This window comes from Chroococcidiopsis sp. TS-821, assembly GCF_002939305.1.
In the GTDB taxonomy this organism is placed as follows: domain Bacteria; phylum Cyanobacteriota; class Cyanobacteriia; order Cyanobacteriales; family Chroococcidiopsidaceae; genus Chroogloeocystis.
This window is the reverse complement of the sequence record NZ_MVDI01000001.1, coordinates 633,451-1,556,196: the sequence shown is the minus strand read 5'-3', so window position 1 is coordinate 1,556,196 and position 922,746 is coordinate 633,451. Positions and strand designations below refer to the sequence as shown.

The following is a 922,746-nucleotide window of genomic DNA, read 5'->3' as shown; positions in this document are numbered from 1 at the left end:
CATCAATTAAATAATTCATATAATGCCGCGCCCCGTGATGCCACGATACACCGCAGTTAATAGTCAAAAATGTAGCGCACATCGCCCGCATCCGAAAGTTCATCCACCCCATTGTTTTCAACTGCCGCATTGAAGCATCGACAAGTGGAAATCCGGTTTCTCCTTCTTGCCACGCCGCAAACACTTCTTGCTTTTCTGGTATCAATGGAGCCGGATGATACCACTCGTCAAACTCTGGGTAACGATTTTGGTAAGCAATCTCAGGATGATGATACAACCGCTGCGAAAAACTATCTCTCCACCGCAGGCGATCGCGGAATGTTTTAAGTGCAAATTCGGCTTTAGAATCGGCTAATTTGGCAGCACGGACTTTGGTACGCTGGTATACACTACGAGTCGAAATTGTTCCGAAAGCTAGGTGTGGCGAAAGGTGCGAAGTTGCGCCTTGTTGCGTCAACCACGGACGCGATACTTTCCAGTGATAACCGTGAAATCTGCATTCTAAGAATGAGTTGAGCGTGGCGATCGCCTCTGTCTCCCCACCACAAAAATACTCGTTCTCGACTTGCCAGAACTGGGAATACTTGTGCTTGAGTTCTGTAAATGAAAGCTGCGGTATGTCAAGTTTTAGCTGCGGTGTATAAATAAGCTCTGGCGTTGGATGAATTGATTGACGCTGATACGTGTAATATTCTTTGAACCAAGTATCGCGGTTATCGGCGTCAACTTGCAGAAAGTTATTCAATCCTAAGTGGCAGTCAAGATTAAGTTTGCGGTAGAAATCGATAATTGAGCGATCGCGTTTGATGCCGTACTCGACCTGCACGTCGCGGTTGAAGAACAGTTTAGGATTATACCCCTGCTGTAGCAATTGCCGAGTCAGCTGTTGCAGTGCTGCAACTGAATCGCCTTCTAACAAGTATAGTTGGCTACCTCGCTTTCTCAAATTTGCATCAAGATCCTCAAGGGATTCAAACAAAAACTTGACTCGCGTTGCACTGACATCTGCCCAAGTGTAAAACCACGGGTCGATGATGAAGCAGGGTAACACTAAGGCATTGTTTGCTGCTGCCAAAGCAACGCATTCATTGTCGCTCAAGCGCAGATCCCGCCGAAACCAAAGTAAGTGTATTCTCAAGCTGCCTTACCAACTCTTGCTGTTTCTAATTATGCAAGCGGCTGGTTGAAGCAGTAGTAGGTAAACTCGGCTAAGAGTTGACAGATTTCTCCACCTAATTATTTGTTCAACTAATTTGCGTCATTGGGTTAATTGAGAATCGAGTCGGTCGAGCAACGCTAGTCCTACTGATACGCTTCCCTTTGCTGCCATAGCTCGAAATCGGGTTTCTGCATCAAATTCAGCTTAAGCGATCGCAGTTGAGAGTTCTTCAATCAGCTTATTGCTCATATTTCTTTTTTTTGCCAATTCTTTCAATCGTTCGTGTTTGTCATCGGGTAAGCAAATCGTCAAAGTAGCCATAGCTTATCTCCTAATTAAGATTAATCATCTCGTCAGGTTTGAGAATCGACAATGTAGGAAAAGAAAGTTCTGCTTGCTTAAAGTCCTTAGTATTGTGAGTAACAATAATGCTTGCATTCTTAGCTCTCCACCAAAGGCTCTCAAATGGGTTCTATAAAGAATATCAAGATGAAAAGCTGAATCTTGGTTTCACTAGCTCGATTTAATTTATTTTTGCTTCGCCCCGACGATCGCACAAGCGACTCCCACTAATAAAATAGCCGCACCGACAATTGTCAATTTTGCTGGGAGTTCATTCAGTAGAAAATAAGCAAGAAAACTAGCACCCACAGGTTCAAATAAAGCAGCAAGGGTGACAAAAGTTGGTGAAAGCCAGCGCATTCCCCAGTTTAGGCTAGTATGCCCGAGCATCTGCGAGAAAATTGCAATTAATAGTATGTAAACATAGACAATTGATGGATAACCTGTATACGATGCATTAAATATTCCTGGCAGTGGCAGTAAGATTAATGCTCCTGTCGTGTAAGCAACTGCAATATAGCTGCCTAATCCTAATCCCGCTTGTTGGGCTTGACGTCCAAGGAGTAGATACAAGCTGTACATCCAAGCGCCAAAAAGTGCTAAAAAATTACCTAGCATAGGGCGACTCGCAACAGTATCTACTCCTGAACCTCCCAGTGCAATAATGATACCGCCTGCGAGTGCAACACCAACTCCGATCAGAGTAAGAGGTGATAGCTTTTCGCGCAGCCATAACCATGAAAGTAAAGCAACCCAAATTGGCGTACTACTCACTAAAGTCGATGCAGCAGCAATTGAGGTAAAAGCCAGCGAAGTAATCCATGTGGCAAAGTGAAGTGCTAAACAAACCCCTGCTACTAATGCATAGTATACGGAGGTACGACTTGGATAAGATGAGCGCAGATGACGCCAAGCTGGTAGCAGTAGTATTGCCGAAATTATCAAACGTGCTGCCGATAAAACAAGGCTAAATCCAACACTCGAAACCCCTGGTACTGCTGCAAATGCTAACCTCACAAAAATTGACGCAGTTGAAATACCAAATACGCCAGCAATTAAAACTAACCCAACTTGCCAAGGTTTCGGTGCTCGCCAAATTTGCATCGCATTATCTTACGAGTAGGTAGGTGAAAACCAGCGTAACTTAAAGACTGGTAAATGGTAACTGATCATTGGTAAAAAGAATTTCTATCACCCATTACCTATTACGCTAACCAATCACTCGCTTGCGTCGATTTCACCAAATGCATTCCTGCTGTGGCAAACCGTTCAAAAGTGGCTTCAGCTTGTTCGGAGTAATCTACCACGTTAGGAATAACAACAGGAGAAGTGCAATCTTCGAGCAAATAAATTTTTTGTGCTAGGCTGGCGTCTCTGCTTTTAATTTCTGTTAATAAATCATCAATTGTCCACGCGACGCAGTGGCTTTTAGCTTGACCTGCAACGATCAGTTTGTCAAATTTTAATAAATACTGTATTAAGTCTGTATTTTTTTGCGCGATTGGTTGACCATCAGCACCTATTAAAACTTCTGGATGCAGTACTGAATAATTTTCAGTTAACGGATTATTACCTTTAATTTCAAACCTTGCCTGAGTTTTACGAGCAATAGTATGGAAAAACACTGCTTCCTCCACTGCAGAAACCAACGCATGACTAATACCACCCAGCATGGCGTGATAAGGCCATACCGTTAAAGGATATTTGCCATGATGTGTTAGCTGATTAACGTAGTGCAAGGCATGGTTTTGTAGTGCTTGATAATTTCCGCCACTAATACTCGCAGCAACAGCTGGATTGACCTTCCAGATACCTCGTGCTACTTCCTCAGGAGTAATTAAAGTGGCAGGTGCAGGATGCTCTCCAGAGTCGTTAATCCAAAACACAGGGTGGAAAATTTGCATTGCCGTGTGAGTATCCATTGTGGCGGCGATCGCACTAATTACTCCTAAATTGCGATAGATAAATTCACACAAACGAACATTATCTTCAACCGCACCTATGCCAGATTTACCACCGACAAATAGTTCAAACCCAGGTATACAAAATGTATTCTGAACGTCAACTAAAAGCAACCCAACGCGAATTTTATCTTCACTGGCTGGTGTAATATTATACTTTTTGCTCCACGTTGCGGCTTCTTGCGCGCGTTGTTGGTAAGGAACGCGCCATACTTCGCTGACTTTACTAGGCGCAAAGAATATAGGAATTGGTAATTGATGAGTATCCATAGGTATGAGTTTTTATTCTCATTATGATTAACTCCATCAGTTTTTGCGTGCCGTTAATCTTTACTTAGTTATCAGCAAACTAAGCCTATCGACTTGTTGCAAAAATTAGGTTACTCTAGCAGCTCAAAACCAATCTTCATTTTTCTGAATGCCGATCGTTGACCTTTGATCTTTGACCCTCGATCTCTACTATATAAGTTGTATGTTAAGCTGGTAGGCGAGAAGTAAATTCGGCGGTAGTGTTTGTTTATAATTCACAAGCGCCTCTCCGGATCGAACTCTCTACAAAAGTCGATGCAGGAGAGATTCAATGTCAATTTACGTCGGTAACTTGTCCTTTGAAGTTACTCAAGACGATCTCAGTAGTATTTTTGCCGAATATGGTACTGTAAAGCGCGTACAGCTGCCAACGGATCGCGAAACAGGACTGCCTCGTGGCTTCGGCTTTGTAGAAATGGAAAGTGAAGCTGCGGAAGCTAGTGCCATTGAAGCACTCGATGGCGCGGAGTGGATGGGAAGAACAATGAAAGTTAATAAAGCTAAACCCCGCGAAGACAAACGTTCAAGCAGCGGTAATTGGGGTAGCAGAAACCAAAATTACTCAAAACGCTACTAAGCACGTACTCATAACTTGAGTACGTTGTATTAGCCCTGTTAGAGTGAATGCCGTCAAGCGTATCCACATAAAGTTGTGCATATCGCTAATACAAAATCTTATTAAGAGTTAAAAAACTGAATAACTTTTAACTTTATAAAAAATATATTGTGCTTTTGCTACCTAGCATTTTTTTGTTTGCAAACGAATTTAGTTAATTAACTATACCTAGCATTTTTCACGCTTTATTATTCGTCATTGAATACGGGAGTGACGTTGTAAATATTTTTTGAATTGGCGATCGCGATGCCAAAAATTGTAGTTAAGAGGAAATAGAATGACCCAAGTTGTTGTCGGTGAAAATGAAAATTTTGAGTCAGCATTGAGAAGATTTAAGCGTCAAGTTTCCAAAGCCGGGATTTTACCAGATATCAAGAGTAAGCGTCACTTTGAAACTCCAATTGAAAAGCGCAAGCGTAAAGCAGTTGCGAGAAGACGTAAGCGGCGTTTTCAAAGTAGAGGGTAATTACTATTAGGTAGTAAGCAGACGAAACCATGTCTGCTTATTTTCATTTTAGGTCAATGGTTACTGAATTACTTAAACTCAACCTTCACAGGCGAATAAGGTGAATTACCTTCAGAACTCGACTGAATCTCTAGATCAAATCGCCGCCAACCCATTGATCGTCAACAAAAATATGACAAAGGATTCTTGTTCCAAATGAGCCTTGACGGAATTTTGCTGTAACAAGATGTACAGACCCTTCGGCATCTTTAATTTGTCCTCTAAGTTCGCTAGTGAAACCTAGACCTTGCCTGCGATCGCAGCGCACACCATCAATGTAGAGCTGCTCTCCTCTAAACCATCTATTTTTAGTAAGGATCTCATGACCCTTCCAGTTCACTTTCCAAGTTTTGACCATGATTTTTAACTTTTTAGTACTATTTGGCAACTTGCTGCTGCCATTGCGCCAACGCTAACTTGACAGTTTAGTAAATAGTTCAAGCTATCCAGCTATTGGTCTAGTACCTAAAACTAATTTGATGCGAGCGATTAAGAGGTAGCAAATTGTTTGGCAGCATCGAGTAAATATTCCAAATAAGTACGTGCCACAACGGAAAGCTGCTTACCGTTGGGATAGACGACATACCAGTTGCGATGAATTGGAAAATGTTCTACGTCTAGTACTGTCAATTCGCTACTAGCGCCGTCGGGCGTTAAGGTATGGCGAGACAAAACAGAAAGCCCCAAACCACCAGCGATCGCTTGCTTAATCGCTTCGTTACTACCAAGTTCTAATTTGACTTTTACCGAAATATCGTGCGCGGCAAAGAGTTTTTGCACTGCCTTCCGCGTTCCTGAACCAGGTTCGCGCATAATAAAAGGTTCTTCTGCTAGCCGTGAGAGCGAAATATTTTTTTCATGGGCTAGCGGATGATTTGCGGGTGCTAGTACCACTAGTGGATTATCTAAAAATGGTTGAAACACGACGTCTAAGTGTTCTGGAACCTGACTCATGACATACAAATCGTCTAGGTTATCCGTCAATCGTTCGAGAATGCCTGAGTGGTTCGTAACTTGTAAAGAGATATCAATACCAGGATAGCGCTGGCAAAATGGACCTAACAGACGCGGTACAAAATATTTAGCAGTTGTAATCACGGCTAACTTTAATTGTCCTTGCTTTAAGCCCTTAAGATCAGCCACAGTCATTTCTAACTGCGCTAGCTGCTCAAAAATAGCTCGACAAGTCGTAAACAATTCTTTGCCTGCTTCTGTTAAGTAAAGCCGTTTGCCGACTTGCTCAAATAGTGGTAAACCCACTGCTTTGGTGAGTTGTTTTACCTGCATCGAGACAGTTGGTTGAGTTAGAAATAACTCTTCCGCTGCTCGCGTAAAGCTACCATGCCGTGCTGCAGCTTCAAAGACTTTTAATTGATGAAGCGTCGCTTGCTTCAAGGTTCCCTCTCCTTTAATGTTCAAGGAGGTGTTATAGATATTATTCTATTATTACTATCAGAAATAATGGCTTTTCTTTATAAGAGTTTGCGGTTATTATCAAAACAACAACAAGAGCGTAAGATCCCTTCTGTCCAAGCGTTGCACATTTACAAGATAGTCTGCTGTGCGAGCAATAACTACTCTCCTATCTGCGGCGAACGTGCCACTCTCATCATACTATCAGTGTGCAGCGCTTTTCTTTATTTTGGCATCCAGGCTACCAATCAACTCGACTCCAAGGCTGTGACTTCGGTTTTACTCCATCAATAAACAAACAATTATGAGAGATATGAGAGAAAGGTATGATGACAAAACTTTAAAAATTTACTCTTCCTGCTGAATTTCTACTGGTATTGCAGCTAGATCCGGTAATTTGATCAGCTCAGCTTCAGGCGTCTTATCTTTGATTGCTACTGGTAACTTCAGTGGCTTGGGTTGTTCTTCCAAAAGACAACTTGCTAAAGGTAAGTTTTGCTCTAAGTCATCTAAAGGTCTAGGAATCACAGTTACTGCATTTAACGAATCAGCGTCAATGCGTAAAGCTTCTTGCATTCCTGCTTCGACCGCGACGACAACATCTGCGACTGCACCGCGAATAATGGCAGTACATAGCCCCGCGCCGATCTTTTCGTACGACATTAACTGAACATCAGCTGCTTTGAGCATCGCATCAGCTGCACCGACCATAACCGGAAACCCGCGCGTTTCCACTAGACCAATTGCTTGACTACTCACGCGAATATCGCGCTCAAACTGAGCTAAGTCCGATAAGCGGTTACTAATGGGAAACACAACTTCCAGATTAGGTAAGGGTCGCGGTATGACCAACGTCGAAACCAGCTGACCAAACTCGGCTGCTGTCTGTGCTCCTGCTTCCACCGCTAAGCGAATGCTGGCCACTTTACCACGCACGATCGCAGTACAATGACCGCTACCGATCTTTTCAAATCCTACCAACGTCACTTCTGAGGACTTCAGCATGGCATCAGCAGTTTGGATAATTGCCGGAAAGCTCAAGGTTGAAACTAAGCCCAAGGCGCTTTCCCTTAGATCGTCTTTGCGGCTGAACTGCTCTTTGGGAGCGAATCCTGGGTTTGGTGTCTCCATCTTAAACCTCCATGAGAACAGATCAGAATGTTAAATTAAGGTCGATCAGAAGGAGACTGACCATCTTGTAGGGGGCGGTTTAAGGCTTGGCGGTGGGGAAACATCGTTGACAGCATACGATTCAATTGTGCTTGTCCATAGACTTTTTGAGTTGTAGGTGGCGGTGAAGACGCTGCATCAGCAGGCTCAGGCTCGGGTGGTGTAGGAGGCGGTGTATTCATAGGAGGGGAGCGATCGCCATTTGTGGTTTCGTCCGAAGCAGGGGGGGCGGTTTCATTGATTGTATCAACGTCCGCCACAGTTGGGCGCGTCGCAACAATACGACTTTTATCGCCGACGAGCGAACCTGGCATGACGACTTGTTGCGGTTCGACCGACGCGTTCAAAATCGTAGCTGTCGAACCAATACACGCATTTGCGCCAATTTTCCCTTTACCCAGCACCAAAACACCCGACCCGAGACTCGCTCCTGCCTCTATTTCTAACGTGCCTTCGTAAGCGTGAAGAATACAACCCATCCCAATGCAAACTCCCGCGCCGATAATAATCTGGCTATTGGGACTTGCTTGCAAAAGGACTCCTGGTGCGATCGCCGCACTAGGATCAATGGTAACTTCGCCACTGATGTAGGAATCATCATGACTAGGCGGACGCAGTGGCGGCACATACATTAGAATGGAAACCTCGGCCGGATAAAATGTGATTAAGCTGTCGCAAGCTACCCACAAGTCTAACGAAACTTGTCATTGCTTGTAGGGGTGCTTACTTAAGGTCGTTGAATAATCGTTTCTAAGATCCGTCGTTTGTTAGAATCGATGCCAATTAAGCGTACGTACTCTCCTTCGTACTCCGAAAGAAACGACTCAATCGCGGCGATTGCCGCTGCAGCACTCGTGCTATCAACAGGTCCACAACTTGCCCACGAACCCGTACGGAACCGCCGCTGGTCGACGTGTTCTGCACTCACGCGATTACCTGCGGCAATCAGTTGGCGAATTTGTTCGACGACTTCTGGTTGCAAGCGCGTGCTGCCTGCGTAAGAATTATTGTTAGCAGGTACGGGTTGTGGTTGGCTGCGAATCGGACTGCGGTGGCTATTTGAACTTACTGGCGCTGCTACATGGTTGCCATCTGGACGTTGAATAATTGTTTCCATGACGCGGCGCTTGCCTTTGGGGTCAATACCAAACATCCGCACGTACTCGCCTGCATGATTTGCCATGCAAGCTTCTAGTTCGGCGATCGCTTGCGATTCACTACTGGCGCTAATCGGAGTACAGCTTTGCCAAGATCCGGTGCGGAATCGGCGTTCGTCAACGTGTTCGGTACCGATTTTATAGCCTTGCTGAATCAAGTGCCGGACTTGGGCTACTGTATCTTGATTGAGCTGTCCGCTCGCTGTTGAAGTTGTTGCAGCTGACGGTTGATAACTGCGATAACTACCACTGTAGCTATAGCTGTTTTCCCTGGTGGTTGCTGGTTTGGCAGTTCGCTGATCGTCGGGGCGCTGGATAATACTTTCCATAACGCGGCGCTTGCCTTTGGGGTCAATGCCAAACATCCGCACGTATTCACCCGCATGATTTGCCATGCAAGCTTCCAGTTCGGCAATCACTTCCGATTCGCGGGTAGCACTAATCGGAGTGCAGCTTTTCCAAGAACCTGTCCGAAACTTCCGTTCGTCAACGTGTTCGGTACCGATTTTATAGCCTTGCTGTAAGAGTTGTCGGACTTGTGCTACTGTATCTGGGCTGAGGTAAGGACTTGTCATCATAGAAGAAGTAGAATTGCGGCTGGAACCATTAGAACTATCTGAACTTGCGGTGCGATTAAGCTCATTACGAACTGACGTTATACAAGCTTCATCACTGGCACAGAGATATCCGGCTCGCAAGGCATCATTGACACCTACGATATAACGAGCGAATTCTCTATCGTCTGCTTCAACATCTGGTAAGCGATCAGCTTGCTGTTGATTCGTGATGACTGCTCCTGAAGGCACGAATTTACCGGCGGGAACTTCCACATCTTGAATCAAGGCGTGCATCATCACAATGCAACCATGTCCTATGCGAGCGTTAAATACTGTGGAGCGAAAGCCGATAAAACAGTTGTCTCCAATATAAGCAGGACCGTGAATCAATGCCATGTGCGTAATCGAAGTGTTTTTCCCGATCCACACTGAGTACTGTTTTCCGTCATCGCCAATGACACGACCTTGTTCTAGACCATTGATGACAACGCCATCTTGAATATTAGTTCCTTCACCTATATAGAAAGGAGCGCCCTCGTCAGCACGAATAGAAGTTCCAGGAGCGACCATCACATTCGCTCCTATAGTTACATCTCCAATAACGTTAGAAAATGGATGTACAAATGCACTTGATTCAATTTTTGGCTCTACTAAATTTTTTGACCAAGGCGTCGGGGGGGCAGCCAGGCTGCGGACTACCATCGGTAATTTCCTCCTAATTACTGCGGAACTTAGAATTCAGAATGCAGACCCTACAAGCGAAGTATCTGTCATTCTGTAATTCATCCGTTCATCCAAAGCGCGTACTTATCGATATTGGTCTTTCTTACTGTAAATAAGGCGATCTTCAACGCGAACACTGTCAATAATCGCTACTACCACAGCATCAAGTGGGCGCTGCTCGTTTCCTTGAACAATCCGAGCGGCACTCCCACAACTTACCAACACCCACTCATCGACTCCTGCACCTACATTGTCTGCTGCAACTTCGTATTTCGGTAAAGGCTGCCCTTCTTCATCAACAAGTTGTAATAACAGCAGCTTTACACCACGAAGACTGGGTTCTTTTTGAGTGCTGACTACGTTGCCACGAACTTTTGCAATTTGCATTACGCCTTACATCACAGTCGGTTTCCGTAGGGGCGAATCGCGTTTGTGCTCTCGCGGAACTGTTCTACTGCTTCGGTATAGCGAATTGGCAGGACATACTCCAAGTTCTCGTGAGGGCGAGCAATAATGTGGGTTGACAATACCTGACCGCCATTAACGCGCTTGACATTGTCAATACCCGCAGCGACTGAAGCTTGGACTTCAGAAACATCGCCCCGCACAATGACGGTAACGCGACCACTACCGATTTTTTCGTAACCAACAAGCGTCACCCGTGCAGCTTTAACCATACTATCAGCTGCTTCTACAACTGCTGGAAAGCCTAGTGTTTCGATCATTCCGACGGCAATTGACATCGGTTTTACTCCTTATAAGTGTATTTAGCAAAAAATTGATGCACCTCAAACGCAATTCCGTTAGTTACATGCGGAACTGTTCGACGGCTTCGGTGTAGCGAATTGGCAGCACGTACTCCAAGTTTTCGTGAGGACGGGCAATAATGTGAGTCGAAACAACTTCACCGCCGTTGACTCGTCTGGCAGCATCGACTCCAGCCGCTACCGAAGCTTGCACTTCGGAAACGTCTCCGCGCACAATCACTGTGACACGCGCACTGCCAATTTTTTCATAACCAACAAGCGTCACCCGCGCAGCTTTGACCATGGCGTCGGCTGCTTCCACCACTGCTGGAAAGCCTTTCGTCTCAATCATTCCCACTGCAATTGGCATCGCAGACCTCCTATGTAATTAAAGCAATAACTACTACCAATCAGGCTGTTACAGAAAAATTGACGGGGATGCCATTTGTAACGTACAAAAGCATCTCCAAATTAAGCATAGGAAAGCTTGGCTCTCTTGACAATATTAATTTCTATTATAATTTAAAATAGGATACTTTAAAAAAACTTAACACCTTATGATTGGTTGCTTTTACTTCATCGAAGTTGATCGGTTTCTAGCGATGGAACTTCTGTTTTATAATTTCTTTATTACTTTGGGTTCAAACGAAATGATGAAACAAATCTTTCATTCTGTAGCGGTATGACAGAAGAACATCTTTGCTGTCTAGTTCGGCTTCCGTCAAGCTACGCTTTGACCAAAGTAAGCTTTAATCGAGAGAACAAAAGTTTTGATAAAACTGAATATTCTCAAGTTATTAGTAAACGAAGCTAGAGATTTATCTAGATTAAAAGCAGAATATAGCAAAATCAATTTTGATTTATTATTTGCAATTATTCTAGTTGTTTAATACCATTAAACCACTTTAAATTAACATTATAAATTGCAAATTTGTTTGGAAAACTGGAATGAATCAGACGTTATTTTTAACAAGTTGGTGGGTGCCTTTTTATGGATTAATTGGCGCTATTTTGACACTACCTTGGGCGACTGGAATCGTACGGCGCACTGGTCCTCGACCGGCGGCTTACTTAAATTTGGTAATGACAGGAGTAGCTTTTGTACATAGTTTAATTGTTTGGAAAGACATCTGGAACCAAGAGCCGCAAAGTTTACTGTTTACTTGGTTTAAAGCTGCAGATTTGGACTTATCAGTCGCAGTAGAGCTATCGGCTATAAGTATGGGAGGAGTAGTTTTAATTGCCGGTTTGAGCCTTTTAGCCCAAATTTATGCTTTGGGATATATGGAAAAGGATTGGGCTTTGGCAAGATTCTATGCCCTAATTGGTTTTTTTGAAGCTGCTTTGAGCGGTATTGCCCTCAGTGACTCCTTGTTTCTCAGTTACGTCTTACTGGAATTACTCACACTTTCAACTTATTTGTTAGTAGGATTTTGGTACGCACAGCCACTTGTCGTGACGGCAGCGCGCGATGCATTTTTAACCAAACGTGTTGGAGATATCCTACTATTGATGGGAGTTGTAACGCTCTCAGCAATGGCAGGGAGTTTGAATTTTTCCGAATTGAACCAATGGGCACAAACCGCGGAACTATCCCCTTTAACTGCGACCTTGTTAGGTTTGGCATTAATTGCGGGACCAGCAGGTAAATGCGCGCAATTTCCACTGCATCTTTGGCTGGATGAAGCCATGGAAGGACCAAACCCCGCGTCGGTGTTGCGAAACTCAATGGTCGTTGCGGGTGGCGCGTATGTGCTGTTTAAACTACAACCAATTTTAGTGCTCTCACCTGTAGCGCTCGATGCTTTGGTCATTCTGGGGACAGTCACGGCGATTGGTGCATCGTTGGTTTCATTAGCACAAATCGATATCAAGCGCGCCTTATCGCATTCGACAAGTGCGTACATGGGGTTAGTCTTTATTGCGATAGGAATGGAACAAGGTGGGGTAGCGCTGGTACTGTTATTTACACACGCGATCGCTAAAGCATTATTATTCATGAGTGCCGGATCGGTCATTTTGACTACGCATACGCAAGATTTAACCGAAATGGGCGGTTTGTGGTCGCGGATGCCTGCAACAACGACAGCTTACGTTGTAGGAGCCGCAGGTATGGTGACGCTGCTACCTTTGGGCAGTTTTTGGGCAAAGCTGCAATGGGTTGATGGTTTTTGGAATAGTCATCCGTGGATTGTCGCGATCCTGTTTTTGACGAATGGCTTAACAACCTTAAACCTTACCCGTGTATTCCGTTTGGTGTTCTGGGGCGAACCACAACCAAAAACGCGCCGCGCGCCAGAAGTTGCTTGGCAAATGGCTGTACCAATGGTAAGTTTAACCATCACAACACTGTTAGTACCGCTTTTGTTACAACAGTGGCAACTGCTGCCAAATTGGACAGATATCAATTGGTCAGCAACATTAGTTCTTGTATTATCGAGCGTTTTGGGACTAGCGATCGGCTCAACGATCTACCTCCACAAAGCATGGTCGCGGTCAATTCAGCTACCCTGGCGATTCGTTCAAGATTTATTAGGCTACGACTTCTATGTCGATCGCTTGTATCGCTTAACCGTTGTAAGTGCAGTTAACTTCATGTCGCGGTTGAGTGCGTGGGTCGATCGCTACTTAGTTGATGGCTTCGTCAATTTAGTCGGTATCGCAACGATTATTAGCGGGCAAGGCTTGAAATATAGTAACTTTGGGCAATCACAGCTTTATTTACTCACAATTATCTTTGGCGTCAGTTTACTCGGTTTTTTGATTAGTTGGTCATTTGGTCTACTCGCTCACTGGCAATTATTCTGGGAAGCCATTCAGAGATAAATACGCTTTTAGTCACTGTGTTGTATTGAGGATCTCGTTTATCAATGCTAAGTGCTTTGATTTTAGTACCGTTAATTGGTGCAGCAATTATAGGTTTTTTCCCGAAAGCGATCGCCCCTAAAAGTTCGCGTAACATTGCTTTAATATTCGCTAGTTTCTCCTTCTTGCTGACTATTGTTCTCGCAGCGCAGTTTAATCCGACTAATGTCAGCCAGCAATTTTCCGAATTTATTCCCTGGATTACGGCAATCGGTCTAAACTATCACTTAGGTGTTGATGGTTTATCGTTACCGCTATTGATATTAAACGGTTTACTGACCTGCATTGCAATTTACAGCAGCGATGAAGATATCCACCGTTCGCGCTTTTACTACTCACTCGTTCTCATTTTGAGTGCAGCAGTAAATGGGGCATTTTTAGCACAAGACTTGCTTTTGTTTTTCCTCTTTTATGAAATAGAACTGATTCCGCTGTATTTGTTAATTGCAATTTGGGGAGGACAGCGGCGCAGTTATGCAGCAACGAAGTTTTTAATTTATACTGCTATCTCTGGAATATTGCTTTTAGCAAGTTTCTTAGGATTAGTTTGGTTAAGTGGCGCTTCGAGTTTCGCTTTAGCGACGTTAGACACGAACGCTTTGCCTTTAGCAACGCAAATTGTGCTACTGTGCGGAATTTTACTCGCTTTCGGCATCAAGATTCCGCTCGTTCCTTTACATACTTGGCTACCAGATGCGCACGTAGAAGCTTCAACACCAATATCCGTATTACTTGCAGGTGTTCTTCTGAAGTTGGGTACGTATGGTTTACTGCGCTTTGGTTTAGGCTTATTGCCGCAAGCATGGGAAGTGTTAGCACCAGCCTTAGCAATTTGGGCAGTGGCAAGCGTATTGTACGGTGCTTCGTGTGCGATCGCGCAAACTGACATGAAAAAAATGGTTGCCTATAGTTCCATTGGACACATGGGCTATATCCTCCTCGCCGCCGCCGCCGCAACGCCGCTAAGTATCTTGGCAAGTGTTTTGCAAATGGTTAGCCACGGATTAATTTCGGCATTACTCTTTTTACTCGTTGGCGTTGTCTACAACAAAACAGGCAGTCGCGATATCGAAACTTTGCGTGGTTTACTCAACCCTGAGCGCGGTTTACCGCTCATTGGCAGTTTAATGGTGTTGGGTGTCATGGCAAGCGCGGGTATTCCTGGCATGGTAGGATTTATGGCTGAATTTTTGGTATTTCGGGGTAGTTTTCCCGTATTTCCCACGCAAACTATACTATCAATGGTTGGTACTGGTTTAACTGCAGTTTACTTCTTATTACTGATCAATCGCGTGTTTTTTGGTCGCCTTTCCCCGCAAGTTATCGATCTACCCCGCGTGTATTTTCGCGATCGCGCCCCTGCGGTTGTCTTAGCCATTTTAATTGTCATTTTTGGATTACAACCAAGTTGGCTGATCCGTTGGAGTGAACCAGCGACAACGGCAATGAGTCCAATTCCAGTAATTGCGCAGCGATCGCAATAGGTAAGTAGTCAAGAGTGGCTAACAACTGGTAACTAGTAGCTAGTTCTTTCTCTGCCTTGTATCAACTTGAACGTGAAACGGTATTAGGAGAAGTAGATGGTCAGCATCACCAATAAGCCTCTTAACCATCCCTTTGCTCAATATATTACGCGCATCGAAACTGGAAAAACACTGCTTCCTGATTCTTCTGAAAATGTTCTCGATGTTGTCGGTATTCTCAAAAGCTACGGTATCGTATTGGATGCTTACTCCAAGAACCTAATTTACATTTCTGAGAATCAATTTCTTGTTTTGTTTCCCTTTTTCAAATACTTTAACGGCGATATTTCTTTCCGAAAACTTCTCCGCCACTGGTGGCACGATCGCATTAACTTTGAATATGCCGAGTACTGCATGAAAGCAATGCTATGGCATGGTGGTGGTGGCTTAGATAAGTATTTAGATTCAGCCGAATTCAAATTACGCGCCGCCGCTGCGATTCAAGCTAAATTCAAAAATAATCCCTTCATGTTGGGATTAAACCAACTGTTTCCTGACTTTCTCACCGAACAAGTCCGTGTTTTAGCATACTACAGCGCCTTAGGTCAATTTTGGCGCGTGATGAGCGATATGTTCATAGCATTGTCGGATCGCTACGACAAAGGAGAAATTCAAACAATCCCTCAAGTTGTCGAGCATATTAAAGCAGGCTTAGTCAAGGCAGCAGCGCTACCCATAACTTACTCTGTCAAACTACGCGGTAAAGTCTACGATATTGTTCCTAAATCGGTCGGCTTAACTTTTCTTGCTGATACAGCTATACCTTATGTGGAAGCCGTGTTCTTTCGCGGTACACCCTTTCCAGGTACTGTCTCCTACAACGCTCAAGCGCACCAAATTCCCCCCGATCAAGCACGATTTGCGTATGGCGCACTTTATGCCGATCCTCTACCTGTTGGTGGTGCAGGAATTCCACCTACTTTATTAATGCAAGATATGCGTCATTTTCTCCCAGACTATTTGCACAAACTGTATCAAAAACGCAGCCGTCGCGGAGAAGACGACTTACGCGTACAAATTTGTATTAGTTTCCAAAAGTCGATGTTTTGCGTCACCAACGCCGCAATTTTAGGTTTAATGCCGCATCCAGTGGATACAACGGTTCCTGAAGAACAAGCAGCAAATCGCGCATTCTTAGTCAATTGGATGGATCGATTTATGACTTCACGATTACAAGATGTACAAGTTGCATAATGTTTATCGGCAACATAATTAAATTGTGTTTTCTTATAAGGTAAATAAAAATCAAATTTCTATTTGATAAAAGTCGTAATGAATTAATCATATACGACAATTTTGTTCATAAAAACACAATATTTTTGCTTAATGCTATCACAAAAGTCACTTAAAGCTTTTCGTTGTGCTTTCCTCGACTTTGTTGACGATCCATTTTATGTTTCTGAAGCTGAAAGTGTTCGATACATTGCCGATGGATTACTTGTTATCGAAAATGGTAAAATTAAGGAATTAGGACATTATCAAAGCTTAGAAAGCAAGTATAAAGAAGTTCCAATAACTGCTTATCCTGGAATGTTGATCGTGCCAGGATTTATTGATACACACATTCATTTTCCTCAGACAGAGATGATTGCTGCGTATGGCGAGCAGCTTTTGGAATGGTTGAATCAGTACGTTTTTCCTACTGAGGCAAAATTTAGCGATCGAGCATACGCACAAAAAATTGCGGCAATTTTTCTTGATGAATTACTAAAAAACGGTACAACAACGGCACTTGTTTTTGCTACAGTTCATCCGCAATCAGTTGAGGCTTTTTTTGAAGAAGCAAGTCGGCGAAATTTAAGAATGATTGCTGGTAAAGTAATGATGGATCGTCATGCACCTGACAACCTCTTAGATACTGCTGAAACATCTTATCAAGAAAGTAAGCAACTGATTCAAAAGTGGCATAAAAAAGAGCGTTTGCAGTATGCGGTTACGCCGCGATTTGCGATTACATCAACTTCTGAACAGTTGCAGCTAGCAGGAAAACTTTTAGCAGAATTTCCTGATGTTTATCTGCATACACATTTATCAGAAAATGTCAATGAAGTAGAGTGGGTAAAACAGCTATTTCCTGAAAGTCAAGGTTATTTAGACGTATACGATCGCGCCGGATTAGTCGGCGATCGCTCGGTGTTTGCGCACGGAGTCCAACTCACAGACGCAGAATTTCAGAGATTATCACAAGCCAAGTCAGCGATCGCATTTTGTCCAACTTCTAATTTATTTTTAGGAAGTGGGTTATTTAAGCTGAATAAAGCTAAATGCGTAGAACATCCAGTCAAACTGGGTTTAGGTACTGATGTCGGCGCGGGAACAAGCTTTTCGCTGTTAGACACGGCAAGTGAAGCGTATAAAGTTGCTCAACTCCAAAATCAGAAGCTATCTCCCTTTCAAGCACTATTTTTAGCAACGCTTGGCGGTGCAAAAGCCTTGTCTTTAGAAGATAAAATCGGTAACTTTGACGTTGGAAAAGAAGCTGACTTTGTAGTTCTCAACATGCGAGCAACTCCGCTAATGGCGCTGCGAAATCCGGCGACAACCCCGACTTCGTTAGCAGAACTTGCAGAACAAGCTTTTGCACTGATCGTGCTAGGAGACGATCGCGCCATTCATGCTACGTATATTATGGGAGAAGCTTATAAGCCATTAGGCAAGAAAGCAGAGGTGCAGGAAAGCAGGGGAGAATAAGTATAATTTTTGTTCCCAATCTCTACTATTTACGCTCTTGTAGACTATATACTGGAAGGGATAATCCCCAGACGATTGAAGCTAGTCTTACTGCTGTAATTGTTGCCATTCCTAGCAAAGCTGCAAGCGATCGCATCATGCCGAACTGTTGCAGAATTAGATAAACAATAATGCCAGCGATCGCCGCCGTTGCATAGAGATTTCCCCGCCGCAGAATCAGGGGAATTTCGGCTAATAAGACATCGCGCATAACGCCGCCAGCAACACCTGTAATTGTCCCCATTAAAACAACAATAATGCGGGATAAATCCGCTTGTTCTACACCTTGAGCGCCACTAATCGCAAAAAATGCTAAACCCAGCGCATCAGCAATCAAGAGAGCTTTAGCTGGTGGTTGACGAAACCGAGTATAGATGAGCGTCAGCGCGGCAGAGAATAGAATGACTACTAAATAAATAGGATTTTGAATCCAAAATACTGCGTTATCAAGCAAAACGTCTCGCAGCGTACCACCGCCAATAGCCGTGACAATAGCGATCGCAGCGACACCCAATAAATCCAAGCTTTTACGCCCTGCTGCTAGCGCGCCACTTACCGCAAAAACACCGACACCTAAAAGATCCAGCAGATAAAGAATCACAAACTACATCAAAACAAAAACTTACTCAGCTTAATAGCTTACCCTATTTTGGATTTTGGATTGAGATATATTCGATAGTAACTGAATTGCACTTAATTGAGCTGGGTTGACAACTGCAAATATAGACTGTAGCTATCCATCAACAAACTCAAAGTAAAAAACACTTTGTGGATAGCTGAAGATATTCGTCTCATATTTGCTTGAAAATAAAATGTTTGCTTGACCAAATATAATTTAATAAACCTTGTTACCGTGCTAGAGGATTTTTATTTTGTGCTGCTGAGTTGATAGTTTGCTCGATTCGCTTTAACCTTGTTCCTGAACGTTTGGCACTGGTAATCCAAAAGAGGATATTCATTTTAGATGTATTACTAAGTTCTGCAAAGTATTTATTAGCAATTTCATTTGCTTCTAATGCTTGCTGCAAATCTGTGGGAATCATCAAAGCTTCGCTTGCATCTAACGTAGTCCACGAACCATCTTGTTTTGCAGTTTCAATCTTTTTAAAACCAGCCGCAGTCATCAAATTTTGTTCTATCAATTCTTCGATATACTGCTTATTCAATTTTGACCATACACTTTTTGGTTTTCGAGGTGTGAAGATCTGCATGTAAGATTCGGCGTCTAAAGACCTCACTTTGCTGTCAATCCAACCAAAGCATAATGCTTCTTTTACTGCTTCGCTATATTGAATGCTTGGCTTACCACTTTTTACTTTGTAGTAAATAAGCCAGATACCGCGAGAAGTGTCATGATTTTTCTCCAACCATTCCCGCCACTGTTGGCGATCTTGGGCTTGAAAAGTTTCGAGATCGTCAATTGCCATAATCAGATTTATGCTACTAATTCTTGGGGTGAATAATCATCACGTATGTGAAATAGTCTTAACTTAATTTGCCTGGTACTCGCTTTGTAGCATCGACATTAAAACTAAAGTCTCAAAGCGATCGCCAATTTTAAGACACTCGCGTAAAATTCCTTCAACAACAAAACTCTCGTTTTCGTACAATCGCCGCGCTACATAGTTAAAATGTTTAACATCCAACCACAGTCGATGCGCATGAAGTTCCTCAAAAGCCAATTTTTTGATTAAGCGTAAAGCAGCCGTGCCGTATCCTTCACCTTTATCTTGAATCACAAGGCGGCGTAGTTCAATACTGTGATGTAGATTTTCTAATCCTGCAAGAATAACATACCCTACAGAAAGCTTTGAAATACGTTCAATTATCATTTGACCGTTCGTTGCTAGAAACCTTGACTGATAAACTTTTGTTCCGCTCAGATCTTGCAGTATCCTTGAGGCATCCAGACCCGTCGTGGAATTAATTCCACTAATAGCAAAAGTCTACTGAAGTAGACTAAAAACGATCTTTCAGTCGGATTCATCCGACTTGGGCTATGAGACTGTGAATTAATTCACAGGCGGGTGCTGTCATCGGTGCAAGATCTAAGTTCCGTCTTTTTGTACAAAAATTTGCTCTGGTGTCTCCAAAAGAAGCTGTAAGATTTGGATGGGAATATCTCGTTCCTCTAAACGCTCATAAACAGGGTTTTATATAAAATTTAGTGGATCGACATCGATGGTGAGACTGACTGACGATGGAATGTGCGATCGCACATCTTCCCAATCAGGTAATTCAAGCTGTGCATCCGGTGTAAACTTCAGTAGAATTTGCCAACGGTAGCGGTTAGAAACTCGAAAGACACTCGCGGGTGCAGGTCCTAAAACTTCACACGCTGAAAGACTATTTAACTGCGTCGCGACCTGCTGGGCTGTATTTTCTACCGTAACTGGATCAGTGCTACTCAAACGCAACAAAATTAATCTTCCATAGGGTGGATAATTGAGGGCAGCGCGTTGTGCTAATTCAGCCTCGGTAAAGGTTTCGTAAGCGTGTTGCTGTACTGCTTGAATGACAGGATGTTCTGGAGAATACGTTTGTAAAATGACTCTTCCTGGATCTTCCCCCCGACCAGCACGACCTGCGACTTGTGTCAAGGTTTGAAACGCACGTTCGGCAGCGCGATAATCGGCAAGATGCAGCAATCCATCCGCAGCAACAACGCCAACTAAGGTAACTTGCGGTAAATCGAGTCCTTTCGTTAGCATTTGCGTTCCTACTAACAAATCAGCTTCTCGATTTGCAAACCGTGTTAATAGGGTACGATGTGCGCCTTTAGTACGAGTTGTGTCACTATCAAACCGAATTATCCGTAATTGGGGAAACTGTCTCGTTAACTCTTGCGCAACTCGCTGCGTTCCACTACCGAAAAACTTCAAGTAAGGCGAACCGCATTCAGGACAATGGCGCGGATGCGACTGTGCATAATTGCAGTAATGACATCGCAAAATTTCTGGCGCTTTTTCCTCAGTTTGGTGATACGCCAGCGAGACATCACAATGCGGACACTCAATCACGTATCCGCAACTACGACACGAAACAAACGTACTGTGTCCCCGACGGTGAATAAATAAGATTCCCTGTTGTTCGCGTTCTTGTAACTGCTGTAAAGCGCCTTGGAGCGATCGGCTAAAAATAGAACGGTTTCCCTGCTGCAACTCTTGGCGCATATCCACAACTTCCACTGGAGGAAGCGGGCGCGATCGAATGCGTTCGGGGAGGGAGAGGTAATGGGTAATGGGTAATGGGTAATGGGTAATTGGAGTTGATTTCTCCGATCCTTTTGTCTTCTCACTCCTTACTTCTACCCAAGTTTCTAGGGAAGGGGTAGCGGAACCTAAGACTATGGGACAGTTTTCTAATTCAGCACGCCAGGTGGCTACAGTACGCGCGTGATAGGTAGGTATCGGTTGGTCTTGTTTGAAGCTGCTATCGTGTTCTTCATCCAGGATAATTAAGCCTAAATGGGGCAAAGGAGCAAATACTGCCGAACGCGTGCCAATAACGACTTGTGGTTCGCCTACAAGCATTTGTCGCCAGGTGTCGTAACGTTCGCCATCGGATAACGCACTGTGATAGACACAAACTCTATTCCCAAAACGCGCGCGGAAACGATCTGTTAATTGTGGTGTCAATCCAATTTCGGGAACGAGAACTAACGCAGATTTACCGTGATTCAGTAATGGCGCGATCGCCTGTAAATAAATTTCAGTTTTTCCCGATCCTGTCACTCCATGCAACAAAACTTGCGAGTAGCCATTTAATTGGGTAATTGTTTCTAGAGCCTGCAACTGCGCTGGTGTTAAAGTTTTAGGCTGGTCTTTTGCAACTGCATTGCTTTCGATGCGTAAAACTTCGCGCTCTTGGATAACGATATAACCTTTTTGTTCTAATACTTTGAGCGTTGCAGAACTCGTACTGCAAATCTGCAACAATTCACTTAACCACATATCTCCACCACGACGTCGCAATACTTCTAAAATTTCGCGCTGGCGGGAAGTGATATCGCTTGCTAACCCAGTTTCTACGAGAGTCACAGCTTTTTGTTGCTTTGGTTTAGACAGTCGAGGCGGTTCTAAGTAACTTTCTACCAAGTGCGATCGCAATAATTCGCGTACTCCCCGATACGCGCCTTTGACATGACGTTGGATGTGGGTAAAGCTGTAATCTCCTTGGCTTTGTGCTTGCAATAGTTCGAGAATTTGTCGCGCGGCGGGAGTTAAGAATTGAGGTGAAGAAGAATTTGTGTTTTTAACTAGCCGAATGCGTCGCTGCGATCGCCCGAGTAACCCTGGCGGTAAAGCAACTCGAATCACTTGCATCAAAGGCGTGTAGTAATACTCAGCAATCCGATTGAGTAACTGCCAATATCCACTCGGAAAAAAACCTGCACAGACAATATCTGTCACTTCTTTGATTTTGTCTTGAGCTAAATCGACTGGTGGCTGTGATAATAAACGAATCGCGATCGCTCCTACTTGAGATGTACCAAATGGTACGCTCAAAATATCTCCTGGTTGTATGTCTAACTCTGCTGGTAATCTATAAGTATAAATACCTTGTACTCCTGGGCAGTCTACTAATACTTCAATCCAACGCGAGGATAATTGAAAAGGAACTCTTGCTTCTGCCGCTACGACTGTGGATTCCACATCAGGAAGATACATACGCTTAAATTTAAATCTATTAAAAATTTTCTACTGATAAGCTAAAAGGGCGATCGCTTGAGTATTGATGGCACAATCAGTAGCACTTTGCCCAGCTACCAATTCCTATATAAATGTATTCTAATATACTAAAATTTCATACAAAGTTTTTATGTTAGATAGTATACATATTTTCAGTCCGACAGCGTAAATATTTTGCCAAGCATTTTCTCCCTATTGGTAGACAACAAATAAGCGCTGAATGTGAGATTCTGACTTCAGAGTAGAGAAAAAATAATAACTCCTCCTTAATTTCTAGAGGATTTACAAGTTAAGTATGCATGCTAGTAGCGCATCTTAACCAGAAACGGGTGTTGGTTTTACTTTCATAAAAATATTCAAGTTTAGGCTCGAAGTGAATTGTAAGTATTTATAATTTATTACTTATAAAAAATACTCAATTTTATTAATTTTAAAAAACAAAAAGAAATAAATTTGTTAACCTAAATAGAGGAGATTTGCCACCAGGAAAAACAGTTAAAAATATAAATATTAAAATCAGCACCAGCAATGAGAGAGGGAAAAGTTTAATTAATGGATAAAAACAATTCAACATGAACGAACGATAGTAGATACTTTTCCTCTAGGAAAAACATTGTCTTTCTCAAGATTAGCAAGCCAATCATTTGTCAGTTTTGAACCTAATATTAAGTATGAACATTGCTGAATTAGACGCAATTGAGTCTCTGTTAACAACAGCAACAGATAGTGATATTAACAGTGCTGATACAGAAGAACCAACTCTAGAAAATTTAGCAGCAGTAGCCTCAGCTCTATCGCCAATAGAGCAGAATATAGAAGTAGAAGATAAAGAAGAATTAGCTGCGGCAAGACCTTCAGGTTATGAAAAAACAAAATCTGACGATGCTGTAGGTGCTTTTTTCAAAGAAATGGCACGCTACCCTTTACTTAAACCAGAGGAAGAAGTAGAACTAGCAAGACGCGTCAAGTTCATCATAGAAATTGAGGAAATACAGCAGCGCTTGCAAGCAGAGATAAATCGCCAGCCCAATAAAGCTGAAGTAGCAACTTTATTAGGGATGTCTGAGCGTCAGTTGGAACATCGATTGTATCAAGGTCGCGTGGCAAAGCGAAAAATGATTCGCTCCAATTTACGTTTAGTCGTGTCAATTGCCAAGCGATATCTAAACCGAGGTTTGCCTTTCTTGGATTTAATTCAAGAAGGTGCAATGGGGTTAAATCGCGCAGCAGAAAAATTCGACCCTGATAAAGGATACAAATTTTCTACTTATGCTTATTGGTGGATTAGGCAAGCAATTACCCGCGCGATCGCCAACGATGCTCGAACAATTCGACTGCCAATTCATATTGTAGAAAAACTCAACAAACTTAAAAAAGCACAGCGCGAACTTAAACAAAAACTGCAACGCAATCCTTCAGAAACAGAACTTGCGCAAGCCCTGGAAATTTCAGGAGAACATTTGCGTCAATTGCTACAACTACGACGTAAATCACTTTCTTTAAATCACCGCGTAGGCAAAGAAGAAGATACAGAATTAGTAGATTTGCTAGAAGACGAAGACAGCCAATCTCCAGAGCAACAAATGAGCGAAACTATGATGCGTCAGGAAATTTGGGACGTTTTAGGAGATGTTTTAACCCCCAGAGAGAAAGATGTCATCTCGCTTCGCTATGGCTTGATTACAAGTGAACCGTGCACTTTAGAAGAAGTTGGCAGTATCTTTAATCTTTCACGCGAAAGAGTCCGCCAAATTCAAAGTAAAGCAATGCGCAAGCTACGTCGCCCTCAAATTGCCAAACGCTTAAGAGGATGGCTATTTTAAAAGCAATGAGTATTTAGCTACTAGCTAACTCAAGTCGTGCTAGGACAAAGTAATATAAGCATTGGGTATCAGGGAGAATTGTCTCCTTTGTGCCTAATGTTCTATAGTTTATAAATTTTATCCATTTACTGTGTCTATTCGCGCGCTCAGTTCTGAACTCAACTTACGCCCTGCCACTCCCAACGATGTATCGGTGCTGTTTTCTTTAATTCAAGCACTTGCTGAGTATGAAAAATTATCGCATGCCGTAACGGGTAGTGCAGAAGCTTTGCGCGAGCATTTGTTTAGTGCCCAACCGTACGTAGAAGCTATTATTGCTGAAGTCAAAGGTCAAGCAGTGGGTTTTGCATTGTTCTTTCACAACTACTCAACTTTTCTGACGCAACCAGGAATTTACTTAGAAGACTTATTTGTTCTTCCAGAATACCGGCGCCAAGGGATAGGTAAAGCCTTGATCAAATACTTAGCACAACTTGCTGTAGAACGGGGTTGTGGACGGCTAGAGTGGAGTGTATTGGATTGGAATGAACCGGCGATCGCATTCTATCGTCGTATGGGAGCAGCGGTTTTACCCGACTGGCGCATTTGTCGCGTCACTGGAGAAGCGATCGCATCAATCGCCAATACTGAGATGTCAGATTTTTGAGAATTGATTCATAATTTAAAATTTATAATTGATAACTTTGCAAAGCAGTAAGCTATACAATTAGCAGGTTCTAATCATTGCTTTTCAAAGTGGAGGAGCCATCTGATGAAAATCTGGGTAAACGAACAAATCGATCCTTCAGGTATGATTCATGCTTGTATTGCTTGCGCTAATGAAGAACAAGCAAATGAATGTCATGCGTCGTACGAGCGTAACTTAACTGATGCGCAAAAAGCAGCTGGTTGGATCGCGCGCATACGTACAGTTGAGTCGTGGGATGAAGTTCCAGTCAATGCCCTCAAACTTGATTAAACTCGATCGCTCAAGAGAAGCAGAAGCTAGAGGATAACTAGTACAAAGTTGTAGACTAGACTGCCTGACTCTACCCTTCATAGTTGCAAGCACTTAAACTTAATTGATAAAGGCTTATCTTCTATTTTCTGCTTTCTCAATAGCCCCTATTGATTATCTTCCTGCAAGCAAAAGCCAAATGGGCGTTCAAACATTAAAACTCGACGAACAGCTTTACAGCTACATGCGATCGATTTCTTTGCATGAAGCAGAAATATTAACGCAGCTGCGACAGGAAACTGCAAAACATCCAATGGGCAATATGCAAATTGCTCCAGAACAAGGGCAATTTATTGCGTTACTTGTGCAATTAATGCAAGCCAAAAAAACCCTCGATATCGGGGTATTTACAGGTTATAGCGCGCTGTCTGTAGCGCTAGTCTTACCACCTACAGGTAAAGTTATCGCGTGCGATATCAGCGAAGAATATACAAAAATCGCGCGTCACTGGTGGCACAAAGCTGGTGTTGCAGACAAAATTGAGTTGCACATCGCACCCGCTCAAGATACCTTAAACCAACTACTTACCGCAGGTGAAGCAAATACCTTTGATTTTGCTTTGATTGATGCCGATAAAAGCAACTACGATACTTACTACGAGCTTGCATTAAAATTAATTCGCCCTGGTGGCTTAATTGCAGTTGATAATGTATTGTGGTCAGGAAGAGTCGCCGATCCCTACGTGCAGGATAATCGCACAAATAAAATCCGCGCTTTTAATCAAAAACTGCATCAAGATACGCGCGTCGCTATCAGCTTAGTTCCCATCGGTGATGGATTAACTTTGGCATGGAAACGTCCTCACGTCGTCTCTGGTTGAGTAAACAGACTATAAAGCGCTAGTAACTAGCTAGTAATTGTGCTAATCACTAGCCACTTCAGTTTGAGGTAATAACATTCGTTTTGTTCTTAGCTAACTCGATCTGTTTTTGTTTTTCTTGTTGACGTTTGCGTTTTTCTTCGGTGAGATCCGCAAAACAGTAGGGACACGAAATGCCTTCTTCGTAGTGTGGCGATACCTTATCCGCTTTAGAAATTGGATGTCCGCAACTACGACACATATCATACGAACCAATTTCTAAATCGTGAGTTACCGCAACTCTTTCGTCAAAGACAAAACACTCGCCTTCCCACAAACTCTCTGCAGATGGAACTTCTTCCAAATACTTTAAGATGCCGCCTTTAAGATGATAAACTTCGGCGAAACCCTGGGATAATAAAAACGAGGAAGCTTTTTCGCAGCGAATTCCCCCTGTACAAAACATCGCAACTTTTTTGTGCTGGCTTGGATCGAGATGTTGACGAACGTATTCAGGAAATTCACGGAACGATCGCGTCTGCGGATTTTGCGCGCCTTTAAAACTACCAATCTCCACCTCGTAATCGTTGCGAGTATCAATCACAGTCACTTCCGGATCGCTAATTAAAGCATTCCATTCTTGCGGCGATACATAAATTCCTACTCTTTGATTGGGATCGACTTCTGGCACTCCTAGCGTCACGATTTCTTTTTTAAGACGTACCTTCATGCGCTCAAAGGGTGGCGCATCTGCGGTAGATTCTTTATGCTCTAAATCAGCAAAACGAGGATTGGCGCGGAGAAATGCTAAAACTGCATCAATGCGATCGCGTGTAGCGGCAATTGTACCGTTAATTCCTTCCGGTGCAAGCAGAATTGTTCCCTTGACGTTGTGTGATAAGCAGTAAGACAACAAAGGTGCTTGTATTTCCACCGCGTCTGGCAAACTGACAAATTTATAGAACGTTGCAACAATTTGGGTCATTGTCCTGACAATTGTTGAAATTTGCTCAACAAAGTACTTGATTTAATTTGAATCTATAGTTACAATAGCAAAGGCGAGGAAATCAAGCCATTTTTCAAATCGGGGGTATAGCTCAGTTGGTAGAGCGCCTGCTTTGCAAGCAGGATGTCAGCGGTTCGAGTCCGCTTACCTCCATAACATACTATCCTCTTCACAAATCGTCAGTTCTTTTGGCTGACAGCGTTGAATGATAACAATAATTCCTTTTGCACCCTCGCTATCAAGGTCTTTTATATATCCAGAATAAGCTGCTTTAGCTTCGTCAATAGTTGCAAATGGTCCAAAATAATAAACACAGCGCGGTGAAATTGTGGTGATTTCCACCCACCAATCTGTAGCAGCTTTTTCCATTTTTAATCAATAACTTCCCAGTAAGCGTAAAAATGAATTAGAGAAATTGTAACAATACTTAATCTACTACGGTTAGCAGCCGCTACTGACTGCCAAAAGACGGAAATAGAGTGATTAAGGTGTATTTAACTTAAAATTAACCAGTAAAGGCAAAAAATATTTAATTATGCTTAGGCGGCTTAGGCGGACGGGGAAGTTTAGAACTAATTGGTCCAAGAATTTGGTTGAGGCGTCGTAGTTGTTCGGCGGTTCCCATACAAATAAGTAAGTCTCCTGCCATGAGTTGCGTATCAGCTGTTGGACCACCAATCAGCGTACCATCGTTACGACGGATCGCGAGAACTAAAGCTCCTGTTCGCGATCGCAATCGAGCTGCACCTAAACTTTGACCAATACACGGACAAGTCTTAGGATCGAGGCGCACTTCTTCCATGTATAATTCGCGACCTGCACCCGTGAGGATGCCATCGACAAAATCCATCACTTGCGGTCGAAGGGCTGCGGCTGCCATACGTCTACCGCCTGTAATATAAGGAGATACCACTGCGTCTGCCCCAGCGCGTTGCAGTTTTTGGAGTGCTTCTTGGGTGCTTGCGCGGGCGATCGCGCGAATTTGCGGATTCAGTGCTTTTGCGGAAATAACAGTATAAAGATTTTCAGCATCCGAAGGAAGTGCAGATACGAGACAAGTAGCGCGTTCGACACCAACTTTGAGTAACACTTCATCAAGCGTAGCGTCACCTTCGACGACAGTGTAACCTAGTTGCTGCGCAGCTTGTACTGATTCTGGATCCGAGTCAATTGTGACAAAAGGAATTGCCTCAGTTGCAAACTCTAAAGCAATTTGCCGACCTGTCCGCCCAAAACCACACAGAATATAATGATCTGATAAAGAGTCAATCAATTGTCGCTGTTGCCGCAGTTGAAAACCAGTTTGGAAGTAGCCTTGAACTAGAGCATCGGTAAATCGATTAACGATGTAGCCAATACTCAATACTCCCATGATAATCAAAGTGATAGTAAACAAGCGACCGCGATCGCCCAATGGACGTGTTTCGCCATAACCAACCGTTGCTAGCGTAATCACTGTCATATACGCCGCATCTATCCACGACCAACCCTCAACCAACCAGTACCAGAGGGTACCAACTAGGACAACAACCCCAAGCCCAATGATAGATAAGGTGAGTTCCCGCCGAATACGTCGATATTTCTGCTCAAATTCTGCTTGCGAACTAAACACATTACCTGCACTCTCTACGTCATCGAGCCGTATACTTATTTAAACTGAAAAACGGAGATCCACCTGCGCGGACTTTGTTTATTTACGGCGAATAAATTCGCACCCGCATCCATACAAGATAAGATGTTTTTTAACGAATTCTGCAGCAATTCGCCCACATCTTTCTGCCAAACGGTATTAGTATAGCGATTTTGATCCAGACACAATACGATAGTAATGGCTCAACTTTACGAATACAGTAAAGTAAAACTGAAAGCTTAAATTAAACAAGAGTAATGTACGTACTCATTGGCGGCGCGGGACTTGTTGGGCTAAGTTTGGCACAAAGACTCATTGAACTCGGTCATACTGTTGCAGTAATTGATATCGATCCTACAGCTTGTCGCTACGCGCGCGAACAAGTAGGAGTGATGGCATTTGAAGGTAGCGCCGTGAGTACCGAAGTTTTATTAGAAGCCGGAATTCGCAAAGCTGATTCGGTAGCTGCGGTTTTAAGACATGATGCCTTAAATTTAGCGATGGTCACGCTTGCTAAACACTACGGCGTTCCTCACATTCTGACACGGATGCGCCATCGCGATTTTGCTGAACCACTGCGCTATGCAGGAGCTAGTCACATTATCAGTACCGTCGATCTTGCGGTTTCCACGATGGTTAATGCTATTGAGTATCCGCAAATTGAATCAATGATGCATTTTGAGCAAGGACAAATCGAGGTTTTAAAGCTTCCTATACCCGAACGCTGTAATGTTGCAGGAAGAAGCGTTGCAGAAGTGGCACAAGATCCGCGCTTTCCTGGAGGATCGTTGATCATTGGCTATCAACCACATCCGCACGAAGACTTGAAGATTCCTAATGGCAGTACTGTCCTCGAACCTGGTTCTACTGTACTGATTGTGACCAAACCAGGATCTTTACATCAAGTCATTGATTTTATAGAAGGCTGCTAGTAATGTCTCAGCTGATACTTCGTTGGTTGGCACCTGCCATCATAATTGTTCTGAGTGCGTGTACTTCACCCGCAACGACACCTCCAGGACAAATCGCCAGCCAGCTAGCTACTCAACCGCAGCAAGTCACTTTAGATGAAAATTCTCAAATAGTAACTGGTCAAACACTTTATGTCCCCGTTTATTCCTACATATATTATGAGGATCAAAAACGACTTTTCAACTTAGCGACAACTTTAAGTGTTCGCAATACCGATTTAGCTAACCCAATCATCATCACCTGCGTGCGCTACTATGACTCAGAGGGTCAGCTGATTCGGCAGTATTTAGAGCGTCCTATCCAACTTGCAGCCTTAGCTTCTACCGACTTTTTTATTACTACATCAGACAATAGTGGTGGTTTAGGCGCAAACTTTATTGTCGATTGGGTAGCGCAAACAAGCGTTTCTGAACCGATTATTGAAGCAGTGGCGATCGGAACCGGTTTTCAACAAGGAATTTCTTTTATCAGTCCTGGTAAAGTCATTCAAAATCAAACTAATCATACTTGCTCGTCAGTGCCTTAGTGGCTGGTGACTAGTAGCTAGTGATTGGCGATCAATCTTTTACCCCTCACCCTGACTTCTTCATTAATCATCTTCGAGCCTTAATAACTGTTCGTCAATTATTTTCAAGCGTTCTCGGACAACTTCTTCAGAAAGAATGCGTTTGCGTAGTGCTTCATTCAACGTTCCTTTTTCTGCCAATAGCAAGCGGCGGCGAATCGCATCAAGTTTAGTATGGTCGTTACCAGTAATTGCAAACTGATCGGGACGGCGATTATACAAATCGCGCAAAGCTTTTTCTGCGCCAGCAACACGCACTTGATACGCTGCGCGGAGTTCTTCATAAATTGCTTTGGGTAAAACTCCTCCTTTGAGTAAAGTTTCTAACTCATCTTGCGCAGCTTTAGCTGTCATAAGTTGGGCTTGTAACTCCTCAACTTGCTGTTGAGAAGAAGATACTTGAGCAATTTTTAAACGTTTGACAATCCACGATAAACTTGTGGCTTGAACGATCAGCGAGACAAAGACAGCACCGAACACTAATGCAATAAGTTGTTCGCGTTCAGGCAAGGCAAACGGTAAACTTAGAGGTAACGCCATTGAAAGCGATCCTTTAATATTGCCAAAAAATAATACGTGTTGCCAGCGTAGTGGTACTGGACGGTCAAACCATTTGACAATTGCGAGTAGCGGATACACTGTGAGCAATCGTCCAGCTTGAAAAGCTAAAACGGCTAAAAGCACGCCAGGTAAAGTTTGCCAAAAAATAGTCAGGTTAATCTCGACCCCAATCAACAGAAAAATAAACGTGTTGACGCCAAAACCTGCGTATTCCCAAAAACTTAACAAAGTGATGCGGCTAGAAGCCGAAATACTCCGCGACAGTCCAACATTGCCAAAAATCAATCCCGCAACGACGACTGCTACCGCCCCCGATACATTTAAAAACTGTCCAGCTTGAAACGTTCCCAACGCGACAGCCACCGTGAGGAGAATACTGCTGAGAGGATCGTCTAGACGATTAAATAAACCAACGCTGAGGTATCCCAAGACTAATCCAACAACGATACCACCTACGGAAACAACAACTAATTGTTGAAGTCCTCCCAGAAACGTGAACGAACCCGTTGCGTAGGCACTCAAAATTAAGTTAAATAAAACCAGTGCTACCGCATCATTGAATAGCGTTTCTCCTTCGACAATCGTAGACAAACGCGAAGGTACGGGAGTTTCTTTAAATACAGCCAAAACCGAGACAGTATCTGTATTGGCGAGCATGACTCCCGCAAGTAAAGCGGGTATCCAAGCTAATTCCAGTCCAAATCTCAGCAAAATGGCGATTATACCTGCTGAAATCATCGTTCCAGGACCTGCCAAAAGTGCGATCGCCTTAAACGTACTTCTCAAACGGCTAATATCAGTATTAATCCCCGCTTCAAAGATGAGAATTGGCAAGAACAGATTTAAAACTAATGCCGGATCTAACCCAAACTGGCGCGGTAAAATTTCGGTGAAAACGAGTCCGGCTAAAACTAAGCCAGTGACATAAGAAACGCGCAATCGACGCGACAATAAAGCAACGCCAGTTGCAACTAATAACAGGATAATTAGCCCAACGACTAATTCAGCAACACTTCCTGGAGGCTGCAAAACGGTCTCCTGAATTGGTATATAATGCGTAGCCAAGCCAAACCACAAAGCTATTACGATCAATAAATAGTATCACGCGCGCCCATACGACTTTTTGAGATCAGTTGATGGGTAATGGGTAATAGGTAATTGCTAATCGCTAATGGCTATCAACCTTTAAGTTATATTGCTCTTGCCTCTCGCTTTCTGCTCCTCGCTCCTCACCCCTTTACAATCTGATTCAGATGCGACAAAAGATTTTGCAGAATTTGATTAAGCTGGCAAGTAATTAAAAATTTTGAGGAGTAACGAGTGAGTATAGAAACACTTATTCAAGATCCAGCAATACCAGCCGAAGCAGGAGCTGTATTATCTGCTCCATACGATGCTGAAAGCTTCGATCAGAGCGTGATGACAACTTACGGGCGGTTCCCCTTGGCTTTAGATCGTGGAGCAGGCTGTCGGGTTTGGGATACTCAAGGTAGAGAATATCTTGATTTTGTTGCCGGAATCGCGACTTGTACCCTAGGACACGCACACCCTGCAATGGTGGAAACTGTGACACAGCAAATTCAAAAGCTGCATCATGTTTCTAACTTGTACTACATTCCCGAACAAGCGCAACTTGCTAAGTGGCTGATTGAGCATTCATGTGCCGATCGCGTCTTTTTCTGCAATTCTGGTGCGGAAGCAAACGAAGGTGCAATTAAATTAGCACGGAAATACGCGCATCAGGTGCTAAAGATCGATCAGCCGATTATTTTGACGGCGCATTCAAGTTTTCACGGGCGGACGCTTGCAACAATTACCGCGACAGGACAACCGAAGTATCAAAAAGACTTTAGCCCGCTTGTTCCTGGTTTTCATTACGTACCGTACAACGATATCAAGGCAATCGAAACCGCAATTTCAGAACTTGATGAAGGCGATCGCGCTGTTGCTGCTATTCTTCTCGAACCTCTCCAAGGTGAAGGTGGTGTACGCCCAGGCGACAAAGCTTATTTCCAGGAAATCCGCCGGATGTGCGATGAAACAGGAATTTTATTAATCCTTGATGAAGTTCAAGTGGGAATGGGGCGTAGTGGTAAATACTGGGGCTATGAAAACCTAGATATTGAGCCGGATATCTTTACGAGTGCGAAAGGCTTGGGCGGTGGTATCCCGATTGGTGCAGTAATGTGCAAAGCCTTCTGCAATTTATTCCAGCCAGGAGATCATGCCAGTACGTTTGGTGGTAATCCGTTTGCATGTGCAACTGCACTCACTGTCTGCGAAACGCTAGAACGCGAAAATATATTAGAAAATGTCCAACAGCGCGGCGAACAACTCCGCGAAGGTTTACGCGCGATCGCAGCGAAGTATCCCGAATATATCACCGAGGTACGCGGCTGGGGTTTAATCAATGGTATGGAACTCAAGGCAGATATTCGATTAACTTCTGCAGATGTTGTTAAAGCAGCGATCGCGGAAGGATTGCTACTCGTCCCCGCAGGATCAAAAGTCATTCGTTTCGTACCGCCATTGATTGTCTCAGCACAAGAAATTGATACAGCATTGCAAATTTTGGAAAAAGTCATGGCAGCTGTAGTTGTTTAGTGCAATAGATAATGGGTAATTGGAGAACTGATTGCCCATTATTTTTCTAAGTTGAATGATATTATCCCGTTCTAGAATTTCTCAAACAATAAACGTACGAAATTCCACAGTATGCTCCTACAGCACAGCGCCAAGGGTAGGGGCGATCGTAAAGATATTCTCTCGTAAAATGCAGACAATCGTCGATTTAGGACGACAATTTGGTTTAAATGACTATAACTAATAACTAAAGTTTGGTTTTCGCCAAGTATTTATTACAATATAGCGTTTAGATATTTGTATAGTTACGTCTGGAATAAGCGCGATCGCTTCTCGAATACAATCGGCTTAGCGTTCTAGAAATAGGGCAAAAAGTGGGTTACACTAACTTCTCGGGCAATCCTACTTGCTTCAAAACTGCGATAGCATATACCGCGACTTAATTGAGTCACATCGCATGACGCAGTGTATTTCTTGAACCAACAGCTTACCCCAGTGCGATATCACCTAAACTTTTAATTTGTTCCTCTGCATAACCAGCAGCGCGTAAAGGTGCGATCGCATCTCGTTGTAAATCAGGAACATAACCAGCAATCAAAGTCGCACTGTCATCAGGGATAATATGCACTTCTCCAATAGCTGCGGGTAAAATACATGACTCCGCACGTCCTAATTGTTCAGTTCCTCCGCTAAACTCTAGTTGTACCGGATCGCCAACGTTTGTTAGTGTAATGCAGCGATGTGGATGCGATGGTTCGGTGTACGATTCGTTAATTAACAAGCGTTCTAGTGCAAAATATGGTCCTGCACAACAGAAAATACGACGGTTCGCGCCCTGTTGCAGTTCTAAGCCTGAATTGGGATAGGGTTGGTAGTGCGATCGCAGTTCATCTAATACTTTGTTAATATTTGCGTGCCATTCTTCTTGACTCAATGGCTTACCATACAAATCGGTAGGCATCACCGAGTTTCCTAAATCGGATGTTTGTTGAATTTCAAATACCAAGGCATCAGGACCAAATGAGTGGATAATTCCTGCGGGAACGTAAACGGTATCTCCGGTCTGAATCGGATGTCGCACCATCACCGAGTCGTAATCTTGCGCAACAAAAGCATCAAAGAGTTGTTCGCGCGAAAACTCGGCTTTAAGCCCTGCTAATACAGTTGCACCAGGCGCAGCCCAGACAATATGCCAAGCTTCGGTTTTACCATTGGGTTCTTTATACACGCGCTTTGCTGTTTCATCATCTGCATGAAGATGCACTGGTAGCATATGCGAAGCGTCGAGAAATTTTTCGAGAATCGGAAAGTGTGGACCGCGCCAACCGCTCCCAACAAGTTCGTCAGGATACTCGCTCACTAAATCGTGGAGTGTGCGACCTGCAAATGCACCGTTGGTGACAGTTCCGGTTGTATCTTGATAGTCGCTAATTTCCCAAGTTTCGGCAATGACACCTTCTGAGGGTAAGTTTTGCTTGCCAAGTTTATCTGCGATCGCTCTTTCACCAAATGCATACTTGCGAATGTGCGTTGTTAATTTAATCGGATACCAATTCATCTCAATCTCCTCAATGGGTCAGTTTAATTAAAGGTCATCTAGGGGTAATGGGTAATCGGTAATGGGTAATAGCTTCAAGATTTCAATAACCAATTCCCAATCACCAATTACCAGCTTTGATCGTTTATTTTCACTCGACTGCTCAATCTGGTTGTTGAGATAAATGATGCCATTGATGTAACGATGGATACAATGATTGATAGCGTTGCCAAGCTGCTTCTAAAGAGGAATCTGGATTATTTGGTGTTGTTACGCTCATAGTAGTTTGTGTGGCGATCGCATCTTGAAATACGCCAATACCTATCCCTGCTAAAATTGCCGCGCCGCGTGCTGAAGCTGCTGCAATTGTTGTCGTGTAAAGTGGAACTTGTAAAACATCAGCGAGTAATTGTTGCCAGACAGGTTCTAAAGTTCCACCGCCAGCTAAACGCAATTGAGTCACGGTGACATCCGTTGCGATAATCGCCTCTAAACCTTGCTTTAAACTAAACGCAACTCCTTCTAAAGCAGCCCGCATCATGTGCGCGCGAGTATGATGTAGCCCTAATCCTACCCAAGCGCCGCGTGCGTGTGGATCGAGGTGCGGAGTGCGATCGCCTGTTAAATACGGTAAGAACGTCAAACCTGCACACCCTGGAGGAACTGCAAACGCCTCGGCATATACTTGTTTCCAACTGTAGCCTAAGACGCCTTTTACCCACTCTAACGCGAGTCCCGCATTTTGAATCGCTGCTAATGTGTACCATTGATGAGGTAGCGCAGCGCGATACAGATGCGTACGACCATAAGGATCGACAATTGGTTGCAAACGCGGTGTTATAATTTGTGCCGCAGAGCCTACTGTGAGTTGTACGGTTCCTGGTTCGATCGAGCCATTACCCAAAGCAGCTGCTGCGGTATCGGCTGCACCTGCAATTACTGGGGTATTGACAATTAGCCCAAGATGTGCACTAGCTTCTGAAGTTAAATTTCCAGCAATGCTACTACTTGATGGTAAAAGTTCAGGTAGCCAGTCACAACGTAGTTTTAAGGCAGCAATGACATCCAGCGCCCAGCAATCGGAGACAACATCATAAAGCAACGTTCCCGACGCATCTGAAGGTTCAGCAGCGACTTTCCCTGTCAGACGCAGGCGTAACCAGTCTTTTGGTTGCAGTACCCACCGCGCCTTTGCATAAGTTTCAGGTTCGTATTGACGTAACCACAATAAACTTGCTCCTGCCATACCTGCGGCGATGGGATTTGCCAGCTTGCTGCGAAGCTGAGAATCGAGGGCATTATATTCTCGTAGCATTTCACTCGACCGCGTATCTGCCCAGAGAATCGCCGGACGTAACGGCGTACCTTCGCTATCAGTTAACACAACGCCATGCATTTGCCCAGAAAGTGCGATCGCTTGTACGTCTTGAGGATTTTTCACCGCATTTTTGACGGCGATCGCAACAGCATTCCACCACTGTTCGGGGTCAGTTTCCGCCCATCCTGGCTGTGGTGCTTGCACCGCATACGCACAAGTAGCTTCCCTAACGACAGTGCCATTAGTGTCTAGCAGTAATGCTTTCACCGAACTAGTACCGAGATCGATGCCAAGTAGCATGTTTCTAGCGACTTCGAGAACGCGTCCGCAAGCGGTCGATGATGACGGCGGTTATGATTACTAAACCTTTCACGACTAATTGCCAGAAGAATGAAATATTCAACAGCGTCAAGCCATTATTCAGCGTAGCAATAATCAAAGCACCGATTAAAGTACCGATAATTGTCCCAACGCCACCGGCAAAACTCGTTCCTCCAAGAATAACGGCGGCGATCGCATCAAGTTCGTAACCTGTACCTAAGATTCCGGTTGCACTGTAAAGACGACTCGCACTCATAACGCCAGCCAAACCGGAAAGCAAACCACTGACGCCGTAGACAAATAACAGAACATAACTCACTTTAATACCCGTCAATCGCGCAGCACGGGCGTTACCACCTACCGCATAAATTTGCACCCCAAGAACAGTGCGACGCAAAATAAACCAACTGACTAAGACAGTTAATAATGCAATAATCACTAACCAAGGAATTGGTCCGATGTAATCATTGCCAATCCAAGCAAAATTTAAATTAGGATTAATAACTGTTGTGCCGTTTGCTAATAAATACGCCACACCGCGCAATCCAGTCAATCCACCCAGCGTTACGATAAACGGCGGCAGATCTAAATACGCAATCAGCGCACCATTGAGTATACCTAAAAGTAACCCTACAGCTAAGGCTGCTGGTACAGCAAGTACGCTAAACCCTGGAAGAAGTGAAATAACAACAGAGACAACCGCACAGACAGCTAAGATGGCACCCACTGATAGGTCAATTCCACCCGTTAAAATGACAAACGTCATTCCTGTTGCTAGCACGATATTAATCGATGCTTGACGAACAACGTTGATTAAATTACCTAATGTGAGAAAGTTAGGGGTAAGAAACGCGAATAAAATACAAATAATAATAAGAATCGGCAGAATACCAGCAACTTGAATTAAATTACCGACTCGATTGCGTTTGCGAGTGCGATCGCGATTGCTTCTACTTCTTGCTGGTTTAAGTTGCATTTGCTTCATCGTGCTACCTCTGCTGCGCCTGTTGCATGCGTCATAATGTTTTCTTGCGTAATTTCTTGACCAGGAGAGTTATCCAGTTCGCCGACTAAAACACCTTCGCGCATCACCAATACGCGATCGCTCATGCCAATAATTTCGGGTAATTCGCTTGAGATCATCAAAACTGCAACTCCCTGCGCTGCTAGTGCGGCAATAATGTGATAAATCTCGTTCTTTGCGCCAATATCTACCCCGCGTGTTGGTTCGTCAAGTAATAACACCTTGGGATTAATTGCTAACCACCGCGCCAAGAGTAACTTTTGTTGATTACCGCCAGAAAGGTCCATCGCCCTAATCGATAAGCTAGCAAGGCGAATCCGCAGATTATCGACTGCTTTTGCGGCAATATCACCGATAGCTTTCCAATTAACGACGCCAGCTTTTGATTCGCGCCCGAAGACATTCATCGTGATATTCTTACGCGAACTCATCTCTAGAAACAAACCTTGGTCTTTGCGATCTTCTGGGACATAACCAATCCCCGCGCGAATCGCATCAGCTGGGCTAGAAATCTTTAGTTTGCGTCCTTCTAAAACAACTTCCCCACTCACACTCGCATCAGCCCCAAAAATCAACCGTGCTAACTCTGTTCTGCCAGCACCCACTAACCCTGACAAACCCACAATTTCGCCTGCATGCAGTTGCAAACTTGCTGGTTGCACCTTGCGCCCGTCGCTTAAATTTGTCACTTCCAAAACAACACGCCCGCGCGGCGATGGCTGACGTTGATACAAATCTTGTAGTGGTCTGCCCACCATCATTTGAATCAACTTTTCCGCAGAGATTTCGCTGTGCAGCAAACTGCCAATGTATTCTCCGTCGCGCAGCACGCTAATGCGATCTGCTAACGCATAAATCTCATCCATGCGGTGGCTAATATAAATAATCGCAATGCCATCATCGCGCAAGCGCCGTACAATCTGAAACAATCGTTCTGTCTCGCGATCCGAAAGTGCCGCCGTTGGTTCGTCCATAATCAGAATGCGGCTTTGATCTTTTAAGGCACGCGCGATTTCAACTTGTTGCTGTTCGGCAATAGAAAGACTCGAAACTAGCGTACTAGGTCCAAAACTTGCGCCTAAAGTTTCTAAAACCCTAGCAGCTTCTTGCTGCATTTGTTCTTGGTCGAGAAATGCACCGCCTTTGGTAATTTCACTTCCCATAAAAATATTCTCAGCAACACTCAAATTTGGTGCTAAGTTTAATTCCTGGTAAATAATTGCAATTCCGACTCGCCGCGCGTCACTAGGATTGTGAATTCGTACTGGTTGACCGTCAATCCGAATTTCACCTGAATCCGCAGCATACGCCCCAGCTAGAATTTTCATCAGCGTACTTTTTCCGGCGCCATTCTCACCCATCAAAGCATGAATTTCTCCAGGAAAAATCTGCAAATCTACATTCTGCAATGCAGGTACGCCGTGAAACTCCTTGCCAATTCCCTGCATTTCTAATATTGGTGTCTTCGTTGCTACTACCATTTTGGATTTTGAGATGTGAGATTTGGAATTACTCAAGACCGCAGGAGTAAGACAGCATTAATTGATGTAACTTTTAATACTGTCCTCTAACTCCTAACCTCTGCTAGTTTGTTGTCCAACCTTGGTACTCAGCGACGTTATCGCGGGTAATTAATGATACTGGAATCAAAACCGTTGTCTCTGCGGGTGGATTGCCTTGACGAATATCGTTACCAATTTGCACTGCCCGTGCTGCCATGGTAAAAGGATCTTGTGCTGCTGTAGCAACAAATAAGCTGCCTTCGCGTTCAATTGCTTGTTTTGCTTCAGGCGCGCCATCAACACCAACAATGAAAAATTCATTGCGTTTTGCCTGTATGGCTGCAAGTTCAGCACCAATGCCTGTTGGGTCGTTAATTGCGAACACAGCATCAATTCTGGGGAAGGAAGTGAGTAAGTCGCTCATGACGCGCAATCCACCATCGCGGCTACCTTCAGCGTTTTGATCGCGCGAAAGCACGTTGATACCTGGATATTTCGCAAAAACTTGCTCGCAACCCCGTACGCGGTCAATTACAGCGGTAACAGGTGGTCCATTGATAATAACAACATTACCCTGACCATTCAAGCGGTCTGCAATATACTGACAACTAACTTCACCAGCTTGTACGTTGTTTGACGTCACTGTCGCATCAACTCCACCTTCTGCGTCTACATCAACAGCAACTACTGGAATTCCTGCCCGTTTCGCGTTTATAACTGCTGGGGCAATGCCTTTACTATCCGCAGCGTTGAGTAATATTAAGTCAGTACCAGAGGCGACAAAGTTTTCCATTTGGTTGAGTTGTTGGTTCAAGTCGTACCCACTTGACACAACTGTTGTCCTGACATTTCCCCCGCCAATTTTTTGCGCTTCGGCTTCCGCACCGCGACCAATTTGGACAAAGAAGGGATTACCTAAATCGCCTACTGTTACGCCTACCGAGCTAAGCGTACCACCTTGACCACTCGTCTGAGTGCCTCCCTGATTCGCTTGCTGGTTACAACCGACAAGCGCACTACTGACTAAACCTAAAAGACCAAATGCGATCGCTACTTTTTTCACTTCTGTCTCCACCAAATCATGTATGGACGAGTCAGAATCATTGACCTGCTATCACTGAATCAAATTGCCAAAAAACAATTGCATAGCAATTTATCTTGTCAGCGTTACAAGCTTTACTTGTTTACATTTTTTATGCTTTTAATTCTGCTTTAGTTTTTGTATTTTGTTTCTTCTTCAAGCCCCGCTGTTCTATCAAAGTGCAACGTAGCTTAAGGCAATGATGCTACTTCTGCAAAGATTAATTTTTATGACTAAAACAGATAAAAAGTTATGAAAAAATGTATGTAGTTTGCTCGTTTTATTCTTTTTGCAGGCTTTTATCTTATTGACTCTCCATCTGTAAATTATGATCCCCAAGGCTTCTACTTTACATCCATCTGTCAGCTTATATCCTAGGGACTAATAAATTTAGCACAAAAATTAGTAAAATAATCCCTTAATATATCTCAACAATAGTGCGACTTAATATTAATAAATAGCAACACAAATAAAACTTTAAGCAAGAATAGTTTTACTTGTACTCAATTAAAACGATCGCCAACAATTCAAATAGTAAGTAAAGGTAGTGAGTAGATAGCAATAAAATGGTTAGATTTGCTTATTAGCTAACACCTTTGAGCGCAGCGTAAATAGCACTAAAGCGATGAAATCCTTCAGCATAAGCTGAATGCGAAGCTGGTTGAGTGTATTCTTCAATTGCAGGCAAAATCTGAAACAAGGCTTCTAGATCGGGATAAACATCGCAACCAACTAATGCAAGTAACGCTGCACCGTATGCTGCACCTTCAGCTAGTATCGGCTTTGCAAGATTGATACCAAGCACGTCCGTAATAATTTGTAACCAAAGTGGCGATCGCGAACCACCACCCGTAGCAACAAGTTCGCGAATTGGGGTAATCTCCTGCATCACATCAAACGCTGCACGCAAACTATACGCAACGCCTTCGAGAACCGCCCGCGTCATTTCTGCTTTACTATGCGCTAAAGACAAATTCAGCCACGCACCACGCGCCTCAGAATCAAGAAAAGGACTGCGTTCGCCTGCCAAATGCGGTAAAAATATCACGCCACCCGATCCAGGATCGGCATTACTTGCCCACTTTGTCAACTCATCATAGCTAGAGTTTGGAAAAAAAGTATCGCGATACCAACGCAGAGATCCACTCGCCGCCAATGTGACACCCAACAAATGATAGCCACCATCAGCGTGACAAAATAGATGAATTCGTCCTTCTGGTTCCGGAATAGGTTGTGCCAAAGGGACAAAAATCACTCCCGAAGTGCCAAGACTGAGACTACCGCGATCGCAATTTGTACTAGAGATTCCTAAGCCAATCGCCGCCGCTGCGTTGTCACCCCCACCTGCAATAATTGGTAAACCTGCGGGTAAACCTGTGATCCTGGCAACTTCCGGTTTTAATTTGCCAATAATTGCAGTCGATGCCATAACTTGGGGAAACAGATTTGCCTTAATATCAAGTGCCGTGAGAATATCCAAATCCCAAGTGCGATCGCCTAAATTTAAACACCCCACACCCGAAGCATCCGAAGGTTCTGTCGCAAGTTCCCCCGTCAACACGTATCCCAAATAATCTTTCGGTAACACTACATGACGCATCCGACTAAACGCCTGCGGTTCTGAGTCACGCAACCACACAACTTTTGGTAATTGAAAGCCTGTAATTGCTGGGTTACCAGTACGTTGAATCAATTCTTGGCGAGGAACAATCGTTTCAATCGTCGTCACCGCTTTACCAGTACGCTGATCGTTCCACAAAATTGCTGGTCGAATGACATCTCCTGCTGCATCAAGCGGAACCATCCCATGCATTTGTCCCGATAGACCTAAACCCACAATCTGGGAATGTTCTAATTGCTGAACTACCTCAGTCAAAGCTTGAAAACTAGCCTCAATCCAATCATTAGGGTTTTGTTCTGTCCATCCAGGATACGGCGTGAGTAACGGATAGTTACGCGTTGCTTGGGCGGCGATCGCACCTTGAAGATTAACTGCAACAACCCGCACCCCGCTGGTTCCAAGATCGATTCCGATCGCAACAGCATTATTTTTATGTAAATTTAAAGTCATTTGTTCTTGAATTGCGCTATGTACTAAATAAAGCAGCAGCAACTAATACTATTTCATCAAAGAACTACAAATAATTACTTATAGCAACCTCAAAGTGAAACAGTACAAGTATGCACAACTTACAATTAACAACTTATGAATTCCCGTGTCCTTGTCTTCGGTAGTATCAATATGGACTTGGTTGCCAAAGTTCCGCACTTACCTATTCCTGGCGAAACTTTACAAGGACATAGTTTTACAACTGTACCTGGCGGAAAAGGTGCAAATCAAGCAGTAGCAGCGGCGCGGTTAGAAGTTCCTACGGCAATTGTAGGACGTGTAGGGAACGATCAATTTGGGCAGGAATTACTACAAAATTTGCAAAGCGATCGCGTCCAAACTGACAATGTCTATATCGATCTGTCAACAACTTCAGGAGTTGCGATTATTGCTGTAGACGACAACGCCGAAAATCATATTGTTGTGATTTCTGGTGCAAATGGAAATGTAGGTGAAGAAGATGTCGAACGTCTAACCCCACTGCTACCAACAGCATCCATCCTACTGTTACAGCTAGAAATTCCGCTTTCTGCTGTACAAAAAGCTGCACAAGCCGCCCAACAAGCAGGCGTGAAAGTTATTCTAGACCCTGCACCAGCACCTACTGAGTTACCATCAGAACTATATTCGCTAGTCGATATCATCACGCCGAATGCAGTAGAAGCAGAACAATTAGTTCATTTTGCCGTCAACACTCCTGAAAGTGCTGAAAAAGCTGCATTATTACTGCAACAACGTGGTATTAAGACAGCAATTATCAAACTAGGTGCTAAGGGCGTTTTTTGTGCAACTGTGGATGATAGCTTTTTTATTCCTGCTTTTTCTGTAAAAGCCGTAGATACCGTTGCCGCAGGAGATGCCTTTAACGGTGGGCTAGCCGCTGCCTTATCTCAAGGATATTCGCTACGCGAAGCCGTCACATGGGGTGCGGCAACTGGGGCACTTTCAGCGACTAAATCGGGCGCACAATCTTCATTACCTACACGCCAAAGAGTTGAAGCTTTTCTTCAAGAACATCAACCACCAAGATAGTTCATCATTCGTTTAGGCGATGATTGTCCCTACTTATGGTAGATGCAACAAATCTACAAGATTTATAGTGTGGCACCATACGGTTTTGATCTGTGAAGCGACCTAGGGGTATCTACCAAAATGGCTACAAGTCGCTGATAGATTTACTAGACCCGCCCCTACATAGAGTCGTGAATCATACCAGATTTTACCGTTCTTGTTGTGATTAAAAGAGTTAATTTGTAGCGTGGCTATAAAATTGAAACAAATACCATTTTTGTCGCTTGCCCTAGTCATGGGTATTACCTATACAATACCAGCGATCGCCAATGAAACCAATTTAAGAGAAAAACTGAGGGCAGCGAACGCGAATCAAACCTTCCGAGAAGTTGCTACAGAAGATACTCAATATGAAGAAATTCGTGTCGTTGAAATTGCTGGTGGATTGGAGCATCCCTGGGCTGTAGCATTTTTACCAGACGGACGTTTTTTAGTAACTGAGCGTCCAGGAAGACTCAATATTATTGAAAATGGTAGAGTAACTCGGGTATCTGGCGTTCCGCAAGTTAATGCTGAAAACCAAGGCGGATTGTTAGATGTTGTCTTGCACCCCAACTATGCAACCAATGGTTGGATTTATATGACCTATTCCAAGCCAAACGGTAATGGTCAAACTGCAACTGCTGTAGCACGGGGTCGATTAAGAGGTAACACGTTAGTCGATGTCCAAGATATATTTGTTCAAAATCGCTACTCAGAACCTGGACAGCATTACGGGTCGCGTCTAGCTTGGACAAATGATGGCAAACTGCTGATGACAATTGGCGATCGCTGGTTTGAGCCTCTACGCGCCCAAAATTTAAGAGATCATGCTGGCTCAGTTTTGAGGCTGAATGACGATGGTACAGTGCCTCCAGATAACCCATTTGTGGGCAATCCAGAAGTTGCGGACGAGATTTATACTTATGGCAATCGCAATATTCAATCACTAGTCGTCAACAGAACAACAGGCGATATCTGGGCGGTAGATCACGGTCCGCGTGGTGGAGACTTACTCTATCCCATCGTAGCCGGTAACAATTATGGTTGGCCCATTGTGACCCGTGGATTTGACTACGATACCGGAAAACCAATTCCTGAAGCAGTAGGTCGTCGCATGGAAGGCGTTACTGAACCATTTTATGAATTTTTGCCAACTCATGCTCCCTCTGGCGTGGCGCTAGTAACTGCTAACCGATTTCCATCCTGGCAAGGTAATCTCTTAGTAGGTGGGCTTGCTAGTCGGCGGATTCGCCGTGTAGTCTTTAATGAACAAGAAGTTCTACACGAAGAAGAATTGTTGTTGCAGACGGTAGGGCGCATCCGAGATGTGCGCGAAGGTCCTGACGGTTACATATATGTTCTCACTGATGAATCTGAGGGAGGACTCTACCGCATTGAACCCGCAGAATTAAATGGTGATGATGATGAGGAAGATATTGATAGTGTCTAAGTGCTTGCTCAATGAACGATCGAACCGACAAAATGATGTTACGCTTTTGGTTTTTGCTACAGCAGTGATGACTTCCCAACCATCGTGTTTCTGCGTAGAGATTGAATAGTTGATTAGAAAGTGACGTAAGTACTTCTTAAATCAGAAAAAGCAGGACAAAGAACTAGAGGAAATTCAGTAGTTTTTCAGAACTCAACGTTCGATTTGAAGCTAGCCTGAGGACAACAACGGTTAGCTTTTTTATTGGCACAGTAACAGCCTGTGCTAAATACTGAGATTTTGTAACAAAGCTGAATCGAGCTTAGAGAGCTTGAATGACGTACAATCAGCCAGTTGCTTGTCTTAAACTTTACACCTTAAACAATAATTTGAGTTTTACGTAAATTTACTTCAGTATAAATACACACAAGGCTGGACGTAAAGCATACTGTTTTTATATTAAATTTCTCGACACATCCAGTAAGTAATTTAAAAACAATGAAATTAAAGTTTTTGTATTCTGTATCTCTACTCTTTACATTATCTTTTGCTGCAACACCAGCCGTTGCTCAAACTCAAGTTAGTTACTTGCCATCAGTCCGAAATCGTAGCGAACAAAACAACAGCATTCAGAAATTAATGACAATAACCGGCGAGAGAAATATGACTCGCCAAGTAACTTTGCAAACAATAAACACGCTAAAAAATCAATATCCTCAAGTTCCACAAAAGTTCTGGGATTCTTTCTTAGCAGAAATGAATTATGAGGAAATGAACCAAAGAATTGAAGGTATTTACAATAAATACTTTACCGAAGAAGATATTCAAGGCATGATCGCCTTCTATCAAACACCGCTAGGACAAAAAATCATTAGTGTTTTACCTCAACTCGCGCAAGAATCTTCAAAAGTTGGTCAACAATACGGAATCGAAGCTGCGACACGTGCTATTAAGAAACTACAAGCAGCAGGCTATATACGTTAGTTGTATTTCTAGTTGAAATAATTCTGTTGCGCTCAATTGGTAACTGGTAATTGGTAATTATTTCACTTGGTTCGAGAAATTAGCGCTAGCCTACGTCATTTGCAAGTGAGGGACAATTGCTTCAGACTCCAACTCATCATCTACTAGCTGTGCGATCGCGCGATCGATAACTTCTAACCCTTGATCGACAGTTTCAATCACACTGAGTAATCCTCGCAACTCTGCTGCACCTGCAAAGCCTTTGGCATACCATGTCATATGCTTGCGGGCTTGCCTGACACCGCGATCGCCTTTATATTCCCATAAAGCTTGCAGATGTTCTCTAGCACATTGCAACCGTTCTACAGGCGTTGGTGGCGGTAACTCTTGTCCAGTTTTGAGAAAGTAATCAATCTCGCCAACTAAAAACGGATATCCTAATGTTCCGCGCGAACACATAACTCCATCTGCACCTGTTTGCTCTAAGCAGCGTACAGCAGCTTCTACCGAGAAGATATCGCCGTTGGCAATCACTGGAATCGACAAAATTTCTTTTACTCGCGCAATCCATTCCCAGCGTGCAGAGCCATTATAACCTTGAGCGCGAGTCCGACCGTGTACAGTAATCATCTGCGCTCCAGCGTCTTCCATGCGCTTGGCAAAATCCAATATAGTAATTTCTTTATCTGTCCAACCAATGCGCGTTTTTACCGTCACGGGTACATCCACCGCCTTAACGACAGAACGCACAATTTCTTCTGCAACTTCTGGCTGACGCAACAATGAGGAACCGCCACCATTCTTGGTGATTTTGTTCACTGGGCAACCCATATTAATATCTACCGTATCCGCACCTTCCTCTACCGCCATCACCGCTGCTTCTGCCAAGAAATCTGGACGACAATCGAATAGCTGAATACTAATCGGTCGTTCGTTCGGATCGACTTCCATAATCTTGGGCAACTCTTTGACATAATGCAACCCTGTCGCATTCACCATCTCGGTGTACATCATCGATTCGGGTGCATAACGCCGTACTAACCGCCGAAATACTAAATCAGTCACGCCCGATAACGGAGACTGTAAGACGCGGCTTTTAACAGCAAACGAGCCAATTTTTAAGGGTGTTGCCAGTCGATTTTGCAAGCTAGGAGATAGATGAACCATAACAACCGAGCGTAAAGATAAGTAAGCGATGACTCTTTATACTTTAACGATATCGCCTAATATTAAGCTGCTTGGATTTCGATGAGATTTCAAGCTCAGCTCTAGTTCGCCTAACTAGAGCTGTACGCATAACACATAGACTGCAATTTTTGCTTCAGTGATTATACCGTTGCTGAGCATTGTTTATACAGTTTATAAAGCTAGCTAGAAGTAAAAATATGAATAATTTTATATATCCGTGAAAAAGTCAGAGGCTATTAAGCTACTCGAAAGTGAAGCATGGACGAAAGCAGATGCTATCCGTGCTTTAGAAGTCATAGACTTCAATAATAATCCTGACGAACTTACCATTCGTCGAGCTATTTCAAATTTTGCTGGCTCTGAACTTAATAAGCGTCAACGTCTCCAAGCTGCCCAAAAAGGTCAAGTAACCAAAAAGAACAAAGAAATTGAACAGATCCATCAAGAATACGATGCCAAACTTACTCAATATAAACAAGAACTAAAACAAGCAAGAGAAAGAAACGAAGCAGAAAATCATAACCTAGCTTCAGTCAATGAATTAAAAGCGGAAGTAAGAAGATTAACCGCAGTCAATGACGAGCTTAAAAAAGAAAATACAGCGCTCAAAGATGAACTTCAAAATGTAACGTCAGTCAATAAAGATTTAAACGCTAAATTAAAAAAGTCGAACTTAATCAACGACCAACTTAAAAAAGATAACAAAGATTTAAAAAATGTAGTTGATGCCATTAAGCTTAAGCTAGCTATCGAAGTGAATCAGCTTTTGAAGTATGAAGATAGCGAAATTCGCAAAGCATTGATAAAGCTATTTAAATCAACACTCGGTTGAAATGAATAAACAAAGAAGATTCAATAAAATGAGTTACCGCGAAGTGCAGCGTAATAACTCAAAAAAATTAACTAAGCTACACAAAGAAGATCGAAAATGGTTAAAACAGAATGGTTATAAAAATGTTGGTTGGGAGCACGTTATTAATCTCTACCATAAAATTGAGGAGTTTTTAGATAAATATAAATTTGAAGATTTAACGCTAGAAGAATTATTTTTAGAGGCTGACCGTATTGGTGATAAATATCTTACCTCTCAAGAAAGAGAAGAATTTAATTGCCGCTTGTCTAAGGAAGTGAATGAAATTGCAGACGCAATAGATCGACATTTTCCTGAAACAGAAATTGAATTTATTGATTTTGGTAACACCACTAAAAAAACTTCGAGAAAATCTCACTATAAATCGTATAGAACTATCAAACTATAATAAATAACGCGATGAAACTGACAGACAGAGACCTCAAAGAATTATTTGAACTTGCAGATCAACTCGGTAAAAAAAGATATCATAAACTAACCGATCGAGATTTTGAGAATTATAGAAAATTTGATTACTGGCGGTATATTAACGGTAACAGTGAGTGTGGAACGACTCAAGAAAGTAAGGATTGGGTAGAAAAGCATTCAAACTGGTACTGTCCCATTTGTGGAGAAAACTACTCGGCGAAAAACGGTAAGACAATCGATCATAAGCTTCCCAGAGCACAATATCCTTGGCTAGCAATGAATTTTATGAATTTATGGGTCATTTGCCAAGCTTGTAATCAAGAAAAAGGTGAAAAGCACTGGTACGAGTATGAGCATTACATGTTTGTTCGTCACTCTGAACTTTATCTTGCTGTGAAGGCAGCACGCCCTAGCCAATTACTTGAGTCTCTCAAAGATGAGAATAATCGTAGGGGATATTAACTGTAGTTCTTATAAAAGAGCAATAGTATAAATTCCTTGCTTTGAGCTTTTAATAATTAGCAGTTAGCTTTTTAAACGCAACGTGTTCTTCAGGGTTTCCGACTACAAGAAGGCGATCGCCTGCTTCAAGAACAACTTCACCTGTGGGATGACGCAATAGCTGCTGATGACGCTCAATTGCCATAATTGTCACTCCTGTTAAGCGACGGATGTTAGCTTTTGCAAGGCTTTGCCCTACTAATGGTGAATTCTCGCGGACAACATACCAATGCTGCTGTAGTCCTTCAATTGCGGTTTCTAGGTTCAGCGCTCCCCAGTATTCTGCGCGTTCTGGTAAAATATCGCGATAGCGTCCGTTACGATAGCGCGTGACGACTTGCTGCACTGCATACGGTGAATCTCCAAGTTTTAAGAGTAGATGCGCGCCCATCTCTAACGAAGCTTCAAACTCTGGTTGCACAACTTCTTGCGCACCTAACTGGTAGAGTACATCAATTTCTTCCTTGACGTGGGCGCGGACAGTGATATCTAAATCTGGTGCGATACTTAGGGCGCGTTTTAATGTTAATCGCGTTGCCATGGGATCGGGAAGTGCGATCGCCATTGCTTTGGCTTGACGAAGATTTGCTTTTTCTAAAACTAAGGTACTTGTAGCATCTCCGTAAAAATAAACTATTTCGCGTCCTCGTAAAGTTTGCAGCGTAGCTTCGTTATTATCTATAACAACAACTTGATGACCTTGAAAATACAGCATTCGCACGAGCGTTTGTCCCACTCTACCGTATCCCGCGACAACGATATGATCGACAAGTTTTTCTTCAATCTCAACCAATTGTGGGGAACGAAACTGCAAACGCGAATTCATCTGCACAAATCGTTCTAACCAAATTAAGAGATAAGGCGTTGCTTTCAATAAGAAAGGTGTCAGCAACAAAGTAGCTGCGGTTGTACCCACAGTTAAACCATAAAGTCTAGAGGTAAAAAGCCCAGTGTTTCGCGCAACACCGGCTAATACAAAGGAAAACTCGCCAATTTGGTTAATCCCAATACCAACCGTCAACGCAGTTTTGAGCGGATAGCCAAATAGCATAACAATGAAGGTTGCGATCGCGGCTTTACCCAGCATCGTTACCGCCACTAATCCCAGCAAAACCCCCATGTTGTCAAGTAAAAAACCTGGATCGATTAACAGCCCAATCGACGCAAAAAACAACGTAGCAAAAACATCGCGCATCGGTATCACGCGGTCCAGCGCTTGATCTGCATACTCCACATTAGAAATCATCAACCCCGCAACGAATGCTCCCATCGCAATTCCCAAACCAATCGCCGAGGTAAATAACGCAATTCCTAAACAAAGCAATACAATACCGAGTAGAAATAAATCTTGAGAACCTGTTTGAACAAGCAGCCGAATCGAGAACGGAATAAACCACTTTCCAGCAATAATTGCTCCACTCACAAACAGTGAAGCCTTAAGTAACGCGCCAATCAATGCTACGCCAATAATATCTGGAGGTTGAGTGAGTGCCGGAAGTACTGCTAGCATCAAACCTAAGCTGAGATCTTGAACGATTAAAATAGCCAGCATCACTTGTCCGTGAGCCGTTTGTACTTCGTTGCGTTCGATCAAACTTTTAAAGACAACCGCCGTCGAGGAAAGCGAAATCACAGCCCCCAAAAATACTGCTTTGGGTAGCGTACTCACCCAACCTGTCAAGTACGCAAGTCCCCCACCGAGAAGAATCGTCAAGATGATTTGCAGCGTACCCCCACCAAGTGCGATCGCGCGAACTCGCAACAAGTCCTTCAGCGAAAACTCCACACCTAAAGCAAACAGTAAAAGCGCCACTCCTACTTCAGATAGCACCTCAATGTCACCTTCTAGCGTGACTAAATTGAGTCCCGCAGGACCTACAACTACACCACCGATGAGGTATCCTAACAACACAGGTTGCCGCAGTCGATTTGCCAGATAACCTCCTGTTGCTGCAGATCCCAAAACCGTCACCATCTCGACAAGCAGCGTCAAGCTAGCCATTGACTCGTTTCTCTAGTTATTTCCTAAAGCGTATAGTTGCAGCAGTACAAATAGCTTGCGTTTGGAAAATTTCTTAGGAATCTCACATTTGCCTACTGTTAACGAAGCGTCAAAATAGAGTTAATTAGGTATTAATAGTTTATTTGGCGAAAGTCTGTTTTTTGTCTAGCAGCTACTTAAATAATGGAATAATCCAGGCAGCAGCAATACTTACTAAAATCGCCCATTCTAGTATCGTCAAAATAGATGCAGATGGAAACCAGTTTGACCAAGAACCCCGTTGAACACTTGACCACCATTGTGTAAGATGATTAGCCCATAGCCTAGGACTATCTTTATCCCGAAATCGCCAATTGAGCATCGATAGCAGTAAAGGAACTCCGCCCACCCTTGCATTCATTAATAGGTGAAGCGCGATCGCACTCACCATAACAACCCAGGCTATCAAGTGCGCATAGTACCACCCGTGATTTAGTTCTCCCCTCGGCAACCACCCTGAATCCATCATCTTGCCACTAAAAAGCGCAAACGTTAACGCAAGCAGCGCAAATGTATTCGTAAAACGGTTCAAAGTGTACCACCAGATAGGTTTACCAACCTGAGTTAGTTTAGTGCATGAATCAGGTTGAATCAGCCGCTTTTGCCCGCGATGAAATGCATAGATAACAAATGCAGGAAATATCAGTAAGGTGTACAACCCAAAAGTTCCATGTATACCTTCAATTTCTCTAAAGGTAGGCAGGGAAATTCTGCCCCAACGCCCGTCATATGTATCATACGTCCAGTAAGCAGTCAGAATTGCAGCAATCAGGAAAAGTGCTGTAAGTCCATGCAGAATGCGCAAAAGTAGCGGTTGATAAGGTTGAGTCGATTTCATATAGCAGCAAGTGCAATGAGTAGATACGTGCAGTCAGCAGTACTAATTGTAAAAATAACTCTAGTAAATATTTGAAAATATAACGTTTATTTATAGAAATCATTTAATATAAGCACTAAAAAAACTCAATTCAAATTATGAAAAATATATGATAAATTTTCCTTTATTGAGATTTGTAAAAACTGAATGCGTTTAACCATTTCCTAAAAAAAATCTAATGCAATTCTATCGCAAGTTTTAATTGATTACTAATAACCATTAATACCAATTTTTACCAACCTTTCCTTGCCCTCAAAGTTTGCGTAGTCATAATTTAGAAAGATAGTACAGATTCGCAATAAGTTCTTAAAGAAGGATTTCGCAGTCAAAAGTAGCAGCACTCTTTCTGCGAATAGCACCTCAATAGTGTTTATTTATGCAAGTTGAACAATTTAGTAGCGATCGCTTCACCGCTTCTCTTCGGCGTGTAGAGGATTCTTCTATCTTATGCCGGATGCATCAAGATTCCGCAGTTATAGCAACTCTCAATGGTATTCCGTCTAACGAGCAAACACAGCAGTATCTTCACAAGAATATAGAACACTAGCAGCGTTACGGATACGGATAAATAATCGTTGTACGTGAATACACATTCTAAGATTTCTATGCCAGTAACTTTTTGATAGCTTCCTTAAAGGCTTGCTCTTATGTATCAGTGAATTGCGATCGCGGTAGACCTCTTTCAAGCATCGACAAGCATAATTACTTAGGAAAATTAATTTTAATTTCAAATATTATATTTAGTCTCAGTAATTTCAACGATTTTAACACCGTGATTGTGCTTACTTTAAAGGTGAATTGAGTTACATAACTCGGTTGCTAAATAATACTATCCAAAACACTAACACATCATCAAGCTTACTAAATAGTTAATACTAACTCTTTTTTCCAGGGTAGCTAAGGTTCGCAGTCATACCCTAGTTGATGTCAACTTATTTTTTTTATGAAGTTGTTTACCTGAAATAATAATTTTGTATAAATCTAACACTCATATAAACATTTTTGGGAATTCTACATATAAGCGACAAATAATTGTCCTTTATTGTAAATCAATTATTACGACACCTTTGAGGTTCATCAATGCATAAGTGGCTCTTAAATGGTTTTTTAGCGAGTTCTTTTACTGTCATGGTCGGGGGTATGGTAGCGTCTGCTTTCCCTGCTTCGCGTAGTTTAGGTGCAGGTATGGTAGCAGGTGCAGCAAGTACAATAAGCGCCACAGTTGTTACCCGCCAATCTGAACGCCGTTGAAGAGAAAAAATATCACAGGAAATTCAGCAAGTTACTAATAATTTACACAATTTAAATTACAGCTTACTGGATAATCAAACTCAATTAAATCATTTAAATAGTGAGTTTCAGCAATTGCAGGAAAAATCCCAGAAACCGAAGTCTTAGAGCAAATAAAAGCAAGATTTGCCACTCCATCAAACTCAGTTTGCCTTTCCCAGTTAAAAGAAATCAAGGAAGCTGTTGCGCTGTAGAGTTCCCAGTAATTCAGACTAGGTGAGAACATAAGCTGTGCTTGCTACTTAATGGTATATGACGGCAAACACAACTACTCAATTACGGTTCGCCCCAATTCTTCAGGCTACTGATTTGCGTACATTAGACACAGTGCAGTCAGCAGTCAAGAATGTGGAGATTTGATGAACACTCCTACGCTTAACCGTCCTGGATATGTTCGGAAAACCCTCCTTCATAGAGTAGCAAGCCATGTTCAGTATATAAATCAGTACATAAATTCATCAGTATTGAAACTGGAAGGGGCTGCTGATTAGATAGTTGTTCAATTCTAGTTTTGTTCTCATTTAAGTAGTTATACGGAGCCAAGATTCCCAATGGCAAAAGTAGTTGGAATTGACCTAGGTACGACTAACTCCTGTGTCGCAGTGATGGAAGGTGGTAAACCCACCGTTATTGCTAATGCAGAAGGTTTTCGGACAACGCCATCCGTCGTTGCCTTTGCGAAGAATGGCGATCGCTTGGTAGGTCAAATTGCTAAGCGCCAAGCAGTTATGAACCCCGAAAACACGTTTTACTCGGTAAAGCGCTTCATCGGACGTCGATATGACGAAGTCACAAATGAAGCTACCGAAGTAGCGTACAAAGTGTTGCGCGATAGCAGTGGCAATGTCAAGCTCGATTGCCCTGGTGTTGGCAAGCAGTTTGCCCCAGAAGAAATCTCTGCGCAGGTATTGCGTAAGTTAGTTGAAGATGCCAGCAAATACCTAGGCGAGACTGTTACTCAAGCAGTTATTACCGTTCCTGCTTACTTCAATGACTCGCAGCGTCAAGCAACAAAAGATGCTGGAAAAATCGCAGGTATTGAAGTCTTACGGATTATTAACGAACCTACCGCCGCTTCCCTTGCCTACGGCTTTGATAAGAAGAGTAACGAAACTATTCTTGTATTTGACCTTGGTGGTGGTACCTTCGACGTATCCATCCTTGAAGTCGGCGATGGTGTATTTGAAGTATTAGCGACCTCTGGTGATACCCACTTAGGTGGTGACGACTTCGATAAGAAAATTGTCGATTACTTAGCAGAAGAATTCCGTAGAAGTGAAGGAATCGATCTGCGTAAAGATAGACAAGCGCTACAACGCTTAACCGAAGCGGCAGAAAAAGCCAAAATTGAGCTTTCGAGCGTTACCCAAGCAGAAATTAACTTACCATTTATTACCGCAACCCAGGATGGCCCTAAGCACCTGGATATGACGCTGACGCGTGCCAAGTTTGAAGAATTGTGTTCCGACTTGATCGATCGCTGCCGCGTTCCTGTAGAAAATGCTCTACGCGATGCCAAGATCGACAAAAACTCGATTAACGAAGTTGTGTTGGTTGGTGGTTCTACACGAATTCCCGCAGTTCAAGAACTCGTCAAGCGGATGCTGGGTAAAGAACCGAACCAAAGTGTTAACCCTGATGAAGTTGTCGCAGTTGGTGCAGCTATTCAAGCTGGCGTTCTTGCAGGTGATGTTACAGGAATCTTATTACTCGATGTCACGCCACTATCCTTGGGTGTAGAAACCTTAGGCGGTGTTATGACTCGGATTATTCCACGCAACACCACAATCCCTACTAAGAAATCTGAAGTCTTCTCCACAGCAGTTGACGGGCAAACTAACGTAGAAATTCACGTTCTACAAGGCGAGCGCGAAATGGCGAGTGATAACAAGAGCTTAGGGACATTCCGCCTCGATGGCATTCCTCCTGCACCGCGTGGCGTTCCGCAAATCGAAGTCACCTTCGATATTGACGCTAACGGTATTCTCAACGTCACTGCGAAAGATAAAGGCAGTGGTAAAGAACAATCAATTAGCATTACTGGTGCTTCAACTCTCGATAAGACCGAAGTTGAACGCATGGTAGCTGAAGCTGAAAGAAACGCTGCTGCTGATAAAGAGCGCCGTGAAAAAGTCGATCGCAAAAACCAAGCTGATTCTCTAGCATATCAAGCCGAGAAGCAATTGCAAGACTTAGGTGATAAAGTCCCTGCTAGCGATAGAACCAAAGTAGAAGGCTTGGTCAAAGACTTGCGCGAAGCTGTCTCTAAAGAAGATGACGATCGCATTAAAACTTTGATGCCAGAGTTACAGCAAACCCTCTACAGCATTGGTACAAACCTATATCAACAACAAGGTGGTCCCGGTGCTGCGGCTAGTGGCGGTCCTACTCCTGATGGTAGCGATGCAGGTGCTACTCCTGGCGGTGACGATGTTATCGATGCAGATTTCACCGAAACCAAATAATTGCAGTTCATAGCTGAGTCTCCACTCGGAATTCTCCTGAGTGGGGATTTTTTTTTGCAGATAGTTGGGTAATAGGTAAGAGGTAATAGCTAAAGAATACGAAAAATGGCACTATATCCCCAACCACCCTGGACACTTCAAGGTTTTGCAGTTGCAACATTGCATCTTGTAGATATTGACCGCGTTCGTGCTTTAATTCCTCAACAACTCGATATCATTTCTGTACTTCCTGGTAAGACAGTTGGTGGAGTGTATCTATCTAATTACACTACGGGTTCAGTACTAGAGTACAGCGAATTAATCGTCGTTGCTGCTGCTGTCACTCACTCAGGGAAAATCGGTGGCTGGGTTTCGCATATTTATGTCGATAACCCTGATTCTGTTGCTGGCGGGCGCGAAATTTGGGGATTGCCAAAAGAACTTGCAGAGTTTATCTGGGGAAACAACAGCGTTAGCGTGCGACAAGGCGATCGCCCTCTGTGTACTTTGAACTACAATTCCTTATTTAGTCTTGGCTTTAAACCGCGCTTAGGTGCTTCTAGTTTTAGTACTAAGAATGCTGATTTGTTGAATTTTTCATTTGATGTAGAGGCACAATTCGGGTTAGTTAATGCGCAATTAACAGTACCCACCACTAGTCCTTTTACTCATCTCATTTCAGGTCAACCTTGGTTGGCAATTTCTGCATCACAGCTACGGCTAACTGTGAATGCACCAGTAGTGACAACAAGACGTTAATGCATTTAGTCAGTTCATTGCTGCTGCGAGCTACGATTTGAATACAACCTGCGATCGCATATTTGGAGTGCTCATGAGTACAGTCACGGCTAAACGCTTCACACCAGAAGAATATCACCGCCTCGCAGAACTTGGATTTTTTCAAGAACACCGAGTTGAACTTATTCGCGGAGAAATTTTTCAAATGTCAGCTAAAGGCACATCTCACTCTGTTTGTAGCACTCGTTTATACCGCGAATTGTTTAAGCTAGTAGGAAACAGTACCGTTATACGCGGACAAGAACCTATTGTCTTATTTCAAGATAGTGAGCCTGAGCCTGATTTAACAATTGTGCGCAATCGTTCTGATGACTACTTATCTGCTCATCCCACTTCAGACGATGTATTGCTGCTGATTGAAATAGCTGATTCTTTGAGTTACGACCAAGAAGTTAAACTACCATTATACGCAGAAGCCAAGATATCTCATTACTGGATATTTAACTTACAAGCTAATTGCCTAGAATGCTACAGCGAGCCTTATCAAGATTTAAAAAATCACTTTGGGTATCGCCAAAAACTCATCTTTCTCCCAACAGAATCAGTTAAATTACCTCATTTCTCAGACTTAGTACTTGATTTATCTAAAATTTTTCCTAATTAGAAACAACCTACTTATTCCTAACCCAAATTGCTATTCCACCACCACGACCGCGAGCCGCAATAAAATCTTCAGTTACCAAAAAGAAAGCAAAAAAAGGAAGTTTAGCAATTGGTTGCTCAAAAAAATCAGTTGTCCTAGCTTTAGTACGAAACTTACCACTATAAATAGTTCGACCGAACAAGCTCAATTGCATCCAAGTGAAGTCAAACGCTAGCAAGTTTTTCTTTCCCAGGTACTTAGCAGAACCTGTAAGCTTAAATATTAGTGAACCTAATTGAATCTGATTGCTAATAGATAACTTGTCTTGATTAATGAAAGAAATTTGCGCGGGTGTAATTTGAGGTATATAAAAGCCTTTTCCTAAAGCTTGACCATTTTGCAAGTGTGCTTTGCGTGGAGCAGTAAACCAAAGTTGCCAAGTACCTAATAACCTGTCTACAGAATAGACAATGCGTTGCTGTTTAGCTGCTTTCTCTGCTTGTAACAGTGCCAAAACTACTGCGGAAGTTGAGGGACGATCGCTTTTTTTACTCTTTACAGCAGCCGTTAAAGTTGCCATAAAATCAGGTGAATCAGTAGATGCTATTGCAGTCATTTGCTACTCCTTATCATTGTGTTTTGCAATCTATCAAGCTTTATAATGCTTAGCTAGCCTCCTCCAACTAATTTAGAAGATGTTGGCGATCGCCGAGAAACAAGTATGCAACGACAAAGAACATCGTCGGGAACGACATGGGAAACGAAAGCTGGTTACTGTCGTGCTATCCGTGTTGGGAATCAGATTTATGTATCGGGTACTGCGCCTGTTGACGAGCAAGGTGGTGTTTTTGCCCCAAATGATGCGTATGCTCAAACCAAGCGCTGTCTAGAAATTATTCAAAAAGCTTTACAAAATTTAGGCGCAGACTTGCACGATGTTGTCCGTACTCGCGTCTATGTCACGGATATAAAACGCTGGGCTGAGTTTGCGCAAGCACACCAAGAATACTTTGGCGAACATCCACCAGCAAACACAATGGTCGAAATTCAAGCACTTGTCGATCCCGCAATGCTAGTCGAAGTCGAAGTCGAAGCCGTTTGCGATGTTGATTGTTAAAAAGCCAATCGTTGTGATACAGAAAACTATCACAAAGTGGCAGACAAGCTAAACTAAAATTAGAATGCAATATAACTAACTTGTGAGGGAAGATGCTAGCTTTTTCGCTGATTGTGGGAGCAATAGGGTTAGCGATCGCCTACGTTATTTGGAGCGAAAACAAATTACGACGTGGTGGTGTATAAGTGAAGCTTACTGGGCTGAGTCTACATCGCAACCTACAAATACAGTTTGCAGTAGTGCCCAAGATGTAATGATAGAGAAGTAGCGTCTGTTGCTAATTTTCCTCGCGTGCCTGCTTGTCCGCTGCGTGTATCCTTTCTAATCAGTGAAGAATGGTCGCGTTCGCAATATTAAACAACGCTTCAAATGTCATCACTGTGGACGACTGTTTGTCGAACAACCAACGACAAAGTGATTGACCCAAGACGAAGACTCATTGCTCGAGTACTGATAGAGCGTATTTCACTGGCTGATATTGCCTCTACCATCCAAGTTTCTGAGCAATGGTTGTAAACCTACGTCGATGAGAAATATACGCAAGTAGGTGCCTCGTAGCGTGCAGGTAACACCCCAAAACGCGAGCATTTCAATGAGAATCCTTGCCTTTGGTCTATCGCCGGTGTGCGATCGCCTACACAGACTTTTGGGTAGTCTATGGAGCAATGCTACCGCGAAACGACATTGAGTAATTCAACAACACGCTGAGACAGCGAGTCTCCCGACTAGTCCGCAAAACCTTGTCCTTCTCAAAATCGTTGGAGGATCGCATTGCTACCGTTTAGTATTTCATCCATCATGACAATGCGTCATTACTTGTTCATTACTTATGTAGTACTACCCGATTCGCTCGTTGATAGTAAAACATCAGTCAGAGGCTTGATTGAATACTAGCAGTTGTCTTGGTAGGTCGGGCTCACTTATGCTTCCATGATGTCAATTTTTAACAACCAACATATTCTCACTCGACCTTGCTATTGGTATCAGCTAAAGTCTTCGTTAGAAGTATGTCTTGGTTAACAGTAATTATACTGAAAAAAAGTGCAATTAATTTAAAAATAGAACAAGCAAGATTGATTAACTTCTCCAAAAAAATAAAATTCTCATAAAAATGTTCATTTGTGTTGAAATATTTGTAGAAATGTTAAGCTTAATTCGTCACAATGATTGATAAGGCGTCATCAAGTAGTTACGAATGTTATTAATATGTAAACAAATAAAAATGGTATTTTCATCGATGCTTTAAGTCATTAACCAAGGATATACATAGGTAGAAACGATTAAAGAGAAGCTAAGAGCAATATGATTTAGCAATTTTTAAATCAAAGGATACCTAGTATGGTTGTTACTTCTATAAATATACTTATTGACCAGAAAGACGAGTTTGCATTCAAAGTAAAGCATTTTCTCAAACAGAAATATCCTACAAAGCATGACCACTATAGTTTTGATGATTTTTTTCATTTTCATCTTGATACAGGAACAGTCATCGATTGGAATGAGTCCCGTAATATTTTTGTTAGTGAAGATTTCATCATTGGTTTGATTGAGGGCTTAGAAGAAGAAGTCGGTAGTGCTTCGACGGTTGTTATGTACAATATTGGCTACGAGTGGGGTAGTAAAGATGCCAATTTTTTCCAACAGTGGTTTGAGAAGGAGTACAAAAAGACAATTACTGAAACGAATTCTGCCTTTCTTTTAGAGACTTGGTGGTGGCCTTTTATTAGCCAGGGTTGGGGAAACTGGGAAGTAGACATACGTGACCAAAAGAATGGATTTACGTTTATCAATGTCTTTGATTCAGCAGTAGCCCGTACACTAGGTGATGTTGGTAAACCTGTGTGTCATCTTTATGCTGGTTTGTTTGCTGGTTTCTTTAGTGAGATGGTGAAAAAACCATTAAGCTGTATTGAAATCCAGTGCTACTCAATGGGAGAAACTTACTGTAAATTCCTACTGGGTAAACAAGATCGTATAGATGCCGCAACCTTTTGGCAGAACGAAGGTGCTACCGCTAGAGATATCGAAATGCGGCTCCAAAGTGGGGAACGACTCAGATGAGTAGTCAAAATTCCTGGTTGTTATCCGTACAAGAATTCTTTAGCTTCACTAACTGGCAAGGTCAACCGCGAAGAATTTCCAACGAACAACAATCTTTAAACTTAATTGCTTGGCAATGCCTATCACTACAAGAATTCTTTAGCTTCACTAACTGGCAAGGTCAACTCCATGAAAAGTTTAGCTTGCACGGCATAAATCAATCTTCAAGCTTAACTTTACAGGTGAGTGAGTTTTTCAAGTTGATTTGCTGGGAAGGTCATCCAGAAATAGGCTCTTTACCAAAGAAATTGCCGCTGCCAAACTCATTTGAAGTACCTATCAAAACAACATTGACAGACTTATCGACACTATTTTAAATCGAATTAAATATGCACTCCGAGATTAAAAGTCTACTCTACGAGGCTGAAGACCACTATTTGACTCTAGAGGAGATTACGACTGCCAAGCTTTGTATTGCATCGCTGCAAGTGCGCCTCGAAATCTATGAGCTACTGCGCGATCAAGAAGTCACCATCTTTCAACCAATCGCCGATCAACTTCTGGTAACTTTTGCGCAGAATCAGCGAGATTTAGAGCAAGCTTTGAAACGTTGGCTATTAGTCTTGCGCTACTGCACTATGGCGATGCTGCTCAATAACCAAGAATTTCTTCAGCAAAGACTTTTAGAATGGCTGATTGGTATAGTCCAAGCTCATCGAACACAAGCAATTGAGACAAACATATGTCAACTTTTACAGAATCAGTTGCAAGAACATTTGAATGCGCAACAGTTGGCTTTATTGCAACCTTTTTTAGCGCAAGCTGAGACGACTCTTTTGAAGGCAAACGCTGTGGCTGAATTGTAGAAATACTGTTCAATCTTGAATAGGGAAGATTGCTAATGATTGCTATTACTGATTTACTGCAAGACGAACGCTTACCAGGAAACTACTTTGCTGTTGATGCTTACATTAAGGGTGACTTTGAAGCAGGTTTGATTGAAAACCGTCGCGGCGATCGCCTTTTAGCTTTACCAGAAACTTTGATGCGAGCAATTTATACTGGTATCGAAAAAGAAACAGGTCAAGCCGCGAGTTTAGTACTTTTTAACTGTGGTCGTTGGTGGGGTAAGAACTTTTATGCCCGTTTTGTTGAAGAAGTAAGTGACTACTACCGCAAGCCTTTAGCCGCAATGGAAATGGTAGAGTTTCTGCAATGCCTGAAACAATGCTGGAAAACGCACGGTTGGGGAACTTTTGATTTTGACATGAACCATTACCAGCAAGGATTTTTAGTTATTAAAATTTGGAACTCCCCTTTTGCACAGCAACCTTTACAAGCGAAAAAACCAGCGTGTTTTCTAGAAGCAGGCATACTGAGTGCTTTTTTTAGCCAAATTACTGGACGACAACTCCACTGCGTGCAAACTTCTTGTGAGTCTTTGCAGGCTGATTGTAACCGCTTTGTTTTAGGTTTACCAGAGCGTCTCAAACCAATAGCAGCCTGGTTAGATGAAGGGCACGAGCATGAAATTATTATGGCTTGGCTGTGTAAGGGTAATCGTTGAGTTGACGAGTTTCGGTGCTATCAACCTTGTTGATGAAAGGAGCATCAAACATGACCAAGATTGTAAAACTAGAACCTATCGCACTAGAGACCGTCGTCAAAACCAATGACAACCTTTTATGTGGAGTACTAACTAGTGAACTAAATATTCTTCCAGAGTGTTCTGGGCGAGGAATGTGTTCTACCTGCCACGTTTACATCAAAAGTGGTATGGAAAGTCTTTCTCCGCTTAACCGCCGAGAAAAGCGGACGTTAGAGGCGATCGCGACAGCACAGCCCAATTCTCGCCTTGCTTGTCAGGCGCGAGTTATTGGTGATGGTGTTGTCGTTGAGATTCCTGCTGGAATGCATATTAATGCGATTGAAGATATTGAAACCCTAATAGGTCGCCGTGCCGAGCAAGACATCCTGCATCCCTTGGAAGGCAAAATTTTAGTAGAAGCTGGCAAGTTGATTACTCGTTCGATGATTAGCCAACTCAAAGACACGCGTACCTCAGTAGAAGCCTACCTTGCCCGTACCCGCGAAGCTTAATAAAGATAGATTGTTACCAAACACAAGAAAAATATGCTAACACAACTAGCCCGCTTAAGTATAGAAGCGGACGGCCGCTATGCCAAAACGGAGGAACTTCAGTTTCTCAGAAGCTATTTTCAATCATGGGAGCAACGCGTGAGTGCTTATGAGAAAATTCGCGCTGCCGAGGCTCAAATTATCAATCGAGTAGAAACGAAATTGCGAACCCTCAACCCTAATTTATTTCTTAATGCTGCTGGAGATTTCACAGAAGTGTGGCGAAGAGACATTGCACAACTACTACGGTATGCGGCAGCTGCTTTGTTATTCAACGAACGCGATCGCCTACGAGAAGGTCTTTTACTTTGGCATAACACCATTGCAAAGTCTTATCAATTTGACCAAACTTGCAAGGCGACATTTGAAGTGATGCCAGAGGTGATTAACCAATTTCTAACTCCCCAAGAAGCACTTCTGTTGCATCCAATTTTAGAACTCAATCTCATTGTACTCGGCTAAAGCAATTATCTAGAGGAATTTTGATACCATGCAACAAAGTTTGAAATTTCTATCACAGAGTCGTTGGCAGGACATTGTAGAAATTGTGTCAGTACTGAGCGCGATTAGCGGCTCAATTGCGTCTGTCGTTACTCAACAAGCTTTATTTGCTTCTATTCCGCTGTCTTTAGCGGTAGCGCTCAATCTTGCAAATCGCAAACAAATTTTAAATGAAGTCAAGCACCAGCAAAGTACGATCCTCCACATTACACGAGAAAACAATGAGACCCAAGCTCACATCAGTACGTTAACTCAACAATTAGTAGAAGTACAGCAACAAACTACTACATTAAGCCAAGGTACTAATAACTTACAAAACTATACCCAAAGCCTACACAATGAGCAGGCAAAAATTGCCCAAATAGTTAGCGATTTGCAAGAAATTGAGAATTGTAACCAAGATATTCGTACTAATCCTAAGGCTGAAAACTACTACAATAGAGGTTCGATTTACCAACGTTTAGGAAATCTCCAAGCCGCGATCAAAGATTACACTGAAGCTATTCTTATCAATCCTAGCTATGCCCAAGCTTATTATAATCGAAGCCTTATTCACGCTGAGCTAGGAGATAAAAGGGCAGCCTTAGCAGATTTGCGCGAAGCTACAAAATTCTTTTTTGAAGATGGAAATATTGCAGGCTACCAAGCAGCACGGGACTTTAGCAAGAAGTGTCATGATTTAAGTTTACAAACTAAAACTAATAATGAAGAAAAACTATCTGTAGGGTGCTTGTTTTCTTGAAACAATCATTCATTTCCAACTTTGACAACAAGCCACAGTAGCTGTATCAGGAGCTAAAAATGTTAAAGAGAAACAGTGACAAAATTTATAAAGTTACGTTTGTTAGCGAAGCACACAAATTAAACAGTACGATTGAAGTTTGCGGCGATGAGTACATTCTTGATGCTGCTGAAGCGCAAAACATTGAATTACCATATGCTTGTCGAGCAGGTGCTTGCGTTGTTTGTACTGGCAAAGTTCTTGAAGGTTCAGTCGATCAGTCAGAGCACTCTTTCTTAAACGAAAAGGAACTTAAAGCTGGTTTCGTTCTTACATGTAAAGCCTATCCTCAATCTGATTGTATTATTAAGACTCACCAAGAAGAGGAATTATTTGAATTGTCTTAAAAGTAATTTAAGAAGAAGTTTTGGCTGTATAATTAAGGTAATTACTGCAAGTTTAGCTAAATAAATTTTAGAAGATTTGTATAGTACTTCTAGACATATTGGTAGGGTGGTAGTTTAATTACTAATTACCTTTACTTTCTTTTGAATTTTCCACCATTTATTAACTTTTATCCAAAATCAAAACAATGCATTCACAAATGACTTAAAATCGTGCACATTATAATGCCATACTAATAATTGAAGCAAAACTAAGCAGTAGTAAATTACTGATGATTTTTTTGTAGTCATGAAAAATTATTATAGTTGTCAATAATTTAGTATATGTACCAGTATGTACCAGGAATTTATTCATGAGTTTCTAAAGATACCTGGAGTTCTAGGAGTTGCCCTAACTCAGGAAAAATCTATACGGTATTTATATGCCAACAACCGAAAGATAGAGGGGCGGGAAAAACACAGTTTGATTGAAATTCTTCAGCAAAGAATTACCATTGTTTCTTCAGAAGAGGATTATCTTGAATTTCAAGTTATGGGATGCTATGCATATAGCTACAAGTTAAATGAAAGTCTAAGTTTTTTAGTAATAACTGATACGGATATTGCTAAAAATCAACTGCGAGCACTGGCAGCGCAGCAGTTAAAAGCTATCCTCCAGAAAGATCTCGATCTGACAATTAAAACGTTTAAAATTTTAACAGAAACTTTTTCTCAACTTCAAGCTTTTTCAACTCAACTAAAACCTGAATTATCCGCTCTAAAACACTCTTCTTTCCCTTTAGAAGAAGGAGCTCTTAACATTACAGAGTTGCTCAACGCGCTAAATCGCCTGAGTCAATTTAGTAGCAATTATATAGGAACAAAGCTTACAGTTAACTATTGGCAGTTAACACGTCCTAATTTTGACTGGTTAGACAATTTCCAAATTAATCGGTCTGCTGAACTTGTATTTCATGGCACAATCACAGAAACTATTACTGCTCAACAACATCGGATAGTTAAAGAGTGGGTTGCAGCTTTTATCAAAAAATGTTCTCGAATTATTCAAGATTTACCTGTCATGATTGAAGAAATAGCTCTAGACGAAACCCACAGGAGACTACTATTAACTCCTACTAATAGTTAAATCCAGTAAATAAAAAATAAGTTACTTAGCTTGATTAAACTCTTTGACTAAAGCAAAAATAAATTAAGTTGTAGGAGAGTCTAAATAAATATTATTAGATTTTCCTAAACTGCATGTGGTTATATTTTAGTATTTTCTAGTGAGGTGGAAAGCCAGACAAAAAATGTACGGTTTTCTACCTAATGGTAGAAGTCCTACCCGATTTATGATTGATATAAAGATAGAAGGATAAATCGTTCATCTTTCTGATCTTTCAGATTCAGGAAGACGGAAGTAGGGAACACTCCCGAAGGAACGCGCCTCAATCGCACACTACACATTTAAGAAAGAGGCGGAAAATGAATAATAAAGCTATTGGTATCCAAAATCAAGATTCCCGTTTTGTTACTGCTCAAGCGCGTTTGCTTATGAGTGAACGTCGTCAACGCCAACAAAACCGTCAGCAATCGATGTTACAACGTGCAGGCATCGAAGAAATCGCAGACGTATAGATTTCTTCAACAAGGTGTTAGTCGTTAAGTTAAGAGGTGTATTGTGATGAAAGATACATTACAGCGCTTCCGGAACGCGGCTGAGACTCATCGTGCCAATATTCAAAAAAGCTTAGAGCATCGCTTGCAGGTTGCTAAAGCTAAAGGTGATGAAAAGCTCATTCAGCAGTTGGAAGCAGAAAAAAACTACTACAACTAGATCGCGTACTGTATATCTATCGCATTTAGATAGATAACTTAGCAAAAGCCTGGTTCTTGGCTCTTGAACCAGGTTTTTACGTTTAGAACCATAAAGTAAAGTGAGTTGAAATCTGGGCTTAATGATGTTTTAGACTGAACTGAGATGACGATCGTCTAGATCACAAGAAGGGAACAAGCGATGCGACTGTCTCAAATGCTTTTTGTCACACTACGGGAAGATCCAGCCGAAGCGGAGATTCCCAGCCATAAACTTTTATTGCGTGCAGGTTATATTCGTCGCATCGGTAGCGGTATCTATGCTTACTTACCTTTGATGTGGCGGGTGCTACAGAAAGTTTCGCAAATCGTGCGCGAGGAGATGAATGCGATCGGCGCGCAGGAGTGTTTGTTACCACAAGTACAACCAGCGGAGTTGTGGCGCGAATCAGGGCGTTGGGATACGTATACGCAAGCAGAAGGTATTATGTTTGCGCTCAAGGATCGACAAGAGCGCGAATTAGGTTTAGGGCCAACACATGAAGAGGTTATTACAAGCATAGCTCGCGATACGATCCGCTCGTATCGACAGTTACCACAAACGCTTTATCAAATTCAAACGAAGTTCCGCGATGAAATTCGTCCCCGCTTTGGTTTGATGCGCGGACGCGAGTTTATTATGAAAGATGCTTATTCTTTCAATGCGGATGAAGCCAGCTTGCGAGAAACTTATGATGACATGCACCGTGCATACAGCAATATTTTGCGGCGGAGTGGGTTAGCTTTTCGCGCAGTGGAAGCTGATTCAGGTGCGATTGGTGGTTCAGCTTCGCAAGAATTTATGGTGTTAGCAGATGCAGGAGAAGATGAAGTTCTTTATACCGAAGACGGAAAGTATGCAGCTAATGTAGAAAAAGCTGTGTCGCTACCACCTGAAGCAGAACCATCACCGTTTACAACCTATGAAAAACGCGAAACGCCAGGCACGCCAACGATTGACACAATGTGTAACGTGTTAGGATGTTCCCCTACACAAGTTGTGAAAAATGTGTTGTATCAAGTTGTGTTCGATTGTGGGTTAACGCTACTAGTGATTGTTAGTATCCGAGGCGATCAAGACGTTAATGAAGTGAAGTTGCAAAATGAGATAACTCGCCTTGCTCCGCAGTATGGTGGAAAAACCGCGATCGCGCTCACTGTACCAGACGCAACAATGCAACAAAAATGGGCAGCAAAACCTTTACCGCTAGGATATATCGCCCCTGATATTGCGGATGACTACATTCGTACCGATAAACAAATACACCCGCAGTTTTTGCGGTTAGTTGATAAAACGGCTGTGGATTTGCGCAATTTTGCAACAGGAGCCAACGAATTAGGTTATCACGTCGTTGGAGCAAATTGGAACGAGCAATTTAAACTACCAGAAAATATTGTCGATGTGCGAAAAGCACGCGTCGGCGATCGCGCAATTCATAACCCCGAACAAACCTTACAAAGCGCTAGAGGTATCGAAATCGGACACATTTTTCAATTAGGAACAAAATACTCCGCAGCAATGGGAGCTACCTACACCAACGAACAAGGTGAAGAAGTTCCTTTAGTCATGGGTTGCTATGGTGTGGGAGTTTCGCGCTTGGCACAAGCTGCGGTTGAGCAATCTTATGACCAAGACGGTATTATATGGCCTGTAGCGATCGCGCCTTATCACGCGATTGTAACGATTCCAAACATCAATAATGCGCAACAAGTAGAAGTTGCCGAAAAGCTTTATCAACAACTAAATGCAGCAGGAATCGAGACGCTGCTTGACGATCGCGACGAACGCGCGGGCGTTAAGTTCAAAGATGCAGATCTTGTTGGGATTCCTTATCGCATTGTGACGGGACGATCGCTCGCTGAAGGTAAAGTTGAAGTTGTCGAACGCAAAAGCCGCAAATCACAAGACATCGCGATTGATGCAGTAGTTGCAACGCTGAAGCAGTGGATAGATACTGCACTTCACGGATAAAAAGCACTCTACAGCAATGGTCAATATGCTTAGGACATTCTGAAAGTTTTGAGTTATATGGAAAACAGTATTCTTCCTCTGCTAAACTTAGCCAAACTCTTGTTCAATAACTCGCCAACTCGCAGCAATGACTCCTGGTTCTAAACTTAATCGACTAATGATTTGCTCTAAAAGCTGATCGTCGCGGTTTTGAGTGAGCATTTCCGCTTCTACTTCAACGCGATCCGCCGCATCTTCTAAATCCTCACTACGCAATGAACGTAGCTTCATCGTGCTAGTACTGAGAGCTTGCAGCAACAATGCTCGTACGTGAGCTTCATCTTTGCTTCGGCACATTAAGGAACATTGATAGCACAGTTCTATCTCGCTTCCTTGTAGGGGTTCCTGGTTGATGCGATAGCCCAATGGACGTAGGAGAATGTTAGCAATTAAAACTGCAATCGAGCCAATCACTGCTTGAGTTATAAACCCTGCTCCTGCCAGCGAACCAATCGCCGCTGCACACCAAATTGTTGCTGCTGTATTCAATCCTCGAACGCTCAAACCTTCGCGTAAGATAACGCCACCTGCTAAAAAACCAATCCCAGACACAACTTGAGCTGCAATGCGCGTAGGGCTGGCTTCTCCAGGAATCAGAACAGAAAGCATCACAAATAAGGCTGCGCCGGTCGCCACCAAGGTATTAGTACGTAATCCTGCCATGCGCTGTCGCCACTGTCGTTCTAAACCAATTGCTGAACCTAAGAAAAAGGCAACTGCTAGGCGAACTGCAAAATCTGTCCACTCCATCATCTTTGCTTACATTGGTTAACGTCATTAGAGCTATGCATGTGAGTTGTCGTCTTCATCCTCAATTCCTCTTCTAAACTGAAAAGATTTGCAGGATGAGAACATGTCAGCTTGCGCGTAGGTAATCTATATCGTATTCGCATTCCACCTTCGCTTATAGGGAAGACTTGCAATTGCCACAGCACTTTGTTTCGCTCAGAAGTTTCAACCGCAGAGATTTTACCACTTGTTCCTCAAGCGCAGGTTATGTCGGCTAGTCAATACCTACAAGCCAGCCTACTAGAGTAAAGTAGATCCAAAGTCCAGTGAAGTCTTTGATTGTTGTTATAAACGGATCTGCTCCTGGTGCATGATCGAAGCCAAGTTTCAGCATGATCCAAGGTAAGATTGCACCAAGTACTGCGCCCAGCGCGATTACACAAAATAGCGAAATTGCCACAGCCGTTCCGAGTTGTGGAATACCATTTGGTAAACCTTGCCAGAAGTAGGCGATAATGCCTGCTACTAATCCCAAGATCGCACCCATTGATGCGCCAATTTGTAATTCGCGTAGCAGATAAGGCAAAAAACGATTGACATTAATGTGATTCCATGCTATTCCACGTGCAAACACGGTCGTAGATTGAGTTCCGACATTTCCTCCCATATCCATTACTAAAGGAATAAAAACTGCAGCTGCACTCACGGCTTCTAGTACTTCTTCAAAGCGTTCAATAACTCCACCGACTAGCATTCCACCAATCAAAGTGATAATTAAGAACAGAATTCGCAACTGAATTGCATACCAAGAAGAACCGCGGATCAGACGCTCGCTCCATACTTTGTCGCGACGCAATAAATTGCCTACTCCACCTTGGGCAAGTGCTGCATCTGTGGCTTCTTCTTCCACTAAATCAATAACATCATCAAAGGTGATATCACCGATGAGCCGTCCTTCGTTATCTACAACAGGAATTGCGGGTAGATCGTTGTCTTTGAGCAATTGCACGGCTTGTAAATCGCGATCGCTAGCTCTAATAGCAATATTGGTTCCTTCGAGCAAGTGACTGATAGTCTCTTCGGGAGAGGATTTGACTAACCGCACTGTACGAACAAAGCCACGATAGTAGCGATCGGCATCAACCACGAAGACGAGTGTCAGTTCATTGTCGTGTAATTCTGATTGGCGAACGATCGCTAGCAGTGATTGCACGGTAACACTGTCGCGGACAGCAAGATAGCGCAAGCTCATTAAGCGTCCAGCACTTCGTTCTGGATACCCTAGCAGTAAATTTACCCCTTCACGCGCCTGTGGACTGAGATTGGCAAGCAGACGTTTAGTAATCTTTGCCGGAAGTTCCTCAAACAACCGCACGCGATCGCCAGGATCTAATGCTTCTAGCAGACTCATCACTTCTGGAGTTTCCATCGCGCGAATTAGATCGGCTTGTTGTTCCGGACGAAGATATTCAAAAACAGCGATCGCTTTTTGTTTTTCCAATAGTCGAAAAGCGAGTACGCGCTTGTGCGGCTTAATTTCCATTATCGATTGCACTAATTCAGCTGCAGGTAGACGGTTGGCTTCTTTTTTGGCAGCTTCTAGGGCAAAAGGTTGTAATAAAAATTCGTTCAAAATATTGTGACGCATATTTATCTCCCTTTTTCTGCATGACTGATACCACTGAACTAAAATGTTTCAGTCGTCTTTTTAGCAGGATGTGTCTGAGAAACCTACTCAATTAACAGGTAGTTTCTCAGTTAGAGATATTGAAAATTAGATTTTTGCAGAACAGTCTTATGCAATCGCTAGCGCGATTTTTGCATATTTTTGCTCTGCGGATATTTAGATTAATTATTAGCTTTGAGTAATTTCATTAATGTGCTGTAATCTGTTTAGGGTTTACCTCCTTTCCCCGCAGCCGCCGCGTTTACTGGCGACCAGAGATGAACCCCTACTCTCTCGACCGTCCAGCAACTGCAGCAATAACTTTAGCTGGGACTACGTTTACCGAAATAAATTCTTGGAGTGTAGTGATACTACTACTACCAGGAACTTCCATCTTTTAATCTCCACAGATGATGAGGAAAAAGAAACAAGCTACAAATTTGTACTTTTAATTTGTAACTTGCTATTATTTCTAGGTTAAATGCAAAAAAATGGCGTGTCAACCTAAAAGATTTTTTAAACGCGTTAGCTGTAAAGTTATTCGTGACTTTCAATAACAAGCTAAGTCACGCTTAAAGCAAAGATAACTTTGGGTAATTCTTATTAGATAATCTTCCATGTTTTATCTAAAAAAATAACAAAAGTATATCTTACTACCCAATTGACTGAATTTGATGTAAGGTGAGCAATGCCCGTATGACGATAGCAAGACGCAAAATGAACAAGTTGAGCTACAGGAAATCACTCCTGTTATGGAACTGTTAACGATTCTTCTAGCAGGCTTGCTAGGATTGCTTTCACCGGTTGGCGGTGTTGTAGAACGCATTGCAGAAAACACTATTCGCTCTCAGTTCGCCCAAGTAGAAACACTGCGAGTCCGCGTTGATAATGTTCCAACGCATCAGTTGCTACAAGGTAAGATACAGCGCGTGCGAATTGCTGGGCGTGCGCTACAGCTAAAACAAAACATTCGTCTTGCTGTTTTAGAAGTAGAAACAGACGCAGTTGATTTTGATACCGCAAGTTTCAGTAGTAGACTTCAACTTCAGCAGCCATTGCAAGCAGGAATACGCTTGGTTTTAACCGAGCAAGATGTTAACCAGGCGCTACAATCTAACGCGATCGCTCGTCGATTACTGAATATCACAATTGGTGAACTTGGTAGAGGTACGCAACAGGTACAACAACTCAATTTCTCGCAGCCTCGGATACAATTCTTAGCAAATAATCGCATCCGTTTTCAGGTGGAACTGACACAAGATGACGTTGAACCATTGAGAATTACAGTAGAGTCAGGATTAGGTGTCGTTTCTGAAAGACAAATTCAGCTAATTTTACCTGTCGTTTTGGTTAACGAAGAGAAAGTCCCCGAGCAAGTTGTCAGTGCGATCGCCACAAATTTTTCGCAGCAGTTCGATTTGCGCAGTTTACAAAGTGCCGGAATTCAAGCCAGAATTTTACAATTGAATGTAAGTCCGCAAAAATTAGAAATTGCGGCTTTTATCCGCGTGGAAACATCTTCGCGCATATTGAAACAGCTATAGCCTGAATACAGTCACAGTGTTCATCTTCGATCCACTTTAATTTGAATTGTTTGCTGTTCTCCTGACACCACGACTAACCTTATTCTTTTGGAGGGTTTTTCCCATGACACAACAAAGAGCTAAACGCGTTCCTGCTGGTGTAATTGCTGGCATAGTAGCAGGTGTTCTAGTGGCAGGTGGTGCTGGCACTTGGTGGGCGTTTCGTTCGGCACAAATTCCCAACTCACAGCAGGCAATTACAACGCCTAGTTCACCATCAACGAATCCATCAATTCAGCCAGGGATTAATCAAACCGCACAAGTTTATTGGTTAAGAGATACTGGGACGAGTATCGAAGTCGTACCCACCTCGTTTACAGTCAATTCGGATCAGCCGAATGTTGTTTTGCAAACTGCGTTTGAGCAACTCTTAGCTGGACCGACAAACGATGCTGTTAGTAGCACGATTCCTCCAGGAACCAAACTACGCAGCGTTAGAGTTCAAAACGATGGAGTTCATGTTGATTTATCTTCAGAGTTCACGAGTGGCGGCGGTAGCGCTTCGATGAGCGGTCGTTTAGCACAAGTCGTTTATACAGCAACAACTCTCGATCCCAATGCCCAAGTGTGGATTGATGTCGAAGGTCAAAAACTAGAATATCTAGGTGGAGAAGGCATCGAGCTAAATCAACCTCTCACCAGACAAAGTTTCGATGAGAATTTTCAACTCTAAGTCGCGAGCGATATGAATGCTCGCGATCGGATAGTTGTTAAGGGTCATTAGTAGTTGGTTGTCATGTATTAGTCGTTAGCGAACAACTCGCTGCATCACAGTTAACTACTAATCACTCGTACCACTGGCAAAAATAGTTGCGATCAATAATTAATAGGCGATCGCTACTCATTTACTGATGATTGCTATTCAACACCCGAAAAGAATTCGCTTGTTGTTGAATGCGGTTGGCAAGGCGATTATATACTACGTTACACAATTCAAAGATCGTATCATCCTCTATGCGGTAATATGCCGAAGTTCCACAACTGCGGCGACTGAGAATTCCCGCTTGCCACATGATTTTTAGATGTTTAGAAACATTTGCTTGACTAGTTTGTGTTGCCTCTACCAATTCTTGCACGCATTTTTCACCATCGCTGAGCAAATGTAGTAGGCGCAGCCGCATCGGTTCGCCAAGAAGGCTAAAGTAATCAGCTACTTGTTGCACAACTTCTGGCGGCACAGGCTTCGCTGACTTCATCAAATTTAATCTAGAAGAACTGCTAAATTTTAGCAATAATTCCTCGATTGCAACAGCGTACAAGATCAATCTGGGCTGAGAAGCATCAATGTTTGTCCGTATTCAACAGGTTCGCCATTTTGGACGAGAATTTCTACGACTCGTCCAGAAACTTCAGCTTCAATTTCATTCATTAGCTTCATCGCCTCAATAATACAGACTATCTGACCGCTTCTGACGCGATCGCCCACGTCCACAAATGCAGGTTCGCCAGGAGCAGGAGCGCGGTAAAATGTTCCTACCATTGGAGAAATCACCTCCAGTAGTTTCTGGTCTTTAGGTGATGTAGGAGCTTGCCCAGCACTAAATCCACTCGTCGGCACGTCAGTTTTGCGCGCCACGTCTGATTGATTATCTGATGCAGCTACAGTTGTAGGTGTAGCGGCTGCAGGCGATTCTATACCTATTATTCCTCCTGCTGGCGAACCCGAACCAGAAAGCGGTGCATTACTGATGCCAACGGCTTTACGTATTGTTAATTCAAACTCGTCACTTTTGAGCGTAAGTTCCGCAATATCAGTTTGAGCAATAGTGGCTATAAGTTGCCGAAGTTCATTAAAATCAAGTGGCACAGTTTGTCTGACCCCATTTATTAGCTATTGGCTACGCGTGATGCGCAATGCGCTTGGCGCGTCTATTCTCGACCTAGATAGGTATCGTTACGCGTATCGATCCGGATACGTTCGCCTTGTGAAATAAATAAAGGCACCATCACAGTTGCGCCGGTTTCGACAATAGCAGGTTTCGTGCCACCTGTCGCGGTATCTCCACGCACTCCTGGATCGGTTTGGACAATTTCTAGCACAACAGAATTCGGCAATTCGACTTCAAGAACTTGATCGCCCCAACGAACGACATTGACTTCCATCCCATCTTTAAGATATTTAACGCGATCGCCTATTTGGTTAGCATTCAGCCTGCTTTCTTCATAGGTTTCCATATCCATAAAGACGAATTCGTCACCGTCCTTATAGGTATGCTGCATCGTCCTTTTCTCTAAATTAGCTTGGGGTACAGTTTCCCCTGCACGAAACGTTCGCTCGACAACGCTGCCACTTTGAACATTTTTTAGCTTAGTTCGAACAAATGCGGAACCTTTTCCTGGTTTGACGTGGAGAAACTCTACAACTCGCCATACGGAACCATCTAAGACTATCGTGACGCCAGGTCGAAAATCATTACTGGAAATCATGAAACAATATAGTGCAAGACAATCGGCATCTCATTGTACCTCTACAGCGTAGTGCTATAGAAGGGGTCGAAGCAGAAAAGGCGGAGGGAGCAGAGGAGCAAAGATACAGAGGAAGAAGAACATTGTCTATCTAACTCAAAACTCATGACTATTCACTAGCCACGCATCACTCACCCCTGATCGCGTCGTTTTTTAAATTTTGAACTAGGAAGTGAACGGCACTGTGGCAAGATTATGAATGAGTCGATACCTCGTCAATTGCAACTGTCAGGCAGACAAGCAATGGGTGAAGGGCAAACACAAATCCCAGGTAGCCCACTTGCCTAACGTTATATTCATGCCGCATCTGAGCTATCTCATGACAAATTTGAACTACTGGTGGAAAAAAAGCACCATACTACTGCTGCTAATCGCGATGTTTTTTGGTACAAGCGTTGCTGGGTGGACTCCTGCTAGCAATGCAGCGTTACCAGCTGGAAATGCGATCACTGATGGCAAAGCGCTATTACGCTACTCGTTGCCGATCGATAATCAAGCTGTGCGGGATCTACAAGCTAACTTAGAAGATATTGCTACCCAACTGCGGGCAAATCGGCGTTGGGGTGCGATTTCTAAAGATATTTCTCAAGCTTCTCGCGTCCTCAACTCGCGTCACGATGAACTGCTCAAAAGCATTCCTGACGAGCAAAAACCACAAGCAGAATCTCTGATCGATGAATTACAAGCTAGTATTAACGACTTGCGACAAGCAGCTGATTCGAAAGATAAGGAGCAACTTTGGATAGGACGAGCTAAAGCTCTGAATTTAGTCAGTACGCTTGAAGAGTTAATGGTACAAGAGTTTCCCTACGAGGTTCCCGCTGAGTACAGTAACTTACCACAACTCAAAGGTCGTGCCACTGTAGAAATGGAAACGAACAAGGGTAATCTGACGGTTGTTGTAGACGGCTATAGCGCTCCAGTTACTGCGGGTAATTTCGTCGATTTAGTCCAGCGAGGTTTTTATGATGGTTTAGAGTTTATTCGCGCCGAGGATTCTTATGTTCTCCAAACCGGAGATCCACCAGGACCAGAACAAGGATTTATCGACCCAAAAACAGGAAAATACCGCAGCATTCCTCTGGAAATTCTTGTGAAAGGCGATCCAGTTCCTACGTATGGCATCACCTTAGAGCAAGCGGGTCGCTATCGCGAAGAACCAGTTTTACCCTTTTCTGCCTATGGCGCTGTTGCCATGGCACGCCCAGAGTTTGATAACAATGGCGGTTCCTCACAATTTTTCTTCTTTTTGTTTGAACCTGAGCTGACTCCAGCTGGGCGCAATCTGTTAGATGGTCGCTATGCAGTGTTTGGCTATCTGATCGAAGGCAAAGAAGTGTTAGAACAACTCAAAGAAGGAGATAAAATTATCTCTGCCAAAGTTGTTCGCGGTGCAGAAAATTTAGTACAACCGCAATAAAACATAGGGAAACAAAGAGTAGAGGAAAAAATACTAAATGAATTCCATTCACCAACTACTAACCTCGCGCTCTTTGTCCCTACCCTAATCTCTAGCCCCTGACCTCTGACCTTTGGTGAATGCGTTTAGCAAATAAGATTGAAGCAATTTTATATCTTAAGGGTCAGCCACTCTCGATCGCGCAATTAGCTGAGTATGCCGGCTGCGATCGCCATACCGTTGAGGAAGGACTGATGGAACTCATCGATGACTATGCGCACCGCGACAGCGCTTTAGAGGTCGTCGAAACTAGCTCAGGTACCTACAGCTTACAACTGCGGTCGAGTTTTCAAGAACTCGTGCAAACACTGATTCCGGTCGAACTTGGTGTAGGAGCTTTGCGCACTTTGGCAGCGATCGCGCTGCGTCAGCCAATCGCTCAAACAGAACTCGTCAACTTGCGGGGATCAGGAGCTTATCAACACGTTCAGGAACTTGTAAAACTAGGTTTTGTGCGCAAGCGCCGGTCTGGAGACGGTCGCTCTTTTTTACTCGACGTTACCGATAAGTTTTACCAATATTTTCAACTCGAACAACTACCGCACGTGCTAAGCGTTGATAACGCCCAAGAAGCACCTCCGCCAGAAAAATCAACAAATGAGTGACTTTTGTCGATATATTCGTAATACTGCTGTATGGCGAGAACCACTCTTAGGCAAGAAGTGCTATCTATTACAATGAGTTACATTAGATATCAGCACTGCTAAACAGAACTGCCCATGGTCTTCGATCCTGATTTTTTCAGCGATGACTCTCACCAAGAGTCGCAAACGAATCCCCTATTAAACTATTTGCAACGTCAATCACCAGAGATTTTAGCGCACGTTGCTCGCTCGGTTAGTCCAGAAATAAAAGAAATCATTTCTCAGAATGTCCAAGGGTTAGTTGGTATGCTGCCTTCTGAGAATTTTAACGTGAAAATTTCTACAGACCGGGATAACTTAGCCGGATTGCTTGCCTCTGCAATGATGACAGGGTATTTTCTGCGTCAGATGGAACAGCGCATGCATCTTGACGACTTGGCGGATTCTGTGTCTTTGCCGCGCGATTCGAGTGGGGGACAATGAGCAAAAATTGCAGAAGTGGAAACTTCTAGCCAAGCTCGTCTACAGGAAAAGCTTCTGGCACTACTCGAACAGTTTCAATTTTGCCATTGCGGTTCACTTCTAAATTCAATACCGTTCCTACATCACTAGCTTCAACGCGCTCTTGAACTTCAGATGCTTTGCGAATCTGTCTACCATCAATCTTTTGAATGATATCACCTTCGCGTAGACCAGCACGATACGAGGGAGATTTTCTAATGACGCGCACGATCAATACACCCTGTTCTTGCTGTATCTTGAGATTCGTTTCCTGATTAACTTCTTCTTTAGTAGCTGGGGTGAGGTCGATCATTTGAATCCCCAAAAAAGGATGTTCAACTCGTCCTCGCGTAAATAGTTTATTGGCAATTCTGGCAGCAGTATCAATCGGAATCGCAAAACCTAGTCCTTGTGCATCTGACCGAATTGCAGTATTAACACCAATCACCTCACCCTCAGCGTTCAACAACGGACCACCTGAGTTGCCAGGATTGATGGCAGCATCTGTTTGAATAAAGTTAACGCGCTTATCAGGAACTCCTACTTGCGCGCTAGAGCGGTCTGTCGCGCTAATAATTCCAACAGTTACAGTATTATCTAAACCTAGCGGATTACCGATCGCGATCGCCCATTGTCCTGGAGATAAGTTGCGCGAGTTACCTAGCTTGACTGTGGGTAGATTATTCGCTTTAATCTTGACAACAGCAACATCTGTCACGTTATCCACGCCGACAACTTTACCCTCAAAACTCCGACCATCTTTGAGCGTGACTTGTACAGTATCCGTTTCGGCAACAACGTGAGCATTGGTTAGGACACGACCATCTTGGCTGAGAATAAAACCTGAACCTGTACCGCGTTCGATGCGTTCTTCTGGAATTTCTCGCTCTGAACCAAAGAATCTGCGTAGTAGAGGATTATTAAAAGCTTCTGGAAGGCGGTTAGCAACCCTGCGCGTTGCGTTAATACGTACAACTGCAGGTCCTACTTTTTCTACTGCTGAGGCGATAAAGTTGCGGTCATCGATGCGGCTTGTGCTATTTGTGGTCTCCGGAATCACAAGTCCAGATACAGGTGGTACCATGACTGGTACTGTCGTCAATTCTTCTAGCGAATGCTGACTTGAGAAGTAGCGACTACTCCACCACCCAGCCCCACCTCCGATCGCAAGCAAAACCACCGCTGCCGTCAAATTTTTGAACGATAAACTCATACTCCTTCCGCCTATACACAGCAAGTAGATGCTAACTTTTAAGTTTAGTCAAGAAATCAAGCCCTGAGATCGATCTTTCCGCTTTTGGCAGTACGCAAAAAGATAATGGATACTTAGTAGAGATCTCATTCGCTGTACCGGTATGATAACTTTAAGCTACTCAACACTTTTAACGGTACTACCTCTAGGCTTATTACTTCTCACTACTGCAGCCAATTCTGCACCGAGTAACAATGTTTCAACAGCAACTAGCAGCTGTCCTCCACCTGCGTTATCGCGGCTCACTCGCCACAAAGTAGCGCCAGGCGAAACCATAGAGGCGATCGCCCAAAAATATAATCTTATTTCTGCCACGCTTATCGGTTTTAATCCCACATTGCGCACAGGACAACTCACTGTCGGTAGTGAAATTGTCATTCCGCCGTTCAATGGAATTCGGGTGGAAGTGCCACCTAATCAATCTTGGCAGCAAATTGCTACCAAATACAAAGTCCGCGCTGATGTTTTATTTGAAGCAAATGGCTGTCAACCTGTATCGCAATTTGTCTTCGTTCCTGGCGTCAATTGGTCACCAGAAGCCCCTAGTACAAGTGCCAGTAGTTTACTTACAGGATATCCATTACCAACAAAAGCACCGGTAGCGATGGGTTACGGTTGGCAAATCAACCCTAATACCGGTCAAGTTGTCTTTCATAGCGGGGTGGATTTACTAGCGCCTGTAGGAACTAACGTACAAGCTGTTGCTGCTGGAACTATCGCTTTTGCTGGCGAACAAGGAAGTTATGGCAATCTCGTTGTTGTCAACCACGCAGAAGGACGCCAAACTCGCTACGCCCATCTACAAAAAGTTAGTGTAACTACGGGACAAATTGTAGAACAAGGACAAGTGCTGGGAACTGTAGGTACAACCGGAGAACGTACATCGGCTGAACCTCATTTGCACTTTGAAGTTCGCTATAACTCCTCGCTTGGCTGGGTTGCTGAAGAACCTACGTTGTGACTCAGTTAGCTGTAAATCATTTCTGTGGGTTTTGTAAAAAAATATAACTGTATACTGTTATAGGACTGTTTCTTGCTGCAATGTCGTAATTATGAAAAGTATTGTTTTGCTTGCTTAAAATTCGTTGACCAAACGAAAATTAATTTCTTGCTCAAAAAATGAGAAGGTTCTCATAATATTCCTTGAGAAAACTGCTAGACTCTAGCTGAAGAACTGGGTACAGTTAGATTATCTTGGCTAAGAAATAAGTGCGTGCGAGGGTAGTCGGGTAAACACAAATGAGCAATTTGGTATGAAAATAGCCTTCGTTGTCTTAGGCTTTCCTGAATTATCGCAAACATTTATTCTTAATCAAATTACTGGATTAATTGAACGCGGTCATTCAGTTGATATTTATGCCTTCCAAGAATCAGAAGTCAAAGCTTCTAAAGTGCATCCAGATGTTGAAAAATATCAATTGTTAGCAAGAACGTATTACTACTCTATTCCCGATTTACCTAAAAATCTTTTATGGCGGTACCTCAAAGCGTCTAGTTTGCTAGCAACAAAGCTGAATAAAAGTCCTGGAATTTGGTTGAGAACGCTGAATGTTTTTCAACATGGCAAGCGGGCTATCTCCTTGCGACCCTTATACAGAGTTATTCCACTGTTAGGTAAACCACGCCAGTATGATATTGTTCATTGCCAGTTTGGTCCGTGTGGCATCGAAGCTATGATCCTGCGAAAGTTTGGGTTAATGCAGGGAAAATTAGTAGTTTCCTTTCGGGGTTTTGATATCAGTGAATTTATTCAGCAATATGGCAATGGCGTATACGATCAACTATTTAATGTAGGTGATTTCTTTTTGACCAATTGCGAGTATTTTCGACAGCGCCTTTTGAAGTTAGGTTGTCCAGAAGATAAAGTCATGGTACATCGCTCAGGCTTAGACTGCGAGCGATTTATTTTTAACCCTCCTAAGATAGATATTGCTAATAAAATTCAAATTGTAACAAATGGACGTCTTGTTGAAAAAAAAGGTATAGAATATGCAATCAGAGCGATCGCCGAATTAATTAAATCAAAGCCGAATATTGAGTATAAAATAATCGGTGATGGACCGCTAAAGCAACAATTGCAACAGTTGATTACAGATTTGGGTGTCAGCGATCGAGTTAAGTTGCTCGGCTGGAAAGATCAAGAAGAAATTATTGAAATTCTTAAAAAATCGCATATATTTGTCGCACCGAGTGTAACTGCTAAAAATGGCGATCAAGATGCTCCAGTAAATGTATTAAAAGAAGCAATGGCAATCGGGATACCTGTCATTTCTACGTATCACGGAGGAATTCCTGAGCTAATAGAGGACAATGTCTCAGGATTTTTAGTACCAGAGCGCGATGCTGGTGCGATCGCCCAGAAGATAACCTATCTTTTGGATAATCCCCAAATTTGGGATTCAGTGACACGCGCGGCTCGCGCACAAGTAGAAGCAGGTTACGATCTTCAGAAACTCAATAATGAACTAGTAGAAATCTATCAACAATTACTAACACAAGGTTTTGTGCGTAGAAGTTCTCTAAAGACAAGTAATGTAGCGAATAATACAGAAGTTAAGACTTAGCTGAGTACAACTTGCGATCGCTACTAACCTTTACAAATATATACAATTATCTGCAACGACAAACAAAGAAGGGAGTTTTTAGCAATGTCAGAACCACAAGTTACAATCGTTGTCTCACCGCGCGAACGTTTCAGCTGTACGCAAGCGTCGTTAGAAAGTATTTACGAAAACACGCAGATCCCCTTCAAGTTGGTATATGTTGATGGTGGTTCGCCAGCAAAAATTAAACGTTATTTAGAAGAACAAGCCCAGGAAAAGCAATTTCAACTGATTCGCACCGAACACTATCTCTCTCCTAATAAAGCTAGAAACTTGGGATTAGCGCAGGTTAACACTGAATATGTAGTTTTTATCGATAACGATGTCGTCGTTACGCCGGGTTGGCTGCAACAACTCGTAAAGTGTGCAGAAGAAACCAACGCAACCATCGTAAGTCCGCTTATTTGCCAAGGCGAACCAGTGCATGAAGAAGTTCACTGCGCGGGCGGAGAGTCGGGAGTCAAAATCGAAACCAAAGGCGATCGCACGCGCCGCCGGATTATTGAAAAAATCTACAAGCAAGGGCGCAAAGTGGCTGATGTGCGTCCGCAACTGCAAAGACAACAAACCGGACTTGCTGAGTTTCATTGCATGATGGTACGAACAGCGATCTTTGAAAAAGTAGGAATGCTCGATGAAGCGCTGTTAAATACAAAAGAACACGTAGACTTCTGCATGACTGTCATGGAAGCAGGCGGAAATGTTTACCTCGAACCGGATTCGCTCGTGACCTATGTACCAGGACCTCCCCTAGAATTAACAGACATACCCTTCTATATGCTGCGGTGGAGCGATGCATGGGAACTAGCAAGTTTACATCGTTTGCGCGATAAATGGAACCTTACCGAGGATGAGTACTTCAAAAATCGGTACAACGGTTTAGGCTGGCGCAGAAAAATGACAATCATTAAACCCTTCAGCCAAAAGATCAGCAAGATGGTTCTCAAGCGCCCAAGTAAAAAAGTAGAAGAGCTGCTCGTGAATATCGATAAGACGCTCAACAAATATCTTACCGATCGCTATGCCCGCAAACAGCCTCTAGTAGAACAAAGTCAAACACCCCAACTTCTGCAACAAAAGACCCCAACAACAGTTTAAAGGTGCGTCAGAGGACAGATCTTGAAAAATTCCAGCCTGCGGCGAATACCACCTGAAATCGTTTATACGCCCCATAGTAAACTGCGACATCCAATTCGGTTGTTCAAGCAAATGGGACGCGATTTACTAGCTTCGCGGGAATTAGCTTGGCGGCTGATGGTACGCAATATCACTGCACAGTACCGTCAGTCTTTTCTTGGCATTGCTTGGGCTTTTTTACCGCCAATCGTCATGGCAGCAGGATTTACACTAGCAAATGACGCTAACGTCATCAATGTAGGCGTAACAGACCTACCTTATCCTGCGTACGTCATGTTCAGCACAGCATTGTGGCAAACATTTGTGGAAGCCTTGAACGGTCCTGTGCAAGCAGTAACAGTCGCAAAGCCAATGCTAGCAAGAGTCAATTTTCCTCGCGAGGCAATTATATTAGCAAAAGTGGGAGAAGTTTTCTTTAACTTTAGTATCAAACTCTTGCTGCTCGTTGCTTTGTTTTTCTGGTTTCAGATTGCAGTTGGATGGACAGTACTGTTAGCAGTTGTCGGACTCATTCATTTAGTTATGTTGGGCACATTCTTCGGTCTATTGCTAGCACCACTCGGCGCTTTGTATCAAGATGTTTCCAAAGGAATAACGATGATTACAGGGTTTTGGCTGTTTCTGACGCCAGTTGTGTTTCCCGTGCCTAGTCAAGGAACTTTTGGGCTGCTAGTCAATCTTAATCCTGTTACTCCTATATTAGTAACAACACGCGAGTTAGCAACTACAGGAGTAGTTTCCGATCCTCATGGATTTTGGGTGGCAAGTCTTTTTGCTTTTGTGGGATTATTGCTAGCATGGATAACATTCCGCGTATCTATGCCTTTTGTGATTGAAAGGATAAGCTCTTAATGACAACTGAATTGAGCGATAGAGAAATTGCAATTCAGCCTGAGGATAGCGAAGTAGCGATCAGCGTAGAGCAGATCTCTAAAAAGTTTTGTCGCAACTTGAGACGATCTTTACTCTATGGCGTTCAGGATATCACAACAGAGTTATTAGGAAGAAAAAGAACAAGTACCAGATTGCGATCGCAAGAATTTTGGGCATTAAAAGACGTAAGTTTTCAGCTGCGACGCGGAGAAGCTTTAGGCTTAGTCGGCTCAAACGGTGCAGGAAAAAGTACGCTGTTACGAATTATTAGCGGCTTAATTAACCCTGATACAGGCTCAGTCAAAATTCGAGGCAGATTAGCACCATTAATTGCTTTAGGTGCTGGCTTCAACCCAATTTTGACAGGACGAGAAAATATCTATGCCAATATGTCAATTCTGGGTTTATCCACAAAAGAAATTAAAGCAAAATTCGATGAAGTTGTAGACTTTGCCGAAATTTGGGACGCCATTGATGCTCCCGTCCAAAATTATAGCTCTGGTATGGCTGCACGGCTAGGTTTTGCTTGCGCCGTTCACACAGATCCCGATATCTTACTCATCGATGAAGTGCTAGCAGTCGGCGATATTAAGTTTAAAATGAAATGTCACCGCAAGCTCGCAAAATTACGCGAGAACGGAACTGCTTTTGTCTTAGTTTCGCACAACTCGCATAGCATTCTCAATATTTGTAATACTGCAATCTATTTAGCCAAAGGTCAATTAATAACCTCAGGAGAAACCGAAGCAGTTGTACGCAAATATGAAGAAGACCTGTGTCTTAGTGGTATGGAAAAGGCAACAGGACCACTGATTTTGCCTAAAAAATCTCCTGAAGAAAGTTTTGGGTTAGATATTACCTCAGTTTGTTTTAAAGATGAGCAAGGAAATATCTTAGATACTCCCATGTCCGGAGAACCTACAAGTCTATGCGTAGAATGCTTCGCTCACAAGTACATCGATAACGCCAATGTTGGCGTTCTAGTAACATCTTTATCAGGCGAAAACGATCGCGTCTTATATCTCACTTCTGCTAGTGACAACGAGATTTTAACAATTGCTCCAGGTGCAACAGAGATACAAATACAAATGCCGTATTGTTGTTTGATACCTGGCGTGTATAATGCAAAAATTTACATTAGAAGCGGTGTATGTTCGTTTGATATTGTTGAATCTTTTCGATTTACCGTTCAAGCCGACAAGACTATCAGTAGGTGTTTATTTTATCAACCTCGAACTTGGAAGGTCATAAATAAGTAGATAGTAGCAACTGCAACAATGCACAATCCGCTAGTTAGTATTATTATTCCTACGTACAACAGACCTGACTTGTTACCACGCGCTGTCAAAAGTGCCTTAGCGCAAACGGTAGAAGATTTTGAGGTGATTGTTGTCGATGATGCTTCGCCGCAGCCTGTGACATTACCAGAACACCCGCGATTACGAATTCTTCGTCAAACAGTCAATCAAGGCGGAGCCGCAGCCCGCAATGCTGGTATTAAAGCTGCTCGCGGACAATGGATTACTTTTGTTGATGACGACGACGAAATGCTACCGCACCTTGTTGCTGTCTCACTTGCAGCGGTTGAAAAAACAGATTTGCCAAAACCTGTAGGAGTAATATCTGGTATCGAAGTTTTCAATGCAGATGGTAAAATTACGGGTACCCGCCTACCGCCGACTTTGGTTAAAGGAAAGCATTTTTGCTTAGAACCAATCGCTCCAGGACAATCATTTTTCACTAAACAGACATTAGTTGTAGAGCGCGAGATACTTCTCAAAATTGGCGGATTTGACGAATCATTTTCCTCGCGCGTTCATACTGAATTATTTTTAAGGCTTAATCAAGTTTGTTCGCTACTTGGTTTACCCATAGTTACTTATAGACTATTTTCTCACTCAGGTCCGCGCGTTTCAAAGAATCCCTCACTACGTCAGAAAAACTTTCATCGCTTAATTCAAAAACACGAATCGCTATTTAAAGCTCACCCTAAAATGTTTGCACGATTTGTCTACGAACACGCTCTAAATTCTTATGAAGTAGGTCAAAATTTAGCCGCAATTTCTCACGTGTTGTGGGCGATGCGAATTCATCCTCGTTCCACGCTTTCTAGGCTCGCTAGACAATTTCATAAATAGTTTAATTACTATAAATTAACTAGCGTTGACAGAATTATTGAGAAACCATTAATGTTATTAATCATACGCAACGTCTTTGCTGTACCCTGATATCTTAGAAAGCCTTCGTTTCCGACTTCCTACTATTTCCTCCAGATAATTCGGTTACAAAATTTTATGCGGGAAAAGCTACTGTATGAAGATGCCGCCTACCCATTAGATCTGAAGTCAGATTCTGGCTGTCCGCCCTTTTCACTCATTCTTCCGGTATATAACGAAGAAGATGGGATTATAGCAACGCTCGATCATCTACAGCAGACACTTCAGTTCACCGATTGCATCTACGAGATTATCGCTGTTAATGACGGTTCTACAGATAATACAAGCCGGATTTTACTTACGCGTAGCGATATCACTGTAATTCATCATCGCCGCAATCGGGGATACGGCGCAGCGCTCAAGACAGGAATTCGACACGCCAAGTATCCATTAATTGTCATCACCGATGCTGATGGTACGTATCCTAACGAACGAATTCCAGAATTAGTTAGGTTAGCAACTCAAGCCGATATGGTTGTAGGCGCGAGAATTGGTGCAAACGTTCGCTATTCGCGCATTCGCAGAATTCCAAAATGGTTTTTAGTTCACTTTGCCCAGTGGATAACGAGACATCGCATTCCAGATCTTAATAGTGGACTGCGGGTGTTTCGCAAGAGTATTGCAGAAAAGTATTTAAATATTCTCCCCAACACGTTCAGCTTTACAACCACAATTACGGTGGCGATGCTGACAAATAACTACATCGTCCACTTTGAGCCAATCGATTTTCATCATCGAGTAGGTAAAAGCAAAATTAAACCGATTCGCGACACGTTGCGTTTTATTCAATTGATTTTGCGAACGGGAGTATATTTTGCTCCTTTACGCGTGTTTTTGCCGATCGCAAGCGTGTTCTTTGCTGGCTTTTTCATTACGTTATGTGAGGATCTCTTTATTCGCCACGATCTAACAGAGAGAACGTTAATTCTCTTTGTGACTGCTACTCAGATGATGATGTTCGCGCTGCTAGCTGACATGCTCGACAAACGCACATAACACCTGCCATGTTAAATAAATATTTACGGCAATTTTGCACCGTTCCTGTGGCTAAAACGTTGAATCGTCAGGTTGTGTTCTGGTTTAGCCTCAGTATGACGTTTGCGCTGATTTATGGAATTTTAGGACTACAGCAAGCGTTTAGCAGTGAATATGTCGTGCAAGATGACGCACGACAGCACGTCTTTTGGATGCAGCGGTTTTTCGACCCTGAATTGTTTCCTAACGATTTTCTTGCCGATTATTTTCAATCAGTTGCGCCACAAGCATACACTGCGCTCTATCAAATCATGGCAAGTATCGGCGTTAATCCGCTGTTTTTGAGTAAAGTTTTGCCAATCGTGCTAGGGCTAATTACTACTGGATACTGTTTTGGTGTGGCTTTAGAAATACTTCCTGTACCCGCAGCAGGATTTATCGCTTCATTGCTGCTGAATCAAAGCCTCTGGCTTAAAGAAGACTTAGGATCGGCAACAGCAAGAGCTTTTTTGTATCCATTATTTTTAGCATTTTTATATTACTTTCTACGACGCGCCTGGCTGCCAACGCTCGTGGCGATCGCACTGCAAGGTTTATTCTATCCGCAAACCTTACTTATCTCAGCTGGAGTCTTAATTTTACAGTTAGTCCGCTGGGAGCGATCGCGTCCGCGTTTATCTCGAAATCGCAACGATTATCTATTTTGTGCAGCAGGCTTAGTCGTTGCTTTTTTGGTGATGCTACCCTACGTGCTTGAGTCGTCGCCGTTTGGTCCTACGATTAGTGAAGCGCAAGCAAGAGCCTTACCTGAGTTTTTACCTGGAGGGCGCACGCAATTTTTTGCAAGTGGGCTTTGGAGATATTGGATTTGTGGTAGACGTAGCGGTTTTTTACCCGATGAATGGTGTCAACCCTCTTGGAGAGCATCAATACAGCCGTTTTTGCTGTCGCCACCAATTTGGTTAGGTTTTTTATTGCCGATTTTATTACTATTTCCCCAGCGATTTCCTTTAGTCAAGTACGTCAAGCAATCGCGAGTTTTACTTGACATTGCGATCGTCTCATTTTTTATGTTTTTTGCGGCGCACGCGGTATTGTTCAAGCTTTATCTGCCTAGCCGCTACACGCAACATAGCTTGCGAATTGTCTTAGCGATCGCTACAGGAATAGCACTGATCTTAATTTTAGATGCACTGTTGCGCTGGGCAGAACAACCGACGCGTAAATTTTTCGTCTTCGGTGTAACTGCATTAGTAGGCGCAGCCCTGATCTTATATCCTAGTTTTTTGCGATTGACTGGACAAGAGTTTCCTAGCCCTGGTTATGTGACGGGTACTGTACCAGAACTCTATGCGTTTTTCAGGCAGCAACCCAAAGATATTGTAATTGCATCGCTGACAGAAGAAACGGATAATTTACCCACCTTTTCGCAGCGGTCAGTCCTAGCAAGTCGGGAACTTGCCATTCCTTATCATGTAGGATACCAGCGTGAATTTAGCCAGCGGGCAACAGATTTAGTGCGCGCGCAGTACAGCTTAGATTTAGCTACTGTAAAAAACGTCATTCAGAAATATGGTATAGACTTCTGGTTATTAGATCGCGCCGCGTTTTCACCAGAATATTTAGCGCGCCATCGGTGGTTGAGTCAAAGACAGTTTCAGCCTGATATTCAAACTATTAGAGCTAAACTCGCACAAGGTTCAGTTCCAGCTTTAGCGACTTTTATCGATCGCTGTTCGGTATTTGAGTCTCAAGGATTAGTTGTTATGCAAGCCGAATGTATTGCTTCAGCAAAGTAAACATTATTTTAAACACATTCGATTTTAATCAACTGCTATGCTCATAACGCGCGCGCACAAATTTCTTACGGCTCCAACGACTAAAACTTCCAGCCGTCAATTCATATTTTGGTTGACTTTGAGCATAACGTTGGCATTACTGTTCAGTTTGCTAGCGCTTAATGAAGCTTTTAGCAGTAACTATGTTGTGCAAGATGACGCCCGACAACACGTTGTCTGGATGCGGCGATTTTTAGACTCGTCGTTTCCCAATGATTTTATTGCAGACTACTATTTATCTGTAGCACCACCAGGATATACAGCTTTTTACAGAGCTTTTGCAATTGCAGGCATCGATCCAGTCGTTGTCAGTAAGATTGTACCAGTTGTGCTGGGTTTGATATCTACGGTATACGGCTTTGGAGTTAGCATGCAGATATTGCCCGTACCCACCGCAGGATTTATGACAACACTAATACTCAATCAAAACCTGTGGTTGAAGGATGACTTAGCGACTGGTACAGCAAGAGCTTTTGCGTATCCTTTATTTTTAGCATTTTTGTACTATTTACTGCGGCGATCGCTCCTGCCTTGTCTAGCTACTGTGCTTCTCATCGGACTATTTTACCCCTCGTTTATCCTGATTGTCGCTGGTATCTTGTTTGTACGAATCCTGAGTTGGGACGGAAAGTTAAGTTTATCGCGACGCAAAAATTATCTATTCTGTGCTATCGGCTTAGGCTTAGCTGTATTGGTGATGTTACCTTATGTCTTAACTCCTTCTGAATTTGGGCAGACATATACGCTCGCACAAGCGCAAGCAATGCCAGAATTTTCAGCTGATGGGCGCACCAGCTTTTTTATTCCAAATCGAAGAGAGTTTTGGCTGTTTGCCGGTCGTAGTGGTTTTTTCCCTAGCGAGTGGCGAGGCTTACCCTACAACTATTTTCCATTGCTGCTTTGTGTTGGTTTACTGTTGCCATTGATGTGGCGATACAATGTTCGCTTTCCCCTTGTGAAGCAGATTACCAGCGCTGTCATTATCTTGCCGCAAATAGCTTTAGTCTCTGTAAGCTTATTTTTAGCCGCACACCTTTTGCTGTTTAAGCTTTATTTACCTAGTCGCTACACGCAGCCGAGTTTAAGGATGCTAACGGCGATCGCTGCTGGAATTGCGCTGACTGTATTATTAGATGCTGCATTTCGTGTCAAGCTACGCGCGCAGCAAAGTATTTTAGGAAAAAGCATTGTAGCCGTCTCGCTAGCAGCACTTCTAGGAGTTTTGCTTGCATTTTACACAACATTTAGCGTACGACAGATAGCAGCTGTTGCTGCGGGAGTTTTTTTACTACTACTCATAGACGCGATTTGGTTAGCACGAAGCAACACAACGAGTAAACAAAGCTTTGCCACAATTTTCCTTGCCGCAATTTTAGCAATAGGTTTAATTTCATACCCAGCGCTTTTATTGAGCAAAGACTTTAACTTTCCAGCTACTGGTTATCAAGTTGGCAAGTTTCCTGAATTGTATGCGTTCTTTGCCCAGCAGCCAAAAGATATCACGATCGCCTCGCTAGAACGCGAAGCAAGTAATCTACCAGCGTTTTCCCATCGCTCTGTACTAGTCGCAAGGGAATTTGCGATTCCCTACCATACAGGGTACTACAACGAGTTACGGCAGCGGCTGCTTGACTTAATTGATGCTCAATACAGCCCCGATCGCGAGCAGTTGTCAAGCTTTATTCAAAAATATAGTGTAGATTTTTTTGTGGTAGATCGCGATCGCCTACTCACGCCTTATTTACCGAGCGATCGCGGTGCGCGGGAAGTTAATAATAATCTTTGGATTAACCAGTATCAACCCGCCGCAGCAATGGCAGAAACAAGGTTCAAGCAAGGAATAGTACCTGCTATGGCAAAACTTGCGGATCGCTGTTCGGTTTTTGAAACTCAAGGTTTAAGAGTCATACAAGCAGAGTGCCTCACAAAAGCTCCTTGAACTGATATGTTATCCTAATTTCATCCATTACCCACTCTTTTGCACTATAAAGTGCAGGCTAACAACCAAAGTCTGACGAATCAGACTGAATCAGCCTTTCAGCCCACTTTGAATGGGCTTGAGCTATCAGCCTGGGAATTGATTCCCAAGCGGGCTGAGAGTAGTGCTGAGAGTAGTGCAAGTTCTCAGTTAAACCTACATTCGTTGCAAAACTTGAGAAATTGCTTGTGAAGAAACTCGATCGGTTACTTTCACAACACCAATTTGGGTTGGCAATACAAATCGAACTTTACCCGCTTTAACTTTTTTATCAGTTTGCAACGCATCCACGATCGCGTCGCGATCGATTCCTATTGGTAACTTTGTCGGTAACCCTGTTTTTTGGATCAATGCCAACTGACGATCTTGCGATTCTTGGTCCCACAAACCCAGATTAACAGCTAGTTGTCCAGCCGCGACCATCCCAATGGCGACAGCTTCACCGTGATTGACAACACGATAGCCTGTTAAGCTTTCGACTGCATGACCGATAGTGTGTCCGTAATTAAGAATCGCGCGCAATCCAGCTTCTTTTTCATCTTTGCTCACGACATCGGCTTTAGCTTGACACGATCGCACCAAAATTTCTTGTAACAAGTTTTCACTTAACGAGTGAAATTGATCCGAGCGATCGCACTTTTCTAACTGCGTAAATAATTCGGCATCCCAAATCACGCCATATTTTATCACTTCCGCCATACCTGCCCGAAATTCCCGTTCTGGAAGTGTTTGCAATACTTGCGGATCGATAAGTACTAACTTAGGTTGATGAAACGCACCAATAAGATTTTTACCTTGGGGATGATTAACTCCAGTCTTCCCACCAATCGCCGCATCAACCATTGCTAACAGCGTCGTAGGTACTTGCACAAAATTGATACCGCGCAGCCACGTAGCCGCCGCAAAACCTGTCATATCACCAATCACACCACCACCCAAAGCAACCATCGTTGAAGAGCGTTCTAGGCGGTTCTCTAGGGCTATATTATAAAGTTGCTCTACTGAAGCGAGTGTTTTGTATTGTTCGCCGTCGGGTAGGTTGTAACTACTCACATCAAATCCGGCATTTTCTAAAGACGCGATCGCGCGATCGCCGTAATGCTGAGATACCGTATGGTTGGAAACCAACAAAACTTTTTTACCTAACGATAGATGCGACATCAATTCCCCTAGCTTGGCGATTCCGCCAGGCGCGATCGCAATATCATAAGCTTGTTGCGGTAAATTTAGCCGAATTGTCTGCATTGTCAAAACCTGTTGTGTCAGCACTCAGATGTGATGCACTGTTATTCTATATGTGAATATGTGATTTAATATTTTTAAATCTTTGTCATAAATTACTTAAACGAAAACTATGTTAGGAGTTGTCGCTTACGTTGTCATCCTTGGTGGATTCTTTGCGCTGGCAGTTGGTTTACTGTTTGGTTTACGCGCCGTTAAATTACTTTAAAAGCGCGTGTCGAAAGATGCTACGTGAATTTTGTTCTCGCGTTTCAACGCGATATTTGTGACGGTGAACTGTAGCTAACGTTCTTCTATGGTTTGAAAGTGGCGTTCGCTTGACTCGCACCTCATCTCAGGAAGACAACACTGATTGAAGAAATTGTTTACGTAGCATCTTCATTACAACACATATAGCCTTGGATCAAAGACTCACCTTTGGCACTGACTTGAGTAAGGCACCAACGAAAATCACATCGAATGGTTTCGTCTTCAAGACAGTGCATATGAATTCATTTTCCTCGCTCAGGATAGCATCATTCGCAGCCAAGTATTCCCAATTGAGGTTATTACTCTGCGGCAACAAACAGGGCGTTAGGGGTTAATGATAAGTTGGTAAATTGACGCGATCGCACTGGCTCCTCTCCAGAAAACATCCCTAGTTCGGTAAACGTATTTCCATCTAATGCTAGCACCAGCACTGTTTGCGCTTGCGGGTTGACAATCCAATACTCTGAGATTCCCAAATCCTCGTACTGTATTCGTTTGGCTACATAATCGCGGTGCCACTGGAGTTCCCCAGGGCTTACTACCTCAATTACCAGCAAAGGTGGAGGCATTGTCAGCCGAATTGTATTGCGTTGGGCTAACAGCGACACGTGCTCTTCTCTAATAATTGTAAGGTCAGGGTAGCGATTTCTAGGTTCGCCACGCACCTCCAGTTCCAGTCCATGTCCGCGCACTCTATCCGTTCCTAAAAGCAAGGCAAACGCCAAAAATAGGCGATTGGCAATTTGCACATTAATACCAGACTCTGGAGGCACTTCGATAAGTTCTCCATTAAATAGTTCGTAAAGCCGCTCTGTGCCATCGTCGTAAGCTAAATATTCGTCGAAGCTTTGGAATCGGGGTTTGAGTTGTTGAATCATAGCTTTGACCGAATAGGGTGGATGCGTTGGATGGTGGTAGCTAATTTAACCTTAACTCAGCCTGATGAAGATCCAAGGCGTTGACCAAGAGGTAATACAAGCAAGCAATAAGCGCGATCGCTAAAAGGTCATTCTTTTATAGCTCTGACCTCTGAATCCTGCTATAGTTATCCAACTGCTAGAATTTCATCAACTGTGAGTTGTAACGCTGGGAAAAAACTGCGACTGAAGGCGATCGCTTTTTGTATAAGTTCGGAATTGATCCTCGTGTTATTGAACACCTGAACTTGAAAGGCCGCAACCATATAGCATCACCCTGATTGCTCTCTGCTAGGATGCTAATACACTTGTTTTGATTTCTTGTGCGGCAATTTCTGCTTCTCTTGCGAGAAACTCTGCAAGTTGTGCTTCGAGTTGGTCGCGGACAATCTGACGGTATTCTAAGAAATGCTCGTTGTGGGCGCACACAGCAAGGTAATGATCCCACACTTCGGGGTTATTTTTCAGAATGCTAAACAAGTGATGCCAAAACTTCCAGCGCGTATTGCGCTTAATTCCTTGTCGCCAGCAAACGATTAACAAGGCACGAATATCTACCCAACTCGGCATTTTAGCTGGGGCTTTGCATTTAGGCGCGCCCAGCATTAAAAAACAGCGATAAGTGCGGTCTAAGTACTTGATTGGGTCGTATAGTTGCCAGAATGACTCGATATATTCCCGCGTGATTTCTTCGAGCGATCGCGTCGGGATAAAGTTCATCAAAGTTGTCTGGTTAATATTGCCATCTTTGCCGCGCAAGCGTCCTTCTTTGTCTAATCGGTGCCACAATGCGGTATTCGGTAATGCTTGCAACATCGCAAACGTCGTTGTCGGAATAGCAGTTTGTTCAGCAAAACGAACAATGCGATCGCCTGCACCTGCTTTTTCGCCATCAAAACCGATAATAAACCCTGCGATCGGTCTTAACCCAGCGCGAGTAATCGTTTGTACTGACTCGATGAGTGAACTGCGCGTATTTTGAAATTTCTTCGTTAGCTGTAAGCTATCTTCATCAGGGGTTTCAATTCCTAAGAAGACAGCATCAAAGTTACATTCCACCATCAAATCCATCAATTCTCGGTCTTGCGCGAGATCGACCGATGCTTCGGTGTTAAATCGAAACGGATACTGATGTTCAGCCTGCCAGACTTTTAATTCTTGTAACAACAACTTGACATTGCGTTTATTACCAATGAAGTTGTCATCTACCATAAATACACCACGCCGCCATCCCAAATTGTAGAGATACTCTAGTTCGGCTAAAAGTTGTTTTGGTGATTTTGTGCGGGGTTTACGTCCGTAAAGTACAATAATGTCGCAAAACTCGCACTGAAACGGACACCCGCGCGAGAATTGAATCGACATCGAATCATACGCGTCGAATTCTAACAAGTCGTAACGTGGAATTGGCGTTGTCGTGACATCAGGTTTTTCACCGTTTGCACGAAACGTCCCTTTAGTTTCGCCGCGGGCGATCGCTTCGACAAACATCGGTAAGGTGATTTCACCTTCATCAAGTATGAGATAGTCTGCACCAGCAATTTCGGCTTCTTGCGGAACTGAAGTCGGGTAAGGACCGCCAACTGCAACGCGCTTTCCTCGCCGTTTGGCTTCCCGAATTTGGTCGAGAAGGTCGTCTTTCTGGACAATCATCGCCGACATAATCACAAGATCTGCCCATTGCCACTCGGCTTCAGTAACGGGACGAATATTACGGTCTACTAATTTAAACTCCCATGCTTGCGGCAAGATTGCTGCTACGGTAACTAAACCTAATGGCGGTAGCAAAACTTTACGATTAACCAATTCTAGAATTTTTTCGTATGACCAAAACGTTTTGGGAAACCGAGGATAAACTAGTAGAACTCGCATATAATCTCTATCCCCACACAAATTACTGTTAGTTTTATTTTCTGTTTAGCTGAAGGTTAATAAACTCAGCCGGATTGAATACTAATCGGTATCTCTTGTTTTTAACTACTATACAGTTAATTTTACAAGTGTGATATTTTTAAATTCTTGATAAAAGAGTTATCAAGTCGCTGAGCCATAAAAGCACAAAACTTAATATTAACTATTTATGTTCCTTCATAACTTTTTGCGAGCAGGAATACCGCTAATTCTTAAGACATCGCTGAGAGTTGCGCAGTAGTTTGGTAAACCAAATGTTGCTGGATTGACAGCATTGCGATACGTAAAATGGCGGTAGTCTAAACAAAAGCGATCCCAAGCTGCCATTTGAATGCGAAATAAGGCGACGATCGCGTTGGCTAGAGACAAAGTTAACGGAATCCGAAAATAAATTTTTTTATTAAAATATCGACAAAGTTCTTCGACAGCTTGGTTTACGGTTAAGGGTGCTTGACCGAGGACAAGAGAACGCGATTCATTTTCCATCGGTGGATGGTCAACTAAATAGCGCACGACTTGAGCAATATCGCGTCCGTGAATGAAGTGAAAACTACCGTCAGCTTGGAAGAAGCGAATCAAATCTACCCATTTTGTAACTTCAGGTAAGCCACTAGTAAGGTGCGAATATGGTTTGTTGGCATCACCTCCTATGACCAAAGTTGGAAATAGAATTGTGGTTTTGGATGCGATCGCCTGTTGACTCAATTGCTGGTGACAGTCATATTTAGAGCGAATATAATCTGTACCAATTTCACCTGCTTGAGGCAGCAAGTTACCGTTGCGATCGAGAATGCTTGCTGTGGAAAAGTAAATTACCTGTTGACATTTTGGTGATAATAAGCTTAGTAATTCTTGCGTTTTGGTAACATTAATATCGTAAGTTTCTGCACCACCCCAAGCAGTCGCAGCGAGAATTGCAGTGTCAATTGTTTGCAGTAAATTAGCAAAGGCGCGAATGTTTTGCATATCGCCCTGCAACACGTGAATTCCTGGGCGACAGTTTGTATCGACTTGCAGTTTTTGCGGACTCCTGACGAGTAAATACAACTCGTGATGAGTTTCCTGAATTAAAGTTTCACTGATGTAATGACCGATACAGCCACTGGCACCTGTAACTAGAATTTTCATAATCAGTGGCTAGTAGCTAGATATAAGTGATGGACTGTACTTGAGTTCACGATCAATGGCTATTGGTTAGTGGCTAGTCAATGATATTTAGTGATAAATTATACTTAGTTCTACCCAGAATATTAAAGGGGAAATTTACAGTTATAAAGACTTGAAATTCTGGCAAAATGCTATGAATTTGGCTACTAGCATTTATTATCTAACCTATAAATTCCCTAACCAAGAAATGTACGGTTTGTCACGCCAAATCCAAAAAGCAGTTGTTTCTGTGCCATCAAATATAGCAGAGGGTGCAGCCTGAAATTCTACGAAAGAGTTTTTTGTACTTTCTCTTAGTAGCACTTGGTTCGCTAGCAGAACTAGAAACACAGTTAATTTTGGCATCGTCACTAGCATATTTGGAAAAAACGGATTTAGAGATAGTACTATCTAGGACGAACGAAGTTGCTAGAATGATTCGTGGCTTGCAGAAATCGCTAAGAGCTAAACTCTCTTCCACTAGCCACTAGTTACTAGTCACTAACCATCGATCTTAATCTGCTTTGCTGTCTCGAAGAAGAAAGCGACATTTTCTTCGGGCGTGTCGGGTAAGACACCGTGACCGAGATTTAAGATATGTCCTCGATTTCCCGCTTTGCGCACAGTATCGTAAATGCGATCGCGAATAAATTCTTTGGAACCAAATAGCACTCCAGGGTCGAGGTTTCCCTGCACTTTCATATGACCTAATCTGGCACGTGCATCTGCCATATCAACAGTCCAATCGACCGAAATGATATCTGCGCCTGATTTTGCCATTCGTTCTAGTAAGCCTGCACTGCCACTGACGAGTAATATTAACGGTGTATCAGGATGTGTTTGCTTGACTTGCTGAAAAACGCGCTGTTGATAGGGTAAAGCAAACGTTTCGTAATCTTGCGGAGAGAGTTCTCCCGCCCACGAATCGAACATTTGCACAACTTGCGCCCCGCAGTCGATTTGGTAGCGGACGTAAGTTGCGATCGCATCAGCTAATTTCGTTAGGAGTTGATGCAAAATTGTGGGGTCGGAAAACGCCATTCCCTTAATTTTGGAATAAGTTTTGGAACCTTTACCCTCTACCATATAGGCTGCAAGCGTCCACGGCGCACCTACAAAACCTAACACCGCAGCTTTATTTCCGACTTCTTGGCGCAACGCTTGTAAAATTGTTTTAATAAACGGTAATGATTCTTCAGGTTCCAGCGGACGCAATTGATCGACTTGTGCTTGTGTACGAATTGGCGAGGCAATAATAGGACCTTTGCCTTCAGCAATATCCATGTCTACACCTAAGCCAGGTAGCGGCGTTACAATATCGGAAAATAAAATTACGCCATCCGGTTGAAACGCCCGCCAGGGTTGTAAAGAAACTTCAATTGCCACTTCAGGAATTTCAGAACGTTCGCGAAACGAAGGATATTTCTCCCGTAGTTCCCGATAGGCTTTCATATAGCGACCTGCTTGCCGCATCATCCATACTGGCGGACGATCTAAAGTTTCACCATATGCTGCTCGTAATAGATAAGGAACTTGGGTAGCAACGGTCATTTAACTTTTCACCTTAAAGAATGTTTTTTATGCCATTGTTCATTGTATCAGTGGCGATCGCGTCAACTCTTTGAGAAGTATTAGCTGATCGTTCTGTGCTTGTTTCTTGCTTCGTGCAAAACCTTTCTATCTACAGAGAAAAAGTGTTCGCCCAATTTGGCATGATGAACGATAGATAGATTTGTCGCGATCGCGTATGCAATTAGACGAATTTGTACAACAAGCAAGCTGCCCTACATCGCTATCACCCGCATTACAAGCGTTGTGGTATGCCAAAAAAGGAAACTGGGATCGAGCGCATGAAATTGTCCAAGATGCAGATGATGCTGATAGCGCTTGGGTTCATGCTTACCTACATCGTCAAGAAGGAGATTTAAGTAACGCACGCTACTGGTATCGACGTAGCAAGCGCCCTGAATCTACAGCTTCTTTGAGTCAGGAGTGGGAAGAAATTGCAGCGGAATTGCTGAAAATGAGCAAAGTTAGTTCTTAACGAATACAACGCAGAGAACAATAGAGTGAGGACATGATAGCAGCCAATAGTAATTAATTTGACAAGAGTTTAACTTTGACCCCCGACTGACCCCTGCTCCCTGCTATAAGCACTTGTCTCAAAGCTTAAGATACCTGTGTCTCCATCTAACTGTACAGGGATGCCAACAGGAAGGGCGGCGTTAGCACCATCATGACCGAATGGTAGGTCGGAAACAACAGGAATACCTAGATCGCTGAGGCGATCGCGCAATACTTCTTCGATCGTTAAACTGGGAATATTTGGTGGTGGTTCGCAGCGACTAAATCGCCCTAAGGCAATACCCCGAACTTTTGTCAATGCACCGCTTAAACGCCACTGGGTCAGTAAGCGATCGATTCGATAGGGTGCTTCGGTAACGTCTTCTAAGGCAAGAATGACACCATCTAGATCGGGTTGTAGCGGTGTTCCGAGTAGATGGGTAGCAACTGTAAGATTTGCTGGTAGCAAAATCCCGCGCGCGCTACCACCTCCCCAACCTGTTCCGACTAGGGGAGTAACACTGTGACTTTCGACTAAAGCAAATAACCGCTGAATTGACCAATCAGGTTCTTTAGCTAACGTTGTGAGTACAGGGGCATGAACGCCAGCAATACCAACTGTGCTAAGACTCCATAGTAATGCTGTAATGTCAGAAAAGCCAATTAACCACTTAGCAGGAAACGCAGAATTAAAAATAAATTCCCCTGATGCTTCTAAAATTCTGGCACTACCGTAACCACCTCTTGCACAAAGAATTCCGCGACATTCAGGATCTTTCCATGCGTTGAGTAATTGAAAAGTGCGATCGCAGTCTTTGCCTGCTAAGTAGCCCCAGCGATTATTGATGTTAGCGCTGATTTCTACGCGGTAGCCGCGCTTTCGCCAAATTTCTACTCCCTGATAAAATGCTTCTACTTCTCTTAATGCCCCACTAGGTGCAATTACTTGTAGTAAGTCGCCTGGCTTCAATAACGGTGGTAATTGGCAGCGTTTCATTAACTTGTTCAATAATATGCTTGAATATTTCTAAAGTTAACCTTTAAAAACTTAAGGTTTTGATTTGCGATTAAGTCACTATCTACCCCAGCATACCGAATACACTGATGGCAACACCGAAAATCCTGCTAGCAAGCAAATGAAAATGAATTCGTAGCTAGACAAAAACCCTATTTTAGGGTACGAATGCACCCTTTGTCTGGATAGCCCCGAAGAAAGTCGTAGGAAGAGTGTGAATCATGCAGGAAGTTTAATATTTCAACGTACCAGTTGAATTAACTATAATTTTTGTCACGCACACTTTAAAATCCTAAATGGCGTAGTGTCGATATTGAAAAAACAAAGGCGCGATTGCTGAGTAAACTATACTTATAGTTTTTATTTGAACTTTGACTTCTGATCTTTGTAGAAGCATCTGAAGTAGATATATTTGAGTTTCCGGATTTTCAAGAACGCTCGATTTTTTTATAATGATATATCGAGATTCTGTGAATTAGCACAATTGGATTATGGTTGTTTTATTGATGAAGACAATCAAGACAATTTTTTCACTTTTAGTAACATAATTGTAATGCATGATATTACTCAAATAATTAGCTTATGTCTGTTTGCTTTTTTAGCAGGCTTAATCGACTCAGTTGTGGGTGGTGGTGGTTTAATTCAGCTTCCAGCACTTTTTATTATATTGCCCAATACAGCTTTACCACTCCTGTTAGGAACTAATAAGCTTGCTTCTATTGCAGGGACATTTGTTGCCTTTATTCGTTTTTCGCTGCAGATTAAGATGAATTTTGCTATCGTTACAACGGCTGCGATCGCTGCTTTTATCTTTTCTTTTATTGGAGCTAAAACTGTTAGCATTATCAATCCTAATTTGCTGCGTCCGTTAGTTTTGTTAATTCTTATTGCTGTTGCTATCTACACATTTATCAAGAAAGATTTTGGAACGCAACATAAATTTCATGAAGCTAAGACAAAAATAATTTATGCTGTCATCATCGGAGCTTCTATAGGGTTTTATGATGGTTTTTTAGGACCGGGAACAGGAAGTTTTTTGATTTTTGCATTTATCGGGATAATTGGTTTTGATTTCTTACGGGCTTCAGCTTCTGCAAAAGTTGTAAATTTTTGTACTAATTTGGCTGCTTTAGTTTATTTTATTCCTAGCGGTAATGTTATTTATAATCTTGCTATTCCTATGGCTATTTGTAATATTGGCGGAGCAATTATTGGTACTAAACTAGCTATACTCAAAGGTAATAAATTTATTCGCAACTTATTTTTGATAATAGTCTCTACTTTAATATTTAAGCTAGCTTATGATATAGTATTTAGTTAAAAATATTACAGTATTGATGTTTAATAAGGGTTTCTAGGTGACAAGACGTCGGCGCGTGCGTCAAATAGAGGATTCGGAATAAACGGATTAAACACAAGTAACACATCAATACAATATAAGTATGGCAACGCTTTGCGCTAGAATTTGCTGTGCTGCGGTATAAAGTAGGCGATCGCCGATCGTGCTCGACTCCAAATTGGTTCTCAGTCTACTTGCTGGGCTGAGATTTTTTGTGATTTTCAGCAAATTTATTTGATTGTGAACTCATCGCGAGTACCATAGTTGATGTTTCGTGTTAACGCTTATTCCCGCATTGCCAACTTCTACACCCTGGTAAGACCTGCGATGGTAACAAATACAGCAATAATTACCTCGGAACAATGGTAGCAAGACTAGAAGTAACTGCAATCGCTATGGTTGAAATTTAAGTAAAAAAAGGAACCTATAATGCAGACTGTACCGAATCATCAGGTAGAGAACTTACAGATAGAAGACGACCGGACAGGATTAAGTGTTGAATGCTTAAAGCGAGCTTTTTTAGATAATCTGTTCTACGTGCAAGGCAAGTTTCCCAAAATTGCCACAAAAAATGATTATTATATGGCATTGGCGTATACAGTACGCGATCGCTTGCTGCAACGCTGGATTAATACTGCTGTCATTTATACCGAAAGGGCTTCGCGCACAGTATCCTACCTTTCGGCTGAGTTTCTCATGGGACCGCATCTTGGTAATAACTTAGTCAACTTAGGAATATACGACCAAGTTAAACAAGCTGTAAGCGAACTAGGATTAGACTTAGAAGATTTACTCGAACAAGAAGAAGAACCAGGACTTGGTAACGGTGGTTTGGGACGCTTGGCGGCTTGCTACCTTGATTCTATGGCAACACTGGAGATTCCTTCATTAGGCTATGGTATTCGCTACGAATTTGGCATTTTTGACCAAGATATCCGCGATGGCTGGCAAGTTGAAATTACTGACAAGTGGCTACACTGCGGTAATCCTTGGGAAATTGCGCGTCCTGAGTGGGAAGTTTACGTCAAACTAGGCGGACATACCGAAGCTTACACCGACGAACGCGGACGCTACCGAGTCCGCTGGATTCCTTACCAAGTTGTTAAAGGCGTACCGCACGATACGCCGATTCTTGGGTATAAGACGAATACCGCCAATACTCTGCGGCTGTGGACAGCCGAAGCTCCAGAATCCTTTGACTTTGCAGCATTTAACTCTGGTGACTACTTGGGTGCGGTACAAGCAAAGATGGTTTCAGAAAACCTCTCTAAGGTACTTTATCCCAATGATGATTCTTCGCAAGGTAAGCGCCTGCGACTAGCGCAGCAAATCTTCTTTGTATCGTGTTCGCTGCAAGACATGATTCGCATTGTTTTCCGCCAAAATGTGCCGTTAGAAAAGTTTCACGAAAAGTTTGTCATTCAACTTAATGACACGCACCCTGCGATCGCTGTTGCGGAATTGATGCGACTACTCATTGACGAGCATGATATGGGCTGGGATCAAGCGTGGAGTATCACGCAAAAATCGCTTGCCTATACCAACCATACATTACTACCAGAAGCACTCGAACGCTGGCCAATTAACTTGTTTAGAGATTTACTACCTCGGCACTTAGAAATTATCTACGAGATTAACCATCACTTTTTAGAAGAAGTCAAAGCTAAGTTTCCTGGAGATAGCGATCGCCTGCGTCGCATGTCGTTGATCGACGAATCAGGAGAAAAATACGTCCGCATGGCACATTTAGCGTGCGTTGGTAGCCACTCTATTAATGGAGTTGCAGCCTTACACACCAAACTGTTGCAACAAGATGTGTTGCGCGACTTTTATCAAATGTACCCTGAGAAGTTCAACAACAAAACCAACGGTGTCACTCCCCGACGGTTTATGGTGTTGAGTAATCCGCGACTCACCAACTTAATTTCTAGCAAAATCGGCGATAGCTGGATTAAGCACTTAGAAGATCTCAAGCAATTAGAAGCGTTTGTAGACGATCCTGAGTTTTGTCATCAGTGGCGATCGATCAAATCTGCGATTAAGCACGACTTAGTGGCATACATCCAAAAGCAAAACGGCATTACAGTCAACCCCGACTCGATTTTCGATATTCAGGCAAAACGCTTTCACGAGTACAAGCGCCAGCATCTCAACGCTCTGCACATTATCACGTTATATAACCGCATCAAAGCCAATCCTGATATTGACATCACGCCGCGTACCTTTATCTTTGGTGGTAAAGCTGCGCCTGGCTACTACATGGCAAAGTTGATTATTAAGTTAATCAACTCGATTGGCGATGTTGTTAACAACGATCCCGACGTACGCGATCGCCTCAAAGTTGTCTTCTTAAAAGACTACAGCGTTAAATTTGCTCAACGCGTTTATCCGGCTGCAGATTTATCCGAACAAATTTCGATGGCGGGTAAAGAGGCGTCTGGTACAGGTAATATGAAGTTTGCCTTGAATGGAGCCTTGACAATTGGTACACTCGATGGCGCTAACGTCGAAATGCGTGACGAAGTCGGCGCAGAGAACTTCTTTATTTTTGGACTCACCGCGCCGGAAGTTTACGCACTCAAAGCCAGAGGCTACCGTCCGCTAGATTACTACCATAGCAATCGCGAACTAAAAGCCGTTATCGATCGCATTGCCTCAGGACACTTTTCGCACGGCGATACTCAGCTATTCAAGCCTTTGCTAGATTCACTCTTGCACCGCGATGAGTATCTGCTATTGGCTGACTATCAGGCATACATTGATTGTCAAGATTACGTTAGTCAAGTGTACCGCGATCGCGATCGCTGGACGCGGATGTCCATTTTAAACGTAGCACGTATGGGTAAATTCTCTTCCGACCGTTCAATCCGCGATTACTGTCAAGACATTTGGCATATCCAGCCAGTACCCATTGAACTTGGTGAATGTATTCAAGCAAAAGAGAACATGCGACCAATTACACTCTAAAGAGGACCAGAGGGAGCAGGGGTAGGGGTGCACAGGAGAATATTGTTTACTATCTATACTCGGTAATTCCTCAATTCCTCAATAGCCACTGATAACTAATTAATCACCTCTCGCTAAAATATCGCGAAACCACTTCTCGAAGCGATCGCCCAAGGCTTCTAAGGAAAATTCTGTTTCGGCTTGCTGACGACAAGTGTAACGGTCAATTTCTGCGAGGCGGGCGATCGCATTCACTAACCCCCCAACACTATCAGGTTCTACCAAAAAACCTGTTTTTCCATCTTGCACAATTTCTGCTGGACCACCGCGACGGTAAGATATGACAGGAACGCCGCACGCTAGCGCTTCGATCGCAACGTTTCCAAAAGCTTCTACCCAACGCGGAGTCATCAATAACGCTTGACATTGACGCACTTGCTGCTGCATTTCGGATGTGGAAAGAAAACCTAAATATGCAATTGGCGCATCGGGATAAGCAGCACAAACTTTTTGCCAGTAAGCTTCATCCTGCATTTTCCCCATGATTTTTAAGGGAATTTGCGTCGCGTTCGCCGCAGCGACTGCGTCTTCTAAACCTTTTTCAGGTGCAATTCTGCCTAACCAGGCTAAACATTTTTGTGGTTGCGCGCAAAATTCATATAGCGATAAATCAATTCCACTTCCTAAACACGGACATTCATAATTTAGCGCAAACGTTTCTGCTTGCGATGCGGTGTAAAAGCCAATCGTCCCAGGAAAGCGCTCAGCTGTTTGTTGGATAATTTGATCCATCGCTTCATACAGCGATCCCATACTGACAAAGTGTGCGATCGGACGGTTGAAAAATGGTGTAAGGTAAAAAGGCAACCAATCGTAAGCAAAATTTACAATTAAGTCATACTCTGTTTGTACTTGCCGCGCATACTCCCACATATTTGCCAATACCGAGTTCGCAGGCATGACAACTGGATCGCAGCGTTCCTGACTTTGGGCAATCATTTGTAACTCGCCAGGAATTTGCACAATATCAGGTAATGATTCAAAATACGAACCCTTAGGTGCAACAATTTGCACCAGATGCCCGCGTCGCCGCATTTCTTGGGCAATATTGTATAAGCTTAATTCGACTCCGCCACCAAGTCCAGTGCCTAGCGGTCCAACTGAAGTAGAAACAAATAATAGTCTTAGCAATTTACATTTAGATGGGTAACTGGTAATTGGTCACTGGAAAGAATATTATCAATCAACTATTACCTATAACCAATTACCCAATTACGAGTTAATGTAGTAAATCCGACTTAGAGTCTTGAATTGATAGAGAAACCGGAACAGTGTTCGTTTCTAACTCTTCTGTCACTGCAGAAATTTTACCGCCGATTTTTAAAACTTCGCGCTGATTAATTAGGTAGATGCTAATTAAAGTCAAGCTGACACCTACCCATTGTAAGGGACTGAGAACTTCACCCAGTAACAGATTGCCAAATAATAATGCAAAAACAGGAGTCAGAAAAGTTAATGAACTCAAGCTTGTGAGATTGCCGCTAGAAGCGAAGTAAAAGAATAAACCGTATGCGATCGCACTTCCAAATATCGTAGAATATGCCAGCGCCATCCAGCCAGATAAATCAATATTGACCCATTGCTGTGACTCTACTGCACTACTTAGCGCGAATAACGGCAATCCTCCTAAAATCATATGCCATCCCGTTGCCATGACCGGGTCAGCATAGCGACTAACATAGCGAATAATCACCGTTCCTATCGCCATTGACAGCGCAGCGAGTAGCATTAACCATTCACCACTGTCAACCAAAGAAGCGAAAGTGAGATGAATTTGACTACTTGCCATGCCCAAAAACCATTCGTCTGGTAAACCAATCAAACCAATGCCCAAAATTCCAATACACAGCCCTAGCCAACCCCAAAATCCAATACTTTCACCGAATAGCCAACACGATAACAAAGCTACTGCGATCGGTTGCGAATCAATCATCACTGAACCCAAACCCGCACCAGTTCTTACCAACCCCTCAGCAAGGAAGCCTTGAAACAGCGCGCCATCGACAAGTGCGAAAAGACTAATCCACAACCATGCTTGCCAACTTTGAGGCTGTTGTCTACGCGCGATCGCACCTGCTACTAATACTAAAATTCCGGCAGGAACTAACCGCACTCCTGCCATAAATAGCGGTGTTGTATGCGGGATAACTCCTTTCATTGCTACCATTGCAGTTCCCCACAAGAAAAAAGGCGCAATTAATAAAAGCGACGCGAAGGGAAGTCGAGATTCAGTGAGTTTGATTTGCATGCAATTACTAACCGCTGGGATAACACAATACTTCTGATTGTAACCAATTATGTATTTTCATGAAGACAGCCCAGACACAGGTAAAAAAAATTAAGATGGTTGTAGATTTCGTAGGTATGCATTAAGTAAGCTAAATGACATATCACAACCTTCATCTTTTAGGTAATGGGTAATTGCAAATGTCCATTACCAATGACTTAATTATCACCCTTTTATTTACTCAAATCAGTTTAGACTGCTCATGGTGTGGCCTTTTAAGCCGTCATTTCGGAAACAAATTGCGCGAATTGAAATTACAGGGGCGATCGCCAGTGCAACTCGCAAGCGAGTCCTCGATGCCCTCAAAACAGTTGAAGAAAAACGTTTTCCTGCTTTACTGCTACGCATTGATAGCCCTGGGGGGACAGTTGGCGACTCTCAAGAAATTTACAGTGCTTTAAAGCGCCTGCGCGATAAAGTAAAAATTGTTGCTAGCTTTGGTAATATCTCCGCTTCTGGTGGCGTTTATATTGGTATGGGTGCGCATCACATTATGGCAAACCCTGGCACCATTACCGGAAGTATTGGCGTGATTCTGCGGGGCAATAACCTCGAACGCCTGCTGAAAAAAGTTGGGGTGTCGTTTAAGGTTGTTAAGTCAGGTCCCTATAAAGATATTCTGGCATTTGACCGCGAATTAACTCAACCCGAAGAGAATATATTACAAGAATTAATCGATACTAGTTATATTCAATTCGTACAAACCGTTGCTGAGGGGCGGAATTTGTCTGTAGAGACTGTGAAAAGTTTTGCTGATGGCCGGATCTTTACAGGGCAGCAAGCATTAGAATTAGGCGTGGTAGACCGTCTCGGTACGGAGGAAGATGCCCGTCGTTGGGCAGCAGAACTTGTAGGGCTAGATCCAGAAAAAACTTTGTGTTACACGTTAGAAGAACGCAAGCCATTGCTGACACGGCTCATTTCCGGAAATAGTCAAATCTCGTCCTGCATATCGTCTGGAATCGATTGGGTAGAGTTTGATCTTTCTACCAATGGTCTTCCGCTATGGTTGTATAGACCGTAATATTGGCAATGACGATCGCGCGACGGCAGCGACAAGCAATGTGTAAAAGGAGATTTAGCGTGGAGTGGCAAGTTCGAGCAATTCGCGGTGCAACAACGGTTACAGAAAATACCTACGAGGCAATCCGAGAAGCCGTGTTAGAACTACTAGCAGAAATTGAAGCACGAAACCAACTCGAACCCAGTCAAATTATTAGTGCGACATTCTCAGTCACCCGCGATCTTGATGTTGTCTTTCCCGCAGCGATCGCCCGCGAACGTCCGTGCTGGGATAACGTTCCAATGCTCGATGTACAGCAAATGCACGTTGAGCGTAGTTTACAACGGTGTATTCGCTTACTACTCCACGTTAATCTACCCATTTCGCACACTCAGATTTATCACACCTATTTGCGTGGTGCAAAATCCTTACGCCCCGACTGGAATTTATCCCCAAAGAGGAGTGAGGGGCGCAGCGCATCGGCTGCTAGTGAAGCACTAGCATAGTTAAAACTCGAACTGTCAAAAGCTCGTTACACTTAGTTTCTATAGCTTCGAAGAAAGTCGGAAGCCCCTAAACCTATACAACTTTAACCTACCCAAAAATAAACGATAGTGAGTGTCAACCCCGTTAGCGGTAAGCCAAACCGCAAGTGTTCCCAAAACGTGAGTTGGTAACCTAGTCTCGCGGCGGCTTCTGCTGTAATCAAATTAGCCACAGCACCAAATAACGATAAGTTTCCGGCCAAAGTTGCACCTGCTGCTAGCATCAACCACGATCGCGTATCTTCTCGCGCAATGAACGGTTCAATCAAAAGCACTGCGGGAACGTTAGAAATGAGATTTGATAAAATTGCGGTAACTCCGATTAAGCCAGCGGGATCGTCTACCCACGCGGTAAATGGGGCTAACAGATTCAGTTTTTGCGTACCTCGCGTCAGAATAAATAAACCGGAAAACATCACGAGCAAATTCCAGTCGATTTCATTAAGAACGCGTTCGGGTTTCAACCGCCGTGTAATTAACAACAAAGCCGCAGCGAATAACGCCGCCTCAGCTAGCGGAACACCTAAGACAAAACTTGTCAAGAGCGCTAAGGTAATAACAACGCTTTTGATAAATAGCGGTCGATAGATGCGGTAACTAACTGGTGTTGCTTCGCCGGGAACCGCTTGTAGCGATCGCACTTCAGGGTAGTACCACCACAACAGCGCAATTTGCAAACACAATCCTACCACCGCTACCGGCGCCAGAACGCGGGCAAATTCAACATAACCGATTCCTGAAAACGAACCAATCAAGATATTTTGCGGATTACCGCTAATTGTGGCAACCGAGCCAATATTTGTTGCCGCTGCCAAAGCTAATAAATAAGGAATTGGATTGAGTTTCAGCGTTTGCGCGAGCGAAAGTGTTAAAGGTGTAAAGACGAGTGCTAGCGTATCGTTAAGCAGAAATGCCGAAAGAAACCCGCTGCCAAAGGTTAGCACAACTAATAGACCAAAGGGGCTGCGCGTTAGGTGTAAAAGAAACGCCAGCGCGACTTCAAAGAAACCTGCATAAGCAAGATTCGCATTAACGATCATCATACTTAGCAGGAAAACAATCGTTCTGGGGTCAATCGCCTGCCATGCTTCAGAAAGAGTTAGTACGCCCAAGGCAATGAGAATCGCAGAACCGACAAGCGCGATCGTCGCCCGATTCATGCGTAACCCTGGAAAGTAACCCAAACCCAAGCCTAAGTAGGTTAAGGCGATCGCCCCAATGCTGGCGTAGTGCAAAAAAGTTGCCACAGATTAAAAGCAGCTAGGTAGCAAAGTCGGTCATTGGTAACTGGTAATTGGCAAACGCGTCCATTACCCAACAAAAATGTCTACTTATTAATGACTTCTGGCAGTTCCTCTTGATGATGATGGAAGCGAATACCGACAAACACATCATAAATAAAATTCCAGAAATCTTTTTTTCCTTGAAGAATGCCTAAAGTTTGCGGAGAACCTTTCGCATCTAGTAGCGGCTTAGTCGCATAGTAAGCTGGTTGGTAGTTGTACCAGGGAATTGAAGGCCATAGGTGGTGAATTAAGTGATAGTTTTGCCCCATAATCAATAAATTTAGGATGGGATTGGGGTAAACGCGGGCATTTGTCCAGCGATCGCGCGATCGATGCGGACGATGCGGCAAATAGTCAAAGAATAAACCTAGTGCTAATCCCACAATTGCGGAGGGAATAAACCAAAAATTCAGCACATAGCCCAAGAAATGGTACTGAATTGCCACCCAGAAAATCGCGATGACAATCAAACGACCAATAAACCATTCTAATAATTCATAATTGCGCCACAGCTGCCGTTTGAAGAAAAATACCTCGTGATAAAAAAATCGAGCATTAATCAACCATAGCGGACCTGCGGTAGAAACAAAATAATCAGGATCGTTGTCGGGATCGTTAACATGGGCGTGATGCTGCAAATGGACCCGCGTAAAGACAGGAAAGGAAAATGCTAACATCAGCGCACTTCCATGCCCTAAAATCGCGTTAATTAGGCGGTTACGGTGAGCAGATTGATGACACGCATCGTGAATGACTGTACCCGCGATGTGTAAAGCCAGCACATTCGTTGTAAAGCAGCACCAGTGCGGCCATTCCCACAGCCAGTAGCCTAAGTTAGACAATACCAGCATGACGACTGCAGCTAAAAACATTGTGACTGTAATATTGAGACCCCCTGGCGCCATTAAAAACTCCTTGGGGACTGTCATTGGCTTTTGTGCCTCTGACATGAGCATTTTTAAACTCCTTTTGCAGAAGGTATTGAGTAGTGTATGATACGGCTATCTCAATATTAAAGTTTTGTATAGCAGAAGTCATGATAGATGCGGATTTATCTACGAAAAAACCGCGCTTAAAACAAATTTACGGGGCTAATACTATTTCATAATTTTTGTAATGAAGGAATTCGTATGTAGTATGAATTTTGGGGTTTGCATCTGTTGCCAAAATGTAGAGAATAGGCATAATTTCTCCCCAACCCCGGACCTTTGACCTCTGACCCCTCACTATCAGGAATAGCCTCAATGCAACTACCAGGTTCCTCCCCACGTCGAACAAAAATTGTCGCCACAATTGGTCCTGCTACCAGCCAACCCGAAGTACTACGTGCGTTAATCGAAGCAGGCGCAACAACACTACGACTGAATTTTTCGCATGGCACGCATGCAGATCATCTGCGTAGCGTCCGCATGATTCGCCAAATTGCCTTTGAACTCGACCAACCTGTAGCGATTCTCCAAGATTTACAAGGACCAAAAATTCGTTTGGGAAGGTTTGAAACTGGTTCAGTCGTCGTGTGTAAAGGGGATGCCTTTACCCTTACGAGCAAGCCAATCGTTGGTACACAGCACAAAAGTTGCGTGACTTACGATAACTTAGCGCAAGAAGTCCCTGTCGGCGCGACAATTCTCCTCGATGACGGTCGAGTCGAAATGGTTGTTAAAGAAGTCGATTCCTCTGCCCAAGAATTGCATTGTCGCGTTGTTGTGGGTGGAGTACTTTCCAATAATAAAGGAGTCAATTTTCCAGGAGTCTATTTATCAATCAAAGCTCTGACGGAAAAAGATCGCGAAGATTTGATGTTCGGTCTCGATCAAGGAGTTGATTGGGTAGCACTTTCGTTTGTGCGTAACCCGCAAGACGTTTTAGAAGTAAAAGACTTAATTTCCAGTACCGGTAAACAAGTCCCAGTCATTGCCAAAATCGAAAAGCATGAAGCGATCGAACAAATGGAAGCGATTTTGGCTCTGTGCGATGGTGTCATGGTAGCCAGAGGAGATTTAGGTGTAGAACTTCCCGCTGAAGATGTTCCCATCTTACAAAAGCGATTGATTGCAACGGCAAACCGCTTAGGTATTCCGATTATTACAGCAACACAAATGTTAGACAGCATGGTACACAGCCCGCGACCTACTCGCGCAGAAGTTTCAGACGTTGCCAATGCGATTTTAGATGGAACCGACGCCGTTATGCTTTCTAACGAAACTGCTGTGGGTAAGTATCCTGTGGAAGCTGTCGCAACAATGGCACGAATTGCGGTAAGAATTGAGCAAGAACAAGCAATAGCTGCAAATCCACACAAAATTAAAGATACCCGCCACTCGATTCCAAATGCGATTAGTCAAGCTGTAGGTCAGATTGCAGAACAGTTGGGAGCCGCAGCAATTATGACGCTGACAAAAACGGGTTCGACTGCACGCAATGTTTCTAAGTTTCGTCCGACAACACCAATTCTGGCAATTACACCACACGTCGATATTGCGCGTCAATTACAACTTGTATGGGGCGTTAAACCCTTGTTACTTTTGGATTTAGCTTCGACAAATCAGACGTTTCAAGCAGCGTTGAATGTCGCTCAGGAAAAGCAGCTGCTCAAACAAGGCGATTTAGTTGTGATGACTGCAGGGACTCTCCAAGGTGTTTCCGGTTCTACAGATCTCATTAAAGTTGAAGTCGTCAAAGCAATTCTCGGTCGCGGTCATGGCATTGGACAAGGTATTGTAAGTGGACGGGCGCGAGTAGCATACGATGCGATGGATGTGGGCAAGTTTAATCCTGGGGAAATTCTCATTGCCTCCAACACGAATGCAAACTATGTCGAAGCAATTCGCAAAGCCGCAGCGATCGTGGTTGAGGAAAATAGTTCAACATGTCACGCTGCAGTGATTGGCAAATGCTTGAACGTACCAGTAGTTTATGGCGTTACACAAGCTACAGAAGTCATTCGCGACGGGGCAATATTGACATTAGATGTTCATCGGGGATTGATTTATTCAGGAGTTGTTTAACTCGATTAATACAATGTAAAATAAATACCCCTTCCCGGCTCTTCACAAAGTAATTAACCCTTAATCATTGAGCTAATCGATGTTTATAGTCCTAGTTGTCAATAGAGTTGGGACATTATAGCAGCTGACCCCTAGTATAACCGCTAAGGTCTTTTCCGTTGAACAGACCTTAAACTTCTATCGCAATGGTCTGTTTGGTTAGGACATTATAGAAGAGACGCTTGAGTGTTAGCCAAAGGCGAAGTGTTAGCGTTGGGTTTAGGAAAGCATTTAGTCCAACCTTAAATATTCCATTTTTTTCCCTAACCTCCAACCTCTGATTTCTAACCCTCACTATATGCCAGAACATCACGAATCAATTGCGCAACATTACCACGATCGCACTAAGTATCACCCTGAGACGATCGCCGCTAAAAGTCAAGGGCTAGATTGGAGTAAGCAACCAGTCCCGTTTAAAGAATACAAAATTGGTACCAGTTATGACTTAAAACCTTACATCCAAGAAGAAAATCTTGCCTTTTCTGATGAACCTGTCGCCTTATGGTGGCGACGGTTATCGCGACTCTTATTTTGCAGCTATGGGCTAACGGCAAAATTGCCTAGTATGATGAACCCAATTTATCTACGGGCTGCACCTTCTGCGGGTGGTTTGTATCCGGCTGAAGTTTATCTAATTTCGCGCGGAACACCGCTACTTCCTGCAGGATTGTATAACTACCAACCACAAACACATTCATTGGTTCATTTCTGGGAAAATGATGTCTGGCAATCTTTGCAAACGGCTTGTTTTGGACACTCCGCATTAGAGAAAACCGATTTAGCGATCGTCACCACAGCCGTTTTTTATCGTTCAGCATGGCGCTATCAAGACCGCGCGTATCGCCGTATATTTCTCGATACAGGTCACTTATTGGGAAATATTGAGTTAGCCTGTGCGTTGAATGACTATCGAGCGCATTTGATCGGCGGTTTTGCTGACGAAACGCTCAATCAATTACTCTACCTCGATGCTAAACAAGAAGGCGCGATCGCCGTTGTCGCCTTAGCCGACTTACTTGACGTCCAACAAAATTTTCCTGTAGGAATCACAGCTTTACCTTCTGCTAAGCAGACAAACTACCCCCATATCCCTGATGGCGAACTTTTAGGTTTCTGTCACCGCGCGACGCAAATTGAACCTGATGCAGAGGCGGATAAGTTTCCAGCAGTGACGCCTACTACCTCGTTAGAAGACAAGTACAACTTTCCTTTTTGTCTCAAAGTTTCTACTGCAACGGCGCCCATCGACTGGGGCTTAAATCTCGAAGGATTAGAACGCACGATTCTCCGGCGACGTTCGACTCGCGCTTACAGCGGTGCGGAGTTAACTTTAGATGAACTCAAAGCGTTACTTGATTTTACGTATCAACCGCAAAATTACGTCGAACAAGGTTTAGATGAGTCTCCCGATTACTTCGACTTGAATTTAATCGAAACTTTTATTGCTGTATCAGGAGTAAGGGGGTTAGAAGAAGGCTGCTATTACTACGCACCCAAAGCACAAGAATTGCGACAAATTCGCTTTAAGAACTTCCGCCGCGAGTTGCATTACCTCTGTTTAGGGCAAGAACTCGGTCGCGATGCTGCTGCTGTCTTATTTCACACCGCTGATTTGAAAACAGCAGTTACGCAGTACGGCGATCGCGTTTATCGCTATCTACATATGGATGCTGGACATCTAGGACAAAGGTTAAATTTAGCAGCAATTTACCTCAATTTGGGTGTAAGTGGAATCGGTGGCTTTTTTGACGATCTCGTTAATGAAGTATTAGGAATTCCCGCAGAAGAAGCCGTCGTTTATATTACGACAATTGGACGGCAACGATAACGAATTAGCTTATATATTTGGAACTTTTATGATATTAAATAAATTAAGTTGGGTATCTTAACTATAGCGGCTAGGGCGATCTAATACATAAACTTATAAAAATTATTCTTTCTTGAGCTTTTCTATAGTGAGTAGGTATTTCCAATTGATCTGGATCTTCAGTCATTCCTCTTGTCGATTGGTGGTAACGCTTATCTTGTAGCTGGAGATGGTAATTATTTAGGGTTAGTTTCTAGCGATTAGTATCATCGCGACTCTATTTGCAACTCGTATAGTCAGTATGGCGGTGATAACAGTAGATTCAGTCTACGAAATGAGTTCGGGAAGTAGGGAGGACAATTTGGAAGCTATAGCCCCTTACAATCCTTTTTGCACTAACCCACCTAAAATTGTTTATGAAGATAGAGTAGTTTTGCAAGTAACTAAAAATGAATTCTATAGCTCTCCTGATAGAGTACCAAGTATAGCTCCTGATTTTCTATTTGACATTTTGCTGTTTAAAAGAATCAGAATACGAAAATTCCAAAGTAACGCTATCTTTTAATGCTTTTGACTTTCAAATTCAGATTGCTGAACTTTATGAAGGTATCGATCTTAATGCTTGAGATAAAATGCGAGCAAGTTTAATGACTTATTAGAACTTCCTATTACCAATTATCCATTACCAACCTACACAAGCAATCCAAATATTTAGACAAATTAAATAAATTACTTTCCAATACAAAACCGACTAAAAATCCGATCGAGAACTGACTCGGTAACTTCTTCTCCGGTGATTTCTCCTAAAGCTTGAATAGCCCCTCGCAAATCAATCGTCCAAAAATCTAGAGGTAATTGCTGTTTGATTGTGAGTTGTACTTGCTCTAAAGAAGCTTTAGCACGAGTCAGCGCAGCGGCTTGACGCTGATTAATTGCTAAGTCGGTATCGGCTGAGTAAACTTTTCCGGTGTGGACTGCCGTTAAAATAACTTGTTCCAAATCTTCAATACCTTGATTTTTAGCCGCCGCAGTTGTCACAACGTAACTTATGCTATTTGGATATTTCACGGCTTCTGCTGAAGCTAAGTCAGTTTTATTAATAACTAATATCAACGGACGATGTTGTACTTTTTGATAAATTTCTGCATCCGCCGTCGTCCAACCCGCAGTTGCATCGATAGTCAGCAATACTAAATCCGCCACCGCAGCGCTAGCAAGCGATCGCTCAACACCAATTTTCTCTACTTGGTCTTCAGTCGCTCGAATGCCAGCAGTATCTAATACTTGTATTGGAATACCACCCACGACTAACTGCGACTCAACAACATCGCGCGTTGTCCCTGGTAAATCGGTCACGATCGCGCGATCGCTGCGACTCCACGCATTGAGTAAACTTGATTTTCCTACATTCGGACGCCCGACAATCGCGACTTTTAAACCGCTCCGCAACAGTTCACCGCGATCTGCTGTTGCTAATATTTGCGTGACTCGTGCTAAAACTTCTGCAAGTTGCGATACTATTTCAGTATAATCCAGCGGCGGCAAATCTTCCTCAAAATCGATACGCGCTTCAATTTCCGCAAGAAGGTCTAAGCATTTAGCGCGCAATTGACGAATCGGATGCGCTAATTTACCTTGTAATCCAGCCAATGCAGATTGAGCTGCTTGCGGCGATCGCGCTCCTACTAAATCAGCAATGCTTTCGGCTTGAGTCAGGTCGAGTCTACCATTCAAAAAGGCACGTAAGGTAAATTCTCCAGGCTGTGCGAGTCTTGCGCCTTGTGCTAAACACAACTGTAATACCTGCTGCACTGCCATAATGCCACCATGACAATGAAACTCCACAACATCTTCGCGTGTATAAGAACGCGGTGCTTGCATAATCAGTAGAAGTGCTTCATCGACAACTTGTTTGGTTTGGGGATCGCGAATATAACCATAGAGAATGCGGTGTGATTCCCAAATTTGTCGCCCAGGGGCGTGAAATAACGCTTGCGCAATCGCTAAACTTTCCGTACCAGATACCCGCACAATACCCACACTGCCTTGTTGTGGCACAATAGCAGTTGCGATCGCCGCGATCGTTGTTCCTAGTCCCTCGTATGTCACGCTTTCGTTGAACTGAAGTTCTTTGCACTATGCTAAACATTTTAAGAGAGGTCGGAGGTTAGAGGTTGGAGGTCAGAAAATTTATCTTGATAGTTTGTTATTTGCTATTAAAATTACACGCCTGATGTTGAATATTTCGCAAGTTTTAGCACAAGAATTATCACTTAAACCTTTCCAAGTTGAAAACGCACTTGAATTATTTGCCGAAGGTGCGACGATTCCTTTTATTGCGCGTTACCGCAAAGAACGCACTGGGGAGATGAATGAAGTACAACTGCGCGAATTAGCAGAAAGGTACGCATATTTAACAGAATTAGAAGCAAGAAAGACAACAATCTTAGATGCGATCGCTTCCGCTGGTAAACTCACCGATGAACTGAAACACAAAATAGAAACGTGTTTGCAAAAGACTGAATTAGAAGATCTCTATCTTCCGTATCGACCAAAACGAAGGACAAAAGCAACGATCGCGAGAGAAAAGGGATTAGAACCACTAGCAGCATATATTAAATCTTTAAATTCAAGAACTGCTACGGTCGCCTCATTAGAAAAAGTTGCCGTAGATTATATTTCCGAAGAAAAAGACGTTAAAACAGCCGCAGACGCACTCAATGGTGCTGCTGATATTCTAGCCGAAGAAGTTTCGGAAAAAGCTGATTTACGCGCCTATATTCGAGATTATCTCGTTGAAAACGGCGTATTTAAATCTCAAATTAAAAAAGAGTATCCTGAAGGAACCACTAAGTTTGAAACTTACCGAAATTTTAGCGTTAGAGTAAAAGCGATAGCCCCGCATACTCTTCTAGCACTACTACGTGGTGAAAAGGAAAAAGTTTTAAATTTAGAACTAGCGTTCGATGAATCGGAAATATTCGCGACTTTAGCTGCACGAGAAATCAAAACGAAAGTTCCAGAAGTTCGCGATTTCTACCGCGCAATGCTCAAAGATGCATTTAACCGTTTAATGAAAGCGTCTTTAATAAGTGAAGTCATTGCCCAAAAGAAAGCCGAAGCTGATATCGAATCGATTAAAACCTTTGAAACAAATTTGAGAGAGTTACTACTATCTCCACCAGCAGGAATGAAGCCCACACTGGCTATCGATCCTGGTTTTCGTACTGGGTGTAAAGTTGCAGTGCTAGATGAAACAGGAAAGTTTTTAGAGTATCAGGCGATCTTTCCACACGCTTCAGCCAATGAGCGATCGCAAGCTGCAAACACACTTAAAAAGTTAATCGAAAAATATAAAATCGAACTAATTGCAATTGGTAACGGTACAGCTAGCCGCGAAACTGATGAATTTGTATCAGAAGTTTTAGCTACAATCGAACGCAAACCCATCAAAGTTATCGTCAATGAGTCGGGCGCGTCGATTTACTCAGCAAGTCAAGTTGCCATTGCAGAATTTCCCGACCTTGATGTTACCGTACGCGGTGCAATTAGTATCGGTCGCCGCTTGCAAGACCCTCTAGCCGAGTTAGTAAAAATTGATCCTAAGTCAATTGGTGTTGGACAATATCAACACGATGTCGATCAAAAGTTACTTAAAAAGAAACTTGACGAAACCGTAGAAAGCTGTGTTAACTACGTTGGTGTCGATCTCAATACTGCTTCTAAAGAACTATTAACTTTTGTTGCAGGAATTAGTCCAACAGTTGCTAATAATATTGTTACCTATCGCAATCAAAACGGTGCTTTCAAACAGCGTCGCGAGTTACTGAAAGTTCCGAAGCTAGGACCAAAAGCGTTTGAGCAAGCTGCTGGTTTTTTAAGAATTCGTGGTGGGGAAAATCCTTTAGACAATACCGCTGTTCATCCTGAAAGTTACGGTGTTGTCGAAGCGATCGCCGCAGATTTAAATATATCTCCCGTAAATATTACTCAAAACGCTCAAAAGCTCAAATCGATTTCCTTGAAAAAGTATGTAACTGAAACCGTTGGCGAACCCACCTTACGCGATATTATTAGCGAATTAGAAAAACCAGGAAGAGATCCGCGCGCTGAATTTAAATATGCAACTTTTAAAGCAGGAATTAAAGAAATTAGCGATCTCAAAGTTGGTATGGAATTAGAAGGTATTGTGACAAACGTCGCTAACTTTGGTGCTTTTGTTGATATTGGCGTTCACGAAAATGGTTTAGTTCACATTTCGCAGCTATCAGAGCGCTTCGTCAGCGATCCAAAACAAATTGTTAAAGTTGGGCAAATTGTGCGAGTGAAGGTTTTAGACGTTAACGAAAAACAAAAACGAATTGGTTTATCTATGAAAGCAGTTAAAAGTAATAGTTAAAAGTAATACTTATAGCAAAGCCAAGAGTAACTAGCAACTAGTAACTAGTCATTAACCACTAACTAATAACAGTGCAAAATACCAATTTGTATTATACACAAATGCTACTTTGAATGAAGGCAGTAGCTGCTTCTGTTTGTAAGGGTTGAGAAAATAAAAAACCTTGACCATACTCACACCCAATGCTCTGAAGTTGCCGAAGTTGCTCAGAAGTTTCAATTCCTTCGGCAACAACCTTCATATTTAAGTTATGAGCCATTTGCGTAATAGTGTAGACTATTTCGGTCTTTTCATTAGGACTTCCCATTCGCTTAATAAAAGAACGGTCAATTTTCAAAGCATCAATAGGAAAGTTATGAAGATAGCTGAGCGAAGAATAGCCTGTTCCAAAGTCATCAATGTACAATTGAATTCCCAAATCTTTCAATTGCTGTAACATCTTCGCTGCTAAGTCCGCATTTTCGATTAAGACACTTTCTGTAATTTCGATATTTAAACTTATTCCGTTTAAGCCAGTCTCGCATAAGATCCGGTCAATTTGTTTAGTTAAGTCGGGTTGTGCGAACTGTTTACCCGAACAATTCACATTAATTGTTAAAGCTGGGAGCGCTGTAAATTGTTCTTGCCAAATACGTGTCTGGTGACAAGCTTGATGAAGTACCCAGTAGCCGATAGGAACAATCAAGCCTGTTTCTTCAGCAACAGGGATAAATTCTGCAGGTGAGATCGTACCGCGCGTTGGATGGTTCCACCGCAGCAATGCTTCAAAACCGCTAAGTTGATTATTATGTAGCGAGACAATTGGCTGGTAATAAATGAGTAATTCTTGACGTTCTACAGCGCGTCGTAAATCATTTTCTAATTGCAATAAAGCCACTGCGCGTGTATGCATATCTTTATCAAATACTGCATGACGTGCTTTACCAAGCGATTTAGCACGATACATAACTGTATCAGCATCACGCAGAATATCTTCAGCTTGATCGTAGCCAGTCGTACTCAATGCAATGCCAATACTTGCGGTGATGAAAACTTCGTGTCCGTTGAGGTTAAATGGTAGTGTGAGTTCTTTTTGAATTCGTTCGGCTACTAGAGTTGCATCTTTAATATCCTTCATGTCGTCGAGCAAGATGACAAACTCATCACCGCCCAAGCGAGCAACGGTATCTGTAGAGCGCAAACAAACCTCTAATCTGCGGACGAATGCAATCAGTAATTGATCGCCAACTAAGTGACCCAGACTATCATTAACTAATTTGAAGCGGTCTAAATCTAAAAATAAGACAGCGAATAAATAATGACTGCGTCTTTTGGCGCGAACCAAGGCGTGTCCTAAGCGTTGCATGAATAATGTTCGGTTAGGTAAGCCTGTCAGCGAGTCATGAAAAGCTTCGTAGAGTAATTTTTCTTCTACTAGCGTACGTTCCGTAATTTCTGCTTGTAACTCTTGGTTGATTTGCGCGAGTTCTGCGGTTCTTTCGCGTACTCTAATTTCTAGATCGTCGTGTGCTTTGCGTAACGCTTCTTGCGATCGCTTCCGTTCGCACGCCTCTAAAATCACCGATATTAAATCAGCGATGGAAGCTGCAAAATTTTTTTCCTCAATACTCCAGTGGTGTGTAGAACCTACGTGTTCGTGACACACAACTCCTACCATTTGCCCGCCTAGCCAAATTGGTGCATCCAACATGGAGACAATACCATGGGCATTGAGATACAATTTTGCCAGTTCTTTTGTTCGGGGATCGCAGCGTGCATCACAAGTAGCGATTGTTCTTTCTTCTTGTAGTGCTTTAAAGTAGGTAGGATAGTGGGCTGCGGCTAATTCCGCCCCTTGAGAATGCTCGTCAAGACTTTTGCGATACAAGTCGATGCAACGGAGTTTTTTATACAGTTCGTCATCATATAACCACACGCCAACGCGTTCTACCGCTAGTGTATGTGCTGCAGCTTCAGTAATTTCTTGTAAATTAATGTGTAAATCGCTGCAATCGAGCATTTTGTGCTTGGCTAGCTCAGCAAGAACTTTATCGTATTTGTGATAGCGTTCTTGGCTCTGGCGTTGCTCTTCAATCGAATGTTCCAACGCTTCTAACATTTCATTGATTGTACCGGCTAAGTTGGATAATTCGTCTTGTCCCAGAATTGGCAACACGCGTGCTGTAAGATCGCCACTTCTGCCAATATCGTGAACATCCGCACTCAACCGCGATAGGCGCGATAAGATCAGTTTTTCTAATAATAAAAGCGTTGCCACCGCAAACATCAACCCAACGATCGCCAAAGACAACACAAGATGACGAACACTTGCTTGACCTTGTTGATAAACTAATCTCGGTGCATCTACACGTAGTAATAGTGCTGGATTGCCATAGATATCTTTAAGAACTGCGTATCCGGCAATTGTTTGTTCGTCAAGTGGTCGTACTAAGATCGACTCTTGAGGTAAATCTCTAAGGGCAAAACGCACGCGTTGAATATCGCGCGGTACTTGTCTATCGTCAAAGCGATACATCCTTACCGATAAATGAGTCTGTTCAGCTAGCTTTGCGATCGCCACATTATCTAAGTAACGACCCATAATCAGGGTTCCTCGAATCGGACCGCGACTTTCACTATCAAGAATCGGTTTTGAGGCAATCATCATTGCACCTTCAGGTAGCATTACCAGCCCTAATATGGAACTTTTGATACTTGAATGTTCTATAACTGTTCTTGCGGCAAGATGTTTTCGAAAGCTGGGTAAAAGATCAATCGCCTCTCTACGTTCCAAATCATAGCCCTTGTCAAAAATAATTCTTCCAGATACGTGAACGTAAAGCATCAAATTTAGCCTTAACCGATTGATGCTGACATCACTAAGATAAGTTTTGATGTATTTCTGATTAAAATCTTCTACAAAGGCGTATGTTTCGTCCCATTCTGCCCAGTCGCGTGCTGTTAAACTCAGTTTGGCAATTTCGTCTGATAACGCGTCCTGTACTCTTTTAACGTTGTAACGAGCATCTTGCTCTTCTAACCTCGAAAAACCACGTAACAAAAGTGCTGATGATGTAGCGTAAATAACCCCAATTAGACTGACGAGCGTGACAGTAATTAGTAATAGTGTTTTTTTCCTAAGTGTCATGTGTGCAATCTAAGGGATTAAATCAAAAACTAGCAGAACGCATCCTCACTTTCAAATATTATTCTGATTCATAATACCCAAAGAACCATCAAACTTTGCTCTTCACTACCGTACATCTACCCTAATTAGGGGTAATTCGCAATTGATCCTAGTAAAATATCCGTAAAATTACGATTGTTTTTTCCTAGAGCATACTTGTTACAATCTTCAGTTTACTACTTTGAATTCGTCTAATATTTTTTTGATATCTAACACTTAGTAATAGTTTATTTTCACTTATAAGCTGTCGCTAAAGTAAACAAATGCTTGTTTAGCTTATTGTTTTCTTAAGTCATTCGTATAAAGATTTATTAAGTACGGTGAATACACTGAATGAAGCTTTTACTGAGTTCAAATCCTATCAGTAAATTCACGATTGTATCTCAATAAAGATAGCGTTAAATTGACCTTGTTCAGCGAAAAATACTTTGTCAAGCACATCGTTAAGGCTGAAATACAAGCTCGATAATTTTCCGTTGACGCAAAATAATTGTTTTGCCGTCCACGAAACTGAGATGTTATGCAATCTAAAAAATCATTGAATCTTGATATTTCACAGCTTATATGTAACCAAAAGGCAGAAATTCATAACACAAAAAGATTCATCAACAATGATTTTTGATGAACAGAAACATTAAGTTTTCATCATTTCTGATTCCGTAACGATTTGCCCACTCAATCGCATATTTGGGATAAAATGATAGAATTATCTAAAGTTGTTCGCTTGGCTAAAAAGGAAAAGTTCTACATTGGCAAGAGTAAATTTGGTCAAGGACTCTTTGCTAGAAGAAATATTGCTTTAGGAGAAACAATTTTAAAATTTACTGGCGATATTATTGATTTTGACAAAGCAATTCTCAAAGCTCCAAGGTACGAAGGCGATCCGCTACAAATAGGCAAAAACTTGTATGTCAATTTAGAACCGCCAGGTCGGTTCGTCAATCATTCTTGCGATCCTAATGCTGGAATTAAAAATGATGTAGACTTAGTAGCCCTGAGGCATATCCGTGCAGGTGAGGAGATATACTTCGACTATTCTACAACGATGGATGAAGATTATTGGGTAATGCAATGCGGATGTGGCAGCGTACATTGCAGAAGAGTTATTAAAGATTTTAAGCATTTACCATCGCATGTAAAACGCAAGTATTTAGAGTTGAATGTGGTGCAGAATTTTATTGCAATTCAATACGAAACCACAGCTACAGCAAAATAGTTATGACGCGCTTGCTAAATCAAAGACATCATCAACCCAGATACGTAGCCTTTGCTCTTGGATAGTGCAACAAATTGCCAGCGTACATTGCTGCTAGCTCAACCTTCTCTGCTATTGTATGCAACTTTCAGTAGAAGTCGCCTAGAATTTCTGCTCGAAATTAAATTAATGTGAAGAGTGCGACTACAGCTGTATCAGGTATACTCAGCACCAGTAGTGAGTAATGCTAAGCCAAAAAACAAATGCTGCCAGTTAAGCAGACGATTTTAGTTACTGGAGGAGCAGGCTACATCGGCTCCCACGCAGTAATGGCACTGCAACGTGCTGGATATGAGGTAGTCGTTCTTGATAACTTGGTGTACGGGCATCAAGATTTAGTAGAAAAACTGCAGGTAGAGCTAATTGTGGGAGATACCAACGATCGCGCGCTGCTCGATGAACTCTTTGCCACAAAAAAAATTGCTGCAGTAATGCACTTTTCTGCCTACGCTTATGTGGGAGAGTCAGTAACCGAACCAGCGAAGTACTATCGCAACAATGTCATCGGCACTCTAACTTTATTAGAAGCCATGCTGGCAGCATCTGTAGATAAGTTCGTCTTTTCCTCGACTTGTGCTACCTATGGTATCCCACACCAAATTCCGATTACTGAGGATCACCCCCAGAATCCCATAAATCCATACGGTGCCTCTAAATTGATGGTAGAAAGAATTCTCAGCGACTTTAGTCATGCTTACGGTTTAAAGTCAGTGTGTTTTCGCTACTTCAATGCTGCTGGAGCCGATCCTGATGGTTTGCTAGGAGAAGACCACAACCCAGAGACGCACCTGATTCCACTCGTCTTACAGACTGCTCTGGGTCAAAGGCAATCAGTATCGATCTATGGCACAGATTATCCTACGAGTGATGGAACCTGTGTTAGAGACTATATTCACGTCATGGATCTTGCCGACGCGCATATCCTGGGTTTGGAATATTTGCTGCAAGGGGGAGAAACGACAGTTTTTAATCTAGGGAACGGCAGTGGTTTCTCAGTGAAAGAGGTGATCGATACCGCCAAAACTGTTACTGGTAAAGATATTAAAGTTGAAAGTAGCGATCGCCGTCCTGGAGACCCTCCTATTCTCGTTGGCAGTAGCGAGAAAGCGAGAAAAATTTTAGATTGGAAACCCCAATACTCTGACTTAAAAGATATCATTAGTCATGCTTGGCGTTGGCATCAGCAGCGACACGGATAGAACTGTATTAGGAGTGAGGAGCGTAGAATTTTACCGTTCTTGGAGAGTAGGGTTAGAAGCTAGGGATTGAATGATAAATAATGAATAATAAATATTAGAAATAAGAGTTGTGATTCACCTCAAATTTAATCGCACAAACGAAACCTTGCTTTTTCTAGCAAGCTCCTACCTTGGCAAAGATCGCGTATATTGTCTTGGCAATGATCGCAAGATCGTATAAAGGATGCCATTGCTTTTGGTAGCGCAGATCGAGGTCAACGACTTGTTCAAAATCTTTGATATTCGAACGACCGCTGACTTGCCATTCACCAGTTAAACCAGGCTTGACATTCAATCGTTGCCAGTGACGCTCGTTGTACTGCGCTACTTCATCACCTGTTGGTGGACGAGTGCCCACTAAGCTCATTTCACCAACTAAGACATTCCAAAATTGTGGTAACTCATCTAAACTCGAACTTCTCAAGAAACGCCCTACACGCGTTACTCTGGGGTCGCGTTCGTTTTTGAAGATCAGTCCTGAAGCTTCGTTACTCACTAGCGATTTTAACTGTTCAGCATTAACTACCATCGAACGAAACTTACGAATGTAGAACTTGCGTCCGTGCAGTCCGTAGCGTTCTTGGCGAAAAAAAATTGGTCCTGGGCTATCCAACTTAATTGCGATCGCCACAGGTACAAATACAAGCATTAAAATAAATAGTCCTACTAAGCTGCCAGCAATATCTAATAAGCGTTTAAATACTGAGTTAACGGAGGGGTGAACTTCTTGTGTTAACAAATTGGATGTTGGAGATTCGGCTTGGAACATCGTCACAACTACTTTGTACTCTATTTCAGTAGAATTACGTAAACTCTTTTAAATATAGTTGCTCAAAGCTTCTGCAATCTCATTTTGAGTGATGTTTTGGCGAATCTTCATCAAGGAATCAAGGAAATTCGCTAGGTATAAATTTTATATAAAGAAGTTATACTTCTGAAATTTAGCTGAATCCAGATAGAAAGCAAAAAAACAAGGTGCGATCGCGTTTTTCTATTCTCTCGAAGTTCTTTTGCGTAATAATACGCACGAAGTTACTAGCAATCGCTAAGGGTTTTATATTACCCTAACTCCTGGGTGTTCAATTCTTACCTTGCTCATGTCCTTGCCCAATTGGGTGACACTGTCGCGCCTACTTGCGTTGCCAGTTTTACTTTTTTGTTTAGAAAATCCTACTCCTGACACTCGTTGGTTGAGTGTCGGTATTTTTTTAGTAGCAGCAATGACCGATTGGGTTGATGGATACCTTGCCCGTCGACTCAATCAAATTACTGAATTAGGCAAATTTCTCGATCCTTTAGTTGATAAACTTTTGATACTCGCGCCGTTGCTACCTTTAATTAAGCTAGAACAAGTGCCTGCATGGGGCGTCTTTCTGATTTTGGCACGGGAGTTAACCATAGCAGGCTGGCGCGTGACTCCTAGTTTAACGGGCACTACCGCGATTACTGGCGCTAACTTTTGGGGCAAACTGAAAACGGTGAGTCAGATAGCCGCGATCGCACTTTTGATTGCGCCCTTACCCGTTCATTGGCAGTTACTTTCACTGAGTGCGTTTTGGGTAGCGGTCGCCCTCACGCTGATTTCTGGGGCAATTTATTTACTGCCTGTAACCGATAAAATTTCGTCATCTGTTGAAAAGTCAACTTCAGCAGCGTCGCGACCTGATACAAGATAATCGTTGTGGTACGAGTCTTTTAAACCCGAAATGAGATCGTATTTTGGTTGCCAGTTGAGTTGAGCTTTTGCTTTATCTATCGCTGCAAAAAAATGTTGTACGCGCATAGGGAAAGCTTTTCGCTTGCCAAAATTAAATTGTTTGGGGTCATAGTGGACGATTTGTATTGCTTCGGGTGATTTGCCAGCTGCCACAGCACACGCACGGGCTAATCCGTCAAATGTGACATAGCGATCGCCGGAGATATTATAAATTTCGCCGATGGCTTGTGTAGAACCTAAAACTTGACACATCGCTTGCGCCAGATCGTCTACGTGACCGAACTGCGTTATATATAATCCGTTAGCAGGAATGGGAATTGGGCGATCGCGAACGATGCGATCGAAAAACCAGCTTTCCAAGTCATTGTAATTGTGCGGACCATAAATGTAAGTTGGACGAATTGCTGTAAAGGGAACGCCGATTTTAGCCAAAAAAGCTTCGGTTTCGTGCTTACCGCGATGGCGGCTTTTGGGATCTACGGCATCGCCTTCTTGATGCGGCATCTGGTCAGAGGGCAAATACACTCCTGCTGAACTCATATAGACAAAATGCTGCACGCGATCTTTAAAGATTTCTGCCAAAGGTTGGGTATCGCTGAGTTCGCGCCCGTTATTATCAAAAATAGCGTCAAAGGTTTGTGCAGATAGTTTTTCTTTCAATTCTTCAGGCTGCGTGCGATCGCCTGTGATTTGCGTGACTCCTGCGACGGGAAGCGGTCGATTCCCCCGATTAAATAAGACAACCTCATGCCCTTGGGCAACAAGTTTTCGTGTCAGGTACACGCCAATAAATCGCGTACCACCCATAATCAAAATTCGCATTGTCTTGCTTCCTTGTGCTGCAAACGTAATTTTCTATGAGATTATCAGGTTGCGCTATCAGCTTGGAACTTATTTTTCAACAACAGCGTCATGCCTTCGATTGCCAAGCACAAAAATATAGGAATTGCTTGATTCAAGTACAAAACGCCTACCCAAACCTCGAACTTTTAGTGAATAGCTGTGGCTTTAAAATATGCACTTGTCCATGAGTGGCTCACACCTAAAGCTACTGGTGGTTCAGAACTCGTAGTCCAAGAAATTCTCAAGCATATTGATGCTGATTTGTATGCATTAATCGACTTTGAATCAACTAATCCTAACAGCTATCTGTTTCAACGCCCTATAGGAACAACCTTTTTGCAGTATTTGCCCTTTGCACGCAATGGCGTACAGAAGTATTTACCGCTGTTGCCACTAGCAATCGAACAGTTAGATTTGCGTGCTTATGATGTCATTATCTCCTCTTCGCACACAGTTGCTAAAGGAGTTTTAACAAGTCCAGAACAAATGCATGTATGCTATTGCCATACTCCAATGCGCTTTGCTTGGGAACTGACGTTCGATTATCTTCGCAGTAGCCCCAGTGGTCGGGGATTACCAGGAGTTTTAACGCGATACCTCCTTCATCGAATGCGCCAGTGGGATACATTAAGCGCAAATCGCGTAGATTACTTTATTGCCAATTCACAAAACACCGCACGCCGGATTTGGCGCTGCTACCGCCGCCCAGCAACCGTAATTTACCCACCAGTAAATATTGAACGGTTTCCCCTGGTCAGCACAAAGCAAGACTTTTATTTAACTGTTTCCCGTTTAGTCAGTTACAAAAAAGTATCGTTGATTGTGCGTGCTTTTAACCAACTTAAAAAACCTTTAGTCGTGATTGGTACTGGACCTGAACTCAAACAAATTCGCAAATTAGCACAATCAAACGTTCGAGTTTTAGGAGAACAGCCAAATGAAGTTGTGGAAAAGTACATGGCTGCGGCAAAAGCGTTTGTCTATGCAGCTTATGAAGATTTTGGGATTGCACCTGTAGAAGCTCAAGCTTGCGGTACTCCAGTCATTGCTTACGCTGCGGGAGGCGCGCTAGAGACCGTGCGTTCCATTAGCCAATATCCTGATACAGGAACTGGTATATTTTTTACAACCCAAACCGAAGCAGCGTTAATCGAGGCTATTGAAAACTTTGAAGCTTGTCAAAAAATGTTTCAGCCGGAGTGGATTCGCACTCACGCGACTCAGTTCGCAGCACAGGTCTTTCGAGACAAGTTTCTCGCATTTCTACAAAACTCGTGGCAAGATTACAGTACAAAAAATCAGCACCTATCGGGTTGACGTAATATCTTGGCTGTACTTATGCTCCATTCAGTATAACTTTGGTTGGCTTTTTACTGTTTTTTGATCCCCAATCTTTAAATCCTATTTAAGATTCTGGGATCAAATTCAGGATACCTGGCGTCGTCAGGCTTTAAAATCGGGACTAAGTGTGGTGTGGATTGTTAAGGAGTAAAATGACTGCCCATTCACTCCTCTCAGGCAAAAAATTACGGGCTTTTGTGCAATCTGGTCTTCAGAAGCGATCGCCCAGCGAAAAAAACAAGTTGTGGCGATCGCTATTAGCTTTGACGTTTGCCAAGCAACTGTTGATCGATGTACGGCTTAATTTTGCCAATCGAGAGTTTATCAAAAGGCTGTTTGATGTGGTCTTCTCGCTATCGGTTCTGATTTTGTTTTCTCCGGTTTATCTCTTGTTGGCGTTACTCATTGCGTATAGTTCTGAAGGACCAATTTTTTACGTGCAAGAACGAGTTGGAAAAAACTACAAGCCATTCGGATGCATCAAATTCCGGACAATGGTAACAAATGCTGACGAAATGTTAGTAGAGCTGATGGAAACATCACCTCATCTCCGACAAGAATTTGCCGATAATTTCAAGCTGAAACAAGATCCAAGAATTACAAAAATCGGTCGCTTCTTACGATTAACGAGTCTAGATGAGTTTCCCCAATTTTGGAATGTTCTCAAAGGAGACATGAGCGTTGTCGGTCCTCGCCCTTTAGTAGCCCAAGAACTGTATATGTATGGCTCTCATATCGACAAAGTTTTGACGATTAAGCCAGGAATTACAGGACTATGGCAAGTCTCAGGACGTAATGACATTCCTTACAGTCGTAGAATTCAAATAGACCTATACTACGTCAAGTTCCACAACTTTTGGCTTGATCTGTGGGTCATCATGAAAACGATTGGAGTTGTCATCATGCCAAAAAACAATGGCGCTTACTAGAACACGCTAAGCTATCGCACAGCAGTTGTAAGCTCTTGGTGCCTACCTGCGTTTATGCTCAATTAGCCTAAAAAAGAACGTGAAAATTGTCAAGGCTCACGGTAGTTATTACCGCCGTGAGTTCAATGTCCTACAGCGATTTGCTACTATAACTAACTACTAGTTAGAAAACTGCTGCTCGGTTGTATTGAGAGTTTTTAACTATTAGGTCTGGATTAACTTAAATAGCTATTATTCATTTATTGACTGTTAGTTTTTAATTCTTTTTGATTATTTGAATTAATGTTTTTCATAGTGAAATAAGTAATAATTACTTGTTTAGAGCAAGTTTATACAATCTGTGTCACAATACTATAAAAAAAATTGAGAATTAAAACTCGTATTTAAGTTCATTTAACTTATATTTTTCTAATGCTTTATTTGAGAAATGCAGACGAAATCAGTGCTTTAGTTACGCAATACAGTCAAGCCAAAATACTCTGGGTTGATACAGAAATAGCCGATTTTAACACTCAAAAACCTCGCTTGTCCTTGATTCAGATTTTGAAAGACGGTAGCGATATTTCAGGAGAAACAGTCGTCATTTTAGATGTACTTGATCGACCTGAGATTATTAAAAATTTTATCGAAAGTATCATGTGCAATCATACTATTGAAAAGGTCTTTCATCAAGCTAGCTATGATTTAAAGTTTCTCGGTAAAAACCAAGCAAAAAATGTAACTTGTACTTTAGAAATGGCAAAGAATATTCCGTATTATCTTTTGCCGTTACCTAATTTCTCCTTAAAAACTTTAGTAGATGCTTTGTACCATATAAACATTGATAAAACTGAGCAAACAAGCGATTGGGGACAGCGACCTTTAAGCAATTTACAACTTCACTACGCTAAAATGGATCCTGTTTATTTAGCAATGGTGCATCAAAAACTTTTGCAATTGCAAGCAGTTGCGTATCCGAATCCTGAAACAGAAGATTTAACGTCTTTGGCTGGGCGATACTTGCAACTTAAGCAACAGCTACATTTACTTAGTTCGGAATTTGAGCATATAGAAACGCGATTGAAATCAGCAATGCAAGCTCAGAAAATTTCTGAAACCGATTGTTTAAAATTATCGCGATCGCAGCGCCGAATAACAAAAGTTGAATTTTCTCAACTAGCCGCAGTAGCTCAACAACATGGATTATCGCTAAATTTTCCAATCACTTTAACACAAAAGCTGCAAAAAGAACTTAAAGAGCTGATGGCTGAACTTTCATTACAAGTAGAAACGACAACAAGTTGGCGATTGTCTGCAAAGCAGTTTGAAAACATAGATAAACAAGACGAGTTAGATTTTTGATAGATAGCGATTAGCTGTGTCGCTCTAAAAGCAACAGTATTGTAAATATCATAAACAGCGTAACCCTTGCGATAATCCCAGACAAACACCTGCAAGAAAATCCAAGTTCAGAGTTTCAATCGTATCACTCGCTTTATGATAGTGTGGATTGCGTAGCATAGCAGTATCTGTAATCATCATTGCTGGATAGCCTCGATCCCAAAAGTGTGCGTGATCGCTTAGCCGAGTTTGTGGAACAATTGAACCTTTATTAAATACAGGTAGCCATTCACTTGGTACTCCAATTTGACGAATACTGCGGCTAAGGTAAATTAAGTCAAAAATTGTTGGTAGATTACCAATTAAACCAATAAAATTACCGCAATTTGGATATAATCTTTTTAATAAAGAAATTGGGTACTGTTGTGACCCTGGGGTAGAGTCGCAATAACCTAACATTTCTAGCGAAATCATTAACCGTAGTTGTTGATTTTGTTGGCATAAGTAAGCTGCGTACTCGGAAGCACCAGAGTTACCAAGTAAGCCATATTCTTCAAGATCGAACGCAACTAAACGTAGAGGATGCTTTGCAGGTTCGTTTGCAAAAATTCGCGCTAGTTCTAATAAAACAGCAACACCTGTAGCATTGTCGTCAGCGCCTGGCGTTCCAGGTACTGCATCGTAGTGGGCGCCGACTAAAATCGGAAAGCCATGCTGTTTACCAGGTAGATTTAAAATCAAATTTTGGTGCGTTTTACCTCGGACAGTAAATTCAAAAATTTCTACAGGTCCATATTTTTCTAACTGTTGATAGATGTATTGTTGAACAAAAAAATGCCCTGCTGTTGCCAAATAAGGGTCGCGATCGCGTACAATTTGTTGCAAATGAGTAAATAAGCGTTCTTTTAATTCAAGCGCCATTGGCTTTTATTACAGTTAAACAAACTGACCCTGAGCAACCATAATTACTTTACCACCTACAAAAACTTTTATATCTGTCTCATTTTTCTCAGCTTTTAATAATAGTAGTGAAGGTCTGCCAATTTCGTATCCTTGCTCAACACGCACATCGATTGATTCAGCGCCAAAATAGGAATAGTTGACTAAATACCCAGCTAGACAGCCATTCGCACTTCCAGTAGCAGGATCTTCTGGAACACCAACAGCATCAGCAAATACTCTAGCAGCTAAGTTGTTTTCCGGCTTATTTGTTTCTGGGCAAAAAGCAAGAATTGCTTTTGCTTGAGTTTGATTGACTAGTTCAAAATATTTATCTCGATTAATTTTAATTTTCTTTAAGCTTGAGAGCTTTTTCAAAGGAACAATAATAAATGAGATTCCTGTCGATACTTCTTGAATAGGATATCCTAAATCAATTTCCTCTAAATCTAGATTTAAAATTGGGGCTAGTGTCTCGGCTGTAAATGTTTGAGCGAAGGTAGGCGGTTTCTGCTGCATCCACAATTCTTCTATATTTTCATCCTGATAATGAAGAGTTACAGGTATCTTTCCAACTTGTAAGTTCAAGATAATCTGCTTGATAGGGAGACTAATTTCTTTCTGCAGTACGTAAGCTGTTCCTAAGGTCGGGTGTCCGGCAAAAGGTAGTTCTTGTTCTGGTGTGAATATTCGTACAGGGTAACCTCCTTCTTGCATATCTAAAGAGGTAATAAAAGTCGTTTCCGAATAGTTCATCTCCTTAGCAATTTTCTGCATTTCCTGGGTTGAGAGAACACCTAATTCTACAAAAACTGCAAGTTGATTACCTGCATATTTCTTTTGAGCAAAAACATCTACAATGTAAAACTTCATCGCTTCATCTCAATTGTAAAAAATAAAGATACCTTTACGATTTACGTAAATCTACTTAAGAAAACTTGTTATGGCTAGAATAAATAACTAAAATTCAGTGAAATTTACCTAGAAGAGTTAGTAAGTAGTAGCTAGATTAGGTACGTATTTTGTAGATCCAGGTGAAGTTGTTATCTGCAATTAATAGTCAGGCTTATAGTTTTGAAATAGTTTTCGAATAGAGAACATCATACGTTTTTTTTGCGCAATACGATAAAGAAAAATGACAGTTACATACAACCCTTATCTAGTTATTGTCTCAGCATTTATTGCTGTACTTGCTTCTTACACCGCACTCGATTTAGCTGGTCGAGTGGCAACTTCTCAAGGCGCTGACCGTAAAGTATGGTTAGTAGGAGGTGCGATCGCCATGGGAACAGGTATCTGGTCAATGCATTTTATTGCAATGCTGGCTTTCTCATTACATAGCTCAGCACAACAAATTCCTATTGGTTACAATTTGCCCATTACATTAGTATCTCTACTCGCAGCCATATTTGCCTCTGGTTTGTCACTATCGCTTGTGAGCCGACCTCGTGTTAGTTTAACAACTTTATTGACCAGTGCCGTTTTGATGGGGGTTGGGATTGGGGTGATGCACTATCTTGGAATGGCAGCAATGCAAATGACTGCAGTCATTCGTTACGATCCAATTTTATTTTTACTTTCAGTAGTGCTTGCTGTTGTTGTGTCATTAGTAGCATTAAAATTGTCGATCAAATTCCGGCGTCAAACTCATAATGTCAGTAAAAGACCACAGTTGATTATTAGCGCACTCATTATGGGTGCAGGTATTCTATCGTTGCACTATACTGGCATGGCAGCCGCAAGATTTACAGAAGATTACGAACGCTACATTGAAAGTGCAACTATTAATAATAGTTCCTTAGCATTCTACGTCGCTTGCTTCACGTTTCTCATCTTAGGTGCAACTTTGGCAATCACTTCTGATAAAGCGGGTAGAGATTACAGCATGCGAGATTATTAATCAATGAGATAAAGAAGATCGCCTCCCCATGATTTTTTTAAGGGCGCAAACAGCGAATTGCTTCTAAAAGACCCCTGGCTTTGTTCAGGGTTTCTTCGTATTCTTTATCAGGGTCAGAATCCGCAACTAAACCCGCCCCAGCTTGTACGCTCACAGTTTGGTTACGGACAATCATCGTGCGAATTGCGATCGCGCTATTGAGTTGTCCTTCAAAATCGTAGTAACCATACGCACCCGAATAAGGACCGCGACGGCATTTTTCCAATTCATAAATAATTTCCATCGCCCGAATCTTTGGCGCACCGCTGACTGTCCCTGCGGGAAAGCAAGCTTTGAGCAAATTCCAAGCACTTTGTCCAGGTGCAAGTTCACCTACAACATTGCTGACGATATGCATCACGTGCGAATATCGCTCGATTACCATCAATTCGTCAACTTTAACCGTACCGCTTCGGCAAACACGTCCGAGATCGTTGCGCCCTAAATCAACCAGCATCACGTGTTCTGCCACTTCTTTTGGATCGTGCAATAAATCTTCTGCTAAAGCCGCATCTTCTTGCGGTGTTTTTCCACGCGGGCGCGTTCCGGCGATCGGTCGTACTGTTGCTATCAAACTGTTATTTTCATCGCGTTCCGCCTTGACCATCACTTCGGGACTCGAACCAATAATTTGCCAATCATGGAAGTGAAAATAAGCCATGTAGGGCGAAGGATTAATTAGGCGTAAAGAACGATACAGCGAAAACGGATCGCCTAAATATTTAGTAGACAATCGCTGCGAGAGGACAACTTGGAAAATATCGCCAGCATGAATATATTCTTTTGCTTTTTTAACATTGGCACAAAAGACCGCTCGCGACGTGTTACTCGTATAGTCTAGCTTAGGAGTATTACTAGTACTTGGGGGAGTCCATTCTAAAACAGTGTCTTTAGATGATAAAGGTAGCTGTAGCTTGCTTACCATTTGAGTCACGCGGTTTTCGGCTTGTTGATATGCTTGCTGCAAATCACCTTGCGCCTCGCGTAGATCGGCATAAGCAACCGCCCAGATTTTGCGCTTGACTTGGTCAAAAATCAAGAGATGATCGACCTGCATCCACAACCCATCAGGTAAATCTGTCTCACTTGCTTCATGAACTGGAACTCGCGGTTCAATCCAGCGAATTAATTCATATCCCCAAAATCCAAACAAACCACCAATTCCTGGTGGAAGTTGCGGTAACTTCACGGGATGATACGGCGCTAAACACTCGGCTAAAGCTGTGAAAGGATCGCCCTCAAAAACAGTTTCTGAACCATCTCGATGGCGCTGTGTTGTCCGATTTCCCCTAGCTTCTAAAATCCACAGCGGATCGCAGCCAACAAAGCTATAGCGTCCGATGTTCTCGCCACCTTCTACCGATTCCAACAAAAAGCTATACGGCTGATTCCAACAAACCTTGTACCAAGCAGAAACTGGTGTGTCTAAATCAGCAACCCATTCTTGATAAACTGGCACAAAATTGCCTTGCTGAGCTAAAGCTGAGAACTCGGAAAAACTAGGAAAAACCATAAAGAATGAGAGGTCGCAAGTCGAAGGTCAAAGGATGCGTGACCAACTTTTGGTATACGGGTAAAACAGGGTAGCTGTCAATAAATTCTGCACGCCAGCATAAAAGCCAGAAGGCAGAGTGTTGCTGTTAATAACTCTAGCTTCCGGCTCTGACTTATGACTAAGAGGTGAAAATTAAGGTTCTTGAATCTATTCCAAAGAAGGGCTTAGTCAAGAAAACCCCTCCTGAATGAGACAAAGATAGCTTACATCTCGATACCTTGTCGCGGCAGCGAGCCAGATTTAGTATCTTGAGAGCCTTTTCCAGCTTCGCTGGATTTTGGTCCTGGCGCGTTGTAGGTAGTCATTCCACTAAACTTCAACTTAGCCGGATCGGGATTCTTCCCAATATTACGGTCAACGTAGCCAACTTTCTGACGACCTTCATTGACTTTTTCAGGGAAAACGCCATCACTTGGATGGAGATATTGAACTTCGCCATTAGGATAAACGCGGTAAATTTTATAATCTGTAATCCGGAATTTGGCGCGTAATTGTTGCCCTCCTAACGCGATGCAATACTCTTTACGCGCAAGTTCCAGCTTGTTGGGACCTTGCCGCATGATGGCAGCACCACCCGTAGGCATTTCAAAAACTTGCTCTTTGGGACTCGTCCATGTAATGACGTACTTTTCTTCTCGAAATGCTTTTGTTAATAATCCGCCGGTGCTACCACCGAAAATTGGTGTTTGACCCGAAAGTTCTTCTGCCATAAGTTAACTTCCTTGAGGTTTTTAGGGCATCGTAGCACCGCGATCGCCCTTGTCTCACTACTATGTTAGGAACTGTTACAGTTGGGGCAAAAAAGCGAGAGAGCAAGTAGGCAGGTGGGTAGGAAAAAATAAATAATTACGAATGACAAATGAGGGTTAACTAAGAACTCAAAATAATTGCCGCCCAACTCCGAGCACTTGCCACAACTCAAAACTCATCACTAGTCACTCACTCCCCGCCCCTTAAAATTCTTGACGAGAAACTAGTTACTAACCACTCGTCACTAATGACATTTGCTCGGGACGATTTTCACTAATCGGAACCGTAAAGTGAAATTGGCTGCCTCGATCTTTGCCCGCAGACTCTGCCCAAATTTGACCGCCCCAGCTATTGACAATTTGACGACAAATTGCTAACCCCAAGCCTGTGCCACCTGCGGTACGGCGTAGCGCTCCCTCTTCTTGATAAAAGCGATCGAAGACGACTTCTAAGCGGTTAGGTTCGATCCCGCGTCCTGTGTCAGCGACGATTACTTCGAGCATTTGACTGTCATTACAGCGCGCCGCGATCGTAATTTGACCATCAGCTGGCGTAAATTTACAAGCGTTATCGAGAAGTTTGGAAATGACCTCGACGAGCCAATCGCCATCAACTCGCACTAACGGTAATTCTTGAGGAATTTGAATCGCAATTTCCGGCAAATCTTCCGTATTGATCCGCGTACGCGTGCGGCTAATTGCCAAGCTGATACACTCTTCGAGCGGTAAAGACTCAAGATGCCATTGGATGCGACCACTTTCTAAGTTAGAAAGCGTCAAAAAGTCTTGAATTAACTTCCGCATCCGTTCCGAGTCGCCTAAGGCAGTGTTGAGCATGACTTGCCGTAGCTCAAGCGGCATATCAGGTTCGCTGGCAAGACTTTCTAAACATACTTGGATCGTTGAGAGCGGCGTGCGTAATTCGTGACCTGCGATCGCAATCAAATTGCTGCGGGTACGGTCTAAAGCTTCCAACTGCTGATTGAGGTTTTCTAGGTTGGCATAGGCTTCAGCTTGGATTAAGGTAGCACCGATTTGGGTTGCGATCGCTTCTACCAAGGCCATATCATCTTTTTGCCATTGGTAGGTTGTCTCCCCACAATGATGTAACTCAATCATGCCTAACAATTTTCCTTGATACAATATTGGCACCATTAACCACGACCGAATTGCCCATTGCTTAACAAAAGTTGCCAAAACCTGAGAATTGCCAATGCGAGCGTCACTTTGTGTATCAGCAACATAAACTCGCTCTTGCTGCTGTACAGCTTCTTGAAATAAAGGATTTTGCTTTAAAAGGAGCATTTTTCCACTCAGCGGCGATACTCCTGTAGAACTGACAAACTCATGGCTAATTGTTGCCATAGCATCTGTTGATTGCGCGCGATAAATTAAGCAGCGACTCGCATAAACTGCTTTGCCTAATTGCTGTACAGCTACTTTCAAAATTTCTTGTGGATGTAGTGGCTGACCGCTATCGCTACCGCGACGAATTGCCGCAGTAATCGAGTTTACCAAACGTTCTTTGCGCTCTTGTAATGCGATCGAACCGTACGCTTTGAGCAACTTGTATTGACTCGCTTGCAGATAAGTGACTAAGCGCTGCACAAAAGGATCTGAGTCAACACGCTGCGATGAGCGCTGTTGCTTCCCGACGAGCTTGCGCGTCGGCGTTGATGAAGACGCGCGACTCGAAAAACGTAATAGACCAAAGTCGCGCTGTGCTTGGTTAATTTTCGTTCGTAATTCCGGTCGATACGTTAAAATCCGTTGTAGCAAAATATCAGCGGCAATATGACTTGCTTCGCGGTCTGACGTCCAAATTCCCTCAAATTGACGCGCGGGGTCCATGTCAAAACTAACAGGCAATTCTGCTGAATATAGCTCTAGTGCTGGATTTTGTCGTTCGCGGCATACAAGACATATTGTATAGTGCTGCGAAATAACGACTAAATGCCACTCATGGCGTAACGCATCTTCATACGGATCGAAAGCGATCGTCTCATATTCTTCTGATGCACTTGCAAAATCGGTTTCTGCTGCCGCAAGAACATAAACCTGATTGCTTTTTTGCGCGAGTCGGCGGTAGCGATTTGCTTCCTGGCGATAAAAACTTTCCCGTTGAAAACTCGCAACTAGCAATGGGTTTTCTGTCGTTGCAGCTAGTACCTGATCTTCCATGGCATGCGACAGCGCCGTTAAGGAAGATTTGAAATAAATTTGAGTTCGCAGTTGAGGTAAGGCTTGCAGTAGCTCGCTCAGTACCGAAGTCTTAATACTCATGCGGTCTTTCTCTCTCACTGCACCTGAATCTCCCACCGCTCTCTTGTGCCATCATAGCTATCCGGCAACATCTTTATTTTCCAATTACTATAAGTTTTTGTAGCGGAAGCGTAACCATTCTTGGCTTAAATTAAGAGTTCTCTATCAACTTATCCTACCGAGCTTAGTGCTAGCTGCGTTGCCCATAATCGTAATTTTTTCTAAGAATTAGGCAAAAATATCAACTTTCCCATTTCACGTTTCTTTTCTTCCTTTAGTCGATCCATCGCTAGACTACTGTCAAAGTGACATAACTCAAGTTACAATTCTGAAATTTACATTGTTACTTAAAAAACTTGTACAGGCGGCATCCCTCTAGTGGTATATCTGCATAAAGAAGGTAGTGCTTTGTCAAGTACAAGCAAATTATATTGGCATTAAGTTTAATGCCAGTTCAGTTAATGATCCTGTTATTGGTGCATACCTAGTAATGAAAATTGCCCAAGTTGCTCCTCTATGGGAGCGTGTTCCGCCCTTTCGCTATGGTGGTATCGAACTCATTGTCAGTTTGTTGACCGATGAGTTGGTTCGCCGCGGTCATGAGGTAACTTTGTTTGCCTCTGGTGACTCGATTACAACAGCACACTTAGTATCAGTACACGAGCAAGCTTTGCGGCTCGATCCGAGTATTCGAGAGCCAGGAATTTATGAACAGCTAATGTTATCTGAAGTTTATAGCTCAGCGCATCACTTTGATATCATTCATTCGCATGTTGGCTGTGCAGCGCTGCCGTACACTCATTTTGTCAAAACGCCAACTGTACACACAATGCACGGTATTTTTACGCCTGATAATGAAAAGATGTTTCGGCGTTTTGCTTGGCAACCTTACATCAGTATCAGCGAGGCACAACGAGAACCTCGCTTAGGGTTGAACTACATTCACACAGTTTATAATGGCATAGATACTGCTGTTTATCCCTTCCAACCTACACCCGCACAACCTGCATATCTTGCTTTCGTCGGCAGACTTTCACCAGAAAAAGGACCTCTACAAGCAATTCAAATTGCGCGCGCATCTGGTTTACCGCTAAAAATGGCGGGCAAGATTGATGCTGTTGACCGCGACTTTTATCGGGAAAAAATAGAATCGGAAATTGATGGCGAGCAGATTCAGTATTTAGGTGAAGTGTCCCACGAACAAAAAGTAGAATTACTCAGCGGAGCTACCGTTACACTATTTCCGATTACCTGGCGCGAGCCGTTTGGCTTAGTGATGATTGAATCTATGGCAACAGGTACACCAGTTATTGGTATGGGACTCGGTTCGGTACCGGAAGTCATCGCGCACGGCAAAACAGGTTTCGTCTGTCATTCTTTGGAAAAAATGATTGAGGCAATTCCAGAAGCAATAAAACTCGACCGACAAACTTGCCGAGACTATGTTGTTAACCATTTTAGCGTTCAGGCAATGACCGATGAGTACGAGAAAGCGTTCCAAATGGTATTGTCTTGACAATTGCAGCACGTTAGCCAAAATGTAATTTGAAAGTCAAAAGTCATTGTAAGAAGTTGCTACTGACTTTTGACTTCTTGCTTGCGGTTGAATAGATTTGACGTAACAGCAGATAAATTTCTTAAATTTATTTACAATAGTTTATGAAAATAAGTTACATTCGAGCAGAGAAGTAAATTTGAAAGCCCAAAAATTTCTCTATTGCTCTAAATTGCTATAGCAAATGCTAACGTCAACTCAGCAAACGCCAGACGTGTTGATATGAACTATATGTTAAGTTTTTATTCTATTGTTCTCAACTAATAGATTTCATCCTTAAATCTTTGTCGGAAAAAGCTCGTGAAGAATGAGCAAAACAGTTGTTTGGCTAGGTCAGACACTGTAAAGGCAAGTAACAGCGCGAGAAGATATACAAATCATTGTGGAAGCGGAAATATTTGGCATGACACCAGATACGCTGATGACAACAGACAGACTCGATCTGGACGGAAGAATTTTTGTTCCAGCACACCAGTTACCTATTCCTGAATGGCCCTGTGTATTAAGTGAACGACCGCAACCAACACTTACAGTCAAAGACGACGATTTATTTCTAGTCACTGATACGCTCGGAAATATTTCTGGCTGTTTGGGTGTTGTTGACGAACAGAAAGCTAGTATGGGACTTTTTTGCAATGATACTCGCTTTCTTAGTCGGCTAGAGATGCAAATTGAAGGGCGATCGCCTGTCCTGCTTAGCAGCACCGCTGATAAAGGCTTTTTGCTGTCAATTCTGTGTACAAATCCGACCATTGAAGACCGTTTAACCGCTGATGCGCTGGGAATTCGCAGAGAAATTGCGCTGGGTGGCGCACTGTTTGAAGAAATCGAAATCACAAATTACAGTACTAGTTCGGTAAGCTTTGAACTTAGCCTCAGCTTTGACGCCGATTTTATTGATTTATTTGAAATTCGGGGGTTTCGGCGGGAAAAACGCGGTCAGTTATTGCGCCTGGCACAACCAATTAGCGATCAAGCCTCGCGTGACGGTGCATCTGCTTACCGTTTGTGTCAACAAGAAGAACTAACTTTAGCCTATCAAGGCTTAGATGGGTTGCTGATGGAATCGCGCATTCAGTTTCAGTATCTCAAGCCAAAGCTGTTCAAAGGTTATACTGCAATTTGGCAACTGGAATTAGCTTCGCACCAAACGCAGAAGCTAGGCTATCGGCTACAAATGTTAACCGATCGTCAGCCAGCTTCTACAGTCAGCGCTCCGACGACGCTCGTGCAAGCAAAAGCGGCTGAATTATTAGAAGAGCAAAATTGGCGACAACATATTACGCAAATTCGCTCTGACAAAGTCATTTTTAACCGTACTATCGAACGCGCCGAACAAGATTTGTATCTTTTACGACAGTCAATTGGGAAAAACTTTGGTAATTGCAAAGTTGTCTCAGCTGGAGTTCCTTGGTTTTCAACATTGTTTGGGCGCGACTCGCTGATCGCGGCTTCTCAAACATTAATGTTGAATCCGGCGATCGCGCGCGAAACACTTTTGATTCTCGCCGCTTACCAAGGTAAAGTAGAAGACGAGTGGCGCGAAGAAGAACCTGGTAAAATATTGCACGAGTTGCGTATGGGTGAAATGGCGCGTTGCCAAGAAGTTCCCCATACACCGTACTACGGCACCATCGACGCAACTCCTTTGTGGTTGATGCTCTATGCGGAATACTACGCTTGGACGCACGATAACGAAACCCTAGAGCAACTGTGGTCGAATGCGCTAGCCGCGATGGAGTGGATCGACCGCAAATGTGAAAAAACCGGCTACCTTAGCTACTTCCGTACGTCTCGACGCGGTTTAGTTAACCAAGGATGGAAAGATTCAGGTGATTGTATCGTAGACCGTCACGGGCACTTAGCAAACGGTCCAATTGCACTTTGCGAAGTCCAAGCTTATGTTTATGCAGCAAAAATCCGCTTAGCAGAAATCGCCCGCATGAAAAAGCGGATCGACTTAGCAGATCGCTGGCAAGAAGATGCAAATCGTTTGAAAGAGCGATTTAATCGTGACTTTTGGATGTCCGATCAAGATTACTGCGCTCTAGCTTTAGACGGTGAAGGCAAGCAAGTTGATAGTATTACCTCTAATCCTGGTCATTGCCTGCATCTGGGAATTTTGACACCGGAAAAAGCTTATAGTGTTGCCGAACGGCTACGCGCACCGGATATGTTTAATGGATGGGGCATTCGCACTTTGAGCAGTTTGTCGCCAGCTTATAATCCGATGGGGTATCATATCGGTTCGGTTTGGCCGCATGACAATTCGATGATTGCGATGGGCGTGCGATCGCTTGGATTAATCGATCAAGCGCTGGAACTTTCTCAAAGTATTTTAGAGATGACGCAACGTCAACCGTATCAACGCCCGCCTGAACTTTTCTGTGGCTACGAACGCACGAACGATAACGATCCAGTGCAGTATCCAGTCGCGTGTTCGCCGCAAGCTTGGGCGACAGGTAGTATCTTTCAGCTACTACAAATGATGGTCAACCTTGTTCCGGATGCTAAAAATAATTGCTTGCGGATCATTGACCCTGCTTTACCAGAATCGATTAATACTTTATCACTACACAATTTGCGTGTTGGACCTACTTTACTCGATTTAGAATTTGAGCGCTCAGGCAATACAACCGCGTGTCGCGTTGCCAAGAAACGCGGTAATCTGCGAGTCGTGATCGAAGCTTAAGTAATGAGTGGCTAGTGAGTAGTGATGAGTTAAATTTTTTGGTGTTGAGCCACCAGCACTTGAAACGTTTTATGACACTTTGTTGCGTTTTGTATAGTTTTAGTTCGGTTTTCGTAAATTCCCTACGAATCTCTATCTAAAGGGGAATGCTAGAAAGAGAGATTTTTGTATTGTACGATACCCCAGCGAGATGAGCGAGTCATGGACTACAGCGGTTGGAAGATTTTTGAAACTCAGTTCGATCCGGCAGAATTGCACCATAAGGAGACACTGTTTACTTTAGGCAACGGTTATCTTGGTACGCGCGGGAGCTTTGAAGAGGGCTACCCAAATGCCAGCGCGGCAACGTTGATTAACGGCGTATACGATGACGTTCCTGTAATGCATACGGAACTCGTGAATTGTCCTGATTGGTTGCCGTTAACAGTATACATAGGAAGCGATCGCTTTTGTTTGAATCAAGGCGAGCTCTTAGAATATCAGCGTCAGCTAGACTTACGTTGGGGTATCGTCAGCCGCGATGTATTGTGGCGCAGTCCAAGTGGACATACTGTGAAGTTCCACTTTGAGCGAATAATTAGTATGGCAGACGATCGCGTCTTAGTGTTGCACTGCCAGATTACACCCATCGACTTTACTGGTGCGATCGCTCTTGAGGCTAGTATTAATGGCAACGTCGATAACCACGGCGTCAAGCATTGGGATTGGCTCGCACAAGGCAGTAGCAACAATCAAGCATGGTTACACCAGCGCTGTAGCCATTCAGGAATCGAATTAGCGATGGCGTTTCAACTCGCGTGTTCGGAAGCAACCTCGGTTCAATTTACTGGAAACCCAGGCACTCCGACATTAACGACATCATTTCAGGCACAGCCTGGAAAAACTGTTACTTTAGAAAAAATTGTTACAGTTTTTACTTCACTCGATGTGGAGCAACCCGTAGCTGCTGCCCAAGAGCGGTTAGCGAGTTTGCCAAGTTATTCAACTTTACTTGCAGCCCACGGCGCAGTATGGGATGAGTTATGGCAAGACTGCGATATTACTATTACTGGTGACCCCACCGCCCAAGTTGCAGTTCGTTACAATTTATTTCAACTGCTTGCAGCAGCACCAAGACATAACAACCGTGTAAGTATTCCAGCAAAAACGCTGTCTGGATTTGCGTATCGCGGTCACGTCTTTTGGGATACTGAAGTCTTTATCGTTCCTTTCTTTACTTTCACGCAACCGCAAATCGCGCGTAACTTACTGTCTTATCGCTACCACACGCTAGAAGGTGCAAGACGTAAAGCGCAAGCCGCAGGTTATGAAGGCGCAATGTTTGCTTGGGAAAGTGCGAATACAGGCGATGAAGTCACTCCCCGTTGGGTATTTGGTCCTGACGGCGAACCTGTACGCATCTGGTGCGGTGACATTGAAGTTCATATCAATACCGATATCGCTTACGCGGTTTGGCAATACTGGCAAGCAACGCGCGATGATGATTGGATGCAGCGCGAGGGAGCCGAAATTATCCTCGATACTGCAGTATTTTGGGGTAGCCGCGTCGAATGGAACAGCGATCGCCAGTGTTATGAGATTCGCGATGTCATTGGCCCTGATGAAAACCACGAGCGCGTTGACAATAACACATTTACCAACCGCATGGCGCAGTGGCATTTGGAAATTGCGTTAACGGTATATGACTGGTTACAGCAGCACTATCCAGAACGCGCAACAGAGTTAGCACACAAGTTAGATATCCGACCGGAACGAATCAAGCGCTGGTCGCATATTATCCGACATATGTTTGTGGCTCAACCGACAGATACAAAAGTTATCGAGCAATTTGAAGGCTTCTTTGACTTAGAAGATATCGATTGGACAGATTATCAGTGGCGTACGCAGTCAATGCAGGCGATTCTCGGCGTTGAAGGGACAAATGAAAAGCAAATTCTCAAACAGCCCGATGTATTGATGCTGCTATACCTGCTACGAGATCAGCCATTGAAAACTGAGATGAGCGCCCAACAGCGACGTCAGCTATTACAAGCCAACTGGAATTACTATACTCCCCGCACCGATCACACCTACGGTTCTTCGTTAGGACCTGCGATTCATGCAATTTTGGCGTGTGAATTAGACGATCCGGCGGCTGCTTACGAACATTTTATGCGAGCAGCGCTAGTAGATATCAAAGATGTGCGCGGTAATGCAGCGGAAGGCGTTCATGCAGCTTCAGCGGGTGGCGTATGGCAAGCAGTTGTTGCTGGTTTTGCTGGTGTGCGTTTCACAGAAGCAGGTCCTGTTGTTGAGCGATCGCATTTACCATCTCACTGGACGCGTTTGCAGTTTAAGCTGCAATGGCGACAACAGTGGTACAAGTTTGACATCACATCCAATGCCGTACTTATGACAACAGACAAACCGGAAGCCTCAGGAGTGTATTCTGAGGAATTAACTCAAGGAGGACAGTTGCGTGCGGGAGTCTCCCCCTTACTGCCAAATGTCCGGTTCAAACCCAATCGCACACTTAGCGATCGCTGTCCTATAACTCCGTTGCGCGGTGTCATCTTTGATTTAGATGGTGTTTTAACAGACACGTCAGAGTATCATTACTTAGCCTGGAAGCAACTCGCCGATGAAATCGGGATTACTTTCGATCGTCAAGCTAACGAGCAAATGCGCGGATTGTCGCGCCGCGATTCACTGCTACACCTGTTGGGCGATCGCACCGCGAGTGAAGCCGAACTGCAAGAGATGATGGTAAGGAAAAACAGCTACTACGAGCAGTTAATTCAAAATCTCACGCCAGCCGATTTACTACCAGGGGCACTTGAATTATTAGATGAATTGCAAGCAGCAGATATTAAAGTTGCGATCGGTTCATCGAGTAAAAACGCCCGCCTTGTTTGTCAGCGCTTAGGAATTGCGGAACGCTTAAATGCGATCGCCGACGGTTACAGTGTTGAACATCATAAACCAGCCCCCGATGTCTTTCTGTACGCAGCCCAACAGTTAGGCTTGCAGCCGCACGAATGCCTCGTTGTGGAAGACGCGAGTTCGGGAGTTGCAGCCGGGTTAGCTGCCGGGATGTGGGTTTTGGGACTTGGTCCTGTTGAACGTGTTGGTCACGCGCATCTAGTCCGCGATAACTTAGCTGGGCTAAAGTGGCAACAACTTGTCGTCGATCTAGAGCAATCTCAGATGCTTGTTTGTAGTGAATAGGATAAATAGACTTATGGGTAGGCATCTTACCTACCCTACCCCTACTTGCATGGAATGCGACTGCGATATAGTTCGCTTAGACAAACAAAGTCCGCGGAGGTGGACTTTACTCATCAAACTCTTATCTTGGTGCGTGCTCGTCACACTTCATTTATGCAGCCCCGAAGAAAGTCGGAAAGCATCGACGATTCATGCAAAAGATTTAATCAACTAAACCAAATTCAAGTGCTGAGAGATTCGTTCCCGTATGTACGACGTTCTCTAGTTGAAAACCACTCGCTGTAAACAAGCGTTCATATTCCTTTTGAGTGCGCCATGCACCGCCAGGAACTGCCACCATAATTTGGGTTGCAAACAGTGATGGAATAATACCATCAGGACAAACTGTTGGCTCGCCCAAATCGGGAACAAGACATTGTAATAAAACGACCTTGCCGTGTTTTGGCAGTGCTTCTCGACAATGACTTAATATTTTCAGCGCATCCTCATCTTTCCATGAAGACAGAAAATACTTCATTACGATTGCATCCGCCCCAGTTGGCAACCCTTGAAAAACATCCCCTGTGACGATTTGGATAGCATCAGCCGCAACGCCTTGCTTTTCAATATATGCGGGTGCTGTCTCTGTCACATACGGCAAGTCAAACAAGATACCTTTACAGCCATAGCGCTTGACAATTTTAGCAATGAGTCCACCTTGACCGCCACCGACATCCATTACTGTACCAAAGCGGCTAAAGTCAAAAACATCGAGCAAAGCATCAACCGCATGATCGGTTAAAAAACTCATGGCTTTGATAAAAACATCGCCACTCCATTCTTCATCTCGCGTGAACTCGTAAACTGTCTTGCCATTAGCACGCTCAAACGGCACTTCACCGGTGTGCAAACACGTTTCTAACTCCTTCCAAGCGTCCCACTGTGCTGGTTCTATAATATGCATTGCAAAATGCCCAATCGAAGGTCCCGCATTTGTCACAAGCAGATCGGACACTTCAGTAGCAGCAAAAATTCTTCCTGGCTGTTCTTCTAAAACACCTAAGTGCCCTAAAGCACGCAGAATAACGTAGAGTTTGTCTGCTTTGGTTGCAGTTTTTTCTGCTAGAGTTTCAATATTTTGCGGACCTTCGGACAATATATTAAAAATATCTAAGCGCGTGGCTACGTATAAACATTGGCTTTCCCAGAAAGCTTGAATCATGCCAAAGACTTTCTTTTTGGCTTCCATGTTATTGGTTTTGTGAGTAAGTGTTGTTGTCATTGAAACTCCGCTAGGAATTAAATATATTTCAGGATTTAGGCAAAATTATGAAAGAACCACAAAGAACACAAAGGTAATAGAAGGTTCTTGCGTAGGTTCGATACTTGAAAGGTAGCTAAGATATCTACTCAACAAGCTGCTAGTTTTTTCTTGATGAATCAATCGCCTCCCAACTGCACCAGCTTGCCAATGTTAAAGTCGATGCGTTCCCAACCTTTTAGTTGACGTACATTGTTGAGAATGAGTAAAGGAATTTGCCAGTGATTGACTCCCAGAAATGGCAGAGGATCGCGGGGATGAAAAACTGGATCTACGCCATTGAAAATAATACCGAGCCGATACTGTAGATCTTTCCAAGATTTGACTTTTGTCAGTAATCGCCAAAGCTCGTGAAATGTCCAATAAGTTGGTTTACTATCAGGTAATGGCTGCACAGGTTCTTTTGATGCTTGCGCACCACTGCTGAGGTAAGCATCCGCTACTACCTTCGGCTGGTCATGGAACATCGTAATACAAGTACTCGTTCGCGGATTGCACTCAATTGGATACACCGTGCCATCTTCTGCTTGAATGAAGTCCAAGCAAATTTGCCCTGTCAGGTTAAGTTCTTTAACAAAGCGCGTCACCCAATCGAGAATCGCTGGATTGTAGTCGTGTTCGTAGTTGACTAAAAAGTCGCAAGATTTGGAACATGCGTAAAGCAGTAACTTTCCATCTCGAACGACAGCATGAGTACAGTACTCTTGCCCTTTGAGAAATTCCTGCATAATCCAGGGATTTTCCTCGCTGATTGGCAAACTGCGAACGTACTCTGCCATTTTTTGGGGCGCGCAAGGCAACTTGAGCAATGCTAAGCGGTTAATTGAGTCGTAAGCAATACTTTTGAGAATATACTGGCTACCGTCAGCGGCGAAGTCGAAGTTAAGGACTTGTTCTGGATTTGTAATCAAGAAGGTTTTCGGTGCAGACAACCCGACAGAATGCGCTTTTTGGTTGAAAGTAAACTTGTTGTCTAGCAACTTGGTCGTTTCAGCGTCAAAAGCAAATACCTCACAATAAGGCGATAGTGCGGGTTTTGCCAAGGAGTCGTAGTAGCTAGCAACTGGGCTAGATACGGGAATGAACATATCAATTTTTTCTTGCTTGACAATGTTCAACAGCCCTTGAATGTAGCCTTCAGCGTCGTGTTGTGGTGCAGGCACGGTGTAGAATGCTTCTACGCAGTTAGAAAACCGATTGCCCGACAACCAGTACTTGTGGGTCTCTACCATGACAACCTGATGCCCAGCCGCGTGAAACGATCGCGCCAATGTTAAGCACTTTGTCATCTTGGCACCAGTCAGTAAAATCCGTTTGGGTTCCGCCTGCACGCGGCGCTTTTGAAATAAGCTGGCGAGCGAACTCCATAGCAGCGCGCCAACAACAGCGCTCAAAGAAAAGGGAAAAGCCAATAAAAGTAAACTCAGAGTTCCAAGGCTTTTGAGCAAAGCAAAAGTTCGCTCGCGGGGAGTTTGTCGTGATTTCATGATTACGCGCCTTAGAAAACGAATTTAGGCAGTTACCGCAACAAGCGTTCCATCTCCAGCCGGAAATACGGTACTCATGACACGGTTAGAAGTAGCAACGTGTTTGTGGAACATTTGCATCGCTTTGACTCCTTCATCGGTTGTATCCGCATCCAAGATAGTGCGGTGGAGGAATACGTTATGAGCAACGATCAACCCACCAGAACGAGTATTTTCTAACGCCCAATCAAAGTAATCAATGTAGCCCGTTTTTTCCGCATCGATGAATACGAAATCAAAAGGTCCTTGACTAGCAATAGAATCAACTAATGCGTGCGCGTCGCCACAAAGAATTTCTATTTGGTGCGCCACATTAGCTTTGGCAAAATTCTCTTTCGCAATATCTACGCACATCGGTTCTTTTTCGAAGGTAAATAGTTTACCTCCTGGTGCTAAGCCGCGGGCGATCCAAATGCTGCTATAGCCGACGAGTGTACCAAATTCGACTGCGGATTTGGCATTGCTGGCACGGACGAGTAGTTGCAGAAAGCGCCCTTCCTCTGGATTGATATCGTGGGGAGGTAAGCCCTCTTTGGGTGGGCGATCGCGAATTTGTTGTAAGGTTTCATCTTCAACAACAAACAAGTTGCGAATATATTGGCTCAGTTGCTCGTTGTATTCGATCGTCTCGTTGACTGTAGTCATGTTTTTGGCAATAAAAGCGATAAAGTTGATCCGAGTTACAAAGAGGACACTTGCGTGCAGGGGTCTCCTCCGTTGAGCAAAGTGTCCGGTGAAGTTTGCCTCGCTGCGTCCGGTTCTAATTGCGCGATCGCTTTTACGGCTGTTTTAATTTCCTCGTAAGTAATATCGTGGAAAAATTGTGCTGCACCAATTCCTACGGTTAACGGAAAGCGCTGCAATCCGTTACGGTGTTTTGTAGTACTTTGCAATGCTGCGTATAGCAGTTCAGGCGTACAAATCGGATGCAGTAACGGCAACCGCACGCTGCGCATAAAGTTATAAACGCGCTCGACTTCTTGATAAGTTACTAGACTTCTTTGATAGGCAAGCATTACAGAAATTGCCATATCCACTGCAACAGCTTCCCCGTGTAAAAGTTTTGGGACTGCTTTTAGCTCTAGCGTTGGACAGAAGGTATGACCGTAGTCTACAAGTCTTTCGAGTTTTTCCTCCCAAAGATTTGACTCTAGATCTTCTAACATTCCTTGCACCGATCGCCGAATAATAGGTACGGCTTCGGGATTTTGGCACTTGCTGCTCAGCATGGCTGCGCCATGTTTTTCTAATAGCTCAAATAATTCTGCATCTTTAACAAGTGCAATTTTGAGAATCTCTGCAATACCGTTACTAATTTGTCTGTCGCTTAATGTTTGTAACAGCGTTGTATCCAGGATAGCGGCGAGTGGCGGATAAAATGTACCGATCCGGTTTTTATGACCTTGGAAATTTACCGCTGTTTTGGCACCAATCGCTGCATCGACAACGCCTAACAATGTTGTCGGAACCCGAATGTAGGGAATACCCCGTCGGAAAAGGTTTGCCGCTAAGCCAACAATATCCATTAAAACGCCACCGCCGATCGCAATGACAGGTTCTGAACGCCGCGAAACTTCAAACGCATTTAGTTCTTCAACAACTTGAAAAACTGTATCCATCGACTTATTGTCTTCAGATACAGAAAGTGATAAAAGACGATATTCAATTTCGTGATATTGAAAATACTGGTGAATGCGTTCTCCATGAAGCCGTTCGACATAGTCATCTACAACAACGACCCGACGCAAAGACTGTAGGCTTGAATTCTGCCCGTCGAACAACAGTGCGTTGTTTTCAGGATTGAACAGGTCGAAACTCTCAAATACAGTGTAATGAACTGGTAATTGTGTCTTGACTGACCACTTGGCACTCATAACCCTCTTCAATCCTCTTGACTCAACAAGTTGTGTGATTCGGAAATAAAACCTCTGCTGGCAATTTGGTTGTCGTGCTGCGGTACATAGCAGGGGTTATGGGTCAGAGAGCGAGATTAGAATAATAATTCTGGGTTTCTCTACCATGTCCTAACCGTATTGACTCCTGCGCAAATACCGCAAAGCACTTGACCGCTTAAGCTTAGGCAACAGCTTTGCCGAACGGGGAAAGCAAAGGCTTGGTATGTGTAGAAGGACTTCAATTACTGCGATCGCACTTGCAAATAGTGAAATCCCAAGTTATACACTTATCGCTGCCAATGGCTCGATCTTTGAGAAAATTGATTCTTGTACTGAATTTTGTCTCGGTTGGGTTCCGTACAGAAATTCAAATCAAGATTGCAATATACTCAGGGGATAACTTTTCGTTATTGTTCAGATAGTGTCTTCATCTCAACAATTTTGATTATTGTCATGAATTTGACTGCAACCTGCGAATTAATACAGAGGCATATACACAAAAAGCACATTATGTTTTGCTAATAGTTCAGCCCCTACCATGTCAGTCACTATTTATACTAGCGATAGAACACATCAACGCAGCTGGCAAATATTGTTAGCTGAGTTTTCGTTGGTGGAGACCGTACTAATAGCAACCCAATATAAATGTATATCATTTTGATAACACAAGATCATGAAAAAAGGACTGTTTGTTAGGCTTTCCGATGAAGAATTAGAAATACTTAGGCAGTATTGCATGCAAGTGGAACGAACTCAATCAGATGTTATTCGCGAATTTGTCCGCAGACTCAAAAAGAAAATTCCCGATAATTCCATCAATAATTCGCAAAATCATGTAGCAGTTTCTTTGCTCAACTTGCGGCAACAACACGGTGATTCAAATAAAAGTTCTCGGCAATAGATCCCTCCAAAGGGGAGATGCTATCTATATCTCAAAAAGTATTAGGCTTAGCATCACTTCGCGTGGTGCTAACTTTTTTACAATCCTAATTTCTTTAAATACTCTCGGTTGCGTTGAGCACTTTCTTTAGGAGTACCCATTCCAGGAAGCACATCTTGTTCGACAACAATCCAACCGTCGTAGTCGTGTTCGCGCAACCAAGAAACAACCGCGGGAAAATCAACTCCGCCTTTACCAAGCTCGCAGAATAACCCGCGACGCACTGCCTCGAAATAATCCCAACCTCGATCGCGGGCTGCTTGCGCTATTTTCAAGTCACAGTCTTTAAAATGGACGTGCCAGATGCGATCGCCAAAACGCTCAAAAGCTTCTAACACGCACCGTTTATCATTTGTTGCTGCGCCGTAAGCATAGTGCCCTGTATCTAAAGTTAACCCAATTAAGTCTGGGTCAGTTTGCTCTAAAAAGTGACTAATTTCTTTCGGAGTTTCCAAATAAGAAGCACAATGATGGTGGAATGTCGTTCGCATTCCTGTCTCATCGCGAATTGTACGTGCGATCCGTTGGGCACCCTCAATGCAAGTACGCCACTCCTCTTCACTCAACTCCATGTTAGGTTCAATTCTTCCTGCGTTCTGCGTGCGTACAGGAACAGCACCAATTTCATCCATCACGACCATGAAAGGACGTATGGTTTGACTGTTGCTCGTCTGTGCCACTGCTGATAGCAGTCGGGCAATTTTGAGCGCTTGCGATTCAGCTTGCTGGTGCGATTCTGGATTTTTAAGCGATACAGGCACATAGCCACTAACGATTGTCAGATTGCGACGCTCAAGTTCAGCTGTTAACCGTTCTGGATCTGTAGGCATATATCCCCAGTCGCCCAAGTCAGTGCCAATGTAACCAGTTTCTACTAGCTCATCCAGCATTTGCTGATAACCAATACTTTCACCCTCAAGCCCTTGTACTCCCAAATCACCCCAAGAACAAGGGGCATTAGCAACCCGAATTCTCTGCATTATTTCTCCTAGTGGTGTGGGTGGATCATGAGAATTTTTTTACAATTATTTATGTTTAGCGAAAGAGCCGTAATAACGCTTCCTCCTTTAGATAGGCGACAAATCTTGTCAATTGCTCTGTATATCTAACCATTTAGCAAAAAATATAAGTTCAAGATAAATTGAGAAAATTGTAAATGTTTCATACAAGTCTTAAAGCCAACCCTAATCATTGAGGAAACACGAAGATTAACAAGTTTTCCTCTATCTCGCGTTAGATTTGCGCATCAATTCTTTTCATCAAGAATTAATCTGCCTATTTTTTATCCAAGATGACCGAAAACCCCATGCAAATTACGATCTTAGCGATTGGTAGTCGAGGTGATGTGCAGCCCTACATAGCATTAGGGCTAGGTTTACAAGCTGCTGGTCATCAAGTGCAACTTGCGTCTTATGCTCGATTTGCAGAATTCGTCCGCAGTTATGGGATAGAATTCGCTGCTGTTGGTGCTAATCCTCAAGATTACATCCAAGCTTTGTCAACAAATGTTGATTACTGGCGAATCTTTTGCGATAACCTAGAACAATTGCTAGAAGATTGCTGGAACTGCTGTCAAGGCACTGAAGCAATTATTTATTCTCAAGTTGCCTTACCTGGCTATCACATTGCTGAAAAATTAAAAATACCGTGCTTTGCTGCGTTTACAAATCCTTTAACTCGCACGCGGGCATTTCCCCACCCGCTTTATACAAGTTCTATTAACCTTGGTGGCACTTACAACTGGTTAACATACGTCATTCACGAACAATTGCGTTGGCAATCGGTGCGACAAAAAATCAATCGCTGGCGACAGGATTTAGGCTTATCACCTGTACCTTTCACGGGTCTTTACTCTCGATTACAACAGCAGCAAATACCTGTTCTTCATTGTTTTAGCCCAACTGTTATTCCCAAACCAAAAGATTGGTCAAACTGGGCTTATGTCACTGGCTATTGGTTTTTGGAACACTTGCCAGAATGGAAGCCACCAGACGATTTAGTTGATTTTATTAATTCAGGAATACCGCCAATTTACATTGGTTTCGGTAGCATGAGCGAACGCAATCCAGAAATGGTGATAAATTTAGTGCTAGATAGTTTGGTGCAAACAAAACAGCGCGGTATCTTGTTTTCGAATTGGGGCAGTTTACAAAATGTGGACTTACCGGATAATGTATTTTTGATGACTAGCAGCGTTCCTCATGATTGGTTGTTTCCGTTGTGTCGTGCTATTGTTCATCATGGTGGTGCGGGAACAACAGCCGCGGCTTTACGTGCAGGCGTTCCTTCAGTTGTGATTCCTTTTGGTGTCGATCAACCATTTTGGGGACAGCGCGTTGCAGATTTAGGTGTGGGAACATCGCCGATCCGACAGCAAGAACTAACACAAGATAAGTTAATTGCTGCAATTCAAGACGTTACCAGCAATCAAACATTACTCGCTCGCGCGCAGATTCTAGGCGATCGCATTCGTGCTGAAGATGGAGTTAAACAGGCAGTCGAAATTATTCAAAGTTATCTAAATTATTCTTAAATCACGACTCGATACCATTGCGAGCAATTGTTGCTTTGTACCAGTAAGCACTTTGCTTAGGAGTTCGCTTGCACGTATCAAAATCGACACGTACAATGCCGAAGCGCGGTCGATAGCCATTTGACCACTCAAAGTTATCTAGAAAACTCCATAAATAATAACCTTGAATATTCGCACCTGATTGAATAGCTTCGTGGATGGCACGTAAGTGATCTCTTAAATAATTAATGCGTCCCCAATCAGCAACAAACCCTGTAGTATCAGGTTGGTCTTGCAGCGCACAACCATTTTCCGTAATATACATCTTAGGATTGCCGTAGTTTTCTTTTATATCAAGCAAAACCGCTTTTAATCCTTCGGGATTGATGCCCCAACCCATTTCGGTATGACCCCAGCCTGGTGCCGAAAAAGGTGCTGGTTTCAGCTTGAGTAAGCCGCCATTCGACGCAAAAGAGATTGATAGGGTGTAGTAGTAATTGACACCTAAATAATCAATTGGCTGTTGAATTAATTCCAGATCGCCGTCTTGGATTTGTGGTGCTTGCGTACCTAACCAATCGATGAGTTGTTCTGGATAGTGTCCGCGAAACAGCGGTTGTAAAAACATTGATACTTTATCGTCATAGGCGCGTTGACATGCTGCGCGATCGCTTTCACTGTCGCTGGCGCTTAAGTAATGGCGAAAACTTAAAACAATCCCAATTTCTCCTTTATAGCCTCCTTGGCGAAAGATTTGTACCACTTTGCCATGCGATAACAATAGGTGATGCACCGTTTGGTAAGCAACCGCTGCACTGGCAATTCCTGGTGCGTGATTTGCGAAGCTATGTCCTTGAAATGCGTGCGACCAAGGTTCGTTATGCGTAGACCATAATGGCACGCGATCGCCCAAGCGCGCAAATATCACCTGCGCGTACTCAGCAAACCACTCAACACTGTCGCGATTATTCCAACCACCTCGCTCTTGCAGCGCTTGCGGTAAATCCCAATGAAATAATGTGGCATTTGGGATGATTTCTGCTGCCAGTAATTTATCGACAAGCTGGTCGTAAAAATCAAGTCCCTTATGGTTAATATCACCCGTACCTTGCGGTAATACGCGCGACCAAGAAATTGAAAAGCGATACGTCTGTATTCCCAATTCTTGCATCAACCTGACATCTTCAGGCATTTGATGATAGTGGTTACAGGCAATATCGCCGTTTTCGTTGTTGTGTATGGTATGAGGGCGGTGCGTGAAAGTATCCCAGATACTTTGTCCTTTACCATCCTCATTCCACGCGCCTTCGATTTGGTAAGCAGCAGTTGCGACACCCCAAAGAAATTTTTCTGGAAATTGGAACACTGAAGTTTATTGGTTTAACACTATTACGTTACTATTCGAGAGCCTAGCGACTTTCTTTGCAGCTAAATAAACAAAGTCCACTACCTAAGTGGACTATTTCAGGATAATTCTTGTCGCAATTTAGGTAAAGATGGCTTGGATTATGCTTCTTCTTGATTTTCTCCTTTGTAGCCAGGGGAGGACTCGTAGAGTGCATCAAGTTGTTGGCGTGCATCTTCAACGCTAATCGAACGAATAACTAAAAGCGGGTCTTTGATAATATTTCCTGAAGTGTCTAATAATTCTGGATGTGGTACGGAATGAGACGATCCGGCGCAAGCCGAATAACTACCTTGACTGTTTTGCGGCGATCGCACCGGATAAGCTTTGTCGCGTTCCCGACTGAACATCAGTAGATTGCGAATTAAATTACTGACAGCAATTAAGGCAAGAATTGTAAAAGCTAAAATGTAAAGCAGGTGTAACATTGCATTATTCTCCAAGGCAGCCAGCAAATTTATCTTGGTTTGATTGTCTAAAAGGTTGATTGTGCAGGGAAAAATTCTAGCCGATCAACCGTTATTTAAAATGAGTATCGCAGAAATTCTCAGGCTTATTATTATATTCCTTCACTTTGAGGCGATTGCATCGAGCGGAACCGCATCCCGACTTTCCAGCATTCTGTTAACAAATGATGCCAAGGCATAATTGCTGCCATATCTATACCAACTTGTCCCCCTGTTACTTGAAACAACATTTGAGCTGAGTTTACCTCCTGCTGTGCTTGCTTAACGCGCTCAAGCAAGTCAGACTGTTGCTGCTTATCCAAAAAACTAATTTTTTCGGTTTCTAGAAGGTGACGCGATCGCTCAAACCAATACTGAAAATCCTCAAGTAGGGGTTGCAATATCGTTTTGAGCAATTCAGGCTCCGGTAGATTGGAGTTAAGCATAAAGCAAACCTTAAATTACTCTCCTATTTCTTAATCTTAACTTTATTTACAATTGTTCACATTACGCCAACAGATGTAATTTGGAAGAGAAAGTGGCTAGTGGCTAGCGGGAAAGACGAAAATGCTACTGTTCTCTCTAGCCGATCTACCCAACAACCCCCAGTTGGCGAAACCTTAATTCCCAAATTGCTGCGAGATGCAAAGAAGTACCGATAAGATAGAAGCAGTGATAATTGCGATCGCTTAAGTTAGTTACCGCCAATGGTTCAACAAATATCTGCCCCTCAATCTCCCGCACAGCAGCAACCTCAGGTACAATTGCCGCGTACGAGTGAATCGGAGACTTTAAAAAAAATCCGCCATACTGCGTCTCACGTCATGGCGATGGCAGTACAGAAGTTGTTTCCTAAGGCGCAAGTGACGATCGGTCCTTGGATCGAAAATGGATTTTATTATGACTTTGACAATCCAGAACCATTTACCGAAAAAGACTTAAAAGCCATCCAAAAAGAGATGGTAAAAATCATCAATCGCAAATTGCCTGTCATTCGCGAAGAAGTCAGCCGCGAAGAAGCTGAACGTAGAATTAAAGCAATTAACGAACCGTATAAATTAGAAATTCTTGCAGATATCAAGCAAGAACCAATTACGATATATCACCTAGGAGACGAGTGGTGGGATTTGTGCGCAGGTCCCCACGTTGAAAATACGAGCGAACTCAACCCCAAAGCAATTGAACTAGAAAGCGTTGCTGGAGCATACTGGCGCGGCGACGAAACCAAAGCACAGTTACAACGGATTTATGCTACAGCGTGGGAAACTCCAGAACAACTTGCTGAGTACAAACGCCGTAAGGAAGAAGCACTACGACGCGATCATCGTAAGTTAGGGAAAGAATTGGGACTCTTCGTTTTTAGCGATGAAGTTGGTCCTGGTTTACCATTGTGGACGCCTAAGGGAACAATTCTACGCAGTGTTTTAGAAGACTTTCTCAAACAAGAACAAATCAACCGAGGCTATCAACCTGTTGTCACGCCACACATTGGGCGGGTAGAACTGTTTAAAATATCAGGTCACTGGCAAAAATACAAAGACGATCTGTTTCCGATGATGGGTGAGAAGGAAGAAGAAGGCTTTGTGTTAAAAGCCATGAACTGTCCCTTCCACATCCAAATATATAAAAGCGAGTTACGTTCGTACCGCGAACTACCTATGCGTCTAGCAGAATTTGGTACAGTGTATCGCTACGAACAATCAGGTGAACTCGGCGGGCTAACGCGGGTACGCGGTTTTACGCAAGATGACGCGCACTTGTTTGTCACGCCAGAACAGTTAGATAGCGAATTTCTCAATGTGGTCGATCTCATTTTATCGGTAATTAAGAGCTTACGACTCGACCAAAACTTTAAAGCCCGACTGAGTTTTCGCGATCCAAATTCAGATAAATACATTGGTTCTGATGATGCGTGGAACAAAGCTGAAAATGCAATTCGCCGCGCGGTAGAAACCTTAGGAATGGATCATTTTGAAGGCGTGGGAGAAGCTGCATTTTATGGTCCTAAGCTTGATTTTATTGTCAAAGACGCGCTAGAACGTGAATGGCAACTTGGTACAGTACAAGTTGATTACAACTTGCCCGAACGCTTTGATTTAGAGTACGTCGCTGAAGATGGTACGCGCAAGCGCCCAGTGATGATCCATCGCGCGCCTTTCGGTTCGTTGGAACGATTAATCGGAATTTTGATTGAAGAGTACGCAGGAGATTTTCCACTGTGGTTAGCACCAGTGCAAGTGCGGTTATTACCAGTTGGCGAAGCACAACGCGACTTCGCGATTGCTGTCGCAGCGAAAATGCGCGCTGCGGGTATTCGCGCGGAAGCCGATAAAAGTAATGAACGCCTTGGGAAACTGATTCGCAATGCTGAAAAAGAAAAAATTCCTGTTATGGCGGTTGTCGGTGCGAAGGAAGTTGAAGCAAATAGCTTGAGTATTCGCACGCGGGCTGCGGGTGAGTTAGGAGTGATGCCGGTGGATGATGTCTTGGATAAAATTAAGAATGCGATCGCCAGCCACGATACCTTTTAGGTGCTCGCCAAGGCTAGTGAATAGGTAAAAACTGCTAACTAAGTTAGAACCATAAGCGTCTAGTTTAAGTCGCTATTCGCTTATGGCTAATCACGTCGTAACAGAATCGAACTTTTGTACTACTTAACTATAATGACCTTCGCCACAACATATCTTAACTTAACTTAAAATTAATTAAAATTTAAAACTGTAGTTATATTATTAGTGAATTAACAAAAATCTCTAAATACTTAAATTAATAAAGAAACAGTTGAGCAAGAGCTAAACTATTACTAACAGTTAGTTATTATTAAAGGTTTTGAATATTAAGCTGTATTTCTTATCGAATCTTTGAGAATTTTTGACCAGAGTTTCTAGATTAAACAATTTATTAATACTTCCGATCATTTCTAATTCTATCTAAGTTTGTAGATACAACTTTTATATTGTCAAACTTGAGAGAGATGATTTAATTATTGAATTTTGGCAATCTATAAATCTGCATACTACTAATATGCTAGCGACGCTATATCTGTACGTTGGGTGCGTCGATTTTTTGATGAGGTAAACAATATGCTTCAAAGTGCAGCGCTTGGAATCGCAAGGGAAATAACTCAATTAGGACTAGCACAGATACCAATAGTAACAGAGGAGATTTTGACTCCAGAAGAAGCATCTGTCATGTTTTCTGGTCCGCAATTCTTAGTTGCATTGGTAGCAGGTGTCGTTATGGCATTTGCATTTCAGCTACTACTTACAAACTTTTCTGTAGCGTTTGGAATTTCTTCGTTAGGAGGAGGTACAGATTCAGACGAATCAGACTTAGGTGGGATGCGCAAAATAGGAGGTGCAGTAGGACTTTGGACTTTAGTTACAGTTACTGTTGCCTTGTTTGTAGCTTGTTTTCTGGCAGTTAAGTTGAGCTTAGTTGAAAGTTCTGCACTCGGTGCAATTATTGGCGTTGTCATCTGGGCAACCTTCTTTTCACTACTCGTTTGGCTTGGTTCTACAGCTGTTGGTTCTTTAATCGGTTCAGTCGTAAGCACGGCAACTTCTGGATTGCAAGGAATCATGGGAACTGCAGCTACTGCAATTGGTGCCAATGCAGCGAAAAATCAAGCTGTATCGACTGCTGAAGAAATCACAGCCGCAGTTCGTCGAGAATTAACTTCGGGATTTGACCCTAGCGCAATTCAAAAAACGTTGCAAAGTTCGCTGTCAAATTTGCAATTACCGCAGTTAGACGTCAAAGAAATTGGCAATCAGTTTCAGAAGATTTTGAAAGATTCAGATTTACAATCGATTGCAGATAGCGATTTACTCAAGAATATTGACCGCCAAACCTTTGTAGATTTAGTAAGTAGTCGCACGGATTTATCGAAAAAAGATATCAACGCGATCGCCGATCAACTAGAAAATGTTTGGAAGAATACTGTCGGTCAGCAAAAAGGCAATCAAAATCTGCAAAATCAATTACTCGATTTAGTACAGAACTCTACTGCAGAACAGCTAAAATCCAGTGATTTAGCAAGTACACTGCAACAACTCGTTAGTTCGGCGCAAGGTAAGCAAGGTGGGGGAGTGAGTCAAGTTCTGCAATCGGGGGTGCAAACTCTGATTAGCAAGTTAGTTGATAGAGCGGATTTATCAGATGTCGATGTCGAGAACATTTCAGCACAGTTGCAGAAAGTAATTGGTCAAACAATAGACAAAGCAAAAGAAGCTGGCAGTGACGTTGCAGACAAAGCAAAAGAAGCTGGCAGTGACGTTGCAGACAAAGCAAAAGAAGCTGGCAGTGATGTTGCAGACAAAGCAAAAGAAGCTGGCAGTGACGTTGCAGACAAAGCGCCTCAAGCCTTCAGTCCAATTCGTAGCGATTTAGATAACTACTTGCTGAATTCTTATGCATGGCATTTAAATCGCGAAACAATTAAACAAGAATTCAAAGATGTTATTTACGACCCAGAAGCTGCACCAGGAAAAGTACGCCGCGAGTTAGAACAAATTAATCGCGATTATGTCGTACAAAAGCTGCAACAACGTGGAGATTTGCTCGAATCTCAAATTAATGATATTGCTGAACAGCTAGAAAGTATTCGTCAAGAAGTACTCAATACAGTCCAACAATCTGAGTCACAAGAACAATCGCAAGATCTGCGATCGCGCGTAGAGAATTACTTACGTTCCACAGGTAAAGAAGAACTCAATCCGGAAGGAATTGAGAAAGAGTTCAAAACCTTGTTAGAAGATCCTGAAGCTGGATTTGAAGCTTTGAGCGATCGCCTCAAGCAATTTGACCGCGATACTTTAGTACAACTGCTCAAACAACGCGACGATATTAGCGAGGAAGAAGCAAATAATATCGTAGGTCAACTCGAAAGCACCCGCGACGCAGTTCTCAATAGCGCCAAAGAAGCACAAGAACAAGCGCAAGCCAAAGCTGATGAAGTACGGCAAAAAGTTGAAGATTACCTACGCAATACTAACAAGGAAGAATTAAATCCAGAAGGAATCAAACGGGATTTTCAAAAACTTGTAGAAGATCCGCAAGCCGGATTAAGTGCATTAAGAGCGAGGTTATCGCAGTTTGACCGCGATACACTCGTACAATTGCTGTCGCAGCGCGGTGACTTAAGCGAAGAGCAAATTAATCAAACAATTGATCAAATTGAATCGGTACGCAAGAGCATTCTACAAGCACCGCAAAAAGCCGCAGAGAAAGCCAAAGAACAGTACGAGCAAACAACCGCAAAACTTGCTGAATATCTACGCAATACCAATTTAGAAGAACTTGACCCTGAAGGTATTCAGCGCGATTTGACAAAATTACTTGACGATCCGCGAGAAGGTGCTTTAGCATTACGCGATCGCCTCTCGCAATTTGATCGCGAAACCTTAGTGAAATTGCTAAGTCAACGCGAAGACTTGAGCGAAGAACAAATTAATCAAGCAATTGACAGAGTACAAGAAGGTATCCGCAACATTGTCAAAGCACCGCGTCGTTTAGCAAGCCGCGCGCAAAAGCAAGCGCAAGATTTTGGAGCGAGTATAGAAAGCTACCTCAAAAATACCAACAAAGAAGAACTCAATCCCGAAGGCATTAAACGCGATTTACAGGTATTGCTCAACGATCCGCGTGCCGGTTTAGGCAATATTGGCGATCGCTTGCAGCAATTTGACCGAGAAACGCTCGTTGCTTTATTAGCTCAACGCGAAGACATTTCCGAAGAAGAAGCAAACCAAATTGTAGATCAAATAGAATCTGTCCGCAATCAACTTGTTGAGCAAGTGCAAAAAGTCCAACAAACGGTGCAATCTACGATTGATGGAGCATTCGGTAAAATTCGGGATTATCTCAATTCGCTAGAACGTCCTGAGCTTAACTACGAAGGTATCAAAGCCGACTTCCAAAAAGTGTTTGACGATCCACAAGCAGGATTTGAAGCACTACAGAACCGCTTAAGTCAATTTGACCGCGAAACATTAGTTGCTGTCTTGAGTTCCCGCGAGGATATCTCAGAAGCCGATGCCAATCGCATTATCGATCAAGTTGAAGAAGCCCGCAATAGCGTACTTCGAAGAGCGCAAGCGGTTCAAGAAGAAGTTCAACGTCGTTTAGCTTTAGTAAAACAGCAAGCTCAAAAGCAAGCCGAAGCCACAAAGAAAGCTGCTGCAAGTGCTGCTTGGTGGTTATTTAGTGCTGCTGCAACATCGTTAGCTGCGTCTGCGATTGCTGGTGCGATCGCTGTTGTCGGAATTCGAGGTTTGATTGGCTAAATTGCTAATCGTTTGAAAGTTTCCACTGCGAAAACACCGCCTCCTTCACGGGAGGCTTTTTTGTATGCTAAACGTATATAGCGAAGCATCGAGGTCACGTATGACCCAAACAAATTCACTTACGTTAGCAGAATTTTTCTCTCTACCTGAAGGAGATGTAATCTATGAGTTGGTAAATGGTCAAGCAGTCCCAAAAGTGTCGCCAAAATACTTTCATTCGGCTCTCCAAACCGCGTTAATTATCCTGTTACGGAATTGGTGTAAGGGTAAAGGTAGAGTTGGTTCCGAATGGGCAATTGTTCTACAACGACAAGGTAAAGATTGGGTTCCTGTTCCTGATGTAGCTTATATTTCCTACGAACGCTTACCTGCCAGTTGGAGACGCAACGAAGCTTGTCCAGTTCCTCCTGAACTTGTTATTGAAATTCTCTCTCCTAATCAGAGTGTTCAGGAGTTAGAAACAAAAGCAAAAGACTACATGAATGCTGGAGTTTCCCAAGTGTGGATTGTCGAGCCTGAAACGCAAAGTATTATAGTTTTTTCTCCTGGCAATTTGAGACAACAGTATACTAACAACGAGCTAATTGTCGCTCCCTTACTACCAGGGTTATTGCTAACACCACAACAAATTTTTACTGAAGCAGAACTTACTTAGAAATGTCTTCCATTGTTCTTTAAAGATATTGGTTATTTTATCAAGTTTCCTAATCTATTTTCTTTTTACATTTGACTTGTTTTGCAGTTTAGTCGCTAAATCATTTAACTTCGGCAGATTAGAAAAAATGTATTCATAGAATTCTTGCTCCTATCCAGAAGAGTGGTTTATGCATGATTTGGTGGTTATTTGTGTTTCTTTCGCCTTTATCTAATGCATAAATACGAATCAATTCGATGAAGAACGATATACTACTAAGAATAAATAATATCACGCAGTACCTAGTTTATATATCTCTACAGTTTGCTGAGCTGCTACGCAAGTAGCTATCCTGTCTCAATCCGTTTCTTAAACAGTAGTATTTTTTTTAATAGAAATCGAATCTATTTTCTAGAGCATGAATATAATTTCGTATAACTATTATTCTTTCAACTAATTGAAAATGTATATTAATTTTCTTTGATGAGTTCATCAAAATTTGACTTAACCTATAAAATAAGAAAACATATCCAAAGCAGAGCTTGTACTTATCCTTAATTTATTTTGAAATTAATTTTATTAGCTTGTATCTTAAATCTGCTAAAAATAGACTAAAAAGAGTTCTTGTCAAGTAAGTTTGATTTATCCGACTTGAGCTATTAGCAAAGGATTTGATTTTCTATCAGCATGCTGCAATAGGTAAGTTCAGGTGAACGAAAAGCAAATTCTACTCAACTTCTGACTTTCCTGAGCAATTGCAGTTGAAAATATCGTTAATTATTGCAAATGTCAGCCTTTTTCTTCTCAAGCTGATATATCGCCACCAAATTGCCTGAAGCGGATGGATGCTGATGACTAAATCAAGATTCACTGACAAGCTTTGCGATTTAAACGATAAAATATGACGGTTGTATTCATTGTGGCGGACGCGTGATCGAGCGTTATACTCTGCCCGAAATGGGCGAATTGTGGACAGAAACATATAAGTTTAAGACTTGGTTGCAGGTAGAGCTTGCGGTTTGTGAAGCACAAGCCGAACTGGGTTATATTCCAAACGATGCAGTAGCAGAAATTAAAGCCAAGGCAAAATTTGACCCAAAGCGCGTTTTGGAAATTGAAGCAGAAGTTCGCCACGACGTGATTGCTTTCTTGACAAATGTCAACGAATATGTAGGTGATGCAGGGCGCTACATTCACCTAGGATTAACGAGTTCGGATGTTTTAGATACAGCTTTAGCATTACAACTTGTGGCGAGTCTTGATGTCATTTTGCAGCGCGTGCAAGATTTAATCGGCGCGATTCGTACTCAAGCGCGAAAACACCGCTATACCATTATGGTGGGGCGATCGCATGGAATTCACGCTGAACCGATAACTTTTGGCTTTAAACTCGCAGGCTGGCTTGCCGAAGTTATCCGCCATCAACAACGGCTGACGCGGTTACGCCAAGATATTGCTGTAGGGAAAATTTCAGGTGCAGTCGGTACATACGCTAATATTGACCCACAAGTAGAAGCGATCGCGTGTGCAAAACTCGGCTTAAAACCCGACACTGCATCCACACAAGTGATTTCTCGCGATATTCATGCTGATTATGTCCAACAATTAGCCCTACTAGCTGCGTCCATCGAACGCTTTGCCGTAGAAATTCGCAATCTCCAACGCACAGACGTTTTAGAAGTCGAAGAATTCTTTGCCAAAGGGCAAAAAGGCTCATCAGCAATGCCCCATAAGCGCAATCCGATTCGTTCTGAGCGTTTAACCGGAATGGCACGCATCATCCGCTCTCATGCTGTCGCAGCACTTGAGAATGTTGCATTATGGCACGAACGCGATATTTCGCACAGCTCTGTAGAACGAGTAATCTTACCAGATGCTTGCATTTTGACGCATTTTATGCTGACAGAAATTACTGATTTAGTGCAAAATCTGCTCGTCTATCCGCAAAATATGGAGCGGAATATGAATTGTTATGGCGGAGTCATTTTTAGCCAAAAGGTTTTACTCGCACTCGTAGACAAAGGAATGAGTCGTGAAGAGGCTTATGCTATTGTGCAATCATGCGCACATCAAGCTTGGAATCAACCGCAAGGCGACTTTCATCATTTAATCGCTAACGATACACGGGTAACTCAATTGCTATCGCCAGAAGAAATCGAAAAATGTTTCGATCCTCAGCAACATTTGAAACACCTAGAGCAAATTTATCAACGACTTGATATTTAAGTCAGCGGGCACGATCATAGGTCATAGGTAATGGGTAATAGAAAAGCCTTTAGCACTTGGCAATCAGCATTTAGCTACATCGCTATTTGACGACCAATTACCAGTTATCAGTGACCAATTACTACCTGCGTTTATCCTCATGCTCGAACTTTTAGCCGCACTATCTGCGGCAGCGGCAGCTAGTATGCGTATTGCCGTACCCTTATTTATTGTAGGTATCTTGCATGATGATTTTTCTTTGGGCTTGGCAATTCTCGCTTATATTCCTTCAGTTGCGATCGCAAGTTTATTAATTAGTGGTTCCCTAATCGAACTCGTTGGAAGTAAGCGACGGTTAAGTCAGCGGCTTTTACAATTAGTTCAACTCGTATTGAGTCCGGTTGCTGGTGCAGTTTTAGCTGTGAGTGTAACAGTTGGCACGACACTTCCTAGTTGGTTGCTTGGTGTTGTGGGCGCCTTACTCGCCTTGGTTCTACAACTTGTACAAGCTGGTTGGTTTTATCGCTTACGCGGTTTTCCTTTATGGGTTGCTTTTTTGCAAGATGCTTTGTGTATTTTCTTAGTCTTCTTAGCAGTGAATGCACCTCAACTTGGCGGCTTAATCGCCCTGATGTTGCTATTGATAGCAGTGCGTAGTATGAGAAATCTACACCACTGGTACAAACAACAATGAATCGTTCAATTTTAGTCACAGGCGCAACGGGAAACGTCGGTCGTGAAGTTGTACGCTTATTTTACGATGAAGGGTACTACATCAAAGCTGCGGTACGGAACTTACAAAATATCGATAATGCGTTAACTCCTCAAGTCGAGTATGTCGTTATAGACGTGCGCGATATTGTTGCTGTCGTGGTAAAAGCATTAACTGAATATGGTCATGAAAACCAAGCACATGCGCTAACTGGAGATAAGGCACTAGATTACTATCAAGTTGCGGATCTGTTCGCCCAGGTACTTGGCACATCAGTTGTTTATACTAACCCGTCTATTCTCCAGTTTTTTATCAGGATGTATCAACGAGGTTTAAGCCTTCCATTTATTGCTGTATAATGATTGCCATTTACACCACAGCACGATTAGGACTTGCAGCCAAAGTCACTGAAGATGTAGAGCAGATCTTACATTGTATCTTGCTGCTCAGTCACGCTGAATGCTACTCATCAGGGGACTTTAAGAACTGCTTTAGCCAGTAGCCTAAGAAGCATCACGTCTAAGCTCAGCGGCGCGCCAGAGCCAAGCAGATGACTCATGACACGACTCATAGCAGCCCTATGCAGACCAAACTTTGCCCGGCGTAGGAGCGTCCGCTGCAGCGCCTTGTTGTGCGGCATTTAGCAGTTGATGTACCTCACCGGATTCTGTGACCCAGGCTTGATGTAGTGAGCAACGTTCCCGCCGACGTAATGCTGAAGGTTTTCCGCAACTATGCCGTCAAAGCGCCATCGGAATCGATTTGTATCTCTGATACGTTCGTCTGTTTGAAACCAGCGGTGTATTTCGTACACCTGTCTTACGATACCATTCGATACAGCAAGCGCATATTTTGCTCGCTTACATCGGTAACTGCTGACGATCCAATTACCTCTGGTTACTTCGTAAAGCTGTTTATCTGGCATGCTACGTCGATAGGTACGATTGATGATAATGAGGGCAGATGGTTCCTTTATATAAACCGTTGGGGCATCGTATCGCTCATAGAGATCAGCGACAAGCATCGATCCTCGATCAACATCAGTTCCGTTTATGATATTGGCGATTTCCGGTAGACCAATAAAATCAATGAGCGCAGCTTCAACCTCAAACGCTTCCCCTTCTGTTAAGCCATGCCGATGAATGCTATATTTAACAGTTTTTCCTTGTTGAAGAATATCTCGAATAGTATCGAGTTTATCGGATGTTTTGTTAGTCTTGAGTGCTTCCTCAATATGAGCAAATACGCGATTGCCCGTACCTTTTCCAACATAGAAAACCTTATCTGTATTTATCTATATCGGGATGAATCAGCAGATAAACATAGTATCCAAGATTTTCAATGATGGCTGGCGAGAAGAACGTAGCTTCCTGTATCATACGACCTCCTGTCCATGAGTCAGTATCATAGCTTTAAACGCAGATAACCTCGAACTCCCACAGATAACCTTTGTACCGTCCGCACCAACGCAGTGTTAGGCGGCTGGCAGTTCCAGCTACTTGCGGCTTTTCCAGTATCCAGGCTCACGACTACAATGCATGACCGCCAAAATCAGGATGTAGTCTTGCTCAATTGTGTAGAGAACACCATAGGGAAACTTACGCGCCATGCACCGTCGCACATCCTCATCAATCACAGCGTAGCGAGTTGGGGATTCCCGGATTCGGTAGACTGTATCTTCAATGGCATTTATAAACGCCTGAGCAACCTCTGTCCTCTGTTTTGTATAGTGTTGAACTGCTTCGGCATACTCGTTCAGTGCTTCAGGATGAAATACATACCTCATGGCTCAATCAGCCGTCTGACCTGAGCTAAGGCATCTTCGCCTGAAATTGATTGAATAGAACCATTTCGCATCTCATCTCTTCGGCGCTTGGCTTCAGTTATCCAAACTGCCTGAATTGCTGGATCTGTATCGAACTCCAAGCTTTCCACCAACTTGTCTGCCAAGAGTGCTCTTAACTCGCTAGGCAAAGCCAATATTTCCTCAGTCAGTTGCTCAATTGAGCGCATATCCCAATGCCTCGCATAAGGCTAAATCCTAAGCAAATTGTATCAAACTCTAACATGAAGCTTCATTAAGCTCCTTCACCTAACATTGCAGGGAGATCGATCTCTTTAATACAAGTAGCGCGTGACAAGGAAAGAATACAGTCAAGGATAGTAAGAATATCGCTGAGAGGAATTGCTTCACCGCCCGTCAGATTGGCTGCTGCAAGCTCTTCTAAAACCTCAGGTGTGCCAACATTGCCAGGGTTAATCACAGTTACACCGATCTGCTGCGATCGTAATTCTTCCCGTAAGGCATGCACCACTCCCCGCAACCCAAACTTGGATGCAGTATTGGCAACTTCTCTCCCTGGGAAATTATCTCGACCTGAGAGCGCCCCCATGAAAATGATTTTCGGATTCTCTGATCGTCGCAGGGCAGGCAGTAACGCTTTCACCAATCGAATTGGAGCAACCAGATTGACGGCAATCACGCGAACAATGTCCTCATCAGAACACGCTTCAAAGGTGTACTGGCTGGTAAACGCATAGGCTTCCCAAGTTCCCCCCATGTAGAGCAAAGCATCTAAGCAATCATTTCCAACCGCCCTTGCCACTGTTTCTATCCCTGCCAAGTCGGACAAATCTGCCTGCACCCATTCACCGACTGAAGCCACTGTCCGAGACACCGTTAATAGGCGATCGCACTGATCTATCAAATGGTCTGCAACCGCAAGTCCAATGCCGCGACTCGCACCAGCGACAAGAATCGTTTTAAAAGACATGATTATTCTTCCATTTAATTGAGACGCAGACCAAATTTCGTCACTCCTGGAAACTCGATATTGAACCTGTTCCCAGAAGTAATCAGCGTGAAAGGTTTGATAGGGCTTAAATCCAATGGACTCGTAGGTATGTCGAGCCACATCATTACCGTTGATGACCATAATTCCGGCAAAGTCATGCTGCTGGGATCGCCCCTCCTCTAGCAAGGCTCTGAGCAACGCTTTGCCAAAGCCCCGCCCCCGCGCTTCTGGCAACACGGCAACATTTTCAATGATCCAAGTAGCCTGGGGTGTGAGGAAAAATGGTCGTAAATCCCCTCCCCAAAGCGCCAGATAGCGATCGCGAAAGACGGTTAAGTTTTCCCTAGACCACTTCAACGCGTGGGCGATCGCCTCTAAACGAGACAGACGCAACGGGCAGTAGTCTTCTGGATCGGGCACATAGCCTGCTGCGGCTGCAACCGGCTTACCCTCAGCCAGCCTCCAGAATCAGGAAATCCGCCACGTTGCCCCAATTAGAAGCATCTGTTCTCAGTTCTGCCTCAATAAACTGCAAAGCAGTCGTTCCAGTCCCTTCCAGCATGTCTTCCCAAAAGCAGTGATTCAATGGCGGCAAAGATGCTTCATACTCAATTCTGGCGAGGAATGGAATATCGGCAGTCGTTGCTTTGCGAGTGCTGAGAGTGGCTAACATGAAAACTCCTTTGAGGGAATCCATCACATAAAGATACAATCTGTATGTATCTCAAAATAGTGGAGGGAGCGCCCCTTTGTCAAGATACATACTGTCTGAATGTGAAATTAAGTCATTCACTATGCCTGCCAAGTTGACCAAAGCAGAACAAACTCGACGGACTCGACGTGCCATTCTTGACCGAGCGCGTCACTTATTTGCCACAAAGGGGTATGCCGCTACGGGAACAGAAGAAATCATTAGCGAATTAGGCATTACACGGGGAGCCTTGTATCACCAATTCAAAGATAAGCTGGGGGTGTTCAAGGCGGTCATCGTTGAAGCCTATCGCGAAATCACAGATTACATCCAAGCTAAAATTCAGCCTATAGATAACAATTGGCAGCAGCTAATCGTCGGCTGTCAGGCATTTCTAGAAGTTGCGCATCAGGACGAACTCCGGCGTTTGGTTTTCATTGAAGCTCCAGCCGTTTTGGCAGCCGATGACTTGGCTGAAATAGATCAGTATGGCTTTGCTTTGCTCTATGAGTCCATTCAGATCGCTGTCACTGAGGGTGAGCTAAATACAATTGATGCAGAGGGTTTTGCTCACCTCGTCAATGGTTCGCTCAATGATTTAGCGGCTTGGGTTGCCCAGTCGAATGATCCTAACCGATTGAAAACAGCACAATCCTTAATCGAGACGTTACTGATGCGACACCGCAGTTAATGCTACTGAATCAAATTTTAGATAATCTGTTTGGCGATCGCCGATGACTCCACTAGCAAACTTCTTGATACAGAAGCTAGGAGTGCCTCACGATCTGATCAACAGCTTAAGCCGCCTAACGACCCCGTTCACCCGCCGCTGGCAACCTTTCGGACTTACCAACCAACTTTATACGGTAGGCGTGCAACGGGATTGTTATGCGGTGATCGCTAGGTCATTGAAATTACTGGATAGTTATAACTCTCCTTGACAACTAAACCATCTTTCCAGTAGCCAATCGAAAGTTGATTGCTTTTGTTGTCAATGGTTTGATCGCCATATCTGATCGTGAAATCATTGTACCAATGGGAGACTACAACGAAGTCATAGGTGCGATCGGCTGAGACTGCAATATCTTGACTGATCAACCTAGACTCTCTAAACTCAACTAGCATCTCGTTAAAAAAAACGGCTCTCCCTTGGCGACAGGCTTCTTTTCCTGTAGTGACTGTGCCATCACCTTCAATCATCACAATATCTTCGGCATAGTATTTTTCCAATGCAACTGAGGTTTGAAAGGTTACAACTAGGTGATTAATGTCTTCTAGCTTGGATTGTAGCTCTTCGAGAGTCATAAAAATAGGAGTCTTTGTTTTTTGTCTAGATACTTCTTCAAGAAGTTCTATGACAGGACAGCTTTTGATTATGAATCAATCTCGCCTCAAACGGATTGTAAAGAATTGACCTTAATCAGCCAGGACGACATGACAGCGGTGAAAGCCCCGTTGATCTAGATATTCGGTTGGCGTACAATCCGCAAATGCTCGAAAGTCATGAATTAAGTGTGCTTGGTCAAAATAGCCACAGGTAAAAGCAATATCTAGCCAATCAACAGGGGCTTTGGCTGAGAGCATCTCCAAAACTTTCTGAAATCGCTGAATGCGACAAAACAGCTTAGGTGTAATGCCAACTTGATCTCGAAATAGTTGGTTGAAATGGCGAGCACTGAACCCGGTTTGTTCAGTGATTGAACGAATGGTTGAATTCGTAGATTGCTGAAATTGCTGCAATGCAAAATTGACAGCAGGATGGTAGTTAGTCGGTCGCAACATCTGCGTCAAAAATTGTTCCAACACCCAAAAGCGGGCTTCTGGAGTAGATTCTTGCACTAAGCGATCTCGCAACTCTGTGGCATGAGTTTTCCATAACTCATCCAGAGAAATCCTTTCGTTATAAAGTTCTCTAGCAGGTAGCTCAAGGAATGCAGCACCACCCGGCTTGAAATGCACACCCATTACAGATATTTTGTTGGCATCGCGAATAATGAAATTTTCAGAATGTGTACCACAAATCATTGTGCCATTGGTACTACCACACTGCATTCGATTGTGATGGTCAAATTGTGGAATCCTATCCTCATCCAAATTGATCACTTATTCCATTGTCCCCATTGGCAGCAACCGGGTCTGCACTGCCGAAAAATTATCGCCTTCCCTCATCCAGAAAAATTCTATGAACCGCGAAAGGGGTGATTCAGGGTGATAAATTTGATAGATCATAGGTTCTGCTGATTAATTAGCTCCAACACATAATCTTCAAGCAACCACCTCACCCAGAATTGAGCCGCCTAACGTTCCCAATCACCCGCCACAGATAATCTCAAACGCTCACAAATAGCCTCTCAGTGGTCGGGTGCATTGGGGTTGTTATGCAGCAACGATAGCTAACTCGGTAGCTCCAAAAACTATTCAGTTACCTGAGTATTAACTTAATTCTTTCGATAATTAGAAACAAACATCTGCAATTGCAGACACAGAATAATCTGGTTCTTCAGATAATTCGTCATAAACTATAGAAGCAATGGGAAAACTTCGATTTGAACTTACAAGCCAAGGTTCCCAAGTGGTTCCGTTGCTAGCTAAGCGCATTTCCCAGTCTAAATCAGTCCTACTTTTAACTACTTCACCAAGGTAAGCAACTAAAGGAGTAAAAACTTCAGGTAATAAGCACTCATATCGCTCTTTCTGGTGAATCGCTTGATCAACCAATTCTAAACTCGCCCTACTTCTATTTAATCGCTCTACGGGTATGTGAAGTTCTCTAGCTAGTTGCTCGACTAGACTAGGAGCAATCCTGGCGAAATCTTGTCCCTGAGGCAAACGCTCTTGAAGAATATGTACTGGTTCTTGAATGTTGTAAATGCTCTAGTGATGCAAGGTGCGATAACCAATCTTCATGAAAGTTGTATAATCGACCTGCGCCATCCTTGAGTACAGTAAGAGTTCGCCCATCTGGATGGCTATAAACAGCATTTATATAAATATCTGCTGGCAGTCTTGTTGTTAGATCATTGTTAATAGACCAATCCGATGATTGAATTAACTCTTGAACTTGTTTAGCTGAAAGGCCGAGTGATGAAATTTTCTTGCTCATTAGTACCCTCCATCTGCGTCCTCATACCCTGAAGGAGTAGATCCTGGTTGACTAAGTCCGGTAACTAAACCAGGTGAACCAGGAACAGGTGTTTGGCTGTAGATTCCTGGATTGAGCGGAATAGCAGAACCCACTTGAAAAGAGTTACTATTCGGTGTTGTTCGGCAAACAATTGCCTTCCAAATCCCAACACCTCTGTTATTTGCTTCTCTTAAGGTGTCCGTAGTACCAACTGAGGTATCTGAGGTGGTAATGAATAAAACTCTTGCAGCACCTCTAAAAAACCCTGAAGCTAGTCGTCGAGATACCGTATCAATATGTCCTAGAGCTTGATAATAATAATAGTAACTTGGATTCAATACTGCACCTGTAGCCTTGACTTCAACATTTTTCTATATAATACTGATGGAGCAACGCCCAAAGAAACTACTCGAATAAGTGCACGATTTTATTATGTTTAAGCACTATTCTTGTCAAAATTCTTGTCAAACAGAGAAGACTTATATTTACTGGATTAGACGTTATATTTTTTTCATGATAAGCGTCATCCTAAGGAAATGGGAAGTGCAGAAATTGAAGCATTTTTACCCCATCTTGCGGTCAACAAAAATGTCGTTGCATCAAAGTAAAACAAGTACTTCACGCTGTTTTATTTCTCTACAAAGAAGTATTAAAACAAGATTTAGATTTAAAAGTAGATACAATACAGGCTAAAAAATCTAAACATTTACCAACTGTCTTAACAAAAGATGAAGTTGTTTCAATTATTCAACAAATGTCCGGCGTACACCAACTTTTAATTAAGTTGCTTTACGGTACTGGTTTACGCTTAAGTGAAGTTTAAACTTGCGTGTTAAAGATGTTGATTTTGCTCAGAACAAAATTACCGTGCGCCATACCAAGAAAAATGAAAGTCGGGTGACAATATTACCCGAAAGCATTACTGAAGAACTGAAAAATCATTTACAAAGTGTCAAAATTCTTCATAACCAAGATTTAGAAAAAGGCTACGGTTCAGTTTATTTGCCTTTCGCGCTAGAGAGAAAGTATGTGCGGGCAAAATACGATTGGATTTGGCAGTTTGTTTTTCCTTCCGGTAGCATCTCCAAAGATCCCCATAGTGGCGAAGTTCGTCGCCATCATTTACATGAGAGTAGTTTACAAAAAGCATTAAAACAAGCAGTTCGTCAAGCTGGTATTCAAAAAAAGGTGGGTTGTCATGCGTTTCGTCACAGTTTTGCTACCCATTTACTACAAAATGGCTATGACATTCGCACGGTACAGGAATTACTCGGACACAAGGATGTTAAAACAACGATGATTTATACCTATGTTCTTAACCGTGGTGGTAAGGCTGTTCGCAGTCCTTTGGATATTTGATTTTTAAATCTACGAATCACTAACGAATTAAACCCACCATTCAAGCTGTGGTCTTTCTTCTATGCTCTTGTGTTCGACCTTAGAGGATGCCAAAATCAAGCTAGGAACCGAATAGATCTCACCAATTGCTAGAAATCCTTGACACCCTGTTAGCCTATTGCCAAAGCAAACAGGGCTAGACACAGAGGCTGGATGATGCAGTTGGCAAGCTATTTAATAGCAAGCATTGTGCTTGAACAGTATTAACTGGTTGAATCTCAGCTGACTTGCTTGTCAACTATCTGCTGAGAATGAAATAGCTCTAATGTTAGCGATCCAACACAAAGTCTTATAGAATCCCAACTAGATGTAGTAACCCGCGTCCTGTAATTAACTCAATAACTAACGCTAAAAAGCCTAACATCGCCAAGCGTCCGTTCCATACTTCGGCTGTCGTCGTCATACCCCACTCCCAGCGTTCTTGCGGGTACATTCTGACTTTTTTCTTCATCTGAGTCACTTGTGACAGCTTCAGGCTAGGACTTTTCACTGCTTCTTCTACCAAGTCAACCATCGCTTGAATAAAGACTGGGTGCGTATTCAGCGCGGGAACGCGGCGGAAGTGGTGAATTCCTGCTTCTTCTGCTACTTCGCGGTATTCAATATCAATTTCTTGCAGTGTCTCGATGTGTTCGGAAACAAAACTAATTGGAACAACTGCAATATTTTCTACCCCTTGTGCACCAAGTTCTTTGAGTGCATCTTCAGTATAAGGTTGCAACCACTCTACAGGACCAACGCGACTTTGATAGGCTAGCGTATGAGCATTAGGTCGATTGAGCGTCTGCATGATTAATTCAGTACACTCTTCAATTTCCTGTTGATATGGATCGCCTGCTTCTTCAACGTAGCTTTTGGGTACGCCATGCGCACTGAAAAAGATGTGAACTGCGTCAGGGTTAGGAAACTTGTCGAGTTCTTGTGCGATTAACTGCGCCATTGCTTGCAAATAGCTTGGCTGCTTATACCAAGAAGGAATTACGGTGTATTCAATTTTTTCAAGTTTCGGATCTTCTTGCCACAGTCTTTGCAGTAACCGGAAGCTGGAACCACTGGTACTGATTGAGAATTGCGGGTACAAAGGTAAAATCACTAAGCGCTCGATGTTATCGCGTTTGATACGGGCGATCGCTTCTTCTGTAAATGGATGCCAATAACGCATCCCGATATATACTTTTGCTTCATGCCCTTTTTTGCGTAGCTGTCCTTCCAGCGCTGCGGCTTGTTCTTCGGTGATCTGACGTAGCGGCGAACCACCTCCAATTTGGCGGTAATTCTCTTGCGATTGTTTCGTACGCCGAGTCGAAATAAACCAAGCTAGGGGTTTTTGTAACCAAGGAAACGGAAGGCGGATAATTTCTGGGTCAGAAAATAAGTTATACAGAAACGGTCCGACATCTTCTAATTGATCCGGTCCACCTAGATTGAGTAATAGTACCCCAATTCGACCCATAGCCGTTACAATACCCCAGTGTTTTCAGCTTTGTTACTAAGTTTAACAATATATCTTTATCAATTGTATTATTCTGCGTGACGAAGATAATTTCACAATTTTGCCGGACTCTAACTACTGCTATCAGTGGCTATACAGGCTAGCGTAGCGCGTCTTGTGGCTTTAAGTGTAGGTTGATACCCCATATTCTGGATTGCCTTTACAAGGTTTAACTATTAATTTAAGTAGTAAATTTTTTTACTCGTCGTCCAAAGCAATTGAGAAGAATTCTTAAATAAGTATACCCTGTATTATCGACAAAAACACAACAAAAAAAGAAAAAAGGCTTAATTGCCTTCTTCCTCTTGAGAATTATTATATTTACGCTGTTTGCTTTCTGGCCATCTCCCTGCCTTACGTGCTGCTTCTGTCAGCAGATACTCGATCTGAGCGTTGACACTTCTTAGCTCGTCCGCAGACCATTTTTCCATGACCTCATAAAGCCTGTGGTCTAGTCGCAGTAAAAACCTTTTCTTCTGGCTCATGTATACAAACTACCAGTGATTCACTACAGGTTGAGCATTTTGATCCGAGGTTAAAACAACGAGTAAATTGTTGATCGTACTCGCTTTGCGTTCTTCATCTACTTCTATAATTTGCTGTTCCCTCAATCGCTTGAGGGCTTCATTCACCATTCCTACTGCACCTTCGACTAATTGTCTGCGGGCATCAAGAATTGCGCTGGCTTGTTGGCAACGCAGCATCATTTGCACGATTTCAGGAGTATAGGCTAGATGTGATAGTCTTGCTTCTAATACTTCAACTCCTGTCACCTTTAAACGCATTTGCAGTGCAAAGAAGGAATTGCAGTTTCATCAGGAGCATCATAAGGGTAACGGTATCGCTAAGGCTAAAACTACGTCCAAGACAACAAATAACCTTAAACGCCGGAACTTCTCTTATCGGTTCCATGAATTTCCTCTATGGAATAAATGTTATTAATATGATATCATAGTTATATTATAATAATAAAAGCCATAACAAGATACTCTTCGACTGAATTTAAGAGATTTGAGCGGGTAAAGCGTACCTCACACTGTTTCGCTTTAAAGTTTCTACAAGCAGAGAAAGCAGGGGAGTAGGGGTGCTTCAGGAGAAATTAATTGTAGTTCGCATTTAGTGAAATGGTATTACCTGTATTCCACAGCCGACAGAGTTTGTTTCGCAGCAAATGAATTCCCCAAGGTAAAACGAAATAAAATGAAAATTCTTTGACGAGCAAGTAATAGCTATTGCTAAATGACGCAGGAACTTATGAACCTTAGAAAGAGTTTTTTAGAAGGACGCTACGCAGATACTTTGGCGATTGTCGATGAGCTTGAGAAAATGAATAGACAAGCAATTCTGCGTAATATTCAATCATTTCTGCTACAGTTACTAATTTATTTAATAAAGAATCAGGTAGAACAACGCTTAACTAACTTTTAGGCAAATTCAATTCGTAGCTCAATTAGAGAAATTAGAAAGTTAAATCTACAAGATAATAAAACTTCGTATTACGTTAAGCATGATGAGTAGAGTCCATACTAGAAGATGAATTTGAAGATGAATTTGAAGAAGCCATTTACCTTGCTATTGAAGAAGTCATGGAAGAAAATTATAGTCCTTCCCAGCTTGCCACAATTGTTGATTAAAAGCAGATCATAGCAGATGCATGTAAGTTGGCGTTACTGACATACGATTACTCACAAAAAGAGTTATCTAAAGTCATTAACGAGAATTTAAGTCAGCTTCCTGGTGGAGAAGATTGGATAGATAGAATATAATCTTGAGTCTAATTTGTCGTAGTACTAAAATCAACAGCACCTAGTATTTTTAGCGTGTTTGTAGTTGCTTCTGTTAAACCTTGAGCATCAGTAATATTCATGCCCTCGTAGGGTCTAGGAACTTGTAGTGTTCTGTGAGTGAGATGGCGATCGCCATTAAAATTCCATAGTCTGATCGTTTCGTCTTGACTACAACTTGCAAGCAGTCCATCTGAGTTATAAGCTAAAAACCTAACCCATTTATTGTGTCCGTGTAGTGTCATTGAAAGATTACAAACAGGTTGCCATTGCCAGAGTTTTATTAATGTATCAGTCCCACACGTTGCAAAATGCTTTCCATCTGGATCAAAAACAATTGATAATACTGGTCCTTGATGTGCTTGTAGCGTTTGGAGGCATTGCCCTGTCTCAATTTGCCAAACTTTAATCATTCCATCTGCACTACCACTGACAAGATATTGGCGATCGCAACTTATGGCACACGCACGAATCCAACTCGTATGTCCAAACAACGTTTTGATGCAGCAACCTGTTTTGACATCCCAAATTTTGACCGTTTGATCTTGGCTACCACTTGCGAGTAGCGTTCCATCTAAGCTTAAAGCAATTGACCAAACACCACCGCGATGTCCTTGCCAAGGCTGACACGTTTGTTGTTGTATGTTCCAAAGTCTAATCGTTCCGTCAAGACTACCGCTAAACAGTGTTTTACCATCAGGGCTAAATATAACGGCAAACACTGCATCCGCGTGTCCTTTGAGCGTTGTTAAATGTTGTCGCGTACGAGTATCCCATAATTTAATTGTGCGGTCTTCGCTACCACTTGCCAAAATATTGCCTTCAGGATGAAAAGCTACCGACCAAATCCAGCTAGCGTGTCCTTGTAAGCTACCCAAATGCTCGCCTGTTGTTGTATTCCAGAAGCGGATCGAGCGATCCTGAGAACCACTCGCAAGCTGCGTACCATCGGGACTAAAAGCAACGCACCAAACGCCATTACTATGCCCTTGCAAAGTCTTCAGACAGAAGTTATTGCGGCTATCCCACAAACGCACAGATTGGTCTTCACTGCTGCTAGCCAATAGATAATTATTGGGACTAAATGCAACTGCAGATATCCAACTCGTATGTCCTTTGAGAACTCTTAAAACCTCACCTGTATGATAGTTCCATATCCTGACCGATTGATCGTCACTGCCACTAGCTAGCGTCTGTCCATCACCACTAAACGCAACGGTGCGAATTTGCTGCGAGTGTGCTGTTAGAGTGCTGATACTCGTTCCTGTGCGAACATCCCAAAGTTTAATTGTGCGATCGCTGCTGCTACTTGCAATGATACTACCATCAGGACTAAACGCAACAGACCATACTTTGTGTTGATGTTCTGCAAGTTCTAAACACTCACCTGTGTCCAAATTCCAAACGCGCACTGTTCCGTCAAAACTACCACTTGCTAATAGCATTCCTTGACGACTATGCGCATAATGTTGTGGTGCAAAAGCAACTGAACGCACTTCATCTGTATGTCCAGCAAAAGTATGCAATAACTCACCAGTTTTGATATCCCAAACTCGTACTAAGCGATCTTCACTACCACTAGCAAGCATTCGACCGTCAGGACTAAACGCAACTGAGAACACGCGATCGGTGTACCCTGGAAATGATTGAATGCATTCTCCTGTGTGGATATCCCACAAATTCACGGTACAATTGGCGCTACTTGCAAGCATTCGACCATTGGGGCTAAAAGCGACACACCACAACCAACCTGCATCGACTTTGCAAGTAAGTATCTGTTTTCCATCAGTAACTTGCCAGACGTGAATCTCATGGTTGACATCGCCTGTTGCAAGTAACTTACCATCAGGACTAAACGCAACCGATAAAACTTGACTAAAAGTATCAGTAAAAACAGATTTAGCAAAGTTTGCTGAGGTGAAATTCACTTGTTGTAAATTGCTGCAACATAGATAAGCTTGCCAAATACTGATGTATGAAAAATCCCAACTGCTTAGATTAGTTTGGAGATAGCAAAGTATATTGAGTATATTTCCACCTGCGTACCCAGCTACCGGTTGCGGTTTGTTACGCAACTCGCAGAGAATTTGTTGAAGTTTTGTTTCTAATTTAGCTTGACTACTATTATGAATTAATTTATCTATAATTGGCTGGAGTATCAAACGTTTTTGGGTTTCGCGGAGGTAATCTTTAGCCGTTGCTTTAATCAGCGCGTGCGAATTAAATAAATGTATAGTTTGACGATTAATTTCTTCATAAATTTGATGAATTAAGCGATCGTTAACATACTCCATAACCACGGGTTGTAACGTAAACCGACCGTTTTCACTCGGTGTAGGTGCAACTTTCTCAATGAGACACTTTCTTTCTAAAGCCGCAATCGCATCTAATAATTCACCTAGCGATCTTTGTGGAATGATATCTGTTTTTAGTTCAGATAAAGCGATCGGTTCTCGATTAATTGCTAACCAATACAAAATATGTTGTTCTAATTCTGGGAGATGATGAATTTGACTAGCTAGTAAATCTCGAATGTCGCCGAAAACGATAGTCCCTTGAGGTAGAAATTCTAAAAAGTTACTGATATTACTATCAAAAAAATTCTGAATACCCGCCGCAACAATTTTTAAAGCTAAAGGATTACCTGCATAATGGTCAACTAATAGCTTCCATTCGAAATGCGACGCGGTAAAAGAGCCTTTGGTGTCAAAGATTTTTTTTATGGCACTTTCATTTAATCCTGAAAGTCGTAGCGATCGCGCGGGCAAATTTTTGCCTTCTTCCACTGCAATTGGGCTTGGCTTTTCGCGACTTGTGAAAACTAGCGTACTTTGATGATGAGTTTGGGCAATAGATTTGAATAAGTGAGTGTATCCTTCATCATGATTAGAAGGCGATCGCAGAACTGTCTCGCCATTATCGAGAATTAGTAAACAGCGATGCGCGCGTAAGTAGTGCAATAAACGTAAAATGCAACCATCAAGCGTATTCGGTAAATCTGTTTCGCGTTGTTGCGACAAAAATTGTATTAAATCTGCTAACAAGTCCAAAATCGGTGGTGCATTCCGCAAACTGCGCCAGATGATGTACTCAAAATGATTTTGAATTTCACGCGCTAACTTGACTGCGAGACAAGTTTTGCCAATTCCACCCATTCCATACAAACCAATCCAACGACAGCGATCGCGGATTATCCATTGTTTGAGTGTTGCTAATTCTGCACTTCTACCATAAAAAACTGATACGTCAGGAGCGTTACCCCAATCGCATTTGCAATTTAGCATTGAACCGCCGACAGCTTCATCAGTCAACTCTCTGGCTTTGCGCTTGAGAACTAACTGCACGTTACTTTTAGAAACTTTTTCTCCACAAGCGCGACTGAGAACTTGCCATAACTGCGAACCTGTTTGCTTGAGATAACCAACTTCGTAACCGAGTTGTTTGGCAATTTCTTGATATGGTTGTTCTTCCCATGCATAACGAAATACAGAGGCTTGCAGCTTACTCAAAGGTTCTTCAGCTAAAGTTTCGACAATCGCTAGTGCTTCTTCACTGTTCATTACGCAAAATTATGAAAAAACGAACCACTAAGAACACTAAAGAGAAAGTAATTTTTGATGCAGTTTTAATTTGTTGAATATGCAGGTATAGTGTTTCTAGCTGGGTTGAAGTCCTTAAACGGTTGGTTGTGGAATCTGCTTTCTGCCTACACCCTCTAAATTGCTAGCATCTATCCTTGGCAATACTTACAGCAACTTCATCAATGCAGATTTTAGGGTTTTCTTGACTTGCTCTTTGTTACTTGGACAACATTCCTCGCACTTTTAACGCACCTTTAGCGAACTTTTTTGCATTTTCATCATTGAGTAACATTGATAAGCTCACTTAACAAAGAAAGCAATTTTCCGCAGCGATCCTTGCATGAAGGAGAGTTAGAGTGAGTAAAAGAATTTATTTATCTCGTCGTCAAGTTGTTCGTGGGCTTTTAGCAACAACTGCATTTGGTGTCACTACTAAGTTAGGTGGCTGTGCATCCTCCACTCAAGAAACGCAAGCGACTACTGCGGGTGGTGGAGATAATCCGCTTGTAATTGGTTTTATTTACGTTGGTCCTAAAGATGACTACGGCTACAATCAAGCGCATGCAGAAGGTGCAGCAGGAATTGCTAAACTCCCAGGTGTCAGAGTAGTTGATGAAGCCAATGTTCCTGAAACAACCGCTGTAGAAGAATCTATGCGGAATATGATCGAGGAAGATGGCGCAACTGTTTTGTTTCCTACATCTTTTGGCTATTACGACCCGCATATTCTTAAAATTGCCCAAGAATATCCTGAAGTCCAGTTTTTTCACTGCGGTGGACTTTACCAAGAAGGCGTACATCCCAATAATGTAGGCAGTTACTTTGGTTACATTGATGAAGCGCAGTATGTTGCTGGTGTTGTTGCTGGACACACTTCGCGAACGCAAAGATTAGGCTTTATCGCGGCAAAACCTATCCCCCAAGTCTTACGTAATATCAATAGTTTTACCTTAGGAGCGCGTAGTGTCAATCCAGAAATAACGACGCAAGTTATTTTTACAGGCGACTGGGCGCTACCTGTTAGAGAAGCGGAAGCAACTAACAGTATGGCAGATCAAGGCATTGACGTTGTAACTTGTCATGTAGACAGTCCGAAAGTGGTGATGGAAACCGCCGAGAAGCGCGGAATTTTTTGTAGCGGTTACCACGCCAATCAAGCTGAATTAGCGCCTCAAGGATATCTTACGGGTGCTGAATGGGATTGGACACAAGTTTACACAAACTACGTAGAGATGATTCGTGAAGGTAAAACTCTCATGAATGGTGGAATTCCTCATCTTGTACGTGGTGGATTGCGAGATGGTTTTTTGAAGTTATCACCTTATGGTGCGGCTGTGAGTGCAGATGCTAGACAAAGCGCGGATGCTGTTAAAGCTGAATTTATGGATGGTGAGATGATTGTTTACCGAGGAGAATTGAAAGACAACACTGGAAGAGTCGTTATTCCGGCTGGCAAAGCCATTCAGCAGCAAGATCGAGAATTGGAAAGAATGAATTGGTTGGTTTCAGGTGTTGTGGGGAATGTGAGTAGTTAGCAAATCGGTAATCGGTAATGGGTAATGGGATAGAACTACTAACCAGTATCGATTTTAGGATTTTTTTCTCACTCATTTTCAATTACCAATCACCAATTACCAGTTACCAAAATTATGTACCATCACAAATGGCGTAGCACCCTCGAAGCAATCTGCATACCACTAGCCGCATTACTGTTTTCGTTGCTACTGTTCGGCATTTTTTGTGCGTTTGCTGGGGCTGATCCTTTTGGTGTTTATGCGTCAATTTATCGCTCAGCATTTGGTAGTTGGCGGGCGTTTCAAAATACGTTACTACGCGCTGCACCTTTGATGTTAAGTTCGTTGTGTACTGCACTTCCTGCGCGTTTAGGATTAATCATTATTGGTAACGAAGGCGCAATTGTGGTTGGTGGTTTGGGGGCGGTTGTTGCTGGATTAACCTTATCAACTGCGCCGCCGACTGTTGTCCAAATTGCGATGGCGATCGCCGCAATTGTTTGTGGTGGATTGTGGATTGGGGCTGTAGGTGCGTTACGACACTATCGCGGCGTGAATGAAACGATTAGTAGCTTGCTATTGAATTATATTGCGATCGCGCTCCTTAATCATCTTGTCGGCGGACCTATGCGCGATCCGAGTTCGCTGAATAAACCTTCAAGTTACCCGATCGCAGAAATCAATATGTTGGGGGACATTCCAGGAACTCGCGTTCACTATGGTTTAATTTACGGACTTGTTGCGTGTGTTATTGCTTATTTCCTAATTCAACGCACAACGTTTGGTTTTGCGGCGCGGGTTGCGGGGGGAAATATCCGCGCGGCGCGGATTGCGGGTCTTCCTGTCGGTAAACTGACAATGACGATCTGCTTTTTAGCCGGTTCTTGTGCAGGATTAGCCGGTATGGTAGAAGTTGCTGCAGTTCACGGACGCGCGAATGAATCTTTAAACGCAAATTACGGCTACAGCGGTATTTTAGTTGCCTTTATTGCCCGACATAACCCCTTAGCCGCAACCTTGGTCGCGATTTTACTCGGTGGGATTTTAGCAAGTGGGGGAAGTTTACAGCGATCGCACGATCTTCCTGATGCCACAGTTCTTGTTTTTCAAGGTTTAGTATTCCTGGTGGTTCTCTTTAGCGAATCGCTCTACGGTAGGTTTTTCAAGATGGGGTCACAGGTCACAGGTCACAGGTCACAGGTCACTGTGTAACGTTGGAATACCAATTCTCCGCAACGAAATTGTCTCTGCTTTCAATTACGAATTAGTTATGGTGGAAACTCAAGCATTAGGCTGGTGGGGAGTTCCCCTAGCGATCGCCGCCGGAACACTACGCGGTAGCGCCCCATTTCTCTTTGTGAGTTTAGGTGAATGTCTTACCGAAAAAAGCGGCAAAATCAACTTAGGACTCGAAGGAACGCTGCTGACAGGCGCGATGAGTGCATATGCAATTTCATATCTCACAGGTTCGCCGTGGTTAGGTGTCATAACAGCAGGAGTCGCCGGAATGATACTAGGCGTGATTCACGGTTGGCTATCGCAGCAACCTAGAGTCAATGATGTCGCAGTCGGAATCGCGATGATTATCTTTGGTAGTGGAATTGCTTTCTTCTTAGGTAAACCTTTCATTCAACCTGCTGCACCTGCACTTCCCGCACTGCCATTTGGCACGTGGAGTAATTTACCGCAAGTTCAATCTGCATTGCAGATTAGTCCATTGTTTCTGATTGGAGTTGCGATCGCACCTTTGATGCAATGGTTCTTTCGTTCCACACGTTGGGGACTCTATATCCGCGCGGTGGGTGATAGTCCTGATGCTGCCAAAGCAATGGGTATCTCTATTTTCAAAGTCCGAATGCTATGCATTATCGCCGGTAGCTTTCTTGCCGGAATCGGCGGTGCTTATTTATCGCTTTACTACCCTGGTAGCTGGAACGAACGTATTTCCGGCGGTCAAGGTTTAATGGCAGTCGCACTTGTGATCTTCGCCCGTTGGCAACCAATGCAGTGCTTATACGCCTCTCTCCTGTTCGGTGGCGCACAAGCGATCGGACCTGCACTACAATCCGTTGGTATCGATTCCTACTACTATCTCTTTAACGCCTCCCCCTATATTCTCACTCTCCTCATCATGATTCTCACTTGTTCCCCAAAACGCACCCTCAACGGCGCACCAGGAGCGTTAGGACAGTAGTTAGTTTTGAATTTTGAATTTTGTTCGCGTAAGCGTGCTGGAGGCATTTATTATAAAAATTTTCTTAACTTAATACTCCTCTGCTTCCTCTGCTTCCTCTGCTTCCTCTGCTTCCTCTGCTTCCTCTGCCCCTCTGCGTCTTCTAAAATGCAACACTTACTTCTCGCTGTCAACGGCACATTAATGCGCGGCTTAGAACTCAATCCTAATCTCCTTGCGGTCAACGCCACCTTTGTGCGCGAAGCCAAAACCGCACCAGTGTATCGCCTCTGGTCAATCAACGACAAACATCCTGCGATGCTGCGTGTCGCTAATGGCGGAAGTGCGATCGCTCTTGAAATTTGGCAAATTCCCCCCAGCGGACTCGTACAAGTTTTACTCCAAGAACCGCCAGGACTTTGCATTGGTAAAGTCGCCCTAGAAGACGGTAGCGAAGTTCTCGGCGTTTTAGGCGAACCAATTCTCTGTGAAAACCAGCGCGAAATTACCTCTTGGGGTGGTTGGCGCAACTACATTGCAAATAAAGGAGATGTTTTATGAGCGGACTCGGTGGACTCAATAAATCGCCTAACGGAGTCGTTATCGGTCTTGTGCAGCTACAACTTCCTAACGTTGTAACTCCTGATGATTTAACCGCACAGTGCGATCGCATTTGCCAGATGGTCGCCAAAGCCCGCCGCAATTTACCCTCGATGGATTTGGTGGTGTTTCCGGAATATTCACTTCACGGCTTATCAATGGATACAAATCCGGAAATTATGTGCCGTTTGGATGGACCGGAAGTAACTGCATTTCAAAAAGCTTGTCGAGATCACCGCATTTGGGGCTGTTTTTCAATCATGGAGTACAATCCGCACGGAAATCCCTACAATAGCGGTATCATTATTGATGATACAGGAGAATTAAAGCTTTATTACCGCAAACTACATCCGTGGATACCTGTCGAACCATGGGAACCAGGCAATCTAGGCATTCCAGTATGCGCAGGTCCTAACGGCAGCACAATCGCCCTTATCATTTGTCACGATGGTATGTTCCCCGAAATGGCACGCGAATGTGCCTACAAAGGTGCAGAAATCACGATCCGCACTGCGGGTTATACTGCACCGATTCGGCATAGCTGGCGAATAACCAACCAAGCAAATGCCTTTTGCAACCTAATGTACACCGCTTCAGTGTGTATGTGCGGTAGCGATGGCACGTTTGACTCGATGGGCGAAGGTATGTTTGTCAATTTTGACGGTACGCCTTTGGTAATGGGCAGCGATCGCCCTGACGAAATTATCACTGCTGAGGTACGCCCCGATCTTGTCCGCGAAGCCCGCATTCACTGGGGTGTAGAAAATAATATTTATCAATTTGGACATCGCGGTTATGTGGCAGTCAAAGGCGGCGCGCAAGATTGTCCCTATACATATATGCAAGATTTGGTTAACGGCTGCTATCGCCTTCCTTGGGAAGATGAAGTAATTCACAAAGACGGAACTGCTTGCGGTTTTCCGCCTCCAACACGCACTTATCAAGGGGAAGTTTTGAAAGAAGAAATGACAAATTGATTGGTAACTGGTAATTGATAATTGCTTTGTTCTACCTATTACCTATTACCCATTACCCACTACCACGTAATCCAACTTTATCATGGGACACTTTGTTGAAGCTGATCCGTATCCGTATCCTTTTAATGGCGATTTGCGTCCTGAGAATACCGCACTGCTAATTATTGATATGCAGACGGATTTTTGCGGAATTGGCGGCTATGTCGATCGCATGGGATACGATTTGTCGTTGACTCGCGCACCGATTGAACCTATTCGTAAAGTTTTAGAAGTTGCACGGGCAAAAGGCTTTCATATCATTCACACGCGCGAGGGACATCGACCAGATTTATCTGATTTACCCGAAAATAAACGCTGGCGATCGCAACAAATTGGCGCGGGAATTGGCGATCCTGGACCGTGTGGCAAAATTCTCGTTCGTGGCGAACCAGGCTGGGAAATTATTCCCGAACTTGCACCGCTTCAGGGAGAAGTGATTATTGATAAGCCAGGAAAAGGGTCATTCTACGCAACCGATTTAGACCTAATTTTAAAGCGCAAAGGCATTCAAAATATCATTCTTACCGGAATTACAACCGATGTCTGCGTTCATACAACAATGCGCGATGCGAACGATCGCGGTTATGAATGTTTGCTACTCTCCGACTGCACAGGCGCAACCGATTACGGTAACTACTTAGCGGCGCTAAAAATGATCAAAATGCAAGGTGGGGTCTTTGGTGCGGTTGCTGATTCGCAAGCGTTTATCGAGGCGATCGCGCCTATGAGAGTTCAAACAGAGGCTTATTAGAACTAAGGAAAACCAATGTCAGGATTGACAGATACAATTGCCAATCAACGAATTATTAGCGAAACATCTAGCTTACCACCCGATTTAGAAGTGGTGAATATGACCAAGCGATTTGGCGCAATGACAGCGCTGGATAATGTTTCGCTACACCTCAAACCAGGAACGTTTCACGCACTTTTAGGCGAAAATGGCGCGGGGAAAAGTACGCTAGTTAAGTGCATCATGGGTTTCTACACTCCTGATCGAGGCGATGTGTTAATAGATAAGCGATCGCGTACCATCTCTAGCCCTCGCGATGCGCATAAATACGGCATTGGCATGGTATATCAACACTTTACTTCCGTACCTGCCATGACTGTTGCCGAAAATTTAGTGTTGTCGCGATACAGCGATCGCAACATAATCAACTGGAAGGCAGAGTACGAACATTTAACAGCTTTTATGCAAAGCGCGCCGTTTCAAGTCGATCTTGATACTCCAGTAATGCAATTGGCGGCGGGGCAAAAACAAAAGCTAGAAATTCTCAAGCAACTCTATTTGCAAAGTCGCATCCTGATTTTAGATGAACCAACCTCGGTGTTAACTCCCCAGGAAGCTGATGAAGTTTTAGGGTTACTCCGCAACGAAGTCCAAGCGGGAAACTTGAGTGTCTTAATGATTAGCCACAAATTCCGCGAAGTCATGGCGTTTGTTGATGAAGTGACGGTACTGCGCAAAGGAAAGAAAGCGGGTCATGGCTTGGTCAAAGATTTGTCACTAGCAGACTTGGCAATGATGATGCTAGGAGAACGCCGTGAAATGCAGCAGCTTGATAAGATAGTATCAGTTGCCACAACTCCAGTTTTAGAAATCAAAAACATTCACGCCAACAAAGACAATGGTTTAGCCGCTGTCAATGGCGTCAATTTAACTGTCCGCAGTGGCGAAATTGTCGGGATTGCAGGGGTTTCTGGTAATGGTCAACGCGAATTAGTGGAAGTCTTAGCAGGTCAACGTCCGGCGACAGCAGGGCAAATATTCGTCAACGGCGAAACGTATACTGCAACTCGTAGTGAAATGTCGCGTCATCGCGTGTTTGCGCTTCCCGAAGAACCTTTACGCAATGCGTGTGTCCCGCAGATGAGTGTGGCAGAAAATCTCGCCTTACGCACCTTCGATCGTCCGCCACAAGCGTTATTCGGTTGGTTGCTAGTTCTCAAAGCAATGCGCGAAGCAGCTAAAGGTTTAGTCAGTAGCTTTTCTATCAAAACTCCTTCAGTCGATGCACCTATAGGTAATCTTTCTGGTGGTAACGTCCAGCGTACTGTATTAGCCCGCGAATTATCGAGCGATCGCATCAATTTACTGATCGCTGCCAATCCTTGTTTCGGTCTAGATTTCGCTGCTGTTGAATATATTCACACCCAAATCGTCGCCGCCCGCAATCGCGGTGTTGCCGTATTGTTAGTTAGTGAAGATTTAGACGAACTTCTCACCCTTGCCGATCGCATTGTTGTGATTAGCGAAGGCAAATTTGTTTATGAAAGTGCGATCGCTAATGCTGATATTACCACGATTGGTCAACGCATGGCAGGACACTAAGTTATTAATTACTAGTGCGTTCATCACTCTCACCCTTCACCACTCACCCCTATAATGCAACAAGTCTTACTACTCAAAAACTTACTGAATATTGCTGCATGGCATGATGATTTACTCTGGGAACCTTTTCGCCCTGGAGTCGATATTTATCGCTTTTATCAAGACGGCGAACAGGGTTCAGCAGCGGCGCTATTACGGTATCAACCTGGTGCAAGTGTACCGAAACACGAACACGTTGGGTTTGAACATATTTTTGTGCTATCCGGTTCGCAAAGCGATCGCAATGGCAATCATCAAACGGGAACTTTAGTCATCAACCCACCAGGAACGAATCATACTGTTACCAGTGAAACTGGCTGTATTGTCTTAGCAATTTGGGAAAAACCTGTAGTGCTATGGTCTTAATTAAAGCACAACCCTACAATTACGAACTTCCATCAGATTTGCAGAAAGTTGCATTGTTAATTATCGATATGCAGCGCGACTTTTTAGAACCAGGTGGATTTGGGGAAGCATTAGGTAATGATATCAGTCACTTAAGCGCGATTATCCCTACTGTTAAGCGCTTACTCGAAGTCTTTCGCGAACTTCAATTACCCGTATTTCACACCATTGAAGGACATCAACCAGATTTATCCGATTGTCCGCCGTCAAAGTTGCGTCGCACAAACGGTAAATTAAAAATTGGCGAACCAGGACCCATGGGACGCATACTCATTTTAGGTGAACCAGGAAATGCGATAATTCCTCAACTGCAAGCGATCGCAGGCGAAATCGTTATTTCTAAACCTGGTAAGGGCGCTTTTTACCAAACTCATCTAGAATCTTATCTACATAAACAAGGCATTACACACCTCATCATTACTGGAGTCACTACCGAAGTCTGCGTACAAACAACAATGCGCGAAGCCAACGATCGCGGCTTTGAATGCTTACTTGTTGAAGATGCAACAGCAAGCTACTTCCCAGAATTTAAACAATCTACCTTAGAAATGATCCGCGCCCAAGGTGCAATCATTGGCTGGACAGCATCTGCTGCTAATGTCATACAAGCATTTTACAACTATGTGTAACCTTCCATCCCCAATTACTATTTACCCATTACCAACTACCCATTATCTCTGCTGCATCCCCGCACTTACAGGGTCAAAATTTTCAGGAAAATGCGTATTGCGATCGTAATCTGCGCCTTCTAACTTTGCATTTTTCAGTTCAGCTTGACGGAGATTTGCTCCTAGGAGTAAACTGCCTCTTAAATCAGCGCCCGTTAAATCTGCTTGGCTCAAGTCAGCATAACTTAGATCGGCACCTCGAAGATTCGCGTTACTTAACTTTGCCTGACTCAAATCGGCATAACTCAAATCAACTCCTTTTAAGTTCTCGCCTTGAAGTTGAGCATTAGCTAGATTTGCGTTACTGAAATTTCGTTTTCCTGCTGCATAATTTTCTAGGAGTGTCGCTACAGCACTAACGATTGATGAAGATTTTGCTGCTTCCGACATAACTATAGCCTCACAGGTGTCCTCATTGATTTTTATTATGCAACTTCAATAACAAAGCGATTTCATCACAAATATTTAAATTCAGCACCTAGTTGTACGACAAGGCTAAAGCGCTTTTGTTAGCGGGAGCAAATAATTTTAGTATTTTTAGATACAAAAAGCCTACTGGTATGGCATTAACATAACAAACTTGTCTCTAGATAGATGTCACTCTCAGATATTAGTACTCAGTAGCCAATGATAAGCAGATTTAATAGGCGTAGATTTCTTGTATATGGTTCCGCAGCTTTTGGTTCTAGTCTTTTTTTAAAGGCTTGTGCCAACGATCAAACAACGACTAACACTGCAACAAATGCGTCATCGCCAGCTAGTACAACAACTGCGAGTGGTGGAGACACGATCAAAGTAGGAATTTTGCACTCGCTCAGTGGCACAATGGCGATTAGCGAACAAAGCGTTGTCGATGCAGAACAGCTAGCGATTGAAGAAATTAACAATGCTGGTGGCGTTCTTGGTCGGCGCATTGAAGCGATTGTAGAAGATGGTGCTTCCAACTGGGATACTTTTAGAGAAAAAGCCACTAAATTAATCGACCAAGACCGCGTTGTTACAGTTTTTGGGTGTTGGACTTCGGCAAGTCGTAAGAATGTTTTACCTGTGTTCGAGCAAAGAGATCACATGCTCTGGTATCCAGTGCAGTATGAAGGACAAGAATGTTCTAAAAATATCTTTTACACAGGTGCAGCACCAAATCAGCAAATTGAGCCATCAGTAGATTGGTTATTGCAGAATAAAGGCACCGATTTCTTCCTTGTAGGATCAGATTACGTTTTTCCGCGTACTGCTAACACCATCATTAAAGCGCAAGTCGCAGAAAAAGGCGGCAGAATTGTCGGCGAAGATTATCTACCCTTAGGTAACACCGAAGTCACGCCGATTATTACTAAAATCCGCCAAGCGTTACCCAATGGCGGTGTTATATACAACACTTTGAATGGCGATAGTAATGTAGCATTCTTTAAACAACTACAAGGTGCGGGATTAACACCCGATCGCTATCCTTCGATGTCTGTGAGTATTGCGGAAGAAGAAGTCAGAGCTATTGGTGCGGATTATCTTGAAGGTCATTACGCGGCGTGGAACTATTTCCAAACAGTAGACACTCCCGAAAACCAAAGATTTGTCCAAGCTTTTAGACAGAAGTACGGACAAAACCGCGTCACAAACGATCCGATGGAAGCTGCTTACATCGCCGTTTATTTGTGGAAGCAAGCAGTAGAAAAAGCAGGTACAGCTGAAGATTTAGCAAAGGTACGTGCTGCAGCTTATGGACAAACCTTAGATGCTCCACAAGGTACAGTTACAATGCATCCGAACCATCATATTTCTAAAGTTGTCCGTATTGGTCAAGTCAGAAGTGATGGAATGTTTGAAATTGTGAATTCTACTGATTCAGCTGTTGAACCTATTCCCTGGAATCAATTTGTGAAAGAAACAAAGGGATATGCTTGTGATTGGTCCGATCCAAACAAAGGTGGCAGATTCAAAATGACATAGAGATTAGTGGTAGTGGGTAATGGGTAATTGGTCTATATAAATTCTTACTTTCCAATTATCAATTACCTATTACCTGTTCTTTACTCCGCAATGGGAGAAGATAAGTGCTGATAGGATTGTTTGACGGCTTATTTAATGGAATTAGTATTGGTGCTGTTTTACTTATTGCAGCGCTAGGACTCGCGATAGTCTTTGGACTGATGGGTGTTATCAATTTGGCGCATGGTGAATTGATGATGCTTGGCGCATACACGACTTTTGTCGTCCAAAATGGCTTTCGACAGTTTGCTGAACCTTTTTTTGATATTTACATTTTCTTCGCATTAATCTTGGCGTTTTTTGTCACCGCGGGAGTCGGATTAATTCTCGAACGCGGCGTGATTCGTTTTCTCTACGGACGACCTTTAGAAACACTGCTGGCAACTTGGGGTGTGAGCTTAATTTTGCAGCAGTTTGTGCGGAGTGTCAATTGGGTTTTGGCGATCGGGATAGGAATCTTTTGCTTGTTATTTTTTGGTGGTTTGTGGATATTAAATCGCCGTCAAAGTCCTCAGCGTAAATGGTTTGTCGCTGCATTATTACCATTATCGTTGGGAATTGCGATCGCCGCAGGTAGATTCCTCGCCGATACGTATCAGTTAGCTGTTACTCAACCTTGGTTTGGCGCCCAAAATGTCGATGTATCTTCACCGACTTGGCTGCGTGGTGGTTTACCCGTAGGTAACTTTCAATTGCCGTACGCGCGATTATTTATCATTGCTTTAACAATCGTGTGTGTTGCTGGACTTTACTACTTCTTACAGCGATCGCCTTGGGGATTGCGTATCCGCGCTGTCACGCAAAACCGCAGCATGAGTTCGTGTTTGGGAATTCCTACGCAAAAAGTTGATGCACTCACGTTTGCACTAGGTTCGGGCTTAGCTGGCGTGGCTGGCTGCGCGATTAGTTATCTCGGTTCTGTTGGACCTAATACCGGACAAAACTACATCGTCGATACCTTTATGGTTGTAGTGGTTGGCGGTGTAGGCAAGTTAGTGGGTACAATTGTCGCCGCTTTAGCAATTGGTATTGTTAATTATCTTGTGGGTTCAGGTACGTTAGCAATTCTATTTACACCAATTCAACCACTGGCAGATTTCTTTACCTTCTTTGCAACGACAAGTATGGCGAAGGTAATGGTATTTGCGTTAATTATTGCATTTTTACAAGTACGCCCTGGGGGAATATTCCCACAAAAAGGTCGCACGGTTGATGCTTAATGAAAAAGAAAGAAGGGATCTAAGGAGAAGTAGCAGTGGATGCAGTTTCGCACATTGGAGTTAAAGGAAAAAAACGGCAACGGGCATTGTTAATTGAAGCTACGATTGTAGTTGCGATCGCACTGCTGTTAATCTTTGTCATGCCAGCTGTATTAACAAGTTTTCGCCTCAATTTATTAGGGCGCTTTTTAGCCTTAGCAATAGTTGCTTTAGGAATTGATTTAATTTGGGGCTACACTGGCTTACTGAGTTTAGGACACGGCATTTTCTTTACCTTGGGCGGATATGCGATCGCCATGCATATCAAACTTGAAGATGCTGACGGCGGACTGCCAGAATTTATGAGTTTGTATGGCGTTACTGAATTACCCTGGTTTTGGCGACCTTTTTATTCATTTCCCTTCGCTACGTTTGCAGTTGTCACAATTCCAGCAATTCTTGCCGGATTACTCGGCTATTTAGTCTTTCGCAATCGCATCAAAGGTGTCTATTTCTCCATCCTCACCCAAGCAGCAACTATTGTTTTTTTCAACTTCTTTAACGGACAACAAAAGCTATTCAACGGTACTAACGGTTTAACAAACTTTCAAACATTATTAGGCGCATCAGTTAATACGCAAGCTGCCCAATTTACCTTCTATACACTAACAATTTTACTGTTAATTGGTGCTTACGCGCTTTGCCGCTGGCTAACAAGTGGGCGTTTTGGACGTTTATTAATGGCAATTCGCGATGATGAAAGCCGCGTTCGTTTTTCAGGTTATAACCCTACTGAATTTAAAGTCCTCGTTTTTGCCGTTTCAGGCGCACTAGCAGGAATCGCCGGTGCAATGTATACGTTGCAAAGTGGTTCAGTCTCCCCTAGACTCATGGATGTTGCCTTCTCAATTGAAATGGTCATTTGGGTTGCAATTGGCGGGAGAGGAACACTTGTCGGTGCAATTCTTGGTGCATTACTCGTAAACTTTGCCCGCAGCTTCTTAAGCGAACAATTTGCTGAAATTTGGTTGTTCTTCCAAGGCGCACTCTTCTTAATTGTTGTCACAGTACTGCCCGATGGTATCGTCGGCTGGCTGCGTAATGAAGGATTTCAACGTTTACGGGGTCGCAAACAAGCATTCACCTACCCTAGTTTAGAAGAAGACCCCGAAGTTCAACAAGAAAGACAAGAACTAGAGGCAAAAACTGACCAATAATCAACAAATAACTTCTTTTTACCTTACCCTACGGAAAGCCGCTGACATGTTTATGTGCCTTCGTGGTTTGTTATTTTTAATAAACAAAAACTAAATCAAAAGTAAACTATGCAAGAAAAGATATTAGAAATTGAAAACGTTACAGTTAGCTTTGACGGTTTTAAAGCTTTAAATAATCTCAATTTTAGTCTAGATACTGGCGAACTCCGCGTGATTATTGGTCCAAACGGTGCCGGAAAAACGACCTTTTTAGACGTGATTACTGGCAAAACTAAACCAACACAAGGGCGCGTTTTATTTAAAGGACGTAACTTGCGATCGCTTAGCGAACACCAGATCGCAAGACTCGGAATTGGTCGTAAGTTTCAAACTCCACGAGTTTACCTTAACCTCACACCCAGAGAAAACCTCGAACTTACTAGCAACCGCAAAAAAAATGTTTGGTCAACTTTATTTGGTAAGCCAAAAAACGCTGAACGTCACTCAATCGCAGGTTTACTCGAAACGATTGGCTTAACTTCCCGTGCAGATATACCCGCAGGTTTACTCTCACACGGCGAAAAGCAGCGCTTGGAAATTGGTATGTTAGTTGCGCAATCACCCGATTTATTACTCGTTGATGAACCTGTCGCTGGGTTAACCGATGAAGAAACCGAAAATATCGGCAATTTGTTACTCGCTTTAGCTCAAAGTCATTCGATCTTAGTGATTGAACACGATATGGAATTCGTTCGCCAGATTGCGCGCAAAGTCACTGTACTTCATCAAGGTTCAGTGTTGTGTGAAGGAAACATCGACCAAGTGCAAAACGATCCTAAAGTGATTGAAGTGTATTTAGGACAACCGATGGATGATTCAGCATCCCACTCGCTAGAACTCGAAGCTTCAGGATCGGAACTGTAATTTACTGCATTCAATAAAATAGCAAACTATGAGTTATACCCGCGATGCGATCGCTCTAGAACCAACTTCTGTGAGTCAAGAACATGCGCTACAAGTCTCGAACCTCAACGTTTACTACGGCGAAAGTCACATTTTGCGTAATGTAGATTTAAGCGTTCCCGTCGGACAAATGGTATGTCTCATCGGGCGCAACGGTGTTGGTAAAACAACATTGCTCAAAACAATTATGGGACTAATTCGTCCTCGTAGCGGTGCGATCGCATTTCATGGAGCAATCATTAACTCAAAAACCCCCGACCAACGTGCTAAACTCGGTATCGGCTACGTTCCCCAGGGAAGAGAAATCATTCCGCGCTTGACTGTCAAGGAAAATTTATTACTCGGACTCGAAGCCCGACGCCACAACAAACGAACACAAGAAATTTCTGAGGAGATTTTTGACCTTTTCCCTGTCTTAAAAACAATGTTATCGCGGATGGGCGGTGATTTGAGTGGCGGACAGCAACAACAACTCGCGATCGCGCGTGCTTTAATGGGACAACCCCGATTACTTGTCTTAGACGAACCTACCGAAGGAATTCAACCCTCAATTATTTTAGAAATTGAAGCTGCGGTTCGTCGGATTATTGCGACAACAGGAATTTCAGTCTTACTCGTAGAACAACACCTCCACTTTGTTCGTCAAGCAGACCGTTATTATGCAATGCAAAAAGGTGGTATCGTTGCTTCTGGTCACACAAGCGAATTAAGTCAAGATGTAATTCAACGGTTTTTGGCTGTTTAAATTAATATCATCTCCGGTTAAATGACTAGCCACGCGTTTATTAATAATCAGTCAAATTTACTATTGTTTTAATACTGGCGATCGCCTGCTAGCACAGTCACTATCGCTGATGAATTCTACAAAAAATCCTGGGACATATTATAGATTTAGCTATGTACTAAGATAAACATAAGCCAAATATATAAAGTTCCCAGGAACTAAATATGCGTTGCGATTTGTTTTTCCTGCTAATAGCTATGGTATTTGCTCGTCATCGCACTACCGTCTAACTAAAGAATTATTTTAGAATAAGAATTTTGTGTATTTAAGAATACATTTTTGAGTAGCATAAAACATCAAATATTGCTCAATGTCGTTTGCGAGTTCGCGCTCAAAATAATGAGCAATAAAATTTCTTTGTATTCTCAAACACAGACAATGGCAAAAAGATGATTTAACTATAGTGATAAGTGTTAAAAATAAATAACTAAACCCAAGAAAGAGTCATAGCTACTGCAAAAGCGACATTATTCAGGGTAAAGCGCTGTCTAGGAATAAAGAATGTCACTATTAGACTACTTTGTTGTCATTACACTCTTGTTGACGGTATTTCCTCTAGCAATAACTCAAATGAAATCTGCGATCGCCCAGGAAGACATCCAAAGTTTTTCTGTATGGGTATTTATTACATGTTTCCTAGCAGGTCTACCGTTTATGGTGATGACGTTAGCGACAGCGACTTAACTACCTCAATCAAGTGGTGCTAAGTGGGTAAGATATAAAAGTACTGAACCCTGAAGTAGCACAAATGACATCCACTGTATTGCCTCCAAGGCTAAACGCCCCAACGTTGCATCGATTACCCAACGGTTTAACAGTTGTGGCGGAGCAAATGCCAATCGAAGCCGTGAATCTTAGCTTGTGGGTTAACGTTGGTTCTGCTGTAGAATCAGACGCAATCAACGGTATGGCTCATTTCTTAGAGCATATGGTATTCAAAGGTACACGGCGACTATGTAGTGGGGAATTTGAGCAGCTGATCGAAGAACGGGGTGCAGTCACAAATGCAGCAACAAGCCAAGATTATACGCATTACTACATTACAACAGCGCCAAAAGACTTTGCACAGCTAGCACCGCTACAAATCGACGTTGTATTAAATTGCACCATCCCTGACGATGGCTTTGAGCGCGAACGCTTGGTTGTTTTAGAAGAAATTCGTCGTTCGGATGATAATCCTCGCCGCCGCACGTTTCAACGCGCGATGGAAACTGCATTTGAGCGCTTACCATATCGTCGCCCTGTCATCGGTTCAGCTGAAGTGATTTCCCGCCTGACACCGCAGCAGATGCGCGATTTTCATCAAACATGGTATCAACCACAGTCGATGACAGCTGTTGCCGTTGGCAATTTACCCGCAGAAGAACTTATAGAAATTGTTAGCAAGGGATTTGTCCAAGCAAATACCTCATACCTCACGCCGCACGCGTCTCAGCGGGTCATGGCTTGTGAGTCACCGTTTACAGAAATTGTCCGTCAAGAATATGTTGATGAAAGTTTGCAGCAAGCACGCCTTGTGATGGTGTGGCGCGTTCCAGGATTGATGCAGATCGAGCAAACGTATGCCTTAGACGTTGTGGCTGCGATTTTAGGTCACGGTCGTACTTCACGCCTAGTGCGGGAACTGCGCGAAGAAAAAGGCTTAGTCTCGCACATTTCTGTGAGTAATATGACACAACTGCTTCAAGGAACCTTTTATATCTCTGCGGCGTTACCTGTGGAAAATATTCCGATTGTGGAAGCGGCGATCGCCCGACATATCCAATCGATTCAAACGCAACCTGTACAAGAGTCAGAAATCGCGCGTATTCGTACTCAAGTCGCCAATCGTTTCATTTTTGGCAACGAAACACCTAGCGATCGCGCTAGTCTCTACGGATACTATCACTCGATGATTGGCGATCTCGAACCAGCTTTTGAGTACCCAGCTAAAATCCAAAGTATTCATGCTACTGATATACTAATTGCTGCACAGCAGCACTTGTCGTCCAATGCTTACGGTGTTGTTATCCTCAAACCAGCATGAATTGGTCAGAAATTGCCCAGCATATTAGCAGAGTAACGGGAAAAGCGTTTACTGTCAATCAAGCGCGTGCAGTCGGTGGCGGTTGTATCAATCAAGGCTACGCCATCAGTAGCGAGACAGATACTTACTTTGTAAAGCTCAATTCCCCTTCCCAAGTCGCCATGTTTGAAGCAGAAGCACTGGGATTGCAACAGATGTTGGCGACGGCAACAATTCGAGTTCCGCAGCCCATTTGTTGGGGAACGGTCGCAAATGCTTGTTATCTCGTTTTAGAGTGGATCGAACTCGGTCGCGGCAATAACTCAACATGGGAAGAAATGGGGCGAAAACTTGCCGCTATGCACAAGTTTGATGTAATGTCAATCACTAACCAAGCTGCTTTTGGTTGGGAGCGAAATAACACAATTGGCTCAACACCCCAAATCAATGATTGGACAACCGATTGGGCAGAATTTTTTGCCAAACATCGCTTGGGCTATCAATTTAAATTAGCCAATCGACGCGGCGGACATTTTCCGCAGCAGCAAGCATTGTTAGCTGCAATTCCAGATTTATTAGCACATCAACCGCAACCATCGCTCGTTCACGGCGATTTATGGGGAGGTAATGCTGCGTGTACGACGACCGGCGAACCCGTTATTTTCGATCCGGCGACTTATATCGGCGATCGCGAAGTCGATCTTGCCATGACCGAATTATTTGGTGGTTTTCCTGCTGCATTCTATCAGGGTTACAACGCGATTTTTCCGTTGGATCGAGGTTACGAAACCCGCAAAACGCTATACAATCTTTATCACATTTTGAATCATTACAATTTATTCGGTGGTAGCTACGGCGCGCAAGCTAACCGCACGATCGCCCAAATTTTAAGTCGCTAAGTCAAAGTATCTTTTTTATGGCTAATTACCAATCGTCCGGCAATATTCTATTAGTTGAACTAGCAGTAATATACAGCACTGGTCGATATGGTAGAGACACAATCGCCCTGACCTCTGACCTCTGATATAAGCCTTTATGCAAAAATCAGTATTAGCCCGCTGGGGGACAATTCAACACAAGCTAACTCCCTACTTGTTTTTGTTACCAGCTTTACTCATCTTGGGTTTAACTGTATTTTGGCCTGCACTGCAAGCGTTTTACCTCAGCTTTACGCGCTACGAATACGACCTAACGCAGCCACCGCAGTGGATCGGGTGGGAAAACTTTCAACGACTGTGGAATGATGCCGTTTTTTGGCAAACATTAGGTAATACGCTACTTTATCTTGTCTGCGTCGTTCCAGTTTTAGCGATCGCCCCTTTAGCACTGGCAATTTTAGTCAATCAAAAACTACGCGGAATGCATTGGTTTAGGGCAGCATACTACACCCCAGTTGTCATTTCCATGGTTGTTGCGGGAATTGCCTGGCGGTGGATTTATGATGGCAATGGCTTACTCAACCAAATCATTCGGCAAGTTGGTTTATCAGAAAAAGGTATTCCCTGGTTAACAAGTCCGCAGTGGGCGCTATTTAGCGTGATGGCAGTCACCGTCTGGAAAGGACTAGGATACTATATGGTGATTTATCTTGCTGGGTTGCAAGCGATTCCCGCCGACTTATACGAAGCAGCTGCGATCGAAGGTTCGGATGGTATTCGCAAACACTGGGATATTACAGTACCGTTGATGAGACCTTATATTGTTTTAGTAGCTGTAATTTCCGCAATTTCCGCCACAAAAGTGTTTGAAGAAGTATATATTATGACACAGGGGGGACCGCGCAATAGCTCGAAGACAATTGTTTATTACCTCTACGAGCAAGCCTTTCGTAACCTAGAAATGAGTTATGCTTGCACGATTGGCTTAGTCTTATTTTTAGGAATTTTGGGTTTATCTATTCTAAATTTGAAGTTAACGAATCAGCAAGTCTAGCTGAATAAGTAGGTAAAAATATTGGTCATTGGTAACTGGTAATTGATAATTGATAAAGATATAGCGAGTCTATTCCAGTTGTGATTTGCCCTCAAGGCTGTCAATAGATAAATGGTCAATTGTTATATGAGCCGTCTTAATGCTGATGTTCATGAAACTCAATTTCCAATTACCTATTACCCATTACCAACACCTATAATTCAAAATCGATTTTCGTATTCTAAGATTGCCCGTGTTTCTCCTGTAATATCTGTTGCAGCACGGACGCGAAATTGGTCATTAAGTCGGTAGTTCAAACCAATGCGGGTTGGGTCATCGGATGTCAAAACTCGCAAGACAGAAACCGAGAGATTTCCAGAGACATCAATTCCAGCTTCTGCGGCTAATTCGAGTGCCGAAGTTCGCCCTCCAGATTCTGTACCAACAGTGGGAAATAAACGTAACTCGGATAAACCAAGAGCATTACCAATATTTGTAACTGCACCTTGGAAGTTACCTAATAAAGCTGTTCCTGCTAAGTTAGCAAGCCCTAGAACACTATCCCCGCGCCCCAGAGTATCAATAAAACTACCGCCGAGTAAAGCCACAATTTCTGACTGACTGCGTGTAGGATTACTTGTTAGTTCTAAATTCTCAAAAAGTTGGCTCGCAGGACCTTGGACATCAGCTTGAACGCGTACTGTCTCAAAACCACCCAAGTCAGTTGCCAGCGGTTGTGTAATATCGCCCGATAACGGTGAAGTTGCAACTCTAGTGCGCGTAATTTCTGGTACTCGCGTTACAAGGCGAATATCTAATTCAGGATCGAGTCCTTGATTCGGTTTAAACGTGGCTGTATGTTCGTAACCGCGCGCCAAAACAAACTGAGTCGTAAATAAATTTACGCCACCGCGACGCAAACGAATCACGCCATCTGGGCGCAGATCGTTCAGTGCACCACTCACATTTACTGAACCTGTTGCCTCTAAATTGATAATTGGTGGACGAGTGACTTCCACTCCGTTGCCTAGTGTGAGTTGTAAGTTACTAAACTCTATATTTCCAGGTTCATCTTGATTAGCAGCTAACGTTGGAACAGTTGGTGTTGCAGTACCTGGTGTCGAACCATTTCCGTTTTCTTCTGGAATAGATATTGCACCTTGAGCGAGTTCAACTTGCCCGCCAATCACTGGGTTGAGGACACTTCCTGTGACAATTACATTTCCGCTAGCACCACCACGATATAAACCATCAAGATTGAGCGTTAGCTGATTGAGGTTCACTGTCAGCGGATTGGCAAAATCTGGATCGGCGGGTGAAAAACTACTAAAAATTGGAATGACACCTTGCGCGACAACATTACCGCGCGAGAAATTACCTTGAAGACTATCAACTTGGATGCGGTCAAGATTGAAGTTGATTGTTCCTGTAACATCAGTTAAAGGTGCAGGTAAAGCTTGAGCAGTGATTGTGGCATTATTAATCGTCGCAATTCCTGTCGCAACAGGTTCTTGCGTTGTTCCGCGTACTTGTAGTTGTACTTGTCCTTGTCCTGCTTCCCAAGCAACAGCATCAGTTAATAAATTGATTAATGCTAAACCTTCGTTTTGGACATTGATATCTAAACTAATTTGGTCGCTATCAGGCGTGACTGAGGCAAAAGGTAGCTCTAAAGGAATGCTACCAGTAATGACGATTGGTTCAGGTCCAGCAACAACCACATTACTGCCGATGTTAAATCGAGCATTCGCATAGCTGAAGCTTGCCGTTGCTGACTCGACAGGTCTATCATTTAAGGTTCCGGCGGTCAGTTCTAATTCTCCGATCGCTTGCGGATTTTCTACTGTTCCGGCTAAAGTTGCTGAACCATTCAGTTGCCCAGTCACATCGATGGGTAAATCGACAAAATCCGTTAACGTGCTAATCGGAAAATTCGTTATCTGCAATTGACCTGATTGTTCTGTCCCGCCAATTTGCCCTGTAAAAGCAAGTAGCGACTCATCCGATTGAATTCGTAGCGGAAGTAGCGTTAAAACACCGTCTTCAAAGTTCCCTTGGGCAATCACTTGATTTGCATTGTAATCACCCCATTGCCAATTCTGACCTTGCAAATCAAAATTGGCGGTGACGCCAGCTTGCAAGGAACCACTCACCGCAACCGTGCCACTAAATGTCCCTTGAAAATCTGCAAGTGCAGGTAATGGCGATGCATCTTCGCGCTGTTGGCGCTGTTGCTGCAAAAGCGTTGCGATCTCGGAATAACGGCGGATTTGAGTTAACAACGGTGCATCGGGCATTCCTACAGGTGTTGTATTCAGCGTACTAGCACCGGCATAGGTTGGTGGTTCTAACCCGCGTTGGAAGTCTTCTATATTAAAAAACCGCAATGCTGTTAATACGCTTTGTACTTGACCATCAGCAACGCTAAGTTGCGCCTCAAACTCAGGTCCACTTGGAGTTTGCGTAACACTTCCTGATAATGCATAGCGACCATCTCCTTGGATAAACTCGCCTCCACTCAGCGTTCCTGTTCCATCAGCAAAGCTAATTTGTCCGACAAATTGATTGCCCGTAAGCGTTCCAATTGCCGGATCGGCGATCGCCACATTTCCCGTAATCGCAAACGTTGTTGGATTTACCGTAAGATCGCCTGTGAGTTGTCCAGAAATCGGGGCATTACCTAATACTGGTAAATCGGGTGTTAACTCTAGTGCCGCTAAAGGAAAATTCTCGATGTTGACTAACAGATCTTCGCCAACACTGCGCCCTCTCGCAATTGCAGTATCGCGCCGTACTAAAAAAGAAACTGGACGATTCTCAGGATCTAAATTCACCGTAATTTGGTCTTCGCCACCAGACACGTCTAACTGTAATCCTTCAGTTGCTGTTAGCTGAACATTCCCAGTTAACTGTGGGGCAAAGGCTAAATCATTAACTGCCAAGTTTTGCAGTTGCAACGCACCGACAACATTCGGTGCGGCTAAAGTTCCCGTGATGTTACCTGTAAAATCTGCACTTCCGGCAAGATTCACTGCTGCGGGTAGCGCAAAAGGTAATTCTTGTAAACTGTAATTTTGTGCTTGGACGTTGAGATTCAACTCGGTGACTTCAGGGACGCCGGATGCAGTTTGTACCGCAATCTGTCCTCTAGCGCTTAAATTCGGTGCGGTGGCTTGTTCGACAATGACGCGATCGCCAGCCCAACCAATCGTCGCTGTTAGCGGTTGCTGTACAGGTCCAATTCCTTGGGAAAAGCGTAAATTGCCAACTGCTCGCACATCGGCTAAATCGAACGAATCTACAGTACCTGCGACGCGCAACTGACCATCTAACTGACCTTGCAGTTGTTCTGAAAACCGCGCGAGTTCTACTTGTGAAGCGTTAACCTGCGCTTGCCAGCGACCTTGTGCCAGTTGAATATTTGAGGCGGTAACCGTTCCACCCGCGACGTTTAAACGTCCTGAACCTGTACCTACTATCGTTTCTGGTTGCAACGCCGCTGTTGTCCCAGCAAGATTAAACGTTCCCGTCAGCGCGCCTTGAAATTGCGGTGGTACTTGGGGAACTAAAGAACCGAGTTGCACGCCTGATGCTTGAACTTGCGCGCGCCAGCGACCTTGTGCCAGTTGAATATTTGAGGCGGTAACCGTTCCACCCGCTACATTTAAACGTCCTGAACCTGTCGCCTGAATTTGGTCTGGCTGAAACGACGCGGTAGAACCCGCAATGTTAAACGTGCCACTAATCGGCGCTTGCAAAGCTGGCGGAACTTCTGCCACGCGCCCTAACTCAACGCCTGATGCTTGTACGGTGGCTTGCCATTGATTATTCGTTAACTGTCCGGCGGCGCGTAGCGTACCACCAGCAAAATCGACAGTGGTATTGCGAAATAGCAAGTTTTGTGCATTAGCGATTAAGATTTGCCCGCGTGCCGGATACGTCGCATTTGCTGCTTGCCAATTGACAAGTGTTTGCGGTTGCGTTGGCGAACCGACAACATTAGCGCGTGCTTGAATTGTCCCGATTTGAAAATTCGGTGCAGCACCATAAAGCCGCGCGATCGCATCACCAGGAATATTCCGCGCATCGAGATTAAATCCTAGTCCTGGCGTGTCTCCAATTCGTACAGTACCGCCGCCAGTAATTTGACCGCCTACTGTTGGTACGGCTTGAATATCTCTAAACGCAATTACCGATTCGGTAGGTGCAAAGGCAAATCGCGCACTCATATTTTTAAAATCAACTCGGTCAACGCGCGCTTGCTTGGTCGTCCTGACGCTACCAGATAATGTCGGCGTTTGGATAGGTCCGCTAAGTTGAATTTCGGCGCTAGCTTCGCCTGCAACGGGTACTGGCAGATCCAATCCTAAAGTTTTTTGAGCATTTGCAAAACTTACAGATGGCACTCTTGCTGCAATATTAAAACCTGCTTCAGTATCGAGTACGCCGTTGGCGATCGCCGGAATACTTCCGTAACTTGTTTGAACGTTATCGAGCCAAATTTGCGTACCCTGAAAACCAAGTGTGCCACTAGAATTATTAAACGCCTGCGGTAGCTGTTCCACTTTCGCGGTAACTTTATTCAGCTGTGCAGTACCAAACAGCTTAGGCTCTTGTGCTTGTCGCAATTGAACGTTTAAGTTCCCGTCAACGCGTCCACCTTGCAGATCGAGTGGTAAATCAATCAAGCGCGTCACTTCTGAGGCAAGGACATTTTGTGCTTGAATTTGTAAGTTAGTGCGTTCGGTGCTCAGCTGCGATTCACCATTAATTTCAATATTCCCTTCAGTTGCTAAATTGCCACTAATGTTGTAGCGAATGAGATCGTTATTATCTAAAAATTGCGCAAATCCATTGCCCTGGGTGACTGTAACCGATGCTTTTGTTGCTTGGTTCGCAATAGGTTCGTTTCTTGCCTCAGGATTAGGTACGAGGACGACATTAGCATTACGGAAGCGAATGCGATCGAGTTCCGTTTGTATTAGTCCTGTTCCTTCTTCGGCTGCTAAAGTGGTAGAAATCCAGCGTCCCTCGGCATCTTGCTCTAGATAAACGTCAGGATTGACTAAGGTAACATCGAGACTTAATGTGCGAGTAATTAAAAGTTGTAAAGGGTTAAAAGTGACATCTACAGCAGTGACTGAAGCGCGGTCTGGATCGGTCGCGGTTGCGGGAATTGCGGAAGCACCAAAGCGTAAACTTGTTGGAGAAAACCGTTCTACCCGTCCTAACTGTACAGGTCGATTGAGCGTTTGCGTTAAATTGCGTTCTACAAGTGGTGCTAACTGCTCGTTGACAAAAGTCCACAACCACCACCCACCTGCTACGAGTCCCAACAATAAAGGAGCACCGATGGCAATTCCAGTGCGATAACTTAGTAACGATCGCGATCGCTCGGAACGTCTTTCATCGGTTTGGTTATCGAGCTCAGGGGGATTCTTCATTGAAGTTTACAAGTTACACTTGAAGGCTACTGATGGCGTAAAGGACAAATGACACACTTATAAAATACCGATATCAGTATCAAGTAGCTAGTAAATTATGAGATTGTAGTTACCGTTTTTGTTACAAATGATTGCTGAAATTTGTAACTGTACCATAATCCATAAAGAAGAAGGAGACAACATGATTACTCCCATGCGTGTTTTTGTTTTGTTATTTAATGCCCGCACTGAGAACGAAGGTATTCATACTATTCGCGTCGGCGATCGCAATCGCGTTTTGATGTTTGAAGCCGAAGATGATGCAACTCGCTTTGCGCTGATGCTAGAAGCCCAAGACTTTCCTACACCAACTATTGAAGCCATGGATGCTGAGGAAATCAAGGACTTTTGCGAAAGCGCCGATTATGATTGGGAACTGATTCCTGAAGGCGGGTTAGCGCTTCCTCCCGAACATAATGTCGAAGAGACTGATTGGCAGTTAGAGACTCAATCTGAAGAATCTAACCTAGACCTCGACGATATTCGGCGTAAGTTAGAAGGACTACTGTAATATACAGCATCAGATTTCAATCGCAGGAGCAAACAGCATGATTCAAGCAGAGGGGCGCGGTCATCTATTGACAGAACAGGTCAATACTAATAGTCGAAACTTGGATCAGTTGAGTTCCTTAGAGTTTGTCGAACTTTTTAATCAGGAAGATCAAAACGCGATCGCAGCTGTCGCAGCGGCAAAACACGAACTCGCTGCGGCGATTGACTGCACCGCCAAAGCTTTACATCATGGAGGTCGATTATTTTATATTGGCGCAGGTACAAGTGGCAGATTAGGCGTGTTAGACGCGGCGGAGTGTCCGCCAACATTTTGTACTTCTCCTGAACTAGTTCAAGGAATTATTGCAGGTGGCGCTGGCGCTTTGGTACGCAGTTCCGAAGATTTAGAAGACAAAGCCGAAGATGGATACAATGCGATCGCCCAACGTCACGTCACCCAACTCGATGTAGTTGTCGGAATAACAGCCGGAGGGACAACTCCCTACGTGCATGGTGCTTTACAAGCCGCACGCGAACGCGGTGCCACAACTATTTTTATCGCCTGTGTCCCTGTAGAACAAGTCAGTGCTGATGTTGATGTTGATATTCGCCTTTTGGTTGGACCCGAAATTTTAGCAGGTTCAACGCGCCTCAAAGCAGGAACCGCAACAAAGTTAGCATTAAATATGCTCTCAACTGGGGTGATGGTGCAGCTAGGAAAAGTGTACGGGAATCGCATGGTCGATGTTGCTGTGACTAATACCAAGCTACGCGATCGCGCAATTCGGATTTTACACGATTTAACAGGACTCGACCGCGCTGCTGCCGCTACACTACTAGAGCAAAGTGGTAATTGGGTCAAGCTTGCATTACTCATGCACTGGACGGGTGTCACAAAAGAAGAAGGTGATAAACTCTTAGCACAACACAGTGGCAATCTTCGCGCTGCTGTTTCTAGCTACAGTGGAATTACGAGATAGGTTTAAAGTCTTCTTGGCTCAATGACCAATTGGGAGTTAATTTTGCTTTCTTCTATAACCCAATAAATAACTCTTCTCAGGTTGTTGTGTCCGATCCATTTACTGCATTACTGCTAGAAGTTGCTAACGCCGGAGTACAACTGACGGGCTTAATTGGAGATGCGGGCAACTTCCTTTGCGATCGCTTCACCAGAAAATCATTTGCAAGCTGCACTCGTTCGTCAACGTGATGTGCAATCAAGAGGACAACGATTGGTAAATTTACCGCTGATTGCTATGGCAACTGTCGTTGAAGTTGGTATTTTTAGCGTCATCAGCCTAGGAACACTATTTGTTTTGCAAGGAAGTCTTTCGATTGCGGCGTTATTTGCACTAGTGGCGATCGCTATGCGCTTTAGCGAACCACTTGCTCAACTTACAGGGCTTGCAAGCGTCTTCGACTTAATGGAAATTGGATTAGAGCGGATCGAAGCCTTGATGAGTATTCCTCCTCTTTTTGTACAAACACCACCCGCGCAACTTAATTCTTTTGACATTACTTTCGAAAATGTTTCGTTTCGCTACGCCGATCAATCCGAATGGACGCTACAAGATGTATCATTTCTATTTGCCTGAACGTACGTTAACAGCTTTAGTCGGATCGTCTGGAAGCGGTAAAACCACAATTACCCTTCTCATTAGCCGATGAAGCTGACGTACAACAAGGTAGTATTCGCATCGGTGGAGTAGATGTACGCCAAATAGAACCAAGTCAACTCATGCGCTATATTTCTGCGGTATTTCAAGATGCCTATTTATTCGATGACACGATTCGCAACAATATCCGCATGGCTAAACCTGACGCGACAGATGCTGAAGTTGAAATCGCTGCACGCGCCGCAAATTGTCATGAGTTCATTAGCCGTTTACCCAAGGGTTACGATACTTCTGTTGGTGAAATTGGCAGTACGCTATCCGGTGGAGAACGTCAACGCATTTCAATCGCGCGTGCAATTCTCAAAGAAGCGCCAATTGTTCTGTTAGATGAACCCACGTCAGTTTTGGATACCGAAAGTGAGGTTGCTGTACAACAAGCAATCGATCAACTTGTTTCTAATAAAACCGTGATAGTCATTGCTCACCGTCTATCTACCGTTGTTGGTGCAGATTCGATTTTAGTTTTAGAAGATGGGCGTATCGTAGAGCGAGGTACTCATTCAGAACTTTTGTCACACCAAGGACGCTACGCTACACTATGGAATGCACAGCAGTACGCTCAGGGATGGCGAATTGCAGCTTGACAAAATGGAACCTCTCTACCTTGCTGCACGAACTAACAATAGCCCACCTGCCGTAAAACCAAAAACATTGGGTAGCCAAGCTGATGTCACAGGAGTCAGAATACCTGCTACTCCTAAAGCACTACAAATAAAAGCGAACAAATAATATGTAAAAATAACGACTACACTAATACCGAAGCTAGTTGCTTTTCCCGCACGGCGTTGCGGTTTAGTTCCTAATGCAGCACCGACTAAGCCAAAAACAACACAGACAAATGGAAATGCAATTTTTTCTTGAATCCGAACTCTCAGTTTGCGGATTTTCTGTTCGTCACCGCTATAGCGAATTTTTTCTAAGCGATCGCGCGCTTCGGCAATATTCATTTCATCATAATCTCGCCCTCTGCTAGCAACATCTAAAGGCGCGCGCGGTAACTGTAATTGTTGGTGTTCAAACCTGACAATGTTGCGATAAGAACTATCCGCAGAAACAAGATAAATTGTACCATTAAAAAAATCCCAAACATTTTGTTGCGGGTTCCATGTTGCAGAATCTGCCATGACAATTTGATTTAAACCTTCTTTCGAGCGATCGATAATTGTCAAGCCAGACATCGTTCGACCGTCAAAGCGATCGGCATAAAATAACCGCGACAAAATCCGCCTGTTGTTGCCATCGGCTTGTTTCACTTCTTGATATTCAGGATAAATAATATTTTCTTCTTGAAATGTTGGTGTTTCGCGCTTGAGCGCTTGATTTAAAGTAAGCGTCGCTTGATAATTTGATGCTGGTACAATTTGCTCGTTAAATAAAAACGTAATTCCGGTAACAACAAGGCTAAGAATAATTGCAGGTAAGGCAATGCGATAAACGCTGATTCCACAGCCACGCAGGGCAATCAACTCGCTATCACTAGAAAAGCGACTGTAAGTCATCAATACAGCCAACAACGTGGACATCGGAAAAGCCAATACGACAAACGAGGGAAATTGCAAGAGAAACACTTGCAAAGCAATTTCTATAGGTAGTCCTGATTCAACGACTCGCCGTACCAAATCAAATACAGTACCGATCGCAACTCCTACCGAGGAAAAAGCACCCACACCAAATAAAAACGGTGGTAGCAGTTCCATCGCAATATAGCGATCCATGACGGAAAAAGGCATCAGTGATGGAAATTTAGTAGATTTGTGACTAGCGATTGTCATTACACTGAGGAATTAGGTAAATAGGTAATGGGTAATTGGCAATTTGTTACAAAATAGTGATTCTAACCACTTTTTACTAGCCACTAAATTTGAAATTTGTCACCTAAATAGTATTGCCGTACTAAAGGATCGTTGTAGAGTTCCTCGGCGTTACCTGCTGCGAGAATTTGTCCTTCACGCATAATATAGGCGCGATCGGTAATTGCCAGCGTCTCGCGGACATTGTGGTCGGTAATTAGGATACCAATTTGGCGATCGCGTAACTTCTTTACCATAGCTTGAATTTCGGCGACAGCGATTGGGTCAACACCTGCAAATGGTTCGTCTAAGAATAAAAAATTTGGTCCATGGCGTCCCGCGGCTAAAGCCCTTGCTAATTCGGTACGTCGGCGTTCGCCACCGGAAACTTGAATTCCCTTGGTGTTTGCGACTTTTTCTAGCCGAAATTCGCGTAGCAGTTCATTTAAGCGGTACTGCCATTCGCGCCGAGGGACATTCGTTTGTTGTAAAACTAATAAGAGATTATCTCTAACGCTGAGGTTACGAAAAATACTTGGTTCTTGTGCTAAATAGCCAATACCTAATCGCGCGCGTTGATGCATTGGGAGGGCTGTGATGTCGCGATCGTCTAACCACACGGTTCCTTCGTTGGGTTTTTCTAAACCTGTGGCGATGTAGAAGGTTGTTGTTTTCCCCGCACCATTGGGACCAAGCAGCCCCACAACTTCACCTTGCGCAACTGAAAGGTTAACGCGATTGACAATCACGCGCTTACCGTAGGATTTGTGGATATTTTCTAAGACAATCTTTTTCACGATGACTCCGCTAACACACCCACAAGTAAAACCTAACTGATAAAGTTTTACGATCCTGGGCTGGGTGCTAAGGGAGGTACTGCGGGTGCACTCGGCGTTCCTGGTGGTTGATTTGGATTAGGTTCGGAGACAATATAAATCGATTGCACTTGTTGATTTGCCTTTGGTGTTGCGATAAATCGCCCTTCGTCGATCAGATACGTCACATTTTCACCGCGAATACTGTTTCCTTGCTGCAAAATGTAGACGTCGCCACTGAGGACAATTCTTCGCTCTTGGCTAAAATATTGCGCTTGAGCAGCGGTTGCTTGAATTTGCCGCGCTGGGTAATTCATTTGTACGTTACCGCGTGCCGTAAAAATTCCTGTTTGCGAGTTTGCCTCTTGAACATCAGAATTGATGATCAGCGAGTTTTGTTCGGCGGTTTGACCTTGGGCACGTTGTAAAGGAGTATTTAAGGCGATCGCACTCATCAAAGTCAATGGCATTAGCGCGATCGCGAAACCAAAGCGACGCATAAAAGACGAGGGCAAAGAAAAGGGCATCATATAACGTTTGTCTGACAATTAAGCACGAACCCTGGCAACGCAGAACTGTATTTTACCTGACGATGACTGCTATGCTTAAGTTTCAACTCCTCAAGCATCTCCAATTCAAATTTACACATCCACTCATTCTGGCTGCACTGTTGTAATTATAGGCAGCAAGTCTGAATTTGCGTTAAATTCTTCAGTTACTACCCAATCACGAACTTTTTCAGGTCCTGCTTGTTGCAATTGTGCTAACAAATGACTACTCGCATCTACCAATTCTGCAACATCGATACCACTAAAAATTGGCAAGTAGCCTTGTAATCGATGAATCCCTTCTCCCAGTAAAATGACTGCCCCTCGCCAGTTCGCATTACCCAAGTGGTAGAGCGCCACAGCAAGCTGTAAGATCCCTTGATAAAACGTTTTCTCTGGCTCTGTTGCTTCCATCCACAGAGCTTCTAGCGTATCGTGACAGGTGTAGAACTGTCGAGTATTAAATTGCTCTACACCTTCCCAGAATTGATCTGGTATTGATTCGTTCATCCCATGCTAGAGCGGACTTCTTTTATCGTATCTAAAGGTATCTCCTGATGCTTCCCAGCAAATTCATTATCTGGGGTAAGAAACAGCATGCAGTGGCACTCTTTACGTTCGCGCATAGGAACGCACGGACAATTCCAAAATGCTGCACTAGCCTCGGCTTGTTTATCTTCATAATGACGGCAAGGACACAAAGGAGAACCTAAATCGTCCTTATGTTTTGCCAGTCCTTCAATAACGACAGCAGTCACCGAAGGTTCAGCGCAAAAGTAAGTTCCCGTACGCTTAGCATAAGTTTGCGCGAACTGCCACATTGCTTCCAAACTTTTGTCCGTTGATAAGTTGCTGCTATCTGTGGGTTTCATAATCTTAAAGGTTTGTAATCAAGACGTTTTCTGCATTCTAACGTAGGTAGACACACCATTCTGACTTCTAGACATTAGTGAGTTGCTATTCAGCAAGCCTTGAATTTACTGCAATTGAGCCAACAGCAATACTCAACCAAATGTAGCATCAAGCATGCATCAATTCTTCAGATAGCAAATATAGATTATTCGCGATGTTCTTTCTTTATCTCTTTTCTTTGCGTGTTTTGTGTCTATACAGTTGATTTCAAAAACTGCGCTCCACTCGCACAACTTGTTGCAATTGGAGTTGCAACGGCTGTTCTTTATCAATCAAAAGACCAAAAGAATTATGAACCACTTTCGATTGCCAAATTGAATCATTTCCCCATAATAACCAGTAGCTATCAGGAGAAATTTTATTCAAACTCAGTGCATTTTGACTCAACCAAATAAGACGACTTTGAGGTAAATTTGCAACTTGTGCTTCATTAAAATTTGTTGCCGCTAAAGTGTGTAAAACAGTTCGATTTCCTTCAACTAAACCTGTTGCAGCCGTCCAAAGTTGTACATTTAATTGCTGCTTTCGTGCATAAAAATATAAAGATGCAGCAGCAATAACGGCTTGTTCAAAACAATCTTCCTCCCAAGTTTCTGCACTATCTAAGCAAATCACAAGTTCGCGCCCTTCTGTCATCATTTCTAATTCTCTAACGCGAAATTCTCCATAACGCGCGCTACTGCGCCAGTGAATTAGTCGTAGAGGATCGCCTATGCGATAAGGACGCAGCGATCGCGTTAATCCTTCAGTCGCTAATTGCACGCGCTGTTGTTGGTTATACGACTTGGCATGATTCTCTTGACCAACGCTATCAATAATCGGACACGCTGTTAATGGTAAAACAGTAGGATAGACAACGGCTGTCGCAGGTATTTCTTGCTGACGGCGACACCAAAATAATCCTACAGGTGCAGCGGTGCGTAATTGTATGGTATGCCAGCGGTAAACACCTCGCTGTTGTGTAGGGTGATGATATCTCCAGGTGTAACTTTGATGTGGCAGAATGACTTCAAGCGGTGCTTGAACTGGTTTACCTAAAATAAAAGGAAGTAAGTCTTGAATTTGCAGTAAACTTTTGGGATGGGCTGTTTCATTAGCGATTTCAACTTCTACAGTTAATGCTTCACCAGCGCTGACGGGTTGAATTGCAGCGCGACGAATTTTGATATTGCGAAGCGATCGTACAGGTAAAATCGCAGCGATTCCGAGTAGGGCGAAACTCAAGCCACTTAAAACATACAGCCACCCTGCCATTGTATTGACAGCGGCACCAAAAAAACAGCTAGTGACGCCAATGAGCACCCAACCACTGTATGCTGGTGTTACCCAATGCGACTCTAGCCAGTCAGCAATTTGCTTGTTGAGGGTCATTAGTAAAGGATAAGTGCAGGCAAGATAGCCTGCATCACGCATGTCATGTTTTAAGAGTACCCTTCACTTATGGCATTGCTATCAACGCTTTGCTAGTTTTTTCGTCATTTTCCGCAGACGGATTGACTGTGGTGTCACTTCGACTAATTCATCAGGTCCAATATACTCCAAAGCGCGTTCTAAGCTCATTTCCATTGGTGCTTGCAACTGAACTAGTTCTTCACCGCTAGAAGCCCGATGGTTTGTCAATTGTTTTGTCTTACAAACGTTCAGTTCTAAATCTTGCGGGCGGTTGTGTTCGCCAACAATCATTCCTTTGTAAACTTTAGTGCCTGGAGTAATAAAGAAGACGCCGCGATCTTCGGCATTTTTCATCGCATAGAAAGTTGCAGTTCCTTCTTCAAAGGCAATTAATACACCATTACGCCGCGCTTCAATTTCGCCGCTGAGTGGGCGGTAATCGAGGAAGCTGTGATTCATAATGCCATCACCGCGAGTCAGACGCATGAATTCACCGCGAAAACCGACTAAGCCACGCGCTGGAATCACAAATTCTAACTGCGTGCGACCATTACCACCAACTTGCATATCTTGCATTTCGCCGCGACGCTGTCCGAGACGTTCGATACAGCCGCCTACACCGTCTTCCGGAACATCTAGCACCAAGTACTCGTAAGGTTCGCAGGGTTGTCCGTTAACTTCGCGATAAATCACCTGTGGTTGAGAAACTTGAAACTCGTATCCTTCGCGTCGCATCGTTTCAATTAAAATTCCCAAGTGTAACTCACCTCGACCAGACACTAAGAATTTATCGGGTGAATCGGTTTCTTCAATGCGGAGTGCTACGTTTGTTTCCAATTCGCGGAATAGGCGATCGCGTAATTGTCTAGAAGTAACAAAATTTCCTTCTTGTCCCGCAAATGGCGAATCATTCACTGAGAAAGTCATTTGCAATGTAGGTTCATCCACTTTAATCAGTGGTAGCGCCTGCGGTTCGTTGGGACAGGTAATTGTTTCTCCAATGTTTGCATCCGCAAATCCTGCAACTGCAACAATGTTTCCTGCAGAGGCTTCCTGCAATTCGATACGCTTGAGTCCTTCAAAGCCCATTAATTTAGTGACTTTGGCTTTTACAATCTCACCAGTTTCGGTAATTAAAGCCGCTTGTTGACCCATGCGGATCGTACCGTTGTGGATTCTACCAATGACAATGCGTCCCAGATATTCAGAATAATCTAACGTTGTGACTTGCAATTGTAGAGGTTTATCAGGATTACCTACTGGTGGTGGGACGTGGTGCAAAATTGCCTCAAATAGGGGTTGCATATCTACCCCTTCCGCATCAAGGTCGTCTTTGGCGTAACCTTCTAAGCCAGAGGCGAACAGATAAGGAAAGTCGCACTGATCGTCGTCTGCGCCTAACTCGATAAACAAATCTAATACTTTATCAACTGCGCCATGCGGATCAGCTTGCGGACGGTCAATTTTGTTAACGACTACAATCGGACGTAAGCCTTTTTCTAGCGCTTTTTTCAAAACAAAGCGTGTTTGTGGCATAGGTCCTTCGTTCGCATCCACAATCAGGATACAACCATCAACCATCCCTAGAACGCGCTCAACTTCGCCGCCGAAATCTGCGTGTCCTGGAGTATCAACAATATTGATTAATGTATCTTTGTAGCGAACTGCTGTGTTTTTTGCCAGAATTGTAATACCCCGCTCTCTTTCCAAGGCGTTAGAATCCATAACGCACTCTGGAATCTCTTCCCCTTCGCGAAAAATACCAGATTGTTTAAGTAAAGCATCAACCAGGGTAGTTTTGCCGTGGTCAACGTGGGCAATAATGGCAACATTACGAATAGGGAGCGTCATAGGAGCGTTCCATTAATGGTAGAGAGGAATTAGATTGCAGCTTGGTAACAGAATGTGGCAGCGATCGCGCATTCTGTAAAGAAGCCTTAATAATTGTAGCGCATTGGTTACACACCTAGCTTGAGCAATTAAGTCGGAGTGTTTGTTGGGGTTGCATATCTAAGTTAAGGAATTATTCGCTTCGATGCACATTTTCATAATGTGCTTACCGACGGCGAACTGATTTTGGTTGGGTAAGAGTTTTTCTTTGAGCAGAACACATTCTAAGACTACAAAGAAGTTTTACGAAACCTTGGACACCCCAATCAACCTTTGTAGGATGCCTGCTTAGATAATAAACACCGGATATTAGCGAATATACTATCAACGAAGGCTTGCAACCTTACGAACAGCGATCGCGATTACGCGACAACATCGAACAGATCCATGCTGACGAAGATCTGAAGTGAGATGAATTCTACGTTGCCAGCATTGTCAAATACTGTAGCATCATTGCGCTGATGCAAGACTTTTATGCCGATCAGTAGAAAAATCACAAGAAAGACACGCAGCTTCCGCACGCAAGAATACGGCTGCTACTCAAAGAAACAGGGTTTGTTCCTGATGCTTGATGCTACAGCGAATACTTGCTGTTGTTTGCAGCTAAAGAAACTCATACTCTACTCAAGCTCAAAATTCTTGTAAAACATACTTCTGAAAATACTGGCTCGATCTTGCAAATGACTTCTCCCCAGGTGACGAGATTGTTAAAGTCAACCGCTTGTATGAACTTTTGTACCTAAAAATTCAGATAATTGCCTGCCAAGGTTAAATAAACTGGTGTACTAGCCTGAGATGAATTACAATGGCTGCTCAAATGTTTGTTGAGTTGTCGAGGAGATTTGAGTATGAGTATGAAACACAAGCTATGGTTTGATTTAGTGGCACTTCCAACTTTAGTGGGAGCAATGCTAACTATGTTACTAACACCAGGTGTATCTGCCACAGTCAGATCTGCTACGAAAACTCAAGCCTCCTGCGATGTATCAACTGACTTTCAGGCTTTATCTGCTATCAACCCCCACCAGAATCGTGTTGTTCTGATCGCATCTACTGATGTGACATTTGAAGAACACCCTCTTTTAGATTTTAGTGCAGCAGAAAGTGATGCTGCCGTCAATTTATTTGGCTGTGACTGTCCTGCGTGTCTCAATGTGTTGCGTCAGTTACGCAATTCACCTGAAATGCAAAGAGGTCAAGGTCATTGCTGGGATAACCTGGAACTAAGAGTATCTCGGGAGAAAGTACGAGAAGTCTTGACAAACTTAGAAAAAGAAGAGGCTTTAGAATTGGCACAAGAAAAGCGATGGAGTTTAGGACGATGGGAATCAACTAAAAAATAGATCTCGCATTGCTGGGGTAGCAGAAAGTAGATCCTGCTTCCATTTCTCTCCCTGGCAAGGAGAGAGCTAAAAGGCTCCCTATTTCGTACCACGTTATGGATTTTTGCCCCTTCCCTTATAGGTTTGGGGTTATGTTCTATTAGTTGTGTTAAAACTTACATTATGCTTGCCAGAAAGAGCAATCGTCGAGCTTACTGCGCGTGTAAACTAGCAAAAACATTTGATGTAATGATGGAAGATTTATTTGAGATAATAGAAGATTAAAGCCAGCACTTTTTGAGTGACAAATCGTGCGAGCAAAGGAGAGTCTTGGATCTAGTTGATATTCAATTGATGTAGTATCAGTCAAAAATCTTAAGGTAGCAGTGCTTGCTGAATTACATTCACCGTGTTGTTTGTAGTATATTCAAGGGCACACTAGATACAGGTAGTTCAAAATAGCAATCTACAGCAATGCAGCAAGTCAACTCAACCGTTGCATACCTCTTATGGTGTTTGTGCTTTTTTGGAATTTGCGGCGGTCAAAGATTCTACACAGGTCATGTTACTAGTGGTTTGATTTATCTGTTCACGTTTGGCTTTCTCGGTGTTGGTCAACTCATCGACTTAGCTTTTATTCCCAGCATGGTGAATCGGCGTAATATTTATCTGCGGGGACTACACGCCCAGCAATCAATAGAGTTAAATATTGGCGTGACTCCTCGGCATAACTTACAAGCAAACGCCTCGCCTTCAACAGCATCTAGTCCGATGCAAAAGCTACTGTTAGCAGCAAAGAAAAATGGCGGACAACTATCAATTGCACAAGCAGCTATGTATACAGGGCTAGATCCAAAAGAAGCGAAGAAACTGCTGCAAGAAGCAGAAAAAGTAGGATGTGCTGAGATTTGCAACGATCCTGTAACCGGTGCGATTCGCTATCGCTTTGACGTGTAGCGGTCGTAAATGCGATCGCATCTTTACAACTTCAGTGCTAAGTAGCTTCTGTGGCAACACCAGAACGGGCTAAAATACCCAAGAACCTCTTTATCTTCGCGTTCTTTGTGGTTCAAGTCACCTCACCAGCCCGTAAAAGGAGTATCGCATGAGTTATCGCATGGATCGTCGCGCTTACGCTGAGACATTTGGTCCAACAGTAGGCGATCGCGTGCGACTTGCAGATACAGAGTTGATTATCGAAGTCGAACGAGACTTGACAACTTATGGCGATGAAGTCAAGTTTGGCGGCGGTAAAGTGATTCGCGATGGTATGGGACAATCGCCAATATCTAACGCCGATGGTGCTGTCGATGCTGTAATTACAAATGCGTTAATTCTCGATTGGTGGGGAATTGTTAAAGCAGATATTGGCATTAAAGACGGCAAGATTTTCAAAATTGGCAAAGCCGGAAATCCCTACATCCAAGACAACATAGATATTATTATTGGTCCTGGGACAGAAGCGATCGCGGGAGAAGGAATGATCCTTACCGCTGGGGGAATTGACGCACACATTCACTTTATTTGTCCGCAGCAGATTGAAACCGCGATCGCCTCTGGAATTACGACAATGATCGGTGGCGGTACAGGTCCAGCTACAGGAACAAACGCAACTACTTGTACGCCAGGACCTTGGAACATTTACCGAATGTTGCAAGCGGCGGATGCATTTCCGGTCAACTTGGGCTTTTTAGGTAAAGGAAATAGTAGTCAACCGCAAGGACTTGTTGAACAGATACAAGCCGGTGTCATGGGGTTAAAACTTCATGAAGATTGGGGAACAACTCCCGCTACGATTGATGTTTGCTTAAGTGTTGCTGATGAATACGACGTACAAGTCGCAATTCACACTGATACGCTCAACGAAGCCGGATTTGTCGAAGATACGATCGCCGCTTTCAAAAACCGCGTAATTCATACTTATCACACCGAAGGTGCGGGTGGCGGTCATGCACCAGATATTATCAAAGTTTGTGGAGAAGCCAACGTTTTACCTTCTTCTACCAATCCCACGCGTCCTTACACATTGAATACGCTAGACGAACACTTAGATATGTTGATGGTATGCCATCACCTCGATCCAGGAATTCCAGAAGATGTTGCGTTTGCTGAGTCGCGAATTCGCAGAGAAACAATTGCAGCGGAAGATATTTTGCACGATCTTGGTGCTTTTAGCATGATTTCGTCTGATTCGCAAGCGATGGGAAGAGTCGGAGAAGTGATTATTCGCACTTGGCAAACCGCACACAAAATGAAAGTACAGCGCGGTTCACTTGCGGAAGACACCGCAGCAAACGACAACTTTCGTGCCAAACGCTATGTTGCTAAATATACGATTAACCCCGCGATCGCGCATGGTATTGCTGAATATGTCGGTTCCGTAGAAGAAGGAAAACTTGCTGATTTATGTTTGTGGCGTCCGGCGTTTTTTGGTGTCAAGCCGGAGATTGTGATTAAAGGCGGGGCGATCGCCTATGCGCAGATGGGAGATGCAAACGCCAGTATCCCTACACCACAGCCTGTACATATGCGTCCAATGTTTGCCAGTTTTGGTGGAGCGATCGCCGCAACTTCGCTGACTTTTGTTTCGCAAGCCGCAAAAAATTTGGGAATCTCTCAACAACTCAACTTAAAAAAACGTATCGTTGCTGTGTCTGGAACTCGCCAGCTAAGCAAAAGCGAAATGAAGTTAAATGACTTTTTGCCTCGCATTGACGTCGATCCAGAAACTTATGAAGTCAAAGCAAATGGTGAATTACTTACGTGTGAACCTGCAACAACTCTACCTTTAGCACAACGCTACTTTCTCTTTTAAGAATTTGCGAGCAACCAGAAAATTTGCCTGATGCATCTGCAACAGGTTATGAAAACTTTTCAATCAACTCCTATAGCAATTGAAGGGAAAGTTAAGACAATCTAAAAGCTCAAAAACCTTTTCCTGGTTAGCTTTTAGCCCTGACTCTGACTTTGCTCTTTGCTATATGAAGAATACTAGCGGTTACAAATATCCGAGATCTGCGCTGATTAATGACCAATCGTATTGCAAGATAGCAGTTAAACTGAATTATTAGCAACTATTTGGATTTGCTCAATAGGCATCTGCTGCTGTATGCTTCTGATAAATTGATACTTCCATATCACTGCTTGTTGTTAACTTGAACGCGGCTGAATCTGTTTCAATCAATCGCTCAATACATTCTAGAGAAAATGATTGATGGCAAGTCGGTATAAAAATAATCCTTCGTAAGTAGGAGGTCAAGCAAGCAGTTAGAGGGAAAAATAATACAGATGCCAGTTGTTAATAAAAATTAACTCAAGTATAAATACTTCTCCATGTGCTCCCAACCTTCTCGTGACAATATTCTTGTTGTAGACGATTCTCCGGATAATGTTTTCTTGATTCAAACGATCTTAGAAGAAGAAGGATATACAATTTCCACTGCTGAGGATGGCTCAACCGCCCTAAGACTAGTGGAACAATCTCCACCACAATTGGTACTTTTGGATGTAATGATGCCAGGAATGGACGGGTTTGAGGTGACACAACGCATCCGGCGTAATAGTCAGCTACCGTTTATCCCTATTTTGCTAATCACAGCCTACGACCAGCCGAGTGTAGCGCAAGGGCTAGACATGGGCGCAGACGATTTTATTCGTAAACCCGTAGAAGTTGATGAATTACTAGCACGCGTGCGATCGCTATTACGGCTAAAGCATAGTGTAGACGAGCGCGATCAAATAGCCCGCCAGCGAGAAGACTTTGTGTCTCGTCTGACGCATGATTTACGGACTCCGCTTGTCGCTGCAGATAGAATGCTAGCACTGTTTCAACAAGGTGCCTTGGGAGAACTTTCGCCGACAATGAAGGAAGCGATTGCGACAATGGCACGAAGTAATCAAAACTTGTTGCAAATGGTGAATACTCTACTAGAGGTGTACCGCTTTGAGGCAGATCGTAAAGTTTTAAACTTCATGCCGATCGACTTACAAGAAATTCTCGCAGAAGTTGTCAAGGAGTTAGAACCTCTAGCACAAGAAAAAAATCTCCCACTTCAACTTGACGTGGAGTCTCAAGATAATCCAAAAGTCATCGGCGATCGCTTGGAAATTCACCGTTTATTTACAAACTTAGTGGGAAACGCTATTAAATTTACCGATTCTGGTTCTGTAACCGTACGCATAAAACCATCAAATAAAGCTGCAGATAAATACATAACCATCGAGGTTGCAGACACTGGTACAGGTATTCCTCAGGAAGAACAAGCTACCTTATTTGAACGATTTCGCCAAGGAAGTCACAAACGTTCTGGTAGTGGTTTAGGACTTTATCTTTCTCGTAGAATTGTAGAAGCTCACCAGGGTACAATCGAGGTCAGATCGACGCCTGGGCAAGGTAGCGTGTTTAGTGTTGACTTACCAATTACTCAGTAAGTTCAGTGACAATTTTCAGCTGGCTTGAATACCAGCTGGCAGCCAAATGATAAAGTTATTTTTGCTACAACTAACTAGATCAATAACTAAGCCCTTTTCGCTAAATTAGAAATTAGAAATTGCACAGAAATTCAAAACTAATTTATTAGAGAACATATAGCTAGCGTAGCAATAGCAAGACACTCAAACATTAAATTACCCTGTAGAATAGTGGTGTTAAGAGATTGTAAAAAAACTTAGGAATCAGGGAAAACAATGCTTGCTGCACTATCTATAAATGATATTATCCGCAAACAACGCGTTTATTTCCAAAATGGAAAAACAAAAGATGTTGAGTTTCGGATTGAACAATTAAAAACTCTAAAACGAGCCATTCAAGAAAATACAGAAGGCATTGTAGATGCGCTAAAAAAAGATTTACGCAAACCGGAGTTAGAAACATATGCTACAGAAATCAGCATTACGCGAGAAATTGATTATGCTTTGAAACATATCAGATCGTGGGTAAAGCCCAAAAAAGTACGTATTCCCCTCGAACAACTTCCTGGAAAGGGATATATTTATCCCGAACCGCTAGGAGTTGTCTTAATTATTGGTCCGTGGAATTATCCGTTTCAGTTAGTTATAGCGCCTTTAATTGGTGCGATCGCCGCAGGTAACTGCGTCATTGTTAAGCCTTCTGAAATTGCGCCAAATACATCAGCAGTTGTTGCACAGATTATTCAGAAATATTTCGACCCAGCTTATATTGCAGTTGTAGAAGGTGGAATTGATATTAGTAAACAATTACTAGCAGAAAAATTCGATCATATCTTTTTTACGGGTGGTACGGCTGTTGGTAGAATTGTCATGGAAGCTGCAGCCAAACATCTCACACCAGTCACTTTAGAACTAGGCGGCAAAAGTCCTTGTATTGTAGATAGCGATATTAATCTCGAACATACCGCGCGGCGAATCGCTTGGGGTAAATTTATCAACGCAGGACAAACGTGTATCGCACCAGACTATCTTTTGGTTCATCGTCAGATTAAACAACAATTGCTTGATAGCTTACAAAAAGTCATCAGAGAATTTTATGGAGAAGAGCCACAACAAAGTTCTGACTATGGCAGAATTATCAACCAAAAACAATTTTCACGTTTAGTAGAATTACTGCGCGATGGAAAAATTGTTACGGGAGGAAGTACAGATTCGCGTGACCTTTATATTGCTCCAACGATTATCGATCAAGTCTCACTGGAAATGCCAGTGATGCAAGAAGAAATTTTTGGTCCAATTTTACCGATTATTGAATACGACGATTTGAGCGAAGCGATCGCAATCATTAACGAAAAACCCAAACCTTTAGCTTTATACTTGTTTTCGCGCAATCGAGATATTCAACAGCGGGTTTTACAAGAAACTTCATCAGGTGGCGCGTGCATTAACGATACCGTTATGCATGTCGGCGTTTCCTCTTTACCGTTTGGTGGTGTTGGAGATAGTGGTATAGGGAAGTACCATGGTAAAGCGAGTTTTGATACCTTCTCGCACGAAAAAAGCGTCCTCAAAAAGTCTTTTTGGCTTGACTTAAAGTGGCGTTACGCGCCTTACGCAGGCAAATTAAACTTAATCAAACGGTTAATTGGTTAGTCAGAGTCAGTACAAACTTCCATAACCCAAATCTGTTGACTATGGCTACAAATAAAGTCCACTTTTGTGGACTTATGCATAAATCTATTACACGTAGTGTGTAAAGGGACGCGCAGTTTGAGTAGCTTTGTGTTATGACAGAAGTTTACAGTCCAAAGAAACCGCTATATCGTTCTTCCGCCCAAGGGTCACCTCGTCGATGATATCCGTTGCGTTCCCAAAAGCCTGACTCTTCGCGATCTAGAAATTCCAAACCATTAATCCATTTAGCACTTTTCCAAGCATAAAGATGCGGAACAACAAGCCGCAAGGGACCGCCATGTTCTGCAGGTAGCGGTTCGCCAAATAGCGTGTGTGCAAAAAAGTTTTCTTCGCGGACAAAGTCTTCTAGGGGAAGATTTGTGGTGTAACCTCCATAGCAGTGTTCCATAACATGAACAGCTTTGGGATCGACTTCAATTAATTTCATAAAGTCTGTCACCTTGACGCCAATCCACTTCACATCAAGTTTGGACCAGCGCGTCACGCAGTGAAAATCAGCAGTAAATTCGTGTTGTGGCAGTGCCATAAAATCGGACATGGTGAATGTGGCAGGTTTTGCTAAGCCCCATACACGAAACCGCCATTCTGCGATATCTATTTTTGGAGTTTGACCGTAGGTTAAGACCGGGAATCCTTTTGTGAGATACTGCCCAGGAGGAACGCGATCGCTTTGTGCGTCTCCTGGTTTTTGAAAAAATTTTCCTAGCATTTGCTTGGGTAGATGACGTTGCTATGGGATATGTCTAATTCCATTTTGAGATAAAACTTTGCAAATGTGCTGTTTGCTATGTGTCTCACTATCCCATTGCTACAAGTCTATTCCTCGTCTTCAGCTTCTTCTTCCTTAGAGGGATAGACAAACGTAGAGCGCCCAGTCAAAATTGATTTACCTAAAGACAATGCTTTTTGCGCTTCCAGTGCTGCTTTACGTCTCCAAGTCGCTCTTCTTTGGTCGCGTTTCGATTTAGATGTTTTCTTCTTAGGAACAGCCATAATAATTACACTGCATTCACAACCTTTCTATTTTAAAGCATGACTCCTAATCTGCAGTGGGTGTTAGCAGAAACCTCTAAATCAAAAAAGTAAAAACATGCAGCCCTGATTCATAATTTGTATTTGATTCGGTAGAGTATTTAGTTTTGGTTATCTTCTGGAACGATGTCAGTTATCTCCGGCACACTCTCTACAGGAAGAGCATCATTAGCAGGTACTGGCGAGAACGTTGGCATATTGGGATTAAGGTTATTTGGGTCGAGCGAGCTACTTGGTGTTGCTAAACCGTCGGTGGGAATTGGATCGGAGATGGCATTGTTATTAGCTGGTAATGTCTCACTAGCATCTGGAACACTAGCTTCACCAGGGATAATAGTGGGTAACTCAGGAGTTGGTGTTTCTACAGGTACGATCGCAGGTGCTTCTATTGCTTCGCCTTCAGGTAACTCCTCAGGTATCATTTCTGGTTTAGAATCTGATTCTCGAATCAGTCGATCGATTTGCTCCATTTCTGCTGTTATTTCAGGAGTCACCGTTGTAGTCGTTTGCTGCTGATTTGTACTTTCTGCAACATTATCAAAGCCCAACAGCATTTTTGCGGTTGAGAAGTATTTCATTTGGTCTTTCGTTTGAGCTTTGCGATGTTGCCATTCGTTACGGCTAATTTCTAACGATAAAACAGGAGCGATCGCACCGTAACTATCAGCGACAATCATGACTGAGACTGCGGGTGTATGTCGATCCTGACTAAAGCGTTGTTTTACCGCATTTATTGCCACACTCTCTGCCCGACTTATTAAACTTTGGTAACTTTCCTGCGGTTGTCTGTTAACCGCCAGATTCATGCGGGCTGGTGCAGCTTGCGTCGTTGAAATCGGTTGCGTTGTCTGCTGAGCGATCGCAGGATAACGACCTAAAACCTCACCTCCTAGTCCAATTAATGCAGCTAATGTCAGAATCCGGCTTACATTCGCAGCAACTTTTTGATACTTTGTCCTGTTGTCGCAGTTAGATCGAGTTTTCTTTGAGGGCTGATGGTAAAAATACATCATTACCGCATCTCCTTAAATAAACACCTGACTCAACAAGCCTAGGGCTTAGCCTTGCCTTGAATGTTAAATTTTGTCGTCAAATATAACTAATTATTTCAGATTTGTCGCGATTTTTCTGAAAAAATCTGTCTTATGTCAGATGAAATTTACTTATATTACGCTATAATTATGTTTTCGCCATCATATCACGCGGTTAACGACGGTATTCATCACCGCAGTCGCCGATCAATTGGTAAAGATTGCGTGACTGCGCGAGGATTGTTTCAATTTGTTCGTAATCCGTCTTATCTAAAGCAAAGCTAAAAACAGCTGCGTTGTCTTCGATATGCTGGGAAATGCTCAGTCTTGCGCCAACAATGACACCAGCGACGGCAGGCTGCTCTAAAACATAACGAACCGCAACATTAGCGATACTAACAGCATGTTTCTCTGCGATCGCCTTGAGCGTTGTGAGTAGTTCCTGAAATAATTGCCACCCGCCCCAAGCATCAATCATGTTTTTGTACTTTCGCAAACTGACGGTATTGAGTTCACCGCCGCGTGGTTCTGGTTTATTTAAGTATTTTTCGGATAAAAACCCGCCACATAGCGAACCATATGCCAATAGTTGTATGTTATGCTGCTGGCAATACGAACTCATACGCACTTGTGGACGACGGTCAATTAAAGAATACTGTACTTGATTTGAGACAATATTGATACCGTTTCGACTAATAATTTCTAGATGTTCGGTATCAAAATTAGTCAAGGCTAGATGCTTGATTTTTCCTTCTTCCTGTAGTTCTGCCATATACTTCAATGCATCTAAGTAGCTGCGATCGCGGTATTCCCACCAGTGAAATTGCAACAGATCGAGCGTTTCAGTATCCATCCGGCGACGCGAGATATCGATATTCTCTGCGACGATTTTTTTTGTCATTCTGCCAGGTCGAGGCACCCATTTTGTAAAAGCTTGTATTTCAGATAAAGCAGTTTTTCCGTATCTGGCTGCTAGTTGTCGTCGAAACTCACCGATAAAATCTTCCGCAGGACCGTAATGATCCGCTAAATCCCAAGTTGTGAAGCCTGCATCTTTGTACTCAAACATATTTTGAATCGCAACTTGAGGATTAATGCGACCATGCGCCCCAGAAACCTGCCACATACCATTCAAAATGCGGCAAATATTTAAATCTTCCGTAAATTGCAGTCTGCTCGATGCGGGTAGAGTCACAATCTGTCGTCCTGAGAATGAGAGGGCAGTTTCCATCGTGCCATAATGTACTGCGGCGATCGCATAATCATCATCTCTGGTAATGGGTAATCATTGCTTAATGAGCAACTACTAATAACCATTCACCAGCCTTAAATTTTTCATTTACTTAGAAAACTAAAAAGTTTGGCATTTTCTGGTTTAGATATCTGCTGTCAACTATAAAAAAAACTCACTGAAACTGTTCATTGACCTCAGTGAGTTTACGAATTTCAGTTTTCGATGACTGGAATTAAGAAAAAGTTGAAAAGAATCAAAGAGTTTCCGCGCTCAAAATTGCGAAATTCAAAAGAGGCTCACTCGTTAGAAGCAGTGATATCAAAACTTAATCTATCAAGCTATAACTCGACTGCTTAACAGTAAGCTGTGATATCTTCTCCACACTCATCGGCTAAGTAGCACAATGCACGAAAGCGCAAACCCACAACTTCTTCATAAAGGGGATTCAGCTTGCACATCGGTGGAATATGAAATGTGCGACCAAACAGTTTTAAATCGCGCTCAAAAGGACACTGTGCAGGAATCAATTTACACAAACGGTGAGCAAATTTGCGATCGCTAACTTTGATCTTATTAATCCATTGACGTAGCGGTTGCAACATATCACATTTATGCTTGTTGCTAGGTTGTAACGGTTGTTGCGGACGATTGGCTGCGGCAATTGCTTGGTCAATTCCTATCCAGCTAGAAAGTAAAATTTTTGTTGTGTAATCAGAGACATTCATCGTTCACTCCTCAAAAACCGCGAGGCAAATTGAACTTCATAATTCAGATCTACAAGACGCTAATCAGCGATATCGGAATAGTCCTGCTCTAAGCTAAGATGCAGGTTCATATTTATTGACGTAATAGATAGAGAAACGTTTCTCCATAACGATCACATTAACTAGAAATATTGATAGTCTGTAAGACCATTCACCCGATCTTGTTAATAATTTGCTCTAGTTAAACATTTAATGAAGTTAAGAAGAGCAATCAGGAAATAATCTTCAGCCAGTGTGTAAATACAGAGAATTGGTCAACATACATAAGTAGAAAGATTGAAGCCAATAAAAGTAGATGCACTCATGCCTAAGAAGGATTTTTTCTTGAGAAGCTTAACTTGCAACTGCAATCATCTTCGCTAATTTGTTTCCAAAGAAAATGGGAAGCATTACTGAACTTTCCTGCAGCACATAAGTGCCTATTTCAGTAGATTCACCACAGTTAAAATGCGACTCATGCCAATAATAAGCATCTATCTTCCATCCTCTAATGCACGCAAGTAGGAAAGATGCTCGCTCGCAGAAGTTGTACTGTTTCCTTTGGAATACTGGCATTCCAGCCCCTCGCTCATGGGGGACTGAGGAGGCTTCTCAACACCTCAAATTTGGGACAATGACGGTGACAATTTTTGTCTAGCATAGTTTAGCGATCTGAGGGTAATGCTTCTGAGCTTTTATACTGTTTTAACTTTTCCCCTCGATCGCTATGATAGCTCAACAAATTGACAATTTAAACTTAATGAGCTGTAATGTAGCTTATTTATGAGGCTACTTGGGTAGCTGTACGGCGGCGGCGTCTACCGTCAGTAACTTTTACTGGTTCGTCAGGAGTCTGTAGTAACAAGGTAATAGACGGTTGACACTGAAGTTCGCGCCGAATTTCGCGATAAAGTTCGCGTTCGAGTTGTCCTTGAAGTCCCAGCCAATCAACTTCAGGTTGTTCCCCGTTAGCTGCTTGTGCAAAGTCCGACCAACGATAGTGTAAGAAGTTTTCGATACGCTCTTGTACCCATTTTTGCAGTAGCGATCGCTCGATTGAGATCGCTACACCTCGTAGGTGAACTTCAGGCTTGGTCATCAATTTTCCATGCCAATCTACAGCTGCGGCGACGGTAACGATTCCTTCTTCAGCAAGCTGCTGACGTTCTTTAAGAACCGTACCACTGACCATTCCAGAACCAGATGTATCGACTAACTCGATTCCTGATGGCACTTTACCTGCAATTTGAATCGAGTCTTGAGAAACTTCGACAACATCGCCGTTACGGATAATTACCATGTTTTCTGGTGGAATTCCCATGCTTTGTGCAGTTTCGGCGTGCTTTACCAGCATTCGGTACTCGCCGTGTACGGGTAGAAAGAACTTCGGTTTTGTCAGTGCTAATATCAGCTTTTGGTCTTCCTGACATCCGTGACCCGAAACATGAATTCCTTTCTCTTTACCATAAATGACTTTGGCTCCCTGCATCATCAGGCGATCTATCGTATTGACAACAGCAATTGTATTGCCTGGAATGGGATTAGCTGAGAAGACAACAGTATCGCCCTCACGGATACGCAGCTGCGAATGTTCGCCTTTCGAAATCCGCGTTAAGGCTGACATTGGTTCGCCTTGAGAGCCTGTGGTGAGAATGAGTACTTGCTCGTCAGGAAGCGATCGCACAACATGCAACGGTTGTAAAAGCTCATCTTCGCATTTGATATAGCCTAAGTTTCGCGCGTGGGCAATCACATTTAACATCGAACGCCCAACGACTGAGACGACACGCTTGTGCTTTTTTGCTAACTCTAAAATCATGCTGATGCGATGTACCGAGGAAGCAAACGTTGTGATTAAAAGTCGTCCTGATGCTTGGCTAAAAATGCGGTCTAAGTTAGGATAAACTGAGCGTTCTGAGGGCGTGTGTCCAGGAACTTCTGCATTGGTCGAGTCGCTAATTAAGCAGAGAACTCCTTTTTCTCCATGTTCTGCAAGGCGGTGTAAATCGAAGAATTCGCCATCTACCGGAGTATGGTCAATTTTGAAGTCTCCTGTATGAACGATCACGCCTACTGGAGTATGAATTGCGACTGTAAAGCTATCAGCAATTGAGTGCGTATTGCGAATAAACTCGACTAAAAAAGAGGAGCCTAGGCGCACAACATCGCGGGGGCGTACGCTTCTTAGTTCAGTATGAGCGCGAACGCCTGCTTCTTCAAGCTTGCCCTCTAGCATTGTCATTGCTAGGCGGGGACCGTAGATTACGGGAATTTCAAATTGCTTGAGGTGAAACGCGATTCCGCCGATATGGTCTTCATGACCGTGCGTCACGATCATACCTTTGATTTTGTGCCGATTTTCTCGCAGATATGTCATGTCTGGCAGCACAATATTGACGCCATGCATTTCATCGGTAGGAAACGCTAGCCCTGCATCTAATAGAATAATTTCATCATCGTATTCAAAAACACAAGTGTTTTTACCAATTTCGTGTAGCCCACCAAGGGGAATAATTTTGACTGCTGATTTTTCTTTGTTGTTCATATTTTTTAAGTTTATGCGTGAGTTTTTCTTAGAAAAGCAATGAGATTTCTGCTATTTAAGTTTTAATAAAGCCTGAGAAAACACAATAAAATTGCATTTTCTAGGTGCCAATATATTTTTTTATCGCACTCAAATATTATTTAGTTTTCAAAGATTAAATCACAAAATACCTATTTCTATAAGTACCTTTTTGATTTTCCGATCCACTTCGCCCACTTCTTCATAAAGCGGTAAGCGTGTTGAACCAACTTCCCATCCTTGAAGTCTGAGCGCTGTTTTTATAGGAATGGGATTTGTTGTAGTAAATAGAGCTTTAAATAGCGGAAAAAGTTTCAAATGAATTTGAGTTGCTGCTTGAATTTGCCCTGAGGTAAAGGCTTGAATCATGCTTTGTAGCTGCGTGCCTACTAAGTGACTCGCAACACTTACTACACCACTACCGCCAACGGATAATAACGGTAATGTCAGGGAATCATCACCTGAGTAGAGTTTAAATTCACTGGGAGTTATCCGGCGAATTTCACTCGCTTGGTCAAGATTACCGCTTGATTCTTTGATCCCTACTATATTTTCTATTTCGGCTAACCGCGCTACTGTGTCAGGATGCACGTTGATACCTGTCCTCCCAGGCACGTTATACAAGATGATTGGTAAGTCAGGACAAGCTTGCGCGATCGCCTTAAAGTGTTGATAGATACCAGCTTGTGGCGGCTTATTGTAGTAAGGAACAATTTGTAAAGATCCATGTACTCCTATTTTAGCGGCTTTTTGCGTTGCAGCGATCGCTTCTTTTGTTGAATTCGACCCTGTACCTGCCATTACCAAAGCTTTTCCCGCTACGGCTGTGAGGATGACTTGAAATAATTCGTACTCTTCATCCCAAGAAAGTGTAGGTGATTCGCCAGTTGTCCCGCAGACGACGATTGTATCTGTCCCATTTTCAGCTAGATACACGGCTAGTTGCTCCGCTACGGCATAATTGACGCTGCCATCTTCCTTAAATGGCGTAATCATCGCGGTTACAACTCGTCCAAAATCTATCACCCTTTGACTCCTCATTCGTAAGCGGTTAGCACCTATGTATTATTCACTATTACCCGCGGTTACTTGTGACTGATAGTTGATTGTCAGACGTTGCTGGCTGTAGCCAGTTTTTTTCGATCAACAGTTCGGCAATCTGTACCGCGTTTAATGCTGCGCCTTTGCGGATTTGGTCGCCACAAAGCCACATTTCCAGCCCGTGGGGATGCGAAATGTCTTGGCGGATGCGCCCAACAAGAACTGGGTCGCGTCCTGTAGCCTCAATTGGCATGGGAAAATGGTTAGCTTGCCAGTCTTCCACAATTTGCACCCCAGGCGCTTTTTGCAAAATTTCTTTAGCTTCTTGAACACTCATGGGTGTTTCAAACTCTAAGTTTATTGCTTCTGAGTGCGCGCGTAAGACGGGAACCCGAACACAAGTTGCTGTAACTCGAATATTTTGGTCATTAAAAATCTTGCGAGTTTCGTTGACCATTTTCATTTCTTCCTCGCAGTATCCCCACTCGTTAAGCGGAGAGTTGTGGGGAAACAAGTTGAACGCCAACGGATAGGGCAAGACCTCAGCGACTGGTGCTTCTCCTTTTAAGATTGCCTGCGCTTGAGTTTTCACTTCTTCCATTGCGCGCGCCCCTGCACCACTTGCCGATTGATATGTCGCTGCTACAATGCGCTGCACGCGTTTAACTTGATGCAACGGCCAAACCGCAACGGTCATGAGAATCGTTGTACAGTTGGGATTAGCAATGATTCCTTGATGACTAGCAGCCGCTTGAGGATTAACTTCGGGAACGACTAGAGGAACGTGTGGTTCCATGCGAAACGCGCTGGAATTATCAATAACAACCGCACCCGCCGCAACGGCTTTTGCTGCCCATGTTTTGGAAGTAGAACCGCCTGCGGATGCCAAAACGATGTCTACGTTGTCAAACGCGCGATCGCTAACTGCTTCTACAACAATGCGTTCTCCTTGAAACTGCAAACTCTTACCTGCACTGCGAGGAGATGCTAAAAGCTTTAAACTCTCTATGGGAAAGTTTCTACTCGCTAATAAATCTAGAAGCTCTGCACCAACAGCGCCCGTCGCGCCTAAAATGGCAACACGATATGATTTTGACAAATGACCTCCTTGTCCTGCTTATTTAGTTAACTTATCTTTATCAAGAGTGGTATACACTTTTTCTAATTTTAGGTTTATACTTTATCAGTTTTTGTTGGAGTTATTAGTTTTCCCAACCAACAATAAAAAAATTACTATGTATCGGAAAATTTTATTTATCTTTAAGCGAGTTAGCAGTAGATAGCATACCTTTCTTATCTTAAACTAATTTTAACAATCTAAATAATAACTCTATAGTTGTAAGATTTTACAAGAAAGATAAGCATCGTCCTCCGAGGAAAAGTTACTAACAGAGGTATACAATTTCAGCGCATTTTTCCTCAAATATCCAGATAACCGAATATTTTTGGTAGGTTCTACACAAATATGGTATCAAGAAGCTTGCTGATGGCTCATGTCATCATAACTGCACTGCATAGTTATGACAACTAGGATAACCGCTACCTGCTTGAACCGCAGCCAATAAAGGCTAGACAATGCGTTGCCATCTAAGTGGCAAACTAGAACTAGAGTACTATTTCGTCGTTTATATCAAAGAGTAATGTAGCTTCCTATATACTCTGTGCAGATACTTCTTAGTAGACACTAAGCTTAAAGATAAAATGGGTTAATGCTCAGGTGCTAATAACGAGTAGCCATTGATTAAGAATTGCTTGAGTAGTCAAAACTGTTTGGAAACATAAGCGCAACATGAAAGTCACCCAGGAAAAACTTCCCGCTAGTCAAATTGGTTTAAGTATTGAAATTCCCGCTGAAAAGTCTCAGCAGACCTATGACCAGGTTATTCAGAAACTTACGCGCACCATGAATGTTCCTGGGTTTCGCAAAGGTAAAGTACCGCGCCAAATCCTATTGCAACGTTTAGGTGCCGTACAAGTTAAAGCAGCTGCCTTAGAAGAACTGATTCAAACTGGAATTACAGAAGCGATCGAGCAAGAAGCTATACAAGCGATCGGTCAACCACAACTACGCTCGTCGTTTGAAGAATTGATCGCTCAATACGAGCCTGGCAAAGCCTTGCACTTTTTGGCAGCGGTTGACGTACAACCCGAGGTCAACCTAACTCAATACACCGGCTTACAAGTAAAAGCCGAGGAAGTCAAATATAAGCCTGAAAAAGTTGACCAGCTCATTGCAGAACAACAAAGTGAAATGGCGACTCTGATTCCTGTGGAAGGACGTGCTGCAGCGCTAGGAGACGTCGCAATAGTAGATTTCAAAGGCTATTTAGCTCAAGAAGGCGAAGAAGAACCGCAAGCGATCGCGGGTGCATCAGCTGACGATTTTCAATTGGAACTGCAACAAGAACGCTTTATCCCTGGCTTTATCGATGGCATTGTCGGAATGCAGCCGGGGGAGACTAAAGAAGTTGCAGCGCAGTTTCCTGAAGATTATCCTCAGCCAGATGTTGCCGGACGTGCAGCAGTTTTTACTGTGACATTAAAAGAGCTGAAAGAAAAAGAGTTACCAGAACTTAATGACGATTTTGCGCAAGAAGTGAGCGAGTTTCAAACTTTGAATGAATTGCGCAGTTCTTTAGAGGAGCGCTTTAGAGCAGAAGCTGAGCGACAAACTAAAGCAAATAAAGAAAAGGCGCTCATCGATGAGCTAGTTAAACATTTAGAAGTAGATCTACCCGAAACACTCATCGAAAAAGAAGTCAATGCCATGCTGACACAAGCAGCCGTGCAGTTGAGCCAACAAGGAATTGATGTTAAAAAATTGTTTACGCAAGAGAGTGTTGCTAAGTTAAGAGAAAACTCCCGTCCAGAAGCAATTGAGCGGCTTAGAAGCGCGCTAGCACTTCAGGAAGTCGCTCGACGCGAGTCGATAACAGTCGAAAACTCTGAAGTGGAAGCGAAAGCAAAAGAAATCTTAGCGCAGTACTCGAATGAAGATATCGACGTTAAAAGATTGCGTGAAGTTGTAGAAGAAGACTTGCTGCGAGAAAAAATTACGCGCTGGCTAGAAGAACACAACACAATCGAATTGCTACCAGAAGGCTCGTTAAGTGCTTCTGAAGCTGAAGCGTCAACTGAAGATGAACCTGTAGCAGCAACTACTACTGATGTTGCAGCAAGCGATCGCCCAGCTTCAACTGACTCAACGGAAGAAATTGAGGCATCGTGAGCGTTGCGGCTTTCAGATGACTTAAAGAAATTTTACTGAATGCTTAGACAACAGTGACTCGCATTGGTAGAGCTTGGGTAAGACAATAAATTTTGCTAAGCAAGAAATATCTTGCCTAAGCTGCGCGCGCAACGGCGCTCTTACTGCTATCTTTAGAAACAGAGAAATAATGCACTTTATCGAAGTATATTGTTTCTTCAAGTTATGAAAATTTCCTAAAGTTGATTTATTAATGAATAAGGCATAATAGTTCACAGGTGGTGCATTCACTAAATAGTTTAAATGCACGACACATTCAGTATCATTCTGAGACACTGTGATATGCTCGTATCTCAAACTTCAAATCACCCGATAACTAGTTCACACTCCTTAGAAATCAACTCGCTTGGTGCCAGCAACATTGTCCCCATGGTTGTCGAACAATCGGGTATGGGAGAGCGGGCATTCGACATCTACTCCAGATTACTCAGAGAGCGAATTATTTTTTTGGGAACTCAGGTAGATGACGCTGTAGCCGACTCAATAGTTGCACAATTGTTATTCTTAGATGCAGAAGACCCTGAAAAAGATATTCAACTCTATATCAATTCACCAGGGGGATCTGTAACAGCAGGCATGGCAATTTATGACACAATGCAGCAAATTCGCTGTGATGTTGCTACGATCTGCTTTGGGCTAGCTGCAAGCATGGGTGCTTTCCTTTTGGCAGCAGGAGCGCATGGCAAGCGGATGTCACTACCCAATTCGCGGATCATGATTCACCAGCCACTAGGTGGTGCTCAAGGACAAGCAGTAGATATTGAAATTCAAGCAAGAGAAATCCTCTACCTCAAGCGCAAGCTTAATGAAATCTTGGCATATCATACCGGTAAACCTCTAGAGCGAATTGAAGCCGATACGGAAAGAGACTTTTTCATGTCTGCCGAAGAGGCAAAAAACTACGGCTTGATTGACCAAGTGATCTCTAAACAAAATCTCCCCAAAGCCAACGAACCAGTAAGCACAGTAAATTAAGAGGCAGGTATGTCAAAGTACGACTCCCATTTAAAATGTTCATTCTGCGGCAAATCTCAAGAGCAGGTGCGCAAGCTAATTGCTGGACCGGGAGTCTACATCTGTGACGAATGTGTTGACTTATGTAACGAAATATTAGATGAGGAATTGCTCGACTCGAAGGAAACTGCTCCACAGCAACCAAATCGAGTCGAAGCCCCACCGAAGCGGCGATCGCGTGCGAGTAATTTCTCTTTTAGCCAAATGCCTAAGCCACGCGAGATCAAAAAACATCTTGATGACCATGTGATTGGTCAAGACGAGGCGAAAAAAGTTCTGTCGGTTGCTGTGTATAACCACTACAAACGGTTAAGTTTAGTACAAGCTAAAAACAGTGGTAAGGTATCGCCAGAAGAGGCAGTAGAATTACAAAAATCAAATATTCTCTTAATTGGTCCTACTGGTTGCGGTAAAACGCTTTTGGCACAAACTCTAGCAAAGATATTAGATGTGCCTTTTGCGGTAGCAGACGCAACAACGCTAACTGAAGCAGGATATGTTGGCGAAGACGTTGAAAATATTTTGCTGCGACTACTGCAAGTCGCTGACTTGGATGTAGAAGAAGCACAGCGTGGCATTATTTACATCGATGAAATTGATAAAATCGCGCGCAAGAGCGAAAATCCTTCGATCACACGCGACGTCTCTGGTGAGGGAGTACAACAAGCGTTACTGAAAATGCTAGAAGGAACCATAGCAAACGTACCGCCACAAGGAGGACGCAAGCATCCCTACCAAGATTGTATTCAAATCGACACGAGTAACATTTTATTTATTTGCGGTGGCGCGTTTGTTGGGTTAGAGAAAGTCGTAGAACAGCGGACTGGCAAGAAATCGATGGGCTTCATTCAACCTGGTGAAAGCTCGTCACGGGATCAGCGCACTGCAGACGTCCTCAGGCACTTAGAACCAGATGACCTAGTGAAGTTTGGCATGATTCCTGAATTTATTGGTAGAGTACCAGTAGTCGCAGTACTCGATCCGCTCGACGAAGAAGCCTTGATGGCAATTTTGACTCAACCACGCAGTGCATTGGTGAAGCAGTATCAAAAATTACTCAAGATGGACAACGTGCAACTTGAGTTTAAACCTGATGCCTTGCGGGCGATCGCGCAAGAAGCCTACCGCCGTAAAACTGGCGCAAGAGCATTACGCGGTATCGTTGAAGAATTAATGCTAGATGTGATGTACGAGTTGCCTTCACGAAAAGATGTAACGCGCTGCACTGTAACATCGGAAATGGTAGAAAAACGCTCGACTGCGGAATTATTAATGCATCCTTCATCCTTACCCAAGCCGGAATCAGCATAGACGCTTTATCGGACATTTTGCAAAAGTTGCCAATCAGTCGTAGGTTAAAAGTAAAAGGTTAACCTCTTTAGAAAATATCTTTTTGCAAAAGTCTAGGAAAATGCCTTACGTTGATGTTCGCGGTGTAGAACATTACTATGAATGGATTCGGACGCCAAGTTCAGAACCTCACGCTAAACCTGTTATGGTATTTATTCACGGGTGGGCTGGCTCGGCGCGGTACTGGCAAGGTATAGCTCGTGCTTTGGCAGATAAATTTGACTGTTTACTGTACGATTTGCGCGGATTTGGTAGGTCTCGCGGTAGATCCTTGCTACCATCCACAAGTATTGCTGTTGCTGACTCAGAAATTCCGCGAGAAAAATCAGCAGCAGTGCAAGAATTGACTTACGAGTTGGAAGAATATGCAGGCGACTTAGCAGCGTTACTAGATCGATTAAAAATTGAGCAAGTATATATCCATGCACATTCGATGGGTGCGTCAGTTGCCACTTTGTTTTTAAACCGCTACCCACAACGAGTACACCGCGCAATTCTTACTTGTAGTGGAATTTTTGAGTATGATGAAAAAGCTTTTGCCGCCTTTCATAAGTTTGGCGGTTATGTTGTGAAGTTTCGTCCGAAGTGGTTGAGTAAAATTCCTTTTGTCGATCGGATGTTCATTGCGCGGTTTTTACATCGTCCGATACCCGCGGCAGAACGTAAAGCTTTCTTACAAGATTTCCTGCTTGCTGATTATGAGGCAGCTTTAGGCACAATCTTTACTTCGGTGAGTAAACAAGCTGCTGAAGTCATGCCGCAAGAGTTTGCGCGGATTACCGTACCAACATTGTTAGTAGCTGGAGAATACGACAAAATCATTCCTGCTGAAATGGGACGCCAAGCGGCAAAGTTAAATCCCTTGGTTGAATATGTCGTAATTCCTAACACGGCTCATTTCCCGATGCTAGAAGATGCAGAAACTTATCTGCAAAAAGTACGTGCGTTCTTGCAAATTGAGCAACCGCTCGAAGTCGCCGGTTGAAGGAATGAGTAGCGAATGTGGCAGCAGTTAACCTCCGTTGTCGTGGGAACTTTCCTAACTTTGTTTCCTGTGACTAATCCAGTCGGTGCGATTCCCATTTTTTATGGATTAACCGGCGCAACTACAAAATTTTATCGCCTTCGCCAAGCACGTCAGACAGCAATTAATGTTGTTTTAGTTTTAGGGGTCTTTTTACTGGCAGGCAGAGAAATACTCAGCTTTTTTGGGATATCGCTAGGAGTGTTACGGATTGCTGGTGGTTTACTGATTGCGCATACAGCTTGGGAAATGGTCACAGCGCGTCAACGACTCACCGTGCCAGAAAGCGATGAAGCTATCGATAAAGATGATATTTCTTTTACACCAATGGCAATTCCGATAATTAGCGGTCCTGGCGCGATTGGTGTTGTGATTGGTTTTGCTGCAAGCAACAGCGGATGGATTGATAATATCGGTTGCTTAGTTGGAATTGTTTTACTTGGGGCGACGATCTATTTGTGTCTTGCTTTGGGAGAACCTTTAGTTGGTATATTAGGCAAAAATGGTTTGGGAGCGTTGAATCGAGTCCTGGGATTTTTTATCTTGGCGATCGCCGTACAATTTATTGCCGATGGTTCTGTGACGCTCCTCAGAGAAGCAGCACCCAATCTGTTGCGCTAAAGCACCGATTGAATACTACTGCTATAGCCATTGCAGGAATGGTTGAGACATAGTAGAAGCTCGCAGTCAGCTGGTAACCTTCGATCTCTAAACCATAAATCTGAGCTTCGGCGCGTCCTCTGACCTCTGCGATAGCATCAGCCCAAGCCCAATTCGCGCTTGAGAAAATCAATTGACTTTTCACTAATGTAATTTTCGCTGCAAATGAGTTGCGGAGGACGAATAATGTCCTCTCTGGCAGCTTGGACAGCGGCTTTAACTGCAGGAAAACTTGCTTGGTCAAAACTAATAATCACTTGCGCACTTCTGACAATTGCATTGAGCTTATAGTTATCGCCGAGTTGGGCACTCATGACTAATAGTTCATCACCTCGAAGACTGTAGGCAATGACTTCTGCTGCGCGGAGAATACCAGAACTCAAGCTGACCATGCCCAGGTTAGTGCCTTTGGGCAGTTTTTTCAACAGTTGTATTTCTTTGGCATAGTCGTAAATATCGATAGGAATCACGCGGACAGACTTAGGCGCGGCGATCGCTTCAGCGCGAGCGATAAAATACCGAGTTGTCACCACTGTCCCCGCTGGAGTTTGTTCTAGGACTTGCGCTAATTCCTCTAATGGCACTAATTGTACAGGTCTTTGAATCGATTGCTCAAGTTCGTCAACCATTAACTTACCCGCACCAATATCATCCGCTGGAACAGTGACTAATACCCGCGCACTTGACCGCAACCGCCAGTCAATTTCTGCTAAAAATAGCTCTCTTGCTTGATTTAAAGAACAGCCAGCTTTGAGTAGCTCATCGAGACTATTTTGCACGATTCTTTCTGCTTGGGGATATTTCTCCAAAATCGGAATTGGTGCTGGGTTACGCATTGATGGTTGAGCGCGGACGTAAATGCCAGAACCTGCACGGCTTTCAACAAGTCCGTCTTCCTCTAAGTGGCGATAGACTTTGCTGATTGTGTTTCGGTGTAACCCTGTTTGCATCGCGAGGGCGCGCGTACTTGGAAGTCTGTGACCTGGGGGAAATTGTCGTGAGGTAATCGCGTACCAAATTTGATTGAGTAACTGAGTTGAAGCTGGAATTTCACTATCTGGTTGGATATGAAACTGAACCATTGTTCCTCCAAAAGACAATCTGCGGCAAAAACCAAAAAAGATGTTTGATACTGAAATGGTTGCTTACAGATTGACTATGAAAAGACGAAAATACAAAAGATAGACAACGTTTGCAGCCACAGGTAACGCATATTTGTTCTGTTAAGAGTGAACTGTGCTTAAAATCTTTACTTTATTTGTTCGTTTCTTACCAAATCTGCATAAGTTCTCAACATTTAGCAAAGTTTCTTTAATATTTAAGTGACGCTACCGCGAATAGATGGACAGAAGGAAATATCACGCTTATTCATAATATTAGGTAATGGGTAATGGGTAATGGGAAGTTGATTCTTATCAATTACCAGTTACCAATGACCAAATTCCATATGACAGCAAACACATTTGTCATGACTAGCGCAGAAATTCGTTCTTCTCATGTAAAAGTTCCCAATGGCGACCTTCAAGTTCCAGCTTATCTGACGATGCCTGTCGATGAAGGTTCTTATCCAGGTATTGTCGTCATTCAGGAAATTTTTGGTGTTAACGAACACATTCGCGACGTGACAGAAAGAATCGCCAGAGAAGGGTATGTTGCGATCGCCCCTGCCATTTTTCACCGTGTTGCGCCGAATTTTGAAGTTGGCTACTCGCCACAAGACGTAGAACTAGGGAGAAAATACAAACAACAAACCAAAGCAGACGAACTGTTGAGTGACATTCAAGCGACCATAGACTATCTCAAAGACCTACCACAAGTCAGAAAAGACGGCTTTGGGTGTATTGGCTTTTGCTTCGGCGGTCACGTAGCTTATTTAGCTGCGACACTCCGCGATATTCAAGCAACGGCATCTTTTTACGGAGCAGGAATCACAAGTCAAACGCCTGGCGGTGGTTCTCCGACAATTACACGCACTCCAGAAATCAGCGGCACAATTTATGCTTTCTTTGGGATGCAAGATGCGAGTATTCCAGCGAAGGATGTCGATCAAATAGAGGCAGAGTTAAAGAAATATCAAGTTTCGCACAAGATCTTTCGCTACGCCCAAGCAGATCATGGTTTTTTCTGCGATCGCCGCGCGAGCTATAACCCCGAAGCTGCGGCTGATGCGTGGGAACACGTCAAACAACTATTTCAGCAGCATCTAAAGGAAGCGTAAAGCACCTGCTTCAGATTGAGAGGACATTACAATTAATCAATAGGTAAGTGGGTAAATGGTAAGAGGGAAGCATAAAGAACTTAGCTGAACGCAAGCCGATAGCTCATCATAAATCCTAATTACCACTTACCAATGACCGACTTGCATATTACATTCAGTTCATTTTGTTTTGATAGCTCATGACATCTCAATCTCAGCCTTCTTCTGCAGCTTCATCCTTTTCTATGGATGATTTTGCCAAAGCTTTAGACCAACAAGATTTTCAATTTAGTAAAGGACAAGTCGTGCGGGGGAAGGTATTTCAATACGAAAGCGATGGTGCTTATGTAGACATTGGTGGAAAATCCGCAGCTTTCATTCCTTTAGCTGAAGTTGGTTTGCACTCTGTCAGCGATCTATCTACAGTTTTACCGTTGCAGGAGGAACAAGAATTTTTGATTATCCGCGAACAAGATGCGGATGGGCAAGTCACACTATCACGCCGTCAGCTGCAAATCAAACAACTGTGGGAACAGCTAAGCGAAATGCAAGAAGATGGCAAAAGTTTGGAAGTGCGCGTCAAGGGAGTCAATAAAGGTGGCGTCACTGTCGACGTCCAAGGTTTGCGCGGATTTATTCCGCGATCGCACTTACTCGAACGCGAGAATTTGGAAAATTTGGTCGGGCAAAACCTCAATGCGAGTTTGCTAGAAGTCAATCGCGACAATAATAAACTTGTGCTGTCGCAACGCCTCGCAACGCGATCGCAAGCAATAACTCAGTTTGAGCCTGGGCAACTCGTAACCGGCAAAATTAGCGCGATTAAGCCATTTGGTGTTTTTGTCGAGTTGGATGGACTTAACGGTTTGCTGCATATCAAGCAAATTAGTCAAAACTACATCGCATCTTTGCCTTCACTTTTCCAAACGGGGCAAGAAATTTCGGCGATCGTTGTGGATGTTGATGAGAGCCAAAGTCGAATTTCGCTTTCTACAAGGGTTTTAGAAAACTATCCTGGCGAAATGCTAGAAAAAAGAGACGAGGTGATGGCAAGTGTAGAAGCACGAGCAAACCGCGCCCGAAAAAAATTGCTCGAATAGTTTGTTTTTTATAAAGTCAGCGGTAAAATTGAGCCCAATCTTTGCCAAGATAAGATTGTTTGCCAGCAATCTAATTTGCAAAAATGGGCATGACAGTAAAATCATCCGACAGCGCTGATAGCTTTCTCATTCTCATCTTGCCAGTCGCGCTAGCGATTACTTTTCTCTTTTCCACTTGGCGATTGCTCCTAGCAATTGCTGGTTTTGTTGTACTTTTGAATATTTTCCAACGCTATCGATGGCAAAAGTGGAGCAAAACCCTAAATCCAACTTTCCACAAATTGATTCAAGAAAATCAAGGACGAATTACAATTCTAGATTTAGCAATGCGCGCTAATCTTTCAGCAGCAAAGGCAAAGCGCTACCTCGATTACAAAGCTGCAGAATTTGGCGCGCGGATACTTGAACCGGAAGACGGCAGTAGTAGGGGCTATTTCTTTGTCACGGCAAAAACTCTTGGTAGTATATTCGATGACAGCGAACCGCCTTTGTCTTTACCCGAAGAATCCGAGCAAAAGACACTGGTAGAAGATTTGCCTGCGTCAGAAGAAAACGAACAAAACCAAGTTCAAATAGCCGAGGAAAACGAAGTCGCAACGACTTCAGCAGAACATACAACTGTTGTTGAAGCTGAGACTGCGAGTCTTGCTACGCCCACTCACGTTCGAGTAGCACCAGAATCACTTCTGCAATCTGAACTTGCTAAGCGATTAGATGTAAATTCGAGTACAGTTTACAAACATCGCTCAAATCCAGATTTTGCTGAATGGAGTCGCAGCCGCGATCCAGAGGGAATTGCTTGGGAGTACTCGTCAGAAGAAAAGCGTTTTTTTCCGATCGTTGCAGTTGAGCAGTAGTCATGGAATCTAAAGACAAAACATGTATGCAATTTAACTCTCTGACTTTTAGTTGTGGAGTTTTGCTAAAAGCTAACTACCTGTTTTGACAGAATTTATGAGATGAGAATTTATGACCTATTCACCATCAATCGCAAATGCCACCTCAGAGTTTACTCCAGGTTGGGATAGCGAACTACTACAACAGTTATTAGACCGCGCCTCACTATCGCGCGAACAAGCCGCACGACTGATGCAAGCATGGCTCGACGAAGCAATTCCACCAGTTTTGTCAGGAGCAATTTTAGCTGCAATTCAAGCTAAAGGCGTATCTGCAGAAGAACTTGCGGGAATGGCTGAGGTTTTGTTGGCTCAATCGCAATGCCAATCTACAATCACGCACCACGAGCCAGTAATTGATACTTGCGGTACGGGTGGTGATGGTGCTGCGACTTTTAATATTTCGACGGCTGTTGCTTTTGTGGCAGCTGCGGCGGGAGTACGTGTCGCAAAACATGGCAATCGTTCGGCTTCGAGTCGTGTTGGTTCTGCCGATGTTCTGGAAGCGGTGGGTGTCAATCTCGATGCGCCCCCCCACAAAGTTCAAGCGGCACTTGAAGAAGTTGGGATTACTTTTTTGTTTGCACGGGGTTGGCATCCAGCAATGAAAGTTGTCGCACCGCTACGGCAAACGCTGAAGGTACGCACAGTTTTTAATTTGTTAGGACCATTGATCAACCCCTTGCGCCCCACAGGACAGGTGATTGGGGTATTTGATGGGGCAATCTTGGAAACTGTCGCCAAAGCTTTATGTCAATTAGGTACCCAACGCGCGATCGTCCTTCATGGACGAGAAAAACTCGATGAAGCAGGCTTGGCTGATGTTACAGATTTAGCCGTACTCGTGCAAGGAGAAGTTCATTTAACAACGCTCGATCCCCAACAGTTAGGTTTAACGCCTGCTCCCATTGCAGCAATTCGTGGCAGTGACGTTCAAGAAAATGCCGCAATTCTCCAAGCAGTCTTGCAGGGTAAAGGTACTCAAGCTCAACAAGATGTTGTAGCACTCAATGCAGCACTTGCTTTACAAGTAGGTGGACTTGTTGCTTCTGAAAATTATACAGCAGGTATCGCCCTCGCGAAAGAAATTCTGCATAGTGGTGCAGCTTGGGCAAAGCTTGAGCAATTAGTCAAGTTTCTTCAGCGGGTATGAAATTCTACAATGTCTTGCTTAATTGTTAAGTCGTAACGGCTAAAAAAGTTTTGCCCTAATAGTGGCAAAGGGGCAACTAAGACTTGAGTATCGCGGAGGATGGCACCGCCAACTTCGATTGATTCTATGCGTCCTATCGGCAAGCTAACAGCTTCACCACTGGCAACTTGAACAATTTGGCTGCCTACAGGAACTAATCCAAGGTGATTTGCCATAGCCTCCGTAATTGTCGTTTGTGTTGCTCCTGTATCCAAAATCATCTCAAATTTTTGCTTATTATTAAATGTGACATCGATTACTGGTGTTCCACCATAGCGGCGTTTAATTTTGGCAGTAAATACTTGTCGTGTTGTTGGTGGCAAGTGCTGATAATTTTTACAAAGTTGACTCAAGTTAACTACCGCACCTGTAGAATTAATCATGTAACAACTTTCAACCTCTTGCGCGTTTGCTGGCAGCGCAATAAAGTTGATACCTACAACAGTTAATGTAGTTTTAAATAGAAGTAAAATAGTTCGCCGCATTATTTTTTAACTAGGTTGTTGATAAGCAAAAATAGGTCTATTTTTTTGACTCTCAAATCTTTGAAATATAAAATATTCCCTAACCGCCGACCCCTGACTCTTGAACTCTCCTCTATATCTAGCGCGGGCGAAATTCGATAACATCCCGCTTGAATGTCAGATCGTAATTGTGAAAAAAGTCATGTCCTAGTAATCCGGTTTCTAATTGCGCAGACGGCGCGATCGCCACAGGTAAATTGTTAACGACGATTCCTCCAACCTCGATAGTATCAACATAGCCAATCAGAAATTCCACACCTCTATCACTAGCAGTATTTGCCTTTGCGGTAGTTGTGGGTTTAATTCCTAGCGCAGTCGCGATCGCCTGCGTAACCACCGTGTTGCTAGCCCCAGTATCGACAATCATTTCAAACTGTTGCGTGCCGTTAAACGTCACATTAATAACAGGCGTGCCACTTTCACGGCGTTTTACTGGAACGCGGATAACTGTTTGATTTTGTTCAACGGGTGGCAAAACTTCGAGCCTTTCCGGTTCTAATGCGTTCAACGGTAAGCTGGCTGGCGCCGTTGTCATTGAGCTAAGATTAACTTGTTGCTGAGCATACCTAATGTTTTGTTGATACTCAGTTATCTTTTTTTGCGCAATCGTTGAGCGATCGCTATCTGCAGGTACTGCTTTCATTAAAGCCAGTGCTTCTTGCCATTTACTCACGACCAAGCGCCAATCGTCGGCTGACTGCGCTGATTGACTAATCGTATATGCCGCTGTTGCTTTGTCTAGTGCTAATTCAAATAAACTCGGCTGCTCTTTCGGTATTGCAGATGGCAACTTTGTGGCAACGGCAGATTTTTGGACTGATGCTGTACTTGATGAGCTTTGATGACTAACTGAGGGTGTATTATTTAATTGATGAATACCAGGTTTGCTACTACACCCAACACCAGCGATCGCAACTGTACTTGAAATAAAAATAATTGCTGCTGGCGCTGGATAAATTTTAAGCATAATGACGTACAATACACCTTAATCAACCAAAATTACTGAGGATTTTTTACCCATTTCAATTTAAACACAGCAAACTTATAGTTAGTTTAGTAAACATCACAAACGTTGTATCGAGTTGAGCGAGCACATAAAATTGACTTAATCAAAAAGAAAGTTATTTAACGAAGAAGTATTTAAAGAAATTGCAAAGTTTTGAGTATTCAGTTGACCTTACACGCAGAAACAAGTATTCCGGTTGTTTACTCCTTAAATTTCATCATTTATAACTGCACGCGAATCAACACATTTCACCACTTTGAATATAAAAGTACACTTCAAAGCTCGTCAAGGAATGTCAGCATGTCAAAGTATATAAATTAACAAATACAAACAGTAATTATACTTGAAAGCTCCTCTCTTAATTAGAGGCGTTCTCAAAAAGCCGACCAACTTTTTCGCCAGTCAGCCGAAACTTAACCAGCTTTAATTTGAGCAAGAAACATACTGTATCCAACGGCTAGAGAAGCCGACCAGCAAAAGAATCCTTTAGAATTGAAAAAGGAGAGTAAGTAGATCTACTAAGGATAAATTGCTAGTATGGCTGGTGGCGAGTCTCAAACCCCTGTTTCCCTGTCCGATCGAGAATTACAAATTATTGAACTAGTAGCTGCTGGCTTAACAAACCAAGAGATAGCAGAAAAATTAGATATTAGTAAACGTACTGTCGATAATCACATCAGCAACATTCTGACTAAAACCGCGACTGAAAATCGCGTGGCATTAGTTCGTTGGGCACTACAATGGGGTAAAGTTTGCTTGGATGATGTGAATTGCTGTACTTTGCCTAACCATAGCGATGGTACAGTTTCGTAGCATATTTATGCAGAGCGCAAACAACTTCCTGGCGATTGACACTAAATCTCAACTATATTAAAGGCAAATTATATTAAATTTGAAGATAAATATCTTGGTGCGGTAATTATCCACACTCATCAAGATAAAACGCGACGCTCATTCCTCATCTAGCAGCTTCTGGAGAAACGCTGCCATGAATACGCATATTTTAGATTTTTTTGATGTCGAGAGTCTGACTCAACCGACACAAGCCCAGGATACGGAACTTATTAAACAGCTTGCTTTTATCCCTGGAATAAAAGATATTTTAATGCTGCGACAGGTTCACGCGCTGGAACACGCTACAGTATGGGTTCTTAGCGAACAAAGTGGTTATCAATCTCCTGAAAATCAATTGTTGGCAGGTTTCTCGACTGAACAAGGATTCTACCTTTACGGTCATTTGAATCAAGCTACTTTACGTAATGCAGTGAGTATCGCATTACAGCGACTGACAAGTGGAGAATGGAGTTTAGCGGTACATCCTCGCTGCGGTACAAATGTCTCAGCCGGGATTTTACTCGCAGCAGGACTTGCGGTAGGCTTTCATTTACTATTACCGCGCGGACCAGTTGAGCAGCTGTTAGGGTTAGGTTTAGCAGCAACGATGGCTACTCAGTTTGCACCTGATGTTGGTACGTTAGCTCAACGTTATCTGACTACCGCGATTCCGTTTAACTTAGCAATAGAGAATGTCAAACTGACTCAGGATGCGTGGGGAAAAGCCGCTTATTTTGTGGAAGTCAGCTGGATAGAGCGAGCGTCAATCGATTGATAGTAAATTAATAAAACTTAAAGCCTCGATAGTAGAGTAAGTTGCCGCTGAGTAGTACGCTGAAAAGTAGTTAGTAGCCTAAGTCAGATAAATAACTTAATACTCGACTTTATTGCTTGCATCAGGTTGTAGAGTGAAATCTATTAGCCGTATCTCTGTGGCAATCGATAACTAAAAGGAAAAGTACAAATGGTTGAACGTGGTTCAAAAGTGCGCATCCTCCGTAAAGAGTCCTACTGGTTTCAAGATGTAGGAGTTGTTGCCTCGGTTGACAAAAGTGGCATTCGCTATCCCGTGATTGTCCGCTTTGATAAAGTTAACTATGCGGGCGTAAATACAAATAACTTTGCAGAAACAGAACTCGTAGAGATTGAAAAGCCAACGGCAAAAGCGAAAAAAGCAACTCCTGCTGCGACCGGTGGCAAACAAACGACTATCGACGAACGTACCCGCACCACAGGTCAGGGAACACCGCTGAAGCCTGAAGCTAAGACGACTGCTGCGCCCGAGTCAGGTGAAGGTAGCTCAACAGTAGTTGGTGATGCTAACCAAGGAACCGAATCGCGTTAGATTGTGCCGGAACTACCTGAAGTAGAGACTGTACGACGAGGACTGAATCAAGTCACTCTGAGTCAGCCAATTAGGGGTGGAGATGTGTTACTAGAACGCACGATCGCCCACCCACTTTCTATTGCAGAATTCTTAACAGGAATTCAAGGATGCGCGATCGCGCGGTGGCATCGCTATGGTAAATACTTGTTAGCCGAAACGCAACAGTCTTCTCAAGTACCATCTGGTTGGTTGGGCGTCCATTTGCGGATGACAGGTCAGCTATTGTGGTTAAACCAGGAGGAAGAATTACATAAGCATACGCGCGTTAGGCTGTTTTTTGATAACGGGTTAGAGTTACGCTTTGTCGATCAACGCACGTTTGGTCAGATGTGGTGGGTACCGCCAGCAGTTCCTGTAGAAAGCGTCATCACAGGTTTAGCCAAATTAGGATTAGATCCTTTCTCTCCAGCCTTTTCAGTTGATTACTTAACTCAAAAATTCAAAAATCGCCAACGGGCAATTAAAACAGCACTACTAGAGCAAGCGATAGTTGCCGGATTAGGTAATATTTATGCAGATGAAGCGTTGTTTCTCTGTCAGCTACGACCAACAACTCTTTGTAGCGAGTTGCGCTTAGCGCAGATAGAAAAGCTGCGTTGTAGTATTATTCAAGTTCTCGAAACTAGTATCGCCGCCGGCGGCACAACTTTTAGTACGTTTCTAAATGTACAAGGTGTTAATGGTAAATATAGCGGTCTTGCTTGGGTTTATAATCGTACTGGTCAACCTTGCCGCCTTTGCCAGACACCGATTCAACGAATTCGACTCGCAGGGCGATCTTCTCACTTTTGTCCTAACTGTCAGCAATAAAGCTTTTCGGAGAGTTTATTACGTTTAATTCGGTTTAGCTTTTAATTTCTACTAAAATCCAAATTGGCCAAAAAGTGATTATCAAAGGACATTGCCAACGCGGAGGTGGAAAGCGCCGATTGCAATTTTTGAGAAACGCTAGCCAGCAAATAAATCCTGAAAAAAGATAAGCAGCGATCAGATAAACTAAAAAAATAATATTCATAGAAAGTACTTTTTAATACAAGATAGTTGCTAGTAATTAGAGAATGCCTGATTTTGAGTAAAGAAATGAATTGGAAAACCACGACAGTAATGAAAATTTAGTAAAGATTTTGCTGCGTATGCGCGGTATAATTACTGAGACTTGCAGTCGCAAAATAGAGAAAAGTCTAGGTAATAGCTAAGTATAATTACTTAAAGATTGCGCGGAAGTAGTGCTGAACTTGCGATCCACCGTAGCGATACCAAAAAAACTACTATATCTTCTAGTATATTGCTAGTGTCAAAGCTTCTCTACCGTAATCATACGCACTCTTTTGTTTGCTAAGTGCGACAGCTTGGGTAAAATTAAGGATAGATGACGTTGAAGGTGAAAATATACCAATTTAACTCAATTTAACAAGCGATCGCGCCTGTTCTATATTTTGTTTGACTGCTTGCGCGGCAAGATGTAAGGCAGAGAGTTCCGAATCTGTCAGTTTTAATTCTAAAATTTGCTCAACTCCAAGCGCCCCAAGTAACGTAGGAACGCCAATAAAAACATCCTGTAAACCATACTCGCCTTGAAGATAAGCTGCTACTGGAACTAAGCGCGATTGGTTGAGTAAAATTGCTTCTACCATTAAATATGTTGAAGCCGCAGGTGCAAAGTAGGCACTGCCCGTCTGCATCAATTCAACAATTTCTGCTCCTCCCTTACGGGTTCTTTCTACCAAGCGCTCGATGGTTGCGGCATCGATTAATTCTGTAATTGGAATACCATTAACCGTTGAAAAGCGCGGTAAAGGTACCATCAAATCGCCATGACTGCCTAAGACGATCGCGCGGACATCGGCAATACTAACACCTAATTCCATCGCTACAAAAGCTTGAAACCGTGCTGAGTCTAAAACGCCAGCCATGCCAATGACGCGCTTTGTTGGCAATTTTGTTGCTTGCCAAGCAAGATAAGTCATGACATCCAAAGGATTAGTTACCACAATGAGAATGGCATTTGGCGAATATGCGATCGCATTCGTTGCTGTTTCTACAACAATGCGGGCGTTAGTTTTGAGCAACTCGTCGCGACTCATTCCTGGCTTACGTGGTTGTCCTGCAGTAATCACGACAATATCTGAACCAGCAGTATCAGCATAATTTGTTGTACCGATAAATTGTCGACTATGCCGTGATATGCCTTTAGCTTCCATCAAGTCAAGTGCTAAACCTTGAGGTAGTCCCTCTACTTCGTCTAACAGCACTACATCGGCTAGGTTTTTCTCACCAATTTGTTGCGCTAATGTACTGCCAACTTTACCAACGCCAACGATTGTGACGCGGGGAGAGTAACCCAATAACTGCGAAGTAGAGGCGATAGGCATAACTTAGAAACGCGTTTTCCTAGATATATGCGTGTCGTTATTTTGCGATCGGCGCTCTGATTATGCAAATACGACTCTTAGGATAATAGTCTTATCAATCGCCGTAATTTGTATCGCGTGACAGCTATTGTTGCTGACTATGGCTTGAAAACAAGCTACTTCACTGATTCTAGCTGATCGACCCGTAACCAGATATTCGGAGTGGGAACTTGTCCAAAGACAACAAGCGCATAGTCTCCTTTAATATCTAAGACTTCTCCTTTAGTTTCAAATATATATGACGGAAACCGCGTGTCACTTGCTTGCGCTTCTAGGGAATTTTCCAACTTTTCCCGAACTGCACGAACTAAATCGCCCTTTTTAACAGCCATACTTCTACTATGCTACTCAACTGTAATTCTTCCTATATTTTGCACCCTTTCGCCTCATTTATAAACTCTGCAAATCTAATGAGGCTTCGTCATGTATACTTTTTATCCTTTCATCTCAATCCGAAATCTCCACCAAATGCGTTGTTCAATAAAGTTTGCGTGCCATTTTTGCACTCGACCAATTGAACCGCGACAAAGAAAATGAGGAGAAAATTATATATTTTTACCTAATTTTTACAAAAAATCTCAGTATTTTAACCACGAGCCTCAACTTATATAGTAGCGTTTTTAATGAGTTGAAACTTAATTAATATCAGCAAAAACCCAGGGTAATATCTTATCAAAATGGGTAAAAATAAATTAAACCGCAAAACATAAAAACGTAAGTTACTAAAAAAACAATTTGGTTACTTACTGTATGCCAATGTAGTCATTCACAAAAATGCCTAGGTATGATATCTACATATGATGTTCATATAGTTATTATTTCCATAATTCCTGTTGTAGCGGCTAGTTTGGCAACTGTATTGATTCGTGGCGCGATCGCGTTAAAAACTATTCTGGAGCTAGCCTACAGCCAATTTCTACAAACACACTTGATGAATATTTTTAGTTTCATCCCTGTAGCATCTGTAACTTTAGGCAAAATAATTGTTTGGCTTTTAAATCGTTGGCAATTTGACAAAAGGTTTTTTTTAGCAAATGATACGCTACTTGAAAGTTTTGCTGGAATTCATTACATGAATATGGCAGTGTTGCCGATACTATTAGAAAGTATAGCGTTTTGCTGTTTCTTAACTTTCTGGATGAGACTACTCGCCAAAAAGATATCCCTTTGGTGGCATGTTGGTGTAGCGATCGCAATTCTGGCAGCAAGCGCGGGAATACATTATGCATATCCTACTACACAGCCAGCGATAGAAGTAGCTGACCTTACCACAATAGTTATTTTGGTTTTAGTCGTACAGCAAGCTTTGAGTTCGCGCTGTTTGCATACAGAAGTAGCACTTGCAGAAAGCCAGCGTCGATTAGCAACTTTGATCGACTCGTTACCAGGAATTGCTTTTGCTTGTAGCAACGATCCTAACTGGTCAATGACTTATGTAAGCGAAGGATGTTTGGAATTAACAGGCTACTGTAGCGAAGAATTAATTGGTACTACAGGATTGTACAATGCGATTACTCACCCTGAAGATTTACCAAGAGTTTTACAGAGCATTACAAACGCTGTAGAAGCAAAAAAACCCTATGTCGTTGAATACCGAATTCACACCAAATCTGGCGAGCAAAAATGGTTATGGGAAAAAGGTAGCGGGGTTTTTGATAGTCACGGTCAAGTTCTCGGTTTAGAAGGATTTATTACAGATATTTCCGAACTAAAACGTTCCGAAACTGCACTGAAAGAAAGCGAACAGAGATATCGCGAATTGTTTGAAAGTCATCCTTGTCCGATGTGGGTGTACGATCTTGAAACACTCGCTTTTCTAGATGTCAATCATGCTGCGATCGCCCATTATGGCTACGGACGCGACGAATTTTTATCGATGACGATGAGAGATATTTGTCCTTCAGAAGATATTGCTAGTTTGCAGCAACAACTAAAACACCTCAAGTCTGAAATTAGTCCTCAAGGTATCTGGAGGCACCGCAAAAAAGATGGAACAATCGTCAAGGTAGAAGTTTCGTGTCATTCGCTCACTTTTTTAGGAAAGCGTGCTGTTGTCGTTTCAACGCATGATGTAACTAAACGACTTCAAACTGAAGAAGCACTAAGACAAGCAGAAGCAAAATATCGCAGTATTTTTGAAAATGCTAGTGAAGGAATTTTTCAGACGACACCCGCAGGGCAATATCTCAGTGCTAATCCAGCCCTCGCGCGCATCTATGGCTATGAGTCACCCGAAGAACTTGTAGCAAGTGTCACTAATATTGAAAAGCAACTTTATGTCGATCCGCATCGCCGGGCTGAGTGTCTTCGTTTGATGCAGCAGCATAACTCCGTATCAGGGTTTGAATCGCAAGTTTATCGCAAAGATGGCAGTACAATTTGGATTTCAGAAAACGCCAGAATTGTCCGTAATATCCACGGCGACGTTGTATGTTATGAGGGTACGGTTGAAGATATCACAGCGCGCAAACAAACCGAAGCGGCGCAAGCCCGCTTTACAGCTATTTTAGAAGCAACAACAGACTTTGTGGGAATTACCGATAGTCGAGGAAAACCCTTGTTTCTCAACCAAGCTGGTTACAAAATATTAGGATTAGATCCGCAACAGGATATTTCACAACTCAATATTTTTGATTGTCATCCTGATTGGGCAAATCAAATGTTTCTGGATGAAGTCATTCCTACTTTGCTGTCGCGTGGAGTTTGGAACGGAGAAATGGCGCTACTCAACCGCCAGAAAGAAGAAATTCCCGTTTCACAAGTGATTGTCGCTAAAAGTTCAGCAACCGGCGAGCTTGATTTTGTTGCTACTATCGCGCGCGACATCAGCGAACGCAAGCGTTTAGAAGCACAACTTTCGTACATAGCCAATCACGATTCTTTGACTGGCTTGTTCAATCGTCGTTACTTTCAAGCGCAATTAGAGCATTATTTGGAACTAGCGCTTCAGGGCGATCGCCAATCTGGAGCTTTAATTTTAATTGATATTGATGACTTTAAAGATATTAATGATACCCTCGGACACAAAGCCGGAGACGATCTCCTCAAAAATCTAGCGACTTTACTACAAGAACAAATCGAGGAAAAGGATGTTTTAGCACGTTTGGGTGGCGATGAATTTGCTATACTTATCCCCCAAATTTCTTTGCACGATCTTGATTTAATCAAACAAAAGCTTGTCAGCGCGCTCAAAACTCATGTCGTTATAGCTAATGGGCAACCAGTACGAATTACAGCAAGTATCGGCGCAACTCTATTTCCAGATCATGGAATGGTAGCAGATGAGCTTTTTGCCCATGCCGATTTGGCAATGTATAAATCAAAAAAACTGGGTAGCAATTGCTTTAGCCTCTACACTCCCGATCCGCATTGGCAAGTTCAAATCCAATCACGCAATTTCTGGAAAAATCAAATTCGCGAAGCGCTAGAGCAAAATTTATTTGTACTTTACTGCCAACCAATTTTAGATTTACACAACGATACTTTTTCTTGTTATGAAATTCTTATTCGGATGTTAGGAAAAGATGGAGAAATTATTAGCCCCAGTACCTTCCTCCCGATTGCTGAAGAATGCGGGTTGATTTCTCATATCGATCGTTGGGTAGTTTGCCAAGCGATTCATTTAATTGCTGCTCAGGCAAAATTAGGCAATACTCTACGCTTGGAAGTTAACATTTCTGGTAAATCATTATCTGACAGCGAACTCTTGCCGATGATTCAGCAAGAACTGGCGACGACAGGAATTAACCCTGCAACATTAGTATTGGAGATTACTGAAACAGCGGCGATCGCGGATTTTTCTCAAGCACGCAAATTTATTAACACGCTCAAACAAATCGGCTGTCAGTTTGCGATCGATGATTTTGGTATGGGTTATTCTTCGTTTGCGCAACTCAAACACCTACCAGTAGATTACCTCAAGATTGATGGCAGTTTTATCAAGAACTTAGCGAAAGACGTTCTCGATCGACACTTAGTCAAAGTGATCGTGGAAGTTGCGCGGGGGTTATCTATTGCTACGATCGCTGAATTTGTGGCATCACCAGAGACATTGCAGTTACTTCATGAATTAGGTGTCAATTATGCTCAAGGTTATTACATTGGTGAGCCAATGCCCGTGACAGAAGTGTTAAATCAAGGAGGTAGCATCACAAGCGATAAAATGCAAAGTTCTCACTGGCATTCAATAAAAAGTACACAAGCAGTCAAACAAGCATATACACTGACTTCTTCTTAATTAAGTTAATCGCAGTGTTTTAATTGAGCATCCGATTATCCAAAGTGCAATAATAACGAGGCTGCTCCTTTAATGTTAATTTTTGTTAAACTTGACGATTTATCTAAAAAATAGTAAAATTAGATACAGAAAATACAACGTTCATCTCTACTTTTTATTAAGAATCAGCCTTAAGTTAGATGCTTTGTAGAGACGGAAGTAGGGAAACTTCCCGAAGGAACGCACTTTACATAACCTGAAACCTATTAAAGAATCTAGTGAAAAGGCTACAAAAATGAAACTTACTTATCGAGGGGTCAACTACGAATCCAGCGCACCAAATATTGAAATGAGTGAGGGAGACATTAACGGTCAATATCGAGGTGTAAATTGGAAACAGCGCTATCCTCGACATATCCCTGTACCTCAACCAGTTGTTGGGTTAAAGTACCGTGGAGCCAGTTACAACATAGGTCACCCAATTGATATCGAAGCAAGTCTTATGCGCAGACAGTACGCAGAGACAGCTAAGACTCAGCTAGGAGCAGGAAAAAGTCAGGTTTCAACCCGAAGCAGTCGTCAGCGAGCATTGGAAGAGTTAAATCATACTCATATTGCCAACATTCGCCAAAACTTAGAACATCGGTTACAAGTCGCACGAGCGAAAGGCGACCAACAATTGATTCAAATGCTAGAAGCTGAAGCTCAACAGCTTGTTACCAACAAATAAATTAAGCTTCTCTAGCGTACAGTCAAGAAACACCGATCGAACAGGATGCTGGTTCGTTCAACGGAAGAAACCTTTGCGCGATACTAGCTCCCTCAGTTCCAGTTTGGTTGAGTAAGTCTACATTACCGAGACTCGATGATTAATGCTAGATATATTTTGCGAAATTTTAGCACAGTCATTGAAACAGTAGACAAGTATTTTAAATGGCAAAAGTCACCGTTTAAACTTGTTGATTTCTTTTAAATAGATTAAATAGATTAAATAGAGTTGATAATTTTCAATTGCAGATCTGATGGTGTTACCCCATTGCTAAAAATATCTGGGCTAATTGCCTTGATAAATGATATTTGTTCTCCTGGCTCAATGCCATTGTTACTATCAAAGGTAACAGTTTCACTCGCAAGTACGCGATTATTACGTTGGTCTATCACATTGAATTGAATTGGTGGTAACTCACCGACCTGATTCGATTCATTCGTCAGAGTTCCTTTCACTTCTGGAGTTCCGTTTTCTGCAAGTTCAATTCTCAACTCAGAGACGCGCACGTTATTCAGCGGAATCACTTGTCGTTTGGTTACCGTTAGTTCTCTGATTGCAGAAGATTGAGGCTTTTTGTCACAAAGATTATTAGATAAGTCAATAAATTGTCCGCGCCATTCTATGTAGCATAGAGAGTCCTGAGCAACGATTACAGTAGGAAACAGGCTGAAGAAAGTACTAAAAATCAGTATTTTGTACATCGAATATTTTTAAGGAATTTTTCAGAATAAAGTTGTATTTTATTACACTTTGAAGGCTAAGTAGGTCAATTAGAGATCGTATTTAATACAGGAAACCTGTACTAGATATTAATCTAATCACACATAACTTATAACTCTCTACTTCTGACGTCAAGAGGAGAAAAATTAAGATAATATTTTGACGACGATGTCATATAAAATCAGGTTTTGTATTATGACAAAACCTGACAAATATCCTTAAAAAATGCGTGTTATTTTAACAGTTTCCAGGCTGGCGTTGACACATAGCGTTGAGCATATTGACAAAGCGAGAGTCAGGAATAGAACTACCTTGGTACAACGGATCAGTCGCCACAGGTCCGTATGAAGTAACACCAATAATTTGATTGAAACCGGGATTTCTGCCATCATTTTGCCCAACAGCTGCTACACCAAAATTCTGTATCCAAGGACCACCACTTGAACCACCGCGCATATCAGAGCCATACTCTACTGAGTTAGGATTACGAGTACGAAAACTTTGGGCAGTAACTTGATGCATTTTATGACCGTTATCAAGGTTACTAGGATAACCCAATAAAGTTGCATGGTTAGGAAAAAGACTGAGCGTTCTAAAACCTAAAAAACCAGTGACTTGACCAATTCTGCGAGAGACACCATTAAAGGGCAAGTCGATAATTTCAATCATTGCATAATCAGCGGCATTGGGAACAACACCCCCACCTTGCGACCAAGCATTAGTGGTAACAACGTGACTCCAACTCCAAGCTTGGAAAGGTGCTATACCATCTCGATAAGCAGGAACAAACAAGAAATTGGTAAAGAAACCACTTTGACCTCCACTACCGCTATGAACGCAGTGACCCGCTGTCAGAACAATTCTTGGCTTGAGAACTGCACCAGAGCAAACAAAATCGCCTTCGTTAGGTATTGTAAAGAAAAGCTTTCCTACTGGTCTATAAGGATAGACAACATCCGCAGATAAAGGAATAAGTCGGGAACTTGTAAAAAACGCACCTACTGAACCTACATTGTTAGGTTGGACTTCTTGTTCGTTTGCCTGAAAATTCGTTTGAGGAGGTTGAAATAGTCGATTGTTGAAATCAGGTTTAATATTAACCGTTGGTGGTTGACCCCTCCCACTTACCGGAGTTCCTACTGCAGGTGTAGCTTGTGTTGTTACTCCACGAGTAGGTTTAGGCATTGGTAGTGGTTTAGCATTTTGTAGTCGTCGTGGCGTCCAGTAACTTCTACTATTGTTGGGAGTAACGCTATCGTTGTCGTGAAAGATTAAATCCGAAGCTACGACTGCTGATGGAAATAAACTGGCGATCGCTACAAATGATGACGCATACGTACGAATAACTTTTGAAATCATGTTAATTCTTCTACTGACACTGCTGATTCAAGTTCAGTTGCTATCACTAAAAATTTTGAGCAACCAGCGTTCACTTCTCTTCTAGCTATTCAGATATCGTGCGAGGAATGAGCTTAATATCTCAAGAATTTTCCTTTTGCTACAGTGTATAATTTTTTTATCTTTTCGGCGTTATTTCTACTTAACACTATCATTCAGCGTCACTTTTACCATAATTTACTAAAAATTCATTGTATTTTTTTATACATAAATTAGAACAATGTAGTTGAATTGTTCGTTTATGCAATTGGTTAAGACTTGAACAGCAGATTAGTAGAGTTCTTCGCTATCTTTGTTCAAGCAGCTGCTTAAGGTCTATTAGATTAAAGCAATTTGAGCTTTGAAACAAGAGGTTTGTTATTTGGAATGCTAATTCTGGCGGTTCAAAGATAAACGGTTAATTAAGAGGTAATTGTGGCTATCTCGCTTTATTTCTTGCGACATGGACAAACTGAATGCAGTCGAAATAATGCTTTTTGTGGTGCGATTGATCCAGGCTTGACACCAGAAGGACTAGAGATGGCACAAGCTTTTGCTATGGCTTATCGCGATACTTCTTGGACTGCGGTTTTTTCTAGCCCGATGCAACGCACGCTCGCAACTGCTCAACCTTTATGCACAGCGATCGGAATAGAACCACAGCTACGTGAAGGCTTAAAAGAAATTAACTTTGGCAAGTGGGAAGGCTTATCAGTTGATACTGTAGCCCGCGATTATCACGATGATTATATTCGCTGGTCAGCAGATCCCGCATGGTATCCACCAACAGGTGGTGAATTAGCCGTGGCGATCGCTTCCCGTGCGATGCAAGTTATTGAAGAAATCAAAAATCGTTACAGTGGTGGCAATATTTTAATTGTCTCGCACAAAGCAACGATTCGCATCATGTTATGTAGCTTACTCGGAATCGATGTTGGACGCTTTCGTTATCGCTTAGCATGCCCTGTGGGTTCAATTAGTATTGTAGAATTTGGAACGCACGGTCCACTGCTTCATGCTTTAGCCGATCGCACTCACCTGAATGATCGTTTGCGATCGCTACCTGGAACTTAACTAAAAAGCTGGGGGTTTAACTCTTCCCCAGCTACTACCTACTTATTCCTGTTCAGTCTACTTGTATCAACTTTGAAATAAAACGGTATCAGTAGTCGATTTCGTGATTGTGTTGTACGTTATCACCAATCTCGAAAAATTCACCCGTTCGACCATGCACTCTAGTAGATAGAGAGTAGACGTTGCTGCGATCGTAAGGTAGTTCTACCTTGAGGACATAATGAATATCTCGCAATCCTTTAAACCAAAATTGACCTTGGTCATCGGTACGAGTTGTTTGTGGTGGAATAGAGTTAATTGTGACCTTGGCATTTGCCACGACGCCACGACCGCCATGTATAGCACGAGAGTCAGCCAATTTACCATAAAGTAAACTGTCTCCTTGCGGCTGCGCCCGAAACGCCAGGGTAGGTTGTAGCGTCAATACGGCAAACACTGTTACTGCAATGACTACTCCCATTACTAGCCGCATTTGCTTAGAACGTAGTAATTTTTTGAGTTTGAACATAGTTGCGCTTGGTTTACTCAGTGTCATGATTCAGTCTCCGTAGCAGTAAATGGTCTACCAGTCGCTAAGTCTTGACGGTTTCTCACGCCAGAGATGGCAGCAGCCATGCGTTGGAAAACTTCGATATTATCCATGACACCAGTAAATAATCTGGCTCCAGGTCCTTGGACAGCGATCGGAACATCATCTCCCGTGTGATTGGCAACAGTTGTACCGCGTTCTAAGTCATTGGTTAGCAATAAGCCATTGGGATCGCGTTCTGGATTAGGCTCAGTACCATCCTCACCAGAAGGAGGTAAATTTAAGTCGTCGGTGAGAAAGTCAGTACGGAATGTTGGTCGCGCAGAAATTCCAATCGCTAACTTAGTGTCGGGATTAGCTTCATTGGGATAGCCATCGCCATCTGTATCTTGATAAGTTGTGAACCCTGCATCTCCAAATGACTGCATGGCATCATTTAAATCAATTCTGCCTTCGCGGATTGCGCGTGAATCTACTGTACCACCGACAGTTTGACCTTGAGCGTGGTCGGCAGTCACGATAATTAGTGTATTTGGATTTTCCGCAACAAATTGTCGTGCTACTTCCACAGATTTATCTAAAGTCAGGACTTCGTAAAGTGTCCGGTCAGGATCGAGAGGGTGAGCTAGTTTATCAGATTGCGAGGACTCAACTTGCAATATCCAACCTTGGGGCGATACAGCTTCGAGAACCGCGATCGCTTTTCTAGTCATTTCTTCTAGCTTAGGAATCGTCGCAAATTCTGGTGGGATAGGGGGATTGAGTTGACTTGCACCTCTACCGTCAATTGTTGCTCTACCACGCGCAATCAATAAATCTAATACGGAGGGAATATTCTGTGCACCTAGAGCCGCTCCTTCACGAAAATCTCCTAAAAACAAACCTAAAATTTTCCGATCGTTAGGAGCTTGATTCATGCTATTTACATCGGTGACAATGGTGTAACCTTGTTGTTGAGCAACAGCAACTAAATCTTGATTATCGCGGCGAAATACGGTGTCTCTGAACTCAGCAGCACGCTCTTCATTTGGCACAAAATGACGCGCTCCTGGACCTAGAAGAACATCAACAGGTTGTGATAATTCTTTTAAGCTACGATATCCGGTTTCTGGTAAAGCCCAACCATCTCTAAAAAAGTCAAAATATTGTTGCGCAATTTGTTCGTATGAAAAGCGCAGGCGTTGGTTTGCGCCAAAGGCTGCAGGTGTAGCATCAGTTAAAAATGCTGTCGTTGCCAATCCAATCCCCCAATTGTATCTCCGCTTCATGTACTGCGGTAATGTTTCAATCCGAGGATTATCAAGCGGATTTTCTGGTGTATTGTCAGGAAAGGCATTCAGGGCATTATTAATCGTTTTTGCTCCAGACACCCATGCAGCAGCAGTATTGGCAGAATCAGGAATAATACTATCAAGTGAGTGCGTAGCCACTAAGCCTGTAAATGGCATTTGCTCCATCTCAAGATAACCACCAGGTTGACCATCTCGGACACCGAATTTCATGATTCGCGCCCCTGTACGCAACGGCGTTCCCATTCCATCACCCACAAAGAAGATAATTTTGTTTAAATTACCTCGCTGTTGAAATGGTTGAACGCGATAAGTGTTACGTGCAGAAACTTGACGCCCGTCGATGTTCAAAGTAGCTACAATTTCATAACGCCCTGGCTTGGGTAAACTCCAGTTGCGTAACGTTTGACCAAAAAGGTTTGAGCCTTCCTCTGGTAATCCTACTTCGATGGAACCACCAGGAAGTTGCAGTTGTTCGTCAATCCGCTTTCTAAACGTACCAGTAAAGTTGTTGCCGTTGATTGTGATTGATTCTAATTTTGGTGGTGACTGTGCCGGAATTAAACTTTCTACACGCAAGTCAAAGCGTTGCCCGACCAGTAAAGTTGTATTATTCGTAGGCCAGATGCGGACTAATTCTTCGTCTGCACCTTGCGCTTGTACGGGTAATACCGTAGCTAGCCAAATTATCGCTGTAATAACGAAAGTGCTAATGACTTTCCATCGCTTCCACACCAACTGAACTGAGCATAAACTGCTCATCGTAAAATCTCCTCTAATGATGGAAATAACAGTTTTTCCATGTCGCGTTTTTCACAGTCGCAAGCATTTGTCGTAGGAGAGGCTTTGCCAAATAGCATCCAGAGGCTTTGCAACAGTAGCGCTGTAGCCGAAATCGCAACAAGTCCTGAGACTAAAAGACTAATTGCACTATCAGCCCACATCCAACCGAGCCAAGAAATTGCGATCGCGGCTATAATTACGCCCACCGAACTAAATAAATCTGATAGTACGTGCAAGAAGGCTGCTTTGAAGTTCAAGTCACAGTGACTGCACTCGTGTAACCAAAAAGCATTGCAACCATTAATTCCTAAACCAACTACTGCAGTTAGCAACATTGGTAAGCTAAGAATATCTGAGGAAGTTGGAGATTGCATCCTGGCAATTGCTTCGGTTGCTACCCAACTTGCCAAAATCACTAAGCTAAGACTATTTAGCAGTGCGGCATATAATTCAATGCGACGTCCGTACTTCGCATGACGTTTAGCGCTTTGCGCCATCCAGCTTGCTACCAGCGTGACTCCTAATGCTGCGACATCTGAAAGGAGATGACTTGCATCTGCTACCAGCGACAAACTGTGGATCCATAACCCAACACCAAGTTCAACCGCAAAAAAACTGATTTCCAGCCCAATTGCTAGTTGCAGTATTTGGATTTTCCGCGTGTTTGAGTGCAATTTTGGCATTATTCACAAAGTAAAAATGGCAACCTTATGTAGTATCAGTTGCTCTAGAGAAGCATAATGTTTCTCAACAGGCAACTCAACTTCCATTACCCTGACACGGAATACATTAAATGAATCCTTGTGCAGATTAGCAACTATTAGATTAATGAATCAGTAAGTGAACTTTAATTTTTGGTAAAGTAAAACAATTTTTTGCTAAAAAAATCGGTAATTGGTAATAAATGTTTGAGCTAGCTAATTATCTTTAAGTTAGATTTAATTTTTATTAAATATCTATTTTTTATGATATAGTTCACGGTTCTGCTATGATTCCTAGTGTCTACACAATTCCTCTCATCCAATTAGCTTCGGGCGATCGCTTGTCGCTGCAAGTTTATCGATTCGTTGGTGCTAAATCTGGTAAAAAAGCATATATCCAAGCAAATTTACACGGTGCGGAAATTGCTGGTAATGCCGTCATTCACCAGCTTATTGAGTTTTTTCAAACTTTACAAAATACTGAGTTGACTGGTGAAGTTTGGCTGGTACCAGTATGCAATCCCCTAGGAGTTAATCAGCGATCGCATCATTTTGCTTCTGGGCGCTATTCTGTTTACGAAGGCAAAGATTGGAATCGCATTTTTTGGGATTATGAAAAAAGCCAAGAAAATTTAAAAGAATTTGCTCAAGCGCAAATCAATTTAGACAGAGATACTATTAGAATAAACTATTTAAATAAAATTATCAACTGCTTTGCCACACTTGCTGAAAAAATTCATTCGTCTAGTAGCGTACCGTTTACCGAACTTTTTCGCTACCGATTACAATCACTAAGTATTGATGCCGATTACTTAATCGATATCCACACTTCTAGCGACCAAGGTCTCAATTATTTTTACTATTTTCCTCGCCGCGAACTCAGTGCGCAATACTTTTTACTTGACTATGGAATTTTACTTGACGATTATGACGGCGATGCTTTTGATGAAGCTTTTATCAAACCCTGGTTAGCCTTAGAAAATACTTTTCAGCAGCTAGGGCGAGAAATTCTTTTTGATATAGAAGCTTGGACATTAGAACTTGGTTCAGGAATGCAAATGCAACCGCAGTCGGTAGAAAAAGGCGTTGCCGGAGTGAAGAATTATTTAATACACAAAGGCATGTTAGCTATTGCTAATACAAAAGCGATCGCGCGCGAAATGACTTTTACGTTAAAAAGTCAAATAACGAAATATTATGCTCCTGTTGGTGGTATGGTGCAAGCGCGAGTTCCACTAGGTAGCACGGTTAAAGCAGGAGAAAGGCTGTATCAAATTCTGACGTTTAATAAAATTGGGGAAATGCCTTGTGTTATTGATATTTGTGCAGAAAAAGATGGTTTAGTTTATGATGTTTCTACTAATTATGCAGTAAATGAAGGCGAATACGTATTAGCAGTGATGTAATTTTTCAGGACAAGCAAGATACCTATCCCACAGGGTATTTAATCGCCTAAACAGATATTTAATCCTCTGGCAGTTTTGACGAGAGTACCATGCGGGTCAACCGCGCGGTATTGGGCGATCGCATCGGCAATTGGGACGCTTACAACTCGACGATTTTGCCATGTTACCATTTGATCGTACTTTTGTTCGGCAATCAAATCAACGGCAGCAACACCAAACGCAGAAGCGATGAGTCTCTCTAACGGTGAAGGAGTTCCGCCGCGCTGAATATGTCCTAAAACGGTAACGCGAGTTTCAGCGCCAATGCGATGGCAGATTTCGTCTGCTAAATATTGACCAATACCGCCATATCTGCATTCACCGAAGCGGTCAGTACTGACAACAGAATCACCAGTTTCATTGCGTACAGCTTCAGAAACGACGATTAAACAGTAGTTTTTTCCTTGTTCTTGACGTTCTTTGATATTACGGCAAACTCGGTCAAGCGTATAGGGAATTTCAGGAATCAGGATAATATCGGCACCACCAGCAATTCCGGCGCTAATGGCAATGTGTCCCGCATCGCGCCCCATGACTTCCAAAATCATGACGCGGCTGTGACTTGCAGCAGTAAAATGCAATCGATCCAGGGCTTCGGTTGCAATACTTACCGCAGTTTCAAAACCAATCGAAAGTTCAGTCACTCCGACATCGTTATCAATTGTTTTGGGAATGGCAACTAAGTTAATTCCCCCCTGCTGGGCAAGACGACGCAAAATTGCTAAACTACCATCGCCACCGATACCAATTAATGCATCTAAGCCAAGTTGGCGATAACCTGCGATAATTTCTTCAGAGCGATCGCATACGCTACCATCTGCCATTGGGTAAGCAAACGGATTGCCTTTATTGGTTGTACCTAAAACTGTACCGCCAGCAGTCAGCAAAGAATTGACCTTCTCGATGTCTAAAGCGATGTACTTCGGAGGATGCTGCATCAACCCCAACGTAGCTTGGCGAATCCCCAATACTTCCCAACCGTAAGTACCTACCGCGCGATTTACCACTGCCCGAATTACAGCATTTAATCCAGCGCAATCACCGCCACTGGTAAGAATACCAATGCGTTTGTGTTCTCCCATTTTGACTTAAGCTAAAAGTCCTCTTTAGAAGATGATTAAACTAGATTAGGTAGACACTTTTTATAAATTACTGCAGGATTTTATTATTTGTGATTTTTGGTAAAGAAACTAAATTAAAACTTGCAAATGGGTACGCGAGGAGTAAGTGGCTAACGGCTAGTTGTCAGTAATTGGGTAAAGATAAACAATATTAAGGGCTGGTAACTGGTAATTGGTAATCGGTAATTGTTTCCTCCCACACTCCCTATTACTCGTTACCCAATGCCAATACGCGTGATATTTAATTTTGCCCATCTACTTAGCAAATTGCTTTTATTTTTGTGTTGTAATGTGGGATGACTGCGAAAGTGAGCGATATTGATAGTTTTAGCTTTTCTGAAGGGTGGAGTATTCCGCAAGCACCTAGCGGGTACAAATCAGGATTTATTGGTATTATTGGTCGTCCGAATGTAGGTAAGTCTACATTGATGAATCAACTCGTAGGGCAAAAAATTGCGATTACTTCACCTGTAGCGCAAACCACGCGAAATCGGTTGCAGGGAATTTTAACCACACCAGAAGCGCAACTCATTTTTGTCGATACGCCAGGAATTCACAAGCCACACCACCAGCTTGGCGAAGTTTTAGTCCGCAATGCCAAGATTGCAATTGATGCAGTGGATGTCATTTTATTTGTCGTCGATGGATCGCAACCCGCAGGCGGCGGCGATCGCTTTATTGTCGATCTTCTTAGTCGCACAGAAAACCCTGTGATTTTAGGGATTAATAAAATCGATCGACAAGCTGATGCGCAGCAACTCGATCGTACGTATGAAGAGTTAGCCGCACCTCATCAATGGCAAATTGTCAAGTTTTCTGCACTGACAGGTGAAGGGTTAGACGCGCTACAACAACTGCTGATCGCGCACTTAGAACCAGGACCATACTACTATCCACCCGATTTAGTCACCGATCAACCTGAAAGGTTTATCATGGGCGAATTAATTCGCGAACAAATTCTGCTGCTGACACGCGAAGAAGTTCCCCACTCGGTAGCTGTCACAATTGACCGCGTTGAGGAAGATACAGCAATTACGCGCGTCTTGGCGACGATTCATGTGGAACGCGACTCGCAAAAAGGCATTTTAATCGGCAAAGGCGGTACGATGCTAAAAGCGATCGGTTCGGCGGCGCGAGAACAAATGCAAAAGTTAATTGCAGGTAAAGTCTACCTTGAATTATTTGTGAAAGTGCAACCCAAGTGGCGACAATCGCGTTTTCGCTTATCAGAGTTAGGCTATCGCGTAGAGGAATAAACCCGCGACTACAATGACAAAGCCCAGCTGCGCAAGCTAAGAGATTATATACCACTGAGAAGATTGAGAAAGTAACTCGCTGTCGGGTTTCGAGCTGAATTAGAGTCTCACCCGATGACGTCAAAACTGGGGTTGGAATCGCAAACGATAAATTCGCTTGTTGCAAAAACAAGAATAACGAGTGTTCGTATTCAGTTTGAGAATTTGCTGTTGTCGCAAAGTAGATTTTTAGAACAAATTGATTTGTTGGCGTGCGAACGAAGTATGTTGTATGACTTCCTCCCTGACTTGTCGGTTCTAGGATCATCTCGGTGAGAAACAACCAAGAATGAACAATAATTTGTTTTTCTAGTTCTGATAACTCCAGCAAATTAACGCTAAAAGCGATAATTACGTCGGTCTACCCAAAGACTAATTGGTACTGCACGACCTTGGTTATCTACTTTAACTTCGACGACAAAGTGCTGTTGATCGCGTTGGGCTTGTGCAATGCTTTGATTAATTTCATCGCGTTGGGCTTCAGGCATATAATATGTTTCTAAGCCGTACGTAATTGAGTTACCAGTGAATTTTCCTTTGATAGCAACTTGATTTGCAGCGAGGTTTCGTGGGCGGTCGCGACTGACGCGTACAGGTTTCCACGCGCTTGGTGGTATAGAACTCGATGTAGGCGCTTCGAGGGTAACATAAAGATTTGTTCCTACGGGTACATCGCGAACTGAAGATTCGCTAGTGTTTTGTTGCATTAACTCTTGCCAACCTGGAAGTTGCTGCAAGTTGTCAATCCGAGAAATGTCATAACTGAGTGTTTGCGAGTAACCCCGCAGTGGATCGTAAGGATCGACAGGGACAGTTTGCAGAATTGCCGTTTTTCCGGTAAGTTGCGTATAAAACGGCTGCGCTGGTGCAGCTAAAATGATACCTGTTTGAAATAGCAGCGGCAGCCAAAGTCGCCAAAATGGAATTTGAGCAAGTCGTTGCGGCTTTATTGCTTCAGGTGTTGTTTTAACGCGAGATGTCATAGTGAATCCTTTTAAAGTTACGATTTTGTTGGATGGTGAATGCGGATGTGGCGTTCAAACCATAGCCCTACAACCATGACACCAATGCCACATAAAATGAAAACTAACGATTTAAAAAGTAGTCCGGTTGCAGAGAGTAAAAATACGTAGAAAATTCGCAAGCTCAATAACAGCATTCCTCCCCAAAAGGCGCGTCTTCCTCCTTTGGCTAATCCTGTACGAATTAACTCTGCTGCCAAGAGGAATAACATGATATTGAAGATAAATGCAGCGAATCGCGAGATATTAGTGATTTCGATATGCCAAATCGTGACTAACGCAATTATGCAAATACAGATACCAACAGCATAAGTGGTAAATTGTTGACGACGGCGACGACTCTGGGAAAGAACGATCGCCCATTGCCAAATAGCAACACCAGTTAAGATGACTGCATCGATTAGCAGCAAGTAGTTTTGTCCTGATGGGGTATACTCGTTAGGTTGCGCTAAAGTGTCCCAAAAAGCCGTTGTCGCAGCAAAGAGGAATAAGACACCTAGCGTAACTAAGGCTAAGTTGCGCGCGATCGCTTGAAACGAACCGAATTGGAGATGGCGATCGCTGTGTCTGTATAATCTAAGAAAATTACCATGCACCAGCGGTGAATCATCGTAACTCCACAACAACGCTGCTGGTAGTGCAAACGCGATACTTGCTACCCAACCGCTTTGAAATTTTCCCCAAATGAAAGTTTGAAGGTTTGCTTCTAAGGATGTGACAACGGCGATCGCACCTAGTGCAAAAATCCAGCCAGAACGACACCAATAAGCCAATGGGATAAATAACACTACCGATAATAGTGGCATATGCTGCCCCATCAGCAACGACCATGTTACTTCTGTCATTGCAGTCGTTGACCAACTTTGGGCGATCGCGCTTCCCCAATATCCCCAGTATCCTAACCATAGTAAGATAGTTGACAAAATGCCCAACGAAGTTAGCCGTAAGCTGTATGCCATTGCTAACACGCCAATACCCCAAGCAAACATTAATTCGTAAAATGGCGCATCAATATGAAACATTTGCCCCATCAATCCCATGTTTGCACCTAGAATCAGCGCCCCCAAAAGTAGTAAGCCATGTCCTAGACGTTGTCGCGATTCTTTGGGGTGTTTCCACAACCAGAAACCCGCAACATTAACGGCGATAAATAAACTTAATAGCAGCGTTACCTTCCCAACACGCGGTAATTCTTGCCAATTAGCAGCAACAAAGGTAATCACTCCTAAACCGATTAGAATACTACCTAAACCAACTAAAATTGCGACAAAACTATTACGAGCAGTGCTATCAAGCGTGTTAAATTGATAGCGTTGTGCTAGCTGTTCGTACTGCAATTCATTAATGAGTCCCTCAGCTTGCCATATTTGGGCTTCATGGCGTAACTGGTGACGAAACTTATCTGAAGTCACGTCAGCCTCCTACTTTTATAAAAGTTTAGATTCTAGTAATAGATAATAAAAAAGTGAGTAAGTTATTATTTACTTCATTTTCAGTTTGCAGTTCTCCGCAAGTAATATTTGATAGCATTTGTTGATAAGCTCAGTGCCTGCTGTTTTAATGATACTTATTATTCAATATATATATTGTGAAGCGAGTATTGAAAGCTAGAGACTTGGGATGTGACAGTTTTATCTGTGGTATCTACAACATATGCACAGGCAAGGTGCCTAGGCAGTATCTACATACTTATTTTAAGATTATAATGATGGACAAACCTTCAAATTTATTATTAAAATTAAGTCATCGCTTGTTTGATGATGCAATAGAACAAGAAAAATTTGTTGATGCGCTAATTCATCCTCAACCGTTTCATCCTTGTATTCTTTGGTGTCGAGAAAAGCGATCGCCTTTTAAGGTAGAATCATCAATCTCCTGGCAACCAGATTTTATCGATCGTTTATCTTTTGGTGAAAAACCAGGTCAGCATTCTTTACATAATGAAGGTTATTATTACTGTTTAGACTTTTCCTCCGTCTTTGCGGCGATGAGTTTATTGGCAGTGCGATCGCCCATAGATACTGTGCTTGATATGTGTGCTGCACCAGGTGGTAAAAGTATTTTTGCTTGGCAGGCACTACAACCGAAATTACTTGTTTGTAATGAAACGATTAGTAAACGTGTGGGAATGCTCATTTCTAATTTGAAGCGGTGTCAAATTCATTCTTCAATAGTTTTAAATAAAGATTCAAACTCTTTAGCAAAAGTTCTTTCCAATTCAACTCAATTAGTTATTGTTGATGCTCCTTGTACAGGTCAATCTTTGTTAGCAAAAGGTGGGAAAGCACCAGGATGCTTTCATCCTACTACAATTAATAAAAATGCGAATCGTCAAAAGCGAATTATTGCTAATTCAGCACAGTTAGTAGCACCACAAGGCTATTTAACTTATATGACTTGTACGTATTCGATTGAAGAAAATGAGCAAGTGTGTGAGTGGTTTTTAAGTAAGTTTCCGCAGTTTCAAGCAGTGGAGATTCCTGCGTTAGTAGAGTATCAATCTCGTCTTTCTGATATTCCTTGTTATCGGTTGTTTCCGCAAAGTAGATTGGGGGCGGGGGCGTTTACGGTGTTGTTTCAAAACACAGAGGTAGGGAAGGTTGAGAATTTGAATGTTGAGATGTTGCAACGGTTAGGGATTAGGTATAAGTTGGAGAATGCGAACCGTAGAGACGTAGAGCAACAGGTTACGGAGAGTTTATTGATGGGGGAGGATTTCTAGTTCGTTGTAGCCTGTTTGAGGATCGAGAGTGCGCGTAAAGGTGAAGTCTTTTGTGGTTCCGATAACGATTTCTGCGGTGGTGTAGACGATACAACCGTTGTCTAAATGTCCGCCGATGGTTTTACCATGTTTGTCTGATATACAAATATGGAGATGAATACCGTTTGTGGTTAGTGTACCATTGAGAGAAAGTATTTCAAATTTATCAGTTAATACAGTACTTTTGTCTCGATCTGCGAAGCGAATCGTTGCTTGTCTGAGGCTACCTATTGCGCTCAAAATAAAACCTGCTTTAATGTTTTTTTGAAGAGTAATGTTTTTTAAACTTTGGCGTAAATCTGTTTCGGGTTTTAGTCTTAAAGCTAGTACTTCCATCGGTTTTTACTTAATTTTGTCAACTGTGAATAAATTTCTTTTCAGTGATTTTACTAACGTAATTTTTAATTGAGATTTATAAAATGAACGTAATAAAGTTTTTATTCTGAGTAGTGAGCGAAAAAAGTCACGCTTGTTTATTTCAGGTAATCGGTGACTAGGAAAGATATTTTCCGCAATTACCAATGACCAATTACTAATTTCAATATTACGTTTATTTTTAAGTATTTACCTACTAAGTTATATGTCTCAGTTTCCGCAGTGTGAGAATTTGTCAGCGCAGGTTGAGAGTCTCTTGCAATTGTTGCATCAAGAACCTACGCTGCGTACTCAAGATACATCTTCGGTACAGTCTTCGCTTCGTAAAGTTGTTTCACCAACGTTTGAGATTGTGTTTGCTGGGGCGTTTAGCGCTGGTAAATCAATGTTGATTAATGCGCTGTTAGAACGGGAACTGCTTTATAGTGCTGAAGGACACGCTACGGGAACTGAGTGCTATATTGCTTATGCTGAACCTGAAGCAGAGAAAGTTATTCTGACTTTTTTAAGCGAAGCGGAAATTAGCGCACAAGCTGAGGCGTTGTGTCAGCGGTTAGGCTTAACTACGCAGGTGAGAATAAATCAACCAGAAGTCATTAATTTGCTGCGTCAAGGATGCGAACTGATTATTCAACAGGAAGGTGGCGAGAGTAAATCCGAACGCGCTAAGCAAGCAAAGGCGTTGATTTTGCTGCTAAAAGGTTTTGAGGAAAATCGCGATCGCATCCACAGTACGAATCATACTACGTATTCGATGGAGCAGTTTAATTTTTCAAACCTCAAGGAAGCTGCAAGTTATGCGCGTCGTGGTAGTAATAGTGCGGTTTTAAAGCGTGTCGAGTACTACTGTCATCATCCACTCTTGCAAGATGGCAATATTCTTATAGATACCCCAGGAATTGATGCGCCGGTACAAAAAGATGCGGAATTGACGTATCGCAAGATCGAACATCCTGATACTTCTGCGGTTGTCTGCGTACTCAAACCCGCTGCTGCTGGCGATATGACGAAGGAAGAAACTGAGTTGCTAGAGACGATGCGGGGTAATTCAGGAATCCGCGATCGCGTTTTTTATGTCTTCAATCGCATTGATGAAACTTGGTAGAATACGCAACTACGGCAACGGTTGGACGATCTAGTTATCTCGCAGTTTCAAGATACCAGCCGCGTTTATAAAACGAGTGGGTTACTTGGCTTTTATGGCAGTCAGATCAAGCATACCAGTAGCAGCGATCGCTTTGGTTTAGATTCTATCTTTGCTGAGAGTGTCAAAGGTATCGACACAAAAGAGGAAACACCACAGTTTGTTCACGAATTTAATCGCTACTGTTCTACTTCTGGTAAATTAACAGCAAGTACGTTTCGAGTTTCAGTTCATAATTACGAAACACCTAATGAAAACTATGTCCGAATTTTAGCAGAACAAGGAACGCCATTAATCGATCAGTTAATTGCCGATAGTGGTATTGAAGAATTTCGCAGTGCGATTACTAAGTATCTTACCGAAGAGAAACGCCCGCAGTTATTTGCCACTTTAGCCAACGATTTACAACCATTGTGCATCAGTCTGCGGAAACATTATATGGATGCACAACGCGAATTAGATAGTCAACCGCGTGAAATTGACGCCATGAAAGCGCGGGAACTTGAACTTCTGAGTCAACAACTACAACAAATTAGTAAGGAGTATCTAACACATATCGAAGCTGAAGTTAATGCAATAGTGACGAATGCTTGTACAGCTTTTGAAGAAGATTTTCGCAAACTTCAAGCGCGAATGATTCGCCGTTTAGACGAATTACTCGATACATTTTCGGTAAGTGATGCGTATAGTCGCGCTACATTGAGTCATCCTCGCAATGCAACTGCACCCTTAATTGCCATTTTAGTCGAGGCGTTATATTACTTAGCCAATCAGCTTGAAGATGTTTTAGTTGCTTCGTGTCAAGAAGTTATTACTAGTTTGTTTCAACGTTTAATTGAACGAGTACGTAAGTCTGACTATTATCGCAATCTATATCGACTTCTCGGTAACGATAGTGGTATTGAACAGCAATTAAAACTATTAGAAAAAGATGTCAAACAAGCTTTAATTAGTGCTGCAAGAGTTGAATGCGATCGCTTTGTGGGCGAAAGCCCCAGATTTTATGACGAAGGCACTTTTTCAATCTACCACTTCCGTCAAACACTACAGCAAACATCGCAAGGTTATGACTGCGAAAGCATGGTAGAAGCCGAACCTGCAATTCGCCAATTATTAAAATTAGACTGTGAACCCAAGGTTTCTGCCACAATTCGCAGAAACTTCCGCCAAACAATTAATCAAACTCTAAAAACGCTGTTATTACCAGTAGTTAATCAACAAGCTAATGACATTCTACAGCAATACACTCAAGCCCGTGCTTATTTAGAGCAAACACTAGAGCAGGAAGTAAAAGAAAAAATTAGCAGAAATGAGCGACTTCTAAGAGAATTGCAAGATAAAATCGCCAACTACAATCAAGTTGTTACTGGAATAAATAGTTGTTTGCAAGCAATGCATTTACACGAGCATTCGTTACCTGTAATTATTTATGATACTACGTCTTTAAATTTTGCTGATTCTAAACTCAATGGAATCAAAGTGATAGAAGATAATTTTATGTATAGCTAAATTGTTTTTTTGATTGATAGTTAAATTGATATGAATGAGAAAGCGTGAGAAACCATGAGTAATAAGTTTAAAATTCTCGATGCTGATTTTTTACATAAAGACACTGTTGTTTCCTTCTCTACATCAATATTTAAAGTTGGTGAACTTGCTTTATTCTCAAGTTACATATTTCGCAATATAGGGCTGCAAGAGTTAAACAACAAGCTAAAGGGTTGGGGAAGAGGACAGATACCATTAATCAAAGATAGTCATGAGTGGATTGAGAATGGTAAAGAATGCGAAATACTTGTTCCTGGTGCTAAAGGTTGGCAGAAAGGAAGATTAAGAATTAAGGTAGTTTTAGAATTTTGTCCTGATGAAGTAGAACTAGAAGAAACACCGGAAAAAATCATACACGAACCAATCACAAAGAACAATCACTTGATGATATTCGGCAAAAGATAAACCAGGTTAACTAAGAAATATTAGGAAAAATAAAGATGAACTCTGAGTTTAATAATTTAGAACGTGAAGATGTTGTATCTGTGTACTCTAACCAAATTTTTGTAAGTAACCGAACTTTTACAATTCATGAGTTTATTTCAGCTATGATGCCGATGCTCAAAGACAAAATAGGCTCAACTTGGACAGAAGAAAAAGCTAACTGGTTTGGAGAAGGAATAGAATGTAAGGTATTAAAGCCAGGTGCTAAAAGTTGGCAACGGGGAAAAGTAAGAATTACTCTAGAATTTTGTCCAGAAGAACTTGAGGTGAAAAATAATAATGAATTGCCAGTTATTAGTGATAACTCACCTCTCGATGATATTCGGCAAATGATGCCTAAAAATGGGCAATAGTAAACTTTATGCCTAAAATGCTATTCTGATTCCGCGAGGGCTAATGAGGTATGTATTTGAACGCGATCGCCTCTATGTTAAAGCTGTGATAAAACTGCAATAGAGACACTCACCATTGATCGCATCCTTCCTCTTGCTCGTAAACGATATTAGTAACTTACAAACTCTCTGTCGTTACTGCAACCAGCGCGAAACGCATCATCTCGATTCCCGATATCAGCGCCACTATAATCTCTAATTTCCCGCGTGTTCTCCGCCTTTAAAAGCAGGGCACTGTAGTAACACAACTATCATTAAAGTAAACCCCAGACCATATTGATGAGGGGCGAAAGCCATGAAGTTTAATCTACTTCAACCGAAACGTATTTTTTTGGCGAGTATCTTCTGTGTCAATCTCTTTCCTCTTGCTGGTTGGGCTGTTACTGTACAAGAAGTGCCAAATCCCCGCAAAGAATATGGTGGTTGGGTAACTGATATGGCAGGAATTCTGAACGACGAGACTGAAGCCCAAATTAACCAGATGATTTCTGAATTAGAGGTAGAAAAAGGTACGGAAATGGCGGTAGTGACCGTACCAGAAACAAGCCCTGCTACATCACCAAAAACATTTGCTACAGAATTATTCAATTATTGGGGAATTGGCAAGCAAGGACAAGATAATGGCGTATTGTTTTTGATTTCTGTAGGCGATCGCCGCGTCGAAATTGAGACAGGTTATGGTGTAGAAGCAATATTACCAGATGCTAAAGTCGGCAATATTATTGATACTCAAATTATTCCTCGTTTCAAACAAGGAGATTTTGCAGGCGGTACACTTGCAGGAACTCAAGCATTAATCGCGGTTCTTAACTCCGAGCAATCAATATCTGAAAATCAAGTAGTATATCCGAATACGCAAATATCTCCGCATAACACAGATAGTGGAATATTGATAGTTTTAGCTGGAGGTGGGGTATTAGCTGTAGTCGTAGGAAGTGCTATTTACGCCAGTCGTCCGCGTAAAATCTCGCTCGCACCAGAAGGATACACCCGTAAAAGTCAAGGCAACTATACTTTTTTATGTGCTAATTGCCAACAACCGATGGCAAAAGTAGACAAACAAAGAATTCAATTCTATTTGAGTCAACCAGCGGTTACAGCACAAAAATTAGGAAGTGTTAAGTTTGAGGGTTGGCAATGTCTCAGTTGCACTCAAAAGCAAACTGGCGATAAATTTCACCTTGTTGCCCAAGAATCTCGTTCCTCTCGATTTCAGCAATGTCCTCACTGTCAAGAATTAACTGTTACTCGTCAACAGCGAACCATTCAATCTCCAACTGAATATAGTTCTGGAAGACAACTCATTACCGATCAGTGTCACTGTTGTTCTTACCGTTACCAGTATGAGGAGATAATTCCTCCCTTACCGCCTTCTTCTAGTAGTTCGGATAGTTATAGTAGTAGCGATAATAACTTTGGTGGTGGTAGTTCTGGTGGTGGCGGTGCTGGTGGGAGTTGGTAAAAGCTTATGAGCAATCAAGATAAAAGAATCCCTGAAGATATTGCCCCAGAAGTGCTAGAGTTAGCTGCGCGCAATTATTCTAATTACACTCAAAGTTATTCTGCTTCAGAGTTGGTCGCCGCAGGCAAAGAAGTTGACATTCCTGCTGAATTCATTCAACAAGCCATTCTAGACGTCCAAACAAAGCGCAAACAACAGCAACACCAACAACAGCATTTAGCCCATCTGCGTCAAAAATTACTTATTGTTGGCGCTGGGGTAGTAGCTACCTTGGGTGTTTGGAGTATCTGGACTTATAACTCTATTTCTAGCAGTCATTCTAGAGTCGAAGCCGCTTGGGCACAAGTCGAAAATCAACTTCAGCGTCGTGCTGATTTGATTCCTAATCTTGTCAATGTTACTCAAGCCTATGCTAGACAGGAACAAGAACTAGTTAATTTATTAGTGCGATCGCGTCAATCGTATTTACAAGCGACGACTCCTGAAGAAAAAGTTGCTGCCACAGTACAAGTGAATCAAGCTATCGATCGTTTCCGCAATTATGCTACTGTCAATCCTCAATTGCAATCAAGTCAATTATTTATCAATCTTCAATACGAACTCACAGGTACAGAAAATCGATTAGCTGTCGAAAGAATGCGATATAACCAAGCAGTGCAAGCTTATAATCAACAAATTCAAAGTTTTCCTAATATCTTAGTTGCAAACACTTTTGGGTTTGAAAAGAAAGCCTTTTTCCAAGCTACAAACACTAAGGTTCCCATAGTTCCTTAAGAGTAAAAATTATCAGTCCTCCAGCAAAAGCACCAAGGGAAACATACTGTGTTTCAAATATCCGCATGATTTTGCGAGACTGGTTATTTACGATTGTTAAAGATTGCTTATTCCCCAAGACCGGAACTATAACTCTTCCTGTAGATTGGCGCTCGGCTTTGATATAAATTTGCAAATATTGAGCGCGATTTACCGAATCAGGAATTGTTCTTGGTGCTTTAGAAAACCTTCTTCAGTCTTGATTATTTTCGGGGGCGATCGCTGACTTAGTTACTAAGTATACAAAGTAATGCTTCTTTTCTATTAATATGGTGGTCGCCCATAAAACGAACTGACACGCCAAACCAGTAATTAGATTAAAACTCAACGATCTATGAAAAATTACCTGCAAACGCTTCTACACATTGCAATTGTTATTGCGTTACTTGTAGCAGCCTTTCCGTGGCTATATGAAATGAAATCAAAAGCAGGTATTGATATTATTCCCGAAGTTCACGCTGGAACTGTTATCGAGAAGTATACCAACGGCATTGTGAAATGTGAGTGGCTATATCCTTATTATTGTCACAGCGATCGCGCCAAAAATGCCTAACAAAAAACTAAAAGGAGACTAATACAAGTCTCCCTGCTGCTTGCAACAAGATTAAAGTTGATGTAACCAAGCACTGACATCGACTCCTAACTTTTGTCCTAACTGGAGTAATGGACGCAAGTAATCAAATTGAGCTTGCTTAGATTCGCACAAAGGTAGAATTTGACTGTGTAAACAGCTAAAATACAACTCTTGCGCGCGTTCTAAAGACCAACCCAGTTGTAACTGATAGGCGATATCAATCAAACGTTCTAAGTATTGAACCTCTACTTCAACTGTGGCAGGATTCGTGTCATACAGTAATTGCCAAAGCGATCGCACGATCAACTGCTCTAAAATTTGCTTACCTTCAGGAATATTTAACCGACAGCGTAAATGCTGTGCTTCTGTTGCGATCGCTTGCAGTTCAAGTAAATAATTACTACTTTCTTGTACTCCACTCACATCAGACAGCGATCGCAGTGTATTTAAACAGCGATTTCCCAAGGCAATTTCTGCTGCGACTTGTAATTCTTGCGGTACTGCTAATTCATCGCGATGAAATGCCATCACTACGCCGTAATTATCGCGGTAAACTTGCGTATACAACTGATCCAACCGCGTCAGCGTTTCCTGACTCAACAAGCGCATAATTCTGTGACGTTCTTCTGCAAACAGATGTTGTAAATTAAACGACTGATCCCCGAACATCTGCGTCATTGCTAAAATTGTCTGCGCTGCACTTGCTTGTTGCAACGCTTCAAACAATTTATCTTTCATCTGGCTATAAGCACGACGTCCATTAAAAGGCTGAATGCAGCAATGAAAATCCCAGCCTCCCAAATGCAACACCGCAAACACTAAATGTTCGCTTTCCCAAGTAATTTCTGAAGTCAACCGTAGCTGTCCTACAGCTAGCGTCAACGCCCCCATGCGTTGCAACTGGTAATCTAATTGTTGAGCGGTGTAGCAATAGACGTGCTGTTGTGAAGAATAGCGAACACTGCAAGCAGGTACGAAGCCATTATTTTGACTGCGTTCTAGTTTATGGTTGTTGAACAACGAAGTAATTGCGTACTGTGCGGCGACTTGCAGAAAACTAATTTGAGCAGAAACGACTAAATGTCGATAAACTTCACCACCATGTTTAAAAAAGTCAACGTTACTCGGTGCTTGCGTCAGCCGCTTAATAAATGCTTTTTCTAGTTGTACGCCTGTGACATCTCCAGCTAATTCCAACGCCCGCGCCGCATAGCGTAAAATTTGCGTTCCTTCTGGGCGGGAAATCTCTTCAAAAAACCAACCGCAACTTGTATACATCAACAAAGCGTGACGCTGCATTTCTAATAAACGTAGAGCGTCGATTTGTTCTGCTGCACTCAATTTCCGTGTTTGATGGCGACACAGAAAACGATTGATATTTGCTGGAGAGCGATCGCGGATGACTTGAATATACTCATCTCTTGCACCCCAGGGATCGCGGAAAAACTGTCTACCAGCTTCCTCATACACCTTAATTAACTGATCTCGCAACCAATCTAAAGCTTGACGCAAAGGACGACGCCATTTTTGATGCCAAACACCACCTTCACCACCACAGCCACAATCATCTTGCCAGCGATCGACACCATGCGCGCAACTCCACGCAGTAACAGGCTTGAGTTCAACTTCCCACGTCGGTGGGTTTAAACTGAGGTAATGTGCAAAATTCGTGACTGTCCATCCGCGACGGGGAAACTCCTCTGTAAACGCATACGCTAAAGTTTTCTCGGTTCCACCTTTGTGATGACCAAATGTTTCGCCATCCGTCGCCACCGAAATTAACTGCGCAGGGCGGCGATCCCCGCGTACTGCTGAACCAATTCGCCCTGCAAGGTGCTGCGCATTAAATAGCACGTCGCTAAATCCCATATCGCGCGAGATCGGACCATCGTAGAAAAAGATATCAATATAAGGAGTATCCGGCGTAATTTCTTCGCTTTTCTTCAGATAACAACGATACGGGCGTGTGGGATCGATCTGACTTCCACCAACTTCATGCCATTGCGTCACAGGTTGATCTTCGGTGGGGATCGCTCGACAACGCTGGGCTTGGGATGGTGCAAGAATAATAAACTTGATGCCTTCTGCGACTAATGCTTCTAAGGTTGCGTAGTCTACTGCTGTTTCCGCTAACCACATTCCTTCGGGATCGCGTCCAAACCGCGAACGAAAGTCTGCTTTACCCCAACGAATTTGCGTATATTTGTCTCTCTCATTGGCAAGCGGCATAATGATGTGGTTGTACACCTGCGCGATCGCATTACCATGACCGTTGAGGCGATCGCAACTTTTGCGGTCAGCTTCTAAAATTCGTTGATAAACTTCAACATCGTAGCGTTCTAACCACGACATCAGCGTTGGACCAATATTAAAGCTCAAATACTCGTAATTATTAACGATCCCCACGATCTCACCGCGATCGTTTAACACTCTGGCAAACGCATTTGGGCGATAACATTCGTAGTGAATGCGTTCATTCCAGTCGTGAAAAGGTGTTGCACTCGGCTGGCGCTCAATTGCATCAAGATAAGGATTTTCGCGTGGTGGTTGATAGAAATGACCGTGAACCGTAACGTAAACACCAGTTGCTGTCTGAAGAGGATTTCGCGTAGCACCTGCTTGAACGCTTTGATCCCCAGCCGTTTGAGAAGAAGCAATCATAATAATACTATCCAAATTCAATATGAAGGGAGCCTAATGCTGTACCTGATGCCATCACAGCCGAACTCGATACTCAAGTCAGCATTTAGGGTAAAAAGATCTAGTTAGAGCCTGGGCACTGGTTGCGGTAGATCAGTGTCTTTTCAGTCATCATCGTATTTTATTAACCTCGACGAGAGCGTTGCCTCACTCCAGAGGTCTAAATCCGCAACAAACCTCTACAATCGCCATTAAACTCTATAAATCGACTGAATTTAAGACTATCTTAATGTTTTGACAATCAGACTTTGATTTGTTAAATAAAGCTTCACTTTTAGTTACAACTGACATAAAAACTTAACACAGCAACCCTATCGAAAATTCCTGATAGTTTTCTAAACTCCGATCCCCGCTCCTTGACCTCTGGAAAAAGCGAGTATCCTAGAGTCGAGTTGCAGCAATCAAGCATTGATTGCAACGATTACCCTTGCTCAAAGTAGAAAATGTCAGTTAAAAATATTCTATTCTCAGTCCTACTGCTATTTGTCCCTATTTCTTTTGCTGCCCATTTTTTAGAGTGGGGTGAGTTAGCAGTTTTTATCACAGCCGGACTTGCAATTTTACCATTAGCGGCGTGGATGGGGACTGCTACTGAAGAAATTGCTGTCGTAGTAGGACCAATTCTCGGAGGATTACTTAATGCAACCTTTGGAAACGCTACTGAACTTATTATTGCGTTAATTGCGCTGAAATCAGGTCTTGTTGATGTTGTCAAAGCAAGTATTACAGGTTCGATCATTGGCAACTTGCTTTTAGTGATGGGGCTTTCTATGTTACTTGGAGGCTTGCGCCACAAAGAACAAGAATTTCAACCTGTTGTGGCGCGAGTCAATGCTGCCTCAATGAACTTAGCTGTCATTGCAATTTTAGTCCCGACTACAGTTGATATTACCTCAAGCGGTATTACCGAAGCTACAATCCAAAACCTTTCAATCGCCGTTGCTGTAGTGTTGGTGTTGGTCTACGCACTCACGTTACTGTTCTCGATGAAAACTCATTCGTATCTGTATGATGTAGGTGTCGCAGAAACCGAAGCAGAAGCACACACCACAAAGCCTAATCTCTGGCTGTGGATTGGAGTGTTATTCACCGCAACCGTGTTAGTTGCCATTGAGTCAGAATTTTTAGTTGATTCCCTCGAAGTCGCCACCTCACAACTAGGATTAACAGCACTTTTTACCGGAGTCATTTTGGTTCCAATTATTGGTAACGCCGCTGAACATGCTACCGCAGTTACCGTAGCGATGAAAAACAAGATGGATCTTTCGCTTTCTGTTGCTGTGGGATCGAGTCTACAAATCGCGCTATTTGTCGCCCCAGTTCTAGTGTTAGTTGGTTGGTTACTTGGTCAACCGATGGATTTAGATTTCAATCCTTTTGAACTCGTCGCCGTTGCTGTCTCAGTACTTATTGCCAATTCGATAAGTTCCGATGGTCGTTCCAATTGGCTAGAAGGGACGTTACTGCTCGCTACCTACGCAGTACTAGGACTTGCTTTCTACTTCCACCCAATCATCGACGGTATCGGCTAGAGACAAGAGGCTCAGAGGTTAGGCGGGTAGGCGGGTAGTTGAGTAGTAGGATGATTGCATATGAGAGAATAGCAATTAAATTTCTCAATCTCAGACAACTCACCTACTTCACAACGTTCCCACTCTCCCACTCCTTCACTAACTACTAGCCATTAGTTACTCTCTAACGATGCATGTGTTGCTCTAACAACTGTTTCGCTCTCGGCTTGTAAATCAGATAAAATATTGCCTCAATGTAGCGTAACAAATCCTCGCGGTTTTCCTTGGAAATAAAGTTCCAAAAACCGTAGATTCGCGCCAAAGATAGTAGCCTTGTCGTGTGGATCTTCCACGTATAGGTGCTGTAAACGCGATCCATCGCCCGCGTAGAAATCTCGTACCAATAGTTGGGATTTTGTTCGCATTTGGTAACGAAATCGAGAATTTTCTCGGCGGTTTCTTCTAAGTGTGTCGGATTAATGTAGAAGCCATTCACTTTGTCGTTAATAATTTCGAGGGGACCGCCAAACTGCGTCGCAAATGTTGGTAATCCGGAAATCATCGCTTCGAGAATCGTTAAACCAAACGCCTCGAATAATGCTGGTTGCACAAAAATACCTTGGCGATCGGCAATGACGCGATAAATTTCACCGGAGTCAGTTTTAGAAAGGCGTACCCCTAACCAGCGAAACTTACCATATAAATTGTATTGGTCAATAATGCGGTAAAGCTTCTCAATTTCGTCGCGTTCTTCGTTGTCGCTGGACTCTTCGACGCGTAATTTACCTGCAACTAAGATTAAATTACAATGTTCTTGTAGTTCTGGGCTTTTACCAAAACATTCTGCTAAACCCGTCAAGTTTTTAATGCGGTCAAGACGCGCCATCGAAAAAATTGGGCGCTTGCTTGGGTCGTCAAGTTTACCAAAGATTTGACTCGAATCTTCTTGGGTAAACAGCATTTCTTCTAGGCGGGCGCGATCGCTTTCGACACGATCTTCCCACCGCGAATACGGGAAATAGTATGTCTCATTCACCCCAGGCGGTACAACGTTGAATTTAGGGCTGAATAACTCAATACCACTGACAACGTGATACAACTCTGGCATCGTAAAGCACTTGTACGACTCGTACTGTCCTACACTATCAGGTGTCCCAACAATTTCTTGATATGTGCTGCTGATGATAAAATTCGCTGCGTTCATCGCAATTAAATCAGCAGTGAATTGCAAGGAGAAATGGTATTTATCTTCTAGATCTTGCCAGTATAAGTTACTAAATAAGTACTTCGACTTTTCCAACGCGTGAGCAATATTACACTGCGTCACCTTCATCCGTCGCGCAAGTAAAAATGCCACCAGATTGCCATCAGTATAATTACCAATAATCAAATCGGGATTGCCGCGCAACTCAGAACGCAGTTCTTTTTCCGAATCAATCGCAAACGTTTCTAAATAAGGCCAAAATTCAAAGCGCGAAATCCAATTTTGCGTTACTTTAGGATTAAATTCTCGCAACGGTACGCGCAAAATCCACGCATTTTCTGTCCCGTGAACTTTTTCTAGGCGTTGGTTACACAGAGTCCCATCACTATTAGGAATCAACCGCGTGAGGATAATAACTTTAGGTTGAACGTTGAGGACATCTAAGCCTGCAAGGGTCGTATCTTCTTGTAATTGTTTTTCTAAACTTCTTGCTTGGTCAAGGACATACACAACTTGACCGCCTGTATCAGGTCTTCCTAAAACTCCTTCTTGACCAAACCAACCGTGCGCGGACACTAATACAATTTTAAACACCATTGGAATCCGCGAAATAAATGCTTCCAATGTTTGGTGGTCTGGAGAATCGATGAGTTCATCAAGAATTTCTAACGTTTCGGCGACTCGACCCGCAGTATTTCCCCAACCAGGTTCAAAACCCATCGCTTGCAGTGCGTAGCGAAACTGTTCGTAGGGTTCGTCGCTATCTAATTTACTGACGTAGGCTAGCGCTTTTTTAATTTGGTCTGAAAGTTGTTGCTGCGATTGAATTTGTCCGTTAATTAGCAGCTGGCTACCTTCGTATTGATGCAAGCGGAGAAAGTTAAATAAACTTTCTAACCACTGTCTTGGATCTTGGAAGAGTTTGCTTGATAGATAGCGGTTAAGGTATTGAACGCCTTTACCAATATTTTTGGGATCGCGAATCGCAGGAGAGTAATCGTAAAACGGCTGAAAATCTAGTTCTAAGATATCACCTTCGTTAGGATGATAGCGGTTTACGAAGCGATCGCGTACATCTAAAAGCTCTTGCACGCTCAATTCTTCAGCATTGAGATCCTCAGTCAATCGATAAACTTCTTGACTGGCAATTTTGGGACGAATAATTAAACACAGGTTGCCATCTTCTTGTAATATTTCCTGTGTATAGTAGATCAATTTACTTAAATTAGAGGACTGAATAAAATCTTCTGATTTTTGATGCTTATCACAATAATCTGCGTAAGCACTCAAGATATCATTACGCAATAAATAACGCTTTTCCTGATGACGAATTTCACTAACAAACGAGCGTAGATCGCTTTTCTCTTCACTATTAATGACAGCCTGGATTAACTCCGACATGAGCACTCCCTACATTAAAACATTACCTTTATAGCAACTAAACGGCAGAATTTTCAGCCGATAACTCATTTCAAATCAAAAATATTGCGATCGCCTGTGGTTCTACAACATCACTATTCAAAGTGACTTTTTATTAGTACAAATGTTTCGCCAACTTATATCTCAGCAAGATTTCGTTTCAGAAACTGAATATATTTTAGCCATGCTGCTACTAATTGGTAAAATAATTTACCTTTATTCTTGTACCTTTTCAGTAATCACTCAATGAAAAAATAGACGAGACATTTGCGCGTCTCGCCTAGATTCTACTGTAATATAACTCGTGCAGAGCTACTTGTTACAAAGAGTACAGTTCGCCGAATTTTTGCTGGATGTAACTGATAAATGGCTCAATACTCAAAGCTTTTCCTGTTGCTAGTTCTACAATCTCAGCAGCAGTATACTTACGTCCATGCTGATAGATATTTGTTTTCAACCAGTTATGTAATGTATCAAAATTACCTTGCTCAATTTCCGTAGAAATGTGGGGATGGGCTTGTAACGCGGCTTGAAAAAATTGCGCACTCATCAAGTTACCAAGTGTATAACCTTGAAACATTCCCCCGATCGCGCCACCATACCAATGAACATCTTGTAAAACACCATTAGAGTCGTTTGGTGGTACGATACCCAAGTCACTACGATAGCGCTCGTTCCATGCTTGCGGCAAATCGCGGACAGCTAAAGTTCCTTCGAGAAGTTGCAACTCTAAGTCGAAGCGAATCATTACGTGCAGGTTGTAAGTAACTTCATCCGCATCGGTGCGAATCAGCGATCGCTCAACTTTATTAATCGCCCGATAAAACGTCTCCAAAGAAACATCACCTAGTTGTTGTGGAAACTGCGCTTGCAATTGCGGATAGAAAAACTTCCAAAAAGGACGACTGCGCCCCACCATGTTTTCCCACAATCGCGATTGACTTTCATGAACGCCTGAAGAAGTTCCACCCGCTAACGGCGTTGCTTCAAAATCGCGATTCACACCTTGCTCGTACAACGCATGACCTGTTTCATGAATTGTACTAAATAGCCCTTCATTCAAATCATTTTCGCGAATCCGCGTCGTAATCCGCACGTCACCCGTCGAGAACTTTGTCATAAACGGATGCAACGTTTTATCTTGTCGACCTCGCTGAAAGTCGTAGCCGAGTTTCTCAATTACCTTCAAGCTAAACGCGATTTGTTCGGCTTCAGGAAAATGCTGATGCAAACACGAAGCATCTGTCACAGGCTGTGCGGAAATCGCTTCCACAATTGGTACAAGTTGCTGGCGTAATTCAGCAAATAGTTCTCTAACGCTAGTTGCTTTCATGCCATAATCCGCTTCCGCAATCAACGGATCGGCGATATGCTCATAACCAGGAAAGAAATTGGCAAGTTCTCGACTCAGTTCCAGTGTTTTTTCGAGATACGGTTGAACCGCCGCAAAATCATTCGCACTCCGCGCTTTTGCCCACACTTCATACGTTTCAGTCGAATGCTGTGAAAATCGTGCGGTAAAGTCAGCAGGAATTTTAACAGCACGTTCGTAATCGCGGCGCGTGACGCGAATTAAGCTTGCTTCGTCCGAATCAGGCGGTAAACTTCTTTCATAAGAACTTAAATCTTCTAAAAGTTGTCCAATGGCTGGATCGGTGAATTTTGTATGCGCGATGTGGCGTAGCGTTGCAAGTTGGCGTCCCCGCGCGGCTGCACCTCCTGGGGGCATATACGTTGCTTGATCCCAGTAAAGCAGTGATGCGGCTGACTCAATATCGTTAATTTCACTCAGACGGGTTTTTAATTCTTGTAGTTTGGGATGGGTTTTTTCCAGCGTCTGCATAAGTTAGATAGTAATGCTTATTTTCTCTAGTGTGCCGCAGACAGTAACTAAGTTGATAATTGGTAAAAAGAATCTATTACCCATTACCTATTACCCGTTCCCCAATTTACAAGTACCCGTTTTCTACTAAAAAAGTAGGTGTCACAGCATCAGCGACCGCATCAGCAACTTGATAGTGAGTTCCCGCTTGAATTAACTTCTCGACGTATTTGCCTAAAATATCTCCTTCCAAATTAACTCCATCACCAGGGCGGAGATACTGTAAGTTTGTTTCAGCATAAGACAGTGGAATCACTGCTACTTTAAATAAATTAGTCGCTGGCTGCCAATCGGCAATTGTCAAGCTGACACCGTTAACGGCAATACTTCCTTTCGGAACAATGTAACGCGCGATCGCATCAGGTGCACTAAAGGTCATTTCCCACGACGTCGCTGTTTGCTCAGCGCTTTGCAAGTAACCTACACCATCGACGTGACCCATCACAAAATGACCGCCGAGTTTACTGCCAACTCTTAACGCGGCTTCGAGATTGACAAAGCGATCGGGATGTTGTCCTAAAGTTGTGCGTCGCAGGGTTTCTGGCGATGCAGTGGCAACAAACCCTTGCGGTAATACCTCTGTAACCGTTAAACAGACGCCATCAACCGCAACGCTATCACCTGTGGCAAGATCCTGTAGAATAGCGTCACTACTGTGATGACAATTAATTTGCCAGCGATCGCCCCCTAGCGGTCGCATAGTTCCTAATGCTTGAATTAATCCTGTAAACATAGCATTTGAAAGAAAAAACGTCGGTTAAAAGCAGTATGCAGCAAGTGTCTTTTTTGAGTTTGAGAACGTATTTAGTAAGAGGAGGAACGACCTGACCTGAGAAGGCGTGTTTTCTTACTTTTATTTAACTTATATCTTGTCCCAGTCAGTTTAATCTATCTACATCAAGATCAGGGCATACTTGGGATAGGTACATTTTGATTTGTCTATGCTGGAATGACTTACAGAGTATTGCTACCTAATTTCTGCGTAAGAAGGGCAATTAGTTCTGTGACAGCCAAAAATAGAAGTATATAGAAATTTATGTGTTTCCTTCTGACTGCTATGACCAAGGATTCTAGAGGCTACGCCAATGATTGAAATGAGAGTCGCTGGCATTGCAATAGATGCCGTAAACCGCAGCCCAATCGTGCTTTTGAAAGATGGTCAAGAGCGACGTGCTTTACCCATTTATATCAACCAAGATCAGGCAAAGGCAATTATTGGTGCTTTGGAAAATCAAAAGCCTCCGCGTCCTCTAACGCATGATTTAATCGCTAATATCTTGGAAGCGTGGGGCATGACTTTAGAACGGATTGTGATTAATGCTATCCAAGACGGTACCTTCTATGCGCTACTCACTGTTAGCCAAGGGGAAGTTAGAAAAGAAATCGATGCTCGTCCGAGTGATGCGATCGCAATCGCGCTGCGTACCAATAGCCCGATCTGGGTGATGGAAGAAGTCGTAGCTGATGCCTCGATTCCCGTCGATCGCGATGCGGATGAAGCCGAACAGCAAGCATTTCGCGAATTTCTTGCCAATCTCCGCCCTGAAGATTTAATCAAGGGAGGAGGCTTTACAGGCGAAAGCTAGAAGAAAGCAGAGGGGCTTCAGGGGCAGGGGAGCAGAGGGGCAAGGGAGAAATACTATAATGATACTTCCCTTTCACTAACCACTAGCCACTCACTCCTCATCCCTATTAAAATGCGCTACCGCCGGTTTGGGAAAACTAATCTTAATTTGTCTGTGTTCTCCTTGGGAACAATGCGCTATCTAGCCTCAGAGGAAAATGCGCGGCAAACGGTTTATCAAGCAGTCTTACAAGGTGTAAACCATTTAGAAACTGCTAAAGGTTATGGCAAAAGCGAGCAGTATCTAGGGGCAGCAATTAAAGCCGGATTACCAAAACCGCGATCGCAGCTGTACATTACCACTAAAATCGCCCCAACGTCCGATGCGGATAGTATGCAGCGATGGATTGACGAATCGCTCGCGCGGTTAGGTTTAGATTATCTAGATTGTCTAGCCATTCATGGTATCAATACTTGGGAGCACCTCCACACAATCCAACAGCCAGGCTGTATGCAAGCAGTTCAGCAAGCTGTTGCAGATGGCAGAGTTCGGCATGTAGGTTTTTCTACCCATGCACCACTCGAAATTATCTTAGCAGCAATAGAAACAGATTTATTTGAATTTGTCAATCTGCATTATTACTATTTTTCCCAGCGTAATGCAGCAGCGATCGCCCTCGCCGCGCAAAAGGACATGGGAGTTTTTATTATCTCACCTGCTGATAAAGGCGGACTGCTTTACACGCCACCGCCAAAGTTACAAGCGTTGTGTCAACCTTTCTCCCCATTAGAGTTAACTTATCGCTTCTTGCTTTGCGATCCGCGCATAACAACGCTGAGTGTCGGAGCCGCAAACCCAACAGAACTTGCAGTGCCACTCAGTGTCAGCGATCGCACAGAAAATTTAACACCGCAAGAAATTACTGTATTTCAACGATTAGAAACAACTCAAAAAGATACGTTAGGAAGCGATCGCTGTAGCCAATGCAACGCTTGTTTACCTTGTCCGGAAAACATCAATATTCCCGAAGTTCTACGGTTGCGCAATCTTGCGGTAGCTTATGACATGACGGAATACGGCAAATATCGTTATGGAATGTTTGAAAATGCCGGACACTGGTTTCCTGGAACGAAAGCAAATCGTTGCACCGAATGCGGTGATTGTCTTTCGCGTTGTCCAGAACAGCTTGATATTCCGACTTTACTCTACGATACTCATAGCAGACTTAATGGACGTGAAGGACGGCGATTGTGGGACTAATGGAGGGGTCAGAGGTGATACAAGTTACTTGCGCAGACGGTAAATGCGATCGCGGTGTCTGAATTAATACACAATCATCCATTTCGAGCATCTGAATATCACTTAACAGAATATCAGCCCAATTGTCGCGCGCAAACACTTCGATAAGTTTTTTGCCGATATCACGGCGCGGACACTAATTCCATACTTGTCAACGAGTACCTTAATTCTTTGCAACGATCGCATTCATACAGTAGTAGATTCCAAAAACTTGCTGCACGCGGTTAGCGTCACTCAAGACGTACCCAATTCCGTATTCGCGATTAGCTGATTTAACTGCTGCTAGCCGTTAAAGTTACAATTCGCTCTATGTTTGTAAAGATGCTTTGTGAGTTGCTCTCACCCACTTTCGCCACTTTTAACATTGCTTTGCTGACAACTAGTTTTGAATACAAAAAGTCCTCGCTAGACGACTAATGCTAACGAGGGAAAGATTTATGTATTTATTATTACAATTACTGCGTGCTAGATCGCGTAAGAATGCAAAACTAAACGTTGACTCCAACAGGACAAGCGACGTTTGTTCCACCTAAACCGCAATAACCATTAGGGTTTTTTGCTAAATACTGTTGATGATAGCCTTCCGCAAAGTAGAACTCTGGAGCTTCCAAAATTTCTGTTGTAATCGTCTTATAACCCGCAGCACTCAGTGCTTGTTGATAAGCGGCTTTTGTCGCTTCGGCTAATTTTTTTTGTGCTTCGGAGTAAACATAAATCCCAGAGCGGTATTGCGTACCCACATCATTGCCTTGACGCATTCCTTGCGTAGGATCGTGGTTTTCCCAAAAGATTTTCAACAGTTGCTCGTAACTTACCACTTTAGGGTCAAACACAACGCGTACAACTTCGTTGTGTCCTGTCATTCCACTACACACTTCTTGATAAGTAGGATTGGGTGTAAAGCCACCTGCGTAACCTACTGCTGTGACAAAAACTCCCTCTTGCTGCCAGAATTTGCGCTCTGCCCCCCAGAAGCAGCCCATACCAAACATGGCAATTTCCATGCCTTCAGGATACGGAGGTTGCAAAGGATTGCCGTTAACATAGTGGCGTTCAGGAACTGGCATTTTTTCAGCACGTCCTGGTAAGGCTTCTTCAGGCTTAGGTAGCGTTAATTTTTTGCCTAATCCAAACAGCATAAGTCATTTGTGAAAAACATCTTTATATTACTTAATATAACGCAATTAGCAGGCAATCAACTATCTGCGTTCATAGTTTATAGGTGGGTAATTTCTACATTATATTTAGTGTTATTGTCCCTTCTTTTGGAACATTTATATAGACACTTTGTAGCGATCGCGCGCTACTCGGCGATACACCTGTAGCCTAAATTGTGTTATTTCGTGTAGCTTGATAAAACCTTAATTTAGATAGCTAAATTTATCCCATTCATCAAATTTTAATGAAACATATTTAAATACGCGGTCGCATTTATACCACTTCTAACAAAAATCACCTAAAGCCAAGATAAATTAAAGAATACAAAAATATCAAGTAAAATCAGAGATGGAATAGTGTTATTCAACATAAACCAAAGGTTGGCTTAAATTATTCCAGATGAAACCTTGGGTAGGGGAAAACTAGTAGTGATATAGAATTACTTCTAATATTGCTTTGTCTTGCCACATAACTTACCCATTAAAGTTTTAGTATTGTATTGTTATCAATTAACAGTGGTTTGCCATCGGGGGAAATTGCGCCAAATTTGGCAAAGTACTGTTGCGCAGAAACAGGGAAATCAGAAAATTCAAATAGTGCATCTCCAGCAGCGATATCTGCCCAGAAATAGCGCAGATGAGGAGCAAGTTTTTCGGCTTCGACTTGCGGTAAGTTCAAAGGCGGCTGAGTCAATAGCTTAAGCATAAACGGAAAACTGCGATCGCCAATCCATTGGCGCGATATTTCTTGCAATTGCGGAATATCTGGCAAAGCTTCGACACGATGCGATTCAATTTTTAAGCGATTTTGACCGGTATCGTCTTGATAAAATTGCAAGATGCGATAAGGATGAGGATAGCTGACGAGCGAACCCGTTGTGATTTCATAAATATTTTGCCACTGCGCAATATCCTGAACGTGCAAATGTCCAGTAAAAATCAACTGTACGCCAAATTTTTGGAGTAGCTGCAGCAAATCCGGTGCATTTTCTAACATATACCGCCGACCGAGTTGATGGTGTGATTGATGCGGTATGTGTTCGATAACATTATGATGTACCATGACAAACACAACATCTTCTGCACTTTGGGCAAGAACGCGCTGTAACCAATTCATTTGCTCGTCATCCACGCGCCCGACGATTTGCCCTTGTGCATTGAAATAGTTGGAATTTAAGCTGATGAGTCTTAGCCCAGGTAACACTTGAGTAGTGTAGTAAAGTTGCTGCGAATTTTCGTAACCAAACTTGCGATAATACTGCGGAAAATCACTAGCGGCGATCGCCTTTTTGCCTGGAATTGCTGTCTCAAAGTCGTGATTGCCAGGAATTACATAAACTGGAAAAGGCAACTTTGCCAAACGTTGTTGTAACCACGCATGATTATCTGGTTCGCCATCCTGGGTTAAATCGCCTGGTAGTAAAACAAAATCAAGTTGTTGTTGTTCTAAATGCTCAAATACAAGCTCTAATGCAGGAATACTCACTTCCACCATATGAAATCGACTCGGATGACTCCAGACAGTGTGTGGAAGGGCGACGTGTAAGTCACTAACTACGGCAAAGCGAAAATTTAAGCTCATAGTGCAAATTGGTTGTAGCCGTTGATGAATTCAGTAAGCCTAATTAAGAAATAGATACTCTTGATAACGATCGACTCAAAAATTAATTGTAATTTTTAGGAGGACAAACATTGGCACCTGTGCGCGTACGTCAACACGTCAATCCATTATCGCAGAAGTATCAAACACCCGTTCAACCTTTAGATTGGGAAAAAGTGTATGCAAAGGTTACTCAACCGTTGCACCTAGATATTGGTTGTGGTAGAGGGCGATTTTTACTGGAAATGGCAGCCAACGACCCACACTGGAATTTTTTAGGGCTAGAAATTCGCGAACCGCTTGTCGTCGAAGCAAATCAATGGCGCGATAAATTAGGGCTATCAAATTTGCATTATTTGTTCTGTAATGTCAACAATTCGCTGGCACCACTTTTAAGTAATTTAGCCCCCAATACACTACAACGAGTCACAATTCAATTTCCCGATCCTTGGTTTAAAAATCGTCACGCTAAACGGCGCGTCGTGCAACCAGAGTTAGTCACAGAGTTGGCAAAACACTTGGCTGCGGGTGGTATTGTCTTTTTACAATCAGATATCGAATCAATTGCTGTAGAAATGTGCGATCGCTTTGCTGCACATCCTGCTTTTCATCGCCAAGCAACGCAATGGTTAGCCGAAAATCCCCTACCAATTCAAACTGAAAGAGAAAAATCAACGCTGTCACGCGGACAACCTGTGTATCGGGCAGTGTTTATTAGGGGTGAGGAGTGAGTACATCATGGATCTTGACACCTAGACCCATGTAGGAAACCACATTCGCAAACGATAACTTTCAGGAGTTAAGGGTAAACCAAGGTAAATGGGCATCCAAAAGACAAATGCTGCCAGAATCAGGAAAATGATTGTCACTGCGATGCTTCTCAACAGTAATGAATAACTTTGTAACCAGCGCGTCACCAACCAAGCGATCGCCAGTCCCGCAAAAACGGAAGCTCCCATGTAGTGATAGATAAAAGTACAGCGGGTTACTCTTACCCAAGGCAATAGATTTGCTAACCAGTTGAACGCCAGGTACAGCGCAATCCAAGTCTCGGCAGGTGACGCGCGGTAGAGTAAACGATTAGTATTGTTCGTTACCCAACTGATGAAACGTCTGAGCAGTCTCCAAAGCAAAGTGAAAATTCCTACTGTGGATAACCACCATAAAACCGGATTCCCCATCGCGTGAACGTCATAAATCACGCGGGCGTAGCTTGCCGGTAGTGGCGGTCCTACAATTGATATAGGTGCAGTTGTTGACTGCGCAACGTAGTAAAAGTAGGCTACAGGTCTAATCATAAACAGCCAACTGAACCAAGAAGAACAGTAAGGATGAACATCCGCACCGCTACCAATGTTTTGATGGTAAGACAATATTTTCTGCTGTACTTCCCAAAAGTTTGGCGATGGATTCAGTTGTAAGTGCGGAATCCATTGAATGCTATAAAAAGCAACGGGAATAACACCTAAATAAAAGACAACTTGCCAAAGATTGATTTGTGTAAGGTTGACTAAAGGCGCAGGCACATCATTGTGGTAAGAGGTGTAGCGTTGTGGTAGTAGCCTATTTAACCACGCTGCTGCCCAGATAGCATATGCTCCCAATAAAAACCATAAACCATTCCACTTGACTGATACAGTTGCGCCAAAAGCAATTCCTGCAAGCGTTAGCCAAATCGGGCGTTGTCTTTTATGCTGTATGGCAAGTAGAAAACACAACTGTCCTAACAGCCCGAAAAGCACTAGATAAATATTGTTTAGTGCATAACGCGACTCGACTAAAAACAAGCCATCAGCAGCAGCGAACAGAGCTGCAATGAAAGCATAGGTGCGATTGTAGCTTATTTGGTACGCGATGCCAGCGATGACGAGGGGAATAAAAGAACCCGTAAGCGCGTTTAGCCAGCGATAACTCCACGTAGAGCGCAACGAACCTGTCAGGCTATTTACTGTATCTTGTCCAATAGGAAGATGACTGCCAATCCACATTCCGATCGCAATGATGTATTTGCTCAAAGGTGGATGTCCGTCAAAAAAGGGCGTGCGAGTCAAATAATTGTTGGCGAAAATAGCGTAGTAAACTTCATCAAAGACTAAGGTATTAAATCGACCTAGTTGCCAAAACCGCAGCCCAAGCGACACTAGAAAGACTGCTAACATTCCTAGCCAAAACCACGGCGATCGCTGGAGAGATTTTTTTGCAAATGACATAGAACGACGCTTTTGAGCTCACAGCATCTTAATATTTTGCCTAAAGGCGTTACTTATGGTACTGAAAATTAGCGCATTTAATGGAGTCTATCGCAGATGTTATCCGTTGAGCGTTCGCCTTGCAGAAAACTTGATAATAAGTTGCAATAAGTATAAAGTGATTTTTAGCGATCGTCTTGCATGATGATGGTACAGAGAAAACAATACAGGCTCTGTATCGTTGAAGTGACAAATATTGTTGTTGATTAACTTACGAACTCGAAACTGTTTGTAGTTGATTATCTGTACTACTACAACGCTTTGTTGGTGCCAAACTGCAAAAAATGACTGTAAAAGCTACCTCGCCAAATCGACTCGCAACTCGCCGCCTCACACTTGCTTACGACAAAGCAGCAATTATCAAAAACTTAGATTTGGCAATACCAAAAGGGAAAATAACTGCATTAGTGGGTGCGAACGGTTGTGGTAAATCGACGCTCTTACGCGGTTTAGCAAGATTACTCAAACCAAAATCAGGAGCCGTCTATCTCGATGCAGTAGATGTATTCAAGTTATCTACCAAAGAGGTTGCCAAGCAATTAGGTATTCTCTCGCAATCACCCGTTGCACCAGAAGGCTTAACCGTGCGGGATTTAGTAGCTTGCGGGCGGTATCCTTATCAAAGTTGGTTGCAGCAGTGGTCGCCAGAAGATGAACGGTTGGTAGAATTGGCGCTGAGTATCACGGGAATGACTCAATTTGCCGAGCGCGAACTTGATACGCTATCGGGTGGACAGCGACAACGCGCCTGGATTGCCATGGCACTAGCCCAAGATACAGAAATTTTGCTGTTGGATGAACCAACGACTTTTTTGGACTTGGCGCACCAAATTGAAGTATTAGACTTGTTGCAAGAGTTAAATCATACGCAGGGTAGAACTTTGGTGATGGTACTGCACGATCTCAATCAAGCTTGTCGCTATGCAGATTATTTGGTGGCGTTGAAAGAAGGAGGAATTTACGCGCATGGAACTCCTAAAGACGTAATGACAGAGGAAGTTGTGCGCGAGGTGTTTGGCTTAGATTCGCGGATTATTGTCGATCCGGTTGCGGGAACGCCGATGTGTATTCCGTTAAGTCGCAAGGTAAGAGATGCGATCGCTTAGTGTAAAATCTAGAAAGTCAGTCCCAACTAAAATCTTCAGTGCTATAACATATCTTATTGGTAATGGAGCTTGCCAAAACCGCCACTAGTGAGAACATAGAGAATAATTTGTTTTCAGATAAGGCTGATAGCTCCTACTTTTCCAAATCGCTTCATTGGAAAGAAGGAGTTGTACAAACAACACAGTCTTTCTGTGATGGCGAATCACGGTTAATCTACTTCTTAGGAATAATGTGTGGTTGTCCTTCTTGATTCGCTGGCTGCAACTCAGGCTCTGATTCTAACTCAGAACGATCCTTTGCTCAGTACAGCGATCGCGATCAGTTTAGGAGCTATTCCCGGTGCCTTAAGCCGATATTACCTAATGCTTTACTTAGTACAGCGCTGGGGAAATAATTTCCCCTATGGCACGCTGGCGATTAATCTATCTGGTGCATTGCTGATGGGCTTTTTTACAACATTATTCATCGAGCAAGTCATCACTTCATCAAAGCTGCAACTGCTCATTACTACAGGATTTCTTGGCTCTTACACGACATTTTCTACATATGCGCTTGATACTTCAATTTTGTGGCACAGCGGCAATCGCGTTAAAGCATTTTTCTACTGGGCTGGAAGCGTGGTACTTGGTGGAATTTGTCTGGCGATCGGAATTAGTTTAGCGCAAATGGTGAGGTAGCTGAAAATGAATGACCGACGACAAGGGCGAGTATTGCACTTAGCTTCAATTGTACGAGTGCCTATAGCGATCAGTCTAGGGGCGATCGCCGGAGCTTTGAGCCGTTACTATATGACATTGGGCTTAACGCAATGGTTGGGAACGACTTTTCCGTTCGGTACGTTTTTTGTTAATTTATGCGGTGCTTTGATGATGGGCTTTTTCACAACTTTGTCTGTGGAACAAAGTTTCATTTCACCCGATTTGCGGCTGATTGTTGCGGTAGGGTTTATCGGGTCGTACACGACGTTTTCTACTTACGAACTGGATGCAGAACAACTCTTGCTAGCTAGGCATTGGAACATGACCTTACTGTATTGGATCAGTACTGCGTTATTAGGAGTATTATGCTTAGAACTCGGCAGCTATTTGGCACGTAGGTTGTTTTAAGATTACGAAGAACTACATAAAAAAGGAGGTGTTGTTTGCGTGTCGCAGCTACTAGGAAGTTGTGGGAGTTTGGCTTAGCCATCTTAGGATTGATGATTGTATTGTTGGTTGGCGGGTATGGTAAAGCACTTTTGCCAACAGCAACGGAGATTCTTTGGGATACCTATGGAGTTCCTCACGTGTTTGCTCGAGATGCGCGGGATGCGTTTCAGGCTTTTGGGTGGGCGCAGATGCAAAGTCATGGCGATTTGTTGCTACGGCTTTACGGACAAGCACGGGGACGGGCGGCGGAGTATTGGGGAGAGGATTATTTAGATTCAGACCGCTGGGTGTTGACAATGGGCGTACCCGATCGCGCGCGTCGTTGGTATCAGTTACAAAGTCCGGCTTTTCAAAGTTATCTTGAAGCATTCGCGGCGGGAATTAATGCGTATGCGCAGGAACATCCCGACTTGATTGATGATGATGTTGAGGTGGTGTTACCTGTTAAGCCGGAAGATGTGTTAGCGCACTTACAACGCGTGCTGTATTTTACATTTGTTGTCAATCCGGCGCGAGTTAGAGGGGTGGAAAAACACGCTTCAGGATCTAATGCGTGGGCGATCGCCCCTTCGCGTTCGGCAAATGGTCATGCTATGCTACTTGCCAATCCACATTTGTTGTGGTCAGAGCAGTTTTTGTGGTACGAAGCGCAGATCCAGGCTCCTGAAGTAGATATTTACGGCGCGACGCTTGTCGGGTTTCCTGGGCTAGCGATCGCATTTAACAATCATCTGGGATGGACGTACACCGTTAACACGCACGACGGTTGGGATGCGTACGAATTGCAGCTGCAAGATGGTGGCTATCTGTTTGATGGCAAGGTACAGGCGTTTGAAACGGAAAATCTAACGCTAAGAGTGAAGCAACCTGATGGTAGCGCGCGATCGCAACCGCTTGTAGTACGACGTTCAATTCACGGACCTGTCATATCACAACAAGATAACAAAGCATTGGCGTTACGCGTTGTCGGGTTAGATCAACCAGGCGTACTAGAACAATGGTGGGATATGGCGCGGGCAAAAAATCTTGCGCAGTTTGAAACGGCATTGCAACGCTTGCAATTACCCATGTTTACCGTGATGTATGCTGACCGTGCAGGTCATATTATGCATCTGTTTAATGGTCAAGTTCCAATTCGGCGTGCAGGAGACTACAAGTATTGGTCGGGTGTCATTCCTGGTGACACCTCAAAGACATTATGGACAAAATATCATCCTTATCATGATTTACCGCGAGTCATCGATCCGGCAAGTGGTTGGTTACAAAACGCCAACGATCCACCATGGACGACAACGTTTCCCCAAGCATTAGATCCGGCGAATTTTCCCGCATATATGGCACCGCAATTCATGCATTTTCGGGCGCAGCGATCCGCACGGATGCTCGAGGAAGATCCGCAAATTTCTTTTGAGGAGATGGTGCAATACAAGCACTCCACACGCATGGAGCTGGGCGATCGCCTAGTTGCTGATGTAATTGCGGCGGCGCGTCAATATGGTAATGAATTAGCACGTCAAGCGGCGGATGTTCTAGAAGCTTGGGATCGGCAAACCGAAGCAGATAGTAGAGGCGCAGTGTTGTTTGCGGCGTGGACACAAGAAGTCAAATTTCCCGAAGTGTTTGCAACTCCTTGGCAAGCTGATTCTCCTCTAACTACACCCCACGGACTCGTCAATCCGCAAAGTGCAGTTAAAGCGTTAGAAACGGCTGCTGGTAAAGTGAGACAAGCGTACGGTGCATTGAATGTTCGTTGGGGAGACGTTTTTCGCTTAGAGTACGGAAAGCAAAAGTTACCTGGTAATGGCGGTTTTGACGATTTGGGCGTGTTTCGCACAGTTTGGTTTGCGCCCCAAAAAGACGGTACTTTTACATCAATTGGTGGCGATTCGTATGTTGCAGCGATTGAATTTTCCAATCCGATTCGAGCAATGACGCTCAACAGCTATGGTAATTCAACGCAACCCAATTCGCGGCATAACGGCGATCAATTATCGTTGTTTGCGCAAAAGCAATTACGTCCAGTGTGGCGATCGCGTCAAGAAATTCAAGCACATTTGGAAGAACGCAAGGTATTCACAGCAGGGGTCAGGACTCAGCGTTAAACTCTATCTTGACCGACGACAACCTTGCCAAACTTCAGATAAATATAGGATGCATAGCTTGATCAAACAGCAAGTATCCGATTCTCGGCTGAAAATTCAACATTAAAAACGCTTTTGCAGTTGATTACAAGTTTTATTTCTCTAACCAAGAAAACTGATACTGCCTTAAGTGCCAATTTTTTCCTGCTACAGCTAACGCCCCCACATATCTAGCATCAGGAATAATTTCTCGCAGTGTCCAAAGCTGAACTTCAGATTCATCCCAAGCAGTGTATAGTAACTTTGCGGGTTCTCCTGGAATGCATGAAACATCAAATTTGTCTAGTGGTAGTGATAAACCTTTACCTGTTGCTTTGATAAAGGCTTCTTTGCGCGTCCAACAGGTGAAAAATGCGGTTGTTTGTAAATTTGGAGGAAGCGATCGCAGTACTGCTACTTCGGTTGGTGAAAAGAATTTCGCTGCAATTTCTTGACAAGGAAAATCATTGCGCATGAATTCTAGATCGACTCCGACATTGCTATTTTGCGTAACTGCAATTAAGGCGAGTTCCTGCGAATGCGACAAGTTAAAGCGTAAAGGTTCTGCATCGGCGACAACAACACTTGGTTTACCGTAGGCGTTGTAGCTAAAGTTAATTTCGCTGGGGTGAATTTGAAGATAGTTTGCAAGTATTTGTCGCAGTACTCCACGACCAACAATAAAGCGATCGCGATGTAATTGTAAATAAAAACGTTCGGCTCGCTGCTGTTCTGTAGCGCATAAAGTAGAAAAAAGGTGATGCACGATCGTTGCATCGACATCTAAAGCCACGCGCCATACATGAACTTCGTCACCGGATAATGCGATATCTACCGGTGGATTCACCCATAAATCAGCAGTATTCATGCAATATCATGCTTTGCTATTACCTATCTGCAAAGATTTTTCAATACTACGTAATAGCAAATTTTCCGCAGAATGTAAAAAGAAATGATCTCCAGGAAGCATTTCCACAGAAAAGGTTGCATTTGTTTGTTGTCCCCAAGCTTCTAGTTCAGTCAAATTAACTTCTGGATCTTGTAACCCACCAAAAGCTGTAATTGGACAATTTAGTGGCGATTCTTCGGTATAGACATACGTTTCAACGACTGCAAAGTCTGCACGTATTATTGGAGATAGTAATTCCATCAATTCAGCGTTGTTTAGTACCACTTCCGGCGTACCATTAAGGTGACGCAGTTTGGCGAGAAACTCTGGTTCTGGTAAAGTGTGGATAAATGGTGCTTCAGAAGAAATTTGCGGGGCGCGACGACCAGAAACAAATAAATGTATCGGTTCTATTCCGTAGTTTTTGCGTAAGAATCGCGTTAGTTCAAAGCTAACAATCGCTCCCATACTATGACCAAAAAATGCAAAAGGTTTATTTAAGTGCGGTAGAATACTGGCAGTGATCGCCTGAACGAGTGGTTCTATCTGCGTGAATGGTGGCAATTTTCTTTGCGTTCCTCGCCCTGGAAGTTCAATCGCACAAACTTCGAGACCGGGTAAGTTGCGTTTCCAAGAACGAAAGCTGATTGTCCCTCCGCCAGCATAAGGAAAGCAAAACAGCCGAATATTGGCAGAAGGATGAGATTGGAGATAGATAATCATTAATTGGTAATTCTTAATTCGTAGTTCGTAATTGTTTATTAAACTTATGCTGTTTAATAGCGAGCTGTTTTCGCAGTTATGTTTTTGTCTACTTAATTATTCTTCTCGGCTTCTGCTACCATCAACATTGTTTTTAACACCGAGTCAGGATTCAAACTAATTGAATCAATACCTTGTTCAACTAAAAACTGAGCAAATTCAGGATAGTCGCTAGGTGCTTGTCCGCAAATACCAATTTTGCGATTGTATTTTTTTGCAGCGGCGATCGCCATTTTTACCATCCGCTTAACACCTTCGCTACGTTCGTCAAATAACCGTGCAACAAGTGCAGAATCGCGGTCAATTCCTAAAGTCAACTGCGTTAAATCATTAGAACCAATCGAAAATCCATCAAAAATTTCAGCAAATTCTTCTGCCATAATAATATTATTCGGTAACTCGCACATTACATAAACTTGCAAGCCATTTTCACCTTGCTTCAAACCATTTTTTGCCATTTCTGCGAGTACCATTCGCCCTTCATCAGGAGTGCGACAAAAAGGAATCATGGGAATAACGTTTATTAACCCCATATCCTCACGGACGCGTAAAATTGCTTGACACTCTAAAGCAAAACCGTCACGATATCCTTCATCGTAGTATCTAGCAGCACCCCGCCACCCTAACATAGGGTTTTCTTCCTCAGGTTCAAATTGTTTTCCCCCTAAAAGATTTGCATATTCATTACTCTTAAAATCTGACATCCGCACAATCACAGGTTTTGGATAAAAAGCCGCAGCAATTCTGCCAACACCTTGCGCTAATTTATCGACAAAATATTGTGGTTTATCGTCGTATAATGCTGTTAATTCAGCAATTTTGACTTTAACAAATTGATCTAATTGGTCGTATTTTAATAAAGCTAGCGGGTGAACTTGAATATGGTTAGCAATAATAAATTCAAATCGCGCTAATCCTACCCCATCATTGGGAATTGCTGCTAAGCGAAAGGCTTCTTGTGGATTACCCACATTCATTAAAATTTGCGTGCGGGTACGCGGTAAGTTTTCTAGGGGAATTTCTTTGACTTCAAAAGGTATTAATCCTGCGTAGACTTTTCCTTCTTCACCTTCGGCGCAAGAAATAGTAATATCTTGATTTGTTTGCAACACAGTTGTCGCATTACCGCAACCAACGATCGCCGGAATTCCCAATTCGCGTGCAATAATTGCTGCATGACACGTCCGCCCGCCTTGATTGGTAATCATGGCGCTAGCTTTTTTCATAATCGGTTCCCAGTCAGGATCGGTGCGATCGGTAACTAAAACTTCTCCTGGTAGGAATTGATCGATTTTACTTGCATCGGTAATTACATGAGCTTTACCTTGGGCGATCGCACTTCCCACCGCCCGCCCGATTGCTAATGGTTGTGCCTCGACTTCGGTGGTAAACTCATAACTACGCAGCACATTCGTACTTTTTTGCGACTGTACTGTTTCAGGACGTGCTTGGACAATGAATAATTCTTGGGTAATGCCATCTTTTGCCCATTCAATATCCATCGGTGTTGGTTTACCGCGAACTTGCGAATAATGGTCTTCAATCAAACACGCCCACCGCGCGAGTTGTAAAATTTCTTCATCATTCAGCGCGAATTGATTTTTTTCTTCAGGTGATACTTTGATATTTTTGGTGAGTTTAGAACCATCATCGTACACCATTTTAAATTCTTTACTTCCCAATCTTTTATCTAAAATTGGGCGAAACCCAGCTTTTAAAGTTGGTTTAAACACATAGTATTCATCTGGATTCACCGCACCTTGAACAACATTTTCACCTAATCCATAGGCGGCTGTAATTAATGCAGCATCTGAAAAACCTGTTTCCGTATCAATCGAAAACATCACCCCAGAAGTTGCTAAATCAGAACGCACCATTTTTTGGACGCCGACAGAAAGCGCTACATCAAAGTGATTGAATCCTTTAATTTGCCGATAGGAAATCGCGCGGTCGGTAAATAAGGAAGCAAAGCAACGATGGCAAGCCTCTAAAACGTTTTGAATGCCACTAATATTAAGATAAGTTTCCTGTTGTCCGGCAAAACTGGCATCAGGTAGATCTTCAGCAGTCGCACTCGAACGTACTGCAACATCAGTATCAGCGCCGTAGCGATCGCACAGGGTTTGATAAGCATCTGTAATTGCTTGCTGCAAATCTTCAGGAAACGGCGTCTTTAAAATCAGCGATCGCGCTTGTTTGCCAACTTGGCGTAAATTATTCACATCAGCAACATCAAGACCAGAAAACAGCGATCGTAGTTTCGCGTCTAACCCTGCTGCTTGAATAAAGTAGCGATACGCTGTCGCTGTTGTGGCAAAACCGTGCGGTACATTAACACCTTGTGATGCTAGCTGTTGAATCATCTCTCCCAACGAGGCATTTTTACCACCTACCAAAGGGATATCCGCAATACCAACTCGATCGAACCAAAGAATCAGCGATCGCGCTTGTGCAGAAGGGAAATGATCTTCAGCTACTTTTACCATAAATCTTTTTTACTGATGATATCGATAATTTAGTAACTGGTAACAGGTAAGTGTTGTTTGTTCTCTACCCATTACCCATTACCTATTACCCTGTTTTAAATGTAACTTGCTAAATCTACTAAACGACTTGCATAACCCCACTCGTTGTCATAGTAAGCAAGCACCTTGACAAAGTTGTCGCCGAGAACACTTGTAGAAGAAAGATTGACAATTGCTGAATGCGGATCGCCAATACAATCGGAAGAAACTAAAGGAACTTCACTGACTTTGAGGATCTCGCGCATTCCCTTCGTTGCGTACTTGCGTAACGCATCATTTACTTCTTCTACCGATACCGATTTTTGCAACACTGCATTTAAGTCTGTTACTGAACCTGTGGGAGTTGGTACGCGCAACGCCATTCCATCGAGTTTTCCTTTGAGTTCCGGTAATACTAAAGCCACTGCTGTTGCTGCACCAGTTGTTGTTGGTACAATGTTTTGCGCTGCACCACGTCCCCGCGTCCATTCGGAAGGATGTCCGGTATCTACTAACCGCTGATCGGCTGTATAAGCGTGAACTGTTGTCATCAACGCCTTCTCAATGCCAAATTCATCGTTCAAAATTTTGGCGATCGGCGCAAGACAGTTAGTTGTACAAGAAGCCGCAGAAATTACAGAATCGCGCTCGCGCTGGTAACTTTCATGATTCACTCCATAGACAAACGTGGGTACAGATGAACCCTTCGCTGGCGCACTGATAATGACTTTTTTACATCCTGCTTCTAGATGCAATCCGGCTTTATCTGCACTGCGGAAAATTCCCGTAGATTCGATAACAACATCGATATCCATCTGTTTCCACGGAAGCGCCGCTGGATCTTTTTCCGCGACAAGTTCAATCTTCTTCCCGTCAACGATCAACCCTGTATCGTCATAGCCGACTTGTGCAGGAAACTGCCGATATACTGAGTCGTATTGCAGCAAATACGCCGCTAAGTCAGGTTTCAAGACAATATCGTTGATTGCGACAACTTCCAAATCTGGTTTGCCATAAGCAATACGCAAAAATGCGCGTCCAATTCGTCCAAATCCGTTAATTGCTACTCGTTTCATTGCTTTACTGTTATTTAGTATGAATTGCTTACTACTAACAGCTAATAGCCATTGTTGCAGTAACCTATAACACGACAAAAATAAGAATTATTTGTAATAAATCTTAATTGACTTCATAGAATTTTTGTAGCAGGATAGTACAAACTTTACCAAAGTAAGGTTGAATTGACTTATGGCTGTTTCCTCTGATGTATTGAAGCTTCCAAGTCAAGTATTTCGCCAATTAAAGTTAGTATCAAAGCGCGCTTATCTTGCATATCCTAAAATTGTAGAATGCAATCTTTGTGGTTGGCAAGGTCGGCATTTTATCAGTGATTGTTGGCATCCGTATACCATATGTCCTGAATGTCGCTCAGAAGTTCGCCATCGATTACTTGTTGCCGCTTTATCATCTATTAATGGATTAACTTACCAGGATATTGTTCAAAATAAAAGAGTACTTCATTTTGCTCCTGAGAAAGCACTCAAAAGCACTTTTCCCAAATATGCTTCTAAGTATGTAACTGCGGACTATCTTGTTGAAGGATTAGACATGAAACTAGACATATCAGATATGTCTGCTGTACAAGATGAAGCTTTTGACCTGGTAATAGCTTGTGATGTTCTCGAGCATGTTCCTAATGATACTAAGGCCATGCAAGAAATTTATCGGGTTTTAAGTGTAGGCGGATGCGCAATAATAACAGTGCCTCAACAAGATAATTTAAAAGAAACATTTGAAGATTCAACTATTATTACTCCAGAAGAACGAAAAAGGGTATTTGGTCAGTGGGATCACTTACGAATATATGGAGATAACTTTCCCTCGTTGCTAGAATCAGTTGGTTTTGTAGTAAGAGTAGTGCAGGAAAAGAACTTTTCTCAAAAATTAGTTAATAAACATGTTTTATTTCCACCTGTGCTTTCAAAAAATCCTTTAGCAACTAACTATCGGAAGATTTTCTTTGCTCGAAAAGTTTAGTATGTATAAAATATATACTAAACAAAATTCAAAAGTTGCGATCGCTCACTCTAGTTTAGAATACTCAAAGAAATAAAAAAATAACCTCGATCAACTGCACATTGAAAATTGCACGAACGTAGAAGCTCAGCTACCTAAAACTCAAAATTCTCAGAATTTTACTTCTGGAGATTCCGCAAACCTTCTGAAAGTGGCAATATCAAGAAAGAAGGTATTGTAAATAGGAAAAGTGACTTCTGAACCACAAGCGATCGCAAAAACGGAGTATCAAGCAGGAAAAGCCGCGTTTGAACGGGGAAAGTACCGCGAATCGGTACAACATTTGGAAAAAGCCAGCGCCCTTATTGCCCGAAATACTCGGTTAGGAGGAGAAATTCAAATATGGCTAGTCACAGCGTATGAAGCCGCTGGACAACAACAGCAAGCCATTGCACTGTGCGAACAACTCAAACGCCATCCGCATCCAGAAACCAGCAAACAAGCGCGGCGATTACTTTACATATTACAAGCACCACAACTTAAACGCCCTCAAGAATGGTTAACACAAATTCCTGACTTGGGCGCGTTACCTGATAATGAAAGTCAAACGCGATTAAGTAGTAGTACGGTGAGTAGAAAACGCCCATCGCCAACACCCGCAATTCCTGAACCGCTCGATCCAAGTAAAGTGAATACAAAAGATAATCGCTTTATCTGGGTAGCGCTCATTGCGATCGCGTTAACACTTGCTGGGTTAATATGGTCGATTTAAATCGATAGGAGGATGAATGTCCGCGATTTTGACAATGCATAAAACTCGCATTTTGCGTAAAGTACTTCGATTTTTAGCACGATGGCGGATACTGTGGATTATCCTCTTAGCATCGCTGCTGCTTTCAGGGTGCGTGCAGTATCAAGCTAGCATCAACTTTGATAGCCCCAATCATGGCGAAATTGTCCAGCATATCAAACTCAGCGATCGCCTCATGACTTTTAGCGGCGATTCAGCAACAGAATGGTTAAATAGCATCGAACGTCGCGCGCGCAAACTCGATGGCAAAGTTAAGCGCGTTTCTAGTGAAGAACTCACCGTCACAATTCCTTTTAATAACGGTGCAGAACTCGTATCTAAATTTAATGAATTCTTTCATCCAACGGCTAAAACAAATACTGCTGTTACCCAATCATCCGAATTACCTGTTGTTCAATCGCAACTCGACCTCAATCAAAATAACTTTATATTCTTGCTCCGCAATCGCTTAGTTTATGAATTAGATTTGCGATCGCTTTCCTTAATCTCGACGAACGGTAACGTCCTCGTTAACCCCACCGAGATTCTGGATTTAGAGTTTCGCTTAAATACTCCTTGGGGCGCAAGAAGCGTCGAAACCGACGAAAATGCCATATCGCCTGAAATTGTCGAAAAACAACTCGTATGGCGACTGCTTCCTGGGGAACTCAATCACCTCGAAGCTATTTTCTGGCTACCTAACCCGTTAGGAATTGGGGGTTTCATCATCATCCTATTCGTCGCTTCCGGAATCTACTTACGCTACCGTTTCATGCCCGATCCCACCACTCAAGTAGCACAAAGCTTAACTCCTGAGAGTAAAACAACCTAAAAAGCTTGGCAAGAAAACTAATATAAATTTCTCTAGCCACTAACCCCTCACCACTCTTTCCCTCACCCCTAGTCACGGAGACAAACGCTCAATCAACCAACTACCATCTTCCTGACGGCGATAGTTCAGGCGATCGTGCAGTCGGCTAGGGCGTCCTTGCCAAAATTCAATCGTGTTGGGAATGACACGATATCCTCCCCAGTGAGGTGGTCGCGGAACTTCCTCGTGTTCGTACTTACTTTTAAGTTCCTGCATGCGCTGTTCCAAAACTTCACGATTTGCGATAACTTGACTTTGTTCCGACGCCCAAGCCCCCAAACGACTATTTAACGGGCGACTTTGAAAATATGCTTCAGATTCCGCATCAGACGTTTTTTCTACGCGCCCTTCGATGCGGACTTGGCGTTCGAGTTCTGCCCACCAAAAAACGAGAGCGGCTTGCGGATTTGCTGCGAGTTCTTGTCCTTTTTGACTGTGGTAGTTTGTGAAAAAGACAAAGCCGCGTTCGTCAAAGTCTTTCAACAGAACCATTCGCGCCGAAGGACACCCATCAGGAGTAGCAGTTGCTAAAGTCATTGCGTTGGGTTCAGGTAACTCAGCAGCTAATGCTTGGTCAAACCATGTTTGAAACTGTTTAAACGGATTAGGATCGGCGTCTTTTTCTTGAAAGCCTTGTAAAGTATAGTCTTTACGAAGATCTGCTACGCTGATACTCATATTGCTCGCTCGTTACTTGTACCCTAATTTGGATCTTAAAACGGGTTAGGATAACTTACCGAATCATAACGAGATAACTCTGACTGATTTATTCCCCTGTAAAATTTAGAAGATTTTGGCAATGGCGCTGGCATTCTGTATGCTACGTCCGAATGCGATCGCAACTATTACTGAACTTTCAGATGTTTTCTCCGTTGTTTAAAACATTACTATTCCCTACAATTCTCTTCAATAACGTATTGAGAGTACGCAAGCAGAAAAGTTGTAAGTAATATGACACTAGAAATTTTGAATCGCTGTTATCCCCTGAGTCCAAGCGCTGATCTTTGACCTCTAACCTATGGACGCTGCGCAACTACTAGCAAAAATCACGCACTTGATTGAGCTTGCCGAAAAAGGAGAAATTGATCCTTGGGATGTTCAAGTAATTGACGTCATCGATCGTTACTTAAGTGTGGTTTTTGCCATTGATGAAACAACACAAACAGCCTCGGAAAGAAACTTATCACAATCAGGGCAAGCCTTCTTATCGGCTTCAATGCTTGTGTTGTTCAAGGCCAACACTCTAGTTGAGCTAGAATCTCAGCAAGCTGAACTGCAGCCAGCTGAAGATGATTTTTTAGATACCAACGATACTTGCACGCGAGTCCGTTTACCCTTAGAACAGCAATTACGCCGCCGCCCAGCAGCTTTACCACCACCAAAACGCCGAGTCACCGTGCAAGAACTGATCGCGCAACTGCAATTAATGGCAAATCAATTGCAACTTTCCCAACAAGCAGCATTGAGTAACACCCGCACGCGTAAGTTCTCTCCGCAATCGCGTATGCAACTGCGTCAGGCGTTAGAGTTAGCGCATCAGGAAAATCTCACCGAGGTCGCAGGAGAGATCGAACAATTTTTAAATTCTTGTACGTACAACACTCAACTACAGGAACAGCAATGGCTTAATCTGGATCAATTGGTAGAGTTGTGGACTCAAGCGAAATATTCTCATGCAATTGCAACCTCAAACCATGCGTCCGTCCAAGAACGCGTTAGTGTTTTCTGGGCATTATTACTTCTATCAGCACAGTCAAAAGTAGAATTATCCCAAGATGAGTTTTATCAAGAAATTAAAATTCGGACAATTACTGCAACATGAGAGGTCAGGGAGTTGAAGCAGCAGAGAAGAATATTGTTTGCTACATATACTCAATAATTGATCGCTAGCCATTAAATAACTAGTCACTAGCCACTTACCCTTTACCTCTCAAAACTGATAACTAGCCACTAGCTACCTACTTATAGCTGTCAGTGGTTTCAATGATGACTAAAGACTCAAATTTAAGCGATTATTAAGTATCAATCCGTTAACTTAGGTATAAAAATATGAGGTTGAGGAGCAAATATTTATGAAAGCCATGATTTTGGCGGCTGGCAAAGGAACACGAGTGCGTCCAATTACTTACACAATTCCTAAGCCAATGATTCCCATCCTGCAAAAACCAGTGATGGAGTTTCTTTTAGAATTGCTACGCCAGCACGGTTTTGACCAAATCATGGTCAACGTTAGCCACCTAGCTGGTGAAATTGAAAGTTATTTTCGTGACGGACAGCGTTTTGGCGTACAGATTGCGTACTCGTTTGAAGGGCGTATCGAAGACGGTGAATTAGTGGGGGAAGCGATTGGATCGGCTGGAGGAATGCGGCGCATTCAGGATTTTTACCCATTTTTCGACGATACATTTGTGGTATTGTGCGGTGATGCGTTGATTGACTTGGATCTCACTGCCGCAGTGAAATGGCACAAAGCCAAAGGTGCGATCGCGACTGTGATTATGCGCTCCGTTCCCCGCGAGGAAGTTTCCAGTTACGGTATCGTTGTCACCGATGATACAGGGCGCGTTAAAGCTTTCCAAGAAAAGCCGACGGTTGAAGAAGCGCTAAGTACCAACATCAGTACAGGTATCTACATTTTTGAACCAGAAGTTTTAGATTACATTCCTTCAGGCGAGCAGTACGATATTGGTAGCCAATTATTCCCGAAACTTGTAGAAATCGGCGCGCCATTTTATGGATTAGTGATGGACTTTCAATGGGTCGATATTGGTAAAGTCCCTGACTATTGGCACGCGATTCGCGGTGTTCTTTCGCGCGAAATCAAGAATGTCGAGATTCCTGGTCATGAAGTTGCGCCAGGGATTTACACTGGACTGAATGTGGCAGTGAACTGGGACAAAGTTGATATTACAGGTCCTGTTTACATCGGCGGTATGACGCGCATCGAAGATGGCGCTAAAATTATTGGACCAGCGATGATTGGCCCAAATTGCTGGATCTGCAGCGGCGCTACGGTCGATAACAGCGTGATTTTCGATTATTCTCGTCTCGGACCTGGAGTTCGCTTGGTTGATAAGTTAGTGTTTGGACGTTATTGCGTCGATAAAAATGGCGCAACAATCGACGTGCAAGCCGCAGCTCTCGATTGGTTGATTACTGACGCCCGCCATCCCCAACCCTCACAACCGCCATTAGAACACCGCGCGATCGTTGAATTGCTGGGAAACGGCAACTAAGGGCAAGGAGCGAGGAGTAAGAAAATGGCGATTAGCGACTAGCGATCGGTGTCATTAATTCTCCCCTGCTCCTCTACTCCTATCTACGGAGACAAGTAAGTATATCGACTCAAGCTCTGCTCATAAGTTTGTAGCAGTCGTTGCGATTCAGCAAGCGTAATCCGCTTTTCTTCGAGCGCCTGCTCAGTTCGCTGGCGGATACTTTCTACCAAATCTTCAGAGTCATACTGCACGTAACCAACAACCTCAGTCATCGTGTCACCTTTAACAACGTGCTCAATTTGGTAGCCTTTGGGCGTCAGTTGAATGTGAACCGCATTTGTGTCACCAAACAAATTGTGGAGGTTGCCCATAATTTCTTGGTAAGCACCGCTGAGAAACATTCCTAAGTAGTAGGGTTCGTCAGGTTTGAACGCGTGTAGCTCTAAAACTGACTTGACATCCCGCAGGTCAATAAACTTGTCAATCTTACCATCACTATCGCACGTTAAATCGGCTAGAATACCGCGTCGCGTTGGTTCTTCATCCAAGCGGTGAATCGGCATGATGGGGAATAACTGATCGATTGCCCAACAATCCGGTGCTGATTGAAAAACCGACAAATTGACGTAGTAGATCGAAGCCATGATTTTTTCGAGTTCTTCCAAGTCATCTGGAACGTATTCTTGCTGGCGTGTAATGCTCATAATCTTCTCGCAGCAAGCCCAGTAAATCCGCTCGACACGGGCGCGTTCCGTCAGGCTTAGAATCCCCAAGTTAAAGCGGCTAATCGATTCTTCTTTGAATTGAGTAATGTCGTGATAGGCTTCTTGGTAGTTTTCAACGTTGATCGATTGATACGTTTCCCACAGGTTGTGAATTAGGGGTGGTTCTTCGGGACGCGGTGGTTCGGGCGAACCGGAAGGAACATCACAAGTACTCAGCACATCAAAAATGAGAATCGATTGATGCGATGCGATCGCTCTACCACTTTCACTAATCAGTGTTGGTACGGGCATTTTCCGCTCCGCACAGGCGTCTTTTAGCTCGGCAACGATGTCGTTGGCATAATTTTGCATATTGTAGTTTTTCGAGGCGTAGAAGTTCGTTTGCGAGCCGTCGTAGTCTACGCCTAAGCCACCACCGACATCAAGATACTTCATGTTCGCCCCTAGTTGAGCTAACTCGACATAAATACGGCTAGCTTCTTGAATCGCATCTTTAATGACGTTAATTGCCGAAATTTGCGAACCGATGTGGAAGTGAAGAAGTTGCAATGAATCGAGAAGATTAGCTTCGCGTAACTTATCGACTGCTTGAATAATTTCAGGAATCGTCAGACCAAATTTAGCGCGATCGCCGCTTGATGTTCCCCAGCGTCCCATTCCTTGCGTACTTAATTTTGCCCGCACGCCTAAAATCGGTCGAATTCCTAGCTGATGACTCGCGTTGATGACGAGATCGACTTCTTCTATCTGCTCTAAGACAATGATCGGAGTTTGCCCTAGGCGTGTCGCTAGCATGGCAATTTCGATGTATTCGCGATCCTTATAACCATTACAGATGAGAAGCGCACCAGGGGTATTAAGCATAGCCAAAGCAATCATGAGTTCCGGCTTCGATCCGGCTTCCAAACCGAATTGATGCGGTTGACCAAATCGCACGAGATCCTCGATTAAGTGCTTTTGTTGATTGCACTTGACAGGATAAACGCCACGGTAAACACCAGGGTAGTTATAGCGCGCGATCGCTTTGGCAAAACAAGCATTTAATCGCTGAATTCGATCTTCCAAAATATCTGAAAAACGAATCAGCAATGGTAGTGATAAATTACGCTGCTTGAGCGCGTTGACCAACTCGTACAAATCTAAAGAGCCACCGCGATCGCCTTTTGGGGAAACTGTCACATGACCAGCAGCATTGATGGAAAAGTAAGGTTCGCCCCAGCCATCAATTCGATATAGAGCTTCGCTGTCCTCTATTTTCCATTTTCTCTGTGGCAAAGACTCGGTTTGAGAATTTGACAATGACTTCTTAGGATTTGGCTTTGCTTTGTATCCGTTGTCTGCTGCCTTTTTAGCTTCAGAAGCTTGTTCCTGCTTCTGCGGTTGGAGTTCAAGAGGCGGCTGGCTCTCTAATGCTGAATTTGTGCTTAACTCAACACCCATTATGTCTTGACCTCGTATAGTTTCACCCACGAATAGCCAGTTTAACTCATCTATTTCAAAACGAATTCTGAACTAAGAGAGACTTTCTAAGATAATCTGTTTTTTGTTGTTGTATGGCGGTAATATTCAGCTGTTAGCGTTGAAACTTAACCTGTGGTTAACCTTCAGGTTGATTCCTGAACGCTTTAAAATTTCAACAGCTAATATGCTAATCGCTTTGTTGTTCATCTTTACAGGAGATAACCTTGGAACGCACGTTTTTAGCCATTAAGCCCGATGGCGTACAACGCGGACTCGTAGGCGAAATTATTAGCCGCTTTGAAGCAAAGGGGTTTACCCTTGTTGGCTTAAAGTTTATGCAAGTTAGCCGCGAACTTGCTGAACAGCATTATGGCGTTCATCGGGAAAAGCCCTTTTTTGCAGGACTCGTCGATTTTATTACCTCTGGTCCTGTTGTGGCGATGGTTTGGGAAGGTGATGGCGTAATCGCCGCCGCCCGCAAAATGATTGGTGCAACAAACCCTTTAAACGCCGAGCCAGGAACAATTCGCGGTGATTTCGGCGTTGATATTGGACGCAATATTATTCATGGTTCGGATGCTCCCGAAACCGCAACCCAAGAAGTTAGTCTCTGGTTTAAAGACGAAGAACTTGTGAGTTGGCAATCTAGTTTAAGTTCCTGGATTCGAGAGTAAATAAGCTAAAGTAAGGCAGAAGGCAGGAGGCAGGAGGCAAAAGGTGTTATTCTTCTAGAAAATCATTCCTCCCACTGCCGCATAATTTGGAGCCCTTAAATTCATTTAACCTATAAGCGAAAGTACTGGCACTTCGAAAACCAGCAGTTGGATGAGCCTTTAACCCTTTAGCCTACTGTATGATGGCGAATATATTCTGCCTTCTGCTTTTATACTTCTACTTTTTTAAGGCTGATTTCCTTCAGATTCCCCGACTTGCACAACTTCTCGTTGATTTTGTGCTGGTTCGTCGTTAGCAATCTCAGGTTTGGTTCGCCGGGAAAATCCCCAGGCAAGGACGATCGCGATCGCGCTAATCATCAACCATTCAGGTGGCACTAAATCTTCGTTGACAACTCTTAATAGCAATCGCAAGCCAACTAGCGCTACGGTGACGTAACCGGCGTCTTCTAGGTGAACGAATTCATCTAACCAACGAATAAATAATCCTGCCATAAATCGCAGCGTAATAATGCCAATTGTGGCACCTGTAATGACTAGCCACTTTTCTTGCGAAACCGCGATCGCTGTTGTCACGCTATCGAGCGAAAAAGCTAAGTCAGTAAAGGCAATGACCGGAATAGCTTGCCATAAGTTCGCGAAGCGCGGACCGTGATGTTCGTGTTCCGGATTGTCATCAGACGTAAAATACTGAAATACCAGCCAAAGTAAATAAGCAGCGCCTAAAAGTTCAAACTGCCAAAACTTGGTTACCCATGTCGCTGTCAGAATTAGGCTAATCCGCAAGACGTAAGCGACTATTAAACCAAAGTTGAGTGCTTGGCGTTCTAACTTTTTATCTTCTAGTCCTTGGGCGATCGCCGCTAGCGCAATAGCATTGTCTGCAGAAAGTACTGATTCTAAAAAAATCAGGATAATTAAAACTAAAGTTGCCTCAATCCCTATATTGAAGGGAGAATTAAAAACTTGGTCTATCATTAATAATTTTTCGCACCTGAACTCGCAAACCTAATCGCAATAAATACATCAGTCTCAGAATCTTAACAAATTGCCATACTTTAAGTAATTAACCTTTAGACATGAAATCCGTAGCGAGGCAAGAATCACGCACTTCGTTATCCTTACATTATGGGGTGTGTGCTGCACTCGGTGAGTTAAGTATTGATAACGGGATCGGTAACAGACCAAGATCGAGCTGCGATCGCAAAATGCGAGTAAACAATTCTGAAGCTTAAAGAAATTCAAAACACTTCGAGCAAATCTACGCGCAAAATGGTTTTGAGTAGCAACGCCAATTGAAATTATGTCTCTCACAATCGAATCAATTCTGCAAGAAAAACGTTTATTTCATCCTCCAGCTGAATTTTCGCAAAATGCCCATATCAAGAGCCTAGAAGATTACCAGCAACTGTACGATAAAGCATCTTCTGACCCAGAAAAATTTTGGGCAGAACTTGCTGAACAAGAGTTGCACTGGTTTCAAAAGTGGGACAAAGTACTCGATTGGCAACCGCCGTTTGCGAAGTGGTTTGTCAACGGCAAGATTAATATTTCATACAACTGTCTCGACCGTCATCTCACAACCTGGCGTAAGAACAAAGCAGCGTTGATTTGGGAAGGCGAACCAGGAGACTCGCGTACGTTAACTTATGCGCAGCTACATCGCGAAGTGTGTCAATTTGCCAATGTATTAAAGCAGTTGGGCGTGCAAAAAGGCGATCGCGTCGGAATTTATATGCCGATGATTCCCGAAGCAGCAATTGCGATGTTAGCCTGTGCGCGAATTGGTGCGCCGCATACAGTTGTTTTTGGTGGTTTTAGCGCTGAAGCGTTGCGCGATCGCTTAATCGACGGGCAAGCTAAAGTTGTTGTCACAGCAGATGGTGGTTATCGCAAAGATACGGCGGTTCCGCTGAAAGAACAAGTTGATAAAGCCTTAGCCAGTGGCGATGTCACCAGTGTCGAAAATGTCTTAGTTGTGCGGCGTACTGGGCAAGAAGTGCAAATGCTACCAGGGCGCGATCATTGGTGGCACGATCTGCAACAAGGTGTTTCAGCAGATTGCCCCGCTGAACCGATGGACAGCGAAGATATGTTATTTATCCTCTACACTTCGGGTAGTACGGGTAAACCTAAAGGAGTCGTACACACCACCGGTGGTTACAACTTGTACGCGCACATCACTACTAAATGGATTTTTGACCTGCAAGATACTGATGTTTATTGGTGTACGGCTGACGTGGGTTGGATTACTGGACATAGTTATATTGTTTACGGTCCTCTTTCCAACGGTGCGACAACGGTCATGTACGAAGGTGCGCCGCGAGCGTCAAATCCTGGTTGCTTCTGGGATGTCATTGAAAAGTACGGCGTAACGATTTTCTACACGGCACCTACCGCAATTCGGGCGTTTATCAAGATGGGCGAACACTTGCCTAAAGCTCGAAATCTGTCTTCTTTGCGCTTACTCGGAACCGTCGGCGAACCAATTAATCCTGAAGCTTGGATGTGGTATTACCGCGTGATTGGCGGCGATCGCTGTCCGATTGTCGATACCTGGTGGCAAACGGAAACTGGGGGAATTATGATTACCCCGCTACCTGGTGCGATTCCTACAAAGCCAGGTTCCGCAACGCGCCCCTTCCCTGGTATTCTCGCAGATATTGTGGATTTAGAAGGCAATCCTGTAGGCGACAATGAGGGCGGCTATTTAGTTATTCGTCATCCTTGGCCTGGCATGATGCGTACGGTATATGGCGATCCTGACCGCTTCCGGCGTACGTATTGGGAACACATTCCGCCGCGAGATGGTAAACACGTCTATTTTGCGGGTGATGGTGCAAGGCGCGATGAAGATGGCTACTTTTGGGTCATGGGACGCGTTGATGACGTCATCAATGTTTCAGGACACCGTTTAGGAACTATGGAAGTTGAATCGGCATTGGTGTCGCACCCTGCCGTCGCTGAAGCAGCAATTGTCAGTAAACCTGATGAGGTAAAGGGAGAAGAAATTGTTGCTTTTGTCACTCTAGAAAGTACGTATCAACCGAGTGAAGCACTCAGTAAAGAACTCAAACAGCACGTTGTCAATGAAATCGGCGCGATCGCGCGTCCTGGTGAAATTCGCTTTACTGATGCGTTACCAAAAACTCGTTCGGGTAAAATCATGCGACGGTTGTTACGCAATCTCGCGGCTGGGCAAGAAGTTTCTGGAGATACCTCTACATTAGAAGATCGCAGTGTTCTCGATAAATTACGCGAGGGAGCTTAATTTTTAAGATGCGATCGCCCTCGACAATGAAGAGCGATCGCTCTCATTTTTTAATACTCAAATTAACACTTAAACTGTTGTGTTACGTTAGCTAATTTATTAAATTTTATCCATACTTTCAATTATCAAATCTAATTTGAAGAATCGATAAATCATCATCAAAACTATCTTTAGAATTGATTTGACTCAGCTGAGCTAAAATATTATCTAGCTTGCAGTTACCTAATATATGCTCCGTTTTGAGTAAGTCGATAAAAGAATCAAGTTCCCAAATTGAACCATTGGCTAAATGCAGTTCATAAACTCCATCGCTAAAAATATAAAGCGTACTTGATTCAGGAATTTGACAAAATTTATCTATATAATTTGTATCAGGAAACATCCCGATTGGTATGCTTGGAGTTTCGAGTTTTGTTACTTGAATTGTCGGTTTTTCTGACAGCAAAACAGCAGGTGGATGTCCAGCGTTAGAGTAAATTAATTGACGGTTGACTCGATTATAAACTCCATACCAAATCGTAAAATACTTCGAGTTTTGAGAAGTCATTTGAAACGTACTATTTAAAGCTTTCAGTACCTCGGTTGGTTGGTAGTAATTAATTCCATCAAGCGCGCGGGAACGTAACATGTTAAGGACTGAAATGGAAGGAAGTGTGGCTCCTAATCCGTGTCCCGCCGTATCAAGTAAGTAAACAGCTAAATAGTCAGGATCTAACCAGTAGTAATCAAAGCAGTCTCCACCTAAACGCAGCGAAGGAATAAACCGAGAATTAATTTCGAGTGGTTCTTTTAGCTGCGGTGGAAGTAGCGATCGCACGTAGTCAGCAGCTTCAGCTAATTCAGCTTCGAGTAATTGCTTTTGTTTTTGTAAATCTCGACTCATTTGATGCAAGCGCAATCCAGCACGTACCCGCGCGGTTAGTTCATTTTGTTCGATTGGCTTGGTAATAAAATCGTCTGCACCCGCATTGAAGGCTCGAACACAGTCAGATACTGAGCCTAAACTCGTGAGAAAAATGAAAAATACTGTCGATAAACTCGGTTCCGCTTTGATGCGACGACATATCTCCAACCCGCTTATGGATTGCATCGTCCATTCACAAATTACTAACCCAGGATACAACTGGCGCGCCAGCCTAATTCCTTCTTCACCGTTGTTAGTTAAAACAACTTGATAACCTTGGTTTTTTAGTACCCTCGAGAGCAGAGTTTGCACTGTTGGGTCATCATCGATGACTAAGATTAGAGACATGGGAAAAAGGATTGAGCCACAAAACAATAGTGCGCTTGAGTTGGTTTAAATCGCGATAGATCTCTTGCTTAAACCACTGTCCCATCGCATCAAAGGGTGTAAAATTCGTTCCAGTTTGCCAACTTACGTCTTGTCCTAATGGGGTTGTATGACTTCCTGGTAGTGTCTGTAACGTCACCATGTCTGGAAACCGCTGCTGTAAGAGTTGGTAAAGCGCGGTAGATTGGTCTATTGTGTCATTAGTAAATCGAATCAGCAAATTGCGACGAACGCGATAGCGCTCGCGGACTAAGTTTATTGTTTCGAGGGGAGAAGGTGTAAACTCAACCGCAAAGGTAGGTGTAAACTGTTGTACTAAAGGAATCGCGTCGCGTGCTGCGTAGTTGTTATAAGAAATGAGAATATTTCCCGCGCGTTCCACGTCAAAAAGACTACCGATGAGTAAGTGTAGTTTACAGCCCATACTGTGTCCTAAACCGTAGGTTGGCAAATAGCGTCGACGTAACAGCGCGCGATCGTGTAATTCGGCAATTGCCTTTTCAAAGCTATTTAAAACTGTTTGGGCGATTGCTGCGTGGTCTAGTGTATTGACAAACGGGGTCGCAACAACAGCATACTCTTTTCCTAGTTGTTCTAACAACCAGCGGTAGGTTAATTGAGGTGCGGTCGCCACAAAAGCACCTCCCAAAAAATGCACGATTCCCACAGGATGTCGGGGAACTAGAACCCAGTTACCAGCAATTTCCTTCCATTCCATGCCATTAAATTCAGAGATTAGAGGTTAGGGTCAGGGATCGCATTGCCTATCATTAATGCCCGCTGCAATGGATCGCCCTCCCTATCTATTGTGGCAACTTACGCTGAGGTATGCGCGATCGCATTGTGTTAGACTTTCTGATTGAAAAATCCCCTGCAACTACATACAGCTGGTAATCAGTAATATATTTACTTTTATTACCAATTAACTAATCTTAGGCATCATCAGTCTTCAAAAGGATGCGACACGAGCGAACGAATACTCATTTTCGCTCTGGATGCGCTTCTACAGGTGAAGGAGTACCCATTTCATTGATAGTTGCAATCATCTGATAGAGACGCCCCAAATCTCGCTGATTAAAATACAAAACTAAGCGGGGTAGTTCAGCAGTTTCATCTTGGGCTTCTTGGGGTAAAGCTTTGCTTTTTTCGATGCGTCCCTTTACAAGAATATCGCTAAAGTTAGTATTCAACGTTTCGACATCCGCATCCGAGATATCTGTTTTCATCCGAATCACGAGTTTGTCACCTACATAGCGGCTAGAGTGATAAACCTGGTAAAACCGCGTAATCGCATTACAAGCAACTTCCAGATTATCTGTAATTGTGTATAAGCTGTCGTCTTCGGGACTGATTAAACCTTGTTGGCGGAGGTGCTTATCGATATACTCATTCCAAGCCCGCCAATAGTCGCCTCCTGGGCGATCGATTAACACGACAGGTACTGGACCAAACTTACCTGTTTGACTCAGCGTCATGCACTCAAAAGCTTCATCCTGCGTACCAAACCCACCAGGAAAAAGCGCGATCGCATCACTTTCACGCAGTAGAAATAGTTTGCGGGTAAAAAAGTACTTAAAATGAATCAGCTTTCCGTCGCCTTGAATAACATGATTCGCTTCTTGTTCAAACGGCAATTGAATGTTTAACCCAAACGAGTTTTCTCGCCCAGCACCTTCATTCCCTGCTTGCATGATTCCACCGCCACCTCCCGTCATCACCATAAAGCCTAACTGCGTCACACATCGTGCAAAATCAAACGCCATGCGATACTCGGGTGCTTCTGGTGATGTGCGCGCTGAGCCAAAAATCGTTACTTTGCGCACGTGTCGGTACGGGTAAAAAATATTGAAGCCTTGCTCCATGTCAGCTAATGAGGCTGATAAGATTTTCCAATCAAGGCGTTCGATGTCACTATTGGCTAGCTTGACGACTGTTGCCAGCGCGTACTGAATTAGTTGCCGATGCTTATGATGCGGCAGCTTTTCAAGCAAGTCAGCCAGGTCTGATTCGAGGGACTCTAATGATGGAAAATGCGAAGATGAGGTCATGAGTGCTTCCGCACAAGTGGCACTCTATTTTATCGATATTTTGGGGGTTATTTGTCAAGCCGTAGCTTCATAATTTTTTAATATTGCTATTTTGCGCATTTGGCGATCGCCTTACGCTGTTCTGCTGTAAGGCTGAGGTCAAAAGACAACAATATGGTAGCAGAGAACTTTATCTTTAGCTCTCACCACGCAGGATCGCATAACATACACTATTTGATTCGCTCAAATAAAGCTCAATAGCACTTCTAAGCATGGTATTTGAGCGAAATACAACTTACTTTACTTTAACAGTTCACTTCAGGTGCAGCACTGCTAAACGACAAGTTATTTGCCTATAGGCAAGTTTACAAATACTTTTCCAGCGTGTTAGACAAAGTACTCTTAGGAACTGCACCAACAACCATATCGACTCGTTGCCCACCCTTAAAAATCATTAACGTTGGGATACTGCGAATACCGTATTGACTAGCAACATTTGGGTTTTCATCTGTGTTAAGTTTTACAACTTTCACCTGACCGTCGTATTGCTGCGCAATTTCATCCACCACCGGAGCTACCATCCGGCACGGACCACACCAAGGTGCCCAAAAGTCCACTAGAACTGGAACATCGCTTTCGAGTACTTCTTGTTTAAACGTCGAGTCTGTAACTTGTGCGGCTACTGACATGCCTAGAAATCCTTAAGCTATATCTCTTACTTTGCTGAAATTCTACCATAGCCGTATGCTGCGTTCTGCTTTATCAACGGTCTATATTTAGATAGATCTTAAGTGGTTATACCCATAGAAGTAGACTGGCGAGCAGGAGTGCAAGAGAGTAATGGGTGCTGAGTTGAAAATCTCTTTAATTCAAAACGCCAGAGGGCTTTCCACAACTCAAACACTCATAGAAGAATCAAAACTCAAAATTTACGCATTCAAAACTCGATTACCTACACTCTTACTAGTCACTCTAGCTACTGTTAACTCATTGCTAGCTCCTAATAATAAGGAACCGCCCGAACAGGAGTCCGAGCGGAGTGTGGTGTGAGGAGTGAACGGAAACATGCGTCTCCGCTTTTTCTATTGTAGGCGACAGGTTAGCTTTTTTCCGAATTTACTTAACAATTCCTGCAGACTTTATTAGGCGTTTTACCCAAGTAGATCTACTTGCCCATGCCTAACTGTTGTGCTTTTTGATAAACCTTTCCTTCAGTTAACAGCGAAGGGGCAATCACAACTTCAACTTGCTGCATTTCTTTAAGATTCTTAGCCCCCAGCGTACCCATGCTAGTTTTTAAAGCGCCTAAAAAATTATGCGTTCCGTCATCAAGCTGTGCAGGACCGCGGAGAATTTGTTCTAACGTACCCGTCGTACCAACTCGAATGCGAGTGCCACGAGGTAATACAGGGCTAGGTGTTGCCATACCCCAGTGAAAACCGCGTCCAGGAGCCTCAGCTGCGCGTGCGAAGGGAGATCCAATCATCACGCCATCAGCACCGCAGGCGATACACTTACAAATGTCACCGCCAGTAATCAAACCACCATCAGCAATCACCGGAACATAATTACCCGTTTCTCGATGGTAATCATCGCGCGCAGCGGCACAGTCGGCGATCGCCGTTGCTTGCGGTACACCTACACCCAGAACACCCCGTGAGGTACACGCAGCGCCAGGGCCAATTCCCACAAGCACAGCTGCTGCACCAGCTTTCATTAAATTGAGCGTCACTTCATACGTTACGCAATTTCCCAATACTACTGGCATGGGCATTTCGCGGCAGAATTCAGCTAAATCCAAGTTAGCCATTGATTCCGGTGATAAATGTGCCGTAGAAACCACTGTTGCTTGAACAAAAAACAAATCAGCACCTGCATTCGCGACAATCGAGCCATATTTACTTGCGCCCGCTGGGGTAGCACTGACTGCGGCAATACCGCCTTGTTGTTTGATTTCTTGAATGCGTTGCGTGATGAGTTCGGGTTTAACAGGTTCAGCATAAAGTTCTTGCATCAGCGGCACAAATTCTTGCGAACCTACCGAAGCAATTCTTTCTAAAATAGGGTTTGGGTCAGCATAACGCGTTTGAATGCCCTCTAAATTTAAGACACCCAACGCACCCAACTGTGACAAAAGTACTGCCATGCGGACATCGACAACACCATCCATCGCGCTGGCAATAATGGGAATTTCCCGCTTGATGCTGCCAATTTGCCAATGTGTCTCTGCTAAACTTGGGTCTAGCGTGCGCTGTCCAGGAACGAGCGCAATTTCATCAATTCCGTAGGCTCGGCGAGCCATCTTCCCACGCCCAATCTGAATATCCACGCCTGTTACTTCTTATTAAGTTCCACTACTGTTTTTGTTAGCGTACCAAATTGCAAGGAAATTTATTTTACTTCTAGATACGCTAGGTAATTATTGCTGCAAAAGAATTTTTGCGAATTCGCTACAATAGAAATAGCTGTTTGCTTAATAATAACAAGCTATTCACTCACTTATCGCATCTGCATAACGGTTAAGCTTTGATTCAATCAGAGACGCTAGAATTACTCGAATGGTCGCGCCTGTGTCAGCACTTGTCTACTTTTGCGGCAACTAAATTAGGGGCAACCGCAGCGCGGAACTTGCAAATTCCGCAATCCCAAAAACAAAGTGAAGAACTTCTTGCCCAAACGCAGGAAGCATACAAGTTAGAAAATAGCCTCACGGGTGGTTTATCGTTTGAAGGTATTCAAGATATTGGCGATTCGTTAGCGCGCGTACAACGCCAAGGCATTTTAGCTGGGGAAGAACTTTTAGCGATCGCAACGACGCTTGCAGGAACTCGCCAACTACGCCGTGCAATTGATAATCAGCCTGACGTGCCCGTTCTCAGTGCCTTAGTTGCTGATATTCGTACTTATCCCGAAATCGAACAGGAAATTCATCGTTGCATCGACGAACGCGGACAAGTCAGCGATCGCGCCAGCACAACTCTATCAAATATTCGCAGTTCGCTGCGGCAAATCCGCAGTCAAATCACGCAAAAACTACAAAATATTCTGCAACGCCAAGCAAATGCAGTCCAAGAGCAGCTGATTACTAAACGCGGCGATCGCTTTGTGATTCCTGTCAAAGCACCTCAAAAAGATGCGATTCCAGGAATCGTGCATGATACTTCTACGAGTGGTGCAACCCTATATGTCGAACCAAACTCAGTCGTTTCTTTGGGTAATCAATTACGGCAATTAACCGTTAAAGAGCAAGCTGAAGAAACCGCAATTCGTCGGCAGTTATCCGAGCAAATCGCAGCAGTGGCACCTGATTTAGAATATTTGCTGAGCGTTGCAACGATTCTTGACCTTGCGTGTGCCCGTGCGCGTTATAGCTATTGGTTAAAAGCAAATCCACCACGATTTATTCAACGCAGTGAAGGCGAAACTATTACTCTACGGCAATTACACCATCCATTGTTAGTATGGCAGTTTGCCCACGAACAAGGCGCAGCAGTCGTTCCAATTGATTTAGTCATTAAACCACAAATTCGGGTAGTAACCATTACAGGACCAAATACTGGTGGTAAAACAGTCACGCTCAAAACCCTGGGATTAGCAGCTTTAATGGCAAAGGTAGGTTTATTTGTCCCAGCACGCGAACCTGTAGAAATTCCCTGGTTTGACCAGGTATTAGCCGATATTGGAGACGAGCAGTCATTACAGCAAAGTTTATCGACATTTTCTGGTCACATTCGCCGCATCAGTCGCATTATCGATGCATTAGCAAACGGCAATTCAACACCAAAAACACCTCGTCCTTCTTTAGTTTTACTCGACGAAGTCGGTGCAGGAACTGATCCCGCAGAAGGAAGTGCTTTAGCGATCGCGCTTCTACAATACTTGGCAGATCGCGCGCAACTAAGTATTGCCACAACTCACTTTGGCGAATTAAAAGCATTGAAATACCAAGACGAACGCTTTGAAAACGCCTCAGTCGAGTTTGATGAAGAAAGCCTTTCGCCAACCTATCGCTTATTATGGGGAATTCCAGGACGTTCTAACGCCTTGACAATTGCTCAACGCCTGGGGCTAAAGGCTGAAGTTATCGAGCAAGCCAAAACTAAAATTGGCGGTGCTAGCGAAGACGTCAACCAGGTAATCGCAGGGCTAGAAGCACAACGCCGACTTCAAGAAACTAAAGCGGCTGAGGCAGAAAAATTACTGCAACAAGTACAGCGGCTCTATAGCGAAGTATCGCAAAAAGCTGCACAACTTCAAGAACGCGAAGCGCAACTCCGACAACAGCAAGAGCAATCGATTCAACAAGCGCTTGTGCAAGCCAAAGGTGAAATCGCGCAAGTGATTCGTCGCCTTCAGCAAGGTTCGACAACAGCCCAAGATGCGCAACAAGCAACAAATGCACTCACTCAAATTGCCAAAAAGCATCTTCCCCCGCCACCCAAGCCCAAACCAGGATTCAAACCCCAGGTAGGCGATCGCGTCCGCATACCGCGTCTTGAGCAAACCGCCGAAGTGATCGGCGCCCCCAACGAAGACGGCGAATTAACTGTCCGCTTTGGAATCATGAAAATGAGTGTCAAGCTTGAAGATATTGAATCGCTCGACGGGCAAAAAGCCGAACCAATCGCAAGTCAAAGGCAAGTCAAAGAAACACCGCGTAGTAGCAATCAGCAAGATTCACCGACTACTACACCGCCATCCGCCCTCGCAATCCGCACTTCACAAAACACAATCGATCTGCGCGGAAGCCGAGTCGCCGATGCTGAAATTGTCTTAGAACGCGCGATCGCTCAAGCCCAAGGACCATTATGGATCATTCACGGTCACGGCACTGGCAAGCTCAGACAAGGAGTCCACGCTTTTTTGCAACAAAACCCCCGCGTTAGCCGCTTTGAGCCAGCAGCCCCAGAAGATGGCGGTACAGGCGTCACAGTTGCTTACATTGAATAAGGAATGAGGAAAGAGTCAATAGCGATCAGTAGCTAGTGGTTAGTGGTAGTAACAGAAAAGTTCATTTGTAGTACTTCCCCCTGCACAAGAAGCTCCCCTACTCCCTTGCTTTTTTTACAAGGGCGATTTTACATTTGAGCCAAACAGGATAAGCTGGTAGCTAATTAGAAATCAACGTCGATTTAGACAAGTTTGGTTTCAAAATGGGTAACAACAAACGCCCATTCTCGTATTATCTCCTATGCTTAAGGTTATGCACTCCAGCGCACAATCGCCAACACCAACTCCACGATGGGAAGAGCTTACTAACATTCAGCCCAACCCAGCCCAATTAGATAACATCAAAGCTCAGTTGGACTTGGTATTGTTGGCGCTTGAAGCTTTGGCGGGAATTGGCTCAGAAGCAATGCTCCAAGCTGCGGCTCAACTTAATCTAGAGTCCAAAATCCCAGATCGCGTGGCACTATGGCGACTGCGCCAATCAAATCCACTACGTAAAGGTGAAGGAGGAAGAAAGAAGCTTGATGTAGAAGAAGCGCGATCGCTCACTTTAATCAGCTGCTACCTCGCAAAACAACACCAAGAACAAATTCGCCGCGCGGTTGCTTTGCTAGAACAAGTCACCCAAAACAATGAAGCTCCTCACAAAGCCGCTCTTTTAGGAGATTATCTGGATGCTTTCAGTAACACCTACCAAGAACGCATGGAGGAAAATGAAAACATTTCCACTGATGTCCTAACTCATCTGGCGCTCAAACTCTTGATTGACTTGTTATTTTACAGCGCGCCTGGCGGTCATCGTCGCCTTTGGTTAGCACTTCTAGACCGCTCAAAATAGTTAAGAAACTAGGGCAAAAAGCAAATGACTGGTGAATAGTGAGTAGTAGCTAGTGATGAGTGACAATATGGAATCTAATTAATAATCCTACCCGCCTACCCCCCTACCTTCTACTCCTTTGCTCCCCCTGACCTCTGACCTCTGCTAAATTCTCACCTATGACTTTGTCAAATTTACAGGTTCTCCGTAGGTATACGCCGCCCACTTGTACGTTGGAAATTGTGGCTCCGCGATCGCCACTGTCGCGTTGGGCTGGGCGGACAGTAGCCACGCAGTTACGCTTTCATTTGCATTTTGACGATCCGCGATCGCCGGATCGACGAATTCAGGTTACAGGCGATCGCGAACAACTCGAAGCCTTACACCAAGCCGTCACAGTGTATGTGCAAGAGTTATTAAATCAATCGCCAGCCCAATTTACCGCACAGTTAGCGTCGCAAACGACTTCGAGTGATTCAACGACTGCGGTTGCAAACTCCCAAATTGTGATTTCGCCTGCCAATTCCTCTGATTCACCTCCGGCGCAGGCGCGACAAATCTTTCTTAAACCCGGTACAGGACTATCACATACACTCTATTTAGGATCGCTAGCAACTCCCACAACCGGACCTATCGTGCAGTTGAGCGTACTGCAACTGTTTGATTTGGCAACGGCTTTAGATCAATTTGAAGCTGATATTGTTGCCCTACCCAGCCTCAAGCAACGTCGAGTAAGTACGACTCCTCCCGCTTGGGCAACGATTGCCGCCGGATTAACACTAGCTGTAGGTATCTTTGCTGTCTTACAACAACTGAACCGCCCTGTTCAACAAACGGCAACCAGTAATCAAATCACGGAAGATCCACAGCAGCTTGCGACGCAGCCTTCACCTTTACCACCTTTATCATCAATAGATACATTACCACCTCCACCGCCTGTGGGTTCTCCTGTCCCTGTTCCTAATGCCCCACTACCTACAATTCCAGTACCAAACGCTAGCCCTCCCACAGAATCAACCGCAGCAGCACCGTCTCCTACTCTTCCAGGCGGGACAACAGCGCCACAAACAACCACCATTCCAGGGTCGCCGAATCAAACCGCTACAGCTAGGGCAGGAAATACGACGCCCCAGCAACCAGGTGCAGGGGATTCCGCACCTACAATCGCCATACCGAGTCCTTTAGCGCAACTCAACGCGCCTAATCCTGGTTCGCAAGCAGCAATATCTCAAACGCAGCGAACTGCACCAGCAGCACCACAGCAACAGGCGGCGAATAACACAACTGCGGCAGTGCGATCGCCAAACCAACCTCCTCCTGCCCCAAGTCAACCTACATCGTTAGATAATATTAGTCAGGTAGCCGAAGCTCGACAATTCTTTCAGCGCCGCTGGGAACCAACAGAAGCTGTTAAGCAAACCTTGGAGTATAGTTTGCTGTTGGATGTTGATGGCACAATTCAACGTATTGAACCGCTAAATCAAGCTGCTAGAGACCAAATTGACCGCACTGGAATGCCTCTGATTGGCGAGCCTTTTGTATCTCCCATTGCTGATGGTCAAGTAGCTAGAATTCGAGTCGTTTTGACACCTGAGGGTAAAGTACAAACCTTCTTGGAAGATCGCGAAGCTCCACAAGTTTCGCGAGATCCTCGTGAAAACGCACAATAACGTTCCGGTTGAGCGGTAGCAGATCGACTACAGCAAAACGAAAAGACTTGCAATTGTCTGCTCCAACCGAGTTACTAGCCTGCTATTACTTTTAGCTAGGCAGCAAGCTCTATAGTTTTGTTAATAGCGGCTACGTCAAGCCGACTCTCGCATAATCCTTGCCATAATCTTGAAGAAACCAAATGCTCCATTCAAAATACCTGCTGTTTTCACGCCACCCATCATTGCGCCCATGATGCCAGGTGAAAATGTGTCTGCTCCAGTCAGGTAGAGATTTTTAATCGGTGTTCTAACCCCGATCCAAGATTGATCGAGTCGTTCGGGAATGCAAGGAATGCCATAGATAGCACCACGATCGCTGGCATCAAAATGCTCTACTGTCAGTGGAGTTGAGAGTTCTGCATACTCGATCAAATTCTGGAAGCCAGGATAGTGGCTTTCTACTAACTGAATCAGGGATTGGGTAATTTGAGCTTTCAGTTCAGTATATTCACTCCCTCGCCGCCGCCAAGGTTGCTCCCGCCACTGTGAGAAGAAATCGTAGTCAACATGCGCGATGATTTCTGCGGTATGTTCGCGAGCCAAGGGATCTTTTAGTGATGGAAATAAGAGATAGCAGAACTTGGGTAAATAATTAGAAGAAATGAGCGAATTTTGAGCAATCGTCTCATGGTCATAAGTCGTATAAATCCAGTGGTTTTCGCCCTGAAAACCCAGGCGCTGGGGACTTTCGTTTAATCCCAGGTATACTGTCACCATACTGCTGCCTTTCGGAAACGTCTGAATTGCCTGACGCTCGACTAGCGGATAGTTAGAGGGAATCAGTTTCAAATAGGTATTAAATGCGCCGGTATCAGACACGACAATCGATGCATAGTAGGTTTCTAAATCTGCCTGTGGCTTTGCCGTATGTTGCGCTTTTACACCCACTGCTGCTCCAGAGTCTAGTAAGATTTCTGTGACGCGGCGTTGGGTGAGAACAGTACCACCTGAGCGTTCAATCACTGGAATGATGGATTGCGCGATCGCCTTGGCTCCACCCACGGGATACCAACCTCCCTTTAAATAATGGCTGACAATCACGCTGTGAATGCCAAAGCAACTCCGAGATGGCGGTAAGCCGTAATCTCCCCACTGAGAAGCCAGCAACGCTCTGAGATGGACATTTTGGAAGTGTTGCTCCAAATATTGCTGAGTGGTTTGTCTTGCGATCGCACCGAAAGACCGGATCGCTGGTCTGAGCAATGGATGTAACCATCTCGGAAATAGCTCCAGCATGGAATGCATTCCGAACCAAAACGCTGCCGTTTGAATGTCTTTGAAATACCGCTGGATTGCGAACTGTTCCTGAGGAAAGCGTTGAACCAAATCAGCTTGATAGCGATCGGGGTCAGAATACACCTCAAAAGTGAAATCTGGATAGACGAATTTCTCAAACGGGTCGGGCATTTTATGCCATTGCAAATTGCTGTTAGTGAGATAGTTAAACACAGCTTTTCCTGTACTGCCTTCCCCCATGTCTCCGACATAGTGCAGTCCTACATCCCAAGAAAATTTCCCCTTGCGCTCAAAGGTATGGGTAAATCCGCCCGCAGTAAAATGCTGTTCTAGAACTAAAACCCTTTTCCGATACAGTTTGGATAGCAGTGCAGCAACAGTTAATCCACCAATTCCGGAACCAATCACAATTACGTCAAATCTTTGCTGCTGAGTTGCAGTGACCATAATTCCTCCTAGACCAAAAGATCTAAATGTTGTCACCGACAACTTGAATATAAGATGGGATGTTGACATTGTCAACATACGGAATTAAAATTTGGTTAATTCTTCCTGGACAAACGACTTCATGACAGTAGCAGTAAAGAACTCCTACCACCACGGCAACCTACGGCAAAGCTTAATTGACGCAGCGCTCGAACTCCTAAAAGAGGAAGGGATTAACGAGCTGTCTCTGCGTCAGGTTGCGAAGCGGGTTGGTGTTTCGCACAATGCCCCTTATCGTCATTTTGAAGATAAAGATGCGCTATTGGCAGCAGTCGCAGCACAAGGGTTTCAGTCCTTAAGAGACACGATGAAAAAGGCACAACGAAACCTACCACTAGACTCCTCTCAACGCTTAGAAGCGATCGGGATTGCCTACGTTAAGTTTGCACTAGCCCATCCGTCCCACTATCGTTTGATGTTTGGAGACTATCACTGCAATCTCAGTAAGTATTCCGCTCTTGCAGAAGCAGCTCAGCAATCGTTCATGGTGCTAGTGAATACGATTCAAGAAGGTCAAGCTGCTGGAATCTTTCGTGCGGTCGATCCAGTTAATATGGCACGAGTCGCTTGGTCAATGGTACATGGTCAATCAATGTTGATTCTGGATAATAAATTACAGGTCAGATCGCAGGAAGAACTTGAAACTTTCTTGAAATTCTCATCGCAAACGCTACTTCAAGGGTTATCAGACAATTCTGCTATCTAATTCCACTATATGAAGGGTATTAGATGGAATTTTTCTAAATATTTTTTATTTATAGAACAACGCCCCAAAAAGCTGATGGCACAGGTGCAAAATGCTATTCGGCTGAAACGTTATTCATGCAAAATAGAGAAAAGCTATGTTGGTTGGATTCAACGCTATATATTTTTTCATGATAAGCGCCATTCTAAAGATAGGGAAAGTGCTGAAATAGAGGCTTTTCTCACACATTTAGCAGTTGAAAAAAAAGTTGCTGCACCTCCTCAAAATCAATTTTTTAACGCAACTTTATTTCTCTATCAAGAAGTATTAAAAGAAGATTTAGATTTAAAAGTAGACGCAGTTAGGACAAAATATTCTAAATTTACCAACTGTCCTGGAAAAAGATTAAGTTTTTGCGATTATCAAACAATTGTCTGGCTTACATCAACTTTTTTTAATCAAGTTACTTTATGGTACAGGCTTACGTTTAGATGATTTAGTTTAAAAGTTTAAAATCGCGATCGCGCGATCGACTTGTCAATTATTACTGCCTTCTACAAAGCCTAAAAAAGGCTGCCGTAACAGCCTTTTGTAAGATAAAACCACTTTTTTCCAATTAATATCGAGCCTTCTTCTGGGCTTGGCGCTTTTTACGCCGCCGATGAGCAGCAACAACAGCTTCTTCTACAGGGTATCCAACAATAGGGATGACTTGATACTGTCGCTCTTCTTCGAGTTTTTTCAGTTCGGTGTAGTCAACCCAATGGATACAATCAACTGGACACGTGTCAATTGCTTCCTGAATTAACTCTTCTGAGTCTCCGTCTTGACGGACGACGCGCGAACGACCGTAATCTGGTTCAATATAGAAGGTGTTGCGGGCAACATGGGCGCAGTGCTTGCAACCAATGCAGGTGATTTCGTCAACATAAACACCTTTTTGTCGCAGTTCACCTCCTAACTCAGGTTCTAAGCCTGAACGTTCAGGTGCATCGCGAAAAATTCCACCTAGTTCGGGTTCGAGGTGCGATCGCACTGCTCCAGATTGTGCTTGCTCCGGCGGCATAAAATCAGACATTACGCACTCCAGCGCTGTACTAGTAGTCGAATTGAACCGTCTTCGTTTTGTTGCTGTTCTGCTACCTGAAAACCTAAGCGCGAGGTTTCGTTCAATACTGTGTGATAGGCATAACGCTGCGTAACTTTTTTCAAGAAACCTTCGACTGAGAGGTCTTGCTGCCAATATTGCAAGTCAGCAACAAGTTCGTATTCTTTGCCATTCCAACTAAAACCGACATCGTAACCATTCTCCTGCTCAATGGTGATTTCGGCATTACGAGTTTGACCGCGATAGCCTCGAACTGCTCTAGGACCAGATTTCCAATTAATGCCTAAATCAGTGAGCGCAGCTTGTAACGATGAAAGATTACGGATTTGTGTTTTGATTTGGCTAAAGTGTGACATTGTAGTAGCTGTGAATTGAATCAAACTGGACTAGTTAATAAAAGTTACCACTCGCTAAAGCTAGCTTGGGTTGTTGCAACTGTAGATTGGTGTTGTACTGCATTATAAAATTCTGAGCTTGGCTGGTGACTGACGACTTGCCCCAGTTCTGCTTCGATTGCCGCTGTTACTTCGGTACAGGTTGCTCCGACAATACCGGAAACTTTTTCCTGTACGCGACCATCGGGATAAATCACAAACTCTAGCGTTTCCATACTTCTAGCTAATCACCATAGCTTTATTTATAATTTTGCAGCGACACTGTATCGGCTGCTCGTTGCTATTTGTAAGCATTTATGCTTACCAGTCTCTCTCCTCACTATCTCTATTGCTAAATAATGTTTCATCTATCGAATTATAGAGAATAAAAAATTAACAAAATTTAGCAATATGATGAAGCCTTACATCAATTATTGTCAGTTTCGCTTAACTAACCGCAGCAGTCAAGTAAGAATTAAGTAGCGAGTAGCTCGTGCGTAGAAGCTAAAAAGCATGAATTGAGTCGTATTTTCTAATTTTTCCTGATTATTAACGGCTTTTCTAGTGAGAAAACTTGAATTTTTTTATGAGCAGCATTGAAGAAATTTATCATTCTCCGATTTGGCAACCATTCACCCAAATGAAAACTGCACCGCCGCCTTTGAAAGTCGTCAAGGGACATGGAGTGATGCTCGAACTTGAAGATGGACGCCAAATTATGGATTGTATTTCCAGTTGGTGGGTAACGATTCACGGACACGGACATCCTGTACTAGCTGAAGCGCTCTACAAACAAGCTCAAGCCTTAGAACACGTCATTTTTACAGGTTTTACGCACGAACCCGCCGAGCAGCTAGCGAGGAAATTACTTCAGCATCTACCAAAACGGCTGACGCGAGTATTTTTTTCTGATAATGGCTCAACCGCGATGGAAGTCGCGCTGAAAATGGCTTATCAATATTGGTTTAATCAAGGAGAAAGCGATCGCACGACGTTTATTAGCTTTGAAGGTGGATATCACGGCGATACGATAGGAGCAATGTCGATCGCAGGTAATTCACCCTGGGAACAGCCTTTTCGACGGTTAATGTTCTCGACGGAGCTTGTGCCTTTCCCTGCTACGTTTGACGATGATACCGATGTCGAAGTGCGTGAAGCACAGACTCTAGAGATCCTGACGCGTCTTCTTAAGCAAAATCCCACGCGGTACGCAGGTATTTTTATCGAACCACTGGTACAAGGTGCGGGGGGAATGCGCATATGTCGTCCACAGTTTTTACAAGCTTTAGAAAACCTAGCGCAGTCGTTTGGCGTACTGGTCATTTATGATGAGGTGATGACAGGCTTCGGGCGTACTGGCGAATTATTTGCTTGCTTAAAAGCCGAAACCGCACCGGATATTATTTGTTTATCAAAAGGTTTATCCGGCGGCTGCTTACCTTTGGCTGTAACCGTTGCAACAGAAGATATTTATCGCGCGTTTTACAGCGATGATATCAGTAAAACGTTCTTTCACGGTCATTCATACACAGGAAATCCGTTAGCTTGTGCTACAGGCGTTGCGTCTTTAGAGTTGCTAGAACAAAACCTTAGTTTTCGCCATCTGGAACAGCAGCATCGTTGCTATCTAGAAAAATACTTACAAAATCATCCCAAAATCAATAAAGTCCGCACTTGTGGAACGATCGCCGCGATGGACATTGTTACGGATAGTGAGAGCGGGTATTTTAATGCGATCGCGCCAATCCTCAAAAAAAGGTTCCTAGCAGAAGGATTTCTCTTACGCCCTCTAGGTAACACGCTTTACTTAATGCCACCTTACTGCATTACCTCAGAGCAACTTGAATCAATTTATCAAGCAATCCGTCGCGTACTTGATACTATCATATAGCAATGGTCAATCAGAATTATTGCCTCTGTTTTCACCATAATCTCTGACCTCCGACCTCTTCTTATGCTGAAATCTGCTGCACTTAATTGGAACGAACTTGCCGATCGCGCTTTGGCTGGAGAACTACTAACGCGTGAAGCCGCACGGGCGGTACTCAATGCGCCTGATAGTTCATTGCTCGATCAACTCGCTGCTGCCTATCGCGTGCGCTATCATTACTGGGAAAACCGCGTCCGGTTGCATTTTCTCCTGAACGCTCAAAGTGGGCTTTGTCCAGAAGATTGTCATTATTGTTCGCAATCGAAGATTTCTACTGCTGAAATTGAGAAGTACCCTCTCCTTGCTAAAGAAAAAATTCTAGACGCTGCTGCGCAGGCAAAGAAATTGCAAGCGGGAACTTTCTGCATGGTCATTTCAGGGCGTTCTCCTAGCGAACGAGTGTTTGCACAGGTTTTGGAGGCTGTACAAGCGGTGAAAGCCAACTATGACCTAAAAATTTGTGCGTGTCTTGGGTTGTTGACACAAGAGCAAACGCGGCGTTTGGCAGAAGTCGGGGTAGATCGCGTCAATCATAATTTGAATACGTCTGACGATTACTACTCGCAAATTTGTACGACGCATACGTTTGGCGATCGCGTCGCGACAGTAGAGAATGTCAAAGCTGCAGGTATCACAACCTGTTCGGGTGGAATCATTGGAATGGGAGAGTCGGATGATGATGTCATCGATTTAGCATTTTCCTTACGGGAATTAAACGTTACAAGTGTTCCGTTAAATTTTTTGATTCCGATTCCAGGAACGCCGTTTGAAAAGATTCAAGAATTGAATCCGCGTCGTTGTCTGCGGGTATTGTGTTTATTTCGCTTTGTGCTTCCCTCACAAGAAATCAGAATAGCTGGCGGTAGAGAAGTTCATTTGCGATCGCTGCAACCTTTAGGACTTTATCCAGCCAATTCAATCTTTATTGGTGATTATTTAACGACTCCAGGACAAGCAAGTCATAGCGATCTAGAAATGATTCGCGATGCTGGGTTTGTCATTGAAGCCCCTGACGGTTCTCCGCTGGAAGCTGAATCATTTAAATTTATCGCTTCTGCTTGATTCTGTCTATTCAGGTGGCATTGATGACAATAAATCATTTGTTACTTCATCTGTTTGTCTAGAAGGAGTTTCAATAATAAAGGGTAAACTTGCTCCTTGTAGCCCTAGCTTAATGCGGTCTGGAGTTTCATTGAAAATAACAAATAAAGGATAAAGCTTATTAGCTCCTTCGTTCAAAATATGTTGGTAAGAAGAAGGTAAAATCCATTCATAGTCTTTATCAAGTAAAACTTGCGTTTGTCGCCAGCGCTTGAGCAAGTCAGAAAAATCTTCGTATGGACGATACACAAATATCATAATTTCGACCCCAGTTTTAATTTTCCACTCAGGATCGCACATTAAAATGGCAACATCACAAGGAAGTTGTGTTGCCGTTGCTGTTATTTCAGTATGGTCATATGCACTTTGGCGCAGCCGTACTACCGGTAAAGGAATTGCAATAATACTTTCATGAGCGCGTCGCAAGCTAGGAAGCATTTCTAAGTAAGATCGATACTGCTTGAGTAGCGCGATCGCACCAGTAACATTTGCATACTCAGCTAAGCAACTTTCGTATTGAACTTGTTTGATAGTCATGATTAGCGCGAAAAATTTGAAAAGCTGACTTTTTGCATTTCCTGTAGATTTAACCCAAACTATCAAACACTTTAAACATAGGTAGATACATAGAAAGCAAAATTAAGCCAACCATACCACCTAAAACAACAATCATTATAGGTTCTAAAATACTTGTCAAGGCTTTGACTGCTTGCTCAACTTCATCTTCGTAGAAATCTGCAACTTTCATCAGCATTTGATCGAGTTCTCCGGTTTCCTCGCCAATACTAATCATCTGAATTGCCATCGGTGGAAATACGCGCTCTTTTTGCAAAGCAATACTGATCATTCCCCCTTGTTGAATATCTTGTCGCGATGCATCTACTGCATTGGCAATAACTTGATTTCCGGCGGTATCTCGGACAATCTCCAAAGCAGTTAAAATGGGAACTCCCGAACGAGTTAAAGCCCCGAAAGTACGACTAAAACGTGCAACTGCTGACTTTTGAATTAAATCGCCAAATAGCGGCATTTTTAAAGAAAAACGGTCGATAGTTTCTCTACCAATTCGGGTTCTGTAGTAGTTACGGTAGGCAAACCCAAGCACAACAATTACAATCGGAATCATCCACCAGAAACCTTGAATAAAAGCACTAACACCTAACATAAATTGTGTCAATGCTGGAAGTTCTGTTCCCAAGTCTTTAAATATATTCGCAAAAATTGGAATCAGGAAAACTGTCATTCCAATGAAGATAGCAATTGCTAATAAACCCACAACAACTGGATAAGCTAATGCTGATTTAATTTGGTTTTGTAGCCGTGCTATATCCTCAAGGAGTTTAGATAAGCGATTTAAAACTTCATCGAGGACGCCACCAACTTCGCCAGCTTGAACCATACTGACATACAAATTATCAAAGCAATCAGGGTGCTTGCGCATTGCTTCAGAAAGGTTCACCCCTTGTTGCACGTCAGAACTAATTTCTAATAAAGCTTTTTTGAGTTTAGGATTAGAACACTGCTCTGCTAGTACACTCAAGCTTCTTACAATTGCTACTCCAGCATTGACTAATGCAGAAAATTGCCTTGAAAATACTGCTTTATCTTTAACTGAGACTTTTGATAAAAATAATGTAATTTTCTGAAAGTCAATTTTACTCAGGTCTAACTCTGAAGCTTGTTTAATTTCTTGAATAAACAAACCTTGATTTCTTAAACTTGAACGTGCCTCACTTGGAGAGTTGGCAGTAATTTTCTCTTTTCTAAGTTGTCCTTTCGAGTCTCTAACACTAGCAACGTAGGTAGGCATAGCTTATTATATAGTGACTAATACAATTTAATTCCTATTTAAGAATCTTTGCAGCTAATTTTAACCAAAATAATTTTATTTAAAAACTTATCTGTCAGATTTTTGCATAGCTAAAATTATCCATATTTTATATTTTAGATAAATAGCTAATAGCTCAAATTAGAATATCAATTAGCAAGAGTTTTTCAAAGTCATTATCAATGAACTATTAGCAGTTAATGATTGATCGAAAAACTTAATTTACAAGTACGGGTTTACTCGAACCTGGTCTAGCCGGCGTTGCCTGCGCTGCTGGTATATTACCACCAATTAGGCGCTGTAACTCGTCAGGTTTTGATGTTTTAGACATTGCTGCCTCTAAAGAAATAGTTCCTGCTTTATATAAATCTGCGAGAACTTTTTCTAGCGTTTGCATTCCTAATTTTCCCCCTGTTTGAATCGCTGAGTAGATTTGAGATGTTTTACCTTCGCGAATCAAGTTAGCGATCGCTGGAGTCACAATCATAATTTCCTGCGCCATAACTCTACCAAATTCACCTGGTTTTGGGTTTTTACGCGGTACTAGCGTTTGACTAAATACGGCTACGAGCGAGTTAGATAACTGAACGCGGATTTGCTGTTGTTGTTCAGGCGAAAAGACATCAACCATCCGGTCAACTGTCTGTGCAGCAGAACTTGTATGCAATGTACCAAATACTAAATGACCTGTTTCTGCCGCAGAAATTGCCAGCGAAATTGTTTCTAAGTCGCGCATTTCACCGACAAGAATTACATCAGGATCTTCACGTAAGGCAGCTCTTAAAGCATTAGCAAAACTTTTAGTGTCTTCACCGATTTGACGCTGGTGAATTAGGCTTTTAATTGGTTCGTAAACAAATTCAATCGGGTCTTCGATCGTTAATATATGTTCCGAGCGCGTCATGTTAATGTTATTGATCATTGACGCCAATGTTGTTGACTTACCAGAACCTGTGGGACCCGTAACTAAAACTAATCCGCGTGGTTTTTCAGAAACTTCTCGCACAATATCTGGTAGCTTCAAAGCTTCCATGCTGGGAATTTGAGAAGACAGCGCGCGCAAACAAGCCGCATATGTTCCGCGATCTTTGTAGACATTGACACGAAAGCGGGCTAACCCTCGCACTCCATAAGAGCAATCAAGTTCCCAATTTTGCTCGAGATGTTTGCGCTGCGTATTATTGAGCATCGTAAAAATCAACCGCTGGCATTGTTCTGCTGTTAGTGGTTCGTACTCTGTAGGAGTCAGCTTGCCACTAATGCGAATATAAGGCGGTAAACCAGCAGAAATATGTAAATCGGAGCCGCCACAAGCAATAACCTGCTCCATGAGGTCTTCAATCATGTAATCCATAAAATCATCTCCTGGTGTTTAAGTAGGTGACTATAGCAAAAGTCAGAGGTTGGGGTCAGGGGTTAGCGTTAAAATAAGGTTTCCACGACAATAGTTCTGGGTTGTTCGTACTATTCCTGAAAACGTGGTGTCATACAGTAGGGACATTCTAGCCACTCTGGTTGTAACTCGGCGCTACAAGTGCGACATTCTAAAGAACTTTTACGTTTGGCTTTGAGTTCTGCTTCTAAACCAGAATCCGTAAAAGTCACGCGCTCAACTTCTTCGAGTGTGGTGAAACCTCGACGCACAAGGTCAAGGCTATATGACAGTAAGGTCTTCATCCCATCTTCAACTGCGACTTCTTTAATGCGTTCAGTAGGTGCGCCTTCGGTAATTAAAGTTTGCAGCCGCTGGTTAATCCGCATGACTTCATATACCCCACAACGTCCCTTGTAACCAACACCGTTACATTCAGGACAAAGTTCACCTTGATTCTTAGCAGTCGCAATTTCTTCAGGCTGTAGAGTTTTTGCTTTGTAAAAGGTCACGCCAGCGTCTTGCGAGCTGGTTAAGCCAAAGCGCGCTAATTCCTGAGGAGATGGTTTATAGGGAATGCGACAAGCGGAACAAACACGCCTTACTAAACGCTGGGCTACAACACCAAGTAAGGCTCCTGAAACCATAAACGGCTCAACTCCCATTTCATCCAAACGAGCGATCGCACCTGCAGCATCATTTGTGTGGAGTGTTGTCAATACTAGGTGTCCTGTTAATGCAGCCTCAATCGCGGTTTTAGCAGTTTCGCGATCGCGTGTCTCGCCCACAAGAATCACATCCGGATCTTGCCGCAGAAATGACCGCAAAATCGAGGCAAAATCCATCCCTTTGTCGCGAATCACCTGTACCTGAGTAATCCCTGGCAATGAATACTCAATAGGATCTTCCGCAGTACTAATGTTGACTCCTGGCTCGTTACGTTCTGCCAAGATCGAATACAAAGTCGTTGATTTTCCCGAACCTGTTGGTCCTGTGACTAACAGTAATCCGAAAGGACGACTCGCCATTTCGCGGACAATTTGCAAACTTTCTTCATCGCTGATGAGCTTATCTAAACCGAGTTGAGTTGCTGAGTTATCTAAAATTCGCAAGACAACTTTTTCACCATAACGACTCGGTAACGTACTTACGCGAAAATCGACTTTACGTCCTTCAAATACGCGCCGAATTCTTCCATCTTGGGGCATCCTCCGTTCAGCGATGTCCAAGTCTGAAATAATTTTAAAACGCGCGACAACCGCAGCAACAATTTTCTTAGGCAAGGGATCGAACGCTTGACGTAAAACGCCATCCTTGCGAAAGCGAATTCTGAGATATTCTTCTTGCGGTTCGATATGAATGTCTGAAACTTTTTCTTGCAGTGCTTTAACCAGAATTTTATTGACTAAAGCAATGACCGGAGCGGCTTCAGCATTTTGAATCGCCGCGCCTAAATCGGCTTCTACCTCATCGTGAGCATTTTGTAAATCAAAACCTTCTAAACCTTCGATTTCCGATTGAACATCTACCGATTTTTGTAATTCTTTCTGCTTTTGCTGTTCAACTTGGGCGTCGAGGTATTTAGCAAATAACTGCTGAAAGTCGTCTTGCGCAATTCCGATGCGTTGCCATCCTAAACCTTTAGGACGGAGAATGCGACTTAAATTATCCTGAGCTTCAAGATGATCGGGATCGACCATCGCCACTAACACTGCAGGAGGATCGGCAGTTTGGGATAAAGGCATTAATTGAAAACGGCGGCATATCTCCACTGGAATCAATGTATCAATTAAATTTGCGACTTGATTAGTAGCAATTTGATTGATTTCAGGGTCAATAAATTCAACTCCGTAGACAATTTTGAGTTCAAAAAGTTGCTGTTTTTTATAAAACCGCAGTAAGTCGGGTGAGAGTTGACGCCCAGTCAGCGATTCTAGAACTTCGATAATAGGTCTTTTGGATTTACGACTTTCGCTCAGAGCTTGCTGCATCTGTTCATTACTGACATACCCCGACTCAACTACCTTATTGCCGAAAGGAGAAAAGTCATTTTTGACGATCAGGGCACGCCGCTGTGAGGGGGAGTAGGTCATACATCAGTCGTGAAATGTTTCCACATAAGAGTATTCCCAAAAACTCTCGCAAAGTTGCTACGTGGCACAGAAAATTAAAGCTTCGGTCATTATAGGGTTTGGGGGTCAGAGGTTAGTGATGTTTCTGAACACAAGCAGGATTGGGAAAGAAGAAAGAAAAGTCTACAATTAAGTATTACTAGTCACTCGCCACCAACTACTAACTACTCACTCCTCAAAAATTGTGCTGAGTTTTGCTACTTAGGATGTAATTAGTGCATCCTAGAAAAGGTACGGTGAAACAAGTAAGTATAGAACGCAGTTTCGAGTATCTAAGATTGGTGCATAATGGTTGACGAGGATAAGCAAACAGAAATCGCAGAACAAGAGAGTAACACCTCATCTGAAACAATGAATTTGAATGATAACTCCGAGGTAAATGCTCAAGTCGTAGACTCCGCAAGCTCATCAGGCGAAACAACTGATGAGGAAAGTGTAGTGGCGGCTGCTTCAGAACAAGAGCAGCAAATAGCTGAATTAACAGCACAGATAGAATCGCTCAAATCGCAGTTGGAGGAGCGCACCTCTCAATACATGAGGATTGGCGCAGATTTTGAGAATTTCCGCAAGCGGATGCAGAAGGAAAAAGAAGAAATCGAGCAGAAAATTAAACGCGACACGATTACCGAGTTATTGCCTGTAGTCGATAACTTTGAGCGGGCACGATCGCAAATCAAACCTCAAACCGACGCGGAAATGACAATTCATAAAAGCTACCAGAGCGTTTATAAGCAAATGGTAGAAACCTTGAAGCGTCTAGGAGTTTCCGCAATGCGCTCCGAAGGCAGTCCCTTCGATCCCAACTACCACGAAGCCGTAATGCGTGAACCTACGGATGAACATCCTGAAGGAACAGTGTTAGAAGAATTAGTTCGGGGATATTTCCTAGGCGATCGCGTTTTACGTCATGCTTTGGTAAAAGTTGCAGCGGCTCCTGAACCAGGAGAAACTTCTGCAACGTCAGACACCGAGTAAGTCAATCGAACGCATTGGCAATAACCGTACAAATCGACGCCGTGGATGCAATCGTCCCAAGAGTCAAACAAACTCTAAAAATCTAATCGCACTTACGACTAGAAAATATGGGAAAAGTCATTGGCATCGACTTAGGCACCACGAATAGTTGCGTTGCCATCTTAGAAGGTGGTCAACCTATGGTTATTGCCAATTCAGAGGGAGGAAGAACAACTCCTAGTGTTGTAGGTTTTGGCAAAGGTAACGATCGCCTGATCGGACAACTCGCGAAGCGCCAACTCGTCACGAACGCGGAGAATACGATTTACAGCATCAAGCGATTTATTGGACGTCGCTGGGATGACACGGCTACAGAGCGCAGCCGAGTGCCATACAAATGTATTAAAGGTCGCGATGATACGGTTGACGTCCAAATCCGCGATCGCACCTACACTCCTCAAGAAATTTCCGCAATGATTTTATGGAAGCTCAAACAAGATGCCGAAAGTTTTTTAGGTGAAGCGATCGCCCAAGCAGTGATTACAGTCCCAGCATACTTTACGGATGCTCAACGTCAAGCCACCCAAGACGCAGGTACAATTGCTGGGTTAGAAGTGCTGCGCATTATCAATGAACCTACCGCAGCAGCTTTAGCTTACGGCTTGGACAAACTCGAACAAGAGCAAAAAATTCTCGTATTTGACCTTGGCGGTGGCACTTTCGATGTTTCGATCTTACAACTCGGCGACGGTGTCTTTGAAGTCAAAGCAACTGCTGGTAACAATCATCTCGGTGGTGATGACTTTGATAGCTGTATTGTCAACTGGATGCTCGCCTGTTTTCGCGAACAAGAAAAGATTGATTTATCTGCAGACAAAATGGCACTACAGCGGTTGCGAGAAGCTGCTGAGAAAGCCAAAATCGAACTTTCAACGCTGGGTACGACATCAATCAATCTCCCGTTTATCACGGCTGATGCAAGCGGTCCGAAACACTTAGAAATGGAACTCACTCGTGCCAAATTTGAAGAGTTAGTCAACCATTTAATTGCCGCGACAATTCAACCGATGAGTCAGGCGTTGAAAGATAGTGGCTTACAACCTGCTGATATTGACCGCATTATTTTGGTTGGTGGTTCCACGCGCATTCCAGCAGTAACTAATGCCGTGCAAAAGTTTTTCAACGGCAAAACTCCAGAACGTTCGGTCAATCCAGATGAAGCTGTAGCTTTGGGCGCAGCAATTCAAGGCGGGGTATTAGGCGGTGAAGTTGAAGATGTTTTACTGTTAGATGTCACCCCTCTTTCGCTCGGAATCGAGACACTCGGAGAAGTCTTTACAAAAGTTATCGAACGCAATACAACTATCCCAACGAGTAAGTCGCAGGTTTTTTCCACAGCAACTGATGGTCAATCATCAGTAGAAATTCACGTGCTTCAGGGAGAACGCCCGTTAGCCAAAGACAACAAAAGTCTTGGCAAATTCCTCTTAACTGGAATTCCCCCCGCGCCACGAGGAATCCCACAAATTGAGGTATCGTTCGAAATTGATGTTAATGGTATTTTGAAAGTTTCGGCTCAAGACAAAGGTACAGGGCGCGAACAAAGTATTCGCATCACCAATACTGGTGGCTTAAGCGCCGCCGAAATCGAACAAATGCGCCAAGAGGCAGAAATCTATGCGGAACAGGATAAAAAGCGTATAGAATTGATCGCTTTGCGCAACCAAGCGGAGGATTTATTATACAGCTACGAAGCAACGTTAAAGGACAACGAACACTTGATCGGCGATCGCCTAAAACTGGAAGTTAGTCAGAAAGCTGAGGAACTACGCATTGCCTTTGCTGAAGAAATCACAGTAGAAAAAGCCAAGCAAATTTTGCATAACTTCCAGCAAACACTATATGCGGTTGGTACAGAGGTCTATAACAATGCTGACAAAGCACTAAATCAACAAATCAGCACTGAAGAAAGCGAGCTCTCGGCGCACAACAGCGATCTCGAAGCTGGCAATTTAAGCACCGCAGATAATGCTACTGTTGCAGAAGAATACAATTTTGATTTTGATGAAGATTACACGGTGACAGCTGACTATGAAGCAATTGAATAACAACTGACTGAAATATAGGCAGAAGATAAAGGCTGATGATTGGTCATTGGTAGCTGGTAATTGCTAAACTGCGGCAAGACTTATCAATTATGACCTGTTAGCAACCTAAAGTATGATACAACGCAATGACGATTGCTTACTTATCGCTATCCCACTAAGGTTGTAGTATGGGAATAATGACTAAATGGTCAATAATCTAAAATAAATTAAGAATTATATAAATACTAACCTCAAGCAAAGCAGCGCTTTATGGCCCGCGACTACTACGAAATTTTAGGTGTTTCTCGTAACGCCGACAAAGAAGAAATCAAGCGCGCCTATCGGCGATTAGCCCGCAAGTATCACCCAGATGTGAACAAAGAAGCGGGAGCAGAGGAGCGCTTTAAAGAAATTAATCGGGCTTACGAAGTGCTTTCTGAACCCGAAACCCGCGCGCGTTACGATCGCTTTGGCGAAGCTGGTGTTGCCGGTGGAGTTGGAGTTGGCGGATTCCAAGATATGGGCGACATGGGCGGCTTTGCCGATTTGTTTGAAAGTTTCTTTAGCGGTTTTGCCGGTGCAGGACAAACGCGATCGCGGCGTAGTGGTCCGGTTCGCGGTGACGATCTGCGGCTGGATCTCAAACTAGAGTTTCGCGAAGCTGTTTTTGGTGGCGAAAAAGAAATCCGCATTTCGCACTTGGAAACGTGTGAAGTTTGTAATGGTTCGGGAGCAAAACCAGGAACTCGACCCCGTAGTTGTTCAACGTGTAGTGGTTCAGGTCAAGTGCGGCGCGTAACGCGTACGCCATTTGGTAGTTTTACGCAAGTGTCAACGTGTCCTACGTGTAATGGCACAGGACAGACGATCGAAGAAAAGTGCGATGCTTGTGAAGGGAATGGCGTCCGCCAAGTTACTAAGAAACTAAAAATTACAATTCCGGCTGGGGTAGACAACGGGACGCGGTTGCGGATCTCTGGTGAAGGCGATGCTGGTCAGCGCGGCGGGCCTCCGGGAGATTTATACGTTTATTTATTTGTAAATGAAGATGCAGAATTTCAGCGCGAAGGCATCAACATTCTCTCAGAGGTCAAAATTAGCTATCTCCAAGCAATTTTGGGCTGTCGAATACAGGTAAATACGGTTGATGGACCGCAAGAACTCGTCATACCAGCAGGAACGCAACCGAATACGGTAATTACACTAGAAAATCATGGTGTCCCGCGCTTAGGTAATCCCGTAAGTCGCGGCGATCATTTGATTACAATTTTGATTGACATTCCTACGAAGATTACGACAGAAGAAAGAGAACTCTTGGAAAAATTAGCTAAAATTAAGGGCGATCGCACTGGTAAAGGTGGTCTAGAAGGGTTTTTAGGAAATCTGTTCCAGCGATGAATCAAACGGCGCTATCTCAACCGCACGCGCAACTCGATTTGCGCGGGACTCCTTGTCCGCTAAACTTTGTTCGGACAAAGTTGCGCTTGGAAAAAATGCCGCCAGGGTCGTGCTTAGAAGTGTGGTTAGATCCTGGCGAGCCGATTGAGCAGGTTCCTGACAGTCTAACGATGGCAGGTTATCCAGTTGAACAGATCGCGGAACGCAATGGCTATTTCGCCCTATTCGTTCGGCGTCCAGGTGATGCCAGTGCGAGCGATCAGCGGTCAGTGGGAGGTCAGGAATGAAATCTAGTTTTCCTGAAGACAGTTGGGCACTCATTTCAGAGTCGCGTACGCATTTCTTAACGCTTGCATGAGCAACGAAGTGACATCGAACGAGAGGCTTAATGACGCTGATGCACCGTTAAGAGGTACAGTCCTAGCCGTCCAAGCTAACTACTATCGAGTCCGCCTAAATCCCTCACCCCACTCTCCGCACCCCTCACCCCTTTTGTTATGTACGCGGCGGGCGCGGTTAAAAAAACTAGGGCAGCAAGTTATGGTAGGCGATCGCGTCGAAATTGTAGAACCTGATTGGGCGGGTGGTAGAGGCGCAATTGCCGGAGTTTTACCGCGAACATCACAATTAGATCGTCCGCCAATTGCGAATGCCGAACAAATTCTTTTAGTTTTTGCTTTGGCAGAACCACCCTTAGAACCCTACCAACTGAGTCGCTTTTTGGTCAAAGCCGAGTCTACAGGACTCGAAGTGCGTTTGTGTTTAAACAAAAGCGATCTACTGACATCAGAACAACAGCAACAATGGCGCGATCGCCTACAGCAATGGGGCTATCAACCCGTGTTGATCAGCGTACGTGATGGAAGTGGTATTTCAGAAGTTCGCAATCTGCTCAAAGCGCGCATTTCCGCGGTGGCTGGACCTTCGGGAGTGGGAAAGTCGAGTTTAATCAATGCCTTGATTCCTACAGTGCACCTGCGAACCAGTGAAGTTTCTGGAAAGCTAAGTCGCGGGCGGCACACGACTCGTCACGTAGAACTTTTTACCCTACCCGACGGTGGATTACTGGCAGATACTCCTGGGTTCAATCAACCGGATTTAACTTGTCGCCCACCCGAGTTAGCAAATTATTTTCCAGAAGCCCGACAGCGACTAGCACAACAAAGTTGTCAATTTAGCGATTGTTTGCACCGCGATGAGCCTAATTGTGCAGTGCGCGGTGATTGGGAACGATACGAGCATTATTTGGTTTTTCTAGAAGAGGCGATCGCCCACCAAGAACAAATCAATCAGCAAGCTGACCCTGAGTCGAGTGTGAAACTGAAAACAAAGCGCGGTAAAAGACAATACGAACCCAAGCTAGAAACAAAATATCGACGGCATTCGCGGCGGACTCAACATCAAGCGCTAGAGCAACTCTATCAAGAAGCCGAGGAGTCGTAGTTTTTATAGAGCGGGGGAGCTGAGGTGCTTCAGGTGCTTCAGGAGAATTTGCGTATAGCTCTCAAGCAGTGAAATAGCATGAATCCTATCCTTTTTTTGATTAATTGATCCCCAGTTACCTTATGTGGCACAGTTTAAAATAAAGTTTAAGAATTATTACTTAGTGGTTTTATTTCAACCTTGAAATAGCTTATGAAGCCTAACATCGAAATTTATACCTGGAGCCGATGCCCTTTTTGTATTCGCGCTAAAGCTTTACTCAAAGAGAAAGGCGTTGAGTTTACAGAATACGTGATTGATGGTGACGAGGTAGCGCGATCGCAAATGGCAAAACGCGCGAATGGTAGACGTTCGGTACCGCAAATTTTCATTAATAATAACCATATCGGCGGCTGTGACGATTTGTACGAATTGGAATTTCAAGGCAAGCTCGATCAACTACTAGCAGCGTAAAAAAGCAATGAAACTTGCCTTTATTATTGATCCCATTGCGCAGCTCGATCCAGGGCACGACACGAGTATCGCTTTGATGGAAGCCGCACAAGCCCTCGGTCATGCGGTTTGGATAACGCAAGCAAATCTTTTGAGTGTCGTAGCAGGTAAAGCTTGGGCTGTGTTAGAACGAGTGCAGCTAAAACCTGTACAACTCGTGCAAGGACGGTGGGTTGCGGAAAATCCTTGGTTTGAGTTGAGCGATCGCACTTTCGCACCCTTAGAAAGCATGGACGCTGTTTTCATGCGCACCGATCCGCCGGTAACGGTTTCCTACCTGTATGCGACGTATATTTTAGATTACATCGATCCTGCCAAAACTTTAGTGATCAACGATCCCCAAGGAATCAGAGCCGCCAATGAAAAGATGTACGCGCTACAATTTACTGACTGGATTCCAGAGACAATTGTTAGTTCTGACAAACAAACAATTCGCGAGTTTGTCGAGGCACAAGGTGCAGCAATTCTTAAGCCTTTGGGAAACAAAGCAGGAGAAGGAATTCTCTATTTAGAAGCTAGCGATCGCAATTTTAACTCGATGGTTGAGTTGAGTACCTTGCAAGGCAGCGTACCCGTTATGGTACAAACTTACCTACCTGCTGCCAAAGAAGGTGATAAAAGAATTATTCTCCTTGATGGTAAACCCATAGGCGCGCTCAATCGACTGTCTTCAGGAAATGAGTTTCGCAACAATATGGCAGCAGGCGGAACTGTGGCTCAAATTGGCATCACTGAGCGCGAGCAATCAATGTGCGCCGATATCGCGAAGAAATTGCACCAAGACGGCTTGTATTTTGTGGGAATCGATGTGATTGGCGGTTACCTCACCGAAGTCAACGTCACAAGTCCCACAGGTATTCGGGAAATCGATCGCCTAGAAGACATTCGCTTGGGCGAACAGGTCATTCAGTGGCTGGAGTTAAAAGCGGTGGGGGCGTAGACGCGGCTTTAACGTCTACGCTTCGTCTCAAGACCGAGGATTGCGCCTTCTTTGAAGAAACTCAGGAATATCTAAACCTGGCTTTTCTACAGTTTCTATCTCAATTGTGGGAGAAGATGGCGCACTTGGTGTAGCTTGTGGTTGCGGCTTGGAGATGACTCGCGCACTTGCTTGTGATTCAGCGGTAGTTTCTGTAGAAAATCCTGTAGCAATTACTGTAATTCGTATTTCACCTTGTAGTTTTTCGTCAATAACGGCACCAAAAATAATATTGGCGTTGGGGTCTACGACTTCATAAATTGTTTCCGCTGCGGCATTGACTTCGTGTAAAGTTAAATCGTGACCGCCAGTAATATTAAAAACGACGCCTTTGGCTCCCTCGATTGATGATTCGAGAAGCGGCGACGAAATTGCTGCGTTTGCGGCTTCTCTAGCGCGCGATTTGCCAGAACCAATGCCAATTCCCATCAACGCTGAACCTGCGTCTGCCATAATGGCGCGGACATCTGCAAAGTCAACGTTTACTAACCCTGGGATGGTGATAATATCAGAAATTCCTTGTACGCCCTGCCGGAGGATATCATCCGCAATCCGAAAAGCTTCTTGTACCGGCGTTTGCTCTGAAATAACAGATAGCAGTTTATCGTTGGGGATGACAATTAGCGTATCGACGCGGCTTTGCAGTGCCTCGATCCCCTGTTCAGCTTGTGCAGTACGCCGCCGCCCTTCAAACATAAAAGGACGCGTAATCACTCCAACAGTCAGTGCGCCTAATTCTTTTGCGACTTCTGCTACGATTGGTGCTGCACCAGTTCCTGTCCCACCGCCCATACCTGCAGTAATAAATACAAGGTCAGCATTTTCTAAAGCTGCAGCAATTTCCTCGCGTGATTCTTCAGCAGCTTTTTGACCAATCGCCGGATTACCACCTGCGCCTAGACCGCGCGTTAGCTTTTGTCCAATTTGTAACCGCCGATTTGCTGATGTATTTGTTAAAGCCTGAGCATCTGTATTGATTGACCAAAACTCAATACCGCTCACTTCGCTAGCAATCATCCGGTTAACTGCATTGCCACCTCCTCCACCAACACCAATAACTTTAATATTGGCAACTCGACCTGGCACAATATCATCGAATTGACTGTCTGGTTCAGGAACTCCTTTGGAATCGTAATTCTGCCCAAAATGAATTCCTGAAGAGTTAAAAGGGTTGTTCGAGTTGACAGTCAGTGAATAGCTTGGCTGTCCTGCAGATTGTGAGCTTTGATCGCTACGCTCTCTTTTACTATTAAGCACCATTGGCATGAACAAGGGTATGTAAACAACTTTTTAGATGTGATTCGGCTAAGAGTCTACTATAGGTTGACCGCCTCTGACTCTGCCATCGATCTGCGGTATGACTGTAAATGTCGCTCTATTGCAAGAAATTAATATTGTTACTAGTGTAAATAGAGTCAATACAATAATCCAATTAATGCAGTGATTTATAAAAAACGTAAGTGTAGGCAGATTACTCGTTCTTCTAATGAGTGTTCCTAATCGGAATAATATTGGGTTTGCTGATAAATAGCAAATCTCATAGCAAAGTACTTGCGGTTGCGTATTAAGTTTTAACAATTGATTGAGTTGAACCTAATTAATAGGGTTAATAACTTCCACCTTTGTAGGTTATCTACTTTTCGAGTCAAAGTGTCAAGCTAACAGTTCTGATGAAACAAGCTTAATTAGTGGGATTGTCACGCTCCTTTGATTAGCGATGAGTTGGCAGTTGGTTCGTGAGACTTGCTGTTAAATCTTGTCATGTCGTTGGCTTTGCTTTCAAATAGCTTTTACGTTTTCCTGTACTACTATACAGTTGTTCGTTTGATCGCTCGGCGGCTTTCGACGATGATTGAGAAGGCGAAACGCTGCCAAAAACTAGCCTACACTATTTTCCTTGTCAACTTAATTAAAAAATACAAAAATGCATCTTGGTCGTCTTCTTTTAAAGAAAATCAACAATTTTTACTTTGATAAACAATAATTTTAAGCATAGCTTTGTCAATACTAAAACTTTATTTAAGCAGTTTACTGTGCTTGCTTCACTAGATAGTCAACTATTAACTTTGAGGAACATTGTATGTAAAAAAATACAAAAGTAGTTTTCTTTGTCAAAAAGAAAACTTATGAAACTTACTTATATATCTTGACAATATTGGCATCAACCTCACTATTGTGGAGTATCAGGATTAACCGTTTCTACGTGGTTCATTTGTACTGTAGGAGCATCGGGATTGGAAAGATCAATGTAAGCAATTTGACTAGGATTTAATTGTTGAGGAAGTTGCCGCATTTGATCGAGGACTCGTAGCTGCTGGTTTAGTCTCGAAGTATAGGCACCAAGATGCACGATTCCTAATTCAGTTTTAAGAATAATATTAGTAGGATCTTGACAGTCGACTTCAGTAATTTTGACTGGACTACGACTAACACTTTGATATAGAGAAGCCCAATAAGATTGATAGCGCTCCCAAGGACCAATGACTCTTAACTGTGGCAGTTTCAAATTTGAAGATTGGGCAGCATAAGTTTGAAAAGGAATCCACACTCCCTGAGCATCGACAAATCCCATATTAGCTTGCGCGTCGGTTGTTATAGTTTGGGGTGGTTTAATGTAGGCGATCGCCACCGGAATTCTTTCGCTAACTTGGACGTGTAAACCTGGGGGAAACAATTCGCGCGTGACATTCGCATTTGCGATCGTAGGTTGCGATTCTAGTGTCGTTGCGATCGCTTCGGGTTGAATTCGCAATAGTGACTGTGGGTAGGTAATAGGTAGCAGTGACTTAATTGCTTGTGTTGCTAGGAGTTGGTTTCCTTCGATTGTCACTTGACTCGACTCGCGCAATACCCAAATAGGTTGAGTCGTCGCCCAAACTAAGCCACCGAGGATTCCGCCAGCTACCAAAGTTTGCCACGCAGCCTGTACCATTTTGAGGCGTCTGTGAGTCCGCAACATTTTTCGTCTTTGCTCTAAATCTGAGCGAGAAACTGATTCGACGCTGGTCATCCTACCTCACTACTAGCAGTTCTACAAAAGATAATTGATGTTTCAACCTTTGCATACCGTTCTGGATATTTTAGATCTTGCTTGAAGCTATGCAAAGTCCACAACAAAACTAATGCACCGTACAAAAAGACTTTCAGTATTTACTAACGTTGATGATGCTTTTAGCATGATTACTGCGTCGTGAGTATCACTTTTGTGGAAATTGTCATAGAGTGTCTACAGTAAAATCACTGAATTTCAATTGCAATCTGCTGATTTTTCAGTAATTTTGCGGTATTCAGCATGAATGTCTATGCTGTTGTCCTCACCAAGTTAAGAAGGCGCAAAAGCTACTAAGGCTTCCATGCATATCTAGAGGAACGCGTAAACCTTCTCATACCTAAGCAGCAAGACTCCCAAACTAAACAGTAAAATCTTGATATCTTTAAGTTTGGTAAGTTTGGTAAAAATATCATTCACCCCAACACTATGGGTAATACTTTTGGACGATTATTTCGGGTAACAACCTTTGGCGAATCTCACGGAGGTGGCGTTGGGGTAGTGATTGATGGTTGTCCGCCGCGCCTAGAAATTTCCGCCGCAGAAATTCAGCAAGAACTCGACCGCAGACGCCCAGGTCAAAGCAAAATTACCACACCGCGCAAAGAAGCAGATACGTGCGAAATTCTATCGGGAGTATTTGAAGGCAAAACCTTGGGAACGCCGATCGCAATTTTGGTACGCAACAAAGACACTCGCCCGCAAGATTACGATGAAATGGCGCAAAAGTACCGTCCATCACACGCGGATGCGACTTATGATGCGAAATACGGTATTCGTAACTGGCAAGGTGGTGGTCGATCTTCTGCTCGCGAAACGATTGGGAGAGTAGCCGCGGGTGCGATCGCTAAAAAAATTCTGTTTGCGGTAGCTGGTGTCGAAATTGTTGGTTACGTCAAACGTATCAAAGATTTAGAAGGAGTTATCGATCCCAATACGGTGACAACTGCACAAGTTGAAAGTAATATTGTCCGCTGTCCTGATGGTGAATGCGCTGAACGCATGATTGAATACATCGAACAAATTGGGCGTCAGGGAGATTCAATCGGTGGAGTTGTGGAATGCGTAGCGCGAAACGTCCCCAAAGGTTTAGGAGAACCTGTATTTGACAAACTAGAAGCCGATCTTGCCAAAGGCGTGATGTCTTTACCTGCTTCTAAAGGTTTTGAAATCGGTTCGGGTTTTGCTGGTACGTTACTCACAGGTAGCGAACACAATGATGAATTTTACACCGACGAACGCGGCGAAGTGCGTACTCGAACAAATCGTTCAGGAGGGATTCAGGGAGGAATTTCTAATGGAGAAAATATTATTTTGCGAGTAGCGTTTAAACCAACGGCGACAATTCGCAAGGAACAGCGTACAGTCACCCGTGAAGGCGAAGAAACGCTATTAGCCGCTAAAGGAAGACACGATCCCTGTGTGCTACCCCGTGCTGTACCTATGGTAGAAGCTATGGTAGCTTTGGTATTGTGCGATCATCTATTACGGCATCAAGGACAATGTAAGGTGTTAACTCATTAGTTTGTCAGTTAACAATTTATGAAATATTGTATTGCCCTGACATAGTTGAATAGCTTGATTGCTTGAACCTATGTCAAATTCGGTTGACGAGCATTAACAAAAATGGTCAGTTAAGGTGAAGGGTGAATAGTAATACCCTTTGCCTTTAAGTTTCTACAAATATACAACTTCAGGAGCAGAGGAGAAATTAATTGTAGTTCTTAGTCAGAGTAATGGTACAACTAGTCACTAACCACTAAATAAATCAGAGGTCTTAGTCAAGCACCAAGCATCTGTTGGCTATTCCACGTGTCTGTGGTGGAATGTTTACCGTCGCATCTTTTATACGATCGCGATGGTTGGTATAGACATTTACAAAACCAAACTTCGCAACTATACATTGAGACGCGCGATCGTTGCTAAAAATTCTCCAATTCTCCGCCAGCATATCTCAGCTTATATGCATCAGATAGAATCAGCAATAAGCCCCAGTGATTTTGTAAGTATTAACCATCGTATAGCCGCATTAGTTGCAAGTTATTTTGATATTATTTTTGCAGTTAATTATCAACCTCATCCAAAAGAAAAACGCTTAGTGCAATTTGGTAAATCTCTGTGTAAAAAATTACCAAATTTTTTGAAATTGATTGGCAAGATCTTCTAGTTTCGCTATCAGTAGATAGTCAAATTCTCCACCACATCAATGATTTGATAGATAATTTGGATCAGTGATTACTCGCAGAAGAGCTAATTCCTATATCAAGGTTGGGTAAATACGAAAGAGATTGAAAAGTAAAACTAGATTAAACACCGCTAAGATAGCACTGGGCAGATAACTTTATTTTGTACGCGATGCCAATTGATAAACCAGATTTTATTCTTTATGCGCAGCATGGATGGGCGGACACAGGTAGCGCGATCGCATCATTAGCAAATCGTCTGGCAACTCCGAAAACACTTGTTGTCGCCCCAAGCTTGGGCTTTATCAATACTTGGTTGCAAATTGACCCTTTAATTGCAGCAGTCGAAGCAATCGCGATTGAAACAAACTCGCGCTATCCAGACGTACCAATCCGCATTATTGGTCACTCGATGGGAGGATTAATTTGGCTTGAAGTTCTCAACCGTCATCCCGAATGGTGGTCAAGAGTAGAATCATTAGTGTTGGTTGCGTCACCTGTCGGAGGTGCAGACTTAGCAAGATTACTCGATCCTCTGAGTTTGGGAGTAGGTATTGCACGCGACCTAGGCAAAAATCGCCGCAAAATTGCCGAAGCGATCGCTCTCGCGATCCCCACGTTAGTCATTGCTGGAGATTTTGACAATGGTAGCGATGGCACAATTCCGATAGGTTCAACAAAATTTCGTAATGCCCAGTTTGTCTTACTTCCTGGCTTATCGCACGCAATTATGCGCCATCACTCGGATGTTGCAACTGTCATTCAAGATTTTTGGGCTAGCGAGAAAACACTAAGCGATATTTCCGAACCTGAACTAACTGACTTACTGATTCAGCGTTTGCAACTCGTTTCTGGAATCACGGATGCGCATCATCGCGACTTTAGCAAAGCGCAAGTTTGCTTTACTTTAGAGAATGGTATTTCTATTTGCACGTGGAAAAACTTGTTAGGAATAGATCATGTCTTTGTCAGTTGTCCTGATGGTAAGTGTCTCTACAGTGGCTTTGTTGGTTGGCTTCACTCAGAAGATCTACGTCAAGCGCTTCAAGAAATAGAACGAGAATTTATAAAAAAAGGCAGAAGGTAGAAGGCAGAAGATTTTGTTGTTTTATTTTCTAGAAAGCTGACATTGCCTAACTTCATAACAAAAAATCTCACTGACATTCTTATTTCTAATCTTTGCGTTTTCGGTGCCTGGAGTTTTTGTTCGTAACATCTACAAATTAAATGGATTCTGTCACAATTTTAGGACTAATAGCCGGAACATTAACGACGATTGCCTTTTTACCACAATTATTTAAAACTTGGCGTTCTAAATCAGCTAAAGACGTTTCTTTAGGGATGTTAATGATATTTTCTACTGGCGTATTTTTGTGGTTAATTTATGGAATGTATCTGCAAGCATTACCGATTATTCTTGCTAACTTAATTACGCTCATTTTTAACTTAATAATTCTAGGGCTTAAAATAAGATATAGATAACTCAATAGCTAAAAGCTAATTAAAGCCTGTGACTGCCTCCTTGTTTGCCAACGAACGCCTTTTATTTAATCCAGCAACTCCAGATAGTAACGCGATTCGTACGATTTTTGCTTTTCCTAATGAATACAGCGTGGGAATCACTAGCTTAGGCTATCAAGTCGTGTGGGCAACTTTAGCAATGCGGTCAGATGTGCAGGTAAGCCGTTTGTTTACCGATATTCACGAACAATTACCACGCGATCCTGAGTTACTTGGTTTTTCCGTGTCTTGGGAACTTGATTACGTTAACATTCTCAATTTACTTGAATCTTTAGAAATTCCGATTCGGGCAAATGTACGTCGCAACAGCGATCCCCTAGTGTTTGGCGGTGGTTCAGTATTAACAGCAAACCCAGAACCTTTTGCAGATTTTTTTGATGTTATTTTGCTTGGCGATGGGGAAAATTTACTAGGAAATTTTATTGCTGCTTATAAAGAAGTGCGCAATTGCGATCGCCCAACTCAGTTACAACATTTGGCACAAGTTCCAGGGGTTTATATCCCTAGTTTGTACGCAGTAACTTATCAAGATCTTACAGGCGAAATTCAGTCAATTGAACCACTAGCAGCAATTCCCAGCGTTGTCGAAAAGCAAACTTATCGCGGTAATACGTTATCTGCATCGACGGTAGTCACGGAAAAAGCCGCGTGGGAAAATATCTACATGGTGGAGGTGGTACGCAGTTGTCCCGAAATGTGCCGCTTTTGCTTGGCAAGTTACTTGACACTTCCGTTTCGGACAGCGAGTGTTGAGGGGTCGTTGATTCCAGCGATTGAACGCGGTTTAGCTGTTACGGATCGCATTGGTTTATTAGGCGCGTCGGTAACTCAGCACCCAGAGTTTGATGCTTTGTTAGAGTACTTGAGTAAGCCAGAATACGACCATATCCGTTTAAGTATCGCTTCGGTGCGCACAAATACCGTAACGGAAAAACTGGCGCAATTGTTAGCAAAACGTGACACGCGATCGCTGACCATCGCGGTCGAAAGTGGTTCAGAACGCTTGCGGCGGATTATCAATAAAAAACTCGATAATGATGCAATTATTCAAGCTGCGGTTAATGCCAAAGCTGGAGGGTTAAGTGGTTTAAAACTTTACGGGATGGTGGGAGTTCCTGGCGAAGAAATGACCGATCTCGAACAAACTGTCACGATGATGAAATCGCTGAAAAAAGCTGCCCCAGGATTGCGGTTAACGTTGGGATGCAGTACGTTTGTTCCGAAAGCGCATACGCCGTTTCAGTGGTATGGAGTCAACCGCCAAGCTGAGAAGCGATTGCAGTTTTTGCAAAAGCAACTTAAGCCCCAAGGAATTGATTTTCGACCAGAAAGTTACAATTGGTCGGTGATTCAGGCTTTGATATCGCGGGGCGATCGCCGTTTATCACAACTATTAGAGTTGACGCGGCACTATGGTGACTCGCTGGGAAGTTACCGACGGGCATTTAAAGCATTACGCGGGCAGATTCCTGATTTGGATTTTTACGTGTATAGCGATTGGTCGCGCGATCGGGTTTTACCTTGGAGTCACATTCAAGGCTCGCTTACACAGGCAACTTTGTTGAAGCATCTAGCGGCGGCTGAAGCTGAGATGAATGCTGTAGGTCAAGAGGCTCAGTTGGTGGAGTGTTGAAAGAACTACAAAGTTTCCCCTATGTCCCTACTATCAAAAACTTTGACCGCTACTATATATCTAGCTGTATCTTTGCTCCTGTTAAGTTGGCGTGAGTTAGCTTAGCTTCATTTAGGTTTGCGCCTGTGAGGTCGGCTAAGGTTAAGTTAGCACCTGTGAGGTTTGCTTGTGCAAGATCGACACCTCTTAAGCAAGCACGATATAAATTAGCACCAGCAAGGTTTGCTTGCGACAAGTTTGCCCGCGCTAAGTTACTCATTGCTAGCGTTGTTCTACTCAAGTTTGCCAAACTTAAATCAGCCGTTGTTAAGTCAGCTGCAGTCAAATCGGCATAAGTTAGGCTTGTTTCTTGCAGTGTAGCCCCTGTTAGCTTTGCCCAACTGAGATTGATGGCATTTAAGTTGTAAGAATTGAGTGAAATTCCTCTTAAGTTGGCGTTGGTGAAATTTCGCTCGCCTGCTTGATAGCGTCGTAGCAACTCGCGAGCAGTTAATCGGGTAAAATATGTTACTGCTGCCCCTACATAACACCACTGTGCTTGAATGAGGCTAGCCGCAGTGTTGACAGCTACCTCGTCACATTTCTTTAACACAACGCCATTACATCCGTCCCAGTCGCCGCCTAGCATAAAAGCTATTTCGTTAGCCGCAGTTGGCGTATCGACTAAAATAACGTTTTGCTTTGGTGAGAACCAATCAGTCTGAAGTAGTCGTCGTGGAAGTAGTACCATTTGAGATGCTCAGTTAGTAGGTAAAAATATATGTGATTGAATGGTTGGTAATTGGTAGCTGGTAATAGGGAAAATAGAGCAATTGAAGAGAAGCTTGTCCCTACTTCCGTCCCTGCCAGATTTAGGACATCATGCAAGCCTAAAATTTATTTAACCGACTCACTTTAAATTTGGACGTCAAAAGACTTGAGATCCTACTACCGCTTCTTTGATCCGCGTACCAATTACCATTTTTACCTTTCCAATTCTGAAATTGCTTTAGGAACACCTGCGGTTAAGACTTCGTTGCCAGTTTCTGTGACTAATACATCGTCTTCAATCCTGATACCAATTCCACTCCAGCGGGGATCAATTTCGGGTTGATCTTCGGCGGGTTTGGTGTCGGGAACGATATAAAGCCCCGGTTCAACGGTGAGAACTTGCCCAGGTTGTAAAATTTGAGGATTATCGCCGTGTTGATAAACGCCGACATCGTGAACGTCTAACCCTAGCCAGTGTCCTGTGCGGTGCATATAGAAGGGTTTGTATTTTTCTTCCTCGATGAGTTTGTCGATTTCACCTTTGAGGATACCCAGTTCGACTAAACCTTCGGTGAGGACGCGCACGGCAGTATCGTGCAAAGCATTGTAGGGGTTTCCTGGTTTCACTTGCGCGATCGCTTGTTGTTGTGCTTCTAAGACAATTTCATACAACGCTTTTTGTTCTGGCGTAAACTTACCGCTGATCGGGAATGTCCGCGTAATATCTCCGTTGTAGTACTCGTAAGCACAGCCAGCGTCGATGAGTAGCAGTTGATTTTCCTGCATTTGGCAGTTGTTCTCGATGTAGTGCAACACGCACGCATTCGCACCAGAGGCAACAATTGAGGGGTACGCAGGTCCCATACCACCGCGTCGGCGAAAGACGTGTTCAATTTCGGCTTGAATTTCGTACTCGTAACGCCCTGGTTGCGCGATCGCCATTGCCCGATTGTGGGCTTCGACGGAAATTTCCGCCGCTTTACGCATCAATTCTAGTTCAGCTGGACTTTTTGTGAGTCGCATCGCGTGTAGCAGTATGCCAACATCTTCTAAGGCAATCGGTCCTGTACCGCGTTTGGGATACGTTGCGAGTAGGCGTTGCCAGTGATGCAGAATTTTTTCATTAAACGCGCGATCGCGTCCTAAGCGGTAATAAATCCGGTCAGCTTTTTCGAGATACTGCGGTAATTTTTCATCGAGTTCGCCGATCGGATACGCTTCGTCTGCTCCATAGCGTTCTTTTGCCCCTTCCACGCCACAGCGGTAGCCTGTCCACACTTCTTTTTCTCGTTCTTTGGGCTGGACAAACAAGATAAAGCGATGTTCTGGGTGATGTGGCGCTAAGACGGCAACGGCTTCGGGTTCGTTAAATCCTGTTAGGTAGAAAAAGTCGCTATCCTGACGGTAAATATATTCCACATCGTTGTGCATGACTGCCGTTGGCGCACTGCGAAAAATGGCGGTGCCGTTGCCGATTTTTGTCATTAGCTGTTCGCGACGCTGGCGATATTCTGCTTGCATTGCTACTGTTAAGTACGTGGGCATCAAAGTGACATTGTTAAGTTAGGTAATAGGTAAGGGGGTAATGGATATTCTTGCCGACTACCTTTGAAGTTATGTCTATTTTTACCCACTGGCTGATTTTTTGACTTGATTGTCGTCGAACCACCTCGAACAATACTGCCCAGGTGGTTGTTAGGCAAGCGCTAAAATCGATAACTTAAGACTTGAATCGCCGAGCCATTTTGCGGTAGGTCTGCTGCACTTAAGGTAATTGTGTCAGAGTTGGCGCGGCGGACAGGCATTCCGTCCATGACTGCCAAAAATTCGTCAAGCGCAACGATATCGCAGCTTGCCTCGTCTGCTGCTTGAGTACGATAGTGTGTTGGAATCACAAGTTTTGCATTGAGTGTTTGCACTGCTGTTCTTGCCTCTTGAGGATTATAAGCTTTAGGACCGCCACCAACAGGAACAAGGACGACATCAGGCGTTCCCATTAAGATTTTTTGCTCAGTTGTAATAGGTGCCGCCGCGCCTCCTAAGTGCAGAATGTTGATGCCTGCTTGTGTCCAGCGCCATACGACATTCGTGCCAAAACGCCTACCACCGACGCGATCGTGGTCTGTAGCAATTCCTTGGAATTGAATATTATTAAACTCATAAACGCCTGGTTCGAAGATCAAGCGGGGATTTCCTGGTACTGATTCTACGGCACCTTCATCGAGTAACTGACTGCTAATCAGCACTAAATCCGCCGCAACGTTCGGAGGGCGATAGCCTGCAGTACAACCTAATGTCCGAAAAGGATTCGCTAAAACGCGGGTTCCACCTCCATCAAAGAGAAAGCACGTATGACCTAACCATTGAATTGATAACGAACCTGCTTGTGCGACAGCAGGTTGAAGTTTGCCTAGGGTAGTTGCTACCGTTGTCAGCAACCCCGCCCCAGCATATTGCATTAATTGTCGCCGTTTCATCTTTTCTCCAGTTGTTCCAGGAAATTTCGTAGTAGCTGCTTTCCTGAATTTGTCAGCACACTCTCTGGGTGAAATTGGACGCCTTCAATGTGCGGATAGTTTCGGTGTCTTACACCCATAATTGTGCCATCGTCTACCCAAGCCGTAATTTCTAGTACGTCTGGGCAGGTTTGCGGATCGATCGCCAAACTATGATAGCGAGTCGCAGTCAAGGGATTTTCTAGTCCTTTAAAAATACCAGTACCCGTGTGAGAAACGTTGGATGTTTTACCGTGCATGAGTTCTGGTGCAGAAACAATCTTACCGCCAAAAACTTGACCAATGCTTTGATGTCCTAAGCACACGCCGAGAATCGGTAAGTCTGGTCCTAGATGACGAATAATCTCTAAGGAAATTCCAGCATCGTCAGGACGTCCAGGTCCTGGAGAAATAACAATACCTGCTGGTTGTAACTGGCGAATTTGCTCTAAAGTAATTTGGTCGTTACGGTAGACTTGAATTTCTGCCGCTACAGGAAATTCAACTGCCAGTTCTCCGAGATACTGAACTAAATTGTAGGTGAAGCTGTCGTAGTTATCGATAACTATGAGCAAGGTTATTTATCCTCATTCTTACTCCTCTCTATCATAAAGCGGTGCGCAGCAAGACGAGTAGCGGAGGAAATAAAAGGATTCCAGCAACAAACACGGCGGCTAGCGCAGTTACAAGAACTGCACCTGCTGCACAGTCTTTAGCAATTTTGGCGAGATCGTGATAAGTTTGCTTAACTGTGAGATCGACGACAGATTCGATGGCTGTGTTTAAAACCTCTAATGCCAAAACTAATCCAATCGTAATGCAAATGATCGCTAGCTCAATCGGTTGTAAATGTAAGAAGACGCCCAAGCTGATTGCGAGGGCGCCAATGAATAGATGAATCCGAAAATTGCGTTGGGTAACAAAAGTGTAACTAATGCCATTCCAGGCAAATTTAAAACTAATTAATAAATTGGCAGCAACTCGCCAAGAAAACTCCCGCTTTCTTGAAGTTATTTCTGGTCGGTTTGGCTGTGATGTAGAAATTTCTTGGGACATATACGCGAAACCAGAACACAGGAGTTATTGAGGAAACTTGCTTGAATAGGGGTAATTCATCGTCTCACATAAAAGTAACAACTGGCAATAGAAAAGAAATTAGATTAGCTACACCACGACAAGATTAACTTTTTGTAGTAAGCGAGTTTGCTCGTCGAGCATTTGGTTAAGACTATCCTCATCAGGATGATCCCAACCCAAAAGATGAAGTAAACCGTGCGCTGCTAACCAAGCTAGCTCAGTTTTCAACGAGTGATTTTGCTGATGAGCTTGCCTTGCAGCTGTATCAACCGAGATTACTATATCACCAAGATATAAAGGAAGACGCGATCGCATCTCACTCGGCAGAGGGAAATTTGTCTCCAATGCTGCGAATGCTAGTACGTCAGTAGGCTTATCTTGCTGTCGATACTGAAAATTTAGTTTTTGCATTTCTGCGTCGTCGGTTAAGCGCAAACTCAATTCATAGCCCAACGCTGAAGGAAGATACTCTTGCAAGCTTTCGAGCCAACACGCAAACCACGCTTCCCACGTTTCTGTTGCGATCGCGTTGGCAGTAACTTGTTGATTTCCTAATAAATTTTTTACTGTTGGGGAATCTAGAAAAGAATTTTCGACGTTGATTTCGACTTGCAATTGTTTTTTCATCGAGTCAGATAAGCAAGTCCCACGAGAACAGCCAAAAGTCCAGCAGTCGTTAAAACAAAATGTCGTAGCGAAGTGGCTCGCTTGCGTACCATATTACGCATAGCAAGCCTAACATAACTTGGCTGGGGCTCTGTTGTAGCATTTGGCGGTGACTGCGCCGGATGGCTCGCAGTTGGTTCTGGTGATGACAAATTGCTCATAGTCGCTTTTACGCAATATATAGATTTCTTTCCTTAATGTAACAGTTTGTTAAAGCCGCCAGGGCAATTTTTGAGTTGAAACAACCTTAATGTAATTCACCCAAAACTCTCTAGCTTCCCCTGTCTCTTCTCGACTAAGCAATGTCACGCTCCACAAGTTGATGCTCTTGACGGAGGTAGGCTTGGATAAACAAATCGATTTCACCATTCATAACGTCAGCGATCGCTGTTGTTTCCACATTAGTTCGTAAGTCCTTCACTAACTGATAAGGATGAAAGACATAGTTACGAATTTGGTTTCCCCAAGCAGCTTCTACCATATCGCCGCGAATTTGGGCGATTTCTTGCGCGCGTTGTTCTTGCGCAATGACGAGCAGCTTTGCTTTGAGGATCGCTAGTGCTTTTTCTTTGTTTTGCAGCTGACTGCGCTCTTGAGTACAGCGTACTGCAATACCAGTTGGAATGTGGACAATGCGGACTGCGGTTTCTACTTTGTTAACGTTTTGCCCACCTTTACCGCCAGCCCTGGATGTTGTAATTTCCAAATCTTTTTCTGGTATATCCAACTGCACGGAATTATCAATTTGTGGCATGACTTCCACACCAGCAAAGCTCGTCTGTCGCTTACCGTTGGCGTTAAAAGGGGAAATGCGTACTAAGCGATGCGTTCCTTTCTCGCCTTGCAAGTACCCATAAGCATAACGACCAGAAATTTCTAGCGTAGCCGACTTGATTCCCGCTTCATCGCCTTCAGAAAGTTCAGCAAGATTTACCTTATAACCCTGATTTTCTGCCCAACGCGTATACATCCGCAGCAGCATTTCTGCCCAATCTTGAGCGTCAGTACCTCCTGCACCAGCATTGATTGTAAGAACGGCACCTTTTTCATCATAAGGACCAGATAATAACTGCTGTAGCTCCCACTGATCGAGTTCTCGATTAAGCTGCATCACGTTGGCGGTGGCTTCGCTGAGCAGCGCCTCGTCAGCTTCTAACTCTAGAAGCTCTAGCACAGCTTTTGCATCTTCTAAACTCGCTTGCCATTGTGCGTGTTGCTGTAAATGTGCTTTGAGGTCGTTCATTTCTTGCAACGTTTTCTGCGCACTTGCTTGATCTTCCCAAAATTCTGGTTGTGCGGCGAGTTGTTCGAGATCTTGAATTTTGGCAGTTAGTGCTGGTATGTCAAAGATAGTCCTGGGTTTTACCCAGGCGCTGAGATAACCTTTCGACTTCGCGTTTAATTTCTAAGACTTCCATATCCTCTTTTGTAGACAGTGTTATTTGGCGATCGCGTTTTATCGCGCTCTCAAAGTAGCGCCATCGCGCGTCGAGCTTTATTTCTGATTTTAACGATTATTGACAACTTCTCAATTCTTTCCGTCGGACTTTCAGCTTTTCCACACGCTACTGAAGACGTCAGAACTAGTTTAGAGATTGATTTCTACTCATACAACTGAATCTTTACTGAACCACTGCTGGAAGTAAGTGCGTGTAGTTATCTCTCCCATCGGCGTGAATTTGCCACGCTGCTTTCATCTTAAAAAGAAAAATTACTCGGTGATTCATGTCAGTAACTAGTGATTCGGAAACGGCGTGTCTAACTTATAAAGACAATACAGCGATGCTACTTACTCAGAAAATATACGTAAATATCCCGATTTGTCAAAGGGCAACCTTGATAAATTCAGTGGAATGACTATGGTTTCTTATGCTTTCTCTACCGACAATAATTGCAGCTTGGATTCAGGCTTAGTCATTTTTTTACACAAATCTCTCAAAAATTATTTAACTCTTATTAGGAGTTTTTATGACAAAAACTCAATATTCTGCCTATTCAGAAGCACGCAATTTACTCATTTCATATCATCAAAAACCGTCTATAAAATTACGAAATAAACTTGTTAAGTTACACAGTGGATTAGTTAGAAAAATCGCGCATCAATTCAATCATCAATGTACTGAGCCTTATGAAGATTTAGAACAAATTGGCTACTTGGGTCTGATTCGAGCAATTGAACGATTCGATCCAACTCAAGGCTATGCATTTAGTTCGTTTGCTGTGCCTTACATTCGCGGTGAAATTCTTCACTTTTTACGCGATCGCTCGTGTGCTGTTAAAATTCCACGGCGTTGGCAAGAAATTTACAATCAAGGACAAAAAGCTCGTAAAAAACTCACTTCTTCGTTAGGACGCTGTCCAACAGATATTGAAATTGCTTGTTACTTACAAGTTTCTATACAAGAGTGGCTCGATTGTAAATTAGCAATTCAAAACCGAATTACTTTAAGTTTAGATACTACTGTTGTTCATCATGTTGACTGTCCAATCACATTAGGAGAAGCACTTGCAGACCCTCGTTCTACGAGCTTGCAACAACAAGAAGAGGAACGCCAGCAATTACATGGTGCAATGAGTCAAATGGAGGAAAAGACAAGAATTGCAGTTGAATTAGTTTTCTTAAAAGAGCTGTCACGTAAAGAAGCAGCACAACACATTGGTACTAGCCCAATGACGGTGACACGCTACCTTCAAAGGGGTAAAGCACAATTAATTAGTTTATTACAAACTCCTGCCTTAGCAGCGGGAGCTTAAGACTTACTTTATTAATTTATTCTTAACTTAAATGATATTGGTAAATAGCTGATTGCAAAATATACTATTAATAGTAACTAATTCTTATGCTTAATGTCACTATAGAGTCACAATTCCAAAAAATATCTATAGATAATTATATTAATATTGACGAGCAAAAACAAATAGGTCGCCAAAGAATTTGGTTCAGAACTCAACAACCACAATTACCTGTAAAAATTCAAGAACATGAATCGCTAAAACAAATCATTAGTCAACCTTTATTATTAACTTTCTTACGTGTAGTTTTTGCAGAAACAGGTGAAATTCCACCACAGCGATCGCAGCTTTATCATGCAGGGTTACAAATTCTCTTAAAGCGGTGGCATAGTTCTAAAGATGCAAAAGACGAAATTTTAGCAAGTTTGTCGTTGAAACAAAAAGAAGATTTGCTAACATACGTTGCGTGGATGACTTTTGCGCAAGGAGAATACTTTTTTAAGCAACAGCAACTAGAGCAGTATATCAGTGACTATCTGCAAAAAATCTTCACAAATCAGAATGAGACAGAAACACGCGAGCAAGCCAAGCAAGTTCTACAGTCTATTCAAGCGCATTACGGACTATTTACCGAATGGACGCCTGGTATTTATGCTTTTTCAGTTCTTTCTTTTCATGAATATTTGGCTGCCAAAGCAATTGTAGAAGGTTATACTGCACAAGGACTAGAGCAAGCGCTCAAGCACCTTGTTGAGCAATTAACGGAAAGTCGCTGGCATCAAATTTGCACTTTAGTGGCGAGTATGTTGCCGAATACAGACTATCTACTGCTACTCCTGAAGCATAAAATTGATACCTTAATTGAATCACAGGCAACTTTGCAACCGTTTCTGAGTTGGTTAGAACATCAATCAATGAACATAAATTTTGCTTATAAGCCTGCAGCAATCCGTGCGTTTTATATAGAGTGTATTCTTGGTAGAGATTTTGAGATTTCTGGCACTCTAGATAGTCAGTTATCACGCGATCTAGAAGCTGATTCGCCAAAGTTAAACTCTGCCATTAATAACATACAAAGATGCCGTTTTAGCGATCGCCAGAAGCTGGCGTTACAACAATACTATGAGCTATCTAAGGTTTTGTTTGATAGCATAGATGCAGGATGCGTTACTTGTAGTGTTCGAGACGAGTTAGAGCAAAACTTATTTTCATCGGAGAAGAATACTCTACTGCTAGAAGCGATCGCATAATAATTAAGTTGCCTAACTGTTTTTCAACCTTAGTTTATGTCTAACCCAGAATTAGATCCTTTATGGGAAACACCAAATGATTACCATCGGCTAGTTTCCCAAGTTGAACAGTTACAGCAACAGCAAAATGTTCTTGTTAAATATTTAGCAGAATTAAAACGGCGCTTAGATATTCTCAGCGAACGATTTGACACCCGACCAGAACTAGAGGAAATTCTTAAACTACAAGATGCATTAGCCAGACTGCAAGAACTTAGCTTAATCCAGTCTCGCCCTAATTTAGTATCAGATAATACTATTCAGGTTCCTCATCGTGTCTTGGCTCAAAGCGATCGCGACGAGGATAGCAAACGAAACATCACACTTGAAGAGTTTTGGCAGCGACATAATAACGGACAGTGTGACTTTTCAGGTTGTAATCTTGCACAAATTAATTTAAGCGGACAATCTTTAAACGCGAGTGATTGGAACTTCAGTTATTCTAATTTGGGACAAGCAAACTTAAGAAAGACAAATCTAAGTTTTGTAAATTTAAGTTCTTCTAATCTAGAAGGTGCTCAACTTTGTGAAGCAATATTAGAACAAACAAATTTAGCTGAAGCAAATTTAGAGAATGCAGATTTACGTCGAGCTACTTTCTCCCATACCAAATTAACGCGAGCTAATTTAAGCGGTGCAAATTTAAGTGCAGTTAACTTGTCTTTTCAAGTAGAACTTGAAGAAGCTAGCTTGAGAAAAGCAAATCTTATTAAAGCAAATTTACAGAAAGTCAAGTTTTATAAAGTTGATTTGAGTGAAGCGAATTTGAGTCGTGCTAATTTATTAGCTACAGATTTTACCGAAGCAAATCTTCAAAACGCAAACTTACAACAAGCAGTATATGACTTGTTAACAGTATTTCCTGAAGATTTTGAATTAACAGCAGCAAAAGTTTATCTGATTGCTCCTAATACTATCTTATCCAAGGCTAATTTAGCAGGTTACGACCTCGCAGAGGCGAGTTTAATTAAGGCAGATTTGCAAGCAGCAAACCTTTATTCAACAAATTTAAGTGGAGCAAATCTCAGTGAAGCAAACTGCGCTCAAGCCAACTTCAGTTGTGCGAATCTTAATGGGGCAATTATGCTGCAAACGAGTTTTTGTGCAGCTAATTTAAGGGAAGCCAACTTGAGATATGCAAATTTAATAGCCGCGGATTTTACCGAAGCAAACTTAAGTAGAGCCAGTTTAGAGGGAGCAAATTTTACAGCAGCTAACTTAAGTCGTGCGAATTTGCAAAATACGCATCTCAAAAAGATAAACTTGAGCGGTGCTACATTAACAGGAGCTAATTTAATTGGGGTTGTATTTCAAGGAAATCTGAGCGGAGCCGACTTGAGTGGGGCTAAACTGTGTGGCGCCAACCTCAGTCAAGCTAATTTAAGCGCAGTCAATTTAACAGCAGCAGATTTGCGCGGGGTAGATTTAAGAAATACCAACTTAGAAACAGCAAATCTTACAGGCGCAAACTTGAGCGGAGCTAATCTAGAATCTGCAAGGCTAAGTGGGGCTACGATGCCTGATGGCAGTCTACACGAATAAAGATAATTCTCTATTGTTAGGTAATCGGGATGTTGCTTCTTATTCTTTCTAATCACTAATTACCATTGACCAGTTACCAACTAAGAGAACCTTGATACTGCATAATCGTCACCGACAAAAAAGGAATTAATTTAGCCGCTAGCTGCGAGATACCAAATTTAAGTTTAAGGCTTTGTGGTAAGGCTTGCCAGGAAATTGGTACAAAACCAAAGCGGGTGTAGTACTCGGCTAATCTGCTACCGACACATTCTAAATAAAGCGGCTGCGTTGCTTGCGCAATCAAATGCTTAACTAAGTAACTTCCTAAACCGCGATCGCGCCAAGCGGGCGAAACGACCAAACTACCCAGTTCTTGTGCTGTCTGGAAGTTACGTAATTGCCCGCAAGCAACAACTTTTTGCTGACATTCGATGACCCAAAACTGCGACCAATTTAATTGCGTTGGATCGAGTTTAGCGCTGAGCACCAATTTTCGAATTGTCCAAAGGTCATTCCTACGGGCTTGACGAACAGAACATCCTAACGGCAATTCCTGTTGTTGCACTTTCACTAGCCACTTAACGAGACTTCAAACTTGATATTGCATTCTTCGTCATCGCGGCGATCGCTTGATCGGTTGCTTTTGGTAAGTGATAATACTTTCCTCCGGCTGTTTGCGCAAGTTCTTTGGCAAAACCTGTTGAAATAAACTTACTTTCAGTATCGATGACGAGTAGCTGCATTCCCAGGGCGCGAATTCTGGCTGCAATGTCTAACAATTCGCCTTTAATATCAGGTTTTTCGCCTTCGACTTGCGGTTCGCCAAGCGATCGCGATAAGGGAATATTGGCGCGTCCGTCGGTAATCGCGACAATCACAACCTGACCGATATCGCCAGACATTTGAGCATTTATTCCGGCGCGAACGGCTTGTGTTAAACCATGCGCTAGCGGCGAACCACCTCCACACGGCAATCTTTCGAGTCTTCTTCGGGCGGCGGCGATCGAACGCGTTGGCGGTAGTAATACTTCGGCTTGTTCCCCTCGGAAGGGAATCAGCGCAACTTGATCGCGGTTTTCATACGCCTCGGTGAGTAAGCGCATTACAGCACCTTTTGCGGCTTGCATCCGGTTGAGTGCCATTGAACCCGAAGCATCGACAACAAACACAACTAACGCCCCAGCTTTGCGCACTAACCGCTTGGCGCGAATATCGCCTTGTTCGACAATCACTTTGCGACTTGGTTGGCGTTCGTGACGCGCTTTTTGATAAGGGGCGGCGGCGCGGAGTGTGGCATCAACGGCAATACGGCGTACTTTACCTTTCGGTAACATTGGCTTAACATACCGCCCGCGATCTTCGGAGAAAATAACGCTGCGGCTACCGGCTTTGCCCTGGCGTTTAGCCATTTGCGCAAAATAGAGCACGCTCGGATCGAGAATCACGCCTTCCGGATCGAACACAAATTCTTCAGGAATACTCGGTGGTGTTTGGTCTTGTTCTTCGTCTTTGTCTTCTTCCTGTTCCTGTTCGGCTTGCGGTTGTTCGGATTGATCTTGTGGTGGTGGCGGTGGTGGTGGTGTTTCCTCTTCAGGAGGCGTTTGTATCATTGTTGCGCGGGGAACAATCGCTAATTCCACCGCCCGACGTAAATCTTCAGCGTTGACTGCGGTGCGTCCATCAAGTGCAGCAGCAGCTTTGGCGACGCGGAGAGCAAATAATTCTGCGCGATGTCCTTGTACTCCGGCGCGGATGGCTTCATCAACAAGATAGGCGATTTGTTCGTGGCTGATGCGGACATCTTTTAACCATTCTCGCGCTAGGATGATTTGGGTTTTTAAACTGTCGATGTCTTCGCGGTACTGCTGAAGAAATTCTTGCGGCGATCGCGCGTAGGCAATTGCTTGTTCAACGGCTTGAACGCGTTCGTCAATTCCCAGAACTTCATCCGCTGAAAGTGCGATCGCGATGCGGTCGAGGAGGTGTTCGCGCAGCGCGCCTTCTTCAGGGTTGTAGGTAGCAATGAATAGCGGTTGACAAGGATGCTGAAAACTAATGCCCTCGCGTTCGATTTGGTTGCGTCCTTCAGTTAAAACGGTTAATAGCTGATTGCAGATGTTGTCGTCGAGTAAATTGATTTCATCAACGTAAAGAACGCCACGATGTGCTTGGGCGAGTAATCCTGGTTGAAAAACGGTTTTTCCTTGTTTGACGGATTGTTCGACATCGACGGAACCTAATAGGCGATCTTCAGTGACACCTAAGGGGATTTGGACAAATGGCGCGGGAATGACTTCGGTTTCTATTTGCGCGCGATCGCCGACTATTGCTAAAAGTTGGTCGTCCCATTCTTCGGGGCGGTTAGGATCGCAGTTACAAATCGAACCTTTGACGATTTCAATCGGAGGTAACAGTGCGTGCAGGGCGCGTGCCATAACTGATTTTGCCGTACCGCGACGCCCCGCGATCGCGACTCCTCCTAATCCAGGATCGACGGCTGCCAGTAGCAGTGCTAATTTTATCGCTTCTTGACCAACAACAGCGGTTAAAGGAAATGCTGTCACGGTTGCGGAGGTGTTGAGTACAGGCATGGCGTTCATCGATCAAGGCAAGTGGAATGGTTGGTGACTAGTAGCTAGTTTAAAAATATTTTTAACTTCCCTCACTCCTCACTCCTGACCTTTCTTTAACTTCCATTGGAAAGATTACCGTGAATGTTGAGCCAATTCCAAGTTGGGAAACAAGTTTAATTTCTCCTTGCAAAAGTTTAACTAAGCGGGATACAATTGCTAGTCCTAACCCAGTGCTATCTGGTGGAACTTGTGATTTTGGCGTATTGCCGACGCGGTAGTAAGGGTCAAAAATTTTTGGTTGATCTTCGGGAGCGATTCCAATTCCAGTATCAGTGACGGCGATTGCCCATCTATCTTCTAATGTATAGCATCTGACTGTTACGCTGCCTGCGGGGGTGTAACGAATGGCATTACTCACAAGATTTGTGACAATTTGCTGAAAGCGTAATGCATCTGTGACAACTTGTTGCGGAGCGTTTGCTAAGTCTACGGCAAGCTGCAAGTTTTTTTCTTGTGCCATTGGTTGTAGCATATCTAGCACGTCTTGGATAACAACGCACGCGTCGGTTGGTGCAGGATGAAGTGTCATTTTCCCTGCTTCATAGCGCGATATTTCTAGCGCATCATTAATCAGGCGCAGCAAATGCCTACCATTACGCAACACGCGCTCGATATGTTCGATATTTTTGAAGTTGTCTTTGACTTCGGTTTTGCTTTGTAGGCGGATAAATAAGTCGGAATAACCAATGATTGAAGTTAAAGGATTTTTGAGTTCGTGCGCTAAGTGTGAGAAGTTTTCTTGATTTGCCCGAATCAAGCGCGTGAGTTCTTGATTGTGTAGTGTTAGCTGCGATTGAAGTTGCTGTAATTCGCGTAAGCGTTCATCTACGTAACTTTGAAAACAACGCGCGATCGCATCATCAACGACGGCGTCGACAAGGCGAAAAACTCGGATCACTTCCGCTGGCGAAACTTGCTGTAATTCTGGTTCTAAGGCTAAGAATATTGCCCGTCGTAGTAAGCGATATTCGCGGGCGATTTCGAGCGGGTCAAATCCTTCTTCCGCACGGTGGATGCCATGCACTAAACTTGCTTCAATCAGAGTTTGCAAATCGTTATCTGTCGTTTTTGATAGCACTGTTGCCATTGCTTTGAGCACGTAAGGCACGTGATTGCGTATCGTTGTGTAGCACATACCTTCTGTACTTTCAATCTGTCGATCTTGGCGTACAGCTTCTATCCAGTTTTCAATAATTGTGTCACTTTTATCGAGTAAGATTTGGCTAAAATCAAACATTTTCGCAGGTTTAAAACAGCGCAAGGAAGCAAGTCTACTTGTCTTAACTTAGTGCAATCACACATCAATCGCCCACCGAATTTTGCAGCTAGCTTCCTTGACTTATCTTAAGGGCGATCGCAACTTTATGGATTTACTACTCAAACCTATTTAGCTTTCACTAAGCTCGATCATTTCGTACATAAATGCTATGATATGTGGAATTCGTTATTAAGAGTAAGTCAGCCTAATTCAGTAGCTCACTTGCAGCATCTGGTGTGAGATGAGTCTGGAGCGGAGGAACCAAATCTAAGGGGCGTATCTGCGAACGCAGAAGGGTAACTCTCTATCCTAGCCCGTCAGCTAACTTCGTAGGCGTTGAGAGGAGACTGAAGAGCGAGCATTTAAACTATTTGCTCTCATCAGTATTCCTAGCTGGTACTGCTCAATGTTGTTGTGCCTGCTTTTGGCTCTGAGGGAGTTTCATAATAATGTTGAACCTGAATCTTGCTGTCTTGGCGGTTGCAGGACAGAGTAGCTGGAAAAAAATACGACCAGTTGTCTTGCAGGATATTGTTTTACTTCCTGCGGCTGGTTTTTTAGGCATCATTATCTTGTGGTGGTTTGTTGCCACTTTCTTAACCAATTTGATGCCTACTCCAGCTGAGGCACTTATTGCCAATTTAGACTACATCATAAACCCCTTCTACCGACGGGGACCAGGAAATTTAGGGCTTGGTTGGTTACTAATGGCAAGCCTGAGAAGAGTACTGCTTGGCTTCGGATTGGGTGCTTTAGTCGCAATTCCGATTGGTTTTCTTATAGGGATGTCCAAGCAAGCCTCACTTGCACTCAATCCTTTGATTCAGATTTTCAAACCTGTATCGCCACTCGCATGGCTACCTATTTCGCTAGCGATCTTTAATTTAGCCGACCCTTCGGCTATTTTTGTCATCTTCATCACTTCACTGTGGCCTACAATTATCAATACAGCTTTGGGAGTTTCTAGCGTTAATAAAGACTACATTGATGTAGCGCGAGTGCTGGAAATGCCGCGTTGGCGACAAATTACTAAAATCATCTTACCTGCGAGTTTGCCTTATATCTTTACAGGTTTAAGAATTAGTCTCGGCATTGCCTGGTTAGTTATTGTTGCAGTAGAAATGCTGACTGGTGGTGTTGGCATTGGCTTTTTTGTTTGGGATGAGTGGAGTCGCCTCAATTTAAGTTCAGTCTTCCTAGCTGTATTGGTAATTGGCTTGACAGGTTTGGTGCTGGATTATGCTGTGGGCAAAATTCAGCAGTTGGTAACGCATCGCCCAAAAAGCTAATAGGAGTGAGCGGACAATTGCGTGTCTCTACAGTTGCTACTAATTATGTAATTGTTGCATATGAATCATACCGACAAGAACTACTGGAGTCGGCGTAGCTTCCTTTTAGGAATGGGCGCTACAGCAGTGAGTGTCGCATCTGGATGTGCAATTAATGCCAATCGCGCCCCTCAAGGACTATCTGCTGCTGCATTGGCTGTGGAACAAGTTGTCGATCCCAAAACGTTAGAAAAACCTAACTTGACTGTAGGATATGTCCCCGTCAATGATTGTGCGCCTTTTGCTGTAGCGTGGGAAAAAGGCTTTTTTCGCAAGTATGGTTTAAATGTCACGCTCAGCCGTGAGGCAAGTTGGGGAACTGCTCGCGATGGCATTATCTTTGGTCGCCTTGATGCTTCTCCTGTCGTCTGTGGCGCAGTGACAAATGCCCGAACAGGTGCAGAAGGTGCGCGTCATGCACCCTTGTGCGCTGCGATGACAATACACCGCCACGGTAACGCAATGACGATGAATAAGGCAATGTGGGTATCAGGGTTGCGTCCTTGGCGAGAATATAACGGTAATTTAGCAGAATTCGGGCGTGATTTTCGCCGCTATTTTGAGAATTTGCCAGCTGAACAAAGAGTTTGGGCAGTTGTACTGAGTTCGGCAATTTACGAATACTTTGTGCGCTATTTAGCTGCAGCAGCGGGAGTCGATCCAGATGAGGAATTTCGCATTATTATCATTCCGCCACCACAAATGGTAGTCAATATGCGCATTGGTGCGATGCAAGCTTACATGGTAGCAGAGCCTTGGAATACACGAGCAATTACGGGTAATGAAGGCATTGGCTTTACGTTTGCCCAAGGTAAAGAAATTTGGCAAGGACACCCAGATCGACTACTCGCTGTTATGGAGTCTTTTATCGAGGAAAATCCTAAGACTTATCGATCGCTTGTCAAAGCTATGATCGAAGCCTGTCAGTATTGCAGCAATCCCAATAATCGAGAAGAAGTTGCGCAAATTATTACAAACAAGTCTTTTACTGGTGCCAAGCTGAATTTAACTCGCGCAGCGATTGTTGGCGAATACAATTACGGTGGTTTTGATAACCAAAAAAGAATAGTGCGATCGCCTTACACAACTATTTTCTTTGATTTGCCACCTGATCTTGCTCAAATTCCTCACGATCACTCAACATTTATGTGGCAATCAGAAAGTATTTGGTTGATGACACAATCAGCACGCTGGGGACAAATCAAATCAGTTCCGAAAAACGCTGAAGAAGTAGCGCGAAAAGCCTGGAGAACCGATCTTTACCGAGACATTGCCGCAGAAATGGGAATTGAGTGTCCTAAAGATGATTTCAAAATTGCACCTGCTGCTGCTTTCATTGATAACAAAGCTTTTGACCCTAGCGATCCGGTAGGGTATCTCAATAGTTTTGAAATTCGTGCTAATCGTCCTAAATCATTTTTCCTATCTTAAGGAGTACTTTCCTCGTTAACAGGGAAACACATGCGTTTTAGAGGTTTTACAAATGAAATCTACTTCTTATCAAAATCAGTCTTACGAACAAAATTTCGACCGTAATGGTTTTTTGGAAATTGAAAACTTAGTGAAGTCCTATCCTTTATCTGATGGAGGTGAATTTGTTGTTCTTGACGGGATTAATCTAACAATCAATGAAGATGAATTTATTTCAGTCATCGGTCACTCTGGTTGCGGTAAATCAACACTTTTAAAAATCGTTGCTGGTTTAGAAAAACCGACTTATGGCTCGGTACGTCTTGATGGTAGAGAAATACGCAAACCTGGTGCTGAGCGAATGATGGTGTTTCAGCAATATTCGTTGCTACCGTGGTTAACAGTACGAGAAAATATTCGTTTGGCTGTCGATGAAGTCTTAAAAAAGGCTTCGCGCGCTGAAAAAATTAGCATAGTTAACGAACACTTATCAATGGTGAATTTAACTGCAGCAGCTGATAAGTATCCTGATGAAATTTCTGGTGGTATGAAGCAGCGTGTTGGAATTGCAAGGGCTTTAGCAACTCGCCCAAAAATGTTACTTATGGATGAGCCTTTTGGAGCCTTAGATGCTTTAACGCGGAGTAAATTACAACGTCAGGTATTAGATATTTGGGAACAACATCGACAAGCCGTAATGATGATTACCCACGATGTAGATGAAGCAATTTATATGTCGGATCGCATTGTTTTAATGACTAATGGACCAGGTGCTAAAATTGGAGAAATTATCAATGTACCCTTTTCTCACCCGCGCGATCGCGTTGCCATGCGCAATTCCCAAGAGTATTATGACATCCGCAACCACGCACTTAATTTCTTAGAACGCTATTTTTCTCAGGATGAATAAGATAGCATCTCTAAATATTTCATAGGTATTTCTATAACTTGGGGATTTGTTTCCTTCGCATCATGGTAAGTTGACACATTAACACACAAATAGCTATACCTATCCATAAGCAACTTGAATTTACTTTTGTTTTCTGTTAATTGTGGTGTAGTCAATTTACCTGAGACAATTCAATGGCAAGCTGGCAAGCAATATTTAGCTCAATCATATTTATTGGTGTAATTGTCTTGATTATGACTGAAAGACTACACCTAACTATTGCTGCATTTTTAGGCGCATTGCTGCTAGTATTTGCCAATATTATGACACTGGCAGAAGCCGTTAGCTACATCGCCAGAAGCTACTCTACACTAGCATTATTTTTTGGAGTTATGGTGCTAGTCAGAGCTTTTGAACCAACCAAAGTATTTGAATACTTAGCAACTCAAATAGTTATCTTAGCAAAAGGACAAGGTAAACGACTTCTCCTTGCAATTGTGGCAATTACAACGCCAATTTGTGCAGTGCTTCCCAATGCTACAACAGTGATGTTGTTAGCACCATTGATTCCTCCAATTGCTGAAGATGTAGGTGTTAATTTTGTACCTTTGTTAATTTTAATGGTATTTGTTGCCAATAGTGCAGGTTTATTAACATTAGTAGGAGATCCAGCAACGTTTATTGTTGGGGATGCTGTTAATATCAGTTTTATGAGTTATCTAGAACGTTTAAGTATAGGGGGAGTTATTGCGGTAGGAACAATTGTGTTTATGCTACCGTATTTATTCCCCAAAATTTGGCGAAAAAAGTTGGATAGCTTAGAGCAATTACCGCATCCTCAGATTAATCATCCCCGCGTTTTAATATTAGGAATCGTCCTTATAGCATTTGTACTACTATTTTTTGCTATAGGAGAAATGCTGCCAATACCTATTTCACCAGCTGCGGTAGCATTACTCGGAGCAGCCTTAGCTTTACTCTTGTCACATCACAGTAAAATTGAGACAGTTAACCATATTTTAAGTGATGTCGATTGGAGTACTTTAATCTTTTTCATGTGTATATTTGTCATAATTGGAGGATTAGAAAAGACAGGTGTTGTTAGTAGTGTATCGGCGGTTTTAGCGTATATTTTAGGGAGAAATATTGCTTTAGGTGCGCTATCTCTACTATTTTTGGTAGGAATTTTATCAAGTGTTGTCCCTAATATTCCGCTAGTTGTCGCAATGGTTCCTTTACTCAAAGAGTATGTCGTCAACGTTGGATTAGCAACACCAGAAATATTACAACCAGGCTTTCAGGGCGAGTTACCGCCTGAAGTTTTGCCATTATTTTATGCAATGATGTTTGGTGCAACTTTGGGGGGAAATGGAACTTTAGTTGGGGCTTCTTCTAACATTGTCGCAGCCGGAATTGCTGAACTTCATGGGCGACGAATTTCATTTAAGACTTTTTTGCGTTATGGCATTCCAGTAATGATTGCGCAATTGATCGCGGCGGCTTTATTTATTTCGATTCGCTTTTTCATTTTTAGATAAGTTACCTACGCCACATACAATAAGCTTGAAAAGCTAGAATAGTAGTATGTCTCAAGCTTTTACCTCTACTGTGGCTTCATCTTCTTTGCGCCCAACATTTATCCTTGTAGATGGGCATTCACTAGCTTTTCGTTCTTATTTTGCATTTGCTAAAGGGCGTGATGGTGGGTTGCGCACAACGACGGGAATTCCGACAAGTGTGTGTTTTGGCTTTCTCAAGGCGTTACTAGAAGTCATGGCGGTAGAAAAGCCGGAAGCAATGGCGATCGCATTCGATCTTGGATTACCAACATTTCGCCACGAAGCCGACGATACCTATAAAGCAGATCGCCCAGGGACGCCAGAAGACTTTGTTCCCGATCTTAAGAATCTCCACGAATTACTCGATGGCTTAAACTTACCCATTATCACTGCGCCAGGGTACGAAGCTGATGATGTCCTAGGAACACTGGCGCAAAAAGCAAGCGCGGCGGGGTATCAAGTGAAGATTTTGACAGGCGATCGCGATTTATTTCAACTTGTCGATCCGCAAAAAAATATCAGTATTCTCTATCTTAGTTCCGAAGCTTTGAAGCGTTCTTCTACGGGAATTAACGAATTTAAAACCGAACAAGTTAAAGAAAAGATGGGGGTATTGCCATCGCAAATTGTCGATTTTAAAGCACTTTGTGGCGATAAATCGGATAATATTCCTGGCGTTAAAGGTATTGGTGAAAAAACAGCAATTCAGTTACTTAATCAATACACATCGCTCGAGCAAATTTATAACTCTTTGAATGAAATTAAAGGTGTAACGAAAAAAAAACTGGAAGCAGGGAAACAAGACGCGGAAAAATCGCGATACTTAGCAACTATTGTTGTAGATGTACCGCTAGATATTGATTTAGAAGCAGCAAAATTAACAGGCTTTGATACAACGACTCTCAAGCCAATCTTAGAGAAATTAGAATTTAAATCTTTTCTTGGAAAAATTAACGAACTACAGCAACAGTTTGGCGGTACGATTCCAGAAGACGAACCAGAAAACATGTCAGACTCAAACCTCATCGCAGTGCCAACATTTGAGAGTGACGATTTGTGGTTCTTTAGCGCTGAAGATACCGAAGCAATTCAAGAACAACCGCTTACCAAAATTACTCCGCAAATTATTGATACGCCTGCAAAATTGACGCAGCTAGTAAAACAATTGCAAAAACATACCAACCCAACGACACCCGTTGCGTGGGATACGGAAACAACAGCACTTGAACCACGCGATGCACAACTTGTGGGAATTGGTTGCTGCTGGGGAAGCGAACTCGATGCGATCGCATACATTCCCCTCGGTCACGCAGCAGGAGATAATCTAGATACTGCAACAGTATTGGCCGCATTGCGACCAATTTTAGAAAGTGCAGAACATCCGAAAGCGTTGCAAAATGCGAAATTTGACAGGCTGGTATTGCGGTGTCAGGGAATTCATCTCAGGGGCGTAGTCTTCGATCCGATGCTAGCAAGTTATGTTTTAGATCCTGATAGCAGCCATAATTTAAGCGATCTCGCGCAGCGCTATTTGGGTTTGACATCAAAAAGTTATGCGGAGTTAGTACCAAAAGGCAAAACTATTGCAGATTTAGATATTCCTACTGTTGCAGAATATTGCGGCATGGATGTTTATGCAACTTACGGATTAGTGCCAAAGCTACGTGAAGAACTAGATAAGATTCCAGCATTACACAAGTTATTACTCGAAGTCGAACAACCGCTCGAACCTGTTTTAGCCGAGATGGAGTATGCAGGAATTCACATCAATACGGCGTATCTGCAAGAATTTTCTAAACAACTTGAAAAAGACTTAGCAGCAATTGAAGAACAAATTTATGCAGTTGCACAAGAGAAGTTTAATTTAGGTTCGCCAAAAAAGTTAAGCGAACTATTATTTGATAAGTTGAATTTAGACCGCCGAAAGTCACGCAAAATTCAGACAGGTTACTCTACAGATGCAGCAACATTAGAAAAGTTACGCGACGAGCATCCGATAGTAGAGGCGATATTAGAGTATCGAACTTTATCTAAATTAAAGTCAACGTATGTCGATGCGCTACCAGCATTGGTGCGTCCAGATACGCAGCGCGTGCATACAAGTTTTAATCAAACTGCAACTTCAACAGGGCGATTATCTTCTTCTAACCCAAATTTACAAAATATTCCGATTCGTACAGCTTTTAGTCGGCAAATTCGCAAAGCGTTTATTCCCGAATCGGGTTGGATATTAGTAGCAGCAGATTATTCGCAAATTGAGTTACGAATTCTCGCCCATTTATCGCAAGAACCGATCTTAGTAAAAGCTTACCAAAATAATGAAGATATTCACACGGTAACTGCACGATTACTCTTTGAAAAAGATGAGGTAACTTCTGAAGAACGCCGTTTAGCTAAAACAATTAATTTCGGCGTTATTTATGGTATGGGTGCGCAGCGGTTTGCCAGAGAAACGAAGATGAAAGCTGCGGATGGTAAGGTGTTTATTGAAAGATTTAACCAGCAGTATCCGTTAGTTTTTGAATACTTGCGGCGAATGGAACGAGAAGCCATAGCCTATGGGTACGTACAGACTATTCTAGGGCGACGGCGGTATTTTAATTTTACAAGCGATCGCCTGCGCAAGTTACGCAACCTCAAGCCTGACGACATCAACCTTGATGAAATTCGCGGTTTAACAGCAAATGATGCTGGGTTACTCCGCGCTGCAGCTAATGCTCCAATTCAAGGTTCGAGTGCGGATATTATTAAAATTGCGATGGTGCGACTGCACGAACTGTTGCAAAATTACCAAGCACGATTATTGCTACAAGTTCATGATGAATTGGTGTTTGAAGTTCCGCAAGACGAGTGGGAAGAATTACAGCCAAAAATTCGTTCAACAATGGAATCTGCAATGTCTTTAAGTGTACCGTTAGTTGTTGAAGTGCGTGCAGGTGAAAACTGGATGGAGGTTAAGTAGTCACGCACACTTTAACTTTCCTCATTTTCCTGTTAGTCCGCGCACCATCTGACTTCGTTTATCTAGCTGCGACTTTAGTCGCTAGGCTAATGCAATTAATAATTAATTCAAATACCAAAAATACAAATCTATAAGTTAATCTAAGCATAATCTCCCATCAACACCACACGCAGGAGGAAGTTTAGATGGAGCAGCCGTTGAAGTCCCCGTTAAATTGGTACGAAGCGTTAAATCGGAATCTGCTTGTGCGCAGCCTAGAGACTATTCAAGACTTGATTGTAGTCTCGCTGTGTATTGGACTATTCTGCGCGATGGTAATTCAGTTAAGGGGTATATTTTATTTAATGTTACCGCCGCTCAACTTTCACGAAGTTACCGCAGATATTTTGTTTTTGCTGATTATGGTGGAGTTGTTTCGCCTATTGATTATTTATTTGCAAGAACAGCGCGTGTCGATTGGCGTTGCAGTAGAAGTATCAATTGTCTCTGTGTTGCGTGAAGTGATTGTGCGCGGGGTGTTGGAAGTGCCTTGGAATCAGATGCTAGCAGCTTGTGCGTTTTTACTCGTGTTAGCTGCACTATTAGTCGTACGAGTTTGGATTCCACCTACTTTTGAAGGTATCGATCCCGAACAACGATACATCAAACACTATAAAGTAGGAAAGGGAGAATCTTAGCTTTTTATTCATCGACAAAAAACTCGTTATCTGATTCAAGACTATTTCTTCTCAAACCAGCAGTCCAAATCGGTTGAGTTAGTGCCATCGCTAGCATACCCAACGCAGCACTAAACGCTAGTACCAATCCTACGGGAAGTTGAATTGATTGGAATGTCAGAAACCGCAAAGAAACTGGGGTGGCGTTTTGGACAGAAACAATGGCGATCGCCACTACCCAGCCTGCCAGAATTACGATCGCGAGCAAATTAGCAAGAGTTCTCATAGAAGCAATTAGCTATGAGGATTCTTTTCTAGTTTATCGTTAATCGCCAGTCCTATACTGTTACAGGTTCGAGTTGATTAATCATTTGTTCCATTTGAGTTGCAATTTTGTTGAGTTTATCCGCCGAAGTTGCTTCGATGTAAACGCGCATCAGTGGTTCTGTACCCGATGGACGCAATAAAACCCAGCTACCTTCTTCGAGATACAGCTTAACGCCATCTTTGCGACCAACTTCTTTAACTTTAATTCCGGCGACGTCTGCGGGTGGATTATTGGTAAACGAATCGATAACAGCAGCTTTGTGGGCGTCGTTGAGATGTAAATCCAAGCGCTTGTTAGCTAATGGGCCATTAGCCTCGCTAATTGCTTCTTCGACTAACTGACTTAGCGGTTTTCCTTCGTAGGCGATCGCTTCTGCAACTAACATATCAGCTAAAATTCCGTCTTTTTCGGGGATATGCCCAATTACACTTAAACCGCCTGATTCTTCGCCACCAATTAGAACGGTGGTTTCGCGCATTTTTTCCCCGATGTACTTGAAGCCTACAGGCGTTTCGTAAAGTTCTAAGCCATAGCTAGCGGCGAGGTTATCGAGTAAATGCGTTGTCGCAACAGTCCGCACGATCGCGCCTGATTTACCGCGATTTTTAACTAAGTGACGCGCAAGTAAAAGTAACACCGTATTTGGGGTCAAAACGTTGCCTTGTTCGTCTACGATTCCGAAGCGATCGCTATCGCCATCGGTTGCTAAACCTAAGTCAGCTTTGTCTTTCTTCACAGCTTCGACTAATTCAACGAGTTGTTCGCCTTTGGGTTCAGGCATTCCACCACCGAAAAGGACATCGCGCTGTGCGTGAAAAGTTTCTAATTCACAACCACAGTGTTCCAATACTGTATCTAAATAACCGCGCGATGTCGAATAAAGCGCGTCGTATTTGACTTTTAACTTAGCGTTACGAATCTTCTCAACATCGAGTAGCGTGTAAAGAAATTTAAGATATTCGGGCTTGGGATCGAAAGTTGAGATCTGATCTTTCCAATTACCGCTGACAGGTGCGTCATCTGCACCAGAGATATTTGCCACAATAGTATCAGTAATCTCAGGAGTGGCAGGACCAGCGTAATCAGGAATATACTTAATCCCACAATAGGGTGCCGGATTATGACTGGCAGTAAACATCAATGCACCAGCACTATTTAAGTGACGGGCATTGTAAGCAATTACTGGAGTAGGACAATCCCGATCGGTAATTTTCACACTCCAACCCTCTGCTGCTAAAACCTCGGCAGCAGTACGCGCAAACTGGTCAGCGAGAAAGCGAGTATCGTAGGCAATAAGAACCGGTTGGTTTTTGTTGTAGGCGGTTTCCAGGTATTTGGCGATCGCCCGCGTTACTTTCCGTACGTTGGGGAAGGTAAAGTCATCAGCAATAATACCTCTCCATCCATCGGTACCAAACTTGATCTTGCTGGAATTGTTACTAGCGCTCATTTTTTGCCACTCCCTGTCGTTCATCATTAATAGTACAAGAAGCTTATTGTTTCTCACGTGTCACAGTAACTTTTGTTGCTTCCCTTACTGAACCGCCAGACAATGCTAAACTCTGGGCGACCCTTTGCCAGCTACCACCTTTGGTCTTTATTTGCCCCAGCTATCGGGCAAGAAAGATGGCATTGTCAGATGAAACGAGGCTTTATCAAAGCGCGGCAAAAAGAACCGATAATCAAAGCATTACTAGCTAAAGTTAGCCCACCGCAACGCATCGGTTTACTTGCCCAAAAGGGCGTTTACGAATTTCATCATCACCGTCAATGGTTAACTCAGCCTGATGGTGTTGAACAAGTGGCTCAACTACTCAAACTAAGTAAATCAAGTGTTGAGATTCAGCAGCGCGTCATGCAAATTCTCAAAAACTACCATCATCGTCCAGTTTTACTCGGAAAACACATCATTCAACTTACCAGTGGCGATGAAGGATTTCCGCAACCAATCGTGATTCATCAAAAAAATTATCAATTTCGGCTGTACGCGACGATGGATTGCGTGTTCGTCGAAGCTGATAAAATCTTGCACATTCTTGACTTTAAGACGGGTAGATCGGCTTTTGACGAGCGTCAGGCGCTTGTTTATTTACTTGCGGCGCGCTATTTATATCCTGATTATCAAGCCGTTGCTTCATTCTACAACTTAGAACGGTGTAAAAACTCTGAGCTAATTAGTGTAACTTCCACTCAACTCGACGCTGTAGAAGATCAATTAGCACAAGTGGCGATCAAGCATCAGCAAGATATGCACCACTATCAACAAAACCCCCACCATTTCAGCAAAATTTTTCCGCCTAACCCTGGTTCGCACTGTCGTTATTGCCCATTTAATACAGTGTGCGAATTTTCTGGCGTTAAAACTAAATCTTAATCGCTACTATCCTCCGCAGATAAATTAGGTAGCGCTAAAGCAATTTGGTAAATTTGACTGCGCGAAAGCGAGACTTCCTTTGCTAACTGACGACTAGCTTGCGATCGCGATATTCCCTGTGCCATGAGTTTTTGTAACTCAGCTTTAATTTCTACTTCACTCAAGTGCGGTTTACTCGCTAAAACTCCAGCAACAACTAGCGTGTATTCCCCTTGCGGTTCGCGTTGATTGTAGTGGGCGATCGCCTCCGCAATATTTCCGCGCCAAAATTCTTCGTGTAGTTTAGTTAACTCGCGCGCTATAACAATTTGCCGATCTTGTCCAAAAAAGTTCGCAAAGTCTTGCAGAGTTTGGCGCAGGCGATGGGGTGATTCGTAAAAAACCATCGTTCGCGACTCAGTTTTTAAAGATTCTCCGCGCTGCTGGCGTTCTTTTCCTTTCACGGGTAAGAACCCTTCAAACACAAATCGATCCGTCGGTAATCCGGCGGCGCACAACGCGGTAATCACTGCACTTGCCCCAGGAATGGGGATTACGGGAATATTTGCCGCAATACACGCTTGCACAAGTTCATAACCAGGATCGGAAATTCCAGGCATTCCTGCATCTGTGACAAGGGCGATCGCTTTTCCTTCACTTAACTTCTGGATCAATTCAGGAATGCGACTGTTACGATTGTGTTCGTGATAACTTAGCTGTGGTGTCTTAATTTGAAAGTGTTGTAGCAACTTTCCTGTATGCCTTGTATCCTCTGCTGCAATGAAGTCTACCGATTGCAAAATTCGCACGGCGCGAAAAGTTATATCTTCTAAGTTGCCAATCGGCGTTCCTACTACATAAAGTCTTCCGTTTTCTGCTGCCTGCATTGTTCTGAGGTTAAGGATAGTACCTGTAGAATAATCAGATCGATTTGTATCTAGTGAATCTACGGATATCTTTGATTGCTAGTCGCACTTTAATTTTTTTTCAGTGAAATCTCGGTAGAATTGTGACAACCATGAGTAATAAACTCGCAGTCATTATCCGACTTTTACTCTAATTCACTAGATTTTGGTATAATTACTGCGTTTCTTCAACTGCTAGGTAGGTAAATCCAAAATTTATTCAAATTTAATTTAAGTCAGTCACTGTAACCAGAGTATGATAATATTTGATATTGCTAAATACTAATGTATCTAGAGTAGCTCCTAAATATTAGTTTATATAAATTTTTTATAAAGAAGATTGAGCTGCATAAATATCAGGAACTCAGTTATTCATTCATTAATCAACAAATATATAAATAGAGGGTAGAAGCATTTAATGTTTAGTTTCAAACATCGCTCCTTACCTACTTTGTTAGTCGGCTTGGGAGTCATAACGACTGGATTCGCGTGGATACCACAAAAACCTGCTGTAGCTCAATATTCTAATCAATATTCCTTGTTTTACGATCTGCAAGGAAATTGGGCAAACTCTTGTATCGTCAAATTAGCGAATCAAGGAATTATTAATGGTTATCCAGATGGTAGCTTTCGCCCAATGATGTATATTAATCGTGCAGAATTTGCAGCAATAGTCGGTAAGGCTTTTCCGCAAATTCCTCGAACACGCAGGCGAATAGAATTTAGAGATGTTCATGTATATGACTGGGCATATCACCATGTAGCAGAGGCGTATCAAAGAAACTTTTTATCAGGCTATCCAGGGAGAATTTTTAAACCAAATCAAAGAATTACTCGTTCGCAAGTTTTAGTCGCTTTAGCGAGTGGATTAAATTATGTTCCTAGTAGGGACGTCACCTCTACGTTGAAAACAAATTTTGCAGATGCTCATAAAATTCCTCGGTATGCCCAAAGCAAAATAGCAGCAGCAACAGAAAGAAGTATTGTTGTTAATTACCCCGATGTGAGGTTTTTACATCCTAATAAGCAAGCAACGCGCGCAGAAGTAGCAGCATTTTTATGTCAAGCTTTAGCAACTCCTAATGAAGCATCAGTGATTCCGCAGCAATATATTGCGAACAATCCAATTCCATTAACAGCTCAGTCCCCGTACTAAACCACAGTATACTTATGGCTAGTTGTTAGTGGTTAGTTGCTAGTTGCTATTGACTTTCTTCGCGCGCTTCGCGCCTTTGTGGTTTAAAAATGCGTCAGAAATCTCAAGTAGGACTGTTTGTTGGATTAATAACGCTCGATTTCATCTATCTAGCAAAATCTGTTCCGCGCAATAATCAAAAAATAGTAGCAATTGATTACACTGTGGCGGCTGGTGGTCCTGCAACAAATGCTGCGGTTGCGTTTAGTTATTGGCATCAAGCAAAACTAATAGGTGTTATAGGTTCGCATCCACTTTGCAACTCAATTGTGGCAGATTTAGAGACTTACCAAGTTACAGTGGAAGACTTAAATCCCACACAAGTAGAACCGCCGCCAGTATCCTCGATTATTGTCACGGAAGCAACAGGAGAAAGGGCAGTTGTTTCCATCAACGCGGTAAAAACTCAGGTCACGCGCGATCGCATTCCTCAAGACATTTTACAAGGAGTAGATATTGTCTTAATTGACGGACATCAAATGGTAATTGGATGCGCGATCGCCCAACAAGCCAAAGCGAATCATATCCCTGTTGTGATTGATGGTGGAAGTTGGAAACCTGGATTTGAAACTGTCTTGCCTTTTGTCGATTATGCAGTATGTTCGGCAAATTTTCATCCACCAGGCTGCAAAAACACAACTGAAGTATTTGCCTATCTTAGCGCTATTGGTATTCCTCACATTGCCATCACTCAAGGAGAAAACCCCATTCAATATCAAGCGAATGGTCAGTGTAATACTATCGCAGTTCCCAAAATCAAAGCTGTTGACACCCTAGGAGCTGGTGATATCTTTCACGGGGCTTTTTGTCATTACATTTTGCAAACTAGCTTTGCTGAAGCCTTAGCTGCTGCTGCGCGTGTTGCTGCTGCTGCTTGCGAGTCTTTTGGTACGCGCAGATGGATGCAACAACAAATATAATCTCTAACTGTTTCAAGGCTACCCAAACAAAATTGACGGGCAAAGCTACCTTTGGTGATAGAATTGCTTCTACCACATCCTCAGCGTCCCTTCAACTGCTGTGTGTGTGTTACACAACACTTTTCCTTGTATCGCTATAGTTGATATTTAGTTATGGGCATTTACAATTGCTCAGATTCCGATTGCTTTTTGGTACTGCGAGAAATCGCTTTCAGCTTTGCGTAAAAGTCTGAGGTAGTCGTTTCTGGGGGAGTGAATCGTACAATCGGCGAGTAGTCAGTACGCTGGTGCGATCGCACCTTATTATTAGCGCTACTTGTAGGAGGAATTACAGCAGAATCTACTACAGTGACAGAAAATCGCTTTTCACTGGGAGATGCTTCAGCCACACAATGCGTCTTGTCATCGCAGGCTGTTTTATCTGCTGCGGATTCGAGTTGTTTGATGAGTGTTTCTGGTAAGTCAGCACACACAAGGCGCTCGAATTCGTGGTTAAAATGATGCAGCGCATCACCTCGACGCTGCCACACAGTTAAAATTTGATCGATAGAAACTGCTTTGTAACGCCCGCGATACAAAGCTTCAATCACCGCAGCACGCACCCATCTTTCAGGGTAATTGGCGAACCATTGAGCGATTAATTCACTGCTTGTATAGCCCCCTAAATCAAAGCTGTAGTGAATTAACAACGCGGCAACTAATTCAGCATTAATATTTTTACCTAGTTGATTCATCAGACTCCGTGAAAGCGTCAAGCTAGATGAGGGTGTAATCTTTAACGTTGATTGGTGTAGCAGCATTGACTAATGCTAGCAAAGGACCATCTTGTTCTTGTCCGTTTACGGCTAAATCGCTGTGACATAAATAAACTTTCTCTTCTACTCTAGAGAGTAAATCTTGCAAAATGCGGTGTAATCTTTGCCAATCAGCAGTGAGCGTATCTTCCGCTGTCCAACCGCGCGCGTAGCGATCGTGAAGAAACAACGGGGCGCTGAATAATGTCGCCGCACCCCCACTCAACCACAGCGGCGAACCCGCATCCAGCCAAAATTGCCAGCGATGACATTTTCTACTCGAACGGTATTGGAAGATCGTTGCTAAAGTAACAGCTCGACTCATTGGACCAATTGGGCGTACGGGATAGGGATTAGCGGTAATCGTACCACTTTGCAGCAGTTGCACAAATTGCGCGATCGCTCCCTGTGCTGGCGTCTCAATCGCTTCACTTTGTCGGAATCGAGTGTCAACTTCCCAGTAGTGTTGTGCAGTTTCTAATAGTTCGCGCAGCGCGGCTAATTGTTCGTAGGGTAAATTACTACCATTCCACAAAAACCGCTGAATTGCTCGGTCTAATAGTGAAATTGGACTAGGAAGCAATCGCTGTTGTTGTTGCGATCGCTGTAATTCGATCCATTGCACAATTTCTGCGTAAGCCGTTGTTGCGGCGTATCCTAGGCGATCCCAGCGATCGTAGGCGGTTACGGGTAATAAATTCGGTTGTTCGGGATGCGGTTCATAGCAATGATCGGCGATGAGCCCCGCGCGGACTAAGTCAATATTGGGAACAAGCGATGTCTCTTGTCGATGTCTACTCAGCACCACCAGCATCTCAGCTACCGCGTTGCGATCTACTAAGCGTCCTAAACCAGGATAGACAAAGCTCAATAACGTCAGTAAAGCTCGAATCATTGGATAACTGACAAGCGGACGTTGGTCGTTGAGCGGGGCGACGGGAATTCCTTGCTTTGTCAACAATTCTACGAGCGTGTACCGCGCGATCGCATCTAAACCTGGTGCAATCACCGCGATTTCTTGTGGTTGAATTTGTCCCGATCGTACTGCTTGGGTAATAATCTCGGATGTTTCTCGTAATAAATCTCTTCTAGAGGTTGTTTGAATTGACTGAAAGTTTGGTAGCGACAAGACTGTGGTCGTGTTATCGAGTAATTCGGTAACGGGTAGCGATAAGGCGTTGACAACGCAATTTGAAAGTGGCTGCGGTAAAAATTCGACACGACAGCGATCGCGTAACCCTGCGATATATTCTGGATCTGCACCTAATCCTAAACGGACTCCGCCATTAGGATTATACGTAAACGTGCCTATAACTTTGCGATCGAGCAAAAAGTCGAACACATCGCGCATTACTCCTGGGTATTCATCGACATCATCCGCGAGTACCGCTTGATAACGGCGTAGAAGATGTTGTTGATAGTTGCTATCGTGTAACAGATACTGATAATAGAGGTCAGTAATGATGCCATAGGTCAGCAATCCGCGTTCTAAGCACCAATTGCGCCATTGCAGTAGCATTGCTTCTAGTAAAGGCGTTTCGACGATTCCTGTTGTTGTGACTTCTGCGTTTGCACTCAAACCGCGTTCTAGTAACGGTGCGATTTCTGAAATTGGCGTTCCGCTGTAAGCTGCGAGTTGTAAAATATCTAGAATCCGACGAATTAACCGATACTCATTCACGCCAGTGCGACGGATGGTTTCGCTATCGAGGTGCGATCGCCACAAGCGTGTTGCGAGTTCTTGTTCGGTTTCTGGGCGCAACCGTACGGGAAACTGCGCCCTCAAGTTGAGGATCTGAATCAGCAACGGCCAAAATAACATTACCTCATCTTGAAAAAAACCCAGCGGCGTTTTAGCGCGTACGGGATATTTTCCTGCGGTGACAGCAACGATTCTTTCCACCAATTCCCGCCGATTATCGTCATTTGCTGCTAAACATAACACGGCTAGCTCGGCTTGTTGATTATTTAAGTATTTTTGCGGTTTTGGTAATTGACGCGGTTGCTGACGCGAATTATTTTGTTTTTGCTCATTTGTATTGTTTTCTACCCATCGACAAAACTGCGTTACCAAACGCGCCGTTTTTCCGCTACGACTCGAACCCTCTATCCAAACAGAATCTGAAAGCACTAACTCTTACCTCGGAGATTTGTTAAGATACCTCGTACACTGATTGACTGATAAAAATTACTATACAAGGCTGGATAATTGCCTGCCATGAAAAGGTCCATTCCGCAACAAATTTACTCGTTCTTGGTCAAAGCACAGCAGTGGTATTTAGATACACCAGAGCGCTCCTTAGAAGAAGCCTACAAAGCAGCCTTACTCATTAAGGCAATGGAAGACGAACATTTTAATGGTCAAAAGATAGCACCAAATCCGAATTATGGAAGCAGTGCGATCGCTTATTTTCAATCGGAGCTTAAAAAACATTTAAAAACTATCCGAATGCGCCTTACAGAATTTAGGGCAAGTCGTTCTTGGATCAATCCTGATTATCAAAACATTACGAAAATTACTAAAAATGATGGGACATTTGCCGATAAAGATTCTTTTGCCATCCAAAAAAGAAATCAGCAATCGCGAATTTTAGAAAAACTCAGGTTTATTGATGAAATTCTTGCTAAGTATGACGCCGACGCCATTGCAAATCCTAACAATGTTGTTGTACCTAGTGAAGCTCCTATTATTCATTCTGAAACTACAGGTGCAGAACCGCAGCTTGCTCCTAATGCAGTAGTTAAGAATGTTAGCACTCATAAAAGACCGAAAACAAAAGCAGAAACTACAAGCGTCTTGCCGCGTTCTATTCTCAGTACTATTAACCGTCTTAAAGTTGAATTAGACCCTAAAGCCGAAGACGAAGTTGTCAAAAATTTTCGCCGCTCTCAAAGAAGGACATTCATTTCGATAAGACTCATTCTTTTATTAATTATAGTTCCTTTTCTCACGCAACAAATATCAAAAAACTTAATTATTAGTCCCATTATCGATCATTTACGTACCTCCCAGGAAACTGTTATCTTTCTTAATTCTGAAATGGAAGAGAGAGCATTAATAGAAATGCAAAGGTTTGAGGAACAACTAAAATTTAGAAATCTTTTACATGAAGACGCTGTACTTTCGCCAGAACAGATAGAGCAACAAATGCAAGCAAAAGTGCGAGAAATTGTTGAACATTTTCGTTATGAAAGCGCGAATGCTATCAAAAATGTCTTTGCTGATTTATTGTCCGTCGGAGCGTTTACCTGGTTAATTGTTACCAGCAGAAAAGAGCTTGAAGTTCTCAAAGAATTTATGGATAATATTGTTTATGGATTGAGTGATAGTGCCAAAGCCTTTATTATTATTCTATTTACTGATATATTTGTAGGATTCCACTCAACGCACGGTTGGGAAGTCCTACTAGGAACAGTATCGCGCCATTTTGGTTTACCAGAAAACCGCGATTTTATTTTCTTATTTATCGCGACATTTCCCGTAATTCTAGACGCAGTTTTCAAATATTGGATCTTCCGCTACTTAAATCGAATTTCACCTTCAGCAGTAGCAACATATCGCAATATGAATGAGTAAACATATTCGATGCACGAGGTTTGAATTAAGGCTATAGCTAATTTTTAATTTTCTTTTCGCGTTCTTGAAGTCGATTTAAAAAAGCTTCTAAAGAGCGCTTGCGTGCTAATAGATACTGCAATTTTTGGTAACGGGCGATTGCAATACTTACACTAGGCAATTGTTCCATAGGACAAGGATAAGACCATTTTTGACCAACCTCATCTACGCCACAAAGGTAGTAATCAGGGCGCGGCGCTTCGCAGGTAATTTCATTTTGATCGAACTTGTAAGTTGCTTTCACGTAGTTGACAGTGGTCACTTCGTGTGGTGAAGATTGGTAGCGAGACTCAAGCCACCCATCTACAATTGGTCCTTCGTGATAGAGATCTTTAATTTGTTGTACAACCTGCTTAATTTGTTCTTTGCACGTCGCCACATCCATTCGTGGTTTGGGTAAGAATCGCTTATAAGTTGAATTGCTTGTTTTTCGATCGCGCTTGCTGGTAGTAAACTCAGGCAACTGCGGTTCTTTGTAAGCTTCCTCTGGATCGGATTGCGTCGCGTCTGCAGAAGTGCGATCGCCGTGAATTTTAAAAGAATAGCTGCGATCTCTAGAAGCGTCATCCTGAGACAAAGAGGAAATGCTGATAATTTTTGCGTGGTGTCGGTTTGGCTCTAACTTTTGTAGTTTTGGCTTCATAGTCTCCATCCGAGGAATCAGCAGCTAATTTATCTTCGATTCGCGCCATGCGATTGTCAAGAAATCTCTTCTGAGTATCGCATTTCTAGCAATCATACTGGTGGTCATTTTATCGGTTAGAAGCAAATAACACCAAAAATGACGGCAAGCGTTGATATCCTTTCAGACCTAAAATCAAATCGTAGCTTTTAAAGTCTGAGTTCACTATCAAGGACTACCGCGTTGAGCAAAGTTATTCTAGTAACAGGACCTGCTAAATCGGGTAAAAGTGAATGGGCGGAAACTCTGGCGACACAAACGGGTAAATCAGTGGTTTATATAGCCACTGCAATCGTTGACGCTAATGATGCTGAATGGCTGTCTCGGATTACCCTACACCGCCAGCGCCGTCCGGAAACTTGGGTAACATGGGAAGTTCCAGTACAATTAGTGGATGCAATTACCGCACCGCAAAATGATTGTTTGCTGATTGATTCGTTGGGTACTTGGGTTGCGAATTTACTTGAGGAAGACAACAACAACTGGGAGAATATCCTGCAAAACTTCTGCTCAGCTTTAAGCTCCGTCGAGAAGGATATCATTCTTGTCGCAGAAGAAACAGGGTGGGGTATCGTCCCAGCTTATCCCCTTGGGAGACTTTTTCGCGATCGCTTGGGTAATTTAGTGCGCCAAATCGCCGCGATCGCCGATGTTGTTTACTTAGTCACTGGCGGCTACGTCCTCAACCTTACTGCCCTAGGTTCTCCTCTACCACCGTACAAACATTGAGGAATGCTTTGACAACAAGCAAGTTAATCTTTTCTTCCTAGTCATCTATCTTAGTAATTTGTCACCATTAAGTAATAAATCGGTGTATTAATACAATCCCTCGCCCCTACTTTTGTCATGGCATCAGAACAAGAAGTACGACAATACCTTGCCTACTGGTTTCAACTTGGTAAAAAAGTTACACTCAACAACGGTCAGCAAGCAATCAAGCCGAAACTAGTTATTCAAGGCGATCGCTACAGCCAAGATTTTGAAAATTGCTGGCAGCAATTACGATCGTCCAACTTAAGTGAATGCTACTTAGAGGGTACAGAACATTCGATTGCTCAATTGCTTTCTCCCGCTTGGGAAATGAATTCCTGCGCGCGTTGCAGTATGCCTGTTCCAGTTCCTAGCATCGGAGTTCCTTCGTTGTCATGTCCGTGCAATGATTTACCAATGTGGCCTAATACTGAACTTCCTGCGCCGCGATCGCCTGTAGATTCTCAAGCACAACTTGCAGGTATTCGCGATCGTCTTCGTGATATTGGTAATCAGAATAGATAAACTCACTGCTATAGAATAAAGAGATTTATGCGCTTAGTTTGCACTTTTGTGCAATGGTTACAGCAAATTTAGGCAATTAAGTTGTCTCATTAATGAATGCACGTTGGCACTTTCCATCGGTGCATATATGAGCTTTGCTCAATTACTTTAGAAGGATGCATCAGTCATCTACGAATCATTTGTCTGTAGAAGATAAAAAATGGCATCTTACGACTTTTGTATGTTTCCTTTCTAGAGTGTTGTATCAATTGTGACTTTTATTGAGCAAGATATCGTTTTACTTGTTTATTTTATCAGTATCCTGTGGTGCGTTACATCTTACTTAAGAACTCAAAAAGCATTGCAATGGTGGTCTTACGGTCAATCGCTGAAGCTAGCTGATGAAGCGGAGCGAATTAGAAATAGCTTACTACAAGAATCGTGCTGTATGCGTCGGAGTATCGAGCGCTCAATTGCAGAGAAACCAGAAACGTTTGCTGGACACGAGTGGATACACAGCGTTGAATTTCTGCATCATTCTTTAGCAAATTTGGGCGATCGCCTTGCGCCTCCGTATGTAGAACACAGCCTTCCTTTGGCGATTGAATTTCTTATCGAATCATGGCAAGCTAAAAACTCTCAGCTAAATATCAAAACACAACTGCCAAAACTGTGGCGGGACGAACTTCCTAGCCGAAGTGTCTTTGTGTTACAGATTTTGGATGAACTACTGAGAATCTTATCGGTCAAAAATTTAACAAAATATTCCATAGAAATTAGTTTAATTCCACTACAATACGAACTCAACGAGCTAGTTGTTAAAATTTCTTACCCTGATGCTCAGTCCCTTTCACTGTGTTCGCAGTCACCGGAACTGAAATATCTCAGACGAACCTTTAGATTCCTCACATCAGGACAGTGCTTCTATCGAAAAACAAAGTTAACTGAAACGTTAGATTTTCGCTGGCGATCGCTGACAAGGAATTCATAATATGACGAGCAATCTACTACAGCAAAAACAAAAAATTCTGGTTCTTGATGACCACGAAACTGTTCTTTACGGAACAATTTATGCGCTAAAACAGCACTATCCAGAGGCAGACATTCGTACAGCGCAAACAGCACAACAATTGCTAGAACAATTACCCAGTTTTAAACCCGACCTTGTTGTGATGGATCTTTCGATTCCAGATAAGGTGGGAGAACATGATAAATCAGATGTAGGTATTCAACTCCTCAAAACTTTGATGCAGCAATACCCTACGCTTAATTTTACAGTCCAAAGTAGTTACATCAAAGCATTAGTACGCATTAAACCCACAATTGATGCGCATCAGGGGGGCTTTACCGTAGCAGATAAAAGTCTTTCTACAAAAGAGATGTTGAAGCGAATTGACTGGGCTTTACAAGGATTGACTTATACAAAAGATTTAAAAACGATGCACAGTGGGTTAGAAATTAAGCAAGACTGGCTGACGCTGTTGCAACTTGCCTTTGAAGAAGAATTACAAGACCAGGAAATTGCCAAACGAATGCTAGTATCGGCTCGTACTGTGCGCCACTACTGGACAAAAGTTCAGGATGTGCTGGAAGTATATCCTGATGAAGGCAAGAGAAATATTCGCATTCAAACCGAAAGACGTGCCAGAGAAGTAGGATTAATTGACTAACAAGCATTCAGTAATTAGTTAGTAACTAAATACGTGGAGTAAGTAGATTGCTTACCTCCTCAAAGCTTTTGAAAAGGTAAAGTCAGTGAAACGCAGCGTTTGGCAAAGAATTCATGCTAAGTATGCTTGCTGGCGTATTGGTGTATTGCCAGGATTCACACTTTTGGGAGTTATTGTTGTTTTACGTTTAATTGGGTTACTTCAGTATTACGAGTGGTTAGTTTTTGACAGTTTTCTGGGTTGGCGTCCTATCGAACCAGTGGATGAGCGAATCACAATCATTGGTATTAACGAAGCGGATATCCAAAGTCTTAAAGCTTACCCCGTTCCCGACCGCGAACTTGCTTTATTAATAAATACACTACAAGAGTATCAACCGAGAGCAATTGGTCTAGATATTGTTAGAGACCACGCTGTTGAACCTGGTCATCAGGAACTCGCTGATGTATTTGCGAACAGTAAAAATCTGTTTGTTGTTGAGAAAGTACTACCAGATCCCATTGCACCACCACCAAACGTCGCTAGTGCGCAAATTGGCTTTATCGATGGAATAAAGGATCGTGATGGGCGTCTGCGGCGTAGCTTGCTGGGAACGCCAGTCCCTCAAAATTCTCAATATAAACACTCCTTAACGCTACGTTTAGCAACAGCTTATTTAGCTGCTGAGGGAATAAGTTTAGAAAATGGTATTCGCGATGTTAGAACAATGCGGTTTGGTAGTGTAGAACTACCACAGATACATCCCCATTCTGGTGGATATGTAAGAGCAGATGCCGGTGGAATGCAAATTTTATTGAACTATCGTAATAGTTCAACTCAATTTCAGACGCTATCGCTAAGTGATGTCAAAAGTAGGAATTTTGACCCTACGTGGTTACGCGATCGCATCATTATTATTGGCATGACGACCCCCAGCGCTAAAGACGTTTTTCCGGTAACAGCGATCGCCAGCAATCATGCAGCAGATGGAGAAATCTACGGAGTCGAGTTTCAAGCCCATGCGGTGAGTCAAATTATCAGTGCGGTACTCGACGGGCGATCGCTGATTTGGACTTGGGCAGATGGATGGGAATATTTATGGATTATTACTTGGGGAATTGCGGGTATTATCTTAGCATGGCTACCACTGACACCATATAAAAACTTTGTCATTGTGGGGATAACCAGTCTTTGTCTTGTAGGCGCGAGTTATACACTGTTGACGTGGTGGGGGTTATGGGTTCCTGTTGTACCTACAGCACTGATTTTAGTTCTTAACGGGGTAGGACTTACAGCTTTTTATCAATATAATCGGGCGATGCGATCGCGTCTCAATGAGCGTCAATTAACTATTAATCATACTTACACAACGATCCACAACGGACCTTTGCAAACCCTCAAATTACTCATCAAACAATCCCGCGACCAAGATATACCTCAAGATGAACTCATTTTAAAATTGACACAAATTGACAGTGAATTGCGGGAAGTCTACGAATCGCTGGAAAGAGAGGTGCAAACCCAAGAACAAAGTTTACGCCTTGGTAGCGGAAAAGAGATTAACTTAAATGCGCCGTTACACGAAACTTTATACCAAATTTACAGCCAAACGCTGGAACGCGATTTTCCCTGCTACAAAACTCTAAAGCTAAAAATCCCCAACTTTGAACCAATTGACGATCGATACCTGAGTATCGAGCAAAAACGCAGCTTGTGTCAGTTTCTCGAAGAAGCTTTGTGCAACGTTGGGAAACACGCCAAAGGAGTCACGCGGCTGAGAACAGATTGTCTGCAAAAAGAAGAGCAATGTATTGTACGCATTACCGATAATGGCTCAAACCCTAGTGTATCTTCTGATGGTCGTGGCACAAAGCAAGCAATGCAGCTAGCACGACAACTTAGAGGTCGATTTCAGCGCCAGTCGTCTTTTCAGGGTACAGTGTGTGAATTAACTTGGCGTCCTCGAAAGTCCTGGTTTAGTTGATGTCAGTTATCAATATGTATTTTTCGGTTACTTCGTTGACTCAAATCTGCTATCTGTTGAGCATAAAGCATCGATGAAGTGGAAAAAGTTTTTTCATATTGTAGAACTGAAATATTCAAGAACCTAAAATGTTAACTAAAGCAGTTGGACTTTTAAACAAACGCATCAATATTCAATTACTGACGATTGGTGTTCTCGTGCATTCTCTCGTATTGTGTAACGCCGTTGTTGCTGAATACGTACCACCTAAAGACCAAAAGCCTCCTACAAGTAGGACAACTGGTACAGTAACAAGAACAGGAGGATGTCGCAGAGACCAACAAACAACACTCACAGCCCTCGCTCCGCAAAAGCATACCGGACAAACAGTTTCCTCGCATCCTACTTTTGCATGGTTTGTTCCTGATGCCGAATCTTATCCGCTGGAATTTCGGCTTTACCGATACGAAGCAGGTGGCGATCGCACAATCATCCGCAAAATTCAGTTACAAAGTCAACGTGGAATTATGTCGCTTGCTTTACCAGTTGATACACCACCTTTAGTCGTTGGACAACGATACAATTGGCAAGTGATTCTTTTATGCAACCCAAATCGCCCTTCTAGCGCGATAGTCGCTGGTGCAGATCTCGATGTTGTCGCCACGCCCAATAACTTAGCAACTATACTGGCAACAGCGAATAACCCACAACAAAAAGTTAATACCTACGCCAGTGCAGGTTTATGGTACGATGCCCTAAGTACAGCTTTAACTACTACGACAAATAAAGCATCACAACGGCTTGAGCTAGAGCTATTAGAAAATCTAGCCAATTTGGAAGACTCTAACGAACCACATTCAGTCGAATACAGTGGTCGTATCAGACCCATTATCGAACTAGAACGGCAACAAAGCATATAATTATTGCGGAGTAGGTAATTAGGTAATCGGTAATCAGATTAGCCTAACAAAAGCTAATTGCTACTGATCGCCAATTACCAGTTACCCATTACCAAGTTGCATTTATTACAACCAATTTCCAATGAGAATATATGGCGCCCAGTAAGCCGGATGCGCGTACTTATCGCCTTCAATGAGTGCTAATTGAGCTTTTTGTAGCGCTTGTGCTTTACTCATTCTAGAATTTGTTAAGCTTTGATAAAATTGCGCGGCTACTTGTGCTGTTGCGGCATCTTCGATCGACCATAACGATGCTAATGCACTTTTAGCGCCTGCTTGGACAGCAACGCCAGCTAAACCTAATGCAGCGCGATCGTCGCCAATTGCAGTTTGACAAGCGGTTAACGTTAAAAGTTCAATAGGTTCAGTGGTTTTAGTCGTACTGCGAATCAATGCATCAAGTTCAGTAATTGTTAGTTTCTCTTGATTTCCAGTAATCAAAAACGTCGCTTCTGAAGCGTTGCCAAACACTCCATGAGTCGCAATGTGAATGATGGGATAAGTCGTTTTGCTTAACTCTTGTTGCAAGCGCGTGCGGTTAAACTCTGCATTTAATAATGGTGTAGTGCCTTTTAATTGTTCTTGAACTTCGCTGATTTCTTGTTGTACGTGCGGTAAAGGGGCAAATTCTTGACCATCGATGATAACGCTTTCAGTTAAGCCTAAGGCAAGTGCGCGCAAATTTTGCGGATTTGTAGCTGTCAACTCTGTTAAACTTAAGCCAGGAGTGGTGGCAACAGCATATTTTTGAATCAAAAACTGTTTTCCATCATGTAATGCTGCCATTGGAACACTGCGTAAAATTCCGTCCTGGATGAAAACAAGGGTATTAATTTGCGCTTGTTGCAATTCATCGGTAAAAGGACGAATGAGCCAATCGTAAACTTTCTGCGCCGGTTGCGGATCGTATTCATCAAAAAAGCTTTCGAGTCCTAAACGAAATTCATTAATTTCTCGTCTGAGACTTTCACTATCTTGATTTAACCAAACAACTTTTTTATTTCCGTTAGGAAAACTAGCGATAACTGCTGTTTGATTGTCTAGAATTATAGAACTAAAAATTGCAGTATTTTTATCTATGCTACCAATATCTACTTCTTGCTGATTAACAACATTTAAAGCACAGTCATCGCCAAAATAATTTTGCAGTTCTGCAAGTTTAAGTGAATTAGCCGTTGAGAGAATAGAACTCAGATTTTTATTGTTTGCATCTGTTGCTGCTAATAAAACAGCAGGCGGAACAGCATCTAGCTTTAGCGCAATTAAATCGCGATAAATTGGCTCAACTGTATCGCGAAAATCAAATTGTAAATCGCGGTTAGCTGTTAGGATTTCATCGCGAATTGCTTCGATAGTTGCAATTGCTTTTTCATAGGCATTAATGGCAGCCGTCTTTTGCTGTTGGGCTTGATAAATTCTGCCAGTTTGCCATTCCCACAGATAAAGACTATCTTTGTCTTGTTCAGCCGCCCAGCGTGCTTGTTGTGTTAATTTTAATGCTTGCGCGTAGTCTTGACGACATTCGTAAATATGACCGAGTTCTCCGATCGCAAACGATAATGCACGATTGTCTTGAGTTTTTTGGGCAATACTAGCAGCTTGTTCAAGTAGCGCGATCGCCTTGGGTTGAACCTGTGCATTCAAACATTCTAGCGGTGAATCTATATTGGGTTGCTGTAGCCTAGCAAGGTTAATTGCAGCGTAAATCTTGTGTCGATCGTCAGGAAGTTGTTGCCAAAGTGCAAGTGCTTGTTGATGTGTTTGCGCGGCGGTAGTATAGTTCGCTTGACGATAATATAAAGGAATTAAATTAATATAAGCATGCGTTTGATGCGTGCGATCGCTTTGTTGCTGCGCTAACTGAAGGCTGTTTTGAAAATATTCTAAAGCTTTAGTAGTATTGCTTGCTGCTTGTTGTCGTAGTTGATTTGCTTGTTCGCGATCGCCAAGTTTTTCTGCTGAGTTTGCCTGGCGATCGCCTACTTGTGCAAGATTACTATAAGCATTTCCTAAGCTATTCAAAGCGGATATATGCAACTGTGGATTGGCAATGGCTTCAGCGATTTTTAAGCTGTTTTGCAGATAATTAATTGCTTGTAAATAATCACCGCGGATGCGATAAGCTTCGCCTAAACTTCCCCAGGCTGCGGCTTCTCCTAATAAATCGTTGTGCGCGCGGGCAATAGTCACCGCTGTTTGAGGAAGACACTCTTGATTTTGTACTGTTCCACACAATAGCGCGATCGCTTGTCGGTTTTGACCAATGCTGCTGTACGATTGCGCTTTTTCAGTCATTAGCCTTCCGGTTTGTTGCGGATTGATTGGGCGGTAGTAGGCGATCGCTTGTTCCCAATACGAAATTGCTTGGTTACTTTGACCGAGTTGCTGATAAGTTCGGGCTAAATTTTCTGCTACTATTGCTACTTCTTGCTGATTGTTTTTAGATTTTTGATATAAGATTAGTGCCCGTTGCCAAGGTGCGATCGCCCCTTGATAATCTCCTGCTTGATAGCGCTTTATTCCCTGTTGAACAAATTGATGCGCATACGGCATTTGAGCTAGTACAGGTATATTACCCCAACCTAAGCAAGTTAAGTAACTCAGAAACATAATTAACAAAAAATAACCAACTTTGCGGTGTCGTCGCATTGTCAATCTCCAGTATTAAAGCCTGATATATAGTTAGGATATTTTTTATTTCTAATTAAATTTCCTTGCTGTTTTTTTGCATTCGTATTATATCTACCATTAATTGCTAGTGCTTAATTAACTAGCATCTTAAGTTTTTATAAAAAATCTTCAAACCTATGCACTTTCTGCTATTTTCAAATAAAATTGCCGTATATCTAAAACAAATAAAATTTTTATTGTTCATAGGAATTTTTAGCAAAAGCTTCTGTCTTGCCCCAGCATCAGCACAAATCGTTCCTGATGAAACCTTAGGAAGTGAAAAATCAGTTGTTACCTCCATTGCTCCTGCATCTATTGATTTAATTACAGGAGGTGCAACGCGTGGAATCAATCTATTTCACAGTTTCCAAGAATTTAATGTAGATGCAGGAAGAAGTATTTATTTTGCAAATCCTCAGGGAATTGAGAATATATTAAGTCGCGTAACTGGTAAAAATCCCTCTAGTATCTTAGGACTTCTTGGTGTATTAGGCAGCGCAAATTTATTTTTAATTAATCCCAACGGAATTATATTTGGCTCAGAAGCAATATTAGATATACAAGGATCATTTGTTACCAGCACAGCAAACGCGATTAGGTTTGGCGATCGAGGAGTTTTCGATACTTCTAACGCTACCACTGTTCCACTTCTCACTGTTAATCCTTCAGCGTTTCTTTTCACTCAAATTGTAGAAAATTCCTCGATTTATCAATCTGCCAGCTTGCTTAACTTTCCTCTAGGTAACAGCATAATCTTCCTAGGTGGAGATGTGACGATTGATGGTGGAGTTTTATTGGTTCCTGGCGGTCGAGTGGAGATTGGAGGACTAGCTGAAGCAGGAGAAGTTGAGCTAACTGTTAATGGTAGTAACTTAGATTTAAGTTTTCCTACTGGTGTAGCAAGAGCAGATGTATTACTGACAAATGAAGCAGGAATCAGTGTAGCGGGAGAAGGTGGAGGTAGCATTGCAATCAACGCTCGAGATATCAATCTTTTAGGAGGTGCTTTAATAGCAGGTATACAACCTGAATTAGGTTCTGTTGATACTCAAGCAGGAGATATTATCTTAGATGCGACAGGGCAAGTTACTGTAGGTGAATTTAGTTTAATTGGTAACTTTGTCAGTCCTGATTCTAATGGTAGTGGTGGCAATATTTACATCAAAACTGAATCGTTATTTGTTACAGAAGGAACACAAATATCTACCGCAACTTTTGGACAAGGCGATGCAGGAAGTATAGAAATTAACGCTCGTGATACTGTGACTATTGCTGGATTTGATAATGGCGAACGTAGTGGAATTTTTAGTACTGTCAATATTGGGGCAAATGGTAATGCTGGCAGTATCAGTGTTACAACCACGGATTTATCTTTAGTCGATGGTGCGCAAATTGTTGCCAATACTTTCGGTCAAGGAAATGCTGGCAGTATATTTGTACAAGCTGACAATGTTTCGCTTGATAATGCAAGTGGAATCCTAAGTAGCGTGTCTTCAGGCGCAGTTGGGAATGCTGGTGATGTTAAGATTCAGACGCGATCGCTTTCCCTCACAAACGGTTCGCAGATACAAGCTTTGGTATTTCGAGAACAAGGAGAAATTCCAGGCGGACAAGGTAAAGGAGGTAATATCACCATCAACGCTACAGAATCTGTCGATCTAGTTGGTGTCAGTTCAGTACAACTTCCCATTACTAGCCCTTTCAATCTTTCAGAAGTCTTACAAACAGAAGGATTTTCAAGCGGAATCTTCACGAGTACAGAAAAAGGCGCAATAGGATCGGGTGGAAACATTGCGATCAATACAGGAAGCTTGCAAGTACGCAACGGTGCGATTGTCAACGCCCAAACTCTTAACTCTAGCGATGGCGGTCAGATTACTATTAATACCAGTACGTTTACCGCGACAGATGGCGGACAAGTTTTGACAGTAAGTCGCGATCGCGGTAAAGCCGGAAATATTACTCTAACTGCAACTGATGTTACCCTATCTGGTAGCGATCCCAGCTTTTTTGAAAGATTTGAACGCTTTGGGCGGGATATTGTTAATAACGAAGGTGCAGCAAGTGGATTATATGCTAGTACAGATGCAGATTCGACAGGCGATGGCGGTACGATTAGCTTAGCAACCGGAAATTTATTTGTAAGCGATCGCGCTAAAATCTCTGCTCAAAGCTTAGGAACTGGTATCGCAGGTAATATTAGTATTCGTGCTGATGAATCTATCAATGCTGACAACGGTGAAATTGCGACTTCTGCAAGTCAATCTGTTGGGGGTGCGATTAATATCGTTGCTGGAGATATTCGCCTGCATGGTAACAGCGATATTCGTACCAATGTTGCTAGTGGTGCGGGTGGAGGGGGTAATATCACCATTAGTGCTAGCTCGATTCTAGCTTTTGACGACAGCGATATTCTCGCGTTTGCCCGCGATGGACAAGGTGGTAACATTACGCTGAATACACCCGTATTCTTTGCCGAAAACTTTCAACCTGCGGCATTTAATACTAATCCAGATAACCTAGATGGTAACAACCGCGTTGATATCAATGCAAGTGGCGCGGTAGCTGGAGTTGTTGAAATTCCTGATGTGAGTTTTATCCAAAATAGCTTGATAGATTTACCAGAAAATCTTATCAATACTGATACTTTAATTGCTAATAGCTGTATTGCCCGCACTCAACAAGGAGGAACTTTCCTCATTACAGGTACAGGTAGCTTACCATCGCGCCCTAGAGATTCTGGATCTACATTTCCGACAGGAAGTGTACAGTCGATTCCTGATACATCCTCGCGTCCTTGGCAATTAGGCGATCCGATTGTTGAACCACAAGGAGTCTATCGATTAGCAAATGGACGATTACTATTAAGTCGAGAGTGTTTGTAACACTTAAGAACAATTCTTGATTCGCTTTTTTTGTCAAGAATATTAAACTTCTAGCAGAAATACTTAGTAAATCAATTCGCTGGTAGATAAGCAAAGTCCATCACCACAGATTTACACGCAAGTCTATTAATTAGAGTGTGTGCAGGCACACTTCGTTTGAGTAGCCCCGACTTTAGTCGCAGGCATTTATTTGCAGTTATCATGTCTACCTTTGGTAAATAAGTTTGCACAAAACTGCAATATTTTTCTTGTGTATTCTCTGTATTTTTAAGATTATACAAATTCATAATATGGCTTTTAGATTGTTAGCAAAAAGAAAGACAATCTTAAGTTTAATACGGCAGATTTGAGATTAGTTAAAGAATAGATTTCTGAGTAGCTAACTAAGGCAGAAGTAACTTTTTTCACTTTTATAGAGAAAACAAAAATGATATCTACCTCTCTTCGTCAAAATAATGATTATTTTTCTATTAATAGTGCTAGCGAATCTTTAGACAAATTACATTCGGCACGTAGAGTCCTTGAATCAAGCGTTCTTCCAGAATTTGACGCTCCACTATCAAATAGTAGAACATCTTACAATTCTAGTTTCTCAAATGGGGTAACACCACAAGTTACACCTGATCCTGGAAGTACCTTGGCGACTGCTTATAACCTTGGCACTCTCAATCGTCCATTTACGCTTACTGATTTTGTTGGTAATAGCGATGTTTCTGATATTTATCGATTCAGCTTAGCGAACAACAGTAGTTTCAACTTATCTCTAAATGGTTTAACCGCAGATGCTGATGTTGAGTTACTCAACGGTAGTGGTACGCGCTTGGCAATTTCTGGTGCTTCTGGGACAACATCGGAATGGATGGATGGTACCCTTAATACAGGAACTTATTACGTCAGAGTCTTTCAATACACAGGTAACACGAACTACCGACTTAGCTTATCTGCTACGCCAATTGTCAACGGCGTGCGAACTGTGTTAGGAAACTTAGGTGCAGATACTTTTACTTGGCAATCTGGGTTTAATCGTACAGTTATCTCTGGTAATGGCAATATAGACTTTGGTAGTGGAGCATTAGACACGCTGAATCTTGCGAATATCTCCTCAACTACAGCTAAATTAAATCTTACTAATGCTAATGGAGGTGGCGTAGTTTATAACTCTGGAAACGGTGCGCGTGTATTTGATGCGATTACACTTAACAATGGTAATCAAATTCTGTTTGAAGGAATTGATCGCATTCGCTTTGCAGACCGCACAATTAACCGCTTTGTGAGACCTAACGATCCCTTGTTTAATCAACAGTGGAATTTGCACATGATGGGCGTACACAACGCCTGGCATTTTACCAAAGGTTCCACAAATGTCCTAATTGGCGTTCAAGATTCAGGGTTGGGAGTGAATGGCAATGGTAATATTCATCCTGAGTTACGCAACACACTTATTTTTGGCAATAACTACCGCGATGAGTTTACAGATGGAGCAACTACCTCTCACGGTACTGGAGTTCAAGGCATTATAGCGGCAAGAAGCAACAACGGCGTGGGAATGAGTGGTATTAACTGGAATTCTCCCGTATTTAATATTGATGTCATACCTGGTGCTGGTCTTGAGCAGGGAGATCAAAATATATTTCAAGCTACACAAGCCATGATTAATCAAGCTAATAGCCAGGGGCAAAAGCTAATTGTCAATATGAGTTTGGGCTTCCTAAATACTCACGGTAGAACTGGTCTTGATCCGGCGTTTGAGCGACTTATTGCTAATAATCAAAACAACGCTCTTTTTGTCATAGCATCTGGCAACGACAATAAAAGCAGTATGTCTTATCCTGCTACACTAGCGCAACTGTATTCCAATGTCATTGCAGTAGGTGCTTCCTTGGGAACTCGCGATATACGTGGTAACTTAAAAACGCCAGGCGAACGTACTGATTATTCCAATTATGGAAATGGACTCACTTTAATGGGACCTGCTGAAGTCATCAGCACCCTTGCTTTCCGTGATGCATTAGGCAGAGTACAATTTGGTTATTATCCCAACAACCCCAATTATCCTAGCAATCCTACTAGAAATCCTCCTAACTTTGGATTTGATGGCACTTCGTCTGCAACACCAAATGTTGCAGGTGTCGCATCTTTAGTGTGGAGTGCTAATCGCAATCTTTCTGCTACCCGAATCAAACAAATACTGTCGCAAACAGCTTTTGATTTAGGTGCAAGAGGCTACGATACAGTTTATGGTCATGGATTTGTTAATGCTGATGCTGCTGTGCGACGCGCAATGGCAATTGGACGAGGTGCAGCATAGTTAGAAATACAGTACATCAAATTTTTAAAGCGATAGAAGTGCAGTCCATTTTCGACCACTGCTTCACTTTACTAGGATCGTGGTGGAATGAGTACTCTAACGAAAGTAATTACATCAATGTTAACAATGGCAATAGCGATCGCCTTTAGTAGTAGTTGCCTTTTCTCTCAATCCAACACTCCTCATTTACTATCTTCACAACATATTTCTACAGCAAAAATTCATACCATGAATAGCTCTATTGACTTTTAAATAATTGATGTTGGTTCTAATCCTCTCACAGCAGAGTTTCAACCAGAACCCAAACTTGTTGCTTTTAGAAATTAGCAAGAATGGGATAAATTTTGGAGTGGTTTTTCTTTTTTAGATGTCAACTTAAATGAACAAAAGTTTCCTGTTCCGCCTGTTGACTTTGAACGAAAAATGGTCATCGGTCTCATGATTGGTTCTCGACCAACGGGACAGCATCAGAGTTGACCGCATAGAACAAGTAGAAACTCCAACTCCCCAATGGCTACTTCATTACACTGAAATTATTCCTGGTAAAAACTATATTGTTACTCAATAACCCACAACTCCGAGTGTATTTATTTTGACTGAAAAATCGTCAGCGATAATTGAATTAACGGCTCAAAAAACAACTTTCTCATGCTCTTAATTAAACGTAAATGTAGTAATAATGGTTAACCTAATACACAAAGAATAAACAATTGTTTAGTACTGTATATTTTTTTACAATCTTTCAGGATGTTTTTGAGAATTCTTGGAAACGTATTTATAATCGCAATCTAACTAATTATTTTAATTCTCTTCCCAGAATTAGCATATTTCGAGGCTATTTCTATCTAGACTTTTTTAAAAATAAACAATTTTAATATAAAAGTGTGTTTGTAGAATTTATCTTTTTTTAAATAACAACAATCATAATAATATTTATCATTATCATTATATTGTATTTTTGTGCAATATCAAGTACTAAAATCTGACACCTGTCTTTTCTTATTTGTGAATTCAAGGTGACTTAAATATACATTGTATTACTTTAACTTATTTTCTTATTCTATGTATCAAGCCAATAGTTACATTTTTGTTGGTACTGAAACGGGCAAAAATTAGCATTAATTAGGAGATAATTATGACTACCATGCTCAAAAATAAGCAATCTGAGGTTTTCAATAAAACTCCAGATCAAATCTCTAATGTTGTCGCTCGTCGATTATCATTATTTACAGCTTTTTTAGTAACTAGTGTTGTTAGCACATTAGCTTTTATGAGCAGTGCTAGTGCTCAACTAGTTTATCAAGTAACAATTAGAGGCAATGTACTTCAACGTCCTTTTCAACGGACAGGGTTTGTAGTTGTATCTCCAACAGTTACTAGGGTTACACAAAACGGTGTAAATCCTTTCGAGGTTGCTTTGGCATCTGGTAATCCTTATACTTCTCCTGATAGAGGAGCTATTTGGTTTGCAACCAATAATAGACTTGTTGGTAGTCGCGCTAGTCTCGATTTAGCGTATGTTAACTATAATCCTGGTACTGCAGTCGTGACAATTCAGCCTGATTCCCGTATAGCTGCTACTGGTTCTAATATCTTTACTGCTGTACCGGGTATTACGGCCACACCCTATCAAATTTATGGTGGCTATATGCAACTTCAATTTCAGAACAACTTTCAGCGAATAGCTGGTCAAATTGATGTAGTCGGACGTGGTTTAACTTTTTCACCCTCGAACCGTTATACAGCAATTATTTCTGGCGTTAGAGTACAGTAGTTAAAAATGATGAATTTTTGATGATGGTAAAGTAGAAGCATGAATATAGGAGTTAATTTTCTTGTTAACTCCTACATTTCATACATTAAAGATTCAAAATATTGCTCCAAGTTTATTAGTTGATTTAGTTAACCTAGTTAGCTTTATAACCTTTCTATCAGTTCAATATATCGCGTTTCTATTAGATTCATGAACATCAGCATTAAGGCAGATAATAGTTAATGGTGACTGGTGAATCGCCTTTAACTAATGACCATTCACCATTGACAACCTTGAGGACAAATCACAACTGCAATAGACTCGCTATATTAAGTTGCTAATTCCCATAATGACGCTTAAGAAAATATTTATTTGAGGTAAATAAGGATACAAGTATAATCTGAACCAAATCATCCTAATTCAGATCCGAGTCATTAATTTGTTAAGGCAGTATACTCGTGATGACTAACAGCGCAATTGGTTGTGGATTGCAGCTAGGGCAAATTGTGGCAATTGTGGGAGCGATCGCGCTTTCACCAACTTGCGTCCAAGCCCAGATTACCCCAGATACCACGCTTGGTAGTGAAAATTCGGTGGTAACACCTGATGTCGTCATTAATGGGACTTCGAGCGATCGCATTGATGGTGGTGCAATTCGCGGCGCTAACCTATTTCACAGTTTCCAAGAATTTAATATTGATGCAGGAAGAGGCGCTTACTTTAGTAATCCTGCGGGAATTGAAAACATTCTCAGTCGAGTTACAGGAAACAACGCTTCTAACATCCTGGGTACACTTGGTGTTTTAGGTAATGCCAACCTATTCTTGATGAATCCCAATGGTATTATTTTTGGGGAAAATAGTAGTTTGAATGTTGCAGGCTCTTTTATTGCAACAACGGCTAATGCAATTAAGTTTGGCGAACAAGGTTTATTTAATACATCAAGTCCTAATGTGCCTTCATCACTTTTAACAGTGAGTCCTTCAGCATTTCTATTTAATCAAATTAATATTGGTTCTATTGCAAACAAATCAACAGCATTAGCAGGTTTAGGTCTAACAGTTCCAGTTGGTGAAAGTTTACTACTCGTTGGTGGAGATATTATCGCAGATGGCGGTCAAATCGTGGCTTTTGGTAGTGTTGAGCTTGCAGCAGTGGCAGGAATAGGAACCGTAGGCTTAGAACATAATGGCAGTAATTTTAGTTTGTCAGTTCCAGATGATTTACCTAGGGCTGACATTTTTTTGACAAATGCAGCAGGGTTTATTGTTTCAGGTGGTGATGGAGATCTTACAATTCACACCCATAATCTTGATTTGTTAACTGGGAGTTCTATCGGTTCAAGCTTATTACCAAGTCAGGGAAGTACCAATACTAAAGCAGGGAATACCTTAGTAGATGCAACTGGCTTGGTCAAGCTTTCAGAGCAAAGCTATATTGCTAGTAGGGGTTTGCCTGGTTCTATAGGTGATAGTGGTGATATCAAAATCGTTGCTCAATCGCTAAATCTAGTAAATGCATCTCAAGTTGCTTCCGCAACTGCTGGACAGGGAAATGGAGGCAGCATTAATATTCGAGTTACAGACACAATTTCTTTATTAGGAAGAGGTAGCAATGGCAATGCCAGTGGTATATATAGCACTGTAGGCTCTGCTTTGTTTGGGTTGGCGAGTAATGGCAGTGGTGGTGATATTAATCTTCAAGGGCGATCGCTTTTCCTCAGCGATGGTGCTTTGATTGTCTCAAGTACAATATTTGCTGGCAATGCAGGCGATATTCAGCTTCATGACTTTGATTCGATTGTCATCGCAGATAATGCAGGAATTTCAGCAGCCACGTTTGCTAACGCAAAGGGAGGTAGTATCGATATCGAAACGCGATCGCTTTCTTTACTCAATGGTGGTCTGATTTTTACATCTACTCTTGGTCAAGAGCGTGGAGGCAACATTCGCATTTCTACAGACTTACTCTCAATTGCCAACAATGGACTGATTGAAGCTGACACTTATGGACAAGGCAATGCAGGTGATTTAAAAATCGAGACTAACCGTTTGAGTCTGGATAGTTCTCGAATATCTGCTTCTACTTCTAGTAATGGAAATGCAGGCAATCTAACAGTTCATGCTTCAGAATCTGTGGTTCTGAATGGGGAAATTGCTGGCGAAAATGAGGAGACTGGATTTCCTGGTGGTTTGTTTACTCAAGTTAACCCAAACACAGGCGCAGGAAGTGGAGGTGACTTAACTTTAAAAACTCCACGCTTGAGCATTAGTAATGGTAGCAAAGTGCAAGTCGCTACTTTTGGGCAAGGAGATGCAGGCGAACTTAAAATTGATGCTGCTGATATACAGATATTCAATACTCTTGAGCCTGATTTCTTTACGGGTATCTTTGCTGGTATTTTACAAGATCCTCGTTCTCAAGTCCTTCCCAGAGGTGACGGAGGCAAAGTCACAGTTACAACTGAACGACTGAGTATTCGAGATGGTGGACGTGTCGAGGCTTCAGTTTTTGGTGAGGGAAATGGTGGCGACATATTCATTAACGCCAAAAACTTTGTAGAAGTTGTCGGTACAAACGAGAATAACGCACCCAGTTTTTTAGGGGCTGATGTTGCTCCACCGGAGGTGTATACCCCTGCCAGCCCAGAAGCCATTACAGGTAATAGTGGAAATTTAACACTTCACACACAACAGTTAAGCGTTAGAGATGGAGGTAGAGTATCAGTTTCTACTTATGCACGAGGAAACGCAAGAGAGTTACGCATACAAGCTAACGATTTAGTAGAAGTCATTGGAACTGCTAATAAATTACGCAGTACTATTAGTGCTGGTGTCGAAAGAGGGGCAATTGGTAACGGTGGAGACCTCACCATTACAACTGAACGAATGAGTGTAAGAGATGGAGCGCGGGTATCGGTTCAAACTGATGGTACAGGTAGTGCCGGAACATTACAAATCGATGCACCAGGTTCTTTAGAAATAGTAGGAACTTCGGCTGATGGTTCAAGAAGTGAATTAAGTGCTGCTGTCAGTTCAAGTAGTAGTGGTAGAGGTGGTAATTTAAAGATTAGCACGGGACAGTTAAGGATTGAAGAACAGGGACTTTTGACGAGCCAAAGTCAAGGACAGCAAAACGCTGGAAATATTGAACTTCAAGTACAAGGCACATTACAAGCCAATAACGGAGAAATTTCGACTAGTGCTTCTCAAGCTAGTGGTGGGGAAATATCCATTACAGCCCAAGATATCCGCCTACATGGTGACAGTGACATTCAAACCAATGTTGCTAGTGGTACTGGTGGCGGTGGTAACATCACCTTAAGTGCTAACTCAATCCTCGCATTTGATGATAGCGATATCCTCGCCTTTGCCCAAGATGGTCGCGGTGGTAATATTGCGCTTAATACCCCTGTATTCTTCGGTGAAAACTTTCAACCAGCCGCAGTTAATAGCAATCCAAATACTCTAGATGGTAATAACCGTGTTGATATTAATGCCACTGGTGCAGTCGCAGGTGTTGTTGATATTCCTGATGTTAGTTTTATCCAAAATAGCCTGACAGAATTACCTACAAACATCCTCAATACTGAAACTCTAGTAGCAAATAGTTGTGTAGCGCGTAGTCGCAATCAAGCAGGCAGTTTCCTTATTACAGGCACTGGCGGTTTGCCAAGTCGTCCAGGAGAGCAAGCTGCTTCTACATATTCTACTGGTAGTGTACGTTCGATACCAGATACAAGCTCTCGTACATGGCAACTAGGAGATCCTATCGTCGAACCGCAAGGTGCCTACCGCTTGAGTAATGGGCAACTAATTTTGAGTCGCGAGTGTTCTTAGTTATTCTTAGTTCTTATTAAAAAGTATAACAAAGAACATTTTTTATGCGGCATTTTAGTGTATAAATTAAAGCTAAAAAATAATAAAAAATCAGCAAAAATACTGAATAAAATTTAATAAATGAAAATTAAGTTTCTTAGTGCACTCCAAACTGAGAAGGGAATCGCGATCGCTCTCAGTATCATTCCCATTCTCATCACCAGAAGCGTTCTAGCACAATCTCCCCCACCAGGAACCACGCTTCCACCCGATACGCCAGAAACTATCGAACGCACCATTCCGCAACCGCCACAATTACCACAAACGCCGCCGCCACAACTTCCATCACCCGCACCTAGGCTTGAAGTTCCCCCAACTCCATCACCAGAAGTTCCTCCACCCACAGGCGATCGCTTTCTTGTCAAGCAAGTAGAAGTACTAGGAAGCACAGTTTTACAAAACGAAATTGCTGAATTAACTCAAGCTTTCACAAACCGCGAAGTCACTTTTGAAGATTTAATTCAACTGCGTACTGATATTACTCAGCTATATATCAATAATGGCTACGTTACCTCTGGTGCTTTTTTACCTGTAAACCAAGATATTACTGGCGGTGTTGTCACAATCCAAATCGTTGAAGGCGAACTCGAACGAATCGATATTGATGGATTACAAAGGTTGCGTTCAGAATACGTGCGATCGCGTTTAGAACTTGCAACAAAACCACCCGTCAACCAACAACGCCTAGAACGCGCATTACAACTATTGCAAATCGATCCCTTAATTCGTCAAGTCAATGCAGAATTAACTGCGGGTAGTACTCCAGGGCGCAACGTTTTGCAAGTCAGTCTACAAGAAGCTCCTTCCTTCAGTACTGGTGTCACTACCGATAATCGTCAGTCTCCTAGCATTGGTTCGCTGCAAGCGAGTGTATTTGCAACGCACAATAATTTATTAGGATTTGGCGATCGCTTGAGTGCAGAATACGGAATTACCGAAGGACTCAACATTTACGACATTAACTATACAATTCCTGTCAATGCGAGTAATGGTACGCTGGGCGTGCGCTACGGAAACAGCGATAGCCGTATCATAGAAGATGCTTTTCGCGAGTTTGATATCAAAAGCGACACTCGTACCTTTTCATTGTCATTTCGTCAGCCAGTATCACAAACTCCTACCAACGAATTTGGACTATCTTTAGCATTCGATCTCCGTCGCAGTCGTACATTTTTAGACGGTCAACCATTTTCTTTTAATGAAGGACCCGATAATGGCGAAGCGAGAGTTAGTGTAGTACGCTTTGCGCAAGATTGGGTAGACCGCGGGACAATACGAGTTTTAGCGGCGCGATCGCAATTTAGTTTTGGTATCGATGCCTTTGATGCAACAATCAACGATACTGGTACTGATGGTAGATTTTTTAGCTGGTTAGGTCAATTCCAATGGGTACAACAATTATCACCTAGAATTGTTGTACTATCTCGAATCGATGCACAGTTGACTCCAGACTCTTTACTTTCACTAGAAAGATTCGGTCTTGGTGGAGTCGATACTATACGCGGCTATCGTCAAAACGAAATTGTTGCAGATAATGCCATTTTAGGTTCAGTAGAAGTTCGCGTTCCGCTGACATCCGATCCAAACATACTACAAATTGCACCATTTGTTGAAGTTGGTACAGCCTGGAATAATCGCTTTCCCAATCCCGATCCTGCAACGCTTGCTGGTTTAGGATTAGGTTTACGCTGGTTAGTTAGCCCGAATCTAGCACTCCGCCTCGACTACGGTATTCCCTTAATTTCTGTTGATAACCGAGGTGATTCACTACAAGATCGAGGTCTTTATTTCTCACTACGCTATCAACCATTTTAAGCAAGGCAGCTTGCCTAACCAATGTAGTTTTCGGCAATCCAAATTACATAATTGTGCACTAACTATGCTCAATATTGGCAACTAAGTTTGTGTAAAAGTCTAATGCTTCTCTTTAAATCAATCTTTATTCTATAAATCAAGCTCAAAGTTACTAGATGAACAAAAGCGGACATCTTCTGAGTTAAATACATTTGACTTATTACAGCGATACTAGGAGATAAAAATGAACCGTCATTCTTTATTTAAGTATTATCTTAGGATTAGCTAGCACCATTGCTGTAAGTTATACTGCAAACGCTCAAACTACAAATCCAAAGCTTAATAACTTATTACAACAAGCTAATGCAATAGCCAGTGACAGTCAACAATTTATTAACCAGTTTGAAGCTCGATTGCAACAACAGGAAGCTATTTTACAGTATTCCTGCTTTCAATTAGGAAATTCACAAGCTTGTGTTGCGCTACAACAATTTTATCAGCGTCGTATGCAAGGCTACGATGCTAAAATCAACTATTACAATAGACTACAACAAAACGGTTGGGCTGATAGTTTTGGAACATTTGGAAATTAAATAATTTCCTCTAAGTGAACAGGGCTATTTCATTTTAGCCCAAGCGTGTTGTTTCCCTTAAGCTGGCAGTGTCCTTACTCCTCTTCAATGAGGGAAACCGCAGCAATTTGCTTATCGAATTCGTGCCTACTAAAGAGTGGAAAACAAAATGCATTATGTACGTGACGTGATGCAGAGTGAAGATGCTTCCAGAATCCAGTTTGTATTTCTACCACAATGTGGGTTCGGTTTCAAACAATTGAAGTCTACTTTTAGAGTGAAATAGCCCTGGCAGGATATGACTATCAAACCTTAGACAAAGTTGCTAAAGTGATGAGTACAATGTGGCAAGAACATCCTTGGACAGTTATGCGAGCATCTGAACTGTTTAAGTGGGTAGAAACTGGCGCATATAATCGAGTATTGCAAAAACGAGACTGGCGACAGCAGAGGCTTAGAGAAGTCCCTATTTCTTAAGTTGCAGCAGCTGAAAGAATTTCTATTAAGCACTACAAAACAATATCAGTTTGATTCAAATGATTGCTTACCACGATCGCGACGGACATTTGTGTCGTCCTTACCCTCAATACGTTCCAAATTGGGAAAATCTTACTCCATACCAAAGAGGAAATCCATTCTATATTAAAGCTCCAGATCAACAGCAACTTTTACCAGGAGTTAAGCAACTACTTAGTACCTACAAATACAATTTTGTCGTTAGTAATCAACGTTGGCATTCTGGCGAGAAAACGATAGAAGATGTTGTGATGGAAGCTAGATGGCTAATGTATCAATTGCCTTTAAATGGCTTTTGCTTCTGCTACGACTCTGGAGAAACGGCTTGGTTGTTAGAAGATGCTGATAGCTCTCCTATTTTACTGTCATCACTTTACCCACACCTAATTGGTACATTTCGTAAACCACAAGCAGGAATGGTCAAAGCTTTACAACTACACTACAACATTCCGCCTGGAACACCTCAAATTTTGATTGGCGATCGCCTCACAGACCAAGCATGTGCGATCGCCGCGTCAATTGATTTTCAATGGTCAGATATTGCTCGCGGTTATCCCGATCCAGCAACTCGAAACTAATTTATTGTCCTATTAATTTTACTTGCATATGCGTACCGAAGTATCTGTTAGTTGCAGCCGCAGACGCGCGCTTGAAATGGCTTGCCTTACACAACTTGCTTACGTCGCTCTCAATCAAAATACCACAGTTGTGCGTAACATATTAACCTCTGGGTGTTTGCCATTTATTCAAAAGTACCAAAAAATTGAATTTCTCAACCTCGATCAGAAGCCTGGTTTGGTCGATGAAAGTGATTGTTGTAGTTTTGTGCTATCCACACAAACAGAAATTATTATTGTTATTCGCGGTTCACAAAAGATTGAAGACTATTTTTATGACCTTCTAATCGTACCTAATGCACAAGGTATTCATTCAGGATTTGAATACTACGTTGAACAGCTTTGGAACCAGCTACAAGAAATCTTGCTAAGAGAAGATAATGGTAAGAAGGATATTACTATTACTGGACATAGCTTAGGAGGAGCAGCTGCAATATTAATTGCCAACAAACTCAATCAGCTAGGATTTAAGCCTATTGCTCCCCATATTTTGGAAACTTACACATTTGGTTGTCCACCTGTATGCACAGGAGAAATTATATTATTTGATACTCCGTTATATCGATTTTGTAATTCTGGAGATTTAATTCCTTATTTACCACAAATTCTTGCTATTACTATCAACAGTCTTCCTTTTTTAAAGCAAATGTTAGATACGCGGATACCACAACTTTCTACCATACTTGTTGGATACACTCATTTTGGTTACGAATATTTTATTGAAAGTAATTACAAAGTTTACAGAACAAATAATTCTACCAATACGCTACGTTGGCGATTAATTCAATATCTTAGAAAAGTTGCTCAAAAACTAAAAAAGCAAAACCTACTTAGCCTAAATTGTCAAACCTTACTCAAACAACTCATAAAGATAGTAGTAGAAGCATCTTTATACGAACACAGAGCAACTTGCTATGTAGAAAGACTAAATAAAGGAATACTTCCTCCTTGGATATTGCCAGAATATAGATAAAAGTTATTACTTGTTACTTCAATAATTATAAAATTTCACAAGTTATTAATCACTTAGTCAATCATACAGTTGACTTTATTTTCTATTCATTATACATAGTAATAACTAGCTACTATAAATGGGGCTCTTCAAAGTTTATTTCTTGAGAGCAGTATGCTTATTTGTTAATGAATACAGGTAATAATTTTCTCCATGAACAATACTTTGGCTTGACTGAAATAGAGGTGAAATATTGAACATTTTATAGGCTTGGTCATAAAGCGCATAATTAAGAATCAAGAGAATTGGTGTATTGTTCTGGGTTACAACACTATGTAACCTTTGAATAAACTCTGTTTCATTTAAATCTTCTCTTTGATTCCAAGAAATAAAACTGCCTAAGTTGTTACTTTCCAAATAGAATAGCTGACGATCTAGCAAAGCAGAAATTGGAGCTACCGCATAGTCTTTACTTCCAACAATTAATTTATTATCTAATTGCTGACTTTTAATAAATTGAGCAACTTCCTTACTAGCAGAAAAAGGATGTATTAAATCCATACTAAAGGCAAATACACTAGCTAATACATGAACGTACAAGATAGTTGTTAAAATTTGATACTTATATTTGGTGAAAAAATGTGTAAACTTAGGTAAACCTCTTTGAGTATAACGTCTAGGATAGTAGCTAGTAAGCCATAAACACGCTATAAGTAAAATAAAGAGATGACCGTGATGTCTTAGATATCCTGAAAACTTAGTATATGTGAATAATAAAATACCGAAAGTTCCTGAAGTATATAAAAATAATACGATTGGCTTACGAATAAAAATCACTATAGAAAATATTAATAAAATCAAAGAAAAGAACAATGCAATTACTCTTAGCGAACCAGCACCTTCAATAAGTAAGTTAGTATTCCAAAAATGATCTTCCAAAAAGTTTGGCAGTGGTACATAGCTTCTCCAAACTGTCATTAAAACATAAGATAAATGTTTAATAGTATTGATTAAATTATTAGATTCACCAAAGTTTTGCGTGCTTCCTGTAAACTTAGCATCAGCAGGAGGAATTATTTGTAAAAGTGCCACTGCATAGCCAAAAAGTAAAATAGCAAAGCTTATAAGGATATTTTTGATTCTATATCTAAAATTTTCTAGGAAATAGCTATTGCTGATAAAATCAACTATCAAAGTCAAAAACAAGCAAATAGAAATAATAAAACTATAAACATTAGTATTTGCTAGTATACTTAGGAGAGATGCAAGAATAAAATAACTTTTTTTGCGAGTGGGAAAAAATTTGCAAAATAAAAAAATGAATAATATACCTAGATTGTAGTTACGGCTGATAATGCTATATTCATAAAAGGGAAAATAGCTAAATGTAAATAAAACTTTGTGTAGTTTATTAAAAGGCGAGAATTTGACAAAAACATAAATGTTAATCGTAGCTATTATAAGATGAAATAACTGCATAGCAGTTGGATTATGCGTAATTCGGCTTATGAAGTACAAATTGAGATGCCATAAACCTGGATGTCCTTCGTATCTGAGATTGCGGAATAAGTCAACTATAGATGTACTGTCCCTAGCAATCAACCATGCTTGAATTTCATCTAACCACACTTCATGATTAAGAATCCCAATAAGACTAACAAAGAAAAATAACAATACGAGCCAAAAAGTAAATATAGAATCTTTGCGAGAAAAAGGTAAGATAGTTTTTAATACTGACATCAGCTTTAGGTAATTTAGTTTTAGACTACAGTTTGTGAGGCAATAAAAGACTTGGATTTTTGATTAAACCGTTCCCAAAAAAATCCAGCAATATTTGCTATTTGAGAGAGAACGAATAAGGCAGATACTAGAACAGAATGATGCGATCGCACTAATAACGGATATCGCAACAAGTTAAAATAAAACGAGAGTGGTTCAACTTTAATTCGTTCTACATTACGCCGAGAACGTGCTTGGTGGAAACAAAAAGCGCCACGTCCATAATTAAAGTGCTGACGCCAAAATGACCGCAATGATAATTTGTGCGCGTGGTAAACTTGAACTTCAGGAGCATAAAGCATTGAGTAACCGTAGTGTAAGAGGCGATCGCAAAACTCTCGATCCTCGCCTGCGGCTAACGGAAAAGTCGTATCAAAACCACCTAAAGTACGAAATAGTTTCGCAGACAAAGCAAAGTTGTTAGAAGCAAAAAACTGTGCTTGTTGTGCAGTAGAGTTGTAATAAGCGTATAAATAATCAATCAATAACTGACTTGCCGTTGAAAATAGGTTATTGGGTAAAGCATTCAACGTCTTTCCACCAATCAAAGACTCTGGCGCTGTTTCAAAGCACTTCTCTAGGGCGGTTAACCAAGTGGAAGCTGGCGCACAGTCATCGTCAGTAAAAACAAGAAACTTCCCGTTAGCTTTTGCAGCACCATGATTGCGTGCTGTTGCTGGACCTGAATTAACTTGCTTCAATAGTGTCAGCGTCAATCGTTTGCTAAAAGGCGCAACAACAGGTTCTAACGACATAGGACTACCATCATCTACAACAATCACCTCAAAGCGATCGCGTGGATAATCAAGTTGGGCGATCGCGTGTAGACAGTTTTTGAGGCGATCGGGACGAGCATAAGTAGGAATAATAATAGAGAATAAAAGTTCTTGATGCGTTGATGATGTCATAAGCTAGCCTCTAAGTTTTTACAAAAACTACTCTCTTGCTGAATCTCCACCAAATTTCAATCGCATTTTCTCCCAAGCACTCACGTATCGAATAAAAAACATGACAGAAGAAACTTTTGCTTTTTGTGTGAAATTTTCTAATCTGGAATCCAAAAATACATTTAATGTAAAATTTAAAGGCGGTGTGAGATCTTGAAATAAGCTAACAAAAAACTTATGATTTCTTTCCCAAAATGTCTTAGAAGTTTTCACTTGTAAATCATAAAAACCACCAGCGTGTCGAATGCTTCTTTTATACAGTTCACGCCAAGAAGATCTAGCCGGATGAGCTACACAGGTATCTTCTGCATAAACTTGTTTATAACCATATTTAGCTACACGCTGTCCCCATTCAACATCACCACTCGATTTTAAGCTAGCGTCAAAAACTCCTACTTGCTCAATCACACTTTTCCAAGTAAAAACATTTGCTGTTGCACCGTAGTGATGTTTTTCAAGAAATTCTCGCTGCGGTAGAGCCATAATACTTTCATAGAGTTCTACTGCTGTTAAGCGTTGTGGATTTTTGAAAAAGATTTCTATCTTACCTGCGACTAAGCCACAGTTTGGCGTTCCTACAAGATTTCTGACGCCATTTTCAATCCAATTTGGTGCAGGAATACAATCAGCATCTGTAAAGGCAATAACTTCACCTTGCGCGTGCGATATGCCTTTATTACGCGCCGCATAAGAACCTGGAGAACGTTCGTAAACAGTCTTTGTCTGTTTAAACTGAGCAACTACACTAGCAATATTTTGTTCTGGGTCAGAAGCATTGTCAACTACAATAACCTCATAGAGTGTTTGCGGATAAGTTTGTTTTTCCAACGCGCTTAGACAAAGCTTTAAGCGCTTAGCATCATTAAATACTGGAACAATGACAGAAACAAATAATTTTGATTCGTAGGACATTAGTAATCAAGATTAGTGCGATTTTTGATGCTTTAATTTGGACTTAATCAGCAAAATAATTTGATAAATTTCAGCTTGGCTAAATTCACCGAGTAACCAGAAAAATAAAGGAATTAAGAGTGTAATGCCGAATAGCTTCAGTAATAGTAGTAAACCCTGCGTCGGTACAATTGCTGCGATAGTATAGACACTTGCACAAATTAAGCAACTTCTTGCTACCGTGCTTGCAGGAGGAAGTACGCGTAAAAGATGGTAAACTGCCCCAACTGTCACGGCTGCGCCGAATGTGGCGCATAATGTAAATACCCAAGCTGCGCCAATTGCACCCCAACGAGGAATAACTAATGTATATCCCACAACGGCTAAAGGAACTAATGGTGCAGTTAGCACAAAAGTCCAATTAGGTTTACTTGCAGCAGTTAGAATGGCTGTCGTTGTTGAAATCATTGCTAACGCGATCGCGCCAAAAATTAAAATGGCTAATAATGGTGCAGTTGGTAAGAATGCATTGCCAAAAATTAATTGCACGATTTCTGGCGCAGCACCAGCAATAATTCCAGCGACGGTTAACATCGCAGCGATCGCGCGCAACGCATTTTGACTCATCTTTTTTGCCGATGCTATGTCACCGTTGTGCAGAGTACGACTAAGACTAGAAAGCAAAAGTGGTGAAAACGAGAGAGAAAAAATCCCTGGAATTAATGATAAGTTTTGGGCAGCACCATAAAACCCTGCTTCGGCTGCGGTACCGCCGAGAACTTTCAGCGCAAACAAATCAAGTTTGTCATAAAGACGCATTGACAGCGCAAACATAAACAGTGGTACAGCATAGTTAGCTAATTGCCGTGCGGGAAAACTCGAGCGAGTCAATAGCGAAGGGCGAATGTAGCAACGACTAATTGCGAGTTCGACAATTGAGGCTCCGATTGTACTCAGAATTGCTCCAGGAATCGAAAGCCCTAGCTCAACTAAGAGTAAAATAAGCAGCAATCGTGCAATCCAGCGCCCAGCAGTAGCGTTCGCGCGTTGATTAAAACCACCAACACCAACCAGGATACTGCGGTGTGCATACGCCAAGCAAAATAACGGTATATCGATCGCAAACAAAATTAAATACATCGCGATCGCCCGCTCGTCGAGTAAATTAGCAATTGGATAAGCACACAACCAAACGAGTAACATCGCCGCGCAACCCACAGCCAGATGTAACCGCAGTACTGTCGTTGCGACAGGATGCCAATCATCAGCTTCGCCCACAAACTTAATCGTCGTGCGAGTAAAAACCGACGTTACACTCCACTCCACCCAAGCAATCAGCGTTGCAGCCAGTGTAAATAAACCATATCCTTCAGGACCAAATTGCCGCGTCAGAAAGCCCGCAGTTACAATCCCTGTTGGTAACAACAACGCTTCTGCTAAAAAAATGCGGATTGTTCCACCTAGAATATGTTGACTTTTTGCAGCAGAGTAATTCATGAGCAACACAAAAATCCAGACTTAAGACTGTTCCCAACTCACTTCCACTTTGTCGCCAGCATTCAGGAAAGCATTAGGTTTAACCCAACCCAAAATCAAACCTGTAAAATAAAGCACTAAGGCTGCTAAAGCAATTGGTAGAGCTAACGGTAGATAAACTATTCGCCGCCAGTCTTCGGCAAAAACGGTGTAAACGCGACTTGTAAACTCGGTTGCTTTATTCCAACTCAAGCGCAAGCAAGCCCGTAAATCTTGTATTAGCTGTGATTGATGCGCGTCGTACGACAACCGACACACAGCGATCGCATCGTAACCTAAAAGCAAAAAACGCCAGAAAAAGTGTGACAAGCCGTTAGGCGCAGCATGAGTTGCTTGCGATTGTGGCTGCTTCCAAATCGTGTAGCCTTGCGTTTTGAGCGATCGCGCGTGGACAACACAATTACCGCGATAGATTGGTAGCTGCGTAGGAATCGGATATTTCAGTAGAAAATCACGCCGAAAAGCAACATTGTTACAAAAGTAACTCGCAGACGGCTGCAAAGATGACAACTGCGAGAACCGAGGGAAAATATACGTTAAGGCGATCGCCAATTCGTAGGGATTAAAAATGGGTGTTGTTGTTTCTCCGGCTACAACTTGAATATCTTGATTCTCAGCAAACGGAGTCAATAAATTGCGCAACCAATCAGATCGATAAGTGCAGTCCGAATCGCAAAAGACAATAACGTCTCCAGTCGTGAAACCCACGCCTTGCATTTTTGCTGCATAATACTCAATTCCTGGTTCGGCGCGGCGAAAAGTCAACCATGGATAATCTCGACGCAACCGCTCAATCACATCTACAGGAACATCACCACTTTCAACAATCAAGACCTCGTTAGCCGTTGTCGGAGATACGTCTTGATTCGCTAGCGTATCCAAACAGCGTGACAGTCCTTCTAACTCCGCACTCGATAAATTTTCCGTCTCAATAATAATGGAAAAGCAAGGTAAAGTCATAAGCTAATACAATGAAGCTAAAATACTTATTAAGGTTAGAGAATCCCACAGTAAAAGATAGCTTCCAATTCTAGAGATTCTAAAGGTGAAGTCCTCCAATTGTGGGAATTTAGGAGGCAAATCTCGCGATTTTGATTTACACCTTCGCCAATACTTTCTCTTGCTGCGCTGGCTTTATCGTAAATTCTTCGTAATACGAACGTTCGGTGTTAACTTCCCACAAATCGTGATTTTCACCCAAAATATTTTTAGCAGCTAACCATCCTGTAAGCATCGAATGATCTTGATTGTTATAGCGATGCATTCCGTTACGACCTGTTGTTTGCAGATTTTCAAATGTTGCTAAATAGTCTTGAATCACCTTGAGATGACGGCGATATTCATGGTCATAAACAGGATAAGCTTTAGGTTGACGAATAACAACACCATCTTCTACATCAGCAGCATTTGCTAAACCTAATTTAGCCAATTCACTTGTTGCTAAATCAAGCAACTCTGTGTCAGACATTGTCCAAATTCCATCACCTTTTGTGCAGAAATATTCCATTCCCAAACATGTCTTTGTAGGATCGGGAACCATTGCTGCGCTCCAGTTTTTGAAGTTTTGAATGCGTCCTACTTTAACTTCGGGGCTGTGAATATAAATCCAGTTATCTGGGAATAAATGTTCGCGGTTAACAATAAGTGCGACAATTAAGAAATCTCGATAATTTAAGTTTCGTGCAGCTTGCAATACGGCATCAGGAGGTAACGGATCTAGGCGATGAATCAAAGTTGCGATCGGCATGCTGGAAATAAAATGATCTCCAGCAACACTCACGAGTTTGCCATCTTGTTGCACAATAACGCGTTCAATACGTTTACCGTCATGCTCTAAACGGACAACACTACTGTTAAGATCGACTTGACCACCTTGAGCCTCGACTGCGGCTTGGAATTTTTGCCACATCATTCCAGGACCAAGAACAGGATAGTCGAATTCTTTAATTAAAGTTTTGGTATTATTTGTTCCAAATAAAGCGTTTGTAATAGCTTTTTTGAGTGATAAACCTTTAATTCTTTGTGCTGCCCACTCAGCTTGAATTTCGTTACAGGGAATTCCCCAAACTTTTTCTGTATAAGTTTTGAAAAATGTTTTATAAAGTCGCTTGCCAAAGCGGTTAATTACCCACTGTTCTAAGTTTTCCTCAACCGGATTAGGTTGCCACTTTGCCTGAAGATAGCTTAGTAGAATGAGAAAGCTTTCAAAAATACCCAAGTTAGATAACGTGTTGAATAGGCTTAACGGATAGTTGTAGTACTTACCTTTATAGTAAATTCGCGATAGTCGCGGAACTTTGATAAACTCATCGCCAAGAACTTCCAGCCATAATTGTTGTACTTCTTCTACTTTGGTAAAAAAGCGGTGTCCGCCAATATCAAAGTGGTAGCCTTTATAAGTTTCTGTACGTGAAATTCCACCAACTTTGTCGCCTTTTTCAAAAACAATCGGTTTGATACCATTCTTAACAAGTTCGTAGGCAGCCGTAAGACCAGCTGGTCCTGCACCGATAATGACTACAGGATGATGCATAAGTATAACTCCGTAGGAAAAATTATTTAAGTCAAATAAACTTTTCAATAAGTGCGTTAGTCGCGATCGCCACTGACGCAAACACTAGGTTGCAAACATCAATCACGAAGTTTGGCTAACAGCAAATCGCTTGTTTTGCCGCCAATAATGACGACCTGTCCCAATCGCGTATGCTAAACCGCAGTAGAAGTAGTAAAGCCAATGCCAAGGAATGACTCGTAGCGCGAACCACCAACCGCGCTGACGCACAAAAAATTGGTAAACTGGAGCGTTAAGAATAAGTAGCAATCCGCCTAACAACACAACAACGCCCAGCAACTTTGTCCACCACACACTACCAATTGCTACACCCAACATTGCAAAGATCAAAACAACGCTGAGACGGCTAGAAAGCTGTAAGTTCAGATCGTTCAGTGGTTGGCGATCGCGTAAAATTAACTCTGTCCAAGGTAAAGCGCGATAGAAAAAGTCCGCACGCAGCAAGGAAATGACTCCCCAGCGCTTTAAATGTTTCACTTGCAGCGATTTGCAAAGTCTAATTTTGTAGCCTGCTTGCTTTAATCGATAGCCCAATTCGATGTCTTCGATAGTAGGACGCCGATAACTATTATCAAAACCACCTACAGCAAAAAAAACTTCACGGCGAATCGCACCACAAGCCCCCCAAAAAGTAGACGCATCCTCACGCGCCGTTTGATGAACGTAGTGATGCAAGAGATTTTTATACTGCGATAAAAAATTTTGGGCTCCTGGTGCATCATCGTAAGAACCAATCAAGGCTGCTAATTCTGGTTCGCACTGAAATGCGATTGCAACTTGGCGAATTGTATCAGGATAAATTGTGACATCGGCATCCACAAAAAAAAGGATGTCACCCGTAGCAGCCTGCGCTCCTACATTACGTGCTTTTGCAGGTCCACTACATACAGGAATTCTCAGTACTTTTACGTAATATTCTTGTGCTACAGACCAAGAACCATCGGTATCTCCATCTGCGACAACAATAACTTCATGCGGAGGAGGTACAGCAGCCACAATGCTAGACAAGCAACGACGGAAAATCTCACCCCCATTGTGGACTGGAATAATTACAGAGACTGATAGTTGTTGATTAGAGGAAGGCATTCTTGGGAAAACCTGAACCTAAGTGTACTAGGTCAAATCGCACCTGGAGTAGGTGTTTGGTAAAACCAAAACTAAACCTTACTATAGGTACGTAATTTCACCTATTAGTTAGTTACCAAGTTAACTATCAAGAATTCCTTCGCCTAGGGTTATCTCAGCATTTTTACGGTTAATTTATAAAGTTCTATGTTTTTAGTAATGTTGTTTATCACGCCTTAATAATTGGAAGATTTTATTAAGAAATGTATTTTATTTAACAAACTATGCCTGATTATAATGCGAACAAATTCGCAAAATTTAGCTGCAAGCGATCGCCTAAAAGCTTTAAACAGAGGTAGACGGTAGAATAACCTTAGTAATTAGCTCAACGATTAAAACTTAGCGAGATACTAAATATGACTCTAGCCGTCGGTACTGATGCGCCTAACTTTACAGCCAAAGATACAAATGGTAATACTGTTTCACTATCTGACTTTGCTGGTAAAACAGTAGTTTTGTACTTCTATCCTAAAGACGACACTCCAGGTTGTACTAAGCAAGCTTGTAGCTTTCGCGATGCTCGAAGTGAATATGAAAGCAAAAATATTGTCGTTTTGGGTGTCAGTAAAGATGACGAAGCTTCGCATCAACAGTTTACACAGAAGTACAACTTGAATTTTCCGCTACTGGCGGATACAGATGGCTCAATTATCAAAGCTTACGATGTTGATGGCGGTGGTTATGCTAAACGCGTCACTTACGTGATCGATCCTAATGGTAAAATTGTCCATATAGATAGTGCAGTCAATACAACAACTCATGCTAGCGACGTTCTAGCAGCACTAGGACTTTAAACAAGTAGCCACAAAGCGCGGATCTGACTTTGTGGCTATTTTGCAAAAAAACTATAAACTTTGGGAAAATTCGCGTGAGCTTAATTATCCAAGCGGATTATTGGTGATGGAGTTGAGTTAGCAGGAGTAGCTTGCTGCTGGCGGGATTGTTGAATAAGTTGTCTTTGTCGCGCGCGAAACGCCTCTGCTGCCGAATTTATGTTTTGATTTTGCTCATTTGCATATTCGTAAGGATCGCGCATAGTTCCCATTTGGGCGCGGTGAATTAAGTCAAACATGCCAAAAGAATCATTCGTATTTTGGCTAGAAAACGGATCGTTGTTGCGATCTCTTCTAAAAATCTCCTGGGGATCTGCACTATTTGTTACTTGAGCTAAGCTTTGCTTGGGTAGAAGCAAAAATGCCATACCAACTCCAGCAGCTGTTCCTAAAAGTATGTAATGAAGTAAGACACGCGGTAGTTTCATAGGGTTGATGGGGTAAAGACTGTTGTGATGCTTATATCTTACGCAAGTGACTTACGTAACAGTGGTTGAATACTAAGTAAGGCAACAAGGCTAAAGCCAAGTAATACTAGCAACGCTCCACCAAATGTAATTGTTCCCCAAGGTGCTTGCATCACTACACTGCTCAAGTTCCAATCGCTGTGAGTATAAAGATAGCGAATTGGTTCGATCGCATAACTTAGAGGATTCAGCGTTGCCACAACTTGCAACCACTTAGGCATAAAAGATAGCGGTGCTAACGCTGTACTCGCAAAAAGTAAAGGTAAGTTTGTTACGAAAATAACAGCGATTAATTCAATATGACCAGGTAAAGCAAACGCTAAGCCTAAGCTCAATGCAGTTACGCCTAAAGCCAGTAAAAAGACAACTAAGGTAATCACGCCTAATCCTGTAACATCGGGTAGCCCAGCCCCTAGAAACGCTGCTGCGGCAACAATAACAGCAGCTTGCAGTAAACTTTGAGTAATAATAAAGATTGCTGAAGCTAAAACAATCGAGAACCGAGATGCAAGCGGTGCGACGAGTAGGCGATTCAAAAAGCCAAACTCGCGGTCAAACATCACTGGTAATCCGGCATTAAGCGCACCCGCAAAAGCAGTGAAGACAATCACACCAGCGCCGAGAAACTGCGCGTAACTTTGACTATTGCCAAACAATCCTTGCGGTGCGTTTTGAAACAGTGCGCCAAATAAAATAAGCCACATAACAGGCTGAATAATACCAGCAACTAGTGTTGAGGGACGTCGCTGTAATTGAATAAATAGTCGACGTGTTAGCGCTAATGTTTCCTGAACTAATTCATTCAAGATCGAGCTATTAGCACCAGTAGTAATTTGCGGTGATGCTACTTGCTGCCAGTTTATTTCAGATTTAGGAGGTGTAACAGTACGACTCATAATAATTTTAGATTTAGGATTATGAAGAACTCTGGGATGGGGGATCAGGGGTCGGAGGACAATGAAGAAGTACGCGATCGCTATTTAGCTTTAAGATATATTCATCATTCTCTTTTCATCTATAAATTTACTTTGACCCTGACTCCCGATCTCTGACCTCTCTTGTCATCGCATATTCTGCTTGCGTTCTGCCTTGGGATCGCGGCTTCCTGCTGCGGCAAGTTCAGCATCCATTAATGTTCTTCCCGTCGCAGCTAGATATACGTCATCTAAGCTAGGGCGCGACTGGGCAATACCAAAAATGGGTAAACCTGCGGAGTTGAGCGATTGCTGAACAGCGGTTAAGGCATCGTTGTGGGGCGTGACAACTAAATTGAGCGAATTGCCTTGGGCGCTATTGATAATCACTTCTTGTACAAAAGGCAAATTTTCGAGCAAGTTCTTTGCTTTACTCGCTTCTTCTTCTGGAGAAAACTCGCGAATGCGGAGCGTAATGCGATCGCCGCCGACGCGATCTTTTAATTCTGAAGGAGTTCCTACTGCGATTACCTTGCCGCGATCGATAATCGCGACGCGATCTGCTAAAGCGTCAATTTCTTCCAAATAATGACTTGTAATTAATACTGTTGTCCCTGCTTCCCGAATGCGGCGTAAGAAATTCCAAACGACAAACCGACTTTCAATGTCAAGCCCTGCTGTAGGTTCATCTAAAACTAGGACATCTGGGGCATGAAGTAAACCTGCCGCGAGGTCTAAACGTTTGCGGATACCTCCTGAATAGGTTCCTGTACGCTTGTCTGCCCATTCTTCCAAGTCTAATAAACTAATGACAGTCTCGATTCTTTCTTTTGCGACAGCCTTGGGTAAATGATACAGCGCTGCTTGCAGTTGCAATAATTCGCGTCCGGTAAGTATTTTATCTAATGCGACTTCCTGAGCAACGTAACCCAATTTTTTTCTAGCTTCTCTAGGAGAATCTACAACTGAGATTCCTGATACAGCAACCTGCCCTGCATCAGGTCTAGCAAGCGTACATAACACTCGTAGTGTTGTTGTTTTTCCTGCGCCATTAGGACCTAAGATCCCAAAGATTTCTCCTGGTTCGACCTGAAAGGAGATCTCTTTGACAGCTTCCGTTGAGCCGTAGCGTTTCTTTAAATTTTCAATGAAAACCGCAGGAGCCATAAGTTATATCTCTGCTGAAAAAAGATACAATTCTACACAATTCTCATTTCTATTTTAAGCTTTGATTGCAGTTAAGAGCGCGATTGCAACAATCAATCCGATGATTCGTGGTGGGCTTTTGCCCACCATCCGGTTATTGTCCGCTAAAAGCCATCACAGCAGTAGTGACTTGATGCGTAATTGGCAAGCTATCAATCACCATGCCCGCACACAGCAACATCATATAAAGAATTGAGTAGAGAAACAGCGATCGCGCTTGTTGTTGGTCGCTCGGATTGTGGAGTAATCCCCAAGCTTTTTTAATAAAGACGCTTCCCAATACTAACGCAATACCCGCATAGACAATCCCTGAGACGTGCAACGGATAAACAAGTAGTAACGTAGTAGGAATCAATATCAGCGTATATAGCCAAATTTGCCAAGTCGTTGCTGTATCACCCGCAATAACAGGTAACATAGGCACTCCAACTTTGGCATAGTCATCGCGGATCATGAGTGCTAGCGCCCAGAAGTGTGGTGGAGTCCACAGAAACACAATCGCAAAAATTACCCAAGCAGGTAAACTTAATGAACCGGTAGCTGCTGCCCAACCAACGAGCGCGGGAATGGCTCCTGCTGCACCACCAATCACAATATTTTGTGTGGTATGGCGTTTGAGCAAGTGAGTATAAATACCGACATAGAAGACAATGCCTGACATCGCTAACAACGCACTAAGCAAGTTAGCAAATACTGCTAGTAAGGTAAAAGAAATCACTGCTAGTGCGATCGCAAAAACTAAGGCATCGCGCGGTTGGACTCGTCCGGAGGGAAGAGGTCGGTGGCGAGTACGCTCCATGTCATAATCGATGTCGCGATCGTAGATGCAGTTAATTGTTTGTGCTGCGCCAGCTGCGAAAGTTCCACCGCTTAACGTTGCCACGAGTAACACAGGGTCTACTTTTCCCTGCGATGCAATCCACATACTCGCAGCAGTTGTAATGAGTAGAAGTGGAATTATTCTTGGCTTCGTTAGTTGGTAGTAGCTTTGAATCACTTGAAAAAGATTTTGATGATGGCGCGAGACACTCGTCTCAATCATATTTGCACCAATTCCTTAATGTTGAAACAACACGCAGCCAACGAGCAAGCGAATTTGCCCTTGTCACAAAATTGCTGTTCGCGCTTTTATTGGCTGCAATTTTATAAATTCGATGGTTCAGTCGTGGGGATGGCAATAGTACTTGTCGCGCGATCTCGTAAGCCCAGTACGGTAAACACAACAAGCGATCCCAGCAAAACAGCACCGACAACTTGGTGTGCTACCGTGAGTGGCTCGACTTGCAAGTGCAAGCGGAAGGTTGCTACCCCAAGCAAAATTTGTAAAACGAGCAAACCACCTGCCATGTTAGCAAGTTGCCGTAAAGCTGGATGCAATGCCGGAGTTCGCCACGCGAAAAAGACAACCGCAATAATTGCTAGTGTAGACGGAATAACACCACCGATATGACTATACATGACACTACACAAGGCGTTACCCGCAAAACACTGATGCAGCGCCCAGCGCGATGCGACTAATGCACCCATCAAGCTTTGTAGATAAACGGTAATCGCAGCAATTAAACCTATCCAAGGCAAGTTTCCTGCTGTGCCAGTTCCTTGATAATGGACGAGTGCGCTACCAATCGCCAGTAGCGTGATAAAAAACAAAAGCGCCGTACCTAAGTGCGCGGTGACAATGTCAAACCGCAATAGTTCGGTGACAGTTAGCCCGCCGAGCACGCCTTGGAAGACAACCAAACCTAGTGCAAACGTTGCTGCCCATGGAAGCCACTGCGGTAATGCGCGACGGTTCCACCACGACAAACTTGCGAGTGCGATCGCGCCCAAACCTACCATGGCTGCGTCTAGACGATGAAACCACTCCAGAAAGACCTGGAAATTCATTTGTTTTGTGGGGACAAGCTCGCCGTAGCATAAAGGCCAATCGGGACAAGCAAGCCCAGCATTCATTACGCGGGTGGCGCTGCCAATTGCCATCAAAATTAAGGTCGCGATCGCAATTTTCCATACGAGCCGCCGGATTCGTTCTTTTGGCTGCGACTGCTCACCACCCGTTACAGTTTGTTGATGCAGGACGGATTCGGTCATGAACGATACCTTCTGCCTGATTGAAAGCTATTAATGTTAACGTTTCTGTGATTATCTGCTCATTTCCACGCTAGCGCATTACTAATAGAAAATGAGCTACATTGAGCTTTGAGTGCGATTAGATGATTATTCTATGTAATATAAAAATTGCAATTGATGACTTGTTAAAGTTTGCTTATATCAATGACGTTAATAAGTAACACAATTTACTGTGCTTAACATCTGCCACAGGTCATACTAAAGAAAGATGCTAGGTAAGCCTTATTGAGCGATCCCAAAGAAATTAGTAAAAAAAACCCTTCTTGGCTCGACGGTAGTTTTTCCCTGCACTACCGTGGTAGATAAGCAGAGCTAACAATAGAAGTAAAGTCATTAAAAACCGTGAACATTCCATCTTCGATCTGGACCTTACTCGTTGGTATCGTCGTCACCTTAGTCAGCCTTTGGTACGGTCAGAACCATGGTCTGTTGCCAGCCCCTGCATCAGACGAAGCCGAGTTAGTAGATGGGCTTTTCAATGCGATGTTAACGATCTCCACTGGTTTATTTCTGATAGTGGAAGGTGCCTTAATCTACTCTGCGATTCGCTATCGTCGTCGCCCTGGTGACGATTCTGATGGACCACCAGTGTTCGGCAATATTCCACTAGAAATTTTATGGACAGCAGTACCGGCTATTATTGTTATTGGAATTGCTATCTATAGCTTTGATGTCTATAACTCAATTGGTGGATTTAGTCCGCATGCCGTCCACGATGCTCCAATAGGAGAACAAGCAGTCAGAATGCCAGGAGCCGCGATCGCTGCAACGCTGAGCGATACACCGCCAAGCGCAGATCCTAACCTGAACCAGGAAAAATCTGACGCGGCAATGCAAGACCCAGCAACCGCAGCAGTTCGCAACGCTGACCAAATTCCCCAAAGACGAAACGCGCCTGGCGTTGGAGTTGTTTCTCCTACAATTGGTGCAAGCCCTGACAAAGAAGGAGCACCCCCAGCACTGACGGTCAACGTCACAGGATTGCAATACGCGTGGATCTTCACCTATCCAGATACAGGAATTACAACAGGTGAATTACACGTTCCGGTAGGGCGCGAAGTTCAAATCAGCATGACAGCAAACGATGTGATCCACGCTTTTTGGGTGCCAGAATTACGCCTCAAACAAGATGCGATTCCTGGTAGACAGTCAGAAATTCGCTTTACACCAAAAACTGTAGGTGAGTATAAGCTAATCTGTGCTGAACTTTGCGGCCCGTACCACGGTGCGATGAATACGCAATTTGTCATCGAGACACCAGAAGCCTTTGAGCAATGGCAAAAAGAGCAGCAAGTTGCCAGTCGCGATGCGCAGCAGCTAGTTGCTATGAATTCAGCCGATTTATCTCCCGCAGAATTTTTAGCTCCTTACGTCAGTGATTTGGGCATTCAGCCAGAAATGCTTCAACAAATCCATCACACTCATCATTAAAGGTGTTAGGGGTTAAATATCATACCCCTACTCTCTACTTTCTACTTTCTCTTTCGTTATGACACAAGCACAGCTACAAGAAGGCGCTAACCTTCCTGCCCTAAGTGAGGAACCAGGGGTAAGAAAATGGCGCGATTACTTCAGCTTTAATACCGACCACAAAGTCATCGGCATTCAATACCTCGTCACAACGTTTATTTTTTACTGTATTGGTGGTGTTTTAGCTGACTTAGTACGAACCGAACTCAAAACACCAGAAACAGATTTTGTCAGCCCAGAAGTTTACAACAGCTTGTTTACGCTTCATGCCACGATCATGATCTTCCTGTGGATCGTACCCGCAGGCGCAGGATTTGCGAATTATCTCATTCCCCTGATGATCGGGGCAAAGGATATGGCATTTCCACGGTTGAACGCCGTTGCCTTCTGGATGATTCCACCTGCTGGTTTGTTGCTGATCAGCAGCTTATTAATTGGGGATGCCCCTGATGCGGGTTGGACATCTTATCCACCTCTAAGTCTAGTCACAGGACAGGTAGGCGAAGCGATCTGGATTATGAGCGTCCTGTTGCTAGGGACTTCATCAATCCTGGGGGCAATTAACTTCCTCGTGACCATTTGGAAGATGCGCACCCCAGGCATGACATTTAACCAAATGCCTTTATTTTGTTGGGCAATGGTGGCAACTTCAGCAATTACTTTGCTTTCGACTCCTGTACTCGCCGGTGCGTTAATTCTTTTAGCATTTGACTTACTCGCAGGTACAACGTTTTTTAACCCAACTGGCGGTGGCGATCCCATTGTTTACCAGCACATGTTCTGGTTTTATTCGCACCCAGCGGTTTACATTATGATTTTGCCCTTCTTCGGGCTAATTTCCGAAATCTTGCCTGTACACGCGCGTAAACCCATTTTTGGCTATCAAGCGATCGCTTATTCGAGTTTGGCAATTAGCTTTTTGGGCTTGATCGTCTGGGCGCACCACATGTTCACTAGTGGTGTTCCTGGTTGGTTGCGGATGTTTTTCATGATCACAACGATGATCATCGCCGTACCTACAGGGATCAAAGTATTTAGTTGGGTAGCCACGGTTTGGGGCGGTAAATTACGCCTCAATAGTGCAATGCTCTTTGCGATGGGCTTTGTCGGAACGTTCGTGATTGGGGGAATTAGCGGCATTATGTTAGCTGCTGTACCTTTTGACATTCACGTTCACGATACCTATTTTGTAGTAGCTCACCTGCACTACGTTCTCTTTGGTGGTAGCGTCCTCGGTATCTATGCAGGTTTCTACCACTGGTTTCCCAAAATGACTGGGCGCATGCTCAACGAGTTTTGGGGTAAGGTACACTTTGCCCTCACGATCGTGGGCTTGAATTTAACTTTCTTGCCAATGCACAAGTTGGGCATGATGGGTATGAACCGCCGCATCGCAGTATATGACCCTAAATTTGAAACGCTCAACTTTATCTGCACGATGGGGTCTTATTTACTTGCCGTTTCCACATTTCCGTTTATCATCAACGCGATTTGGAGTTGGATGTACGGTCCTAAAGCAGGTAATAACCCTTGGCAAGCACTCACCTTAGAGTGGATGACAACTTCACCACCTGCCATTGAGAATTTTGACAAGCCGCCTGTGCTAGCAACCGGACCGTACGACTACGGCATGAGTCACGGTGACGATGAGGAAGTGGAGAAAGTCCCACTTTCTGACGAAAGAGAACCTGCTTTAGCAGCAGGTCCAAATTCAGCATTGCGTGCCGATCCCGATCCCAAGGTTGCTGCTCATCCAGAAGACCGCAAGTAACTTGATGAATTGTGAAGGATAAAAGTCAGTCGCTCATAATTCACTACGCATACATTCGTTATTTAATGAAATCATGCAAAGTCAAACAATTGACCCAGCAAAAACAGCACTTAACTATCACCACACAGAAGCCGCAGCGCATCACGAAGAACATCCAGACCATCGCATTACTGGGCTAATTCTGTTTCTAGTTGCTGAAGGAATGATTTTCTTCGGTATGTTTAGCGCTTATTTAGCTTTTCGCTCTGTGCTACCATCATGGCCACCAGAGGGAACGCCAGAATTAGAACTGCTACTACCTGGAGTTAATACGATCATCCTAATTTCCAGTAGTTTTGTGATTCACAATGCAGACACAGCAATCAAAAAAAATGACGTGTCTGGAATGCGTACGTGGTTAGCAATTACTGCGGCGATGGGCGCAATCTTCCTAGCCGGACAGCTTTACGAATACAGTAATTTGGAGTTTGGTCTGACGACCAACTTATTCGCTAGTGCATTTTATGTTCTCACTGGCTTTCACGGCTTGCACGTCTTTATTGGACTCGTTGCCATTTTGGCTGTGTTGTGGCGATCGCGCGTTACGGGTCACTATTCTAGTGAAAAACACTTTGGTGTAGAAGCTGCAGAAATCTACTGGCACTTTGTTGATGTTGTCTGGATTGTCTTATTTGGACTGTTGTACATCCTCTAAGTTTCATGAGTAATTTTTAACCTATTGACTAGGTACTAACTACTAACAACTCATAACAAAGCCCCTTTCTGGGGTTTTTTTGTTTATATAGTTATTAAAGGGATACTGAAAACGCGCTCGCAGCTCAGAACGATATTCTTAGCTAGCCTCTGATCCTGACCACCTTTACACAGTGAACGCTCTTCCATCAGAGTTAAACACGGCGCGTACTGTTTACCTCTGAGCTTTGACGCCTACTATACTGTGTAAACATCTTTTTCGGGCAGTCTGTCAAACAAACTTTGTTCCTTGAGAATAATGTGGTTATTAGCATCAATCGCTATTTTGCCCTGTTCTTGCAGTTTTCCCAATAACCGTGTAATCGTGACTCTAGTTGTTGAACAAGCTTCGGCTAATTCTTGATGCGTAAAACGTACGCTTAAACGAGTTCCTTGAGGCGTTGGTTGCCCAATCTCCTGTTTTAATAGCTGCAATAATTGCTCAAAACGATCTTTGACGCGTCTTTGCCCAAAAATAGCTAATAAAGCTTCCGTCTGTTGTAATCTTTGGTTAATTCGCGGTAAAACATTTGCAGCTAGCAACGGTGATGCGGCAAGTTCGCTAAAAGAATAGCAAAGTAACTCAACTTGGGAAAGCGCGGTAGCTTGATACGTATGCAACGCAGTTAACTCAACTCCAAACGGCATTCCAGGTCCTGCTAAACCTACGACTACCTCTTCTCCAGTCTCACTCAAAGTACTTAGTTTCACAATTCCTTGGTGGACTTGCCAAATCGTCTGCGGTGTGAGTGGGATAAGTTCGCCCTTTAAATAAACAAATTTGCGGCGATCGCGCGTTGCATCGCAAGCCTTCTCTTCAATTGGCTCGACCAAAGGCGGCGCTTGAGAAGCCTGATTGCGGCGAATACATACTTGCATTTGGCTTTTTTTACCTTCACTGTCTGTCGCGATCGCGATTATGAGTGAGACTCTCAACGGTTCGCTATTTCGCGGGCAAAGATTCACTGTCCACTCAATTATTTCTTTTACCGGCTGCGGTTGCATCAACTTACTATAAAGCGCTTGTCTGTCTTTTTCTGCAACAAACATTAGAAATGGTTTGCCAATTAAAAAGCGCTGTGGGACATTCAACAGTTTAGCTGCCGTCCGATTGGCTTCCTCGATTTTTCCCGATTTGTCTGTAAGGATGTAACCATCAGTAGCAAACTCAAAGAGTTCTTGATAGCGTTGGATTTGTAATTCTAATGCGGTTTGGGTCGCTATTAGTTCCTGATTTTGGCGTTGTAGATCGTCTAGTGTTATCTGTAGTTCTTCAGAAAGAATGCCAAGATTTGTTAGCGCGAGCGGTAACATTTCTTGGGTAATTTCTGTTGTATTGTTATGCGTTGCACACAAGCTTTCTATTTGTTTATGGATTTGTTTAGCAAACTTCTCTACATTCACGTGCTGCCTCCGACCCTGATAGTAACCTAGCTTGCAGAATAATAATTTTTCTTTGTACCTGCCTTCTCCTAATTGGAGATTTGCATTTTAAGAAAATAGCGTACGCACCACAAAATCTAGAATAACTATTTTTTCAAGAGCGAAGTGAGTTGCACTCTGTTCGTGAAAAAATACTTAAGATATCTTCTGTATCTTTTACTAGCGCACACAACTCTGACTAAAACCTTTCTTGAGATAGATGATTAAAAATAGTGATTGAGTTACTCTAGTTCAGAGATTAGTTAATAGAGTAGTCTACTTCCGTCTTGCCATTTTTTCTATTAAGTAATCAAAATAGAATTTATAATAAAAAGACTCAAGTCTATCGCTCGCTTGCAATTGACGATATTATTTATCTTATATCAGTTATATCAAAATCTAGAGTTAAATTATAAAGAGCAGACTAATTGTTAACGGTTATTTTTTTTGCGAGTACTTGCTACTTATTATCTGAACCGAAAGAATAAGTAATCTATGTTTTTTATCTACAAGTTATAAAAAATACATCTATTGGTAGATTACAAAACTAACAAAGGTTTTTTGTAATTAAGTTGGTGTTGATTTATAGTAATTTTTGTTCATATATATTAGCTTTAAATTGAGTAAAATAAGTGCAGTAGGGATTGTTCTTATAGGTAATCAAAAATATGAGCGAATATAAAATTCATGACGAATACAGCTTAGCAGAAGCAGCCGATATGTTGGGAGAAAAGGCAATGGAACTAGGAATGATTCCTAGCTTTGTCGTGCGGCATTTTCCCGATAGTAGGCAATATTACATTCCCAATGAAAATGAGTCCGAAGCACTGACTCCTGAAGAGGCTTATATGAAGTTGAAGAAACTTGTTGAATCAGCACAAGCCAAAACTTGATTTGTAGTTGGTCGTTGTCTATCAAGGATTTGTAACTACCGAGCCAGTGTATTGCTCGCTTTCTTAGCGAGGAGGGCGTTTTTTTGATGCTTTTAACACGGGTAGGGCTTGATGCGAGCTACTAGGAGGTAAGTAACGCGGTGTCGTCGTCATTGATTCTGTTGGATAAGGACGTTGTTGCTGCAACAGCCACCAGCGCAAGCCGATTGCTATACCTACAGTAACCAATCCAAATGCAAACAAAGACCAGCGATCGCCTAATCCGCCAATAACAGCATCCACCGCTCCCATGGTCACTAATACACTGGGTAGCGGTTCTTTACGGTATGCAGACTTTATCAATTTTGGTAGGGCTGCGTTCATCACAAATTAACACACTTGAGCTTAGCTATTATCTTAAGACCTACGTTGTTAGGATGCAGTATCTTTACCTAATTTGCATCATTGCTGAACAAGACAAAACCAATCGCTTTATAGTTCACTGCCAAATAGATTTTGTCTCTACTCAGACACAAGCGGCTTCTCCTCTATTTTAGCCCAAGCCAAGCCAATACTCCTTTACCTGTCAAGTATTCAATGACTATAAGGAGTAAAAAGCCAATCATCGCTGCTCTACCGTTTAGACGTTCAGCATATTCATTAAATCCAAACTTGGGTTCCTCTAGATTGGGGGTAGTTGTTGGTTGTGGCTGCGTTGTCATTTGTGAAACCTCACGTGTTAGGTAAATTAGCTCAGAGCTTATCCTGAATTCAAGTCAATTAGATTGTACCCAAAATTACGTTTTCTTTACATTTCTTTACTGTATGGTACGGATAAAATTGACAAAAGTAGGCTCAAGGTGGGGTTCGACTTCTTTGTACGAGAAACAGTTAACGCAGTTGCTGTCTAGAACTCAAGATCTCGTCACTAACAGCGATCGCGCTTAAGCTAGAAACAGATGTAAGTAGATGATATCAATGGAAATCGGTGTTCCTAAAGAAACAAAAGATCAAGAATTTCGCGTGGGCTTGAGTCCGAGTAGTGTACGCGTCCTCAAAGAAAATGGTCATCAGGTGTTTGTAGAATCACAAGCAGGTGTTGGTGCGGGTTTTACTGATGATGACTATCGTCAGGTGGGAGCAGAAATTGTGACCGCACAAGAGGCTTGGAATCGAGAACTCGTTGTCAAAGTCAAAGAACCACTACGGGCAGAATATCAGTTTCTCCAAAAAGGGCAATTATTATTTACCTACTTGCATCTAGCTGCAGATCGGGCTTTGACCGAGCATTTAATTGATTGTGGGGTAACTGCGATCGCGTATGAAACTGTAGAAGTCGCAAACAGTACGAATAAGCTACCACTCCTGACGCCCATGAGTATTATTGCAGGGCGCTTATCCGTGCAATTTGGTGCGAGGTTTTTAGAACGTCAACAAGGAGGGCGCGGCGTTCTGTTAGGCGGCGTTCCTGGTGTTCGACCTGCTCGTGTTGTCATTTTAGGTGGTGGCGTTGTGGGGACTGAAGCCGCACGAATTGCAGTCGGGATGGGTGCGACTGTCCAGATTTTAGATGTGAACGTTGAGCGGTTATCTTACCTAGAGACAATCTTCGGCTCTAGAGTCGAGTTGCTTTATAGCAATTCTGCGCAAATTGACGCTGTGGTACCCGATGCGGATTTACTCATTGGTGCGGTTTTAGTTCCTGGGCGACGCGCGCCAATTCTGGTGAATCGCGAGTTAGTCGGGCGGATGCGTCCAGGATCGGTAATTGTTGACGTCGCAGTTGACCAAGGTGGTTGTATTGAAACATTACGCGCAACAAGTCACACTGCACCTACGTATGTTGAAGCAGGAGTCGTTCATTATGGCGTTCCTAATATGCCTGGGGCTGTACCGTGGACGGCAACGCAAGCCTTAAATAATAGTACCTTACCTTATATCGTGCAGTTAGCGAATTTAGGAATGCAAGCAGTGGCAGCGAATCCCGCTTTAGCTGCGGGTGTAAACGTTCACAATCATCGCCTCGTTCACCCTGCGGTACAGGAAGTCTTTCCTGACCTTGTCACCTAGCATAAATACATTCTTATGTCAAGTGCGCTAGTTTAGGAATAGACAGTGATGAGCTTTATCACTGCGTTCTAGAGGTTTGATTATGGCTCACCTAAATCAGCGCCGCCCGCAAAACGTGAGTGGAGACTTTTATGTTGATAGCACGTGTATTGATTGCGATACTTGTCGCTGGATGACTCCAGAAGTATTTAGTCGCATTGGAGGACAATCAGCAGTTTATCATCAGCCAGGTAATAAAATTGAGCGGCTGCGATCGCTGCAAGCACTCTTGGCGTGTCCTACAAGTTCGATTGGCACGGTAGAAAGACCCCACGATATTAAAGAAGCGCAACAAAGTTTTCCCATTTCGATCGCGGAGAATGTTTACCACTGCGGCTATCATGCAGAAAGCTCCTATGGCGCAGCAAGTTACTTGATTGTCCGTCCCGATGGCAATGTGATGGTCGATTCACCTCGGTTTACACTACCGTTGGTGAAGCAAATCGAGGAATTGGGAGGAATTCGTTATTTGTACCTAACGCACAAAGACGATGTCGCCGATCATCAGAAGTACCACGAGCATTTCAAATGCGATCGCATTCTGCATCGTGACGATATTACTTCTAGCACTCGCAACAACGTCGAAATTCAATTGACAGGCTCGCAACCGTTTCAACTCGCTTCGGATTTGCTGATTATTCCTGTACCTGGGCATACAAGAGGTCATACAGTTCTACTCCACAAGCAGTTTCTCTTTACTGGCGATCACTTAGCTTGGTCAGATAATCGCAATTCCCTCATTGCTTGGCGCGATGTCTGCTGGTATTCTTGGACAGAACAAATTCAGTCTATGCGGAAGTTGACAGAGTACGCTTTCGAGTGGGTATTGCCAGGTCACGGACGCAGACACCATGCTGATGCTGAGAAAATGCATTATCTACTACACCAGTGTATTGCCGAGATGGAAGCAGTGTAAATATAAACTGAGATCTTCAGCTACTAAACTTCTATACGTTATCAAACCCGTACTGACGGTCACTTAGCATTGAATGAAATGCGACCGTCTGTGCGTATTTGGTATAAACGTGGGTACTATTGCAACAGTTGTTTACATAAAGCGTGCTTTGATTGCTTGAAGCACATTCTTGGCTGAAGATCAATCGTGAGATATCGTATGACCGAATCCCTGCGCAGCTTTAAACGTTTACCAGCTCTTCCTGAAGGAATTCATTTCATTATCCTAGCCGCAGCAATTTATGGTCTAACCATCGTACTAACAAAAGGCGCATTAGAACAAATACCACCGTTTACCTTGTTATGCATTCAAACAGCTTCGAGTGTGCTGTTCTTCTGGACAATCGTTATCTTCCAAGGTATTCCAGTTCCTTTGCGTTGGACAACGCTTAAATTGAGCTTAGCAGGGTTGCTTGAACCTGGGCTATCTTACATTTTTGGGATGTTTGGACTAGCGCTAACAACAGCTAGCAATGCGACGTTTATCAGTACAACTGAACCAGCGATAACAATGGCGCTATCGTGGTTGATTCTGCGCGAACAGTTTAATATTGCTTTTGTTGGGTTAGGGTTGTTAGCTTGTGTTGGAGTTTCTTTTATTGTGACTCCTGATGGAAGTTCAATTACTTTAGGCTCAATTTGGGGAGATCTTCTTGTTTGTCTCAGTGTTTTGTTTGCTTCACTTTATGCGATTACAGCGGCGCGTTCAGTACAACGTATACATCCTGTCGTCTTAGCTGCTATTCAACAATCTGTCGCACTCATGCTTTTTATTGTTATGTTCGTGGGTGCATTGTTCTTCGGTTTCGAGTCTTTTGAATTGACACCAACAATTTGGGACAATTTACTAATTGCGATCGCCTCAGGAGCATTTGGATATGGACTCGCATTTCTTCTTTACCTCGCTGCGGTACGCTATCTCCCTGCCAGTCGACTGTCGCTTTATCTTACCTTGACTCCTGTGTTTGGAACGATAGGCGCTTACTTCATCCTAGGAGAGCGACTTCTAGTTTCACAAGGCTTCGGAGGTAGTTTGATTATTCTAGCCGTCGTCGGTATTTCGTGCTCGCCGCATCACAAGTGACCGATTGTCAAAATCTGCTCAACTAACCATGATTTGAGAAGGTACAGCTCGCCACAATTGATCTAGGCGATTTGCAGGCATAGTTAAATACAAAACATCTCCCGCACTGAGATATGTCCTTAATAAATCCCAACCGTGAATCGTTTGGCAATTTGTTTCGATGTATAGCGGTACAAAATCAGATTGCATTGCGGCTTCTTTAACGCGCTGACCGCAAAAAGGATGCGAAGGAGTGATTAAAGTTGCTAAAGCAACCCAAAGACTGTCAGCAGTGATACCATTACCTAAAATCCTTCCCCCCAATGCAGCAGCAGCAAAAGCTGGGGCTGCCAATTCCGCAGGACTTAGCACCGCCTCGAATTCAAAAACTTGTTGCGCCATGTGCGCAAAATCTGGATGTTCGTAACGAACGATCGCAGGAATACTTGGCGTTAGGGTTTTGGCATTTAGTGCAATTTCTAAGTTAACGGCATCGTTACTTGTCACAATTAATAAAGCGCTTGCCGATTTTAAATTCGCGGCTTGTAATGTTTCGGGTAAACTTGCATCGCCTTGAATCACTGGGATACCTAATCCACGCACTTTATTAAGAAACCTATTGTTAGGATCGCGTTCAATAACGACGACTTCGTGTCCACTAGCGTGGAATTGTTGAACAACTTGCACGCCAATGCCACCTAATCCACAAACAATGTAATGATGGCGTTGGGGAACTCGTGCTGCATCCCAAAACTGTTTGAAGCGCGTGCCTAAAACAAAATCGTTAAGTAGCGCATAGCAAATTCCAATAATACCTGCGCCGATTAACATCATGAAGGCAGTAAAGACTTTGATGCTGTCTGGTGCTGTTTCGACGACTTCTTCTTTGCCACCAGCACCTGTAATCATTCCAACTGAAAAATATAAAGCATCAATAATCGAAGTGTTTAAATCAACACAAATATAAGTTAGCGTTGCTGTGAAAATCGTGACGAGTAGAACTAACGTCACAACCATTAACGATTGACCGTGTTGGCGAAATTGACGTAAGTTGGTGAGGACTTTCAGTAGTTTAGAAATTGCTGATTTGCGCATCGTCCGAATACTTGGTTGCGTACCCACAATCAGGCGATCGCCGACTTGCAACTGCCGTCCAGAACTGACTGCACAAACGAGATCAATTTCACCTTGTACAGGAAGATAATAAATCAACATCCGCGCGCGATCGTCCCATAAATCACTCAACAGTCGCCCGCGCCAAGGATGATTTTCGTGAATGTATTCTTCTTGAATCGGCCATGTTTGATTGAAGAGTTTGAGTTGCCCGATCGCCCGATTTCCTAAAGCGGCAAAGTAAAAGACTGGTGCGGCTAGACCCGAAACACTCATACTAACGTGATCCGGCAAGGTGTGGTCGAGGCGATCGCCTAAATTAGCATTGAATAAACGATTAATAATCCGAATTCGCGGATTAAGTACGCGCGCTTGAATGAGAATTGCCAAATTCAAAGCATCGTCGCTGTTTGCCAGTACCAGCGCCTGGGCACTTTCGATTCCAGCAGCTTGTAAAGTCGCCGCTGCTTGCAGATCGCCAACAACGATCGCTTCTTCTTTGGGAATCGGCTGGTGATGAATGCCAACGACACTTGCTCCTTGCTGTCTGAGTAAGCAAAAAATTTTGTAGCCCGTGCGTTCTAAGCCGCAGACAATAATCCGAGGTTTCATATCCTAACCGCAACAGTAGCAAGCAAAAGTAACCTACTGTTATCTAAATCACCATTTTTGACTACAAGCAGTGCGCATACTGTAGCTGAAAACACTGCTAGCTGAAGTTGTTATTCATATCTTTGCAGTTGCTCATCGCTGATGGTTGATTATTTAGGGTTATGAGTAATTAGCAATGAGTGTTTAACCAATCAGTTGTGTGGCGTTTGCCAGCTAGTACAACTTTCTACGCAAACCTCTCCGTACTGTGTAGCAAAGATTTCACTATTTTCGGTAAATAACTTTGCATAAAAAGGCAATACACCACTCAGGCGAATCATCTACTCTAAGCTTAGACAAGCTAGAAGATTAGCCTTGATGCCATTCATGCTTCCCTACGAAAATTAGCAACAATTTATACATATTTTTTGACAGGTAAGACTATAATGACTGTTTCAAAAATTATAGAAGAATATCGCGATACACTCTTTGACGAGCGTGATTTGAGCCAAGATAGCCTTTTAAACGATAGTGAATTTGCTAGCGAAACGATTCTTAAAATCGCGCCCTTTGCTTTGGCAAACTCCACGCCAACTACGTCATCATCATTAATCCCATCTCATAAGCAACTCATTCCAAATGATTTCGCAGACACTCAAAAGAAAGAAACGGAACTTCCTCTTGTAGTAGCAGAAATTGAAAACAATAAGCCTATTAGCGCTAAGAATATAGAAACAGCTTCAGCGATAGGTAGTGCAAGTATATTTGATTTGGGGCAAAGTTTCGGGTGGATTGGAAATGATCCTCAAACATCAAAATTATCAACTCAACCGCAGCGTTGTGGTTGTTCAGCGTGCTGTGGTTTTTCCAGCGATTTCAATAACGACAGTCTAAACTTTCAAACCACAACCTCAACAAACGGAGGATTAACACCTCAAGCAAACACAGGAGTTTACTACATCGATGCACTACTACCTACTCCTGCTACGCGCTGGAGTGGTTCCACGATAAGTTATAGCTTCATGACATCAGTACCGAACTATTATCCCTGGAATAATTCAGAACGCAACAACTTCGCTCCTTTTAACGCAACTCAAGCAAATGCAGCGCGTAGAGCATTACAGCTTTTTAGTGAAATTTCGGGACTTAGATTTGTTGAAGTATCCGATGCAGGCGCAGGTGGAATCATTCGGTTTGGCACAGCGAATACAGGAAATTTTAGCAGTGCCCACGCCTACTTTCCAAACAACGATCCCAGAGGAGGAGATGTCTGGCTAAATAATTCTTACGCTCCAAATTACACTCAAACCAACGGCTCTTTTGGGTTTTTGACCATGGTTCATGAAATTGGTCATGCTCTAGGGCTAAAACATCCAGGTAACTACAATGCAGGGGGAGGAGGTAGTCAAGGTCCTTTCTTACCCTCACAAGAGGACAACACCAAGTATACCGTGATGTCGTACAACGGGCATCCAGGTAGCAGAGTTCACGCTCACACACCAATGCTCTACGACATTGCAGCAATCCAAGCACTTTACGGTGCTAATAATAATACTCGTACGGGTAATAACACTTATTCATGGAACGCAAATCAAGCGTTCGTGCAGACAATCTGGGATGCTGGCGGTAACGATACTATTAGCGCTGCCAATCAGTCTCTCGCCGCAACTATTAATCTTAATCCTGGAAGTTTTAGTTCGATTGGACCTGCCTTTAATAATGGTAGTAGTCGAGCTAACGGTAATTTAGCGATCGCCTACCGAGTCACAATTGAAAATGCGATCGGAGGAGCGGGTAACGATACTCTAATCGGTAACAGCGTTGCTAATAATCTTTCTGGTAGGAATGGTAATGATTACTTGTTCGGTGGTGGCGGTTCTGACACGTTGAATGGAGGTGCGGGTAACGATGTCCTTTTCGGTTTCGGTGGTAGTACAGAATTTGATGTTTTGACTGGGGGCACAGGTACAGATACCTTTGTGTTGGGTGACACTTCAAATGTCTTTTATCGAGGAGATGGCTATGCTCTAATCACCGATTTTGATTGGCAATATGATTATATTCAAGTAAGGGGAACTTCCAACCAATACTCGCTACAATCCGGAAACTGGTTTGGCAGTGCGGCACCTGATACCGCCATTTTCTTTGGTAATGATGCGATCGGCGTAGTGCAAGATTCTACCAACGTTAGTTTTGCGCGCGACTTTATCTTTGCTTAATAACTTTATCTTATTTGGAACCATCTTAAACAGAGGTTAATCTAAGAAAAGCAAAATAAGACTACTACAGCTAACATGGATCGCATTTTTGCAGCCAGGGTATTTACCGAATTACCTACGCAGTTAGTACGCGCTTTTGACGCCATCTACAGCGGTTGGATTTTGTGGAACCTGTTTTTGGCTTTTATTCCTTTAGCGTTGAGTTTCTGGTTATTTCGCCGCAAAACACGCTCTCGTTCTTTGCTGTGGTGGATAGTCTTTGTTGTTTTCGTGGCTTTTTTGCCCAACGCGCCTTACGTGCTTACCGATATTATCCATCTCATCCGCGGGATACGCCCTGGTTTATCCCCCTGGATAATTACGCTGTTTGTTATTCCTGTGCATCTGTTTGCGATGCTCGTTGGATTTGAGGCTTATGTCGTCTCTTTAATTAATCAAGGCTATTATTTAAGACGTCTAGGAGCAAGACAATTTGTTAATTTGGCAGAACTGATTTTACATGCATTGTGTGCGGTTGGAGTTTATCTTGGCAGGTTTCGTCGCTTCAACAGTTGGGATTTAGTCACTGAACCTGGTAACATTTTAATCAAAACTGTTAATGATTTAACCGAACGACGCCCTTTGTTTGTCGTTATCATCATCTTCGTTATCATTACAATCTTTTACTGGATAATGAAGCAAATCACTTTGGGGCTTGTGCTAAGAATTCATCACGCACGCGCAAAAACTGATATTGACCAATATTTGTAAATCTCATTCTCACTTCATCTAAGATTTTGCCTTTCCACCGCCATTATTGATCGCTCAAACTTATGACTGTTGAGCAAAATATACGCTATGGGAATGAGAACAAACAGAACAAAACATAATATTGGATAGAAAAATGAAATTACGGTAGCGAGTATAATTGTAACCTCATGAATAGTAAGTAGGGTGAGCAAAGACTCACCCTAGGATAAACTAAATAACCAGCATGATAACTTGCTCAAATTAGGCAAGGTCAAACAATAGAATTTCTGCACCAATATCAGTGCTAATTTCTAGGTTTTCTCCAGACATTTGTACGCCATCTCCTGCACGAAGTTCTTGACCGTTAAGAGATAGAATTCCTCGTGCAACTTGTAACCAAGCATAACGATTTGGCTTGAGGTGATAATTTAAAACATCACCTTTTTCCAAAACAGATGTATACAACTCAACATCTTGATGAATTGTAACTGCGCCATCACGCCCATCTTTAGCAGCAATTAAACGTAAATTACCGCGACGTTGTTCTAAAGGAAACGCTTTTTGCTCATATCTAGGTTCTAAACCTTGGGTATCAGGAATAATCCAAACTTGTAAAAAGTGTACAGGTTCAGTTTTTGATGGATTAAACTCGCTGTGAGTAATTCCAGTACCTGCACTCATAATTTGTGCTTCTCCTGGAGAAATAACAGCACCGTTACCTAGGCTATCTTGATGTTCTAAGGCACCTTCTAGAACATAAGTAAAAATCTCCATATCGCGGTGACTATGCATCGGAAAACCAGCACCAGGAACAACGCGATCGTCATTGATGACTCGTAAAGCGCGAAAGCCCATCCGTGCTGGATCGTAAAAACTACCAAAGGAAAAAGTATGGTAACTATCTAACCAACCCATGCGCGTATGACCGCGGGCATTTCTATCATGAATGATATTCGTGGTTGCGTGCATCATATTTTACCTCCTTGAGTTTTTTTGAAAGCTTTTTGTAAAAATATTGATAACTGATTATTTAAGTAACTGATTTTGATTTAAAGCTTAGGAAATTAAAATAGTTTAATAAGTTTTAGTTAGTATTTTTAGGTAGATTTTGATATCTATATTTATTTTAGAACAAAAACATAAATATCAGAAGTATGCACTCAAAAGTGCATTAATTGCTAGCTACTCTTCTTTAAAAAGATTTATTATTCAACGTTTTTTTGATAATATAATAAAGCCAACTTGAAGCGTAAGAAAATTGAAGAAAGGCAAAGAATAAATACAAATATCGCTTGTCTTGACTTTCTATATATAAAAACAGTAGCTCATAACCTGGAAGAAAGAAAGTTCAGTCGAGGCGATCGCCTTTGATTTACAAAACGAGCTCAATAAGCTTAAAAATAGAGATATAACCAAATGTGCAAAAAACTTGTTTTATGAATTATCAGGTCATCTACGATGGCAATTGCAACCTTTGCGTAACTTTTGTCCAGCTACTTGAAAGTTTTGATAAAGGACAAATGTTTCGTTATATCCCCATGCAAGACCAAGCTACGCTAGCACCTTGGGGAATTACATCTCAAGAGTGTGAGTTAGGTGTGATTTTACTCGATGCCGATCAACCCGAACGTCGTTGGCAAGGAACGGCAGCTATCGAAGAAATTGGGCGCGTGTTACCACTGGGTAATCTCTTTGTTGAAGCCTATCGCGGATTACCAGGCGTCAAATGGGTAGGCGATCGCATCTACGAACAAGTCCGCGACAACCGCTACGCGTTATTTGGTAAACGCCAAAGCACTTATAACTCACCTTACTGTGGTGAATGTGGTCGTCAAGGATAGGTCAGGGAGTTGAATAGGGGCGCACAGGAGATTGTTTTAACTATTCAAAACGCATAACTATTCACTAGCCACGAAAAACTCACCCCTGATTAAATACGCGGATAATTTCGCGGCAAAATGACTTCAGCTTTTCTCCAACTTCAGGGGAAGGCTGAACCGCACCAACAAAACTCCAGTTTTCTATGGTAGAAAGATGCCATTGCTTACCGCGATGATCGAAACCTGCGGCTTCTACACCAATACAAGCGCGATCGCCGTTTAAAGGATCTTCGTGAAAGCGGATCTGAATTAAAATACTGCGACTTTGCAACGAGCGACTGACACCAGGAAAGTGAAAGCCGATATCGATTGAATCTGGATCGACTAATTCTCTAGTATCCGGATCGTTCGTCCAAGGTTTAAGGTCAGACCTAGCGTCAGGAAACTCTGATTTAAAAAGATTAACGACTGTAGCAATTTTACTGGTAAGTTCCAAATTGGTTGCTTGCTCAGCTGCGTTCACGCGGGAACTCTCCTGGATTTTGAGTCTAGTGTAGTGAAAAAGACGACAGAAAACCGCTAGAAAGCTTACTGTATTGGTTTTCCAGCTTAACAATACTTTATCAATTTTGCAATCATCGCTCTCAAAGCGATCGCGCTACTGCTGTTAGGTAAAGATTGATCCGCAAAATTGTGCTTGACGAACATACCTCCCGCAGTAGGGGACGAAAATTTCATTTGGACAAGACAATAGCAATTGACTCTTGCCACTAGCGATCTAAAATGACACTGTTCATCAGCAGACAAAAGTATAGTCAAACTATGGCGCGTTATCGGTCAATTCTGTCATTGATTTTAGTTATCGTGACAACGTTTCTTGTTAGTTGTAGTAGCCCCAGCGTAGCCAAAGCCCCTCCCACGTATACGGCGGCACAAATCGAGCAAATTCAGCAATACGTTCCTGACATCGTTGCCTTGCGCGATCGCATGAATAACGAGCTCATTACGTTGATTAAACGCCGCGATTGGATCGATGTCAGCAACTTCATTCACGGTCCTGGCGGGGAGATGCGGCTTAAAATGACTTATGTCACGCGCAACCTTCTGCCGCAAGATCAATCACAAGCAAGGGCATATACTCGCGATTTGTTTGATAATCTAGTCAAAATTGAGCAAGCCGCAGAAGCCGCTGACTATCAAAAAGCAACGCTTAACTACCGCGAAGCCTTAGCAGATATCGATGGCTTTTTACAGTTGATTCCTAAACCAACGCCAACGCAAGAAAGTGAAGCGTAATTAACTATGGGTGAGGGGCGAGTCAAGAGTGATTAGTTTTGAATGCGTGAGATTTGAGTTTTAGAAAGCAAAGAAAGGTGCTGGAGGCATCATTTCAAAAACTTCTTAACTTAACACTCAACACTGAAAACTCATAACTTTCTATCTCCTCTGCGCCCCTGCACCCTGTGCTCAAATATTCTCGCTCAACTCATGAGTCATGTATTAATTATTGGATGCGGTATTATCGGGGCAGCGATCGCCTACGAACTCAGTTTGTCTGGGCTGGAAGTTACCGTTATCGATCGCCAACCACCTGCCCAAGCAGCAACTGGTGCAGCGCTGGGAGTCTTAATGGGAGCTATTAGCCACAAAATCAAGGGTAATGCATGGCAGATGCGCGCTAGGAGTATCAAACGCTATGAAACCCTCATTCCAGAGCTAGAAGCGGTCACTATGCGGCGGATTCCCTACAATCGCCAAGGCATATTGATGCTTTGTTTTCAAGAAGAAGATTTAGCCAGTTGGGAAAAGTTAGCCGCAGTTCGTTCAACACAAGAATGGCAATTAGAAATTTGGAACGCAGCACAACTACAATTGCGGTGTCCGCAGCTTAACACAGAAAAAATTGTTGCAGCAATTTACTCACCGCAAGACAGACAAGTAGATCCTGTAGCGCTGACTATAGCTTTAGTAGAAGCCGCAAAGCACAATGGAGTTCAATTTCATTTTGGGGTCACAGCTACAGGTTATTGTTTCGATAACGCCGAGCAACAGATTTATCTCCAGATCGAGAACGCACAATTATCCGAACAAATCAAAGAAGTCGATTGGCTAGTTATTGCCGCCGGTACGGGTTCAACAGCGTTGCAATTGCAGCAAAAATCGACAACAATTGCTTGCGATCGCACTCGTATAGCGCTCTCGTTTGCTGGTACGCAACAAATGCAATCTACCCCAGCAGTTGAAATTAAACCTGTACTTGGTCAAGCGATTCACATGCAGGTCGATCGACCGTTGGGCGATCCCAGTTTTCAACCCGTCATTACAGGTAATGACGTTCATATTGTGCCTTGTGTTGGCAGTCAACCAGTGACAAATTACTGGATTGGTGCCACAGTAGAATTTCCCGTCAACGAACAGGTAGTCGCAGATGCTACGCAATTAGAGATCGTCAAACAGCAAGCGATCGCATTTTGTCCGGCTTTAGCCCAAGCGAAAATCATCCATACTTGGTCAGGTTTACGTCCGCGCCCTGAAGGACAACCCGCACCCATTATTTGTAACTTACCAGGTTTTAGCAACATTCTCCTCGCGACAGGGCACTACCGCAACGGCGTTTTACTCGCACCCGCAACTGCACAGAAAATTCGGGAAATGATTGTGAGGGGTGAGTGAATTTCGCAATTCAATCCTCATGACCCATTACCGCATCCCAACCTATAACACAATCAGAAAACTTAGCAAGAGTAAGCCGAGGATTAATAACCAAAATTGGTATCGCCTCAGCCAGTTACGAAAATTTGCACTCAAGCTGTTTTTGTAAGACTGCTGTGATGCGCGCAATTGAGCTTGCGTGACATCTTGATAAAGCGTGCACTCTTTAGCATAAGGGCGCTGCGGAAAATTACACGTATCGTCTAAGTGGTAGGTACAACTATCGCACAAGTAGGTATCACCAGTAGCGCGGTGTAAGGGAATTCCTGGATGTCCGTAAGCTTTGAGTGGAGTACGGCAATAAGGACAAGTAACTGCTTGTGCATCAACCGATTGATGACAACGAGGACAATGTGGCATTGAAACAGTCAAATTAATGTCAACTTAAAGAGATTAGCGATCGCGATAAACTTGATACTCTACTGACTCAACGATTTGATAAGTCTGACCCATCTGTTGCGAAAATATTTTTTCTACCTGAAGTAGGAACTCCTCAGGAATTGCTTTCCATTGTTCTTTTGTTGCCCAGCGAATCACTAAAATAACTTCTGATGCTTCCTTTGGATTGAGCCAAACTTCTTTGCCTAGAAATCCAGGACACTTAGCCAGCGCCTTTGTCCAAACTTCTGCATCTAATTGCAAATATCGTTCGCGTAGCTCTGGATCTACTTTACACTTCAGCAACTCAATAACCATTTTAGCGATTTTCTATCTTGCAGTAGCCATAGGCAAAGCTGTAAATTTGCCACAATAGAACTACAGGCACTTAGGGTTTATGCTTCCAGCATAGCTTGAGCGACCTTAATTCTTATGCCCGTAACAGCGATACAGTAGTATCAGAGTTATGTTCTGGTAGCGACTCGCCCCTAACCCTACTTTTTATTGATGAAATATCCGCAAGATAGCATGGAAAGCAACAATTGGATTAAACAGCTATTAATGGTTGGTATAGGCACAACCTCATTGGTAGCCGAAAAGCTGCGGGAAGTAAGTGAGGAATTAGTTAAAGACGGTAAGCTGCAGCCAGACCAAGCGAAAGAGTTCATTGACAATTTGATGCACCAACTCAAGTCAGAGCAAGGTAATTTTGAAGTGCAAATGCAGCGTCAGATGCGTAATATGTTGCAAGACTTGGGCGTACCCCGTCAAGCAGAAATGGACGAACTGCGCGGGCGAATTGACCGCCTTGAACGCCAAGTTCGCGATTTAGAAAATAAATTGTGGCGGGGGATGTAACATTTCGTTCTAACCAAAATCAACTTAAGCAATACGCAATCACTCAACGTTTAACCAACAAATTTAAGCAAATAGCGATTTCGATACAGGTTAGCTAATAGCTAAGCACTTTTTTTGACATAAACTAGAACACGGGTAATAGCTCAATTTGTTGTCTTATAGGGAGAACGAAACTTTGAGAGAAATTTTAATTAGTTTGGGTGTTGTCCTCGCATGTGTCATTGTGCTGATAGTCGCGCAGTTTAGCAGTCAACCCAAATCGGCAATTGCCGAAGAAATTACATCAAATCAACCAGCAAATGAGCTTGTAGCGCTCAGCAAGGCTACTACAGATACTTTACTGGCAAACAACACGATGTCTGATGAAAACGCCGTAACAACCCCCTCTGGGCTGAAATACATCGATATCCAAGAAGGTGATGGCGCAACGCCAAAAGCTGGACAAAGAGTTTTTGTCCATTACACCGGAACTTTAGAAGATGGCACGAAATTTGATAGTTCGCGCGATCGCAACCGCCCCTTTGACTTTAAACTTGGTGCAGGACAAGTGATCAAAGGTTGGGACGAAGGAATTAGTACAATGAAAGTCGGCGGACGTCGTCAGTTAATTATTCCTCCCGAACTCGGTTATGGTGCCCGCGGTGCAGGTGGAGTGATTCCTCCCAACGCCACCCTCATCTTTGATGTAGAACTACTCCGCATTTCCTAAATTCTTATTTGCACTACTTTGCACTACCATCGCTTTGGTCCTAAACGCTACAGTGGTTATGTGTTGAGGTGTAGTAACCCTGAATTTATGCAACTTGTCCCAAAAACCGAGTCGCCGCATGTCAATAGTATTGCCAATCAACCAACAGAAACAATCACGCTAGACATCCAAGGAATGAAGTGTGCTGGCTGTGTCAAGGTTGTCGAACGTCAGCTAGCAAAAAATGAAAACGTGGTTTCTACGTGCGTAAACTTGGTCACGGAAGTTGCTGTTGTTGAGTGTACCGCAGGTGCTGTAGACGCTGCCGCACTCGCGGAAGATTTAACTGCTGCTGGGTTTCCTACCCAACCACGTTATGCGCAGGGAGAAGTAACTCAGTTCCGAAGTGCAGAACCAGCAGAACACCGTCAGGAAATGCAATCCGCATTTAGACAGTTAGTTGTTGCTGGCATTTTACTCGTATTGTCTAGTTTGGGACATTTCAGTGAGTGGGGCTTGCCTGCACCATCGCTGTTACACAATATTTGGCTGCACTTTGGACTGGCAAGCGCTACCTTACTCGGACCAGGACGCCCGATTTTGCTCGATGGCTGGCGGGGATTGCGACGCAATGCACCCAACATGAATACTTTAGTTGGATTGGGAACGCTGACGGCTTACACCGCAAGCTTAGTCGCACTCGTATTTCCACAACTTGGTTGGGACTGCTTTTTTGACGAACCCGTGATGCTGTTAGGCTTTATTCTCTTGGGAAGAACATTAGAGCAACAAGCCAGAGGACGTGCCGCATCTGCTTTTCGCGAATTATTAGCACTGCAGCCACAAGTCGCGCGTTTAATTGCCGATCCCACAAACACAACCTCAGGATACGACAGTGTAGAAATTCCCGCCGATCGCGTGCGAGTTGGCGAATGGTTACAAGTTCTACCTGGTGAGAAAATTCCCGTTGATGGAGAAATCGTTGCTGGAAAAACAACAGTCGATGAATCGATGTTAACTGGGGAAGCCATGCCAGTGACAAAGCATCCTGGAGATACTGTAGCCGCAGGGACGATTAATCAACTAGGAACAATTTCGCTACGGGCAACGCGTACAGGAAAAGATACCACACTAGCTCAAATTGTTGCCTTGGTAGAAGCTGCGCAAACGCGTAAAGCCCCCATTCAAAAATTAGCAGATACAGTAGCAGGATACTTTACCTACGGTGTATTAACTGCTGCGGTATTGACTTTTGTGTTTTGGTATTTTATTGGCACTCATGTTTGGTCTGATGTCGTCACGCAGCCGCATCACCTCATTCACCTAGGACATAACTCGCTGGCTCAGCCGCATCATGTCCAGACGACAATTTATTCGCCACTGTTACTCAGTTTAAAATTAGCGATCGCCGTAATGGTGGTTGCGTGTCCCTGTGCTTTGGGACTTGCGACACCTACCGCGATCCTTGTTGGGACAGGAGTCGGCGCAGAACGCGGGTTATTGATCAAAGGCGGTGATGTCTTACAAAGAGTACATCAACTCGATACGATAGTATTCGATAAAACGGGTACCCTCACCACCGGAATTCTGCACGTCAGCGATTGCATCGTCCTGAAAGAAATTTGCCACGAAGAAACTATATCTGATACTCAGTACCTCTTACAACTCGCAGCTGCTGCCGAAAGTGGCAACGCGCATCCTTTAGCTACCGCAATTCAGCAAGCTGCACAACAGCAAAATCTACCAAGTCTTGAGGCTCAAGACTTCTCCATCGAGCCAGGATTAGGAGTATCAGCAGTAGTAGCAGGTCATGCTCATGTATTGCTAGGTAATCAGGAATGGCTAGAACAACACTCGATTACGATTGATGATACTGCACAACAACACAGTCAATCGCTGTTGAGTCATGGTAAAAGTGTCATTTATGTAGCAGTAGATAAGGCATTAGTAGGGTTAATTGCGCTGACAGATACTTTAAGAGCCGATGCCAAAACAACTGTAGATAGCTTGCGGCAAATCGGGTTACAAGTCATGCTCTTGACTGGAGATCGACAAGAAGTCGCCGAAGCGACCGCGCGACAATTGGGAATTGAAGCACACCACATTCTTGCAGGCGTGCGTCCTAGTGGTAAAGCCGTTACGATTCAACAATTGCAATCGCAAAATCATTTCGTTGCTATGGTAGGTGATGGCATTAATGATGCTCCTGCTTTGTCACAAGCTGATGTCGGAATTGCCTTAAAAACGGGCACCGATGTGGCGATGGAAACCGCAGAAATTGTCCTGATGCGCGATCGCTTGCAGGATGTTGTTGTCGCGATCGAGTTAAGCCGTGCAACTTTCCATAAAATTCGCCAAAACTTATTTTGGGCATTTGCCTACAATACGCTAGGAATTCCGATCGCCGCTGGTGTTTTATTACCGAAGTTTGGCTTTGTTCTCAGTCCAGCCGCCGCAGGTGCGCTCATGGCATTTAGCTCAATCAGTGTCGTCACTAATTCTTTATTATTGCGCCGATTTGCTAAACAGGAACGAAGCATTTAGCAGGCATTGAAAACGCTTGTACCGTCATATCAAATGCTTATTTACCTGCCGTCACTTCTAGGTAAAACCCCTGGTTCTGGAAGTGTTACTTTATGTTACTAAGCTGCAAAGAACGACGAATTCTTGGTGATGAATATAAAAGCTACCATAGATTCGATTTAGGGGACATAATGTAAAGTACAATCAAGCTAAGTTAAGCTCATTCAATAATTTCAGCCAAGATCGCATTTATTATTAGCGATCCGCAGCTAGTAGGACCACAGCTAAACTAATAGATTGATTTAGTGATTTTACTAACCGATGCTTCAATGGCTTTACAACCTAATCAGAACCACATACTGATTGTTGAAGACGATCAGGGACGTAAAGAATTTAATTTAGACGCTCCTGTATACTCTCTTGGCAGAGACCCACGTGCGATATTCGTCTATTTTCGCAGTTTGTTTCTCGTCGTCACGCAACGTTAGTCAGGTTGCCGCGCGAAGATGGTAGCTTTTACTATCGTATTATTGACGGCGATTCTAAGGGAAAACCTAGTGCTAATGGATTACTAATTAATGGTCGGAAAATTCCTGCACACGACCTCAAAAATGAAGATGAAATCGTGTTTGGTCCTCAAGTCCGAGCGATTTATTACCTATTGAGTAGAGACACACTGCCTTCTGGACCGTTAGATGAATATGACGTCACTCTCATTGGTCCAAATATGATGCCAGAGTTCGAAGACTAAACAACACGAGCGACAAGCATCCTTTTGCTGTAAACCCTAGCAAGACCGGCGCTGAGTATGCGTAAGCCCCCAAATCGGCGGGCTTATTTTTTTATAGCTCGTCGCACTAGCTACAAATACTTTCAATTAACTGCCACTGACGATTATCCGCGATCGCCTGATTTACTTGTTGAAATATTTGGTAGCAATGGTTATTCATCTGTAGCGGTAACTCTTCGTTTTTGACGACAATATTTATCCGCGTTTCCGTGGTTGAATTCATTGTTTTGTCAGTCAGGACTTCGACAACAACCAAGCGGGCGAAAGGAGTTTTTCCAGGCATTTCTCGTGCCATAATGTAGTCGCTTGTGTGGTATACAATATCGAGATTGCAAGCTTGCAACACTTCGATCAGCAACTGCTGTAAACGTGTAGGCGGAACTTCAACAGTGAACCAGCTAGTATAGCGAGCCATAGGTACTCCTCGCTGGGAAAACGCGTCGATTCTATGATATACGACAGCTCGCAACTGACTAGAGATTATACCGTTTTACTTTTAAGTTGCTCAAAACAGGCAGTGGGGCAAAGAGGAGAAAACAGATAATTGAGTAAAGTAAGCGCATGAGTGGCAGATTGATTGTCTTTGAAGGTGTCGAAGGTTGCGGCAAAACAACACAGTTACAGCGCTCGCACCAATGGCTAAAAACATTATCATTACCTGCCATCGTCACCCGCGAACCAGGTGGCACAGATTTAGGTACGGCGCTACGCCAATTACTATTAAAGGTAGATACGCAGCCAATTGCTCATGCTACCGAGTTGTTATTATACGCAGCAGACCGCGCTCAACACGTAGAAGAAGTCCTCAAACCCGAACTCGCTAATGGCACAATTATTTTGTGCGATCGCTACGTTGATTCTACGGTCGCGTATCAAGGCTATGGTCGAGGTTTGAGTCAAAGTTTAATTGCGCAATTAAATTTTATTGCTACAGGTGGGTTAGCAAGTGATATCACAATTTGGTTGGATATTGATGTCGCTACAAGTCTTGCCAGAAAACAGCACCAGAGTACGAGCGATCGCATCGAGCAAGAAAAAATCGAGTTTCATCGCCGCGTACAGCAAGGTTACACCGAATTGGCTCAAAATCACCCAAATCGCATCGTTCGAGTTGATGCTAGTCGCAGCGAAGCCGAAGTGCAAGGGACAATTCAGCAAATTTTACGGCAACGCTTTCCAGAAATTAGAGCCAAATGCCGTTCGTAATTGTTACATATGAGTAAGCAGAAGTGCCAAAATCGCTAAGCGTAAAGACAAAATCATTGCTCTAAACTAATAACACTGACCTCTGCTATATGTCCAACTTTTTCGCCTCCGCAATCGGACAAGCACAAGCGGTCGCGTTATTGACACAAGCCATTAATCGTCAACGAATTGCGCCAGCCTATTTATTTGTTGGTCCTCCTGGTGTAGGACGTAGCTTGACCGCCCGGTGCTTTATCACGCAAATATTCTGTACCAATGCTCCAACCGCTCAGCATCACCAAATCAAACAACGCATACAATTAGGAAACCACCCAGATTTGTTATGGGTGCAACCAACTTATTTGCATCAAGGACAACGACTTACCGCAGCAGAAGCCGCAGAGGCTGGGGTCAAACGCAAAGCACCACCCATAATTCGCGTCGAGCAAATTCGAGAAATCGCGCAATTTCTAAGCCGTTCTCCCATAGAAGCATCGCGAAATATCGTTGTCATTGAACAAGCAGAAACAATGGCAGAAACCGCAGCAAATGCGTTGCTCAAAACATTAGAAGAACCAGGATTAGCAACGATCATCTTAATTGCGCCTGCGGTGGAAGCGTTGTTGCCAACATTAGTATCGCGGTGTCAGCGAATTCCGTTTTATCGTCTCAGTCGCGAGCAGATGACGCAAGTTCTCCAGCAAACGGGTGATGAAAATTTACATATGTCGCCTGCTGTATTAGCGATCGCGCAAGGAAGCCCAGGAGATGCGATCGCCGCAAGCCAACAACTCCAAGCTATTCCTGCTGAATTAATCCAAGCACTGACTCATCCGCCGCAATCAATACATAACGCCTTAGATTTAGCAAGACAAATTGATAAAACTTTAGATACAGAAGCGCAGTTGTGGTTGATAGATTACCTCCAACACGCTTATTGGCAGCAGTTTCTAGCAGGAGACATGCAAAACTCACCTCTACCACATTTAGAGCAAGCCAAAAAGTACTTACGCTCCTACGCACAACCACGATTAGTGTGGGAAGTTACGTTCTTACAAATGAGTCAACTGCAACCACAATAGTAGACAAGGATGAGAATAAAAAGTTAAGAGTTTCTTAACTAGCTTGAGTATGCTGAACCAATGCTGAATGGTTTGCGCGATCGCCTTATTCCTCAATTCAATTGCGATCGCGCTTACCACATCACAATATTCCTCAAAACACGACCAGATTTCAGGCTAACGTTTGAGTTGAGCTAGACTAGCACCGCGATAGTAGTGCGATAAAATTTGCTGGTACTTCACTCCCTGTTGTGCTAAATTATATGCTCCCCATTGGCTCATACCTAAGCCATGACCCCAGCCACGACCATCAAAGCGCAAACCTAAAGGTTCGGCTGTAATTGTAAAGCGCGTACTTCTCAAACCGAGTGCTGTGCGTAGAGCATCTCCTCGCAGTTCGCGCGTACCGCGATCGCCAATAAACTTCATGCTTTTGACACTGCCATAAGGACTCAAAACGGGCGTTAAAGCTTGTACCGTGCCAATTCCAGTAATTTTTTGGTTAAGTTCTTCTCCAGTAACTGTCTTCACCCACTGACAGGCAGTCACGTTATCATCGTAGCCAGCAACTCCCCGTAAGTATGGTAAGGGCTGCGACCACACATCTTCCACATTTTCGGTATGTCCGCCCGAACACGCATGAAACGCCGCCAGAATTGGTTTGTTGTTGTAAGTAAGAATTTGCCCTGTAGTGGCATTAACTGCAGCATGAGTACCTGGTGATTCGCTAGCAATACCCTTGTAAACTTGTGAGGCTTGCGTATTGAGGACATCATAAACACCGTTGCTTTCGTTTTCTCGCTTGTAAACCGCATACGTACGCGCTGCAACGGCTTGGGCTTTTAAAGCTTCTTGATGCCAATTACCATTCATCTCGCCGCCAAGAACGCTGTAGAGATACTGTTCTAAATCGACGTAGTTGACCGCAGTCACGCCTTGTTGTGCGGGCAATAGTAGCGTTCTACCGCGATACCAGCGATCGCCAATGAACACATAGCCATTCCCACTCGGCTCAACCCACATTGCCGAAGATTGTACCTGCGCTAAGGCAACGCCAGCTGGATCGGGTTGTGCATAAAAGGCATTCATTGCCGCAAGTTGCCCCAAAGCTTTGCCACTGGTATAATCGCGGATCGTCGCCGTTGTCGAACTACCAACTTTAATTTGCTCGACACCCCGTTCAATTGCTACGCGAATTTCCATCGCCGCTGCGGGAGCAACGAACGCGAGCCAAAATAAGGCTGACCACCAGAAGCGCCCTTGAAGCGATAATAAGCGTAGAAGTTTGAATTTCATACTGGCATCCTTACATTTTTTGTTCTGGCAATTAAATAAAGTTTGTTGACGATCGAATTTCAAATACATCAGTATAAGCGAATTAAGTGCTTTTTGCAGTAATTCTCTCGCTAAACGCGTTTTCTGCGCTAGCCGTGCCACTATAGATAAAGAAGTCGCAAAATTCTGTAGATAGGTTGCCGCTTTCGTGCAAATTACATTTTTAGGAACAAGTTCTGGTGTCCCCACGCGATCGCGTAATGTTTCTAGCGTGGCGCTTCGTTTACCGCAAAGAGCTGAAATGTGGTTGTTCGACTGTGGCGAAGGTACGCAACATCAAATTTTACGCAGCGACCTCAAAATCAGCCAGCTTTCCCGGATCTTTATTACTCATTTACACGGGGATCATATCTTTGGATTAATGGGGCTGTTAGCTACTTGTGGATTAGCTGGCAACACAAAACGAGTCGATATTTATGGTCCACCCAAATTAGAAGACTACTTACGCGCGTGTAGTCGGTATTCTTCAACCCACTTAGCATACAGCGTCGAAGTTCATACAGTGCAACCTGGAGTCGTCTATGAAGATGACGAATTTACTGTCACGTGCGAGCGTTTAGAACATCGAATTACCACCTTTGGTTACCGCGTAGCTGAAAAAGATCGTCCAGGCAGGTTTGATGTCGAAAAAGCGAAAGCCCTAGAAATTCCGCCTGGCAGAATTTACGGTCAACTGAAACGCGGGGAAACTGTGACACTACTTGACGGACGCACCATCCACGGTGCAGATCTATGTGGATTACCAGAAATTGGACGCAAAATTGCTTATTGTACAGATACCATTTATTGCGATGGCGCAGTACAGCTAGCTCAAGATGCTGATGTCCTCATTCACGAAGCAACCTTCTCACATCAAGATGCAGAACTTGCTTTTCAACGCTTGCACTCTACCTCAACAATGGCAGCACAAGTAGCTTTAGCAGCTCAAGTCAAACAGTTAATTATGACGCATTTTAGTCCTCGCTATGCCCCAGGAAATGCCATCGAATTGAAAGATTTACTTCAAGAGGCACAGGCTATTTTCCCTAATACGCAAATGGCGTACGACTTTATGACGTATGAAGTTCCTAGACGGAGAGAAGCGGAATTAGCAAAAACGTCTCGCTAAGTAGTCATAACTCAGGTTTGAGCGCAAAGCCATAGCATACTAGCAATAACTTGATATATCTTCACCACATTCTTCTGCTAGATAAGATAAGCATAAAAACCGAAGATTTACTATTTCCTTATATAAAGGATTAAGTTTACACAATGGTGGAATATGTAAGTGAATCTGACCAATTTGAATGTTGCGTTCAAACGGGCAATGCGCAGGAATTATTCTACAAAGTAATCGAGCTATTGTTTGAGATTTGATAAAAGATGCAGGAAAGTGATACATAATATCTTTTAACCTTAATTATTTCTTAGTGTACGAGCATTACTTCTAAGCTCGTTATCTAAATTACACTCAAAAAGCAGTGCCTTCTGTACTCTTTCCAGCTATATCAATACCCTAATGCAGCAAACTTTATTACACAAATGTACAAAGTATCTTACTAAAAGCTGCAAAAACAGTTTGGGACTCTCAAAAAAATTATGGCTTACCTTTAAAAGCTACAAAAGTCCTAAGGCAAGCCATTTATCAGTCATAACTATTTACTAAATAAGATCGGCAAGTCCAAGAAAAAACTACACTTGACCTTTGCGAGAAGCAGCATAAGCTTTAACGAAGCGATCGTCAAATATACGATTTAAGTCAGGAGCGCGTTTAATTAAGCCAGCTTCTAAGAGAAAATCCTTGATTTCTTTTGCTGCATAATGTAAAGATTGCATTTCATTTCGAGGTTGAAAAGCTTGCAAGTTTTGTTCAATAGAAAAGAGTGTAGTTCCTGCCTCATAAGTTTTGTAATCAGCAACCGAAACTCCAGCTTTTTTTGCCATAATTTCAAGCGACTTAGCCTGATTTGCTTGCATAAAGTCTAAGGTGTCAAACCAGGTATTAACGAGTGCTTGTACATCTTGCGGACGCTCGTTAATCATTTTTCTGCTAACAACTAAGTGGTCTGGAATTGCCCCAGGAAAATCTTTAGAACTATATAACTCTTTACTTCCAGGGCGCTCTAAAGCTTTAGTTGTAAAAGGTGCATACACTGCTACAGCATCAACTCTACCTGCTGCAAACGCGGCAGCAGCGGCACCAGTTTCTAAAGGAAAGAACTCAATATCTGCTTGAGTCATGCCAGCTTTTCGCAAACCTAAAAGTAAGAGAAAATGATCTACAGTTCCTTCTTCTGCCGCAACTTTTTTGCCTTTTAAATCGGTAACACTATTAATTCCTTCACGAACGATGACTTTATCGTTACCCGTTGAATTATCATTAACCAAAACAACAACTTGGTCAGAGCCGTTTGCGACTGAACTAATGGTTTGGTCTAAGGTTTGACAATTAGCATCTAACTGACCTGCATTCATTGCATTCATAGAATCTAAGTAACCGTCAAACCATCTAAGGTCTACTTGAACGTTATTCTTAGCAAATAAGTTTTGCTCATTCGCAACTGCCCAAGGATACCAGCCAGGCCAACCACTATACCCCATTTGAACTGGTGCGATCGTTGCAGAAGTATTTGTAAAATTAGAAGCTTGTTGTGTTGGGGTACAGCTAACAGCCACTATCAAGCTAACTAAGAATACACCTACGAGTGACAGAATTTTATGTGTTTTCATAAATTACATCTATAAGTTCTATAATCACTAAGCATTGACGAGAATATTTAGCTGTATTTTGTCGTAAAATATCTCATTAATATCACCTGCTTTAATTGAACTACTCTTCTCAACAGTCGTTTGTTTGAGTAATATCTGGAATACATGTAACATTCCGATCGGTTTGACTGCTAAAGTTCTCTCATAAAACAGTTTTCCCAATTCTTGGGCTACTTATAACAAGAGTATTAAAAATTTTTAGTTACTTTAGCTGTGCGATGAATCTTAATTGTACTGAAGTGAAAATCTAGCTTGTATCATAGTTCTACGCCTTAAGCTTTCAGTTATGTCATTACACAGAAAGCAAGCTGTAATTTGTGAAGTTTTCTAGGCAACGGTTAGAATAATGTAATCGGTTGTTGCCAAGTAGAAGGCAGTATCTCTTTATTTAAATATTTTCGTGCTTCAGTATCCATAAAAGAGTTACTGAAAATACAAAATCTCGGACAGCCAGCGATAACGATCGCGCATTTTTCTATGTTGGCTGCTCCTTGAGAGTAATGCATTGAAATTTCCAATAATCTTGATAATATAAACTGAAACTATATAAGATATTTGATGTTTACAAACTCTGGTTTAATGCAGCTTTAACTATCTCTTAATAATTCCCTAAAATCTCTAGTTATGTAGCATTGTCTACAGAACTTAGCTACACCACAAATTTAAAAAGACTTCTACTACTTGTCATGCGCAATTTTACTGAAACTTTTTAGCGATCGCCAAAGTCAAGATTATTTTGCAATATCGTAGATAATCTTGTTTGCTGCACTGTTACAGTAAAATCCACACGCCTGCGCTCAAGTTTGATAATTTCAGCGTTGAATCACAACTACTCCTGTTTAAAATAGATAGCTAGCAATAAAAAAATATTGTTAACAGTATTTCTAACAAATCGGTGTAGTAAACAAAATGTCAATCGCTGAATCGAACAGTTCTAAAACAGTTCTGTATCCGAAAAAAACAATTGAACGCGCGAAAGTCGCGTTGGTGTGTTCGCCGTTTCAACGGCATCTGTTTGAGACAATGTGCTATCAAAGTGTCTCGACGTCGGCGATCGCCGATACAGGTGGAACTCAAAAAGGCTACACCAAGCGTCCGCTATCGGAATTAGCCGTAGAAAATGCTTTAATGTGGTTAATTCAAGTTGGAGTACTGCGCCGTGAAGTTGACGGACAGGGAATCACTGATAGTTTTCGCTTAACGCCATTAGGTCGGCAGTTGATCGAGCAAATTCAAGAACCTTGGAATCCGACATATCGCGATCGCCTGTTTAATATGCTCAATCGCCGGCTGCGACTACCATTTTAATTGCGTCTTGTTTTACAAATAGTTAAAAGTGAGTCGGAAAAGGGAAAAATATGAAATGAGACTTGATGCTATAACTACAACCAACTTGATACCTCACTTTTTAACTTCTCACGCTAGATGCCCCCTATGAAAGCAATTATGGTGGTAGGAACCACATCCCACGCTGGAAAATCGCTCCTGAGTGCAGCTATTTGTCGCATTTTGGCGCGACGCGGCTGGCGGGTTGCGCCCTTTAAAGGGCAAAATATGGCTTTAAATTCCTATGTCACCACGAGTGGGGGCGAAATCGGTTATGCACAAGCCGTGCAAGCTTGGGCGGCGGGAGTTACGCCAACAGTAGACATGAATCCCATTCTGCTCAAGCCACAAGGTAACATGACTTCGCAAGTTATCCTCAAAGGCAAAGCTGTTGGCAAAGTGAGCGCAGCTGATTATTACGAACAATATTTTGATTTAGGATGGCAAGCAATTACCGAATCGTTACAACACCTAGCAGCTGAATTTGATTTGCTCGTGTGCGAAGGCGCGGGAAGCCCCGCAGAAATCAACCTCAAGCACCGCGACTTGACAAATATGCGCGTGGCAAAGCATTTAAATGCGCCCACCTTGCTGGTTGTTGATATCGATCGCGGAGGTGCTTTTGCCCATGTTGTAGGCACTTTAGAGTTATTAGAACCAGAAGAAAGAGCACTAATTCGCGGTGTTGTCATTAATAAGTTTCGCGGACAGCGATCGCTTTTAGAATCAGGTATTCAATGGTTAGAAGAACGTACAGGAATTCCTGTACTCGGCGTGATTCCCTGGATTGAAGATCTTTTTCCGGCTGAAGATTCGCTAGACTTACTCGAACGCAAACACAGCAATCAAGGAGAACTAGAGATCGCCGTTGTTCGCTTACCCCGAATTTCTAACTTTACCGATTTCGATCCGTTAGAAGCCGAACCGAGTGTTTCGCTAAAATATATTAGTCCCAAGCAAGAACTAGGACATCCTGATGCGGTGATTATTCCAGGTTCAAAAACGACAATTGCCGACTTATTAGTCTTGCAGCGAACTGGAATGGCAGAAGCAATTCAAAACTACGCAGCAGCCGGCGGTACAGTGTTGGGGATTTGTGGTGGCTTTCAAATGCTAGGCAAATTCCTTGCCGATCCTGAAGGTGTAGAAGGCGAAGCAGGGAGGTTTAAGGGTTTAAATTTATTGCCGATTCAAACGGTGATTACAGGGCAAAAAGTGGCGCGACAACGGCAAGTTGTGTCAAATTTTCCGCAAGTTGGCTTACCTGTTGCAGGCTACGAAATTCACCAAGGGCGATCGCGGATTGTCGAAACTCCAAATACAGCACCTAATGCATACCAAGCGTTATTTGACGACCCAAGCTTAGGTTTAGTTGATAATTATCAATCGGTTTGGGGAACGTACTTGCATGGTATATTCGACAATGGCGCGTGGCGACGTGCTTGGTTAAATCGCCTGCGGCAACAACGCGGGCTAAAATCTTTACCGACAGGTGTTTCTAACTATCGCAAACAGCGCGAAACGATGTTGAATACGCTTGCTGCTATCGTAGAGGCAAACTTAGATTTGGCAAAGATTTTGCCATCTTAAACAATCATGGCGATTAATATCCGTTTTTTACCAGACGATGTTACGGTGACAGCAACTGTCGGCGAACCGTTATTAGATGTTGCCAAGCGCGCTGGGGCGATCATTCCAACCGGCTGCTTGATGGGATCGTGTCACGCTTGTGAAGTAGAACTAGACGATGGAGACACAATTTGTGCTTGTATTACCGCAGTTCCACCAGGGTGCGATGAGTTAACGATTCATTTGTTTAGCGATCCAACGTGGTAATTGATAATTGGTAATCGGTAATTGGTCATTGTAGCTATGGCAGAGGTCAAGGTTAAAGGCAAGCTAGAGTTATAGAATTGGTCTTCTACCATGTCTTAAGCATCTCTTCTGTTACGAAAAATGCTAACTTGCCACGTGCGCATTAAAGTCTTCTCGAACTGCTGATATACTGACCGTGAATATTAACAAAGTAGGGAACTAAGTAAGTTAAAGTTGCCGAAATCCAGCGATCGCGTGTCATTTGCCCTTGGATAGCAGCCGCACCGTGATTGATGACAAACAGCAACGAACCAACGACAATTGCAACCCTAAAAGCAACTGGGATGAATTTAGGATTGACAAGGCTATGCAGATAACCTCGTAGGAACTTCATCAAGCAATTTTCAGCGTTAACAAGTAAGTATAGTTTGTAAAAAAGGTTACCACGCTCAAGTCAAACTGCGCAAATAGCTTATTTTTGTGCAGCTTTTGCTTGGAGTGCATAATCGCGGAAGCGTTCTAAATCTGCTTTGATCGTTGATTCAACCGCGCGACCGAGGAATAGATTATCCATAATTCTACCTAGAATTCCAGGAATCGCGTAGGAGACAGAAAGTTTGACAATACTGCTATTGTGGCGATCGTAAAAGCGAATTGCGCCACGATTAGGTAATCCATCCACCGACTCCCATTGAATAATTTGCTGCGGTACAATTTTTAGGATTCGCGATAGCCAGGTAAATTCTAATCCTCCAGTATTGAGTTTCCACCGCGAGAGTTCGGGATTATCTTCTAAAACCTTCACAGATGAAATCCACTTCATCCACCGAGGCATTTGCTCCAAATCAGACCACAAACTCCACACGAGGTCAATCGGCGCTTCTACCTCAATTTGCACGCTATGCTCTAACCAATCTGGCATTGATATGTTCCTTTGTGTTTGCTGTGGTTTAACTACCAACGATTGAACGTCGGGGACTCATGGCTATTGTGTCCATGGCATTCTGTAAAAGTAGCGCCTTATATACTATCGATATAGTCTTACTTTATGTAACTACCTGCGAGAACAAAGTTTTTCTTTGGAGATTCGGATAAGTGCTATTGGTGTTACCAAATCTACAGCTATTACTAATACAGCCAATCCCGCTTTGACGATGGCGACGCGCATTCAATCTATCCTGCTGAAATTTTCTTCACATATTTTAATCAGAATTTGGGCGATCGCATTCATGAAAGACAACACACTAATTCACTGTTGATTGACTCGCGCCGAAAGTGATGATAGTTGTGCTTGTAGTTGCTTGAGTGCTAGCTGCGCCCCAGTAGGCGAGGGTATGGCTCGGCAAATATAAGTTGGAATGAAGTAAACGCGGTTTGCTTGACTCGCGCCTAAAGACTGCGCAATTGTATGACTGCGCCATGCTTGCTGAATCTTTTGCAGTTGATTGTCTTCTAAATTTTTGGCACTTCCCATCTGACTAAAGCCAGTAACATTATGTCCCTGTATAAAAATTAAACTGGCATCAAGTTGTGGTAAAATTTCTACTGAAATTGATTGTACGATGCTTGTCGGCTGTTCGTCGGATAGCGAAACAAGCTGAAACCCTAAGTCTTCGAGCAAACCACCACAGAAATCTGCTGGGGTTACGATTTCCAGCGATTGTGTCAGTTGCTCTGACGCGAGCATGAGGACTTCTGGATATGCTTTGGCAATTGGCGCTAGCGCTTGACGAGTGGCTTCTACCTGCTGACGATGCGTTTCAATGACTGCTCGCGATCGATCGCTACGCCCCAATGCCTTGGCGATCGCGCTTAGTGGTTCCTGCCAATTATCGTGTCCGACATATTCAAATAATAAAGTCGGGGCAATTTGACTAAGTTGGGTGTATTCATCTTTGTTTTGCCCGCTGTCACCCAAAATCAAGTCAGGATTGAGTCGCGCGATTCCTTCTAAAGATGGCTCACTACTCGCCCCAAGATTCGCGATTGGTTGGGTGATGCGCGATCCTAAATAAGGAATCTGTTCGCTTGGGCGATCGAACTCGCCGCGATGAATCGGAAACACTTCCGCATAACCAACGGGTTGCACGTCGAGTGATAGTAAGATGTCTAACATCTTAGGATTGAGCGCCACAATTCGTTGCGGGCGATCGCAAACTTGAGTTTCACCAAGTGCGTGCTGAATTGTCTGGCAAGATGAAGAAATCGCGCGTTGAGAGGAAGTGCGATCGCAAGCAGAAATTGAAAGCGTCACAACTATCAGCAAGAGTAACTTTAATATCTGACGCATTCAGTAACTCCTGACTCCAAGAACATCCAGCAACTCGAAGCAAAACGCTAAGCTAATTGCTTTGACAGATTCGCAACATTAAAATCTTACCGAAATTGAGCCAATGACAGTAAACGGTTCTCCAGGTTCTCCAGCGCTTTGACGGCTACCAAAGTTACCTGTACTACCAACATAATTAACATCGAATAGATTTTTAAAATTGAGTGCAAATCGCCAATGATCGCGTTGATAAAACACAGCCGCGTTGGTAAGAAAGTAGCTATCTACTGCAAAGCTGTTGTTCAAATCGCCTTGACGGTTTCCCACAAAGTTGAACCCAATGCCAAATCCTAACCCTGCAAAGTCGCCATTTTGAATTTGATAAGTTGTCCATAGGCTAGCATTGTGTAGTGGAATGCCTGGTAATCGATTTCCAATCGCAATTGTGTTGTCTTCAGTAATTTTGGCATCAGTATAAGCGTAGGACGCAATAATATTCCATCCTGGTATAATTTGCCCAGTGAGATCGAATTCAATGCCGCGACTTTGTTGTTCGCCTGTGGCGATGGAAATTCCTAAACCAGGAAAATTAGGATCTTCTGTCAGCACATTCTGTTTTGTAATATCAAAATACGCCAGCGTTGCTAGTAGATTACCATCTAACAATTCGGCTTTGACTCCTACTTCAAATCCCTCACCTTTTTCTGGTTCAAATGGATTGCCATCGGCTGCGACACCAGTATTAGGATTAAAAGATTGCGAATAACTTGCATAAAGTGAAAGGTATTCTATCGGCTGATAAACAATTCCGACGCGTGGAGTCCAAGCATCATCATTTTGCGTTGTATCGCCACCAGGATAAAATAAGGCGGGCGTGTTATCAATGCGTTGGTTTACCGTGTCGTAGCGCAAGCCTAGTAATAAATTTAAACGATCGAAAAGCTGAATTTGATCTTGAAGATAAACGCCTAAGCGGTCGATTTTTAATGCACGGTCAAACAGTAATGTATCAAAAGTAGGTCGGTCTACGCCATACACCGGATTAAAAACATTGATGGGAAATGGCGTGAAATTGGCGATCGCAAACTCATTTGTATGCGTGCGAGTCAAATCAATACCGAATAACAAGGTGTGTTCGACAGAACCAGTCGCGAATTCACCGATAAGACTTGTTTGCAGCGCGTAGTTTTGCGAATTAAAATCGTCGAGGGCAAAAACTCGCGTGAGAATTCCAGTTTCCTCGTCAAACTCAATTGGAATTGACAGGCGATCCGAAAACACTCGCGAATCGGTATAACGAAACGCATTACGGATTGACCATTCGTTGCTCAATTGATGATTAAGATTGTAGCCAATACTCAAAAAATCGCGCCGAATAAAGTCATCAGGTTCATTAAAAATGCGATCGCGCGGTACATCCGCAACGCCGTTCCCCACAGCAACCGTACCTCCATCAAAGGGGCGTTCGCGATTTGATAATTGTAGATTCAGCGCGAGATTGGTGCGTTCATTAATATTCCACGTCAGAACGGGAGAAATAAAAAATTGTTCAAAATCTTGGTCGAAATTCCGAAAACTATCGCGTCGCGAATACAGCGCATTTAATCGATACAATACACTCGCGCTGTTATCGAGTGGCCCAGAAATATCGATGCGCGGGCGAATCAAGCCGTAGCTACCCACTTGCAGTTCCGCTTCGTAAAACGGATCGGCTAGCGGTTGTTTTGTGACTACATTAATTACGCCGCCAGGTTGAATCTCGCCATAGAGAATTGAGGATGGACCTCGCAACACTTCAATTTGTTCGATGTTGGCGACTTCGGGAATTTCTGCAAAATCGTACTGGCGAAAACCATCTTGTAACACAGGAGTACCGCTAAACCCGCGAATGCTATAGTTAAGGTCGCTAAATGTATCTGTGCCGTTGTAGATTACTCCACTCGCATTTTGCAACGCTTCCTCAAGTTGCGTGACTTGCTGATCTGCTAGTACCTGGCGAGGAATGACCTGAATTGATTGCGGAATGTTTAAAATCGGAGTATCTGTCCGCGTTGCTGTACTTGCATTGGGAATAAAATAGCCGTCTTCCGGTTCGCCTGTGACTAAAATTTCGATGGTATCGTCCTCAACAGAGGCGGGTACGACGCTGACTACCAAGCCTTGGGTGGCGGTACTAATTTCGGCGGTAGGAGGTGCTTCGGTTCCGGTTATCGCAATTCGGACTTGTCCTAACAGATTGGAGACGCGAATTGATGCGATTTCTGCTGTAGGTTCAAAGACTTCAAATTCACTGCGATCGCGTATTCTTAAAATCGCATTTGGAATATCCGCAATTAAAGTATTACCAATTGTAAAGGTTGCAGGCACTGATAATTGCTCTGAAGTTATTAAAACGACTTCTACTCCAGCATCAGTGTTAAGTTGAACGTTTGTTATCTCTACGATAGAAGCTTGAGAATTTAGCGTTAATTGTTGCAATGTATTTGAGCGAACATCAGCCAGCGCGGGCTGAATCATCATTGATGCTATTCCAGCGAACCAAATGATTACTAGTTTGTTCACGCGATCGCCTCACACACTAACTCACTCTTAAGAAAGACTCTCAATACCACGTCAAATACTAGGATGTTTAACGATCGCGGTCTTATCTCAAACGGAGTTTTTTTTATCCCAAACGGAGTTGCGAATTGTATGTAAGGGGCTACAGTGAAAACGTTTGCGAAACGCTTTACTAAACGAGGGAAGACTGCTATACCCAACCGCGTATGCGACTTCGGTGACACTGAGTTGACCTGTTGCTAAAAGTTGGCGCGATCGCTCCATGCGAATTTCGTGCAAATAGCCAAAAACCGTAGTGCCAAAGATTTGGCGAAATCCCTGTTTGAGTTTGCAGTCATTCAGCTTAACTTGCCGCGCTAATGCTAATAGCGATGGTGGATTATCGATATTTTGAATCAAAATTTCTCGCGCTTGATGCAGCCTTTCGATGTCTTCAAGACGCAATCGCGGCGATCGCGCGCGGGATTGACTGTCTTCTAACCAAGCAGTAAACTGTAAGCTGAGCAATTCTAGTGCTTTGCTTTCTAAATACATTTTTTGCATCATACCTTGATACGGACACTGCAAAATCTGGTGTAATACGTGCCGCATAGTCAGGCTATTTTTACCAATCGGTTGGTGAAATCGCGCAGTCAAATCTCCTGCAATGAGCTTTCTTAACGGCTGTGGTAGGTTGTCACCCGCATCAAATTCTTGCAAACTTTCAGGTTCGATGAGAACCATCACAACTTGAATCGGTTCTTGCGCGTACCACTCTTCAAACTCAACTAAATTAGGTAAATAATAAAGGTAGTTGCAACCTGCAATTTCGGCGTAATCAGCTTGAACATCAGGAACATTTGGCGTGAGAACTCGCGAATTCCCTGATAAGTGAAACTTTGAGATCAATGGGATCGCTGGATCGTGCGGGTTTTCTATGCGAATCGTTTGCCAAAGTACGGCATTGCGAATTCGCAACGCGAGTCCGTGACGCAATACGATTGTGCGATCGCCTCCGTTACCTAGTTTTTGTGGAAGCAGTTCTTGACACTCACCACCAGATTGCTGATATAGTTTTTCACCTTGCTGACTAGCTGCATCAAATAGCGCTTGAAATTCTAAAGTGCTGAGTGCAATCATCTTTCTCAGTTCAATACTCTGCACGGATAACTAATGATAATCTTTTTCATTAGCTTATAGGAAAAGTTTGATATGAGCTATGTGAGTTGGTTGCAATTGACCAAAAGTTTTCCATTGTTGATACAGCAGGGGTCACAGTTCTGAGCTTCCTGCCATGCTTTAAGCATCTATTCAACCGCTGTAGTCTATAGCAGTTGTCAAAATTTTACTCTCAGTTAGGAAAATCGCTACGAGCTTCTGTAATATCCTAAGATCAATTCAGGTGCTTTACTATAGAGCCTGTATTTCTGACATGGTATGACTACAAAATACAGATGTGCTTCACTGCAAGTTGAAGTCTTATGTCTTTTTTGCTAAAAATTATTAATTAGCGTTCTTTTTTCGATAAGTTTATTCAAATTGTGGCATCAATTGCAGTGTACCAATACCTAAATCCTGGGGGGAAAGCGATCGCGCTTCGAATAAAGCCATCATGTCGCGTAATTGCGGTTGTCCGCGCGAAGCTCCCATCAAACCACGCGCAATAATTAAACCACAGTAACCTTTGGTTTTTTTACAGCGTTCGTCCCACTTTTTGCGCGCTGCGATGTGAACGGGATCGTCATCTAAGAACTCACCAAAGAGAAATAACTCGCCGTTTTCGGTTTGCAAAATACCCAAGTCGTAGCGATCGCCACCGAAGATATCCGTACCAGGATTAAACCCGATTCCTTTCAGCCCGCCCATTGATTGAATCGCTTCGATTAAATTTTTAGCTTTAGGACGCGAAGTTTGAATGAGAATGACTGGTAATCCATCTCCTCCTGAGGATATTGCTTCAGACTGGGCAAAATGCGTTACAGCTGCGCGTAGATGCGCTACCATCTCCCAGGAAACAACGCCAAGACTCAGAAACGAATCCTCTGGAATCAAGTCATCTCGCAGCGCCCCCAAGCTTGGTAGATCTTCGACAGCGGTAAATTCGGCTTCATCGCCGAAGCCAGCAATTTCTTCTAGCTCTGCGGCTAATTCTGGCATAGTGCTGACAGTAACTTCAACTTGTAGACTCTTACGGTTTTGGTCTTTGATTGGTAAAGCAATGCGATAGCGATCGCTCAAAGCGGGAAATGTTTCTGCGCTCAATTGACGTCGTTTGCTGCGAATAAAACGCACGAGGGCTTCTAGTGCCAAAAATACCACCGTTGCTTCTTCTTCATATAGCACTGCGCGCAAGCCTTCGAGAGGGTGAATATTACCAAAAGACGGTTGAATTTGAGTAACTGGCAAATCGGCTAAATCGATGATGTCGATGTCTTCATCTTCTTCCTCTGTCGCGCGCTCAAATGTTAAAAATAAACAATCCTGCTTCAGAAACGCTTCTTCCAGGAGTTCTGGCGATTCTTCGTCATCCGACAAAACCGAAGCGCGAAATTGCCGGAGAGATTCTTGCGAGCGATACAGTAAAATTCCATACTCCATCCCCAACATGCCCATAATTGAGGCATAGAGCGTGCCAACATCGCTTTGATTGAGTTCGATGGCGACAATCTGATGTTCTTCGAGAAATTCCCAAGGTGCGGCTCGCCAAATTTCTAAAGCTTTTTTCTTGAGGGGTTCAGCAAACTGGGGTGGTAAATCAGGCGTAGACTCGTCGCCAAATGCTTGAAATCCACGATACAGTTCGTCGATCAGCGGTAATTGTGGAACGTAATCGATTGCAATATCGAGTTCTTGCAGGACGCCACGTAAGAAAAATTGTAACTCGCGATCGCTCACGACTATTTTTTGCGGGCGTGCTGGTTTTGCTGGGCTGTTAGGATGCTCCATTGCACGCAGCAAGGTACGAACAACAGCTTCTGGACCACTTTCCGCCGCGACAACATCCATAGCTCTTACAACGCCCTGCGAACCATCTACCCACAAGATACATTCACCGCGTGCTTCTAAGTCTTGTTTGTGAGTTGACAACGGACGCCGATCTCCTTCCCAGACACTGGCAATCTGGTGTAATTTTTGTAATCGACGACGAGTAGAGCAATTTAAAGACATTGTCATATAACCAAGCTAACCAGAACAATGCGATCGAGAAGCACGACGACCTGCTTAAGAGCTTTTTTATCAGTCTCTCCTGCTTGCGGATTAAAAAGCTTATATGTATTTAACCCATCAATACTAGGATAGAAACCTTTGGAGTGCTTTTACAAAAGCAAAGTATAATTCCTCAAACCTTTGTATCTAAACCGTTAAAATAAACGAAAAAGCTGACATCAGTTTACGCTAAAAATCTCAGGAGTTCGATCGACTATGGTGCAAGCAGTTCCCTCACAACAACGCGGTATTCTCCTCAGTGAAGCAGCTTTACGTCAAGTACTATTTCTCCGCGATCGCCAAGGAAAAGATTTGTGTTTGCGTGTCGGTGTTCGTCAAGGCGGCTGTTCGGGAATGTCCTACATGATGGATTTCGAAGATCCTAGCAAGATTCGTAGCGATGATGAAGTCTTTGATTACGATGGCTTCAAAATTGTTTGCGATCGTAAAAGTATGTTATATCTCTACGGTTTAATGCTCGACTATAGCGATGCGATGATTGGTGGTGGATTTCAATTTACTAACCCCAACGCTAGCCAAACTTGTGGATGCGGTAAATCGTTTGGGGTGTAATACGTTGGTATATCCTCAGGCATTAGGCAGGTAATCGGTAATGGGTAATAAGGATTAGAGATGCTTTCCAATGACCAGTTACCAATTACCAGTCTTTTTAAGATACATTGATTGTCTTTCACTTACTCAGTAATGACAGAAACGGTTAGCTCTTTATTTGAAACGGCTATAGAACGTTACAAAGCTGGCGAAGATCCAGCCGATTTAATTGCAGTTTTTCAAGAACTATGCGATCGCGCACCTAAAAGTAGTGCAGCATGGACGTGTCTGGCGTGGATTTATCTACTTAATGACAAACCTAACGCAGCGTACAAAGCCGCGCAAAAAGCAGTAAAATTACATCCCCACGACCCTCAAGCGCGCGTTAATCTAGCCGTCGCTATGCTAGAAACAGGTCAAAAAGGAGTACGCGAACACGTCGATCGTGCGATGCAATTGATAATGATTGACTCGGAAATGCGCGAAGAAATTAAACAAAGTATTGACGATGGTTTAACCCGCAAACCTGAGTGGAAAAGTCTCCAGCGAGTCCATAGCTGGTTGTTTGATTAAAAAGCTAAAGGATATGGGCTAGACAAAGAATCTAGCCACAAGGTTAAAAAGGTGCAATGATTTTTAAATTAAATAAATGAAAGAGAAATTACTCAACTGGTTAAACACTGCTTTAGTTGCAGATTTTTTTCTTGTTTTACTAAGCTTTTTTTGGCTAGCGATCGCAGTAATAGGTCACGCGCTGCACATTCCGCTGGGGTTAGATCTGTGGTACAAACTATGGCAGCCAGTGTTTACACCTGCGATTGGTATCCTGATGGCTGGTTCAATACTTAGTGGGTTAATCAGTTGGGTCTTCAAACGATTAAACTTACAACAACCTAAAAGTTAACAAGGATCGCGCAAAGCTTCATGACAAAATATCTGCTAACGCTTGTTTAACGTGCGGGTATTGAAACTCAAAATTATAAGCTTGGGCGCGTTGCGGTAAGACTCTTTGTCCCTCTAGCACAACAATCGCGCCATCGCCTAAAAGAGCCTCAATCGCAAAAGCAGGTACTGGTAGCCAAGAAGGGCGATTCATCACTTCTCCCATCGTTCGACAAAATTCCGCCATTCGTACAGGATTAGGTGCGGTAGCATTGAGCACGCCTTGAATATCTTCCCGTTGAATTGCGGTAATAATTAAACTTACCAAGTCGTCGCGGTGAATCCACGAAAACCACTGTCGCCCGCTACCAATAGGACCACCGGCAAAAAGTTTAAAGGGAGTTACCATCCGCGCGATCGCACCGCCCATTCCTAAAACAATACCTAGTCTTAAAATCACTAAACGAACGCCATAGTCTAATACTTTTTGTGCTTCCGCTTCCCAAGCGCGACAAACTTCGGCTAAGAAATCGTTACCCGATGAACTTGATTCATCAAAAGTATCCGTCTCACTCGTGCCATAGTAACCGATTGCAGAAGCATTGACTAAAACTTTGGGTTTAGGGTTTGCTTTAGCGATCGCTTCGACAATTTTTTGCGTACCAACTTGGCGACTTTGGAAGATTTCCTGCTTGCGTTGGGGTGTCCACCTGCCTTCGGCGATCGGTTCTCCCGCTAGATTGACTACTGCATCACAACCTGCGATCGCGTTTTGCCAAGCGCCTGATTCGCGAGGGCTATACGCCACTATTTCTACATTCGGATAAACTTCCTTGGGAAACACCCGCTGTGCGCTGGTGGAATTACGCGTAAAAACTAACACTTGGTCGCCTTGCGCGTGGAGGCGTTCTACCAAGCGACTACCGACAAATCCTGTGGCGCCTGTAATTGCTACTTTCATTTAACTTACACTCACTTCAACTGTTTCAGAGTGAATCTAGCATCTTTCTTGTCTGTGCAATGATCTACCTCTAGAGTGGAGTATTGCGACGCAAGCATTACGGACAATTGTAAGTACTTGTTCAATGTTATCTGAAGCATTACCGCGTACAGCGATGATTACACAAACACGCCAAAGTGTATACAATGACGCCGAGCAGCAATTTATAGAACTGCTCGACATGATAGATTTAGACAAAAAATTAGCTTCCCAACCCGAACTTGCCAGTCAATTTGAAGCATCGCTCGATCGCGCTATCCAAGAAGCTTATCACGCCGATTCTGGAGATGCGGCTGCCCATCGCTTTTTACAGCGTGTATTGTATCGCATTAACCGCCTGAAGTTATTTTGGTACGACGATTTACGCCACTATACGAACGAACGTTCCGCGTACTTACGTAGCATACGCGATCGCATCGAAGCACCTTGGCAAGCATGGGAACTCGCCCAAATCGACGTTGCAGCACTGCAACAAGAAGATGTTAAGCAAGGGCTAATCGAACGCGGCGCGCGCGATCTCGACCCGCCACTATCGGAGGATAGTCGTTATATCCGCGAACAAACAACTGAAGCCGGATATCGCCGGATACTTGCGATTGGTTCTTTCGATGGTTTAGTCGAAGGAAGCCGCCTTTCGCGAATTCTGGGTGGTGCGGCAAATGAAATACAAGCAACACTTACCAGAGTTTTACTTGAAGAATACGGCAACGGTCGCTTATCGCGCAAGCACTCGACGTATTTTGCTCAAATGCTATCCGAGTTTGGCATGAAGACTGAACCCGAAGCCTACTTTGATTTAGTTCCTTGGGAAGTGCTAGCTTGTGCTAACCATAACTTTCTTGTTACAGAATGCAAGCGTTATTTCCTACGCTATAACGGCGGGTTAACCTACTTCGAGGTAGCAGGTCCTGCGGCTTATCGTAACTATCTTACTGCCGCACAACGCCTGGGCTTATCACAAGCAGCAATGGGTTACTGGGAGTTGCACATTCGCGAAGACGAACGTCACGGACGTTGGATGTTGGATGATGTTGCTTTACCTTTAGCTGATAAGTATCCTGAACAAGCCTGGGAGCTATTACTAGGATACGACCAAGAAAAACTTATGGGCGATCGCGCCGGAGTCGCGATTGTACAATCCGCAAAAGAAGCAGATCGCTTGGCAGTTCAATAAAATGAATGTACGTCCCTCATTATCGATAATTGAGGGGCGTATTTTGATGAATAATTCTATAGCAAGAAAATTTATAAAGCTGTCATTACTCGAACCAATTCTTCTGACAAATTGGAAGATAATTTGTGTTGCTTTGTAAATAAAACACCAGCTAACATATAAATATTATCTGAGTAGAAAGCTTGATTGTTTTTTCTCAACTCGGTAATTCTTTGTTGCACTTTAGGGTCAGAACTGTAGTAACCAAACTTTAATGGTGAAACGATAAAGTCAGCAGTAACATAACCTTTTGTTATTGCGTAGTCTATAAGACTTTCAGGATTAGAGTAGCTAGAAATCATGACTAATACATTTTCATAGTCCAAAGATAAAAGCTTTTGTGTCACTGTAATTCCGTCAATGCCTCCATGCAAGAATGGTTGATAGATTCTATTATCCTTGGCAGGAAGATACGGGGGATTCGAGATTAGATAATCAGCTTGATGGGCTGCATCAAAAAAGGATGCATTGTGTATTATATAATGACTTGCCAACCCGAAAGCTTCTATTTTAGAGCGGGCAGCTGCGTAAGCTAAATGATTAATTTCAAATCCATGTATTACACCAGGAAATCTTGTTCTTAGCAGTGATTTAATGACTGGACTACCATCACCAGAGCCAAATTCTACAATTTCTTTTGAAGCAGGGCAACGATTTAATACTAATGATTCTATGCAAAAAGCATAAAAATTAGACTCTTCTGGGCAAAAAAAAATATCTTTTAGCTGCTGAGGTGAAGTAAGCATAAAAATTTCAGTAAACTTATATACTGAAATTAATCTTTTAGCTTTTCTTTATTCATCTATCGCTAGTTCTATGCCAAAAAGCCTAAGTATTTAAACTAGAAGTAGTTCGGATAGCAAAGCAAAAGATATACTAATGAATATGGTAATGGGTAAGGGGTAATAGTTTTTTGGAAGTTATCTTAGTGTTCAAGTCATTAATAGCTAAATAAGAATTAACAAGTAGTCACAGCTACTTTTTGAGCCAACTACTTGAATAAGAGATAATATTCGTTAAAAATCTAATTGAAACTAGCTCAAAATAACTTTGGCTACTTAGGAAGTTATCTTGAACTCTTTGCGGATGCGTGCGATCGCAACAATTATTGGGCTGCTACAGGCTGTTTTGCAGCGAGGCGTCTAGCAACGACAATTGAGGCAAGATTGGTTAACAAGCAAGTGCTTGCCAAGCATAGCAAGATATACGTTGGAGCCATAACAACTCCCACCATAAACCAAGTCCAGACGTGCAGTAACATCAACACAGCAAAGCTACTTGCAATTCCTGCTGATTGCCATACTTGAGATAGAGGACGCCGTAGTCCAGTGAGTAGCATCGTTAGCGACGTAGCAATCAAGTTAGCCGGAACTAAAACTGCACACAGGGCAATGCAGTGAGTACGTGAAAGTTCTGCAAGAGTGTTGAAAAACATTCAGTTACCTAGACGATCTAAGTTGCCAAATCCTAACATTAATCTTTATTGTATGAACCATTTACTCGCATAATATTAAACTTTTCGTAATAATTTAAGGTGCAGCAAGAATCGTATATCGATGACTGGTGGTAATGACAACTGAGTTGGATAGCAAAATTATCTGGAGTTTAATCGTGGTGTCATTGGGCGCTGTCGGGTTGTTGGGTTGGCGATCGCTTGCTTTTGGGATTTTGAAGCGCTTCATTAAGCGTAAGTTTCCCCACGTTCAAACGCTAACTACTCAGGAATTAGCACAATGGCTAAATTCTCAACAGCCACAGCCTGTTTTACTTGACGCCCGCAATGCCATAGAGTATCAACAAAGTCATCTGCAACAAGCACAACACATTGATCCCCAGCAACCTGATTTATCTGCTTTACCTCAATCGCCAGAGACTCCAATTGTGGTTTATTGCTCAGTCGGCTATCGTAGCGCGAAAATTGCGGCTAAATTAGCTGAGGCGGGTTACAAGCATGTATACAACCTTGAAGGTAGCATCTTTCAGTGGGTGAATGAAGGGCGTCCCGTCTACCAAGATAACAATCCGACAACACAAGTTCATCCTTACGATCGCCGTTGGGGACAACTGCTTAAACCGAAGTATCGCGCAAAACTTGAAACTGATGAAGAGCGATCCGGTCTTTAAGTTGCGTTCCAGATGCTCAAATCTCTCCACTTGTCAACCTTATGGCTGATGTCTAGTTCTTTAAAATTTTTATAACTTAATTAATAAAAGTTCATAAATATTGCTTGCAGAAAGTAATAAGGGTGCAAAAATTTTAGGAGTAACAGTGACTCAGCTAAAACCAATAAACCAACAAGTGGTTGCAATTGTCGGTGCGTCGAGTGGAATTGGCAGAGAAACAGCACTACAATTTGCCAAGCGTGGAGCGAAGGTTGTCGTTGCAGCAAGAAGTGAATCAGGATTGCGATCGCTTGTCGAAGAAATTCAACGCATGGGTGGCGACGCAATTTATGTGCTAGCAGATGTCAGCGATTTTGAGCAAGTAAAAGCGATCGCCGATAAAGCTGTACAAGTTTACGGCAGACTTGATACGTGGGTTCATGCGGCTGCAACAGGTGTACTCGCGCCCTTCGAGAAGATCGCGCCAGAAGAATTCAAGCGCGTTATTGATGTTAACCTTACCGGACAAGCATACGGCGCTATGGCTGCACTACCGCACCTGAAACGCGAAGGACGTGGTGCATTTATTAGTATTTCCTCAGTAGAAGCAAGACGCGCGATTCCATTACAAAGTCCTTATTCTGCCTCAAAACATGGTGTAGAAGGACTTTTAGAATCTCTACGTGTCGAATTAATGCATGAAGGCATTCCCATCAGCGTGACAAATATTATGCCGTCGGTAATTAATACACCTTACTACAACAAAGTGCGTACTAAATTAGGTGTCAAACCAACAGGAGTTCCACCCTACTATCAGCCTAGCTTAGTTGCAGATGCTATTCTGTATGCTGCTGAACATCCGACACGGGATTTTATCGTAGGAGATGTCGGCAAGGTTGTCGATCTGTTACAGAAAGTCTCCCCGCAACTAGTCGATGCATTGTTGCTAGCGATCGGATTTGTGGGACAACGAACCAACGAACCCAAATCAGAAGATGCACCACACAACGTATTTGAACCAATTGAAGGCTATGACCGAGTAGAGGGAGACTTCAGCAACCTGACCATACCAAGTTTTACCGACTGGCTAGATAAAAACCCACCACTTAAGTGGGGTGTTGTCGCCGCTGCAACATTAGGAGTTGCTACCGTTTTAAAAGCCTTGTTACCTGGAAACGACGCTTAAACTTTAGCGATCGCAGCGAGTTAAAGCAATTGGCAACTAGCTAATCGTTTTAGTGTTAAATCTTCGTTAATTTAATCCCTGCGAAAGAGATACGTCGGGTACATAGTGAGATATTTTCAAAGAATATTGAGCAGTTAACTCAAGTTTAAAACAAACAGTAAATTACTATGAGTAACGAACCAGAGCAAGTATTACCAGAAGATCCGCGTGAAGCTGAACCAGGGCGAGGCGCGCCAGGCGACAATCACTACGGCGTACAAATGGCACAAACCATTGACGTTAATCCTCCAGACGCTGTGATACCGGCTAATACAGACCCAGAGGAAAGCGTCCATCAAGTTGAAGCCTTGGCAGAACAAGAAGAAGGAACAGGATTACCAACTACCGATGGCTATGTTGTTGATGAATCAGGTAGGCTAGACAACTTCGCGGTTGAGCCACCGATGTATTACGAAGACGAGAAGTAGCGTTGTGAGTGGCTAGTGGGTAGTCGTAAGTTATCTCGTCCACTCCTCACTAGTCACCGATCGCGTCAATCATGCTTTAAAGACAATCGCCGGATCGACACGAGTGACTTTCTGAATCGCAAAGGCAGCAGAGCCAACGCACATTAAGACAGTAACACCAAAAATTGCGATCGCACTTACAGGTGTAATCAAAATCATAATTCCCTGCGTTGCCATCGTCCAAATTCCTACGCCATAGCATAAAATCATACTTGGCACATAGCCTAAAATTGCCATCCACAAAGACTGTTCGACAATCACGCCATAGATCTTCCAGTCAGAAGCACCCATTGCCTTGAGCGTACCAAATTCTTTGAGATGGTCTGATACTGAAGAATAAAGAATTTGTCCGACGACGACAACACCAACAATCACACCCACAACCGTGCTAAGTCCCAAAAGAAATCCAATTCCTGTACGCTGCTGCCAAAATTGTTGATTGTGTCGGATGAGTTCTGCTTGTGTAAAAGCGCGGGTATTGGGTAGTGCAGCTTCTATTCTTTGCTTGAGTACTTGTAGATTTTCCCCTGGCTGTGCCTGAATCAAGACATGGGTAATTAAATCAGAGGCTGCTAAAGGTTTTGGCGCAGCAGTTGTCTCAGGATCGGGTGGCGTATAGACATTAGTACATTGAATATCTGACGAACCTGCTTGTAATTTGCACGATAAAGTTGCATTTTGACCTGAATTTGCATAGGCATTGGCATTTGCCAAAGAAGTAAATACGAAAGGATTAGAAACAATCGAGCGATTTCCCTGCGTTAAACCGACAACTCGTGCGGGCAAAGTTGCGATTTCTTCGACTTCCCCAATATTACTTACATTTAGTGTCGTCAGATTCGTGCCATCTACTATCACTGTGTATGGCTGTGCTAGATCGCTAACATTTCCTTGCGTGACATTTTTGGGTGTAAACAATTGCCCATTCGGATCAAAACCAATGATTCGTACCAAGACAATATCTTGCAATGAGTTGCGCCAAATAGCACCTCTTAAGATTAAAGGTTCCGCGCTGGCGACACCAGCAACTTTTTGTGCGTCATTAACTTTACTGGCAGGAATTGGTAAAGATAGTTCCAGATGGACGATACTTTCGGAAGTTACCCAGATGTCTGCCTGCGAGTGTTCGATAATTTGTGTGGTTGAGCGCGTAAAGCCATTAAAAATCCCTGTCTGAATCGTCACCAAACTTACAGCAAACATGATTCCTGCTTGGGCGACAAGAAAGCGCGGTAGATCTTCTAAGAGATTTTTGCGGGCAACTGAAACCATGAAAAGATTATAGAGGCAGTCAGGGGTCGGGGGTTAAGGGAGAATAGTTCTGTAGCTATAGTGAGAGTAACATCGACTATAAATTCGTAGGTAGGGTTTGTTCGCCGCAATAGTGTTAGACACTCAATCAAATCTGCTACTGCTTCGACGACACAGCATAGGTTTTTACTGATATATCTTCCCTAGGTTCCTCTTTTAATAATGTAGCTAATTGTGCTTCAATTTCGTCGCGAACGATTTGGCGATACTGAATAAAGTGTTCAATGAGCGCGCAGTTACTCAAGTAAGGAACAAAAACACCTGGATTATGCCGCATAATGCCAAATAGCTGTTTCCAAAACTGAAATCGAGTATTGCGTTTGAAACCTTGTCGCCAGCAGATAATCAATACGGCGCGCATCTCGATAGGTTCTAACATCCGAAACGGTGCTTTGTGGGGGGCTGGCTTCATTGCCATAAAGTGACGGTACACTCTTGATAGATAGCGACGCGGTTCATACAGTTCCCAGAAACAACTAACATACTCGCGGGCAAGTTCTGGTAACGGACGTGTTGGTATAAAATTCGTGAGAGTCATCTGATGACCTTCAGTTTCTTGCTTTGCCTCTAAGAGTCGTCCTTCTTTTTGCAGTCGTTGCCATAGTGCAGTGTTAGGTAAGGCTTGTAGTAGCCCAAACATTGCTTTAGGAATTGCGGTTGCTTCGACAAAATCGATAATGCGATCGCCTGCGCCAGGTTTTTCATCATCAAATCCTAAAATGAAACCTGCCATAACGCTCAAGCCCGCAGAGTTAATTTTCTGAACTGATTCGATCAGCGAGTTGCGTGTATTTTGGAACTTGTGAGTTAGCGCTAGACTATCCGTATCCGGTGTTTCGATTCCCAAAAACACAGCTGTAAAGTTTGCTGCAACCATCAATTCTAATAACTCATCATCTTGGGCTAAGTCTACTGATGCTTCCGTTGCGAGGCGAAACGGATACTGATGTTCTGCCATCCAAGGACCAAGTTCGCGCAGCAATAGCTTAACATTGCGCTTGTTACCGATGAAATTGTCATCGACCATAAATACGGAACGCCGCCAGCCTAGATCGTAAAGTGTCTGTAACTCGGCAATCAGTTGGGCTGGAGTCTTAGTCCGAGGTTTGCGTCCATACAATACAATAATGTCGCAGAATTCGCACTGAAAAGGACAGCCCCGCGAAAACTGCACGGACATCTCGTTATATGCGTTGAGATCCAGCAGATCGAATCTCGGAATTGGTGTAGTAGTGACATCGGGTTTATCGCCTTTAGCAGTAAAGATTCCTGACGTTTCACCCTGTTCGAGTGCCGCAACTAGAAGTGGTAGAGTAATTTCGCCTTCGTCTAAAACGAGAAAATCTGCTCCCGCTTCCTGCGCTGCATCTGGAACAGAAGTTACATAAGGACCACCCACCGCTACCAATTTACCCCGTCGCTTTGCTTCGCGAATTAGATGCAACATATCGGGTTTTTGGACAATCATGCCAGAAATAATTACTAAATCTGCCCAAGCCCAATCTGCTTCAGTTTCTTCGCGGACATTGCGGTCTACAAGGCGAAATTCCCACGTTTGAGGCAAAATAGCTGCTACTGTAATCATCCCCAAAGGGGGTAATGAGACTTTACGCCCAATCAGTTCTAGTGCGCGGTCAAATGACCAGAAAGATTTGGGGAAAAGCGGATATAAAAGTAGTACGCGCATTGTGTTTTAGAGCTAGTGGTTAGTAGTTAGTGGTTCGTGTCAAGAGTGCTTAACAGCTAGTAACTAGTCACTAGCCACCCCGATCTTCGATCTCTGACCGCTAATTTTTGAGTGCAGTTTGCGTGCGGAGATGATCTGGTAATGATTGGCGCAAGCGATCGCCGTATAATGCCAAGGCATTTCCTCCCAGCAGTAAGCCTAAGTGTTCGCGATCGTAATCGGCTACTGTTGCTGCATCATGGACGCAATTTTGTAACACGCCATCCCAATGACCGTAATCGCCAGAGAAGCAAGCAAGGTGTTTGCCAATTTCACCCATGGCAATGTGGAGATACGCAGGACCTGGATCGTCGGATTCAAACGAAGTGAAAATTTGTCCGCGCTCGAAGTATTCTAAAGGATCGCGGTGGCGCAAGTCATAATGTTCGTACAAACTTGCATCTTCAATCTTTGTCGGATCGTGTTGCTTGTTCCACAATAAATCGAACAAGTTTTTCGCTTGACTAATTAAGTTAACGTTATTGTGCGTCCCGCGTTCTTGAATCATTAACTTGGTAAATTCCATCAGCGACGGGCGGTAAGGATGTTTTGGATCGAAATCGCGAATGCGCTTTTCCCAATGTTCGTGGAATGCATGGGCTAAATCGGGAACCCAACCGCAACCACCTTCTAGAAATCCGACACGTAAGGTAGGAAATTGCTCAAATGCCCCATCAAATACCATCCGTGCTAATGCTAGCTGTTGTTGGTTGCGTTGTACGAAAATGTGGGTGAGGACAAAAGTTTCGGTATAATCTGAAATTCCGCCTACCATGTAAGAACCTGGTCCGCCGTGAATTCCCAAACCAATATTTAAATCAACTGCTGCTTGCAGAATCGGGCGAAAGTCTGGATGGCTAATTGTCTTGCAACTGCGGATATCGGGAAACGCTTCCGGTGCTTTGGGGTGCGGAATGGGCATATTAGGCGCTACCGCAACGCTAATCATTCCTAGTTCGTTTACGCAACGATGCATCTCTGCAACTGCGGCGTCAACATCTTGTAGCGGAATTACACCGATGGGTTTGAGGCGGTTATCGTAGCCGCGACAGTCATCCGCCATGTAGTTGTTATACGCACGACAAAGCGCGATCGCCAAGTCTTTATCGAGAATGCTGGAAAAGATTAAGTTCAACGTACCGTAAATCACGTGAACGTCAATACCTTCGCGATCCATGTGTTCGATCCGGATGCGATTAAACATGGCGCCTAAGGTCGTTTCTGGATGCAAATTGCGAAAACCGCCTTTACCCATTCCCTGCGGTTGGGGAAACATCCGCATCAAATCGTTTTTTCCGGTTGCGGGGTTAAAGTCAATGATTCTTGCTCTTTGATCGCCAAGACTATCGATAACTAAACCAATGCGATCGCGATATTCTGGCTCGATATAATCGCGCATTACCAGTGGATTTTCGAGCTTATGAGCATCTGCATCAATAACAGGTAAACCTTGGTACATGAATCGTCCTTTAAGTCAATAGCTAATTTTTACTTAAATTAATCTGTTGCAAAACTTGGCGTAAACCAAACCAATTCTCAAATGACCACTGCATTGCAGCTAAAATTGCTATCCCTGGGTACTTGACAAACGCAGGTTCATTCTTTTCGAAAAAAGCATGACCGCCTAAAGCAAAAACTTGAGTTAAAACCAAACAGACGATGGTGAGTCGCCAATCGTAGAACAAAAAGACGACAGCGGCGATCGCAACTATATTCGTCAAATGATGAAGAAACTGATTAATCGGGTGCTGGTGGCTGGCAACAAAGTGAGCTTTTGCTTCTTGGAAATATTTCACAGCGTATGCCCCTATCTTAGAGAAAATTGCCAATGTGTTGTAGGAACAATACCACCCCAAGTCTCTACAGCCAACAAAAATAACAAATTCTTTATTGATTAGACGTTTTTTGTAGTTAACGGCATTCTCATTATCATGCCCATCGCTCGTCTCCAACAAAACACACAACTAGCCAAAGACGGTACGACGGCATATTCAGCCCTTCCCAGATGTCTTGACGAATTCGATCGAGGTAAGAAACTCCAGGAATGACAAACGAGTCATCGACAATGATATTGACTTCCACATCCAGTGAATTACCATACTGAGATGTATGTAGGCGAAAGCGCTCAAAGCCGTATTGGGAGCCAACTTTTGCTACAGTACTGCGAATTTTCTGTTGGATTTCTTCGTCAGGAGCAATCAGCAGAATGTCGAGCAAGTTTTGATGTAGAGTTTTAACAGGAAAAGGTAGCGTAATTGCCACGATCGAGAATACCAAAATTGGATCGATCAGCGCTGCAATGCGCATAAACCCACGTTGCTCTAACCACAAGGCAACTCCATAACCCGCCAAGATGCCCAAGCTAGATAAACAGTCGATCCACCACTCCTGAGCTTCCAGTCGAATACTCGTCGAGCCGGTTCGAGCCACATAGCGCATTTGATACGTATAAATCAAAGCAGAAACCATGAGAGTTACGAGGGCGTAGGCTAAGACCCAGCCATCAGTAATTGAGCGACCTCCTTGCCTGATCTGCACCACAGCCGTCAAGACAGCATATAAACTGACCGCAACAACGATCAGACTGCGCACAAAATTGACTAATGGCTCGATGTGTCGGTATCCAAACTGAAATCGTTCATTTTCCGGTTTCAACACCAATCGAGAAGCAATCACGCTCAACCAAGTGGAAATTAAACTAATGGCGGAAGCAATTCCATCGAGAATGATGGCGTTGGATTCACTAATGAGTCCAAATACAACGCCAATTCCTGCTGTTATGCAAGATACACCTAGTGACAACTTCAGAATAGATGTTTCAGTCGGCTGTCGCTGTCGTGCAGATGACTTATACATTACTGAGCGATCGCACCTGTGAATTCAAATCATGACCATCCTATCGCGGGGCAGAGCGTATCATTGAGGAGAGGCTTAAATATAAATTCCGTCAGTGTAATTACCACCACCGCAGTTGTAAATAACCGCGTTCTGGTTGAGATAATTCTTCTTCAGTCAGCCATTCTACAGGCTTGTAAGTTCCAAAAACGCGATCCCACCAATCGACAGCTAAACCAAAGTTGTGATGCCACATACCGTACTTATGATGGACATAATGAACGGGCATTTTCATCCAAAAGCACTTTTTCGGGTTTTCGTGCTGTAGTTGATGCGCATAAGCTGAAAACGCAGCATAAATTAATCCTCCCAGAAACCAACCGATTCCGGCTTCTAAAGAAAGGAAAAAGACAGCAATCATGACAACGAAGCTACCGCGCACATAATCGCGAAATTCCCAAATCACGCCTTGTCCTTCATTGCGACGGTGATGATCGCGGTGACGTTCGCCAATTCGCTGCGAAACGTGCATCAATCGATGTAGCCAGTATTCCACCAAACTTGCTAAGACGAACGCCAAAACAAAACAGATGACTCCAATCAATACACCGCGTACAGCAAACATCGCGCCTCCTAACACCGCTTCAACTTCATTTAAGTTCTCGTTAAATTTGAGACTATTTTAGGTAATTTCTGGTATAAATCAGTATCCTTACTAATCGTGCAATCTTACTTCTGCTCCTTCGCTGCCAAATAGAGCATGACATCAATGGAAATATTACCTTCACTTTTGACCGCTTTTGCTCGACGTGTCAAGGCAAACTTTGTGAAAAAAACTCTTGCTACAGATGCTATACAAGAACAGTTTTTACGCGATTTGCTGCTTGTACAGAGTAATACAGAACTAGGGAAACAGTATAAACTTGCTCAAATTAAAACAATTGACCAATTTCGCGCACAAGTTCCAGTTCTACCTTATAGCAGTTACGAACCTTTCACTGAAAGGATTGCGCAAGGTGAACCGAATATTCTAACTCCCGATCCAGTCGTTTACTTGACACTCACCAGTGGATCGACAGGTAAGAAAAAACTGATTCCCACAACCAGGCGATCGCAAAATATTGTCCGTCAAGCAACGCTAACAAGTATCGGGTTTTTAAGTGAAGCACTCGCCAGACAAAATCGCCAATTTGGCAAACTCTTAGTCACTAACTCTGTACAAAAATGGGGACGTACCACTGGCAATATCGATTATGGACCATCAAGCGCGGGTGTTTTGCGGATGGATAAGCGACTTTATCGGCAATTTTTCGCGCATCCTTACGAAGCCCTGCAACTGGGTAATAGCCTGGCAAGACATTACGCGTGTTTACTATTCGCCCTGCGAGAACCGACGATGCGGGGTACGATCGCTAACTTCCCCATGCTGATTTTACGCACTTGTCATTATCTAGAGCGTTATGCTGAAGATTTGATTCAAGATTTAGCAAAAGGAACGATTGCACCTTGGTTAGAAATTGAACCAGAAATGCGCCATCAGTTAGAAAAAATGGCGATCGCATCACCAAAACGCGCCGCCCAATTAAGCGAAATCTTACACGCACAAGGACGACTGACGCCTAAACTGGCATGGCAAAATTTATCTTTCGTTGCTACAGCTAGAGGAGGAACTTCAGATTTTTATTTTCAACGATTTCCCGCTTATTTTGAAGATACTCCAATATTTGGTGCTGTTTATTCTTCTGCTGAAGGTATATTTAGCATTTACCCTGATGTTAATCAAGATGGTAGTGTTTTAGCAATTGAAAGTTGTTTCTTTGAATTTATACCAGAAGATCAGTGGGAAGCAGAACAGCCCAAAACACTTTTAGCGACTGAAGTTAAAGTAGGCGATCGCTACCGCATTTTGATTACAAATTATTGTGGCTTTTACCGTTATGATATTGGTGATGTTGTTGAAGTTGTTGGGTTTTACAACACTGCTCCACTCATTGTATTTTTGCATCGTCGTGGCGGATTTGTTTCTTCAACAACTGAGAAAACAACAGAATTTCATGCCACACAAGTTATGCAAGCTTTACAACAAGAGTTTAATTTACTGCTAGAAGATTTCTGCATTACCTTATCTGAAAATGATTTTCCGGCACGTTATATAGTTAATATTGAGTTAGCGCCAGGATACAAGTTAGACGATCCATTAGCTTTTCTTAAAAGTTTTGACTGCAAGTTGCAAGAAGTTAATACGCACTATGAAATTAGTCGTAGAGATGCAATTCCCAATCCACAATTACAAATCTTAGCTCCTGGAAGTTTTGCAACTATCCGCCAACGGCAGTTACAAAGAGGAATTCCTGATTCGCAATTGAAGTTTCCTCACATTAGCGAAGATCGTAATTTTCTTGCTGGTTTATCGGTAGAAAAGAGGTTTGATTTGTAATAGGAGGTATTTGGTAATAGGTAATGGGTAATAGAATAAGATAGCTTGGTTTTAAATGGTTAAAAAAGTGTATTAATTATTATGAATAGTTTAACACAATCGAATTTTATTAACTCTATAAAAGACAATCAAGTAGCAAGAGTTGATGCATCTTATCTTACAGCAAAAAGTTTTTTTGAGCAATACCAGAAAGTAGGTAAGCCAGTTATTGTTACAGGATTACTTAAAGATTGTGACTGGAACTTAGAGTACTTACGTCAAAACTTAGGCGAACAAGAGTTCCTCTTGAGATATTACGGTCATGCAAGATATCAGTATGATAAACGGCAGTGGGAAAACATCGGTAGCGGCGTTGAAGGACAAAAATTACCTTTTAATAAATATGCTGAATTGATACGCGATCGCCAAGCACGCGAACATGATATTTATTTAGCAAAGTGTTCGATTAAAAATACATCGCTTGACCCTGAAAATATTTTAAATAGTGTTGGCGAACATCTAGGGTTGCACAAAGCTATGAGTGATTTTAATATTTGGGTAGGTCCAGGAGGTCACATTGAATGTTTGCATTTTGATGCTGTTGATGGCACTTTGATGCAAATGCATGGTGCTAAAAAAATTGTGCTTTTTCCTCCTTCGCAGATGTATAATCTTTATCCGTTTCCACTATCAATTCATTTACGACATGGTTTAAAGTTGCGTTCTTGGTTTAGTCAGGTATATCCTGAGAAACCTGATTTTGAAGCTTTTCCTAATTTAAAAATAGCCCTGCAACACAAGTACGAATTTATTCTTAATCAAGGAGAATTACTTTATATTCCTGCGGGTTGGTGGCATGAAGTTACTGCACTAGGAGATGAAATGGTATGTTCAGTCAATCGTTTTTGGCATATAGTTCCTACAACTAGAGCCGTGTTTTCTTGGAGTGTGTGGCGTACTTATTTAGGAAATTTGCTTGCTGTACCGCATATTTTAGCAAGTGTAGCGATCGCACTTTGTAGTTCAGATCGCCAACAAAAACTCAAAAAGATTCGCCAGATGTTATAGATACTATTTACCGCTGCGGCGCTAACAAGATCGTTCCTGTGCCGACCGCAATCACAGCAGCAGCATAAAATACTGCTTCTATACCAGCATAGTTGAGGACTGGTGCAAGCAAAATCGGTGAGAGAAATTGTCCTAAAAAGCCCATTCCTGTACCAATTGCTAAGATACTCGCGCGTAACTGATCGGGTGCGAGATTCGCTAAAGCATTGTAAAGATTGGGTAGCACAATCCCAAAGCCAACGCCGAAAATAATCGCGCTAACGACAATCCAACTCACTTGGTACAGTAGCGGAATGACGGCTAAAGTCACTGCCATTAATCCAAATCCTAATGCGATCGCGCGTGCAGCACCTAAACGTCTTGCTAGTTTACTTGCACCAAACGCTGATATAACCCCAGCACCAATCGCCCGCGATGCTAAAACGATGCCATTTAGCAGTGTATCTGCATTGATCGTTGCATCGAGGTACAAAGGAGCATAGATTACTACTGCATACATTGCTACAGAAGTTAAACTGAGGGCAATTAATACCTTTAATGTGTGGCGTTGTAACAATACCTGGCGTAATCCAGCTTGAACTTGAGGCGATTTTGTTTTTCGTGGTTGTTCTTTAAGAATAGCAGCAGCTAAGAATGCGATTGGTAGCCCTACTCCATAGAGATAAAATGCATTTTGCCATCGACTTGCACCTACCCAACCACCAAGTAAAGGATCGGTAATTCCTGTGATTGTCAGTGTACTTGTTGCAAGTCCTAAAGCTTGCGATCGCGCTTGTCCTTCATACATACTTCCAAGTAAACCAAGACTCGCTGCTGCAATACCACCACTGGCTGCACCTAACAAAGCGCGTAAAAGTAGGAGTGACCAAAAATCGTGCATGAATGCGCCTGCGACACCAAACAAAGCGTAAAAAATGAGTGCAGGTACTAAAACTTTTAATCGCCCGATACGATCTGCCAAAATACCTAATGGTGGACTAAAGAGTGCAATTGTCAAATTATGCACGCTGACTAAGTTAGCGGCTAATCCAGCATCAAGTTGCAGGTGTTCAATAATCTCTGGTAAAACTGGTGCGACAACTCCTCCTGTCATTGTTGTCAACGAGCCAGCTAGCAGCAGTACTAAAAGTTTGGGGTCGCGTAACATTCATTCAAGATCAGCATCTTTAGCAACTATAAGCTAAATAGCAGAGGTCAGGGGTCAGAGGTCAAGGTTAAACTCTAGTCAGATAAGTCACTACGAGCTTTTATAATGTTCTAACTCTGTTAACTAAAGCTATATAACCGGCGCTAGACGCCCAGTCACAATTCGCGCCAAGCCATACTCGCTTGCACAAGAAGCGCTTTCATCGGTTTAGTATCATCTATCGAAGCTGTTCATAACAAACATGCAGATTAGTTTTTGTATCTTATGTAACGGTTTTCTATATTAGAAACATAAAGTAATACTAATGGAGAAAACTGATATGAGAAATCTCAACAAAGGCTGGACAACCGAACAGTTAATCAATCTCAGCCAAAGCTGGGCGTACGTTTTTCCTGCCAAAGCTGCTCAGGCTAAAGCAAAGCAAGATGCGTGGACAACTGAGCAATTTATCCGCGTAGGCAACAAACACATTAATCTATAACCATTACTCAGTAACACCAAAGGAGAAAATCAATATGAAACGCAACAAAAGTAACAACCAAGGCTGGACAACCGAACAGTTAATCAACTTCAGCCAAAGTTGGGGATATGTTGTACCAGTTCATACTACTAACCGTGCAAAAGCCGAAGATGATGCGTGGACAACTGAACAGTTTATCCGTGTTGGACACCGATACATTTGTCTATAAGTTCATCAGCGAAAAAGGCTTTTCTAAACCGTGTGCTTCCATCAACTGCTGATTGCTCATAATGTCGCGAGGATTGCCATCAGCAACAATTTGACCTTCACCGAGAAGAAGTACGCGATCGCACACTTCTAAAATCAGTTCCAAGTCGTGGGAAGAGATCATCATTGTCTGCGGCGATCGCTGAAGGAACTGAATCAAACGCCGCCGAGAACGCATATCTAAATTAGCCGAAGGTTCGTCATACAAAACAACTTGCGGACGCATCGCTAAAACTCCGGCAATTGCAACCATACACTTCTCACCGCCGGAGAGATTATGCGGAACCCGTTCGATTAAATTCTGCACCCCAGTCAGTGAGACAGCTTCTTGAATGCGTTCTTCAACTTCGGTTGCAGTTAATCCCATATTCTCAGGACCAAACGCAATATCATCCCGCACTGAAGGCAAAAATAATTGGTCGTTGGGATTTTGAAATACTAAACCAATTTCAGGACGAAACTCTCCCACCGCGACTGGTTTATCAAAAAGTATTATGTTTCCAGCGGTAGGCTTCAAGACACCGCACGTTAGCAAAAAGAGGGTCGTTTTCCCAGAACCATTAGCGCCGATTAAACCAACTCTTTCACCAGCATGGATAATTATATTGATATTTTGTAAAACCTTCAGTCTGTTTTGATACGAGAAAGAGAGATTTTGGATTGCGATCGCTACTTGAACGGGGACTTGCTGCTTCATGATGCCAAGACGATCTCTGCAACGACAAACCCTATTGCAACAAAACAAGTCACAACCAAGGCGACAAGATCGCTAGCATGAGTTTTGAAGCGTTGACGGCGTCGAGGAACGCAACCATACCCCCGTAAAATCATGGCTTGATAAACTTGCTGAGATTGGTCGTAACTCCGCACTAATAAGCTACCGATGAGCGATGCTAAAACGGTTAAATTACGCCGACTTAAGTTGTTAACTCGAAACCCGCGTAAGCGCATTGCTGTTTGCATTCTTCTTAAATCTTCGCCAAATTGTTCGATATAGCGGTACGAAAGCAGCGTCATATCAGCTAAAACGGCGGGTAAACCAAGCTCGCGCATTGCTTTAATACTCGTTAGAAATGGTGCAGTACCGAACAAAATCAAACCAACGGTCAAAATACACAAAAATCTAGTAATGATTAATATTAGCGCGAGTAATCCTTCTTGTCGCAGTGCCAAGAAACCTGCTTGCCAAATGACTGTATCGCCAACACTGAAGGGTAAGAGAATCGCGATCGCCGCCAAAAAAAAACCAGGATAACGCAACCGCTTCAGCAAAAAAGCAACTGGTAGACGCGAAATACCGTAGTAAATCAACGTCACGACAACCATTGCTGGTAACAAAATTAACTGCTGTACAAAAGCAAAGGCAAAAATCAACGCCAAAAGCGAGACAAGTTTGCATCGCACTTCCCAGCGGTGAATTGGAGACTTCAGATAAGCATAGGCGTCTAATCCGCGTGTCATTGTTCCAACAATTCCGGCTTAACGCGCATGAGAAATAAAGCGACGGCTGCGGTAAACGCGCCCTCGATGAGCATTAATGGAATATGAGCAAGTACAAGTCCATAAATCGCATTGCGTTCCACCGTTGCATCAATATTTGCCGGAATATTCGTAATGATCAAAATGAAAAATAATACGACGGAAAGCCCTAATCCACCTGCGCCAGCGAGAAACGCAAATATCCCTGTCCACACGCGATTATTCTTGCCAATTTTGTAACGCAACTGAAACAGGTGATACGCCAAAAGCGCCGGAATTCCAAACATACTAGCATTGACTCCCAGCGTTGATAATCCCCCATGCTGAAACATCACGGCTTGAAAAAATAAGCCAATGAGAATTGCCGGAAACGCATAGTATCCTAAAATAGTTCCCAATAGCCCATTCAAAATTAAGTGAACGCTCGCTGGTGGTACGGGAATATGAATCCAAGAAGCAACAAAAAACGCTGCTGTTAGTAACGATGCTTTAGGAATATTTTCTTGTGGGTTGCGATCGCGCTTGATTTGACGCAGTGAGTACCACGTGACCCCGCCAGTAGTCGCGTAACCTGCAACAATAATCGAAGCGGGAAGGATACCGTCAGGAATGTGCATAGATAATAGATAGTAATTTAGAAGCTGGTAGCTGGTAATCGGTAATTGGTCGTTGGCAACGAGAATTTATCTACGGTTACTTATTACCCATTTTGGGACTCCGAACGTCGCAGGTCAGAATTACTCTTATTACCGCGCATAAAAAACAAAGCTGTGCCAATGAACCCCCAAACGCCAGAGGCTCCCATTAAGATCAGTTGTAAGGGGGTAAAATTAGCCGATTCGTTAGTCACAACACGCGGAGTGTTTGTTTCTGGTTCTGGCGCTGCTACAGTAGTATTTTCTTCCGTCGGCGCTCGATCGCCTTCTACAGGGATATTGACAATACCGCCGTGACCTGCTTGGCGCACTTGAACTGACCAATTTCCAGGCTGGGAAGCGTCTGGTGTAAATATGAAGTTTCCATTTTTGTCGGTCGTACCTTCTAACCAAGGAGTCGCAGGGTCGTTAGGCGCATAGACAATCACTTGGGCTTGTGCCATTGGTTCGCCCGTGTCATACTCTGCATTCACCTCAATTGCTTGCGTTTCTCGTGCTTGCATTCGCACGCCGTGTGCGATCGCGCTAGCTGATGAGCCAAAAACTGAAAGCAAAGCGAAGGGAACAATTATTTTCCACTTAAAATTCATAATAAAGTAATTAATTTGTAAATCAACAACGAGGGAAAAACACTCTTCCTAATTAATAGACGTTAGCCAGTAGTCTGCGTTTTAGCTTCTCGGCAATGACCTTCGCCAACGTGTCCGAGCGATGGCAAGATTTCTTGAAGTTGCTGATAAACTTGCGGAGCTTGTGACTGCAACTGTGCCATATTAACTTGCACATTCCCGTTTTGCGCTAACGCAGCTATAGGGTCAAAACCCAATGCACCTTGATTTATGGAATCGTCGGGACTAGCTTCGCCATCACCAAACAGGTGATCTAAATGAAAAGTTGCTTCTAAGTCAGCCGTTCCACCTGCTTGAACGATTCCTTTGCGTTCGTCACCAACATACTCTCCACAAATATATTCAAATTCTCTATCGATATTTAAGACAAAGTTAACTGTTTGCCCTGCTCTCTCTGCTGTACCACGCATAACTATAGTCTGACCTTGCGCAGGACCTTCTGTGGCTGGAATCATTTGCCAAGAAAGCGCATTATATTGACCAGTTGGTACATTCGCTGCTTCGGCAACTAAAACTGAATCTTGACCGTCACCAGGTTGCGCTAAATCTACCGTTGTCGCTTGGTCAAGTACGACGACTTTTTCTTGAGCTTGAATCTCGCCTCCTTGTTCTGCGTCAAACGGTGGTTGACTTTGATAGGCAGTAACGTTTGCGATGGTAGCGTATACATGGTCAAAAGTTATTCTCCACCCGTCTTTGCTGACTAAGCCTTCTCTGGCTCTTTCCTCACCATTAGCGCGAACTTGAAGTGTTCCTGTTGGTTGCTGCGGTGATGGTGACTGAGTTGGTGACGGAACTTGCGCTTGAGGTTCACCTGGAGTTTGCTCCGGAGCGCAACCAGTGATTATTCCTGGGGCTAAAACTATTAGCCCTGCTAAACTCAACAGCTGTATCCTCATTACTTTTTGATAAAGTTGACACAATTTGACTCTCAATCATTCATCACATAAGTTTTCCAAAAGATTTGCAATGCCCTCTAGGGGCATCAACAATCGAAGCATCATGTAGCGACTGTGTGTTTTTATGTCAGGTAATGGCTAAATGGGTAATAGGAAATTTATTAGCCAATCGCTATCAACGACCAATAACCAGTTACCAATCACCAAGCTTCAAGCTACATTTAGTTTCACCCCTTTACCTCACTTGAGAAACTGATGACAGACATGATGGTACAAGCCAAGGGACTCAAAAAGCGTTTTGGCAACATGGTAGCGCTGCGTGGAATTGATTTAGCCGTTCCTGCTGGCTCAGTACTAGGCGTGCTAGGTCCTAACGGTGCAGGTAAAACGACAACAATCAACTGTTTAACAACACTACTTAAACCGGATGAAGGATGGGCGGCGATCGCAGGCTATGATGTCGTCAAGCAACCTGCGGCTGTCCGTGCTTTGATTGGCGTGACAGGACAATTTGCGGCTGTCGATGAAGAACTCACCGCGCGGGAAAACTTGATTCTCTTTGGCAGGTTATTACGCTTATCAGCTAGACAAGCAACTCGCCGCGCCGCTGAACTGTTAGAACAATTTGATTTAATCGAGGCAAGCCATCGTCGCGTTAAAGAATTTTCTGGTGGGATGCGTAGAAGACTCGATCTCGCCGCGAGTATCGTCGCTGAACCCTTAGTGCTATTTCTCGACGAACCAACTACCGGACTCGATCCCCGCAGTCGCCGTCAGTTGTGGGAAATGGTACGCGTTTTGCGATCGCGTGGAATCACAATTTTGTTAACAACGCAGTATTTAGAAGAAGCCGACGAACTAGCCGATCGCATTGTTGTGATTGACCGAGGTACTGTGATTGCGGAAGGAACTTCTGACGACCTCAAAAACCGAGTCGGCGGAACGTTTTGTGAGTTAGAGTTAGCCGATCCTAAAGACGAACCGCAAGTGCGACGCCTACTCGCAGATCTTGGCGATCTTCAAGGTAGAGGCTCAACATTAACGCTTCCTGCACCCAAGGGAGTTGCCACCTTATCAGAAGTCGTACAGCGGGTTAGCGCTACAGGTATTGTTTTAGCTGATATTTCCCTGCGTCGTCCGAGTTTAGACGATGTCTTTTTTGCCTTAACAGGTCACGCTACAGGAGATGAAGCATCGTGAATAGCGCTGATTTACACGCGAAAGCACAAACACTCGTCAAACTACGACACGAGTCAGGAATAAACCGCGCGATATCTGATAGTCTCCTGATTGCTTGGCGGAACTTGATTCGTCTGCGTCGCACTCCAGCTGTGATTGTCTCGGTGGTTCTGTTTCCGATTTTATTTTTCAGCGGCTTTTTGCTAGCCTTTGAACGCTTGATGAGCTTTCAGGGAATTGATTACGTTCAGTACCTCGTTCCAATTATCACGCTGCAAGCGATGTTTTTTACCGCCATGGGTTCAGCGGTGACGTTAGCGAAAGATATCAAAACAGGAATGCTACAACGCTGTCGGGCAATGCCAATTTCACGGGCGGCGGTACTCGGTGGGTTGATTTTGGCGTATTTAGTGCGAGCGATCGCTGCCACAATTATTTTGTTGACTTTTGTGCACTTATATGGATTTCGCTTCCACACAAATTTTATCGCTGTTCTTGGCTATCTGGCGCTAACGTTACTCTTCACCACAACTGCTGTAGCAGGTTATGCAATCTTAGCTTTAGCTTTGCGTCAACCTGATTTAGTCAACTCGTTGTTGATTGTTCCCTATGCACCTTTACTGCTATTAAGTACAGGTTTTAGTCCCGCCGAAAATTTCCCTCGCTGGTTGCAACCATTTGTCCAAGCACAACCAGTAAGTCACACTGCTGCTGCACTCCGCGCGTTAGTTAATGGTACTGAATTATTAGTTCCCTTACTGTGGTCACTCGTGTGGCTAATTGGGCTACTCGTCGCTTTTGGCTTCATTGCAGTTCGACTTTACCAAAAATCATGACAACACTTCCTACTGCATCTCAATTAGTCGCAAAGCGCCGCGAGGGTGGAATAACTCGTACCATTAACGATATTGCCCTCATCACCCAACGCAACTTGCTACTCGACATCAGAAACCCCGCAGTCATTGTCGGTGCAACTGGGTTTCCTGTGTTCTTAATGCTGATTTTCACCGCCAGCTTTGCTAGAGTCGTCGTCCCACAAGGAAGTTACGCCGATTACGCGCAGTTTCTCGTTCCCTTAAGCATCGTGCAAGGATTACTGTTTAGCACCGCTAGTATTGGTACAGCACTATACAACGATCTTGATAGTGGCATGGATACACGGCTGCGAACTTTACCAATCGCCCGATTTGCCTTACTTGCTGGCAGAATTTTAGGCGGTGCAGGACGTTTATTAGCGCAAGTCATCATTATCACATTCGTCGGCTACTTCATTGGGTTTCGCTTTCAAACTGGTATCGTGTCAATCCTGGCGTTTTTACTTTTACCAGTCATTTTTGCATCAGCCTTTTGTTGGATTGCCGTCTTTTTCGCCGTCAAAGCTAAAGCCCCCGAATCGGTACAAGTTTCTATGACATCATGGCTATTACCACTTACTTTTCTCAGTATTGGTTTGGTACCGCTAGAAGGCTTTCCGCAATGGTTGCAAGGTTTTGTTGCCATTAACCCCGTCTCAGCTGCTGCACAAGCACTGCGAGGATTGGCGACAGGTGGATCTGCAATAGGATTTGTCCTCGAAACTTTGCTATGGAGTGCTGCAATTACAGTAGTATTTAGCATCTTAGCAATCCGTGCCTACCAGCACCGCAGCATCTGAAATTACAACCAGCCACAACCACTAATCACTACTTCCTCACTCCTAAAATAGACTTACATCGACACCTCTTGTTGGGAGCGTCTCAATGGTACCTTACGAACTGCGCCAAAACCTACCCACGAGCGATGAGCTACATTGTTCTGACGATACTCCGGTGGATAACGAAGATCAAAACTTCATCCCAAATTTTTTATTGTTCTTACTAGAAAGCATCTGGAAAAACCGCAACGATTGGTTTTTTGGCGTTGATAGGGGAATTTACCATACTACTGGAGACAACGTCCGCGTCCCAGTTCCGATGGCTTTTTAAGTTTAGGTGTAGAAAGACGCAAGCAAGGGAAATCGCGCAAAAGTTACGTCACTTGGGATAGAAAACGATGTTGTCCCCAAGTTTGTTTTAGAAATTGTCTCTTGGTCTTCTGGAGGCGAATACGACACCAAAGCTGAAATTTATGCCAAATTGGGACTATTGTATTACGTAATTTATAATCCAGAATATTGGCGCAGAGACTCGCATCAACCTTTTGAGGTTTATCAGCTAGTCAATGGCGAGTATCAGCTGCAAACTGAGGAGCCATTTTGGATGCCAGAAATTGGTTTGGGTATTGGGCGAGGACAATATATATCTGGCAATGTGCAACGCGAAACTTTATATTGGTATAATGCGCAAGGCGATCGCTACCAAACGCCTCAAGAAATAGCAACCGCAGAACGTCAACGGGCTGAACGTTTAGCCGCAAGGTTACGCGAATTGGGAGAAAGTATTGATTAGATAGTGACAAGGTGCGCAATATATTAATTCAGGAGTAATCTTGTGCCACTTTGAGATGTTGTATGTGGGCGTGAATCATTTGCATAGTTAGTCCGCGAGCGAGAACGGCATGATGTCGTACCTGGTTCAATCGAGCAGGGAACAGCTTGAGTGCAGGTGCGAGCCGTCTGGCGCCGTGTCCCAAATCAACTTAAAAAACTCATTGAGCATAAAAGAGTAAACTTCTTATGCCATCCTGGCGACAATTGGTTATACAGCGAACGCGCGGTTAAAGAGGAATTGCCTGGTAGCTAGCTGTTAGTTTGAGTTGTTAGCCTGCGAGAATAGCTTCAAATTGGCAACACCTTTCCTCGGAGGTTAGATGGTCGCGCGAGTTGATAGCGATGCAGTAGTGTAGGCAAAATGTCATAAATCTGAGCATTTTCGATAACTTTTCCCTGCGCGGGTTGTTGGGAGTCGTAGAAAATCATTAGTCCGTACTGCGCATGGTTAGCATCATCAGGTCCAGTATCGTTATTAGCAGTATAGAGTAAGTTGCTACCTACAGTGCCTACCGATCGCCAAGCCAAATCGTCAAAGTAAACAATCAAATCAGGAGCAATTCCTCGCACTTTTTGATAAATCTGTTGAGGCTTAAATACGCGAGTATTGAGGGGTTGCCCGTTAGGAGCAGGAATAGCAGCTAGCTTTTTGGCAAGATGCGATCGCTCCCGTTCGTAGTCTGCTAGGGGAATCACGCCTTGTGGTTCTCGTCCCTGCACATTTAAAAAAACACGACCGTAGTAGCCTCCTGCGCCCCAAGCTTTGGTACGGCTCCAATCGACCTCAACCTCGTCTAAGGAAGTAGGAACATCAGGCGTTTCTTTCAAGACAAGATATCCTTCAGCGATTAACCATTCATTTAGGCAAATACCTCCGATCAACGGACGCGCTCCATGATCCGATACAATGAGGATTGCGGTTTGATTGCCACAAATCTTCAGTAATTCACCCACACGCCGATCGACATAAACGTAATAGTCACGAATAGCATTTTTATAGGGCGAGTTAGGCTGATATTGGGGATGACTCGGATCCATTGACTTCCAGAAACAATGGTGAATGCGATCGACGCCCATATCCACCAGCATCAAAAAATCTGGTGCTTCGCGTTCTAATAGTTTAGCTGCCAGGGTGAACCGCTGGTCGCACAGGGTATAAATATCTTGCAGAATGCGGTCTTTCTCATCAGATCGAAAGTCAGGTACGTCAAGTATAAAGTCAGGCATCCATTGGCTAATTTGGTTTGCTAATTCAGAAGGATAGGTATGAGGCACGCTGCGATTAGGCGTCAGAAAGCAGGATACTAATTGTCCCTTGACCGGATAGGGGGGTGAAGTTCCTGGAACGCTGATGACTGCTACCTTCCAGCCTGCGTCGCCCAGCAGATCCCACAGACGGGGAACCTTAACAGCACGACCATCGGCGATCGCCATTTTTTGATATCCTCGACTAGAGCGATTGCGAAAGCCATAGATGCCCAATTCACCGGGGTCGCGTCCACTCATCATGCAACTCCAAGCAGGCACGGTAATGGCAGGAATGCTGCTCTCTAGCCGTCCGTAACTGCCCTGTGCCATTAAACGGGAGAAATTGGGAAGATTATTGCGCCATTGCTCAAACACTAAAGATGGCTCCATGCAATCTAATCCAACGATCAGCAGGCGGGGCAAAGACCTAGGTGACATGCGCTTCAAACTCAATGAGGACTGCGTGAAATTGATTTATGACGTACCTGAATAGGAACTTTGTCCAGAGCCATGACGACGGTAAAGGACGATCGCAGAACCTACAACCGCAACAAAACACAAAATATGCACCACATTAAACGGAGTCCCTGCAAAAAACCAGGAATCGGTTCTCAAAAACTCGATAAAGAATCGTCCAGTAGGATACCAAATTAAGTACAGCAACGTAATATCGCCATCACGTAACTGTCTGCTAAAGCGGCGAGAAATCCAAAAAATCAGTCCAAAGCCAATAAAATTCCACAATGACTCGTAGAGAAATAAAGGATGAAAACGAGTTGTCTCTGGATAGGTAGTTAAGTCTTGATAAGGACCAATGCGACGATTCGGATCTATGCGTAACCCCCAAGGTAAGGTAGTGGGTGGTCCGTACAGTTCCTGATTGATGAAATTACCCCAACGACCGATTGCTTGTGCTAGGGGTAAACTTAACGCAATCGCATCCATAAAGACAAGCAAGGGTAACCGTTTGATGCGAGTGTATATCCAAAGGGCGATCGCTCCGACAATGAATGCTCCAAAAATGTGAAGACCACCCTGCCAAATTTGTAGAATCATCGCTGGATTTTGCAAGAATTTACCCAACCCATTCTCACCTCGCGGTGACTGAACAAATACGTAATACAATCGGGCACCAATAAATGCTGGAATCAAAACCCAGATCGTCATGTCCCAAAAATCATCGCTTTTTTGTCCGCGTCTTTCCACTTCGCGACTGGCAACTGTAACTCCCGCAACGATAGCAGCTACTATCAATAGTCCATACCACCGTAGGGCTAGAGGTCCGATTTGGACAATGATGGGGTCAACAGGGGGGTACATAGAGCATGAATAAATTACATGAAGATTAGTCTTCTAGATAGCCTAAATTGCGTAACCTTCTTTGCAATTCAGGGTCGTCGTAACTGAAAGCGCGTTCCAAGGTAGTAATTGCTTCTCCATTCGCAGCAAATAGCTGCAAACATTCCTGCAAAAACTCAACGCTTTCAGGAAAGATGTCTGTGAGATTCAAACTTTCTTGCGGGTCATTGCGAACATCATACAATTCCAGGCGGTCGCCTCCTGTTTCAATCAACTTGTGATTGCCAATCCACACCGCACGTCGGGGTTGATCGCAAGCATGGGATAGCACTAACTCTGGTTGGCGTTTGTAAAGTAGATTCACAACATTTTGTGGAGGAATGGCTTCGGCAAACACTTGGCGATCGCTACTCGCAGAGGAATGCGCTAACGACAGCGGTTCTTCTATTTCACTTGCCAACCCTGCAGCCGCCAATACAGTATGGAACAAACATCGGGTTGAAACGACATCTTCACGAATCGCTCCCCTAGGAAATGTACCGGTGGAATCGCGGATAATTAGAGGCACTCGCACGAGTTCGTTGTAGAGTGAAATTGAATGTCCAACGAAGTGTTTTTCGCCTAAATGTTCTCCATGGTCGGAGCAGATGATCGTCAACGTATTGTTCAATGCCCCATTTTCCTGCAATTTCTGCAAGAACGCGCCAAGTTGGTCATCTTGATGGGCAACTTCGGCATCATACATCCCATCTAATGTCATTTTCTGCCGCTCATCTAGAGCATCTGCTAGGGGAGCTAACCAACCATAAATATCGCTATTAAATTGTTGCAAATAATGCTGCGCTGCTTTGTCTTGCAGCACGTGGGGCGCAAACCGCTCAACATACAAGCGTGGAGGATGGTAAGGCATGTGAGTGCCCATGAGATTAATAAACGTAAAAATTGGCTGCTCGTCACCTAATCCTCGCCGATTAATCAACAATTGCGCTGCATCATCTAGTGACTTTGAGGTATTGCCTTTGAAGCTAAGTGCTGTTTGCCACAGAGGCACCATTAGGGGTGTAAACGAAAATGCTAGCAGCAATTCCGAGCGTGCAAAGGAATCTTGTACCCAGTTTAAGGCTCCAGCTAGCAACCGCTTAAACGCCTGACGGTAACGGTCAAGCAGTTGTGGCGAATATCCAGCTTGATTGGGTCGTGAAGTGAGTAAGCCACTGTAGTTCAAAAAGCTGTAGAATCCTCGCCGTAAGCCATTATTGATAACCCCTACCAGCGGATTGTTACAAAATCCAGCAGTGTAATAACCATTAGCACTCAACCGTTCTGCCAGAGTTGTAATATGACTGGGCAGTACTGAATAGGATTGCAAGACTTGATGTGCCGAAGGATACAACCCCGTAAACATAGAAGCGTGGGAAGGCACTGTCCATTGCGCTGCCGAAACTGCATTTCTGAATAGAGTTGCACTGGCAGCAAACGCGTCTAAATTGGGAGAGGTTTCTTTAGCATACCCGTAACACGAGAGGCGATCGCTCCGCTGAGTATCGAGGACTAAAAGAACAATATCGGGGCGTCGAATGGACATGAACTGACTCTCATTTCCTTCCTACGCCTTGATCTTTAACATTCCAGACGTTTGTCAGGATTAAGAGCAGGTTAAACATAGTTCGCGAACAGGTAAAAATTACGTTTAAGTGCAGCGATCTGCTGTTTCCGGTAACAGTATAAATAATCTAAGATTGATTGACTTTCTCTGGGCGAGAGGCTAAATATTGTCACATACAAAGCCAACAGCACTCGTCTATGGAACTGGCGACAACACTCACAAGTCACACTGTGCAAAATGCTGTCCGTGAGGTAGGAATTAACCCAAATCATTGGTATGCAGTAAGTTGGGCAAATCAACTCAAACCTGGGGAAATTATACCTGTCGTTATCTGGCAGCAGGCGATCGCAGTTTACCGCGATATCGACGGTCAACTTCACGCCCTCGAAGATTTTTGCCCGCACAAAGGCGTTGCATTGCACAAAGGTAAAGTCCACGGTTGTAACCTTGCTTGCGCTTACCATGGCTGGGAATTTGATAATCAAGGAAATTGCGTAAAAATTCCTTACTTACCAGAAAAACAAAAGCTACCGCGTGCAACCGTTCGCAGTTATCCCATCCAAGAAAAATACAATCTGATTTGGATTTTTCCTGGGGAACCTAGTCTTGCTACAACTTGTCAATTACCTCATATTCCAGAGTTCTTTGAGAGTGAGTGGTTAGTCGTACCAATTTCTGCTCACTTTCAGGCACATTTTTCGATCTGCAATGAAAACACAATGGATGTGTTTCATGGATTTCTGCATCAAGGATTACAAGGCTGGTTCGATCCCGTTTTACTCAGCCTCAAAGAAACTGAAACTTCCGTTTGCGCCAAGTACAATGTTTCCTATAAAGGACAGATGGCGAAGTTTCTGGGATTGAGCGATCGCGCTGATACTGTTACTACATTGCCAATTACTGTAGAGTATCGTTACCCACACTATGCAACCTCACTGCAAGGCGTTTCCTCTTTATACTTGATGCGCTTACCTATAGGACCAAAAGAAAGTCGTTCATTTGCGTTATTCTTTTTTAAAGTCCGCCTGCCACAATGGGTAATACGACCGCTCAAACCTTTGCTAGTACCTTTACTTCAACGCTTCGTCTTGTCTAAGTTTCTCGCACAAGACATCGAAATGATCGAAAGCGAACAGCGCAACTATCTTGCAAATCCCCAACGCAGATATGTAGAAATTAATCCAGCAATCATTGCTATTCAAAGATTAATTATCCGGCAATATGAACAATTTATGCAAAAATCAATACAACCGTCCTTAAAATATCAGGAGCGAGAAACAATTACCAATTCTACAAGTACGAATGGGTCTTAACAATTTATTCATAAATTACTATTACTTTTTATCCTATGCTACGTTTTTTTAAATCTGGATAGCGTTAACTACCTAACCAAAGGCAATTTCTTAACTCAAACAGGATAAGCTATCTGGGATAAAGGTGAGGGGAGTAAATTAGTGCAAGTTATTAAAGAGTACGTTCAAAGGTGGTACGAAAGCGGACTCGATCCTGATGAGTACGTTTGTCATCGCAAGCAAGGTAATCTCGTCGATATTTCTGACGCAGATACAGGTGAAAAAAGAACTGTTCTGACTTTCTGCACCAACGATGTTTTGGGACTTGTACAGTGTGAAGCTGTGAAGCAAGCAGCGATTGATGCAATTTTACAGTATGGCACATCGAATAGTTCTACATCCGTTTTAAGTGGACGAATTACATTACACCAACAGCTAGAAGACGAAATCTCTGCGTTCAAGCATCTACCGCATACACAGCTATTTCTTAATGCGTGGATGGCAATGCAAGCAATGATGGATGCCTTTTGTCATCAAGCAATTCCTGTTCCAGGATTTCAAAATACACGCGAGACACTGATTTTGACTGATGTATTAAATCATGGTTGTATTGTTTCTGCTGTTGTTAATGCAGGAACGCGTTCGGGAAAAGTATTTAGCCATAGTCCTCAAGTCAGAGTAAAGCCTTATCGCCATTGTGATGTCGAAGACTTGCGGCGGAAGTTGCAGCGCTATGCTCGACCTAGCGATCGCATTTTAGTCGTCTCGGATGCCGTATTCTCGATGGATGGTGACATCGCACCACTCCCCGATATGCTCAACGTGCTACACCACTACGAAGGTAGCGTGCTATTAATGGATGAAGCCCATGCTAGCGGCGCCTTAGGAGCCACAGGACGCGGAATTTACGAACATTTTGGTATTTTGCCCTCACAGGCAATTGAACGCGGCGTAGCACCGCTGATTATGACGACTTTTTCAAAGTTTGCCGCGTCAGCGGGTGCAGCAATTAGCACGCACGTTGCTGAGTTAAAACCCCTCCTCAATGTCTCGCCAACGTCAATCGGGACAATTTCGCTTTCACCACCACTTGCAGCAGCGGCGTTAGAAAGTATTCGCCAAGTGCGCCAACGTCCTGAATTAGTCCAAAAACTGCAAGAAAATACGCGCTACTTGCGATCGCGTCTTGCGGAACATGATTTTGTCGCGATTGGTGAAACTAATGTCGTTCCTGTTATTTTACCATCAGAAATCAATCCGAAAATCTTTGCGCGACAATTGATGCATAACTATGGAATATGGGTGTCACCGATCTGGTTTATCGCCAAACCTCGCTTGCGCATTACTGCAAACGCTTTACACTCGCGTGAAGAGATGGATCGCTTAGTTGCAGGTATGGTAGCTACCAGAGATTTATTTTATAAACCAACGCTCAGCGCCTAACTTACTGGCGATTAGCTAAATTGCTTGGTGAATTAAAGTGCTTACACAATCAACAAATTTCCAGATTCGGGCGGTAACGACTCCAAAAGAGCAGGAGTTATTTCTGAATCTACCAGCGAAACTTTATGGTAGCGACCCAAATTGGGTTCCACCGATTCGCAGCAGCATCGCCAAAGAATTTACTTCTGAGTATCCTTTCTCTCAGTATGGAAAGCTGCAACAATTCGTTGCCCTATCGCAAGATGTAAATAATCCTCAGCCCGTGGGTAGAATTGTCGCCGCAGTTAATCAGCGGTTGATCGAACGCGAAGGAGATAACGTCGGGTTATTTGGCTATTTTGAATGCGTTCCCAACTTTGACGTTGCGCAAGCATTACTCACAGCAGCAAGCGAGTGGTTGCGCGCACAAGGTATGAGTCGCGTTCGAGGTCCCATCGACTTATCGACACATAACCGTTGTTTCTTTTTAGTCGATGGATTTGACTCGCCACCGCTAGTAATGATGCCATATAATCCGCCGTACTATCCAGAGTTTATTGAACGTGATGGTTGGCATAAAGCAAAAGATGCTTATGCGTATGATTTCCCCTTAGATAAACCTTTACCCAAAGAATTTGAAAAAGCACATCGCGTAGCTTGTAAATCGGGTGTTAACTTTCGTCCGATTAGAACCAAGGGAGAAGGTTTTGAGAAAGATGCGATCGCCATCTATCATCTTTTCAATCGCGCGTTTGCGCATAGCTGGAGTTCCACACCCCGCAGCGAAGCCGAATTTCTCGCAGAAGCGAAAGAATTACAAAGCATCGTAGACCCTGACGTGTTCCCCATTGCTGAATACAACGGCGAAATGATCGGCTTTTTCATGGGTTTGCCTGATTACAATATTCCCCTAAAGCACGTCAACGGGAAATTAAACTGGTTAGGAATTCTCAAGTTTCTGTGGTATCGCCGTCAAATCGATCGCGGACGAGTGATTACAATTTGCTCGCTACCAGAGTATCGCTTGAAAATGGTACCTTTAGCTTTAATCTATCTGGGAATGCAAGGCGGAATTCAAAAAGGTAAGCCGTACAAACGTGCAGAACTATCGTGGGTGTACGAGGATAATTATCCCTCGCGTAAACTCATTGAAGCCGCAGGTGGCAAAATATATAAAACGTATCGTATCTACGAAAAAGCCCTATGAAGGCACTCGTCACGGGAGCTAATGGCTTTACTGGTTCCCATTTAGTTCAAGCGCTACAACAGCGCGGCGTACAAGTTGTTGGTTTGGTACGCCAGTCAAGTAACTTATCGCGCCTTGCTGATTCTCAGTTGCAACTCGTCTATGGTGATATCGCAGATCGCGATGCTTTGCAAACGGCAATGCAAGGTGTTGATACGGTATTTCATTCCGCCGCGTATGTTGAACTAGGGTTAGTCGATGCAGATAAAATGCAGCGCGTCAATGTCGAGGGAACTCGCGCAGTGATGGAAGTTGCCCAAGCATCAGGGGTATCAAAAATTATATATTGCAGCACGATCGGCATTTTTGGCGATACCAAAGGCGAAGTTGTCGATGAGACATTTCAACGCCGACAAACCGATTTTTCCTCAGCTTACGATCGCACAAAATATCAAGCCCAGCAAATTGTCGACGAATTCGCATCCCAAGGGCTTCCAGTTGTTAGCGTTTTACCATCAGGAATTTTTGGTGCAGACGATCCGCATTTTGGTCCTGTGTTGCAGCAATTTCTCAAAGGGCGCTTAAAGTTGTGGGCGGGAGGCGATCGCATTACCGGAATCGTTCATGTCGATGACTTGGTTGAGGCGATGCTGCTAGCCGCTGAGAAAAGCCCATCTGGAGAACACTACATCATTTCTGCGGGAGAACTTTCGATACGAGAAATGTTTGAACTTTTAAGCCAACAAACAGGAATTCCTGTTCCTAGGGAAGCGCCGAAATCTGTTGTTAGGCTAGCTGGAAATCTTCTCGATCCCATTGGACGCTTGTTACAATGGCAACCACCTTTAAGTCGCGAACGCGTTCACTATATTTACGATCGCTGCGTGCGCGTTGATGCGACAAAAGCACGTCAAAAGTTAGGCTGGGAACCGCGTTCAGTTGAAACAACTTTATTAGAAATCGTTAAAGCGCTTCAGGGATCTTGTTAGGTAAAGATCGGAAATCTGCATTTTTTTACCTTCATTCTTGCCGTAAAACTCCATCTTCCATATACGCAACGCGATCGGCGACATCAATAATTCGCGGGTCGTGCGTTACCATGAGTACCGTACAGCCTTCTTCTTTGGCTAAGATCCGCAGTAACTCGATGACGTTGTGTCCGCTACGCGAGTCTAATGCGGCTGTCGGTTCATCTGCCATAATTAATTGCGGATTACCTGCTAATGCACGGGCGATCGCCACTCGCTGTTTCTGTCCGCCAGATAAATCTCCTGGTTTGTATTTCGCGTGACTACCTAAGCCTACCTGTTCGAGTAGATATTTTGCTTGATTGCGTGCTATCCGTCCTTTAATTCCTTTAATGTTCAGGACTAATTCGACATTTTCGGCTGCTGTCAATGCTGGAAACAAGTTAAAGCCTTGAAAAATAAACCCAATATTCTCTAAGCGAAAGCGTGCTAACTTTTCGCGAGACATTTTTGTAATCTCTTCACCGAGTAAATAAACACTACCCGCAGTTGGTGTCAGCAAACCTGCCAAAATCGACAGCAATGTCGTCTTTCCCGATCCCGATGGTCCCATCAATAGTTGAATATCGCCAGGAGAAACGTCTAAGTCAATTCCTTTTAGAACCTGAAAGCATTCTCGTCCAGAGCGGAAAGCCATCTCTAAACCTTTTGTCAAGATCGCTTTTGTTTTCCGTTGGTTAGTTAGTTTTATCGATTTGGGATCAACCAGGGTACGGCTTATTATAGACACAATCGACTACTTTGAGAATTATTCAGTAATAAACTACTTCAGTTTATTCAGTTTTAAGGATCTTAATAGTATTAGACGCTGCTCGCTACGAAAAAGATTCTACTAAGAGGAACAAATCTCGGTAATACTTGGGCAAGAATTGGGTGTATAGCTTGGTAATGGGTAACTGGTAATAGTAACCAACATAGGATCGATAACTCACCTTCACTTTGACCTACACTAACGTTTACGTCAAAGATAGGCGGGTAACACTCCTTCACAATTACGGCTGTTCCCACTGTGGGAGTTGTTTGCATAAAGTTACATTAAACATAACTATATGAAAGTTTATGTAAGGGTTAATAGCCCTACCTAAACAAGCTCGGTAAAGGAAACCACGATGTTTGAATACTTTACAGATAAAGCCATCAAGGTAATCATGCTATCTCAGGAGGAGACACGTCGCCTGGGACACAACTTGGTAGGAACCGAGCAGATTCTTTTAGGCTTGATTGGAGAAGGTACGGGAGTAGCAGCAAAAGTGCTGACCGAGCTAGGAGTATCCCTCCAAGATGCACGCACAGAAGTAGAAAAAATTATCGGTAGGGGAAATCGATTCGTCCCCGCTGAACTTCCTTTCACTCCCAAAGTTAAGCGTGTTTTTGAGCAAGCTCTAGCTGAAGCTCGGCAACTCGGAAACAACTACATTGATACAGAACACATTCTACTCGGATTACTTCGCGAAGGCGACGGTGTAGCAGCGAAAGTCCTGAGTAATTTAGGTATTCACCCCGAACAAATTCGCACCGCAGTTATTAAAAAGCACGGAGAAGTAGCAGCGGTTTCTGTGGGTAATACCGATCGCCGCAGTGGTCGGAGTGCCAGCAAAACAGCAACTTTAGACGAATTTAGCACCAATTTAACGAAACTCGCCGCCGAAGGCAAGCTTGACCCAGTTGTGGGACGCGAGAAAGAAATCGAACGCGCAATTCAGATTCTCGGACGGCGGACAAAGAACAATCCTGTATTAATCGGCGAACCTGGCGTTGGTAAAACCGCGATCGCCGAAGGACTCGCCCAACGCATTGTTACCCAAAACGTTCCTGATATCCTCGAAGATCGCCAAGTCGTCAGCCTAGACATGGGCTTACTGATTGCGGGTACGCGCTTTAGAGGTGACTTTGAAGAACGCATCAAAGCCATCATGGATGAAATTCGCGCTGCGGGTAACATCATCTTAGTGATTGACGAAATTCACACTTTGATCGGTACTGGCGGTGTGGAAGGTGGTATGGATGCAGCGAACATCCTCAAGCCAGCTTTAGCCCGCGGTGAATTGCAGTGTCTTGGTGCTACAACTTTAGACGAATACCGCAAGCACATCGAACGCGATGCTGCACTTGAGCGTCGTTTCCAACCGATTATGGTTGGCGAACCTTCAGTCGATGAAACGATTGAGATTCTGCACGGTTTACGCGGTACTTACGAACAACATCACCGCGTCAAAATTACCGATAACGCACTCGAAGCTGCTGCGAAGCTATCAGACCGTTACATTAGCGATCGCTTCTTACCTGATAAAGCCATCGACTTGATTGACGAAGCAGGTTCGCGCGTTCGGTTGAGAAACTCGCAAGCATCTGCAACCAGCGAACTCAAACGCGAATTAGTCCAAGTATCGCGCGCTAAAGAAGCTGCCGTCAAAGCACAAGACTTTGATAAAGCTGGACAACTACGCGATCGCGAGTTAGAACTCGAAGCCCAAATCAAAGCGATTTCTGAAAATCAAAACAAAAACGTCAACACTCCGGTTGTGGACGAAGAAGACATCGCCCAAATCGTTGCTTCCTGGACTGGCGTACCCGTCAATAAGTTGACAGAAACCGAATCTGAGTTGCTATTACACTTAGAAGATACGCTTCATCAGCGGATTATCGGTCAACAAGAAGCTGTCACCGCAGTTTCGCGAGCAATTCGCCGCGCGCGAGTCGGCTTAAAGAGTCCCGATCGCCCAATCGCGAGCTTTATCTTCTCAGGTCCTACGGGAGTTGGTAAAACCGAACTAACCAAAGCACTAGCTGCTTATTTCTTCGGTTCAGAAGATGCGATGATTCGCCTTGATATGTCCGAATTCATGGAGCGTCACACAGTATCTAAGCTAATTGGTTCACCTCCAGGATACGTTGGTTACGACGAAGGCGGACAACTAACAGAAGCAGTGCGTCGCAGACCTTACACTGTAGTGCTATTCGACGAAATCGAGAAAGCACACCCTGATGTTTTCAACATGATGTTACAAATCATGGATGATGGTCGCTTGACCGATGCCAAAGGTCGTACAGTCAGCTTCAAGAATACGCTACTGATTATGACTTCCAACATCGGCTCGCGAGTCATCGAAAAAGGAGGCGGTGGTTTAGGTTTTGAGATTACTGATAGTCAAAGTGAATCAAGCTACAGTCGCATTCGCAATCTAGTGAACGAAGAACTCAAGCAACACTTCCGCCCTGAGTTTCTCAACCGCGTAGACGATATCATTGTCTTCCGTCAGTTAACCAAGCCAGAAGTCACGCAAATTGCCGATATTCTGTTACGCGAAGTTTCTACCCGCTTAGCTGAACAAGGAATCGAGCTTGAAGTGACCGCTAAATTCAAAGACCGCGTAGTCCAAGAAGGCTACAACCCCAGCTACGGTGCAAGACCATTACGTCGCGCCATCATGCGACTACTTGAAGACAGCCTAGCCGAAGCGATGCTAGCAGGTTCAATCAAAGTCGGAGACAAGGCTATCGTTGACGTTGACGATCGCGGCGAAGTAAAGGTAGAAAAAGTAGCCAACAAAGAGTTGTTACTATCTTCCGTCAGCTAATCATTTAGCATAGTTTCTCAAACCCCTAGCAATCACGCTGGGGGATTTTTTATATAGCGATCGCCACCTCAAATTTGCGCTTTTTGGGCATACTAGTTCCCTCAATGGCGGATACTTTTGCACGAGACTAGCTTTTCTGTGGTTCGTTAAAGTAAATAAGTATGTGGGTATCACTGTATATCGGGTAATAGGTATTTTTTCTAACAACCAATGACCAGTTACCAACCTTTCAGTTACATTTATTTTTACCCACTTACCTAAAACCCAATCCCTGCTGCTATGAGCAAACGAGATCTCAAATCTGGGAGATTTATTACCGATTCCGAGCCAGTTATCAGTAAACCAATCAGCATTCGTCTTCCCCCTAGTTTAGAAGCCGAACTACGAGCCGTTGCGGGGAATGCACTAGCACCTTGGATTCGAGAAGCGATCGCCGAAAAATTGGCACGAGACAAGCGTTAGAAAGTTAGTATTTCCACACTTTAAGGAGTCAGGGGTGTTTCGCGCTTCGAGTGTTGCTGACACACCGCTGAATTCATTGCCATAGATTAATCGCTGTCCGTTCAAACTGACGAGAACTTCAGAGGATGTAATTTATTCGAGGCACTTGAGCTAGCAGCCACAGCAACACTCGTTCAAAAAAATCTAGAATCTCAATTCTAGTGCTACAAGTTTAAATCAAGCGATCGCTTGATTTAGAAATCACAACAATTCATAATATTCATCTGAAAAATAGGTTTTTTGAGGTGCTAGCACTTCAAATCTTATACATAGCTGATGCTACAGCGTAACAAAAAATCAATTTCAAGGATATTTGTAGTTCTTTGTAATCGGTTTTACCCATGGAAGAGCGCAGCCCATGCTGTATCGCTGTCCTTTGAAGGAAGTTGGGACTGTATCTGACAAAATATTACTGTCGTTGACAACTTTTAAATAAATATTCAGATAAGTTTATTTGGTTTTTGACAGCATTTTCATAACTTTACGATCGCAATACTTGTGCTTTAGATAATGTTTGCTATTAATACTTTTTGCTCTATCATGTCAAACTTCAAAATGAGCCTAAAGTAGGGTATTTACCTCTTTGCTCCTCCGGTTTACCTCACCAGCAAATCTGTACAGATTCGGCATTATAGAAATGTGCAGCAAATATGATTAACCAAAGTTAAGAGTAAGAGAGAATTTAGATATGGCACTGATTCGTTGGCAACCTTTCCAAGAAATCGAAACGCTACGCCGTCAAATGGATCGAGTGTTTGACGAATTAGCAGGTAGCAATCAGCAATTAGAAACATTTTGGAAGCCAGCAGTAGAGTTAAAAGATACTGAAGATAACTTGATTCTGCGGGCTGAAATTCCTGGAGTAGAAGGTAAAGATTTAGACGTTCAAGTAACAAGAGAAGCAGTCGCAATTCGCGGTGAATATCGTCGCGAACAGCAAGCTCAAGAACGCGGACTTTTCCGTAGTGAATTTCGCTATGGTAAGTTTCAGCGTGTTGTCGGTTTACCTGTTGCTATTCAGAACGATCGCGTACAAGCAGAGTTCAAAAATGGCATTTTGACCTTAACGCTACCCAAGGTGACAGAAGCGCGTCGTAAAGTTGTTAAAGTCAATATTGCAGACACTTCTACTCCTACTCCAGAAATTGCTAACGAGCAAGTTGATACTAACGGTCATGTAAACACTGAAACTGAACCAGCAGCCGTTTAGTAACGCAATAAAGCTCAATATTGAGCCAATAATTTCATAACTTAATCAATTGCTGAGTTGTATGAGATTCTCTCAATATAGCTCAGCATTTTTTATATCAATTTGGATAGCATAGCTATTTAATATTTCGTACCACTTCTCTGAATAAGAACCACAATTTTCTCCTCTGATCCCTCTACGGTCTATTTGTAGAAACTTCAAAGCGAAATGGTATTATAGCAGCGTGACATTATGAAAGCGCGAATAATCGAGATAGCGATCGCCATCCAAAGTTCGCAACATAATATCCACAAACCGCATATTCCATAGAATATCGCGTGCAATATAGACGTGACGCGCGTGAATTGTTTGGGAAACTGTCTCATCAATACCAATTAGCGTAATAATAATCGAAGCTTCCTGTTGTGCAAGGATTTCAGGTGTAGCGCCATACAGTGGGCTAGATTCGTCAATTGGGTGCATTGCTGTCCAAGAAAGCGCGAAGCTAGGATTCTGACTGCGCACAAGCGGTAGATCGTACACTCTGCGCATAAACAGCCCTTCTGCGTTTACTTACATCTCGCGCCAAACGGACGCGTAACTCAGCCTCTAAAATTTGATTGCGGCGCTTATTGGCGGTGCGAAACATCAGCGTTGGTACTCCGTTATGCGAATCAACCACTGCTACACGGCTGAAAATGACTCTGGCGGTAGGTTGTGACAACTGCGCAAACGCTAATCCTGTCCCCATTGCTAACCCCATCAAGCCGAGTAAAGATTCAATAGTGACTAGGATGTTTGCATAGAGCGTTTGCGGGTACATTGCACCATAACCAATCGACGCCATCGTTTGAATGCTAAAAAAGAAAGCGTCAAAAAAGTTACCAGGTCGCGCATTAGCAATTCCATTACCTCCTACCAAGTAAGCCAAGGCAAAGAATGCATTAGCAGTAATGTAGCCTAGGGTAACGATCGCCAAAAACCCAATCCACGGAACCGTCAGCAACAGATGGTACGGGTCGCGCCAGTAGGAATACCATTTATTACTACCAACAACATTTAATCGCCCGTCCTTATTGACAACACGGACTACACGAGATGAACGACGCTTTTTTTGGATCGTGAGTCGCTCCTAGTGATTTTCATAGAATTTAGCCGATTGCGATCGCGATGGGATAACTACGCTGTTGAGTTAGTGACGATTTCTGCGACGCGGCGATCGCCGTTTAGAACCACCAAAAATGCGACTTAGAAAGTTGGAACGCTGACGACGAGGACGCGTACTTGCTTCAGACTGTTCGTCGCTAGATGTCAATCCTTGTTCGGCGCGGTCTTTAGGATTTAAAGGAACAGCGTTTTTTGCAGGAACAATTCCCGAACCAAATCTTCTAGCATAAACTTGAGTAAATTCTGCACCCAAAAGTAAAATTTGGGAAGCATAGAACACCCATACAAGAATCACGACAAGCGAACCCGCCGCACCGTAAATTGAACCAAGAGTGCTATTACCGATATATTGACCGAGTAAAAATCGACCAATGGAAAACAAGAATGATGTGAGAATTGCACCAATCCAAACATCATTCCAAGCAATTTTCACATCTGGTAAAATTTTGTAGATAGCTGCGAATAAAAAGGTCGTCACAACAAAACTAAAAAGAAACGAAAGCAGCTGTAAAAAAGAACTCAAAAAAGGAAACCAATTACCGAAGAGATTGACAAGTGCTGCTACAGCTGCACTCAGTACGAGCGAGACGAGAAGTAAAAAGCCAATTCCCAAAATCATGGCAAACGATAAAAAGCGGTTGCGAACGACAACGAGTAACCCTTGATTTGGTTTAGGCTTTACCTCCCAAACTGTATTGAGTGCATCTTGTAATTCAGCGAATAATCCTGTTGCACCAAAGAGCAACACAATAATGCTAATGAGCGAAGCAAACGTTCCTTCAGCTGGTTGACTAGCGTTTTCAATTGCTGTTTGAATAAATTCAGCACCATCTCTGCCCACTAAACCTTCGATTTGGGTGACAATCTCATTTCGCGCCGCCTCTTCACCAAACACCGAACCTACGATCGCAATAACGATAATCAGCAGTGGTGCTAGCGAAAATATCGTGTAATATGCAAGCGCTGCGGCAATCCGAGCTACTTTATCTTTATTCCACTCAGCGAAAGTTTCTTTCAACAAACTAATAATAACTTTAACGTTCACAAATACATCTCCTTAGTGTTGAATCTAGCTTGAAAAATGAGTAATTGGACTTGATAGAAAAACCTCGACTATAACAATGGTTAATATGATTAGCACATTATTAAACTTTTGATTTTTGCATAAAGCAAGTTATGTAACTGTTCTTCGTCAACTCAAAGCTTTAACTCCTACAACATATGCGATGATATCTAATTTTTTCAATTGTTATTCTTGCAGAATACATTTACACAAAGTATCTAGAAAGTAGTTGCCATTACTTCCCAGCAAGTGTTTCTTTTGCTTGCACAAGTTAGTAATATTGTCAAGGATTTCATTGTTATTTATTATCGTCATCTTCTGTCCTAGAATCAGTTAGAGTCATCAGTACTTTGCCACTTTGCTTCGGCGGAACCTGCGACAACTGCATAAACGCGGTCAAAAGGGGAGTGAGGCTTCTAAACGACTCAAAGTGCCTTATACCATTTCTTTGAATAAGAACTACAATTAATTTTTCCTGAACCACCTCTGCTTTTCTGCAGTCTGTTTGTAGAAACTTTAAAGCGAAACGGTATTACAGGTGGGAGAAATAAGAGGTGATTTATTGTAGGCGCTAGCGGTCTAATCTGTAAGGAGTAATATTACTGCATAACCAAATGCACCAAGCGCAAATGCCCAAAATCGACTCTCGCGTTCTTCTGGTAGTTCTTCTTTCAGCACGTTAAGAATGACTCCACCACCAACAAACGCAAACAAGGCACTGACTGCCATTTCCTCAATTTTTGTCGCTCGTCCGACAGAGTAGCCAAGAACAATTGCGATCGCAAGTATCCAGCGCCCTATGCGGTCGTAATCATGCTTGTGGTTTGCGCGCAGACCATAATCGTTAACAATAAAATGTAGTGCCATAGCAAAGGAAAACAGTAATAGATTCGCGACTTCTGGCTCTTGCCGATGAACGAGTAGATAGCCAATGAGCGCGTTATAAAGCGAAAAGGAAACGATGTGAATCAAAAAAATGTCCCAGCTAGTCGTATCTTTTTTCCCTGCTTTACGATTACTTCGACGTGACAGATTTGCTGCACGCTCTAAACCATAAAATGCAGCAAGACCAAACAACGCGACGAGATAAACGTGGTCTTCAAAGTAAGCAAGAATGCCATTCGTGCTCTGCTCAAACGCGTGTTGTCTTTCGTTGAGTTCGGGTAACAAATGCACAAATACATAAGCAACCGAAACACCTCCCGCCATCGATAACCAACGACTGCGGGGAATCGTATCAAGAAAACGTAACTTTCCTGCAAAAATGTGTACCAGGGCAAGTCCGACGGCAAGCAGTGCTGCTAGGAAGTTCATATTTTCTGCCTTTTGGAGCTTTCCTACCGATTAACGTAGGATGGCAAGAGCGCGTACTTCTATGTAAATACGTGCTTTCTTGCAGTACAACCAACTTAGGGGATATTCAAGGTTATAGATTATGAATAGTGAGTTTAGCGAGGGAAACTATAACGATATGACACAGTCAAGATCTATGGTTTTATGAAACACTACAGACTGAGAAGAAGTAGTGTCATTGATTCATTATGCATAAACAACTGCTACTAAAAAGACGTCATTTTTTGATGGGTTTGGGTGCATTAACAGGTATGGGAGCCTGTACAACAGCATCTCGAATAAGACACTTCAATCAGTTTGTTCCAGAAATTTCAGCAGATCCTAGTGTTACCTTAGCAGCAGAAGCGATCGCTTTACGCACCTCAGCCAGAACAAAAGGATTACTTTTTGGTGCAGCAGTCAACTACAACCATCTCTCCACAGATCGAGCATACGCCGATCTTGTTGCCCAACAGTGCGCTATTTTAGTACCTGCACTCGAACTGAAGTGGCAAGTATTACGTCCTAGCCCAAGTCAGTTTAACTTTACGCGTGCAGATTGGATGGCACAATTTGCGCGACGCAATGGCATGTTATTTCGCGGACACACTCTGGTATGGCACAAAGCTTTGCCCGACTGGTTTGCTAACACGGTGAATAAACGCAATGCAGAAAAAATTTTGATAGAGCACATTTCCCGTGTTGCTGGACATTACGCCGGACGAATGCACTCTTGGGATGTGGTTAATGAAGCAATAGAGCCACGCGGGCAACGCGGTGATATGTTACGTAATACACCTTGGTTGCGCTTTTTAGGACCCGATTACATCGAGCTTGCTTTTCGAGCAGCCGCTGAAGCCGATCCCCGCGCGATATTGATGTATAACGATTTTGGTATTGAGCATGACACTCCGCAAGCCGAAACGAAGCGCACTGCAACACTGAGATTATTAGAACGCTTAAAATCTAGAGGTGTTCCGATTCAGGGCTTAGGAGTTCAAGGGCATTTATTTGGTCATCCTGATGGCGTGACATTTAGACAGATTGGTAGATTTCTCCGGAATGTTGCGGATCTGGGGCTTGACATTATGATTACAGAACTCGATGTCAACGATCAGCAGCTACCTAAAGAGCCTGAACGTCGCGATCGCGCTGTTGCTAAGATCTATGCAGACTTTCTCGAGGTAGTCTTAGCCCAGCCCGCAGTTACCGCAGTGATTACGTGGGGAATCAGCGATCGCTATACGTGGCTAGCAAGTAGAAAACCGCGCGAAGATGGTGCAAGATTACGTCCTTTGCCCTTTGACGCACAGCTGCAACCTAAATTAGCATGGCAAGCACTTGCAGGTGCGATCGCCCAAGCGCCAACGCGTCCATCGCTACCAGGATTACCCACCCCGCCAACAACGTTTGCTGATATTCAAGGTCATTGGGCGCAGCGTTATATTCAAGCTTTAGCCGACAAAAACATTATCAGCGGATTTCCCGACGGTACTTTTAAACCCAACGCCCCTGTAACTCGTGCTGAATTTGCAGCAATTGTTACCAAAGCTTTTCCGCAAGCATCGCAAAACAATCCTAGTATCGAATTTGTTGATGTTCCTCGGAGTTTTTGGGGTTATAGTGCGATTCAGACAGCGGTAAGAAGAGGTTTTCTTGCAGGTTATCCAGGAAGAATCTTCCAACCTAGTCAGCAGATTCCCAGAGTTCAGGTAATTGTAGCACTTGCAAGTGGTTTAAATCTGAGTAGTGACAATACTAGCGTGCTTTCCTATTATCAAGATGCTGCAGAAATTCCTACCTACGCTGCGAATAAAGTTGCAGCCGCAACGCAACGGCAAATGGTTGTTAACTATCCTACCGTACGTCAATTAAATCCCAACCGAAACGCGACTCGCGCTGAAGTGGCTGCTTTCGTTTATCAAGCTCTGGTCGATGCAAATCAAGCTCAATTTATCAGTTCTCCCTATTTAGTACGAGTGTGAATTGTATCGTAATACAAAACGCGAGTTATCTCCGTTACAAAGCGTGTTTTACTTCTTCAGTTAGAGACGGGTAAATCCTCGGAATATTGCTGAAGATTGATTTAGGACTTGGTAAAAATTGATAACTTCAGCTATAGATGAGTTTACTGAGCTGTATCAAAAAATAGCAGTTTCAGTTTCATCAAAAATGCCACTATTTATTCAAGTTGACTCGCGTATGAAACCTTCTTTTTCCAAAATTGCTGGAGCAAGCATTATTGCCCTCAGCGTAGCTGTTGCACCGTTATCGCTTCCTGCTAACGCCCAAACAACAACTACCCCCAATACAACAACGACAACAACTGTTCAAGAAACAAGAGACGATAACAATAGCTGGGGATGGTTGGGACTGCTTGGCTTGATTGGTCTAGCTGGTTTATTTCGTCAACCGAAGCGTACTGTTGCTTACAGAGATCCTGCAGAATCAGGAACGACAACGACAAATCGGTATTAATCCCAGTAGGAGGAGTAAATCAAAATACTTCTCCTATTTCAGGACACAAGTAAGTTGAAGCGAGATTTATATCTATTAACGAGTTTTTTTAAGCGCTCTGGTACTGGTAGCAAAACTTACTCAAAAATTCTCGACTAACGATTGATGCTTAATCGTGTCTATGAACGCGTAGACCGCAGGCGCGTGTAATGCGTCTGCTAAAATTGCGATACCAATAATTCGTTCGAGGGGAACTGGCAAACTAAATACTTGTACATTCGCTGGAATCGGTTGAGCCGCTAGGCGTGGTAATATAGTCGCACCTAGTCCTTGCGCTACCAAACTCACAATAGCAGCATCTGTTTCAACTTCATAGGCAGCGTGCAGTTGGTAACCGCAAGCTTGCACGCGAGCATAAACTGGCTGCATCATTGTATTTTCGAGCGGATGCATAATTAAGGGATAATTTATTAAGTCTTCCCAAGTTAACTTGGGTTGAGAAAGCTTGGCATTTGGAGGAAATAAAGCTACGTACTCATCGCGAAGTAACTCCCATGTCTCTAGGCTTTCACTTCCAGGAAGTAAGATAAATCCTATATCGGCTCGCCCTTCACGCAGTGTATGCTCTACATCAGTACAATTGTCATGTTCAATGAGATGAACCGCGATAGAGGGAAAACGGCGATGAAATTCAGCGATCGCGTGGGGCAAAATATGGGTAGCAACGCTACGAAACGAAGCGATCCGGACTTGACCTCCTTTTAATCCTTTCGCTGACTCGGCTTCTTTGATGATTTCTTCAGTGCGATTGACAATAACGCGGGCGTGTTCAACAATTCTTTTGCCTACAGGAGTCAGACGCGCACCGTGACGCCCTCGCGAAACTAATACAACACCTAAATGATCTTCCAAAGTTGCGATCGCGTGACTAACTGCTGACTGTGATATTTCAAGTTGCAAAGCAGCTTCACTAAAATTTTCCCACTCTGCAACGGCAACCAAAATCCGTAACTGTGACAACTTCATTTGGTTTTGATAATTTGCTTTCATGCTCTTTGCTAAGTGTCAAGAGAATTGTGAAACTATTCACAATTCGTAGCTCCTTAATTATGAGTTAAAAACAAAATTCAAAATGTTGAATCTAAAGCAGAAATTGTACATACTTGCAACCCTACAGGAGTATTGATAATCGTAGCTTCAACGCCAAACACTTGAGCAATATTATGTTGCGTCAGTACTTGTTGCGGTGTACCGACTTCCCATAGTTGACCCTCTTTCAGCAGCGCAATTCGCGAACTGTAACGTGCGGCTAAATTTAATTCGTGTAAAACTGTAATAATTGTGAGTCGCTGTCGATTCAAAGCTTTGAGTAATTCGAGTAATTGTAGTTGATATTTGATATCTAAGTAAGTTGTTGGTTCATCCAGCAACAAAACTTGTGGGTCTTGGGCAAGTGCTAGTGCTAAAAAAGCCCGTTGACGTTCGCCACCAGAAAGTTGTTCGACAGCGCGATCGCTTAAGTGTTCTAATTGAGTTTTTTGAATTGCAGTTTCTACTTTTTGTTTATCCTTTGCATTCAGTTCCCATCGCCACCAAGGTTGATGTGGCGTTCTTCCTAAGCTGACTAATTGTCGCACTGTTAAACCTGCAGGAATTGTTTGCTGTTGTGGTAACAATGCCAGTTTCTGTGCAACGACATTCGCAGGTTGCGTATGAATCGCTTTTCCGTCGAGTAATACTACACCGGTTTGTGGCGAGAGAATGCGACTGAGTAATTTTAGCAGTGTTGATTTACCTGAACCATTAGCACCAACTAAACTTAGCCATTCTCCAGTTTGTAGCGTCAGGTTAATGTTACAAACAACGGGGACAGTGGTATAACCACCAGTGAGATTTTGCAATGAAAGTGGCATTATCGCAGGGTCACAGGTCAGACTTAGTTATTACTTTATTTCATTAGAGCGGCGGTACAGCAGCCAAATAAACAGCGGCGAACCGAGTAACGCAGTTACTGAACCTACAGGAAGTTCAACAGCGCCTAATCGCGAGAGTAAATCAGCAAAGATGAGTAACCACGCACCAAAAAGTGCAGAGAGTGGTAAAACAACGCGGTGATCTGTACCCACTAACAAGCGTACGCCGTGGGGCACGACTAAACCGACAAACCCAATTAAACCACTGATACTGACAGAACTTGCTGCTAGTAAACTCGCAACACCACCGATCAGAATACGCGATCGCATCAACGAAATCCCCAAACCGACAGCTAAATCGTCTCCCAACGCCAGTACATTGACAGATCGCGCTAGCAAGCATCCTCCGAGTAAAGCAACAGCAATATAAGGTCCCGATGTGGTGACTTCTTGCCATCCTCTTCCGTTTAAACTGCCTACTAGCCAATTGAGCGCTATTTGCACTTGACCATCTTCTGCAAGTAAGAGGAGTGTACTTTGTACCGCACCAAATAAAGCACTCACCGCGACTCCTCCTAAAATCAGTCGTTCAATCGCGATTCCTGTGCCAGTACGTCCTAGAAAGAATACTATAGCTGAAGTAGCGATCGCGCCGATCCAACTTGCCAGCGGAATCCAAGCTTGATAAATTTGCAACACCACCATCACAATGACAACTAATCCTGCACCTGCGGAAATACCCAAAATAAAAGGATCGGCAAGACTATTGCGTAACATTCCTTGCAGGAGTGCACCTGACATTCCTAATGCTGCACCGACAGTAATTGCTGCAGCAATGCGCGGAAGACGTAAATCCCAAAGAATTGTCTGCTTAACGGGATCGCCTTGATGCAACAGTGCTTGCCATAATTCGGTAATACTCAGCGGAACCGCACCTTGCGATAGCGACAGCCAAAGCGTGAGCAGAATTGCTGCACCTAACACCACTACAGCCAAAATTGTGCGGGAAATCGAAAACGTGTTGAGTCCTCGCAGATAGTTTTGCGAATTTGTCATGAATCGAGCCCGTGTTTATTGCTAAATTATGTCAAATAAATAGCAATGTCAAACAACGCTTTCGCACAATAAATGAGCGTTTAAGTTTCATGTAGATAAAGAAACTCTTAAAGTTCTATGCTAGCTTCTATCCGAGATTTTGGGGCAATCAGTTAGTCTTTGGATTGAGGCACAGTTGGCACTCTCAACGTTTGATAATTACATGAATTTGAAATTCTACTTAGAGGATCTCTTAGGAAGAAAAGTTGATTTAGTCGAAAAAGAGACACTTCATCCATCCTTACGTTCGGTGGTAGAAAGAGAGTTAGTTGAAATTGCGGCAGTACCTACTGTATCTAGAAGACATATTAGAAAGTAGTAGCAAGGTACAGCGCTATACTGCTGGAATGGAATTTGAGGAATTTATTGCCGATGAACGAACTTTTGATGCTGTCATGCGTAATTTGGAAGTGATTGGCAAAGCCGCGAAAGGAAGTACGCAATCGCTATCCTGATATTGAGTGGCGCAAGATTGCTGGTTTACAAGATGTACTCATCCACACTTGTTTTCGCCTCAGTACGCCAATTTTATGGGATGTTGTACGCAATAGAGTACCACCTCTACAAGAGCAAATTAGACAAGTCATCGCTATCGAAACACAAGGAACCAATAGCTAATACATTTGACTTATTGAAGAGAGCGATCGCGCAAAGCACCTTGTGGCGGTAGCGTCTAGCGCAGGTAAAGCCCAATCGCGACTCATTGCTTCATCAGCATAGACATAGTTGTCTTGGCTAAACAACGAAAGATTGATGAAAATACTGTTGTGGGTAAAACATTTTATACACAGACATCTTTTTGAAGGATCGTGAAACCCCGGAAGGTACTGTGGATAAGCGTTACAACGTTGTGTATCAAAATTGCAGCGAGAAAGTCAAAAAAAATTTCTGGGGGTGATATGTATTTGGTCATAAGTGGGCAAGTTATATCTAGAGGTTAAAAGTTAAACATATACCGAAAGGAAGAACTCACCATGAAAACCGAACTAAAAGTAAAGTTTCTACAACACTTAACTGGCAAGAAAAAAGAAGAAGGTTTTACGCTAATCGAATTACTCGTAGTCATCATCATCATTGGTATTCTATCTGCTATCGCATTGCCTTCCTTCCTCAACCAGTCTGCTAAAGCACGTGCATCTGAAGCCAGAACAAACGTAGGTGCAATGAATAGATCGCAGCAAACCTACTATCTTGAAAATCAAAAATTTGCTGAAGGTAAGGGCGCTATTGATAAGTTAGGTATCGGTATCAAAGACTCTACTAATTACGCATACGAAGCAGTAACAGCTTCTAGTGCAGATCAAGACGTTATTAACAAAGCTAAGTCACTTAACAAAGACCTCAAAGGTCATATTGGCGGTGTCTTCAGTGTAGGTGGGCAAACTCCGTCGATTCTATGTCAAGCTAAAGAGCCTGCGCTTGAAACTACGACTCCAATGAATGCACCTACTAATACCGATGGCACTTTAGCTTGTGGTGCCAATACAGAAAAAGTTGGTGGATAACTTAAGTATATCAAACTTTAGTATCAAAGCTTTTGTTGAAGGAGGGTAGAGCTTATCTCACCTCCTCTTTTTATTAGTCAATAAGATAGAGTTTGACATAAATAAACTTAGACTCAAACTGATTCATAAATAATTTAATACAAAAAACTGTCTCTAATCTTTAGATATGAAATTTATATTTCCCTCTTTTTTAAAGAATAAACAAACAGGATTTACCTTAATCGAATTACTTGTTGTCATCATTATTATTGGCATTCTTTCTGCAATTGCGATGCCTTCTTTTCTTAGCCAAGGAACAAAAGCACGGCAATCAGAAGCTAAAACTAATGTTGGTGCAATGAATCGCGCTCAGCAGACATACTACTTTGAAAATCAAACATTTGTAGAAGATACTGGAGGTACAAATGCTATCGAAAAATTAGGTATTGGCATAGAAAATAGCGCCAACTATCTCTATTCAGCAACAGCAATTACTAATATCCAAAGAGGCGTTGCTAACAAAGCACAAGCCAACAATGCTGAACTGAAAGGTTATGCAGGTGGTGTCTTTACCGCGTCAGAACTTACTCAAGCTATTTTGTGTGAGGCAGATAATAAAGGGGTGGGAATTGTCGCGAGTCCAACTGATGCAAATAATTGTGGTAGTGGTTCTAGTAAAATTAGGTAGTTTGTAATAGGTAATTGTGTAGCATTTTGCTGTCGAGAAATTAGAAATACTTTCTTAGATATATTGTGCAGACAATAACTTTAGGTAGTGTTAGGCGCGATCGCCGCGAGTGTTGCAATATGCGCGATCGCTTGTATGTAATATTTTTCTTGTGGGTACGATTGGGCTTTGCCCACGCTGCGCGATCGCTTTTAACGATATGCTAAGCACAAATGCATATTATTTGACGAGTAAAGCGATCGCCGGATGTTCTAAAATTGGAATCAAACAAAGCCAAATTAAGGCACAATCCTTCGCCTAATTAACAGCCACTACCAGCGAATTCTTTCTGCGCTCGCGCAATCGCTTCATCGAAACCAACAAAGATTGCCTGTAGATAAGACAGCAATGAACAGTAGCCTGACTATAAATTCATTAAAGCTTTCGGATGCAGAATTTGAACGCATTGTCCGAGCTAACCCAGAGTGGAATTTTGAACAAACGGCAGCAGGAGATTTAGTTGTTGTGCCACCGACAGGAGGAACCTCTGGAAATAGAAATAGCAACCTTAGCTACCAATTAGAGGCTTGGAATTTGGCTAGTAACGCAGGAAAAACTTTTGACTCCAACACCTTGTTTGTCTTACCCAATGGGGCTAAGCGAATGCCAGATGCTTCTTGGGTGAGGCAAGATCGCTGGGATGCTCTTACCCCCCAGCAGCAAGACGGCTACCCACCTCTATGCCCTGACTTTGTGGTAGAACTACGTTCTCCGACCGATAGTCTTGAACAGTTGCAAGCCAAGATGCGAGAATATAGGGAGAATGGGGCACGTTTGGGTTGGCTAATTAATCCGCAAGACCATCAAGTTGAAATCTACCGTCAAGCACAACCAGTAGAAGTTTTGCAAGCTCCTTCAACTTTATCTGGTGAAGACGTGTTGCCAGGATTTGTGTTAGATTTACAACGCATTTTCACCTGAGTTTGCCTCTATCAGGAATACAAGTATCTAAAATTTGGGCATTTCTACCACGTACTCCATACTCTAGCTCAAGAATTACAGTCTTACTGTCTGTATCAAGACTTACCAATATAGCTCAATTTAAATACAATCAACTTTACGATTAACGTTTCAATAGAAGTTTGCTACTTTTGATTAGCTTGCTGCTTAACTTGTGCTAGTACGTTTTGATAGTCCTGGCGCTCGGGGTGTAACTGTACGAGTTTTTCTAAGGGTGCGATCGCCGCATTGGGGTTATTCATCTGTAACTGTGTAAGTGCTAATCCTTCTAAGGCAGCTTGGTTATTAGGTTCTCGTTGCAAAACAACTTCATAGCCTTGTGCTTGCGCTTGTAATTGCGATTCGGGAGAGACAACTGGTGTAGTGGGCTTGACGGATTGATTGATTGCGCCAAGAACTCCATAGAGGGTTGAACCAAAAAAAGCAACAATCGATACCCAGGTGACAATTTGCTGAAAACGCTTGCGCGAAGTATGTTGGTAAGCATCCATAACTCAATTAATAACAATTTGGTATTGTGTCTATTGTTAAGCTACCCTGTTGCCTGCAAAGTGCGATCGCTGCAATGCTCGTTATTGTGTATTGCCATTCTGATTCTGACGTGCTTTAACTTACGAATGTTCCAAACAAATTGCAGCTTGCTTGAGCAGATATACTACGTTCTCTAAATAAGAACTATAATGAATTTCTCCTCTGCTTCCTCTGCAGTCTATTTGTAGAAACTTTAAAGCGAAACGGCAATACTCGTGGTAGTGATTCCCGTACTTATGTGCAAATTGACGTTCCATATAGAAATCTTTGTGGTACTGTAGGTAAATAGAAAATGCTTTTCGTGCTAGGGGAAGCTTGAGCATTGCAGATTAAATCAAATTGAACGCGCTTCTCTAGTCGAGAATTGACCAAACTTTATTAATAACAAATCGAGGTTATGTCTCAGCAAGTTATTCACCCGATGGTGAAATTGCAACATCACGTGCGATCGCTGGTAGAATCTAATATTCTTAAACCAAGCGATAGTATTTGGAAAATCGCCTTGCTCTACGGTAATGAATGGCATTACTGGAAGCAAGAATTGCTAGACTTCGGGTTTACAATGCAAGACCCTGTGAGCGAACTCCTTGCCGTTGAAGCATGGGATGAGGATTAAGAAGGCAGAAGGTAAAAGGCAGAAGGAGAAGGCATTAAGTAGCTGACTTGAGGGCAGCAGTCAGTTCGAATGCGGTAGCATAGCGATCGCTCGGAATTGGTTCTGTTGCCCGTTCAATAACTTTTCGCAGTTGGGGTGTAATTGTCGGTACGCCAGAAAGGTCAAAGCGGTATCCTCGACCGCGTTGTTTGAGAAACTTAAAAGGAGTTTCTCCGGTAAGTAGGAAAATGAGTGTAGCGCCTACAGCGTAAAGATCGGATTGGGTTAACGGTTGTCCGCGTTCTTGTTCAGGGGCGGCAAATCCTTCCGCACCAATGCGAGTTCCAGGAGTCGTATTGCTTTCTTTAACCGCACCAAAATCTAAGACAACGATAGAGTTATTAGCGCGGCGTACGAGTAAATTTGCAGGTTTAATGTCGCGGTGGATGAGTGGCGGCTCTTGCTTGTGGAGATAATCCAACACGTCACAAGTTTGCACCATCCAGGCGATCGCTTGTGCGGATGTCACAGGTCCGCGTTCTAGTATGCGTCGTTCGAGGTCTTGACCGTGAATCAATTCCATCGCTAAATACTTCTTACCGTCTTGTAAGAAGAAATCGTAATACTTGGGAATTCCTGGGTGTTGGAGAGTTGCGAGAGTACGTGCTTCGCGCTCAAATAACTCTTGTGCTTTGGCAATTTTTGCCATATCCGCATTCATTTCCTTCAAAACGAGAAGTTGCGGATGTTGGGCATTTGTTCTCGCTGTATCCCATGCCAAATAAGTCGTTCCCATACCGCCTTGTCCAAGGATACGTAGCACTTGATATTGTCGAATTTGGCGCAAGACAGTAAGAGGTTGACCGCAACGGGTGCAGAATAAACTGTTGGGGAGATTACCGCTATGGTCGCATTGCAAGTTAACAGGTAGACTGAGTTCTGCCTGGTGAAATTGGAGGATTGGACCGCCACGCGCTAATTGAATAATCGCGCGATCGCGCACAAGACCTCGTGTCATCAAGATTCCATCGACGAAAGTGCCATTCGTACCGCGATTTGTCAAGTACCAACGTTGCGGTTCGGCATGAACGCACTGCAATTCGAGATGATAGCGAGAAACCATTGGCTCGCTCAATACAATATCGTTATCTGGCGAACGACCGATCCGAATTTGCGACTTGGAGTCAAATTGCCACCGTTGTAGTGGAGTTTTTTTTTGAGGATCTAGTAAATACAGTGCGACCACACTAAGCCTAATTGATAGATTAAATTATCTTCACAAACATCATGCCAAAGGCATTGTCGGATCTGAACCATTACTTTTCGGACGAACTTTGGCACGGATAACAATGGCAGTGATATTATCGTGACCATTGCAATGGTTTGCTAAATCGACTAAATTAGCAAGACCTTGCTCTAAACTCGTCTCCGAATTGAGCAATGGTTCTAAATGCGTCTGCCAGTGATGCTCTAACAAATTATTATCCGAAAGACCATCCGAAGTGAGGAGCAGTAATGTATCTTCGTTAAGTTCGAAAAACTGAACATCCGGATTGACGTAATTTGCTTCTCGCGGTCCTAAGGCTTGCGTTAATTGGTAAGCATCAGGACGTCCGTACGCAATTTCTGGTTCGACTCCGCGCAAGATTTCGCGTTGTCCAACTTCATGGTCTGTCGTGACTTGTTCGAGTTCGTGTTGACGCGATAAGCGATAAAGGCGACTATCGCCAACGTGGGCAACAGCAACGTTGGTATTGTGGAGCAAAGCCATGACTAGGGTTGTTCCCATGCGTCCTACACCGGAACGGGCTTCCTGTTGATTGTGTTCGTAAATCGCTTGATTGGCTAATCGTACCGCTTCGCGAATCGTGGTTTCATCGGGTAGCCTGTCGGGTTGCCAGTGTGTTTCAAAGTATTGTTTGAGTGCGTGTACGGCAAGTTTACTGGCGACTTCACCACCAGCGTGTCCGCCCATACCATCACACAGAATGTATAATCCACGTGCTTGGAGTTGGCGATCGCCTGGAGTGTCTTGTTTGTGAATCGTTGTCGCGATGCCAAAAAAGTCCTCATTGTGTTCGCGTTGGCGACCGACATCCGTCTTACCTGCGTCTTCGAGGCTTAATAATGTCATGGGTAGCAATACAGTTGGTGCATTCTCAGCTTGAAGAATTTGGGTGTCTTCGACTTCTGCTTGCGAGTTCTGAACAACGTTTATCGCTTTACTTGGCACTTGCAGGTCTGTGGCAATTGCTTCTAGACGCGATTGCAACGCCTCGATTGCTTGCACTTTACCGCTTTGTAACTCATCGAGAAGTTGAACGATCGCGCTAAGCTGAGTTTGTTGCGATGCTTGAAATAGCTCATTCCAGAGCTGTCCTATGGCTTGTAAACTTACCTCAGTTTCTTCAGCGTACAAGCGTTGTAACGCCAAAACGCCGTCTTCATCGACGCGCAGATTATGAGGTTCTAACAAGCTTTGCCGACATTGCCAAGGTTCGAGTGCTACCCAAAGTTGCAGCATCTCGTGTAACCAATGCAGAATTTGTAGCAAAGAAGTATCGCTATCTTGCCACAAGGTAATCATCGGTTGCCAATTTGAACGATCTTCAATTAATACAAACTGTCCGTCATCACTTTGCCACGCATCGTGAATCGCGGGTAATGTTTCATGCAGCTGCGCTTGGAGTGTTAAATACATTTGGGCGATCGCAGGAATTTCGGCAACGGTAGCAGCACCTGCAAGCAGAGGTGATACTTGCAATGGTTGACAATCAAGAACGCGCAAGCAAATGTCAGTTTGATTTGCAGATGTGGTTGCAGGTTGTATATCAAGGATGCGATAGCGTTGTTGTCGATCTAAAAATGCTCCAACTGCGAATTGTGCTGCCAAGGACGCCGGAACGTTTGCTGCTTCTGACTCAGCCGTTTTATCGACAATTGTTACTGGCTCTTGAACTTCTGTTTTGGGAATGGTAGCTTTTTTCAATGGCGACGGCAATTGTTGCGCGATCGCAAAGTAGATCGTTCCGGTGAGAGCATGACAATTGTGGCATCGCTCTTGATTTAATGCCACAGTCGTACCGCATTCTGCACAAGGTTTATGTGTCAGCGATGTACCGCACTGTTGGCAGAATTTGTTGTTATTAGGATTCTCAAACTGGCACTGGGGGCAAATCAGCATAGTATAGCAGGGGTCAGAGATCAGCAGTTGGAGGTCAGGGAGGAAAGGAGTAAGGAGGAGGCTAGGCAAAGGTGCAAAAGTGTCTTCCCTAACTCCTAACTCCTCGTCAAGTGTCCCTTCTACAATGTCCTAACCTTTACGTCCATTGTTATGTAAATAGCTTTGAGGCAGAATAGCATTTTGTAATCAACTACAACATCCAACTTGCCACAATTTATTTCTCATGCCCACTACTTAGTAGCTACACACTGAGTTTTTTTACAATCGCGGGCAAAACCCAAGCTTCAAACAGCAGCGGTAATAAAACAGATACAAAGTGTTGGTGGCTTTATTAATTAGCTCTACTTTCTTTCCTAAATCTAGCATTAGGAATTCGCTGACCTCGAGCTTGCGGCGATCGCGGCGATAAGAGTTTTAGAAGCGAGCGTTCTTCTTCTGATGTTAAATTGCGCCATTGCCCTGGTTGCAGATCGCCAAGTTTGAGATGGGCGATCGCCACTCGCACTAATCTTAAAGTCGGAAAGCCTACTTTTGCCGTCATTTTCCGTACCTGACGGTTTTTGCCCTCGGTGAGTGTCATTTCTAACCAAGCGGTGGGAACATTTTTGCGAAAGCGAATCGGCTGCGATCGCGGTGCAATTGCTGGTTCCGTATCTAATAAACGCACAATTGCTGGTCGCGTGTGGTAGTTATCAATTACGACTCCTTGTTCTAGCTGCTGCAACGCCCCAGCATCAGGAATTCTTTCAACTTGTACCCAATAAGTTCGGGGATGCTCAAATCGCGGATGTGAAAGACGATGCTGCAGCTGTCCGCGATCAGTTAATAGCATCAAGCCTTCGCTATCCCAATCTAAACGCCCAACCGGATACACCCCAGGAACCGCAATATAGTCCTTCAGCGTACTTCTTGCTTCGTTACTACTATCAGTAAATTGGCTTAAGACACCGTATGGCTTATTAAACAGAATGTAGCGATACTTGCCCATGCACCTTGATATACCAGATCTATTTCCAAGATAGATGAAAATGATTCTTTACGAAAAAATCTGGTAATCCTCATGTTGACGAGCGATTGACAAAAAAATTACTCAATTTATGCATAAAGCTAGGAGGCTTCGATTGTGGCTGACTTGCACGTTGTACAGTTTGAGGAATTGGAAGATGACTCACCCGATACTCATAACCAAATTTTTCGGCGATCGGTGCTACTTCACTTTCAAACTCGGCAATTTCAGATGTATTCCACGTTGCAACTGTGGGAACATTAGTCAATGTGTTAGGGCGACTTTTGACTAAGCTATTGTACGTATCTAGTGAGACTGTTGACTGAAACCCAAGAAACTGTGCCAGGCTTAGATAACGGTCATAAGACAGTTCTTCAATCTTCTCAATTCGCCAGTGAGTTGGCGGTATATTCTCAAACTGTTCCAGGACTTTTGCATTAAGTGTATTCCAATACCAAGCAATTTTTCCTACACGACTCATCTGATTCCACTGCATAAACTTCTCATCAGAAGGCATAATGCGTCCTAAAAAGTGATGAAATCGATAGCAGTCTTGATAGCTTGGTATGAGTTTTGGATTAGCTCTTACTGCTGTTTTTGCATACCATCCTTTACGTAGATAGGAATTAACTACTTGTTCAGGACTTCTGATTAATAAAATAAATTTCGCTGCAAAACGTTGATAGAGTTCTTGAACTGAAAGCGATAAAAAACTACTAGATTCAAATGATATTTGCTTTACTTCTAGATCTTGCTTGATTTCAATTTCCTTCGTTTGTAGAAAACCTTCATGATCTACTGGTAATCCATACCATTTGCAATATCGATGAAATGACTCATTCAAAGGATTTCGCTCGTGTACTGAGGCAATACTAGGTTCTAAGCTTGTAATTTTATGTATAAATTTAGTTCCACAGCGACCTGTTCCTATGGCAAAGATAACTTTATTTGAATAATAACTCATTCAACAATTTTACTCCAATCTTAAAAGAAAGATTAAAATCGCGTCTTTTTTATAATCTACAAACAGATGTTCTAATACCTTTTAGAAATGAGATTTTTTGTTCGCCAATCCAAGTACCAGCTTGTTTGATAGGAGTATAGCTTGGTAAAATTCCTTTCCACTTATCAGGCTGGCGGGAACCAACAAAAAATAGATAAACAGCAGCATGTGTATATGGGCTTTCAGCTTCGTACACAACCTCTAAATTATTTTCTTGAAAAAGTCGTCTAATAACTGATGGAGTAAATCTCCAATAGTCATCATAAGACATATTAATAGCATGTTGAATTTGAGCAAAAGGAACGACAATAATGACTATATCTCTAGATAATTCGCAAATAGTTTTAAAGGCTTGGAATACATTAAAAACATGTTCGAGAGTTGTGTGATTGAAAGCAACATCAAAGCGATGTTTAAGGTTGATAGGCAATTCTTGTGTAATATCAAGTAAAAGTTCATTATTTGTTTCTTGGTAGCCATTATCTCCTATATAGTTAGTAATAGAGTAAGAATGTTTGTTGATGAAGTAATCGCAATAATATCTTCCTTCTTTATCTTCGTCTCTATTTCCAGAAATATTTACAATATCTCCAGAAAAATGATGTGCAATGCGTGCTAGCTCGCGATTAGACCAAATTCGAGCTAAACGGTACTTACGCTCTACTTGAATGCTGATAGTATTCATAGGGTAATCCTTATATGCGATGTTTAGAGTATTTAAATTAATAGTAATTCTTAAAAAGATGCGGGATGTAGTTTATCGTATTGATTGTTTGTGCTGGCGCAGTGTTTTGAAGTTGCTTTTTGGCAAACTGAAGAATACGCTCAGCACGCTGTTCCCAGGTATAGTAATGAACATCTTGAAAGGCTTGTTGTGCAATTACTTCGCCTAGTTCGGGATTAATGAGTAATTCTTCTATAGCTTGCTTGAATGATTGGGGACAGTCGGGTTTGGCTAGAAGGGCATTTTTCTGATGTTGTAGAACAGTTGTAATATTCGGTAAGGCAGAAGCGACAATTGGTCGGTGGGTTGCCATATATTCAAATAACTTGAGTGGTGAAGTTGTTGCTGACCAAAGATGCTTACCACTGTTGGGCAAAATCAGCACATCGCTTGCATATAAATACGTTGGTAGTTGCGTTTGAGGGACGTGTCCAATAATTTTTACATTGGAAAGGCGATCGCGTTGGCACACTTGTCGGGCTTGTTCAATATCATGTTGCCAGCCTCCTAATAATAAAAACAAGCAATCTGGCATCAACCGCGCGACTTGATAAAGTGTTGGTATTCCTTTAAAGTCATACAAGTGACCTGCATATACTACTACTGGTATAGTTAAAGAAAGTTTTAATTTTTGTCGAGCTTCTTCTTTAGATTGGTAGGGAAGAAAGTGTTCTAAATCAACGCCATCATGCTCAACTAGTACCTTCTCAACAGGAAGACCTACTGTAACATATTCACTTGCTAGTTGTTGAGAGATAGTTACAATACCTAAAAAATTGCGTTTATTAAAAGTGTGTTTAGAGAAAAAGTCATCAACTGGTAAATGCCATTCATAAAAAGTATTTAAGCCTAAACTTAACGCAATTTTTGCTGCTTGTTTTGACCTAGTATATACTAAATCAGGAGATTTCATTGCAGCATAGAAAGCTGCCAAACGCGAGAAATGCTGACTGCGAAAGCTATTGCGATATTTTCGAGGAAATGGGTAATTACTTCTAAAAACTAAAGGCAGTTGGGTAATCTTATATTCTCGCCTTAGTCCATACCAATTTTGAAAATCAAATTTATTATTTCTTACAAAAGACCATAAATCACCTAGAGTAATGAGTTCAAAGTCGTCAACCTTTTGAGCAAAAGCTTGAGACATTTTTGCAACTTGTATGGAATTTGCTTCTTGGGAAGGTAAGTTTCCTTCAGAAATGTAGATTATTTTCAAAGCTATCTCCAAGTAGTCTGGCTGAGTTGTTTTCAATATTTGAAAAATCTTAATCTTACCTATATAGGTAGCTTTTTCTTTCTGGCATAAATTCCAAATGAACCACTAGTTTGCAGGCGGTGTCTGAAAGCGAAGTCATTACCTCGACGTAAACGCAGGAATGCATCGAATAAATCTTGTAGCTTGTAAGTATATTTTTTAAATTTTCTTAAATTTAAAGCATGTGAAGAGATACTCGGTATAAATCCCCAGCCAGACCATAAATCTTCTAATGTAAGTCCTACCGAATTGCAAAGTATAAAGAACCCATTAGGAGTAAAGTGAAAGCAAGATTGATCGTGCCAACTTTCCCAGAAGCTACCTGAAGCAATTAAAGCGCCACCAGGTTTCAAAACCCGGTTAATTTCAGTAAAAGCAATAAATGGATTGTAAAAATGCTCTATAGTAGCTGTCGTCAAGACGAAATCAAAACTAGAATTTTTAAATGGAAGACGGTGTACATCAACCAAAATATCTGCTTTATCCGATGAGTAATCTGCTGAAATGACATGAGTAATTCCTACAGAGTTAAGATATTTTTTATTACCACCAGACCCACACCCCAAATCTAAAACTGTTAGATCTGTTCCAAATTCAGTTTTAATCTTGTCAATGTAGTATAAAATTTCTTTCTGTAATTTTGTTTGATATTTATTTCTAATTTGTTCGCGTGATATGCACTTGTAGTTTATATTTGTTGCATATCCAAGTTTTTGTATTTCTTGCTCAGTCAAAAAAGGTTGTGGTATTTGAAACTCAATTCTAACTTTAGCTGTTTGGTTATTACAACGAAAATCTAGGGGATTTGACTTTGAATCAATTCCTGATCGAGAAAATTTTAAGCTGCAAGCTTTACAAATTAACCCATAATGCTGTGGTAAAAGTTCACTCTGATCGCAAGGGCAAACTAATATTTTATTCAGCGTCTTCAAGTTTAAATCATTAGAAGATTTTTTTGAAGAAGTAATGTTGGATTTGTTTTCTATTTTGTTTTGCTTACTATAAAGTAACATTGATTTTTCCTTCTACATACAAAAATTAAATTGACTACTTTTTCTGACAAAAGAATCTCTAAATATTCAAAACTATTTACTTTATTCAATATGAATTTATTGTTTTAATCTATTAAAAGCTTAGGTAGGTTAATATATAAAATGCAACTATATAATCTGTAATACTTGCGTACCAATCTAATATCATCTATTATCTATCAACAACTAATTTGCTTGTAGCATTTTTATAACCAACTGTTGCAGCCTATCAACCCTAACTGTTACACCTTTAAACTTCTCTTTATACTGATTTTGAAAATTTGTTTCTGATACTAAACATCCATACTGAAAACCCAAGGCTTGTGCTAGTAAGAAATAAAAGGGAGCAAGCATTGAACCAAAAATTTCAATTACAGTTAGATTCTGAGCAAATATCATGTTTGTCAGACCAGCACCATGTACAGCAACTACTATTTCAGCTTGTGAAAAGAGGGCTACTTGCTCGGAAAAACTCATATTTTCTAAAGTGTACGAAACAAAGCCAAGTGGAGTTAAAGCTTTTAATACTTCCTCTTCATTAATGACTTGGCGACCTGCACTTTTTGGACGTGATATATATATTCTTGAGGAATAAGAATTTTTCTGTAATTTAGGAAGATTACTGAGTACACGCTGACGTAGCCAGTGACACGCTGCTGGTGATATGAGGCTTTTTTCGCGACGGAAAGAGGATACGACTAATCGTTCAACGTTGACACTAACTCCGTTCCAAAAGATATAATCTTCAGGCTTGTATCCCAAAAGTTTTAGAGACTCTATTTTCCACGCAGGAGGATTTGACTCAATAATTAAAATGGGTTTTCGTCCTGTTTGTGCGCGGTAATATTCAATTCCTTCGATTCTAAGTAGACAATCGACTACCCAGTGGAAATAGTTATTTTTGTAGATATTGACTAAAGAACTTGCTATATCTATTTTAGACGTTTTATGACGAATTATTCTTTTCGAAAATATAGTACTTATAGGTAAAGTTTTACTCAAGCGGTTTGGAGAAACTGATTCTACAATGACGCTACCTTTGTTATTAAAGCCCACGGCTGAGGAGCCAACAAGAGTTGCTTTAGCGAATTCGGATATAAATGGCTTTTGTAATGTAAAATTGCCAATGTAGTTTGTCATTAGTGTTGGTAACTTATCTGAACCTTCGGCTGGCTCTTTAGCTACGATTGTTTCTTTTTCACCAAACTTTATCACGTTATATTCATTGATGTTTTCTAGTATTTGCTCTTTTGAAATTACCTGTAATCCAAGATTAGCTGTAGCTAAAGAAAACATCCATTGACGTAAGGGATAGTTAATCATTCCAGGCAATGTACGAAGGCGATCGCCTATAATTTTTCGCTCAATATACTTCAGGTGTAAAAATAACATCTACTCATCTCCATACAACAATAAAAATAAAAAGTGTTTGCAACTCTATTGTTTATATGTTGTTGAAGTACTCCTTTAGGTGCTATTTAGTTTCTTTTATCCTCTGCTTGTCATCTAGATTTGTCTATATAGAAAAGGTTAGGTTTATTCAGGAGTTATATCTAATCTAACTATTTATATAAAATGTAGTTAGATATCACTTAACTTTTCTCTAATTACCCTAGAGCAATTTTTCGTAAGATATTAGTTACTCATGTTAATTCATCGCCTTCTTTATTGATAAAAACAATGAAACAACTAACAAGTTTAATCTATCTCTCAAAAGGTAATTTACCTTCAAAAATGGCTCATACAATCCAAGTAGCTAAAATGGCACAAGCTTTCTCTCAAAATATTAAAGACTTTGAATTGGTAACTTCTGGGGATATTTTATCGGCTATTCAAGGAATGAATTCAGATTTTCAAAATTGGTATGGCTTGCATCATCAATTCAAGCTTGTCCGCCTGCCAATTCACTTTAAAATAGAGTATCCATTTCCTCAAAATTATGAAAATGAAATTTTCTATAAACTAGCTGCTTTATATGCTTGCTTGAAATCTCCGTCAGTTATATATACTCGTACTCCTGCTATTGCTGCGCTTTTATTAAAAATGAGCGTACCTGTTTTATGGGAATGGCATGAACCAATACCTGAAGGAGCAAGTTCTTTTTATCAAACAATTTTAAAGAATAAAAAATTAATTGGTATTGTGACTACTTTACCTCAGCTAGCTGAAAATTATATTCAACATGGATTTTTAAAAAGCAAAATACTCGTTGCACCTAATGCAGTTGATCTGCAGAATTTTCTACCTTATCAAGATAAACAACTAGCCCGTAAGAAACTGTCGCTTTGCCAAGAAGACAAAATAATCGTCTACTCAGGACATCTGTACGAGTATAAAGGAATTCCAACAATTTTAGAAACTGCTCGTCTTTTACCAGAGTGTAAATTCGTCCTGATTGGCGGTTGGGCTGATGACGTTCAAAGAGTACAAGCAATTTGCCAAAAGAGTGGTTTAAGTAACATAACACTTGTTGGTCATATCAACCAGATCGACTTAGCTTCCTATTTGCATGCAGCAGATGTACTCATTCTTCCTACAAGTAGGTACTGGGAGTTAGCAGGAGCTACTTGCCCGCTTAAGCTTTTCGATTATATGGTTTCTCGAAGACCAATTGTCGCTTCAGCCTTACCAACAATCATGACAGTAGCAAAAGATAAATATAATGCTCTGTTGGCTGAGCCAGATAATCCTATTTCCTTTAAAGAAGCTATATTGTCATTGTTTGAAAATCCTGCGCTAGCTAATGCTATTGCTGAGTGTGCTTTTCAAGAGGTGCAAAACTTGACTTGGGAAAATAGAGCAAAGCAAGTTCTGCAATTTATTACAGAAAGATTACAAGCAGTGGATGAAGATGTAGTTAGTTATAGAATAGGTTTAATGAAATATATTAAACAGAAAGTTTTTTCACCCATAAACAATTATTTACCTTCACTACAATCATCGCAAGTAAGGTAAATTGCTCTGCGTACCTTATTCTTCAACTTCTCTACCGCCAGACATACATCTCTAGCTCAATCTTAAAATTGTGCTTTTGTCATAGCTTTCCTGAAGCAGGGAACTTTTTGGTATTTCATAGGGAATTTATGTCTACCAAATTTAGGAATTAATTTTGTTCTGAAATCCTCTTATTTAGGCAACAATCACAAATCATAGCCCTAGTCAATAGAATTAGGACATTATAGAAGCTCATAATAATTTCCTTGAGGGAGGTTTACCCCTGAACCCTGTTATAAATTTAATGTAGTTTATGCTATTAAAGCGATCGCTAAGGATTTGGAGAACCAAACCCTTATTACTGTTGATGTGCGATCGCTGTTTGATGGGACTGCTGGCTAAGATAACTCAACGGCTCCTAACGCTTTTAAAGCTGTTTTTTGCGCGTCAGTTAGACCCTCGGTATCAGTAATATTCATCCCTTCGTAAGGTCTAGCAGTTCTTAATGTTTTCTGACATTTTCCGCTGTTGAGGTGCCAAAGCTTGATTGTTTCATCTTGGCTGCTACTTGCTAGCAAGCCATCAGAACTAAAAGCGATCGCCCGTACCCAACTTTTGTGTCCTTGTAACGAGTTGAGACATTCGCCAGTTTTGACATTCCACAACCTCACGCTACAACGATCGCCATTCGTTGCTAGTATCTGACCATCAGGACTAAATGCAATAGTCCAGATCGTACTGGTATCCGCTTGCAACGACTGCAAACATTGACCTGTATGAATATCCCAGACTTTGACGATTCCATCATCACTACCGCTTGCTAAGCATTGATTATCAGGACTTAAGACAACCACCTTAATATCGCTGGTATGTCCGTGTAGGGTTTGGTAGCACTGTTGAGTAGAAACGTGCCAAAGCCTTATAGTTCTATCTTTGCTACCACTGACGATGACTTGACCATCAGAACTTAGCGCAACTGTACGTACCTGGTTGGAATGCAGCATTGTACTCAAGCATTCGCCAGTTGTGGTATCCCACACCTTTATGGTGCAGTCGTCACTACTACTCACAAGTGTTGAACCGTCGGGATGAAACGCGATTGATCGCACTTGATTGTGATGTCCGTGTAAAGTTGTGAGGCATTCACCCGTACTGAGTGACCAAAGTTTTATTGTTTGGTCGTTACTTGCACTTGCTAAAGTTTGACGGTCTGGACTAAAAGCAACCGCTTGGACTCGGCTATCATGACCTTGCATGACTCGGATTTCGCCATGTTGAGGATGCCACAACCTCACAGAAGCATCATTATTACCACTTGCTATTAACCCATCAGCGCTAAAAGCAAGGGATACAGCCCAATTTGCATAGGCGTGTAGCGTTCTGATACATTCACCAGTACTCAGTTCCCAGATTTTGATTGCTTGGTCATTACTACTACTAGCCAGCGTTTGACCATCAGGATTGAACGCAACGGTGCGGATTTGTCCTGTGTGTCCTGTAAGTGTTGCAAGACATTCACCAGTGTTGAGTGACCACAGTTTAATTGCGCGATCGCTACTTCCACTTGCCAAGGTTTGACCGTCGGGACTAAACGCTACCGATTGGATCGCGCCGGTATGATCTTCTAGCGTTTTGAGACATTCACTCGTGCTAAGTGACCACAGTTTAATTGCGCGATCGCTACTCCCACTTGCCAAGGTTTGACCGTCGGGACTAAACGCTACCGATTGGATCGCGCCGGTATGCTGGTGTAATGTTGTGAGGCACCTTTGCGAGCTAATCGACCATAACTCGATTGCACCGGTGCTGCTACCACTAACGAGAATTTCACCGTTAGGACTAAACGCCAAGGAAGTTATAGAGTTTGCCTCTCCGCCCCAGGTGGTAATTGATTCGCCCGTATCAATAGACCATAACTTGATGCTGCCATCGTAACTTGCACTTGCAAGCATTTGACTATCCGCACTGACCGCAACTGCGCAAACGGGATAGCGATGTCCGTGTAGAGATTTAAGGCATTGACCAGTATTGATATCAACCAACTTCACCGTGCGATCGCTAGCACAAACGAGCGTTTGCCCATCTGGACTCAAAGTTGCGACGCGCAACCACGTGTTGTAGCCTTTACTCAGTTGCCGTAGCTTCATTTGCGGCACGTGCCAGATATATGTTGCCCCACTTGTGTTGACTGCACTCAAGAATTCTCCATTGGAACTGAATGCAATCTTCACAAGACTACCAAAATTTGCCAAAAAGACCGATTTATCTAAATCTGATGCTGCCAAGTTCACCTGATGTAAATTAACGTCAAGACGTGCTTGCCAGATTTTGAGGTGTGATAAGTCATAGCCACTGAGATCGACTTGCATGTAGCAAAGTAGATTAAGAATGTTACCGCTGGTGTAACCAGGTTGCAGTGGCGATTGCTCTTGCAGATTTTTGATAATTTTGTTGAGGTAATGCGCAATACTCTTGCGGCTTCCCATATCCGCACAAAGCTGATTAACTATTGGTTGCAGAATGTAGCGTGTTTGCGCGTTTCTAATATACTCTTTGGCAGAAGCTTTAACTAAAGCATGACTTTTGAAAAGTACTAATTGTTGTGTCTTCAACTCTAAACAAATTTGCTTAATAAAACGATCGGTAACGTATTCAGCGATCGCGGGTTGTAGGGTAAATAGTCCTGATACTTTTTCGATCAGCGCGCGTTGTCGCAGCGACTCTAAAGCTTCGGCTAATTCTAAGGGGTGTACTTCTTGGAGAAGATCTTCGGTTAATTCTCGCAAGGATACTGGCTCGCGGTTAATTGCCAACCAGTACATAATATCTTGCTCCATTGGTGAGAGACGTTCAAAGTCTTGATCGAATAAATTTTTAATATTGCTAAAGACTGTTTTCCCCGAATTTAAAAACTCTGTAAGCTCGCACTCAAAAACATCTTGAATAATAGGAGAAACTATTTTTAATAATAGTGGATTTCCACCATAAATTTTCATAATCTTTGCATAGCTTTCCATTGTTCCATGCAATTGGCTGTCTTTAAGAATCTGCTGTCCTGCTTCTAGATTTAAGCCACCAAGTTGTAGAGTTTTTAAGCGCTGTTCGCCTTCTTTAAGATAAAAATCGTTTAGCTTCTCGCGACTTGTTAACAATAAACAACTTTGGTGCGTCGTTTCGCTTACGCACCGAATCAATTGCGAGTAACCTTCGTATTCTCGCTGATAGTCTTCCCGGTCTCGACGACGTAAAATCGCATCCAAACCATCTAGGATAATTAGACAGCGGTGTTTGCGTAGATAGTCAAGTAGACGTAGCGATCGCAAACTTATGTTCTCTGGTAAATCGGTTTCTGTATTGTGCGAAAGAAAATGAATGAGTTCTGCTAAGATATCTTTAACTGGCAAAGCTCGATCTAGAGAGCGCCAAATAACATACTCAAACTTGTCCTGAATCTGCTGAGCTAATTTGACTGATAGGGCTGTTTTGCCAATACCTGCCATGCCCAAAATCGTGACGACACGACAGCGATCGCTGACAATCCATTGCTCTAATACAGCCATCTCTTGGGTACGGCCATAGAAGATTGTCACGTCGGCTGCTTCTCCCCAATCTCTGCAAGTTTCGGTAACTTTTTTTACTTGAGGAGGCGTCGATTTGACTTCTTCTAGTTTTCGTTGCAATGCCGTACGAAAGTTCTTTTTACTAACTTTTTCTCCTAAAGCATCGGATAAAATTTTCCACAATCTAGGTCCAACGTCACGCTTTAAGTAGTTGTCGCTGTATCCTTCTTTATCAGCAATTTCTTCATAGGTGTAACCTAACCACGCACCTTTAAGAATAATTTTTTGTATATCTGTTAAATAAGTGCCTTTGACAGCAAAAACAGCATTGTCAGCAGCTTTAAATTCTTCTCTTTTGTCTAAATCCAAGTCAGATTCCGAATAGTTCATCTTTACCTCTATCTGCCTAAATTTTATTACTTTTCTGAAGAACAAAGAAATCGAATTTCTATGCTTCAGCTTGCTAAAATAGATTATTTGAATTTAGGAAATCTTTGCTCCATTATCGTAGATAATGACGATGTTTGTACGGGAATTTACAAAACCTTTGATCGTACTTTAGTAAACAAGAATATAGCAAATCTGTTCGTTTGGAAACAATTATTAAGCAATTTCGTCTAAATTCATAAAAAACCTCGTAAATCCCAGAATTTAGCAGTTTTATTACTAAAAAATGATCAAGTAATTAATCAGAACTTTTCATTCCCCTTTTGTTTTTAAAACTCCTGTACTTAATTATTAAAACTTGTTAAGCTAATTTCCAGAACTTTATTGACTAGCCATTTTTATAAAATTGATACATAAGAAAGTAAGTGTTTACAGAAAAGACGCCCAATGTATCCTCCATATTCAGAAGATAAAGCTATGATTAATGGTTACGGACGACACAATCCTGATGCAACAAGTCGCCCTACCTTTTACATGTCAGAAGAATTACTAAGAGCTATCCAGGTGCAAGCACAACGCGAACGCAACTCTCGTTCTGGGTTTATATCTGGCTTGTTAGGTTTTCTACTTCTATCACCTATCGGTCAACAATTACGAGAAAATGCCCGTATTAATAACCGCACTTTGGCTCAAGAGTTAGAACAATCTTTGGCATTACTGCAACAGCAAATACCTCTTGACCGAGTCAATGAGCTTGCTGCGGCTAGCCAGCGATCGCAAATAGAAATGCTTACTCACTTAGTTTTACTGGGGTTACAAACATATTCGAAAGAGTAATGCTTAACTATGAATAAACACTAGTTATCTACTAAAGATAGCTAATTGGTTATATACTCATATTTATTTCATGCCTGTAGTTACTAATGTCACTGAATCGTTGCAATGAAATAAGAACGTATTACCAATATTTTCGTAGGTGAGAATCGAGTTGAATTTCAAGATAGCAGTTTCATAGGTCTTGAGAGAATGAGAAGAAAATAGGTTTACTACAGCCAAACTTTTGTACATTTATCAAACAAATAGAGCACGATACTTAGCTACGAAATGCCGTAGATTCCATGTTTCTGAAGTTAAGTCGTACATCGCTAGATTAGCTGAAGTTGTCTTCAACAAGTTTCAACTGAGCTACTACTTCTATCAAAATCCAGGATGAAATCCTAGCATTACTACTTTCAACTCGCTCACCACCACCTCAACTTCTATGTTAGTTTTCTTTTAAGGTCAGTGATCTACATCACAAAGCTGGTAGATGATAACTTGATAGATGCGTGTTTTGAAAAGATTAACGAAGCAAGAATTTACTTCTCAATCCTTCCTAAAAGAACTCTAGTTTGATAGTAGAGATTGATTGTCTGAAGTTTTACGAGCATTGTTTTATCAAAATAGTTTTCAATTCAACCTAATAAGTACTACATTAAGCCGTACTGCTTTTGTAAGTATGTTATCTAGATAACTTTTTGCGGATTTAATAAAGTTTAATTGAATTCTCATATTTCTTACCTTAAAACAATAAATATTTAATAACTATATAGTTTGCATAGTACTATAATTAACAGTCAGAATATTAATAGCTTCTGCTCGCTTACAAACACCTAGATATTTAGCTTTGCAACACTCTATCGCTCGCAAAATCATGTTTTTTCCCTACATACATAAATTTATTCTTATACTTTTTCTAGTTATATCATTAAAAAGTAATAATATTTTATAACTACAAAATTATGAACTTTTTAAAATCCATTGAGTAAGTCGTACCTTATAAAACTAGGGTTGGAATATCAACACATTATCAGCAGTTAATATTTTAATAAGAAATAAATAATTTTACACCTACGCAAATAGGTAAGTAGATTGTAATTCAAAAGAGAAGCTCATCGTGCTAAATGTTGGGTTTTCTTTTTGAGCGAACAAAAGTATGTCTTAAGTTCAGTAGCGTCAAAATGTGTTTTCTGAACTTCTCTGTATAGACAATTATATATTATCACTAGAACATATAGAAGTTAATTAATACAACGAATTGAGTCATATTTCTTAAGTAATCTGTAGGTAGTGAATCTGTTGCAGTCGTAACACTATCTTAAGTCTAGTTTTGAATTTCAATACGATTTCGCAAGCACTTTAACTGGGTAGCAAACAATGAAAGTTATGCTCGTTTGCTCTACTGGAGGGCATTTTCAAGCAATGCAAAACTTATATCCTTTTTGGAGAAATCATCAGCGAATTTGGGTGACGTTCTATAGTGAGAATACCAAAACAACTTTAAATGCAGAAACAGTGTATTGGGCTTGGAGTCCGACAAATCGCAATCTAGTAAATTTGATACGTAACGTTTATTTAGCTTGGCAAATTCTTTCTCAGGAAACACCTCATTTAGTCATTTCTACTGGTGCAGGAGTAGCAGTACCTTTCTTAATTTTGGCCAAGTTGTTAGGGAGTCAAACAGTTTTTATCGAGTCTATTACACGAGTAAGGCAGTTAAGCTTATCTGCCAGATTAGCCTTACCATTTTTAGATACTTTATATGTACATTGGCCGCAATTGCAAGCACGGTATCCAAAAGCAGAAATGATAGGTTTTTAAGTAGGGTTTTTCCTTTTCTAGCTACACTATGATTCTTGTTACTGTTGGTACCGAGCAATTTCCTTTTAACCGCTTAATGTCATGGATTCAAATCTCGATCGAGTATGGTTTTATAGCTGAAGAAGTTATAGTTCAATATGGTAGTTGTACTACTGTGCCTACTGGAGTTAAGAGCTATTCCTTAATTCCACCAGAACAGTTTCATAGGCTTATCAAGCAAGCTCGTATAATTATAGGACATTGCGGAGAAGGTACAATTTTTCTTTTGTCTGTTACTGCTAAACCATACATTTTAGTACCTAGGAGCCAAAAGTTTAATGAACATATTGACGATCATCAGATTGAGTTAGCAGAAGCTCTTTCTCAATTTGATGTTCCAATTGCTTGGTCTCCAGGTGATTTAGTGAGATTTTTGGCTTTACCGCGAAGAGTTCCTGCAACATTCATTTCAGCTACTAATATTTGCAAGCGTCTACATGACCGCTTTAAATAAAAGGAAAAAGCTATGGTTTTAGAAATATCTTCATTAAGTAAAGATATACATTTTTCAGTATTGAACAAAGTTCCTTTAATTCAGTTACCTGTTAACTTAAATTTAGCTTATGCCATATATTTAGACAAAGTTTTTCATTATCTTTTATTACAAAAGTCAAAATATATCATTCTTGACTGCAGTCAAATTACCTTTATTGACAGTAGTGGTGTAGGATTACTAATTAAATTTTTCCAGAAAGCTCAGCACAAAAATACTAATGTGGTGATTTGGAGTATTAATTCGCACATTCAGAAGGTATTACTAGAAGCTGGAATCAATCCAATTTTTTTTGATAACAAAAGTAGTGCTATTTCTTTGAGCGAGCGTAAACAGATAAAAAATCCGCTTATTAAAGTGCATTTATCAGTAGAGTCTAGGCTTAAAAGAGCGATAGATATCATAGGTGCATTAGTTGGCTTAGGATTAGTGTTAGTTCTGTTTGTACCTATTGCGATCGCAATCAAAATAGATAGTCCTGGTCCAATTTTTTTCAGTCAAACTCGCTGTGGTTTACTAGGAAGACGTTTTCGCATTTGGAAGTTTCGCTCAATGGTTATCAATGCTGAAGATTTGAAAAAGCAGGTTGAAAATCAAGTCAATGGTCCATTTTTTAAAAATAAAAGCGACCCTAGAATTACACGAGTTGGTTATTTTTTGAGGCGAACAAGCTTAGATGAAATTCCTCAGTTCTGGAATGTTCTTAAAGGAGATATGAGTTTGGTAGGAACTCGACCTCCTACTTGTGATGAAGTAGAGCAATACTCTTTACAAATGTGGCAGCGTCTTAATGTTAGACCAGGGATTACTGGTCAATGGCAAACCAATGGGCGCTCACAAATCTGTGACTTCAATGAGGTACTAAAGCTAGATCTAGACTATCAAAAAAGGTGGAGCGTTTTCTATGATATTAAGCTAATTTTAAAAACTTTGTTAGTTGTTTTTCGCGAGAAAAGTAGTGCCCTATAAGGAAAAGATTGTCAGTGCGATCGCATTTACTTTCTTGCCAACATTACTAAGCTAGTAATTTTTATGCCAAAAGTTTCAGTTATTATTCCAGTATACAATGTTGAAAAGTATATTGCAGCTACAGTAGCTTCAGTATTAGCACAAACCTACACAGATTTTGAACTTCTAATCATTGATGATGAATCTCCGGATCAAAGTGTACAAATTTGTCAACAGTTTGCAGATACTAGAATTAAAATTATTCATCAAAAAAATCGCGGGTTAGCTGTAGCAAGAAATACTGGTATTCGCCATGCACGAGGAGAGTATCTGGCTTTTTTAGACGGGGATGATTTATGGTTACCAGAAAAATTAGAGCAACATGTTGCTCATTTAGATAATTCTCCTGCTGTTGGCGTTAGCTTCAGTTGCTCTGCCTTTATCAATGAAGCTGGGCAGCGTTTAGGTATATATCAAATTCCCAAGAAGTTACAAGGCATCAATCCACCATATATCCTTTGCCGTAATCCAATTGGAAATGGCTCTGCCCCAGTCATCCGAAAACAAGTATTTGAAGCAATTAAGTTTGTTAAACTGCAGGGCGATCGAGTAGAAAGTTGTTATTTCGATCCGCAATGCCGACGTTCAGAAGATATTGAATGTTGGGTACGTATAGCCGTTCAGACTTCCTGGCAATTCGAGGGAATTTCTCAAGCTTTAACATTATATAGAATTAACTCCTCTGGGCTATCTGCAAACTGGGTAGAACAGTTTGACTCTTGGCAACAAGCTATTGAAAAGATACGTACTTTTTCTCCAGAGTTAATTTCTCAATACGAAAATCAGGCAAAAGCTTACCAGTTGCGCTATTTGGCACGTCGAGCCATTACTCTGCGATCGCCATCAATAGCAGTAAAGCTAATTAATCGTTCTGTGGCTACCTACTGGCGTATTTTATTTGAAGAACCACGCAGAACATTTCTTACTTGGGTAGCAGCTTCTTTTCTTTTCCTACTTCCTGATTTTTTTTATAACCACATAGAAGATATCGCTTTAAAATTCACAAAAATAGCTCACAGATTCTACCTTTATCATCTAGATGAATTTAGCAAATCTTCGATATAAAACTAGATTTAGAAGTAAGCTCAAGAAATATTTTCTACGTGAAAATTTGAGAAATAAAATGCCTAAAATATCTGTTATTGTTCCTGTTTATAATGGTGAAAAAACTATATTACAAACTATTAAATCAGTTCAGCAACAAACATTTTTCAATTTTGAACTGATCGTCATTAACGACGGTTCAACTGATTCTACACTAGAGCAACTAGCCAGTATACGCGAACCGCGCATGAAAGTGTTGTCTTATGAAAATCGTGGACTGCCTGAAGCTCGAAATCGTGGAATCGCCAATGCAACAGGAGATTTTATTACATTTATCGATGCTGATGACTTGTGGACGCCTGACAAACTAGAGTTGCAATTAGCTGTTTTACAACAACATCCAGAAGCTGATGCAGTTTATAGCTGGACTTTATATTTAAATGAAGAAGGGACAGCTTTTCATCAAGGAGAGCAACTCTATTTTCAAGGTAATGTTTTGCCTCAATTGTTGTTGAGTAATTTTATCGCCAGCGGTTCTAATATTATGATACGCAAGCAAGCGATCGCATCGATAGGATACTTCGATCCTGCATTACGCTCTTGCGAAGATTGGGACTATTGGCTGCGTTTAGCAGCTAAATGTGCTTTTGCTGTCGTACCTAAGTATCAAATTATCTACCGCCAATCCACCACTGCCATGTCATCAAAAGTTGAAGTTATGGAGAAACATCTCTTGACTGTTTGCGAGCGTGGATTTCGCCTAGCGCCTTTAGAACTCCAGGTTCTCAAAAATCAAAGCTTAGCTAATATATATGAGTTTTTAGCTCATTTATGCTTGAGTTATATTGCTGGTAGTAACGGAGCTAAACAAGCATATCAAAAGCTTCGGCAAGCAATTCGTTTGCATCCTTCACTATTGTTAACTAAAAAAACGCAAGTACTGCTAATAAAAATTTGTTTATTGTTGCTAGTCTCTCCAAAATTTTCTGAGTTCATTCTGCAGGAAATTAAAATGCTTCGAGCTAAAAAACTTGATTTTATTAATACTTTTACATAGCCTTAGCTGAATCATATCTTACATGGGTGCTTAAACATGAAAAAAGTTTCAGTAATCATTCCAATTTATCAAGTAGAAAAATATATAGAAAAAACAATAAATTCTGTTCTTGCACAAACTTATCAGAATTTTGAAGTTATCGTCGTTGATGATGGCTCGCGCGATCGCAGCCGAGAAATTTGTCAGCAGTTTGCGGACGCACGAGTAAAAATTATTACTCAAGAAAATGGAGGACCATCCAAAGCACTTAATACTGGTATTCGTTATGCTCAGGGAGAGTATTTGGCTTTTCTTGATGGAGACGATCTGTGGCTACCAGAAAAACTTGCTAAGCATATTGCTCACTTAGAAAGCTCTGTGGATGTTGGAGTTAGTTTTAGCCCTTCAGCTTTCATTGATGACACTGGGCAACTTCTAGGGAGCTATCAAAAGCCAAAACTCAAAAATATTACAGTATCTGATTTATTATGTAGTAATCCCCTGGGTAATGGCTCGTCCGCAGTATTTCGCCGCGAAACCTTAGAAGCCATCAAATTTCAAGACGAATTTGCTAATTCTTCAGAAAGCTGTTATTTTGAGGAACGTAACCGCGCATCGCAAGATAATGAAATCATACTGCGGATTGGACTTTTAACTTCTTGGAAAATTGAAGGTATACCTGAAGTGCTAACCCTTTATCGGGTGAAACCTGGGGGAATTTCTGCGAACTTTCTGCGAACTATTGAAGTTTGGGATGAAGTTCTCGCGCGATCGCGCCATCTCGCACCAGAAATCATCGCTAAATGGGAAAACAAATCCAAGGCATATCAGCTTAGCATCACAGCACGTACAGCAGTGCGGATGCAATCAGGTGCTGTAGCAGTAACATTACTGAACAAATCATTACTAACTTACTGGCACATACTTATTGAGGAGCCACAACGTATTCTTTTAACATACATAGCTGCCTACTCACTTTGGCTCCTTCCTTTGCCATTAAATCGCCTGCTAGAAAAGCTAGCTTTACAAATAGTCAGAACTCCCCAAGCGCCTGTACTTCAAGATTATTCGGGTCAGTAGCAAGCTATATTAGTTGTCTAAACCTAAGACAATCAAAGCATAAAATCCATTGTGAATCTTATACTTCTTACAATTTTCAGAAACCATATCATCACTCATGCAAGCTAACAAAATTAAAGTACTTTATATCGCTGGCTACTCATTTAGTGGAAGTACTATTCTTGCTAATGTCTTAGGAGAAATTACAGGCTTTTTTTCTGCTGGAGAACTGCGTTGTATTTGGAAAGAAAACTTAATTAAAAACTTTCGGTGTGGATGTGGTAGTAGATTTTATGACTGTAGTTTTTGGCAACAAGTCTTTGATAAATATCCTGGAGGCATGCAAAACATTAATGCTCAAGAGATAGTAGACTTACAAGAAAAGCGCAAGCATTTTCCTTTAATGTTACTTCCTGGAAATCAACAACTATTAAAATCTAAGTTTAGGAAATATTTATCAAGTATTGAAAAGCTCTATCAAGCGATTCAGTCAACGACTGGCAGCGAAGTTATTATTGATTCTTCTAAATCTCCTTTGTATAGTTACACACTTAGTATGCTGCCGACAATTGATTTATATGTTGTTCATCTCGTTCGCGATCCTCGTGCGGTGCAATACTCATGCATAAAGCGCAAAATGCGTAAAAAACATCGCTGGGAAGAGCATAGTATTGTTGAGGGATGTCTGACTTGGAATGCTTGCAACTCAGCAATAGAGCTATTTTGGCATTCTTCACCCAAGCACTACTTAAGATTACACTACGAAGATTTTATTCAAAGACCCAAAGCAGCTTTACAACAGATTCTTCAGTTAATTCAAGTGGAAGTTACACACCTACCTATTGAAGAAGAAAATATAGTAAATCTTACAACTAATCATACAGCAATAGGAAATAATAATCGCTTCAAAGCTGGAGTCACTCAGCTTCAAATTGACGAACAATGGAAAGAACGAATGAATCTTGAAGATCGGCACAAGGTTACTTATTTAACATGGCCCTGGCTTTTGTATTATGGCTATCTAACTCAAAATAAATTCAACTCAAATTAGCTTGACAGCGCATAAATACTAAATAAAATAGACATGGAGGCATAATTATGCTGAATACAAGTTTGTTGCCTCGCATAAAAAATAGAAACTTTTGGATTTCTTTTTGTATAAGTCTATTAATCGTAGGATTATTCGCATTTAGCTCTTCACCCTCTTTAGGTGTGAAGGAGGAGCGCTTTACACGCCTCACCCAAGGTATTAATCTTTCACATTGGTTTGCTCAAGCTCCTTTAACGCATAAAAATTTTCAAACTCGTGTCACAGCTCAAGATATCCAGCGTATTAAAAAGATGGGATTTAGACACGTGCGTTTGCCGATAGATCCTAATGTTTTGTTCAATGAAAAGCAACCAGAAAAACTCAATCAAGAAAATTTAGAGTACCTTGATAGAGCATTAGATACAATCCTGGCAGAAAAACTTGGTGTCATTGTCGATCTTCATCCACAAGCTCGATTTAAGCAACGCCTCTATCGTGATGTTAATTTTGTCAATAATGTAGCCAAATTTTGGAAATCTCTAGCGCAGCATTTGAGTACTAGAGATCCAGAGCTTGTTTTTCTAGAAGTACTCAATGAACCAGATGTTAAAGATCCCAAAGTCTGGTATAAAATTCAACCGCAATTACTTGCTGCAATGCGCTCTGGTGCGCCCTTCCATACTTTAATTGCTAGTAGTAATCTTCGCGTAGGTAGAAATTGGGATAATATTGCAGCTTTGCAGCTTTTGTCTCCAGTTAAAGATCCCAACGTCGTTTATAACTTTCACTTTTACACGCCAAGACCATTTGTGAGCCAAGGCGCGACTTGGGGATGGAATATGTTGCGATATTTTCATAATGTTCCTTACCCTTCAAATCCAAAGTTAGTCGCGGCAATTTTGCCACAAATTAAGAATGAAACGGCAAGAAAGCGCTTGCGAGAATATGGTAAACAACGGTGGAATGCTCAAAAGCTTGAAGAACTTATTAGTAGTGCTGCTGCTTGGGCAAAAGAACATCAAGTGCGCTTAACTTGCAATGAATTTGGTGTTTATCGCAGAGTTGCGCCTCCAGACGATCGCAATACATGGATTCGGGATGTGCGATCGCTTCTAGAGAAATACAATATTGGTTGGTCTATGTGGGATTACAATCACGGCTTTGGCGTGATGAAACGAGTTAACGGACAGTCTGTTCCTGACTTAGGTACTTTACAAGCGTTGTTTGCTTAGATTGCTGAAGATTTATCTATTCGCTTTTTAGCGCAGCAAACTTAAAATTTCCTTACTCATATAGTCCCGATCGCTAATCTGCGTTAATTAGCTTGTATCGTTTTCACAAAAATTAGAGGGAAACCCTTGAATAAAGCTGTGCGCCTCAAACCATCTTTGTTAAGTTACAGACTACTAAAAGCTACAAAATTCTGGAGAAATAATCATCTTATTCTCCGTGAGTTTAAACACTTCCGCCTCGTTGCGATCGCTGCTATTTTGTTTTCTTTACTTGCAGCAGTCTTTGAAGGAGTTACAATTGGTTTAATCTCGCTGTTTTTATCAAATTTTGCCGAACCAGATAATCTAACAAATATTCAAACAAAAATTCGCTGGTTTGATACTTTATTGTTAAGTGGAAACCTATCACCCCTCGCTAGGCTCTATCGAGTTACTGCTTTAATCTTTTTTACTGTATGGTTGCGTTCTAGTTTTGTCTATTTAGGAAACTATTATACTAGCCTTTCTGAAATAAATTTAACGTATCATCTCCGCAAACAATTATTTGAACAGCTACATAGCCTTAGTCTCAGTTTTTTTGCTAAAAAGCGCCTCGGCGAACTCCTCAATAGCCTTCACAATGAAGTCAATCAAATTCGCTTAGCTTGTAATGTTGCCTCTATTTTTATTGCTAAAGGATTTACATTAGTAGTCTATATAGTATCAATGTTTTGGTTATCTTGGCAGCTAACTGTTGTGTCGCTTTTCATGTTTATTTTATTAGCTACAGGTTTAGCGACACTGCGAAGACAGGTAAGACAAGCTAGTTTTGATAATGTCCGAGCATCGCAAAAATTTACATCAATCTCAACAGAGTTTATCAGTGGTATACGTACTGTAAAAGCATTTTCATCACTTCAGTATGAACGCAAGCGATTCTATAATGCGCTTGATGAATTATTTCAGGCAAATAATAAAGCAAAGGCAGCAGCTTCGTTAGTACAACCTCTAACCGAGGGAGTTTCTACAACTGTTTTATTAATTATTTTAGCTGTCGCCGTTACACTCTCATTTTCAAATCGAGATTTTCAGCTGGCATCAATCTTAACCTTTGTGTTTATTTTATTACGCCTAGCACCCGTCGTTGCACATTTAAATGGAGCTTGGTCTAGATTTACAAGTTTTCAAGGTTCGTTAGTTAACGTTAAAGAACTGCTGCGAACTGATAATAAAACTTATTTACAAGATGGTCATATTCAGTTTAATGGACTTAAAAAAGCAATTGAATTTAGAGCAGTTGATTTTGGTTATAATCCTCAAAACTTAGTATTGCACAATATTACATTAACAATCAAAAAAGGACAGACAACTGCGTTAGTTGGCGCTTCTGGTGCGGGGAAAAGTACGCTAGCAGACTTGATTCCGCGCTTTTACGATCCCATTCGTGGCAAAATTTTGATCGATGGCATCGAGCTACCAAAATTTAAAGTGAATTCGCTACGGCGCAAAATGGCAATAGTGAGTCAAGATACATTTATTTTCAATACTTCTGTACGCGAAAATATTACGTATGGGACAGAGAATGTAGATGAAGCAGCTGTTTGGGAAGTGGCACGACTTGCGAATGCTTTGGAGTTTATTCTCAAGTTACCCGACGGTTTTGATACGCGGCTAGGCGATCGCGGAGTCTTATTATCTGGAGGTCAGCGCCAACGGATTGCGATCGCGCGGGCTTTGTTGCGTAACCCAGACATTTTGATTCTTGATGAAGCAACGAGCGCCTTAGATTCAGTATCAGAAAGATTAATTCAAGAGTCCTTAGAAAAACTTTCAGTCGGACGTACTGTAATTGCGATCGCGCATCGTCTCTCTACAATTGTTAAAGCTGATACTGTAGTAGTCTTGGAACAAGGTCGGATTGTTGAACAAGGAGGTTATCAAGAACTATTAGAAAAAAGAGGTAAATTGTGGAAATACCATCAGCTTCAGCACGAATTTGGTCAAGTATAACTTGATTAAAATAACTTGATGGTGGTGAAACTAGTCTTACTATTTTTATAACACAGATCAAAAAGCTAGATATAGCAAAATCACAAGCTTTTATACTGTCCTGACTTTCTTCAATTGTTATATTATATGAGAGAGAATCTTTTTATTAAAAACAAAAACATACTTTATATCCACAGATAAATTTTAAATTCTCTCCCAATTTCCTGAACTTACATGTATTGAAATATATTAGCTGTTTCAAGACTATATTGATAGTTGCAATAAGTCTCGTCATTGAAACAATCGTCTATCAACACAAATTTCTTTGTCTAACTTGAATGCGTTGATTGTGATTCTGATGTTGACACAAACAGCGATCGCAACTAGATAACCTATCGAAAAGTACATAGTTGTGTCAGTTTGTGAAAGCTTAGACAATTCCTACTCTCCATTTTTGTCTATATCTATCAAAAGCTTTATGAAGACTCCTGTAATTGCTATTGGCTTGGATGCGGCAGATAATTCCCTCATTGAAGCATGGATGTCTCAAGGGCATCTCAAAAATCTTTGTCGCCTTCGCCAGCAGGGAACTTATACTCATTTACGAAACTTTGACTACTATAGAGCCGAAACGCCATGGACAACTTTTTTGACAGGTTGTTCTCCGCAGAAAACAGGTTATTGGGCACCTGTAAAATTGCGTCAAAACAGCTATGACATTACAGAAATTGGTGCCTATGATTTTACGGAATATCCTCCGTTTTATGCGCTTCAAGACAACTTTCGAGTTGCAATTTTTGACGTACCGCACTCCCGACCCAGCGCACAAGTCAACGGGATACAAGTTCATGCTTGGGGCGCGCATTCTCCTCTAGCATCGACCCAGTCGCAACCTCCACAACTATTGCACGAGTTAGAGCGTCAACATGGGAAACATCCTACATTACACAAGGATTTTGCTAGCTGTTTAGATGTCTCTGCGTTGCACCGTTTGCGTCAAGGGCTAATTACAGGGATTGCTCGCCGCGCTGCTATTTGTCAAGATTTGCTGCAACGAGAATCATGGGACTTATTTTTGACAGCCTTTGGTGAAACGCATTCAGCAGCACATTATTTCTGGCATCTTAGTCAACCTGACCACCCCTTGTACTCATTACTAGCCGATACGACTGACGATCCTCTACTTGCAGTTTTCAAAGCTGTCGATCGAGCGATCGGCAAAATCTTAGCGCAAGCACCAGAGAATGCTTATGTCTTAGTGTTTTCCGGACACGGTATGGGTAGCAATGTCATGGACCTTCCCAGTATGGTGTTTCTACCAGAACTGCTGTATCGATTTAACTTTCCAGGTCGAGTAGGAATAGCCGCAGGCGAACGAGGAACACCACCTACACCACCACTTATAACAGGACGTGCCAAGCGGGGCGCTCTTGGAGCACTTTGGAGTCTGAAGCACGATCGCAACCTACTGCGAAGCTTCTTACGGAAACACACTCCAGGTAAAATCTTTGGTCGCTTCGAGCCATATCTTAACTTCCAACAACCAGATTTAATTTCTCCGTTTCAGTTGCAGCAACAATCTGAGCCTCTGTACTATCAACCTGCACTTTGGTATAAACCCTTGTGGTCGCAAATGAAAGCGTTTGCACTCCCGAGCTTTTCTGAAGGGTACATTCGGGTCAATCTTCAAGGTAGAGAACCTGCAGGAATTGTTACAACTGCGGAATATGCAACAGTATGCGACGAACTAAGTCAACATCTGTATCGGCTCATCGATGCGCGCACGGGCAAGCCAATGGTTAAACAGATAATTCGTACGCGTCAAGATGCGACTGAGAACGATCCGAAGTTACCTGATGCTGATTTAGTCGTGATTTGGCAAGAAGAACGCGCAACTGATGTCGTTGATAGCCCTACTTTTGGTCGTATTGGTCCGGTCCCTTATTTTCGCACAGGTAGCCATCGTTCTAGAGGCTTTTTCTTAGCAAAAGGTCCAGATATTGTTCCTGGGTCCAGTTTACCAGTAGGTCATGCACTCGATTTAGCACCGACAATCCTCAACCTTATGGGTGCTGCAATTCCTGAATATTGCGAAGGCAAATCAATGTTAAAAACAGCTTCTGCCTTAGTTGGCTAAGAACACTACATATAGCAAAAGTCAGAAGTCAGGGTCAAAAACTAGTGACGATAGTTTCAAGCTTCTACTATGTCTTAAGCATCTCTTCAATGGCTACAGAACCTAACATCGAGGAGAACTCATAAGGTTCTGAAACCTACTTTTGTTCACTACTTATTAATCAAGATCGACCAAGATGACAGAAACTTTAAGAATTCCTCACTTTGTGCCTACAAAATTGAATTGGAAGGCGTTGAATTATCTGAGTTTGGGTATAGTCAATGCGGCTATTTGGAGCATCGCGTTTTTTTATTTACAAACGGCACCGCGCACATACACGAGTTCTTGGACAGTTGCTTTACCTAAAGGCGGCGAGCAAGCTAATGTCAACTTACCTGGGATTGGAACCGCTTCTTCATCTGCTCAGTCACCCTACAGTAGTAAGTATGACGATCCCCGCGCCAACTATCAATATATCGCTACAACCCAACCTGTACTACAAGCAGCAGCTAGCAAGCTGAATATGGATGTAGATGACTTTGGTAAACCTCGAATCAAGCTTATGGATGATACAATGCTCCTCGAGTTTGAATTTGAGGGAACAACTCCTCATGAAGCACAGCTCAAGTCTCTCGCTTTGCATGAAGCTTTAGAGGAAAGACTCAACGAGCTGAGAACTCAAGAAGCAGCGCAAAAGGATATACGATTACAATCAGCTCTCTCTAAGGCAGGGCAAAAGCTAAAAGAAGCTCAGCAGCGACTTTCTACTTTTCAAGCTCGTTCTGAATTAAACTCTGACAATCAAATTGCTCAGCTTTCTTCTAACATTGAGGCTTTGCGCAAAGAGCAAGTACAAATCATCGCACAACATCAATTGTCAGATGCTCGTTTACAACAACTATCAACGATTTTAGAGCTATCACCGCAACAAGCAGCAGAGGCTTTTAACCTGCAAACTGACCCCTACTTTCAACAAATTTTAAGTGACAACGGTAAGTCTAGTGCAACTCTGGTTGATTTAAACTCGCGCTTGACACCTCACAATCCGTCTGTGATTAACGAGCAAGCGAAACAAGAAGCTTCTCGAACAGCAATGTTAGCACGCAGTCAAGCACTGCTGAATAAGCCTGTAACTCTAGAATATCTGGAGCAACTTAACCTCAACAATAGCCCACCGCGACAGCAGTTGCTGCATGCGTTAGTGTCCGTGCAAGCAGATAAACAAGGATTACAGTCACAAGCTCTCGAACTAGAGAAACAGATGCGAATACTTGAGAATCGGCTCAAAACTTTGACGCAGCAGCAGATTTTAGAAAATAACCTCCGGCGGGACGTACAAATTGCAGAAGCAATCTTCTCCTCCACAATTACTCAACTCGATCTGCGTAGTTCTGATGTTTTTGGTTCTTATCCTCAGATTCAACTAATTGAAGAACCAAGCTTACCAACTTCGCCAAGTTCGCCTAAATCATTCTACGTTTTTGCCGGTGCTAGCTTTGCCTCACTATTTTTAACGACTGGACTTCTTCTCTTTTCGCTCAGTCAACGCCCATCAAGACTTCCTAGGCAAGTTGAGCCTGCCTAATCGCTGTACCAAACTTCCACAAGCAAAATATTGAAGTGCGATCGCTTACTGGTGATGTCATTTTCTCGCTCAGTGAGGTGACACAAAAGTAAGTTTTGTCAATGATTTCACGCAATCACCTGTGCCAATGAAACCTTGTAATTTTGAAGAAAAAGTCATTTGGTATTCTATTCTGGGTACTTATGGGTTCTATTTTACAGGCTTACTTTACTACGTTCCTCCCGCGATCGCTTGGATACTAACTTGCTATCTCATTAGAAAGCTGTGGCTGCAAAAAGACAACGCCTCTGAATGTAACAATATCGCTATCCCTTGGGAAGTTTGGGTATGGATCGTTGCCATGGCAGCGATAGAATTTGCCACGATTTTTGGTCATGCCGATTTCAATTTAGGAAAAGCAAGTCTCATAAAGGCTACATTTGGTTGGGCTAAAGGATGGGCACTTCTAGCCTTATTTCCCCTAATTGGCTGCCTCAATATCAGACCAAAGTTAGTGTGTCGCGCTGTTTGCCTTTTAAGTTTTCAATCCCTTATTTATCTAGCTTTTTGCTATCTAGCATCATTAATACGTTTAAATATTTCTTATACTGCTCCCCTCAATTTTTTTGGTGGAGCAAGATTAGGTTTTTTTGTCACTTTATTCACTATTGAAAATGGCTGGCTTCGTCTACCTTTATTTGCTCCCTGGGCTACTGTTATTGGTTTTGTCGGTAATGTATTCTTACCTTTGTGCCTCCTAGAAAAAAACCTACGACTGCGATGGATTGGCATCTTTGCGTCAATTCTCATGTGCTGGTTTTCTGGTTCTAGAGTTAATATGTTAGCTCTACCTACTGCTTGGATTGCTACTCAAATTTTGTCTAGTTTTCAGCGCCCGTTTCTTTGGCTGTCCGCTGGTTTGTCCAGTTTAGTGACTGGTTTATTCGCATCAAGTTTAATGAGTGCGATCGCGTCCTTTAAAGATTGGATGCGGAGCTTACGCAAGAACTCTAACAGCGACCGCGAAGCTTTAGACAGAATCGCTATCCGACGTTGGGCAGAAGCACCAATTACTGGTCATGGTGTTACTGATTCAGGTCCTAGTAGAATCGTAGATGTTAATATTGGCACTCATAATAATTGGACTGGTTTACTATTTATTAATGGTATTGTTGGTGTTTTAGCTCTTGGCATCGCTTTATCATGTAGCTTTATAAGCTTAGTTATCCGCTCCCAAGGAAGCCAAACAGCTAAAAGTGCACTTCATATTCTCTTAATAATATTTTGCAATACGTTCGTTGATAGCCTTAATATGACTGCTTACCTGGTAGCCCCTGGCTTAATTTTTCTTGGGGCTGTTTTTCGAGAGCCTTTACAAAAACCAGCGAGAAAATTACTACTACCAAGCTCTAGTTAAAACATTATTTCATAGGAGAAAAAAATGAAAAAATACATCAATATATTACAATCTGAAATTGATAAAGCACAAAAATTTCTTGATAAAGAATTAGCTAATAAAAGTTATTTAAAGGTTTTAGAAGTAGGATGCGGTTCCTGCAGTCGCATTCATCTCACTCAACCCAAAGATATGGTTGGTATTGATGTTTCAGAGAAACAACTACAAAGAAACAATACTCTTACTGAGAAAATCAAAGGTGATATCCAAACTTATAAGCTGCCAAAATCAACTTTTGATTTAATTGTATGTTGGTGGGTTTTAGAGCATCTACCGCAACCAAAAAAAGCTTTATTAAACTGCCAAAAAGCTCTTAAAGAGGATGGAATTATTATTATCGCTTCTCCCAACATATTTTCTTTAAAGGGAATAATCACAAAGTATACGCCTCATTGGTTTCATGTTTGGGCATATAGGGTTATCTTTGGTCAAAAATTGGCCGGAATTGAAGATAGAGCACCTTTTCGCACCTTCTTAAGATCTTCTATTTCACCTGCGTCAATTAAGAAATTTGCTCAAGAGAATGAACTCTCGATTGAGTACTTCAGCACTTACGAATCTCCAAAACAAACGAGACTCCGCAAAAAGTATTTCCTGATGGGGTTCTTATGGCAGTCAATTAAATTAGTAACTCATATATTGAGTTTTGGGATGGTTGAGGTAGAAAATACAGAATATATTATAATCTTGAAAAAGCCAATAAAAGAATCTAAATTGATGTCTCAGGAAGCTTTAGAATCTGTTGCTATTTGAGTATCAAATCTATCTCTAATAGCTTAGAGAATTAACCCCGATATTTAATTGGGGGTTTCTTTTTTTCTAACTTAGTGAAAGAAGCAAGTGCAAACTTAGCTAATCACAAGACGTAAACGTTGCCAAATATATTGAGGAATATTGCTAATTCTATTCGAGTTAGCTAACAAAGCTCGTAATCCAGTAAAAGGTAAAGTTATCCATAACCAAATAATTAGAACAACTGGTAAACGAACTGGCTTTTTGCTATAACCTGCTTTTAGCAGCTGCTGTCCACAGCAAAATTGAAAAATGGCAATTTCTGCATCACTCAGTTTTTCTTGCCAGCGATACGCTGGTTCACTAGACAAACCAGAACCATTACTCCAAGAGTTTGAGTACGAGCTATTCACTAAACCAACTGTATGCATCGAGGGTTCATAATCTAAAGATAACCAGTTTGTTAAAGATTTGAGCGATGTTTCTGGACAAGTAACTAAGTTTTCAAATTGTTGAATGTAGACACGGCTTTCTCCAAACTGATCGCGTGCCTTGAGTGCTGCATTAAGAGCAGCTTTCCAAATTAGACTAATAATTATTAAATTGTAAGAATTTTTTATCCTTTGTTTCTCTCTAAGAGACTTGCTACTATCAGACCTCCACTGACTCTTCCAAAAGTCACGATACGACGCAATGACTCCTCCTGGATTGCGAACCATACAAATAACTTTCGCATCAGGATAGCGATTCAGAATCTCAGCGATTTTAAAGATATGTCTAGGAGTTTTTTCTCCAAATATAGTTTTGTTTTTGTTTTGAGCGCAAAGCTGGCAATAAGCTTCAAAATATGAATCTGTTCCACAGCCAATTTGCTGGGCTAAAGAACGTAATTCCATGCGATTCATCCAGCCTTGTTCTGGATCTCCCTTTGCTTCGTACGTCTTATGGGTTAAAGCCAGAAAGTAATCTTCAGTAACTTGTGTTTCTTGAGGCGATAATGGTTTTTGCTCTCGTCCAGCCATCTTCACTCTCAAATCCTCAAAATAATGAGTTTCTTTAGAGATATATACGTTTGAGTGTTTGCTAAGAATCTGTCTCATTAAAGTTGTGCCAGAACGAGAGGTTCCAACAATGAATATCATGCTCTTTGGGGAAGCTTCAATTTTGCTTACTTTCATCGCTTAAATTGCTTAAATAAATATATTATTATTTTTATTCTTCAAATCTTACCTATAGGCAAACGTACACTGCCGATCGCGGGCAATGCTTGCGTTCGCCACATAAACACAGTCAGCTCTTCAAAAGAGGTTAGTAAGCTTCGTCATCAAATTACTAAAAAAGGAAGAGACTAGTTATAAAATTAGTAACAGCAATTCTACAGTTGTAATAGATGCAAATTAAGCTGCTTTATGATACAAGCTACGCGCAGGAAGATAAGACACTGATTTGTCTGCTAGTAAGTTTTGATAAATTTCAACTAACTCATTGTTAAGTGTTTGTATTTCATATTGAGATTCTACACGTTTTCGAGCAGCTAAACCCATGTCTACCCATACTTCTGGATGCCTAATTAGATAACTTAATTTGTGGGCGATCGCATTAGCATCACGCTCAGGAACCAAAAACCCAGAAACACCATCTTCTATTAACTCAGGAATACCGCTGTGTCTAGTTGCAACTACTGGTAAACCCATTGCCATTGCTTCTTTCAAAGTATTGGGTATACCCTCTTGATTTCCATCTTGCGCTGTTACGCTAGGAGCAACAAAAATGTGTGAATTAGTAAGTATATCGATAATTTCCTGCTGATTTTTTTGACCTAGTAATGTAACAACGTTGCTGATATCAAGCTTTTGAATTAGGTTTTGCAACTCCTCTTTTAATTCACCCTCACCAACAATATAGTAATGGATATTTTTGTATGTTTGAGATAATTGAGCAACAGCTTCAATGCTATACTTTATGCCTTTTTTTTCAACTAAACGACCGACGGTGACAATTTGAATCGAGTCATCAGAAGGCAGACACCGAGGTGTAAAGAAGAACTTATCGCAGTCAATTCCCGATCTGTGCGTAATAATTCTCTTGCCATCACCACCATGTTTAACTAGCCAAGTACGGAAAAAGTCGCAAACTGGAAGAAATAAGTCTCCAGTAGCTAAAAGCCGATCGTAAACGCGATCGCCATACTGCTTGATATAGCGGCTAATATCCCAACCGCGAAAGGACGTGACAAGTTTTCCCTTTAATGCTCCAATGTCACGCAATGCTAAAATTTCAAGCGCGTAGCAGCCAAACTGGCAGTGAATAATGTCATACGGTTTTTGCCCAAGCATCGGTATTGCAGTATACAAAATTTTTAAGGAAGTCGCGGCGCGACCATATTTGCAAAAATTGAGCGATCGCAAACAAACCAGGGGGGCTTTATGAAAATTAGTAAGAAGTAATACAAAACCTTTTAACTGACGTAAAAAAAAGTTGTGCGGTATTACAGGAACATAGTAGGTACGATGAAGTAAATTGTATTTTTCTACATGTGGATGCATTTTGCGATCAGAGGGTGGATGTCGTAACGCATAAATATCCACCTCGTGACCTCGCTCAATCAAACCAGTAATTTGATTCAAAACAAAAGTCTCTGACAAAAGAGGAAAAATTCCCACCACAAAAGCAATTCTCATAAAAGATACCTAAAAATACAAACTTTTCTAACTAACTGAAGGCTTGAGCAGAATGCTAAAAAACCAAGTATGACTTTAGGAAATAAGATATTGTCAATATGCCTTCACCGCACAGAGTAAGTCGATAGAGAAAAGTTCATAATATCTAGAAAAATTTTAATCAGTTTTGTTATGCTCCCAAATGCCACTCTTATCAAAAACGAATTTAAGTTGAGGCAGTTAAGCGTTTATCAAACATTTTCTAGCAAGCATTTTCTTAATTTTGAATAGCAAATCTTCTCATTTTTTATTAGAAAAGGAAGGCTATAAACTTATTAAATACAGATTTTTTAACGTTCTCAAATTAAGGCAATTTAAGATTAGCATCGTTATAAATATAATTTAATCATACAAGTTATAACCCTAAATTTTTTTACTGTATTGACGGGCTTGATTGTTTGAAAACATAGTTTTGCTACAGCATCAACTAAAGTCACACATACAGCGAGATTCAGTAACGCTAATTATTAATTTTCTACTAAATAATAAACTTTAAACATTAACAAACCAAAGTTTTTAATATTTAAACTATCGTATAAATTGTAGATACTTTTCAACTGAAGTCAGGGCTACATAAACGAAGTTTCAAAAGTTTTGAATTTTAAATGGGTAAAGCATATCTTACCAGTTGAACTTTGAATTAGAAAAATTTTCTTAACTCACCACTGATAACTTAACAAAAGGTGAACTTTATCTGCCTAGTAGCCAATTTGTTCGCAAAAAACTGTACCAGGAACTTAAACTGCTGCCATAATGAATTTAATAAACGAGTCAGAGTAAACAACCTGCAAATTCCTGAAGCTTGAGATACATTTACTAATAGTACGTCAGTACGAGTCAACAGCCAAGCGATACAGTCAGCTATCAGCTGCATGAGCTTTACTTCATCGCTAGTAAATTGACGAGAAATAATCGTACCCACATGGAATACTCCAACTATTTGCCCATTTACTTGCAAAGGAACACCAAGCATTGAGCTTAGTCCTTTATTGCGGAGAATTGGACTAAAAATCTCTATTTTGGATAAATCTTCGACTATTATAGGTTTGCAATCAGCTGCAACACGACCTGCAAAACCTTGTCCAAAGGGAATTTTAATTTCTGCTGTAATCTCATCTTCTAGTCCAACTGAGGCATATACTATCAAGTGTTGCTGATCCTCAGTCCGTAGTAGAACCGTAACAGTGCTGACATTTATAACTTTACCAATGTATTCCAATAACTGGTGCAGTAGTTTTTGTAGCGTTAAGCCAGCGATCGCAACATCTTTATGCGGTAATTGATTGTTTAGCTTTGTCGTCTTTTCTTCTTCAACTAAACTATCGTCTGTAGCGTTATTTTCTGGGTAAGCGCTCGTTACTTGTTCACCTGACTTTCGGCTTTTGATGACTTTGGCAGGAACCCCCACAGCAATAGAATATGGTGGAATGTCTTTAGTGACAACTGCTCCTGCACCAATTACACTACCTTGACCAATTGTTACGCCGTCTACAATTCTGACTCCGCTAGCTAACCAACAATCATCTTCAATGACTATTCCTTTGTAACTGCTACCTTGTTCTTTGATTTTACGGTTAGGATCTGTGAAAATATGATTATTCGCATAGATGCCTAAATGCGAAGCAATCCGACAATCTCTACCAATCTTGATGGATTTGCCCGACAAACAAGTATAGGGACCAATGTAGGTACAATCTCCAATTTCTATTACACTATTACTGTGAGTTTTAATCACAACTCCAAGATCAAGTTTGACAGAATTTCCTAGCCGAATCGTACTATTTTGACCTTCATTTCTTAAGGAAACTCCCCGATCGATCTTAACTTTATTGCCGATGGCAATTCTGCCAGGGTGAATTATTTCAACTCCAGATTTAATTTGTACTGCGTTTCCAAATTGCGCAAAAAGAGAACGATACACTAGCCTACGTAGAGATTTCCCTAGTAACGATGGTACCCATCCTACTAAGGTAGTTACTACAACTTCTTTCTGGCAAAACCTCTGTGAAGTAGATAGAGCTTTTATGACCTTCATATTTGTAGTTAGTTGAGGTTAGCAAGAATCAATTTTTCACTTTTACACAACATACCTTACAGTAATATTACTATCTAAACGCAGTAATCTAAGACAAGTTAATACTATTTCTCCTTAATTAGCAATAACTCAAATACTAGAAAAAGTAAGTGGAAGTTCTGCTGTTGTTTTTCTCAATTAATGACCATCTTATCAACGCTATAAATAGTCGTTTATTAATTGCTAACAACTGACATAATGAGATAAAATATTTACAATCTAAGCCATAAAAAAATACAACTCGAACAAATAATCATGTCAAATACCAACAAATAGCAAAAATATTAATAGTTTAATTACTCAATGAGAAATAATATAAATTCATTATGCTATTTTTTGTACCTTAATAAGCTTAAGAAACAATTACATGTTCAAAGTTTGACTTACTGCCAAACTTAGCTTGTTTTGTGCTATTTTTTCCTCTAGAATAATTTTATAGAGATTTACTGTATCTACAGCCTCCATACTCATAGTCCGAATAGGCTTAATTCCTTGACGAAGTTTAGACAATAAATTTGGCTCTTCAGATAGCCGTACAAAAGCTTCAGCCCAAGCTTTAACATCAGCAGGAGGTAGTAACAAACCATCAACATTATGTTTGATAAGTTCATTAACTCCTCCTACATCCGAACCTAAAACGGGTAGCTTTGCCGCATGGGCTTCTAAGATAGACATCGGTCTAACATCAAACCATTGTGCAGGTAAAGCTAAAATATCATATGTTGCTAAAACTGAAGGTAACTCTTCACGTGTCAAAGTCTCAGCAATACGAATACGCGGTTCACCCTTTATACTTTGTATAATCTGCTGTCGATATTTTTCATCATCAACTGCACTGCCATATATTGTTAATTCAATGGATATCTTAGCAGGCAGTGATTTGATCGCTTCTACTAAAATATGAATTCCTTTGTTACGATTCCAACGTCCTAAAAATACAACTTGTAAAGCTTGGTTTGCTGTTTTTTTAATATTTCGAGACGATGATAGAAAAATATCAGGTACGCCTGTTTTGCAAATTATCAGCTTCTGTTGGGGAACTCCATTAAGTAATAATGTTTCATAAAGCCGCTCGCTTAGCGTCACTATGCGGTCGGCAAATTTTGCCATTTCTAATAAACCCTGTCTGCGCGCAACTATATAAGCTGGTAACGAAACAGGAGTGAGCAACGCGGTTGCAGCAGTATTAATTGGGGTAGGAGCTTTTTTCAATAAATGTAATAATTTACTTGCTGTATCATTTATGCTTCGAGGCGCGTGCACTAAACTTTGAATTGCTGTATCTGATATTGCTGAAGGAACACCACAACAATGACTACATTTGACTTCATCAATTTTTCCGTCACACACTTCTTGCCCATTTAGCATGAGAGTTTCTCGTTGACAAACAGGGCTAGGTAAACGAATTGAAACAACTGTCGCCATACCCAATTCTTTGGCAAGACGTAGATGAGGTAAACCACATTTTGGCGTCCATTGATGCTGATGATAGATATCTGCCTTTTGCTGTCTTAACCAACGTTCAAAATACTCAAATCTACCATGTGGTAATTCTCCATAATTTGGTTCTGCTTTTGGTTGAGGAAACACAGGGTAGCGATATACTTCTATTCCATTGTGTATATAAGTATTCTCATATTTACTGTCTTGAGCTGCTGCTATTTTGCTTTCTACTCCATATGCTTGAAGAACTGGTAGGAGTTCGCTAAGACGGATTTGAATTCCTCCACATTTTTCTGGTAAGTAACGAGCAACAGCTTGAATAGTTTTCATAAAAGGTAGATGTTTTATTGAAGTATCAGGAATTGGAGTTAGAGTAGTTTGCTCAAAGTTTATCAATTCTATTCAAGTATTTTTTTATAGGAATTGAAGAGATGCTTGGGATATGGTAAAAGCTCATAGCTACGTACGACTGTAGCTTGCTCTTCAACCTGAATCTTAATTGAATAGCTATGTAGCTATTAAAGTTTATTCAAACATTAGTGTTCATAAAAGCACGAATAATTCATCTAATATCATTTAGTTTATTTTAATAAGACAAAAGTTTTTATTAAAATAAAACGATCCCTCTTAAATTGTCGATACAGAGAAGTTCAGGTATTTAATATTCGGCATTTATATAAATTATTTAATAATGCAAAACAACAAGAATTAAGGTATATTTAATTCAATTAAATTAATAAAGTTAAATAAATAATAGAAGTCATAAAGAACCTCTATTTATTATAAGTAATAATTTATATTAATATTTAAAACTAATAGATAATCTATGTATGGCAGAGGCGATCGCATCCTACGTCAAGCAGCCTGCGATCGCTCAAAACCACATTACTTACATCCCAAGGAATCGCGCGTTGCCACACCAGTCTTTGAATTGACTCCACTTGCTTGCGCGCAAAGTTTTTTCACTACGGTTTTATCAAGAACTGCATTGGTAAAATCAGCGCCAGTAATATCAACATCATTAAATATAGAGCGCAGCATCATTGCCTCTTCCATTACGGCATCACTAAGATCGGCTCCTGTAAAATCAACTAGATAAGCAATCCCATTAGTAAAGTCGGCTCCATGTAAATTTGCTTTCATCAACTTCGCGCCATTGAAAACAACACCGCGTAAGTCAGCATTACTGAAATTAGCTGCCTCTAAATCTGCGTTAGCAAACTCAGCAGCTTGCAAGTTTTGCCCTGAGTAATCTTTCCCAATAACTTCTCCAGTAGCTGCACCACGCGAAATAGAAGAGGAACTAGCTGCGCGTGCACTTATCGGAAAGGCAACAAGAAGTAAAAACACGAAAGCAACTACTGCAAGTCGATAGAAACGTTTCATTATCCTTTCAAAAAAACAACAAGGTCTACTAGCGCGGTAAACAACTATGCACTATAGCAGGGGTCAGAGTGGTTGAAAAAGCGTGCGGATGTTGCTTCAGTTGCCGCAAACTTTACAAGATACAGCTTTGAGCTTCTAAAATGTTCTGACTTATACTTCGATAGCCATAACTAACGAGATAGTACTCAAAAGTAAGTGTAGAGCTAATTTTATAGTTAATTTAGGCGCAATTTCTAGAAACCTAATCAAACAAATCTAGCGGAAGATGCCCGTAAATGTCATTGACGACTCCTGATTCCGGAGAGTGACATGACACAAGTACGCCCCGATGCTCTCCAGAATAAGGATTAAGATAACACAAACTGGTAACTGGATTAAATTTAATGTAAACAGCGCCATCAACCGAAGTTAAGTCAAGATTAGGCTGATACCCCAAGGCTTTGGCATAACTTGCCAAAGTTGCTATACCTTGAGTTGCTGTATCAGCACAAATACCCAAGATTTGGTAATCAGAAAAATGACTGACAACCAATACAGCCTGACGAATCAGCATTTTTTCGGCTTCAGAAGTGACTAACTTACCAGCAATACAGTTAAAGTCTTTCAAAAGTGCTTGCGCTGCTTCGACAGTAAGATCGGATTGCTGCTGCGGGTTAGACATGACTTTGTTGAATATCGACTACTTAATACTTATTGTGATATCGTTCGCAACTAAAAAAAGCGGTAGCACTTGAGTGTACCGCGCGATCGCAATAAATTTAAGAGCACTAAGCAGCTTTAGTTAAACCGCTATGTCTAAGTAGCGGCTCAGTACTTGGTTCGCGTCCTCGGAAAGATTGAAAGACTTCCATAGGATGTTTGCTACCACCTAACGCGAGTACTGTATCGCGGAAGCGCTTACCTGTAGCAGCAATTTTTTCAGGTTCTAATCCTGACTCCTCAAACGCTGCGAAAGCATCAGCACTGAGAACTTCCGCCCATTTGTAGCTGTAGTAACCTGCGGCGTATCCACCAGCAAAGATATGACCAAACGAACACAAAAAGGCATCTTCTGGTAGTGGTGGCAGCACGGTTGTGTTTTTCGCGATCCGATTACGTACATCGTTAGCAGTTTCACTACCGCCTGGTTGATAGCGGTGATGTAATTCTAGATCGACTAGGCTAAAGTGCAATTGCCGTAACATGGCGCTACCACTCATGTAGTTACGTGCCGCAACTAATTTTTGATAATAGTGTTCGGGCAGAGTTTCACCCGTTTCGTAATGCTTTGCCATTCCTAGCAAAGTTTCGCGGTGGTAGCACCAGTTTTCCATAAACTGACTAGGCAGTTCGACAGCATCCCATTCAACATTATTAATTCCTGCTGCTCCAGCATAATCAACTTTCGTTAACATATGCTGCAAACCATGCCCAAATTCATGGAATAAAGTTTCCACTTCGTTGAAAGTCATTAAGCTTGGCTTGCCATCGACAGGAGGAGTTTGGTTGCACACAAGATAAGCTACAGGTTTGCGCGTTGTCGTTGTGCCTGCTTCAGTTATTTTGGCACGACCAATGCAATCATCCATCCAAGCCCCACCGCGCTTTTCGGCAGGACGGCTGTAGGGATCGAGATAGAAATAGGCGATCGCCCCAGTTTCGTCCGCAATCTGGAAATATCTCACATCAGGATGCCATACCGGTGCTTGACCATCTGCCGCAGTCACTGTCACGCCAAAAACTCGCTCAACCAAGCCAAATAGTCCGTCTAAAACTTGTGGTAACGGAAAATAAGGACGCAATTCTTCTGCCGTAAAGTTAAACTTTTCTTCGCGTTGGCGTTCTGCCCAATAGCTAATATCCCAGTGTTTCAACTCACTGTCAGCACCTTTAGCCGCAGCAAATGCTTTTAATTCTTCAAATTCTTGCATCGCCGCATCATAGCTTGCACTCCGCAATTCCTCTAAAAGGTTTTCTACTGCTTCAATACTCGGAGCCATTTTACTTGCTAAGCTTAACTCCGCATAACTATTGAAGCCGAGTAATTTAGCCTCTTCTTGACGTAATTGCAAAATCCGTTCAATCAGCGGCGAGTTATCTAAATCACCTGAAGATGCGCGACTAATGTAAGCTTTATACAGTTTCTCGCGTAAATCGCGGCGAGTGCTGTGCTGCATGAAAGGACCAAAGCTAGGAAAGTCCAAGGTAATCCGCCAAGGACCTGCTTCAGGAGTAGCATTTTCTTCGCCAGCAGCCCGCGCGGCTTGTGCGGCTAAACTTTTTAAACTCAAAGGTAAGCCATCAACTTCATCTTGTTGTGTCAGTGTCAAGCTAAAAGCCTTCGTCGCGTCCAAAACGTGATTTGAAAACTTGGTTGAAAGTTCGGCGAGTTCAAGTTGAATTTCGTTAAAGCGCGATCGCTGTTCTCCTGCTAAGCCTACACCAGAAAGCTCGGCATCTCGAATCGCAGCTTCCACGATCCGCTGTTGTGCAGTATCTAAGCTATCCCAGCGATCGCTGTGCCGTAAAGCCTTAAACGCATCATATAGTGGTCTACTTTGATTGAGCTTGTTGTAAAATTCTACAACTTTCGGCTGTACCGTTTCGTAAGCTTCGCGTAGTTCAGGGCTATTTTTAACACCCATCAAATGCCCGACAATACCCCAACTCCAGCGCAAACGCTCTGTAATGCGGTCTAGTGGCTCAACTAAACCACTCCAAGTGGGACTGACATTCGCTTCTAATTCAGCAAGTTCGGTTTCCAACTCACCCAATAGCTGTGTCATTGCTGGCACAACATGCTCAGGCTTGATTTGCTCAAATGGCGGCAAACCTTTACCGATTAGTAATGGATTGTCTGCGATCGTAGTTGCACTCATAACTTGTTTTGGGTTGCTGTATCTTAATTATCATGAACATTTGCAACCCTTGCCGAGTGCAGAAGACCGTAATATCGTTTAATTTTGAGATTAGTAGGTATGGTAGCAGAGGTGCACAGTTGTGGTAAGCGGCAATGAATCATAAAAAGTTGCTCTACATTCTTACCAATTACCCGTTACCAATGACCAAAGTTTTCGTTACGTTTACATTCACCACTCACCGAGAAATTTCAATTACTCTTTCAAGTTTTCCTCTAACTGTCTGCGCTCAGCAATTTCTTTTTCTAGTTCTTGTTTGACAAGTTCAGCTACTGTCGCGCGCAACATTGCCTCTTTCATCTGTTTTAGCACAGTAATATCTTTAATCAGTACCTGCGTTGCTGGTTTACCTAAGTGAATAATGGGTACTTCTGTCATCTCAACATCGATCGCCTCACCATCAAGCCGAACCAATTTTTCTTGGTTAATAACTACTGCTTGTTGGTTCTCTTGCCTTTGACTTTGTTGCGCTTCGACAGCTTCTCTAGAATCGGGGTGAACGAAATCTAAAAACCGTTTACCGATTAGTTTTTCGGGCGTTACTGCACCAAGTAACTTAGCTCCCGCAGCATTGATATATTCAATTTTTCCCTCAATGTGGACAGCGATCGTTTCCGAAGAAAGATCCAGTAAACTACGATACTGTTCTTCACTAGCTCTCAAGGCTTTTTCCGTTTCTTCACGCTGGCGCAGCGCCTCTTCTAACCTCGCTACGTTGCGGCGCAGATTTAGTTGGGTCACTACCTGACGACCCAAAATTTCGAGGGCTTCTTGCTGTTGGGGTGTTAAGTTACGAGGCACGTAGTCGATCGCACACAAACTACCAACGGCAATGTTCTCTGAAGTTATCAACGGTGCGCCCGCATAAAACCGAATCTTAGGACCTGACGTTACCAGAGGGTTACTTGAGAAGCGCATATCTTCACGAGCATCTGGAACTACAAATAAATCAGATTGCAGAATTGTATGCGCGCAAAATGCAACATCTCGTGAGGTTTCTGAAGCATCTAAACCTACTTTTGATTTGAACCATTGTCGGTCAGAATCGACAAGGCTGACTATGGCAATTGGAGTTTCACAAATTTGCGAAGCCAAGCGAGTTAAGTCATCAAAGGCTTGTTCGGGATCGGTGTCGAGAATTTCATATTCGTATAAGGCTTTCAGCCTAGCTTCTTCATTACTAGGTATCGGAGCTTTCATTTTATATTCCTTTAATACGTAATTTTACTAAAACTTAGATTCAGGAAGATGGCAGTAATTGATCGACATCAAGTAGGAATACTGTCAGCAGCGTGTCTGCTTGCGGAATGTGACAAACATGAGTTGCGATCGCGAGTAAATCAGCATGACGATACGAGTCTGGCAAAACTTGAATTCGCGATAACGGCACATCTATCAGCGCAGGCACCGATGCTACAGGGATACCATACAGTTCTCCTACTTTGTTTTCAGCAATAATTAAGTATTTTCCTTTAGCACTAAAGAAGCGCCGATGTAGTTCCACAATCGTAATTTGGCGATCGCCAAGATACGCTAGCCCCACGCCATTAAATCCCGTGCCATATACTGGCATTTGGTTTGTTACTTTATATACAGCATCACTGGGTAACGCTAAATGAATATTACCCATGCTAAACACAACTATCTTTTGTGACTTAACCGTACTTTGGCTGTGAGAATGCTTTAAGCTATAGAGTCTGGAATTGACGAATGTGTTCTTCATTTTATGTTGTGTTCTAATTCAGAAGAAAACTAACTCATTCATTAGCTAAACAGCAGGCACTGTTGTTGCTGTATTTTGTTGAATAATTTCTTTAATTGCTGTAACAAATTCTTGTTCAATATAAGGCTTAGTAAAGTAATTAGTTGCACCTAAATGCTTTGCTAATTGCCGGTGTTTATCACTGCTACGCGACGTTAGCATAACAACCGGAATTTGGAAAAGTTGAGGATCTTGACGACGATGGCTGAGAAACTCAAAACCATTCATATTTGGCATTTCCACATCACAAACCACAAGTTGAACAGCTGATTGTTGCAACTGTTCAATTGCCTCGCGTCCATCGCGTGCTTGCAAAACGCGATAACCCACTTTCTGGAGCGTAAGTGCTAATGTTTGGCGCAGAGTAATCGAATCATCAACAACTAAAACCGTCGTAGTTGTCTCTCTTTTAATAGGAGTTACCGGAGGATTATCACTCCGATCGCTGACAGATAAATCAGAATCAAAATTAGAGTTTGTAGTTATAGCAAACTCAGTTTGAGTACCAGTAAAAGATGCCAATAATTCGGCACCATCAATCACTGGAATGAGGCTACCATTACCGAGAATTGTACAACCGTAGATGTAATTTGGGGGTGCGATCGCCTTACCAAAAGGTTTAATCACCAATTCTTGTTCGGTCACTAAACGGTCTACTTCGATGGCAATAAGATTATTTTCTTGCTCCAATAACAACATTGGAGAAGCCCAATCTTCTGGAGTGGGAACGGCTTCTAAGTTAAGGTTGGGAACCGTTTCAGGTAGCGGACAGCTATATCTCACGACTTCAGCAAAGCGATAGACTGGAATAATACGGTCTTGCCAGTGCAAAAAGCGATATCCGCTGGAGTTTTTAACTTGATTAGCTTCAGGAATTAAGATCTCTGCAATACTATCAGAAGGTAAAGCATAGGCATTCGTACCGACAAAACAAACGAGTAACTTCGCGATTGTGAGTGTTAGCGGAATTCGCAAACTAAATGTGCTACCTTTTCCAGGTTCAGAGGTAACGCTAACGTTTCCTTTCAGCGATCGCAACTGCGCGCGTACAACATCAAGTCCGACACCCCTACCTGACAATTCGCTAACTTGCTTGGCGGTAGAAAACCCAGGCTCAAAGATTAAATCTAACAAGCGTGCTGTCGAAGCTGCGTTAACTTGCTCTGGAGACAACAAGCCCATTTCTAAGGCTTTCGCACGAATCCGCTCTAAATTTAAACCGCGACCATCATCCCGAACTTCGATAATCGTTTGATTACCCTGATGGTAAGCACGAATCTCAATTTTACCTTGAGCGGGTTTACCCTGCTCTAAACGCACATCCGAAGGTTCAATGCCATGATCGAAAGCATTACGTACCAAGTGCAATAAAGGATCGTAAAGCTTCTCTAAAACTGCTTTGTCAACTAAAACTCCAGTTCCACTCAGCTTTAAATCAACAGGCTTATCATACGAGCGCGATAAGTCACGTAACATGCGAGGAAAGCGGTTCAGTACCTCACCCAAGGGCAACATTCTCGCCCACATCAAGTCATCGCGTAAGTGTGCGAGCATTTGACGCTGTCTTTCAATCGTTTCACCCGATTGTCCAGCCAGAAGAACTACGTCACCGACTGTCTCTTCGAGTTGCACCATGTCTTCTAACGTCGCTTGCAACAACGAGTACACCTCGCCGTAACTATCCATCTCTAACGAGTCAAAAGAGGCTAAGGAAGGAAGTAACGTCGCTGGGCTAGAAGTCGCTACCGCAGAAGAAGTAGTCACTAGCTTCTCTAACCCTTCTTTTGCAGGTAACATAACGGCATGATTTGCACTGCGACCTCTGGCATTATGCTCAGAGGCAACGACTATTAAGTCAGACAGATCGCGTAACTGTCGCGCCATTGTTTGGAACTTAGTAAAACGGCGTAAGAGTTCCTGAATCGTTGCTTGGAGTTGTTCGTTTTGCAGCGAAAGACTATTACGATTAATCGCTAACTCACCAACTAAGTTATTCATGCGTTCGAGTCGCTCTAAGTCAACTCGTACCGAAAGCTGAGTCGTAGCACCAGGATTTGTGCTGAGTTGGGGTTTGGGTGATGCAGATATTTTCGTTGTTTTAGCAGTGCTATTCGTATTTTGGGATGCTGCTGGTATGGATGTATCAAGTGCAGAGTTGGCAATCTCTGTAATATTCTTTGGTGCAGAAGTTGGTTGCGCTGTCGTTGCTGCTGAAGTGGTATCAGAAATAGCAGTTGCCGTCCCAAAAAGATCGTCCAAACTCGCTGCTGGTGGCACGTCTTCCGCTGCAATTTGAACCTCAACTTGGTTTGTGGGCGACGCGATCGCTGACTCTACAGTTGTACTACCAAACAAATCATCGAGCATCGAGCCTGCTGCAGGCACATTGCTACTTTCCAATGATGGTTGTGCTGGTGTTGCATTTACAGTATCCTTTGTAGGTTGCTTCAGAAGTTGGGTTAAAGCCTCTGACGGAGTTCCCCCTTGCGCGCGATCGCCTGCGAGAACTGCTAAGCGTGCTGCTTGAAAATCAGCTAGTGCGGTTTGGGCGATTTGGATCGCGGCTTGCGGATGCGCATCGAGTGCAGCGAGGGTTGTCGATGCGATTTCCCCAAATCCTGGTAGATTTAAAAGTTCGGCGATACCTGCAAAAACTTCTGCCTGCGCCCGTAATTCTCCTTCGATGATTTCTCTAGTTTGTGATTGCGCTAAAACTTGCGCTAAACGCTCGATACCTTGAGCAACATCTACTTCAAAAATTGATGCGGCAATATCAACACCCAATTCTACAGAACTCGGAATTTCTGTCGAACCTTTGAGATATTTACCAATTTGTGCTTCAATTTGGGCAAATACTGGCTCAGCCTTTGCCATAGCTTGCTCTGCATCGAACTGCCCAGTATTGAGTTGCTCAATGAGTGGTAGCCGCAGACAGTCGTAAGCCTGAAGTAACAAGTTTTCGACATCAGCATCAATTTCTAATTCTGGATTATGTAGCCCTTTAAAAATATCTTCGAGGCTATGCGCTAAAGTTTTAATAACGTCAAGTCCCACGCTTGCAGCACCACCTTTAATTGAGTGGGCAGCACGCATCATGTTATGAATTTTCGCTGTATTGCGGTCTTCTCTGAGAGTTAGTAAATCTGTTTCAATTGCCTGTAGTAGTTCAGGCGCTTCTTGAATAAAAAACTGATAAGCTTGGTCGCGGATATCAGAATCGATTGCCATATCTATAAAGATTTAAATATAAAAAATAAAAATAGCGCAGAGGTCAGAGGTCAGGGAAAAGAAACCAGATAAACTACTAATCACTAGCTATCAGTCACTCGCGACTTGCCCCCTAAGCCGCTAACTCACTTTAAATTGCCCTACACTCGTTTGCAGCCGATCGGCAACTGTCAGTAACTGCTGGAACGCACTTGATACTTGAGTCGCTTCATCAGAAGTCTGATTAGCGATCGCGGCTACATCATTCATCGTTTGTGTCACTGCATGCGCAGCGTGCGATTGTACCAGCGATGCTTCGCTAATTGCTTGCACTAAGTTACCAATTTCTTCACTAATCGCCGTAATTTGGGTAAGATGTTGACGCGTTTCGTCTACGAGTATTGTACCTTTAGAGACTTGTTCGGTTCCTGCTTCCATCGCTGCAACGACCGCATTTGTTTCTGCTTGAATATCTAAAACCAGCTTTTCAATTTCTCCGGTAGCTTGTGCAGATTGACTTGCTAAGATGCGCACTTCATCGGCAAGTACCGCAAATCCGCGTCCTTCTTCTCCCGCCCGCGCGGCTTCAATTGAAGCTTTGAGTGCTAGTAAATTCGTTTGTGCAGCAAATCTACCAATCAAGTTGACGACTTTAGAAATTTTTTGTGAAGATTCCCCAAGTTGCCTTACTTTTTCTGCAGTTGCGGCAACAGTAGCACGAATCGCTTCGATACCATCTACTGTGCGATTCATCGCTGCATCACCCGCAGCGACAGTCTCAGTTGCTTTGTGGACTGCGACTTCAGCTTGTTTGGCACTTTGCGCTACAGCCCGAATCGAGTCTTCCATCGCTTGCAACTGGTTTAGGGCAGCGTTAATTTCTTCGGCTTGGCGTAAAGCTTCTTGCGATAAAACTTGTACTGAACTTTCGCTATTGTTAGTCGTTGCTGTCACCTGCTCTGCTGCCGTTTTAACATTATTAACAAGTTGTCGCAAACTGGAAATCGTTGCGTTGTATGAGTCGGCGATCGTCCCGATTTCATCTTCAGTAACATTCGCGCGAATCGTCAAATCTCCTTTGTTCAGCGGATCGACTTCCATCAACAATTCAAGTGCGCGTTTTTGCAGCTTTTCTTTCTCTTTGATTTGTTGTTCTAAAAGCTTTGCGCGGTCGAGTGCAAAACCGACTTGTGTTGCTATCTGCGCGAATAAATCAATTTCACCTTGTTGCCAATTCCGTGGTGCAGAGCATTGGTGCGCAATCAATAAACCTAAAAGTTCACCGCCTTGCAGAACCGGAGCAACTAAGTTAGCTTTAACTGCAAACTGTTCGAGTTGTTTAATATGGCACTCAGTTAAACCTGCTGTATAAATATTTTCTGTTGCTTGTACTCGACCTTGGCGATAGCGTTCTACATATTTATCAGCAAAGCACGGATCGTTAATATTAGCACCATTAGCTTGCGGAAAGCCTTCAGCAACTGATTCAGCAATGATAGTACCTTGCCACTTATCGTTGAAAGTATATACAACCACGCGATCGGCTTGGAGTTCTGCACGAATTTCTTTAACAACAGTATTAAAAATGTCTTGTACCTGTGGAAATTGTCCTAGACGTAAAGTAATATCTTTAACAATACGAGTGCGTTCTGCCTCTGCTACTTGGTTGTCGAGTAATTGTTGCAGTCTTGCTGCCATGCTGTTGATGTTATTACCCAGCATCGCCAGTTCATCTTCCCCAGAGATGACAACACGAGTATCGAGCTTGCCTTCTTTAATTTGAGTAACAGCATCACTGGCTTTTAAGATTGGTTTAACTGCACGGTTGGTAAGATAAGCCGCCAGAACACCTACGAGCAATGTTGTTAAACCTGTTCCTAGTAAGAAAGTTAATAGTAATTGGCGTTGAGGTAAAAATACAATGTTGCTAGGAGTACTAACAATCACTCCCCAGTTCAGATTATGTAATTCTCGTAATTCTTCAGCAGCTGCATAAGAAACTAATTTATTTGCTGTTGATTGATTTTCAATAGTTGATGCAATATCGAGAGAATTACCTGCTTGGACTTGATTAAATAACTTGGGAAATTGCTGCTCAAAAGATTTCCCTAAATCTTCTTCGTTTGATGTTAGGAAAATTTGACCAGCCGAGTTGACTACGTAAAACTGCTCCTGACGTCGGTTATCAACATCGAGCAATTTATTAGCAGCTAGCGGCATTCTGGCACGAATAACACCAATATTTTCTCCTGTGACGCTATCTTTAATTGGAGCGGCTATTGTGAAAGTACGAACGACATTAGTCGAGTTGTCAGCAATTTTTGGCTCACTCAAATAAGCGCGACCAGTTTTCAGTGCTTCTTGAAAATACACTGCTTTTCGATGATTGCTGATTGGCTTACCTTTGGATTGTGCTACAACATCGCCATTGAGATCGAACACAGCAATGCTATCGTACATTCCGTTATATGCTGTAACTAAGTTGTTGAGCGCTGTATCTTTAGCCTGGCGAGTCGTAATCGAACGTGTTTGTGGATTGGTGAAGATGTCGAGATTCGCCATCGCTTGTACATCTAAAAAGCGACTTTGGACAAATAACTCTAATCTGTCTTCCAGGTCAATTGCAGTAGACTGCTGCTGGCGAATAATTTGCTGAGTAATGGAACGATTGGCAAAGTAATAAGCCGTTGTACCTACTGCAATCACTGGTAGTGTACTGAGCGCGATCGCCAATGCAGTGGCTTTAGCCCGCAAGCTCATGCGACGTGAATGTGATTTTGGCGGCGGCGATGTTGATTTGTTGGAATTGGGTGCAGGATGTAATGATATAGTCTCTTGTGCTGGACGATCAGCAGTAGGCTTGGGAGAAGTCTGAGTCATTGGATCGAAGCCTCTTTAATTCACTTTGAATTGACTGGCGTTAGCTTGGAGTTTTTGCGCAACGGCTAAGAGTTCTTTGAAAGATTCCGCAACTTGCGTTACTTCTGTGAGGGTTTTGTTCGCGATCGCCGCAACATCTGACATCGTTTGCGTGACTTCTGCGGAGGCTTGGCTTTGCTCGACTGTCACTGTGGCGATCGCCTTGACAAGTTCGCTAATTTGGTTACTAACCTCAGAAATTTTGTTGAGGCTTTGCCGCGTTTCATCAACAAGCCGCGTACCGGCGACAACTTGTTCTGTCCCTGCTTCCATCGCCGCGACGACTTCATTCGTTTCTGTCTGAATGTCTGTCACCAGCTTTTCAATTTCTGCGGTTGCTTCGGTAGATTGGCGGGCGAGGGCACGGACGCGTTCGGCGACGACAGCAAAACCACGTCCTTGTTCGCCAGCATTCGCAGCTTCAATCGCAGCGTTGAGTGCAAGTAAGTTCGTTTGGTCTGCGAACGTACTAATCAGGTTGACCACCTTAGAGATCTTTTGCGAAGATTCGCCCAAGCGCTTGACTTTTTTAGACGTTTGTGCTACTGTCTCGCGAATTGCTAAAATGCCATCAACGGTGCGGTTCATCGCAGTGTCGCCTTCCGCTACAGTTTGGCTTGCTTGTTGTACCGCAGCCTCTGCTTGTTCAGCACTTGCAGCAACGGCGCGAATTGATTCTGCCATTTGTTGAATTCGCGCTAAAGCACTCGTAATTTCTGCGGCTTGGCGCGATGCTTCTTGTGAGAGTTCCGCAACCGAACTTTCTTTTGTCGTCGTTGTTGTCGCTACTTGCTGGGCTGCTTCTTGTACCTGAGTAACGATTTGGCGGAGGCTAGAAATCGTCGCATTGTACGAGTCGGCGATCGTTCCGATTTCATCTTCCGTGACACTCGCCCGAATCGTTAGATCTCCTTGCGTAAGCGGATCGACTTCCATCAAGAGTTCTAACGCGCGGCGTTGTAGCTGTTCTTTTGCAGCTTTCTGCTGTTCGAGAAGATTAACGCGGTCTAATGCGAATCCAACTTGAGTTGCCAACTGCGAAAATAAATCAATCTCAACTTGTTGCCAAGCACGCGGTGCAGAACATTGGTGCGCAATGAGTAAAGCAATTAATTTCCCATTAGTGATAATTGGCGCAACCAAGTTTGCCTTGACCGCAAATTGTTCGAGTTGCTTGATATGACATTTGGTTAAGCCTGCTGCATAGATATTTTCCGTTGCTTGCACGCGTCCCCGACGATACTTATCAACATAGCGATCGGCAAAGCAAGGATCGGCAATTGTAGCTCCCAAAGCTTGTGGAAAACCGTTAGCAACCGCTTCTGAAGTGACCGTACCCTGCCATTGTTCATCAAAGCTGTATGTAACGACGCGGTCGGCTTTGAGTGCTAAGCGAATTTCTTGCACTGCGATATCTAACGTGTTTTGCGTACTAAGCCCTTGGCTGAGGCGAATCGTAATATCTTTTAAAAGTCGCGCGCGTTCGGCTTCTTGGCGACGGGCTTCTAAGTTGGCGGCGATGTTCTGCGCCATGATGTTCATTTCGCGCGAGAGAATACCAAGTTCATCTTGGCGATCGCTATCCACATCTAAATCAAATCCCGCTTCTCCCGACGCAACCTGCTGCGCAAACCGTGACAACTTGCGCATTGGACGCGCAAACGAATTCGCGATCGGAATCGAAATCAAACCGACGATAAAAAGGATACCACCCCCAATGCTGTAGGCAATCAATTGTTGGTTTGCCAACTGATTTTCAGCTTCTAAGAAAGATTTGCCAACAAAGGCTATTCCAACAGGCTCTGCTTGTTCAGGATTAAGAACTTTCTGGTGATCGTAAAGTGGCGTATAAAACGAGAGATACTGCCTACCAATAATACTAGTTTCACCAATAAAATCTTCGCCTTCATTGAGAACTTTTTCGGCTACTTCCCGTGCTAGTCGCGTACCAATTGCGCGTGTTTTATTATCTATATAAGGAACGTTTGTAACGACTCGCCAATCTTTGGCAAATACAGTTGCGACAGGTACATTATAGACTTGGGAAAACTTATCGACTAAACCATAGTTACGGTTAAGTAAACTACCAATAATAACAGAGCCTATAACTCTATTGTTTACTTTGATGGGGTGTACTGCTATTGTCATTAAACCTGCCTTACCACCGTCAATGTCGTATGTTCCTTCCGGAAATGGAGTTTTTTCTTCAGGCAAGTTTCGATTCGGTTGTTGCCGCAGACCAATATTAGCTTGTTTATCTAAACCTAGTTTTTGCAGCGAGCTATTTTTAACGAGTTCTATACCAGACAGAGGTTGTCCTGTTTTCAAAGCATTTTGGACAATAGGAATATCGGTAAGCGAAATTCCTGTAGGTAAAGAAAGCTGACGATATTTGGGTAATTGTAGTTCTTGATTCGAGGTAGGCAAAAGTGGTGGAGTTGTAAAATCGTCATCAATAACCAAAAGATTTTGTGCTACTGATCTGCCTTGCGCATCAGTGATAATTTTAAAGTTTTTAGTTAACTCAGGATTTTCTTGATTCTCATTAATGACGAGATAGTCTTCTATAAATTCGCGACGGGCTGCTACTTGCGCCGGATTATTGAGATCTATTTCAGTCGCTTGTATGATTCTCGCTAAATTTTCCGCTTGCGTTTCTGTATCTACTTGTGTCCAAAGAACATACTCGTTGGCAAAAGTTTGTCCTTGTTGCTGCAAAGTCTGTTTCAAATCTTCTAAAGCGCGCTCTCTATTTAGCGAGATTAACCCTTGCGTCACTACAAGTACAGGTATTGCCGCACTACTAACTAAAAGTAGCGTCAGTTTAGTTCTAAAAGTGAGGTTATCCCAACCACGGCGCAGCCAAGAAAAGGCATTCTTAGACTTGGGCGGAAGCTGAGGTTGCGATCGCAAAGGAGGAACTTGAGAAGTGAAGGAATGTGCGTCTAGCGATTCAGATTTCAAGCTACTAGACGCCGAGTGTTCGCTATCGCTATTATCTACAGATTTTTCCAGGGGACGATCTAACATAGTAAGGAATAAATATAGAAATTAGAGTGTGGAAATGAGGAAAGAAACGAGAAACTAGCCACTAACCCGCAATTCCTAATTAACTTTGAATTGACCAACACTCGTTTGCATTTCGTCGGCGACTGCTAGTAGTTGCTTAAAGGCAGCAGATACTTGCGTTGCTTCATTGGAAGTGCGATTGGCGATCGCTGCCACATCGGACATTGTTTTTGTCACTTCCTCAGAAGCTTGGGATTGCATCACTGATGCTTCGCTAATCGCTTGTACCAAAGAACTAATCTGGGCGCTGACAGCAGTAATCTTGTTCAGACTTTGCCGCGTCTCATCAACTAACCGCGTTCCCGTTACAACTCGTTCGGTTCCTGCTTCCATTGCCGTTACTAAGGCATTGGTTTCTGCCTGAATTTCGGCAACAAGCTTTTCAATTTCTGCTGTTGCTTCAGCCGATTGCCGTGCCAGCGAACCAACTTCATCGGCAACGACGGCAAATCCGCGTCCTTCTTCTCCAGCACGCGCCGCCTCAATCGCGGCGTTGAGTGATAGCAAGCTTGTTTGTTCGGCAAACGAACTAATCAAACTCACTACTTTAGAAATTTTTTGCGAAGATTCACCGAGTTGTCGGACTTTAGCGGCTGTTTCTGCCACTGTTTCGCGAATGGCTTCAATACCGTCAACTGTACGGTTCATCGCGCGATCGCCTGCAAGTACGGTTTCATTTGCTTGTTGTACTGCTGCTTCGGCTTGGGCGGCACTTTCAGCAACAGCTTGAATTGATAGTGACATCTGGCGAACTTTTTCGAGTGCCAGTGCAATTTCTTCTGCTTGACGCAATGCTTCTGTCGATAATTCCGCAACTGCCATTTCACTACTTGACGTTGTATTCGCTACCTGTGCTGCTGCGGTTTGTACTGTAGTAACGATCTGCCGTAAGCTATTGATAGTAGCGTTGTAAGAGTCTGCAACTGTGCCAATTTCATCCGCAGTCACTTTGGCACGGATGGTGAGGTCGCCGCGACTAACGGGGTCAACTTCTTGCAGTAGCTCTAGCGCGCGTTGTTGTAGCTGTTCTTTAGCAGTTTTTTGCTGTTCTAGCAACTTAGCACGGTCTAAAGCAAAGCCGACTTGCGCTGCAACTTGAGAGAATAAATCAATCTCAGATTGCTGCCACGATCGCGGTGCCGAACACTGATGCGCGATTAATAAGCCTAAAAGCTGTCCGCCTTGCACTACAGGAGCGACTAAATTTGCTTTAACTGCAAACTGTTCAAGTTGCTTGATATGACACTCCGTCAAACCAGCAGCGTAGATATTATCTGTAGCTTGTACCCGCCCTTGTTGATAGCGTTCGACATATTTATCAGCAAAGCACGGATCGTCAATATCTGCACCCAAAGCTTGGGGAAATCCAGCGACAACTGATTCTGCAACCACTGTCCCCTGCCATCGCTCATTAAAAGTATAAACAACGACTCTATCAACACGGAGAGCTTGGCGAGCTTCTGTAACAGCAGCCTCAAAAAGATCTTGTATTTGCGTATATTGAACTAACTTTACCGTAATATCTTTTACTTGGCGTACCCGTTCGGCCTCAGCGGCTTGAGTATCGAGCAATTGCTGTAATCGGGCTGCCATTGAGTTGATGTTACTGCCTAGAGTAGCAAGTTCGTCATTACCTTTAACAGGAATGCGACTGTCTAGTTCTCCTTCCCCAAGTCGTTCTACAGTTTCGGCTGCGGTCAAAATTGGTTTAGTTGCGCGGTTAGCAAGATAAGCGGCGAGTAAACCAACCAAAAGCGCGGTGAGTCCAGTTCCTAAAATGAGCGTTGCTTCTAAGCTTTTGAGCGGCGCAAATGCGATCGCCGTCTCTTTGAGAAGAACGATTTGCCAGTACAAATCTGGTAGCCCTTCGAGCGACTGCGTGGGAGTATACGCAGCGATAACTTCCTCGTCATCTTCCATGTCAGTGACAATTTGGGAACCAGATTTTCTCGTAATTAAAGGTCTTCTCAGTCCAGGAAAGTGTTCAAAGAATTCTTCACCGAGATGGTGGTTATCGCCGGTATCCAAAAAGACTGCCCCTGCGGCATCGAGGATATGATACTCGTCTTCGACGCCTGCGGTTAACAGAAAGTTGGCAAGTTGCTTAACAGGCATCCGCGTACGTAAAATTGCGATCATTTCGCCTGTGGTGCGATCGCGAATTGGTGCTGCCAACTGAATGACAAATTCTTCGGATGCTGGCAATCTTGTCGGTAAGTCAATGTATGACTTGGCGTTTTTCTTAACTAACTGAAAATACAGTTGATCGCGCTGGTTTGGTAGTGCAGCACCTTGCGATTGAAATAAGACGTTACCATCAAGGTCAAAAACAGCGATACTGTCGTATACTTTGTAGTTTTTGATGTAAGTATCAAGAATTTCTTGCTTTTGTTGCAGCGTTGTTTGCGCTCGCAACTGCGGATCGGTAAATATTGGTGAACTTGATAGCGTTTGTAAATCTCCATAACGCTCCAGCATAAAGCCATTTGCTTTATTAGCAATCAGCGATGTTTTTTCAACTTGCCCTTGAATCACCTGTCTAACAAAGGCTTGGTGCGCAAACCGGTATGCAGTCGCCCCAATTGCCAAAACAGGTAAAGTCCCCAGTGCGATCGCCAGTGCAGTTGCTTTATACCGCAAACTAATTCCCTTGGACTTTCGCTGTTTAGTTGGTTGGGGTTCTGGTAGCGTTGGTAATTCGTTGGCGATCGCTTCTGTGTTTTGTGGAAGTGCAGTTTCTTCGGTTTGGGGTAACTGGTGATGAACAATCGCCGTACCTTGCCCAAAAGAATTAGGAGCATCACTTGTAGAAGTATTTGTATTGGGTTCAGAAGAGGGAACCATAGGTAAAAACTAATAAAAATAGTTATAGCAGGGGTCTGAGATCAGAGGTCAGGATTATAAGTAACCGTATTGACCGTGGCTATGTTGACATCATTTGTATATCTAAGTTGCTTGCTTACTACAAGCACGCAAATGGCTAATTGCGCATTGCTGTTGGCAAATAACAATTAGCGAGAACAAAAATTATGCACAAATCGAGCTAAATTTAGTAAAAAAATCATCTATAAAAGACTCAGTTTTGAGCCATTCCCGCAATAATTGAGTTACCGTCAAGCACCACTATAATTTCACCTGTTGGTTTGAGCCAATATCCGCGTAGATAAGGAACAAACTCAGGTTTAACTGCTGATTGTGGAGGAGATTGAATGATGTCTGGGTTGCACGATTCGAGATCTTCTACTCGATTTACTAATAAGCCCAGCATCTTTTCCGTGGTATTTTGAGTTCCTAAAGCAAATTTCTCTGATTGAGCATTACGGATAACGATAGCCGTATAAGTTGAATGGTAAGTTGTTTGTTGCGACAACGGAGTCAGCCCCAACAAATGCCCTAAATCGACAATCCACAGAATTTCACCCCGCCAGTTATAAACACCTAGTACCCAAGCTGGCATATGGGGAATTGGTACAACTTGAGTCATCGGGATTGTCAGCACTTCGGTTATCTGATTCACTGCCAGCATAGCTGTTGTATCAGGAACGAGGTGTAGTCGCAAAAACTGTTGAGTTGCACCAGTGGCTTGTTCCGTTGTAATACTGGGTGTCGTGCCTCTAGTCAAAAACTCTGATATCATGGCTCATCTCCTGGCGAGGCGATTGTGATTGCCTTAACCTTGAATTAGTTGTTTAACGGTACGTACGAGTTCTTCTTGATCGACAGGTTTAGATAAGTATGCATCTGCCCCCTGCTTTTTCCCCCAGAATTTATCCATGTCGCTGCCTTTCGTTGAGCAAATCACAACAGGAATTTTGCTGGTACTTGCTTCAGCTTTGAGATCGCGGCAAAGTTCAAAGCCACTTTTATCGGGTAGTACGACATCTAAAACGATCGCATCTGGTTTTTGGCTGCTGAGTTTGTTCATTGCATCGCCACCATCGCAGGCAGTAATTACATTTAAGCCGCTACGACGCAGACAGCTACTAATAATTTCGATTTCAGTAATGGAGTCGTCAACAACTAAAACTGTACTCATTGTTTAACCTCAGAAATGTATCAACTAGGAAAATAAAAGAAACCAATTTAGAAGTCGGAGGTCAGGAATTGCTTCTCTAGGTGACCTCTTCCTAATTACACCTGCGGAGTTTTGTTGAGGTGCGTTTGCGTTACTTCTAGTAACGTTTGAGCATCTACTGGTTTACTTAAGAAATCTGTAGCACCAACAAGTTTGGCGCGGACGCGATCGATGATGCCATCGTTACCAGTGAGAATAATAATTGGCGTATCGCGAAACACAGAAACCTTGCGTAACTGACTGCAAATTTCGTAGCCATTAGTATTGGGCATGACTAAATCTAAAAAAATTAATTCTGGTTTGCGAGTCAGTAGAGTGGCGATCGCGCGTAATGAATCTTGAATCGAGATAAATTGATAGCCTGCAGTTGTTAAAATCTTTTCCAAACTTTGACAAACTAACGGACTATCATCAACACAAGCGATTAAAGCATTTGAGGCGGCGACTACTGGTTGTGACGCAACTGTAGCTGGTGGAGAAATTGGTGGTGCAGCATCAGGAATGTCAACAAATTCAATTAAACCTGATTGAATGTAGGGTAGAAGTGAAGAAGTAACTTCCATCACATCGCGCTTCATTCCCGCGGCAATATCGCGTAGCGATCGCTGTCCATCTAATAATTTTGTCAGATTTTGAAAAACTGCTGGCGAAACTTGCTGTTGTAGCTGTTCGGGTTCGCGAATAATCGGGGCGCGGTTTGGCGAACGATCTGCGAGTTTTGCTTTTTGCCAGTTTTGCCAGGCGTGTTGGGCTTCGGCGAGCGCTTGCCCTGGTTCGAGCAATACAAGTTGAGGCACCGAGAGATTATCTGGCTTCACTTCACCTGTAATATTTGTTGCTTGGGTGATGTCAAATAGCACTTCTGCAACAATTGAAGCAATAATTTTTGCTGCTTGATCGCGCGTTGTTTGTTGGTGTTCTACTGCCGAATACAATAAAAGATATTCCCAAGAGATATCACCGCTAATATTTTCGGTATTCTCTGGAAATTTCAGATTATTGATATCAAGCTGAGGACAATAAGTGAGTAAATTTCTGCGCCAGCGTCTTACGGGATGATGACCACCTGTGGCATACAAAATTCGCCCCAGAAATAGGTAAATAATCCACTCTTGGTTTTGGATATCTTTGAGTAGTAATTTTCCACTAAATCTTTCTTGCTTTAAGCTTGTCAATTTACTGACAAAATCGGTATTGTTGATTGTTCCAGCAAGCATAATATTAAGCTCTTCTCGCTATATCTTTGTGTACTACCAGTTTTCATAGCTTGAATATTTAACTGGGATATATTAATAAAAATCGGTTTATTCTAATATCATTTTTGCTCAATTGTTATTTAAAATATCGATCGTGTAGTTAGGTCAAAACATGCATTTTATTTTACCGATAATTCAGAGCATACAATAAGGTAAAATTACCACTCTGTTTCGATTGCAGCAAATATCACTCCTCGTTAAGTTGAATCGATCATGACATTGCTAGAATTAACTCAGTAACCGTATCAATACTGAATTTATTTCAGCAAGAAAACCATACATAAGTGTTATCGCGGGAGAATAAAACAATCATTAGCATGAAATCATTGTTCTAACTTCCAAACCAAGCATTTTCTGAGATTAAATTGCCAAAAAGATGAACTAATTGCAATACAGAGCTTTTAAAGTTATGCAAGGTTAATAATTAAGTCACAAGCAGCGATCGCGCATAACACATCGCGAGTGCTGTTCATACCCCGCACGCCATGTGATATCACGGCACGTCATTAGGAATACAATCAGTTTCTCTTGCAGCTCGCGCCAGTTTGCGATTGAGGAAAGCGGCTCCTCTGTACGAACTACCTATTCAGAGCAACTTTTGCGCGAAACGCTATGAATAAAGTTGCCGTTTTTTAAGTTTCCCCACAATTTCCTCAAAATCTTTGTTTATATACATAAATTAGAAATATACCGCACGGTTGTTGCGCTCCTGCTTTCTGGTAAAACGTGTCGCAAGCAGGTGAACGACGAGTAACGATGCATAGTTGGAGGCAGTCTATATGTTCGATCGCATTCTCGCTGCAATGGATACCTCTGCAATTGGTAAAGATGTTTTTGAAGAAGCACTATGTTTAGCAAAAGTCAATAAAGCTCGGTTAATGCTGTTGCACGTGTTATCAGGAGAAGCCGAAGGAAGTGCAGGTGTCCCGATATTTCCAACAATGGGATACTATCCTGGCGTAAGCGATCGCACGCTGGAACTTTATCAACAGCAGTGGCAAGAAATGGAAAAACACGGCTTAGATTTACTGCGATCGTATACAGACCAAGCAACCGCTGCAGGTGTTACAACAGAATTTAATCAATGTGTAGGTAGTCCTGGTCGCATAATATGCAATACGGCGCGTGATTGGCAAGCTAACTTGATTGTCATTGGGCGTAGAGGTCTTTCTGGCTTAAGCGAACTACTTTTAGGTAGTGTTAGTAATTATGTTTTACACCATGCACCTTGCTCGGTACTGACTGTTCAACATCGGGTAAGCACGCACTCTGAAGCAACTCAAAAAGAACAAACAAAAGAGAAATTACAAATCAGCAGTTAGTCGTTTTTGGGTAATGGGTAATAGTTAATGGAAAAGCTTTTAGCACTTGGCAGTTAGCAATTAGCTACACAAACGCTAACCAAACGCTATCAATCTCTAACGATCAATTACCCATGACAACGTGAAGTTACGTTTATTTCACGTTCTTGCCATAGTTTCATTTCTATACATAAGTTGGATCGGCAGTGTGAGATCCTAAAAAAAAGCTTAGAAGCAGTTAACGGAGTTGGAACACAGCATGGAACAACATCACAAGTCAACAGTTGTCATTACGGGAGCATCGTCAGGAGTTGGTTTATACGCAACAAAAGCGTTTACTCGTAGAGGATGGCACGTAGTGATGGCGTGTCGAAATTTAGAGAAAGCAAAAAACGCAGCCGAAAGCTTGGGAATACCACAAGACAGTTACACTCTCATGCATATTGACCTTGGCTCACTCGATAGCGTTCGCAAATTTGTGAACGACTTTAGAGCAAGTGGCAAATCATTAGATGCTTTGGTGTGCAATGCTGCGATTTATATGCCTTTGTTGAAGGAGCCACAGCGCAGCCCAGAAGGTTATGAGTTGACAATGACGACTAACCACCTTGGGCATTTTCTTTTGTGCAACCTGATGCTTGAAGACCTCAAAAATTCACCAGCTACAGATAAGCGAGTTGTGATTTTGGGAACTGTAACGCATAATCCTGATGAATTGGGCGGCAAAATTCCTCCACGTCCTGACTTAGGAAACTTAGATGGTTTTGCTGAAGGCTTCAAAGCCCCGATTTCGATGGTTGATGGCAAGAAATTTGAACCAGTGAAAGCTTACAAAGATAGCAAAGTTTGTAATGTGTTGACGATGCGGGAGTTACATCGACGTTATCACGAGTCAACTGGAATTACTTTCACTTCGCTTTATCCAGGTTGCGTTGCTGATACTCCGCTGTTTCGCAACCACTATCCGCTGTTTCAGAAACTTTTCCCCTTGTTTCAAAAGTATATTACTGGGGGGTATGTATCGCAAGAATTGGCTGGCGAGCGCGTTGCCGCAGTAACGATCGATCCTGAATATAAGCAATCAGGTGTTTATTGGAGTTGGGGTAATCGCCAAAAGAAAGATGGTAAACCATTTGTGCAAAAGGTTTCTCCCCAAGCAAGCGATGATACAAAAGCCGAGCGGATGTGGGATTTGAGTGAAAAGCTAGTCGGGCTTGCATGATAGCAAGAAGTCGGGGATCGGAGGTTCGAGGATTGACGATTCAATGGTACCGATCTCTGACTTCACCTTGTGACATCTTAATTCATCAAGCTGAGCGTAATAGCTGATGGTGAGCGTAGCGCTGTTGTAGTTGATGCATGTGATTGAATAAGTTCCAGCAGTATTGCTCGGTGAGTCCGCACGTCACCGCACCCCGCAGTACAACGTTAAAATACCAGTCGCTTGGGGCGAGTTCTTCGGTTAACTTATCGACGACTACGTAAGTGCGAACGTTTTGATAGAGACGATCGCCACTGAAGACGTTGACAATTTCTTGGCGATACCAATTTTGCAGCACGCCTTCGCGTTCGTCTAAATGAGCGCTTAAGCGCCAGGGTAATTGATACAATACGCCTTCTACAACACCACTTTGGTCTTTGATGATGTCTAAAACTCCCGACTTGCGCAGCGGTGAATATGAATAAAACCCTAGGCGATATCCTTTTAGCTGGGCTGGTCCAATGACGTAAATGTGCGTTTTTTCACCGAGCGATCGCTTAAGATCTACCGGACACATACAAGAACCATACGCAAAATAGTAAAACATTGCTTCTGTGGGTTGCGGTGCTGCTTGTCGTACCGGAAAGCTCATAAAGCTGCTATCAAAGTATTTGTCGTTCAGCCAATTTTAGCAGAACTTTTTTGCGATAAAACCACGTATCCCGGTCGACAAAGTGTATTTTCTGTGCATCGTTCATCAACCTTGTTGGAGCAAAGGAGCTTGTGAGGCTGTCAACCGAATTTACATTGTATTAACTGCGCGATCGCTGCTTTCATAACGTTTGCCAAATCCAAGTCATTCTCGAAAAAAAACAGCATTTTTGCCTAAAAAAGTTAGTTGAGCGTTAGTTAAATTTACGTAAAATTACCTAATTTTTTTTAAATTTAGGTATATTTTATTAATTAATTTAGAAGGAGTAAAATTACATATACAAGTATGAAATTTGATAAAGTCCGATCTACTGGGATTATTAGTAGAAACGCACTTAAAACTGCCTTAAATGCTAATTAGCGCCCGATTATGACGAAACCCAGATATATAGAGCAACATACTTCCTGAGACCTATAGACTGGTACAGCCAAAAACAAGATAATACGGGTATCTATATTGCTAATTTAATCACGTCTATGGCAGCTCCGATTGAATTTGAATTGTTTGCTCCATATATCAAAGGAGCAGCCTTGATCGGGGATTTCTCAAACTGGGAAGATATCCCCATGCAAAAAAGTGAAGATGGCTATTTCCGTACAAAAGTAGAATTAGAAGATGGCAGTTACCAATACAAATTCCGCGTTCAATCTAAATCTTGGTTTTTTGAGCCGGATCAATGGGTTGAGGTTGTCGATCCTTATGCAGTAGACATCGATAATCCCACTCAAAATGGAGTTGTACGAATCAAAGATGGAAAACGGATTGTTGACACTTATGTTTGGCAACACGACGATCAGCCTTTACCTGCAAACCATGAATTAGTCATCTATGAATTACACGTAGGCGATTTTTCTGGCGGTGAGGACGATCCTTACGCTCGTGGTAAGTACAAGCACGTTGTTGAGAAACTTGACTATCTCTGCGAACTGGGCGTTAATGCGATTGAACTTATGCCCGTTAAAGAATATCCAGGAGATCACAGTTGGGGGTACAACCCGCGGCATTTTTTCGCGACAGAATCAAGTTATGGTCCTACAGAAGAATTAAAACATCTCATCGATGAATGCCATGGGCGAGGAATTCGCGTCATTATGGATGGTATTTATAACCACTCCGAAGCTTCAGCTCCACTGACACAAATCGATCATGATTACTGGTATCATCATGCTCCCCGCGACCCTGATAACAACTGGGGACCAGAATTTAATTATGAGCATTACGACGAAAATTTAGAAACCTATCCAGCACGACGATTTATTGGCGATAACGTTCGTTTCTGGATTCAGGAGTATCATACTGATGGTATTCGCTTTGATGCTGCACGGCAAATTGCAAACTATGACTTTATGCACTGGATTGTGCAAGAAGCTAAAAAGACGGCTAACATGAAGCCGTTTTATACTGTTGCCGAGCATATTCCCGAAACTCCCAGCATCACTAACGCTGATGGACCAATGGATGGTTGCTGGCATGATAGTTTTTATCACTGTGTTTTAGAACATATCTGCGGTGACACATTTGATTTAGAACGCCTTAAGGATGTCATTGACTGTAAACGTCAAGGCTTCATGGGGACAGTGAATGTTGTTAATTATTTAACAAACCACGACCACAACCACCTGATGGTTGAGTTAGGCGATCGCGAAATCTTTGACGAAGAAGCCTTCAAGCGAATCAAACTCGGCGTGGCAATTTTGATGACAGCGATCGGCGTTCCACTTGTATGGATGGGTGAAGAGTTTGGCGAATACAAACCTAAAACTCCTGATTCTGCCAAAATTGATTGGACATTGCTAGGCAACGATCTCAATCGTGGTTTATTTGAGTACTACAAAGGGATGATTGCGCTACGCAAGCAAAATCACGCGCTTTACACTGAAAACATTGACTTCTTCCACGAAAACCCAGAAGCTAAAGTTCTTGCCTATACGCGCTGGAACGACGAAGGTTCGCGGATTGTCGTTGTCGCTAACTTCTCTGAAAACTTCCTCGGCGGTTATCACGTACCTAATTTTCCTGCAGCTGGCAAGTGGCACGAATGGACAGGAGACTATGATGTAGAGTCTGGAGAAGATGGCATGATGCTTGACATTGGATCTTACGAAGCCAAGGTATTTGTTTGGCAACAGTAATAAGCTAACTAAATATATTAATTCTTTCTCAAGTGAGCTTCATTCGTGTAGCTCACTTTTAGTTTTGTGGTTCAATAGATTGAGAGTTTGTACAACACATTGATCGTTGGATTAGTTATAGCAGGGGTCAGGGTTAAACTCCCTTCAGGGAAATCACGATAAGCTTCGATAATGTCCTAACTCTATTGACTATGACCATAACTCAGTATCTGGACTTTGGTGAAACTTTAGCTCAGCAATTAAAATTGCAGCTAAACTAACGAAACCTATCTTCACAGGTTTCTACACCGTTTGTGGCAATGGTCAATAGCATTAGGACATATTGAAAGCTCAATTCCAAGGTGTTCTCTACCCACTACTCAATCGTTTCGCTCAACGGAGGACACCTATGCACAGGATTGCTGATTCAACTAGCTTTTTATTCTGACCGCCTTTATGCAGCGAATGCTCTTCCATCAGAGCACCTCTAACCCCTGGCTGAGATCTGCTGGTTAGTAGTCCATACAGGTAGACAGAGATTATCGACCCGCGACTTAATTTGCTAGGCTATCTTCTACAATATTGTGCCAATCTCTTTCAGATAAACTCGTGTAAATGGTTCTCCTGCGCCTAAGGTGTAATCTTCGATTAATCCCCGACGACGAATAGAAATATTGTCTCTTTCTTTGACAACGATAGTGGAATCTTCAAAGACGTCTCGCACGAGCATCATTTCTGTTTCGGTCGGATCGTTGAGGACAACCATGTTGCTACCGTAGTAAAACATGCCTTCTTTTTCTAAAACATCCTCGTTGTACTCAGCAATTAGCAAATCAAGCTTGGGATTGCGCAGTAAGTTTTGCACGTTGTTGTTGTACAGTTTATTCAAAACTTTTTGCGAGCGATTAACAAAAACACCATCTTGACAGACTGCACCGATCGTCCAGTCGGGATGCTGCAAAAGAATGTGGTCGATTGTTTCTTGAAGTTCTCCTACAGAAACACGATTGAATGTAATAATCGGTATTCTGGCATGAGTGCCAGACTCAAAAAACGTTTCGAGAATATGTGACGGCACATCTACGCTTTCACCAACAGCAGGATTAAGATGCATAAAAATTCCTGGCGCTGCGTTAATTTCAATGATGCCAAAGTTACCAGACTTCCAAGACTCAGCGAGACTGCGCGTAATGACGTCTATACCCAGGCAAGTTAGTCGAAAATGTTGGGCAATGTCTTGCGCCAAAATGATATTGTCATGATGGACATTGCGCGTTGCATCGATACTAAATCCACCAGCAGAAAGATTAGCAACCTTACGCAGATACACAGTTCGATCTTTTTCTAGCACGCTATCTAATGATAAGCCTTGTTCTTCTAAGTAAAGTTCCATTGCCTCATCGCACTGAATTTTACTCATTGCAGAGGTAGGCGTATCGAGACGCTCTGGCTTGCGATTTTCATACTCAATTAATTCGGCAATTGTCGATTCACCATCACCAACGACTGATGCAGGACGCCTTTCAGTTGCCGCTACAAACCTACCATTAACACAAAGTAATCGAAAATCTGACCCTGAGATACTCTTTTCAACAATGATCCGAATTGGCTGATCTTCCGGGATTGCGTCAACTGCACGATCGTATGCAGATTTGAGTTCCTCAGAATTTTGCACGTCTGCAGTAACGCCAATTCCCTTGTGTCCTGCTACTGGCTTGACTGCAACGGGATAACCAATATCTGCTGCTACAGCTAAAGCTTCTTTGAGCGAGGTAACGAGGTCGCCATTTGGCACAGGAAAACCAAGCGTACTGAGAAAAGCCTTACAGTCATCTTTGCGTGTGGTAAAGTCCGAATCGAGGTGGCTGTCAGCATCGAAGGTTGTGGCTACGCCGCGTACTTGCTTTCTACCATAACCATATTGCATTAACCCTTCATCCCACAGATAAAACGTGGGAATGCGTTTTCGATCGGCAGTGCGCAATAAAGCATAAACTGTAGGACCACCATACACTGATTGCCGAAATTTATCTTGGAGGACTCTCATCTGCTCATCGTAGATGATTTCTCTATTTTGTGTAATGGCTTCAAACCAATCCCAAACAAAATAAACAACTGCGCGAGTAGTTTTGCCATGCAACGATTGCACGGCAATTCTGGCATATTCTGGATAGTACTCAATACTCCAACGATTTAAATGTAAGCCCATGTCGAGTTTTCCGACTTCAGACACGGTGCGGGCAAATAAATGTGCGTGAGATTGATACTTTTCGGTACGCAGCTGCGGGTAGCGATCGCCTACTGCTGCAACATAGTCTTCTATCGTTAATGGCTCCTGATATTTGGTAAGCGCTAAATCAAAGATTAACGCGCCTGTTTCCAAATAACGATTGGGTCCTTCGTAATGTTTAAAATTAAAAATATCGAATACGTCAGTTGCTCTAGCATTCACTCTAACTACGTCTGTACTTGCGCTTTGTACCATCGAGTCTCTCCCAATAAAACATTACGGACGCTCAGCTAGCTGCGCCTCAACTTCACTACTTAACGAATTACTATGAAGAAGCCGAAGACCAGAGATATGGTGCAATCAGTGCACAACTTGTTAGGGCGTGGCTAGTATTCTCTTGCGCGCGAACGTCCTAAAATATCAAACTCAATAAAACTAACCACGTTTGCGACCAAGAGTAACTTTTCTATAGTTATTTTTCAGCTATCTAAGGGTATAGTTTCGCTAAGGCAGTTATCTAATAACTCAGCTTCTCATCTCGGTAGAGATTTTTTACTTAGATATATAACCTGCGAAAGGTGCGCTCTGACCGCCTCTATGAGTAAATATAAACATTAATTAAAGAAGCTATAGGAGACAGCACGATTATGAACGACATGGAAGCTGCTCTTCGAGAAGAAATTCGGCAATTAGCAGAAGAAGCATTTCATAGAAGACTCATTTCAGGCTACGGTGATGGTCCAACTAAAAATGAATATCAAATTGTGTTTAAAGGAAAGCCAAGACACCTTCCACTCAAACGCGCGCGCGCTTTTTTAGATAACTTAATTTTGCGTAGCCGCGTGCGAGAAGCTTCTTCAGTATAAATAAGTACGCTAGAGTCAGAATCTTAACCTTAAACTTACCTGCTGTCAGCAATAGACCCTGGCTTTAGGGTCTTTTTTATTTCAATATAGATTGTTGCAAATCCACAGCTTATCTTATCTAAAGTAGTGCAGATTTTAGCCTTCTGTATATAAATCTACCAAATGGGTAATAGTACAAACAAAATTATTATGGTTTATTTAACATCTATAAGCAGGATTTATGCAAGTTCTCATTCTTCTCTACACGAGATTGTTTTGTCAGAAGTAGGCGAACAGAGAACAGACAAAGGTTGATTATACTTCTACCGATGGTGCCTAAGTCCTGATATAGAGAAATACTTGGAGGCAATATGGCACAAAGCCAAGCAAAAGGTCAACTGGTTATTATCGGTGGAGCCGAAGATAAAGAGGGAGAATGTACGATTTTGCGTGAGTTTGTTCGTCGCGCAGGAGGAACAAAAGCCAGAATCGTGATTATGACAGCAGCAACTGAACTGCCACGCGAAGTAGGAGAAAATTATATTAGAATTTTTGAACGTTTAGGCGCTGAAGATGTACGGATAGTAGATACAGAAACTCGTGAAGACGCTAGCTCTTCAACAGCATTGGAAGCGATTGAAAAGGCAACAGGCATATTTTTTACAGGCGGAGATCAAGCCCGCATCACAAGTATCCTCAAAGATACAGAAATTGACACAAAAATTCACGAACGCTTTCAAGCAGGAATCGTGATTGGTGGTACGAGTGCAGGAGCGGCGGTGATGCCTGATGTCATGATTGTAGAAGGCGACTCTGAGACAAACCCTCGCATGGAAATTGTAGAATTAGGTCCTGGGATGGGCTTTCTTCCAGGAGTTGTCATCGATCAGCATTTCTCACAACGCGGGCGCTTGGGGCGCTTAATTGCCGCACTGGCACAACAACCTGCTGTTTTAGGATTTGGTATCGATGAAAATACCGCGATGGTTGTGAGCAATAACCAATTTGAAGTTGTTGGGGAAGGGTCGGTTACAGTTGTAGATGACTCGAATGTTACTCATACAAATGTTGATGAAATATTAAAGGATGAGGCTTTAGCTGTTTGTGGAGCTAAGCTGCATATTCTACCGCACGGCTATAAATTCGATCTCAAAGCTCGTAAGCCTATTCTGAATAACGTTCCTTCAGCCTCTGAGTCAGAAAATAATGGCTCCAATAATAACCAAACAGCCGCAACATCAACTGAACAACAGCTATTAGAGCAATTAGCGACCTAGATAGTATTTAAAAATTAATTAACTTATCAAAAGAAGTAGCGATCGCTGCTTCTTTTTAGTCATGTAACTCAATCATAATTGAAAAATGCAACTAACTTTCTTTGATAATTAATAACTCATCGCATATTATTTTGATAAATTTAGAGTTATTCAATAAAAACTCATGTCTAGCAAAATAGAATTTACACTATTTGCCCCTCGTAACGAAAAAGCAGCATTAATAGGTTCTTTCTCAAACTGGATTCAAATCTCCATGGAGAAAGACGAGCAAGGTTTTTTTCGCACTTTTACCGATCTAGAAGATGGTACTTATCAATATAAATTTCGAGTGCAGTCGGTAGAAACAAACCATGATTCAGAGTGGAGAGATGTTATCGATCCTTATGCTACAGAAGTAGATACAGTTACCGGCAGTAGTGTTATACGTGTCAAAGCAGGAAAGAAAGTCATTGATAATTATGTTTGGCAGTACGATCGCGTACCACTTCCACAAAACTCTGCGATGGTTTTATACGAGATGCATATCGCTGATTTTATAGGCGAAGAAAGCAATAATCAACAAAGTAAATACACAAGTGTCATAGAAAAATTAGATTATCTTAGTGACTTAGGAATTAATACTATTCAATTAATGCCAATAAATGCATTTGCGGGAAATTATAGTTGGGGTTACAAAGTACAGCATTTCTTTGCTACAGAATCAAGTTATGGTTCTACCGCAGATCTAAAACGGCTGGTTGATGAATGTCATGCAAGAGCGATAAGGGTAATTATTGATGGAATTTATAACCATTCAGACGAAGAATGTCCCTTATTACTAGTCGATCGCGACTATTGGTATTATCACTCAGCAAAAAATCCCGACGATCCCGATAACTATTGGGGTCCCGAATTTAATTATGAGTATTACGACAACAATCTAAAAATCAAACCTGCTTGGCAGTTTATTGGTGATGTCGTCCGTTTTTGGATTCGAGAATATCATATTGATGGAATTCGATTTGATGCGTTGAAACAGCTAGGAAACTACGATTTCCTGCATTGGATTGCGCAGCAAGCAAAATACGTAGCAGGTAGTAAGCCTTTTTATAACGTAGGCGAACATATTCCGGAAACACCAGAATTAACTGGCGAGTCGGGTTCAATGGACGGTTGTTGGCGTGAAAGCTTTCGGATTTTCGTTTTAGACCATGTTAGCGGTAAAACGGTCGATTTCGATCGGCTTAAAGAAACTCTCGATGCGAAACGCCAAGGATTTCCGTACGCGACAAATGTCGTTCATTACTTGGCTAGCCACGATCGCAATCACTTAATGGTAGAACTCGCCGAACGCGGTATATTTGACGCACAGGCATTTAAACGAGCAAAACTAGCGGTAGTACTACAAATGACCGCAGTTGGAATACCGATGATTGGTATGGGTGAAGAATTTGGTCAAGATACGCGCCAAACTCCGAATCAACCAAATCCGCTCAAATGGTCGCTGTTAGAAAACGCAGCAAATCGCGAACTGTGGGAATTTTACCAAAAATTAATTGCGTTACGCCTGCAAAACCCTGCTTTGCATACAGCAAATATTGAATTTCTGCAAGAAGATCCGCAGACAAAGCTACTCACTTACCAACGCTGGGATGATGAAGGTTCGCGGGTTATCGTTATTGTAAATTTGAGCGATCGCAATCTCACAAATTACCGAATAGACTTTCCCGCAAATGGAACTTGTCGCGAGTGGCTGAGCAATACCATCGTCGAAGTGCAGGAAAATAGTTTACGTATCAACGTATTAGCGCATCAAGCCCAAGTATTCGTTTACCAGTAACAAATTTTCTGTCAGGAACGCGGAGTTTTTAATAACCTCTGACCCCTGATCGCCGACCTCTGACCTCTCATATTCTTAAAGGCTGTGGTAACATGAGAGATTGCTGCAATAAATCTATTTATCTTAATTGAGTTAAATCATGGCTTTGACGCAAGAGCGCAAACAAGAGCTAATTTCCAACTATCAACTTCACGAAACAGATACTGGCTCGTCGGCTGTTCAAATTGCGATGCTAACGGAGCGCATTAACCGCTTAAGCGAACACCTCAAAAGCAATCAGAAAGATCATTCTTCTCGACGAGGATTATTAAAACTGATTGGTCAACGCAAGCGTCTGCTATCCTATCTGCAAAAGGAAGATCGAGAACAGTATCAAAATTTAATTAGCCGCCTTGGGATTCGCGGTTAAGGAGAAATTAATTGCATGGCACCTGAACCTAAAAACAAGCGTTTGCCCTTTGAACCAAGTAAAAAACGTCAAAAACCGGCAAAAGCAAGCAAACAAACTCCTGTCGTCAAAAAAACACAAGAAGTGGCAACCCAAAGCGATCGAGCACCATCGGTCACGCGGGAACAGATGGCAGTACCAAAAGTGGTGAGCGATCGCATGGCGCGACGCATGGCAGCTTTTTGTGGTATACCAACGGCGTTAGGTATGTCTACGTTCATTGTCAGCTACTTGATTGTCAGTCACGGTTGGTTTAAATTGCCAAACGTAGCTGTTTTGCTAGTCAGTATGGGCTTTTTTGGTTTAGGTGTATTAGGTCTATCGTACGGCGTCCTTTCTGCTTCTTGGGATGAAGAAATTGTGGGTAGCATGCTAGGCTGGCAAGAGTTCACCAGCAACTGGGGACGGATGCTGTCAGCCTGGCGCTCAAGACGACAAAAAAACGTATAACAAATTTTTAGTACTTACTCTTCAATAATTGCGATCGCCCTTGATGCTGCACAATCGCGCAGCACTCATCTGTCACTCAGACTACTGAGCAGGCGGGCGTTATATTTGAAATGTGTAGAATTTATTTTTTACAGAGCATAAAACAACAAAATAAGGAATTAACACATGATTGTAGTCATGAAGGTCGGCTCTCCTGAAGTCGAAATTACCCGCGTGAGTGAAGAACTTGCAACATGGGGTTTAACGCCGGAAAAAATTGTTGGCAAGCACAAAGTCGTTTTAGGTTTAGTGGGAGACACTGCAAGTCTAGATCCGTTGCGAATTCAAGAGATTAGCCCTTGGATTGAACAAGTGTTACGCGTTGAGCAACCTTTTAAACGAGTTAGTCGCGAGTTCCGGCATGGGGAAGCCAGTGAAGTAGCCGTTGCTACACCTAACGGTACAGTGTACTTCGGACAACATCATCCTGTTGTAGTAGTAGCAGGACCTTGCTCGGTAGAAAACGAAACAATGATTGTGGAAACAGCACAACGCGTCAAAGCTGCAGGGGCAAAGTTCCTACGCGGTGGTGCTTATAAGCCGAGGACTTCGCCTTACGCGTTTCAAGGACATGGTGAAAGTGCTTTAGAACTGCTAGCAGCAGCACGCGCAGCAAGTGGATTAGGAGTGATTACCGAAGTAATGGATGCGGCTGACTTGGACAAAATTGCCGAAGTTGCAGATGTCGTTCAAGTCGGCGCGCGCAATATGCAAAATTTCTCGCTGCTGAAAAAAGTCGGCGCGCAACCCAAGCCCGTGCTACTCAAGCGCGGAATGTCTGCAACAATTGAAGAGTGGCTAATGGCAGCAGAATATATCTTAGCAGCGGGAAATCCTAATGTAATTTTATGCGAGCGCGGCATTCGGACTTTTGACCGTCAGTATGCACGCAACACACTCGATTTAGCAGTTATTCCTGTATTGCGATCGCTCACCCACCTACCAATCATGATCGATCCGAGTCACGGTACCGGTAAAGCAGAATATGTTCCAGCGATGTCGCTTGCTGCAGTCGCCGCAGGAACCGATTCTTTGATGATTGAAGTCCATCCTAACCCTGCAAAGGCTTTATCAGATGGTCCGCAATCGTTAACGCCAGAACGTTTTGACCGTTTAATGCAAGAACTAAGCGTCATCGGTAAAGCTGTATCGCGTTGGCAACAACCGGCGATCGCTTTATCAAATTAATGGAGGATTGACGTAGTTGTATCAAATTTAGTTGAACATAACTAAATTAACTCGATTTGAGATAACAAAGGTCACAGGTCAGGATGAAAAGCTATGCGTGACAGGGGTTGCGCAATCCAAACTGATAAGACAATACGCAGAACATGGCAGAAGCTCAAAAATATTACTAGAGCTAGCTTTTGACTCTTGCTATATAAAATAAAAAAGCCTGAGATTGCGCTCAGGGCTTGTTTAGCTTGAATTTTATTTATGCAAAAGCCTTAACCAATATTCACTTTCACAACTTTGCTTTTCTCAGCTTCCGCTTTGGGCAAAGTCAAGTTCAAGACACCATTCTTATACTCTGCTTGAACTTCATCATTCTTAATTCGAGCCGGTAAAGGAATCACTCTTCTAAAGGAACCATAACGAAATTCTGAGCGAGTCATACCTTTTTCTTCGGTTTTGGTTTCCGACTTACGCTCTCCACTCACTGCAACTGCTTCTGCTGTCACCTGTACATCCAAGTCTTTGGCTTCCATTCCTGGAATTTCTAACCTTAGATGAACAGCTTCAGGAGTTTCCTCGATTTCAGCAGCAGGGACAAACGTCATACTGGTGCTTGGCTCAAAGTCAGTTGCACGCATCAAGCTATCGAATAGGCGATTCATGTCCCTTTGCAAACTGTCAACTTCGCGAAACGGCTCCCAACGAATTAATGCCATGTTTTTAACCTCCGAATCTGGCTTTCTATTAATAGCTAAAGATCCTGATTTGACGTGAGTACTTAACTTTTAACGAAACTCCAGTCGCTGATTTCTCAGCCAGTTGAGGCACTTAGCTCAACCTGATAACAAGGTATCAAATACAAGAAAGCTGGTGAGTTCGGTTGTTCGCACAGCAAAAGTTCATTTTTCCGTCCTCGTTTGCAGTGCAAAGCTTCCTTCTGCGCGTGAAAACAACGGGCGCGAACTGGGAGATACTCTATTCTCTTTTACTCGTCACTAGCAACTAGCTACTTGTTACGTATTACTCTTCACTCGCCCCGTAAATTCTGATAACGATAAAAAGCGTAGGTATCAAACAAGCCTCCAACAAGGCTGCAAGTCAGTGAGATGACAAGCAATCCATCAACAGGATTACCACTGCCAAAAGTCGCTAAAAACTGCAAAACTTGATTGGCGATCGCCTGAGAAATTCCGTGCAACCCAGGAATGTAACCGACAATCGAAGTACTGACTAACAACGCACCAACAATCAAAATTGGTACGACAAAACTCAGAAAGATTGAGAGTAGCAGCGAACGGAGGAAGTTGGACAAAATGCTCATGCTCATGCAGGCAATTTCCGTTGTTGATAGCCAAAGGACATTTGTTACCTTCTACAATACGAGCGATCGCGCTCAACGCGTGTAAATTTCAACAATCTTAAGTTTTTATTAAAAGATTTATCTACTTGTTCTAAGTGTTGTAAAGTCACTCAGCTATTTTTGCGTTTTCATAACAGCCGATCAAAGCCTGAGTAGCACTTGGTTATCAGGCATTGCGTCAATATTTGAGGAACTCACCACAATTTTGAGAATTCTGAAAAGATTTTTACAGTAAATTAAGCTCGACAAGCTGGTTGCGTTTGCAACTAGAGTTAGACAGCGGCTATTAATTCTAACTGAGCAGCGTTTTTGGTAACGACCAATTCCCAATTACCAGTTACTAATAACCAGCCTTTAAGTTATGTTTGTGTGTACCCACATGTTTAGATTAACATCAACACCTTGAGTGACACGCGCAGTAGTTCAAATTTAGGAATATGGAGTCAGCGGCTGCTGGCGGCAATTTTACTTTGCGGACAAGTCATCGTTCACTTGCTGCAAGGCAAAATTCATCGCCGGAATACACTCGATCAGATGGCAGCTGTAGGACCCGAATCGCTTTTAATTGCCTTGATTACAGCAGCCTTTGTCGGGGCTGTTTTTACTATCCAAGTCGCGCGAGAATTTATCCAATTTGGTGCGGGAAATGCAGTGGGAGGCGTGCTGGCGCTTGCCTTAACTCGCGAACTCGCCCCCGTGCTTACAGCAGTTGTTTTAGCAGGGCGCGTTGGTTCGGCGTTTGCCGCAGAAATTGGCACCATGCGAGTAACTGAACAAATCGATGCGCTGTATATGCTGAGAACTGATCCGATTGATTACCTCGTGATTCCACGCGTGATTGCGTGCTGTGTCATGCTACCAGCTTTGACACTCTTATCGTTAGTAACAGGCATGATCGGGGGATTGCTGATTGTTACCAACGTGTATAATCTTTCTCAAACTACATTTCTCGATTCAGCGCGGAACTTTCTCGATGTATGGGATGTTTGCAGCGCTACGATTAAAGCAGCTTGTTTTGGCGTACTCATTGCGATTATTGGTTGTAGTTGGGGTTTAACAACAACTGGAGGCGCTAAAGGTGTCGGACAATCCACAACAGCCGCCGTTGTGACAGCATTGCTTGCTATTTTTATTAGTAATTTTCTATTGACTGCTTTAATGTTTCAAGGAACAGGCAGCGCAGTGCTACGCGGAATCTGATAACTAAAGGTTTTAAGATAGGAAGTATAGCAGGGGTCAGAGATCGAAGGTCAGAGGTCAGGGTTATTAAAAGCAAGCTATGGTTAAAGCTCTGAGCTTCCTGCCATGTCCTAAGCATCTCTTCAATTGCTATAAAGTGAAGTGTACTTGTAGAACAGGATGCAAAATGACTCCTTCCTCTCCACTTTCATCAACAACGATTGAACTTGCGCCGAGCTATAAGTTACCTATCGCGATTGCGATACTGGCAATTTTGCTGTTACTCGTTTCACCATGGCTTGGCGGTGCGATCGCTTTGTTTGGTCTATTTCTCATGTTTCAAGCAGGAACTTTACGCCTACAATTTACAGACACAGCACTTGATATATATCGAGGTGAAAACTTAATTCGTCACTTCCCCTATCAAGATTGGGAAAATTGGGAGATTTTCTGGTTCAATGTTCCTATCCTGTTTTACTTCAAAGAAGTTAAAAGTATTCATTTTCTCCCTATTATTTTCGATCCCAAACTACTGAAAAGCTGTTTAGAACAGCGCTTTCCTAAAAGAACAGCTAGCAGCTAGAAAAGAAAATAGTTTTTAGGAACTCGCAAATAGTAAGATGATATTTCTTCATTAATTGCTTGCTGAATTTCAATTCATTTTTATGAATCAAGACGAACCACAAACTCCAGAAATAACGAATGAAACCTCTGACGAAGCACAAGCGCAAGCTTCTCCACAAGAATTTCTACCCGAAGGAGATGCAAGTAGCGAATCAGAATCTGAAGTTGATTTTTTAGTCGAGTTAGAACAACTTTCACAAGTCGAAACTGATTTGGAACGCGATCGCGCCATCAAAGCCCAACAACAATTAAGCGAGTTAGAAAGTCAAGCTGCAGAACTTAAAAAAGAAATCGCCGCACTGCAATCGCAGCGTAAAAAACTATCCGAGCAAGTCAATCACGCTCAAACTGCACTTGAACAAGTCATACAAGAATCTTTAGCACAACTCGAACAACGCAAACAGTCGTTACAAATCGCCGTAGAACAACTCGAACGTCGTCAAGAACGAATTCGCGCAGAGATGCGTACCACATTTGCAGGAGTCTCGCAAGACTTGGCAATTCGCGTTCAAGGCTTTAAAGACTATCTTACCGGTAGCTTGCAAGATTTAGCCGCAGCTGCTGAACAATTGCAGATAGCACCAAAAATCTCAAAAGTCAAGGAAGAACCTGAAGAGATTCCCCAATCCAAACCAGTTGAAGAACCACAATCCACACCACAATTCGCCGAACCGCGTTTTCAATCGACGGCAAAGCAAATTCGTCGCTTGCTTGATGAATACCGTGCTGAACCAGATTACTATGGTCCACCGTGGAAACTGCGTCGTACGTTTGAACCCATTCATGCTGAACGTGCCGCGAATTGGTTTTTTACGCAAGGAGGGCGCGGTGCATTACGCACAATGGGTAGCCGCTTACAGAATATCCTGATTGCTTCAGCGGTAATTTCTGTTTTACATGAATTATACGGCGATCGCCTCCGCACGCTCATTCTAGCCAATACTCCGGAACGCCTCGGCGACTGGCGACGCGGTTTACAAGATTGCTTAGGAATTTCGCGCCCTGATTTTGGTCCCGATCGCGGTGTTGGTTTGTTTGAAACTCCTGAAGCGGTAGCCTTAAAAGCTGAACGCCTTGTGAAAGGCAACTTTATGCCGCTGATTATCATTGATGATTCCGAAGATAAAATCAGCTTGGGTCTTCTGCAATTTCCTTTATGGTTAGCCTTCGCTCCCGATCCTCAAAAAATGGTAAGAGAAAGAGAATACGATTTTTGAACGCAGCTATAAGACCTAGTCTGCTTGTATAATGGCTGAAACTGCGTTGTAAATAGAGATGAATGTCAGAATCAGTAAATGTGTTTACTGATCCTCAGCATTCTCCAGAGCTTGAACAACTTCGGCGCGCAGGCTCGATCGAGCATTGGCTAGCGGCGATTATCGGAAGCGACGGCAAAGTGACGGCTGTTGATGTCAATATGCGGTATCGCAAATACCAAACTATCAAGAAACAGATATCCGGAATTGTTCGCTAAAAAATGGTATCTTTGACCTTGTTCATGCGCGTTACGTTCTCATCCATCTTCCTAACTTCCAAGTTGCATTGTCAAGAAAGATCGATTTACTCAAGCTTGGCGGGTGGCTTGTCACCGAAGAAGAACTTGAATTTTTCTGCTGCAAGAGCGATCGCAGGTAAAGATACAGCTTGTTACTCAGTTAACCGCGTCAATTGTGCTATTTCGCGAATGTTTGCAAGTCGAGGTATGAATTAGCCTCTGGATGTGAAACTCCCTGCAATATGTCAACAGTTTGTCTTGCAGCAACTATCTGGCGAAAACGATGCTACCTTTTCTCAAGGAGGCTTAGGAGTCTGCAATAGTCATAACAAATGTCTACTGCGCAACTTGCAGAAAAATACATCGCAACAGGTGAAGCAACGCAGCAGGATATTGAACGATGTTACGAATTTGCAGAAGATCCGCACGCATGGGCAATATACTATTCAACTGTAGGGGTTTCAGCAAAGCAGGCTAATAGCAAGGTAATAGGTCATGGGTAGTTGTTGATTGCTAAACATTTTTTTGGCGCTTAGCAGTTACCAGCGATCAAGTACCAATATTCAAGTAGTGCTAATTTTTACTTACTATAACTTATATGGCAGTTTGGTTAATTTTGTGTGCAGCAATTTTGCTAGTGGCTTACCTGTTGGGCTCAATTCCTACAGGTTACACCGCAGCAAGACTGCTAAAAGGTATTGATATTCGCGAATATGGTTCAGGTTCTACTGGTGCGACAAATGTACTGCGGACACTAGGCAAAGGTCCTGGCTTGTTTGTGTTAGTGATTGATACGTTAAAAGGTATCTTAGCGATCGCCCTTGTTCGCTGGAGTTTCAATTTTGCCGCAAGTCAAAATCTGATTCCTGCCAATATCAGTTTGGCAACCTGGCTATCATGGATGGTAGCATTTGCGGGAATTTTTGCCATTCTGGGACATAGTAAATCGATTTGGTTAGGGTTCACGGGTGGTAAATCAGTAGCAACGAGTTTAGGCGTCTTACTCGCAATGTCGTGGCAAGTTGCATTGTCTACTGCTGCGGTATTTGGTGTAGTTTTAGCAATATCGCGAATTGTTTCACTCAGTTCGATTGCAGGCGCGATCGCAGTTTCGCTCTTGATGCTTGTCTTCGGTCAACCTCTACCTTATGTGCTCTTTGCGATCGCTGCTGGTGTCTATGTCATTATGCGCCATCGTAGCAATATACAGCGCTTACTTGCCGGTACAGAACCGAAAATAGGGCAAAAAATTTCCACAACAGAAGAAAGTGTTGAGCCTTAAAATCATCGCCGGTCAAATAACCAGAAGAATATCAGGTGTTAGTGGCTAGTGACTAGTTACTAACCATCCTTCACTTTTACTAACCAGTTGCCATTTCCAAAATTTATTGATACAAATTCAAAACTGCCTTTAGTTTCCTGCCTCTTTAAGAAAGCAGCTAGAATAGAAGACTGAAGCTTCTTGCAGCCACAATTATGTCTTTGCCTGTTGTTGCTATTATTGGACGCCCAAATGTGGGTAAATCAACGCTAGTCAATCGTTTAGCTGGCGCGCAGGATGCGATTGTCTACGATGAACCTGGGGTCACGCGCGATCGCACTTACTCGAATGCATACTGGCGCGATCGCGAATTCGTTGTCGTTGACACGGGCGGACTCGTTTTTGATGATGATACAGAGTTTTTACCCCTCATCCGAGAACAGGCAAGCTTAGCATTAGCCGAAGCCGTAGCTGCAATTTTTGTGGTAGATGGACAGACAGGACCCACTCCCGCTGATGAAGCGATCGCCGAATGGCTGCGACAGCAACCTGTTCCTGTACTTTTAGCCGTGAATAAATGCGAGTCACCCGAGCAAGGTTTAGCCCAAGCTGCACAATTTTGGGAACTAGGACTCGGCGAACCGTATCCTATTTCCGGAATCCATGGTAGCGGAACAGGAGAATTACTCGATCAGTTAATTACCTACATTCCACCCGTAAGCGAACTTCCTGAAACTGATGAAATTAAAGTGGCAATTGTGGGACGCCCGAATGTAGGCAAGTCAAGTTTGTTAAATGCCTTTGTCGGGACGCAAAGAGCGATCGTTAGTCCTATCTCTGGTACAACCCGCGACACGATTGATACCGTGATTGAACGCCAGGGACAAGTTTACCGCTTAATCGATACTGCCGGTATTCGCAAAAAGAAAAACGTCGAGTACGGTCCTGAATTTTTTGGGATCAATCGCGCATTTAAAGCAATCCGCCGTGCTGATGTCGTTTTGTTGGTGATCGATGCGCTCGATGGCGTGACAGAACAAGATCAAAAACTTGTAGGACGAATCGTAGAAGAAGGACGTGCTTGTGTCATCGTCGTCAATAAATGGGATGCTGTAGAAAAAGATTCGTACACAATCTACGATTACGAAAAGCACGCGAAAGAAAGACTGCATTTTGTCGATTGGGCAGAAATGATCTTTGTCAGTGCAAAAACAGGACAGCGTGTCGAAAAGATTCTAGAGCTTGTGACGCAAGCAGCTGAAGCGCACAAACGCCGAGTTTCTACCTCGGTGATTAATGAAATCCTCGAAGAAGCTGTAAGATGGCATTCGCCACCCACGACGCGTCAAGGGCGTCAAGGTAAAATTTACTATGGCACACAGGTAAGCACTCAACCTCCCTCAATCGCTCTGTTTGTTAATGAAGCCGAGCGTTTCAACACAAACTATCGACGCTACATCGAACATCAATTTCGACAGCACCTAGGCTTTCATGGAACTCCCATTCGTCTACTATGGCGTAGCAAGAAAGCCCGTGACGTAGAAAACACTGCTAATCGTGCAACTCGCGTGTAAAGAGGAGTGAGTGACTAGTGACTAGTTTCGAGTTTTGAGTTGAAGACGTAAAAGTTGTCGTTATTTATTCTCCCCTGCTTCTTCAACTCTCTGACCCCCGACCCCTGACCTCTTCAAAAAATGGATCTACTGCGATCGCTACCAATGGGGCTTTACCTTGAACAACCGCTGACTTGGTTGCATAGGCTCGACCCTAGGGTAAAGTTAGCTTGGTTATTGAGCTTTTTACTCATGCCGATTCTGGCAAATTCTGCTTGGCGAATTATGCTGGTAGGATTACTTGTACTGATTACGTTTGCGGCCAAAATTCCTTTACGAGTATGGCGTCAGCAGATGGGCTGGCTATTAACAGTAGCATTTTTTGTTTTACTACTCGGCGCTGCAAGTCCAGATACGCTCAGTATTGACTATCAACCTCGTCTCCCAAGTGATGAGTTAAGTTTTATTCCACAACCTTCGGATTATCAGTACGTTCTCTTTCAGCGCGGACCAATTACTGTCACCCGTCGTTCTTTGGTTTTAGCAATTCGCTTAAGTACGATTCTGTTTACTTTGATTTACAGTACTAATTTATTTTTATTGACAACTGCTCCTGAGGAAATTACCGCTGGAATCGAAAGCTTGATGCGACCTTTACGCTGGTTCAAACTTCCTGTAACAGAAATTGCCTTAACGTTGACGCTAGCACTACGGTTTATTCCCTTAGTTTTAGAAGAAGTACAGAATTTAGCACGTTCAGTGCGGACGCGGGCAATTAATTGGAAAAAACTAGGGCTTAAAGGTGCGGTCAAAGTCTGGATGATGGTAGCAGAACGATTGCTAGAGAATCTCTTACTCCGAGCCGAACAGATGGCTAATGCGATGATGGTACGCGGTTTTACAAGTCCGAACGAACATCGCGTACAATGGCACGCTCTACACTTAAGAAGCCGTGACTGGATTGCCATAATATGTTTAATAGCTTTTTGGAGTGCAAGATTTGTTTGGGGTAACGAAGCATAAATGCAACCGTGGTATTGGCGATCGCTTCCTCTCAAAAATCGCACTGGTACGCAGATTTTTGCTGCCTTGTTTGCACAAGATACAATTGCAGCGCTGTTAGAAAGTCCTTATCCGTCGCCACCAGACCGCTTACCCCAAGCTCGCTATTCGCTCTGTGCAGGTAAACCTCGGACAATTAACGGTTGTCTCCAAATGTGGATTCCAGCAGTCGGCGAAGTTCTACCTTGTCTTCGTCAGCGGCTTCTGAGTGCTGCAAATCAGCTTGTGGTACCTCCTCACTCGACGCTGCCATTTACGGGAGGTTGGCTAGGGTGGTTAGGCTATGACTTAGCCTGGGAAATTGAAAGACTGCCGACTCTCAAGCAAGATTCCTTACCATTTCCGGTAGCATTTTGGTATGAACCTGAATGCTTTGCAGTCCTCGACCATTGGCAGCAAATCCTTTATCTCGCAACCTCCGATCCGCAACAATTAGACCAGTTAGAACATCATCTAGTAGAATCTCCCTCTACCCCTTTGCTTGCGCCAGTCACCTCAACGAGGGGAACCCCCGCACGGCGCAGGCTCCTTTGCTCCTCTGCTCCTTTGCCCCCCTACCCCCCATCTTTACCACACTTCCTGACTTCTCAGACCGAGTACGAAAACATCGTCTGGCGTGCTAAAAAGTATATTCAAGCTGGAGATATTTTTCAGGCAAATCTTTCGCTGCGGTTTGAAACAGAAACAATAGCCTCAGGCTGGGAAATTTATCAAACATTACACAAAATCAATCCGTCACCGTTTGCGAGTTACTGGCGATCGCCTTGGGGAGAAATCGCGAGTTGCTCTCCAGAAAGATTAGTACAGCTTGTCGGACAACAAGCAACAACACGACCTATTGCTGGAACGAGACCGCGCGGTACGACACCTGAAAGCGATCGCCAGCTTGCCCAAGAGTTACGTTCAAACACTAAAGAACGCGCTGAACACATCATGCTCGTCGATCTCGAACGCAATGATTTAGGGCGCGTGTGTACCTGGGGTTCAGTCGTGGTTGATGAATTACTCGCGATCGAGCGCTACAGCCACGTGATGCATCTTGTCAGTAATATTAAAGGCACTTTGAAAGCAGACTACAGCCCGATTGATTTAATTCAAGCAATGTTTCCTGGTGGAACGATTACCGGTTGCCCAAAAGTCCGCTGTATGGAAATTATTGAAGAACTTGAACCTGTCCGCCGCAACTTATTTTATGGTTCGTGTGGTTATCTTGATTGGCGCGGTAACATAGACTTGAATATCTTAATTCGCACACTTCTATTAGCTCCAACGTCTTCTACAACGACACCTGCCACTCTAAAAGTTTGGGGTCAAGTTGGCGCCGGGATCGTAGCTGATAGCAACCCAGAAAAAGAATGGCACGAATCGCTGTATAAAGCGCAAGCACAACTTGCCGCACTGAATCAAACTAGGGGTGAGGAGTGAGTGGTTAGTGGCTAGTTTTAAGTTTTGAATAGATTTTCCTCTGCTACATGCTCCTAACCCCCGACCCCTGACCTCTACTATAATGATTCGACTAGGAACTGATATTGTTTATATTCCACGCATTCAAGCGGCGCTAGAGCGGTTTGGCGATCGCTTCTTACACCGCGTGTATACTGCAACCGAACAATATGATTGTGGATACGCAATCAATTCACCAAGTCGTCCTTCAATTCATCAGTTAGCTGGGCGTTGGGCGGCGAAAGAAGCAGTGACAAAGGCACTAGCTACAGGTTGGCGAGGTATTAATTACACTGAAATTGAAATTCAGCGTCAAATGAGTGGCGCACCTACAGTATACTTACACGGGAAAGCCGCAGCATTAGTTGCAACTTGGAATAACTTCTCTTGGCAATTGAGTTTAAGTCACGACCGCGACTATGCGATCGCAGTAGCAATTCTGATTTATGAGTAAGCGAGTGAAAGTTAACAAAACTAAGCAGCAGGGTAATTGCAGCTATCGGCAATTAGCACCAAGTTTATCCTACAACTTAGCTTGTTTCACCGATTATTCATAACCCAACAGTAGAATACCGACCCCAAATCAAGATATTATCAGCACTGTGAATTAGGTAGTCTCAACAAAGCAAAATCTTCGACATACCAAGAGGGAATGAGTACAGAACATTACATCAATCATCCAAATTTCGGTCTATTGTACAGAGTCTGTTTTGTTGAGGAACACCAGGAACTGTTTACGACGCTTTATGCGCAAAGACTATTTTTTTTGGTATCGACGACAACATCAGGAATGAAGTTTGAACCAATTGGTCGCTCAGAAGCTCGTTTATTGTTAGAAAATCGCCTACGAATGCTACGCCGTACCGGACAAACTCAAGAATACGAACAGCTACAAACAATTTTGCAACGTACCTTCCAATGAGTTCGATTGCTGAACGGATTGCCGAAATCCGCGAAAAACTGCCACATACAGTCCGCTTAATTGCTGTCACTAAGCAAGTCTCGGTTGCAGCGATGCGAGAAGCTTATACAGCCGGAATCCGAGATTTTGGTGAAAGTCGCGTTCAAGAAGCCGCAAGCAAACAAGCACAGCTACAAGATTTAACCGATGTCACTTGGCACATGATCGGACGGTTGCAGACAAACAAAGCCAAAAAAGCTTTAGAACAATTTCAATGGATTCATTCGGTTGATAGCTTAAAGCTAGCACAACGCTTAAACCAACTAGCGATGCAGATGTCGTGTCAGCCAAAGGTATGTTTGCAGGTCAAATGGCTCAGCGATCCCAATAAAACAGGATGGAGCGTGTCTGAACTGCTTCAAGATTTACCCGCACTGAATGCATGCGATCGCTTAGATATTCAAGGTTTGATGACAATTCCACCCTTAGGATTGAGTGATTTAGAAATTCTTAATCTTTTTGAACAGACGCGCGAACTGGCGACACGCATTCAAAAACAACACTGGTCTAATATGCCAATGCAACATCTTTCTATGGGAATGTCTGACGATTATCTCCTTGCAGTGCAAGCTGGAGCAACGATGGTGAGACTAGGGCGTATTTTATTTGGGGCAAGACCAAAGATATCAAATACTACCGAATCTGAAAGTTAATTGTTGGCGCGTAGCATGAATTTAACTAAACAGTACGAAAAGTTCAGTGGGATCGCGGTTGAAGTACAGGCAAAAAAGATAGTATTAACCAGAGCACTATGCAATTTCGATCGAAGGCAACGAGTTAAGTTTTTAACTTTTGAATGCTAGATACTCTCTAAAAGAGCTTTTCTCAATCAAAAGTGCTGCAAATTCGGGAGAAATCCTGCGTGCGCTAACGCACTCCAAAATCGAAAATCTCGTTGAGGGTAAGACCAAAATAAACAATGAATTAGGAGTAGCGTGACCTAAATTAATCGATATCGCATTTCTACTTGATTAAAATAAGTTTTCCCAGTTAACTAGATAGTTGTGAATAGACAGGGAGAGTGAAACAGTGAGCAAAATTTTTACGAAGATCAAAAAGATTGTTGGATTAGACGAAGATCCGTATATTGACGATGATATTGAATACGAAGTCGATGATAACGGTTACCGCCACACTTACCAGACTGAAACTCCGCAACCAGTCGAAGAAGAATTTCGTCCGCGGCGGCGCGTACGTGAAAGAATTACACTAGAACCTAATCACGAAGTAGGAGCAGCTTCGATGAATAACGTGATCGGCATGCATGAGGCTGGAAATCGGATGTATGAAGTGATCGTGATGGAACCCCGCTCGTTTGAAGAAATGCCACAAGCGATTCAAGCTTTACGCGAGCGTAAGTCGGTTGTTCTTAACCTGACAATGATGGACCCCGATTTAGCTCAACGCGCAGTTGACTTTGTTGCTGGGGGAACTTATGCAATTGACGGTCATCAAGAGCGTGTCGGCGATAGTATTTTTCTATTCACTCCTATTTGCGTCCAAGTGACAACGCAGTCGGGAGTCGTGCAGGAAGTTCCTCAAACGCAAGTGCGTACAGAACGGACAACAACGGTCAACAGCCACGTTTGGTCAGCAGATTCGACTCGAATCGCGCAGTCAAGTTAAACTCGCACTTTGAATTTAACTTATTGCATTTGCTACTACCATTGTCAACACAGGAATTGTTCAGTTGTCTGTTAAGCTTGGCATGATTGGTGGCGGGGTAATGGGAGAAGCGCTCTTATCCCGCTTGATTTCTCAAAACGTTTATCAACCAACCGAGGTGATTGTCGGCGAGAAATCACCAGAACGACGCGATTACCTAGCGCAACAATACGGTGTATCGGTTATAGAAGATAATCGAGTTGTTGCGCAGCAAGCATCTACAATTCTCTTGGCGATCAAACCGCAAGTTTTCGCCGCCGTTACAGCCGAGCTAGGCGAAGCTTTTCTAGCATCAACGCCGTTGATAGTTTCAATTTTAGCAGGAGTTTCGCTGTCGCAGTTAGAAACGGCTTTTCCCCAACTTCCTGTCATTCGCGCCATGCCTAATACGCCTGCCACTGTAGGCGCTGGGATGACTGCATTTGCATTGGGGTCGCGTGCCAGTGCGCGTGACAAACAAACAGCCCAGCAGATGTTTTCTGCGGTCGGAGAAGTCGTAGAAGTTCCAGAAACGCTGATGGATGCAGTCACAGGATTATCAGGCTCAGGACCTGCGTATGTTGCCCTACTCGTCGAGGCGCTATCCGATGGTGGCGTTGCTGCTGGTTTACCGCGAGCGATCGCTACTCAACTTGCACTGCAAACTGTACGCGGAACAGTGCAATTGTTACAAGAAACAAAAATGCATCCAGCTGAACTCAAAGACCGCGTGACAAGTCCAGGAGGCACAACGATCGCCGGAGTTACTGAGCTAGAACGCGGAGGATTTCGGGCGGCGTTGATTGCCGCTGTAAAAGCCGCAGCGCTGCGATCGCAAGAATTAGGCGCAAAGGACTAGAAAAATTCTCTAAGGGTTTTAAGCGTTTATAATTTAATCAAGTCAAGCTGCTCGTCGCTTGCAAGTTAGTCGCATCAGCAAATAGCCAGTTAGTTATTATTGAGTGAACTCGCAACTGTTTCCAACACTAAATTTAGAAAGGATATTTCCGTTTCAACTCGATGAGTTTCAGTTGGCAGCAATTCGAGCATTGAACGCAGGTCGTTCGGTTGTCGTGTGTGCGCCAACAGGTTCGGGAAAAACATTAATTGGCGAATACGCAATTTATCGGGCATTAAGCCGTGGGAAACGGGTTTTCTATACAACTCCACTGAAGGCACTTTCTAATCAAAAACTACGAGATTTTCGCGATCGCTTTGGAGCAGACATGGTAGGACTCCTCACAGGCGATGCTTCCATCAACCGCGATGCGCCAATTGTAGTGATGACTACAGAAATTTTCCGTAATATGCTCTACGGAACGCCTATCGGAGAAGTAGGAACGTCTTTGGTAGATGTCGAAGCTGTCGTTCTCGATGAATGCCACTACATGAACGACCGCCAACGAGGTACTGTTTGGGAAGAATCGATTATTTACTGCCCCTCAACAATTCAATTAGTCGCGCTTTCCGCAACAATTGCCAATAGTCAACAACTCACTGATTGGATCAATCGAGTTCACGGTCCAACAGAGCTCATTTACTCAGAATTTCGCCCAGTTCCTTTAGAATTTTACTTTTGCAACCCTAAAGGGTTATTTCCACTTCTAGACAATAGCAAATCTAAAATCAACCCGCGTTTAAAGCCCAAGCCAGGAAGCAGCGATGCGATTCACGCGAAAGGTGGACGTAGAAATGGGGTGCGACTCGAATCACCAAGTTTGGAATATACGATTTCGCAGTTGGCAGCAAAGGATATGCTACCAGCAATTTACTTTATCTTCAGTCGTCGAGGATGCGACCAAGCTGTTGCCAATTTGGATATGTCGTTAGTTAACTCAGCAGAAGCCGCACAGCTGCGACAACAAATCGATGCGTTTCTCGCCCGCAATCCTGAAGCCGGACGTGCAGGGCAAATTGAACCACTTTATCGCGGTATTGCTGCACACCATGCAGGACTCCTGCCAACTTGGAAAGGGTTAATCGAAGAACTATTCCAGCAAGGACTAATTAAAGTTGTTTTTGCAACCGAAACGCTAGCTGCAGGAATTAATATGCCTGCACGAACAACCGTGATTTCGACGCTTTCTAAGCGTACCGATCGCGGACACCGACTTCTCAATCCCTCCGAATTTCTGCAAATGGCAGGGCGTGCAGGACGTCGTGGCATGGATAAAATTGGTCACGTCGTTACGCTACAAACACCATTTGAAGGTGCTAAAGAAGCTGCGTATCTTGCTACAGCTCAACCCGATCCACTCGTAAGCCAGTTTACACCGAGCTACGGCATGGTGTTAAATTTACTACAAACCCATACACTCGAAGAAGCCAAGGAACTTATCGAACGCAGCTTTGGGCAGTATCTAGCTACATTGTATTTGAAACCACATTATGAGTCCCTTGCCCACCTGCAAGCGCAAGTCGCGCAAATCGAGGCGCAGCTAGAATCTATAGACATGGAACAGGTGGCAAAGTATGAGAAATTACGCCAACGGATTAAAGTAGAACGCCAACTTTTGAAGACACTTCACGAACAAGCGCAAGAAGCACGAGCAGAACAATTAGGTTTAACACTAAGTTTTGCAGTGTCAGGAACGCTATTGAGTCTGCGAGGCAAACACGTTCCTACCGCAACACCCATCCCCGCCGTTTTAGTTGCGAAAACATCAGGTTCGGGTCAAGCACCTTACTTGGTTTGCTTAGGACAAGATAACCGTTGGTATGTCGCAATGACAAGCGATGTTGTCGACTTACATGCAGAGTTACCACGACTAGAAATTGCAGGCGATCTGCTGCCACCAGCAGAAATGCCATTAAAGCCAGGTCAATCGCGGCGGGGAAATCAAGAAACAGCGGCGATCGCGCGGCAAATTCCTAATGTCGCACAATTAAATGCTGCCCCTGAAGTTTTGGCACAACAAGCAAAAGTTGCAGCTTTAGAAGCCCAGTTAGAAGCGCATCCGGTACACAAATCTGATAATCCCGCAACAATCCTCAAGCGCCGCAACAAAATCTTGCAGCTGCAAGCAGAAATAGTCGAACGACAAGCCGAATTAAGTCAATTGTCTCAACATCATTGGGAAGAATTCTTACATTTGATTGAAATTCTGCAACGGTTTGGTTGCTTAAATGAGTTAGTACCAACGCATTTAGGACAAGTCGCAGCAGCAATTCGCGGTGACAATGAGTTATGGCTAGGACTTGCTCTAAGTAGCGGAGAATTCGATCAACTCGATCCGCATCACCTAGCAGCAGCAATTGCAGCCCTTGTAACCGAAAATACCCGTCCAGATAGTTGGGTGCGCTATACTTTAGCTTCTGAAGTCGAAGAAGCCCTCGCCGGATTGCGCTCTATCCGTCGTCAATTATTTCAACTGCAACGCCGTTACAACGTGGCTTTTCCCATTTGGTTGGAATACGACTTAGTAGCATTAGTCGAACAGTGGGCGTTAGGAGTAGAGTGGTCAGAACTTTGCGCGAATACTAGCTTGGATGAAGGCGATGTTGTGCGGCTATTACGCCGGACACTCGATTTGCTATCGCAGATACCTCACATTCCTTATTTATCAGAGGCTTTACAGCGTAACGCCTATCGAGCAATGCAATTACTAGACCGCTTCCCAGTGAATGAAATTGTGGAGTAGTAAGAATCTTTGCCTAAAAAAAAGCAATTAGCGTTGGTTGCTAATTGCTCATGGCTAAAAGCTTCTAGTTCAAGACAAGAAATTTGGTCTACCACGACCACCATTACGACCTACTGCTGGCAGTTCCAACAGCGTACCATCTGTAGCTTGACCCGTACCATCATTCGTAACCGATGCTGTGTCTCCAGGATGTCCGTTAGGAATAAACAGTTGCGGGTGATCGAACGGAGCTTTATCCAACCGCACGCGCTCGTCAGTTAGCGCTTTAAGGAATTCCACTAAGTCATCTTTATCTTGCTCGCTTAAGTTCAGATTTTCGATATCTGGGTCTAAGTTGTTGATATTTTCCTCGTGGAAATCGCCACCGCGATTGTAAAAATCAATGACTTGCCGCAGTGTTAATTGTCCGCCGTTGTGGAAGTAAGGAGCAGTAAGTTCAATGTTACGTAGTCCTGGAGTTTTGAATGCACCATCGACGGCAACGCGATCGCCGGCACCAACTGTCATATTAGGATTGGTACCTAATAGGGCGTTAAATTTCCCTTGCTGTGCTAGTCGCGTTTCCGATAGCGGATTGCCAAAGGGATCTTTCCCGCCTACGCCTAAGTCTTCTTGCGTTGGTCGCACGCCTATGTTGTAGAAGCCATTGTCATAAACTGCGAGTTGTCCGTTACCCATTTCCATCAGTTCAAGCCGCGCATTACGTACGTTTCTCACTGATGCATTTGTAAATTCTGCACCACCATGACAGTTGATACATTTAGCCCTGCCTTCAAATAGTTCTTTACCGCGCACTTGAGCAGACGTCAAAGCACTTGCATTCCCTTCAAGGTATTGGTCAAGCGGTGTATTATTCGAGACGAGCGTCGATTCGTACATTTGTATCGCAAGTCCCATGAACAGCGAGAAATTGTAGTCCATCAGCGTAAATTGCTGACTTGGTAATTGACCAGGGTCGACAATTCCATCGGCGTCTGCGGTTTGGGAAGCTTTTCTTTGCACAAAACTACGATTTCCGTTAGCATCAACGTTGATGAGATACGCAGATTTCCACCATTCAGGCTTAAATGCTGCCTTAATCATGGCAGTGTAAGTTGTGTTCAACCCTGGTTGTCTTCCTCGACTTAGACCACCAAGTACGCTATCGTCAGTCGCGACCAGTTGTTTGCCCAGTGGTCGCAACGCACGTAATTTTTTACCTGTCTCTCTCGGAAGTAGCCGACGCTTTGTTGTACCAACGAGTTTATTGCCAATATCAGGAAAAATCCGACCAGTTGCCGATTCTTCAACCGAACTCAACGGTGGTCCTACGGCTTGTGAAGCCAGTGAAGCATTTCTCAAGCTAATTTTGACTTCTTGCGGCAATGCTGTCGGTTTAGATGCTTTAATAACACGCGCATTTGGATCGCGCGAACCAAACGGGTTGACTCCATTAAATTCGTCTTGTGCCCTACCATCCCAGAAGTTACGGAAGTTGAATACCGCGTTAATTGTACTTGGTGTGTTGCGTTCAGTAACTTGTCGGACGTTGGTTCCATTGACATGAAATACCGCGTCAGGTTGTACTGTAACGTTATCTTGTGCGCTACCTGGAGTCGTACTGTTGAACTTAGCGAGCGGTAAACCTTGCGAACCTGCAACATCATTACTATCTGCAAGGACTGCGGAAGAACGATTATTTGGATCGGCAAGCTTGTGAAATGGAAAGTCGCCTGCTTTAAGCGTGTAGTTAGGTCCACTGCCTACACTAAACGTTTGATCGGGATTAGGGCTACCATCAGCATTAACCCGCAGTAATCCTGGACTCAGCTGATTTTTGGCTCGCGTGTCGGTTCCCGCATGAAAGTGACAACTCGCGCACGCTTGAATTCCATCACTACCAACCTGCATATCCCAGAACAACGCCTTTCCTAAACGGATCGCTGCGGCGCGATCGCTTACAAATTCTCCTAAATTTGCTGGTTCAGGAATCGGTACGGTTTTGAGTGATGTTAACGGTTGTGAGGGTGCTTGCGGCACCAACTGTGCAGATACGGTATGACCTGCGAGTACTGCGATCGCAACTATAACCGTCACTGCTACTCCATATACCTTTTTTGTGAAGTGATTTTTTTGGCGAAAAGTACAATTTTTTAAATGATTAGTTTTCAGGGTTTTTAATAGATTTGCTCTTACTAAATTTAACACCCGCAAACTCTGACTTAACCTTTTTCGGAATTTTTCTCTAAAAATACCTAGTGATAATTTTCGACTCACTCTCTCCGTCCTAAGACATTTACAAAACCTTTGGCAATCTCATCCTGAGTTGTTATTCAGATACCAATTTCGGTCTGTCAGTAACAGTATCGTTGGTGAATAAACATACTTACTAGTTTTCAGCCCAAAAATTTCTAGACTTTATACGTATTCTTCAAGTTGACATAAAGTAAGAATATGAACTACCCAAATAATTCTATTCATTTTCACTGAGAAATGTTGCCTCTACATAAAAGCCATACATAACTTATACACAATTTATACATTTAGGTTTTGGTTCCTTTATATTTAAAAAAAATCTTAAAAAATGTAGTAAAGGTAGTAAAGTGTGTAGATATAGAGTTTCTCGGTGACTTTTGATTTACAAACCTTAAATACCAACTTTCGTACCCGCACCAAATTCTTAGATTATTCTTCAGTAACCTAAGCGTATATAAAGTATTATCATAAAATGGTTAAAATCAATAATAAAAGAATTTAAATCTTAACTGAATACTCAATAGTTTATAAAATATTCAATCGTCTTTGATTAATTCAAATATTATTTGTATGTTACTATTTACCACTAATTGATATCATAAAAGCACTTGATAATGATACTTGCCTGAGTAACAAAAATCCCACACGTATTAGGTATGGGATTGACACAAGATTGCGTTTTGAAATAGTCTAATTGCTTATGGTTTTTAAAGTTTGCATAATCAAAATTTTACGAACTTAAAACCTGTAAGCTCAATTGTTGGCATTGAAACCAAACAACGTGATATATGCTTACCTTGGGACTAGATGACGCCGAGGAGAAACGCCAGGATTGATCACCGCAGCAAATTCCTCTGGCGACAACTTGCTAATAGCTTGATCTAAATCCTCTAAAGTGAAGTTATAACCCCTTTGAGCAGCGATTTTGATGAAAGCTTCTGGATCAGACGTTGCTTTGAGTCTTTCTTGTAAGGCGTGATCTTGTTGTACAGCTTTAAAAAATCGGGCAGCGGTTTCTTGTGCCATGACAATCAATCTCCTTTTTATGAGTATTTCCTGCACTTCCCAGTGCAACCGCACGCTCATGTCATGTCGGCGCTGCTGTAACTACTTTGAGCATAGCTTGCTCAACGGCAAATTTACAGAACTCTTGACATAAATTAAGAAAAATGTAATCTGAACTACTTGCAAATAGCTTATTTAATGGTAGGAGACGTTAGTAATTTAAAAGCGATCGCTGCATTTTTTCTAGTCCGGATCTTGCATCAACATCAGCGCGATCGCAACTCGTTGCTGTTGTCCGCCTGAAAGGTCCCTAGCACGACGAGCTGCAAATTCATTCAGACCAACACGGTCGAGACATTCTACGGCTTTATAGCGATCGTTAAAGGGAAAAAACATTTTCCAAGGGTTGCGATTTCTACCCCATGCACCAAACAGTACATTCTGTAACATACAGAGATTTTTGATACCAGTGTCAGCAAATCGTAGTTTTGCTGGACAAACTCCTCCTGCTTTTGTTAATTCTGCTGTTTCCTCTCCTTGACAAGCAGTGAGCAAGAGAAACGCCGACGATACCAACGCCACAACTCTACGAATTTGATAGTTCAATACCATGACTAAAATCTCCCTTCAGCAAAAACAATTTCACCAAATCAGCAGTAGCTACTTTCTTGGCAAAAAAATGTTATTAATACACCCAAATGTACTCACATTAAAAGTTTAGTAACTCCCTATCTTTTGATAGAAAATGCTTATAAAAATAAACAGCTAAAACTTGAAAAGTTATTTTTTTACTAGCTCTAATTTGACTTCAGCAAAAAACAAAAGTCAAAATTATTAGTTGTTTAAAATGAGATTAAAACGAGTTAAAAAAGTTCAAATAACTCTGATATATAGAGAATTATTAAATTCAGATGTGAGAAGTGTAACTGATACACGTCAAAACAAGAAATGTTTCTTGAATATGCTTGGAGTTATACTTTTCAAGCTATTAATGGTTCTTACTTAAAGAAAGAATTTTTGATTAATAATTAAGCCAGACTATTTGACTTAGTATAAAAATACCTCTATTTATAGAAGTAAAATCTAATGATTTGAGCTAGCTCCACTCAAAATAATATCGCGTCACTATAAAGCGAAATCTATCTAGTTATTCAGCAAAATATACATGCAACCGCACTAGAACGCGACTAGACTTTAACACTAGCACGTTCATATCGCTTCATAACTAATGCTAGCTCATAGCGATCGCCAATAAACTCAGTATCATTTGTAAGTCGCGATGTAGTTTATTATTCGAGAGTCTCAATCGCTGGTGCAACGTGCAAATCAACAAACCTAGCTTGCAAATATTTAGGATGGAAAATATACAGCTTTTTTCATAACTCTCAGTAATTGTATCTAAGAGATAAACGATATCAGATGCTAATGTGCTTGGAGCGCGAATTACGATAGATTGCTTGACACACCAATACTAAAAATCATCAATAAATGCGATCGCACACCGACAATGACTGCCCTAGTACTCAACTTACACCCAGCGATTAAGCTAACCAATGAACAATTCTTCCAACTCTGTCAAAATAACCGCGACTTGTGGCTAGAGCGTACAGATGAGGGAAGATTGACGATCGTGGCACCCAGCGGATGGAAAAGCGGAAATCGAAATGGTAGACTTACGCAGCGCTTATTTAATTGGACAGATGCAGACAGTACAGTCTAGCGTTTGATTCTTCGACTGGTTTCAAGCTACCCAATGGTGCAGAGCGTTCGCCCGACACAGCTTGAATTAAAAGAGAACGCTTAGAAGCGCTAAACCCAAATCCCGCAAATCCCGATCGATTTTACTACTTGTCCCTGATTTTGTTGTTGAATTACGTTCAGCTTCCGATAACTTAGACATACTGCAAAGCAAAAATGCGGGAATATATCGATTGTGGTGCGCGGTTAGGGTTGTTGATCGACCTGCAAAACCAACGAGTAGAAATCTATCGTCAAGGCAAGGATGTCGAAGTATTACAATCGCCTTCAGAGTTGTTAGGAGAGGATGTATTACTCTGATTTGTACTCGATTTAGCACAAATCTTAAACTAAGCTTTGAGCAAGTTTTGAGATATCAAGCAATACGATCGCCAAGACGTACAGCTCAATTCACGGTAGATATTTTTGGACAACATCCCAGCCCGTTAACGATACCCAAACTAACCCAAGCAAAAGAAGAACATTTGTTCCAACGTGCAGCGATCGCATCCAAGTTAAACGATCGATAAACAGCGCACTGACTGCGGAGAGTAAGACTAAGCCAACAACAAGTAAGCCTGCCAGAAAATGCGAAGAGTGACCCAAACTGCCAAAATGACCCAATGTACCAACAATACCAATTGCTAGTAAAAGCAGTACCAACAACACTAAGCTTCCACCAAACATAAAATGCAGCGATCGCAGCCAATTTGGACGCAGCTTGCGTGTTGTCCTAACGTCAAACAACCAAACACCAGTTACAGCTAATAGTAGATAGGCTAGCAGCGACAATCCCATCGACCACGCTGCTATTTTCCACAACCACAGGAAGGACGGAAGATGCAATTTAAACTAAACCTCAGCAAGTGCTACATCTTACCTTAGCGCCACAAAGCAGCTGATTGTTGTCCTTCCTGCGAGGGAAAAGTTAAATTAAACGTTTTATCAAAAATAAATTGTTTATTAGCTTGACCTTACAAAGGGAATTGTCTTAATCTACCGAAGTTAAAACAGCAGCTAAACTTTTTTTATTGCTGATTTCTGGTGATTCTGCGGGTGCGTCTTCTAGCGTGCCATCCTCGGTAATACAAAGGCGATCGCAGGGGATCGTGTCCGAGAGAATTGCACTTGCCATCATACCAGTATGAATTTCCAGCATTGATTTAGGTGGCGCTTCAAACACCAATCGCTGTCCTGGAAACACAACACGTTCAAAATACCAGTTGGGAATATTAGAAATACGAGCAATCTGAATTTTGCTTGTCGCGTTGACATAGCAGCAGACAAGTTGACCAGATTGATTCGGAGGTAAAGGATCTAAAATTTGAGCCATAACCGCCAAGTAGCGTCAAGCCACACCTATGAGATTACACTAGCCAAGCTAACACTGAGCGATCCCCAGTTGCTGTAACCCCGACTACCAACTGATGGCTACAATCAGAATTCCTTTTAGATCCAGAACTACAAGTTTTGTTATGTAGTTAATTAAACTCAATTTTTGCACAATTGGCAATCACTTCGCGCTACAGACAAAAATTTCCGCACGCCGAAGCAAACTGAATGTTATCGTAAAGTTATATGAAAAACTCTTTCATAAAGTCTGTCAATCATTAGGCATCTATCTGGAGATCGGTGTTTTATTAGAGGTCAGAGGTCAAAGATTCAGAGGTCAGAGTTACAACAGGGGCGAAGCATTGCCCGACTAAGTGAATAATTCTGAAGTTCTCTCTAAATCTTCTCATCTTGTTGACTCTCGCGATAAACACCTCTGCAGCTAGTTGCACGGAAGAACAAAAAGAGGGTTCCTCACTGACTCCTATCCGACAATTGCTAAGTTTCAGTCCCAAATAAGCACTATGGAAAATCGGATTCTCTACGTTCGCCTCCCCTGCAACCCCATTTTTCCGATTGGAGTTGTCTACCTAGCAGACCATATTCACAAACAATTCCCCAGTGTTGAGCAACGCATTTTCGACTTAGGAACAGTTCCGCCCCTCGATTTTGGCTCTGCTCTCGATACTTGTATCGATGAATTTCAGCCGACATTATTAGTATTTTCGTGGCGAGATATTCAGATTTATGCGCCTGTCGGAGGTAGAGGTGGAAACCCGCTACAGAACGCCTTTGAATTTTATTATGCGCGGAATCCCTTGATTAAACTACGGGGAGCAATTGGCGGACTCAGACTAGCAGCATCGTATTACACTGAACTGTGGCGAAATTTAGGACTGATTAAACGCGGACTTAGCCGCGCTAAAAAACACTACTCCCAAGCCCGTGCAGTCGTTGGCGGCGGTGCAGTCAGCGTATTTTACGAGCAGTTAGGCGATAAGCTACCAAAAGGAACAATTGTTTCTGTCGGAGAGGGAGAGTTACTGCTAGAAAAAATCATTCGAGGACAAGAGTTTCGGGACGAACGTTGTTATGTTGCTGGGGAAAAACCACCACGCGATCGCCTCATCCACGAACAACCCACGCCGATCGAAAAAAGTGCCTGCAACTACGACTATATCGAAAGTATTTGGTCAGAATTTCAGTACTATCTTCAAGACCGAGATTTCTACGTCGGCGTCCAAACTAAGCGCGGTTGCCCGCACAACTGTTGCTACTGCGTCTACACCGTAGTTGAAGGCAAACAAGTCCGCATTAATCCAGCAGATGAAGTAGTTGCAGAAATGCGACAACTCTACGATCGCGGTATTCGCAACTTTTGGTTTACCGATGCGCAATTTATTCCTGCACGGCGATTTATTGATGATGCGGTCGAATTACTGCAAAAAATCCTCGATGCGGGAATGCAAGACATTCACTGGGCGGCATATATCCGTGCTGATAACCTAACGCCAAAACTGTGCGACCTCATGGTCAAAACAGGAATGAATTATTTTGAAATTGGAATCACGAGTGGTTCGCAAGAACTTGTACGAAAAATGCGCATGGGATACAACTTGCGTACAGTCTTAGAAAACTGCCGAGATTTGAAAGCAGCAGGCTTCAACGACTTAGTTTCTGTTAACTACTCGTTTAATGTAATTGACGAACGTCCAGAAACCATTCGGCAAACGATCGCCTATCACCGCGAACTTGAGCGTATTTTTGGCGCAGACAAAGTTGAACCAGCGATCTTCTTTATTGGGCTACAACCGCATACTCACCTAGAAGAATACGCACTGAAAAACAACATACTCAAGCCAGACTACGACCCAATGAGTTTGATGCCTTGGACTGCGAAGAAACTGCTGTGGAACCCTGAACCCCTTGGTTCCTTCTTTGGCGAAGTTTGCCTAGAAGCATGGCAAAAAAACCCCAATGACTTTGGTCGAGAAGTAATGAACATTCTCGAAGCGCGTCTTGGATGTGCTGACTTAGAAGAAGCTTTATCCGCGCCGATTGAGAGCAACAAAAAGCAGCTTGTCACAGCTTAAATAAAATTGGTAATGGGTCATGGGTCATAGGTAATAAACAATATCATCTTCGCTCACCCAATTACCAATTACCAGTTACCAGATACCACTACTCAAATTCATGTTAGATGGTTCCATCCTGCAACAGCTAGCCACCGCCCACGCTCATACTCAGCGACCCCTTAATTTGGGCGTGTATTACAAAAATACCCTCGTCGCGCTTTGTCATGCCTTAGAGGACTGCGTTCTCACTTCGAATAGTCCACCACTAGTCATTACTGCGTTTCAACAAGGAAAATGGTATCTTCAAGAAGCAGAACGGTACAGTCAAATTGCACAAAAAGCAAGACACATCGCGATTATGGCAGCACCAGATACGGGTTTTGCCGAACATCCGACAAGTCAACTTGCAAATGTTGATTTAGTTGCCTTAGATCCTCAAGATCCTGTAGCGCAAGAGTGGCATCTGATTATTTATTCTCCTAGCTACACCGCAATGGTGCTGTGTCAAGAATTATCTGCCGCTGATTACGGAATCGCAGGTAGACCGACAGTAGACCTTGAGCGTAAGTTTTACGGATTTTGGACATTCGAGCCAGCATTAGTACGAGAAACCGTTGATTTAGCGATCGCTCACATCGGCAAATACAACCCCGAATTGCGCCAAAAACTGATCGCCCAAGTCGCTGCGATCGCCAAAGCGACACCAACACAATTAGACGATCTAGGTTACGCTGTCTCGCGCGTTGTCGATTATCTGCAAATTAGTCAAAGCGGAGTTCATCAGTTAGCACCCGATTCCCAACAGATACTCGACCAAAACTTAGTTTCCAACGAGTTACAAGCATTTTTGCGGCTCGCGCAATTGATTGATTTAGCCGATACCGATAATCCCATGGCAGCAGCAGAAACCGCCGCCTTAGCCGAAACTATTGGACAGTTATTAGACTTACCCGCGTGGCAATTAAAACGCTTGCGCCTTGCAGGATTACTGCATCGCATCGCCCCTGCAACGGTAGGCATACAATACGGTGATGAAGCACCGAGTTGCCCGTTAGTCCCCGCAGCCCAGGTATTGCGAACAATGCCGCGAATGCAGGCGATCGCTCGCATCATCACGCATCAAAACGAGCGGTGGGACGGTAGCGGTCAACCTGCAGGTTTGTCAGAGCAAGACATTCCGCTAGAATCGCGGATTTTGGGCTTAGTTGCGGCATTTCAAAAGCGCGTTACCCAACTCCAAGCATCACAACCACAACAGACTTCGGTCTTGACACAAGCGTTAACTGAATTTAAACAACAGCAGGGACAAGCTTGGGATCCTAAACTGATTGACACGCTAGAACTATTAGTCATGGGTTTGCAACAAGGCTTAGAAATCCCTGTCGCAGCACCAAAAATCAGTGCAGGAATGTGGCTTGTCGATCCCCAAGCGAGTGATGATAGCAACAATGCAAATCAAACAGCAAGGAGTCAGGTGTGAGTAGCGATCGCCCCACATTCGAGCAAAAAAGTAATCGAGATATCGCTGCGCTGCGTTCTGGAGTCAAACACTTACCAGGAGCCAATCTAGAAGATGCGGAGCTTGCAGGTATTGCTCTAGAAGGAGTCAATTTAGCCGGTGCAACACTTGTCGGTGCTAATCTTTCCGGATGCAAACTAGAACGCGCGCGACTAGAGGGTGCCAACCTTCTCGGAACTCAGCTAACAGGTACAGACCTACGCGCTAACCTGATGGGTGCCAACTTGATGCAAGCTGACTTGACAAGTGCCGACTTACGTGGCAGTAATTTGCGCGGCGCGAACTTGATGGGTGCAAAACTAGCACAAGCCACTTGTGCCGGTGCCTTCTTCAGCGGTGCCAATTTAATGAGTAGTAACTTGCAAGGCGCAGACTTACGCGGTGCCGACTTACGCGGCGTCAATCTCAGCAGTGCCAACCTGCACGGCGCTAACTTAAGTCAAGCCGATTTACAAGGCGCATCGCTGCAACAAGCAAACCTCGAAGAAGCCGATTTAAGAGGTGCAAATCTTACCGGAGCAAACCTCACTGGCACAAACCTCCTATGTGCAGAACTAGAAGGAACACATCTCACCGGCGTCAACCTCACAGGTGCGTGTTTAATTGGCACTAATGTTGCTCTACCCTAAAGTTGCTAGAACGGGGAAAACCCCCGCAACTTTGCCATGGCTCCTCTGTGGTTCGTAAATACCTCCCATCATCCATGCATTCCCACCCGCAGTACAATTTCCTCCATCGCTTCTTTCGGCTAGCAAGCATCAACATTCTTTCCAATCTCATGGTACCTATTGCAGGCTTGATAGATGTTGCCTTCCTTGGACACCTAGCAGAAATTCGTCATCTAGCCGGAGTTGCTTTAGCAACCGTGCTTTTCAACTACATCTACTGGACATTTGGCTTCTTACGCATGGGTACAACAGGCACAACAGCCCAAGCCGTAGGACGCCAAGACGAACAAAGCGTTGTCCTCATAGGATTGCGTAACAGTTTACTCGCAGTCTGCTTAGGACTCGCGATTCTACTTTTGCAGCATCCACTCGGCGAACTAGGATTTACCTTATTAAGTGCAGCACCAGAAGTTAAAGCTGCGGGAAGAGATTACTACAATAGCCTAATTTGGGGCGCACCCGCGACTTTGTGCAACTTTGTTCTCATCGGTTGGTTTCTCGGACGCGAACAAAGCGGTAAAGTATTGCTATTGTCTGCAGTCGCAAACGGAGCGAATGTTGTACTTGACTATCTATTTATTGTGCAGGGAGGGTTAGAAAGCGCAGGCGCAGGGCTAGCAACCGCTGTAAGCCAGTATTTGATGTTGGGCGTGGGCGGTATTCTCATCTTCTGGGAACGTCAACAGCTATTCTTTCACCTTCAGAGCAAACAACTTTTAGATTCAACGGCAATCAAAGCGACGTTTACACTGAATCGAGATATTTTAATTCGCACGCTGGCACTCGTTTCAACGTTTGCTTTATTTACTAACCTCAGTTCTGCACTCGGAACAAACGTGCTAGCCACGAATACGCTGTTAATGCAAGTTGTGACGCTTGCTGCATATTTTATTGATGGACTAGCATTTGCAACCGAAAGTCTAGCAGGAATTTTTCAGGGTCAAGCTTCGCGTCTGCTGTTGCCATTACTTTGGGTTTCTGGAAGCGCTAGCCTCGTTGTTGGATTTGTGTTTGCGATCGCCTTTGCGCAATTTCCACTGCCTCTATTCAGGCTATTGACAAATCATACTAACGTTATTGCTCAGATTCGCAATTATGTATGGTGGCTGTTACCTGTACTTGGTTTTGGTTCTTTAGCTTATATGCTCGATGGTTACTTTTTAGGTTTGACTGCAGGACGTGTCTTGCGTCAAGCAAGTTTAGTTGCAGCGATAGTTGGTGCAATCGTGCTAGTTACCGCTTATCGCTTCCAGAGTAACCACCTGTTATGGTTTGCACTATCATGTTTTATGGCAGCACGCGTTATTCCGCTTGCTTTCCAGGTACCAAAAAGTTTAGCCGCAAGCGTATCCCCAACGCCAATATCGCCAAAAATAACAACCCCATAACTCCAGCAAGCGGGTTACGATCGACACCTGTTACCCAATCAGGTACTTGACCGGAATATTGCGTCAATCGCCCAACATTGATGATGTAATATCCCCAAATCAAACCCGCATGTAAACCAATTGCTAAGCCAAGGCAATTTCGCAATCGCTTCGCCCATACCAAAGCAAGTCCCAAGACAACCAATGCAGGGAACTGTGGTAAGGTGCGCCAAATTTCTGTTAGCGGTTTAATAAAATGTAACAGCGCGAATATAATAGCGTTTGCCCATAACGCCGTACTTGGGCGGTAATCGCGTTCTAACTCATCAAGCAACCAACCGCGAAAGAGCAACTCTTCTGCAAAACCAACAGCGATCGCAACAATCAAGCCTTCTAAAACAACTTGTGGTAAGAAACCCGTGCTAGGAAACCAAACTAACCAACCCAACCAACCTTCGACTAAAAATAGACCAAAAACTAAAACAACCCCAATAGTCAGCCCGCAAAGTAAATCTAACCAATTGCGTTGCGTTTTGACTAGACCATAATGCTGTAGAATTTTACGCTGATGATAAACGCGCTTTCCCCACCAGCGTAAAAGGACAACAAATTCTCCATACAACAGCAGCATTGTCAAAATGCTAACAGTGTTGGAATCGTGCCCTAATAAGTAAATTGGGATAGCAATTGGCAACCATACTAGCAATAATGCTAGTAAAAAAAATCCCAGTCTCAAGGGAACTGGATAACGCGCGATACTGCTAATCTTATGCCGCAATGATATTTTAGTTATTCCTCTGGTTCAATCGTGCTGGTTAAACCATGATTTTTCAAGGTTTCACAGTAAAACTCAGCGTGTTCTTGCGCGCATGTAATCACGAGCGCTATCCCGTTTGTGTGCGCTTCCATCATAATGCTAACTGCTTGCGGCTGGGTAATACTCGGCACCGTTTGCATTAATACCTGCACTACATACTCCATGCTGTTGTAGTCATCATTATGAAGTAGCACGCGGTATCGAGGTGCGAGCTTTCTGTTCGTTGATTGCTTCTCAAGAGTTTCGACAGACACTGCTATCCGCTCTTCTCATTCACTACAACAAACTGTTAAAACGTTGCTTAACAGTTATTCACCTATTTTATCCTATCTCTACTGATTCGCAAGCCGCGGTTGTCACTTGCTTGTTGGTTTTCACTACCTACTCTGACTGGGCAACACTGCGATCGCTATCTGAGTGTCTTGATTCTGGATGACTTTGTAAAATTGGATTAAGCAGCAACAAGTGTACTTCAGCTGCTGTGGAGTCAGTATCCATGGACTTTAACTGTGATTTTCAACCGCGACAAATTGTTTACCTAGAAAATGACAATCAACGGTTGTATGCCGAAGTCATTCAAGTCGTAGAGTCGCGCCAGATGTGCTGGGTACGTCCCCTAGTGTTAGTCTCGTATTTCTACGACTTTACCCCCGAACCACCACCTGTAGTTATTGATTTACGCTCTGCTGCAGATCTCTTTTGGCAGAGTACCTTATTTCGCCCTGCTTTAGATACTGAAGTTATTCCTTTTTTAGTTAAATCATTAACTACAGAACCTACTACTGAAAGTCATGCAGCTGCTGTCGCGCAACTTAATCAGTTTGTTCGTCGTGTTTGGCAAACTACTCAGGATTATCCCAGTGCAGAACTTGACAGCGGATGAGGGCGTTCATATATTTTAATAGCCTTGATGCATCTACTTCAGTATCAAACAAGGCAAACTCTGACCTTAACAGCTTCAAAAATTAGGCACGAGCTTAATTCTACCAGCATCCATTTCTGCCATTAATAACTCTAGCGCTTCGTAGTCAATATCAGAAATGTAGCCTTGCGCGGTTAATTCAGAGTTGATTGCATTTTCGATGTCTGGTGTTAGACGCTTGATGTATAACGCTTTTTCTACTAGTTGGCGAATGCCGTATCGACTTCTCATACTAACTCATAGTAAAGTTTTTATTTTATTTTCTCTATTTTCTAATACCTATATCGTAGCAAACATGTACTGTATCATGTTAGTTACGCGATCTGCATCACTGAAATCTTACCCACTATTTATGCCGTAAGATAGATGCTATGAAAAGCATAAAAGACGAACTTTACTTTATCTTTATAAAAACTCCCGTAAGTTGAGAGTTAACTTTAAAGATTACCTGAAAAAAAGATTAATTGGTAATTTTACCTTAATCTACGGGCAAATTGATCTTCTTTGTAGTAGAAGCAACCTAAATTCCTTTACCGTATTCTGGCAATACAAAGTAAACAAGTTAAAGGTATGCAAGAGTTCAAGAAATTTGCAATGCTGTCAAGAAAATGGTTTTTCGTATAAGTGTATACTTTATATTTTTGTAAATCAATGGTAGGTTTAAGCAACTTAGTTTGAAAGATTGCGATTCAGTACTTTACTGAATACACATTTTTCAAATTTATCTCTATTATCAAGTTGTTAACTATCAGGTAATTGGTGAGTAGCTTCAACAAAAACGTATGATGCAAACAATGATTGCCTATCCAAAGATTACGCTCATAAAACCTTACGGTTCTTTCGATGCTGTCAGTGCAGCGGAATTTCAACGACAACTAAAAACAGCAATTACTCAAGATGAGCGCACTAGCATTTTAGTAGATATGGAACATGTAGAATCTATTAATAGTGCTGGTCTAGTTGCCCTAGTTCAGAGCTTAGATCTAGCAAAAGCTTGGGGAAGAAGATTGAGTCTATGCGCGGTATCACCTGCAGTGCGAATCATTTTTGAATTAACTCAGCTCGATCTCGTATTTGAGATCTTTGAAAGCATTGCGGCTTTTGAAGAGGCGATCGCTATTTCTGAGGTAGCAACAGCGCATAGCTACTACTCACAGGAAACAATGTGTGCATAACTTGCTGTACGATTAACAAGTATAAAGTCGGATAGAGCGAACTGTTAACGCTAATAGTGCTAAGGTTGAAATGAGTAGCGCAAACTATTAGCTGATAAGTACAGTGACAGTTGCTGTTGAAAGATTAATTACATCTGAGATATCACGACCTGCGCGTTATCTAGGAAACGAGTTAGGGGCCGTTCACAAGCCGTGGGAAACGGCTAAAGTCCGCTGGGTATTGACTTATCCAGAACTTTATGAAGTTGGTGCATCCAACTTAGGGCACGTTATTTTATACAATATTCTGAACGCGCAACCGCGACAGTTGTGCGATCGCGCCTACCTACCTGCACCTGACTTAGCTAATAAACTGCGCGCCACGCAAACGCCTTTATTTGCCGTTGAGTCTAAGCGTGCTTTACAAGAATTTGATATTCTCGGCTTCAGCCTGAGTTACGAGCTTGGCGCTACCAATATTCTAGAAATGTTGGATTTAGCTGGAATTCCACTGACATGGAAAGATAGACAAGCGTCAGATACTTATCCGCTCATTTTTGCAGGCGGGCAAACCGCAACCTCTAACCCCGAACCCTACGCGGACTTTTTCGACTTCTTTGCTATAGGAGACGGCGAAGAATTACTTCCAGAAATCGGCTTAGTGCTCGAAGAAGGTAAAACACGCGGGCTAAGCCGTCGAGAGTTATTACTCGACTTGGCACAAGTTCCTGGAGTTTACGTGCCGCAATTTTATGCTATGGCAGGTGATGGCTCAGTACATCCATTAGATGCAAACGTGCCAAGAAGAATTCTCCGCCGCGTTGCTGCACCGATTCCTGCGTACTCAATTGGCTTAGTTCCCTACGTCGAAACCGTCCACGATCGCCTTACAATTGAAATTCGGCGGGGTTGTACGCGGGGTTGTCGTTTTTGTCAACCAGGAATGCTGACACGTCCAGCACGCGATGTCGAACCCGAAGCGGTAGTCAGCGCAATCGAACAGGGAATGCGTGCTACAGGTTACAATGAGTTTTCACTGCTGTCTTTGTCATGTTCGGATTATCTATCGCTCCCGGCGGTAGGTATGGAAATTAAAAATCGCTTGCAAGCGGAGAATATTTCCTTATCGTTACCCAGCCAACGCGTCGATCGCTTTGATCAGAATATTGCGCATATCCTAGGGGGTGCGCGACAGTCAGGCTTGACGTTTGCGCCCGAAGCCGGAACGCAGCGGATGCGGGATATTGTTAATAAAGGGTTGACAAATGAAGAACTGCTACGAGGGGTAAAAACAGCTTGGGAACAAGGTTGGGATAAAATCAAGCTGTATTTTATGATCGGTTTACCAGGTGAAACGGACGCAGATGTTTTGGGAATTGCCGAAACTGTAGCTTGGTTGCAGCGTGAATGTCGCGCTAAAGGTAGAAGACCGCTCGCATTTAACTTGACAATATCAAACTTTACACCAAAGCCGCATACTCCATTTCAATGGCACTCAGTTTCTACTGCGGAATTTCAACGAAAACAAGAACTATTACGTCAGGAATTTCGCCGGATGAAAGGAGTCAAGGTGAACTTCACCGACGTGCGCATTTCGGCGATGGAAGATTTTATCGGTAGAGGCGATCGCCGAATTAGCAGTGTGATTCGGCGGGCGTGGGAACTCGGTGCTGGAATGGATTCTTGGTATGACAGTGTAGAACGAGCTTTCAACGCTTGGGGCAAAGCGATCGCTGAAGCTGGATTAAGTTGGAAATACCGTCAGGTGGAGCAGGGAGAGTGGAACCTGATGGAAGCGCCACAACCTGCACTTGATGCCCCGTTACCTTGGGATCATATTGATACCGGAATTAGCAAGCAATGGTTAAAAGACGATCTGCAACGTGCTTTAGCTGCAGTAACAGTACCTGATTGTTCGTTCGACGGTTGTTCGCATTGTGGGGTATGCAGTACTGACTTTGGTCATAATGTGGTAATCGAACCACCGCCCATTCCCGAATTTGCAGGTAATTTCGTGCCAAAAACAACTAAAGTGCAGCGATTGCGCGTCCATTTTGGCAAACAAGGTGATATGGCTTTAGTTGGTCATCTCGATTTGCTGCGATTGTTCGATCGGGCAATTCGTCGCGCCGCATTACCAATTTCGTTTACAGGTGGCTTTCATCCAAGCCCGCGCATGAGTATTGCCCAAGCCTTGCCATTAGGCGCAACAAGTAGCGGTGAGATTATTGACTTTGAGTTGACGCAAGAATTATCTCCACAGGAATTTCAACTCCGCTTGAGCCAACAATTGCCAAGCAACATACCAATTTACAGCGTAGCAGTTGTTGATTTGAAAGCACCCGCCGCGACTCAAATCTTAGACAAAGCCGAGTATTTGATTACTGTCGCGACAAAAGCTAATACCACTTCTGCCCAATGGCAAGCGTGGGTAGCCGCGATCGCCGAATCAAAAGCAATTTGGTTTGAGCAACAAAGTAAGTCTGGTAAACGCCAAAATGTGAATTTACGCGATCGCTTGTTTGAGTTATCTGTTGAACCACGCGCAGCAGACGCCATCATCCGATATGTTGGTAGCTGTCGCAATGATGGCACGCAACTTCGACCAGAACAGGCGATCTTTATGCTAGAGCAAGTTGCGCCCCAGCAAGAATTTCAAATTCTGCACGTCCACCGCCAGCGGCTAATCTTGGAACAAACCGTTTCACTTTAAAGTTTCTCAAAATACCAACAATGGAGAAATTCATCGCAGTGTTCCGTTTGTGAAATTGTACAAAGAACAAACAGCATTTCGCTTCTCTGTTTCTTACCCGCGCCAGTTTGACTCCAATTGAGATAACAGAGGCTTTTGCAGTTAAATTCCCCAGTGTGGAGGACTGAGGAAGCAAAAGCATCTCGAGCTCTACTCAGAAATCTTTTCGGTAGGTTAAGTGCAACAGTTAATTGCTTTTTCTCAACGTTGAGTTAAAATTGAACCAATAGAAGTTTTTCTAGCGCCGCACATTGAGTGACCTGACCACTCTCCTGTTATCAGGGCTAAAGCAAAGATGAGTGAAGAATTTGACGATTCTTTTGCACAAGAGCTAAGGCGGATTGAGTATTTTCTCTCTATTTGTCCCTATAAGTGGTATAACCAAATCTAGGCGCAGCCATTGATATCTCAATACGAGTTGTTGCGGAGTGTATTCCTAAAGGTTCCTTAATTTAGGAAAATGCATGAAGCCCAACACAAAATGGTTACTCGAGTGAAACGCTACTAGGTATGTGCCGATTCGGGAAGAACTTACCGATTTGAGGCTAGAACTAGACTAACTTCTTAGTTTTCATTACGAGCAAAACTATATTCTATGTACCAGTAGAGAAGTTGAAAGCTGGTTTTAAAGCTAAAAGTCTGCAAATTCAGGAAGGATGCACTGAGCAAGAAAGGTGACGAGATGATCGTAGTTGAGCATAATCGTAAGGAAAGAATTTCCCCTTCTACTGTTTGCTGTGTTAAAACCTGATTTTGTCATTTTTGTAACTAAGTCTTTTTTAAAGCCAAGAATAGATGGCGATTTTGAGGGAATTGGATGCCAAAACAAATTATCATAGCGGAGCAGCATAATATTGCTGCGGTCTTTTCAGAGGATCAAATTCAAGAACTTGTCGTTGCTACAGGACGACACCAAATAGGTGATATCTATTTAGGTGTTGTCGAAAACGTCTTACCAGGTATCGATGCAGCGTTTGTCAATATAGGTGATACAGAACGTAACGGTTTCATTCATGTTACTGACCTAGGACCGCTTAAGCTCAAGCGCACAGCAGGAGCAATTACAGAACTATTGGCACCACAACAAAAAGTCTTGGTGCAAGTCATGAAGGAGCCAACGGGAAATAAAGGACCTAGGTTGACAGGAAACATTACTTTACCAGGTCGATACGTGGTTTTGATGCCGTTCGGACGTGGCGTAAACCTATCACGACGCATCAAAAATGAAAATGAGCGCAACCGCTTGCGGGCTTTGGCAATTCTGATTAAACCAGCGGGGATGGGTTTACTGGTTCGCACCGAAGCCGAAGGCAAGCCAGAAGAAGCAATTATGGAAGATTTAGAGTCGCTGCAACGGCAATGGGAAGCGATTCTGCAAGAAGCGCAATCGACACGCGCGCCTTCACTTTTGAACCGCGATAACGATTTTATTCAGCGCGTGCTCCGCGATATGTACGGCGCGGATGTGAATCGCATTGTTGTTGATTCGAGCACAGGGCTAAAACGCGTCAAACAATACTTGATCAACTGGAGCGGGGGTCAAGCTCCTCAGGGATTGTTAATCGATCATCACCGCGATCGCGTCCCCATTTTAGAATACTTCCGGATCAACGCCGCAATTCGCGAAGCCCTAAAACCGAGAGTTGACTTGCCTTCGGGTGGATACGTGATCATCGAACCGACCGAAGCTTTAACGGTTATCGATGTGAACTCTGGATCGTTCACGCGCTCCGCAACGGCACGCGAAACCGTACTGTGGACAAACTGCGAAGCTGCAACCGAAATTGCGCGCCAACTGCGCTTACGCAATCTTGCAGGAGTCATTATTGTTGATTTCATCGATATGGAATCGCGTAAAGACCAATTGCAAGTGTTAGAACATTTTAATAAAGCGCTTAAAGCTGATAAAGCGCGACCGCAGATTGCGCAGTTATCCGAGTTAGGATTAGTCGAATTAACTCGTAAGCGTCAAGGACAAAACATTTACGAATTATTTGGTCGCCCTTGTCCTACCTGTGGTGGATTAGGACATTTAGCACATCTTCCCGGAGAATCGGAACGCGATCCTATTGCGCTGCGAAATGGGGGAGAACGAACTATGGGTGAAACGCTGCGGTTTGCAGAATCGCGAGATTATCCGACCGAGCCAACCGCCGATTATAATGTCGAACCAAGCGACAATGAAATTGTCAATCTCAATATTCTGAACCATCCTAGTTATCAAGAATTGGGAGAAAACAACAAAAATCGCCGGACTCGACGTCGCTTGATTGGTAAAGCCGAGAGTTCTGTCAAGGATGAACCGCGGATACCTGGTGCACCGATCGTGACCAGCGATCGCGACCAAGACTTTGAACTAGAATCAGAAGCAAACTCCTCCGAGGTATCGTTACCAATTATCAGCAAAAATAATTGGATCGAACGCGAGCGTAGCGCTCGACCGACAAAACCAGAACCAGTGAAACCTGCGGTAGCCGAACCACCGGAGATTGTTTCGGTGGAAATGACACCAGAAGAACAGGAAGTTTACGCAATGATGGGCGTGTCGCCGTTGGTACACTTGAACCGATCAGTCAAAAATTCGCGATCGCTAATTGTTAACGTCGTCCTACCAGGACAGGCTCCTTCAGAAGCTGCGGTAACAGAAGATGTTCCCGAAACCGCATCATCAGAACCGGTGACGATCAATGGGGAAGATTCTTCCGCATCTTTGGCAACCAACACTGAAGACTCTCCAGCTGCGACTGTAACTGATGAAGGCGATCGTGGCGGAACTGTTGTCACTCGCAGGCGTCGCCGTCGGTCGTCGGCAGTAGAAAAAGGTGAAGAATAAGGAACAATGATGCATCGCTACCAGAGTGCAGAGCAAGATTGAGCGTGAAAAATGACTCCTCTAGCTACTTAGATCTTGACTTTGCACTCAGCAATCAATATTCGATTTCCCTAGCTGGGGTAGACGAAGCCGGACGCGGAGCGCTGTTTGGTCCTGTCGTAGCAGCAGCAGTCATTTTACCTCCGGCTGCCTTACCAGAATTAGCCGCGAGTCAAGTGCGCGACAGTAAACAACTATCAAGTTACCGTCGACAACAATTGGCAGAAAAAATCTGCACCTTGGCTGTGGATTGGCGAGTTGGTTTTGCGACTACAGCCGAAATTGACAGGATGAATATCTTACAAGCATCGCTCTTAGCAATGAAGCGGGCATTAACTAAACTCAAAGTACAGCCCGAACTGTGTTTGGTTGACGGGAATCAAGCGATCGAGGACTTGCTAGTACCGCAACAAACCCTTGTTAAAGGCGACGAGCGATCGCTGACGATTGCTGCTGCCAGTATTATCGCGAAAGTATGGCGTGACGCTCTCATCATGCGCCTCGCTACTAAGTATCCGATGTATGACTTGGTATCAAATAAAGGTTACGGTACAGCACGTCATCTGCAAGCACTGCAACAATACGGTCCCTCGCGATTGCATAGGTTGTCGTTTCGTCCCTGTCAAATTAGGGCAATGGGTACTGGGGGAGTTGGGGAATAATCAAACCAGCGTTAGTCTCTTCCGTGTCACTTGCCCAAGCATAGTAATCTGCTAAAAGTTGATGCTGAAGTCTTTGTTTGATTGTTAATAACACGCTCTTGAGTAAACCATTACCCGCAGTTTCCAAGATTGGCTTGGGTGTTAACCACAACGGGGGTGGTAACTCCACTTGAACTTCTAAATCAGCGTTTCCCTGTAAACCTGTTTTACTTCCAACTTGGTAAGGAGACAAGTAACCATTGAGTTTGAGGGCAAAACGTTGATTGATATAATCGATTCCACGAATTTCACAGCCTTGTGACTGTAAATAAATTGTGCCGTTCGCTTCTGCCCACACTTTGATGTCTACTGTTGGTTGAATACTCAGTGTCATAAAAGTTAGCGGACGCATCGTCAAGCGAAAACGCTCGGCACTCAAATGCTTAACTCGACTTGGATCGACTAAAGCATTAACAAGACGCTGCGGCTGTCGCAAATAGTGTTGAATAGGAACCGGTTGCTCTGGAACAATAATTTCGACGGCTTGGGAAGCATTAAACCGAGTAGACATGGGCGGTTAAAAGTAGCTTTTACATAATTTTACATTTTTTTAAGCGAGATGCTTATACTCCTCAAGAAGCAAGTCCTAACGAGTAAGTATATTGACAAAAGTAAACGTAATATCAAAGCTGGTAATAGGTAATGGGTAATTGGTCATTGGTAGCTAGCTTCTACTGCTAAGTGCTAATTACTCAGTACTAACAACACTAACAACTTCCCTCTTACCGATTACCCATTACCAGTTACCAAGCCAAATATGAGTCATTTTTTACGTAAGCGATCGCTGTGTAAAGATTTTCCCGCGTAAGATCGAAAGTAAGATGTTTGGGCTGAAGGTATGCAACGCATTGTTTTGATTGCAGGGTTTGAATCGTTCAATGCTGATTTGTACCGCAAAGCAGCACTACTAGCGGAAGAGCGCTGTCCAGAATTGGCAATTGAGGTATTTAGCGATCGCGATATCACTGCGAAGCCCGACGCAGTCGCCACCGCGCTGGCAGATGCCCAGGTATTTTTTGGTAGTCTAATATTTGATTACGACCAAGTTTTGTGGCTGCGCGATCGCGTTCAACATATTCCGATACGCCTTGTTTTTGAGTCAGCACTCGAATTAATGAGTTTAACTCGCCTTGGGGAGTTTGCGATCGGCGACAAGCCCAAAGGAATGCCCAAGCCCGTCAAATTTATTTTAGACAAGTTCAGTCAAGGGCGTGAAGAAGATCGTCTTGCTGGATATATTAGCTTTTTAAAAATTGGACCAAAACTACTTAAATTTGTTCCAGGGAAAAAGATCCAAGACCTGCGTAACTGGCTAATCATTTACAGTTACTGGAACGCGGGCGGTGTAGAAAACGTTGCTGCCTTATTTTGGACACTCGCAGAAAAGTATTTGGGTATAAAAGTCGGTGAAATTCCACCCCCAGTAGAAACACCCAATATGGGATTGCTACACCCTGATTATCAAGGCTACTTTGAAACTCCGCGCGAATATCTTGAATGGTATCAAAGGAGAAGTCCGAGGTCAGAGGTCAAAGGTCAGAACTGCGTAGGTATATTATTATACCGCAAGCACGTTGTTACGCGACAGCCCTATATTCCACAGTTAATTCGCTGTTTTGAAGAGGCAGGGTTAATTCCAGTACCAATTTTTATCAATGGTGTTGAAGGTCATGTTGCAGTACGCGACTGGATGACGACTGCGTATGAAACGGCACAACGCCAGTCGGGCAATGTCGCAATTGCTTCTCTATCACCAGAAGCCGTAGAAGTTGATGCGATTGTCTCCACAATTGGCTTTCCCCTAGTCGGCGGTCCCGCAGGTTCTATGGAAGCAGGGCGACAAGTAGAAGTTGCCAAACGAATTTTGAGTGCGAAAAATGTCCCGTATATTGTTGCTGCTCCATTACTCATTCAAGATATTTATTCGTGGACGCGCCAAGGCGTGGGAGGGTTGCAAAGCGTTGTGCTGTACGCATTGCCAGAGCTTGATGGTGCGATCGATCCGGTTCCTTTAGGAGGATTGGTAGGGGAGAAAATTTATTTAGTTCCCGAACGCGTACAGCGGTTGATTGGTAGAGTCAAAAAATGGATCGCTTTGCGTCAAAAACCAGTGAGCGAGCGAAAGATTGCAATCATTTTGTATGGTTTTCCTCCTGGTTATGGTGCGACAGGAACTGCTGCATTATTGAACGTACCGCGATCGCTCCTGAAATTGCTCCAAGCACTGAAAGAGCAAGGTTACACCGTCGGAGACTTACCCACAGATGGCGAAGAGTTAATTCGTCAAGTGAAAGCTGCTGACGAAGATCCGCACAGCGGTAATCTGATAAAGGCGCGGACTTTAGAAACGTGGTTGGGTTATCTCAAAACATCTTGGATTGAAAAATACTGGAAATCATTAACCAGTAGTGGTATCAAAACCTATGGCGATGAGTTTCTGATCGGTGGCATACAACTTGGTAACGTTTGGATTGGCGTACAACCGCCGCTAGGAATTCCTGGCGATCCAATGCGGTTAATGTTTGAGCGCGACTTGACACCGCACCCACAATATGCAGCATTTTATCTATGGTTGCAGCACGAGTTTCAAGCTGATGCGGTTGTTCACTTTGGGATGCATGGCACTGTCGAATGGTTGCCTGGTTCGCCATTGGGAAATACCGGTTATTCGTGGTCAGATATTTTGTTAGGTAACTTGCCGCATCTGTATATATATGCAGCGAATAATCCTTCAGAATCGATTTTGGCGAAGCGGCGAGGATATGGCGTCTTAATTTCGCACAATGTCCCGCCTTACGGTCGGGCAGGGTTGTATAAAGAATTAGTCGCATTACGAGACTTAATTGCGGAATATCGCGAAGACCCCGAAAAGAATTATGCTTTAAAAGCAGCAATTTGCAAGAAAATCGTCGATACAGGAATCGATGCCGATTGTCCGTTTGAGGATGCAAAACGCTTAGGTATTGCGTTTACCCCAGAAAATGCGCGGATGTTTAGTAATGCAGCATTTAACCATTACTTAGTACAGGTGTATGAATATCTACAGGTATTAGAAAACCGCCTATTTTCCTCAGGGCTGCATATCTTAGGAGAACCACCTACCGCAGAAGAATTGACAAGCTACCTTCAAGCTTATTTCGGCGAAGAATTATCCGAGGAGATCGTTAATGCGATCGCCCTCGGTAAGCACAAGCAAGCAGATATGGTCTTACCCCAAGAAGCTTTACAAATCCGCGATCTTCTAGCCCAAAACACTGATGAAATCGCAAACCTACTCAGGGGACTCAATGGCGAATACATTCCGCCTGCACCTGGTGGTGATTTGTTACGCGATGGAATTGGTGTCTTACCAACAGGGCGCAATATTCATGCTTTAGATCCTTACCGCATGCCATCACCAGCAGCGTACGAACGCGGCAAAGAAATTGCGCAAAAAATCATTGCTCAACACCTGCAAGAACACAAAACATATCCTGAGACGGTCGCTGTGATGTTGTGGGGATTAGATGCGATTAAAACGCGCGGCGAGTCGTTGGGTATTTTATTAGAACTAGTCGGTGCAGAACCTGTCAAAGAAGGAACAGGAAGAATTGTCCGCTACGAGTTGAAACCTTTGTCTGAGGTAGGACATCCTCGGATTGACGTATTGGGAAATCTTTCCGGTATTTTCCGCGATAGCTTTGTGAATATTATCGAGTTACTCGACGACTTATTTCAACGCGCCGCAACTGCCGAAGAACCAGAAGAGCAAAACTTTATTCGCAAGCATTATTTAGCTTTGCGGTCGCAAGGAGTCGAAAATGCTTCAGCACGGTTGTTTTCTAATCCAGCGGGCGATTTTGGTTCAATGGTAAATGAAAGAGTTGTGGATGGTAACTGGGAATCGGGTGATGAGTTAGGTGATACTTGGCGCGATCGCAATGTATTCAGTTATGGTAGACGCGATAAAGGTCAAGCCCGACCAGAAGTATTAGCACAATTATTGCAAAAGTGCGATCGCATCGTGCAAGAGATTGACTCAGTAGAATATGGTCTGACTGATATTCAAGAATACTATGCCAACACGGGTGGTTTAAAAAAGGCAGCAGAAAAGCAACGCAAAAAGAAAGTCAACGCCAGTTTTGTCGAAAGCTTCTCCAAAGATACAACTCCCCGCAACTTAGATGATTTATTGCGGATGGAGTATCGCACCAAATTACTCAATCCCAAGTGGGCGGAAGCAATGGCCAATCAAGGTTCGGGCGGTGCATTTGAGATTTCCCAGCGGATGACAGCTTTGATTGGCTGGGGCGGTACAGCTGATTTTAGCGATTCTTGGGTTTATGACCAAGCAGCAGATACATATGCACTCGATCCAGAAATGGCAGAAAAGTTGCGTAAGGCAAATCCTGAAGCTTTTCGTAACATCGTTGGCAGAATGTTAGAAGCTCACGGGCGAGGTTTTTGGCAAGCCAATGCAGAGAAATTAGAGAAGTTACGAGAGTTATATGAACTTGCAGACGAGGAGTTAGAAGGCGTGACAGTTTAGGTAATTTAGTGCGTTAATAAGTGCATTAACTTATCGGGTAGTCATTTTATACAAGACTCCAAGAACGCAAGGGCAAGAGTTGGAGAAGGGTTTTTATAACTTATGATAGATGAACGCACGCATTTAATAGTTTTCGTTCTGCTCAATACTATAGCGTGTTGATTTAACTAGCACAATTGCGAACAGAAGCTAGAGTACAACACTTTGTTATGGCTTGCAGGTATAATTGCTGCCTTAATTACTTGACGCGCTTTCATATCTAGAAAGACTTGCTCTAAATCTTGCAAAGAGCGCTGCGTGCTGATGAGCAACTCAAACGGAATCACGCGGCTTGCAAGTAATGCTAAAGCAGCACGAACGTATTTTGGAGTATTGTGAAAAACGCCTTTAATTGTCAATTCGCTGTAATGCAGTTGTTCAGTATTGACTGTGATTGTAGTGTCTTTGGGACAACCACCAAATAAATTTACAGTTCCGCCAGGACGCACGCAGGCGATCGCGCTTTCCCAAACCTCAGGAACTCCTGTTGCTTCTATCACGACATCTGCACCCCACCCTGCCGTGTATTCTTTCACAACCGATGGCGTATCTCGAACTTCTCTATGATTAAAAGTTTTGGCTGCACCGAACTTTTGTCCAATTTCTAACCGCTGGGGATTTCCGCCAAACAATAAAATACGATGTCCTTGCTGGGCTAACACTGCGACAAACATTAAGCCAATCGCACCATCACCCAATACGACAATGTTATCGCCTTCTTGGATGTGAGAGCGCGCTATACCATGTAACACGCACGCTAGCGGTTCTGTCATTGCTGCTAATTCGTACGGCAATCCGTCGGGAATAGGCAACATATTATGCCGCACAATTGCTGCCGGGATTTTAAAATACTCTGCAAACGTTCCATTATTCCACGTTATGTTTGGACAGAGCGAGTATTCTTCACGTTGACAAAAAAAGCAATTCATGCAGGGAGCCGAGTTATTGGCAACGACGCGATCGCCTACTTGCCAATTTTTGACACCTTCTCCTACCGCCATAATCCGCCCTGATGCCTCATGCCCAAACAGAGTTGGCAGTTGCAGCATTTTTGCATGGTTCCCTCGGCGCCACACTTTTAAATCCGTACCGCAGGTTGTTGCTACTGCAACTTGCATGACAACTTCCCCCGCAGCTGGTGTTGGTTCTGCAACTTGTTCTAAACGTAAATCTTCTTGTCCGTAAAGTAATGCAGCAAGCATTAACTTTCAATAAAATGTAGCTTTACCTGATCTTACCAGGCAGAAGCTACTGACATATAAATTTAATGGGTATTTAGTTAGCAACGACCTCCTGGGGATGCGATTGCTGTCCGACAGATTCGGATATAGGTAACTTACTCACTGCCAAAATCGGCACCTCTTGCCAGCAAGACGTACAAAACCAATACATTCCACCTTGGCGTGCATGGCGTAACAGGGGATTGCCGCAACAAGGACAATAATTATTACTCTTATTCATAGCACCCGTCATTCCTTTTTTTCAAAGCTGTTGTTAAAAATTCGGTTTAACCGAAACTGACTTTTTGAGATTTGGCAATTCGCCCTTGCAAATACTTTATGTTATTTATTTCTCCTTCCTGGAGACAGAACAAAAAATAGCTTTTTAACTTGTGGAAATACAATTGTCAAAGATGTTGCTTGTTCTTTCTTTTCATACCTCTCGTCTGCCAATATGGCAAAACAAACGGTTTGAGTAACGATAATCGAAATTTACCTAAAGTAAGCAACTAGTCTGTTAGCGTTTTTCCTCTTTTATTATTATAAACTTAGAGTGTTATCAGTAACAGGCTTAGTAAACTATCTTTATGGTATGCTCCCACAATAAAGCTGATTTGGAATTCTTCCCATCTATCCTAGGAATCATTCTAGATCTACTAGCTTGTAGCGCGATCCCCGTCTCTAAACAGAGTGGTTAGCTTTGATTCTCCATTATCGTTACATATCTAATTATAAATCTCCTTCTAGTAAGAGCAACAATTAACTTTCGGTTTTTAATATAAGTATTTAACAACAAAGTAGTCACAAAACCATTTTTAAAAATTCTATTTTTTGAGCATAAACTTATCTAAAAGAACTAAAAATATTTTATTTATTTTTTTAAGCTAAAAGCCTAAAAATAAAACATATTAAAATATTTCACTTGAGGAAAAATTAGAAAACTGAGAATAAAATCTCAAATTTGTTTCTTTTTATTGTGTTTAAAGCAAATGCCATCTCAAGTAGAGAGTGTCTTTACTTTGGGCAGTGCGATCGCTCTAAATGCCCAACTCAAGCCAGTTAGCAGTCGAGTATCATCAATCTTTCCTATCTTCTTAAGTCTACTTCTAAGCACAATTTTGTAGTCGCCTAACATAAGAATATATTTCTTATTACTTCTTTACATTTTCGTATCACTACTTTACTTTTTTGAGCTTTACCTAATCTTTAAATGCCTCAAAAAACATTATTTATTTTTACTAAAGATTTATCTTCATCAGTTCTTTTTAAAACTACGCTTGATGATGAAAGTTGAATTAAGTTTCTCTGCTTTCTGTTAAACAAACAAGACTGTTACAGTGTGAGTCTTTGTAGTCTTGTATTTCTCCAAAAGATACAAAACTTTACTATTATCAACTTATCCTATGGCAACTATTAAAGGAACAGCCGGTAACGATACGCTTACAGGTACTCAGTTTGCAGATGCAATCTTTGGATATGCGGGAAACGACAGCTTACTTGGTTTGGGCGGTAATGATACCCTCGACGGCGGTATAGGTGTTGACACCCTCATTGGTGGTACAGGAAACGATACTTATATTATTGACCGTACTGATGACACGATTTTTGAGAACGAAAATCAGGGTATCGATACTGTTCAGTTTTCAGGTAGTGGCTACTACGAGCTAAGAAATAATTTAGAAAACCTTATTCTCACACAAATGGCGCGTGAGGGTTATGGCAGTACTCTACAAAATACCATTATCGGTAATGCTGCTGACAATTATCTTAATGGTAGGCACGATAGCGACACCTTGTACGGTAACGATGGAAACGATGTCTTAGAAGGCGACAGCGGCGAGTATAGATTTGTTTTTGAGTATCGTTTTGGTAATGACGTTCTCTATGGCGGGAATGGAAACGATACGCTATCAGGTATTACTGTCAGTTTGCAGTCTCCAGCCTACGAGGTAGCTGCTGCGGGATTTGACACTCTCTACGGTGGTGCTGGTAACGATGTTTTTTATGGCTGGAATGATACTCTCATTGGTGGCAAGGGTAATGACACTTACTATATCTACCGAAACAGTACGATTATTGAGGCGGCGAATGCAGGTATAGATACTATAGTATCTCTCTATGAAAACTATGAATTAGGCAAACATCAAGAAAACTTGGTTTTGAGTCAAGATGATTTTTATGAACTAAAGGACTTAAACGGAACTGGGAATAATCTTAACAATATAATTCTCGGCAACGATGCCAATAATCTCTTGATCGGGTTAGCTGGAAAGGATACTTTAAAAGGTGCAGCAGGAAATGACGTTTTGGTAGGAAGTTTCGGACTACCTGGAGATAAAGACGTCTTAACAGGTGGTGCAGGAATCGATACCTTTATATTGGGAGACTTCTCGCAAGACTTCTACGATGACCTTAATAATAAAACCTCAGGACTTGGAGATTACGCCTTAGTCACTGATTTCAAGCCTAATGAAGACATTATTCAACTTTCTGGAGCCAAAAGTGATTATGTGCTTGGCGCTTCTCCTACTGGCTTGCCATCGGGGACAGCCGTTTATAAACTTAAGCCGCAAGGTGAACCAAGAGAACTAGTTGCAATCATTCAAGGTACGTCTACTCTAAATCTTAATGGCAAGTACTTTCGATTTAACTCCACAGAATTCAATCTTTTTAGTCTCAACGGCAAAAACGGTTTCGTTGTTAATGGTACTCACGCCAATCGCAGTGCGCTTGATATTAATAAAGATGGCTTTGATGACTTAATCTTCAGGGAATCTCCTTTTGCAACTAATTCTAAAGAATACGTGGTGTTTGGTAAAGCGGGATTTGCTCCTAATCTTGACTTATCTGAACTTAATGGTAGCAACGGCTTTACACTCAACTTGATAAATGCAGAAAAAGAATCATTTATCGTTGATGTCGGTGATGTCAATGGCGATCGCTACAAAGATCTACTCATTAGTGCCAATACTCCTGGTTCTAACATTAAAGGATATGTGGTATTTGGCAAGGCTGGAGGCTTCGGCACTAACACAGATCTAGCTAGACTCAATGGAAACAACGGATTTGTCCTTAAAGGTAATAAGTCTGGTTATGGATCTGATAAAGTTACTATCGCTGGTGATATCAATGGTGACGGCTGCGATGACATTGTTGTTGGCGATGATTACAGCGATCCCAATGGTAAAACTAATGCTGGTGCCAATTATGTAGTATTTGGTAAAGCTAAAGGCTTTTCTCCTAACCTAAATCTGACTCAGCTTAATGGTAGTAACGGTTTTATCATCAACGGTATTAATCCCCGTGACTACTCGCTTGTAGCTACAGCTAAAGGCGATGTTAATGGTGACGGCTTTGATGATATTTTTATTACTGCTTCGAATGCTGCGAGTAAAGCGGGAGAGAGTTATGTCGTATTTGGTACAGGAGTTTTTAGTAACAATTTCAACCTCGCTCAACTCAATGGAAACAACGGTTTTACAATTAAAGCAACTAGTCTCAATACCTTTTTTACTTCGATAGATACTGTTGGAGACATTAATAACGACGGCATTGATGACATCGTGGTTGATAATTCAACTAAAAAGTATGTCATCTTTGGTAAAACTGGATTTAGCTCCACATTCAACCTTGCTGATATTAATGGTAGCAATGGTTTTGTCATTAATTCGATAGACAGTCCTGCAGGCATTGCTAGCATTAGTATTGCAGGAGACATGAATGGTGATGGCTTAAATGATATTTTGATCGGCACAGAAAGCAATGCAGCCAACGGTCAAAAATCTGCCGGAGTCAGTTATCTCGTCTTTGGCAAGGAGAAATTTGGCAGTAGCCTCGATCTTTCCTCAGCGATTAACGGTAACGACGGTTTTCAAATCAACGGTATTAATGCTGACGATGGAGCAGGTATTTCAGTTAGTATTGCTGGTGACATCAACGGCGATGGTTTTGATGATTTAGCGATCGCAACTCGTTATCGTGAAAGCTATGTCGTCTTCGGGCGAGACTTTACTAACAAAGTTAACCGTCTAGGTACGCCAAATAACGATCTACTTATTGGTACAGATGGGGATGACATCTTAATTGGTGGAAGAGGGAACGACACGCTGCGTGGTGGAAGAGGTAGTGACGTTCTTTACGGGGGTGCGGGAAATGACGTTCTCAGCTTTGGGGTAATCGATCGCCGAATTGACGGCAGTGGTGGTACAGATACGCTAGCAGTTGATACGAGTGGCATTACAATTGATTTAACAACGATTCCTAACAACCGCATTACTGACATTGAAATCATCGACCTTACAGGAACTGGAAACAACAGCTTAAAGCTGACGCGTTTGGACTTGTTCGATTTATCAACGACTAATCAATTAATTGTCAACGGTAACGTAGGTGATTCAGTTACGTCTGTTAATCAGGGATGGTTGTTGAGTGATAAGATCGCGCTCAATAACATTTTGTACGATCGCTACACAAGCGGAACCGCAACCTTATTAGTAGATACTGATATTACGCAGAATCTAAACTAACACCAATTGCTAGGTAGGTATTCCCCACCTTTGTTTCCTTGCAATTATTAATAATCTGGACTATGCCTTCTGATACTACCCAACCATCTCCACCTGCATTAGAAATTAGTACATCGCGGCAATTTATCTCATGGTTATCCGAACAACGCATTAGCCTTGCTTTTACAACGTATCAAACAGGGAAATTATTTCTGATTGGTGTTGCTAGCGATCGCCGTCTATCCGTCTTTGAACGCACGTTTGAACGCTGTATGGGATTGTGGGCGAGCCCCGATCGCCTATATACAAGTTCGCTGTATCAGGTCTGGCGCTTTGAAAATGCCTTAGAATCAGGTCAACTCTACAATGGTGGTTACGATCGCCTTTACGTTCCCCAAGTTGGCTACACAACGGGAGACATTGACATTCATGACATTCATGTTGATAGCCAAGGGCGAGTAATCTTTGTCAACACGCTATTTAGCTGCTTAGCGACAATTAGCGATCGCTATAGTTTTATCCCCTTATGGCAACCATCCTTTATTTCGCGACTCGCCGCGGAAGATCGCTGTCATCTTAACGGTTTAGCGATGGAAAACGGGCAACCCCGCTACGTTACCGCAGTCAGTCAAAGCGATGTCAGCGACGGTTGGCGCGATCGCCGTCGCAATGGCGGTTGTGTCATTGATGTTCCTAGCAACGAAATTGTTGTATCTGGGCTATCGATGCCTCATTCGCCTAGAGTCTATCGCGATCGAGTTTGGGTGCTCAACTCTGGCACTGGCTACTTTGGCACTGTCGACATCAATGCTGGCAAATTTAATCCGATCGCATTTTGTCCTGGTTACTTACGCGGACTCGCTTTGTGGGGAGACTACGCTGTCGTTGGCTTATCTAAAATGCGCGGAAACAAAACCTTTTCAGGGCTACCGTTAGACGAAAATCTCGCCGCCAAAGATGTTGAACCGCGCTGTGGATTACAAGTTATCGATTTGCGTAGTGGTGATATTGTTCACTGGTTACGCATCGAAGGCATGGTAGAAGAACTGTACGACGTTGCTGTTATTCCTGGAGTACGCCAGCCAATGGCATTAGGCTTTAAATCAGATGAAATCCGCCGTACTGTTACTATTGGGTCTTTGTAGTATCTGAGTGTATTTATTTCATGTCCGGTTAAGTACATATGATATTTGTGCGAATCGATAATCGGTAGTTGGTAATTGGTGATTGACAATTGATTCATTACCAATTACCAGTTACCCATGACCCATTTTCCCTAACTCCTAGCCAAAAGCCACCACCCAGTTGCGACAATATTTTCACCCCTCAGAACTCGTCGCACCGCCATTAACAAACGATTTTTTCTCGCTCCCACCCAAGGATCGAGTGTTGCTGGTAGTTCGGTATTCAACCGTAAAGGAAGTTGGGCGGTTGAAAGTGATTGCGCATATGCTGGAGTAAGAAACGGTGCATAAACTTGTGCTTCAGGAGTTAATTGCTTAATAAAAGCAACCATTGCTCCAGATGCCAGTCGCCGTAGAGGCAGTGTTTCGTCACCCCAACGTTCTTTAACAAGTGTGCGGACGCTGGCTGCCCGTCCTAAATTACCAAGATCGCCAATACTCAAATGCGTTCCACCGATCGCTGTAATTAGATATTTTTCACCCTGCAATTGATTAAACGGACGTAGTTGATGATTTAATACCGGAGTCACCGCATCTTCCGTACCCGCCAGCATCAATACAGGTGTTGTGACTTGCATTAAACCTGTTTTACCAAACAAATTCCCTACTAAGGGATTCAAGGCGACAACTTGCGCCACGCGGCGATCGCGTAAATTTAAACGTCTTTCTGGTAGATCGGCTGCTGCACATTGTAACCAATCAGCAGGCGCTTGTCCTAATGCTGAGATTCCGCGACATGATTGCCGCACTGCATCCAAATCGACCTCACCGCCAGCCAACGCCAAAGCCGTATAACCACCCAACGAGTGACCAATCACTGTAACTTGCTGCGTATTTAGTTTGCCTTGTAGCGACCCAGGTTGTTGGTTGTATCTCGTCAATCGATTTAAGACAAAAGTGATATCTTGCGGGCGGTTGATAAACTCCTGCGCTGGAATAATTTCTTTTGGATCGTTGGCTGCGGCAACACTTCCTAAACGTTTGATACTACTTCCTGGATGTTCTATCGCTGCTACTGTAAAACCATACGACGCTATGTGTTCTGCTGTCGAGGCGAAAAATTTGCGATCCGAACCAAAGCCGTGCGAGATCACCACTAATGGTCCTTGCGATTTTGTGCTTGTGTACAAATCAACAGGAATTGTCCGAAAACGCTGATAATCTGTCAAAAACAGCGTTTGTTGTTGTACAACTTGCCTTCCGCGCCTTGCCGGATCGAACTTGGGTAGCGAGGTGATAGAACTTGTGACTGGGGCTAATTCGCGTTCTAGCAATGGACCAATCGCCTGACTTTGCCAATAAGTCGGATTAAATTGCAATGCTAAACTGACAACGGCGCTAGCATCAACCGTGATATTCTCCTCAGGATACGCCCGCAGTAAATTAATCGCGCTGAGTCCATTGAACTGCCGTGCTGCGAGCGATACCGTTGCTTGAAGTTGATCGACTGTCGTATTCGGTAGCGCTGCACTGATAGAATCAATCACCGTCTTTCCTGTGGGCGATCGCAACACCTGCGCGACAACTTTATCCGCAACGTTGGGGTCTACCTGAAGCTGTCGATTGAGAAATTCACGTACCTGTGGATTTAATAAGGGTGCATAAAAACGCAGACTGCGTGGAACTTCTCCCGTTTTAGCAAATTGCTCTAAATCTGAAACTGCAACTTGTTGCTCAAATGGTCCTAACCGTAGGATAATGCGTTCTGCCGCCCAAGCAGCTGATGTCATTCCTCCCCAACCGCAAGCAAACGTGATGCTACAAACTAACCCTTGAACTGTCAACTGCCAAGATTTGCGGAATTTTCCCAACGAACGCCCTTCAAACTTCATATTCCCTGATTGCTGCAACTATTGACATACTTTGTTGGAACAAACTCGATCCTCGGTTCGTCCCTCGAACCATAAGTGCAAACGTCTAACCTGCAATTGATGCGATTCCAGGTACTAATTTAATGTGCCAAATTTATGACAATTGCAGGTTTTTATCATGTCTAGGATAAACAATATATTATGCATAATAAACCTGAATTTAACTGACTATTTCTTTATTTTAAATGTGGAAATTACTTAAGTAATCTTTGTTTAAAATATGTGTTTACACTAGCACTAACTTTTTCCATTAATTCAAAACACCACATAAAATAGTGAGAAACAAAATTCTCGGAGAATTATCTACAACTGGAACATGATTACTAAAGTCTCTCGAGCCTTGACCCAACCAGTTGCCGGTTTAGCACTCTTAGCTATGGTCGCAACTACCTACCCCTCTCCGAGTTGGGCACAAGTTCAAGCCCCAACGGCAACCGTACAAGAAAACGTCGAATACACCCTAGATGGTGGCGATCGCATCCGTATTAACGTCTTTGAAGTTCCTGAATACAGCGGGGACTATCAAATTCCTCCCGGTGGCGACCTTTATCTTCCCCTTATTGGTCGCGTTATAATTCGCGGACTCACTCAAAACCAAGCCGCCGAATTAATCACAACGCGCTATGCTCGCTTTCTCAGACGCCCCATTGTCACTGTTAGTTTGCTTGCCCCCCGCCCGATTAACGTCGTTGTCTCCGGAGAAGTCAATCGCCCAGGCTCCTACACTGTAGGCTTACAAGGTGGTGCAGGCGATAATCCTGGCGTTCAGTATCCCACAATTATTAGTGCGTTAACTCTTGCTGAAGGAGTAACTCTCGCCGCAGATTTACGTCAAGTACAACTGCGCCGTCCTCAAGGTGGCAATCTCCCTGCCCAAGTTTACAACGTCGATTTGACTCAATTAGTCCGTAGCGGCGTTGCAGAAAATGACCTAACATTACGCGATGGTGACACGATATTTGTTCCCACCGCAACCAGCATCAACTTAGCCGAATTACGTCAATTTGCTTCTGCCAGTTTTGCTGTTCCTGCAAATCGTCCCCGTACTGTCACAGTCGTAGGCGAAGTCAACCGCCCTGGTTCGTACGTTGTAGTAGGAGGGGGGGTAAATACGGCAGCAGCTACCGATCAGGGTGGAAACGTCGGTGGAGGTAATAATGGACTTCCCACCGTCACCCGCGCGATTCAACTTGCCGGTGGTATAACCTCTGAAGCTGATGTCCGCAATGTCATTATTCGCCGTCCTACTAAATCAGGCAGCGAACATACAATTAACGTAAATCTTTGGGATTTGTTAAAGACAGGTGACGTTAACCAAGACACCCTCGTACAAGAAGGCGATACGATTGTTGTTGCCACCGCAACCGATATTAACCCTGCTGAATCTACAGAATTAGCAGATGCTAATTTTTCACCAGCGACGATTCCAGTCAGTGTAGTCGGAGAAGTCAAAAACCCTGGAGTGCTGCAATTGCCGCCCAATACTCCCCTAAATCAAGCAATTCTTAGTGCCGGTGGATTTAATGATGCTCGCGCTAGAAGGAGCACTGTCGAGTTAGTTCGCCTCAATCCTGACGGCACTGTAACGCGACGAAATATCAAAACAAACTTTGAACAAGGTATCAATGAGCAATCAAATCCTCGGCTGCGTGCTAATGATATTGTCGTCGTCAACCGCTCTGGTATAGCTCGAATCGGCGATACTATTGGAACCGCCTTCGGTCCATTGGGCGGTGTCATCAACCTCCTCCGCTTTATCGGATTCTAAAGCTATTCAAGGGATGTCACGCTCAAGAAGTTGCACATCCCTTATCTTGCGCTTTACAGCATTACGCCGCAGTAGCATCAACACTACCTGCTAACCCTTTTTGCTGTAACTGATGTAAGAAAAACTCTTCTAAAGAAAGACGCGACAGGTTCGCGGCTACTAGTTGAGCATCTGTTTGCCAAAGACTGGTAAGAAACTTATCTAATTCACCTTGTAATTGCCCGTGCCAAGAACCATCCGGCTCAACTACAAGATGATGCAGCCATTGGTGCAGCATATTTCGATCGCCACCTTGTCCTTTGATGCTATAGGTATTTGGTTGACCTAAAAGTTCCTCTAACGAACCTGTACAAACTAGCTCGCCTTGTGCCAAAATCGCGATGCGATCGCAAATTTGTTCCACCTCAGACAAAATATGACTATTAAAAAAAATAGTTTTGCCTAAATCTTTGAGCAATAAAATAATTTTGCGCATCTGATAGCGCCCTACAGGATCGAGACCCGACATCGGTTCATCTAAAAAGACAACTTCGGGGTCGTTAATCAGTGCTTGCGCCAGACCAATACGTTGTAACATTCCTTTCGAGTACTGACGCAATTGCTTTTTCTTGGCGACAGACTGCGCTAAACCAACTAATTCGAGTAATTCAGGAATACGTTGGCGTTGCACTGCTAAAGGAAGCTGAAATAACCCCGCTGCCATTTCGAGGAATTCCCAACCTGTTAAATAATCGTAATAATAAGCGTTTTCTGGTAAGTAGCCGATTTTTTGCTTACACGTGCGATCGCCTAGAGGTTGTCCTAACAACACGCCACGCCCCCCAGATGGACGAACAAGACCCAACAAAAGCTTCAGTAAGGTTGTTTTCCCCGCGCCATTTGGTCCGAGTAAACCAAACGTTTCTCCTTGATACACGCTTAAAGAACAACCTTTGAGCGACTCTACTTTCTGATTTAACCAAAAGCCAGTACGGTAAACTTTCTTCAGTTCGTATGTCTGTAGTACTGGTAAAGAAGACGTGGTGTTTTTTTCTTGTAATGTCGATGGTGGATTAACCTTGATTTTAATTTTTGTATTCATGGCGCTATCATTACATCCTGCAACGCCTAGGAATTATGGCAAATCAAATTTACACCATGCTGCGATCGCCGTCAGCGATCGAATCTGTAAAATAGCTTTGCCAAGTCGTCACTAATTGTCTAGCAGCTACAGTACCTTCAGCCGGAAAATTTTCTAAAAATTCTTTATCTGTGGTAGGGTCATAGGGACCTTCTTTGAGTTCCAAAACTATCGTATCTGGAGTCAAAGCCACGAGTGTGTGATAAGTGCCTTCGGCAAGTTCTACACCACGCGTACCGCTACTCGTACCAACACGCTCTTGATTGAGAATCTCGCCATTTTCGTCCATAATAATCATTCCTAGTTCTCCTTGCAGTACTAGGAAAAACTCAAACCCGTTTACTCCTGAATTCCTACAATGTCGATGCGGACGGACGTACGTACCAGGCTGCAAAACATTGATAAATCGTTGGACTTTTTCACCTAACTCGTGAAAGTTGTAATTTTGACGTAATCTTGGACTGCTACGAGCTTTTTGGGCAATATCGTCTAACAAGTCTTGAGTAAGACGTTTAAACTGAGAAGTTGTCACGCAGCTCTCCCACAAATCTACAACATAGTTATAACACCTTGAAAAATCTCCTTTGTTTTTCATGAATAAACATAAGGACTTACAAGCATCTGGGTAGAGTCAAAATACATCTTCTCCTTAATTCACTCAAGCTATATTCTGAGTCAATAGAGTTAGGGCATCATCGAAGTTCGTAGCAATTTCCCTGTCTAGAGTTTAACTCTGACCTCTGACCCCTGCTATATATTCTTAGGAGAAACGCCAAAATTCAACTGATGAAAGTTTTTCTCGAAACACCACGCTTATTTTTACGAAACTTCACTGAAGAAGATGCTAGCAATTTGTATGAACTTGATAGCGATCCTGACGTCCTTCGCTTTGTCAACCTAGGCGTTATCAAAGGAGGAACAGCAATAGGTATTGATTATGAAACCATCAAAAACAAAACCTTACCTACATGGCTTTGTTATTACGAAGAATACGAAAATTATGGAATTTGGGCAGCAGTCGAAAAAACTAGCGGTGAGTTTATTGGCTGGTTTCACTTTCGACCAGCATCAGAAAACTTATTTTATTTCAACTTAGGATTTTATGATGCTTCAGATATTGAACTTGGTTATCGCTTAAAAAAAGCTAAATGGCACCAAGGCTATGCTACAGAGGGTGCTTTAGCACTAATTCATAAAGGATTCGCAAACAGAGAAACACAACAAGTTGTCTCAATGGCATTAGCTGATCGCATAGCATCAATTCGAGTTATGGAGAAAGTATGTCTTAAATTTGTAGCAAAATATTTTCATCCAGAAATTACTCAAGAAGTTGTTAAATATGCTTTGAATAGAAATGAGTTTCATACGAACACTTCATTATCTTGCTAGTTGTTAGCACAGTAATGCTATTTAACACGTGTACTACTGTACAGAGTTATGAAAAGTCAGTAGAAGATGAACTTCAAAGCTCAAAAAGTTTATGTTAAATTCACCAAATTTGCTTAGTTTATCTTTAGGAGGATTAATAGCTGGTATCCTTGCCGGATTTTTAGGAATTGGCGGTGGTACAATTTTAGTTCCGCTTATGGTGGCATTAGGGTATACTCCTCTACAAGGTGTTGCTACAAGTAGCTTAGCAATTGTTATTACATCAATTTCTGGTAGTATCCAAAACTGGCGAATGGGGTACTTCGATCCTGAGCGCGTCATGTATCTCGGACTTCCAGCACTGTTTACTGCTCAAATTGGAGTGTATTTAGCAAGTAAATTTGTTGCGTATTTACTCCTGACTGCCTTCGGGTTATTACTTCTAATTAATATTTATCTCGTAGATTTAAAGAAGCACCTTCTAACAATAAACCAAGCTAAACCTCAACGAATTCATCCAGCGATCGCTCGATTGTTTACTGGAGGAGTTGCTGGAATTCTAGCCGGCTTATTTGGTATAGGTGGTGGTGTCATTATGGTACCAATGCAAATTCTCTTGTTAGGAGAGACAATCAAAACTGCGATTCAAACAAGTTTAGGCGTGATTGTTCTCACTGCTTTTGCGGCTTGTATTGGACACGCTATCAGTAATAATGTTTTGTTTATAGAAGGGATTCTTTTAGGAATTGGTGGTCTTGTGGGTGCTCAAATGAGCACTCGTGTCCTACCAAAATTACCTGATGCTACCATTAGTGTTATCTTTCGTTTAATGCTAGGACTACTTTCGCTGTACGTATTTTTACAGGCTTGGCAAAGTTTTAATAGTCGATAATCTTCCTATACTTCTGGTAAATTAATTTCGGGCAGGGCGCAAAAAAATAATATTAATTTAACTACTTCCGAAGAATTACGGTGTTTCTTGGATATTTAACCCTGACAAACTTCAAGAAATTTTGCCAATATCCGTAAAATTACGGAGGGCGTTTGCTTGCAAGATTCAGTATAAAAGCAGTTATAAAATTCTATTTTTTGTACTGTAATAGGAGTCGATATTTAGCTGCCCTTAGGTTCATTGATTAACTTATAAAAGAAAAACCGTTTTGCTCTAGTTCAGTAATTCAACCACACTCAATAATTTTTCAAGTAATCTTTTTTAAAAGAGCTACCTCAATATATGTGTAGTTAAATTGTTTCCAATAATTTGGATGCAGTTTAAACGAGACATTCTCAATCAGTAAGAGTATGCAATAACCACAATTACTATATTTTTGTCCACTCAGCCGCTGTGAATTTTGCTCTACATCAGTAGCAGGATGAGTAGTCATGCAGAATCCGACATTAAATATTCAAATGCCAACAATTTTGGCTGTTGATGACAGCTACGCTATGCAAGAAGAAATCAGACGTACACTATCTGACTGTTGTCGCGTTCTGGTGTCAAGTAATGCTCAAGATGCGTTAAATCTCATTTACTACGAACAAATTTCTTTACTGTTACTCGATATTGCTATGCCGCAACTTGATGGGATAGAGCTATGTCGTACAGTACGCGGTATGTCGCAGTTTCGTAGCTTACCCATCATTATGCTAACTGCAAAGCATAAGTTTATTGACAAAGTTAAATGCCGACTAGCGGGCGCAACAGCTTATGTCACCAAACCTTACGAGCCAGAGAGTTTATGCAATTTAGTTAGTCAATATATTTACCCACCAGCTACAGACAAAGCGGGTGATGGGACTCGAACCCACGACGTTTACCTTGGGAAGGTAACATTCTACCACTGAATTACACCCGCGCTTGTATGGCATACATGGTAATAGACATTATACGACTTATTTACGTTGGAGTGTACTCTTGGACTGCTCAACAGTACTAGCTGGCACAGCAAATTTATCTTCAGCAACGCGGCGGCGATTTGGATGAAATCCGCTCTGTATGAATTTCATTAGTCTGTGTTGAAAGTCATCTACATACGTAAAAAGTACAGGTACTACCACTAACGTTAATAATGTCGAAGTTGTAAAACCACCTAATACAGCGATTCCCATTGGGCTGCGTACTTCCGCACCAGGGCCAAAGCCAAGCGCGAGGGGTAAGGTTCCTGCAATTGTAGATAACGAAGTCATTAAAATCGGACGCAGACGCGAAACACCAGCATTGATTAATGCTTGTCGTTGTGAATTTCCTTCTTGCTGATTGACGATCGTGTAATCGACTAAGAGAATCGAGTTTTTTGTAACGATACCCAACAATAACACAATTCCAATTAAAGCATATAAACCTAATGCTTTTTGGGCAAACATAAGTGCCAGTAGCGTACCACCCAAAGATAATGGTAAAGCTACCATGATTGTGAATGGGTGAAAGAAGTTGTTGTACAGCAATACTAGAATTGCATAGATACACAAAATGGCAAGTGCTAAAGCTGTACCAAAGCGCGCAAAGATTTCTTGCATAATTTCAGCATCACCCGCTTGTTGCTGCACCACTCCTGGAGGTAGCGAATTTAACGCAGGAAGTTGGTTAACTGCATCTACAGCATCACCTAAAGCAATACCTTGTAAGTTTGCTTCTACCGAAATTTGACGCGAGCGATCGTAACGGTTAATTTGAGCAGGACCACTGCCAAAACGAATATCAGCAACAGCTGCTAGCGGAACTAATGAACCGTTATTACTGGGAACTTGTAAGTTTCTGAAGGTATTAATATCGTTACGTGCTTCGGGGTCAATTTGAACGCGAATCGGAATTTGGCGATCGCTTAAGTTAAACTTAGCCAAGTTGGCGTCGTTATCGCCTAAAGTTGCTAGCGAAGCAGTGCGCGCGATCGCTTGTACCGTGACTCCTAAATCAGCCGCCCTCGCCGGATCGGGAATGACTAAAATTTCGGGTTGTGCCACACTAGCAGATGATGCAACTTCAACTAAACCTGGAACCGTACGCATTTGCCGTTCTAACTCAGCCGCAGCCTGATTCAATGCTTCAGGGTTTTCACTTCTCAAAACAATTGAGAGGTCTTTATTGTTTCCCGCCGCACCTTGGCTTTGAAAACTAATTCTGGCACCTGGAATTTGGGTAAATTGCGGACGAATTTGTTGTTCAAACTCGCTTTGCGAGATATTGCGATTCTGTTCGGGTTTCAGCTTAATTGTCAGCGTTGCTCTGTTAACTTCCGGCGTTGCTAAGATACTTTCTACTGCAGGATTTTGCTGAATTAATGCTGTTGCGCGTTGTACGACTTGCGTTGTGTCATCTAAAGTTGAACCTGGGGGTAATTCTACTGAAACTGTAGAAATTCCCAAGTCACCATTATCAATAAAACCTCTGGGAATCATTGGCACTAGCATCAAACTACCAATAAAGAACGCTAATGCAATTCCTAGCGTTGCTAGTCGATGACGTAACGCCCATGTCAGTAGAGATTTATACGGCTGGAATGATTTGTTTGGAGATTTGTAGCGATTACCATTTCTGTTTGTCTGCTGCAGTAAATGCGCCCCCATCATTGGTGTTACAGTCCGTGCTACCAACGTAGAGAAAATTGTTGCTGTGGCAACCGTCACACCAAAGGGTTGGAAGAATTGACCAGGAATCCCCCCCATAAAAGCAACTGGCAGAAACACCGCAATGATTGTTGCAGAGGTGGCAATAACCGCTAAACCGACTTCAGAGGAAGAGTCAAAAGCTGCTTGACGCGCAGTTTTTCCCATTTTCATGTGTCGGTCGAGGTTTTCAATTTCGACAACCGCATCATCAACGAGATTTCCTACCGCAAGCGCTAATCCTAACAAAGTCATGTTATTGAGGGTATAGCCCAAGGCTCTTTGCACAAAAAAGGTTGGAATAATCGACAAAGGCAAAGCTACTGCAGTAATCAACGTTGCTCGCCAGTCGCGTAGAAATAGCAGAATCGTTAATACGGCTAACACCGATGCGAGAACCAAGTCGTGCATCGTGCTGGCATAAGATTCGCGAATAAAGTCACCCCGCGTAAAAATGAGTTGCAAGTCAACATCAGCAGGTAATGTTGCTTCTAATTGGGTTACCGCTTTTCTAATACCTTCTTCTACCGTCACGAGCGTACTACCGCTACTACGCAATACTTCAAAAGCAACAACAGGTTCGCCATTCAAAAAAGCAGCTTGTCTCGGTTCGGCAAAGCTATCACTAACTTCTCCTAAACTTGATAAAGGGACATAACTGCCATTTGGTAAAACAATTTGATAATTGCTTAAGATTTCAACACTTGCTGCACTTCCCAAGGTTCTAATCGTTTGTTCGCGACCGCCAACTTCTGCCCGTCCGCCTGGTAAATTAGCATTAAACGCGCGAATTTGGTCATTTACCTGTGTTGCGGTAATTCCTAAAGCTTGTAACTGTGAGGGATTCAAATTAATCCGAATCTCGCGATCGACACCACCAACACGGCGAACTTGCGCGACGCCTGGCACTGCAAGTAAAGCGCGGCTGATCGTTTGGTCAACCAAGTTACTTAATTGTTCGACTGATTGCTGCTGCGAAACAACAGCATAAGTCATGATGGGACCACCTGCAAATTCTAAGCGCTGGACAATCGGTTCGTTGATATCTTGTGGCAAATCTTGACGTATTTGGGCAACTGCGTTGCGGACATCATTCGTAGCGCGATCGCTATCAGTACCTAACACAAAGTTAACAACCGTTGTTGAAACTCCATCGTTAACGGTTGAAATCATGCTGTCGATGTTTCCAAGACTCGCAACCGCATCTTCAACTTGCTTTGTCACTTGCGATTCAAGTTCCGCAGGTCCTGCCCCTGGCTGAGTCACTGTAATTGAAACTGCAGGAATATCAATGTTGGGGTTGGTATCAATTCCCAAACGGGTAAATGAAAACCAACCTAGAATCGTCAACATCAAAAATAAAACAATTGTCGGAACCGGACGACGAATAGACCAAGCAGAGATATTAAAGGACATAATGAAGGGTCAGGGGTTTTTAGAGCAGAGGAAGCTTCAGGAGCCAGTGCGGTGCGGAGGTTCATCTCACGTGGGAGCAACTGGCGCGAACAGAGGAAGCACAGAAGAGTAAATAATGACAAATAGAGTGTTAACTCAAAACTCACCACTCAAAGCTAGCCACTAATCACCGTTTACGACGCGGACGCGATCGCCATCGTTGAGATAGCCAGCACCAGAAACAACAATGCGATCGCCTGGACTTAAGCCGCTACTAATTTCGATGTTGCCATCGTTAAGAACTTCTCCAACTTCGACAGATCGTGCTTGGACAGTATCTTCACCTACTAGAACAAACACAATTCCATTGCCATCAGGTTGTGGGACGACAGCTTTTGCCGGAACTGTAATGCCAGAAACGGTTGCAGTAGTAATGGCAGCACGCGCGAACATTCCTGGACGTAGCAAAGACGTTGGGGGTAAGTCAATGCGGACTGTGGCTTGGCGGCTTTGGGTATCGACTAGTGGCGCAATTTCGCGCACGCGTCCTTGTAGCTGAACGCGAGAATCTGTATCTGACGTAACTTTAGCAGGTGCACCGACTTCAACTTGTGGTAACTGCACTGCCGGAACTTGAGCAGCGAGTTCTAAAGCGTTGTTTTGAATGATGGAAAATAAGGGCTGCGAAGTGCTAACGACATTGCCGATTGTAGCGATCGCTTCGGCAACTAAACCACTTGCGGGGGCGCGAACTATAGTTTGTCCCAACTGCGTTTCTAATTGTTGTAAAGCGGCGCGGCTACTACGCACATCAGCTTCGGCACTACTCACATTTGCTTGGGCAACGCGGACGGCTTCGCGAGCGGTGGCTGTTGCTGTAGCGCGTGCATCTAATTCTTGGCGGCTAATTGCCCCATTACTGGCAAGTTGTTCGTAGCGTTCTAAATTACGTTCGGCTTCGGCTAAACTAGCGCGCGCTTGTGCTAACGCAGCTTGTCTTTGACCAATGACGGCTTGTGCAGATTCGATATTTGCTCGTGCTTGGTCAATTTGCGCGCGAATCACCGCATCATCTAAAATCGCCATTGCTTGCCCTTCACGGACGCTTTCGCCTTCGCGTACTAAAATCTGCCGAATCTGTAAACCGTTTGTTTGCGGTAATACAGAAATTAAATCGCGCGCAGCTACTGTACCTGTGACACTCAGCGATCGCGCTACCGGCGTCCTGCGGACTGGTTCTACTGTCACACTTATACTTGGTGGTGCTGCGGTTTGCTGCGGCGTTTGGTTTGGCGCGGTGATTGGGCGCGAAAAAAAGCGCATTCCCCCAAAAGTGATTGCAACTCCTAACCCTGTACCAACTACCAACGGAATCAGCCATTGACGCGATCGCCTTTGGGAAACGTTTTGATAATTCGCCTTGTCAACAACGGTGACTTCTGTTGACTCTAGCTGATTATCTACTTCCACTTTTTGGGTCACAGCCAAACCTCCACGCGCTGCCAGTACTAGCCACTTTGCTTAAGAAACGTTGTAATTTATTGCTATATCTTAACTATGACTCATTTAATCGTCTTGTGAGTTAGACCGCAGTAAGAATTGAGAGGTCAGGGGTCGGAGAGTTGAAGAAGCAGAGGGTGCAGAGGAAGAATAGTATTCTCTATATAACTCACCCCTTACATGACATCAGGCTAGAATTCAAAGCAATAGATTATGATTTTAGGACAAAGTGGTTCATGAACTGGTGGCAAAGACTTAAGAAAAATCCTCTCGCCCGCTTTGGAGCTATATTACTTCTAATTTTCTACACCGCAGTCTTTGCAGCAGATTTTGTCGCTCCTTACGATCCTTATACATCACAAATCAACGGTTCGCTACTACCACCAACGCAAGTTTACTGGCGTAATCGTGCAGGAGAGTTTATTGGACCGCACGTTTATCCGACAACACAAGGACAAACCGATTTAGAAACAGGCGATCGCGAACTGATCGTAGACTATGCAAATCCTGCTGGGTTACGCTTGTTGACTCGCGGCTATACCTACAACCTATTTCGCTTGAGTTTACCGCTACCGCCAACGTTTGAAGAAGTAGAAATTTTTAGTGGTATTCCAACAAATTTACATTTATTTGGTACAACCGGGGAAGCACGATTTAATTTGTTGGGCACTGACGAGCAAGGACGCGATCAATTTAGTCGCTTGGTACACGGAGGTAGAATTAGCCTCAGTATCGGTTTAGTTGGTATCGCAATTACCTTTCCTTTAGGTATGCTTATTGGTGGTATTTCGGGATACTTTGGTGGTTTAGTTGACAGCATACTAATGCGCATCGTCGAAGTGCTGATGACGATACCTAGTATTTACTTGTTAGTTGCCTTGGCTGCCGTTTTACCACCAGGATTGAGCAGCACCCAACGATTTATTTTGATTGTCTTTATTACTTCCTTTATCGGCTGGGCAGGGTTAGCACGAGTCATTCGCGGACAAGTCTTATCAATTAAAGAACGCGAGTTTGTACAAGCTGCAAAATCAATGGGGGCAAATCCGTTTTATATCATTGCTCGCCATGTTCTGCCGCAAACGGCAACTTATATCATTATTTCAGCGACTTTGGCTGTGCCAGGTTTTATTGTCGCTGAGTCCGTTCTGAGTTTGATCGGATTAGGAATTCAGCAACCCGATCCGTCGTGGGGTAATATGCTATCGCTCGCGACAAACGCCTCGATTCTCGTTCTCCAACCCTGGTTGATTTGGCCTCCAGCATTACTTATTATTCTCACTGTCCTCGCGTTCAATTTGCTCGGCGATGGCTTACGCGATGCGCTCGATCCTCGCAGTTTGCAACGGTAGCTATAGCAGGGGTGAGTCAGATGGCTCGCTTTCGGTTTTAAGTAAATCCACCCAGGGAGTGAACGCCTTTCTGCCCAGCGAACGACAGAACTTATTTAGCAAATTGGTATTCTGATAAACAAACAAACACGAAATGCATTGGATAGGGGTTGCGCCACTGTGACCTATAGTCAACTACCGAAGGAGGGCGACGTCAGGCAGTTGGACAATGCATCAAGTATAGGTAAACAAGGCGGTGTGGAGTTTTTGTCGCCTCCTCCACTTCGTTGCTGTCGAGGGGAGATTAAAGTCTCTATCAGAGTGGTCTTAGGTAGCGATCGCCTTGGTTGTCTTCAATTTATTGGTTAGTATCTGCTAACTAAAGCTCTTCCATTATTTCCTTGAAAGAGCATTTTTTTGCAAAAATTAGTGATTGCAGCAGGCACTATACCCTTCATTCAGTACTATACAGGATTTTGACCATAAAAAGGCAGCGCTTCTGACCAATGGGGTTGTACCCCTTGCTGCCAATCAAAGTAAGCAAGTTCTAATAAACTTTTCACTGAAGTTCCCAAATAATTTTGCGCGTGAATCAACTTGTATTCGTTACAGCCATCTAATTTGATCTGCCATGCTTCCGGAGTCAATACGGTATCTGGCAGTAAAGCGAAAAGACCATTTCCTTCAGAGTTAGCTTGATAGATTGCCGCGTGGAGTTGCCCGCGCTGTGCAGGAAGTTGTACTGCATAGACAGATGCAGGTGCGAGATTGTGGTGGAACCAAGCAACAGCTGCTAAGCTCGAAACCGCAAATACAGGAATATTCAATTGTTGCGCCAAAGTCCGCGCTGTGACAACACCGATACGAGTTCCCGTAAAACCGCCTGGTCCTTTAGCTACAGCAATGAACGCTAAATCCCTCCACGTCTGGGGTTGAATAAACTCAATTAAATACTGATGTAACAAGTTAGATAAATCGCGTCCAAGATTCCATGTCGCTGTGCGCGAGTCATTTGTAAAATTACTCAGCGCCAAGCCTAATTCTGGACTACTCGTATGAATCGCAAGACCATACTTATGTGACTGAAGGCGAACGCTAGGCATCGACATTTGCTCAAACAAAAGCAGCTACTTTACACTTATTAAGTAGCCGCCATGCTCTATTGTAGTAGCAATTAGCTATTAGGTATAACGACAACCTCTAGGTAGGTACCAGTTCCCCAGGGCGTAGTTTTGCCCACTTGCCCATTTCGCGCTTAAAGCTAACGCAACCAACGACATCGTACTCCATTTCAATTACGTCTTCTTTAGTACGAATGTTAACGTTAATTGAAGGTTCAATCGGGTCAAAAGTAGGGTTTTCAGTTAAGTGAGGCTGTTCGTGCTGAGTTTCAACCGCGTGGTATGTGATGCAGCGATCGACATAGTGGCAGTTCACGCAAATACACATAAAACGAACTCCAGGCTAATGTCTTGTTCAATTCCTAACTTAGGATGAGTGATTGCCTCTATCTTAACTGAGGTAGATAATAACATCTTACGCCTAGTTACAAATCTGTACTGGCGGCTCAACTGATTGATGTGGCAATGTGCCGTAATTTATCTAGATTGTCTCCCCAAAAATGGTGTTTTAGCTTGGATTTGCTACCGCAACCAATTTACTTGGTTGGTGGGGCAGTGCGCGATGCTTTATTAGGGCGCAGTGCTGATTACTTGGACTTGGATTTTGTTTTACCAGAAAATGCTATAGAAACAGCGCGATCGCTAGCATATCATTACAAAGCAGGTTTTGTGATTCTCGACGCTCAACGCCAAATTGCGCGGGTTGTGTTTCCCCAAGCAACAGTTGATTTTGCACGACAAGAAGGTTCGAGTTTAGAAACCGATCTGCGACGGCGCGACTTTACCGTAAATGCGATCGCCTACAACCCCCATACGCAAGAAATTATCGATCCTCTCGACGGTTGTATTGATTTACAACAGCAGCGCTTGCGGATGGTATCGCTACAAAATTTACAAGACGATCCTTTACGACTACTACGCGCTTACCGTCAAGCTGCACAGCTTGGTTTTACGATTGAGTCAAATACTCGCTTGGCGATTCGAACTTTAGCACCGCAGATTAAACGCGTTGCTGCTGAACGAGTGCGGGTAGAACTCAGCTATCTTCTTGCCCACTCTCAAGGAACTTTGTGGTTGCAAAAGGCTGCGGAGGATGGCTTAATTAAATATTGGTTTCCCAACGCTAATGTTAACGACATCGCTGCCGTCGATACTGCAGTGGTAAAACTTTCAGAAATTTGGTCGCAACTCAACGTCGAACTTTACCAACATATACGCGACACAATCAAAACAACATGGTTAGGTATTGCGAAACTCGCGTGTCTTGTCACTCCCCAACTAGAAACCGCTGAAGCTGAATTAATGCAACTCACCTGCAGTCGGGCAGAAATTCGCGGCGTCACCACACTACTTAAACTACTACCACAACTACAAACTGCTCCGCTGTCTGTCCGCGAACAGTATTTTTTCTTTCAAGAAGCTGGAAGAGTTTTTCCGGCGATCGCACTTTTAGCTGTTGCCAAAGGAAGTTTAATCGAGGCGATCGCACCTCTAATCAACCGCTATCTGAACCCTCAAGATCCTGTCGCACATCCTACAATGCTAGTGACAGGTCAAGACTTAATCCAAGCCCTGAAAATTAAACCAGGACCTCAAGTAGGAAGGTTACTTACAGAGATTGCGATCGCCCAAGCTGAAGGCAAAATTACTACAGCTGCTCAAGCGCTTGAATATGCTTCCCAAATGCTTGATAGTTAGAGCTTTTTGTACCTCTTATTACTCAAATATGAAGATCAAACTGTGGTTTTCTTACCAACCTGATGCGCCCTAACCAAGCTATACCATTTCTCAAAATAAGAACTACAATTAATTTCTCTTCTGCACTCGAAGCCCCTCTGTGGTCTATTTGCAGATTTCAAGCGAAATGGTATTAGTTACGCCTGTAATGACTAAGGGTAAGTCAGCCGTAACTACAACCATATCCTTACTACTATTGAAGTGAAGTGACTTTACCCTCTGCTTTAATTGTGTCGCAATCAGAACAAGCAGGACTAACATGATTAATCTAAAATAACTTTGTCTATAATGTTTGCCTCAGCATCGATTTCGTAAACAATCGGGATGCCAGTTGCCAATTCTAGAGATGGCACTTCTTCGGGACTAAGATTATCTAAATACATCAAAATCGAGCGTAAAGAGTTACCGTGAGCAGAAACTAGGACATTATCGCCGTTTGTGAGATGCTTTAAAATTCGGTTTTGAAAGAAAGGAATCGTTCGTGCTGCCGTGTCTTTCAAACTTTCGCCACCTGGAGGACGAACATCAAACGATCGCCGCCATTGATGCACGATATCTTGACCGAATTTTTCTGCCATTTCTGCTTTGTTAAATCCCTGCAATCTGCCATAGTAGCGTTCGTCCAAAGCTGGACTCATGAAAATCGGAATTTCTTCTTCGATGTAGCCTTCGTATTGATCCCAACCGTGCCAATTGGGGTCATCAGAATCGTGTTTGAAAACAGGACTTTTGCGGCGAGAAGCCCCACTACCTTCAGTTAGACAAATGGCAGTTGTTTCTATCGCACGTACAAGTAGGCTTGTAAAACACACGTCAATGCGATAAAAACTGATTTTTTCTGCTGCTTGCATCGCCTCTTGACGACCGACATGACTAAGGGGAACATCCACCCAACCACTAAAGCGGTTAGCAGCATTCCAGGTACTTTGACCGTGACGAACTAAGATCAGTGTTGCCATTTGGTGATGAATTACAGATGCCTTTCGACTCTCTTCGGGGCTACCGAAACAAAGCGTGCTTTCTTCGCACACTTGGTAATTCCATGCAGGTGAAGCTAGGTTTGTCTAGCGGCGAATTCGTTCGCGCTTGTGTTGATGTGTGAGAGGTTATTTAAATAGACTCACAACTGTGCGTACCATTTGACTGGCATAACCCCACTCGTTGTCATACCAACTCATAACCTTAACCAAGTCACCATCAACTACTTGGGTCATGGTTAAATCGACAATTGAGGCATGAGGGTCGCTGACAATATCCGCAGAGACGATTTCTTCATTCGATACCGCTAAAATACCCTTGTAGCGATCGCTAGCAGCTTCTTCTTGGAAAATATGATTGACTTCTTCCACGCTGGTCGGACGTTCAGTTACAAAATTAATGTCCGAAATGGAACCTACAGGAATTGGTGCGCGAACTGCTATGCCATCAAACTTACCTTCGTATTGCGGTAACACTTTCGTAGTGGCGATCGCTGCTCCCGTCGAAGTCGGCACAAAATTTGCAGCTGCTGCCCTACCACGGCGCCATTTTTTGCTTGGTCCATCAACGAGTTCTTGCGAAGATGTGTAGGCATGAATTGTCGTCATAATTGCTTTTTTCACGCCAATTCTTCTGCCCATGATTTCAGCAACTGGAGTAATGCAATTTGTCGTACAACTAGCACAAGAAAAAATAGGTTCCGCTGCAGGTGCTTGATTAACACCATAAACTACAGTTTTCACATCTTCACTTTTAGCAGGAGCGGAAAGTATACTATATTTTGCCCCTGCTTTGATGTGCTTTTCTAAGCCTTCCTTCTTGGTAAAAATTCCCGTACATTCAAATACAGCATCGATTTCTAAACTTTTCCAAGGGAGTTTTTCAGGCTCTTTCTCACTAAAAACTTTGTACTCTTTACCATCAACAACCAAACCATCTTTACTGCTGTCTACCTGTCTTTTATACTTGCCATACGCTGTATCATATCTCAGCAAATAAGCAAGATTATCAGCAGGAACCAAATCATTCACAGCAACCAATTCCAATTCAGGTTCATCAAGAACAAGCTTAAAAACTGCTCTACCAATTCTTCCCAAACCATTAATTGCAATCCGAACCATACTCATCTCCTAACAACTATTTCCCTACATAAACTCGATAACAAACAACTCAAAAATTCTTCCTATATTCCTTCAATCTACGCTGCGCTAATGCGTTCTTTGTGCCTTAGTGGTTTGTCTCATACTTATCCAATCCTCAAAATGGCATTATCAAGTTTTCCTTCCAACCATCATGTAATACGATCAGCAGTTGTTTGCAAAATAAGTTCTCTTACCTCGCGACTATTAACAGCATTGTGCGGTGTCACAACCACATTTTCTACTGTTAGTTCAGGAAAAAACTCATTATTTTGTCCTGCTAACAATTTAGAGTAGACTTGTTCCACAGTTCGGCTTCAAAAACAAGTATTTTCATAATCATCTCCAGATAGACGGTAGGCGATCGCGCGAAAACTAGTAAATTTAATCTGCCGTAACTGTTTGCAGTAACTCAGCATCAACTTGCGTCCATTCAGTATGGAAAGTAGCTAGTCGATCGATACGGTGATAAGTATGCAAACCGAAGTAATCGCGTTGGGCTTGAGATAAGTTTTGAGGCAGGCGATCGCGGCGATAGCTATTGAGGTAACTCAGCAAAGCACTCATCGCAAGTATAAGAATATCTAATTGAATTGCAACTGCGATCGCTTCTCGCCAAGCTGCAAGTTGGCTCAAAATTGCTTCTTTAAAATGAGAAGCTAATAGCAGATTCGATACTAGCTGCGCTGGACAAGGCTGCTGCATTGGTTGCAAAAATTCAGCACGAATACAGCCTCCCTTCCAAATCCGTTGCACTTCAAGAAGATTCCAATGACATTGTCGTACTTGCCCGGCTTTTAACAACGCCATTTCTTCAGCATAGGCGCGCACAATCGCGTAACAAAGTGCATTGCGAACTTTATCAACAAAACCTTCGCCTTTATCTCTACCACTCACCCTATCAAAGACTTGAGAAGCTTTTGTGCGTTCTTCTTTGTAGGCTGACACGATCCGCGCATTTACTGCCGTCATAATTGTTGGTACAGGTACGCCTAAATCTATCGCACCGATCGCTGTCCAGTTTCCCGTTTCCTTTTGTTCTGCTGCATCGAGAATTATCTCTAGCAGCGCATTGTTTTTTGAATCGATGTACTGGAAAATATCAGCGGTAATTTCCATCAAGTACGAGTTGAGTTCTAAAGTCTCATTCCATGCAGAAAAGACCTCATGTAACTGTTGATGGTCAAATCCCAATGCTGTTTTGAGTAGGTCATAAGCTTCAGTGATAAGTTGCATGATGCCATACTCAATGCCGTTGTGTACCATCTTAACGTAGTGACATTAATACAACCAGGATCGAGATAAGTAACGCAGGATCCATCCTTATCAGCATCCTTGTTAACTCAAGACATTAAACTTGGTTCAAGTAACGCTTTCATTTCACCGCCACTCACATCTGTAACGACAATTAGAAGCGCAATTTGGTCGCGGGGGAAAATGTCGTCGTATCTTGCGGGTACAGGAATATGAGTCGTAAATACATAATTCAATCGAAAAATAAGCAATTGTTTTTTGTATTTGAGCCTGCAATAAATTTTGACTTGCTCAAGTATCTTGTGTAACTAAATAATCCTCAAACTGTGCAACCAAATCTACAAATTTTCTACAATAGAGCAGAGCTGCTGCTAACCGTCCTAACTGCCCTGAGAGAAGATAATTTAGCAGTTTTACTGGATTATGTAGACGCTGTTCCACTTAGCAAAATCAATATCATGAAAAATTGATAATTGCGCTGAAGATTAATTTTATCAGTAGTTAGTGGCTAATTTTGCTAACCTTTGTATTGGGTTCCTGCAATATTTGAAGTTAAGTAGATGCCTTCTAACTTTGCATCTTTTTTTAATAATTAATTACACGAGTGTATGCGGTTGGTTTCTAACTTACTTGCTTAGGTTAATTTTAATTAAAGGAAAAATTATCGTTTGTTTAATAAACACGTATTTAGTTCAAATAACCCTCTATGAATCGAAATTATTCATGTATAAAAATGTTTAATACATCTATCCTTGGACAGAAAGTGTAATTAAGTCCTTGTGCTACTTATAATAAAGTCTTTACTTAAATTTTAGTTTTTTGTTTAAGAATCAAACAGCAATATTGAACTTGCAAAATTCATTTGCGTAATATATAACGAAAAAACAATCCGTATTTTCAGTAGGTAAAAAAGATTGAGATTTTGCCAAGTCATTTTGCTCAATATCAATCATGATTAGTAATAGTTACGCAATTAAAGAAACTGTAGATTTAGATTTTTCAGACCCGCGTACTCTACTGCAAACACTTCAACAATTGCGGCAATCGGTTCATGCAGAAGGACAAAAGATATTTAATCAATGGCGCAACAGAATATCGAAACGTAGCTTTTTAATCAGTGGCTTAAATCTTGCATACTACCTTGCTTTACGTCAGCACGATCTACGACAGGTGCAAGCTGCATTGATGCCATTAGGATTATCGTCACTAGGACGTTGTGAAGCGCGAGTTTTACCAAACTTAGATGCCATAATAGCGAGTCTAGGCGCGATTTGTCGCGATCGGACAGTACCACCACACCCCACTACTAGAGCTTTTTTTCGCGGCGATCGCCTATTGCGTCGTCACACCAAAGAGTTACTCGGCGATATTCATGCTGAACGCTGGGTACGAATTATGGTGACATTGCCTACTGAAGCTGCGAGCGATTATGAATTGGTCAAAGACTTATTAAAGCGAGGAACAAACTGCGCGCGCATCAACTGCGCCCACGATACATCCACAGAATGGGAAGCAATGGTGAACCATGTCCGCAAAGCCGAAGCCGAAACTGGACAAGCTTGCAAAATACTGATGGATTTAGCTGGACCAAAAATTCGCACAGCTGATGTGATGGCTTTCGCAGATCGCAAACGATTGTATGTTGGCGATCGCCTCTTACTAACCCGCGACCGCCCCAAACCATTACATGATGTAGTCTTTCAAGCGCGCTGCACAATTCCTGAGGTACTTGAGCAAGTAAAAACAGGACAAACTGTGTGGATTGATGACGGTGAAATTGGAACTGAGATTGAGTCACTTGTTCCAGAAGGAATCCTGTTACGAGTTACCCAAACGAGTCCTGAAGGGAAAAAACTGAAATCAGACAAGGGAATTAATTTTCCTGATACGCCCCTAACATTAAAAGCACTGACCGAAAAAGATTGTCGCGATCTCGATTTTGTTGCTACCCATGCAGATATTGTTGGTTACTCTTTTGTGCAAACAGCTGCAGATGTTGAACTATTGCAACAAGAGTTAGCAGCTCGCCAGCAACCACAGTTAGGAATTATTGCCAAAATTGAAACGCAAAAAGCCGTCCAAAATCTTCCTGAACTAATTGTCCGAGCCGCAGGAAAACAGCCCTTTGGCGTGATGATTGCACGGGGCGATCTCGCAGTAGAAATTGGCTATCAGCGGATGGCGGAAATGCAAGAAGAAATGCTTTGGATCTCTGAAGCTGCTCACGTCCCTGTAATTTGGGCAACTCAGGTACTAGAAAACATGGCAAAAAAAGGAATTCCTTCGCGTGCGGAAATGACCGATGCCGCAATGGCAGAACGTGCCGAGTGCGTGATGTTGAATAAAGGCTCTTTCATCGGTGAGGCAGTCGCGATTCTAGATGACGTACTGACTCGACTACAAGCCCACCAAGTCAAAAAAACACCGCAATTAAGAGCTTTACGTTCGTGGTTTTAAACTGAATATGTGTTGACAAATTTGACTGGCAAAAGCTTAACTCATTTTCTAGAGCAGTTGATAGGGATGTAACTCTATTGTCTCCAACGGCAAACGGAGATATTTTATGATGAAAACTACCAGAGTACTCTTAAGAGCGATCGCACGGGAACAGTATTAATTCATGTCGTATAACTTCGATCTATTTGTTATTGGGGCAGGTCCTGGAGGATTAGCCGCTGCGAAACAAGCCGCAAGCTACGGTAAGCGCGTCGCAATTGCCGAACAAGAAGCCATTGGCGGAACCTGTGTTAATCGCGGTTGTATCCCCAAAAAATTGATTGTCTACGCTGCTGATGTGGCACTACAAGACCAAATCGCACCTAGCTACGGTTGGAGTGAATGCCAAAGAAACTTTAACTGGTCAAAATTTATCGCCAAAGCCTACCAACACGTTGAGAGTATTCAAAAGTCTTATCTAGAAACTTTACACAAAAACGGTGTGGAACTCATTCGCGATCGCGCAACATTTGTCGATCCGCATACAGTCAAAATCGGCGATCGCAAAATCACGGCTGACAAAATCCTAATCGCCGTTGGCGGACACCCCAATAAACCTGATGTTCCTGGGATTGAATATGCCATTACTTCTCGCGAGATGTTTCAGCTACAGCAACTACCAAAAAAATTAGCGATCGTTGGTGGCGGTTATATTGGCGTTGAATTTGCCAGTATGATGAATGCTTTTGGTGTTGAAGTCACTTTAATGGACACCGATGAATTGATTCTAGAAGGCTTTGACAAAGATATCCGTTCTTCGGTACAAAAAGGTCTGATTCAACGAGGAATTCAATTTCTTAGTAAAACTACGGCTAAAGAAATTCAACAAAGCGCGCAAGGGTTGCAAATCACTTTATCAGGAGATACTGAGGAAACAATTACTGCAGATACAATTTTATTCGCTACAGGGCGCGTTCCTAACACCAAAGACCTTGGTCTAGAAAATGCAGGAGTAGAACTTGGGGAAAAAGGTGCTATTCAAGTTGATGAATACAACCGCACAACTCAAGACAATATTTTTGCCGTCGGTGACTGCATCAGCCGCGTTCCATTGACTCCTGTAGCACGAACAGAAGGTGAAGCTGTTGCAAAAACTGCCTTTGGAAAACCACAAAAAGTCAACTACGAATACGTCACCTCCGCAGTATTTGCTCGTCCTGAAGCTGCTACAGTAGGAATGACCGAAGACGCAGCACACTCAAAATGTGGTAATGCAGTGCAGTGTTATCAAACTGAATTTAAACCACTACTTTACAGCCTAGTCAATCGCAATGAGCCAACGATGATGAAATTAGTTGTCGATAGCAACACTAGGCGCGTACTTGGGGCACATATGGTGGGCGAACACGCTGCAGATATTATTCAAAGTTTAGCAGTAGCAATTCGCAAAGGAATTACAAAAGAGGATTTTGATGCCACAATTGGTATCCACCCTACTACTGGAGAAGAATTTCTCACGCTAGATTGAATCAAGTAAGTCAATAGGTAAGCACAAACATAATCCAAAAGCTGGTAATTGGTAATAGAGAGCTACTAATAGTGTTGATTTTTCTAACAATTGCTTTACCGATTACTACTTTTATGCGCGTGCTATGGCAGTGCGACAGAAAGGAGAAAATGAATGAACTATGATTACGACTTGTTTGTAATTGGTGCGGGTTCTGGAGGTTTAGCCGCTTCTAAACGGGCGGCGAGTTACGGCGCAAAAGTCGCGATCGCTGAACAAGACCTCGTGGGCGGAACTTGTGTCATCCGTGGTTGTATTCCCAAAAAACTGATGGTTTATGGTTCGCGCTTTCCCCAGCTATTTCGCAATGCCGCAGGTTATGGCTGGCACGTGGGTGAAACGGAACTTGACTGGGAGTATTTTATAACGGCAATCGATAAAGAAGTGCGGCGACTGTCGCAATTACATGTCGGATTTCTGGAAAAAGCAGGCGTTGAACTTATTCCTCACCGCGCAACGTTGGTCGATCCCCACACCGTTGAAGTAGGCGATCGCAAAGTCACTGCACATAAGATTTTGATTGCAGTCGGCGGGCGTCCGGTGAAGCCAGATATTCCAGGAATCGAATATGCCATCACCTCGAACGAGATGTTCCATTTGCCAGCACAACCAAAACATATCGCAATTCTGGGTGCAGGTTATATCGGTGTAGAATTTGCCTCGATTATGCGGGGATTGGGTTGTGAAGTTACGCAAATTATCCGCAGAGATTTAATTCTACGCGGCTTCGATAACGATATTCGTACTGGCATTCAAGACGGAATGACACATCACGGCGTAAAGTTTATCACGAATACGGAAGTCGAAAAAGTCGAGCGCGTTGCTGAAGGCTTGAAAATAACGCTATCAGGAGAACATCAACCGATAATTGCCGATACACTCCTAGCCGCAACTGGAAGAATACCCAATATTGATGGTTTGGGTTTAGAAAACGCAGGTGTCGAGATTGTGCCGACAAATGTTGAAGGACCAGGATATACAACAAATCCGGCGATCGCCGTTGATGACTACAGCCAAACCTCTCAACCGAACATTTTTGCCGTTGGAGATTGTACCGATAAAATTAACTTGACTCCAGTCGCCATTGCGGAAGGACGTGCGTTTGCCGATACAGAGTTTGGCAATCATCGCCGCCAAATGAGTCACGAAAATGTTCCTTCTGCTGTATTTTCACACCCCGAAGCCGCTACGGTTGGTTTAACTGAAGAGCAAGCAAGAGAAAAATGTGGGGACGCCTTACAAATCTATCGCGCGCGATTTCGTCCGTTATTTCACTCGCTGACAGGAGACGACGAAAAAACAATCGTGAAATTAGTCGTCGATGGCAATACTGACAAAGTTTTAGGCGCGCACATGGTAGGCGAATACGCAGCGGAAGTGATTCAAGGAATCGCGATTACGATTAAAATGGGTGCTACGAAGAAAGATTTTGATGCCACTGTTGGCATCCACCCTTCGACAGCTGAAGAATTCGTTACCCTCCGTTAAGAAGTTGCAGTTCATTTATCTCCATGGCTTTGCATCGAGTCCTCAATCCGCCAAAGCGGTCTATCTCCGCGATCGCTTTGCAGAGGTACACCATACATTGCAAATCCCCGATCTCAACCAAGGTGATTTTACACAACTTACACTGACACGCCAATTACAGCAAGTTTCAGCACTATTACCCAAAAATGAACCCGTTACCTTGATTGGTTCGAGTTTTGGAGGCTTAACCGCCGCTTGGCTTGCGGAACAACATCCGCAGGTCGAAAAATTAGTTTTACTCGCCCCGGCGTTTGCTTTTCTGTCGCACTGGCTACCGCAACTCGGAACTGAAAAAATCCAACAATGGGAACAACAAAAGTATTTAATGGTTTATCACTACGGTGAAAAGCGATCGCTACCCTTAAGTTACGAATTCGCCCGCGACGTGCCCCAATACAATGACGATCATCTCTTACGCCCCGTTCCCACATTGATTATTCACGGCATTCACGATGAAGTCATACCTATCCAAGTTAGCCGCGATTTTGCCGCCAAACGTTCTTGGGTGCAATTAATCGAAGTAGACAGCGATCATGCTTTAGGTAATGTTATGCCCGAAACTTGGCAAGCTATTCAATCGTTTTGTCAAGTGTGATGGCTGCTAACAACTTAGTAACTAACCACTAGCCACTAGCAATGCTGCCATTTATCCGATCGGATTTAGTTCAACTGACTTCATATACACCCCATCCAAATAGTACTGACGGTAAACCCATTACGTCAGTTATTGATCGATTAGATACAAACGAATGTCCGTACGATCTACCAAGCGAGTTAAAGCAAAAACTTGCTTGGATTTATCAAGAAACGATCGAGACAAATCGCTATCCAGATGGCGGACACGCGGTATTGAAAGAAGCGATCGCTGAGTATGTCAATCAATCGGCAAATTTGCGACAAGGCACAATTGCACCTAAGCAAATTTCGGTTGGTAACGGTTCTGACGAACTGATTCGTTCCTTATTAATTGCAACTTGTCTTGGGGGCGAAGGTTCAGTTTTAGTTGCCAATCCAACGTTTTCGATGTACGGCATTTTAGCAGAAACACTCAAAATCCCTGTTATTACCATTGAACGCAACTCAGAATTTGCCATCGACTGGGTTGCAGCCCAAACCGCTATTGAAACAACCAATAACCCACCAATTCGCGTGGTGTTTGTTGTTCATCCCAACTCGCCTACAGGAAATGCTTTAACAGCTGCTGAGTTAGATTGGCTGCGTAGCTTACCCCAAGATATCCTTGTCGTCATTGACGAAGCGTATTTTGAGTTTAGTCAAACATCAGTTGTCAGTGAATTATCCCAAAAACCTAATTGGGTAGTCTTGCGAACATTTTCTAAAGCGTTTCGCCTTGCCGCTTTGCGCGTCGGATATGCGATCGCGTCTTTAGAAATCACGACAATTCTGGAAAAAGTTCGCTTACCTTATAACCTGCCAAGTTTCTCCCAAGTCGCTGCCCTTCTTGCTTTACAACAGCGCGATTTATTACTACAATTTATTCCACTTATTTGTGAGGAACGTACCAAACTCGCTCAAGCACTATCTCAGTACTCTGCACTTAAAGTCAATAACAGTGCTGCCAATTTTGTTTATGTCCAAATTAATCATCCCGTGCGAGCCAATCAATTACTCGCTGACTTAGCACAGCAACTGCGATGTAGTGGGACTATTGTGCGTTTACTTAGCGGTGGATTGCGGATTACGGTGGGCAGTCCTGCAGAAAACTCGCGTACACTCACGCGCTTGGAAGCTGCTGTCAAAAACTGGGACGCTTTCAGTTAAAGGTAAAATTTGCACTTTATCGTCTAGTCTTCTAAAATGCGTACCGCACTGCGAACAATGTTTGCGGTTTGCGGTAGCACGCCGACTAATCGCGCAAAGGCTTCGTCGGGTATTTGCGCTACAGTTTGAGAATCAAAATACTGCTCAAATTGCTCTAGAATCTTTTGGACGCGCTGTTGGGGCTGCGACTTCTCAGTAATTTGTTTGATCAAGCGAATCCACTGTCGCCTAATCAAATAAGCTTTTTGTCTTTCCTCATGCGATTCTGGCGTGAGTAAGGAAAGATTTCCTACAGGTAAAGCCCAGTCACAATCGCGATCGTAAAAGCTGCCTACTGCTGCACCAGGTCCAGCAAACTCCGCGTGGAAACCTTTATAAAGGATTAAACCATTGCGGCGACGACTATTTACCATCAGCACTTGCCCACTACGCAGTAGTTTGAGAATTTCTGAAGCGCTGTGGTCAGCACTGTTATTTCTACTGGTACACTGGTCATGGCAACCTGAAAAATGAAAATTGCTCACAGGTAAGCAAGCTAAGGCTATAGGAGGTTGTTGGTAGCGCTGCTGATTTTCGCTATCCATTTGGTTTCCTAAATATAGGTTTCTGGTATTTCGCACGCTAATAGTTATTAAGGAAAAAAACAGAATTACTGCTTCCCAAACGCAAATGATTATGACTGGATGACCAAAAGCAGGCTTAGTGTTAATTCACTGCTTATTTTATTCTAAACAATTGTCAGCTACATCCGAGGAAGGTGATATAAACTTAAAGTCTTAATAAAGTTTGACAGGACTCGCGTAAATTTTCTGTGAAGCTATACCAAGCGAACCTGAAAATACTTTTCCAAAACAGTATCTTTCAGAAAAGAGCGCGATTCTACTTAATGAAAATCGCAGTACTATTTTAGGTGATAGCATAAAATTAGCTTGCCAAAATGTAAGAAAATAGTGACACATGCGCTCTAAGAGCAGTGAAATGATGCGTTGCTAGTTGAATCACAAGCAAGTCATTTGGCGATCGCGCGCGATGGAAAGAGCAAGCTATAGTCAGCGAAGGTAGCTTGCTTCAAGATGTTTATGTAGCAAAATTTGACGCGGTCGTCTGAGTAACCAATGACTCCAACTAAAATCAACTTGCTCTAATTGATAGCCCAACTTACAGTACAATTGACGAGCTTGGTGGTTATTTTCTAATACGTGTAGATAAAGATCTTTGTATTCCCACGCTAGCGCGATTTGTTCGCATTTTAACAGCATCTGTTGCGCCACTCCACGACGGCGATAATGATGGCAAACTGCCAAGTTGGAGATGTAGGGAAACCGTTGGTTAGTAAAAGGAGTTTTTGACCGCAGCGACAACTCGACAATTCCTGCTAAGCGATCGTTAGAACTACAATCCGCAGCAACCAAACAAATATGATGCTCTGTTGTAGTTCGCAATCGATTGCGGAGATCCTCATAAATCCCCAGCTTTAAGAAAGGATAAGTCCAGCCTAGAATACCATCCTGCGAATGAAAGCTATCAGCGAGGATTTCCGTTAAACCTGGTACGTCTTCGATTTGCGCCGCACGAATTTCAAATTGGCAATTTTGGTCAGAAGTAAAATTTGCTGGTAACTGCAAGTTAGTGGAAATTGTCAAAAATCACATAAGACGCTATCGCTCATTATCGTAATCGATGAATGTGGTTAACGTCAGCGTTGGTAATGGATGTGAGGTGTAATTAAAAGCACAGCAACAGGCGGTAGCTCGAGTTGACTTGTGGGTGCAGGTAACATTTCACCGCGAAAGTCAAGGATTTGAACAATGACAAGATAGGCGATCGCCAGAATTAAGGAAATTGCACCTGTAATAATCGCAACAATTTTTGAGCGGTTCATGGGCAACTATCGAAGCCTTAGTAGACATCTATATATCACTGTGCCACGCTTTTGAACTTACTGCGCGTAAAGTATGAGGATCAATATCGAATTCGCGGGTCAATATAAGCATTCAAGATATCGATTGCAATACTCGCAATAACTACCAAAACGGCAAAAAACACAAGTATACCTTGCACCGTCGGGTAATCGCGCAGCGAAATTGCATCGTAAAGTCGATTCGCAAGTCCTGGCCAAGAAAATGTGACTTCGGTTAAAATTGCTCCACCAAGCAATGATGCAAATGTCAGTCCCAAAATGGTAATCACGGGAATCATCGCGTTTTTCAGCGCATGGGCGACTAAAATCCGCCGTTCAGGAATTCCTCGGGCGCGGGCGGCTTCTACATAATCAGCACGCAGCGTTTGCTTGAGATTGACGCGTACAATTCGCTCAAATATACCGCTTAAGAGTAAACCCAGTGTCAAACTTGGCAAGAAAAGGTAATACAGCGCGGTGAAGAAACTTGTTAAATCTCCTGCAAGCAGGCTATCTATTGTATACAACCCTGTAGGACCTGAGGGCGGAAACAAAGACGCCGGAAAGCGATCGCCAATCGGAAACCAGCCCAGTTGTACTGCAAATAGTAACTGCATCAGCATTCCCATCCAAAACATGGGTAGCGCATAAGTAATAATGCCAAATAAGCGTCCGCCGATATCGAGCCAAGAGTTAGGGCGCGACGCCGCTAGCATCCCTACTGTAATGCCAATTAACAGCGCGATCGCCATGCTGCACACAGCAAGTTCTGCTGTTGCGGGAAAATGTCGTCCAATCGTATCCCAGACAGCTTCGCCTTGACTCGTCAGTGAAGAACCCAAATCAAAGCGAAGGAGACTGCCAAGATAACGCAAATACTGCACCCACAATGGATCGGCTAATCCTAAGCGCTGGCGATATTCCTCCTTCACACTTTCTGGAGCGCGACTTCCAAGCACCGCATCTACAGGATCGCCAATTGTTGATTGTAGTAACCAGGGAAGTACTCGTAGCAGAAAAAACACCACTGTTACAATCGTCCAAATCATCAGTGGTGCAAGCAGCAACCGTGCCAGGATGTAATACTGAAGTGCTTTGATACGAGACATGAGTAAGGGATCGGGGGGTTAAAGAAGCAGAAAAGCAAAAGGGGACAGAGGAGCAGAGGAAAAATACTGTTTTCTAGATAACTCACACACCGCAGAATTTATTCCTGCTCCACAACACACTCTCAAAGCTTATAACTAGCCACTAGCTACTAACTACTTGCTTTTTCGATATTCCACAAAGGGAGTTTGAGGATCGGATCTACTTGCAAGCCTTGAATCGTTCTTTGACCAAACGCATAATCCTTGTTTTGGACTAACGGAATCGCGGGTACGTCTTGGGCGATTAAATCTTGAATTTGAGCAAAGAGTGCGGCGCGAGTTTGGGGATTTTGTTCTTGGCGTTGTTGCGCGATCAGTTGATTCATGCGATCGCTGTAATAAAATAACCCTTGGCTTTGACTTGCTCCTTGCTCGCACCCATCGGTTGCATTACCTTGCGTACAGCTCAAAAACGGGTGAATATAGTTGTCTGCGTCGCTGAAGTCAGGATACCAGTCGAGTAAAACTGCTTGATAGACTCCCTTCGAAATATTGGCAAAAAATGTTGCTCCTTCCTCGGCTTTCGTTTGAATTTGTACAGCACCATCAAGTCGTTGCGAACCATACTCTTGCAATGTACTGGCAACTTGTTGGCGAGTTAGCGAATAGACTGGATACGCAATTTCTAAAGTTAGGGGATTTTCACGCGTATAACCTGCTTGAGCTAATAAAGCTTTTGCCTGCTCGACGTTTCCATCGCCATAAGTTGTTTGAAAAACTGGCTTGTAGCTATCGAACGTATTGGGAATCATGCTATACAGCGGTTCAGCTTGCTCTTGATAAACGCGCTGCGTCAGTAGCGGGCGGTCAATCATTGCCGCGATCGCGCGTCGCACCACTGGATTATCTAATGGTTGCTGCTTAGCATTTAAGCCTAAATGTGTAACTACATTACTTTTTTCTTCTAGTGCCTGCCAACCGTTAGACTGCGCTTGCTGTTTTAAACTCTGCACTTGTTCTGGGTCAAAGGTTTGATACGCGATATCGACTTGACCCGTGCGGAAAGAATTAAATAAGTTTGCCGAACTCGACAAAATCTGAAAGTCGATACCCTGATTTGCCGGTTTTTCGCCCCAGTACCGATCGAACACATCCATCCGAATCAAATTCGGCGTGAACTGGACTAAGCGATAAGGACCTGTTCCCACAAACTCGCGCGGTTTAAATTTTCCTGTACCAATTTCGTAAGCTTGCGGCGATACCGCGCACAATCCGGGAAACGCGAGTAACGAAGGAAACGGGGCAAAAGCATTTTTGAGTCTAATTGTGAGTTCGTATTCTCCTGACGCTTGTACCGAATCGACGACATCCGATAACAAAGAGGCTGGTTTTCCGCCGTTTTGAATAAAACGATTGAGCGAAAATGCCATTGCTTCGGCATTAAAGGCAGTACCGTCATGGAATACGACGCCTTGACGTACAGGAATTGTATAGGTTAATCCATCTGCACTCACTTGCGGTAAAGCAGTTGCGAGTTGAGGCACTAATTCACCTGTACCAATCTCGTACGTGTACAGGCGATCGCTCAAACTCGTCATAACATTAGAACCTGCTAGTTCATAATTATCGGCGGGGTCGAGCGTACGCGGTCTGAGTGTTGTACCAACAACTAAGCGGGCGCTATTTCCAGCGGTTGTATTGACTGTTGAAGAATTTGTTCCTGGCTGCGGGTTGTTACAACTAATAACCAAAAAGCAGCACAACAGCGATAGCCCGATAAATTTTCCTAGCGACCACAAGCGCTTGCGAGATACCAACCAATTCATAACGTTTGACTATCCTAGAGCAACCATTAGCTATGAGTCGCAAGCTGTAACTTGGTTCCCCCTGCGGATAAGCTAACGGCTAGTAACTAAATTGAATAGTATAGCGGAAATGATTTGGCATCTTTGGGTTTTACGTAAACTTTTTCTTGCGGTTGCAGTTGTAATTCATCAAAGCGATCGCGACTTAAGTGTGCTGTAACTACCTGTCCGTCATCTAATGTCAATTCGGCTTGAATTTCCCAACCTAGGTGAATAATCCGACTGACCCGTGCGGATACCGTTGTACCATTTTGCTCGCGTTGTACAATCACGTCTTGCGGACGCAAGAACATTTCTGGATGTGTAGATTCAAACCCGTTACCTTGAAAAATATGCGATGTACTTGGTAGCACATTCACTGGTCCAATAAAGCTCATGACAAACGCCGTCGCCGGATGATCGTAAATTTCTGCTGGCGTACCGATTTGCTCGACGCGACCTTTATTCATCACCACGATTTCATCCGAAACTTCCATCGCTTCTTCTTGGTCGTGCGTCACGAATACGGTGGTTACGTGAACTTCATCATGCAATTTGCGCAACCAAGCGCGTAAATCTTTGCGGACTTTGGCGTCGAGGGCGCCAAATGGTTCGTCGAGGAGAAGTACTTGCGGCTGCACTGCTAGCGCCCGTGCTAAAGCAACGCGTTGTCTTTGACCACCCGATAGTTGTGAGGGATAGCGATTTCCTAAAGCACTTAGTTGCACCAGTTCAAGTAATTCGTCTACTCGGGCTTTAATTTTTGCTTTCGGTGTTTTGCGAATTTCTAAAGCAAAAGCAATGTTTTGTCGCACGCTCATGTGCTTAAAGAGTGCATAGTGCTGAAACACAAATCCAATATTGCGTTCTTGCACGCTTTGATAGGTCGCATCTTTACCTGTCAGCCAAATTTTGCCGCTATCGGGTAGTTCTAAACCAGCAATCAATCGCAATAACGTAGACTTACCCGAACCTGATGGTCCGAGTAACGCTACTAACGAACCCGATTTGATTTCTAGGCTGACATCGTCAACAGCCCGAAAACTGCCAAACTGCTTTGATACGTTTTCAACTACAATACCCACGGTGAGCAACCTCTGGAGGAAATATATGGTGATGATGCACTAAGCTGGAAAGTTTCTACTGAATGTCTATAAAGCTAGATTCAGCTTTTGAACTGAGAGCTAATCTCCGGTTTTTTGATGGGGTTACTGTAGTTTTATATCATATAAAGCTTTACTTGTTGCGTTTTGTATCTTTACAAGATCTTAGTTTTAATGTAAAGATTTCATGTCGATCAATATTTTTGTTACATAAAATACAGATTTTTATAAAACCAGAGATTGCCGATTTGAGGAGAAGATATAGGTGTTTCACGTCCCCGACCCCTGTATATAAGATAGGTGGGCATAATTAAATATCAGACACAACAAATGTTGTGTAACAAGTAATCGGCAATAAATATCTGGTTGACCAATTACCAGTTACCAATTACCAGCCCTTAAGTTATGTTTATTTTTACCGAACTCATCTTAAGTATCAAAATATTAAGGTCTGTTGCATTTCAGTCACATCTTCACAAAAAGTCGCTGAGCAAGCCAAAAGTCCGTGATACGATGCTTTTCTAGCTCATGAAGATTGGGAGAAGACCTTTGACACTACGGGTTGCTGTTGTAGGCTCAGGTCCAGCTGGTTCTTCAGCCGCCGAAACCTTGGCAAAAGCTGGAATTGAAACATATTTGTTTGAACGCAAGCTAGACAACGCCAAACCATGTGGCGGAGCAATTCCGCTGTGTATGGTGAGTGAATTCGATCTACCGCCGCAGATTATTGACCGTCAAGTGCGGAAGATGAAGATGATTTCCCCCTCAAACCGCGAGGTGGATATCAATTTAGTCAATGAAGATGAATATATAGGAATGTGCCGTCGCGAAGTTCTCGATGGCTTTTTACGCGATCGCGCAGCCAAACTCGGTGCAAATTTAATTAACGCCACTGTTCATAAACTCGATATTCCGCAAAATAATACAGACCCTTATACGATTCACTATGTAGACCATTCAGAAGGTGGCGCGCAAGGAATCGCTAAATCTTTAAAAGTTGATGCCATTATCGGTGCTGATGGGGCAAACTCTCGCATCGCCAAAGAAATTGATGCAGGAGATTACAACTATGCGATCGCTTTCCAAGAGCGAATTCGCTTACCCGAAGCACAAATGGCGTACTACAATGACTTAGCAGAGATGTACGTCGGTAACGACGTTTCTACCGATTTCTACGCTTGGGTGTTCCCGAAATACGACCACGTTGCTGTCGGTACGGGTACAATGCAAGTCAACAAAGCGAGCATCAAACAGTTGCAAGCTGGAATTCGAGCGCGGGCGGCGCGAAAACTGGTCGGCGGTCAAATCATTAAAGTAGAAGCACACCCAATTCCAGAACATCCTCGTCCTCGCCGTGTTGTTGGACGCGTGGCACTTGTTGGCGACGCCGCAGGTTATGTCACGAAGTCTTCTGGTGAAGGTATTTACTTTGCCGCAAAATCAGGTCGGATGTGTGCGGAAACGCTTGTGGAGGTTTCTCAAGGTGGAACTCGCATTCCCACAGAGAATGAACTAAAAGTTTACCTCAAGCGCTGGGATCGAAAATATGGCATGACCTACAAAGTATTAGATTTACTGCAAACGGTCTTTTACCGCAGCGATGCAACGCGCGAAGCTTTTGTTGAGATGTGCGCGGATCGGGATGTCCAGCGACTGACGTTTGATAGCTATCTCTATAAAACGGTCGTACCTGCTAATCCGATTACTCAAATGAAGATTACGGCAAAAACCCTTGGTAGCTTGTTACGCGGTAACGCACTTGCTCCTTAATAAGTAGCTTTAACAGGGCGATCGCGCGGAATTAAAATTACAGCGATCGCCTTATTTACTATTCATGCGTTTATGTACAATCGAGCTTTAATGAATCATCTTGGCTTAGCCTTCACGCTTTCTTAGAACACAAAGAAGGCATAGGAGAATTGGTAATAATGTGTAGATACACCAGCTATATCAGGCTGATTTTTTTTAGTTAGGCGCTTTTTCGGGAATGACTGCACTTGTTGGTATACCACTATTACTATCATTGCTTTGTTCTTCACTAGGAAGTTCTAAGCAATAACCTGCGCCATACACAGTTTTGATGTATCTAGGATGACGGGGATCGGGTTCTAATTTGGTGCGTAGGTGGCGAATATGTACGCGAATTGTTTCAATATCGTCATCAGGATCGTAGCCCCATACTTCTTTGAGAATATCGCTTGGAGAAACTGTTTGTCCGTGACGTTGTAATAAACAATGCAGTAACTCAAATTCTAAATGAGTAAGTTTAACCGTTTGCCCAAACCAAATCGCTTCAAATCTCTCAGGAACTAACGTTAACGCACCATAATTGAGAATTTCACTGTGCTTAGCGGCTTGCGGAATGCGGTCTGTGCGTCGCAACAGTGCTCGTACTCTGGCTAGCATTTCTTCAATTTCAAAGGGCTTTGTCAGGTAGTCATCCGCGCCTGCATTGAAACCTTCAACTTTATCCTGAGTTTGACTCAACGCGGTGAGCATGAGAACGGGAATTTCTGCGGTACGCTCGTCGCGCCGTAACCGCTGACAAACTGTAAAGCCATCAACCCTAGGCAGCATCAGATCGAGCATAATGAGATCTGGCTGTAATTGAATCGCTAACGCCTGTCCCTTAATGCCATCTTCTGCTTGGCTAACATCATATCCAGCCATTTCAAGATTAACCGCAACTAGTTCAGAAATTGCTGGGTCATCATCTATAACAAGTATCCGAGGCATTCTAAAAAATGTTACCGTTTATTAAAGTTAAATAAGAACCTTTGGTAGATACAAAGATTGCTGTACTGATTATAAGGAGGATTATAAAAGTTTGCTGAAGATTATAGTGTAAAGTCTCTAACACAAAAGTGCCAATGACGAAAGAAAGGTAGTCGTGTCGTATAGCTGCTGGCTATTTAAACCTTTTTTTTAGTTGCTGTCAAAGTGAAAACTCCTTAAAAAAATTGCTAAGTTCTATTTATATACCGCCTTGGTGGTTAAAGAATGGTCTTGCCATGACGCTGTATGCAGCTTTGTGGGCTAGCCGCGACTGGGAAAATACTATTGACGCTCCTGAACCACCGTATCAAGCGAAAACCTTTAAAGGAGCGCAAGAAGTACCGCTCTTTGCTTGGGTTGCTATCCCCCAAAATCCGCGTGGTACAATTATTGGCACATACGGCATTACAGGCTCTCTAGAGAATCAATGGTTTCTGCGCATCTTAGGGCGCAAGGCATTCGCGCAAGGTTATGCGGTTGTCTTATTTGATTGGCGCGCACACGGAAAAACGGCTTTACTGTCGCCAACATTAACATCGGATGGCTTGTACGAAGGCGAAGATTTTGTTGAGATTGCTGCTCAAGCTAAAGCAATAGGATGTCCTGCCAAATTTTGGTTCACGGGGTTTTCTTTGGGCGGACAGTTAGCGCTATGGGCAATAAAAGCAGCTAATGAGAGGTCAGAGGAAATATCCAGTGCTGCGTGCCTTAGCTGTGAAGATATTGGGGGTGCGGCGGTGATTTGTCCGAGTTTAGACTCGAATCGATCGCTTTCATATCTCGTCAAAGATCCATTAGGCAAATATATAGAACAAGCGATCGCTAAAGAACTGAAAAGACTTGCTTGGCGAATTCACGAAGCCCATCCAGGCGCAATTGACCCCGCAGCCATTGAACGCGCAAACAGTATTTGGGGTTTTGACAACGAACTTGTTATCGACCGCTTAGGCTTTTCTTCGGTTGAGGCGTATTACGAAGCCAGTAGCGGCTTAAAAATTTTACCCAGCTTGCATAAGCCAACGTTAATTATCTACGCAGCCGACGATCCGCTGTTCGATCCGACGATTGTGCCAGATTTACTTTCCGCGCGCGATCGCAACCCGAACATAGACTTAATTCTTACACCGCATGGCGGTCACGTCGGTTACTACAGCAGCAAGCAAGGTCAAGCACAAGCAGGCGATCCCGATCCTTGGTGGGCGTGGAATCGAGTTTTAGAATGGTGCGAGATGCAGAGGTGCAGGGGAGAATAAATATTTTACAAATGACAAATGAGGGTTAACTCAGAACAATGCCTTTCAATATTCAAAACTAACCAAAGCGCCACTTTTCAATTAGTTTGTAAACAAAACCTGCACTGAGCCTACGGCTAATTGAATCAAAGGCCAACCGATTAAGCAAATGACTGCTGCCCAGACGTTGCTAATATCTAATCCTTGGCGGACTGCAACAATAACTGCAAGTAAACTCCAGACAGCAAGAACTAGCTGAATAGGAATTCCTAGTAGCGGAATGAGTGTCAGAAAGTTGAATACTTGAGGTGCGTAGGCAAAACCGATCGGAACGAGTAGTTCTTGAAACGTAACATGACCAGGTTTGAAGCGATCGCCAATTTTCCAAATCGTGAAAGTCCAGAAATAGTAACCTAGCACTACACTGACAACATTAAGTATTAACGCGAAGATAAACGTAGTAAGACCAACACGGTTAATCAATAAAATAAAGGCATTACCCAAAGCATTTGAGATTGCTGCCACAATTACAATCGATCGAGCAACGCGGCGCGTTCTGCGTGTATTAGGAGCATCTTCATAGAAGTGGGCATCTAAAGTCAAAGCTTCCCGCAAACTTGTTCTAAACTTCCATTGGTCTTTCCTGGCACTCACCTTCAATTCCTACTCTTGCTAGATAATGACGACTTTAGAATAAAGTATTTTTATCCTATACCTAAGTATAAAAAGTGGTAAATCAAGTTTTCGATTTTACATATTACAAAGCTACACAACAGGATTAACTTGATGAAACGGGTTTTTGACTGGTTGCATGGTACGACGTTCAAATTGTTAGGTTTAGCAATTTTTATATTTTTAATTTGGGGAACCCTGGCACCACTAGAAACAATCATATGGTGGCTATCACAAGATGAAGAGAGTATAAACCCTGATATGAGTCAACCAGAAGCTACTTCCGATGACTCTAGTTCAGGTGAAGCATCAATCAATTGCTACGTCATTTTCTTACCAGGAGTCGGAAGTTATGATGCGGATAACTTAACCGATAGAGAGTCCAAATTTGTCAACCGTGTTGCTGACGAACGCCCCAATTGCGTAGCAGTAGAAGATATTTTTCCCTTTTCTGAAGCGAATGAAGGATTAGTTGGAGAACGCATATTTGCTCCGGTATGGGATTGGATTAGTCAATCTGATGGAGCGGCGTATACACTCATTAATATTCGCAATATCTGGCGTATCGCTATTTCTGCCGATCACCGCTATGGACCAGTATACAACCGAGGCATTGCTAACACGATTGTAGAGCGGATGAATGCTGCTAGTTCTCTACCACCAGAGAATCAAAAACTGAATGTCGTTTTAATGAGTACAAGTGGTGGTTCGCAAGTTGCCCTAGGTGCGGTTTCCTATTTAGAAGACCGGATTAATGCTCAAATTAATGTGATTTCGCTCGGTGGTGTTTTTTCTGGTAGTCATGGTTTTGATGAAGCTGATGGCGTGTATCACCTCTATGGCACTAATGATTGGATAGACAATATTGGTAGTATTGTATTTCCCTCGCGTTGGCGATGGGCTGTCACTTCTCCTTTTAATCGCGCACGTCGTCAAGGACGCTATCAAGCAATTGAAACAGGTCCTCACGAACATGATGGCGAACGAGGCTATTTTGGCGAAGCTACAACAGAGGACGGTACAACTTATTTAGAACTAACGCTTAACGTTGTGGATCGACTACCAATTTGGTCGGTTGAAAATCGCTCCTGATGTATAAAAAATTTCAAAGTTTATATTATGTGCGGTATCTGAAGCGGGCACACTATAAACAACATTCTTAGTCAGTGCTACCTAGGTATGTCGATCCGCAATGTTGAAGTTAATTAACAATATTCTTGACTGGCTGCGTGGTGGTGCTTTCAGACTACTGATTTTAGCCGGAGTTATCTTAGCAATTTGGGGAATACTTTCACCGATAGGAACTGTCGTATGGTGGCTTACCCAATCGGAAACGTTGGGTTGGAAGCGACAATCGCTGCAACTTCCTGCGAGAAGTAACTCAGGTAGTACTGGTAAGCCAAGAAATTTGACTTGTTATATCGTTTTTTTGACGGGGGTAGGCGATTTTTCCACAAACGAATTAACTGAGGGCGAAGAAGACTTTCTGCAAGGCTTGGCACAAACGCATCAAAATTGTGCAGTTGTTAAAGATGTTTTTCCTTACTCCGCTGCTAACGAAAACTTAGGAGGAGAACGCTTATTAGCTCCTGTATGGCGCTTTGCTAACGAAGCCAAAGGCTGGCTTGGTGTAGCTGATGTTCTCATTAAAATTCGCAATTTGTGGCGCTTTGCAATTTCTGCTGATGAGCGATATGGTCCGGTTTATAACCAAGGAATCGCGATCGCGATCGCCGAACAAATGAATGCAGCCCATCCTTTATCACCTGACTCACAGCAACCGTTAGACATTATTCTTATTGGTACCAGTGGAGGGGCACAAGTTGCGTTAGGAGCAACTCCGTATCTTAATCAATGGCTGAATTCGGAAATTACTGTCGTTTCTGTTGGTGGTGTATTTGGCGGTATTAATGGCTTTGAGCAAGCCAAACGTGTATTTCACTTGCGCGGTACTCAAGATTGGGTAGAAGATATCGGTGGAATTATCTTTCCTTCGCGCTGGGTATTTACAATTGCTTCTCCTTTTAGCCGCGCCCGCCAACAAGGGCGTTATCAATCCTTTGTCAGCGGACCGCACGAACATGATGGTGCGCAAGGCTATTTTGGCAAGGATTATGCCCCAGCAAGCAAGACAACATATGTCAATTTGACGCTACAAGCAATTAATCAATTACCCATTTGGCAGCGTCAGGACAATAAATAATACCCTTTCGCTTTAAAGTTTTTCCCAATAGACCGCAGAAGAAGCTTCAAAAGCAGAGGGGAATTTAATTATAGTTCTTATTCAGAGAAATGGTAAAGTTAAGAATTATTGTGCCTTCAGCAGCTTGAGAATCGCAAAATATCGTTCTTGAACATCTTTTTTGTCGAGTTCTTCAGATATTCCTTCGTGGCTACCGCGTTCGATCATTTGTGCGTGACGCAGAAGAACTGCGCGTTGTTCTTTCGTGGTTGTGTATTGTGCAATCCGCGCGATCGCTTCTAATAATCGAATCGTTACCGCTACATCAGTTTGTCCAGCTTGCCTAATTTGATTAAATGCAGCATCAACAACACTCGTAAAAGTTGTTGGTTCAGCGATCGCACGCAATTTTTTATTTTCGTCGTAGCGATAGCGTGAGGGAATTTCTTTTTGCACAAAGTGACACAGCGCCGCACTGAGTTGATCGATACAGCGAATTGCAGTAAACGGATCGTTCACGCCTTTTGACAGTGCGCGTACGGCAATTTCTACCAACTGATTAATCGAAAATTCTACATCTTGCCCAGGAGTTCGTTGATTGCCAATAATAAAAATACCTCTAAGCTTTTTGGCTAGCTGCTTATTCATCTGCTGTGCGTGCCAAACTGAAGCTAAATCGCTACCTTTAACGACAAAATCGCCAGGACGATAATTCAGTCGCACGATTACGTCAAACTTCGCCGCAATTTCGATTAACTCTTCATCGTCAATCGCTTGGATATAACCACTTTTCTCTGATTTTATGGGACGTGCTTCGTCATCAAAATCGTCAGGAATATCTGTATCTTTAATGTCTTGTCGGTCTTTTGCGCTGCTGCGTCCAATTTTTTTAGGAAATAACCGCTCGATTGTATCGTTTAATTCTTCCCCGACTTGAGCGATAACCTGTTGTGCTTGAATTGATGTCGCAACGTGATGTAGAAAATAAATCAAAACAGCAATACTAAAAATTGCCAGGACAAGACTAAAAGTTACCGAGATATGCGGGACAAATTCATCGTTGTCACCACTATTAACGGTACGGAGAATCAGTAGACAGTAAACAAATGTGGAAATAAACGTTCCTAAGACAATTTGATTACCCGTATCGCGCATGAAATTACCGAGTAATCTTGGTCCAAATTGTCCAGATGCAAGTTGTAGTGCGACAATCACAATCGAAAACGCCGTCGTCGCAACGGAGACCATCGATCCAGCCACCGTAGAAAGCACTTCGCGTGCGCCTTCAGGACCGCGACTATAAGTTAATGGTAATCCTTGTAGCCATTCTTTATCTTCGTGATCGAGCGATAGCATAACATACGCGATTGCGATCGCACCGACGACCATAAGTGATGGAACAAACCAAAAACTATTGTGTAATGCTTCCCAGACTTTACCTAGTTTAGTTTTCATGCTCGATCCTGTGTGCGTACGCGGTCATTTTTGCCCTTTAGCGATCGCATTTCTGCCAGCTTCTCATACCAGGCTTGTAATGTTGCTGTTCCCAAGTTCATGAACTTGCTGATACTGAAAACTTCTGCATACGAATATCCCTAATTATCCAGGCTCATCACCATAGGGGATGACGTTTAGCTGCTCCTCAGTGATAATACTTGGATGAGAAATTGCTGCGCAACATCCTTACTCATATTTTGGTCTTCAGCTTTACAAGTAGTTCCAGGAGAGTAGCGTGCTGTTTGATATTCGCCGACGATTTAACCTTCTGCACAAGCGGAGAGTTGCACCGCACGATTTGCAGTCGATGCATGAGGGACTCTTAGAAGAATCAGCGCTAGAGCGGATTTACATTATCTTAATCGTTGGCTCTTGTGTCATTGCTACCTTTGGATTGCTGTCGAATAGCGCTGCTGTGATCATTGGCGCAATGATTATTGCTCCTTTAATGCTACCGATTCGGGGAATGGCATTTGGTGCGCTAGAAGGTAACTTCCAGTTATTTCGCACAGGCTTAAGTTCGATCGTTGTGGGAACACTCCTCGCGATCGTAATCTCGTGGTTGATTGGGATGTCGGTTGGTTTAGCAGAATTTGGCAGTGAGATTTTTGCGCGATCGCGTCCGACGTTGCTCGATTTAGGAATTGCGATCGCCGCAGGAGGAATAAGTGGTTTTGCCAAAGTTGAACCGAAGGTTTCGCCAACGTTAGCAGGAACTGCGATCGCGGTTGCTTTAATGCCACCGATTTGCGTGATAGGCTTAGGACTTTCACAAGCTAATTGGTCTTTGAGTCTCGGCGCAACGATTTTATATCTCACCAATCTGCTAGGAATTACGCTTTCCTGTATGCTGATCTTTCTAGCTACAGGCTATACTTCACTTTATCGTGCTAAAAAAGCGCTGATTTGGACAGTGGGACTGACGACAGTACTGCTTGTACCGTTAGGATTTAGCTTTTTTCGACTCACTCAACAAAATCGACTCGAAGCTAGTGTCAGACGCGCACTTTTGAACCGAACGGTGACTTTTCAAAGATTGGTACTTATTGATAGTAATATTAACTGGTTAAGTAATCCCCCAGTAGTACGTTTAAACGTTCGTTCTAAAGACCCTGTTACGCCAAGGCAAGTCGCGCTTTTAGAAGAATTTTTAGCAAGAGAAATGGGACAACGCTTTACTTTAATTTTTGAAGTAGGTCAAATAGAAGAAGTAAGACGTGAAGGCGTCAGTGGTTCTTCTTTTGATGAGTAAATTTAAGTTTTAGCTAACATGACAACAGAAACACTAGCCGAAGTAGCGATTGAGCAAAATATTAAACAATTTCTTTTGGTACTGTCAGTTTCCTTAAGTATTGCCACATTACCCCAGTTTTTTAGCTGGTTTCGTCAAATTCCTTATACGTTGCTTTTAGTCATTGTTGGCTTGGGTTTGGCGTTTGTTGATGTGAGATTAGTGAATCTTTCACCACAACTGATTTTGACGATATTTTTACCCCCGCTGTTGTTTGAAGCAGCGTGGAATATGGAATGGGCAAAGCTCAAGCGCGACTTAGTACCAATTACACTGTTTGCAGTTATAGGAGTTGTCATATCAGTTATTGGTGTCGGTTTAGCACTCAATCAGATCGCCGGAGTTACAATCGGAATTGCTTTACTATTAGGTGCTTGCGTCGCTGCAACCGATCCGGTTTCTGTCATTGCGTTATTTCGCGAACTCGGTGTCGAAAAACGGTTGACAATTCTCATGGAAGGCGAAAGCTTATTCAATGACGGAATTGCCGTTGTCGCGTTCAGTTTTGTCGTTGGTTTTGCCTTAGGAACAGAGACTTTAGAACTGCAAGAACTCATTGCACGGTTTTTTACAGTTGTAGGAATCGGAATCGGTTGTGGTTGTGTTGTCGGTTTTGGTATTTCTTATCTCACGCAGCGCTTTGATTTACCTTTGGTTGAGCAATCACTCACTTTAGTTTCGGCGTATGGTACTTATATCATCACCGAAGATTTGGGTGGTTCAGGCGTTATTGGCGTTGTCACCACGGGCTTAGTTTTAGGCAACTTTGGCTCGCGCATTGGAATGCAGCCAAGTACAAGATTAGCCGTAACTCAGTTTTGGGACTTTCTTGCGTTTTTTGTCAATTCCATCGTATTTCTGTTGATTGGCGACCAGATCAAGTTTGATGATTTGGGGGCAAATTTGGGACTGATTGCGATTACAATCGCAGCAATGATTGTCACGCGAGCGATCGCGATTTATGGTTTGAGTTGGTTGAGTAATCTACTAACGAAATCAGAGATCTCTTTGTCTGATAGTACGATTCTCTGGTGGGGAGGCTTGCGCGGTTCGGTGGCAATTGCCTTAGCATTAAGCGTACCAGTCACATTACCCCAACGCACAACAATTGTTTCAGTAGTGTTTGGTGTTGTCTTATTTACACTTTTAGTTCAAGGCTTAACGACTAAACCCTTAGTAACAAGGCTTGAGCCTTTGGGCGATCAAGCAATACGTCAAGAATATCTCGAAGCGATCGCGCGGTGGACAGCCCTGAATCGCGTTCTACAACATTTATCGCAAGCGACAAGCCGCCCTGAAATCGATCCAGAATTTTATCGTTACCAAGAAGCCTTAGTCGAAGGACAGCTTGACGATCTGCAACAAGACATTAACAAGCTACGCAACGAACACCCTCAGCTACGAGACTTCGCGGTAGAACAACTACAGGAAGAACTTTTGGCAATTGAAGCAGATACTTATGCTGAATTAGTTCGCGGTGGGCGTCTGAGCGACAAATTACCACCAATGCTGGAAGAAGTTTTTCAGCAGATGAATAAACAAACTCAGTAATTCAAAGTTTAATTTATGTAGACGTCAGATTCTTCAAACGCTGGCGCTAACGCGTGGTATCACGTATAAAAGATTCAGTCGAGCTATGCACCTGGATATCAGTACTACCATTTCTCGCACATTCTGACGACAGTTCCAGGCTCCAAATTCCATACACTGTCTGGCTTTTGTCATTACTGCCGCAGGCAACTACTTAAATGACAAATTAGTATTACCTGCGCGGTACTTGTGGTCAGCGAGTGGATGCATCGCAATCACTCCGCACGGAATCAGCATCACTCATAAATTGGGTAACAATTCCAAATCTCCTAAAAAATGCTTCTACTTGGTTCTTATCTTCTGTTGCTCGTACAAGGAGTGCTGTATTCGTAGCGTTATCAGCTTGGGCTTCTCTAAAACTTCTGGGTCATAACCAGGTGGTACTTCAATTAAGAGTTGTCGCATGAATGTGTTGCCTACACCTTACTTTTATGATGCGATAAACTGAAATAAGAAACGATCCTCAGATGAGTTCGTTCTGAAAACTTCTTGGAAAATATCATTTCGCAGGAAGTGGGTAATAACCCACTTTTTTATTTTGGAAAATGACTCATCCCCTAATTCCACAAATCATTGAAATAGCAACACCAGTCGCAGAGGAACTCGGCTTGGAATTGGTCGGAGTAGTTTTTCACACTAACCAACGCCCTCCTGTACTGCGCGTGGATATTCGCAATCCGCAGCAAGATACTGGGCTAGATGATTGTGAGCGAATGAGTCGTGCTTTAGAAGCCAAAATGGATCAGGCAAGCATTGTGCAAGATGCCTATGTGTTAGAAGTTTCTAGCCCAGGAACTTCGCGACAATTAAGTACCGATCGAGAGTTTACTGCCTTCAAAGGATTTGCGGTACTTGTTCGAAGTTCTCAACCGCATGAAGGTCAGCAAGAGTGGGTAGGACAACTCATTCGCCGCGATGAAACAGCAGTTTACTTAAACCAGAAAGGTCGCGTAGTTGCTATTCCGCGCGCGCTTATTACCAAAGTACAGCTAGACGATCGCCGTTAGAACAAGGGCGAGAAGCTAGGAGCTAGGAGCGAGTAGAAAGAGGAGCTATTGGCTCGTGAAATTTGCTTTACATCCTAGTTTCTCCGCTAATATTTGACTCCTGACCTCTGATCCCTATTTTCTTTATTGAGGATTTTATTATGTCAATGGTAAGTTTGCCTGGATTGAAAGATTTAATTGAAAATATTAGTCGCGAGCGAAACTTGCCGCGCGTTGCTGTACAGGCTGCGCTTCGCGAAGCACTACTTAAAGGTTACGAGCGCTATCGTCGAGCGCAAAACCTCGATAAACAGCATTTTGACGAAGATTTTTTCGACAACTTTGAAGTTGAACTTGACGTAGAAGAAGAAGGCTTTCGCGTCCTTGCTACCAAAACAATTGTCGAAGAAGTCAACGATCCAGACCATCAAATTTCCCTGCGAGAAGTTCAAGAAGTCGCAGAAGAAGCGCAACTTGGTAGTGAAGTGGTGTTAGACGTAACGCCTGAACAAAAAGAATTTGGGCGCATGGCAGCAATGCAGACCAAGCAAGTACTCGCGCAAAAACTCCGCGACCAACAACGCCAAATGATTCAAGAGGAGTTTCAAGACCTAGAAGGCACTGTGCTACAAGCACGAGTACTGCGCTTTGAAAGACAATCAGTGATTATGGCAGTCAGTAGTGGTTTTGGTCAACCCGAAGTTGAAGCAGAACTACCCAAGCGCGAACAATTACCGAACGATAATTATCGTGCAAATGCTACGTTCAAAGTTTACCTCAAAAAAGTTTCACAAGGTCAGCAACGCGGTCCTCAACTGATTGTCTCGCGCGCAGATGCAGGTTTAGTGGTATATCTTTTTGCCAACGAAGTTCCAGAAATCGAAGATGAAGTAGTGCGCATTGTCGCAGTGGCACGCGAAGCAAATCCCCCATCGCGCTATGTAGGTCCTCGCACTAAAATTGCCGTTGATACCTTAGAACGGGATGTCGATCCTGTCGGTGCATGTATTGGCGCGCGTGGTTCGCGAATTCAAGTTGTTGTTAACGAACTGCGCGGTGAGAAAATTGATGTAATTCGCTGGTCTCCAGACCCCGCGACTTATATTGCCAACGCGCTTAGCCCTGCCCGTGTTGATGAGGTACGCTTGATGGATCCAGAATCGCGCCAGACGCACGTACTCGTTGCCGAAGACCAACTCAGCTTAGCAATCGGTAAAGAAGGGCAAAATGTCCGTTTAGCCGCACGCTTAACAGGTTGGAAAATCGACATCAAAGACCGCGCGAAGTACGACTATGCCGCAGAAGACGCTAAATTTGCTGCCGCCGCTGCTGAGTATCAAGCGCAACAAGCTCAAATAGCGCAAGCCGAAGATGAAGATGAATTAGATGAACTAGATGAAGAATTTACAGAAGCTATGGAAGTAAGCGATGCCCCAGCTTGAGCAGAAACGAAAGATAGATAATTACAATAGTCCCTGACCCTCGATCTTTGTCCCCTGAACCCTCAATTCATGAAACCTAACTATCGACGCTGTATTAGTTGTCGTCGGGTCGCCCTAAAACACGAGTTCTGGCGAATTGTCCGCGTCTATCCTTCTGGGGAGTTACAATTAGATCAGGGTACGGGGCGTTCTGCATATCTTTGTCCGCAAGCTAGCTGTTTGCAAACAGCCCAGAAGAAAAATCTGTTGCGGCGATCGCTGCGGATCTCGGTTCCCGAAGCCATCTACCAAGCCTTGTGGCAACGTTTATCAACAAACCAATCTGTCAGTGAAGCTCGAAAAATTGAAACCACACTACCGCTTTCAAACAAGAATTAAGTGTCATTTTCAGACTTTCTTAAAAATGGAGTCATGGCAGCAAAATTGCTGAAAAGCATACTAACGCTTGTCAAACAGGGTTCGTGGCAGAATAGTAAAGATAGGAAACTCAATTTCTTTGAATTCGGTGCAATTAACTAAAATCACACCATATTTTTTTACGGATTGATGCAACATTAAATAAAGAAGCTACACAAATACATAATTACTAGCTTGTACGGATGCGTACCCTCACGAGAAAGGGTCCGCAAAAATTCCTCAGGATAAAATTGCGGTAAAAGCGCATGGCACGTTTACATAACCGTCGCGATGACAGTAAAACACCTTTCTCAAACAAAAACATCTCTCTTTACTTTGTTGGAGGCACGGGCAGCAATTTGAACGGCAACCAATAACACAGGACTCGCAGGATGGAGATGCTAACACAACTCAGGCAACCATCCGTATCAAACTGGTAGGTAAAGGGGAAGAGTGGATGAATAACGGCAAAGTAAGGATATACGATTTGTCAAAAGAATTGAATTTGGATAACAAAGAGCTACTCGCAATTTGCGACCAACTTAATATCGCAGTCAAAAGTCACAGCAGCACAATCAGTGAAAATGAAGCAGAGCGAATTCGTGCTCTAGCTGAAAAGTATGTTGCCGAGCGTTCGTCGTCGCGGCGAGAATCGAACATTACACACGCGAATCAAATTAACAAAACTAAACCTAAACCTAACTTGCCACCAAAGCAACAGATCTTGGAAATTCGCAAACCAAAGACCCCTCCTCGGCTCAACCAAAACCAGGCAGAGTCTCAGGTTGCCTCAAATTCTTCTTCGTCACAGTCGCAAGGAAACGCGCCCGTTGCTCCACGTCCTTTCGCATCACCAGCAGGACCGAACAAGCCGATGACCCCACCACCGCCACGTCCCGTACGTCCGGCAGCAATGGAAGAAGCTAAAGTAGTCGCTAATAGCGAACATCGCGACGAGCCAAAAGCAAGCCAGGTAGAAGTTCAAAAACCCAAAGAAGTTCCGCAAAAACCACAACTTGTAGAACCGCCAGCTAGACCTGTCGCACCAACACCACAACTCAATCTACCTGAACGCCCGATCCTCAAACGCGATCAAGCTCAACGTCCTAAACCAGCAGCAGAGCCAAGAGCAGATAAGGGCTCTGAAAAACCTGCACGTCGCCCTGGGGGACAAAAACCAGAGCAACCAGTCGCTAAAAGCGAACCAGTACCAGAACTGCAAAGACCCAAGGTATCGCGGTTCAACGAACCAGCGATCGCCAATCGTCCAAAACTAGCAGGAGCAACTAGTACAGAAGTTGAGGAAGAAGCAATACAACAACCCGCTGCACTGCTGGAAATCGAAGAACCCGAAAAGCTCCTCAAGCGACCAACACCACCTCGACCCCAAAAAGGCGGGAAAAAGTGGCAAGAAGAGGAAATTGATGAAGGACTAGAATCAGGTTCTAAAGGGAAAGCAGGAACAAAAGCTAAGCGCATGAAACCCATCATCGACTTTGATGATGAAGAAGACCTCGACGATGTGGATCTTGATATCGAAGCGCCAATCAAAGTGAGCTTATCGATCGCCCGACCCCCTAAACAGAAAGCAGCACGTCCCAGTGGTTCAGGAGCGGTAACGAGTCCTGTTGGTGGAGTAAAAAGCAAAAAGACAACTCCAGCGCGCGATCAAAATCGTCGCCGCGAACCCGAACAAAAAGAGGAACGTCCAGAAAAGATCGTCGTTACAGGCACGATGACTGTTCAGGAACTCGCACAAATGCTGGTCGTACCTGATACTGAGATTGTAAAAATCCTATTCCTTAAGGGTATTGCGGTTAATATTACGCAAAATTTGGATATTCCAACGTTGACGATGGTGGCGAACGAATTAGGCGTAGAAGTTGAAACAGCCGAACCCGAAGCCGAAGCCCGCAAAGTCACTGAAATGTTGGATGTGGAAGATCTCGAAAATCTCCAGCGTCGTCCACCAGTCGTGACGATCATGGGACACGTAGACCACGGTAAAACAACGTTACTTGACTCGATTCGTAAGACCAAAGTCGCGCAAGGAGAAGCTGGCGGCATTACCCAACATATCGGTGCGTACCACGTTGATGTAGAACACAACGGGCAGGTGCAGCAAGTCGTATTTCTCGATACTCCCGGTCACGAAGCATTTACCGCAATGCGCGCGCGTGGAGCAAGAGTGACAGACATTGCCATTCTCGTTGTTGCTGCGGATGATGGCGTACGCCCACAAACAATTGAAGCAATTAGCCATGCCCAAGCAGCAGAAGTGCCCATTATTGTCGCGATTAACAAAATTGACAAAGAGGGCGCACAACCCGATCGCGTCAAACAAGAACTGACGCAATACGGGCTAACTCCAGAAGAATGGGGTGGCGACACAATTATGGTACCTGTCAGCGCGATCAAAGGAGAAAACTTAGATACACTTCTAGAAATGATTCTCCTTGTTGCTGAAGTCGAAGAACTCTCGGCAAATCCAGACCGTCTTGCTAAAGGTACTGTAATCGAAGCACACCTTGATAAAGCCAAAGGTCCAGTGGCAACTTTGTTAGTTCAAAATGGCACTCTGCACGTAGGAGATGTCTTAGTTGCTGGCTCGGCGTTTGGTAAAGTTCGAGCAATGGTGGACGATCGCGGACGCCGTGTCGAAATTGCTTCGCCTTCGTTCGCGGTAGAGGTTCTCGGCTTAAGCGACGTACCCGCCGCAGGCGATGAGTTTGAAGTGTTCCCACACGAGAAAGAAGCACGGGCAATCGCTGAAGAACGTGCCAACAAGCAACGGCAATCGCGCTTGATGCAAGGACGTGCTACGCTTACCAGCGCTTCCGCACAGGCACAAGAAGGCGAGTTAAAAGAACTTAACTTGATCCTTAAAGCCGATGTCCAAGGATCAGTCGAAGCGATCGTTGGTGCGCTCAAACAACTTCCACAAAACGAGGTGCAAATTCGCTTGTTGTTGGCAGCGCCAGGTGAAATCACCGAAACTGATATCGATTTGGCAGCAGCGAGTAACGCGGTAATTATTGGCTTTAACACAACGCTTGCGAGTGGTGCTCGACAAGCCGCTGATGAAGCTGGTGTAGATGTTCGCGAATATAATATTATCTACAAATTGCTGGAAGACATCGAAGGCGCGTTAGAAGGTCTATTAGAACCAGAACTTGTTGAGGAAGCCCTCGGTCAAGCCGAAGTACGTGCAGTCTTCCCTGTGGGACGCGGCGCTGTTGCCGGTTGCTACGTTCTATCTGGTAAGCTGATTCGTAACTGCAAACTGCGAGTACGACGCGGCAGTAAGATCGTTTACGAAGGCTCGCTTGATTCCTTGAAACGAATGAAAGAAGATGTCCGCGAAGTCAATGCGGGATATGAGTGCGGTATCGGTGTCGATCGATTTAACGAATGGGCTGAAGGCGATATAATCGAAGCCTTTCAGATGGTAACGAAACGCCGTACGTTAGGAGCAACTAAAAGTTAGAGGATAGGGCTAAAGACACTCTTAATTCATTTTATCTTTAGCCCTTTTCTCCATTCTTGATAATGGTACTACCAACTTTATGTCGTTTCGGTCAGAACCCATTTTGTGGATTCACCTTTCAGGGTTAGCCGCTGTTCCACTCTGCTTAGACGCGTGCTTATTAGGATTGGCGGTAGGAGATCCTGTCTTCCCTGTCTGGTTGGAGGTGTCACTCGTCGCAGCAATCGGAGTTGTACCAGTTGTCTGGATGCAGGTACAACGTCCGTTTTACATTTTTGCTGTTTTGGCGATCGCACTTAAACAAGAAAAATTAACGATACAACAACGGCAAATTTTAAGTTTAATCAATACCCGTGCTAGTAAAGTATTAGCTATCTTAACTGCGGTATTATTAGTTACAGTACTGTGGCAGCTGTACCAAACTGCACCCATGGTAGCCTTGAGTTTATTGCCGCGCGAATGGCGGATTGTAGGATTGTTGTTGGCTGGCTGTAGCTTTGCCTTCGCGAATTTATTTTTTCAAATTCCCGTAAGTGTGATGCGAGTGCTTGTTACCAGTGATGCAGAATTTGCCGTAATAAAACCTTATCCTCAAGAAAAGATAGCACCAGATTTTACAATTTTAGGTTTGCAGGTGAATCAACTGTTACCAAAGTTAGTAGACACTCACACAGAAAACTGAGGAAATATGGCTATTATCCCTGCGTCTCGTCAGTATCAATCGGATCGACCTCAAATTTGGGATCATCTCAAACAAGCGATCGCTAATACTTCTGGATTTCATCGTTGGCAACTTGAGCGATCGGCACAAGATACCCAAATCCAAGATCTCAATTTAGACCATCAGGTAAAACTCTATTTGCGTGAAACGTTAGAAACACTGGCTTATTGAAGCAGACAAGGGAGTGAAAAGCATGATTCCCTTGCTGCTTAGTGAGATGTGCTGAAAGACAAACGAGATTAGCTGATTTGATTTAATAAGTCTCGAAGGCGTGCTCCACGATTGAGGATATCTTGAATGTTTCCACTTAAGCGACGTAACTGACGATAAGCAACTTCTAAGCGATCGCCATCTACTTGAACTTCGCGTGTGGGATAGTTTTGCAACACTTCAATCAGTGAAACTTGTCCATCACGCGCGGACAGCACCAAAGCGGCACGTAATGCTTGTCTATCTGCGCGGCGTGAAGGCGTATGAATGACTTGACTGATTTCATCAAGTAAAGCATTACCAACAGGGCTATTGAGCACCCGGTCCAAGAAAACAGGGTTAACCCTGACAGGTTCAGTTAAATAACGGCGTACCGTGACCGGGTCTTGTCCTGCTCTGGCAAGATTAGAACGTAGCGAGCGCGAGAGTTCTCCCGTTTCCGCAAATTGAGCAAGTTCAGCAACTGAAAGCGATTGACGAAAAATTCGATATCTTAAAACTACGCGTTCAGCCGCGTTAGCTGCAGGCATTTCGAAAACACCGTTACTACTGAAAAAGACACCCGTACTTGCTACTAATGCAGCAGCAAGATGTAAAAATCTTAAACGCATTTCTTGTGTGATTTTAAATCGTTCCTTTAAGACATCTGACGAGTCATCAATTCGTTAAGTTGCGCTATTTGCAGCGTTAGAGGTAATTTCTGCCCTTAGAGATATAGCAGGAGTTAGAGGTTAGAGTTATCACTACGAACTTCGAGAATGTCCTAACTCTATTGACTAAAACCATAAGTCACTTGACTTGAAACATAGCAAAGGTTGGGGAACAGATCTCTACTAGTCCTATGCCTCGGTTATACTATTTCGCTTTAAAGTTTCTACACATAGACCGCAGAGAGGCTTAATTGTCGTTCTTTTTTAGAAAAATGGTATTACTCGCTATAAGTAAAACTTAACCATCAGTTGATATTCTTCTTAGAAGAAATATTTTATTCTAAGCTGCTGAGGCTATTGCTGTCGTGACTTGACCTTTCTGCATCAGTCACATTTTTTGACAAAAAACTTAGGGAACTTGACTACAAATGTATTTGTCTTCCGCTATAGTTTTGCATGGGTTTTACAACTTTTCAGTTAATAGCGTATTTGGTCAAATACTCATAAACTGATGTGGTTAGCCATGCTGGACAAAATGAGGCAATGTAAAGAATCAGCGCTTAGAGGAAGCTGTGACGAGACGCAAGCATATGTTTGTGTTCTTCGTCAATGAAATCTTCGGAGAAATTTTGCGCTTGTACGCCGCCTTACGTTAATTCAAGACACGAGATGCAGACAATATGACAAACCACGATTCACACGATCGCCAATCAAATATTTCTAGAGTTATTTCTACTAGTCGCGCGCTACATCTGCCCTTGGGTGCGGGATTGAGTGCTTTATTTTTGGTTGCTACGGGTGCAATTTTAGGTAATAGTGCGATCGCCTCTTCTAAAAAGCTAGCCCAATTTGTTGTTCCCACAACCAACGCTCCTATTCCTACACCAACCACAAGCCCCACACCTAGCCCGACTCCAACTTCCCTACCTTCACCTTCACCAACATTATCTCCAACTCAAACTACTCCGACGACTCCAAGTACCAATCAAGTTCCTGCGACGACAACAGTTATTTACGTAAATCCTCAAACTGGAACTGATAGTGCTGGTGCTGGAACTACAGCAGCTACCCCATACAGAACTATTACCTACGCACTAAACCAAGCACAGCCAGGTACAGCAATTCAGTTGGCACCTGGTACTTATAGCAGCGAGACAGGAGAAGTTTTTCCACTCACAATTAAACAAGGTGTGACGCTACGCGGCGATGAAGCTAGCAAAGGACAATCAATTGTCATTACAGGTGGTGGGCAATACGTCAGTCCCACATTTGCACGGCAAAATGTTACAGTACGCGCTGAAAACAATAGCGCAATCAGTGGTGTCACGATTACCAACCCAAACACGCGGGGAACCGCGCTGTGGATTGAATCTGCAAATCCTACTGTGACGAATAATACTTTTATCAATAGTAACCGCGACGGTATTTTTGTAACTGGTAATGCTAATCCCAAAATTGAGGGTAATGTCTTTAGCAAAAACGGTGGTAACGGTATTTCGGTAGCCCGTTCTGCACAAGGTGAAATTCGCAATAATACGTTTCAAGATACCGGCTTTGGGTTGGCAATTGGTGGTGCTTCCTCACCGCTCGTCGCAGACAACCAAATTAAAGAAAACCAAGATGGTATTTATATTTCTGAATCAGCGCGTCCTATTTTACGTGGTAACGCGATCGAAAACAACAAGCGCGATGGAGTCGTTGCCACCATTAATGCCCAACCGGATCTCGGTACAGCAGAAAGTGCAGGAAATAATATTATCCGTAATAACGAGCGCTATGACGTTTACAACGCAACTCGTGGCAATGCTTTACTTGCTGTAGGTAATACGATTGATGCTAAGCGCACCTCAGGTAAAGTCAATCTTGTAGCACCCCAATTTGCTTTCAGTGACGTTCAAGGATTATGGGCGCAACCATACATTGCTGCTTTGGCATCGCGCGAGATTATTGCTGGATTTCCTGATGGTACATTTAAGCCTAACGAACCAGTGACGCGCGCGCAATTTGCGGCGATTGTTAGTAAAGCGTTTACTCCTACACCGCAACGCGAGGCACAAGATTTTAACGACGTCAGCCGTAATTTCTGGGGATATCAAGCAATTCAAACTGCTTACCGAGGAGGCTTTGTCGCGGGTTATCCTGGCGGTGCGTTTCAACCACAGCAACAAATTCCTCGAGTTCAAGTATTAGTTTCTTTAGCAAATGGCTTGAATTTGCGTGCTGATAATCCCAACGTACTTTCCACTTATGCTGATGCTTCCCAAATTCCCAGTTATGCTACCGATGCGGTTGCGGCTGCAACTCAAAGGCAACTTGTTGTCAACTACCCAACGCCAAATCAATTAAATCCTAATCGCCCTGCGACGCGTGCTGAAGTCGCGGCATTTGTTTATCAAGCCCTCGTCAATTCTGGACGCGCACAAGCGATCGCATCACCTTATCTAGTCAGAGTTCCTTAACCTCAATTTAAAAGCGCCAGGCTGTTGTTATAGTTCTGGCGCTACAAAGATTTGCTTTTTATGTGTATTAGGGTCTTTATATTAGGTGACCCTACTTGTTTATTTGCTTTTATATTCAGGGTCTTTAAATTGGCTGACCCCGTTTGAACCTGTATCTATGATGCCAGAAAGAATAAGGTATCTTGCGTTTCATAATGATTTCTTTATTTTTTATACCATTGTGTGTTTTTGATTAAAGATGTTTAAACTTTTATTAAAGATTAACACTTACAAGAGTTATTGCGCTAAGATAGAACGCCTCTTAACGCGATTCGCGATCCCAGCGAAATAGAAAAATCATCAAAGCAATCACGCCAAGTTGCAGCGCAAAATTAGGTAAAGCTGTCTCTACATCACGTCCAGCTGCTAGCTGGGTAAGAAAAATTAATGCTCCAATCAAACCAGAGGCAGCAAAACTAATATAAACAAATTTGCGTAAGCCTCGGTAAGGAGCCGCAGCCTCGGCTTTTAAACGCGCGTATTGCTCAGGTGTAAAGCGTTTATGACTGCGATTTTTAGAAGTTGGTTTTACCATGGGAAAAGAAAGCTGCTACAATCATATATTGCCATGCCGATGTAGCTCAGTGGTAGAGCAATCGATTCGTAATCGATCGGTCGCGAGTTCAAATCTCGCCATCGGCTTTATGCAACAATGCTTAATTTTAGGCGGAGTAGAAAATCGTTAAATTGCAAAATCTTGTAGCACTTCGCTAGGGATAATTTGCAAAGTTGATAGATTCATCAGTAATCTTCTGATTCATCAAAGCTTTGTCGATCCTAATGCAATCCACTCACAAGGCTTGAATTAAGTTCTGAACTGCAATTGTGGCAGGTTCTCACTCGTGTTGGTTAGAATCCATCAGATGCAGCTTACTCCTCAAATCCAGAGGTAGGTTTAGACTCGACTTTTAAGTTGGGTAGTCCCTCAAGTTTTTCCATAAAAGTATCTGGGGCGGCTTCCTGAGGAACAAAAATGGTTAATCCTCCTGGTACGCACTCGACATCAATCGGAGTCTCACCAATTAGTTCGCCGTCTAAGACGACTCTTTGGGGTGGATTTGTACGGACAATAACGCGTTTGGCGCGGAGATAACCAATATCCTCACGCTGCGTAGCATTTTCGTTCAAGGCAGTTTGGAGTAAGTGATATGAAGCTGCGATCGCACCGGCACGCGATACGGGCGCAATCACTGTCACATCGAGTAGCCCGTCGTCAAATACGACTCCGGCAGGTCCTTGTGCCAAAATTGAAGTTGGGGGAGCAGCATTAGCAACTGTTACCGCCACTGCACTCACCGTGATGATTTTATCCTCTGTTTCTATTTCGGCTTCAAAACTTTCCATTTCGCGCAATTCCTGAAGTCCTGCCATAACATACGCCAACATCCCAAAACGATTTTTAGCTTCGCGATCGGCGCGTTTGACAGTTTCAGCTTCAAAACCGACTCCTGCTAATAAAACCATTGGTAAATTATTACACCGTGCCGCATCAACAACACGTGTCGCACCGCCTAAAATTGTTTGACAAGCTGCTTCAATTGTGTTGGGTAGCTCTAAAGCTGCTGCAAAAGCGTTGGCTGTACCGCGAGAAATAATACCAAGAGGAATACCTGTACCGACTAATGCCGCAGCCGCTGTAGACAATGTTCCATCACCGCCAGAAGCAATAATTTTCGTTGCCCCTTGGGCGATCGCCTCTTTAGCTATCTCGTCTGCACCTTTTTCCTCGGTGGTAAACCGAATATCTAGATTAATTTCCGCTTCTAAAATTTCGCGAATTTGAGCTAAATCTTGCTCAGGATCGCTTTGACCTGCAACCGGATTAAAGATCAAACAAGCATCAGTTCGGCTCATATAAATCTAGTTTTCAAGTATGATATTCAGTGCGCTTTCTAGACCACCAAATTGCTTGACTTTGCCATCGCCATTCCTTGATGAAGCGCAACAACGCTACCAAAGTAAAAGACAGTTTACAATCTAGAAAGCTTTCGATTTTAGCAAGAATATAACACTTCCTTTTTCAAAGCTGACACTACCTAAAGTTACACAAACATAAAAATGCCAGACCCTATGATGTACCAGCAAGACACTTTTGTTGTGCTGGAACCCAACCAACCTGAACAGTTTTTAACAGCAGCTGAACTCCTAGAAAAGCTGCAAGCAATTCTCACTCAACGCCAGGAAAATTTACCACGCGAGTTACAGCGCTTTACATCAATTCAAGCACAAGCTCAGTATTTAATCGATACAAGTTGTGAATTCGATTTAGGTCCAGGAGAATATTTACAGTGGTATGCGGTACGCCTAGAAAAGTAGTTAACGGTACTTACCACTGCGAAGACATTAAGCACTCACTTTGTTTCAACTCGCTTTAACTTCTGAGTCTGCTGGAACGTTTGTACTATTTGCGGTTTGAGTCGAAATTAAAGCTAGTTCAATTTTTTCTGCTTCTGGTTGGGTAATTTCTACGCGAATTCCAGGACCAAAAAAACTTTCCATTTTTTGCTGTTTATCTTGCCAAACTTGTAAAGGAATCAGTGGCGAGTCAAATTCTAAAATTAAAGCATAAGCACCTGCAATTTCAGTTTCGCGCAAACCTGTAATTACTGGTCTTTCTTCGTCTGTAGGACTCAAACCTAGAAACGAAAGCGCTGTATCCAAGTGTGCCTCTTGACCGTAACGATAGCGCGTCACATCTTGACGAATTTGGTTTTGGGTTGCTGTTGCTTGGGTTTTACGCAGCGCGAGTACCTCTGAAGTTGTTGGTTGGCTAAAGGGCACTGGTACGAGTTCTGCTGCTTTCAGCGCTAAGCCTCCGAGAAATAAAGGAATTCCGTAGAAAAATCCCACTAAATTTAGCGTCGGGTTGCCATTGAAATAGGCAGTAAATCCAACAACAGTTAATATCCCACCGAGAACTAACCCTAGTGTTCCTAAAGATGTTTGACGTAACATAATGCTTTGCAGGTAATGGCAATAACTCTAAGCTTTATTATCAACTGCTTTTGAAGCATAGATACTCAGCATAGGTTGGTGTATTGTAACTTGCTTCCACTATCTCAAACCCTGCTTTTGTCAACATTTCCTCGATAATCCATGCATACGTGCTATGTTCCTCGCGCACGTGCATCTCAAAATCTTTGGCTATCCACCATTCACCCTCAGTAGCAACTCGTTGAATCCATTCATTAATCGATGCTTCATATTCGGCAGGTGGAAATGAGAAAATGGTATCTCGCAAGTAAAAGATGCCTTTCGGCTTCAGCATGGTAGCAATTCTAAAGTAAAGCCGTCATTTTCTAACTCTCGGAATTGGTACTCCTTGGCTGGGAAGAAAGCGCGTGACTTCAGGATCAGCCCAAATTGCGGCAAGTGCGTCTATGTCAGAAGATTGCAGCGATCGCATTGTCCAACCATCAAGCTGTAAGGTAGGCTCTGGGGAATTCGTCGCCATGAACTCACAAATTAGCTATGTCCGATTACAATAGATAGGATTTGTAGAATAGGCTGGGATGCGATCGCTTTGACTACAATAGGGGCAGAGTCAGCAAGTAAAATCTCAATATGAACCCAGAAACATTACGCGAACGAGTTGCTAAAGTTGTGAGTAAACGTGAAACTCTCCTACGATTATTAGAACAACCCAACTTAGGAATTTTAAGAACGGATGTTAATCAAGCGTTAGAAGAAATGGATGACTTGATTGATGAGTATCGTCGCACTTTTCCCAATGAAGCGCAGTCTTTTTAAGTCAACAAGTTAGTATTAATGCCAAAAAGCGCCAAAATCAGACTTAACTACATTCTTTGGCGCTCAATTAGTTCACTCGTGTTTCCCTTAGCTGCTAGACGTACTTTTTGCTATTTCATATTGCGCGCGCCGATCTCGCGGACTAAAGCAATTAATTCTGGAGTAGATGTATCTTTTCGGCAAAAAGCGTCCATATTGTTAAGTTGGTTGTTCTCGCGTAGCTTTGGTTCCTCTAAGGAGGAGTAAGCAATAATTTGAGTACTTGGTGCAATATGTTTAATTTGATTAGATGCGCTTAAGCCATCCATAACTGGCATTTGCAGGTCGAGAATAATTACATCAGGGTGATGGCGTTGTACCATTTCCACTGCTTCTAAGCCATTGCTTGCTAAACCAACTAACTCAATATTTTCCTGATTAGCTAATGCTAACTTAAGGCTAAAGCGGGTTAGCTCGTGGTCATCAGCTACTAAAACGCGTAAGGTACTAGACTGGCAAGACAAGGGTAACATCCAATGATAACGAGTAGCGATTTGTTAAATGTTTAGTTTAGTTTATGACATAGTTAACCCTACTTCACTCTATCTGCTGGGTGAATCGTCTTACAGTCGCTATTACAAATATTACAGCTATTAATTAGGAAAGTTTATTAAGGTAGAGTTTGTTAAAGAAAGATCTAATATTGAGTCCGGTTAATTGGTAACGATAAAAATGGCGGCTAGTGACTATTGACTAACCGAAATGACATAGTTCTACAGAAGTTTCAGACTTGATGAAGGAGAACTTACCGCCTAATCCATACCAGTTGCTACAATGGCAAACACCTCAAGGGTGCACTAGCTCCCCAAGTTTAGAAGGCTTTAAATAGCTTGGTTTTTGCCAGCAAAATTGAGGAGTGCCAAATGTGGGGTTTTTCCTGTTGTAGCAACTGGCATGGACGGAAGTGGCTAGTCAATACTCGTGCAAGCGTTCTATTCTTTTGCTAGTCCTGCATCAAGCGCCATCTGCATTAAGATTTTTTGCGAGCTTGCTTCTGGACTATCTTCGGTTGGTTGTCTTTGAATATAACTGCCATCCGGTTGCAAGTCCCAAGCTTGGCGATTATCTGCCAGCATAATCCCTAAGATCTCTTGAAGATCTTTGGCAATTTTTGGATCGGCTACTGGGGTAATCGCTTCTACGCGACGATCTAGATTGCGTGGCATCCAGTCAGCACTGCCAATAAAAGTTTCTTCTTGACCATTGTTGTAAAAGTAAAAGATACGCGAGTGCTCTAAAAAACGTCCTACAATACTAATGACGCGGATATTTTCACTAATATCTTGGAGTCCAGGACATAAGCAGCAGATACCACGCACGATTAAATCGATTTGTACCCCTGCGCGCGATGCTTCATAAAGTGTTGCAATGATTTGTGGGTCTACTAAGGAGTTCATTTTAGCAACGATGCGACCAGTTGCGCCGTTGTGACAATGTTCAATTTCACGCCGGATCAAAGCAAGAAAGCGATCGCGCATGTTCACAGGTGCAACCAACAACTGACGATAAGACTTTTGACGCGAGTATCCCGTTAGGTAGTTAAATAAATCGGTTAAGTCTGCCCCTAGTTCTTCGCGACAACTAAACAGTCCTAAATCGGTGTAGAGACGTGCCGTTTTGGGGTTATAGTTACCTGTGCCGATATGGACGTAGCGATGGATGCGATCGCCTTCGCGGCGCACCACCATAACAATCTTCGAGTGCGTCTTTAAGCCTGTAACGCCGTAAACAACATGTACCCCTACGCGTTCCAAGCGTCGCGCCCAATAAATATTGTTTTCCTCATCGAAACGGGCTTTGAGTTCAACTAAAACCGCAACTTGCTTGCCGTTTTCAGCAGCAGCAATCAGTGCATTAACAATAGGTGAATCTCCAGAGGTACGATAAAGCGTCATTTTAATCGCTAATACATCTGGGTCGTAGGCGGCTTGCATGATAAACCGCAGGACAGTTGCAGAAAAAGATTCGTACGGATGGTGGACTAATAAATCTCCTTCTTTAATTACTGAGAAAAAATCTTTACCTTCCTCAGACTCCTGAATTTCTGGACCAATAGGAACACTGATTCCTTGCACGCGAGGCGGCACAACCGCTTTCCAGGGCGGATCTTTAAGTTCAGGTAAGGGTAATGCCAGAAAAGACATGAGATCCCCTAAGCCTAGTAGCCCTTGAATTTCATATACATCCGTTTCTTCTAAATCTAACTCTTGTAGTAGCTTTAACCTAACGGATTCTGGAATATGCGACTCAATTTCTAGCCTAACTGTAGAACCACCAACACGGCGCTTACGCAATTCTTGCTCAATTGCTTGTAGCAAGTCATCCGCTTCATCTTCTTCTAGCTCCAAATCAGAATCGCGGGTAATGCGAAATAGGTAATATTCCTGAATATTCATTCCAGGAAATAGCGACTCTAGATTATGTGCTAGCACCTGTTCTAAAAGAACTCCCGTCCAATGCACCGGCTGCTCATTTGCCTGTACTCCTAATTCTGGGGGTAGTGCCAAAAAGCGAGGTAAGGCCTTAGGAACTTTGACTCTGGCAAAGAACTCGGCGTCGGTATCTGGATTTTTGACGACGACGGCTAGATTCAAGCTGAGGTTGGAAATAAACGGAAATGGATGGCTAGGATCAATTGCGAGTGGGGTAAGAACAGGAAAAATTTGCTCTTCAAAGTAGTCTTGTAGATAAGTCCGCTGTTCCTGATTTAAATCAATGTAATCGAGAATATAAATCCCTGCTTGGGCTAACGCAGGGCGAATGACTTGCTCAAAGTGCTGGTGTTGTTGAGTTACCAGGGGACGTAATCGTTGACTAATTGCGTCGAGTTGTTCTTGCGGTGTTCGACCATCGGGGGTTAATTGCGTTACTTTTGCTGCAACTTGTTCCTTTAAAGCAGCAACGCGTACCATGAAAAATTCATCTAAGTTGGAACTAAAAATTGCCAAAAACTTGAGTCGCTCTAATAACGGCGTACGCGGATCGCAGGCTTCGTGTAATACTCGACGATTGAACTCTAACCAGCTTAGCTCGCGATTAAAATAGTATTGAGGATCTTTAAGATTAATTTCAGTTGCGGTTTTTTTAGTTCTGGGCATAGGAGTTGAGTAACTGCCAGGCAAACTTTAGTAGGGATTTAATACCATTTTGGATGTTAAATTTTATATTTTGATTAAGTCCGTAGATATAATTTAAAATTCTCTACGCCAAAGTCACTAAATCAGAAATACGAAAGTAGTTAGGAATTAGCAACAAACAAACTAATTACGTGTTTTTATCTACTTACTTAGTAAAAACTTGTCGCTCTCAACTATCAAGCATTAGCTTATAGCTTTTTGTATTTTGCTAGAATACTTCATCTTCAATTCCCTGCCACCATTCTCCCAAGTTCATCAAATCTTGGTGAATGTCTGTCAATTCTTGCGCATATTCTTCCGGTGAGATTGTAGCACGACGTTCTTGAAGTTTTTTTAAGCGTAGCTGTACTAACAGCCAAGGTTTGAAAATACTATTTGTAGCTTCCAAGTATTGCGCTAAGTCTTTACTATCCATAAAGCAACACTAGTCAGGGTTAGTCTTAATAGTATTGTGAATTTAAAATTTTAGGGCACTTCCCTAGAAATTTAACTTTAACCTCTGCAAGTAAAGCAGTGCCTTGCCCCTGTTGCTTGAACTACAAAAAAACAGCCACGATGCAGTCGTGACTGTCTTGATTCAGGCTAATGACATCAATGAATTAGCGAGTTGACATCTCAAAGCGCTTATTGATTTCATCCCAATTAACGACGTTCCACCATTGTTTAAGATATTCAGCACGGCGGTTTTGGTACTTGAGATAGTAAGCGTGTTCCCAGACATCATTACCCATAATCGGGAAGTATCCTTGGGTAATGGGGCTGTCTTGGTTGGGAGTACTTATGACTTCTAGCTTACCGTCAGGGCTGCGCACAAGCCATACCCAACCGCTACCAAATTGCTTGGTTCCAGCATCATTGAACCGTTGCTTGAAGGTTTCAAAATCACCAAAGGTGTCTCGAATTGCTTCGCCAACTGCGCCAGTCGGCTCGCCACCTGCATTCGGTCCCATGATTTCCCAGAACATTGTATGGTTAATGTGACCGCCACCGTTATTGCGTACAGCAGTCCGCACGTCATCTGGAATACTATCAAGTTCGCGTATTAAATCTTCGAGACTTTTGCTTTGTAGTTCTGCGTGTTTTTCTATTGCAGCATTGAGGTTGTTGACGTAAGTCTGATGGTGCATATCATGATGCAACTGCATCGTTTGGGTGTCGATGTACGGCTCTAGGGCATCGTAATTATAAGGTAGAGGTGAAAGTTCAAATGCCATTGTGTGAAATCCTCACATAAGTGCTTGCCAACAAAGTATCTATTGTAGAAGTTTAGGCACCTATACGTAGTATTCACTAGTCTGAATTTGAAAAATGAAGCGAAATAAAAATTAATGTTTGACTAAGTTAAAAAAAGATTAAATAGGCTGAATTTTGCTCATATTCTGATACTACAATTGAGTGATATTGAAGAGAACAAAAAGCGATCGCTTACACTTTGACTAAATTAGGTAAACAATGTTGAACAAAGCATAAGAAATCGATCGCGCGATTAAACTTACCGGCGTGACAACCGTTGATTGTAGTAGTTGATAATTTCAGCAGTCACTTCGGCAACATCTTTACCATCAGTTTGTATTTCAATCGCATCAGTCGCTTTTTGTAGTGGCGCAATTTTACGAGTACTGTCTTTGCGATCGCGTTCTGCAATGTCTTTCTCTAGTTGTGCCAAGCTGATGTGTGGTTGACCTTGTTCCTCAAAGTCTTGTTGTCGGCGTCGAGCTCGTTCTTGTACCGAAGCCGTGAGAAAAATTTTGAGTTCCGCATCAGGAAAAACTTGAGTTCCAACGTCACGCCCTTCCGCAACCAAACCACCTTTTTTGCCAAAGCTTTGTTGTTTTTGCACTAATGCTTTGCGTACAGCCGGTTGAGCGGCGATCGCAGATACTTGAGATGTCACTTCGATGCTGCGAATTGCTTGCGTGACTTCTCGATCGTTAATCCAAACTCGCTGTGGAGCTTCAGGATCGACTTCAGGAACTAACTGAATTTCACTTTGACTAGCTAACTCGGCGATCGCGCACTGATCTTCAAACGGAATTCCTAACTGCAAGACTAACCAAGTTAAGGCACGGTACATCGCACCAGTATCGAGATACAGTAACCCTAAATTTGCAGCTACTTGGCGCGCAACGGTAGATTTTCCCGCCCCAGCTGGACCATCAATCGCGATGATTGGTTGGCGATTTTGCAGAATGACATTATCAATTAACCGTGCTGTACCAACTCGCGCGGCGATCGCTAGCATTGCTGATTCCTCTACTTTCTCCAACGGCATCAATGTTATGGGATGCACTAATTCAACATATTCCAGGGTAACAGCACTCGCAGTGGCGACTTCTTTTTTTACAGTTTCAATTAATGCTTCGCTACAATGCTCTCCTGCAGTAAAAGCTTTTTGGGCTTGCTGTAATGCATGATACAAAATCGCAGCTTCTTGTCTTTGTTCGGGTGTCAAATACTGATTGCGCGAACTCATGGCAAGTCCAGATGCTTCGCGGACAATTGGACAGCCAATAATTTCAACGGGAATATTTAAATCTTGTACTAAGCGACGAATAATTGCGAGTTGCTGACCGTCTTTTTGCCCAAAGTAGGCGCGATCGGGTTGTACAACATTGAGTAGTTTCGTGACGATTGTCGCAACACCTTGAAAGTGATTAGGACGCGATCGCCCGCATAAAACGGACGTCATTTCTACGGGAGGTACAACCTGAGTCAGCGGCGTGGAAGTAATTTCCATTTCCTTGGGAGTAGGAGCAAATAAGACGTCTACTTTTGCTTGTTCGCACAGTTGGCGATCGCGATCGAGCGTGCGTGGATAACTCTGATAATCTTCATTGGGGCCAAACTGTAATGGATTAACAAAAATGCTGACAATGACTGTCTCGTTTTCTTGTCTTGCGCGTTCGATAAGACTAAGATGACCTGCGTGCAAGGCTCCCATCGTTGGAACCAAACCAACTGATTGGTATGAAGAAGCACTACCGCTTGCTTTCTCTGGCGTCAACCGGTTATCTTCCAAACGGCAAATATTCAAGTAACAACGCAACGCCGCAATTGTTGTTAACAGGCGCACCCAAAACTCCCATGTATTGCTTTCACCCACTCGCTAGTTTATCGCTAATTTCCAGTGTGAGAAGATGAAAGATTAAGGGTCAAAAGTCAGAGATGCGATCAGTTATTCTCAAGGTCAGCGTTCTCTGAACCCCTATCCCTGACCTCCGACCCCTGCTATTACCGACCTAGTATCTCTAGCTGCACAGGTGCGGTACCTGAGTTAAGTAATCCTAAAACTCGCGCTGCGCCTGCGGATAAGTCAATAATTCTACCTCCAGTAAATGGCCCGCGATCGTTGATGCGGACAACGACAGAGCGACCGTTTCTTTTGTTGGTGACTCGCACTTTTGTTCCAAAAGGCAAACTGCGATGCGCTGCTGTCATGGCATTTTGGTTGAACCTTTCGCCGCTAGCACTGCGATTACCATGAAAGCCAGGACCATACCATGACGCTATTCCAGTAAGAACTGTGCTTGCTTGCTTTGTTTGCTTTTGCGCGTTTGTTTGCGGTGCAACTGCAACGGGCTTGGGTGCAGGTTTTCCAGCAACTTCTTGCAAGGGAGGTGCGTTACCAAGTAATCTGCGCAGGCGATTTGTTGCTTGTAAAGCATCTTCACCTAAATCCTTGGTCTGATCGGGAAGGCGTGTCAGCGAGTTAATTTCAACAAGTTCTTCGTTGTTGAGAAGAATCGCATAGCGATCGCCCTCGACTTGTGCAGATGCTTTTGTGGTTTTGCTCGATTCTTCCGTAGCAGCCTTCCATCTTGCTGTAATTTTGCTAGCGTCTACGCCGTTTAAGTGTAATTGATTAATTTTTGCGGCGACTTTTGTGGCGCGCCGCACGGCACTGTTAGCTTCGGATTCTATATCAGCTTTGGATAAACTTCCTTGGGTAGCGTTCGTTGCGACTTTAGTCGGCGTACTTGTCTTAGCACTATTCGCCATCTCTTTGTCAAAAAAGGTCAAAACAGGAATATTTTTGACGTAGAGTGTTGCTGCTTGACGTCCTGCTAGTTGGTGCGGCTGAATCCGAGCCACTACTGAGTCGGATTGTCTTGTTGAGGACTGATACTCACCCACTTTTACAGCATTGGTTGTCGTTGGTGTTGAGTTGGGAGTTGCCGATTGATTGTCTGCTGACGGTTTGATTGTCGATGTTGATTCTGCATGGCTCGATAGCGGTATGCCTACAGCAGCGGTAAGCAAGGCAACAGTAGTAGTCCACAAAAGTTTCTTATTCATGCGCTCGTTGTAAATTGCACTTTTCATCTGAGTTGGTTAGAAGGAGATTTTGACTCCAACAACTCAAACTCGTTATGTTTTCACTTCGTGTTCTCACAACTGCAACAGACTACCACGAACTTTTTGGGTTGGGGATCAGTGATGCAACAGAAAATCTGATTTTTAAGCAAAGCTGAGAAACGTGTCGTACAACACAAACCCTGTCTCTCAGTACGTTTGCTTGATTGATAAGCAATTCGTTTTCGCAATAAAACTTAACATTTTTTTACATTTTTAGGCATCTAATACATAAGAAAATGTAATAAATAGTAACTACTATTTGTTATAATCATAAAATTTACTAATTTAACTTCATAACTATTTTCTCACCGCTCACCTTTTGCCCCTCGCCCCTGCGAAGAGTAAAATACATCCGACAGCGATCGCAAAATTGTAGGTATCTTGGCATGGATTATCGCGAAGCAGGAGTGGATGTCGAGGCGGGTAGAGCCTTTGTTGAGCAAATCCGCAATCTCGTGCAAAGTACCTATCGTCCAGAAGTAATGGGGGGACTTGGTGGCTTTAGTGGCTGTTTTGCCTTGCCAGGAGGATATAAAGAACCTGTTTTAGTTTCTGGTACTGATGGTGTAGGTACAAAGCTGAAGTTAGCTTTTACACTCAACATTCATCACACTGTAGGTATTGATTTGGTTGCAATGTGCGTCAATGATGTTTTGACTGTAGGCGCGGAACCATTATTTTTTCTCGATTACGTAGCTACAGGGAAGTTAAATCAAGATCAATTAACGCAAGTCGTCACCGGAATTAGCCGTGGATGTCAAATTGCAGGTTGTGCGTTGCTAGGAGGAGAAACCGCAGAAATGCCTGGTTTCTATCAAGTGGGCGAGTACGATCTAGCAGGGTTCTGCGTTGGGATCGTGGAAAAAAGCCAAATGCTCAACGGTTCTCGCGTGCAAGTAGGTGATATTGCCCTTGGTTTGGCTAGCGATGGCATTCATAGTAATGGTTTGAGTTTGGTGCGCAAAATTGTGGATACGTGCGGGTATTCTTGGAGCGATCGCCCGCAAATTTTTGCAGGTAAAACTTTAGGTGAGGTTTTTTTGACACCTACGCGAATTTACGTAAAACCTGTACTCGCAGCGCTTAAAGCCGGATTAGACATTCATGGAATGGCGCATATTACGGGTGGTGGTTTACCAGAAAATCTCCCGCGTTGCTTAGGTAAAAATCAATCAATTCAAATTAAGTTAGGTAGCTGGGTTGTCCCACCAGTATTTGAATGGTTAGCTGCAGCAGGCTCAGTAAATTCCACTGCTATGTTTAATACTTTTAATATGGGCATTGGATTTGTTGTGCTAGTACCACCCGCACAAACTGAGCAAGCGATCGCCTGGTTTAACTCGTACGATATTGCTGCGTCTGCGATCGGTCAAGTTATTCCGGGTACGGGTACGTTAGAAGGATTGCCCGTGTAAGACTTCTACTAGCTTGTGCGTCTCTTATAGTCGGTAGTTTCGCGGTTGGTTTCAGTCGTTTCAAGAAATTACTATTAACTTATCGCGAATCCAAAAATAAGCCTAGTGACTCCTGTCGCAACTTTACAGACAGTTTCCAGAGGTGCGTAGACTAACAAACAATCTATCAATCGAGGAGAATTAAACAACAAAATTTGATGAGGCAACAAAAAAATAAATATAGCCATCTTACAGCCATAGAAAGAACCTACTTATCGTTTCCTGCTAAGTTTTTATTAAACAATAATCTACTCAAAGGGAAAATCTTAGATTTTGGCTGCGGTTTCGGTAATGATGTTAAAATTTTGCGACAAAAAGGCTTCGATATTACAGGGTATGACCCTTATTATTTTCCAAACTATCCTCAAGAAAAATTTGACACAATTCTCTGCTTTTACGTACTCAATGTTTTATTCCCTGAAGAACAAGCAAATATTCTAATGGAAGTCTCGCACTTATTAAAACCAGGCGGGAAAGCTTATTACGCTGTCAGAAGAGATTTAAAAAAGGAAGGCTTTCGCGAACACTACGTTCATAAAAAGCAAACCTATCAATGTATTGTTAAACTTCCTTTCAAGTCAATTAATTTAGATGAGCATTGCGAAATATACGAATATTTTCACTACAACTTTCGAAGAACAAATAATAATTGCCTGTTCTGCAACCCACATCAACAGCTAAACTTTCTTACAGAATCTGCAACAGCTTACGCTATATTCGACGGCTATCCTGCGAGTAAAGGTCATGCTTTAGTCATTCCCAAACGCCATGTTAGTAACTATTTTCATTTACCATTTAAAGAACAAGCTGCGGGCTGGCTAATGGCAAACAAAGTTCAAGAAATTCTTAACAAAGAATTTGCACCTGATGGTTTTAATGTAGGCATCAACGTCAATCGAGACGCGGGACAAAACATGATGCACGCCAGTATTCATATCATTCCTCGCTACAAAGGTGATGCTGTCAGTAGCAAAAGTGGAATGCGGTACGTGATTCCTGGGAAGGGATAGTTACGATTGCCGCAGTAAATGACTAAAAATAAAAGTAACATCAAAGTTGGTAATAGGTAATGGGTAATTAGTCGGATGAATTGTTACCGGCTTTGAATAGGTATCGCACTTAGTTATGTTTGCCTACTCATATTCCAGAAAGTTGAATTAAATCATACTATTTAGATTGCTAAAATATGGCAGTTTAAAGTGAACTGGGTTATGCCAGTTAATTTACACAGATCGCGTACAGGACACATGGTAAACTTAACTCCAAATTCGAGCTTTAGTTTGACGCTGCGGTTACAGATTCCCAATCGCGTGGGTATGTTGGCGAGTGTGACACACGCGATCGCAAGCAGTGGTGGAAATCTCGGTCAAATCGATTTAATCGAACAAACTCGACATATTTCCATCCGCGATGTTACTGTTGATGCCGCAAGTACGGAACACGCAGAAACGATCGTGCAAGCGGTGAAAGTCTTGCCTGATATCAAGGTAATTGATGTTTACGACCGCACATTTAACTTACATCGTGGCGGTAAAATCAGCATTACGAGCAAAATTGCCTTAAAAAGTGTGTCCGATCTAGCAATGGCGTATACGCCAGGAGTAGGTCGCATTTGTACCGCGATCGCGCAAGACCCCGAACAAGTCTATCACTTAACAATCAAGCAAAATACTGTAGCAATTGTTACTGATGGTAGTGCAGTATTGGGGTTAGGTAATCTTGGTCCTGCTGCGGCTTTACCCGTTATGGAAGGTAAAGCGATGCTCTTTAAAGAATTTGCAGGGCTAGATGCGTTTCCTATCTGCTTGACAAGTCAAGATACAGACACGATTGTCGAAACTGTCAAACAGATTGCACCCGTATTTGGAGGAGTGAATTTAGAAGATATCGCCGCACCGCGTTGCTTTGAAATCGAAACTCGCCTGCGCCAAGAATTAGATATTCCGATATTTCATGACGACCAGCACGGAACCGCCATTGTGACTTTAGCAGCGCTGATTAATTCGCTCAAATTGGTGAATAAATCAATGAATGAAATCCGCATTGTCATTAACGGTGCAGGTGCGGCGGGAGTGGCGATCGCGCGGTTACTCCGGAAAGCTGAGGCAGAAACAATCTTAATGTGCGATTCCAAAGGTATTCTGTCGCTACAACGTGCCGACATGACTGAACAAAAGCGCGAATTTGCTGTAGAACAAGGTGGTTCCCTAGCTGATGCGCTGAAAGATGCAGATGTTTTTATTGGTGTCAGCGCTCCTGGTGTTGTCACGCCAGACATGGTGCGTTCGATGGCACGCGATCCGATTGTGTTTGCAATGGCAAATCCAATTCCGGAAATTCAACCAGAATTGGTAACAAACGATGTTGCTGTCATGGCAACAGGGCGCAGTGACTACCCAAATCAAATTAATAATGTTTTGGCTTTTCCTGGGGTGTTTCGCGGTGCTTTGGATTGTCGAGCTGCTACAATCACAACCACAATGTATTTAGAAGCTGCCCACGCGATCGCGGAACTCGTAGCACCAGCTGAACTTCACCGCGAACACATTATTCCTTCAGTATTCGATCGCCGAGTCGCTACCGCAGTCGCCACCGCAGTACAACGCGCGGCGCGTCAGGAAGGTATTGCGCGAAACTAATGTTATGTTATCTCCGGTCAAATAACGTTTTTTGTGGTTAGTGACTAATTACTAAGCACTATTTTTATTGTCTGTAATCAACCGGATTTAACATTAACGTCGATTGTCTAAAAAGAAACTGGGCGATCTTGATTTCTAAGATTGCCCAACAAGTGTGTAAAACGCTTAGTTTGACCTTTAGGCGATGATTAGGATCGCTTTCCGGCTAGTTTATGCAAGAAACTATGACCTGACTGTCAGCCTAGATGGTATAGCGCATTTTATCACTCCAGGACTTGGCAAATAGGTTTAGCAATTGTATGTACGACAATTGTGTTTGTGTTGGCTGATACTCTGCTGCTAACTCTGTAGATAGACTTCAGTTTCTCTTTATTTGAAACTATCCTCTTTCTAGTAAATTGAAACAAGTAAAGAGAATATCAGCTAATACTTCTATGGGCTTTAGTTTCTTTGATTTATTCTGGATTTTTCTATTTCTCTCTTCGCTGCAACCTGTGTGGCAACGTCGTCAGATGGAAATTCGCCGAATTCGGGCATTACAAGAATTTGAGCGCGGGCGGAATAGTCGAGTTATCTTACTTATTCACCGTCAGGAGTCTTTAAGTTTACTGGGAATTCCGATCTCGCGCTACATCAGTATTGAAGATTCCGAGCAAGTCCTACGTGCAATTCGTTTGACGCCACCAAATGTACCCATTGATTTAATTTTACATACGCCAGGGGGATTAGTATTGGCAACTGAGCAAATTGCCAGAGCTTTAATTCGCCATCCCGCCAAAGTCACGGTTTTTATTCCCCATTACGCAATGAGTGGCGGGACGATGCTCGCACTCGCTTCTGATGAAATTGTTATGGATGCTAACGCGGTTTTGGGACCTGTCGATCCGCAACTTGGTAACTTTCCCGCTGCGAGTATTCTAAAAGTTGTGGAAGATAAACCAATTGGCGATATTGATGACCAAACCTTGATTATGGCTGATTTGTCGCGCAAAGCGATCGCCCAAGTACAACGGTTCGTACGCACTTTACTAAAAGACGATATTCCCAAGCAAAAAATTGCCCCAGAGAATATTGAAAAAATTGTCGATGCCTTAACTACAGGGCGCGTCACCCACGACTATCCCGTAACAGTTGAAGAAGCAACAGAAATGGGGCTACCCATTACAGTAGGGCTACCCCGCTCAATCTACAAACTCATGGAGTTGTATCCACAACCACAGGGCGGGCGTCCTAGCGTGCAGTACATACCCATGCCCTATGGCGATCGCCGTCCAAGTTTACCCAGTCCTCAAGGAAGACCATTACCCGATCCAGCCGAATAAGAAGTGCGAACAAGTTAATGACATCACAGCACTTATGGAGTTGGCGATGGCGAAGGAGGAATCGTTGGTATAGGCGAAGGTGAGGGTGCAGGCGTCGGCGCTGGCGACGGTGTCTGCTCTGGCGTTGGTGTTGGTGACGGGGTTGGCGCTGGCGACGGTGTCTGCTCTGGCGTTGGTGTTGGTGATGGGGTTGGGGTTGGCGACGGTGTCGTCTCTGGCGTTGGTGTTGGTGATGGGGTTGGGGTTGGCGACGGTGTCTGCTCTGGCGTTGGTGTTGGTGATGGGGTTGGGGTTGGTGACGGTGTCTGCTCTGGCGTTGGTGTTGGTGATGGGGTTGGGGTTGGCGACGGTGTTGGCTCTGGCGTTGGTTCTTCACCGCTCAGAACTCTTCTGGCTTCTTGGTCGAGTCGAATCCGAGTTTCTAAATTAGCAATCCCAGTCGTTGGCAGATTATAGCGTTCTTGGAACTGCTCTACTGCTGACTCAGTACGTGTTGTGTAAAATTGGTTTCGCGGTAGTGGCGGAGTAGGCTCAACAACTAAGTTTAAGCTGCCGTGCAGATTTCGCATCAACTCCGCTGCGGTACTTTGCGTCTGTGGACCTGCTACCCCATCAACTGTTAAACCATATCGTTGCTGGAAGTCACGAATTGCATTGCGCGTAGCCTCATCCGTTAGAGGCCCTTCTTCAGGAATATCGTATCCTAGTCCTCGTAAAGTAACGCGGAATTCATCGGGCGTATAGTAATATCGTTGCTGTGCAACAGAAGTCATTTCGTAACTAACTAGGCCAGCCGTCACGCCAAAGGTGACTGCTGCGATCGTTGTACTCCATCTACACCACATAGATTTAAACTCCTTAGTAGTTAATCAAGCATTTACCGCAGTAAATAAAAGCAGTTTAGAACGAGTGAGACTTCAGGTAAGATGCTTTATTCTGGTTATCTTTGTGTAATTGATTTCCTTGTGTCAAGTCTCTCTAGGTAATATTAGTAATCATCAGTCACAGCGTCTTAAGTAAGCAAGTACGAAAAAATAGCAGATTCGCATTAAAATGCTGGAATTTTTTAATGAGGAATCTTTAAAACTGTGCTCCTAGCTACAACAACGAGAAGCCCTAAAAAGCACTGATTTTATCAGTATCTCATGCAGTTGGCGCTCAATCTCTAGATCGTTGGGCAGTGCAGTCGCGATCGTCAGCAAACTTATTGACTTCTCAGTGTAGATCCATACTTTTGGTAGATTCTTAGCCGAGTCAATATGTAACTTTAGCGAGTCACTCTCAATTGAGGTTTGCTCAATGCGTGCAAAAATCTCCGTCTACTACTTCTTCCATACGTAGGAAGGCATCACATTTTATACAGGAGATACTAGCGTCATAGCTTTTCGATCGCCTTTGAGGTAAAGAATTATGAAACTGGAGATTTTTGCTACCACAGCGTTGTTAAGTACTGCGTGCATAGCAGCTCCGGTACGAGCAGAAAATCCCGCACACGTACGCCAATTAATCGAAACCCGCGAATGCATGGGCTGCGACTTATCAGGTGCTAATCTAAATGGCGCTCACTTAATTGGCGCAGACTTGCGAAATGCCAACTTAGAAGGCGCAAGCTTAATCGACGCTAACTTAGAAGGTGCAGATTTAACAGGTGCTAACTTGCAACAGGCAAACTTATTTAAAGCGTTTGCTACCGGTGCAAGTATGAACGAAGTTAATCTAACAGGTGCTAATCTTCAGGATGCCAAACTTTATAAAGTTGATATGGATGGTGCAACAATCGCAGGAGCTGACTTTAGAGGCGCCAAGCTGTATGGTGCTAACCTGTTTTAATAGCTTATTTAATTAGCTTTTTATTGAGTCGAATTTTGTTGAATCTGTTGAATTTGTTGCGTAAAGTACGATTGTTGATACTGCAATTGTTGAGCGATCGCTAGTCCTTGCTCAAACGCTGAGAGTGCAGCAGTAGGATTACCGTTTTGTAGATGAATCTGCCCTATTTGGTCATAAGTATTCATCAAACCGTAAAAGTTGGCAGCACGTTGGTCTGCCTCTAGAAGAATTTGACTTGCTTGTAAAGCTTCGTTAACCTGACCTTGAGTGCGGTAAAGTGCAATCAATTGCCGTAAAGCATCACCTGCACGTGCATATTGTTGTAAAGACCATGCAGAAGCGTAAGCTTCTTGGTAATTTTGAAATGCTTGCTGAATTTGACCTAATGCTTGGTAGTCAGCGGCGATCGCAAGTCGCAGAGCCGGTACTTGCGTGAATTGCGCATCATTAAGATAAAGTTCTGCAAGTCGCTGCTTCACTACAAGTGCTTGTTGAGGTTGTCGGGCGCGGTCATAAATATAAGCTAGCTGTTGTAAATAAGTCACTTCACCGACGCGATCGCCGCGCGAGTTTGCCAAAGTGAGTAATTCTTGATAACTCTTAGCCGCTTGCGGATAGTCGAACCAGCTCAAGTGTAATTCTGCAATTGTTCTTAAAGTACTTTCAGCAGTTGCTGCATTCTGCTGTCGCTCAAGCTTCAGAATTTGATTATAGACTTCTAAGGCTTGTTGCGGCGATCGCACTTGCTGATACGCATAACCAAGCGCTCGCAGTAAGGTTAAATCAGCAGTTGGTTGCGATTGGACTTGTTGCTGAATCGTTTGCAGCCGCTGCGTAATAATTTGAACTTGGGTGCGTTCATTTTCACTCCAAGCGATCGCCCCGACTCTTCCGAGTGCTTGCACTTCAGCTAGAGTACCCAACGCCCGCCGCAGTCTGAGTTCGCGGTTCCAAATCTCAAACGCACCCCTATTATCTCCCGCTGCTAATCGCGCTTGCGCCTGCGCGTTGAGTTGGTCTAACGCTGTTGCTAAGTTTTGGCGTTCTTGCGGACTCAATAGCTGATTTGGAGTTGGTAATAGTGGATCTGGAGTTGTGATTTCGAGTGGATTCAGCGGAAATTCACTGGGTGGAGATTTCTTATTTTGTGCTAATGCAATTGAACTGCAACATAGCCACAACGAAAGTGTAGCTGTCACTACAACCTTAACGCGTCGCCGGAACATCTCAAGCAAACAAGTATTACTGCAATTGTGCATCGTTAGATACGTAAAATTCACTCTTCATTGAATAAAAACTAAATTCTTTGACGAGTTCTTTGCCCAAATGTCTCCACAAAATAGGTAGCAGCGAGTTTTAAAATACTCGAAAGAGTATCGCAAACAACATTATCCTTAACAAATACTGTTCAAATGACTCATTCTACAGATATCGCTACGTTAGCGCGGTGGATGGCAGCAGATTTCAGCAATCAAGAGCAAGCCTTTGAAAACCCGCCGTTTTTTGCGCATATTCGCGTTTGTATGCGTCCTCTTCCTTTAGAACTCCTTTCTGGAGTCAGCTTTTATGTGGAACAGGCATATGATTATATGCTGAATAACCCCTATCGCGTGCGCGTATTGAAATTAATCAATGCGGGCGATCGCATTACCATCGAGAACTACATCATTAAAGACGAACAGCAATTTTACGGAGCATCTCGCGAACCCCAGCGCTTAAGTGCAATTACATCAGAACGTTTAGAAAAACTACCAGGCTGCAATATGCTTGTTGAGTGGACAGGAAATAGCTTTAAAGGCAGTGTAGAACCAGGAAAAGGTTGTATTGTCGTACGTAAGGACAAAAAAACCTATTTAGATAGCGAGTTTGAGATCGATCGAGAACGGTTTATCAGCCTTGACCGCGGGCGCGATCCAGAAACCGACGAACATGTATGGGGTTCTGTTGCTGGACCATTTCACTTTGTTCGTTGGAACAGTTTTGCAGATGAAGTGAAAGTTTAGAAATAAAAGTGAGAGTAAGCAAGGGAATAGCTTTGTTTGTGCGTTCCTTTTGCTTTCACTCTCTTTTTGAAGCTTAATCTGTACACTTTTATACACGGGTTGTCGCAGTCTAGAAACACCGAACAGATATAGGCTTAGTTTACATCAATTTATTTTCCTACTTTCAAGTTTTTTATATTCTTTATAAAGTTAAATATTCCATATTTTAAATATAGACAAGCTTTAACAAAATAAGTTAGCTAACTGCCCAGATATCCTTGCTATCTCTGAGTTATAAGCTACGTAGCAAATTTTTTTGAAACACAAGTAGCCACTTTTTCCGAAATACAATGTAGTTGCATTGTGTTTAATTATGCTGGCAATGCAGGGAGAAGAACCTATTTTATTGCCTAAATAAATATAAATATCTATAAGGAATTATTTGCAATGGCTACAGTAACATTTCAAAAACTTAAATGTAATAGTTCATCAGGGACAGTAATGTTAAGCTTTCAGGTGCCACCTAACCCAGTGTGGGGACCTGGTAACCTGATACCAGGAGTCGATGTAAGTATAAATAAAAGTCGCTCTTATTCGACGACATGCGCTGTTACAGTAACTGTTAACACTAGTACTGGATCCAAAAGCAATCAACAGTTTCTCTCTACGTCTCCAGGTTCTAAAACACTACATTTTCCGATTCTGGGTGTAACTTACACTTTAACTTGTCATGTATCGTAAGTACGATTACAGAAAATAAGCGAGCAGTAGAGCAAGTGTTGTGCTGCCTGTTCTAGTGCACTGCAAGTTGCGGTTCACTTTGCTATTTAATATGCTTTAATCATATAAACAATGTAATATTTGTCAAAACTAGCTATGTAGCCAATTTTAGTTTAGGTATTCAAGACAACTCGCAATAAACAAGTTATAAAAAATTGTTACAAATACATCTAAATGGGCTTAAACTGTGAAGCGAAGCATACACTCCCTTGGAACTGCTAGTATTGCTTTTCTAGGAATTTTAACTACTCCTGTGTTAGCACAAATTACTCCCGATGGAACTACACCAACCCTACCAGTAGCTTGTGCAGCTAGTTGCGAGATTACAGGAGGAACTCAAGCAGGAGTAAATCTATTTCATAGCTTCTCGCAATTTAATATAAATCCAGGTCAACAAGTAACTTTTATTGACCCAGGCGTCACAAATATCATTACTAGAGTCACAGGGGAAAACCTTTCTAATATTTTTGGGACTTTGAGTGTTACTGGCAATGCCAATTTATTTCTAATTAACCCCAAAGGAATTATTTTTGGTCCTAACTCAAGTGTGAATCTGAATGGTTCATTCATAGTTACAACAGCGGATGCCATTCAATTTGATAACCAGGGAAATCTTCTAACGTCTCCTGCTAATAATCCAGAACTGCTTACTATAAATCCTTCTGCATTGTTGTTTAATCAAATTACTACCCCATCTCCTTCTCAAATTGAAGTTCAAGGTAGCTTAGCTGTTAATAATTCTCAAAGTCTAATACTACTTGGAGGAGATATAAACGTAAATTCTGGAATTCTTTATGCACCAGACGGTCATATCAAATTAGGAGGAGTTATAGGTATAGGCAATATAGGATTGGCTAACACTAGTAAGGGAAATTTCACTTTGGCTTTTCCTGAAACTGTCAATAAAGGAGATATTACTTTAAATCTAGCAAATATTAGTACCTTAGGTAGTGGCAATGGCAGTATTGCTATAAATGCTAAAAATATCAATATGGATTCCAGTTATATCCAAGCAGGAACAGGGTTTGAGGCTATAACAAATCAGCTAGGAAATATCACTTTAGATGCGGATGAATCAATAGAAATTATAAGTAGTAATATTGCTAGCGAGGTAACGTTCGGCGCAATAGGTAATGCAGGTAATATTGAAATCAATGCAGCATCTTTACGTTTAGGTGAAGGTTCCAATTTGAGAGCAAGCGCTGATGGAGAGGGCAACGCTGGTAAAGTACTGATTCAAGTAGATAATGACCTTGTTTTGCGTAATTTTGCAAGCGTATCAACTTCTAGTTATAAAGGAAGTGGCGGAGATATTCAGATTAATGCTAGCTCATTGTTATTAGAAAATAGTAGCAATATATATACATTAACGTACGAAGGTGGAAGTGCTGGTAGTGTTTCGATAAATGTAGATAATTTTGTTTCTTTAATAGGTGAAAATAGCGCGATTACTACTTCAGCGATTGGCTTTGCTAATGGTGGCGGAGAAGTCAATATTCAAGCTAATACAGTTTCTTTGAGCGATGGCGCAACTATATTTTCTAATACTGCTGATGAAGCAGGGCGTGCTGGAAACATAAATATTACAGCAGATACAGTTTCCTTAGCAGATAGTGCTATCTATAACGACACTACTGGATTAGGAGACGCAGGAAATACTCAAATCAATGCTAGAAGTTTAAACATCACCGCTGGGGGAAGTATTAGCACGAGTACAAATGGTGTCGGAAATGCAGGTAATATTTTGATAAATGCTTCTGAATCTGTCACGCTTTTTGGTACTAATCCCAATGCAACAATACTATTGAGAGATATCCCTAGCACGACTTCTAGTGGGTTGTTCGCCTTTACTGACACAAATGCTACTGGACGTGGTGGGAGTATTCAAGTCAACACAGGCAATTTAAGCATTCTCGATGGTGCTGTTATCAGTGCGCGGACTCGCGGTATTGCCCCTGGAGGAAATATTACAGTCAAAGCGGCGAATGTGACAGCAACGAATGGCGGACAAGTTTTAACGACTGCCTTTGATCGGGGCATGGCAGGTAATATTACAGTTAATGCCACAAATAGTGTGAGTATTTCTGGTAGCGATCGCACTTACAATTCAAGACTTCAACAAACACCCGATCGCGTTGATAATGATGGTGCAGCAAGTGGTTTCTTAGCACGAGTGCAGGGAGAGGCGATCGCTGATGCGGGACAAATCAACGTTACAGCCCCCTCGATATCACTCGACAAGCAAGGAACAATCGCAACTTCTACTACTCAAGGCGCAGGCGGACAAATCTCACTCCGAGGAAAAAATGTTGCTCTCACCAACAATAGCAGCATTACAGCCACCGCCGGTACGGCAAATGCTGGTGGTAACGGAGGGAACATTGACATTAGCAGTGAACTATTTTTTGCAACAAGAAATAGCGCTGTGACTGCCAACGCTTTTACAGGAAGTGGTGGTAACATCCGCATTGCAACGCAAGGCTTCTTTCTTTCTCCTGATAGCGCGATTACCGCGAGTTCTGCCCAAGGAATTGACGGTGTTGTTGAAATTACTGTTGTCGATGACGAACCTAGTCGCGGTTTAGTTTCTTTACCCGAACAACCTGTTGATGTTAGTAACTTAGTCGCCCAAGGATGTGCTGCGGATACGAATATCGCCACAAACACGAGTGAATTTGTGATTACTGGGCGTGGTGGATTACCGCCAACACCAAGCGAAGCAATTAACGTAAATGCAGCATTAGTAGATTTAGGCACTTCGGTACAAACGCCAACTGCTGCAACATTAAATACTGTATCTCGCGACCTGCTTAACAATTCTCAGCCAAAATCGCTTGTAGAAGCACAGGGATGGATGCTAGGCTCCAATGGCGAAGTCGTACTGATGGCTCAAGTACCAACTGCTACAACTCATACTTGGTCTACGCCTGTTGCTTGCAATGCACCATAACCTCGTTCGCCGCTGGCAATTTTCGCTAAGTGGGTTTTTAGTTCTGGTAGTCAATACTCAGATGGCTGCAACATCAGCCGCAGAAATCAATTTTGCCCAAACCATTCCGCTACCACCACCACAGGATGTCCTTCCACCACCCAGCCCAACGCCGCCACCGCAACCACCACCGGAACTTCCACCACCAGAAGAATTATTACAACCACCATCGGTAGCACCACCTCCACCCACACCTTTACCTGGAAGAGTCCCTGATACTGTTATCGTTAAGAGTTTTAACGTTGTCGGGAGTACTGTATTTAGCGCAGAAGAATTTGCGCAACTACTCGCACCATTTACAAATCGACCGATTTCATTTGCAGAACTTTTGCAAGCACGTTCTGTAGTGACGCAACTTTACCTCGATCGCGGCTACATTACTTCGGGCGCAATAATTCCACCGCAGACACTTCAAGCAGGAGTCGTGACAATTCAAGTTATCGAAGGCGAATTAGAGGCAATTAATGTTACTGGTACGCGCCGTCTAAACCCGAATTATGTGCGATCGCGCATCGCCATTCGTACCGATGCACCGCTGAATCAACAACGACTCTTGGAAGCCCTGCAACTGTTGCAACTCGATCCGCGCATTCAAACTTTATCTGCTGAACTATCCGCCGGGTCGCGTCCTGGAACGAATGTTCTTGACATACAAGTGCAAGAAGCACGAACGTTAAATTTGCAAGTGATTGGAGATAACAGGCGATCGCCTAGCGTGGGAAGCTTTCGGCGTGGCGGACAAATTAATGAAGCAAATTTACTCGGATTCGGCGACAGTCTCAGCGTCGGATACAACAACACTGATGGTAGTAATACATTTGATGTCAGTTACGCCCTGCCCATTAATCCGCGCAACGGCACGATTAGTTTAGATGTTGGTGTAGCAGATAGTAGCATTGTTGAACCACCTTTTGATTTCTTAGAGATCGACTCGTATTCGCGCTACTACGACTTAACATTCCGCCAACCTATTAGCCAAAGTCCTTCAGAAGAATTTGTTTTAGGATTAACCGCGTCGCGCCGCGAAAGTAATCTTGCATCTTCCGTTCTCGAAGAGTTTGACATTCCCTTATCTGAACTCTCTCCTGGGGCAGATGACGCTGGACGTACGCGCGTTTCTGCTTTGCGCTTTTTTCAAGAATGGACGCAGCGCGGTAGCCGCCAAGTTATTGCAGCGCGATCGCAATTTAGTTTAGGCATCGGTGCGTTTGACGCCACAATTAACGATGATGCACCCGATAGCCGCTTTTTCGCCTGGCGCGGACAAGCCCAATGGGTACGTCTTTTAGCTGCTGATACTTTACTCTTAGTGAGAGGCGATGTACAGCTTGCCGATCGAGCCTTAGTTCCGGTAGAACGATTTAGCTTGGGTGGATTTGATAGCGTTCGCGGTTATCGTCAAGATGCGCTACTTACTGATAACGGTGCGTTTGCTTCGGTTGAGTTGCGCTTTCCCATCGCGCGCATTCCTGAATGGCAAGGACTTTTACAAGTTACTCCGTTTATAGATGTGGGTACAAGTTGGAACCAAGGAGATACAAATCTTGACCCCAACACGTTAGTTTCTGTCGGACTCGGCTTACGCTTGCAGATAGGTAATAATCTCACCGCCCGCCTCGATTGGGGAATTCCGTTAGTTGATATTGCATCGGAGGGAAGAACATGGCAAGAAAACGGCGTGTATTTTTCCGTAGTCGCCAGCCCATTTTAGTACTAGGTGTTTGTTTTCTCGGATGGTGTGGGGGAGTACTCAGCGGCTCGCCAGCTGTAGCAGTTGTTTTATCGAGCGTATCCGTGTCTGAATCGATTCAGCAGGGAAGAAAACTCTATGAAACCGGACAATACGCGCAAGCCGCAGCAGCTTGGCAACAAGCCGCAACAGCTTATCAAGCGAGTGGTGACAGCTTAAATCAAGCAATGGCGTTGAGTAATCTTGCTTTAGCGTATCAACAACTAGGAAGTTTGTCGCTAGCAAATCAGGCGATCGCCACAAGTCTACAACTGTTAAACTCAACTTCTCGGACACATTCCCAACATGCGCAAATTCTTGCCCAAGCGCTGAATAATCAAGGAAGTTTACAATTTGCGCAAGGACAAACCGAACAAGCACTGAATACTTGGCAAAAAGCAACCGCCGCGTATACTCAAGCCGCAGATGCGATCGGTATAACACGCAGCTTAATCAATCAAGCGCAAGCACAGCAAGCATTAGGCCTGTTTCGCCGTGCAGTCACGACACTCAACCAAGCAAATCAAACGCTACAACAACAGCCAAATTCCCCAATTAAAGTCGCCGGATTGCGCAGTTTGGGAAATGCGTTGCGCGTTGTTGGTAATCTCAGTCAATCGCAGCAAGTATTACAACAAAGCCTCAAATTAGCACAACAACTAGGCTATCCAGAAGAAATCGCTGCAACGCTCACAAGTTTGGGCAATACAGTCCGATTGAGCGCAGCCCAGCGCCAAGGGCGATCGCAGCAAAACCCACAAGCCGCGCTAGCCTACTATCAACAAGCTGCAAACGTAGCACCGACAGCAAGCACGCAACTCCAAGCACGCCTTAATCAACTCGGTTTGTTACTAGAAATAGGTGAAATCAGCGCAGCACAAGCGTTACTACCTCAAATTCAATCTCAACTTGCCAGTTTACCGACAAGTCAGACAAAAGTGTATGCTCGCATTACTTTGGCACAAAACTTGATTCGCTTGCAGCAGGCGCAGCCTAGATCGCAAACTCAGATTCCTTCGTGGCTAGAAATCGGCAAACTCCTCGCTAGCGCCGTACAAGAAGCTAGAGATCTTCAAGATCCCCGCGCGACAAGCTATGCTTTAGGAAATTTAGGAGGATTGTACGAACAAACTCAGCAGTGGGCAAACGCGCAAGAATTAACGCAGCAAGCACTCGTATTAGCGCAAGGAATCAACGCGCTGGATATTGCTTATCGTTGGCAATGGCAACTCGGACGCTTATGGCAAGCGCAGGGAAACACTCAAAACGCGATCGCGGCTTATGATGAAGCTGTTCAGTCCCTGCAAACACTCCGTTATGATTTAGCAGCAATTAATCCTGACGTTCAGTTTTCTTTTCAGGAAGAAGTTGAACCTGTCTATCGCGAACTTGTAAGTTTACTGTTGCAATCAAATGACGCTGCGCCACCGAGTCAACAGAACCTGCAAAAAGCACGCCAAACGATGGAATCGCTGCAACTAGCAGAACTCAATAATTTTTTCCGCGCAGCGTGTTTGGATGCTAGCCGCCAAATCGACCAAGTCGTAGACGAGCAAGATCCTACTGCAGCCGCGATTTATCCGATTGTTTTGCGCGATCGCCTCGAAGTCGTTGTTAAACTACCACAGCAACCGCTACGGCATCATACAGTTAATCTTTCACAAGCCGAGTTTGAAGCTACGCTCGAGCAACTTCAACAACAACTCATCGAGCCAGACACATTTGTCGAAGTGCAAGCCCTATCTCAAAAAGTTTATGAATGGTTGATACGACCACAACTGGCTGCACTTAATGCAAGTCAGATCGAAACCTTAGTGTTTGTTTTAGATGGTTCGCTGCGCAATATTCCGATGGCAGCATTATATGACGCGCAACGCCAGCAGTATCTTATCGAACAATATAGCGTTGCCCTCGCACCAGGATTACAACTGATTAACCCACAGCCATTACGACAACAGCAATTACAAGCCTTAACTGCGGGACTCAGTCAACCTCGCTATGGCTTTGCAGGATTGAGTTACGTCGAACGCGAAATTCAGCAAATCACATCTGTGGTTCCTAGCCGAGCATTGCTCAATCAAGATTTCACTAGCCAAGCACTACAAAAACAAGTCAACTCGCTATCATTTCCGATCGTACATCTGGCAACTCACGGTCAATTTAGTTCTAATATTGAACAAACTTTTATCCTCGCCTGGGATAAACCCATTAACGTCAATGAGTTAAATGATTTGCTGCGCGCCCGCACTCAAGGCTTATCGAATGCCATAGAACTTCTTGTTCTGAGTGCTTGCGAAACTGCAGCTGGCGATAAACGCGCGGCTTTGGGTATTGCAGGGATAGCGGTAAGAGCCGGAGCGCGCAGTACGCTAGCGTCGTTGTGGTCGATAGATGACCAATCCACCGCTTTATTGATGAGCCAGTTCTATGGGGAATTGGCAAACAACCAAACGAATAAAGCTAGCGCCTTACGTCAAGCACAGTTGTCGCTGTTAAAAAATCCTAATTACGCTCATCCAATGTACTGGTCTGCTTATGTTCTCGTAGGGAATTGGCTCTAATTTATACCATTTCTCGCGCATTCTGATGACAGTTCCACGCTCCAAATTCCATATACTGTCCAGCTTTTGTCATTACATTCGCGTAGCGTGCCGCAGGCAACTACTATAAATTACGAATTAGTTCTTACATCACTTTTAACTCAAAGCTCTCTTCGCACTTGCTGCATGAGGTGACAACACGAAGCGATCGGTTCAGAAGCGATCGCCTCTAAGCCAACAAAGCGCAACACCTTCGCCCAGTCTTGCGCTAGCTCAATGTTTCCTGGATTGCGATAGTACAGTTCGCCCAGTACAGTTACCGCGTCGTACCAAAATCCATTGGCAAAGTAAAGTTCTGCACGCTTTTGTGGCGTTGCTTGTTCTAATTGGCTTGCCAGCGTGGGAGCGATCGCGCGTCTTTGCACTCCTCCGTGAACTATCGCTGTTGGTGGCTTGCGCTCAGCACAGTAAATGTTGAAGTACCAGTGGTATTGTTTGGCAATTTCTAAGGGGGCTGCTGTTTTTGGTAAAGTTAAACTAATCACTCCAGGTTGGTTTGGGAGCGGGACTGCGGTTTGATAAGCAATTCGGTTGTCGGCTGCACGCAAAACAAACTTCGCTGCATGGACGTCCTGAGCGCGATAAGGAACGTAAAACCAGAATGTAGGATGCTCAGCAGTTGTCATTCCCCACACTACATCAACGCCTGTTGCAGCTTTGGCGATCGGGACTATGGCGGTTAGCTGTTTATCAGGTATTGCAGAGCTATTGGCGATACAGCCGCGCCTTCCAGCACCTGTGCGATCGCCTGGAATGCCAATATCTGCTGGAGGTGGAGGCGGAACGAAGTTGAGTCTTGTTGCAGTTGCTAAGACTTCTTTAGCGTTAGTTTGGGGAAGCGAGTGAACTTTTGCGGGGAGTAAGCCAAGAACAAGACACCCCAGTAGGGCAAATTGACAAAACCGCACTACCACCATAATTTAATTACTCCTTGCGTAGAGGTCTGTACTTTGTCCCTGTTTTTGCGAGGCATTTTGAACGACAACACCCGTGCTAGTTGCTATCAATGCTAAAGCTGATGGTACAAAAGGCATCCAGCAGCTTTGATACGCCAAAAGTGCAAAGCACAGCGCGTATAGTACGAGCATAGTAATTGCTAGCGCTAGCTCTAGATGTAGTACTGAACGATAGCGCCAAGCCAGCACGCTACCGAGAATTGCCCATCCCCAAATCCATAAAAATTCCCCACCTTGGGGTAACACCCATAATAATGGTCGCTGATTCTGGACAGCACTCAAAATCTGACTGACCATTTGTGCGTGGACAAACACGCCTGCCATTTTCTGATATGCTCCTCCACTCGTACTATAAGGTGTCGCAAAATAATCACCTGCGCTTGGGGCAGTGACACCAATCAAAACAATTCTATTTCTAACATCATCAGGTTTCACTCGATTCTGTAAAACCTCGGTTAAAGTCACTTTGTTGGCAATATCCTCTGGCGAGCGGTAAGAACGATAGTTGAGCAGCATTTGAAAGCCAGCTGCGTCAATCGTTTGATAACCACCAGTATGTGGTTGTAAACGCGGTAAAATAACGTTACCTAACTGTAAATGTCCTTGCGATGTCCATTGCGGGAAAATACCTTCAGCCGCTAAGTAACGAAACGCCAGTTGCGTGCTGAAGGCATATGGCGCGCTACATATTGAAGCAGGATGCGGATTGACTGCGACAAGATATCGCCGCAGAACGCCATCAGGGTCAAGCACAACATCGCTAAAGCCTTGACGCGCTTCGGGAATTTCGGGCGGCGGCGCAACGCTGGGATCTTCCTTTGCGGTTGGTTCGCTAATTTTACACACCGCAATAAAGCGATCGCTCTGTTGCATATATTGCGCTAAATCTTTGAATTGAGGATTCACCTCTTCTTCGCGATAAATATCTAAGCCGATCGCGCGGGGCTGGTACTGCTCTAATTTCTCTAGAAGTTTTGCTAGCGCTAGATCTGATAGCGAGCCTGTGCGATTTTTCTGTTCGGGTAGTTTGAAATCTTCTTCGGTAATTGCAACAACCAACAATCGCGGATCCGTTGCTTCGTGCGGGCGCAGGCGCATAAATTGGTCAAAAACCTTGAGTTCGAGTGACTCAAATGCTCCTAAGTATCGGACTCCCCATGTTGCAACTGTTACTAAACTACTCGTCAGCAGCATTCTCCAGAGATGTTGCCAACCAATTCTTTTGCGCGATCGCTGGTGACTTTGATTGTTGTCGCTTCTGTCAAAACTCACTGAGCGCGACAATGCTGCCCATAGTGGTGGTGTTTCTGCAGGATTTTGATAAATCACAGGTAGCCAACTAGCACACGGATACTCATCTTCTAAGCCTTGGAGTCGTTCGCGTGCTTCGCGGACTGATAAATAAAAAGACTGTCCACCCGCAAAGGCGTACAGAAAATTCTTTAAAAACTCTTGCGCGACTATATCGGGTACTGGTTCGCGCATCACAATCACTTGTGGAATATATAAGTTAGCAAGTTCGCGCGCCAATCCTAAACCATCGCAGGAATTAAAAATTGCTAGCCTTAACCCATGCGCAACAGCGGTTTTGAGCGCGTACTTTAGATCGCTAATCGATAAGCTTTCGGTGCGATTAAGACAAATCCGACCGTCTCCATTGACCAAACTTGAACTATGTCCTGCAAAAAAGAGAATATCCCAACCCTGACTCCAAAGTTGATTGTTAAGTTCTTGGCGCTGTGGCTCCACCAAAAACTGCACCATAGCTCCTGGTAATTTTTCTAATAAAGCTCGATCTGCTTGGGTATCAATTCCAGTGCTGTCGCCTAAAATTGCGAGGATGGCAACTTTGTCTTTAGGTTGAGAAACTTGTTTGACGCGCTCGTACGCCGGGGCGCTAAGAGCTAGTTCTGCTTTGGGATAACGCTCGAAGAAATCGCAGAAGTGCCAAGGTAATCGTTGCAAAAGTAAGTCTTCGGTTTGTAAAATCGCGCGGATCTCATCTGATGGCGATAATTTTTCCAACCATTTTTCCCGAATTGCTCGAAAAGATTCAGAATGTATCCAGCTATTTAAACGGTTGCGTAAGATTTGTACGGCGTGCCAGCAATCCTCTATTACTGAAACATTCGTGACTTGAACGGGTTTTGCTTCGAGGCGGGTAGAGTGTCCTAAACAAAGATACGCTGATTGCCAGCAGTTGTAATACTGCGGAATTTCAGGAGCAGGTGGCAATTTACCTAAAGTTTGAACCGCTGGAGCATCGCCTTCTTCTCCAATTTGCATCGTGACAGGGAATCCTTGCTCAAAGCTTCCTTCGCCTACCTTTAAGACAACTAACTTAGCCACAACTATCTTCCTGCGGGCGCAAAGATGAAATTAAATAATAAAATTTTCCGTAATACTGACGTTACCAAGCGCTACTTTGACACTAAACTTTTCTCCAGGTTTCCCACTAAACTGTAATTGAATATAATTATCGGCTTTTCTTGCTTGAGCTTCAAGGAAAAGTTGCTCAGCAGCATCTAAAACAGCTAGCTGCAGTTGCGGTGGTAAATAAATTTGACTGCCTGCAGGATGGACTTGTAGTAAGATATCAACTTTTTGCTCCGAGCGCGCTCGCAATTCGACTATCAACGCAACCGCATGACCTGCAAGTTGCATTCCAAGATCGATCAACTTAGCACGGCGGATACGCTCTTCGCGATTCTCGCCACTTCCGCCTGTGACTGTATCAGACCGGCGAAAACTAAAGGCTAAGTTGGCGCGGGCTTGCCCTAAAATTGTTTCAACGCTTTGCCATTCTGTCTCAAACAGACGATCGAACCATTGGCTTAATCGCACCACTTGTTGCTGATTTTCAGCAGTTTTCAGTTTGAGTTGAGCTAGGTGCGCCAGTAAGTCTTCGAGGGGTTGCAATTCATCTATGGGCAAATGCGCGATCGCATGCGGTGTAAATCCCAATAACGTCGCCTCGCGGAGTGCTTCGTCAAACTGCACGACAACATACCCAACGCGATCTTCTAACACTTCTGGTGGAATATCGCATTGCTTTGCAGGCGATCGCACCCAACGACACTCTAAGCGCCCAATTCCTGAAACTTCTAAGTCAGCAATATCCGCACACAATCGTAAAACTGGATTCCAACTGTCACCTGCCGAAATATTTGTGTCGATCCCCATCATGTTTAAATAGTTGTTTACGGCACAAACTGCCAGCGTGTTCAGCCTTATTTGCTCTGCTTTTTTTGGGCAAAACTCTACTTGCTGAGTAAATTTTTGGGCAGTCTCTCGCGCTGCTTCGGTAATTGGTAAAGGTAGAAAAAAGTTTTGTAGTTGCTGCATGTTTTTAGTCATTTTCTATAGTTCATTTTCTTTTGTGAGTCCATATCAATTCCTTAACTCTACGAGTTGATACGTCTTCTCATTATTTCTAGGAATGAGTTTTCACAATCAATCCTTTATAAATAACCTTGCATTTCACCAAATTTACGTAAACGAGGAAGGCATTGTCGGCGATAAAAACTTGTTAAAGTTGAAACTGAGATACCATACTCTTCTGATAAGTTTTCCCAACTTGTTTCCGGAGGTAACCTTCGGAGTATTAACACTTGACAATTTACGTGCGGATATCCTTGGATATGAATGCGGCGTAACTCTCCATCAGTGTCAGCTTTTGCCCAAGTTATCGTCATTTCTAAAATTGGTGGAATATCAGGTGGAGCTGGTAAGGCAGCAATCAGATCAGTTACCTCACCTTCTTTTACAGTTTTGCCAGAGGCTGTCCGAGAGCGAGTTTCATATTCTTCTTCACGGAAATCTTGCAACCTTCGCCTCAAGTAAGCATTTAACCAAGTAATTACACTACTGCGATTTGGGTCATACTTTTCTCCTGTATTTGCTTCACATAAATTACGACAAAAATAAAGCCAAGTTTTCTGGAGTGCATCTTCATAATATAGAGAATTATCTTTCCAAAGTTTCCCTGATTTAACTATCATGCGGACAATCTTTGTTAAACCTTGCTGCCGCTCGACACTGTTGGGTTTATATTTACAAGTTGTTGTAACTAATTCACGTATTTTTGCTTCTAACTGATTCATAAGAGATATGTTATATGTAAGTAGGATTTAAATTTAATTGCCCGCCAGCAAATTTTGATGTTATTTCCTACTTTAAGTTAGGTAGATTATTAAAATAACTACCTTTTAACATATTGAAAATGATTTATTTCTAAAGCAATAAAGAAGCAATAAAGTGAATTGTCAACAAATCTAGACATACTTCTACGTATTTGATTGCGATAAGTCCCAAGCATAAATTTAATGCAACGACTATTTTGGCTGCTAGTAGTAAAGGCTGTTACTCCGCAACGCATTGACTACCTATTTATCAGCAGCAAACAAAAAAATTATGCAAGTTCTTTTGGTGTAAATTGTAAATCACAAATGCATTGCGATCTCAGTTCAAACGATTAAACCACTGTGGAATTCCGTATATTTCACAACAAACGTGTTATGAATCTTACAGGTACAGTCGTCTTATATACGGTTGACCTTTTTGGGGGTGTCTTCCCAAAGGTTCAACGATATGAATCCGCTTCGCTAACAATTTTCGCCGTAAAATCTTGATACTAGCGATCGCTTTCTCATATAGCGCCTTACAATTGCAGTCCTGTTTTGCTGAAAAGGAGTACGTCTAGTATCAACCTAAAGACAGAAGCTGATTGTGTACTGCTACCATTTTTATTAGTATAAACACTTAATTTCGCTCGCAAAAGGGATTGCCTTATACTAAAAATTCCAGTATAAGTTTGTTAAGTAAAGAATGATTAAGACAGATGGGTTACGATTCGCCTGCAAACAGGTTCTGTACAATTCAGTTTTTCCAACACCGAGTTATCTCTAGCATCAACATCGAAGGTTGCTAAAACGCACAATATCCAGCAGAATCATTCTAAATTGGTAAGGCAAGACTTTTTAGGTATGGTTTTGTGCGGGCAAAACTTTTCTCGGGAAAGGACAATTTTATTATTTTGAGCCTAGCAGAATGGAAAGCCGTTAGTCGGTTGCAGATGTCACAAAAACATAGTTTCGCAAGAATCTAGATATTGATTAACTAAATAAATTGTATGAACTTGAGAACTAACTGCGATGTGACTCAGGCAATTCAATTGCTACATAACTGCTTATCTAGGCAGATTTCTCGCGAAGCGTTAAATTGGCTAGAAGAAAAAACCAACTATATTAGTCAAGGAGCGGCGCAGCGACTTTTTTATACAGCATTTAGCGCAGTTCCTCGATACCTGGGTAAGCAGCAATTAACTTTATCTACTCAAGATTTACGCGCAGCTGCAGCAATTCGCCCAGGTTGGAATCCTCAACACTGGAGTGTCGATCAAGCAGGGCGAACATTGATTGTGTTGTCTTTGCCACATACAGACGTCGAGAAATATCTTTGGATACTCGAACAAGTTTTTACAACTGCGGACGTGCGAGAGTTAGTAGCGCTGTATCAAAGTTTACCATTGTTGCCTCATCCAGAAAAGCACTGTGCAAGAGCTGCAGAAGGAGTACGCAGTAATATGACAAGCGTATTCAATGCAGTTGCCTTACGCAATCCTTATCCAGCAGACTATTTTGACGATCTTGCTTGGAATCAAATGATCCTCAAAGCAGTGTTTGTCGGTAGTCCGTTGTATCTTATTCATGATAGCGATCGCCGCGCTAACCCAGAGTTAGCAAAAATGTTGGTTGATTATGCCCGCGAACGTTGGGCAGCCAAACGCAGTGTCACACCTGAACTATGGCGCTTCGTTGGGTATTCTGAGGGCGAATTACAAGCTTTAGCAAAAGTATTACAAACAAATGACATTGTGCAGCAAGAAGCCGCCGCTTTAGCATGCGCGCATTCTCCATTACCACAAGCGCAAAAATTACTCGCCTGTTATCCTCATCTACAAGCAGCAATTGGTCGCGGCGATTTGACATGGAGTCGCTTTAGCCGCGATCGCCTTGGTGCTGATGTATGATAATTCGCACTTTATTCGATCAATTACCCATTAGCTTATGATGTTCATTGACCCTCATATCCACATGATTTCGCGGACAACCTACGATTACATGGTGATGCGCGAGTACGGTGTTGTCGCCGTCATTGAACCGTCGTTTTGGTTAGGACAACCGCGTACAAGTGCCGGCTCGTTTAAAGATTACTTTAGTAGTCTTGTGGGCTGGGAACGCTTTCGCGCCAGTCAATTTGGGATTCAACACTATTGTACGATTGGCTTAAATCCCAAAGAAGCGAATAACGAAGCTTTAGCCGCACAAGTCATGGAGCTATTGCCGCTGTACGCGTGTAAAGAAGGAGTCGTGGCGATTGGCGAAATTGGCTACGATGATATGACGCCAGCGGAAGATAAATACTTTTGCCAACAACTTGAACTCGCCCAAGAACTTGATATGTTGGTGTTGATTCATACACCGCATCGCAACAAAAAAACTGGTGCTAGCCGCAGCATGGATCGCTGTATTGAATATGGGTTAGCACCATCACGGGTGATTATTGACCATAACAACGAAGAAACAGTAGAAGAAGTCTTGGCACGCGGTTTTTGGGCAGCGTTTACAATTTATCCACATACTAAAATGGGTAACGCGCGGATGGTAGAAATTGTCCGTCAGTACGGGTGCGATCGCATTATTGTCGATAGTAGCGCCGATTGGGGCGTAAGCGATCCGCTCGCTGTACCGAAAACCGCACAACTGATGCTAGAGCGCGGAATTCCTGAAGCACAAGTTAGGGCAGTATGTTACGAAAACGCCCTCGCAGCATACAGCCAAAGCAATCAATTTAGTGAAAGTGACTGGCTAACATCAACCATCGATCAACGCGAACTTTACTACGGTAACTCAGTCTTGCGCGGACAAACTCCTGTCGTTGAAACTAGCCGCGATCAAATCTTAATTGAGTAAGAAATGCGTTTGTATCAAATCCGGTTGATTAGTGTTAACAAAATGGTCATTCCAGGTGAAGGGTGACTAGTAACTAATCACTCATACCAATTACCCATTACCCCCATTACCATTGAGAGAGATACTCATGTTGCAAGCAGCGAAAAGCCAAAAGATTTGGGCTTATTTGCAACTCATGCGCCCTGCGAATATTATCACGGCTTGGGCAGATATTTTAGTCGGGTTTGCAGCATCTGGTTCAGTACTATCGTCACAAGTCAATATGCCATTGATCTGTCTGTTACTCGCAACGAGTGGTTTGTATGGTGGTGGCGTTGTTTTTAATGATGTCTTTGATGCGGAGTTAGACGCGCGCGAACGCCCAGAGCGACCGATACCTAGTGGTAGGATTACTAAACAAAATGCGATCGCGTTAGGCACTTTTCTCTTGATTATTGGTATTATTGCAGCTGCCCAAGTTTCGCTAACAAGCCTTGTCATTGCTGTGACAGTTGCTATTGCCGCGCTTGTTTACGATGCATTTAGCAAACATTATGTCGTTTTTGGTCCCATTAATATGGGAGTCTGTCGCGGCGGTAATCTGCTACTCGGTGTGAGTGCAGTACCGGCGGTAGTAGAACACCTGTGGTTTTTAGCATTAATTCCGATTGCTTATATTGCTGCGATTACCGCGATTAGCCAAGGTGAAGTTCGCGGGGGAAATCACCAAACTGGAATTGCAGCATTGCTACTGATTGCAGGAGTTATCAGTGGAGTTTTAACGCTAGAACTATTGCCAGAATATCAAACACTTGCCACTTTACCGTTTGTTGCATTATTTGCTTGGCGTGTTATTCCCGCTTTTGTGCAAGCCTGGCGCGAAGCAACTCCGGAAAATATTCGTACCGCAGTTAAAGCAGGTGTGTTGTCGCTGATCGTTTTAGACGCCGCGATCGCCGCAGGTTTTGCAGGTTTACTCTACGGCTTGCTAGTTTTAGGTTTACTGCCTATTTCACTAAGCTTAGCTCGAATTTTTGCTGTTACTTAATTTCATCACGATTATGACAATTGGGATAAAAGGTGCATCTAACGTGCGTTCGCTCAAGCAATGCGTGCCTGTGACATTTAATTACGACGTTCATTTTACAAAAGGGCTGTTCGAGTTAGATAATCCTCTTTTCGCACAAGTTCTTACTGCTGAGAATAGTCCAAAAAAAGTGTTAGCAGTCATTGACGCAGGTTTATTGCATCATCACCCTGCACTACTCGATAAATTAGCTACCTATGCTGAGTTTTATCGCGATGCATTAATACTTGTTAAGCCGCCAGCGATCGTCCCTGGTGGCGAAGCAGCCAAGAACGATCCTCAATTAGTCGCACACCTTCACCAAATCATCGATCGTGCTGGATTGTGTCGCCATTCGTATGTCGTCGCCATCGGTGGCGGTGCAGTATTAGATATGGCAGGATATGCCGCAGCCACTGCACATCGAGGAATTCGTTTGATTCGCGTTCCCACAACAGTATTGGCGCAAAATGATTCGGGCGTCGGTGTCAAAAATGGCATCAATGCCTTTGGCAAGAAAAATTTCTTGGGAACTTTTGCCCCACCATTCGCAGTATTGAACGATTTTGATTTTCTCACAACGCTGGATGACCGCGACTGGCGTTCTGGAATTGCTGAAGCTGTGAAAGTTGCACTAATTAAAGATTCAGATTTTTTCGATTTCATTACAACTCATACAAAGAAGATTGCACGACGCGATCTGCAGGTAATGCAACAGTTAATTTATCGCTGCGCTCAATTGCACTTAGAGCATATTGCCACGAGCGGCGATCCGTTTGAGAAAGGTTCCTCACGCCCTTTAGATTTTGGACATTGGGTAGCTCACAAACTCGAACATCTGACAAATTACAACCTACGTCATGGCGAAGCTGTTGCGATTGGAATTGCGTTGGATAGCACCTATTCTTATTTAATTGGATTACTTACTAAGTCAGATTGGCAGCAGATTTTAGAGACACTCCAAGCATTAGGGTTTAGTTTATACGTTCCAGAATTAGCTGCACAATTGCATCAACTCGAACATCCTAATTGTATTTTCCGAGGATTGCAGGAGTTTCAAGAACACTTAGGGGGAGAATTAACGCTGATGCTGCTAGAAAAAATCGGTAAAGGCGTTGAAGTGCATCGCGTTGATTTATTGATGTATGAACGCGCGATCGCGCTATTGCAACGTTACAACAAGCTTGGCGAATAAATTCACCGCTACAAATGATACCAAGACATAAAATCTGTGAAGATAGGTTTCCTTGATGTGGTTGCGGTTTCAACTGCTGTTAAAGGTTAAAAAATCCAATCAAAGATGCAACTGAAAAATATTCACCTGACGTATTGCACAAATGTTCATCCTGGGGAATCTTGGCAGGATGTGTTTGCGAATTTAGAGCAGTATATTCCTGAACTTAAAGCTAGGCTAGCACCGGACAAACCTTTTGGGATTGGTTTGCGCTTAGCAGCTTTAGCCGCCAGGGAATTGCTAGAAAGCGATCGCCTTGCTCAATTTCAAACGTGGTTGCAGCAAAATAACTTATATGTCTTTACCTTAAATGGTTTTCCTTACGGAGGATTTCATCACCAAGTCGTCAAAGATAAAGTCTATGCACCCGATTGGCGATCGCGCGATCGTCTCGATTACACATTAAATTTGACTCAGATTCTCGCAACGTTATTACCTGCAGGTATCGATGGCGGAATATCTACCCTACCCTTGTCTTACAAACCTTGGTTTGTACAAGCTAGCACAGATGATGCGTTCAAAAATGCAACTCGTAACCTAGCCACCGTCGCCGCAGAAATGAGCCGCATTCGCGAGCAAACGGGAAAATTGCTACATCTCGATTTAGAACCTGAACCGGACGGATTAATCGAAAATACAGCAGAAGTCATTAATTTTTTTGACTCTTGGCTATTACCAATTGGTGGTAGCTATCTTACAGAAAATTTAGGAATCTCTCAAACTAGTGCAGAAGCACTGTTACGCGAACACATCCGCGTTTGCTATGACACTTGTCATTTTGCAGTAGAGTACGAAAAACCTCAATCAGTTTTTACACGTCTACAAACCGCAGGAATTTCTATTGGTAAAATTCAACTGAGTGCCGCAATTCGAGTTTTTTTACCAGAAGAAATTACCCAACGTCAAGTTATCGCTGATAAACTAAGTTCCTTTGCCGAGTCGACATATCTACACCAAGTTATCGCGCGATCGCGTAATGGTGCATTACACCACTATCCCGATCTAAGCACAGCATTACCCTACCTAGCACAATCAACCGCCCAAGAGTGGCGAACGCATTTTCACGTTCCTATTTTTATTCAAGATTATCAAACGCTGCAATCTACGCAGGATGATATTGTTGATGTTCTTAACCTAATAGAGAAACAACCATGTCAGCATTTAGAAATTGAAACTTACACCTGGGATGTACTACCACCTGCCATGAAACTCGATTTACTCGCCTCAATTCAACGAGAATACGAATGGGTACTGCAAAAGCTAGCGACTTCTATCACTGCTTAACATACCAAGTCTGCAGAAACCTGCGAAGACAGGATTTGATTTTTTAGCTGCGGTTTCAACCGCTAAGTCATAAGCGTTAAGTATAAAAGAATTTGTCTTATGCACAAAACCGTAGTTCTCAATGTAGTCGGATTAACGCCTAGTTTATTAAAACACGCGCCATTCTTATCAAAGTGGGTAGCCTCAGGACAAATAGCAGCTATTAATCCCGTATTACCAGCAGTAACGTGTTCAGTACAAGCAAGTTATTTAACGGGTAAGTATCCTCAAGGTCACGGCGTTGTTGCCAATGGCTGGTACTTCCGTGACGAGTGTGAGGTGAAGTTTTGGCGACAATCGAATAAGCTGGTTCAAGGACAAAAAATCTGGGAAGCGGCACGCGCTTTAAACCCTAGTTTCACCTGCGCGAATCTCTTTTGGTGGTACAATATGTACTCCTCTGTTGATATTTCGGTCACGCCGCGCCCGATGTATCCCGCAGATGGCAGAAAAATTCCTGATATTTATACGCAACCTGCACAATTAAGATTTCAGTTGCAAAAACGTTTGGGAACTTTTCCCTTATTTGAGTTCTGGGGACCAAAGACAACTATACGCTCGACGCAGTGGATTGCACAAGCTGCGATCGCCGTTGAAGAAATGTCTTCGCCGACGCTAACATTCGTTTATCTACCACACTTAGATTACTGCTTACAAAGGGTAGGAACAGAAATAGGTGCGATCGCGCGTGACTTGCAAGAAATAGACGCGGTATGTCAAGACTTAATTCAATTCTACGAATCGCGTTCTGCTAGAGTCATTGTTCTTTCTGAATATGGGATTACTCCTGTAAACCGCGCTGTTTCCTTAAATCGAGTTTTGCGCGAACATGGTTATTTAGCTATTCGCGAAGAACTTGGCAGAGAACTTTTAGCTCCAGGCGCAAGTACAGCTTTCGCCGTTGCCGATCACCAAATTGCGCATATTTATATTAGCGATCGCACCAAAATTGCAGACTTACAACAACTAATCGAACAAGTACCAGGAGTTGATTTTGTTTTAGGTGCAGAAGGTAAAGCAGCGTATCATTTAAATCATCCACGTTCTGGTGAATTAGTTGCTGTTGCTGCCCCTGATGCGTGGTTTACTTATTACTATTGGCTCGATGACAACAAAGCTCCAGACTTTGCTCGTACGGTCGATATTCACCGCAAACCCGGCTACGATCCTGTAGAATTATTTGTCGATCCAACAATTCGCTGGCAACAGTTGAAAGTTGCAAAAATTTTGCTACAAAAACAACTCGGATTTCGTACCTTGATGGATATTATTCCTTTAGACGCTTCTTTAGTTAAAGGTTCGCACGGACGACTTCCCAAATCTACTGATGAAGCACCACTATTAGCCACTCATGCAACTAACTTACTACCATCAACTTCTTTAGACGCGGTAGATATTTATGATGTCATCTTATCTCATTTACAGCAAGACGGCTAAACTCAAAAGTCTTTTCATTTTTTTGCTGGTAAAGTAATCTCCCAAATTCCTTGACTTCCACCGTATTCTAAAACATAAATTTTGTTGCCGATAATTTCAGCATCAATTGGATTTTGAAAAGAGCTTACAATTCTTCTAGCACTTAGTTTATAGTTTGTATTTCCTATTTTTGTCAACTTCAAATGAAGTAAATCTGCACTAGAGTCTCTAAAAGGACCATAACCAGAAACGTTATGAGCACCGCCTTTTGTCCAACTCAACATAAAACCGTTGCCTTGAAACTCAGAACTCAGCGCCTTTTGAGTATCAAAAACTAATCCTAAAGGAGAACGATGAGCTGTGAAAGTACTCAGCGATCTTCCTAAATTGCTAGCATCTTTAACTTTTCCATCTTGAGGGTCGCGAAAACTATCTGCATGAGGACCAAAATTAGGAATGGGTTCTGTCAAAGTTCTATTAGGTTTTTTGGGAAAAGTCGGATCGTTATGATAAAAACCTCGCTTAACTGCATGAAAAACAGGATTTAACAAGCGATCTTTACTAGGATTATAATTAGGAAATTGTTGAGGATTATCTGCTCCTCCTATCCGCCAAGGAAAACCATAATGATGACCTTGACGTAGCCAGTTTAATTCTTCTGGCATATCGCGATCTGGACCATTTTCTGCACCGAATAAATCTCCATTAGGAGCAAAAGCCATATCAAATGTATTGCGGATACCTTCGGCAAAAACGTAGCCTTTTGATTTTAAAATTTGTCGATTATTCGGGAGGAAAATATTTTTACCATTCGCAGGCAGGCGAAAGATGCAGGTTGTTAATCCTACTTCACGAGTGTTAGGAAATTGTCCATTAGCAGATTGGATTTCTCCATGATCAGTCCGAGAACCACTATTTACGTAGATATATTTGTTTGCAGGACCAACAACAATACCATTAAAACCATGGTCGTATGCTGTATTGCTTTTAGGGTATCCTGCTGTTTCCGCTAAAATTGACCATACGCGATCGCCAGTACCAGACACTACACCTTTAACAATTGTTGCTTTTGTCAAGCTGTTAGTTAAATTCGTATTTCCTACTAAATAGATAGCACCATCTCGCCCAATTGCCATTCCTTGAGTGTCACTTAATTGATGATCTTTACGGCTATAAACAAGTTGGCTTTGGGAAGTAGCTAAATTAACTCGATATATTTCACCATTTCGCTTTAAATAATAAAGCTGATTATTTCTAGGATCTTTAGCAATTCGCACTGAAGGAGATGCTGCTAAAGTATACATAATGTTGCGTACTTTAACATCAGAACGTAACGCTTGAGGAGCATTATTTGCTTTAGCAATTGCTGCATGACTCACTAACAAAAAGGTAGTAAATGATAGCAACATTGCCTTGTTAAAGCCCTGTCTCACACCTAACATATCAATAAAGTATTGACTTTAATTTATACGCCAGGTCAATTTTATTGATACTCCTGTAATTGCGTTATTTTCTGCAACAAATATTTAAGTTGCTTAAAATGTAAGTAGCAACAAATACAAAATTAATTAAGATTCTGGTAATTTGTATTGATTGACAATCCGCTTAGCAAACTCTGGGACGTGTGCAGCTAATTTTTCCGGATAATGGCGCTTGACGTAGAGATAATTGCGCGTGAAGTGCGAATCAATCGAAAATCTGGCGTATTCCAGACCTTTAGGACCTATTTTTTCAATCACAACTCCCATAAGTTTGGCAGCCCACATTGGTAGTGTCACGCCTTTGTCATAAGCGGGGATACTTTGTTGTACCGCAGCCGTGCGATCGCCTTTTGACATTACAGGTTGTGTTTCTAGCTGATCTTGCACAAAGTTCAGCATTTCTTGTCCGCGATCGTTTCGTACCACAATCCATTGCCAACCAAACGGCGCACCCATATAACCAACAACAAGATCGGCAAGCGAATTTACATAGTCAAAGCAACTCATGCACGAAGGGGCAAAAACATCTTTCAGTTGATTTGTCTTTAAACCAAAGAAAGGCACAGTTTCTTCTGAACCATCTTCATGCTTGAAGTGTACCCGAAAATCTTGCATGAATTCATAATGTACGACCGTGTTAGGCGAACGACTCGTTGTCTCTAAAAATTTCTGTAACCCAGCGCGGGTGACGTTATCTACACAAGGAGTTCCTAACACATACAGCTTTTCTAAGCCTAATTGCTTCTCTACCGCTCGTAAAGCCTGAATTTGACACCCAACACCAATAACTAACAACCGCTTCATCCCTGATTGTTCCACTTGTTCTAAGATGGAAAGATTCGGCGATAGTGTCGGTTTATTCACTCGTGCTGCTAATATCTCTTCCACAGTACGCGCAATAATCGGCATTGGTTGAAAGCGATCCTCTTTGGTATTTTGCACGCAGACCACGCCTTCAACTACGCCGCGATTAAGCATTTCAATTGCAATAGAACTCACAATTCCTGTCCACTGCGCCCCAGGAATCGGTTCAGTTTTACGCGCCGCCATCATCGTTTGATGAACCCCGAAGTAAAGTTCGTCAGGATTATCTAAATTGCGTGCGCGAGTGTGCGATCGCGTCTCTAATTCTGCAATTTGTTGATTAAGAAATGCACATGCTTCCTTGACATAATGAATATAATATGTATCGCATAACCCGCACTCGCTACAAAGATCTTTGGCAGGGCGACGACTTGATGATTTTAAGGCTTTAGCTTTTTTGTGCTTGGCTTGGGTAGTCACTGATGTCATGAGTTAAGAAGCATTGAGACATAACTATCTTTACCCAACGATACATGAGAGTTGGTTTGACTTGTACTAGAGTTATCGATTTTGCAATATTTTGCAATTTCATAACTGTAAAACTGTAAATTAGTTTGTACGTACAACGTAGTTACTCAAAATCAAGATTATAGGTACAGCTATCAAAACTCGTATAGTGCGAATCGGTAACTTTCAAGGAATTCGCATTCCTAGATCGCTGCTGTTGAAATCAAACTGGAGGACGCTCATTTAGCTATTCGTTTAGCTCAAGCGATCTGTCTAAGGTGGAACGAGGCATTCTCAACAATGGCAAAACAGAAAGATGATACTTTAGACGATGTGAGTGCGACTCTGTGGAATCGAAAGGTAAAGCTCCAACACGCGTGACTTGTCAATTTCAAGACAAAGATGGACAGATTGTTCTCGATCGCATTTGTACTATTGACAAAATCCGCGCTCAAACATTTAGGGCAGATCAGCTTAGAAGCGCAACGAGCAGTTCTTAACATCCTAGCTGAAATGTTTGCTGAGTAATTTAAGATTCGCGAATGGCATCTAAAACTATACCAAAAGATAAACAGCCCTAATGTACAGGCACAAAGAACCCTATGGATTGTAAGATTGTCAATTGGCAAACCGTATCACAGACTGCTAAGTCATGTCAATTTTATTAAGTTGTCATAGTGGCTTGAGGAAAGGATACGTGCTGTCTGCAATCCAAACAGGAAATTCTGTATGCCCGATCGCTCAAAATTCAATTACGCAGCTTTACCTTTCATTGGGATTCATATTGCTTGCCTTGCAGTCTTTTGGCTAGGTGTAGATTCTATAGCAATCTGGATGTGTGTTGCACTATTTGTCGTCCGTAAATTTGGCATTACTGGCGGCTACCATCGCTATTTCTCGCATCGCGCCTACAAAACCAGTCGTCTATTTCAATTCTTACTAGGTTTTTTAGGTGCAACCGCTGGACAACGAGGACCCGTCTGGTGGGCGGCACAACATCGCCACCATCACAAATACTCTGATACTGATGAAGATATCCATTCAGCTGAAAAAAAAGGTTTTTACTGGTCACACGTAGGCTGGGTACTGTCTCCAGAATATGACGAATATAATGAGAAACTGGTAAAAGATTTAACTCGTTACCCTGAGCTGCTTTGGCTCGAAAAATATCACTTTATACCACCTATCCTGCTTGCGGTTGTTTGTTACTTTGCTTATGGTTGGTTAGGATTATTTTGGGGTTTCTTTGTCAGCACAACGATTCTCTATCACACGACGTTTGCGATTAATTCCTTATGTCACGTCTTCGGTAGCCAACGCTATGAAACCGGAGAATCAAGCAAAAACTCATTGTGGTTAGCCCTGCTCACGCTAGGCGAAGGCTGGCATAATAATCACCACCGTTACCCTCTCGCAGCTTGTCAAGGTTTCTTTTGGTGGGAAATTGATATCAGTTACTACGTTTTAGTAATGCTGTCATGGTTTGGTATCGTCTGGGACTTAAAACAACCGCCCAAACAACTTTTGCAACCGGAAGCAGCGATCGCTAAATCTTCCTCCATAGCCTAGTTGCTGTAGTCGTTACATACAGAACTGCGAGAGCATCACTCCCATCACTAGTTACTAGTCACTAGTCACTAGCTACTCATATGGAAAATCCGCGCCAGCTTGCTTTTGTCGCCCTCCGTTCAGTGCAGCGGGGGGCTTATGCTGACGTTGCCCTAGACCGCGTACTGCGTCAAAATAATTTAAGCAGTGCCGATCGCCGCTTGGTGACAGAATTAGTTTATGGTACTGTCCGTCGCCAGCGATCGCTTGATGCCTTGATCGATCAGTTAGCGAAAAAGACAGCTCAGCAACAACCACCTGATTTACGAATTATTTTGCATTTGGGACTGTATCAGTTGCGCTATCTTGACCACATCCCTCATGCAGCTGCAGTGAATTCAACGGTAGATCTAGCGAAAAAAAACGGTTTTTCAGGACTTGCTAGTTTTGTCAATGGCTTGTTACGTCAATATCTACGATTAGCAAGCTCTGAAGATCCTTTAAAACTACCAGATAATCCTGTAAAACGTCTCGGAATTTTACACAGCTATCCTGATTGGATAGTTGAAGTTTGGCTAAAACAATTCGGCTATGTACAAACTGAACAACTCTGCAAGTGGTTTAATCATCCTCCAGCAATTGATTTACGCGTTAATCCGTTACGTACTTCTGTCGAGAAAGTTGCAACAGCATTGCAAGACGCAGGAGTAGGCGTGACTCGCGTTGCGAATCTACCACAAGCTTTAAGGTTGACAAGTAGCACGGGGACAATTGACAAATTACCTGGTTTTGATGCGGGTTGGTGGACGGTACAAGACAGTAGCGCCCAACTTGTTAGCCATATCCTCGATCCGCAACCAGGTGAAGTTGTTATTGATGCGTGTGCAGCCCCAGGCGGAAAAACAACCCACATTGCTGAATTAATGCGAGATACAGGAACCATTTGGGCGTGCGATCGCACTGTCTCGCGCTTAAAAAAACTTCAGCAAAATATCACGCGACTGCAACTTCAATCAATTCATATTTGTCCAGGCGATAGCCGTAACCTTCCTCAATTTGTCAATACTGCCGATCGCGTTCTTCTCGATGCTCCGTGTTCAGGGTTAGGGACGCTTCATCGTCATGCCGATGCCCGTTGGCGACAAACACCAGAAACCGTTAAAGAACTTACGGTCTTACAAACAGCACTTTTAGATCGCGTTGCAACTTGGGTGAAACCAAAAGGCGTGCTTGTCTATGCTACCTGTACTTTAAATACTGAAGAAAACGAAGCGATCGTTCAAGATTTCTTGACTCGACATTTGCATTGGCGAATTCAGCCTCCTGCGACCAATTCGATTGGTGCTCCTTATGCAACACCATCAGGGTGGATGCAAGTCTTACCACATCATCATTCAATGGACGGTTTTTTTATTGTTCGCTTACAGAAAGAAACAGAATAAGTTTGGATTTTAAAGATAGAATTAGCTAATTTGAAAAACTCAAGGACTAGTAATATATATGCCAGAAGAAAAAGCTAGTATCAAAAAATTAGTAAAAATCCTCATTGGGGCTGCTTGGCTCGATGGCAGAATTCAGCCTGAAGAAAGAGAATATTTACATCAAGTAGCGACTGAGAAGGATGTGGCTGCCGATCCAGAAATTCAGCCTTTACTTAACGAACTCAAGACGGTGCAGCCAACAGAATGCTATGAGTGGATAAAGGAGTATTTAGGAGAGCACCCTGGTTCTGAAGCTTATCAAGAGTTGCTAGAAGCTATCAGTGGCTTGATTTACCGCGATGGAGAAGTAGCAACTGAAGAAGCACGGCTTCTCACTAAACTGCAATCACTAGACACAACAGACAGTTCTCCTCAAGGAGCTTACTCTAGCGTACTCAAGGGGATTCAAACGCTCTACCGGCGTTGGGTTAGTAGCCAAAGCTAAGTAGAAAACAGCAAATAGAATTAGGATTTTGGTTCGCCAATACCTGGTGTTTCTTCTTTTTTCACTTCTGGTACGATATCAGGACGCTTTTTATCTTCCCAACCAACGGGGCGCTTCGAATTGTACCAAGCAATCGAACCAATTGTAGTAGCAGCGATAAAGCCAACAACAATAGCTGCGGTAGCAGCAACGGGAAAGTGAGGAACGTTATCTGTTGCTGCTGTTGCTTGCATGAGGATTTCCATAGTTACTCTTCCTGTAGTGAGTCAATACTGCTGTTAAGACCGTATAAAAACACAATATAACTTACATCCACCCCAAGTTTGATCCCACAGTGAGAGGTTAAAAGTCAGAGGTCGGGGAGCAGAAAGGGTTAGGGGTTAGGGTATAGAGTTATTACGATGTTACCTCTTTACTCCTTAGTTGGGACAACGTAAGACCCCGCTGTGGATTGTCTACTGGTTTGAGTGGGTGGCTCTTGGCTTTGCAGGGTGCTAGACTGGCGGAGGTTGCGTAAGCGTTCGCGCAGTCTTTCTTGTGATTGCGGTGATGGTGGTGATTGTCTGGGAGCGTTGTTACTTCTTTGAGAGGTTGCTGCTGGGCGTTCGTCACGGCGACGACGCGATCGCCTGGTGGGTTCGGCGGTAACTACCTCTTGTTGGTACCTGCGATAACGTCGGCGAGGACGATTGTTGTTAAAATCAGCATTGCTTTTGAGCAAATCGCGGCGCGATCGCGGTAGTCTACCGGAAGAAATTTGCTTGGGTTTAATGGGCTGGGCTTTGATACTACCTTTGCGCCCTGATAAACTTGGACGTTCGGGAAAGTCTTCCACTGGCATATCTTCTACAGCCACCGTCATAAATTGCCGCCAGGTCGCCGCCGCAGTACCGCTATTACCCCACGTTGGTTCATTGTTATCGTTACCAAGCCACACTCCAGCAACAAGTTGCGGAATATAGCCGACAAACCACAAATCGCGCGATTCGTCTGAAGTTCCCGTTTTTCCAGCAACAGGACGATTTAAAGACGCAGGACGTCCTGTCCCTGATTGAACGACATTTTGTAGCATCCAGGTTGAAATCGCCGCACTACCAGGGTCTAAAACTCGCTTTGGTTGAGGTGTTGTACTGTAGAGAACTTCCCCACTTCGATTGAGAACCCGGCGGATTCCGTACGGTTCTACGTGTATCCCTTGCGTTGCTAGCGTTCCATAGGCGCTTGTCAATTCGAGTAAGTTAACTTCAGACGAACCCAGCGCTAGCGAGTACATTGGTTTTAATTCGGATTTGATACCCATTTGGCGCGCCAGATTAATCACTGGCTCGAAGCCAACATCCATCATTACTTTAACTGCAACCGTGTTGATGGAACTTGTAAGTGCATCGCGCATTGTGAGCCAACCGCGAAACTCGCGGCTATAGTTTTGCGGTTCGTATCCTTCCACAATGAACGGAGCATCTTGGTAGGACTTATAAGGAGATAAACCTGTTGCGATCGCTGCTGTATAAACAAATCCTTTAAATGTCGATCCTGGTTGGCGCTGTGCTTGAGTTGCACGATTAAATTGATTTTTGCCAAAATCCTTACCGCCGACTAATGCGCGAATTTCACCGTTGCGTGGATTTATCGCTACCAACGCCGCTTGCTCAAAGTTCTGCCATCTACCGTTATTTGTAACAGTGTTTTTGACAGCGGTTTCTGCCGCATTTTGCCACTTGGGATTTAACGTTGTCTCCACAATTAAGCCGCCTGCTGCGATGACCTCTGGTGCAACGTACTTCGGTAGTTCTTTCTGAATGTAAGTCGTAAAGTAGGGCGCGGTGACTTGTAGGCGCTTAGGCGCGCTAGGATTGAGGTTAATTGGAGTTGCGATCGCATCTGTTGCAGTTTCAGAAGTCAACACCCGATCTTCGCGCATTCGCTGCAAAACTAAGTTACGTCGCTGTTGCGCTGCTGCAAGATTAATCGCGGGCGAGTAGCGACTGGGTGCAGGTGCTAAACCCGCAATCAGTGCCATTTCTGGTAACGTTAGCCGATCGACTGATTTGCTAAAATACACCCAAGCGGCATCAGCAACGCCATATGCGCCTTCTCCCAAATACACCAAATTGAGATAGCGCTCTAATATCTGCTCTTTTGTTAAATTTGCTTCGATTTTCTGTGCTAATCGGATTTCTTTCAGCTTGCGCCACAGCGTGCGCTCTTGACTTAGAAATAGCATCCGAGCGAGTTGTTGTGTAATTGTACTACCGCCTTCCACAACATTGGCTGAGCGTAAGTTAGACACTGTTGCCCTAGCAATTCCTTGGTAATCGATGCCGTTGTGCTGATAAAAGCGGCGATCTTCTGAAGCAATAAACGCTTGAATCAATGGTTTGGGAATTTCTGCTAATTTGAGTTGTTCGCGCGTTGCAGGTCCAGTTTGTTGCAAAATAGTACCATCAGCAGCTTTAATTGTGAGAGTCCCTTCGCGGACTACAGTAAAAAGTTCAGATGTTTTTGGTAAGCTCTGCTCAATGGAAACTGCGATTCCTCCTAAGGCGATTATACTTCCACCGACACCTACTAACCATAGCGATTGACGACGGTGCCAGGGTTGCTTGCTCGGATTCAGGGTTTGGACAACCTTCCGGCGGGGAAGTTGCTTTTGCCTAGATGGTTGCTGATGGCTGGGATTGCTCTTTTTTGCTGATTCAGTATTACTGATCGCGTCTTGTTCCTTGAACCAAGGCATATTCGGCACGTTACTTCCTCGCTTCACTCCAGTTCAAATGCAGCCCAGTATGATTGTGACTTTTGCCTATTTTACGACTTGATGGATAAGGGCAATTTTTACTCTAACAACTGAAATTGATTTAAGTAGGGTTAGAAATAGCGCCAACCTCTAGTTGGGAGAAATCAGGTAAACTCTATAGGTTTTGCAAATTTCGCGGTCTTCTCTGTTCTGAAGCATACCTTTGAGCGAATTTTTACGAGGCGATTAGAGTTAAAAATATATGTATTGAAGGAAAATCAAAGTTGACGACAAACGTGCTATGCGCGATCGCACTTGGTAGTAATTTAGGAGACTCGCTTGCTACGGTCAAAGCTGCGTTAGACACATTAGCAGCGACACCAGATATGAGCTTAGTAGCTCAATCAAGTTGGTATCAAACTGTTGCCGTTGGTCCTCCACAACCAGACTTTATTAACGGCTGTGCTGTATTGAAAGTACAAATGGCTCCCCAGCAGCTATTGGAAACTCTACTGTCGATAGAAGGTGAATTTGGTAGGGTACGACACGAACGTTGGGGACCGCGATCGCTCGATCTTGACTTGTTGCTTTATGATGGTTTAATTCTCGATACTCCTACCTTGCAAATTCCCCACCCACGAATGCGCGAGCGGGGCTTTGTACTCGTACCACTTGCCGAAATAGCCCCGCATTGGATCGATCCTGTATCAGGCAAAGCGATCGCCGAACTCGTTCAAGCTGTAGACTGTTCTGGTATTGTTCGTCTTTGAATTGAAAGTATACTCAGCACGAAATCTATATTTACCCTCGCCTTCACCTCTCACTCCTAACCTTTTTTATGCCACCAGGTCAAGAACCTCCACAACTACTCAAACAGCGCCTCTACTATCGCGGACGTAAATTCGATTTTGAAGTGAGTCGTCTGCGCCTACCTAATCAAGCCGAAGGAGACTGGGAATGCATTCGTCATCCAGGAGGTGCTTTGGCTGTACCTGTTACTCCTGAAGGTAAGCTGATTCTTTTGAAACAATATCGTTTTGCAGCTCAAGGACGACTTTTAGAGTTTCCCGCAGGGACTGTAGAACTTAATGAAGAACCTTTCGAGACAATCCAACGAGAAATTCAAGAAGAAACAGGCTACCGCGCGCATAAATGGCAGAAATTGGGACAATTTTTTCTAGCGCCAGGCTATTCCGATGAAGTTATCTATGCTTTTTTGGCACAAGAGTTAGAATTACTCGACGAACCGCCGCATCAAGATGTTGATGAAGATATAGAAATCGTTTTAATGAGTCCACAAAAATTAGAACAAGCAATTTTAGACGGCGAAGCTGTTGATGCCAAATCAATTTCTAGCTTTTTACTCGCAAAACCATTTCTTAGTTAATATCGAGCATCAATAATGAAAAAGCAAAGATACAAGTGAGTAGAGGAGGAATATTCTGAGATTGCTCTGTAAAGCATTTGAGACAACCCTGATTTTAGAGTCCACAAAGGTGGACTTTGTTTTTTTGAGCTGCAACTTCAGTTGCCAAGCACCACCGCAAGGAGATAATTATGAGCCTAAAGTGGCTAGCATGGTCGCAAAAATTACAGGCGATCGCGCAGACCGGAATTACCTATACTCAAAATCCCTATGACATCGAGCGATATCAGCAAATACGTCAGATCGCTGCTGAAATTATGGCAACATATGCTCGTGAAACACCAACCTATGTTTACGACCTTTTTAGTCGAGAAGAAGGTTATGCAACTCCGAAAGTAGATGTCCGAGGCGTCGTTTTTCATAACGATCGAATTCTCTTGGTGAAAGAACGCGAAGACGGATACTGGACGTTACCAGGCGGATGGGTTGATATCGGAGAATCACCCAGTCAAGCAGTCATTCGCGAAGTTTATGAGGAGTCAGGTTATCAAACACAAATCGTTAAGCTGTTAGCAATATACGATCGCAATCATCCGCGTCACAATCATCCCCCTATACGCCATCACGTTTACAAACTTTTCTTTCAATGTCAACTTACGGGTGGAAATGCCGCAGAAAGTACAGAAACTGCAGGCGCAGCATTCTTTCACGAGCAAGAAATTCCAGAGCTTTCCCTTACTCGCGTAGTTCCTTCCCAAATCTCGCGGCTATTTGAGCATTATCGCCATCCCGAATGGCAAGCAGATTTTGATTAAGAGCTGCGTTACGCAATCGCCACTACGAATCTACTCTTTTATAAGAAAAAATTATTGTTTGTAGAGTAGCCTTGCAGCCTGCCTTACCAAGACAAAATCACCATCGAACCATTTAAACCTACTTAATTGATACTCGCAGCATCTAAACTATTAGTACAAAAGAACTATGTATTAAGTATTAAATGTCTGACCTCGTTTTATTTTGGCATCGTCGCGACTTGCGTATTTCCGATAATACTGGACTTGTTGCTGCAAGAAACAAAAGTCAAAAAGTCGTAGGCGTGTTTTGTCTCGATCCCAATATTCTCGAACGCGACGATGTAGCTGCTGTGCGCGTGACTTACATGATCGGTTGTTTGCAAGCCTTGCAACAGCGATATGCTGAAGTTGGCAGTCAACTTTTAATTCTACACGACAATCCAACGCAAGCTATCCCTAAACTTGCAGCAGCCCTCAACGCTCAAGCAGTGTTTTGGAATTGGGATGTTGAGCCGTATTCGCAAAAACGCGATCGCGCTATAATCGCAGCCTTAAAGGAAAAAGGAATTCAAGTTCTCCACGAAAACTGGGATCAAATTCTTCACTCTCCCGACGAAATTCGCACTGGTTCGAACCAGCCTTACACTGTATTTACTCCTTTCTGGCGCAACTGGAGTAGTAAACCTAAAGCTGAACCAGTAGCAACGCTACAAGGTGTCCTTGGCTTAACAGAGACAGAACAGGAAATTGCACAACAAGCAGGGGTAATCCCCCTTCCTACCGCTAAAGATTTAGGATTTATTTGGGATCGCAACTTAGTGCTTGCGCCTGGAGAAGCAGCAGCCCAAGAAAGGTTAGAAGAATTTAGCAATAAAGCGATCGCCGAGTACAAAGAACAGCGGAATTTCCCTGCCGTTAACGGGACATCGCAGCTCAGCGCCGCGCTTAAATTTGGTGCGATTGGTATTCGTACAGTTTGGGCAGCAACGATCGCTGCATTAGAAAATAGCCGCAGTGACGAAACCGATGCGAGTATCCGCGCTTGGCAACAAGAACTCGCATGGCGGGAATTCTACCAACACGCCATGTATCACTTCCCCGAACTCGCAACCGGAGCTTATCGTGCAGCTTTCAAAAACTTTCCCTACGAAAACAACAAAGAACTTTTTCAAGCTTGGTGCGAAGGTAGAACGGGCTACCCGATTGTCGATGCTGCAATGCGTCAGATGAACGAAAGCGGCTGGATGCATAACCGCTGTCGCATGATTGTCGCTAATTTTCTCACCAAAGATTTGTTAATCGATCCGCGCTTAGGCGAAAAATACTTTTATCAGCGACTCATTGATGGCGACTTATCTGCTAACAACGGTGGTTGGCAATGGAGTGCATCGAGTGGCATGGATCCCAAACCTGTACGCATCTTTAATCCTGCCAGTCAAGCCCAAAAATTTGACCCAGAAGGCGAATACATTCGCGAATGGTTGCCCGAATTGCGCTCGGTAGACACTGAATATTTACTGAGTGGTGATATTCCAGCCCGCGAAAGAGAAGCCCTCGGCTATCCGCTACCAATCGTCGATCACAAACAGCAACAAAGGCAATTTAAAGCAATTTATGCACAGCAAAAGGCAGTGGGTAATGGATAGCGAGAGATTAGGCATTACTACTAATGCGGCAAAAAATTAGAGAAAATGAGTAATAGATATAGATAATGAAAAGTTAGCAATTACCAGTTACCACAGTGGCGCGAGGATCAAAGTGAAAGTTTTAGTTGTAGGTAGTGGAGGGCGCGAACACGCACTCGCCTGGAAATTGTTGCGATCGCCGCAAGTTAAACAAGTCTATTGTGCGCCTGGTAATGGAGGAACAGCCATTCTAGAACGCTGTCAGAACCTACCATTGAGCGTTGAAGACTTTGCTGGTATAAGTGAATTTGCGCGATCGCACAACATCGATCTTGTCGTTGTAGGACCTGAAGTGCCTTTAGCATTGGGAATTACAGATAACTTGCAACGCCTTGGCATTAAAGTCTTTGGTCCAACACGTGCTGGCGCCCAAATCGAAGCGAGTAAAGCTTGGGCAAAAGCCTTAATGCAAGAAGCCAAGATTCCCACCGCTAAAGCTGCGGTATTTCATCATGCAACCGCCGCTAAAGACTATGTCAACGCCCAAGGCGCGCCGATTGTGGTGAAAGCTGATGGTTTAGCCGCTGGAAAAGGAGTAACTGTCGCCGAAACGATAGCACAGGCTCACAAGGCAATTGATGCCATTTTTCAAGGGCAATTTGGTAAAGATGAATTTGTCGTTATCGAAGAATGCTTAACAGGGCAAGAAGCCTCAGTTTTAGCACTCACCGATGGGTTAACGATTCGCCCGCTACTACCTGCACAAGACCACAAACGTATCGGTGAAGGCGATACAGGAGAAAATACTGGTGGTATGGGAGTTTATGCACCTACACCAGTTGTCACGTCCGAGTTGATGGTAGAAATTGAAGCAAAAGTTTTACAGCCAGCGATCGCCACGCTCAAACAAAAAGGTATTGACTATCGCGGCGTTCTGTATGCTGGCTTAATGATTGCCCCTGATGGTAATTTTAAAGTCTTGGAATTCAACTGTCGCTTTGGCGATCCGGAAACTCAAGCTATTTTACCGCTCCTCGAAACACCCCTCGCAGAGTTATTACTTGCTTGTGTAGAACAGCGATTAGAGCAAATGCCACCAATCGCGTGGAAATCTGGTGCATCAGCTTGTGTCGTCCTCGCTGCGGGTGGCTACCCTGGAAGCTACGAAAAAGGAAAAGTCATTTCTGGCATCGATGCGGCAGAAGCTTTAGGCGCAAACGTCTTCCACGCAGGAACCAAACTCATACAAGCTAATGAGCAAAATAAACTCACCACTAGCCACTCACCACTAGCTACTCAACTCGTCACAAATGGCGGTCGAGTTCTCGGTGTTACGGGAATTGGCAAAAATTTCGAACAAGCGATCGCGCTTGCTTATCGGGGAGTTGATTGCATTCAATTCGAGAAAATGTACTATCGGCGTGACATTGGCTACCGAGTCAAATCAAAAGCTGTTAATTTTTAGTTGTTAGGTTTTAACAGAAGCCACCACTGACAACGTAGTGTATAAGATGCTAGCTTTACTGAAGAAAATTCGAGAGGCGATCGCCCATTGGTGGTCAGAGTTCACGCTCCAGACTAAGCTAATGGCTGCTGCCACGTTGGTGGTTTCCTTAATTATGAGCGGTCTCACCTTTTGGGCGGTCAACACGATTCAACAAGATGCCCGTCTTAATGATACCCGCTTTGGTCGCGATCTCGGTCTATTGCTGGCATCGAATGTCGCCCCCTTAATTGCCGAAAATAACTTAACTGAGGTTGCCCAGTTCTCGCAACGCTTCTACAGCAGCACTTCTAGCGTCCGCTATATGCTGTATGCGGATGAATCGGGGAAAATCTTCTTTGGCATTCCCTTTTGGGAATCAGAAGTCCAAAATTCCCTGACAATCGAACGTCGCATTCAACTTCCCGAAGACTACGCCGCAAATGCTGAATTACCTATGGTGCGCCAGCATCGCACGCCCGATGGCGTTGTCACTGATGTTTTTGTTCCCTTGACGCACAACGGCACGTATCTAGGTGTCCTAGCAATCGGCACAAATCCCAATCCTACTGTCATCACTTCATCTAATCTCACGCGGGATGTCACGATCGCCGTGTTTATTTCTATTTGGGTGATGGTGATTCTCGGTGCAGTGTTCAACGCGCTATACATCACCAAACCAATCAAAGAACTTCTCGTAGGGGTCAAAAATATTGCCGCCGGAAATTTTAAGCAGCGGATTGACTTACCCGTCGGTGGCGAACTCAAAGAGTTAATTTTTAGCTTTAATGAAATGGCAGAGCGTTTAGAGCGCTATGAAGAACAGAATATCGAGGAATTAACCGCCGAGAAAGCGAAGCTTGAAACCCTTGTTTCGACAATTGCAGATGGTGCGATATTACTCGATACGAATATGCAGGTCATTTTAGTTAATCCTACAGCACGGCGGATGTTCGGCTGGGACGGTGCCCCTGTTGTTGGAAGTAACATTTTGCATCATCTGCCACCAGTACTCCAAATGGAGTTAACGCGACCTTTGTATCAACTTGCTGCAGGCGAACGCGAAAGTGCTGAATTTCGAGTTTCGCTCAATCAACCGACAAACCGCACGATTCGGATTCTATTGACGACTGTCCTCGACCAATATCGGGAAAGTCTTAAAGGAATTGCGATGACTGTGCAAGACATCACGCGCGAAGTTGAACTGAATGAAGCTAAAAGTCAGTTTATCAGTAACGTCTCGCACGAACTGCGAACGCCCTTATTTAATATCAAAACCTATATCGAAACTTTACACGACTACGGCGAAGAACTTGGCGAACAACAGCGCCGCGAATTCCTCCAAACAGCTAATAATGAGACGGATCGCCTGACGCGCCTTGTGAATGATGTTTTAGATTTGTCGCGCTTGGAATCGTGTCGTATCTATCATTTTGATGCGGTAGATGTAGCGCAAGCAATCGATCAAACGCTGCGTAACTATCAGTTAAACGCTAAAGATAAAGGAATCGAATTAATTCAGGAAATTGAGCCAAAATTACCTCCCGTACTTGGTAACTATGACTTGTTATTACAAGTGTTTACAAATCTGGTTGGTAACGCATTAAAATTTACAGACGCAGGCGGCAAAGTGGTGATTCGTGCTTATTTGCTAGACAATCCGAAAAAACAAAGCCTACCACGACTCAATTCACAACCATCGCCTGGAAAAGTTCGAATTGAGATTTCAGACACGGGTATGGGTATCGATCCTGAACATCAAGAGAAAATTTTTGGTCGCTTCTTCCGTGTCGAAAACCGCGTTCATACCCTAGAAGGGACAGGGCTTGGGCTATCAATTGTCAGAAATATTATCGACAAGCACCATAGCAGCGTACACTTAGTTAGTGAGGTTGGCGTCGGCACAACCTTCTGGTTCGACTTGGCAGTGTTTCAAGAAGCCATCTTAGAAAATCCGTCGAGCATGACAGCTGCGGATGGTAATTAGCTTAGCAAGGGTCAGGTGTCGTGAATACCGAAAATCAAATTACCGCAGGCAAATTGGATTGGTTTTATCGCGAACATAAACCAATTCAAGGTGTCGATCGACCACCTGTTATTTTACTTCATGGTATTCCTGCCCAAAGCTACACCTGGACGGCAATTATGCCCGCTCTTGCTGATAAAGGATTTCGCGCGATCGCCCCCGATTGGATTGGATTCGGTTTGTCTGCTAAGCCTGACAAACGTGATTTCGCCTATACTCCTGATGCTTTTATCAGTGCATTTGCAGAATTTATCCAAGCGCTGGATATTTCGCGATTTTCTTTGGTTGTACAAGGATTTTTGGGTTCGGTTGGTTTGCAGTATGCCTTACGCAATCCGCAACAAATTGAACGCTTAGCAATTCTTAATGCACCAATTTCCACCCGCGCTAAACTTCCTTGGAAGCTGAAACAACTCGGATTGCCCTTTATGGGTGATATGCTTACGCAAGACCCACTTTTAGTTGACCGAACGCTAGAAAGTGGCAGTCGTTATCAAATCGGCGAAAAAGATTTGAACGTGTATCGCCAGCCTTTTCTCAAAAGTTCGGCAGCAGGGCGATCGCTTTTAGCGACTGTACGCAATCTTCAACTCCAAAAATCACTCGCAGAAATCGAATCAGGCTTGCGCGAGTGGCAACAACCAACAATGGTTATCTGGGGAATCAAGGATCCTTGGCTGGCAATGCAGGATACGCAAAACGCAGTCGAATCTCTCAAAAACGTCGAACTCGTCCAAATCCCTGAAGCCGGACACTACCCTCAAGAACATTGGTCAGACAAAGTTGGCGATCTACTGCAATTGTTTCTACGTCGTACTACGTAATCGTTTTATCAGTAATTCCACAGCAATGAACTAGTTTAGCTAGTGGCAAATTTGTATGTGTTTAGGGGCACAGAATAATTTTTTTATAAAATCATTTCTCTGTATAAGAACTGCAATTAATTTTTCCTCTACCCGTCTGCCGCTGAAACGGTCTATTTACAGAAACTTTAAAGCGAAACGATATAAATGCCCTTTCATCAACTTATAGCACGCCACACAATCATAAAAATAAGCATCAATTGCACTTAGCCAATATCTCTAAGGTTCTAGCTCTATTCAACATATAAAATCTCATAATAATTCTCCTGCCCAAAGTTTAACCCTGACTCCTGCTACAAATATAAATTATTTATTTTTGAAAGATTTTTTAATCAAATCTTTAAAGAATTTAGATAAAAAAACAATAATCTTTCATTTTCATTTATAAATTACTTGCTAAATTACTGTTAATTATACGTATAACCTCACTATGGTATGAGTTGAAAGTCAGGAGTTAGAGGTCAGAGATAGTTAAAGTAATGATTCTAAGCCTCTATGAATGTCCTAACTTTCTCTTCAATTACCGTAAAAGTCTTTGTTTGGCAAAGCAAAGTTAAAATTTTAATAACTCATTAGCCAAGCTAACAAAGATTTTGTTCTTTTAGTTCTAATTTTATAAAGCAGATATCTAAGTCTGTTGAAATTTTCTGTTCTCAAATTACTAGAAAATTTGAGAGCGTTAGATTTGTCTATTTAAAAAATAAAAATGTCGTACAATTTAAAGCTAATAGAAAGCTTTAGTCCAAACACGTTTAATGCTTCTCTAACTTCAGAACAAAATCAATCAAATATACTGCACAATACAACCTCAGAGCTTATTGAACTATCAACGTATCAAGGAAGTAAATCGAGCAGTTCAGCAGCTCACGTGTCTGATGTTTTAAATTTCAAGGCTCCAACGAATTCCAGCACTTTCCAAGATAATTCATTTACTCAAGTAGTGACAAATCAGGAAATTCAAGCGAGCAACTCTTCAGTTTTTGATTACCTGCATACCACAAATCATCAACCAAATGATAATAGTAGCGATCCATTAGGCACGACAAGCCTTAATCCTATCTTTACGAACTTTAGTGTATTTGATGCTTCTGGAGATAATACTTCAAATAGTGTTTTTGAAGGTGGAACTTTACGTTTGAGTTATGATTTAGGCAACATTTTATCCTTATTAGATGTACGCTTAGAAGCACTAAAAGGCGATCGCATTGTATCTACTTTAGGAACCTGGAATCAAGCTAACCTATCAAACGAGTTAATCCATCTGGCTAACTTTGCCGATTTTACCGGAGATAGTTATCAACTACGCGCAGTTGCTCGCACTACTGACGGTCAAGAGTTTTCTTCGGATTCTCAAGCGATGAATGTACTATCTTGGAATCGCATTGATGGCACTTTTAAGGGCGAAACTATTGACTACACAGCAGACTTCGGGACGGGTGCAGTCATCATTGGACGAGGCGGTACAGACACGTTAAACTTATCTGGACTTTCTCCTTCTAGCATTACTAGTATCAATGGGATCGGTCTCGCTGATTTCAATCCGTTGTCTAACTCAACTGCTAACCAAGCAATTTTTAAGGGTACAGCCTTTGACCACATCAATCTTGCTGATGGTCGAGAAATTTATTTACAAGGCATTGAAAGACTGCGCTTTTCAGATTCCTCAATTTTTGAACTGCAAGTACGTACCAACGACACTTTCTTTGGTTCTCAATGGAATTTACATATATCTGATGTCGGTAGCGCCTGGCGCTTTACTCAAGGAGCTAGCGATGTCTTACTAGCTTCTTTAGATACAGGAATTTTAACGGCATCTGGTGCTAGCGGAGATATTGTTGATATTGCCATAGATCGTTTAATTACCGATCCTACTGACGATGACAACTTTAATAACTACGGACACGGACATTGTGCAATTAGCATTATGTCTTCGACTGCCAATAATTCCTCTGGTATCGCAGGAATTAACTGGAACAGCAGCGTGTACGTGAATGACGTATATAGAGGTGTCTCTCTACAGCAAGCTATTCAGGATACGATTAGCTATGCACGTGCTAGAAACCAACGCGTCGTCTTCCAAGGTGGAATTCAAGGGAATTGGTTTAATAGTGGTGGTACGCGCGAGCAACTTGAACAATTAATTCGAGATAACTCTGACATTGCTATCTTTGCGATCGCCGCAGGTAATGGCGGTCCTGGTGGTAATCTTTCTGACCCTGATTATTTAACTAGTGTCAGTGGTGTTGCGCAATTAGAAACAACGCATGACAATGTTATTTCAGTTGGTGCATTGCGGAACACAAGTCCTACGACGAAGATAGATGGCTTGACCAATGCTTCTGCTGTCAATCTTGCTAGTTACTCGAATCGCGGTTCTAATTTGACGTTAGTAGCTGCTACTGATTCTCCAGCAATGGATAAATTTGGTAATATGCGCTTTTTCGGTGGAACCTCTGGTGCTAATCCGAATGTAGCTGGGATTGCTTCCTTAGTATGGAGTGTTAATTCGAGCTTAACAGGAGGACAAGTACGTCAAATCTTGATCGATACAGCAATGGATTTGGGAGTAGATGGTCGAGATAATACCTTTGGCTATGGTTTAGTCAATGCTGATGCTGCCGTACGTCGTGCAGTAGCGCTGCAACGTAATTCCGACGTGGCAAATCTTTATTCTGGTCGCTCAATATTTGTGTAGGATAGCAAAGGTTCGAGATTGGGAGAATTTAAGATTGTGATGTGTTAAGTGTTTTGATAGGCTAAACAGTTAAAACTTTGATACCTATTTTTATAATTTTTTTTACAATTAGATGGCTGCTAGTTAACAGTTTTATAGAAAAAATTAATTAGCAGAGGACAGCGATCGTGGATAGACATCTGAGCTCGTTATCTCTTCTTGGAATAGTTTTTGTATCTGCTCAATCTCCTGAACCTAATACTATGACTTTTTGCACTCCTAGCATAGAACCTGCAATTACAGTAACAGTTTCTGATGCTCAAACAAATCTACCCTTGGAAGCTAAAGTTGTTGTCCAAGAGCAGAACTTTCAAGAGGAACTTCAACTCAACGGTGTAACTCCAACAGGACAAATTATCTATGGAGGAGTTTTTGAACGTCCGGGAGTATACACTGTATCAACCTCAAGCGATGGCTATGAAACTTCTGTTTTAGAGATTGAGGTGACTCAAGGTGAATGTCACGTACTCACTCGTCATCTTCAAGTTCGATTAAAACCCGTTAAATGCAACTAAATACCAATTTTTATAGAAGTGCTGCTAAGCGAGAAGCTAGCTTATCAGATACCAGTAACTTGCGACCAAGTTGCGAGCACGAAAACGCTTAAGGTAACAATTGCTAATGCTCCTTGAACTAAATTTCCAATCAACGAACCGACGACAATTCCTACTCCAGCTTTGATGGCTAGTTGCCAATTGTGTTGATACAGATACTCACCTATAATCGCTCCTAGCAATGGACCGAGGAGGATACCAAGCAAAGGTCCACCAAAAGGTAAAGTTGGTAGTAATCCTAAAAAACCCAAGATTAAACCAACAATTGCACCAATTTGTCCCCATTTACTTGCCCCAGCACGTTTCGCACCCCAGTAAGTTGCTAAAAAATCAATTCCAATACTGACAAGCAACACGACGATCGCGACCGTGAGTGGTACAGCAATACTACTCAGCGAGCCTTGGAGAACACCCCAAATAATAATCGCTATTAAAATTAAACTAGTTCCGGGAATTCCTGGAACCACAGCCCCAATGACACCAATCGTCATTAAAGCAAGTAGCACCCAATACAGCGTTAATAGCATAAAGCTTCATCCAGAAATAGGAGCGATGTTTGTAGAGTTTTTCAGCGTAACACTTAACTTATCAGCAATTCCAGCGATCCAATTTTCATCTTGCTTAGTGTAGCTGCGCGGTGCATTGGCTGCTAAGATTAAAGCTCCCTCTTGACCAATTGGCTGTACTATCACACCTTGAGTATTTTCTGGCAAGTAGTCAAATTCGATCCGTCCTGGGTATATTTTTAAATCTACCAGGTAAACAGGTTTATGCTTGTCTAGCACGCGTTGCAAAATTGCCCCTGGCTTGACTTCTGATTTTTGACCTAAAATCCCGCGTCGCAGCAATACTTGACCTTGGTAAAAGACTACTAGCGATCGCGTTGCAGTATTCGTTAACAGCAAGTGCGATGCCCAAGCCAGTTCCGTTTGTGCTGCTTCTGACAATGGTGCCATCTCAAAACCTTCTTGCCCGACTAAAGTTACGGTGTCAGGCGATCGCGGTGTAATTCGCTGCCATAGTAAACCTGTTAAAATCAAAACCGCGCTCATCATAATTCCCAGCGCATCTGCTCGCGCCTGCGAATCCGTTAGTTCTGCTGTTAATAAACGGTTTAGCAGAAGTAATGTCCCGCCAAGCGCACCGACCACGATTGGTAACAGCCGGAAGAATTGATTTTGGTCTGGTTTAGCCATTTAGCAATACGCAACTAGCTCTTTACCTTACTCCTCGCCTGGTTCAATGATGCGTTGAAACAAATAACCCGTACCTCGCGCGGTTAGAATAAGTTCTGGATTACTCGGATCGTCTTCTAATTTGGCACGCAACCGCGAAATGTGAACGTCTACTACGCGAGTATCTACGTGTCTTTCAGGAGTATAGCCCCACACTTCTTGGAGAATCTCTGAGCGCGAGAATGCTTCTCCCGAACGACTCACGAGCAACTCAAGCAAACTAAATTCCATTCCGGTTAATCGAATCCGCTCATCTCCTTTATAAACTTGCCGCTTGTTGGTATCTATCCGTAGTTGTCCGACGTGAATTACACCAGAACTCGGAATTCCTGTCACGCCAGTTTTATCGACTCGCCGCAATACCGAACGAATTCGCGCTTCGAGTTCTTTAGGAGAAAACGGTTTGACGACGTAATCATCCGCACCTAGTTCTAAACCCGTGATGCGGTCTGCGACATCTCCCAGGGCTGTTAGCATAATGATTGGGACGTCTGATTCTTTACGTAGTTCTTGACAAACTCCGTAGCCGTCTAGCTTTGGCATCATGACGTCAAGTACAACTAAGTCAGGTTGCGTTTTCCGAAATGTTTCGAGTGCTTCTTCCCCGTCAGCTGCGGTAACAACATCATAACCAATCATTGACAGTCGGGTTTCTAAAATACGACGTATGCTTGCTTCGTCATCTACTACTAAGATTTTTTCTTTATGACTTTCCAATCTTCTTCGCGCTCCTTAATTGGATTTTATGAAACTTAATTTTTAGTACCATTAATTTAAAATTTTAGCCGATTTGTGCATTAAAAAAAATCAAGTTTTGCACTCAAAATTGATTTCAAATTTTTTTAAACTTTCGCTCTAAACATATTTTAACAATTAACAAATAGCCAATGCCAAAGCCTCGAACTTATTACGTATGCAATGAATGTGGCGCAGAATCTCCCCAGTGGTTTGGCAAGTGCCCTGCCTGCGGAACTTATAATTCTTTAGAGGAACAAATCGAGCCGACAACATCAGCAACGTTACCAAGCCGTGGCGGCTTACAACTGACGCGCAGTAATAATAAATCGGCGACTAAACCAGCTAAACCAAGAGCCTCGCTCACCTTTGCTCAAATTAGCGATCGCCAAGTCATGCGTTGGGTTTCTGGCTATGGCGAACTTGACCGAGTTTTGGGCGGAGGAATTGTTCCTGGGTCTTTAGTACTCATCGGTGGCGATCCTGGAATTGGTAAATCAACTCTCTTATTACAAGTCTCTAATCAACTTGCACAAAAGTATCGCATACTTTATGTTTGCGGAGAAGAATCAGGACAACAAGTAAAACTGCGCGCTTCGCGTTTAGGAGTTGCCAAACCAATCAATGACTCAAATAACGGCGAAGCGAATATTAATTTACCACAGTCCAATTCTGCAGCAACTGATATCGCTGTTGGTGCAGATTTATATGTTTTACCAGAGACAGATCTTGAAGAAATTTTAAGAGAAATTGACTCGCTTAAACCTAATGTTGCTGTCATCGATAGTATTCAAACAGTTTATTTTCCCACACTCACTTCAGCTCCTGGTTCCGTTGCACAAGTACGCGAATGTACCGCAGCTTTAATGCAAGTCGCAAAACGCGACGACGTAACAATGTTAATTGTGGGTCATGTTACCAAAGAAGGTGCAATAGCAGGACCTAAAGTTTTAGAACATTTAGTCGATACGGTTTTGTACTTTGAAGGCGATCGCTTCGCCTCGCATCGACTTTTAAGAACTGTTAAAAATCGCTTTGGCGCAACGCATGAAATTGGCATCTTTGAAATGATCGATCGCGGATTGCGCGAAGTTCCGAATCCATCTGAGTTATTTTTAGGAAATCGCGACGAACCTGCACCAGGAACTGCGATCGTTGTCGCTTGTGAAGGAACGCGCCCAATTGTGGTTGAGTTACAAGCTTTGGTCAGTCCTACAAGTTATGCCTCCCCACGTCGTTCCACAACGGGTGTAGACTACAATCGTTTGTTACAAATTCTTGCTGTCTTAGAAAAACGCGTTGGTATTCCGCTATCTAAGCTTGATAGCTACGTTGCTTCGGCGGGTGGTTTGAACGTTGAAGAACCTGCTGTAGACCTTGGCGTTGCCATTGCTGTCGTTGCATCGTTTCGCGATCGCGTCGTCGATCCTGGAACAGTTTTGATTGGTGAGGTGGGCTTGGGCGGACAAGTACGAGCAGTTTCGCAAATGGAACTCCGGCTCAAAGAAGCTGCTAAGCTGGGTTTCAAACGCGCGATCGTCCCTAAAGGACAAAACCTTCCTGAGGTCAACATAGAAGTGATTCCTGTTGCTAAAGTTCTTGATGCGATTATTGCCGCTATTCCTCCCCAACACTTGACAGACTCCGCTTTGCTTGACGAGGAACAGTAAACTACCCTAGTTACCAAGCTAAGGTAAAGTTAATTTATGGTTAAGAAATGGTTAACAACAGAACGCTATACTAAGTAATATCAATTAAAATCTAACTACAAGTCGCAGCCGCCATCTCCAAAGTTGTCGGTAAAATCCGCATTGTTGTTTATATATCTTGGTGTTAGATAATTAAGAGCGTTTATAAAACGGGATCTGCGATGGCGAATAAATCTGAATTTCTCTATCCGCGCAGTCGCTACTATGGCAAAGTGAAACCAGAGAACTTGGTTTTCAATGCCAACCTGCAAGAGTTTGCCCAGCGCGTCAGCTACATATGTAATTTAGAAACGGCTGGGAAGCTAACTCCTGAAGAGTCTTATAAGCAGATTCATGCGCTATGGAAAGACCTCAAACGCACGAAAAAGCAGTTAGGTATTGGGGAAAATCCCTTTCAAGGCGAGAGCGAACATCCGTCGGAATAAGTAGCCTTTAGCTTAGCAAGTTAAGCTAGCTAGCTTCCGCGTTAACACGCTCGTATAATAATCTTGTAGCTGGCGCGTAGCTGCTCCCCAGCCCCATCGTTCTGCCTCTTTACGGGCATTTTGCCGAATTGTTTCGCGCTCTTGTGTCTGTGCCAATAAGCGTTGCGTAGCCGCGATCGCACCCGCATCATCAGTATCAGGCTCGAATAAATAACCATTGACACCAGAAGTCACAATATCAGGAATACCACCCGAATTTGCTGCTACAACAGGACATCCAGCGGCCATTGCCTCTAGTAGCACTAATCCTAGCGTTTCTGTCCGTGAAGGAAAAATAAATGCATCTGCTGAAGCAAACGCTGCTGCTAAATCTTTGCCTGTGAGATAACCCACAAAATGCGTCGGTGTTTGAGCAAAATGCTTTTCTAAGGCATGACGGTGCGGTCCATCACCCACCAATGCTAAACGCGCTTCGGGAATTGCTGTCAAAATTGCTTTGATTCGCTCAATTTCTTTTTCCGCAGACAACCGCCCAACATACAGCAAAAGTGGCTTTTCAGGATGACCTTGGCTGAGGTGCGATCGCATTTCCTGACTCGCTTGCTCAGGATGAAATAATTCTGTATCGACACCCCTTTGCCACAGTGCTATGCGTTCAATTCCATGAGCAGCTAACTCCTGCATCATTGCTGTTGAAGTACACAAATTAATTTCTGCTTGGTTGTGACCCGTCTTCAGCAGTTCCCACAGCAAACCTTCTAGCATTCCCAACCCATAATGCTGTAGATATTGTGGTAAATGGGTATGGTAGGAAGCCACTAAAGGAATTTTGAGCGCTTTGCTATAAAATATTCCAGCTAACCCCAAAACAGCTGGATTGACAACATGAATAATATCCGGTTGAAAGTTTTCTAACGCGTGACCAATCGCGGGTCGAGGTAGTGCTAATTTCAACTCTGGATACAGTGGTAGGGGAAAGCCTGAGACGCCATGAATTTTCGCGCCTTTGTACTCCGCAATCCCGCCCTCTGGGGCAAATACCATGACTTGATTGCCGTTACGCTGGAGATGGTCGATGGTATGGCTCAGGCGCGTGACAATACCATCAACCTTGGGTAAAAAGGTTTCTGTAAATAAGGCGATTCGCATACGTTGTTAGTTGTCAGTTGTTATTTTTTTGATTGTCAGTCGTCAGTGATAAGTTGCTACTGACTACTGACGATAAACTCCTGACTATCTCCGCCAAGAAACTTTTGGCAGAATTTGGTTGCGATCGACGCGATGCTGATACTTGATCGCAAAGTTAAGTAACGAATCAAGCAATGCCTCTGAGAGATAATGCGGCTGCAATCCTAAATTGAGTAAGTTGGTGTTTTTGGCATTGAAGTAATGTTCTTCCTTTTCAACTCTTGGATTATCAATATGATTGATTTCGACGCTTAATCCCAACGATTGTCCCGCTTTTTTCACCATTAATGCTAGGTCACCAACACTAAACTGTTCGGTGAATTGGTTAAATACGCGAAATTCTCCAGGTTTTGCCGGATTTGCGATCGCGAGTTCTACACACCGCACCGTGTCGCGGATATCCAAAAAGCCTCGCGTTTGCCCTCCTTGACCATAAACTGTTAAAGGATGACCAATTGCCGCTTGAATGCAAAAACGGTTGAGCGCGGTACCAAAAATGCCGTCATAGTCTAAGCGGTTAATCAGCAACTCATCCATGCCAGTTTCTTCAGTCAACACGCCATAAACAACTCCTTGATTCAAGTCAGTTGCGCGCAAGCCCCAGATGCGACAAGCAAAGTGAATATTGTGACTGTCATGAACTTTGCTGAGATGATACATGCTACCCGGCTGTTTTGGATAAGGTAGCGTGTCTTTGCGCCCATTGTGTTCAATCGTGATGTAGCCTTCTTCAATATCGATGTTTGGCGTGCCATATTCACCCATCGTGCCTAATTTCACCAGGTGACAGTCCGGAAACTCGCGCATCGCGTACAACAAATTTAATGTTCCGACAACATTATTTACTTGAGTCAATACGGCATGTTCGCGGTCAATCATCGAAAATGGAGCTGAGCGCTGTTCGCCAAAATGAACGATCGCATCTGGTTCAAATTTGTGTAGTGCTTGCTTGAGAAAATCGTAATTGTTAATATCGCCGACAAATAGGTCGATGGATTTTCCTGTCAAATCGTGCCATCGCTGTAGTCTTTGTTTAATCGGCGCAATCGGAGTTAATGTTTCTACGCCTAATTCCAGATCCCAGTACCGCCGTACCAAGCTATCTAGAATGCCAACTTCGTACCCTTGATTAGAAAGGTACAGTGCGGTTGCCCAACCGCAATAGCCATCGCCACCAATAACCAGGACTTTCATTTTCAAACTATGCTAACTCGCTGATCTTCGCTAAATCTATCAGGTTTGTGACCCCTATAAACCACTAAATGTAGAAGTCATCGCCACAGTGAGAAAGCGCCATTACGTAAATTAGCTCTCTCCACTGGTAACCGCGACTGTGTTGGGGAAGTATACTCCATCATCGCAAGTTGCGTTACCTCAACATTTAGCACTTAGGAATCGTATCTCGATGTGAGGATGCTTAAGCTTAGCAAACTTTCTGACACCGAGTCCTTAACTTTTACCCTAACTATTTCCTTAGCGTTAAATATTAAAATATGTAACATTATTGACGTCAAAACGCTTTGCAGTCTTGACAACTAATGCTAGAGTCGATAACGTAATATGCATACCCGGGTAAGACCACTCAAAAGTTATATGCAAGCTAAGCAAAAAGTTACTTTGTATTTGTCGCCAGAATTGCATCGAAAACTCAAAATTCGAGCCGCAATTGATTTAGAGCCAATGTCCGACATCGCAGAAAAAGCTCTGATATTCTATCTAAATCATTCAGAAGTGGTAGAAGAGGCAGAAGCAAATCATGGTAGAAACCATCGCCTGTACAACTGCCCAGAATGCGAAACAGCGCTTGTCATGCGAAACGGAGAAATGGTTCCAGTAGGCGAACAACCTGGGGTTCGGGAAGAAGTTCCCGTGGAACAGGTTCCGCAAGTAGGAGCGAGTCCGCAAGGCGAAGAACTAGTTCCTTGCTAAAGACTCAATCCTGATGGTCTAAATGGTCTAAACATTACCAAACGTCTGTCTGCATCAACTAAGGTTCCAAGTAGGTCGTCGGCAATGAAAGAAGAGCTAAGCGTCTTAATACAAGCTCAATACCCTCTAATCTACCTTGTGACCTCCGAGGAAGAACGGGCTGAGCAGGCAATATCGATGATCGCCCAAACGCGACCCCAACGGCGAATCTTTGTCTGGACTGTTACCCACGGTATTGTTGAGTATGGTCAACCCCGGAATATAACACAACACAATACTGTATCGCCAGAAGCCGCGATTGAATGGGTAATTCGCCAACGCGAAGCAAGCATATTTATTTTCAAAGATTTGCATCCTTTCATCGATTCGCCCGCAACAACACGATGGTTAAGAGATGCGATCGCAAGCTTTAAAGGCACGCAAAAAACCATCATATTGATGTCGCCGTTGCAGCAAATTCCTATTGAGTTAGAAAAAGAAGTCGTTGTCCTTGACTTTGCCCTTCCAGATATGACCGAGCTTAACGACGTGCTATCTCGGCAGTTAGAGCAAAGTCGCAATCGGCGATTGAGTACCGAAGCGCGGGAAAAACTTCTTAAAGCGGCACTAGGCTTAACTCGCGACGAAGCCGAGAAAGTTTACCGTAAGGCTCAAGTCTATACCAAGGGTCAACTGACCGAGAATGAAGTAGACATTGTTTTATCAGAAAAGAAACAGCTAATTCGCCGTAACGGCATCTTAGAATTCATCGAAGAAGACGAAACTCTAGAGGCTGTTGGTGGTTTAGAAGAACTCAAACGCTGGTTGAAACAGCGTTCAAATGCTTTCACCGAAAGAGCACGAGAGTACGGACTGCCCCAACCAAAGGGAATGTTGATTCTGGGTGTTCCTGGTTGCGGAAAGTCACTCATTGCAAAAACAACGTCTCGACTCTGGGGATTACCGTTACTCCGCCTTGATATGGGTAGAGTATACGACGGCTCAATGGTAGGGCGCTCCGAAGCAAATTTACGTAATGCCTTGAAGACGGCAGAATCGATTTCACCAGCAATTCTCTTCATAGATGAACTTGATAAAGCCTTTGCAGGTGGTACAGGCTCTGCTGATTCTGATGGCGGTACCTCAAGTCGAATTTTCGGTTCGTTCTTGACCTGGATGCAAGAGAAAACCTCTCCAGTGTTTGTGATGGCAACAGCCAACCGAGTCGAACGTTTACCTGGTGAATTTTTAAGGAAAGGGCGCTTTGATGAAATTTTCTTTGTTGACCTTCCCAATGCGGAAGAGCGTAAAGAAATTTTCCAAATCCACCTTGTTAAGCGTAAACGAGATGTTTCGCGATTTGATCTCGAACAGCTTGCCAAAGTAGCTGATGGCTTTTCAGGTGCAGAAATCGAGCAAGCATTAATTGCTGCGATGTATGAAGCCTTTGCGCAAGACCGCGAGTTTACGCAGTTAGATATTATTGCTGCGATTAAGGCAACATTGCCACTATCGCGCACCATGACCGAACAAGTTACTGCCCTGAGAGACTGGGCTAGGCAGCGTGCCCGACCCGCAGCAGCCTCCGTTGCTGAGTATCAGCGAATGGAGTTTTAAAAAGCTTTCTCCTGCTACCAACAGGAGTAAAGGCTAGCAGAACCTGCTAGCAGTTAACCAAAAGCCGCGAATTCAAACTTCCCAAAACGACGCGGTATTGTCTGATCCAAACGTTGTTTTTCTCAATTTTCCCTTAGGAGGAAACCAAAATGTCTCACTTTAGCACCCTACGCACCAAAATTACTGATGTAGAAATCCTCAAGGCTTCTCTGCGCGACTTGGGTATTACTACCAAAACTGAAGCCGATGTACGCGGTTACAATGGTCAGCGCGTTCGTGCGGACTTAGTTGCAGTATTAGACGGTGAGTATGACCTGGGTTGGTCCCGCAATAGCGATGGTTCTTATGATTTAATTGCTGATCTTTGGGGCGTTGCTAAGAAGCACAATCAAACTGAGTTAATCAACTCGATTAACCAAAAGTATGCTGTTAACAAAACCTTAGCTGAAGTTAAGCAGCGTGGTTTGCAAAATGCCAACGTCAAGTTGGTATTGCAATAGCTTGTACAGCGCGTTCCCAAGTATGCGGGTTGACCAAAAAGTAATGGGTTAACCCTTTTTTATCGTATTAAGTCAAAGAAAGGGTAGAGATATTTCTACCCTTTTTAAGGTTAAGAATTAATTAGCCTCAGAGGTTATTTTTTTCCTGTCAAGGCTTCAAGGAAATTCTTGGACTTTTCTTCGACGGATGTCGCCTGAGCATTTTCTGGACGACTCATTTTTTCTGCGTCAGCAGCACCTTGAATTTCATTGAGACCCTCGTTAGCTTTAACTTGCGTTTCTTTGCGCGAATAAGGGTCGTCTGCAGCTGCCTTCTGTGCTTCCTTTTCGATTGCTGTTAGATTTGCTTCACCTTGCTGAGGTGTGGATGGAGCAGCCCCAGGTTGGGGTGTGTCACTTAAAGCAGGAGCAGCGCTAGAGAATACTAAAAAAACACAAGCACAAAGAGCTACCAAAACGCGTACTGGACGCAAAGCAGACAATTTAAAACGAATAGAGCGCATACCAAGTTTCTCCTGGTTATACCAATTGACCATTAAGAGGTTACTAACAGGATAAGACTAAGCAGAATCCTATACAACTGCTTGTAGGTGTATCTTGAAATGTTCACTTGGATACATCTACAACGATATAGATATGTTAGTCGCCAAGTCGTAGCCTAGAGTGAGTTAAAAAGTCTACTTTTGGTAGTAGAGGATCTTGTACAATACCAACACCGACAAAACCCCATCTTTGAAGTAGGTTTTTAACTTGACTACCAGCAACTGATTCTACAGCAAATTGATCCGCTACGTCCGCGCCATGTGTATTGAGATAGCTTAGAGCGTCAAAATCTTCGCGAAACATTAATAAATATCCATTCTCAGCGTCAGTTGCAATTTGAGGATGAGCGACAAGATAACGTCCATCAGCTCTGGAACGGATGAGATAATATATTTGTGTCATAAGCAGAAAACCTCAGGAGTTATCTCAAATTATTGTTAACTCCATACCTATTTGGTTTAATTAATATTTTCTAAACGAATTCTTGGGTCTACGGCTTTCAGCAAGAGATCGGCAATCAAGTTACCGACAATGAGCATCACTGCGCCCATAGTTAAACTTGCCATGACTAGATACAAATCCTGCGCCAAGACTGCTTGGAGAATCAATCGCCCCAATCCAGGCCAATTAAAGAAAAATTCGGCAATAAAGGCGCCGCTCAATAAACTAGCGAGTTCAAAACCAAGAATTGTAATTAATGGGTTTACTGCGTTGCGTAATGCGTGAACATAAATGACGCGATTCTCCGGCAAGCCTTTAGCGCGCGCTGTTTGAATGTAGTCTTGTCGCAGAACATCTAATAACTCACCCCGCGTAATGCGCTGCAAACCAGCAAAACTGGTAATACTTAATGCGATCGTGGGGAGGATCATGTGCCAAGCAATGTCTAGCATTCTGCCAAATGGCGAAAAATCAGCATGGTTGATACTCGTCATTCCACCAACAGGAAAAAGGGGCGAAGTATTTTGGGCAAAAATGAGCAGTAAAAGGGCAGTGATAAAGCTAGGAAACCCTTGTCCTGTGTAACTGATAACTTGTAACATGCGGTCAATCCAATGATTTTGTTTGACGGCAGCAACGATTCCCAGTGGAATTGCAATTGCCCACGTCAGAACGAGCGAAGCGATCGCAAGTAACAACGTCGCGCCAATTCGCTCCCACAATAACGAAGCCACTGAACGTTGATAGACAAAACTCGTGCCAAAATCGCCTTGCGTCACGATTCGCCACAGCCAGCGTCCGTACTGCTCAATCCACGAGCGATCTAAGCCGAACTGCTGTCGTAGTTCTTCGATGCGTTCGGGCGAAATTTGCGGATTTTGCCGCAATGTATCAAGATAATCGCCAGGAGCCAACTGGATAATAAAAAACGAAAGTGCTGATGCTAGTAACAGCGTTAGCAGTGCCTGTAATAGCCGCTTAACGATATAAACAATCGTTTCACTATCAACTAACCGATTCAGCCAGCCCCAACGCGCAATCGCAGAAACCTTACTCGAAGTCATAATTGCAGTTCGCTCGTAGCTTGAGTGAAGTCAAGACAATTTTGTTGCCATCAATATTCAACTAACGAGATTACAGGTACGCCATCTGGCAACTGTTTTCGCCCTTGTAAATCCCGTAGCTCGATAATAAACCCAAAGCCAACTAACTTGCAGCCGATTTGCTGAACTAATTTGGCGGTGGCGCTGGCGGTTCCCCCTGTCGCCAGCAGATCGTCAACGATTAATACTGGGCTACCTGGCTGCAACGCGTCTTGATGTACCTCCAACCGATCCATGCCATACTCAAGTTGATAGTCAACTGCATGAACCGACGACGGTAATTTTCCTGGTTTGCGGACTGGAATAAAGCCAGCTCCTAATTTATAAGCCAAAGGCGCGCCAATAATAAAGCCCCGCGATTCCATCCCAACAACATAATCTGCTGTCAAATTTGCCGCCTGAAACTTATCAGTTAGAGAATCAATTGTATAGCGTAAACCATTTGCATCGCGTAAAAGTGTCGTGATGTCTCGAAATAAAATTCCAGGTTTAGGAAAATCGGGAATTTCACGAATTAAGGACTTGAGATCCATAAGCGTGTTGCCAAGAGTAACTAAGATAAAGTGGCATGTTGTCGTCAACAAATTAGGCTATAGTGTCTACTGGCTGAACGCGAGTTTCTACTATCGAGGAAACTCTCAAACAAATGCGATCGCTTCCCTAGTTGCTGATTTCTCAATGATGCCGGAAAAATCGTACACTAGAAATCTAGACAAATTTGAATTGTTGCTGACATTTGCAAAGTGGTGAATGATTTTCAAATATAAAATCGCTGAATTTATCTCCACCTCGCAAACCGCAGTAGACAGATTCTCAACTTTCTGCGCAATTGTGGCAAAGTTGGGATCTCATTGATACAAAGATCCGTCAGTTCAACCAGTAGGGGAATCGTGCTTCCATGCTAAAAGTGGACGTTTTGCCGTCTAATTTGGCAATCTAGTGGAAGTTTATATGGCAAAATTCCTCTTCACCCGAGATCGCTTGATAACATGAATGCTTCTGTAAGTGTAGTACCAATAGACGCGGCTGCTGTCCAGTCCAATCCATTGATTTTAGATTATTTACCTTATCCACCTATTGAAGAAAAAGGGTGTCCCCGTCGCACCTGTTTGCAAATCGACTTGATTTTACTGGCAATCGAAGCTTTAGAAATAGGTGGTTCTGAAGCTCTTCTGGATGTAGCGCGAGAACTAGAACTTCAAGACATTATCAAAAATCGGGTGAATTTATGGCGGCTGCGCAGCACAAATCCTTTACGCAGAGCGCATACGCGCCGATTATTAAGTATTGTTGAGGCAAAAGCACTCGTCGTCATCGCGTGTTATATAGCAAGACGCTTAACGGTTTTGTTACGGCAATTGCTGTTAGCTTATCAACAGATGAGCGACAAGCAAATTCCTTTAGAGCAGAACTTACGTTTGGCAAATTATTTAGCTCGCTTCCGCGCGCATTTCCGTAGCCGCATGAACCCGCGACGTTCAGGTGTCTTGGCTTATAATTCTGACGACAAGTTAAATGAACTCGCACTGAACTTATTAGGACAACTGCTATTTTGTACGGGAACTGCTGGAACGCAAAGGTTGTGGATGAGCCTGTTTGACGGGGAAGTAGAATGAAGACAATTCAACGTAAGTACAGCTTGCCTAATTGCACTCTCTTTTTAGAGGGTTTAAGCGAACCCACAAACGAGCAGTCTCCAAATGTCAGACCCGTACTTTCGATACTGGTAAATGCAGAGTGTCACTTAGCAGGGGCTAAACCGTTAACGGGCGGACGAGAATTTTTTGAGAGCTTAGTCACGGCGGTAAGCGGTTATGCACAAGAATTTTTGAGCAAAGTTCCTCATCCTGAGGCGCATCGTCACGAGTCAGGTTTAGTGGAATTGCAGCAAATTGCTCCCAATCGTCATCGATTAATTGTCCATTCCAACGCCTCAAATCCTGGTGCAGAAGCAACGCCTACTCCTATAGCAATTGATTTAACGACAGTACAATTGTTTGATTTGGTAGAAGCCGTCGATCAATTCTTTGCCGATAGCCAAACGTTACCTGCGATGTCGTTACAGCTAGCGCCTATATCTAAACGCCACGCAGGACACGCGCCCCAGTTAACAAAACAAGCTGTACCAGCCGCAGTCGGAGTGTCAAGTTTAGCGCTAGCTGCGATCGCCTTCTTTTTCGTTCCGATTCCCGAAGTTCGCCGTCCCGAAGAACCACAACCACAATCGCGTTCGAGTCGCAGTCATTTTGTTACAGCAATTACTGACACCGAACAAATCGCCTGGTTGCAACAAAAACTTTACAATCGCATCAACCGCGTTTGGACAACTCGCACAGTTAATCATGATTTAATCTACCGCGTGAGTACCACAGCCAATGGCGCAATTGTGGGATACCGCTCGACGAATGCGATCGCCAATGACGCGATCGCGCAAACTCCGTTACCCAATTTACTGGTTTATCCCGCTACAACTCCAGGAACCCCACCAGAAGCTCTCGCGCAGTTTCGCGTAGTTTTCGGTCGTAACGGGGTGTTGCAGGTGACTCCTTGGCAAAGCTAGCACTTACTGGACAACTTGACGCATATAGTTACCCCATAATTGCGCTGCGATCGCGCTGCTACCTGCTGTGGGGGAACTATTGTCGTTGCCAAGCCAAACGCCGGTCACCAGTTGCCGAGAGGGAATATAACCAATAAACCACAAATCGCGATTATTATCGGTTGTACCAGTTTTTCCAGCAACACCTAATCCTATTGCAGCGCTTCTTCCTGTACCGCGCTGGACGACACTCTGTAACATTGAAGTCATTGTGTCAGCTACACTAGGCGGGATTGCCTGAATGTTGGCATCATTACTCTGCGCAAAAGAATAAATTTCCCGACAAGTTTTTAAATTTTGGCGATCGCTGCAATCGCTGCTATCTAAAATTCGACTAATCAAGTGCGGGCGATTCCACACACCACCATTAGCAACAGCAGCAAATGCACCTGTCATTTCGAGCACGTTAGTTTCGCTTTGCCCTAATACCAAACCAGGTACAGGATTCAACGGCGATTCTACACCAAGCCGTCTTGCCATCCGTACTACCCGCTCTAATCCCACATCCTGCGCTATACGTAAAGCTACCGCGTTTTCTGATAGCGCTAACCCAGTGTACATATCGATACTGCCACTTGAGCGTTCGCAACCACGATACCTTTGACCTCTCCAAAAAACAGGCGCGCACGAATAAGCTTTGTAGGGGGAAATTCCCTGCTCGACAGCAGCAGCATACGCAAATAGCTTAAAGGTTGACCCTGGTTGTCGCTGTGCTTGCGTAGCGCGGTTAAATTGACTTGTTTTGTAATCAGTTCCGCCAACAAGGGCTAATACAGCACCTGTATTAGCATCAAGCGTAACAATTGCACCTTGTGAAAAGCGATACGTTCCGCCACTGTTACTTACCGCGTTGCGCAGTGCGGCTTCTGCCTGGGCTTGAATTTTAGGGTCTAACTGCGTTTCAATAATAAAGTTACCTTCGCGCGCGAGTTGTTCTCCCAAAATTTGCCTCAGTTCCTGAAAGACATAACTGTAAAAGTAGGGCGCAATTGTGTTGGCTTGTTCTTCACACACGCGACGGCTAACATCCACCGGCGATCGCCGCGCGCGATTTGCCTCTTCCGCGCTGATTCTACCCTGCGCGAGCATCCGAGATAGCACGCGATTGCGGTAATTGATGATAGTTTGATGACTTTGTGCGTCACCACAAAAGTTGAAACTGTTTGGAGCAGGCAAAATTCCAACCAAAGTTGCGGCTTCGGTTAGCGTTAAATCTTTCGCCGACTTGTCAAAGTAATATCGCGCAGCATCCTCAAAACCTAAAGTGTCTCCACCCAAGTAGATTCGGTTTAGGTAAGTTCGTAGGAGAAAGTCCTTGCTATAGAACGTTTCTAGTTTCAGCGCGACGATCGCCTCGCGCAACTTCCGCCCTAAAGAATCTTCGGGTCCTACATAATCGCGAAATAAGCTCCGCGCGACTTGCTGCGTTACCGTACTTGCACCTTGTTGAAACTCGCGATCGCGTACATTCACAACAATGGCTCGCAAAATCCCAATCGGATCGACACCAAAATGCCAATTAAAGCGACTATCTTCGGAAGCAATAACTGCATCGGGTAGGTACGGAGAAAAGTCTGATAAGCTTGGGAGATCGACGTGAGAAGTCGTTCGCGGTGGGCGTAAGGGCGTTTCTCCATCACGCGCATAAACGACAACAGGCGCTTGTGTCGCCCCTGGTAAAGGAACAACAGAAAACTTCGTCCATTCAATTCCTATTCCTATTGCTAAAAGCAGCGTCACGCCACCAATACCGTACGCGCACCAATTAATTACCCGAACGTACCAAGGTGGCGGATCGACATATTGTAGTCGCACAGCAGCCGCAAGTTCTGGTGGACCAAGTGTCAGAATATCTCCGTGACGCAGTGCTAGTGATGAAATACGTCTTCTGCCACGATAAATCCCATTCGTTGAGTTTTCGTCTTTGATGACAAACGGCGATCGCCGCTTTGGATGGCGTGTAATCGATAGGTGAATTTGGCTGACAACAGGATTGCGCACGACAATATCGCAAGAGCGCGAACTGCGACCGAGAAGATAGCGATCGCCAAGTAACGGATAGACTTCGGCTTTATCTGCTCCTGCATCTTGTAACCAAAGCTCAGGAACTCTAGCATTTGGCTTGAGTGCTAGTTTCGAGAAATCTACTTTAGCTTGAATTGTTTTTACTGCTTGTGTGACCTGTCCTAAAACGGTTTGCGGTTTACGCGGTGGTTGCGGTTGATTCATTGTCTATTTGCATTACCAGATTGTCAGTCAAAGTTTTGACTCGCTGCAAAACTGAAGAATTCGAGTTAAATAAATTTGTTTTTTACTTTCTAGCAATCTTCATAGCACTTGCTATGACTTCTTGCACGTTAGGGGAAGCTTTATTTCAAGCTCGATATTGTGTACTGAAAACATTTTACTCACTAGCTCATAGTACCTACTGAGTCAAGTGATTCCTTGTCTGTTGTCACGTGCGATCGCTAAATGTATTCTTTAATCTTATTAAGACGATAAAACAATATTATCGGTTTCCTGAAACTATCCCCACAACAATGTTTCTCCTTATTAAGGGGGTTTTATACATACAAAAATCTCATATGTATCCACATTAGGGTAGATTTATGATGTATTTTCCTCTGATTTAATGATCCCAAAAACGTGTTGAGGTTAAGTGGTGTGAAAATAAGATACGTAGGTTTATTTGGTACTGCTCTGACTCTGGCATTATCTAGCAATGCTGTAGCTCAAGAAACAACTCCAACCCCAGAGATTGAGCTTTCACCACAAGGTTTAGAAATTCTATGCGAGCGTTTTCCACTCAACTCACGCTGCGAGGGTGGTACACCGCTAACAGGTCCAGCACCTACAGGCACAACAACCCCTGATGCAACGACGCCTGTAACGCCAACAACTCCACCCGTAACCCCAGAAGGTACGACTCCACTCGATCCGACTGCACCGCCAGTAACACCACTGCCAGGACCAGATGGTACGATGACTCCAGGTACCATGACTCCGCCAGCTGGACCTACTGATGGTACAACTTTACCTCCAGAATCTCCCACAGGCGGCGGTACGCGAGTAGCGCCTGAAAGCCCAATCAATGCGCCAGATGCAACAACACCAGTACCTGGCACCACAGATAGCCCCACATCTCCTGACGGTGCTGCAGCACCTACTAGTCCAGATGCGCCTATTGATGACCGAATTGAATCTCGTCCTTCGGAGCCTTTACCAGGTGGGACAATGATGCCTGCGCCCGGAACTGACAGTGCTGCACCTAGCAACCCGAGTGAAGGTGTAACGCCTTAGGACTTAACACCAAGGCGATTGAGCTTGACCGAATAAATCTTGACTTTGAGGGAATCTACGCTTAGTAGGTTCCCTTATTTTCATCGAGATCTACGAGGAGTATCTTTTGGCTGTGCAAATGTAGCAATGAGTAAGCAGACAATGCCAATGTTAATAAATACATCGGCAAAATTAAAGATGGGAAACTGAATCAGGCGAAAATCTAAAAAGTCAACAACGCTTCCTGCAACAAAGCGATCGATTCCATTCCCTAGCGCACCACCTAAAATGAATCCATAGCCTAATTGTTCAAAAGTCCGCATGACTCCTCCAAACCAGGCTAGTGCCATTAACCCCAAACTCACAGCCAAAGACAGCCAGCGCAACCACTCAACTCTACCACTCAATAAACTAAAAGCTGCGCCAGTATTAGTGACGTAAGTAAGATGGAATACTCCCTCGATAAGGGGTTGCGTTTCTGATAAATAAAAATTTTGCACTACCCAAAATTTAGTTAACTGATCGATAACTAAACTGATAACGGCAACAATCCAGAAAAGACGATTTTTTACACGCATGAGAATTAAAAATACTGAGATTTTAGATGCAATCTAAAACCTAGATACAGTAATCGACTGGAAACTAATACAACATAACGAGCCGCAAACAGTAAGATAAAACTGCTACTGCACAAGTAATGATGAGATGCCCTGGTAGTGAATAAACAGAATATCTCAATACTGCTTCTAAAAGCGTTAATTGTGCAAACCCCGCACCAATAATATAGTTCAAAATGAGATAGCCTACTCCAGTTAAATGAATCGCTAGTAAACCACACAAGCAACTGAAAGCAAGTGACTCTAGTTTGTTGGAAGTTTTAAAGGCAAGAAAACCACATACCCAGGCTCCTGGAATAAAACCCAGTATGTAACCGAAGTTAGGCTGGTTGAGATAGCTGATGCCACCACCTTGATAAAATACAGGTAGCCAGGTTAAGCCAAGCACGATATAAGCAATTTGAGAAAGTGCGCCAGCTGTTTTGCCTCCTAAACAACCGACAAGCAGCACTGCTCCAATTTGATACGTTACTCCTAAAGGAGTCGTCTGAATGCCGTAGTGGTTCCAACTCCAAGGGGCGCTAGTAAAATGCGCTTCGATAAAAGTGCCACTAATCGTCAAGAGTAAACCAACTAAAGACCATAGTATTTGACGGGGAACAGCCACTATTTTCTTCACATTCGTAAGGATAGTAGTAAGATTACCAATTGGCTTGATTCATCATCTCATTATCCACTACTACCTTAGTAGAAGTCTCGTGATGCCCTAACACATAAATCTGATGAGTTGCTCAAATAGGTAGCTAGCTTCAGGAGATACTTTTTCTTTGTAGAGATGTCCTCTGTTAAGAAGCCACTGCGTTACTAGGATTTCCCCCGTTTTAGTAAGAGGCGTCGAATAAAAACTAAATCCACTTGCGCGAACTCCTACAGTGCTTCTTTCATGTACGGTAGAGGTCAGAGCTCAAAGTTACAAATTACTTGGATTAATGACCCTTAGCCTTTTTGACGTCTCAACTACATTGACGACTGCTATAGCTGTAGTGTCTGCCGCGAAGCTATTTCTGTTACTTGAGTAGCAAGTCAAGTAAGGGTATAAAAAAACCTCGCCACAACTAATGAAGATGGACAAGGTGTTATAGAGATTTCAACAAAATTAACCAAATCTACCACTAACGTACTGTCGCGTGTATTCTTCTTTTGGATTGTTGAAAATTGCTTCTGTTCTATCGTACTCAACTAGATAGCCAAAGCGTTTTCCACCTTCTTCCGCCTCAGCGTTGAAAAATGCAGTATAATCAGCAACCCGTGTCGCTTGCTGCATATTGTGCGTCACAATCACAATTGTGTAATTTTCTTTCAGTTCTTGAATGAGTTCTTCTATTTTGCGGGTAGATATCGGATCGAGTGCCGAAGCAGGTTCATCCATTAGAACAACATCAGGTTCGATCGCAACTGTCCGTGCAATACAGAGACGCTGTTGTTGACCACCAGATAAAGATAAACCACTTTCTTTGAGTTTGTCTTTCACTTCATCCCATAATGCGGCTTGGCGAAGAGATCGCTCGACAATCTCATCCATTTCACTTTTCTTGTAGCCGTTGATCCTTGCGCCAAAAGCGATGTTATCGTAGATTGATTTGGGAAAGGGATTTGGTTTCTGGAACACCATTCCAATTCTACGGCGTACCTGTACTGGGTCTACTTTATCAGCATAAATATCAATACCCTGGTAGGTTACTTTTCCACCAACTTTTGTTCCAGGAATTAAGTCATTGAGGCGGTTAAAACATCTTAATAGCGTACTTTTACCACAACCAGAAGGTCCGATAAAAGCGACGACTTGGTTCTTAGGAATATCTAAGCTGACACCGCGTAATGCCTGAAAGGAACCATAGGTTACGGAAACATTTTCAGCGCGTAAAATCGCTTCTTGCGTTGTATTAGTATTTCTAGAATTTGGTGAGTTGATTGTGTCAGGATTCATGGCTGTATGAATTTAGTAAAGATTTATAGTTTCAAATCTTGCTTTTCACTATTCAGTCAATAATTATTGAAATCTTTTACGTGCTAGTAAGCGCGAAGAAATACTCACGATCAAAATGAGCCCTAACAGAACCAAAGCCGCTGTCCAAGCAAGCTGCTGCTGTGGTCTGAAGGGAATGATCGCGTAGAAATAAATCAGAACTGGTAGTGTGGCGATCGGTGCCCAGACATCTGTTGACCAGAAGTTATTATTCAACGCTGTAAATAGTAAAGGTGCGGCTTCTCCACCCGCACGCGCCAAAGACAACGTGACTGCAGTAGCAATAGAAGGTAAAGCTGCTGGAATCACAATGCGAGAGATTGTTTGAAACTTTGTTGCCCCAACGCCAACAGCTGCTTGACGCATTTCTTGTGGAACAAGCAATAATCCTTCTTCTGTAGCGCGTAGCACAATGGGAACCATGACAACTGATAGTGCTACGCCTCCAGCAAACGCAGAAAATGTCCCAGTTGTCAATACCACAACAGTGTAAGAAAACAAACCAGCTATGATTGCCGGAACTCCAGCTAAAACGTTTGTTGCAAACTTGATTATATAAGCAAGCCTAGTACCGCGTCCAAATTCTGAAAGGTAAACAGCAGCTAAAATTCCCAACGGTACACTAAAAGCTGCTCCAATTCCTAGAGTATAGATAGTACCGATAATCGCATTACCAAAGCCGCCTTCCGTCAATCCTGGTGGTGGAGGTAACTCAGTAAAAGATTGGATACCTAATTGACCAATACCTTCTCTAGCTACATCCCAAACAATGGCGACTAGAGGAACTAATATTAGGATTGTGAAAACGCCAGTCAAAATCGTCATGAAGGTATCAAACGAATTTCGGAAAGGCGTTCTTGCAGAGCGAGTTAAATTAATCTTTGATTCTCTACCATCTTCAGAGAATCTGCCGTCAGCAGTTGCCATATTCTTTATATCCTCATGCTTGCTTATATCAAAGTCTTTACTCAATGTTTTGGAATCTTTGAATAATGATTTCTGCCAAGATATTCACAATTAGCGTCAAAATCATTAAAACTAAGCCAGAGTACAGTAAAGCGGCAACCTGAGCGCGACCAGCTTCTCCGAATTGAGCCGCAATTAAGGACGCGATGGTAGCTCCTGGAGCTAGCAAGGATGGAGTAATTTGGTTAGCGTTACCTACAAGCATTGCTGCTGCCATTGTTTCACCCATCGCTCGACCCAAGGCAAGCATGACCGAACCCACAATACCAGAGAAAGCAGCTGGAATTAAGACTCGCAAAATAGTTTCCCAACGAGTTGCCCCTAAAGCAAGCGCACCTTGACGTAAGTCGCGAGGTAGTGCAAGTAAGCTACCACGAGAAATTGCAATAATTGTGGGTGAAATCATGACTGCTAAGACAATACCCAATGTTAATAAGCTATTACCCCTAGGTGGCGTACTAAATAAGGGAATCCAGCTAAAGTTGTCGTACAGAAAGTTGTAGAAAGGGCGGATAAACGGAATAAATACGAAAATTCCCCACAACCCAACGACAACACTCGGAATCGCAGCAATTAATTCAATTGCTAAGGCAATAGGAGTCCGGATCGAGTTAGGAATAAAATCTTCACTCAAAAAAACTGCGACACCAACTCCTAAAGGAACTGCAATTACAAGAGCAATCATTGATGTCACAATGGTTCCATAAATTTGTGGTAATGCACCATAGATGTTTTGAACTGGATCCCACGTTGTTGTAACCAAAAACTGTACGCCGTAAGCTTGAATTGCGGGCCAAGCACTGATAGCAATTTGTACGGCAATCCATAAAAGAACTGCACCAATTGCAACTGCGCCTAAGATGACTAACCAGTAAAAAACTCGGTCAAATGTGGTTACAACATCATTTTTCCTTTCTAACCCTCGCCATTTTTGCCGTGGTTGTTCTCCAGTTACCGCACTCATGATTTCCCTTCTGAATAAAGTGTGCTTGTTGACAACAAAGGCTGTAGCTAGCAGTAGTTAATTGCTGCTAGCCATGCTTTTAACTATTTATCCCGCTTTAACTCTTTCATCAAATACTTGACGAACGCGTTCTACAATGCTGTCTGGCATGGGAACATAACCCAACTCTTCTGCAATAGGTCTGCCGTCTGTTAAAGCCCACTCAAATACACCGCGCATTGCTTGCCACTTGTTGGCATCTTGGTATGTGGGATACACCAAAATCCAAGTTAAACCAGCAATAGGAAATGCTGCTGGATTGTCCGAATCTGGGACAAGTAGGGCAAAATCTTCTGGAATTTCTACCCCATCGAACACAGCACTGGCTGATTCAGGTGTTGGTGCGATGAATTCTCCTGAAGCGTTTTCTAGCAAAGCGGTAGGAATTTGATTTAGCTTGGCGTACGCATATTCGATGTAGCCGATTGTACCTTCGTTTTGCTGAATCTGCGCAGCGACACCTTCGTTACCTTGAGCGCCAACACCTGTGGGCCAGTTCACTGATGTACCAACACCAGCAGGCCATTCTGGACAAGCCGTATTGATGTGATTGACGAAGATAAATGTCGTTCCGCTACCATCTGAACGATGCGCAAAGGTGATTGGTCTATCTGGTAAGTTTAAATTGGGGTTGGCTTGCGCAATTAGTGGATCGTTCCAGCGAGTTACTTTTCCTGTAACAATACCACAGTAAGCTTGGCGCGAAAGTCTTAATTCTTGTCCTTCAATTTCTGGTAAGTTGTAGGCGAGGGGCACAGCACCCCCTGCCATTGGTACTTGGATTGGGTCAGCATTGTACTTTTGTCTAAAAGACTCTAAGCGATCGCCCTGAATTGGCGCATCACTCGCACCGAAATCGACTGTTCCGTTGATGTACTGTTCTAATCCGGCACCGCTACCAACAGATTGATAACTGACTTGAACACCAGGGTTAACATTTCTAGCGTATTCAGTGAACCATCGCTGATACAAAGGCGCAGGAAAAGTAGCACCAGCACCGCTAATGTTGACACTAGGACCTTGTTGTGCTGCTGGGCTTCCGTTTGTACCGGTACCAGGTGTAGTGGTTTGTTGTCCGCAGGCAGCTAGACCTAAAGCTAACGCAGCTAGAGGCGCAATAAAGGCTTTTGACTTAGAAATTTGTAACGGCATATGGTTCTTGACAATTGGAAACAAATTCAACACAAAGTTTTTCAGAGAATTCGAGAAATAATCGAGGTTGCTTACAAGAAAAGTCACCACAGAGTGGAAACAAACTGTCAGTAATTGCTTAAGCCACCTTCACTTGCATAAAAGCCCATACATTTCATCTTACTTCAGGAGTAACTTTGATTTACCTAACGCTTAGTAGCACAAGCTCAGGTTTAGCCTAAGTGAGCGTACTGGTGTTTTTCGTATTCAGTAAGTCTAGGCACCATAAATAACTTGGCAGACTTAGGTTAAGTCAAGTTTAAGTACGGGGACGATATAGTCGAAAAAACAAGTTGCGATAAGAATTAGTTAAAATTAACTTCGTCTGCTTTTGGGAAAATACAGCACTATACACCAAAATATTGTTGTTTTGTTAACTTGTTAGACCAAAAAAAATATTCCAAAATTCAATTGCCTGTCGTCATGTCATTGCAGTAACGTCACTAAAACTCTCTATTTATTTTGCGTTCAGCCATGCCTGAAAAAAGTAAAAAAGTTCTTCCTATTTTCGTTGTTGTTGGCTGCTTAATTGGCATTGGAGCGGTTACTTATTGGGTATTAACGCGACAAAATAGATTAGCACAAATGCCGGTTGGAACCAATGTTGTTCCGCAAGATGCACTACTGACGATATCAGTTTCTACAGATGAAAATAAGTGGCAACAATTGCGCCAGTTTGGTACACTTCAGGCACGATCCAAAATAGAAAAGAATGTAACACAATTGCGCGATCGCTTCTTAACGGCGTATGGCTACGACTACCAGCAGGATGTTCAACCTTGGATTGGCAAAGAAGCAACAATTGCTTTTATACCACCTGAACTCAATGCAACTAACCAAAATCAAGCTGTCTTAATGGTACTACCAATTGCCGATCGAGCTGCTGCGCAACAAATTTGGGAAACGCCAAGAACGCAACAAACTAAGTGGATTTCGCGCAACTATAAAGGTATTCTAATCCAAGAAACACAAAGCATAGGCAATACCAATTATTCAGCCGCAGTCTTGGATCGGCGCTTTGTGATTGTTAGCGACAACCCCCAAGTCATAGAAAAAACCATCGACACCTATCAAAGTGGACTTTCCTTAGCACGCATTCCAGGATACGCAGCAGCAATCAGTAAAATTACACACCCAAATCGCTTTGCCCAAGTATATATTAATATCCCAGCAGCCGTTCGAGTTGCGAGTACTAATTCTACACTCGCGGCAATTCCGCAAGGCTTAGCCCGTCTTCAAGAAAATCAAGGACTCGCTAGTACTATTACCATAGAACCTGAAGGACTTCGGTTGAGAAGTATTTCATGGTTAAAGCCAAATAGCCAGCACGTGCATCGCGTAGAAAATAATGCAGGTCAAATGCAGCGCCGTTTACCAGCAGAAACATTGATGATGCTTTCTAGCGGAAATCTTCAGCAATTGTGGCAAGACTACACGTTAACATCCCAGTCAAACCCTTTAACGCCGTTTCCACCGGAGAATTTAAGAGCCGGTTTTAAGTCGCTGACAGGGTTAGATTTGGATCGCGATCTACTCAGTTGGATGAATCGCGAGTTTTCAATCGCGGTTGTACCTGCCTCAACACAAGACACACAACAAGATTTTGCACTTTCGCTAGTATTGATGGCTGAGACAAGCGATCGCACCGCAGCCAACAAATCGTTTCAACAGCTAGAGCAAGTACTGCAAAGCCGCTATCAATTTAAAATACAACAAACACAGCTAGGTAACACTACAGTAACTAACTGGATCGCACCGTTTGGAACACTGACAGCAACGCGTGGCTGGTTAGACAAAAATGTCGCTTTTGTCGCGCTTGGTGCGCCGATCGCCGACCGCCTGCTACCGCAACCTGCAACAAACTTAGCAAACACAGCTGAATTTCAAAGTACAGTCCCTAAAGAACTTAATCCCAACAACGGGCAATTTTTCCTCAACATTAATTCTACAGTCAAAGCTTTACCTCTACCGCAGTTACTTCCTGGACAAAGTGTCTTACTCGAAGCAACACGTTCAGTTGGTGGAACTACGGCAGTAAGTGACGAGCGCAGTATCCGTTATGATATTTTTGTTTCGCTGGAAAAAGACGAGTCTCAAATCCAAGGTTTTGGAGAAAGCAAAATAACAACTCGTCAATAGCTACTAACTTAATTTGCTTTATCTTAATAAGACAGTAAGCTACGCTACCAGATAGGATCAAAATAGCTTAGCGGTTAAAAACTGCGGTGACATAACCAAAATCTATGTTTATCGGTTCATAAAGTGGACTACCCTGCAGAAAGCCGCGAATTGATTCGCTAGGCTTGACTATCAAGTCAGATTCGATAAAAGTGAGAGAACACAAAAAACTGTTATGGATCTCGTTTTACTACAGAACTTATTAGATAATGCTTCGTTCGCGATTCTCTTTGTAACAATGTTGATCTATTGGATCGGAGCAGCATTTCCAAACATCAACTATCTTCCAGCGTTAGGAACTGCAGGCATGGCGATCGCTAACTTGTGTATTGCCACACTCTTAGGAGCAAGATGGTTAGAAGCTGGATATTTTCCAATCAGTAATTTATACGAATCTTTATTTTTTCTCACTTGGGGAATAACAACTGTCCACCTGATCGCCGAAAACAATACCCGCAGTCGCTTGGTAGGAGTTGTAACAGCACCTGTTGCGATGGGAATTACGGCTTTTGCTGCACTGACACTACCTGAAGATATGCAATCTGCTGCACCGTTAGTTCCGGCATTGAAGTCAAATTGGCTAATGATGCACGTTAGCGTGATGATGTTGAGTTACGCTGCTTTGATGGTAGGTTCGCTATTGGCAATCGCGTTTCTTGTCGTCACTCGCGGGCAAAAAGTCGTCCTTCAAGGTAGTTCAGTCGGTACTGGTGGTTATCGCAACAATGGCTATGGTTTGCACAAAGCAGGTGAAGTAGTCGCGTCCACCGAGGAAGTTCATTCAGATAACGGCGTTACAACTTTTCAAAGTAATGGTAGCAGCACTGCAGTCATTGAGGCAGTAACAACGCTGCAAACTCCTCAATCTACAGTTTCTTCCGAACCTCTCTCACCTCAGCGCCTCAGCTTGGCAGATACGCTCGACAATATTAGCTACCGCATAATTGGTTTAGGATTTCCGCTACTCACAATCGGTATCATTGCAGGTGCCGTTTGGGCAAACGAAGCTTGGGGTTCATACTGGAGTTGGGATCCAAAAGAAACCTGGGCGCTGATTACATGGCTTGTCTTTGCAGCTTATCTTCACGCACGGATTACTCGTGGCTGGCAAGGGCGCCGTCCAGCAATTCTAGCAGCAACGGGCTTTATTGTTGTTTGGATTTGTTACTTGGGCGTAAATCTTTTGGGTAAAGGACTACATTCTTACGGTTGGTTTTTCTAAGCGCTTGGCTGATTGATGGCTAAATGCTCGAATTGGAGTCTACTACACGCCAAGGTACATCGTACGCTGCGATCGCGTTATCTTTTGCCACGCGACCGTCGGATACTTGTTGCTGTTTCAGGAGGACAAGATTCGCTGTGCTTAGCCAAACTCCTTTTAGATTTACAACCTAAATGGGGATGGGATTTGGGTATTGCCCACTGCAATCATCAATGGCGGAGTGATGCTGCAGCCAATGCTACTTACGTATCTCAGCTAGCACAATCGTGGAACACGCCCTTCTACAGCGAAACTACCGATCGCGCATTACGTAGCGAAGCCGCAGCCAGACAATGGCGCTATCAAGCTTTGAGTGCGATCGCGCACAAACACCAATACAAATATATTGTTACAGGTCATACAGCAAGCGATCGTGCTGAAACACTGCTGTACAATTTAATTCGCGGCAGTGGTGCAGATGGTTTGCAAGCACTGACATGGTGTCGCGCACTCACACCAGAAATTAGCTTAGTACGTCCTCTATTAGAAGTTACGCGAGCAGAAACTGCACAATTTTGTCAAGATATGCAATTGCAGGTTTGGGAAGATTCTACTAATCAAGACCTCAAGTATGCGCGGAATCGAATTCGTCAAGAACTTTTACCATATTTGCATCAATTCAATCCTAAAGTTGAGCAAACCCTAGCTCAGACCGCAGAAATTTTCCACGCAGAGGTAGAATACCTAGAATCAGCTGCCGAACAACTCCAGCAAAATGCAACTATTACGAGCAATGATGCAACAGTTAAGCTCGATTGTCTTGTTCTGCGTAACGCACCTTTAGCTTTACAACGTCGCGTCATTCGGCGAGTGCTGCAACAAATGCAAACGGCACCCAGCTTTGCGCAAATTGAAAAAATCACTACTTTGATAACAGCTCCGAATGGTTCGCAAACCGATCCGTTACCTGGCGGCGCGATCGCCCAAATTAAACAAAATTGTCTTTGGATTTCTAAAAACTAAGGTACTGCCATTTCAATACTTGGGATAAGGCTTTGCAGAACCTGGCGGATCTGCGCGATTGTTTGCTGCAGGTCACTATTACTGAGTGTCGCGGCGATCGCTTCGAGTTGCTGTTGTAGGCTGTTCCAATTGTCTTGAAGTGGTTGCAAGACTTCTTGCGATAACTTGATTTTGCCGGAAGTTTCTGCAATGCTTGCCTGCAATGAGTGTAGTTGCTGTTCTAAATTTTGCCATTGCTGTTGTTTAAGTGCTTGCATTTCGGTTTGCGTATTAACCAAGCTCTGTAGATAAACAATGCTCGATTCTATTTGCGAAAGCTCTTGTTCTAGCTTTTGTAGTTCCTCAGCTTTTTGTTGCTTGAAGTCTTCGACTTGTGCTAACACAGGCTGCAAATCTATACTTGGCTCATCACCAATCATCGTAAAATTGTGACAACCTTGCCGACGCCAGAGAACGTGTAGATGCTGTTTGAGAATTGCTTTACGCTCGCGCAAATTTTGCCTTTGCCCGACTAAAGTTTTATTCAGCATTTGGTAGCGATCGTATTCTTCAGCTAACTCAGCCTCTAAGTGCGATCGCTCTGAAGAATCACTCTGAGTTAATTGTGTTTGCAATTCTTCCACAGCTTGCTTTTGCAATTTTAGTTCTTCTTCTTGGTCGCTAACAAACTGAGAATTCTTAGCTAAATCTTCCTGTAAGTCTTGTACAATCTGCTGTAGCTGCTCAATGGGCATTTGTTCTAAATCTGTTACGTTAACCTTTTCACTAACATCTACTTGCGTAACAGATTCTGCAATTCGAGACACTTCTCGGTATAACTCTTCATGTTTTTGTAATTGCCACTTTAATGTCTGCGCGTGTTCTTGTTTATAGCTTAAGACAGTAGTTTGTACCTTTAATTCAGATAAAGATTGTTCTAATAAGCTTTGAGCTTGTTGCCATTCAGTAAAGCTTTCTTGCCACGTTTGCACAATGCCTTCAAACTCTTGTTGTTGCTCTTGAGTATAAATTTGCTGCTGTTCTAGTTGTTGCCAGTGCTGATTTAAAGTATTTTGTCCAGTAGCAATACTCGCCAGCAAAAGCGTCAGTTCTTCTCGTAATGATACATCAGGTACATTGTTAGATAGATGCTCCACTAACTCTTGAATTTGACGTGCTTGGAATTCATCTATTCCTAAGTGTTGCGATTCTTCCCAACGACGCCGTTCACTCTGTAGCTGCTCCCAAGCTGTTGCTAAATCTTGACGACTAGATTCAATTTCTTGGTGTCGCGCTTCTAGTTCTTTAAATTCAGCTTCCATCTGCTGAAGTTGTTCTAAACGCGCTTCCATTTCCATGTTGCGGCGATTCATTTCCTGACTTTGGTAAGTCAAAGACTGCTTCCACTGCTCAATTTCTTCTTCCTGACGCTTAAACTTTTCGAGTATGCGCGAGAAGCTTTGCAAAATATTAACCAAAGGACGCCCTGCTTCTTGCAGGCGTTGCACTTGTCGATTTGCATTTAAATCTGCTAATACAAGCGCTCCTGTTGAAAAATTACTAGCTTCTTCTGCTGTAATGATTTCTTCACCTGGTACAGGATTCCAACTTTGATCGCTTCGCTGAAAGGCTAGTAATTTAATTTCAGCCTTCCCAGCACCCATAAACCCGCTTTTTTGCTTTTGAACTTCTGCTAAATACAGCACTCTGATTGTCCTCTTAGATTACCTTGATTACTTTAAACTGTGCAAATAATTCGAATTGGTTTAACTTAAAGTTCTAGCTATTTTTTTCAATAATTAATTTAGTATTTTTTTGTTTTTTACAAACGATTTTAATCTGTTAAACTAACCATCTAAAAATGAAATACTAAATCAAGCCTCTATAATTATTTGATTTTATAAAAATTAATTTAAAAAAGTTTTTTTTGAAACCTTTAACATATTTTTTAGCGATTCGTATACTTAATCAAATACATTTAATAGCATTATCATAATTTATTAACACCTGCTACCGTGGATTTACTGAAGACAGCAAACTTACCAAGCTATTTGTAATAAAGTAATCAGTAAATTTTCGCTTGGTTACCCACAGAGTTAGCGTTAACTTAGATTTGTAGTTAAGTAATTTCAAGATAGTGTATCAAATTAAATCTGAATATTAAACAACTACCAATTACTGCTATTTAGAATATATGTAGAAAAATATTAACACTTAATCATCAACTTTATTTTGAAAATTATTTGCGAACAGCTAGTTCCTGAGCTAGCAAGTTTTATCCAGGAGATAAGTTAATAGTTATGGCAACAGTTTTAGTTGTGGAAGATAGTCCCACACAACGGGAAATTATCATACAACTCTTACAAAAAAGTGGTTTACAAGTTACCGTCGCCCATGATGGGGTTGAAGCTTTAGAGCAAATTCAAGTGTCTTGTCCATCGATCGTTGTCCTTGATGTTGTCATGCCACGAATGAATGGATATGAGCTTTGCCGTAAGTTGAAAACAGACCCAAAAACTCAAAATGTGCGGGTGATCATGTGCTCGACAAAAGGAGAAGAATTTGACCGTCATTGGGGAATGAAACAAGGCGCAGATGCATATATTGTTAAACCCTTTCAGTCCAATGAATTTTTAGGAACGGTGAAACAACTGCTGCAAGGATAAATCGACCCCATGAGCGGTAATCTAGAATTATTAATAACAAGTGATAATCCAGAGCAAGTTGCAAATCAGCTACAAGAGTTAGAAAGACCAGAGGGAGAACTGCACTTACGGTTTTACTTAGCATCTGGTCAAGAGCTAGCCTTCAGCGCAATGGCAATTAGAGAAGTGATTTCTGCACCACCCGATCGCATTACACCAATTCCTAACACTTCTCCTTTACTGCTAGGGACGCTGAATTTACGCGGGCGAGTCATTTGGGTAGCTGATTTAGGACAATTTTTAGGTGAAACATCTGCGGTAAATACAGATCGAGCAGAAATTCCGATTATTGCCGTAGAAGATCAAGAAACAATTATAGGGTTAGCTGTAGAACAGATTGTTGGTATGGAGTGGCTAGATGTTGAGGCAATTCAGCCGCCAACGACAACAGATAATATCACTCCATATTTGCGCGGTGAGTGGTTATTAGGCGATCGCACCCATCAGTGTCTTCGACTGCTCGACCAAAAAGCAATTATTCGGAGTAATCGATGGGCAGCAGTATGAAATTAAGGCAAGCGGAGACGGTAAATGACATTAAGTATCAATCACGCTCAGGAATACCAAGAGGCACAAAAAGCCTACATCCAAGGAAACTATGAAGCAGCAGTAGCAATTGTAGAACGATTACTCCAAGAGTTTCCTGAAGATCCAAATAGTCACTTGTTGCGGGGACATCTTTACTGCATACATCAACAATTCGCTCAAGCACAAGCCGAGTATCGCACTGTTATAGAGCTTGCAGAAGATATAAGTTTGATAGATTGTGCAAACGAAGCACTAGAGTCGATTGGTCAATACGAAAGTTCTCAACAATCAGTCAACTCGACAAACTCTTCCGAGAAAGAGTTTGAAGACACTTATTTATTAATGGATATTGCTAACGACGCTGAAACACCCCTCACCCACGAGCAACCTGAAGACCGCGAACTCGCTGCATTTGAGGAATTTGATCCCCATAGCTTTGATTTCGAGCATTTTGATTACAACACGCCATCGATTTCAGAATTTGAGTCCCCGTTTCCCGATGCTTTTAGTTCTGCACCCGACGATCGCGCGCTGGATGCAACGTCAATCGATACATTTGCCGATCCTTTCGCCATAGCTCAACCCGAAGTTCCATCGTCAATTGGTAAAACAATACTACAAGATGATGAATTACCAGGTAATTCAGACTTATTTGCAACTACCGCAGCCGCAGAAAACTTAAATGAAAGTGTTTCTGAGCCGGTAGCTACAGAAACGTCTGAACTTGAAGACACTTTCGGTTATCCTGCCTCACAACAACACGCGGCTGAAGTAGAAGATCAAACATTGCTTTTGTCTCCGACAAAGTTGCAAGTCGAAGAAGTTGAACTTCCTTCGGCAGAAGAATCAAAAATTGAAGATACCTTCGGCTCAAAAGTTCCTGTTAACAACGGATTTGTGCAAGACGAGCATACAACCGCAGATCCTGCAGCACGTACATCCATACAGGAATTTTCGATTACTGAATTTGAGACCTTTGACGATTTGGGCACTGTTCCTGAATTTGAGCCTTCAGTATCCGAGATCGTAGCGCCAAATAATAATAATGATGAAAATGTCATTCTAGGCGATTTGCCAAGTGAAGTCGCAGCTACACCAACTCTGAATGAATCGGTTTCCCCTCAAACAGACGATCCTTCAGCTGCATCTAGCAATCATGCTCAAGGGTGGCGTCAGCATTTTGAAAATGCTTCTTTAGAGAAAAAACAATGGTTAACTGCCAGTAGCGTCGGCGTTGTCTCAGCGGTTGTAGTTGCTGCTCTCAGCTTGGGTAGCTCGTTTCTCACTCCTGTACCAAGTAGAGCCGCCGTCAGAAATACTGGTTGGATGCTGGCAGCAGCAGCGGGAATAGCAGGTTTTACAACAACACGTTTTCTCGGTCAAATCACAACGAAACAAATCAAACGCGCAACTGCAGATCTCTATCTACAGTTTGATGCACTGCGAGAAGGAAATTTCACTCCACAACCTGCTTCGCAAGACGAATTAGGTCAACTCGTAGCTAAATTCAATGAAATGGCACATGTCATTCAAGCGACAACGAGTGAAGCACAGCGCAAAGCGCGACAACAAGAAGCAGAAAAAGAAAATTTGCAACGCCAAGTTATGCGCTTACTCGATGATGTTGAAGGTGCAGCGCGGGGAGATTTGACAGTGCGTGCGGAAGTCAGTGCTGACGTGATGGGTGCGGTTGCTGACTCGTTCAACTTGACCATTCAAAGCTTGCGGGAAATTGTGCAACAAGTGAAAATTGCGGCAAAGCAGGTGAGCAAGAGTGCTACAGATAGCGAAACATTTGCTCAAAGCTTGTCTTCCGAAGCGTTGCGCCAAGCTGAAGAACTTGCAGTAACGCTCAATTCGGTTCAGGTGATGACCGAAGGAATTCAACGCGTTGCAGAAAGTGCCCGCGAGGCAGAGTTGGTAGCGCGTTCGGCTTCAACAACTGCTTTGAAGGGAGGAGAAGCGGTAGAAAGAACGGTTGCAGGTATTTCGGAAATTCGCCAAACGGTTGCAGAAACGACACGTAAAGTTAAGCGCCTTGCTGAATCATCACAAGAAATTTCCAAAATCGTTGCCTTAATTTCGCAAATCGCTTCGCGGACGAACTTGTTAGCACTGAATGCCAGTATCGAAGCGGCACGGGCGGGCGAAGCTGGACGAGGTTTTGCCATTGTAGCCGATGAAGTTCGTCAACTTGCAGACCGCGTTGCTAAAGCACTGCGCGAAATTGAACAAATTGTTAAGCAAATTCAAAGCGAAACAGGTTCTGTAATGACGGCGATGGAAGAAGGTACGCAACAAGTTATTCAAGGAACGCACTTGGCGGAACAAGCCAAGCGATCGCTGGAAGACATTGTGCAAGTTTCTAATCGTATTGATACACTTGTCGGTTCAATTACCGCAGAAACCGTCGCGCAAACCGAAACTTCGGTTGCTGTGGCTTCGGTAATGCAATCTGTAGAATTAACCGCTCAAGCTAACTCGCAAGAAGCGCAACGCGTCTCTGGATCTTTGAAAAATCTTGTGAAAGTTGCAGGCGATTTACTTAACTCAGTCGAACGGTTCCGCGTAGAAACAACAGAATCGAACTAAAGATGAGTAGTTCGTAGCATAGTTAAACCAGCAACATTGCAACATTATTAGTCTATTTTTGTTTAACTCACTCATTAGAATTCTTATGGTACAAGAGCAAGAACAACGGATTTTAGGCTACTTTATTGATGAAGCTAACGACCACCTCAATACAATCGAGCAAGGGTTAGTCAATCTCCAAGATACACTGGCAGACGCAGAAATGATCAATGCCGTTTTTCGCGCGGCGCATTCGGTCAAAGGTGGTGCTGCGATGCTAGGATTTGATAGTATTCAACAGACATCGCATCGTTTAGAAGATTATTTTAAGCTTCTCAAAGAAAACTCAACAATTCAAGTTGACCGAAAACTAGAAACATTACTTCTGCAAGTTTTTGATACTTTGCAAGAATTAATTAGGCATTTAGAAACATCATTATCGCTTCCTGAGCAGGTTGTGGATAATTTAATGGCAAAAACCGAGCCTGTATTTGCTGAGCTAAATCAGCATTTAGAACTGCTCGTGCAGCAAGCTAAAGAAAGCGATCGCCACTCTAATGCTTCACCTACCAACGAGTCAATTAGAAATGACTTGTTGCCAGTTTTTCAAAACCAAGTTATGCAAAAGCTGCGCGAGATGCTACAGCTATTCAAGCAACCTGAAACACCACAAAGCCGCCAACAACTACAAGAATGCTGTCAGCAACTATCACAATTAGGTAATCAGTTGCAACTACCTAGCTGGTCTAAAGTTTGCGAAACTGCATCAGAAGCGATCGCCAATCAAGATAATAACTATCGTACGCTTGCTCCTGTTGTTATTAAAGACCTCAAACAATCACAAGAATTAGTTTTAGCAGGTCGAATCGCTGAAGTTTCGACAACCCAACAGCTACAAGCCCTCTCGACTAAAAATGTACATAATTAGTCATCTTTTTAATCGTTTAACTACGAAGCATTCACGAACCCAAAGAACTACCATTGAGGAGCCAAAAGCTCATCAGGTATCTTTAATACTAGGAGAATCATCAATGTAGCTCGATATTAGTGAGGAAAGACATCTCCTCACTATCTACTATTAAAAATATATTTATTTCAATTAAATTGATAATTTTCAAAATATTAACTTTAATCTAACTACTATGCTGCCAGAGTCAGAACAGCACACTTCAGAGTTTGACAAAGAATCTACCGAACAAGATATTGAAACTCTCTCAGAGAATGCAAAACAAACAAATATAGATATTGAACGCGAGTTCAACAGTTTGTTTGAAACAGAAAAAACAAGCAATTTGAATAACTGGTTATTATCAGAAACGCCGAAAAATATAACAAATATTGAAACATCTCCTAATTTTCAAGAATTAGACTTTGGCTTAATTTCAGATAGCGAACTTGAAATTCAATTATCTGATGACTCGCATGACGAATTTAAGTTTAATAGTTTATTTTCTACACAAGTTGAAGAAACGCTACTTGATTCAGGTGATGCAGACCTCGATTTTTATAGCTTGTTTTCAATTTCAGAAGATACTGAGGAGCCAAGTCAGTTAGAAGAACCTCAAGATAATGTAATAGGAGAAGTTCAACAATTATCACTTGACAACCAGCAGTCTAAGGAAACTAACTCTGAGCAAAAGCATTTTAATATAGTAGATTTTTGGTTTGAAGAAGATAGCACTTCACAAACTGAAGTACAGAATAACAGTGAATTGAATAGGCTTACTGAAAATGCCAGTGAATCAAATTTAGAAAAATCGACTCTAGACAAGCGCGAGTCAGTAACAAACTCTGAACTAGAATTTAGCGTAGATGCAGACGTTACTAGCTCTGATAGCACAAACCAAGAAGTCAATCATTCTACAGACATACAGCTCGAAAAAGAAACAATTATTCAGTCATTTTCAGAAGTAGATTTTGTAGATTTAGAATCGCTACTAACTGAGGAAGACGTCGCACATAGTAAAGATAATAAAGATAATGTAGAAGAGGTATTAGCTACAGAATCAAAACCGATTGAGCAAGACTTAGAAGTTATCGATGAGTTTGACGAATTAGAAGCACTACTGACAACTGATGTCACTGCAGTAGAAACGACAGAAGATTTTGCCGAACTCGATGCACTGTTAGAAACACAAGCGATCGCACCAGCACCAGACAACGAGTTTGCCGAACTAGAAACTCTCCTCGAAGACGAAGCGCAAACTCAAAAGCGCGAAGAACCTGTATCCGAACCAGTAGCAAAAACATCGCCTCCGGTAGCCCGCAAAGTAGCGTTTGAGCAAACAATGCGGGTTTCGGTTAAGCAATTAGATGGAATTGGTAACTTAGTCGGAGAACTCGTTGTTAACCGCAATAGTTTAGAACAAGACCAACAGCGACTGCGTCAGTTCACCGAAAATCTCTTACATCGCGTGCAACAACTCAACGAGTTAGGAATCAGAATGCAGGAGTTGTACGAGCGATCGCTGCTGGAAGCTTCTTTGCTGAGTAGTCGTTCGCACTCGCGTTCCGAATCAATTGATGCGGATAAAACTCCAGAACGTCATGCTACTGGGATGGATTTTGACGCGTTAGAAATGGATCGGTTCACAGGCTTTCATACCTTATCGCAAGAGATGATCGAAATGATTGTCCGCGTCCGCGAGTCTGCGTCTGATATTGAATTCGTTACAGATGAAACTGAACAAGTCGCGCGGCAATTTCGTCAAGTGACAACTCAACTGCAAGAAGGAATTACGCGATCGCGCATGATTCCATTTTCCCAAATTGCCGACCGCTTACCGCGTGCAGTCAAAGATATTACACTCAAATACGGTAAACAAGCTGAACTCAAAATTGAAGGTCGCGACACCTTAATCGACAAGGTGATTCTTGAGCAACTTTACGACCCGATGACGCATTTAGTCAATAATTCGATTACACACGGTATTGAAACTCCTGAAGAACGTATTGCGCAAGGTAAATCGCCAACAGGCACAATTACGATTCGTGCTTTCCATCAAGGAAACCAAACGGTAATTTCAGTATCTGATGACGGAGCAGGTATCGATCCTGACCGCGTGTTAACCAAAGCAATTCAAAAAGGGTTAATTACAGTTGCCCAAGCACGCACCATGTCACGCGCAGATGTATACGACTTGCTGTTTCATCCTGGTTTTAGTACCAAAGACCAAGTCGATCAGTTTGCCGGTCGGGGTGTAGGTATGGATGTTGTGCGTACCAGCCTTAAAGAAATTCGGGGCATTATCAACACCGATTCTACACTAGGTCAAGGAACAACATTTACAATTCGCCTTCCACTAACTTTAAGTATTTGTAAGGCATTGTGCTGTTTAAGCGACAAAGCGCGCATTGCATTTCCAATGGACGGTGTTGAAGATATGCTGGATATCCCAGCGTCTTCGTTGGTGAAATCAGAAGACGGTCAACTTAGTGTTGCGTGGCGGGACTTAGTATTGCCATTACATTCTTTAAAAGAATTGTTACATTACAATCGCGTTCTTGGTCGTGGTAACGTTTATGGCAGTAACCGCGATGAAGATTTAGTTTCGGTTGTTGTATTACGCTCGGCAGGAACTTTTACCGCACTGCAAGTAGACCAAGTTTTAGGCGAACAAGAAATTGTGATTAAGCAATTTGAAGCGCCAATCTCAAAACCGATTGGTATTGCTGGTGCAACGATTCTGGGCGATGGTCACGTGATGCCAATTGCTGATGTATTGGAATTAATTGATTTATCGCTCGGACGCATTCAACATAGAAATCACGAACTGCTGTGGACAACAAGCGCGACTCCTAGCAAGCCAATCGCGACAGAACCTGTCAAGACTGAGCCGACGGTGTTGATTGTTGACGACTCGATCACAGTCCGCGAGTTACTCTCACTCACCTTTAACAAAGCTGGCTATCGTGTTGAACAAGCACGCGATGGTCAAGAAGCTTGGGACAAACTACGCGATGGTTTACCGTGCGATCTCATCTTCTGCGATATCGAAATGCCCAGAATGGACGGCTTGGAACTGCTATCGCGCTTGCAGCAAGAGCCTAGCCTCAGCGAAATTCCCATTGCAATGCTGACATCGCGAGGCGCCGAAAGACATCGCCAAATGGCAATTCAACTCGGTGCAAGTGGTTATTTCACTAAGCCCTATTTAGAAGAAGTTCTACTCGATGGTGCTGCACGAATGCTGCAAGGTGAGATGTTGGTGGTTAGCTAGGATCGCCTGGCAAATCAATTCGCGGCTCAACTGACGCATAAATCAATATTGTAAAAACCTGTGAGGACAAGCTTTGTTTGTGCAGCTGCGGTTTCAACCGCTGCAATTACAGTTATGAGTTGTCAATAATTGCGAGGAATTGAATACAGTAAAAAAAGGGTTTTTAACGATAACTAACCGATGACCACATCCCAAAGTGGAATTGATAGCCAACCTACATTTGTTCACGTACCTGTTTTAAGTCGGGAGTTACTCGCTGAGTTAGTCGTGCGTCCTAGTGGACATTATCTTGATGCAACGGTGGGTGGTGGCGGTCATAGTCGCTTGATTTTAGCAGCAGCCCCAGATGTGCGCGTGACAGCGATTGACCAAGACACAGATGCGATCGCCGCTGCGCAAGTAACACTTGCACCTTATCAGGAGCGCGTCCAATTTTGGCACGGAAATTTCGCCGAATATCAACCGCAAACGCAATTTGATGGCATTATTGCCGATTTGGGCGTGAGTTCGCACCACTTCGATGCACCGGAACGCGGTTTTAGTTTTCGTCACGCAGCACCTTTAGATATGCGGATGAATCAGCAGCGATCGCTCACTGCGGCTGAAATTATTAATCATTGGGATGAGGCACAACTTGCAGATATCTTCTTTAAATACGGTGAAGAACGACTATCGCGCCGAATTGCCCGTCGAATTGTCGAACAGCGTCCGTTTCAGACAACAACACAACTAGCTGAAGCGATCGCATCGTGCGTACCTCGTCAATATCGTTACGGTAGAATTCATCCGGCGACGCGGGTTTTTCAAGCTTTACGGATTGTTGTCAATGATGAGTTAACGGTGCTAGAAACTTTCTTACACCGCGCCCCGCACTGGTTGTTACCACAAGGCAGAATCGCGATTATTAGCTTTCATAGCCTAGAAGACCGAATTGTTAAACACGCCTTACGCGCTGCGCCTCAATTGCAAGTTCTCACAAAGAAACCGATTACACCTCAAGAAGATGAGTTGGCAACAAACCCGCGTGCGCGATCGGCAAAGTTGCGAGTTGCACAAAGACTGCTTGATAATTAACAAGGAACTCGCCGAGGAATTTCAACACAGAAAGTCGAACCTTGACCTAGCTCACTCGTGACAGCGATCGACCCGCGCATCATTTCGACTAAGCGATCGGTGATTGCGAGTCCTAAGCCCGTACCGCCGTGTTGACGAACGAGCGTTTGATTGACTTGACGAAACTCTGTAAAAATTTCATTGAGGTCGTCTGCTGCAATTCCAATTCCTGTATCTTGAACCGCGATCGCAATTTGTTCGCAAGCAGGTTCGCCAACAGAAACTTGAATACTACCAGAGTCTGTAAATTTAATCGCGTTTGACAGTAGATTAATTAAGACTTGGCGCAAGCGATATTTATCGTTGAGAATTATGGGATTTTGTAAATCTAATTGCACTTGTAATGTTAATTGCTTCTGCTCGACTAAGGGGTGCATTTCTTCTGTAGTCGCATGAATAAGTTCTGCCAAGTTGAACTCTTCAAGTTGTAATTCTAAGCGACCTGCTTCGAGTCTAGAAAAATCCAAAATTTCGTCAATTAGGTGCAGCAAGTGTTTTCCACTATTGAGAATGCGCTTTACCATACTTGCTTGTTGAGGAGACAGGCGATCGCTAGGATTGCGAAGTAGCAGTTGCGAAAACCCAATGATCGCATTCATCGGGCTACGCAGTTCATGCGACATTACCGCGAGAAAGTGCGATTTTATGCGTGCGGTTTCGCGCAGTTGCAAGTTTTGTAATTCAATCTCGCGTAGTTTTGCTTCGGCTTGCTTGCGCGCAGTAATATCTCGCATTAACCAACGCCAACCTGTGGTATTACCATCGTTGTTGCGGATTGTCGCAACAGTAAAAGCCGCATCAAAGCCTGTACCGTGACGCGGAAATAAGCGTAATTCCCATTCTTGAAGTCGTTCGGTGTTGCGGAGTTGTTGCAGTCGGCTGCGGAAGGCGCTGCGTTGTTCGTAAGGAATAAAATTGATGATTGGCTTGCCTAACAAAAACTGCTGTGGAACATTGAGCATTGTCGCCGCAGCACGATTGGCTTCTTTAATGGTGCCTAGCTCATCAGTAACTAAGTAGCCATCCGGAGCAAATTCAAATAATTCTTGATATCGCTTACTTTCTGCTTCAAGTTGAGCGCGCATACTCGCCAAAGCTTCATTTTGCTCAAGTAGCTCTTCTTCAGCGACGCGCAACTCTTCTAGCGCTATGCGCAATTCTTCTAGCGAGTCAGCAGCGAGTTCTGGTTCGCAAAAAGATGAACTTGTTTGCTGATACAGTTTAGCAGCGCGCTCGTACATAAACCTAAGTTGGTGAGAAAACTGTTCAGTATTCACTTTTAACTTTTATTTCTTAAGTTTTTTTTAATGCTGTGCTTGAAATACTAGCTATTTTAAATAAGCGGAAAATACCCTGAAAGTATGAAAATCGATCTGCATGTGTTGTTTGCTTAACAATTGATTAAGATTAAGCCAACGTAGCGAGTAAAAGCTCGGATTTTGCTATATGAGGTCAATAGTTAAATATTTTGACTTATTGTAACTCTTCGCTTGCTTGTTCTTCCATTAACAAAATGACGCCTTGAATCTCTTGCGTTCTACTTAACAATGGCGTACACGTAACTTTACACTGAATGAGTTTTCCTCGGCGATTGACTGCGTTTACGGTAATTGCTATGTAATCAGATTCTGCCATTAGACAGGTGCGAATCGGTTGTCTAATCTGCTCTACAGGTAAACCAATATCTAAGTTAAGAAAGTGTTGTCCTTGCACTTCAGAAGCGCGTAAACCCCATAAATCTTCGGCTTTGTCACTCCAAGCTTGGATAAGTAAGTCGCGGTCTAAAACGACAACACCACAACGAAGACTTGTTAAAATTGATGCTAAAAACGCATTAGCGGCATTGAGTTCTTCGCTACGCAAGCGCAACTCTTCGTTCGTTGTTTGAAGTTCTTCGTTAGAAGAGTGTAGTTCCTCGTTCATGGTTTCTAACTCTTCGTTTGTCGATTGAAGTTCCTCGTTGGTTGTCTCTAATTCCTCGTTAGAGGATTGCAGTTCTTCGTTCGTTGTTTCGAGTTCTTCATTTGTGGATTGCAATTCCTCGTAAGCCATTTCTAACTCTTGGTTAGAATGCTCAAGTTCGTCTTGCAAGCATTTGGCACGCGTCACATCATTGAAGGTGATACTCACACCGATCGCGATACTATTGACATCTAAAAGCGGGGCAACCTGAATATCAAAATATTGGGGTTCTCCACCCGTCGTCCATTCAACATCTTTGTAAAGATGAGGACGGCGATCGCGATACGCTTGGTCGATACACGAACGTAAATCAATCGGGCGGTACGATATTTCTAAGTCTTGCAGTAAACGACCAATATCTCGATAACTCAAACCGAATAAATTTCGCGATCGCTCATTAGCTAAAGTCAAAACACCATTAAGGTCGAAGATAAGTTGTGCGAGTGGAGTCGCATCAAAAGCAGCATCGCGGAGGGAGCTATAACGCGTTAGATAGTTATTCGTGTCTACATCGTTATTTGAAGACATTAACAAAAAGCGATCGCGATTATTGGCGGTTGCTAGCTTACTAAAAATGCGTCGTTTGAGGTCTACTGGAGTAAAACTATTACTATGGCTAAGTAACATCTCCGCTTTGCCTAATACCAAAAATCCACTATCGTTTAAGGCAAAGTGAAAGCGACTGATAATTTTGGTTTGCGCTTCGGCATTGAAATACATCAGCGTGTTGCGACAGACTAATAAATCAATGCGCGAAATCGGTGCATCTTGCACTAAATCATGACGACCAAAAATCACGGAACGGCGCAAGTCTTTGCGGAAGGTATAAACATTTTCGTAGCAATCGAAATACCGTTCTAAGAGTTCTGGCGAAAGTTCTGCTACTTCTCTAGCATTATAAGCAGCATGACGTGCGCAGTTAAGCGCTTCTTCATCAATATCAGTCGCATAAATTTTGACACGCGCGCGAAACTGTTCAATTCCGAGTGCTTCTGCTAGCACAATTGCCAAAGTGTATGCTTCTTGTCCTGAAGCACAGCCTGCACTCCAAACTCGAATCGGTTCGGAGGGTTCCTTGCGGGCGATTATGCGCGGCATAATCTCGGTTTGTATGTATTCCCAGACAATCGGGTCGCGAAAAAAAGAGGTAACGTTAATTAAAATCGTGTTAAACAGATGCACAAATTCTTGAGGATGCACCTCTAGGTAATCGATATAGTTGCTATAGTTGTCTACCTCAAGGGCTTGCATCCGTTTACCAACACGACGCATTAAGCTTGGTCGTTTGTAACCTGTAAAATCAAATCCACGACTATGCTTGATGTAGTTAAGCAATGCTTCAAAATCTGAGTTCATTCGCGCGCTAATTTATGAATCTTAGATGGCAATGGTCGAAAGGAGAGTGATTAGTACTGAGTGGTGGGTTTTGAATAGATGTAGAAAACAGATATTCTTCCTCTGCTTCCTTGCTGGTGCTAGTGGCTCTTACGCGCGGGAGGAAGCTTTGCACTGCACTGGCTCTGCTTCTTTTGCTACAAGTTATCTTTTGTCACTAAACGCATCAAGATAGTCGCAATTTCTTGTAGTGGAACAACAAAATCAACTTCCCCTGTTTCAATTGCAGCGCTTGGCATTCCAAAAAAATCGGCACTAGCACGGTCTTGCGCGATCGCTTTGCCACCCATTTGTTTAATTGCGCGTACCCCCATTGCACCATCACTTCCCATCCCTGTTAAAACAACGGCGATCGCTTGCGTTTGAAAACTCGCGGCGACTGATTCGAACAGTAGATCGACTGAAGGACGCACAAAGTGTACCATTTGAGCATCTGATAAGCAAAGCGTACCGGTTGACGTCACCAGTAAGTGCTTATTCGGTGGCGCAATATAAACTTTACCAGGTTGCAATTGTTCGTTTTGTTCTGCTTCTTTCACCGTTAAAGCTGTACGGTGGTTGAGAATATTTGCTATTTGACTAGAATGATAGGGGTACAAGTGTTGCACCACGGTAATTGCTGCGGGAAAGTCTGCACATAACGAGGATAAAACTTCGCCAAGCGCTTTCAGTCCACCCGCGGAAGCACCGATCGCGACGACGGGAAATGTAGTAGAAGCCTTCAGATTTTCGTTACTCTGCGCTTGTGTCACTGGCGTAGCATTTTCAATTGAACTTGCTATTTGACCATTGACTGTTGACAGGTGACCGTTGTCTTCACCTTTAAGAAGTAGATTACGAACTAATTTTGCTTGTGCTTGGGCGTCTTCTCCTTGGGTTTGGAAGCGTTTTGCTGAATAAGGTTGATTGCGAGTGCGCGCTTGTGTAGCTAATCGTTGCGAGAGTGCTGCTTTTTCTTCTAAGGCTCGCAGCGCGTTCCACAGTGCTTCTTCTAAGGCTTCAGATTGTTCAGCGAGTAAACTATCGCTAGAGTAAGCGTGTCCTGTACGACAGCGAAAGCGTGTTAAATTTCCTTCATTGAGTTCCCAAAGAACGCCTCCGCATTCGGGACAGCCAAAGGCTGATGGTTTTCCTGGGCGATCGAGGTTTTGCATTGCGCCTAACTCCAATTCTGCCATGTCAGCTTCTATGTTCATGTCGCGCGACACGGATTGTACTTCTGTGGCGATCGGTTGATTTGCCAATTCCACCAAAATTGCGGCTATTTTGGCTACAGGTAAAATATGGTCTACCGCAACATTTTCAATGGCACTGCGCGGCATTCCGGAATAAAGTGCTTCTTCGGGGTCTTGGGCGATCGCGATTCCGCCTTGCTGCTTGATTGCGGCTAAACCTGCTGTGCCATCATCGAGAGTACCTGACAAAACAACTCCTACAACCCTTTTTCCATAAACTCTTGCAGCTGTACGAAACAACGGATCGACAGCAGGTCGATGGCTATTTTCTCTAGGACCGCGTGCTAGGTGAAGGTAACCGTTTTTAACGAGTAGGTGATAATCAGGTGGCGCAACATAAATGTGATTTTGCTGAATTTCTGCACCATCTTGGGGATGAACGGCTTTAAGTAAAGATTTTTTTTTATGTTGTTTCTGAATACAGCGGTTGAGAATACTTGGTAGTACACTTGTACCTTGTGCTGGTATATGCAGCACAACGAATATGGCAGCAGGTAGGTCTGTAGGCAAATGACGAATAAGTTGCTCTAGCGCTTCAACGCCTCCCGCCGAGGCTCCAACGACGATAATGTCGCATCCAGACATTTTTTATTTTTTAGAGAATAAAAGGTTTGCAGTTAAAAAGATATTTGATTTGCACGCAGTTACAGGACTTTATGAACTTAAGATTATCAAAACCTTAATTGCTTTACCCTATCTCCTTCGAGGTGACTTGTCGAGGTATATTGATCCGAAAGGTAGAGCCTTGACCTAATTTGCTGTCAACAGAGATTGTGCCTTGCATCATTTGTACTAAAGATTTTGTAATGGCAAGTCCCAAACCTGTACCGCCATGCTTGCGCGTTGTTGTTTGGTCGATTTGCCGAAATTCCTCAAAGATGCACGGTAAATCAGCCTCAGCGATACCGATTCCTGTGTCTTTTACGCTGAGGAGTAGTTGCTTGGGTGTAGGTTCGCAAACGCTAATTTCGACTGAACCCGTTTCTGTAAATTTAATTGCATTTGATAGCAAGTTTACGAGTACTTGCCGCAAGCGAACGCTGTCATTCACAACTTGGGAGTTATCGATATTAATGATAGTGTTCAACTTTAACTGTTTTTGTTCGGCGAGCGGTTGTAATTCAGCGACAGTAGAATAGATTAATTGCACAAGGTCAAATTCTTCTGGAACGAGTTCTAAGCGTCCTGCTTCAATTTTGGATAAATCGAGAATATCGTTGATCAACGCAAGTAAATTTTTACCGTTGTTCAGGATCCGCTCGACCATCTCGACTTGTGTATTACTCAACGAGGCGGTGCGTTGTCGCAGTAAAACTTGAGCAAAACCGATAATGGCATTCATCGGCGTGCGTAATTCGTGCGACATCGTTGCCAAAAATTGCGATTTGAGTCGTGCAGCTTCGATGAGTTGCAAATTTTGTTGCTCGATGCGCTGGCGATTGAGTTCGAGTTCGCGGTTTTGCCGTGCTAAGATTTGGTTTTGAATGGCTAAGCGTTCTTCGCGTTCTTCTAAAACACCGATCATGCGGGCGTTGTTGATGGCGATCGCCGCTTGTTCGCCGACAGCCGTGAGTAAATTTTGGTCTTCTGCATCAAAAGCGTCGGGATTTTCCCAGTTACCAATGGCCAAAACGCCTAATCTTCCAGCTGATGCTGATTCGATGGCAACCGCATGAATCGCAGCGGGTAATTCGACTGCTTGGGGTTGTTCAGTACCAGAAGTTTTGTGTTGGCGATCGCTTTGGCTTGTTGCTTGAAATAGTTGCGCTTCACCTGTTCGGAAAACGTGATTGAGAAATCCATCTTCGCTATCAAACAACTCCATCAACAATAACCTTTCGCGACCGACACCTGCTGTCGCGGTTAATTCGAGTTGCGAACTTTCGGGATTGTATAACAAAATTAACGCAAATTGCGCATCGCTAACTCCGTCATATACGGCGCGTACCATAACTTGCAGCAATCCTGGTAAGTTTGTCAAGCGCTGGTTAAGGAGATTCGTAATTCGCTGCAATACGCGTAGTTGTTGTTGTTGTTCGCCTAAAATAATCAGTGCTTGGCGCAGATTTTCGCCAATTTCATTTGCTTGCTGAAATAACTTGGCGTTGTCTACAGCTAATCCAGCACGGCGTCCAATATCTTCAGCAAACGCCAAATCTGCTTGGGTATAGGTACGTCCTGACTCTGCTGCGAAGAAGGTAATTGCTCCTAAAATGCGATCGCGAGCTTTCATTGGTACGCACATGAGTGACTTGAGACCGACTTGGCGCAAGATTTCTAAATGTTCTGTATCGCGCGCCATTCCAGCCAACATGAAATCAGGAATTTCTGAGTATAACTCCGATTTGCCACTACGAATAACTTGCGGCGTGCCAATTAATGCATTGGGATTGAGGGGGTAGCGCTTGACGATCTCTTTTGCCCACTTCACTTTTTCTGGGTCAGCGTGGGCGAGTGCGGCTTGACGGAGCGTACCGTCTTCGTCTACTAAGTAGATGGTACACCAATCTGCTAGCTGCGGCACAACTAGGTTAGCGAGATTTTCTAGCGTTGTTTGATAGTCAAGAGAAAGTCCGAGTAAGGCGCTTGCTTCCGCTAAAAAGCGTTCTTGTTCTTCAACTCGTTTGCGCTCGGTAATATCAAGAAAAGCACCGATGCTACCCCTACATTTTCCTTGTTCGTCGAATAGTGGTGAAGCATATGAAAGTAGCTTAATGGGAGGACCGTTTTCATTAACAACATCTATTTCTTGTTCTAAAACATCAACGCCATGGGCAGCAGCATACTGCATTGGTAACTCGGCGGCGGAGAGTTCTCTACCACCAGCATAAATTTTGAAAGCGGGTTGTTCCTCAGGGGGCGCGCTTTTCGAAGCGTTAGCGCGAACAGGGTGATTGAGGAGTTTGGCAAGGGCTGGGTTAAGTCGAATATAACGACATTCTGGATCTTGCGCGATCGCGATCCCGATGGGAATAACATCAAATAGGGTTTGTAATTCGTTGACGCGTAGTTCTAAGTCGCGGTTGAGTTTAACGATTTCAGCTTCAGAACGCTTGCGATCGCTTAAATCTAGTACATAACAAATGCCTATTTCCTTAACGCTATCGATTAATGCTCCACCAATCAAAACTGGCACTCGACTACCGTCTTTGCGGATAAATTCTTTCTCGAACGGCGTAAGAATGCGTGAAGCTCGCATTTCAGCTGCGCCTTGGCGATCAATTTCTGCGTATTCTGGTGGCGTCATGGCGTTCCAAAACAAATTGCCCGCAACCACATCTTGTTTGGTGTGACCTACCATTTGTAAAAAAGCATCGTTTGCGTCAAGGATTTTGCCCTGCATATCTGCCACGATGATACCGAGTACGTTCGACTCGGCAAGATAGCGAAATCGCGATTCGCTTTCTCGTAAGGCATTTTCAAGTTGCTTGCGTTCGGTAATATCGCTAATGACTCCTGACATGCGAATTGGGCAATTATTGGCATCGCGTTGCGCTTTACCGCGTGCTAAACAGTAACGATATTCCCCAGAACTGCGAACAAACCGAAATTCTGCTTCACATTTTTCGTTATTTGTCAAGTGGTTGCGGATAACTTCGCGGACGCGCGGTAAATCTTCTGGATGTATTCGTTGCAAAAATGCGGTGGTGGTGCAGTCGAACTCTGAACGCGACACGCCTAAAATTTCGAGGAGGCGATCGTTACAATACACTTCATCGGTCGCACAATGCCAATCCCAAATTCCATCGTTCGCGCCTTCTAAGACTAAGCGGTAACGTTCCTCGCTTTCTCTTAGGCGTTCGTTGGCAAGCGCTGCTGCTTGTTCAGCACGGTGAACGCGAATTGTTTGGCGCAAAACTTGCGCTAAGTTTTCTGGTGAGATGTTGGCTTTCGCAAGATAGTCGTGTGCGCCTGCTTTAATCAGTTGTACAGCGATTTGTTCGTCGCCTTGTGCCGTCAGCACGACTAATGGCACAGTAATGTCTAACGCGCGTAACTGCTGTACTAAGTTTAGACCGTTGCCGTCGGGCAAAAAGTAATCAAGGAAGACACAATCAAATTCTTGGGTTTGTAGCGTTGCGATCGCCTCTGCACAATTACTCACTTCTAATAGTTCATTTGGAACTCCAGCAGCTCTTAGCGCGCGGCGCACTGCCATCCGATCGACTTCATCATCATCAACTATTAGAATTTTTAAGGTTTCTTCCATAGTTATTATCGGAGATTGAGCAGAAATGAGCGGTGCATAGCTTTGGTTCAAAAGTTGAGATGGGTTGAGACAATCATCGCGCGTATTGAACCCGGCGGCGCTGAAATAATTTTTTCTATCTTCGGTATAACGTGTCTTCAGACGCATGTGTTTATTTTTAGGTTCAGGTTTCTTTGCCAACGTGTCTTTCCCTTGATTTTTACCAATCGTGCTAGCTACGACCTCAAGGTATTTCGCTCAATGTCCAATACTTGTTTAATGTGGCTACAGCTTCGACAAAATTAGCGAAAGTAACAGGCTTAAGAATATATCCTGCTACGTTGAAGTTATAAGCTTCCACTTTGTCGCGGTCTTCATTTGATGTCGTTAAGACAATCACAGGAGTCGAACGCAGTTCAGGGTCTGCACGTAATTCGCGCAAAAATTCGATGCCATTCATTTTTGGCATATTCAAATCAAGTAGCACAAGCCGCCGTTCGCGAGGAATAAGCGTATCGCCCTTGCCACGCAGCAGAGCTAACGCTTCTACGCCGTTAGCAGCCATATAAAGTGGATTGGTAATGTTATTCTTTTTAAACGCACGCTTGACATTCATTACATCCACTTCGTCATCTTCAACAAGTAGGATGTTTGTCATTTTGTTATTCATTATTAAGCACAGTGTAATTCTATTTTTGCTGCTAATTTGTTAATTTGCCTCAATCGCTAGCCAGATTCCTGTTACTGACAATAAATACTTAATTCTTTTGACGTATTTCTTATTACTTATTCTTTAATTTTTGCCCAAGTAAAGTGAAACGTTGCGCCTTGTCCTGCCTGAGATTCTACCCAAATCTTACCTCCTTGATTTTCAACAATCTTCTTAACAATTGCTAATCCGATTCCTGTATTCTCTTGGCGATCGCGCGCGCCCAAGGTCTGAAAGATACCAAACGCTTTGGCGTGGTATTCTGGCGCAATTCCATCACCGTCATCGGCAACAATAAACTCATAGAAGTCTCCACGCTCTGCCGCTGTAATTTGAATTTTGCCATTCGACCTAGGGTGATGTTTAATTGCATTACTGATGAGATTACTAAAGACTTGTTCTAAGGGCAATCGATGAGTTAGTAACGTTGGCATACAGGGTGCAACTTCAATCGTAAAACCCACAGGCACAGCTAATGAAGCGATAACTTCGGCAAGCAGCGTCGCCACAGAGACAGACGTAACAGCGGTTTCGATGCGTCCAATCCGTGAGTATTCTAGTAAACCATTGATTAGAGCTTCTAGACGATACACTCGCTGACGCAGTAAGTTCATTTGGCGGCGCGTTTCTGTCGTTAGAAGGTCTTCCAAGTCTTCTTCAATCCATTCCGACAAGTTAGCGATCGCGCGTAGGGGTGCCTTGAGGTCGTGTGAAACAACGTAAGTAAACTCATCAAGTTCTTGATTGCGCTTTTGTAAATCGCAGTTTGTTTGTGCCAGTAAGGTAGTCAGGCGAACAAGTTCATTGGCGCGCTGAACAAGTTCGGCTTCGGTACGCTTTTGCTGCGTTACATCTAAAACTAAAGACAGTACCGAAACAAGATTACCAACTTCATCGAGCAAGCCTGAGTTGTACCACTCGCAGTACACAACATTGCCATCTTTTGTATAGTTACGATTAAACGAAACGTTGCGCTGTTGACTGCCATCGATGAGACGCTCGATAACTTGACCGACAGCAGTGCGATCGTCTGGAAAAATAAAATTCCACTCGCTTGGTAATTTACCTAAAACTTCTGCGGCTTGCCAACCGAAGAGCGTTTCTGCTGCACGGGACCACCGCGCTACCCGAAAGTCGCGATTCCATTCAATGACTGCTAGCGGTGAGTTTTCGACATGAAACGTCAATCGCTGGAGTGCATTCCACAATGCTGATTCGGTTTGCTTGCGTTTGCTAATGTCGCGGTAGGTGATGACAATACCATTGACATTTGGTTCGGCAAGTAAGTTACACGCGATCGCCTCAAAATTACGCGCGCCATTTACATTTTTTAAACGCAACTCAGCAAAAATGTTTGCAGCAGGATGCGCTAAAGCATCTTGTAACAATTTCTGGGCTAAGGCAAGATCGTCTTGATATACGAGTGCCACTGCTTGTTTACCCTGCCAGTCTTCTGGCGTATAACCTAAAATCCGCTGCATTGAGGAACTCGTATACGTAATGCTACCAGCGGCATCGATGACTTGGATGACATCCGAAGAGTTCTGTTCGAGGGCGCGAAAGCGTGCTTCACTCTGGCGTAAAACTTCAGTGCGGGCATTTTCAGCAGCAAGGCGTTGCGCGATCGTCGCAGCAATGATGGCGAGTGCCAGTAAAATGAGCGTAGCGATACCAATCGAGACGGCGAGTGTCGAGTTATCGATTTGAGTTAAAGCGGCGTTCGAATCGTTAGCAAGTTGAAACGTTACGGCTGCCATGGCAGTATAATGCATTCCCGCGATCGCAATTCCCATGACAATCGCACTCGCAAACTTACGCGTTGTCCTTTGCGGAATCGTCTCGCTTTGGTTTTGAATCGTTAACCATAAAGCGGCTAGTGAAGCTCCAATGGCAACAACCAGCGAGACACCAACACGCCGCAGATCGTACAGTGGCGTTGCCTTTAACTGCATGGCGTGCATCCCTGTGTAGTGCATCGCGGCAATTCCCAAGCCCATGAATATACCACCAGCAACTAACTGCAGCCAACTTAATTCTTCGCGAATGACAAGGAATAACGCCACACCAGCAGCAAGAATGGCAGGTACCATTGATACCCCAACAATGGGAAAGTTGTAGTTTACGGGCACGGGCAAACCATATGCCAACATACCAATAAAGTGCATCGACCAAATACCAATGCCCAGCGCCAGCGCACCACCTGTTAGCCACAGGACAACACGCCACTTGCCTGCGGTAGCTTTGACATATGTTGCTAGATCGAGTGCGGTATAAGCAGCAACGATCGCTATCCCGATTGAGAGAAAGACTAAACTAAAGTTGTGCGTACCGGCGATCGTGTCTAGGTTGGTCATGTAAGAGGAATAGTTCGGGTTGAGAAATTAAGAAGTCGTCGCTACTTTAACCAAGTAAAGTGAAACGTGGCTCCTTGACCTTCTTGCGAAGTAATGTAGATTCGTCCTCCTTGACTTTCGATGATTTTTTTGACAATCGCAAGACCAACTCCTGTGTTTTCGACTTTATCGCGAGCTTCTAAGGTTTGAAAGATGCCAAAAACTTTTTCGTGGTACTCAGGTGCGATTCCTGGACCATCATCACTAACAGTAAATTCATAATAATCTCCTTTATCGGTTGCGGCGATCGCGACGTTACCGTTAGGTCGGTTGTGATGCTTGATCGCGTTACTAATGAGATTGCTGAACACTTGAAATAAGGGTAACTTTTGCGCGTGCAGTGTCGGCATTGGCGTGGCGATCGCGATGGTAAATTCTGGGGGTGGGGCGAGCATTGTTAGCACTTCATTAAGCAATGCTTGAACGTTCACTAATTCAGTTGCTGTTGCTGTGCGTCCTACACGCGAGTACTGTAGCAAGCCGTCTATTAAGGCTTCTAGCCGATGCACGCGCCCGCGCAGTAAATCCATTTGACGGCGGTTTTCGGCGTTGAGTTGGTCGGCGATATCTTCTTCGATCCACTGTGAAAGATTAGCAATCGCTCTTAAGGGTGCTTTCAGATCGTGGGATGCGACATAAGCAAATTGATCTAATTCTTGGTTGCGCTTTTCTAGAGCAGCATTTGTTGTTGCTAACACGTTTGTTAAATAAGTCAATTCCTCAGCACGATGTTTCAGCGCTGCTTCCGTCGCCTTACGCTCAGTGATATCAACACAAGAGCCAATATACCCTGCAAAATCGCCACTCGGTGTAAAGCGCGGCACACCTGTATCAACTAACCAGCGGTACTCGCCATCGGCACGCTGAAAGCGATATTCCATCTCAAAGCGCTGACGCGCCGCAAATGCTTTTAGGTAAGTTTGCCAACACGGTTCTTTGTCGTCGGGATGAACTCTTTGCGCCCAACCGTCACCGACTTCTTCTTCCATACTACGTCCTGTAAATTCGAGCCACGGCTGATTGAACCAGTTGCATTGGGTATCGGTTCCCGACATCCAAATCATCACTGGGGCGTTGTCTGCCATACTTCGGAAGCGGGCTTCGCTTTCTTTAAGAGCTTCCTCAAAACGTTTGCGATCGTCGATATCGGTTGCGGTTCCCACCCATGATAGAATCTGTCCGTCATTGTCGCGTACGGGTACGGCTCTCCCAATGTGCCAGCGATAGACACCATCTTTACGCCGAAAACGATACTCAATTTCGTAAAATGTCCCCGTACTAACGGCATGGTTCCAGCGCTTGAGACACTCGGATAAATCATCAGGATGAATAATTGCTTGCCATCCGTATCCGGTACTTTGCTCTATTGTCAAGCCTGTGTAGTCAAACCACCATTGATTGTAATAATCCATTGTGCCATTGGGTTGTGCTGTCCAGACGATCAATGGCATGGCATTGGCTAAGTCGCGATAGCGCTTTTCGCTGATTTTAAGTTCTTCTTCGGCGCGCTTGCGGTCGTGAATATCGGCACAGACACCTACCCATTCGCGAATCGAGCCGTCTTCAGCAATGACGGGTACGCCCCGCACCCAAAAATAACGATAGTTGCCATCGGCACCGCGAATTCGATATTCGGTATCGTAGAGCGTTTTTTCCTGTACTGCACGGTTCCACGTCACAGCCGTGCGATGGCGATCTTCAGGGTGTACCGCGTTTAACCAACTCCAGCCTTTGACTTCGGCGACGGTTTGCCCTGTATACGCCCGCCAGGCTGGCATGTCGTCTACTCTACCTTCTGCATCAGTTGTCCAAACGATTTGTGATGTCGCAATCACGAGCGAGCGATAGCGCTGTTCGCTTTCTTGTAGGGCTTTTAAAGGCTCGTCGCGGGGTTGGCGAGCAGATGATGCGAGTTCTTCGTGGTAGGGAGTACAGCTGACGATCCAATCTTGAATTTGACCTGCGGCAATTACCGGTGTACCCTGTTCGCTGTACCAGTGATAGTGACCATCTGCAGCAAGTAAGCGGTACTTGATTTCGTATGGTTGCCCTTTGGCGATCGCTAAGGATTGTTGCGTCGTATAACGGTTGCGGTCTTCTGGATGCAGTGCTTTAGTAAATCCCCATCCTGACTCTACTGTCATCGACGGGCGATCGTCTTTGTATGTAGTATCCATAGGTAGAACTTTTATTAATTTATGCAACGATATAGTGTTTTTGTAGTTTTATCTGCATTTTGAGCAGTCTTGGCGCTTGACTATCCGCTTTGCAAAACTTGATTTATTTGACACTATGTGCAGAATGAGTCGCTTGCCTTGCGTCGTGTCATCAACACCAAAAAAGTACACGCAATTCAACATAAATTACCGAACCATCTAAACGTAAGACAATTAAGGAATTCTATGTTTTAGCCGCTGCCATTGGTTCTACTTAGTCTGTTCGCTTCTCAAATTGATACAATAATCTCCACAAGACTTAGTAGCAAACGCCAGCGCTTGGATAGAAACTAATGATGGCAAATTGAGTTTATCCCACAAGTTCAACTTACTCAATGATGATTAAGACAAGTTTCGAGCTTAGCATTGTTGATGTGCGTCCGCGACTGCTGAAAAGTAACAAATAATACATTTTACGCTTGTTCAGCGCTAACCTTGGAGGACAGCTTGTTGAAGTGGCATTTGGGGCAAAACTAGCAAATTCGCCATTAAATTCCTCTAGATTAGAGAAATCTCTACTTCTGTTGATGGGTGATCTTAACTACGCTAGTCCTGTCAGATTAGTAACCTTGGTTTTAAATTTAAAAATTGTAGAAGCGGTTGTTGACAATGAACAAAATTCGTGTTGCTCTAATTGAAGACCATGACCTCACCCGCGTGGGTATTCGTACAGCCCTGCAACAGCGACAGGAAATTGAAGTGATTGGAGAAGCAGCTAACGCCAGTGAAGGGCTAAAACTGTTGCAAACAAGTCATCCAGATATTGCGATTGTTGATATCGGTTTACCGGATAAAGATGGTATTGAACTCACGCGGCAAATTAAAGCTAGTCAAGACAGTGAAGATGATAACAATACTAAAGTATTGATTTTAACTTTACGCGACAACAAAGAAGCTGTGTTAGCGGCTTTTGCTGCGGGTGCTGATTCCTACTGCATGAAGGATATTAGCTTTGACAACTTGCTAGAAGCGTTGCGCGTGACGCACGGCGGTAACTCGTGGATTGACCCAGCGATCGCGCGGATTGTTCTACAACAAGCAAGAGAAACCCCGGAAGTTGCAGAACCAGTTGCAGCCGATAGTAAGACCGTTGCAATCAACGCAGCTGACGCAGAATACGACCAAATGATCGCCGCGTACCCACTTACCGAACGCGAACTAGAGGTTTTGCAACTGATTGTCGAAGGTTGCAGTAATGCTGTGATTGCCGAGAAGTTGTATATTACAGTCGGTACAGTAAAAACTCACGTGCGCAACATCCTGAATAAGCTGTGTGCTGATGACCGCACTCAAGCAGCCGTTCGGGCATTGCGTTCTGGCTTGGTAGGATAAACAGACACAAGGAGATAAGCAGACAACTTACGATCTTCTTTGAAGCTGCGCTGCCCCTATCTCCCTATTTTTGCATTTCGATATTTCTTTCGCGTTACGCTTGTGCTTAGCGCTCAAAACGGCAATGCGATCGCCAAATCGCGTTTTTTACCAAAAATTACTGACAAATAAAGTATTATTCTTTACTCTATGCCTTAGGTAGCAAGCCTATAGGTATATTAGTAGATGTTGTGGATTTGCGTGGATGCTTCATTAATTATTATTATAACTTTTATTAAAAAGAGTTTATAAATACAAGTTTTTATTGAAAACTTGATCTTACTGGTTACAAAGTATGGTAGGCAACATTCTACTCGACGAAGAGTAATTGCTTACTGGCGGTTGATTGTAAGTCAAGTTATTACAAGCTGTTGTTATGACACCATCACTTTCTTTAGCACCTCGTTACCGTCTAGACGATGAATCGCCTTGGCTACTAGGAATTGACCCAGCACGGCACTACTGGATTACAGTCAACGGTGATGCACAGACAAACGCAGTTGCAATTCCAGGGCTAGTTGTGTCCTCGCTCAGCGAATTTAAGCAAACGATTCGTCAGTTCCGTGCATTGCAACCACAGCAGCAAATGCAAATAACGCGAACTGCCAGTAGTTTTACAATTCACTGTATTAATTCAAATTGCTACGCCGTAGAAGTTGACGGTGAAGCGATACCGGTATGGCATCTCTTTGATAAAGAAAGTTTAGAAAGCTTGTTGATGAGTGCACACCCTGATTGGCAATGTGCTGAACGGGACGTCGATCTTGGACGTCAAATGTTAATGCGATCGCTCGCGCAATCCCTTGTTGCTTAAACTTAGCATTTAGGACGTAGGACGCTGCATAGTTAACAAATCTTGCGGAGAAGCAAGGAGTTTGACAGTAGCAGCAACAATTTCGCGTTGCTGATTGAGCAGGAATGTCCAAGCAACGTTGACACCGCACCAAGAAGTTTGCACTTTTCCTGCAACTTGTACCTTAATTGCATCTTCTTGTGGCTCAATAACTCCCTGACTTGGTGAAAGAATCATATTTTGTGCTTCTTTATGCAGGTATGCTGCGATCGCCGCTTGTCCCACAATCGGAGATTCAAAAGGTGCCTTAAGCGTGCCATCGCGAGCAAAGAGTGTCGCGGTTGCATCAAAGTCACCTGCGTTGAGCGTTTCAAAGTAGCGCAATATTGTTGGTTCGGTAATGCCCTCAATGCTAATCGAGCGCTCTGGAGTATCATTAGCTGAAGAAGTAGATTTGGACTGCATAAGACAAATTCTTATTTGGCAGGCAAAAGCACAACAAAAAGAGCAGGTAACTGTCCTGCCCCTATAGAATTGATTGTATTAGAGAACAGTAACGGAAGGGAAATCACCAACACTCAACCCGACTGAGACTAGTCGGCTAAAGGATCGACACCCATGTCAATAACTGCGTTACGCAACACTGTAATTTGTTGACCAAAATCAAGCGACTTGATCGCTTCTAAGACTTCGGTCACTGCTGGGGAAGGTCGGTATCCAGGTGGCATGGGTACGACAATGCCGCGCTCCATTAATACAGAAAGTTCATACCAGAATGCAAGCTTCGTGTTTGCGCTTAAAACGCCATAAGCACGGCTAATTGCAGTGTTTCTGTTTGCAGCTAAGTCGCGCATTACCTGCAACTGCTCAGCGTGAGACATCGCTTTGATTTGGTTGAGTAGCCCTTCGGCTAACTGCAAACGCGCAGCACCAGGGGCAGCAGGCGTAATTGAGCGCCCCATTTCGGTGTATGCGTACCAAAGTAACGCTAGCTGATCGTCCACACTGAGGCGCTTGAATAAAGCTATGGTGGCAGGCACGGCGTCAGCAAACTGTGTGCTGGAATCGAAGCGGGTGGATGAAAATGTGGAAGCTGACTCTGTTGTGTATGTCATGTCTGCTCTAGAGATTCTTGACAAAGATTAGATTGTATGCTTGAATCTCTCCTCCTTGATTTCTAGTATGCAACGTTTCTTTACAAAGTGCAAATAAAATTTACAAATCGAAGAATTCAGCAATCTTAAACGTATAAATCAAGCTAAAAATCTAGTACGCACAGGCTTATATGCTGTTACAAGTCGTTTCTGTACTGATAAAAAAAATGAATAAATCTGGGAGTGTTAGCGTAGAAGCAAGTTTTTAGTATCGACAAGGATGAGTATCGATACGACTCGCATTAAGCAAAAAGCCTTAGAATTAGGATTTCATCGAGTAGGAATTGCTGCTGTAGAAGACGGCATGACCAATTCACAGCATTTGCAAGCATGGTTGGCACTGGGTTATCAAGCAGATATGGCATGGATGGCAAATCCCAAGCGACAAGACATCAAATTAGTCATGCCAGACGTGCGATCGCTCATTTGTGTTGCCTTAAACTATTACACTCCTCACCAGCGCCCCCAAGAAGCTAAGTATGCCAAAATATCGCGCTATGGCTGGGGAAGGGATTATCACAAGGTTTTACACAAGAAGCTAAAATCGCTGAGTACTTGGTTAGAGGCACAAGCCGAAGGCATTAAAGCACGTTACTACGCAGATACAGGGCCAGTACAAGATAAAGTTTGGGCACAAAAAGCTGGAATCGGTTGGATTGCCAAGAATGGTAATGTAATTACCCGCGAATATGGTTCTTGGGTGTTTTTGGGCGAAGTATTGACAAATCTTAGCTTAACTCCCGACCAACCGCACACTCAGCATTGTGGGACTTGTACTCGTTGCCTTGAGGCTTGCCCTACAGGTGCGATCGCACAGCCTTTTGTTGTTGATGCAAATCGTTGCATTGCTTATCATACAATTGAGAATCGGAGTGAAAAACTACCCGATGCAGTAGCAGCGCAACTTCATGGTTGGGTTGCGGGTTGCGATATCTGCCAAGATGTTTGCCCCTGGAATCAGCGGTTTGCTAAAGAAACAGATGTAGCGGAATTTCAGCCCTATTCCTGGAATATTGCACCTACACTTGCAGAACTTGCTGAAATTTCTGATGCCGAGTGGAATAAGCGATTTCCAGCTTCAGCACTACGACGCATCAAACCAGAAATGTTGCGGCGCAACGCCAAAGCAAATTTACAGGGCGCAGCAAATATGTCCACAAGCCAACAGTAAAACGCGCTCTACAATGACAGCAAAAGTAATTATTTTTGATTTCGATGGTACATTAGCCAACACTATTGACGTAATTGTTGATATTACAAATCGGTTGGCTTTAGAATTTGGCTATCAACCAACAACTCACAATGAACTTGACCAACTCAAAAACTTAAGTTCGCGTGAAATTGTCAAACAGTCAGGAATCTCAATTTTAAAGCTACCTTTTCTAATTAAGAAAGTTAGAGCCGAATTGAATAAAGAAATTAAGAATATCAAACCCATTGCTGGAATCAAAGATGTTTTACAAGAATTAAGTTCTCGAGGGCATCGTTTAGGAATTATTACCTCTAATTCCAAAGAAAATATTGTAGATTTTCTTGAGAAAAACGAATGGCAGCACTTGTTTGAATTTGTTTACTCAGGAACAACACTTTTTGGTAAAAGTAAAATCATTAATAGATTAATTAAACAAAAGGAAATTAGTCGCGACCAAATTATTTATGTCGGTGATGAGACGCGGGATATTGAAGCTGCAAGAAAAAGCAATGTTAAGGCGATCGCTGTAACTTGGGGATTCAACTCTGCAGAAGTTTTAGCTCAGCAAAACCCAGATTTTATAGTATCTCAACCGCAAGAATTAATCTCAGCGGTCATGGCACTACAAGCAAGTGAAGAAACGATAGATTCCTATTCTTTGAGTAATCAAATATTCCTCAACTGATAAAATTAATGCTCAACTGTACTCTAGTTGAGCAAATAAAACTTAAAAACTAGTAAAGTTTATTAGTTCCAATAAAAATTGTTAACTAAGAGTTTCCAGCCTTACCCATGTCAAGCGCTTTCTTAAGGAGATCGTCCGAGACTTCTGAGACTGGCTCATTTGCCGCTACGCTTTCTTGTGCCATTTGTTTGTAATCATCAGGATTACCTGTTGCTGGAGCTTCAGTTTTTGTTTCTTGCTGTTGCGACACGGTAAACTGCGGTGCAGTTGCTTCTTCAGCAGCTTTTGCTCCTGCTTCTGTACGATCGATGTCACTAACACTCATTTGCTGTGCAGCAGCGTAGTCAGCTTCAAAGTCAATATTTGACGCTTTTTCTTTACCTGCTGCCATGTTTTCTGCAGCAAGCTGTGCTTCTTGAGTCACGGCTTCATTGGGGTTGGGTTTAACTTCGTCAGCCATAACAATCTCCTGGGGAATGTTTTATGCGTGCTGCGATCGTAGCAGAGTGCTGTTACACTTCCATAACCTCATTAAGATAGATTTTGTCTCTCTATTTCAGGAAATACACGCAACTGAAAATTTGTGCAATTCTACCCCTAGTCAGTCAATAGAGTTAGGATATTGTCGAAGCTCATAGTAATTGCCCTAGCTAGATTTCAACTCTAACCGCTGATTCCTGCTATAAACTCTCTCTCTTGGAGGGCGATTTGCACTGACAAACTCTGTTACTCCTGATGCTAGAACAAGTTTAAATTCTGGAGATCAGCTATGAATTCTAGCCCAAACACAAATCAGCCCCAAGCACTCAGTGATGAAACACAAAAAGTAGTTCAAGCTTTTGATGGGTTAGAAACAGACGCAAAACTAGCTTGGTTTTATTTAGTTTATAAAAAAATGGGTAGCTCTATTACCCCAGCGGCTCCCGCTGCCACCGATCCAGAACTGGCACCTATGTTATTAGGAGACTACTACAAGTTGTCTGATAACGAGCAGTTGGCGATTATGCGGCAGATTGTGAATCGAGAAGATACAGAATATTCTCGCGCTTACGGTGCTTTGAAAGAAAATAATCAGTTGATGGTTTGGTATGCGTGGGCGCAAGCTATGGGCGATACTGTGGTAGGTATGCCAAGTGATTATCAACCAACCGAAGCTGTTAACAATTTATTGTCCCAAATCGAAGCGCTTGACTTTGACGACCAAATTTCTATTTTTCGGACGATCGCAAGCCAAATGGGTTACACCGATGTTAAACCGATCGAAACTCAGGCACAGACAGGTAAAACATCAAGTCTCTAAATTTATTAGATTTATGAAGTTCTAAGCATTTATTGTATTCGAGCCAAGCCCGTACCAGCGGGCTTAGTTTATAGAGGTTAATGCCTGACGACGAAAGTTGCGGCTTATAACCAAAGTCTACCTACGTGGGCTAAAGAAGGAACCAGAAAAACTTTGGTGAGGGAACGAGTGGTGTAAACTTTTAGTTCCGAACAACCTGGAACTCTAAGATGTAGCAACTTGGTTGATGTCGGCGGGTGTGAGGTGCGAATGGATAACTTCACCATCTTTGAACCAGACAATGCGTTGTGTTTTGCGGGCGACGTCAGGTTCGTGCGTCACCATGACGATCGTGATACCGCTGGCGTTGAGTGTACCAAAGATTTCTAGCACTTCTTGCGTTGTTCTTGAATCGAGTGCGCCTGTGGGTTCGTCTGCAAGCAGTAGTACGGGTTGATTGACAATCGCCCGCGCGATCGCCACTCGTTGCTGTTGTCCGCCGGAAAGTTGGTTTGGTCGGTTGTTGAGTCGCTTTTCTAAGCCAACACGGCGTAAGGCTTCGGCGGCGCGATCGCGTCTTTCTGCTGTCGGAATACCAGCGTATACCATCGGTAGCATGACATTCTCCAGCGCGGTTGATTGAGGTAGCAGGTGAAATTGTTGAAAGACAAATCCAATTTTGCGGTTGCGGATGTGTGCTAGTTCGGTATCGCTTAAATCGGCGACATCAACGCCATCTAGGTAATAGTGACCGTCTGTTGGGCGATCGAGACAACCGATAATGTTCATCGCAGTCGATTTTCCTGAACCGGATGCGCCCATAATCGCGCAATACTCGCCTTGTTCTACGGTTAGGTTAACGTTTGATAGTGCTCGAACTTCTGTTTCTCTTGCACCATAGATTTTGGAGACGTTTTCTAGGCGTACTATTGTCGTTGCAGTAGTATTGCCTAGATCGCGTTGGGCAATGGCAACGGTAGAGAGTGGGGAGTTGTCTTTCATGCAGGTAGTTGTCCTGAAGTTATAAAGATCTGAAAAAAAATGAACCACAAAGGTCATATAGACGCGTCAGCGGCTTTCCGTAGGGTAGGACGCAAAGGAACAAAGATTTCAGGGAGAGTTTATGATGTGCTAGTGCATTCATTTCAACAACTTGATGACCTCCGGTCTCTTATACTAAGCTCGCCAACGTAAAACTTGGGTTTTTACTGGATTGTTGAACGGGCGACCTTCTGCGGCGGCGCGGGTAAATTCGGCTTTTAGTTGATAGTACCAACGTGCTTGAGTATCAGCATCGCGAATCAGGAGTAATGCCGGGTCATATTTTAAGCCTTCTTGCTGTTTGATGACGACTTGACGGTCTTGGTCGAGAAATGCACGGACAAAGGGTTTGATTAGTGGTTTGATTGCTGTAATCCAAGGGGTTGTCCAGTAAAGAAGCGTTGTAACTTCGGTTTCGGTTTCTGATATAGGAGTGACAGCGGTGAGGTTGCAGACGTTGTGGTGTTCGGTGCTGACGTGTTCAATGCGGACGCCAGGGAGACGAAACGAAATTTCGGTTTCGGGTGCGCCACTGCCAATGAGTCGATAACCAAGGGCGACGCTGGGAATTTTGTGCCGCCGCATCGTAAAGCCATACGGTGAGGGGTCAAAGGCTTTGACTTCTTCAAACAGCGATCGCCCTGATTTCCACCACCAAGAGCGATGGACAAATGATATATGTGCAGGGTCCATTAAACCAATAATTGCATGATCTACATAGCACGGAAAGTGCAATTTAACAACTAATTGATACGATTTGTCACCAAAGAAAGGCACTACGGGAACTTCCATCTCTGGTTCTTGCGGTGCATTGCGTTCGTTGGATGCCATATAAATCCAAATGTTGCCTTGCACTTCGCGTACGGGATACTGCTTAACTTGGAAGCGCTTGAGATCGAGGGCATCGCCTTCAACTAATGCGGGAATTTCTGTACAGCGTCCGGTTTGGTCAAAGCGCCAACCATGATAGCAGCATTCGATTTCTTGTCCGTCGAATCGTCCATAGCTGAGGGGTACGGCACGATGAGGACAAATGTTGCGGAGTGCGAATACTTTACCTTCGCGACTGCGGGCGAAAACGATTGGCTCACCCAGCAGCGTTTTTGCAACCATTGCTTTGCGTTTGAGTGAGCCTCCTGGTAAAGCATAGTACCAAACATTGCGCAAGAAGTCGTTTTTTGCCATTAGCTGAAATACTCTACGAATTAGCGTCTCGTCCAAAGTCCAGAATTGCAGGGTTATGCACTTCTCAAAGCAACAATTGGATCGAGTTGGGCAGCACGGCGGGCAGGCACAACACCGAAGATAATGCCAATACCACCAGAAACACCAACGGCAAGTGCGATCGCAATTGGCGAAACGCCTGCTTGAAACGGAGTGAAGGCTCCAATTAATAACACTCCGCCTACTCCTAACGCTGTACCAAGTACACCGCCAGCAGCAGAAAGAATCACTGCTTCAATTAAAAACTGAATCAAAATATCATCCTGAGTCGCGCCGATCGCTTTACGCAGTCCGATTTCTTGCGTTCTTTCGGTAACGGATACCAGCATAATATTCATGACGCCAATTCCACCGACTAACAGGGAAATTCCGGCGATCGCGGCTAGCATGATCGTCAAAGCGCCGGTGACTGTACCCGCAATTTCTAAAACGTCTTTTTGGCTTTGAACGCTAAAGTCATCTTCGCGGGTGATGTTGTGTCGCAACCGCAACAAGTTGGTAATTTGAAACTGCGCTGCATCGACGCTGGCTTCGTTTTGCGCGGATACGGAAATAAACGTTAAGTTAATGCCATAGGGAGAGTTTTCGCCGATAATTCGGCTTGCCATTGTTGTCACAGGAATATAGGCGCTGTCGTCATAGTTTGTGCCTAAAACCGAGCCTTTTTCCTCCATAACACCAACAACGAGAAAGCTGATGTTACGAATTCGCACTTGCTGACCGATTGGATCTTGATTGCCAAAGAGACGTTCGGCTAAATCGACACCCAAGGTGACGACTTGGTTATTGCGCTTAACGTCAAGGTCGGTGAGAAATCTACCGCGCCGGGCGTCAAAACTCCGAACGGCAGAAAAATCTGGGTTGGTTCCAACAATCAAGCTGTAGGTATTGCGATTGCGATAAGTGACAAGTTCGCGCGAGTGTAACTGCGGAGCGACTGCGCTGACTGTGGGGACTTGCGTGGCGATCGCTTCTGCGTCTTCTAAAACTAACGTTTTTGGTAAATCAACTGTTGTCCGTTGCGCGTCGCGGTTACCTGGAACGATAAATAATACATTCGTTCCTAACGATTCAAACTGTCCAGAAACGAAACGCTGCGCACCTTCACCGATACCTACCATTGCGATCACTGACGCATTACCGATGATGATACCCAACATCGTCAGAGTGCTGCGTAGCTTATTCGCTAGCAGCGTTTTTGATGCCATTTTAACGCTTTCTAAAATGTCCATTATGGATAAATTGGTAATAGGTAATTAGATAATGGGCGATCAATCATTTTCAGCTACAGTGCCATTAATCACCCACTACTGATTCGTTCTGTCTTGGGCGTTGCCGTTCGGGAAGATCGACAAAAACGCGATCGCCCTCGTTTAAGCCAGATAAAATTTGCGTGCGGTCTTGCAAGCTAAGTCCAATTGTGACTGGACGAAAGATTGGTTGATTGTTGTTTCCAGGAACAAGAACACCTGTTTCACCGCGTTCGGTGACAATTGCCACTGTAGGAACCATTAAGGCATTTGGCACTTGTTCGCCAAGAAAAGTCACGTCAACATTCATTCCTGAACGTAATTCTTGCGTGCCAGTTTCTAACGCAATACGGACTTGGAAAGAAGTCACGTTTTGTTCGACAACGGCTTCTGGCGCGATTAAGCGGACGCGACCTTGAAATACTTGGTCGGGATAAGCATCGGCAACAATTTCTACAGCTTGTCCTTGCTTAATTTGTCCGACGTCTACTTCGGGAACTTGTGCCAAGATTTCTAAACCACGCGCGATCGCTACAATGGATGTTGACGTTGCAGATGCTGTACTTGACGCTGAGGTCGTTGGTGTCACAAATGCGCCTTCAGTTGCATATTTCTGCGTCACAATGCCATCGAAAGGAGCGCGGATGATTGTGTCTTCTAATTGTACTTCGATTGCCTGCACCTGACTGGCAGCAGCAGCAACAGCAGCGCGACGTTGGGCGATTTCTTCAGGACGAGAACCGCGTTCAGCTAACGTAAGGGCTGCGCGGGCTTCATTCACTGCGGCTTGGCGTTGGGTGATTTCTTCAGAACGGCTACCGCTTTGCAGTTGGGCTAATCGTCGTTGAGCTTCTTGTAGTGCTGCTTGCGCGCTGCGATCGTCTGCTATAACTTCATCAAGACGATCCTGTGAGATGGCACCTTCTTGGTACAGGGTACGATTTCGCTGCACGCGGCTATTTGTCAAATTGACTCGCGCTTGAGCCGCATCGACTTGTGCTTGGGCTTGGGCGATTTCTTCAGGACGATTTCCGGTACGCGCTTGGTTGAGTTGGGCTTCTGCTTGTGCAAGTCGCGCGCGGGCTTGTACAATTTCTTCAGGGCGGCTTCCTGCTAAGGCTTGATCGAGTTGAGCTTGAGATTGCGCTAAATTGGCTCGTGCTTGCGCGAGTTGGGCTTGCAGTTCAGCATTATCCATCCGCGCAATAATTTGTCCTTGTTGAACTGTATCGCCTTGCTCGACACTCAATGCGGTTAATCGTCCTGAGGTTTTAGGGCTAAGATTCACGCTTTGAAACGGTACGACTTTACCACTTGCTGTAATGCGCAAGGTGACGTTTTGTGCTTCGACAGGAACAGTCAGTTCAGCAACATTAATTCTGGGTGTTGTTCGACTCACAACTGCATAAGTACCACCACTGACCACAACCCCAGCTGCTACTAGCCCAACTAACCAGCGACGTGGGTGTTTGACTTTGCCAATTAAGGGAATTTCCATGTAAGTGGTCATAAAAGTGGGCAGAATATCTTGCCAAGTTATTAGAAGAGAAGCGCTGTTAACAAACTTCATCTTTCTCGATCTTAGCGACCCATTGTTAGCTCTAGATAGTTCCTGAAGTAGGGTTTCCCTACCAATAACCGATTGTGGCAGCTATCAGAAGAGAGTTATAGAGATATAAGTGATGAGTGCCGAGTGCTGCGCTTTGCCAAAACTCTATTACCCATCCCATTAGCCACTCGCTTTGTGTTACGAAAATCCTTGCGATCGCCAGCGTTGTGGGTAAACTTTCTTAAGATATACAAATTAATAGCTACAGAATATGAATACACTGATACCGGTCATATTAGCTGGAGGCAAGGGAGAGCGGTTTTGGCCTTTGAGTCGCAAACATCGCCCCAAACAATTTTTAAGCTTGGATGGTAGTGGCAAAAGCTTATTACAAGCAACGGCTGACCGACTTTTACCGTTAGCAAAAGACTGGGAAAATCTTTGGGTTGTGACTTCAACTCAACTAGCGCAGGGCGTACAAGAACAGTTACCTCATTTACACGCGCAAAACTTATTAGCCGAACCCGAAGGACGCGATACCGCCCCAGCCGTCGCGTGGAGTACGCTAGAAGTTGCCAAACGTTACGGAGAAGATGCGGTTATTGGCTTTTTTCCTGCCGATCCTTGGATTGATAACCAAATCAACTTTCAAAAAACGCTTTGTGCAGCAACACTCTTAGCCGCAACCGAAAACGCGATCGCGACTTTAGGTGTCAAACCAACTTACCCCGCGACTGGTTACGGCTACATCGAACAAGGAGATTTAGCCGGTTCGTTTGGTGGCTTACCTGTTTATCGCGTCAATCGTTTTACAGAAAAACCGGATCGTGAAACTGCTGAATCGTTTCTGGTGACAAATCGCTTTAGTTGGAATAGCGGTATGTTTGTGTTTCGGGCTGGTGTTGTGTTGGATGAACTCCGCACTCATGCGCCAGAAATGATGCAAATTTTGGAAACGGAGGGGGTATCAGCTTACGCACGTTTGCCAAAAATTAGTATTGATTACGCTTTGATGGAAAAAACCCAAATCGCGTATGTTTTACCTGTCGATTTTGGCTGGGATGATTTGGGAGATTGGAACGCGATCGAGCGCTTGCTCAAAAAAGCTACAACAAGTAATGTTGAACTCGCAAATCACGTTGGGCTAGATACTAAAGATACGCTGCTGTATTCTACGAGTGATGATGATGTGATTGTTACGATTGGATTAGAAGATGTTGTTGTCGTGCGCGATCGCAACGTGACGCTGATCGCTCGTAAAGATCGCACGCAAGAAATTAAACAAGTCCTCAAACTTTTGCAGGATAACCCTAAATTTACTGACCTGTTGTAGCACGGTAAAACTCATGGCAGAGGAATTTTAACCGTCGGATGCGTTACAACTTAACTGTTGTCTGCTGCGGGTAAGATGCCCGTGCTGCTTTCAACATACTATACCTCTAACCCCTGACCCCAAAGAAATAGCTGTGTTTCTAACTCAAACGACATCTCGGCAAAGAGAAATTCTGGAAGTCTTCCTGCGTAATGGCTGGGACTATATGCGGCGGCTGTTAACTGGGGGAAAAACTGACGAACCCCAATTACCTACACCGGCTGTTCTCCGCAACATCCTAGTTGATTTGGGACCTGTATACGTCAAGTTTGGGCAATTGCTGAGTACGCGCCCTGATTTACTTCCAGCAGCTTATATTGAGGAATTGTCAACGCTGCAAGACGAAGTACCGCCCGTCAACTGGGCAGATATTGAAGTGGTGATTCGCCAGCAGCTACCGCAGTCGCTCGAATCTACTTTTAGCACGATTGACCCGCGCCCTGTGGCTGCAGGATCGATCGCGCAAACGCATAAGGCGGTATTAATTGACGGACGCGAAGTCGCGATTAAAGTACAACGCCCAGGAATTGATGCGATCGTGGCGCAAGATATTTCGCTGATTCGGGGTGTCGCCGACTTGGTAGCCCGAACCGAGTTCGGACAGATGTACGACATTGACTCGTTAGCTGAAGAATTTACCAAAGCGTTAGAGGCTGAGTTAGATTTTCTCCGAGAAGCAAGTTTTACTGACCAATTACGGCGCAATCTTGCTAACAGTCGCTGGTTTGATTCCTCGCAGTTAGTCGTCGCAGAAATCTACTGGGACTTGACGACACCCAAATTACTCGTTATGGAATGGCTAGACGGCGTTCCCATACTTGCTGCCGATTTTGGTAGCGAACAAAACGGTCAAGATCCTCGTGCAAAACGCGCTGCTGTCACAAGTTTACTCTTTCGCGCTTTCTTCCAGCAAGTTTATATCGATGGCTTCTTTCATGCTGACCCGCATCCAGGCAATTTATTCTATCTCAAAGATGGTCGCGTGGCACTACTCGACTGTGGCATGGTAGGACGTTTAGACCCGCGATCGCAGCAAATATTAACCGAAATGTTACTCGCGATCGTCGATTTAGATGCCCAAAGATGCGCGCAACTCACGCTACAACTTGCGGATTCGGCGCAGCCAGTGATTTTATCGCGCCTCGAAAACGACTACGATCGCATGCTACGCAAGTACTACAACTTGAGCTTGTCACAGATTAATTTCAGCCAAGTATTTTATGAAGTATTGCAAGTAGCACGTAACAACAAAATTCGCTTACCAAGTAACCTAGGTTTATACGCCAAAACTTTGGCAAATTTAGAAGGAGTAGCGCGATTAGTTAATCCCGAAATTAATCTTTTGGATGAAATTAAGCCACTTATTACTGATTTATTTCGCCGTCAGTTACTTGGTGCAAATCCGCTACAATCACTCCTAAGAACGGCGCTCGATCTCAAAAGTCTTTCGCTACAATCACCCCGCCAAATTGAGTTACTTCTAGATAGAGTCACTTCGGAAACACTACAGTGGAACTTATCAGTAAGTGGTTTAGATAACTTGCGCCGTACAATGGATAATGCCGCAAGTCGCCTTTCATTTAGTGTTTTAGTTGGTTCTTTAATTATCGGTGCAGCACTCATTTCTAATAATGCTCAAACAAGTGAACTATCTTGGTTGAGTACGATTTTGTTTGCTACTGCAAGTTTATTGGGACTATGGCTAGTTTTTAGTACTATCCGTTCGGGACGTTTGCGATAAGATATTCGTTAAAAATCAGTAATTTCATTGATTTAAGCCATAGAAGTATGGCTTTTTTATTAAAAAATTTTATACTGGAATGCCCTTCAACTTATCGATGCAATAAAAATATTATTTGCAAGCAAAATTGGGAATAAATATACACATTTTAATCTAAAAACTTAGTTGCCTTAATTTTTTTTATACTTATAGCAATCGCCGGGAAAGATAGAAGGATCAAAAAACGCAGAGACCTCATCCTAGGTAGCCTTTAGCCCTACCCTTTGACCTTTGCTCCCTGACCTCTGCTATGTACCTTACACAAAAATTTTGTCAGATAAATCGTATGTGTTTGTCAGCCAGCATGAATCGAACCAAGTCACGAAATCAAAGTTAATCATCACCGTTTTGGCGCAGTTACAGCAAAAACAGTGCGGAATTCTTACTTTACCAGTCCCCGATTGCAGTGAGTTAGCTGATACAAAGCGCGAAGGCATAATAGCAGACCGCAAAGGTTATTTTTGTGACGGTTAAGACAAAGTCGAAGATGAGAGTGAGTTTGAAAACGCGAGTTCCAATTTTAAGTTACCCCTTATGAGAATGTCGCAAATGCTTTTGCTGATGCATTGGTAATCGCTCCACTCTAGCACCTATGACCGGCGCGAATCCCTGCTTTAGAAGTTATAAAGACACCCACCCGCGAATGATGCTGAGTTGGAAATGTTCAACGCAATTACACCAATGGAATTGTAGTAAATGACACAACTATGGCGCACTGAATCATAACTTAACTAAAGGGCGATCGCTTTATTGTCAAATTAATAAGTTAGCGCTAACGTATAAGTCGATACAATTCAGTTTCTAGGTGTGGAATTAACTACAAAGAACGTGTTATAGACGCTGCAAATTGGTAATTTATTGAATCATTTTAAGCGTAACAATAGTACACGGGTTATTTTGCAAAGTTTTGACCTAGAGAACCTCAAAACCCTCAAAATGCAATATTTTTAGTGACTTCAACCGCAAGCATAGCGATCGCCTTGGTTTAATTGAATAACTGAACTTTTAAGCAATTAATGACCGCAAAAAACACTGGCAATACCGTAAACAATATATCTTAACTTTTAGTAAAGAAATTGCGAGACTTTTCAACTTAATAGCGAGTATTTTTGCGCAGTGTCATTTGCTCTTTTTCTAGCGAACTAAATAAGTTTTATGAAAATCAATCGAGCATTTCTGTAATAGAGATACTTTTTTTTGGTAGATTTTAATAATCTATTGTTAACCCTTATTGTTTGCTTGATAAAGATTTCATGAAGCAACGGCTAAATTTTTAAAGAAAATTTAAAGTTTAAGCAAATTATTAATAGTTGCGTTAATGCTCTGTTTTTTGGGGTTAGTATCTCTGGCAATGTAGGAAATTAGAATGGCTAAATTTGCACTACTTATTGGAGTTAGCCACCACGGTACTGGCTTTAATACTTTACCTGGTGCAGTAAAAGATGTCGAGGAAATGCAACGCGTACTGCAAAATCCAGGCTTAGAATTTGATGAAGTTGAAACTTTAAAAGATCCAGAACCGCTTGTCATGCAAGCAGCAATTGAAGATTTATTTCGAGGTAAAGCGCGTCAAAGTAATGATTTGGTATTACTTTATTATTCAGGATACTGCATCAAAGACTACAGAAATCAACTATCTTTTGCAACCAGTCATACCAGCAAAAACACACATAGAGAACTTATCAAATCAACCGTTGTATCGGCGAGTTTTGTGCAAGATATTATGAACGATAGCCGCGCAACGCAACAGATACTGATTTTAGATTGTTGTTTTACTCAAGCTTCAGCAGCAAGTGTCGCTGCTACAATGCAGGGTGGTGCTTCAGAAGATATCGCCACTCAACTAGGAGGAAATCGCACGATTCTCTTGTCGTCTGCAACTCAATCATTGTTTCAACAAAAGGGAAACGACATCTCTACTTATACGCGTTACCTTGTTGAAGGTCTAAAGGGTGCAGCGGATTTAGACGGCGATCGCCAGATTGCAGTTGACGAGTTGCATGAATATATCAGCAGAAAAGTTGAAGCAACCGCAGCAAATATCGAGCCAGTTATTATAAATTCCACTCATAACAAAATCTTAATTGCTCCTGTACTTGAGGCACAACCTCAACAGAGTGAACCGTTCGTATTACCTACCCGCAGAACACGAGTTTTCGCACCACTCGTCCAACATCGCAGCGTCCGTTTGCTTTTAGGTGTCAGCTTCACAACGCTAGTCACTTTAGTTGGCGCGACGTACATTTTACAACGGCAACATTTACTACAATTACCTTTTGGTAACTCGCTGGTTGCAGCACCGAGAGATTATAGTCAAACCGCCCAAACACGCCTCGATCACTCAAAAACTGTTTGGTCACTCGCGACAACGCATGATGGTCAAACGCTTGTCAGTAGCAGCGGTGATACAACAATCAAAATTTGGCATTTACCCAGTGGAAAACCAATACGTACCTTGTCAGGTCATACTGCTGCAGTTTGGTCGGTAGCAATTACTCCTGACGGGCGATCGCTAGTCAGTGGTAGCGGCGATCAAACAATTAAAGTTTGGAACCTTCAGACAGGCGAACTAATCCGTACTTTGACAGGGGTAGAAGCTACTGTTTGGGCAGTTGCCATTAGCCAAGATGGTAAGACGCTCGTCAGTGCTGATAGTAACAATACAATCAAAGTATGGGATTTACCAGCTGGAAAATTACTGAGAAGCTTTGCAGCTGACACAACGCGACTCAGAACAATTGCGCTGAGTCCTGATGGACAAACCTTAGCAAGTGGCGGTCAAGGTCAAGATATCAAAATTTGGGATGTCAATACTGGTCAACTTATCCGCACGCTAGCAGCGCACAAAAGTAAAATTATCACGGTCGCAATTAGCCCTGATGGCGAAACATTAGCGAGTGGTAGTAATGACGAAACTGTAGAAATTTGGAATATCCGCACAGGTAGATTAGTACGAACTTTGCACGGGCATACAGACCATGTAAACTCGGTAGCAATTAGTGCTGACGGTCAGTTTCTGGTAAGTGGTGCGGAAGACCGCGAAGTTAAATTGTGGAGTTTGCGCACTGGTAGATTACTACACACCTTTCAAGGACACCCTGGAGATGTGTACGCAGTGGCAATTAGCCCCGACGATCAAACTGTAATTAGCGGTGACAAAGAAGGGCAAATTAAGTTTTGGCGATAAAATGCCGATCGGCAAGTAAATTACATCACGCGTTAAAATCTAGTGCTGAAACTTATGAACTCTAGGAGAAATGGGATTGCCTACATTAGGAGTTAACATCGATCACATCGCCACTATTAGACAAGCACGCCGCACTGTAGAACCCGACCCTGTAGCAGCAGCCGTTCTTGCCGAACTTGGCGGTGCGGATGGAATCACTGTACATCTGCGCGAAGACCGACGCCATATTCAAGAACGAGATGTCCGTTTGTTGCGAGAAACTGTACGGACGCACTTAAATTTAGAAATGGCAGCTACTGATGAAATGGTGGCGATCGCACTGGATGTCAAACCAGATTACGTGACACTTGTACCCGAAAAACGCGAGGAAGTTACAACCGAAGGCGGTTTAGATATTGTCGGTCAACTCGACCGCATGAACGAAGTTGTCGATAAATTACAGTCTGCTGACATTCCTGTTAGTTTGTTTATCGATGCTGATAGTGCACAAATTGAAGCATCTGTCAAGGTTAAAGCTCAATTTATTGAGTTGCACACGGGGCGCTATGCGGAAGCGCATAACGAAGCAAGTAGACAACAAGAACTCGATATCCTCGCGCAAGGTGCCAAACAAGCGATCGCCTCCGGTTTACGTGTCAACGCTGGACATGGATTGACGTATTGGAATGTCTACCCTGTCGCTTGCATTCCTGGTATGGAAGAACTCAATATCGGTCATACCATCGTTAGCCGTGCAGCTTTAGTCGGGTTAGAGCGTGCGGTGCGTGAGATGAAACGAGCGATTCGTGGAGAAGTGTAAATTTCTCCTAAAATCAGAAGATAAAAAGTGAGACAATAACTACTTTCTAGTCGTTAACCTCTAGAGAGATGCAAACCTATTACTACGTTTTGGCAAGTCAACGCTTTCTCGTTGAAGAAGAACCGTTAGATGAAGTTCTTCGAGAACGCACGCGCAACTATCACGAACAGGAAAAAGAAATTGATTTTTGGTTAGTCACGCAGCCAGCCTTTTTAGAAGCGCCCGAAATGGCACAAATAAAAGCTCAATGTCCTCAACCAGCAGCGGCGGTGATTTCTACAAATCCGCAATTTATTACCTGGCTGAAGTTGCGACTAGAGTACGTCATTACAGGCGAATTTCAAGCCCCCTCAGCAACAATTCCCGATCCCCTAGCTTCGCTGGCGTCGATGTCGTCATGAAATGAACAATAACAAAAATGAGGGGATGATGTACCAACGTGGAGCAATGCCACTGCTCGGCTTAATTATACTTGCCGCTGTTCGTTGGGCGATGAGTATTCCTGTGGCAGTTGCCCAAACAACTCCTAATTGCCAACCACCCAAAGCAGGCGAATATCTTGTACTCGTGCGATCGCCAACGCCGGAAGCGCAAGAAAAACTACGTCGCGCCCTACCGCCTGATACGAATAGCATTGTTTGCCGCTATCTTAACGAAACAGTAACGCGCACTGGCACTTTTACACAACTAGAGAATGCTAACTCGCAAGCGCAATCGATTCGTTCTCTAGGTTTAGCCGCATTTGTTGTGCGTTCTCCTAGGGAAACAGTATCCACATCAACAGCAGGAGAACCAAAACCCTTAGGGGCAGGATATGCGGTGTTAGTTGAATATTTCAACCGCCCAGATACCGCAGCCCAAGTACAGCAATTTTTAGGAACCGACGTCGGTTTGACTTCCTACGCCCAGCGTAGTTACTTACTCGCACTGCACACAAGTGACCAAGACAAGGCAACTGAAACCTTAAAGCGACTCAGCGATCGCGGCTTTTATGCTTTGTTAGTCAATAGCCGCCAAGTCACGCTCGTTCGTTCCAGATATGATAGCAAGGGGGCAGAGGAGTAGAGGAGCAGAGGAAGCAGGGGGGCAGAGGAAGAATAGTGTTTTTTATATAACTTATCACTCATTACTCACAACTATCTCCTAATACGCTGGACTTGCTAGCCAAGAAATTGTAACGCCGAGAACTGAGCCAACAATGACTTGAAACGGTGTATGTCCAAGTAATTCTTTGAGTCGGTCTTCGTTAAATTCTTTGTTTTCGTGGAATAGTTCGTCAATCATTTGATTGAGAATGCGTGCTTGTTTACCCGCAGCCTGACGGACTCCCGCTGCATCGTACATAACAATAATTGCAAAAATTGTCGCGATCGCAAACTCAGTGCTTGCCCATCCTGTCGTTTGTCCAATACCTGTGGCTAAGGCGGTAACGAGTGCTGAATGGGCGCTTGGCATTCCCCCTGTTGTGACGAGAACGCGTACGTCTAATTTACGATTTTTGACTAACTCTACTATAAGTTTTGATGCTTGAGCGATGAGACAAGCTATTACAGCAACCAGCAGTACGCTGTTGTCTAGAATGTCGCCAAAGTCCTGCATGGTGTTTTGATGTCGGTTATAAAGAGCTGATAGCTTTAGTGCGTGCGGCTAGTAATAAATTCGGCGATCGCTTGTAGCGGTAGGGCTTTTTCTCCAAAAGAATCAAGTTCTGCAATTGCCGCTTGAACCAGTTGGCGTGCTTGACGCTGCGATTCTTCTAAGCCCCAAATACTTGGATACGTTGCTTTTTGTGCTTGTAAATCTTTGCCAGCAGTTTTGCCGAGTTCTTCTTGAGTCGCAGTAATATCTAGGATATCATCCACAATTTGGAATGCTAAACCGATATTTTGCGCGTAGCGAGTTAATCTTTGTAAGTCAGCTTCTGGCGCACCTGCTAAAATTGCTCCACAAGCAACACAAGCTTCTAACAACGCCGCCGTTTTGTGATTGTGAATAAAGTTGAGCGTCTCAATTGAGACATCCGCTTTTCCTTCTGATTCTAGATCGACAACCTGACCGCCAACCAAACCTGCCGCACCAACAGCACGCCCTAGGCGACTAATGACCTGCAAAACTCGCGGTGCTGGCACATTTTCAGTCTTTGCTGCAACATACTCAAACGCATACGCTAGTAAGCCGTCGCCTGCCAGAATTGCAATGTCTTCACCATAAACTTTATGATTTGTCAACATCCCGCGTCGATAATCATCATTATCCATTGCGGGAAGGTCGTCGTGAATAAGCGACATCGTATGAATCATCTCTAAAGCACAAGCTGTTGGTATTGCCATTTCTGTTGTACCACCAGCTAGTTCGCACGTTGCCAGACACAAAATCGGACGCAGCCGTTTACCACCAGCTAACAACGAGTAGCGCATCGCTTCGTAAATCTTCTCTGGATAAGCGATCGGAATGGCACGATCCAGCGCCGCTTCAATTTGCGATTGTCGCTGTTGTAAATAAGCTGGTAGGTCAAATGGTACTTTTTCTTGAGGCGTTTGTGGGTTATCCGTTACTACCATTCCCGAATTCCTTCAGCTGCTGTGGTGTCCGTAACAATTTTACGGGGCTTTGGCAAGTTATGAATCACAAATTCAGTATTTGTCATATCATTTCTCATTAAACAACCAAGCTATCGGCAGTGCTGCTAGTGGTTAGTTGCTAGTCCCTAGTCACCTTTCACCTGTGCTAGTCATGAATTACCACTTTAATCATCAGTCACTAACTGAATTTGATCTTGTTTACTGATGGCGTTGTAAATAACTTGCGAACGTATTTTGTAATAACATCGCGACTGTCATTGGACCAATCCCCCCAGGAACTGGAGTAATATACTCTGCAACATTTTGCACCGCGTCAAAATCTACATCGCCCACCAAACGACTACTACCACTTGCATCTGTCACGCGATTAATTCCCACATCGACAACAACCGCTCCAGGTTTTACCATATCTGCTGTAATCAGTCCTGGACGACCGACGGCACCTACTAAAATATCCGCAGACTGGGTAATTGCACCTAAATCCTGCGATCGCGAATGCGCAATTGTTACCGTTGCATCCGCTTCGAGTAACATCAACGCTAAAGGCTTGCCAACTAAAATACTCCGCCCAACCACAACCGCTTGTTTACCTTTCAGTGAAATTTGATATTCTTGCAACAACCGCATTACGCCAGCGGGAGTACAGCTACGCAAACCTGGTTCGCCGCGCACGAGTCTTCCTAAGTTTGTAGGATGCAATCCATCCGCATCTTTATCAGGATCAATTTGATGTAATAATGCAACTCCATCTAAATGTTCGGGTAGAGGTAATTGCACTAAAATTCCATCAACGCGTTCATCTCGATTAAGACGGTGAATAGTCTCTTCTAGTTCTGATTGCGTAACTTCTACCCCAAAATGTTCTCCAAATGAAGCGATTCCTACGTTAGTACAAGCGCGTTCTTTGTTGCGGACATACGCAGCGCTTGCAGGATTGTCTCCTACCATTAATACTGCTAATCCTGGTGGACGTCCAATCGCCGTTTGTTTCTGAATTTGTTCTTTGAGTTCGCTTTGCAGGCGTTGCGCCAAAGCTTTACCATCGAGTAACTTTGCTTGCTGCATAACCATATTTTGGCACCTTTGTTTTGCATGGCTACTTGATGCAGCCCTGTTGCATCAAAATCTTACTATTTAACCCTGACCTCTACGAGCAAAGCATTGCCTTGCCCCTATGACTAATTTTTTCTAACAATACTGGGCGATCGCTATTTCTTTGCATACGATTGAAATCTACTTCGTTCATTCGTTGTGATGGTGCTAGTGACCATGCAATTTCTTCGTCAGGCGATCGCGCCACAACTCAAACCTTTCTACATTCTACCCTCTCTGTTGCTGACTGGCTTACTTGGCTGTAGCAGTGTACCGTCTGCACTCAACAGCATTAACAATGTGGGTTTTGGCGTTGATGTTTCTCAAATCGCTGATATCGAACCAACACGCGATCGAGATCAAACAATTTATGTTCAAGGTAGAGTCGTGGCGCTAGTTCCTCTCGTTGATTGGTTTGCATACCAAGTCCAAGACTCTAGTGGCACAATTTGGGTGTTAACGAATCAACGCAATATTCAACTTGAAGATCGCGTTTTAATCGAAGGAAAGCTACGCTACCACAGTATTCCTGTTGCTGAACAAGATTTTGGTGAAGCTTATGTCGAAGAACACCGCCAAATCGAACGCATCCCTGCTAAATGATCTATGAACGAACAAATTCGCGTCGCGATCGCCATTCTCTATCGCCAAAACCAATTTCTCATGCAATTACGCGACAATATTCCTGGAATCCTCTATCCTGGTCATTGGGGATTATTTGGCGGTCACATCGAACCTGGAGAATTACCTGATGCGGCTGTAATCAGAGAACTTCAAGAAGAAATTAACTACACTCCACCCACAATATCTAAATTCGACTGCTATTGCGATACACAAGTTGTCCGTCACGTTTATCACGCACCTTTAACCGTCGATCTCGATCAACTCGTGCTTCATGAAGGGTGGGATCTCGGTTTATTAACACCTGAGCAAATTTTAGAAGGTGAATGCTATTCAAAGAAAGCCCAAGCAATTAAACCCCTAGGAACACCTCACCAAAAAATTTTGTTGGACTTTATTCAGCTTAAGCTTTATTCGTAAGCAATACACCAATTACTACTAAAGTACCGCCTACTAGAAGACTCAAAGTAATTTCTTCTTGCAATACAACGGCTGCTAGCAAAATTGCTGATACTGGTACTAAATTAATAAAAATAGCAGCTTTGGCAGGACCAATTGTTCTAACACCTTCAGAATACCAAATAAAACCCAACGCCGAACTTAAAAAACCTAAATACCAAATTACTAACCACGTAACCAAATTGATTTGAAAAAATTGTTGTAAAATCCCTTCGGATAGAGCGGGAAAAAATAAGGCAATAGTACCAATCAAGCAAGCATATGTCGTAGCAACTAAAGGTGAAAGTTGTTGCATTGCTAGTTTACCAATCAGCGTATAGGCAACCCAGCTAAAGACACAGCCGAATAAAAATAAATCCCCGATACTTAGATTATCAGCTAAAATATTAACTATATTTCCTCTGCTAATTGCTAATGCAGCTCCTAATAAAGACGTAATAATTCCTATTAATTTTAAAATTGTCAGTTTATCTTTGAAAAATAAAACAGAACCCAGCGCAATAAACGTCGGGTTTAACGCAACAATCAATGCTGCACGGCTAGCAGCAATAGTTTGCAAGCCAAGAAAAAAGAAAGCATTGTACGCAAATACCCCTGTCATTCCTAATAGAATTACTTGCGTAAGTTGCTTTCGTTGAAGACGCGGTAATTGCCCTTCTTGCTGAGCCGTAAGAAATAATAAACATATGGAAGAAACAGCAAAACGGCAAAATGCAGCGGAAAAAGGTTCTAAACTTTGTACAACCCATCTTCCAGCAATAAATGTGCCGCCCCAAACAACCGCTGTTAATACTAATTTGAGATAAACTATCAATACTAAATCCTAATAACTATTACCTTATTGTAAGGAAAACCTACAAAAGTTGACCTTGTTTTAAACGAACCGCATAGGCGTAGCCTTCCCATAGGGTAGGATAGAAAAAATGACAAAATTAAGATGTAAAATGAAAATTTTATAGTGTTTAATCGTTTTAAGTAATATATGGAGTGTTGATTTTTAGCCGCAGGAATAATTCGAAGTAGCAGTTATTTGGAAATTTTCTATAAATATCAATATTATTTTAATATTTTATTGAGTCGAGCGAAAAAGTGATAAAGTATAGTATAATTCATTAGCAAAATCAGCGTTGGATAGGAAGAAGAATAATACTGGATAAAAAGTTGTCTATTTCTAAGTTAGTAAAAATTTTATAAATTACTTTTACTTACACTAAAAAGGCTAAGGCGTATAACTGATTGTTGACGGCGATGAACAATTCCTCCTCTGCATCTACTTCTACAGAATTTGATAGTAAGCCGATGGTGCGTAATGCGGACTATCGAAAACTGGATATCACCAAACTTTCACCAATGTACCAGCATTTTGTGCAAGTCAAGGAACAGTATCCAAATACCATACTACTCTATCGATGTGGAGATTTTTTTGAAACTTTCTTTCTCGATGCACTCACGGTTTCGCGAGAATTGGAACTGGTGCTGACGAGTAAGGAGGGTGGAAAAGAAATAGGGCGCGTACCCATGACGGGAGTACCGCATCATGCACTAGAGCGCTATTGTGCCATGTTAGTGGAAAAGGGATACGCGATCGCAATTTGCGACCAAGTTGAAGATGCCGAAGTCGCCGCCGCCCAACATCGTCAAGTACGCCGAGAAGTGACGCGAGTACTCACTCCAGGAACACTTCTTGATGACGGAATGCTGCAAGCGCGACGCAATAACTTCTTAGCAGCAGTTGTCATAGCAGGTAATCACTGGGGATTAGCTTATGCAGATATTTCCACAGGCGAATTTTTGACAACGCAAGAAAATAATTTAGAGCAACTGACGCAGGAATTAATGCGGTTGCAACCATCAGAAGTTTTAGTTCCTACAAATGCACCAGATTTAGGAAGTTTACTACGTCCTGGAGAAACTTCAGAGCATTTGCCAGCGTGTTTACCACCTGCCTTTTGCTACGCCTTGCGATCGCATACAGCATTTGCACAATCAGAAGCACGACAACGCTTAATTCAAAAATTTCGCGTGCGATCGCTTGAAGGATTAGGTTGCGAACATCTTCCTCTCGCAGTGAGGGCTGCGGGCGGTTTGTTGCAGTACTTAGAAGAAACGCAAAAAGAAAATCCGATCGCCCTACAAGCTTTGCGCACGTATACGATTAGTGATTACTTAATACTGGATCATCAAAGTCGGCGCAATCTAGAAATTACGCAAACAGTGCGCGATGGAACGTTTCACGGTTCGCTGCTGTGGGCGTTAGACCGTACAAGTACCGCAATGGGTGGACGTGCGTTGCGTCGTTGGTTTTTGCAGCCACTCATTGACATTAAAGGAATTCGCGCCCGACAAGACACAATTGAGGAATTAATTGCAGATAGTTCGCTACGGCAAGATTTACGCAGTTGTTTGCGACAAATTTATGACTTAGAAAGGTTAACAGGGCGTGCGGGTTCTGGCAGTGCCAACGCAAGAGATCTTGTTGCTTTAGCCGAGTCATTGGCAAAACTCCCCGAAATCGCGCGGATTGTAGAAACAGCTAAATCGCCTTACCTGCGAGCCTTGCAAAAAGTCCCCGTTGTATTGGAAGAATTAGCCACGAAACTTCGCGCTCATCTTGTTGAGTCGCCACCAATTCTTCTCTCAGAAGGTGGCTTGATTCGCCCTGGCGTTAATTCGCAACTCGATGAAAGACGCGCTACCGTAGAAGCGGATCAGCAGTGGATTGCGAATTTAGAAGTTGAGGAACGCACAAAGACAGATATTCCTACTTTAAAAGTAGGTTACAATAAAACATTTGGTTATTACATCAGTATTTCTCGCAGTAAAGCCGATCAAGTTCCTAGTCATTACATCCGCAAGCAAACTTTAACGAACGAGGAACGCTATATTACTCCTGAGTTGAAAGAGCGCGAAAGTCGGATTCTCAGTGCTAGAGACGAGCTAAATCGCTTAGAGTATGAAATCTTTGCCCAATTGCGCAGTGAAGTTGCCGAACACGCAGAATTGATTCGCAACATATCGCGGGCGGTAGCAGCAGCCGATGTACTGTGTGGTTTAGCTGAAGTCGCAGTTTATCAAGGCTACTGCCGTCCAGAAATGGTGGAAGGGCGAGAAATTACAATTGTAGATGGGCGCCACCCTGTTGTAGAACAATCCTTACCTGCGGGCTTTTTTGTACCAAATTCTACGTGTTTAGGTAGTCGCCATGACCAATTACCTATTACCAACCATCAATACCCCGATCTGATTATTCTGACAGGACCAAATGCTAGTGGGAAAAGCTGTTATCTACGTCAAGTAGGATTAATTCAGTTAATGGCACAGGTGGGAAGTTTTGTTCCCGCTAGTTCTGCACGTTTGGGAATATGCGATCGCATCTTTACGCGTGTTGGTGCAGTAGATGACTTAGCAACAGGTCAATCAACATTTATGGTTGAGATGAACGAAACTGCAAATATTCTCAATCATGCAACGCGGCGATCGCTGGTGTTGCTAGACGAAATTGGTCGAGGTACGGCAACGTTTGACGGTCTTTCGATCGCTTGGGCTGTAGCGGAATATTTAGCAACTGAAATTCAAGCACGCACAATCTTTGCAACCCACTATCACGAACTCAATGAACTTGCATCAATTTTGACGAACGTTGCGAACTACCAAGTCACTGTCAAGGAATTACCCGATCAAATTATCTTCTTACATCAGGTACAGCCAGGGGGTGCCGATAAATCTTATGGTATCGAAGCTGGACGCCTAGCGGGATTACCCACCGTTGTGATTCAACGTGCTAAGCAAGTGATGGGACAAATCGAAAAGCACAGTAAAATCGCCGTAGGGCTGCGCGAAGGAGTTGCTGTAGAACGCCATACGATTAACGCAAACTAACTCTTGACTTTTTGCCTAATGTATGCATCTGACTTGCCTTGAATGAGAATCCTTCCTGCTTGATCGCTTATCCCAGCTTTAGCAACGCCGTGGACAGCAATTTTGCCGCTACCGATCGCTCTTGTGTAATGTTCGTGATGATGACCGTGAAAGACAGCTTTGACTCCCAAAGCTTCCGCAAGGTCATCGAGTTCTTTAAAACCGTAGCGATGGCAAGAAGGTGCTTCATGCGTCACCAAAATATCTGCTTGCTGATGCCAAAGCGCTTTATAGTGTTGCCAAAAAATACTCGCATGATGTTTGCGCGGAATACCACCACGCCAACGTTCGCCTTTACCGCAGATCGACAAAAGGTCATTTGGACTAGGAAATCTTGGCGCAGCAGGAGGACGCCAAATTTTGGCACGAAATACGCCACCTAAACCAGCAATACGCACGCCAGCGATTTTTACAACACGACCGTGTAGATTGCGGTGCGCCAATTTTGATGAAAATAAATTATCGTACCAATGGTCTCGATCCGCGTCGTGATTGCCATGAATGAACCAAACTTCGGTTTTATCCAGGATGGCAGCTAGTTCTTCTTCTAGCGATCGCTCTAGGTCAAAATCACCTAGCAACACAACTGCTTGCGGAGAATATGTATTGACTGCCCGAATCACAGGTCTGAAATCACCGTGCGGATCTCCACCGAATAAAATCATTAAGTTGAAAATGCAACTCCTTATTAAAATAAGGATCGCACATTTATAACCGATGTTCCTTGACCAAAAGATGGATCAAATCTTAGGCGACAAGGCATATATTGAGAAGTTTTTTAGAGATTTTAATTTTCTTACCTCTTGCAATTTCCCTGCTTTAGTCCATCATTCTGTAACTTTTTTTAATAAAATGCCCGTTGAAGCATTACACTTCATTGCAAAGTGCGACAATGGTGAAGCAGCACGTGATAATTTCGGATTTGGATTAACTCGCACAGGATCATTAAAGGAGAACACCGTGGCAATGCAATCAAAGGAGCTAAAACAACATTCAGTGCGTGAAGACTTCAGTGAGTATGTAGCACATCTTCAGCTTCATATGACTTTACAAGCTCGGAATTTAGTTCCTAACCTCAATCCGAAGGTAATTGACAGCCGCGAACATCTACTCCATCAAACACAAGCAACGATTGAAAAATTCATTTCTCGCCAGGCAATATCCTAAGTATCGTACCGCTGTTAGGTTATCAAGCACAGCCGGCAGTCGTGTCAACTTAACAAGAGACTCCAGACCTTAACACGCATCATCAGTGCTAAGGTCTTTTATGTTTTGGTAATATATTGAGAAAATTTTGTAAAATGTATAAAGCTAAAAATCTATTCCAGTAAGGTTTTGCAGCATATAAATTGCCAGTAGTCAGAAATCCGTACTTCAGCAGAACAGCGATCGCCAAGCTTTTGCCGTTAAGATAATTGCAGCGACACCTTTTAACTTCAGGCTGAATGGCGGCCCATCTAACATGACTTCCATGCCTCCCCAAAACCAAAGTCTAGTCATTAGACCAGTTCAATACCGCGATCTAGATGGTATTGAACGCTTGAGTGCTGAATCCTTTGAAGCAGAACAATCAAGTAATGCCAAAAATGCAATGCGTTCGCGAAGCGCAAACAAGGTTCAGTCGCACTTAAGCCCGCTGCGTCGTTGGTTTGGACTGCTAAAGTGTTTAAGCCTTTTTCCTAACCCGCTACAGTATCGTTTTTGCATCTACGTAGCTGAGCAATACCGCCAAGTGCTAGGTATGATTCAAGTGGCACCTTTTAATCGTACTCGCAGTACGTGGAAAGTTCAGCAAGTTGCTGTCGATGCGAAAGCCCGCGCGCAAGGAATTGGTTCGCAACTTTTGCGCTACTGCTTTGAAGCAATTGGTGAAGCTCGCACGTGGTTATTAGAAGTTAATGTTAACGACAAAGAAGCCTTAGCGCTTTATCGTCAGAACGGGTTTCAGACCTTGGCACAGATGACATACTGGGAAATCGAGCCAAGCTTATTACAAGAATTATCCGCACGAGAACCTGATTTACCAAACCTACTGCCTGTAAGTAATGCAGACGCACAGTTGCTCTACCAACTAGATACTGCATCAATGCCACCTTTAGTCCGTCAAGTGTTTGACCGCGAGATTCAAGACTTTAAAACAAGTCTTCTTGGCGCACTCATCGAAGGAATAAGACAATGGCGCAGTAAAACTGAGGTTGTGAGCGGCTATGTGTTTGAACCGCAGCGGAAAGCAGCAATCGGTTATTTTCAATTACGCATGTGTCGCACCGAACAACCGCACGTTGCAACTTTAACGGTACACCCTGCGTATACTTGGCTGTATCCAGAGTTGTTGTCTCAACTAGCACGGATTGTTCAAGACCTACCACCCCAACCTCTACAACTAGCTTCGGCGGATTATCAACCAGAACGCGAAGAATATCTAGAGCAAATTGGAGCTAAGCGGATAGAACATACACTAATGATGTCACGCTCGGTTTGGCACAAAATCCGCGAGTCTAAATTCGCTTCTTTAGAAGGTCTGCAATGGCCAGAAGTCCTTCAAGGTTTACAGCCAGCGCGTAAACCCGTACCTGGTGGCATGTCTTGGATACCAGATACTCCATCTACCTTATTAAAGCTCAAGACGAATTCCCAATCGCATTTTGCTAATCAATTTAGTGCGTCAGACGCAACTTCTGCAAGTAATCAAGAGGAAGATTCGTTGCAACATCAGCTAGACGACGAGGCAGAAAAGTAAATAATGTCAGAAGTTAGCCATCTACAAGTCACTAGCAATCATCATGCTCATAGCGTGACGGAAAATCTAAGCAAACAGCGCTTTATCTCAGCATTAGGCTTAGATATCGGTCGCAAGCGGATTGGCGTTGCTGGATGTGATGGAACGGGTTTGATTGCTTCAGGACTCACAACTATCGAGCGCAAATCTTTTGCTGCGGACTTGGCACAACTCAAGTTGCTTGTTCAAGAACGCCGCGTTCAAGTGTTAGTTGTTGGTCTACCTTATTCGATGGATGGCTCGTTAGGTAAGCAAGCACAAGAAGTACAGAAATTAGCAAGTAGATATGCTCGCGCTTTACAATTGCCGTTGGAATATGTCGATGAGCGATTGACTTCGTTTCAAGCCGAACAATTACTCCAAGCACAAAATCTTTCTCCATCACGTAATAAAGGACTTGTCGATCGCAAAGCAGCAGCTTTGATTTTGCAGCAATGGTTAGATGAACGCCGCACGCAGCTAAGGGCGTAGCATACTGCCCATTTGCAAGATCGCCTTTTTAAATTGATTTGATGCTGATTAGCAAAAAGTCTGTAAGATTAGGAGGTTAGGCACGCCAGCGTGATATTCTGAAAGCTAACCAACACTACCTAAAAAGAGTTTATTTATAGGTAGTTTTTGCATGTAGGTAAGTTAATTACCAACGTCCTTGTCAGATAAGTTGACGGTTTTTACTATCGGCTATGTTTCCATCTGAATTTTCTGAAGATAACGAGCAATCCCATGCTAGCTCCGTCACACTGACGGATGAAGCAGGACGCGAACTAACTTGTTATGTAGAGCGATCGCTTTACGTAGACAATCAAGAGTATCTATTGCTTCTTCCCGTAGACTCTGCAGTAGAGATTTTCGCTTGGCAAGGTGACGGCGAGGAAGAAGAAGCTGTTCCTGTCGAAGACGAAGAAACTATTGACAGAATTTTCAGCACTGCCGAAGCTGTTCTTGCTGAGCAAAATTTAGTTTTAAAACACACCGCATTTGCTTTAACGGTTGCTGGTGAATTACCACCAGTTGAAGAAACTGAATTATTTACACTGGAAATTGAGGAAGACGGCACCGAGCTAGAACCCGAGCAATTACAGTTATTAGCAAGTTTCTACCACGACGAGCAAGAATATGCGATATATACTCCTTTAGATCCACTACTGTTCTTCGCCAAAGCAAACGGTAGCGGTAAACCCGAACTACTTTCTCCGGAAGAATTTCGCAAAGTCCAACCACAGTTAGAAGAACAGCTATTCGATGAAATGGAATAGTACTAAAAAATTAAGCGTGGGCATCAACGGTATTGCATCTTCTGCTAGATCCCAGGCAATTGAAAGCTCAAGCTCAAGTAGCAAGAAAAGTGGTACAAAAAATATTTAAGTGGTCGCTCATTTTAGGTCTGCCACTAGCGTTAGGATTAGGTGTTTTGGCAGGCAAAAACTGGTGGAACTCTGTAAGTTCGCCTCCACAATTAATGGAAGCATCCGCCGTACCAGAAATTCCTGAAGCTCAAGTCGTCAAGTTTGAAATTCCTCAAGGTACAGCAACGCAGCAAATCGGGCGCGATTTGGAAGCCGCAGGGTTAATCCGTTCCGCAAGAGCATGGGACTTATGGGCACGCTGGTTGAAGTGGCAAGATCCAGACGGTGGGTTTAAAGCAGGAACGTATGCGCTGTCACGAACGCAGTCACTCGAAGCGATCGCCGAGCAAATTTGGCAAGGTAAAGTGATCGAATTGAGCTTCACCATTCCCGAAGGTTGGTCAATACAGCAAATGGCAACGTACTTTGAAGCGCAAGGCTTCTTTCCTGCTACAGAGTTTATTGCTGCTGCTAGTACAATCGACCGCAATAAGTACCCGTGGCTCCCTGCAGACTTACCTCATCTCGAAGGCTTTTTATACCCAGATACGTACAAGCTAAACGGCGACCAAGTTACACCCCAAGCCGTAGTCAACCAAATGCTGCAACGCTTTGAGCAATTGGCGCTGCCTTTGTACGAACAACAGCGCCATCAAACGCCATTTGACCTTCGTGAATGGGTAACGCTAGCAAGTATCGTCGAAAAAGAAGCTGTTGTAGCCAACGAACGCCAAACAATTGCCGGTGTTTTTGTGCGTCGGTTAGAGCAAGGATTACCTTTAGGAGCCGATCCTACAGTCGAGTACGGTTTGGGCATTCGCCAAACTGCCGACCAACCATTGACGCTGGCTCAGGTTAATACACCTTCTCCTTATAATACCTACCTTAATCCTGGATTACCACCAACACCAATCGCTAGCCCTGGACTTGCCAGTCTTCAAGCAACACTCGACCCCGAAGATACTCCATATCTTTACTTTGTTGCCCGCTATGACGGCACGCACGTCTTTAGTCGGACTTTAGCTGAACACGAAGCAGCACAAGCCGCAATTCGCAGGCAACAGCAATTAAAACAATAAGCTACGTCGTTAGAAGCTACAACATGCTAGCAGTGGATGTAGTTTAAAAAGATACTTGACTTACTGTGGTTAATTACTTTATCGAGAAAGTATACTTGATTCCTCTACCGTTACTTTGAGCAGAACATGGATTGGAACGAACTACTGCAGCCAGACTTAATTCTTGAAGGTTCTATTCTCCACCTAACACCTGATGTTCTGCAACAGTATCAAATCAAAGGACTAATATTAGATGTAGATGAAACACTTGTACCTATCAAAGCTACTGCAGCATCTTATGAGTTGCAACAATGGGTTGCTAATACCAGAGAAGTTGCTGAAATGTGGCTCGTTAGCAACAACCTCAGCGATGCGCGCATTGGCAGTATTGCTCGCTCCTTAAACCTACCTTATATTTGTGGTGCAGTTAAGCCTTCTCGACGCAAACTGAGACAAGCATTAGCGGCAATGAACTTACCTGTTGCACAAGTCGCGATGGTAGGCGATCGCTTCTTCACTGACGTCCTAGCAGGAAATCGCTTGGGAATGTTTACCATCCTGGTAGAACCTTTTGTAACTCCTGGTGAAGTTGTTCGCTCTTCTCCAATCCGCAACTTTGAAGTATTACTATCACAAGCTATGGGAGTTTCATTATCGGCAAAAAATAAATATTTAGATAAATAAACTTGTTAGAAAAACTGAAAATCTTAGAGAGCGGTCTATTTCCTCAAATGCTTACGCCGATCGCATTGGCACTTTACAATTGATATTTGGAATTGAGCATCTTACTAGCCTCTTTTTTTGTTAATGCCTCAAACTCTTGTCGTCAAAATTGGCACTTCAAGTCTGACACAACCAGAAACAGGTCAGTTAGCACTTTCTACTATTGCCATGCTGACAGAGGTTTTGACTCAATTACGACGACAAGGTCATAAAGTCGTATTGGTGTCTTCTGGGGCTGTAGGAGTAGGTTGTGCGCGATTAGGTTTAGTTGAACGGCCAAAAACGATCGCCCTCAAACAAGCCGTTGCTGCAGTTGGACAAGGGCGATTAATCCGCGTGTATGATGATTTGTTTACGACGCTACAACAGCCGATCGCACAAGTTTTGTTAACGCGAAGTGACTTGATGGAACGCAGCCGCTACCTTAAGGCATATAATACTTTTCAAGCGCTACTTGGTTTAGGAGTCATTCCGGTAGTCAACGAAAACGACACTGTGGCTGTAGAAGAATTAAGATTTGGTGACAACGATACTTTGTCGGCTTTAGTCGCCAGTTTAATCGAGGCTGACTGGCTATTTCTACTCACCGATGTAGACCGCTTATATTCTGCCGATCCGCGTTTTGTTCCCGATGCTAAACCGATAACTCTTGTCGAGAATATCGCCCAGTTAGCTCATTTACAAGTTGGCGATCGCGGCTCGCAATGGGGAACTGGTGGCATGGTTACAAAAGTCACTGCCGCACGAATCGCAACAGCCGCAGGCGTCCGCACAGTAATTACAGAGGGGCGCTCTCCCTACAACATTTCGCGCATCTTGCAGGGCGAACCACTCGGAACGCAGTTTGCACCACAACCGCAGCCCACAAATGCACGCAAGCGTTGGATTGCCTATGGTTTAATTCCTGCTGGCAAACTTTACCTCGATTCCGGTGCGATTGCTGCAATCTGTCAAGGTGGTAAGTCTTTATTAGCTGCAGGTATTACTGCTGTAGAGGGAGAATTTGATAGCCAAGAAGCTGTGCAGCTATGCGATCGGCACGGCAATGAAATCGCCAGAGGAATTGTCAACTATAGCAGTGACGAACTCAAGCGCATTCGCGGGCGACATTCTAAAGAAATTTCAGCAATTTTAGGCTACGAAGGTGCAGAAACTGTAGTGCATCGCGATAATCTTGTCTTGATTTAGCCTCTAGGATGAAGTAGTTGTGTATTTGATATGCGTTGCGCAACAATTTCAAATCGCACGCTTAAGCCTTTCATTTCCTTATCTATATACGACAGCAGTGCATAAATAAAAATAATCACACCTAGCATCTCAAAAAATTCCTCAATACCTGCGATTACTGCATAACCCATGTTTTGTTCGCCGTAAATTTGTGCATAGTATCCGCCAATTGCTTCGATACCAATTGCACCGCTGACAAAGATTGTGCCTGCTACCAAAATGAGCTGACGAGTTTTGCTGGGTAGATCTTTGAGAAACTTTGCAAATGCCAAGAAACACAGTAAAACAAATATGATACCAGGAACTATCCACGTATAATGCAGTAAGCCACTAGCATTGAATGCAGAACGCAAAGGATCAGTCATGCGCTCGTGCAGACTTGTAATCTCATCAATAGCAAGACCGAGAAAAATTATCGACAGTGCAACCCAGTAACGCACTTGGCGATCGCCTCTTACGTGCTTTGCACGTGCAATTATTGCTAACAATATTGAACTTACAAGCAACAAACCCATTGCATAAAGTGTTGGGATATTAAGCTCTCGGTCTAAATTAAACAGTTCTGCAATAAAATCTCTGGAAAAATAGTCAGGTAGAAAGTGTTCGGTAAATTGTCCCACTAAGTGAGCGCCTAGTAGGATAACTGCTATATAAAATAGCAACCGCGTAGTTCTGTAAGGAGAAACAGGAATTTCTAATTTTTGGCGCGGTATCTTTGTCTGTTGCTTTGTCTCTACAGTGTCTAACTGATGTCGATCGTCTTTTTGAATTAGACGCAGTTTTTTTTGTGAACTACGCTCGGGTAAAACAACTTTTTCAATTAAGTAATCAAGCGTTTGTTGTCTAATCCAACCTTTTCTAACTAAAATTTCTCCTAAACGTCTTCTTTCCGATCGTTGAGCAGCAAGTGCTACTTTTAGCTGCTCAGAATCAATAAAACCACCTTCAATTAGATATCTTCCTAACGGCTTCTGCTCCTCGATATCTTTCTTAACCTTAATCACCATTAGCGATTCCTCATCCTGACGACCGCGTTGCCAATTGCCATGACAACGCATTGTCTGTGGATCTTTATGGTGTCATTATTTAAGCTATGGTTAAGATGAGTTTAAGGAATCTTTGCCGAGCTTGCGACTAAATTAATGATTAGTTAAAGACTGATACATCGCTCGCCCAATGTGTTAGTGTAGCCTTACAAATACTATTACTTTAGTAGAAATTACTTTTATAGAGGCGAGTTTTCTATTTAAAGCGATCTTGCGAGTAACATTCCTGTTTCCAGCAGCTTTCCAGGAGTTGTACTCTATACATATATTGAAACCGTCGTGGATTTAGTATAAATTCTGTTGTGGAATCAAATAAAGGTTGATTCAAGTATTGCAATATTGGAAAGTTAGCAAGGCTATATTTCAGACTCATAATGTTTTGTTGGATAGTTATGACAATAAGCAGTTTTCAATGAAAATAACAACTCAAAGACAATTTACTGCTAAATTAACATTGCCATAAATCCCACTTACTTTGCCTGGTGAGGAATACTGAATATTCAAATCATCTTGAGTTTAAATCTGTAATTTTGCGGTTGTAATGGAGTATTTATGACATTAATATCTGGTTAGATTTTTACTTCAAATGCCACAAAATAACTTAACTCCATTATTAAAAAAATATTCATCACTTGTAGTAATAGCTAAAAATCTTAATTAATAGTTACCTAGCATAACAACTCGGTTGAACGAGTGATGCATTCAGAAATGCCCGAATCATATTAAAACCTCGCTGCAAACGTGCAGGTTGCTTATATAAACGTTCCATTAACAAAACCCCCTCAATCATCGTCAGTAGTTGTTCGGCTAGTTCTTCAGGGTTGACGTTTGGTTTTAGTTGAGATTGACCTGCTTGTAATAATTGAGCGATCGCACTTTGCCATTCATCGAAGACTTGAGCTAAATGTTCTTGAAACGAGGTATCGCGCTCAACTAGATCGACAATCAAATTACCTAAAAGACATCCCGCACAGTTAGGATCGCTAAGATGCTTTTCCTCCAAGCGGTCGATCGTCCAAAAAAGGTTTGCGATCGGATTTCCAGAGGCATTCATTGCAGGTACTAGGATAGCAGCTTTAAGCTCATTCCATTTAAAGTCAATGAGGGCGTGTGCCAGTTCGTCTTTTGACTCAAAGTAGTTGTAGAAACTACCGGAAGATACTTGGCTAACTGCAAAGAGTTCCTTTAGCCCTGTTGATTGAACGCCTTGACGATGAATCAGTTCTCCAACCGACGATAATATATCCTCGCGAGTCCGCTTGAGATTGACCATAAATGTTAAGTAGCTGCTACCCACAGTGTTTATTTTATTTCTGTTACTTGTATTACAGCAAATTGCTTTACCACTTCTTGTAAGGCAGGAACTTACCATTCATAATCACTTTGACGCGATCGCCCTTGGGATCTTCCTCCTTTTCTACCTCTAGGGTAAAATCAATCGCACTCATAATGCCATCGCCAAACTTTTCGTGAATGACTTCTTTAATGGGCATTCCGTAAACTTGCATAATTTCATAAAAGCGATAGATTAGCGGATCTGTAGGTACGACAGGACCTAGTCCCTTTGCAGGACAAGCCGTTAGTTCTGGTATTAGATCTTGACTGAGATCTAAGGCATGCAGAATTTTACTAGCTTCATCTTCCGAGGCGCTTGCTTGACGATAAATTACCGCAGCAATCCATACCTCATCGCGCCCAACAGATGTTTCTAAATCGGCAAAGCTTAGACCCTTAGCTTTCTTTGCTGCGAGTAGTTTCTTTGTAACTTCAGGAATTTCAACTAACATCATTAACTCCTTGTTTACTAGGTGGGATAATCGCGTATCAACATCGTCTTTGGTAAGCGGTAATTAGGAACCTATTGATTGATATGGTTTCTCATAACCAATTACCAGTTTTTCAGTTATGTCACTACTTACTAAGCATTAACTCCAATTCGCGCTTCTTCCACAGCCCGCGTTTCTTGCGACAGGTGCATTTCTAATTCGGCTTTTAGGTCGTGGTACGCTGGATACTGGTCTAGACATTCGCGCTTGCGCGGTCGGGGAAAAGGAATATCTAAAACTTCAGCAATGCGAGCCGCCGGACCTCGCGTCATCATGACAATTTTGTCTGAAAGTAGCAAGGCTTCTTCAATGCTGTGAGTAATGAGGATAACCGTTTGCCGTTGTTGTTCCCAAATTCGTGCTACTTCGTCTTGCAAAAAACCACGTGTCAGCGCATCCAAAGCACCAAACGGTTCGTCCATCAGCAGAATTTTCGGGTTAATCGCGAGGGCGCGGGCAATGCCTACTCTTTGTTTCATCCCGCCAGAGAGTTCGTGAGGATGCTTGCGTTCCGCACCGCGCAGCCCAACTAAGTTAATGTACTCGCGGGCAATGTTTTTCTGTTGGGCTAGCGGCATTTGTGGATACACTGTCTCAATTGCGAAGCGAATGTTCTCAATGACTGTCATCCATGGCATCAAAGCATAGTTTTGAAACACGACGCCGCGATCGGGACCTGGTTTGCGAATTTCGACTTCATTCAGCTTGACTGAGCCGCGCGTTGGTGGAGTAAGACCAGCAATAATATTGAGTAAAGTCGATTTGCCACAACCAGATGGACCAATAATTGAGACGAAGGTATTAGCTTCGACTTCTAAGTTAATGTCTGCAAGCGCTACAAAATCGGAGGAAGTACGTCGTAGGAGCTTATCTTGCCAACTTTGCCGCCCTGGATAAACCTTGAAAACATGATGCAAAGCAAGTTGGATAGAAGTAGCGCTAGTTTTGTTAACAGGATCGACGCGTGAAGAAATCATAATAACGTTAGGACTACTTAATGTTACAAACGACTTGTCTTACTCCTCGGTTTGTAGCAGCGTGCTGCTATTTCTGCTGTCCAAAAGAAACCCAAGATTGCAGCAATCCAAATATTCGGTCTAGCAGTAAACCAACAAATCCGATCGCAATAATTGCGGTGAGGATACTCGTAATTTCTAGGTTGTTCCACTCGTTCCAAATAAAGTAACCGACTCCGGTTCCTCCTACGAGAATTTCTGCTGCCACGATAACTAGCCAAGCAATACCAATACTAATGCGCAATCCAGCAACAATACTAGGCGCAGCAGCTGGAAGAATCACCTTCCAAATCGTACGCCAGCGCGAAGCCCCTAATGTACGGGCAACATTAAGAACCGCTGGATCGACATTGCTCACGCCAAATTTCGTATTGATGAGTGTGGGCCAAAGGCTCGTAATTGCGATGACAAATAAGGCAGTATTTTCTGAGTCTTTGAGTAAACCTAGTCCTAGCGGTAGCCAGGCAAGAGGCGAGACGGGTTTGAGGACTTGGATATAAGGATCGACTGCCTTAGAAACAACGTCTGATAGTCCGATCGAGATACCCAGAGGAATGGCGATCGCTGAACCAATCAAAAAGCCGGTAATGACTCTTCTCAAACTGGCAAGCACGTGCCAGCCAATGCCTTTATCGTTAGGACCATAATCGAAGAATGGGTCAGAAACCCAGCCCCAAAAGGCTTGTAATGTTTGACTTGCCGATGGTACGAGTTGCGAGAAGATGTTTAGTTGGACTCCAAGTTCCCACACTCCCAAAAATAACACCAGTAAAATTAGAAATAGCGCAAATGCTTGCACGTTGCTATTGAGCCAGATAGGTGCGGATTTACGGCGCGATATTGTATTAGCCATAGCGCATCCTCAAACATTAAATTTTTGGCTTTGTTGTTCTAAATACGCTGCCGGATTTGCTGGGTCGAAGGTGTCAAACTTGAGGTTTTCGACTCTTGTTTCTTCATTAGGTGGGTTTTGACCTAATTCCTGCGCAAGTTCTCTTGCTAAGTCAGTCATGTAGATTTGTTCTGCAATTTGAGGATAGTCTGCTTTCTCGGCTGGCATCAAATCCCACCGTACCAACTGCGAGGAAATCCATTTGGCAAAGCTTTTCCAAGGATAAGGGTCAAAGCCAATACGATCGGGTACGTTGAGAGTATTTCCTGTCCCGTCATCAAAGTTACCTGTCATGACGGCTTGCAATACAGATTCCGGCTGGTTGAGATATCGACGTTCCGAAAGAACTTTCGCAATCTCGGCGCGATTTTCAGCAGCATCAGCGTGTGCGGCAGCATCAATAATCGCTTTATTAACTGCGCGAAAGGTATTAGGATGTGCGTCAATCCACTGTTGACTTGCGGCAAAAGCACAGCAAGGATGACCATCCCACAAATCTTTTGTCAACATGTGAATAAAACCAATGCCTTCAAATACCGCTCGTTGACCAAAATTATCGGGCATTAAGAAAGCATCAATTTGTCCTGCAGACATCTGTGCTACAGAGTCAGGCGGTGGCACAATTTGAATCGCAACATCGGTATCTGGATTTAACCCTCCAGACGCTAAGTAGTAACGCAACAATAGGTTATGCATTGAGTAGGGAAAAGGAACGGCAATCGTCATTCCCTTAAAGTCTGCAGGACCTTTAATGCGATCGCGATGTTTCAGTGCAACTGTGATTGATTGTCCGTTAATATTTTCGATACTCGCAAGTTGAATCGGGAAGCTAGTGGAGCCTAAACCTAAAGTCACTGCGATTGGCATTGGTGAGAGCATATGATAGGCATCAAGTTCGCCAGCGATCGCTGATTCTCTAACTGCTGCCCAATTCGGCATTTTTCTTAAGGTGACATTCAAGCCGTGTTTTTGATAAAAGCCTAGTGGTTCTGAAATTACAATTGGCGTTGCACACGCGATCGGAATAAAACCAATTGTTATATCTGTTTTTTCAAGGTTTCCAGAGGTGTTAGCTTCTTCTGATGACTGTGTGGTATTTGTGTTGTTTCCTCCGGCACAGCTAGCTAGGCTCACAATTGCAGCTGTTGCTGCTACCTTGATAAGAAAATCTCTCCGTCGGAATTTACTTGCCCGCAAAGTATCGCTAAAAAATTCTGTTGCATGAGGTCCAAATGCAGCTGCAAACGCTTCTTCTAATCCTCCTGCTTGTTTGATTAAGTCATTACATATTCGTTGCTGTTCTGGTTCAGCTTTGGCAAGCATTTGTAGAACTAAAGCTTTTCTCAATTCTGCGTGAGTGAATTTTTCAGCTAGCTTTAGCGTTTCAGGTTTATATTGCCCCATAGCTATTAAATCAGCAACTAAATCTGCTGGATCTTGGGGCATTCCTTCTATAAATTTCCAATGCTCCTCTGGAGCATGCAGCCCACCGCAAAAACATCCGAGACTTTCTAACTTAGAAGTTTTTCTTTTTGCATCCAATAGAGTTGCCATATGTTTTATGTTCACTTGAGTGCAGTCTTGATTTTTTCACAGATAAATTTATGTTTTCAGGTACATTTAAAAGCAAAAAATTGGCATTTTCCTTTTCTTGGTACTTAATGTATTTTTTGATAATTGCTTTTTTAAACGAACCACTGCAAATACAGAAAAAAAGGTGAATATGTCATCCTTTAGGTCAATCAGTAGCTACATCTTTCATATGAGATAGTAGTTTTCTTAAATGCTTGAGTGCTGGAGTTACAATTGCTACAAAGTAAGCTTCGCGCAGCTTTCTAGAAACAGTACTACCTTCCAAATATGCCTTGGCTCCTAAATGTAACATTGCTGATTGTGCAGCACGCAGAGCCAGTTCTGAAGCTGTGGCTCGTGCTTGAACAACTTCTCTGAAGAACTTATTGTCTTGAACATGTTGATGGTTAGATATTTCTGTTGCCAATATGTAAGTGTGTAGACGCAAGTTTTCCAGTTCGTTTTCTAAAGCTTCTACACAGTCGTCGAGAAAGCAATTGACATGAGCAAGTCGTTTGTTGGCTTCTTGCATCAACTCGATACAACTTGCGACTAACCCCAAACCCATACCTACTTGAGTTAGAACAAAACCAGCTTTAATTTGCTCTACATACTTGCCACAAGGTACTGCTAATATAAGTTCGTCAGGTATAAAAACATTTTTGAAAATACACGAGTAAGTGTTGCTGCCTTCGAGAGCAATAAAATGAGTATTGCAGCGTAAAGTTAATCCAGGTAAGCTATCATTAACAATCGCCATTAAGTAGTCGTCGGAATTAGCCAGTTGAGCCGCGATCGCAAAGTAATGTCCTGAACCAATATTTGATACCCATGGCAAAGTACCATTGATTAAGTATCCGCCTGCTTGTCGTTGTGCGACTAAAGCAATTTTCTCAATGCCAGCAAAATGCTTCATAGGATTCGATAAGCCTGTACCTGCTAAAATTTGCGCGCTGGCGACTTTGGGTAAAACGTTGTTGAGCAAGTATTTGTTCTCGCTATTTTGTAAATACCAAGTACAAGCAAATTGACACCACGTAATAAATCCTGTATTTAAGCATTCTTGGGAAATCGCCTCAATCATTTGTACCGGAAACTTTAGCCCTTGATATCCAGTACCGCCAAACTGTGTAGGAACAGTTTGCTTAAATCCACCAATTTCACCTAGCTTCTGGAGAAATATATGAGGGTATTCCCCTTTTTCATCAATATCTTTGACTTTAGGTTTTAATTCTAAACTAATTAACTTTTGTAGTTCCTGCGCGATAACTTCAGTATTTGTGCGATCGTCTAACAGCGTCTGCTCAACGGAAATATCTGTAAATTTGGTGTGAATATTGGGATGCATCGCGAGTTCTCTTTCGTAGTAACTACAAAAATATAGGCTCAATCTATACGCTGTTATGGCAATATCGCTCTTGAAGATTGAGCCTAATCCATTGAAATGAGCAAATCAAAAATCTAAGCGAGCGAAACTTCCATGTTTACAGGTAGCCTTAGTGTATTAGCAACCGGCGACCAATAGTTGGAATGCGCAACGAGTTCCTCTAGTTCTTCACGCGTTGCATCGCCTTCTAAATCGACTTTGACGCGAATATCAGTAAATCCCAACCGCTTTTCAGATAAATCGCCAATTCCCCACACACCTGTAATATTGATATCGCCCTCAAGTTCTAATTCAAGTTTGGTGAGGGTAATACCACGCATAACAGCATTCGCATGGATACCAACTGAGAGACACGAACCTAAGCAAGCAAGTACAGCTTCCGAGGGATTTGGTGCTGTATCTTGTCCTAAGAGACTCGGTGGTTCGTCAATAACATGAGCGGGTAAATCGCGGACGTAAGTTAAGTTACGAAACTGTCCTTCACAAACTGTCTTAACTTTTAGTGACTTAACTACATCTGGATTAGCTTTCGCGTTAGCTGCTAGCTTTTCCAAACCCTCTTTGCTAACTGGGCGCAGTGGAGATTTCACTTGTGTTGTCACTGTCGTTTCAGCCATTGGTATTTAAATAGAACGTTCTATCTAATTCAATCAGAGGCAATTGTAGAAAACAGTAAATTGTGCTACGTAATACAAGCTCTTTGCTTCAAAAACGCTTAGCTTTCTGCACTAAATTTAAACTTGCGTAGGAATCTTGCTTTGGCTTGGTTCCCCTGTTTCAATTGGTAGTGACGGATCGCGCGACCATTCATTCCAAGAAGCAAAATAGTTGCGTACGTCTTTGATTCCAGCTTCTTTCAACGCAATCAGTGTATTTGATGCCCGCGATCCTTTAAAGCAGTATACGTATACTGTTGAGTCAGGAGTGATACCGACTTCTCGACAAATTTCCAGAATCTCATGAGTAGGACGGAACATTGGAGTTTTTGCATCGGATTCCATCATCCGATACCACTCGATCCAAACCGCGCCAGGAATTCTACCTTTACGCGGGCAAAAGTCTACACCATAAGGTGAAGAACTTTCTCCTCGCCATTCATCTGCATCTCTGACGTCAAGTTTGACAATCGCTGGATTATCTAAAGCTTGCAGCATTTCTACTGTCGTTACCATGATGGAAGAATCAATTTCGTGAGTGACAAAACTTTTCTTCTCGGTCGCGGGTATTTCTGTTGTCGTTGGTAAGCCCGCTGCTAGCCATGCTTGATAACCCCCGTGTAATACGGAAACTCGAGGACAGCCGAAGTATCTTAATAAAAAGTATCCTCGACACGATTGTCCGTAACCCGTATTTAGTGCATCTTCATAGATAATGATATGCTCTGTACCAGAGATTCCTGCTGCCCCTAAAAGTTCAGTAAATTGCGATCGCATGCTATTTAATCCTTCAGGGGTAGAAGTTGCTAGGTAAGTAAAGATCTCTCGTAAGTTGACTGCTTGAGGAATATGCGCCGCAGCGTACTCTTCAGGTGCGCGAGTATCTAGAACAACAACTGAGTTTTGCTCTAAAAGATTTGCTAGTTCTTGCGGCGAGATTAAGGGTTTGGTTTCCATAGATTTACTGAGCTTGTATAAATTAACTTTTGCCAAGTTACTTTGTCAGAATGGTCATATGTGTAAATCCATGTCCTCGCTATGTCTTAATAAAGTACTTGCACTTCTGACAAATTTACGCTTCAACCTTGTATATAAAAGTTCTTCCTTGTTTTTTTCCTAAAATTGAGGCTGAAAGCTGCCAAGTTTCCTATTCAAAACCTACCGCTAGGGAATTTGGGGGCAAGCCTCAACTCCGAGCCAAAGCGCTTGTGCTTGCACTACAGCAAAAAGACATGACTAGATTTCACGGCTTCAGATTTGGATTTGAGCTTTTTCTGACTTAATAACTTTTGTCTAGATTTTCTATACAATTAGTAAGCCAACAAGCCGTTTATTACAGTGTCTTTTACTACTAATTTCCCTAAGCTTTTTATATAAAATCATAAACATAAAAAAAAGTCTGCCTTAACACCCAAGGTAGACTTTCAAAAGCTTATCAATGGAGCTGGGCAGGATCGAACTGCCGTCCGTAATGGGTATTAGCCCTCCGTTCATTCACAGGCTTAGCCTTTCTGATCCTCAAGGCGGGAACCACTCATTATCCCGAGTGGTAGGATGCACTGGTTAAGTCTTAGCTAGCGAATAACCAGAGAAACTTCGCTAGGGCATCCGTTGGGGGTTGGTCTGCAGCCCTTAACGGAGTCAGACTACAGACGCTCGAATCTTTGAGAGATTATTAGGCAGCTACTAGAGCTTGCTTACGAGCAAAAGGAACGATGTTGTTCGCAGTTACTTTTTTTCGAGCCCGGTATTAACGAGAGAAGACTCACTCTCGACCTGCATCACAGAGCAGCGTTCGCCACCACGTCGAAACCATTACAGCCCCGTGCGTCTATATTCTCATTATAATTAGCTAAATGGGAATTGACAAGTTATGAGAAGTCGGGGTCAGGAGTCGGAGGTTAGAGCGTTTCTTTCCACTAACCTTGAACTTATCTTTTATCCTAGTGCTTGTGCACCGCCAACAACTTCGAGAATTTCTTGTGTAATTGCAGCTTGGCGTGCTTTATTGTATGACAGCGTCAGGGTATCAATAAGTTCGCTAGCATTATCGCTAGCGTTATTCATCGCGGTCATTCTGGCTGCAAGTTCGCTGGCTGCGGCTTCTTGTAGTGCGCGTAAAAGTTGGTTGTTGAGGTAAAGCGGAAGTAAAGCATCGAGGATTTGCACGGGGTCTTGCTCAAAGAGCATATCGCGCGGGAAGCTACGAACAGTTGTGCTGACTTTTTGGCGTTCTACCTCAAATTCACCGCCGCGCGTGGTTAAACGGAAGATTTCGTCATCTGCGGTTTCTAAGCCTTGCGCATCGAGTGGTAGTAATGTTTGTACTACTGGTCTAGAACTGACTAAGGAAACAAATTTAGTATAGATTAGCTCAACGCGGTCTACACTCTCAGATAAGAAGAGGGAAAGCAGTTCATCGGCAATGCTCGAAGCCTCTGCAGCAGTGGGAATTTGCTCTAAGCCTGTGTAGGTTGCGTCAATCGGTTGGTCGCGTCGTTGGAAGTATTGAATCGCTTTACGTCCAACTAAAACGTATTTGTAGTCCAAACCTTCGGCTTTAAGTTCTTTGGCGCGATTTTCAGCACGGCGAATAACGTTTGTGTTATAGGAACCACACAAGCCGCGATCGCCTGCAATCACTAATAGTCCTACTGATTGAACTTCACGTTTTTTTAATAGCGGTAAATCTACATCTTCAAAGCGCAACCGACCTTGTAGGTTATAAAGTACTTGTGCTAAACGATCCGCGAACGGACGAGTTGCCGTTACCTGTTCTTGTGCGCGACGTACCCGCGCTGCTGCCACGAGACGCATGGCTTCTGTAATTTTTTGAGTATTCTTGACCGACTGAATGCGATCGCGAATTGCTTTTAGATTAGCCATAGTTTTCTCAATTCTCAGTTGTCGTTACAGAGACTAGGATTCAGGGGGTTAGGGATTGGGGTTAAGCGAAAATACACGCGATCGCTGCTATCGCTTTCACTTTCATTAAATTCTCTGACCTCCGACCCCCAACCCTTCAAATTAGACAGCTGCCAAGAAAGTTTGTTTGTACTCTGTTAGTGCTTCTTTGAGTAGCTTTTCTGCATCATCGGTCAACTGCTTTTCTCTCTGAACAATTTCGCCATATTGCGGCTTACTTGTTTTTAAATATTCGCGCAGACCTTTGGTAAAGCTTGTAACCTTATCCGCTGCAATATCATCAAGATAGCCGTTGATCCCCGCATAAAGAATCGCGACTTGTTCGTACACGGCTAGTGGCGAGTACTGCGGCTGTTTCAACAGTTCGCGCAAACGTTCACCACGGGCTAGTTGGTCTTGTGTTGCTTTATCTAAGTCTGAGGCAAACTGGGCAAAAGCTTGCAAGTCGTCAAACTGCGCAAGTTCGAGCTTTAGCTTACCTGCAACTTTCTTCATTGCTTTAGTTTGAGCAGCAGAACCTACGCGCGATACTGAAATTCCAGGGTTAATTGCTGGACGAATACCTGAGTTAAACAAGTCAGCAGACAGGAAAATTTGCCCGTCTGTAATCGAAATAACGTTTGTCGGAATGTAGGCTGATACGTCGCCAGCTTGCGTTTCAATAATTGGGAGCGCGGTCATACTACCTCCACCAAGTTCATCATTGAGTTTCGCGGCTCTTTCGAGTAAGCGCGAGTGGAGATAGAAGACATCACCTGGATAAGCTTCCCGACCTGGCGGGCGGCGCAAGAGTAAGGACATTTGACGATAAGCTTGAGCTTGCTTGGAAAGGTCGTCGTAGATAACGAGCGTTGCTCTGCCTTTGTACATAAAGTACTCTGCCATACTGGCTCCCACATACGGCGCTAGCCACTGTAATGGCGCTGGGTCGTTAGCATTTGCTGCAACAACGATCGTGTATTCCATCGCGCCTCTTTCTTGAAGCACGTTGACGACGTTTGCTACCGTCGAAGCTTTCTGACCGATCGCAACGTATACGCAAATAACGTCGCCACCTTTTTGGTTAAGGATTGTGTCTACAGCGATCGCGGTTTTACCGGTTTGGCGATCGCCGATGATCAGTTCGCGCTGTCCTCGACCGATGGGAATCATCGCATCGATCGCGGTAATTCCTGTTTGTAAGGGTTCATAAACCGAACGGCGGTCGACGATCCCTGGTGCAGGAGATTCAATCAAGCGGCTTTCAGAAGTTTGAATATCTCCTTTTCCATCGATTGGGCGACCTAATGCATCGACGACGCGCCCGATCATCGCTTCACCTACAGGTACTTGAGCAATTTTGCCAGTTGCAGTTACGGAACTCCCTTCTTGAATCTCGCGACCTTCGCCAATTAGCACTGCACCTACGTTATCTTCTTCAAGGTTCAGCGCCACGCCAACGGTTCCATCTTCAAATTCTAAAAGTTCTCCTGCCATGGCTTTTTCCAAGCCATAGATTCGGGCAATTCCGTCTCCTACTTGCAGTACCGTACCAACGTTAGCAACTTTAACTTCTTGGTCGTACTGCTCAATTTGCTGTTGAATAATGCTGCTAATTTCGTCAGGTCTAATGCTGATCATTTTTAGATTTTGGGTATTGAGGAATGTCGAGGTTATGAATATGAGTTAGGAGTTGCGGCTTAAGAGTCAGACTCTAGTCCCTAACTCCTTTTTTAGGCACTACCGCTCAGACGTAGGGAAAGGCGACGTAGTTGACCGCGGATACTCGCATCAAAGACTTGAGAGCCTACTTTAATGATGACACCACCAATCAAATCAGGATCGATTTTGATGTTCAATTCGACTTCACGCGCGTTCGTCATAGCAATGACTTTCTCGCGAACGGCTTGTTGCTGTTCTTCCGTCAACTCTACTGCGGAAGTCACTTCGGCTAGAACTGTTTGATTTAACTGTCGGAGAATTGCCAAAAACTGCTGGCAAATGTCTTCTAACAAAAGAATTCTTTTGCGGTCTACTAGCAGCATGAGGAAGTTCCGTAAATACGGGTTGATTTCTTCACCAACTACGCGCTGCAATACGGCTTTTTTATCCTCAGCTCTCACAAATGGATTTGCTAAGAAGTTACGCAGTTGCTCAGAATTCTCTAAAATGTTGAGTAAAGCGCGTATGTCGTTACCAAATTGTTCAGTCAAATTGTTTTTACGGGCAACCGACATGAGCGCCTGAGCATATGGCTCAACGATTTGGGTTGTGGCGCCACCTTTCATAAACGACCTCCCAACAGCGCGATACTGCGGTCAATTAACTTTTGCTGCGTTTCACTGTCTACACCAGTTTTTAACTGGGATTCGACTTTTTCCAGTGCCATTGCGACTACTCGTTGACGCAACTGGGCGATCGCGCGATCGCGTTCCGCATTCAAGTCTTGACTTGCGGTTTCTTTCATGCGTTCAATATCAGTTGCTGCGGTTGCCAAGATTTTTTCTCTAGCAATTCTGGCGTTTTCTTGGGCATTCTTGCGGATTTTTTCGGCTTCCGCTTGTGCCTGAGCCAGCTTTTGTTGTTGTTCTTCTAGTGCTGCTTTGGCATCGGCTGCACGCTTTTGCGCGCTGACAATTGCGGTTTCAATGCGTTCGCGGCGATCGCTGAGCGTTTTTCCGACTACTTTCCGCCCAAAGAAAAACAGCACGCCGATAATGATCGCCAGGTTAATTAGGTTTGTTTCTAGAATATTGAAATTCAACCCAAAACCGTGATTCCCTTCTGCCAATTCAGCATTCACAGCGCTGGCTTCTGCCATCAACAATAAAAAAGTTTCCATTGTACCCGTCCACATCTGCGCTGCTTGAGTTTGTCTTAATGAAATGATTGCCTATCCCAATCGTGGCATCAAGCTTCTACTCTAATTTTTATCTGGTTTCCAACTAACGCTGACTTACAAGCTGCGTCCCTAGCAGTTTTTCCATAATTTGTTGACTCAAAGCGTCAACTTGTTGCTCTAGCGATGCTAGGGCTTCTTGCTTTTGCTGTTCGATCTCTTGAGCCGCTTGTTCTCGCTGGGCTTGTGCTTCGCGTTGTGCCGCTGCTATTTTTTCGGCGGCAACTTTCTCAGCTTCTGCTTGAGCATCGGCGATGATTTGTTGCGACTGTCGGCGGGCTGTTGCGAGTTCTTGCTCGTATTGTGCAGCTAGTTGCTCAGCTTTTGACAAGCGCTCTCGCGCATCCAATTGATTTTTACGGATATACTCGTCCCGCTCGTCAATTGCTTTGCTCAGTGGCTTGTAAAAAGTCACGTTCAGAATCAAAACCAAAAATAGAAACTGTATGGCCATCAAAGGCAGGGTAGCGTCGATATCAAATAGCCCGCCTTCTCTACCTGCTGTTTCTGCTGCGAGTAAGATTATTGAATGTGTCATAGTCTCATACCCCTTTGATGTCATTCTAAGGGGCGATAGTTCGTTGAGCAGGAGTTGTATTTAAGTAATGAGCGAAATAATGTAGAGACGCTCGTCAAAAACGCCTCTACACTTGACAAATACTCGCTTACGAGAATGGGTTAGCAAATAATAATACAAGGGCAACAACCAGACCGTAAATCGTCAACGCTTCCATGAATGCCAAGCTCAGCAGCAGCGTACCGCGAATTTTGCCTTCTGCTTCTGGTTGACGTGCAATTCCTTCTACAGCCTGACCTGCTGCATTTCCTTGACCAATTCCAGGACCAATAGCAGCTAACCCGACAGCAAGAGCAGCAGCTAGAACTGAAGCAGCAGAAATCAATGGATCCATGATATTTTCCTTACCTTGACAAAACTGAATTTACAAAAGAATTTTTGGACTTGCTCTCAATTGCTAGGTTTGGTTATTAGGTGTCTCTAATCTCCATTCCTTAGTCCTTCGGTTTATGCGTGTTCCCCGTGTTCTTCACCATGCCCGTGGTCTTCCATCGCTTCTCCGATGTAAGCTGCGGCAAGCGTAGCAAAGATCAGCGCCTGAATCGCACTAGTAAATAGACCTAATGCCATTACTGGCAAGGGAACAAACAGCGGTACGAGTAACACCAGCACTCCCACGACTAATTCATCCGCGAGGATGTTACCAAACAATCGGAAGCTCAGGGAGAGGGGCTTGGTAAAATCTTCGATAATTTTAAACGGCAGCATAAAAGGTACAGGCTGCACGTAGTTACCAAAGTATCCCAACCCTTTTTTGCTGAATCCCGCGTAGAAATATGCTAAGGATGTCAGCAAAGCTAGTGCCACCGTGGTATTAATGTCACTGGTGGGAGCGGCAAGTTCGCCTTCGGGTAAGTGAATCAGCCGGAAAGGAACAAGCGCACCTGACCAATTTGACACAAATATGAACAAGAATAAAGTGCCGACAAAAGGCACCCACGGGCGATACTCTTTTTCCCCGATTTGATTTTTTGCCAAATCCCGAATGAATTCTAGGGCATACTCCATGAAGTTCTGTAGCCCGCGGGGGATTCGGTTGATATTTCTTGTAGCGGCAAATGACACAATTACCAACACCGCAATCACAAACCATGAGGTCAAAAAGACCTGACCGTGAACTTTGAGATTGCCAATTTGCCAGTAAAGGTGTTTACCTACTTCTAATTCGGCGAGGTGAGCGAAGTTGACGACGTGCAAAATATTTAGCATTTTCCCTTCAACTGGATTCCCCAAGCTTTGAGAATAAGACTCTTCTAGGATTGCCCGACTTTGCGAGAGCCAGAGACAAATGTCGTCCGTAGTACGTAGACGATCAGCGAAGCTTTGTAGGTGAGAAAACCTAAAAATATAGGCAAAATTTGCAGTTGATTCCACCGGCTTGCCAGTAGAATTAACCCAATTAGTAAAGCTAACCGAGTTTTACTCAACTGCTTTTTTTCTCCGCCTAGTCGCTCTACATCTCTTGCTAACATCCTCAAGTAAACCACACCAGTACATGCCCCGATCAGATAGTTCAAGGCAATGTTGAGGGAATAAAATATCCAGACAAAGACAAAGATAATCCCTGTCAATGCCACAGTCCAAAGTAGCAACTCTTGTGAAAGTTGATAAAACTCTTGCATCGAGTTGCTTGGTTTTGACGCAGCAAAACCAGTAGGGAGATCTCCCTGAGAAGGTGCGGGTTCTGAGGAGTTGTTTGCCAAGTTCACGGGAAACGCAAACCATTACGGTTGATTAAATTGACTCTAATGAGCCAGTTGAAATCATAACACGTTGCGGTAACAATACTTAAAAAACAATTAACTCGGGTTTAAGATAATTAGTCCAGACTTCAAGAGCGATCGCGCGCTAGCTAACTCTAGCTTGACTTGAGACAAAATCTCGCTTACCGTTTTTTGTTGGGCATTGGCGTCACAAGCTTGCAGAAATTCAAATTCTGCTTCGGATAAGTTCACAATTTGGTAGTCGTAGTTGAATAAACAACGGCTTGCCCATCCTTCGATACATGGATGACGTTCGGGAATAGCGGCAAGTAGCGTTTCATCGTTTGACCAGTCGGCTTTAGGTAAGGGAGGACGCCCTAGAAAGAATTCGTAGTGTGTTGCGCCTTCAGGATCTAGCAATTCGATCAATCGATATCGGGCGCGATCGCTTAAACCTTTTGCACGTTGCATCAGCGTTGGCTCTTTTCCTACGAGTCGTTCTAATTGCCAATAACTCGGATTGGAAAAACCTAAAAAGTCCAAACCCGAAGCGTCAATCAATTCAAAAAGTGTCTCGATATTGTAGTCAATTTCTTGAGGATGAACGTACATATCCGCAAAATTTGCATCGCGCTGATTTTCTAGCGACCAGCGTTCTTTTTCGCGTTTGACAAGGCGATTATTGTCTGGCAGAGCAGCAAAGATTTTTCGTCCGATATAGACGCCATCTTGGTAATCACCTTGGTGTTGGAGAAGCGCGATCGCTTTTTGCATTAACTGAATTTCCCAACGCCCTAATTCTCCATAAACAAAAACGTGCATTATACCGCCAGGAGCGAGTTTAGCGGCTAATGCTTGAATACCTCGAATCGGATCTTCGAGATGGTGCAATACTCCTACACAGTTAATGAAATCAAACTCTCCTGAAAGCTGGGCGACGTCATACAAGCTGAGATGATGAAATTCGACGCGACGGTCGGTACCAGATCGCGCGCAGCGATCGCGCGCTACAGCTAATGCGCCGGAACTTAAATCAATCCCGACAACTGCAGCTCTAGGATTGAGGTGCACTAGATACTCAGTGCCTACTCCTGTACCGCATCCTGCATCAAGAATGCGGATATCTTGCTTGTCAGGTTTTTGACCTGTACAAAAATTGTATGCTGCCGTCCAATTCCAGCGCCAGTTATACCCAGGCGGTGGGCTATCTAAAAGCGGTTCTGGAGGAAAAGGATACGTGTCGTATAGCCGCTGCACGGCAGAACTGATGTCTCGATCCATATGTGAAAAGTAACAAAACTTATCTTTTTTCTCAGGCGCTCTGCCTATATCCACTATGATCTCCTACGTAACCTCCATAAAGTTACGTATAAAGCAGAAAAAGCCGCAGTCAACTCCCGCCCTGTCTAAGCAGAGGTGAGGTTGATAAACAGCAAAGTTTGTCAAGTAAATCGTTGACTGTTAAAAGCTCGTTTTCCTTTACAACTGACTTAGGTCGTAAGTTGTAAAGCAAGAAGTAGCCCAAGTTTCGACTTCGTTCTTGGTTCGGCAAGCAAAAAACGAACATCATTAAGTTTTGTGGAGTAGTACCACGCTCGCTTGACTTTCTTTAACCAAAAACATTTTGGGTGGGAAATTCTAGTGGGAAAATAGTAAGCAACAGAAACTAGTACTCTAATTTAGATTGATCGCTGTTGTGATCTCAAGGGAGTTTTAGGAATAATAATGAGTGTTAAAGCAAGTGGTGGAAGCTCGGTTGCACGCCCGCAACTATATCAAACACTAGCCGTCGCCACAATTTCCCAAGCGGAACAACAAGACCGCTTTTTGGAACGCGGCGAACTAAATGAATTAGCCAGTTATTTTGCATCGGGTACAAAACGATTACAAATTGCTGAAACTCTGACCCAGAATTCAGCATTGATTGTGTCTCGCGCTGCTAACCGCATCTTTGTGGGAGGTTCGCCAATGGCGTATCTCGAAAAACCACGCGAGCCAGAAATGGCAACGGTAGGTGCGAAAGAAGCAGCACAAGATGCCGCGCGATTAGGGAACATCACGTACGTAGAAAGTCGGGGTGGATTTTTAGAAGGACTGCGATCGCTCTTTAGTGCTTCGCCGAGTGGTCCTACCCCGCCAGGATTTCGTCCGATCAACGTGGCGCGCTATGGTCCGAGCAACATGCAAAAGTCGCTACGCGACTTGTCGTGGTTTTTGCGCTATGTGACTTATGCGATCGTGGCTGGCGATCCAAATATTATCGCGGTGAATACGCGTGGATTGCGCGAGATTATTGAAAATGCCTGTTCTGGAGAAGCGACAATAGTTGCTTTACAAGAAATGCGGCAAGCTGCAATCTCTTACTTCCGTAGAGACCAAGAAGCAACGGACATTGTGTCCCAGTACATGGATGTCTTAATTACTGAATTCAAAGCTCCAACACCATCAAATAAACTACGCCAAACTAATTCGCCAGATAAGCAAGGCTTACAGCTACCACAAATTTACTTTAACGCAGCAGAAAGACGGCAAAAATTTGTCATGAAGCCCGGTCTTTCTGCAACTGAAAAGCAAGACGTTGTTAAAGCAGCCTACAGGCAAATTTTCGAGCGCGATATTACTCGTGCTTACAGCCAGTCAATTTCTTATCTGGAATCTCAAGTGAAAAACGGCGATATCTCAATGAAAGAGTTTATTCGCCGCTTGGGTAAGTCACCACTGTATCGCAAACAGTTCTACGAACCATTTATTAACAGCCGAGTCGTTGAATTAGCTTTTCGCCACTTCTTGGGTCGCGGTCCATCAAGTCGCGAAGAACTACAAGAATACTTCTCGATTATTTCGCAAGGCGGTTTACCAGCTTTAGTTGATGCCTTAGTAGACTCTCAAGAATACTCCGACTACTTTGGTGAAGAAACCGTTCCTTATATTCGCGGTCTCGGTCAAGAAGCACAAGAATGCCGCAACTGGGGGGCACAGCAAGACCTCTTAAACTACAGCGCGCCGTTCCGCAAAGTACCGCAGTTCATTACGCTGTTTGCTGATTACAACCAACCTTTACCTGACCAACATCCCTACGGTTCAGGTAACGATCCGTTAGAAATTCAGTTCGGTGCGATCTTTCCAAAAGAAACTCGCAACCCCAGCACGCGACCGGCTCCTTTTGGTAAAGATACGAAGCGGATCTTAATTCACCAAGGACCCGCAATTAATAATCAAAACAGCAATCCAAAAGCGCGAGGAGAGTTTCCTGGAAGTCTTGGACCGAAAGTTTTCCGTCTCGACCAGTTACCTGGCGTTGGTAGCAGAAGAGCACCAACAGGTTCAAGTGTTAAATTCTCAGAAAGTTCGACACAAGCTGTCATTCGCGCTGCGTATCTGCAAGTGTTTGGTCGCGATGTCTACGAAGGACAGCGGCTGAAGGTCGCAGAAATCAAGCTAGAAAACGGTGAAATTAGCGTTCGCGAATTTATTCGTCAGCTAGCCAAATCAGATTTATTCCGTAGTTTGTATTGGACTCCTTTGTATGTAACAAAGGCGATCGAATACATCCATCGGCGGTTGCTGGGTCGTCCTACGTACGGCAGACAAGAAACAAACAAATACTTTGATATTTGTGCCAAGAAAGGTTTCTACGCGCTGATCGACGCCATTTTGGATAGTCCAGAGTATAGCGAAACTTTTGGTGAAGATACGGTTCCTTACGAGCGTTATTTGACGCCTGCAGGTGTTGCTTTGCGATCGCTGCGCGTCAGTAGTATCCCCGAAGATATTGTCAGTGCCAAAGTCGAAACAGAAGAAGTGCCGCGCTTTGTCGAATTGGGTACAGTTAGCGAGACTCGCTCGGAACCTAATATTCAATTCCGCGTGAATCAAGGTGTTTCGCGCCAACGCGAGCAAACCAAAGTCTTCAAGCTGGGCAGCAACGCGGATAAAAATGACGTTCAAACCATTATTCGGGCTGCATACCGTCAAATCTTTGAGCGTGACATTGAACCGTACATCGCTGAGAACGAATTTACAGCACTAGAAAGTCGTCTTGGCAACGGTGAAATTACAGTTAAAGAGTTTATTGAAGGATTGGGTGGTTCTAAGCTCTATATCAAAGAGTTTTACACGCCGTACCCAAACACAAAAGTCATTGAGCTAGGAACAAAGCACTTCTTAGGTCGTGCGCCGAAAGACCAGGGAGAAATTCGCAAATATAACCAGATTCTAGCTTCGCAAGGGATTCGTGGCTTTGTCAGCGCGATGGTTAATAGTATGGAGTATCTCCAAGTGTTTGGGGAAGATACTGTGCCATACCGCCGCTTCCCGACGCTACCAGCAGCGAACTTCCCGAATACAGAGAAGCTTTACAATCAGCTGACGAAGCAAAATGATGACTTGGTTGTCCCAAGTTTCGAACCGGTCAAGCCAAGAATGGATGCAGCGAAAATGCCTTTGACTGCAAAGGCGATCGCAGACGCGGCAGCAAAAGCCCGACAAATGGACCGCACTCGTCCGCTCTTTATCGAACTTGGTCGTTCGTTTAATGACGGTCGCGGGCAATCGGTCGAAGTTGGTGTAGGCACAACTCGTCGCCGACCCGCACGCATTTACCGTGCGACTCAAGGTACCAGCGCTGCAGAAATGGCGCTAGTCGTTGATGCGATTTACGCGCAAGTTATGGATCTGTTCAGCGGTCAAGTTCCTGCAAGTCTAAGGCGTCCTGATTTAGATAGCAAGCTCAAAAATGGCGAGATTTCAGTACGCGAATTTGTCCGCACACTGGCAAGTTCAGAGGTTTATGTACGGCGCTTCTATACGCCATACCCCAATACTAAGGTGATTGAATTTTTATTCCGTCATCTCTTGGGTCGGGCACCCGCGACACAGCAAGAGATTCGTCAATACAACAAGCTGTTAGCTGATGGTGGCTTGAAAGCAGCCGTTGACGCGATGGTCGATAGTGCTGAGTATGCTCAATACTTTGGCGAAGATGTCGTTCCCTATCGTCGCTATCCGTCTTTACCTGCAGGTAACTACTTGGGTAGCGTGAAGGCAGCAGCAGACCTTGTTAAACAATCTTGGTCTGATTTGTCTCCTTCGGTTTTAAACCGCCTCTAAAGTCTCGGCAAAGCTCATTTTGAGTAAATAATTCGACTCAACCTCTGACCGGTCAAAAGAAAATGACGGGTTAGAGGTTTTTGTCCGCAGGAAAACTGAAAAGTAATGTTAAAAACTGTTAACAGGTGACTCAGAAGATGAACCAAATGCCGCAAAATATTTGCGGAAGGTAACTGTGTCTGCAAGCTGATGTATTTCTGGTTACGCGGGTAACTGGTAGATGTCTTGACGAGAGCAGTAAACTCACTGGTAAGTCAAAACAGATCGAGCAGCAGATGTTATAAAAAACACCTTGGAAAAGCTGGGAACTCTCCCCAATTGGAACACAAATGTAGCGGAATTCCGCATAGTGGCATCCAAAAAGTTGAGTAAATTGCTACTAGCAGCGGGGATATTGCAATATCCCATACTTGAGTTGCTCAAGATAACAGCTAGCAGCTTGGACTTACTGCCAATGTAAGTACGAGAAACAAAACAAAACCTGGTTTCATTAATTTTTGGAGGAATCGGTTAATGAGTATCGTCACGAAGTCAATCGTGAATGCGGATGCCGAAGCTCGCTACCTCAGCCCTGGCGAGCTAGATCGGATTAAAACCTTTGTTACAAGTGGTGAGCGTCGTTTACGCATTGCACAAACGCTAACAGACAACCGCGAGCGTATCGTTAAGCAAGCCGGCGATCAACTATTCCAAAAACGTCCTGACGTTGTTTCTCCTGGCGGAAACGCTTACGGTCAAGAAATGACAGCAACTTGCTTGCGCGACATGGATTATTACCTGCGCTTGATCACCTACGGTGTTGTTGCTGGCGATGTTACTCCAATCGAAGAAATTGGTGTTGTTGGAGTCCGCGAAATGTACAAGTCGCTCGGTACTCCTATCGAAGCTGTTGCTGAAAGCGTTCGGGCAATGAAGAACGTTGCTACTTCGATGATGTCTGCTGAAGATGCTTCAGAAGCTGGCTCTTACTTCGACTACTTAGTAGGTGCTATGCAGTAGGGTAAGAAAACCTACTTTTAAATTAATCATTGCAACACGGTGGGAAATAAGGAATTAAAACCATGCAAGACGCAATTACAGCAGTAATTAATGCTTCAGACGTACAAGGTAAGTACCTGGACAACTCGGCAATGGAGAAGCTAAAAGGCTATTTCCAAACTGGCGAACTCCGCGTACGTGCTGCTACCACTATTAGCGCTAATGCGGCAGCAATTGTTAAAGAAGCAGTAGCAAAATCATTACTTTACTCTGATATCACTCGCCCAGGCGGCAATATGTATACAACGCGTCGCTATGCTGCTTGCATCCGCGACCTCGACTACTACCTGCGCTACGCTACCTACGCAATGCTTGCTGGCGATCCTTCGATTCTTGACGAGCGCGTACTCAATGGTCTAAAAGAAACCTACAACTCGTTAGGCGTTCCTATCGGAGCAACAGTACAAGCTATTCAAGCAATGAAAGAAGTCACTGCTAGCTTAGTTGGTCCTGATGCCGGTAAAGAAATGGGTGTTTACTTCGACTACATCTGTTCTGGCTTAAGCTAATGACTCGCGCGCATAAGCGTAGCAGCTAGAGCTTTAAGGTACTTCTCCTTAAATTGAGGTCTGGAAGTTGATCGTGAGTGCTAAGACTGTTTTATCGCTTATTCAAAGCTTTAAAAAGCAGCAATAAGTGCTAAAGGTTTGGTATTGACGCTTGACTTCCAGCCTTTGAGCAATTAACTGAAAATTGTTCGATTATTAAAAAATTGCGTAAATACATGGGAAAATAGGGTAGCAGTGGTAGTTTGTTGCCCTCGAATCGCTTGAAATCAAAAATTTTCCAAATTCAATAATCAAGGAGAAACTCAACCAATGCGGATGTTTAAGGTCACTGCGTGTGTTCCCAGTCAAACTCGGATTAGAACACAGCGGGAATTACAAAACACCTATTTTACCAAGCTCGTTCCTTACGATAACTGGTTTCGCGAACAGCAAAGAATTATGAAAATGGGTGGCAAGATTGTTAAGGTAGAACTAGCAACAGGAAAGCCAGGAGTTAATACAGGCTTGCTGTAATTGCTTTTATATTTTTAGATTTAAGCGAGAGGTCTTGTGGGTCTCTCCTTTTTTATTGGAAGATAATTCATAATTCTTAAAGCCAAGGCGATCGCATAACCACAATAGCCGCTATACTCCTAATGTCATAACCTCAAATTCACTGCCGTGCAGATCCGTCAATTCATTCCTTTCTTTGACAAATCTGTAGCTGGATGGGCTAACGAAGCTCGCCTATTGCGTTGGTTAACGTTCCTGTGGTTGTTCGTCGGGCTAGTCATTTTATTTTCTGCATCGTACCCCGTTGCCGCTGTAGATCAGAACGACGGGCTTTATTTTGTCAAGCGCCAATTGATAGGAGTGGCTATTGGTTTAGTTGTATTTAACGTTCTTGTTCATACATCTCTACGCTTTGTACTTAGTATTACGCCTTGGAGTGTATTGCTTCTTTTAGGATTAATTTTTTTAACGCTGTTTATCGGAGAAGAAATTTTAAACGTTAAGCGCTGGTTGTCAATTGGCGGAATTCTGATTCAACCATCTGAGTTAATCAAGCCTTTCTTGATTTTGCAAAGCGCTCGTCTTTTCGGGCAATGGGATAAAATTAGCTGGCAAGCGCGCTTGTTTTGGTTAGCAGTGTTTGCACTGATTTTAGTCGGAATTCTTCTCCAACCTAACTTAAGTACAACCGCGCTCTGTGGCATGGCATTGTGGCTAATAGCACTCGCAGCCGGTTTACCCTATCTCCCTTTAGTAGGAACAGCTTTATTAGGGATATTAGCGGCAGTTGTCAGTATTAGTAAGAATCCCTATCAACTTAAGCGAATTACGTCTTTTCAAAACCCATGGAGCGATCCAGCAGACACTGGTTACCAGTTGATTCAAAGTTTACTGGCAGTAGGTTCAGGCGGAACGTGGGGAGCAGGATTTGGACTATCGCAACAAAAATTACATTATTTGCCAATTCAAGATACTGATTTTATTTTCGCAGTTTTTGCTGAAGAATTTGGGTTTGTTGGTAGTATCTTGTTGTTGCTTTTGCTAGTTATGTACGCAACAATTGCATTAATTGTGGCGCTCAAAGCTTGGCATCCAGTCCACAGATTAGTTGCAGTTGGTGCAATGATTTTTTTAGTAGGACAATCAATGCTGAATATTGGAGTTGCTACTGGAGTTTTACCTACAACCGGTTTACCACTTCCCTTTATTAGCTATGGTAGTAATTCAGTTATTTCCAGCTTGGCGATCGCTGGATTATTGATCCGTGTTGCTAGAGAAAACGCAGATGCTAATATTGTTGCTTTGCCTGAACGTAACCAGCGCCAAGCGCGCTAAAAGCTTTAGTCAGGCATCACGTAAGTTAAGATTGAAGCAGAATCAGCCTTTTAATGTATCTGCTCCATGCTCGAACTTTGGCAAGCTCGGTTGTACGAATTAGAACAATTTGCGAATACCCTCGTCTCTGACCAGTTAACGCATCTTGGCTGGTTGAGTATTGGTGTGATTTTTATGGCTGGTTTGTTGACTAGCTTGACACCGTGTATGCTTTCGATGCTGCCGATTACAGTCGGCTATATTGGCGGTTATGAAGCCGAAAGCCGCTGGCACGCGATGCAGATGTCTACTTGGTTTGCATTAGGTTTGGCAACTACTTTAGCAACTTTAGGAATCATCGCAGCATTCTTAGGACAAATTTACGGACAAGTAGGCATCGGGCTACCCCTTGTCGTTAGTATTGTGGCGATTTTGATGGGGTTAAACCTACTGGAAGCACTACCCCTACAGTTACCATCATTTGGTGGTTTAGAATGGATTTCGCAAGATTTGCCCCAAGGAATACGCTCCTATCTGATTGGTTTGACGTTCGGTGTTGTTGCTTCGCCTTGTAGTACACCTGTCCTGGCAACGTTACTTGCTTGGGTTGCGACAACGCAAGATCTGATTCTTGGTGCAACTCTACTTCTTGCGTATACCGTCGGCTATGTGGTGCCGTTAATTTTGGCAGGAACTTTTACAGTCGCAATCAAAAAACTGTTAGAGTTGCGCCGCTGGTCAGGCTGGATTACGCCAGTCAGTGGAGCATTACTTGTTGGTTTTGGCGTCTTTTCACTGTTGTCGCGCATTCCGGTAGGAAGTATTTAAATTTAAGTCAATGTCTTCAAATTCTGCCAATTTAAATTTGTGGTCATCACTGCGACGCTTTTTTCGACGTGAGTTTTTACCTGTACTAACAGACTTGCGCTTGGCAATTGTTTTGCTGTTAGCGATCGCGGTTTTTAGTATCGCAGGTACTGTGATTGAGCAAGGACAATCGGTTGCTTTCTACCAAGCCAACTATCCTGAAGATCCTGCATTATTTGGCTTTCTTAGCTGGAAAGTCTTGCTAAGGTTAGGGCTAGATCGCGTTTATCGTACGTGGTGGTTTTTGGCACTGCTGATTTTATTTGGTTCTAGCTTAACGGCTTGTACATTTAGACGCCAATTACCCGCACTGAAGTGGTTTTCGCGAACGTGGAAGTTTTACAAACAGCCGCAGCAGTTTCGTAAGTTTGCGTTGAGTGCAGAACTCAGTTACGCCACAGTCGATAAGTTAGTACCTCTATTAGAAAAACGCTATCGAGTTTTTCGCGAAGGAGATGCGCTTTATGCAAGTCGGGGTCTTGTAGGGCGCGTTGGACCTATCGTCGTTCATGCGAGCATGATCTTGATTCTGGTAGGTGCAATTTGGGGTGCGATGACAGGCTTTATGGCGCAAGAAATGGTTGCAAGTGGAGACACGTTTAAAGTCCAAAATATAGTTGATGCAGGACCTTGGGCAGCACCACAAATTCCTCAAGATTGGTCTGTACGAGTCAATCGATTTTGGATTGACTATACACCAACAGGCGGTATCGATCAGTTTTATTCCGATTTATCTGTCATCGATAACCAAGGACAAGAAGTTAAGCACAAAAAGATTTTTGTCAACGAACCGCTACGCTATCGTGGTGTAACTTTTTATCAAACTGACTGGGGAATTGCAGCGATTCGCATCCGACTGAATAAAAGTCCCATTTTGCAGCTACCAATGGCACAGTTGAATACAAACGGTCAAGGACGCTTATGGGCAACTTGGATTCCGACAAAACCCGATTTAAGTGCTGGAGTCTCGCTTGTTGCTAGAGATTTACAAGGAATGCTACTTCTTTATGACACGACTGGGCAGTTGATTAATACTGTGCGCCCTGGAATGGCGGTTGAGGTCAATGGTGTAACGCTAAAGATTGAGGACGTTGTCGGTAGTACAGGGTTGCAAATCAAAGCCGATCCAGGTATTCCCTTCGTTTATTCGGGTTTTGGCTTACTCATGTTAGGTGTTGTCATGAGTTACATCTCGCATTCACAAGTTTGGGCGTTACAGAAAGATGGTAAACTATATATTGGTGGTAAAACTAACCGCGCTCACGTTGCTTTTGAGCGAGAGTTTTTCGGTGTGTTAGATCAATTAGGACAGCCGACTGTCGTTCAAGATGCTGTGGGTGCGATCGCTAATCAAGACGCAACATAACCTTTTTACCCAATTACCCTTACTGGAAGCTTGACTCTTTGCGAGCTAGGACATTATTTTGGATTGGCGTTTGCTCGCGTTTATAATTGATTTCGATCGCCGTGTGTACATTACCGCGAGGATTAAAATCTCCCTTGATTTGAACTTCTAAAGGATCGCACGCAGCAACAAAGTCGTCTAAAATTTGGTTTATAGATTCTTCATGCGAGATGTAGCGATCGCGATAACTGTTGATATAAAGTTTAATCGACTTAAGCTCTACGACGCGCTCGTTGGGAACGTAAGTAATATAAATTGTGGCGAAGTCAGGATAGCCAGAAAAAGGACACTTACAGGTAAATTCTGGCAAAGTGATATGAATATTGTACCAACGCCCAATCCGCGGGTTTGGAAAGGTAATTAGTTTTCCCTCGGCAATATGACGTTCGCCGTACTTCTGTTGCTGAGCCGTTTCACTATCATCGGCTAGAGATTCAGTACCACTTTGCACTAAACTTGATTCATTACTCATGAGTCGCAATTTTTGCTAATTCCTAATTCTGTTCCCAATCTGGACAATTGCTATCATCCCAACCATACGGATGCATGGCACAAACTAACAAGTTTCCACTGTACACTTGACCGTGATAGTGACGACAACCGATACACGCGGCGTTTTGTTCTAAACTCGGTTCAACCTCATAAGGAAAAGAATGTTCTGCTTCTCCAACAAACTCCTCTAAATCCCAATAAACTTCCAAAAGTGGGTCGGCTAGATCGTTTAAATACTGGTCTATTTCCGTAGAAATTGTATAGTGAACCTGCTCGGTTATTTCTTCAGAAATCTCAAATACGGAATCAACGACCTCTGCAACTCCTTGAAAAAATCGCTCTACTTCGTCTGCTACTGTTTCTAGCATTTCAAAAAAATCTTTTTGCCACTTCTCCATAACTAACTATGTCCTTAATTAGCGCTTGAAGGAACACACTAGGCAACTTAAATCAATCGAGGTGGAATTGCCCTATTCGATCTATAGTGCAAAAACAGTAGCGACAGACAAAACTATTTATTAATCGCAACTTAATGCAACAAATGAAGCATGCACGTGAGAAAGATTTTATTGTTGTCGTTTAAGTCTTTGTAATTCTTCTTGCAGTCCTAAAACTTGCTGACGCAGCTTCTCTACGTCTCGATCGTCTTGCTGTACTGGTGTTGGTTCGTCGTCAGTTAAAATTTCGATGCGGCGTGGTTCTCTACTTTGACTGCTAGCACTAGATTCGTTTGCAGATGGTTGTTGTGCCTGCTGCATCAATTCCTCGACAAAGCGCTTAGCTTCTTCTGTCGTCATCTCACCACGTGCGACCATTTCTTCTGCTAACTTTTGGGCTTGCGATCGCAATTCTGATAATTTCACGCCTGCTTTCTCGCCTGCATAAGAAGCTAGCCCAACGCCGAGATAAAAAGCTCTTTGTACGACATCTCCAAATCCAGGCATAGTAGTCATTTGCTCCCTAAACTAAGGCGACCCGGAGTCCACGCCGATCGCGAGCATCCCGTATTGCTGCTACCTTCCGGTCCTGACAAGGTTTGGGCGTCATGATTGCATGGGTCCAGGTCTAAATCTAGGATAACACTTTAGATGCGCGATTGTGAGGTTATACTTTTCTTTGTTGGATAACAGGTAATAGGTAATTGAAAGTTGATTAATCTTTCTACCCATTACCTGTTACTGATGACCAGCTCGATCAGTTAACGTTAATTTTCATTTATTGACTTAATTATTCGACGACGACTTGCCACTCGTAGAGCTTGTATCGTACACAGCCATTTTGAATCAAAGGATCTTTGGCGACGATCGCTTTGGCTTCTTCAAGCGATGCGGCTTGAAACACCATCATCCCTCCACCGCGTTGAGTCCAATAGCCGCTACGGGCTTGGTGTCCTTTAGCAATCAATTCTTTGACGTAAGCTTTGTGGGCAGGTACGTGTAGGTCAAACTCTGGCTTTTCGACTATGCCTTCTTCAATCTTGACAAACCAAGGCATTTATGTTAACCCTCAGCAATAATACATAAATGAAGTTTTCATAGGTTATCAGAATCCTTGGCTCAAATAACCAATCGCTATTTTATTGCTTTATTGCCACCGTTGGATATTCAAACTCGCGTTCGAGAAATTCAGCAGCATTTTGCTGAGCATTATGGTAGTCGAGGTGCGTTGCGATCGCCGCCGCATATTACACTACAGCCACCGTTTCTTTGGAATGCGGATCGCGTTAGCCAATTAGAAATGCTTCTTGGGAATTTCGCTCAGCAGCGATCGTCGGTACCCATTGTTCTTGATGGATTTGGTGCTTTCTCGCCGCGCGTCATTTACGTTAATGTCCGCAAATCTCCAGAATTATTATCTGTACAAGCTTGTTTAATGGCACAGTGCGAATCGATAGGAATTGTCGATCCTGTTTCTAAAGCACGTCCTTTTGCTCCACATATGACTGTTGCCTTTCGCGATTTAACACGGCAGAATTTCAAAGCAGCGTGGATGCAGTTTCAACACCAAAAGTTATATTTTGAATTTACGGCAACTGATTTAACGTTACTACTTCATAACGGTAAACAGTGGACTATCCACGCTAATTTTCCCTTTGCTTGTAAAAATTAGCTCGCCTTATTACTACTTAGTTATTATCTGGTCGTTGTACGATTGTTTCCATGATTCGACGTTTATTTTTGGGGTCTATACCAAAAATCCGCACGTAGTCCCCAGTATGTTCGTCTAAGCACGTTTCTAAAGCGATGACAGCTTCTGATTCGCCATGAATTGCAGGGCTACAACTTTGCCAGGAACCAGTACTAAAGCGTCGTTTATCTACATATTCGATACCAATATGATACCCTTGAGCAATCAAGTTTTTGACTTGTTCTAATGTTTCTAAGCCGACTCGGCGCGTGAGAACTTCGTTATGGCGGTTTGTTGAAGTATTAAAACCGTTGTAGCGTGGGGGATTCAACGAACTAGGCTCGTAGCGTGTTGACTGAAAGCTGACAGGTTTCTTCGTATTTTCAGCTAAAGGACGTTCAGAATGAGATTCTGGAGTAGACTGTTGTGCGGAAGAAGTAGGTGTTGGATTTATTGCAGGCGCGATCGCCTGTCCGCGATCGACACTCAATGGGCTACGGTTGGCGTAGTACAACGCTTGGTTATATTCGCGAACTAATCGCGAACTTTCAACGCGTTGCTGTTCTTGAACCATGAAATTTCCGTATTCGAGTAGATGAGCTAAACTAAAATCTGGTTTTTGAAATACGGGCGGTCCTTCGGTACTGTTAACGACACGTAATGATACGCGCTCGATTCCGGTTTCATGGATAAAGCGGCGAATTTGTTCGTCATACACGCGCGATCGCAAAGCACTAAAAAAGTCGATTGCCTGATTTGGAAATGCATCAACGAGTTGCGCAACTTCTTGCGCAGACAAACCATCTTCCGAAAAGATTCCGCCAACGATACCGATTTTATCGTCGCGATCCGGTTCCCAGTAAAACTTTTCCATTCGCCCTTCGCGAATCAGTGGTGCGTATAACGTGGAAAAATCGTTACCTGTAACGATGATGGGAACGCGGTGTAACGGTGTCGAGTCGTAGCTACCAGGAAGTTGTACGTCAGTAGGATTATCAGCAATATTCATCAACGTTGCGTTGACTAATTGCGTGTTTACTGTATATTGCGTTCCTTCGTCAAATCTGCCGGCACCTGCATCAAGGTCATTGATCATCAACGCGGTCATTTTACCGCGCACTTTAATTAATTCCGCAGCTTCGCGATAACGCAAACGAATCAGTCGCGCCGGATCGCCTGCGTCTGGGCTTTCAAGTTCTCCACCAGAAATGTGAACAACTTCAATTCCCATGCGTTCGAAAACTAACTCGCATTGAAATGATTTTCCTTCGCCTTTGCGCCCGTGAATACCTAAAATAAGGGGTACGCGGACTCCTGGAAGATCGAGAAAGTTTTTTGTAATATGAACAGCAAGTTTATCGAGAAAGCGGGGGGAAATATAGTAACTCATGAATTCACAATAGTACCCAATTTAGGATTTAAGACAATCTTAATTTTTTCTAGCCATTGCGATCGCATCCCTACTCAGTTTTGTACTAGCTTGATTTATTAGTATTAACTGCGATCGCGTAAGTAGCTTATGACTTTTCTATATTTAGAGTAGGTAGTCACGGTCAGGTATGTTAAGTTGTTTTTTATATTAATTAAAATTTCTTATGTATAAATAACTGTAGTTAATCTCTTTTCACTACTCTTTGATGCAATTTTATAGCACGCTAAACTACTCATTTTCAGCAAAAAAAGAGGCAGGTTTTCTACCTCTTTTTCCAGGGGATAGATAACTTAAGTTACAGCTTCCCCAGGTGCTCAAACGCAGAAAGTTTAGTATCTACCGCCGTAGCTGCTTTGATTTGGCTTGTGTACGATAAAGCTAAGGACTTGACATTGCTTAACGTTGTCAAAACCTACAACACGAATATAACAGTTGTTGTACTCTGAACGACAAGCTTGGACTTCACTAAGCACTTCTTGGGTACTTCTCGCACCGAACAAAGGCAACTTCCATAGTGTCCAGTAGTGCTCTTCTGGTTCAGAAGATTCATTGAACTCAATTGCTGGAATGTAGCCTTGATTCAGAATGTACTGGACTTGCTTCGTAATTTGAGCATCACTTAAAGGTGGGAGATAAGACAGGGTTTCAAAGCGACGCTCTTTGGGTAAGGTTTGCATATCTTCAGAATTTGCGTATGTCGATGTACGTTAGGGGAGGGAAGTTATCAGCTAGCGAATTGCTAAGTGCTGTGTGGGCTTGCTAACTGGATGAATTATCCAGGTTAGACTCAGTAGTTGCTTGTTGCTCGTGGCTGGGGCTAGATTCTAGTTGCGTAATGCGCTCTAAGTGTTGACGGCGATGCTCCATGTTTGCTTGTTGAATGTCACTAAGAACCATTTCCGGTAGAAAGTCTACGACTTCTTGCGCAATGTGTTCTCTGACAACCATAATCCGCAAAGCCAAATCAGGCTTTTCTTGAAACAATTTGTGGATATATGCTTCTCCGTCTTGAACGACTTCTTTCGCGGAAAAGCGATGCAACCAAAGTGCCAGTGGCGGATTGGTTTCGCTGATCTGAGCTAGTACCGTTCTCATTGCCTGATATGTCAGGTAGCTAGAGAGCGTCTTCGCTGTGTCTTTCGCAATTCGTTTTAAATCCATGCTCGACCCCAGCCGGAGAAATTTAAGATTTTAGATTTGGAATTTAGATTTAAGGTTAATCTAAAATTCAAAATCTGCCATCTCAAACTTAAATTGTTAGAGTGTATCCACTGCCTCGAACTCGAACTTAATTTCTTTCCAGAGTTCGCAAGCAACTGCTAGTTCAGGACACCACTTCGCAGCTTCGCGGATGACGTCGTTACCTTCGCGTGCTAAGCTACGACCTTCGTTACGTGCTTGAATACAAGCTTCTAGTGCAACACGGTTAGCCGTCGCACCAGGTGCATTACCCCAAGGATGTCCTAAGGTTCCACCACCGAATTGTAAGCAGGAATCGTCGCCGAAGATTTCAACAAGCGCTGGCATATGCCAAATGTGGATACCGCCAGATGCTACAGGCATAACGCCAGGCATCGAAGCCCAGTCTTGAGTGAAGAAAATTCCGCGATCGCGGTCTTGCTCGACGTAGTTCTCGCGCATGAGGTCAACGAAGCCCATCGTAATGCCGCGTTCGCCCTCAAGTTTACCTACAACAGTTCCGGAGTGTAAGTGGTCGCCACCAGACATCCGCAAGCATTTTGCTAATACGCGGAAGTGCATGCCATGGTTCTTTTGACGGTCAATCACTGCGTGCATTGCACGATGAATGTGTAGCAGAATTCCATTGTCGCGACACCAACGCGCTAGTGTCGTATTAGCCGTAAAACCCCCAGTCAAGTAGTCATGCATGATAATGGGCATTTCGAGTTCTTTAGCAAACTCTGCCCGCTTCAGCATTTCTTCGCAAGTGGGAGCAGTAACATTAAGGTAGTGACCTTTAATCTCACCTGTTTCTGCTTGGGCTTTGTGAATTGCCTCTGCTACGAACAAGTAGCGATCGCGCCAGCGCATGAATGGCTGTGAGTTGATGTTTTCATCGTCTTTCGTAAAGTCTAGACCACCACGCAGACATTCATAGACTGCACGACCGTAGTTTTTCGCCGAAAGACCAAGTTTTGGCTTGATCGTACAACCGAGCAAAGGACGACCGTACTTGTTCAGTTTATCGCGTTCAACTTGAATACCATGCGGCGGCCCTTGGAAGGTTTTTAGGTACGCCACAGGTATGCGTAAGTCTTCTAAACGCAGTGCTCGTAGGGCTTTAAAACCAAATACGTTACCTACAATTGAGGTTAACATATTGGTGACAGAGCCTTCCTCAAACAGATCCAGTGGGTAAGCAACAAAGCAAAAATATTGGTTGTCTTCACCTGGAACGGGTTCGATATCGTAGCAACGACCTTTGTAGCGATCGAGGTCGGTTAACAAGTCCGTCCATACTGTCGTCCATGTACCTGTGGAAGACTCAGCAGCTACAGCGGCTCCTGCTTCCTCTGGAGGAACTCCAGGCTGAGGAGTGACGCGGAATGCCGCCAGAACATCCGTATCTTTAGGTGTGTAATCTGGGGTGTAGTACGTTAAGCGATAATCTTTAACCCCTGCTTGATACCCAGTCTTTGTCTGAGTCTTTGTTTGAGCGTAAGACATATTTTCTTCCCAAGAAGTCACTCACTTCCACTTGCCACGTGGCAAGCTTCTTAGGAAAACTATACCAAGGATTTAATAAGTTAAGATTTAAATCTGCTGTATTGTTTGATAATTAAACTTTATAAATCTTAAGAATTATTAAATTTTGTGATATAATTTATAATCTGTAGTTAAGGCTACAGTCACTCTAACCCTTAAAAAAACATTAAATTCAAGAAAAACCGACATTAACAAATCTGTACAGTCATGACAAGTTCAGCGCTCGGCAAACCCAATCATAAATAAACAGAAAGAAAAATTAACAAAACTAAACACTATGTTTGATTTAGGCTAACGCTGCGGTGTTCGTTGATTTTAATCGTGTTAACAAAAACGGATATGGCAGTAAATATCCAACAATTAGTTCAGTGGAAAAGACAGGGAAGGGCAATTGTAGCGCTGACAGCGTGGGATTATGCGATCGCGCACCTATTAGATAGCGCTGGAGTAGACATAATTTTAGTAGGTGATTCTTTATCTGTTATCCTTGGTTACGAAACAACACTGCCGCTGACACTTGAAGAAATGTTGCACCATGCTAAAGCTGTCTGTCGCGGTGTCAAGCAAGCGTTGGTCGTAGTTGATTTACCATTTTTAACATATCAAGAAAGCCCGCAGCAAGCATTGCGAAATGCCGGACGAGTTTTAAAAGAGACAGGAGCTCATGCGGTAAAGTTAGAAGGTGGATATCCGGCAATGACAGCAACAGTTGCTTACCTAGTGCAAGCAGGAATTCCAGTGATGGGTCATGTCGGCTTAACACCGCAATCGATACGTCAACTTGGTTTACGGCAACAAGGTAAGACACCAGAAGCTGGAGAAAGAATTCTCCAAGAAGCGATCGCCCTCGAACAAGCAGGAGCCTTCAGCATCGTTTTAGAACATATTCCCCACGATTTAGCCGCACAAATTAGCCAAAAACTGACAATTCCAACAATCGGTATTGGTGCAGGATCGAAATGTGACGGACAAGTCTTAGTAACAGCTGATGTTCTAGGGCTTTCTGAGAAACAACCACCCTTTGCAAAATCATATACCAACTTAAGTGAAGCGATTGTGCAAGCGGTTCAAAGTTTTGCAGCTGAGGTACGGAATCGCAAATTCCCTGAGTAATACCGTTTCGCTTTCAGGTTTCTATAAATAGACCGCAGAGGTGCTGAGGTACAGAGGAGATCTGAGGAAAAATTAGTTGCAGTTCTTATTAAGAGAAATGCTACAACAACATAGTAGAGCTTACAGCTGAGAGGATAGAGATCGGAGGCAATACTTCTCAACTCTCTAGGGCTTCTTCAACTAAGTGAACCTAAAGCCCGTGTAGGTGAACTATGTTTCTTAACAGCAAATTTATTCACTAAGCACTTCTGTAGGTGCGATCGCAGCATCTTTGCGCCGAGCAAGAAAATACAAGAAGAGCATTCCACATAGTGTAGTAAAGGAAACCACTAACCAGGAATGATGCGCTACATTTGGCGGCTGATCCATTGCCCAACCGCCGAGAATAGGACCAATAAAATAACCAATAGACCAACATTGGTAGCTGATAGCAAGGTAAACTCCTCGTAGGGATAAGGGTGCTAACTCAGCAACAATGGCAGGAGCAAAGGGCTTATAAACGACAGAAGCGATCGACAAGATACTTAATGCAGCAATCATTATCGCCAATTGTATTGATGAATCAATTCCAGTCGCCCAAACAAGGAAAAATCCAGTTCCCCATAGCAGCATGGAAATCATCAAAACTCTAACTTTCGACAACGAACCGAGAATTTGGACAATTGGCAGCTGGATTACTGCACCTAAACCGACATAACACCACGTAAACAGATTAGCAATACTGGCGAGTGAAGTTTGTGTAGATTCAGTTGTACTTAGTAGACGCGAACTTGTGTTCGTGAAGTATAAAGGTAAGGTACTGCTTACTAAAGCAACATAAGTCGTAAATAAGATATTAACAACCACAAACAATCTCAACACTTGGTCTTTGAAAGCAACAGCAAATCCTTGCAGCGTATTAGTAGGCTCTGGAGTATCTTGCCGTGTCTCAACAATTGCAACTTGGATTAGCACTAAAAAACCAAGAAATAGCAATCCACCGAAGATAAAAAGTGCTTCAATACGATGAATGAGACTCAGCAGTAACCCGCCACTGAAAATCCCCAATCCGTTCCCTAGACTATCTGCCAAAACTAAAATAGCAAAAGCATGATGACGTTCTTCTGACGCTGTCACATCGATTGTCGCAGCATCAGCAGCAGTCCAATAGCACCCCGCACTCAAACCTATGATTAAGTTGGCAACAATCAGCAGTGGTAAGTTATGAGTAAGCACTAAAACAGACGCAGCAAGGAGCGATAAGATAGCAGAAACTAACAGCGTGTTTTTGCGACCATATTGCGAATCGGCTAAATAACCACCTAAGAAATGTCCTAAAACACCTGCAAGCGAACCGCTACCAATCCCGATTCCAACTGCGGTTGCAGATAAACCCACTTGCTTCACAAATACTAGCGGGATGTAGAACTGAATCAATCCGTAACCTGTTTGGTAGAGCAATCGACCGATCGCTTGAAACCAAACTTGGCGGTTTGACGATTGAAGCAAAGATGGCAGATAAGTCATGTGGTTGGTGGTTAGTAACTCGTGGCTAGTTGCTCGTACATTTATCACCGCAGTCACTCATCACTAACCACTATGCTATTACCTATCTACCCTAGCTGCTTGCGGCTATCGCGATTGAATCTGAGCATTGAGCGTTTTTTCGATGCGATCGCGCGTTTCTTCTAAATGAGCTTTTGTATAGTCATCAAACTTATGCGAGCGTGACAGAGTGCGATTTAGGTGATTGCGCAGTTGGCGAAGTTTATACCAAGCAAGCGTCCGCGCGTCTTCGGGTACAGAAGAAGTACGTAACACCATTGCAGTTAAAATTTTGAGATGTTCGCGTTGTAAAGCACGACGCAAACTATTAATTTCAGTACGTCTATCTGGTTGAATAACTTCTGTCCAGATGTCATTTTGTAGTGTATCGAACAATTCTGGTAGCGTGAGCGCAGTTCCTGGTTGACTTTTAAGTTCGATATCGCGCAACCGAACTAAGCGATCGCCTGACAGTAACTCTTTAAGTACTAAACTTTGCATTAAGTTAATACTGTCGTGAATGGGGTAATCAAGACGTCCTAGCATGACATCACTACCCCAGTGTCGCCAGCGTGACGGTGCTAACTTATTAAGTAAATCAGGTGGGAATTTAAACGCATCCGCGGCAAAGATGTATTTCTCTAAAGTGGCTAACGCCTGACGTTGTTTTTCTACAGGTACGGGTTCAAACGGTAGCCTCCCATTCGGATCTCCTGCATGGTTGCGCGAGAAAGTCTGCCCCCCAATATATTTTGTTGTGTAATAAGTATGGCGGAGGTAGTGCAAGAACACTGCATCAAATAACTCGCTTAATTTCGCGTAGCTTTCTCCTGTTTTGGGATAACGCTTGTGTAAGCGATCCCACATGGCTCGCGAGTTTTCTAATTGCCACTGCGAGTAACGTAACACGTCACTGCTATTATCCCAGGCATTCACTTCTGGATCGAGGTCAAACAAGTCTTCATCAGTGGCGTAGGCGAGTTCTGGTTGTGCGGAACGCCGCGCGATTTCATCTAAAAATGGTTTTTCGGCGATCGGGTGTGCCGCATTTGTTGGTGTATATCCGTATTGAATCGCCCAAATGTCATAAGGACCAACTGCTGAAGGAAAATAATCGCCTTGCTGCATTCCTGGCGGTGCTAAATTAGGCGGAATGTAGTCCATAACCGAGGTTGTCAGCCCTCTAATTTGGGTAACAGTTTTATTGTTCAACTCTTCTGGTTGCAACAACGTGCTACCGCGAAAATTGTGTCGTAAACCCAAAGTGTGTCCTACTTCGTGTGCAATAATCAAACGCAAATACTGATGAATATACTCTTTCATCTGGTCGCTGTTGGGCGACGTATTGTGAAACAACGACAATGCTAGCGAACCGATCGCAAACTGATTAAGCGCTTCAATTCCATAACACAAATCGTATTCGATTGCCATTTGCGATAGCGGCGACAAACGTGAAGGAACTGGACTTGCAATACCAACAACACTTGCTAAACTGGGTTCTGATTCAGGTTGACGTAGCTCATTCGTACAGAGATTACCTCCAGCCCCCATCATGTGTGATAGTAATGATGTTGGTTGTGTTTGGTGCTGTTGAATTAAGTTGCGGTATTCGTGCTTCAGCCGTCGGACAAAGCTAGCATCGACCAAAATATCAGCGTCTAAAATTTCTCCGGTTAAAGGGTTAACGCGAGATGGACCTAACGCAAAAAAGCCGTCAACGGTATTAATCCAGCGAATGGTGTTGTAGCGAACATCAGCCGGGTCCCACTTCGCATCGTTAGGCATTTGCTTAACTTGAATCGCGTCTTTAAATCCTGCTTTTTCAAACGCTTGATTCCACATCAAAACGCCTTCTTTAATCGCCTCGCGGTACTCTAGGGGAACTGCATTTTCAATCCAAAAGACAATCGGCTTTTTAGGTGGTGACAACGGTGCATTAGGATCTTGCTTTTCGAGATCCCAGCGATTGATATAACGTACAAAAGGATCGCTACGGTCGTCGCTGGAAAAATCTTGATAAGCTGTGATGAAATAACCGATACGTTCGTCAGCTAAACGCGGACGGTAGTTACTATTTTTTGGTAATTCAGAAAGACTATAGCGAACGCGCAAAGTTAAGGCACGGCTATCAGGTATTGTAGATAAATTAGCAGGATTTGTGCTGTTACTAGAGGAAAAACCATAAACTGACTCAATTTCAACGTTTAAGGGAAAAGCTTTCGCATCACCAAAATGTGACTTTTTGCTATCAAGTTGATAAGGAACTGATAGCATTGCTGATAGCTGCGATGATAATCCTGGAACGTCGCTTAAAAGGAGATCGCCTAAATCAACAAGAATCGTTTGGCGTTGGGGATGGATGCTTTTGATAGGTAAAGCGTAAAGCACTGAATCACTAAACGAACGTGCGAGCGATCGCGCTTGCGGATCTCCTGGGCGCGTGCGAAAGTTGACATTACGCACCACAAAATGCAAACTATTATTGACGCGGCGGAAATAAAAGAGAAAGTCTTGTAATGGCATTCCGCTATAAATACCGCGCTCGCCAATACCCGATTCCATCGTAACCGTGCCTAAAAAGTTTTTATTTAACTGCTGCGGCTTAATTTCTAAATAGATTTTGCCTGTATCTTTTTGTGTATAAAGCGTATATAACCCTTCGACTTTTGTCGTATTTTTGACAACTTCGTGAAATGGCTGTAAGTCAGCTTGCTTATTTGTATTTTTTGTAACTATATTTTCGGGAATATTTGGTTTCTTTTCGTCTTTAACAGGTTGTAAAAATGGCTGTCGTGCTGCTTTGACATCCTCAACTACCCAAACAAACGGTTGACGTTGCGGTTTGTCGTCTTGAAGTACCCATACTCCTGGTGGTAGGTTTTGTAAAGGGTTGTCTTCTCTCTGGATTTCAGTGGACTGTGATAGTGGAGGTATCGACGCAATTCCTGCGATCGCTGGTTTAATGCCAACAATTAATAAACTTTGTAATAAAACAACGTATAATGGTAGCCTCTTCATTCCACCAATCCCTTCACTGGTTTTTGATCGTTATAATTTATACAGCGGCGCAATTGATTCCTAAGTCTCCTCCCCCACCAGCCCCAGCACTTTGGCTATCCTGGGTTAGCATCAACTTTAGCCTTTAAGCCAAGCTTGCTATTGTGTAGCATTCCCAGAAACGGCTTTTTGTTAACGGTCATATCTTACTTTTGCACTTAACTCAGCAGGATATTGGAAAGTTATGCACAAAATTAATTGTTTTTAGCACAATGTTGAACTCTGCGACTCAAGATCTTTACAACACGTGCAAACAGTTTCTCCAAGCAAGCCGTTGTCAACGTTTACTACAACTTCAGCAGCTTGGTTTAGCACGTTATGCTGATTTCTTAACGCAAATCCGCTTGAGTGAGGTAAACATAATCTGTGTCATGCGTTTTTTTCAAAATCCTAGTCGCGTAAAGTTTCCTGAGCTTCAAGGCGCAGACTTATCAAACTTAGTTTTAGATGGTAGTAATTTGATTCGTGGAAATTTGTCAGCCGCTAATTTACAAGGAAGTAGTCTTGTTGATGCTGATTTGATATTTGCTAATTTTACAAACGCAGACTTGAGAAACGCTAATTTGACAGGTGCAACATTAAATGAAACGATTTGGCAGGGTGCTAAAGTTGAAAATTGTATTTTTGGTGAAGGTGTTGGATTGACGGATATGCAACGGCAAAATTTAATCTTACGTGCTGCTCGGTTTAATTAGAAAACGAATCACATAGGATACAAAGAACGCAAAGTCTCTTTGAAAAATTACAAGAAATTTTAGATTGACGTTTTGATATGAGTTTAACACTGCCACGAAAGTTTTTATTGCTTGGTTCAGGTGAATTAGGTAAAGAATTTGTTATTGCAGCGCAACGTTTGGGCAATTATATTGTTGCGGTCGATCGATATGCGAATGCACCAGCGATGCAGGTAGCTGATGAATGCGAAGTAATTTCAATGCTGAATAGTGATGATTTAGAAGCTGTTGTTCAAAAACATCAACCAGATTTTATTATTCCTGAAATTGAAGCAATTAGAACCGAAAAGTTACTTGAGTTTGAACAGCGTGGAGTTACAGTTATACCATCGGCAAAGGCAACAAATTTTACAATGAACCGCGATCGCATTCGCGAGTTAGCACATAAACAATTGGGAATTCGTACTGCTAAATATGCTTATGCAGCTAGTTTAGATGAGTTAGTTACATCTTCTCAAGCTATTGGCTTTCCCAATGTTGTTAAACCTATCATGTCTTCATCAGGAAAAGGTCAATCAATTGTTTATCAATCGAATGAAGTTAAAACAGCTTGGGATTATGCCATAAAAAACTCTAGAGGAGATAGTCAAAAAGTTATTGTAGAAGAATTTATTTCATTTGAAACTGAGATTACTCTCTTAACAATTAAGCAGTGGAACGCCCCAACAATTTTTTGTCCTGCGATTGGACATCGGCAAGAAAACGGAGATTATCAAGAGTCTTGGCAACCTGCTGAAATAACTGATAAATTGTTAGCAGAAGCCCAGGCGATCGCGCAAAAAGTTACCGATGCTTTAGGTGGTGCAGGAATTTTTGGAGTTGAATTTTTTGTGACAAAAGATGAGGTCATTTTCTCAGAACTTTCACCGAGACCTCATGATACAGGCATGGTGACATTAATTTCGCAAAATCTCAACGAGTTTGAGTTACATCTTCGGGCTGTTTTAGGATTACCAATACCGCATATCGAGCTGTTAGCACCTTCTGCAAGTGCAGTCATTTTAGCTAATGAATACGCCGATACGGTTTCTTATGTTGGTGTTACTGATGCTCTAGCAGAAAAAGACGTTGATTTACGTTTATTTGGTAAGCCAGATACACGCCCAGGACGACGCATGGGAGTTGCTTTAGCTAAAGGTGAGAATGTAAGAGTAGCACGAGCAAAAGCAATAAAAGCTGCGAGCCAAGTTAAAGTTGTCTAACGGTATGTTTCCCGCCTTTTTACCATCTCAAGTACAGTTGCTTAAGGAAGATGCGGCAATTGTTTTAGCCCAAAGTATTGAGCGTAAGTCGATTGTAACTCCGTTGAGTCCACAGGCGATCGCAACAGCTTATGTACGTCAAGGTACGGGTAAGCCTATTTTACTTTTGCATGGATTTGATAGTTCAGTACTAGAATTTCGCTATCTTTTACCGTTACTGGCTAAAAACTATGAAACTTGGGGGATTGATTTACTGGGATTTGGTTTTACTGAGAGAATTAGAGGAATTGATTATAATCCAGCCTCAATCAAAGCCCACCTTTATAGCTTTTGGAAATTGATTGATCGACCATTAATACTGATTGGTGCTTCGATGGGAGGCGCTACAGCTATTGATTTCGCGCTTGATTATCCGCAAGCGGTTGAAAAGTTAGTATTAATTAATAGCGTAGGCTTTAGCGGTGATTTTCCAATTGGTAAATTCTTATTCGCACCTTTTGATTATTTAGCAGTGGAGTATTGGCGACAGCGTAAACTTCAAGCCCTATTTTGGGATCGCTTTAATTCCTCACAATTAGTTGATGCTATCCGATGTGCATCGTTACATTTGGATATGCCTTATTGGTATGAGGCAATGTTGAGTTTTATGAAAAGTGGTGGGTACAATCATTTAGTAGATAAAATTTCTAAAATTAATATACCAACACTGATTTTATGGGGCGATCGCGATGATACTTTGAGTGTGAATGATGCAATGAAATTTCAACGGGCAATCGCAAATTCTCGGTTGATTTGGTTAAAAAATTGCGGTCACGTACCACAATTAGAGCAGCCGAAAATGTTAGCTTGTTGTATTCAAGAGTTTTTGAATTAGTACAACCACAAAGAGTAAAGCTAAGAGGAGGTTTTATTTTTGGCTGATTGGCAGAGAAGTTAATTTAGATATTACAGCTAATCCTAGTAGTAAAGGTGTCAGCCAATCTCCCCAGCGGACGTACAAAGTTTGTGTGGTACGTCGATAAATTGTGTCTGCGTGTAGTTCGTAAGTATTTATGCCAGATATCCACACTGTTCTACCGCGAGGATCGACGATACCTGAGTAGCCTGTGTTGGTTGCGCGTACTGCCCACCGATCGGTTTCGATGGCGCGCATGGTATCTTGAGCATGGTGTTGTGCGGGCATTGAAGGGCTGTAGTGCGCATTGTTTGCAGCACTGAGGATAAATTGTCCGCCGGCTGCGGCTTGGTAACGTAATTGTTCTGGAAACGCCGAACTGTAACAGATAACCGCGATCGCGCGTCCAAACGGGGTATCAAAGACTTGATCTGGCGCACCTGCTACCTGCTTTGCTTCTAGTGGCGATAACCGCCGAACAATTCTACCTAAAACTTGTTCAAATGGAATATATTCGCCAATTGGTACTAATTTCACTTTGTCGTAACGACTGAAAACTGTGCCGTCACCAGTAAGAGTAAATAAGCTGTTTGTATAATTTTGTCCTTGTTCGCCAAATGCACCGATCCAAGCAGTGACGCCTTTTTCTTTGACAGCTGAGTAGATAGAAGTTTGCAGTACTTCACTCCACATAAAAGGTAAAGCACCTTCGGGTGTTAAAACTGCTTCAACTCCTTGTTCGGCTAGCGTAATGTAACCTTCGGTGTAACCTGCGATCGCCCTTCGCAAGCCTTCAGGATAAAGTTTGATTGTGTTGGGAATATTACCTTGGATAATTCCTACTCTTAAAGCAGTCTCTGGAGGCTGTACCAACGGACGACTGTACAAACCAAAACCAACGAGATGCAACACTACAAAGAGTAAACAACTGCTAGCAAAGAGCGCTGATCCCTGACCCCCAATTCCTGACCTTTGGTATCTCATCCACGCTTCGGCGAGTAAGCCATTAATCGCAACAATCGCAGCTGTGACAGTGAGAGCACCAGAAATTTGACCGAGATGAAGAATAATTAAGTTGTGCGGACTTTGAGTGTAAGAAAGCGAAGACCAGTATAAAGGTCCTAAGCTCCATAAACTTTCTAAACCACACCACAACGCAACACCAATGAGAACGCGGGTGAATGTTCCCACACCTCGACTAAACGCTGTCATACACGCAGCCCAAATGGTCACTAAAACTGCGCCCCACAGCGTAATTGCAGTCCAACAAAATAGCGCGATCGCAATACTAGCAAGCCAAGGTACTCCCATCCACGTCATCGGGTGAACGCCGGTAATCCAAGATAAAGCGACACCGTGATACCCGATTCCCCACAGTAAAGCTGAGAGTAATTTGGTTTTTCGCGTTGTGGAAGATGCCACGATTACCCACAAGGGAACTAAGGCAATCCATGCTAAAAACCATGCTTCGACAGGGGCGACGGTTAACCCCATGAAAATACCACTGGCTAAAGCAGGAAAACCAAAGGTGGCTAATGTCCACCTCTGGTGTTGTTTACTCAATTTTGTTTTGACAATCGGCATTTTACTGATTGGTTAGCTCTTAATTTTCTGTCTCAGTTGCATCGCTAACATCAGGTGGAACTAAAGCAACAGCTGCGATCGCATCATCTTCATCTAAACGTTGCACGCGGACGCCAGTAGCCGAACGCGACTGCGGCGATATAGCTTTAACAGCTTGACGAATGATGATTCCGCGACTTGTCACCATCATTAACTCATCATCTTCATTGACAATTCGCAACGCTGCAAGTTGGTCTTTGAAGCCTTTGCGTGATTTGAACTTGGTTGCAATCTTGCCTTTAGTTGCCCGATTATATAATTTAAACTGCGTGACAGGTACGCGCTTACCGTAACCGCCCATCGTTACAATTAGTACCCACGGTCCTTGAGTCCCGTTTTCGAGCAATTCAGAGTTTTCTTCGGTTTCATCTTCATCTTCTGCTTCAGTATCTGCGGTAACGCTGCCATTGAGGTTTGCTAATACTGAACTAGGAAGAATATCCATACCGATCAGTTCATCTCCCTCGCGCAGTTTCATTGCTTTGACGCCACGTGTTGCTCGACCGAGAGGACGTAATTGTTCGTGGTCGGTTCTAAAATGAATTGCCATACCATAGCGCGAACCGATGATAATACTATCTTCGACACGAGCGCGTCGTACCCAACGCAGCTGATCGCCTTCCTCTAAGGAAATGGCAATTAAGCCGTTTGCTCGAATGTTGCTAAAGGCGCTGAGTTCAGTTTTTTTGATGTAGCCTCCGCGTGTCAGCATGACGAGGTATTCGTCACTACTAAATTCGTTAACTGGAACTACCGAGGTAATTTTTTCATCTTTGGGAATCGGTAGCATCTGCACTATCGGCGTACCCCGACTTGTGCGCGAACCGATCGGAATTTGATAAGCTTTGAGGCAATAGACAACACCGCGATCGCTAAAGAATAAAACACTATCGTGGTCGCAGCACGTTAAGAAATGCTCAATTCCGTCGTCTTCTTTCATCCGCGTTGCGGCTTTTCCGCGAGTAGCCCGACTTTGTGCCTCAAAAGCATCGATGGGCATTCGTTTGATGTAACCTTGTTCTGTCACCAGAATTAAAGCTTTCTCGTTGGCAATTAAGTCCGTATCGCCAATTTCGCCCTCATCTGGTTCAATCACTGTTCGCCGCGGTGTTGCATGCGTTGCTTTAATCTGCGTGACTTCATTTTCAATAATTTCCAAGACACGTTCGCGCCGTGCTAAGATGTCACGCAAATCGGCAATCTGTAGCTGTAGTTCTTCGTGTTCTTGGCGAATTTTTTCAGCTTCTAGCGCTGTGAGTCGCCGCAACTGCATTTGCAAGATGGCATCTGCTTGGGCGTCTGATAAACCATAACTTTCAATGAGTTCGTGACGCGCTGTCGGTGCATCAGCTGCATGACGAATCAGTTCAATAATTCGGTCTAAGTTTGCTAAGGCAATCAATAATCCTTGCAACAGATGATCGCGTTCCTCTGCTTTGCGCAATTCATAGCGCGTTCTCCGGCTAATGGCATCGATGCGGAAGTCTAAGAAGACATTGAGAAATTGTTTAATTGTGAGTAGTTGCGGTTCGCCATTGACTAGAGCCAACATATTGGCTCCAAAGTTCGCTTGTAAAGGCGTTTGCTTGTACAAGTTATTGAGAACAACGCGCGGATAAGCATTGTTTTTCAGTTCAATGACTATCCGCATACCGTCGCGATCGCTTTCATCGCGAATATCTGCTATGCCTTCTAGCCGCTTTTCGTTCACCATTTCCGCGATACGTTCGATTAACGCGGCTTTATTCGTTTGATACGGCAGTTCAGTAATCACAATGGCTTCGCGTTCGGGGCGTCCGCGTTGTTCGATAGTTTCAATGTTCGCTACACCACGCATGGTAATTGAACCGCGCCCAGTTGTATAAGCTTCGCGAATACCTCCTGTTCCTAATACCTGTCCTCCTGTAGGAAAATCAGGACCAGGAATATACTGCATTAATTGATTGTCTGTAATTTCTGGATTGCGAATTAACGCAACTAATCCATCGATTAACTCACCTAAATTGTGCGGCGGAATATTCGTCGCCATCCCAACGGCAATTCCAGAAGCCCCATTCAGAAGAAGTTGCGGAACGCGTGCTGGTAAAACTATCGGTTCTTGCTGCGAACCATCAAAATTATCGATAAAATCTACTGTTTCTGATTCAATATCTCGTAGCAGAGCATCACCTGTAAAGGCTTGCAAGCGACATTCGGTGTATCGCATTGCTGCTGGTGGATCGTTATCTACTGAACCAAAATTTCCATGTCCATCAATCAATGGCAGTCGCATGGAAAAATCCTGCGCCATACGCACAAGTGCGTCATACACCGAACCATCACCATGCGGGTGATATTTTCCTAAAACTTCCCCAACGACACGGGCACATTTCCGAAAAGGGCGATCCGACGTTAAGCCCAATTCATGCATTGCATAGAGGATGCGACGATGCACAGGTTTCAGACCATCCCTGGCATCTGGCAGTGCTCGACCTACAATAACGCTCATCGCATATTCTAGGTAAGACCGCGACATCTCATTACGCAGATCAGTCGGGATAATCCTATCCTGAGAGCTTGTCATATTGTGAAAAACTCCAAAAATCTGACATTATCAGTCGTTAAAGTGGAAAAATGCCAAATTATTCCAATTTACTGCTGAATATTTGTTAAATCATGCTACAATTTTAGCACATTTTCCCTACACTCTGTGGGGAAGCTAAAGCCCTACGACGTGCGAGGGGCGCAAGTTCATTCGCGATCGCACTTATGCAATCTCATCAACTCACAAACTGGAAATTTAAGTCTGAAGGTAGTGTGTGCGATCTCAGCGCGTAACTTACACTGAGGCGTGTGTAAATTCAAAGAATTCTTATGGCAGAAAACGAACGACCAGAAGACGTCTTATCACCCGAAGTGTTAGACAAAATTAAGCATCCGCCAGCAATTGACGATACGATGCAGCAGTTGTCTACAGAAGAAGTGATGAATAATCCGGCAATGACACCGCCCACAATCGATGACTCGATGGAAGAAAGAAGCGATTGGAAGCGCGAGGAGTAAGGATAAAATTTGATCGAGGATTCTATCGCCGCTTGCCATATGCTGCCAATCATTTATTCTGACGAGTTTCTCGAACACAAAACCGGACGATTCCATCCAGAAACACCAGGACGTTTAAGCGCGATCGCAACTGCTCTCAAACAAGCTGATTTTGCCCACAAATTAGAATGGCGGTCGCCAACTCCAGTAGCAGAATCACCAGCATTAACGCTTGTCGAGCAAATTCACGCGTCAGAATACATAAACCTCGTTCGCTATATAGCTAGTACTGGTGGCGGTTATCTAGAACCAGACACGCCCGTTTCACCCCGCAGCTACGACGTGGCATTATTAGCAGTCAGCGCATGGCTAGACGGCGTTAACAGCGTTTTAGTAACTCAAAACCCAGCTTTTGTGCTGACACGTCCTCCAGGACATCATGCCCAAAGCGATCGCGGTATGGGATTTTGTTTATTTTCAAATGCAGCGATCGCCGCACATTACGCGCTAGAACAACCTAATATCAACCGCGTCGCTATTCTCGATTGGGACGTGCATCACGGTAATGGAACTCAAGCGATCGTTGAAAACCATCCTCAAATCGCTTTTTGCTCGCTGCATCAATCTCCCTGTTATCCTGGTACAGGACACGCATCTGAGCAAGGTAAATTCAATAATGTTTTAAATTTACCCGTGTCGCCTGGTAGTACCATGGAAACCTATCAACTTTTGTTTGAAGCAAAGGTGATGCCATTTTTATCTAGCTTTCAACCCGACCTGCTGATTGTTAGTGCGGGATACGATGCAAATGCGGCTGATCCCCTAGCAGAGATTGCATTACAACCTCAAGATTACGGCAAATTTACAGAATACTGTTTACAGATAACCCGTAGAGTTGTTTTTGGTTTAGAGGGTGGTTATGATTTTTCTGCGCTTTCGCAATCAGTTGTCGCTACGTTAGAAAAGTGCTTGGTTTACGTTTAACTTGCAATTTGCGCGAAACTTAAGAAGCATTTGTGGTAGACACCCCACGAGAAGTCAACGCTAAGATGAATTAATTTGTCATAGTATTAAAGACATTCATATTTAGCTGGGAAAAACAGTGTAATTAAATACATTTTTCCCAATCTTGTCAGAAAAAACAATCTTTTTGAAAAGAAAAGCTCTTAGGCGTATAATTACAGGTGTAACAAATTGTTAAGAAACCAGAGTTGGTAATTTCTCTGTGGAATTTAACAGCAATAGTGTGGAGAAATAAATAAGCACTATTGATTGCCTGAAGGTGAGTAAAAAAGTTATGACAACATACATTTTGTTTGAAACTGCTTTAGAGATGGTCAAAAACGCCTACCTAGCATCTGCTTTGATATTGATTGCTATTTCTGGTATTGGCTTAGTCGCGATCGCGCTGATTGAAAGAGACGTTCCTAATTCCGATACGCATCAGCAGCATCATATTTAGTGTCATCACAGCTAGCCTATTGTCCTAAGCTCGCAAGTTAGTGCTTTTGGCTCGGTCATACCCAATAACGGTCAACAAATAATTCATCTACCCTAAGGTACATTTTTATCCTTCTTTAGATATACTTATCTGAACTATTATTTGTGCTACAGAAGGAACCTAGGGTATGACTTGCGTAGAGTTGGAAAGGGAAATCGCCAAATTGGCAATGGCAATGATGACCCAAAATTCGCAGATAGGGAAAGCTTTAATTAGTCATCTCAAAGCTCAACTTACCACCGAAGCAGTCGCTGGGATAGTTATCATTAGCATCGAGCGCGTACTTTGGTTTGATCCCAACTCAGTATTGTGGACAGTCAACCATCTTCTTCCCGCGGATATCTATCAAGAAATTCAAAATACTTTTTTGGTACATTTTTACAAGCAGTTAATTAACAAAGGTTTCGTTCCAGGAAAAGACTTTAGTATTGATGCCAAAAGTCAACTACTGTTAAATTCACAAGCTAAGATGGCAATGTTTAGTAACTTGATTGAGAACAACCTTAAAACTTTATCGCCACAAATCGCTGTAAAGTGAAGAACAGGGAAATTTCCTCTGACGCTGAATCTCTCTATAATTCGTACCTATGCCTTGTTGTGGTACTTTAAATCAATTGACTCAAGTTTTAGCCGCTAAACCGGTTTTACCCAATACTGAGGTCAACGCGCAGTTTATAGGTATTAATACAGATACCCGCACTATAAAACCAGGCGAAATTTTCGTCGCTCTACGCGGAGAGAAATTCGACGGTCATAATTTTGTATCCGTAGCAATAGAAAAAGGAGCGATCGCGGCGATCGTTGATTCTGACTTTCAATCACCAACTGAATCAATACCGTTTCTACAAGTAGAAAATACTTTAACAGCTTACCAACAAATTGCGCATTGGTGGCGTCAGCAATTTTCTATTCCGGTGATTGCAATTACAGGTTCGGTTGGCAAGACAACAACCAAGGAACTCATTGCCGCCGTTTTAGCCACACAAGGCTCTGTTCTCAAAACTCAAGCAAATTATAACAACGAAATTGGTGTTCCAAAAACTTTATTAGAACTTGGTTCAGAACACGATTACGCAGTCGTTGAAATGGCAATGCGGGCAAAAGGTGAAATTGCTCTACTAACGCAAATAGCTTGTCCGACAATTGGGGTGATTACAAACGTGGGAACTGCCCACATTGAAAGATTAGGCTCAGAACAAGCGATCGCAGAAGCCAAGTGCGAATTGTTAGCGGAAATGGCAAATTCTGCGGTAGCAATTCTCAATCACGATAACTCTCGTCTTATGAAAACTGCGGCAACGGTTTGGCAAGGTCAAACTGTTACTTACGGCTTAGAAGGCGGAGATATTTGTGGAGAAATTATCGACGCTCGTATCATTGTTAATGGCAGAGAATTCACTTTACCGCTACCAGGACGACACAATGCGGCTAATTTTCTGGCAGCTTTGGCAGTTGCTCAGGTTTTACAAATCGATTGGTCATGCTTAACTAAGGGTTTAGTAGTCGATATGCCGAGTGGGCGATCGCAGCGTTATGAATTACCAAACGATGTGATAATCTTAGACGAGAGTTATAATGCTGCACCAGAAGCAATGAAAGCAGCGTTACATTTACTTGCAGAAACACCAGGAAGGCGACGAATTGCTGTGTTGGGTGCAATGAAAGAATTGGGAGAGCGATCGCGGCAGTTGCACCAAGAAGTAGGAAACTTAGTCGCTCAACTCAAGATTGATTTATTGATGGTTTTCATTGACGGTGAAGATGCACAAGCGATTGCCCAAAATGCCACAGGTGTTTCGGTAGAATGTTTTTCTAGCCACGAAGGTATCATTGAACGGTTGCGAGAGATTGCTACAGAAGGCGATCGAATCCTTTTTAAAGCTGCACATTCGATAGGTTTAGACCGAGTTGTTAATCAATTTCGCGCTGATTTTACTTAGTAATTAGAATAGCCATTCTTTTGTAGGTAATGCGAATTATTAACTTAAATGGTGCTGGTCGAGATGTATTAGAGCAAGTAGCAATTTTATTAGTTGATTCTTTTAAAGAACATTGGACAACCTTTGATAGCGCTTTTCAAGAAGTTCAAGAATCATTAACATCAGATAGAATTAGTCGTGTTGCAGTAGATAAAAACGGTATAGTTTTAGGCTGGATTGGTGGAATAAGTCAATACAGTGGTAATGTTTGGGAACTACACCCTTTAGTTGTTCGTAGCGAGTTTCGTCATCAAGGAATTGGTAGCGCACTTGTTTTAGACTTAGAAAATAAAGTAAGGGAACGGGGTGGTTTAACACTTTGGTTAGGTACAGATGACGAAGATAACATGACGTCACTATCAGACATTAATCTGTATCCTAATGTGTGGAAACACATTGCTAATATCAAAAATTTACGCGGTCATCCTTACGAATTTTATCAAAAGTTAGGATTTGTCATTGTCGGAGTTATGCCCGATGCAAATGGTGTAGGGAAACCCGATATTTATATGGCAAAAAGTTTAAGAAATTAAATACCGTGACTTTTACCAATTACCCAATGACGGCGGAAGAAACGAGATAAAGCTGATTCTTCTAAAGATAAATAGATAGGACGTCCGTGCGGACAAGTTCTCGGGTTACGCGTGCGTTGCCATTGGTTTAAAAGCGTCTGCATTTCTTCTAAAGTTAACTCTGTACCATTGCGAATTGCACTACGACAAGCAACGGCTACTTGTGCCGTTTGTAAATCTCCACCTAAGCTAAGTTCTAATAATGCATCAGCACAATCATCGCGTGCTTGTAACATCGCTGGAATATTACGAATTGCCCACATTTGTTCGCCAAAAGGCTCAATTTCTATCCCAATCCGTTCGAGTTGCGATCGCTGTGCTGGCGAAAGAGCATTTAAAATCACTGACGGCTCTAATGCCACAAGTTGCCAATTATCGACTAATTGTTCGTACAAAACACGTTCGTGTGCAATATGCTGTTCGACTAACCACAATCCTCCCGGATGTTCTGCCACGATATAGGTATTGTTGACTTGTGCAACAGCTTTGAGGATGTAAGTAGGAGGACAGCTATTATGAGATTCTACTTTAGTGTTTTGAATTTGGCGGTTATAGTGGTAACCACTAGTAGCTTCAGCAGCTTTAATTAATTTACTCACTCGTGAGTTATGTAAAGATTCAGGAATCGTTTCAGGATGAATGCGTAACGCTTGTTCAATAGCTTGTGTAACTTTTTCTTGCCAATACTCTAAATGATGCAGATAAATTTCTGCTTTTGCAGGGTGGCGGTTCCAATTGACATGATTAGGCGCAACTTGAAGATGCAAGAAACATATCGGATAGCGATCGCGCGGTAATGTTCTTGCTGTTGCAGTTATTATGGTTTGCTCAAGTTCTGGTAATTTTACTCTACGTCCGTTGACAGCAACTCTCACCCAATCGGGACGATGGCGATGACAGCGATCGGGTAAGCCTAAAACTAAGTTGAGAAAAGCGCGTGTTGCAGTAGGTGAAGTATCTGGGTTGGGAACTTCGACTGTCAATTCTTGTAAATCACCGACACGCACTTGACGAAGCATTTGCGGTAATAATTGTTGAGAGGTTTTGCCAGCACTGATGTTGAACCACTCGCGATCGTCTTGCCAAACTTGCCAAGTCACGTGCGGGTGACACAAAGCAATCTGCTGAATTGTACTTTGCACCGCTTTCATCTGCTGTGCGATCGCAGGTAATCCTTCGCGGTAGTTGGGTAAATTGCCGAATAAGTCTGATACGGTAACAACTGTACCAGGCGCGATCGCCGCTGTTGCTGCTTCTAAGACTTTTCCTCCCGCATCGTAGCGGACGTACCATCCTTCACTAGTTAGGGCTGGACGGCTCATAATTTCTAGGTTTGCTAATTGCGTTAGGCTGTGTAGCGCTTCACCGCGAAACCCTAAGCTAGTAATCTTCCACAAATCGTCACAGCTGCGAATTTTACTTGTACTGTGTGCTGTTGCGGCTTGCCGTAAATCTGTCAGTTTCATTCCACAACCATTATCTGCAACTCGTACGCGCCATTGCTGTGTCCACAAAGCTACAACAATCCGCGTTGCACCAGCATCGAGAGAATTCTCTACTAATTCGCGAACAACCGCTGCTATCGAGTCTATGACTTCTCCCGCAGCAATTAAATTAATAACTTCTTCTGGTAAAGTATAAATACTGGATAACATATAATCCAGTGTTTGATTAACTAACAATTTAACTCAATTCCGATTGAAGGTTTTCTTGGATCAACAATCAACTAAAAATACTTAAAAAAAATTATTTTAGATATTTACCATATCATTTTAGAATTAATTATTGATTTTATTTAATTAAACGCGCTCGTCGTTCTAACTAAGCTGAATCTTCTGCAAGATGTACAAAAAATCAACCGCAGCACAGATTTTTAATAAAAATTAACACGGGGTATAATTGAAGATTTAAACTATTCCTAAAGAAAGATATTATAAACGTTCATTCTAAAGAAAGATCGTATAGTTTGTATTACTTGATAAATTGCGAATGAGCAGAAAAGAGAGGAACCTTGTATGAACAATCCTTTAGGCGGTATTATCCCAGATCAGCCACCTATTGACTCGCAGTCTAACGTCCACGAACTGAAGTCGCGTCTAGAATGGGGCGAGCCAGCATTTACTATTTTAGACATACGCGATCGCAATACCTATAACGACGGTCATATTATGGGTGCGATGTCCATGCCGATGGAAGAATTAGTAGAGCGTGCTGAAAGCTCACTCGCTAAGAGCCGTGACGTATATGTTTACGGCGAAACTGACGAACAAACAGCGCAAGCAGCACAGCAACTACGCGCTGCTGGGTTTGAGCATATCTCAGAACTCAAAGGTGGACTACCCGCATGGAAAGCTGTAGGCGGTCCTACTGAAGGTATTGTAGAGTCTAGAACTCCAGCCGGGGCAGATGATTATAATGTTGTTTCGCGTATGCAAAATCAAGCAGAAACTCAACAGAAGTAACTCCTAGCCTAACAACGTACTTTGTAAAATTTACATACAGTCATCACAACAGCTATCAAACAATCCCTTGTACTACAAATTCTCCTATCTCAATGCATAGGTTTGAGGTAGGAGATTTAATTTTTTTGTTATGGCGTAAAGGTTTTACCGCGCACTGTAATAGTTCGAGCAAACATAAAGCTCAAGATGTGCTTGGAAACACATAGTGGCGAAACATATTTGACAGTTAATTTTTTGATTTTTCTCATGGGGAAGCATAGATACTCTCTAGATTTTTTCAGGAGGAAAACACAAGTCTGGAGCACATAAGTTCGGAAAACGCATAGTTGTGATTTCTAACGTGTCAAGGTGTATGCATCGAATCGCATGATTATTTGTATCAGCAACAAAGAGAAAGCAATTTATCCCACTTAGCCCCGAAGGTTCAGAGAATTGAGCATTTTTGCTGTTGCTGCGATCGCCCACCGCAACTCCTAGCACAGTCTGACAAGTACCTGTTCGCGGGTCTACACGTTTGATTTTGTGGTTGTAAGTGTCAGCAATCCACAGTTGTTCTTGGAAATATTCTACGCCCAGACAGTGTTGTAGACGTACTTCTGCCCCTACGCCATCAACATCGCCAAAGCCAAATAAATCACCGCTACCACATACAGTTGTGACGCGTGAATCTTCTAGATTGATTTGACGAATCGAACTAACTTCACTATCGGCAATATACAAGTTTTTACCATCAGTGGTGATACTACTAGGTTGAGCAAAAGCTGATTCTGTTAGAGTACCATCCATACAAGCTTCTGCACCCCTACCAGCATAAGTGGCGATCGCCAATGTTTCGAGTTGTAACTCCCAAATTTGATGCGAACCAGCCATCGCGATAAATAAAGAATTGCCTACTTGTTGCACATCCCAAGGCGAATTAAGCGCAGTTGCTAAGCCAGCACCTTGTTGATGCGGTTGAATATTGCGACTTTGTTCGCCTGTACCTGCGATGGTTTCCACAACTTGACGCCGCACATCGATTCGACGTATTGTATGATTCTCCGTATCAGCTACGTATAGTAATTGCTTTTCAGGATCAAAAGACATTCCCTGAGGACTAGAAAATTGTGCTTCACTAAACGAACCATCGCGTAATCCGGCTTTACCAGTACCAATTACATACCGCAATTCTCCCTCTAAAGTGCTCGCAACAATGCGATGATGACCAGAGTCAGCAACGAATAAACTAGATGTTGTGGCTAACACCTTTCCAGGGAAAGCCAACGGTGTTATTAAGGGTTGGCGTTGTTTTTCTAGAGTAGGATTGAGTGCTTGTGCTGAGAGTGTCCCTGTTTGCTTGTGTTTCTCAATCAACTGCGCAACTAATTGGTCTATAGCATCGCGATGACCTTCACCAGATAGGGAATTAACTACATAGCCTTCAGGATCGATAATTATTAGTGTTGGCCAAGCACGCACCGCATATTGCTGCCAAACTTTAAACCCACTATCAACGAGCACTGGATGTTCAATGTCGTAGCGCAAAACCGCTTGACGGATATTCTCAACTTCTTTCTCATTGTCAAACTTAGCCGAGTGAATACCAATGAGTGTTAGGTTATCTTTGTACTTTTGTTCGAGATATTTTAAGTCAGGCAGGATGTGTAAGCAGTTGATACAGCAGTACGTCCAGAAGTCTAAAATAATGACTTGACCTCGCAGTTGCTGTAGTGATAGAGGATGCTCTACATTCAGCCAAGCTTGGTTTTGGGGAAGTTGTGGCGCTCTGACTCGCATAGCTTGCTTTCTTTGGCGTTTATCGTCACTCTGCTAAAATAGCAGCGCAATCAAATAACCTGGCAGTGACTCTATATAGTGATAGTGTCAACTCCAGGTTACCGATTCAGCTATAAGAAGTTTCAGAAGATCTACTTGTTTTTATTTGTTCTCAACTTTGCTTTGAGCTTCTTCCATAGCAGCTTTTTTGTCTGCCTCGTTTGGATTAAATGTTACACCTGTTTGACGTGCCTTTAGTTCTAAAGTTTCAGGAATATTTTCTCCAAGCTTTTTAATGTTTTTCAGACCGGTATCACCTATAGGGCGTTCAGCGCTATCACCAAAGTCTTCAGCTTTTTCTTTGATACGCTTCATTGTTTCACTCGTGACAGGATTCTCGTCTAATTGTGAATTAGCAGGAGCAGCCTGAGCTTGTAAAAGTACACTTTGATTGAAGACTGGAGCTACTAAGAATGTCACAGCTACCAAGAATACTGTAATGATGTGACGCAATCCTACATTTTTTAACCAATTCATCCTTAATTTCATGTTCCTCTCCGTCAATTTTGAATCGTAACTTTCTAACTTTTTACTTTTTTGGGAATAACATCTTCTCCCTAGGGTTAGAAAGTTTTTATTAGATAAGACCCTTTTTACCTACTTAGTTCTGGTTGGACGACATCATTATTATCTGTAGCAGCTGGTTCTAATTCTTCCTCTGTTGCACCTGGAGTAGTAACGTCTTCGGTTGGTGAAGGTGCTAAGTCAATTTCTGGCGTTGATGGTGGTTCTGGTGATACTGGAGTCATCAAACGACGCCGGAAGCGATTGAAAAATCCTCCAGGCTTTTCTAAGGGTTGTGCGCGTTCCAGCATCGGTGTCGGTTCGGATGCTTCTGGAAGCGTTTCTTCAGATGGTGCGTTCGGAAGTTCGGCTTCTGGTGAAGTTTGCGGTTCTGTTTCTATTTCCGGTATATCTTGTGTTGGTGCAGGACTTTCCGGCTTTTCGGGTACTGTTTCCTCGTATCCCTTGGGTAGTTCCGGTTCTATGGGTGTCACGCTCGGTGTAGGTTCAATTTCACGACGCCGGAAGCGATTGAAAAATCCACCTGGTTTTTGGTCTTCTAAATTAGCATCGCCTTTAATTGCTGGTTCGGTTGATTCTAATAGAGTTTTTGCTTCACTGTCTTGCGGTGGTTGTTGAACTTCTTCGTCTAATGGTGCTTCTGGAAGTTCTAGTTGTACTTCTGGGGAGGGTGTAACTTCAGGTACTGGTGTTGGAGATGGTGTTGGAGTAGGTGCAATACTGGGAGGCTCGGTAATATTAACGTAATTTGGATCGACAATGCCGCGTGCTTCAGCTAATGATATTTGTCCTTTAACTAACTTTCCTAGCGTATCCGTCGCTGTCGGGTCATACGTCACAAGTCGAACTGTATTATTAAAAACGTTCGGTAGAGAGTTACCTTGCTCGTCAATAAACTCTAACTGAATCCAATTTCTTCCAGGTTGCAAGCCTTGAAGATACAGCGGTTGCCAGCGATCGATAATAAAGCTTTCACCGTTAATGGTACAGCGAATACGCCAATCAGCAATATTACTTTGTTGATTTGCCTGCGCAACAAGGTGTAGTGGAGCATTGGTTAAGTAAAAATCAAGGAGAACTGGCTCTGCGCTTACTGTTCCTTGTGGCGTATTATACGTTAGCAACGGCTTGTCCAAATTAGGACTATTGTTGTCGTCCTTCGCAAAGATATGGAACGTTGTTTGAGCGTAAGCGCCTTCATTCTTGAAGCTTTCATTCCAAGGGTAAGTAGCAAAAACGCGTAGAGTATGCGTTCCCGGAGCTAAATCCGAAAAAATGAGCGGCTCGTCAAGATTGTAAACACTTATGTATGGTTGGTTATCGAGGATGACATTGAGGTGAGGACCTAAATTCAGTTCTTCGTTTTTAAAGACTGGTAAATCTTGAACTTGCAAGCGAGCGTTAATTGTATCGTCTTGCAAAATTTCGCCTGGCTGCGGACTCAAGATTGACACCTGTGGGCGGCGACTTTCTAAGCTTTGGCGTAGCTGCTGAATTACTTCAGGTGGAGAAACTTCGGCGATCTTTGTAGAACGTGGAGCAGTACTAGAAACTGAGCGCGTGGCGTCTAGATTACGTGCTTTTTCGGTAACGCGATCGCCACAACTGATCGAACTTAAGACGATTAGCCCTGTCATGAAAAATGACACAATTACTTTGATAACTTTTTGCCACCAATTTATATCCAACACGTCGCTGACCCCTTGGAACTGACGTCAAACTTCCCTAGTGTATTACTGCTATTTTTCATTAATTCTCAGTATTAGTTACTAGTATGACTGTGGTAAAAATAGCTTTAGCAAATAGGTAGCAAATATCAATCAAACACCGAACGCAAGTGAGCAACGAAATCTTTGATGCACAAAGCTTTGAGCATCTCTCCTTAATATTTATTTACTCCACAGGCGTGCATTTATTTGAACTATAAGTTTTACGAATGATTGAGCTTTGTAAATTATATGAAGATTCTCTTGACTTTTTTTCCATTGGTTTGAACTTGCATAGCAGAATTGACTTACTCTCCAGGGTTTTTGAATTATTGTTAAAATACTTTCAACACTCAGGTAATCATGACCCTATAATTCATCAGAAAGCACTTTCCACGAGCGACCTTCATTGCTGAATCAACTGAACTCCTCTTTTTTAGGATGAAAGTAATGACTCAGCCCGAAGACCGCTAGTGGCGTTCACAAGTTCTGTTTCCTTGTCTAGAGAGGAGAGTCTAAATGACGATGAGTCCTCCGGAGCGAGAGGAAAAAAAGGCAAGGGTTATCGTCGATAACGACCCTGTACCCACTTCATTTGAAAAATGGGGACAGCCTGGTCACTTTGATCGCACCTTAGCTAAAGGTCCCAAAACAACTACCTGGATTTGGAACCTACACGCTCTCGCCCATGATTTTGATACTCATACCAGCGACCTAGAAGACATCTCGCGCAAGATCTTTGCGGCGCACTTTGGTCAGCTGGCTGTGATCTTCCTCTGGTTGAGCGGCATGGAATTTCATGGCGCTCGCTTTTCAAACTACGAAGCTTGGCTAAGCGACCCAATTGGGATCAAGCCAAGTGCGCAAGTTGTTTGGCCAATTGTTGGTCAAGATATTCTTAATGCCGATGTTGGCGGTGGTTTCCACGGTATCCAAATTACTTCTGGATTATTCCAAGTTTGGCGTGCTGCTGGTTTTACAAATTCCTTCCAACTCTACGTAACTGCAATTGGCGGTTTAGTGGCAGCAGCTTTAATGCTATTTGCAGGTTGGTTCCACTACCACAAGCGCGCTCCTAAACTGGAATGGTTCCAGAATGCGGAGTCGATGCTCAACCACCACTTGGCAGGCTTACTAGGCTTAGGTTGTTTATCTTGGGCAGGTCACCAAATTCACGTAGCTTTACCAGTTAATAAGCTGCTGGATGCGGGAGTAGCACCCAAGGACATTCCCCTACCCCACGAATTCATCCTGAATAATAGCTTGATGGCAGAGTTGTATCCTAGTTTCGCCAAGGGCTTAACTCCCTTCTGGACATTAAACTGGGGACAATATGCTGACTTTCTCACCTTTAAGGGCGGATTAAACCCTGTAACAGGTGGTTTATGGTTGACTGATACAGCGCACCATCACTTGGCGTTGGCTGTGCTGTTCATCGTGGCGGGTCATATGTACCGTACCAACTGGGGTATCGGTCACAGTATTAAGGAAATTCTAGAGAACCATAAAGGTCCTTTCACAGGTGACGGACATAAAGGTCTCTACGAGAACATGACTACGTCCTGGCACGCGCAGCTAGGAACCAACCTAGCAATGCTGGGTTCGCTGACAATTATTGTGGCGCATCATATGTACGCGATGCCTCCGTATCCGTACTTGGCAACTGACTACGCCACAGCGCTATCGATCTTTACGCACCACATGTGGATTGGCGGCTTCTTAATTGTTGGTGGAGCAGCACACGCGACGATATTCATGGTGCGCGATTACGATCCAGCAGTGAACCAAAACAACGTGCTCGATCGAGTAATTCGTCACCGCGATGCGATTATTTCGCACCTCAATTGGGTATGTATGTTCCTTGGCTTCCACAGCTTTGGTTTATATATCCATAACGACACGATGCAAGCGTTAGGTCGTCCGCAAGATATGTTTTCGGACACCGCAATTCAATTGCAGCCTGTGTTTGCACAGTTTGTCCAAAACATCCACACTCTAGCACCTGGTTCTACAGCACCTAATGCGCTTGAACCTGTGAGCTATGCTTTTGGTGGTGGTGTAGTGGCTGTAGGTGGCAAAATTGCCATGATGCCGATCGCCTTGGGTACGGCGGATTTCATGATCCACCACATCCATGCTTTCCAAATTCACGTTACAGTATTGATTCTACTGAAGGGCTTCTTATTTGCTCGAAACTCGCGTTTGATTCCAGATAAAGCAAATCTTGGCTTCCGCTTCCCCTGCGATGGTCCAGGACGCGGTGGTACCTGTCAAGTATCAGGTTGGGATCACGTGTTCTTAGGTTTATTCTGGATGTTTAACACGATCGCGATCGCAGTCTACCACTTCAGCTGGAAGATGCAGTCGGATGTGTGGGGAACGATTGACCCAGACGGTACCATAGCGCATATCACGGGTGGTAACTTTGCCATGAGTGCAAATACCATCAATGGTTGGCTGCGTGACTATCAATGGGCGCAAGCAGCGCAAGTGATTCAGTCCTACGGCTCGGCACTCTCTGCATACGGTCTGCTGTTCCTAGGCGCTCACTTTGTTTGGGCTTTTAGCCTCATGTTCCTCTTCAGCGGACGTGGTTATTGGCAAGAGCTGATCGAGTCGATCGTTTGGGCACATAATAAACTAAAGGTCGCCCCAACAATTCAACCCCGCGCGCTAAGTATTATTCAAGGTCGTGCGGTAGGAGTAGCTCACTACTTGTTAGGAGCGATCGTTACAATCTGGGCGTTCTTCGAGGCGCGCATAATTTCAGTAGGTTAGCATTTAGCCATCAGCACGCGTTTTAGTGCGATGTCAGCTGATGGCTTAAGGTCAGAGGATTCACTAAACCTATGGCAACAAAATTTCCAAAATTTAGCCAGGATCTCGCGCAGGACCCAACAACACGTCGCCTGTGGTACGGGATTGCCACAGCCCACGATTTTGAGACCCACGACGGGATGACCGAAGAGAATCTGTATCAGAAGCTCTTCGCAACCCACTTTGGTCACGTGGCGATCATTTTCTTGTGGACCTCCAGCCTCCTGTTCCACGTAGCCTGGCAAGGTAACTTCGAACAGTGGATTAAAGATCCATTAAATGTCCGTCCGATTGCCCACGCAATTTGGGACCCTCACTTTGGTAAAGCCGCAGTTGATGCGTTTACGCAAGCAGGTGCGACATACCCCGTTAACATTGCTTACTCTGGTGTTTACCATTGGTGGTACACCATTGGCATGCGGACAAACAATGACTTATACAGCGGTGCAGTATTTCTCTTGATACTTGCTGGTGTCTTTTTGTTCGCTGGCTGGTTGCACCTCCAACCCAAGTTCCGTCCTAGCTTATCTTGGTTTAAGAGCGCCGAGCCACGCCTCAACCACCACTTAGCAGGTTTGTTTGGTGTTAGCTCGCTTGCTTGGACAGGTCACTTGGTTCACGTTGCGATTCCTGAATCGCGCGGACAGCACGTTGGTTGGGATAACTTCTTAACAACACTTCCTCACCCAGAGGGCTTAAGACCATTCTTTACAGGAAACTGGGGCGTTTACGCCGCTAATCCTGACACAGCTAATCATGTTTTCGGTACATCACAAGGCGCAGGAACCGCGATTCTCACTTTCTTAGGTGGCTTCCATCCGCAAACGCAGTCGCTATGGCTGACGGATATGGCACACCACCACCTAGCGATCGCAGTATTGTTCATCATCGCTGGTCATATGTACCGGACAAACTTCGGAATTGGTCACAGCATCAAAGAAATGCTTAATGCCAAGAATTTCTTTGGCACCAAAACCGAAGGTCAGTTCAACCTGCCACACCAAGGGTTGTACGACACAATTAACAACTCGCTACACTTCCAGTTGTCCTTGGCACTGGCTGCACTGGGAACTATCACTTCCTTGGTAGCCCAGCACATGTATGCGCTGCCACCGTATGCGTTCATGGGTCAAGATTTCACTACCCAAGCTGCGCTGTACACTCATCACCAATACATTGCTGTATTTCTAATGGTAGGTGCGTTTGCGCACGCAGGTATTTTCTGGGTACGTGACTACGATGCGGAACAAAACAAAGGCAACGTTCTTGACCGCGTACTACAGCATAAAGAAGCGATCATCTCGCACTTAAGCTGGGTATCACTATTCCTAGGTTTCCACACCCTAGGTTTATACGTCCACAACGACGTAGTAGTTGCCTTCGGCACACCTGAGAAGCAGATTTTGATTGAGCCAGTATTCGCTCAATTTATCCAAGCTTCGCACGGTAAAGTGCTATACGGCTTGAACACATTGCTATCTAACCCAGATAGCGTTGCTTCTACCGCTGGTGCTGCATGGCTACCAGGCTGGTTGGATGCAATCAACAATGGTACTAATTCGTTATTCTTAACGATTGGACCTGGTGACTTCTTAGTTCACCATGCGTTTGCACTAGGGATTCACACCACAGTTCTCGTTCTGGTTAAAGGTGCTTTGGACGCTCGCGGTTCTAAGCTCATGCCAGACAAGAAAGACTTTGGTTATGCATTTCCTTGCGATGGTCCAGGTCGCGGCGGTACTTGTGACATCTCAGCTTGGGATGCCTTCTACCTCGCTTTGTTCTGGGCACTAAATACAGTAGGTTGGGTAACTTTCTACTGGCACTGGAAACATCTAGGTATTTGGCAAGGCAACGTTGCACAGTTTAACGAGTCTTCTACATACCTCATGGGCTGGCTGCGCGATTACCTGTGGTTGTATTCAGCACAGTTGATTAATGGTTACAACCCATACGGTATGAACAACTTGTCAGTTTGGGCTTGGATGTTCTTATTCGGACACCTCGTTTGGGCAACCGGCTTCATGTTCTTGATCTCTTGGAGAGGCTACTGGCAAGAGTTAATTGAAACTCTCGTCTGGGCACACGAACGGACTCCTCTCGCAAGCTTGGTTCGTTGGAAAGACAAGCCAGTTGCTATGTCCATCGTTCAAGGTCGTTTAGTTGGTTTAGCTCACTTCACTGTTGGCTATGTTCTGACGTACGCAGCGTTTGTCATTGCCTCAACGGCTGGTAAGTTTGGTTAACTAGCTGTTTAAAAGATTTAGTTCGATTCCCCCACCGTGGTTGTGGGGGATTTTTTGCTTTTATAAAACTATCACTCTAACTTTGAGTCCCGATTTCTGACCTCCGACCTCTTATTTATGCTAGTTCTAGAAAAAGAAAGTTATTTATAAGCTTTAATGGCAAATTCTCGGCTCGCTCAACTTAGTTCTTATCTGCGTCCTCACTGGCGAACTTGTACAGTAGGAATTTTAGCTTTATTGATTGTTAATGCTTTAGGTGTTTATATTCCACTACTGATTCGTAATATCATTGACACGCTTCAAGTTACATTCAGTTTTGGGCAAGTTGTTCAATACGTCATACTCATTTTTATACTGAGTTCCGTCATGTGGGTTATCCGCATGATTTCGCGAGTGGCGCTATTTGGTGTAGGACGCCAAGTTGAGTTTGACCTGAAACAGAAGATTTTTGAACATTTATTAAGGCTTGAGCCATCCTATTTTGCTGCGAATACTGCGGGCGATCTGATTAACCGAGCAACAAGTGATGTCGATAATATTCGACGACTACTAGGATTTGCTGTTTTGAGTATCGCGAATACGATATTTGCTTATGCTTTAACACTTCCCGTCATGCTCGCAATTAGCGTGCAACTCACGCTAGCAGCGATCGCAGTTTACCCACTCATGATGTTTCTGGTGCAATCGTTTAGCGATCGCCTGCGCAAAGAACAACAACAGGTGCAAGAAGAACTCTCTACAGTCAGCGAACTGATTCAAGAAGACATGAGTGGCATTGCCCTGATCAAAATTTACGCACAGGAAGAAAACGAACGTCGTGCTTTTCGCCACAAAAATCAGCAGTTACTTAATGCAAATCTAAAATTAGCCAAGACACGCAATACTTTATTTCCACTTGTCAGTGGGCTTGCCTATGTTAGCTTACTCACTCTCTTGTGGCTAGGTTCAGGACAGTTGATTGCTGGTACTCTTTCTGTCGGTGATTTTATTGCTCTAATACTCTACGTCGAGCGGCTTGTCTTTCCAACCGCACTATTAGGATTTACAATCACAGCTTATCAACGTGGGGAAGTCAGTATCGATCGCATCGAGTCAATTTTGACTGTATCGCCAAAAATTCAAGATTCTGACAAGGCTATCTCGATTGCCAAAGACCAAGTCCGAGGTGAGATAATCGCAAGAAACTTAAGCTTTACTTATCCTGGATCTACAGAACCAGCTTTAAAAAAAGTTAGTTTCAAGATTACCCCAGGAGAGACAGTCGCAATCGTAGGACCAATTGGTGCAGGCAAATCAACATTAGCAAATGCTATCCCTCGTCTTTTAGATATTGAACCAGGACAACTTTTTTTGGATGGCAATGATATTACTCAAATAAAATTACACGACTTGCGCAGTGCGATCGCTTACGTTCCCCAAGACAGTTTCTTATTCAGTACCACAATCAAAAATAATATCCGCTATGGCGATCCTTTAAGCGAACAAACCGAAGTCGAATATAGTGCAAAACAAGCACAAATTCATGCAGAAATTCTCAATTTCCCTCAACAATACAAAACCATAGTCGGCGAACGCGGTATTACACTCTCTGGGGGACAACGACAGCGTACTGCTCTAGCAAGGGCTTTATTAGTCGATGCACCCGTACTAATTCTCGATGATGCTTTATCCAGCGTAGACAATCAAACTGCAACCGAAATTCTGAATAACCTTTCGCAGGGAACACAACGCAAAACGGTTGTTTTTATTTCGCACCAAATGTCTGCTGCTGCAACCGCCGACCGCATTTTTGTGATGGATCGAGGTCAAATAGTGCAAACAGGGACACACGCAGAACTTGTGCAACAGCCAGGACTATACCGTACACTGTGGAATCAGCATCAAATGAAAGAATTACTGCAATAAAGCTTTTCAAAACTAAATTCGTGCCTTTCGCAAACAGTGATAGAATGATTTCCCTATTAAATTCAGTTGGGGAAAACTGTATGTCCATTAAGCATTTCGCACCATTTCGGCGACTGAATCCTCTTATTTTGAGTGCTACTTTAGGAATTTTATTTTTGAGTAATGCACCACAAGCTTTAGCACATCACGCTACAGGAGGCGAAACACCAACGAATTTTGTTGAGGGATTTCTTTCAGGGTTAGCGCATCCGGTGATTGGGTTAGATCATTTGGCATTTGTTATTGCCATTGGTTTGATCGCCGCAGGTCAAGTAAACGGTACTATCATTCCAGCAGGATTTGTTTTAGCCGCACTTGTCGGAACTGGAATTCATTTACTCAATTTTGACCTACCAGCAGCGGAAATTGCGATCGCACTATCGGTAGTCACCTTCGGAGTGATGCTAGCAATTCCGCATAAACCTAATTGGATTATTTTGACTTGCTTAGGTGCGATCGCGGGTTTATTTCACGGCTACGCTTACGGAGAAGCAATCATCGGCGCAGGAATGATGCCTTTAGTTGCCTACTTACTGGGGTTTAGCTTAATTCAGTATGGTATAGCAATATTAGCGCGTGCGATAGGTAATTTGATCGTTTACAAAACACCAAATCGACAAATCATGCGACTTTGTGGGTTAGCGATTGGCGCAATTGGCATTGTTTTTCTGACCAATTTACTGTTTGCGTAACAACACGAGTATTGCTGGCGAATTGCAGATGATAGTTATTAAACTTGCTATTGATAAAAGATCGCCTAAAAAATTTCTCAAAACTTAAACTTGAATAATACAAAGAACTATTCTGGATATCATCCCTTGTGAGGTGACATACAGAATTTTTTTGTATGACCAACAAATAAGAAGCAGTACAGCAGTTAAAAGGATGCTTAGGACATGATAAAAGAGCAATTCTATTACTATGGCTTGCTTTTAACCCTAACCTCTGAACCATAGGTCTGCGAAGCGTCTTCTGATCTCTGACTGCTGTTACATAGAGTAAACACAGAAGTTCAAATATTCCGGAATACTAACTTCATGCTTGATTTTGATGTCAGTGATAGTGACGTCATAAATCGAGTAATTCTGGATAGTTGAATGCGAGATTAAGAGTATTAAACCGAGTCAAGAATTCATGGATGGAGAGGTTGCTCTGCTACTTTCTAATTAATGTGATTTTCTTACCCTTAGTCGCCATAGTGCCAAGATCAGCGCCAAAATAACAAACGTTGATGCGATCGCTGGTATTAACCATTGATTTTCTCTTGGCTGTGGCTGTGAGGGTGACTGCGCTACAGTTGGTGATGGCGATGGCGCAACTCCTGGTGCAACATTCACTTCATAACTTAATTCAAAAGGTTGAAAACTTCCTGCAACTCTGGGAGAACCAGTAAACTGCAATCGATATGCACCAGGTTGTGGAAAAACAATTTCAGCAGCAGGAATATTTTGATAGCGTTCTGCTGAGATGGGTTTTAAAGGTGGTTCTAATAACGGCTGAGATGACGATGATCCTGAATAAACGGCTAACTTGCAATCGCACTCAGATAAAGGAATAATTTGTCCTCCTTTGCGAGTCAGCGCAAACCAAGTTAGTGAAGTTTCCCCAGCACGTGGATTATCATTCGGTTCGATGTGTAAAGTAGCACCGACATTTGCAGCAGTTTGAACTTTGTGCGCGAAAACAGGTGATGCGATCGCCAGCGTTACGACTACACCCAAATTACCGATCGTGACGTAGCGGGGGAGCATAAAACTTCTCCAATGATAATATTGACCAAAACCAACGCGATCGCACCAACAAGACTCCTAGTGTCAGCAAGCTCAAACCGATGACAAACAAATAATTACGCCACGTCTGTTGTAGAGTTCCTAAATAATGCGAACCAATCAACACCACATGAATTGCACACAAAACTAAAGCTGGAACACTTAACAAGTGAAGTTGTCGCCAATGCTTACCCAAAGCTTTTTGCCAACGATCAAAACTCGTAAAAGCGGCTGGAGTCATTAACCCTAAAGCCGTTGTTCCACAAGCGATCGCAATTTGATGTTGCGGCAACATAAAAAATACAGCTTCCCAATTCCAACCCAAGGTATGCTGAATCGCGTGACCAACATGAACAAGCGCCAACACAAACGCCCCCACCCCCAACGTGCGACGATATTTTAATGGTTGCGCCCACACACGCCGAATCGGACGCGCAATCAGTGCAAGCATCAAGCACAACAATGCACCATGACCTGTAACATAAATTAACCCGTGTCCATCCCCCGTCCGCACCAGTGTCAATACGCCGATAAAAATCGTTAACCAACCTGCTAAACGATACAACTGACTGCGCCGATTTGTACCCACAACAGCAGTCGAGACACCCACACCCAACATCGTCGGTGCTGTTCCTAAACCAAAAGCAAATAAGATAGCCGCGCCACGCCAAAGACTTCCAGTTTCCGCAGCTTTAATTTGTGCCGCATACAAAAAACCCCATGGCATTAAACCCCAAACTATTCCTAAAGCGGCTGGTGTCCACCATTTAGTATGCAACGATAACCTTACCATTGCAGCACTTAAGCGATTGTGCAAACTACCCTGAGACAACGGATGCAGAAACGGAAGACGAGGCAAAAATTGAGGTTTGACTTGAACAATACCAAACCAAATCAGCATCAAACCCGTCAAAATGGCAATACCCTGGCGTAGCCAACTACCATCCCCCGCCATTTGTCCGCCAGCAATTAAGACAGAACCTAAAGCCCCAATTCCAGCACCTACTAAGGTATAACTAAATAATCTCCCCAAATTTAGTAAGAGATGAAATACAAATTGTTGCTGCCAAAGAGGAGAAGTCTGCTGCTGCGTCAGTGATAACGAAAACGCTGTTGTCAACGGAACACACATTCCTACGCAGTGTCCAAAACTCCCTAGAAATCCTAGAGTTATCATTAACAACAGGTCAATCATCTAATAAACTTCTTGCATAAATATTGAATAGCCTTTTTTGTCTTCCAATTTTGAGGGACAAGCTCTTCAAAAACAATATACCTCTTACCGTAGTGACCTTTACGCCTTATTGGTTCATTAACCTTATAAATTCACGTTCCTAATAAAAATTTACTGATTATTTGAAACAACATTCACAACTTCAGTATCAGAAATTCTTTGTCCATTATGAGTTAAAGCCATATGGTTATTGGTATTTAAACTTACTGTAATCTCGTTTCTTCCTGCTGGCAAATTTTCTAAATAGTACCAAGAACTATACAGACGCGTCAGCTTTTGATTATTAATATAAATATGTCCGTGACCTTCACCAGGTACATGTGCCGTATTCACTCTTTCTGGTGCAAATCTAAAGTTAGTTACTTTGACTTCCAGATTATATCCCTTCATTGTATCTTTATGTACTACCAAATCAATTGTTGGCACAGCTTGACCTGAAGGAATTTCTAGTACTTTATCGTGGTTATCCGAGTGATTATGGTTAGCAGGATTATGAGATAAAATATTTTGCTTTTGGAGTACTTCTAGGTTGTTAGTAACACTTGTAATTCCAATTAATGCAGTGACTGCTATCAAAAATTTAGGAAACATTTTACTGACAAGCTTAATTCTACCAAACTAAACATGTTTTTAATTTTATACCAACTTTTTTGCTTTGAATTCTGTCAATAAAAAATTGAACAAATCAAGTATTATTGAGCATAATTTATCCAAATGTTGGTACTATCTCAACACTTATAATTATTTATTGAATTTGTCAAAAGACAAGCTGTCATAGTTGATAGTGCTAAATTAGAGCAAGACAAAGTTCGCGAAAGCGATCGCCTCTTTGTTCAAAATTTTGAAATTGGTCAAAACTTGCACACGCAGGTGACAGTAACACGACACGCGCATTCATTTGTGGTGCTAATTCAGCAGCTCTGAAGACAGCCCTTTCCATTGTCTCGACGATTTCGTAGTGAGCGTATCCCACATTTTCCAATCGCTGAGCAAAACGAGGTGCAGCGTCGCCAATCAGTAAAACAGCCGCAGCTTTTTCTTGAATTGTTTGCAGCCAACGCGTATCATCACCCGCTTTCGCTTCACCTCCAGCAATTAAAATCGCAGGGCTAGCTACCGCCGATAAACCGACTTGCGCCGCATCATAATTAGTTGCTTTACTGTCATTAATAAAATCAACTCCAGCAATTGTGCAAATGTGTTCCAAACGATGCGGAACACCAGGAAAATTAGTAACAGCTTGGGCGATCGCTTCTTTATCAATTCCTGCTAGCCGCGCTGCGGTTACCGCCATCAAGAGGTTTTGATGGTTGTGTTCTCCCACCATGCGTAACGCTGAGACTTCCACAATGCGATCGCCTTGAAACACAACCCAACCATCTTCTAAGTAAGTTCCTTCAGTCTTTCCAATTAAATGTGCCTTTCCTTTAACACTCGTCCAATACGCATCTGTCCAATCTGCACCGACTTCTCTCAAGTATGCATCATCACCGTTAAACACTTGCAACTCACTTTGACGCAAAAGACGCGCTTTGATGTTGTAGTAATTCTCTAAAGTGTAATGACGGCTGAGGTGATCCGGTGTAAAAGTTGTCCAAACGCCAATGCGAGGCGCGATTGAAGACGAAGACTCAATTTGATAACTGCTAATCTCTGCAACTACCCAGTCAAGTGATTTAGCTGATTCTAAAGCTAATTCACACGCCGCATAACCGATATTGCCACACGCGGGAGCATTCCAGCCTGCGGCTTGAAAGATCGCTGCAGTTAATGCTGTCGTTGTTGTTTTACCATTTGTCCCTGTAACAGCTACCCAAGGATGCGATCGCAAATTACGCCAAGCTAATTCCATTTCGCCAATTGTTTCAATACCTCGCGCGCGCGCTGCAATTAATGCTGGAATATCCCAAGGAACCCCAGGGCTAACAACCACAAGTTGAGTAGAATCATCAGCATCGGGATGCCAAGAATAACCGAGTTTAATCGTAATTCCTTCACTTTCTAGTCGCGGTTGTTCTGGCGAAGCAGCAGAACTGCGATCGCTTAGTGTTACCTCCCAACCTTGCCTTTTTAACAATCGTGCAGCGGCAATACCGGATTTTCCTAATCCGATGACATGAGCATTCGGCATAAATTGAACGGTAATCGTAACTCAAGCTTTATCTTACAGTTTCTGTTGCGCTCATTCTTCCCATGCGGCTTGAAAAAAATCACGTTCGCACAACATTGCATAGCGATACGTTGATTGTGCCAGAGGTGTCATGTTGGTATAGCGATCGCACAAACTTTCTAACTGCATCGCCAGTTGCTTAAACTCAGAACTACTATAGGTTCGAATCCATTCACTATAAGAATGTTCAGCAATGCCATTTTGCGCTAGCTGCTGTCCTAAAAAACCATATAAAACCATACAAGGCGACATCGCCACCGCAGTTAACCCAACATCACTACCCCAAGCAGTCGCAAGTAAAAAATCTGTATAACGCCGCGTTGCAGGTTGTGGTTCTACATTGCGCAAGTCAACATCCCAAGCCTTTGCATAACTTTCGTGCAACCGCAGTTCTTCTAACACGCCATTGGCTAGATTATGAAAAATACTAAATCCTTCCCAATCTGGTGCTTTCGCTGCTGCAATACTATAAGCACGGGCAAAAGCTTCCAAGAAAAAAGCATCTTGTCCTACATAAAATGCAAATTTATGTCGCGCCAGCGTACCGTTCCCAATCCCTTGAACAAAAGGATGTTCCAGACAAGCTTGAGCTAAATCTTGATTTGCTTGCCACAATTGAGCAGATATCATCAGAAATATCAGGTAGTAAACGTAAGATGCATTTATAAATAAAAGCTTAATTCAATTAGCACTCTATCTGCGTAGGCTCAAGATCAGAATGTCGGTAATATGGGTTCCACATCACCATGGTGTCAATTGACACGTTTATCGCTTTAACTATCAAGCGGACTTTGCACGCCCCGTCTAGCCCGATTCAAAACGTGCGTGTAAATCTTTGTCGTCTTCACATCCTTATGCCCTAAAAGCTCCTGCACTGTGCGAATGTCATACCCTGATTGCAAAAGATGTGTTGCAATGTGGCGAAAGGTGTGACAAGTCACTCGTTTCTCTATCCTTGCTAATTTCACAGCCTCCCGAACTGCTCGTTGAACTCCGGTTTCATGCAGGTGATGCCGTCGTATTACACCACTGCGCGGGTCTTGTGATAGGCGATCAGCAGGAAACACATACTGCCAAATCCAAGCCGCGGTCAGCGTGAGGGTACTTGCGCTCCAAGGCAAACGGAAGATAAACTGAGCCATAACCGCGATCGCGGTCTTGCTGGTGTAATTGCCGTACAGTCTGAAGATGCGTTCGTAGCGATTCTATCACGCGGTTCGGTAACATCATCACCCGATCTTTGCCCTTCGTATCCCGAATCACTAATTGCTGTTGAGCGAAATCAATGTCTTTAACTCGCAGCTGCAACCCCTCACTTAATCCAGGAAGGACGTATCGCTCTGAGCATAAATCAGTTTGAGCCGATCGCCCAAGTACTCGTAGGCAAATGAAAGCCTTACACTTGGGTAGTAGAGTGCCCCAGTATTCCTGGGTATGTGAGTCAAGGTCAGACTAAACAAGAAGCCCTTGAAAATATCAAAGATGCGATCGCTGCGTGTCTACAGGTTCGTGCAGAACGTAGAATGCCACTGATTAAGTTTGCAGAAGATTGGGACAGTCCAGAAATGAGCATCTACAACAACTATGACGCAGCCAAAGCTAACCATTAGGCGCAACGATGTTGTTCTAGTGCTCTGTCCATCTGACTTGGTTATTCAGGCAGATGACTTGCAAACAGGTTTGCCTCAAGTATTGTCGTGCTGATCCCTACTCACATGGTACGAGCAGGGCATTCAAGTCGAGTCACTATGCTTTTAAGTTCTACAGAAAGGCAACAATTAGGGCTGCTAACAAATTTGGTAGTCATAAGCTGACAACTTAGTGACAATCATACTCTCTGCTGTTCAACATGTCATTGGTTCATTACCAGCAACAAAGGTTGATGAAGCGTTGAGACATATCTTCGGATTGTAGGAAGAGTAATATAATATAGCAATTCAAATTCAGCAGACGGCTTGAAAGCCTTTGGTACTAAGTTAAAGTTTGCTAACTGTCGATGATTGAGGTCATTATCTAACAAACTCTTAAAATAAGAATCTTAATAAAACTGAACCTACTGCACCTAAGAAGTTCATAAAATTTGGTTTACTTTTTGGTACAGATTCACTTGGGGGGTTTTCTAGTTCGTTAATAAAGATTTGCGCGGTTTGTAACCCATCGTTATTAGCTTGCGCCAAAAAAAGTTTTTCGGCTTGTTTCGCATCCTGAAGCGCACCAGGGCGATCGAAAAGTTGATAACGCGCGACACCGCGTGCTAGATACGCTGCAGCATAGTCAGGCTTGATACTTAATGCCTGATTGAAATAAGCGATCGCACCTTGCGGATCGCCTTTTTTACCTTGCACGACACCCCAACCATAAAAATCTTCCGCATTTCCGATTTGAGGTGGTATCCCTACTGCACCCTGCAAATTAGCACCACCCAACTGCGCACCAGTTAAATTAGCGTTGACTAAAAAAGTATCTCGCAAGTCAGCCGCACTCAAATCCGAACCACTTAAAATCGCACCACTCAAGTTTGCCCCAAACAAACTTGCACCCATCAGGTTCGCACCCACAAGGTTGGCACCACTTAGATTAGCACGGCTGAGATTCGCCCCACTTAGATTGGCACCACTTAGATTAGCACCTGCTAGATTCGCCAAAACTAAACCAGCACCACTCAAATTACAGTTTTGACACTCTTTCGTTGCTAGAAGTTGTTGAATTTGCTCGGTGTTAGCCGATGCTGGAGGTACGACAGAAATTGCGAGCAGTGTAGTAATGGCTATAGAAGAAGCTTTCATTAAGATAGGGTAGCAAAGAACAACTGAGCAGCTTAAGCGTTATCAAAGCAATAACTGTGAGTATTTTCCTAAGCTTAATGTATCAGTTAAAAAATTGCTGTAAAAACCGTGCAAACGCGGACATAGAGGCGATAAATTGATAGCCGTCGTCCAGTATTTTTACTTATATTAATACCTATATCTTATTGACAAGGAAGCGAGTAGGACACAGTGAAGAGAGAGCATTGCAAATTACAAATTACGAATTACGAGTTAATATTGCTTTTCGAGGTCAACCACTGCGGTAGTCTAGATCAAGTGATTTAATTTGTGCTACTCCAACGCAATCCGCTGTTAGACATTTAAATTTTGAATTTCAAACTGCTTATATGTCCCCTAATGCTTCTCCCACTGCTTCAACTTCGACTCGTACAATCCGCATCGGTTCGCGTAAAAGTCAACTGGCGCTAGTACAAACTTACTGGGTGCAAGAGCAACTGCAAAAAGCTTTTCCCGACCGCACCTTTGAAGTTCACACAATGTCGACACAGGGCGACAAAATTTTGGATGTTGCCCTCGCTAAGATTGGTGACAAAGGGCTATTTACCAAAGAACTCGAAGTTGGAATGCAAAGCCATGAAATCGACTTTGCCGTCCATTCGCTCAAAGACTTACCGACAAACTTACCGGAAGGGTTAATTTTGGGAGTTGTAACCGAACGCGAAGATCCCGCTGATGCATTAGTCGTACATGAAAAGCATAAAGATAAACAAATTGATACATTACCCGCAGGCGCCGTTGTTGGTACATCCTCTTTACGGCGCTTAGCACAGTTACGCCATCATTTCCCACATCTAACTTTTAAGGATATCCGCGGCAACTTGAATACACGTTTAGCCAAACTTGATGCTGGCGAATACGATGCAATTATCTTAGCCGTAGCGGGTTTACAACGCTTAGGAATGGGCGATCGCATTCACCAAGTTTTACCAGCAGAAGTCTCACTACACGCCGTCGGACAAGGTGCGTTGGGTATTGAATGTCGCGCTGACGATACCGAGGTGCTGTCATTGATCAAAGCAATCGAACACGCACCCACACGCGATCGCACTTTAGCCGAGCGCGCTTTTCTCCGTTCTCTTGAAGGCGGTTGTCAAGTACCCATCGGTGTTAATACTCAACTCGAAGGCGACACTTTGACACTAACAGGTATAGTTGCAAGTGTAGACGGTACAAAGTTCGTGAAAGACACCGTTACTGGTAGCGCTAGTAATGCCGAACAACTAGGAATTGAACTTGCCCAACGATTGCGTCAACAAGGCGCACAAGAGATTCTAGAAGAAATCTTTCAAACTGTGCAACGCTAATGAAAAAGCAGGGAGCAGAGGAGCCTGCGCCGTGTGGGGGTTCTCCCGTTGAGGCGACTGGCGCGAGCAGAGGGGCAGAGGAAGGATACTGTTTTCTATATGACTCACCCCTTACCCCTCACCTCTTACATTTATTACCTTTGCCCGCTATCATGATTTCGACGCAATACAAATAGGGGACATAAAAATTAAGATGCGAATTCTGTTTGTTGCCGCAGAAGCAGCCCCCATCGCCAAAGTCGGTGGAATGGGAGACGTTGTCGGTGCTTTACCCAAAGTGCTAAAAGCAATGGGGTATGATGTCCGAATATTCATGCCGTACTATGGCTTTTTGCCCGACAAAATGGAGATTCCTAAGGATCCAGTTTGGTACGGTAATGCAATGTTTCAATCCTTCGCCGTTTATGAATCTGTCCTTCCTGGCACAGACGTCCCCTTGTATTTATTTGGACACCCAGCGTTTTGGCCGCGTCGCATCTATTTTGGGGAAGATGAAGATTGGAGATTTACATTATTCGCCAATGGTGCGGCAGAATTTGCTTGGAACTACTGGAAGCCCCAAATTATTCACTGTCACGACTGGCACACAGGAATGATTCCGGTGTGGATGCATCAATCCCCAGACATTTCGACAGTGTTTACAATTCATAACCTAGCGTATCAAGGACCGTGGCGCTGGTACTTAGAAAAAATCACTTGGTGTCCGTGGTACATGCAAGGACACAATACAATGGCAGCTGCTGTGCAGTATGCCGATCGCGTCACGACGGTTTCTCCTACTTACGCGCAACAAATTCAGACAGCTGAATATGGCGAAAAACTAGAAGGTTTATTGTCGTTTATTAGTGGCAAGTTATCTGGCATCATCAACGGCATTGACACCGAAGTTTACGATCCAGCGACCGATAAATACATTGCCCAAACTTTCACTGCTGACACTCTAGACAAGCGCAAAGCCAATAAAGTCGCACTACAAGAAGAAGTTGGCTTAGAAGTCAATTCGGGTGCGTTTTTAATTGGTATCGTCACGCGGTTAGTCGAACAAAAAGGTATTGATTTGATCTTGCAAACGCTCGATCGCTTTTTGGCGTATACCGATGCCCAGTTTATCGTGTTAGGCACTGGCGATCGCTACTATGAAAGTCAATTGTGGCAAATGGCGTCGCGTTTTCCCGGACGGATGGCAACCTATTTACTCTACAACGATGCCCTAGCACGACGGATTTACGCTGGTAGCGATGCTTTTTTGATGCCAAGCCGTTTTGAGCCTTGTGGTATTAGCCAAATGCTGGCGCTTCGCTATGGCTGCGTGCCCATTGTTCGCCGCACTGGTGGCTTAGTTGACACTGTATCCCACCACGACCCTATCAATCACACAGGAACCGGCTATTGCTTTGACCGCTACGAACCTCTGGATCTTTATACGTGTATGGTACGCGCTTGGGAAAGCTTCCGCTATAAAGAATACTGGCAAGAGCTTCAGCAAAGGGGTATGAGCCAAGATTTTAGTTGGACAAAATCTGCCAAAGATTACGTCAAATTGTATAAATCAATACTTGGATTGCCCGAAGAGGAAGTTGTTGAAGCAGATACTCAAGCTTCTGACTCTCAAAAAGAAGAATTAGCTTCTGCTGCTGCGGAATAAGAGCAGAGCGGATAAATTCGCTGTTAGATAAACTAAGTCCACCTGCGTAAACTTACCAACAAAACTCGAATTAAGGGCGTGCACTCGTCACGCTTTGTGGTAAGTCCAATTTGCCTTTCAAAGTCCCCCACCAGTGATGGCGAGCCACTGCGCCCTTGGGGGTTTCCCCTTTGTACCAAGTGGTGTGGACTTAGGAGACTCAAGCTTACTACACTTAACTTACCGATTCATACCTTGAGTTAGCGATAACTAATTAAACACAGGTAATCCTGCTAGTGCCATCGCGACTTCTTCAGCATTGTATTCTGTATCGCGAAGTAACCCAGCTTGGTAATCCATATAAGCTTGCATGTCAAAGTGACCGTGACCGCAGAGGTTGAATAAAATCGTCTTACTCGTTCCTTCCTCTTTACAGCGCAACGCCTCATCGATCGCGGCTTTTACCGCATGATTCGCTTCTGGTGCAGGAAGAATACCTTCGGTTCGTGCAAATGTCAGTCCCGCAGCAAAACAACCAAGTTGCGGTTCTGCACGAGTTTCAATTAACCCTAACTCAACAACATGACTCAGTAAAGGAGCCATGCCATGATAGCGTAACCCGCCAGCATGAACGCCTTCTGGCATAAAAGAGTTACCTAAAGTGTGCATCTTGACAAGAGGAGTTAGATGTGCTGTATCGCCAAAATCATAAGTGTATTTACCCTGAGTGAGTGTCGGACAAGCTGCTGGTTCAACTGCGATAAACCTAATATTATTCTGTTCGCCGCGTAGCTTTGCCCCAATAAACGGAAAAGCAATTCCTGCAAAGTTACTACCGCCACCCGTACAGCCAACAACGATATCAGGATAGTCTCCGGCTTGTTCTAACTGCGCGATCGCTTCATACCCAATTACAGTTTGATGAAGTAGTACGTGATTAAGGACACTACCTAATGCATATTTCGTTTGCGGATCTTGCACGGCAACTTCTACAGCTTCACTGATTGCAATCCCCAAACTACCATTGCTTTCAGGATACTGCGCGAGAATTTTCCTGCCTGCTGCTGTTTCTTCACTAGGACTTGCGACGACTTTTGCACCGTAAGCTTCCATCAACGCCCGCCGATAAGGTTTTTGGCGGTAGCTGACTTTCACCATATACACCACGACATCTAACCCAAACAACGCCCCAGCAAAAGCCAGTGACGAGCCCCACTGTCCAGCACCTGTTTCGGTTGTTAACCGTTTGACTTTGGCTTGTTTGTTGTAATATGCTTGCGCCACTGCAGTATTCGGTTTATGGCTACCCGCCGGGCTAACACCTTCGTATTTGTAATAAATTTTGGCAGGAGTATCGAGAGCTTGTTCTAAGCGTCGGGCGCGATACAGTGGCGTTGGTCGCCATTGACGATAAATCGATTGTACAGGTTCAGGAATCTCGATCCACCGTTCTTGACTCACCTCCTGCGCGATTAACTCCATCGGAAACAAAGGTTCAAGATCGCTAGGAGTAATCGGCTGTCCTGTCTGAGGATGTAAAACAGGTGGCATTGGAGTCGGTAAATCAGCTTGGATGTTATACCAAGCTGTCGGCATTTGGTCTTCTGTAAGCGTGTATTTAATCGTTTCCATTATTAATATGCTGCGGTAAGCAGGCAAATATTATAACGGAAAGACGCTTGAGAATCTGGAAAAGCTTCACACTTAGCTTGAGCGCGATCGCACTTTGGTATTTTAAGAGAAGCTCGAGCAAAAGCTATGGCTTCTAGCTGCTAAGCTGATGTTTTAACTTCACTGAACTTCGCAACAGATTCTAATATTTTAGATTCTTTTTTTGAGCATAGTACAAGTTACAAGCTCTTTGGAGATTAAACCAGAACTCTACAGAAGTATCAAAGAATTTAGCAAGTCTAAGCGCTGTACTTTCTGATATACCTCGCTTTTCATTTACAATTTCACTAATTCTTTGATAAGACATCTTCAGCTGATTTGCCAATTCTTGTTGCGTGATGCCCATCAAAATCAGAAACTCTTCTTTAAGAATTTTCCCTGGATGGGTAGGTGGGCGGTTTGCAGGGATATGCATAAGTCGTCCTCTAGTTTCGCTGATTAGTGGTAATCTACTATCTCAACTTCCTCAGCACGTTGTTCAGTCCAAACAAAGCAGATGCGCTATTGATCGTTAACATAGTTTTTTGGCGGAATTCTTAAATCGTTTAGATTCGCAGCAGCATTTGTTACATCTAGTTTCCGCTTTGCTGCTGCTAACAGGTTTTAAGGGCAGACTTATAAGACCTTCTTTGTATCTAACCCGTCAAATACATTTTTTGTGCCTTCGTCTTTAAAGCTTAATATCATGTATCACATGAACATGGATACCATGCTATCGCAATCAGTTAAGCTTCTACAATCCGTATCAAACCCGATCGAGAGGCTGGTATGGTTTTTGTGGCAGTTCAACTTGGATGATGTTGCCAGGGTTTACCACGCCACCGATAACAACAATGCTTATGACTCCAGCTTTACGAATAAGTTTGCCATGTTCGTTGCGTTCTAGAACCGCAGCCATTAATCCCGCCTGGAATCGATCTAACTGCGCGCAAGGATTCCGCAATCCCGTCGATTAAACCACTGCTGTATTACCCAAGTACAGCCGTGTATCAGTTGGTAAAGCAAGCAGATTGATACCGCGTGTCGCAATATTCTCTCGCGATCGCTACCACGCCTTTTAACTCAACCGTGTCACAACTTGATTCACTTTTGGTCTGCCAAAACGTTCCCAGGCATTTCCACCGCGTAAGAATAACTCCATCCACCGCACAGGGTTACCATCCTTTCCTTGCCAACCGGAACTACCAGGCGCAAAAGCTAGAGTACCTTCAGGAACTTTAAAACTACCGTCAGAATAAACCGCGTCACTCACAACATCACCAACGCGAATGATGACTTTATCCTCTGGATTTAGATTCACACTGTGCGCAGGAATCGTTGTTTTGATATTACCGTAGCCATCAATCCAGGCTACGCGATCGCTTGGTGCATCGGGAATTTGCTCAGGACGCAACTCGTCTCCCAAAAGGCTGAAATCATCTTGGGCGATCGCCGCTGCTGCTTGCGGAAATACATCCCGCGAGCGGAACTGCGAACCTCCCCGGGAAACCTTGACTATTTTGATAATTTGTGCGTAGTTTTTAATGAAAGATAGCGTGTATCCAGCATTGACGCCAACGACTTTCACCCCATTGGTTAACAAAGCGTAAGTTAATCCCTCGCCTTCATTGTCGAGTCTTGGTTCGGACTTGTCTTGACGCGGTGCGCAGTTATGATAAATTAAACGGTCTCGCGGACCTAGATTTAAACCAAGTTGCGCTACCCAAAACCCAGTTGCTAAGGTACTAAACGGAGGAACCGACAACAAACTCACTTGTGCATTGGGGATAGCCAATAATAAACGTTGAGTCACTTCTGCAAAAGCTGGATCGCCGTTTCCGTAGTCTGCAATTAAGCTAATAAGCATAGTGCCAATTCAAGCGCGGCAAGATTAGTCTATTCGATATTGGCTCATTTTGGGGTAAATTCTTGAGGATTGTCGCGCTTGGGCGACAACTTGCTGTCAAGTGCGATCGCGCTTTGTTCATTCTGTCAGTAGCGTATATCCTCAGATAGAGCTTTGCCGCAACAATTCTAGCGATTCCTTACATTCTATCGATGATTTACTCAGAAGTTCTTTCTTTTGCAGGATCGTTACTGAAAGATTAAAACATAAAATCAGTTTACAAATCACGTTGCCACTACTTGTTATTAATAAAGGGTGGTACTGGTGATTGCCGTTGCCGATCCCTAGTTATAGAGTTATCCTCTATAAGGCGATCGCTTTTTATTCGAGTGCAATGCTCCTATAGTTAAGTTAGAAGTTCATAACGCACAGAACGTAGAGCATTGTAGGTTTTCTATACTATTAAAAGATGACAGAAACGACAAAATCTATGAGCAACATCCAAGAACAAATTGAACAAGAACGAGAGCAGGCACGCGCTATCTGCGATACTGCTGGTGCTGAATCCGGCGAATGTGCCGCAGCTTGGGATGCTGTAGAAGAACTACAAGCAGAAGCGTCCCATCAAAGACAAATGAAACCCAAAAACTCCTTAGAGCAATACTGCGATGAAAATCCAGAAGCTGCTGAATGCCGTATTTACGATGAATAATTAGTTAATGTAATTCAGTTTTGACAAAACGCTTAACATACGCGTGAGGACACTTGACAGAGTGTCCCTTTTCATTTTTTGTAGACTTAAAGATTGCTATTGCCTTTTACCTTTAACAAATAAGTCTCGTGCAAAGTTGCTCGTGTTTGGGAATTAGACAAAAATTGCTACTGATTCAACATCCTTAAGCTATGCAAAATGAAGTTTGGC

The 922,746-nt window shown here is 43.2% G+C and carries 787 protein-coding genes, 3 tRNA genes, 2 other RNA genes, 18 pseudogenes and 4 riboswitches (2 of these 814 cut by a window edge); of the genes and pseudogenes, 426 read left to right on the top strand and 384 right to left on the bottom strand.

Features of this window, described 5'->3' with window-relative positions:
* The 4 genes and pseudogenes from B1A85_RS07045 to B1A85_RS07025 all read right to left on the bottom strand — a co-directional run.
* Positions 1-1,138: the 5' portion of an FAD-binding domain-containing protein gene (locus B1A85_RS07045; RefSeq protein ID WP_210404214.1), read on the bottom strand. The gene continues 422 nt to the left of window position 1, outside the view; the window shows 1,138 of its 1,560 coding nt (coding positions 1-1,138); the start codon lies at positions 1,136-1,138; its stop codon lies off the left edge, out of view.
* Positions 1,139-1,258: 120 nt separating this feature from the next.
* Positions 1,259-1,480, bottom strand: a pseudogene (locus tag B1A85_RS26010) (toxin-antitoxin system HicB family antitoxin).
* Between the two features lie 207 nt (positions 1,481-1,687).
* On the bottom strand, positions 1,688-2,605 hold the full coding sequence (locus B1A85_RS07030) for a DMT family transporter (protein ID WP_104546144.1): 918 nt from the start codon (positions 2,603-2,605) through the stop codon (positions 1,688-1,690).
* A 101-nt stretch (positions 2,606-2,706) separates the two neighbouring features.
* Positions 2,707-3,732, bottom strand: coding sequence for an isochorismatase (locus tag B1A85_RS07025; protein ID WP_104546143.1), 1,026 nt, complete (start codon positions 3,730-3,732; stop codon positions 2,707-2,709).
* A gap of 310 nt (positions 3,733-4,042) precedes the next feature.
* Between B1A85_RS07025 and B1A85_RS07020 the strand changes: the two genes are divergently transcribed.
* Together B1A85_RS07020 and rpsU are read left to right on the top strand one after the other, a co-directional pair.
* Positions 4,043-4,348: an RNA-binding protein gene (locus B1A85_RS07020; RefSeq protein WP_104546142.1), complete on the top strand. Its 306-nt coding sequence runs from the start codon at positions 4,043-4,045 to the stop codon at positions 4,346-4,348.
* Positions 4,349-4,664: 316 nt separating this feature from the next.
* Complete coding sequence (gene rpsU, locus B1A85_RS07015; RefSeq protein ID WP_073547617.1) at positions 4,665-4,853, top strand: 30S ribosomal protein S21; 189 nt, start codon at positions 4,665-4,667, stop codon at positions 4,851-4,853.
* Positions 4,854-4,983: 130 nt separating this feature from the next.
* Here rpsU and B1A85_RS07010 read toward each other — a convergent pair whose 3' ends face one another.
* The 8 genes from B1A85_RS07010 to B1A85_RS06975 all read right to left on the bottom strand — a co-directional run bounded on the left by B1A85_RS07010 (position 4,984) and on the right by B1A85_RS06975 (position 11,028).
* On the bottom strand, positions 4,984-5,280 hold the full coding sequence (locus B1A85_RS07010) for a hypothetical protein (protein WP_210404213.1): 297 nt from the start codon (positions 5,278-5,280) through the stop codon (positions 4,984-4,986).
* Between the two features lie 101 nt (positions 5,281-5,381).
* Positions 5,382-6,287: a LysR family transcriptional regulator gene (locus tag B1A85_RS07005; protein WP_104546140.1), complete on the bottom strand. Its 906-nt coding sequence runs from the start codon at positions 6,285-6,287 to the stop codon at positions 5,382-5,384.
* Positions 6,288-6,653: 366 nt separating this feature from the next.
* Positions 6,654-7,436 (bottom strand): BMC domain-containing protein, encoded by a 783-nt coding sequence (locus B1A85_RS26005; protein WP_104546139.1) that lies wholly within the window; start codon positions 7,434-7,436, stop codon positions 6,654-6,656.
* Between the two features lie 35 nt (positions 7,437-7,471).
* Positions 7,472-8,107, bottom strand: a complete 636-nt coding sequence (locus tag B1A85_RS06995) for a transferase (RefSeq protein WP_104546138.1) — start codon at positions 8,105-8,107, stop codon at positions 7,472-7,474.
* A 95-nt stretch (positions 8,108-8,202) separates the two neighbouring features.
* Positions 8,203-9,891 carry a ribulose bisphosphate carboxylase small subunit gene (locus B1A85_RS06990; protein ID WP_104546137.1) on the bottom strand — a complete coding sequence of 563 codons (1,689 nt, stop codon included), beginning with the start codon at positions 9,889-9,891 and terminating at the stop codon, positions 8,203-8,205.
* 105 nt (positions 9,892-9,996) lie between these two features.
* The gene (locus B1A85_RS06985) at positions 9,997-10,299 is read right to left on the bottom strand and encodes a EutN/CcmL family microcompartment protein (RefSeq protein ID WP_104546136.1); all 303 of its coding nucleotides are present in this window, start codon (positions 10,297-10,299) and stop codon (positions 9,997-9,999) included.
* A gap of 11 nt (positions 10,300-10,310) precedes the next feature.
* Complete coding sequence (locus B1A85_RS06980; protein ID WP_104546135.1) at positions 10,311-10,655, bottom strand: carbon dioxide-concentrating mechanism protein CcmK; 345 nt, start codon at positions 10,653-10,655, stop codon at positions 10,311-10,313.
* Positions 10,656-10,719: 64 nt separating this feature from the next.
* The gene (locus B1A85_RS06975; protein WP_015187138.1) at positions 10,720-11,028 is read right to left on the bottom strand and encodes a carbon dioxide-concentrating mechanism protein CcmK; all 309 of its coding nucleotides are present in this window, start codon (positions 11,026-11,028) and stop codon (positions 10,720-10,722) included.
* Positions 11,029-11,606: 578 nt separating this feature from the next.
* On the opposite strand from B1A85_RS06975, the gene B1A85_RS06970 reads away from it, so the two are divergent.
* The 4 genes from B1A85_RS06970 to guaD all read left to right on the top strand — a co-directional run bounded on the left by B1A85_RS06970 (position 11,607) and on the right by guaD (position 17,737).
* Positions 11,607-13,484 carry an NAD(P)H-quinone oxidoreductase subunit F gene (locus B1A85_RS06970; protein ID WP_104546134.1) on the top strand — a complete coding sequence of 626 codons (1,878 nt, stop codon included), beginning with the start codon at positions 11,607-11,609 and terminating at the stop codon, positions 13,482-13,484.
* A gap of 44 nt (positions 13,485-13,528) precedes the next feature.
* A complete protein-coding gene (locus B1A85_RS06965) occupies positions 13,529-15,007 on the top strand; it encodes an NADH-quinone oxidoreductase subunit M (protein ID WP_104546133.1) in 1,479 nt (492 codons plus the stop codon).
* A gap of 96 nt (positions 15,008-15,103) precedes the next feature.
* Complete coding sequence (locus B1A85_RS06960; RefSeq protein WP_104546132.1) at positions 15,104-16,240, top strand: CO2 hydration protein; 1,137 nt, start codon at positions 15,104-15,106, stop codon at positions 16,238-16,240.
* 132 nt (positions 16,241-16,372) lie between these two features.
* The gene (guaD, locus tag B1A85_RS06955) at positions 16,373-17,737 is read left to right on the top strand and encodes a guanine deaminase (protein ID WP_104546131.1); all 1,365 of its coding nucleotides are present in this window, start codon (positions 16,373-16,375) and stop codon (positions 17,735-17,737) included.
* 25 nt (positions 17,738-17,762) lie between these two features.
* Here the strand turns inward: guaD and B1A85_RS06950 are convergent, their stop codons facing one another.
* From B1A85_RS06950 to priA, 4 genes are all read right to left on the bottom strand, one after another.
* On the bottom strand, positions 17,763-18,377 hold the full coding sequence (locus B1A85_RS06950) for a trimeric intracellular cation channel family protein (protein WP_104546130.1): 615 nt from the start codon (positions 18,375-18,377) through the stop codon (positions 17,763-17,765).
* Positions 18,378-18,624: 247 nt separating this feature from the next.
* The gene (locus tag B1A85_RS06945; protein ID WP_104546129.1) at positions 18,625-19,203 is read right to left on the bottom strand and encodes a YdeI family protein; all 579 of its coding nucleotides are present in this window, start codon (positions 19,201-19,203) and stop codon (positions 18,625-18,627) included.
* 63 nt (positions 19,204-19,266) lie between these two features.
* Positions 19,267-19,608, bottom strand: a complete 342-nt coding sequence (locus tag B1A85_RS06940; RefSeq protein ID WP_146087144.1) for a GNAT family N-acetyltransferase — start codon at positions 19,606-19,608, stop codon at positions 19,267-19,269.
* Between the two features lie 321 nt (positions 19,609-19,929).
* Positions 19,930-22,446, bottom strand: coding sequence for a primosomal protein N' (gene priA, locus B1A85_RS06935; protein WP_104546128.1), 2,517 nt, complete (start codon positions 22,444-22,446; stop codon positions 19,930-19,932).
* 692 nt (positions 22,447-23,138) lie between these two features.
* Here priA and B1A85_RS06930 point away from each other — a divergent pair.
* The 4 genes from B1A85_RS06930 (at position 23,139) to B1A85_RS06915 (ending at position 26,107) form a co-directional block, all read left to right on the top strand.
* Complete coding sequence (locus tag B1A85_RS06930; RefSeq protein ID WP_104546127.1) at positions 23,139-24,290, top strand: RpoD/SigA family RNA polymerase sigma factor; 1,152 nt, start codon at positions 23,139-23,141, stop codon at positions 24,288-24,290.
* Between the two features lie 130 nt (positions 24,291-24,420).
* A complete protein-coding gene (locus tag B1A85_RS06925; RefSeq protein ID WP_104546126.1) occupies positions 24,421-24,936 on the top strand; it encodes a GNAT family N-acetyltransferase in 516 nt (171 codons plus the stop codon).
* 105 nt (positions 24,937-25,041) lie between these two features.
* Positions 25,042-25,248 (top strand): glycogen debranching protein, encoded by a 207-nt coding sequence (locus B1A85_RS06920; protein WP_104546125.1) that lies wholly within the window; start codon positions 25,042-25,044, stop codon positions 25,246-25,248.
* A gap of 178 nt (positions 25,249-25,426) precedes the next feature.
* On the top strand, positions 25,427-26,107 hold the full coding sequence (locus B1A85_RS06915) for a class I SAM-dependent methyltransferase (protein WP_104546124.1): 681 nt from the start codon (positions 25,427-25,429) through the stop codon (positions 26,105-26,107).
* A 58-nt stretch (positions 26,108-26,165) separates the two neighbouring features.
* On the opposite strand, the gene B1A85_RS06910 is transcribed toward B1A85_RS06915, so the two are convergent.
* The gene (locus B1A85_RS06910) at positions 26,166-27,071 is read right to left on the bottom strand and encodes a rhodanese-related sulfurtransferase (RefSeq protein ID WP_104546123.1); all 906 of its coding nucleotides are present in this window, start codon (positions 27,069-27,071) and stop codon (positions 26,166-26,168) included.
* Between the two features lie 101 nt (positions 27,072-27,172).
* On the opposite strand from B1A85_RS06910, the gene B1A85_RS06905 reads away from it, so the two are divergent.
* Positions 27,173-27,245: transfer RNA gene (locus tag B1A85_RS06905), tRNA-Ala, on the top strand.
* Here B1A85_RS06905 and B1A85_RS06900 read toward each other — a convergent pair.
* Positions 27,237-27,461, bottom strand: coding sequence for a DUF1816 domain-containing protein (locus B1A85_RS06900; RefSeq protein ID WP_104546122.1), 225 nt, complete (start codon positions 27,459-27,461; stop codon positions 27,237-27,239). The two genes, B1A85_RS06905 and B1A85_RS06900, sit on opposite strands and share 9 nt — an antisense overlap.
* Before the next feature lie 160 nt (positions 27,462-27,621).
* Positions 27,622-28,704: a TrkA family potassium uptake protein gene (locus B1A85_RS06895; protein ID WP_104546121.1), complete on the bottom strand. Its 1,083-nt coding sequence runs from the start codon at positions 28,702-28,704 to the stop codon at positions 27,622-27,624.
* 275 nt (positions 28,705-28,979) lie between these two features.
* On the opposite strand from B1A85_RS06895, the gene B1A85_RS06890 reads away from it, so the two are divergent.
* Both B1A85_RS06890 and B1A85_RS06885 read left to right on the top strand, forming a co-directional pair.
* Entirely contained in the window at positions 28,980-29,654 is a 675-nt protein-coding gene (locus B1A85_RS06890) for a TrkA family potassium uptake protein (RefSeq protein WP_104546120.1), read from the top strand.
* Between the two features lie 2 nt (positions 29,655-29,656).
* On the top strand, positions 29,657-30,220 hold the full coding sequence (locus B1A85_RS06885) for a DUF3124 domain-containing protein (protein ID WP_104546119.1): 564 nt from the start codon (positions 29,657-29,659) through the stop codon (positions 30,218-30,220).
* A 63-nt stretch (positions 30,221-30,283) separates the two neighbouring features.
* On the opposite strand, the gene B1A85_RS06880 is transcribed toward B1A85_RS06885, so the two are convergent.
* Complete coding sequence (locus B1A85_RS06880; RefSeq protein WP_104546327.1) at positions 30,284-31,849, bottom strand: sodium:proton antiporter; 1,566 nt, start codon at positions 31,847-31,849, stop codon at positions 30,284-30,286.
* Between the two features lie 291 nt (positions 31,850-32,140).
* Here B1A85_RS06880 and B1A85_RS06875 point away from each other — a divergent pair, with 291 nt between their 5' ends.
* Positions 32,141-33,424, top strand: a complete 1,284-nt coding sequence (locus B1A85_RS06875) for an aspartate aminotransferase family protein (RefSeq protein ID WP_104546118.1) — start codon at positions 32,141-32,143, stop codon at positions 33,422-33,424.
* Positions 33,425-33,890: 466 nt separating this feature from the next.
* Here B1A85_RS06875 and B1A85_RS06870 read toward each other — a convergent pair whose 3' ends face one another.
* From B1A85_RS06870 to xylB (B1A85_RS06845), 6 genes are all read right to left on the bottom strand, one after another.
* Positions 33,891-34,961, bottom strand: coding sequence for a type I phosphomannose isomerase catalytic subunit (locus tag B1A85_RS06870; RefSeq protein WP_104546117.1), 1,071 nt, complete (start codon positions 34,959-34,961; stop codon positions 33,891-33,893).
* Between the two features lie 142 nt (positions 34,962-35,103).
* Positions 35,104-36,558 (bottom strand): xylulokinase, encoded by a 1,455-nt coding sequence (gene xylB, locus B1A85_RS06865; protein ID WP_104546116.1) that lies wholly within the window; start codon positions 36,556-36,558, stop codon positions 35,104-35,106.
* Positions 36,559-36,562: 4 nt separating this feature from the next.
* Positions 36,563-37,564: a ribose ABC transporter permease gene (locus B1A85_RS06860; RefSeq protein ID WP_104546115.1), complete on the bottom strand. Its 1,002-nt coding sequence runs from the start codon at positions 37,562-37,564 to the stop codon at positions 36,563-36,565.
* Positions 37,561-39,084 (bottom strand): sugar ABC transporter ATP-binding protein, encoded by a 1,524-nt coding sequence (locus B1A85_RS06855; protein ID WP_104546114.1) that lies wholly within the window; start codon positions 39,082-39,084, stop codon positions 37,561-37,563. The genes B1A85_RS06860 and B1A85_RS06855 overlap by 4 nt, the downstream gene beginning before the upstream one ends.
* A gap of 103 nt (positions 39,085-39,187) precedes the next feature.
* Positions 39,188-40,168, bottom strand: a complete 981-nt coding sequence (locus B1A85_RS06850) for an ABC transporter substrate-binding protein (protein ID WP_104546326.1) — start codon at positions 40,166-40,168, stop codon at positions 39,188-39,190.
* Between the two features lie 601 nt (positions 40,169-40,769).
* Positions 40,770-42,257, bottom strand: a complete 1,488-nt coding sequence (xylB, locus tag B1A85_RS06845; RefSeq protein WP_104546325.1) for a xylulokinase — start codon at positions 42,255-42,257, stop codon at positions 40,770-40,772.
* 135 nt (positions 42,258-42,392) lie between these two features.
* Between xylB (B1A85_RS06845) and rbsK the strand changes: the two genes are divergently transcribed.
* From rbsK to B1A85_RS06830, 3 genes are all read left to right on the top strand, one after another.
* On the top strand, positions 42,393-43,328 hold the full coding sequence (gene rbsK, locus B1A85_RS06840; RefSeq protein ID WP_104546113.1) for a ribokinase: 936 nt from the start codon (positions 42,393-42,395) through the stop codon (positions 43,326-43,328).
* Between the two features lie 274 nt (positions 43,329-43,602).
* The gene (locus B1A85_RS06835) at positions 43,603-44,799 is read left to right on the top strand and encodes a PQQ-dependent sugar dehydrogenase (protein WP_104546112.1); all 1,197 of its coding nucleotides are present in this window, start codon (positions 43,603-43,605) and stop codon (positions 44,797-44,799) included.
* A gap of 477 nt (positions 44,800-45,276) precedes the next feature.
* Entirely contained in the window at positions 45,277-45,762 is a 486-nt protein-coding gene (locus B1A85_RS06830; RefSeq protein ID WP_104546111.1) for a DUF2059 domain-containing protein, read from the top strand.
* 90 nt (positions 45,763-45,852) lie between these two features.
* Here the strand turns inward: B1A85_RS06830 and dusB are convergent, their stop codons facing one another.
* Entirely contained in the window at positions 45,853-46,908 is a 1,056-nt protein-coding gene (gene dusB, locus B1A85_RS06825; RefSeq protein WP_104546110.1) for a tRNA dihydrouridine synthase DusB, read from the bottom strand.
* 238 nt (positions 46,909-47,146) lie between these two features.
* On the opposite strand from dusB, the gene B1A85_RS06820 reads away from it, so the two are divergent.
* Genes B1A85_RS06820 through B1A85_RS06810 form a run of 3 tightly spaced genes read left to right on the top strand, consistent with a single transcriptional unit; the run spans position 47,147 to position 48,670 of the window.
* A complete protein-coding gene (locus B1A85_RS06820) occupies positions 47,147-47,761 on the top strand; it encodes a hypothetical protein (RefSeq protein WP_104546109.1) in 615 nt (204 codons plus the stop codon).
* Between the two features lie 28 nt (positions 47,762-47,789).
* A complete protein-coding gene (locus B1A85_RS06815) occupies positions 47,790-48,188 on the top strand; it encodes a hypothetical protein (protein WP_246841341.1) in 399 nt (132 codons plus the stop codon).
* Positions 48,189-48,199: 11 nt separating this feature from the next.
* Positions 48,200-48,670, top strand: coding sequence for an HNH endonuclease (locus B1A85_RS06810; protein ID WP_210404210.1), 471 nt, complete (start codon positions 48,200-48,202; stop codon positions 48,668-48,670).
* Positions 48,671-48,719: 49 nt separating this feature from the next.
* Here the strand turns inward: B1A85_RS06810 and B1A85_RS06805 are convergent, their stop codons facing one another.
* Both B1A85_RS06805 and B1A85_RS06800 read right to left on the bottom strand, forming a co-directional pair.
* Positions 48,720-50,711, bottom strand: coding sequence for a cation:proton antiporter (locus B1A85_RS06805; RefSeq protein WP_104546107.1), 1,992 nt, complete (start codon positions 50,709-50,711; stop codon positions 48,720-48,722).
* Positions 50,712-50,883: 172 nt separating this feature from the next.
* Entirely contained in the window at positions 50,884-51,588 is a 705-nt protein-coding gene (locus tag B1A85_RS06800; RefSeq protein WP_104546106.1) for a cytochrome b/b6 domain-containing protein, read from the bottom strand.
* Positions 51,589-52,003: 415 nt separating this feature from the next.
* Between B1A85_RS06800 and B1A85_RS23870 the strand changes: the two genes are divergently transcribed.
* From B1A85_RS23870 to B1A85_RS06780, 5 genes are all read left to right on the top strand, one after another.
* Positions 52,004-52,174 carry a hypothetical protein gene (locus B1A85_RS23870; RefSeq protein ID WP_168192356.1) on the top strand — a complete coding sequence of 57 codons (171 nt, stop codon included), beginning with the start codon at positions 52,004-52,006 and terminating at the stop codon, positions 52,172-52,174.
* A gap of 533 nt (positions 52,175-52,707) precedes the next feature.
* Positions 52,708-52,878, top strand: a complete 171-nt coding sequence (locus B1A85_RS23865) for a hypothetical protein (protein WP_168192355.1) — start codon at positions 52,708-52,710, stop codon at positions 52,876-52,878.
* Between the two features lie 590 nt (positions 52,879-53,468).
* The gene (gene dnaK / locus B1A85_RS06790) at positions 53,469-55,382 is read left to right on the top strand and encodes a molecular chaperone DnaK (protein ID WP_104546104.1); all 1,914 of its coding nucleotides are present in this window, start codon (positions 53,469-53,471) and stop codon (positions 55,380-55,382) included.
* A 105-nt stretch (positions 55,383-55,487) separates the two neighbouring features.
* Complete coding sequence (locus tag B1A85_RS06785; protein WP_104546103.1) at positions 55,488-56,120, top strand: acetoacetate decarboxylase family protein; 633 nt, start codon at positions 55,488-55,490, stop codon at positions 56,118-56,120.
* Positions 56,121-56,193: 73 nt separating this feature from the next.
* Positions 56,194-56,763, top strand: a complete 570-nt coding sequence (locus tag B1A85_RS06780) for a Uma2 family endonuclease (RefSeq protein WP_104546102.1) — start codon at positions 56,194-56,196, stop codon at positions 56,761-56,763.
* 7 nt (positions 56,764-56,770) lie between these two features.
* Here the strand turns inward: B1A85_RS06780 and B1A85_RS06775 are convergent, their stop codons facing one another.
* Positions 56,771-57,358 (bottom strand): hypothetical protein, encoded by a 588-nt coding sequence (locus B1A85_RS06775; RefSeq protein ID WP_104546101.1) that lies wholly within the window; start codon positions 57,356-57,358, stop codon positions 56,771-56,773.
* Positions 57,359-57,463: 105 nt separating this feature from the next.
* Here B1A85_RS06775 and B1A85_RS06770 point away from each other — a divergent pair, with 105 nt between their 5' ends.
* From B1A85_RS06770 to B1A85_RS06715, 14 genes and pseudogenes are all read left to right on the top strand, one after another.
* On the top strand, positions 57,464-57,859 hold the full coding sequence (locus tag B1A85_RS06770; RefSeq protein WP_104546100.1) for a RidA family protein: 396 nt from the start codon (positions 57,464-57,466) through the stop codon (positions 57,857-57,859).
* A gap of 692 nt (positions 57,860-58,551) precedes the next feature.
* Positions 58,552-58,644: pseudogene (locus B1A85_RS25135) on the top strand (IS1 family transposase); the annotation flags it as partial.
* 553 nt (positions 58,645-59,197) lie between these two features.
* Positions 59,198-59,920, top strand: a complete 723-nt coding sequence (locus B1A85_RS06760; RefSeq protein WP_104546099.1) for a V4R domain-containing protein — start codon at positions 59,198-59,200, stop codon at positions 59,918-59,920.
* Positions 59,917-60,276: a hypothetical protein gene (locus tag B1A85_RS06755; RefSeq protein WP_104546098.1), complete on the top strand. Its 360-nt coding sequence runs from the start codon at positions 59,917-59,919 to the stop codon at positions 60,274-60,276. Before B1A85_RS06760 ends, B1A85_RS06755 begins: the two co-directional genes overlap by 4 nt.
* 12 nt (positions 60,277-60,288) lie before the next feature.
* Positions 60,289-60,765 carry a phycobilisome protein gene (locus tag B1A85_RS06750; RefSeq protein ID WP_104546097.1) on the top strand — a complete coding sequence of 159 codons (477 nt, stop codon included), beginning with the start codon at positions 60,289-60,291 and terminating at the stop codon, positions 60,763-60,765.
* Between the two features lie 35 nt (positions 60,766-60,800).
* Complete coding sequence (locus B1A85_RS06745) at positions 60,801-61,466, top strand: V4R domain-containing protein (RefSeq protein ID WP_104546096.1); 666 nt, start codon at positions 60,801-60,803, stop codon at positions 61,464-61,466.
* Between the two features lie 50 nt (positions 61,467-61,516).
* Positions 61,517-61,999, top strand: a complete 483-nt coding sequence (locus B1A85_RS06740; RefSeq protein WP_104546095.1) for a 2Fe-2S iron-sulfur cluster-binding protein — start codon at positions 61,517-61,519, stop codon at positions 61,997-61,999.
* Between the two features lie 33 nt (positions 62,000-62,032).
* On the top strand, positions 62,033-62,500 hold the full coding sequence (locus B1A85_RS06735) for a phycobilisome protein (RefSeq protein WP_104546094.1): 468 nt from the start codon (positions 62,033-62,035) through the stop codon (positions 62,498-62,500).
* Between the two features lie 28 nt (positions 62,501-62,528).
* On the top strand, positions 62,529-63,281 hold the full coding sequence (locus B1A85_RS06730; protein WP_104546093.1) for a tetratricopeptide repeat protein: 753 nt from the start codon (positions 62,529-62,531) through the stop codon (positions 63,279-63,281).
* Between the two features lie 59 nt (positions 63,282-63,340).
* Positions 63,341-63,667, top strand: a complete 327-nt coding sequence (locus B1A85_RS06725) for a 2Fe-2S iron-sulfur cluster-binding protein (protein ID WP_104546092.1) — start codon at positions 63,341-63,343, stop codon at positions 63,665-63,667.
* Positions 63,668-63,998: 331 nt separating this feature from the next.
* The gene (locus tag B1A85_RS06720; protein ID WP_146087143.1) at positions 63,999-64,790 is read left to right on the top strand and encodes a hypothetical protein; all 792 of its coding nucleotides are present in this window, start codon (positions 63,999-64,001) and stop codon (positions 64,788-64,790) included.
* Between the two features lie 232 nt (positions 64,791-65,022).
* A riboswitch (Glutamine riboswitch) is annotated at positions 65,023-65,091 on the top strand.
* 37 nt (positions 65,092-65,128) lie between these two features.
* Positions 65,129-65,281, top strand: a complete 153-nt coding sequence (locus tag B1A85_RS23860; RefSeq protein ID WP_168192354.1) for a hypothetical protein — start codon at positions 65,129-65,131, stop codon at positions 65,279-65,281.
* 46 nt (positions 65,282-65,327) lie between these two features.
* Positions 65,328-65,480 carry a hypothetical protein gene (locus B1A85_RS23855; RefSeq protein WP_168192353.1) on the top strand — a complete coding sequence of 51 codons (153 nt, stop codon included), beginning with the start codon at positions 65,328-65,330 and terminating at the stop codon, positions 65,478-65,480.
* A 180-nt stretch (positions 65,481-65,660) separates the two neighbouring features.
* Complete coding sequence (locus B1A85_RS06715; RefSeq protein WP_104546090.1) at positions 65,661-67,469, top strand: proline--tRNA ligase; 1,809 nt, start codon at positions 65,661-65,663, stop codon at positions 67,467-67,469.
* Positions 67,470-67,556: 87 nt separating this feature from the next.
* On the opposite strand, the gene B1A85_RS06710 is transcribed toward B1A85_RS06715, so the two are convergent.
* Together B1A85_RS06710 and mgtE are read right to left on the bottom strand one after the other, a co-directional pair.
* Complete coding sequence (locus B1A85_RS06710; protein WP_104546089.1) at positions 67,557-68,258, bottom strand: MgtC/SapB family protein; 702 nt, start codon at positions 68,256-68,258, stop codon at positions 67,557-67,559.
* 253 nt (positions 68,259-68,511) lie between these two features.
* Positions 68,512-69,885, bottom strand: a complete 1,374-nt coding sequence (gene mgtE / locus B1A85_RS06705; protein WP_104546088.1) for a magnesium transporter — start codon at positions 69,883-69,885, stop codon at positions 68,512-68,514.
* 770 nt (positions 69,886-70,655) lie between these two features.
* Here mgtE and B1A85_RS06700 point away from each other — a divergent pair.
* Both B1A85_RS06700 and B1A85_RS06695 read left to right on the top strand, forming a co-directional pair.
* Positions 70,656-71,447, top strand: coding sequence for a DUF2993 domain-containing protein (locus tag B1A85_RS06700; protein ID WP_104546087.1), 792 nt, complete (start codon positions 70,656-70,658; stop codon positions 71,445-71,447).
* A 103-nt stretch (positions 71,448-71,550) separates the two neighbouring features.
* Complete coding sequence (locus B1A85_RS06695; protein WP_104546086.1) at positions 71,551-72,159, top strand: GerMN domain-containing protein; 609 nt, start codon at positions 71,551-71,553, stop codon at positions 72,157-72,159.
* A gap of 172 nt (positions 72,160-72,331) precedes the next feature.
* Here B1A85_RS06695 and B1A85_RS06690 read toward each other — a convergent pair whose 3' ends face one another.
* From B1A85_RS06690 to efp, 3 genes are all read right to left on the bottom strand, one after another.
* Positions 72,332-72,682, bottom strand: coding sequence for a helix-turn-helix transcriptional regulator (locus tag B1A85_RS06690; protein WP_104546323.1), 351 nt, complete (start codon positions 72,680-72,682; stop codon positions 72,332-72,334).
* Positions 72,683-72,747: 65 nt separating this feature from the next.
* Positions 72,748-73,293: an acetyl-CoA carboxylase biotin carboxyl carrier protein gene (gene accB / locus B1A85_RS06685; RefSeq protein ID WP_104546085.1), complete on the bottom strand. Its 546-nt coding sequence runs from the start codon at positions 73,291-73,293 to the stop codon at positions 72,748-72,750.
* A 62-nt stretch (positions 73,294-73,355) separates the two neighbouring features.
* On the bottom strand, positions 73,356-73,913 hold the full coding sequence (gene efp / locus B1A85_RS06680; protein ID WP_104546084.1) for an elongation factor P: 558 nt from the start codon (positions 73,911-73,913) through the stop codon (positions 73,356-73,358).
* Positions 73,914-74,271: 358 nt separating this feature from the next.
* On the opposite strand from efp, the gene B1A85_RS06675 reads away from it, so the two are divergent.
* From B1A85_RS06675 to B1A85_RS06665, 3 genes are all read left to right on the top strand, one after another.
* Positions 74,272-75,372: a peptidylprolyl isomerase gene (locus tag B1A85_RS06675; RefSeq protein WP_210404209.1), complete on the top strand. Its 1,101-nt coding sequence runs from the start codon at positions 74,272-74,274 to the stop codon at positions 75,370-75,372.
* A gap of 119 nt (positions 75,373-75,491) precedes the next feature.
* Positions 75,492-76,016 carry an SMC-Scp complex subunit ScpB gene (gene scpB, locus B1A85_RS06670; RefSeq protein WP_104546082.1) on the top strand — a complete coding sequence of 175 codons (525 nt, stop codon included), beginning with the start codon at positions 75,492-75,494 and terminating at the stop codon, positions 76,014-76,016.
* 114 nt (positions 76,017-76,130) lie between these two features.
* Positions 76,131-76,478 (top strand): DUF760 domain-containing protein, encoded by a 348-nt coding sequence (locus tag B1A85_RS06665; protein ID WP_104546081.1) that lies wholly within the window; start codon positions 76,131-76,133, stop codon positions 76,476-76,478.
* A gap of 25 nt (positions 76,479-76,503) precedes the next feature.
* On the opposite strand, the gene B1A85_RS06660 is transcribed toward B1A85_RS06665, so the two are convergent.
* Positions 76,504-77,709, bottom strand: a complete 1,206-nt coding sequence (locus B1A85_RS06660) for an HhoA/HhoB/HtrA family serine endopeptidase (RefSeq protein WP_104546080.1) — start codon at positions 77,707-77,709, stop codon at positions 76,504-76,506.
* Between the two features lie 142 nt (positions 77,710-77,851).
* Between B1A85_RS06660 and B1A85_RS06655 the strand changes: the two genes are divergently transcribed.
* The 9 genes from B1A85_RS06655 (at position 77,852) to B1A85_RS06615 (ending at position 89,329) form a co-directional block, all read left to right on the top strand.
* Positions 77,852-78,709 (top strand): M23 family metallopeptidase, encoded by an 858-nt coding sequence (locus tag B1A85_RS06655; RefSeq protein WP_104546079.1) that lies wholly within the window; start codon positions 77,852-77,854, stop codon positions 78,707-78,709.
* Between the two features lie 292 nt (positions 78,710-79,001).
* The gene (locus B1A85_RS06650; protein ID WP_104546078.1) at positions 79,002-80,312 is read left to right on the top strand and encodes a glycosyltransferase; all 1,311 of its coding nucleotides are present in this window, start codon (positions 79,002-79,004) and stop codon (positions 80,310-80,312) included.
* A gap of 84 nt (positions 80,313-80,396) precedes the next feature.
* Complete coding sequence (locus tag B1A85_RS06645; RefSeq protein ID WP_104546077.1) at positions 80,397-81,449, top strand: glycosyltransferase family 2 protein; 1,053 nt, start codon at positions 80,397-80,399, stop codon at positions 81,447-81,449.
* Between the two features lie 45 nt (positions 81,450-81,494).
* On the top strand, positions 81,495-82,340 hold the full coding sequence (locus B1A85_RS06640) for an ABC transporter permease (RefSeq protein WP_210404281.1): 846 nt from the start codon (positions 81,495-81,497) through the stop codon (positions 82,338-82,340).
* Positions 82,340-83,620 (top strand): ABC transporter ATP-binding protein, encoded by a 1,281-nt coding sequence (locus B1A85_RS06635; protein WP_104546075.1) that lies wholly within the window; start codon positions 82,340-82,342, stop codon positions 83,618-83,620. The genes B1A85_RS06640 and B1A85_RS06635 overlap by 1 nt, the downstream gene beginning before the upstream one ends.
* Before the next feature lie 18 nt (positions 83,621-83,638).
* Positions 83,639-84,499: a glycosyltransferase family 2 protein gene (locus B1A85_RS06630; protein ID WP_104546074.1), complete on the top strand. Its 861-nt coding sequence runs from the start codon at positions 83,639-83,641 to the stop codon at positions 84,497-84,499.
* A 156-nt stretch (positions 84,500-84,655) separates the two neighbouring features.
* Positions 84,656-85,573: a glycosyltransferase family 2 protein gene (locus B1A85_RS06625; RefSeq protein WP_104546073.1), complete on the top strand. Its 918-nt coding sequence runs from the start codon at positions 84,656-84,658 to the stop codon at positions 85,571-85,573.
* 8 nt (positions 85,574-85,581) lie between these two features.
* Complete coding sequence (locus tag B1A85_RS06620) at positions 85,582-87,351, top strand: hypothetical protein (protein WP_104546072.1); 1,770 nt, start codon at positions 85,582-85,584, stop codon at positions 87,349-87,351.
* 37 nt (positions 87,352-87,388) lie between these two features.
* Positions 87,389-89,329, top strand: a complete 1,941-nt coding sequence (locus tag B1A85_RS06615) for a hypothetical protein (RefSeq protein WP_104546071.1) — start codon at positions 87,389-87,391, stop codon at positions 89,327-89,329.
* A 195-nt stretch (positions 89,330-89,524) separates the two neighbouring features.
* Here the strand turns inward: B1A85_RS06615 and aroB are convergent, their stop codons facing one another.
* Positions 89,525-90,613: a 3-dehydroquinate synthase gene (gene aroB, locus B1A85_RS06610; RefSeq protein ID WP_104546070.1), complete on the bottom strand. Its 1,089-nt coding sequence runs from the start codon at positions 90,611-90,613 to the stop codon at positions 89,525-89,527.
* A gap of 109 nt (positions 90,614-90,722) precedes the next feature.
* On the opposite strand from aroB, the gene B1A85_RS06605 reads away from it, so the two are divergent.
* Positions 90,723-90,818 (top strand): cytochrome b6-f complex subunit PetL, encoded by a 96-nt coding sequence (locus B1A85_RS06605; protein WP_104546069.1) that lies wholly within the window; start codon positions 90,723-90,725, stop codon positions 90,816-90,818.
* A gap of 340 nt (positions 90,819-91,158) precedes the next feature.
* Here B1A85_RS06605 and B1A85_RS06600 read toward each other — a convergent pair whose 3' ends face one another.
* From B1A85_RS06600 to B1A85_RS06590, 4 genes are all read right to left on the bottom strand, one after another.
* Positions 91,159-91,734: a Uma2 family endonuclease gene (locus B1A85_RS06600; RefSeq protein ID WP_104546322.1), complete on the bottom strand. Its 576-nt coding sequence runs from the start codon at positions 91,732-91,734 to the stop codon at positions 91,159-91,161.
* A 170-nt stretch (positions 91,735-91,904) separates the two neighbouring features.
* Positions 91,905-92,042 (bottom strand): hypothetical protein, encoded by a 138-nt coding sequence (locus B1A85_RS23850; protein WP_168192352.1) that lies wholly within the window; start codon positions 92,040-92,042, stop codon positions 91,905-91,907.
* 25 nt (positions 92,043-92,067) lie between these two features.
* Positions 92,068-93,648, bottom strand: a complete 1,581-nt coding sequence (locus tag B1A85_RS06595; RefSeq protein WP_104546068.1) for a B12-binding domain-containing radical SAM protein — start codon at positions 93,646-93,648, stop codon at positions 92,068-92,070.
* Positions 93,649-93,864: 216 nt separating this feature from the next.
* Positions 93,865-94,815, bottom strand: coding sequence for an NAD(P)-dependent oxidoreductase (locus tag B1A85_RS06590; RefSeq protein ID WP_104546067.1), 951 nt, complete (start codon positions 94,813-94,815; stop codon positions 93,865-93,867).
* Positions 94,816-94,987: 172 nt separating this feature from the next.
* On the opposite strand from B1A85_RS06590, the gene B1A85_RS26000 reads away from it, so the two are divergent.
* Together B1A85_RS26000 and B1A85_RS25995 are read left to right on the top strand one after the other, a co-directional pair.
* Complete coding sequence (locus tag B1A85_RS26000; protein ID WP_210404207.1) at positions 94,988-95,116, top strand: four helix bundle protein; 129 nt, start codon at positions 94,988-94,990, stop codon at positions 95,114-95,116.
* Positions 95,106-95,324, top strand: coding sequence for a four helix bundle protein (locus tag B1A85_RS25995; RefSeq protein ID WP_371681624.1), 219 nt, complete (start codon positions 95,106-95,108; stop codon positions 95,322-95,324). Before B1A85_RS26000 ends, B1A85_RS25995 begins: the two co-directional genes overlap by 11 nt.
* Before the next feature lie 10 nt (positions 95,325-95,334).
* On the opposite strand, the gene hemE is transcribed toward B1A85_RS25995, so the two are convergent.
* Entirely contained in the window at positions 95,335-96,384 is a 1,050-nt protein-coding gene (gene hemE, locus B1A85_RS06580) for a uroporphyrinogen decarboxylase (protein ID WP_104546066.1), read from the bottom strand.
* A 196-nt stretch (positions 96,385-96,580) separates the two neighbouring features.
* Here hemE and B1A85_RS06575 point away from each other — a divergent pair, with 196 nt between their 5' ends.
* Positions 96,581-96,877, top strand: a complete 297-nt coding sequence (locus B1A85_RS06575) for a hypothetical protein (RefSeq protein ID WP_104546065.1) — start codon at positions 96,581-96,583, stop codon at positions 96,875-96,877.
* A gap of 69 nt (positions 96,878-96,946) precedes the next feature.
* Here the strand turns inward: B1A85_RS06575 and B1A85_RS06570 are convergent, their stop codons facing one another.
* Positions 96,947-97,894 (bottom strand): LD-carboxypeptidase, encoded by a 948-nt coding sequence (locus B1A85_RS06570; RefSeq protein WP_104546064.1) that lies wholly within the window; start codon positions 97,892-97,894, stop codon positions 96,947-96,949.
* Positions 97,895-98,474: 580 nt separating this feature from the next.
* Between B1A85_RS06570 and B1A85_RS06565 the strand changes: the two genes are divergently transcribed.
* Together B1A85_RS06565 and B1A85_RS06560 are read left to right on the top strand one after the other, a co-directional pair.
* Positions 98,475-99,233, top strand: a complete 759-nt coding sequence (locus tag B1A85_RS06565) for a TSUP family transporter (protein ID WP_371681637.1) — start codon at positions 98,475-98,477, stop codon at positions 99,231-99,233.
* 447 nt (positions 99,234-99,680) lie between these two features.
* The gene (locus tag B1A85_RS06560; protein WP_104546062.1) at positions 99,681-102,218 is read left to right on the top strand and encodes a glycogen/starch/alpha-glucan phosphorylase; all 2,538 of its coding nucleotides are present in this window, start codon (positions 99,681-99,683) and stop codon (positions 102,216-102,218) included.
* Positions 102,219-102,317: 99 nt separating this feature from the next.
* Here the strand turns inward: B1A85_RS06560 and B1A85_RS06555 are convergent, their stop codons facing one another.
* Positions 102,318-103,388 carry a glycosyltransferase family 4 protein gene (locus B1A85_RS06555; protein ID WP_104546061.1) on the bottom strand — a complete coding sequence of 357 codons (1,071 nt, stop codon included), beginning with the start codon at positions 103,386-103,388 and terminating at the stop codon, positions 102,318-102,320.
* Positions 103,389-103,476: 88 nt separating this feature from the next.
* On the bottom strand, positions 103,477-104,505 hold the full coding sequence (locus tag B1A85_RS06550; RefSeq protein ID WP_104546060.1) for a DMT family transporter: 1,029 nt from the start codon (positions 104,503-104,505) through the stop codon (positions 103,477-103,479).
* 241 nt (positions 104,506-104,746) lie between these two features.
* On the opposite strand from B1A85_RS06550, the gene sppA reads away from it, so the two are divergent.
* Together sppA and aroH are read left to right on the top strand one after the other, a co-directional pair.
* Positions 104,747-105,568: a signal peptide peptidase SppA gene (gene sppA, locus B1A85_RS06545; protein ID WP_104546059.1), complete on the top strand. Its 822-nt coding sequence runs from the start codon at positions 104,747-104,749 to the stop codon at positions 105,566-105,568.
* A 59-nt stretch (positions 105,569-105,627) separates the two neighbouring features.
* A complete protein-coding gene (gene aroH, locus B1A85_RS06540) occupies positions 105,628-106,053 on the top strand; it encodes a chorismate mutase (protein ID WP_104546058.1) in 426 nt (141 codons plus the stop codon).
* A gap of 83 nt (positions 106,054-106,136) precedes the next feature.
* On the opposite strand, the gene B1A85_RS06535 is transcribed toward aroH, so the two are convergent.
* Both B1A85_RS06535 and crtR read right to left on the bottom strand, forming a co-directional pair.
* Positions 106,137-107,339 carry an anion transporter gene (locus B1A85_RS06535; protein ID WP_104546057.1) on the bottom strand — a complete coding sequence of 401 codons (1,203 nt, stop codon included), beginning with the start codon at positions 107,337-107,339 and terminating at the stop codon, positions 106,137-106,139.
* A gap of 80 nt (positions 107,340-107,419) precedes the next feature.
* On the bottom strand, positions 107,420-108,334 hold the full coding sequence (gene crtR, locus B1A85_RS06530) for a beta-carotene hydroxylase (RefSeq protein WP_104546056.1): 915 nt from the start codon (positions 108,332-108,334) through the stop codon (positions 107,420-107,422).
* Positions 108,335-108,622: 288 nt separating this feature from the next.
* Between crtR and pyk the strand changes: the two genes are divergently transcribed.
* On the top strand, positions 108,623-110,386 hold the full coding sequence (pyk, locus tag B1A85_RS06525; RefSeq protein ID WP_104546055.1) for a pyruvate kinase: 1,764 nt from the start codon (positions 108,623-108,625) through the stop codon (positions 110,384-110,386).
* Between the two features lie 337 nt (positions 110,387-110,723).
* Positions 110,724-112,253: a SagB/ThcOx family dehydrogenase gene (locus B1A85_RS06515; RefSeq protein ID WP_104546053.1), complete on the top strand. Its 1,530-nt coding sequence runs from the start codon at positions 110,724-110,726 to the stop codon at positions 112,251-112,253.
* A gap of 708 nt (positions 112,254-112,961) precedes the next feature.
* On the opposite strand, the gene mnmE is transcribed toward B1A85_RS06515, so the two are convergent.
* Positions 112,962-114,341: a tRNA uridine-5-carboxymethylaminomethyl(34) synthesis GTPase MnmE gene (mnmE, locus tag B1A85_RS06510; protein WP_104546052.1), complete on the bottom strand. Its 1,380-nt coding sequence runs from the start codon at positions 114,339-114,341 to the stop codon at positions 112,962-112,964.
* 124 nt (positions 114,342-114,465) lie between these two features.
* Between mnmE and B1A85_RS06505 the strand changes: the two genes are divergently transcribed.
* Positions 114,466-116,631, top strand: coding sequence for a Tex family protein (locus tag B1A85_RS06505; protein WP_104546321.1), 2,166 nt, complete (start codon positions 114,466-114,468; stop codon positions 116,629-116,631).
* 91 nt (positions 116,632-116,722) lie between these two features.
* On the opposite strand, the gene B1A85_RS06500 is transcribed toward B1A85_RS06505, so the two are convergent.
* Complete coding sequence (locus B1A85_RS06500) at positions 116,723-119,758, bottom strand: EAL domain-containing protein (RefSeq protein ID WP_104546051.1); 3,036 nt, start codon at positions 119,756-119,758, stop codon at positions 116,723-116,725.
* A gap of 706 nt (positions 119,759-120,464) precedes the next feature.
* On the opposite strand from B1A85_RS06500, the gene B1A85_RS06495 reads away from it, so the two are divergent.
* On the top strand, positions 120,465-121,013 hold the full coding sequence (locus tag B1A85_RS06495) for an SET domain-containing protein (RefSeq protein ID WP_168192351.1): 549 nt from the start codon (positions 120,465-120,467) through the stop codon (positions 121,011-121,013).
* 242 nt (positions 121,014-121,255) lie between these two features.
* Positions 121,256-122,251, top strand: a complete 996-nt coding sequence (gene galE / locus B1A85_RS06490; RefSeq protein WP_104546049.1) for a UDP-glucose 4-epimerase GalE — start codon at positions 121,256-121,258, stop codon at positions 122,249-122,251.
* 154 nt (positions 122,252-122,405) lie between these two features.
* Here galE and B1A85_RS06485 read toward each other — a convergent pair whose 3' ends face one another.
* A complete protein-coding gene (locus tag B1A85_RS06485; protein ID WP_104546048.1) occupies positions 122,406-123,059 on the bottom strand; it encodes a sugar transferase in 654 nt (217 codons plus the stop codon).
* Between the two features lie 328 nt (positions 123,060-123,387).
* Between B1A85_RS06485 and pgsA the strand changes: the two genes are divergently transcribed.
* Positions 123,388-123,966, top strand: coding sequence for a CDP-diacylglycerol--glycerol-3-phosphate 3-phosphatidyltransferase (gene pgsA / locus B1A85_RS06480; protein WP_104546047.1), 579 nt, complete (start codon positions 123,388-123,390; stop codon positions 123,964-123,966).
* On the opposite strand, the gene B1A85_RS06475 is transcribed toward pgsA, so the two are convergent.
* Positions 123,885-124,829 carry an NAD-dependent epimerase/dehydratase family protein gene (locus tag B1A85_RS06475; protein ID WP_104546046.1) on the bottom strand — a complete coding sequence of 315 codons (945 nt, stop codon included), beginning with the start codon at positions 124,827-124,829 and terminating at the stop codon, positions 123,885-123,887. The two genes, pgsA and B1A85_RS06475, sit on opposite strands and share 82 nt — an antisense overlap.
* A 180-nt stretch (positions 124,830-125,009) precedes the next feature.
* On the opposite strand from B1A85_RS06475, the gene B1A85_RS06470 reads away from it, so the two are divergent.
* From B1A85_RS06470 to B1A85_RS06460, 3 genes are all read left to right on the top strand, one after another.
* Positions 125,010-126,167 carry a glycosyltransferase gene (locus B1A85_RS06470; RefSeq protein WP_104546045.1) on the top strand — a complete coding sequence of 386 codons (1,158 nt, stop codon included), beginning with the start codon at positions 125,010-125,012 and terminating at the stop codon, positions 126,165-126,167.
* Positions 126,168-126,343: 176 nt separating this feature from the next.
* Positions 126,344-127,120 carry a sugar transferase gene (locus B1A85_RS06465; RefSeq protein WP_104546044.1) on the top strand — a complete coding sequence of 259 codons (777 nt, stop codon included), beginning with the start codon at positions 126,344-126,346 and terminating at the stop codon, positions 127,118-127,120.
* Between the two features lie 411 nt (positions 127,121-127,531).
* Positions 127,532-128,461 carry a ribonuclease D gene (locus B1A85_RS06460; protein WP_104546043.1) on the top strand — a complete coding sequence of 310 codons (930 nt, stop codon included), beginning with the start codon at positions 127,532-127,534 and terminating at the stop codon, positions 128,459-128,461.
* A 48-nt stretch (positions 128,462-128,509) separates the two neighbouring features.
* Here the strand turns inward: B1A85_RS06460 and B1A85_RS06455 are convergent, their stop codons facing one another.
* Together B1A85_RS06455 and B1A85_RS06450 are read right to left on the bottom strand one after the other, a co-directional pair.
* Entirely contained in the window at positions 128,510-129,361 is an 852-nt protein-coding gene (locus tag B1A85_RS06455) for a M28 family peptidase (RefSeq protein ID WP_104546042.1), read from the bottom strand.
* Positions 129,362-129,376: 15 nt separating this feature from the next.
* A complete protein-coding gene (locus B1A85_RS06450) occupies positions 129,377-130,252 on the bottom strand; it encodes a PhzF family phenazine biosynthesis protein (RefSeq protein ID WP_104546041.1) in 876 nt (291 codons plus the stop codon).
* A 262-nt stretch (positions 130,253-130,514) separates the two neighbouring features.
* Between B1A85_RS06450 and B1A85_RS06445 the strand changes: the two genes are divergently transcribed.
* Entirely contained in the window at positions 130,515-131,279 is a 765-nt protein-coding gene (locus tag B1A85_RS06445) for an MHYT domain-containing protein (RefSeq protein WP_104546040.1), read from the top strand.
* Positions 131,280-131,316: 37 nt separating this feature from the next.
* On the opposite strand, the gene trpE is transcribed toward B1A85_RS06445, so the two are convergent.
* The 3 genes from trpE to B1A85_RS06430 form a co-directional block, all read right to left on the bottom strand.
* Entirely contained in the window at positions 131,317-132,831 is a 1,515-nt protein-coding gene (gene trpE / locus B1A85_RS06440) for an anthranilate synthase component I (RefSeq protein WP_104546039.1), read from the bottom strand.
* Positions 132,832-133,076: 245 nt separating this feature from the next.
* Positions 133,077-133,583, bottom strand: a complete 507-nt coding sequence (locus B1A85_RS06435) for a photosystem I reaction center subunit II PsaD (protein ID WP_104546038.1) — start codon at positions 133,581-133,583, stop codon at positions 133,077-133,079.
* 270 nt (positions 133,584-133,853) lie between these two features.
* On the bottom strand, positions 133,854-135,905 hold the full coding sequence (locus B1A85_RS06430; RefSeq protein ID WP_104546037.1) for a DICT sensory domain-containing protein: 2,052 nt from the start codon (positions 135,903-135,905) through the stop codon (positions 133,854-133,856).
* Between the two features lie 469 nt (positions 135,906-136,374).
* On the opposite strand from B1A85_RS06430, the gene B1A85_RS06425 reads away from it, so the two are divergent.
* The 3 genes from B1A85_RS06425 (at position 136,375) to pgmB (ending at position 143,338) form a co-directional block, all read left to right on the top strand.
* Positions 136,375-137,400, top strand: coding sequence for a glycosyltransferase family 4 protein (locus B1A85_RS06425; protein WP_104546320.1), 1,026 nt, complete (start codon positions 136,375-136,377; stop codon positions 137,398-137,400).
* Positions 137,401-137,842: 442 nt separating this feature from the next.
* Complete coding sequence (locus B1A85_RS06420) at positions 137,843-140,131, top strand: amylo-alpha-1,6-glucosidase (RefSeq protein ID WP_104546036.1); 2,289 nt, start codon at positions 137,843-137,845, stop codon at positions 140,129-140,131.
* A gap of 201 nt (positions 140,132-140,332) precedes the next feature.
* Complete coding sequence (gene pgmB, locus B1A85_RS06415; protein ID WP_104546035.1) at positions 140,333-143,338, top strand: beta-phosphoglucomutase; 3,006 nt, start codon at positions 140,333-140,335, stop codon at positions 143,336-143,338.
* 202 nt (positions 143,339-143,540) lie between these two features.
* Here pgmB and B1A85_RS06410 read toward each other — a convergent pair whose 3' ends face one another.
* The 4 genes from B1A85_RS06410 to B1A85_RS06395 all read right to left on the bottom strand — a co-directional run bounded on the left by B1A85_RS06410 (position 143,541) and on the right by B1A85_RS06395 (position 148,038).
* On the bottom strand, positions 143,541-144,599 hold the full coding sequence (locus tag B1A85_RS06410) for a methyltransferase (protein WP_104546034.1): 1,059 nt from the start codon (positions 144,597-144,599) through the stop codon (positions 143,541-143,543).
* A 158-nt stretch (positions 144,600-144,757) separates the two neighbouring features.
* Complete coding sequence (locus B1A85_RS06405) at positions 144,758-146,125, bottom strand: ATP-grasp domain-containing protein (protein ID WP_104546033.1); 1,368 nt, start codon at positions 146,123-146,125, stop codon at positions 144,758-144,760.
* Positions 146,126-146,149: 24 nt separating this feature from the next.
* Positions 146,150-146,809 carry an O-methyltransferase gene (locus B1A85_RS06400; RefSeq protein ID WP_104546032.1) on the bottom strand — a complete coding sequence of 220 codons (660 nt, stop codon included), beginning with the start codon at positions 146,807-146,809 and terminating at the stop codon, positions 146,150-146,152.
* Positions 146,810-146,844: 35 nt separating this feature from the next.
* Positions 146,845-148,038, bottom strand: a complete 1,194-nt coding sequence (locus tag B1A85_RS06395; RefSeq protein WP_104546031.1) for a sedoheptulose 7-phosphate cyclase — start codon at positions 148,036-148,038, stop codon at positions 146,845-146,847.
* A 757-nt stretch (positions 148,039-148,795) separates the two neighbouring features.
* Here B1A85_RS06395 and B1A85_RS24365 point away from each other — a divergent pair.
* Positions 148,796-148,960 carry a hypothetical protein gene (locus tag B1A85_RS24365; RefSeq protein WP_210404205.1) on the top strand — a complete coding sequence of 55 codons (165 nt, stop codon included), beginning with the start codon at positions 148,796-148,798 and terminating at the stop codon, positions 148,958-148,960.
* 77 nt (positions 148,961-149,037) lie between these two features.
* Here B1A85_RS24365 and B1A85_RS06385 read toward each other — a convergent pair whose 3' ends face one another.
* Positions 149,038-149,979: a TIM barrel protein gene (locus B1A85_RS06385; protein WP_104546030.1), complete on the bottom strand. Its 942-nt coding sequence runs from the start codon at positions 149,977-149,979 to the stop codon at positions 149,038-149,040.
* A 311-nt stretch (positions 149,980-150,290) separates the two neighbouring features.
* Here B1A85_RS06385 and B1A85_RS06380 point away from each other — a divergent pair, with 311 nt between their 5' ends.
* A complete protein-coding gene (locus tag B1A85_RS06380) occupies positions 150,291-151,532 on the top strand; it encodes a glycosyltransferase (RefSeq protein ID WP_104546029.1) in 1,242 nt (413 codons plus the stop codon).
* Between the two features lies 1 nt (position 151,533).
* On the opposite strand, the gene B1A85_RS06375 is transcribed toward B1A85_RS06380, so the two are convergent.
* The 3 genes from B1A85_RS06375 to B1A85_RS06365 form a co-directional block, all read right to left on the bottom strand.
* Positions 151,534-152,877, bottom strand: coding sequence for a GH1 family beta-glucosidase (locus B1A85_RS06375; RefSeq protein WP_104546028.1), 1,344 nt, complete (start codon positions 152,875-152,877; stop codon positions 151,534-151,536).
* A 140-nt stretch (positions 152,878-153,017) separates the two neighbouring features.
* The gene (locus tag B1A85_RS06370) at positions 153,018-153,344 is read right to left on the bottom strand and encodes a DUF2973 domain-containing protein (protein ID WP_104546027.1); all 327 of its coding nucleotides are present in this window, start codon (positions 153,342-153,344) and stop codon (positions 153,018-153,020) included.
* Positions 153,345-153,475: 131 nt separating this feature from the next.
* Positions 153,476-153,808: a DUF2605 domain-containing protein gene (locus B1A85_RS06365; RefSeq protein WP_104546026.1), complete on the bottom strand. Its 333-nt coding sequence runs from the start codon at positions 153,806-153,808 to the stop codon at positions 153,476-153,478.
* Between the two features lie 261 nt (positions 153,809-154,069).
* On the opposite strand from B1A85_RS06365, the gene thrS reads away from it, so the two are divergent.
* From thrS to B1A85_RS06335, 6 genes are all read left to right on the top strand, one after another.
* Positions 154,070-155,893 (top strand): threonine--tRNA ligase, encoded by a 1,824-nt coding sequence (thrS, locus tag B1A85_RS06360; RefSeq protein WP_104546025.1) that lies wholly within the window; start codon positions 154,070-154,072, stop codon positions 155,891-155,893.
* A gap of 552 nt (positions 155,894-156,445) precedes the next feature.
* Positions 156,446-159,649, top strand: a complete 3,204-nt coding sequence (locus B1A85_RS06355; RefSeq protein ID WP_104546024.1) for a hypothetical protein — start codon at positions 156,446-156,448, stop codon at positions 159,647-159,649.
* A 100-nt stretch (positions 159,650-159,749) separates the two neighbouring features.
* The gene (locus B1A85_RS06350; RefSeq protein WP_104546023.1) at positions 159,750-160,304 is read left to right on the top strand and encodes a Uma2 family endonuclease; all 555 of its coding nucleotides are present in this window, start codon (positions 159,750-159,752) and stop codon (positions 160,302-160,304) included.
* A 909-nt stretch (positions 160,305-161,213) separates the two neighbouring features.
* The gene (purB, locus tag B1A85_RS06345) at positions 161,214-162,509 is read left to right on the top strand and encodes an adenylosuccinate lyase (protein ID WP_104546022.1); all 1,296 of its coding nucleotides are present in this window, start codon (positions 161,214-161,216) and stop codon (positions 162,507-162,509) included.
* Between the two features lie 139 nt (positions 162,510-162,648).
* Positions 162,649-163,182 carry a DUF4126 domain-containing protein gene (locus tag B1A85_RS06340; protein ID WP_104546021.1) on the top strand — a complete coding sequence of 178 codons (534 nt, stop codon included), beginning with the start codon at positions 162,649-162,651 and terminating at the stop codon, positions 163,180-163,182.
* Positions 163,179-163,559, top strand: a complete 381-nt coding sequence (locus tag B1A85_RS06335) for an NmrA family NAD(P)-binding protein (RefSeq protein ID WP_210404204.1) — start codon at positions 163,179-163,181, stop codon at positions 163,557-163,559. Before B1A85_RS06340 ends, B1A85_RS06335 begins: the two co-directional genes overlap by 4 nt.
* Before the next feature lie 281 nt (positions 163,560-163,840).
* On the opposite strand, the gene B1A85_RS25990 is transcribed toward B1A85_RS06335, so the two are convergent.
* The 7 genes and pseudogenes from B1A85_RS25990 to B1A85_RS24355 all read right to left on the bottom strand — a co-directional run bounded on the left by B1A85_RS25990 (position 163,841) and on the right by B1A85_RS24355 (position 166,668).
* On the bottom strand, positions 163,841-164,434 hold the full coding sequence (locus tag B1A85_RS25990; protein WP_371681636.1) for a hypothetical protein: 594 nt from the start codon (positions 164,432-164,434) through the stop codon (positions 163,841-163,843).
* Positions 164,435-164,604: 170 nt separating this feature from the next.
* Complete coding sequence (locus tag B1A85_RS25520) at positions 164,605-164,727, bottom strand: hypothetical protein (protein ID WP_256387429.1); 123 nt, start codon at positions 164,725-164,727, stop codon at positions 164,605-164,607.
* Complete coding sequence (locus B1A85_RS25985; RefSeq protein ID WP_104546020.1) at positions 164,696-164,986, bottom strand: type II toxin-antitoxin system RelE/ParE family toxin; 291 nt, start codon at positions 164,984-164,986, stop codon at positions 164,696-164,698. The genes B1A85_RS25520 and B1A85_RS25985 overlap by 32 nt, the downstream gene beginning before the upstream one ends.
* Positions 164,983-165,213, bottom strand: coding sequence for an addiction module protein (locus B1A85_RS06320; protein WP_104546019.1), 231 nt, complete (start codon positions 165,211-165,213; stop codon positions 164,983-164,985). Before B1A85_RS06320 ends, B1A85_RS25985 begins: the two co-directional genes overlap by 4 nt.
* A gap of 65 nt (positions 165,214-165,278) precedes the next feature.
* On the bottom strand, positions 165,279-165,974 hold the full coding sequence (locus B1A85_RS25980) for an SDR family oxidoreductase (protein ID WP_104546018.1): 696 nt from the start codon (positions 165,972-165,974) through the stop codon (positions 165,279-165,281).
* A gap of 159 nt (positions 165,975-166,133) precedes the next feature.
* Positions 166,134-166,232 (bottom strand): annotated as a pseudogene (locus B1A85_RS25975) (GNAT family N-acetyltransferase); the annotation flags it as partial.
* A gap of 214 nt (positions 166,233-166,446) precedes the next feature.
* The gene (locus tag B1A85_RS24355) at positions 166,447-166,668 is read right to left on the bottom strand and encodes a hypothetical protein (protein ID WP_210404202.1); all 222 of its coding nucleotides are present in this window, start codon (positions 166,666-166,668) and stop codon (positions 166,447-166,449) included.
* A gap of 121 nt (positions 166,669-166,789) precedes the next feature.
* On the opposite strand from B1A85_RS24355, the gene B1A85_RS06305 reads away from it, so the two are divergent.
* Complete coding sequence (locus B1A85_RS06305; RefSeq protein ID WP_104546017.1) at positions 166,790-167,377, top strand: TetR/AcrR family transcriptional regulator; 588 nt, start codon at positions 166,790-166,792, stop codon at positions 167,375-167,377.
* Between the two features lie 209 nt (positions 167,378-167,586).
* Here the strand turns inward: B1A85_RS06305 and B1A85_RS06300 are convergent, their stop codons facing one another.
* The 5 genes from B1A85_RS06300 to B1A85_RS06285 form a co-directional block, all read right to left on the bottom strand.
* Positions 167,587-167,991, bottom strand: a complete 405-nt coding sequence (locus B1A85_RS06300) for a nuclear transport factor 2 family protein (protein ID WP_104546016.1) — start codon at positions 167,989-167,991, stop codon at positions 167,587-167,589.
* A 111-nt stretch (positions 167,992-168,102) separates the two neighbouring features.
* Entirely contained in the window at positions 168,103-168,780 is a 678-nt protein-coding gene (locus tag B1A85_RS06295) for a helix-turn-helix domain-containing protein (RefSeq protein ID WP_210404201.1), read from the bottom strand.
* 360 nt (positions 168,781-169,140) lie between these two features.
* Positions 169,141-169,404 (bottom strand): hypothetical protein, encoded by a 264-nt coding sequence (locus B1A85_RS06290; RefSeq protein WP_146087142.1) that lies wholly within the window; start codon positions 169,402-169,404, stop codon positions 169,141-169,143.
* Positions 169,405-169,477: 73 nt separating this feature from the next.
* Positions 169,478-169,789, bottom strand: coding sequence for a hypothetical protein (locus tag B1A85_RS23545; RefSeq protein ID WP_146087141.1), 312 nt, complete (start codon positions 169,787-169,789; stop codon positions 169,478-169,480).
* Positions 169,789-170,148 carry a hypothetical protein gene (locus B1A85_RS06285; protein WP_104546014.1) on the bottom strand — a complete coding sequence of 120 codons (360 nt, stop codon included), beginning with the start codon at positions 170,146-170,148 and terminating at the stop codon, positions 169,789-169,791. Before B1A85_RS06285 ends, B1A85_RS23545 begins: the two co-directional genes overlap by 1 nt.
* Positions 170,149-170,242: 94 nt before the next feature.
* Between B1A85_RS06285 and B1A85_RS25970 the strand changes: the two are divergent.
* A pseudogene (locus B1A85_RS25970) lies at positions 170,243-171,169 on the top strand (integron integrase).
* A 328-nt stretch (positions 171,170-171,497) separates the two neighbouring features.
* Here B1A85_RS25970 and hemH read toward each other — a convergent pair.
* The 3 genes and pseudogenes from hemH to B1A85_RS06260 form a co-directional block, all read right to left on the bottom strand.
* On the bottom strand, positions 171,498-172,661 hold the full coding sequence (gene hemH / locus B1A85_RS06270) for a ferrochelatase (protein ID WP_104546012.1): 1,164 nt from the start codon (positions 172,659-172,661) through the stop codon (positions 171,498-171,500).
* Positions 172,662-172,987: 326 nt separating this feature from the next.
* Positions 172,988-173,185 carry a hypothetical protein gene (locus B1A85_RS06265; protein ID WP_104546011.1) on the bottom strand — a complete coding sequence of 66 codons (198 nt, stop codon included), beginning with the start codon at positions 173,183-173,185 and terminating at the stop codon, positions 172,988-172,990.
* Positions 173,182-173,538 (bottom strand): annotated as a pseudogene (locus B1A85_RS06260) (SPFH domain-containing protein); the annotation flags it as partial. The pseudogene B1A85_RS06260 and the gene B1A85_RS06265, both read right to left, overlap by 4 nt.
* Positions 173,539-173,939: 401 nt before the next feature.
* Here B1A85_RS06260 and B1A85_RS25965 point away from each other — a divergent pair.
* Positions 173,940-174,466, top strand: a pseudogene (locus B1A85_RS25965) (hypothetical protein).
* An 8-nt stretch (positions 174,467-174,474) separates the two neighbouring features.
* On the opposite strand, the gene B1A85_RS06250 reads toward B1A85_RS25965, so the two are convergent.
* Positions 174,475-178,044, bottom strand: coding sequence for an NB-ARC domain-containing protein (locus B1A85_RS06250; RefSeq protein WP_104546010.1), 3,570 nt, complete (start codon positions 178,042-178,044; stop codon positions 174,475-174,477).
* Positions 178,045-178,421: 377 nt separating this feature from the next.
* Between B1A85_RS06250 and B1A85_RS06245 the strand changes: the two genes are divergently transcribed.
* The 9 genes from B1A85_RS06245 to B1A85_RS06205 all read left to right on the top strand — a co-directional run bounded on the left by B1A85_RS06245 (position 178,422) and on the right by B1A85_RS06205 (position 186,773).
* Positions 178,422-179,600 carry a BMP family ABC transporter substrate-binding protein gene (locus B1A85_RS06245; protein ID WP_104546009.1) on the top strand — a complete coding sequence of 393 codons (1,179 nt, stop codon included), beginning with the start codon at positions 178,422-178,424 and terminating at the stop codon, positions 179,598-179,600.
* 114 nt (positions 179,601-179,714) lie between these two features.
* Positions 179,715-180,791: an ABC transporter permease gene (locus B1A85_RS06240; protein WP_104546008.1), complete on the top strand. Its 1,077-nt coding sequence runs from the start codon at positions 179,715-179,717 to the stop codon at positions 180,789-180,791.
* Between the two features lie 61 nt (positions 180,792-180,852).
* Positions 180,853-181,773, top strand: a complete 921-nt coding sequence (locus tag B1A85_RS06235) for an ABC transporter permease (RefSeq protein WP_104546319.1) — start codon at positions 180,853-180,855, stop codon at positions 181,771-181,773.
* A gap of 147 nt (positions 181,774-181,920) precedes the next feature.
* Positions 181,921-182,313: a glutamyl-tRNA amidotransferase gene (locus B1A85_RS06230; RefSeq protein WP_104546007.1), complete on the top strand. Its 393-nt coding sequence runs from the start codon at positions 181,921-181,923 to the stop codon at positions 182,311-182,313.
* Positions 182,310-183,329: a formamidase gene (locus B1A85_RS06225; protein ID WP_104546006.1), complete on the top strand. Its 1,020-nt coding sequence runs from the start codon at positions 182,310-182,312 to the stop codon at positions 183,327-183,329. The genes B1A85_RS06230 and B1A85_RS06225 overlap by 4 nt, the downstream gene beginning before the upstream one ends.
* Positions 183,330-183,411: 82 nt before the next feature.
* Positions 183,412-184,119, top strand: a complete 708-nt coding sequence (locus B1A85_RS06220; protein ID WP_104546005.1) for a cysteine hydrolase family protein — start codon at positions 183,412-183,414, stop codon at positions 184,117-184,119.
* 15 nt (positions 184,120-184,134) lie between these two features.
* On the top strand, positions 184,135-185,700 hold the full coding sequence (locus B1A85_RS06215; protein WP_104546004.1) for an ABC transporter ATP-binding protein: 1,566 nt from the start codon (positions 184,135-184,137) through the stop codon (positions 185,698-185,700).
* A 54-nt stretch (positions 185,701-185,754) separates the two neighbouring features.
* Positions 185,755-186,105: a cupin domain-containing protein gene (locus tag B1A85_RS06210; protein WP_104546003.1), complete on the top strand. Its 351-nt coding sequence runs from the start codon at positions 185,755-185,757 to the stop codon at positions 186,103-186,105.
* Positions 186,096-186,773, top strand: coding sequence for a cysteine hydrolase family protein (locus B1A85_RS06205; RefSeq protein ID WP_104546002.1), 678 nt, complete (start codon positions 186,096-186,098; stop codon positions 186,771-186,773). Before B1A85_RS06210 ends, B1A85_RS06205 begins: the two co-directional genes overlap by 10 nt.
* Before the next feature lie 42 nt (positions 186,774-186,815).
* Here B1A85_RS06205 and B1A85_RS06200 read toward each other — a convergent pair whose 3' ends face one another.
* On the bottom strand, positions 186,816-187,202 hold the full coding sequence (locus B1A85_RS06200; RefSeq protein WP_104546001.1) for a pentapeptide repeat-containing protein: 387 nt from the start codon (positions 187,200-187,202) through the stop codon (positions 186,816-186,818).
* A gap of 237 nt (positions 187,203-187,439) precedes the next feature.
* On the opposite strand from B1A85_RS06200, the gene urtA reads away from it, so the two are divergent.
* From urtA to B1A85_RS06155, 9 genes are all read left to right on the top strand, one after another.
* Complete coding sequence (urtA, locus tag B1A85_RS06195; RefSeq protein WP_104546000.1) at positions 187,440-188,759, top strand: urea ABC transporter substrate-binding protein; 1,320 nt, start codon at positions 187,440-187,442, stop codon at positions 188,757-188,759.
* A 104-nt stretch (positions 188,760-188,863) separates the two neighbouring features.
* Positions 188,864-190,018, top strand: a complete 1,155-nt coding sequence (gene urtB / locus B1A85_RS06190) for an urea ABC transporter permease subunit UrtB (protein WP_104545999.1) — start codon at positions 188,864-188,866, stop codon at positions 190,016-190,018.
* A 140-nt stretch (positions 190,019-190,158) separates the two neighbouring features.
* Positions 190,159-191,214 (top strand): urea ABC transporter permease subunit UrtC, encoded by a 1,056-nt coding sequence (gene urtC, locus B1A85_RS06185; protein ID WP_371681635.1) that lies wholly within the window; start codon positions 190,159-190,161, stop codon positions 191,212-191,214.
* A 108-nt stretch (positions 191,215-191,322) separates the two neighbouring features.
* The gene (urtD, locus tag B1A85_RS06180) at positions 191,323-192,117 is read left to right on the top strand and encodes an urea ABC transporter ATP-binding protein UrtD (protein WP_104545998.1); all 795 of its coding nucleotides are present in this window, start codon (positions 191,323-191,325) and stop codon (positions 192,115-192,117) included.
* Positions 192,118-192,145: 28 nt separating this feature from the next.
* Positions 192,146-192,901 carry an urea ABC transporter ATP-binding subunit UrtE gene (gene urtE, locus B1A85_RS06175; RefSeq protein WP_104545997.1) on the top strand — a complete coding sequence of 252 codons (756 nt, stop codon included), beginning with the start codon at positions 192,146-192,148 and terminating at the stop codon, positions 192,899-192,901.
* A 540-nt stretch (positions 192,902-193,441) separates the two neighbouring features.
* Entirely contained in the window at positions 193,442-193,624 is a 183-nt protein-coding gene (locus tag B1A85_RS06170) for a hypothetical protein (RefSeq protein ID WP_104545996.1), read from the top strand.
* A 64-nt stretch (positions 193,625-193,688) separates the two neighbouring features.
* The gene (locus tag B1A85_RS06165; protein ID WP_104545995.1) at positions 193,689-194,966 is read left to right on the top strand and encodes a pitrilysin family protein; all 1,278 of its coding nucleotides are present in this window, start codon (positions 193,689-193,691) and stop codon (positions 194,964-194,966) included.
* On the top strand, positions 194,963-195,844 hold the full coding sequence (locus tag B1A85_RS06160) for a fructosamine kinase family protein (protein ID WP_104545994.1): 882 nt from the start codon (positions 194,963-194,965) through the stop codon (positions 195,842-195,844). Before B1A85_RS06165 ends, B1A85_RS06160 begins: the two co-directional genes overlap by 4 nt.
* Positions 195,845-195,980: 136 nt before the next feature.
* Positions 195,981-196,877: a carbohydrate ABC transporter permease gene (locus B1A85_RS06155; RefSeq protein WP_104545993.1), complete on the top strand. Its 897-nt coding sequence runs from the start codon at positions 195,981-195,983 to the stop codon at positions 196,875-196,877.
* Between the two features lie 200 nt (positions 196,878-197,077).
* Here B1A85_RS06155 and B1A85_RS06150 read toward each other — a convergent pair whose 3' ends face one another.
* On the bottom strand, positions 197,078-202,300 hold the full coding sequence (locus tag B1A85_RS06150) for a translocation/assembly module TamB (RefSeq protein ID WP_104545992.1): 5,223 nt from the start codon (positions 202,298-202,300) through the stop codon (positions 197,078-197,080).
* Positions 202,301-202,481: 181 nt separating this feature from the next.
* On the opposite strand from B1A85_RS06150, the gene B1A85_RS06145 reads away from it, so the two are divergent.
* The 4 genes from B1A85_RS06145 (at position 202,482) to B1A85_RS24335 (ending at position 205,091) form a co-directional block, all read left to right on the top strand.
* Positions 202,482-202,850, top strand: coding sequence for a DUF3110 domain-containing protein (locus B1A85_RS06145; protein ID WP_104546317.1), 369 nt, complete (start codon positions 202,482-202,484; stop codon positions 202,848-202,850).
* 37 nt (positions 202,851-202,887) lie between these two features.
* Entirely contained in the window at positions 202,888-203,811 is a 924-nt protein-coding gene (gene murQ, locus B1A85_RS06140; RefSeq protein WP_104545991.1) for an N-acetylmuramic acid 6-phosphate etherase, read from the top strand.
* Between the two features lie 159 nt (positions 203,812-203,970).
* On the top strand, positions 203,971-204,426 hold the full coding sequence (locus B1A85_RS24340) for an ABC transporter ATP-binding protein/permease (protein ID WP_210404196.1): 456 nt from the start codon (positions 203,971-203,973) through the stop codon (positions 204,424-204,426).
* A gap of 29 nt (positions 204,427-204,455) precedes the next feature.
* Positions 204,456-205,091, top strand: coding sequence for an ABC transporter ATP-binding protein (locus tag B1A85_RS24335; protein WP_210404278.1), 636 nt, complete (start codon positions 204,456-204,458; stop codon positions 205,089-205,091).
* 15 nt (positions 205,092-205,106) lie between these two features.
* On the opposite strand, the gene B1A85_RS06130 is transcribed toward B1A85_RS24335, so the two are convergent.
* From B1A85_RS06130 to typA, 7 genes are all read right to left on the bottom strand, one after another.
* Entirely contained in the window at positions 205,107-206,279 is a 1,173-nt protein-coding gene (locus B1A85_RS06130; protein ID WP_246841335.1) for an LptF/LptG family permease, read from the bottom strand.
* Positions 206,280-206,362: 83 nt separating this feature from the next.
* Positions 206,363-207,094, bottom strand: coding sequence for an LPS export ABC transporter ATP-binding protein (lptB, locus tag B1A85_RS06125; protein WP_104545989.1), 732 nt, complete (start codon positions 207,092-207,094; stop codon positions 206,363-206,365).
* 47 nt (positions 207,095-207,141) lie between these two features.
* A complete protein-coding gene (locus B1A85_RS06120; RefSeq protein WP_104545988.1) occupies positions 207,142-207,642 on the bottom strand; it encodes an LptA/OstA family protein in 501 nt (166 codons plus the stop codon).
* 123 nt (positions 207,643-207,765) lie between these two features.
* Positions 207,766-208,170 (bottom strand): DUF309 domain-containing protein, encoded by a 405-nt coding sequence (locus tag B1A85_RS06115; protein WP_104545987.1) that lies wholly within the window; start codon positions 208,168-208,170, stop codon positions 207,766-207,768.
* Positions 208,167-208,532 carry a ferredoxin thioredoxin reductase catalytic beta subunit gene (locus B1A85_RS06110; RefSeq protein ID WP_104545986.1) on the bottom strand — a complete coding sequence of 122 codons (366 nt, stop codon included), beginning with the start codon at positions 208,530-208,532 and terminating at the stop codon, positions 208,167-208,169. The genes B1A85_RS06115 and B1A85_RS06110 overlap by 4 nt, the downstream gene beginning before the upstream one ends.
* A 247-nt stretch (positions 208,533-208,779) precedes the next feature.
* Positions 208,780-209,943: a DUF58 domain-containing protein gene (locus tag B1A85_RS06105; protein WP_104546316.1), complete on the bottom strand. Its 1,164-nt coding sequence runs from the start codon at positions 209,941-209,943 to the stop codon at positions 208,780-208,782.
* 81 nt (positions 209,944-210,024) lie between these two features.
* Positions 210,025-211,815, bottom strand: a complete 1,791-nt coding sequence (typA, locus tag B1A85_RS06100; protein WP_104545985.1) for a translational GTPase TypA — start codon at positions 211,813-211,815, stop codon at positions 210,025-210,027.
* A gap of 887 nt (positions 211,816-212,702) precedes the next feature.
* Between typA and B1A85_RS06095 the strand changes: the two genes are divergently transcribed.
* The 5 genes from B1A85_RS06095 to B1A85_RS06075 all read left to right on the top strand — a co-directional run bounded on the left by B1A85_RS06095 (position 212,703) and on the right by B1A85_RS06075 (position 219,239).
* Positions 212,703-213,197: a hypothetical protein gene (locus tag B1A85_RS06095; protein ID WP_146087140.1), complete on the top strand. Its 495-nt coding sequence runs from the start codon at positions 212,703-212,705 to the stop codon at positions 213,195-213,197.
* 453 nt (positions 213,198-213,650) lie between these two features.
* Positions 213,651-214,133, top strand: coding sequence for a TM2 domain-containing protein (locus B1A85_RS06090; protein WP_104545983.1), 483 nt, complete (start codon positions 213,651-213,653; stop codon positions 214,131-214,133).
* Positions 214,134-214,293: 160 nt separating this feature from the next.
* Positions 214,294-215,991, top strand: a complete 1,698-nt coding sequence (gene ureC, locus B1A85_RS06085) for an urease subunit alpha (RefSeq protein ID WP_104546315.1) — start codon at positions 214,294-214,296, stop codon at positions 215,989-215,991.
* Between the two features lie 518 nt (positions 215,992-216,509).
* On the top strand, positions 216,510-217,607 hold the full coding sequence (locus B1A85_RS06080) for a hybrid sensor histidine kinase/response regulator (protein WP_104545982.1): 1,098 nt from the start codon (positions 216,510-216,512) through the stop codon (positions 217,605-217,607).
* Between the two features lie 255 nt (positions 217,608-217,862).
* Positions 217,863-219,239: an aldehyde dehydrogenase gene (locus B1A85_RS06075; protein WP_104545981.1), complete on the top strand. Its 1,377-nt coding sequence runs from the start codon at positions 217,863-217,865 to the stop codon at positions 219,237-219,239.
* Between the two features lie 145 nt (positions 219,240-219,384).
* Here B1A85_RS06075 and B1A85_RS06070 read toward each other — a convergent pair whose 3' ends face one another.
* The 8 genes from B1A85_RS06070 to B1A85_RS06030 all read right to left on the bottom strand — a co-directional run bounded on the left by B1A85_RS06070 (position 219,385) and on the right by B1A85_RS06030 (position 228,024).
* Positions 219,385-219,990: a sulfite oxidase-like oxidoreductase gene (locus tag B1A85_RS06070; protein ID WP_104545980.1), complete on the bottom strand. Its 606-nt coding sequence runs from the start codon at positions 219,988-219,990 to the stop codon at positions 219,385-219,387.
* Between the two features lie 107 nt (positions 219,991-220,097).
* A complete protein-coding gene (rpmF, locus tag B1A85_RS06065; RefSeq protein ID WP_104545979.1) occupies positions 220,098-220,274 on the bottom strand; it encodes a 50S ribosomal protein L32 in 177 nt (58 codons plus the stop codon).
* 140 nt (positions 220,275-220,414) lie between these two features.
* Positions 220,415-221,326 carry a hypothetical protein gene (locus tag B1A85_RS06060; protein WP_146087139.1) on the bottom strand — a complete coding sequence of 304 codons (912 nt, stop codon included), beginning with the start codon at positions 221,324-221,326 and terminating at the stop codon, positions 220,415-220,417.
* A 193-nt stretch (positions 221,327-221,519) separates the two neighbouring features.
* The gene (locus tag B1A85_RS06055; protein WP_104546314.1) at positions 221,520-222,539 is read right to left on the bottom strand and encodes an aldo/keto reductase; all 1,020 of its coding nucleotides are present in this window, start codon (positions 222,537-222,539) and stop codon (positions 221,520-221,522) included.
* A gap of 392 nt (positions 222,540-222,931) precedes the next feature.
* Positions 222,932-223,303: a Mo-dependent nitrogenase C-terminal domain-containing protein gene (locus B1A85_RS06050; protein ID WP_104545977.1), complete on the bottom strand. Its 372-nt coding sequence runs from the start codon at positions 223,301-223,303 to the stop codon at positions 222,932-222,934.
* A 799-nt stretch (positions 223,304-224,102) separates the two neighbouring features.
* Positions 224,103-225,866 carry a ribonuclease J gene (locus tag B1A85_RS06040; RefSeq protein WP_104545975.1) on the bottom strand — a complete coding sequence of 588 codons (1,764 nt, stop codon included), beginning with the start codon at positions 225,864-225,866 and terminating at the stop codon, positions 224,103-224,105.
* Positions 225,867-226,025: 159 nt separating this feature from the next.
* Entirely contained in the window at positions 226,026-226,910 is an 885-nt protein-coding gene (gene dapA / locus B1A85_RS06035) for a 4-hydroxy-tetrahydrodipicolinate synthase (RefSeq protein ID WP_104545974.1), read from the bottom strand.
* 49 nt (positions 226,911-226,959) lie between these two features.
* Positions 226,960-228,024, bottom strand: a complete 1,065-nt coding sequence (locus B1A85_RS06030) for an aspartate-semialdehyde dehydrogenase (protein ID WP_104545973.1) — start codon at positions 228,022-228,024, stop codon at positions 226,960-226,962.
* A gap of 690 nt (positions 228,025-228,714) precedes the next feature.
* Between B1A85_RS06030 and tig the strand changes: the two genes are divergently transcribed.
* The 5 genes from tig to B1A85_RS06005 all read left to right on the top strand — a co-directional run bounded on the left by tig (position 228,715) and on the right by B1A85_RS06005 (position 234,202).
* Positions 228,715-230,154, top strand: a complete 1,440-nt coding sequence (gene tig, locus B1A85_RS06025; protein ID WP_104545972.1) for a trigger factor — start codon at positions 228,715-228,717, stop codon at positions 230,152-230,154.
* Positions 230,155-230,475: 321 nt separating this feature from the next.
* Positions 230,476-231,168: an ATP-dependent Clp endopeptidase proteolytic subunit ClpP gene (clpP, locus tag B1A85_RS06020; RefSeq protein ID WP_104545971.1), complete on the top strand. Its 693-nt coding sequence runs from the start codon at positions 230,476-230,478 to the stop codon at positions 231,166-231,168.
* A gap of 9 nt (positions 231,169-231,177) precedes the next feature.
* Positions 231,178-232,518 (top strand): ATP-dependent protease ATP-binding subunit ClpX, encoded by a 1,341-nt coding sequence (gene clpX / locus B1A85_RS06015; RefSeq protein WP_104545970.1) that lies wholly within the window; start codon positions 231,178-231,180, stop codon positions 232,516-232,518.
* 100 nt (positions 232,519-232,618) lie between these two features.
* On the top strand, positions 232,619-233,542 hold the full coding sequence (locus B1A85_RS06010; protein ID WP_104545969.1) for an alpha/beta fold hydrolase: 924 nt from the start codon (positions 232,619-232,621) through the stop codon (positions 233,540-233,542).
* 15 nt (positions 233,543-233,557) lie between these two features.
* Positions 233,558-234,202 (top strand): MarC family protein, encoded by a 645-nt coding sequence (locus B1A85_RS06005; protein WP_104545968.1) that lies wholly within the window; start codon positions 233,558-233,560, stop codon positions 234,200-234,202.
* 137 nt (positions 234,203-234,339) lie between these two features.
* On the opposite strand, the gene B1A85_RS06000 is transcribed toward B1A85_RS06005, so the two are convergent.
* The gene (locus B1A85_RS06000) at positions 234,340-235,323 is read right to left on the bottom strand and encodes a GntR family transcriptional regulator (protein WP_104545967.1); all 984 of its coding nucleotides are present in this window, start codon (positions 235,321-235,323) and stop codon (positions 234,340-234,342) included.
* A gap of 386 nt (positions 235,324-235,709) precedes the next feature.
* On the opposite strand from B1A85_RS06000, the gene B1A85_RS05995 reads away from it, so the two are divergent.
* The 4 genes from B1A85_RS05995 to trpD all read left to right on the top strand — a co-directional run bounded on the left by B1A85_RS05995 (position 235,710) and on the right by trpD (position 239,587).
* Positions 235,710-236,459 (top strand): dienelactone hydrolase family protein, encoded by a 750-nt coding sequence (locus B1A85_RS05995; RefSeq protein WP_104546313.1) that lies wholly within the window; start codon positions 235,710-235,712, stop codon positions 236,457-236,459.
* A gap of 179 nt (positions 236,460-236,638) precedes the next feature.
* A complete protein-coding gene (locus tag B1A85_RS05990) occupies positions 236,639-237,538 on the top strand; it encodes a S1 RNA-binding domain-containing protein (RefSeq protein ID WP_104545966.1) in 900 nt (299 codons plus the stop codon).
* A gap of 89 nt (positions 237,539-237,627) precedes the next feature.
* A complete protein-coding gene (locus B1A85_RS05985) occupies positions 237,628-238,395 on the top strand; it encodes a hypothetical protein (protein WP_210404194.1) in 768 nt (255 codons plus the stop codon).
* A 112-nt stretch (positions 238,396-238,507) separates the two neighbouring features.
* Positions 238,508-239,587 (top strand): anthranilate phosphoribosyltransferase, encoded by a 1,080-nt coding sequence (gene trpD, locus B1A85_RS05980; protein WP_104545964.1) that lies wholly within the window; start codon positions 238,508-238,510, stop codon positions 239,585-239,587.
* Here trpD and B1A85_RS05975 read toward each other — a convergent pair.
* Positions 239,575-240,111: a TIGR02281 family clan AA aspartic protease gene (locus B1A85_RS05975; protein WP_104545963.1), complete on the bottom strand. Its 537-nt coding sequence runs from the start codon at positions 240,109-240,111 to the stop codon at positions 239,575-239,577. The two genes, trpD and B1A85_RS05975, sit on opposite strands and share 13 nt — an antisense overlap.
* 118 nt (positions 240,112-240,229) lie before the next feature.
* Positions 240,230-241,117 carry a TIGR02281 family clan AA aspartic protease gene (locus tag B1A85_RS05970; protein ID WP_104545962.1) on the bottom strand — a complete coding sequence of 296 codons (888 nt, stop codon included), beginning with the start codon at positions 241,115-241,117 and terminating at the stop codon, positions 240,230-240,232.
* Between the two features lie 576 nt (positions 241,118-241,693).
* On the opposite strand from B1A85_RS05970, the gene B1A85_RS05965 reads away from it, so the two are divergent.
* From B1A85_RS05965 to B1A85_RS05950, 4 genes are all read left to right on the top strand, one after another.
* Positions 241,694-241,969 (top strand): helix-turn-helix transcriptional regulator, encoded by a 276-nt coding sequence (locus B1A85_RS05965; protein WP_104545961.1) that lies wholly within the window; start codon positions 241,694-241,696, stop codon positions 241,967-241,969.
* Between the two features lie 175 nt (positions 241,970-242,144).
* Positions 242,145-242,765 carry a DUF6391 domain-containing protein gene (locus B1A85_RS05960; RefSeq protein ID WP_104545960.1) on the top strand — a complete coding sequence of 207 codons (621 nt, stop codon included), beginning with the start codon at positions 242,145-242,147 and terminating at the stop codon, positions 242,763-242,765.
* A gap of 189 nt (positions 242,766-242,954) precedes the next feature.
* Positions 242,955-243,335 (top strand): photosystem I reaction center subunit IV, encoded by a 381-nt coding sequence (locus B1A85_RS05955; RefSeq protein ID WP_104545959.1) that lies wholly within the window; start codon positions 242,955-242,957, stop codon positions 243,333-243,335.
* A gap of 3 nt (positions 243,336-243,338) precedes the next feature.
* A complete protein-coding gene (locus tag B1A85_RS05950; RefSeq protein WP_104545958.1) occupies positions 243,339-244,187 on the top strand; it encodes a DNA-formamidopyrimidine glycosylase in 849 nt (282 codons plus the stop codon).
* Between the two features lie 587 nt (positions 244,188-244,774).
* Here the strand turns inward: B1A85_RS05950 and mdh are convergent.
* Both mdh and B1A85_RS05940 read right to left on the bottom strand, forming a co-directional pair.
* The gene (gene mdh / locus B1A85_RS05945; protein ID WP_104545957.1) at positions 244,775-245,749 is read right to left on the bottom strand and encodes a malate dehydrogenase; all 975 of its coding nucleotides are present in this window, start codon (positions 245,747-245,749) and stop codon (positions 244,775-244,777) included.
* A 155-nt stretch (positions 245,750-245,904) separates the two neighbouring features.
* Complete coding sequence (locus tag B1A85_RS05940) at positions 245,905-246,120, bottom strand: NAD(P)H-quinone oxidoreductase subunit O (RefSeq protein ID WP_104545956.1); 216 nt, start codon at positions 246,118-246,120, stop codon at positions 245,905-245,907.
* Between the two features lie 452 nt (positions 246,121-246,572).
* On the opposite strand from B1A85_RS05940, the gene B1A85_RS05935 reads away from it, so the two are divergent.
* Together B1A85_RS05935 and B1A85_RS05930 are read left to right on the top strand one after the other, a co-directional pair.
* Complete coding sequence (locus B1A85_RS05935) at positions 246,573-250,025, top strand: PAS domain-containing protein (RefSeq protein ID WP_104545955.1); 3,453 nt, start codon at positions 246,573-246,575, stop codon at positions 250,023-250,025.
* Between the two features lie 136 nt (positions 250,026-250,161).
* A riboswitch (Glutamine riboswitch) is annotated at positions 250,162-250,251 on the top strand.
* Between the two features lie 48 nt (positions 250,252-250,299).
* Positions 250,300-250,734, top strand: a complete 435-nt coding sequence (locus tag B1A85_RS05930; protein WP_104545954.1) for a DUF4278 domain-containing protein — start codon at positions 250,300-250,302, stop codon at positions 250,732-250,734.
* A gap of 257 nt (positions 250,735-250,991) precedes the next feature.
* Here B1A85_RS05930 and B1A85_RS05925 read toward each other — a convergent pair whose 3' ends face one another.
* Together B1A85_RS05925 and B1A85_RS05920 are read right to left on the bottom strand one after the other, a co-directional pair.
* Complete coding sequence (locus B1A85_RS05925) at positions 250,992-251,474, bottom strand: hypothetical protein (RefSeq protein WP_104545953.1); 483 nt, start codon at positions 251,472-251,474, stop codon at positions 250,992-250,994.
* Between the two features lie 256 nt (positions 251,475-251,730).
* Positions 251,731-252,852 (bottom strand): serine protease, encoded by a 1,122-nt coding sequence (locus B1A85_RS05920; protein WP_104545952.1) that lies wholly within the window; start codon positions 252,850-252,852, stop codon positions 251,731-251,733.
* A gap of 453 nt (positions 252,853-253,305) precedes the next feature.
* Between B1A85_RS05920 and B1A85_RS05915 the strand changes: the two genes are divergently transcribed.
* Positions 253,306-253,944, top strand: a complete 639-nt coding sequence (locus B1A85_RS05915) for a histidine phosphatase family protein (RefSeq protein WP_104545951.1) — start codon at positions 253,306-253,308, stop codon at positions 253,942-253,944.
* 88 nt (positions 253,945-254,032) lie between these two features.
* Here B1A85_RS05915 and B1A85_RS05910 read toward each other — a convergent pair whose 3' ends face one another.
* Genes B1A85_RS05910 through B1A85_RS05900 form a run of 3 tightly spaced genes read right to left on the bottom strand, consistent with a single transcriptional unit; the run spans position 254,033 to position 257,228 of the window.
* Complete coding sequence (locus tag B1A85_RS05910) at positions 254,033-254,479, bottom strand: carboxypeptidase-like regulatory domain-containing protein (RefSeq protein WP_104545950.1); 447 nt, start codon at positions 254,477-254,479, stop codon at positions 254,033-254,035.
* Positions 254,476-256,524: an alkaline phosphatase gene (locus tag B1A85_RS05905; protein ID WP_104545949.1), complete on the bottom strand. Its 2,049-nt coding sequence runs from the start codon at positions 256,522-256,524 to the stop codon at positions 254,476-254,478. Before B1A85_RS05905 ends, B1A85_RS05910 begins: the two co-directional genes overlap by 4 nt.
* Positions 256,521-257,228, bottom strand: coding sequence for a cation diffusion facilitator family transporter (locus B1A85_RS05900; RefSeq protein WP_104545948.1), 708 nt, complete (start codon positions 257,226-257,228; stop codon positions 256,521-256,523). Before B1A85_RS05900 ends, B1A85_RS05905 begins: the two co-directional genes overlap by 4 nt.
* 305 nt (positions 257,229-257,533) lie before the next feature.
* Here B1A85_RS05900 and B1A85_RS05895 point away from each other — a divergent pair, with 305 nt between their 5' ends.
* Entirely contained in the window at positions 257,534-258,652 is a 1,119-nt protein-coding gene (locus tag B1A85_RS05895) for a succinylglutamate desuccinylase/aspartoacylase family protein (protein ID WP_104545947.1), read from the top strand.
* 38 nt (positions 258,653-258,690) lie between these two features.
* Here the strand turns inward: B1A85_RS05895 and B1A85_RS05890 are convergent, their stop codons facing one another.
* The gene (locus B1A85_RS05890; protein WP_104545946.1) at positions 258,691-259,773 is read right to left on the bottom strand and encodes an ATP-dependent 6-phosphofructokinase; all 1,083 of its coding nucleotides are present in this window, start codon (positions 259,771-259,773) and stop codon (positions 258,691-258,693) included.
* 335 nt (positions 259,774-260,108) lie between these two features.
* Here B1A85_RS05890 and era point away from each other — a divergent pair, with 335 nt between their 5' ends.
* Positions 260,109-261,068: a GTPase Era gene (era, locus tag B1A85_RS05885; RefSeq protein ID WP_104545945.1), complete on the top strand. Its 960-nt coding sequence runs from the start codon at positions 260,109-260,111 to the stop codon at positions 261,066-261,068.
* 377 nt (positions 261,069-261,445) lie between these two features.
* Here era and B1A85_RS05880 read toward each other — a convergent pair whose 3' ends face one another.
* Together B1A85_RS05880 and B1A85_RS05875 are read right to left on the bottom strand one after the other, a co-directional pair.
* The gene (locus B1A85_RS05880) at positions 261,446-262,090 is read right to left on the bottom strand and encodes a GDYXXLXY domain-containing protein (RefSeq protein ID WP_104545944.1); all 645 of its coding nucleotides are present in this window, start codon (positions 262,088-262,090) and stop codon (positions 261,446-261,448) included.
* Positions 262,091-262,107: 17 nt separating this feature from the next.
* On the bottom strand, positions 262,108-263,541 hold the full coding sequence (locus tag B1A85_RS05875) for a DUF2157 domain-containing protein (protein WP_104545943.1): 1,434 nt from the start codon (positions 263,539-263,541) through the stop codon (positions 262,108-262,110).
* A gap of 296 nt (positions 263,542-263,837) precedes the next feature.
* On the opposite strand from B1A85_RS05875, the gene B1A85_RS05870 reads away from it, so the two are divergent.
* Positions 263,838-264,851, top strand: coding sequence for an RsmB/NOP family class I SAM-dependent RNA methyltransferase (locus B1A85_RS05870; RefSeq protein WP_104545942.1), 1,014 nt, complete (start codon positions 263,838-263,840; stop codon positions 264,849-264,851).
* Here the strand turns inward: B1A85_RS05870 and B1A85_RS05865 are convergent.
* Entirely contained in the window at positions 264,828-265,226 is a 399-nt protein-coding gene (locus B1A85_RS05865) for a PPC domain-containing DNA-binding protein (RefSeq protein WP_104545941.1), read from the bottom strand. The two genes, B1A85_RS05870 and B1A85_RS05865, sit on opposite strands and share 24 nt — an antisense overlap.
* Positions 265,227-265,470: 244 nt before the next feature.
* Here B1A85_RS05865 and B1A85_RS25960 point away from each other — a divergent pair.
* The 7 genes and pseudogenes from B1A85_RS25960 (at position 265,471) to B1A85_RS05830 (ending at position 271,621) form a co-directional block, all read left to right on the top strand.
* Positions 265,471-267,918: pseudogene (locus B1A85_RS25960) on the top strand (dynamin family protein).
* Positions 267,919-267,972: 54 nt separating this feature from the next.
* Positions 267,973-268,362, top strand: a complete 390-nt coding sequence (locus tag B1A85_RS05855; protein ID WP_104545940.1) for a KGK domain-containing protein — start codon at positions 267,973-267,975, stop codon at positions 268,360-268,362.
* Positions 268,363-268,397: 35 nt separating this feature from the next.
* Complete coding sequence (locus B1A85_RS05850) at positions 268,398-268,754, top strand: KGK domain-containing protein (RefSeq protein WP_104545939.1); 357 nt, start codon at positions 268,398-268,400, stop codon at positions 268,752-268,754.
* 115 nt (positions 268,755-268,869) lie between these two features.
* Positions 268,870-268,992 carry an HNH endonuclease gene (locus B1A85_RS25955; protein WP_210404191.1) on the top strand — a complete coding sequence of 41 codons (123 nt, stop codon included), beginning with the start codon at positions 268,870-268,872 and terminating at the stop codon, positions 268,990-268,992.
* 96 nt (positions 268,993-269,088) lie between these two features.
* A complete protein-coding gene (locus tag B1A85_RS05840; protein WP_104545938.1) occupies positions 269,089-270,255 on the top strand; it encodes a YgcG family protein in 1,167 nt (388 codons plus the stop codon).
* A 6-nt stretch (positions 270,256-270,261) separates the two neighbouring features.
* Positions 270,262-271,029, top strand: a complete 768-nt coding sequence (locus B1A85_RS05835; protein WP_104545937.1) for a LemA family protein — start codon at positions 270,262-270,264, stop codon at positions 271,027-271,029.
* Between the two features lie 373 nt (positions 271,030-271,402).
* A complete protein-coding gene (locus B1A85_RS05830) occupies positions 271,403-271,621 on the top strand; it encodes a hypothetical protein (protein ID WP_104545936.1) in 219 nt (72 codons plus the stop codon).
* Between the two features lie 51 nt (positions 271,622-271,672).
* Here the strand turns inward: B1A85_RS05830 and B1A85_RS05825 are convergent, their stop codons facing one another.
* Positions 271,673-274,303, bottom strand: coding sequence for a DUF3536 domain-containing protein (locus B1A85_RS05825; protein WP_104545935.1), 2,631 nt, complete (start codon positions 274,301-274,303; stop codon positions 271,673-271,675).
* A gap of 482 nt (positions 274,304-274,785) precedes the next feature.
* On the opposite strand from B1A85_RS05825, the gene cax reads away from it, so the two are divergent.
* The gene (cax, locus tag B1A85_RS05820; RefSeq protein ID WP_104545934.1) at positions 274,786-275,874 is read left to right on the top strand and encodes a calcium/proton exchanger; all 1,089 of its coding nucleotides are present in this window, start codon (positions 274,786-274,788) and stop codon (positions 275,872-275,874) included.
* A gap of 163 nt (positions 275,875-276,037) precedes the next feature.
* Here the strand turns inward: cax and B1A85_RS05815 are convergent, their stop codons facing one another.
* From B1A85_RS05815 to B1A85_RS05805, 3 genes are all read right to left on the bottom strand, one after another.
* Positions 276,038-278,458, bottom strand: a complete 2,421-nt coding sequence (locus B1A85_RS05815) for a sucrose synthase (RefSeq protein WP_104545933.1) — start codon at positions 278,456-278,458, stop codon at positions 276,038-276,040.
* A gap of 337 nt (positions 278,459-278,795) precedes the next feature.
* Entirely contained in the window at positions 278,796-280,319 is a 1,524-nt protein-coding gene (locus B1A85_RS05810) for a carboxypeptidase M32 (RefSeq protein ID WP_104545932.1), read from the bottom strand.
* A gap of 106 nt (positions 280,320-280,425) precedes the next feature.
* On the bottom strand, positions 280,426-281,091 hold the full coding sequence (locus tag B1A85_RS05805; RefSeq protein WP_104545931.1) for a riboflavin synthase: 666 nt from the start codon (positions 281,089-281,091) through the stop codon (positions 280,426-280,428).
* A gap of 352 nt (positions 281,092-281,443) precedes the next feature.
* Between B1A85_RS05805 and B1A85_RS05800 the strand changes: the two genes are divergently transcribed.
* Together B1A85_RS05800 and B1A85_RS05795 are read left to right on the top strand one after the other, a co-directional pair.
* The gene (locus tag B1A85_RS05800) at positions 281,444-281,944 is read left to right on the top strand and encodes a bifunctional nuclease family protein (RefSeq protein WP_104545930.1); all 501 of its coding nucleotides are present in this window, start codon (positions 281,444-281,446) and stop codon (positions 281,942-281,944) included.
* Between the two features lie 111 nt (positions 281,945-282,055).
* Positions 282,056-283,183: an aldo/keto reductase gene (locus B1A85_RS05795; protein WP_104545929.1), complete on the top strand. Its 1,128-nt coding sequence runs from the start codon at positions 282,056-282,058 to the stop codon at positions 283,181-283,183.
* 527 nt (positions 283,184-283,710) lie between these two features.
* Here B1A85_RS05795 and msrA read toward each other — a convergent pair.
* Complete coding sequence (gene msrA / locus B1A85_RS05790; protein WP_104545928.1) at positions 283,711-284,361, bottom strand: peptide-methionine (S)-S-oxide reductase MsrA; 651 nt, start codon at positions 284,359-284,361, stop codon at positions 283,711-283,713.
* Positions 284,362-284,860: 499 nt separating this feature from the next.
* The gene (locus tag B1A85_RS05785; RefSeq protein ID WP_104545927.1) at positions 284,861-285,961 is read right to left on the bottom strand and encodes a metallophosphoesterase; all 1,101 of its coding nucleotides are present in this window, start codon (positions 285,959-285,961) and stop codon (positions 284,861-284,863) included.
* 110 nt (positions 285,962-286,071) lie between these two features.
* Between B1A85_RS05785 and trmB the strand changes: the two genes are divergently transcribed.
* Entirely contained in the window at positions 286,072-286,710 is a 639-nt protein-coding gene (gene trmB / locus B1A85_RS05780) for a tRNA (guanosine(46)-N7)-methyltransferase TrmB (RefSeq protein ID WP_104545926.1), read from the top strand.
* Between the two features lie 21 nt (positions 286,711-286,731).
* On the opposite strand, the gene B1A85_RS05775 is transcribed toward trmB, so the two are convergent.
* Positions 286,732-288,189 (bottom strand): dolichyl-phosphate-mannose--protein mannosyltransferase, encoded by a 1,458-nt coding sequence (locus B1A85_RS05775; RefSeq protein WP_104545925.1) that lies wholly within the window; start codon positions 288,187-288,189, stop codon positions 286,732-286,734.
* Between the two features lie 323 nt (positions 288,190-288,512).
* Between B1A85_RS05775 and B1A85_RS05770 the strand changes: the two genes are divergently transcribed.
* From B1A85_RS05770 to B1A85_RS05755, 4 genes are all read left to right on the top strand, one after another.
* Positions 288,513-289,334 (top strand): ABC transporter ATP-binding protein, encoded by an 822-nt coding sequence (locus B1A85_RS05770; protein ID WP_104545924.1) that lies wholly within the window; start codon positions 288,513-288,515, stop codon positions 289,332-289,334.
* 49 nt (positions 289,335-289,383) lie between these two features.
* Positions 289,384-289,477: riboswitch (Fluoride riboswitch) on the top strand.
* 91 nt (positions 289,478-289,568) lie between these two features.
* The gene (gene crcB / locus B1A85_RS05765) at positions 289,569-290,012 is read left to right on the top strand and encodes a fluoride efflux transporter CrcB (RefSeq protein ID WP_210404190.1); all 444 of its coding nucleotides are present in this window, start codon (positions 289,569-289,571) and stop codon (positions 290,010-290,012) included.
* Between the two features lie 6 nt (positions 290,013-290,018).
* Positions 290,019-290,441, top strand: coding sequence for a fluoride efflux transporter CrcB (gene crcB, locus B1A85_RS05760; protein ID WP_104545923.1), 423 nt, complete (start codon positions 290,019-290,021; stop codon positions 290,439-290,441).
* 92 nt (positions 290,442-290,533) lie between these two features.
* Entirely contained in the window at positions 290,534-292,585 is a 2,052-nt protein-coding gene (locus B1A85_RS05755; RefSeq protein WP_210404274.1) for an acylase, read from the top strand.
* A 133-nt stretch (positions 292,586-292,718) separates the two neighbouring features.
* On the opposite strand, the gene B1A85_RS05750 is transcribed toward B1A85_RS05755, so the two are convergent.
* The 4 genes from B1A85_RS05750 to gap (B1A85_RS05735) all read right to left on the bottom strand — a co-directional run bounded on the left by B1A85_RS05750 (position 292,719) and on the right by gap (B1A85_RS05735) (position 297,834).
* The gene (locus tag B1A85_RS05750) at positions 292,719-293,471 is read right to left on the bottom strand and encodes a 4'-phosphopantetheinyl transferase superfamily protein (protein WP_104545921.1); all 753 of its coding nucleotides are present in this window, start codon (positions 293,469-293,471) and stop codon (positions 292,719-292,721) included.
* A gap of 6 nt (positions 293,472-293,477) precedes the next feature.
* Positions 293,478-294,215, bottom strand: a complete 738-nt coding sequence (locus B1A85_RS05745; protein WP_104545920.1) for a thioesterase II family protein — start codon at positions 294,213-294,215, stop codon at positions 293,478-293,480.
* A 92-nt stretch (positions 294,216-294,307) separates the two neighbouring features.
* Positions 294,308-296,740 (bottom strand): phosphoenolpyruvate synthase, encoded by a 2,433-nt coding sequence (ppsA, locus tag B1A85_RS05740; RefSeq protein ID WP_104545919.1) that lies wholly within the window; start codon positions 296,738-296,740, stop codon positions 294,308-294,310.
* Between the two features lie 95 nt (positions 296,741-296,835).
* Positions 296,836-297,834: a type I glyceraldehyde-3-phosphate dehydrogenase gene (gap, locus tag B1A85_RS05735; protein WP_104545918.1), complete on the bottom strand. Its 999-nt coding sequence runs from the start codon at positions 297,832-297,834 to the stop codon at positions 296,836-296,838.
* A 172-nt stretch (positions 297,835-298,006) separates the two neighbouring features.
* On the opposite strand from gap (B1A85_RS05735), the gene B1A85_RS05730 reads away from it, so the two are divergent.
* The 3 genes from B1A85_RS05730 to B1A85_RS05720 all read left to right on the top strand — a co-directional run bounded on the left by B1A85_RS05730 (position 298,007) and on the right by B1A85_RS05720 (position 300,396).
* The gene (locus B1A85_RS05730) at positions 298,007-298,795 is read left to right on the top strand and encodes a methyltransferase domain-containing protein (protein ID WP_104545917.1); all 789 of its coding nucleotides are present in this window, start codon (positions 298,007-298,009) and stop codon (positions 298,793-298,795) included.
* A 229-nt stretch (positions 298,796-299,024) separates the two neighbouring features.
* Positions 299,025-299,546 carry a hypothetical protein gene (locus B1A85_RS05725; RefSeq protein WP_104545916.1) on the top strand — a complete coding sequence of 174 codons (522 nt, stop codon included), beginning with the start codon at positions 299,025-299,027 and terminating at the stop codon, positions 299,544-299,546.
* A gap of 16 nt (positions 299,547-299,562) precedes the next feature.
* Positions 299,563-300,396 carry a DUF3153 domain-containing protein gene (locus B1A85_RS05720; protein WP_104545915.1) on the top strand — a complete coding sequence of 278 codons (834 nt, stop codon included), beginning with the start codon at positions 299,563-299,565 and terminating at the stop codon, positions 300,394-300,396.
* Positions 300,397-300,468: 72 nt separating this feature from the next.
* Here the strand turns inward: B1A85_RS05720 and pdxH are convergent, their stop codons facing one another.
* Complete coding sequence (gene pdxH, locus B1A85_RS05715) at positions 300,469-301,113, bottom strand: pyridoxamine 5'-phosphate oxidase (protein WP_104545914.1); 645 nt, start codon at positions 301,111-301,113, stop codon at positions 300,469-300,471.
* A gap of 340 nt (positions 301,114-301,453) precedes the next feature.
* Here pdxH and B1A85_RS05710 point away from each other — a divergent pair, with 340 nt between their 5' ends.
* Entirely contained in the window at positions 301,454-302,257 is an 804-nt protein-coding gene (locus B1A85_RS05710) for a segregation/condensation protein A (protein ID WP_104545913.1), read from the top strand.
* 250 nt (positions 302,258-302,507) lie between these two features.
* On the top strand, positions 302,508-303,671 hold the full coding sequence (locus tag B1A85_RS05705; protein WP_104545912.1) for an NDP-sugar synthase: 1,164 nt from the start codon (positions 302,508-302,510) through the stop codon (positions 303,669-303,671).
* A gap of 83 nt (positions 303,672-303,754) precedes the next feature.
* Here B1A85_RS05705 and speA read toward each other — a convergent pair whose 3' ends face one another.
* On the bottom strand, positions 303,755-305,818 hold the full coding sequence (gene speA / locus B1A85_RS05700; protein ID WP_104545911.1) for a biosynthetic arginine decarboxylase: 2,064 nt from the start codon (positions 305,816-305,818) through the stop codon (positions 303,755-303,757).
* Positions 305,819-306,063: 245 nt separating this feature from the next.
* On the opposite strand from speA, the gene ndk reads away from it, so the two are divergent.
* Positions 306,064-306,513: a nucleoside-diphosphate kinase gene (gene ndk, locus B1A85_RS05695; protein WP_104545910.1), complete on the top strand. Its 450-nt coding sequence runs from the start codon at positions 306,064-306,066 to the stop codon at positions 306,511-306,513.
* 225 nt (positions 306,514-306,738) lie between these two features.
* Here the strand turns inward: ndk and B1A85_RS05690 are convergent, their stop codons facing one another.
* Complete coding sequence (locus B1A85_RS05690; RefSeq protein WP_104545909.1) at positions 306,739-307,491, bottom strand: TerC family protein; 753 nt, start codon at positions 307,489-307,491, stop codon at positions 306,739-306,741.
* 322 nt (positions 307,492-307,813) lie between these two features.
* On the opposite strand from B1A85_RS05690, the gene acs reads away from it, so the two are divergent.
* Positions 307,814-309,784 carry an acetate--CoA ligase gene (acs, locus tag B1A85_RS05685; RefSeq protein ID WP_104545908.1) on the top strand — a complete coding sequence of 657 codons (1,971 nt, stop codon included), beginning with the start codon at positions 307,814-307,816 and terminating at the stop codon, positions 309,782-309,784.
* 118 nt (positions 309,785-309,902) lie between these two features.
* On the opposite strand, the gene B1A85_RS05680 is transcribed toward acs, so the two are convergent.
* The 5 genes from B1A85_RS05680 to B1A85_RS05655 all read right to left on the bottom strand — a co-directional run bounded on the left by B1A85_RS05680 (position 309,903) and on the right by B1A85_RS05655 (position 315,431).
* Positions 309,903-311,036, bottom strand: a complete 1,134-nt coding sequence (locus B1A85_RS05680; RefSeq protein ID WP_104545907.1) for a SpoIIE family protein phosphatase — start codon at positions 311,034-311,036, stop codon at positions 309,903-309,905.
* Complete coding sequence (locus B1A85_RS05675) at positions 311,011-311,793, bottom strand: DUF1350 family protein (protein ID WP_104545906.1); 783 nt, start codon at positions 311,791-311,793, stop codon at positions 311,011-311,013. The genes B1A85_RS05680 and B1A85_RS05675 overlap by 26 nt, the downstream gene beginning before the upstream one ends.
* A 262-nt stretch (positions 311,794-312,055) precedes the next feature.
* Positions 312,056-313,123 (bottom strand): LOG family protein, encoded by a 1,068-nt coding sequence (locus B1A85_RS05670; protein WP_104545905.1) that lies wholly within the window; start codon positions 313,121-313,123, stop codon positions 312,056-312,058.
* A gap of 344 nt (positions 313,124-313,467) precedes the next feature.
* A complete protein-coding gene (trxA, locus tag B1A85_RS05665; protein ID WP_104545904.1) occupies positions 313,468-313,791 on the bottom strand; it encodes a thioredoxin in 324 nt (107 codons plus the stop codon).
* 476 nt (positions 313,792-314,267) lie between these two features.
* Positions 314,268-315,431, bottom strand: a complete 1,164-nt coding sequence (locus B1A85_RS05655; protein WP_104545902.1) for a GuaB3 family IMP dehydrogenase-related protein — start codon at positions 315,429-315,431, stop codon at positions 314,268-314,270.
* A 197-nt stretch (positions 315,432-315,628) separates the two neighbouring features.
* On the opposite strand from B1A85_RS05655, the gene B1A85_RS05650 reads away from it, so the two are divergent.
* From B1A85_RS05650 to B1A85_RS05640, 3 genes are all read left to right on the top strand, one after another.
* Positions 315,629-318,052 (top strand): endonuclease MutS2, encoded by a 2,424-nt coding sequence (locus B1A85_RS05650; protein ID WP_104545901.1) that lies wholly within the window; start codon positions 315,629-315,631, stop codon positions 318,050-318,052.
* A gap of 241 nt (positions 318,053-318,293) precedes the next feature.
* Positions 318,294-318,890 (top strand): DUF3038 domain-containing protein, encoded by a 597-nt coding sequence (locus B1A85_RS05645; protein WP_104545900.1) that lies wholly within the window; start codon positions 318,294-318,296, stop codon positions 318,888-318,890.
* 158 nt (positions 318,891-319,048) lie between these two features.
* A complete protein-coding gene (locus tag B1A85_RS05640; protein ID WP_104545899.1) occupies positions 319,049-320,539 on the top strand; it encodes a DUF4335 domain-containing protein in 1,491 nt (496 codons plus the stop codon).
* Between the two features lie 135 nt (positions 320,540-320,674).
* Here B1A85_RS05640 and B1A85_RS05635 read toward each other — a convergent pair whose 3' ends face one another.
* On the bottom strand, positions 320,675-322,264 hold the full coding sequence (locus B1A85_RS05635) for an NAD(P)/FAD-dependent oxidoreductase (RefSeq protein ID WP_168192350.1): 1,590 nt from the start codon (positions 322,262-322,264) through the stop codon (positions 320,675-320,677).
* 121 nt (positions 322,265-322,385) lie between these two features.
* Between B1A85_RS05635 and B1A85_RS05630 the strand changes: the two genes are divergently transcribed.
* Positions 322,386-323,009, top strand: a complete 624-nt coding sequence (locus B1A85_RS05630) for a TetR/AcrR family transcriptional regulator (protein ID WP_104545897.1) — start codon at positions 322,386-322,388, stop codon at positions 323,007-323,009.
* A gap of 9 nt (positions 323,010-323,018) precedes the next feature.
* Positions 323,019-323,483, top strand: coding sequence for a site-specific integrase (locus tag B1A85_RS05625; RefSeq protein ID WP_146087138.1), 465 nt, complete (start codon positions 323,019-323,021; stop codon positions 323,481-323,483).
* A gap of 121 nt (positions 323,484-323,604) precedes the next feature.
* On the opposite strand, the gene B1A85_RS05620 is transcribed toward B1A85_RS05625, so the two are convergent.
* The 3 genes from B1A85_RS05620 to B1A85_RS05610 are packed head-to-tail and all read right to left on the bottom strand — an operon-like array spanning position 323,605 to position 324,706.
* Complete coding sequence (locus tag B1A85_RS05620) at positions 323,605-324,066, bottom strand: ferredoxin (RefSeq protein ID WP_104545896.1); 462 nt, start codon at positions 324,064-324,066, stop codon at positions 323,605-323,607.
* Positions 324,066-324,452, bottom strand: coding sequence for a DUF1257 domain-containing protein (locus B1A85_RS05615; RefSeq protein ID WP_104545895.1), 387 nt, complete (start codon positions 324,450-324,452; stop codon positions 324,066-324,068). Before B1A85_RS05615 ends, B1A85_RS05620 begins: the two co-directional genes overlap by 1 nt.
* 44 nt (positions 324,453-324,496) lie before the next feature.
* The gene (locus tag B1A85_RS05610) at positions 324,497-324,706 is read right to left on the bottom strand and encodes a DUF2997 domain-containing protein (RefSeq protein WP_015186838.1); all 210 of its coding nucleotides are present in this window, start codon (positions 324,704-324,706) and stop codon (positions 324,497-324,499) included.
* A 350-nt stretch (positions 324,707-325,056) separates the two neighbouring features.
* Between B1A85_RS05610 and bioA the strand changes: the two genes are divergently transcribed.
* Positions 325,057-326,361 carry an adenosylmethionine--8-amino-7-oxononanoate transaminase gene (gene bioA, locus B1A85_RS05605; protein ID WP_104545894.1) on the top strand — a complete coding sequence of 435 codons (1,305 nt, stop codon included), beginning with the start codon at positions 325,057-325,059 and terminating at the stop codon, positions 326,359-326,361.
* Positions 326,362-326,424: 63 nt separating this feature from the next.
* On the top strand, positions 326,425-327,462 hold the full coding sequence (gene bioB, locus B1A85_RS05600) for a biotin synthase BioB (RefSeq protein WP_104545893.1): 1,038 nt from the start codon (positions 326,425-326,427) through the stop codon (positions 327,460-327,462).
* 6 nt (positions 327,463-327,468) lie between these two features.
* Here the strand turns inward: bioB and B1A85_RS05595 are convergent, their stop codons facing one another.
* From B1A85_RS05595 to B1A85_RS05580, 4 genes are all read right to left on the bottom strand, one after another.
* Positions 327,469-328,038, bottom strand: coding sequence for a hypothetical protein (locus B1A85_RS05595; protein ID WP_104545892.1), 570 nt, complete (start codon positions 328,036-328,038; stop codon positions 327,469-327,471).
* A 49-nt stretch (positions 328,039-328,087) separates the two neighbouring features.
* Positions 328,088-329,311: a type II secretion system F family protein gene (locus B1A85_RS05590; RefSeq protein ID WP_104545891.1), complete on the bottom strand. Its 1,224-nt coding sequence runs from the start codon at positions 329,309-329,311 to the stop codon at positions 328,088-328,090.
* Positions 329,312-329,546: 235 nt separating this feature from the next.
* Entirely contained in the window at positions 329,547-330,683 is a 1,137-nt protein-coding gene (locus tag B1A85_RS05585; protein ID WP_104545890.1) for a type IV pilus twitching motility protein PilT, read from the bottom strand.
* A 110-nt stretch (positions 330,684-330,793) separates the two neighbouring features.
* Positions 330,794-332,794 carry a GspE/PulE family protein gene (locus B1A85_RS05580; protein ID WP_104545889.1) on the bottom strand — a complete coding sequence of 667 codons (2,001 nt, stop codon included), beginning with the start codon at positions 332,792-332,794 and terminating at the stop codon, positions 330,794-330,796.
* A 327-nt stretch (positions 332,795-333,121) separates the two neighbouring features.
* Between B1A85_RS05580 and grpE the strand changes: the two genes are divergently transcribed.
* The 7 genes from grpE (at position 333,122) to gshB (ending at position 340,147) form a co-directional block, all read left to right on the top strand.
* Positions 333,122-333,808: a nucleotide exchange factor GrpE gene (grpE, locus tag B1A85_RS05575; RefSeq protein ID WP_104545888.1), complete on the top strand. Its 687-nt coding sequence runs from the start codon at positions 333,122-333,124 to the stop codon at positions 333,806-333,808.
* Positions 333,809-333,915: 107 nt separating this feature from the next.
* Positions 333,916-335,895, top strand: coding sequence for a molecular chaperone DnaK (gene dnaK, locus B1A85_RS05570; protein ID WP_104545887.1), 1,980 nt, complete (start codon positions 333,916-333,918; stop codon positions 335,893-335,895).
* Positions 335,896-336,144: 249 nt separating this feature from the next.
* Complete coding sequence (gene dnaJ / locus B1A85_RS05565) at positions 336,145-337,272, top strand: molecular chaperone DnaJ (RefSeq protein ID WP_104545886.1); 1,128 nt, start codon at positions 336,145-336,147, stop codon at positions 337,270-337,272.
* Positions 337,269-337,559 (top strand): sulfurtransferase TusA family protein, encoded by a 291-nt coding sequence (locus B1A85_RS05560; protein ID WP_104545885.1) that lies wholly within the window; start codon positions 337,269-337,271, stop codon positions 337,557-337,559. The genes dnaJ and B1A85_RS05560 overlap by 4 nt, the downstream gene beginning before the upstream one ends.
* A 67-nt stretch (positions 337,560-337,626) precedes the next feature.
* Entirely contained in the window at positions 337,627-338,715 is a 1,089-nt protein-coding gene (gene rsgA, locus B1A85_RS05555) for a small ribosomal subunit biogenesis GTPase RsgA (protein ID WP_104545884.1), read from the top strand.
* A 192-nt stretch (positions 338,716-338,907) separates the two neighbouring features.
* On the top strand, positions 338,908-339,168 hold the full coding sequence (gene grxC, locus B1A85_RS05550) for a glutaredoxin 3 (RefSeq protein ID WP_104545883.1): 261 nt from the start codon (positions 338,908-338,910) through the stop codon (positions 339,166-339,168).
* A gap of 7 nt (positions 339,169-339,175) precedes the next feature.
* Positions 339,176-340,147 (top strand): glutathione synthase, encoded by a 972-nt coding sequence (gene gshB / locus B1A85_RS05545; RefSeq protein ID WP_104545882.1) that lies wholly within the window; start codon positions 339,176-339,178, stop codon positions 340,145-340,147.
* Between the two features lie 27 nt (positions 340,148-340,174).
* Here the strand turns inward: gshB and ftsZ are convergent, their stop codons facing one another.
* Both ftsZ and B1A85_RS05535 read right to left on the bottom strand, forming a co-directional pair.
* The gene (gene ftsZ / locus B1A85_RS05540) at positions 340,175-341,446 is read right to left on the bottom strand and encodes a cell division protein FtsZ (RefSeq protein WP_104546310.1); all 1,272 of its coding nucleotides are present in this window, start codon (positions 341,444-341,446) and stop codon (positions 340,175-340,177) included.
* A 910-nt stretch (positions 341,447-342,356) separates the two neighbouring features.
* Positions 342,357-343,196, bottom strand: a complete 840-nt coding sequence (locus B1A85_RS05535; RefSeq protein ID WP_104545881.1) for a cell division protein FtsQ/DivIB — start codon at positions 343,194-343,196, stop codon at positions 342,357-342,359.
* A gap of 468 nt (positions 343,197-343,664) precedes the next feature.
* On the opposite strand from B1A85_RS05535, the gene aroC reads away from it, so the two are divergent.
* From aroC to B1A85_RS05510, 5 genes are all read left to right on the top strand, one after another.
* Positions 343,665-344,759 carry a chorismate synthase gene (aroC, locus tag B1A85_RS05530; protein WP_104545880.1) on the top strand — a complete coding sequence of 365 codons (1,095 nt, stop codon included), beginning with the start codon at positions 343,665-343,667 and terminating at the stop codon, positions 344,757-344,759.
* 334 nt (positions 344,760-345,093) lie between these two features.
* Entirely contained in the window at positions 345,094-345,402 is a 309-nt protein-coding gene (locus tag B1A85_RS05525; RefSeq protein ID WP_104545879.1) for a hypothetical protein, read from the top strand.
* Between the two features lie 188 nt (positions 345,403-345,590).
* Positions 345,591-346,505 carry an alpha/beta fold hydrolase gene (locus tag B1A85_RS05520; RefSeq protein WP_104545878.1) on the top strand — a complete coding sequence of 305 codons (915 nt, stop codon included), beginning with the start codon at positions 345,591-345,593 and terminating at the stop codon, positions 346,503-346,505.
* Between the two features lie 140 nt (positions 346,506-346,645).
* Complete coding sequence (locus B1A85_RS05515) at positions 346,646-346,900, top strand: SemiSWEET transporter (protein ID WP_104545877.1); 255 nt, start codon at positions 346,646-346,648, stop codon at positions 346,898-346,900.
* A 28-nt stretch (positions 346,901-346,928) separates the two neighbouring features.
* The gene (locus B1A85_RS05510) at positions 346,929-348,572 is read left to right on the top strand and encodes a radical SAM protein (protein WP_104545876.1); all 1,644 of its coding nucleotides are present in this window, start codon (positions 346,929-346,931) and stop codon (positions 348,570-348,572) included.
* 52 nt (positions 348,573-348,624) lie between these two features.
* Here B1A85_RS05510 and B1A85_RS05505 read toward each other — a convergent pair whose 3' ends face one another.
* From B1A85_RS05505 to prfB, 8 genes are all read right to left on the bottom strand, one after another.
* Entirely contained in the window at positions 348,625-349,302 is a 678-nt protein-coding gene (locus tag B1A85_RS05505) for a pentapeptide repeat-containing protein (RefSeq protein WP_104545875.1), read from the bottom strand.
* 233 nt (positions 349,303-349,535) lie between these two features.
* The gene (pepP, locus tag B1A85_RS05500) at positions 349,536-350,843 is read right to left on the bottom strand and encodes a Xaa-Pro aminopeptidase (protein WP_104546309.1); all 1,308 of its coding nucleotides are present in this window, start codon (positions 350,841-350,843) and stop codon (positions 349,536-349,538) included.
* Positions 350,844-351,028: 185 nt separating this feature from the next.
* Complete coding sequence (locus B1A85_RS05495) at positions 351,029-351,799, bottom strand: MBL fold metallo-hydrolase (RefSeq protein WP_104545874.1); 771 nt, start codon at positions 351,797-351,799, stop codon at positions 351,029-351,031.
* Positions 351,796-352,392, bottom strand: coding sequence for an aminodeoxychorismate/anthranilate synthase component II (locus B1A85_RS05490; protein ID WP_104545873.1), 597 nt, complete (start codon positions 352,390-352,392; stop codon positions 351,796-351,798). The genes B1A85_RS05495 and B1A85_RS05490 overlap by 4 nt, the downstream gene beginning before the upstream one ends.
* A gap of 31 nt (positions 352,393-352,423) precedes the next feature.
* Complete coding sequence (locus tag B1A85_RS05485) at positions 352,424-352,873, bottom strand: diacylglycerol kinase family protein (RefSeq protein WP_104545872.1); 450 nt, start codon at positions 352,871-352,873, stop codon at positions 352,424-352,426.
* 108 nt (positions 352,874-352,981) lie between these two features.
* Positions 352,982-353,521 carry an rRNA maturation RNase YbeY gene (ybeY, locus tag B1A85_RS05480; RefSeq protein WP_104545871.1) on the bottom strand — a complete coding sequence of 180 codons (540 nt, stop codon included), beginning with the start codon at positions 353,519-353,521 and terminating at the stop codon, positions 352,982-352,984.
* Positions 353,518-353,721 carry a DUF3285 domain-containing protein gene (locus tag B1A85_RS05475; protein ID WP_104545870.1) on the bottom strand — a complete coding sequence of 68 codons (204 nt, stop codon included), beginning with the start codon at positions 353,719-353,721 and terminating at the stop codon, positions 353,518-353,520. Before B1A85_RS05475 ends, ybeY begins: the two co-directional genes overlap by 4 nt.
* A 134-nt stretch (positions 353,722-353,855) precedes the next feature.
* A protein-coding gene (prfB, locus tag B1A85_RS05470) for a peptide chain release factor 2 (RefSeq protein WP_146087137.1) occupies positions 353,856-354,978 on the bottom strand; the annotation gives its coding sequence in 2 pieces (ribosomal slippage) (positions 353,856-354,905 and positions 354,907-354,978; 1,122 coding nt in all).
* A 550-nt stretch (positions 354,979-355,528) separates the two neighbouring features.
* Between prfB and B1A85_RS05460 the strand changes: the two genes are divergently transcribed.
* The 3 genes from B1A85_RS05460 to B1A85_RS05450 all read left to right on the top strand — a co-directional run bounded on the left by B1A85_RS05460 (position 355,529) and on the right by B1A85_RS05450 (position 359,124).
* Positions 355,529-356,314, top strand: a complete 786-nt coding sequence (locus B1A85_RS05460; RefSeq protein WP_104545867.1) for an RNA polymerase sigma factor SigF — start codon at positions 355,529-355,531, stop codon at positions 356,312-356,314.
* An 86-nt stretch (positions 356,315-356,400) separates the two neighbouring features.
* A complete protein-coding gene (locus B1A85_RS05455; protein WP_104545866.1) occupies positions 356,401-357,543 on the top strand; it encodes an NACHT domain-containing NTPase in 1,143 nt (380 codons plus the stop codon).
* 36 nt (positions 357,544-357,579) lie between these two features.
* Positions 357,580-359,124 carry a pentapeptide repeat-containing protein gene (locus B1A85_RS05450; protein WP_104545865.1) on the top strand — a complete coding sequence of 515 codons (1,545 nt, stop codon included), beginning with the start codon at positions 357,580-357,582 and terminating at the stop codon, positions 359,122-359,124.
* A gap of 73 nt (positions 359,125-359,197) precedes the next feature.
* Here the strand turns inward: B1A85_RS05450 and B1A85_RS05445 are convergent, their stop codons facing one another.
* The 3 genes from B1A85_RS05445 to B1A85_RS05435 form a co-directional block, all read right to left on the bottom strand.
* Positions 359,198-359,674 carry a GNAT family N-acetyltransferase gene (locus tag B1A85_RS05445; RefSeq protein WP_104545864.1) on the bottom strand — a complete coding sequence of 159 codons (477 nt, stop codon included), beginning with the start codon at positions 359,672-359,674 and terminating at the stop codon, positions 359,198-359,200.
* 7 nt (positions 359,675-359,681) lie between these two features.
* Positions 359,682-361,694 (bottom strand): magnesium chelatase ATPase subunit D, encoded by a 2,013-nt coding sequence (gene bchD / locus B1A85_RS05440; RefSeq protein ID WP_104546308.1) that lies wholly within the window; start codon positions 361,692-361,694, stop codon positions 359,682-359,684.
* 61 nt (positions 361,695-361,755) lie between these two features.
* Complete coding sequence (locus B1A85_RS05435) at positions 361,756-362,973, bottom strand: sensor histidine kinase (RefSeq protein WP_104545863.1); 1,218 nt, start codon at positions 362,971-362,973, stop codon at positions 361,756-361,758.
* Between the two features lie 213 nt (positions 362,974-363,186).
* Positions 363,187-363,345: riboswitch (cyclic di-AMP (ydaO/yuaA leader) on the top strand.
* Between the two features lie 95 nt (positions 363,346-363,440).
* Here B1A85_RS05435 and ntrB (B1A85_RS05430) point away from each other — a divergent pair.
* From ntrB (B1A85_RS05430) to B1A85_RS05405, 6 genes are all read left to right on the top strand, one after another.
* Positions 363,441-364,283, top strand: a complete 843-nt coding sequence (gene ntrB / locus B1A85_RS05430; protein ID WP_371681634.1) for a nitrate ABC transporter permease — start codon at positions 363,441-363,443, stop codon at positions 364,281-364,283.
* Positions 364,284-364,343: 60 nt separating this feature from the next.
* Positions 364,344-365,753, top strand: coding sequence for an ABC transporter substrate-binding protein (locus tag B1A85_RS05425; RefSeq protein ID WP_104545861.1), 1,410 nt, complete (start codon positions 364,344-364,346; stop codon positions 365,751-365,753).
* 52 nt (positions 365,754-365,805) lie between these two features.
* Positions 365,806-366,642 (top strand): ABC transporter ATP-binding protein, encoded by an 837-nt coding sequence (locus B1A85_RS05420; protein ID WP_104545860.1) that lies wholly within the window; start codon positions 365,806-365,808, stop codon positions 366,640-366,642.
* Positions 366,643-366,815: 173 nt separating this feature from the next.
* Positions 366,816-368,159, top strand: coding sequence for an SLC13 family permease (locus B1A85_RS05415; protein WP_104545859.1), 1,344 nt, complete (start codon positions 366,816-366,818; stop codon positions 368,157-368,159).
* A gap of 46 nt (positions 368,160-368,205) precedes the next feature.
* Positions 368,206-371,142: a DNA polymerase I gene (polA, locus tag B1A85_RS05410; protein ID WP_104545858.1), complete on the top strand. Its 2,937-nt coding sequence runs from the start codon at positions 368,206-368,208 to the stop codon at positions 371,140-371,142.
* Between the two features lie 185 nt (positions 371,143-371,327).
* The gene (locus B1A85_RS05405) at positions 371,328-371,819 is read left to right on the top strand and encodes a phosphate-starvation-inducible PsiE family protein (RefSeq protein ID WP_104545857.1); all 492 of its coding nucleotides are present in this window, start codon (positions 371,328-371,330) and stop codon (positions 371,817-371,819) included.
* 4 nt (positions 371,820-371,823) lie between these two features.
* Here B1A85_RS05405 and B1A85_RS05400 read toward each other — a convergent pair whose 3' ends face one another.
* Both B1A85_RS05400 and B1A85_RS05395 read right to left on the bottom strand, forming a co-directional pair.
* Positions 371,824-372,084: a LapA family protein gene (locus tag B1A85_RS05400; protein ID WP_104545856.1), complete on the bottom strand. Its 261-nt coding sequence runs from the start codon at positions 372,082-372,084 to the stop codon at positions 371,824-371,826.
* 52 nt (positions 372,085-372,136) lie between these two features.
* Complete coding sequence (locus tag B1A85_RS05395; RefSeq protein WP_104545855.1) at positions 372,137-373,576, bottom strand: phosphoglucomutase/phosphomannomutase family protein; 1,440 nt, start codon at positions 373,574-373,576, stop codon at positions 372,137-372,139.
* A gap of 102 nt (positions 373,577-373,678) precedes the next feature.
* Here B1A85_RS05395 and B1A85_RS05390 point away from each other — a divergent pair, with 102 nt between their 5' ends.
* Positions 373,679-374,500 (top strand): PD-(D/E)XK nuclease family protein, encoded by an 822-nt coding sequence (locus tag B1A85_RS05390; protein ID WP_104545854.1) that lies wholly within the window; start codon positions 373,679-373,681, stop codon positions 374,498-374,500.
* Here the strand turns inward: B1A85_RS05390 and rsmI are convergent.
* The gene (gene rsmI / locus B1A85_RS05385; RefSeq protein WP_104545853.1) at positions 374,497-375,366 is read right to left on the bottom strand and encodes a 16S rRNA (cytidine(1402)-2'-O)-methyltransferase; all 870 of its coding nucleotides are present in this window, start codon (positions 375,364-375,366) and stop codon (positions 374,497-374,499) included. The genes B1A85_RS05390 and rsmI overlap by 4 nt on opposite strands.
* A 436-nt stretch (positions 375,367-375,802) precedes the next feature.
* Here rsmI and B1A85_RS05380 point away from each other — a divergent pair, with 436 nt between their 5' ends.
* Together B1A85_RS05380 and B1A85_RS05375 are read left to right on the top strand one after the other, a co-directional pair.
* On the top strand, positions 375,803-376,540 hold the full coding sequence (locus B1A85_RS05380; protein WP_104545852.1) for an S-layer homology domain-containing protein: 738 nt from the start codon (positions 375,803-375,805) through the stop codon (positions 376,538-376,540).
* Positions 376,541-376,629: 89 nt separating this feature from the next.
* On the top strand, positions 376,630-377,499 hold the full coding sequence (locus B1A85_RS05375) for a sugar kinase (protein ID WP_104545851.1): 870 nt from the start codon (positions 376,630-376,632) through the stop codon (positions 377,497-377,499).
* Positions 377,500-377,660: 161 nt separating this feature from the next.
* Here the strand turns inward: B1A85_RS05375 and B1A85_RS05370 are convergent, their stop codons facing one another.
* On the bottom strand, positions 377,661-378,233 hold the full coding sequence (locus B1A85_RS05370) for a hypothetical protein (RefSeq protein ID WP_104545850.1): 573 nt from the start codon (positions 378,231-378,233) through the stop codon (positions 377,661-377,663).
* Positions 378,234-378,255: 22 nt separating this feature from the next.
* A complete protein-coding gene (locus B1A85_RS05365; protein ID WP_104545849.1) occupies positions 378,256-380,424 on the bottom strand; it encodes a hypothetical protein in 2,169 nt (722 codons plus the stop codon).
* 78 nt (positions 380,425-380,502) lie between these two features.
* On the opposite strand from B1A85_RS05365, the gene B1A85_RS05360 reads away from it, so the two are divergent.
* Positions 380,503-381,870, top strand: coding sequence for a proton extrusion protein PcxA (locus B1A85_RS05360; RefSeq protein WP_371681620.1), 1,368 nt, complete (start codon positions 380,503-380,505; stop codon positions 381,868-381,870).
* A gap of 37 nt (positions 381,871-381,907) precedes the next feature.
* Here B1A85_RS05360 and B1A85_RS05355 read toward each other — a convergent pair whose 3' ends face one another.
* Complete coding sequence (locus B1A85_RS05355; protein WP_104545847.1) at positions 381,908-382,552, bottom strand: hypothetical protein; 645 nt, start codon at positions 382,550-382,552, stop codon at positions 381,908-381,910.
* Between the two features lie 222 nt (positions 382,553-382,774).
* On the opposite strand from B1A85_RS05355, the gene cobU reads away from it, so the two are divergent.
* From cobU to B1A85_RS05325, 6 genes are all read left to right on the top strand, one after another.
* Complete coding sequence (gene cobU, locus B1A85_RS05350; RefSeq protein WP_104545846.1) at positions 382,775-383,320, top strand: bifunctional adenosylcobinamide kinase/adenosylcobinamide-phosphate guanylyltransferase; 546 nt, start codon at positions 382,775-382,777, stop codon at positions 383,318-383,320.
* Between the two features lie 117 nt (positions 383,321-383,437).
* The gene (locus B1A85_RS05345) at positions 383,438-383,866 is read left to right on the top strand and encodes a hypothetical protein (protein ID WP_104545845.1); all 429 of its coding nucleotides are present in this window, start codon (positions 383,438-383,440) and stop codon (positions 383,864-383,866) included.
* Between the two features lie 250 nt (positions 383,867-384,116).
* A complete protein-coding gene (locus B1A85_RS05340) occupies positions 384,117-384,836 on the top strand; it encodes a hypothetical protein (RefSeq protein ID WP_104545844.1) in 720 nt (239 codons plus the stop codon).
* 1 nt (position 384,837) lies between these two features.
* Positions 384,838-385,515 carry a response regulator gene (locus B1A85_RS05335; protein ID WP_104545843.1) on the top strand — a complete coding sequence of 226 codons (678 nt, stop codon included), beginning with the start codon at positions 384,838-384,840 and terminating at the stop codon, positions 385,513-385,515.
* Positions 385,516-385,600: 85 nt separating this feature from the next.
* On the top strand, positions 385,601-387,478 hold the full coding sequence (locus B1A85_RS05330) for a CHASE2 domain-containing protein (RefSeq protein ID WP_104545842.1): 1,878 nt from the start codon (positions 385,601-385,603) through the stop codon (positions 387,476-387,478).
* A gap of 128 nt (positions 387,479-387,606) precedes the next feature.
* Entirely contained in the window at positions 387,607-388,377 is a 771-nt protein-coding gene (locus B1A85_RS05325; RefSeq protein ID WP_104545841.1) for a DUF928 domain-containing protein, read from the top strand.
* 105 nt (positions 388,378-388,482) lie between these two features.
* Here B1A85_RS05325 and B1A85_RS05320 read toward each other — a convergent pair whose 3' ends face one another.
* Complete coding sequence (locus tag B1A85_RS05320) at positions 388,483-391,065, bottom strand: CHAT domain-containing protein (RefSeq protein ID WP_104545840.1); 2,583 nt, start codon at positions 391,063-391,065, stop codon at positions 388,483-388,485.
* Positions 391,066-391,283: 218 nt separating this feature from the next.
* On the opposite strand from B1A85_RS05320, the gene B1A85_RS05315 reads away from it, so the two are divergent.
* The 9 genes from B1A85_RS05315 (at position 391,284) to B1A85_RS05280 (ending at position 406,382) form a co-directional block, all read left to right on the top strand.
* On the top strand, positions 391,284-393,971 hold the full coding sequence (locus B1A85_RS05315; protein ID WP_168192349.1) for a filamentous hemagglutinin N-terminal domain-containing protein: 2,688 nt from the start codon (positions 391,284-391,286) through the stop codon (positions 393,969-393,971).
* 427 nt (positions 393,972-394,398) lie between these two features.
* On the top strand, positions 394,399-396,279 hold the full coding sequence (locus B1A85_RS05310; protein ID WP_104545838.1) for a S8 family serine peptidase: 1,881 nt from the start codon (positions 394,399-394,401) through the stop codon (positions 396,277-396,279).
* 1,135 nt (positions 396,280-397,414) lie between these two features.
* On the top strand, positions 397,415-398,053 hold the full coding sequence (locus B1A85_RS05305; RefSeq protein ID WP_146087136.1) for a hypothetical protein: 639 nt from the start codon (positions 397,415-397,417) through the stop codon (positions 398,051-398,053).
* A gap of 440 nt (positions 398,054-398,493) precedes the next feature.
* Positions 398,494-401,871, top strand: a complete 3,378-nt coding sequence (locus B1A85_RS05300) for a filamentous hemagglutinin N-terminal domain-containing protein (RefSeq protein ID WP_104545836.1) — start codon at positions 398,494-398,496, stop codon at positions 401,869-401,871.
* A 120-nt stretch (positions 401,872-401,991) separates the two neighbouring features.
* Positions 401,992-403,725: a ShlB/FhaC/HecB family hemolysin secretion/activation protein gene (locus tag B1A85_RS05295; RefSeq protein ID WP_104545835.1), complete on the top strand. Its 1,734-nt coding sequence runs from the start codon at positions 401,992-401,994 to the stop codon at positions 403,723-403,725.
* Between the two features lie 392 nt (positions 403,726-404,117).
* Complete coding sequence (locus B1A85_RS05290) at positions 404,118-404,297, top strand: hypothetical protein (protein WP_104545834.1); 180 nt, start codon at positions 404,118-404,120, stop codon at positions 404,295-404,297.
* Positions 404,298-404,609: 312 nt separating this feature from the next.
* Positions 404,610-404,753 carry a hypothetical protein gene (locus B1A85_RS23840; RefSeq protein ID WP_168192348.1) on the top strand — a complete coding sequence of 48 codons (144 nt, stop codon included), beginning with the start codon at positions 404,610-404,612 and terminating at the stop codon, positions 404,751-404,753.
* A 59-nt stretch (positions 404,754-404,812) separates the two neighbouring features.
* A complete protein-coding gene (locus tag B1A85_RS05285; protein ID WP_104545833.1) occupies positions 404,813-405,370 on the top strand; it encodes a hypothetical protein in 558 nt (185 codons plus the stop codon).
* A 28-nt stretch (positions 405,371-405,398) separates the two neighbouring features.
* Positions 405,399-406,382 carry a lipase family protein gene (locus tag B1A85_RS05280; protein ID WP_104545832.1) on the top strand — a complete coding sequence of 328 codons (984 nt, stop codon included), beginning with the start codon at positions 405,399-405,401 and terminating at the stop codon, positions 406,380-406,382.
* 135 nt (positions 406,383-406,517) lie between these two features.
* Here the strand turns inward: B1A85_RS05280 and B1A85_RS05275 are convergent, their stop codons facing one another.
* From B1A85_RS05275 to B1A85_RS05245, 7 genes are all read right to left on the bottom strand, one after another.
* Positions 406,518-408,101, bottom strand: coding sequence for a hypothetical protein (locus B1A85_RS05275; RefSeq protein WP_104545831.1), 1,584 nt, complete (start codon positions 408,099-408,101; stop codon positions 406,518-406,520).
* 20 nt (positions 408,102-408,121) lie between these two features.
* Positions 408,122-409,048: a glycosyltransferase family 2 protein gene (locus B1A85_RS05270; RefSeq protein ID WP_104545830.1), complete on the bottom strand. Its 927-nt coding sequence runs from the start codon at positions 409,046-409,048 to the stop codon at positions 408,122-408,124.
* Positions 409,049-409,075: 27 nt separating this feature from the next.
* The gene (locus B1A85_RS05265; protein ID WP_104545829.1) at positions 409,076-409,999 is read right to left on the bottom strand and encodes a glycosyltransferase family 2 protein; all 924 of its coding nucleotides are present in this window, start codon (positions 409,997-409,999) and stop codon (positions 409,076-409,078) included.
* A 12-nt stretch (positions 410,000-410,011) separates the two neighbouring features.
* Positions 410,012-411,475, bottom strand: a complete 1,464-nt coding sequence (locus tag B1A85_RS05260; protein WP_104545828.1) for a lipopolysaccharide biosynthesis protein — start codon at positions 411,473-411,475, stop codon at positions 410,012-410,014.
* A 21-nt stretch (positions 411,476-411,496) separates the two neighbouring features.
* Entirely contained in the window at positions 411,497-412,474 is a 978-nt protein-coding gene (locus B1A85_RS05255) for a glycosyltransferase family 2 protein (protein ID WP_104545827.1), read from the bottom strand.
* A 136-nt stretch (positions 412,475-412,610) separates the two neighbouring features.
* Entirely contained in the window at positions 412,611-414,047 is a 1,437-nt protein-coding gene (locus B1A85_RS05250; RefSeq protein WP_104545826.1) for an NAD(P)/FAD-dependent oxidoreductase, read from the bottom strand.
* A 102-nt stretch (positions 414,048-414,149) separates the two neighbouring features.
* Positions 414,150-415,172 (bottom strand): glycosyltransferase family 2 protein, encoded by a 1,023-nt coding sequence (locus B1A85_RS05245; RefSeq protein WP_104545825.1) that lies wholly within the window; start codon positions 415,170-415,172, stop codon positions 414,150-414,152.
* 395 nt (positions 415,173-415,567) lie between these two features.
* Between B1A85_RS05245 and B1A85_RS05240 the strand changes: the two genes are divergently transcribed.
* The gene (locus B1A85_RS05240) at positions 415,568-416,005 is read left to right on the top strand and encodes a peroxiredoxin (protein WP_104545824.1); all 438 of its coding nucleotides are present in this window, start codon (positions 415,568-415,570) and stop codon (positions 416,003-416,005) included.
* An 80-nt stretch (positions 416,006-416,085) separates the two neighbouring features.
* On the opposite strand, the gene B1A85_RS05235 is transcribed toward B1A85_RS05240, so the two are convergent.
* The 5 genes from B1A85_RS05235 to B1A85_RS05215 all read right to left on the bottom strand — a co-directional run bounded on the left by B1A85_RS05235 (position 416,086) and on the right by B1A85_RS05215 (position 420,722).
* Entirely contained in the window at positions 416,086-416,472 is a 387-nt protein-coding gene (locus B1A85_RS05235; protein ID WP_104545823.1) for a hypothetical protein, read from the bottom strand.
* Positions 416,473-416,510: 38 nt separating this feature from the next.
* On the bottom strand, positions 416,511-417,407 hold the full coding sequence (locus B1A85_RS05230) for an ABC transporter permease (protein ID WP_104545822.1): 897 nt from the start codon (positions 417,405-417,407) through the stop codon (positions 416,511-416,513).
* Positions 417,408-417,572: 165 nt separating this feature from the next.
* Entirely contained in the window at positions 417,573-418,592 is a 1,020-nt protein-coding gene (locus tag B1A85_RS05225) for an ATP-binding cassette domain-containing protein (protein WP_104545821.1), read from the bottom strand.
* A 133-nt stretch (positions 418,593-418,725) separates the two neighbouring features.
* Entirely contained in the window at positions 418,726-419,673 is a 948-nt protein-coding gene (locus B1A85_RS05220; RefSeq protein WP_104545820.1) for a heme o synthase, read from the bottom strand.
* Positions 419,674-419,774: 101 nt separating this feature from the next.
* On the bottom strand, positions 419,775-420,722 hold the full coding sequence (locus tag B1A85_RS05215) for a heme A synthase (RefSeq protein ID WP_104545819.1): 948 nt from the start codon (positions 420,720-420,722) through the stop codon (positions 419,775-419,777).
* Between the two features lie 381 nt (positions 420,723-421,103).
* On the opposite strand from B1A85_RS05215, the gene B1A85_RS05210 reads away from it, so the two are divergent.
* The 3 genes from B1A85_RS05210 to B1A85_RS05200 all read left to right on the top strand — a co-directional run bounded on the left by B1A85_RS05210 (position 421,104) and on the right by B1A85_RS05200 (position 424,696).
* Positions 421,104-422,192 carry a cytochrome c oxidase subunit II gene (locus tag B1A85_RS05210; RefSeq protein WP_104545818.1) on the top strand — a complete coding sequence of 363 codons (1,089 nt, stop codon included), beginning with the start codon at positions 421,104-421,106 and terminating at the stop codon, positions 422,190-422,192.
* Positions 422,193-422,250: 58 nt separating this feature from the next.
* On the top strand, positions 422,251-424,002 hold the full coding sequence (ctaD, locus tag B1A85_RS05205) for a cytochrome c oxidase subunit I (protein WP_104545817.1): 1,752 nt from the start codon (positions 422,251-422,253) through the stop codon (positions 424,000-424,002).
* Between the two features lie 73 nt (positions 424,003-424,075).
* Positions 424,076-424,696 (top strand): heme-copper oxidase subunit III, encoded by a 621-nt coding sequence (locus B1A85_RS05200; RefSeq protein ID WP_104545816.1) that lies wholly within the window; start codon positions 424,076-424,078, stop codon positions 424,694-424,696.
* A gap of 236 nt (positions 424,697-424,932) precedes the next feature.
* On the opposite strand, the gene B1A85_RS05195 is transcribed toward B1A85_RS05200, so the two are convergent.
* A complete protein-coding gene (locus B1A85_RS05195) occupies positions 424,933-426,138 on the bottom strand; it encodes a helix-turn-helix domain-containing protein (protein WP_104545815.1) in 1,206 nt (401 codons plus the stop codon).
* Between the two features lie 686 nt (positions 426,139-426,824).
* Between B1A85_RS05195 and B1A85_RS05190 the strand changes: the two genes are divergently transcribed.
* Positions 426,825-427,049 (top strand): hypothetical protein, encoded by a 225-nt coding sequence (locus B1A85_RS05190; RefSeq protein WP_104545814.1) that lies wholly within the window; start codon positions 426,825-426,827, stop codon positions 427,047-427,049.
* 63 nt (positions 427,050-427,112) lie between these two features.
* On the opposite strand, the gene B1A85_RS05185 is transcribed toward B1A85_RS05190, so the two are convergent.
* The gene (locus tag B1A85_RS05185) at positions 427,113-427,412 is read right to left on the bottom strand and encodes a hypothetical protein (protein ID WP_104545813.1); all 300 of its coding nucleotides are present in this window, start codon (positions 427,410-427,412) and stop codon (positions 427,113-427,115) included.
* Between the two features lie 164 nt (positions 427,413-427,576).
* Positions 427,577-427,750, bottom strand: coding sequence for a chlorophyll a/b-binding protein (locus B1A85_RS23530; RefSeq protein WP_015190765.1), 174 nt, complete (start codon positions 427,748-427,750; stop codon positions 427,577-427,579).
* 256 nt (positions 427,751-428,006) lie between these two features.
* On the opposite strand from B1A85_RS23530, the gene ald reads away from it, so the two are divergent.
* From ald to B1A85_RS05170, 3 genes are all read left to right on the top strand, one after another.
* Positions 428,007-429,098: an alanine dehydrogenase gene (gene ald, locus B1A85_RS05180; RefSeq protein ID WP_104545812.1), complete on the top strand. Its 1,092-nt coding sequence runs from the start codon at positions 428,007-428,009 to the stop codon at positions 429,096-429,098.
* An 82-nt stretch (positions 429,099-429,180) separates the two neighbouring features.
* A complete protein-coding gene (locus tag B1A85_RS05175) occupies positions 429,181-430,053 on the top strand; it encodes an MBL fold metallo-hydrolase (protein ID WP_104545811.1) in 873 nt (290 codons plus the stop codon).
* 198 nt (positions 430,054-430,251) lie between these two features.
* A complete protein-coding gene (locus B1A85_RS05170) occupies positions 430,252-431,175 on the top strand; it encodes a DMT family transporter (protein WP_104545810.1) in 924 nt (307 codons plus the stop codon).
* An 18-nt stretch (positions 431,176-431,193) separates the two neighbouring features.
* Here the strand turns inward: B1A85_RS05170 and B1A85_RS05165 are convergent, their stop codons facing one another.
* Entirely contained in the window at positions 431,194-432,879 is a 1,686-nt protein-coding gene (locus B1A85_RS05165) for an NAD-binding protein (RefSeq protein ID WP_104545809.1), read from the bottom strand.
* A gap of 425 nt (positions 432,880-433,304) precedes the next feature.
* On the opposite strand from B1A85_RS05165, the gene B1A85_RS05160 reads away from it, so the two are divergent.
* On the top strand, positions 433,305-435,077 hold the full coding sequence (locus tag B1A85_RS05160; protein WP_104545808.1) for a M10 family metallopeptidase C-terminal domain-containing protein: 1,773 nt from the start codon (positions 433,305-433,307) through the stop codon (positions 435,075-435,077).
* Positions 435,078-435,152: 75 nt separating this feature from the next.
* A complete protein-coding gene (locus B1A85_RS05155) occupies positions 435,153-435,827 on the top strand; it encodes a DUF1361 domain-containing protein (RefSeq protein ID WP_210404188.1) in 675 nt (224 codons plus the stop codon).
* Between the two features lie 240 nt (positions 435,828-436,067).
* Here the strand turns inward: B1A85_RS05155 and B1A85_RS05150 are convergent, their stop codons facing one another.
* Entirely contained in the window at positions 436,068-436,778 is a 711-nt protein-coding gene (locus B1A85_RS05150; RefSeq protein WP_104545807.1) for a pirin family protein, read from the bottom strand.
* 464 nt (positions 436,779-437,242) lie between these two features.
* Here B1A85_RS05150 and B1A85_RS05145 point away from each other — a divergent pair, with 464 nt between their 5' ends.
* The gene (locus tag B1A85_RS05145; RefSeq protein WP_104545806.1) at positions 437,243-437,647 is read left to right on the top strand and encodes a thiol-disulfide oxidoreductase DCC family protein; all 405 of its coding nucleotides are present in this window, start codon (positions 437,243-437,245) and stop codon (positions 437,645-437,647) included.
* Positions 437,648-437,726: 79 nt separating this feature from the next.
* On the opposite strand, the gene B1A85_RS05140 is transcribed toward B1A85_RS05145, so the two are convergent.
* On the bottom strand, positions 437,727-438,149 hold the full coding sequence (locus tag B1A85_RS05140; RefSeq protein WP_104545805.1) for a hypothetical protein: 423 nt from the start codon (positions 438,147-438,149) through the stop codon (positions 437,727-437,729).
* A gap of 260 nt (positions 438,150-438,409) precedes the next feature.
* Here B1A85_RS05140 and psbQ point away from each other — a divergent pair, with 260 nt between their 5' ends.
* Positions 438,410-438,922, top strand: coding sequence for a photosystem II protein PsbQ (gene psbQ, locus B1A85_RS05135; protein WP_371681618.1), 513 nt, complete (start codon positions 438,410-438,412; stop codon positions 438,920-438,922).
* 192 nt (positions 438,923-439,114) lie between these two features.
* A complete protein-coding gene (locus B1A85_RS05130) occupies positions 439,115-440,299 on the top strand; it encodes an FAD-binding oxidoreductase (RefSeq protein ID WP_104545803.1) in 1,185 nt (394 codons plus the stop codon).
* A gap of 42 nt (positions 440,300-440,341) precedes the next feature.
* On the opposite strand, the gene B1A85_RS05125 is transcribed toward B1A85_RS05130, so the two are convergent.
* Positions 440,342-440,698 (bottom strand): zinc ribbon domain-containing protein, encoded by a 357-nt coding sequence (locus tag B1A85_RS05125; protein ID WP_104545802.1) that lies wholly within the window; start codon positions 440,696-440,698, stop codon positions 440,342-440,344.
* 33 nt (positions 440,699-440,731) lie between these two features.
* Positions 440,732-441,034 (bottom strand): TIGR03792 family protein, encoded by a 303-nt coding sequence (locus tag B1A85_RS05120; RefSeq protein ID WP_104545801.1) that lies wholly within the window; start codon positions 441,032-441,034, stop codon positions 440,732-440,734.
* A gap of 210 nt (positions 441,035-441,244) precedes the next feature.
* Here B1A85_RS05120 and B1A85_RS05115 point away from each other — a divergent pair, with 210 nt between their 5' ends.
* The 4 genes and pseudogenes from B1A85_RS05115 to B1A85_RS05100 all read left to right on the top strand — a co-directional run bounded on the left by B1A85_RS05115 (position 441,245) and on the right by B1A85_RS05100 (position 445,536).
* Entirely contained in the window at positions 441,245-441,574 is a 330-nt protein-coding gene (locus B1A85_RS05115) for a phasin family protein (RefSeq protein ID WP_104545800.1), read from the top strand.
* Between the two features lie 175 nt (positions 441,575-441,749).
* Positions 441,750-442,283, top strand: a complete 534-nt coding sequence (locus tag B1A85_RS05110; RefSeq protein WP_104545799.1) for an FKBP-type peptidyl-prolyl cis-trans isomerase — start codon at positions 441,750-441,752, stop codon at positions 442,281-442,283.
* Between the two features lie 87 nt (positions 442,284-442,370).
* Positions 442,371-444,806, top strand: coding sequence for a cation-translocating P-type ATPase (locus tag B1A85_RS05105; protein WP_104545798.1), 2,436 nt, complete (start codon positions 442,371-442,373; stop codon positions 444,804-444,806).
* Between the two features lie 308 nt (positions 444,807-445,114).
* Positions 445,115-445,536 (top strand): annotated as a pseudogene (locus B1A85_RS05100) (FHA domain-containing protein).
* Between the two features lie 106 nt (positions 445,537-445,642).
* Here the strand turns inward: B1A85_RS05100 and B1A85_RS05095 are convergent.
* The gene (locus tag B1A85_RS05095) at positions 445,643-445,990 is read right to left on the bottom strand and encodes a hypothetical protein (protein WP_104545797.1); all 348 of its coding nucleotides are present in this window, start codon (positions 445,988-445,990) and stop codon (positions 445,643-445,645) included.
* Positions 445,991-446,136: 146 nt separating this feature from the next.
* Between B1A85_RS05095 and tmk the strand changes: the two genes are divergently transcribed.
* Entirely contained in the window at positions 446,137-446,781 is a 645-nt protein-coding gene (tmk, locus tag B1A85_RS05090) for a dTMP kinase (RefSeq protein WP_104545796.1), read from the top strand.
* 89 nt (positions 446,782-446,870) lie between these two features.
* Positions 446,871-447,842, top strand: a complete 972-nt coding sequence (gene holB, locus B1A85_RS05085; protein ID WP_104545795.1) for a DNA polymerase III subunit delta' — start codon at positions 446,871-446,873, stop codon at positions 447,840-447,842.
* 156 nt (positions 447,843-447,998) lie between these two features.
* Here the strand turns inward: holB and B1A85_RS05080 are convergent, their stop codons facing one another.
* On the bottom strand, positions 447,999-449,117 hold the full coding sequence (locus tag B1A85_RS05080; RefSeq protein ID WP_104546306.1) for a SpoIID/LytB domain-containing protein: 1,119 nt from the start codon (positions 449,115-449,117) through the stop codon (positions 447,999-448,001).
* Between the two features lie 187 nt (positions 449,118-449,304).
* On the opposite strand from B1A85_RS05080, the gene B1A85_RS05075 reads away from it, so the two are divergent.
* On the top strand, positions 449,305-450,264 hold the full coding sequence (locus B1A85_RS05075; protein WP_104545794.1) for a ribonuclease Z: 960 nt from the start codon (positions 449,305-449,307) through the stop codon (positions 450,262-450,264).
* A gap of 39 nt (positions 450,265-450,303) precedes the next feature.
* Here the strand turns inward: B1A85_RS05075 and B1A85_RS05070 are convergent, their stop codons facing one another.
* From B1A85_RS05070 to B1A85_RS23835, 3 genes are all read right to left on the bottom strand, one after another.
* Positions 450,304-450,537, bottom strand: coding sequence for a Mo-dependent nitrogenase C-terminal domain-containing protein (locus tag B1A85_RS05070; RefSeq protein WP_104545793.1), 234 nt, complete (start codon positions 450,535-450,537; stop codon positions 450,304-450,306).
* A gap of 290 nt (positions 450,538-450,827) precedes the next feature.
* On the bottom strand, positions 450,828-451,865 hold the full coding sequence (locus tag B1A85_RS05065; protein ID WP_104545792.1) for an ABC transporter substrate-binding protein: 1,038 nt from the start codon (positions 451,863-451,865) through the stop codon (positions 450,828-450,830).
* Between the two features lie 377 nt (positions 451,866-452,242).
* Positions 452,243-452,410: a hypothetical protein gene (locus B1A85_RS23835; RefSeq protein ID WP_168192347.1), complete on the bottom strand. Its 168-nt coding sequence runs from the start codon at positions 452,408-452,410 to the stop codon at positions 452,243-452,245.
* A 403-nt stretch (positions 452,411-452,813) separates the two neighbouring features.
* On the opposite strand from B1A85_RS23835, the gene B1A85_RS05060 reads away from it, so the two are divergent.
* The 3 genes from B1A85_RS05060 to B1A85_RS05050 all read left to right on the top strand — a co-directional run bounded on the left by B1A85_RS05060 (position 452,814) and on the right by B1A85_RS05050 (position 455,066).
* On the top strand, positions 452,814-453,212 hold the full coding sequence (locus B1A85_RS05060) for an Npun_F0494 family protein (protein WP_104545791.1): 399 nt from the start codon (positions 452,814-452,816) through the stop codon (positions 453,210-453,212).
* Positions 453,213-453,338: 126 nt separating this feature from the next.
* Positions 453,339-454,820 (top strand): cobyric acid synthase CobQ, encoded by a 1,482-nt coding sequence (cobQ, locus tag B1A85_RS05055; protein WP_104545790.1) that lies wholly within the window; start codon positions 453,339-453,341, stop codon positions 454,818-454,820.
* 6 nt (positions 454,821-454,826) lie between these two features.
* The gene (locus B1A85_RS05050) at positions 454,827-455,066 is read left to right on the top strand and encodes a 2Fe-2S iron-sulfur cluster-binding protein (protein WP_104545789.1); all 240 of its coding nucleotides are present in this window, start codon (positions 454,827-454,829) and stop codon (positions 455,064-455,066) included.
* 142 nt (positions 455,067-455,208) lie between these two features.
* On the opposite strand, the gene nrtS is transcribed toward B1A85_RS05050, so the two are convergent.
* The 6 genes from nrtS to B1A85_RS05020 form a co-directional block, all read right to left on the bottom strand.
* Positions 455,209-455,439: a nitrate/nitrite transporter NrtS gene (nrtS, locus tag B1A85_RS05045; RefSeq protein ID WP_210404186.1), complete on the bottom strand. Its 231-nt coding sequence runs from the start codon at positions 455,437-455,439 to the stop codon at positions 455,209-455,211.
* A 78-nt stretch (positions 455,440-455,517) separates the two neighbouring features.
* Positions 455,518-455,967: an SRPBCC family protein gene (locus B1A85_RS05040; protein ID WP_104545787.1), complete on the bottom strand. Its 450-nt coding sequence runs from the start codon at positions 455,965-455,967 to the stop codon at positions 455,518-455,520.
* 327 nt (positions 455,968-456,294) lie between these two features.
* Positions 456,295-457,335 carry an ABC transporter substrate-binding protein gene (locus tag B1A85_RS05035; RefSeq protein WP_104545786.1) on the bottom strand — a complete coding sequence of 347 codons (1,041 nt, stop codon included), beginning with the start codon at positions 457,333-457,335 and terminating at the stop codon, positions 456,295-456,297.
* A 78-nt stretch (positions 457,336-457,413) separates the two neighbouring features.
* Complete coding sequence (locus B1A85_RS05030) at positions 457,414-459,834, bottom strand: TonB-dependent siderophore receptor (RefSeq protein WP_104545785.1); 2,421 nt, start codon at positions 459,832-459,834, stop codon at positions 457,414-457,416.
* 129 nt (positions 459,835-459,963) lie between these two features.
* Positions 459,964-460,992, bottom strand: coding sequence for an AraC family transcriptional regulator (locus B1A85_RS05025; RefSeq protein WP_104545784.1), 1,029 nt, complete (start codon positions 460,990-460,992; stop codon positions 459,964-459,966).
* 390 nt (positions 460,993-461,382) lie between these two features.
* Positions 461,383-463,026, bottom strand: coding sequence for a hypothetical protein (locus B1A85_RS05020; RefSeq protein ID WP_104545783.1), 1,644 nt, complete (start codon positions 463,024-463,026; stop codon positions 461,383-461,385).
* A 249-nt stretch (positions 463,027-463,275) separates the two neighbouring features.
* Here B1A85_RS05020 and B1A85_RS05015 point away from each other — a divergent pair, with 249 nt between their 5' ends.
* From B1A85_RS05015 to B1A85_RS05005, 3 genes are all read left to right on the top strand, one after another.
* The gene (locus tag B1A85_RS05015) at positions 463,276-463,632 is read left to right on the top strand and encodes an iron-sulfur cluster assembly accessory protein (protein ID WP_104545782.1); all 357 of its coding nucleotides are present in this window, start codon (positions 463,276-463,278) and stop codon (positions 463,630-463,632) included.
* A 132-nt stretch (positions 463,633-463,764) separates the two neighbouring features.
* Positions 463,765-464,184: a M48 family metallopeptidase gene (locus tag B1A85_RS05010; protein WP_104545781.1), complete on the top strand. Its 420-nt coding sequence runs from the start codon at positions 463,765-463,767 to the stop codon at positions 464,182-464,184.
* Positions 464,185-464,260: 76 nt separating this feature from the next.
* Complete coding sequence (locus B1A85_RS05005; RefSeq protein ID WP_104545780.1) at positions 464,261-464,515, top strand: hypothetical protein; 255 nt, start codon at positions 464,261-464,263, stop codon at positions 464,513-464,515.
* An 18-nt stretch (positions 464,516-464,533) separates the two neighbouring features.
* On the opposite strand, the gene B1A85_RS05000 is transcribed toward B1A85_RS05005, so the two are convergent.
* Complete coding sequence (locus tag B1A85_RS05000) at positions 464,534-465,454, bottom strand: TIGR01777 family oxidoreductase (RefSeq protein WP_104545779.1); 921 nt, start codon at positions 465,452-465,454, stop codon at positions 464,534-464,536.
* A 124-nt stretch (positions 465,455-465,578) separates the two neighbouring features.
* Here B1A85_RS05000 and B1A85_RS04995 point away from each other — a divergent pair, with 124 nt between their 5' ends.
* The gene (locus B1A85_RS04995; RefSeq protein WP_104545778.1) at positions 465,579-466,667 is read left to right on the top strand and encodes an iron-containing redox enzyme family protein; all 1,089 of its coding nucleotides are present in this window, start codon (positions 465,579-465,581) and stop codon (positions 466,665-466,667) included.
* Between the two features lie 71 nt (positions 466,668-466,738).
* Here the strand turns inward: B1A85_RS04995 and B1A85_RS04990 are convergent, their stop codons facing one another.
* Together B1A85_RS04990 and B1A85_RS04985 are read right to left on the bottom strand one after the other, a co-directional pair.
* A complete protein-coding gene (locus B1A85_RS04990) occupies positions 466,739-467,452 on the bottom strand; it encodes a methyltransferase (protein ID WP_104545777.1) in 714 nt (237 codons plus the stop codon).
* 359 nt (positions 467,453-467,811) lie between these two features.
* Positions 467,812-468,141 carry a hypothetical protein gene (locus B1A85_RS04985; protein ID WP_104545776.1) on the bottom strand — a complete coding sequence of 110 codons (330 nt, stop codon included), beginning with the start codon at positions 468,139-468,141 and terminating at the stop codon, positions 467,812-467,814.
* Between the two features lie 134 nt (positions 468,142-468,275).
* Here B1A85_RS04985 and B1A85_RS04980 point away from each other — a divergent pair, with 134 nt between their 5' ends.
* The 3 genes from B1A85_RS04980 to B1A85_RS04970 all read left to right on the top strand — a co-directional run bounded on the left by B1A85_RS04980 (position 468,276) and on the right by B1A85_RS04970 (position 470,462).
* Entirely contained in the window at positions 468,276-468,830 is a 555-nt protein-coding gene (locus B1A85_RS04980; RefSeq protein WP_104545775.1) for a rhodanese-like domain-containing protein, read from the top strand.
* Between the two features lie 145 nt (positions 468,831-468,975).
* Positions 468,976-469,995, top strand: a complete 1,020-nt coding sequence (locus tag B1A85_RS04975; protein WP_104546305.1) for an SDR family oxidoreductase — start codon at positions 468,976-468,978, stop codon at positions 469,993-469,995.
* 167 nt (positions 469,996-470,162) lie between these two features.
* The gene (locus tag B1A85_RS04970; protein ID WP_104545774.1) at positions 470,163-470,462 is read left to right on the top strand and encodes a hypothetical protein; all 300 of its coding nucleotides are present in this window, start codon (positions 470,163-470,165) and stop codon (positions 470,460-470,462) included.
* Between the two features lie 69 nt (positions 470,463-470,531).
* Here the strand turns inward: B1A85_RS04970 and B1A85_RS04965 are convergent, their stop codons facing one another.
* The 6 genes from B1A85_RS04965 to B1A85_RS04940 all read right to left on the bottom strand — a co-directional run bounded on the left by B1A85_RS04965 (position 470,532) and on the right by B1A85_RS04940 (position 476,998).
* Positions 470,532-471,773: an FtsX-like permease family protein gene (locus tag B1A85_RS04965; RefSeq protein WP_104545773.1), complete on the bottom strand. Its 1,242-nt coding sequence runs from the start codon at positions 471,771-471,773 to the stop codon at positions 470,532-470,534.
* Positions 471,774-471,909: 136 nt separating this feature from the next.
* Positions 471,910-473,499, bottom strand: coding sequence for a B12-binding domain-containing radical SAM protein (locus tag B1A85_RS04960; RefSeq protein WP_104545772.1), 1,590 nt, complete (start codon positions 473,497-473,499; stop codon positions 471,910-471,912).
* Positions 473,500-473,599: 100 nt separating this feature from the next.
* Positions 473,600-474,997, bottom strand: a complete 1,398-nt coding sequence (locus B1A85_RS04955) for an amidohydrolase family protein (protein WP_104545771.1) — start codon at positions 474,995-474,997, stop codon at positions 473,600-473,602.
* Between the two features lie 22 nt (positions 474,998-475,019).
* Entirely contained in the window at positions 475,020-475,334 is a 315-nt protein-coding gene (locus B1A85_RS04950) for an Mpo1-like protein (protein WP_104545770.1), read from the bottom strand.
* A 133-nt stretch (positions 475,335-475,467) separates the two neighbouring features.
* The gene (locus tag B1A85_RS04945) at positions 475,468-476,394 is read right to left on the bottom strand and encodes a cation diffusion facilitator family transporter (RefSeq protein WP_104545769.1); all 927 of its coding nucleotides are present in this window, start codon (positions 476,392-476,394) and stop codon (positions 475,468-475,470) included.
* 100 nt (positions 476,395-476,494) lie between these two features.
* Positions 476,495-476,998 carry a sterol desaturase family protein gene (locus B1A85_RS04940; RefSeq protein WP_104546304.1) on the bottom strand — a complete coding sequence of 168 codons (504 nt, stop codon included), beginning with the start codon at positions 476,996-476,998 and terminating at the stop codon, positions 476,495-476,497.
* Positions 476,999-477,133: 135 nt separating this feature from the next.
* Between B1A85_RS04940 and B1A85_RS04935 the strand changes: the two genes are divergently transcribed.
* Together B1A85_RS04935 and B1A85_RS04930 are read left to right on the top strand one after the other, a co-directional pair.
* A complete protein-coding gene (locus B1A85_RS04935; RefSeq protein ID WP_104545768.1) occupies positions 477,134-478,810 on the top strand; it encodes a GH3 auxin-responsive promoter family protein in 1,677 nt (558 codons plus the stop codon).
* 81 nt (positions 478,811-478,891) lie between these two features.
* Positions 478,892-479,857, top strand: a complete 966-nt coding sequence (locus B1A85_RS04930) for a cupin-like domain-containing protein (protein WP_210404185.1) — start codon at positions 478,892-478,894, stop codon at positions 479,855-479,857.
* Between the two features lie 7 nt (positions 479,858-479,864).
* Here the strand turns inward: B1A85_RS04930 and B1A85_RS04925 are convergent, their stop codons facing one another.
* On the bottom strand, positions 479,865-481,004 hold the full coding sequence (locus B1A85_RS04925; protein WP_104545767.1) for an MFS transporter: 1,140 nt from the start codon (positions 481,002-481,004) through the stop codon (positions 479,865-479,867).
* Between the two features lie 319 nt (positions 481,005-481,323).
* Between B1A85_RS04925 and B1A85_RS23830 the strand changes: the two genes are divergently transcribed.
* Together B1A85_RS23830 and B1A85_RS23825 are read left to right on the top strand one after the other, a co-directional pair.
* Complete coding sequence (locus B1A85_RS23830) at positions 481,324-481,485, top strand: hypothetical protein (RefSeq protein WP_168192346.1); 162 nt, start codon at positions 481,324-481,326, stop codon at positions 481,483-481,485.
* A gap of 34 nt (positions 481,486-481,519) precedes the next feature.
* Positions 481,520-481,693: a hypothetical protein gene (locus B1A85_RS23825; protein WP_168192345.1), complete on the top strand. Its 174-nt coding sequence runs from the start codon at positions 481,520-481,522 to the stop codon at positions 481,691-481,693.
* Here the strand turns inward: B1A85_RS23825 and B1A85_RS04920 are convergent.
* The 5 genes from B1A85_RS04920 to B1A85_RS04900 all read right to left on the bottom strand — a co-directional run bounded on the left by B1A85_RS04920 (position 481,688) and on the right by B1A85_RS04900 (position 485,394).
* Positions 481,688-482,428 carry an energy-coupling factor ABC transporter ATP-binding protein gene (locus tag B1A85_RS04920; protein ID WP_104545766.1) on the bottom strand — a complete coding sequence of 247 codons (741 nt, stop codon included), beginning with the start codon at positions 482,426-482,428 and terminating at the stop codon, positions 481,688-481,690. The two genes, B1A85_RS23825 and B1A85_RS04920, sit on opposite strands and share 6 nt — an antisense overlap.
* A complete protein-coding gene (cbiQ, locus tag B1A85_RS04915) occupies positions 482,425-483,192 on the bottom strand; it encodes a cobalt ECF transporter T component CbiQ (RefSeq protein WP_104545765.1) in 768 nt (255 codons plus the stop codon). Before cbiQ ends, B1A85_RS04920 begins: the two co-directional genes overlap by 4 nt.
* Positions 483,189-483,827, bottom strand: a complete 639-nt coding sequence (cbiM, locus tag B1A85_RS04910; protein ID WP_104545764.1) for a cobalt transporter CbiM — start codon at positions 483,825-483,827, stop codon at positions 483,189-483,191. The genes cbiQ and cbiM overlap by 4 nt, the downstream gene beginning before the upstream one ends.
* A gap of 83 nt (positions 483,828-483,910) precedes the next feature.
* A complete protein-coding gene (locus tag B1A85_RS04905) occupies positions 483,911-484,456 on the bottom strand; it encodes a carboxypeptidase-like regulatory domain-containing protein (RefSeq protein WP_104545763.1) in 546 nt (181 codons plus the stop codon).
* A gap of 62 nt (positions 484,457-484,518) precedes the next feature.
* Positions 484,519-485,394, bottom strand: a complete 876-nt coding sequence (locus tag B1A85_RS04900; protein ID WP_210404184.1) for a hypothetical protein — start codon at positions 485,392-485,394, stop codon at positions 484,519-484,521.
* A gap of 255 nt (positions 485,395-485,649) precedes the next feature.
* Here B1A85_RS04900 and B1A85_RS04895 point away from each other — a divergent pair, with 255 nt between their 5' ends.
* From B1A85_RS04895 to B1A85_RS25950, 4 genes and pseudogenes are all read left to right on the top strand, one after another.
* A complete protein-coding gene (locus tag B1A85_RS04895; RefSeq protein WP_104545761.1) occupies positions 485,650-486,594 on the top strand; it encodes an ATP-binding cassette domain-containing protein in 945 nt (314 codons plus the stop codon).
* Positions 486,591-487,409 (top strand): ABC transporter permease, encoded by an 819-nt coding sequence (locus tag B1A85_RS04890; protein ID WP_104545760.1) that lies wholly within the window; start codon positions 486,591-486,593, stop codon positions 487,407-487,409. Before B1A85_RS04895 ends, B1A85_RS04890 begins: the two co-directional genes overlap by 4 nt.
* Positions 487,406-488,227, top strand: coding sequence for an ABC transporter permease (locus tag B1A85_RS04885; protein ID WP_104545759.1), 822 nt, complete (start codon positions 487,406-487,408; stop codon positions 488,225-488,227). The genes B1A85_RS04890 and B1A85_RS04885 overlap by 4 nt, the downstream gene beginning before the upstream one ends.
* An 85-nt stretch (positions 488,228-488,312) precedes the next feature.
* Positions 488,313-488,999 (top strand): annotated as a pseudogene (locus tag B1A85_RS25950) (Uma2 family endonuclease).
* 329 nt (positions 489,000-489,328) lie between these two features.
* Here B1A85_RS25950 and B1A85_RS04875 read toward each other — a convergent pair.
* The 3 genes from B1A85_RS04875 to B1A85_RS04865 are packed head-to-tail and all read right to left on the bottom strand — an operon-like array spanning position 489,329 to position 493,172.
* Positions 489,329-490,726 carry an alkaline phosphatase family protein gene (locus B1A85_RS04875; RefSeq protein ID WP_104545758.1) on the bottom strand — a complete coding sequence of 466 codons (1,398 nt, stop codon included), beginning with the start codon at positions 490,724-490,726 and terminating at the stop codon, positions 489,329-489,331.
* A gap of 36 nt (positions 490,727-490,762) precedes the next feature.
* Positions 490,763-491,608 carry a prolipoprotein diacylglyceryl transferase gene (lgt, locus tag B1A85_RS04870; protein WP_104545757.1) on the bottom strand — a complete coding sequence of 282 codons (846 nt, stop codon included), beginning with the start codon at positions 491,606-491,608 and terminating at the stop codon, positions 490,763-490,765.
* Positions 491,609-491,633: 25 nt separating this feature from the next.
* Positions 491,634-493,172 (bottom strand): sulfatase, encoded by a 1,539-nt coding sequence (locus B1A85_RS04865; RefSeq protein ID WP_104545756.1) that lies wholly within the window; start codon positions 493,170-493,172, stop codon positions 491,634-491,636.
* Between the two features lie 218 nt (positions 493,173-493,390).
* Here B1A85_RS04865 and B1A85_RS04860 point away from each other — a divergent pair, with 218 nt between their 5' ends.
* The 4 genes from B1A85_RS04860 (at position 493,391) to B1A85_RS04845 (ending at position 498,082) form a co-directional block, all read left to right on the top strand.
* Positions 493,391-494,506: an aromatic ring-hydroxylating dioxygenase subunit alpha gene (locus B1A85_RS04860; protein WP_104545755.1), complete on the top strand. Its 1,116-nt coding sequence runs from the start codon at positions 493,391-493,393 to the stop codon at positions 494,504-494,506.
* A gap of 141 nt (positions 494,507-494,647) precedes the next feature.
* Complete coding sequence (locus B1A85_RS04855) at positions 494,648-495,928, top strand: aminotransferase class I/II-fold pyridoxal phosphate-dependent enzyme (RefSeq protein WP_104545754.1); 1,281 nt, start codon at positions 494,648-494,650, stop codon at positions 495,926-495,928.
* A 37-nt stretch (positions 495,929-495,965) separates the two neighbouring features.
* Positions 495,966-497,114, top strand: coding sequence for a hypothetical protein (locus B1A85_RS04850; RefSeq protein ID WP_104545753.1), 1,149 nt, complete (start codon positions 495,966-495,968; stop codon positions 497,112-497,114).
* The gene (locus tag B1A85_RS04845) at positions 497,111-498,082 is read left to right on the top strand and encodes an NAD-dependent epimerase/dehydratase family protein (protein ID WP_104545752.1); all 972 of its coding nucleotides are present in this window, start codon (positions 497,111-497,113) and stop codon (positions 498,080-498,082) included. The genes B1A85_RS04850 and B1A85_RS04845 overlap by 4 nt, the downstream gene beginning before the upstream one ends.
* Before the next feature lie 31 nt (positions 498,083-498,113).
* Here B1A85_RS04845 and B1A85_RS04840 read toward each other — a convergent pair whose 3' ends face one another.
* On the bottom strand, positions 498,114-498,842 hold the full coding sequence (locus B1A85_RS04840; protein ID WP_371681633.1) for an ABC transporter ATP-binding protein: 729 nt from the start codon (positions 498,840-498,842) through the stop codon (positions 498,114-498,116).
* A 388-nt stretch (positions 498,843-499,230) separates the two neighbouring features.
* On the opposite strand from B1A85_RS04840, the gene B1A85_RS04835 reads away from it, so the two are divergent.
* The 3 genes from B1A85_RS04835 (at position 499,231) to B1A85_RS04825 (ending at position 503,410) form a co-directional block, all read left to right on the top strand.
* A complete protein-coding gene (locus B1A85_RS04835) occupies positions 499,231-501,699 on the top strand; it encodes an ATP-dependent Clp protease ATP-binding subunit (protein ID WP_104545750.1) in 2,469 nt (822 codons plus the stop codon).
* Positions 501,700-501,978: 279 nt separating this feature from the next.
* Positions 501,979-502,161, top strand: coding sequence for a hypothetical protein (locus B1A85_RS04830; RefSeq protein ID WP_104545749.1), 183 nt, complete (start codon positions 501,979-501,981; stop codon positions 502,159-502,161).
* Positions 502,162-502,888: 727 nt separating this feature from the next.
* Complete coding sequence (locus tag B1A85_RS04825) at positions 502,889-503,410, top strand: Hsp20/alpha crystallin family protein (protein ID WP_104545748.1); 522 nt, start codon at positions 502,889-502,891, stop codon at positions 503,408-503,410.
* 213 nt (positions 503,411-503,623) lie between these two features.
* Here B1A85_RS04825 and B1A85_RS24295 read toward each other — a convergent pair.
* The 3 genes and pseudogenes from B1A85_RS24295 to B1A85_RS04805 all read right to left on the bottom strand — a co-directional run bounded on the left by B1A85_RS24295 (position 503,624) and on the right by B1A85_RS04805 (position 506,933).
* Positions 503,624-504,509 (bottom strand): annotated as a pseudogene (locus B1A85_RS24295) (ion channel).
* A gap of 72 nt (positions 504,510-504,581) precedes the next feature.
* Positions 504,582-505,601, bottom strand: coding sequence for a YihY/virulence factor BrkB family protein (locus B1A85_RS04815; protein WP_104545747.1), 1,020 nt, complete (start codon positions 505,599-505,601; stop codon positions 504,582-504,584).
* Between the two features lie 597 nt (positions 505,602-506,198).
* Entirely contained in the window at positions 506,199-506,933 is a 735-nt protein-coding gene (locus B1A85_RS04805) for a hypothetical protein (RefSeq protein WP_104545745.1), read from the bottom strand.
* Between the two features lie 227 nt (positions 506,934-507,160).
* Between B1A85_RS04805 and B1A85_RS25130 the strand changes: the two genes are divergently transcribed.
* Together B1A85_RS25130 and B1A85_RS04795 are read left to right on the top strand one after the other, a co-directional pair.
* Complete coding sequence (locus B1A85_RS25130; protein WP_104545744.1) at positions 507,161-508,936, top strand: endo-1,4-beta-xylanase; 1,776 nt, start codon at positions 507,161-507,163, stop codon at positions 508,934-508,936.
* 217 nt (positions 508,937-509,153) lie between these two features.
* On the top strand, positions 509,154-509,429 hold the full coding sequence (locus tag B1A85_RS04795; protein WP_104546302.1) for a WGxxGxxG family protein: 276 nt from the start codon (positions 509,154-509,156) through the stop codon (positions 509,427-509,429).
* 120 nt (positions 509,430-509,549) lie between these two features.
* Here B1A85_RS04795 and B1A85_RS04790 read toward each other — a convergent pair whose 3' ends face one another.
* From B1A85_RS04790 to B1A85_RS04780, 3 genes are all read right to left on the bottom strand, one after another.
* Positions 509,550-510,458: a LysR family transcriptional regulator gene (locus tag B1A85_RS04790; protein WP_104545743.1), complete on the bottom strand. Its 909-nt coding sequence runs from the start codon at positions 510,456-510,458 to the stop codon at positions 509,550-509,552.
* A gap of 77 nt (positions 510,459-510,535) precedes the next feature.
* Positions 510,536-511,321 carry an ABC transporter ATP-binding protein gene (locus B1A85_RS04785; protein WP_104545742.1) on the bottom strand — a complete coding sequence of 262 codons (786 nt, stop codon included), beginning with the start codon at positions 511,319-511,321 and terminating at the stop codon, positions 510,536-510,538.
* Between the two features lie 30 nt (positions 511,322-511,351).
* A complete protein-coding gene (locus B1A85_RS04780; protein ID WP_104545741.1) occupies positions 511,352-512,377 on the bottom strand; it encodes an iron ABC transporter permease in 1,026 nt (341 codons plus the stop codon).
* A 386-nt stretch (positions 512,378-512,763) separates the two neighbouring features.
* Here B1A85_RS04780 and B1A85_RS04775 point away from each other — a divergent pair.
* The 4 genes and pseudogenes from B1A85_RS04775 to B1A85_RS04760 all read left to right on the top strand — a co-directional run bounded on the left by B1A85_RS04775 (position 512,764) and on the right by B1A85_RS04760 (position 515,548).
* Positions 512,764-513,034: pseudogene (locus B1A85_RS04775) on the top strand (DUF86 domain-containing protein).
* A 356-nt stretch (positions 513,035-513,390) separates the two neighbouring features.
* On the top strand, positions 513,391-513,921 hold the full coding sequence (locus B1A85_RS25120; protein WP_104545740.1) for a type IV pilin-like G/H family protein: 531 nt from the start codon (positions 513,391-513,393) through the stop codon (positions 513,919-513,921).
* A 166-nt stretch (positions 513,922-514,087) separates the two neighbouring features.
* A complete protein-coding gene (locus B1A85_RS04765; RefSeq protein ID WP_104545739.1) occupies positions 514,088-514,588 on the top strand; it encodes a type IV pilin-like G/H family protein in 501 nt (166 codons plus the stop codon).
* Positions 514,589-514,975: 387 nt separating this feature from the next.
* The gene (locus tag B1A85_RS04760; protein ID WP_104545738.1) at positions 514,976-515,548 is read left to right on the top strand and encodes a Uma2 family endonuclease; all 573 of its coding nucleotides are present in this window, start codon (positions 514,976-514,978) and stop codon (positions 515,546-515,548) included.
* A 164-nt stretch (positions 515,549-515,712) separates the two neighbouring features.
* Here B1A85_RS04760 and B1A85_RS04755 read toward each other — a convergent pair whose 3' ends face one another.
* On the bottom strand, positions 515,713-516,078 hold the full coding sequence (locus tag B1A85_RS04755) for a M48 family metallopeptidase (protein ID WP_104545737.1): 366 nt from the start codon (positions 516,076-516,078) through the stop codon (positions 515,713-515,715).
* Between the two features lie 437 nt (positions 516,079-516,515).
* On the opposite strand from B1A85_RS04755, the gene B1A85_RS04750 reads away from it, so the two are divergent.
* Positions 516,516-516,734, top strand: coding sequence for a DUF4327 family protein (locus tag B1A85_RS04750; RefSeq protein WP_104545736.1), 219 nt, complete (start codon positions 516,516-516,518; stop codon positions 516,732-516,734).
* A 34-nt stretch (positions 516,735-516,768) separates the two neighbouring features.
* Here B1A85_RS04750 and B1A85_RS04745 read toward each other — a convergent pair whose 3' ends face one another.
* From B1A85_RS04745 to B1A85_RS04710, 8 genes are all read right to left on the bottom strand, one after another.
* Entirely contained in the window at positions 516,769-517,959 is a 1,191-nt protein-coding gene (locus B1A85_RS04745) for an FHA domain-containing serine/threonine-protein kinase (RefSeq protein ID WP_104545735.1), read from the bottom strand.
* A gap of 39 nt (positions 517,960-517,998) precedes the next feature.
* A complete protein-coding gene (locus B1A85_RS04740) occupies positions 517,999-519,897 on the bottom strand; it encodes a serine/threonine phosphatase (RefSeq protein ID WP_104545734.1) in 1,899 nt (632 codons plus the stop codon).
* Between the two features lie 331 nt (positions 519,898-520,228).
* Entirely contained in the window at positions 520,229-520,885 is a 657-nt protein-coding gene (locus B1A85_RS04735) for a pseudouridine synthase (protein WP_104545733.1), read from the bottom strand.
* A 70-nt stretch (positions 520,886-520,955) separates the two neighbouring features.
* On the bottom strand, positions 520,956-521,867 hold the full coding sequence (locus B1A85_RS04730) for a sulfotransferase domain-containing protein (protein ID WP_104545732.1): 912 nt from the start codon (positions 521,865-521,867) through the stop codon (positions 520,956-520,958).
* 49 nt (positions 521,868-521,916) lie between these two features.
* A complete protein-coding gene (locus tag B1A85_RS04725; RefSeq protein ID WP_104545731.1) occupies positions 521,917-522,591 on the bottom strand; it encodes a hypothetical protein in 675 nt (224 codons plus the stop codon).
* Between the two features lie 37 nt (positions 522,592-522,628).
* Positions 522,629-523,846 (bottom strand): glycosyltransferase, encoded by a 1,218-nt coding sequence (locus tag B1A85_RS04720; protein ID WP_146087134.1) that lies wholly within the window; start codon positions 523,844-523,846, stop codon positions 522,629-522,631.
* Positions 523,847-523,905: 59 nt separating this feature from the next.
* A complete protein-coding gene (locus B1A85_RS04715; RefSeq protein ID WP_104545729.1) occupies positions 523,906-524,898 on the bottom strand; it encodes a class I SAM-dependent methyltransferase in 993 nt (330 codons plus the stop codon).
* Positions 524,899-525,102: 204 nt separating this feature from the next.
* The gene (locus tag B1A85_RS04710; RefSeq protein WP_104545728.1) at positions 525,103-526,308 is read right to left on the bottom strand and encodes a DUF563 domain-containing protein; all 1,206 of its coding nucleotides are present in this window, start codon (positions 526,306-526,308) and stop codon (positions 525,103-525,105) included.
* Positions 526,309-526,596: 288 nt separating this feature from the next.
* Here B1A85_RS04710 and B1A85_RS04705 point away from each other — a divergent pair, with 288 nt between their 5' ends.
* Positions 526,597-527,871 (top strand): glycosyltransferase, encoded by a 1,275-nt coding sequence (locus B1A85_RS04705; protein WP_168192343.1) that lies wholly within the window; start codon positions 526,597-526,599, stop codon positions 527,869-527,871.
* Positions 527,872-528,248: 377 nt separating this feature from the next.
* On the opposite strand, the gene B1A85_RS04700 is transcribed toward B1A85_RS04705, so the two are convergent.
* Positions 528,249-531,800 (bottom strand): NB-ARC domain-containing protein, encoded by a 3,552-nt coding sequence (locus B1A85_RS04700; RefSeq protein ID WP_104545727.1) that lies wholly within the window; start codon positions 531,798-531,800, stop codon positions 528,249-528,251.
* Between the two features lie 474 nt (positions 531,801-532,274).
* Between B1A85_RS04700 and B1A85_RS04695 the strand changes: the two genes are divergently transcribed.
* From B1A85_RS04695 to B1A85_RS04630, 14 genes are all read left to right on the top strand, one after another.
* On the top strand, positions 532,275-532,634 hold the full coding sequence (locus B1A85_RS04695; protein ID WP_246841320.1) for a hypothetical protein: 360 nt from the start codon (positions 532,275-532,277) through the stop codon (positions 532,632-532,634).
* Between the two features lie 1,359 nt (positions 532,635-533,993).
* Entirely contained in the window at positions 533,994-534,437 is a 444-nt protein-coding gene (gene pssD / locus B1A85_RS04690) for a PssD/Cps14F family polysaccharide biosynthesis glycosyltransferase (protein ID WP_104545725.1), read from the top strand.
* A gap of 28 nt (positions 534,438-534,465) precedes the next feature.
* The gene (locus B1A85_RS04685) at positions 534,466-534,930 is read left to right on the top strand and encodes a glycosyltransferase (RefSeq protein ID WP_104545724.1); all 465 of its coding nucleotides are present in this window, start codon (positions 534,466-534,468) and stop codon (positions 534,928-534,930) included.
* A gap of 12 nt (positions 534,931-534,942) precedes the next feature.
* Complete coding sequence (locus tag B1A85_RS04680; protein ID WP_104545723.1) at positions 534,943-535,938, top strand: sugar transferase; 996 nt, start codon at positions 534,943-534,945, stop codon at positions 535,936-535,938.
* A gap of 63 nt (positions 535,939-536,001) precedes the next feature.
* On the top strand, positions 536,002-537,042 hold the full coding sequence (locus B1A85_RS04675) for a glycosyltransferase family 2 protein (RefSeq protein ID WP_104545722.1): 1,041 nt from the start codon (positions 536,002-536,004) through the stop codon (positions 537,040-537,042).
* Positions 537,043-537,100: 58 nt separating this feature from the next.
* Entirely contained in the window at positions 537,101-538,078 is a 978-nt protein-coding gene (locus B1A85_RS04670; protein ID WP_104545721.1) for a glycosyltransferase family A protein, read from the top strand.
* 36 nt (positions 538,079-538,114) lie between these two features.
* Positions 538,115-539,137, top strand: coding sequence for a glycosyltransferase family 2 protein (locus B1A85_RS04665; protein ID WP_104545720.1), 1,023 nt, complete (start codon positions 538,115-538,117; stop codon positions 539,135-539,137).
* Between the two features lie 97 nt (positions 539,138-539,234).
* Entirely contained in the window at positions 539,235-540,167 is a 933-nt protein-coding gene (locus tag B1A85_RS04660; protein ID WP_104545719.1) for a sulfotransferase, read from the top strand.
* Between the two features lie 161 nt (positions 540,168-540,328).
* Entirely contained in the window at positions 540,329-541,378 is a 1,050-nt protein-coding gene (locus B1A85_RS04655; RefSeq protein WP_168192342.1) for a glycoside hydrolase family 5 protein, read from the top strand.
* A 126-nt stretch (positions 541,379-541,504) separates the two neighbouring features.
* On the top strand, positions 541,505-543,367 hold the full coding sequence (gene hepA / locus B1A85_RS04650; RefSeq protein WP_246841318.1) for a heterocyst formation ABC transporter subunit HepA: 1,863 nt from the start codon (positions 541,505-541,507) through the stop codon (positions 543,365-543,367).
* A 457-nt stretch (positions 543,368-543,824) separates the two neighbouring features.
* A complete protein-coding gene (locus tag B1A85_RS04645) occupies positions 543,825-545,483 on the top strand; it encodes an alkaline phosphatase family protein (RefSeq protein WP_104545717.1) in 1,659 nt (552 codons plus the stop codon).
* Between the two features lie 175 nt (positions 545,484-545,658).
* Entirely contained in the window at positions 545,659-547,047 is a 1,389-nt protein-coding gene (locus tag B1A85_RS04640) for a hypothetical protein (RefSeq protein WP_104545716.1), read from the top strand.
* 127 nt (positions 547,048-547,174) lie between these two features.
* Entirely contained in the window at positions 547,175-548,443 is a 1,269-nt protein-coding gene (locus B1A85_RS04635; protein ID WP_104545715.1) for an O-antigen ligase, read from the top strand.
* 24 nt (positions 548,444-548,467) lie between these two features.
* Positions 548,468-549,235 (top strand): bifunctional 2-polyprenyl-6-hydroxyphenol methylase/3-demethylubiquinol 3-O-methyltransferase UbiG, encoded by a 768-nt coding sequence (locus B1A85_RS04630; protein ID WP_104545714.1) that lies wholly within the window; start codon positions 548,468-548,470, stop codon positions 549,233-549,235.
* A 95-nt stretch (positions 549,236-549,330) separates the two neighbouring features.
* On the opposite strand, the gene B1A85_RS04625 is transcribed toward B1A85_RS04630, so the two are convergent.
* The 17 genes and pseudogenes from B1A85_RS04625 to B1A85_RS04550 form a co-directional block, all read right to left on the bottom strand.
* On the bottom strand, positions 549,331-550,356 hold the full coding sequence (locus B1A85_RS04625) for a sulfotransferase (protein ID WP_210404173.1): 1,026 nt from the start codon (positions 550,354-550,356) through the stop codon (positions 549,331-549,333).
* A 255-nt stretch (positions 550,357-550,611) separates the two neighbouring features.
* Complete coding sequence (locus B1A85_RS04620) at positions 550,612-551,895, bottom strand: glycosyltransferase (RefSeq protein ID WP_104545712.1); 1,284 nt, start codon at positions 551,893-551,895, stop codon at positions 550,612-550,614.
* A gap of 712 nt (positions 551,896-552,607) precedes the next feature.
* Positions 552,608-553,342, bottom strand: coding sequence for a GAF domain-containing protein (locus B1A85_RS25945; protein WP_246841352.1), 735 nt, complete (start codon positions 553,340-553,342; stop codon positions 552,608-552,610).
* Positions 553,316-553,969, bottom strand: a pseudogene (locus tag B1A85_RS25940) (acyltransferase); the annotation flags it as partial. The pseudogene B1A85_RS25940 and the gene B1A85_RS25945, both read right to left, overlap by 27 nt.
* Positions 553,970-554,371: 402 nt before the next feature.
* Positions 554,372-555,781, bottom strand: coding sequence for a glycosyltransferase (locus B1A85_RS04610; protein ID WP_104545710.1), 1,410 nt, complete (start codon positions 555,779-555,781; stop codon positions 554,372-554,374).
* A 555-nt stretch (positions 555,782-556,336) separates the two neighbouring features.
* Positions 556,337-556,837 (bottom strand): pentapeptide repeat-containing protein, encoded by a 501-nt coding sequence (locus B1A85_RS04605; RefSeq protein ID WP_104545709.1) that lies wholly within the window; start codon positions 556,835-556,837, stop codon positions 556,337-556,339.
* Positions 556,838-557,078: 241 nt separating this feature from the next.
* On the bottom strand, positions 557,079-557,498 hold the full coding sequence (locus B1A85_RS04600) for a DUF1824 family protein (protein WP_104545708.1): 420 nt from the start codon (positions 557,496-557,498) through the stop codon (positions 557,079-557,081).
* 106 nt (positions 557,499-557,604) lie between these two features.
* A complete protein-coding gene (locus tag B1A85_RS04595; protein ID WP_104545707.1) occupies positions 557,605-559,695 on the bottom strand; it encodes a M3 family metallopeptidase in 2,091 nt (696 codons plus the stop codon).
* 234 nt (positions 559,696-559,929) lie between these two features.
* The gene (locus B1A85_RS04590) at positions 559,930-560,934 is read right to left on the bottom strand and encodes a PAS domain S-box protein (RefSeq protein ID WP_104545706.1); all 1,005 of its coding nucleotides are present in this window, start codon (positions 560,932-560,934) and stop codon (positions 559,930-559,932) included.
* A 40-nt stretch (positions 560,935-560,974) separates the two neighbouring features.
* Complete coding sequence (locus tag B1A85_RS04585; RefSeq protein WP_210404172.1) at positions 560,975-561,364, bottom strand: chemotaxis protein CheW; 390 nt, start codon at positions 561,362-561,364, stop codon at positions 560,975-560,977.
* A 138-nt stretch (positions 561,365-561,502) separates the two neighbouring features.
* Positions 561,503-564,724, bottom strand: coding sequence for a hybrid sensor histidine kinase/response regulator (locus B1A85_RS04580; protein WP_104545704.1), 3,222 nt, complete (start codon positions 564,722-564,724; stop codon positions 561,503-561,505).
* Positions 564,725-564,844: 120 nt separating this feature from the next.
* On the bottom strand, positions 564,845-567,583 hold the full coding sequence (locus B1A85_RS04575; protein ID WP_104545703.1) for a methyl-accepting chemotaxis protein: 2,739 nt from the start codon (positions 567,581-567,583) through the stop codon (positions 564,845-564,847).
* A 15-nt stretch (positions 567,584-567,598) separates the two neighbouring features.
* Positions 567,599-570,652, bottom strand: coding sequence for a methyl-accepting chemotaxis protein (locus tag B1A85_RS04570; RefSeq protein WP_104545702.1), 3,054 nt, complete (start codon positions 570,650-570,652; stop codon positions 567,599-567,601).
* Between the two features lie 75 nt (positions 570,653-570,727).
* The gene (locus B1A85_RS04565) at positions 570,728-573,535 is read right to left on the bottom strand and encodes a methyl-accepting chemotaxis protein (RefSeq protein WP_104545701.1); all 2,808 of its coding nucleotides are present in this window, start codon (positions 573,533-573,535) and stop codon (positions 570,728-570,730) included.
* A 232-nt stretch (positions 573,536-573,767) separates the two neighbouring features.
* A complete protein-coding gene (locus B1A85_RS04560; protein ID WP_104545700.1) occupies positions 573,768-574,328 on the bottom strand; it encodes a chemotaxis protein CheW in 561 nt (186 codons plus the stop codon).
* Positions 574,329-574,361: 33 nt separating this feature from the next.
* Positions 574,362-574,727, bottom strand: a complete 366-nt coding sequence (locus B1A85_RS04555) for a response regulator transcription factor (protein WP_104545699.1) — start codon at positions 574,725-574,727, stop codon at positions 574,362-574,364.
* A gap of 95 nt (positions 574,728-574,822) precedes the next feature.
* Positions 574,823-575,983, bottom strand: a complete 1,161-nt coding sequence (locus B1A85_RS04550) for a response regulator (RefSeq protein ID WP_104545698.1) — start codon at positions 575,981-575,983, stop codon at positions 574,823-574,825.
* 818 nt (positions 575,984-576,801) lie between these two features.
* Between B1A85_RS04550 and B1A85_RS04545 the strand changes: the two genes are divergently transcribed.
* Positions 576,802-577,344, top strand: a complete 543-nt coding sequence (locus tag B1A85_RS04545; RefSeq protein WP_104545697.1) for a universal stress protein — start codon at positions 576,802-576,804, stop codon at positions 577,342-577,344.
* A 238-nt stretch (positions 577,345-577,582) separates the two neighbouring features.
* Entirely contained in the window at positions 577,583-578,545 is a 963-nt protein-coding gene (locus B1A85_RS04540; protein ID WP_104545696.1) for a protochlorophyllide reductase, read from the top strand.
* Positions 578,546-578,630: 85 nt separating this feature from the next.
* Here the strand turns inward: B1A85_RS04540 and B1A85_RS04535 are convergent, their stop codons facing one another.
* The gene (locus B1A85_RS04535) at positions 578,631-579,176 is read right to left on the bottom strand and encodes a gamma-glutamylcyclotransferase (RefSeq protein WP_104545695.1); all 546 of its coding nucleotides are present in this window, start codon (positions 579,174-579,176) and stop codon (positions 578,631-578,633) included.
* A 536-nt stretch (positions 579,177-579,712) separates the two neighbouring features.
* On the opposite strand from B1A85_RS04535, the gene B1A85_RS04530 reads away from it, so the two are divergent.
* Positions 579,713-581,368, top strand: a complete 1,656-nt coding sequence (locus B1A85_RS04530; protein ID WP_104545694.1) for an alpha-amylase family glycosyl hydrolase — start codon at positions 579,713-579,715, stop codon at positions 581,366-581,368.
* Between the two features lie 553 nt (positions 581,369-581,921).
* Here B1A85_RS04530 and B1A85_RS04525 read toward each other — a convergent pair.
* Positions 581,922-583,832 (bottom strand): acetate--CoA ligase family protein, encoded by a 1,911-nt coding sequence (locus B1A85_RS04525; protein ID WP_104545693.1) that lies wholly within the window; start codon positions 583,830-583,832, stop codon positions 581,922-581,924.
* A 392-nt stretch (positions 583,833-584,224) separates the two neighbouring features.
* On the opposite strand from B1A85_RS04525, the gene B1A85_RS04520 reads away from it, so the two are divergent.
* The 6 genes from B1A85_RS04520 to aroF all read left to right on the top strand — a co-directional run bounded on the left by B1A85_RS04520 (position 584,225) and on the right by aroF (position 589,643).
* Complete coding sequence (locus tag B1A85_RS04520) at positions 584,225-584,443, top strand: hypothetical protein (protein WP_104545692.1); 219 nt, start codon at positions 584,225-584,227, stop codon at positions 584,441-584,443.
* 350 nt (positions 584,444-584,793) lie between these two features.
* Complete coding sequence (locus B1A85_RS04515; RefSeq protein ID WP_104545691.1) at positions 584,794-585,699, top strand: cyanophycinase; 906 nt, start codon at positions 584,794-584,796, stop codon at positions 585,697-585,699.
* Between the two features lie 163 nt (positions 585,700-585,862).
* A complete protein-coding gene (locus B1A85_RS04510; RefSeq protein ID WP_104545690.1) occupies positions 585,863-587,518 on the top strand; it encodes an alpha-amylase family glycosyl hydrolase in 1,656 nt (551 codons plus the stop codon).
* Between the two features lie 139 nt (positions 587,519-587,657).
* Positions 587,658-587,927, top strand: coding sequence for a 30S ribosomal protein S15 (gene rpsO / locus B1A85_RS04505; RefSeq protein ID WP_104545689.1), 270 nt, complete (start codon positions 587,658-587,660; stop codon positions 587,925-587,927).
* Positions 587,928-587,942: 15 nt separating this feature from the next.
* Positions 587,943-588,416: a PAM68 family protein gene (locus tag B1A85_RS04500; protein ID WP_104545688.1), complete on the top strand. Its 474-nt coding sequence runs from the start codon at positions 587,943-587,945 to the stop codon at positions 588,414-588,416.
* A gap of 165 nt (positions 588,417-588,581) precedes the next feature.
* Positions 588,582-589,643, top strand: coding sequence for a 3-deoxy-7-phosphoheptulonate synthase (gene aroF, locus B1A85_RS04495; RefSeq protein WP_104545687.1), 1,062 nt, complete (start codon positions 588,582-588,584; stop codon positions 589,641-589,643).
* Between the two features lie 260 nt (positions 589,644-589,903).
* On the opposite strand, the gene B1A85_RS04490 is transcribed toward aroF, so the two are convergent.
* A complete protein-coding gene (locus B1A85_RS04490) occupies positions 589,904-590,347 on the bottom strand; it encodes an Hsp20/alpha crystallin family protein (protein ID WP_104545686.1) in 444 nt (147 codons plus the stop codon).
* Positions 590,348-590,658: 311 nt separating this feature from the next.
* Positions 590,659-590,952 (bottom strand): hypothetical protein, encoded by a 294-nt coding sequence (locus tag B1A85_RS04485; RefSeq protein ID WP_104545685.1) that lies wholly within the window; start codon positions 590,950-590,952, stop codon positions 590,659-590,661.
* Positions 590,953-591,393: 441 nt separating this feature from the next.
* Between B1A85_RS04485 and B1A85_RS04480 the strand changes: the two genes are divergently transcribed.
* From B1A85_RS04480 to B1A85_RS04415, 16 genes are all read left to right on the top strand, one after another.
* Positions 591,394-592,191, top strand: a complete 798-nt coding sequence (locus B1A85_RS04480; RefSeq protein WP_104545684.1) for an MlaE family lipid ABC transporter permease subunit — start codon at positions 591,394-591,396, stop codon at positions 592,189-592,191.
* Between the two features lie 166 nt (positions 592,192-592,357).
* Positions 592,358-592,753: a DUF3119 family protein gene (locus B1A85_RS04475; RefSeq protein WP_104545683.1), complete on the top strand. Its 396-nt coding sequence runs from the start codon at positions 592,358-592,360 to the stop codon at positions 592,751-592,753.
* Between the two features lie 82 nt (positions 592,754-592,835).
* Positions 592,836-594,011, top strand: coding sequence for a DUF3086 domain-containing protein (locus B1A85_RS04470; protein ID WP_104545682.1), 1,176 nt, complete (start codon positions 592,836-592,838; stop codon positions 594,009-594,011).
* A 62-nt stretch (positions 594,012-594,073) separates the two neighbouring features.
* Positions 594,074-594,268, top strand: a complete 195-nt coding sequence (locus B1A85_RS24280; RefSeq protein ID WP_210404171.1) for a hypothetical protein — start codon at positions 594,074-594,076, stop codon at positions 594,266-594,268.
* Positions 594,226-594,429, top strand: coding sequence for a methyltransferase domain-containing protein (locus B1A85_RS24275; protein WP_210404260.1), 204 nt, complete (start codon positions 594,226-594,228; stop codon positions 594,427-594,429). The genes B1A85_RS24280 and B1A85_RS24275 overlap by 43 nt, the downstream gene beginning before the upstream one ends.
* A 192-nt stretch (positions 594,430-594,621) precedes the next feature.
* The gene (locus B1A85_RS24270) at positions 594,622-594,792 is read left to right on the top strand and encodes a hypothetical protein (RefSeq protein ID WP_210404170.1); all 171 of its coding nucleotides are present in this window, start codon (positions 594,622-594,624) and stop codon (positions 594,790-594,792) included.
* Positions 594,793-594,887: 95 nt separating this feature from the next.
* Positions 594,888-595,571 carry a glycerol-3-phosphate 1-O-acyltransferase PlsY gene (plsY, locus tag B1A85_RS04460; RefSeq protein ID WP_104545681.1) on the top strand — a complete coding sequence of 228 codons (684 nt, stop codon included), beginning with the start codon at positions 594,888-594,890 and terminating at the stop codon, positions 595,569-595,571.
* A 194-nt stretch (positions 595,572-595,765) separates the two neighbouring features.
* Positions 595,766-597,124, top strand: coding sequence for a ribosome biogenesis GTPase Der (gene der, locus B1A85_RS04455; RefSeq protein ID WP_104545680.1), 1,359 nt, complete (start codon positions 595,766-595,768; stop codon positions 597,122-597,124).
* A gap of 120 nt (positions 597,125-597,244) precedes the next feature.
* Positions 597,245-598,126 carry an energy-coupling factor transporter transmembrane protein EcfT gene (locus B1A85_RS04450; protein ID WP_104545679.1) on the top strand — a complete coding sequence of 294 codons (882 nt, stop codon included), beginning with the start codon at positions 597,245-597,247 and terminating at the stop codon, positions 598,124-598,126.
* Entirely contained in the window at positions 598,127-599,590 is a 1,464-nt protein-coding gene (locus tag B1A85_RS04445) for an anthranilate synthase component I (protein WP_104545678.1), read from the top strand.
* A gap of 82 nt (positions 599,591-599,672) precedes the next feature.
* The gene (acpS, locus tag B1A85_RS04440; protein WP_104545677.1) at positions 599,673-600,062 is read left to right on the top strand and encodes a holo-ACP synthase; all 390 of its coding nucleotides are present in this window, start codon (positions 599,673-599,675) and stop codon (positions 600,060-600,062) included.
* 198 nt (positions 600,063-600,260) lie between these two features.
* Positions 600,261-600,530, top strand: coding sequence for a transcriptional coactivator PipX (gene pipX / locus B1A85_RS04435; protein WP_104545676.1), 270 nt, complete (start codon positions 600,261-600,263; stop codon positions 600,528-600,530).
* Positions 600,527-601,222, top strand: a complete 696-nt coding sequence (locus B1A85_RS04430) for a YggS family pyridoxal phosphate-dependent enzyme (RefSeq protein WP_104545675.1) — start codon at positions 600,527-600,529, stop codon at positions 601,220-601,222. Before pipX ends, B1A85_RS04430 begins: the two co-directional genes overlap by 4 nt.
* 376 nt (positions 601,223-601,598) lie before the next feature.
* Complete coding sequence (locus tag B1A85_RS04425) at positions 601,599-602,195, top strand: cell division protein SepF (protein WP_104545674.1); 597 nt, start codon at positions 601,599-601,601, stop codon at positions 602,193-602,195.
* A 64-nt stretch (positions 602,196-602,259) separates the two neighbouring features.
* The gene (gene proC, locus B1A85_RS04420; RefSeq protein ID WP_104545673.1) at positions 602,260-603,072 is read left to right on the top strand and encodes a pyrroline-5-carboxylate reductase; all 813 of its coding nucleotides are present in this window, start codon (positions 602,260-602,262) and stop codon (positions 603,070-603,072) included.
* Positions 603,073-603,175: 103 nt separating this feature from the next.
* A complete protein-coding gene (locus tag B1A85_RS04415) occupies positions 603,176-605,854 on the top strand; it encodes an RNA helicase (protein ID WP_104545672.1) in 2,679 nt (892 codons plus the stop codon).
* Between the two features lie 69 nt (positions 605,855-605,923).
* Here B1A85_RS04415 and B1A85_RS04410 read toward each other — a convergent pair whose 3' ends face one another.
* The 3 genes from B1A85_RS04410 to B1A85_RS25785 all read right to left on the bottom strand — a co-directional run bounded on the left by B1A85_RS04410 (position 605,924) and on the right by B1A85_RS25785 (position 609,706).
* Complete coding sequence (locus B1A85_RS04410) at positions 605,924-607,930, bottom strand: cytochrome-c peroxidase (protein WP_210404169.1); 2,007 nt, start codon at positions 607,928-607,930, stop codon at positions 605,924-605,926.
* 951 nt (positions 607,931-608,881) lie between these two features.
* A complete protein-coding gene (locus B1A85_RS04405; RefSeq protein WP_104545671.1) occupies positions 608,882-609,115 on the bottom strand; it encodes a Nif11-like leader peptide family natural product precursor in 234 nt (77 codons plus the stop codon).
* 222 nt (positions 609,116-609,337) lie between these two features.
* The gene (locus B1A85_RS25785) at positions 609,338-609,706 is read right to left on the bottom strand and encodes an ATP-binding cassette domain-containing protein (protein ID WP_104545670.1); all 369 of its coding nucleotides are present in this window, start codon (positions 609,704-609,706) and stop codon (positions 609,338-609,340) included.
* A gap of 895 nt (positions 609,707-610,601) precedes the next feature.
* Here B1A85_RS25785 and B1A85_RS25935 point away from each other — a divergent pair.
* A pseudogene (locus B1A85_RS25935) lies at positions 610,602-611,152 on the top strand (Uma2 family endonuclease).
* 90 nt (positions 611,153-611,242) lie between these two features.
* Here the strand turns inward: B1A85_RS25935 and B1A85_RS04390 are convergent.
* Positions 611,243-611,677 carry a DUF4079 family protein gene (locus B1A85_RS04390; RefSeq protein WP_104545669.1) on the bottom strand — a complete coding sequence of 145 codons (435 nt, stop codon included), beginning with the start codon at positions 611,675-611,677 and terminating at the stop codon, positions 611,243-611,245.
* Between the two features lie 145 nt (positions 611,678-611,822).
* Entirely contained in the window at positions 611,823-612,164 is a 342-nt protein-coding gene (locus tag B1A85_RS04385) for a DUF1830 domain-containing protein (RefSeq protein ID WP_104545668.1), read from the bottom strand.
* 523 nt (positions 612,165-612,687) lie between these two features.
* Here B1A85_RS04385 and B1A85_RS04380 point away from each other — a divergent pair.
* The 4 genes from B1A85_RS04380 (at position 612,688) to gntT (ending at position 617,813) form a co-directional block, all read left to right on the top strand.
* On the top strand, positions 612,688-614,256 hold the full coding sequence (locus B1A85_RS04380; protein WP_104545667.1) for a photosystem II high light acclimation radical SAM protein: 1,569 nt from the start codon (positions 612,688-612,690) through the stop codon (positions 614,254-614,256).
* 100 nt (positions 614,257-614,356) lie between these two features.
* Positions 614,357-615,718: a DICT sensory domain-containing protein gene (locus B1A85_RS04375; RefSeq protein ID WP_104545666.1), complete on the top strand. Its 1,362-nt coding sequence runs from the start codon at positions 614,357-614,359 to the stop codon at positions 615,716-615,718.
* On the top strand, positions 615,715-616,386 hold the full coding sequence (locus B1A85_RS04370) for a pentapeptide repeat-containing protein (protein WP_104545665.1): 672 nt from the start codon (positions 615,715-615,717) through the stop codon (positions 616,384-616,386). The genes B1A85_RS04375 and B1A85_RS04370 overlap by 4 nt, the downstream gene beginning before the upstream one ends.
* A 74-nt stretch (positions 616,387-616,460) precedes the next feature.
* Positions 616,461-617,813 carry a guanitoxin biosynthesis MATE family efflux transporter GntT gene (gene gntT, locus B1A85_RS04365; protein WP_104545664.1) on the top strand — a complete coding sequence of 451 codons (1,353 nt, stop codon included), beginning with the start codon at positions 616,461-616,463 and terminating at the stop codon, positions 617,811-617,813.
* Here gntT and B1A85_RS04360 read toward each other — a convergent pair.
* Complete coding sequence (locus B1A85_RS04360) at positions 617,728-618,570, bottom strand: CPBP family intramembrane glutamic endopeptidase (RefSeq protein WP_104545663.1); 843 nt, start codon at positions 618,568-618,570, stop codon at positions 617,728-617,730. The genes gntT and B1A85_RS04360 overlap by 86 nt on opposite strands.
* 11 nt (positions 618,571-618,581) lie before the next feature.
* Entirely contained in the window at positions 618,582-618,863 is a 282-nt protein-coding gene (gene clpS / locus B1A85_RS04355; protein ID WP_104545662.1) for an ATP-dependent Clp protease adapter ClpS, read from the bottom strand.
* A gap of 242 nt (positions 618,864-619,105) precedes the next feature.
* Between clpS and B1A85_RS04350 the strand changes: the two genes are divergently transcribed.
* Entirely contained in the window at positions 619,106-619,492 is a 387-nt protein-coding gene (locus B1A85_RS04350) for a hypothetical protein (protein ID WP_104545661.1), read from the top strand.
* Between the two features lie 75 nt (positions 619,493-619,567).
* Here the strand turns inward: B1A85_RS04350 and B1A85_RS04345 are convergent, their stop codons facing one another.
* Positions 619,568-619,762, bottom strand: a complete 195-nt coding sequence (locus tag B1A85_RS04345; protein ID WP_104545660.1) for a hypothetical protein — start codon at positions 619,760-619,762, stop codon at positions 619,568-619,570.
* 551 nt (positions 619,763-620,313) lie between these two features.
* On the opposite strand from B1A85_RS04345, the gene B1A85_RS04340 reads away from it, so the two are divergent.
* The 4 genes from B1A85_RS04340 (at position 620,314) to B1A85_RS04325 (ending at position 626,971) form a co-directional block, all read left to right on the top strand.
* Positions 620,314-620,706 (top strand): STAS domain-containing protein, encoded by a 393-nt coding sequence (locus B1A85_RS04340; protein WP_210404165.1) that lies wholly within the window; start codon positions 620,314-620,316, stop codon positions 620,704-620,706.
* Positions 620,707-620,809: 103 nt separating this feature from the next.
* A complete protein-coding gene (locus tag B1A85_RS04335; protein ID WP_104545659.1) occupies positions 620,810-623,398 on the top strand; it encodes a TIGR03960 family B12-binding radical SAM protein in 2,589 nt (862 codons plus the stop codon).
* A gap of 856 nt (positions 623,399-624,254) precedes the next feature.
* The gene (locus B1A85_RS04330; RefSeq protein ID WP_104545658.1) at positions 624,255-626,270 is read left to right on the top strand and encodes an Rne/Rng family ribonuclease; all 2,016 of its coding nucleotides are present in this window, start codon (positions 624,255-624,257) and stop codon (positions 626,268-626,270) included.
* Between the two features lie 104 nt (positions 626,271-626,374).
* Positions 626,375-626,971, top strand: coding sequence for a ribonuclease HII (locus B1A85_RS04325; protein ID WP_371681632.1), 597 nt, complete (start codon positions 626,375-626,377; stop codon positions 626,969-626,971).
* Here B1A85_RS04325 and B1A85_RS04320 read toward each other — a convergent pair.
* Entirely contained in the window at positions 626,937-627,521 is a 585-nt protein-coding gene (locus B1A85_RS04320) for a DUF1997 domain-containing protein (protein WP_104545656.1), read from the bottom strand. The two genes, B1A85_RS04325 and B1A85_RS04320, sit on opposite strands and share 35 nt — an antisense overlap.
* Before the next feature lie 327 nt (positions 627,522-627,848).
* On the opposite strand from B1A85_RS04320, the gene bchH reads away from it, so the two are divergent.
* Positions 627,849-631,538 (top strand): magnesium chelatase subunit H, encoded by a 3,690-nt coding sequence (bchH, locus tag B1A85_RS04315; protein WP_104545655.1) that lies wholly within the window; start codon positions 627,849-627,851, stop codon positions 631,536-631,538.
* A 167-nt stretch (positions 631,539-631,705) separates the two neighbouring features.
* Here the strand turns inward: bchH and B1A85_RS04310 are convergent, their stop codons facing one another.
* Both B1A85_RS04310 and B1A85_RS04305 read right to left on the bottom strand, forming a co-directional pair.
* Positions 631,706-632,779 (bottom strand): zinc-binding dehydrogenase, encoded by a 1,074-nt coding sequence (locus B1A85_RS04310; protein WP_104545654.1) that lies wholly within the window; start codon positions 632,777-632,779, stop codon positions 631,706-631,708.
* 73 nt (positions 632,780-632,852) lie between these two features.
* A complete protein-coding gene (locus tag B1A85_RS04305) occupies positions 632,853-633,038 on the bottom strand; it encodes a hypothetical protein (protein WP_104546297.1) in 186 nt (61 codons plus the stop codon).
* Between the two features lie 1,162 nt (positions 633,039-634,200).
* On the opposite strand from B1A85_RS04305, the gene B1A85_RS04300 reads away from it, so the two are divergent.
* Positions 634,201-637,323 carry an FG-GAP repeat protein gene (locus tag B1A85_RS04300; RefSeq protein WP_104545653.1) on the top strand — a complete coding sequence of 1,041 codons (3,123 nt, stop codon included), beginning with the start codon at positions 634,201-634,203 and terminating at the stop codon, positions 637,321-637,323.
* Positions 637,324-637,385: 62 nt separating this feature from the next.
* Positions 637,386-638,447 carry a TIGR03032 family protein gene (locus B1A85_RS04295; RefSeq protein ID WP_104545652.1) on the top strand — a complete coding sequence of 354 codons (1,062 nt, stop codon included), beginning with the start codon at positions 637,386-637,388 and terminating at the stop codon, positions 638,445-638,447.
* Between the two features lie 131 nt (positions 638,448-638,578).
* Here the strand turns inward: B1A85_RS04295 and B1A85_RS04290 are convergent, their stop codons facing one another.
* Positions 638,579-640,318: an alpha/beta hydrolase gene (locus B1A85_RS04290; protein ID WP_104545651.1), complete on the bottom strand. Its 1,740-nt coding sequence runs from the start codon at positions 640,316-640,318 to the stop codon at positions 638,579-638,581.
* A 355-nt stretch (positions 640,319-640,673) separates the two neighbouring features.
* Between B1A85_RS04290 and B1A85_RS04285 the strand changes: the two genes are divergently transcribed.
* Complete coding sequence (locus B1A85_RS04285) at positions 640,674-642,125, top strand: SLBB domain-containing protein (protein WP_104545650.1); 1,452 nt, start codon at positions 640,674-640,676, stop codon at positions 642,123-642,125.
* A 61-nt stretch (positions 642,126-642,186) separates the two neighbouring features.
* Here B1A85_RS04285 and B1A85_RS04280 read toward each other — a convergent pair whose 3' ends face one another.
* Together B1A85_RS04280 and B1A85_RS04275 are read right to left on the bottom strand one after the other, a co-directional pair.
* Positions 642,187-643,206, bottom strand: coding sequence for an ABC transporter ATP-binding protein (locus B1A85_RS04280; protein ID WP_104545649.1), 1,020 nt, complete (start codon positions 643,204-643,206; stop codon positions 642,187-642,189).
* A gap of 49 nt (positions 643,207-643,255) precedes the next feature.
* Positions 643,256-643,777, bottom strand: a complete 522-nt coding sequence (locus tag B1A85_RS04275; protein ID WP_104545648.1) for a WbuC family cupin fold metalloprotein — start codon at positions 643,775-643,777, stop codon at positions 643,256-643,258.
* Between the two features lie 254 nt (positions 643,778-644,031).
* On the opposite strand from B1A85_RS04275, the gene B1A85_RS04270 reads away from it, so the two are divergent.
* From B1A85_RS04270 to B1A85_RS25930, 3 genes and pseudogenes are all read left to right on the top strand, one after another.
* Positions 644,032-644,634 (top strand): GNAT family N-acetyltransferase, encoded by a 603-nt coding sequence (locus tag B1A85_RS04270; RefSeq protein ID WP_104545647.1) that lies wholly within the window; start codon positions 644,032-644,034, stop codon positions 644,632-644,634.
* A 91-nt stretch (positions 644,635-644,725) separates the two neighbouring features.
* Positions 644,726-645,505: a sulfite exporter TauE/SafE family protein gene (locus B1A85_RS04265; RefSeq protein WP_104545646.1), complete on the top strand. Its 780-nt coding sequence runs from the start codon at positions 644,726-644,728 to the stop codon at positions 645,503-645,505.
* A 491-nt stretch (positions 645,506-645,996) separates the two neighbouring features.
* A pseudogene (locus B1A85_RS25930) lies at positions 645,997-646,353 on the top strand (response regulator); the annotation flags it as partial.
* Positions 646,354-646,397: 44 nt separating this feature from the next.
* Here B1A85_RS25930 and B1A85_RS04255 read toward each other — a convergent pair.
* From B1A85_RS04255 to B1A85_RS04245, 3 genes are all read right to left on the bottom strand, one after another.
* Positions 646,398-646,469, bottom strand: a tRNA-Gly gene (locus B1A85_RS04255).
* 37 nt (positions 646,470-646,506) lie between these two features.
* Complete coding sequence (locus B1A85_RS04250) at positions 646,507-649,632, bottom strand: efflux RND transporter permease subunit (protein WP_104545645.1); 3,126 nt, start codon at positions 649,630-649,632, stop codon at positions 646,507-646,509.
* A 162-nt stretch (positions 649,633-649,794) separates the two neighbouring features.
* A complete protein-coding gene (locus B1A85_RS04245; RefSeq protein WP_104545644.1) occupies positions 649,795-651,093 on the bottom strand; it encodes an efflux RND transporter periplasmic adaptor subunit in 1,299 nt (432 codons plus the stop codon).
* Between the two features lie 254 nt (positions 651,094-651,347).
* Between B1A85_RS04245 and B1A85_RS04240 the strand changes: the two genes are divergently transcribed.
* The gene (locus B1A85_RS04240; protein ID WP_104545643.1) at positions 651,348-652,463 is read left to right on the top strand and encodes an ABC transporter permease; all 1,116 of its coding nucleotides are present in this window, start codon (positions 651,348-651,350) and stop codon (positions 652,461-652,463) included.
* 443 nt (positions 652,464-652,906) lie between these two features.
* On the opposite strand, the gene tsaB is transcribed toward B1A85_RS04240, so the two are convergent.
* Positions 652,907-653,551, bottom strand: coding sequence for a tRNA (adenosine(37)-N6)-threonylcarbamoyltransferase complex dimerization subunit type 1 TsaB (tsaB, locus tag B1A85_RS04235; RefSeq protein ID WP_104545642.1), 645 nt, complete (start codon positions 653,549-653,551; stop codon positions 652,907-652,909).
* 91 nt (positions 653,552-653,642) lie between these two features.
* Entirely contained in the window at positions 653,643-653,891 is a 249-nt protein-coding gene (locus B1A85_RS04230; protein ID WP_104545641.1) for a Ycf34 family protein, read from the bottom strand.
* Between the two features lie 137 nt (positions 653,892-654,028).
* On the opposite strand from B1A85_RS04230, the gene B1A85_RS04225 reads away from it, so the two are divergent.
* Positions 654,029-655,261, top strand: a complete 1,233-nt coding sequence (locus B1A85_RS04225; protein WP_104545640.1) for a CCA tRNA nucleotidyltransferase — start codon at positions 654,029-654,031, stop codon at positions 655,259-655,261.
* A 302-nt stretch (positions 655,262-655,563) separates the two neighbouring features.
* Here B1A85_RS04225 and B1A85_RS04220 read toward each other — a convergent pair whose 3' ends face one another.
* The 5 genes from B1A85_RS04220 to B1A85_RS23810 all read right to left on the bottom strand — a co-directional run bounded on the left by B1A85_RS04220 (position 655,564) and on the right by B1A85_RS23810 (position 658,922).
* Complete coding sequence (locus B1A85_RS04220) at positions 655,564-656,259, bottom strand: 2,3-bisphosphoglycerate-dependent phosphoglycerate mutase (protein ID WP_104545639.1); 696 nt, start codon at positions 656,257-656,259, stop codon at positions 655,564-655,566.
* Positions 656,260-656,406: 147 nt separating this feature from the next.
* Positions 656,407-657,399 carry a type I glyceraldehyde-3-phosphate dehydrogenase gene (gene gap, locus B1A85_RS04215; RefSeq protein ID WP_104545638.1) on the bottom strand — a complete coding sequence of 331 codons (993 nt, stop codon included), beginning with the start codon at positions 657,397-657,399 and terminating at the stop codon, positions 656,407-656,409.
* 170 nt (positions 657,400-657,569) lie between these two features.
* Entirely contained in the window at positions 657,570-657,725 is a 156-nt protein-coding gene (locus tag B1A85_RS23815) for a hypothetical protein (RefSeq protein ID WP_168192341.1), read from the bottom strand.
* 76 nt (positions 657,726-657,801) lie between these two features.
* Positions 657,802-658,683: a hypothetical protein gene (locus tag B1A85_RS04210; RefSeq protein WP_104545637.1), complete on the bottom strand. Its 882-nt coding sequence runs from the start codon at positions 658,681-658,683 to the stop codon at positions 657,802-657,804.
* Between the two features lie 77 nt (positions 658,684-658,760).
* On the bottom strand, positions 658,761-658,922 hold the full coding sequence (locus tag B1A85_RS23810) for a glycosyltransferase family 1 protein (protein ID WP_168192340.1): 162 nt from the start codon (positions 658,920-658,922) through the stop codon (positions 658,761-658,763).
* A gap of 700 nt (positions 658,923-659,622) precedes the next feature.
* Here B1A85_RS23810 and B1A85_RS04205 point away from each other — a divergent pair.
* The 5 genes from B1A85_RS04205 (at position 659,623) to B1A85_RS04185 (ending at position 665,983) form a co-directional block, all read left to right on the top strand.
* The gene (locus tag B1A85_RS04205; protein ID WP_104545636.1) at positions 659,623-661,128 is read left to right on the top strand and encodes a pyruvate kinase; all 1,506 of its coding nucleotides are present in this window, start codon (positions 659,623-659,625) and stop codon (positions 661,126-661,128) included.
* Between the two features lie 163 nt (positions 661,129-661,291).
* Positions 661,292-662,635, top strand: a complete 1,344-nt coding sequence (gene gorA, locus B1A85_RS04200; protein ID WP_104545635.1) for a glutathione-disulfide reductase — start codon at positions 661,292-661,294, stop codon at positions 662,633-662,635.
* Between the two features lie 153 nt (positions 662,636-662,788).
* A complete protein-coding gene (gene gor / locus B1A85_RS04195; protein WP_104545634.1) occupies positions 662,789-664,162 on the top strand; it encodes a glutathione-disulfide reductase in 1,374 nt (457 codons plus the stop codon).
* A 4-nt stretch (positions 664,163-664,166) separates the two neighbouring features.
* Positions 664,167-664,796, top strand: coding sequence for a YqiA/YcfP family alpha/beta fold hydrolase (locus B1A85_RS04190; RefSeq protein WP_104545633.1), 630 nt, complete (start codon positions 664,167-664,169; stop codon positions 664,794-664,796).
* Between the two features lie 41 nt (positions 664,797-664,837).
* On the top strand, positions 664,838-665,983 hold the full coding sequence (locus B1A85_RS04185) for a histidinol-phosphate transaminase (protein WP_104545632.1): 1,146 nt from the start codon (positions 664,838-664,840) through the stop codon (positions 665,981-665,983).
* 23 nt (positions 665,984-666,006) lie between these two features.
* Here B1A85_RS04185 and B1A85_RS04180 read toward each other — a convergent pair whose 3' ends face one another.
* The 6 genes from B1A85_RS04180 to B1A85_RS04155 all read right to left on the bottom strand — a co-directional run bounded on the left by B1A85_RS04180 (position 666,007) and on the right by B1A85_RS04155 (position 671,900).
* The gene (locus tag B1A85_RS04180) at positions 666,007-666,567 is read right to left on the bottom strand and encodes a hypothetical protein (RefSeq protein ID WP_104545631.1); all 561 of its coding nucleotides are present in this window, start codon (positions 666,565-666,567) and stop codon (positions 666,007-666,009) included.
* 465 nt (positions 666,568-667,032) lie between these two features.
* Positions 667,033-667,626 carry a GNAT family N-acetyltransferase gene (locus B1A85_RS04175; RefSeq protein ID WP_104545630.1) on the bottom strand — a complete coding sequence of 198 codons (594 nt, stop codon included), beginning with the start codon at positions 667,624-667,626 and terminating at the stop codon, positions 667,033-667,035.
* 53 nt (positions 667,627-667,679) lie between these two features.
* Positions 667,680-667,865, bottom strand: coding sequence for a hypothetical protein (locus B1A85_RS04170; protein ID WP_104545629.1), 186 nt, complete (start codon positions 667,863-667,865; stop codon positions 667,680-667,682).
* A gap of 80 nt (positions 667,866-667,945) precedes the next feature.
* The gene (locus tag B1A85_RS04165; RefSeq protein WP_104545628.1) at positions 667,946-668,992 is read right to left on the bottom strand and encodes an ABC transporter permease; all 1,047 of its coding nucleotides are present in this window, start codon (positions 668,990-668,992) and stop codon (positions 667,946-667,948) included.
* A gap of 149 nt (positions 668,993-669,141) precedes the next feature.
* Positions 669,142-670,797 carry an ABC transporter substrate-binding protein gene (locus tag B1A85_RS04160; protein WP_104545627.1) on the bottom strand — a complete coding sequence of 552 codons (1,656 nt, stop codon included), beginning with the start codon at positions 670,795-670,797 and terminating at the stop codon, positions 669,142-669,144.
* A gap of 86 nt (positions 670,798-670,883) precedes the next feature.
* Positions 670,884-671,900: a sulfate/molybdate ABC transporter ATP-binding protein gene (locus tag B1A85_RS04155; protein ID WP_104545626.1), complete on the bottom strand. Its 1,017-nt coding sequence runs from the start codon at positions 671,898-671,900 to the stop codon at positions 670,884-670,886.
* A 567-nt stretch (positions 671,901-672,467) separates the two neighbouring features.
* Here B1A85_RS04155 and chlP point away from each other — a divergent pair.
* Entirely contained in the window at positions 672,468-673,688 is a 1,221-nt protein-coding gene (gene chlP, locus B1A85_RS04150) for a geranylgeranyl reductase (protein WP_104546296.1), read from the top strand.
* A 195-nt stretch (positions 673,689-673,883) separates the two neighbouring features.
* Here the strand turns inward: chlP and B1A85_RS04145 are convergent, their stop codons facing one another.
* Positions 673,884-674,654 (bottom strand): response regulator transcription factor, encoded by a 771-nt coding sequence (locus B1A85_RS04145; RefSeq protein WP_104545625.1) that lies wholly within the window; start codon positions 674,652-674,654, stop codon positions 673,884-673,886.
* Between the two features lie 275 nt (positions 674,655-674,929).
* Between B1A85_RS04145 and B1A85_RS04140 the strand changes: the two genes are divergently transcribed.
* The gene (locus B1A85_RS04140; protein WP_168192369.1) at positions 674,930-675,946 is read left to right on the top strand and encodes a YheT family hydrolase; all 1,017 of its coding nucleotides are present in this window, start codon (positions 674,930-674,932) and stop codon (positions 675,944-675,946) included.
* An 81-nt stretch (positions 675,947-676,027) separates the two neighbouring features.
* Here B1A85_RS04140 and B1A85_RS04135 read toward each other — a convergent pair whose 3' ends face one another.
* Positions 676,028-676,579 (bottom strand): YIP1 family protein, encoded by a 552-nt coding sequence (locus B1A85_RS04135; RefSeq protein WP_104545623.1) that lies wholly within the window; start codon positions 676,577-676,579, stop codon positions 676,028-676,030.
* A gap of 132 nt (positions 676,580-676,711) precedes the next feature.
* Here B1A85_RS04135 and B1A85_RS04130 point away from each other — a divergent pair, with 132 nt between their 5' ends.
* Together B1A85_RS04130 and B1A85_RS04125 are read left to right on the top strand one after the other, a co-directional pair.
* Entirely contained in the window at positions 676,712-677,689 is a 978-nt protein-coding gene (locus tag B1A85_RS04130) for a hypothetical protein (protein ID WP_104545622.1), read from the top strand.
* A gap of 100 nt (positions 677,690-677,789) precedes the next feature.
* The gene (locus tag B1A85_RS04125; RefSeq protein WP_104545621.1) at positions 677,790-678,800 is read left to right on the top strand and encodes a hypothetical protein; all 1,011 of its coding nucleotides are present in this window, start codon (positions 677,790-677,792) and stop codon (positions 678,798-678,800) included.
* A gap of 105 nt (positions 678,801-678,905) precedes the next feature.
* On the opposite strand, the gene B1A85_RS04120 is transcribed toward B1A85_RS04125, so the two are convergent.
* Complete coding sequence (locus B1A85_RS04120) at positions 678,906-680,234, bottom strand: DUF2254 domain-containing protein (protein ID WP_104545620.1); 1,329 nt, start codon at positions 680,232-680,234, stop codon at positions 678,906-678,908.
* A 277-nt stretch (positions 680,235-680,511) separates the two neighbouring features.
* Between B1A85_RS04120 and B1A85_RS04115 the strand changes: the two genes are divergently transcribed.
* From B1A85_RS04115 to B1A85_RS04080, 8 genes are all read left to right on the top strand, one after another.
* Positions 680,512-681,528 carry a DUF389 domain-containing protein gene (locus B1A85_RS04115; protein WP_104545619.1) on the top strand — a complete coding sequence of 339 codons (1,017 nt, stop codon included), beginning with the start codon at positions 680,512-680,514 and terminating at the stop codon, positions 681,526-681,528.
* Positions 681,529-681,546: 18 nt separating this feature from the next.
* On the top strand, positions 681,547-683,118 hold the full coding sequence (locus B1A85_RS04110) for a Na+/H+ antiporter (protein ID WP_104545618.1): 1,572 nt from the start codon (positions 681,547-681,549) through the stop codon (positions 683,116-683,118).
* 584 nt (positions 683,119-683,702) lie between these two features.
* Complete coding sequence (gene rimP, locus B1A85_RS04105; protein WP_104545617.1) at positions 683,703-684,164, top strand: ribosome maturation factor RimP; 462 nt, start codon at positions 683,703-683,705, stop codon at positions 684,162-684,164.
* A 140-nt stretch (positions 684,165-684,304) separates the two neighbouring features.
* Complete coding sequence (gene nusA / locus B1A85_RS04100) at positions 684,305-685,585, top strand: transcription termination factor NusA (protein WP_210404162.1); 1,281 nt, start codon at positions 684,305-684,307, stop codon at positions 685,583-685,585.
* A 69-nt stretch (positions 685,586-685,654) separates the two neighbouring features.
* Positions 685,655-685,963: a YlxR family protein gene (locus B1A85_RS04095; protein ID WP_104545615.1), complete on the top strand. Its 309-nt coding sequence runs from the start codon at positions 685,655-685,657 to the stop codon at positions 685,961-685,963.
* Between the two features lie 475 nt (positions 685,964-686,438).
* Positions 686,439-689,468: a translation initiation factor IF-2 gene (gene infB, locus B1A85_RS04090; protein ID WP_104545614.1), complete on the top strand. Its 3,030-nt coding sequence runs from the start codon at positions 686,439-686,441 to the stop codon at positions 689,466-689,468.
* A 79-nt stretch (positions 689,469-689,547) separates the two neighbouring features.
* Complete coding sequence (locus B1A85_RS04085; RefSeq protein WP_104545613.1) at positions 689,548-690,150, top strand: low-complexity tail membrane protein; 603 nt, start codon at positions 689,548-689,550, stop codon at positions 690,148-690,150.
* A gap of 6 nt (positions 690,151-690,156) precedes the next feature.
* A complete protein-coding gene (locus tag B1A85_RS04080) occupies positions 690,157-690,360 on the top strand; it encodes a hypothetical protein (RefSeq protein WP_104545612.1) in 204 nt (67 codons plus the stop codon).
* 68 nt (positions 690,361-690,428) lie between these two features.
* On the opposite strand, the gene B1A85_RS04075 is transcribed toward B1A85_RS04080, so the two are convergent.
* Positions 690,429-691,010 carry an alpha/beta hydrolase gene (locus B1A85_RS04075; RefSeq protein ID WP_104545611.1) on the bottom strand — a complete coding sequence of 194 codons (582 nt, stop codon included), beginning with the start codon at positions 691,008-691,010 and terminating at the stop codon, positions 690,429-690,431.
* Between the two features lie 719 nt (positions 691,011-691,729).
* Here B1A85_RS04075 and B1A85_RS04070 point away from each other — a divergent pair.
* The gene (locus B1A85_RS04070) at positions 691,730-693,508 is read left to right on the top strand and encodes a DUF1565 domain-containing protein (RefSeq protein WP_104545610.1); all 1,779 of its coding nucleotides are present in this window, start codon (positions 691,730-691,732) and stop codon (positions 693,506-693,508) included.
* Between the two features lie 301 nt (positions 693,509-693,809).
* On the opposite strand, the gene B1A85_RS04065 is transcribed toward B1A85_RS04070, so the two are convergent.
* Entirely contained in the window at positions 693,810-694,082 is a 273-nt protein-coding gene (locus B1A85_RS04065) for a DUF3493 domain-containing protein (RefSeq protein WP_104545609.1), read from the bottom strand.
* Between the two features lie 35 nt (positions 694,083-694,117).
* Between B1A85_RS04065 and B1A85_RS04060 the strand changes: the two genes are divergently transcribed.
* A tRNA-Thr gene (locus tag B1A85_RS04060) sits at positions 694,118-694,189 on the top strand.
* A gap of 228 nt (positions 694,190-694,417) precedes the next feature.
* Here the strand turns inward: B1A85_RS04060 and B1A85_RS04055 are convergent.
* Positions 694,418-695,401 carry a YegS/Rv2252/BmrU family lipid kinase gene (locus tag B1A85_RS04055; protein WP_104545608.1) on the bottom strand — a complete coding sequence of 328 codons (984 nt, stop codon included), beginning with the start codon at positions 695,399-695,401 and terminating at the stop codon, positions 694,418-694,420.
* A gap of 204 nt (positions 695,402-695,605) precedes the next feature.
* On the opposite strand from B1A85_RS04055, the gene B1A85_RS04050 reads away from it, so the two are divergent.
* A complete protein-coding gene (locus B1A85_RS04050; RefSeq protein ID WP_104545607.1) occupies positions 695,606-695,863 on the top strand; it encodes a chlororespiratory reduction protein 7 in 258 nt (85 codons plus the stop codon).
* A gap of 45 nt (positions 695,864-695,908) precedes the next feature.
* On the opposite strand, the gene B1A85_RS04045 is transcribed toward B1A85_RS04050, so the two are convergent.
* The 3 genes from B1A85_RS04045 to B1A85_RS04035 are packed head-to-tail and all read right to left on the bottom strand — an operon-like array spanning position 695,909 to position 697,001.
* A complete protein-coding gene (locus B1A85_RS04045; protein ID WP_104545606.1) occupies positions 695,909-696,502 on the bottom strand; it encodes a DUF2854 domain-containing protein in 594 nt (197 codons plus the stop codon).
* A 40-nt stretch (positions 696,503-696,542) separates the two neighbouring features.
* A complete protein-coding gene (locus tag B1A85_RS04040; protein WP_210404161.1) occupies positions 696,543-696,815 on the bottom strand; it encodes a hypothetical protein in 273 nt (90 codons plus the stop codon).
* A gap of 24 nt (positions 696,816-696,839) precedes the next feature.
* A complete protein-coding gene (locus B1A85_RS04035; protein ID WP_210404160.1) occupies positions 696,840-697,001 on the bottom strand; it encodes a hypothetical protein in 162 nt (53 codons plus the stop codon).
* Between the two features lie 110 nt (positions 697,002-697,111).
* Between B1A85_RS04035 and B1A85_RS04030 the strand changes: the two genes are divergently transcribed.
* Entirely contained in the window at positions 697,112-697,297 is a 186-nt protein-coding gene (locus tag B1A85_RS04030) for a hypothetical protein (RefSeq protein ID WP_104545605.1), read from the top strand.
* Positions 697,298-697,407: 110 nt separating this feature from the next.
* On the opposite strand, the gene B1A85_RS04025 is transcribed toward B1A85_RS04030, so the two are convergent.
* From B1A85_RS04025 to B1A85_RS04000, 6 genes are all read right to left on the bottom strand, one after another.
* Positions 697,408-697,809 (bottom strand): response regulator transcription factor, encoded by a 402-nt coding sequence (locus tag B1A85_RS04025; protein WP_104545604.1) that lies wholly within the window; start codon positions 697,807-697,809, stop codon positions 697,408-697,410.
* Positions 697,810-698,268: 459 nt separating this feature from the next.
* Entirely contained in the window at positions 698,269-700,434 is a 2,166-nt protein-coding gene (ppk1, locus tag B1A85_RS04020; RefSeq protein ID WP_104545603.1) for a polyphosphate kinase 1, read from the bottom strand.
* 247 nt (positions 700,435-700,681) lie between these two features.
* A complete protein-coding gene (locus B1A85_RS04015) occupies positions 700,682-700,888 on the bottom strand; it encodes a hypothetical protein (protein WP_104545602.1) in 207 nt (68 codons plus the stop codon).
* Positions 700,889-701,072: 184 nt separating this feature from the next.
* Positions 701,073-701,687 carry a superoxide dismutase gene (locus tag B1A85_RS04010; RefSeq protein WP_104545601.1) on the bottom strand — a complete coding sequence of 205 codons (615 nt, stop codon included), beginning with the start codon at positions 701,685-701,687 and terminating at the stop codon, positions 701,073-701,075.
* Between the two features lie 278 nt (positions 701,688-701,965).
* Positions 701,966-703,546: a bifunctional pantoate--beta-alanine ligase/(d)CMP kinase gene (locus B1A85_RS04005; RefSeq protein WP_104546295.1), complete on the bottom strand. Its 1,581-nt coding sequence runs from the start codon at positions 703,544-703,546 to the stop codon at positions 701,966-701,968.
* A gap of 158 nt (positions 703,547-703,704) precedes the next feature.
* The gene (locus B1A85_RS04000; RefSeq protein WP_104546294.1) at positions 703,705-704,769 is read right to left on the bottom strand and encodes a septal ring lytic transglycosylase RlpA family protein; all 1,065 of its coding nucleotides are present in this window, start codon (positions 704,767-704,769) and stop codon (positions 703,705-703,707) included.
* Positions 704,770-705,215: 446 nt separating this feature from the next.
* Between B1A85_RS04000 and purM the strand changes: the two genes are divergently transcribed.
* The 4 genes from purM (at position 705,216) to B1A85_RS03980 (ending at position 710,244) form a co-directional block, all read left to right on the top strand.
* Positions 705,216-706,244: a phosphoribosylformylglycinamidine cyclo-ligase gene (gene purM / locus B1A85_RS03995; RefSeq protein WP_104545600.1), complete on the top strand. Its 1,029-nt coding sequence runs from the start codon at positions 705,216-705,218 to the stop codon at positions 706,242-706,244.
* A gap of 197 nt (positions 706,245-706,441) precedes the next feature.
* The gene (locus tag B1A85_RS03990; RefSeq protein WP_104545599.1) at positions 706,442-707,293 is read left to right on the top strand and encodes an HIT family protein; all 852 of its coding nucleotides are present in this window, start codon (positions 706,442-706,444) and stop codon (positions 707,291-707,293) included.
* A gap of 237 nt (positions 707,294-707,530) precedes the next feature.
* A complete protein-coding gene (locus B1A85_RS03985; protein WP_104546293.1) occupies positions 707,531-708,922 on the top strand; it encodes a malic enzyme-like NAD(P)-binding protein in 1,392 nt (463 codons plus the stop codon).
* 434 nt (positions 708,923-709,356) lie between these two features.
* Positions 709,357-710,244 (top strand): hypothetical protein, encoded by an 888-nt coding sequence (locus tag B1A85_RS03980; protein ID WP_104545598.1) that lies wholly within the window; start codon positions 709,357-709,359, stop codon positions 710,242-710,244.
* A gap of 32 nt (positions 710,245-710,276) precedes the next feature.
* Here the strand turns inward: B1A85_RS03980 and B1A85_RS03975 are convergent, their stop codons facing one another.
* Entirely contained in the window at positions 710,277-711,089 is an 813-nt protein-coding gene (locus B1A85_RS03975; protein WP_104545597.1) for a peptidoglycan-binding protein, read from the bottom strand.
* Positions 711,090-711,654: 565 nt separating this feature from the next.
* Here B1A85_RS03975 and B1A85_RS03970 point away from each other — a divergent pair.
* Positions 711,655-712,074, top strand: a complete 420-nt coding sequence (locus tag B1A85_RS03970) for a pentapeptide repeat-containing protein (protein WP_104545596.1) — start codon at positions 711,655-711,657, stop codon at positions 712,072-712,074.
* A gap of 20 nt (positions 712,075-712,094) precedes the next feature.
* Here the strand turns inward: B1A85_RS03970 and B1A85_RS03965 are convergent, their stop codons facing one another.
* Positions 712,095-713,333 (bottom strand): lipopolysaccharide assembly protein LapB, encoded by a 1,239-nt coding sequence (locus tag B1A85_RS03965; RefSeq protein WP_104545595.1) that lies wholly within the window; start codon positions 713,331-713,333, stop codon positions 712,095-712,097.
* Between the two features lie 153 nt (positions 713,334-713,486).
* Here B1A85_RS03965 and B1A85_RS03960 point away from each other — a divergent pair, with 153 nt between their 5' ends.
* The 4 genes from B1A85_RS03960 (at position 713,487) to B1A85_RS03945 (ending at position 722,115) form a co-directional block, all read left to right on the top strand.
* Positions 713,487-714,077 carry a chromophore lyase CpcT/CpeT gene (locus B1A85_RS03960; RefSeq protein ID WP_104545594.1) on the top strand — a complete coding sequence of 197 codons (591 nt, stop codon included), beginning with the start codon at positions 713,487-713,489 and terminating at the stop codon, positions 714,075-714,077.
* Between the two features lie 946 nt (positions 714,078-715,023).
* A complete protein-coding gene (locus B1A85_RS03955) occupies positions 715,024-717,786 on the top strand; it encodes a filamentous hemagglutinin N-terminal domain-containing protein (protein WP_104545593.1) in 2,763 nt (920 codons plus the stop codon).
* The gene (locus tag B1A85_RS03950) at positions 717,776-719,536 is read left to right on the top strand and encodes a ShlB/FhaC/HecB family hemolysin secretion/activation protein (RefSeq protein ID WP_104545592.1); all 1,761 of its coding nucleotides are present in this window, start codon (positions 717,776-717,778) and stop codon (positions 719,534-719,536) included. Before B1A85_RS03955 ends, B1A85_RS03950 begins: the two co-directional genes overlap by 11 nt.
* Complete coding sequence (locus tag B1A85_RS03945; RefSeq protein WP_104545591.1) at positions 719,488-722,115, top strand: CHAT domain-containing protein; 2,628 nt, start codon at positions 719,488-719,490, stop codon at positions 722,113-722,115. Before B1A85_RS03950 ends, B1A85_RS03945 begins: the two co-directional genes overlap by 49 nt.
* A gap of 140 nt (positions 722,116-722,255) precedes the next feature.
* On the opposite strand, the gene B1A85_RS03940 is transcribed toward B1A85_RS03945, so the two are convergent.
* The 4 genes from B1A85_RS03940 to B1A85_RS03925 form a co-directional block, all read right to left on the bottom strand.
* On the bottom strand, positions 722,256-723,071 hold the full coding sequence (locus tag B1A85_RS03940; RefSeq protein WP_104545590.1) for a DUF928 domain-containing protein: 816 nt from the start codon (positions 723,069-723,071) through the stop codon (positions 722,256-722,258).
* A 3-nt stretch (positions 723,072-723,074) separates the two neighbouring features.
* Complete coding sequence (locus tag B1A85_RS03935; RefSeq protein WP_104545589.1) at positions 723,075-725,459, bottom strand: CHASE2 domain-containing protein; 2,385 nt, start codon at positions 725,457-725,459, stop codon at positions 723,075-723,077.
* Positions 725,460-725,489: 30 nt separating this feature from the next.
* Complete coding sequence (locus tag B1A85_RS03930) at positions 725,490-726,467, bottom strand: DUF1822 family protein (RefSeq protein ID WP_104545588.1); 978 nt, start codon at positions 726,465-726,467, stop codon at positions 725,490-725,492.
* Positions 726,468-726,571: 104 nt separating this feature from the next.
* The gene (locus tag B1A85_RS03925) at positions 726,572-727,213 is read right to left on the bottom strand and encodes a hypothetical protein (RefSeq protein ID WP_104545587.1); all 642 of its coding nucleotides are present in this window, start codon (positions 727,211-727,213) and stop codon (positions 726,572-726,574) included.
* A 1,028-nt stretch (positions 727,214-728,241) separates the two neighbouring features.
* Here B1A85_RS03925 and B1A85_RS03920 point away from each other — a divergent pair.
* From B1A85_RS03920 to B1A85_RS03895, 6 genes are all read left to right on the top strand, one after another.
* On the top strand, positions 728,242-729,141 hold the full coding sequence (locus B1A85_RS03920) for an EboA family metabolite traffic protein (protein WP_104545586.1): 900 nt from the start codon (positions 728,242-728,244) through the stop codon (positions 729,139-729,141).
* A 37-nt stretch (positions 729,142-729,178) separates the two neighbouring features.
* Positions 729,179-730,084 (top strand): TatD family hydrolase, encoded by a 906-nt coding sequence (locus B1A85_RS03915; RefSeq protein ID WP_104545585.1) that lies wholly within the window; start codon positions 729,179-729,181, stop codon positions 730,082-730,084.
* Positions 730,085-730,211: 127 nt separating this feature from the next.
* Positions 730,212-731,111, top strand: a complete 900-nt coding sequence (gene eboC / locus B1A85_RS03910) for a UbiA-like protein EboC (protein ID WP_104545584.1) — start codon at positions 730,212-730,214, stop codon at positions 731,109-731,111.
* A gap of 13 nt (positions 731,112-731,124) precedes the next feature.
* A complete protein-coding gene (locus B1A85_RS03905) occupies positions 731,125-732,324 on the top strand; it encodes a 3-dehydroquinate synthase (RefSeq protein ID WP_104545583.1) in 1,200 nt (399 codons plus the stop codon).
* A 105-nt stretch (positions 732,325-732,429) separates the two neighbouring features.
* Complete coding sequence (eboE, locus tag B1A85_RS03900; RefSeq protein WP_104545582.1) at positions 732,430-733,647, top strand: metabolite traffic protein EboE; 1,218 nt, start codon at positions 732,430-732,432, stop codon at positions 733,645-733,647.
* Positions 733,648-733,746: 99 nt separating this feature from the next.
* Positions 733,747-735,123, top strand: a complete 1,377-nt coding sequence (locus B1A85_RS03895) for an alkaline phosphatase family protein (protein ID WP_104545581.1) — start codon at positions 733,747-733,749, stop codon at positions 735,121-735,123.
* Positions 735,124-735,137: 14 nt separating this feature from the next.
* Here B1A85_RS03895 and B1A85_RS03890 read toward each other — a convergent pair whose 3' ends face one another.
* Entirely contained in the window at positions 735,138-736,511 is a 1,374-nt protein-coding gene (locus tag B1A85_RS03890; RefSeq protein ID WP_168192339.1) for a sorbosone dehydrogenase family protein, read from the bottom strand.
* 159 nt (positions 736,512-736,670) lie between these two features.
* The gene (locus tag B1A85_RS03885) at positions 736,671-737,876 is read right to left on the bottom strand and encodes a Coenzyme F420 hydrogenase/dehydrogenase, beta subunit C-terminal domain (protein ID WP_104545579.1); all 1,206 of its coding nucleotides are present in this window, start codon (positions 737,874-737,876) and stop codon (positions 736,671-736,673) included.
* Positions 737,877-738,623: 747 nt separating this feature from the next.
* Here B1A85_RS03885 and B1A85_RS03870 point away from each other — a divergent pair.
* From B1A85_RS03870 to B1A85_RS03860, 3 genes are all read left to right on the top strand, one after another.
* On the top strand, positions 738,624-739,463 hold the full coding sequence (locus B1A85_RS03870; protein ID WP_104545578.1) for an acyl-CoA desaturase: 840 nt from the start codon (positions 738,624-738,626) through the stop codon (positions 739,461-739,463).
* An 80-nt stretch (positions 739,464-739,543) separates the two neighbouring features.
* Positions 739,544-740,884, top strand: a complete 1,341-nt coding sequence (locus B1A85_RS03865; RefSeq protein WP_104545577.1) for a 16S rRNA (cytosine(967)-C(5))-methyltransferase — start codon at positions 739,544-739,546, stop codon at positions 740,882-740,884.
* Positions 740,885-740,942: 58 nt separating this feature from the next.
* A complete protein-coding gene (locus B1A85_RS03860; RefSeq protein WP_104545576.1) occupies positions 740,943-741,368 on the top strand; it encodes a TerB family tellurite resistance protein in 426 nt (141 codons plus the stop codon).
* Positions 741,369-741,388: 20 nt separating this feature from the next.
* Here the strand turns inward: B1A85_RS03860 and psb35 are convergent, their stop codons facing one another.
* Positions 741,389-741,613 (bottom strand): photosystem II assembly protein Psb35, encoded by a 225-nt coding sequence (gene psb35, locus B1A85_RS03855; RefSeq protein WP_104545575.1) that lies wholly within the window; start codon positions 741,611-741,613, stop codon positions 741,389-741,391.
* Between the two features lie 167 nt (positions 741,614-741,780).
* Positions 741,781-744,105 carry a transglycosylase domain-containing protein gene (locus B1A85_RS03850; RefSeq protein ID WP_104545574.1) on the bottom strand — a complete coding sequence of 775 codons (2,325 nt, stop codon included), beginning with the start codon at positions 744,103-744,105 and terminating at the stop codon, positions 741,781-741,783.
* Positions 744,106-744,389: 284 nt separating this feature from the next.
* Here B1A85_RS03850 and folK point away from each other — a divergent pair, with 284 nt between their 5' ends.
* From folK to B1A85_RS03805, 9 genes are all read left to right on the top strand, one after another.
* Positions 744,390-744,875: a 2-amino-4-hydroxy-6-hydroxymethyldihydropteridine diphosphokinase gene (gene folK, locus B1A85_RS03845; protein ID WP_246841310.1), complete on the top strand. Its 486-nt coding sequence runs from the start codon at positions 744,390-744,392 to the stop codon at positions 744,873-744,875.
* A gap of 68 nt (positions 744,876-744,943) precedes the next feature.
* The gene (locus B1A85_RS03840) at positions 744,944-745,492 is read left to right on the top strand and encodes an NUDIX hydrolase (protein ID WP_104545572.1); all 549 of its coding nucleotides are present in this window, start codon (positions 744,944-744,946) and stop codon (positions 745,490-745,492) included.
* A gap of 170 nt (positions 745,493-745,662) precedes the next feature.
* On the top strand, positions 745,663-746,286 hold the full coding sequence (locus B1A85_RS03835; RefSeq protein WP_104545571.1) for an NUDIX hydrolase: 624 nt from the start codon (positions 745,663-745,665) through the stop codon (positions 746,284-746,286).
* Positions 746,287-746,468: 182 nt separating this feature from the next.
* Positions 746,469-747,911, top strand: a complete 1,443-nt coding sequence (locus B1A85_RS03830) for a deoxyribodipyrimidine photo-lyase (protein WP_104545570.1) — start codon at positions 746,469-746,471, stop codon at positions 747,909-747,911.
* Positions 747,912-748,023: 112 nt separating this feature from the next.
* On the top strand, positions 748,024-749,355 hold the full coding sequence (purD, locus tag B1A85_RS03825; RefSeq protein ID WP_104545569.1) for a phosphoribosylamine--glycine ligase: 1,332 nt from the start codon (positions 748,024-748,026) through the stop codon (positions 749,353-749,355).
* Positions 749,356-749,401: 46 nt separating this feature from the next.
* A complete protein-coding gene (gene nblS / locus B1A85_RS03820; RefSeq protein ID WP_104545568.1) occupies positions 749,402-751,360 on the top strand; it encodes a two-component system sensor histidine kinase NblS in 1,959 nt (652 codons plus the stop codon).
* Between the two features lie 20 nt (positions 751,361-751,380).
* The gene (locus B1A85_RS03815) at positions 751,381-752,223 is read left to right on the top strand and encodes an alpha/beta fold hydrolase (protein WP_104545567.1); all 843 of its coding nucleotides are present in this window, start codon (positions 751,381-751,383) and stop codon (positions 752,221-752,223) included.
* A 979-nt stretch (positions 752,224-753,202) separates the two neighbouring features.
* Positions 753,203-754,957 (top strand): S8 family serine peptidase, encoded by a 1,755-nt coding sequence (locus tag B1A85_RS03810; protein ID WP_210404159.1) that lies wholly within the window; start codon positions 753,203-753,205, stop codon positions 754,955-754,957.
* Positions 754,958-755,199: 242 nt separating this feature from the next.
* The gene (locus tag B1A85_RS03805) at positions 755,200-755,511 is read left to right on the top strand and encodes a hypothetical protein (RefSeq protein ID WP_104545565.1); all 312 of its coding nucleotides are present in this window, start codon (positions 755,200-755,202) and stop codon (positions 755,509-755,511) included.
* Positions 755,512-755,555: 44 nt separating this feature from the next.
* Here the strand turns inward: B1A85_RS03805 and B1A85_RS03800 are convergent, their stop codons facing one another.
* Genes B1A85_RS03800 through rpaB form a run of 3 tightly spaced genes read right to left on the bottom strand, consistent with a single transcriptional unit; the run spans position 755,556 to position 757,502 of the window.
* Complete coding sequence (locus B1A85_RS03800) at positions 755,556-756,077, bottom strand: DUF456 domain-containing protein (RefSeq protein WP_104545564.1); 522 nt, start codon at positions 756,075-756,077, stop codon at positions 755,556-755,558.
* A 6-nt stretch (positions 756,078-756,083) separates the two neighbouring features.
* Positions 756,084-756,746, bottom strand: coding sequence for a cofactor assembly of complex C subunit B (locus B1A85_RS03795; protein WP_104545563.1), 663 nt, complete (start codon positions 756,744-756,746; stop codon positions 756,084-756,086).
* 27 nt (positions 756,747-756,773) lie between these two features.
* Positions 756,774-757,502 (bottom strand): response regulator transcription factor RpaB, encoded by a 729-nt coding sequence (rpaB, locus tag B1A85_RS03790; protein ID WP_104545562.1) that lies wholly within the window; start codon positions 757,500-757,502, stop codon positions 756,774-756,776.
* 170 nt (positions 757,503-757,672) lie between these two features.
* On the opposite strand from rpaB, the gene radA reads away from it, so the two are divergent.
* Positions 757,673-759,190, top strand: coding sequence for a DNA repair protein RadA (gene radA / locus B1A85_RS03785; protein WP_104545561.1), 1,518 nt, complete (start codon positions 757,673-757,675; stop codon positions 759,188-759,190).
* A 200-nt stretch (positions 759,191-759,390) separates the two neighbouring features.
* Positions 759,391-759,654 (top strand): hypothetical protein, encoded by a 264-nt coding sequence (locus B1A85_RS03780; protein WP_104545560.1) that lies wholly within the window; start codon positions 759,391-759,393, stop codon positions 759,652-759,654.
* 12 nt (positions 759,655-759,666) lie between these two features.
* Here the strand turns inward: B1A85_RS03780 and B1A85_RS03775 are convergent, their stop codons facing one another.
* Both B1A85_RS03775 and B1A85_RS03770 read right to left on the bottom strand, forming a co-directional pair.
* Complete coding sequence (locus B1A85_RS03775) at positions 759,667-760,803, bottom strand: glycosyltransferase family 1 protein (RefSeq protein ID WP_104545559.1); 1,137 nt, start codon at positions 760,801-760,803, stop codon at positions 759,667-759,669.
* Positions 760,804-760,887: 84 nt separating this feature from the next.
* Entirely contained in the window at positions 760,888-762,036 is a 1,149-nt protein-coding gene (locus B1A85_RS03770; RefSeq protein WP_104545558.1) for a UDP-sulfoquinovose synthase, read from the bottom strand.
* A 399-nt stretch (positions 762,037-762,435) separates the two neighbouring features.
* On the opposite strand from B1A85_RS03770, the gene B1A85_RS03765 reads away from it, so the two are divergent.
* The 3 genes from B1A85_RS03765 (at position 762,436) to B1A85_RS03755 (ending at position 764,867) form a co-directional block, all read left to right on the top strand.
* On the top strand, positions 762,436-762,771 hold the full coding sequence (locus tag B1A85_RS03765) for a hypothetical protein (protein WP_104545557.1): 336 nt from the start codon (positions 762,436-762,438) through the stop codon (positions 762,769-762,771).
* Positions 762,772-762,855: 84 nt separating this feature from the next.
* On the top strand, positions 762,856-764,367 hold the full coding sequence (locus tag B1A85_RS03760) for an AAA family ATPase (protein ID WP_104545556.1): 1,512 nt from the start codon (positions 762,856-762,858) through the stop codon (positions 764,365-764,367).
* Between the two features lie 149 nt (positions 764,368-764,516).
* Positions 764,517-764,867 carry a DUF1257 domain-containing protein gene (locus B1A85_RS03755; protein WP_104545555.1) on the top strand — a complete coding sequence of 117 codons (351 nt, stop codon included), beginning with the start codon at positions 764,517-764,519 and terminating at the stop codon, positions 764,865-764,867.
* 134 nt (positions 764,868-765,001) lie between these two features.
* On the opposite strand, the gene B1A85_RS03750 is transcribed toward B1A85_RS03755, so the two are convergent.
* The 4 genes from B1A85_RS03750 to B1A85_RS03735 all read right to left on the bottom strand — a co-directional run bounded on the left by B1A85_RS03750 (position 765,002) and on the right by B1A85_RS03735 (position 767,487).
* The gene (locus B1A85_RS03750) at positions 765,002-765,370 is read right to left on the bottom strand and encodes a low temperature-induced protein (RefSeq protein ID WP_104545554.1); all 369 of its coding nucleotides are present in this window, start codon (positions 765,368-765,370) and stop codon (positions 765,002-765,004) included.
* 136 nt (positions 765,371-765,506) lie between these two features.
* Positions 765,507-765,812 (bottom strand): hypothetical protein, encoded by a 306-nt coding sequence (locus tag B1A85_RS03745; protein ID WP_104545553.1) that lies wholly within the window; start codon positions 765,810-765,812, stop codon positions 765,507-765,509.
* Between the two features lie 56 nt (positions 765,813-765,868).
* Positions 765,869-766,915 (bottom strand): ABC transporter permease, encoded by a 1,047-nt coding sequence (locus B1A85_RS03740; RefSeq protein WP_104545552.1) that lies wholly within the window; start codon positions 766,913-766,915, stop codon positions 765,869-765,871.
* Positions 766,916-766,965: 50 nt separating this feature from the next.
* Positions 766,966-767,487, bottom strand: a complete 522-nt coding sequence (locus tag B1A85_RS03735; RefSeq protein WP_104545551.1) for an adenine phosphoribosyltransferase — start codon at positions 767,485-767,487, stop codon at positions 766,966-766,968.
* Positions 767,488-767,943: 456 nt separating this feature from the next.
* Here B1A85_RS03735 and B1A85_RS03730 point away from each other — a divergent pair, with 456 nt between their 5' ends.
* On the top strand, positions 767,944-768,570 hold the full coding sequence (locus B1A85_RS03730; protein ID WP_104545550.1) for a DUF3038 domain-containing protein: 627 nt from the start codon (positions 767,944-767,946) through the stop codon (positions 768,568-768,570).
* A complete protein-coding gene (locus B1A85_RS03725; RefSeq protein WP_104545549.1) occupies positions 768,567-769,514 on the top strand; it encodes a DUF4335 domain-containing protein in 948 nt (315 codons plus the stop codon). The genes B1A85_RS03730 and B1A85_RS03725 overlap by 4 nt, the downstream gene beginning before the upstream one ends.
* Before the next feature lie 3 nt (positions 769,515-769,517).
* On the opposite strand, the gene B1A85_RS03720 is transcribed toward B1A85_RS03725, so the two are convergent.
* Positions 769,518-771,782, bottom strand: a complete 2,265-nt coding sequence (locus B1A85_RS03720) for a transglycosylase domain-containing protein (RefSeq protein WP_104545548.1) — start codon at positions 771,780-771,782, stop codon at positions 769,518-769,520.
* A 435-nt stretch (positions 771,783-772,217) separates the two neighbouring features.
* Between B1A85_RS03720 and B1A85_RS24255 the strand changes: the two genes are divergently transcribed.
* Complete coding sequence (locus B1A85_RS24255; protein WP_210404158.1) at positions 772,218-772,853, top strand: hypothetical protein; 636 nt, start codon at positions 772,218-772,220, stop codon at positions 772,851-772,853.
* 80 nt (positions 772,854-772,933) lie between these two features.
* Here B1A85_RS24255 and lspA read toward each other — a convergent pair whose 3' ends face one another.
* The 6 genes from lspA to pstS form a co-directional block, all read right to left on the bottom strand.
* Entirely contained in the window at positions 772,934-773,410 is a 477-nt protein-coding gene (gene lspA / locus B1A85_RS03710) for a signal peptidase II (RefSeq protein ID WP_104545547.1), read from the bottom strand.
* A gap of 64 nt (positions 773,411-773,474) precedes the next feature.
* Positions 773,475-774,059, bottom strand: coding sequence for a biotin transporter BioY (locus B1A85_RS03705; RefSeq protein WP_104546292.1), 585 nt, complete (start codon positions 774,057-774,059; stop codon positions 773,475-773,477).
* A gap of 486 nt (positions 774,060-774,545) precedes the next feature.
* Positions 774,546-775,376 (bottom strand): phosphate ABC transporter ATP-binding protein PstB, encoded by an 831-nt coding sequence (gene pstB / locus B1A85_RS03700; protein WP_104545546.1) that lies wholly within the window; start codon positions 775,374-775,376, stop codon positions 774,546-774,548.
* Between the two features lie 63 nt (positions 775,377-775,439).
* Positions 775,440-776,342 (bottom strand): phosphate ABC transporter permease PstA, encoded by a 903-nt coding sequence (gene pstA, locus B1A85_RS03695; RefSeq protein WP_104545545.1) that lies wholly within the window; start codon positions 776,340-776,342, stop codon positions 775,440-775,442.
* Between the two features lie 37 nt (positions 776,343-776,379).
* A complete protein-coding gene (gene pstC / locus B1A85_RS03690; RefSeq protein WP_104545544.1) occupies positions 776,380-777,345 on the bottom strand; it encodes a phosphate ABC transporter permease subunit PstC in 966 nt (321 codons plus the stop codon).
* Positions 777,346-777,432: 87 nt separating this feature from the next.
* A complete protein-coding gene (gene pstS / locus B1A85_RS03685; RefSeq protein ID WP_104545543.1) occupies positions 777,433-778,536 on the bottom strand; it encodes a phosphate ABC transporter substrate-binding protein PstS in 1,104 nt (367 codons plus the stop codon).
* 513 nt (positions 778,537-779,049) lie between these two features.
* On the opposite strand from pstS, the gene B1A85_RS03680 reads away from it, so the two are divergent.
* The 3 genes from B1A85_RS03680 (at position 779,050) to tilS (ending at position 782,977) form a co-directional block, all read left to right on the top strand.
* The gene (locus B1A85_RS03680; protein WP_104545542.1) at positions 779,050-780,714 is read left to right on the top strand and encodes a DUF3352 domain-containing protein; all 1,665 of its coding nucleotides are present in this window, start codon (positions 779,050-779,052) and stop codon (positions 780,712-780,714) included.
* Positions 780,715-780,928: 214 nt separating this feature from the next.
* The gene (ccsB, locus tag B1A85_RS03675) at positions 780,929-781,975 is read left to right on the top strand and encodes a c-type cytochrome biogenesis protein CcsB (protein ID WP_104545541.1); all 1,047 of its coding nucleotides are present in this window, start codon (positions 780,929-780,931) and stop codon (positions 781,973-781,975) included.
* 15 nt (positions 781,976-781,990) lie between these two features.
* Positions 781,991-782,977, top strand: coding sequence for a tRNA lysidine(34) synthetase TilS (gene tilS / locus B1A85_RS03670; protein ID WP_104545540.1), 987 nt, complete (start codon positions 781,991-781,993; stop codon positions 782,975-782,977).
* Here the strand turns inward: tilS and hmpF are convergent.
* Positions 782,974-784,662, bottom strand: a complete 1,689-nt coding sequence (gene hmpF / locus B1A85_RS03665; protein ID WP_104545539.1) for a pilus motility taxis protein HmpF — start codon at positions 784,660-784,662, stop codon at positions 782,974-782,976. The genes tilS and hmpF overlap by 4 nt on opposite strands.
* Positions 784,663-785,256: 594 nt before the next feature.
* Between hmpF and B1A85_RS03660 the strand changes: the two genes are divergently transcribed.
* The 6 genes and pseudogenes from B1A85_RS03660 (at position 785,257) to rsmH (ending at position 794,054) form a co-directional block, all read left to right on the top strand.
* Positions 785,257-785,622, top strand: a complete 366-nt coding sequence (locus tag B1A85_RS03660; protein ID WP_015187576.1) for a response regulator transcription factor — start codon at positions 785,257-785,259, stop codon at positions 785,620-785,622.
* Positions 785,623-785,631: 9 nt separating this feature from the next.
* Entirely contained in the window at positions 785,632-786,168 is a 537-nt protein-coding gene (locus B1A85_RS03655) for a chemotaxis protein CheW (protein WP_104545538.1), read from the top strand.
* Positions 786,169-786,192: 24 nt separating this feature from the next.
* Positions 786,193-788,781 (top strand): methyl-accepting chemotaxis protein, encoded by a 2,589-nt coding sequence (locus tag B1A85_RS03650; RefSeq protein ID WP_104545537.1) that lies wholly within the window; start codon positions 786,193-786,195, stop codon positions 788,779-788,781.
* Positions 788,782-788,866: 85 nt separating this feature from the next.
* Complete coding sequence (locus B1A85_RS03645) at positions 788,867-789,688, top strand: Hpt domain-containing protein (RefSeq protein ID WP_104545536.1); 822 nt, start codon at positions 788,867-788,869, stop codon at positions 789,686-789,688.
* A 1,348-nt stretch (positions 789,689-791,036) separates the two neighbouring features.
* Positions 791,037-792,980: pseudogene (locus tag B1A85_RS25925) on the top strand (response regulator); the annotation flags it as partial.
* A gap of 180 nt (positions 792,981-793,160) precedes the next feature.
* On the top strand, positions 793,161-794,054 hold the full coding sequence (gene rsmH, locus B1A85_RS03635) for a 16S rRNA (cytosine(1402)-N(4))-methyltransferase RsmH (RefSeq protein ID WP_104545534.1): 894 nt from the start codon (positions 793,161-793,163) through the stop codon (positions 794,052-794,054).
* On the opposite strand, the gene B1A85_RS03630 is transcribed toward rsmH, so the two are convergent.
* The 7 genes from B1A85_RS03630 to B1A85_RS03600 form a co-directional block, all read right to left on the bottom strand.
* The gene (locus tag B1A85_RS03630; protein WP_246841308.1) at positions 794,051-795,334 is read right to left on the bottom strand and encodes a PAS domain-containing sensor histidine kinase; all 1,284 of its coding nucleotides are present in this window, start codon (positions 795,332-795,334) and stop codon (positions 794,051-794,053) included. The genes rsmH and B1A85_RS03630 overlap by 4 nt on opposite strands.
* Positions 795,335-795,566: 232 nt before the next feature.
* On the bottom strand, positions 795,567-797,411 hold the full coding sequence (locus B1A85_RS03625) for a CheR family methyltransferase (protein WP_104545532.1): 1,845 nt from the start codon (positions 797,409-797,411) through the stop codon (positions 795,567-795,569).
* A gap of 176 nt (positions 797,412-797,587) precedes the next feature.
* Positions 797,588-799,270 carry a chemotaxis protein CheB gene (locus B1A85_RS03620; RefSeq protein WP_104545531.1) on the bottom strand — a complete coding sequence of 561 codons (1,683 nt, stop codon included), beginning with the start codon at positions 799,268-799,270 and terminating at the stop codon, positions 797,588-797,590.
* Between the two features lie 103 nt (positions 799,271-799,373).
* Positions 799,374-803,042 carry a PAS domain S-box protein gene (locus B1A85_RS03615; RefSeq protein WP_104545530.1) on the bottom strand — a complete coding sequence of 1,223 codons (3,669 nt, stop codon included), beginning with the start codon at positions 803,040-803,042 and terminating at the stop codon, positions 799,374-799,376.
* A gap of 76 nt (positions 803,043-803,118) precedes the next feature.
* A complete protein-coding gene (locus B1A85_RS03610; RefSeq protein ID WP_104545529.1) occupies positions 803,119-803,544 on the bottom strand; it encodes a response regulator in 426 nt (141 codons plus the stop codon).
* A 116-nt stretch (positions 803,545-803,660) separates the two neighbouring features.
* Positions 803,661-805,937 carry an MHYT domain-containing protein gene (locus tag B1A85_RS03605; RefSeq protein ID WP_104545528.1) on the bottom strand — a complete coding sequence of 759 codons (2,277 nt, stop codon included), beginning with the start codon at positions 805,935-805,937 and terminating at the stop codon, positions 803,661-803,663.
* Between the two features lie 41 nt (positions 805,938-805,978).
* Positions 805,979-808,153 (bottom strand): PAS domain-containing protein, encoded by a 2,175-nt coding sequence (locus B1A85_RS03600; RefSeq protein ID WP_104545527.1) that lies wholly within the window; start codon positions 808,151-808,153, stop codon positions 805,979-805,981.
* A 648-nt stretch (positions 808,154-808,801) separates the two neighbouring features.
* Here B1A85_RS03600 and B1A85_RS03595 point away from each other — a divergent pair.
* Positions 808,802-809,524, top strand: coding sequence for a response regulator transcription factor (locus B1A85_RS03595; RefSeq protein WP_104545526.1), 723 nt, complete (start codon positions 808,802-808,804; stop codon positions 809,522-809,524).
* Between the two features lie 415 nt (positions 809,525-809,939).
* Positions 809,940-810,377 carry a hypothetical protein gene (locus tag B1A85_RS03590; RefSeq protein WP_104545525.1) on the top strand — a complete coding sequence of 146 codons (438 nt, stop codon included), beginning with the start codon at positions 809,940-809,942 and terminating at the stop codon, positions 810,375-810,377.
* 9 nt (positions 810,378-810,386) lie between these two features.
* On the opposite strand, the gene B1A85_RS03585 is transcribed toward B1A85_RS03590, so the two are convergent.
* Positions 810,387-810,821, bottom strand: coding sequence for a nuclear transport factor 2 family protein (locus B1A85_RS03585; protein ID WP_104545524.1), 435 nt, complete (start codon positions 810,819-810,821; stop codon positions 810,387-810,389).
* Positions 810,822-810,949: 128 nt separating this feature from the next.
* Positions 810,950-811,471 carry an orange carotenoid protein N-terminal domain-containing protein gene (locus B1A85_RS03580; protein ID WP_104545523.1) on the bottom strand — a complete coding sequence of 174 codons (522 nt, stop codon included), beginning with the start codon at positions 811,469-811,471 and terminating at the stop codon, positions 810,950-810,952.
* Between the two features lie 259 nt (positions 811,472-811,730).
* Between B1A85_RS03580 and queG the strand changes: the two genes are divergently transcribed.
* Positions 811,731-812,681 (top strand): tRNA epoxyqueuosine(34) reductase QueG, encoded by a 951-nt coding sequence (queG, locus tag B1A85_RS03575; protein ID WP_104545522.1) that lies wholly within the window; start codon positions 811,731-811,733, stop codon positions 812,679-812,681.
* A 13-nt stretch (positions 812,682-812,694) separates the two neighbouring features.
* Positions 812,695-813,387 (top strand): HAD-IA family hydrolase, encoded by a 693-nt coding sequence (locus tag B1A85_RS03570; RefSeq protein ID WP_104545521.1) that lies wholly within the window; start codon positions 812,695-812,697, stop codon positions 813,385-813,387.
* An 85-nt stretch (positions 813,388-813,472) separates the two neighbouring features.
* Here B1A85_RS03570 and B1A85_RS03565 read toward each other — a convergent pair whose 3' ends face one another.
* Positions 813,473-813,847, bottom strand: a complete 375-nt coding sequence (locus B1A85_RS03565; RefSeq protein ID WP_104545520.1) for a hypothetical protein — start codon at positions 813,845-813,847, stop codon at positions 813,473-813,475.
* 309 nt (positions 813,848-814,156) lie between these two features.
* On the opposite strand from B1A85_RS03565, the gene B1A85_RS03560 reads away from it, so the two are divergent.
* Positions 814,157-814,687, top strand: a complete 531-nt coding sequence (locus B1A85_RS03560) for an orange carotenoid protein N-terminal domain-containing protein (RefSeq protein WP_104545519.1) — start codon at positions 814,157-814,159, stop codon at positions 814,685-814,687.
* Positions 814,688-814,891: 204 nt separating this feature from the next.
* Here the strand turns inward: B1A85_RS03560 and B1A85_RS03555 are convergent, their stop codons facing one another.
* The 4 genes from B1A85_RS03555 to B1A85_RS03540 all read right to left on the bottom strand — a co-directional run bounded on the left by B1A85_RS03555 (position 814,892) and on the right by B1A85_RS03540 (position 819,691).
* Entirely contained in the window at positions 814,892-815,668 is a 777-nt protein-coding gene (locus B1A85_RS03555) for an ABC transporter ATP-binding protein (protein WP_210404156.1), read from the bottom strand.
* 174 nt (positions 815,669-815,842) lie between these two features.
* Entirely contained in the window at positions 815,843-816,892 is a 1,050-nt protein-coding gene (locus tag B1A85_RS03550; protein WP_104545518.1) for an aromatic ring-hydroxylating dioxygenase subunit alpha, read from the bottom strand.
* 53 nt (positions 816,893-816,945) lie between these two features.
* A complete protein-coding gene (locus B1A85_RS03545) occupies positions 816,946-818,163 on the bottom strand; it encodes an ABC transporter permease (RefSeq protein ID WP_104545517.1) in 1,218 nt (405 codons plus the stop codon).
* 64 nt (positions 818,164-818,227) lie between these two features.
* The gene (locus B1A85_RS03540; protein WP_104545516.1) at positions 818,228-819,691 is read right to left on the bottom strand and encodes an efflux RND transporter periplasmic adaptor subunit; all 1,464 of its coding nucleotides are present in this window, start codon (positions 819,689-819,691) and stop codon (positions 818,228-818,230) included.
* Between the two features lie 310 nt (positions 819,692-820,001).
* Here B1A85_RS03540 and B1A85_RS03535 point away from each other — a divergent pair, with 310 nt between their 5' ends.
* From B1A85_RS03535 to B1A85_RS03505, 7 genes are all read left to right on the top strand, one after another.
* Entirely contained in the window at positions 820,002-821,063 is a 1,062-nt protein-coding gene (locus B1A85_RS03535) for a mannose-1-phosphate guanylyltransferase (RefSeq protein WP_104545515.1), read from the top strand.
* 133 nt (positions 821,064-821,196) lie between these two features.
* On the top strand, positions 821,197-822,843 hold the full coding sequence (locus B1A85_RS03530; protein ID WP_104545514.1) for an AarF/ABC1/UbiB kinase family protein: 1,647 nt from the start codon (positions 821,197-821,199) through the stop codon (positions 822,841-822,843).
* A gap of 309 nt (positions 822,844-823,152) precedes the next feature.
* A complete protein-coding gene (locus B1A85_RS03525) occupies positions 823,153-823,356 on the top strand; it encodes a hypothetical protein (protein WP_146087133.1) in 204 nt (67 codons plus the stop codon).
* A gap of 892 nt (positions 823,357-824,248) precedes the next feature.
* On the top strand, positions 824,249-826,069 hold the full coding sequence (locus tag B1A85_RS03520) for a caspase family protein (RefSeq protein ID WP_104545512.1): 1,821 nt from the start codon (positions 824,249-824,251) through the stop codon (positions 826,067-826,069).
* A gap of 76 nt (positions 826,070-826,145) precedes the next feature.
* Positions 826,146-826,868 (top strand): pyridoxine 5'-phosphate synthase, encoded by a 723-nt coding sequence (locus tag B1A85_RS03515; RefSeq protein ID WP_104546290.1) that lies wholly within the window; start codon positions 826,146-826,148, stop codon positions 826,866-826,868.
* Between the two features lie 68 nt (positions 826,869-826,936).
* The gene (locus B1A85_RS03510; RefSeq protein ID WP_104545511.1) at positions 826,937-827,269 is read left to right on the top strand and encodes an MgPME-cyclase complex family protein; all 333 of its coding nucleotides are present in this window, start codon (positions 826,937-826,939) and stop codon (positions 827,267-827,269) included.
* 1 nt (position 827,270) lies between these two features.
* Positions 827,271-827,933: a hypothetical protein gene (locus tag B1A85_RS03505; protein ID WP_210404154.1), complete on the top strand. Its 663-nt coding sequence runs from the start codon at positions 827,271-827,273 to the stop codon at positions 827,931-827,933.
* 78 nt (positions 827,934-828,011) lie between these two features.
* Here B1A85_RS03505 and B1A85_RS03500 read toward each other — a convergent pair whose 3' ends face one another.
* From B1A85_RS03500 to folD, 3 genes are all read right to left on the bottom strand, one after another.
* Positions 828,012-828,467, bottom strand: a complete 456-nt coding sequence (locus tag B1A85_RS03500; protein ID WP_104545510.1) for a divergent PAP2 family protein — start codon at positions 828,465-828,467, stop codon at positions 828,012-828,014.
* Positions 828,468-828,502: 35 nt separating this feature from the next.
* Positions 828,503-829,429 (bottom strand): geranylgeranyl diphosphate synthase CrtE, encoded by a 927-nt coding sequence (gene crtE / locus B1A85_RS03495; RefSeq protein WP_104545509.1) that lies wholly within the window; start codon positions 829,427-829,429, stop codon positions 828,503-828,505.
* Between the two features lie 219 nt (positions 829,430-829,648).
* Positions 829,649-830,521 (bottom strand): bifunctional methylenetetrahydrofolate dehydrogenase/methenyltetrahydrofolate cyclohydrolase FolD, encoded by an 873-nt coding sequence (gene folD / locus B1A85_RS03490; protein ID WP_104545508.1) that lies wholly within the window; start codon positions 830,519-830,521, stop codon positions 829,649-829,651.
* A gap of 198 nt (positions 830,522-830,719) precedes the next feature.
* Here folD and B1A85_RS03485 point away from each other — a divergent pair, with 198 nt between their 5' ends.
* Together B1A85_RS03485 and B1A85_RS03480 are read left to right on the top strand one after the other, a co-directional pair.
* Positions 830,720-831,145, top strand: a complete 426-nt coding sequence (locus B1A85_RS03485; RefSeq protein WP_104545507.1) for a hypothetical protein — start codon at positions 830,720-830,722, stop codon at positions 831,143-831,145.
* Positions 831,146-831,148: 3 nt separating this feature from the next.
* Positions 831,149-831,583, top strand: coding sequence for an NUDIX hydrolase (locus B1A85_RS03480; protein WP_104545506.1), 435 nt, complete (start codon positions 831,149-831,151; stop codon positions 831,581-831,583).
* Here B1A85_RS03480 and B1A85_RS03475 read toward each other — a convergent pair.
* Positions 831,567-832,436 (bottom strand): DMT family transporter, encoded by an 870-nt coding sequence (locus B1A85_RS03475; RefSeq protein WP_104545505.1) that lies wholly within the window; start codon positions 832,434-832,436, stop codon positions 831,567-831,569. The two genes, B1A85_RS03480 and B1A85_RS03475, sit on opposite strands and share 17 nt — an antisense overlap.
* Positions 832,437-832,870: 434 nt before the next feature.
* On the opposite strand from B1A85_RS03475, the gene mutS reads away from it, so the two are divergent.
* On the top strand, positions 832,871-835,501 hold the full coding sequence (mutS, locus tag B1A85_RS03470) for a DNA mismatch repair protein MutS (protein ID WP_104545504.1): 2,631 nt from the start codon (positions 832,871-832,873) through the stop codon (positions 835,499-835,501).
* On the opposite strand, the gene B1A85_RS03465 is transcribed toward mutS, so the two are convergent.
* Positions 835,498-836,205 carry a metallophosphoesterase gene (locus tag B1A85_RS03465; RefSeq protein ID WP_104545503.1) on the bottom strand — a complete coding sequence of 236 codons (708 nt, stop codon included), beginning with the start codon at positions 836,203-836,205 and terminating at the stop codon, positions 835,498-835,500. The two genes, mutS and B1A85_RS03465, sit on opposite strands and share 4 nt — an antisense overlap.
* Positions 836,206-836,506: 301 nt before the next feature.
* On the opposite strand from B1A85_RS03465, the gene B1A85_RS25920 reads away from it, so the two are divergent.
* The 7 genes from B1A85_RS25920 (at position 836,507) to proB (ending at position 842,634) form a co-directional block, all read left to right on the top strand.
* Positions 836,507-836,707, top strand: coding sequence for a hypothetical protein (locus tag B1A85_RS25920; protein ID WP_104546288.1), 201 nt, complete (start codon positions 836,507-836,509; stop codon positions 836,705-836,707).
* A 295-nt stretch (positions 836,708-837,002) separates the two neighbouring features.
* The gene (locus B1A85_RS03455) at positions 837,003-838,280 is read left to right on the top strand and encodes a GNAT family N-acetyltransferase (protein WP_104545502.1); all 1,278 of its coding nucleotides are present in this window, start codon (positions 837,003-837,005) and stop codon (positions 838,278-838,280) included.
* A gap of 3 nt (positions 838,281-838,283) precedes the next feature.
* A complete protein-coding gene (ruvX, locus tag B1A85_RS03450; protein WP_104545501.1) occupies positions 838,284-838,790 on the top strand; it encodes a Holliday junction resolvase RuvX in 507 nt (168 codons plus the stop codon).
* A gap of 212 nt (positions 838,791-839,002) precedes the next feature.
* Positions 839,003-839,575, top strand: a complete 573-nt coding sequence (locus B1A85_RS03445; protein WP_104545500.1) for a DUF3727 domain-containing protein — start codon at positions 839,003-839,005, stop codon at positions 839,573-839,575.
* A gap of 89 nt (positions 839,576-839,664) precedes the next feature.
* On the top strand, positions 839,665-840,744 hold the full coding sequence (gene mltG / locus B1A85_RS03440) for an endolytic transglycosylase MltG (protein ID WP_104546287.1): 1,080 nt from the start codon (positions 839,665-839,667) through the stop codon (positions 840,742-840,744).
* Between the two features lie 126 nt (positions 840,745-840,870).
* Entirely contained in the window at positions 840,871-841,407 is a 537-nt protein-coding gene (locus B1A85_RS03435) for a YqeG family HAD IIIA-type phosphatase (RefSeq protein ID WP_104545499.1), read from the top strand.
* A gap of 123 nt (positions 841,408-841,530) precedes the next feature.
* Entirely contained in the window at positions 841,531-842,634 is a 1,104-nt protein-coding gene (gene proB, locus B1A85_RS03430; protein WP_104545498.1) for a glutamate 5-kinase, read from the top strand.
* Here proB and B1A85_RS03425 read toward each other — a convergent pair.
* The 19 genes from B1A85_RS03425 to B1A85_RS03335 form a co-directional block, all read right to left on the bottom strand.
* A complete protein-coding gene (locus B1A85_RS03425; RefSeq protein WP_146087132.1) occupies positions 842,631-843,731 on the bottom strand; it encodes a hypothetical protein in 1,101 nt (366 codons plus the stop codon). The two genes, proB and B1A85_RS03425, sit on opposite strands and share 4 nt — an antisense overlap.
* Positions 843,732-844,383: 652 nt before the next feature.
* Complete coding sequence (locus tag B1A85_RS03420) at positions 844,384-844,992, bottom strand: TetR/AcrR family transcriptional regulator (protein WP_104545496.1); 609 nt, start codon at positions 844,990-844,992, stop codon at positions 844,384-844,386.
* Between the two features lie 67 nt (positions 844,993-845,059).
* Entirely contained in the window at positions 845,060-845,509 is a 450-nt protein-coding gene (gene cynS / locus B1A85_RS03415) for a cyanase (protein ID WP_104545495.1), read from the bottom strand.
* A gap of 128 nt (positions 845,510-845,637) precedes the next feature.
* The gene (locus B1A85_RS03410) at positions 845,638-846,522 is read right to left on the bottom strand and encodes an ABC transporter ATP-binding protein (RefSeq protein ID WP_104545494.1); all 885 of its coding nucleotides are present in this window, start codon (positions 846,520-846,522) and stop codon (positions 845,638-845,640) included.
* A 67-nt stretch (positions 846,523-846,589) separates the two neighbouring features.
* The gene (gene ntrB, locus B1A85_RS03405) at positions 846,590-847,414 is read right to left on the bottom strand and encodes a nitrate ABC transporter permease (RefSeq protein ID WP_104545493.1); all 825 of its coding nucleotides are present in this window, start codon (positions 847,412-847,414) and stop codon (positions 846,590-846,592) included.
* A 9-nt stretch (positions 847,415-847,423) separates the two neighbouring features.
* Positions 847,424-849,007 (bottom strand): ABC transporter substrate-binding protein, encoded by a 1,584-nt coding sequence (locus tag B1A85_RS03400; RefSeq protein WP_104545492.1) that lies wholly within the window; start codon positions 849,005-849,007, stop codon positions 847,424-847,426.
* Between the two features lie 184 nt (positions 849,008-849,191).
* Complete coding sequence (locus B1A85_RS03395; RefSeq protein ID WP_104545491.1) at positions 849,192-850,373, bottom strand: acyl-CoA dehydrogenase family protein; 1,182 nt, start codon at positions 850,371-850,373, stop codon at positions 849,192-849,194.
* 113 nt (positions 850,374-850,486) lie between these two features.
* A complete protein-coding gene (locus B1A85_RS03390; RefSeq protein WP_104545490.1) occupies positions 850,487-851,035 on the bottom strand; it encodes an OsmC family protein in 549 nt (182 codons plus the stop codon).
* Positions 851,036-851,146: 111 nt separating this feature from the next.
* Entirely contained in the window at positions 851,147-852,025 is an 879-nt protein-coding gene (locus B1A85_RS03385; protein ID WP_104545489.1) for a sulfurtransferase, read from the bottom strand.
* Positions 852,026-852,504: 479 nt separating this feature from the next.
* Positions 852,505-852,893: a transfer-messenger RNA gene (ssrA, locus tag B1A85_RS03380) on the bottom strand.
* A gap of 113 nt (positions 852,894-853,006) precedes the next feature.
* Complete coding sequence (locus B1A85_RS03375) at positions 853,007-853,954, bottom strand: F0F1 ATP synthase subunit gamma (RefSeq protein ID WP_104545488.1); 948 nt, start codon at positions 853,952-853,954, stop codon at positions 853,007-853,009.
* 141 nt (positions 853,955-854,095) lie between these two features.
* A complete protein-coding gene (gene atpA, locus B1A85_RS03370) occupies positions 854,096-855,613 on the bottom strand; it encodes a F0F1 ATP synthase subunit alpha (protein WP_104545487.1) in 1,518 nt (505 codons plus the stop codon).
* A gap of 92 nt (positions 855,614-855,705) precedes the next feature.
* On the bottom strand, positions 855,706-856,260 hold the full coding sequence (atpH, locus tag B1A85_RS03365; RefSeq protein WP_104545486.1) for an ATP synthase F1 subunit delta: 555 nt from the start codon (positions 856,258-856,260) through the stop codon (positions 855,706-855,708).
* The gene (locus B1A85_RS03360) at positions 856,257-856,814 is read right to left on the bottom strand and encodes a F0F1 ATP synthase subunit B (protein ID WP_104545485.1); all 558 of its coding nucleotides are present in this window, start codon (positions 856,812-856,814) and stop codon (positions 856,257-856,259) included. Before B1A85_RS03360 ends, atpH begins: the two co-directional genes overlap by 4 nt.
* Before the next feature lie 103 nt (positions 856,815-856,917).
* A complete protein-coding gene (locus tag B1A85_RS03355) occupies positions 856,918-857,409 on the bottom strand; it encodes a F0F1 ATP synthase subunit B' (protein ID WP_104545484.1) in 492 nt (163 codons plus the stop codon).
* A 127-nt stretch (positions 857,410-857,536) separates the two neighbouring features.
* Positions 857,537-857,782, bottom strand: a complete 246-nt coding sequence (gene atpE, locus B1A85_RS03350; RefSeq protein ID WP_015187511.1) for an ATP synthase F0 subunit C — start codon at positions 857,780-857,782, stop codon at positions 857,537-857,539.
* A gap of 113 nt (positions 857,783-857,895) precedes the next feature.
* Positions 857,896-858,657 carry a F0F1 ATP synthase subunit A gene (gene atpB, locus B1A85_RS03345; protein ID WP_104545483.1) on the bottom strand — a complete coding sequence of 254 codons (762 nt, stop codon included), beginning with the start codon at positions 858,655-858,657 and terminating at the stop codon, positions 857,896-857,898.
* Between the two features lie 44 nt (positions 858,658-858,701).
* The gene (locus B1A85_RS03340; RefSeq protein WP_104545482.1) at positions 858,702-859,157 is read right to left on the bottom strand and encodes an ATP synthase subunit I; all 456 of its coding nucleotides are present in this window, start codon (positions 859,155-859,157) and stop codon (positions 858,702-858,704) included.
* A gap of 90 nt (positions 859,158-859,247) precedes the next feature.
* A complete protein-coding gene (locus tag B1A85_RS03335) occupies positions 859,248-860,432 on the bottom strand; it encodes a bifunctional 2-polyprenyl-6-hydroxyphenol methylase/3-demethylubiquinol 3-O-methyltransferase UbiG (protein WP_104545481.1) in 1,185 nt (394 codons plus the stop codon).
* A 444-nt stretch (positions 860,433-860,876) separates the two neighbouring features.
* Here B1A85_RS03335 and B1A85_RS03330 point away from each other — a divergent pair, with 444 nt between their 5' ends.
* From B1A85_RS03330 to B1A85_RS03300, 7 genes are all read left to right on the top strand, one after another.
* Positions 860,877-864,260, top strand: coding sequence for a phycobilisome rod-core linker polypeptide (locus tag B1A85_RS03330; RefSeq protein ID WP_104545480.1), 3,384 nt, complete (start codon positions 860,877-860,879; stop codon positions 864,258-864,260).
* 513 nt (positions 864,261-864,773) lie between these two features.
* On the top strand, positions 864,774-865,259 hold the full coding sequence (gene apcA, locus B1A85_RS03325; protein WP_104545479.1) for an allophycocyanin subunit alpha: 486 nt from the start codon (positions 864,774-864,776) through the stop codon (positions 865,257-865,259).
* Positions 865,260-865,321: 62 nt separating this feature from the next.
* Complete coding sequence (gene apcB / locus B1A85_RS03320; RefSeq protein ID WP_104545478.1) at positions 865,322-865,807, top strand: allophycocyanin subunit beta; 486 nt, start codon at positions 865,322-865,324, stop codon at positions 865,805-865,807.
* Positions 865,808-866,116: 309 nt separating this feature from the next.
* Positions 866,117-866,320 (top strand): phycobilisome linker polypeptide, encoded by a 204-nt coding sequence (locus B1A85_RS03315; protein ID WP_015187504.1) that lies wholly within the window; start codon positions 866,117-866,119, stop codon positions 866,318-866,320.
* Positions 866,321-866,467: 147 nt separating this feature from the next.
* The gene (locus tag B1A85_RS03310) at positions 866,468-867,634 is read left to right on the top strand and encodes an FtsW/RodA/SpoVE family cell cycle protein (RefSeq protein ID WP_104545477.1); all 1,167 of its coding nucleotides are present in this window, start codon (positions 866,468-866,470) and stop codon (positions 867,632-867,634) included.
* A gap of 66 nt (positions 867,635-867,700) precedes the next feature.
* Positions 867,701-868,441, top strand: coding sequence for a cytochrome c biogenesis protein CcdA (locus B1A85_RS03305; RefSeq protein WP_104545476.1), 741 nt, complete (start codon positions 867,701-867,703; stop codon positions 868,439-868,441).
* Between the two features lie 10 nt (positions 868,442-868,451).
* Positions 868,452-869,846: a cytochrome c biogenesis protein gene (locus B1A85_RS03300; protein ID WP_104545475.1), complete on the top strand. Its 1,395-nt coding sequence runs from the start codon at positions 868,452-868,454 to the stop codon at positions 869,844-869,846.
* Between the two features lie 19 nt (positions 869,847-869,865).
* Here the strand turns inward: B1A85_RS03300 and queF are convergent, their stop codons facing one another.
* The 5 genes from queF to B1A85_RS03275 all read right to left on the bottom strand — a co-directional run bounded on the left by queF (position 869,866) and on the right by B1A85_RS03275 (position 871,871).
* A complete protein-coding gene (gene queF, locus B1A85_RS03295; protein ID WP_104545474.1) occupies positions 869,866-870,357 on the bottom strand; it encodes a preQ(1) synthase in 492 nt (163 codons plus the stop codon).
* 22 nt (positions 870,358-870,379) lie between these two features.
* A complete protein-coding gene (locus B1A85_RS03290; RefSeq protein ID WP_104545473.1) occupies positions 870,380-870,775 on the bottom strand; it encodes a hypothetical protein in 396 nt (131 codons plus the stop codon).
* Positions 870,776-870,943: 168 nt separating this feature from the next.
* Positions 870,944-871,321 (bottom strand): phasin family protein, encoded by a 378-nt coding sequence (locus tag B1A85_RS03285; RefSeq protein ID WP_104545472.1) that lies wholly within the window; start codon positions 871,319-871,321, stop codon positions 870,944-870,946.
* A 25-nt stretch (positions 871,322-871,346) separates the two neighbouring features.
* An RNA gene (gene ffs / locus B1A85_RS03280) (signal recognition particle sRNA small type) lies at positions 871,347-871,443 on the bottom strand.
* Between the two features lie 161 nt (positions 871,444-871,604).
* On the bottom strand, positions 871,605-871,871 hold the full coding sequence (locus B1A85_RS03275) for a YciI family protein (protein ID WP_104545471.1): 267 nt from the start codon (positions 871,869-871,871) through the stop codon (positions 871,605-871,607).
* Positions 871,872-871,928: 57 nt separating this feature from the next.
* Between B1A85_RS03275 and B1A85_RS03270 the strand changes: the two genes are divergently transcribed.
* On the top strand, positions 871,929-872,486 hold the full coding sequence (locus B1A85_RS03270; protein WP_104545470.1) for a 2'-5' RNA ligase family protein: 558 nt from the start codon (positions 871,929-871,931) through the stop codon (positions 872,484-872,486).
* 16 nt (positions 872,487-872,502) lie between these two features.
* Here the strand turns inward: B1A85_RS03270 and B1A85_RS03265 are convergent, their stop codons facing one another.
* The 4 genes from B1A85_RS03265 to B1A85_RS03250 all read right to left on the bottom strand — a co-directional run bounded on the left by B1A85_RS03265 (position 872,503) and on the right by B1A85_RS03250 (position 876,624).
* Positions 872,503-873,894: a ribulose bisphosphate carboxylase small subunit gene (locus tag B1A85_RS03265; RefSeq protein WP_104545469.1), complete on the bottom strand. Its 1,392-nt coding sequence runs from the start codon at positions 873,892-873,894 to the stop codon at positions 872,503-872,505.
* A 371-nt stretch (positions 873,895-874,265) separates the two neighbouring features.
* Positions 874,266-874,613: a ribulose bisphosphate carboxylase small subunit gene (locus B1A85_RS03260; protein WP_104545468.1), complete on the bottom strand. Its 348-nt coding sequence runs from the start codon at positions 874,611-874,613 to the stop codon at positions 874,266-874,268.
* A gap of 82 nt (positions 874,614-874,695) precedes the next feature.
* Entirely contained in the window at positions 874,696-875,097 is a 402-nt protein-coding gene (locus B1A85_RS03255) for a chaperonin family protein RbcX (protein ID WP_104545467.1), read from the bottom strand.
* Positions 875,098-875,193: 96 nt separating this feature from the next.
* Positions 875,194-876,624: a form I ribulose bisphosphate carboxylase large subunit gene (locus tag B1A85_RS03250; protein WP_104545466.1), complete on the bottom strand. Its 1,431-nt coding sequence runs from the start codon at positions 876,622-876,624 to the stop codon at positions 875,194-875,196.
* Between the two features lie 378 nt (positions 876,625-877,002).
* Here B1A85_RS03250 and panB point away from each other — a divergent pair, with 378 nt between their 5' ends.
* Complete coding sequence (gene panB / locus B1A85_RS03245) at positions 877,003-877,776, top strand: 3-methyl-2-oxobutanoate hydroxymethyltransferase (RefSeq protein ID WP_104545465.1); 774 nt, start codon at positions 877,003-877,005, stop codon at positions 877,774-877,776.
* A 231-nt stretch (positions 877,777-878,007) separates the two neighbouring features.
* Here panB and B1A85_RS03240 read toward each other — a convergent pair whose 3' ends face one another.
* Both B1A85_RS03240 and B1A85_RS03235 read right to left on the bottom strand, forming a co-directional pair.
* Positions 878,008-879,282: an MFS transporter gene (locus B1A85_RS03240; protein ID WP_104545464.1), complete on the bottom strand. Its 1,275-nt coding sequence runs from the start codon at positions 879,280-879,282 to the stop codon at positions 878,008-878,010.
* A 105-nt stretch (positions 879,283-879,387) separates the two neighbouring features.
* Positions 879,388-882,318: a zinc-dependent metalloprotease gene (locus B1A85_RS03235; protein ID WP_104545463.1), complete on the bottom strand. Its 2,931-nt coding sequence runs from the start codon at positions 882,316-882,318 to the stop codon at positions 879,388-879,390.
* Between the two features lie 251 nt (positions 882,319-882,569).
* Here B1A85_RS03235 and B1A85_RS03230 point away from each other — a divergent pair, with 251 nt between their 5' ends.
* The 3 genes from B1A85_RS03230 to B1A85_RS03220 all read left to right on the top strand — a co-directional run bounded on the left by B1A85_RS03230 (position 882,570) and on the right by B1A85_RS03220 (position 885,167).
* The gene (locus tag B1A85_RS03230) at positions 882,570-883,052 is read left to right on the top strand and encodes a pentapeptide repeat-containing protein (protein WP_104545462.1); all 483 of its coding nucleotides are present in this window, start codon (positions 882,570-882,572) and stop codon (positions 883,050-883,052) included.
* Between the two features lie 77 nt (positions 883,053-883,129).
* On the top strand, positions 883,130-884,293 hold the full coding sequence (purT, locus tag B1A85_RS03225; RefSeq protein ID WP_104545461.1) for a formate-dependent phosphoribosylglycinamide formyltransferase: 1,164 nt from the start codon (positions 883,130-883,132) through the stop codon (positions 884,291-884,293).
* Between the two features lie 4 nt (positions 884,294-884,297).
* On the top strand, positions 884,298-885,167 hold the full coding sequence (locus B1A85_RS03220; protein ID WP_104545460.1) for an alpha/beta fold hydrolase: 870 nt from the start codon (positions 884,298-884,300) through the stop codon (positions 885,165-885,167).
* A gap of 33 nt (positions 885,168-885,200) precedes the next feature.
* On the opposite strand, the gene lnt is transcribed toward B1A85_RS03220, so the two are convergent.
* On the bottom strand, positions 885,201-886,772 hold the full coding sequence (gene lnt, locus B1A85_RS03215; RefSeq protein ID WP_104545459.1) for an apolipoprotein N-acyltransferase: 1,572 nt from the start codon (positions 886,770-886,772) through the stop codon (positions 885,201-885,203).
* A gap of 19 nt (positions 886,773-886,791) precedes the next feature.
* On the bottom strand, positions 886,792-889,374 hold the full coding sequence (gene gyrA, locus B1A85_RS03210; protein ID WP_104545458.1) for a DNA topoisomerase (ATP-hydrolyzing) subunit A: 2,583 nt from the start codon (positions 889,372-889,374) through the stop codon (positions 886,792-886,794).
* Positions 889,375-889,664: 290 nt separating this feature from the next.
* Here gyrA and B1A85_RS03205 point away from each other — a divergent pair, with 290 nt between their 5' ends.
* The 6 genes from B1A85_RS03205 (at position 889,665) to B1A85_RS03185 (ending at position 893,845) form a co-directional block, all read left to right on the top strand.
* A complete protein-coding gene (locus B1A85_RS03205; RefSeq protein ID WP_104545457.1) occupies positions 889,665-889,853 on the top strand; it encodes a hypothetical protein in 189 nt (62 codons plus the stop codon).
* Positions 889,854-889,892: 39 nt separating this feature from the next.
* Positions 889,893-890,816: a histone deacetylase gene (locus B1A85_RS03200; protein ID WP_104545456.1), complete on the top strand. Its 924-nt coding sequence runs from the start codon at positions 889,893-889,895 to the stop codon at positions 890,814-890,816.
* 313 nt (positions 890,817-891,129) lie between these two features.
* Entirely contained in the window at positions 891,130-891,294 is a 165-nt protein-coding gene (locus tag B1A85_RS23805; protein ID WP_168192336.1) for a hypothetical protein, read from the top strand.
* A gap of 166 nt (positions 891,295-891,460) precedes the next feature.
* A complete protein-coding gene (locus B1A85_RS03195) occupies positions 891,461-891,871 on the top strand; it encodes a hypothetical protein (RefSeq protein WP_104545455.1) in 411 nt (136 codons plus the stop codon).
* A 49-nt stretch (positions 891,872-891,920) separates the two neighbouring features.
* Positions 891,921-893,273, top strand: coding sequence for a UDP-N-acetylmuramoyl-tripeptide--D-alanyl-D-alanine ligase (gene murF, locus B1A85_RS03190; protein ID WP_104545454.1), 1,353 nt, complete (start codon positions 891,921-891,923; stop codon positions 893,271-893,273).
* 29 nt (positions 893,274-893,302) lie between these two features.
* Positions 893,303-893,845 carry an N-acetyltransferase gene (locus B1A85_RS03185; protein ID WP_104545453.1) on the top strand — a complete coding sequence of 181 codons (543 nt, stop codon included), beginning with the start codon at positions 893,303-893,305 and terminating at the stop codon, positions 893,843-893,845.
* Here the strand turns inward: B1A85_RS03185 and mutL are convergent.
* Positions 893,842-895,539 carry a DNA mismatch repair endonuclease MutL gene (mutL, locus tag B1A85_RS03180; RefSeq protein ID WP_104545452.1) on the bottom strand — a complete coding sequence of 566 codons (1,698 nt, stop codon included), beginning with the start codon at positions 895,537-895,539 and terminating at the stop codon, positions 893,842-893,844. The genes B1A85_RS03185 and mutL overlap by 4 nt on opposite strands.
* Before the next feature lie 360 nt (positions 895,540-895,899).
* On the opposite strand from mutL, the gene B1A85_RS03175 reads away from it, so the two are divergent.
* Positions 895,900-896,346 (top strand): rhodanese-like domain-containing protein, encoded by a 447-nt coding sequence (locus tag B1A85_RS03175; protein ID WP_104545451.1) that lies wholly within the window; start codon positions 895,900-895,902, stop codon positions 896,344-896,346.
* Between the two features lie 267 nt (positions 896,347-896,613).
* Here B1A85_RS03175 and B1A85_RS03170 read toward each other — a convergent pair whose 3' ends face one another.
* The 3 genes from B1A85_RS03170 to B1A85_RS03160 all read right to left on the bottom strand — a co-directional run bounded on the left by B1A85_RS03170 (position 896,614) and on the right by B1A85_RS03160 (position 900,323).
* On the bottom strand, positions 896,614-898,122 hold the full coding sequence (locus B1A85_RS03170; RefSeq protein ID WP_104545450.1) for a thioredoxin-like domain-containing protein: 1,509 nt from the start codon (positions 898,120-898,122) through the stop codon (positions 896,614-896,616).
* Positions 898,123-898,263: 141 nt separating this feature from the next.
* The gene (locus B1A85_RS03165) at positions 898,264-898,638 is read right to left on the bottom strand and encodes a hypothetical protein (protein WP_246841303.1); all 375 of its coding nucleotides are present in this window, start codon (positions 898,636-898,638) and stop codon (positions 898,264-898,266) included.
* A gap of 116 nt (positions 898,639-898,754) precedes the next feature.
* Positions 898,755-900,323 carry a hypothetical protein gene (locus B1A85_RS03160; RefSeq protein ID WP_210404150.1) on the bottom strand — a complete coding sequence of 523 codons (1,569 nt, stop codon included), beginning with the start codon at positions 900,321-900,323 and terminating at the stop codon, positions 898,755-898,757.
* Between the two features lie 588 nt (positions 900,324-900,911).
* On the opposite strand from B1A85_RS03160, the gene psaA reads away from it, so the two are divergent.
* From psaA to B1A85_RS03140, 4 genes are all read left to right on the top strand, one after another.
* Entirely contained in the window at positions 900,912-903,170 is a 2,259-nt protein-coding gene (psaA, locus tag B1A85_RS03155; RefSeq protein ID WP_104545447.1) for a photosystem I core protein PsaA, read from the top strand.
* A 71-nt stretch (positions 903,171-903,241) separates the two neighbouring features.
* Positions 903,242-905,455, top strand: coding sequence for a photosystem I core protein PsaB (gene psaB / locus B1A85_RS03150; RefSeq protein WP_104545446.1), 2,214 nt, complete (start codon positions 903,242-903,244; stop codon positions 905,453-905,455).
* Between the two features lie 156 nt (positions 905,456-905,611).
* The gene (locus B1A85_RS03145; RefSeq protein ID WP_104545445.1) at positions 905,612-907,360 is read left to right on the top strand and encodes an ABC transporter ATP-binding protein; all 1,749 of its coding nucleotides are present in this window, start codon (positions 905,612-905,614) and stop codon (positions 907,358-907,360) included.
* 80 nt (positions 907,361-907,440) lie between these two features.
* A complete protein-coding gene (locus B1A85_RS03140) occupies positions 907,441-908,091 on the top strand; it encodes a HupE/UreJ family protein (protein ID WP_104545444.1) in 651 nt (216 codons plus the stop codon).
* 474 nt (positions 908,092-908,565) lie between these two features.
* On the opposite strand, the gene B1A85_RS03135 is transcribed toward B1A85_RS03140, so the two are convergent.
* The 6 genes and pseudogenes from B1A85_RS03135 to B1A85_RS03110 all read right to left on the bottom strand — a co-directional run.
* Complete coding sequence (locus tag B1A85_RS03135) at positions 908,566-909,150, bottom strand: hypothetical protein (protein WP_104545443.1); 585 nt, start codon at positions 909,148-909,150, stop codon at positions 908,566-908,568.
* Positions 909,122-910,363, bottom strand: a complete 1,242-nt coding sequence (locus B1A85_RS03130; RefSeq protein ID WP_104545442.1) for a sulfite exporter TauE/SafE family protein — start codon at positions 910,361-910,363, stop codon at positions 909,122-909,124. Before B1A85_RS03130 ends, B1A85_RS03135 begins: the two co-directional genes overlap by 29 nt.
* A gap of 150 nt (positions 910,364-910,513) precedes the next feature.
* Positions 910,514-910,993: a hypothetical protein gene (locus tag B1A85_RS03125; RefSeq protein WP_104545441.1), complete on the bottom strand. Its 480-nt coding sequence runs from the start codon at positions 910,991-910,993 to the stop codon at positions 910,514-910,516.
* Positions 910,994-911,189: 196 nt separating this feature from the next.
* Positions 911,190-912,533: a UDP-N-acetylmuramoyl-L-alanine--D-glutamate ligase gene (murD, locus tag B1A85_RS03120; RefSeq protein ID WP_104545440.1), complete on the bottom strand. Its 1,344-nt coding sequence runs from the start codon at positions 912,531-912,533 to the stop codon at positions 911,190-911,192.
* A gap of 51 nt (positions 912,534-912,584) precedes the next feature.
* Entirely contained in the window at positions 912,585-913,202 is a 618-nt protein-coding gene (locus tag B1A85_RS03115) for a TenA family protein (protein WP_246841302.1), read from the bottom strand.
* Between the two features lie 143 nt (positions 913,203-913,345).
* Positions 913,346-913,892: pseudogene (locus tag B1A85_RS03110) on the bottom strand (integron integrase); the annotation flags it as partial.
* 104 nt (positions 913,893-913,996) lie between these two features.
* On the opposite strand from B1A85_RS03110, the gene B1A85_RS24250 reads away from it, so the two are divergent.
* Positions 913,997-914,182, top strand: coding sequence for a type II toxin-antitoxin system HicB family antitoxin (locus B1A85_RS24250; protein WP_371681631.1), 186 nt, complete (start codon positions 913,997-913,999; stop codon positions 914,180-914,182).
* 414 nt (positions 914,183-914,596) lie between these two features.
* Here B1A85_RS24250 and B1A85_RS03090 read toward each other — a convergent pair whose 3' ends face one another.
* Entirely contained in the window at positions 914,597-915,358 is a 762-nt protein-coding gene (locus tag B1A85_RS03090; protein ID WP_104545436.1) for a pentapeptide repeat-containing protein, read from the bottom strand.
* A gap of 368 nt (positions 915,359-915,726) precedes the next feature.
* Between B1A85_RS03090 and hemC the strand changes: the two genes are divergently transcribed.
* Together hemC and glgA are read left to right on the top strand one after the other, a co-directional pair.
* A complete protein-coding gene (gene hemC / locus B1A85_RS03085) occupies positions 915,727-916,704 on the top strand; it encodes a hydroxymethylbilane synthase (protein WP_104545435.1) in 978 nt (325 codons plus the stop codon).
* Between the two features lie 193 nt (positions 916,705-916,897).
* Positions 916,898-918,349, top strand: a complete 1,452-nt coding sequence (gene glgA, locus B1A85_RS03080) for a glycogen synthase GlgA (protein ID WP_104545434.1) — start codon at positions 916,898-916,900, stop codon at positions 918,347-918,349.
* A 249-nt stretch (positions 918,350-918,598) separates the two neighbouring features.
* On the opposite strand, the gene B1A85_RS03075 is transcribed toward glgA, so the two are convergent.
* From B1A85_RS03075 to B1A85_RS03055, 5 genes and pseudogenes are all read right to left on the bottom strand, one after another.
* Entirely contained in the window at positions 918,599-919,960 is a 1,362-nt protein-coding gene (locus tag B1A85_RS03075; protein WP_104545433.1) for a TrpB-like pyridoxal phosphate-dependent enzyme, read from the bottom strand.
* 181 nt (positions 919,961-920,141) lie between these two features.
* Complete coding sequence (locus B1A85_RS03070) at positions 920,142-920,414, bottom strand: HigA family addiction module antitoxin (protein ID WP_104545432.1); 273 nt, start codon at positions 920,412-920,414, stop codon at positions 920,142-920,144.
* Between the two features lie 23 nt (positions 920,415-920,437).
* Positions 920,438-920,686 (bottom strand): annotated as a pseudogene (locus B1A85_RS25915) (type II toxin-antitoxin system RelE/ParE family toxin).
* 58 nt (positions 920,687-920,744) lie between these two features.
* A pseudogene (locus B1A85_RS25910) lies at positions 920,745-921,035 on the bottom strand (MOSC domain-containing protein); the annotation flags it as partial.
* A 21-nt stretch (positions 921,036-921,056) separates the two neighbouring features.
* Entirely contained in the window at positions 921,057-921,845 is a 789-nt protein-coding gene (locus B1A85_RS03055; protein WP_104545431.1) for an S-adenosyl-l-methionine hydroxide adenosyltransferase family protein, read from the bottom strand.
* Positions 921,846-922,293: 448 nt separating this feature from the next.
* On the opposite strand from B1A85_RS03055, the gene B1A85_RS03050 reads away from it, so the two are divergent.
* Together B1A85_RS03050 and B1A85_RS03045 are read left to right on the top strand one after the other, a co-directional pair.
* Positions 922,294-922,536 carry a Calvin cycle protein CP12 gene (locus B1A85_RS03050; protein WP_104545430.1) on the top strand — a complete coding sequence of 81 codons (243 nt, stop codon included), beginning with the start codon at positions 922,294-922,296 and terminating at the stop codon, positions 922,534-922,536.
* Between the two features lie 191 nt (positions 922,537-922,727).
* Positions 922,728-922,746, top strand: the 5' portion of a protein-coding gene (locus tag B1A85_RS03045; RefSeq protein WP_104545429.1) for a DUF3177 family protein. Its footprint extends 578 nt past the window's final position; only the first 19 of its 597 coding nucleotides appear in the window; it begins with the start codon at positions 922,728-922,730; its stop codon lies beyond the right edge, outside the window.

What these genes read in the sequence shown, in the direction of transcription:
- B1A85_RS03885 (WP_104545579.1), bottom strand. Translation starts at nt 737,876, where the DNA reads ATGACATCAGTGACTACCCAAGCCAAGCACAAAAAAGCTAAAGCCTTA.
- B1A85_RS03135 (WP_104545443.1), bottom strand. Translation starts at nt 909,150, where the DNA reads ATGCTCCCCCGCTACGTCACGATCGGTAATTTGGGTGTAGTCGTAACG.
- B1A85_RS04025 (WP_104545604.1), bottom strand. Translation starts at nt 697,809, where the DNA reads ATGTTACCCTTGTCTTGCCAGTCTAGTACCTTACGCGTTTTAGTAGCT.
- B1A85_RS03850 (WP_104545574.1), bottom strand. Translation starts at nt 744,105, where the DNA reads ATGCCTTGGTTCAAGGAACAAGACGCGATCAGTAATACTGAATCAGCA.
- B1A85_RS06625 (WP_104546073.1), top strand. Translation starts at nt 84,656, where the DNA reads ATGCGGGAAAAGCTACTGTATGAAGATGCCGCCTACCCATTAGATCTG.
- B1A85_RS24365 (WP_210404205.1), top strand. Translation starts at nt 148,796, where the DNA reads ATGCAAGTGGAACGAACTCAATCAGATGTTATTCGCGAATTTGTCCGC.
- tmk (WP_104545796.1), top strand. Translation starts at nt 446,137, where the DNA reads ATGAGTGGCAGATTGATTGTCTTTGAAGGTGTCGAAGGTTGCGGCAAA.
- B1A85_RS04960 (WP_104545772.1), bottom strand. Translation starts at nt 473,499, where the DNA reads ATGCGCGTACTACTTTTATATCCGCTTTTCCCCAAATCTTTCTGGTCA.
- B1A85_RS06050 (WP_104545977.1), bottom strand. Translation starts at nt 223,303, where the DNA reads ATGAATGTCTCTGATTACACAACAAAAATTTTACTTTCTAGCTGGATA.
- urtA (WP_104546000.1), top strand. Translation starts at nt 187,440, where the DNA reads ATGATAAGCAGATTTAATAGGCGTAGATTTCTTGTATATGGTTCCGCA.
- B1A85_RS05060 (WP_104545791.1), top strand. Translation starts at nt 452,814, where the DNA reads ATGTCAATCGCTGAATCGAACAGTTCTAAAACAGTTCTGTATCCGAAA.
- B1A85_RS04295 (WP_104545652.1), top strand. Translation starts at nt 637,386, where the DNA reads ATGCCTTCTGATACTACCCAACCATCTCCACCTGCATTAGAAATTAGT.
- B1A85_RS03950 (WP_104545592.1), top strand. Translation starts at nt 717,776, where the DNA reads ATGCACCATAACCTCGTTCGCCGCTGGCAATTTTCGCTAAGTGGGTTT.
- B1A85_RS06885 (WP_104546119.1), top strand. Translation starts at nt 29,657, where the DNA reads ATGTCTCAGCTGATACTTCGTTGGTTGGCACCTGCCATCATAATTGTT.
- B1A85_RS04125 (WP_104545621.1), top strand. Translation starts at nt 677,790, where the DNA reads ATGTTGAAGTTAATTAACAATATTCTTGACTGGCTGCGTGGTGGTGCT.
- B1A85_RS04565 (WP_104545701.1), bottom strand. Translation starts at nt 573,535, where the DNA reads ATGGTTCCCTCTTCTGAACCCAATACAAATACTTCTACAAGTGATGCT.
- B1A85_RS03315 (WP_015187504.1), top strand. Translation starts at nt 866,117, where the DNA reads ATGCGGATGTTTAAGGTCACTGCGTGTGTTCCCAGTCAAACTCGGATT.
- B1A85_RS06595 (WP_104546068.1), bottom strand. Translation starts at nt 93,648, where the DNA reads ATGCGAGTTCTACTAGTTTATCCTCGGTTTCCCAAAACGTTTTGGTCA.
- B1A85_RS03285 (WP_104545472.1), bottom strand. Translation starts at nt 871,321, where the DNA reads ATGCCTGGATTTGGAGATGTCGTACAAAGAGCTTTTTATCTCGGCGTT.
- ntrB (WP_104545493.1), bottom strand. Translation starts at nt 847,414, where the DNA reads ATGGCTAATACAATATCGCGCCGTAAATCCGCACCTATCTGGCTCAAT.
- B1A85_RS23865 (WP_168192355.1), top strand. Translation starts at nt 52,708, where the DNA reads ATGCATAAGTGGCTCTTAAATGGTTTTTTAGCGAGTTCTTTTACTGTC.
- B1A85_RS04790 (WP_104545743.1), bottom strand. Translation starts at nt 510,458, where the DNA reads ATGAAAGCAAATTATCAAAACCAAATGAAGTTGTCACAGTTACGGATT.
- B1A85_RS03835 (WP_104545571.1), top strand. Translation starts at nt 745,663, where the DNA reads ATGAGCCTAAAGTGGCTAGCATGGTCGCAAAAATTACAGGCGATCGCG.
- B1A85_RS04290 (WP_104545651.1), bottom strand. Translation starts at nt 640,318, where the DNA reads ATGAAGTTTGAAGGGCGTTCGTTGGGAAAATTCCGCAAATCTTGGCAG.
- B1A85_RS03375 (WP_104545488.1), bottom strand. Translation starts at nt 853,954, where the DNA reads ATGGCTAATCTAAAAGCAATTCGCGATCGCATTCAGTCGGTCAAGAAT.
- B1A85_RS06460 (WP_104546043.1), top strand. Translation starts at nt 127,532, where the DNA reads ATGCTTTATTTGAGAAATGCAGACGAAATCAGTGCTTTAGTTACGCAA.
- B1A85_RS05690 (WP_104545909.1), bottom strand. Translation starts at nt 307,491, where the DNA reads ATGATAGACCAAGTTTTTAATTCTCCCTTCAATATAGGGATTGAGGCA.
- B1A85_RS04825 (WP_104545748.1), top strand. Translation starts at nt 502,889, where the DNA reads ATGGCACTGATTCGTTGGCAACCTTTCCAAGAAATCGAAACGCTACGC.
- B1A85_RS04765 (WP_104545739.1), top strand. Translation starts at nt 514,088, where the DNA reads ATGAAATTTATATTTCCCTCTTTTTTAAAGAATAAACAAACAGGATTT.
- bioA (WP_104545894.1), top strand. Translation starts at nt 325,057, where the DNA reads ATGAGCAGCATTGAAGAAATTTATCATTCTCCGATTTGGCAACCATTC.
- bchD (WP_104546308.1), bottom strand. Translation starts at nt 361,694, where the DNA reads ATGCCTGTACTCAACACCTCCGCAACCGTGACAGCATTTCCTTTAACC.
- B1A85_RS06205 (WP_104546002.1), top strand. Translation starts at nt 186,096, where the DNA reads ATGGTCTTAATTAAAGCACAACCCTACAATTACGAACTTCCATCAGAT.
- B1A85_RS04380 (WP_104545667.1), top strand. Translation starts at nt 612,688, where the DNA reads ATGGAAAATCGGATTCTCTACGTTCGCCTCCCCTGCAACCCCATTTTT.
- B1A85_RS25785 (WP_104545670.1), bottom strand. Translation starts at nt 609,706, where the DNA reads ATGGTATTGAACTATCAAATTCGTAGAGTTGTGGCGTTGGTATCGTCG.
- dnaK (WP_104546104.1), top strand. Translation starts at nt 53,469, where the DNA reads ATGGCAAAAGTAGTTGGAATTGACCTAGGTACGACTAACTCCTGTGTC.
- B1A85_RS06725 (WP_104546092.1), top strand. Translation starts at nt 63,341, where the DNA reads ATGTTAAAGAGAAACAGTGACAAAATTTATAAAGTTACGTTTGTTAGC.
- B1A85_RS06115 (WP_104545987.1), bottom strand. Translation starts at nt 208,170, where the DNA reads ATGAACGAATCAATACCAGATCAATTCTGGGAAGGTGTAGAGCAATTT.
- B1A85_RS05640 (WP_104545899.1), top strand. Translation starts at nt 319,049, where the DNA reads ATGACTTTGTCAAATTTACAGGTTCTCCGTAGGTATACGCCGCCCACT.
- B1A85_RS04280 (WP_104545649.1), bottom strand. Translation starts at nt 643,206, where the DNA reads ATGAATACAAAAATTAAAATCAAGGTTAATCCACCATCGACATTACAA.
- B1A85_RS05000 (WP_104545779.1), bottom strand. Translation starts at nt 465,454, where the DNA reads ATGAAAGTAGCAATTACAGGCGCCACAGGATTTGTCGGTAGTCGCTTG.
- B1A85_RS04995 (WP_104545778.1), top strand. Translation starts at nt 465,579, where the DNA reads ATGTTATCTGAAGCATTACCGCGTACAGCGATGATTACACAAACACGC.
- B1A85_RS05580 (WP_104545889.1), bottom strand. Translation starts at nt 332,794, where the DNA reads ATGACCTACTCCCCCTCACAGCGGCGTGCCCTGATCGTCAAAAATGAC.
- B1A85_RS04095 (WP_104545615.1), top strand. Translation starts at nt 685,655, where the DNA reads ATGAAACCTAACTATCGACGCTGTATTAGTTGTCGTCGGGTCGCCCTA.
- B1A85_RS05175 (WP_104545811.1), top strand. Translation starts at nt 429,181, where the DNA reads ATGGCTCACCTAAATCAGCGCCGCCCGCAAAACGTGAGTGGAGACTTT.
- B1A85_RS04970 (WP_104545774.1), top strand. Translation starts at nt 470,163, where the DNA reads ATGAGTAACGAACCAGAGCAAGTATTACCAGAAGATCCGCGTGAAGCT.
- B1A85_RS04140 (WP_168192369.1), top strand. Translation starts at nt 674,930, where the DNA reads ATGACGCTGTATGCAGCTTTGTGGGCTAGCCGCGACTGGGAAAATACT.
- B1A85_RS04895 (WP_104545761.1), top strand. Translation starts at nt 485,650, where the DNA reads ATGACAGACATGATGGTACAAGCCAAGGGACTCAAAAAGCGTTTTGGC.
- hemE (WP_104546066.1), bottom strand. Translation starts at nt 96,384, where the DNA reads ATGACCGTTGCTACCCAAGTTCCTTATCTATTACGAGCAGCATATGGT.
- hemC (WP_104545435.1), top strand. Translation starts at nt 915,727, where the DNA reads ATGTCCCCTAATGCTTCTCCCACTGCTTCAACTTCGACTCGTACAATC.
- mdh (WP_104545957.1), bottom strand. Translation starts at nt 245,749, where the DNA reads ATGCCTATCGCCTCTACTTCGCAGTTATTGGGTTACTCTCCCCGCGTC.
- B1A85_RS06970 (WP_104546134.1), top strand. Translation starts at nt 11,607, where the DNA reads ATGAATCAGACGTTATTTTTAACAAGTTGGTGGGTGCCTTTTTATGGA.
- B1A85_RS06220 (WP_104546005.1), top strand. Translation starts at nt 183,412, where the DNA reads ATGGGACACTTTGTTGAAGCTGATCCGTATCCGTATCCTTTTAATGGC.
- B1A85_RS06130 (WP_246841335.1), bottom strand. Translation starts at nt 206,279, where the DNA reads ATGACAATCGCTAGTCACAAATCTACTAAATTTCCATCACTGATGCCT.
- B1A85_RS05200 (WP_104545816.1), top strand. Translation starts at nt 424,076, where the DNA reads ATGCAAAGTCAAACAATTGACCCAGCAAAAACAGCACTTAACTATCAC.
- B1A85_RS04310 (WP_104545654.1), bottom strand. Translation starts at nt 632,779, where the DNA reads ATGCTTGCTGCATTACTTTACGGACAAGAAGATTTACGTTTAGAACAA.
- B1A85_RS06590 (WP_104546067.1), bottom strand. Translation starts at nt 94,815, where the DNA reads ATGAAAATTCTAGTTACAGGTGCCAGTGGCTGTATCGGTCATTACATC.
- B1A85_RS05485 (WP_104545872.1), bottom strand. Translation starts at nt 352,873, where the DNA reads ATGTCCCAAGAAATTTCTACATCACAGCCAAACCGACCAGAAATAACT.
- B1A85_RS26000 (WP_210404207.1), top strand. Translation starts at nt 94,988, where the DNA reads ATGAATTTGGCTACTAGCATTTATTATCTAACCTATAAATTCCCTAAC.
- murD (WP_104545440.1), bottom strand. Translation starts at nt 912,533, where the DNA reads ATGCCGAATGCTCATGTCATCGGATTAGGAAAATCCGGTATTGCCGCT.
- B1A85_RS04940 (WP_104546304.1), bottom strand. Translation starts at nt 476,998, where the DNA reads ATGTTTGCTGTACGCGGTGTATTGATTGGAGTCATCTGTTTTGTTTTG.
- B1A85_RS06090 (WP_104545983.1), top strand. Translation starts at nt 213,651, where the DNA reads ATGCAGCAAGTCAACTCAACCGTTGCATACCTCTTATGGTGTTTGTGC.
- B1A85_RS05235 (WP_104545823.1), bottom strand. Translation starts at nt 416,472, where the DNA reads ATGAAACTACCGCGTGTCTTACTTCATTACATACTTTTAGGAACAGCT.
- B1A85_RS06690 (WP_104546323.1), bottom strand. Translation starts at nt 72,682, where the DNA reads ATGAAGTCAGCGAAGCCTGTGCCGCCAGAAGTTGTGCAACAAGTAGCT.
- nrtS (WP_210404186.1), bottom strand. Translation starts at nt 455,439, where the DNA reads ATGAAGTTCCTACGAGGTTATCTGCATAGCCTTGTCAATCCTAAATTC.
- bioB (WP_104545893.1), top strand. Translation starts at nt 326,425, where the DNA reads ATGCTGAAATCTGCTGCACTTAATTGGAACGAACTTGCCGATCGCGCT.
- B1A85_RS03585 (WP_104545524.1), bottom strand. Translation starts at nt 810,821, where the DNA reads ATGCAGTCCAAATCTACTTCTTCAGCTAATGATACTCCAGAGCGCTCG.
- B1A85_RS06445 (WP_104546040.1), top strand. Translation starts at nt 130,515, where the DNA reads ATGACAGTTACATACAACCCTTATCTAGTTATTGTCTCAGCATTTATT.
- B1A85_RS05965 (WP_104545961.1), top strand. Translation starts at nt 241,694, where the DNA reads ATGGCTGGTGGCGAGTCTCAAACCCCTGTTTCCCTGTCCGATCGAGAA.
- B1A85_RS05420 (WP_104545860.1), top strand. Translation starts at nt 365,806, where the DNA reads ATGAAATCTACTTCTTATCAAAATCAGTCTTACGAACAAAATTTCGAC.
- B1A85_RS03795 (WP_104545563.1), bottom strand. Translation starts at nt 756,746, where the DNA reads ATGGCTAAACCAGACCAAAATCAATTCTTCCGGCTGTTACCAATCGTG.
- psaA (WP_104545447.1), top strand. Translation starts at nt 900,912, where the DNA reads ATGACGATGAGTCCTCCGGAGCGAGAGGAAAAAAAGGCAAGGGTTATC.
- B1A85_RS05395 (WP_104545855.1), bottom strand. Translation starts at nt 373,576, where the DNA reads ATGAGCGCTAGTAACAATTCCAGCAAGATCAAGTTTGGTACCGATGGA.
- priA (WP_104546128.1), bottom strand. Translation starts at nt 22,446, where the DNA reads ATGTATCTTCCTGATGTGGAATCCACAGTCGTAGCGGCAGAAGCAAGA.
- B1A85_RS06430 (WP_104546037.1), bottom strand. Translation starts at nt 135,905, where the DNA reads ATGAGTATTAAGACTTCGGTACTGAGCGAGCTACTGCAAGCCTTACCT.
- B1A85_RS04990 (WP_104545777.1), bottom strand. Translation starts at nt 467,452, where the DNA reads ATGCTTACTTCACCTCAGCAGCTAAAAGATATTTTTTTTTGCCCAGAA.
- B1A85_RS06735 (WP_104546094.1), top strand. Translation starts at nt 62,033, where the DNA reads ATGCTAACACAACTAGCCCGCTTAAGTATAGAAGCGGACGGCCGCTAT.
- B1A85_RS06040 (WP_104545975.1), bottom strand. Translation starts at nt 225,866, where the DNA reads ATGAACAACAAAGAAAAATCAGCAGTCAAAATTATTCCCCTTGGTGGG.
- trpE (WP_104546039.1), bottom strand. Translation starts at nt 132,831, where the DNA reads ATGGTTTTTCCTAGTTTTTCCGAGTTCTCAGCTTTAGCTCAGCAAGGC.
- B1A85_RS05610 (WP_015186838.1), bottom strand. Translation starts at nt 324,706, where the DNA reads ATGGAAACGCTAGAGTTTGTGATTTATCCCGATGGTCGCGTACAGGAA.
- B1A85_RS05435 (WP_104545863.1), bottom strand. Translation starts at nt 362,973, where the DNA reads ATGTTTGATTTTAGCCAAATCTTACTCGATAAAAGTGACACAATTATT.
- B1A85_RS06835 (WP_104546112.1), top strand. Translation starts at nt 43,603, where the DNA reads ATGGGTATTACCTATACAATACCAGCGATCGCCAATGAAACCAATTTA.
- B1A85_RS06080 (WP_104545982.1), top strand. Translation starts at nt 216,510, where the DNA reads ATGTGCTCCCAACCTTCTCGTGACAATATTCTTGTTGTAGACGATTCT.
- B1A85_RS04785 (WP_104545742.1), bottom strand. Translation starts at nt 511,321, where the DNA reads ATGCCACTTTCATTGCAAAATCTCACTGGTGGTTATACCACTGTCCCC.
- ureC (WP_104546315.1), top strand. Translation starts at nt 214,294, where the DNA reads ATGGATCGTCGCGCTTACGCTGAGACATTTGGTCCAACAGTAGGCGAT.
- B1A85_RS06395 (WP_104546031.1), bottom strand. Translation starts at nt 148,038, where the DNA reads ATGAGTGCCAAGTGGTCAGTCAAGACACAATTACCAGTTCATTACACT.
- B1A85_RS06975 (WP_015187138.1), bottom strand. Translation starts at nt 11,028, where the DNA reads ATGCCAATTGCAGTGGGAATGATTGAGACGAAAGGCTTTCCAGCAGTG.
- B1A85_RS04500 (WP_104545688.1), top strand. Translation starts at nt 587,943, where the DNA reads ATGGCACCTGAACCTAAAAACAAGCGTTTGCCCTTTGAACCAAGTAAA.
- B1A85_RS06240 (WP_104546008.1), top strand. Translation starts at nt 179,715, where the DNA reads ATGTACCATCACAAATGGCGTAGCACCCTCGAAGCAATCTGCATACCA.
- B1A85_RS04835 (WP_104545750.1), top strand. Translation starts at nt 499,231, where the DNA reads ATGTTTGAATACTTTACAGATAAAGCCATCAAGGTAATCATGCTATCT.
- B1A85_RS05240 (WP_104545824.1), top strand. Translation starts at nt 415,568, where the DNA reads ATGACTCTAGCCGTCGGTACTGATGCGCCTAACTTTACAGCCAAAGAT.
- pstC (WP_104545544.1), bottom strand. Translation starts at nt 777,345, where the DNA reads ATGAGTGCGGTAACTGGAGAACAACCACGGCAAAAATGGCGAGGGTTA.
- B1A85_RS06770 (WP_104546100.1), top strand. Translation starts at nt 57,464, where the DNA reads ATGCAACGACAAAGAACATCGTCGGGAACGACATGGGAAACGAAAGCT.
- cax (WP_104545934.1), top strand. Translation starts at nt 274,786, where the DNA reads ATGTCAGTTAAAAATATTCTATTCTCAGTCCTACTGCTATTTGTCCCT.
- B1A85_RS06300 (WP_104546016.1), bottom strand. Translation starts at nt 167,991, where the DNA reads ATGACTCTCGAAGAGCTACAATCCAAGCTAGAAGACATTAATCACCTA.
- B1A85_RS06615 (WP_104546071.1), top strand. Translation starts at nt 87,389, where the DNA reads ATGCTCATAACGCGCGCGCACAAATTTCTTACGGCTCCAACGACTAAA.
- B1A85_RS05890 (WP_104545946.1), bottom strand. Translation starts at nt 259,773, where the DNA reads ATGGGAGAACACAAACGCATTGGTATTCTTACCAGTGGCGGTGATTGC.
- B1A85_RS04760 (WP_104545738.1), top strand. Translation starts at nt 514,976, where the DNA reads ATGAACAGTAGCCTGACTATAAATTCATTAAAGCTTTCGGATGCAGAA.
- B1A85_RS06960 (WP_104546132.1), top strand. Translation starts at nt 15,104, where the DNA reads ATGGTCAGCATCACCAATAAGCCTCTTAACCATCCCTTTGCTCAATAT.
- lgt (WP_104545757.1), bottom strand. Translation starts at nt 491,608, where the DNA reads ATGTACCCCCCTGTTGACCCCATCATTGTCCAAATCGGACCTCTAGCC.
- pgsA (WP_104546047.1), top strand. Translation starts at nt 123,388, where the DNA reads ATGTCCTTGCCCAATTGGGTGACACTGTCGCGCCTACTTGCGTTGCCA.
- B1A85_RS05925 (WP_104545953.1), bottom strand. Translation starts at nt 251,474, where the DNA reads ATGTACAAAATACTGATTTTTAGTACTTTCTTCAGCCTGTTTCCTACT.
- B1A85_RS06855 (WP_104546114.1), bottom strand. Translation starts at nt 39,084, where the DNA reads ATGGTAGTAGCAACGAAGACACCAATATTAGAAATGCAGGGAATTGGC.
- B1A85_RS04075 (WP_104545611.1), bottom strand. Translation starts at nt 691,010, where the DNA reads ATGCGTTTAAGATTTTTACATCTTGCTGCTGCATTAGTAGCAAGTACG.
- B1A85_RS03960 (WP_104545594.1), top strand. Translation starts at nt 713,487, where the DNA reads ATGACTCATTCTACAGATATCGCTACGTTAGCGCGGTGGATGGCAGCA.
- B1A85_RS04015 (WP_104545602.1), bottom strand. Translation starts at nt 700,888, where the DNA reads ATGGATAGTAAAGACTTAGCGCAATACTTGGAAGCTACAAATAGTATT.
- B1A85_RS04470 (WP_104545682.1), top strand. Translation starts at nt 592,836, where the DNA reads ATGAATCAAGACGAACCACAAACTCCAGAAATAACGAATGAAACCTCT.
- B1A85_RS04860 (WP_104545755.1), top strand. Translation starts at nt 493,391, where the DNA reads ATGGAACTGGCGACAACACTCACAAGTCACACTGTGCAAAATGCTGTC.
- B1A85_RS06995 (WP_104546138.1), bottom strand. Translation starts at nt 8,107, where the DNA reads ATGTATGTGCCGCCACTGCGTCCGCCTAGTCATGATGATTCCTACATC.
- B1A85_RS05425 (WP_104545861.1), top strand. Translation starts at nt 364,344, where the DNA reads ATGAATCATACCGACAAGAACTACTGGAGTCGGCGTAGCTTCCTTTTA.
- B1A85_RS05295 (WP_104545835.1), top strand. Translation starts at nt 401,992, where the DNA reads ATGAAAATTAAGTTTCTTAGTGCACTCCAAACTGAGAAGGGAATCGCG.
- B1A85_RS03425 (WP_146087132.1), bottom strand. Translation starts at nt 843,731, where the DNA reads ATGCGTTGTCATGGCAATTGGCAACGCGGTCGTCAGGATGAGGAATCG.
- B1A85_RS24280 (WP_210404171.1), top strand. Translation starts at nt 594,074, where the DNA reads ATGTCAGAATCAGTAAATGTGTTTACTGATCCTCAGCATTCTCCAGAG.
- B1A85_RS05190 (WP_104545814.1), top strand. Translation starts at nt 426,825, where the DNA reads ATGAGCGAATATAAAATTCATGACGAATACAGCTTAGCAGAAGCAGCC.
- ybeY (WP_104545871.1), bottom strand. Translation starts at nt 353,521, where the DNA reads ATGAAAAAACAATTGCAAGTCGAAATCAACGTCGAAAATTCTTTTCTA.
- B1A85_RS03560 (WP_104545519.1), top strand. Translation starts at nt 814,157, where the DNA reads ATGAATTCTAGCCCAAACACAAATCAGCCCCAAGCACTCAGTGATGAA.
- B1A85_RS05635 (WP_168192350.1), bottom strand. Translation starts at nt 322,264, where the DNA reads ATGGTCACTGCAACTCAGCAGCAAAGATTTGACGTAATTGTGATTGGT.
- B1A85_RS03170 (WP_104545450.1), bottom strand. Translation starts at nt 898,122, where the DNA reads ATGCGAGTCAGAGCGCCACAACTTCCCCAAAACCAAGCTTGGCTGAAT.
- B1A85_RS05105 (WP_104545798.1), top strand. Translation starts at nt 442,371, where the DNA reads ATGCAACTTGTCCCAAAAACCGAGTCGCCGCATGTCAATAGTATTGCC.
- purM (WP_104545600.1), top strand. Translation starts at nt 705,216, where the DNA reads ATGGATTATCGCGAAGCAGGAGTGGATGTCGAGGCGGGTAGAGCCTTT.
- B1A85_RS05300 (WP_104545836.1), top strand. Translation starts at nt 398,494, where the DNA reads ATGACTAACAGCGCAATTGGTTGTGGATTGCAGCTAGGGCAAATTGTG.
- B1A85_RS05400 (WP_104545856.1), bottom strand. Translation starts at nt 372,084, where the DNA reads ATGAGAACTCTTGCTAATTTGCTCGCGATCGTAATTCTGGCAGGCTGG.
- B1A85_RS05785 (WP_104545927.1), bottom strand. Translation starts at nt 285,961, where the DNA reads ATGAGCTTAAATTTTCGCTTTGCCGTAGTTAGTGACTTACACGTCGCC.
- B1A85_RS03140 (WP_104545444.1), top strand. Translation starts at nt 907,441, where the DNA reads ATGTCCATTAAGCATTTCGCACCATTTCGGCGACTGAATCCTCTTATT.
- rimP (WP_104545617.1), top strand. Translation starts at nt 683,703, where the DNA reads ATGACTCATCCCCTAATTCCACAAATCATTGAAATAGCAACACCAGTC.
- B1A85_RS04300 (WP_104545653.1), top strand. Translation starts at nt 634,201, where the DNA reads ATGGCAACTATTAAAGGAACAGCCGGTAACGATACGCTTACAGGTACT.
- B1A85_RS04450 (WP_104545679.1), top strand. Translation starts at nt 597,245, where the DNA reads ATGGATCTACTGCGATCGCTACCAATGGGGCTTTACCTTGAACAACCG.
- B1A85_RS04580 (WP_104545704.1), bottom strand. Translation starts at nt 564,724, where the DNA reads ATGGCAATCGATTCTGATATCCGCGACCAAGCTTATCAGTTTTTTATT.
- B1A85_RS23545 (WP_146087141.1), bottom strand. Translation starts at nt 169,789, where the DNA reads ATGAGCAAGAAAATTTCATCACTCGGCCTTTCAGCTAAACAAGTTCAA.
- B1A85_RS04210 (WP_104545637.1), bottom strand. Translation starts at nt 658,683, where the DNA reads ATGGTACACAACGGCATTGAGTATGGCATCATGCAACTTATCACTGAA.
- B1A85_RS23850 (WP_168192352.1), bottom strand. Translation starts at nt 92,042, where the DNA reads ATGGTTGCGGCCTTTCAAGTTCAGGTGTTCAATAACACGAGGATCAAT.
- B1A85_RS03230 (WP_104545462.1), top strand. Translation starts at nt 882,570, where the DNA reads ATGTTGAACTCTGCGACTCAAGATCTTTACAACACGTGCAAACAGTTT.
- B1A85_RS04230 (WP_104545641.1), bottom strand. Translation starts at nt 653,891, where the DNA reads ATGTGTATTTGCGTGAACTGCCACTATGTCGATCGCTGCATCACATAC.
- B1A85_RS06060 (WP_146087139.1), bottom strand. Translation starts at nt 221,326, where the DNA reads ATGATGTATTTTTACCATCAGCCCTCAAAGAAAACTCGATCTAACTGC.
- B1A85_RS03385 (WP_104545489.1), bottom strand. Translation starts at nt 852,025, where the DNA reads ATGGAAACCAAACCCTTAATCTCGCCGCAAGAACTAGCAAATCTTTTA.
- holB (WP_104545795.1), top strand. Translation starts at nt 446,871, where the DNA reads ATGTCCAACTTTTTCGCCTCCGCAATCGGACAAGCACAAGCGGTCGCG.
- B1A85_RS05070 (WP_104545793.1), bottom strand. Translation starts at nt 450,537, where the DNA reads ATGTATCACTTTCCTGCATCTTTTATCAAATCTCAAACAATAGCTCGA.
- B1A85_RS06900 (WP_104546122.1), bottom strand. Translation starts at nt 27,461, where the DNA reads ATGGAAAAAGCTGCTACAGATTGGTGGGTGGAAATCACCACAATTTCA.
- B1A85_RS05955 (WP_104545959.1), top strand. Translation starts at nt 242,955, where the DNA reads ATGGTTGAACGTGGTTCAAAAGTGCGCATCCTCCGTAAAGAGTCCTAC.
- B1A85_RS05720 (WP_104545915.1), top strand. Translation starts at nt 299,563, where the DNA reads ATGTCCGCGATTTTGACAATGCATAAAACTCGCATTTTGCGTAAAGTA.
- B1A85_RS25980 (WP_104546018.1), bottom strand. Translation starts at nt 165,974, where the DNA reads ATGTCTTTTAAAACGATTCTTGTCGCTGGTGCGAGTCGCGGCATTGGA.
- B1A85_RS03435 (WP_104545499.1), top strand. Translation starts at nt 840,871, where the DNA reads ATGGATTGGAACGAACTACTGCAGCCAGACTTAATTCTTGAAGGTTCT.
- B1A85_RS03480 (WP_104545506.1), top strand. Translation starts at nt 831,149, where the DNA reads ATGAACGAACAAATTCGCGTCGCGATCGCCATTCTCTATCGCCAAAAC.
- B1A85_RS04620 (WP_104545712.1), bottom strand. Translation starts at nt 551,895, where the DNA reads ATGAGAATTGCTTTTGTGGTGGGAATTTTTCCTCTTTTGTCAGAGACT.
- panB (WP_104545465.1), top strand. Translation starts at nt 877,003, where the DNA reads ATGGCAGTAAATATCCAACAATTAGTTCAGTGGAAAAGACAGGGAAGG.
- B1A85_RS06305 (WP_104546017.1), top strand. Translation starts at nt 166,790, where the DNA reads ATGCCTGCCAAGTTGACCAAAGCAGAACAAACTCGACGGACTCGACGT.
- eboC (WP_104545584.1), top strand. Translation starts at nt 730,212, where the DNA reads ATGTTGCAAGCAGCGAAAAGCCAAAAGATTTGGGCTTATTTGCAACTC.
- B1A85_RS05960 (WP_104545960.1), top strand. Translation starts at nt 242,145, where the DNA reads ATGAATACGCATATTTTAGATTTTTTTGATGTCGAGAGTCTGACTCAA.
- pyk (WP_104546055.1), top strand. Translation starts at nt 108,623, where the DNA reads ATGCAACTACCAGGTTCCTCCCCACGTCGAACAAAAATTGTCGCCACA.
- B1A85_RS04735 (WP_104545733.1), bottom strand. Translation starts at nt 520,885, where the DNA reads ATGGGCAAGTATCGCTACATTCTGTTTAATAAGCCATACGGTGTCTTA.
- B1A85_RS03330 (WP_104545480.1), top strand. Translation starts at nt 860,877, where the DNA reads ATGAGTGTTAAAGCAAGTGGTGGAAGCTCGGTTGCACGCCCGCAACTA.
- B1A85_RS05990 (WP_104545966.1), top strand. Translation starts at nt 236,639, where the DNA reads ATGACATCTCAATCTCAGCCTTCTTCTGCAGCTTCATCCTTTTCTATG.
- B1A85_RS06335 (WP_210404204.1), top strand. Translation starts at nt 163,179, where the DNA reads ATGAATCGTTCAATTTTAGTCACAGGCGCAACGGGAAACGTCGGTCGT.
- B1A85_RS06720 (WP_146087143.1), top strand. Translation starts at nt 63,999, where the DNA reads ATGTACCAGGAATTTATTCATGAGTTTCTAAAGATACCTGGAGTTCTA.
- B1A85_RS04350 (WP_104545661.1), top strand. Translation starts at nt 619,106, where the DNA reads ATGGACTTTAACTGTGATTTTCAACCGCGACAAATTGTTTACCTAGAA.
- B1A85_RS04725 (WP_104545731.1), bottom strand. Translation starts at nt 522,591, where the DNA reads ATGAATACTATCAGCATTCAAGTAGAGCGTAAGTACCGTTTAGCTCGA.
- B1A85_RS03980 (WP_104545598.1), top strand. Translation starts at nt 709,357, where the DNA reads ATGGGCTTTAGTTTCTTTGATTTATTCTGGATTTTTCTATTTCTCTCT.
- B1A85_RS03540 (WP_104545516.1), bottom strand. Translation starts at nt 819,691, where the DNA reads ATGACCACTTACATGGAAATTCCCTTAATTGGCAAAGTCAAACACCCA.
- B1A85_RS04935 (WP_104545768.1), top strand. Translation starts at nt 477,134, where the DNA reads ATGACATCAATGGAAATATTACCTTCACTTTTGACCGCTTTTGCTCGA.
- B1A85_RS05405 (WP_104545857.1), top strand. Translation starts at nt 371,328, where the DNA reads ATGGAGCAGCCGTTGAAGTCCCCGTTAAATTGGTACGAAGCGTTAAAT.
- B1A85_RS06435 (WP_104546038.1), bottom strand. Translation starts at nt 133,583, where the DNA reads ATGGCAGAAGAACTTTCGGGTCAAACACCAATTTTCGGTGGTAGCACC.
- B1A85_RS03625 (WP_104545532.1), bottom strand. Translation starts at nt 797,411, where the DNA reads ATGAACTCAGATTTTGAAGCATTGCTTAACTACATCAAGCATAGTCGT.
- B1A85_RS05835 (WP_104545937.1), top strand. Translation starts at nt 270,262, where the DNA reads ATGAGCAATCAAGATAAAAGAATCCCTGAAGATATTGCCCCAGAAGTG.
- B1A85_RS03630 (WP_246841308.1), bottom strand. Translation starts at nt 795,334, where the DNA reads ATGTACGAGCGCGCTGCTAAACTGTATCAGCAAACAAGTTCATCTTTT.
- B1A85_RS06350 (WP_104546023.1), top strand. Translation starts at nt 159,750, where the DNA reads ATGACCCAAACAAATTCACTTACGTTAGCAGAATTTTTCTCTCTACCT.
- atpA (WP_104545487.1), bottom strand. Translation starts at nt 855,613, where the DNA reads ATGATCAGCATTAGACCTGACGAAATTAGCAGCATTATTCAACAGCAA.
- speA (WP_104545911.1), bottom strand. Translation starts at nt 305,818, where the DNA reads ATGGGTGTTGAGTTAAGCACAAATTCAGCATTAGAGAGCCAGCCGCCT.
- B1A85_RS03725 (WP_104545549.1), top strand. Translation starts at nt 768,567, where the DNA reads ATGAAGACAATTCAACGTAAGTACAGCTTGCCTAATTGCACTCTCTTT.
- B1A85_RS04900 (WP_210404184.1), bottom strand. Translation starts at nt 485,394, where the DNA reads ATGAGGATACAGCTGTTGAGTTTAGCAGGGCTAATAGTTTTAGCCCCA.
- bchH (WP_104545655.1), top strand. Translation starts at nt 627,849, where the DNA reads ATGCAACGCATTGTTTTGATTGCAGGGTTTGAATCGTTCAATGCTGAT.
- pipX (WP_104545676.1), top strand. Translation starts at nt 600,261, where the DNA reads ATGAGTACAGAACATTACATCAATCATCCAAATTTCGGTCTATTGTAC.
- urtC (WP_371681635.1), top strand. Translation starts at nt 190,159, where the DNA reads ATGCCAGCTGTATTAACAAGTTTTCGCCTCAATTTATTAGGGCGCTTT.
- B1A85_RS04330 (WP_104545658.1), top strand. Translation starts at nt 624,255, where the DNA reads ATGCCAAAACAAATTATCATAGCGGAGCAGCATAATATTGCTGCGGTC.
- nblS (WP_104545568.1), top strand. Translation starts at nt 749,402, where the DNA reads ATGCTAGCTTTACTGAAGAAAATTCGAGAGGCGATCGCCCATTGGTGG.
- B1A85_RS05115 (WP_104545800.1), top strand. Translation starts at nt 441,245, where the DNA reads ATGGAAAGCAACAATTGGATTAAACAGCTATTAATGGTTGGTATAGGC.
- B1A85_RS03800 (WP_104545564.1), bottom strand. Translation starts at nt 756,077, where the DNA reads ATGCTATTAACGCTGTATTGGGTGCTACTTGCTTTAATGACGATTGGT.
- B1A85_RS04430 (WP_104545675.1), top strand. Translation starts at nt 600,527, where the DNA reads ATGAGTTCGATTGCTGAACGGATTGCCGAAATCCGCGAAAAACTGCCA.
- B1A85_RS06785 (WP_104546103.1), top strand. Translation starts at nt 55,488, where the DNA reads ATGGCACTATATCCCCAACCACCCTGGACACTTCAAGGTTTTGCAGTT.
- B1A85_RS03200 (WP_104545456.1), top strand. Translation starts at nt 889,893, where the DNA reads ATGCTGCCAATCATTTATTCTGACGAGTTTCTCGAACACAAAACCGGA.
- B1A85_RS05185 (WP_104545813.1), bottom strand. Translation starts at nt 427,412, where the DNA reads ATGAACGCAGCCCTACCAAAATTGATAAAGTCTGCATACCGTAAAGAA.
- B1A85_RS05590 (WP_104545891.1), bottom strand. Translation starts at nt 329,311, where the DNA reads ATGCCTACCTACGTTGCTAGTGTTAGAGACTCGAAAGGACAACTTAGA.
- ppsA (WP_104545919.1), bottom strand. Translation starts at nt 296,740, where the DNA reads ATGGTAAAAGTAGCTGAAGATCATTTCCCTTCTGCACAAGCGCGATCG.
- B1A85_RS25985 (WP_104546020.1), bottom strand. Translation starts at nt 164,986, where the DNA reads ATGAGGTATGTATTTCATCCTGAAGCACTGAACGAGTATGCCGAAGCA.
- gorA (WP_104545635.1), top strand. Translation starts at nt 661,292, where the DNA reads ATGTCGTATAACTTCGATCTATTTGTTATTGGGGCAGGTCCTGGAGGA.
- B1A85_RS03840 (WP_104545572.1), top strand. Translation starts at nt 744,944, where the DNA reads ATGCCACCAGGTCAAGAACCTCCACAACTACTCAAACAGCGCCTCTAC.
- B1A85_RS05755 (WP_210404274.1), top strand. Translation starts at nt 290,534, where the DNA reads ATGATTGTATTGTTGGTTGGCGGGTATGGTAAAGCACTTTTGCCAACA.
- B1A85_RS03970 (WP_104545596.1), top strand. Translation starts at nt 711,655, where the DNA reads ATGAAACTGGAGATTTTTGCTACCACAGCGTTGTTAAGTACTGCGTGC.
- aroB (WP_104546070.1), bottom strand. Translation starts at nt 90,613, where the DNA reads ATGCAGACAATTCGGCTAAATTTACCGCAACAAGCTTATGATATTGCG.
- B1A85_RS04630 (WP_104545714.1), top strand. Translation starts at nt 548,468, where the DNA reads ATGAAAAAATACATCAATATATTACAATCTGAAATTGATAAAGCACAA.
- B1A85_RS04585 (WP_210404172.1), bottom strand. Translation starts at nt 561,364, where the DNA reads ATGGGTAATATTCATTTAGCGTTACCCAGTGATGCTGTATATAAAGTA.
- B1A85_RS04070 (WP_104545610.1), top strand. Translation starts at nt 691,730, where the DNA reads ATGACAAACCACGATTCACACGATCGCCAATCAAATATTTCTAGAGTT.
- B1A85_RS04385 (WP_104545668.1), bottom strand. Translation starts at nt 612,164, where the DNA reads ATGGCTCAAATTTTAGATCCTTTACCTCCGAATCAATCTGGTCAACTT.
- B1A85_RS03760 (WP_104545556.1), top strand. Translation starts at nt 762,856, where the DNA reads ATGAAAGAAGAGCTAAGCGTCTTAATACAAGCTCAATACCCTCTAATC.
- atpB (WP_104545483.1), bottom strand. Translation starts at nt 858,657, where the DNA reads ATGCTAAATATTTTGCACGTCGTCAACTTCGCTCACCTCGCCGAATTA.
- B1A85_RS06410 (WP_104546034.1), bottom strand. Translation starts at nt 144,599, where the DNA reads ATGACAACAACACTTACTCACAAAACCAATAACATGGAAGCCAAAAAG.
- B1A85_RS06225 (WP_104546006.1), top strand. Translation starts at nt 182,310, where the DNA reads ATGAGCGGACTCGGTGGACTCAATAAATCGCCTAACGGAGTCGTTATC.
- B1A85_RS03400 (WP_104545492.1), bottom strand. Translation starts at nt 849,007, where the DNA reads ATGGCAACTCTATTGGATGCAAAAAGAAAAACTTCTAAGTTAGAAAGT.
- B1A85_RS03655 (WP_104545538.1), top strand. Translation starts at nt 785,632, where the DNA reads ATGAGCGGTAATCTAGAATTATTAATAACAAGTGATAATCCAGAGCAA.
- B1A85_RS06370 (WP_104546027.1), bottom strand. Translation starts at nt 153,344, where the DNA reads ATGTTACACCTGCTTTACATTTTAGCTTTTACAATTCTTGCCTTAATT.
- B1A85_RS06815 (WP_246841341.1), top strand. Translation starts at nt 47,790, where the DNA reads ATGAGTTACCGCGAAGTGCAGCGTAATAACTCAAAAAAATTAACTAAG.
- B1A85_RS05225 (WP_104545821.1), bottom strand. Translation starts at nt 418,592, where the DNA reads ATGGCTCCTGCGGTTTTCATTGAAAATTTAAAGAAACGCTACGGCTCA.
- B1A85_RS03550 (WP_104545518.1), bottom strand. Translation starts at nt 816,892, where the DNA reads ATGGCAAAAAACGACTTCTTGCGCAATGTTTGGTACTATGCTTTACCA.
- B1A85_RS05130 (WP_104545803.1), top strand. Translation starts at nt 439,115, where the DNA reads ATGAGTCATGTATTAATTATTGGATGCGGTATTATCGGGGCAGCGATC.
- B1A85_RS03865 (WP_104545577.1), top strand. Translation starts at nt 739,544, where the DNA reads ATGGAAAATCCGCGCCAGCTTGCTTTTGTCGCCCTCCGTTCAGTGCAG.
- B1A85_RS03455 (WP_104545502.1), top strand. Translation starts at nt 837,003, where the DNA reads ATGACTTCCATGCCTCCCCAAAACCAAAGTCTAGTCATTAGACCAGTT.
- B1A85_RS23855 (WP_168192353.1), top strand. Translation starts at nt 65,328, where the DNA reads ATGAAAGATACATTACAGCGCTTCCGGAACGCGGCTGAGACTCATCGT.
- B1A85_RS03805 (WP_104545565.1), top strand. Translation starts at nt 755,200, where the DNA reads ATGACTTTTTGCACTCCTAGCATAGAACCTGCAATTACAGTAACAGTT.
- murQ (WP_104545991.1), top strand. Translation starts at nt 202,888, where the DNA reads ATGATTCAAGCAGAGGGGCGCGGTCATCTATTGACAGAACAGGTCAAT.
- galE (WP_104546049.1), top strand. Translation starts at nt 121,256, where the DNA reads ATGCTGCCAGTTAAGCAGACGATTTTAGTTACTGGAGGAGCAGGCTAC.
- B1A85_RS03590 (WP_104545525.1), top strand. Translation starts at nt 809,940, where the DNA reads ATGACACCATCACTTTCTTTAGCACCTCGTTACCGTCTAGACGATGAA.
- B1A85_RS03600 (WP_104545527.1), bottom strand. Translation starts at nt 808,153, where the DNA reads ATGGATACTACATACAAAGACGATCGCCCGTCGATGACAGTAGAGTCA.
- ftsZ (WP_104546310.1), bottom strand. Translation starts at nt 341,446, where the DNA reads ATGGTGCTTAATAGTAAAAGAGAGCGTAGCGATCAAAGCTCACAATCT.
- B1A85_RS04695 (WP_246841320.1), top strand. Translation starts at nt 532,275, where the DNA reads ATGATTAATGGTTACGGACGACACAATCCTGATGCAACAAGTCGCCCT.
- infB (WP_104545614.1), top strand. Translation starts at nt 686,439, where the DNA reads ATGAATAACGGCAAAGTAAGGATATACGATTTGTCAAAAGAATTGAAT.
- B1A85_RS03870 (WP_104545578.1), top strand. Translation starts at nt 738,624, where the DNA reads ATGCCCGATCGCTCAAAATTCAATTACGCAGCTTTACCTTTCATTGGG.
- B1A85_RS03580 (WP_104545523.1), bottom strand. Translation starts at nt 811,471, where the DNA reads ATGACATACACAACAGAGTCAGCTTCCACATTTTCATCCACCCGCTTC.
- grxC (WP_104545883.1), top strand. Translation starts at nt 338,908, where the DNA reads ATGAAGCCTAACATCGAAATTTATACCTGGAGCCGATGCCCTTTTTGT.
- B1A85_RS06965 (WP_104546133.1), top strand. Translation starts at nt 13,529, where the DNA reads ATGCTAAGTGCTTTGATTTTAGTACCGTTAATTGGTGCAGCAATTATA.
- B1A85_RS06000 (WP_104545967.1), bottom strand. Translation starts at nt 235,323, where the DNA reads ATGGTTCAGTTTCATATCCAACCAGATAGTGAAATTCCAGCTTCAACT.
- B1A85_RS03905 (WP_104545583.1), top strand. Translation starts at nt 731,125, where the DNA reads ATGACAATTGGGATAAAAGGTGCATCTAACGTGCGTTCGCTCAAGCAA.
- B1A85_RS06120 (WP_104545988.1), bottom strand. Translation starts at nt 207,642, where the DNA reads ATGATGCCCTTTTCTTTGCCCTCGTCTTTTATGCGTCGCTTTGGTTTC.
- B1A85_RS05280 (WP_104545832.1), top strand. Translation starts at nt 405,399, where the DNA reads ATGCGTACCGAAGTATCTGTTAGTTGCAGCCGCAGACGCGCGCTTGAA.
- B1A85_RS05355 (WP_104545847.1), bottom strand. Translation starts at nt 382,552, where the DNA reads ATGAAGCCAAAACTACAAAAGTTAGAGCCAAACCGACACCACGCAAAA.
- B1A85_RS06940 (WP_146087144.1), bottom strand. Translation starts at nt 19,608, where the DNA reads ATGATAATTGAACGTATTTCAAAGCTTTCTGTAGGGTATGTTATTCTT.
- B1A85_RS05390 (WP_104545854.1), top strand. Translation starts at nt 373,679, where the DNA reads ATGCTAAACTCTGGGCGACCCTTTGCCAGCTACCACCTTTGGTCTTTA.
- der (WP_104545680.1), top strand. Translation starts at nt 595,766, where the DNA reads ATGTCTTTGCCTGTTGTTGCTATTATTGGACGCCCAAATGTGGGTAAA.
- B1A85_RS05450 (WP_104545865.1), top strand. Translation starts at nt 357,580, where the DNA reads ATGTCTAACCCAGAATTAGATCCTTTATGGGAAACACCAAATGATTAC.
- B1A85_RS04525 (WP_104545693.1), bottom strand. Translation starts at nt 583,832, where the DNA reads ATGGTACAAAGCGCAAGTACAGACGTAGTTAGAGTGAATGCTAGAGCA.
- B1A85_RS06830 (WP_104546111.1), top strand. Translation starts at nt 45,277, where the DNA reads ATGAAATTAAAGTTTTTGTATTCTGTATCTCTACTCTTTACATTATCT.
- B1A85_RS05260 (WP_104545828.1), bottom strand. Translation starts at nt 411,475, where the DNA reads ATGAATTACTCTGCTGCAAAAAGTCAACATATTCTAGGTGGAACAATC.
- B1A85_RS23825 (WP_168192345.1), top strand. Translation starts at nt 481,520, where the DNA reads ATGAAACGCAACAAAAGTAACAACCAAGGCTGGACAACCGAACAGTTA.
- B1A85_RS05730 (WP_104545917.1), top strand. Translation starts at nt 298,007, where the DNA reads ATGGCTGTTTCCTCTGATGTATTGAAGCTTCCAAGTCAAGTATTTCGC.
- polA (WP_104545858.1), top strand. Translation starts at nt 368,206, where the DNA reads ATGTCTCAAGCTTTTACCTCTACTGTGGCTTCATCTTCTTTGCGCCCA.
- B1A85_RS03445 (WP_104545500.1), top strand. Translation starts at nt 839,003, where the DNA reads ATGTTTCCATCTGAATTTTCTGAAGATAACGAGCAATCCCATGCTAGC.
- B1A85_RS06870 (WP_104546117.1), bottom strand. Translation starts at nt 34,961, where the DNA reads ATGAATTGGTATCCGATTAAATTAACAACGCACATTCGCAAGTATGCA.
- B1A85_RS05705 (WP_104545912.1), top strand. Translation starts at nt 302,508, where the DNA reads ATGAAAGCCATGATTTTGGCGGCTGGCAAAGGAACACGAGTGCGTCCA.
- B1A85_RS03335 (WP_104545481.1), bottom strand. Translation starts at nt 860,432, where the DNA reads ATGGATCGAGACATCAGTTCTGCCGTGCAGCGGCTATACGACACGTAT.
- B1A85_RS23840 (WP_168192348.1), top strand. Translation starts at nt 404,610, where the DNA reads ATGAGTACAATGTGGCAAGAACATCCTTGGACAGTTATGCGAGCATCT.
- B1A85_RS06805 (WP_104546107.1), bottom strand. Translation starts at nt 50,711, where the DNA reads ATGGCTAGCTTGACGCTGCTTGTCGAGATGGTGACGGTTTTGGGATCT.
- B1A85_RS04885 (WP_104545759.1), top strand. Translation starts at nt 487,406, where the DNA reads ATGACAACACTTCCTACTGCATCTCAATTAGTCGCAAAGCGCCGCGAG.
- B1A85_RS03555 (WP_210404156.1), bottom strand. Translation starts at nt 815,668, where the DNA reads ATGAAAGACAACTCCCCACTCTCTACCGTTGCCATTGCCCAACGCGAT.
- B1A85_RS04240 (WP_104545643.1), top strand. Translation starts at nt 651,348, where the DNA reads ATGAACTGGTGGCAAAGACTTAAGAAAAATCCTCTCGCCCGCTTTGGA.
- B1A85_RS05010 (WP_104545781.1), top strand. Translation starts at nt 463,765, where the DNA reads ATGACAGAAACGGTTAGCTCTTTATTTGAAACGGCTATAGAACGTTAC.
- B1A85_RS03750 (WP_104545554.1), bottom strand. Translation starts at nt 765,370, where the DNA reads ATGCGCTCTATTCGTTTTAAATTGTCTGCTTTGCGTCCAGTACGCGTT.
- B1A85_RS06760 (WP_104546099.1), top strand. Translation starts at nt 59,198, where the DNA reads ATGGTTGTTACTTCTATAAATATACTTATTGACCAGAAAGACGAGTTT.
- murF (WP_104545454.1), top strand. Translation starts at nt 891,921, where the DNA reads ATGCCTTGTTGTGGTACTTTAAATCAATTGACTCAAGTTTTAGCCGCT.
- B1A85_RS04705 (WP_168192343.1), top strand. Translation starts at nt 526,597, where the DNA reads ATGAAACAACTAACAAGTTTAATCTATCTCTCAAAAGGTAATTTACCT.
- gshB (WP_104545882.1), top strand. Translation starts at nt 339,176, where the DNA reads ATGAAACTTGCCTTTATTATTGATCCCATTGCGCAGCTCGATCCAGGG.
- B1A85_RS04445 (WP_104545678.1), top strand. Translation starts at nt 598,127, where the DNA reads ATGCAACCGTGGTATTGGCGATCGCTTCCTCTCAAAAATCGCACTGGT.
- B1A85_RS03755 (WP_104545555.1), top strand. Translation starts at nt 764,517, where the DNA reads ATGTCTCACTTTAGCACCCTACGCACCAAAATTACTGATGTAGAAATC.
- B1A85_RS06505 (WP_104546321.1), top strand. Translation starts at nt 114,466, where the DNA reads ATGTTGAATATTTCGCAAGTTTTAGCACAAGAATTATCACTTAAACCT.
- B1A85_RS06165 (WP_104545995.1), top strand. Translation starts at nt 193,689, where the DNA reads ATGACATCCACTGTATTGCCTCCAAGGCTAAACGCCCCAACGTTGCAT.
- B1A85_RS05680 (WP_104545907.1), bottom strand. Translation starts at nt 311,036, where the DNA reads ATGTCTCTAATCTTAGTCATCGATGATGACCCAACAGTGCAAACTCTG.
- gyrA (WP_104545458.1), bottom strand. Translation starts at nt 889,374, where the DNA reads ATGACAAGCTCTCAGGATAGGATTATCCCGACTGATCTGCGTAATGAG.
- hemH (WP_104546012.1), bottom strand. Translation starts at nt 172,661, where the DNA reads ATGGGTCGAATTGGGGTACTATTACTCAATCTAGGTGGACCGGATCAA.
- B1A85_RS05155 (WP_210404188.1), top strand. Translation starts at nt 435,153, where the DNA reads ATGGATCGCATTTTTGCAGCCAGGGTATTTACCGAATTACCTACGCAG.
- B1A85_RS24355 (WP_210404202.1), bottom strand. Translation starts at nt 166,668, where the DNA reads ATGTTAGCCACTCTCAGCACTCGCAAAGCAACGACTGCCGATATTCCA.
- eboE (WP_104545582.1), top strand. Translation starts at nt 732,430, where the DNA reads ATGCAACTGAAAAATATTCACCTGACGTATTGCACAAATGTTCATCCT.
- B1A85_RS06200 (WP_104546001.1), bottom strand. Translation starts at nt 187,202, where the DNA reads ATGTCGGAAGCAGCAAAATCTTCATCAATCGTTAGTGCTGTAGCGACA.
- B1A85_RS03300 (WP_104545475.1), top strand. Translation starts at nt 868,452, where the DNA reads ATGTCTTCAAATTCTGCCAATTTAAATTTGTGGTCATCACTGCGACGC.
- B1A85_RS06475 (WP_104546046.1), bottom strand. Translation starts at nt 124,829, where the DNA reads ATGCGAATTTTGATTATGGGTGGTACGCGATTTATTGGCGTGTACCTG.
- B1A85_RS06160 (WP_104545994.1), top strand. Translation starts at nt 194,963, where the DNA reads ATGAATTGGTCAGAAATTGCCCAGCATATTAGCAGAGTAACGGGAAAA.
- clpX (WP_104545970.1), top strand. Translation starts at nt 231,178, where the DNA reads ATGTCAAAGTACGACTCCCATTTAAAATGTTCATTCTGCGGCAAATCT.
- B1A85_RS06515 (WP_104546053.1), top strand. Translation starts at nt 110,724, where the DNA reads ATGCCAGAACATCACGAATCAATTGCGCAACATTACCACGATCGCACT.
- B1A85_RS03565 (WP_104545520.1), bottom strand. Translation starts at nt 813,847, where the DNA reads ATGGCTGACGAAGTTAAACCCAACCCCAATGAAGCCGTGACTCAAGAA.
- B1A85_RS05535 (WP_104545881.1), bottom strand. Translation starts at nt 343,196, where the DNA reads ATGACCAGCGTCGAATCAGTTTCTCGCTCAGATTTAGAGCAAAGACGA.
- B1A85_RS05830 (WP_104545936.1), top strand. Translation starts at nt 271,403, where the DNA reads ATGAAAAATTACCTGCAAACGCTTCTACACATTGCAATTGTTATTGCG.
- B1A85_RS06920 (WP_104546125.1), top strand. Translation starts at nt 25,042, where the DNA reads ATGAAAATCTGGGTAAACGAACAAATCGATCCTTCAGGTATGATTCAT.
- B1A85_RS04550 (WP_104545698.1), bottom strand. Translation starts at nt 575,983, where the DNA reads ATGCTTGCTGGAACAATCAACAATACCGATTTTGTCAGTAAATTGACA.
- B1A85_RS05145 (WP_104545806.1), top strand. Translation starts at nt 437,243, where the DNA reads ATGAATTATCAGGTCATCTACGATGGCAATTGCAACCTTTGCGTAACT.
- B1A85_RS03050 (WP_104545430.1), top strand. Translation starts at nt 922,294, where the DNA reads ATGACAGAAACGACAAAATCTATGAGCAACATCCAAGAACAAATTGAA.
- B1A85_RS06745 (WP_104546096.1), top strand. Translation starts at nt 60,801, where the DNA reads ATGATTGCTATTACTGATTTACTGCAAGACGAACGCTTACCAGGAAAC.
- crtE (WP_104545509.1), bottom strand. Translation starts at nt 829,429, where the DNA reads ATGGTAGTAACGGATAACCCACAAACGCCTCAAGAAAAAGTACCATTT.
- urtE (WP_104545997.1), top strand. Translation starts at nt 192,146, where the DNA reads ATGAGTTATACCCGCGATGCGATCGCTCTAGAACCAACTTCTGTGAGT.
- B1A85_RS06465 (WP_104546044.1), top strand. Translation starts at nt 126,344, where the DNA reads ATGACTGCCCATTCACTCCTCTCAGGCAAAAAATTACGGGCTTTTGTG.
- B1A85_RS04285 (WP_104545650.1), top strand. Translation starts at nt 640,674, where the DNA reads ATGATTACTAAAGTCTCTCGAGCCTTGACCCAACCAGTTGCCGGTTTA.
- B1A85_RS04120 (WP_104545620.1), bottom strand. Translation starts at nt 680,234, where the DNA reads ATGAAAACTAAACTAGGTAAAGTCTGGGAAGCATTACACAATAGTTTT.
- rbsK (WP_104546113.1), top strand. Translation starts at nt 42,393, where the DNA reads ATGAATTCCCGTGTCCTTGTCTTCGGTAGTATCAATATGGACTTGGTT.
- B1A85_RS03485 (WP_104545507.1), top strand. Translation starts at nt 830,720, where the DNA reads ATGCAATTTCTTCGTCAGGCGATCGCGCCACAACTCAAACCTTTCTAC.
- proB (WP_104545498.1), top strand. Translation starts at nt 841,531, where the DNA reads ATGCCTCAAACTCTTGTCGTCAAAATTGGCACTTCAAGTCTGACACAA.
- B1A85_RS06420 (WP_104546036.1), top strand. Translation starts at nt 137,843, where the DNA reads ATGACACCAGATACGCTGATGACAACAGACAGACTCGATCTGGACGGA.
- B1A85_RS03520 (WP_104545512.1), top strand. Translation starts at nt 824,249, where the DNA reads ATGGCTAAATTTGCACTACTTATTGGAGTTAGCCACCACGGTACTGGC.
- B1A85_RS05125 (WP_104545802.1), bottom strand. Translation starts at nt 440,698, where the DNA reads ATGCCACATTGTCCTCGTTGTCATCAATCGGTTGATGCACAAGCAGTT.
- B1A85_RS05595 (WP_104545892.1), bottom strand. Translation starts at nt 328,038, where the DNA reads ATGACTATCAAACAAGTTCAATACGAAAGTTGCTTAGCTGAGTATGCA.
- B1A85_RS05615 (WP_104545895.1), bottom strand. Translation starts at nt 324,452, where the DNA reads ATGTCACACTTTAGCCAAATCAAAACACAAATCCGTAATCTTTCATCG.
- B1A85_RS07020 (WP_104546142.1), top strand. Translation starts at nt 4,043, where the DNA reads ATGTCAATTTACGTCGGTAACTTGTCCTTTGAAGTTACTCAAGACGAT.
- B1A85_RS05015 (WP_104545782.1), top strand. Translation starts at nt 463,276, where the DNA reads ATGGTGCAAGCAGTTCCCTCACAACAACGCGGTATTCTCCTCAGTGAA.
- B1A85_RS03930 (WP_104545588.1), bottom strand. Translation starts at nt 726,467, where the DNA reads ATGACTAAAAACATGCAGCAACTACAAAACTTTTTTCTACCTTTACCA.
- psbQ (WP_371681618.1), top strand. Translation starts at nt 438,410, where the DNA reads ATGACACTGTTCATCAGCAGACAAAAGTATAGTCAAACTATGGCGCGT.
- B1A85_RS05985 (WP_210404194.1), top strand. Translation starts at nt 237,628, where the DNA reads ATGACAGTAAAATCATCCGACAGCGCTGATAGCTTTCTCATTCTCATC.
- psb35 (WP_104545575.1), bottom strand. Translation starts at nt 741,613, where the DNA reads ATGGAAATCCTCATGCAAGCAACAGCAGCAACAGATAACGTTCCTCAC.
- B1A85_RS03740 (WP_104545552.1), bottom strand. Translation starts at nt 766,915, where the DNA reads ATGACTTCGAGTAAGGTTTCTGCGATTGCGCGTTGGGGCTGGCTGAAT.
- B1A85_RS04830 (WP_104545749.1), top strand. Translation starts at nt 501,979, where the DNA reads ATGAGCAAACGAGATCTCAAATCTGGGAGATTTATTACCGATTCCGAG.
- B1A85_RS03075 (WP_104545433.1), bottom strand. Translation starts at nt 919,960, where the DNA reads ATGGAAACGATTAAATACACGCTTACAGAAGACCAAATGCCGACAGCT.
- B1A85_RS04205 (WP_104545636.1), top strand. Translation starts at nt 659,623, where the DNA reads ATGATTAGTAATAGTTACGCAATTAAAGAAACTGTAGATTTAGATTTT.
- B1A85_RS03275 (WP_104545471.1), bottom strand. Translation starts at nt 871,871, where the DNA reads ATGCCTTGGTTTGTCAAGATTGAAGAAGGCATAGTCGAAAAGCCAGAG.
- B1A85_RS04645 (WP_104545717.1), top strand. Translation starts at nt 543,825, where the DNA reads ATGAAGACTCCTGTAATTGCTATTGGCTTGGATGCGGCAGATAATTCC.
- pgmB (WP_104546035.1), top strand. Translation starts at nt 140,333, where the DNA reads ATGGACTACAGCGGTTGGAAGATTTTTGAAACTCAGTTCGATCCGGCA.
- B1A85_RS06780 (WP_104546102.1), top strand. Translation starts at nt 56,194, where the DNA reads ATGAGTACAGTCACGGCTAAACGCTTCACACCAGAAGAATATCACCGC.
- B1A85_RS03360 (WP_104545485.1), bottom strand. Translation starts at nt 856,814, where the DNA reads ATGGAAACTTTTTTATTGTTGATGGCAGAAGCCAGCGCTGTGAATGCT.
- B1A85_RS06380 (WP_104546029.1), top strand. Translation starts at nt 150,291, where the DNA reads ATGACCGAAAACCCCATGCAAATTACGATCTTAGCGATTGGTAGTCGA.
- B1A85_RS05905 (WP_104545949.1), bottom strand. Translation starts at nt 256,524, where the DNA reads ATGAGCAGTTTATGCTCAGTTCAGTTGGTGTGGAAGCGATGGAAAGTC.
- B1A85_RS06915 (WP_104546124.1), top strand. Translation starts at nt 25,427, where the DNA reads ATGGGCGTTCAAACATTAAAACTCGACGAACAGCTTTACAGCTACATG.
- B1A85_RS04750 (WP_104545736.1), top strand. Translation starts at nt 516,516, where the DNA reads ATGTCTCAGCAAGTTATTCACCCGATGGTGAAATTGCAACATCACGTG.
- B1A85_RS04545 (WP_104545697.1), top strand. Translation starts at nt 576,802, where the DNA reads ATGTTCGATCGCATTCTCGCTGCAATGGATACCTCTGCAATTGGTAAA.
- B1A85_RS06655 (WP_104546079.1), top strand. Translation starts at nt 77,852, where the DNA reads ATGATAACTTTAAGCTACTCAACACTTTTAACGGTACTACCTCTAGGC.
- pepP (WP_104546309.1), bottom strand. Translation starts at nt 350,843, where the DNA reads ATGCAAGCAGAATATCGCCAGCGTCGCGAACAGCTAATGACAAAAATC.
- rsmI (WP_104545853.1), bottom strand. Translation starts at nt 375,366, where the DNA reads ATGCAGGCAGCAGAAAACGGAAGACTTTATGTAGTAGGAACGCCGATT.
- B1A85_RS05505 (WP_104545875.1), bottom strand. Translation starts at nt 349,302, where the DNA reads ATGGTACTACTTCCACGACGACTACTTCAGACTGATTGGTTCTCACCA.
- B1A85_RS04050 (WP_104545607.1), top strand. Translation starts at nt 695,606, where the DNA reads ATGCCAGACCCTATGATGTACCAGCAAGACACTTTTGTTGTGCTGGAA.
- B1A85_RS06890 (WP_104546120.1), top strand. Translation starts at nt 28,980, where the DNA reads ATGTACGTACTCATTGGCGGCGCGGGACTTGTTGGGCTAAGTTTGGCA.
- B1A85_RS05515 (WP_104545877.1), top strand. Translation starts at nt 346,646, where the DNA reads ATGGATTCTGTCACAATTTTAGGACTAATAGCCGGAACATTAACGACG.
- B1A85_RS04805 (WP_104545745.1), bottom strand. Translation starts at nt 506,933, where the DNA reads ATGAACTTCCTAGCAGCACTGCTTGCCGTCGGACTTGCCCTGGTACAC.
- B1A85_RS05065 (WP_104545792.1), bottom strand. Translation starts at nt 451,865, where the DNA reads ATGAAAACACATAAAATTCTGTCACTCGTAGGTGTATTCTTAGTTAGC.
- B1A85_RS06560 (WP_104546062.1), top strand. Translation starts at nt 99,681, where the DNA reads ATGCAGACTGTACCGAATCATCAGGTAGAGAACTTACAGATAGAAGAC.
- B1A85_RS04540 (WP_104545696.1), top strand. Translation starts at nt 577,583, where the DNA reads ATGGAACAACATCACAAGTCAACAGTTGTCATTACGGGAGCATCGTCA.
- B1A85_RS05380 (WP_104545852.1), top strand. Translation starts at nt 375,803, where the DNA reads ATGTTTAGTTTCAAACATCGCTCCTTACCTACTTTGTTAGTCGGCTTG.
- B1A85_RS05850 (WP_104545939.1), top strand. Translation starts at nt 268,398, where the DNA reads ATGAACTCTGAGTTTAATAATTTAGAACGTGAAGATGTTGTATCTGTG.
- B1A85_RS04530 (WP_104545694.1), top strand. Translation starts at nt 579,713, where the DNA reads ATGGCAGCTCCGATTGAATTTGAATTGTTTGCTCCATATATCAAAGGA.
- B1A85_RS04600 (WP_104545708.1), bottom strand. Translation starts at nt 557,498, where the DNA reads ATGTCTAACCCGCAGCAGCAATCCGATCTTACTGTCGAAGCAGCGCAA.
- B1A85_RS04680 (WP_104545723.1), top strand. Translation starts at nt 534,943, where the DNA reads ATGGTTTTAGAAATATCTTCATTAAGTAAAGATATACATTTTTCAGTA.
- trxA (WP_104545904.1), bottom strand. Translation starts at nt 313,791, where the DNA reads ATGTCAGTAGCCGCACAAGTTACAGACTCGACGTTTAAACAAGAAGTA.
- B1A85_RS06455 (WP_104546042.1), bottom strand. Translation starts at nt 129,361, where the DNA reads ATGGCGCTTGAATTAAAAGAACGCTTATTTACTCATTTGCAACAAATT.
- B1A85_RS06070 (WP_104545980.1), bottom strand. Translation starts at nt 219,990, where the DNA reads ATGCTAGGAAAATTTTTTCAAAAACCAGGAGACGCACAAAGCGATCGC.
- B1A85_RS03205 (WP_104545457.1), top strand. Translation starts at nt 889,665, where the DNA reads ATGGCAGAAAACGAACGACCAGAAGACGTCTTATCACCCGAAGTGTTA.
- B1A85_RS05750 (WP_104545921.1), bottom strand. Translation starts at nt 293,471, where the DNA reads ATGAATACTGCTGATTTATGGGTGAATCCACCGGTAGATATCGCATTA.
- era (WP_104545945.1), top strand. Translation starts at nt 260,109, where the DNA reads ATGACTGCGAAAGTGAGCGATATTGATAGTTTTAGCTTTTCTGAAGGG.
- B1A85_RS03090 (WP_104545436.1), bottom strand. Translation starts at nt 915,358, where the DNA reads ATGAAAGCTTCTTCTATAGCCATTACTACACTGCTCGCAATTTCTGTC.
- B1A85_RS04000 (WP_104546294.1), bottom strand. Translation starts at nt 704,769, where the DNA reads ATGAATAAGAAACTTTTGTGGACTACTACTGTTGCCTTGCTTACCGCT.
- B1A85_RS05030 (WP_104545785.1), bottom strand. Translation starts at nt 459,834, where the DNA reads ATGATGATTCAGCCCGCGCTGGCTGATGTTCGCTCAAATACATTGCAA.
- B1A85_RS06645 (WP_104546077.1), top strand. Translation starts at nt 80,397, where the DNA reads ATGTCAGAACCACAAGTTACAATCGTTGTCTCACCGCGCGAACGTTTC.
- B1A85_RS03290 (WP_104545473.1), bottom strand. Translation starts at nt 870,775, where the DNA reads ATGGAGAAGTGGCAAAAAGATTTTTTTGAAATGCTAGAAACAGTAGCA.
- B1A85_RS03510 (WP_104545511.1), top strand. Translation starts at nt 826,937, where the DNA reads ATGCAAACCTATTACTACGTTTTGGCAAGTCAACGCTTTCTCGTTGAA.
- B1A85_RS05975 (WP_104545963.1), bottom strand. Translation starts at nt 240,111, where the DNA reads ATGCGGCGAACTATTTTACTTCTATTTAAAACTACATTAACTGTTGTA.
- acpS (WP_104545677.1), top strand. Translation starts at nt 599,673, where the DNA reads ATGATTCGACTAGGAACTGATATTGTTTATATTCCACGCATTCAAGCG.
- B1A85_RS05855 (WP_104545940.1), top strand. Translation starts at nt 267,973, where the DNA reads ATGAGTAATAAGTTTAAAATTCTCGATGCTGATTTTTTACATAAAGAC.
- dnaK (WP_104545887.1), top strand. Translation starts at nt 333,916, where the DNA reads ATGGGAAAAGTCATTGGCATCGACTTAGGCACCACGAATAGTTGCGTT.
- B1A85_RS05245 (WP_104545825.1), bottom strand. Translation starts at nt 415,172, where the DNA reads ATGCCTTCCTCTAATCAACAACTATCAGTCTCTGTAATTATTCCAGTC.
- B1A85_RS03620 (WP_104545531.1), bottom strand. Translation starts at nt 799,270, where the DNA reads ATGTCTGGATGCGACATTATCGTCGTTGGAGCCTCGGCGGGAGGCGTT.
- B1A85_RS06095 (WP_146087140.1), top strand. Translation starts at nt 212,703, where the DNA reads ATGAGTATGAAACACAAGCTATGGTTTGATTTAGTGGCACTTCCAACT.
- B1A85_RS03420 (WP_104545496.1), bottom strand. Translation starts at nt 844,992, where the DNA reads ATGGTCAATCTCAAGCGGACTCGCGAGGATATATTATCGTCGGTTGGA.
- B1A85_RS04755 (WP_104545737.1), bottom strand. Translation starts at nt 516,078, where the DNA reads ATGGATGCTTACCAACATACTTCGCGCAAGCGTTTTCAGCAAATTGTC.
- queF (WP_104545474.1), bottom strand. Translation starts at nt 870,357, where the DNA reads ATGAGTAATGAATCAAGTTTAGTGCAAAGTGGTACTGAATCTCTAGCC.
- rsgA (WP_104545884.1), top strand. Translation starts at nt 337,627, where the DNA reads ATGAGCAACGAAGTGACATCGAACGAGAGGCTTAATGACGCTGATGCA.
- B1A85_RS06355 (WP_104546024.1), top strand. Translation starts at nt 156,446, where the DNA reads ATGCTTCAAAGTGCAGCGCTTGGAATCGCAAGGGAAATAACTCAATTA.
- sppA (WP_104546059.1), top strand. Translation starts at nt 104,747, where the DNA reads ATGGTGTGGCCTTTTAAGCCGTCATTTCGGAAACAAATTGCGCGAATT.
- B1A85_RS03250 (WP_104545466.1), bottom strand. Translation starts at nt 876,624, where the DNA reads ATGTCTTACGCTCAAACAAAGACTCAGACAAAGACTGGGTATCAAGCA.
- B1A85_RS06730 (WP_104546093.1), top strand. Translation starts at nt 62,529, where the DNA reads ATGCAACAAAGTTTGAAATTTCTATCACAGAGTCGTTGGCAGGACATT.
- B1A85_RS04795 (WP_104546302.1), top strand. Translation starts at nt 509,154, where the DNA reads ATGAAACCTTCTTTTTCCAAAATTGCTGGAGCAAGCATTATTGCCCTC.
- B1A85_RS04475 (WP_104545683.1), top strand. Translation starts at nt 592,358, where the DNA reads ATGACTCCTTCCTCTCCACTTTCATCAACAACGATTGAACTTGCGCCG.
- B1A85_RS04110 (WP_104545618.1), top strand. Translation starts at nt 681,547, where the DNA reads ATGACAACAGAAACACTAGCCGAAGTAGCGATTGAGCAAAATATTAAA.
- B1A85_RS06575 (WP_104546065.1), top strand. Translation starts at nt 96,581, where the DNA reads ATGCAATTAGACGAATTTGTACAACAAGCAAGCTGCCCTACATCGCTA.
- B1A85_RS05620 (WP_104545896.1), bottom strand. Translation starts at nt 324,066, where the DNA reads ATGTCTGATTTTATGCCGCCGGAGCAAGCACAATCTGGAGCAGTGCGA.
- B1A85_RS06740 (WP_104546095.1), top strand. Translation starts at nt 61,517, where the DNA reads ATGACCAAGATTGTAAAACTAGAACCTATCGCACTAGAGACCGTCGTC.
- B1A85_RS03975 (WP_104545597.1), bottom strand. Translation starts at nt 711,089, where the DNA reads ATGTGGTGTAGATGGAGTACAACGATCGCAGCAGTCACCTTTGGCGTG.
- B1A85_RS05170 (WP_104545810.1), top strand. Translation starts at nt 430,252, where the DNA reads ATGACCGAATCCCTGCGCAGCTTTAAACGTTTACCAGCTCTTCCTGAA.
- B1A85_RS05475 (WP_104545870.1), bottom strand. Translation starts at nt 353,721, where the DNA reads ATGAGCAATTTGTCATCACCAGAACCAACTGCGAGCCATCCGGCGCAG.
- B1A85_RS05345 (WP_104545845.1), top strand. Translation starts at nt 383,438, where the DNA reads ATGGCATCAGAACAAGAAGTACGACAATACCTTGCCTACTGGTTTCAA.
- B1A85_RS05625 (WP_146087138.1), top strand. Translation starts at nt 323,019, where the DNA reads ATGAAGGGTATTAGATGGAATTTTTCTAAATATTTTTTATTTATAGAA.
- B1A85_RS03915 (WP_104545585.1), top strand. Translation starts at nt 729,179, where the DNA reads ATGATGTTCATTGACCCTCATATCCACATGATTTCGCGGACAACCTAC.
- B1A85_RS24270 (WP_210404170.1), top strand. Translation starts at nt 594,622, where the DNA reads ATGTCTACTGCGCAACTTGCAGAAAAATACATCGCAACAGGTGAAGCA.
- rpmF (WP_104545979.1), bottom strand. Translation starts at nt 220,274, where the DNA reads ATGGCTGTTCCTAAGAAGAAAACATCTAAATCGAAACGCGACCAAAGA.
- B1A85_RS06675 (WP_210404209.1), top strand. Translation starts at nt 74,272, where the DNA reads ATGACAAATTTGAACTACTGGTGGAAAAAAAGCACCATACTACTGCTG.
- B1A85_RS05800 (WP_104545930.1), top strand. Translation starts at nt 281,444, where the DNA reads ATGATTGAAATGAGAGTCGCTGGCATTGCAATAGATGCCGTAAACCGC.
- B1A85_RS05335 (WP_104545843.1), top strand. Translation starts at nt 384,838, where the DNA reads ATGACGAGCAATCTACTACAGCAAAAACAAAAAATTCTGGTTCTTGAT.
- B1A85_RS05035 (WP_104545786.1), bottom strand. Translation starts at nt 457,335, where the DNA reads ATGCGTCAGATATTAAAGTTACTCTTGCTGATAGTTGTGACGCTTTCA.
- B1A85_RS23835 (WP_168192347.1), bottom strand. Translation starts at nt 452,410, where the DNA reads ATGCATTACTCTCAAGGAGCAGCCAACATAGAAAAATGCGCGATCGTT.
- B1A85_RS06250 (WP_104546010.1), bottom strand. Translation starts at nt 178,044, where the DNA reads ATGAACAGTGAAGAAGCACTAGCGATTGTCGAAACTTTAGCTGAAGAA.
- B1A85_RS06170 (WP_104545996.1), top strand. Translation starts at nt 193,442, where the DNA reads ATGTCACTATTAGACTACTTTGTTGTCATTACACTCTTGTTGACGGTA.
- B1A85_RS25130 (WP_104545744.1), top strand. Translation starts at nt 507,161, where the DNA reads ATGCATAAACAACTGCTACTAAAAAGACGTCATTTTTTGATGGGTTTG.
- B1A85_RS06910 (WP_104546123.1), bottom strand. Translation starts at nt 27,071, where the DNA reads ATGACCCAAATTGTTGCAACGTTCTATAAATTTGTCAGTTTGCCAGAC.
- pstS (WP_104545543.1), bottom strand. Translation starts at nt 778,536, where the DNA reads ATGCCGTTACAAATTTCTAAGTCAAAAGCCTTTATTGCGCCTCTAGCT.
- B1A85_RS06365 (WP_104546026.1), bottom strand. Translation starts at nt 153,808, where the DNA reads ATGCTTAACTCCAATCTACCGGAGCCTGAATTGCTCAAAACGATATTG.
- pdxH (WP_104545914.1), bottom strand. Translation starts at nt 301,113, where the DNA reads ATGAGTATCAGCGTAGCAGATCTTCGTAAAGACTATACTTTACAAGGC.
- B1A85_RS03735 (WP_104545551.1), bottom strand. Translation starts at nt 767,487, where the DNA reads ATGGATCTCAAGTCCTTAATTCGTGAAATTCCCGATTTTCCTAAACCT.
- B1A85_RS23860 (WP_168192354.1), top strand. Translation starts at nt 65,129, where the DNA reads ATGAATAATAAAGCTATTGGTATCCAAAATCAAGATTCCCGTTTTGTT.
- B1A85_RS06320 (WP_104546019.1), bottom strand. Translation starts at nt 165,213, where the DNA reads ATGCGCTCAATTGAGCAACTGACTGAGGAAATATTGGCTTTGCCTAGC.
- B1A85_RS04225 (WP_104545640.1), top strand. Translation starts at nt 654,029, where the DNA reads ATGTGCCGTAATTTATCTAGATTGTCTCCCCAAAAATGGTGTTTTAGC.
- B1A85_RS03895 (WP_104545581.1), top strand. Translation starts at nt 733,747, where the DNA reads ATGCACAAAACCGTAGTTCTCAATGTAGTCGGATTAACGCCTAGTTTA.
- B1A85_RS03505 (WP_210404154.1), top strand. Translation starts at nt 827,271, where the DNA reads ATGAACAATAACAAAAATGAGGGGATGATGTACCAACGTGGAGCAATG.
- B1A85_RS03985 (WP_104546293.1), top strand. Translation starts at nt 707,531, where the DNA reads ATGGTAAACTTAACTCCAAATTCGAGCTTTAGTTTGACGCTGCGGTTA.
- B1A85_RS06570 (WP_104546064.1), bottom strand. Translation starts at nt 97,894, where the DNA reads ATGAAACGCTGCCAATTACCACCGTTATTGAAGCCAGGCGACTTACTA.
- B1A85_RS06605 (WP_104546069.1), top strand. Translation starts at nt 90,723, where the DNA reads ATGTTAGGAGTTGTCGCTTACGTTGTCATCCTTGGTGGATTCTTTGCG.
- B1A85_RS05270 (WP_104545830.1), bottom strand. Translation starts at nt 409,048, where the DNA reads ATGACATCATCAACGCATCAAGAACTTTTATTCTCTATTATTATTCCT.
- B1A85_RS03830 (WP_104545570.1), top strand. Translation starts at nt 746,469, where the DNA reads ATGTCTGACCTCGTTTTATTTTGGCATCGTCGCGACTTGCGTATTTCC.
- B1A85_RS06810 (WP_210404210.1), top strand. Translation starts at nt 48,200, where the DNA reads ATGAAACTGACAGACAGAGACCTCAAAGAATTATTTGAACTTGCAGAT.
- B1A85_RS05250 (WP_104545826.1), bottom strand. Translation starts at nt 414,047, where the DNA reads ATGCATCATCCTGTAGTCATTATCGGTGCAGGACCAGCTGGTCTTACG.
- B1A85_RS04065 (WP_104545609.1), bottom strand. Translation starts at nt 694,082, where the DNA reads ATGGTAAAACCAACTTCTAAAAATCGCAGTCATAAACGCTTTACACCT.
- B1A85_RS04055 (WP_104545608.1), bottom strand. Translation starts at nt 695,401, where the DNA reads ATGAGCCGAACTGATGCTTGTTTGATCTTTAATCCGGTTGCAGGTCAA.
- B1A85_RS04555 (WP_104545699.1), bottom strand. Translation starts at nt 574,727, where the DNA reads ATGAGTACAGTTTTAGTTGTTGACGACTCCATTACTGAAATCGAAATT.
- B1A85_RS05095 (WP_104545797.1), bottom strand. Translation starts at nt 445,990, where the DNA reads ATGGCTCGCTATACTAGCTGGTTCACTGTTGAAGTTCCGCCTACACGT.
- B1A85_RS06010 (WP_104545969.1), top strand. Translation starts at nt 232,619, where the DNA reads ATGCCTTACGTTGATGTTCGCGGTGTAGAACATTACTATGAATGGATT.
- B1A85_RS03605 (WP_104545528.1), bottom strand. Translation starts at nt 805,937, where the DNA reads ATGACCAACCTAGACACGATCGCCGGTACGCACAACTTTAGTTTAGTC.
- B1A85_RS06485 (WP_104546048.1), bottom strand. Translation starts at nt 123,059, where the DNA reads ATGTTCCAAGCCGAATCTCCAACATCCAATTTGTTAACACAAGAAGTT.
- B1A85_RS04085 (WP_104545613.1), top strand. Translation starts at nt 689,548, where the DNA reads ATGTCGTTTCGGTCAGAACCCATTTTGTGGATTCACCTTTCAGGGTTA.
- B1A85_RS05320 (WP_104545840.1), bottom strand. Translation starts at nt 391,065, where the DNA reads ATGCGACGACACCGCAAAGTTGGTTATTTTTTGTTAATTATGTTTCTG.
- B1A85_RS03925 (WP_104545587.1), bottom strand. Translation starts at nt 727,213, where the DNA reads ATGAATCAGTTAGAAGCAAAAATACGTGAATTAGTTACAACAACTTGT.
- B1A85_RS05415 (WP_104545859.1), top strand. Translation starts at nt 366,816, where the DNA reads ATGGCAAGCTGGCAAGCAATATTTAGCTCAATCATATTTATTGGTGTA.
- B1A85_RS03965 (WP_104545595.1), bottom strand. Translation starts at nt 713,333, where the DNA reads ATGCACAATTGCAGTAATACTTGTTTGCTTGAGATGTTCCGGCGACGC.
- B1A85_RS05810 (WP_104545932.1), bottom strand. Translation starts at nt 280,319, where the DNA reads ATGCAGACGCTGGAAAAAACCCATCCCAAACTACAAGAATTAAAAACC.
- B1A85_RS03940 (WP_104545590.1), bottom strand. Translation starts at nt 723,071, where the DNA reads ATGGTGGTAGTGCGGTTTTGTCAATTTGCCCTACTGGGGTGTCTTGTT.
- B1A85_RS04375 (WP_104545666.1), top strand. Translation starts at nt 614,357, where the DNA reads ATGTTAGATGGTTCCATCCTGCAACAGCTAGCCACCGCCCACGCTCAT.
- B1A85_RS06155 (WP_104545993.1), top strand. Translation starts at nt 195,981, where the DNA reads ATGCAAAAATCAGTATTAGCCCGCTGGGGGACAATTCAACACAAGCTA.
- B1A85_RS05865 (WP_104545941.1), bottom strand. Translation starts at nt 265,226, where the DNA reads ATGGAAGTACTAGCTTTAAGACTAAAACCCGAAACAGATTTACGCCAA.
- grpE (WP_104545888.1), top strand. Translation starts at nt 333,122, where the DNA reads ATGGTTGACGAGGATAAGCAAACAGAAATCGCAGAACAAGAGAGTAAC.
- B1A85_RS04170 (WP_104545629.1), bottom strand. Translation starts at nt 667,865, where the DNA reads ATGAACCGCTCAAAAATTGTTGCGATTATTACAGGTGCAATTTCCTTA.
- B1A85_RS03130 (WP_104545442.1), bottom strand. Translation starts at nt 910,363, where the DNA reads ATGATTGACCTGTTGTTAATGATAACTCTAGGATTTCTAGGGAGTTTT.
- B1A85_RS05920 (WP_104545952.1), bottom strand. Translation starts at nt 252,852, where the DNA reads ATGATTTCAAAAGTTATTCGTACGTATGCGTCATCATTTGTAGCGATC.
- B1A85_RS04340 (WP_210404165.1), top strand. Translation starts at nt 620,314, where the DNA reads ATGATGCAAACAATGATTGCCTATCCAAAGATTACGCTCATAAAACCT.
- B1A85_RS05775 (WP_104545925.1), bottom strand. Translation starts at nt 288,189, where the DNA reads ATGTCATTTGCAAAAAAATCTCTCCAGCGATCGCCGTGGTTTTGGCTA.
- B1A85_RS05080 (WP_104546306.1), bottom strand. Translation starts at nt 449,117, where the DNA reads ATGAAATTCAAACTTCTACGCTTATTATCGCTTCAAGGGCGCTTCTGG.
- B1A85_RS05825 (WP_104545935.1), bottom strand. Translation starts at nt 274,303, where the DNA reads ATGATTGCTTCTTCTCAAACGGCTGGGGATCAAAGCGTTCAAGCAGGT.
- B1A85_RS04925 (WP_104545767.1), bottom strand. Translation starts at nt 481,004, where the DNA reads ATGTTACGCGACCCCAAACTTTTAGTACTGCTGCTAGCTGGCTCGTTG.
- tilS (WP_104545540.1), top strand. Translation starts at nt 781,991, where the DNA reads ATGGCTAAATGCTCGAATTGGAGTCTACTACACGCCAAGGTACATCGT.
- B1A85_RS03610 (WP_104545529.1), bottom strand. Translation starts at nt 803,544, where the DNA reads ATGAATAACAAAATGACAAACATCCTACTTGTTGAAGATGACGAAGTG.
- B1A85_RS06665 (WP_104546081.1), top strand. Translation starts at nt 76,131, where the DNA reads ATGGTCTTCGATCCTGATTTTTTCAGCGATGACTCTCACCAAGAGTCG.
- B1A85_RS03500 (WP_104545510.1), bottom strand. Translation starts at nt 828,467, where the DNA reads ATGCAGGACTTTGGCGACATTCTAGACAACAGCGTACTGCTGGTTGCT.
- B1A85_RS03465 (WP_104545503.1), bottom strand. Translation starts at nt 836,205, where the DNA reads ATGATTTTATTCGGTGGAGATCCGCACGGTGATTTCAGACCTGTGATT.
- B1A85_RS05150 (WP_104545807.1), bottom strand. Translation starts at nt 436,778, where the DNA reads ATGATGCACGCAACCACGAATATCATTCATGATAGAAATGCCCGCGGT.
- B1A85_RS04845 (WP_104545752.1), top strand. Translation starts at nt 497,111, where the DNA reads ATGAAGGCACTCGTCACGGGAGCTAATGGCTTTACTGGTTCCCATTTA.
- B1A85_RS06425 (WP_104546320.1), top strand. Translation starts at nt 136,375, where the DNA reads ATGAAAATTGCCCAAGTTGCTCCTCTATGGGAGCGTGTTCCGCCCTTT.
- scpB (WP_104546082.1), top strand. Translation starts at nt 75,492, where the DNA reads ATGCGTTTAGCAAATAAGATTGAAGCAATTTTATATCTTAAGGGTCAG.
- cobQ (WP_104545790.1), top strand. Translation starts at nt 453,339, where the DNA reads ATGAAAGCAATTATGGTGGTAGGAACCACATCCCACGCTGGAAAATCG.
- B1A85_RS05265 (WP_104545829.1), bottom strand. Translation starts at nt 409,999, where the DNA reads ATGTCCTACGAATCAAAATTATTTGTTTCTGTCATTGTTCCAGTATTT.
- B1A85_RS05050 (WP_104545789.1), top strand. Translation starts at nt 454,827, where the DNA reads ATGGCGATTAATATCCGTTTTTTACCAGACGATGTTACGGTGACAGCA.
- B1A85_RS05230 (WP_104545822.1), bottom strand. Translation starts at nt 417,407, where the DNA reads ATGAGTCGTACTGTTACACCTCCTAAATCTGAAATAAACTGGCAGCAA.
- ald (WP_104545812.1), top strand. Translation starts at nt 428,007, where the DNA reads ATGGAAATCGGTGTTCCTAAAGAAACAAAAGATCAAGAATTTCGCGTG.
- B1A85_RS03860 (WP_104545576.1), top strand. Translation starts at nt 740,943, where the DNA reads ATGCCAGAAGAAAAAGCTAGTATCAAAAAATTAGTAAAAATCCTCATT.
- B1A85_RS03780 (WP_104545560.1), top strand. Translation starts at nt 759,391, where the DNA reads ATGGCGAATAAATCTGAATTTCTCTATCCGCGCAGTCGCTACTATGGC.
- B1A85_RS03055 (WP_104545431.1), bottom strand. Translation starts at nt 921,845, where the DNA reads ATGCTTATTAGCTTAATTGCAGACTACGGAAACGGCGATCCAGCTTTT.
- B1A85_RS05165 (WP_104545809.1), bottom strand. Translation starts at nt 432,879, where the DNA reads ATGAAACCTCGGATTATTGTCTGCGGCTTAGAACGCACGGGCTACAAA.
- B1A85_RS06500 (WP_104546051.1), bottom strand. Translation starts at nt 119,758, where the DNA reads ATGACACTTAGGAAAAAAACACTATTACTAATTACTGTCACGCTCGTC.
- B1A85_RS05585 (WP_104545890.1), bottom strand. Translation starts at nt 330,683, where the DNA reads ATGGATTACATGATTGAAGACCTCATGGAGCAGGTTATTGCTTGTGGC.
- tsaB (WP_104545642.1), bottom strand. Translation starts at nt 653,551, where the DNA reads ATGTCGATGCCTAGCGTTCGCCTTCAGTCACATAAGTATGGTCTTGCG.
- cynS (WP_104545495.1), bottom strand. Translation starts at nt 845,509, where the DNA reads ATGATGTTAGTTGAAATTCCTGAAGTTACAAAGAAACTACTCGCAGCA.
- B1A85_RS03255 (WP_104545467.1), bottom strand. Translation starts at nt 875,097, where the DNA reads ATGGATTTAAAACGAATTGCGAAAGACACAGCGAAGACGCTCTCTAGC.
- B1A85_RS05710 (WP_104545913.1), top strand. Translation starts at nt 301,454, where the DNA reads ATGGACGCTGCGCAACTACTAGCAAAAATCACGCACTTGATTGAGCTT.
- mgtE (WP_104546088.1), bottom strand. Translation starts at nt 69,885, where the DNA reads ATGCGTCACAATATTTTGAACGAATTTTTATTACAACCTTTTGCCCTA.
- B1A85_RS06005 (WP_104545968.1), top strand. Translation starts at nt 233,558, where the DNA reads ATGTGGCAGCAGTTAACCTCCGTTGTCGTGGGAACTTTCCTAACTTTG.
- B1A85_RS04985 (WP_104545776.1), bottom strand. Translation starts at nt 468,141, where the DNA reads ATGTTTTTCAACACTCTTGCAGAACTTTCACGTACTCACTGCATTGCC.
- ccsB (WP_104545541.1), top strand. Translation starts at nt 780,929, where the DNA reads ATGGATCTCGTTTTACTACAGAACTTATTAGATAATGCTTCGTTCGCG.
- rpsO (WP_104545689.1), top strand. Translation starts at nt 587,658, where the DNA reads ATGGCTTTGACGCAAGAGCGCAAACAAGAGCTAATTTCCAACTATCAA.
- mutL (WP_104545452.1), bottom strand. Translation starts at nt 895,539, where the DNA reads ATGTTATCCAGTATTTATACTTTACCAGAAGAAGTTATTAATTTAATT.
- B1A85_RS05745 (WP_104545920.1), bottom strand. Translation starts at nt 294,215, where the DNA reads ATGATTATCTATCTCCAATCTCATCCTTCTGCCAATATTCGGCTGTTT.
- B1A85_RS03305 (WP_104545476.1), top strand. Translation starts at nt 867,701, where the DNA reads ATGCTCGAACTTTGGCAAGCTCGGTTGTACGAATTAGAACAATTTGCG.
- B1A85_RS06385 (WP_104546030.1), bottom strand. Translation starts at nt 149,979, where the DNA reads ATGCAGAGAATTCGGGTTGCTAATGCCCCTTGTTCTTGGGGTGATTTG.
- B1A85_RS03775 (WP_104545559.1), bottom strand. Translation starts at nt 760,803, where the DNA reads ATGCGAATCGCCTTATTTACAGAAACCTTTTTACCCAAGGTTGATGGT.
- B1A85_RS04610 (WP_104545710.1), bottom strand. Translation starts at nt 555,781, where the DNA reads ATGAAAACTATTCAAGCTGTTGCTCGTTACTTACCAGAAAAATGTGGA.
- B1A85_RS03265 (WP_104545469.1), bottom strand. Translation starts at nt 873,894, where the DNA reads ATGAGTTACTATATTTCCCCCCGCTTTCTCGATAAACTTGCTGTTCAT.
- B1A85_RS04635 (WP_104545715.1), top strand. Translation starts at nt 547,175, where the DNA reads ATGAAACCTTGTAATTTTGAAGAAAAAGTCATTTGGTATTCTATTCTG.
- typA (WP_104545985.1), bottom strand. Translation starts at nt 211,815, where the DNA reads ATGACGCTCCCTATTCGTAATGTTGCCATTATTGCCCACGTTGACCAC.
- B1A85_RS04640 (WP_104545716.1), top strand. Translation starts at nt 545,659, where the DNA reads ATGACAGAAACTTTAAGAATTCCTCACTTTGTGCCTACAAAATTGAAT.
- tig (WP_104545972.1), top strand. Translation starts at nt 228,715, where the DNA reads ATGAAAGTCACCCAGGAAAAACTTCCCGCTAGTCAAATTGGTTTAAGT.
- B1A85_RS26005 (WP_104546139.1), bottom strand. Translation starts at nt 7,436, where the DNA reads ATGGAGACACCAAACCCAGGATTCGCTCCCAAAGAGCAGTTCAGCCGC.
- B1A85_RS03945 (WP_104545591.1), top strand. Translation starts at nt 719,488, where the DNA reads ATGGCAAGAAAACGGCGTGTATTTTTCCGTAGTCGCCAGCCCATTTTA.
- B1A85_RS05120 (WP_104545801.1), bottom strand. Translation starts at nt 441,034, where the DNA reads ATGGTTATTGAGTTGCTGAAGTGTAAAGTAGATCCAGAGCTACGCGAA.
- B1A85_RS03545 (WP_104545517.1), bottom strand. Translation starts at nt 818,163, where the DNA reads ATGGACATTTTAGAAAGCGTTAAAATGGCATCAAAAACGCTGCTAGCG.
- xylB (WP_104546116.1), bottom strand. Translation starts at nt 36,558, where the DNA reads ATGCTACTTGGCATCGATCTCGGTACTAGTTCGGTGAAAGCATTACTG.
- B1A85_RS03355 (WP_104545484.1), bottom strand. Translation starts at nt 857,409, where the DNA reads ATGACACATTCAATAATCTTACTCGCAGCAGAAACAGCAGGTAGAGAA.
- B1A85_RS03115 (WP_246841302.1), bottom strand. Translation starts at nt 913,202, where the DNA reads ATGATATCTGCTCAATTGTGGCAAGCAAATCAAGATTTAGCTCAAGCT.
- crcB (WP_104545923.1), top strand. Translation starts at nt 290,019, where the DNA reads ATGAATGACCGACGACAAGGGCGAGTATTGCACTTAGCTTCAATTGTA.
- B1A85_RS04930 (WP_210404185.1), top strand. Translation starts at nt 478,892, where the DNA reads ATGAATAGTTTAACACAATCGAATTTTATTAACTCTATAAAAGACAAT.
- B1A85_RS04660 (WP_104545719.1), top strand. Translation starts at nt 539,235, where the DNA reads ATGCAAGCTAACAAAATTAAAGTACTTTATATCGCTGGCTACTCATTT.
- gap (WP_104545638.1), bottom strand. Translation starts at nt 657,399, where the DNA reads ATGGTTCGGATTGCAATTAATGGTTTGGGAAGAATTGGTAGAGCAGTT.
- B1A85_RS04700 (WP_104545727.1), bottom strand. Translation starts at nt 531,800, where the DNA reads ATGAACTATTCGGAATCTGACTTGGATTTAGACAAAAGAGAAGAATTT.
- gor (WP_104545634.1), top strand. Translation starts at nt 662,789, where the DNA reads ATGAACTATGATTACGACTTGTTTGTAATTGGTGCGGGTTCTGGAGGT.
- B1A85_RS03235 (WP_104545463.1), bottom strand. Translation starts at nt 882,318, where the DNA reads ATGAAGAGGCTACCATTATACGTTGTTTTATTACAAAGTTTATTAATT.
- B1A85_RS04345 (WP_104545660.1), bottom strand. Translation starts at nt 619,762, where the DNA reads ATGAGAAGTCGATACGGCATTCGCCAACTAGTAGAAAAAGCGTTATAC.
- B1A85_RS04920 (WP_104545766.1), bottom strand. Translation starts at nt 482,428, where the DNA reads ATGAAGCAGCAAGTCCCCGTTCAAGTAGCGATCGCAATCCAAAATCTC.
- ctaD (WP_104545817.1), top strand. Translation starts at nt 422,251, where the DNA reads ATGACACAAGCACAGCTACAAGAAGGCGCTAACCTTCCTGCCCTAAGT.
- B1A85_RS06860 (WP_104546115.1), bottom strand. Translation starts at nt 37,564, where the DNA reads ATGAAGCAAATGCAACTTAAACCAGCAAGAAGTAGAAGCAATCGCGAT.
- aroC (WP_104545880.1), top strand. Translation starts at nt 343,665, where the DNA reads ATGGGTAATACTTTTGGACGATTATTTCGGGTAACAACCTTTGGCGAA.
- B1A85_RS04865 (WP_104545756.1), bottom strand. Translation starts at nt 493,172, where the DNA reads ATGTCCATTCGACGCCCCGATATTGTTCTTTTAGTCCTCGATACTCAG.
- B1A85_RS04955 (WP_104545771.1), bottom strand. Translation starts at nt 474,997, where the DNA reads ATGTACCAAGGTTTACCTGTTATTGATGCAGATGCTCATAAGCTCGAA.
- B1A85_RS05560 (WP_104545885.1), top strand. Translation starts at nt 337,269, where the DNA reads ATGAATCAAACGGCGCTATCTCAACCGCACGCGCAACTCGATTTGCGC.
- B1A85_RS05630 (WP_104545897.1), top strand. Translation starts at nt 322,386, where the DNA reads ATGACAGTAGCAGTAAAGAACTCCTACCACCACGGCAACCTACGGCAA.
- B1A85_RS03615 (WP_104545530.1), bottom strand. Translation starts at nt 803,042, where the DNA reads ATGCGTCTGAAGACACGTTATACCGAAGATAGAAAAAATTATTTCAGC.
- B1A85_RS05935 (WP_104545955.1), top strand. Translation starts at nt 246,573, where the DNA reads ATGATATCTACATATGATGTTCATATAGTTATTATTTCCATAATTCCT.
- B1A85_RS03745 (WP_104545553.1), bottom strand. Translation starts at nt 765,812, where the DNA reads ATGACACAAATATATTATCTCATCCGTTCCAGAGCTGATGGACGTTAT.
- purT (WP_104545461.1), top strand. Translation starts at nt 883,130, where the DNA reads ATGAGTTTAACACTGCCACGAAAGTTTTTATTGCTTGGTTCAGGTGAA.
- B1A85_RS05520 (WP_104545878.1), top strand. Translation starts at nt 345,591, where the DNA reads ATGCCAATTGATAAACCAGATTTTATTCTTTATGCGCAGCATGGATGG.
- B1A85_RS04560 (WP_104545700.1), bottom strand. Translation starts at nt 574,328, where the DNA reads ATGATATCAGAGTTTTTGACTAGAGGCACGACACCCAGTATTACAACG.
- B1A85_RS04145 (WP_104545625.1), bottom strand. Translation starts at nt 674,654, where the DNA reads ATGCCTCGGATACTTGTTATAGATGATGACCCAGCAATTTCTGAACTA.
- B1A85_RS03535 (WP_104545515.1), top strand. Translation starts at nt 820,002, where the DNA reads ATGAATACACTGATACCGGTCATATTAGCTGGAGGCAAGGGAGAGCGG.
- pssD (WP_104545725.1), top strand. Translation starts at nt 533,994, where the DNA reads ATGAAAGTTATGCTCGTTTGCTCTACTGGAGGGCATTTTCAAGCAATG.
- B1A85_RS04715 (WP_104545729.1), bottom strand. Translation starts at nt 524,898, where the DNA reads ATGTTACTTTATAGTAAGCAAAACAAAATAGAAAACAAATCCAACATT.
- B1A85_RS05220 (WP_104545820.1), bottom strand. Translation starts at nt 419,673, where the DNA reads ATGATTGAGACGAGTGTCTCGCGCCATCATCAAAATCTTTTTCAAGTG.
- aroF (WP_104545687.1), top strand. Translation starts at nt 588,582, where the DNA reads ATGATTGTAGTCATGAAGGTCGGCTCTCCTGAAGTCGAAATTACCCGC.
- ruvX (WP_104545501.1), top strand. Translation starts at nt 838,284, where the DNA reads ATGTCAGAAGTTAGCCATCTACAAGTCACTAGCAATCATCATGCTCAT.
- B1A85_RS06755 (WP_104546098.1), top strand. Translation starts at nt 59,917, where the DNA reads ATGAGTAGTCAAAATTCCTGGTTGTTATCCGTACAAGAATTCTTTAGC.
- B1A85_RS03395 (WP_104545491.1), bottom strand. Translation starts at nt 850,373, where the DNA reads ATGCATCCCAATATTCACACCAAATTTACAGATATTTCCGTTGAGCAG.
- B1A85_RS23530 (WP_015190765.1), bottom strand. Translation starts at nt 427,750, where the DNA reads ATGACAACGCAGCCACAACCAACAACTACCCCCAATCTAGAGGAACCC.
- B1A85_RS03650 (WP_104545537.1), top strand. Translation starts at nt 786,193, where the DNA reads ATGACATTAAGTATCAATCACGCTCAGGAATACCAAGAGGCACAAAAA.
- B1A85_RS05370 (WP_104545850.1), bottom strand. Translation starts at nt 378,233, where the DNA reads ATGAATCAACTAGGTAAAAATATTAATGCTGAATTAGTTGCCGCGTTG.
- psaB (WP_104545446.1), top strand. Translation starts at nt 903,242, where the DNA reads ATGGCAACAAAATTTCCAAAATTTAGCCAGGATCTCGCGCAGGACCCA.
- B1A85_RS05670 (WP_104545905.1), bottom strand. Translation starts at nt 313,123, where the DNA reads ATGACCTCATCTTCGCATTTTCCATCATTAGAGTCCCTCGAATCAGAC.
- glgA (WP_104545434.1), top strand. Translation starts at nt 916,898, where the DNA reads ATGCGAATTCTGTTTGTTGCCGCAGAAGCAGCCCCCATCGCCAAAGTC.
- B1A85_RS04180 (WP_104545631.1), bottom strand. Translation starts at nt 666,567, where the DNA reads ATGGATAGCGAAAATCAGCAGCGCTACCAACAACCTCCTATAGCCTTA.
- B1A85_RS06105 (WP_104546316.1), bottom strand. Translation starts at nt 209,943, where the DNA reads ATGACCCTCAACAAGCAAATTGCTGACTGGCTAGAGTCGCATTGGGTA.
- B1A85_RS04730 (WP_104545732.1), bottom strand. Translation starts at nt 521,867, where the DNA reads ATGAGTTATTATTCAAATAAAGTTATCTTTGCCATAGGAACAGGTCGC.
- B1A85_RS05870 (WP_104545942.1), top strand. Translation starts at nt 263,838, where the DNA reads ATGGACAAACCTTCAAATTTATTATTAAAATTAAGTCATCGCTTGTTT.
- B1A85_RS05375 (WP_104545851.1), top strand. Translation starts at nt 376,630, where the DNA reads ATGCGTCAGAAATCTCAAGTAGGACTGTTTGTTGGATTAATAACGCTC.
- B1A85_RS04570 (WP_104545702.1), bottom strand. Translation starts at nt 570,652, where the DNA reads ATGTTAGATCGTCCCCTGGAAAAATCTGTAGATAATAGCGATAGCGAA.
- guaD (WP_104546131.1), top strand. Translation starts at nt 16,373, where the DNA reads ATGCTATCACAAAAGTCACTTAAAGCTTTTCGTTGTGCTTTCCTCGAC.
- B1A85_RS06550 (WP_104546060.1), bottom strand. Translation starts at nt 104,505, where the DNA reads ATGCAAATCAAACTCACTGAATCTCGACTTCCCTTCGCGTCGCTTTTA.
- mutS (WP_104545504.1), top strand. Translation starts at nt 832,871, where the DNA reads ATGAACAATTCCTCCTCTGCATCTACTTCTACAGAATTTGATAGTAAG.
- B1A85_RS05215 (WP_104545819.1), bottom strand. Translation starts at nt 420,722, where the DNA reads ATGACCGAATCCGTCCTGCATCAACAAACTGTAACGGGTGGTGAGCAG.
- plsY (WP_104545681.1), top strand. Translation starts at nt 594,888, where the DNA reads ATGGCAGTTTGGTTAATTTTGTGTGCAGCAATTTTGCTAGTGGCTTAC.
- B1A85_RS03920 (WP_104545586.1), top strand. Translation starts at nt 728,242, where the DNA reads ATGAACTTGAGAACTAACTGCGATGTGACTCAGGCAATTCAATTGCTA.
- B1A85_RS05020 (WP_104545783.1), bottom strand. Translation starts at nt 463,026, where the DNA reads ATGACAATGTCTTTAAATTGCTCTACTCGTCGTCGATTACAAAAATTA.
- B1A85_RS06635 (WP_104546075.1), top strand. Translation starts at nt 82,340, where the DNA reads ATGACAACTGAATTGAGCGATAGAGAAATTGCAATTCAGCCTGAGGAT.
- B1A85_RS04590 (WP_104545706.1), bottom strand. Translation starts at nt 560,934, where the DNA reads ATGAAAGCTCCGATACCTAGTAATGAAGAAGCTAGGCTGAAAGCCTTA.
- apcA (WP_104545479.1), top strand. Translation starts at nt 864,774, where the DNA reads ATGAGTATCGTCACGAAGTCAATCGTGAATGCGGATGCCGAAGCTCGC.
- B1A85_RS04045 (WP_104545606.1), bottom strand. Translation starts at nt 696,502, where the DNA reads ATGTTACGTCAAACATCTTTAGGAACACTAGGGTTAGTTCTCGGTGGG.
- ppk1 (WP_104545603.1), bottom strand. Translation starts at nt 700,434, where the DNA reads ATGCCCAGAACTAAAAAAACCGCAACTGAAATTAATCTTAAAGATCCT.
- B1A85_RS04980 (WP_104545775.1), top strand. Translation starts at nt 468,276, where the DNA reads ATGACAACTGAGTTGGATAGCAAAATTATCTGGAGTTTAATCGTGGTG.
- B1A85_RS04130 (WP_104545622.1), top strand. Translation starts at nt 676,712, where the DNA reads ATGAAACGGGTTTTTGACTGGTTGCATGGTACGACGTTCAAATTGTTA.
- B1A85_RS05940 (WP_104545956.1), bottom strand. Translation starts at nt 246,120, where the DNA reads ATGGCTGTTAAAAAGGGCGATTTAGTTCGTGCAGTTCGGGAAAAGTTG.
- B1A85_RS04605 (WP_104545709.1), bottom strand. Translation starts at nt 556,837, where the DNA reads ATGAAACGTTTCTATCGACTTGCAGTAGTTGCTTTCGTGTTTTTACTT.
- gntT (WP_104545664.1), top strand. Translation starts at nt 616,461, where the DNA reads ATGCATTCCCACCCGCAGTACAATTTCCTCCATCGCTTCTTTCGGCTA.
- B1A85_RS05460 (WP_104545867.1), top strand. Translation starts at nt 355,529, where the DNA reads ATGACAAAAACTCAATATTCTGCCTATTCAGAAGCACGCAATTTACTC.
- B1A85_RS23805 (WP_168192336.1), top strand. Translation starts at nt 891,130, where the DNA reads ATGACAACATACATTTTGTTTGAAACTGCTTTAGAGATGGTCAAAAAC.
- B1A85_RS05645 (WP_104545900.1), top strand. Translation starts at nt 318,294, where the DNA reads ATGCTTAAGGTTATGCACTCCAGCGCACAATCGCCAACACCAACTCCA.
- B1A85_RS04250 (WP_104545645.1), bottom strand. Translation starts at nt 649,632, where the DNA reads ATGTCCTTTAATATCTCTGCTTGGTCTATTCGTCGTCCGGTTCCGACA.
- B1A85_RS04675 (WP_104545722.1), top strand. Translation starts at nt 536,002, where the DNA reads ATGCCAAAAGTTTCAGTTATTATTCCAGTATACAATGTTGAAAAGTAT.
- B1A85_RS04485 (WP_104545685.1), bottom strand. Translation starts at nt 590,952, where the DNA reads ATGAGCATTTTGTCCAACTTCCTCCGTTCGCTGCTACTCTCAATCTTT.
- B1A85_RS23870 (WP_168192356.1), top strand. Translation starts at nt 52,004, where the DNA reads ATGCAAGTTGAACAATTTAGTAGCGATCGCTTCACCGCTTCTCTTCGG.
- crtR (WP_104546056.1), bottom strand. Translation starts at nt 108,334, where the DNA reads ATGCTCATGTCAGAGGCACAAAAGCCAATGACAGTCCCCAAGGAGTTT.
- trpD (WP_104545964.1), top strand. Translation starts at nt 238,508, where the DNA reads ATGACCTATTCACCATCAATCGCAAATGCCACCTCAGAGTTTACTCCA.
- B1A85_RS05930 (WP_104545954.1), top strand. Translation starts at nt 250,300, where the DNA reads ATGAAACTTACTTATCGAGGGGTCAACTACGAATCCAGCGCACCAAAT.
- B1A85_RS03570 (WP_104545521.1), top strand. Translation starts at nt 812,695, where the DNA reads ATGACAGCAAAAGTAATTATTTTTGATTTCGATGGTACATTAGCCAAC.
- B1A85_RS05815 (WP_104545933.1), bottom strand. Translation starts at nt 278,458, where the DNA reads ATGTCGGAGTTAATCCAGGCTGTCATTAATAGTGAAGAGAAAAGCGAT.
- B1A85_RS05970 (WP_104545962.1), bottom strand. Translation starts at nt 241,117, where the DNA reads ATGCTTAAAATTTATCCAGCGCCAGCAGCAATTATTTTTATTTCAAGT.
- B1A85_RS06230 (WP_104546007.1), top strand. Translation starts at nt 181,921, where the DNA reads ATGCAACACTTACTTCTCGCTGTCAACGGCACATTAATGCGCGGCTTA.
- B1A85_RS04490 (WP_104545686.1), bottom strand. Translation starts at nt 590,347, where the DNA reads ATGGCATTAATTCGTTGGGAGCCGTTTCGCGAAGTTGACAGTTTGCAA.
- apcB (WP_104545478.1), top strand. Translation starts at nt 865,322, where the DNA reads ATGCAAGACGCAATTACAGCAGTAATTAATGCTTCAGACGTACAAGGT.
- B1A85_RS05285 (WP_104545833.1), top strand. Translation starts at nt 404,813, where the DNA reads ATGATTGCTTACCACGATCGCGACGGACATTTGTGTCGTCCTTACCCT.
- B1A85_RS03260 (WP_104545468.1), bottom strand. Translation starts at nt 874,613, where the DNA reads ATGCAAACCTTACCCAAAGAGCGTCGCTTTGAAACCCTGTCTTATCTC.
- B1A85_RS05455 (WP_104545866.1), top strand. Translation starts at nt 356,401, where the DNA reads ATGCTTAATGTCACTATAGAGTCACAATTCCAAAAAATATCTATAGAT.
- dnaJ (WP_104545886.1), top strand. Translation starts at nt 336,145, where the DNA reads ATGGCCCGCGACTACTACGAAATTTTAGGTGTTTCTCGTAACGCCGAC.
- B1A85_RS04010 (WP_104545601.1), bottom strand. Translation starts at nt 701,687, where the DNA reads ATGGCATTTGAACTTTCACCTCTACCTTATAATTACGATGCCCTAGAG.
- B1A85_RS06215 (WP_104546004.1), top strand. Translation starts at nt 184,135, where the DNA reads ATGTCAGGATTGACAGATACAATTGCCAATCAACGAATTATTAGCGAA.
- B1A85_RS03175 (WP_104545451.1), top strand. Translation starts at nt 895,900, where the DNA reads ATGAACAATCCTTTAGGCGGTATTATCCCAGATCAGCCACCTATTGAC.
- urtD (WP_104545998.1), top strand. Translation starts at nt 191,323, where the DNA reads ATGCAAGAAAAGATATTAGAAATTGAAAACGTTACAGTTAGCTTTGAC.
- B1A85_RS03125 (WP_104545441.1), bottom strand. Translation starts at nt 910,993, where the DNA reads ATGTTTCCTAAATTTTTGATAGCAGTCACTGCATTAATTGGAATTACA.
- B1A85_RS04670 (WP_104545721.1), top strand. Translation starts at nt 537,101, where the DNA reads ATGCCTAAAATATCTGTTATTGTTCCTGTTTATAATGGTGAAAAAACT.
- gap (WP_104545918.1), bottom strand. Translation starts at nt 297,834, where the DNA reads ATGAAACGAGTAGCAATTAACGGATTTGGACGAATTGGACGCGCATTT.
- B1A85_RS03645 (WP_104545536.1), top strand. Translation starts at nt 788,867, where the DNA reads ATGGTACAAGAGCAAGAACAACGGATTTTAGGCTACTTTATTGATGAA.
- B1A85_RS04510 (WP_104545690.1), top strand. Translation starts at nt 585,863, where the DNA reads ATGTCTAGCAAAATAGAATTTACACTATTTGCCCCTCGTAACGAAAAA.
- B1A85_RS03720 (WP_104545548.1), bottom strand. Translation starts at nt 771,782, where the DNA reads ATGAATCAACCGCAACCACCGCGTAAACCGCAAACCGTTTTAGGACAG.
- B1A85_RS05525 (WP_104545879.1), top strand. Translation starts at nt 345,094, where the DNA reads ATGGTTGGTATAGACATTTACAAAACCAAACTTCGCAACTATACATTG.
- B1A85_RS07030 (WP_104546144.1), bottom strand. Translation starts at nt 2,605, where the DNA reads ATGCAAATTTGGCGAGCACCGAAACCTTGGCAAGTTGGGTTAGTTTTA.
- radA (WP_104545561.1), top strand. Translation starts at nt 757,673, where the DNA reads ATGCCAAAGCCTCGAACTTATTACGTATGCAATGAATGTGGCGCAGAA.
- lspA (WP_104545547.1), bottom strand. Translation starts at nt 773,410, where the DNA reads ATGCGTGTAAAAAATCGTCTTTTCTGGATTGTTGCCGTTATCAGTTTA.
- B1A85_RS06660 (WP_104546080.1), bottom strand. Translation starts at nt 77,709, where the DNA reads ATGAGTTTATCGTTCAAAAATTTGACGGCAGCGGTGGTTTTGCTTGCG.
- B1A85_RS05880 (WP_104545944.1), bottom strand. Translation starts at nt 262,090, where the DNA reads ATGACATCTCGCGTTAAAACAACACCTGAAGCAATAAAGCCGCAACGA.
- B1A85_RS05160 (WP_104545808.1), top strand. Translation starts at nt 433,305, where the DNA reads ATGACTGTTTCAAAAATTATAGAAGAATATCGCGATACACTCTTTGAC.
- B1A85_RS03765 (WP_104545557.1), top strand. Translation starts at nt 762,436, where the DNA reads ATGCAAGCTAAGCAAAAAGTTACTTTGTATTTGTCGCCAGAATTGCAT.
- B1A85_RS25920 (WP_104546288.1), top strand. Translation starts at nt 836,507, where the DNA reads ATGCAATCAAAGGAGCTAAAACAACATTCAGTGCGTGAAGACTTCAGT.
- rpsU (WP_073547617.1), top strand. Translation starts at nt 4,665, where the DNA reads ATGACCCAAGTTGTTGTCGGTGAAAATGAAAATTTTGAGTCAGCATTG.
- B1A85_RS04305 (WP_104546297.1), bottom strand. Translation starts at nt 633,038, where the DNA reads ATGAATAAGAGTAATAATTATTGTCCTTGTTGCGGCAATCCCCTGTTA.
- B1A85_RS06715 (WP_104546090.1), top strand. Translation starts at nt 65,661, where the DNA reads ATGCGACTGTCTCAAATGCTTTTTGTCACACTACGGGAAGATCCAGCC.
- B1A85_RS03195 (WP_104545455.1), top strand. Translation starts at nt 891,461, where the DNA reads ATGACTTGCGTAGAGTTGGAAAGGGAAATCGCCAAATTGGCAATGGCA.
- B1A85_RS06630 (WP_104546074.1), top strand. Translation starts at nt 83,639, where the DNA reads ATGCACAATCCGCTAGTTAGTATTATTATTCCTACGTACAACAGACCT.
- B1A85_RS03595 (WP_104545526.1), top strand. Translation starts at nt 808,802, where the DNA reads ATGAACAAAATTCGTGTTGCTCTAATTGAAGACCATGACCTCACCCGC.
- B1A85_RS06695 (WP_104546086.1), top strand. Translation starts at nt 71,551, where the DNA reads ATGACACAACAAAGAGCTAAACGCGTTCCTGCTGGTGTAATTGCTGGC.
- B1A85_RS05310 (WP_104545838.1), top strand. Translation starts at nt 394,399, where the DNA reads ATGATATCTACCTCTCTTCGTCAAAATAATGATTATTTTTCTATTAAT.
- B1A85_RS04080 (WP_104545612.1), top strand. Translation starts at nt 690,157, where the DNA reads ATGGCTATTATCCCTGCGTCTCGTCAGTATCAATCGGATCGACCTCAA.
- B1A85_RS03160 (WP_210404150.1), bottom strand. Translation starts at nt 900,323, where the DNA reads ATGACAGGGCTAATCGTCTTAAGTTCGATCAGTTGTGGCGATCGCGTT.
- B1A85_RS04270 (WP_104545647.1), top strand. Translation starts at nt 644,032, where the DNA reads ATGAAAGTTTTTCTCGAAACACCACGCTTATTTTTACGAAACTTCACT.
- B1A85_RS04405 (WP_104545671.1), bottom strand. Translation starts at nt 609,115, where the DNA reads ATGGCACAAGAAACCGCTGCCCGATTTTTTAAAGCTGTACAACAAGAT.
- B1A85_RS04535 (WP_104545695.1), bottom strand. Translation starts at nt 579,176, where the DNA reads ATGAGCTTTCCGGTACGACAAGCAGCACCGCAACCCACAGAAGCAATG.
- B1A85_RS04575 (WP_104545703.1), bottom strand. Translation starts at nt 567,583, where the DNA reads ATGACTCAGACTTCTCCCAAGCCTACTGCTGATCGTCCAGCACAAGAG.
- B1A85_RS04515 (WP_104545691.1), top strand. Translation starts at nt 584,794, where the DNA reads ATGGCACAAAGCCAAGCAAAAGGTCAACTGGTTATTATCGGTGGAGCC.
- B1A85_RS03890 (WP_168192339.1), bottom strand. Translation starts at nt 736,511, where the DNA reads ATGTTGCTATCATTTACTACCTTTTTGTTAGTGAGTCATGCAGCAATT.
- B1A85_RS06710 (WP_104546089.1), bottom strand. Translation starts at nt 68,258, where the DNA reads ATGGAGTGGACAGATTTTGCAGTTCGCCTAGCAGTTGCCTTTTTCTTA.
- B1A85_RS04165 (WP_104545628.1), bottom strand. Translation starts at nt 668,992, where the DNA reads ATGTCTCGTATCAAAGCACTTCAGTATTACATCCTGGCACGGTTGCTG.
- B1A85_RS04160 (WP_104545627.1), bottom strand. Translation starts at nt 670,797, where the DNA reads ATGAATTGGTTGGTATCTCGCAAGCGCTTGTGGTCGCTAGGAAAATTT.
- B1A85_RS04685 (WP_104545724.1), top strand. Translation starts at nt 534,466, where the DNA reads ATGATTCTTGTTACTGTTGGTACCGAGCAATTTCCTTTTAACCGCTTA.
- B1A85_RS24340 (WP_210404196.1), top strand. Translation starts at nt 203,971, where the DNA reads ATGCGGGCAACTTCCTTTGCGATCGCTTCACCAGAAAATCATTTGCAA.
- lnt (WP_104545459.1), bottom strand. Translation starts at nt 886,772, where the DNA reads ATGCCGATTGTCAAAACAAAATTGAGTAAACAACACCAGAGGTGGACA.
- B1A85_RS04595 (WP_104545707.1), bottom strand. Translation starts at nt 559,695, where the DNA reads ATGAGTGCAACTACGATCGCAGACAATCCATTACTAATCGGTAAAGGT.
- B1A85_RS05840 (WP_104545938.1), top strand. Translation starts at nt 269,089, where the DNA reads ATGAAGTTTAATCTACTTCAACCGAAACGTATTTTTTTGGCGAGTATC.
- B1A85_RS04665 (WP_104545720.1), top strand. Translation starts at nt 538,115, where the DNA reads ATGAAAAAAGTTTCAGTAATCATTCCAATTTATCAAGTAGAAAAATAT.
- queG (WP_104545522.1), top strand. Translation starts at nt 811,731, where the DNA reads ATGAGTATCGATACGACTCGCATTAAGCAAAAAGCCTTAGAATTAGGA.
- B1A85_RS06700 (WP_104546087.1), top strand. Translation starts at nt 70,656, where the DNA reads ATGGAACTGTTAACGATTCTTCTAGCAGGCTTGCTAGGATTGCTTTCA.
- B1A85_RS04740 (WP_104545734.1), bottom strand. Translation starts at nt 519,897, where the DNA reads ATGCTGATTTGCCCCCAGTGCCAGTTTGAGAATCCTAATAACAACAAA.
- B1A85_RS04710 (WP_104545728.1), bottom strand. Translation starts at nt 526,308, where the DNA reads ATGTTATTTTTACACCTGAAGTATATTGAGCGAAAAATTATAGGCGAT.
- B1A85_RS03185 (WP_104545453.1), top strand. Translation starts at nt 893,303, where the DNA reads ATGCGAATTATTAACTTAAATGGTGCTGGTCGAGATGTATTAGAGCAA.
- B1A85_RS07025 (WP_104546143.1), bottom strand. Translation starts at nt 3,732, where the DNA reads ATGGATACTCATCAATTACCAATTCCTATATTCTTTGCGCCTAGTAAA.
- B1A85_RS04185 (WP_104545632.1), top strand. Translation starts at nt 664,838, where the DNA reads ATGCTGCCATTTATCCGATCGGATTTAGTTCAACTGACTTCATATACA.
- B1A85_RS06750 (WP_104546097.1), top strand. Translation starts at nt 60,289, where the DNA reads ATGCACTCCGAGATTAAAAGTCTACTCTACGAGGCTGAAGACCACTAT.
- atpH (WP_104545486.1), bottom strand. Translation starts at nt 856,260, where the DNA reads ATGAAAGGTGGCGCCACAACCCAAATCGTTGAGCCATATGCTCAGGCG.
- B1A85_RS05770 (WP_104545924.1), top strand. Translation starts at nt 288,513, where the DNA reads ATGACTGTAAAAGCTACCTCGCCAAATCGACTCGCAACTCGCCGCCTC.
- clpP (WP_104545971.1), top strand. Translation starts at nt 230,476, where the DNA reads ATGCTCGTATCTCAAACTTCAAATCACCCGATAACTAGTTCACACTCC.
- B1A85_RS03240 (WP_104545464.1), bottom strand. Translation starts at nt 879,282, where the DNA reads ATGACTTATCTGCCATCTTTGCTTCAATCGTCAAACCGCCAAGTTTGG.
- pstA (WP_104545545.1), bottom strand. Translation starts at nt 776,342, where the DNA reads ATGGCAACTGCTGACGGCAGATTCTCTGAAGATGGTAGAGAATCAAAG.
- B1A85_RS06985 (WP_104546136.1), bottom strand. Translation starts at nt 10,299, where the DNA reads ATGCAAATTGCAAAAGTTCGTGGCAACGTAGTCAGCACTCAAAAAGAA.
- atpE (WP_015187511.1), bottom strand. Translation starts at nt 857,782, where the DNA reads ATGGATCCATTGATTTCTGCTGCTTCAGTTCTAGCTGCTGCTCTTGCT.
- xylB (WP_104546325.1), bottom strand. Translation starts at nt 42,257, where the DNA reads ATGACTTTAAATTTACATAAAAATAATGCTGTTGCGATCGGAATCGAT.
- B1A85_RS04220 (WP_104545639.1), bottom strand. Translation starts at nt 656,259, where the DNA reads ATGGCAACACTGATCTTAGTTCGTCACGGTCAAAGTACCTGGAATGCT.
- B1A85_RS06150 (WP_104545992.1), bottom strand. Translation starts at nt 202,300, where the DNA reads ATGAAGAATCCCCCTGAGCTCGATAACCAAACCGATGAAAGACGTTCC.
- B1A85_RS04965 (WP_104545773.1), bottom strand. Translation starts at nt 471,773, where the DNA reads ATGGTTTCAGTTGCCCGCAAAAATCTCTTAGAAGATCTACCGCGCTTT.
- B1A85_RS06145 (WP_104546317.1), top strand. Translation starts at nt 202,482, where the DNA reads ATGATTACTCCCATGCGTGTTTTTGTTTTGTTATTTAATGCCCGCACT.
- B1A85_RS05495 (WP_104545874.1), bottom strand. Translation starts at nt 351,799, where the DNA reads ATGAAACGGCGACAATTAATGCAATATGCTGGGGCGGGGTTGCTGACA.
- B1A85_RS03410 (WP_104545494.1), bottom strand. Translation starts at nt 846,522, where the DNA reads ATGATTTCTTCACGCGTCGATCCTGTTAACAAAACTAGCGCTACTTCT.
- B1A85_RS05305 (WP_146087136.1), top strand. Translation starts at nt 397,415, where the DNA reads ATGACTACCATGCTCAAAAATAAGCAATCTGAGGTTTTCAATAAAACT.
- B1A85_RS05040 (WP_104545787.1), bottom strand. Translation starts at nt 455,967, where the DNA reads ATGCCAGATTGGTTAGAGCATAGCGTGCAAATTGAGGTAGAAGCGCCG.
- B1A85_RS06340 (WP_104546021.1), top strand. Translation starts at nt 162,649, where the DNA reads ATGCTCGAACTTTTAGCCGCACTATCTGCGGCAGCGGCAGCTAGTATG.
- B1A85_RS03730 (WP_104545550.1), top strand. Translation starts at nt 767,944, where the DNA reads ATGAATGCTTCTGTAAGTGTAGTACCAATAGACGCGGCTGCTGTCCAG.
- B1A85_RS03145 (WP_104545445.1), top strand. Translation starts at nt 905,612, where the DNA reads ATGGCAAATTCTCGGCTCGCTCAACTTAGTTCTTATCTGCGTCCTCAC.
- efp (WP_104546084.1), bottom strand. Translation starts at nt 73,913, where the DNA reads ATGATTTCCAGTAATGATTTTCGACCTGGCGTCACGATAGTCTTAGAT.
- B1A85_RS06990 (WP_104546137.1), bottom strand. Translation starts at nt 9,891, where the DNA reads ATGGTAGTCCGCAGCCTGGCTGCCCCCCCGACGCCTTGGTCAAAAAAT.
- B1A85_RS04040 (WP_210404161.1), bottom strand. Translation starts at nt 696,815, where the DNA reads ATGCTGAAGCCGAAAGGCATCTTTTACTTGCGAGATACCATTTTCTCA.
- B1A85_RS03070 (WP_104545432.1), bottom strand. Translation starts at nt 920,414, where the DNA reads ATGCATATCCCTGCAAACCGCCCACCTACCCATCCAGGGAAAATTCTT.
- B1A85_RS06450 (WP_104546041.1), bottom strand. Translation starts at nt 130,252, where the DNA reads ATGAAGTTTTACATTGTAGATGTTTTTGCTCAAAAGAAATATGCAGGT.
- B1A85_RS04265 (WP_104545646.1), top strand. Translation starts at nt 644,726, where the DNA reads ATGTTAAATTCACCAAATTTGCTTAGTTTATCTTTAGGAGGATTAATA.
- dusB (WP_104546110.1), bottom strand. Translation starts at nt 46,908, where the DNA reads ATGGTTCATCTATCTCCTAGCTTGCAAAATCGACTGGCAACACCCTTA.
- B1A85_RS04030 (WP_104545605.1), top strand. Translation starts at nt 697,112, where the DNA reads ATGAACCCAGAAACATTACGCGAACGAGTTGCTAAAGTTGTGAGTAAA.
- thrS (WP_104546025.1), top strand. Translation starts at nt 154,070, where the DNA reads ATGGTTCAACAAATATCTGCCCCTCAATCTCCCGCACAGCAGCAACCT.
- B1A85_RS05995 (WP_104546313.1), top strand. Translation starts at nt 235,710, where the DNA reads ATGACTAGCGCAGAAATTCGTTCTTCTCATGTAAAAGTTCCCAATGGC.
- B1A85_RS05325 (WP_104545841.1), top strand. Translation starts at nt 387,607, where the DNA reads ATGTTAACTAAAGCAGTTGGACTTTTAAACAAACGCATCAATATTCAA.
- B1A85_RS06650 (WP_104546078.1), top strand. Translation starts at nt 79,002, where the DNA reads ATGAAAATAGCCTTCGTTGTCTTAGGCTTTCCTGAATTATCGCAAACA.
- nusA (WP_210404162.1), top strand. Translation starts at nt 684,305, where the DNA reads ATGTCAATGGTAAGTTTGCCTGGATTGAAAGATTTAATTGAAAATATT.
- B1A85_RS05795 (WP_104545929.1), top strand. Translation starts at nt 282,056, where the DNA reads ATGCGCTACCGCCGGTTTGGGAAAACTAATCTTAATTTGTCTGTGTTC.
- B1A85_RS04520 (WP_104545692.1), top strand. Translation starts at nt 584,225, where the DNA reads ATGAACGACATGGAAGCTGCTCTTCGAGAAGAAATTCGGCAATTAGCA.
- B1A85_RS05025 (WP_104545784.1), bottom strand. Translation starts at nt 460,992, where the DNA reads ATGATTGCACTCAGCACTTTAGAATTTCAAGCGCTATTTGATGCAGCT.
- B1A85_RS06110 (WP_104545986.1), bottom strand. Translation starts at nt 208,532, where the DNA reads ATGAAACCCACAGATAGCAGCAACTTATCAACGGACAAAAGTTTGGAA.
- B1A85_RS05005 (WP_104545780.1), top strand. Translation starts at nt 464,261, where the DNA reads ATGAAAGAGAAATTACTCAACTGGTTAAACACTGCTTTAGTTGCAGAT.
- B1A85_RS04625 (WP_210404173.1), bottom strand. Translation starts at nt 550,356, where the DNA reads ATGATATTCATTGTTGGAACCTCTCGTTCTGGCACAACTTTAATGAGA.
- rsmH (WP_104545534.1), top strand. Translation starts at nt 793,161, where the DNA reads ATGACCACATCCCAAAGTGGAATTGATAGCCAACCTACATTTGTTCAC.
- B1A85_RS05675 (WP_104545906.1), bottom strand. Translation starts at nt 311,793, where the DNA reads ATGGAATGGAAGGAAATTGCTGGTAACTGGGTTCTAGTTCCCCGACAT.
- B1A85_RS06930 (WP_104546127.1), top strand. Translation starts at nt 23,139, where the DNA reads ATGAACATTGCTGAATTAGACGCAATTGAGTCTCTGTTAACAACAGCA.
- B1A85_RS05900 (WP_104545948.1), bottom strand. Translation starts at nt 257,228, where the DNA reads ATGCCAAAATTGCACTCAAACACGCGGAAAATCCAAATACTGCAACTA.
- B1A85_RS04035 (WP_210404160.1), bottom strand. Translation starts at nt 697,001, where the DNA reads ATGGCGACGAATTCCCCAGAGCCTACCTTACAGCTTGATGGTTGGACA.
- B1A85_RS03165 (WP_246841303.1), bottom strand. Translation starts at nt 898,638, where the DNA reads ATGAATTGGTTAAAAAATGTAGGATTGCGTCACATCATTACAGTATTC.
- msrA (WP_104545928.1), bottom strand. Translation starts at nt 284,361, where the DNA reads ATGCTGTTTGGATTAGGCAAAAAATTAACGCTACCTAAGCCTGAAGAA.
- B1A85_RS06775 (WP_104546101.1), bottom strand. Translation starts at nt 57,358, where the DNA reads ATGACTGCAATAGCATCTACTGATTCACCTGATTTTATGGCAACTTTA.
- B1A85_RS06800 (WP_104546106.1), bottom strand. Translation starts at nt 51,588, where the DNA reads ATGAAATCGACTCAACCTTATCAACCGCTACTTTTGCGCATTCTGCAT.
- pstB (WP_104545546.1), bottom strand. Translation starts at nt 775,376, where the DNA reads ATGAATCCTGACACAATCAACTCACCAAATTCTAGAAATACTAATACA.
- B1A85_RS25120 (WP_104545740.1), top strand. Translation starts at nt 513,391, where the DNA reads ATGAAAACCGAACTAAAAGTAAAGTTTCTACAACACTTAACTGGCAAG.
- B1A85_RS06945 (WP_104546129.1), bottom strand. Translation starts at nt 19,203, where the DNA reads ATGGCAATTGACGATCTCGAAACTTTTCAAGCCCAAGATCGCCAACAG.
- B1A85_RS03660 (WP_015187576.1), top strand. Translation starts at nt 785,257, where the DNA reads ATGGCAACAGTTTTAGTTGTGGAAGATAGTCCCACACAACGGGAAATT.
- folD (WP_104545508.1), bottom strand. Translation starts at nt 830,521, where the DNA reads ATGGTTATGCAGCAAGCAAAGTTACTCGATGGTAAAGCTTTGGCGCAA.
- B1A85_RS06265 (WP_104546011.1), bottom strand. Translation starts at nt 173,185, where the DNA reads ATGAGCCAGAAGAAAAGGTTTTTACTGCGACTAGACCACAGGCTTTAT.
- B1A85_RS05255 (WP_104545827.1), bottom strand. Translation starts at nt 412,474, where the DNA reads ATGACTTTACCTTGCTTTTCCATTATTATTGAGACGGAAAATTTATCG.
- B1A85_RS06075 (WP_104545981.1), top strand. Translation starts at nt 217,863, where the DNA reads ATGCTTGCTGCACTATCTATAAATGATATTATCCGCAAACAACGCGTT.
- B1A85_RS06405 (WP_104546033.1), bottom strand. Translation starts at nt 146,125, where the DNA reads ATGAAATCACGACAAACTCCCCGCGAGCGAACTTTTGCTTTGCTCAAA.
- B1A85_RS04875 (WP_104545758.1), bottom strand. Translation starts at nt 490,726, where the DNA reads ATGTCACCTAGGTCTTTGCCCCGCCTGCTGATCGTTGGATTAGATTGC.
- B1A85_RS06210 (WP_104546003.1), top strand. Translation starts at nt 185,755, where the DNA reads ATGCAACAAGTCTTACTACTCAAAAACTTACTGAATATTGCTGCATGG.
- B1A85_RS03990 (WP_104545599.1), top strand. Translation starts at nt 706,442, where the DNA reads ATGAGGCAACAAAAAAATAAATATAGCCATCTTACAGCCATAGAAAGA.
- B1A85_RS05275 (WP_104545831.1), bottom strand. Translation starts at nt 408,101, where the DNA reads ATGTCAGTATTAAAAACTATCTTACCTTTTTCTCGCAAAGATTCTATA.
- B1A85_RS06400 (WP_104546032.1), bottom strand. Translation starts at nt 146,809, where the DNA reads ATGACTACAGTCAACGAGACGATCGAATACAACGAGCAACTGAGCCAA.
- B1A85_RS04780 (WP_104545741.1), bottom strand. Translation starts at nt 512,377, where the DNA reads ATGACAAATTCGCAAAACTATCTGCGAGGACTCAACACGTTTTCGATT.
- B1A85_RS06620 (WP_104546072.1), top strand. Translation starts at nt 85,582, where the DNA reads ATGTTAAATAAATATTTACGGCAATTTTGCACCGTTCCTGTGGCTAAA.
- B1A85_RS06980 (WP_104546135.1), bottom strand. Translation starts at nt 10,655, where the DNA reads ATGTCAATTGCCGTCGGAATGATCGAAACACTAGGCTTTCCAGCAGTT.
- B1A85_RS03770 (WP_104545558.1), bottom strand. Translation starts at nt 762,036, where the DNA reads ATGAAAGTCCTGGTTATTGGTGGCGATGGCTATTGCGGTTGGGCAACC.
- B1A85_RS03220 (WP_104545460.1), top strand. Translation starts at nt 884,298, where the DNA reads ATGTTTCCCGCCTTTTTACCATCTCAAGTACAGTTGCTTAAGGAAGAT.
- B1A85_RS05910 (WP_104545950.1), bottom strand. Translation starts at nt 254,479, where the DNA reads ATGACACTGAGTAAACCAAGCGCAACTATGTTCAAACTCAAAAAATTA.
- B1A85_RS05895 (WP_104545947.1), top strand. Translation starts at nt 257,534, where the DNA reads ATGATTCCTAGTGTCTACACAATTCCTCTCATCCAATTAGCTTCGGGC.
- B1A85_RS23830 (WP_168192346.1), top strand. Translation starts at nt 481,324, where the DNA reads ATGAGAAATCTCAACAAAGGCTGGACAACCGAACAGTTAATCAATCTC.
- cbiQ (WP_104545765.1), bottom strand. Translation starts at nt 483,192, where the DNA reads ATGACACGCGGATTAGACGCCTATGCTTATCTGAAGTCTCCAATTCAC.
- B1A85_RS05805 (WP_104545931.1), bottom strand. Translation starts at nt 281,091, where the DNA reads ATGTTTACAGGATTAATTCAAGCATTAGGAACTATGCGACCGCTAGGG.
- cbiM (WP_104545764.1), bottom strand. Translation starts at nt 483,827, where the DNA reads ATGCACATTCCTGACGGTATCCTTCCCGCTTCGATTATTGTTGCAGGT.
- B1A85_RS04905 (WP_104545763.1), bottom strand. Translation starts at nt 484,456, where the DNA reads ATGAATTTTAAGTGGAAAATAATTGTTCCCTTCGCTTTGCTTTCAGTT.
- B1A85_RS04320 (WP_104545656.1), bottom strand. Translation starts at nt 627,521, where the DNA reads ATGTCTACTCGGTTTAATGCTTCCCAAGCCGTCGAAATTATTGTTCCA.
- B1A85_RS04945 (WP_104545769.1), bottom strand. Translation starts at nt 476,394, where the DNA reads ATGTATAAGTCATCTGCACGACAGCGACAGCCGACTGAAACATCTATT.
- B1A85_RS03680 (WP_104545542.1), top strand. Translation starts at nt 779,050, where the DNA reads ATGCCTGAAAAAAGTAAAAAAGTTCTTCCTATTTTCGTTGTTGTTGGC.